The following is a 922,746-nucleotide window of genomic DNA, read 5'->3' as shown; positions in this document are numbered from 1 at the left end:
TATTGCAGGCCGTAAAAGAAGCACAGGTTGTAGAAGAAGATCCCGAAGAATCCCAATAGCATCAGTTGCAGCCACTGCCTTGGGGTCGGCCGCGCCAAGGGGATCCGCGCCAGCCACAAAAAGCCCAGCAACGCCGCACTGGCCAGCAAGAAGCGCAGGCTGGCGGCGAACATTGGGCTCAGGCTGCCAGCCAGGAACCGCCCGGCGACAAAGGTCCCGCCCCAGATCATGGTGACCACCGCCAGTGTCAGGTAAACGGGAATATCCGACGATGTTGTGTGCAGCTGTTCGACATTGCGCATAACGCTCCAGACCCGGGAACTTGAGGAATGCCGTATCATTCACCTCATTCCCCATCATCGTAAAATGAGCAAATACTCATGACCCTCACCCAACTGGAGATCTTCTCGCTGGTCGCCGAACTGCGCGGTTTCACCCTCGCGGCGCATCGGCTGGGGATTTCACAGTCGGCGGTATCCCATGCGATGAAAGCGCTGGAGCAAGAACTCGGCGTCGAGCTGCTGCGTCGGCACCAGTCGACAGTGGAACTCAGCGATATCGGCGAGCAACTGTTGCTGCGCGCCCGCGCGATGCTCGGTTTGGCCAACACCTTGCGTCAGGAAGCCGCCGATGCGCGCGGTATGAAAAGCGGCACCTTGCGCATCGGCTCGTTCGGACCAACATCGTCGATCAAACTGTTGCCCAATATTTTGCGGCGTTATCGAGAGGCGCATCCGGGCATCGAGGTGCACATCGATGAAGGACCCGATCAACAAGTGACCCAGTGGCTCGAAGAGCGGCGGATCGACATCGGTTTTGTGGTGCTGCCCCAAGATCGCTTCGACACGTTTGCGCTGATCGAAGACCAGATGGTTGCCCTGCTCCCTGTAGGTCATCCGCTGGCAGCGCGATCGGCATTGACTCTCAAGGACTTGTGCGACGACCCGTTCGTGCTCACCGAGGCGGGTTCTTCAGAACTGGTATCGCAGCTGTTCATGGCCGCGCGCTTGCAACCGAATATTCGCTATCGCTGCTCGCAACTGCTCAGCACCCTCGACACCGTCAGCCGTGGCGATGGCATCACGATTGTTGCCGAAGGCTCATTGCCGGAGGAAGCAACGTCTCACTACGTGAAAAAGCCGTTGTTGCCCGCCGTGCAGCGCCAGGTCGGACTTGCCGTTCTCGATCAGCGCCAGGCCTCTCCCGCCACCCTGGCCTTTATCGAAGTGGCGTCGCGGATGAATCTTTGATGAGCAGCGCAAGCGCCTTCTGCCATCTATCCTCCCTTCTGGCTGATGTGATTTTCAGCGGCGCGCCGTTATCCGGCCTGCATTCGAGAGCCCCACTCCACCGCGACAGGATGCGCCCATGCCGTTGACCGCCAGACCCCGCCGCAAACGCAGCGCCCGCATCGTCGTCACACTGCTCAGTGGCTTGCTTCCGGTGCTGCTGGGCAGCGTAATTCTCTACGTGCAGGCCGAACGCACGCTGGAACAAGGTTCACAACAGACTGCGGAAGAGGCGTTGCGCCAATTCGAATTGATGCTCGACAACACGGCCCAGGCAGCCCGTGAATTGCTGCCTCTGGCCGGCCAGACTTGTGAGAACGTCAAACTCGCCCTGCGCGAGCAAGTGACCCGTCGCCCGTTCGTGCGCTCGACCAATCTGGTGTGGGACGACAACCTCTATTGCAGTTCGTTGTTTGGCGACTTCAAGGAAGCCGTCAACGCGGGCGACTACAACCAGGGCAAGTTGTGGCTGATGAATGGCAACCCGGTAACACCCAACACCGCTCTGTTGGTCTATCGGCTCAGCGAGGGTCGCGGCGGCGCACTGACGACACTCGACGGCTACCATCTAAGCAACATGTTGCGTCTGATCGGCCGGCACATGTTGCTGGTGCTGCAAGTGGGCGACAACTGGCTGTCGGCCGACGGCAAAGTACACACTGGCGCCCTGCCCGCGTTGCCGATAGCACAACACACACTCGATTCTTCGCGTTATGCGTTCAGCGTTTCTGCGGGATTTCCCGAGGGCGAAACCTGGCGCTACATGGCCGATGAATACCCGCCGCTGTTCAGTCTGCTGATCTTTTTTGGCGTGGTCTCGGGTGCCATCGGCCATGTCTTGCAGAAGCGCTCGACGTCTCCGAGCCACGAGATGCTTCGGGCGCTCGAGGCAGGCGAATTCATTCCTTACTTTCAGCCCGTGGTGCATGGCGACAGCAAGATGTGGTCGGGGGCCGAAGTGCTGATGCGCTGGACTCACCCCAAAGAAGGACTGGTGCGCCCGGACCTGTTTATTCCATTCGCCGAGCATTCGGGGTTGATCGTGCCGATGACCCGCGCCTTGATGCAACAAACCGCTGCGCTGCTGGGACCGCTGTCATCAACGTTCACCCCGCCCTTTCATATCGGCATCAATATCACCGCGAGCCATTGCAAGGATCTGGAACTGGTAGAGGACTGCCGGGCGTTTCTCGCCGCGTTCGTGCCCGACAGCATCAGCCTGGTGCTGGAGTTGACCGAGCGCGAATTGATCGAGCCGACCGACATCACCCGGCAACTGTTCGAGCAACTGCATGCACTGGGCGTGAAGATCGCGATTGACGACTTCGGTACCGGTCATTCAAGCCTCGGCTACTTGCGCAAATTCAATGTGGATTTCCTCAAGATCGATCAGAGTTTCGTCGCCATGATCGGCGTCGATGCGCTGTCCCGACACATTCTCGATACCATTATCGAACTGTCGGCCAAGCTTGATCTGGGTATTGTTGCCGAAGGTGTCGAAACTCAGGCGCAAGCCGATTATCTGACTGCACATCACGTCAACTTTCTGCAAGGCTACCTGTTCGGCAAACCGATGCCGGCCGTGGAGTTCATCAGCGCATTAACTCACCATTAACTAAGCCGGATTAAGACGAGCGTCCCGATCAGGCGCACCAAATTGATACAAAAGACCGCTGTTGTTACATGAAGACAACATCAGGATTTACTCTTGGCGCATTAACTACTACAATTTTTTCAACCTGAGCAAGATTGGCAGGTGAGCCATTTATCACCGAGTCGCTTCAAGGCTCTTGGCTTATTAGCTTTGTTTGCGGTTGGTATCAGCCAAACACACTATTGGAGTAAAGATATTGTCCAGACTCGCTGAATTTCGTGCAGCTGAAAAGGCCCTTCAGGAACAGCTCAAGCAGCTGGAATCGCTGAAGAACGATGCCGGGCTCAAGAAAGAAATCGAATTCGAAGAAAAGCTCCAGGGGCTGATGAAAACCTACGGCAAAGGCCTGAAAGACATCATCGCCATCCTCGATCCGAACCCGGCAAAATCCGGTCTGCAGACCTCTGCAGCGCCTAAAACCCGCCGCGCTCGCGTGGTCAAGGTTTATCACAACCCGCACACCGGTGAACTGATTGAAACCAAGGGCGGCAACCACCGCGGCCTGAAAGCCTGGAAGGAACAATACGGTGCCGCCACCGTTGACTCCTGGTTGCGCGGTTAATCCCTTGCCAACAAAAAAGCCCTGCATCATGCAGGGCTTTTTTATTGACAATATCTAACAAATGAAATGAATTTCATCGAAGAAGTTTCGAGTTTTCTGTAACGTTGCTGAGCCAGACGCCAAACATTTTGCTGCGCGATGTTACGATCATGACCCACGTTAAACTTTGTACTTAATCCCTTCGGGTATCTAACCTTCGCGGTGAAGAGTACAGCGGCTTAAAGTTTCAAGCTGTTTCTCGCCGCCACTATCTCGTCTGCGCTCGCCTTATAAACCTCAGCTTGCCCGGCGTAGGAAAGAACATAAGCCTTGTCCGCCTCTACCGCCGCTACCAGGGTTTGCGACAACACATGCCGACCGTTTTCGGTGATCGTGCAAGTGGTTTCCAGCGCCGACAAAGAACCCAGCGTCGCCGCATGCACTTTGTTGCAGACGCTTTGGTAGCCGCCCTGGAAGAAGTCCTTCTGTATCGACTTGCGCATTTCCAGCAGCACGCCCTGCAAATTGACCTGGTGGCCCTTCTCAACCTGAGTCATGGTCAATTCCATCACCATCACCTGATTGCCATTGGCATCATTCTTCACCGCTCGCTGACGGGAAACCTGTGCCGTCACCGGAGGCAGCGCCTCGACTTCCCAGCCGGCCGGCCAGGTGATGCTCGGTTCGTCCGCCGACGCGCACACCGCCACCAGCGACAAAAAAGAAAAAACAAACAGGGATTTGAACAGTCGGATCATTGCCGGGCGCACTCACAGATTGAGCGGTAAAGTCTGAGGCTCGCCCGCACGCAGGGCAAGCCTGCCCTTTCATTTGGCGATGCCGACAGGCATGCGTATCATTGCGCCCATTCACTCGCCCATAGTTATTGGAGGGCCCATGAGCCTGCACGAACTCAACACTTTCCCCGGCGTCACTGCCACCCCAGACAGCGCAACCCGCAACTTCGTCTTCAACCACACCATGTTGCGCGTCAAAGACATCACCCAATCCCTGGACTTCTACACTCGCGTGCTGGGTTTCTCGCTGGTCGAAAAACGCGACTTCCCGGAAGCCGAGTTCAGCCTGTACTTCCTCGCGCTGGTCGACAAGGCACAGATCCCGGCTGACGCAGCGGCTCGCACCGAGTGGATGAAGTCGATTCCAGGCATTCTGGAACTGACTCACAACCACGGCACTGAGAACGACGCCGATTTCGCTTATCACAACGGCAATACCGACCCACGTGGTTTTGGCCATATCTGCATTTCGGTGCCGGATATTGTCTCGGCCTGTGCGCGTTTTGAAGAACTGGGCTGCGACTTCCAGAAGCGTCTGAGCGATGGCCGCATGAAAAGCCTGGCGTTCATCAAGGATCCGGATGGTTACTGGGTCGAGATTATTCAGCCTGCGCCGCTGTAAAAGCAAAAGCCCCTCACCCTAGCCCTCTCCCTGGGGGAGAGGGAACTGATTGGGGGATATTGCAGAGTTACACCGACTTGAACGATTGGCGTTGAATCCATAATCGATTAGGTCTTACAAGTCGACGCACCACTTCTCGGCCGGCTCCCTCTCCCACAGGGAGAGGGGCTGATTGGGGGATATTGCGCAGGTTCACCGACTTTAACGGCTGGCGCTGTATCCATAATCGACTGGCGCTTTCAGGTCGATGGAAAACGCCAGACACCTCGGTCGGCCCCCTCTCCTTCGGGAGAGGGCTGGGGTGAGGGGCAGCTTTTCACGCGCAATAAAAAACCCATGATCGCTCATGGGTTTTTTCATTTCTGGCCCGGCAGTTACGCAGGAGCCGAAGTACGGATCAAGTGATCAAAAGCGCTCAGCGAAGCCTTGGCGCCCTCGCCCACCGCAATCACGATCTGCTTGTACGGCACAGTGGTCACGTCACCCGCTGCAAAGATGCCTGGAATCGACGTTTCACCGCGGTTATCGACAATGATCTCGCCACGCGGCGACAGCTCGATGGTGCCCTTCAGCCAGTCGGTGTTCGGCAACAAACCAATCTGCACGAAGATCCCTTCCAGCTCGACAGTGCGCTGCTCGTCAGTGTTGCGATCCTTGTAGCGCAGACCGTTGACCTTCTCGCCATTGCCGGTGACTTCAGTGGTTTGCGCACTGGTGATCACGGTGACGTTCGGCAGGCTGTGCAGCTTGCGTTGCAATACGGCGTCAGCACGCAGTTGTACGTCGAACTCCAGCAGCGTTACGTGCGACACGATCCCGGCCAGGTCGATGGCCGCTTCGACGCCGGAGTTACCGCCACCGATCACTGCCACGCGCTTGCCCTTGAACAATGGGCCGTCGCAGTGCGGGCAGTACGCCACGCCTTTGTTGCGGTATTCCTGCTCGCCCGGCACGTTCATTTCACGCCAGCGCGCACCGGTCGCCAGAATCACACTCTTGGCTTTGAGGGTTGCGCCGCTGGCGAAGCGGACTTCATGCAGCTCGCCGTTTTTGCCCGGGATCAGCTTGTCGGCGCGTTGCAGGTTCATGATGTCGACGTCGTACTGCTTGACGTGTTCTTCCAGCGCCGTGGCCAGTTTCGGCCCTTCGGTTTCCTGCACGGAGATGAAGTTCTCGATAGCCATGGTGTCGAGCACCTGACCGCCGAAACGCTCAGCCGCGACGCCGGTGCGGATGCCTTTACGTGCAGCGTAAATCGCTGCCGAAGCACCGGCCGGGCCACCGCCGACAACCAACACGTCGAAGGCCTCTTTAGCGCTGATCTTCTCGGCCTGACGCTCGATGGCGCCGGTGTCCAGTTTGGCGAGAATCTCTTCCAGGCCCATGCGGCCCTGGCCGAAGTTTTCACCATTGAGGTAGATGCTCGGCACGGCCATGATCTTGCGATCGTTGACTTCGTCCTGAAACAACGCGCCGTCGATGGCGACGTGGCGAATGTTCGGATTGAGCACGGCCATCAGGTTCAGCGCTTGAACGACGTCCGGGCAGTTCTGGCAGGACAGCGAGAAGTACGTCTCGAAGCTGAACTGGCCTTTGAGCGAGCGGATCTGCTCGATCACTTCAACACTGGCTTTCGATGGGTGGCCGCCGACTTGCAGCAAGGCCAGCACCAGCGAAGTGAACTCGTGGCCCATCGGGATGCCGGCGAAACGCAGACTGATGTCAGCGCCCGGGCGATTGATCGAGAACGATGGCTTGCGTGCATCGTCACCGCTGTCGATCAAGGTAATTTGGCTCGAAAGACTGGCAACGTCTTTCAGCAGTTCCAGCATTTCACGGGATTTCGCACCGTCGTCGAGGGAGGCAACGATCTCGATCGGCTGGGTGACCCGTTCCAGGTACGATTTCAACTGGGCTTTAAGATTGGCGTCCAACATACGGGCGATTTCCTTTATTTGAGGCGAAAAAAAGCCCGAGCGAATCTCGCCCGGGCATTTTTATGGGGCGGTGCAGCTAACTTAAGTAGGTGCGGAGATCCGCCCCGAGTTGCGTGTCACAGACTTAGATCTTGCCGACCAGGTCCAGGGACGGTGCCAGAGTGGCCTCGCCTTCTTTCCACTTGGCTGGGCAAACTTCGCCTGGGTGAGCAGCAACGTACTGAGCGGCCTTGATCTTGCGCAGCAGCTCGGAAGCGTCACGGCCAACGCCGCCATCGTTCAGTTCAACGATTTTGATCTGGCCTTCAGGGTTGATCACGAAGGTGCCACGGTCAGCCAGACCAACTTCTTCGATCAGCACGTCGAAGTTGCGGGAGATGGCGTGGGTCGGGTCGCCGATCATGGTGTATTCGATTTTGCCGATGGCTGGCGAAGTGTTGTGCCAGGCAGCGTGAGCAAAGTGGGTGTCGGTGGAAACGCTGTAGATCTCTACGCCGAGTTTCTGGAAGGCAGCGTAGTTGTCAGCCAGGTCTTCCAGCTCGGTTGGGCAAACGAAGGTGAAGTCGGCTGGGTAGAAGAACACGACCGACCACTTGCCTTTCAGGTCAGCGTCCGAGACTTGAACGAAGTCGCCGTTTTTGAACGCGGTAGCTTTGAACGGTTTTACTTGGCTGTTGATGATAGGCATTGATGACTCTCCGTCAGGGGTTATGAAGTTGATGGGTGAATCCTACCCACTCACTCGACGGATGGCTCATTGGCAAACCTGATGCTGCTGATTTGTTTTCGCTATTAGCTGACTGTATTAATAGAAGAAAACGATCTCTACGACGAAGCCGGTTTATCCGTAATCCGAGCCATTCCCTGGAATGGGCTGGCTTCAACATAGCGCATCGCGGACTTCATATCCTTCCAGCCGACGTAGCTCATCAACGACTTCAGATCCCAGCCACTTTGGTGTGCCCATGTGGCAAAGCCTCGGCGCAGCGAGTGGCTGGTGTAGTTTTCGGCGGCAATGCCCGCACGCTGCAACGCCTGGCGCAACAGAGGGATGATGCTGTTGGCGTGCAAGCCCTCCTCGTTCAGATTGCCCCAGCGGTCGATGCTACGAAAAACCGGGCCACGCACCAGCGCCGCCTCAGTGATCCAATCGATGTAGGCCTGCACCGGACACAACTTGAGCAGCGCCGGCGCTTGATAGGTCTGGCCGAGGTTTTCCCGATCACCCTTGCTGCGTGGCAAATACAAGGTAATGCCTTTGCCGGCGTGCGCCTGTACATGCTCGATCTGCAAACGACACAACTCATCGCTGCGGAAGCCGCGCCAGAATCCCAGCAGGATCAAGGCGCGATCGCGGTAAGCCTTGAGCAGTAACGGGCGATCCTGTTGCTCTTTCGCGGTTTGCACCTCCTGCTCAAGCCAATCGATGACGCGCTGCAGATCCTGCAACTGCAACGGCTCGGCCTGTTTCTCCTGCGCCGGGTGCAGAGCACGAATGCCTTTGAAGACCTTGCGCACCACTGGCGCCTTGGTCGGATCGGCAAACCCTTGACTGTTGTGCCACTGCGCCAGCGCCGACAGACGCAGTTTCAGCGTATTGGTCGACAGCTCTTGAGCGTGCGCTACCAGATACCGCGCGACGCTGTCGGCCGTGGCCGGCAAGAACCCGCCCCACTTCACTTCGAAATGCTCGATGGCCGCGCGATAGCTACGGCGGGTGTTGTCGCGGGTGGCCGCTTGCAGATAGCGATCCAGATCGCTCATGGGCTGTTTTCTCGCTGGCGTACTGATATGGGGATGCAGATGCGCATTTTGCCGCCTGACACTGGGTAATACCAGTATATCCCGCGCCTTGATTATCAAAGTTTTATGTTTATTTTTGAGATGGTACACTGTGTACTTTAGTGGCATGTACCACAGTACGTAACCGTAGGAGTTCACATGGCCCGTGGCGGCATTACCAAAGCACTGGTGCAGATCGCGCGCACAGCGATCCTCGCCCGTGGCGAACACCCGAGCATCGATGCAGTACGCATCGAAATGGGCAACACCGGCTCGAAAACCACGATCCATCGTTATTTGAAAGAGCTGGATGACGGCGCGCAGCCCGTTGAAGCCTCGGCGGAGCCCATCGATGACGAGTTGACCGCCCTCGTCTCTCGTCTCGCCCAGCGCCTCAAAGAACAGGCGCAAGAGCCCATCGAGCAGGCCCGTGCGCAGTTCGAGGAACAGCGCGAAGCACTGGAGTCGGAGCTGAAACAAACGCGCCAGGCGCTGGAAAAGCTCGAACACGACCATGACATTCAAGGCGCTGCACTGGCGCGCGAGTCCGAAGCGCTGAACAACACGCGGTCAATGCTGCAAACCGAGCAAACCCGCAATGCCGGGCTGAATCAGGCACTGGCGGATTTTGAATTGCGCTTGCAGGACAAGGACGAGCAGATCCGCTCGCTGGAAGAAAAACACCTGCATGCCCGTGACGCGCTGGAGCACTACCGCAACGCCAGCAAAGAGCAGCGCGAGCAGGAACAGAGCCGCCACGAAGCGCAGGTGCAGCAGATTCAGGCCGAATTGCGTCAGGCGCAGCAAAGTGCATTGGTCCGCCAGGACGAGATCACCCAACTGCACCGCGACAACGAACGCCTGCTCACGGAAAACCGTGGCACCCAGCGCGAACTGAGCCTGTTGCAAGATCAGCTCAAGCAGAGCAATCAGCGTCAGGATCAACTGCTCGAACAAGCGACCCGCGTCGACAGTGAGCGCACCCTCCTCCAGGAACGCTTGCGCGTAGCCACCCTGGAAAGCCAGACACTCAAACAGAGCGTCGAGGAGCAGACGCTGCTCAACCAGTCACTGGAAAAGGAATTGAACAAGGCCCAGGCAAGCCTGGAAGAAAGCCAGCGTCTGGCGCCCACCGTTGCGGCAGCGCCAGACTCAGCCAAACCGAAAGACGCTTAAGCGCCGACCGGCGTACGCATGGTGACGAATTCTTCGGCGGCCGTCGGGTGTACCCCGATCGTGTCGTCGAAGTCACGCTTGGTTGCGCCAGCCTTCAACGCTATCGCCAAACCCTGAACGATCTCGCCAGCGTCCGGGCCGACCATGTGGCAGCCGAGGACTTTGTCGGTCTTGCCGTCGACCACCAGCTTCATCAGCGTCTTCTCCTGGCACTCGGTCAGGGTCAGCTTCATCGGTCGGAAACGGCTCTCGAAGATCACCACATCATGACCCGCGTCGCGCGCTTCTTCCTCGGTCAAACCGACCGTGCCGATGTTCGGCAGGCTGAACACCGCCGTCGGGATCATCTTGTAATCCACCGGACGGTATTGCTCAGGTTTGAACAGACGACGCGCCACGGCCATACCTTCAGCCAATGCCACTGGCGTCAGTTGCACACGACCAATGACATCGCCCAGCGCCAGAATCGATGGCTCGCTGGTCTGGTATTGCTCGTCGACTTTGATGAAGCCTTTGTCGGTGAGCTGCACATCGGTGTTTTCCAGCCCCAGATTGTCCAGCATCGGACGTCGACCCGTGGCGTAGAACACGCAATCCGCTTCCAGCACACGACCATCCTTGAGGGTCGCTTTCAAGCTGCCATCGGCCTGCTTGTCGATACGCGCGATGTCAGCATTGAACTGCAGATCCAGACCACGTTTGGTCAACTCTTCCTGCAAATGCTTGCGCACCGAACCATCGAAGCCGCGCAGGAACAGATCACCGCGATACAGCAGCGTGGTATTTGCACCGAGGCCGTGGAAAATCCCGGCGAATTCGACCGCGATATAACCGCCGCCCACCACCAGCACACGCTTTGGCAGCTCTTTGAGGAAGAACGCTTCATTGGAACCAATTGCGTGTTCGCGCCCCGGAATTTCCGGAATCTGCGGCCAGCCACCGGTGGCAATCAGGATGTTTTTCGCGGTGTAGCGCTCACCATTCACTTCAACCTCATGCGGGCCAACGATCTTCGCGTGCGCTTCATGCAGGGTCACGCCGCTGTTGACCAGCAGGTTGCGATAGATGCCGTTGAGGCGATTGATCTCGCGATCCTTGTTGGCGATCAGCGTCGCCCAATCGAAATTCGCCTCACCCAGGCTCCAGCCGAAACCGGACGCCTGCTCAAAGTCTTCGGCGAAATGCGCGCCGTACACCAGCAGCTTTTTCGGCACACAGCCGACATTGACGCAGGTCCCGCCCAGATAACGGCTCTCCGCCACCGCCACTTTCGCACCGAAACCGGCCGCAAAACGCGCAGCGCGCACACCGCCGGAACCGGCACCAATCACATAAAGGTCAAAATCGTAGGCCATTTCTATCTCCTCGGCAGGGGATCAGCATACCTGCAGACGCCCATTGGGCAAGCACTGCCAGTCATATGGGGGCGCAAAATGAAAAAACCCGCCGAAGCGGGTTTTTCTTACAGACCAATCAAGCGCTCTTAGTAAGCCTTGCCAGTCTTGTAGAAGTTCTCGAAGCAGAAGTTGGTCGCTTCGATGTAGCCTTCAGCGCCACCGCAGTCGAATCGCTTGCCTTTGAACTTGTAGGCCATGACGCAGCCGTTCTGGGCTTGTTTCATCAGGGCGTCGGTGATCTGGATTTCGCCGCCCTTGCCTGGCTCGGTCTGTTCGATCAGGTCGAAGATGTCCGGGGTCAGGATGTAACGACCGATGATCGCCAGGTTCGACGGCGCGTCTTCCGGCTTTGGCTTCTCGACCATGCTGTGCACGCGGTAGATGTCGTCGCGAATCATCTCGCCAGCGATAACGCCGTATTTGCTGGTTTCCTGCGGATCGACTTCCTGGATGGCGATGATCGAGCAGCGGAACTGCTTGTACAGCTTGACCATCTGGGTCAGTACGCCGTCGCCTTCGAGGTTGACGCACAGGTCATCCGCCAGGACCACGGCGAACGGTTCGTCGCCGATCAGCGGGCGGCCGGTCAGGATCGCGTGACCCAGGCCTTTCATTTCAGTCTGACGGGTGTAGGAGAACGAGCACTCGTCGAGCAGTTTGCGGATACCGACCAGGTATTTCTCTTTGTCGGTGCCTTTGATCTGGTTTTCCAGCTCGTAGCTGATGTCGAAGTGGTCTTCCAGAGCACGCTTGCCACGACCGGTGACGATGGATATTTCCGTCAGGCCGGCATCCAGAGCTTCTTCAACGCCGTACTGGATCAGTGGCTTGTTTACCACCGGCAGCATTTCTTTAGGCATGGCTTTAGTCGCTGGCAGGAAGCGAGTACCGTAACCGGCTGCTGGGAACAAGCATTTCTTGATCATATAAGTCCTTGAAAGGGCTGTGTGTACGAGTTTCGGCGCAGTCTAATCAGGCGGCGTGCACCTTACAATGCCCCGCACTGGCTAACCGATGCCAACATAGAGAAATATTCTCGCCGATAGTTCCATCGGCATCCTGACGCAGCCAGATCAGCGTAGCTCATAGCTGTCGACAATCCGGATTACCATACGCTCATCGCCCCCCAATGCCAGCATTTGGCGGTATCATGGCGCCTTTGAACCAGCGAACGAGACAGATAGATGGCCGCGGTAAAAATCATCAACGGGTATGTGATCGACAAGAAAGACGGCAAGTGGACGCTGACCACCACCAATGGCGAACACATCGCCGGGCCTTTCGACAGCGAACAAATGGCCACCGATGTGGCTTCCGTATTCACGGACACTCCGGCATCGGCCAAGCGCCGCGGCAAAGATCAGGACTGATCAGTCCCGACACGCCCCAGCCCTGCCCTTGTGCAGGGCTTTTTTGTGCCCGCTGACAAACAAGTGGCCAAACGCTATAACCTTTTCACACCGGCGCTGTCAGAGCGTCTAGTCCCCCTTGCTGAAGACCCCGAACATGACTTTGAAAAAATGGCTGCCCCTGATAGCGGTATTGGCACTGGCCGGCTGCGCGACCTCCCAACCTACGTACCTGAACAACGGTGAACAGGGCCTGTCGATCGATTGCTCCGGCGAAGCCAACTCCTGGGCGACCTGCTATGAAAAAGCCGATGCGTCCTGTGCAGGCACCGGTTATCGCATCGTCGGCACTGACGGTACGCCTCAGCCCAAGGAAAGCGACAAAACGCTGGGAGTCGATGTCGGCAACTACAAGAACCGCAGCGTTGTCGTGGTCTGCAAATAGACCTTACATATGAATTTCGGCGAATTTGATCCCGAGTCCGCGTACGACTTCGATCAGATCGTCGAGACGGTTGAACGACTCGACTTCGTCGTTTTCGTCGACCAGAAAATAACTGCGTCCGGCGCTCTTCTTGAAAAACACGATCCACTCCCCCGGATTCGCCGGGTTCTGGATGACATGGGTGGCAGAGATCAGGCCCTCTACGTGGCGCTCCCGTACTTGCTCTCGCTTCATCGCGACTCCAGAAATGAAAATGCCGTCACAGCATGACTGCGACGGCATCGTTGCTGATGACAATCAGTCTATCAGCCGGAAATACACGCATTGGCGGCGTTTCGCACATCACGCGGACGTACTGGCACATTCGACATGCGCTCATGCAACTTGATGCTGCTGCCGCCGGAGCGATCTTCGATATCAAATACCGCTGCCGCGCCGGTGGAAAATTTACCCGGGACGATCACCCGAACCCCGTCCTTGTGCGGCTGCATTTGCAGCGCACCGCGGCTGTCCGCCAGCTTCTCGGCCAGGCATTGGGCATATTCATGGGGTTTCTTGCCGGAGATTACGCTCACGGTCGGCAGCGTTTCATTGATTTCGGAAACACTCGCACAACCACCCACAGCCAGAATCAACGGTAGACACACCACACCCCACTTCATACAAAACCTCCGTTAAAGACCGTCCGACAGCACAAATGCCGTTTTTCTCCGGGGCCTTCTGCATTTAACCCGCATCCGATTGCGAATATCTGTTCAAAATTGTCAAACCAACGCCCGACGGCCAGATAATAACCCGTGCGGGCTGATAAACTGCGCGCAATTACAAGCTATCGTTTTGATTTTGTAGAAAAAGCCCTTCTGGAGGCGCCCATGAAATTCATTCACCAGCGCGAACACCTCAACGAAGACGACATCGTCGTCATCCAATGCTCGCAAATGTGCAACATCCGTCTGATGAACGACGCCAACTTCCGCAGCTTCAAAAACGGCGGCCGTCACACCTATCACGGCGGCGCCTTCGACACCTTTCCGGCCCGTATCACCGCGCCGAGCACCGGTTTCTGGAACATCACCATCGACACCGTCAACCGCCGTGCGATCAGCGTGACCCGCAAGCCGACGCTGACTCACTCGATCAAGATCATCCGCCGCTCCAGCACCAAACTCAGCTGAGACAAGCCGTCCAACCAGAAAGGAATGCATGACCGTGGCCCAAACGACCAAATACGTCATCAAATACAAACTCAACGGTGAACGCCGCTTTGAGTTCGCGCAGCTGGAAAACGGCACTGCCGAAGAAGCCAAGGCTGCTTTGGATGCCCTTCACGGCCAGAGCGACGACGTGATCAGCGAGATCGCCGTCAGCAAAGCGCTGTAAGCATCGACAGGAATTCGACCGCAAGCGGCGGAGTGTTCTGCCGCGAGGCCCTGCCTAGACTGATTTTCTTCGACCAAGCGTCAAGGAGTCAGCATGTCGATGTCACCCTCTCGTCTGGATTCACTCGACTGGGCAAGCCTTGAGCGGCAACTGGATCAGGACGGCTACGCGATCGTCCGTTCGCTGCTGCTGGCTAAAACCTGCGATCAATTGAGTGCGCTGTATCAGCAGACCGAACCGTTTCGTTCGCAGGTCATCATGGCCCGCCACGGTTTCGGTCGTGGCGAGTACAAATATTTTCGTTATCCCCTGCCGACACCCGTAGAACGCCTTCGCGGCGCGCTGTACCCGCGCCTGGTTGCCTTGGCCAATCGCTGGTACGAACGCATGAACCTGCCCGAGCGTTTTCCGCCGAGCCATGCCGAATTTCTTCAGCGCTGCCATGCCGCCGGTCAACTACGCCCTACCCCGCTTCTTTTGCAGTACGGCGCGCAGGACTACAACTGCCTGCATCAGGACCTGTACGGCGAATCGGTGTTTCCGCTGCAAGTGGCGATACTTCTGTCAGAACCCGGGCAAGACTTCAGTGGGGGCGAATTCGTTCTCACCGAGCAGCGCCCGCGCATGCAGTCTCGCCCGCACGTACTCGATCTGACGAAAGGTGATGCGGTGATCTTTGCCTTGAACCAGCGCCCGGTCAAAGGCGTGCACGGTGATTATCGGGTAACGATGCGCCACGGCGTCAGTCGCCTGCACAGTGGAAAAAGGCATACCCTAGGCATCATCTTTCACGACGCCACCTGACCTACATGCAACCGAACACTTTCGATCTGTTCGCCGATCATGAACCCGAGCAACGCCCCCGCGCCGAGCAGATTGGCGAGCAATCGTGGCTGCTGCATGGTTTTGCCCTGCCGCTGATCGAGCAGATCCTGCCGGCGCTGGATACGATTCTTGCCGCAGCGCCGTTGCGCCACATGGTCACGCCGGGTGGATTCAGCATGTCGGTGGGCACCAGCAGTTGCGGCGCTTTGGGCTGGATCACTGATCGCTATGGCTATCGTTATTCAGGCGTCGATCCGCTCAGTCATTTGCCATGGCCGCCAATGCCTGAAGTATTCGCGGCACTGGCGCACTCGGCAGCCGCGCAAGCCGGATTCGCTGACTTCAACGCCGATTCCTGCCTGATCAACCGCTATGTCCCCGGCGCCAAGATGTCATTGCACCAGGATAAAGACGAAAAGGCCTACAGTTCACCGATCGTTTCGCTGTCACTGGGGTTGCCGGCAATGTTCCTCTTCGGCGGTTTCAATCGCAGCGACAAGAGTCAGCGCATTGCCTTGCTGCATGGCGACATGGTGGTCTGGGGTGGCGTTGATCGCTTGCGTTTTCACGGTGTACTGCCGATCAAGCAAGGACGGCATCCGCGCCTGGGGGAACAGCGGATCAATCTGACCTTTCGCGTGGCCGGATAGTCTGCAAAAAATTTGACCGCAAGGCCCGGAGTGTTGCGCCTTGCGACGCTGGTTAACCTGAATCAAACAGGTCAACGGACAAACCCTCATGAAAACGCTTTCGACTCCTTTCACGATTGAAACAGACCCACGCTGGGCCGCTGTGGTTGCGCGAGATTCACGGGCGGACGGGCAATTTGTCTACGCGGTGAAAACTACCGGCATCTACTGCCGCCCGAGCAGCCTTGCGCGCTTGCCGAAACCGCAGAACGTCGAGTTTTTCGATACCGCTGAACAGGCCGAGGCTGCCGGCTATCGGCCGAGCAAAAGAACCAGCAAGGATCAAAGTGATGTCGCCGCGCAGCATGCCGCGACCGTCGCCATTGCCTGCCGCCAAATCGAATCCGCCGAGACGTTGCCGGCGCTCAACGAACTGGCGCAAACCGCTGGCCTGAGTCCGTTTCACTTCCATCGTGTCTTCAAGGCCGCGACGGGGTTGACGCCCAAGGGCTACGCAACGGCGCATCTCTCGCGCAAAGTCCGTGAGCGCCTGGCAGACGGCGGCTCGGTAACCGATGCGTTGTATGACGCCGGTTTCAATTCCAATAGCCGTTTCTATGAATCAGCAGATCATTTGTTGGGGATGAAACCCGGCGACTATCGCGCGGCCGGGAGGAACAACGACATTCGCTTCGCCGTCGGCCAATGCTCGCTAGGAGCGATTCTGGTGGCGCAAAGCGAGCGCGGTGTGTGTGCGATTCTGCTGGGTGACGATCCGCATCAATTGGTGTGCGATCTGCAGGACCAGTTTCGCAAGGCCAACCTGATTGGCGCCGATAGCGGTTTCGAGCAATTGATCGCCAGAGTCGTGGGATTTATCGAAGCGCCGGCGATTGGCCTGGACCTGCCACTGGACGTGCGAGGCACGGCGTTTCAGGAACGCGTGTGGCAGGCGCTGCGGGAAATTCCGTTGGGCCAGACGGCCAGCTACGCCGAGATTGCCCAGCGCATTGGCGCACCGACATCCATGCGCGCGGTAGCCCAGGCCTGCGGGGCCAACCGTTTGGCGGTGGCGATCCCTTGCCACCGCGTGGTGCGCAGCGATGGCAATCTTTCGGGCTATCGCTGGGGCGTCGAGCGCAAACGTCAATTGCTTGAGCGCGAGACACAGGCTTGACGGATGCCGAGGTCGATCGCGACTGACATTGTCAGCGATTAACGTCCACTACAACCCGCCCGCGAAGCTGTCCGGCAAGTAACTTCGGCGCCGCATCAATCGCCTCGTTCAGGCCGATTTCATGGCTGATCAATGCCAGCAAGGAGAAATCCAGATCCCTGGCCAGACGCTCCCACGCTTCGAGGCGGCGCGCCTTGGGCTGGGTCACGCTGTTGATGCCGGCTAGTGTCACACCACGCAAAATGAACGGAGCAACCGACGCCGGGAAATCCATGCCCTGCGCCAGACCACAGGCGGCGACGGTGCCTTCGGAGCGAGTGCTGGCGCAGGCATTCGCCAGCGTATGACTGCCTACCGAATCGATCACCGCTGCCCAGCGCTCTTTGGCCAGTGGCTTGCCGGGCGCTGACAAGGTCGCGCGGTCGATGATTTCAGCGGCGCCCAACTGCTTCAGATATTCATGCTCGGAAACACGGCCGGTGGATGCGACGACGCGGTAGCCGAGCTTGCTCAGCAAAGCGATGGCGAAACTGCCAACGCCACCGTTGGCCCCCGTGACCAACACCTCACCCTGATCGGGCGTCACGCCATTACGTTCGAGTGCCAGAATGCACAGCATCGCCGTATACCCGGCCGTACCGATGGCCATGGCTTGCGCTGCGGTGAAGGCTTTGGGCAAAGGAATCAGCCAGTCGCCATTGAGTCGCGCCTTCTGCGCCAGACCACCCCAGTGATTTTCGCCGACACCCCAGCCATTGAGCACCACCTGATCACCCACCTTATAGTCGGGATGGGAACTGGCTTCTACGCTGCCCGCCAGGTCGATCCCCGGCACCATCGGAAACTTGCGTACCACCGGACTGCTGCCGGTAATCGCCAGCCCATCCTTGAAGTTCAGCGTGCTGTACGCAACAGCGACGGTGACATCGCCTTCGGGCAACTGATCTTCGTTGACTTGCTGCAGGCTGGCGCGATAACCGCTGTCGTCTTTGTCGATCACAATGGCGTTGAACATGACTGCCTCGTATGACTGTTTTCAGAATGTCGTGCCTTGAAATACCACATTGCAACACGCTGCCACATACGACTTTGTGCCAATCGGCGAATCCGCCGGGTATTTCCAACACGGGCGACTATGCTTTTTCGACGGTCGTGGTTTCACCGTTATTCCTTCAGAAATCGGCCTGTCGATGGAGCTGACAATGCCTTACCCGCGCTCGTTTCTCATGATGTTGATGCTGTGCCTGCTGACGTTCGGCAGTGCCTGGGCGGCACCGGCCGCTGAGACCCCGAGCGAGCCGACCTGGCCGCAAGTGATCAGCAGCGGCAAAGCGAAGCTGACGGTCTATCAGCCGCAACTCGACAGTTGGGACGGCTACACCCTCAATGCTCGTGCGGCGGTTGAAGCCACCAACGCCGATGGCAAATCAACCTACGGCATTGTGCAGTTCAGCGCGCATACGCTGGTCGACAAGGCCACGCGCTGGGTCGCGCTGGATCAGTACAAAATCATCAAAGCCGATTTCCCGGCCGATGCCAGTCAAGCCGACACTTGGATCGCAGCCCTGCAGAAGGACGCCGACAACCGCAAGAAAACCATTTCGCTGGATCAACTGGAAGCGGCTGTCGGCGTTCTGTCAGCCGAGCAGAAAACTGACAACGCGCCGCTGGAAAACACGCCGCCGACCATCATCAGTTCTGACGTTCCCGCCCTGCTCGTCTATATCGATGGCGATGCGGCCTACCGATCGGTGGACGGCACGGCGCTGCAGCGGGTGATCAATACTCGCCCGCTGTTGTTGAAAGACGCGCAGGGCAAACATTATCTGCACGTCTTTGATGGCTGGATGGTCGCGGACCAGATCAATGGCGCGTATACCCGCCTGGCCACACCGTTTGCCGAACTGGAAAAAGCCAAACAGGCCGCCATTCAGAGCCGGCAAGTCGATCTGCTGACCGGGCAAAGCGACCCGAAAGACAAAATCCCCAGCCTGGCCAGGTCACCACAACCAAAGATTTTTGTCGCGACCACGCCCACTGAATTACTGGTCACTGACGGCGCAGCGCAATGGACGCCCATTCAGGGCACCGGTTTGCTGTATGTCAGCAATACCACCGGGCACATCTTCAAGGAGATCGGTGACCAGAACAGCTATGTGCTGATCTCCGGGCGCTGGTTTCGCGCCACCGATATGAATGGCCCGTGGACGTTTACCCCGGCAGACAAGCTGCCGGCAGATTTCGCCAACATTCCCGATGACAGCCCGAAGGAAAACGTCAAAGCTTCGGTCGCCGGCACGCCGCAAGCCAAAGAGGCCGCCATTGCTGCGACTATTCCACAGACGTCGGCGATCAAAAAAAGCGCGGTGAAAATGACCGCGCCACAGTTCGATGGCGAGCCGCAACTCAAAGCCATCAACACCACGACGCTGCAATATGTGGTCAACAGCGCTACGCCCATTATCCGAGTCGACAACGACAGCTGGTACGCCGTGGAAAACGGTATCTGGTTCACCGCTACCGGTGTGAACGGCCCGTGGGTTGTCGCCAGTTCCGTGCCAGCGGTGATCTATTCGATCCCGCCGAGCTCGCCCATGCATTACCTCACGTACGTCAAGGTCTACGAGTCCAGCGGCGATACCGTGGTGGTCGGCTACACGCCGGGTTATCAGGGTTCAAATCTTGATCCGAACACGGGCGTCGTGGTGTATGGCACCGGTTATCCCTACACGCCCTGGGTGGGCAGCGTCTGGTATGGCCCGCCGGTGACTTACGGTTTCGGCGTCGCCATCCGCTATACACCGTGGACGGGCTGGACTTTCGGTTTCGGTTTTGGCTGGAGTTGGGGCGGCAGCACCGTGGCGATGGGTTGGGGCTGGGGCGCGTACCCGTGGTGGGGCAATTACGGTTGGGGTTATGCCTGGGGGCCGCACCTGTACCCGGCGCCACTGGCCTGGGGTGGCGCCGCTTACGGCTATCGCGGTGGCGCGGTGGCCTGGGGACCTGGCGGCTGGGCCGGCACAACCGGCAACCTCTATCATCAGTGGGGTGACCGGGCCACGGTCAGCCGCTATGGCGCGGGCTACAACGCCTGGACCGGCAATCGCTGGGCCGGCCAGGTCGGTGCTTCCTACAACTCACGCACGGGCGTCGCGGCTGCCGGTCAACGCGGTGCCGTGCACAACGTCTACACCGGCAATTACGCAGCCGGACGCAGCGGCGCGGCAGTCGGGCCGAACGGTGGTGCCATTGCCGGCGAAAGGGTCACCGCCGGCAATGCGCGTAACGGCACGCAGGTCACCGCCAATCGTGGCGCCGTGTACAACCCCAACACCGGCAACACCACTCAATATGGCGGGATTCGCGGGCGCAATGGCGGCGCTGCACGCGTGGGCGACAACGTTTACGCAGGACGCGACGGCAACGTCTACAAGAAGACCGACAACGGCTGGCAATCGATGGTCGGGGGCGCGACTCGCACTGCCCCGGTCAATAACAATGCGCAATTGCAGAACCTCAACCGTGACTCCGCTGCGCGCAACTTCGGCAACCAGCGCACCAACAACTTTCACAACTCTTCGCAATTCATGAATCACTCGTTTGGCGGCGGTGGAGGCGGCGGATTTCATCGACGCTGAAAAACTGCACGGGTTGTTCTGAATTTCGAACTGGCTGCGGATCCGGTTTTGCTGTTAAAAAACCGGCTCTGCCTTTCATAGTTTGGAGTACAGCCTTCATGAGCCAATGGCCAGACACGCGCCTTCTTGACCTGCTCGGCATTGAACTGCCGATCATCCAGGGCCCGATGGCCGGCGCGACGAATTCGTCCATGGTCATCGCCGTGTGCAATGCCGGTGGCCTGGGTTCGATGCCGGCGGCGATGCTGAGCATCGAGCAATTGCGCGAAGAGCTGAAGACCATTCGCCAACACACCGACAGGCCCTTCAACGTCAACTTCTTCTGCCATCAGCCACCGCCGGCCGATGAGCAGCGCGCGCGTGAATGGAAGCATTTGCTGGAACCGTACTACCGCGAACTGGGCGCCGATTTCGACGCACCGACGCCGGTGTCGAACCGAGCACCGTTCGATGCGGCAGCCTGCGCAGTGCTGGAAGAATTTCGACCTGAGGTTGTGAGTTTCCACTTCGGTCTGCCAGAGAAATCCCTGCTGGATCGGGTCAAGGCGACCGGGGCGAAAATTCTGTCCTCGGCCACCACTGTCGATGAAGCGATCTGGCTGGAGCAGAACGGTTGCGACGCGATCATCGCCATGGGCTACGAGGCCGGCGGCCATCGCGGCATGTTTCTTAGCGATGATCTGAGCAGTCAGGTCGGCACGTTTGCCCTGGTGCCTCAGGTGGTCGATGCGGTGAAAGTGCCGGTGATTGCTGCCGGGGCCATCGCCGATGCTCGCGGTGTGGCAGCGGCATTCTTGTTGGGCGCTTCAGCAGTGCAGGTCGGCACAGCCTATCTGTTCACGCCGGAAGCGAAAGTCAGCGCCGCTCACCACAAAGCACTGCGCACCGCCAAAGAGAGCGAAACAGCGATCACCAATATTTTCACCGGGCGACCAGCGCGGGGTATTCTCAACCGCGTCATGCGCGAGCTGAGTCCGATGTCGTCGAAGGCACCGGCATTTCCCTTGGCCGGTGGTGCACTGATGCCACTGCGAGCGATCAACGAAACAGAGTTTGCCAACCTCTGGGCCGGTCAGGCATTCACTCTCGGTAAAGACATCGGCAGCGCTGAGCTGACCCGGCAATTGGCCGAAGGTGCATTGGCAAAACTCACTCGCCAGTGACGCTAAACAGAGTGAGGATTCAAGCATCCTCACTCTGCCTTTAAGCAACGCTTCCCGTTTGGCGGCATTTCGCTATATATTTCGCTATATAGCGAATTCACCCCCTCGCATCGGCGCAGTCCACGTCCAACAAAAGCGCCCTCTGCACTCGCCAACACGGAGCTGTTACATGACCATTCGTGCCCCACGTTTTGCCCCTACCTGCCTGGCCTCTTTACTCGCCGTCTTCGCCATTGGCGCTGCTCAGGCTGATGAGGTGCAGGTGGCGGTTGCAGCCAACTTCACCGCGCCGATCCAGGCCATCGCCGCCGATTTTGAGAAAGACACCGGGCACAAATTGGTAGCTGCCTATGGCGCCACTGGCCAGTTCTACACCCAGATCAAGAACGGCGCGCCGTTCGAAGTGTTCCTCTCCGCTGACGACACCACCCCGGAAAAACTCGAAAAAGAAGGCGACACCGTCAAAGGTTCGCGCTTCACTTACGCCATCGGCACTCTGGCGCTGTGGTCGGCGAAAGAAGGTTATGTCGATGCAAAGGGCGAGGTGCTGAAAAACAACGAGTACCAGCACCTGTCCATCGCCAACCCGAAAGCTGCTCCCTACGGCCTCGCAGCCACACAAGTGCTGGAAAAACTCAAACTGACCGAAACCACCAAAGCCAAGATCGTTGAAGGCCAGAACATTACTCAGGCCTACCAATTCGTTTCGACCGGCAACGCCGAGTTGGGTTTTGTCGCCCTGTCGCAAATTTTCAAGGACGGCAAAGTCAGCAGCGGTTCGGCATGGATCGTCCCTGCGAGCATGCACGACCCGATCAAGCAAGACGCCGTGATCCTCAATAAAGGCAAAGACAACGCCGCTGCCAAAGCCTTGGTTGAATACCTCAAAGGCCCGAAAGCCGCTGCGGTAATCAAGTCTTACGGATACCAGCTGTAAATGTCGCTGACGAGTGCCGATTTCGCGGCGATCTGGCTGACCCTGAAACTGGCGTCCCTGACCACCGCGATCCTGCTGGTTGTCGGCACTCCGATTGCCCTGTGGCTGTCGCGCACCCGTTCGTGGTTGCGCGGCCCGATCGGCGCGATCGTCGCCCTGCCCCTTGTGTTGCCACCGACCGTCATCGGTTTCTATCTGTTGCTGATGATGGGCCCGCACGGGTTTCTCGGCCAATTCACCCAATGGCTGGGTCTGGGCACCCTGACTTTCAGCTTCACAGGCCTGGTGATCGGTTCGGTGATCTATTCCATGCCGTTCGTGGTGCAACCGTTGCAAAACGCATTCTCGGCGATCGGCACCCGTCCACTGGAAGTCGCCGCTACCCTGCGAGCCAACCCGTGGGACACTTTTTTCAGCGTGATTGTGCCGCTCGCGCGCCCCGGTTTTATCACCGCAGCTATTCTTGGCTTCGCCCATACCGTCGGCGAATTCGGCGTGGTGCTGATGATTGGCGGCAACATTCCCGACAAGACCCGCGTGGTTTCCGTACAAATCTACGACCACGTCGAAGCGATGGAATACGCACAGGCGCACTGGCTGGCCGGGGCGATGCTGGTGTTCTCGTTTCTGGTGTTGCTGGCGCTGTACTCCAGTCGCAAAACCCGCGCAGGCTGGAGCTGAGTGATGATTGATGTACGTCTTAACATTGCCTACTCGGGCTTCAGCCTCGACGTCGACCTGAACTTGCCGGGGCGTGGCGTGACCGCGCTTTATGGGCATTCCGGCTCGGGTAAAACCACCTGCCTGCGCTGTATCGCCGGGCTTGAGCGCGCCGAACAAAGTTTTATCCGGATCAACGACGAAATCTGGCAGGACAGCGCCAACGGCATTTTCGTCCCGCCGCACAAACGTGCGCTCGGCTATGTGTTTCAAGAAGCCAGCCTGTTCCCCCACCTGTCGGTGCTGGCCAATCTGCAGTTCGGCCTCAAGCGTATCGCCAGATCCCAGCGTCGCGTCGACATGGCGCAAGCCACCGAGCTCTTGGGCATCGGTCATCTGCTCGAACGCCATCCGCAGCACTTGTCGGGGGGCGAACGCCAGCGAGTCGGTATCGCCCGCGCGTTGCTGACCAGCCCGAAGCTGCTATTGATGGACGAGCCATTGGCGGCGCTCGACAGTCAGCGCAAAAGTGAAATCCTGCCTTACCTGCAACGCCTGCATGACGAGCTGGATATTCCGCTGCTGTACGTCAGTCATGCCCAAGATGAAGTCGCACGGCTGGCCGATCATCTGGTCTTGCTCAGCGAAGGCAAGGCGCTGGCCAGCGGCCCGATCGGCGAAACCCTTGCGCGTCTGGACCTGCCGATGGCGATGGGCGATGACGCGGGTGTAATCATTGAAGGCCAGGTCAGTGCTTACGATGCGGAGTATCAATTGCTGAGTCTGCAATTGCCGGCCACCGACATGAGCATCCGTGTCACGCACGCGCCGATGGCAGTGGGTCAGGCCCTGCGCTGCAAGGTACACGCACGCGATATCAGCCTGACCCTGCACAACAGCGAGGTCAGCAGCATTCTCAATCGACTGCCGGTGACGGTGGTCAGCGAACAATCCGCAGACAACGCCGCTCACGTGCTGATTCGTCTCGATGCCGGCGGCACCCCGCTGCTCGCGCGCATCACGCGCTACTCCAGAGATCAGTTGGGCGTACATCCGGGCCAGTCATTGTGGGCGCAGATCAAAGCGGTCGCGGTTCTCGCCTGAATCATTCGGCACGACGGCAACGGCGCGCGGTCAATCGTTTTACAGACCGCCGCGCCATTGAAGGAAACCGCCATGCCCGACACCGAGCTGATTGCCGAACTGCCCTCCGATCTGCATTACGTCGATGACACCCAGCCCGGTATCACCCGCAAGAAGCTGCGCGGCAAGTTCAGCTACTTCGAACCGTCAGGTCAGCGCATAACCGACACCGACGAAATCAAACGCATCAATGCCCTCGCCGTGCCGCCCGCCTACACCGACGTGTGGATCTGCGCGGACCCGCGTGGCCACCTGCAAGCCACCGGCCGTGATGCCCGTGGCCGCAAGCAATATCGTTATCACGCTCGCTGGCGCGAAGTGCGCGATGCCGACAAGTATTCACGCCTGCGCGAGTTTGGTCTGGCGTTGCCAAAATTGCGCAAACAACTGGAGGCACTGTTGGACGCACCCGGTTTCAGTCGTGACAAGGTCATGGCCACGGTGATCACGCTGCTCGACGCCACACTGATTCGCGTCGGCAACACGCAATACGCCCGCGACAATCGTTCCTACGGCCTGACCACCCTGCGCAGCCGACATGTCGAGGTCAACGGCAGCGCGATCCTGTTCCAGTTTCGCGGCAAAAGCGGCATCGAACACCAGATCACCGTCAAGGATCGACGCCTGGCCCGCATCATCAAACGTTGCCTGGAGATTCCCGGGCAGAACCTGTTTCAGTACCTGGATGAAAACGGCGAACGACATACCGTCAGCTCTTCCGACGTCAACGCCTACCTGCAAACCCTGACCGGCGCCGATTTCACCGCCAAGGATTACCGCACTTGGGCGGGCAGTGCCTTGGCGCTGGCGGTGTTGCGCGAGTTGCAATGGGAATCCGAGACGGAGGCCAAGCGGCATGTGGTGGAGATGGTCAAAGGCGTCGCCAAGCAATTGGGCAACACGCCGGCGGTGTGCCGCAAGTGCTACATCCACCCCGCTGTGGTGGAGAAATTCATGCTCGGCGCTCTTGCGGAGCTGCCACGTCCGCGTGTGCGCAAGGGCCTGCGTGCCGAGGAAGTGGCATTGGCGATGTTTCTCGAACAAATGAGCGAGATGACCGAAGCCCCTTGATCCACGGCAAAACGTCATCTAGGCTAGCGACCTTCTCCTCCTCCCCGGACGACCGCAGAAGTGAACAATCCAGCCTTCTAAAAATGTAATCGCGACAGGCCGCTCTCGGCGCTTGTCAGTGTTCACGACATTTTTTGGAGGTGCCGATGACTCACGTCTCGCGTACAGCCGCACTCGTTTCCCTGAATCAACTGGGCTTTCAGTTCGCCAATGGCGCAACGCTTTTCGAAGCCCTGAACCTGAACTTCGATGGTCAACCGACCGCTATCGTCGGGCGCAATGGTGTCGGCAAGAGTGTGCTCGCACGTTTGATTGCCGGGCATTTGCAGCCTGATTTCGGCAGCGTGGCACGTTCAGCGTCCGCGCACTATGTCGCGCAAACCTTGGTCACCACACATGGACAAACCGTAGCTGACGCCACAGGAACAGCCACGGTGCTCCGCGCACTGGAGCGACTGCAACTCGGTTGCGCCACAAGCGAAGATTTCGATCTCATCGGCGAACGCTGGGACCTGAGCGAACGCTTGCGTGAAATGCTTGATGAGACCGGGATGAGCGATATCACCGCGACGGACCTGACCGAAAACCTCAGCGGTGGCCAGCAAGCCAGAATTGCCTTGATCGGCGCGTTGCTGAGTCAGGCGCAATTGCTCGTCCTCGACGAACCCACCAATCACCTCGACACTGCCGGTCGACAGTGGCTGATGAGCGCACTTGATCGCTGGCAGGGCGGACTGATTGTCGTCAGCCATGACCGGCAACTACTGGAGCACATGCAGCGAATCGTCGAACTTACACCGCTGGGGGCAACTGTTTTCAGCGGAAGATTTTCGGCCTTCACCGAGCAGCGCCGGATACATCAACAAGCCGCGCAGGCACAACTCGATCAGGCCCGTACCGAGCGTCAGCGCGAACGCACGCGACTGCAACGCGAGCACGATACGATTCAGCGCCACGCGGCTGGCAGCCGGCGCAATGCGCAAACTGCCAACGTTTCTGCCTTCGAACGGGCGGCGATGAAAGCGACCGCGCGGGACATCACGGGGCAAACAAAGGTTGGCCATCAGGCACGCAAATCCGAACTGGATGAACGCGTTCGTGAGGCTTACGCCAAGGTCCCGCTGGACGACGGTGTGCTGATCAATTTGCCGGGCAGCGTGGTTCCAGATAATCGCCGGGTGTGCACACTCGTCGACGCCTGTTTGCCATGGTTGTCGGCAGACGCGCCCAGCTCTCGGCTTGACCTCGCCATTCAAGGGCCGATGCGCATTGCTGTCAGCGGTCCTAACGGTTGCGGCAAATCAACGCTGTTGAGATTGCTGGCTGGCGAGTGGGCACCCGTGAGTGGCGAGTGCATCACCCATGTGCCTTTTGCCTTTCTCGATCAACAGCTGAAACTGCTGGATCCCGATGCATCTATTGTCGATCAATTGCTGACACAGCAGACGCCTTTGAGCGAAGGGACGCTGCGCAGTTACCTCGCTCAACTGCAACTGGATGCGCAGCGTGTCACCCGACCTTGCGCCTCACTCAGTGGTGGTGAACGCTTGAAAGCCGCGCTCGCGCTGGCGCTGTGGCGCCAGACACCAGCACAACTACTGCTGCTGGATGAGCCCACCAATCATTTGGACCTGGCGTCGGTGCAGGCCTTCGAACAAGCCTTGCGGACATTTCCCGGAGCGATTATCACGGTGTCCCACGATCAGGCGTTTCTAGAGGCGTTAAACCCAAGCCATCATTTGACTTGGCACCGCGAAGGCTGGCGCTGGCAACCGACGAGCTGAGCTGTCTATTTTTTGCACGATTGCCAAGGGCTTCTATAGTTGATCTGACACGAATCAGCTGCGGTGACGCCATGGAAGACATTTTCGTCGTGAAGCGTTGCAACAAGATCATCATTCACGGTCGACGCGCCGGAGACAGTCAACATGATCCCGCCGAAGCCACTGGCTGGTTTCGCATCTGCGACACTCGCACCGGCGGTTTTATCGGCGACGGCTTCGACGCAGAGCAGGACGCGCAGCGCGAATGCAGGCGTCTCAACGCAGCCAGTTCCCCACTACCGGCCCGCGCGCCGTCCGGCTGATGCCGATCAGAAGCGGGTCTATACTGAAACCAGCTGAAGGAGCAGCACCCCACGGCAGAAGGCTCGCAACACGCGGGCTTTTTGCTGCAGCTCAGGTTTCATAGAACGGAGGTGTTCCATGTCCGAAAAAGAGTCCATCACCACCCTCCTCACCCTGCTCGACGCTCGGCAAGCGCGCCTCGCGGCCGCCTGCAAAGAGATCGCCGACTGGGTCGACCACCAAGGCGGACATCCAACCGCCCTGCGCATCCGTGACCGGCTGAACGACATCGAGAAAGATGCTCCGCTGATTCGCAATACGCTGTCGGCGCTCAAACCCCTTGATCGGCCACTGCCTCGGTTCAGATGACCTCGACCCGGCCAGGGTTTCAGGAATTTGCTCATTAGCGGTGACACATGGGTCACCGCGCATGTGTCTGGCCGCTATGTTTCTTTTTCCAGTTTTTCACATAACCAATACATCCGCGCGACTACAGTGAAATCACTCCTTTGCAAAGTAACGCCCTCACCCGCCCGCATGCGGGTGTTTTTTTGCCAATGCCCAAACGGCGAACGGTTGCAGTTCGTAAGTTGTCATAACTTATACATGTCGCAAAGGAGACAGTCATGGTTACCCATTTCAGCGTCGACGGGCATCTGGCCTGCGGCCACAAAGGCAAACAACTGTCGGCAAGTCGCGAACTCAATCGCGTGAAGTGCCGCAGTTGCCGCAATACCGATGCCTACAAGCAGGCACGAAAGGATCAGCGCAACGCCACCCGCCGCATGGCCCGTCAGGCCAAAACCTCGCACGGCGCAACAAATTGGCGCGCAGAATGGATCGAGCGCCTGACCGCCATGGCCGGCCTTCAGCGCTTGCCTCGCGGCTTTAGCGGGCAAGCATTCGTCTAGCAGCGCGTATAAGCAAGGCACAAAAAAGGCCTGCATGAGAAAACTCATGCAGGCCTTTAATATTCAAGGTGCCGCGCGGCGTTGTCCGAACATCCACATGGACTCAATCCCGCCAATCTGGAGAGCCTCGCTTTAGCACAAATGAGGCACCGAAGGATGAACATACGTTCATCGAAAACATGGCTCGATGCGTCTAGGCTGCGGGTTCCGACATAGTGACTACAGGAGTAACCCACCATGTTCTCGCACGAAAGCATCCCGCTTGTTGCCATCTTCATCATCATGCTCATAGGCGTGCTTACCGCCTTCCTACACCCGGTGCACGCGATCTTCAGCTGGCTTCGGAGACGGATTGAAAGATCTTCCTCTCGCTCTTCGAAAGAAGTGGATTCGCGCTGAATTTTTCCCCGACGAGCCCGGATACGTCCGGGCTTCTTATTCGTAACGCCTGCAAACTGCCGATAGCAGCCAACGGCCTCCACACACCTTTGCCTGCAAGCCCAAGAGATGGGATTGGACCAACTTCAGCGCGCTTACGACTTGGATTGAGACCCGGAAACAAACAAGGGTTTGCATCAGCTTTCGCCCGCAAACCCTTGATTCAAGATGGTGCCCGAAGCCGGAATCGAACCGGCACGCCCTTACGAGCGGGGGATTTTAAGTCCCATGCGTCTACCAGTTTCGCCATTCGGGCGGTAGCGCGGTGTTGCTATCTTCTGCTGCGCGGTAGCGATCCTGACAGGATCCAGCCTTGAACAGTAGTGCGGGAAATATATACATCACTTCCCGGTGAAGCAAGTTCGCAATGGCCGTTTTTCAAGACTAAATCTTGCAGCGCAGTGCAAATAAAAAAGCTCCGTAAATCATGGATCTACGGAGCTTGTTTATAGTGGAGGCCGAGGTCGGAATCGAACCGGCGTAGGTGGATTTGCAATCCACTGCATAACCATTTTGCTACTCGGCCTCAAAGTATTTGCTGTCAGTAGCACAACAACAAACACTGTACAAATTGGAGCGGGAAACGAGACTCGAACTCGCGACCCCGACCTTGGCAAGGTCGTGCTCTACCAACTGAGCTATTCCCGCTTGGTGATGCGCATTCTATAGAATTAAGAAGCTCCGTCAACCCCTTGATTCAAAAAAGTTTTATTTCTTTTCAACATCGGTCTTCAGGTGCGGCCAGGCGGCACGAAGGTATTGAACCATCGACCACAATGTCAGGCCAGCAGAGACCATCAGCAAGGCGTAACCCAGGATAACCCAGAAACTGAAGTCCTTTGGATTGGCCAGCAGGATTACCAGTGCGAGCATCTGCGCTGCGGTTTTCCATTTGCCGAGATTGGAAACGGCGACGTGGGCACGGGCGCCGAGTTCGGCCATCCATTCACGCAAGGCCGATACCACAATCTCGCGACCGATGATGACAGCCGCCGGCAGAGTGAGCCAGAGGTTGCCGTGTTCCTGGACCAGCAGTACCAGTGCCACCGCAACCATGAGTTTGTCGGCGACCGGATCGAGAAACGCACCGAAAGGCGTGCTTTGCTCCAGACGACGGGCCAGATAACCGTCCAGCCAGTCCGTCGCTGCCGCAAAGGCAAACACCGAGGCGGAGGCCATGTAACTCCACTGGTAAGGCAGATAGAACAGCAAAATGAAGATCGGGATGAGCAGGACGCGTAGAACGGTAATCAGATTAGGGATATTCATCGGCACAACTGGCTACGAGGTGAAGGGGCATTCTACTCGCTATGCAGGTTTGCATAAATCGACTCTGCGAGCTTTTTACTGATCCCCGGGGCTTTGGCGATCTCTTCGATGCTTGCACGAGACAGCTCCTGCAATCCACCAAAATGTTTCAACAAGTCGCGACGTCGGGTCGGCCCAACGCCGGCAACGCCTTCCAGCGTTGACGTACGGCGGGTTTTGCCGCGGCGTGCGCGGTGTCCTGTAATCGCGAAGCGGTGGGCCTCATCGCGGATCTGTTGAATCAGGTGCAGCGCCGGCGAATCGCCACGCAAGGTGAACTCATGCGCTGCATCATTCAGATACAACGTTTCGAAGCCCGCCTTGCGCGTAGCACCTTTGGCAACACCGAGGAGGATCAGGTCCGGCACGGCCAATTCGTTGAGAACATCTCGTGCCATCGACAGCTGGCCCTTGCCACCGTCCACTAGCAAGATGTCCGGCAACTTGCCCTCGCCTTCCTTGAGTTTGCTGAAGCGACGCGTCAGGGCCTGATGCATGGCGGCATAGTCGTCTCCCGCCGTGACCCCTTCGATGTTGTAGCGCCGGTAGTCCGACTTGATCGCGCCTTCCGGACCAAACACCACACAAGACGCGACCGTCGCCTCACCACTGGAATGACTGATGTCGTAGCATTCCAGGCGCTGCGGCGGCTCATCCAGGTTCAATACTTCGGCCAAGGCCTCAAACCGCGCGGCAGTGTGTTGACGGTTGGCCAGGCGCGCGCCCAACGCCTGCTCGGCATTGGTGACGGCCAGTTGCTGCCAGCGCGCACGCGTACCGCGCACCCGGTGACTGATGGCCAGCTCGCGACCACGCAACTCATGGATCGCTTCAATCAGAGTTGGAAAATCTTCATGCACCACGTTGACGATCAGCTCGCTCGGTAGATCGCGCTCAGGGCTGCTGATGAAGTATTGGCCGAGAAACGCGGCCATGACTTCCGACACATCCTCTTCGATACCGACTTGCGGAAAGAAATTCTTGCTGCCCAACACGCGCCCACCACGGACGCTGATCAAGTGCACGCAGGCGCCGCCCGGATTGACGAATGCCGCGATGACATCGATATCTCCCGTGCCGCCCTCCATGCTTTGTTGATCCTGGACCCTGCGCAACAGCGCGATCTGATCGCGCAACTCGGCAGCTCGCTCGAACTCCAGGTTGATTGCCGCCTCTTCCATTGCAGTCGACAATTCGTTGGTCAGCGCGTGACTACGCCCCTCAAGGAACATGACCGAGTGACGCACGTCTTCGGCATAAACCTCAGGCTCAACCAACCCCACGCAAGGCGCTTTGCAGCGTTTGATCTGATACTGCAGACAGGGACGGGTGCGGTTCTTGTAATAGCTGTCTTCACACTGGCGAACGAAGAAGGTCTTTTGCAGCAGACTCAGGCTTTCACGTATGGCGCCGGCACTCGGATAGGGGCCGAAGTACTTGCCTTTGGCTTTTTTCGCCCCGCGATGAATGCTCAGACGCGGGAATTGGCCGTCGGACAGAAATACGTAGGGATAGGATTTATCGTCGCGCAACAGGATGTTGTACGGCGGCCGCCACTCCTTGATCAGCGTCTGTTCAAGCAGCAGCGCCTCGGTTTCGTTGGCGGTGATGGTCGTTTCGACCTGCGCAATGCGCCCCACCAACGCGGCAGTCTTGGGCGCCAGACCGGTTTTGCGAAAATAGCTGGCCAAGCGTTTTTTCAGGTTCTTGGCCTTGCCCACGTACAACAGGCGTGCATCGCTGTCGAACATACGATAGACGCCCGGGCGCCCGCTGACTGTCGACAGAAACGCGCCGGAATCGAATGTGTCAGTCATGGTCAGAGGCTGGCATCAACCATGCCGTGACGAACCGCCAACAGTGTCAACTCGACGTCGCTGCTGATCGAAAGCTTCTCGAAAATACGGTAGCGATAGGTGTTCACGGTTTTCGGCGACAGACACAACTTGTCGGAAATGATCTGTACCTTCTGACAGCCAACGATCATCAGGGCGATCTGAATTTCCCGCTCGGACAAGGCGTCGAAGGGCGAATCATTGGACGGCTGAAAGGACTTGATCGCCAATTGCTGGGCAATCTGCGGACTGATATAGCGCTGGCCGGCGAACACCAGGCGAATGGCCTGGACCATTTCCGGCAAACCCGCGCCTTTGGTCAAATAACCCGCGGCACCCGCCTGCAGCAAGCGTGTCGGGAAAGGATCCTCTTCACACACCGTAACCGCGACCACCTTGATGTCCGGATGACTGCGCAACAGTTTGCGCGTGGCTTCGAGGCCGCCGATGCCAGGCATCTTGACGTCCATCAGCACCACATCGGGCTTCAACTCTCGGGCCTTGATCAGGGACTCTTCCCCGGATTCGGCCTGGCCAACCACCTGCAAGCCATCGATATCGGCCAGCATACGTGTAATGCCTGTACGAACGAGATCATGGTCATCGACCACTAGCACCCTAATCAAGCAGACACCTCGCGATATGGTCATATTGGGATGCCGGACACCTTAGCAAAAAGAGCCACACAGACCTAGCGGAAAGCATCATTTAAAAAGTTTCAATTCATCATTGAAGGCTTGCCGGCCGTGGGTTTCAGAGCACATGTGTACTGATATCAAGCTGCATTCGCAGAAAACACTCGTCCGCGCCCTGAACCTGTAGGCCTTTTCTTTCATACAAGTTTCTCGCCGGATTATTTTCGAATACGGTCAGCCGCAAAGCCGGACGCTTTTCTTTGCGAGCCATCTCGATAACCTGATCAATCGCCCAGGAACCCAGGCCCCGCCCCTGAAACGCTTCAGCAATCTGCAGTTCACGAATGTACAACGCGCGCATATCCCGGCTGAGGCTGAGATAACCTGCCGGCACATCACCCTGCACTATCAGCCAGTTCTGCCGCCCCGACCACGCCACGTCAAACGCCTCGTCCTGCCATAACAGGTCATGGTGAATGTAGTAGCGCAGCATGTTCTGACAGGTGAGATCGCGGGCAAAGGCCAGATCCTCTGGACTTGCGAGACGTAAGCGCAATGTCATCAGGCTTGCAAAACAGGAACTACTCGCCCCTGCCATACACTCTCGTGGCGCTCTGCGATTACCAGAAGATCGCCCGCCCCTGGCGCCGCAACGACCAACGAACCATCTTCAGACCAGATGCCACTGCGCCCTGCGGATTGCCATCCACCGGTTAGCCCGCCGTGATTGGCCATCAACACAGCCATCGAATGTTGCCGGGCATAACCCTGAAGTATTGCTGTGTCGGCTGCATACCCTTTTTCGCTGATCAATACACCGGCCGCGTACAAGCCAGCGCCCTGATCAGCGGCCGCTGCAGCATGGCTGGCATGTGAGAAATCGGCGCACACCGCCAATGCGATCACTTCGCCGCCAATGTTCAGCGTCGACCCGCCGACACCTGGGGCAAAAACAAGCTCCTCGCCCGAGTGCAAATGCTGCTTGCTGTACACGCCGAGCGAGCCATCAGCGCCCAGGACGACGGCACCGATCAAAACCGAAGCACCGTCTTCAAGCCGAATCGGCATGCCGACGACGGCCGTTATACCAAGCGCTCGGGCCAAATCCCTCAGAGGTTGCAGCACGGCATCTTGCGGGTCTATCGCCAAAGCTGCCGCCACCTCTCCCTCGTAGCCAGTCAGCGACAACTCGGGGAAAACCAGCAATTCGACGCCTTGCTGCGCAGCGATCTCAATGAAGCGACCATGCCGGGTAATGTTTGCAGAAAGATCACCGGCGATGGAAATGGTCTGGGCAGCAGCAATAGTCAATGTCGACACGTTTCATCCTTGGCAATCAAGCAAAGCACAGAGTGTCACCACTCTTGCGTGACTCTAGCAATAGGCGTTTTGTTGATCATGCCATAGCAATTTCTGATTGCTGAGGCGTATCAGCCTCTAGTAAGCTCGGCCCATTCATCGGAGACAGACCATGCTCAACGCCCTCTCACAGCTTCGTATCGCCAGCGCCCTGCGCTCGGTTGCGGCTGCCCGGGTGAATGACGTTTGCGCTCCGATCAGCTTTTATTTTGGGTATTGGTTTAGCCACTGGCGCGCCTGATACCCAAACGGCGCCCATAAAAACGGGTCGCCTACCAGAGAATTCTCAACCCCCGGTCGGCCTCCCGACCGGGGGTTTTGTTTTTTCAGCCCCCCACTTTTTCAGCAACACACCAGACACTTTGAGGATTCACGAAATGAACTACGCCACTTATTACCGTTACGACAGCTTTAGCGCCTGGCGATTTACCAGCTTCCGCTCGGGACAGCCTGCCGCCTCCGATCGGTCACCTACAGGTGGCAAGCACACACATATAGCCAATACGGCCAACTGTCGAACACCCCAGTAGGGCCGAGTGCGCGGGAAGAACCCGCCGCCAGCCCAGGAAGACCGAATATGAACTCGTCCGTTTCTGCTCTGCCACTGTCCACCCTGAACCCTGCCAACGAAGCATTGACCCTGCGTCTGCCCAGCTCGTTGCAACTCAAACAGCAATTGCCTCTGAGCAATGCCTTAAGCCTGCAAGTCACCAACCACCGCCAGGCGGTTCGTGCCATTCTCAATGGCCAAGATCCGCGACTGCTGGTTATCGTTGGCCCCTGCTCCATCCACGACCCGCAATCGGCACTCGAATACGCGGGCAAACTCGCTCGACTGGCTGAAGAAGTCAGCGGCGAAATGCTCTTGGTGATGCGCGCCTACGTCGAAAAACCACGCACCACGGTCGGCTGGAAAGGTCTGGCCTACGACCCACACCTGGATGGCAGCGATGACATGGCTGGCGGCCTGACTCTGTCACGCGAGCTGATGCTGGAAATGATCCGTCTCGGCTTGCCGGTGGCCACAGAATTGCTGCAACCGATGGCCGCCGGCTACTTCGATGACCTGTTGAGCTGGGTGGCCATTGGCGCCCGCACCACTGAATCGCAGATTCACCGGGAGATGGCCAGTGGTTTGAGCATGCCGGTCGGCTTCAAGAACGGCACCGACGGCGGCGCAGCCATTGCGGTTGACGCCATGCGTTCGGCAGCCCATCCGCACCGGCATTTCGGCGTCGACAGCCAAGGTCATCCGGCCATCATTCAAACGCCAGGCAACCCCGACACTCATCTGGTATTGCGCGGGGGCCATAAAGGGCCGAACCATGATCGCGAGAGCGTGGCAAAAATCCACGCTGACCTGAACCGACTGAAGATTCCAGGCCGAATCATGGTCGACTGCAGCCACGCCAACAGCGGCAAAGATCCATTGCGCCAGCCAGGCGTATTCAACGAAGTGCTCGAGCAACGCCTGCAAGGTGATCGCGCACTGATCGGCATGATGATTGAATCGCACCTGTTCGAAGGCTGCCAGCCACTGAGCGAGTCCCTGCGTTACGGGGTGTCGATTACCGATGGCTGCCTCGGTTTCAGCGCAACGGAACACCTGCTCCTTGACGCCGCACAACGCCTGGCGGCACAGGTAAAAGCCTGACAACCAGGCTTGCCCTCCAGATTCAATGCAATCCGGAGGGCTGGCCACGTTCCCGCTATGCCTCCACTTGCACCTGCGCCACCGCCGATGCCTGACTGACATCGTCCAGACGCTCAACCGTGTAGGCCACACGCACGGTCGTGCCATGGTGCTCACGCCAGAACCGGTGTGGCACGATAAAGATCAGCGGCTTTCCCGCCGTCTCCCGAGTGATCTCACGGTCATCCCGGTGGTTGAAAAGATCGCCGTCGCACTTGAGATAAACCAGCTCACCTTCCTGCGTCTGGGCATTACCGATCACGACGGTGACACCATCGACTGAATCCTCTTTCAGCAACACGCCATTTTCAGCTTCCAGCACGTCGGGAGCATCCAGTTCACCACGAAGGAGCGGAGCGACGAGGATTTTTGTCACCTCGGATTTTCGCACTGCTCCACCGGCCTGCTCGACTCGATAGCTCACCATCACTTCGCCACCGAGATGCGCTGCGATGTGCGCCCCGTCAACCCAGAACGACAGCACGTCAGCGACAGCACAGGCTTCAACCTTCAAGCTGTCGCTGAACGCTGCGGGCAGTGCGTCAGCGCCCCACAGCAACCTGACCCGATCCCCCACCGCCATTCGGGCGTAAGGCTGGATCACGATTAGCGTGCCTTCCGTCACTCGCTCCGGATCCAGTGTTCCCCTTATCGCCCCCTCGACAACTGGTGCAAGCAACTGCGGCGGAGTATCTCCCACAGACAATTGCACCCGTGCAGATAGCGCAGGGACGGACGCGCCCGCACTGAGCAGCTTCCAGTAGACCTCCAGCGAGCCGCCATCCAGCGCCGCGATGTGCATGCCTTTGATAACGAAAACGACATCCTTGCCGACCTGGACTTCGCTGACATAACGAACCATTTCATGCTGATAAGCAAAGCCCTCTATATCCAGACCGTCCCAACTCAACAGCAACTGATCGCCACAGGTCATGTTTGCATAAGGGGCAATACGGGCAACGACCTTGCCAAGAGAAGGGTCCAGCACCGCCCCCTCCAGACAATCCAGGGTTGCCGCTGGCAGCAGTTCGTTCGCCACACAGGGACTGACGGGGTGACGCATCCGGTAGCAAAACTCGACTTCATGCGTGTGCATTGGTGGCTCCATTCCTTGGAAAAAACGCCGTATCGGTGGACGGCGTCGACAGCCAACATTTAACCCGCCCTCTCACATTTTCGATGTCAGCCCGATCCGCCGCAGGTTCCCGGCAAAGGCCTCCAACTGGGTAGGCAAACTGCACAAAACCGCTATCAACCGGGCGAAAGATGGCCGCAACTTCCGATTCGGATTTCATAAGTATCTGAAAATTCGTACAGCACCTAGTCCAGATTCAACGGCCAAGAGAAGCCTCTTCTTACTTCGTCAACGGGACGAGTGTTTTAGAGTGGCCTCGGTACTCCCCGATGAACTTCTGCGAAAAAGGTAAGAACATGCAACGGAATGCTTCAACTCGTTATCCCGTCCTGTTGGTACATGGCCTGTTCGGATTTGAGCGCATTGGTCATTTCGAGCTGTTCCATGACGTAAAGAACGCGCTGAAAGCCGGCGGCAGCCGAGTGTTTGTTCCGCACCTCTCTGCCACCCACAAAAACGAAATACGAGGTGAACAACTGCTTGCACAGATTGATCGTGTATTGCGGGGCACAGGTGCCGAAAAAGTCAATCTCATCGGACACAGCCAGGGCGCACTGGCTGCCCGATACGCTGCGGCGCTTGCGCCACACGCGGTAGCCTCGGTGACTTCTGTCAGCGGTCCGAACCATGGTTCGGAGCTGGCCGACTTTCTGCGCAAGGCACTGGTGCCAGGGCGACTGCCCGAGGCGGTCGCACAGAATGTTGCGACCCTGTTCGGCAACTTTCTTTCGCTGCTCAGTGGCAGTGCAAGATTGCCGCAAAACGCGCTGGCGGCACTCAATGCCTTGACTACCGAAGGCGTGGGCGATTTCAACGACAAGTTTCCTCAAGGGTTGCCCGGGAGCTGGGGCGGCCACGGCGCGGAGCAAGTCAATGGTGTGCGTTATTACTCATGGAGCGGCGTCCTGCCGGCTGACAGTCCATCGACACTCGATCCGACCCGGAACATTTGCCATGCGCTATCGCAATACTTCATGACCGAGACCCAGCAGAATGACGGTTTCGTCGGTCGCTTCAGTTCTCATCTGGGGCAGGTTATCCGCTCCGACTATCCGCTGGACCATCTGGGCAGCCTGCGCCGCACGGCCAGCCCCATCACGACCCTGCCCGACCCGATTGAACTGTACGTTGAACACGCCGAACGTCTGCGCGCCGCCAATCTCTGAGCAAAGCTGCGGACAATCGAACGGAACTTTGCCGAGAATTCGCCCACTGAATCCGGTAGGCTCCACACTTTACTGAAATAGATTGGAGAGTTTCCCCATGGCTAAAGCCACTGCCCGCCACATCCTGGTTTCCAGCGAAGACAAGTGCAACGAACTCAAGGCCCAGATCGAAGGTGGCGCTGATTTCGCCGAAGTTGCCAAAGCCAACTCCACCTGCCCGTCCAGCCGCCAGGGCGGTGATCTGGGTTCGTTCGGTCCTGGCCAGATGGTCAAGGAATTCGACACCGTGGTCTTCAGCGCGCCAATCAACGTCGTGCAAGGTCCAGTGAAAACCCAGTTCGGTTATCACCTGCTGGAAGTCACCAGCCGTCAGGACTGATCCGTCGCCTGATTGCTTATCAACGGCCCGCCTTCTGGTGGGCCGTTGTGTTTCAGTTACACATACGGCTGGCGACTGGCGCGCCTCTCGCGTACAACTTGCGCTTATCGATTTCCCGGTTCCAAGGCTGACAATGCGACTGGTTTTCCCCACATTGATGCTCACCGCCCTCGCCCTGCTGACGGGCGCTACCGGCGCGAACGCTGCACCGCAACACGCGCTGACTGTTTATGGCGAACCCGCCAAGTACCCTGCCAGCTTCAGTCACTTCGACTACACCAACCTGCAAGCGCCCAAGGGCGGGACGATGCGCCGCTCGGCCATCGAAATCGGCCACTTCGATCATGTTCTTCCTTATATAGACAAAGGCATCGGCGTCACCCAGATCGATGGTTTGCTCTATTCGCCGCTGGCCCAGCGTTCGCTGGATGAGCCTTACACGGTTTACGGACTGGTCGCGCAAAAGATGGAGCGCTCGGATGACGGTCTGTCGCTGCGATTTTTCATCAATCCCAAGGCACGTTTTGCTGATGGCAAGCCGATTACCGCCGAAGACGTACGCTACACCTACGATTTATTGATGACCCAGGGCAGCCTGCGTTATCGCACCCAGTTTGCTGACGTCAAAGGCGTCGAAGTGGAAGGCCCGTTGACCGTGCGTTTCGACTTCAAGAGCAATGAAAACCGCACCCTGCCACTGGACGTCGCGACCCTGCCGGTATTTCCCGAGCACTGGTGGAAGAGCCGCGGTTTCGCCGGGGGTGGCGGGTATGAACCACCCCTGGGCAGCGGCCCTTATCGAGTCGGCAAAGTCGATTCAGGGCGCAGCATCACCTTTGAGCGCAACGCCGACTGGTGGGGCAAGGATTTGCCGGTCAGTCGCGGCCTCTACAATTTCGATCATTTCAGCATCGAGTACTTCGGTGATACCGACGTCGCCCGGCAAGTGCTGCGCGGTGGTGCTTATGACTACAACCGCGAGTTCTCGGCCACCGGCTACTCGATCGGCTACGACAGCCCCGCACTGAGCGACGGACGCCTGCAAAAAGCGCATCTGGCCACCGAGGCGCCCCAGTCGGCCCAGGGGTTTGTGTTCAATCTGCAAAAACCTGTATTCGCCGATCGCCGCGTGCGCCAGGCCCTGGCCATGCTCTGGGACTTCGAATGGAGCAACCGGCAGATGATGCGCGGCATGTATATCCGTCAGCAGAGCTACTTTTCCAACACGCAATTGGCCGCAAGCGAATTGCCCGATGCGCAGGAACTGAAAATTCTCGAACCGCTGCGCGGTCAGGTTCCCGATGAAGTCTTCAGCAAAGTCTTTGAAGCACCGAAAACCGACGGCAGCGGCCTGATCCGCGACAAACAATTACAGGCCCTCGAATTGCTCGAACAGGCTGGCTGGAAACCGGATGGCGATCAACTGGTGAATGCCCAGGGCGAGCCGCTGACCTTCACCTTCCTGGTCAGCCAGAACGGCATGGACCGCTTGCTGCTGCCGTACAAGCGCACGCTGAAACAGATCGGCATCGACCTGAATATTCGCCGCATCGACTCTTCGCAATACGTCAATCGCCTGATGAGTCGTGACTACGACATGATCGTCACCGGCTATCCGGTCAGCACTTCGCCGGGAGGCGAGTTGCTCAATTACTTCGGTTCCGCATCGGCCAACGACCCGGGCGCGAACAACTACATGGTGTTGAAAAACCCTGCCGTGGATACGCTCATCAACGGTCTGATCCGCGCCTCCACGCAGTCCGACATGCTGCGCTACGCCCATGCTCTGGACCGCGTTCTGCAATGGAATTACTACTGGATTCCCAACTACTATCCACCGGGCACCTCGACCGTGTGGTGGAACCGCTTCGGCATACCGTCGGTGCAAGCCAGCAATGACGAAGCCATCGAGAGCTGGTGGGAAATCAGCAGCACGCCGCTGACCAATCAACAGATGACGGCCGAGAAGATCGCCCGTGGCAGACCCGGAGGACCGCACTGATGTGGGGTTACATACTGCGGCGCCTGCTGCTGATCATTCCTACGCTGGTGATCATCCTGCTGGTCAATTTCGTGATCATCCAGGCCGCGCCCGGCGGTCCGGTGGAACAGGCCATCGCCCACCTGCAAGGGATCGGTGGCGCCAGTGTCGGCGGTGGTGCCAGCGAAACCATGAGCGGTACTTCCCGCGCCAGTCGCGGTCTCGATCCGCAACTGATCAAGGACATCGAAAAACAGTACGGCTTCGACAAACCGGCTCACGAACGCTTGTGGCTGATGTTGAAGAACTACGCGCAACTGGATTTCGGCAAGAGCTTCTTTCGTGGCGCGACGGTCACCGACCTGATTCTGGAAAAGATGCCGGTGACGATCTCACTCGGCTTGTGGGCGACGCTAATCACCTATCTGGTGTCGATCCCGCTGGGGATCCGCAAGGCTGTGCACCATGGCAGTCATTTCGATATCTGGAGCAGCACGGCGATCATCATCGGCTATGCAATGCCAGCGTTTCTGTTTGCGATGTTCCTGATCGTGGTGTTCGCCGGCGGGACGTCATTGAACTGGTTTCCGGTGCGTGGCCTGGTGTCGGACAACTTCGAATCACTGTCGACTCTCGGCAAGATTGCCGACTATTTCTGGCACTTGGTGTTGCCGGTCACGGCGCTGGTGATTGGTGGTTTCGCCACACTGACCATCCTGACGAAAAACTCGTTTCTCAATGAGATCACTCGCCAGTACGTGGTCACCGCGCGCGCCAAAGGTCTGAGCGAACGTCGCGTGCTCTACGGACATGTGTTCCGCAACGCGATGCTGCTGGTGGTGTCAGGCATCCCGCAGGCGTTCATCAGCGTGTTCTTCGCCGGTTCCTTGCTGATCGAAGTGATCTTCTCCCTCGACGGTCTCGGGCGCATGAGCTACGAAGCCGCGGTTTCGAGGGATTACCCGGTGGTGTTCGGTTCGCTGTTCATCTTCACCCTTTTCGGCCTGCTGATAAAACTCGTCGGTGACTTGTGTTACACGATGGTTGATCCGCGTATCGATTTCGCCGCGAGGAACGCCTGATGTTCAAGCTTTCGCCGCTGGGCCGTCGGCGCTTCGAACGCTTCAAGAAAAACCGCCGTGGCTGGTGGTCGCTGTGGCTGTTTATCGGCCTGTTTGTGCTGACACTGGGCGGTGAGTTGATCGCCAATGACAAGCCTTTGGTCGTCAGCTATCAGGGCCAATGGTACTTCCCGGTGTTCAAGCGGCATACCGAGCAGGAGTTCGGCGGGCAACTGCCGTTCCAGGCCGATTACCGCAGCGACTATGTGCAGAAGCTGATTCGCAAGGACGGCGGCTGGTTGCTGTTCCCACCGATTCCATTCAGTGACGACACACCAAACTACGATCTCAACAAACCGGCGCCGAGCCCGCCGACGTCGGTCAACTGGCTGGGCACCGACGATCAATCGCGAGATGTACTGGCGCGAGTGATTTTCGGCGCACGGGTGTCGATTCTGTTTGCCTTGATGCTGACGTTTGTCAGCGCCCTCATAGGCATCGCCGCCGGGGCTTTGCAGGGCTACTACGGCGGCTGGGTCGATCTGCTCGGGCAACGCGTGCTGGAAGTCTGGTCGGGGTTGCCGGTGTTGTATCTGTTGATCATCCTCTCCGGTTTCGTCGAACCGAATTTCTGGTGGTTGCTGGGGATCATGGCGCTGTTTTCGTGGCTGGCACTGGTGGATGTGGTGCGCGCCGAGTTCCTGCGCGGACGCAACCTGGAATACGTCAAAGCCGCCCGCGCGCTGGGCCTGAGCGACCGCAAGGTGATCTTCCGGCACATTCTGCCCAACGCCATGAATGCGACACTGAGCTACCTGCCGTTCATTCTGACCGGGGCGATTTCCACCCTTACTGCGCTGGATTTTCTCGGTTTCGGCATGCCTGCCGGCAGTGCCTCGCTGGGTGAGTTGATCGGTCAGGGCAAACAGAACCTGCAAGCACCGTGGCTTGGGTTGACAGCGTTTTTCACCTTGGCGCTGATCCTTTCTTTATTGGTGTTCATCGGCGAAGCGTTACGCGACGCGTTCGACCCTCGATCCTGAAGCGTGGCCATGACTGACAACCTGATTGAAATCCGTAACCTCAACGTCGCCTTCCATGGCCAGAACGTGGTGCGCGACCTGTGTCTGGACATCCGCCCCGGCGAATGTCTGGCGCTGGTGGGCGAATCGGGCTCGGGCAAATCGGTGACCGCCCATTCGATTCTGCAATTGCTGCCCGAAAGCGAAGCGCAAACCACTGGCAGCATTCGCTATCGCGGACAGCAACTGATCGGCGCCGATTCCAAGGTCTTGCGCGAGTTGCGCGGCAACCGCATCGCCATGATCTTTCAGGAGCCGATGACCTCGCTCAATCCGCTGCACACCATTGAAAAGCAGATCGGCGAAACCTTACTGCTGCACCGTGGCCTCGGCGGCAAAGCGGCGCAGGCGCGGATCCTCGAACTGCTGGGACTGGTGGGCATCCAGAAACCCAAGGAACGCCTCAAGGCTTACCCGCATCAACTCTCCGGCGGCCAACGGCAACGGGTGATGATCGCCATGGCGCTGGCCTGCGAACCGGAGCTATTGATCGCCGATGAACCGACTACGGCGCTCGACGTGACGGTGCAGCGCAAGATCCTGCTGCTGCTCAAATCCCTGCAGCAACGCCTGGGCATGTCGCTGCTGCTGATCAGCCATGACCTCAATCTGGTGCGCAGTATTGCCCAGCGCGTGTGCGTGATGAAGGCCGGGGAAATCGTCGAACAGGCGCCCTGCGAAACCTTGTTTACCGAGCCGAAACATCCATACAGCTGCGTGCTGCTCAACGCCGAACCCGAAGGCGAAGCCCTGCCCCGGGATGAACGCGAAAACGTGCTGGAGGTCGATGATCTGAAGGTTGAGTTCGTCGTCGGTGGCGGTCTGTTTCAGCGCAAGCAATACCTGCGGGCGGTGGATGGCATCAGCCTGAGTATCCAGCGTGGCAAGACCCTCGGCATCGTCGGCGAGTCCGGCTCAGGCAAGTCGACGCTGGGTCAGGCGATCCTGCGTTTGCTCGACTCCGAGGGCGGTATCCGCTTTCAAGGCCAGGCGCTCGACGGCCTCAATCAGAAGCAGATGCGGCCGTGGCGCCGGCAAATGCAGGTGGTGTTTCAGGATCCGTTCGGCAGTCTCAGCCCGCGCATGTCAGTGGCGCAGATCATCAGCGAAGGCCTGGAAGTGCACTGCGAGTCGAGCGCTGAAGAATGCGACGAACAAGTGATTCGTGTGCTTAAAGAAGTCGGCCTCGACCCCGAGAGTCGCCATCGCTACCCACACGAGTTCTCCGGTGGCCAGCGCCAACGCATTGCCATCGCTCGGGCGCTGGTGCTGAAACCGGCACTGATCCTGCTCGACGAACCAACGTCGGCGCTGGATCGCACGGTGCAGAAACAAGTGGTCGCGCTGCTCCGCCAGCTTCAGGAAAAACACGGTCTGACCTATCTGTTCATCAGCCATGACCTGGCGGTGGTGCGCGCCCTGGCCCACGACATGATCGTGATCAAGGACGGCAAAGTGGTCGAGCGTGGCGCCAGCCATGATGTGTTCGATGCGCCGCAGCATCCGTACACCAAAGAGCTGTTGGCGGCGGCGCATCCGGGGTAGGCATAATCGGGGATCGACGTGAAACCGAGTCGCGGCCATCGCTGGCAAGCCAGCTCCCACAAGGGGCTGCGGTGTACACAACAGGTGTGAACGACCGAGAACCCTGTGGGAGCTGGCTTGCCAGCGAAGAGGCCCGCATCAACAACTCAAATTCCGGACCAGCCGCCAGATGAACACCACCGAAAGCCTGAAGGACTACCAACGGGTTCGCACCCTGGCGATCCGTTCGCTGTTCGAGATCATCGAGCAGTCCAGCGAAGGCACGGTGATTGTCGACCGCGATGCCAACATCGTCTGGATGAACGAGCGTTACGCCCGGCGTTTCGGTCTTGAATCGGCAGCAGGCGCGATCGGCAAGCCGTGTGAGAGCGTGATCCCCGGCAGTCTTTTGCGCGAGGTGGTGCGTACCGGTCGCCCTATTCTGCTGGACATGCAAGACACGCCAAAAGAGCCTTTGGTGGTGATGCGCCTGCCGATCCATGACGACGCCGGCACGGTGATCGGCGCGATCGGATTTGCCCTGTTCGACGAGTTGCGCACGCTGTCGCCGATGCTCAAACGCTACTTGAGCATGCAGGAAGAACTGGCCTCGACCCGTTCTCTGCTGCGCGCCCGACAGACCAAGTACAATTTCGCCCATTTCATCGGCACCAGCGCCGCCAGCCTCGAAGTCAAACGCCGTGCCCGACGCAGTGCCAGCGCCGAGTCGCCGGTGTTGCTGCTCGGCGAGACCGGCACTGGCAAAGAGTTGCTGGCCCAGGCGATTCACAGTGCCTCGCCACGGGCACACAAAGCCTTTGTGAGCATCAACAGCGCGGCGATTCCCGAGGCACTGCTGGAGGCAGAATTTTTCGGCACGGCACCCGGTGCGTTTACCGGCGCCGACCGCAAGGGCCGCACCGGCAAGCTGCAGATCGCCCAGGGCGGCACGTTGTTTCTCGACGAAATTGGCGACATGCCGCTGCCCTTGCAGAGCAAGCTGCTGCGCGTGTTGCAGGAAAAGGAGTTCGAACCGGTCGGCTCCAACGAGGTGATTCAGAGCGATGTGCGTGTGATTGCCGCCACCTCGACCGATCTGCAAGCGGCGATCAAACGCGGTGAGTTCCGCGCCGATTTGTACTATCGCCTCAATGTGTTGCCGATTCAGGTGCCGCCATTGCGTGAGCGTCTCGATGATCTGCCGGCGCTCAGCGAAGCAATCCTTGAAGAGCTGCGCAGTCAGCATGAGCTGCACCGTGATGCTCTCGAACTGCTCGGGCAACACGCCTGGCCGGGGAACATTCGCGAGCTGCGCAATGTGCTGGAACGGGCGGCGTTGCTCAGTGATGACTTGATGCTGACCGAGCAGGATATCCGTGCGGCGATTGGCACGTTAACGCCGGTTGAACGTGCGACCGTACCGACGATAGAGGCGCTGGCTGAAGAGACATTCGCTCAGGCGCGGGAGCGTTTTGATCGACAACTGATCCAGGCAGCTCTTGCGCAATGTGCGGGGAACGTGCCCGAGGCAGCGGCTCGACTGGGGCTGGGGCGGTCGACGTTATACAAAAAAATGGTGGCACTGGGGATTGCTTGAGTCTCTATAAAGAGACATCAATCTCTTTTTTTAGATCAGTTATTTGAAGAGCAAAAGATCGCAGCCTTCGGCAGCTCCTACAGGGGCAATTCGCGTTCGCACTGTAGGAGCTGCCGAAGGCTGCGATCTTTTCGGTTTAACTCAGTCTCTAAAAGGAGACGAAACCGGTGAAAACCTTTAGTCACAACCAATAAAATCCATATATTTCAATACCTTAAATATCTGGCACAGATCTCGCTAATACCTTTCCCACACCCGTTCCACCCACAAAAATAACAATTCTGGAGAGACACACCATGAGTGTGATCATTGCCTTGGCAGCCCTGGCGCTGCTGATGCTGGCTGCCTACCGTGGCTATAGCGTTATCCTCTTCGCCCCGATTGCTGCCCTCGGCGCCGTGCTGCTCACCGACCCCTCCGCCGTCGCTCCCGCGTTCACCGGGGTGTTCATGGAAAAAATGGTCGGGTTCATCAAGCTGTATTTCCCTGTGTTCCTGCTCGGCGCCGTGTTCGGCAAGTTGATCGAACTGTCGGGGTTCTCCCGCTCGATTGTCGCTGCGGCCATTCGCTTGCTGGGCACCAAACAGGCGATGCTGGTGATCGTGCTGGTCTGCGCCTTGCTCACTTACGGCGGCGTGTCGCTGTTCGTAGTGGTCTTCGCGGTTTACCCGTTTGCTGCCGAGATGTTCCGCCAGAGTAATATTCCCAAGCGGCTGATCCCGGCAACGATCGCCCTCGGCGCGTTCTCGTTCACCATGGACGCCCTGCCCGGCACCCCGCAGATCCAGAACATCATCCCCAGCACGTTCTTCAATACCACCGCGTGGGCGGCGCCGTGGCTGGGCGTGATCGGTACAATTTTCGTGTTCTGCGCCGGCATGCTGTTTCTGCAACGTCAACGCAACAAGGCCCAACGCGCTGGCGAAGGCTACGGCACTGAATTGCGCAACGAGCCGGAAACCGCTGAAGACCTGAAACTGCCAAACCCATGGCTTGCGCTGTCGCCGTTGTTGGCGGTGGGCATCATGAACCTGCTCTTCACCCAGTGGATTCCGCAGTGGTACGGCAAGACCCACAGCCTCGCGCTGCCGGGCATGGCGGCTCCGGTCACCACCGAGATCGCCAAACTGACGGCGATCTGGGCCGTGCAGGCGGCTTTGCTGGTCGGCATTCTGATGGTGCTGGCATTCGGCTTTCAGGCGATTCGCAGCAAGCTCGCCGAAGGTAGCAAAAGTGCGGTCAGCGGTGCATTGCTGGCGGCGATGAACACCGCGTCGGAATACGGCTTCGGCGCGGTGATCGCGTCGCTGCCGGGCTTTCTGGTGCTGGCGGACTGGCTCAAGCAAATCCCCAATCCGCTGGTCAACGAAGCCATCACCGTGACCCTTTTGGCCGGTATCACCGGCTCCGCCTCGGGCGGTATGAGCATTGCGCTGGCGGCGATGTCCGAGCAGTTCATCAGTGCGGCCCACGCCGCGAATATTCCGCTGGAAGTGCTGCACCGCGTCGCCGCGATGGCCAGTGGCGGCATGGACACCCTGCCGCACAACGGCGCGGTCATCACCTTGCTTGCGGTGACAGGCCTGACCCACCGCGAAGCCTATAAAGACATTTTCTGTATTACGCTGATCAAGACCCTGGCGGTTTTCGTAGTGATCGGCACTTTCTACGCCACTGGCATTGTGTGAGGTATTCATGACGACTCTTTCCGGCAAGACCGCCCTGGTGACCGGTTCCACCAGCGGCATCGGTCTGGGCATCGCACTGAGCCTGGCCAAGGCTGGCGCCAATCTGATTCTCAACGGTTTTGGCGATGCATCGAAAGTCATCGCCGAAGTCGCCCGGTTCGGCGGCAAGGTCGGCCATCATCCGGCCGATGTCAGTGATCCGGCGCAAATTGCCGACATGATCAATTACGCCGAGCGCGAGTTCGGCGGCGTCGACATTCTGGTCAACAACGCCGGCATCCAGCATGTCGCCGCCGTGGAGGATTTCCCCGTCGAGCGCTGGGACTCGATCATTGCCATCAACCTGTCTTCGGTGTTTCACAGCACGCGCTTGAGCCTGCCGGGAATGCGCGCCAAAGGCTGGGGGCGGATCATCAATATCGCCTCCGTGCATGGTCAGGTCGGCTCCACCGGCAAAGCGGCTTATGTGGCCGCCAAGCACGGCGTGATCGGTTTGACCAAAGTGGTCGGCCTGGAAACCGCGACCAGTAACGTCACCTGCAACGCGATCTGTCCGGGCTGGGTGCTGACGCCGCTGGTGCAGAAACAGATCGATGACCGCGCAGCCAAGGGTGTCGATCCGCAGCAGGCGCAGCATGATTTGCTGGCAGAGAAACAGCCGTCGCTGGAGTTCGTGACACCGCAGCATCTGGGCGAACTGGTGTTGTTTTTGTGCAGCGAAGCTGGCAGTCAGGTGCGTGGGGCGGCGTGGAATATTGATGGTGGGTGGTTGGCGCAGTAATGCTGCGTTCCTGTAGGAGTGAGCCTGCTCGCGATAGCGGTGTGTCAGCCCCGTAACAGTTAACTGACAAACCGCCATCGCGAGCAGGCTCACTCCTACAGGGGAATTTTTGTAATCCGATAACAAGAGGCAAACAATGTCCGACATCCTCTGGCAACCCAATGCCAACCGTATCGCCCAATCGCGCATGGACACCTTCCGTCGTGCCGTGAACCAACGGCACTCGCTGAAACTCGACGACTACCCTGCCCTGCACCAATGGAGCGTCGAGCAGCGCCCGGAGTTCTGGCAGGCGATTGTCGATTTCTTCGATATCCGCTTCCACACTCAGCCCGATGCGGTGCTGCGCGAAGGCCCAAACATGCCCGACGCCGAGTGGTTTCCCGGCGCCACGCTGAACTTCGCCGAACACCTGCTGCGCCGGCGTGACGATGCAGTGGCGGTGATCAGCGTGGCGGAGAACGGTCAGCGCGAGCAATTGACCTGGGCCGAACTCGCCGAGCATGTCGCTGGATTTCAGGCCAGTTTGCAGGCCGCCGGCGTCGGTATCGGTGATCGTGTCGCCGCGTGCATGCCGAATACCTGGCAGACGCTAGTGGCGATGCTGGCCACCACCAGCCTCGGCGCGATCTGGTCGTGCTCCTCGCCGGATTTCGGCACCCACGGCGTGATTGATCGTTTCGGCCAGATCGAACCCAAGGTGCTGCTCACCTGCGCCGGTTATCGCTATGCCGGCAAAACCATCGACCAGACTGACAAGATCAACGGAATACTCGAGCAACTGCCAACGTTAAGGCAGTTGATCATCGTGCCTTATGCCCAGCCGCACGCCCACGTCGAGACTTACCGGACTCACGCCGAAGTGACCTTGTGGGATGACTTCTATCAAGCCGGCGGCGAAGCGGATTTTGTCCCGGTGCCGTTCAGTCATCCGCTGTACGTGTTGTATTCCAGCGGCACCACTGGCGTGCCGAAATGCATCGTCCACAGCACCGGCGGCGTACTGCTGCAACACGTCAAGGAACACGGCCTGCATTGCGATCTCGGCCCGGGCGATCGACTTTTCTACTACACCACCTGCGGCTGGATGATGTGGAACTGGCTGGTTTCGGCGCTCGCGGTCGGCAGCGCCGTGGTGCTCTACGACGGCTCGCCGTTTCACCCGGACAACCAGCGTTTGCTCGACTTGATCGACGACGAACGCATCAGCGTGTTCGGCACCAGCCCCAAGTTCCTCGCCACCCTGGAAAGCAGCGGTGCGAAACCCCGTGAAAGTCATGACCTCGGTAGCCTGAAGACGCTGCTGTGCACCGGTTCGGCGTTATCGCCGCAAAGCTACGATTTCGTCTATCGCGACTTCAAACCGGATGTGTGCCTGGCGTCGATGTCAGGCGGCACCGATATCGTTTCGTGCTTCGTCAACGCCAATCCACTGTCCTCGGTGCGGCGCGGCGAGATCATGGGCAAGAGCCTGGGCATGGCGGTGGAAGTCTGGAATGACGCCGGCCAACCGGTGATTGGCGAAAAAGGCGAACTGGTCTGCATCCGGCACTTTCCGGCCATGCCGATCGGTCTGTGGAATGACCCCGACGGAACGAAACTGCGGCAATCGTATTTCAGGCTCTTTCCGGGCGTCTGGGCACAAGGCGATTACGCCGAGCAACGGCCGCACGGCGGGATGCTGATCCATGGCCGCTCCGACGCCGTGCTCAATCCGGGAGGCGTGCGCATTGGCACGGCAGAGATTTATCGCCAGGTCGAGAAAGTCGCCGAAGTGCTGGACAGCGTCGCCATCGGTCAGCAGTGGCAGGATGATGTGCGGGTTGTGCTGTTTGTCAGGTTGCGTGAAGGGTTAGCGCTGGATGAGGCGCTGGAACAACGCATCCGCCAGGTGATCCGCGCCAATACCACCCCAAGGCACGTGCCGGCGAAGATCGTTGTGGTGACGGACATTCCGCGCACCATCAGCGGCAAGATTGTCGAACTGGCCGTACGTGAAGTGGTGCATGGACGGCCAGTGAAGAACACCGATGCGCTGGCCAATCCCGAAGCGCTGGAGCAGTTTCGGGATCGGCCGGAGCTGGAGATCTAGTACAACAGATTTGCGCCAGATGACTACACCGGTCTGACCCAGCCATCTGCCAGGGGCGGATCAGTCAGATCGTGTGTAGATGTGGAGTTCAGTTTGATCAATACAGGTCCGATAATCGTGCCCTCGACATTGCTGTCAACGGCTGCGCGAAGTACTCGCAGATTGCTTTCAAACGTCACTTTATCGGTGCTCATCTGGCTGAGGAGCGAGGTGAGCACTGCCAGAGAATCGGCGTTTTCAAAGGCTTTGGTACTTGGGTGAAAGACGTTGCTGGCATCTGCAACCGCCAGTCGCCCCAAGGCAAGATTAAGCAGTGCAGCCACGTCCAGTTGTTGCCCACCCTTGGTAACGCCATCGACATCCAGGGCATAACCGACATCATTGTTCTGTACGACCCCATGAAATAACTCGTGAATCACATCATCCGCTACTACGTCGTGGTTCATGCCCTTATCGATGAACTGTCGATTGATATTGGGTGTATTGATCTGGATGAACGGAATCGGACTCTGCCCACCGGCGCGCTTCCATTGCTGGTAGGCCTGCACATCAAACTCAGCGATGTCGTTCGTCTCCTTGAGCGGATCGAGAAAGAAGTTGCTCATGGAAACGCCGGCAAAATCCGCCCTGACCAACCGCAGATAATCCAACACACGATTCGCCGCATCGCTGGAGGTCTGGCCCATCAATATTTTTATCAGCGCATCGCGCTCAGCCCGGTAGTCATGGCTGGTCAACACACCGATTGCACTTTCTATTTTTGCCCGTGCCCGGGGCAAGCTTTGCTCGATGAACAGTCGTGTATAACTGACGGGCAAGGTGTGATTGGCACGCGGCAACCGAAGTGACGCAGTAAAGTTGAAATGACCCAGAGCCGGCCCCCAGGGCTTGCCCAAACTATCCAGTGCATACCACTTGTAGTTATTGCGCGCCGCCAGCACCGTGAGCGTGTCCGAAGCTGAAGCATTCGGCCGCCAGGTACCATGCGCTATTGAAGCATTATCCGCTGAGCGGATCAGGTGCTTGCCTTTATTACCGCCGTGCAACGTGGTCAATTGAGATTTGGCCAGTCCCAACAGTTCCAGCGTAGGCTTGCTGAATCGCAGTAATCCCTTGTGAACGAGTTTGCCGACGCCGTACACCGCCGTGGGTACTCCATCCACCGGATTGAAAGCCGATACGGAGGTTGCCACCACTAGTTTGGTCACGCGCGCGGCTTTGCCGGCCGCAGAGATTGCCTTGGCGGAAATGCTCAAGGCTTTGACACCGGCGCCATAGAATGCGCCACCCAAAGCAATGGCATCCATGAGGCAACCGTAGATACCGTCTACGACTCGATTGTGCTCACCCGTTGATATGTCCTCGATGCATTTTTTGAAAGGCACGGCCAGATCAACGAAGTAAGTGGCGATTTTCTCGCCTTTGGCCCGCTCTGCTTCGAGTTCCGTTGGCTCAGTGGCCGCCGCTACCAGTTCTTCAAACTTGATGACAGGATGATGATTGATGATGAAGTCGGCCAGGCGCACAAGTTGTGGATTGCTGAAGTTCTTGTAAACACTCTTGTCCAGCTGGATCGGATTGGCAGCAGCGCTCAGCACGCCCAGTTTTTCAGCGATGGCCTGACCAGATCCTGAACTGAAGTCTGGAGAATCGCCATGTAAGTACTTGGAGAAATCAATATTGAAAGACGTTTTAGCGATGGGCTCGTCTTGTTTCTTCAGATCACCCTTAAAATCCAGTCTGGCGGGTTTCTGGAACAAGCCTCTGCTGACCAGTTCATTACCAAGCTGATTATTCTTTACCAGTTCGCCCCGCAACGTAAACAGCTCATAGGCAGTCAGCTCCGCACCATTTGACACGCACATCAAAAGTCCGAAACGCCCGGTGGCAGCATCCTTGCCTTGGCGTGTTTCATAGTCCACCTCAAAGGTAAAAGGTCCGGCGGCGCGAAACGACGAAGTTTCAATCGCACGGTCGCGGAAGGTAAAGAAGGTGACAGTGCCTGTCAGAAAGGCCTGCAGATCCCTATGAGGCATGTTGGAAAGCGCCAATTTCACCGTGGCAACCAACGAGCGATTGAGGTTTTCCAGATAGACCCGCAACTGGCGATGAAACTCTTGGTCATTCGGGCGCAGGCGACGTAGCCGTGGAAACTCTTCGTGGATACTTGCAACCGAAGGGTCATGACGTTTGGGCCGTTCGTAGTTGGTTACACCAGCATGCAAGGAAGGAATATTGGAGTAGACGTTATCCGGGAAGATTTCCGGCCGATCCCAAGCCCCTCCAGACAGATCGCCGGACATATGCAAATCGATCATGCAGGCGGCCGTCGGAGACGCGCCGAGGCCCGGATGCTGGTGAAGTACTTTTTCTTCCAGAAAGTCACACAACGGCGCGGCATCTTCCAGCGCTTCTTTTGCGATCAGACGTCTGTCCGGCAGCCGCCCGAAGCGCGGAACGAAGTTGTCTGCATACTCCTGAAATGCAGACAGCGCACGCTCTGTGGTGGCCTTTTCCTTATTCGCCAATTCAGACGACGTCACCACATCATTGATCAATGCCCAGTCGATCATCGGGCCGATCATTGCCATATCACGCAGGTGTATCTGCGCCTCACCCAGTGGCTCCAGTTCGCCATAGGCGACTATTTGCGCATAGCTCATCACCCGCGCAGCGCCCTTTCTCACAGACTCGGCCAAGACGACGGCGCGGCAATAACTCATCCATTCCACCGACCCCATCAGTAGCGAAGACGGAATACCCTTGACCATAAATTCCGGAGCAATGCCCGTCAGCAACAAGTGCGCAGCAACGGCTGCCAAACCGGCCGATGCCATTTGTTTGGCTACCAAAAAGGCCCGTAGCTCCTGGCAAATAACGGAGGCCTGGCGGCCGACATTGCTCGGGGCATAAAGCTGCAGGCCTGCGATGGACTTGCGAACGGAGTTACCGCCGATCGATGGGTCGATATCCAGCAACAGGGCAGTTACCAACAACTTGGCGAGACCACGATTTGATGGTATCTCTCCCGGCTGCGAACCCAGCCACTGCAGTTTTTGCAGATAAGCCGTGGCCAGATCACGCGCATAGTCATGGCTAAGTACACGCACAATCCATCCGTCAGCATTCTCTGCGGTGACGGATGTTTGTCCGGTATTACGGTGCAGAACGTCCAATAGCTTTTGGCCTGCTCCTACCAGTTGCGTTGTTACCGAACGTATGGCGCGGCATTGTTCGGCAGACAGCACGATCAGCGAATGATCTTCTGCATCCAGCAATTCCCAGAAATTGCCGAGCGAATCCACCTGCGGATTGAATTCGAAGTAACCGATCAGATTCTGGGTTTGCACCAAGGTTTGCGGGACGGGCAAATTGTGAAACTTTAGCCATTGATCAATGTTGATGTCATCGGCGTCGTAGATATATCCACAAGCCTGCCTGGCGATATCACCGACCAGCAGAACATTTTGATAAAGGCGGGTACGATGGGGAATATTGTCGATATCCACTTCATGCCATTTCCCGGTTTCCTTTCGAAAGACTTCGACCCCACCGTTTTCATTTACTCTGACCAAGACCGTATTAAGCGCACGATGGCGACGTAGCTCACTCATAATCCAGTCGTTGTCGAGCAATTTGCTCCAGAGCACGCGCCCAGGATTAAAAACCTCATGAAAAGACGATCCCGCCTGCACATCAACGGCGTAGCCCTGCCAGCTATAAACCGGATCAACGCCTTGCTCTTTGACTGCATCGCGCAACTGAGCAAGTACGGCCTCTCGCTCTTCAGCGTCAATCGCTTGTCGGCGCTGCTGCTCTTGATGGGCAACGCTGTAAGACTTGAATAACTTCCCTGAACTTTCAGACAACATCACGACTATCCTTATAAATATAGATGCGCTCTAGCTGAGCAAGCAAAGTTAACCCCACTCATCGCCAAAGACGCCATCAAACATTTATAAGTTCGTATGTAAGCAATTCAAAAAACAACAACTACTCCAATAAGCCCCAACCATCACTCCCGTCGCCTGCGCCACTCCCACCCTCAACTTTCAGCTTGATCTTCAGCTTCAGATTGGTTCCAGAGTCGGCATATTTCATCACCTCCTCTTCGTTAACAACATGACTCTCAAACAAATCGAACAATGATTGATCAAACGTCTGCATACCCTGCGCCACGGATTTTTCCATGATCGTTTTAAGCTCGCCTAATTCATTACGATGTATCAGATCTCTGACAGTCGGCGTTCCCAGCATGACTTCCACCGCTGCCCGCCTCTGCCCGTCAACCGTGCGCACCAGTCGTTGGGAAACACAGGCTTTCAGATTATTGCCCAACGTCTGCAACAACTGCGGTCGTCGCTCTTGCGGGAACATATTGATAATCCGGTCGAGCGCCTGATTGGCGTTAATAGCGTGCAACGTCGAGAGCACTAAATGCCCGGTATCGGCGAATGCCAGCGCATGTTCCATGGTTTCGCGGTCACGGATTTCGCCGATCAGCACCACATCCGGTGCCTGACGCAGGGTGTTTTTCAGGGCGGCGTGGAAACTGCGCGTATCGACCCCGACTTCCCGTTGATTGATGATCGAACGCTGGTGGCGATGGATGTACTCGATCGGATCCTCGATGGTGATGATGTGCCCGCTGCTGTGGCGATTGCGGTGGTCGATCAGCGCAGCCAGCGACGTCGATTTGCCGGAATCGGTGGCACCGACAAACAGAATCAGCCCCTGCTTGAGCATGACGGTTTCGAGCAGTACCGCTGGCAGTTTCAGATCAGCGAAACGCGGAATGTCGAGTTTGACGTTGCGAATGACGATCGATACATCGTTGCGCTGTTTGAAGATATTGACGCGAAAGCGGCCAATGCCCGTTCGCGAAATCGCCAGGTTCATTTCCAGATCCCGGTCGAACTCCCGTCGTTGCTCGGCGTCCATCAGGGAGGCAGCGATGGCGGCCGTTTCACCGTTTTTGAAAGGTCGTTCGCTCAACGCCGTGAGCACGCCGTCGACGCGCGCACTGGGCGGTGCTCCCGTTGACAGGAACAGATCCGAACCGTTTTTATTGGACAAAACTGACAACAGTGCATCGATTTCCATGGCAAAAAACACCCGCGAAGCATTCAATGAACAGACAATGAACTACGCCTGGCGCAGATCAACTGCAACAATGATAGACGTCGCCTCACCGAACCACGCTCAGGACTGATGTAATGAATGCTGTACCGAACAACGACGACGCCCAGGCACTGATCGCCCGCACCGACTGGAGCCGCAGCCCTTTGGGCGCTGCCGGCAACTGGCCGCAGAGCCTGCGCACCGCGGTGGACATCGTGATTCACTCGCCGATGCCGATGCTGTTGTTGTGGGGCCCGCAACTCACGCAGATCTACAACAATGGTTTCGCCCTGCTCGCCGGTCACAAGCATCCGCACGCTTTCGGACAGCCTGCACACCAGATCTGGCCAGAACTTCGCGACTTTACCGACCCGATTTACAGCGCCGTCCTACAAGGCCAGGTTCGCACCTACAGCGAAAGACGCTTCACCCTGCAGCGCGAAGGCCAAGAGTCCGACTTCTGGCTGGATTTGACCTACAGTCCGATCCGCGATGAAACCGCGCAAGTCGCCGGGATTCTGGTCACCGCCATCGAAACCAACGAACGCCGACGCATCGCTCTGGAACTGCAGCGACGCTCCGAGGAAAGCCTCAAGGCTCAACGGGAAACCGAAGAGCGCCTGCAACTGGCGTTGGCCGCAACTGATGCCGTTGGCACCTGGGATTGGGACATCGGTGAAGACCGCTTTATCGCCGACGCGCATTTCGCCCAATTGCATGGCGTCGATCCCAGCCTCGCCGGACAGTTGCCGATCAGCGATTACTTGCAAGGCGTGCACCCTGAAGACCGCGCCATGATTGCGCGCAGCATCAAACACTGCATCACCCACGGCACCGAATACGCCGAGGAATATCGCTTGCAGCAAGGCGATGGCGAGGTGCGCTGGGTGTTCGCCCGCGGGCGTTGCTACAAGGATCACCACGGCAGGCCCATGCGCTTCCTCGGTGCGGCGCTGGACCTGACCGAGCGCAAACACACCGAACAGGCGCTGCGCCAGAGCCAGACTGAACTGCAGTTGATCATCAACGCCATGCCGATCCTGATCAGTTATGTCGACTGTGAAGAGCGCTTTCGCCTGAACAACGCGGCCTATCTGGACTGGTACGGCCTCACGCCACAGGAACTCTACGGCCGCACCATTCGCGAAGTCATCGGTGAAGAAGCCTATTTCCTGCGCCTGCCCTACATTGCCGAAGCGCTGGCCGGCAGACCGTGTTCGTTCAGCCTGTACACCCCGCACCGTGATGGCAGCAATCGCCACGCGCTGATGAATTACCTGCCGCGTTACGCCGCCGACGGCGCGATCAGTGGTTTCTATATCTTTGTGATCGATGAGACCGAGCGCAAGAAAACCGAAGAAGCCTTGCGCAATCTCAACGAAACCCTGGAAGAACGGGTCAGCGCCCGTACCGAACAATTGGCTCAGGCCAACCAGCGTTTGCAGAACGAGATGTTCGAACGCGAGCGCGCCGAAGATGCCTTGCGTCACGCGCAGAAGATGGAGGCGGTCGGTCAGCTCACCGGCGGTATCGCCCACGACTTCAATAACATGCTCACCGGCATTATCGGCAGCCTCGATTTGATGCAGCGCTACATCGCCAACGGCCGGGCCGACGAGATTGGTCGTTTTACCGAAGCGGCGGTGTCATCGGCCAACCGTGCGGCAGCATTGACCCATCGCCTGTTGGCATTTTCGCGGCGCCAGTCGCTGGATCGCAAAACCCTGAACGTCAATGAACTGGTGCATTCGCTGGAAGACCTGATCCGTCGGACCAAGGGCGACCCGATCGAACTCACCCTGCGTCTGGCCGAGAACGTGTGGCCGGTCAGCACCGACGTCAGCCAATTGGAAAACGCCCTGCTCAACCTGGTCATCAATGCCCGCGATGCCATGCCCGATGGCGGCGAGTTGTTGATTGAGACGGCCAACGTCTATCTCGACGGCAGCGATATCACCACGCTCGAACCGGTCAAGGCTGGCGATTACCTGATGCTGGCGGTCAGCGACAACGGCACCGGCATGACGCCGTCCGTACGTTCCAAGGCCTTCGATCCGTTTTTCACCACCAAGCCTATTGGTCAAGGCACCGGGCTGGGCCTGTCGATGATTTATGGTTTTGCCCAGCAATCAGGTGGGCATGTCAGCCTCGACAGCCTGCCAGGCCAGGGCACGTGTGTGCGCTTGTACTTGCCGCGGTTGTACGGCATCGAACCGGAACAGCCGGCTATCGTGCCAGTAAAACAAGCGCCGACGACGGCGACCGGTGAAACCGTGGTGGTCGTCGAAGATGACCCGGCGGTGCGCATGCTGGTGCTCGATCTGCTCCGGGAGCTGGGTTATCAGGCCCACGAAGCCGAAGACGCCAAGACCGCCCTGCCCCTGCTCGAATCCGATCTGCGCGTGGACCTGCTGGTCACCGACGTCGGCCTGCCAGGCATGAACGGCCGACAGTTGGCGGAGATTGCCCGTCAGCATCGGCCGGGCCTCAAGGTGCTGTTCATGACCGGCTACGCACAGAAAGCCGCCGAGCGGCAGGGGTTTCTCGAGGACGGCATGGACATGGTCGCCAAACCGTTTGCCATTGAGCTGCTGGCCAGCAAGATCCGCACGATGATCAGCCAAACCCCGTGACTTGAGGCATAATCCGCGCCCCGCCGTCACCCCGTTATCAGGTACCGCACGATGAAAGCCCAAGCCCGCCACATTCTGGTGAAAACCGCCGAAGAGGCCGAACAGCTCAAACAACGCATCGCCAAGGGTGAAGCGTTTGATGTGCTGGCGAAGAAATTTTCGACCTGCCCGTCCGGCAAGCGCGGCGGCGATCTGGGTGAAGTGCGGCCGGGGCAGATGGTCGGGGCGATTGATGCGGTGATTTTCAAGAAACCGCTGCGCACTGTGCATGGGCCGATCAAGAGCAAGTTCGGCTATCACCTGGTGCAGGTGTTTTACCGGGATTAATACTTTCCTCACAGGAGCTGTGTAGGAGCTGTGTAGGAGCTGTCGAGTGAAACGAGGCTGCGATCTTTTGATCTTGATCTTGAAAAACAAGATCAAAAGATCGTCCGATCGCGGCCCGAGCCTTCGCCAGCTCCTACAGGGATTGCATTTCAAGTTCTGGGGATCAGTGCTCCTGGCACCTGAATCACCCGACTTGCCAGCAGATGCCCCGCCTCGGCAGCCTCCGCCGGACTCCCCCCCAGCAGTCGCCTGGCCAGATACGCCGCACTGAACGAATCCCCCGCCGCCGTAGTGTCCACCACTTTCCCGACCTTCTGCGCCGGCACTTCAAATGCCTCACCATCACAGCGAATCAGACACGCCTCGGCGCCGCGCTTTAGCACCACTTCCGGCGTGCCGAACTGCGTGTAAGCGGCAAACACCGCGTCGCCATCGGCGAAACCGAACAGCGCCTGTTCGTCATCCACGGTCAGCAACGCCAGATCAACGTAAGGCAACACGCTGCGATACGCCGTCCGCGCGTCTTCTACAGAAGCCCACAACCGTGGCCGGTAGTTGTTATCGAAGACGATGCGCGCATCACGCTGCCGTGCTTCGATCAAGGTCTGGATCAGTTTTTCCCGGCCGAGCGCACCGAGCACGGCCAGGGTGATGCCGCTGAAATACAGCACATCGTAATCCGGCAACGCCGCAAGAATCGGCGCGGCGGCTGGCGTGGTGAAACAGTCGCGCACGGCGGCCTCGTTGCGCCAGTAGAGAAAGCGCCGTTCGCCGTTGGCGTCAGTCTGAATGCAATACAGGCCCGGCAAGCGACCCGGCAGACGCTGCACCAGACCGAGGCCGATACCTTCGCTGCTCCAGATCTGGCACATGGCGTCGCTGAAGCTGTCATCTCCCAGCGCGGTGACGTAGTCGACCTGGGCCTTGTCGCCCATGGCGCGGGACAGATACACCGCCGTGTTCAGGGTGTCGCCGCCGAAACTTTGCTGCAGGCTGCCGTCGGCACGCTGCTGCAGTTCGATCATGCACTCGCCGATCAGGGCAATGCGCGGGGTGTTCGGGCCCAAGGGGCTTAGGGTGGTCATGTTGTGGTGTCTCTGGTTGATCGCTGGTGTCTGGACGGGCGCTTTCGCGAGCAGGCTCGCTCCCACAATTTGAAATGCATTCCCCTGTGCAAGCGAGCCTGCTCGCGAATGGCCGCGACTCGGTCTCAAGCTTTAGAAGCAAGTCTCCATGCTCTCGATCACTGACAACTGCTCATCCACCAGCAACCCCACACGCCACTTGTCGAACGTCAGGCACGGGTGCGACGTACCAAAGGAAATGATGTCACCCACACGCAATTCAACGCCCGGCGCCACCCTCATGAACGCGTGCTGATCCATCACCGCCGTGACTTTGCACGCACCGACATCCTCGCCCAGCGCCGGCACCACACCGGCCCTGTAACGCAACAACGGCACCGGCAAACCGGCATCGAACGCAACATCACGCTTGCCCAGTGCGATCACCGCGAAGCCCGGCTCGGGCAGCGACTGCACGTGCGCCCAGACTTCCAGCGCCGGGCGCAAGCCCTCGTGCAGATCACTGCGACGATCAAGCACGCAGCACTGCGCTTCCTTGTAAATGCCATGGTCATGGGCCACGTAACTGCCGGGACGCAACACACTGAGGAAACGTCCGGATGCGTTTTGTGCCTCGAACGATTCGGCAATCAGGTCGTACCACGCCGAACCCGAGGCAGTGATGATCGGCTTACCGATAGCGAACGCGCCGCTGTCTTGCAATTGCACCGCCAGGCGCACCAGTGACGCGGCAAATTCACGAATGCCACTGACCGCGTGATCACCGTGAATCACCCCTTCGTAACCTTCAATGCCGGTCAGGGCCAGCGCCGGTTGCGCGGTGATCGCCTTGGCCAGTTCGATGACTTCCTGTTCGCTGCGGCAACCGCAACGCCCGCCGACTACGCCGTATTCGATCATCACGTTCAGCTTCACCCCGCGCGTGGCGAAGTAGGCGCCGAGATCCGCGACGTTGTCCGGGTGATCGACCATGCAGTAAAAATCGAACGACGGATCGGCGAGCAGATCGGCAATCAGCGCCATGTTCGGCGTGCCAACCAGTTGGTTAGCCATCAGCACCCGGCGCACACCATGGGCGTAAGCGGCGCGAGTCTGGGTCGCGCTGGCGAGGGTGATGCCCCAGGCACCGGCGTCGAGCTGACGCTTGAACAGTGCCGGGGTCATGCTGGTTTTGCCGTGAGGCGCAAGCTGCGCGCCGCTGTCGCTGACAAACTTCTGCATCCAGCGGATGTTGTGCTCCAGCGCTTCGCGGTGCAGCACCAGCGCCGGCAGGCTGACGTCGCGTACCAGTTGCGCGCCGATGGCGGCGTCGCCCTTTTCCACAGCAGTATTGATGGCAGTCGTCATGGTCGAACTCCTCACTTTCGCGGCCGCAGGCAGCCGTGGTTATTCGTTGATGCGCCGGGCGAGGCTGTTGGCGCTCTCGATCAGCACTCGGCGATAGTCGTTGTAATTGTTCTTCGCATCGGCCCGCGGGGCGACGATGCACAAAGTGCAAATCGCTACGCCTTGAGGGTCTTTGACCGGTGCGGCGAAGCAGTGGGTAAAGGTGTCGGCGACGCTGTCGAAGGAAAAGAATCCATCGATACCCGCCTGACGGATTTCCGCGAGAAAACGCTCCAGCGGCAGACGTTCGCCATCGGGCAGGATGAAGTCGTCTTCGTCGATCAGGTCGATGATCTGTTGATCGCTCAAGTGCGCGAGCAACAGACGCCCGGAAGCCGTCCACGGGATGGGGGCGTTTTCACCGATATCGGAGGAAATGCGGAAATGCCGCTCGCCCTCCTTCATCAACGCCACTGTGTATTTACGGCCGTTGAGCAGGCACATCTGCGCGGTTTCATGGGTCTGGCTGACGATCTCCTGCAAGGCGTGATCGGCCTCGCGGCTGAGGTCGAAATGACGCAAATGCGCCTGACCGAGAAAATACAACTGCCGGCCCAGATAGACATGACCGTCCTTGCCCACCGGCTCCAGAATTCGTCGCTCGAGCAGCGACGCGACCAGTTCGTAGACCGTGGATTTCGGGCTGCCGATGCCGTTGGCGATGTCGTTGGGGCGCAGCGGCTGGCCGATCTCCTTGAGGAAATCGAGGATATCGAACGCCCGGTCCAGACCGCGTGCCCGGCGTTTGATGGTGTCTTCGGTCATTTCAGTGGTTCCCATTCAAAGTCGCCGGATGGTAACTGGCCCTTGGTGTTGTGTCAGTTGGATTGCTGCCCTCACCCCCCGCCCTCTCCCTGAGGGAGAGGGAGCCTGACTGGATCGATGCACATGTCGTGGTCAGCCGCCAAAATCTGCATCGATGGAGATCAGTCCCCTCTCCCAGAGAGAAAGAGCCTGGCCGTATCGATGTAAATGTAAGCGTCATACGCAAAATCCACATCGATACAGATCAGTCCCCTCTCCCAGAGAGAAAGAGCCTGACCGTATCGATGTAAATGTAAGCGTCATACGCAAAATCCACATCGATACAGATCAGTCCCCTCTCCCTTGGGAGAGGGTTAGGGTGAGGGGCTGCGGCCTAAGCAACACAGCAATTTTCAAGCCTTCTTCTTGTACGCGATGCAGTCGATCTCGACCTTGCAATCGACCATCATGCTCGCCTGCACACAGGCCCGCGCCGGTGCGTGTTCAGGTTTGAAGTACTCGCCGAAAACCTTGTTGAAACTGCTGAAATCACGCGGATCATCCAGCCACACCCCGGCACGCACGACATCTTCCAGGCCATAACCGGCCTCTTCGAGAATCGCGATCAGGTTCTTCATGGTCTGATGGGTCTGCTCGACGATGCCGCCGACAATAATCTCGCCATCCACCGCTGGCACCTGGCCGGACACATGCAGCCAGCCATCCGCTTCAACGGCGCGAGCGAAGGGACGTGGCTGGCCGCCAGCGGCGGTGCTGCCGGTGCCGTAACGCGTAATGCTCATGGGTGCTTCTCCTGATTACAAAACGAAAGTTAAAACCGCGTGCTCTTGAGAAACTCAGCCAGACGCGGCGATTGCGGGCGCTCGAACAGTTCCTTGGGAGGCCCCTGCTCTTCGATCCGCCCCTGATTCATGAAAACGATTTTGTCCGAGACCTCGAAGGCGAAACGCATCTCGTGGGTCACCAGCAGCATGGTCATGCCGTCTTCGGCCAGGCCCTTGATCACGTTGAGCACTTCGCCGACCAACTCAGGGTCGAGGGCCGAAGTGACTTCGTCGAACAGCATCAAACTCGGGTTCATCGCAATCGCCCGGGCAATCGCCACGCGCTGTTGCTGACCGCCGGACAACTGACCGGGAAAGTGATTGCGCCGCTCCAGCAAGCCGACGCGCTCCAGCCACTTTTCCGCGAGGACGACGGCTTCGTCCTTGTGCATTTTCTTCACCTTGAGCAAGCCCAGGGTGACGTTCTGCAACGCGGTCAAATGCGGGAACAGGTTGAACTGCTGGAACGCCATGCCGGTCATCGCACGATGGCGGGCGATGACTTTTTCCGCATGCCGCACTCGCTTGCCGTTGACCTCGTCATAGCCGATGGATTCGCCGTCGAGCAGGATCTGTCCGCCCTGGAATTCTTCGAGCATGTTCACGCAACGCAGCAGCGTGGTTTTACCCGAACCGCTGGAACCGATCAGCGTCACCACGTTGCCGCGCTGCATGCTCAGATCGACACCTTTGAGCACTTCTACTGCGCCGTACTGTTTGTGCAGGCCACGGATGTCCAGCAACGCCTGATTCTGTGGAGAAACTTGAGCTTGAGTCATGGCAGGGCCACCCGCTTTTCAATGTGCCGGCCGAGTAATTCGATGCCGTAGTTGATGACGAAGAACAGAAAACCGGCGAACAGATAAAACTCCAGGGTCATGAAGTTCCGGGCGATGATCTGTTGCGTGCTGAGCAGCAATTCGGCCACGCCGATCACCGAGAGCAAGGTCGAAGCCTTGACGATTTCGGTGGACGAGTTGACCCAGGTCGGCAGGATCTGCCGCAGTGCCTGGGGTAACAGCACATAACCGAGGGATTGATAAAACGTCAGGCCGATGGCTTTGCTCGCCTCCATCTGCCCGCGCGGCAAGGCTTGCAGCGCACCCCGCACGATTTCAGCGACGTGGGAGCCGCAGAACAGCGTCAGCCCCAAGGCCCCGGCCTGAAATGCGCTGATCTGCCAGCCGAGTGCCGGCGCCATATAGAAGCAGGCCAGTACCAGCACAAACACCGGCGTGCCGCGAATCAGATCGACGTAAAACCGAAACGGTGCGCGCATCCAGAACTTGCCGTACGTCAGCACCAACCCGGTAATAACGCCGAGCATCGTGCCGAGCAGAATCGCCAGCGCCGACACTTGCACGCTGGTCAAAAAACCCTGCCACAGTGGCTCGCGTGCGACCCACAACTCATGTAACCAACTGGGAGATTCGTACATCGCAGCCTCCTATCGGCGGATCGCCAGACGCTGCTCGAGGTAGCGCAGCAGCATGGCAATGAGGTAACAGGCTGCGACATACAACGCCGTGGTCACCAGCCAGGTTTCAATCACCCGGTAGCTCTCGACGTTGATCTTGCGCGCGTAATAGGTCAGCTCCGGCACCGCGATCGCGGCAGCCAGCGAGGTGTCCTTGAACAGCGAAATGAAGTTGTTCGACAGCGCCGGCAAGACGTTGCGCAACATCACCGGCACGGTGACGTAGGCCTTGACCTGCCACTCGCCGAGACCGATCGCCAGCCCGGCTTCACGCTGGCCCTTGGGAATACTCAGCAAGCCGCCACGGAACACTTCGGTCAGGTACGCCCCGGCATACAACGACAGCGTGATGATGAACGAGGGAATCTTGTCCAGACGAATGCCCAGACTCGGCAGCGCGAAGTAGATCAACAGAATCAACACCAGAATCGGCGTGTTACGCACCACCGTGACATACACCGAGGCCAGCACCCGCAAGGCGCGATGCTTCGAGAGCAAGGCAAACGCCATCAGCAGGCCGATCACGCAGCCGATGGCGATCGACACCAGCGCCAGTTCGAGGCCCAGACCGAGCCCCGCCAGCAAGGTGTCGAAATCGCGCCAGACGGCGGCAAAGTTCAACTGATAGTTCATGGTCAGCAGTACCTTGAGCGGGGCGACTTTAATCGCCCCACTCTCACGGGATCATTTGAATTCGACTGGGAAACCAATTGCTGGCGAAGGCAGATCTACACCGAACCATTGCTTGAACGACGCCGCATAAGTCGGGAATTCAACGCCGGTCATGGCTTCATGCAGCGCAGTGTTGACGAAGTTCAGCCAGTCCTGATCGCCGCGTTTCACCGCGCACGCATAGGTTTGCGGGCTCCACGCATAGCTTGGGCTGCGGTAGCGGCCAGGGTTCTGCACCATCAGGTATTTGACCGAGGACTGGTCGGTGGCGGCGGCATCGGCGCGGCCGGAGTTCACCGCCTGATACATCAGGTCGACGCTGTCGTACTGATCGACCTTGGCTTTCGGCAATGCCTGATGCACCAGTTCTTCGGCATAGACGTTTTGCAGCACCGCCACGGTGACGCTGTCGCCGGCGGCCTGCAGGTCTTCAATTTCCTTGTACTTGCTGTTATTCGGCAGCAACAGGCCGACGCCTTCGCGGTAGTACGGCAGGGTGAACGCCACTTGTTGCGCGCGGCTGGCGGTAACGGTGATGAACTGGCAGCTCATGTCGACCTTGTCGGTCAGCAGATTGGGAATCCGCGCATCGGACGACTGCACCACGAACTCGACTTTGCTCGGATCATTGAACAGACCTTTGGCGACGATCCGCGCGATGTCGATATCAAAGCCCTGCAACTTGCCGTCCGCGCCCTGAAAGTGCCACGGCGCATTGGTGCTACCGGTGCCCACGATCAATTTGCCACGGGCCAGAACACTGTCGAGTTTGCTGTCGGCTGCCTGGGCCATACCCATGACAGCGGACGAAGCCGCAAGAACAAAAACACACGCTTTGAACAACGAAGGACGGCGATGCATGGCAAGCACTCCAGAATGGTGTTTATTCCGCTATACCGGAACACGGTTTGTTACTACGGAATAGACAGCAGAAAGTGTGCCACAGGATTGTTGGGGAATCTGTAGTGGAATTAAAAGTTTTCGAAATCAAAGAGATGCAGAAAAAGACAATGGCGCTGTTACCAAAGACACCATGAAGACTCGCTACCGTTGGCTACACACGCCGGGTATTCGCGCCACATTGCGGGGCGCATGACACAAAACAATGCGCGTGACACCTGTCAACTCTGACAGTAGGCGTGCGGAGCGCGCTGGATTACCGTTTAGTGAAACAGCGACAACTGAAAAGGAGATTCTCATGAGCGCGAATATCCCTCTCGCCACGTTGCCCCCCACCTATCGCAAAGCCCTGAAAACCTGGCGCCCAGTAATCCTTTATTTCGCTAACGAACATTGCCCCGCCTGCGAGTGGGCCGGGCCGACTTTTCGCCAGACGGCCGAGCCATACCGGCATCGCGCCAATATCTACATGCTCAATACCAGCGAAACTGCCCGTCATCCGCTGGTAACCGGTACGCCCACCGTACTGTTCTACAAGAACGGCAGGCTGGTGAAAAAACTCAAAGGCATCGGCACGGAAGAAACCCTCGCACGGGATTTCGCCGAGCACATCGGCAAGACCAAGGCGCCCGTTGCCGTCCGTAAAAAAACGCATGATCTGCCCTGGCTGCGTCAGACACTTCGTACTCTGTGCACCGTTGCACGTGCGCACCTGCGGAGTCAGTGCTGAACAGGCTGAAGGTTCCGAAGCCGGGTTAACCAAAAAGTCGCAGGGAGGGATAAGGACATGACGAATTTGATCAGGAATGGCGAGTTCTACGAAGGCGAGAAAGACTGGTCAGTGAGCCATCCAGATCAGGTGAAATTCAACGAGGATGACTGCAGGATCACTTCACCCGGATACATCAGTCAGGACGTCATTTTCCAATCTGAAGCCGAAGAATATGCGCTGTCCGCCAGAATCAAGACTGCATCCGGCTCCACGGCTCGCGTGATATTGACGCTACATCCTGCTGGCGACGAACTTGAGTTGGCGCTGACAGACGATCCAAACTGGCAAGTGCGAACCGACTGGATCCTCGCGCCAGCCGGCACGACCGGCGCCACAGTCAGACTCCAGACAGACGGAGCAAACAGCGTCGCCGCCGCGCAATTTGGCAGTCTGGTGCTACTGAGTCTGGAGACTAGAGAACCGAAAAACACCCTTGAGCGAATCGTGGTGTAGTGGAGATCCCTGTTCGGTGTCAGGGGATAAATCCAGCTTCCTGTTCTCTTGTTTGAAGCGCACTCATTCGAGCAGTGACGTCGAAAGCCGGAAGTAAAAACGCCCAAGGAACAGCAAGGCAGTGGTACGTCAGGATGAACAATGGATCAACCCAAGCATTCGCGAGCAGGCTCACTCCCACATTTGAAACGCATTCCAATGTGGGAGCGAGTTTGCTCGCGAAGTGGCCGGCACGTTTCGTAGAGAACTCAAGGATTACGCTGGCGCGCGCTCCAAAAGCACCCGCGTCACCCGCCGCTCTTCCACCGCTTTGACCGTCATGTGCCAGCCTTCAAGTTCCAGACGATCACCAATGACCGGGAGACGATCAAGAAGGCTCATCACCAACCCGGCCATGGTCTGATAGTCCTCGGTCGGCTTGGCGCCAAACCCGGTGCGTTGGCGCACCCGCGCCAGATTCAACGCACCGCTGACCATAAACCCGCCCTGCTCCTCGACCACGTCCGGGCCTTCGATTTCGCTGGCATCGGGCAACTCACCGGCAATCGATTCGAGAATGTCGGTCATGGTCAATACGCCGACAAAGTCGCCGAACTCGTTGACCACGAAGGCAATGTGCGTCGACGCAGCGCGCATCTGCTCCAGTGCGTTGAGGATCGAGTAACTGTCGAGCAAATTGATGGTCTTGCGCGCCAGGTGTTCCAGGTTCGGCTCGGTGCCGGCCAGGTATTCCTTGAGCAGTTCCTTCTTGTGCACGAAGCCCAACGGCTCATCCACCGCACCGTTGCGAATCAACGGCAGACGCGAATAGGACGAGTGCATCAAGCGCGTACGAATCGCCTCGCGGTCATCGGCCAGATCAATCGTGTCGACATCGGCGCGCACGGTCATCAGCCCGCGAATCGGCCGCTCGGCCAGTTGCAGCACACCGCTGATCATCACCCGTTCACGACGATCGAACAGTTCGGTATTTGGCGCGTCACCGTCGTCGAGCAGGTCGGAGAGTTCCTCGCCGACCTCTTCCACCGCCAGTTTGCGCCCGCCCAGCAAACGCATGACCGCGTGAGCCGTGCGCTCGCGTATCGGCCGTAAACCCTGCATCGAGCGCTTGCGGCGTGCCCGGGCGATCTGGTTGAACACCTCGATCAGAATCGAGAAACCGATGGCGGCGTACAGATAACCTTTCGGAATGTGGAAGCCCAGACCTTCGGCGGTCAGGGCGAAACCGATCATCATCAGGAAGCCCAGACACAGCATGATCACCGTCGGGTGCGCGTTGACGAAGCGCGTCAGCGGCTTGCTCGCGACAATCATCAAGCCAATCGAGATGATCACCGCGATCATCATCACCGCCAATTCATCGACCATGCCCACCGCCGTGATCACCGCATCGAGGGAGAACACTGCATCAAGCACCACAATCTGCGCGACGATCGGCCAGAACAAGGCATAAGCGGCGTTGGTCGTGCGCTCACCGATGTGGCCTTCAAGGCGCTCGTGCAATTCCATGGTGGCCTTGAACAGCAGGAACACACCACCGAACAGCATGATCAGGTCGCGGCCGGAGAAGCTCTTGTCGAACACCTCGAACAACGGCTGCGTGAGGGTGACCAGCCAGGAAATACTCGCCAACAGGCCAAGACGCATGATCAGCGCCAGCGACAGGCCGATAATCCGTGCACGATCACGTTGATGCGGCGGCAATTTATCCGCGAGGATTGCGATGAACACCAGGTTGTCGATACCCAGCACCAGTTCCAGCACGATCAAAGTCAACAAGCCTAACCAGGCCGTGGGATCCGCTAACCATTCCATAAAACGTCTCTATCTCTCTCGATTGATTCAGGCTGCCGGACACGGCAAAGCGCAACGCAAAGGCTCTGGGGCCGCGTTAGCAACGATAGTCGGGTGTCGGAAAACTGGATGCTGCGAGTGCGTCAAGACCGCGCCATGACGCGAAGGGAAGCTGAAACTGGGAGGCTCCGAGAGGGTGTTCATGTAGATCCTGAATGAAAAGTGGCCTTGGAGCGTACAGGCTTTGGGAACATTTCCTACAGCGGCAAATCATTTCAAAATCTGTAATCCGCCCCGAATACCTCTGTAGGAGCTGCCGCAGGCTGCGATCTTTTGATTTTGATTCTTAAAAACAAGATCAAAAGATCGCAGCCTGCGACAGCTCCTACAGTACGGTTTCAGCGTCCGGCAAAACGCAGCCGGGACAACTGCCGCAAATCCCCCTCGACGTAGTAATCATTGGTCCAGCGATCATCCACGGCCAATGGACTCACCTGCTTCAACGCCAGTTTCTTCGCGAAATAGCGAAACCGGTAATGCTCGTAAAATCGCAGCAGTTCCAGCCCGTAACGATCCGCCAGATCGGTGTCGCCGCGAATGATCAGGTAGTTTTCATCGTTGCCATTGCTGGCCGAAGCGCTGAGGTTATGGCTGCCACTGATGATGGTCGGCGTATCGGTGGTGAAGTCGGTGACCACCGCTTTGGTGTGCACCAGCAGATTGCCTTTCTGACCTTTCATGTTCTCGCGCAGCCAGCCTTCCAGACCGGTATTGAGCAAAGCGGTGGCGGCGAATTCGGCGCTGCGGTCGGCGTGAAACCCGGTGATGCGGCTGGCGGTGTTTTGCAGGCCATAACGCAAAATGTCGTCGTGGGGCTGGCCAAGCAAGGCATTAAGGATCGCGTCCGGCAGCGAGAACGCGGTGACGAACAGCACGTCCTTTTTTGCCGCGCTGATGATGTTCTCGAACGCCTGCAGGTCAGCCCCGCCGGTACGCGGTGAAAACCCGGTAAATAACGGCTGCTGCGGATTCATCGGATTGTGTTCGGTGATCCAGTCACGGGTTGCACCGACGTCGTCCGGCTGCACCCAGATCTGCTCGAACGTCTGCTGATAACTCGCGGCGATCGATTCATCGTCCAGCACATGCACCACGTTGGCCTGCCGGTAGACCCCGTTGGCGGTGAAATTAGTGCTGCCACACAGAACCGCTTCAGGGTGATGCTCACCACTGACACCGACGCGACTGAGGACCATGAATTTGTTGTGAAAGATGTTATGGGTCACTCGCCCGCGTTTGCTCGCCGCAGGCAGTGCCGCCAGACTCGCTTCGTTGATTGTGGTGTCTTCATCGTCCGGCCGGGCGTGGTAGAGCACCCGCACCTTCACGCCCCGCGCGAACGCCGCGTTCACCGCTACGACGATCGCCTGCAATTGATATTCGTAGATGGCAATGTCCAGCGCCCATTGGTCATCGACGGCACGCTCGATAAAACCCAGCAAGCGCCCGAGCAAACCGTTTTCCAGCCACTGACGGGCCGCATCGGGCCAGGCTTCGATGGGCATGTTTTTATTGGCGCTGATCTGCGCGTCGAGATCGGGAAACTTGCGCTGGAAGGCCTGACTGGCAGCAACGGCTCGATTGAAATTCACGCTTTGGTTGCTCGGCTGGCCGTCATCGGAAGTGATCGTCAGCTCCAGCGACTCGCCCAACTGCACGGCATCGGCTGTGCCGTAGGCCAGATGCACGCGATAGTGGAGGGTCATGCCCGGATTGACCGCGTAATCCGCCCAGCGAAATTTCTGCAGCGGCGCGGTATCGCTTGGTGTCGCGTGGAATTGGGGAAAGGTGTGAGCCTTATTCGGGAAGGTCAGGCTGTTGAACAGGAACAACCAGGGTTTGGCGCCCTGCTGCTTTTCGATGGCAAATCCCAGCAGGCCTTTGCGCCGGGGTTCGGCCAGATCCATGGCCAGCAGCACGCCGTTGGTGCCGGCGTAGGCTTTGACGCGGAAGTCGTCTTGAGGGTTTTTGACCAGAACGCGCATCGCTCACTCCTTGTGATTGGGCTGGGTGCAGCATAGAGCAGGGATGCGGGTTTTGAGTGTTCGGTTCTAGACCGGGTCGATGCAATCGCGAGCAGGCTCACTCCTACAGGGGAACGCATTCCAAATGTAGGAGTGAGCCTGCTCGCGAAGACGGTAGAACAATCGCCGAAAAGGTTAGAGAGAAATCAGCTCATCAATGTGTCGATACTCGGATCCCAACGCTGAAGCCAGATCCCGTGCCCGCCCCAACCGGATCGGCCCACGCTCGATATCGATCAACAACCCCGGACACGCTAGCGCCGGTAATCCCGACCACTGTTTCAAACGCCCATCGGTCACCACCAACAGCCGCTGCTGCTCGGCGGGAAAGCGCTTGCGGCGCACCGCCAGCCATTGCTCTGCCTGCCCCAGCGCCGCCAGCAACGGTGTGCCGCCGCCAGCGCCCAACGCCTCCAGCCAGCTATGCAAACCGCTGGAGGCCTTCAACCCTTGCACCTGCCATTTCGGCGCCGAGCCGCTGGCCGTCAACAAGGCCAGGCGCGCCCGTTGGCGATAGGCGTCATCGAACAGTTGCGCGAGCAGGCCTTTGGCATCGCTCAAGGCCTGATGACGCCGCGTCGAGGCGGAGGCATCGACGATCACCAGCCACAGCTCATGCGGCGAGCGTGTGCGCAGTTGAAACAGCAGATCTTCACGAACCCGAGGACGCCCCTGGAGCAACGTGCCCGGCCAGTTCACCGTACCGCTGCGGGCCGTATGGCGCTTGCCCTGACGTCCGTTGTCCAGCCGTCCGGCGCGGGGTCTGGCATTCGCCCCCGCATCGGATCGGGGACGAATGCCTAAGGCTTTTTTGGCCAGCTCGGCACTTCGCGGCGGGCGCCGGTGGCGAGCGCCGGCGCCGGCATGTCACCCCACTGGCCCTGCCCTTCGCTCGGTGATGCCTGAGTCTCGGCCGGCGCCTGAGCCGGTTGTTGCGGACTCGATGGCGCTTGCTCACGGCGCCGATGGCGCAGGGCAAACTCGGCCACGGCGTCGATGTCTTCCTCGCCAATCACCTCAGCCCCGCGCCATGCCGCGTGAGCACGAGCGGCGCGTAACCAGACCAGGTCGGCACGCAGTCCATCGACGCCGGCAGCAAAGCAACGCTCGGTGATCTGCGCCAGTGCGGCATCGTCCAGCGCAATATTGGCCAAGGCAGCGCGAGCATTTTCGCAACGCACACGCAGGGCTTGTTGCTCAGCTTCCCACTGCGTGCAGAACGCTTGCGGATCGCTGTCGAAATCCAGACGCCGACGGATGATCTGCCCGCGCTCGGTCGGCGCCGTGTGGCCACTGAGGGCAACGTTCAGGCCGAAGCGGTCAAGCAGTTGCGGACGCAGCTCGCCCTCTTCCGGGTTCATCGTGCCGATCAGCACGAACTTCGCCGAATGCCGATGGGAGATGCCGTCGCGCTCGATCAGGTTGGTGCCGCTGGCTGCAACGTCGAGCAGCAGATCCACCAGATGATCCGGCAGCAGATTGACTTCATCGACGTAGAGCACGCCGCCGTCAGCCTTGGCCAGTACGCCCGGCGAAAACTGCGCTCGCCCCTCGCTGAGGGCGGCGTCGAGGTCGAGGGTGCCGACCAGGCGTTCTTCGGTAGCGCCCAGAGGCAAAGTGACGAATTGACCGCTGGCGAGCAGATCCGCCAGGCCACGGGCCAAGGTGGATTTGGCCATGCCGCGCGGGCCTTCGATCAGCACGCCACCGATTTTCGGGTCGATGGCGGTGAGGCACAGGGCGAGTTTCAGGTCATCGGCGCCGACCACGGCGGAGAGGGGGAAATGCGGGGTGTCGGTCATTTGGGTTTTCTCTGTCGTGGTCTTTGGTGTGTTTGAGTGTTGTGGGGCGTCAGTTGGGGTAGCCCTCACCCTAGCCCTTTCCCGGAGGGAGGGGGAACTGACCGAGGTGTTCTTTCGAGGTACGCCGACCTGATTTATCGCGTTGAACTCAGGCACCAAAGCCAACACAAATCGGCTCGGAGAGGGCTGGGGTGAGGGTAGCTTTTAACCGGCTACACATCTTCTTCTATGTCCAACAACAGATTCTCCAGCGCCTCTTTATAAACCCCCGGCTCCTGCCACATCCCCCGCTGTTGAGCCTCCAACATGCGCTCGGTCATGTCCCTCAGCGCATGCGGATTATGCTCGCGAACAAACTCCCGAGTTGCCGGATCGAGCAAATAGGCATCGGCCAGCAAAGCGTACTGATGGTCATCGATCAACTGCGTGGTGGCATCGAACGCGAACAGGTTATCAACCGTCGCCGCCAGTTCAAACGCGCCTTTATAGCCGTGGCGCTTGACCCCGTCGATCCATTTCGGATTGGCCGCCCGTGAGCGAATCACCCGGTTGAGCTCTTCCTTTAACGTGCGAATCTTCGGCAGATCCGGTTGACTGTGATCGCCGTGATAACTGGCCGCCGCCTCGCCACGCAAGGTTTCCACGGCAGCCAGCATGCCGCCCTGGAACTGGTAATAGTCGTTGGAATCAAGCAAGTCGTGCTCGCGATTGTCCTGATTCTGCAGCACCGCTTGCACCTGACTCAGGCGCTGGACGAATTGCTCGCGGGCGGCCGTACCTTCATCGGCACCGCCATAGGCGTAAGCGCCCCAGTTCAGATAAACCTCGGCCAGATCGTCGCGGCTCTGCCACAAACGGCCATCGATCGCGCCCTGCACGCCCGCGCCGTAGGCACCGGGTTTGGCGCCGAAGATCCGCCAACCGGCCTGACGCCGTGCGGTGTCCTCATCAACGCCCGACTGCAACAGTGCCTCGCGCTCGGCTCGTACTTTGGCGGCCAATGGGTTGAGATCGTCCGGTTCATCCAGTGCCGCTACTGCCTGCACCGCCGCGTCGAACAGGCGAATCAGATTGGCGAACGCATCGCGGAAAAATCCGGAAACCCGCAACGTGACATCGACGCGCGGGCGGTCGAGCAGGCTCAGCGGCAGAATCTCGAAATCATCCACGCGCTGACTGCCGGTGGCCCACACCGGACGCACGCCCATCAGCGCCATTGCCTGAGCGATGTCGTCGCCGCCGGTGCGCATGGTTGCCGTGCCCCAGACCGATAAACCGAGCTGGCGCAGGTGATCGCCGTGGTCCTGGAGATGGCGTTCGAGAATCAACGTCGCCGACTGGAAACCGATGCGCCACGCGGTGGTGGTCGGCAGGTTACGCACATCGACCGAGTAGAAATTACGCCCGGTGGGCAGCACGTCGAGGCGGCCGCGACTCGGCGCGCCGCTCGGGCCGGCAGGGACGAAACGACCGCTGAGGGCGTCGAGCAGGCCGCGCATTTCGGCGGGGCCGCAGGCATCGAGGCGTGGGGCGACGACTTCGCGCAGATGGTCGATGATTGCGCTGACTTCAGCCCACGCCGGCCCCTGTGGGAGCGAGCCTGCTCGCGAAAGCGGTGGATCAGGTAAATCTTTAGCGACTGATACGACGCCTTCGCGAGCAGGCTCGCTCCCACAAGGGATTTGCAGGGACTCGGAGATCAACGCGGTGGCAAACAGTTCGAGGCGTTCGCGGGTGTCGCCGGCGCTGCGCCAGACTTCCTCGCTTTGCGATTGCAGCTCTGCCGGGCGCGGGCCGGTCCATGGATCGGCTAGCGCGCAATCGAGCGGATCGAAACCGAGTTCAAAGGCTTTGGCCAACGCGCGCAGCAGGCTCGATTGCGCGCCCTTGCCGTCTCCGCGTGGAATGCGCAGCAGCGCCAGCAACGTATCAATGCGCAATCGCCCGCTCGGTGACTCGCCGAAAATGTGCAAGCCATCGCGAATCTGCGATTCCTTCAGATCACACAAATACGTATCCAGACGCGGCAGCCAGATCGCCGCATCGGCGTCACTGTCCAGCCCGGCATCAAGTTGCAGTTCTCGATCGATCTGCGTCTCGCGCACCAATTGCAGAATGTCGCGCTGCAACTCGCGAGCGCGGCGCGGATCGAGCAGTTGTGCTTCGTAATATTCGTCAGCCAACAGTTCCAGATTGCGCAATGGGCCGTAGGTTTCGGCGCGGGTCAGCGGCGGCATCAGGTGATCGATGATGACCGCTTGCGTGCGTCGTTTCGCTTGGGCGCCCTCGCCCGGGTCGTTGACGATAAACGGATAAATGTTCGGCAGCGGCCCGAGCAATGCGTCCGGCCAGCAATTCTCCGAAAGCCCGACGCCTTTGCCCGGCAGCCACTCAAGGTTGCCGTGCTTGCCGACGTGAATCACGCCGTGGGCACCGTAGGTGTTGCGCAGCCAGAAATAGAACGCCAGATAGCCGTGCGGCGGCACCAGATCCGGGTCGTGATAGACCGCACTCGGATCGACCTGATAACCGCGCGCCGGTTGAATGCCGACGAAGGTCAGGCCGAAACGAATGCCGGCGATCATCATGCGACCGTCGCGGCACATCGGATCGTTTTGCGGCGCACCCCAGCGCTCGATAACGGCGGTGCGATTGGCCTCGGGCAGCGCGTTGAACATCGCTAAATAAGCGTCCATCGCCAGGCTTTGCTGGCACGGACGCAGGTCAATCGTGTCGAGATCGTTGCTGACGCCACCGAGCAATTGCTGGATCAACTCGGTGCCGCTGCTCGGCAATTCTGCGGTGATCGGATAACCTTCAGCCTGCAACGCGCGAAGGATATTCAGCGCCGCTGCCGGCGTGTCGAGGCCAACACCGTTGCCGATGCGCCCATCACGGGTCGGGTAGTTGGCGAGGATCAACGCGATGCGTTTTTCGCCATTCGGCACCCGCGCCAGATCGATCCAGCGCCGCGCCAATTCGGCGACAAAATCCATGCGCTCAGGCTGCGCGCGATAGCAGACCACGTCGGACTGGCTGCGCTCACTGCGCCAGGCCAGATCCTTGAAACTGATCGGCCGGCTGATGATGCGTCCGTCGAGTTCCGGCAAGGCAATGTGCATGGCCAGATCGCGCGGGCCGAGGCCCTGCTCGCTGGCGCGCCAACCGGGCTCGTTGTCCTGCGCGCAGATCGCCTGAATCACCGGGATGTTGCGGCGAAACGGCCGCAGATGCGGCGCTTCGGGGCTGGACTGAGCGAATCCGGTGGTGTTGAGAATCACCCCCGCCTCGACGTCATCCAGCCAATCCTCGACCACCGCCAGGCAGCCGGGCTCTTTCAGACTGGCCACCGCGATCGGCAGCGGATTCAGCCCCGCTGCCTGCAAGCGCTGGCAGAAAACATCGATAAAAGCAGTGTTCGCCGCCTGCAGATGCGAACGATAAAACAGCACCGCCGCCACCGGGTTTTCCGGCAGCCATTCGGCTTGCCAGTCACTCAGTGCGGCGGAGGTTTTATTGGGGTGGTAAATCGCCGTGCGCGGCAGGGTCTGCGGCTCTTCCCAAGGGTAATCGCGGCCGAGCCAACGGCTGGCCAGACAGCGGAAGAAGTCCAGCGCATTGCCCAGGCCGCCCTGACGCAAGAACTGCCAGAGCCGGTCGCGATCCTCGGCGCTGACGGTGCTCAAGTCGCTGAGCTCCGGGTCGGGCCGGTCATCGCCCGGCACCAGAATCACCTGCACACCGCGCTCGGACAGCTCGATCAAACGCTCAACGCCATACCGCCAATAGGCGATGCCGCCGTGCAGCGAAATCAAAATCACCTTGGCGTGGCGCAGCACTTCGTCGACGTACAGATCGACCGAAGCGTGATTCTGCACCTGCATCGGATTGGCCAGACGCAGGCTCGGATAATCCTCGGGCAACTGCTGCGCGGCCTCGGCGAGCAGCGCCAGGCTGGAGTCGCCGCTGCACAGGATCACCAGCTCGGCGGGGGTTTGTCCAAGGTCGGCAATGTTGTCATCCGAGACGAAACCGCCGGGCTGGGTCCTGAGCAGGTGCATGGTTTAAACGCTGAGCGCGGCGCGCAGTTGCGCTTCGAGTTGCGCCGCGTCGAGTTCCTGACCGATCAACACCAGACGGGTAACGCGTGCTTCATCGGCGCCCCACTGACGGTCGAAATGCTTGTCGAAACGCGTGCCCACGCCCTGGATCAGCAGGCGCATTGGCTTGTTCGGAATGGCGGCGAAACCTTTGACCCGGAGGATGCCGTGCTTGACCACCAATTGCGTCAGGGCGTCGAGCAGCAGGCTTTCATCGGCTTGCGGCAGTTCGATGGAGATCGAATCGAAGGCGTCGTGATCGTGGTCATCGTGGTCGTCATCGCCTTCACCGTGGTGGTGATCATGATGGCTGTGACGGCTGTCGATGTGTTCTTCGGAACCGGCGCCGAGGCCGATCAGCACGTCCAGTGGCAGACGACCGTTGCTGGCTTCGATGATCTTCACCGCTGGCGGCAGCTCTTCGGCGACTTCAGCGCGAACGCGAGCGAGATCTTCCGCGCTGGTCTGGTCGGCCTTGTTGAGGATGACGAGGTCGGCGCTGGCCAGTTGGTCGGCGAACAGTTCGTGCAGCGGCGATTCGTGATCGAGGTTCGGATCGAGTTTGCGCTGGGCATCGACCTGATCCGGGAACGCGGCGAAAGTGCCGGCAGCGACGGCCGGGCTGTCGACCACAGTGATCACCGCGTCAACGGTGCAGGCGCTGCGGATTTCCGGCCACTGGAAGGCTTGCACCAGCGGTTTTGGCAGGGCCAGGCCCGAGGTTTCGATAAGGATGTGGTCGAGATCGCCGCGACGGGCAACCAGTTCGCGCATCACCGGGAAGAATTCTTCCTGAACGGTGCAGCACAGGCAGCCGTTGGCCAGCTCGTAAACGCGGCCGGTGGCTTCTTCTTCGGTGCAACCGATGGTGCATTGCTTGAGGATTTCACCGTCAATGCCCAACTCGCCAAACTCGTTGACGATCACCGCGATACGACGGCCCTGAGCGTTGTCGAGCATGTGCCGCAGCAGCGTGGTTTTGCCCGAACCGAGGAAGCCGGTGACGATGGTGACGGGGAGTTTGGCCAGTGTTTTCATCGGTATGCCCTTTGGCAAGCGGCGGGCATACGGGACGAGAACCGGCAACGCGCGTGCGTGCCCGGAGAGTTCGCCACCGGATCACCCCGCCCGGTTGAATTGAGAATCTGTGACGAGGCAGGTCTCCTGGCTGACGGCGTTCAGGCGCTGGGCCTGGCGTTTGCTGCGCCTTCCCGCGGGCTCATCAGTTGAGCTGGCAGTGGCGTGGCAGCGAACATCACCGTTCACAGTTGCGGGGGCAGCCGCGGCATTGACCGCGTTCCCTTCTTAGCTTCGGCAACGGCCGAAGAACCTCGAAGGCGCAAGGCTACGCATCGTCTAAGGGTGGGTCAATGGGCGTTGAGATTTGGTTTTGGGGGCATATCCGTTGCTGCGGGTGCTGCCGCTGGCGGTTTCGCTCTTACAGCGAGTCCCTTTTTCAAACGCCAAAAAGGAACCAAAAGGCTTTGCCCCGGCGTACGGCACTTCGCTGAGGCTCAGTGTTCCCTCGCTACGGTGTCCATCCGGGGGCATCGCCTACGGTTTGCTTCGCTGCACCTCCTCTCGATGTGTTCGACTTCGTCGAACGGCGCTGCGCGCCTAACCCCCGGATGAACACCTTCGCTCGGCCTGCCGAAGGGGCAAAAGATCAAAAGCCAAAGCCAAAGCCAAAGCCAAAGCCAAAGCCAAAGCCAGATCAAGAGCCCCTCACCCTAGCCCTCTCCCGGAGGGAGAGGGGACTGACCGAGTGGTTTGGTAGGGTTACGCCGACGTGAGATATCGCGTTGAACTCAAGCTTTGAAAAGCACATAAATCGGCTTCCTCTACCTCGGGAGATTGGACTGATCGAGGCGTTTGGGGGAGGTACGCCGACGTGCGATACCGCGTTGAACTCAGATTTTGAAAGGCCCAAAAATCGGCTCCCTCTCCCTCGGGAGAGGGCTGGGGTGAGGGGCGAATCCACCACAAATCCAAAGCCGAACACGCTGTGCTCCTCACCACTCAATAGGCCGAGTGTCAGCTCGCCTGCTCTTGATCTTGATCCACGGGCGACGTCGGAAGGCTGAGTGGAGGGATTGATCCGGGCGTGGGAGCGCAGCGACCGTTTGGCGCAGCCAAACACAGCGGGAGTAGGTGCAGCGAAGCAAACCGGAGACGCTGCGCCCGGATCGATCCCGGAGCGAAGGAACCCCGAGCCCCAGCGAGCGGGCCGCACGTAGGAGCAAGCCTTTTTGGTTACTTTTTTCTGGGCCGGCACTCCGGGCGTCTGGAAAAAGTGACCCGCCGTAAGGGCGGAACCCTAATCAGCAACACCCGCAGCAACGGATATACACCCAAAAATTGACCAAAACCCCACCCCCATGCTCTCCTACACAACTTGTTACGGGTGCCCTTCACAGGGTGAAACGGGAAACCGGTGAATCATGTGCTTTACTCAAGCCCATGTCAGTCCGGTGCTGCCCCCGCAACGGTAAGCGAGCGAAGCGTCAAAACCACTGTGTCAGCAAGGCATGGGAAGGTGACGCTTGCAGGTCGGCCTGACGCCAACCCCTCGTGAGCCCGGAGACCGGCCCGCAACACACAGCCCGCATTTTGTGCGTCGCTGAACATAACAAACCCGCGGTGGGCGGGCGCTGTTCGAACCTCTGCGAGCCCGACCCGCAGGGGTTTTCATGCGCTCGATTCACCCACTGACACTCCAGAGGGAAGCGCCATGTCGATCATCAGCAGCACCGGCAGCAACACGGACAAAATCGTCAGCACCACCACCCTGAGCCAACGCCTGAGCGCTGCGATCTTCGCGTCGATCCTCGGCGCCAGCCTGGTCTACTTCGCCGGTTTCTCGCACATCGAGGCGGTGCACAACGCCGCTCACGATACCCGTCACAGCGCCGCGTTCCCGTGCCACTGAGACCTGCCGACATGATCAAGCGTATTGCGCAAACCGCAGGTTTCACCGGCCTGCTGGCCGCCCTGCTCCTCACTCTGCTGCAAAGCTTCTGGGTTTCACCGCTGATTATTCAGGCTGAAACCTACGAGAAAGCCGAGCCGGTGGCTGTTCATGAACACGCCGAAGGCGCCACGGCCGGCCACACCCACGATGCCGAAGCCTGGGAGCCGGAAGACGGCTGGCAGCGCGTGGTATCGACCACAGGCGGCAATCTGGTGGTGGCTGTCGGTTTCGCCCTGATGCTCGCGGGCCTCTACACCCTGCGCGCGCCGACCAAAACCTCGCAAGGCCTGCTCTGGGGTCTGGCCGGTTACGCGACCTTCGTCCTCGCGCCAACCCTGGGCCTGCCGCCCGAGTTGCCGGGCACCGCTGCCGCTGATCTGGCCTCACGACAAATGTGGTGGATCGGCACGGCCGCTTCGACCGCTGTCGGCCTGTCGCTGATCGTGTTCAGCCGTCACTGGCTGATGAAGATCCTTGGTGTGGCCATCCTCGCCGTGCCGCACGTGATCGGCGCGCCGCAGCCGCAAGTGCATTCGATGCTCGCGCCGGAAGCACTGGAAGCCCAGTTCAAAATCGCTTCGCAGCTAACCAACGTAGTGTTCTGGCTGGCCTTGGGCCTGATCAGCGCCTGGTTGTTCCGCCGCAAAAGCGATGGTCAATACCACGCATGACCGATGACAGCGCAGTGCCGACCTTCGTGATCGGCCTGGGCTGCCAGCGCGGCTGCCCGGCCAGCACGCTGCGCGCATTGCTTGACCAAGCCTTACAGGCACACCGAATCGAGCTGCAAGCGGTCAAAGCGTTGGCCAGCATCGACTTGAAGCGCGACGAGCCAGGGCTGCAAGAACTTGCCGCGCAACTGGCCCTGCCCTTGCTGTACTTCAGCAGCGAGGAATTGGCCACTTATCAGCAACGACTCAGTCACCATTCGCAAATCGCCTTCGAACGCACCGGTTGCTACGGCGTCGCCGAAAGTGCGGCACTGGCCCTCGCCGAACAGTTGATTCAGGCACCGGCAAAACTGCTGATTTCCCGGCAGAAATACGCCCAGGCCACGTTGGCATTGGCCGGCGCGGCGTAAAATCCCGATAATCCCCGCCATTGATCATGAGCAATCTTCATCTGAAGCGTTGTTGCACCTCTTTTCCAAGGATTTAACGATGACTGTCTACTTCATCGGCGCCGGCCCCGGCGACCCGGAATTGATCACCGTCAAAGGCCAGCGGCTGATCCGCAGTTGCCCGGTGATTATCTATGCAGGTTCGTTGGTGCCGGCAGCGGTGCTCGACGGCCATCAAGCCGAGACGGTGGTCAACAGCGCTGAGCTGCACCTCGAACAGATCATCGGACTGATCAAAACCGCGCATGCCAACGGCCAGGATGTGGCGCGGGTGCATTCCGGCGATCCGAGTCTGTATGGCGCGATTGGTGAGCAGATTCGTTATCTGCGTGAGCTGGATATTCCGTTTGAGATCATTCCCGGGGTGACCGCGACCGCTGCGTGTGCGGCGTTGCTTGGCGCGGAACTGACACTGCCGGACGTGTCGCAGAGCGTGATTCTGACCCGCTACGCCGATAAAACCGCCATGCCGGCCGGTGAGGAATTGGGCAGCCTGGCGCAGCACGGCGCAACCATGGCGATTCATCTGGGGGTCAACCATCTGGAGAAGATTCTGGCGGAGCTGTTGCCTCATTACGGCGCAGACTGCCCGATTGCGGTGATCCACCGGGCGACGTGGCCGGATCAGGATTGGGTGGTGGGGACGCTGGCGGATATTGCCGGGAAGGTTGAGGCCAAAGGGTTTCGGCGTACGGCGTTGATTCTGGTGGGACGCGTGTTGGGCAGTGAGGTTTTTAGCGAGTCATCGTTGTATCGCGCCGGGCATGCTCACCTCTATCGCCCATGAAGCCTGCTCGCGAATGCATTCCTGAATGTCGCCCATAAAAAAACGGCGCTCACGGGGCGCCGTTTTTCATGTCCGCAGCGAACACCTTAGTAGTAGGCGTTTTCTTTCTGCGTGTGGTCGGTCACGTCGCGAACGCCCTTGAGCTCCGGGATGCGTTCGAGCAAGGTGCGCTCGATGCCTTCCTTCAAGGTCACGTCCGCCTGGCCGCAGCCCTGGCAACCGCCACCGAACTGCAGAACGGCGATGCCGTCTTCAACCACATCGATCAGGCTGACCTGACCGCCGTGGCTGGCCAGACCCGGGTTGATTTCGGTTTGCAGGTAATAGTTGATGCGCTCGTTGACCGGGCTGTCAGCGTTGACCATCGGTACTTTGGCGTTTGGCGCCTTGATGGTCAGTTGACCGCCCATGCGGTCGGTGGCGTAGTCGACCACGGCGTCATCGAGAAACGCTTCGCTGAAGTGATCGATATACGCGGTGAAGCTTTTCAGCCCCAGCGCGGTGTCTTCAGGTTTTTCTTCGCCCGGCTTGCAGTAGGCAATGCAGGTTTCGGCGTACTGGGTGCCAGGCTGGGTGATGAAGACGCGGATGCCGATGCCCGGGGTGTTCTGCTTGGAGAGCAGATCAGCCAGGTAATCGTGGGCGGCGTCGGTAATGGTAATAGCGGTCATGGAAACTCCTCGCAGGCTTGGGCGCAGTTTACGCCAATCGTTGCGCCGGACAAAGTCCTAGTATTTTTGTCGGGAAAGATTCTCGTCAGGCTCTTCGTCGATTTGCGCCTTGAGCCAGCGATAGCTGCGCTTTTCCACCCACTCGTAGCTCAACCAGGAGCCGACACCGATGGCCAGCGCGCAGACGACAAACATCAAATACGGGTTGATGCCGTAGCGCCGGGCCAGAAAACCGCCTGCCGACAGCACCAGAACGTGCATCAGGTACACCGAATACGAGCAATCACCGAGCAGTTTGAGTACCCGACTGCGCTCGACATAACGCTCAAGTGAGATACACGCCATCACCAGCACGGCGCTCGGCACACCCCAGTTCAGCAGCCTCGGCGCCGGCGGCAACTGATAGATCGTCAGCAATACCGCCACGATTGCCGCCAGCGGCAGCCACAGTCCCGCACCGATCCAGCCCCGGCGATAAAGCATGCCGATGCCAATCCCCAGCAGGAATTCATAGACGATGTCCGAACGATAGAACTCGCTGATCCAGCCAAACCCGGTCCAGGTCTGACACACGGCGAACAACAGCGCCGCGACCACCAACAGACGCACCTGCAAGCGAAACAACAGCGCCCAGGCAAACAGCACGTAGAAAAGGATTTCGTAATTCAACGTCCAGCCGACATTGAGCGTCGGGTAGATGCCGTAACCGCCGGGGTTCTCGGTAGGAATGAACAGCAACGACAACAGCAGATGGCCCCAGTCCACCGTTTGATCCGGCAATATGGGCTGGGCAAACACCACCAGCAGCGCCATCAATAGCGTGTAGAGCCAATACGCCGGGACGATGCGAAACAGCCGATACAAGAGAAAACGCGCCGGCGGCAGCGGTTTGTTTTCGGTCGAGAGGAAAATCACCAGGCCGCTGATGACAAAGAAAATATCGACGCCCACCGCTCCTTTATCGATGAACAGTTGCCCGATCGGTCCGCGTGCCTTGAAGTCGAAGAAAATCTGCATGAAGTGATGGCAGACCACCGTCCACGCGGCCAGCGCACGCAGGGCTTGCACTGAAATCAACATCACCTGCTCCCGATCACACCCTCAAATTCACCTCAATCCCTGTAGGAGCTACGGCACGCTGCGATCTTTCGATCTTGATTTTGAAAGATCAAAAGATCGCAGCCTCGTTTCACTCGACAGCTCCTACAGGGTTTTGCGGTGTTGCTTGAAGTTGGGACAGCAGGACGCTCTCAAACGATCAAAGATTCTCGTAGCGGTTCATGTCCAGCACACCCTCTTCCACCGGATCGGTTTCGTGGATGTACTGACTCAAATCGTGGAAATAGAACCAGAATTGCGGATGACTGCGCCGAATTCCCCAACGTTCGACGATTTTCTCGAAGCGGTTGGCATCTTTGGCGTTTTCCATGGCATCGACAAATTCCGCCACTTGGTCGGCAGGAATGTTGAACATGAAGTTCGGATAACTGCTGAGCACGCCCGGATAAATCGTGATCGTGTCCAGCCCAGGCTGATAGCGCAGCGACTCACCAAGCAGGAACGCCACGTTGCTGTGCGCACGGTTGCGCAGCAGGCTGTAGACCTCGCGCTTGCCGTTGGCCGTTTCTATGCGCAGCATGGTCGCTTCCGGCAACTGGTCGATCACCTTCAAGCCGGCCGCCGGGCGCGACGTCAGGCGACTCAGCGCCTGCTCGGCATTTTGCAGCGCCGGGTCAATATTCGGCCGTGAGCAGTAAGCGCCGTCGCAACGGTTGATCGGATCGGGCCGCGCGTTGAGGTCGCCGTAACGCGCCAGCAATTGCATGGCGAAGTCGTATTTCGGATCCTTTTCATCGAGCTTCAGCGCCGTCGGCTTGTCGTCATCGATCGCCTCATAATCGAGCCACATCTTGAACTGGCCGCTGCTCTGGTACCAATCGTCGAGGTAATCCTCGCGGGAATCGGCGGGCATCAGGCGCAGGAAGTTCTGCTCGGCGCCATTACGGATCAGGTCGAAATACAGACGGGTTTGCGCCTGATGCGAAACGTTGCCGAACACGTCGAAGTTGACTGCCAACTGGTAATAGGTGCGCTCGAGCAAGGGATAGTCGAACAGCCACATTGTCTGCGGCACCTCGCCAATCAGGCCTTTGGTCACCGAAGCGCTGTCGAAGTGGCGGAAAATGCTCAGCAGCGCGTTGTCGTTACCGGCCCACAGGGTCGACCAGCTCGGCGCGGGCAGATCGGCGTAGCTGTCGCGGCGCAGCGCTTCGTACTCATTACGTTTGTTGCGGTAGTTGTGCCACAAGCTCAAAACGCTGCCGACATCGTCGTTCTGCCCGGGCATGGCCAACAACGGCGTGGCCTGGCCGCGATAGTTCGGGTCGGTGATATAGAGGTCGTGTTCCGGCGCCTGGAACAGCGCCCAGAAGTTGTCGCGGATTACGTCGGTGGCGATCTGGCCCCGGCACACCGGCCCGCGAATAAAGGTGCGGACGAAGTATTCGGCGTTATCGAGCATAAATTGATATCGCGCCTGGGCCGGAATCGCTTCGAACGTCGCGAATGGATTGGCACGGCTCTGCGGGCCGTAACCGGGCAAGGCATTGACCTGCCAGTTGCCGCTGTAGAACAGGCTTTTCACCCGCGCCATCTTCGCCGCGCTCAGCGGATAGGTGATGTGGGTTTTATGCACAATCACGCCCTGCACCGGCCACAAGCGGTAATACACCTGAGTACCCGGATCGTCGTTGGGACGACGGGTGGCGATCAGGTCGATCGGCTGACCGCTCGGCGTGCGCGAACGCACCCACTGGAAGTAATGCCCCGGCTCGCCGTCCTTGAAATAAATGTGCGCGAGGTACCAGTGCTCGTACAACCAGCGGCCGACCAGACTTTGCCGTGCCCCCGGCATGTTGAGCAGGTTTTCCCACTGGACGATTTGCAGCGCCTCTTTCGCGCTCGGCGCCAGGCCTTGTTCGTCAATCGGCGCTCCGGATGCCAGCCAACGCTGCAACGTCTGATATTGCTGATCGGTCAACCCGGTCACCGCCAGCGGCATGCCTTCTTTCGGGTGAGCGCCGGCGTAACCTTCAAACTCGGCGGGCAGCGCGCACATATTCTGGCGGTTCAGGCCCAGCACGATCTCTTGCGGGAGTTTGGCGTTCGGTGTCAGCGGCGTCTTGTGCCCGAGTTCGAGCATGCGCGCCATCAGTGCAGCCTGGCTGCCTTGGGCGTCGAGCACCGAATAGAAATCTTTCTGCTGCCAGGCGCGTTTGCCGAAGGCGTCGTAATACAGTCGGGTGGTCGGCGCCGCGACAGTGCGCTCGCCGTCATAGACCGGCATTTTGCTCGCACCACGGGCCGCGCCTTCGCCACTGCCCAGATTCAACTGGCAAGCGGAGTCGTAGCACGCATGGCAGGCTACGCACTTCTCGGTGAAGATTGGCTGGATGTCGCGGACGTAAGAAATCGAAGGAGAAATGGCCGGTGCAGTCGCTGGCTCTTGCGCCACGGCGCCCCAGCTGAGAAACAGCAACACAAAACCAATGACGCGGTAAGACATGCTGCTGATCCCGATTGTTAAAAAAAACGCCGCGATTCTACATTATGACGCTCGTACCAACATGAGCGATATTCATGCAAAAGCCCCGCATGCTCTAAAACCGCACAGGTTTGCTATGATCCCGCTCCTTCGTAATGGTCTTTCCGAGTAGTCCAAATGTCCGATCGCAGCGTCCGCCTTCAAGCTCTCAAGCAAGCTCTCAAAGAGCGCATCCTGATACTCGACGGCGGCATGGGCACGATGATCCAGAGCTACAAGCTCGAAGAGCAGGATTATCGCGGCAAACGCTTCGCGGATTGGCCGAGTGACGTCAAGGGCAACAACGACCTGCTGGTGATCACCCGTCCGGACGTGATCGGCGGCATCGAGAAAGCCTACCTGGATGCCGGTGCCGACATCCTCGAAACCAACACTTTCAACGCCACGCGCATTTCCATGGCCGACTACGGCATGGAAGAACTGGCCTACGAATTAAACGTAGAAGGCGCACGTCTGGCGCGCAAGATTGCCGACGCCAAGACCGCCGAGAACCCGGCCAAGCCACGTTTCGTCGCTGGCGTGCTCGGTCCTACGAGTCGCACCTGTTCGCTGTCGCCGGACGTCAACAACCCCGGCTATCGCAACGTCACCTTCGATGAGCTGGTGGAAAACTACACCGAAGCCACCAAAGGTCTGATCGAGGGCGGCGCCGACCTGATCCTGATCGAAACCATTTTCGACACCCTCAACGCCAAAGCGGCGATCTTCGCCGTGCAAGGTGTGTTCGAAGAGCTGCACATCGAACTGCCGATCATGATTTCCGGGACCATCACCGACGCCTCCGGCCGTACCCTCTCGGGCCAGACCACCGAAGCGTTCTGGAACTCGGTGGCGCACGCCAAGCCGATTTCTGTAGGTCTGAACTGCGCGCTCGGCGCCAGTGAACTGCGTCCGTACCTGGAAGAGCTGTCGAACAAGGCCAGCACTCATGTGTCCGCGCACCCGAACGCCGGCCTGCCGAACGAATTCGGCGAGTACGACGAACTGCCGTCGGAAACCGCCAAAGTCATCGAAGAATTCGCCCAGAGCGGCTTCCTCAACATCGTCGGCGGCTGCTGCGGCACCACGCCGGGGCACATTGAAGCCATTGCCAAAGCCGTCGCCGGTTATGCGCCGCGGCAGATTCCGGACATTCCCAAGGCTTGCCGCCTGTCGGGTCTGGAACCGTTCACCATCGATCGCAGCTCGCTGTTCGTCAACGTTGGCGAGCGCACCAACATCACCGGTTCTGCCAAATTCGCCCGCCTGATCCGTGAAGACAATTACACCGAAGCGCTGGAAGTCGCCCTGCAGCAGGTCGAGGCCGGCGCGCAGGTGATCGACATCAACATGGACGAAGGCATGCTCGATTCGAAGAAGGCCATGGTGACCTTCCTCAATCTGATCGCCGGTGAACCGGACATCTCGCGCGTGCCGATCATGATCGACTCGTCGAAATGGGAAGTCATCGAAGCCGGCCTCAAGTGCATTCAGGGCAAGGGCATCGTCAACTCGATCAGCATGAAAGAAGGCGTCGAGCAGTTCATCCACCACGCCAAACTGTGCAAGCGCTACGGCGCGGCAGTGGTGGTGATGGCGTTCGACGAAGCCGGCCAGGCCGACACCGAAGCGCGCAAAAAAGAAATCTGCAAACGCTCCTACGACATTCTGGTCAACGAAGTCGGCTTCCCGCCGGAAGACATCATCTTCGACCCGAACATCTTCGCCGTCGCCACTGGCATCGAAGAACACAACAACTACGCGGTGGACTTCATCAACGCCTGCGCCTACATCCGCGACGAACTGCCGTACGCGCTGACGTCGGGCGGCGTGTCCAACGTGTCGTTCTCGTTCCGGGGCAACAACCCGGTGCGTGAGGCGATCCACTCGGTGTTCCTGCTGTATGCGATCCGCGCAGGCCTGACCATGGGCATCGTCAACGCCGGGCAGCTGGAGATCTACGATCAGATCCCGCAGGAACTGCGCGACGCCGTTGAAGACGTGATCCTCAACCGCACCCCGGAAGGCACCGACGCCCTCCTCGCCATCGCCGACAAGTACAAGGGCGACGGCAGCGTCAAGGAAGCCGAGACCGAAGAGTGGCGCAGCTGGGAGGTCAACAAGCGTCTGGAACATGCGCTGGTCAAAGGCATCACCACGCATATCGTTGAAGACACCGAAGAGTCGCGCCAGTCGTTCGCGCGTCCGATCGAAGTGATCGAAGGCCCGCTGATGTCGGGCATGAACATCGTCGGTGACCTGTTCGGCGCAGGCAAAATGTTCCTCCCGCAGGTGGTGAAATCCGCCCGGGTGATGAAGCAGGCTGTGGCGCACTTGATCCCGTTCATCGAACTGGAAAAAGGCGACAAGCCGGAAGCCAAGGGCAAGATCCTCATGGCGACGGTGAAGGGCGACGTGCACGACATCGGCAAGAACATTGTCGGCGTGGTACTCGGTTGCAACGGCTATGACATCGTCGACCTCGGCGTAATGGTGCCGGCGGAGAAGATTCTGCAGGTCGCCAAAGAACAGAAGTGCGACATCATCGGCCTCTCCGGCCTGATCACGCCGTCGCTGGACGAAATGGTTCACGTTGCCCGTGAGATGCAGCGTCAGGATTTCCATCTGCCGCTGATGATCGGTGGCGCGACCACTTCCAAAGCGCACACTGCGGTGAAGATCGAACCGAAGTACAGCAACGATGCCGTGGTTTACGTGACCGACGCTTCCCGCGCGGTCGGCGTGGCCACGCAGTTGCTGTCGAAAGAATTGAAGGCCGGTTTCGTCGAGAAAACCCGTCTGGAATACGTCGATGTACGCGAACGCACCTCGAACCGCAGTGCCCGTACCGAGCGCTTGAGCTACGCCGCGGCCATCGCCAAGAAGCCGCAGTTCGACTGGGCAACTTATGAGCCGGTCAAACCGACCTTCACCGGCAGCAAGGTGCTGGACAACATCGACCTTAAAGTCCTCGCTGAATACATCGACTGGACGCCGTTCTTTATCTCTTGGGATCTGGCCGGCAAATTCCCGCGCATCCTTGAAGACGAAGTGGTCGGTGAGGCCGCCACCGCGCTGTACAAGGACGCGCAGGAAATGCTCGCCAAGCTGATCGACGAGAAGCTGATCAGCGCCCGTGCGGTGTTCGGTTTCTGGCCGGCCAATCAGGTGCATGACGACGACATCGAACTGTACGGCGATGACGGCAAGCCATTGGCCAAGTTGCATCACCTGCGCCAGCAGATCATCAAGACCGACGGCAAGCCGAACTTCTCGCTGGCCGACTTCGTTGCGCCGAAAGACAGCGAAGTGACCGACTACGTCGGCGGTTTCATCACCACCGCCGGCATCGGCGCCGAGGAAGTGGCCAAGGCTTATCAGGACGCTGGCGACGATTACAACTCGATCATGGTCAAAGCGCTGGCCGACCGTTTGGCCGAAGCCTGCGCCGAATGGCTGCACCAGCAAGTGCGTAAAGAGCACTGGGGTTACGCCAAGGACGAAGTGCTCGATAACGACGCGCTGATCAAAGAGCAATACAGCGGCATCCGCCCTGCTCCGGGTTACCCGGCCTGCCCGGATCACACCGAGAAAGCCGCGCTGTTCGCCTTGCTCGATCCGCAAGCCGAAGAAATGCGCGCCGGCCGCAGCGGCGTGTTCCTCACCGAACACTACGCGATGTTCCCGGCGGCTGCGGTCAGCGGCTGGTACTTCGCCCACCCGCAAGCGCAGTACTTTGCCGTGGGCAAGGTCGACAAGGATCAGGTGCAGAGCTACACCTCGCGTAAAGGTCAGGAGTTGAGCGTGACCGAGCGCTGGCTGGCGCCGAATCTGGGTTACGACAACTGAGACCGGTCAAGGGCCCGGGATTTCTCTAATCCCGAGCCCGGTCAATCACTCAGTCAAGAACGCCACGAGGGCCCGGGCTTGGCTGAAAGCGTGCCTGGGCGCTCCGACTCATCGGCCAGACTCCGAAGATCGTTGATCTCTCGACGGGTCAGCTCGACTACTTTCTGTACGCGCAGGGCATCAATTGTCCTGCTCAGCTCAGCCAATTCCAGGTTGTAGTGTTCTTTGTCGATTTCACCGTTTGACTGGCGATCCTCAAGCTCGCTGAGCGATTGGTGACGCTGCTCGGCCACCGCGCGGTCGATCGCATTCGTTTCCTGCGGATAACGCTCGTGCAGATATTCGTTCCAGTAGTCGCGCGATGCCATGCTCACCAACAGTGCGTCGGTGCGCTCCGCCTCCAGAATCGATGCCCGCGATTGCGCCAGCATTTGGTCGCTGATCGGCGTGCCGTATAGCATGTACGCCGGTTGCCCGGGCAAATCCACGCCGTCCCCCCAACCGCTGGTCAGGCTGATCCGATAACGCAGACGTATTTCGGCGCGATCATGCCCCTGCCCTGCGGCCTCGGCCAGGGTCTCGACCCTTTCCAGACGAAACAACTGCCGTGACAACCTCAACAAGGCCCGCCCTCGGAGCATCAGTCGATTCGGTGGAATTTCGCGCAAGGCGCGATACACCGCCACCCGCACTTCCATTTCGCTGAAGGTCAGAGTTCGTCCATCAGGACAGGTGCCATGGGACTCAGCGCTTTGGAACAGCAACTCCCGAAGCTCGGTGTTTTCGCTTGCGGCGTCCATGACATCCCACACCCTGCGCGTCAGATCGGCCTGCACAAGCCTGTAGTCGCGGGTATCGCGCAACAGTCGGATCAACTGAAAAAAGCGCTCGTGGCCTGGCTCTTGCGCCAATCGCGCCCAGACACCCCTTCTCACTTCAGCCAATTGCGGTGAAACCCCCTCGAGCCAGGGATTCAATGCCCTTGGCGCAATGTCGTTGGCCGGGTCAAAGATGTTTTCGGCTGGCAACACGGCCGCATGGGGGTCATGCCCCGCGACGGCGCCCTCTTCGCCTTCCACCACGCCACCGTTTCCGGCAATGGGATGCTCGGCGAGTGGGCTGACGTCGGCGCCAAACAGCTGAGCGTGAATCATCCCGTCAATCTGCCCGCGTGAAATGCCCAGGACATGAGAAGAAGCATTCACGCGACTGAAGTATCTGAGCTGCTGTAACGCAGAAAGTGACAGGTCATCGTTGCCGGACAAATCGGTGCCTGCTACCAGGCGCGAGTGATTGCCATCGAAAAGCGTCTCGGGAAGGTGCGCGATGTTGTTGCTGCGCAGATCCAGCCGGCGCAGGTATCGAGCCTGCAAGACGCCAGCGGGCCAATCGTTCAACGCGTTGTAGCGCAGATCCAGCGTTTCGAGGACGCCGAAGCCGGGCGGGTTGAAGGTTTGCAGAATGTTGTAGCCCAGATCCAGTCTGCGCAGACGGTTATGGCTCAGCAACGGGTAAACACTGGCGCCGCTCGAGAGGTTGCAGTGTTGCATTTCCAGTTGTTCCAGTTCGCGCATGCGGCGCACCGCGCCTGGAAGATTCGCGAGGTCATTGCCACTGATGATCAATGTGCTCAGATCAGCAAAGGCATTCAGAAAGCCATCGGACCCGTGCTCGCTGATTCCCACACCGCGCAGGTTCAGCGTCGTCACCCCTGCAAGTGGCGCATCCAGAGAAGGTAGATCGCCGGTCTGCAGTCCTTGCAACCTAAGCTCCATGGCTTCGCCAGCGGCGCCCGGCGTCAGCCCCTCGAGCCAGGCTTCACAGATGCGCAAAGCCGCGAACGAGCGATTTTGCGCAGTGATGTGGCGCCTGCCAGTGCGCACCTCGCGGGTATACAGCCAGTCATTCAACTGGCGAATCAAGCCTTCACTGGCTTGCTGCCATTGGCTGATTTGCGCGTCTATCTGCACATCGCTGCGTCCCGCTTCACGCAGCTTGCGCAATAGCAGCCGGGCGCGTTCGGGCGTCATGCTCGGGGTCAGGCGCCGCAAGTGCGCCAGCCTCCCCGCCTTGTCCGCAATCACGGCGCCGCGCTCGGGCACGGGTAACAACAGGTCAGTCAGAGACCAGCCCGTTTCCGTCGGTGGAAACTGTGCAGGCACCGGCTCCTCGGCGAAGCGTGTCAATGCGCCCTGCCCAAGCCCTTTGGCCTGTTCGATGCGGCGTAAAGCCGTATTCAGGGCGGTCTCGCCTTCAGCACTGAAGACATTGCCCGTCAGATTGGCTTTTATCAATGCATCGGGATGCGCCAGTGCTTGAGGCGACAGCGACGCTATGTCGTTGTCACGCAAGTCGAGCCAGGACAGCTGCGGCAGACTTTCGGCGCCGGTGGGCCAGGATTGCAGCTTCGTCGAGCGAAGGTTCAACGCCTGCAACCCGGTCATCGCCCTGACATCCAGAGTGTTTAACGGGTTATGCCCCAGATTCAGTACCTCGATGCGCGGCAAATCATTGAATTGCGCTTGCACTGGCGGTGTGACGAGCAGGTTGTTATTGGACAAGTCGAGTTCGGTCAAGGCCGGTAGCTCACTGGCGGTAAACGGCAGTTCGGTGAACGCATTGCCACTGACATCCAGTATTTCAGCACCGCTGAAACCTCTGATAAACCCGCGAGCCTGTTCGACGGGAACGTCGAGCAACCCCAGGCGCAACGTAGAAACGTGGGGAAAACTGCCCGCCGGCAATGACGGCAGCGTGAGGATCTTCTCGGCCGATGTCAGTCCTCCAAGGCTCGGCCCTGACTCAGGCAGGGCAAATGTGGAAAGGTCTGCCCTCACGCCGTAACGCTGACGAAGCGCGCCATTCCAGCTGCTCTTGAGCGCCCTTAAAACGCCAGCGCTGCGTCCGGTCGCCCATTGCCAGCGAAGTGCCGGGTTGCGCAGCCCGCCCTGCTGGGACGGGGCGTAGAACTGCGCAAAGATTTCATCGTGTTCGACCCTGAGCTGGTCAATCGCCAGCAGTCTCGCTTCGGGCGTTGTCCAGACCTCATTGAATCTCTGCGGCAGAGGATCGCTGAAGTTCGGCATCACGGCCATGAAGTCCAGCTCTGCGCGGCAATACTCGCTCACCATTTGTTCCAGATCGACCAGATGGCCGAAAGGGCCTGAATAGTTTTTGACGTATTCAAAAGCGCGCCTGAACGCCGCCCGACTCAGTTTCGACCAGTCCAGCGAGAGTCCGGCCCAAAGCCTTTCGTGCCCGCTGTAGAGAGCATCGGGCAGTGTGTCGATCGAGGTACGTGTCAAATCCAGACGCTCAAGCTGTTCCAGCCGCTCGACGTAAGCCGGCCACTGTCGCAATGCGTAGGGGGCGTTGACTTGCAAAGCACGCAAACCACTCAGCGGTGAAAGATCCAGCGCGTGCAGGGTTGTCGAGTCGAATCCTGAATAGTCGATGCGCAACGTCTGCAAAGACGTCAACGCACTGAGCCTGTGCGTAAAACTCTCGGCCAATTCCGGCGCATAGGTCGAAAACCGCAGGTGGGTCAGCCCGGACAACCGACTGACCGCCTCGGGCAATGAGGTGAGTGGTTGAGGCCTGGCGGGCAGTTGACCATAGCTGGGGCCCAGATCCCCCAGGGTCAGCCGGGTGACATTGGGGAACAACGCGATGAAGGCGTCGGCATTGGCATCCGTGATGCCGCTGCCTGTCACCGAAAGTTCGCGCACATGGGGAAAACGCGTGGTGATCACCGGCAGCGGCGTCTCACACACCAGCGACAGACGCGCCGCTTCGGCTGAGTGCTCCGCGAGCGGGCCATTGCGCCAAGCCTCCCTGAGCGCTTGAGAGAATGACCACTGGTGTTGTCCAGCCTGACTGCCAGTCGGGCCGGCCTGCCATTGATCCAGTGTGGCGTTGAGCGCCTCCCACTCACGCCGACGCGTGCCCAGTTCAGTGAAGATTTGCCTGTCGGTCCGGCCGCGCTGCTGGCGCAGAAACGCGTCGGCCTGTTGCGGACTCGGATAAAGCTCCGTCACGCTCGCTGCGACGGAGGAATGCAGGCTGGCGCCACGCCCGCTTGCGTAGTAGCCCTTGAGTGTTGCGCTCACCCGTGTCGGAGGCTTGAACCCTTTGAGTGGCGGCGCCAGCAATTTTGCGGCTTCACGGCGGTGGATATGCGCGTATTCGATGATTTTGCGTTGCAGTTCATGGCTGTCACTGACCTGCGGCAGACCGATCGCCGCACGTGCGTCATCCGGCAGCGCATACATGAGCGAGTTGTAGAAGTTGTCGCCCGCCCCGGAAACGTGGTTAAGCAATTCACCGCGCTCATTGAAGGCGAGAAAAAATGCTCCGTTCTTGACCAGGTATCTTTTATCCGGCGCGGTTGTTTCACCGAGACTGTCGAGCAGTGCTCCGGTGGTGCTGCCTTCACGGAGTTCCAGACGCAGGGTCGACGGCCAGCCTGGCAATTGCCGCAAGGCGTGCAAGGCCAATCGTCGGCTGTCCGCCGTTGCAAGGTTGGCACTGCGCAAACCGATAAAGGCGCGGGTCTGGCGTCCTTGACGGGCATGCCAGCGAGCCTCTTCGAGCATTTTCAAAGGCGAGCGCCCCGTCGTATCCATACGCGCCAGCTGTGCTGCAGTGGCATGATCCAGCACATCCTGCGCGGCTGCTTCGCTCAAACCTGGACACTCGCGCTGCAGCAGGCTGACACGCGCATCGAGCGGTTCAGTGCCGTCGTAGAGGCTGGCAAAAATCGCAGGCTGGCGTGTATTGGCAAAACCGGCGAGTTGCTTGCGCAATGCGTCTGCTCTGGCGGAATGGAGTCGCGCCGCATCCCTGCCAAGCAGATAGGTAATCTCGTTTTCGTCCAGCGCCGCCAGAATCCGCGCCGGCATTTCGCCGTTCAACACCTGCGCACGACTGAGCTGGATAACCGGTCGGGGGACTACCCATGGCGGTTGTTTTGCCGCGCCATAGCGGATGGACGGCCCGGACAATCCCGCCGCTTCAAAAACTTCCAGCGCCCGACCGAGTGGCCAGCGCGGCATTTCGGTGACCAGGGTAAGTGCATACAGATAGCGATCATCGATCCGCGCTGCCCCGCTCAACTGTTCGATGACCTGCCCTGCCGACGCATCCGCTTTGAACAAACGCATGGCGTCGAGCCATTCCGGCGGCGGTGGCAAATGATCCAGGTGCATCTTGCGCAAGGTGTTGTCGCTGACACCGCTGATCTGCGCCAGCATCAACAACGCCTCATCCGAAAGGCCCTCGGTCACATGCCCCATGCGCCGCAGCAGTGTCAGCGTGTCCCAGGACATCGGGCGTTCCAGCGTGTGGCGCCAGGCACCCCGGCCGTTGTGCCCAAGGACGGGCTGGTAAGCGTTGGGTTCAGTGGGGTGCCTGAGGCGCCATTGCGACGTCGAGGGATCGAAAAACTGTTCGTAGACCTTGTCACCCTGACGGATGTAGGTTTTACCGTCGATAGCGTGTTGCCCCAGGTCATTCGGCCCGGTCGAATCACTCAGCGTGACAGGATGTTCATAGCCGCTCAGATCGGATTTCCACAAACGTGTTTCACCGTTGGGCAATGTCACCGGGTGCAGATCTTCGATCACCGGCTCAGGCTTGACGGCAGCCAGTCGATTGAACCCCGCGCCCGCACCAGCCATCACAGCGATCAGCGCAAGGTTTTCTGCCACATCCACCAGGTGCGCCTTGGCGGCGTGCTTGTCGCCCTCGCTCCACTCTTTTACGCCTTCGAAGGTTTCGTATAACAGTTGTCCGGCCATGATCACCATCATGACCTCGCCCAACACCGGGACGAACATCGACACCATGTTCAGCCCCAGCAACCCGACCTGCAGCAAGGCCGCCAGTTTGGCGTCGCGCGCCTTGATGTTGACGTCAGCGGTCGGAACCGCATGACTGCGCGCGTCGGCCAATACCCTGTCGCGATGCTGTTCATAGAGATATGTCCACAAATCCGCGTTCTCGGCCCAATGACCATCGCCTTCGTGACGCAAAAGTGAGGCGCCCAGGTAAGGATCAGGATCGGGCTGCATTTCCGTATGCCTGGGTGGCAGCTCCTGGATCGCGATAAACGGGTAAGCCGGGGTAATGACCTCGATGATCCTGCGCCACGGCGACCAAAGCAGATCAGTTGATGCATCGTCAGCCTCCTGTACGAACTGGCTGAAGTAATAGGGGCGCTTGGCATAAGGCAAAAACTGGCTGAAAAACCGCTGATAGGGTGTCGGCTCGGCACTCTGTGCCTGTTGTGCATCGCGAGTGGTAAACAGGCGCTTGAACGTTTCGTTGGCTTGCTTGCCGGAGTAGCGTTTCAGCGGATGCTCGGGATCATTGGGCACATAGAGAATCGTTGCATCGTACGACCGACGCTTTTCAGCGATCGTGAAGGCGACGCAGCCCACCAGCCTTTCCCCCATCAGGCCCAAGTCATGAAACCAGACTGGTTTGCCTCGCACCCTTGGATATTTTTCACCATCGACGACGGAAAGAATCATGGCGTGATCTTCTGGCTGAATATCCCCGGCCAACAACGCGCGTTCGGCCGCCGCCCTCAGGGCGGCCTTTTGACTGGCAATGAAATGCTCGCGCAACAGCGTTTCTGCCGCAGTGTCCACCGGGTGGAAAAAAGCCTTGAGATAGACCTGGTATTTCGCCCCGATGTCCAGGTCGCGGCACAGGCTCAGAAATCCTCTGACCGAGACGTTAACGGGCACTGGCGTGTAAATGCCGGGAGTAGTGGTCTCTACGATGAAACCGGAACTGCGGTGAAAGGCACCGTACTTGCACTCCTGACTTTCGAAGTTGTGCAGAGCCGCCTGCAGCAGCGGCAACTTCAAGACCTCGAAAGAACCGATTTCCGCTTGAAAGATCCCCATGACCAAAGGACGCTTGAGGCATAACAAGGTCTTATCGACGTCGACATCCACCTGATGGCGACTTTTCAACGCTTCAAGCAGTAAAGGCCGGGCAAACGCGTCGATGTCTTTGAAGCTGGACAGGGTGCTGTCCAATTGCACCTGCGCCGTGACACTGCTCTTGAAACTGGCATCCAGAATCTGGCGTTGTGCAGATGACGCGCGCGCGTACCAGTCTGGCATCACCGTCCCCGCGCGCTTGATCGCCGTCCTTCTCGGCTCGCTGGCATCGATCAGCCATTGCGGTACTGCGGCTTCCAGGAACTGCGCGTGGAAACTGTCCGTGGCTTGAGGTCTGGCTGGCCCGTTGTCCTGGGCAGTAAGGGAATTGGGGGACATACATCGCTCCTGTAAATGGAGCGACAGCACACCATCTCTGCCCCGCTGTACTGCGATACATAGTTATTGGCGATCGGTATCAGTTGTAACAAGTCATCTGAATCAAAAGACCGAGGCACCGCTGGCGCCTTTGACTATGCTTCAAATGCACGATTTCGAAGGGGGATTTATGGACGATCCAATCGACAACAAACCACCGACCTTCTGGCAGATGCTGCACAGTGTGATGGCGGCGGCGTTCGGGGTGCAGAGCGGCAAGAACCGGGCAAGGGACTTCACCCATGGCAAGCCCAGCCATTTCGTGGTGCTGGGCATTCTGTTCACGGCGGTGTTTGCGTTGACACTATTTGCCATCGTCAAACTGGTGCTGCATTTCGCCGGGGTCTGACGTGATCAGCGCATCAGGGTCTGCAAGGTGAACGGGTAGCGATACGACACCGGTTGCCCCTTGGCCGAGAGCTTGCGGAAATTCACGCCGTAGTTCGGCGACTTGCCCATGGCCAGCATTTGCCGGGCATGCGATTTGTCGATCAATTGCAACAAGGGAATCTGCCGGTCACGGCCGCCGTAGTGATTCAAATCGACGCCCTGCTCAACGTCATGCAACTCGACCAACGCCCAGCCACCCAAGGTGAAATGTCCACCGACCAGTGCGCTCAGGCGCCCGTCAACCAGCGCCTGCAAGGCCGCCGGTGAGGTGTTGACCGCACTGAACAAGGCATTTTTGCCGGCGACTTTGCCGGTCTCGGCGTACGCGCGCATCGCGCCGAAAGCCATTTCATCATTGGCCGACCACACCAGCGACACCTTCGGGTAACGGGCGAACAGCTGTTTGGCCTGCTCATAGGCGCGTTCCTGGTTCCAGCCGCTGTAGACCAATTGCCGCAGACGCATCTGAGGGTGTTCGGCCAGCGCCCGTTGCATGCCACGCTCGCGCAATTGCGCCGAGGGGGTGACTTTCAGCCCGGAGAACGCCAACACTTCAATCGGTTCGGCAGCGGGCGTCGGCGGGTGCAGGCGGATCAGTTCCTTCATCATCAGGTAACCGCCCTCCTCGTCGTTCGGCACCAGACTGCCGATGCGGTCATTCCGTTCGCCGACCAGCGCTTGCTGGTCAGGTGTCAGTGCCGCGTTGACCATAAACAGCTTCACGCCGCTGTTCTCGGCCAGACGCAAAATTTGCGGGGCGACGTATTGTTCGTTGACGAACACCAGGTACTCGGGACGATTCGGCCCCTGCAACGCGACACGCGCCTGAGCCAGGGTCAGTTCGGGCTGGCGTTGGGAGTAGAGAATCTGCAGATCGATGCCCAGATCATGGGCGGCCGCCTGCATGAATTGCGAATAGCTGACCCAGAAGGCTTCCTGCGTCGAACCCGGATTCAAAAACAGCACAGACTCTGCTCGCGCGCCGGTCTGGAACAGCGCGACGAACAACAGAATACTGATTTGCAAAAACTTGAACATGAAGCATCCGGGCCCAAGGAAAAATGGCCGCGCATTATAGCCCTCGTTCCACCGGCTATTGATGCCTGATCCCGCTTTTGTCCGACAATTTGTCGGAAGCGGGCCCGGATGGGTCGTTTACTGATGGCTGACCCAGAATACCGCTGTTCCTACCACGAGAATGATCAGGAACAAAATGGCCCACGCATCGACACTGCTGTCGCTTTTTCTTGCCTTGGTCGGATTGCTCATTGCATCGCCTCTTGTCGGTTTTATCGGTGATTGCAGAAAGACTCGACCACAGTTAAGACGATGATTGTCCGCACGACAAATGTGGGATAGTTGACAGCGATTCTCGTTAGGCGATTTGGTTCTTTACATATACTCAAACATCACTTTTGCGCATAACTGCAAACGGGTATATTGCCCCGGCTCCGTTAGGGAGTGCGCGGCCGTGCGCGCAGAATTGCAGAGGCACAATCGGACTCCGGCAAGCGAAAACGCAGTGCTACTCCGAATGGCCCAAGCCTGAGAACAGGACTTATATGTACGTATACGACGAGTACGATCAGCGGATCATCGAGGACCGCGTCAAGCAGTTCCGTGATCAGACCCGACGCTATCTGGCAGGTGAGCTGAGCGAAGAAGAATTCCGCCCCCTGCGCCTGCAAAATGGCCTGTACATCCAGCGCTTCGCGCCGATGTTGCGTGTGGCGGTGCCTTACGGCCAGCTGACTTCGCGTCAGACGCGCATGATGGCCAAGATTGCCCGCGACTACGACAAGGGCTACGCCCACATCAGTACGCGGCAGAACGTGCAGTTCAACTGGCCGGCGGTGGAAGACATCCCGGACATTCTGGCTGAACTGGCCACCGTGCAGATGCACGCGATCCAGACCAGCGGCAACTGCCTGCGCAACGTCACCACCGACCAGTTCGCCGGCGTCGCCGCCGACGAAGTGATCGACCCGCGCCCATGGTGCGAAATCGTCCGTCAGTGGACTACATTCCACCCGGAATTCGCCTACCTGCCGCGCAAATTCAAGATCGCCGTGAACGGTTCGACCGCTGACCGTGCGGCCATTGAAGTCCACGACATCGGTCTTGAGCCGGTGCACAACGCCGCCGGCGAACTGGGTTTCCGCGTGCTGGTCGGCGGTGGCCTTGGTCGTACGCCAGTCGTTGGCGCGTTCATCAACGAGTTCCTGCCATGGCAGGACCTGTTGAGCTACCTCGACGCCATCCTGCGTGTCTACAACCGCTACGGCCGTCGCGACAACAAATACAAGGCGCGGATCAAGATCCTCGTCAAGGCACTCACGCCTGAAGTGTTCGCACAGAAAGTCGATGCGGAAATGGAACACCTGCGCGGTGGCCAGACCACACTGACCGACGCTGAACTGCAGCGCGTGGCCAAGCACTTCGTCGACCCGGACTACAAGGCGCTGGACAACCAGACTGCGCAACTGGCCGAGCTGGACAAAGAGCATCCGGGTTTCGCCCGCTGGCGTACCCGCAACACCCTGGCGCACAAAAAGCCGGGTTATGTCGCCGTGACCCTGTCGCTGAAGCCGACCGGCGTTGCCCCGGGCGACATCACTGACAAGCAGCTCGATGCCGTCGCCGATCTGGCCGACCGCTACAGCTTCGGTCAGCTGCGCACCTCGCACGAGCAGAACATCATTCTTGCCGACGTCGAGCAAAGCCAACTGTTCACCCTCTGGGGCGAACTGCGTGAAGGCGGTTTCGCTACGCCGAACATCGGCCTGCTGACCGACATCATCTGCTGCCCGGGCGGTGATTTCTGCTCGCTGGCCAACGCCAAGTCGATCCCGATTGCCGAATCGATCCAGCGCCGCTTCGATGACCTCGACTACCTGTTCGACATCGGCGAGCTGGACCTGAACATCTCCGGTTGCATGAACGCCTGCGGTCACCACCACGTCGGCCACATCGGCATTCTCGGCGTCGACAAGAAAGGCGAAGAGTTCTACCAGGTCTCCCTCGGCGGCAGCGCCAGCCGTGATGCGAGCCTGGGCAAGATCCTCGGCCCGTCCTTCGCTCAGGAAGCCATGCCGGACGTGATCTCGAAGCTGATCGACGTGTACGTTGAACAACGTACCGAAGACGAGCGCTTCATCGACACCTACCAGCGTATTGGCATCGACCTCTTCAAGGAACGCGTCTATGCAGCGAATCATTAAGAACAACGAGGTCGTCGACGAAACCTGGCACTTGCTGCCCAAGGATTTCAACATCGACGAGATCAGCAACTGCGACGATCTGATCGTTCCGCTGCAACTGTGGCGCGAACACAGCCGCATGCTCAAGGCTCGCGACGGCGGTCTGGGTGTATGGCTGGACGCCGACGAAGAAGCCGAAGAAATCGGTGAAGACGTTGCCGAGTTCCAGGTGATTGCCCTGAACTTCCCGGCGTTCACTGACGGCCGCAACTACTCCAACGCCCGCCTGCTGCGTGACCGTTACGGTTTCAAAGGTGAACTGCGGGCGATTGGCGACGTGCTGCGCGATCAGCTGTTCTACATGCACCGCTGTGGTTTCGACGCCTTTGCCGTGCGTGCGGACAAAGATCCGTACGAAGCCCTGGAAGGTCTCAAGGACTTTTCGGTGACCTACCAGGCTGCCACCGACGAGCCGCTGCCGCTGTTCCGTCGCCGCTAAGTCTTCTGGTTTAGCGCGGACAAAAAAACGCCGGTCATGTGACCGGCGTTTTTTTATGCCTGCTCGATTTACCAGAAACGCTGCTGGGTCAGGCGACTCCACCAGCTCAACAGTACGCGATCAACCGAACCGCTGGCGGCCATGCCAATGCGCTCTTGCAGGCTTTTGCGCTCGGCATAGTGCAGGTGATAGACCTCGGCCTTTTTCGCTCGGTCTGCGAGGTATTCATCGCTGGTTTTGAGTTCATCGACCAGTTGCTTATCCAGCGCCGCGACACCGAGCCAGACTTCACCAGTGGCGACATCGTCGATCGCCAGTTGTGGACGGTAGCGGGCGACGAAGTTCTTGAATAACTGATGAGTGATGTCGAGGTCTTCCTGGAACTTCTCCCGGCCCTTCTCGGTGTTTTCGCCAAACACGGTCAGGGTGCGCTTGTACTCACCGGCGGTGAGGACTTCAAAGTCAATGTCGTGTTTCTTCAGCAAACGGTTGACGTTGGGCAACTGCGCGACCACACCAATCGAGCCGAGAATCGCGAACGGCGCGCTGATGATCTTCTCGCCGATGCACGCCATCATGTAACCGCCGCTGGCCGCGACCTTGTCGATGCACACGGTCAACGGCACGCCGGCTTCACGGATACGCGCCAGTTGCGAGGACGCCAGACCGTAGCTGTGAACCATGCCGCCACCGCTTTCCAGACGCAGAACCACTTCATCTTTGGGTGTGGCGAGGGTCAGCAGTGCAGTGATTTCATGGCGCAGGCTTTCGGTGGCCGAGGCCTTGATGTCGCCGTCAAAATCCAGCACGAACACCCGTGACTTGGTCTCGGGCTTGCTCTTCTTCTTTTTCTCGCTTTTCTCCGATTTGGCCTCGCCCTTGCGCAGGGCCTTGAGCTGATCCTTGTCGAGCAAGGTCTGCTCCAGGCGTTCGCGCAGGCCCTTGTAGAAATCATTGAGTTTGCTGACCTGCAACTGACCGGCCGATTTGCGCCGGCCCTTGCTGCGCAATGCAGCAAAACTGGCCAGCACCACCAGAATGGCGATCACCAGGGTGACGGTCTTGGCCAGGAAGCTGGCGTATTCGGTGAAAAACTCCACAGAGACTCCTTAAACGATGCGCGGATTTCAGACACACGCGGGATGGCTCCAGCATACCCATGCGCCGGCTTGTCGGCCAGCCGTGAAACCTCTGGCAACACCCCTGTAACGAGCATTTCAAACAAGCGTATGTTTTTTCATTGACAGCTACCCGTCATCCTCATAACCTCGCCACAACCTTCAACGTACCGGGATGACGCGGACGTGGGCAGCATCTACTTGATTCGACATGGCCAGGCCTCCTTTGGTGCAGACGACTATGACGTCCTCTCGCCGACCGGTGTGCGCCAGGCAGAAATCCTCGGTCAGCACCTCGCTGAACTGGGTATCAGCTTCGATCGCTGCCTTGCCGGCGACCTGCGTCGTCAGCAGCACACGGCCACCAGCGCGCTGGCGCAATTCGCCGCCAAAGGTTTGCCGGTGCCGACGCTGGAAACCGATTCCGCTTTCAACGAATTCGATGCCGACGCGGTCATCCGCGCGCTGCTCCCGGACATGCTGGCGGACGAGCCGGAAGCGCTCGACATCTTGCGCAACGCCGCGCAAAACCGTGGCGAATTCCAACGCATTTTCGCCCTGATCATCGAGCGCTGGCTGGCCGGCACTTATGACACACCGGGGCTGGAAAGCTGGCTGGGGTTCGTCGAACGCGTTCAGGCCGGACTGCAGCGGATTCTTGATCTGGCCGATAAAAACCAGAAAATCGCCGTGTTCACCTCCGGCGGCACCATCACCGCCCTGCTCCACCTCATTACGCAAATGCCGGCTAAACAGGCTTTTGAATTGAACTGGCAAATCGTCAACACCTCGCTCAACCTGCTGAAGTTCCGCGGTCGCGAGGTGGCTTTGGCCGCCTTCAACAGTCATGCACATCTGCAGCTGTTGAAGGCTCCGGAACTCATCACTTTTCGCTGAGTCCGGTTAACTGTGAACCTTGCTGTAATCAACCTCATAAGGATCGAACCATGACCTCCGTAGCCGATGCCGTAAAAGCAATGCAAGCCAAGTTCAACCCAGCCGCTGCTGTCGGTCTGGATCTGGTCTTCGGTTTCAACATCACTGACGAAGACAAGCAGTACTCGCTGATCGTCAAAGACGGCACCTGCGATATCCAGGAAGGCGAAAACCCGGATGCCAACTGCACGCTGGTGCTGGACAGCGAAACCCTGAAAGGTATCGTCAGCGGCGAAACCGACGGCATGCAGGCTTTCATGGGCGGCAAGCTGCGCGTTGAAGGCGACATGATGCTGTCGATGAAACTGTCCGAACTGTTCCCGTCGTAATAACGCGTTCAGTGGCACAAGAATCCCGCCCCCTGTGGCGGGATTCTCGCGTTTCGGCCCTGTAGGAGCTGCGGCACGCTGCGATTTTTTGACCCTGTTTTTTAGAAAGCAAAGTCAAAAGATCGCAGCCTCGTTTCACTCGACAGCTCCTACAGGGTTACCCGGTGAACGAAGCGGCCAGTAGCTCCCGGGTATACGGATGCCGCGCCGCATGAAACAGCGCATTCGTCTCGCCACGCTCCACCACTTCACCGTCCTTCATCACAATCAAGTCATGGGCCAACGCGCGCACCACCGCCAGATCGTGGCTGATGAACAGATAGGTCAAGCCGTGCTCCGCCTGCAAACGCCGCAACAACGCGACGATCTGCTTTTGCACCGTGCGATCCAGTGCCGACGTCGGTTCATCCAGCAGGATCAAGTCGGGCTTGAGCACCAGCGCCCGGGCAATGGCGATGCGTTGCCGCTGACCACCGGAAAACTCGTGGGGATAGCGATGGCGGGTAGCCGGATCGAGACCGACTTCATGCAACACTTCAATCACTGCCCTCTCACGCTCGCCGGCGTTCAAATCGCTGTGCACCTGTAAACCTTCAGCGATGATCTGCTCCACACACAGGCGTGGGCTGAGGCTGCCGAACGGATCCTGAAACACCACTTGCAGACGTTTGCGCAGCGGTCTGAGTTGCTTGCCGCTCAAGTGCTCCAGCGCCTCGCCCTGAAAGCGGATGCTGCCCTGGGCATCGAGCAAACGCAGAATGGCCTGGCCCAGTGTCGACTTGCCGGAACCGGATTCGCCGACAATCCCCAAGGTCTTACCGCGCTGAAGATGCAAATCAATGCCGTTGACCGCGTGCAGCCAAGACTTCGCGCGCAGCCAACCACCGCCCAAACGGAAGCGCACATTGAGATCACGCACCTCCAGCAAATCCTCGGCAGGTTCCCGACACAACGCTTCGCCACCCGGTTCGGCGTTGAGCAACTCAATGCTGTAAGGATGCTGCGGCGCGCTGAACAACTGTTCACAGGGCGCCTGTTCGACAATCACCCCGCCACGCATGACCGCCACCCGCTGAGCGATATTGCGCACCAGATTCAGATCATGACTGATGATCAACAACGCCATGCCCAACCGTTCTTGCAGCTCCTTGAGCAGCAGCAGAATCTTGCGTTGCACGGTCACGTCCAGCGCCGTGGTCGGCTCGTCGGCAATCAACAACTGCGGCTCGCAGGCCAGCGCCATGGCAATCATCACCCGTTGGCGCTGACCGCCCGAGAGTTGATGCGGATAGGCCTTGAGCCGCTCGCGCGGGCGCTGAATACCCACGAGTTCGAGCAACTGCACAATTCGCTGACGTGCAGCCGCTCCGGCCAACCCCTTGTGCAGCGCAAGGCTTTCACCCAGTTGCCGCTCAATCGTGTGCAAAGGGTTCAGCGAGCTCATCGGCTCCTGAAAAATCATTGCGATGCGGTTGCCACGCAATTGCCGCAAGTAGCGCTCATGCACGCCCAGCAGTTCCGTGCCGTCATAGCGGATGCTGCCGTCGATCCGGGTGATGGCCGGGTCAAGCAATTGCAGAATGCTGTGCGCCGTGACGGATTTGCCCGAACCGGATTCGCCGACCAGTGCCAGGCACTCGCCGGGGCGGATATCGAGGTCGATGCCGTGCACCACAGTCTGGCCATTGAACGCGACGCGCAGGTCGCGTATTTCGATCAGATGTTCAGGCATATCAAGTCCTCGGATCAAACGCATCGCGGCAGGCTTCGCCGATGAATACCAGCAGCGAGAGGATCAGCGCCAACGCAAAGAACGCGGTGAAACCCAGCCACGGTGCTTGCAGATTGCTCTTGCCCTGGCCGATCAACTCGCCCAGCGAAGCGCTGCCCGCCGGCATGCCGAAACCGAGAAAATCCAGTGCTGACAAGGTTGCGATTGCCCCAGTGAGGATGAACGGCAGATAAGTCAGCGTTGCGCTCATGGCATTGGGCAGGATGTGCCGAACGATCACTTGCGCATCACCTACACCCAGCGCCCGCGCCGCTTTCACGTACTCCAGACCGCGACTGCGCAGGAATTCGGCCCGCACCACATCGACCAGGCTCAACCAGGAAAACAGCGCCATGATCCCCAGCAGCCACCAGAAATTCGGCTCGACAAACCCGGACAGAATGATCAGCAGGTACAACACCGGCAGCCCCGACCAGACCTCCAGCAAGCGCTGACCGATCAGGTCGACCCAGCCGCCGTAGTAACCCTGCAAGGCCCCCGCGGCGATGCCGATCAGCGCACTCGCCGCGGTCAGCGCCAAGGCAAACAGCAGCGACACGCGGGTGCCAAATATCACCCGTGCCAGCACGTCGCGCGCCTGATCATCGGTGCCCAGCCAATTGTCGCCGCTGGGTGGACTCGGCGCCGGCTCCGTCAGGTCGTAATTGACCGTGTCGAACGCGAACGGAATCGGCGCAAACCACATTCGCCCGCCCTGCCCCTCGATCAATTGCCGCACCTGAGCACTGCGATAGTCCGGTTGAAACGGCAACTCACCGGCGAAGTCCTGCTCGGTGTAGCGCTTGAACGCCGGGAAATACCAGTCGCCCTGATACGTCACCAGCAGCGGTTTGTCATTGGCCACCAGTTCACCGCCAAGGCTCAGGCCGAACAACGCGAGAAACAGCCACAACGACCACCAACCACGGCGATGCGTCTTGAAGCGCGCCCAGCGGCGCTGGCCGATCGGAGATAACGTCAACATCAGGCAACCCTCGCGGTGAAGTCGATGCGCGGGTCGACCAGCGTGTAGCAAAGGTCGCCGAGCAGTTTTATCAGCAGGCCGAACAGGGTGAAGATGAACAGCGAACCGAACACCACCGGATAGTCGCGCGCCACCGCCGCTTCGTAACTGAGACGGCCGAGACCATCGAGGGAAAAGATCACTTCGATCAACAGCGAGCCGCCGAAGAACACCGCCACCAAGGCTTGCGGCAAACCGGCGACGACCAGCAGCATCGCATTGCGAAACACGTGCCCGTACAAAACCTGTTTTTCACTCAGTCCCTTGGCACGCGCAGTCACCACGTACAGTCGTGAGATCTCATTGAGAAAGCTGTTCTTGGTCAGAATGGTCAACGTGGCGAACCCACCAATGACCAAGGCAATCACCGGCAACACCAAGTGCCAGAAATAGTCGGCCACCTTGGCCCATGGCGACAGTTCGGCGAAGTTGTCCGAGACCAGCCCGCGTACCGGAAACCAGTCCAGCGCCGTGCCGCCGGCAAACACCACGATCAGCAGCAGCGCGAAGAGAAATCCGGGCAGCGCATAACCGATGATGATTGCCACACTGCTCCAGACATCGAACGCCGAGCCGTTGTGCACGGCTTTGCGAATGCCCAACGGAATCGACACCAGATAGGTGATCAGCGTCGCCCACACGCCCAACGACAAGGTCACCGGCAGTTTCTGCCAGATCAGTTGCGTGACGCTGGCACCGCGAAAGAAACTCTGGCCGAAATCCAGTCGCGCATAGCTTTTGAGCATCAGCCACAAACGCTCGCTGGCCGGTTTATCGAAGCCGTACTGACGCTCGATATCGGCCAGCAGTTTCGGGTCCAGCCCTCGGGTGGCGCGAGACTCGCCACCGACGGTTTCGACATGGCTGGAACCCACCGCCGCGCCGACGCCAATTCCCTGCAAGCGCGCGATGGCCTGTTCCACCGGGCCACCGGGCGCGGCTTGGACGATAACGAAGTTGACCAGCAGGATCGCGAACAAGGTCGGCACGATCAGCAGCAGACGCCGCAGGCTATAACCCCACATGGCTGTACTCCTTGTGCATCTCGTTTGTGGTCAGTGCAGTCGGGCTGATTTCCCACCAGGTGTCGAGGCCGGCGTCGTACAGCGGCGCAATCGCCGGTCGGCCGAAGCGGTTCCACCACACCGTGGAAATCCCCGGCGGGTAATAGTTGGGCACCCAGTAATAGCCCCACTGCAACACCCGATCCAACGCATGAGCATGGCGCAGCAGACTCTCGCGATTGTCGGCCCGCACCAGCCCTTCGAGCAGGGCATCGATGGCTGGATCGCGCAGCACCATGTAATTGTTCGAGCCAGGATCAGCGGCGCCATCTGAGCCGAAGTAATTGAACATCTCGCGCCCCGGCGCCTGACTCACCGGGTAACCGGCGACGATCATGTCGTAGTCGCGATTGCGCACGCGGTTGGTGTATTGCGCGGTGTCGACCTGACGGATATCGAAGCCGATGCCGATCTGCGCGAGGTTGCGTTTGAACGGTAACAACAGTCGTTCGAAACCTTTCTGGCCATTGAGAAACGTGAAGTGCAGCGGCTCGCCATTGGCGTTCACCAATTGATCGCCACGGGGTTTCCAGCCAGCGGCTTCGAGCAATTTCAAAGCCTGCAACTGTTCGGCGCGGACGTTGCCGCTGCCATCGGTTTTCGGTGCTTCAAACACCGTGGTGAACACTTCATCGGGAATCTGTCCGCGCAACGGCTCAAGAATCTTCAACTCTTCGGCATCCGGCAATGCCGTGGCCGCCAGTGCGCTGTGGGAGAAGAAGCTGCGCTGACGCAGGTACATGCCGCGCATCATCTGTCGGTTGGTCCACTCGAAATCCCAGAGCATGGCGATCGCCTGACGTACGCGACGATCCTGAAACGGCGGTTTCTGCAGGTTGAACACAAAGCCCTGCGCGCCTTGCGCAGCACCGGGTGCAAGATGTTCGCGGAGTAATTTGCCTTGCTCCAGTGCGCCCCCCGCGTAACCGATGGTGAAACTGGTGGCGGAGAATTCGCGGTTGTAATCAAAGCCACCGGCCTTGAGCACCTGCCGTGACACGTCGGTGTCGGCGAAGAACTCCACGCTCAATTGATCGAAGTTGTACAAACCGCGCGTGATCGGCAGATCCTTCGCCCACCAGTCCTGCACCCGCTGGAATTTCACGCTGCGCCCGGCATCCACCGCGCTGAGGCGATACGGACCGCTGCCGGGCGGGATCTCGAAACCACCACCCTCGGCGAAATCGCGGGTCCGCCACCAATGTTCGGGCAGCACCGGCAGTGTCGCCAGATCCAGCGGCAAGGTGCGGCTGTCGTTGTTCTTGAAGAGGAAGCGCACTTGCGTCGGCGACTCCACGACGACTTCAGCGACATCGCGAAACTGCTGGCGGTATTTGAGGCTGCCCTGGGTGGTGAACAGGTTGAAGGTGTAGCGCACGTCTTCGGCGGTGATCGGCGTGCCGTCGTCGAAACGCGCCTTCGGGTTCAGGTAGAAGCGTATCCAGCGGCGATCCGGATCCAGCTCCATCTGCTGCGCCACCAGACCGTAGACGCTGTAGGGCTCGTCCTTGCTGCGATAGGCCAGCGGTGCGTAGAGCCAGCCATCGATGTCGGCCACGCCAGTGCCTTTGTCGGTATAGGGAATCAGGTGATCGAACGGGCCGCTTTCCAGCGAAGAACGGCGCAGGCTGCCGCCCTTCGGTGCATCGGGGTTGGCGTAGGCCAGGTGCTGAAAGTCGGGGGCGTATTTGGCGGGTTCGCCGTAGACCGTTAACGCGGGTTGCGGTGCGGCCCAACTGAACGGCGTTAAAAGCGCACATGCGCTGAATAAAATGAGCCTGGAGAACATGGGCAGATCCTTTTACACGGTGCTGCTACTGGCCTCATCGCTGGCAAGCCAGCTCCCACATGGAATTTGTGAACACCACAGACCCTGTGGGAGCTGGCTTGCCAGCGATGAGGCCAGAACAGCCAATACACCTTCTGCCTACCTGTGATGTGCAACAGGCCGGCGATTTTTATAGGGCGGGCTTTAGATCAATAGGTGACTAAAATTCGCACCAACTGCTAAAGCCCGTTCTGTAGGAGCTGCCGAAGGCTGCGATCTTTCGCCGTTGGAAGATCAACAGATCGCAGTCTTCGGCAGCTCCTACAGGGCTGGTTTCAGAACTTGTAACTGACCCGCGTGTACAGCGTCCGCCCAAACGGATCGCCGTATTTCGGGTCGTAGCCGCTCTGGAACGTGTACGTCTGGTTGCTGAACGGTGGCTCGCGGTCGAACAGGTTTTTCGCGCCGAGGGTCACGCTCAGGGTCTTGCGCCAGGTGTAGGTGCCGGCCAGATCCCAGACGTTGTACGAGCCGACGTAATCGTGAGTGTCGCGATCGGAGTCGTGGTAACCGCTGGTGTAGCGGTTGGTCAGCGCGGCGCCGAACGGGCCGGAACTCCAGCTGCCGGTCAGGCTGTGCCGCCAGCGCGCCACGGCGCCCGCCGAAGCAAAGTCGCCGCCACGGAAATCGCCCAGTTTGTCGATGTAGTCGCCCTTGAGCTGTTGCTGATAGTCATAGCGAGTGACGTAAGTGCCTTGCAGGCCGATGCCGAAATTGCCGTACGGGGTGCTCGGCAGACGGTAATCGAAGCTGACGTCGACGCCGTTGGTCTTGATCTTGCCGAGGTTGGCCAGGCCGGTAACGATGTGGTCAATGGAGCCATCCGGCTTGCGGATCAGGCGATCCGGGTACAGCTCAGGATTGTCGAACACCGCCGACTCGGGGAATTCGGCAATCTGGTTGGCGATGTCGATCCACCAGAAATCCAGCCCGGCGCTCAGGCGCTCGAACGGTTGATAGACAAACCCGAGGGTAACGTTGCGCGCGGTTTCCGGGTTCAGGTCGGTATTGCCGCCACTGGTGCGATTGAACTGCTGCGCGCAATCACGGTTGGCGATACCGCCATTGCTCGGATTGCCGCCAGCGCACAAGCGCGGATCGTTGTAGTTGGCGTTGGTAAAACTGGTGAAAGTCGGGTTGTACAACTCATACAACGAGGGCGCGCGGAACCCTTCGCTGTAGGCACCGCGCACCACCAGTTCCTTGAACGGCTGGAAGCGGAACGAGTATTTCGGGTTGGTGGTGCTGCCGAAGTCGCTGTACTTGTCGTGACGCACGGCGGCGGACAGTTCCAGGCTGTCGAGCACCGGTACGTTGACCTCGGCGTACTCGGCCGAGACGCTGCGATCCCCGGCCACGCTGCCATTGGGATCGACACCGAGGCTTTGCACGTCGCCGGCAAACTGCGCGAAATCCTGATGGAAATCTTCCTTGCGGTATTCGCCGCCCAACGCCAGTGCCGAAGGGCCGGCACCGAACCAGTCGCCGATTTCACGGCTGATGCGCCCGTCGATAGCCTTCACCCGCCCGACGGCCGTGGCGTAATCGCCGTCCACCGCGTTGGCCGCCAACAGCGCCGAGCCGGCAGCCGTCTGCGGGCCGAACGGATTGATCACACCGTTGGCAATGCCGGCACTGACGGCGCGGTCGTTGACGTAACCGTCCTGAATACTGTTGACCACTTTGTTCTGGTTGTACGAGGCACCGAGGTTGTAATCCCAACCGACCAGCGTGCCGTCGAAACTCAGCAGCAAGCGCTGACTGGTGTTGTCGTCTTCGTGCTGGCGCGCGCCGACGGCGGTTTCGCGCCAGTTCACGTCGACCGGTTGCGTCGGGTCGAGGGCAAAGCCGTTCGGCCCCGGCGTGATGCCGTTACCCGGATAGAACGTCGTACCGGGGTTGACCTGATTACCCATCAAGGTGCCGGGGCCGATTTGCGTGCGGTTTTCGTTTTGCGCCCAGAAGTATTCGAGGCTGACGTTGTGATCGTCGGACAGCTTGCCGGTGGCTTTGGCGAAGGCCGAGGTCTTCTCCGTTTCCGGCACCAGATCGAGGTAGTTCCACAGGCTCTGCCGGCAGATGCCGTTGCGCGCCAGCAACCCCGGTGCGTTGCAGCCGGAGCCGGCCAAGGGGTTGGTGGCGTTACTGCCCTGACTCCAGTTGGCCGGCGATGCGGTGCCGGAGGTGTAGTCGAGTCCACGGTTCGGCTGATAGTTGTAGGTGTAGCCGCGATCCTCAGCAGCCAGACGTTGCTGCTTGTCGTAGCTGACCACGCCGAACACGTTGAAGCGATCATCCTGCAAATCACCGAAGCCCCAGCTGCCGCTGAAGTTGCGGCTTTCACCGCCACCGGAGTGCGTCGGTGTGTCGTAGTTAGTGCTGATCTGCCCTTCGGTGAGGCTGGTCTTGGTGATGAAGTTGATCACTCCGCCAATCGCATCAGTGCCGTACAACGCCGAAGCACCATCGCGCAGCACTTCCACGCGGTCAATGGCGGCAAACGGAATGGTGTTGAGGTCGACACCCGAGCCATTGATCGCGTTGGTCGCGTTGTTGCTCAGGCGGCGACCGTTGAGCAGCACCAGCGTCTTGTTCGGGCCGATGCCACGCAAGTCTGCATAGGACGCGCCGCCACTGCTCGAGCCCACCGAACGTCCGGAGCCAACCGAAGACTGGTTGGCGGAAATGCGGCTGACCAGTTCCTCGGTGGTGGTGACGCCCTGCTCGCGCAGCTCTTCGACGCGCAGGATGGTGACCGGTACCGCTGTTTCTGCATCGACCCGGCGAATTGCCGTCCCCGTGACTTCGACACGCTGCAGTTGAGTGGTCGGTTCGGTTGCCGTGCTATCAGCGGCGATGGCCGGCAGCGTGTTGATTGCCAGCAGCAAGGCCAGGCTCAAAGGTGATTTGACGGGTGAAAACTGAATCATGAACAGCCATCCCTGCGTTTTGGTTTATGCAGGGATGTGCGATGACGAATCAGGATTTATAGAGGACGGTTTAGACCGTTGGGTGATGAGGTTATGCAAAAAATGCCATGCCTCAGTATCAAGCCAATGCCACTTCCTTCAACAAGCGGGTATCCAGCCCGAAACGCTCCTGAGAGATCATCTTGAACTGCCCCTCTGCCAGATCGCAACTCACCAGCAAATTCCACGAATGCCGGGTTGCCGCTGATGGGATCAGTACAAATGGATGCTCAGCCAGCAAAGCGTCGGCAAACCGCTGTTGATTGGGTGAAGGCGGTGCTGGACTCAGCCAGTAAGGATTCGGCACCTCTTCCGGCTGTACGATTCTGACCATTGCGTCGCTGATAACTTCAAAGCAGGTCAGTACATAAGGCTCCTTGTCCAGCACATCAAAACTGCGATTAGCGGCCACCTCCAGAATGGCAGAGGACGGATCGACTGAGGCGTAAACGACACGCCGGCCGGGTGCATTCCACCGGCCTCCGTTCACCTCTGAACCAATCCCGCTGTCCCACGTACATCGGTATACCTCGGGATCCAGTCGCCACGCATACCAACGTTCATCCCAGGGCAAGGGATTCATGGAGTAACCCCGTAAATGAGCCGACCCAAATGTTGCTCCACCCTCTGGAAACCCAGTGGGTGTCGGGTCAACTCCAACGGCACGTGGCCGTTCAGGTAAGGGGTGGGCTTCTGCATCCACTCCTCCGCCCGTGGCTGTCCCCCGAATGCCCGAATGGCCATTTCCAGCACCAATGCGTATTGGTAGGCGACGACACTCTGCTGCGGGTCAAGCCGTACCGGATTGCCCTCCTTCAGGAGACGGCGCACGGTTCTGACAGATTTGCCGGTGATACGCTTGACCATGTCGCCTTGCAGATATAGCTCGGAGGTTGAAAGCATGTTGACGACGTCGCTCAATTCAAAGCCCTGGTCAGTCAGGTGGACGATCAGCAAGGCATCGTCGTCTATGTTCTGGCCGTTCACGAGCAACTCGACAGGTTTTCCGTCGGCCTTTTTCAGCCCCGTGAGCCGAGGTGTTTGTACTGTGGGCATCGCGACATCCTCCATAGGGCACCTGGCGCGATCATCGCGCCAAAAATACCGATGAGAATAAGCAGGCGTTTCATGCTCGATGTGAGGGGTACGCATAATCGATCCTTTATCTGGGAGCCTGAGCGTTCAAGCCGCTCAGCGACTTCAATGTCAGGTCCGATGCTATAGGTCGCGCTTCCGACGACCAACCTGAAAAAGTCGTCGGAAATATCCCCTGCTTGCCGCAAAAATCGCCAATTTCCGTAGGACGTAAACGCGAAATTCCAGCCATCAGCCGCCGAAGTGATAACTCACATCGAGCCACCATTGCCGTCCGTACGGGTCATAGTTGCCAGTCGGGTAGTACGGCCACCCCGCCGAGTCGTCGTGTTTAACCTGATCAAGCACGTTGTTCACGGTCAGGCCGACACTCGCCCGATCATTGAGTTTGTAACGCGCACTGGCGTTGAACACTGTCCACGGCGACAGGCGCCCGTCCCCCGCGCCATTGGTGACCGAGCCGTAACGAATGCCCATCAGCGTCGCCGTGGCTTTCTGATAATCCCAGGTCAGGCTGGCGTTGACCTTACTGCGCCAGTCGTAGTTGGTGCGTGAGGTGCGCCAGTCTTGTGTCGGCGCCTCTTCCGATTCCTTGTAGTAATGCGACAGCACCAGGGTGTAGCCCAGCGCCGAACTGAACGCACCGTACTGCCCGGCGCCCCAGCGGATGTTGCTTTTGAAGTCCAGACCACTGACCCGCTCGCTCGCGGCGTTGATCGCGTTGACCCGCACGCGATTCAGCTGGTTCGGATCGACCGCCGCATTGCCGGCGTTGCGATCGATGCGCGCCAGCGTCGATTGGCAATTGGCCGAGTTGATGTCCTGAGTGCCATTGCGGCACTCGTTCTCTTGTTGCAGCAAGCGGTTTTCATCGACGGTGGTCAGCAGATCGTCGATCTCCACGCGCCAGAAATCCGTGGAGAAATCGAAATTGCGCGACGGCGACCAGACAAATCCGTAGGTCCAGGATTTGCCGCGCTCCGACTCAAGATTCGCGGTACCGCTCTGGGTGTAATCGACCCGGCCACGATCACAGGCACCCTCCACGCCCTGGCTGCAACCGTAGTAATCGATTTGCGCCGGGTAGTAGCCGTTGCTGTCGGACTGATAGATGTAGTTCAGGTCCGGCGCACGGAAACTGGTGCCGTAACTGCCGCGCAGCAACAGGCTGGTCACCGGGCGCCATTCCAGCCCGAGGTTGTAGGTTTTCTGCTGCTCGGTGCGGCCACTGAACTTGTATTGATCCCAGCGCCCGGCGGCAGTCGCCAGAATCGTGTCGGTGACCGGAATGCTGAACTCGCCGCCCGCCGCATAACGCTTGCGCGAGCCCCCGGAGCTTTGCTGTGGGCTTACGCCGTAGAACGTGCCGTCGTTGAGGCCGTCATCCGGATCGACACGGTATTCCTGCTTGCCCGCCTCCAGCACCCCGGCGAAGCCCACCGGACCGGCCGGCAGATCGAACAGATCACCGTTGACCGAAGCGTTGTAGCTGGTCGATACCGACTTGCTGCTCTGGGTCAGGTTGCCGCGAAACTGCTGCCACTCCTGCGGCGTCAGTGGCCGATCGAGCCGCGAGGCGTCCGGGGCGAACACCGGATAACCACCGCTCACACCCAACTGCGGGCCAAGGTAGAAATCCTGAATCGATGACAGTGGCGTGTAGCGCGTGGTTCTGACGCTGCGGTATTCCGAGCGATTGACCGCCAGATCGTAACTCCAGCCGGTGTCGGCGATCTTGTCCGAGAGGCCGAGGGTGCCGGTCCACGAGGTATCGCGCCACTTACTGTTATTGCTGGTGCGTCCGCCGATCTCTTCCTCACCGAAACGGCGATACCAGCGTTCCAGATTGCCGCTGTTCTGGTTGATGAAGTCCGGCGAGGTGAAGGTCGGCCCGCGTGTGTTGTTCTGGATATGGTCGAGGCCGTACATCAGGTCGGCGAAGACCTGCCCGCTGTCACTGAAATGCCAGGTGCCACGGGTGTAGCCGTCGTAGTTTTCTTTCTGGGTCTGCACGGTCCAGTAATCGTTGTACATCTGGTCGGTACGGCAGCGCCCGCCACTGTTAACCAGTTTGTTGTCGAAGGTGCCCTGATAGGCGCCGCAACCCGGTCCCAGATAGCGACTGTTACTCAGGTCGCGGCGGTAACCGACGTCCGCCAGCGGGCCGTTTTGCATAAAGCCACGGTCATCGGCCCAGATTGGATCGCGGTTAGTCAGCTCCAGACCAAACAAACCGTCGAAGTCGCCCCAACTGCCGCCGCCACTGATCTGCAAACGCTGGTTGTCACCGCCGCCGCGCTCACTGGTGCCGCCCTTGAGATTGACGTCGACGCCGTTGATCTTGTCCTTGAGGATGATGTTGACCACCCCGGCGATCGCGTCCGAGCCGTAAATCGCCGAGGCGCCGCTGCTGAGGATTTCGATGCGTTCGATGACCGCCGACGGAATGTTCGCCAGGTTGGTGAAGTTGACCTTGCCGTCGTATGGCGTCGGGTAATCGGCCACGCGACGGCCATTGATCAACACCAGCGTATGGTTCGGGCCGAGGCCGCGCAGGTTGAGTGCACTGGCCGCCGGTTGCCAGGTATTGCCGTAATCTTCGCCTTGGGTCATGCCGGTGTTTTGCGTTTGCGTGGCCAGGGCGTCGTAGACGTTTTTGTAGCCGCGCGCTTCCATTTCTTCGTGGGTGATGACGTTGACCGGCGTCGCGCCATCGCTTTGCGCGCGGGCAATGCGCGAGCCGGTGACGGTGACTTTTTCCATGCGGTAATCGGCGCTGGTGACCGGTGCCACGGCAGTGACTTTCACCGGCGCATCGGCTGCGCGAACGGTCAGGCCCTGAGCGCTTTGCTCGACTTGCAGCCCACTGCCGAGCAAAGCTTTTTCTACTGCCTGACGACCGCCCAACGCCCCCCGCACCGCAGCGCTGCGTTTGCCCTGCACCAGCTCCTGACTGAAGGAAATCGGCACACCGCTCTGCCGCGAGATGCCCAGCAGCACTTCGTCGAGCGGTCCGCTAGCGATGTCGAAGGTGAACACCGCCGCAGCAGATTCCTGAGCGACTGCCGCCAGTGGACTGAGGCCCAGCGCCAAGGCAGCGGCGAGGGTCAATCGAGGTAATTGTTGTTTGAATGAGAACATCGAAGGGTTTCCCTGTTGGAGGCATCTGCAGGGAATGAGCAGCGGGCCGGCGCATTTTATAGGGCGGCGATTAGGCCAAGAAGTTATGGATTTATAACCGCGCGTCGACGCTGACCCAGTACGGGTTGTGCCAGGTCACGCGGATCGGCAGCGAGTGCTCCAGCAGTTGCAGGGTGCGATCACTGTCGTCGAGCGGATACAGCCCGCTGAGGCGCAGATCGGCGACTTCCGGACTCAGATGCAAAATGCCGCGACGGTAACGGCGCAGGCTGTCGATGACCTCGCGCAGAGGCCGGTCGCGCACTTCCAGGCGCCCCTGCACCCAGGCACTTTCCTGGCCGTTGCTGCGCTCCAGCGACAGCAACCCGGCGCCGTTGAACAACAAACTCTCGCCGGCCTGCACCACTTGCCGCGCGCCACCGGTGGTGGCCACTTCGACCTGCGAATGGAGCATCACCAAACGCGTCGAGTCCTCGCTGTACTGCACGAGAAATTTCGTCCCCAGCGCACGCATCCGCCCATGCTCGGTCTCGACCACAAAGGGTCGCGCCGAATCTTTCGCTACGTCGACCAACAACTCACCGCTGCGCAAGGCGAGCAGGCGCTGTTGGCTATCGAACAAAGGCACCACACGACTGCGCGCATTGAGCGCCAACGCACTGCCGTCGGCCAAGGTGAAGTCACGTCGCTCGCCGGTTCCGGTCGACAACTCCCCCGCCTCCGGCAGCCAGCCGTAACGCCGTCCGAGCAACCCGGCCAACAGCGCAATGCCGAGCACACTCAAACTGCCGCTGATAAAGCGTCGCCGACTCGACGGCGCATTGAGACTGTGCAGCAGGCTGTTGCGCGGCACGTTGCGCAGGCTCGGGTTACGCAGCAGATTGAGGCCGCCGCCCATTTGCTCGATGACCTGCTGATGCCGAGGATCAGCAACACGCCAAGCCTCGAATGCGGCCCGCTCGGCCATGCCCGCCTCGCCCGATTGCAGCAACGCCAACCATTGCGCCGCCTCGTCGATCACCGCTTCGTCCGGCCTCATGCCTGCATCGCCTGATAGCAGCGCTTGAACGCCTCGACCATGTATTGCTGCACGCGGCTGGTGGACACGCCGAGGCGCTCGCCGATCTCGCTGTAAGTCAAACCGTCGAGTTGATGGTAGAGAAACGCCGCTTTTGCCTTGGCCGACAGCCCATTGAGCAGGCGATCGACCGCCAGCAGTGCTTCGATCACCAGCGCGCGTTCTTCCGGGGACGGATGCACCGGCTCGGGCGCCAGCGCCAGACTGTCCAGATAAGCGCGTTCAAGGTCCTGACGGCGCCAACCTTCGTACACCAGCCGCCGGGCGATGGTGGTCAGCAGCGCGCGTGGCTCACGAATGGCCGTGGGGTCCGGCAGTGCCAATACCCGCAAAAAGGTTTCCGAGGCAATGTCTTGCGCACTGTGCGGGCAACCCAGCGTCCGGCCAACGGCAGCGCACAGCCAGCGATAGTCCTTTTGGAACATCTGCCCGATGATCTGGTAATGCGGGTTGTACCCACCCATGCCTTGCTCCCTGAAACGGGTCCCACCCGCTGCGAAAAACCATCGTTCTGCCGGGATCGTCCGGCTCTGATCAGGCGCGACTGTGCAATAGCCTCGAAGACATTTGAAGTAATAAAAAATCAGCACAAGCAAACCATTGAGCATAAGGCGTTTGGTCGCCGCAGAAACATTGGCTGACACAACGTTGACCTCGGTCACTGGCGCGTGGCCGGCCACTGATTAATCTCGCGGCTCCATCGAAAGCCAAGGACGGCTCAGCGAGAGCCCGTGGCTGAATCCACTCAAGGAAGAGCAAGCATGCGACCACTCAACATCATTCTGCTGTCGTCAGCGTTCAACGGTCTGACCCAACGCGCCTGGCTGGAACTGCGCGAGGCCGGGCATTCACCCAGCGTCGTACTGTTTACCAATGAACAGGCTGTGTGCGAACAGATCGAGAACAGTGGCGCGGATCTGGTGATCTGCCCGTTCCTCAAGGACCGCGTTCCGCAGGCACTGTGGAGCAACGCCGAGCGTCCGGTGGTGATCATCCATCCCGGCATCGTCGGCGATCGCGGCGCCAGTGCCCTCGACTGGGCAATTACCAACGAGCTGCCGAGCTGGGGCGTCACCGCGCTGCAGGCCGTCGAGGAAATGGACGCCGGCCCGGTGTGGGCCACTTGCGAATTCAATCTGCCAGCGGGCCTGCGCAAATCCGAGCTGTACAACGGTCGGGTCAGTGACGCGGCGATTCGCTGCATACGCGAAGTGGTGGAGAAATTCGTCGAAGGCTTTGAGCCGGTGGCGCTGGATTACGCCGATACGAAGGTGCGCGGGCGCTTGCAACCGAACATGAAACAGGTCGACCGCAGTTTCAGCTGGCACGATTGCGCGCGCTTCATCAAACGTTGCATCGATGCCGCCGACGGCCAGCCCGGTGTGTTGGCGAGCCTCGCTGGCGGTCAGTATTACGTGTACGACGCACACCTCGATTCGCGCAGCGGCATGCCCGGCGAGATTCTCGCGGTGCATGACGATGCGGTGCTGGTTGCAGCGGGTGATCAAAGTTTGTGGATTGGCGCACTGCGGCGTAAACCGCAACCTGGCGAAGAAACCTTCAAGCAACCGGCGCGGCACCTGTTGGCCGGGCAACTGACCGACGTGCCGGTGCTGGACTGGTCGATCGCTACACAGCCGTTCAGTGACGAAGCCTATCAACCGCTTCGTTATCGCGAATCCGGCAACGTCGGCGAATTGACCTTCGAGTTCTACAACGGCGCCATGAGCACCGAGCAATGCCAGCGCATGGTCGCCGCGCTGCGCTGGGCCAAGTCCCGTGATACCCAAGTGTTGCTGATCAAGGGTGGGCGCGGCAGTTTTTCCAACGGCGTGCATTTGAATGTGATTCAGGCTGCGCAGGATCCTGGCGCCGAAGCCTGGGCCAATATTCAGGCGATCGACGACGTCTGCGCAGAACTGCTGACGGCCCGGCAACTGGTGGTCAGCGGCGTCACCGGCAACGCGGGCGCCGGTGGCGTGATGCTCGCACTGGCGGCCGACATCGTGTTTGCCCGCGCCGATATCGTGCTCAATCCGCATTACAAGAGCATGGGTTTGTACGGCTCCGAATACTGGACCTACAGCCTGCCCCGCGCCGTCGGCCCGGCGATGGCCGAGCAATTGACCCAGGCTTGCCTGCCGGTAAGCGCGGTGCAGGCGTGGCAACTGGGCATGGTTCAGGAAATCGGCCCGCGTTGCCCGGACGAGTTTTCGTTGTGGTTGCTGCAGCGGGCCAATGCTGTGCTGAGCGATCCGACCTATGCCGCGGTGCGCGAGCGCAAGGCGCGGGTTGATCAGCCGTTGATCCAGCAGTGCCGCGAAACCGAGTTGCAGGAGATGCAGGAAGACATGCTCTACAACCGCCATCAGTTTGCCGAGAAGTGCCGAAATTTTGTCTTCAAGCGTAAGGTGTGTGGCACGCCGGCGCGGTTGATTGAAGAGTGGGCGCGGGTGCGTTTGACCGAGTTGGCCAGTTGATTTTGGCGGTGACTGCATTTTCCCTCACCCTAGCCCTCTCCCAGAGGGAGAGGGGACCGACCGAGGTGTCTGGCGCCCTGCATCGACCTGAAAAATCGAGTCGATTATGGATTCAACGCTGATCGTTCAAGTCAGTGCATTGCTTCAATATCCCCCAATCGGTTCCCTCTCCCTCCGGGAGAGGGTTAGGCGGGCGGCGATCCGATGAGGGGCTTTTGCCTTTACAATGCCCGCCACCTCAATCACCGGCCCGCCCATGGACATCGATCTCGCTCGCACCTTCCTGGAAATCGTCCGTCACGGCAGCCTCGCCGCCGCCGCACAGAAGCTGTTCGTCACGCAAACGGCAATCACCGCCCGGGTGCAGAAACTCGAAAGCCAGCTAGGCAGTACGCTGTTCGTGCGCAACCGCGCCGGGGCGAAACTGACGCCCAATGGCGAGGCCTTTGTGGTCTACGCCAATCAGTTGGTGCAGACCTGGGAAGCGGCGCGCCGCGACCTGCCACTGCCCGAGGGTTATCACAACGTGCTGCACATCGGCGGCGAAGTCAGCCTGTGCAACCCGTTGATGCTCAGTTGGGCGGCGGAACTGCGCGAGAAGATTCCCGGGCATGCCCTGCGCATGGAAATCCGCGACGGCGAAAACCTGCTGCGCCAGTTGGAACTCGGCGTGCTCGACGCGGCACTGGTCTATCAGCCGGAATACTGGCCGGGCTTGCAGGTCGAGCAAGTGCTGGAAGAAAAACTGATTCTGGTGCGCGCTCCCGATCGCCCCGATCCCTACGTCTACATCGACTGGGGCCCGGACTTCCGCCGCCAGCATGACGCTGCCCTGCCGGAAAAAGCCAAAGCGGCGCTGAGTTTCAACCTCGGCCCGCTGGCTCTGCAATACATTCTCGAGCACGGCGGCAGCGGCTACTTCCGCACTCGTGTGGTGCGCACCTATCTGGAAAGCGGCGCCCTCGAAGCGGTGACCAAAGCTCCGGAATTCGGCTACCCGACTTACCTTGTCTACTCACGCGATCGCGATTCGGCGACGCTGCAGCAAGCCTTCCACCTGCTGCGCGAAGTGATCCGCACCGATGACGACTGGTCGCAACGCTGGAACCCTTTGAGCTGAAGCGGCAGCATTACACCGGAGCATGGCGCATGTGCCATCGAGGTCCGGCCTGCACAAACGGCCGGATCGGCTAATCTGCCGGGTATAACAACAATACCCGCAGGTGAAGCAGTGAGGCAGACCACCGAGATATTCCGCAGCCGTTACCGTGCGGCCATTCATCCGCTGTACAACCCTTGGCTGCACGGCGCCTTCGTGCTGTTGTTCGGGGTGCTGGCCATCGGTGGGTTCTGGAGCAGCGTGCAGCAGGTCAGCTTGCTGGAATGGCTGACAGTGCCGCTGACCCTGCTGTTGTTCAATTTCGGCGTGTACATGGTCCATCGCCATCTCGGCCACCACAAAAAAGCCTTCGCGAAAATGTTCTACGCCCGGCATGCCGGCGATCATCACAGCTTCTTCACCCCCGGCCACATGACCTACGACAGTGCCCGCGACTGGCGGGTGATTCTGTTTCCCGCCTGGCTGATCGTACTGCACACGCTGGTGATCACCCTGCCGCTGTGGTGGCTGATCGCACAAGCCAACGCCAACGTCGCCGGACTGTTCGGCGGCTGCATGGTGCTGGGTTATCTGACTTACGAAATATTCCACGCCTGCGAACACCTGCCGCCGCACAACCCGCTGACCCGCCTGCCGTGGATCCGCCAGATGCGCCGTCTGCACGAATTGCATCACCGCCGCGAGCGCATGCAGGAGCGCAACTTCAACATCGTTCTGCCGCTGATGGACTACCTGTTCGGCACCCTGTACTGGGAGCCGGAAACCGCCCCTTTGAGCTATTCGAGAATGCCCATGACCCGTATGCAGCACACCATCGATATCGCTGGCGACCCGATTGCCGTGCTCGCCTACGCCGCCAGCGTCGGTCGCTGGCCGGAGTGGCACCCCTCTTCGCTGAAAATCGACGGCGCCCACGGCCCGCTGCATGCCGGCTCGCGCTTCGAAGAGGACATTCACGCGGGTGGACGTGAAGGCCATTTGAGCTGGGAGGTCACCGAGTATTTGCCCGGTCGGCGCTGGTGCGCGCGGGCGCAAGGCGATCATGGATTGTCGTTGCTGCTGACCTATGAATGCAGCGCGGCAAGCAGCGGCACGCGGTTCGTGCGCACGCTGGATTATCGCTTCGAAGGACTGGGCATGCGCATTGCCAATCACCTGCTGCTGAAACGGCGCATCGAGCGTGAATCCGCCGCATCAATGCTGGCGCTGCGCGACATGGCCGCGCAATACCTGGCATCGACGAGGGCCAGCGCGTGAAGGTACGGCATCTGTTGTTGCTGCTGATCCTCATCGTCATCGCGTTCTTATTATTGATGCCGACCAAAGTCGAACCCGTGGCCTGGACGCCGCCTCCAGCACCTTCGCTGAAAGAAGGTCTCTACGCCGAGAATCAGAAACTCAAAGGCGCAGTGCAGGTCGGGCCGAGCGACATCGAGGGACCGGAAGCCTTGCTGCTGGAGAGTGACTTCCTGATCACCGGACTGCACGACGGCCGACTGATCCGCACCAGCCTCGACGGCCAGCAACGCAAAGTACTCGCCGACACCGGTGGCCGACCGCTGGGATTGGCCCGGCATCCGAACGGCTTGCTGGTCATTGCCGATGGGGTCAAGGGCTTGCTGTCCCTCGATGCGCAAGGTCAGCTGGTTCCTTTGACCACGGAGGCCAATGGACTGGCATTTGGTTTTACCGATGACGTGGCCATCGACAAGTCCGGGCATTACGCCTATTTCAGCGATGCTTCCAGTCGCTGGGGTTATGGCCATGACGGCGAGGCGGTCATTGAGCACGGCGGCGATGGACGTCTGCTGCGCTATGACTTTCAGAGCGGCAAAACCAGTGTGCTGCTGGACAAGCTGGAGTTCGCCAACGGCGTGACCCTCGGCCCGGACGACGCCTATGTGCTGGTCAATGAAACCGGCGCTTACCGCATCAGCCGTTACTGGCTGACCGGGCCGAAAACCGGCACTCACGACCTGTTCATCGACAACCTGCCGGGGCTGCCGGACAACCTGGCGTTCAATGGCAGCAATCGGTTCTGGGTGGCGTTGTATGCGCCGCGCAATGCTCTGCTTGATGGCACGGCGGGGCATCCATTCGTGCGCAAGATGATCGTGCGGGCGTTGACGGTTTTACCGAAACCGGTGGAAAAGCGCGGGTTTGTTCTGGGGCTGGATCTGGACGGCAAGGTGATCGCCAATCTGCAGGATGCGAGCAGTGGCAATTATTCGCCGATTACCACGGTGCGTGAGTATGGGCCGTGGTTGTATTTCGGCTCGTTGAAGGCGACGCATATGGCGCGGATGCCGTTGGATGCGGCGCTGAAGTGAACCTGCTGGATCTGTATCGAGCCTACTGACGCCATCGCTGGCAAGCCAGCTCCCACAGGGTTCTTTGCTGACCACGGCATTTGCGGACAACACCATTCACTGTGGGAGCTGGCTTGCCAGCGATGGCGATCTGTCAGTTGCTGGACTTGTCGAACTTGTCCGGATCTTCGTCTTCGGGAAGATCCTCATCCGGTTCTTCAGGATTGGCCGTGGTATGCGCCGGGCTGTTGGGTTCGGGATGCGTGGGAACCGGGTCGAATGCGCCCTGCTCTTCACTGGGGAATTTGGGATCGTTCATAAGGCACCTCGTAAAGAGTCGGTAAAAGAAGACTCTGTACATTCGAGGTGCCGGTCGGGGCTGTCGTTCCCGTCAATCCGCAACCGCAGGTCGGCGGATCAACAAGGCCTCAGGTTCGCGCCTGCAATTGCTCGACAATCTTGTCTTTGACCTGCAAGCGCTTTTCTTTGAGTTTTTTCAGCGTGTCGTCGCTGGGAGCATCCGAGGTGGCAGTCTCGGCCTTGACTACCTCGGCGTCCGCCTGGGAGTACTTGTTGATCAGTGCATCCAGATGTGGATCCGCGGTGCGTTTTTGCTGGATCTCTTCCTTTGTAAGCTTCAAGTCCTGTAACAGATCATGGGTCACCGGCATGGAACACCTCCGTCAGTTGATCGGCTGGCCAACACGACCGATTGCGCTGGCCAGTTATCAGAATGGCCTCGGTTGGGCGCTTCTGTCGACCACCTGTCAGACCAGCGGTGTCCGTTCGTCGCCCTGTCGCAAATGCGATCAAACCTTTATTCGCCACATTGCCTCCATTGGTTAACACCAACAAAAACTGCGTGGAGATACACCAATGGACGGATTCAACCTGCGTCATCTGGTTTTGGCTGTCGCTTTGAGCAGCGGCATGGGCAGCGCCTTCGCTGCGACTGACAATGACTTTGTCGATAACGCCGCAGCCGGTGGCATCGCGGAAATCGAAACCAGTCGACTGGCGCTGGAAAAAAGCCAATCAGCTGACATCAAGGCCTTCGCCAATATGATGATCACCGACCATGGCAAGGCCAACGATGAGCTGGCGACCATTGCCAAGGCTAACGACATCGAAGTCCCGGACACCACAACTCTGGTCAAACAGGCCAAGGAAAAAATCCTCGAAGTGCGTGATGAGTCGTTCGACGCGGCGTACGCCAACAATCAGGTGAAGGCGCACGAAGAAACCATCGAGTTGTTCAAGAAACAAGCCAATACCGTGACCGATGACAAGGTCAAAGGCGCTCCTGAATTGAAGGCGTTTGCGCAGAAAATGCTGCCAGCCCTGGAAAAACATTTGGCCGCCGCCAAGGAACTGCAGGCCAAGCATCCGAGCAAGTAAACAGCCTTACCCTCACCCCAGCCCTCCCGAAACGTCGGACCGCCCGGAGGGAGAGGGAGCCGACCGAGGTGGATGCTCGAGTTACGCCGACCTGAACGTTTTGAGTCGAACGCAGGTTCTGCACAGCCCCCGATCTGAAATCTCGAGCTGAACTGAGCTTTTGAAAAGCACCGAGATCGGCTCCCTTCCCCCTCGCCCCCTTGGGGGAGAGGGCTGGGGTGAGGGGGATCGATGTCCGCAACGCCACAAATCCAAAGCAAAAAAAAGGCCGCATCCAGTAGATGCGGCCTTGTCATATCCGCCGAAATCAACCGCCATCCGTATCAATATCAGCATCGGTCTCCTCGCCCGGCTTTGCCCGGTCCGGTTTTGGCTCGAAGCCCGGGCTGAACTCATTGTCGTTGTCCGTGTGCTTGTTCTTCTGATCCACCGCCGGATCGCCACTCTGCGCCTGCCCGCCATCGCCCTGCTGCTGCGTCGGCACCGGCTGCCCCGGCACCTGCGGGTCGATAGCCGGATCATTGCGATTGATCGGTTCGCCAGATTGGCTCTGCTTCGTTTGCTCGTTCATGGCCACCTCGTTGGTCAAACACCCCCGGCGCACATCCGCCGGGTGTCAAAGATTCGAAGCCTGCCCCACGCCAACGTTCAAAACTTCGCCGCGCCCGGCCACGCCGACTAGAGTTACCGGGACGTTCCTTGCGCCAGATCAAAAAATATACGTGCGTGAACGAACAACTATTTCGAACGGCAAATGTCGATCACTTCGCGGCGATCATTTTCACGACCGCCCCCTAATTCGCGACGGAGCAACAGGCACATGGCAGCACTGCAGAACAGCACACTCGATGCGATGAAAAACAAACAAGCACAACTGCTGGGCGAATGGATCAACGGCCTGCAAGCCAGCGGCGCCACGCGTAACCTGAAAGAGCACGATCTGCAGCAACAGACCACGGAATTCCTGCAACTGGTGGTCAGTGGCATCGAGAACGACAACGGCACCAACATCGCCGCACCCGGTTGGGAGACCACCCGCCAGTTTCTCGAAAAGCTCTCCCACAGCCGCGCACTGCTCGGCCAGGATTCGCAGCAGACCGCCAGTTTCATCTTCGCCCTCAAAGGCCCGCTGTTTAACCTCCTGCAGAACCATTACAAAGACCAGCCTGCGCTGCTCGCCGAACAGCTCTGGGAAGTCTCGGAACTGCTCGACGCCTTCGGCATGCACACCATCCGCACCTTTCAAAAATCCCGCGAAGCGGTGATCAAGCGTCAGCAGGAAGAACTGCTGGAGCTGTCGACCCCCGTCGTCAAGCTGTGGGACGGCGTGCTGGCGCTGCCAATGATCGGCACCCTCGACTCGCAGCGCACGCAAGTGGTGATGGAGTCGCTGCTGCAACGCATCGTCGACACCGGTTCGGAAATCGCCATCATCGACATCACCGGCGTGCCGACCGTCGATACCCTGGTCGCCCAGCACCTGTTGAAAACCGTGACCGCAATCCGCCTGATGGGCGCCGATTGCATCATCAGCGGCGTACGTCCGCAGATCGCGCAAACCATCGTTCACCTCGGCCTCGACCTGCAAGGCGTGGTGACCAAGGCCAATCTGGCCGACGCGTTGAAACTGGCCCTGACCCGTCTGGGTGTCAGCCTCGTCAAGACGGTATAAACATGGAACGTATCCCGATTCTCCAGATGGGCAAGTTCCTGCTGGTGACCATCCAGGTCGACATGCATGACCAGCTCGCCCTCACCTTGCAGGACGACTTGTCCGAGCGCATCAGCAAGACCTCGGCGCGCGGGGTGTTGATCGACATCTCGGCGCTGGACATGGTCGACTCGTTCATTGGCCGGATGATCAGCACGATCTCCGGCCTGTCGAAAATCATGGACGCCGAAACCATGCTGGTCGGCATGCAGCCGGCCGTGGCGATCACCCTGGTCGAACTCGGCCTGACCCTGCCCGGTGTCAGCACGGCATTGAACGTCGAGCGCGGAATGAAGCTGCTGCAGGAACGAGTAGACCGGCAATGACCGTACGCAGCAGCGGTACTCAACCCATCCACATCGAGCAGGATGTCGTGCTCGCGCGCCAGACCGCACGCAAACTGGCCACCGAATGCGGGATGCGCCTGATCGACCTGACGAAAATGGTCACGGCGGTCAGCGAACTGGCGCGTAACACCATGGTTTACGGTGGCGGCGGCGACATGGACTGGCAGATCCTCGATGAAGATCACAAGGTCGGTCTGCGCCTGACCTTCCGCGACGAAGGCCCGGGCATTGCCGACATCAAACTGGCGATGACCGACGGCTGGACCTCCGGCAGCGGCATGGGCCTGGGTCTGACCGGGGCGAAACGCCTGGTTGAAGAGTTCGAACTGGAAACAGAGCCCGGCAAGGGCACACGAATAACGATTACCCGATGGACATGAATATCAGCGGGTCGATGACCCAGGTTTTACTGATCGAGGACAGCAGCCAGATCGGCTACGCACGGCGTACGGCGCAACAACTGGCCGAACAGCATGGCTTCGACGAGCGCGATGCCGGGCGTGTGGCATTGGTGGCGACGGAGCTGGCGAGTAACGTGCTCAAGCACGCCAACCACGGTGAGATGCACCTGCGGGTACTGCCGCGCATTGATGGTTTCGGCATTGAGTTGCTCGCTATCGACCGTGCTCAGGGGTTTGATTTGCAGGCCTGTATGCCCGATGGCTTCTCCACCGGAGGCACCCAAGGCATTGGCCTCGGCTCGATATCACGCCAGGCTGAAGTGTTTGATGTGTACGCGGATGCCCGTGGCGCGGTGTTACTGGCCCGGTTTTATCCTCGCTCGGATCGCGAACCGGACATGCATTTTGGAGTCAGCCAGCACTCTCTGCACAACGATCCCGCCTGCGGCGATGTCTGGCACCTGGCGTATGACAACGGCAGCGTCAGCGCGCTGATCATCGATGGTCTCGGTCACGGAGAAGAAGCCGAACGCGCCGGCCGCGCTGGCGCAGAAACCTTCGCCCTGACACCGTTTGCCGAGCCGGCGATGCTGATGGAAGACATGCACCGCGACATGATCGGTACTCGCGGCGGCGCTGTCGCGTTTGCCCAATTCGATGCACGGCGCGACAGCCTGACCTTCGCCGGCGTCGGCAACATCGGCGCCAGCCTGATCAACGCCGACAAGTCCCGCGGCCTCGCTTCGCACCCGGGCATTGTCGGCGTGCAATACCGGAAAGCCCGGCCCTTTGACTATGCTCACGTGAACGGACATCTATTGATCATGTACAGCGACGGCTTGCAGTCCCGTTGGAATCTTCAAGACTACCCCGGTCTGGTGCACCGCCACCCCGCCGTGATAGCCGCCGTCCTGCACCGCGACTTCTGTCGCGGGCGCGACGATGTAACGGTACTGGTCGTTGCCCTGGAGGCCGCCCATGGCTGAGTCGCCGATTCTGAGCAGTGCGGAGCAGACCGCGCTGATTGCGCAGTTGCAGAGCGAGACTGCAGCCCTGCGCGAAGAACTCGATGAAACCAACCAAGGCGTGCTGGCCCTGTACGCCGAACTCGATATACAGGCTGAGGAATTGCGCCAGGCCTCGGACTTGAAAAGCCGTTTCCTGTCGTACATGAGTCATGAGTTCCGCACGCCACTGGGTTCGATCCTGAGTATCAACAGCCTGCTCGCCGACGAACTCGACGGCCCGCTCAGTCCCGAGCAACACAAGCAGGTAGCGTTCGTCAGCACGGCTGCGCGCGAACTCAGCGACATGGTCGATGACCTGCTCGATCTGGCAAAGATCGAGGCCGGGCGCATCAGCATTTCTCCGGCGTGGTTCGACATGTTCGACCTGTTCTCCGCCCTGCGCGGGATGTTCCGGCCGATTGTCGATGCCAGCGCCGTGGACCTGATCTTCGAGGAACCGGTCGGTTTGCCGCGCCTGTACACCGACGACAAGAAGCTCGCGCAGATTCTGCGCAATTTCATTTCCAACTCGCTGAAGTTCACCACCCGTGGCGAAGTGCGGGTTTCCGCACGGCTCGAAGGTGCGGACAAGGTGCGCTTTGCCGTCAGCGACACCGGCATCGGTATCGCACCAGAGCTGCATGGTGCATTGTTCGAGGACTTTTCCCAGGTCGACTCGCCGTTGCAGAAACGTCTGCGCGGCACCGGGCTGGGCCTGTCGCTGTGTAAACGCTTCGCCGCCCTGCTCGGCGGTGAAGTCGGGCTGGAAAGCACGCCGGGGGTCGGCTCGACCTTTTTCGTGATCATTCCGCTGGCGATCGCTCTGGAGAACGTCGATGAAACGTGACATCCGCCTGTTGATCGTCGACGACAACGTCGCCACCCGCTACGCCCTGCGCCGACGGCTGGAGCGTCATGGCTACGAGGTGCTGGAGGCCGGCACCGGCGGCGAGGGGCTGGCGCTGATCGACAGCGAAGCACTCGACGCGTTGATTCTCGACGTCAATCTGCCGGACATGAGCGGCTTCGACATCGTGCGCAAACTGCGCGCAGATACCCGCACGGCGCTGCTACCCGTTATTCATGTGTCAGCTGCGTCGATCCAGACCGGCGACATCATCACCGGCCTCGACGCCGGTGCCGATGCCTACCTGATTCACCCGGTTGACCCGGATGTGCTGCTGGCCACCCTGCGCACGTTGCTGCGAGTACGCGACACGGAAAATGCCCTGCGCGAAAGTGAAGCGCGGTTTCGCGAGATTTTCGTCAACGTCTCCGCACCGATCGCGGTGCTCGATGCCAGCCTCAAGGTGCACGAATGCAACCATGCCTTCACACAACTGATTCTCGACAATCGGGATCCGCAGGCCCTGCGTGAATGCTTCGCCGAAGATCAGAGCGCCATCCTCAATGAGCTGCGCCTGCGTCTGGTCGATGGCGAGCGCTGGAAAGGCACGCTGAACATGCGCGTGCAGGGCGAGATCCGCGAGACCGAGTGGCAGATTTCCCCGTACCGCACGCCCGAACTGAGCCTGGTCTTCGTTGAGGACGTTACCGAACACCGCCATCGCGAGCGCTCGCATCTGGCGCGTCTGGATGACACCACCACGCAACTGGCCAAGGAAGTCGCCGAACGCGTGCGTGCCGAAGCGCAGTTGCTGCAGGTGCAGAAGATGGACGCACTGGGCAAACTCACCGGCGGTATCGCCCATGACTTCAACAACCTGCTGACCGGAATCATCACCAGCCTCGAGCTGATCCAGAAACGCGTGGTCGATGGGCGTCTGGACAAGGTGCAGTTTTACTCCGAAGCGGCGCTGAATTCAGCGATGAGCGCTGCGTCCCTCACCCACCGCTTGCTGGCCTTTGCCCGTCAGCAACCACTGGATACACGGCCGGTCGACATCAACGAGCAAGTCCGTTCGCTGGAAGAATTGCTGTTGCGCACCATCGGTGAGCGGATCACCCTCAAGCTAGAGCTGACCAGCAAACCGGCCATCGCGCTGGTTGACCCAGTGCAGCTGGAAAGCGCGGTGTTGAATCTGGTGATCAACGCCCGGGATGCCCTGCCGGTGGGCGGCAATATATGGGTCAACACTTACGCCGCGTACTCCCATGGCGATCCGAATCTGGCCGATGGCGCTTACGTGGCGCTGTCGGTACGTGATGACGGTACGGGCATCGAGCACAATGTCATCGACAAGGTCTTCGATCCGTTTTTCACCACCAAACCGTTGGGCCAGGGTACGGGGCTGGGGTTGTCGACGATCTATGGTTTTGCCCGCCAGTCGGGTGGCGATGCACACATCCGCAGCGTCGCGCGGCGCGGTACCGAAGTGACGATCATGTTGCCGGCCACCACCGATCCGACGGGGGCCGATATCCCTGCTCCCGTGGTCGATCCGCAAGGCAGCGGTGAGCATGTGCTGATTGTCGAGGATATGCCGTCGGTGCGCATGTTTGTCACTGAAGTGCTGGAGGACGCCGGTTATCGCTGCACCCAGGCGGCGGATATCGAAACGGCGCTGGAGCGGTTGCAGAATGATCCGTCGATCAACCTGTTATTGACCGACGTCGGCCTGCCGCGCATGAGCGGTCGTGAATTAGCGGATGTTGCGCGCGGTTGGCGTGAGGGATTGCCGATTCTGTTCATGACCGGGTATGCGGAGACAGCGATCAATCGTCAGGTGTTTCTGGGCAGTGGCATGGACATGCTGGTCAAGCCGTTTCAGATCAGTGAACTGCTCGACAAGGTCCGCCGCACCCTTGATGGTGCCTGACTGCAGCACCCACAGGAACTGATGTCGAACACGGATCCACTGTAGGAGTCTTGTGGTGGACCCATACTTCGAATTCACCGCAAAAAACTGTGGGAGCTGGCTTGCCAGCGATGAGGCCAGTGGCAGCACCGCATCTATTAATTCAGGGCCCGAGCCAGAAACGGCGCCGTCCGGCTCTTCTTGCTCGCCGCAACCTTCTGCGGCGTGCCCGCCACGACAATCCTGCCGCCCTGATCCCCCGCCCCCGGCCCGATGTCGATCACCCAGTCACTCTGCGCCACCACGCGCATTTCGTGCTCGACCACGATCACCGTGTGCCCCGCCGTCACCAACGTATCCAGTTGCTCCAGCAGCCGATCGACATCACGCGGATGCAACCCGGTGGTCGGTTCATCCAGCACATACAAGGTCGCGCCGCGCTGATTACGCTGCAACTCGGTAGCCAGTTTGATCCGCTGCGCTTCACCGCCAGACAGCTCCGTGGCCGGTTGCCCGAGGCGCAGATAACCCAGGCCAATATCGCGCAGCACTTCCAGTGAACGACGAATCCCCGCTTGCTCGGAAAACACTGACACCGCTTCCTCGACGGTCAATTGCAGCACCTGGGCGATGCTCAAACCCTCCCAGAGAATCGCCAGGGTCTGCGGGTTGTACCGCGCGCCATGGCAGGTTGGGCACGGCGCATAAACGCTGGGCATGAACAACAACTCGACACTGACAAAGCCTTCGCCTTCGCACGTGGCGCAACGACCCTTGGCGACGTTGAAGGAAAACTGCCCGGCGTCATAACCCGCCGCCCGTGCAGCGTCGGTCGCGGCGTAGAGTTTGCGCACGTTGTCGAACAGCCCGGTGTAGGTCGCCAGATTGGAACGTGGCGTACGGCCGATGGGTTTCTGGTCGACCTGCACCAGTCGCTTGATCGACTCCAGCCCGGACGTGACCTGACCGCTGCTGACCTGCGGGGCGTCGTCTTCGAGGCTGAGTTCTTCCGGCTCGCTGTCCACCGTCGGCCGCCCCAACTGCGCGCCGACCAGTTCCAGCAAGGCCTGACTGACCAGGCTCGACTTGCCGGAGCCGGAGACGCCCGTCACCGAGGTAAAGCAGCCCAAGGGAAATTCGGCACTGAGGTTGTTCAGATTATTGCGGGTGATGCCCTCAAGTTTCAGCCACGCCGTCGGTTTACGTGCCGTTCTTGTCTGACGTTGCGATTCGGCAAACAGATAAGCACGAGTCTGCGATTGCTCGATCTCGGCCAGACCGGCGGGCGGGCCGCTGTACAGCACCTGCCCACCCTGCTCGCCCGCTGCCGGGCCGACATCGATCAGCCAGTCGGCGCGGCGCATGGTTTCCAGGTCATGCTCGACCACAAACAGCGTGTTGCCGTCCGCCTTCAAGCGCTGCAAGGCTTCGAACAACGCTTCGCCATCGGCTGGATGCAAACCGGCGGAAGGTTCGTCGAGCACATAAATCACACCAAACAACTGCGAGCCCAATTGTGTCGCCAGGCGCAAGCGCTGCAACTCACCCGACGACAGCGTTGGCGTACTGCGCTCCAGCGCCAGATAACCGAGGCCCAGATCGGTCAGCGTGCTGACGCGCTCCAGCAGATCCTCGGCAATACGCTGCGCCGCCAGACGTTTCTCCAGCGACAGATTTGGCGTGTGGCGCACATCGGGCGCGCTGCCGTGCCCGCTGGCGCCATGGGCCACGCGTTGCTGACGGGCCTCGCGGGTTTGCGCGTGACTCAAGGTCTCGCCGGTTTCTTCGGCATGTTCCAGATAACTGGCCGCCGCCACCGGCCGTAATACCTCGGCCACTTGCAATAACGGCATCTGCGACAATTCGCCAATGTCGTACCCGGCAAACGTCACCGACAACGCTTCACGTTTCAGGCGTTTGCCTTCGCATAACGGACAAGGGCTGCCGAGCATGAACTGTGAAACGCGCTTTTTCATCAACGCACTTTGCGAATGAGTAAAGGTGTGCAGGATGTAGCGCCGGGCGCCGGTGAAGGTGCCTTGATAACTCGGCTCCATCTTGCGTTTGAGGGCGACGCGGGTTTCTTCCGGGGTCAGCCCGGCGTACACCGGCACGGTCGGGGGTTCTTCGGTGAAGAGAATCCAGTCGCGCTGTTTTTTCGGTAGCTTTTTCCACGGGATGTCGACGTCGATGCCCATGGTCACGAGGATGTCGCGCAGATTCTGCCCCTGCCACGCCAGCGGCCAGGACGCCACCGCGCGCTGGCGGATGGTCAGGTTCGGATCGGGCACCATCAGCGCCTCAGTGACTTCATAGACGCGGCCGAGGCCATGGCACTGCGGGCAGGCGCCTTGCGGGGTGTTCGGCGAAAAATCCTCGGCGTACAACATCGGCTGCCCCGGCGGATAACTGCCGGCGCGCGAATAGAGCATGCGGATCAGGCTCGACAACGTGGTCACGCTGCCCACCGACGAGCGCGTACTCGGTGTGCCGCGTTGCTGTTGCAGGGCCACGGCCGGCGGCAGGCCTTCAATCGAGTCGACATCCGGTACGCCAACCTGATCGATCAGCCGTCGCGCGTACGGCGCCACCGATTCGAAGTAACGGCGCTGGGCTTCGGCATACAAAGTCGAGAACGCCAGCGACGACTTGCCCGAACCGGACACCCCGGTAAACACCACCAGTGCATCGCGGGGGATGTCGACGTCGATGTTTTTCAGGTTGTGTTCACGGGCGCCGCGTACCCGGACCATGCCGGTGGGCGCTTTGGAGGTGCGTTTGGAAGTCATCGACCTGCCTTGGTAAAGGAATGTTCAGCGCTCAGTTGCCGAGAACCACCCGGATCATCTGCAACAAGGCTTCGGGGCTGTACGGTTTGCCGAGCAAATGGGTGTCGGGGCTCAACTGGTGATTGCGCGAGATGATGTCGCGGGTGTGCCCGGAGGTGAACAGCACCGCCACCGGCGGCGTCTGCACCTTGGCCCAGGCGAACAGGTCGGAGCTTTTGATCAGCCCCGGCATGACCACGTCGGTGAAGATCAGGTCGACTTCGGTACCTTCCAGCAGCATTTGCATGGCCGCATCGCCGTGGCCGGCGGTCAACACGCGGTAACCCTCCTCGCGCAACAACTCGACCGCCGAAGCGCGCACCGCGTCGTTGTCTTCAACCACCAGAATCGTCTCGTGGCCGCCACTCTGCTGCCGTTGCAGATTGGGCGATTCATCAAGGATCGGGCGCAGGCTGCGCGGGAAGTACAACTGCACCCGCGTGCCCTCGCCGACGGTACTGACGATCTCGACGTGGCCGCCGCTCTGTTTGACGAAACCGAACACCATGCTCAGGCCCAGCCCGGTGCCCTGGCCGTCGGCCTTGGTGGTGAAAAACGGTTCAAACACCTGCTCGAGAATGTCTGGCGCAATGCCGGCGCCGCTGTCACTGACGGCGACCCGGACAAACTCGCCGGGAACGATGCCTTTACCGGCGCAGAACTCGCGATCGAGGCGCACGTTGGCAGCGCTGAGCGCAATGGTGCCCTCGCCCTTCATCGCATCGCGAGCGTTGATCGCCAGATTGAGAATGGCGTTTTCCAGCTGGTTGCGGTCGACGTTGATATGCCACGGTTGCTGCGGCAGCTGCACATCGATCTGAATGGTTTCGCCCAGCGCTCGCTGCAGCAATTCGCCGACACCTTCGAAGATCTGTCGCGGGTTACATACTGCCGGCGACAACGGCTGGCGCCGGGCAAACGCGAGCAATTGCGAGGACAGCTTGGCACCGCGCTCGACCGCCGCCAGCGAGGCACTGACCCGGCGTTGCACGTTGGCATTGTTCGGTTCGTGGCGCGCGAGCAGATGCAGATTACCGGCGATCACTTGCAGCAGATTATTGAAGTCATGAGCCACGCCGCCGGTGAGACCGCCAATGGCTTCGAGCTTCTGTGACTGGCGCAACTGCTCTTCAGCCGCCAAGCGCGCCTCGACTTCCTCGCCCACGCGCTGTTCGAGGTTGCGGGTAAATTTGAGCAGGGATTCTTCGGCAATCTTGCGCTCATGAATGTCGATCAGCACGCCGGGAAAGCGCAACGGCTTGCCGTGCTCGTCGAACTCGCAGGCGCCACTGGCCAGCACCCAGGAATAACTGCCGTCACTGCGTCGCACGCGATACTCGGCGTTATACGGTTCACCGGTCTGCACGGAATGGGCGACGCGCTCTTGTACCCAGGCGTGGTCATCGGGGTGAATGCGCGACTCGGCAACGTCCTGGGCCAGATTGCTCAGGTCCTGATCCGGTGGATAGGAGAACGTGCGGGCGAATCGTTCGTCTGCCGACAGCGTGTTGTTTTTCACGTCCCAGACAAACGAGCCAAGCAAGGCCCCGGCATTCAACGCCAGACGGACCCGCTCATTGTCGGCGCGGTAGGCTTGTTCCGCCGCCTGCCGCCGGCGTTCGGAGTGCACGAACTCGGTGGTTTCCACCACCATCGCCATGACCCCGGCCGGCTTGCCGTCATCATTGGCCACCGGGCTGTAATACAGATCCATCCAGACGTCTTCGGGGACGCCATCGCGCAACAACACCAGCTCTTTATTGCGAAACGACAAGGTGCCACCGGCCAGGCAGGTATCGACCACGTGCCGGTTGAAATCGGCGACTTCCGGCCAGCCCAGTTCTACCGGCGAACCGAGCAGATAGGGGTGGCGACCACCGGCAAACTTCGAATAGGCATCGTTGTAGATCATGTATCCGGCATAGCCCCAGAGCATGACCATCGGCAGTGGCGACGCCAGCATCAGTTGCACCGCACTGCACAGGCTGGCCGGCCAGCTGTTCAACGGGCCGAGTTCGGTGTGGCTCCAGTCGAACGCACTGATGCGCCCGGCCATTTCGCCTTTCCAGCCCTCACAACCATGGCTATCGGATAAAAACTGCATCGACTGACTCAGTGTCCTGTGGTGATTGCCCGATAAATCGCGACGCCATAACGACGCAACGCCCGTCTGTTTCGAGCGTCATCAGTCGTATTGGTTTCATATGAGGTATAGCCGATTTCATCCTCGCCCGAAGCCTAAACCCCGATCAGGTGTTTGAGCGGATGGTAGCCAGTTTTCATTTTGGCGGCGACGTCGAGAATGGCCTTCTCGATGCCGTTGAGATGCGTGCAGGTCAATTCGATGGCAGCGCTCTGATTACCGGCCTCGATGTATTCGATCAGACGCAGGTGCTCGTCGTCGCGGCAGACTTCATGGCTGTCGTCGTCCAGCGCCGCAGCATACAACGAGGCACGGGAAATCAACTTCTGGAACCAGTCGAGCAGCACCGGATTATTCAGGCTGCGCGCCAGTTTGATGTGGAACTCGCCGAGCAGATGAATCAGCCGCTCGTGGTCACCAGCGGCGTGCGCTTCGTCTTCCAGCAGCAGGTGTTCACGCAGGTCCTGCATCGCGGCGGTGTCCTTGCGCCGGCACAGTTCAGTGACGATGCCGATTTCGATAAGGCGGCGGGTTTCGAACAGCGAACGGATCTCTTCGTTGCTCGGCAGCGACACCGATGCCCCTTTATTGGGCTCAGTGGTGACCAGTCCGTCGGCCTCCAATTGCTTCAATGCGGCGCGCACCGACGTGCGGCTGACATTGAATAACTCGGCCAGCGAGGCCTCGCCCAGCTTCATCCCAGGGCGCAACGAACGCTTGCTGATCGCCTCGTAAACCCCTTGGTAGACGCGGTCGACCGTGGTTTCCGGTTTCTTTTCGGTCATTTGGGCACTCCTTTAACGTCGAGCAACTGAGTGTCACGCAGGATATAGCCTTCGGCGTCGAGATGCAGGGTCTTGATTGCACGTTGATTGCGGATCCCCCATGGGGGCGGCGTCGCTCTATCTATCTGCTCGTTGCAGGCAGGACACATGTGTTGGGAGGGGGGCGGTGAGCAGGCTCACTCCTGCGTTTGATCGTTCCCACGCAGAGCGTGGGAACGATCAGTACCGGCTTCAGTCAGTGCCGTACTTCGGCGAACGCGGGCCGTACAGCAGGCCTGCCCGGTGTCCGGCCGAGAGCAGACGATTGCTCGCCACACCGGCAATCGGGTAGCCGGCATCGGTGGAGCTGTTGATGATTTGCTTCACTGCCGCCGAGATCAGCATGCCGACGATACCGCCGGCATTGCTATTGCCGCCCTCTTCGCTCGACGCCCGGGCCGAACCGGTCCACAGCGTCGTGCCGCTTTTCAGGTCGACCAGTTTCGCCGTCGCGGTCACTGCCGTTTCGCTGCTGATCACCATGTAACGCGTACCGTATTCGGTCACGGTGATGTACAGCGCAGCGTCCGCACCGAAGATCTCCTTCAGTTTGCTCGGCGGGGCCTGATGGATGTCGTCCGGGGTGGTCAGACCGTTCTGGCGGAACGTCTCGTCAACCAGCGCGATCGGCAGCACGTAATAACCGGCTTCGGCCAGCGGGAAGGTCACCTGCGACAACAGGCTGTACGACGCCTTCACATCCGGCGAAGTGTTCAGCGGAGGCAGCACCAGAATGGTTTTCGGCCGCGCCTGTTTGTAGGCCGAGTAATCCACGGTCTTGGGCGCAACGCAGCCACCCAGCACGGTCAGGGCCAGACCGGCGGCCAGCAGTTTCAAGGTGCGCGCGATCATTTCGCGTCTCCGCTCTTGGCGTTTTTGAGCAGGAAATCCATGTACGTCCCGGATTCGGGGAACAGGGTTTTCTCGGTTTTGAACTGCTGCACCATCTGGTCGTCCTTGCCCATGCTCAGATAGAGCAGGCCAAGGTGCGCGTGGTAACCCGGCGGTACGGCCTTGCCGGTGGAGCGGATTTTCTGCAGGTCACGTTCCAGCGCTTCGGCCTGGGCTTCTTTCGGCTCTTCGCCTTTGAAGTATTCGTAGACCTGGGGCTCGTAACCTTCCCACTGGTACAGGGTTTGCGGGCCGGAGGCACAGCCGGCCAGCAAGGCACTGGCGGCCAGGGTCAGCGCCATTAACGAGCGCGACAAATTCAGAGTCATGGGGTGTTGCTCCTTGCAATGGGCGTCGATCAGTTGCCCGGTTTCCAGGCACCGGCGTTCATGCCATCGACCAGACGATTGATCGCCTCGCGCATGGCCAGATCCAGTACTTTGCCGTTGAGGGTGGAGTCGTAGGCAGCGGTGCCGCCGAAGCCGATGATTTCGCGGTTGGACAAGGCGTACTCGCCAGCGCCCTGAGTCGAATAGACCACTTCGGAAGTGCTGATGTTGACGATGTTCAGGTTGACCTTGGCGTAGGCCACTTGAGTCTTGCCACGACCAAGAATGCCGAACAACTGGTGATCGCCAGTCTCTTTGCGGCCGAACTCGGTGACGTCACCGGTGACCACGTAATCAGCGCCTTTCAAGCGTTGGGCCTGACCCTTGATCGCGGCTTCCTGCTGGATTTCACCCATGTTGTCGCGATCCAGCACGCTGAAGCGGTTGGTCTGCTGCAAGTGGGTGATGAGGATGGTCTTGGCCTGACCGCCGAGACGGTCAACGCCGTCGGAGAAGATCCCGCGCATGTAGCTGGAACGGTTGTCGAACTTGCCCACGGCCATTGGCACACGAACGCCGGTCCAGACTTGAGTGGCGCTTTCAACCTTGGCCACCGGCAGCGCGCGGGAGCTTTCGGTGGCGCAACCGGCGAGTGTGCCGGCAATCGTGCCGAGCACAGCAATCGCGACGCCTGAAACCAGCATCCGGGAGATCATTCTCACTGAATATTCCTTTTGAAAAACGGGGATGTCCCACCACGGCAATGCGCGGCGGGAGTTGAAAAGGGGCGGCATTATGACAAAGTGCCATCATTCGCGACAGGTTTTTTTGACGCCAATGAATTGGCCGCCTTGAACATTGATCGTTCCCACGCTCTGCGTGGGAATGCAGCCACGGACGCTCCGCGCCCGCTGTGACGCGGAGCGTCACGGGAAGCGTTACCACGCAGAGCGTAGGAACGATCAGATCAGGGCGCGCTAATGGAAATCGCGGCTCTGCACGCGGATGCCATTAAGCAGCGGGCTGAGGTCGCTCAAACGCCCGGCGATCAGGTGGCGCACTTCACCTTCGCGCTCCCAGCGGCCATCGACTTTCAGTAGTTGCGAGCCCACCAGCACTTGCCGCTGACGCTCGGCCAGATCACGCCAGACCACCACGTTGACGTTGCCGAATTCGTCTTCCAGGGTCACGAAGGTCACGCCACTGGCGGTGCCCGGTCGTTGCCGCCCGGTGACCAGCCCGGCGACGCTCACCGGCCGGCCGTGCTCGACGTCGAGCAATTCCTGCGAACTGCGACAGCGCCGGGCTTTGAGTTCGCCACGCAACAGCGCCAACGGATGCGGCCCCAACGTCGTGCCGACGGTGCTGTAATCGGCGTGCAGATCCTCGCCGACACTCGGTTTGGGCAGCTCCACCTCCGCCTCCTCCTGACTCGGCAGCCCGGCAAACAGACCCAACTGCTTCTGCACCCCGGCCACTTCCCAGCGCGCCCGATGCCGATGCCCAGCCAAACCGCGCAACGCCCCGGAATCGGCCAGTAACGCCTGCGCCCGACTGTCGAGTGCGGCCCGTTCGCCCAGATCGGCAACATCGGCAAACGCCCCGCGCGCCCGCGCCGCCTCGATGCGCCGGGCATCGTCTTCGCGAAAGCCCTTGATCATGCGCAGGCCCATACGGATCACCGGTTGCGCCGCTGTGGTGGTTTCCAGGCTGCAATCCCAGTCACTGGCGCGCACGTCGACCGGGCGGATTTGCAACTGGTGTCGGCGCGCGTCCTGGAGAATCTGATCCGGGCTGTAGAAACCCATCGGCCAGCTGTTGATCAGCGCACAGGCGAACGCCGCCGGTTCGTGGCACTTGAGCCAGCAACTGGCGTAGGTCAGCAAGGCGAAACTGGCGGCGTGGGATTCGGGGAAGCCGTAGCTGCCGAAGCCTTTGATCTGCTCGAAAATCTGCGCGGCGAACTCCGGCGTGTAACCGTTTTTCTTCATGCCGGCGGCGAGGCGTTCCTTGTGCGGTTCCAGTCCACCGTGGCGTTTCCATGCGGCCATCGAGCGGCGCAACTGATCGGCCTCGCCGGGGCTGTAGTCGGCGGCGACGATAGCGATCTGCATCACCTGTTCCTGAAACAGCGGCACGCCGAGGGTGCGTTTGAGCACCACTTCCAGCTCCGGTGACGGATAGGTTTCTTTCTCTTCTTTATTGCGCCGGCGCAGGTACGGATGGACCATCCCGCCCTGAATCGGCCCCGGGCGGACGATGGCCACTTCGATCACCAGATCGTAGAACTTCGCCGGTTTCAGACGTGGCAGCATCGACATCTGCGCCCGCGACTCGATCTGGAACACGCCAATGGTGTCGGCGCGGCTGATCATCTCGTAAGTCGGTTTGTCTTCGGCCGGGATCGTCGCCAGACTCAAGTCGATATTGCGATGGCGGCGCAGCAAGTCGAAGCAACGACGGATCGCACTGAGCATGCCGAGGGCGAGGATGTCCACCTTGAGCAGCCCGACCGCGTCGAGGTCATCCTTGTCCCACTGGATGATCGTGCGCTCGGCCATGGCGGCGTTCTCCACCGGCACCAGCGTGTCCAGCGGCTGCTCGGAAATCACGAAACCGCCGGGGTGCTGTGACAGGTGCCGGGGGAAACCGATCAACTGCCCGGTCAGGCTCAACACCCGGCGCAGCACCGGGCTGTCCGGGTCGAAGCCGCCTTCGAGCAAACGCTCGACCGGCGGCGTTTCATCGCTCCAGTGGCCGCAGCAATCGGCCAGTGCATTGACCTGATCCGGCGGCAGGCCCAAGGCCTTGGCCACATCGCGCACCGCGCCGGCGGCGTGGTAAGTGCTGACCACCGCCGTCAGCGCCGCACGACCACGGCCGTAACGGCGGAACACGTATTGCAGGACTTCTTCACGGCGCTCGTGTTCGAAGTCGACGTCGATGTCCGGCGGCTCGTTGCGCTCCTTGGACATGAAGCGTTCGAACAGCAGTGTGGTGCGATCCGGGTCGATTTCGGTGATACCCAAGGCAAAACACACCGCCGAGTTGGCTGCCGAGCCCCGACCCTGACACAGAATCTTCTGCTCGCGGGCGAAGCGCACCACGTCATGCACGGTGAGGAAGTAGCTTTCGTAGCCGAGTTCGGCGATCAGCTTCAGCTCTTTGTTGATCTGCCTCAGCACCTTGAAGGGCGCGCCCTTCTCCCAACGCCAGGCGATGCCTTCCTTGGTCAGTTGCCGTAGCCAGGCACTGGCGCTGTGTCCCTCGGGCACCAGCTCCTTGGGATATTGATAACGCAATTCGCCGAGATCGAAGGTGCAACGCCGGGCCAACTTCACCGACTCATCCAGCAAGGCCTGCGGATACAACTCGCGCAACACCTCGACGCTGCGCAAATGTCGCTCGCCATTGGGGTGCAAACGCAACCCTGCCTCGGCCACCGGCACGTGATGGCGGATCGCGGTCATGGTGTCCTGCAAGGCGCGGCGGCCACGGGCGTGCATATGCACATCGCCGCTGGCCACGGCTGGAATCTGCAACTCGGCGGCCAGCCCCAACAACGCCGCCAGCCGCTGCTGATCGTCCTGGCCACGATGCAATTGCACCGCCAGCCACAGGCGTTCGGCGAAGGTCTGCTGCAGCCAACGGCCCTCTTCCACATCATCGAGTGAATCCGGCACCCACAACACCAGTAATCCCGGCAGCGCTTGCTCAAAGTCCTCGCGCAGCACTTGATACTGACCTTTCTGCGTACGCCGCCGCGCGCGCGTGATCAAACCGCACAGCGCTTGATAGCCTGCAAGGTTCTCCACCAGCAACAGCAGTTTCGGGCCGTTGTCGATGCGCACTTCACTGCCGATGATCAGCGGCAACTCAACGGACTTCGCCGCTTGCCAGGCGCGAACGATGCCGGCCAACGTACACTCATCGGTGATCGCCAATGCCTGATAGCCGTGTTTTTTTGCCCGCTGAAACAGTTCCAGCGCACTGGACGCACCGCGCTGAAAACTGAAGTTCGACAGGCAGTGCAGCTCTGCATAACCGTCATTCATGCAAACCAGCCCTGCAGCCACAAGGGACCGCCCTCACCCACCGCGCGATAAGCCCAACCCTGTTGGCCGGTGCGGTTCTGGATCAGGTAATAATCGCGGCGCACATCGTCACCGTCCCACCAGCCGGATTCGATGCGTTCCGGGCCCATGAGAATCCGCGCCGAACCCTCTGCCACACTCTGCGGTTCACCCAATAACCAGCCCGGACGATGCACATTCGGCAAGCCTGCGCAGCGCTGTTTGTCGACGCCGTGCTGCCACGCACACTCCGGACGATGATCAGCCTGAAAGCGCAGCCCCTGCACGGCGTCATCACCCAAGCGTGCACGCAAGCGTTCGCGCAATTGCTCCCAGGGCAAGGTCTGCTGCGGACGGTCGTCGAACAGTTCCTGAAACTGCGGCACGAAGCTCGGCAGGTCCTCGGCACGCAGACGAAAACCACGCACGGGCGCCTCGACCTGCACTTGCTCGAGCCGACCACGGGCCAGTTCGAAGAGCATCGCCGGATCACGTTCGGCGCTGAGCAAACCGACTTTGATCACGCTGTCCGGCAGCCCGGCGTGTTCCAGATGCAGGTCGAAACGCTGCACGCCGCTGTCGCGCCCGCAAAGGAACGCCGACAGATCGCCAGTCAAACGCCGTAGCGGAAACAGCAGCGCCTGATGGGATTGCACGTCAAAGTTGAGTTCGATGCGCACATCGAAACGATCGGGCGGCAAGTAAAACTCCAGCGCCAAGGGTCGCGCGCCAAACAAGGTGTCGAGGTGCTTGAGCATCTGCGCTTCGAAGCGTCGGGCCAGCGCCTGACGCGGCAAGCTCTGCACCTGACTGAGGTTGCGCAGGCCCATGCGCGACAACGCCGTGGCCACGCTCGGCTCCAGGCCGACACGGTCGACGGGCAACTGGCCGAGGTGATGCTGCAAGGCTTCGCCGTCCGGCACCACCAAGCCATCGTAAGCATTGGCCAGTACCCGCGCCGCCACCGGATTCGGTGCGGCAACGATGCGATGGCGAAAGCCCAGATCGCTCAGTTCCTTGCGCAACCGTGCTTCAAACTGCGCCCAGGAACCGAACAGCCCCAGGCTCGATTCGATTTCGAACACCACGGCGCGCGGGTAATGCACGCTGACCTGCGCGCTGAAACCGTAGGCCCACGCGGCAAGAAACTGCTGCCAGTGCTCGACCTCGGCCACCTCGTAATCGGCGGTGGCAAACCCTTTGCTCATTGCTTGGGCGGCGGTCATCGACTGGCCAGCGCGCAACCCGAGTTTGCGCGCCGCCGGGTTGACCGCTTGCAGCACTCGACGCTGGGCCGGGCCGCTGAGCAGCACCAACGGCTCATCAGGATCGGGGCGCTGACGCAGCACGGCATCAAGGGCCAATTGCGGGAACAGAATACACACCCAGCGCATGGCGACCTCAGTGACCCACGGCAAAGGCAATCGGCGCCGCACGCGCCAAACCGCCACGGCACTTGAGCACGCGCAACTGCGCGGGTTTGGCATCGATGGCAATCCGTAATGCCGCCGGTGACGGATTGACCGCTTCGCTCAACGGACGCCAGGCAAACGCCAGGGTCTGGCCGGTTTCCGCCGCCACCTGCAAACGCCGCAACGCGCGGTCATCAGCCTTGTGCGGCCAGCACAGCACCGCGCCGCAACTGCCTGAGCGCAGGCATTGTTCCGCCGCCCACAAGGCATCGCGTTCATTGGCCTGAATCACCGACAACTGACGCAGATCGACCCCGGCGTTCTCCCACGCCTGCGGGTACGGCACGAATGGCGGCGCCACCAGCACAATGCGCTCGCCCGCCGCCGACAACCGCGCCAGCGTCGGCCAGACCAGTTGCAGTTCGCCGACACCGGGGCCGGCCAACAGGATTTCGCTCAGCGCCGCTTCCGGCCAGCCACCGCTGGGCAATGCTGCGTCGAGCGCGGCGTGCCCGGTGGGTTGCGGACTGGCGGCCGGCGGCGCAGGCCGGCCCCTCCAGACCTGGCCGCCATTGAACAGCGTATCCAACGCAACGACGGCGCCCATCAGCCTTGCCTCACCAGACCACAGAACACCCCTTCGATGGCCAGATCCTGATCGTCGCGCACTACAATCGGCTGGTACGCCGGGTTGCGCGGCAACAGCCGCACTTCATCGCCGAGCCGTTCGAAGCGTTTGATAGTGACTTCACCGTCGAGCCGCGCCACGACGATCTGGCCGTTGAGCGCTTCGGGATTGCGCCGTACGCCGACCAGATCACCGTCGAGAATGCCGTCCTCGATCATCGAATCGCCCTGCACCCGCAGCATGTAGTCGGGTGTGCGCGAGAACAGCGCCGGGTCGAGCAGCAAGCGGCTATGGATGTCGGCATCGGCGCCAATTGGTGCACCGGCAGCGACGCGGCCGAGCACGGGGATGTCGAGCAGCTCCGGGCGTGGCGGTTGCCCGAGCAGGCGAATGCCGCGGGCCTGATGCGGATTGACCTCGATAAAACCGGCTTCGGTCAGCGCGAGCACGTGCTTGCGCGCCACGCTACGCGAGGCGAAACCAAAAGCCTCGCTGATTTCAGCGAGGCTTGGGGGCTGACCGTGTTCGGCGATTCGATCGCGGATAAACGTCAGGATGGCGGTACGGCGGGGAGTCAGGTTCGTCATGGAGTACATTTGTACTCCTGTAGGATTTTCCTGACAAGCGCCACAGGTCGGCCCACCCCACGTTGATCGTTCCCACGCTCCGCGTGGGAATGCAGCCCGTGACGCTCCGAGTCACTGGACGCAGAGCGTCCCTAGAGGCATTCCCACGCAGAGCGTGGGAACGATCAGTACGATCAGTGCGGGGGGGTTAGCTCAGGCCGCGTTCGGCGAGAAATGCTGAGATGTAATCGATGAAGGCAACGACCTTCGCCGTGGCCCGGCGGTGGCTCGGGTACACCGCCAGAATGTGCGGGCCAAAGGTGTCCGGGTCGATCTCGTAATCGGCCATGACCCGCACCAGTCGCCCGTCGGCAATGTATGGCGCGGCGCTCCACAACGGCGTGTGCAGCAAACCGCGCCCGGCCAAGGCACTGGCCAGCAACAAATCGTAATTGTCACTGCGCAACAACGGCGCTGCGGGTTGCGCCAGACTCAAGCGCTGCCCGTCACGCTCGGCCCACCAGAATTCGCGGCTGAGTAACGGGTGCTGATAGAGCAGCCATTCATGCTGCTCAAGGGTTTGCGGGTTGACCGGCAAATCCTTGCGCGCCAGATATTCCGGGCTGGCGCACAACGCCAGACGATTGCTGCCGACCACCCGCGCAATCAGCCCCGGCAAGTCATCGTGGCCCTCGCGCAGCGCCAGGTCGTAGCCACTTTCCAGCAGATTGACGAACGCATCGCACAGATCCACTTGCAAACTGATCTGCGGGTATTGCTGCAAAAATCCGTCACACACTTGATCGAGAAACGCCCGGCCATAGGCCAGCGGGGCGGTGATTTTCAGGCTGCCGCGCAAGCCGTGCTGCAACTGCTCGATTTCCTCGCTGGCCTCATCGAGTCGCTGCAACACCAGCCGTGCGGTTTCCAGGTACACGCGACCGATTTCGGTGAGCAGAATCCGCCGCGTGCTGCGCTCGAACAGCCGTGCGCCCAGCTCCGATTCCAGGTGATTGACCGCTTTGGTCAGCGCCGACGGGGTCTTGCCCAACTGCTCGGCGGCGCGGCTGAAACTGCCGAGCTGCGCGGTGACCACGAACATTTTCAATGCACCCAACTTGTCCATGCTTTTTCCATTCAGGCAAAAACGTTTTTCGTGAGGGAGGCGTTCTGTCGGCCGTCGCCAGCCACTAATCTCGCCATCAGACGCAATAACAAGGAAATCTTCAATGAAAAGATTCATCCCGAAGCTGTTGGCTCTCGCTGTAAGTTTTGCCTCGATGGAAGCCATGGCCGCCGCCGATCTGGTGCTGCTCAACGGCAAGATCTTCACCGCCGACCGCACTCAACCCAAGGTGCAAGCCTTGGCCGTGGAGAACGGCAAAGTGCTGAAAGTCGGCACCGATGCGCAGATCAAAGCCTTGATCGAACCGGGTACCGAAGTCATCGACCTCAAGGGCAAAGCGTTGATGCCCGGCCTGATCGACAGCCATTCCCACGCGATTTTCGGTGGACTGGAAATGGTCTCGGCGAACATGGAAGACGAAGTCGTCGACCTCGACGAACTGCAAAAACGCCTGCGCGACTGGCGTGCAAACGGCAAGGCCAAACACGGCGATGTGCTGAGCATTGCCGGGATGAGTTCGGTTTACTGGGCGCAGGCCGAGGCCTTGGGCAACACCTTCAACAGCGGCGAATGGGCCAATGTGCCGGTGGTATTTATCGGCAGCGACCACCACACCGCGTGGGCCAACAATGTGATGCTCAAGCGCGCCGGCATCGACGCCGCACTGCTGAAAACCCTGCCCGACGCGGAAAAAGACACCATCGGCAAGCTGGCCAGCGGCGAGCCCAATGGATTTGTGGTCGACGCCGGTTGGGATCGGGTCGCCTCGAAGATGCCGGTGCCAAGCCCTGCCGACATGTTGAACGCCGCCAAATCAGCAGTGCGCTACAACAACAGCCTCGGCATCACCGCGTGGATGGACCCGGCCGCCAACGCCGCGCCGGGCGAAGCAGTGTTCGCGCTCAAACCCACCGAGAAAACCGTCGGCGTGCTGCCGGCCTATAAAGCCTTGTCAGAAAGCGGCGATATGAGCGTGCACGTCGCGGCGCTGCTGGTGGCCAACCCGAAAAGCGTACCCGCCGACCTCGACACGCTGGACAAGGTGCGCCAGCAATTCCAAGGCATCCCCAACCTGACCCTGCCCGGCATCAAGATCTTCGCCGACGGCGTGATCGAGTTCCCGGCGCAGAGCGCGGCGATGATCGACCCGTACAGCAACTCGCACAAACAGGGCGAACTGCTGATCGATCCGCAGCATTTCGGCGAACTGGTCAGCGCCATCGACCAGCGCGGCTGGCTGGTGCACATCCACGCGATCGGCGACCGCGCCGTGCGCGAAGCGCTGAACGGCATCGCTCAGGCACGCAAGGATCGGCAGAGCGGCGTGACCCACTCGATCACTCACCTGCAAATGGTCAACCCGCAAGAGTTCGCCCGCTTCAAGCCGCTCAACGTCATCGCCTCGATGCAACTGCTCTGGGCCAGCGCCGACGACTACACCACCGACATGATCAAGCCGTACGTCAGCGCCCTAGCCTTCCGTTATCAGTACCCGGCGCATTCGCTGCTGAAACAGGGCGCGACGATTGCCGGTGCGAGTGACTGGCCGGTGTCTTCGCCAAACCCGTTCAATGCCATGGCTCAAGCAATTACTCGCGTCGGCCCGTTGGGCGTGCTCAACGCCGATGAGCGTCTGGATCGCGACACCATGTTCTACGCCTACACCGTTAATGCGGCGCGGACGATTGGTCTGGAGAAGCAGATCGGCTCGCTGACGCCGGGCAAACAGGCCGACTTCATCGTGCTCGATCGTGATGTGTTCAGCGTCGATAACAAAGCCCTGCATGACACCAAAGTCCTGCAAACCTGGTTCGGCGGTCGTCAGGTCTACACCGCCACCCAATAACAACAAAATCTCCCCCATGTAGGAACTGCCGCAGGCTGCGATCTTTTGACTTTGATTTTAAAAACCAAGATCAAAAGATCGCAGCCTGCGGCAGCTCCTACAGGTTTACCTCCTGCCCCCATAACAATCACAACATCGGGACTTCACATGAAAGCCTTGCCCCTGTTCGCCCTGAGTTTCTTGAGCGTGCTGCCCTTGAGCAGCTTTGCGATCCCCTTGAACGATGATTTTGCGCTGTTGGTGGATCTCACTTTAGCCAGCGACTACCGGACCCGTGGCATCTCGCAAACCCAGAATGACCCCGCCGCACAGGCCGGCCTGACCCTCGCGCACAGCAGCGGTCTGTACCTTGGCGCGTGGAGTTCCAACGTCGATTTCGGCGGTGGCCTGAAAACCCGCCAGGAAGTCGATTACTACGGCGGCTGGCTGTGGCAGGCGACCGAGGATGTCAGCCTCGATCTGGGCTACATCAAATACGCCTACCCCAAGGAAAGCCAGTTCAACCAGAGCGAGGTCTACGGGATTCTCGGGGTGTACGGGGTGAAGCTGGCGGCGTATTACTCCAGCGATGCGCCGGGGATCGATAGCAAGCAGAGTTCGCTGTACACCTACATCGGTTATGAAACCGAGTTGCCGTTCGACTCGGGCTTGAAGCTGCGCTACGGCAATATGGATTTCAAGGATCCGCATTTGTATTCGGCGTCCGGGCAGGACGAAGACAGCTATCGCGAATGGGAAGTCAAACTCACCCACAATCTGGCCGGGGTGGTGTTGGGCCTGAGCTACATCGACACCGATCTCTCACAGAGCCAATGCCTGAGCAACTGGGGCTTCAAAGACGTCTGCACCGCCACCGTCGTCGCCAGCGTCAGCAAATCCTTCTGACCCACCGAAATCCCTCTGTAGGAGCTGCCGAAGGCTGCGATCTTTTGATCTTGATGTTAAGAACAACATCAAAAGATCGCAGCCTTCGGCAGCTCCTACAGGAAATGGGGGTCGAACTTGTTACAGGATGTTTACGAATTTTTTACTAATGCTCTTCTACAGTTACCCGCGCAACCGCGTGGTTTTCATTCATGTAGAGGGATGTTAGACATGGCTTTAGGCAACGGACTGCGTTTACCGTCCATCACGCCTACCCGACTGGTGCTGCTGTTTTCCCTGGCGCTGGTGGCGTTGTATAACCTGGCGACCTGGAAGGCGCTGGGCACGCTGATCACCCTGCAGGGCGCGCACAAAGTGGCGTTTTTCGCTTCGTTCGGGCTGTTTTTGTGGGCCGTGATCACCCTGCTGCTGACCCTGGTGTCGTTTCGCTGGACACTGAAACCGCTGCTCAGCGTGGTCGCCCTGCTCTCGGCCTGCGCCGCGTATTTCATGAACGAATACGGCATCACCATCGACACGGTGATGATTCAGAATGTCTTCGAAACCAACCCCGCCGAAGCCTGCGCACTGTTCAACGGCAAGCTGCTGGCTTACGTGCTGCTGCTCGGCGTGTTGCCAGCGGCATTGATCTGGCGTTGGCCGGTGAGTTATCGGCCGTTCTTTCGCGGCTTGCTCAACAAGGTGTTGGTGATCATCGCCTGCGTGCTGGTGATCGCCGCGTCGGTGGGCGCGTTCTATTCGACCTACGCGCCGATCTTCCGCGAAGAAGACAAGCTCACCCACTTCATCAACCCGACCAACTACATCTACGCGATCAGCAAATACACCAAGCAACGCCTGGGCATCAAAAAGCACTTTGTGGTGCAGGCCATTGGCGAAGACGCGGTGATGAGCGCCAAGGCGGCCAGCCGCGAGAAGAAATCGCTGATGGTCTTTGTGGTCGGTGAAACCGCCCGCGCCGATCACTTTTCGCTGAACGGTTATACGCGCGAGACCAATCCCGAACTGAGCAAACTGGACATCCTCAACTTCACTCAGGTGCACTCCTGCGGCACGTCGACGGCGGTCTCGGTGCCGTGCATGTTCTCGATGTTCCCGCGTGAGGATTACAGCGACAAGAAAGGCAAAACCTACGAAGGCCTGCTCGACATTCTCCAGCGCGCCGGCGTGCAAGTGCTATGGCTGGACAACAACAGCGACTGCAAAGGCACCTGCCTGCGCGTGCCGCATCGCGATATTGCGAAGAACCAGCCGGGGCTGTTCTGCGATGGCAACAACTGCCTCGACGAAGCACTGCTGGCCAATCTGCAAAGCTACATCGACAGCCTCAAGGGCCACGCGATCATCGTCCTGCATGCCGACGGCAGCCACGGCCCCGAGTACTACGAGCGCTATCCGAAAGACATGGAGCGCTTCAAACCGATCTGCCACACCAATCAACTGGGCAGTTGCAGCGGCGATGAACTGGTGAACGTGTACGACAACACGATTCTCTACACCGACCATTTCCTCGCCAAGGTGATTGAGCTGCTCAAGCGTAATCAGGACTCGCTGGACACGTCGATGGTGTACGTCTCCGATCACGGTGAATCGCTGGGCGAAAACGGTTTGTATCTGCACGCCGCGCCGTATGCGCTGGCACCTGAAGCGCAGACCCATGTGCCGATGGTGATGTGGTTTGGCGACGGCACGCTGGCGAGTGAAGGGATTGATCGCGGGTGTCTGCAAGGCAAGACCGGGCAGGCGGATTTGAGCCACGACAACCTGTTTCACTCGGTGCTGGGGTTGTTTGAGGTGAAGACCTCGGTGTATGAGCCGGGGCTGGATATTTTTCATGGCTGCCGGCCGGCGATGACGGCCACGAATTAACCAAACACTGAAGATCCCTGTGGGAGCTGGCTTGCCAGCGATAAGGCCGGCACATCCGGCATCTGTGTTGACTGACAAGCCGCCATCACTGGCAAGCCAGCTCCCACAGGGTAAATGGTGCTCTCAGGAGGTGAGGTTTGCCAGATAGGCCCACGGGTAGATGCCGCGTTGGTGGCCGTCGCTGAAGATCAGTTGCACGCCGTAGCCCTGGGGGTTGAGTTCGATCAGGCGCACGCGATCATCGACCATGGGCGTCAGGCCTTTCAGGCGAAACGCGCGGCATTGCGAGCATGGGCACTGGCGGCGCAGTTCGGCGTGGTTGAGCTGTTGTTCGCGGCCGTCCGGCCAGCTTAAACGCAAGGTGCCTTCGCTCTGCGAGTTACCGACTGACAGCGGGTTCATTGCAACTGACTCAAGGCAATGCGCACGGCTTTGCGCACTTCCGGATCGCCGTCATCCTGCGCGGCCTGCAAGGCGGCCACGGCGCCGCGATCATTGAGTTCGCCCAAGGCCAGCGCGGCCTCTTTGCGCAGGTTGCTGATGCGATGAGCAAGGGTGTCGATCAGCGCATCCAGCGCCGGTGCGAAACGCAGACGACCGAGGCTGCGAGTAGCGCGCAGGCGCACTTGCCAGTAGTCATCGCTCAAGGCTTCGACCAGTGCAGAGCCAGCGTCAATGTGGCCGACCTTGCCCAAGGTCGTCGCGGCTTCTTCGCGCACTTGCCAGGCGTCGTCCTGCAAAGCCTGGCGCAGGGCTGGCAACACTTCGGCGCTGGAGGCCAGTCCCAAAGCGCCAGTCGCAGCACGGCGCACTTCGGTGTCCGGGTCAGCGCTGGCCAATCGTGCCAGGGCGGGCAAAGCGTCGAGTTGCTTGAGCCAGCCGAGCACGCCCACGGCTTCACGACGAACGCTGGCGTCGGCATCGTTCAGCGCCGAAACCGCAGCCGGCGCGGCGTCGGCGAAACGCAACTCACGCAAGGCACGGAACGCAGCGATACGCACACTGACGTCGGCATGATCAGTCCACGGCAAAATCACCTGCCCCGCCGCTTCAGTCTTGAGCAGACTCAGGCTTTGTGCGGCGGCGGATTGCACGGCGGGCGACGGGTCGGTCAGCGCCTCGCACAAGGCCTGTACGACCTCAGCATCTTCCCAGGCCTCCAGTAAACGCGCGGCTTCAGCGCGGACTTCTTCAGCAGGATCCTGCCTCAGGCGATCAACCAGCCAAAGCAAGCCATCCGGCTCTTCCAGATCCGCCAGATCAATCAGCGCAATACGCCGCACACCAGCATCTTCAGCAGTCAGGCGCGGTCGCAGATCGAGAATGTCTTGGTTATCGGTCACAGCAAAAATAGAGGTCATAGGGCAAATCGCGGCAAAGGGTTTTCAGGAGGCAGGCCGAGCGGATTGAGGCGCGGCAGCGGTCGGTCGTTGTCGTGGCGCAGCAGGTCGAGGCAGTGGCGTTTGAGCCGGGAGAACTCGGGGCTGGTGACCAGTTCGCTGGTACGTGGTCGGGCGAAGTCCAGACGCAAGTCTTCAATGATTCGCCCCGGCCGCGCACTCATCACCAGCAAGCGGTCAGCGAGGAACAGCGCCTCGTCGATATCGTGGGTAACGAAGACCACGGTGGTGCGAATCCGCGTCCAGATGTCCAGCAGCAGTTCCTGCATGTTCAGGCGGGTCAAGGCATCCAGCGCGCCGAACGGCTCATCCATCAGCAACAGGCGCGGGCGATTGACCAGCACCCGGGCGATCTCGACGCGTTGCTGCATGCCACCGGAGAGCTGATCGGGCCAGCGTTCGGCGAAACCTTCGAGGCCGACCAGTTTGAGGATTTCGTCAGCGGCGCGATGGCGCTCAGCCTTGCCGATGCCACGCATTTTCAGGCCGAAAGCCACGTTGTCGCGCACAGTGCGCCACGGAAACAGCGTGTGATGCTGGAACACCATGCCGCGCTGCGGTGACGGGCCGGACACCGCCGCGCCATCGACTTTCAGGCTCCCGGCGTGAGCGCTCAAATGCCCGGCCAGAGCGCCGAGCAAGGTCGATTTGCCACAACCGGACGGGCCGAGAATACAGACGAACTGGCCGGGTTCGATCTGGCAATCGAGTTCGCGCACCGCTTCGAACGCCTCACGCCCTGCGCCGAGAACGATGGACAACTGGCGGATGTCGATCCGCCCTTCCGGGGTTTGCATCACGCTCATCAGGCTTTTCCTCGCGGTCGATGCCAAGGCGTGAACAGCCCGCCCAAGCGTTTGATCAGCAGACTGCTGCCCATGCCCAATACGCCGATCAGCAGCATGCCGACAACGATGTCGGCGTAGTTCTGAATGGTGTAGGACTCCCAGGTGTAGTAACCGATGCCGAACTGGCCGGAGATCATTTCCGCCGTCACCAGACAGAACCACGAGGTGCCCATGCCGATCGCCAGCCCCGTGATGATGCTGGGTGCCGCGCCTGGGAGAATCACCTCCAGCAGGATCGCCCGGCGCCCTGCCCCGAGGCTTTTCGCCGAGGCGATCAGGCGTGGGTCGACGCCCTCGACGCCGTGCACGGTGTTGAGCAGGATCGGGAACAGTGCGCCGGTGAAGGTGATGAAGACCATCGAAAGTTCCGAGGATGGGAACATCAGGATCGCCAGCGGGATCCATGCGACTGCAGGGATTGGGCGCAGGACTTCCAGTGGTGGCAGCAGCAGGTCTTCAGCCCATTTCGAGCGGCCGATGGCCAGACCGAGGGCGATGCCGATCAGCAGTGCGGCGAGGTAACCGGCGAACACGCGGCTGAGGCTGGCGATCAGGTGTTGCAGGAGCTTGCCGGAATCGCCGAGACCCAGTGCAGCTTCGATGACGGCCAAGGGTGTTGGCACGTTGGCGAAAGTGACGAGGCCGAGGTTCCAGTGGTGGCTGGCGGCGAGTTGCCAGAACAGCAGACAGAGCAGCAAGGATGCGGCTCTTGATGTCCAGCGGATGGGTGTTTTCATGGAGCGGGTTTCCAGTTCTGGATCTGTGTTGTGGCTGAGATTTACCCCCCTCACCCCAGCCCTCTCCCCCCAAGGGGGGCGAGGGGGAAAGGGAGCCGATCTTCATGCCTTTCAAGCCTGAGTTCGGCTCGGTATTTCCGGTCGGTGTACCTTGCCAAAACACCTCGGTCAGTCCCCTCTCCCTCCGGGAGAGGGCTAGGGTGAGGGGCTCTTGATCTTGAGTCAGCGGGCAGCAACCGCCTGGGCAGTGGCATCGCTGAAATCGAGGACCTTGCCACCCTGCGCCGAGGCATATTGCTGAGCCTGGCCCTTAAGCAGGAACGCGCTCAGGCGCCCCTTGGCATCACTGGCAAACCACGCCTGGTCCGCGAGCAGCTTGATCCCGCTGTCACTGGCCTGCGCATACACCGCCCGAATGTTTTTGCCTTCCTGCTTCAAAGCCGCCAGTGCAGTGAAGGCAGACTCGGCCGAGGCATAGCGGCGCACTTTGTCCTCACCGCGCACCCAGATTTCCGCAACATGGCTGAAGTCGGTGATTGCGTTACCGGTTGCGGCATCCGTAGCCTTCAGCGGCGTCTGCGCGTAGTTGGCCAACTGCGCCGTGTAATCCAGACCCGACGCCTTGAACGCCGCACGAATGTATTGATCGTCAATGAAGGTATTCAGATCGAGCCCGCGATCAGCCTTCTTCAGCAGCTTCAACGTGTCGATAGCCGTGCCGACTGCCTGGCGATATTCCGGCTTCCAGCTCAGGTCGCGGGTCTGCACGCCGAGCGGACCGTGGAACAGGTAATTCACTTCGGCATCGACCCCGGTGACTTTGGCGATCAACTCGCTGTACTTCTCAGGCTCGGCGGCGAGCAATTGATTGGCCTCGATGCTCGCACGCAAGTAAGCGACGACAACTTCCGGATATTTTTTGGCGAAAGCCTGATCCACCAGCGCACCATGGAATGTCGGCGCATTGGCCTGCGCGCCATCGTAGATCTTGCGGGCGAAACCACGGCTCGGGAACAGCTCGGCGAACGGCACGAAATCGGCGTGAGCGTCGATCTTGCCGGCCTGCAACGCCGAGCCGGCAACTTCCGGCGGCTGGGCGATGATGTTCACGTCCTTGAGCGGATCCCAGCCCTGCGCCGCCACCGCACGCAGCAACATGCCGTGGGCGGTGGAGGCGAACGGCACGGAAATCGTCTTGCCCTTGAGTTCGCTCAGCGCCTGCACGCCCGACGCGCTCGGCACGACGATGCCGTTGCCGCTGCCCTTGATACTGCCCGAGAGCACGCTGATGAACAGGCTGTGTTTGCCGGCGGTTTCGAACGCAACACCGTTGAACGCACCGGGGAAATCGGCCATGGCGCCGAAGTCGAGTTTGCCGGCAACCATTTCGTTGGTCAGCGGTGCGCCGCTGGTGAAGTTTTTCCACTGAACGTCGTACTTCGCGTCTTTGTAGACGCCGTCGTGGGGCAGGTATTTGTCGAGCAGGCCAAGTTCACGAATCAACAGACCGCCAGCGGCGCAGTTGATGGTGGTGTCCTGGGTGCCGATGGCGATGCGGATGGTTTCGGCCGAGGCCGACACGGTGAACGAAGCCAGTACCAGACCGGCGATTACTGCACGCAACATGAGTGTTTCCCCTCGAATCATTTATTTGAGTTCGTCTCCGCCACGATCAGGGCGCGGTGGGAAACGAGGGGTTTTCGGTGAATCCAGCGTCCGGGTGTTTCCGGGTAGCTCTTATGTTGTCCAGGCGGGCCTCATCGCTGGCAAGCCAGCTCCCACAGGGATTTTCAGTGGGACACAGATGTCGCTAACAACAGAGGAACCTGTGGGAGCTGGCTTGCCAGCGATGAGGCCCTTTCAATCAACGCAATAAATAGGGGATGTCGACTTTGACGGCACCCGTCGGGCAATCCTTCTCGCACGGCATGCAGTACCAGCATTCATCGAACGCCATATAGGCCTTTTGCGTCGCCGGATTGATCGCCAGCAAGTCCATCGGGCAGACATCCACGCACACGGTGCAGCCCTTTTCGGCAATGCATTTGTCCTCGTCCACGGTGACGGGGGCGTTGGAGCGGAAGAAGATTTCCTGAGCTTGATAGGCCATGGTTCGGGCTCTCTGGTTATTGATGTATCAAGCGGCGAAAGCGCCGACCCGCAAACGGTCGTAAGCCTGCATTTCCTCGGCATCGAGCGGGATGATGTAAGGCTCGACGGCTTTCTTGAAACTGGTCATCTGGCCGTCCTCGCCCTTCTTCAGGTGGCAATGACAGAACCATTCGCTGTCGTTGCGTTGCGGGTGATCGACGCGATAGTGGTACAGGCCCCAGCGGCTTTCGGCGCGGAACAACGAGGCGCGCGCGGCCATTTCCGCGCAGTCGCGGATCACGCTGGTTTCCATCGCGCGCATCAGTTCGTGGGCGTTGTTGGCCTTCATCTGCTCGAGATCGCGTTCAATGTCGCTGAAGCGCTGCAGGCCGATCTGCATCTTTTTGGTCACTTTCGGCGGTTGCAGGTAATCGTTAACGAAGCGCCGCAGCTTGTACTCGACCTGCGCTGGCGGCAGACCGTTTTCACGATCCAGCGGTGCGTAGACCCGGGCCTTTTCCTTTTCGATTTGCGCGGCATCCAGCGCGGAAAACTCGCGCCCGGCGACAAAGTCGGCGGCGTTGTGCCCAGCGAACCAGCCATACGTGAACGCGCCGAGCATATAGTTGTGCGGCACAGCGGCCATGTCACCCGCCGAGTACAACCCTTTCACCGAGGTCTCGGCACGTTCGTTGACCCACACGCCGGACGCCGAGTGGCCGCTGCAAAAGCCGATTTCGGAGATGTGCATTTCAACCATTTGCGTGCGGTAATCGGTGCCGCGATTGGCGTGGAACTGGCCACGGCTCGGGCGCTCGTTGCTGTGCAGAATTTCCTCGATGTTCTGGATGGTTTCTTCCGCCAGGTGATCGAGTTTGAGAAACACCGGACCGTTGCCGCTCTCCAGTTCCTGGTGGAACTCCCACATCATCTGCCCGCTCCAGTAGTCGCACTCGATGAAGCGTTCGCCCTTGTTGTTGGCGGTGTAGCCACCCAGCGGACCGGTGACGTAGGCGCAGGCCGGGCCGTTGTAATCCTTGATCAACGGGTTGATCTGGAAGCATTCGAGGTTGGCCAGTTCGGCACCCGCGTGATAGGCCATTGCGTAGCCGTCGCCAGCATTGGTCGGGTTTTCGTAGGTGCCCATCAGGTAGCCTGACGACGGCAGGCCGAGGCGCCCGGCCGCGCCACAGGCGAGGATCACCGCTTTGGCCTTGATTACGTGGAAATCGGCAGTGCGGCAGTCGAAGCCCATCACACCGTTGACGGTGCCCTCCGCGTCGGTCAGCAACCGCGTGCAGACGAGACGATTGGTGATGCTCACCCGCGCACGTTTCAATTGGCGATAGAGGACTTTTTTGATGTCGTGCCCTTCCGGCATCGGCAGCACGTAGGCGCCCATGTGGTGGACTTTTTTCACCGCGTAATCGCCGGTTTCGTCCTTCTCGAACTTCACGCCCCAGCGGTCGAGTTGTTCAATGGTTTCGAAGCTGTGCGTTGCATAGGCGTACACCGCCGCCTGATTGACGATGCCGTCGTTGGCGATGGTGATTTCCTTGGTGTACTGCTCCGGTGTCGAGTGGCCGGGGATGATCGCGTTGTTCAGGCCGTCCATGCCCATGCTGATCGCGCCGCTGCGTTTGACGTTGGCCTTGTCGACCAGCAACACGCGCAGATCGCGGTTTTTTTCTTTGGCCTTGATTGCCGCCATCGGCCCGGCGGTGCCGCCGCCAATGACGACGATGTCGTATTCCTGTTCGAGCACGTTGCGGGTCATGCCTGCTCCCCTTTTTGCCGGTCAATCCGCAGGCGGTACTGAAACGCATCGCCACGGTAATAAAGGTGTTCGAAGTCCAGCGGCTGGCCTTGCGCGTCGTGGGTCAAACGTTCGATGCGCATGATCGGCGAGCCGGCCTCGACGTTCAGCGCCTGGGTCAGGTCGCTGTCGGCCAGCACCGCGTCGATGGCCAGATCGGCGTGGCCGAGGGCAATGCCGCAGTCGTTTTCGAGAATCAGGAAGATGTCGCGGGTGACCAGATCGGCCTTCTCCAGGCGCTCGCCGACGGCTTTGGGCAGGTAGGTGATTTCCAGCGAAATCGGCTCACGGTTGATCAGGCGCACGCGTTTGATTTGCGTGACGATCTCGCCTTCGGCAACTTGTAAACGTTCGGCGACGCGCTTGTCAGCCGGGATGAATTTGAAGCTGCGCAGGCGGTTGATCACCTCGTAACCACGCCCGGTCATCGACTCGGCGAGGCCTTGCAGGCTGCTGACGTTCTGAAAGGTTTTCGGCTTGGCGACGAAGGTGCCTTTGCCGTGGATCTTGAAGATCAGCCCTTCCTTTTGCAGATCGCCGAGCGCCTGGCGCACGGTGATGCGGCTGACTTTGAACAGCGCGCCGAGTTCGCTTTCGGAGGGCATCTGGCTGTCTTGCGGGTATTCGCCGTCGAGAATGCGCGCACGGAGAACGTCGCGCAGTTGGGTGTGCAGCGGGACACTTGATAAGGAGAGCGGGCTAAGAGAGAGAACGTTATCGGTCATCGCGGGATCACTTGTCATAACGAGTTATGACGTGATCTTAGAGTTGTTATGACAAGGTTAGAAATATTGTTTGGGCATAACCTTAGATTCGGTGTTGAAAATCAAAAGATCGCAGCTTTCGGCAGCTCCTACAGGGGATCGCGGTTTCATGTAGGAGCTGCCGAAAGCTGCGATCTATTGATCTTAACGTTTGAGGATCTGGTCCATGACCCAGTCGGTCTTGAGCGCTTGTTCGGCGACTGCAGGGTGTTGTGAATCACCACGAATATGCGCATTCATGCCCAATACGTGATGCCACTGGATGTTTTCGTGATGAGGGATGTCCAGGCTGACGACTTCATCCGCATGCAGCTGCACAGAATTTTCATCAAACACCGAAAAACCGATCCGCCCGAGACTGCCAATGATCTCGACCCGATCCTCACGCCGATCCGCAACAAAGCTCCAGCAACCCATGCCCAGCGCCCCGGAGGCGAACCGCCAACTGGCGCTGACCGCATCCTCTGCCGCGTACAACCCGGCCTGACGCGCGGTGAATCCGGCGACCTCGACGATGTCGCCAAGCAGATACTGGAACAGGTCAAAGCCATGACTGGCCAGATCGGCAAAGTAACCGCCACCGGCCACCGCCGGATCCGTGCGCCAATTGTCGCGACCGTCCAGATCCACCGGCGAAGGTGCCTTGGTCAGCGTCCAGCTCAAGTGCCGAACCTCACCGATGCGCCCCTCCGCCAACCATTGCCGCACCTGCGCAAAACGCGGCAACGAACGGCGATAGTAGGACACAAACAAGTGCAATCCGGCCTCGGCAAACACCTGCTGCATCTCGCGACTTTGTCCGGCATTCAGCGCCATCGGTTTTTCCACGCAGCAATGTTTGCCGGCGGCGGCGACTTTCAGGCTGTAGGCGTGGTGGCTGTCGGGTGGCGTGGCGATGTACACCGCGTCCACCTCGGGATCGTTGATCAGCGCATCGACGTCGGTGTAGACCCGCGCGATGCCGTGGCGCGCGGCGTAGTCGGTCACCGCTTCGAGGCGTCGGCCCATCACCGCCACCAGCGCCGAACCGGGCGCTTTGTAGAAGGCCGGCCCGCTCTTGCGTTCAGCGACGCTGCCACAACCGATCATGCCCCAGCGCACCACGTCCATGTTCATTCCTTTTAGCCGATGCGCAAGGCGCGCAGATCGAGGTGACCGTCCTTCAGCGGCGGGCACCAGTAGTAGCCGCCAGTGATCGGCCGGCTGATGCGATACAAACCGTCGGTGATGCCGTCTTCCAGACCACTCATACGGCGCAGTTGCGCTTCGAAGGCATCCAGCGAGAAGCCAAAAGCAAGGAACATCAGGCCGGCGCGATCACCTTCGATCCACGGCATCGAACGACGCACGACGAACGCTTCCGGGGCGAAGCTTTCCTGCGCAGTGCGTTTGACGTGGGCGGAGACCGGGGCGTCGTCGATCTCTTCGTTGTCGCTGAGGCGACGGCCCATGATGTTGTCTTTGTCGTCGGCGGACAGCTTGTGGAAACCCTTGAGGTCGTGCTGCCATTGCTGGATCGCGGCGAAGCTGCCACCGACCATGCCGTCAGCGCCTGCGCTTTGCAGGGCGGCGGCGATGGCGGCTTCGTCGTGCGGGTTTTCGGTGCCGTCTTCGTAACCGGTGAGGTCGTGGCCGTCCTTGTGGCGGAAGGCTTCCTGCATCTCGACCAGACGCAGGGCCGGGGCCAGTGCGGCTTCGAGAGCGTTGCAACGGTTAAGCAGTTCACCACGGTCGACGCCGTGCAGCCAGACCCACAGTGCGTGCTGGGTCGACGGGTTTTCGACGCCAACGCCAGTCATGGCCGGGAAGCTGCGCAGGCCATCGATCTGCACGTTGAGGGCCTTGGCCAGGGATTCGCCGAAACCGACCACCGCCGACTGGCCGTCTACCTGATTGATCAGGTTGTCGATCGCCTGCGGCAGCGCTTCCACCGACTCAAGGGCGAAAAACAGATGACGTGCTTGCGCAGGAACTGGGGTGGCGAGAATGCCCGGCTGGTAGTAACTCATGTGAACTCCTTGGGAAAGTGCGCGGGAGTTTACCTGTGACCGGAAGGTTTGTGGGGGTTTGGACGCAAGTCAAAAGCCCCTCACCCTAGCCCTCTCCCAGAGGGAGAGGGAACTGATTCGGGGATATTAAAGATCTACACCGACTTGAACGTACATCGGTGAATCCATAATCGACACAAGATCTTTCAGGTCGATGCATGACTCAAGACACTACGGTCGGCCCCCTCTCCCTCTGGGAGAGGGCTGGGGTGAGGGAATGATCGAGGTGAGACACCGAAATGAGCGTGCATCGGTGAATCCATAATCGACGCGATCCTTCAGGTCGATGTAACTCGCAAGACACCTCGGTCGGCCCCCTCTCCCTCCGGGAGAGGGCTGGAGTGAGGGAATGATCGAGGTGAGACACCGAAATGAGCGTGCATCTTTGAATCCATAATCGACGCGATCCTTCAGGTCGATGTAACTCGCAAGACACCTCGGTCGGCCCCCTCTCCCTCTGGGAGAGGGCTGGGGTGAGGGAATGATCGAGGTGAGACACCGAAATGAGCGTGCATCTTTGAATCCATAATCGACGCGATCCTTCAAGTCGATGTAACTCGCAAGACACCTCGGTCGGCCCCCTCTCCCTCCGGGAGAGGACTGGGGTGAGGGTTGGCGTCATTACGCCAGGCGCTAGGGCTCAGCCCCGTCCAACGCTTGAACGCTCGGCGAAAACTGCGCACATCGCTGTAGCCCACCTCTTCGGTAATCCTCTCGATCGGCATATCAGGATTGGCCAGCAAACTCAGGGTCCGCGCCTGCCGCACCTGCTCCAGCAAAGCCTCGAACGTCAGCGCATGCTCAGTCAACCGCCGGCGTAAGGTGCGGCTGCTCATATTCAAATCACCAGCAATCTTTTCAATGTGACTGCCACTACTCAGATCCCGCGCAATCGCCCGTTCCACAGCCTGAATCAGATCAAGCTTCTGATGCACCTGCGCCGCTTCCAGCTCCAGCAATGCCACCGCCTGACGCAACGCCAGCGAATGATGATTGGGCAGATTCACATCCAGCCATTGCCCATCGATCAGCATGCGATTGTGCAGGCAACCGAAGCGCACATCCGGCCCCAGCAGGCGGTGGTATTCGCTCAGATAATCCGGCGCGGCGTGCACGAACTCCACGGCAATCGCCTTGAACTCAGCCCCTGCCAGCGCGCGGCCGTACACCAGCAGACTGGCGAAAAACTCCTCGACTGCGAACACCTGCACATCAGCGAACGGCAAGCGGCATTCAGCATCGAGATGCACCTGGCCACCGACCACATCGACGCTCGACACCACGATGCCGCCCGAGGTGTGCTGATGCCGAATGCCCAACGCAAAAGCATCACGCAAGGTCTTGCACAGCGACAGCACATGCCCGAGCAGGCCCAAAGTGCCGAGCACGTTCTGCGCCCCGACCCACAGGCCCAAGCCCTGATTAGGCAGCACTTTAAGTGCGCGCTGAATCATCGCTACGGCTTGGCGATAGGAAATCCGCTGCGCCGGATCCTGCAGGTCTTCAAGGGTAAAACCCAGCCCACGGCACAGGCTCTGGGAATCGATGCCCCTGTTCTGCACGACTTCGGCGAGGGTGTGCAGGAGGTACGGCGAGACCAGCGCCAGTTCGAAGGTCGGGTCTTGGACTTTTACGTTCATGGGGGCTGACATTCCGGATCACGCTTGATTGTTATTTTTGTAACCGGTTGTGTCGATGGAAGTTAGCACAAGGTTTACGGACTGTCCGCAGATGCCCCCCTCGGTGTCCGCCAAAACCCTGCCCCAACGTACGCCAAACGCTTATTTCTAGCGTACCGGCGCTGCGAGCGACCGGTACCAGGTCCCAATCACAATAATAATGAGGACAGTCATGAGCCAGAACCGTGCAACATCCATCTTGCCGCTCGCCCTTTTCATCGCGGGTTGCACCCTGACGTTGCCCGCCCTTGCCACCGAAGCCGGGGTCGACAACATCGGCACCGGCACCGACGGCTTTTTCATGCTGCCGCTGGAAGTCGACAGCCTTCCGGAGAACATGGTCGCGTTCAACCTCTACTACAACCATTACAAATCGCGAAAGCTCAACATCAGCTCGTTCGGCGGCAAGGTGCCGAATGTCGAAATCGAATCCACCGCGGTGATTCCGCGCCTCGATTATCTAAGCCCGGTGCGGATATTCGGCGGGCGCCTGGCCGGTTACATCGCCCAGCCGTGGTTGAAGCAGGAAGTCTCGGTGTTCGGCTTGAGCGACACCCGCGAAGGCATGGGCGATACCACTATCGCGCCGATCATTCTGTGGGACATGGGCAAGAACCTGACCCTCGGCGCCGCCGTGGAGATCACCGTGCCCACCGGCGAATACAGCGTCGATCGACTGGCCAACACCAGCAACAATTTCTACACCTACAAACCGCTGTTCTCGTTCACCTGGCTGCCGACTGAACGCACCGAAGTCTCGATGAAGACCACCTACAGCTTCAACGAGAAGAACAAAGACACTGACTACAAGTCCGGGCAGATCTTCCACTTCGATTACTCGGCCAGCTACAAGATCACCGACGACTTGATGCTCGGCGTCAACGGCTACTTCCTCAAGCAAACCACCGACGACAAACAGTTCGGCCACACCGTGCAGTTTGCCGGGCAGGACGTTGATGACGGCGTACGCGGCAAGGTCTTTGCGATTGGCCCGGCGCTGCACTTCACCTTTCTCAAGTACGCCAGCGCGGAGATTCGATGGGCCAAGGAATTTGATGTGGAGAACCGGCCCGAAGGTGAAATGCTTTGGGCGAAAGTCAGCATCCCCTATGCGTTCTGAGTGCATTTGTAGGAAAACGCACCTGGATTTGTAGCCTGAAAACCTGAAAAACGCATGGGTGGAATACGCCTACAGCGGCGGTCGAGATTACCGGACAACAGGGGGAAACGTCTGGCAGATTTAAAGGGTGCGCTTGCAGATACTGGGCTCCGTTATCCCATGGTTGCTCAAGGGCTCATGGGGTGCATCGTCAGCCAGTGACGACAATGGGCCATGTCCCCCCTTAAACTGCCGAGATTGATCACGGAGATCACTATGAGCATATTACTTTCCCCGTTTTACTCTGACTTCGAATCCGAAGAAGAGGCAGAGAGCTACGATCGCTGGTTTCGTGCAGAGGTACAGCATGCACTCGATGATCCTAGTCCTGGTATTCCCCATGATGAGGCTATGGCGATGCTCGACCAGATGCTGGAAGAGATGCGCAGGAAGCGCCGCTCTGCTGCTTGAATGGAGCAGCAAGTCCTCGCGTCAACTGGCTGACATCTTCAAATACATCGAGCAACACAACACCAACGCTTCAATTTCGCTAAGACACAAGGTTGGTGCGGCAGCACAACGGCTTTCATCAATACCTTACGGTTACCGACCTGGCCGAGTGCCTGGTACTCGTGAGATGGTGATTCATCCGAATTATCTGCTGGTCTATCGAGTGAATGGGCGCATCAGAATACTGGGGGGGGCTTCACGCCCGGCAAAAATACCCTTCAACTTCATCGACATAAAAAAAGGGCGGCCAACCGGCCGCCCAAACGTACTACACGAGAGTCGTTTACAGCGTCAGTTGCCCACGCTCCTCTTCGGTCAACTGCTGTTTCGCCTGTTCATCCAGCGCCCCGGCACCCAACACCTGCACCGGGCTGTTCGGGTTGTAACCCGGGGCCGGTGCACGGCTTGCGCCATCGCGAGACGGCGCGAGCTGTTCGCTGCCGAAGCTCAACACCTGCACGGTAAACACCGACGCCTGATTCTGCCGCGCCGCCGCTTGCTGCTGACGAGCGACGTCCTCCGCCGCTTGCGTCGCCGACGATGCCGCCGAACTGGCCGAAGTAATCGCCCCGGTATTCACCGCCGACACCACCGGCACACCCGTCGCCTTGCCCTGCACCGAAATGTTCGCGGCGTTGACCACCGTCAGCGCGGCGATGTTGACGTTGCCCGAAACGCGAATCCCCGCCTCGCCCGCATCGATGGTGCCCAGCGGCGCGATCAGGTCGATGTCGCCCGGCGCCACTTCGGCGATCGGGTTGAGCGTGGCGATACCCGCGCCGGTGCTCGGCACCGACGGCGACAGTGTGACGTTGCCCCAAGTGTCGTAAACGCGTTTCGGCGGGGTGTAGACCACGGTGGTTTTCGAGCCACGACCGGCGTTGATATCGCCCTCGGCCGACCAGCCGAGAATCGATCCGCCGAACGTGGTCATGATCCGGCTCTGGCCGAGCAAAATGCTGCCCTGCGAATAGAGCTGAATGTTGCCCGAACCCTGAGTGATGATCCCTGCGGTGGACGGTGGCGCCGCGCCTTCGATACCGAACACCTGACCGCCGCCCGGGGTGAGCATCTGGATGTCGCCGCCGAACAGGGTCTTGACCCCTGCTCCACCGTACAGCGTGATGTCGCCGTCGTAACGGATCGGATTGCCCGCCACATCAGTGGTCGGGAACAGCGCGGCAATGGCGTTGCGACCGCGTAGATAACTGCCTTTACGCGGGCCATCGACATCGTTGTATTCCAGGCCACCGGCGCGCAGCTCGGCGAAGTACACCTGCCGCGCGAAGATCGCCTGCTCGGTGGCCGGCAACGCCGCGTAGAAGGCCTGTGCCTGTTCGTCACTGCCGTTAAATCCATAGCCGAGGGTCAGCCAACTCTGCAGTTCGTCGAGGTAGGTCCTGGCCACTTTGCCCGGTTGCGCACTCAGCGACTGGTCAGGGTTGGCGAGGTTCTGGCGATTCAGATAATGCGCGATAAAGCGTGAGTAATCAGGCCCTTGCGCGCCCACACCCGCCTGCATGACCACGCTGGCACCAGGGCGGTTGTCACCCGCCACTACCGGCCCGATGCTGGTAATACTGGCGCGGTCCTCCATCAGGATATTGCGCCCGGCATTGATGTCGAGAACGCCGGGACCGGCGATGTCGAAGCTGCTGTAGAGAATGTCGCGGCCCGCGGATACCCGCGAAATATCTCGCGGATCGTTATGCACGAACAGGTTGCCGGTCGACGCAATGCTTTCGCTACTCGGCGAGCCCATTTCGGCGTTGGGCACGATCGTTGGCTGGCCGAGGAATGTACCGGACGCAACGATGTCGCGCCCGGCCAGCATCGACACCGGGGCCGCCGCTTCGTACCAGGTGCGTCTGGACAGGTTGAACGTCAGCGTTTCACCGCTGCGCACGCCCACCAGATCACCGGTCAGGGCATAGAAACGTGCCGGTGCCTGCACATCACTCAACCCCGAGTAACTGTTGGGCCCAAAGGCAAACAGCGGATAGCGCACATTCTTGTCCGCTGAAACACCGTCACTGTTCAGATTCGTCATGATTGGCGTCGCCGACGTACTGCTGCCGTAGCCATTGAATGCGGGAGCGAACGGCGTGGCGATGGCCAGTGGACTGGCGCCCGACTGGTTGATCGCATAGCCGCCGGCATAGATCGAATCCTGCGCCAGCAACTCCAGTTGCCCTGCATTCGACGGCGCCAGCAGCAATGAATAACTCGTTGCCGGCACTACGCCGCTGCCTTGGCTGTACACCGCTGACGGCCCGGCATAGATCGAGCCTTGCGCAGCCACTGCGCGCAAGATCGACGGATAGACAAAGCGCCCGTCGGTCGGCGAGGTATTACGCGCAGTCACGGGACCTTGCCCGGTGGTTTCGCCCAGTTGGGTGCTCGGCGTCAGATTGCCGCCCGCTGAAAACAGGTCGATCGCGGTGTGATCGGTCCACAACGAGAAGCCGCTCAAGCCGCCGCCGTCGTGTACGACGCCGTCATCGGTGGTAAACGGCGTAGAGTTCTGCAAGCGTACCCGGCCCGGGTCCGCCACCCCACCCAGTACCAGATCGCCACGGGTATTCAGGCTCATGGCCGAGTCGCCCGGGATCAACACCAGGCCGCCGGAAGCGCTGCCCAGCGTGGCCGTAAACGGATCGTACGGGCGGACTTCACGAACGTCCTGAACGGGAGCGGCAGCGCCATACTGAAGATTGATACCACCCAGCGCACCCCCGGTCAGTTGTGCGGCACCGCGCAGGTTGATCAACGCACCTTGCAGATCATGTTGCGCAACACCGACGCCATTTTGTCCCGCCCGGGCCTGCAGCGATGGGTTGACCGAGCCACCGACACGGATGTCCATGTCACCGCCGCCGGTCAATTGCAGAGTACCGTCGCTGCCCACACGTCCGGTGCTGCCGACTGCCACGATCAAGCCCTGCCCACGAGGATAAAGGTTGCTGTTGCCGCTGCCGCCCATGGCCTTGAGCATGCCGGCGTCAGCACCGGCGCGCAGGCTGATGTTGCCGCCACCCAACGTCCCGAAACCGGTGAACCCCACCAGGAAGGGGCCAGTGTCGACGCTTTGATCCGGCAACGGCTGAGTCGCGTAGCTGCCGAAGTTGATCCACCACGCCGTCGGCACATCGCTGCTGCCGGTGCCCTGACGCCAGAGCCAATTGCCCACGGCCACACTCGGCACCTGTTCCGGGGTATCCATGTTTTGCGAGTACCCGCGGCGACCCAGCACATCGCCGGAAATCGAACCGCCGGCATTGATCGTCAGGTTGCCACCCATTTGCGGGTACCAGGCCTGATACAGGCTGTCATTGCCACTGACCCATTTTTCGTAATCGCTGCCGCCACTGCCCAGCACCGAGCCGTTATCCGACAGGCGTCCGCGCGGCTGGTTGTACAGCGGATCGACGTCCTGCGACTGCGTGCCGGCGGTGTACACGCCGAACGGTGAATCCATGCTCAGATCGCCCGCGGCGAGCACGTCCAGATCGCCGGTGCCGGTGCGCAACACGCTGAACATTTGCGTGCGGGTTTTGACTGTGATGCCCGGTTTGTTTTCCACGCACAGTTCCGGGAACGCACCGCACCAGGCCGCCACGTCATCGTCGCTCATCGGGGAGCCGGCAGGCATGCCCAGCCAGTTGTCCGGCGCCCACGCCCAACGCGGCGCCGGCACGCAAGAGTTCGGCGCCCAGTCACACCAGTCTTTCAGGTCGTCAGGCACTGGCTCACCGGGAGTAAAACCACCCAGGTTGCCGTCGCCCCAGACCAGCGTCGGCGGTTTTTCCGTCACCTTCAAGCCGTAGTGGGTGTCGGCCAGACGCAAGTGCCCATCGCTGGAAAGCGGCTTGATCGCGCGGCTGTCCGCCGCACTCAGATCCGCACCCGCCACCACGCGCATCGACCACGACGCACTGCCGGCCGGCAACATGCTTGCGACTGCCCAGTTGCGCCCCTGTTGCGTGCCGCTCAACGGTCGCAACTCAATGAACGCGGTGCCGTCGGCCAACACGACATCAGTCATCGACGGGATCAGCGAGCCACGCAACAGAGCAAGCGAACCGCTCAGGCGCACGCCCTTGATCGCGTTGGTGCCCGCCTCGACGTTGCCTGGCAACGGCACGCCTTTGGGCCAGCGCACGGCGCCGATCGCCGTCACGTTGTTCAAGCGGATGCCCGCGCCAAGGCGACTGCCCGCCGGCAAGGTCACGCTGTCGGCAAGCAACGTACCGGCGGCGTACAACAACTGGCCCGTCGCATCGTGTACCGCAGCGGCCAGCACTGTGCCTGCGCCCAAGGTATACGGTCCGGCCAGGGTCGCCTCGGTGGGCAACAGGGTCCCGGCGGGCAGCGTCGCGGCTTGCAGCGGCACGTCGTAGTTCAACGTGACACCGGCCGGGAACAGCGTGCCTTCGGCCAGGGTCACGCCCGCCGTCGGCACGATCAGGTCGCCACCAAACGGCTGGATGCCCGGCAAGAGTTTCCAGCCGGCATCGTCGACGGTTTCCGGCGGCGGCGCGAAGCCGTCGTTGAGGCTGCCATGAATATCGAGGTTGCCGCCGGCTCGCATCACCAGACTGCCCGCCTCGCCCGAACCGTACACAGCGGTTTTCTGCGTATGCGGATTGAGGCTGGCATAGCGGTAGCCGGACAAGTCCACATCGCCCTGCACCACCAGATCGCCGTCGGCGGTTTTGCTGGCGATTTCCACGCCCGGCCGTAAATGGAACGCATCGGCGTAGGTGGCATTGTTCAGCCCCGCCAGCTTGTTCTGCAGCAGGTTGCGGTTGTCCAGCGCCGCGTCGATGAACGCACTGCTGTCAGCATGGATGCGGTCGAAGTAGGCCTGATCGATCACCTGATACGGCCGTCCGCTGGCCGCCGGGTCGACACCGTCGGTGGCATCGGTATAACGCCGCGTGGCGTTAAGGCCAATCGACCGTGCACCCTGAATGCTCAGCGCACCGCTGGCATCAATGGCGATGTCATCGGCACCGAGGCGCGGCGCGTTCAACTCCAGCGTGCCGCGCAACAGCCCGTCGGACTGCCCGGGCAAGGTGCCGCGCACGGCGTCGGTGCCATGACGCAGATCGATCCGCGCACCGGCGCCAAGGGTCAACAGACCCGCAGCGGAATTGAGCTCAACCGTCGCCCGGTTCGGCGCGTCGATGATCTTGCCGTAGCTATCGACCCGCAGCACACGACCATGGGCGTCGAGCACGGCGTTGCCGGCCAGGGTCAGGCCGTTTTGCGCCGACAGGCGAATGTTGCCGACCCGCTCGCCGCTGGCATCGATCAAACCCGCGACGGTCAGGCTGCCGTTGTCCACTGATACGTTCACTTCGCCAGCCTTGAGTCCGTCGCCAATCAGCAGATCACCCTGCTTGAGTTGCAAGCTGCGACTGCCGAAGACCTGACTGGCATTCAAGCGCTGGTTGAGGGCGGCAAACTGCTGACTGGCATCACCGTTCAGGTGCTGGGCGCGGATGTCCACGCCGGCGGATTTGTACGGCACCCACGTGCCGCCGGCATCGTAATGGCCGCTGCTGGTTCCGAGTATCTGGCCTTGCAGATCAACCATGCCCGCATCGCTGGCCAGCGCGACGGCACTGAGGGTGCCGGCCTGATTGTTCTGCGCCGAGAGGTCGATGCGCGAACCGGCGGCCTGACGAATATTGCCGTGGCTGCTGTACAGCGCCACATCGCCGCCCCAGCTGTACTTGCTGACATCATTGAACGGCAAAGTGCGGCCGGCCATGTCCACAGACGCGCCATTGGCGAGGGTCAGATCGCCCTCGGATTTCACCAGCAGTTTGCCGCTGGCCAGGGTGATGCGGCTGTCCAGCGCGATGCTGCGGGCATCGAGCGTCAGTTCCGCGCCCAAGGCATTGGCGGCCGCTGGCGTGCCGGCGCCGGTGAGCGTCAGGTTGTTGCCGGCCTTGAGCAGGTTTATCGACGCGGCCTCGCCCGTCAGCAGCGGCGTGCGCAGGTTGAGATTGCCGCCGCTGTAGACATAGCCCTTGACCGGATCGTAAGCGCCCTGTTCCTGGTACACCGCCAGGCTGCCCTTGTGATTGGCGGTGATGCGCTCACTGGCGCTGAGGTTGACGTTGGCAAAACCCAGCGCCAGCCGATTGTTCTGCTCCAGACCGCTGGCCTGCGGATTGGGGCCGTAACCGAACTCGATGCGCTGCGCCTGAATATCAAGGGTGCCGCGGCCCGTGCCGGCGCCGCCAGTGATGACGGCGCCGGGATCCTGGCTGGCGCCGTTCCAGATCAGATTGGCGGTGCGAATGGACGCCACGTCAGCGCTTTCACCCAAGCCGTAAATGGCTGGCGTGGTGAATATCAGGTTCTGCAATTTACTCACGCCCGTCTGCGCGTCCAGCGTATCGAGGCTGACGTTGCCGTAAAAGTTGAACGCATCGCGGCTGGTCAGGCTCAAGGTTTCCAGCGCGGGCGCACCCAACTGCGTATCGCCGCGCAACAGGCGATCGAGCACACTCTGGTTCAGCGTCAGACCGGTCGGCACGCGGTTGCCGGCAGCGCTCAAGGCTTCGGCGCTGCCAGCGTTGACGGCGCCGACAGCCAGGGCCAGATGGCGGGTGCCGAAGCGTACCGACTCATCGAGTTCAAACTGCTTGTCGGTGGCGGCGGTAATGCTGCCGTTGGAATAGAGCAGCGTCGGGTTGGTGCAGACGGTCGTCGGGCACTTGCCAATGCGAATGTCGCCCGCACCGGAAGTACCGTCCGCTACCGCTGGCGCCAGGACGTTGGTCCAACCGTTCGACACCATCAGCAGCGCGGCCGCCCCCGGCTGGTAGATGAAACCACTGCTGGAGTCGTACGGCGCGTTGCCACGGCCCAGGGTGTTGATCCCCGAACCGGCTTCGAGGGTAATGCCACCATCGCTGCGGGCGGTGCGCAACAGCACCTCGGGCGCCGACAACATCGCCCCTTCGCGCAGGGTGATCGACGTCGTATAGCCGGTGAACGAGATGATATTGCCCGCGCCGCTGTAATCGATCAGCGGTTGCGCGCCGAGGGTCAGGCGCCCGGCATTCAGACCGTTGAGGCTGTCGGCATACAGCGACACGCCAGTGAAACCGTCGGTGCGCGAATGCCCGGCGCCGAGAACTTCGAAGTCCATTGCCCCGCGTACCGTGGCCGTTCCGACCACCCCGCCGGCGGCCGGGGCGAATAACGCGCGGCCGTTGAAATCCAGGGCAACGTCCTGCTCGGCGCCTGGCATCAAATACAGATTCAGCGATTTGCCATCCATCGGGGCCAAGGCCCGGGGCACGCCACGCCGTGTCGCGTCACTCTGGATGAATTGGCTGAAACCGGTCTCGTTGTACTGCGAATAACGGCGCAGGACATCCGCAGACGTCAGAATGACCTGGCTGGGCAGGCTGTTACGCAGCCCGGTGTTGGCAATCGACATCTGCCCCGAACGGGTCCACGAACCATTGCGCATCTGCAACGCGTCGTTGCTGACGCCTGCTGTGGCCTGACCATTGACTTCGACCCGGAACGCCCCGGGCAGCAAGGCAAAGGTCGAGGGCAGTAATGTGTAGGTGCCCGCCGCCAGACCCGGCACGCCGGCACCGAGGGTAATCTGCTGGCCGATGCGCGGATCGACCGCCCCGGCCTCGGCGAGCATCGGCGCGTAGGCACTCTGATTGCCCGGCACGATGGCGTACACCGGATTGCTGGCAAGGCCCGGCAGGCTGAAGGTGCCGTCATTGGCGTTGCGCACCAGCGGGTTGTAGCGGGCATCGGTGGAACCGCCGCGCCCGGAGACAAACCCGGCGCCGCGCAGATCACCGCCACCGGACAGATCGATCAGCGCGCCGCCCTGCACATCGACGTAGCGCGAGGTCAGCGTCACGCCGGCGGTATCCGCACTGATGCCCTTGAGCTGAACGGATTTGCCAGCGTAGCGATAGTCGATGCCGTCGGTAGTTCCGCCATACGGCATGAGCAACCCCGCGGCGCTGACCGAAGTCACGCTGCCTGGCAGCAAATGCAGCTCGCGGGTATTGACCACCGTCTCACCGCCAAGGCTGATCATGCCCAGCGGTGCGCGGATCACCCCGCCTTGTTCAATGCGCCCGGCCGCCAGTGTCAGGTTGCCAAACACCGAATACGGCAACGCGGCCGGTGCGGCCCCGCTGCTGCTGATGCGCAAGGTGCGAGCCGGATCGGCACCGGGAATCACGCTTTGGTAGCCCACCCGCACCTCGGCGGTGACATCGCTGGCAGGATAGATCTGCGCGGCACGCAGGTTGAGGTCGCCCGGTGTCCACAGTTCGGTTTTCTCGACATAACCGGTCGGCGCCAGAAAGCGCAGGTCACCACGGCTGTGCAGGGAGACCTGATCAAAGCCACGACGCGTCACCTGCAAATCCGCACCCGTGAGCTGGACAATATTGCCCGCGGTACCGAACGACAGGCTGTTGCTCAGGTCCAGTTGATCCGCACTGGCATTGAATTGCCCCATCGATACACGCGTTGTCGGCGTGTTCATCACCCGTGGCCGAAGGTTGCCCGGCGCCTCGAAATACTTGCCCGTCCCCGACAGGCGCAGGTAGGGCGCAGACAGGTCGATACGCGCATTGTCTTGCGCGCCTTCGGCCAGCGAAATCGCGCCGGCATACAGGCTCAGGCTTTGCTGCATGTGCAGATTGACGTCACCGTCGAACGACAGCAGGCCGTTGCTCAGCACACTCAGATTATCGAACCCGCCAGCCATCAACTGGTCGGCACTCAGGCGGGCACGCCCGTATTGCAACGCGGGAGCCGCTTCACCCGGTTGCACATCGGCCGGCAACAGGGCGTCAGCGGTTTGCTGGCTGATGATGATTTCGCGCGGCACGCGCACCTCATTGCTGGCATCACTGCGCAGATAACTCGGCGTCTCCAGAGCGATTTCCAGGCGCCCACCCGCCGCGCCGACGCCACCGGCCGCCGCGCGCAGGTCGCCGTCGATGAACAGGCCGTTATAGGAACTCAAGGAAATTCGCCCGCCGTCCGTAGCGACCGCCGTCGGCCCCTGCCCGGCGATATCCAGCAGCGCCTGCGCACCGGAAGCGTCAAGCCGCGCGCCATTGCGCACGACGACATAGGCATCGGCCGCCGTGGCGGTGGCCTTCTTCGCATCGGTTTCACCGCCAATGATGATGCTGCCGCCCTTGCCCACCAGCCCATATACCCGGCCCAGCGCATCCACTCCCGTGGCAGCGCGCCCGGCGACATCGAGCACGGCGTGGTCGCCGATCCAGATCGAGCGGTTGTGGGCATTTTTGTCAGCGACTTGCGAGGCCTCGGCGACATTCATCGAACCGAACTGCTGCTGGCGAATGTCGATGATGCCGCCCCAGGCATTCAACTCACCGTCGACAGTAATCTGTCCGGCGCCGCGCACGTTGATGCTTTGCCCCGGGTCGACACTGATGCGCGAGCCCTGGCCAAGGGTCAACGCATTACGCGCAGGATCGCTCAACGCCACCTCGCTGGAACCGGCCTGCAAGCTCAGGCTGGCACCCGCGCGTTGCGTCAGTTGCGCCTTGGCCGGATTGTCCTGATAGAGCGACGGCGTCCACAGCTCCAGCGCCTGTTGCGGGGCGACACCGCTGGCCTGACTGGCTGCCGCGTCAGCAAACCGGTAAACCGGCATCAGCACGTCAATCAGCGTGTTGTCCGCAACGTCCAGGCGGTTGAGCCCGATCAGGTTGTAGGCTGAAAAGCCCTTGTCGAACAGATCCGCTTGCAGCTGCAAGGTATTGTCGGCGAGGTCTTTGTCGGTCTGGCCGATCAGCACGTTGCCGGCCTGAATCAACAGGCTGCCGCCGCCCGTCACACCATAGCCACGCAACTGGCCAGCGAGGCGCAGATGACTGTCACCCGGCGCTGACAACGCACTGGACTCCAGCGTCATGTCGCCGCCCTTGCCCCCCCGAGTCTTGCCGTTGGCCAGGAGCGCGCCGCCGGAGGACACGTCGAGCAGGCTGCCGGTGCCGATTTCGATGTCGCCGCTGCTGCGGATCGAAATGACGCCACCGTCCAGATACGCAAGACTGCTCGCGTCATCCGGGTCAGTGCGCAAGTTGCTCCACAGCCCCCGGGTGTCCAGTTGCACCTTTTCCGCCACGCGAACACCCGTGGTCGTGCCCGCAGGAGCAACGATGCGGGTATCGGTGACACGGTCGGTATTGAGCTGATTGAGCACGTTGCCCACATGCAGGCTGCCGCCCCGCGCAATCAGGTCGGCGTTGACCTGCACCTGCGGCGCGTAGAGGGTGATATCGCCACCGTTGCCGACCGTCACGGCGCCGTCCACATCGATGCGCTCTTTGGCGGCGACTTTCAGTGCGCCCAGTTGCCAGTCACTCAGTTGTGCAGCATCGAGAAACAGCTTGCCATTGCGCGCCTCGGACACCGCGCCGGTCAGGCCCGCGTCATTGTCGCCGTGCGGACGCTCAATGCCGATCTGCACCTGATCGAGCAACGGATTGAGGCCATAGAGCACGCCACCCGCCGCCGCGACGTAGGCGGCATCGTAACCACCGACGATCAACTGCCCGCGCCGCGCGAGTGCGGTCTGACGCTGCGCGTAGCCGTCGAGCACGGCACGCGGCGCCTGAGTCTGGCGCTCGCCCTGATAAACCTCCCCCAGCAGTTGCCCGTCGAGCCGCGCGTTTCGGGTCCCGATCACCAATTGCCCGGCATCGCGACCCACGGTGTAGCCAGCCTCCAGGCGCTTGGTCGGTGCGATCAGCGGGTTGTAGTAATAGCTCGTCTGCCCCCAGCGTTCGCTGCTGTCTTCATAACCGTTGTATAGACCGCTGTAGAGCAGATCGCCCGGCGCCTTGGACAATTCGTAGAGATGCCCGTCAGCCCCGCGCAACCAACTCTGGCGAATCTCGCCACTTTGCACATCGAGCGTGCCGCCAGACAGGTTGATCAACGAGCCCTTCTCGGTCACCACGTCATTGCCGGCGAAATTTACCGTCCCGCCCTGGGCCATCCATTCACCGATGCTGTGCCCTTGGGTGCCAAGGTAACCACCGACTTCGAGCAGACCACCTGCTGTGTACCAGCGATCCGTGGCGTAACCGTTGGTGCCGGCGGGCACGTAGACCAGCTCACGCACGTCAACCCAGACGTCGTTGCTGTTCAGCGCGCCTTTGTCGCGGTTGCCCGAAGCGTCGCGCTGTTCGTTGCCCTGCACATTGATCTTGATGCTGTTGGATTCCATCGCGACTTTCACGCCGATGGCGCCGGAAACGTCGATCAGCGCACCGTCGCGCACCAGGCTGCGACGCTGCGCGGCCACCGCGATTTGTCCGCCCGTGGCCAGGGTAATCGAACCGTTCTGGAACTCGACGCTGCCACCACTCTGGATGTCGATGCGCGATTGGTCACTGCGAATCGAATTGGTCGGGGTAACGGCGGTCAGTGCGGACTGATGCTGGCTGTCGAGGGCCGTGAGGTCACTGCTGTCGAGCATGATCGCCGTGGCACTGCCCTGCCCCAGCGTCACGCTGCCTTGGGTGTCCGTCGCCGGGTTGAGCAGATGAATCGTGCCGCGCGTGGCGACCGATGTGCTGGCGAGTAATACGCCGTTTTGCACGACCTCATGGCCGGTCAGGGTGATGTCGCCGGTCGCGGCCTGAATCAGACCATTGTTGCTGACCTTGCCGGCAACGCTGGCGGCTTTGAAGCCCGGCGTGACTTCGTTGCCGAACGTCGTGGAGAAGCCGTTGCCTTCGGTGCCCGCACCCTTGCGAATGTAAAAGCGATCCCCCGCCCCCAGCACGGTCTGGCCCTTGGCGGTGTTGATGCTGCCGTCGTTCTGCACTTCGCTGCCCAACAGCAAGGCATAACCGCCGGCGTCGGTGGACTTCGCCGGTCGTGCAGTTTCGATGGACGCCCCGCGCTCCACCAGCACTTTGCCCGCCGCGTCGGTGAACGTCGGCTGGCTGGCGCTGCTGTCGAAATACAGACCGCGATCACGGAACTGGATATCGGTGATGTTGGCGGCGGCCGCCACCAGGTTGCGCACGTTGACCTGACTGGTGCCGCTGAAGACGATGCCGTTGCGGTTGATCAGCATCACCGTGCCGTCGCCCTTGATCTGCCCCTGAATCTGACTGGCCCGTGCACTCGGATCATTGACCCGGTTGAGCACCGCCCAATTCGCTTGCTGGGCAAATTCAACGCTGGTGTTACGCCCGACGTTGAAGGTTTCCCAGTTGAGAATGGCTTTGTCGGCGGTCTGCTCGATCTTCACCGTGGTCTTGCCGTCGGCCTGAGTCTGTTGCGGGCCTTTGGCGTTCTGCCAGCCTTGGGTAAGGCTGTTGTCGACCTTCAGCCCCCCCTCGGCCAAACCGTCCGGAACAAACTGCACCGAGCCCAATGCCGTCGCGCGTCCGGCCGCTTGCGCCGCTTGCTGTGCAGCAATCGCGGCGACGGTGTTGTTCAAGGTCTGAATCGACCGCTGCAGCTGTTGGTTGGCCTTCTGCTGTTGCGCCAGCGGCGGCGTCATCCCCGGCAAACCGCCGGTGCCGGGCCGTGCAGCGCTCGCCTGCTGCGCCGCGCCCTTGGCGGCAAACCATCCCGAACTGAAAGCAGTGGCCGCCTCGGCGCTGCCCGCCACCAGACACAAGGCAATCGCCTGCGCCAACGGCTTGAGCAGCCACAGCGCCGGATCGACGACAAGACGCTGTTGAGGCTGGACACGGGTACTGCGACGGGATGGGCGAGCGAGCATCACTACGAGATCCTTTTGAGTTGCCACACGAGGCCGCAGGTCGGGTGGACCCTGCTGTTATGACATAGGCGGTTGGCGAAGGCCGCGACCGAACGGATGTCACACAAACTTCATGATTGAGGAGTAGATCGGCCAAAAAAAAGCAGCAGCCCGAAGGCTGCTGCGATTGCATTGCGACTGAAGCGAAGCTTACAAAGGACGACCGATAGCGTTGCAGACGCTGGCGTTGTTGATGTCCAGGTTGTTGCCCGAAGAGTTGGTGACGAAGTTGGCGGTCACAGCGGCTTTCCAGTTGGTTGGAACCGGAGTGAAGCTGTGCGCGATAGTGGCAGCGTTGTTGCCCGGGTTGCTGTAGTGAGTGGTCAGGAAGCTGCGTACATCGTTGGCCACGGTTGCATCCTTGTAGCACTGACCGAAGATGAAGTTGGTGTAAGCGACGATCGGGTAGCCGCTCGCCGGGTTAGGCACAACCGGTACCCACTGCGCCGGGTTGGCAGGCGCGGCTGGCAGAGCGGCCGAACCCAATGCCAGGGAAACGTTGGCAGTGGTTGGCTGCACGCCGTTGACGCGGGCAACAACAGCGTTGCTCGCAGCGTTCACACCGTCCGGACCGACGTAACCGATCGAACCGTCAACGGCGTTGACCTGGGTGGCGACGTCAGATGTACCGGCAACACCCACCCAGTTCGCTGGCAGTGCGGAGCCGGCTGGCAGGCGAGCGTTGGTGAAGGTGGAGTTGGTGGCGAACTTGGTCGGGCAGATCGAGTTCAGGTGGCGAGTGAGGATTTCCGAAGTGCCGCTGGAAACGTTGCGATAAACAACGCGAATCGGCGTGGTGTCGGCAGTACCCAACAGCGCACCCCAAGTGGTTTTGGCGCCCGAGAAGGCATCACACAGCTGAGTGCTGGTCAGGTTCAGCGCGGTCTGGCCAGACTTTTTGTACGGAATGGCAACCGAAGTGGCCACCGAAGGCAGTTGGATCAGCGGGCCGTACGAAGCGCCGTAGGTGCTGTTGTAGGTGCTGATTTCCGTAGCGCTGAGGATCGAGTCGCTACCGGCGAAGTGCACCGAACCGGTGGTGCTGAACAGCGCGGAGTTGTTGGTCAGGAAAGCCGTTTTGCCAGTACCGCTACCGGTGCCCAGGTAGCTGAAGTTGGCTGGCAGGATGCTGTTGGCAGAACCTTTGTACAGAGCTGCAGGCAGAGTCGCGCCACCACCGGTAACGTTGGCGGCCATGGCCTGGGCGGAAGCCAGAGCGGCGACGGTCAGTGAGGCGGCGATCAGAGTGCGCTTGAACATGAAGAATCTCCTTTTCAACTGGGTTGTGAACACAGGTTTCGGGGTTGCTTGCATGACACTGGGAGGACTCACCGGGGCCCTCGCTAGCGCTGGCCTTGGTTAAGTCGCACTGAGAAATTCGCAGTTTCCGGTGACAGATAAAGGAAAAAACCTCGGGAGCTGTGAGGTGTTTCCGAAGGGATTTTCTCGGGTGTTTGTCGGGTGCTGCGCAGCGTCTGGGGCGGGGGTTTGGCTGAATCGGGCTGGAGGCGTTGGCGGGTGGTTGCAGATGACAGAAAGGAGAACCCGAGGATGGACCTTTTGAGGGTCGGGTGATGCTGAAGTCCTGGAAAAAAGATTGGATTATTTGTTGCCCTGACTGGCCCCATCGCTGGCAAGCCAGCTCCCACAAGGAGCCATGTTGTCAATGCGATCTGCGACACAACACAAGAACCTGTGGGAGCTGGCTTGCCAGCGATAAGGCCAGGTCAGACACCCTAAAAACATCTGACACACCACTACTGGATCAACTCAGTGCTCTCAATGATCGAATGCAATTGACTTCACAACACAGAACACTGTGGGAGCGAGCCTGCTCGCGAAGGGGCCCGATCAGACACCATAAAAACCGGCTACTGGACCAGTTGATTGATCTCAATGATCGGCAACAACACCGCCATCACAATCACCAGCACCACCCCGCCCATCACCACAATCATCAGCGGCTCCAGCAACGCGGTCATGCCCATCGCCCTCCGCTCGATATCACGCGACAGGGTTTGCGCCGCACGCTCAAGCATCGGTGGCAGTGAACCGGTTTTCTCGCCGCTGGCAATCAAATGAATCAGCACCGGTGGAAACACATTCTCCACGCGCAACGCTGCCGCCAGGTTCACACCCTCACGTACCTTGGCCGTGGCCTCAGTGACGCTCAAACTCAAGCGATCATTGGACAAGGTCTGCCGCGCCGCCTCCAATGCACGCAACAACGGCACCCCGGCGCCGCCGAGAATCGCTAGGGTCGAGGCGAATCGCGCGGTGTTCAGGCCCAGAATAAAACGCCCGAACAGCGGCAACTTCAGCACCCGGTGATGCCAACTCAAACGCGCCGCCGGATTGCGCAGGTACAGGCGCCAGCTCCAGAACGCCCCTGCGATGATCGCCGCACACAACCAGCCCCACGCCCTTATGAAATCACTGGCGTTTAGCATCGCCAACGTCAACCCAGGCAAATCCTGCCGCGCCTGGGAAAACGCACTGACCACCTGCGGCACCACATAGCTGAGCAGGAAAATCACAATGCCGATCGACACCAGACCCACCACACCCGGATAGATAAACGCGGTGAGAATCTTGCCGCGCAGGTTGTTGCGCTCCTCGATGTAATCGGCCAGCCGCTCCATGACCTGCGCCAGATCGCCGGACTCCTCGCCAGCCGCAATCAACGCGCGATAGATCTCAGGAAAATCCCGTGGCCGCGCCGCCAGCGACTCAGCCAGACGCATGCCACTGCGCACATCCGCACGCACAGCGCTGAGGGTGTGGGCGATGTGCTTTTTTTCGGCCTGTTCGACCGTGGCACTCAGCGCTGCTTCCAACGGCAGACTCGCGCCCAACAAGCTCGCCAATTGCCGCGTGGCCCACGCGAGGTCGTTGTCGGAAAGTTTGGCGCTGAACAATCCACCGCCACCATGCTGGGCAACGTTGCTTTCCTTGTGCACCGACAACGCGGTCAACCCGCGCCCGCGTAATGTTGTGAAAGCGGCGCTTTGACTGTCCGCCTCAAGGTGCCCGGATTCGATCTTGCCAGTGGCATCAGCAGCTTCAAAACGATAGCGATTCATCAGGCGTCCCGTGTCACACGCAAGATTTCTTCAGGGGCGGTGGCGCCGCTACGGATCCAGCGCTCACCGTCCTCGCGCAGGCTGAACATCCCGGCCTTGGCGGCTGATGCGCGCAAGGCCTGCTCCCCTGCCCCTTGATGAATCAGGGTGCGGATGTCGTCGTCGATGCAGAACAATTCGTGAATGCCGGTGCGGCCGCTGTAGCCGGTTTGATTGCACGCCGGGCAACCGACCGGGCGCCAGGTGCCGGGGGTCGCCGGGTCTTCCTGTTTGCAGTGATTGCACAGGCGCCGCACCAAGCGTTGCGCAAGCACGCCGAGCATCGACGACGCCAGCAGAAACGGCTCGACGCCCATGTCGATCAAACGGTTGACCGCCGACACCGCGTCGTTGGTGTGCAAGGTTGCCAGCACCAAGTGACCGGTCAGCGACGCTTGCACGGCGATTTGCGCGGTTTCGAGATCGCGGATTTCGCCGATCATGATGATGTCCGGGTCTTGCCGCAAAATCGCACGCAGCGCCAAGGCAAAGGTCATGTCGATCTTGGCGTTGACCTGAATCTGACTGATGCCAGGCAAGTCGTATTCCACCGGGTCTTCCACGGTGAGAATGTTGCTGGTACTCGCATCCAGCCGCGCCAGTGCCGCGTAGAGGCTGGTGGTTTTGCCACTGCCGGTCGGCCCGGTGACCAGCACGATGCCGTGGGGCTGGCGAATCAAGTGGTCGAGTTTGGCCAACACCTGCGCGTCCATGCCCAGCGTTTCCAGATGCAGACGCCCGGCCTGTTTGTCGAGCAAACGCATCACCACCCGTTCGCCGTGACCGGTCGGCACGGTTGAAACACGAATATCAATCGGCCGCCCGGCCACGCGCAACGCGATGCGACCGTCCTGCGGCAGGCGTTTTTCGGCGATGTCGAGTTGGGCCATGATTTTGATCCGCGACACCAGCGCGCCGTGCAGAGCCTTGCGCGGTGAGACCACGTCACGCAGCGTGCCGTCGACGCGGTAGCGCACCACGGAATGGGTTTCGAACGGCTCGATGTGAATGTCGCTGGCTTCATCGCGGGCGGCTTGGGTGAGCAAGGCGTTGATCATGCGGATCACCGGCGCGCCGTCCTGAGTGTCGAGCAGGTCGGTGATTTCCGGCATGTCCTGCATCAGGCGGTCGAGGTCGACTTCGTTTTCTGCCGCGCCGACCACTGCCGCCGCGCTGCCAGTGTCGGCATAGGCAGCGGCGAGCAAACCGTCGAGTTCGTCATCGCGCACGCGCTGAATCGTGGTCGCACCGAACTGCCGCCGCGCCTCGCTGATCGACCAGCCCGGCGTTGACGGGCAAACGGTCAGCACGCCATCACACAACAAAATCCGCTGCGCCTTGGCCCAGGCGTAAGGCAGCACACTCATCTCATGCCCTCCCCAATCCCTGTAGGAGCTGCCGAAGGCTGCGATCTTTTGATCTTTGGTCGCTTGGGTCCGTCGAAGAACAGGATCAAAAGATCGCAGCCTTCGGCAGCTCCTACAGGTCGGTTTTCCAGATCAAGAGGCGATGGCGGAATCATTGGATGGGCACCGCTTTGATCGTCGCGCGGGGACCCGATGCCGGTAACACCGCCGGTACACCCTGCGCCGCCGTCGGCAACTGTGGCGCCTGCATGTCCGGCATTGCCCAGCTGCGCTCCGGTTGCAAACCACCCTGGGCGCGGCGCATAAAGTCGTAACGGTTGAGGGTGATGCTGCGCCCCGCTTCGCTGTCGCGGATGATGTACGGACGCAGAAACACCATCAGGTTGGTCTTGGTGATCGCTCGACGCTCGTTGCGAAACAACGCGCCGATCCCCGGCAGGCTGCCCAGCCACGGCACCGCGTCATTGCTCTGGCTGTAACCGTCCTGCAGCAAGCCGCCGAGCACCATGATCTGGCCGTCATCAAGGAGGATGCTAGTGTCGATCGCGCGTTTGTTGGTGACAATCCCCGCAGAATTGGCACTGGCCGAAGCCCGCTCATCAATGCTGCTGACTTCCTGATAGATATCGAGCTTGACCGTGCCGCCCTCGGAAATCTGCGGGCGCACATTGAGCTTCAAACCGACCTCTTCACGGGTCACAGTCTGGAACGGGTTATTGCTGGTGCCCCCGCCGCCAGTCACGTAACTGCCGCTGATAAACGGGATGGTCTGGCCGACAAAAATACTCGCCGCTTCGTTGTCGAGGGTCAGCAGGTTCGGCGTTGACAGTACGTTGGTGCCGCCCTTGCTTTTCAAGGCCCGGGCCAGCACCTTCAGGTCAAGAATCTTGCCGATGCCGGGAATATCCACGGTGCCGTTGACGTAGCCCAGGTTCAAACCCTGCGGCAGCACGTCGATGCTGGTCTTGCCGTTGGTGTTGATCCCCGAACCACCCAGATTCGCCCCGCCGATCACGCCTTTGCCGCCGAGGTTGCCGGTCTGCCATTGCACGCCGAACTCACTGGCATCGTCCTCGCCGACTTCGACGATCAGGCTTTCGATCACCACTTGCGCGCGGCGCTGGTCGAGCAGATCGATCACCTCGCGCAGGTTGCGATACAACGGCTCCGGCGCGGAAATCAGCAAAGTGTTGGTGGTGGCGTCGGCCTGAATCGTTACGCCGCCGGCACTGAAGGCGACGTTCTGTTCGCTCGCCTGATTACCGCTGCTACTGGTGCCGCCACTGCCTTGTGCGTAACTGCCACCGGCACTGCCGCTGCTATTGCTGGTCGATGTCGTGCCGCTGGTTTGCGTGCCGCTCTGGCCGTTCTGCCCAGCGCTGCCGCCAGTATTTGCACCCATGGCGCTGAGCACCGAACGCGCGCTGTCACTGGTGCCGCTATCACTCTCACCGGTGAGTAACCCGCGCAAGGCCTGCGCCAGTTTCGCCGCTTGGGCGTTACGCAGATAAACCACGTGCAGATTGCTCGGATTGCTCTGCGCGTTATCCAGTTTGTAAATCAGATTACGCGCCAGCTCCGTACGCTCCGGACTGCCGGCGCGAATGATGATGGTGTTGGAGCGCGGATCTCCGATCACCGCTATTTTCTGCGTCGGATCATTGCCCGGCGCATCAAGCAAATCCGCGACCATCGGCGCGATGTCAGCAGCGATGCCGTTCTGAATCTGCACCACATCGGTGTCAATCGCACTCGGCGAATCAATGCTCGCGATCAACTGCGCAACGCGGGTCAGGTTCTCGGCGTAATCGGTGATGACGATGGTGTTATTGCCGGGATAGGCGTTGATCGGGTTGTTCGGCGAAACAATCGGCCGCAGCACCGGAATCAGATTCACCGCGTTTTCGTATTGCAGGCGAAACGTGCGCGTGAGCATGCCGTTACCCGCCGGTTTGTCAGCGCTGTAAATCGGCCCGCCAAGCAACTTGGCATCAGCCTCCGGCACCACCTGCGCCACACCGCCGACATCCACCACACTGAAACCCTGCATACGCAACGCCGCCAGCAACATGTCATAAGCCTGCCGCGCCGGCACCTGACCTTCCGAGACCAGCGTCAACGTGCCCTTGACCCGAGGGTCGACCAGAAACTGCTGCCCGGTCGATCGCGACAACGCGCGCACCACCGCTTGAATATCGGCGTCGACAAAATTCAGCGTCACCGGTTGATCGCCCAACGGATTGCTCGGCAACGCGATGCCCGACGACGACGCACCACTGCGCGCACTCTTGCTGATGTTGTGCAATTGCTTGGGCGCCGGTCGCGCTTGGGCCTGTGCGCGTTCGCGGTCGAGCACCGCGTCGCCGCTGCGCTGAGTATTGGCCAGCGGCCGCCCGAGTTCACTGTCGACCAGCAATGGCGGCTGGTTTTGCGGTGTGCTGGTGTTGCTGCACGCGCTCAACGCCATCAGCAACATCGGCAACGCCAGACGTGCCGGTTTGGATCCTGACCCCTTCATGAAGCTTCCTTAGCGCCCAGCGCCTGATCCATGCGAACGGTGCCTGACAAAGTGCCGGCGGTGACTTCGGTCGAGGGGTTGTCTGCGCGTTGCAAACGGGCCTCGACCACTTGCAGAGAAAGTTGTGCCGGGTTGCTCAACAGCCAGTCGAGCACGGCGTCGGCCGGTGCCGCGTCGAAGGTCAACTGCCAAGAACCCGCCTCCCCGGATTGCAATTGATAGTGCCCGCCGAGGCCGCTGGCCTGCAGGGTCTGCTCCAGCGACTGCGCCACGCTTTGCCCGTCCGGGCGCACGCTGACTTCGCGCAGCAGCACTTCCAGCGCTTCGGTCTGCGCACGCAGTTTTGGCGTCTCGGTTTGCCAATAGGTGATTTTCTTCAGCGGCGGCTGGATCAGCACGACCCACAGCAGCAGGCCGATCAGCGCTATGGCCATGCCGGCGACCATGCGCTTTTCGCGCAACGCCAACGGCTGCCATCGCGCCTGCACCTGAGCGTTGAAGCGTTGCCACTTGGCGCGGTACAGCGCGAGCGAGGCCTTATTCATCTTCTTCTGCTCCGCCGCTGTCATCGCTTTCACTTGGGCTGGCTTCAGTGGCCGGACGCAAGGTCCAACCCTCGTCATCGGCAGTGACGCTGATGCCAGCCTGGGCCAAGTTGCTTTGCCAGTCCTGATCATTGCCGCCACGACGGGCTTCACTCAGCAGACTCAGTTGCAAGGCACCGTCGACAAACACCAGCCGCTCGACACTGCCGGCCATCGACGGCATGCCGGTGCCGGCCTGCAACACCAGACGATTAAAAGTCTGCGCCGGATCATCCGCCGCGCCCTTTTGCCGCGCCGCCAATTGCTGACGGGCCTGTTGCAACGGGTTGAGAATCACCGGCAACTCGGGAAAGGCCTGCTTTACCCGCAGGTTCATCTGGGCTTTCAGCTGCTGGCCCTGCCCGGCCTCGCGAGCGGCATACAGGTTCAAACCAATGACCCAAACCGCCACGGCCAACGCTGACAGGGCGATTGCCCTGCCCCAGCCGCGATGCTCGGTTTTTTGTTGCTGGACTGCGCCGTGCAGGCCCCAACCCGGTAGCGGCCCAGTCCAGCGCTGCGCCTCCGCCATCGGCAATTCGGCGCCCGGCGGCGGTTGATCACCGATCCAGTGCAAAGTGATGCCCGGTTCCCACACAACACCGTCGAGTCCGTCATCGAACAACGGCTGCACCCGCGCCACTTGCACGCTATCGCGCAACAACAGATGCCCGTCCTGCACGCAAGCGACGGTGCCGCGCAGCACCGGCAAACGGTACGGCGCCGGGTAGAGACCGCGCAGGTTCAACCCAGCGCTTTTCAGCAATTGCCCAAAACTCAATAACTGCTGCCGAGGCGCCCAGGCGATCTGCACCTGCCCGGCCTCGTCCCGCGAACTGTGCGCGATGTGCATCTCACTGCTGTCGCCCAGCATCAAGGCCTGCGCCGCACACTGCACCGCCGCGACAATCTTGTTCGCCGGCAGCGGCGGCAAATCGAGACTCGCCAAAAGGCTGTCAGCCGGGTGCAGAAAACACACCAGCGGCGGCAGTTTCGACAGCTGACTCAACTGGCTCAGGCTGAGGCGTTCTTCCCGCGTGACCTGGCCCTGACGATCCAGCCAGGCGCAATGCAATTGACTGTGCAGATCCAGCTCCGCCAAGGGCGGCAACGCCACTTTCAACTGGCTCATACGCCCACCCGCGACCAAATCACCTGCGGCAAGCGGTCCTGGCTGCGATGCAGCAACGCCTCAAGACTGACCCGCCGCTGATCGCGCCGCGCCTCGCCCCGCAGGCGAAACCAGTCACTGGTGATGCCGACCTTGACGCTGGTCAGCTCCAGTTGCGGCAGGCGCAAGCGGTTAACGAAATCGCCACGGTTGATAAACCAGCGCCCGGCATCGCGCTCGGCGATCAGCGCATTGGCACGCTCCAACGACAGCCCCGGCACGTAAGCAGCCAAAACTGGCGCGGTGGCGGTGTTGCCGTTGAGCCAAGTAGTTGCGGGGATCACCGTCAGGTACGGCGCCAGTTTGCCCATCACCGCCTCATTCACGCCGTCGACACTACGCAGATCATCGATGCCGCGCAGCATCGGCAGCGTTGGCTTCTGCGGTTTGTGTGAGGCGTTTGGCGAAGTGGCGCGACCACTGTCGAAACCACTTTTCGGCGCCTCGGCCATCTGCGCATTCAGCAGTCGCGGGTACGAGGCAATCACCCGCTGACTGATGCGCTGACTCAACCCGGCGCTGACCCCGATCAACTCACACAAGCGCTGAAACGCCGCCACCTGCGCCTCATCCACCCGCTCATTGGCCACCAAATTGCGCAGGTTGAACTTGCCCTGCTCATCCTCCAGCCGCCCTTCAAAACCTTGCGCGGAGAGCCGCTGCGCCCACGGCTGATCGAGCCGGGTCAACGGATCGCGCTGACGTGCGTCCCACAACAATTGACGGCTGATCTCCAACCCGCCCTGCACCAGCCAACGCCCCTGCACGCGCTGCTGATCCGCCTCCAGCGCCCGGGTCGACACGCTCTGGCGCGTCAACATGCCCGCCGCAATCACCGCCACCACGGCCGCAATCAACAACGCGCTGATAATCGCCATGCCCTGTTGCTTCGCCCCCTCAGGCGAGCGGCTGTTCATGGCCGGCCTTACAACTGCCAGGAACCGATGTCGGCATTCACGCCGTCGCCGTCCGGCTGACCGTCGGCACCGAGGGAAAAGATGTCGATCTCGCCATTCGCGCCGGGGTTGAGGTACTGATAAGGACGCCCCCACGGATCGTTCGGCAAACGCTCCAGGTACGAACGCCAATTGCTGTTCTTCGCATCCGCCGGCCGCTCCACCAACACCTTCAGCCCTTGGTTCATGCTCGGGTAAGTGCCGTGATCGAGGCGATACAACTTCATCGCCTGCATCAACCCACCAATATCCTGCTTCGCCGCCGTCGCCCGCGCCTGATCCGGCCGATCGAGCACCTTGGGCACCACCATCGCCGCCAGAATCCCCAGAATCACCACGACCACCATGATCTCGATCAGGGTAAAACCCTGCTGCCCACGCGGCGTGCGCATCGGTTGCTGAAGCGATTTGAAAGGTGCGATATCCATCTCGACATACCCTGGCTTGATTCGATTCGACGCGCAGTGTTGCAAGAAGATATGTCAGTGATGTTGAAAATCCTCGGGTGTTTTCGTCGTCAAGCCGTCAAGGACGGGGGTTAGCGTCGAGGGCTGGGTTTTGGCTTTGGGCGGTTTATGTGTGCGCGTTCGCGGGAAGCGGGTTTCACGTTGATTGAGGTGCTGGTGGCGCTGGCGATTATTGCCGTGGCGATGTCGGCGGCTGTGCGGGTGGCGGGGTTGATGACGCAGAGCAGTGGGATTTTAAGGGATCGGTCGGTGGCGATGATTGCAGCGCAGAGTCGGATGGCGGAGTTGCGGTTGGAAGGGAAGTTGCCGATGGGGATGAAGGCGCAGGAATGTGATCAGGGGCGGTTGTTGTTGCGGTGTGAGCAGGTGATTAGCGCAGCCGAGAATGGACGGTTGCTCAAGATTGGCATCCAGGTATTTGACCGCAGCCAGGATGCGCCGCCGTTGGCTAGGCTTGAGACCTTGTTGTCCCGAACGGAAAGCCCCTCACCCTAGCCCTCTCCCAGAGGTAGAGGGGACAAATTCGGGGATATTCGAGAGCTACACCGACTTGAACGTCTTTCATTGAATCCAAAATGGCCAAGCTCACAAAGCCAAATCGAAAGCCCTTCACCAAATCATAATCGCCAAGGCCTTTCATCAAAGCCATAATCGCCAAGGTCTTCCAGGTCGACGTACCCCGCAAGACACCTCGGTCGGCCCCCTCTCCCTCCGGGAGAGGGCTGGGGTGAGGGCCGCTTCTACTCGCAAAATCCCAGAATCACCAAAGCCATAATCACCACGGTCTTCCAGGTCGATGCACCCCGCAACACACCTCGGTCGGCCCCCTCTCCCTCCGGGAGAGGGCTGGGGTGAGGGCCGCTTCTACTCGCAAAATCCCAGAATCACCAAAGCCATAATCACCAAGATCTTCCAGGTCGATGCACCCCGCAAGACACCTCGGTCGGCCCCCTCTCACTCCGGGAGAGGGCTGGGGTGAGGGCCGCTTCTACTCGCAAAATCCCAGAATCACCAAAGCCATAATCACCTCGGTCTTCCAGGTCGATGCACCCCGCAACACACCTCGGTCGGCCCCCTCTCCCTCCGGGAGAGGGCTGGGGTGAGGGCCAGGGTTGCCAGCTAGCGGTCACTTGGCAGCAACGCTCTCAAGCGCCGGGTCCTCAGCGCCGCCCCATTTGTTGAAACCATAGCCAAGTACCGTTGCGATCAAGATGAACACGGACAGGCTCGCCAGCGGAGGAAAAGGGGCGACGGCGAGCAGCACGCTGACGACGCCAGCCGTCACGAACATGAGGGTGCCGCCCGCCGCCGACGAGGCCCCCGCTTTCTCGCTGAACATCTCCATGGCCCTGGAGGCGGCCGCGGGCCTGACCAGTGTCGTTCCTAGCGTACAGATGATCATTGGGATGGCCACTGTAGCGATAGAGAGCTGGAACTGAATCAACCCCACCATGATCAGGCCGGACAGCCCGGAGATAGCCAATCCCACCTTGATTTGAGTGTCGATCGTCAGTGTTCTGGATAACCGGGTGGCCAATAACCCGCCCACCACATAGGCGCCTCCGTAGGCCAGTAGCACAAATGAGTAACTCAACGAGGACACCCGGAGCGTTTCGAGAAAGATGATGGGAGAAATAGCAATGAATCCAAAATGACAGGAAAAGGCCATAGCCGATGTCATCCACGAATACACGAAAGGTTTATAGCTGAAGATATCCGCATAACGCTTGAGAATTTCCAGCTTTTGCGATCGCGACGTTAGCGACTGATCCGGTAATTTGGGAAAAAACCACAGTGTTTGCCCCAGCAAGATCACAGCCAGCACAGCAAACACGTAGAAACTCCCCTGCCAATTCAGGGCGTACTGCAGATACGTCCCAAACAACGGAGAAAAGGAAATACAAATCCCGCTTAACGACAGCATGTAAATGCGAATCCGCTGCCGGTCTTCAGCCGTGAAGACATCCTGAACAATCGCTTGAGCCAACACAAAACATCCGCACCCTGCGCCCTGCACGACTCGCGCCAAGGCAAACTGCAGTTGCGTGCTGGACAGCAGGCAGCCCGCAATACCCAGCAGTGACACTACCAACCCAAGTTTGAGCATGACAGGCCGGCCATACTTGTCGGACAGCGGCCCTACAACGATCTGAGAGATGGAGAACCCCACCGCAAATGTCGCCACAAAGTAGGTGACTTCATTGACCTTCATTCCAAACGCATCCGCCAGAGCCGGATAAGACGGCAGTAATACATCGAGCGGGAATACGCCAAGTGCGACCATGACCGACAGCAGGAAAAGTGCAGAGGCCTTTGAAGGCGATTTGAGTTTAACGTTCACCGTAGTCTCCCTTTGTCTGTCATTCGATAAGCCCTGCCTCGGCAAAGCGCTTCACGTTCATCGGTTCTTTGAAAAAACCACTGCGTTTCATCGCCGTTATCGTTGCGGTACATCCAGCTCTGGCCCTGGCACGATGAGGCGCGCTGCCTTGCTGCCTTTCATGGATAACCTGCGCGCTGGCGGCATCAACGCCCACCAGCTTCAAGTTCTCGTACAACCATGTTTCATGCAGCCTGAAAAATTCGAAGATGGCTTTAACGATAAAATCCGCCATGAATGTTTTCTGAGCGTCCGAAGCACCCTGCCAAACAATGGTAAAAAGATGCGAAAAATAAAGTGAGTGCTTGAGTTCATCCTCAAGATGGTCACGCAGCATCCGGTAGACGGGCGTATAAACCGTTGACCTAGAGATCTTCAGGAATTCTTTGGTAATCACAGTTTCAGAAACAAATCCAACAACAAACCAAGCCAATTCGGTATGGGCAGGCTCTACCGAGTTAACAAGCGCCCGGATGTTCTGCACGCGTTCCGAGGTAATTTCCCGATTGGCAATTCCATAAATAGCGCTGACTTGATTGGCGACATCTGCCGACATCACCGCATGATAGGCCTCATCGGCATATAACTTGAGCCCTGTGAGTTTCAACTCTGGAGACAAACCCAAACCGATTCGATCATGAGCAATGGTTGTGATCGAGCGATTGACAATGCGGGTCTCTAACTCAGTTGTGTAGTCGAGGAACATCACCAGATATCTTGCCAATATCGCCTGCCTGACGGCGTCGCCATGGCAATGAACAGCCTCATCAGCCAACCAGGGAGTTGCCGTCGGCACAAACCAGTCTTTGTGCTGTTCGCCGCCCTGCGCCCAACCCGACAGGTCATAGGCGTTAGGCCGCGAACGCACGGTGGCGGCCTCGTTCCAGTCCAAGAAGACCATCAACGCATCGCTGTCGATTGAGCACTCTTGCTTAATCATTTTCTCGTGCGCCTCCGCTGGCATGCAGCGCTTCCAAAGCCACCGGCATGTCCCTGCCGGTGCTAACCCCGGCACCGACAAACAACAAAGGAGCTGACTGATGGGAATCGCCCAGAATCGGCTCCAGACATGCCTCATCAATAGCGGCAGAGACCCAAGTCCCAAGGCCCAAGGCAGTTGAAACAAGCTGCACGGTCTGGGAAATATGACCGGCGTCCAGCAGCGCGACGCGGTAGGCCCTTGAGTGCGGATACTTCCACCATAGCCGGTCAAACTGGCACGTCAGAAAAATACCGAACGGAATATCTTCCGCGAAAAATTGGCCGTTGAGTGCATGACCCAAGCTGAAATCGTCATCGGTTTTTATGGATTCCAACTGGTGTTCGACAGGATTGTAGTAATAGAACCCAGGCGGGATCTGCGCGACATTGTTGATGTAAACATATCCCTCAATGGCATTGAGTCCGCCACCTGATGGGCTACTCCTGCGATGGCGAAGTTCATCAGGGCACAGCTGGCTAGTCGCAAGACCGCGGGAAGGAAGATACGCCAGCGAATAATAAAGAATCAATTCTATCTGCTGCTTCGTGAGCGCCACAGGAAGGAACTCCCTGACGCTGCGGCGCTTTGACAAGGTACTTTGCAAGTCATAATTCTGAGTAGTGACCGGTCGTGTTAGAGCAATACAGTGCCCTGTATCTTTACCCTTACTCTCATGCCTTAACCTCGGCACTGGAACAGTAAAGGCTTCGTCACATGCCGATTGGTAGGCTATCGCCCATTCATCGACACTTTCCGGTCGCGCCGCATAGTCGATCTTGCTGGTGCCAACGTGAAAGATGCGGGAAAGATCATCCCAGCCCCATTCCATTGCGGGAAATCCGCTCTCTGACACTACCCCGGCGGCCAGCAATTCCTGGTCGATCGAATCTTGTGTATCCGGCTCTACGTCTGGGTTTTGGCTGAGATGCAGTAAACGACAAAGATACTGAGGAGAGATGGAATATTGCTTGTGTGCCTGGTAGTCCCATAGCACCAATTGCTTATTCTTGATCAGAAAAAAAATATTATCACTAATATAGGATGGCACTTCTCTCGTCCTTGAGACTGGTAAAAACAAAAAGCCCGGAAGAACTTCTTCCGGGCCCTGACATCACTTGACGGTGGTTTTAACCGGACCTGCTGCTTGAGTCCAGTTAGCCAGGGTTTTCGATTCGAGATTAATAACAGTCATGACACTCTCCTTATATTCAATGAAGCCGAACCATTCGGCGAAGTGAGATTTAAACAAATAAAAACAGCTGTCAAGAATGAAAATCAAAAAAACTTTTTGCGCTTAACTTGGTGCGTAACTGTTATACAACCGCACCGGGATAGTGCTACGAAAGTCTCCGAATCCGGCCAGTTCGATCATTGTCCGACAATTTAAGTGCGCCATTGCAGCGCACACTTTCTAAGCATATGAATCGCCCTGAATTTCATAAACGCCGCTTTGCCTGAACTGACATCGACCAAATGACAGAATGGCGTGCGGCTGGATTGCGTCTTTATCAATCGGTCGCCGAGGTAACTGTCATGACAACGCCCGACGCACGGACAGGGGCCACAGACTACTGCCTGCCGAATGCTCGACCATTTCCAGAGACACGTATCCGCCACAAGCGGTCAGCGCATGACAATGGTATCGTCCACTCCTTTTCAATGTTTCTGACAGATTATGAATAGAGCCAAATCCTCAAACCGGACCATTGCTCCCGCACCAGGCATCCCTGAATCCGAAGTGAGGCCAGGACACCATCGCTATGCTTTTGTGAGTTTTCGACCTTGCTCTCGCTGAAGGATGTCTACATGCCCAACGCATCGCAGAACGCGCGACTCACTGAGTTGCTGACGGTGAGCGAAGCCAGTATTGACAGGGCTGAATCCAATGCCGACCTCCTGAACGTGATCCATGAGTTCGCCTTGTACAACGGCCCGCTCGAATTCGATCGCACACGCGCATGGTGGTGTTTCGGCACCGGCCTGTTATTGCTTGCGAGCGCTGTGGCCCTTTATTGGATTGGGAACATCCATAGCGTCGCTCTGTTCTTTTACCGGTTGGAAATTGATCCCGACTCGTTCGGCATGGGTACTGGTTTTCTCGGCATCGTGATTGCCGTTTGGAGTCTGGCATGGATGAAATCCAAATCTGATCGGTTGCCGTCGCTCAGTAAAAGAATTGCTCGACTGTCATCCTACTTCCACAACGGACTGACTTTCCTGAGAGAAGACTCAGCCGCAACCCTCAAAGAGCTGGACACGGAATTTGGTGATTACCGTCGCGGCGACTACAGCCGCAAGTTGGTCGAGTCGATACAGGGTGAATTTACCGGCACGTTGCGCAACCTCCCTTTCACGTACCGCCAGCTGCACTATGTCAACCGACGCGAGGTGCATACCACGGTTACCGACGAAAAGGGCAATACCAAAACCGAGACTCGAGTGGTTTATGACCACTACGATCGCTACAGTTTGGTCATCGACTTTCCATGGGTCACCGGAATATCGGTCAGATCTGATTACCAGTCCCAGAACGACTATTCGCATCCCATGGACACGGCTTCTACGGATTTCAATAAAGCGTTCCGTTTGACCGGTCGCAGCGAGATGCTTTGTGCGAAATTCATCAAGCCTTCGACGGTGCTCCACTTGCTGAAGCTGTTCGACATCCTCCATCGTCCGAACCTGGAGTTCTCCGACAGTGGAGAGCTCTGCCTAAGTTTTGAGAGCAACGACCTGTTCGCGTTCGGTGCCCAGTATTCGCTGGCTTCGCCCAACAATTTCTACGAAGAAATTTCTGCCGGTATCGAACTGCCGCGTCTGTTGTCTGCGCTCCAATGGAGCCATGCACTCAGTGAGCTGCACGATGACAACTTTACCTTTACCGCCACTCCCCCAAAACAACGCCAAGAGAAGTAAGCCATGGACATTGCACTCATCCTCTCCGCTGTTATCGCTGTCGTCATAATCGTAGCGGGCTTCAGCATTTATAACGGCATCATCGGGGGACACAACCGAGTACAACGTGCATGGTCGGACGTCCTCGTTTACGAACGCCAGAAGACCAAAGTTCTCGACCAGCTTCAAAAAGTGCTCGCAGATTTCATGGTCTATGAGGCCAGCCTCCTGGAAAAGATCACTGGCCTTCGCAGCGCGGTCAACGCCCTGCCTGCGGGCGCCAATGGCAATGCCCTCACGACCGTTGAAACCGCCACCCGGGAGCTGATAGGTGGCCTACGCATCGCTTTCGAGGCCTACCCTGACCTGAAAGCATCAGAAGCGGCGAACAACATGATGCGTGAAATTGCCGAACAGCAAGAGAACGTCGGCGCAGCCATCACCATCTACAACCGCAACGTCGAACTGTTCAACAACGCCATCGAGATGTTCCCCGGCTCGGTCGTCAATGGCTTGTTCAACAAGAAAACTCGCGTCACGCCATTCACCGATACCGAAGCTTCACAGAGTTTCTCTTACACCCCGAATATCTAACCTGCGTTAAGCAATCGACCATCACCCGTGAGGGTGGTGGTCGATCACCTGCCTTCTTGAATAGATTCGCCGCTGATTTCTCGGGCGCGAACCATTCAATGACACGAGCGTTCAATCGGCCCCTTCTGAATCAACCAGCCCCACCACCGGAACCTGCCAAGCAGGTTTTTTCCCACTCTGACCATCAAACACCCGACGCGCCTCGCGAAAATCATCGACGTGCTCCACAACCCACGTCCAAATCGGCGACATGCGAACCAACAGCTCCATACCCAACGCCGTCAACTCGTACTCGACATGGGGCGGCACTTGATCCAACTCCCGCCGTATCAGCAAACCATCGCGTTCCAGCGCACGCAGCGTCTTGGTCAACATGCGCTGAGTCACGCCCGTCATTTGCCGTTTGATCTCGGCATGACGCATCGTGCCGTACACACCCAGGGCATGCAGGATACCCAGTGACCAGCGGCTGCCGGCGTGCGCCAGGACTTCGCGCCGCACGCCATCATCGTCTCGTCTTAGCGTCTGGCAGATCGCTTCTGCCTGGCTAAGGGTTTCCTCATCGGTCATATGTCCCCCTGGTATCACGCGTGTGCCTTCTTCTGAGCCCTGCGCAATCGTGCCAGCATCGCCAAATCATACAGACGACGTACCTCAGGAGACATCATGACCGAAGCGACCCACCCTTCCCCACAATCCATTCTCGTACTCGGCGCCGGCGAACTCGGCCTGCCGGTGCTGCGTAACCTTGCGCGGATAGCCAAGCGCTCGCCCGGCAGCACCATCAGCGTCCTGCTCAGGGATTCGACCATCAACACGCAAGCCCCCGAGAAAAAACTGGAAGTCGATGAACTGCGCAGTCTGGGCATCCAGCTAGTCGCTGCAGACCTGGTTAACGATTCCATCGATCAACTGGCCGAAGTGTTCGCAGCATTCGACACCGTCATAGGCTGCGCCGGCATGGTCGCGGGCCGCGAAACACCGATGAAACTGGCAACAGCGGCGCTCAGATCCGGCGTGAAGCGCTATTTCCCTTGGCAGTTTGGCGTCGATTTCGAAGTGATTGGCCGGGGCAGCCCGCAGGACTTGTTCGATGCGCAACTCGACGTGCGCGAGTTGCTCCGCGCTCAGGATAAAACCGAATGGGTGATCATCTCGACCGGCATGTTCACCAGTTTTCTGTTCGAGCCGGTCTTTGAGGTCGTCGATTTTGAGAACCACACCGTCAACGCCTTGGGCAGCCTGGAAACCAGCGTGACACTCACGACACCGGAGGACATCGGCAAGCTGACAGCGGACATCGTTTTCTTCGAACCGCGCTTTCGCAACGAGATCGTGTACCTGTCTGGCGACACGGTGACGTATGGACAGGTGGCGAGCCTGCTTGAACGTGTGCTGGGGCGTCCGTTCAAGCGTAACGTCTGGACGGTTCCGCACCTGATGCAGGAACTGGAAAAAGACCCCACTCACCACATCAAAAAATACCGCGCCGTATTTGCCCAAGGCAGAGGCGTGTCGTGGCCTAAAGCGGGGACTTTCAACGCACAGCGGTCGATTCAGGTGACTACGGCTGAACAGTGGGCTCGGGATAACCTGGCAGTCGATTGACACTAAGCAAGCACCCGCCACTCGCGGTTACAGAAACGCGTACATCGTGTCGAAACTTATCGCAGCTGAAGAGCCAGCACACTCCCACCTTGGAACACACTCAAAAGTGGGAGCGAGCCTGCTCGCGAAAGCGCCGGAATGAACACCCGATCAATCACCAGGTGATCCCGACACCCGCATCACTCCGGCAATTGCAAATTATCCAACGCCCGATTCACCGCCAACTCCCCGAGCATGATCAACTGCGCAATCCCCGCCAGCGCATGGCGCTGCGATGCCGGCAACAGGCTGGAGACGTTCTGGGCGATGGTTTTGGCCGAAGCGAGTGTTGCACTGGCATCGACCAGCAGTTCTTCGGTCTTGTTGTCCGCCGTCACGGCGTACATCCCACGCTTTTTACGAGGCGGCGGCGTGGAACCGGGTGGACAGAGGTAATGGTCGAGCGCGCGGTCGGCGGCTTCGTGGAGTTTTCTGGAATCGATGGATTCGTAGGGGGACGTGCAGTTGGATTCGGGCGGGTTGGGTGTTGGTTTGATCATGGTAAAGCTCCTTGATGACTGGAGCCGCCACCGTTCGCGGTCAAACAAACTGGGTGGCAGCTGTACGCGGGTTGACCGACCGGACATCAAGGAATCCGGCACACCCGAAGGTGTCCCACGCACAGCCACCGCGACATGATTTCAGACAATGCCTGAACACGTGCAGAACGCTGGCGCGCCTTGATATTGGGCGGACGGTCAAATCCGATCGCTGATTCGTCAGCGACCGCACCACAATAGAACCCGCCCCCAAGGCGCACAAGCCGGCGGATTCTGGCGTAGCTGTAGGCAAAGGCGCAAGGATATGTAGCCTGAGAGAGTGTTTGGAGATGTCTTTTTAAACGTTGGTGTTTATCGGCAACGAATCCCGTAACACCTCTCGGAATAGATCCGTCCACATCCCTAGCGAAATGCTCAACCTCGCAGCCCATCGAAACCCCGCTCGCCGCAAAACCGTGCTTCTCTGCCGTCTGGCCCTCTACCCTTCTGACGTCCAGCGACTGAGTTACCGGAAGTGGTCATGATGACTATGCTGTTGACTTACCTAGCTGAAAAAATAGTCAGGCAATGCCAATACCGAGGTCGATGCATAGAACGCAAAACACCGATTTGACATCAAATCGACCTGGCAAATAAAGCAACGGAGTGCGAGATGAAAGTAATCGCTTTTTTAGCCATTTACCTCGCAGGTGGGGTCGCCCTGTTTCCTTTCCTCGACCTCATGCGTCCCGTAGGTGTTTTTCTCGACCATTTCTACTCACAAATTTTCCTCGGTTCCGGCGCTGACGTAGCAGAACGCCTAAGCCTGAGCTTTATCTACGCAAGTCTGTTTCATCTGGTGTGGTCGGCTTTATTTTCCGAATCTGCAAAAAGCTGGGTACCCACGATTAACTTCAGAGACCTTTGCTATCTCGCCTTACGATGTCTGAGTTTTTTTTGCGTCAGCCTGATAAGTCTCGGGCTGGTTGGAATAACCAGCCAAAAAGTGCCCCGTACGGACTTTCATCAATATTTCACTTTTTTGGTGATCTGCATGCTTCTAGGCCTTTGGGCGTGGTCACTCAAGGATTTTCTGGTGGCAACCTTTCATTGCACCGGAAGAAGAATCACAGGAACGACTAAATAAAAGCAGGCAATAACCCAGGTCACTTTCACAAGGCTCGGCGCTAGGCCGAAAGCAGCAACAAGGGAGGCAGCACGTCCCGAAGGGCTGGCACCAAGAATCACCATCCTCCGCAACCTCATACCGAGGATCCGGAGTTTTTGTCGAGCTAAAATCGGCTATAGGAACTGTAATTGAAGGCCTCGACCCTCGTATTTTTCGCACTTTATTACACGGGTATCAGCGCAGCGTTTGCCGATGACTTACAGGCGCCAAACGACAATCGCGGGCCAGCAGGCATCGTCGTAGGTGAGCGTTTGGTTGCGGTCAAGTCCAAGCTACTCAAACAAGGCTGGAAGCCGACGCGGATGCATACCAACGACGGCTATGAATACAGTGGCGTGGAGAAGGAGCTGGCTACACGCAAGTTCTTCGAACTGGATACCTGCTCGTTTGATAGCTCGCGCTGCATCTTGTACTACGCGAAGAAAGGAACTTGCCTACGCGTCGATACCATCGGAGAGCAGTTCAATGACATGACGGTGACGCGATGGACCCGCGAATGTCCTGAAGCGTCTCAATAACCACACGAAAATGGCACGGTAATAATCAACTGCTCCCACAGGTGTCAGCGTCGTACACAACATCTGCAATCAGCATAAAACCCTGTGGGAGCGAGCTTGCTCGCGAAAGCGCCAGAGTGAACACCCGATCAATCACAAGGTGATCCCGACACCCGCATCACTCCGGCAATTGCAAATTATCCAGCGCCCGATTCACCGCCAGCTCCCCGAGCATGATCAACTGCGCAATCCCCGCCAGCGCATGGCGCTGCGATGCCGGTAACAGGCTGGAGACGTTCTGGGCGATGGTTTTGGCCGAAGCGAGTGTTGCACTGGCATCGACCAGCAGTTCTTCGGTTTTGTTGTCCGCAGTCACGGCATACATCCCGCGGTTTTTACGTGGCGGCGGCGTGGAACCGGGCGGACAGAGGTAATGGTCGAGCGCGCGGTCGGCGGCTTCGTGGAGTTTTTTGGAGTCGATGGATTCGTAGGGCGAAACCGAGACGGTTTCGGGCGGGTTGGGTGTTGGTTTGATCATGGTGAAGCTCCTTGATTGTTGGAGCCGCCACATTTCGCTGCGAAACGAAGAGAGGTGGCAGCTGTACGCAGGTTCGCAGACCGGGAATCAAGGCACCCGGCATACCCGAAGGTATCCCGCGCACAGCCGCCATAAAGCACCGTTGCCAAATGTGGCAACGTTTCGGAGCGCTGTGCGCCTTGATTGATCCGGGCTGCGAAACCCGATCGCTGATTCGTCAGCGACGGCACCACAATAGAACTGGCCCCCAAGGCACACAAGCCGGCGGATTCTGGCGTAGCTGTAGGCAAAGGCGCAAGGATATGTAGCCTGAGAGAGTGTCTGGAGATGTCTTTTTAAACGTTGGTGTTTATCGGAATCCTCATCGCGTCTCGGACCCCAGCACAGATCCGTCCCCTTGCCCCAACAGACGTAAGCATCCGGCGAACACATCTCCCTGAAGCTGATAGGGAGCCATCGCCTCCAATGAACCGAGGCCGCAGTGGTTATGCGGATTCTGTTCTCTATAATTACTGACCGGCCATGTTTAGGGTGCTTGTTATGCCAGCCTCCGCTGATCAAAACTCCGCTGTCGTTTTATGCGCAGCTTCCGATAACGACCTGGAAGATCTGGTAGCCATCAGGATTGAGGCCATGCGCGAGAGCCTTGAACGGCTTGGACGATTTGACCCAGATCGTGCGCGCGAACGATTTCTTGGTGGGTTCGACGCTAACAGCACACGCCGCATAGAAGTATTAGGTGATCTGGTCGGTTTTGTCGTAATCAAAGACCAGCAGAGCGAGCTGCTGCTTGACCACTTGTATGTGATACCCAGAGCTCAAGGAGCAGGAATCGGCTCTGAAGTTCTTACTCGGATTTTCAGAGAGGCTGATGAGATCGGGCGTCCCATCAAGGTGGGTGCTCTCAAGGAAAGCGCTTCAAATCGCTTTTACACTCGCCATGGCTTCGTGTTCATCGAAAGCGGTGAATTCGATAATTATTATGTCCGGGCTAGCGGTAATGCCCTTGATTTTGGCGACTAGGTAGATCTTGATACGGTTCCCCGTCAGAGGTTGCACCGTTAGATGGGCATCTGCATTCAAGGGGACGGATCTATTTTTCAAATATAAATCCGTCCCCTTTTCCTCCTGTAGGAGCTGCCGAAGGTTCGGGCAACGGATACAACGCATGTGTCATCGCCATCGCTGCCAGCCCTGCTCCCAAAGGTTTCAGCGCCGGACACAACATTCCTGACCAACACAAAACCCTGTGGGAGCGAGCCTGCTCGCGAAAGCGCCAGAATGGACACCCGATCAATCAGCAGGCGTCCCCGACAACCGCATCACTCCGGCAATTGCAAATTATCCAACGCCCGATTCACCGCCAACTCCCCGAGCATGATCAACTGCGCAATCCCCCCCAGCGCATGGCGCTGCGATGCCGGTAACAGGCTGGAGACGTTCTGGGCGATGGTTTTGGCCGAAGCGAGTGTTGCACTGGCATCGACCAGCAGTTCTTCGGTTTTGTTGTCCGCCGTCACGGCATACATCCCACGTTTTTTACGTGGCGGCGGCGTGGAACCGGGCGGACAGAGGTAATGGTCGAGCGCGCGGTCGGCGGCTTCGTGGAGTTTTTTGGAATCGATGGATTCGTAGGGGGAAACCGAGGCGGTTTCGGGCGGGTTGGGTGTTGGTTTGATCATGGTGAAGCTCCTATTAGGATGGAGCCGCCATAACTGTCGCTAAACAGAAAGGTGGCGGCTGTACGCAGGTTAGCGAACCGGTTATAGGCACCCGGCAGACCCGAGGGTCTCCCGCATACAGCCACCATAGCGGAGTCGCAGACATCGAGTCTGCGACAAAGCATGGAACGCTGATGCACCTATTACAAAAAAGTCGAGTCGCTAAACCCGGTCGCTGATTCGTCAGCGACCGCACCACAATAGAACTCGCCCCCAAGGCGCACAAGCCGGCGGATTCTGGCGTAGCTGTAGGCAAAGGCGCAAGGATATGTAGCCTGAGAGAGTGTCTGGAGATGTCTTTTTAAACGTTGGTGTTTATCTAGACCTCATTCCGTCTCGGCCCCCACGACAGATCCGTCCCCTGCCCCAACAGACGAAAGAAAATGGCCGAGATTGCCAGTCATAACTGACAACCTCGACCGTATAAATAGTGCTATTTCTTCCAGCACATATCGACGTCACCCTGAGTACTCAGGTCTGTATCGATGCCTAACCGGTACCTGCAGTAATCAATAATCCACCCCCGCTCCTGTGCCGTCAGGCGCTCTACCTTCCTGATCTCTCCATCATTGGCGTGGATGTTGTAGAACTTCATCTGAAACGTGGGGTGCTTCTTGATGAAGACAATCGTCTCGATGTCGCCGTCTTCAACGGCGTTGTAGTAGCCAACGTAGTACATGGTCACGACGACGAGGGTTGCTGCGACTAAAAGCTTTTTCATCGTGGTACCAGAGGTGAAAGAAAACGGAATTTGGCGTTGATGTATCTGAGCAGCCTGGGTCTTAGCATGGCCGGTGCTAGTTATGCCTGTGTGATGAGCGAAGTGAATGGCCATGTGCTACTTTTTCAATGCTTATCATCACCGTTCATTACAGGAGTGCGTATGTTTACTGACATCAAGCCGGGTCCAAAGCCCAAGCGTGACGACGGCAAGGAAGATCGCAGACGGCATGTGAATCCACCCAACGATAAGAAGCACCCGACTTTGCCTATCCACAAGCATAAGCCTGGTGACTAGCTGCAGGTTGCAGCCTCAGTGATTGAAATTGGTCTTGGGACGGATTCCTTCTAAAAATCGAATCCGTCCGCTTAGAGCCTAGCTAAATTCGGTTGGACAGTCGAAGGCATCGAGTCTAAAGCCTCTAGGGCTGTACTCAACACGCAAAGCGATGATTGAGTAAAAAGGAAGATCGCATGGACGAAGCGGCAAGATTTGCATTTTACGAAAAGATTTACTTTTACGAACTGGAACGTAAAGAAAAGCTCATTTCGAGGCTCAACCTCCCCTTGGCCATCCTAGGCGTATTGCTCTCATTTCTATCCTATGTGCTGAGTAAAGCGCCCGGCTCAGAGGACGGCTTTGCCGGTGTCTCATTCTGAATTCTGTATTTGTCTGCCATTTTCTGCTTACTTTGCGGAGCTTATTACTTCCGCTCATCTTGGCAACTGCGTGATTTCGACAGGGGCCTCCCAACCCTGACTGAGCTAGAGAAGTATCGTGCCGAAACAACCACTCATTTCGCAGTACATGGCGAAAATGAAGACGACGCAGAAACCTATTTCAAGACAATAATCTTGAGCTACTACATCGAAGGTGCAACCGTTAACACGGTGAATAACGATAACCGTGGTTCAAAACTCGTGCCCTTAGCAAATTCCGTAACACTCACTATGATTTTTTCGGTGTTGTCCTTCATTCCGTTTTATAGCCATCAGCAGGAGCTGAACCAGCATGAGCAATCAAAAGCCTCCACCACCTCCGCCGCCTAAGAAAGAATGACTACTTTGGCCCTTACCCGAGCTCGTTTCGAGTAGGCGCCTATTCAACAGAAGCTTCATTCAAAAAGAACAAAGGAGACTGATTTATTTTCGGGAAGTAAATCGAAAATAAAACAGTCCCTTCTTTTAAAAAGGGGAAAAGAATAGCCAGTCAACATGCATATACATCTGTGGAGATTCAATTTTTCGTTAGCTGGACCACGTCAGACTTTTCGTTTTTTATAGTATTTCTCTATCAGGCTGCATGTCTTTAAGGGATTGCTTGGCTGGGGCCAGCCTGTCAATGCAAGCTTTAGTCAGCGTCTCGTGCTCCATGATCATCGACTCCAACGCCTTTCCTATGATTTGGAATTTTTCAGACGCGTTCTCATCCTCAGCCCTTTCGGCAATGTGAGAAGCGGCAGCGCAAAAAAACAGAATAGAGTGGGTAGCAAGGTAATACGCGAAAGAAATTTTCTCTGCCACCTGCCCTTCAAAGTAATCGTTTCTTTCCTCCTCGCTTACGGGAAGTTTCTCTCCTAAGAAACGATTGAAAATATCGTTGCTAAATCCATGTATGGAATCCGAGGCAGGCGCAAATAATATATGGTAGAAATGCTCGTACCCAGCGTCTTTGAAGCGACTGTATGCATCCGGCCAACCTTTCACAGATTTTGAATCTAGATCCCCAAACAGATTCTCCATAAGATGCAGGGAATGCTCAAAGTCACTAGATCGTTCAATGGACTCAGCATTATTACTCTCTAATGCGTAGCGATGCCATTTTCGAGCCCTAATCTTCGATGTCTTTAAATGGTTGAGTAGTATCGATTTAGGTCGGCTTGATGTGGGGTCCTTGCTAAAGAGAATCAAATTTATCGAATTTTCAAGTGAAGACCTAGAAAGCGCTTCCGCCGCGGAGTAACTGCCAATTTTTAAACTTTGGAGGATCGCAATATTTAGATCAGAAATAATGTCCGCAGTAGTATAGCAACATACCTTTGACACAAATTTAAATGCACCTGCACCGTCCAAACTAACGCTATGTAGCACCTTATCAACTTCTTCTTGCAGTTGTTCAAGAGCTGGTAGATGGCGCTTATGCTCAAGGTGCGGATTGGTGAAATGCTCTTTTCGATTATAAATATCCACAATCATCCCTATATAATCTAAAGAAAAAATGGGACTGATCTATTTATTTAAAATAAAATCAGTCCCTTTTTCGTTTCTGAATTTCCTGCACGTACTACGTACACGGAGCGCAACTGTTACAGCCCCCCGCGCGGTGCAATGGAATCATGGCGTAACTCAATCCAGCCTTGATAGCCACAAAGGTGCAGAACTGCATCGGTCAGAATTCCACAAGCAAAGGGTGGATCCAGCAACCTGGGCTGAGACAATCGAAAAAGTCCACCTCCAACTTGCCCAAGTCATCCTGAATTGTTTGATAAGCGTAGTTGCAGTAGGCCTGATCGTTGCCAAACACAGAGACCGCAACCCGCTGTATTCCAGTGTTTCGCATGCGCTGCAGCAGATGCCGGTCATGCTCTCCAATGCCCCAACCAAATAACGTAAGAGCTTGTCGCTCCGATGTCAGAACCTCCCGATAAACCGTAGAAAGATAATAACTGCTCTGAATCGATGTTACCTTTTGGGCCTTAACTCCTTCGCTGACGAACAGCGGTACAACTCGTTCAGTTCGCCACTCGTCAAGTATCGCCTCCAGCAATCCCACACCAGCTGCATGGATCTTGGTCTCTTGTTCAACGGCATTTCGGCAGAGGGCTAGGCTCCCGTGCGGATAAAACACTAATGTGTTGGTACGCTCTCGGAAATGGGCGCGAAACTTTCGCCAATCATCATCAAATTTGGTATTGACAAAGCAGTCCTTGAAAAGATGCCCATCTTTAATGTTGAAGCCGTAGGTCATTGTCCAGTAAACCAACAGATCATAATTGAGCGAAAGAACCGTATCGAACGACTTGAGAAACTCATACATCTGAGGAAGATGATGCTGTACTTCTGAGTGCTCTGGATGCACCGCACGAACAGCTTCAATCAAGCAATCCCTGACTCTCAAGTAGGCTTGACGCGTACGGTCATCTGGTATGTTCAAAGATTGGTTTACGTTGGATGCCTGCCAGACAAGGCGCAGAATGAGTTCAAAATCGGCTGTATTGAAGAACTCAAACAAGCGAACCACGTCTGGTGTGAGAAGACCATTCTGTTGAGCATGATCTAACAATGAGCCGTAGCCAAAGCTAGGCGCAACGGCCATGCTTGCTCCGTTACCCAATAGCACTGTACCGCGATGGTACTGAGGGGAGATATCGGTCCATTGCGAAATAGTAAAAGGCACGTCGGATCCTTCCTGTTGTTTTGATGGGTGGATGATATCTCGGTGCGTCAATGCGAAACCATAATGTTCCGCGTTAAAAACTCTGCAAACAAGGAAGAGCTAATGAACGACTACTTTAGTGATCGTGAGCGAGGCCCCCGGTCAAGAACAGAACAGGAAATAGGACAGGTCGCATGGGTCGGTATTGTCACAATTGTGGAAGCGCTCGCCAGACAAGGGGCATTTGGGCGTAGCTTTCCGGAGCGATGCCCTGACGGAGCCGCCATATGTGGTAACAGTGAGCAATCCCTGAGAGGAGCAATTGAGGCTGAACTAGATGGCTTGACCTGGCCACTGCCGACTGAAAATAAGGTCGAGGATGATGTTTTTTTCAGCAAAACTGAAGCATGGCATCCAGACACCTTAATGGCCTTCGATCTCGTAGAGTTTGTTTGGCGCACTGTAGCCAAGCCTGTCATCAGTGGTTCGTACCATGACTATCATCGGCATCACCACTTGACCTTTGACGAAGACGCTGGACGTGATGCATTCCGCCAGGATGTGAACCGGGTTCTCGCACGTAATGGCCTGGCCTACGAGCTAAAGTCCGATGGAAAAGTTCGGCGAATATTGCCCGCAGTGATCGGCGATGCCTTGTTGCGGTCTTACCTCCGCACCGGAGATTCAACCTTGGACGTCATGTTAGACGAGAGCCGTGTCAAATTCTCTGATCCAAGTCCTTTAATCCGCCGCGAGGCCTTGGAACGACTCTTCGATTCATGGGAGCGGGTCAAGTCTCTCGCCCATGCGGATAAGGCAAAATCGATTGGCATCATCTTGGATAACTGCGCAACTGAAAATGGATTTCGCGCGCTGCTCGAAAAAGAGGCTCGCGAGCTTACTGCAATCGCCAACAGTTATCTTTTGCGCCATCACGAGGTAAGCCAAGAACCTGTGATTGATGTTCAGCAAGTGGACTATCTGTTCCATCGCCTGTTTGCGATGCTTGAACTGGTCATACGTAAAAACGATCCTAGCTGAATGGCACGACTCGACAAAACAAAGAAGGGGAATTAACAAAGAAGGGGGATCGATTGAAATAAATCAGTCCCCTTCACCCTTGACAACAAAGCCATGATCCGGGCAGAGCGCTCCAGCAACAAATGCCGGAAGGCATCGGCTTAAGATGATGCTGATCAAAATGGCGGCTCGTAATCAGGATCGAGCAGGTAAATGATCTCAGGCACATGAGGCGTCAAGATCTCGATCAGGCTAGCCCGCAGACGACGATCGACGTCCTTGTGCAGACGGATCTTCCCGATCGCCAACGCCATCGCAAACTCCATGGCAGCCTCCCCGCGCTCCTGCCCATACCCTGCGGCAACACGCTGAATAATGTCCGCCATCGACAAGCTATGGGTTTCCTGCGCCCGGTAATCGAGTTCTGTAGGCAGCGCGGCGCGCAAGAATGCCGCCTGGATTACGCCATCGTCGAAGCGCGAGAACACCTCTGGCGAGAGGAGAACCTGTTGAAGTTCCCCAGACTCCAGCCGCTTGGCGTTCTGCACCTTATCGCTGTATCGAGCATTCTGCAGAATCCACAGAATGGTGAGGTATATGTCCGTCGACGACGCCGCTCTCACATCTTTCTTACCATCGACAAACGCAAATCCTCGGCTTAGGGTCATCGGCTGACTGGTGCGGCTGCTCGGCCAGAATGGGTGCAGACCAAGACCTCCCGTGGCAGCGTTATCAAACACCTGCATGCGCTGAGTAACTGCCGACGAGAAGGTGCTTGCAAACGAGTTCAAGGAGCTGAGCACCCGCTGCTCTTCACCCCAGTGAGTCGTACACGCAAGCTCCGCAGCCGGGATCTCGATGAATGCCTTGAAGACGTACCGACTGTGCCCCTTGGGTGGCTGTGTCAGGTTGCTCTGAAGCTCCTTCATAATCTGATAGCTACGCCCAAAGAGGGCCCCAGTTATGTAAAGGCGGGTGCCCGCTTGCTGGGCGGTACGCAGCCGACGGCTTACGCTCTGCAGACGCGAACCACGCTCGGCAACAGCGGCAATGACGATGACAGATCCGTCAAAATTTACGCTGGCATCGAAATTATCGAAGGACACCTTGTTCTCGACCGTGACACCACAAGACGCCAAGTATTTGATCGCACGGTCCGCCAAGGCTTCACTGGCCGCGTCGTCATCGTGGATGACCCACTTGGTCGACGCGACAGACTCCTCCCGCAAAACTCGCTCGTACCACACACCGAAATCATGGGCAGCCACCAGCTTATCTTTATCGACATGTACTGTCCGAGGCCTTAGCCCTGGCCGATCATGGGTATAGCAGCTGAACAAATCGGCACCCATGAATGAGTAGAACTTGGCTTGAAGCGCGTCTGGAGCATGATCAGTGCCAATGTTCAGCACCTTGGTTTCGCTGTGCTCGGCGACGAACCGTTCGCCATGGATGCGAATCAGACGAATCCCACCCGCTTCGCCTTCTCCCAGCACTTCGAAGTCGTCAGGTTGCTTGAGCGCGTGCAAGACCGAGCAAGAATTCGATGCCTCATCAAAAGAAAGAAGGGTCGCAACGCGCGTTGGCGAAGCGCTATTGACCTTCACCCACTGCTTTGCAAGACCACATTGGCTCGACGCAGAAATGAGGCACAGGGCAGAAACGGCCTTGGGCAAAGGCCCGTCTTTGATGAGGCCTTCGTGCGAATGGAATGACCGGATGTTCGCAAAGCCTGGCACCCCGAATCGTACAAGGTACATCTGCATCGCCATCGCCAGAGGTAACAAGGCGATCGTGTCCAAATACAAAGTATCTGGCGCCGCCATGCCATCGTCCGTGGCTTTCTTGATGAAGGGCAGGCATGCAAACGCCAGGTAATGGGCGTGCAAAGTCTCGGACAGCAGATCTTCAGCACGGATGAAATAGTTCGAAGCCCGAGACGACGGCTTTGAATAGAAAAAGCCTGGAGGCGCCTTCTTCAATACGTCTGAGCAATCGACGAGGCGGTTCAGACCAGTTTTTGCTATTTCATTGGAATTGCCCTTGATGAGCGCCTCGAACCTCAGTTTCGGGCCAGAAACATGGACGTACTCGGTAATCGCACCGTTAACATCGTAGAAGGCACAGGCATAGGTGCGAGGCGAGCCTGGGCCTTTCCGGCTCAACTCCGCCTTCAGGGGTGATGTAGGGGCTGCCATCTGGGCGCGAAATTCGCTCAGGGTATAACCCGGCATCAGAAACACCATGAGATCAGGCATAACGTAGCCAGAAAGCTGATGCTGGAGGGCGTGCGCTGCTTGCGTGTCGGTGATCAGATCAGGTCCGGTGAAGAAAAACACTGCATTAATCGGCTTTCCGGCCTGTAGCAGTTCGACTTCAAAATCCATGAGATCGAACATGTCAGTTCACCGGAATGCAGATAGTGAAGACGGTGCCTTCCACAGTGGCGAGCACCCGGCCACCGTATCGAATTGACGGATCGAACTCCATAATCTCATCACTTCCTTGAAATGCCTGATGCAGTGAAAGCCGACCTGTTCGGACACGCACGAACGCCTTGAGCTTGTTGAGCGCCTGAACGGCGTTATGCAGCCCCATACCGGAGTTCGGAGACTGCGGCTTGGAGGTAACGTGTTTTTTGAAGCAATCAAGCGTGGCCTGAAGTTCAGTCTCATGGCTCAGCTCCTCAAGGCTTTCTACTGGCCGCCCCTCTTTCGCTGTCAGCCACCGACGGGCCAAACCCGGGCCACTGTCAATGACCGAAATCTCCAAGAAATCCAACACTTCGGCTGTCAGAAAGCGCTTCAGAATGAACCTCGCCAATTCAGGCTCGTTGGCTGAATACTCAAGAGCATCCTGGCGACTCATGCGATTAAGCTTGATGGATGTCCCGCGCAGCGCCTTCTTGTACTTGTTTCCGTCCACATCTGTGACAGCGTGTTGGTCGGCATTGGAAATCAATTCCCATAGAACGCTGCCCAGTGCTGGTAGGCCTGACTTCAGGAGAGTTCCACGATCCCCCCGCGCGTTCATCAGCATCGAAGATTTCTCGACCAGCGTTGAGAACCAGGTCTTTGGCTGCACCTTGGGCTCGGCATGATCGAAGTAAAACGGCTTGATGAACTCACGTTTGGCGTAGTTGACGCTGAACAAATTGATCACTGTTGGGCGGGCACCACGGGCTCCTGCTGTGTAACGCAGCTCGCCTTCAAACATCGCATCAACCAGAGGCCTGATGGCAATCAGTGCTGTGCGCTTGTCAATGACTTGGTGATCTTGGGCATGGACTTCAGCGCACATGATCAACGCCGAGAACCCTGCGGCGCTCTGGGCCAACTGCGTGATTTGCCTCATCGCGTTGTCACCAGCGGCTGCGTGCAGGTGAAGGACAGCTTTTTCGCAAGCACGTGCCCAGGTCACGATGAACTGTGCTAGGGCCGCATCAACTCCCAATCCACCGCCGTGACTCATACTGATGGGAAGCCGGAGGTTAGGATCCGTACCAAGCGATTGATAAAGATCCTCGATCTCGTAAAGGTTGAGCTTTCGGCTGATTTGCATTTACGCCCCTCACATTCCATCGTTGACTTAGCGATACCCGGAGTCCGAACTGCCAACGTCTTGACCTACCATAGCCGCCCCAAGCCCCATACCATAATGGTCGATGGAGGCGAAGCACGCGGCAGACTCTACGCGATGCAACAGATTTACGCGACGCCCTGAATAACTGAAAAAAAAGAGTGATCTATTTTTAGAAAATAGATCAGTCTCCTTTTTAATATGCCTCTTGAGTAACGCGAATTGCATTCTCAACGCGGTTCGCCCATTTTCTTGTTACATCAAGATCCTCAAATGCTTTAACTCCGTTTGACATTACGACTTAAGCGACTAGGCTTCCAATGATGGCCATTTGACCACCCATAAATAATCTTAGCTATATTATAAGGATGCAGCATGCCCTCATTATCGCTTACAGATTTGGTTGATGTTTTTTCAAAAGCCGGCACTCCACGGGTTACCAAGGTTCGCGAAATCAAGAACCGAGAAGCTTATTCTCCCGCGACGGATTACTATCGTCGTTTTCGCGAAGGAATTGTTGAAATTCACACTTCGGGCAAATCTAAAGACTCGCTTGGAGAAATTCTTCAAAACTTACCTGCCCATAAGGTAGAAAATTATTCTGAGATGGTTGAAGGGTATAGGAAGTGGTGGGGAAGGAAGAATATTTCCTGGTTCAATCCGCCGAGAGGAAGTTACTCTTATCACAATTTCGCCATCTCTGTTAATCCTGAGTTAGGCGTTGAAATTGATGGGCATCGACACGTGATAAAGCTTTATACAAAATCTGACACACTGGCTAAAAACAGAGTCGACCTCGTACATTCCGTCATGGAGTTATCATTGTCGAATCTCATTCTTGAGGGAGATAGATTATGCGTGCTAGATATCCGCAACTCAAAACTTTTTGTATCTAACGGGGCAATGGCTAATGCTCAGGCAATTATCGATGCTGAATTATCTTATATTGAAACGCTTTGGCCAAATCTTTGAACCTGTCACTCACAAGTTAAAAATACCCAATAGCCATATAAGCCATTATTTGAAATTTCTATTTCTTTAGCCTGACCGCATCCATTCCTGCGAGGTAATCATCTAGTATTCCATGGCTGTGGAATATTCTAAATGCGTTTCGAGATGACGCACCCACTTCATGATCCCTAGTGATTGAGCACCAAGAACATTTTTCCTCTGATACTGTTGGTTCTTTGCAATCCTCACAGAAATTTTGAGTTTTGCTTATTTCCGAGCCATCGAAAATGAGTGTTTCGCCTTTCTCACTCTTGAAATATGGGTTGGGCGAGCTTTGCCCTATGACTATCTCTAAAAAGCGGCATTCGATTTTTGATGTAATAGTCCGGATTTTCTCTTTCAACTCTGGCCTCGCTTTCTGTCCAACTATTACGCTTTTTATACAATCTTTAGGTGCAAACAGGATTAAGTTGCCAGCTATGCTTTTTAAATGCTCCTCACCAATGATCATTCTTCGTTCTCGCTCGTAACTCCAGTCACTAGTTTTAGTATAGTACGCTGCACTTCTAATAGCTGTATATAGAAAATACATATCACGTGGCTTACAACGTCTCGCAGCCATAGCTAAGAGGTTTGTCATATTGCTATGGGGTTCATTTTGGTAATCGATGTCGCCGAACCCGTATTCCTCCTCTGCAAAAGTGTCTAAGTGCTCGCACAATTTAACTTCATCTATCTCTAATGCGAATCCGTTGGAGTTACCTGCATAATGTGCCCACATTGGCAAGATCGCAGGAGACTTCGCGAAGCATGTTGCAGGCGCCTTAACTACCATGCCAATCGCTTCTTTATATGTCGCGAGCATATCGGCAGGCACGCTGTAGTCAATCGTTAAGAAAAACTCATAAGGGTCATTATAATCTGAAAGATGTGAGAATTTGATTCCAAAATCATCCTTGCTATTTAGCAGTACATCTGCAACGTTTTCACCAAGAAATTTGTATAGATTCGGCACTCTCTTAAGCTCCACTTTAGGTTCGATTGCATTACCATCAATTTAATTGAAGCTGTTTGTTGCATGGCAAACAATCACAGGGTACAGATTTATTTTCGGAAATCAATCCACCCCGAGCTCTCGATCTACTTTACTTGAAATAGAGCCGCCGCCATTCCTCCCCCTAGATTACTCTATGAGACATACGACTCCCACTGCACTCCCCGCATTACTAAGCGCCCTGTAACTTTAGACAACAGTGCGAGCAGGCGTGCAAGGCCAACGGCAGGATCATTGAACGCAAGGTAAGTATTAGAGCCACTCACACCAAATAACACACCATCATTCTTCACAAGAATCCCCTTTGTTAAATCAAAGTAGACATCTGGCTGACGCGCTTGTTGCTGCGCTACCAGGGTTTGCTCAATGTTCTCTAAAGGAGACCCGCCATATGTGAGAACAACGTTCAATATTCGGTTATAAGGCCAATCCAAGTCACCCAACTGCACACCTTCAAGCGTACTTGGAGAAAGTAATTTAACACTCTCAATATTAAGAGAGATAGCCTCAAGGACAGATGGAGTTATATCTGTTTTAATTTCGAAAGTCGCAACAGCTCCCTCTTGAAATATGAGATCATGGCCGCTAGCAAACGGAAGCCTAGGCATAGACTTCAACATCAGAACAATATCTTGTTGTTTAGAGCGCCGCCCCTCCGAGTCAATGATCACTCCGCTTACAACGCTGGTCATTTCCGGAAGATGTGCAAGCAGAAAGTCTTGAATAAGCCGCTCTCGCGCTGAACCTGCAGTGACAGAGTGCCCCAGCACCTTAGTCATTTCGTATTGAGCATTTAAGGCTTTTACAGCCCCATGACAGTATTCAACTAATGGTTTCACTGATTTTCTCCCTGCAAGGAAATAGTTTTCGGGATTGTCTACTAATCGGTGGACAGCGGCAAAGAAACTAAATCCAATACAACTCAATGGCTCCGCTAACCGGAAGTTATCATTCACCCAATTAAATCAGGGCCTCGTGAGTCTCGGCAACACCACACCCTCCGCCAACCTCTCCACCCCCAACCGCACCCTCTCCCCACCCTGCTCAATCACCACCCCATCCCCCTCCACCGCCACCAACTTCACCCCAGGCCCCACCTTCTCCCCCTGCAAAAAACTCCTCGGCGGCCCGTCATTCAAACTCAGTATCGCCACCGCCCCCCGACTCCCCGCCATCACCCCGCTCACCTTGATATCCATCGGCGCCGTTTGATTGGAAAACCACTGCAACGCCGGGCTATCACTGCGCGCCGCCAGCAACTGCGGGGCCGCTGCCGGGGTGTGTGATTCGGCGGAGGTCAGCAGCAGCGACGACCACGTCGCCACGCCGACCAGCGCGGCGAGCAGCCCGAGGGCCTGGACCATTTGGGGTGGGGAAAAGCGTGCGGTGAAGGTCATGGGTTGAATCTCCTTTTTATCCCTGCTGTCAGCCTACGCGGCAATTCTCTCCGTTTTATTTCACACGCCTTACAGGTTGGCCGTGCACGATGGCGCAGGACGCAAAGGAGCGCGCGCGCGATGAACAGGCAAGAGGGTTTTACGCTGATCAAGTTGATGGTGGTGCTGGTGATCATCGCCGGGGCCGGTTTAGGGCACGGAGTAATGAGCGTTGAATGGCCCTGATTGCGGAGTCCGGATGGCCGAGTTATGCGGTTGTTGCGCTTTGAACAGGTCATTGGCGCGGCGGGGAATGGGCGGTTGCTCAAGGTTGGCGTGGAGGTGTTTGACCGTAGTCAGGGGCGCTACCGTTGGCCACACTCGATACCCTGCTGAGCAGCCCATAAAGCTCCTGAGCCTGGCCCTCATATTTAGAAAAGGACTGGGCCAGGAGCCATTTTTTAGCCTACTTGTTTAGAACCACAGTGAAGGTCCGCGGCAGGGACGCGTCTCCAGCACCGTATAACGCCTTGGCTGTAATGCTGTGCAAACCTACGCTCAATCCAGTCAAGGAAAGGGCCCATTTCCCCGTTGGATCAACAGCGGCTGCACCTTTGGCAAACGCCCCATCAAACACTTCAACTTTCTGCGCTGGTTCCGCTGTACCGGCAAGTGTCACGCTGGTCTCGATGGTTGTGCCGCCATTTGCGATTTCTACGCCGCTGGCTCCTTTGACCGAAACGATAGTGGGTACGATTGCATTGGATTGGGATGTCGACATGGTGAAAACTCCGATAGTGAGATAAATGGAACGGAGTAATTCAACGCTGAAAAACGTAAGTGCACACCTGTCAGATCTGACAGGTAGCGATCCTTTTTCGACGAGCGGTCGTCATCACTCAGGGTCGGTCAGCGCCGCGAGCAGTGCGAGAGTCTGGACCATTTGGGTGGGGAAACGCGTGCGGTGAAAGTCATGGGTTGAATCTCCTTTTTATCCCTGCTGTCAGCCTACGCGGCAATTCTCTCCGTTTTATTTCACACGCCTTACATGTTGGCCGTGCACGATGGCGCAGGACGCAAAGGAGCGCGCGCGCGATGAACAGGCAAGAGGGTTTTACGCTGATCGAGTTGATGGTGGTGCTGGTGATCATCGGCATCGCCAGTGCGGCGATCAGCCTGAGTATCAAGCCCGATCCGTTGCAGTTGCTGCGCAAGGATGCCGAGCGTGTGGCGCAGTTGCTGCAGGTGGCGCAGACCGAGGCCCGCGCCGATGGCCGGCCGATTGTGTGGGTGAGTGATGCCAAGGGGTTTCGCTTTAGTCGGCGCAGTGACAGTGGCAAGGGGTTTGATCATTTCGCGCAGGATCCGCAGTTGCGGCCGCGTGCCTGGCATAGTCCGAAGATCGAGGTGCGGGTGGAGCCGAAACAGAAGGTTGTGCTGAACGCTGAGTGGATTAATCCGCCGCTGCAATTGACGTTGTCGGATGGGTTGAATCGCTTGAGTGTGCTGCGTGATGGCAGTGGAAGGATCAGCCTGCAATGAAGCGCCAGCAGGGTTTTACGCTGATTGAGGTGATGGTCGCGATTTTGTTGATGGCGGTGGTGAGTTTGATTGCCTGGCGGGGGTTGGACAGTGTGACGCGGGCGGACAGTCATTTGCAGGCGAGCAGTGAGCAGAGTGACGGTTTGTTGCGGGCGCTGAATCAGTTGCAGCGGGATGTGGAGATGCGGGCGGGGATTGAGTTGACCGAGCCGAAGAAGGTTGGCGTGGATGATGAGCCGCCGAGCGCCCCGCCCGCTCTGACTGTGCGCAGTAGCGACAGTAAGGGTTTTCGTCTGGACATCATTCGCACGGCGGCGGATCAGCCGGGGGCTTTGCAGCGGGTGCGCTGGTGGGTCAAGGGTGACACGCTGTATCGGGCGGTGGCTGAGGCGCGGAGTCGGTATCCGTTGCCGGCGCCTGGGAATGGGGTGGCTGTTTTGAGTGATGTCAGTGATGTGCAAGTACGCGTTTGGGAAATCGATAAAGGCTGGCGGCAACTGAGTGGCAATCGTCGTGAAGATCCGGCCGGACTGGAGATCCGCTTGACCCGTCAGACGCCACAAGGCCCGGAAAAATACCGACAAGTGATCGGGCCACTGAACTGAATGGACAGGCTAATGCTCTCGTGCTGCCTCTCTGAGTTTGTGCAGATCGAGAAGGGTAACGGCGCCGTATCGAACAGCTAACAGGCCTTCGGCTTCCCAGATTTTCAGCTGGCGGTTGACGCTCTGACGAGAAACCCCCAGTTGTTGGGCGATATTTTCCTGGTTGACCTTCAGGCATGGCGCTTCTTCGAGACCTGGAGGTTTGATCAAGGAAACGAGTCGGTTGGCCAACCTGACCGGCAGAGGATTGCGGATCGTGTTCCCCGCCCAATCGAGCGCCATTCGATATCTGCCACAGACCAGACGCGTAATGGCGAGCAGAACATCGGGGCGGCGTTCAATGATTTGCCAGAATGCGCTGGCAGGCAGCACTGCAATACGCGCTTGCGAGACGGCTGCAACGTCGTACTTCCTCGGTAAGCCATCGAGAAGTGGTACTTCGCCGAACCAGTCTCCAGCGACCAATTGCGTAAGAAAGAGTTGGTGTCCACTCGCGCCCAGGCTATCGACGCGCAAGGTGCCTTGAATCACACGAAACATGCCCAGTGGTTTAGAGCCTTGAGGGAACAGTTCCTCTGCTTTTACCAATGTCCTTATCCGCGAGGTCTCAAGCAAAATCGCGTCTACTTCTGGGGGCAGGGAAAAGGATGGGGCTATAACTTCAGCAGACAATTCGGACATTGCCAAAACCCGACAATCTTGGTTTGAGGGCTCGGATAGTATCAGACGCCTCTGGCCTGTAGAGGACAGGCCTGTCTGGATCAGGAACGCAGAATGTACGTAGGTCACTTCGCCATCGGCCTGGCAATCAAGGCCCGCTATCCCAAGATCCCCGCGATACCGATCATGATGGGCGTCGGCTTTCTGGATCTGCTCGATGGGATTTTCATCATGCTTGGCTTCAATACCGTCACCGCAAATTTGAACAGCGGGCCGTACTTGTTCTTTGATCTGACCTTTATTGATTGGGATCACTCATTGCTGGCTGCGGTGTTCTGGTCAGCGATTTGGGGACTTTTTTTCATCAAGCATCGACCCGTAGCCATCGTGGCAGCGTTGGCGGCCTTCTCTCACTTCATCGCTGATTGGCCGATGCACAACAGCGATTTGGCCCTGTATCCCCATTCGATCGAGCATTACGGTTATGGCCTTTGGGGCAAGCTGGGGACTGTCTCCTGGATGCTCGAAGGTGTTTTCTCAGCGGTGCTGGCGGCTTATGCATGGCGGCTCAGCGCGCGACGCGGTGTGAATTTGATTTGGCCTTGTGTGGTGCTGGTGGTCTTGTTTTTACAGCTATCGCCAATCGCTTCACCCATGAAGTTTGTTGCCACCCTTGAGGAGCCGATGGCACATATGCTCCACGGAGTGTTGGTCTCGTTAGGCTTTCTGATTCCAGGGCTGCTGATGTCGTGGCTTTTGAATAGAAGTGAGCGAATGAGCATCAAACAATCACTGTAGAGGTACGCGTACGGCGTCTTGCCTTGCATGAATTGAACGGCTTCGCCGAACTCCGGTTAACAACTAGACGAGCCTTGACCACAGGAATGGATATGTACTCGGTCATCCGCCAAAAAGAGCCAAGATCAAAAGATCGCAGCCTTCGGCAGCTCCTACAGTGGGATTGGGTGAGGTCAGTTGGGGATTGGTCGGCTGGCCGGCCGCCTTCGCGAGCAGGCTCGCTCCCACAGTTTTAATGTGCGTACAACCCAAGCGGCAAAGCCGCCCCACTCAACAGGATGAGCGTTAGCTCGGCTGCAGTTCTTGATCTTGATCCACGGGCGACGTCGGAAGGCTGAGTGGAGGGATTCATCCGGGGGTGGGAGCGCAGCGACCGTTTGGCGCAGCCAAATGCATCGAGAGGAGGTGCAGCGAAGCAAACCGTAGGCGATGCGCCCGGATGGATCCCGCAGCGAAGGAACCCCGAGCTTTAGCGAGCGGGCCGCACGCAGGAGCAAGCCTTTTGGGTTACCTTTTCGGCGTTTGGAAAAGGTGACCCGCCGTAAGGGCGGAACCCTAAGCCGCCGTTACCGCAGCAACGGATATGTACCCAATCAAACCCACTAGCTCAAAACAACGACGCCACCCGGCAGCTCAGTGCATTTGACGCCATAGGCATCCCGAATCAGCAATGCAACGCCAGCAAGTTGGTCAAGGCTAAAGCGCGCCTGCACCCGCCGCTGCCCAAGCTCACGGTTGAGCAACAACAACATCCCCGGCCGATAGCGATTGATCTCATCAATCATCTGGCTCAGCGTAGCGCCGTTAAACACCAACACTTGCTGACGCCAATTCATCACCGCCGCCGTGTCGACACTCTGCACACTGCCAACCTGCCGCGCGTCATAGGTCACCTGCTGCCCCGGTTCAAGACGCAAACTACGACCTTCAACATCCACGTCAACCGCACCATCAAGGCAAGTCACGCAAACTTGCTGATCAGTGTTACGCAAGTTGAAACGCCCCTGACTCGCGCGCAACCACCCTCCCCCAGCCTGCATCGCCAACGGCAACCGCACGGTCTGCACTTCAACCTCACCACTGACCAGCTCAAACCCCTGCACACCCTCAGACACTGCACGCTGATTGATCCGCGTCTGAGTATTCAGCTCCAGGCTCACACCCTGCACAGGTTCAAAACGCCGCTGCTGGCCAACTTCAGTAATGTAGTCAGCGCCCAGCCCTTCAAAACCACCGGGAATCGTCCCGCGCACCAGCAAAAACGCCGCCGACGCAGCAATCGCCCCACCGAGAAAAGCACGTCGACCAAACCCGCGTGGCGCCTGCATCTGCTCCACGGCCGGTTGCAGTTGCTGCCACAACCGCTTGGCCTCTTCAAACGCGCGGGCATGCTCGGCACTCTGCGCGCACCATTCGCGCAAGGCCCGGGCGTCGCCCACGGTGGCGCGGCCGGAAGTCAACAGGACCAGCCAGTCGCGAGCTTCGCTGTGCAGATTGTCGGCCGCCGATGGCTCGGCAGATGTCAGTCGAAAGATGTTCAAACGCGCAGATTCTCAACGAATTGATCGGGCACTATTCAGAAGACGGTTTTCCGGCCCCGCGACCGAACCGCTGAAACACTTTTCTTTCCAGTTTCGCCGCGCAGAAGCCCAACGCGGCTTTGATTTCCTTCTCGACCATGCGCGTGGAAATGCCGAAACGCTGCGAGATTTCCAGATGCGGCGCCTCTTCCAGGCGCGCCGCGATGAAGATCTTCCGGCGCCGTGCGGGCAGCTCGTACAACGCACTGAGCAGCGACTGGATTTCCTTTTGCCCACCGACCACCCGCGCCGGGTCCAGCGCTTCGTCGCCGATTTGCAGCAGCTCTTCGACTTCCTCGCCGGTGAGCAGGCGCGCGTCGGCCTGGCGGCGGTCGGCGGCAATGTTCAGGGCCATGCGATAGAGGTAGGCATTGGGCCGCAGGACGTTCGGCGGCGTCTCCATTCGATCGACCCGCAGGTAAGTTTCGTGCAGCACGTCGTTGGCCAGATCTTCCGAACCGAGACGCCTGCGCAGGCGCACCCGAAAGTCCTCGTAGGACGTCAGGAACAGTTGGACCATCGAACCTTGTCCGGTGTCTTTCATCCCCCGGAAACTCCTTCCCATTTGGTGCATTCCATGCGTTTCCCTGACGACTCCGGTAACAACAGCAACGTGACCGGCTGACGCAAGGCGCTGGGCGTCGGCCGGTCGATTTTGAGGTTGCGAAAGCTTTCCACCAGCGCGTTGTCGCGCCGTACATCTCCGGTCGAAGTGACCAACCGGTTGTGCTGCACCACGCCGTCGCGGCCAACCCAGACCTGCAACACCGCGCGATAACTGCCCGGACGGGTCAGTGGCGAGCGGCACAGATTGCGCTCGATCGCCGCTTGCACCGCCGTGGCGTAACTGCGATTGATGGCGACGCTTTCCGGCGTCAGTTTTTGTGCCGGCGCCGGCACGTCTTCGACCTGCGCCACTTGCAAAGTAAATGCGTCGTCCCGCGCATAACGCGCCATCAAACCACTGCCGCCGAGCAATCGACGCAGGGCATCGGCGGCGGTGTATTCACCGTCCACCGCCAGCGAGCGACGGCCGCGACTCAACTGGCTGTCGACCAGCACCGCAACGCCCGTGGCGAGGCTGTACTGATCCAGCGCGTGTGCCAGATCCTGTGCCGGAATGTGCAGCGTCATGCGCAAGTCCGCCGGCACCGCGTCGGCCATGGCGTGGCCCGCCGCACAGCCAAGCAGCCACCCCAGACACATCCGGCGCACAAGCCTCGTTGAACGCTGAAAACCGTCCGTGGAATTGCCTCGCTGCACGGCTGACGAATCCTTGGAAATCGTCATCCTGAGGGCTGTTTATGAATCTGGTGTGACGGGCGGTGCAAAAAAACCATCACGGGAATTGCGCACGGCTTGCACTAGACTCAAGCCAAAGCGCGGCCCCGTCGGGCCGGCCAGGAGGCGAGCATGAATAGACTGTGGCGATTGAGCCTTGGCGGGCTGTTGCTGATGGCGCTGTCGAGCGCTTATGCCGAGCAGCCGTTGGGCTGTGTCGAGGTGACGGTCGGCGGTTACAAGGCGCCGAATTACGACTGTTTGAGCCAGCAGATGGGCAACAACCCGGAAGGCGCTGCGGCGGCGGAGAAGAATCAGGAGGCGCTGAATGTGCCGGTGAACAAACGGCCACCGAATCAGGTTGGCCTCGCGACACCGGCGGCGACCAGTACGCGGATGGGCAATACCTTTGGCACATCAGTAAAACCACAACGCCCACCGCAATGACATCGACGAACCAATGACACCCATGTAGGAGCTGCCGAAGGCTGCGATCTTTTGACTTTGCCTTTAAAAAACAAGATCAAAAGATCGCAGCCTTCGGCAGCTCCTACACTGATTGTGCCCATGCCCCGGATGGGAACGATCATGCGGTGCTAGTCGCTTGGGGTTTGGCGGAAGCTTACTGCGAGGCGATTCCAGCTGTTGATGGTGGTGACGGCCATGGTCAGGTCGACCAACTCCCCTTCGCTGAATTGCTCACGGGCCTGCTCATAAACCTCATCAGGCACACGGCTCTCCGCCAACAACGTCACCGCCTCCGCCCAGGCCAGCGCCGCACGCTCACGCGGGTTGAAGAAGTTGCTGTCGCGCCACACCGCAATCGCATACAAACGCCGATCACTCTCCCCGGCCCGTCGTGCATCCACCGAGTGCATGTCGGTGCAGAAGGCGCAGCCGTTGAGCTGCGAGGCACGGATCCGGATCAGTTGCAGCAACGGCTGTTCGATACTGAGGTTGGCAGTCAGCGCCTCCATGGCAATCATCGCTTTCATCGCCTTGGGCGAAGCGTTGTAGTAATCCAGGCGCGGGGACATGGCGGTTCTCGGTGGACGGAATAATGACTTCACCGTAACCGCCGACAGCCATGCATTACAGCCCCAATTGCACGGAAAACCGCTACACCACTGCCCCCTGCCTTTACGCGCTGATCGTTCCCACGCTCCGCGTGGGAATGCAGCCATGGACGCTCCGCGTCCACTGTGACGCAGAGCGTCACGGGATGCGTTACCACGCAGAGCGTGGGAACGATCAAAGATCGCAGCCTTCGGCAGCTCCTACAGGGATTGGGGCCAATTTCGGGTTTTTCGGGTAGGCAACTATTGCCGGTCCCGCAACAGCGGTAATCTGGCGGGCACGCCAAATAGTCTCGGGAGCCTCGTCGGTATGGAACTTCACGTCGTGATCAACGGCCGCAAGGATCTTGCCGGTCAGTTGTATCAGCAACTGCGCGGCGCCATTGAATCCGGGCGCTTGGCCGCTGGCACGCAGTTGCCGCCCAGCCGTCTGCTCGCCGAGCAACTGGGCATCTCACGCAAGACCATTTCCGACACCTACGCACAACTGACCTACGAAAACTTCCTCACCGGGGTGATCGGCAAAGGCACCTACGTCAACGCACGCCCGGCGCAGATCCAGCGCAAGCAAAGCCACAGCGAACTGGCCAGTGCCGAGGTGATCGAGAGCTGGCGCAATCTGCCGGTGTTTCTCCGTCACCCGACGCTGGAAGGCTCGCTGCGTTATGACTTCATCGGTGGCGCGACCAGCAAGGGCCAGTTCCCGCAGGATGACTGGCGCCGCTGCGTCGCCCATGCGATGCGCCAGATGAGTCAGTCCAAGGGTTTCTACAGTGTCGCCGAAGGCCTGCCGGCGCTGCGCAATGCGATTGCCCGGCACATCGCGTTTTCCCGCGGGATCAACTGTCAGGACGAAGACATCGTCGTATGCAACGGCGCGCAACAGGCGCTGGACCTGATCACCCGTGTGCTGATCAGCCCCGGCAGTCTGGTGGCGATGGAAGATCCCGGTTATCCGCCAGCGCGCCTGCTGTTCGGTACCCATGGCGCCGAGGTGGTCGGCGTGCCGGTGGACGCCGAGGGCATTCAGGTCGAGCACATTCCCGATGGCACGCGCCTCATCTATGTCACGCCGTCGCACCAGTTTCCGTTGGGCATGCCGATGAGTCAGGCGCGCCGTGAAGCCTTGCTGGCTCGCGCCCATGAGCTGGGCGCGATCATCATCGAGGACGACTATGACAGTGAGTTCCGCTACGAGGGGCGGCCCACCGATTCGCTGTTCAATCTCGACCAGCGCGGCATCGTCGCCTACGTCGGCACCTTCTCGAAAACCCTGTTACCCGAGCTGCGTCTGGGTTACGGGATCCTGCCCCCAGCGATCATCGAAGCAGTGATCCGCGCCAAGCAGCTCACCGATCTGCACGCCTCGACCCTGCCGCAATGGGCGCTGGCCAAGTTCATCGCCGAGGGTTGCCTGCTCAAGCATATCCGCCGTTGTCATGCGATTTATGCGCAGCGCCGCGAGCGGATTCTCGCGCGCATGGCCACCGATCTGGCGCCATGGCTGGAGGCGGTGCCGGCCAGCGCCGGGTTCCATATGGCAGTGTTCTGCAAGGTGCCGATCGACCTGCCGCTGGTGATCGAATTGGCGAAAAAAGTTGAAGTCGGGCTGTACTCGATCAATGGTTTTTATCATCAACAACCGGCGAAGAACGGCCTGTACTTCGGCTTCGGTGCCATCGAAACCCTCGACATCGACATTGCGCTGGATCGCCTGCGCGACATCCTCCAGCAGGTCGCCTGAGCGATTGGCCTAAAGATTTAACCGTCGATTGGTTATTGGTGTTCCGGGGGTGCAGGCCTATCCTGCACAGGCGTTATCCCTCAATGAGCAGGATTCGTCCGGCCTGATTCAGGAGTGTGAGCAATGTCCAACGAAGTGATCAATACGGTCCAGGTGCAAGCTGCCGCCGGCCGCTCGGATGAACTGGGCAGGCAACTGCAGAGGATCGTCGAAACCCTGCGCGAAACGCCAGGCTGCGATTCCTACCTGGTCGACCGCTGCCCCGAGGACAGCCACCGCTGGACGGTTAGTGCGCGCTGGCAGTCGGAAGCGGCGATGCAAGCGCATTTCAACCGGCCCGAAGCGCAGGGGTTTATTGACTTGATCGATAGTCGACTGGCCAATAGTGTGGATTTCAACAGCTTCCCTATCGTCTGATCTGACGACATCGCTGGCAAGCCAACTCCCACAAGTTTTGTGTCGTTCATTAAATTATCGAACGACGCTGAACCCTGTGGGAGCTGGCTTGCCAGCGATGGCGTACTCAAACACGCTGAATAACCTCCAATTGGTCACCTGATCTTCCCGAATATTGGCCGTTTGAATGCCCCACCCTGCGGACTACTGTGATTGCACCCCCAGCCATCACAGGTAACCCGCCATGAAAGCCCTACCCTTCTTCGCCGCCGCCCTCGCCCTGAGCCTCTGCGCCTCTGCCGCCTTCGCCCACGACCCATCTGAAAAAGTCACCGTCCTGCAAGACCATATGCTGAAAAACGCCCCCGGCAAAAAAGCCATGATGATCGAAGTCGACTACAAACCCGGCCAATCCTCCATCGCCCATAAACACGACGGCACCGCCATGGCCTACGTGCTCGAAGGCGAGGTGATTTCCCAGGTAAAAGGCGAACAGGCAATCACCTACAAGAAGGGTCAGTTCTGGTACGAACCGGCCGGTTCCGAACATCTGGTGTCGAAAAATGCCAGCAAATCCAAACCCGCCAAGTTGCTGGTGTTCATGGTGCTGGCCCCGGATGAGCAAGTGCTGATCCCGCTGAAAAACTGATGGCTGTTTAACCAGCCATAACTAAACGGGCGCAAATCATCGTTTCGCGCCTTTTTATTTCCCGGCGCAATTAACCGCGCCGGGTTACAGCAAATGAAACTATCTAACACGTTTTAACTCAGCAAATTGTCAGGTTGACGGGTTTAGTCTGAATTAACGGTCGTCACCAACGCCCCTTAAAACTTTCCGACTGATGTTGTTTCACGGGAGAAACACCATGAAACTTGCGTTCACCAGTGTACTGGCGATATCGGTTTTAACGCTGTCAGCCTGTTCGGTACCCACCGCGCCTCAAGCCGTTTCCTCACTGGACACCCTGCTCCCCCATCCCACCGGCCGCAGCAGCGCCACTCAGGTGAAAAGCGGTCCCGGCGTCGCGCTCGGCGTCATCTACAGCCCAAGCACCCAGACCAATCGCGAATACCTGCGCGACTATCAGGCCAACGCCGGCACCGGTTTCGGCCAGAGCCTGCTGGTGCAGCCGATCCATGACGCCTACGTCGCCAGCTCGAAACCGGACATGGCGGTGGACTGGGTCAATGCATCCCTGCAACGTCAGTTTGGCTCAGTGACGGTGTATCCGGACATGCAGAGCCTGCGCGCAGCCAGACCGGATGTGGTGGCAATCGTCGACACCCACAGCCAGTTGATTACCTCGCGCAGTTCCGACATCAAAGCTGATGTCAGTGCCGACTTTTATGATGCGCAGTTGAACTACATCGGTACGGCGAAAGGTTCAGAGGCGCGAGAACTGACGCCGGTGTGGGCGGACTTCAAGCGGTCGGAAGAGATAGTTGCCGATATTAATCAGCAGCAGGATGTGCAAGTTCGGGCGTTGCAGAAGTTTGACCAGTCGCTCAACAATTTGGTCGCGCGGCCGGCGGATAAAGTGTCGATGCTCGATAGTGAACAAGATAAAAAGTTGTATTGAATGTAAGAGTTCTTTCGCGAACAGGCTCGCTCCCACATTTGAAATGCATTCCCCCTGTGGGCGAGCCTGCTCGCGAAGGGGCCAGTATTGTCCCCAAAACCCTCAACATCTCACGACACCAGGGATTTCTGGTTCAACCAAGTAAAATCAGGAATTTTCAGCAAATGCGAGGTACCGCGCCCCCCGAACTTCACAGATACCTTCATCTGTCTACTGTTAACCCTGACAGTAGACCGCCTCGCCAAATCAGCTTCCAATAACTTGACAGTATTGATCTCTCGATCCCAGGTCGGTTATCGAGGTATGCAGAAGCTACAGATTTGAGGAGCAGACAATGTCTAACATTATCAACAGCGCTAACGTGGAAGCGCTCGACCCAACTTTTGGATCTGATGAATCAGGCGTGAGTTGGTTAAAATATCCGGATGGCACCAATGGATTTGTGTGGGGCATCACCGTCGCGCCGGACGACAAACTGTTGATCGCCGGCAGAGCTGGAAAACGTTTCTCAATCGTGCGCCTGAAGACTAATGGTCGACAAGATCCCGATTTCGGTGATCAAGGAAGTGTCATTGGTGAGTTCGCCGTCGGCGAACGATCAACGGGCATGGGTGTTCGTGTACTCAAAGACAAGACAATACTGCTTGAAGGGTGGTTCGAGTACGATCCTTCGACCCCACCGCTGCGTGGTCTGGCTCTTTTCGACGATAAGGGATTGCCCGTCAAGGCATTTGGAAACGATGGGGTACTGATAGTTGATCCCATCTCGACACCCGCCTACCGATTGTCCAGAGAGGAGATCGCCAATAAAGACGCATCGGCGTCCCTCGAAGGTGGAAACTCCATTGAATTGCCCGACGGCAAGCTGATGATTATCAGCAATCATCTATATAGCTTTAGCGACAAGATCGGTTTATTGATGAGGCTGGAAAAGAACGGTTCGCTGGACATGGATTTCCATGAAAAAGGCTATGTCGCTGTCCAGTATCGCGCTAATTACACAACGGCTGCTTCACTGATAGGGCTCCAGGACGGATCGTTTGCCGTTGGTGGAAGCACGGCCGTGAATGGCAAAATGAAGCCGATGATTGCTCGCTTCAATGCACAGGGTAAGATCATTAAAGAGTTCGGAAACGAAGGCTTCGCGGTAATTGAAACTGATCAGCATCGTGGCGGTACAAGTCAACTTATAGAATTACCAGACGGCAATATCCTGGGTATTGGTAGCACGTCGTCGAACGGTACTCATAGTGGCCTATTGTTTTGTATCGACAACGAAGGCGCATTGGCCTCTTCTTTTAATCAAGGCAAGCCATTGATTACCTCATATCCACGGGCGCCGATGGGAATTCAATGGCATAAAGGCACCCTGCGACAGGGTAAGCACATATTGGTTATCGCCGACACCTTAGGAGAGGAAGACTCAAAAACGATCATTGCCAAGTTCGACCTGAAGGGCGTTCAAGACACCCATTTTGCAGATAAAGGTTTTTTGTCCATTAATCTGACTGATGTTCTCGATTTCGGCATATCCATAGCCACCCAAAATGATCAGATTGTCGGGGCTGGCACTTCCTTGCCTCATGCCGATGGGGTACGCGCTTTCGCCTTTCGTTGTTCGGAACTGGTTTAAATCAGAACAATGAAAAAGCCCCGCCTCTTCCGAGAGCGGGGCTTTTTATTCAACCACTACTTACGCCAGTTCAAGCTCGGCATTCGCAGCAACCGCAGGCACGACCGCTTGCCCGCTCAACGCCAGATCCAGCAACTCACGGTTGGCCACTGCATACATGGCGTAGTCCGTGCCGCTTGCCGCGCGGATTTCCACCAGCATGGCGCGCCAGCGCGAGATCATGCTTTCGTGCTGTTCCATCCACAGCGCCAGACGTGCTTCCACGTCCAGTGTGCCGTCGCCTTGTTGCAGGACGGAGATGGTGATCGCACGTTGCTGCCAGTCGACGTCATCACGGAACGCTTCACGAGCCAGGGCTTGCCAGTTGTTTTCAACCGGCAGCGCGCTGATCTGTTGCAGGTACCAGGTGATGTCCAGCGCACTGCCCACAGCGAAGTAAGCCTTGGCCACTTCAGCAGGGTTCTGGCCAGTCACGTCGGACGCTTCGATGATCGGCAGCAAGGTGTACAGGTGCGAGGTGCCCGCAACCATACGCGCCAGCAATTCCGGTACACCGGCTTCGACGTACGCCTGATAACGCGCCTGCCAGTTTTCACGGATTTCGCCGCTCAGCAGTTCGTCGAGCTTCAGGCCCAGCTCTTTCAGGTGCGGACCGAAGTGTGCAACGTCACGGGCAGCGTTCTGCTCGTTGCGACGGGCACGCAGGAACCAGCGCGTAGCGCGACGGCCCAGACGCATCAGCTCGTCCATCAGCTCCAGCTGCACATCAGCGCTGACTTGGTAGTCCAGCGCTTCGATCTGACGGAACCAGTGCGGGAGGTGGAAGATGTCGCGCACGATCACATAAGCGCCAGCGACGTTCGCCGGGCTCATGCCGGTCGACTCTTTGAGTCGTTGAACGAAGGTGATGCCCATGTGGTTGACCAGGTCGTTGGCGATCTGGGTGCTGACGATCTCGCGCTTCAGACGGTGACGACGCATGGCTTCGGAGAACTTGCTGACCAGGGTCGGCGGGAACGCCGTTTCCATGTCGCGGGTCAGGTAGTCGTCGTCTGGCACCAAGGAGCCCAACAGCTGCTCTTTGAGGTCGATCTTGCTGTACGAGATCAGCACCGAAAGCTCAGGACGGGTCAGACCGTGGCCTTCAGCAATACGCTCGGCCAGTTGCTCTTCGGTCGGCAGGAACTCGATGGCACGGTCCAGCTTGCCACGGCCTTCCAGATCGCTCATCAGACGCTTGTACTCAGCGATGCGCGCATAAGCGCGACGCGCCGCCAGGGACAGGGCCTGAGTCTGCTTGTAGTTGTTGCCCAGCACCAGATTGCCGACTTCGTCGGTCATGCTCGCCAGCAACTGGTTGCGTTGCTTGTCGGTCATGTCACCGGCCTGAACCACTTCGTTCAGCAGGATCTTGATGTTCACTTCGTGGTCGGAGCAGTCGACGCCACCGGCGTTGTCGATGAAGTCGGTGTTGGAACCGCCGCCATTCAGACCAAATTCCACACGACCCAGTTGGGTCATGCCGAGGTTACCGCCCTCGCCCACGACTTTGCAGCGCAGTTCGTTGCCGTTCACGCGCAATGCATCGTTGGCCTTGTCGCCGACATCGGCGTGGCTTTCAGTGCTGGCTTTGACATAAGTACCGATACCGCCGTTCCACAGCAGATCCACCGGTGCCTTGAGCAAGGCGTTCAGCAGTTCGGTCGGGGTCAGTTTGTCAGCCTTGATGTCGAAGCGTTCCTGCATCTGCGGGGAGATCGCGATGCTCTTCGCGCTGCGCGAGAAGATACCGCCACCTTCGGACATGATGCTGGTGTCGTAGTCGGTCCAGGCCGAACGCGGCAGGTCGAACATGCGCTGACGCTCGACGAAGCTGGTCGCCGGGTTCGGGTTCGGGTCGATGAAGATGTGCATGTGGTTGAAGGCAGCGACCAGTTGCAGCTTGTCGGACATCAACAGGCCGTTACCGAACACGTCACCGGCCATATCGCCAACGCCGACCACAGTGATGCTGTCTTCCTGAACATTGATGCCGCGCTCGCGGAAGTGACGTTGTACGCCAACCCACGCGCCTTTGGCGGTAATGCCCATTTTCTTGTGGTCGTAACCGGCCGAACCACCGGACGCAAACGCGTCACCCAGCCAGAAGCCGTAGTCGATGGCGATGCCGTTGGCGATGTCGGAGAAGGTCGCAGTGCCCTTGTCCGCCGCGACTACCAGGTACGGGTCGTCATCGTCGTGGCGAACCACGTTCAATGGCGGCACCAGTGCGCCGTCTTTCAGGTTGTCGGTGATGTCCAACAGGCCCGAGATGAAGATGCGGTAGCAGGCGATGCCTTCGGCCGCGATCTCGTCACGGCTGCCGCCCAGTGGCAGGCGACGCGGCAGGAAGCCGCCCTTCGCACCCACCGGCACGATGACCGAGTTCTTCACTTGCTGGGCTTTTACCAGGCCGAGGACTTCGGTACGGAAGTCTTCTTCACGGTCGGACCAGCGCAGACCACCACGAGCGACGTTACCGAAGCGCAGGTGCACGCCTTCAACGCGTGGCGAGTAAACGAAGATTTCGAACTTCGGCACTGGCTTCGGCAGTTCAGGGATCGCGTGCGGGTTGAACTTGAAGCTGAAGTACGACTTGTTCTGGCCGTTGGCATCAGTCTGATAGAAGTTGGTCCGCAGGGTGGCTTTGATCAGGTCGAGGTAACGACGCAGGATGCGGTCTTCGTTGAGCACCTGGACGTCGTCCAGTGCGGTCAGAATCGCTTGTTCCAGACGCAGTTGCTTGTCTTCCAGATCGTCGCTGCCGAGTTTGCGCGCCAGATAGAAGCGGGTCTTGAACAACCGGGTCAGCTCGCGAGCGATGTCGGTGTGGTTGTTCAGGGTGCTGGCGATGTAACCCAGATCGAAGCCCAGACGAATCTGCTTCAGGTAACGCGCGTAGGCACGCAGCAGCGCGACGTCGCGCCATGGCAGGCCGGCGGTCAGTACCAGACGGTTGAACGCATCGTTTTCGGCATCGCCACGGACGATGTGGACGAAGGCGTCCTGCAGGGTGTCGTTGAGTTGCTGGATGTCGAGGTCCAGGCCTTCAGCGGCAGTGAACGCGAAGTCATGAATCCAGAACTCGCGGCCATTGGTGTGACGCAGACGGTACGGGAATTCACCCAGTACGCGCAGGCCGAGGTTTTCCAGAATCGGCAAGACGTCGGACAGCGCCAGCGGCGTGTCGGCGTGGTACAGCTTGCAATGCAGCTCGCGCTGGCCGGAGACCTGACCGAGCGGCTGATAGAAGCTCATCACCAACGGATTTTTTTCGTTGAGGCTCAGCAGGTGCTGCATGTCGACCACGGCCGAATGCGCGGCAAAACGCTCGCGGTAGCCGGCCGGGAAGCCTTTCGGGAAGTCGGCCAGCACGTTGGTGCCGTGGGCTTCGCCGAAGCTCTCGACGGTCAGTGCGGCGTAATCGTCCTGCCAGCTGCGGCAGGCTTGCACGACTTCTTTTTCCAGCAGCACCGGGTCGATGTCGAGACGGTTTTTCGGGTCGACACGCAGGATCAACTGCACGCGCGCCAGTACCGACTCGGAGAAGAATGTCCAGAATTCGCAATCGGAAGCCTTCAGGCGCTCCATCAGCACTTGCTGGATCTTCTGGCGAACTTCGGTGGAATAGATGTCGCGCGGCACGTAGGCCAGGCAGTAGCAGAAACGACCGTACGGGTCTTTGCGCAGGAACACGCGGATCTTGTTGCGTTCCTGGATCTGCACGATCGACATGACGGTGGTGAACAGTTCGTCGACCGGAGTCTGGAACAGGTCATCACGCGGCAATACTTCGAGCACCTGCGCCAGTTCCTTGCCCAGGTGAGCCTTGGACTGGAAGCCGGAGCGCGTTTCGATTTCTTCGACCTTGCGGCGGATGAACGGGATGACCCGCACACTCTCGCCATACACCGAGGAGGTGTACAGGCCCATGAAGCGGTGTTCCTTGATGACTTTGCCGTCAGCGTCGATTTCACGGATCGACACGTAGTCCGGGTAGGCCGGACGGTGTACACGGCTTGGATGCGCAGCCTTGGCGAACGACAGCAGGGTCGGTTCGCGCAGGTAGGCAACGGCGTAGTCTTCGATGCGCAGGTCTTCGTAGGTCAGGCCGGTGCGCAGCAGTTTGGTCAGGCCGAGGAAGGAGTTCTGGTCGTACTCGATGTGGCCGCCATCGGCCTGATCGGTGACCACGAACTCTTCGTAGCCGAGGAAGGTGAAGTGGTTGCCCACCAGCCATTCCAGGAAGCTTTTGATTTCGTTCTTTTCGTCGGTATCGACGGCGAACGCGCTGTTGTCGAGTTTGGTGAGGATTTCCTGCACCTTGGCTTTCATCGGCTCGAAATCGGCGACCGCGACGCGGACTTCACCGAGAACCTGTTCCAGCTCTTTGCTCAGCACATTCAGTTCGGCCGCGTTGGCGCAGCGGTCGATTTCCAGGTACATCAGCGATTCATGCAGAACGCCTTCGCCGATGCTGCCCTTCGGCAGGATTTCCAGCAACTCACCCTTGCTGCCACGACGCACGCTGAGCACGGTGGTTTGCAGGGTGTGGATGCTGTAGCCGCGGCGGTTCAGCTCGGTGCGGACCGAGTCGACCAGAAATGGCAGGTCGTGGTGCAGGACTTCGACCGCTGTATGGGTCGACTGCCAGCCATGACGCTCGTAATCAGGGTTGTAGACGCGCACTTGCGGTTGCGCGTGATCGAAGCGCTCAAGCAGGCGCCACGCGGAAAGAGTACAGCCAGCGAGGTCGGAGAGACGACGTTGAGTCAGCTCGTCCAGGGAAATGATGCCGAAGAATTGTTCAGCGAACAGCGCCACTTGTGGCAGTGCCTGTTCACTGATGTGCTGCGCCAGTGCCGCTTGCAGTTGGTGCTGGAAGTCGGCTTTGCTGGCTGCGGTGAAGAACGCCATCTGTGGTACTCCGCTTAAGCTTGTTATTGATGGAAAGCGTCGCGTGCAACACCCCTTTCGGGGCTTGTGTCGCCCTGTTCCTGATTCTCGGGCAGAGGAAACAGGGGGACAGGTGGGTGAAGCTGGACGGGACACTCAGGTCACATTCACCTTCCATAGAATGAGCATCTGCAAAAGCGACTGCCAGCGGTGCCGACAATGCCTTTACGGGTGCTCATCCGTTGCGCAGCTTAAAGGGTGCGACAATGTGTCTGCTTGCGGTGCTGCGACATATTCGGTCATTGGCACGTAAACCGAGGGTTTGGCACCGGTAAACACTAGCACTCGTGGCGCAAAACGCTGGTCTGAATGCCCGTCTTTACGGTACATGCGTGCCAGAAATGACCATTGACCCACGTCGCGTTCACGACACATCCTCTGACACTCTCACATGCAGAAATTCCCGAGGACTGGCAGAATCGCGCCCATTAGCGACCGACACGCCCTTTGAGGCAGGAATTGACCATGCAAATGACCACCGCCCTACTGATCGTCAACCCTTGCGATGACGAAGAAGACAACATGGCCATGCTCTGCTGCCACAGCGACAAGGGCGACATGTTCCTGATGAGCCGCTACCCGGATGAAGATGAGCTGGAAATCACCCTGGATGGCGAGCCTTCGACCCTCGACGGTGTGAAAGTCACCCTGACTTCGACCCTGCTGAAGATCGAGATTGCGGCGGCGGATGCCGATGCGTTGAACGGGGATGATGTGCTGGAGATCAGCTTCAACCCGGATATGGTTGATCTGGATGAGGTTGTCGAGACCCTGACGAATATCCTCGACGGGACTGGCACCTTCATTAACGAAGTTTGATGGCGTCCAGACTGGCCTCATCGCTGGCAAGCCAGCTCCCACAGTGATCGATGTGTTGCACAATTCGTATGCACAACGCTGAACCTGTGGGAGCTGGCTTGCCAGCGATGAGGCCAGAACAGCCACCTCAACACTCCCCCACTACAAAAACCCAACAATTCCCCCAGTCATTTCCCGCACTTTGCGCAAAATGCCGTTAGTCGCCAACCCCTGCGATGGATTAAAGTAACGCCCCCAGCCCCGGCGTTATCCGAACGCCTGTGGCCACCCCTTTCCAGGAACAGTCACCGATGGAACATCGTGAAGCGCTGCTGGCGCTGCGAACCTTTCTTTCAACGCAGATTCTCGGCCAGGAAAAACTCATCGAGCGTTTGCTCATCGCCCTGCTCGCCGATGGCCACATGCTGGTCGAGGGCGCTCCGGGTCTGGCCAAGACCAAAGCGATCAAAGAACTCGCCGAGGGCATCGAAGCTCAGTTCCATCGCATTCAGTTCACCCCGGATCTGCTGCCGGCCGACATCACCGGCACCGAGATCTATCGCCCGGAAACCGGTAGTTTCGTGTTCCAGCAAGGGCCGATCTTCCACAACCTGGTGTTGGCGGACGAAATCAACCGCGCCCCGGCCAAGGTGCAATCGGCGCTGCTCGAAGCCATGGCCGAGCGTCAAGTCAGTGTCGGCCGCAGCACTTATGAGCTGTCGCCGCTGTTTCTGGTGATGGCCACACAGAACCCGATCGAGCAGGAAGGCACTTACCCGCTGCCGGAAGCGCAACTCGACCGTTTCCTGATGCACGTGAAAATCGGATTCCCGGACGCTGCCGTCGAACGTCGCATCCTCCAGCAGGCCCGTGGCGAAGCGCTGAACGGCGAAACCAAGCCCGAACGCCGCGTCAGCCAGCAGGCGATCTTTGCTGCACGCAAGGAAATCCTCGGTCTGTACATGGCCGACGCCGTGGAGGAATACCTCGTGCAACTGGTCATGGCCACGCGCAACCCGGCCAAATTCGATCCGGAAATGGCCGAGTGGATCGCCTATGGCGCCAGCCCGCGTGGCTCGATTGCCCTTGACCGCTGCGCCCGCGCCCACGCCTGGCTGGCCGGTCGCGACTTCGTCAGCCCGGAAGACATTCAAGCGGTGCTGTTCGATGTGTTGCGTCACCGCATCATCCTGTCGTTTGAAGCCGAAGCCGCCGGCATCGATCAGGATCGGGTGGTGCAGCGGATTCTCGACGTCGTAGCTGTCGCTTGACCCCCATGAACGCCTCCCTGCCGTCCGAACCGGGCATCCGCGTCAGCCTCGCCGAGCTGATCGAGATGCGTCACCGTGTGCGTGAGGTGCAGCTGTTTTCCACGCCGAGTCAGCGCAGCCCGCTGATCGGCCTGCATCACTCGAAATTCCGTGGCCGTGGCGTCGACTTCGATCAGGTGCGGGTCTATCAGGCCGGCGACGACGTGCGCACCATCGACTGGCGCGTCACCGCACGCACGCAAGAGCCGCACACCAAGCTGTTCCATGAAGAACGCGAACGGCCGATTTTCATCATGGTCGAGCAAAGCACACGGCTGTTTTTCGGCTCGGGGCTGATGTTCAAATCGGTCCTCGCGGCGCAAGTCGCGGCACTGATCGGCTGGGCCGCACTTGGGCACAATGACCGGGTTGGCGGGCTGGTGTTCGGCGACAACGAGCACTACGAAATCAAGCCACGGCGCAGCAAACAGAGCCTGCTGCAATTGCTCAACCGTCTGGTCAAGGTCAACCAGTCGCTGCACAGCGAGCGTGAGCCGGATCGCGATGCGTTTGGCGTGGCTTTGCGCCGTGCCCGCGAAGTGTTGCGTCCAGGCAGCCTGGCCATCGTGATCTGTGACGAACGCGCACTGTCCGACAGCGCCGAGCAACAGCTCAGCCTGTTATCGCGTCATTGCGACCTGTTGATGTTGCCGATTTCCGATCCGCTGGATCACGCCCTGCCCGCCGCCGGGCTGTTGCGCTTCGCACAACGCGGTGCGCAACTGGAACTCGACACGTTGAACTTCGAGCTGCGCCAGACCTATCGTGCCCAGGCCGAAGCACGCATCGCTCGCTGGGAACTGCTCGCGCAAAAGCTGCGGGTGTTGCTGATGCCGCTGAGCACGCAAAGTGAAATGGTCGAGCAGATGCGCGAATTCCTCAATCCGCAGCGTCCGGGGAAAGGTCGATGAACGGCCTCGAACAACTGCAACCGCTGATCTCGCCGCCACCGATTGCCTTCTGGCCGCCGGCGCCAGGCTGGTGGCTGCTCCTGTTGTTATTGCCGCTGCTCGGTTTCGCCGTGTGGAAGCTGCGCCGCTTCATTCCCATGAGGAAACGCCCGATCGTCCGTGCCGAGCAGCCGCTCGACCCGGTGCGCGTCGCCGCCCTCGCTGAACTCGGACAAATGCCCAAACCCTACGACGGCGCCCCGGCCGGTGCCTGGCTGCAGCAACTCAACGGCCTGCTCAAACGCCTGTGCCGCAACCACTACCCCTACAGCCAGAGCCACACCCTCAACGGGCGTAAATGGCTGGCCTTTCTCGACAACCGTTGTCCGGCGGCCGGTCTGACGCGCTGGATGGTGCTGGTCGAAGGCGCGTACAAACCGGAATGCAAACTCGACGACAAAGCCATCGCCGGCCTGACCCAGGCTGTCGACACGTGGATTCGCAAACATGTTTGAGTTCGCCTGGCCGTGGATCTTCGTGCTGGTGCCGCTGCCGTGGCTGATGCGTCTGGTGCTGCCAGTGGCGGACAGTGGCGAGCCAGCCTTGAAAGTGAGTTTTCTTGCCGATCTGGAAGGCCTCGCCCGCCGCCGCGCCCGCGCCAACCTGCCGGCGTGGCGCCAGCAAGCACCGTTCATGCTGTTGTGGCTGTTGCTATTGACCGCCGCCGCCCGCCCGCAATGGCTCGGCGAACCACTGCCGATTGCTGCCAGCGGGCGTGATCTGCTGGTAGCGGTGGACGTGTCCGGCTCGATGGATTTCCCCGATATGCAGTGGCAGGACGAAGAGGTCAGTCGCCTGACGCTGGTGCAGCATCTGCTCGGTGATTTCCTTGAAAGCCGCGACGGCGACCGTGTCGGCCTGATCCTGTTCGGCAGTCAGGCTTATCTGCAAGCGCCGCTGACGTTTGATCGCCACACCGTGCGCGTCTGGCTCGATGAAGCGCGGATCGGCATTGCCGGCAAGAACACCGCGATTGGCGATGCTATCGGTCTGGCACTAAAACGCCTGCGCATGCGTCCGGCGCAAAGTCGCGTACTGATTCTGGTCACTGATGGCGCTAACAATGGCGGCGAAATCGACCCGCTGACGGCGGCAAAACTGGCCGCCAGCGAAGGCGTAAAAATCTACCCGATCGGTATCGGTGCCAATCCAGAGGACAGCGGCTCGACCGGTCTGCTGGGCGTCAATCCGAGCCTGGACCTCGACGAGCCGGCGCTCAAAGCCATCGCCGAAGTCACCGGCGGCCAGTATTTCCGCGCCCACGATGGCAAAGAACTGCAAGCCATCAAAGACACCCTCGATCAACTCGAACCAGTGACTCAACAACCGACCCAGGCCCGCCCGGCACAAGCCCTGTACCACTGGCCTTTGGCGCTGGCGTTATGGTTGAGCCTGTTGCTGGTCGCCCGTGAATTGTGGCCGGACAACCCGCTGCAACGCCTGTTCACCAAGGAACTGTATCTGCAAAGTCCACTGCCTGACTGGCGCGAGCGCCTCAAGCGCCTGCGTCTGCGGAGGCGCCGATGATTGCGCTCTGGCCGCACTGGTTCCGTCCGTGGTGGTTGCTGTTGCTGCCGCTGCTCGGCTGGCTGATCTGGCAACTCTGGCACCGGCAGAAACGCGCCGGGCGCTGGCAGATGATTCTGCCGCCGGCCTTTCATGCCACCCTGCTCAGTGGCGGCAGTGGTCGCGACAGCAAACTGCCGTGGATCGCCCTTGGCGTGGCGTGGTTGCTGACGATTCTGGCGCTGCTCGGGCCGAGTTGGGAGCGCGTCGAACAGACCAGCCAGAAGCCCGCCGATCCCTTGGTGGTGGTGCTGGAGCTGACCCCGGAAATGCTCGCCACCGACTCGCCGCCAACGCGACTGGAACAAGCGCGGCGCAAGCTCTTCGACCTGTTGCAGGCGCGCAGCGATGCGCAGACCGCCATCGTCGTCTACGCCGGCAGCGCGCACACGCTGGTGCCGCTGTCGGATGACCTGGCGACCAGTCGCAATCTGCTCGATGCGCTCAAGCCTTCGCTGATGCCGGAAAGCGGCCATCGCGCCGATCTGGCCGTGAGTAAAGCGCTGGCCCTGCTGAAACAGGGCGCGCTCGGTCAGGGGCGAATTCTGCTGATCGGCTCGTCATTGAACGAAGAGGAGCGTCAGGGCATTCGGCGTGCCCTCAACGGTGAGTCGGCACAACTGTTGATGCTCGGCATCGGCACCGCTGAAGGCGCGCCGATTGCTCAGGAGGACGGCAGTTTCCTCAAGGACGAGCAAGGCGCGATTCGCGTACCGCAACTCGACAGTCCGGGCCTGAGCGCATTCCTCAACAGCGTCGGCGGCGAATACCACCCTGCCCGACTCGACGAAGCGGATCTAGGCGCGCTCGGCCTGCTTAACGGTCCACGCAGTCTGCGCGACGATGGCCAGACCGTGCGTCTCGATACCTGGGCCGATCAGGGTTACTGGCTGCTGTTGCCGCTGTTGTTGCTCGCCGCCTGCGCCGGGCGTCGTGGCTGGTTGTTCTGCCTGCCGTTACTGCTGTGTCTGCCGCAGCCGAGCTACGCTTTTGACTTTGAGGATTTGTGGCTGCGCCCCGATCAACAGGGCCTGCACCTGCTCAAACAGAAGCGCCCGGCCGAAGCCGCGCAGCATTTTGACGATCACCAATGGCAAGGGGTGGCGTTGTACGAAGCCGGCGACTACAGTGGCGCCGCCCAGCGCTTTGCCGAAGGCAGCGATGCCCGCGCCCACTACAATCGTGGCAATGCTTTGGCAAAAAGCGGTGAGCTGGAAGCAGCGATCGACGCCTATGAGCAGGCCCTGGAGCTGCAACCGGATTTGCGCCCGGCGCAAACCAACAAGGCGCTGGTGGAAAACCTGCTCAAGCAGAAAAACACGCCGCCGCCGGCCGAGCCGGACACCCAGCCGAGCGAACAGCAAAGTCTGCCGGGCGACGAACCAGCGCCCGCGACCACGCCGCCGCCCGCCGTGAACAGTGAAACCCAGAGCCCGTCGCAGCCTGTCGAGTCGGCCAGCGAACCGCCAACGACCACGCCGCCGCAGCCAGGCCCCAACGAAGTGCCGGGCAGCGACGAGGAAGAACAAACGGACACCGTGCCGACGCTGCGCCCGAGTGAAGACAACCTCCAAGGCGAACAGCGTCAGGCACTGGAGCAATGGCTGGGCAAGATCCCGGATGATCCGGGCGAATTGCTGCGACGCAAATTCTGGTACGAACAGCAACAACATCAGGATCAGGAAAACACTCGATGACCCGCTTCACCGCTCTCTTGCTGCCCCTGCTGCTCTGCACGGCCACCGCCCAGGCGGCCGAGCTGACCGCCAGTGTGGATCGCAGTCGCCTGAACTCCGGCGAGACGGTCGAACTCACCCTCGAAACCAGCGACGTCACCCAGTTCGGCAAACCCGATCTGGCCGCGCTGGAGGCATTGTTCGAAGTGCGTGGCACGCGGCAGGTCAACCAGCTCAATACCCTCAATGGCGACAACCGCGCGACCACGCGCTGGATCATCACCCTGCTGCCCAAAGAGAACGGCAGCGTGGTGATCCCGCCGCTGCAACTGGGCGACGCGCAGAGCCAGCCGATCACCGTGCAAGTGGTCGAAAGCGACACCCGCGAGAACCAGAACAGCCTTGATCCGGTGTTCATCGAAGCCAGCCTCGATCAGTCCAGCGTCTATGTGCAGGCGCAGGCGATCCTGACTTTGCGCATCTACCATTCGGTGTCGCTGTACGACGACAGCAGCCTGACGCCGCTGCAAATCGCCGATGCGCGCATCGAACAACTGGGCGACACGCGCACCTACGAAAAAGACCTCAACGGTGTGCGCCATGGCGTGATCGAAATGCGCTATGCAATCTACCCGCAACACAGCGGTTTGCTGACCATTGCGCCGCAGACCTTCAGCGCGACACTGGTCGATACGCAGCCGTCACAGGACGCGAATGCGCAGGGGCCGAAGCCGGGCAAACTGATGCGCGTCAGTTCCGCCGAAATCCCCCTGACCGTCAAACCCAAGCCCCTGACCTACCCGGTCGACGCGCCGTGGCTGCCCGCACGCAGCCTGAGCCTCAGCGAAAGCTGGAACCCGGAACCGGAACACACTCAGGTCGGCGATTCCCTGACCCGCAGCCTGACGTTGAAAGTCGAAGGCCTGGCCGCCTCGCAATTGCCGGCGCTGCCCGCCACCGACGTCAACGGCCTGCGCCGCTACCCCGACCAACCGGTGCTGAGCAACCAGAGCACTGACCGGGGCATTGTCGGCAGCCGCGAAGAACGCGAAGCGCTGGTGCCGAGCCGCAGCGGCGCCATCGATTTGCCGACGGTGGACGTGGTCTGGTGGAACACCTTTGAAGATCACCTGGAACACAGCAGCCTGCCGGCGCGCACCCTGCAAGTGGCCAATAACCCAAGCCTGCAAGTCGACACCCCGACCGGCAATTTGCAACCGAGCGTCGTCGATAACGATGTGTTGTGGTGGTGGAAACTCAGCACCCTTATCCTCGCCTGCACCACCCTCCTCGGCTTCGGCCTGTGGTGGCGCGCCCGCTGGCAACCGGCCGTGCACCGCGCCGCACAAACCGGCCCGAGCCCACGCACGCTGATGGATGACATCAAACGCGCGAGCCAAGCGAATGATCCGCAAGCGACGCGGCAGGCACTGGATGCGTGGGCGCGTCAGCAGCCGGAGACATTGGCGGATATGGCAGCGCGGTTTGTGCCGTTGTCGGATGCGCTGGATGGGTTGAATGGTGCGCTGTACAGCGAGACGGGCCAGCATTGGCAGGGTGAGGATTTGTGGCGGGCGATTCGCACGATTCCCGCGGCGGAACGGGTGCAGGACCCGGTGGGTGACAGCGGGTTGCCGCCGCTTTATCCGAAGTAAAAGATCAAAAGATCGCAGGCTTTGGCAGGTCCTACAGAGGGTATGTGTAGGAGTTGCCGAAGGCTGCGATCTTTTGATTTTGCTTTAGGGATAAAAGGCTGAAGACAATCGGAATCAATAGTCGAATTTCGTTTTCACTTGTTCGCCTTCGCGATAGGAGAGAACAAATGCCTTCCAGGGCTCACCGCGAGCGACTGCATGCTCGTGTAATTTTTCTACAAGCGCATAGATTTTCGAATGGTTGAAATCAGTTTCAGCGTCCCAGATTTCTGAGCCATTTTTTTCAACGGCGAGGTCTGCCTCCATATAGTTCCCCCCCCATTCAACGCGGTATCGAAAAGCGTCATAACCGTGAACAATTCCGGCCTCAACCAGCTGAAAAATGGCTGTCACAAGTTCAAAATCTTCTGCAATCACTCTTTGACCTCCGGAAATTGATTGTACCAATCATCCCCTCTTTTAAGTGTGCGCGGAAAAGCTCGACACAGTTGGCCTCGACATCCCGTCTACTTCAATCGCCCAATCCCGTGCAACTAATTCACTTCCTTTATATAGGAAGAAAACTGTCCACCACCTTGGTCCACGTGCAGCCGCCCGCACTGCTGGCATCGATAAACCGTAACAGCCCCTTGGTCTATCGCTTCGTAGAATTCGTCTTCAGACAGCCAGCGATTTGACAGCTCATAGCCAATTTCATCTATCTTCTGTTCAGCGACCAGAGACATTTCACACTCGGACGTCCCTTGAGACAGGTTAATGACGTGACCGCATACACAAGCAAATTTTGGCATGGCTACTGAAGTGTCCTTTTTCTGTTCAAGTTTTGCCTTATGGCGATTTTGGAGTCACACCCACGAAAGATCCCTCAGGGACAGTCCACGTTTATTTAAACGTGGTCTGCCCCATTATCCTCCGCCTATTCAACCTATGCCCGTGGTCTGGACATGCTGGTCGGCGCCTACAACTACCTCGACCTCACGCCCAAGGGCAGAAATGAGGACGAGATCATGGAGTGGGTGCGGTATCATGATCGGTATGATAATGAGACAAAATCCTGCGGATGCCATGAACGATAAAAGATTCCACCACTTCATGGAGATAGCGCTGAACCTGGGAGATTTACGTTGAGTAAATCTCCCAGGGCTTTACAGGAAAAAAACACTCAACCTTCTTCTGGCGCAATGTAGTTGAAATCAATTTTCAACTTCCCCAGCACGGTATCCAACGTGACAACACAGCTGTTCCAAACCGGTAGCCCGGATGTCATGTTTTGCGCTTTATAGAGATTCCTCAGCGCCATCAGGTTTTCATGAATACCAACATCGACCTCTGAGCTGCCTGGGCTGAACCAATCTTTCTCTCCATTGCCATCAATATAGTCAAACAACAACTTACAATGATCATCCTCGGGTGAAAGTTCAGCCTCAACGATAACCGCACTCGCTGCATCAGGAGCAGTGTCAATCAGAATTTGGCCGATCTGGCGATAAATTTCGTCTTCACTCATCCTATTCCCCCGTTTACACCCCAGCCAGCAGCCTCTTAATCCGAAATTTTTTCGTAAACAAAACCCTTGGGGATTTCCGGCCAAAAAGGTTTTTTTACCAGCGCATCGAGATCGTCATAAATATCGCGGAAAAAATTAGCCAGATCCATGAAGTCCACACGTGAATTCATCAGCGCAACTTTCAACATGACATCTTCTGCATTTTCCTTGGCGGATGCCGCTCTGGACATATTGTAGAGAGCGTTTCCCAACCTTTCGGAAAGTTCAACCTCCCAGTCCAGCTTGTAATCGGCCTCCAAACTATTGCCATCAAAGCTACCCGCCTTTTCTTTCATCAGCTCGATGATCAGCTGTTTCACCGACTCAAAATCATTCATCTCAATTTTCTCTCATAGTAAAACGGGGACAGACTACGTTTTCGGAGTACTTTCTAAACGTGGTCTGTCCCCATCATTTACTCGTATGCCTCAAGAAACCCCTTGTCACTCGATTCAACGGTAAGCACTGCTTCCTCATACCCCTCAAGGTCATCGCTCAGCCAGGTTTCCCCTGGGCGCAGCAGATGAAACTTCATCGTCGCATCGAATTCGTCACCCGAAATGACTCCCTGCAGAACTCCCGGCATACATGACTTGTTCCACGCCTCAAACACTAAAGACAGGTAGGAGCACGCGCATGCCAAAAAATCAGCGTTTACATAATCATCGGCATGGATCGAATTTACGAAACATTCATAACCCGTTCTATCTAGGAAATTCTTTAGGCTTACATGCTTCTGGACGCTTTCCAGACTCGCCAGAAAAACACAGCCATCCCGTTCCACGAAACCGGACCTTGCGATATCCGCCAACTCGCCGTCCAGAGAAGTACGTCCCGCACGAACGAGCATTTGCTCCATTTCACTGTTAAGTTTCACACACCTCCCTCAAGCATCACGCCACTCCGCCAAGCACCAGGTGCTGCACGGGTGTATAGCGCACGGATAGATGCCACTCATCCAAAGACGAGAGTTTTCTCGAAGTCCCATAAAAATCCGCCTCTTGCTCCAAGTCCTGACGTCTCATTTTCCGGATCCCAAACTCAGTGGCCCAACCTGGTAGAAAGTAATATCCGGGCCATAGTTCTGCTCTGAGTTCGACACCTCTACACAGAAGATCTTCTCTGGAAACTTCTCTTTCAGCACCATGCGCCACGAAAAACCAATCACATTGCACAATTGAAGAAAAACATCATCCGAAACATCACGGGCACCCTGACCAAAAACGTCATAGATCCTCACAACATTCAATAACTGCTCAGTCTTTGAAAGATCACCGGAGGCAAGGGCAAAACACCTGTCAAACACTTCGTCTGAAAAATTTCGTCCTAAAAATACACCACCCTCGGCTACCACAAAGTCAGGGAAGAGCATATTGGAAAACATCAAAACATGGTCGGGCCTGCATTGATCAAAGATGTACGAATGAACATCCAGATCTTCTTGGCTAGACCATTGTTTTTTCCAGGAACAATACGCTTGGGTGTCAGTAACAGAAGGTATCGAATTGACCCGTTTCATTGCACTTGCTCCAAACTCTATATCGCTGTGTGAGCTATCGTGGCGCGGAGGTAGAAGCCCGACGGATTGTTCGATCTCAAAATGATATCAATATAGTGGCTCAATGGTAGGTAACCGGCGTTGGGTCGTCAATGAAGGGATTCGTCGAAATGCCCGGCTACGTCCCGTCCGGACAAGCCCTCCCGCCGCAATAATCTGTAAACTCTCCCCTCTTTCGCCGCCCATCATTTCCTCGCGGCCATCACCTATTTAATTGTTGCGGAGTCCACCTTGCGTCTGTTCCACACCTCCGACTGGCACCTTGGGCAAAACCTGCACGGCCAGGAGCGCGATTTCGAGCATGCGTGCTTCCTCGAATGGCTGCTGCGCCAACTGCAACTGGCGCAGCCGGATGTGCTGCTGATCGCCGGGGACATCTTCGACACCGTCAATCCTCCGGTCAAAGCTCAGGAACGCCTCTACGACTTCATCGTCAGCGCCCACGAGCAGCAGCCGTTGCTGACCATCGTGATGATTGCCGGCAACCACGATTCCGGCTCGCGGATCGAACTGCCCGCGCCGCTGATGCGCCGTTTGCGTACCCATGCGCTGGGGCGGGTGTTGTGGCTGGATGATGGGCAACTGGATGCCGAACGCCTGCTGCTGCCGTTGCCGGATAAAACCGGCGAAGTCGCTGCATGGTGCCTGGCGCTGCCGTTCCTGCGCCCGGCGGAGGTGACTGGCGCACATCTGGGCGATAACTATTTGCGCGGCATCGGTCAGGTGCACGAATGGCTGATCGAAGCAGCCAACGCCAAGCGCAAACCCGGTCAGGCGCTGATTGCCATCAGCCACGCGCACATGGCCGGCGGTTCAGTGTCGGAAGACTCTGAGCGCAGCCTGATCATCGGTAACGCGGAGGCCCTGCCCGCCAGCCTGTTCGGCCCGAGCATCAGCTATGTTGCCCTCGGCCATTTGCACAAGCCGCAGAAGGTCAACGCAGAAGAGCGCATTCGTTATAGCGGTTCGCCGATTCCGTTGTCGTTTTCGGAGATCGGCTATCAGCACCAGATTCTCGACGTCACCCTTGATGGCGAAACCCTGGTCAGCGTCGAGCCGAAACTGATCCCGCGCTCGGTCAATCTGCAGCGCATCGGCCCGGCACCGCTGGCCGAGATTCTGCTGCAACTGGCCGATCTGCCGAACATCGATCTGCTCGCCGAAACCCAACGCCAGCCATGGCTGGAAGTGCGTGTAACCCTCGATGAACCGCAGCCGGATCTGCGCCATCAAGTTGAAAGCGCCCTGCAAGGCAAAGCCGTGCGGTTGGTGCGCATCGCCGCCGAATACGCCGGCAACCGTGGCGCTGACGGTTCGGAGGACGGCAGCGCGCTGATCGAACTCGACCAGCTCACCCCGCAAGAACTGTTCAGCCGCGCCTGGCTCGATAACTACGGCAGTGAAGTCGATGAGCAGACGCTGAAGGACTTCGCCGAACTGCTACAAGACGTACAACTGGAGGGCGAGCAGCCATGAAGATTCTCGCCATTCGTTTGAAGAACCTAGCCTCGCTGGCCGGGCCGTTCGAGATTGATTTCACCGCTGAGCCGCTGGCCAGTGCCGGTTTGTTCGCCATCACCGGCCCGACCGGCGCCGGTAAAAGTACTTTGCTCGACGCCTTATGCCTGGCGCTGTTCGGCGCCGTGCCGCGTCTGAACAACACTGGCCGCGACGCCAAAGTCCCGGATGCCGACGGCGAAATCGCCACCGGCGACCCGCGCACCTTGCTGCGTCGCGGTACTGGCGAAGGTTATGCCGAAGTGGATTTCGTCGGTGTCGATGGCCGTCGTTATCGGGCGCGCTGGGAGGCCAACCGCGCCCGCGAGAAGGCCGGCGGCAAGTTGCAGGCCAGCCGGCAGAGCCTGCGCGATATCGATCAGGATCAACTGCTCGCCAGCCAGAAAGGCGAATACAAAACTCAACTGGAAGCTGCGCTCGGCCTGAACTTCGAACAGTTCACCCGCGCCGTGCTGCTGGCGCAGAGCGAGTTCAGCGCATTCCTCAAGGCGGACGACAACGACCGCAGCGAGCTGCTGGAAAAACTCACTGATACCGCGCTGTACACCCGCCTCGGCCGCCGCGCCTTCGACAAGACCAAAGAGGCCCGCGAAGCGCACAAGCTGTTGCAGGATCAGGCTACCGGCGTGACCCCGTTGGCGCCCGAAGCCCGGGCCGAGCTGGATGAGCGTTTCAATGCTGCGCAACAGCAAATGAAGTTGCAGCAGGCGCAGCTCAAACAACTTGAGCAGCAGCACGCCTGGCTCAAGGATTTGCGTGTGTTGCAGGACGCGCAACAGGCCGCCACCGAGCAATTGCACAGCGCACAGCAGCAATCGGAAGGTCTGGCTGGCGAGCGGGTCAAGCTGACGCGCCTGGAGCAACTCGGACCACAACGGCACCAGTTCGCCCGCAAAAGCGAACTCGATGCCCTGTTGACGCCACTGGCCGCGCAGATAGCCGCGCACACCCGGCAACACGCCGAACTGACTGAGCGCCAGACGCAACTGGAGCAGGATCTCGAAGCAGCAAAAGTCGCCCTGAGCGAAGCACAGCAACGGCAAAGTGAAAACGCGCCGCTGTTGCGTCAGGCCTTTGAAGAACAAAGCACCCTCGCCCGTCTGGCCAAGGATGTCGCGCAAAGTGGCGAAGCCAGGCTCAATGCGCAGCAGGCTTGCACCGAAGGCCAGAACGCCATTCAAGCCTTGCTGGAAAAACAGACGCAGGTCGCCGAGCGCCTGCAGCGCATTGCCGCCGAGCTTGAGCAAAGCGCTCATCTGGCGCCGTTGAGCGATGCATGGAATGCCTACCGCGATCGCCTGCAACAGCTAATGCTGATCGGCAACCGCTTGAACAAAGGCCAGGCCGAACTGGCGAGCCTTGAAGAAAACGCCACCCGCAGCGCTGAAGAACTGACCACGCAAAAGCAGCAACTGGAAGTGCTGTTCAAAGAAGCCGGCGCCGAACCCGATGCCGTCGCCGAACAGATCGGTCTCCTCGGCACGCTGCTGCAGGACAACCGCAAGCAACTGCGCGCCTTCGAAGACTTGTCGCGTCTATGGGCCACGCAACAGGATCTGGACAAGCGCAGCAGTGAGTTGCAACAGCGTCAGCTCAGCGCCCAGCAGGAACGCGAACGCCTGACGCAGGACGGCGTGAAAAGCAAAGCCGAGCTGACCGTCGCCGAACAAACCCTCAATGTCACCCGCGAGCTGCTCGAACGCCAGCGCCTGGCGCGCAGTGCCAGCGTCGAAGAGTTGCGCGCGCAGTTGCAGGACGATCAGCCGTGCCCGGTCTGTGGCAGCAGCGAGCACCCGTATCATCAGCCCGAAGCGCTGCTGCAAAGCCTCGGTCGCCACGACGAAAGCGAGCAGGCCAACGCCCAGCAGGTGGTCGATCAGCTCAAGGAAAAACTCATCGAACTGCGCGCCGAAGTCGGTGGCGTCATTGCTCAGCAGAAAGAATTGCTGCAACAGCAGGAACAACTGGCCACCCAGCAGCAAGCGTTGGCGCCTAGCCTCGATGCGCATCCGCTGTCCGCGCAGTTGTTCAATCAGGATGCTGACAAGCGCGATGCCTGGCTCGCCCGGCAAAACGAGCAACTGAACCAGAGCATCACTCAGGACGAACAACGCCAGAGCGCCCTGCTCACCCTGCAACAGGACGCCGCGCGTCTGACCCAGCAATTGCGTCAGGCCGAAACCGCGCATCAGCAAGCGGCGCAGCACCTGAGCAATCAGCAGCGCGAGCTGAGCAGCGACCGTCAGCGCCTCGACGAAGAACTCACCGCGTTCGGCAATCTACTACCGGCCGACACCCTCGAAGCTTTGCGCCAGGAGCCGGCAGCAACCTTCATGCAACTTGACCGGCAGATCGCCGAGCGCCTGGCGCAAGTCGATCAGCAGAAGGAAGAACAGGCCGAGCAGCAACAGCGTCAACAAACGCTGGAGAAGGAACAGGATCGCCAACAGACCCGCGCGCAGCAGTTGCTCAGCGTCGAACAGCAATTCACGGCGCTGACCGAGCAGCAGCACACCTGCCAGCAGAAACTCGCGCAACTGCTCGGCGAACACAGCAGCGCCGAACACTGGCAGCAGCAACTTGAGCAAGCGGTCGAGCAGGCGCGCAATACCGAAACCGCTACCGCGCAGGAACTGCAAAACGTGCGCACGCAACTTGTGCAGATCGCTGCCGAGCTCAAGGCGCAGCAGGAGCGTTTGCAGGCCCTGGAAAACGAAGAGCAGGATCTGGCCGGCAAGATTGCCGACTGGCGCGCCCGCCATCCTGAACTGGACGACGGTGGCCTCGAAGACCTGTTGCGAGTTGACGACGCGCAAGTCGCCGAGCTGCGTCAGCGTCTGCAACACAATGAAAAAGCCATCGAACAAGCCAAGGTGTTGTTGCAGGAGCGTGACCAGCGTCTGCTCGATCATCAGGCGCAGCACAACGGCAACCTCGATACCGAACAACTCGCCAGTGCCCTCGCCGAGCTGCAAAACCAGTTCAACCTCAGCGAGCAACAGTGCGCCGAATTGCGTGCCGAACAGGCCGAAGACCAGCGCCGGCAAAACGCCAATCAGGCGCTGGCCCAGCAGATCGCCTCGGCCTATGCCGAGTATCAACGCTGGGCGCGCCTGAGTGCCTTGATCGGCTCGGCCACCGGTGACACCTTCCGCAAGATCGCCCAGGCCTACAACCTCGACCTGCTGGTGCATCACGCCAACGTGCAACTGCGCCAACTGGTCAAACGCTACCGCCTGAAACGCGGCGGCAGCATGCTCGGTTTGCTGGTGATGGACACGGAGATGGGCGATGAACTGCGCTCGGTGCATTCGTTGTCTGGCGGCGAGACGTTCCTGGTGTCGCTGGCCCTCGCTCTGGGCTTGGCGTCAATGGCGTCGAGTACGCTTAAGATCGAGTCGCTGTTTATCGATGAAGGTTTCGGCAGCCTCGATCCGGAGTCGCTGCAACTGGCGATGGATGCGCTGGACGGTTTGCAGGCACAGGGCCGCAAAGTGGCGGTGATTTCCCACGTGCAGGAAATGCACGAGCGGATCCCGGTGCAGATTCAGGTGCAGCGTCAGGGCAATGGTTTGAGCACGCTGGAGGTGAAATGAACACGCTGTATTCCTTCCGCCGCTGCCCGTACGCGATGCGCGCGCGGATGGCGCTGCGTTATTCGAACGTGCCGGTGGAGATCGTTGAGGTCAGTCTCAAGGCCAAGCCGGCTGAGATGCTGGCGATCTCGCCCAAGGGCACGGTGCCGGTGCTGGATGCCGGTGGGCGGGTGATTGATGAGAGTCTGGAGATCATGCGCTGGGCGTTGGCGCAGAATGATCCGCAGGATTGGTTGCTTGATGGCGACTCGCGGATTGCTGAATTGATCGAAGCGAATGATCAAGGGTTCAAAGTGCATTTGAATCGCTACAAGTACGCCGAGCGTTACCCGGAGCAACCGATGGAGATTTATCGGGCTGAGGGGGCGCTGTACTTGCAGAGGCTGGAGGAGCTGCTTGAAGGTCGCGAATATTTGCTGGGCGATCATCCGAGCCTGGCGGATATCGCCCTGCTGCCCTTCGTTCGGCAGTTTGCCCATGTTGACCGCGAGTGGTTTGCGCAGACGCCTTATGTTCGCTTACAGGCCTGGTTGCAGCGTTTCCTCGAATCCGAACTGTTCACCTCGATCATGAAGAAATAACCTTACCTTCCTGCGTTGATCGTTCCCACGCTCTGCGTGGGAATGCCTCAAGGGACGCTCTGCGTTCCAATCGGACGCGGAGCGTCCGGGGCTGCGTTCCCACGCGGAGCGTGGGAACGCTCACTCCTACAGGGTCAAGCCAGTGCGTTGCACATGCCGAGTGCCATGCAATCTATCTCGAACGGGCCGAGAAAATCGGCCGAGACCTTCACCGGTGGATTGCCGGCCATCAGCCCCAGAGTATTCGCCCGTTCGATGTTGTGCGCGATGGTGTGATTGGCCTCTATGGCCCGTGCCAGAGCTCCAACCGAGCCTTGACCTATTCCCAGCAATGAAGCGCCGTTGGTCATGATTGCCAGACTGGCAATGACCCAAAGTCTGTAGCCTTTCATGCGCCGCCGACTCCCGCGAGTTCGGCCCGATCGACCATCACGCTTTGCGAGCGGACTTCGAACTGGACACCGGGATGGGCGACTTGAATCGGCGCGTCGAAGCTGTGTTCCATCTGCGAGGCGATGCTGACGACCAGCACCACGGCCAGGTACAGACCGATGACCAGATAGGCGCCGCGTTTGGCTGAATGAAGGATTGCGCTGGCCATGGTGTTCTCCCGTGGGCATGTTTCGATGTCCACAGAATCAATCAAAAAAGCCGCGCTAACCACTCAGGGTTTGCCATAGTAAACATCAGCTTCGTTGATTATTTAGCCAGTCTATTTGCGTGTTTGAAGAAACCTATCGTGCTGCGAAAAACACACGCAAACGCGTAGGCGCTGCCGAAGGCTGCGATCTTTTGATTTTGCTTTTGCCGATCGTTCCCACGCTCTGCGTGGGCGATCAAACAAGATCAAAAGATCGCAGCCTTCGGCAGCTCCTACAGGGAGTTGTGCAGAACGGTCATTTCAGTGTTGGGCTTTGTGATCCAGGGCGGCGTAGAAGTTGGCGCTCTGTTGCAGGTATTTCTGGGTGTAGCTCTGGGTGTGGGATTTTTTGCTGTTGATTTCAACGTTGGCACTGGCTGGCAGCACCACGGTGGCCGAGATGGCGGAAGCGGCAATCACGGAGAAAAGATTGAAGTTCATGGCGGTAACCCTCGTGTTCGGTTGGCTTGCTTGCCCGGTTGGGCCGTGAAGCAAACTTAACGCTCGAGGGTTGATCGCTTGAAATGCTTTGTAGCATTACCGGATATCAGCGCGATTAATACAAAGAGACAGGCCCCGTAAACCGGGGCCTGTGGCTTATTGTCGCACTAGAAACTTGACGTCGCTCGGCGCGTCCATCGGCAGTTTCTGCACGGTTTTGCCGAGCAGACCGGTCTTGCCATCACGCTCGACAACGACAATTTCGTTGCTTTTCTGGTTGGCGATCAGCAGGAATTTGCCACTAGGGTCGAGGCTGAACTCGCGCGGATGATCACCTTCCACCGAACGTTTTTGCAGCTCTTTGAGCTGGCCGGTTGCCGGATCAATCGCGAACACCACCAGTTGATTGGCGGTGCCACGGTTGCTGACGTAGAGGAACTTGCCATCCGCCGAGGCGTGCAGCGCTGCAGCGGCTTTGTCCGAGGTCGGCTGGCCGGCGGCCAGATCGACCAGTTGCGTCTGGGTCAGCACGCCGTCGTTGTAGTCGAACACCGCAACCTGTGCGCTCATTTCCATGCTCAGCCAGGCGTGTTTGCCATCGGCGCTGAACAGCAAATGACGTGGGCCGCTGCCGGCGGGCAAGGCGACCGAGGCGGTTTTCGCCGGGGTCAACGGCAGTTCGGGGTTGGCTTTCGGGTCGAATTGGTAGATGAAGACTTTGTCCGCACCCAGGTCGTTGGAGAACACGTAGCGACCGTCCGGCGAGGAAACCGTCGAGTGCACGTGGTTGGAGGCCTGGCGCTCAGGATTGACCCGGCTGGCCGGGTGCGCGCTCATCTGCACCACCGGTTTGAGTTTGCCGTCAGCACCGACCGGCAATACCGCCAGCGTGCCGCCCGGGTCTTCCACCACCGAATAGTTGCTGACGAACAGGTGGCTGGCGTCACCGCTGAGGCTCGAATGGGTCGGCTCATTGCCCAGGCTCTGCACTTGACTGATCAAGTTCAGGGCGTGGGTTTTCGGATCAATCGAATAGCTGCTGACACGGCCAACCGGGTCTTTCTGACCCGGGCCGTTTTCGTTGACCACGAACAGACGTTTCTGGTCTTTGGACAGGGTCAGCCATGACGGGTTTTCGCTCTTGACCACTTGCAGCGGCTTGGCGGCGATCTGGCCGGTGGCACTGTCGAAGTTCATGCGATAGATGCCCTGGCTGGTGCCGGCGGTGTAGGAGCCGACCAGCAACTGGAAGTTCTCGGCAGAGGCCGTGGACAGCCCCATGGCGCCGACGCTGCCGGCCATCAGCAGCGGCCAGAATTTACGCATTTTCATCAGATTCTTCCTCATCATCGCTGCTGCTGACTACGTCGCCATGGCAGACCAGGCGGTGTTCGCCGATCGCTTTGGTCTCATTGAAATAACCGACGATCAGCCAGCTTTGCAGTGAGTCATCAAATGTTGCCGCTGCAACCTGAGCCGGAGTGAATTCCCAATGCTTGGCCGCTCGGCCATCGATGCATTCGATGTGCAGGTTGTCATCTTCGTCGAGGGCGAATTCGAAGGCGTGCAGGCCGTCGATTTCGACCATACCGCAGTGTTCGAGGGCGTTGAGAAGGGTTTGGGCAGTCATGGCAGTAAAGTCTTTCAGGGGGAAACCGGCAATGATAGCTCAAGAAGCACACTCCCCCTGTAGGAGCTGCCGAAGGCTGCGATCTTTTGATGTCTGATCGCTCCCACGCTCAGCGTGGGAACGATCAAAAAAAAGATCAAAGGATCGCAGCCTTCGGCAGCTCCTACAGGGGTGTTTTTCAGAGGGCTTCGCGGCTAGGTTTGCCATCAACCAGGCGCTGGATGCGCAGCGGGTTGGCGTTTTTCAGTGGCTCTGGCAACAAGCTGTCCGGGTAGTTCTGGAAGCACACCGGGCGCAGGAAACGGTCGATGGCCAGCGTGCCCACCGACGTGCCACGGGGATCGGACGTCGCCGGATACGGCCCGCCGTGCACCATCGAATCACAGACCTCGACACCGGTCGGATAACCGTTGAGCAGGATCCGCCCGACCTTCTGCTCCAGCAACGGCGTCAGCTCAGGGAAACGTTCGAAATCCGCCTGCTCGCCAATGATCGTCGCGGTCAGTTGCCCGTGCAGGCCATGCAGTGCGGCGCTGAGTTGCGCCTTGTCCGCCACTTCGACAATCACCGTGGTCGGGCCGAACACTTCTTCCTGTAGCACTTCATCGCCATCGATCAACAGGCTCGCATCGGCCTTGAACAATTGCGGTTGCGCCTGATTACCCTGCTGTGGATTGCCGGCCAGATGCTCAATGCCGGGATGCGCCAGCAGTTTCTGCAAGCCTTTGCCGTAGCTGCCGAGGGTGCCGGCGTTGAGCATGGTTTGCGCCGGTTGATCACCGATCAAACCAGCGACTTGCTGCACGAACGCGCTGAACTGCGGCGAACGAATACCGATCACCAGACCGGGATTGGTACAGAACTGACCGCAGCCCTGCACCACAGATGCAGTGAGGTCACGAGCAACGGTTTCCGAACGCTCGGCAAGGGCTTGCGGCAGAACGATCACCGGGTTGATGCTCGACATCTCGGCGAACACCGGGATCGGTTGCGGGCGCGCAGCGGCCATGTCACAGAGAGCGCGACCGCCCTTGAGCGAACCGGTAAAACCCACTGCCTGAATTGCCGGATGCTTGACCAGCCATTCGCCTACGCCACCGCCGTAGATCATGTTGAATACGCCGGCCGGCATCGCGGTTTTTTCGGCAGCGCGGATCAGCGCATCAGCAACCAGTTCCGCTGTCGCCATGTGGCCGCTGTGGGCCTTGAACACCACCGGGCAACCGGCGGCGAGTGCCGAAGCGGTATCGCCGCCAGCCGTAGAAAATGCCAGCGGGAAATTGCTCGCGCCGAACACTGCGACAGGGCCTAGGCCGATGCGGTATTGACGCAAATCCGGGCGCGGCAACGGCTGGCGATCCGGTAACGGCAGATCAATGCGCGCACCGTAGAAATCACCTCGGCGCAGGACTTTGGCGAACAGACGCATCTGCCCGCTGGTGCGTCCGCGCTCGCCTTGAATGCGTCCGGCCGGCAACGCGGTTTCGCGGCAGACCACGGCGACAAAATCATCACCGAGCGCATCCAGCTCATCAGCAATCGCATCGAGAAACTGCGCGCGGCGTTCGGCGCTGAGGCTGCGATAAGCCGGATACGCGGCAGCGGCGGCTTTGGCTGCCGCGTCGACTTCTTCAACCGTGGCCTGAATGAAATCGTGCGGCAATTGTTCGCCCGTGGTTGCGTCGACCGATTGCAGTTTGACGTCGCCAGCGGCGCTGCGCTGACCACCGATGTAGTTGTGACCGAGAATCTGAGTCATGGGATCTCCTTAAAGGGTGCCGATGCTGTCCGGTTCATAAACCGCTGGGACCGGGACGATGCCGTTGAGCAGTGGCGCGCCGAATTCGGCCTGGCTGATTTCAAAAACGTCGCCCGGCTGGGTGCGGATGCCATCGGCGAACGACAGGGTCGCGGTGCCGAAAAAGTGAATGTGCACGTCACCGGGACGCAGGAACTGACTGTATTTGAAGTGGTGGTATTCGAGGTTGGCGAGGCTGTGGCACATGTTCGCCTCGCCACTGAGAAACTCGTTCTGCCAGAGCACTTCGCCGTCACGCAGGATGCGACTGGTGCCGGCCAGATGTTGAGGCAGTTCACCGGTGCGAAGTTCCGGGCCATAACTGCAGCTGCGCAATTTCGAGTGGGCGAGGTACAGGTAATTCTTGCGTTCCATGACATGGTCGGAGAACTCGTTGCCCACCGCAAAACCGAGACGGTAAGGCTTGCCGTCGTGGCCAATGATGTACAAACCGGCCATTTCTGGTTCTTCGCCGGCGTCTTCGGCAAACGGCGGCACCGGGAAGGGTTGACCGGGGCGAACGACGATGCTGCCGTCGCCCTTGTAGAACCATTCCGGTTGCACACCGGCCTGCCCCGCCGCCGGTTTGCCGCCCTCCACGCCCCATTTGAAGATGCGCATGGTGTCGGTCATCGCCGCTTCGTCGCCGGCCTGCTGGTGCATCTTGTCCCGCGCCGAGGCACTGCCAAGATGCGTCAGGCCGGTGCCGCTGATCAGCATGTGCGCCGGGTCCGGGTGATCGAGGGGCGGCAGCACGCGCAGTTGTGCGAGCAGCTCGGCGTAATCGTGGCTGATGCCGAGGCCGAGGGTTTGCACTTGCTGCTCCAGGGTGTTGCCGGCCTCGATGGCGGCCAGGGCCAGATCGCGCACGGAACGCGCGTCTTGCACTTCGCGCACCAGACCGTTGTCGACCACGCCGACGCGGCGTTCGCGGTTGCTTAATTCGAATTGAACCAGATGCATATGTCCTCTCCTGTATACAAAACTTCAAAACACTGCAAAACCCTGTGGGAGCTGGCTTGCCAGCGATGGCAATCTGTCTGACACATCAATGTTGAATGTGCCGCCGTCATCGCTGGCAAGCCAGCTCCCACAGGTTCCTTGGTGATTGATAGCGGGGGTCAGGTACGGGTGGCACCGCGTGCACTTGCTGCGAATTGGTCAACCGGGAGCACGTGTTTGCGCTCCAGCACGCGGTAGACGATGCCGGTCAGAATCAAGCCAAACACCATCACCCCCGAGAGAAAATACAGGCCGGACGCGAGGTTGCCGGTGTATTCCTTCAACGCCCCAATCACGAACGGCCCGATGTACCCGCCCAGATTCCCCACCGAATTGATCAGAGCAATCCCCGCCGCAGCACTCGCGCCGGCAAAGAACCGTCCCGGCAAGGTCCAGAACACCGCCGTGCAGGAAAACAGCGCAAACGCCACCAGACACAGCGCCGCCAGTTGTGCCACCGGCAACGACAACCAGGCACTGAGGAACAGGCCAATCGCGCCCAGCACATAAAGCACGGCCAGATGCCCGTAGCGATCATTCAAGCGGTCAGAACTGCGCGGCACGATCAGCAAGCCGATGATGCCGAAGATGTACGGCACCGACGAGACGAAGCCGGTGACCAGATCGCTGCCGCCAAACTGTTTGATCAGCGTCGGTAACCATAGACCGAGACCATAAATGCTCAACGTCACCGGCAGATAAAACAGCGCCAGCAGCAGCACGCGTTTGTCTTTCAGCGCATGCAGCGGATTGCCGTGACGGGTCTGGCCGTATTCCTGCAGATCCTTTTTCAGCTCACCGGTCAGCCAGTCTTTCTCGGCCTGATCCATCCATTTCACCTGCTGCGGGCCATCCGGCAACCAGCGCAACACCGGCCAGGTCAGCAGGATCGCCGGAGTACCGATGACGATGAACAGCCACTGCCAGCCGTGCAGCCCGAGGACGCCATCCATGCCGAGCAAACCGCCGGACACCGGACCGGTGATCATCATCGCGATCGGTTGGGAGAGGATGAACAGCCCGAGGATCTTGCCGCGATGGCGCACCGGGAACCATTGGGTGATGTAGTAGAGAACGCCAGGGAAGAACCCCGCCTCGGCCGCGCCGAGCAGAAAACGCATGACGTAGAAACTGTGCGGGCCCTGGACGAAGGCCATGCCGATGGTGATCGCGCCCCAGGTGATCATGATCCGCGCAAACCAGCGCCGCGCACCGAAGCGTTCGAGCATCAGGTTGCTGGGGATTTCGAAAAGGAAGTAGCCAATGAAGAACAGCCCGGCGCCGAGGCCGTAAGCCGCATCGCCGATGCCGATGTCGGCGCCCATGTGCAGCTTGGCGAAGCCGACGGCGGAGCGATCCACATAGGCGATCAGGTACAGCAGGATCAGGAAGGGAATCAGTTTCAGCGTGATGCGCCGTATCAGCCGCAGTTCCTGGCTCATGAGATCGGTCTCCGATTGTTGTTTTTATAGAACCTCGGGGGACGCCTCTCACGGAAAACCGTCAGGGCCATCCCTCCGTCGAAAACGACTATATAGTAATACTAATTAACCAACAACACTTCCAAACCTAGGATTTTGCGCTTAGATTAAGCCGTAGCTGGAACACTATAGTCATACAATAAGAGAATCGATCATGTCTGATAAGAAACCCACCCTGCGCTCCGCCCAATGGTTTGGCACGGCCGACAAGAACGGCTTCATGTACCGCAGCTGGATGAAGAATCAGGGCATCGCCGACCACCAGTTTCACGGCAAGCCGATCATCGGAATCTGTAACACCTGGTCGGAACTGACCCCGTGCAACGCGCACTTCCGCCAGATCGCGGAGCACGTTAAACGCGGGGTGATCGAGGCCGGTGGCTTCCCGGTGGAATTCCCGGTGTTCTCCAACGGCGAATCGAACCTGCGCCCGACCGCCATGCTCACCCGCAACCTGGCGAGCATGGACGTTGAAGAAGCGATTCGCGGCAATCCGATCGACGGCGTAGTGCTGCTGACCGGTTGCGACAAAACCACTCCAGCGCTGCTGATGGGCGCGGCGAGTTGCGATGTGCCAGCGATTGTTGTGACCGGCGGGCCGATGCTCAACGGCAAGCACAAGGGCAAGGACATCGGCTCGGGCACGGTGGTCTGGCAGCTCAGCGAACAGGTCAAGGCCGGCACCATCACGATTGACGATTTCCTTGCAGCCGAGGGCGGCATGTCGCGTTCGGCGGGCACCTGCAACACCATGGGCACCGCATCGACCATGGCTTGCATGGCTGAAGCACTCGGCACTTCGCTGCCGCACAACGCGGCGATCCCGGCAGTGGATGCGCGGCGTTATGTGTTGGCGCACATGTCCGGCATGCGTGCGGTGGAGATGGTTCGCGAAGATCTGAAACTGTCGAAGATCCTCACTAAAGAAGCCTTCGAGAATGCTATCCGGGTCAACGCTGCCATCGGTGGTTCGACCAACGCGGTGATTCACTTGAAAGCCATCGCCGGGCGCATCGGTGTTGAACTGGATCTGGACGACTGGACCCGCATCGGGCGCGGCATGCCGACCATTGTCGACCTGCAACCGTCGGGGCGTTTTCTGATGGAAGAGTTCTATTACGCCGGTGGTTTGCCAGCGGTGCTGCGTCGTCTCGGTGAGGCCAATCTGATCCCTAACCCGAATGCACTGACGGTGAACGGCAAGTCGATCGGCGAGAACACCAAGGACGCGCCGATCTATGGCGAAGACGAGGTGATCCGCACGCTCGACAATCCGATTCGCGCCGACGGTGGTATCTGCGTATTGCGCGGCAATCTGGCGCCGCTCGGCGCGGTACTCAAGCCGTCCGCTGCAACCCCGGAACTGATGCAGCATCGCGGCCGCGCGGTGGTGTTTGAAAACTTCGACATGTACAAGGCGCGGATCAATGATCCGGAGCTGGATGTCGATAAGGATTCGATTCTGGTGATGAAGAACTGCGGGCCGAAGGGTTATCCGGGCATGGCCGAAGTCGGCAACATGGGTTTGCCGGCCAAGTTGCTGGCGCAGGGTGTGACAGACATGGTGCGCATTTCCGATGCGCGGATGAGCGGTACGGCGTACGGCACCGTAGTTTTGCACGTAGCACCGGAAGCGGCGGCCGGCGGGCCTTTGGCGACAGTGAAGGAAGGCGACTGGATCGAGCTGGATTGCGCCACCGGGCGTTTGCACCTGGATATTCCGGATGCCGAACTGGCGGCGCGCATGGCGGATCTGCAGCCACCGCAGCAGTTGTTGGTGGGCGGCTATCGTCAGCTGTACATCGACCATGTGCTGCAGGCGGATCAGGGCTGTGACTTCGATTTCCTTGTCGGTTGCCGAGGGGCTGAAGTGCCGCGCCATTCCCATTAAAATCAAAAGATCGCAGCCTTCGGCAGCTCCTACATTGGAATGCATTTGATCGTTCCCACGCTCCGCGTGGGAACGATCATTACCCGCCTCAAGATTGTCTGGTGCCTGCTATGATGCGCGGCATCTCCATCGCTCAGGATCGCGCCACTCCCCATGGATTACCGCAAACCCTCCGACCGTAAAAGCATGCACTCGCGCATCGTCCAGGAACTGGGCATGCAGATCGTCTCCGGACGCTTTTTGCCCGACGACAAACTGCCCGCCGAAGCCTTGCTCTGCGAGGAGTACGCGGTCAGCCGGCCGGTATTGCGTGAAGCGACGCGGGTGCTGGTAGCCAAAGGTCTGGTGTATTCCAAGCCACGCGTGGGCACGGTGGTCAAAGCACGCCGCGAGTGGCACATGCTCGATCCCGATGTACTGCATTGGCTGATGCAAAGCAGCCCGCAGAATGAATTCTTCAATGTGCTGACCAGTGTGCGCAGCATTATCGAACCGGCGGCTGCCGCCCTCGCCGCTCAACATGCGACCGAGGCGGATATTGCCGCGATCGGCGAGGCTTACCAGCGCATGGAAGCTGCGCCGACGCCGGAAGCGTTGTTGCAGCCGGATCTGGATTTTCATAGCCGGATTGCCGATGCGACGCACAATGATTTGCTGGCGAACCTGTGCAATATGTTGTCGGTGGCGATTGCAGAGGCGTTGAAGCATTCGAATCAGCGGCCGAATCTGCATGAGCTGGCGTTGCCTCGGCATAAGGCGATTTTGACCGCCATCGAGAATCGGGATGCGCTGGGGGCTCGGCATGCGACGTTGGTGCAGCTGGATGATGCGCGTAGTGCGTTGAGTGTTGTGCTTGGCGCTGAACTCACTTAAGGCTTGAGACTGCTTGCCCTCACCCTAGCCCTCCCGAAACGTCGGACCGCCCAGAGGTAGAGGGGACTGACCGGGGGATATTTGGGATTTACGCCGACTTGAAAGATTTGCTGTGAATCCATAATCAACTCGGCATTTCAAGTCGACCGATCTGCTGTGAATCCATAATCAACTCGGTGCTTCAGGTCGATGTATCAAGCCGCACCACTCGGTCAGTCCCCTCTCCCTCGGGGAGAGGGTTAGGGTGAGGGTCTCTTGATCTTCAGCCACAAAAAAAGCCGCAACCCAAAGGTTGCGGCTTTGTCGTTTCAGCCCTTCAGATCAATGCGCAAACAGCGAATTACCCTTCTGCCCCGCCAGTTTCTCCGGCTTGATCAGGAACTTCGCCAGTGCCGGCAACAGCCACAGAGCACCGAACATGTTCCACAGCAGCATGAAGGTCAGCATCAGACCCATGTCGGCTTGGAACTTGATCGCCGAGAAGATCCAGGTGCACACGCCGATCGCCAGGCACAGGCCGGTGAACAGCACCGCTTTACCGGTGGATTTCAGCGTCTGGTAATAGGCTTCCTGCAGCGGCAGGCCGGCGCGCAGGAAACTTTCCAGACGGCTGTAGATGTAGATGCCGTAGTCGACACCAATCCCCACACCCAGCGCCACCACTGGCAACGTTGCGACTTTCACGCCGATGCCCATGAACGCCATCAGCGCGTTGCCGAGAACCGAGGTCAGCACCAACGGCAGGACGATGCACAGGGTCGCCGCCCACGAACGGAAGGTGATCATGCACATCACCGCCACGCAGATGTACACCAGAACCAGGATAGTCAGCTCAGCCTGTTTGATGACTTCGTTGGTGGCCGCTTCGATCCCGGCGTTACCGGCAGCAAGGATGAACTCCAGGCCGTCCTTGTTATTTTCCTGGGCAAATTCCTGCACCGCGTGCACCGCACGATCGAGGGTTTCGGCCTTGTGATCGTTGAGGAACACCAGCACCGGCGCCAGCGAGCAACTGTTGTTGTACAAGCCATCGGCACGGGCAATCGAGTTGTTCAGCACGTCCGGGTTGCGCGACAGGGTTTCCCATTTCAGGTTGCCCTCGTTCATGCCCTTGATCATCTGTTTGGACACGGTCACCAGCGAGATCGCCGACTGCACGCCCTCGGTGTTCTGCATCTTCCACATCAACTGATCGATCGGCGCCATGGCTTCATAACGCGAACAGCCTTCGGCTTTGGTCTTGACCATCACCACCAGTACGTCAGAGCTGGTGGAGTAATTGCTGATGATGAAGTTGTTGTCCTTGTTGTAGCGCGAGTCCGGACGTAGCTCCGGTGCGCCCTGATCGAGGTCGCCGATTTTCAGGTTCTGGCTGTACCAGAGGCCGCCACCGAAGGCGATCAGCGCCAGCACCACCGAAATGCGTGCGACTTTCGGGTTGGCGAAATTCGACAGCAGGCGCCAGAACGGATGTTCGCGGTTCGCGTCTTTCTTGCTCTTGGCAATCGCGCGCTTGCTGATGCCGACATAGGAAATCGCCACCGGCAGCAGAATCAGGTTGGTGAAGACGATCACCGCCACGCCGATGGAGGCGCCGATGGCCAGTTCACGGATCACGCCGATATCGATGATCAACAGCGTGATGAAACCCACCGCATCCGCCAGAATCGCGATCATCCCCGGCAGGAACAGTTGCCGGAAGGTGCGGCGCGCTGCGGTCAGCGCGTTGTCGGCCTCACTGGATTGCAGGGCGATACCGTTGATCTTCTGCACGCCGTGGGAAATACCGATGGCGAAGATCAGGAATGGCACCAGCATCGAATACGGATCAAGCCCGAAGCCAAAGAAGTGCATCAGACCGAGCTGCCAGACCACCGCCACCAGCGTCGTGCTCAACACCGCAATGGTGCTGCGTACGCAGTTGGTGAACCACAGCAGCAGAATCAGGGTAATGACGAAGGCGATGCCGAAGAACAGCACGACCATCACCAGACCATCGATCAGGTCGCCGACCTTCTTGGCGAAACCGACGATGTGGATTTTGACGTTGGGGTTCTGCGCTTCGAACTTGTTGCGGATCTTGTCTTCGAGTTCATGGGAGAACTTGCGGTAGTCCAGCGCGAGCAACTTGCCCTGGTCTTCCGGGTCCGGGTAGGACTCCAGCAGCGGGATGTCGACGATGCTCGACTTGAAGTCGTTGGCCACCAGACGCCCGACCTGGCCGGACTTGAGCACGTTGTTGCGCAGCAAATCGAGGCTGTCCTGCGAGCCGTTGTAGCTCTGCGGGATCACTTCACCGCCGGCAAAACCCTCTTCGGTCACTTCGGTCCAGCGTACGCTCGGACTCCACAGCGACTTCAGCCCGGAGCGGTCGACGCCGGAGATGTAGAACACCTCGTCGTTGATCTGGCGCAGGGTCTCCATGTACTCCTTGGAGAAGATGTCGCCGTCCTTGGCTTCCACCGAAATGCGCACGGTGTTGCCCAGGTTCGCCAGATCGTTGCGGTGCTCCATCATCTTTTCGATGAAGGGATGCTTGAGCGGGATCATTTTTTCGAAACTGGTCGATGGCCGGATCAGCATGGCCTGCCAGAACAGGAAAACGCTCACCACCAGACAGATCAGGATCACGGCCGGGCGGTTGTTGAAAATCAGGCGCTCAAGAAACGTCGCCTTGTCCTGCTGAGGAGTGATCAAGGAAGTCATAGCCCCGCCTTCTTGTTATTGATCTCGGCACCGTTTGGCTGCGTGGTGTGAAGCCCACCCTGCCCGCTCAGAATCAAGTTGCCGTCGCCGGCAGCGGTGACCGATGACAGCGAGATGCGGTCCGGACGGTTGAACACGCTGAAGGTTTCGCCGTTGTCGCTGCTGCTGATCACCGAACCGCCGTTGCCGACGATGACGATCGAGCCATCCGGGAGCAAGGTTGCGCCGGACAAGCCGAATTCCAGCGCACCGCGTGCGGCTTTCAGTTCGACCTGTTGCCAGTTGCTGCCGAAATCGGTGGAGCGATAAAGATTGCCGCGCAAGCCGTAGGCCAGCAGGGTCTGCGGTTGGGCCGTGCCGATCACGCCGAAGAGCGAACCTTCGTACGGGCCTTCGAGTTTTTCCCAGGTCTGACCGTCGTCGGCGGAGCGAAACATGCTGCCCGACTCGCCAACGATGAACAGCCCGGCGTCTTTCACCGCGGCGATGGCGTTAAGGTGGAATTGATCTTCGTTGTCGAGGCGGTCGCTGACGTCTTCCCAGTTCTTGCCGCCGTCGGTGGTTTCCAGCAGCGCGCCGTACGCGCCCACAGCGAGGCCACTGTTGACGTCCTTGAACCAGACGTCGAGCAGCGGCGACTCACGTTTGAGGTCTTCGAATTGCTTGGTCCAGGTCAGACCGCCGTCTGCGCTGGCGAGGATTTGCGCGTCGTGGCCGACCGCCCAGCCGTGCTTGTCGTCGACAAAGTACACCGCCGTCAGCAGTTGCCGGGTCGGCACTTTGGCCTGGGTCCAGGTTTTGCCCTGGTCATCGGAATAGAGAATGTGCCCGCGATCGCCAACCGCGACCAGGCGCGCGCCAGCGTGGACGACATCGAGAATCAGACTTTTCGCGGCTTTCGCAGATTCGGTGGCATAGACCACGTCAGCCGGGGCCTCGGCGGCAATCACAGGTGCCGATAACGTGGCAAAGCCCAGCAGAGAGAGTGCTGTGGCCAGCAACGCGGTGTTGCGTAACGCCGGCGGGCGGCAACGACTCATAGACCTTCCCCTATTTATTATTGTTAGGCCATCTGGCCTTCAAGGGCGCCGCAAGTGTGCTCCGCTGATGGCTGGTCAGAAGCATAGACCTGAAACCCGCAATCCAGAGCCACTTCGGAAGCTGGCTCATCCTATCGGGCTTTCGAAACGTCTGACAATCGGCGCCACGTTATCTTTTGTTAACCGCACGGAATGAACGCATCCCCCTGTAGGAGCTGACGAGTGAAACGAGGCTGCGATCTTTTGATCCTGGCCTTTAAAGATCAAAAGATCGCAGCGTGCCGCAGCTCCTACAGGAATTTTGCGTTGTGATGACGGAGGATTCGTAGGATGGATGAGGGCAATCTTGCGAGGGGGACTTGCACGATCGGTATTATGGTATACCATCAGACGCACAGACACTCTCAATCCCCCAACGGAGCAGCTCATGAGTTTCGAAATTCGCAAGATCGTCAGCTATGTCGAAGAAACCTTCATCGAAGGCGGCAAGGCCACTGACAAGCCAGTGACCATGGTCGGTCTCGCCGTGGTGATGAAAAACCCTTGGGTGGGCAACGGTTTCGTGGAAGACCTCAAGCCGCAGATTCGCGCCAACTGCTCTGACCTCGGCGCACTGATGGTTGAGCGTCTGGTCGGCATCATCGGCGGTGCCGAGAAGATCGAGGCCTACGGCAAAGCCGCCGTGGTCGGTGCTGATGGCGAGATCGAACACGCCTCCGCCGTGATCCACACCCTGCGCTTCGGCAACCACTACCGCGAAGCCGTCAACGCCAAGAGCTACCTGAGCTTCACCAACAAGCGCGGCGGCCCGGGCACCTCGATTCAGATCCCGATGATGCACAAGGACGACGAAGGTCAGCGTTCGCACTACATCACTCTGGAAATGCAGATCGAAGACGCGCCGCGTGCCGACGAAATCGTCGTCGTGCTGGGTTGCGCCGACGGTGGTCGCCTGCACCCGCGCATCGGTAACCGCTACATCGATCTGGAAGAACTGGCCGCCGAAAAAGCCCAGTAATCACAATAAAAAGGCACTGCAGGAGCGCTCCATGATTCGGCTCACCGCTGAACTCACCCCGGCTGGCACCAGTTACCTGGCGACCGGCCAAGGCCAGCCCGTGGTTTTGATCCACGGCGTGGGCCTGAACAAAGAAATGTGGGGCGGGCAGATTGTCGGCCTGTCCAGCCAGTACCGGGTGATCGCCTACGACATGCTCGGCCATGGCGCGAGCCCGCGACCGGCCAGCGGCACCGCCCTGCTCGGTTACGCCGATCAGTTGCTGGAGCTGCTCGATCACCTGAATCTGCCGCAGGCAGCGGTGATCGGTTTCTCCATGGGCGGTCTGGTCGCGCGGGCCTTTGCCCTGCATTACCCGGAGCGCCTGCAAAGCCTGGTGGTGTTGAACAGCGTGTTCAACCGCAGTGAAGAACAGCGTGCCGGCGTCATCGCTCGCACCGCGCAAGCCGCCGAACATGGCCCGGACGCCAATGCCGAAGCGGCGCTGTCACGCTGGTTCAGCCGCGAATATCAGGCAGCCAACCCGGCGCAGATCGCTGCGATCCGCCAGACCCTGGCCGGCAATGATCCGCAAGGCTATCTGACCACCTACGAATTGTTCGCCACCCAAGACATGTACCGCGCCGACGACCTGGGCAGCATTCAGGCGCCGACGCTGATCGCCACCGGTGAACTCGATCCGGGTTCGACCCCGGAAATGGCCGAGCAACTGGCCCGACGCATCCCCGGTGCGAAGGTTGCCGTGCTGTCTGAGCAACGGCATATGATGCCCGTAGAGTCGCCGCGTCTGGTCAATCAGACGCTGCTGGAATTTCTCGAATTCGCACACTCCCGACAAAACCATATAAAGGGGATCGTTGCATGACACTCGCACGCTTCCAGATGTGCATCGGCGGAGAATGGGTCGACGCCCTCTCCGGCAAGACCTTCGAAAGCCTCAACCCGGCCACCGCGCTAGCCTGGGCCGAATTGCCTGACGCTGATGAAGCGGATGTCGAACGCGCCGTGCAATCGGCACAGACTGCTTTCGACAGCCCGGCGTGGCGCGGCCTGACCGCCACCGCGCGCGGCAAACTGCTGCGCCGTCTCGGCGACTTGATCGCCGAAAACAAAGAACAACTGGCGCAGCTGGAAAGCCGCGACAACGGCAAGCTGATCCGCGAAACCCGTGGTCAGGTCAGTTATCTGCCGGAGTTCTTCCACTACACCGCCGGCCTTGCCGACAAGCTCGAAGGCGGCACCCTGCCGCTGGATAAGCCCGATCTGTTTGCCTACACCGTGCATGAAGCAATGGGTGTGGTCGCCGCGATCATTCCGTGGAACAGCCCGCTGTACCTGACAGCGATCAAGCTCGCCCCGGCCCTCGCCGCCGGTAACACGATCGTGATCAAGCCGTCCGAGCACGCTTCGGCAACCATTCTTGAGCTGGCGCGTCTGGCCCTCGAAGCGGGGATTCCGCCGGGTGTGGTCAACGTCGTCACCGGTTACGGCCCGAGCACCGGCGCCGCCCTCACCCGCCATCCGCTGATCCGCAAAATCGCCTTCACCGGCGGCGCAGCCACAGCGCGGCATGTGGTGCGCAGCAGCGCCGAGAACTTCGCCAAGCTGTCGCTGGAACTGGGTGGCAAGTCGCCGAACATCATCTTCGCCGACGCCGATCTGGACAGCGCGATCAACGGTGCGATTGCCGGGATCTACGCGGCGTCCGGACAGAGTTGCGTGTCCGGTTCACGGCTGTTGGTGCAGGACGAAATCTACGACGAGTTCGTCAACCGACTGGTCGAACGCGCCCAGCGCATTCGCATCGGCAACCCGCAAGAAGACAACAGCGAGATGGGCCCGATGGCCACCGCGCAGCAACTGGCGGTGGTTGAAGGCCTGGTCGCTGATGCCATCACTGAAGGCGCGCGTTTGCGTACCGGCGGCAAGCGCCCGACCGATCTCGGCGAAGGCTGGTTCTATGAGCCGACGCTGTTCGAATGCGACCGCAATTCGATGAAGATCATGCAGGAAGAAGTCTTCGGCCCGGTGGCGTCGGTGATTCGCTTCAAAGATGAAGCCGAGGCACTGGCGATCGCCAACGACTCACAGTTCGGCCTCGCCGCTGGCATCTGGACGCGTGATTTAGGCCGGGCTCATCGCCTCGCTCGCGATGTTCGCTCGGGAATTATCTGGGTCAACACTTACCGTGCGGTGTCAGCGATGGCACCGATCGGCGGCTTCAAGAACAGTGGCTATGGACGCGAAAGCGGCATCGATTCGGTGCTGGCCTACACCGAACTGAAAACGGTGTGGATCAACCTTTCTCAGGCGCCAATGCCTGATCCGTTTGTGATGCGCTAGGAGTCCTGCGAAATGATCGAACCCGGCATTTACAAAGACGTCATGAGCTCGTTCCCGTCCGGCGTTACGGTGGTCACCACCGTTGACCCCGAAGGCGGCATCGTCGGCATCACCGCCAGCGCCTTCAGCGCGCTGTCGATTGACCCGGCGCTGGTGTTGTTCTGCCCCAACTACGCTTCCGACACTTATCCGATTCTGCGTGACAGCAAGAAGTTTGCGATTCACTTGCTGTCCGCTGACCAGACGGCTGAGGCCTATGCGTTTGCCGGTAAAGGCAAGGACAAGGCGGCCGGTATCGAGTGGCATTTGAGCGAACTCGGTAACCCGATTCTCGCCAAAGCCACGGCGATCATCGAGTGTGAGTTGTGGCGTGAATACGACGGCGGTGATCACGCGATTATCGTTGGCGCGGTGAAGAACCTGATCCTGCCCGAGCAACCGGTGACGCCAATGATCTACCACAAAGGCAAGCTCGGGCCGTTGCCAACCCTGGCCTGAAGCGACAATGCAGAACCCTGTGGGAGCTGGCTTGCCAGCGATGAGGGCTTAACATTCAACATTGATGTTGGCTGATAGTCCGCTATCGCTAGCAAGCCAGCTCCCACAGGGATTGAGGTGAGGCAAAGAATATGAGTAACGAAAAGTACGAAAAAGGCCTGAAAATCCGCACTCAGGTATTGGGCGAAGCCTACGTGCAGCGTTCTATAGAGAACGCCGACGACTTCACCCGCCCGCTGCAGGAAATGGTCACCGAATACTGCTGGGGCCATGTCTGGGGGCGTGAAGGCTTGTCGCTCAAGGAGCGCAGCATGATCAACCTGGCGATGATCTCGGCGCTCAACCGTCCGCATGAACTCAAGCTGCATGTGCGTGGCGCCTTGCGTAACGGCCTGAGTCGTGAGCAAATACGCGAAATTCTGCTTCAGGTCGGCATTTATTGCGGCGTTCCGGCGGCCGTGGACAGTTTCCGGCTGGCCCGTGAAGCCTTTGCCGAAGCCGACGCCGAAGCCCCAGTTAACCCCTCGGCTGTTTAGATGCCCGTCTGGCATGGACAGCCAACCGAAAGAGCGGACCCCATGAAACGCCAGCCACTCGACGACAGCTTCAAGGTCAATCGCAACCCCGTTACCCTGCGCGAAATCGTGCTGGATAAACTGCGTAGCGCGATCATGAATTTCCAGCTCATGCCAGGGGATCGTCTGGTCGAGCGCGATCTGTGCGATCGCCTCGGCGTCAGCCGTACTTCCGTTCGCGAAGCCTTGCGTCACCTGGAATCCGAAGGTCTGGTCGAGTTCGCCGATGCCAAAGGCCCGCGCGTGGCGATCATCACCCTCGCCGATGCCGTCGACATCTACGAATTGCGCTGCGTGCTCGAAGGCTTGATCGTGCAGCTGTTCACCTTGCGCGCCAAAGCCAAGGACATCAAGGCCCTGGAAAAAGCCCTCGACGAGAACCGCAAGGCGCTCAAGGACGGCGAATTGCAGCAGGTGATCGACTCAGTACAGGGCTTCTACGACGTGCTGCTCGAAGGCTCGGGCAACCATGTGGCGGCGACTCAGTTGCGTCAGTTGCAGGCGCGCATCAGCTACCTGCGCGCGACCTCGGTTTCCCAAGAGAACCGTCGCGGCGCGAGTAATCAGGAAATGGAAAAAATGGTCGAGGCGATCAAGAGCGGCGATCCGCTGGCGGCGCATCAGGCCTGTGTCGATCACGTTCGCGCTGCCGCCGCGGTAGCGCTCGACTATCTCAAGCGCAAGCAGGAAGAGACCGGCGCAACCCCGGCCATGACCCTGCCCATCGCGTTGAAAGAACCTCGTATAGGTCACTGATATGTTCAGCCCGAGCTATTGCCCGAAATGCGGTGGCCCTGACCTTGGTCAGCAGGTGCCGGCGGGCGATACGCACGAGCGCCTGATGTGCCGTGGCTGCGGCTACATCCACTACGTCAATCCGAAGATCATCGCCGGCTGCATCATCGAGCAGGATGGCAAATACCTGCTGTGCCAACGGGCGATCCCCCCGCGCCCGGGCACCTGGACGCTGCCGGCCGGTTTCATGGAAAGCGGCGAGACCACCGAGCAAGCAGCCCTGCGCGAAGTCTGGGAAGAAAGCGGCGTGCGCGCGGAAATCGTCTCGCCATATTCGATTTTCAGCGTGCCGAAGATCAGCGAGGTGTACATCATCTTCCGTGCGATCGCGCTGGAGATCACCGGGCAGTACGGGCCGGAGACCATGGATTACAAGTTCTTCGCGCCTGAAGACATTCCGTGGAAGCAGATTTATTACCCGGCGATCCGGCAGATTCTCGAGCGCTATATCGAAGAGCGTCAGGCTGGGGTGTATGGGATTTACATGGGCAATGATGACAGCGGCAAGATCCACTTTATCCGCTGATCACATCCCTCTGACACCCCAAAATCCCTGTAGGAGCTGCCGAAGGCTGCGATCTTTTGATCTTGTTTTAGAATCAAAATCAAAAGATCGCAGCCTTCGGCAGCTCCTACAGGAGTTTTGTGATGCGGCTTAAACTGGCGGCATGCCTTCGACGATGATGATTTCCGCCCTCGCCCATTCTTCGCGATAACTCTTCGCTTCCTGGTACGCCGCCGAGTGGTAGCACGCCACAGCCTTCTCATAGCTTTCGAACTCGATCACCACGCTACGCTGCGGCGTCTCGCGCCCTTCCATCGCCTCGCTGCGCCCGCCTCTGGCCAGAAACTTCGCGCCAAACTCAGCGAAGGCTGCCGGCGCGCGCTGGGTGTATTGGCTGTAGTGATCGACATCGGCTATATCCACATGAGCAATCCAGTACGCCTTCATAGTGACCTCTTTGTTGATTTTGTATTATGGTATACCAATATATTTCCAACGAACCCTGAGAGTCCAGCATGGCCTTCAACAGCATCGAAGAAATCATCGAAGATTATCGTCTCGGCAAAATGGTCTTGCTGGTCGATGACGAAGACCGCGAAAACGAAGGCGACCTGCTGCTGGCCGCCGACCGTTGCACGCCTGAGGCGATCAGCTTCATGGCCCGTGAAGCACGCGGGCTGATTTGCCTGACGCTGACTGACGAACATTGCCAGCGTTTGGGCCTGGAGCAAATGGTGCCGGCCAATGGCAGCGTGTTCAGCACCGCGTTTACCGTGTCGATTGAGGCGGCGGTTGGCGTGACCACTGGCATTTCGGCGGCGGATCGCGCCTGCACCGTGGCCGCCGCCGTCGCGCCGAATGCCCGCGCTGAAGACCTGGTGCAGCCCGGCCACATCTTCCCGCTGCGCGCCAAGGAAGGAGGCGTACTGACGCGCGCCGGCCACACCGAAGCAGGCTGCGATCTGGCGCGCCTTGCTGGTTTTACCCCGGCCTCGGTGATCGTCGAGGTGATGAACGATGACGGCACCATGGCCCGTCGCCCGGATCTGGAAGTGTTCGCGCGCAAACACGGGATCAAGATCGGCACCATCGCCGACCTGATCCACTATCGCCTGAGCACCGAACACACCATTGAACGCATTGGCGAACGTGAGCTGCCGACAGTGCATGGCACGTTCCGTTTGATCACCTTTGAGGATCGCATCGAGGGCGGCGTGCACATGGCGATGGTCATGGGTGATTTGCGCCGTGAGGAACCGACGCTGGTGCGTGTGCATGTGATCGATCCGCTGCGTGATCTGGTCGGCGCCGAATACAGCGGGCCGACGAACTGGACGCTGTGGGCGGCGCTGCAACGGGTGGCGGCTGAGGGGCATGGGGTTGTTGTGGTGCTGGCCAATCATGAATCTTCGCAGGCGTTGCTGGAGCGGGTGCCGCAATTGACCCAGCCGCCAAGGCAGTTCAGTCGCTCGCAGTCGCGGATTTATTCGGAGGTCGGGACTGGGGCGCAGATTCTGCAGAATCTGGGGGTTGGCAAACTGCGTCACTTGGGCCCTCCCCTCAAATATGCAGGGCTGACGGGGTATGACCTGGAAGTGGTCGAAAGCATTCCGTTCACTGAATAAAGCTGCCCTCACCCCAGCCCTCTCCCGGAGGGAGAGGGAGCCGACCGAGTTGTTTAGTCGCTATACGCCGACCTGAGATTCCGAGTCGAACTCAGGCCTTGAACAGCATGAAGATCTGCTCCCTTTCTAATACCCAATCGAGCTCGGTTTTGAACAGCACAAAAATCGGCTCCCTTTCCAATACCGGGTCGGACTCGGTTTTGAACAGCATGAAAATCTGCTCCCTTTCCCCCTCTCCCATTGGGAGAGGGCTGGGGTGAGGGGCTGAATCTGAAATTTCTACACATCTCTCAAGTGAAAACCATCAACCGCCAGATAACCGGTAAGGCAAAGTGCTTGCACAAAGCTTGGAATACCATAATATGATATTCCATAGACCGGACACTCCAACGAACGTCCATCTACTGCTCCCGACAGGCGGGCAACAACGCAAGCCCGCTCAAAAACACAACAATGAGGGCGTAAAAATGGTGTTGAACAAAGCTGCAACCGCGATCTTTTTTGCGGGACTGCTCAGCGTCACCGGCCAGGCTGCAATGGCTGCCGAAAGCGTGAACTTCGTCAGCTGGGGCGGAAGCACCCAGGATGCGCAGAAACAGGCCTGGGCTGATCCTTTCAGCAAGGCCAGCGGCATCACCGTCGTCCAGGACGGTCCGACCGACTACGGCAAACTCAAAGCCATGGTCGAGAGCGGCAACGTGCAATGGGACGTGGTCGATGTCGAAGCCGATTTCGCCCTGCGCGCCGCCGCTGAAGGCCTGCTCGAACCCCTCGATTTCAAAGTGATTCAGCGCGACAAGATCGACCCGCGTTTCGTCAGCGATCACGGTGTCGGCTCGTTCTTCTTCTCCTTCGTCCTCGGCTACAACGAGGGCAAACTCGGCGCCAACAAGCCGCAGGACTGGAGCGCCCTGTTCGACACCAAGACTTACCCCGGCAAACGCGCCCTGTACAAATGGCCGAGCCCCGGCGTGCTCGAACTGGCGCTGCTGGCCGACGGCGTAGCGGCTGACAAGCTCTACCCGCTGGATCTGGATCGTGCTTTCAAAAAACTCGACACCATCAAGAAAGACATCGTCTGGTGGGGCGGCGGCGCGCAGTCGCAGCAACTGCTGGCGTCCGGTGAAGCGAGCATGGGCCAGTTCTGGAACGGTCGCATTCATGCCCTGCAAGAAGACGGTGCACCGGTCGGTGTGAGCTGGAAACAGAACCTGGTCATGGCCGACATTCTGGTCATCCCTAAAGGCTCGAAAAACAAGGACGCGGCGATGAAGTTTCTGGCCGCCGCCAGCAGCGCCAAAGGCCAGGCCGACTTCTCCAACCTGACCGCCTACGCCCCGGTCAACCTCGACAGTGTGGAGCGTCTGGATTCGACGCTGGCCCCCAACCTGCCGACTGCCTACGCTAAGGATCAGATCACTCTTGATTTCGCGTACTGGGCCAAAAACGGCCAGGCCATCGCGACACGGTGGAACGAATGGCTGGTCAAATGAAAATGGCGGCCACCGCGTCCCGTCCCTCCACTGCCACCGGGAGCGCCAACGGCGCTGCCGGTTCGGCCCACGGAACACAGGCGGTTGCGATGCAGCAAACCCCGTCCCTCAGACAACGCTGGCGCGGCGCCGGCAACCTCGCCCCGGCGTTGCTGTTCATCGGCCTGTTCTTTCTCGCGCCGTTGATTGGCCTGCTGTTGCGCGGCGTGCTCGAACCGACGCCAGGCCTTGGCAACTATGAGCAACTGTTCGCCAACTCGGCGTATGCCCGGGTGCTGCTCAACACCTTTTCGGTGGCCGGGCTGGTGACCCTGTTCAGCCTGCTGCTGGGCTTTCCGCTGGCCTGGGCGATCACCCTGGTGCCGCGTGGCTGGGGGCGCTGGATCCTCAACATCGTGCTGCTGTCGATGTGGACCAGCCTGCTCGCCCGCACCTATTCGTGGCTGGTGTTGCTGCAAGCGTCCGGCGTGATCAACAAGGCCTTGATGGCGCTGGGCATCATCGATCAGCCGCTGGAGATGGTGCACAACCTCACCGGCGTAGTGATCGGCATGAGCTACATCATGATCCCGTTCATCGTCCTGCCGTTGCAGGCGACCATGCAGGCCATCGATCCGATGATCCTGCAGGCCGGTTCGATCTGCGGCGCCAGTCCATGGACCAACTTCTTCCGGGTGTTCCTGCCGCTGTGCCGGCCGGGTCTGGCCTCCGGTGGCTTGATGGTGTTCGTCATGTCGCTCGGTTACTACGTGACCCCGGCGCTGCTCGGCGGGGCGCAGAACATGATGCTGCCGGAGTTCATCATTCAACAGGTGCAATCGTTCCTCAACTGGGGCCTGGCCAGTGCCGGCGCCGCGTTGCTGATCGCGATCACTTTGGTGCTGTTCTACTTCTACCTGAAGCTTCAGCCGGAATCCCCGGTTGGCGCCAGTAACGCGAGGTAAGCCGACATGCTCCTGACCCCCAATGCGATGAGCCGGCGCATGCGCTTCGGTCTCTACGCCACCACCGGGCTGATCGGTCTGTTCCTGCTGTTGCCGATTGTGTTCATCGTGCTGCTGTCTTTCGGCTCCTCGCAGTGGCTGGTGTTTCCGCCACCGGGCTGGACGCTGAAATGGTACGGCCAGTTCTTCTCCAACCCCGACTGGATGAACGCCGCTGCGGCCAGCCTCAAGGTTGCCGTGCTAACGACGATTTGCGCAGTGGCCCTCGGTTTGCCGACTGCGTTCGCACTGGTGCGCGGGCGCTTTCCCGGCCGGGAAATGCTCTACGGCCTGTTCACCCTGCCGATGATCGTGCCGCTGGTGATCATTGCCGTGGCGGTGTACGCGCTGTTCCTCAAGCTCGGCTACACGGGGACGATGTTCGCCTTCGTCGTCAGCCATGTGATCGTCGCGTTGCCGTTCACCATCATCTCGATCATCAACTCGCTGAAGCTGTTCGATCAGTCGATTGAAGACGCCGCGGTGATTTGCGGTGCTTCACGCCTGCAAGCGGTGTTCAAGGTGACGTTCCCGGCGATTCGTCCGGGCATGGTCGCCGGCGCCCTCTTCGCCTTCCTCGTTTCGTGGGACGAAGTGGTGCTCAGCGTGATGATGGCCAGCCCGACCCTGCAAACCCTTCCCGTGAAAATGTGGACCACCCTGCGCCAGGACCTGACGCCAGTGATCGCCGTCGCTTCGACGCTGCTGATCGGCTTGTCTGTTTTGGTCATGGTCATCGCCGCCGCGCTGCGCCGGCGCAACGAAATCAGCGCCTGAGCGCCAGGAGTACGACATGAGTGCCGTGATCAAAGACGCTTCCCAGCAGAATGACAAACCCCTGGTCAGCCTGCGCAACCTGAACAAGCACTACGGCGACTTTGCCGCCGTCGACAACATCTCGCTGGACATCAAGGACGGCGAGTTCCTGACCTTCCTCGGCTCCAGCGGCTCAGGCAAAAGCACCACGCTGTCGATGCTTGCCGGGTTTGAAACACCGAGCAGTGGCGAGATCCTCGTCAACGGTCAGTCGCTGGTGAATGTGCCGCCGCACAAGCGTGATATCGGCATGGTGTTCCAGCGTTATTCGCTGTTCCCGCATTTGTCGGTGCGCGACAACATCGCCTTTCCGTTGGCGATTCGCAAACTGGCGGCGGCTGAACGTGAGAAGCGCGTCGATGCGATGTTGAAACTGGTGCAGCTTGAGCAGTTCGCTCATCGCCGCCCTTCGCAATTGTCTGGCGGCCAACAACAACGTGTCGCCATTGCCCGGGCGCTGGTTTACGAGCCACGCATTCTGTTGATGGACGAACCGCTCGGTGCTTTGGATAAAAAGCTGCGTGAAGATCTGCAGGATGAATTGCGCCAACTGCATCGGCGCTTGGGCATCACCATTGTTTACGTGACCCACGATCAGGAAGAAGCCATGCGCTTGTCGCAACGCATCGCGATTTTCAGTCACGGCAAGATTGTTGGTCTGGGTAGCGGTTATGACCTTTATCAGAATCCGCCGAATGCGTTTGTCGCCTCGTTCCTCGGCAACTCGAACTTCCTCAAACTCAAGGCGCAGGGCAATGCGGCGGCGAGTTTTGAGGGGCAGTCGTTGTCGATTCGACTGACCGCTGGGTTGCACACCGATCAGGACGTTTTGCTGATGGTGCGGCCGGAAAAGGCACTGGCGTTGAGCGTCGCGCAGGCGATCAGCGAACCGTTGCCGTCGGGTTGGAACGAGGTCTCAGCGAAGGTTGTGGAGGTTTTGTTCCTCGGTGAAAGCCAGACCTGTAGCGTAGTCACCTCGGGCGGCACGTCGATGACGGTGAAAGCATTGTCAGCCGCCGGCATGCCGCTCAAGGCTGGCGACCCAGTGCAAGTACGCTGGGCCACCGCTGATGCCTGCGTCTACACCGAATGGACCGACAGCGACCTCAACAAAGCCGCCGGTTCTCACTGAAATCCCCTGTAGGAGCTGCCGCAGGCTGCGATCTTTTGATCTTGTTTTTAACAGCAAGATCAAAAGATCGCAGCCTGCGGCAGCTCCTACAGGAATACATTCCAAATGTGGGAGCGAGCTTGCTCGCGAAGGGGCCGTGTCAGTCACAAACAATGTTGAATGACACACCGCATTCGCGAGCAAGCTCGCTCCCACAGGGTCTGCCGTCATTTCAAGAATGTCCCCCTCAGGGCCACCCCAGCGTCGGGCTGCGGTGGCTCTTTTTTTTGTCTCAAGGCGCCACCGTCACATCGCCCTGTCCACTCTCGGCCAGCGCTGCAGCGACAAACCCTTCAGCCTTCTTGCGCTCGACGAACGCCCGCACATACGCTGCGCCTGCCTCCCGCCCACGGGGCACCGCCATGGCCTGGCGAATCGCCGTGAATGCGCCGTCCAGCACGCGGTAACGCGCGTCGGCATCCGCGACTTTCTGCAATGGCTGACGGACACCGGCGGCGGCATCCAGGTGTTGCTCGATAAACAGGTCAACGGCACCCGCCGAGGTTTCGGCACGCTCCAATTGTGCGTGCTGCAGCGTGCGACTGAGGAACAGGTCGTAGGCTGCGCCTTTGCCAACGGCCAGTCGCAATCCTGGCTGATCCAGATCCTCGACCTGGCGATACGCCGACTGCACCTCGACCAGATAAGTCCCCTCGATGATCACGTACGGCTCGCTGAACGCAATCTGCGCCTCACGCACCGGCTCGATGGCGAGGAATGCCAGGTTCCACACGCCCTCCTCCAGCGCCGCGAAAACCTTGCCCGCCGCATCAAACGTACGCATCTCCAACTCGACACCCAACTCGGCAGCCAGCGCTATCGCCAAAGCCACCGAGACACCTTGCGGCGCACCATCCGCCCTGCGCTGCGCCAGCACCGGGTTACCGAAGTTGATCGCGGCATGCAGCACGCCGTCGGGCGCGAGATCGGCCATCACGGCCGGGGTGATTGGACTCATGGTGTTGCTCCCTGATTGGATAAAAAGTCAGTGTGCGTCGTGGCTGACACTGTCGAGGACACAACACACAGCGCGTAAGCCTTATGTCGTTGCCTGACAGGCACTCAAGTGTTCCAGCGCCCGACGCGTCACCGCATCGATGTAAGCCGCGTCACCATAGACCCGAGCCAGCAGAATCGCCCCCTCGTAATCCGCCACCCATTGTCGAGCGGTCAGCAAGGCTTGGACTTCATCGACCTGGCCTTCCAGCAAATGCGCAAACGCCTTGGCCCATGCATCGAAAAAGCTGCGAATCGGCTCCAGCAGTTCACTTTTGCCGTACGCCGCATCGACCGCCACCACACCCATCAGGCAACCGATCGAGTCATCCTGAAACAGCCTCGCCGCCTTACGCCCCATTTTTGTCAGGCGTTCTTCGGGGCTGAGTTTTTCATCAAAAGCTACGGCAAACAGGGTCTGGTTAATTACCTGATGCGTCCAGTCCAGCACGTCACGCAGCAAGGCTTCCTTATTCGGGTAGTGGTGATAGAAAGACGCCTTGGTGAAGCCGCAGGCGGCAGCAAGCACGTCCATGGTGGTGCCATGATAGCCAAGGCGCTTGAAGGTATTGGCGCACCGCAGAAGCAATTCTTCACGGGGGATTTTCAACGGTCGCACGGGTATTTCCTGATCCGGATAACTGGCGGTGATTCTATGACATAAGCCTGCCCTTCTCAATTTGACGGTTACCAACTGTTCGTTTAGTTTCTGTTTACCAAACAAATGGTCAGTAACTGGCGACCAATAGAATTCAAGGAGAGCAGAGATGAACGAAGCCAACAGTGGCCCCGGCAGAGTCACCCGCGAACAACACGGCCAGCTGTTTTTGATCGGTCTGGATCGCGCCGGCAAACGCAATGCATTCGACAGTGCAATGCTGACGGACCTGGCATTGGCCATCGGCGAGTATGAGCGCAATGACGAACTGCGCTGCGCCGTGCTGTTCGCGCATGGCGAGCACTTCACTGCGGGTCTGGACTTGATGGAACTGACGCCAAAACTGGCGTCTGGCGCCTTCAAGTATCCTGAAGAAGGCATCGACCCATGGGGCGTATCCAAACCGCGCAGGCGTAAACCGGTGGTGGTTGCCATTGAAGGCATTTGCTGGACGGCGGGCATCGAATTGATGCTCAACGCCGACATCAGCATTGCCGCCACCAATGCCCGTTTCGCTCATCTGGAAGTGTTGCGCGGGATCTCACCCGCCGGCGGTTCCACCGTGCGCTTCACCCGCGCAGCGGGCTGGACCGCCGCCATGCGCTACATGCTCACGGGGGAAGAGTTCGATGCCACTGCCGCCCTGCACATGCGCCTGCTGACCGAAGTAGTCGAGCCCGGTCAGACTCTGGCACGCGCCATCGAATACGCCAAACGCATTGCCAAGGCTGCGCCTCTGGCGATTCAGGCGACGCTGCAATCGGCGTTTCTGGCGCAGGATCAGGGAGACGATGCGGCATTGTCGAAGCTTGATGAACAACTGCTGGCCCTGATCAAAACCGAGGATGTCCGCGAGGGCGTCATGGCGATGATGCAGAAGCGCGAACCGCAGTTCAAAGGTCGCTGAAGGCTTTGCTCAACTCACTCGGAACAATTTCATGAACACCATGGCCGCAGCCTTTGCCGAATCGATCCAGAGACAGGACATCGCCCTCATTGCCCGCGATGGTTATCCATTGTCAGCCAAGCGCTACAGCGCGGCGGGCGCGGTCAAAGGCAACCTGATCATGGCCGGCGCCACCGGGGTGCAACAGCGCTTTTATCGGCGTTTTGCCGAGCACGCGGCGCGCCAGGGCTTTCACGTGCTGACCCTCGATTACCGGGGCATCGGTGAGTCGAAACCGGCTTCCCTCAAAGGCTTTGAGATGTCTTATCTGGATTGGGCTTATCAGGATCTGGCGGCGGCAGTGGATCTGCTAAGCCAGGAAGCGTTGCCGTTGTATTGGGTCGGCCATTCGTTTGGTGGTCACGCGATTGGTCTGTTGCCCAATCACCACGCCCTGACGGCTTGCTACACCTTGGGCAGTGGTGCGGGATGGAGCGGCTGGATGTCCAGAGCCGAGGCCTGGAAAATCCGTCTGATGTGGACGTTTGTGCTGCCGGTGATTGTCGCCCGCAAAGGCTACATGGCCTGGAGCATGCTGGGCATGGGCGATGATTTGCCGCTGGGCGTTTATAACGACTGGAAACGCTGGTGCAAATTCCCCCACTACTACTTCGACGACCCCGAGATGAGCCATCTGCATGCACTCTACGCCGAGGTCACAACGCCATGCGTTTTCGCCACGTCGGTCGATGATCCGTGGGCGCCGCCGCGTTCGCGCGATGCGTTTGTCAAAGCCATGGTGAATGCACCGCTGACATTGCTGGATCTGCAGCCGCCACTGGGCAGCAAACCGTACGGGCACATGGGTTACTTCCGCGAAAGCGCACAGCCGTTGTGGGATGAGGTGCTTGATTGGCTGCAAAGCGCCCCTGCACACACCACATAACCTGAGCTGCTGCAGGCTGCGATCTTTTGATCTTGCTTCAAAACAAGATCAAAAGATCGCAGCCTCGCTTCACTCGACAGCTCCTACAGGAATGCATTCCAACTGTGGGAGCGAGCCTGCTCGCGAATGCGCTGTGTCATTCAATGTTGATGTTGACTGACACGGCCTCTTCGCGAGCAAGCTCGCTCCCACAGGTGATTTATGGTGTTTAGGTGATCGGGGAATAGCCTTCGATTTCGTCCGGCCAGGCCGTGAGGATTTCGAACCCCGTCTCCGTCACCGCAACCATGTGCTCCCATTGCGCCGACAACGAGCCATCCTTGGTCAGCACCGTCCAGCCATCCGGCATGTTCTTCACATGGCGCTTGCCGGCATTGAGCATCGGCTCGACAGTGAAAATCATCCCGGCCTTGAGCTTCATGCCTTGATTGGGAAAGCCGTAATGCAAAATCTGCGGCTCGTCATGGTAAATCTTGCCGATGCCGTGCCCACAATATTCGCGCACTACGCTGAAACCTTCCTTCTCCGCCAGCGTCTGGATCGCGTGGCCGATGTCGCCCAACGTGGCGCCAGGTTTCACCACACGAATACCCGCGCACATCGCCTCGTAAGTGGTCTTGATCAGGTGCTGCGCCTCAGGCGTCGCCTCACCGACCACGTACATGCGGCTGGTATCACCGAACCAGCCGTCCTTGATCACCGCGATGTCGAGGTTGACGATGTCGCCATCCTTCAGAGGTGTGCCCGACGGGATGCCGTGGCAGACCACATCGTTGACCGAGGCGCAGACGGTTTTCGGGAAGCCGTGATAACCGACGTTGGCTGGCACGGCTTTCTGCACGTTGACGATGTAGTCGTTGCACAGTTGATCGAGCTGATCTGTGGTGACGCCGGCCTTGACGTGCGGCACCAGCATTGCCAGTACCTCGGCGGCGAGTTTGCCGGCAGCACGCGATTGCGCGATGTCGGCCGGGGTGTTGATCTTGATCTGGTTTCTCATGCGCTGACGGCTTCCTGAGTCAGTTGTTGCAGATCCAGCCCGCCGTTCTGTTCGGCGCGGATCAGCAAGCGGCAAATGGCGCTGTGGTCGAGGTTGGGGTGCAGTTCGGCGAGCATGCCGATGCGCATCCAGTGCTCGGCCTGCGCGTTGATCGAGCGGCTGAGCGCATTGCTGGAGATGCGCAGGTTCTCGTGCATGTCCTCTGAAATCTTTACGATGCCCATATATGAATCCGATACGATGTGTATATGGATCGTATATTAGCCAAGCATCCACCAAAATTGCAAACACACACGCTGATCGTTCCCACGCTCCTGCGTGGGAATGCAGCCCGTGACGCTCCGCGTCACTGGACGCGGAGCGTCCCTAGAGGCATTACCACGCGGAGCGTGGGAACGATCAGTTCGCGGCATTGCCAAATCGCGGGCAAAAAAAAGCTGCCAAATTCGGCAGCAAAAACTTTAAGAACACGCGATGTATTGGCCGCAGCATAGACGCCGGATAATGACAGTGTCATGACAGCCGCAAATTCATTCAACCGCCCCTGCCCCGTCATCAGGATGTCATCAAGATCACGGCAGAATCCTCGCAAACCGTCTTGAGCCTCGCGACGGATGCTCTGCAAGGATTCCCATGAAAGACGACGCCTCGCTGTTTGCCGCCATCGACCTGGGTTCGAATGCCTTTCGCCTGATGATCGGCCAGTCGGTGCGCAGTCGAAAGGGCCTGCAGATTCAGGAAGTGAAAACCCTGCGTGAACCGGTGCGGCTTGCCGAAGGCTTTGATGGCGGTGCGCTGGACGCACTGGCACTGGATCGCGGCTGGCAGGCATTGGCGCGATTCGGCAAGAAACTGCGCGGTTTCGAGGCCGGCCGGGTGCGTGCGGTGGCGACCAGTGCGGTGCGTGAAGCGGATAACGCGCAGCTGTTTCTGGCCAGTGCCGAGCGGCATCTGGGCTTTCCCATCGACGTCATTTGCGGCCATGAAGAGGCGCGGCTGGTCTACGCCGGCGTAACTCACGCCTTGCCCAGCGCCGACGACCTGCGCCTGGTGGTCGACATCGGCGGAGGCTCCACCGAGCTGATCCTCGGCCAGGGCTCACAACCCTTGTTAACCGAAAGCATCGCCATCGGCAGCGGCACCTTGAGCACGCGATTCTTTCGCGGCGGCGATGTGTCCGCCGGCGCGCTACAGGAGGCCGAACGCTTCGCCATCCTGCAGTTTGAACACGTCGCCAAGCGCTATCGCGCGCAAGGCTGGCAGCAGACCATCGGCTCTTCCGGCACTGCGCGCATGCTGGCCAAAGTGCTCAAGGCCAATCGCCTCAACGACTTCGGCCAGGACGGCATCACCTACGGCGGACTGCTGCGCCTGTCGTTACTTCTGCTGAAAGTGAACAACGTGCAACAGCTCAAGCTCGCCGGCCTGCAACCCCATCGCCAGAGCATTCTGCCCGGCGGTCTGGTGTTGATGCTGGCGGCGTTCAAAGTGTTCGGCATCGCGCAAATGCTGCCCTCCGAACCGGGCCTGCGTTTAGGCGTCTTGCACGGTTTGATGAGCCAGCACTAATCCTCGCCACGACAGATTCGTCTCCCCTTCAGCGGCTTGATCGACTACCATGCCGCCGCTGGTTCCCGAACGGGACTAATAGGGAATCCGGGGTGCTTGCACAGCATTGACCGGAACTGCCCCCGCAACTGTAGGTGCCGAGCCTGCTCCACGACTGCCACTGGGTGAATCCCGGGAAGGCCGGAGCCAGGCGATGACGCATCAGTCAGGAGACCTGCCGGCACAGTGATTACTAACCGGCGGGGTGTCCGGGAAGGACATCGTGCCGTGTACTTCTTCTTTTGATGACCGGCCTTGCGCAGTTTCCCTGACCGCGTTCGATGGTGTGTTTCCGATCCGTACTCTCCCGCTCCCCGTACGGTTCCCCTGGAGACTGCCCCATGCTGCTGCCCCGCATCGCCACCCTCATCACCGGCCTGAGCCTTGGCGCCATGGCGCAAGCGGCACCGACGGTCTATCCGCTGACGATCGAAAACTGCGGCAGCACCCTCAATTTCCAACACGCACCGACGCGCACCGTGACCATCGGCCAGGCCGGCACGGAAATGCTCTACGCCATGGGCCTGGGCGACAAAGTCGTCGGCACCTCGTTGTGGTTCAACAACGTGCTGAATAAATACAAGACACAGAATGACAAGATCGAGCGTCTGGCCGATAACGAACCGAGTTTCGAATCGGTGATCGGCAAGCGCCCGGAACTGGTCGCCGTGGAGCTGGAATGGATGGTCGGCCCGCAAGGCGCGGTCGGCACCCGTGAGCAATTTCATGAATTGAAGATTCCGACCTACCTGCTGCCTTCCGATTGCGAAGCCAAGGACAACCTCGTCGGCGCCGATGGCACGCGACTGGCGCCGTTTCGCATCGAGACGATTTACAAAAGCGTGAGCCAACTGGCGCAAATCTTTGATGTGCAGGAGCGTGGCCAGCGGCTCAACGACGAACTCAAGGCCAGCCTCGCCAAGTCGATTGCCACCGCCCAAGGTAAACAACTGAAGGATGCCAGCGCGCTGGTGTGGTTCTCCAGTGCACAAATGGACATCGAGCCATTTGTGGCCGGACACAAAGGCATTCCCGATTTCATGCTCAGCACCCTCGGCGTGCGCAACGTGGTGGCGTCCGATGAAGAGTGGCCAACGGTCGGCTGGGAAACCATCGCCAAAGCCAATCCGACCTTCCTCGTGATCGCGCGCATGGATCGTCGACGCTTCCCCGCTGACGACTATGAAAAGAAACTCGCCTTCCTGCGCAGCGATCCGGTGACACGCAACATGGACGCGGTGAAACACAACCGCATCATCATTCTCGACGCCATGGCCATGCAGGCGAGCTTGCGCATGTTCGACGGCATCGAGCAACTGGCCACGGCCATCAACGGCTATGACCTGTCGCAATGAGTGCCAGCCTGATCCGTACGTTGCTGGCCCTGGCGACGCTGTTGATTGCAGTGGTTGCGGGCGTGGCCATCGGTGAAACCTCGATTGAACCGGGTGTGGTCGTGCAAGTGCTGGCGAACAAATTGTGGGGCGCCGGATACGCGCTGGATCCTATCGATGAAGGCATCGTCTGGAACTACCGCCTGACCCGCGCACTGGTCGCAGCCGCGTGCGGTGCCGGTCTGGCGACGTGCGGGGTGATTTTGCAGTCGCTGCTGCGTAATCCGCTGGCCGATCCCTACTTGCTGGGGATTTCTGCCGGCGCCTCGACCGGGGCGGTGATGGTCGCGCTGCTTGGCGTTGGCGCGGGGATGATCTCATTGTCAGTCGGTGCCTTCGCCGGCGCGGTCACGGCGTTCGTGCTGGTGATTCTGCTGGCGCGAGTCAGCGGTTCGGCCAGCGGCACCGGGCAGATCATTCTTGCCGGGATCGCCGGTTCGCAGTTATTCAATGCCCTGACGGCGTTTCTGATTACTCGTTCGGCCAGCTCCGAACAGGCGCGCGGCATCATGTTCTGGCTGCTGGGCAATCTCGGTGGCGTGCGCTGGCCATCGGTATGGCTGGCAGTGCCGGTTGCCGTGCTGGGACTGGTCGTGTGCCTGTGGCATCGGCGGGCGCTGGATGCGTTTACCTTTGGCGCGGATTCGGCGGCATCCCTCGGTATTCCGGTGCGACGGGTGCAGATTTTGCTGATTGGTTGTGCGGCGCTGGTGACGGCGGTGATGGTGTCGATTGTCGGTTCAATCGGCTTTGTCGGGCTGGTGATTCCCCACGCCGCGCGGCTGTTGCTCGGTACGGGTCATGCGCGATTGCTGCCGGCCAGTGCCTTGGGCGGTGCGGTGTTTTTGATTGCTGCTGATGTGCTGTCGCGCACGCTGATCAAGGGTCAGGTGATTCCGGTCGGGGTGATTACCGCGCTGGTCGGTGCGCCGGTGTTCGCCTTGATTCTGGTTGGCCGCAGGTCCGCGCGATGAACAGTGTTCTGAGTTGTTCTGGTCTGAGCTTCAAGGTACGCGGCGCCGAGTTGCTCAACGGTGTCAGCCTTGACGTCCGGCGCGGCGAAACCTTGGGTATCGTCGGGCCAAATGGCTCGGGCAAATCCACCCTGTTGAAGTTGCTGGCCGGGCTGCGTGAACCGAGCGCCGGCGAGGTGCTGCTCGAAGGTCAGCGCTTGGGCAAAATGGCCCGGCGCAGCATTGCGCAGAAGCTGGCGGTGGTCGAACAACAGGCCGACACCGACGACGGCATTCGCGTGTTCGATGCCGTAGCGTTGGGGCGCACGCCGTGGTTGTCGGCACTGCAACCGTGGTCGGCGGCGGACGATGCCATCGTCGAGCAGGCGCTCACCGACGTTGACGCGACGCACCTGCGCACGCGTCTCTGGCGCAGCCTGTCGGGTGGTGAGCGGCAGCGAGTGCATATCGCTCGCGCCCTGGCGCAGCGACCGCAGATTCTGTTGCTGGACGAGCCGGCCAACCACCTCGACATTCAGCATCAACTGACCATTCTCAACGTGGTGCAGGCGTTGCCGGTGACCACGTTGATCGCGCTGCATGATCTTAATCAGGCGTTGAAGTGTGATCGTCTGGCGGTGCTGGAGCGCGGGCGGCTGGTGGCGTTGGGCGCGCCGCTGGAAGTGCTGACACCGCAGCGGTTACAGGACACTTTCGGGGTCAGGGCGCATTACCTGACGGACCCGTTCGATGGGGCGCAGATTCTCCGGTTTCACTCATGAGATTGTGCATGTGGGTTGTTTGCCAGACCGGGTCAGCGTCGACATCGATAATCTCGAAGCCTTGGCGCTGCCAGAACGCGATGGCGCCCGGCAGAAATGGATGAGTATGCAGGTAGATCACTTCAACTCCGTCGGCGAGTGCCAGGTCTTTGAGTGATCGATACAGCGCACCGGCCAGGCCTGAGCGGCGCTGTGATGGCAGGACAAACAGACGGACGATTTCCACCACTTTAAGGTCCGGATAGAGCAAGTGCGGGAAGCGTCGGTCGTAAGGGAGATAGCCGATTGAGGCGACAATCTGCCCTTCGTGACGAGCGATCAGAAAGCGCCCTGCCCCACGCAGATAAACCTCGGCAAACCGCGCCAGATCGTCGGGCATGCCGGTCGCGCTGAGCTTGGGGAAAAGCTCGGCGCGGGCGCTTAGAACAAAATCCAGCACCTCGGGAATGTCTGCGTCGGACACGGTTTGGATAACGGGTTGATCACTCATGTAGCGGCAAATACCTAGGATGCGGCTGGGCACAGTAGCAACAGCTTTTCGGCGATGCCATGAGAATTCCCGTTTCTGAAAATACATACACAACCCCTGTAGGAGTGAGCCTGCTCGCGATAGCGGTGTGTCAATCACCGATGATTTGACTGACACACCGCTATCGCAAGCAGGCTCACTCCTACAAGGGGTTGTGTTTATTCAGGTGGTTAAGGTGTCAGGCCAGCTCTTTACGCAATTGCCGGGCGGCGGTGACCATATGCACCAGCGCCGCTTCCGTCTCCGGCCAGCCACGGGTTTTCAGGCCGCAGTCCGGGTTGACCCATAGCCGCTCGGCCGGAATACGCTTGGCAGCCTTGCGCAGCAGATTAGCCATTTCCGAAGCATCCGGAATGCGTGGCGAGTGGATGTCGTAGACGCCCGGGCCGATGTCGTTCGGGTAAGCGAACGCTTCGAAGGCCTCCAGTAACTCCATGTCGGAACGTGAGGTTTCGATGGTGATCACGTCGGCATCCATCGCCGCGATGGACTCGATCACATCGTTGAACTCGCTGTAGCACATGTGCGTGTGGATCTGCGTTTCGTCGCGCACACCGGAAGCACACAAACGAAACACCTCAGTCGCCCAGTCCAGATAATGCTGCCACTGCGCCTGACGCAACGGCAGACCTTCACGGAACGCCGCCTCATCGATCTGCACGATCTTGATGCCGGCGGCTTCCAGATCCACCACTTCATCACGAATCGCCAGCGCCAGTTGCCGCGCCTGCACTTCACGGCTGACGTCTTCACGCGGGAACGACCACATCAGCATGGTCACCGGCCCGGTCAGCATGCCTTTCATGACCTTGTCGGTCAGGCCTTGAGCGTAGCGGATCCACTCCACGGTCATGGCTTTCGGGCGGCTGAGGTCGCCGAAGATCACTGCCGGTTTCACACAGCGCGAACCGTAACTCTGCACCCAGCCAAACCGGGTGAATACGTAGCCGTCGAGTTGCTCGGCGAAGTACTCGACCATGTCGTTGCGCTCGGCTTCACCGTGTACCAGCACATCGAGGCCCAGACGTTCCTGGATTTCCACCGCGTGGCGAATTTCGCTGTGCATGGCTTCGGTGTATTCGGCTTCGGTCAGCTTGCCTTGTTTGAACGACTGGCGAGCGAGGCGGATTGACGCGGTTTGCGGGAAAGAACCGATCGTCGTGGTCGGGAACAGCGGCAGATCCAGACCGGCACGCTGCTTGGCGATGCGCTGGGGAAACAGCGACTGACGCTGGCTGTCCTTGGCCGTAATCGCGGTGACACGGGCCTGAACAGCCGGTTTGTGAATGCGCGGCGAAGCGGCACGCGCAACCTGCACCGAACGGCTTTCGGTCAGTACGCGCAGCACTTTCGGCGCTTCCGGCGCGTTGACCGCTTGAGCCAGAACCGCGACTTCTTCGCACTTCTGCACAGCGAAAGCCAGCCAGCTTTTCAACTCGGCATCGATTTTTTCTTCGCGGCCCAGATCCACCGGGCTGTGCAGCAGCGAGCAGGACGGCGCCACCCACAAGCGATCACCCAAACGCTCATGGGCATGGCGCAACGTCGCCAAGGCGTTTTCCAGATCGCAACGCCAGACGTTACGCCCGTTGACCACGCCCAGGGACAACACTTTGTAGGCCGGCAGACGATCGAGAATGGTCGGATACTGCTCCGGGGCGCGCACCAGATCGATGTGCAGACCGTCGACCGGCAGGTTCGCCGCCAGACCGAGGTTTTCTTCCAGACCACCGAAGTACGTGGCGAGCAGTTTTTTCAGCGGATCACGCTGAATCTGGTTGTAGGCACGCTCGAACGCGTTCTTCCATTCCTGCGGTAGGTCGAGTACCAGAATCGGTTCGTCGATTTGTACCCACTCGACACCTTGAGCAGCGAGGCGCGCGAAGATCTGCCCATACAACGGCAGCAAGCGATCAAGCAATTCCAGCTTGTCGAATTCGGCGCCCTTGGCCTTGCCCAGCCACAGATACGTCAACGGGCCGATGATCACCGGTTTGACGTTGTGGCCCAGCGCACGGGCTTCTTCGACTTCTTCAAACAACTGATCCCAACCCAACTGGAACTGTTGATCCGCGCTGAATTCCGGGACGAGGTAGTGGTAGTTGGTGTCGAACCACTTGGTCATTTCCTGGGCGTGCGCCCCGCCGCAGCAACTGTCGCTGACGCCACGGGCCATGGCGAACAGGGTGTGCAGATTGGCTTTGCCATCGTGCGGGCGGAAGCGCTCAGGGATCACACCGAACATCAGCGAGTGCGTCAGCACCTGGTCGTACCAAGCGAAATCGCCGACCGGCAGCAATTCGATGCCAGCGTTTTTCTGCAAGTCCCAGTGGGCCTTGCGCAGCTCGCGACCGACTTCACGCAGGCCTGCCTCGTTCAGTTCTCCTTTCCAGAACGCCTCTTGCGCTTTCTTCAGTTCGCGGTCGCGACCGATGCGCGGAAATCCAAGGGAATGGGCCAGTGCCATAACAAACAACTCCAGTGTTCTGTTGATGGCGGCCATTGTCGGCAGTGGTCGCTAGTGAGACAAACTCAATTTAATCTTGATCAACACAAGTTTCCCTCATGATCAAATGATCGCAGTCTGTCTCCTGAAAACACTCCGAGGTGAGAGCGTTTGGCACGGCTGAGCGTTTTTTGCGGCGGGAAACTTGTCGGCAATTCAAGCTGTTCGTCGCCATGAAGACGCCCTTTGAAAACTCGATGACGCCTCTGTGTAAACGCTCTCGAACCCGCCCCGGCAGGTCTTTGATTTCGATCTATCGTTAGATCGAAATGGCTGAATTGGCGACCGACTAAAGGTTGCGACAGCTGATGTCTGAGCCTATGTTGCACGCGAGTCTTTTCCCCGCGATTGGAACGCGATCAACACCACCAAGAGGTGAAGAAATGTCAAAGGAATCACGCCCTGCCGTACTTGGGCTGATAGGCAACACTCCGCTTGTGCAGGTCACCCGCTTTGATACCGGGCCGTGCACACTGTTTCTCAAACTTGAATCGCAGAACCCTGGGGGTTCGATCAAGGATCGCATCGGTCTGGCGATGATCGACGCCGCCGAGCGTGATGGTCGTCTGCAACCCGGCGGCACCATCGTCGAAGCCACCGCCGGCAACACCGGCCTGGGTCTGGCCCTGGTAGGCCGCGCCAAAGGCTATCGCGTGGTGCTGGTGGTACCGGACAAAATGTCCACCGAGAAAGTCCTGCACTTGAAGGCCATGGGTGCCGAAGTGCACATCACCCGCTCCGATGTCGGCAAGGGTCATCCCGAGTATTACCAGGACGTCGCCGCCCGTTTGGCAAAAGACATTCCCGGCGCGTTTTTCGCCGACCAGTTCAACAACCCGGCCAACCCGTTGGCCCACGAATGCAGCACCGCGCCGGAGATCTGGGCGCAGACTGAACATGATCTGGATGCCATCGTCGTCGGTGTCGGCTCGGCCGGCACGCTGACCGGCCTGAGCCGCTTCTTCAAACGCGTGCAGCCGGATCTGGAAATGGTCCTCGCCGACCCGGTCGGTTCGGTGATGGCGCAATACAGCCGTGACGGTTCGCTGCCGACGCCCGGCTCTTGGGCGGTGGAAGGCATCGGCGAAGACTTTATTCCGTCGATCACCGACCTCTCCAGCGTGCGCCACGCCTACTCGATCAGCGATGAAGAAAGCTTCGACCACGCCCGTCAGTTGCTCAAGGCCGAAGGCATTCTCGGCGGCTCCTCGACCGGCACCCTGCTCGCCGCCGCATTGCGTTATTGCCGCGAACAGACCGAGCCGAAACGCGTGGTGAGTTTCGTCTGCGACACCGGCACGCGTTATCTGTCGAAGGTCTACAACGACCAGTGGATGACCGACCAAGGCCTGTTGCAGCGCAAAGGCTACGGCGACCTGCGCGACCTGATTGCCCGCCGCTTCGAGGACGGCCGCGTGATCAGCGTCGGCCCTGACGACACCCTGCTGACCGCGTTCCAGCGCATGCGCCTGGCCGATGTTTCGCAATTGCCGGTGCTGGTGGAAGGCAAGCAACTGGTCGGTGTGATCGACGAATCCGACATCCTGCTGGCGGTGCACGAAGACGCCGCGCGCTTCAGCCAATCCGTCTCCAGCGTGATGACCGACAAACTGCAAACCCTTGCCCCTGGCGCCAGCCTTGCCGAGCTGGAAACGGTGCTCAGCCGTGGCCTCGTCGCGATCATTGCCGATGCATCGGGCTTCCATGGCCTGATCACTCGCACCGACATGCTCAACCAATTACGGAGATCCCTCGCATGAGTCAGCACGACGATAAATCCCAAGGCTTCGCGACCCGGGTGATCCACGCCGGGCAGACGCCGGACCCGACCACCGGCGCGCTGATGCCGCCGATCTACGCCAACTCCACGTACCTGCAAGACAGCCCCGGCGTGCACAAGGGTTTCGATTACGGCCGCTCGCACAACCCGACGCGTTTTGCCCTGGAACGCTGCGTGGCAGACCTGGAAGGCGGCACCCAGGCGTTTGCCTTTGCTTCCGGGCTGGCAACGATTTCCACGGTGCTCGAACTGATCGATGCCGGTTCGCACGTCATCTCCGGCAATGACTTGTACGGCGGCACGTTCCGCCTGTTCGACAAGGTCCGTCAGCGCAGTGCCGGACACCGTTTCAGCTACGTCGATCTGACTGACCTGGCGGCGTTCGAAGCGGCGCTGCAGGACGACACACGCCTGGTGATTGTCGAGTCACCGACCAACCCGCTGCTGAGCCTGTCGGACCTCGCCGCTATCGCCCGTATCTGCCGTGCACGCGGGATCATCAGCGTGGCCGATAACACCTTTGCCAGCCCATATATTCAGCGGCCGCTGGAGTTGGGTTTCGACATCGTGCTGCACTCGACCACCAAGTATTTGAACGGCCACTCCGATGTGATCGGTGGGATCGCCGTGGTCGGCCAGAACCAGGAACTGGCCGAGAAGCTGGGCTTCTTGCAGAACGCGGTCGGTGCGATTGCCGGGCCGTTCGATGCGTTTCTGACCCTGCGCGGGGTGAAGACGCTGGCGCTGCGCATGGAGCGTCATTGCAGCAATGCGCTGGACCTGGCGCAGTGGCTGGAGCAGCAGCCGCAGGTTAAACGCGTCTACTATCCGGGTCTTGAGTCACATCCGCAGCATGAGTTGGCCAAGCGCCAGATGCGCGGTTTCGGCGGGATGATTTCCGTCGACCTGAACAGTGATCTGGACGGTGCACGCCGTTTCCTTGAGAACGTGAAGATCTTCGCCCTCGCGGAAAGTCTCGGCGGCGTGGAAAGCCTGATCGAGCACCCGGCGATCATGACCCACGCAACCATTCCGGCTGATACCCGCGCAAAACTGGGGATTGGCGATGGCCTGGTGCGTCTGTCGGTGGGCGTTGAAGACGTTGAAGACCTGCGCGCCGACCTGGCGCAAGCGCTGCAATCGATCTGACCTGGCAAGAACGACAAAGCCCGCACGAAGCGGGCTTTGGTGTTCGAGTAGGCGGCCAGTGCTGGTCTCTGGCTTACAAGGTTTATCGGGCTTCCCACAGTACCGGGTCAAATTGAAAGTTAGTGCCTCGGCTGCTTCACACGGCATAAGGGCTGGATCTCAGCGCGGAGATCTTTCTAACCGTGTACCTTTCGGAGCGCGCCCCACGCCCCCTTGCTATCCGATTGCGCATCAGTCTGCGTCTTCGCCTACACCTTTGAGCCTAGCAAAGCCTCGTAGACTTGAATCAGAGTTTTTAGACTGATTTGAGCTTTGCTCAAAACGGGCAGGAAGATAAGCGCCTAAAGGCCGCCGATCCCCCCGCCGTACCGCCTCGCTATCGCGATCTATACTCAATCAGTTCGATCATGATTCTGTCGACACCCGCACGCCTGACGGTGTGCCCGTGCCTTTCGCCCACCAGACTGACCCAGGCCAATGAGTCATAACGCCAGCGAACAAGCGGCGGACGATGCCTTATCGCTTTGTGGCTGCCGGGTCATGGAGAAAACTATGAAACACAAGCTGTTGTCAGGCGTGCTTCTGGCGGTCGTGGCGACCGTGGTGGTGCCCAATGTCTGGGCTGCACAACCGCAGGCGTTGGCTTCCGATGGATCGGATCATGTCGGGGCCGGAGCGGTGGCTTCTGATGGTGCCGATCATGTCGGTGCAGGTGCGGTGGCTTCCGACGGCGCCGATCATGTCGGCGCTGGCGCGGTAGCTTCCGACGGCGCCGATCATGTCGGCGCTGGCGCGGTAGCTTCCGACGGTGCTGATCATGTCGGTGCAGGCGCCGTGGCTTCTGATGGTGCTGATCATGTCGGCGCGGGTGCGGTCGCTTCTGATGGCGCCGATCATGTCGGTGCAGGCGCAGTCGCTTCTGATGGTGCCGATCATGTCGGGGCGGGCGCAGTCGCTTCTGATGGTGCCGATCATGTCGGGGCGGGCGCAGTCGCTTCTGATGGCGCCGATCATGTCGGTGCAGGCGCGGTCGCTTCTGATGGCGCCGATCATGTTGGCGCGGGTGCGGTCGCTTCTGATGGTGCCGATCATGTTGGCGCGGGCGCAGTCGCTTCTGATGGTGCCGATCATGTCGGTGCGGGCGCATTGGCGGCAGATGGCGCCGATCGCACCGGCGTCAATCGGGTTGCCTATTCGCGTGTCGGCGTTGGTTCTGATCGCGTCGCCTCCGCACTGATGACCGGCAGTTATTCCGACCAGTTCAACAGTCCCCAGTAATCCTCCTTCGGCGCAACAGGCGGTTTTAGCGAGCTGCCTGTTGAGCGCCGCACTAGCACATTTGTGCTAATCGACCGGCCTGTCAGCTGGCGTTATATTCCCCCGCAACCCCCGATGTTCCTCAACGTTGCCAGTTCGCAGCGTGCGGGATCGTTGTGCCTGGAAATCAGAACAACACCAAGGAAGAAACACCATGAAACTCCATGCAAACCTTACCAAAATCGCCGTATTCGGTGCCGTGCTGCTCAGCGTGGCCGGCTGCCAGACCGTGAAACCGACTGAAGCGAGCATGAAAGAACGCGCTCAGACGGTGATCGGTAAACCGGTGTCGAAAATCGACAACATCCGCAACGACAGCACCCTCACCTACTACACCGCGTACACCCCGGCCGGGGAATACAACTGTGAATTGCCCAGCGGCGTAATCATCGCCGTGGCCAGCATGGGCATGATGTCGCCGCCGCTGTCGTGCCTGCCGAAAGGCGCCTCGCCAATCCCGCTGCAATAACTTCTCCGCCCGGTAAAGGACTCCGTTTGCTCATGAAAATCTTGATCGCGACACTCACCCTCAGCGCCCTTTTCCTCACTGGTTGCGCCACGCCAAAACAATGGGAAGCCACTGGCGGCAGCAAAAACGATGGCATCGTCCAGGTCTCCTATGAACTGGGCCAATTCGAAAGCGGCCAGACCAGCGCCGAACAAGGCCTGACCGTCGCCGCACAACGCTGCAAGACCTGGGGCTACAAGAACGCCGAAGTGACCGGCTCGGAGAAAAACATCTGCCGCACCATGGGCCAATACAACTGCCTGCAAACCACCATCACCCAGGATTACCTGTGCAAACGCTAGACGCTTGACCCTGTAGGAGCTGTCGAGTGCAACGAGGCTGCGATCTTTTGATCTTGCCCTTCTCATCAGCATCAAAAGATCGCAGCGTGCCGCAGCTCCTACAGCCCCATGGACTCCTACAAGGCATTTTCGGTGGGTTCGGGCTGGCGATCGCGCAGGGCTCTCAAGGTCGCGCGCAGTTCGGCCGGGCGTACCGGTTTGGACAGGATGGCGATGTCGCGGTCGTGCAAGGCTGCCTGGATTTTCTCGACGTCATGCCCGGTTATGATCATCGCCGGTACCGCCCAACCGCGCTGCCTGCGCATATCATCGATACATTCGATGCCGGTGGCATGGGTGCCGAGGTCATAGTCGGCGACGATGATGTCGCAGTCGGTGACCAAGTCCTGAGCCGTCAACTCGGCCTGAACCACACAGCCCCAACGCTCCAGCAACGCTGAAGTCGCCAGCAGCACATTGCGGTCATCTTCCACCAGGCACACCTTCAGCCCGGTCAGCAAACCGACTTGGCGCGCCTCATTCCGATTGACCGTTAACAGCGCTGGCGCGGCGATCGGCAACCCGTACAAAGTCACCGCCGTTCCGCGCCCAAGCCGCGAACGCAGAGTAACGCCGACACCGATCAACTCCCCCAGACGCTTGACGATCGACAGCCCCAGCCCAACGCCTTCGACATCCTTGTCGCGCACTTGCCGCACCCGATAAAACTCCTCGAACACCTTGCCCAGATGCTCCTCGGCGATACCGTTGCCACGGTCATAAACCACGATGGCCAGCCCTGCCCCGCGCCGGCGCACGCCGATCAATACCGGCCGTTGCGCACCGTATTTGAAGCAGTTGGACAGCACGTTCTGCACCATGGTCGCGAGCAACGCCGGATCCGTGCACACCCAATACTCACAGGGGCGCAAACGCAGTTCGACCCCGGCCCAACGCGCCGCTTCGGCGTTCTGGCGAATCAGATCCGCGAGCCATTCCCCTAAATTGAGGGTTTGCAGTTTGGGCAGAACCCGGCCGTTATCAAGGGTGTAGAGATCGAGAATCGAGCGGAACAGTTGCGAAACGTTGAGCAGCGATCGGTCGATGTTATCGACCAAGCGCCGTTCCTCGTCCCCCAACCGCGACTCCCTCAGGCACGCGGTAAACAGTCCAATTGAATGAATCGGCTGACGCAAATCATGGCTGGCCTGAGCGAGAAACCGCGACTTTTCCAGATTCGCCGCCACCGCCTCTTCGGAGGCCTTGCGCGTGCGTTCCAGCAACAAGTGCGCATAGAACGGAATCACCGTGCTGGTGAGCATCAGCATCAACACCATGAACGGTTGCGCCTGCCACACCGGCGTCAGGCGATAAACACACAGCAATGCCAGCAGCGCCAGCGCCGTGGCAATCGCCAGATAGCGCGAGCCATAGCGCATGCCATTGCCGAGGTTGACCCAGATGATCACCGCGTACAGCGGCAACGCCATCTCGCCGCCCACCACCAGACCAAAGCAGGTGCCGGTGTAATCATGGATCATGGCGAAAATCCGTCGCGCCGGGTAATGCCCCGGCCAGCGCGCAATCGCCTGACGCAGGGCGATCGAGGCCAACAAAAACACAATGATGTAGGTAATGATCGGCAGGTACGTATCGAAGCGCTGACCCGGCAAAAAGCCCAGTATCAGCATATAAACCACGGCGATACTGGCAATGATAATGCGCAGATTGGCCTGATCGAGTTCGGTGTTTTTCTCGAACTTCATGGTTAAACGTCCTTGTGCGGCAATCGTCAGTTTCAGAATCAGCCTACAGGCAACACACGCGCCCGGTGCTAAGGTGCAAGCCTTGAGTAACGCCTGACCCAGGGAGGGTCATGCCATGACCTGCCGAATTATCATAGCCGACGATCACCCGCTGTTTCGCGAGGCGATGCTGCGCACGGTGCAGCGGTTGCTGCCCGAAGCCGTTATCGAAGAAGCGGGCGATCTCGACGCCGTACTGGCGCTGCTGCCTTTGGGCGAGCCGGACACATTGATTCTCGACTTGCGCTTCCCCGGGCTCACGTGTGTGAGCCAGCTCGCCGAACTGCGTCGACGCTTGCCGCGTACCACGCTGATTGTGGTGTCGATGGTCGATGATGAGTCGCTGATCAGCGAAGTCATGACCGCTGGCATTGACGGTTTTATCGGCAAAAACATTGCCCCCGATGAAATCGGTCAGGCGATTCTGGCGATTCGTGAAGGTGAGGTGCTGGTGAAGTTTGCGCCGTCCGGCTTGCTGCCGCTGGAAACCGGCGCCGCCCTTACGCCTCGTCAGCAAGACGTCCTGCGCTTGATCGCCCAAGGCAAGACCAACAAGGAAATCGCCCGTGAACTGGATATTTCCCCGTTCACGGTGCGGATTCATGTGTCGTCGTTGTTGCGCACATTGAACGTGCCCTCGCGGGCAGCCGCGGTGAAGTATTCGGGCGGATTTAATTACTGAGCCGAGTTTTATACCGCCGGATCTGAGAAATGATCTCTGGTTCCCCGAACTCCGCAATCCGGGCTTCATCAATGGTAGTAGTCGTGCATGACAGGGCCCAATCCAATACTTCCGGATCGGAGGTAACCCACTGCACTATTTCCCTCGCAACAACAGGATCGCGTTTATTCAGCACGCCCGCTACGAGAAATAAAAGAGAACTACGCACGCGGTTAATTGCCAAATCCTTTGCTATCCGCTGTACTGATACAACAGAACCTCGATCCCCCAGAAGCACTGCTAGAAGACCCGCCCCCAGTGCATGGCACGTAGCGATCTGGTCGGCGCTAAACTCTTCGATCAGTCGCTGATCGATAGATTCGCGTGAATCCAGGAGAGCAACAATAGCAGCAGATTGCGAACGGCCTGTATCCGGTGTCATTGCCCAATCAAAAAGCATTCGTTGTAGATTTGCACCAGAGTTCGCCAGCACGCGGAAAATACCGGCGAGCACTTCATCGTCTGAGGAAAGTATGGCCTTGCTCCACAGCTCGAGACCGTCACGATACTCGACCCCGCCAAGTTCGATGAGTCCAGCAATTGCAACCCGCGCTATTGGATACTCCGAATTGGGGTACAGGTCACTCTGACACCATTGATCCTTGGCAAGCTTGATCAGCGTTTGCTGATAGGAAGGATGAACATTTGCACAGAGCGCTTCTGCCAAAGTCAATCGAACCGGGCTCCCTCGATGGTTTGCAAGATCCAGCAGGTACGCCGGCAAAGGCCCCTCCAGCGATGAGGCAATGGCACCGAGCGCCATCGCTACGGCATGCGCGAACTGGTTTTTCAAAGCAGCGTTCACATATGATGCCATCCCATGCCGGATAGCTGCCGATACCGCGTTCACAACCGTGTCGAAGTCATAGCTTGTCTCTAATGCCCAGCACACATCCGGCTCGATGAATAGCGGACAGTGTGCATCCAGTTGCAACCGGAGGGAGCGTATCAAAGCGTCTGCATTCTCAATACCTTGCAACGTTTGCAGCGCTGTTTGCGAAAGAACGACCCGTTTTTCTTTCTTCAGCTCGATTTCCGCAGCGCAGATTTCGTTGAACGGCGCAGGTAATTGCATCCGAGCCGCCTCAGCCAGCGCGTTCTGGCCTTTTTGGGTTTCATCGCAATGAAGATGCGCGAGCCCTCGCCCGATATTTACAAATCGCTCAACATTCCGCTCTTGTCTCAGATAAGCCAAAAGCTCCCGCCAGCCCTGTTGATCATTCCTTAAAACGCAAGCCAATGCTGAAGAGTCGACGGCAAACGTCGACGCCCCTTCACGCAGCCGCGTGTGAAGGGCAACACTGTATTGCTCTTTCCAGTCTGACAATAACGCCAACCAGAGGTATTCCTCCTCCTCTGTCCCGTATCCAACAGCGAAGGCTGCAGCAAGTTCGTCATCGTCCAGTGAATGCAAGCGAACATCTCTAGAGAAACTCCACAGCCAATGATGCCTAAGCCATTTTATATGCCGGTGACGCGCCAAACATTCCCAGTTTCGTTTGGCACGAGCGACATTGACATATGCTTCGAGAAACTGACGGGCCGCCTGCCCTTGGTCATTGTCGTGAAGAACGAACTCATGCTCCTCGTCATAAACGCAGTTGACCACATCAAGGTAATCCATCGCACGTTTGCGAAGGTCGTCCTCCGTTGGCGTCAGAAAGCTCACTGCCAAATCAACTATTTCTTCGAACCCGTCGAAGTCCTGAAGCGCGCCATAAGCAATAGCGTCATGCGAAAACAAGTCGCCGGCCTGAACTACTGCGCGTGCAGCATCCATAAAAGCAGACTCCAGACCGTGTACAAATTTTGAAAGTTCTTGGGCGAAGTTTGCCGGATAACTAGCAAAATCAATCGGCAACAGTGTTCGTATGAACGTTTCCAACAGAGGCTTTGTAGACATTGAAACCGCGCGCGCGCGATACCACTCAGCCGGTCGCATCAACGCTTCCCACTCATCCCTTCCGGCATACGCGGTTGGGGCTCGAGTCAATAAAAAGCGAGCAACCTCTGCAGCGTTGCTCGCGCTGGACCCCACATTGGCAGCGCATTTTAGATACTGTTCGAACTCCTTCCCGCCTTCCATAAGCCTTGCTTCCAGCCATGCATCAATCCTGGCTTGCACGGCTTCACCAGGTTCAATTGCAAAGGAAGTGCCGACCCGTTCAAGTATGAGAGCCGCTGTTGCAACGCCCCATTCGATTGTTGGACGCTTGCACAAAACCAGAAAATCAATCAGTCGACGCAACGCCTGCCGTACTTGCCGACGATTTTTCTCAAGCGCTCGGGTGATTCCGGCTTCGACTCTCGGATGGTAATAGGTAAGGTCACCTGCTTCGTTTTGGCGGAAGTTACGAGCGGCGACAAAGCAATCAACCAGCGAAGAGACATTCGCGGAATTTTTTTCATCCATGTCACATAGACCATCCTCGACCACAAGAAGGATCGAGCGAGTCACTTGGTCGCCGGTTCCAAGGAGGGCCCAAAGTATCGCGGCAGCGTCTATATCTCCGCGTGCCTCAATCTGCTCAATGACCGTTTGCTCTATCGAGTTTTGGTGTGCACGACGAATGGCCTCATTCACGATAAAAAAATCGCTGTGAAAATCCTCAGGATCCAACGCTCGTATGGCATCGAAGAATTTCTGAATTTCTAGCGGCGTAGCAAGTTCGCCCAGCACTTGGGTTTCAGACAGACGAGTGAGCTTTTGCTGTGCTTGCGGCAAACTGTCTACTCGAGTCGTGTAGAGCCTGTGCCGTTGATCCGAACCGTAGTGCTCAGCCTCCAGTTTGATCTCCCAGTTTTTTATCGTATCCAAAGAGCCTGATGCTAATGCAACGTCCCGTCTCGACGTTGCAATTATCATTCTGTCGGTTCTGGCACTGGCGAAAAAACGGCCGAGTTGATCGTTCCACGCGCGACTATTTTGATCAAAGTCGAACCGCCCCCACGGATCCTCGATGTCGTAGAGTACGGGCGCTGGAGTCGTATCGTCGCGCAGTTGTGAAGGGCCCTGCCTGATCAATACTCGCGTCAGCCCGGGATGTACTTTGCGCAATTCGTCATAGAGCATTTGAGTCGCAAGGGTTTTCCCTGTACCGGATTGGCCGACCAGAATCGCCGCCGATTTCTGTGCCATCTGCGCTCGCAGATCTGACCAGTTAGTCGGGTAAACATAATGCTCGAGCTCTGGCGAGCTCGCGAGATAGCCGTCATGCCGGCGAATGATGTCTTCGAGTTCCTGACGCTCCAAACGCCCCCCCCCTGCTCGCACTATTCGGGCACGAGCGGCTTCTCGCAACTGGATGAGGCACGCCTCAAGTCGAGCATTGGGTACGCGACAGCTTTCTCGAAGAAGTCGATCAATATCAACGCGAAGACGCTCGTCGTCCTGATTGGCAATGACAGCAAATCGCCCGGTGATGTCGTGATTGAGGCCCTTAGCGATCAACTGCGGTAATGTGTCCGGGCCGGGCCACATTCCCGGTCTGCGCCGACCGAGCTTTTGCGCATCACCGTTCAGGCCCGCACTGGTAACCAGCAAGTAACGGCAGCGGGGATCGGCCAGCCGAGTGGATGCACTGGGCCTGATTGTACTGCCGTATTCAAGCAGGCTTTTGAGCGTCTTCGGTGTCCAGGCATTACCTTCACGCCTCTTAGCCTGGACAACCAATGTATAGTCGGCCATCGGCACCAGACTCACGAGCCGTCCCGGCTCTTGACCTGAAAGTTCTGCTTCAAGATCTTCCTGACTTGCCGGCTCGAGCACCACCTCTCTGGTCTGTCGGGATACCAGAATCAAATCGAGAGCAAGCCAGACTGAGACATCTATCTGGTACTCGAATCCGGCGAGGGGAGTCGCTCTGGAGGCATGTTCATCTTCCGCAACAGTTCCGGTTGCGCCTTGATGTCCTTGAGATGTCATAGAAGATCGATCCAGACAGGCGACGATGACTTCTTCCTGTCGGGATCAGGAAGGGAAAAAACCGCCTGGAGTCATAGGGGTAACTGGCCGGTCAGCCGATTCAAGCGTCGAAGCGATTCAAGCTTTGATTCATCATATCTGTGCAACAACCAACGTGCCAATCCGATAGGCGCAACAGCCCCATTCATTAAGTCATCTTGAACGCTGCTACAACAAAATACTCCTGAACTCATGAGATCAATTCAGATCTGGGCCATAGCTGCTCGCCCTGCACACAACACTGTGCTTGCCCTAACACCTTGATCAAAGTCAGATGCAGCAACTTCCCGCAATAGGACGAACGGGTTGAACTGATGGGTCGCCGGGCGTCGGAGGTTGGAGGAACCAGGCGGTCAGCATCATGGATCGACTTGCGCCATCAGCTCCGGCACCGATTCCGGCCGTTTCGCATAACGCTGAGCGAGCACCGCACAGACCATCAATTGAATCTGATGGAACAGCATCAACGGCAGAATCAACACACCAATCGTGCTACCGGCAAACAACACCTGCGCCATCGGCACACCGGTGGCCAGGCTCTTTTTCGAGCCGCAGAACAAAATGGTGATGCGATCTTCCTGGCTAAAACCGAACGCCTTGCCGAGCAGCGTCGACGCCAGCAAGACCAGCGCCAGCAGGATGCAGCAAACCACCACCAGCCCGAGCAGTTCGACTAGCGGGATCTGATGCCAGATGCCTTCGTTGACCGCTTCACTGAATGCGCCGTAGACCACCAACAGAATCGAACCCTGATCAACGAACTTCAGCCAGTTCTTGTTGCGCCCCACCCATGCGCCGATCCAGCGACGGGCGATCTGCCCGGCAATGAATGGCAGCAACAACTGCACGCTGATTTTCAGAATCGCATCCAGCGTCGATCCGCCATCACCGTGGACGTCGAGCAGCAGCGTCACCAGCAATGGCGTGAGGAAAATCCCGAACAGGCTAGAAGCTGCCGCGCTGCAGATCGCCGCCGGAATATTACCGCGCGCCAGCGAGGTGAAAGCGATCGCTGACTGCACCGTGGCCGGCAAGGCGCACAGGTAAAGCATGCCCATGTACAGCTTGTCGCCGATCAACGGAGACAGCAGCGGTTTCAGCGCCAGCCCGAGAATCGGGAACAGCACAAAGGTCAGGCCAAATACCAGCAAGTGCAGGCGCCAGTGCCCGGCACCGGCGATGATCGATTCGCGGGACAGTTTGGCGCCGTGCAGGAAAAACAGCAGTGCGATGGCGATGTTGGTCAGCCAGCCGAAGCCAACGGCGACCTGGCCGCTGGCCGGCAGGAAACTGGCCAGCAGTACGACGCCGATCAGCGTCAGGGTGAAGTTGTCGGGCAAAAAGCGTGGGCGAGTCATGGTCGGTTCATCCGGGGGTTGCCAGGGCGTGCCGACGACTCTAACGTGGCTGCGAATTACCGACTAACGCCGAAGGGCCACAAGATGCCGCCTAAAGGACATGACAAAAGCGTTCGGCGCAGCATTCCCGGGCTGCCCAGCCTGCCGCGTCCACTGTACGGGCGCACCGAATCGCTGCCCAATCGCGCCCTGACCCGGCGCCACAGTCACCCGTGGGTGCAGTTGTCCTATGCGATTCAGGGCGTGCTGGAAATCCAGACCAGTGCCGGCCGCTTCGTCGCCCCGCCCGAACGCGCGGTGTGGATCCCGGCGGGCGTACCGCATCGGGTGTTCAGCTCGCCGCACACGGAAATGCGCAGCCTGTACATAGATTGCAGCGTTGCCGGATGGGCGCTCGAGCGCTGTCATGTACTCGGCGTCAGCGATCTGCTCAGGGAGCTGATCCGCGCGTTCAGTCAGGTTCCGGTGGAGTACGACCAGAGCGGCCCGCATGGACGTCTGGCGCAAGTGATCCTCGATCAACTGGCCGAAGCGCCGCAGATCGACCTAATGCTGCCGCTGCCGCAAGACGCGCGCTTGAAGCAGATCTACCAGAGCCTTGAACAACACCCGGAACAACAGACCACGCTGAGCCACTGGAGCGAGAAGTTCGGCGTCACCGAGAAGACCCTGACCCGCCTGTTTCTGCGCGACACCGGCCTGACCTTCCGCGCCTGGCGCCAGCGCTTGCGCCTGCTCGGCGCGCTGACACCGCTGGAGAAAGGTGAACGCGTCACCGACGTCGCGCTGGCCTGCGGTTACGACTCGACATCGGCGTTTATCGCGGCGTTTCGTCAGCAGTTCGGTGAAACGCCGGGGGAGTTCTTTCGTTGATCAGCGATCCGCCAGCTCTTCCAGCAAATCCGCCGACGGCACGAAATACAGGCTGCCGGTGACCGCCGTGCTGAAATCCAGCAACTTGTCGTAATTACCCGGTGGCTTGCCGACAAACATGTTTTCCAGCATCTGCTCCATCGGTTCCGGCGAGCGCGCGTAACCGATGAAGAACGTGCCGAACTCCCCTGCTCCAGGACGGCCGAACGGCATGTTGTCCCGGAGTATTTTTACTTCCTCGCCGGCTGCATTGGTGATGGTGGTCAGCGCACTGTGCGAGTTGCTCGGTTTGACCGCGTCGTCCAGTTCGATATCGGACAGTTTCGTGCGACCGATGACGCGCTCCTGCGCTTCAACGCTCAGGCCGTTCCACGCGGTCATGTTGTGCAGGTACTTTTGCACCAGCACATAACTGCCACCGCTAAAGCCCGGATCTTCGTCACCGACGATGGTGAAATTGACCGCTTTGCGTCCGACCGGGTTTTCCGTGCCGTCGACGAAACCGATGATGCTGCGCATGTCGAAATAGCGGAAACCCTGCACTTCGTCGACCACCGTCACCGCATCGCCGAGAACCGCCATGATTTGCGTGGCCAGTTCAAAACACAGGTCCATTTGATCGGCGCGAATGTGCAGCAGCAGATCGCCCGGGGTTGCCGGCGCGTGCCGCCCTTCCCCGCCAAATTCGCGAAAACCGTGCAGCGATGCCGGGCGTGGATTACCGAAAAGTCGATCCCAGGCGTTCGAGGAAAAGCCGCAGATACAGGTCAGATTGCCTGTCGGTACGCGCTTGCCAACCGAACGCACCAGCCCGGCGACATCGCCGCACCAGTCTTTGACGGTTTGCGCGGCTTCAGCCCCGTCGTTGAGCGTCGCAACGATGAAAATCGCGCTGCTGGTGATCGGACTGCACACCGCTTGAGGTTCGAGAATGTCGGTATTCATCGCTGAAAACATTGCTCCGTAAAAAGTGCCCGAGCAGTTAACGAGGGCGGATAGTTCGTTTTTAACGAACTGTTGCGCAGAAATAAACGATTTTTCTTTGCCGCAAACTGGTCGCTAGCATGGCCTCGTCTGACCCCAATCCAAGAATAGACAGGGAGCGTGACATGCCAGCCACCAACATCAATATCGGCGAACCATGGATGTGGGGCGCCTTCATCGTCTTCGTACTTGCCATGCTGGCATTGGACCTGTTTGTCTTCGGTGGGCGCAAGGCGCATCGGGTCTCAGTGCGCGAAGCCTTGTCCTGGGTCATCGCCTGGTGCCTGCTGGCACTGAGTTTCGCCGCCCTGCTCTGGTGGTATCTGCACGGCGCGTTCGGCGCCGAGATTGCCCGGGAAAAAACCCTCGAATTCCTCACCGGTTATCTGATCGAGCAATCGCTGTCGATCGACAACATGTTCGTCTTCGTGATGATCTTCAGCTACTTCGCCGTGCCGCCGGAGTTGCAGCGGCGGGTGCTGTTGTACGGCGTGCTCGGGGCGATCGTGATGCGCGCGGTGATGATTTTTGCCGGTGTCTGGCTGGTGTCGCAGTTCGAGTGGCTGCTGTATGCGTTCGGCGTGTTCCTGATCTTCACCGGGATCAAGATGCTGGTGTTCGCCGACCACCAGCCGGATCTGGACAAGAATCCTCTGTTGCGTTGGGTGCGCGGGCATATGCGCATCACCAGCAGCTTTCATGGCGAGCGGTTTTTCGTCCTGCAGAACGGCGTGCGCTGGGCCACGCCGATGTTTCTGGTGCTGGTACTGATCGAGGCCAGTGACTTGATGTTTGCGGTCGACAGCATCCCGGCGATCTTCGCCGTGACGACTGACCCGTTCATTGTGTTCACTTCGAACATCTTCGCGATCATGGGCCTGCGCGCGTTGTATTTCCTGCTGGCGGACATGGCGGACCGCTTTCATCTGCTCAAGTATGGGCTGGCGATTGTGCTGGTGTTCATCGGCGGCAAGATGGTGTTGATGCCGTGGTTGCACATGCCGGTGGAATGGTCGTTGGCGGTGGTCGGCGGGGTGATCCTGAGTTCGGTTCTGCTGAGTCTGGTGATGACTAGAGAAACCGAACGCAGCACGGAATGACACACCACAAAACCTTGTAGGAGTGAGCCTGCTCGCGATAGCGGTCTGTCAAACGACGCGATGTTGACTGATCTGGCGCTATCGCGAGCAGGCTCACTCCTACAGGGGGAGCAGTGTTACTTATCGGACTTGATGTTGGTCCACACGCGGGTGCGTACACGCTCAAGTTTTTGCGGCAACGGCTGCACGACGTAGAGGTTTTTCAGCGCTTCCGGGGTCGGTGTCAGGTTCGGGTTGTCAGTGATTTCCTTGTTGATCAGCGGCATCGAATCCTTGTTCGCATTCGGGTAGCCGAGGAAGTCGCTGATCGGCGCAATCACTTTCGGGTCGAGCAAGGTGTTGAGGAATTCATGCGCCTCGGCGACGTTCTTCGCGCTCTTCGGAATGGCGAAGGTATCGAACCAGATCGGCGCGCCTTCCTTCGGCAGACGCCAGTCAACCACTACGCCGTTTTTCGCCTCTTTGGCGCGATTGCCGAACTGGTAGAAGCTGCCGGAATAACCGATGGCCACGCAAATATCGCCGTTGGCGATGTCAGTCATGTATTTGGCCGAGTTGAAGTAAGTCACGTACGGGCGAACCTTGAGCATCAGCTCCTTGGCTTTTTCATAGTCGGCGGGGTTCTGGCTGTTCGGGTCGAGGCCCAGATAATGCAGGGCCAGCGGTAGGATTTCCGTCGGCGAATCAAGCATCGCCACGCCGCAGGATTTGAGCTTTTCCATGTTCTCCGGCTTGAACACCAGATCCCAACTGTCCACCGGCGCGTTGTCGCCCAGTGCCGCTTTGACTTTGGCCGGGTTGAAGCCGATCAGCACGGTGCCGACCATGTAAGGCACGCCGTACTGGTTGCCCGGATCGTTCTTGCCCAGCAGTTTCAACAGTTCCGGGTCCTGGTGGCTCCAGTTCGGCAGTTTCGATTTATCCAGTTTCTGAAACACGCCTGCCTTGATCTGCGTTTCAAGGAACTGGTTCGACGGCACCACCAGGTCGTAGCCGGAGTTGCCGGTCAGCAGTTTGGCTTCGAGGGATTCGTTGGTGTCGAAGGTGTCCCAAGTCACTTTGATGCCGCTTTTTGCGGCGAAATCCTTGGGCACGGACGGCAGGATGTAATCCGCCCAGTTGTACACGCGCAGTTCGCGTTGCTCAGCCTGGACCGCGCCGGCCAACAGCGACAGCCCACACACAGTGGCACCCAGAATGCGTTTCATCGTGACCATGGTTGTTCCCCAAAAGGCAGCGTGAGTTCGATGGTTTTTATGTTCTGTACACGGCAGCGGCTGTAAAGGTAGCCAAGGGTAAAAAGGGTCGAGCGTCTCGTTGTGGTTTTGATTCTTGCTGACAGCGTAGCTGGAGCACAGTGGGGGATGGGCCAAAAGGGGATCGATGTGGCCAATTTGATTGACCGCCGGGATGCGGAAACAACAATGCCCGGCGAAGGGCCGGGCATTGTGCTGAAGCAGATCAGGTCAGTCGGTGTAACCCAACCTGGCCGCCCTGCTCTGCTCAGTCTGGCCGCGTGTCGCCAGGCAGTAATACAACGGAACGGTCACCACCAGGCCGACCAGCCAGGACAAGTCCGCGCCCTCAACCAGATTGGCGTACGGTCCGACGTACAGCGAGGTGTTGGCGAACGGCAACTGCACGAGGATGCCGATAAAGTACGCAATGATCGCGTGCAGATTGAAGCGCCCGTAAATCCCGCCATCGGCGCGGAAGATCGAGGTAATGTCGTAGCAGCCGCGCTTGATCAGATAGAAGTCGATGAGGTTGATCGACGCCCACGGCACCAGCACCAGCAGCAGCGCCAGAATCAAACCGATGAACTCGGAAATGAAATCCGCCGACGCGCCCAGCGCAACCACGCAGCAACCCGCGAGCACCACGCTCGACAACACCACGCGCACCTTGATGCTCGGCGTCCATTGGCTGGCGAAAGTCTGGATCGAGGTGATGATCGACAGCACCGCGCCATACAGATTCAGCGCGTTGTGGCTGATGATGTTGAGCAGAAACAGCACCATCAGAATCGGCCCGAGCCAACCCGTCGACTGCTTGACCGCGACCATCGCTTCAGTGCCTTCCGGGGTCGCCAGCACGGCCACCGCGCCGAAGCTGAACGACAGAATCGTGCCCAGCGTCGCGCCCAGATAAGTCGCCCAGAACGGTTTGGCAATGCCGATATCCGCCGGCAAGTAACGCGAATAGTCGGACACATAAGGCGAGAAACTGATCTGCCAGATGATCCCCAGCGACACCGTCGCCAGCCACCCCGACAGGTTAAAACTGCCGCGAGTGAGAAAGTCCGCCGGTAAGTCATGGACGAAGATATAGATGAAACCGGCGAGCAACGCGCTGCCCATCACCCAGGTGCCAATGCGGTTCAGCGTGTGAATGAAGTTGTAGCCGATCACCCCGATCGCCGTGGCCGCGAGTGCGCCGATCAGAATGCTCAGCGGCGCCGGCACCGAGGGCGCGATGCCGACGATGGATTTGCCGGCGAGCACGATGTTGGAAATAAAGAAACCGATGTAGATCAGCGCGGCGAAGAACACGATCAACAGCGCGCCATAACGGCCGAACTGGCCGCGACTCTGGACCATCTGCGGAATGCCCATGCGCGGGCCTTGCGCCGACGCCAGCGCAATCACCACGCCGCCAATCATGTGTCCCAGCACAATCGCCAGCAGCCCCCAAAGCAAATCGAGGTGGAACACCTGAACCACCATGGCGCCGGTGACGATGGGCAGTGGCGCAATGTTGGTGCTGAACCAAAGGGTGAATAGGTCGCGGGCCTTCCCGTGGCGTTCCGCGAGTGGGACGTAGTCGACCGTATGGTTCTCGATCAACGGATCTTGCCGGGACATCTGGGACATATGCATGAACTCGAGTTTGTCTGTTCTTATCGTTGTATGAAGCCAAACCGGGAGGACTCTATGGTCGCCCCTCAGATGCAGACCATATTATGGTATTCCAAACAATTCACAAGACTGATCCGCAGTTTGCGGCGCCATCTGATATGCCATGCTCGCTGAATCCGTGGTCTGCAGACCAGCCGAAAGCCCCGTAAATGCTGAGTTTCCGACGAACGCGGCACGTTTATCGGTTCAGCTTAAAAGCCCTTGCAAAGATTGAATACTGGTATACCATCAGACCAACAAACACATAAAAACAGCAGCACCACATCCGAGGACCGACCAATGATCGATGCCGCCATCTACAAACAAGTCATGGGCTCGTTCCCGTCCGGCGTAACCGTTATTACCACCCTGGACGATGACGGTCAGATTGTCGGCCTGACTGCCAGTGCGTTCAGCTCGCTGTCGATGGACCCGGCGCTGGTGCTGTTCTGCCCCAACTACAGCTCTGATTCCTACCCGGTACTGATCAAGAACAAGCGTTTTGCCATCCACGTTCTGTCCGGCGGCCAGCAAAGCGAAGCCTACGCCTTTGCCCGCAAAGGCAAGGACAAGGCCCAAGGCATCGAATGGACCTTGAGCGAACTGGGCAACCCGATCCTCGCCAACGCGACGGCTATCATCGAATGTGAACTGTGGCGCGAATACGAAGGCGGCGACCACGCCATCATGGTCGGCGCGGTGAAGAATCTGATCGTCCCCGAGCAAATTAGCGGGCCGCTGGTGTACTGCCACGGCAAGATGGGCGCCCTGCCCGTCCTGGCCTGATCGTCAGCCCCGCACAATTCAACTGTAGGAGTGAGCCTGCTCGCGATAGCGATTTATCCGATGTCGATATGTTTTCTGACACACCGCCATCGCGAGCAGGCTCACTCCTACAAGTTTTGTAGCCTCAACAACAAAAAATCCGAGGAAGCGTCATGAAATTTTCCCTGTTCATCCACATGGAACGCTGGGACGAAAGCGTCAGCCACCGCCAACTGTTCGAAGACCTCACCGAACTGACCCTGATGGCCGAGGCCGGCGGTTTCAGCACCGTGTGGATCGGCGAACACCACGCGATGGAATACACCATCTCGCCAAGCCCGATGCCACTGCTCGCCTACCTCGCCGCCAAGACCACCACCATCCACCTCGGCGCCGGCACCATCATCGCGCCGTTCTGGCACCCGTTGCGGGTAGCCGGTGAATGCGCGTTGCTCGACGTGATCAGCAACGGTCGCATGGAAGTCGGCCTGGCCCGTGGCGCCTATCAGGTTGAATTCGATCGTATGGCCGGCGGCATACCTGCCTCCAGCGGCGGCCAGGCATTGCGCGAAATGGTCCCGGTGGTCCGCGCCTTGTGGCAAGGCGACTACGCCCACGACGGTGACATCTGGAAATTCCCCACCTCGACCAGCGTACCGAAGCCGATCCAGAAGCCGAATCCGCCGATGTGGATCGCCGCCCGCGACCCGGATTCGCACAACTTCGCCGTGGCCAACGGCTGCAACGTAATGGTCACGCCGCTGATGAAGGGCGACGAAGAGGTCCTCGACCTGAAGAACAAGTTCCAGACCGCACTGGATAACAACCCAGACGTGCCGCGTCCGCAATTGATGGTGCTGCGCCACACCCACGTGCACACCGCTGATAATCCGGACGGCTGGAAAGTTGGCGCAAAAGCGATCTCGCGTTTCTACCGCACCTTCGATGCGTGGTTCGGCAACAAGCAAACCCCGGTCAATGGCTTCCTCGCGCCAAGCCCGGAAGAGAAGTTTGCCGGGCGTCCGGAATTTGAGCTGGAGAGCCTGCACAAGACGGCGATGATTGGTACGCCCGAAGAGATCATTCCGCGGATCAAGTACTACCAGGAACTGGGGGTAGATGAGTTCAGTTTCTGGTGTGACAACAGCTTGCCGCATGAAGAGAAGAAGAAATCGCTGGAGCTGTTTATCAAGCATGTGGTGCCGGCGTTTCGCTAAGTAACCTGGCATCGGAAAGACTTGAAACACGTCATCTGTGGCGAGGGGGCAAGCTCCCTCGCCACACTGAATCAGTGTTCTACGCCAAGCCGCGTCGCCACATCTGCGGGGCCAAGCGTTCGGCCATCGGCAGACTGCAATTCCAGCTTGCGAATCGGCTGGCGGTCCCTTGCATCGACCATCACCGAACCTGGCTCACCCGGCCCATACATGAACTCTCCCCCCCACTGCGATAGCGCGACAATCACCGTCTGCAAGGCTTTGCCGCGATCTGTCAGCACGTATTCCTTATAGGCACCGCCATCAGCAGCCGGCGCGGTTTGCAGGATGCCCTGCTCCACCAGCCCCTTTAAGCGCGCGCTGAGCATGTTTTTCGCGATATCCAGACTCTTCTGAAAATCATTGAAACGGCGAATTCCGTCCAGCGCATCGCGGATGATCAGTAGTGACCACCAGTCGCCGATCAGGTCCAGCGTGCGGGCAACGGGGCAGGCGTTGCCCTGCAAACTTTTGCGTTTCACTTAGACGTACTCCCTCGTATCAGTGGCCGACCGTGCGGCTTTGGGTTGCATCATACAACTCTGCAGCAGATCCACGACTGTACCGACGCAAAACCAGCACCTGCATACAAGTAGCCGGCGCGCTTTGCGCTGATAGTGAATGCTGCCATTTCGGCACTGAACCCCGAAGCAGGAGTTTCCATGAGCACCTTCACCACGCAAGACGGTACCGAGATTTACTACAAGGATTGGGGCAGCGGCAAACCCGTACTGTTCAGCCACGGCTGGCCGCTGGATGCCGACATGTGGGAATACCAGATGGAATACCTGAGCAGCCGTGGCTTTCGCACCATTGCGTTCGATCGCCGTGGTTTCGGCCGTTCCGATCAGCCGTGGACCGGTTATGACTACGACACCTTCGCCGATGACATCGCGCAATTGATCAATCATCTGGACCTGCGCGACGTGACCTTGGTCGGCTTCTCCATGGGCGGCGGCGACGTCAGCCGCTACATCGCCCGGCATGGCAGTGAGCGGGTTGCCGGTCTGGTGTTGTTGGGCGCGGTGACGCCACTGTTTGGCAAGAAAGCCGACTTCCCGCAGGGCGTCGACACCTCGGTGTTCGACGGCATCAAGGCCGGCCTGCTGCAGGATCGCGCGCAGTTCATCGCCGATTTCGCTGCGCCGTTCTATGGCACCAACCAAGGCCAGAAAGTCTCTGCCGGCGTGCTCACGCAAACCCTGAATGTCGCCCTGCTGGCGTCGCTCAAAGGCACGGTGGATTGCGTTACCGCATTCTCGGAAACCGACTTCCGCCCGGACATGGCGAAAATCGATGTGCCGACGCTGGTGATCCATGGCGACGGCGATCAGATCGTGCCGTTCGAAACCACCGGCAAACAGGCTGCCGCACAAATCAAAGGCGCCGAGTTGAAGGTCTACGCAGGAGCGCCACATGGCTTTGCGGTGACCCATGCGCAGGCGTTGAATGAGGATTTGCTAGCGTTTCTCAAACGCTGAATATTCGCCATTAAAAAAGTCCGTCGGCATCGGCTTGACGGACTTTTTTGTTACCCTCGTCAAATGACCCCTTCCGACCTCAACGCAATGGACGAAGACATCTCTGTGCAAGCCGCCGATTGGTGCATGCGTCTGCACGATGACGACTGTCCGCCGGCTGTCCGCCAGGATTTCCAGCGCTGGATAGAGGTCGACCCGCGCCACGCTTTCGAATACGCCAAAATGCTCGAGATCTGGGATCTCAGCGGCCAATTGCCGGATGAACCCGAGACGGCGAAAAAACTCCTCACCGCTCATGGGGTAGCGCCTGAGCGCAAGCGTGAAATCTAGCCGCCAGGTTTTGCCCTTCCCTTCCCGCGGCCAGAGCTGCAGCCCGCATTGTTAAAGGCTTTCGCCGCTCTGCATCAGAATTTTATCTTCACATCCCAGCTTAATAATATTTTACCGATATCCCCCCTCTCCCTAGTCTGACCTCAAGCCAAACGGACAAGCCAACAGCGGCCCGAATCCCACTGCCTTGCTAGGAAGGATGTAGAGATGACCCCTGAAATAATAAAAACAGACACGCTGATCGTGGGTGCCGGCCAAGCGGGCGTGGCCATGAGCGAGCACCTGAGCAAACTCGGTGTGCCGCACCTGGTGCTGGAGCGCAATCGCATTGCCGAACGCTGGCGCACCGGGCGCTGGGACTCGCTGGTTGCCAACGGCCCGGCGTGGCACGACCGCTTCCCTGGCCTGGAATTCGATGACGTCGATCCCGACGGATTTGCCCCGAAAGAACGTGTGGCGGATTACTTCGAAGCCTATGCGAAGAAATTCAATGCGCCGATCCGCACCGGCGTTGAGGTGAAAAGCGTGGTGCGCAATGTCGGTCGCCCGGGTTTCACCGTCGAGACATCCGAAGGTGTGATCGAAGCCAACCGCGTGGTCGCCGCGACTGGCCCGTTCCAGAAACCGGTGATCCCGGCGATTGCTCCGCAAGACCAACGTCTGTTGCAGATCCATTCCGCTGATTATCGCAACCCGCAGCAACTGCCGGCAGGCGCAGTGCTGGTGGTCGGCGCTGGTTCTTCCGGGGTGCAGATCGCCGATGAACTGCAACGTTCCGGCAAGCAGGTTTACCTCTCCGTTGGCGCCCATGACCGCCCACCTCGCGCCTATCGCAACCGGGATTTCTGCTGGTGGCTGGGCGTGCTCGGCGAATGGGATCAGGCGGCGATGAAACCGGGGCGCGAGCACGTGACCATCGCCGTCAGCGGCGCCCATGGCGGTCGCACCATCGATTTCCGTGGTCTGGCCCATCGCGGCATGACCCTGGTCGGCGTCACCGAATCATTCAATAACGGCGTGGTGACCTTCAAGCAGGATCTGCTCGGCAACCTCACTCGCGGCGACGAAAATTATCTGGCGTTGCTGGATGCCGCCGATGCCTACATCGAGCGCAACGGCCTCGACCTGCCGGAAGAACCGGAGGCGCGCGAAACCTATCCGGACCCTGAGTGCGTGAAGAATCCGCTGGCCGATCTGGATCTGGCCAAGGCTGGCGTCACCTCGATTATCTGGGCCACAGGGTTTGTCGTGGATTACTCCTGGCTGCAAGTGAAAGCATTCGATGACAAGGGCAAACCGGTGCATCAGCGCGGCGTGTCGAGCGAACCGGGGGTGTATTTCCTCGGGCTGCCGTGGCAGTCACGCCGGGGGTCGTCGTTCATCTGGGGTGTGTGGCACGACGCCAAGCATGTTGCCGATCACATCGCCACCCAGCGCAAGTATCTGGACTACCGCGATGCCGAGCAGCGTGAAGCCGCACTGCATTCGAGCAGCCACAACAAAGCCGCCGATACCGTCGACGCTTGATTGCCTTTTTTCGCTCCGGCGCCGGTTGCGCCGGGCCAACCTTCTTCAGGAGCCTTTCATGAGCCAGCCCACCCACACTCGCATCCGCATGTTCAACACCAAAGACACCTACCCCAACCAGACGCTGGACAACGATCTGTGCCAAGCCGTGCGCGCCGGCAACACCGTGTATGTGCGCGGTCAGGTCGGCACGGATTTCGACGGCAATCTGGTCGGTCTCGGCGACCCGCGCGCGCAAGCTGAACAAGCGATGCGCAACGTCAAGCAACTGCTGGAAGAAGCCGGCAGCGACATGAGCCACATCGTCAAAACCACCACCTATCTGATCGACCCGCGTTACCGCGAGGCGGTGTATGGCGAAGTCGGCAAGTGGCTCAAAGGCGTGTTCCCGATTTCCACCGGGCTGGTGGTGTCGGCACTGGGGCAGCCGCAGTGGCTGATGGAGATTGATGTGATTGCGGTGATTCCTGAGTAAGGCATCACACCGCGTTATGGCCATCGCTGGCAAGCCAGCTCCCACAGGTATCGGGTTGATCACAACATCTGGGCTTAACTCAAAACCCTGTGGGAGCTGGCTTGCCAGCGATGAGGCTCTCAAGGACAACATCTTCCTAGAAAGGAATAAGCAGATGACCTTTTCAATCACAGCCCGCTGCGCCGAAACCGGCCAGTTCGGTGTCGCCATCAGCTCCTCCAGCATCGCCGTCGGCGCCCGCTGTCCGTGGCTGCTGCCGGGGGTCGGCGCGGTGTCGAGCCAGAACATCACCCTGCCGTCCCTCGGCCCGGAAGTCCTTGCGCTGATGGAGCAAGGTTTGACGCCGGACGATGCGCTGGACAAAGTCCTCACCCGCAACGGCTACAGCCAGTACCGCCAGATCACCGCGATCAACCACCTTGGCCAGACCGCGCATTTCAGCGGTGCGCAAACCCTCGGCGTGCACAACGCCGTGACCGGCGAACAGTGCGTCGCCGCCGGCAACATGCTCGCTGGGCGTTCGGTCATCGAAGCGATGGTCAGCGCCTTCGAGGATGGCGAAGGTCAACTGGCTGATCGCCTGCTCAAAGCCCTGCACGCCGCACAAGCGCTCGGCGGTGAAGCCGGCCCGGTGCATTCGGCCGCCGTTGTGGTGGTCGGCGAGCAGACCTGGCCGATCGTCAACCTGCGCGTGGATTGGGCCGATGAAGACCCGATCGGCCAGCTGCAAAAACTCTGGAACGCTTACGAGCCGCAGCTTCAGGACTACATCGACCGCGCCCTCGATCCGGCCAAGGCACCGGGTTATGGCGTGGCCGGGGATGATCGATGAACAGTGTCGAGTTGCTCAAGGCGCTGGTGGCGTTCGACACCACCAGCCGAGAATCCAACTTGCAGCTGATCGAATTCGTCCGCGATTACCTCGAAGGTTTCGACGTCCCGTGTGCGCTGATTTACAACGACGAGCGCAGCAAAGCCAACCTGTTCGCCACGATCGGCCCGGTGGATCAACCGGGCATTGTGCTGTCCGGGCACACCGACGTGGTGCCGGTCGACGGCCAGCCGTGGACGCTGCCACCGTTCGAACTGACCGAACGCGACGGCAAGGTGTTTGGGCGTGGTACCGCAGACATGAAGGGTTATATCGCCTGCGTGCTGGCCTTGGTGCCGTTGCTGGTTAAAACGCCGCTGCGCCTGCCGGTGCACATTGCCCTGTCTTACGACGAAGAGGTTGGCTGCCTCGGCGTGCGCTCGTTGCTCAAGGTCTTGCAGCAACGCCCGATCAAGCCATTGCTGTGCATCATCGGCGAACCGACCGAACTGAAACCGGTGCTTGGCCACAAAGGCAAACTGGCAATGCGCTGCGACGTGCACGGCCATCCGTGCCATTCGGCGTACGCGCCGCTCGGCGTCAATGCGATTGAATACGCCGCCGAACTGATCGCTGAGCTGGGTCGTCTCGGTCAGCAACTGAAAGCGTCGGAGCATCACGATGCGCGCTTCGACCCGCCCTACAGCACGGTGCAAACCGGGGTGATCAGCGGCGGCAAGGCCTTGAACATCGTGCCTGCCGATTGCCGTTTCGATTTCGAAATCCGCGCCCTGCCCTCGCAGGATCCAGCGCTCGTTGCCGAAGCGCTGCAAACCTATGCTGAACGCGAAGTGCTGCCGCGCATGCGCGCGGTCAGTGCGCAGAGTGATATCCGCTTCAGCGCCTTGTCGGCGTATCCGGGATTGGCCACCGATGCACAAAGTCAGGCCGCCGAGCTGATTTCAGTGTTCTGCGGTTCAAAGGATTTCGGCACTGTAGCGTTTGGTACCGAAGGCGGACTGTTTGATGCCGTAGGGATTCCCACGGTGGTCTGCGGCCCCGGCAGCATGGATCAGGGCCACAAACCCGACGAGTTTGTCGCCCTCGAACAGTTGCAGGCGTGCGATGCCATGCTGCAACGGATGCTGGCGTTTATCAGCCTCTGACCAGCGGCTCGACGGCACTCACGAGTGCAGTCGGGCCATTTCTACGCGGCAATGGTCAACAAACAACTGCACCGGTTTGGTCAGTTGCACCCGCCGCAACCAGGCCGCCGACAAGCCCGACCCGGTGACGTTTTCCGCCAGCGGCACACAGACGACTTGCTGGCCGTCGTAGGTGTAGTCGCTGAACGGTTTGGTCACCAGAATCGAGAAGCCGAAACCGTTGCCGACCATGCCGCGCACCATCTCGATCGATGGCGAGCTGAAGACGATGTTCGGCGTCAGCCCGCGCTCTTCGAAGATGCTCACGAAATAGGTGCGGCTCGGCACCACGTCGAGCAGAATCATCGGTTCCAGCACCAGATCATGCAGCGAGACTTTCGCCTGTTGCGCAAAGCGATGGCTGGCCGGCAGCAACGCATAAGGCTGCTGCGGCGGCATCAGCGGCGTGGTTTCAATGGTGCTGTCCAGATCGTGCTCGAACATCATCGCGACGTCGATGCTGCCAGCGGTCAGAGCCTGCACCAGCTCTTGTTGCTCGCCATCACGAATGCGGATTTCCACCCCCGGCCAGCGCGCCTTGAACCCGGCGATCAGGCGCGGCAGGTACAGCGGCGCGACGGTTTCGAAACAGCCGATATCGATCTGCCCCGCGACCACATCATTGTCGGCCAGGGCGTTCTGCTCAAACTCATGGGCCACCCGCAGCAACTCCAGCGCCTTGCGATAGAACCGCGAACCGCTGGGCGTCAGAGAGACGCCTTGGGCGTGATGGCGAATGAACAACTGCACGCCGAAACTTTCTTCCAGATGCTTGATGGCCGTGGAGACCGAGGGTTGCGCGATGTAGAGCTTGCGCGAGGCTTCGGCGACGCTGCCGCAATCAGCCGTGGTGACGAAATATTTGAGCTGGCGCAGGTTGTAGGCGGCCATGTGAGTCTCCCAAAGAGCGCAGGTGTTCGCCCTGTTTCCCTGGCGCACGATCAAGCTTGAACATACCGGACGCCGGCGCCAGCCGAAGCATATTTTTTTTAAGGTCTGAAGCAACAAACTTACTAATTTATCTATGCCGATGCTTTGCACATGATCACTTCAACAAGAAATGCGCCGCCCGTGCCGGCGCTTGCCGAAGTACGTCCACGTACTCATCCTTGCCTTGGAGTTCGTCATGGCTACCCCTGCAGCATCCTCCGCTCCGCTGATTGAAAAACACACGATAGGCTATGTGCCCCCCGAAGATCGCCACGGAAAGGTCAGGGATCTGTTCACGCTCTGGTTCGGCGGCAACATCGCACCGTTGCCCATCGTTACCGGTGCACTGGGCGTGCAGTTGTTTCACTTGAATCTGCTCTGGGGCATCGTCGCGATTCTCGTCGGCCATCTGGTCGGCGGCGTGCTGATGGCGCTGCACTCGGCGCAAGGCCCGCAGATGGGCATCCCGCAGATGATCCAGAGCCGCGCGCAGTTCGGCTCCCTCGGCGCATTGCTGGTGGTGTTGATTGCCGGCGTCATGTACATCGGCTTTTTCGCCTCCAACATCGTGCTGGCCGGCAAATCGCTGCACGGTGTGGTCGACAGCGTTCCAGTGCCCGTCGGCATCGTCATTGGCGCAGTCGGTTCGGGGATCATCGGCATCATCGGCTACCGTTTTATCCACGTGCTCAATCGCATCGGCACCTGGGTGCTGGGGATCGGCATCGTCGTCGGTTTCGGCTACATCTTCACCCACATTCAAACTGACGACTTCCTCACCCGGGGCAGCTTCAACCTCTCCGGTTGGCTCGCCACTGTGTCGCTGGCCGCGTTGTGGCAGATCGCGTTTGCCCCTTACGTGTCCGACTATTCGCGTTACTTGCCGGCCGACGTGAAAGTCTCGTCGACTTTCTGGACCACGTATCTGGGTTCAGCGCTGGGGTCGAGTCTGGCGTTCATCTTCGGTGCCGTCGCCGTGCTGGCGACGCCGGTAGGCATGGACACCATGGACGCGGTCAAACTCGCCACTGGCTCCATTGGCCCGCTGATGCTGGTGCTGTTCCTGCTCAGCGTGATCAGCCACAACGCCCTCAACCTGTACGGCGCGGTGCTGTCACTGATCACTCTGGTGCAGACCTTCGCCTACCGCTGGATCCCCACCGCCAAGAGCCGCGCAGTGATCTCGATTATCGTGCTGCTGGCCTGCTGCTTTGCCGCCGTGGGCGCCTCGAAAGATTTCATCGGCCACTTCGTCGACATGGTGCTGGTGTTGCTGGTAGTGCTGGTGCCGTGGACGGCGATCAACCTGATCGACTTCTACGCCATCCACAAAGGCCAGTACGACATCCAGTCGATCTTCCAGGTCGACGGCGGCATCTACGGCCGCTACAACCCGCAGGCGTTGCTGGCTTACGCGATCGGCATCGCCGTGCAAATTCCGTTCATGAACACGCCGCTGTACGTCGGCCCGGTGTCGGCGCACATCAACGGTGCGGATCTGTCCTGGCTGGTGGGACTGCTGGTGACCTCGCCGCTGTATTTCTGGCTGGCCAACCGCGACACCTCTTATCGTCGGCGGATGATGGGCGGGAAACTGGCGAGCAGTCTGTGAGATTGATGCGCTGAAAAAGAAGGCCCGCACTGTGCGGGCCTTCTCCGTTGCGCTGTGGTATTTCTGTAGGTCTGACGACAATTGGGTAAGGGACATCCAATGCTGCGAATACTCGGTAAAGCCTCATCGATCAACGTGCGCAAAGTGCTGTGGACTTGCGCTGAATTGCACATTCCTTTCGAGCGCGAAGACTGGGGGTCGGGCTTCAAATCGACCAACGATTCGGCGTTTCTCGCGCTCAATCCCTGCGCCATGGTGCCGGTGATTCAGGACGGTGATTTCACGCTGTGGGAATCGAACACGATCATTCGTTATCTGGCCGCACGGTATGACGGTTCGCACCTCTATCCGACTGACGCGCAAACCCGGGCGCGGATCGATCAGTGGATCGACTGGCAGGCGTCGGAGCTGAATCGCTCGTGGTCGTACGCCTTCATGTCGCTGGTGCGCCAGTCGCCCGACTATCAGGACAACGCCGCGCTGGCGAACGGCATTGAGCAATGGTCGAAGACCATGGCCATCCTCGACCGGCAACTGGAAAAGACCGGCGCCTACGTCAGCGGCGAACAGTTTTCTCTGGCGGACATTCCCATCGGACTGTCGGTGAACCGCTGGTTCGAAACCCCACTGGCTCACCCGGATTTTGCCGCGGTGAAAGCCTATTACGAGCGCTTGAGCCTGCGTCCCGGCTACTTGCTGCACGGTCGCAACGGCACGCCGTGATCGAGGTTATTTGCTTTTGAACGCCTCACGCCGCGCCTGCCGTTCGGCGGCGTAGGCGGCTTGTGGCTGGCTGATCAGATCCTCCCGACGCAACGGTTCGCCGCAGTGCTCGCACAGCGGCCCGAGGCCGGCGTCGTGGTTGCAGTTTTTGTGGGTCATGTTCACCGCCAGCCCCTCTTCCGGTGTTTTGCACCAGGTTTCTCCCCACGCCCGCAACGCAATGATCACCGGATAGAACGCCTCGCCCTTCGCGGTGAGGTGGTACTCGTAGCGTTTCGGTCGCTCGTTGTACAAGCGGCGCTCGACCAGCCCATCCGCTTCCAGACATTTCAGACGCGCGGCGACCATTTGCGGCGTACCGCCGGTCTGCGCCTGAATCTCGTCATAGCGATGATTGGCCATGAACAACTCGCGCAAAACCAGCACGGTCCAGCGGTCGCCGACGATCGTTTCGGCCCGGGAAATCGGGCACAGCGTGTCGGGAAGACTATCGTTTACTGCCATCAGGGCTTGCCTCTTTTACAGTTACTATGATTATCATATCTACACGATGCCGGGACAAGCCCTGTGCACCGATAATCCCATTGCCGGAGCAAGCCGCCATGTCGAATACCGCCTACCCGCTGGACAGAACCGCCTATCTGCTGGTCGATCCATACAACGATTTTCTGTCGGACGGCGGCAAGATTTTCCCTTTGATCAAACCGATGGCTGAACAGAACGGCCTGCTCGACAACCTGCGCAAACTCGACCGCACGGTGCGCGAGCTGAACATTCCGGTGGTCATCGTACCCCATCACCGCTGGGAAAAAGGCGACTACGAAAACTGGGATCACCCGACTCCCACGCAATGCAAAATCATGCACATGCATCATTTTGCCCGGGGCGAATGGGGCGGTGAATGGCACCCGGATTTTGCGCCGAAGGACGGCGATATCGTGGTTCAGGAGCACTGGGGTTCCAGCGGTTTTGCCAACACCGACCTGGATTTTCGCCTGAAGCAGCAAGGTGTCACCCACGTGGTCATCGTCGGCCTGCTGGCCAACACCTGCATCGAAGCCACCGCGCGCTATGCCTCGGAACTGGGCTACCACGTCACCCTGGTCCGCGATGCAACGGCGGCCTTCAAAGCGGAAATGATGCATGCCGCCCACGAACTCAACGGCCCGACATTCGCGCACGTGATTGCCAGCACGGACGAACTGATTGCTCGACTCAAAGCCCAGGGTGAAGCGCAATGAATCTGACCGGCCACTTGCTGATCGGCGCGGCGGATGTCGCCGCCACCGAAGGCACGATGAAAGCCCTGAATCCGGCCACTGAACATTTGATCGAACCGGACTTCGCTTTCGGCGGTGCGGCACAGGTTGATCAGGCAGCGACACTTGCCGACGTGGCATTCGACCGCTACAGCCACACCTCGCTGGCCGAGCGCGCGGCGTTCCTCGAGAGCATCGCTGACAACCTCGACGCAGTACGCAGTGAACTGGCGGCACGCGCGGCACTGGAAACCGGACTGCCCGAAGCTCAGCTTGAGGGCGAAGCGTTGCGAGCCGCGACCCAGTTCCGCCAGTTCGCCGATGTGGTGCGCCGGGGCCGCTTTCTGCAATTGGCCATCGACCCGGCGCAACCCGAACGTCAGCCGCGCCCACGGCTGGATCATCGCCTGCAAAAAATCGCCATCGGCCCGGTGGCGATTTTCGGCGCGAGCAACTTCCCGATTGCCTATTCGGTGGCGGGCGGCGATACCGCGTCGGCACTGGCGGCCGGGGCAACGGTGATTCTCAAGGCACACAACGCGCATCCCGGTGCCTCGGAAATCCAGGCCCGCGCCATTCGTAAAGCCGTGCAGACGCATGGCTTGCCCGAAGGTGTTTTCTCGATGGTGCGCGGTGGCGGCAATGCCATTGGCCAAGCGCTGGTCGATCATCCGCTGATCAAAGCCGTGACCTTCACTGGCTCCGAACCGGGTGGCATGGCGCTCTATCGCCGCGCGCAATTGCGTCCCGAGCCGATCCCGGTGTTCACCGAAATGACCAGCGTCAACCCGACCTTCATCCTGCCCAAGGCGCTGGCGGCTCGCGGCGCCGAAATCGGCGACGGCTTTATCGAACGTATGCTGGTCAATGTCGGGCAGGCCTGTTTGTGTCCGTCGATCCTGATCGCCATCCGCGGTGCGGGGTTTGATCAGCTGCGCAACGCCATGCGCAAACGGGTCAGTGAGGCGCCGGCGCGGACGATGCTGACGCCGGGCATTCATGGCGCCTACGTCGAGGGGCTGATGGCCATGGAACGTGCCGGCGCGCAGCTGATCGCGGCAGGCACGCCGGCCGATACCACGCTTGCCGGACGTGCTGCGTTGCTGGAAGTCGAGGGACACCAATTGCTCGGCGAACCAGAGTTGGCCCTCGAAGTGTTTGGTCCGTCGGCGCTATTGGTTGCTGTCAACGATGAGGCCGAGCTGCTGGCCGTCGCCCGTTCGTTCAAGGGTCAGCTCAGCGCGGCGATTCACCTTGAAAGTATCGATCTGGAAGTGGCGCGGCGCCTGTTGCCGATTCTCGAACGGCGCACCGGACGCATCGTAGTCAACGCCTTCGCCCACCCACAGGAGGTGACCTTCGCCACCGTACACGGCGGGCCGTTTCCGGCTACATCGGACAGCCGCTTCACGTCAGTCGGCATGACCTCGATCGAGCGCTTCTTGCGGCCCGTGGCGTATCAGGGGTTTCCCGATGAGTTGTTGCCAGAGGTGTTGCGCGAAGGGAATCCGCTGAATCTGCCGCGCAGCGTCGACGGGCAATAACGGCGATCCGGTGCGCGGCAGATGCGATCAAGCATCTGCACGCACCACCCCGCGCTCTTCCAGCAAGCGCACAAACATGCTCAAACTGCGCGACACCGTGCCCCGCCGCCACACCAGCCAGGTGGTCAGATAACGAAAGTCCGCCGCCAATGGCCAGACGCTGACGGTCGCACTGCCGGGCATGCTCTGGAGCATTTTGCGCGGCATCAAGGCCAGCCCGGCACCCGCACTGACACAGGCGAGCATGCCGTGGTACGACTCCATTTCGAAGATCTTGCCCGGGACCGCCGCGTCGGTGCTGAACCATTTTTCAAAGTGGTGACGGTAGGAGCAGTTGGAGCGGAAGGCATAAATGTTCTCGCCGTTTACGTCCGCTGCGCGCTCGACGGGGGCGTGATTGATCGGGGCGATGATGACCATTTCTTCCTCGAACGCCGGCACGCCTTCCAGCGTCGGATGCAGCACCGGGCCGTCGACAAACGCTGCGGCCAGGCGCCCGGAGAGCACGCCGTCGATCATTGTGCCGGACGGCCCAGTGGACAGGTCGAGGTCGACTTTCGGGTGCAACTGATTGTACGCCGCCAGCAATTCGGGAATGCGCACCGCCGCCGTACTTTCCAGCGAACCCAAGGGAAAAGCGCCCTGCGGTTCCTCCCCCGCCACCGTCGCCCGCGCCTCTTGCACCAGATCGAGAATGCGCCGTGCATATTCGAGAAAACTCCACCCCGCCGGCGACAGACGCAAACGGCTTTTCTCGCGAATAAACAGATCAACACCCAGATCCTGCTCAAGCTGTTTGATCCGCGTGGTCAGGTTCGACGGCACGCGATGGATCTGCGCCGCGGCGGCGCTGATGCTGCCGTGCTCGGCAACCGCTTTGAAGATTTCCAGCTGCACCAGATCCATAGTCATTCTCCATTCGTGAAAGAAACGATCTTTATTATTCAGTTTCCAGAAAAAAAACACCACCCTACTCTAGACTCATCCGACGAACCTGCAGGACGAAGCCATGAGCCAGATTTCCAGCCAGACCCACGCCATCTCGATCAACCCCGCCACCGGCGAGCAGATCGGCCACTACGCGTTTGAATCCGCCGCCGCCCTCGACGCCGCGCTGACCCGCGCAGCTTTCGGCTTCGGCAAATGGAAGCGCAAGCCGTTGCAGGATCGCTCGCGCTTGTTGACCGCGCTGGCCGCTGCGCTGCGTGAAACCAGCGATGCCATGGCGACGATGATCACCCAGGAAATGGGCAAGCCCATTGCTCAGGCCCGTGGCGAAATCGAAAAATGCGCCAAGCTCTGCGAGTGGTACGCCGAGAATGGCCCGGCGATGCTCGACGCTGAGCCGACCCAGGTTGAAGGCGGCAAGGCGCGCATCGAGTACCGTCCGCTCGGCCCGATCCTCGCGGTCATGCCGTGGAACTTCCCGATCTGGCAAGTGCTGCGCGGTGCCGTTCCGGCGTTGATCGCTGGCAACACTTACGTGCTCAAACATGCGCCGAACGTGATGGGCAGCGCCTATCTGTTGCGCGATGCCTTCACCCGCGCCGGTTTCGCCGAAGGTGTTTTTGAGGTGATCAACGTCACTCCGGAAGGCGTTTCCACGGCCATCGCTGACCCGCGCATTGCCGCCGTGACCCTGACCGGCAGCGTACGTGCCGGCATGGCCATCGGCGCTCAGGCCGGTGCCGCATTGAAAAAATGCGTGCTGGAACTCGGCGGCTCCGATCCGTTTATCGTGCTCAACGACGCCGATCTGGATGAAGCAGTGCAAGCCGCTGTGATCGGTCGCTACCAGAACTCCGGCCAGGTTTGCGCCGCCGCAAAACGCCTGATCATCGAAGAAGGTGTGGTCGAGGAATTTACCCGCAAGTTCGTCGAGGCTACGCGTAAGTTGAAGGTCGGCGATCCATTGTCCGCCGAGACCTACATTGGCCCGATGGCGCGTTTCGACCTGCGTGATGAACTCGACCAGCAAGTGCGCGACACCCTGGAAGAAGGCGCCACCTTGCTGCTCGGCGGCGGCAAGCCAGAAGGCCCGGGCAACTACTACGAGCCGACCGTACTGGCCGATGTCACCGACCGCATGACCTCGTTCAAACAGGAACTGTTCGGCCCGGTCGCTTCGATCATCACCGCCCGCGATTGCGCGCATGCTGTGGCCCTGGCCAATGACAGCGAGTTCGGCCTGACCGCAACCATTTACACCGCCAACGTGGCACTGGCGCAGCAACTGACCAGCGAACTGGACACCGGCGGCGTTTTCATCAACGGCTACTCCGCCAGCGATCCACGGGTGACCTTTGGCGGCGTGAAGAAGAGTGGCTTCGGTCGTGAGCTGTCGCACTTCGGCGTGCGCGAATTCTGCAACGCGCAGACCGTGTGGCTGGATCGCAAATAACCCAGACACCGGAAAAACCTGTGGGAGCGAGCCTGCTCGCGATAGCGGTGCATCAAGCGATGAAGATGCTGAATGCACCGGCCCCATCGCTGGCAAGCCAGCTCCCACAATGACTGCGGTGTAACCACTGATGCTGCAGACACCCTGGAACCCTGTGGGAGCTGGCTTGCCAGCGATCGCGGTGCATCTGTCGAGGTTTATGCCAACTGATAGTCCGCTTTCGCGAGCAGGCTCGCTCCCACATTGGGTTTATGCGGCAGCCTGTTGTGGCTCTGTGACGCTGCGATCCTTGCTCAACAACCCCAGCACCACCGCCGCCGACACCAGCGTGATGACCGTCAGGATGTGCAGCAGATACTGGAATGCTGACGCATACCCTTCCACCAGACGCCCGTTGGCCAGCCCCGGAACAGTATTGATCGCATGCGCCATATCACCCGTAGTCACCCGGTGCGCGGTCTCGGCAATCAGCGACGCCTCGGCACTGCCTGTCACCGCGTGTACGGCACCCGACAGATCAGCGTGAAGCAATGACGCCAGCATCGCCGCGACAATCGCCAATGCAATCCCCTCACCCGCCACTCGCACGGTGCTGAAGATGCCCGCCGCCATGCCTGCGCGCTCTTTTGGCACGACACTGACCGACAAACCATCCATCAGCCCCCACGGCAAACCGGCGCCAATGCCGATCAGCAGCATCGGCACCACCAGCGCAAATTTCGCGTCACCGACGTTGTACAGACTCAGCCAATGCAGGCCCACGGCAGCAATCAGGAACCCCGCGCCAGACAAGATGCCAGCGGAAACAAAACGCGCCAACGAGGCTGCCAGCATCGGCACCACCAGCATCGGTGCGGACAACGCCAGTAGCAGCAGACCGGCATCGATTTCGCTCAAGCCCTCAACGCCGATGAAGCGCAGCGGCAACATCACCACCAGCACGATGTAGCAGAAACACGTGCCGATCGGCAGCATCTGCACGCCAATGAATCGCGGATAACGGAACAGGGTCAGATCGAGCATCGGCCGTTCGACACGCGTTTCGACGATCACAAAAGCTGCCAGCAACAACGCCGAAGCGCCTAATAAAGTGATCACCAAAGGACTGTCCCAACCACTGTCCGGCGCCTGGATCAGGCCAAACGTGAACAACGCCAGCATTGCGCTGAACAGCAGCGTGCCCGGCCAGTCCAGCCCCTTGGCATCGGGGTCGCGGGTTTCGCGCATGCGCGGCAGACCGAAGACCATCGCAATCATGCCGATCAACGCGGTAAAGACAAAAATCGCCCGCCAGTTGAAAGCCTCGATCAGCGCACCCGCCACCAACGGCCCGAAGGCCAGACCAATGCCGAACGTCGTGCCAAGCACGCTGTAAGCGCGAGTCCGGGCATGCCCTTCGAACTCTTGCGCCAACGCCGCCGAACCGCTGGCCAGCGCCGCCGCCCCAGCCACACCTTGTACGGCGCGCAACACATCCAGCCAGAACACCGACGGCGCCAGACTCTGCGCAAACGAGGCAGCGGTGAACAGCAACATGCCGAAGGTGAACAGGCGTTTGCGTCCGTAAACATCAGCCAATGCGCCGGCGGCCATCAGCAAACTGCCGAACGTCAACATGAACGCGTTGGTGATCCAGGTCAGCGCCACCGGGCTGCCGCCCAGATCGCGACCAATGGCCGGTGTCGCCACCGCACCGCCGGTAAAACTGAGGGGCAGGACCAGAGCCGAGAGGCACACGGCCGCGAGTATGAGCAACTTGTCGCGCGTTCCGTGCGGCTGGGTCATAGCGTTCATCATTCCATCCCTTGAGCAATCAAAAAGCTGCGTCGCGCAGCGAATAAGGCGCGAAATACACAGAAAAATCCACCGAAGTTTGCGCACGAAAGAGATGAGAGCGAGCAACCTCGCTCTCACAGCTCAGGCGTTCAGTTGGCGAAGTCGGTGGACAGCGCCAGCTCATTCCACTCGGCCAACTCCTGCGCCACCAACCGATTCTTCGCCTCGATCCGCGCCACCGTATCGCTGCCCAGCGCCAGGCGCAGCGGCGGGGTCGGTGCATTGACCAGCGCCAGCATCGCCTCGGCAAACTTCTGCGGATCACCCGGTTGCGCATGGTTGGCCGCCTCGGCGAACGCACGCATCTTGCCAACGGTTTCGTCATAGTCCGCCAGCTCAAGCCGGGTTTTGATCAGCGACTGTTCATCAAGGAAATCCGTGCGGAAGAAGCCCGGCTCGACCACCGTGGCTTGAATGCCCAGCGGCGCCAGTTCCTGATGCAATGCTTCGGTGATGCCTTCGACGGCAAATTTGGTCGAGCCGTAAACGCCCCAGCCCATGTACGCCTGATAACCACCGATCGACGAGATGTTGATCACCCGACCACTGCGTTGCGCCCGCATATGCGGCAACACCGCGCGGGTGACGTTGAGCAGGCCGAACACATTGGTCGCGAACAAGCGCTCGGTCTCGCTGGCGCTGGTTTCTTCGACGGCGCCGAGCACACCAAAACCGGCGTTGTTGATCAGCACATCGATACGGCCAAAACGCTTGATTCCTTCAGCAACCGCTTGGTGCGCTTCTTCCTCGCGGGTGACGTCGAGGCGCACCGCCAGCAGGTTCGGTTGCTCGCCGAGGCGGTCAGTGATGTCTTGCGGGTTGCGCGCGGTAGCGATGACCGCGTCACCGGAACGCAAGGCCTGCTCGGCGATGAGAATGCCAAAACCACGGGAAGCGCCAGTAATGAACCAGGTACGCATAACAACTTCTCCTGTTAGAAACCCTGACATGGGTGCCGGGCCTGTTTGATAAGTTGAAGCGACTTTAAAGCCATGCTACTGATGCGATAATCCCAACAATTTTTCATGACTTTGTGAAAGGCATTCACAGATGAAATCACCTTCGGCGGCGGATCTCAGCGTTTTCCTGTGCACCGCGCAGCACCTGAACTTCAGCAAAGCGGCCATCGAACTCGGCCTGAGCCCCTCCGCTCTTAGCCATTCAGTGAAGGCGCTGGAAAATCGCCTGGGCGTGCGTCTGTTCAATCGCACCACCCGCAGCGTGGCGTTGACCGAGGCTGGCGAGCGCCTGTACGCGCGATTGAAACCGGCCTTTCGCGACATCGACGATGCGCTGGAAGACCTCAACCATTTCCGCGACAAACCCTCGGGTAATTTGCGCATCACCTGCGGGCGGCAAGCCGGCGAATTGGTGTTGCTGCCGATTGCCAGTGAGTTTTTGCAGGTGTATCCGGACATTCGTCTGGAAGTGGTCGAGAGCGATGCGCTGCTGGATATCGTCGCCAATGGATTCGATGCCGGCGTGCGCTTCGGCGATCGCCTGGAGGCCGACATGGTGTCGCTGCCGATTGGCCCGACAATGCGTTCAGTGGTGGTCGGCTCACCGGCGTTTTTCCAACGCCACGCGGCGCCACAAAAGCCTGAGGACCTGCACGGACTGCCGTGCATCCGCCACCGCTACCCCAGCGGTTCGATGTACCGCTGGGAGCTTGAGCGCGGTGGCATTGCCCAGGAAATCGAAGTCAACGGCCCGCTGACCCTCGGCGATGTCAGCCTGATGGTCGGGCCCGCGCTGCAAGGGCTTGGTCTGGCTTATGTGTTCGAAGACATGGTCAGCGAACACCTGGCCAGCGGGCGGCTGCTGCAAGTGCTGGGAGACTGGTGCCCGCACTATCCGGGTCTGCACCTGTACTACCCGAGCCGCCGTCATGTGCCGGCAGCGCTGAAGGCGTTTATCGACTTCGTGCGCAACCGGCACTAGCGCTTACAGGTACTTCAGCCAGGCGATGTCGCGGCGACGGGCCTTCAACGCCGAGAACCAGCGCACCGCCGGGAACAGCGCAATCGCCAGAAAAACGGCCGCCAGCCAGATCGCCGCCACTGACGAAAAACCGAAATAGCTGCCCTGATTCAGCCCGAACAGGGCCACGCCGATCAGGTACAACACCTTCAACGCGTACAGATGCAGCAGGTAGAAAAACATCGGTGCCGAACCGAAAACGGTTAGCCAGCGAATCCAGCGACGATCCTGTAACCGCTCGAACGCCAGTAGCAGCAACAGCCCGACGCTCACCGTCAGTGCGATAAACAGCAACGACGGTGGGTACTTGGTGATGTTGAAAAAACTCATCAGGGTTTGCAGCAGCGTGTCACCCACGGCCCATGGTTTCTCGCCATAACCGTTGATCAACCGCAACCCGACAAAACCCAGCAGTCCGGCGCTACCCGCAATCAGCAGATGCTGTTGACGAAACCCCGCTTCAACGCCGCGAGCAAACCACGGCCCCAGTGCATAACCGAGACCGATCACACCAATCCACGGCAACAACGGATAGGAGGTACGCAAACGCAGGTTGTCGCTGACGTCGATCCAGCCGCGATCATGCAAAATCGCCCACGGCACATGCAGCGCCGACTCCACTGGAAAATGCACGGCGTCGAGCAGGTTGTGCCCGGCAATGATCATCAGGCTCAACGTCAGCAACAGCCAGCGCGGCAGCCAGACCAACAGCGACAAGGCGATCATGCTCAAGCCGATCGCCCAGATCACTTGCAGATAAATCACGCTCGGCGGCAACTGGAACGTCCATGCGAAGTTCACTAGCGTGAATTCCAGCACCACCAGAAACAGACCGCGCTTGAACAGAAACGCACTGACATCGGCCTTGCCCGCGTACTTTTCACCGAACAACCACGCCGACAACCCGGTCAGCAAGACAAACACCGGCGCGCACAGATGCGCCAGAGTGCGGCTGAAAAACAGTGCCGGCTCGGTGCTGGCAATGTCCATCGGGTCACTGACCTGGCGGTGCAGCAAAAAGGTTTCGCGCACGTGATCCAGCAGCATGAACAGAATCACCAAGCCTCTGAGGGCGTCAATGGACAGCCGCCGGCCAGTGGTCAATGGGGCAGAACGAGGGAGCACAATCGTCATAAGCGTTTCGCAATCGAAAGGAAAACAACAGGGGCCACAAGGGCTACCCCTTAAAATTTGCGTTACCTTATAACATCAAAAAACAAAATCCAAACCCGGATCGACCGCGATATTCGGAAAAAACCCAGCTGATCGCGCCGCGCCATTTGCCCAATAGCCTCAGGCTTCTATAGTGATCAGGTCTCCCTTGCCCTTGCGGCCTGCTGTCGAGCGTTGTCCATGGTCAACACCGAACACCTGATCATTTGCGAGCACTGCGACTGCGTGTACGAAAAAGCCGTGCTGGCCAAACACCAGAAAACCTTGTGCGTGCGCTGCGGCGGCGTCCTCCAGCGTTTCAACGGTCTGAGCGTCGAACAGCGTTTGGCCCTGACATTCACGGCGGCGATGCTGTGGCTGTTCGCCAACTTCTATCCGGTGATGAGCATCAGCCTCAAAGGCCTGAAAAACAGTGCGACGCTGTGGGATTCGGTGCTGGCGCTGAGTCAGGGACCGATCACCTTCATGGCGATGGTCGCGGCGATTTCGATCATCATTGCCCCGGCGTTTCAACTGGTGCTGCTGGTCTGGGTGCTGAGCTTCGCGTTGTCCTCCCGACGCGCGCCGGGCTTCAAGCTGTGCATGCGCTGGCTGGAAACTCTGCGGCCGTGGAGCATGCTCGAAGTGTGCCTGCTGGGGGCGATGGTGGCGGTGTTCAAACTGGCCGGATTGCTCGACGTGTTGCCCGGCATCGGCCTGTTCGCGCTGGCCGTGCTGAGCTTGATGATGATCAGGATTGCCGGCCGCGACATCCGCGACCTCTGGGACATTTTATGAAACGGCCACCGACCGCCAGCGAACTCAATCTGTGCCTGTGCCACAGCTGCGGACTGGCCTGCGACATGACTGACGAGCCGCACGAGTGCCCGCGTTGCGATGCGCCGCTGCACCGACGCAAGACCAACTCACTGACCCGTACCTGGGCCTACATGCTCGCGGCGCTGGCGTTTTACGTGCCGGCCAATCTGCTGCCAGTGATGAACACCACCATGCTCGGCAGCGGCGCCGACAGCACGATCATGAGTGGTGTACTGGAGTTCTGGGAGCACGGCGCGTGGGACATCGCCCTGATCATTTTCATCGCCAGTATCGCCGTGCCGGGAGTCAAGTTCGTCGCCCTCACGCTGCTGCTGATGACCGTACAACGCGACAGCGCCTGGGCGCGCAAAGAACGTTCGAAGCTGTACCGCTTCGTCGAGCTGATCGGCTATTGGTCGATGCTCGACGTGCTGGTGGTGGCGCTGGTCGCAGCATTGGTGAAGTTTCAGGCGCTGGGCGATATCGAACCACGACCGGGCATTCTGTTTTTCGGCCTGGTCGTGGTGTTTACCATGCTCGCGGCGATGAGTTTCGATCCGCGCCTGATCTGGGACAAGGACACGGGCGACACCCTCAGCGACGCTGAACCTCAAGCAACACCTGCAACGGATGACGCAGTGCCTGATCCGACTGGCGCTTGACCTGACTGCGGCACGAATAACCGGTCGCCAGTGCTTCGCCCTGCTCCGCCGGCGCGTCGACCTGACGGGCCCACGACTGCTCGTAGATCACCGCCGAGGTCTGGCGATTGCGCGCCTCGTGGCCGTAAGTGCCGGACATGCCGCAGCAACCGGTGGATTGTGTGGCCAGCTTCAAACCAGCACGTTCGAACACCTGCTCCCACTGTCGGGTCGCGGCCGGGGCGTTGGTTTTCTCGGTGCAATGGGCGAGCAGTCGGAACGTTACGGTTTTATCCTGCGCCACCTGCTCCGGCATCACCTTGAGCAACCACTCCTGCACCAGCGCCACTTCCGGGCATTGCTGCATACCGGGGACTTTCAGGTATTCCTGGCGATACACCAGCGTCATCGCCGGATCGAGGCCCAACAACGGCACGCCCACATCGGCCAATTCGCGCAACTGTCGGGCATTGCGCAGTGCCGCGCGGTTGAACGCCGAGAGGAAGCCCTGCACATGCAATGGCTTGCCGTTGGCGCTGAACGGTGCGAGATACACCTGATAGCCAAGGCGCGAAATCAGCTCGACCAGATCGGCCAACAGTGGCGCTTCGAAGTAGCGCGTAAAGGCGTCCTGCACGATGACCACGCTGCGCTCGCGTTGCGCCTCGGTCAGCGCCGACAGAGTCGACACCGTCGCCGGTTGCACCTGCCAACGGCGCATCGCCGCATGGAAATCAAAACGACTGAGTAACGGCACGTCGATCATGCCACCGACCCGTTCCAAGCTGCTGCGAACAAATGAAGCGCCCATCAAGCCGTTGTACAGCGCCGGAATCCGCGCCATGTACGGAATGCTGTATTCCAGCGAAGCAATCAGATAATCGCGCGCCGGACGCAGATAACGGCTGTGATACAGCTCGAGAAAGCGCGAACGAAACTCCGGCACATTGACCTTCACGGGGCACTGCCCTGCGCAGGATTTGCACGCCAGGCAGCCGGCCATGGCGTCGTAGACTTCATGGGAGAAGTCTTCGGCCTGCGTACGGCTGTTGCGCCAGCGCTGCCACAAGGTGCTGAAAAAGGCAGGCTTGCGAATGGCATCGGACAACACGTCGACACCCGCCTCGCCCTGCAAACGCAGCCACTCGCGAATCAACGAGGCGCGGCCCTTGGGCGATTGCGCACGCTCGCGGGTGGCTTTCCACGACGGGCACATCGCATCGTCAGGGTCGAAGTTGTAGCAGGCGCCGTTGCCGTTGCAATGCATGGCGGCGCCGTAGTCCTGCCAGACTTTTTCGTCGATCTGCCGATCCAGTTCACCGCGCAAAGTCACTTCGTCGATTTTCAGCAGCGCCGCGCCGGTGTTCGCCGGGGTGGCAATTTTGCCCGGGTTGAACTGGTTGAACGGGTCGAACGCGGCTTTCAAGGCTTGCAGGGCCGGATACAGCTCACCGAAAAATGCCGGCGCGTATTCCGAGCGCAAGCCTTTGCCATGCTCGCCCCACAGCAGGCCGCCGTAACGTTGGGTCAGTGCCGCAACGCCGTCGGATACCGGACGCACCAGCGCCGCTTGCTGCGGGTCTTTCATGTCGAGGATCGGCCGCACGTGCAGCACGCCTGCATCGACATGACCGAACATGCCGTACTGCAAACCGTGGCTGTCGAGCAGGTCGCGCAACTCGGCGATGTACTCGGCCAGGTGCTGCGGTGGCACCGCAGTGTCTTCGACAAACGGTTGCGGGCGCGCTTCACCGGCGACGTTGCCGAGCAGGCCTACCGCACGTTTGCGCATGCCGTAGACTTTGTTCACCGCTGCGTGGCCGACCGCCAGCGTGTGGCCCAAACGCTCAACCGTGCGGTCGCTGCTCAAGTGTTCGACGAATGCTTCGACCCGGCGCTGCAAATCCTCCGGATCGTCGCCGCAGAACTCCACCAGATTGATGCCCAAGGTCGGGCGCTCGGCGCTTTCCGGGAAATACTCGGCGACTCCGTGCCAGACAATGTCCTGCATCGCCAGCAGCAAGACTTTCGAGTCGACGGTTTCGATCGACAACGGTTTGAGCGCCATCAAGGCGCGGGCGTCGCGCAACGCGTCCATGAACCCGGCGTAGCGGATGTTCACCAACATCGTGTGTTTGGGGATCGGCAACACGTTCAGACGCGCCTCGACGACAAACCCCAGCGAGCCTTCAGCACCGCACAGCACGCTGTTGAGGTTGAAACGGTTATCCGCCTCACGCAGATGCGCCAGGTCATAACCGGTCAAGCAGCGGTTGAGATCGGGGAAACGCTCTTTGATCAGCTCGCCCTGTTCATCAATGATCTGCCGCGCGCAACGGTAGACTTCACCGACGCGATCGTCGCGGGCGCACAGTGCTTCAAGTTCACTCTCTTCCAGTGGCTGGCCGTGCAGGCGCTCGCCACCGCGCAAAATCATGTCGAGTTCGAGCACATGGTCGCGGGTCTTGCCGTAGGTGCAACTGCCCTGGCCACTGGCATCAGTGTTGATCATGCCGCCGATGGTGGCGCGGTTGGAGGTCGACAGTTCCGGGGCGAAAAACAGCCCGGCGGATTTCAGCGCAGCGTTGAGCTGATCCTTGACCACCCCGGCCTGCACGCGCACCCAGCGCTCCTCAACATTGATTTCGAGGATGCGGTTCATGTGCCGCGACAGGTCGACGACGATGCCATCGGTCAGCGATTGGCCGTTGGTGCCGGTGCCACCGCCGCGAGGGGTGATCACTACTTGCTGGTACGCCGGTTCGGCGATCAGTCGTGCGACCCGTGCCACGTCATCGGCATCCATCGGAAACACCGCGGCTTGCGGCAGGCGCTGATAGATCGAGTTGTCGGTCGCCAGCACCACGCGGCTGGCGTAATCGGCGCTGATTTCACCGCGAAAACCGCTGTTCTTCAGGGCGTTGAGGAACTGTTGGTAATCGCTGGTCAGGACTTTCGCGGGGGACAGCTGGGCAATCATCGGTCAGGTTATCTCGGTCAAATCGGGCCGTGTGGCGGTGAACAGTTGTACGCAACGAATGATTGCGTCAGGCTCCGCCATCTCATGGTGCCCATGTTCATTGCTGGCGAACGCCGGGACAACCGTAAATTCGACCCGCTATTGATGACTTTTACGAATGAATCCGCGCACGCTCACCCCTTCCATGTCGTTATTGCTGGCTTTCGAGGCCGCCGCGCGCCACGAAAGCTACACCCGCGCCGCCCATGAACTGTCGCTGACGCAGAGTGCGGTCAGCCGTCAGGTGCAGATTCTCGAGAAAATGCTCGGCATGCGTTTGTTCAGCCGCGAAGGCCGGCAAGTGGTACTGACCGATGTCGGACGGATGTATCAACGCGAACTCGCCGAAGCGCTCGGGCAGATTCGCAGCGCGACGTTGCAGGCCATGGCATTTGGTTCGGGCATTCACAGTTTGCGCCTGGCGACGCTGCCGACCTTCGGCTCGAAATGGTTGCTGCCGAGACTCAAGGACTTCTATACCGCGCACCCGGGCATGACCGTGCATCTGCATTCGCGGATCGAAGCAATCGACTTCGATACCAGCGAAATCGATGCAGCGATCTGTGTTGGCGGCGGTGACTGGCCGGGATTGACCGCCCTGCCCCTGCATACCGAAGAATTGCTAGTGATCGCCAGTGCGCAGTTGTCCGACGCCGAACGCGATGACGCCCAACAGCACATCGCCGGGCAACTGCTGCTCAATGTCAGCAGCAATGCTCAGGCCTGGGCGGAGTGGTTCAGTCATCACGGCTTGCCGCACCGCAGCATGCGCATCGGCCCGAGTTTTGAAATGACCTCGCACTTGATTCAAGCGGTGCGGGCCAATATTGGCGTGGGGCTGGTGCCGCGAATTCTGGTCGAAGATGAGTTGTTGAATGGTGAACTGCTGCAACTGGGTGAACCAATTACCAGTCGCCGCAGCTATTACCTGGTGTATCCGCCGCGAAATGAGAATTTGCCATCGCTGAAAGCGTTTCGGGATTGGCTGCTAGAAACGTTGTAACCATGAGGACGCCAATCGCGAGCAGGCTCACTCCTACAGTTGGAATGCGTTTCCCTGTAGGAGTGAGCCTGCTCGCGATGGCGTCAATTCAGACACCTCAAAATCTCGGCTTGATCGCCCTCCAATCCGGCTTGTAACGCTGCATCTGCCGCACATCATCACGCTGGCGAATCCCGCACGTCAGGTACTGATCATGCAGCTTGCCCAACTGATCATGGTCCAACTCCAGCCCAAGCCCCGGCGCCCGAGTGATCTTCACGCAGCCATCGACAATCGGCAGTTTGCCGCCCTTGATCACTTCTTCGTCCGGTTCCTGCCACGGGTAATGGGTGTCACAGGCGTAATCCAGATTCGGCACCGCCGCCGCGACATGCGCCATCGCCATCAGGCTGATGCCCAGGTGCGAATTGGAGTGCATCGACACACCAACGCCGAATACATCGCACATCTTCGCCAGCGTTTGCGTGTCGCGCAGGCCGCCCCAGTAATGGTGGTCAGCAAGGACGATCTGCACGCTGTTCTGCGCAACGCTGCGACGGAACTCGGCGAAATCGGTGACCACCATGTTGGTCGCCAGCGGCAGACCAGTGCGCTTGTGCAGTTCGGCCATGCCGTCGAGGCCCGGGGTCGGGTCTTCGTAATATTGCAGATCATCGCCGAGCAATTCGGCCATGCGAATCGAGGTTTCCAGTGACCAGTTGCCATTCGGATCGATGCGCAGCGGGTAGCCGGGAAAGGCTTTTTTCAGCGCCTTGATGCACGCCACTTCATGCTCCGGCGGCAACGTACCGGCCTTGAGCTTGATGCTCTTGAAGCCGTACGCCTCGATCATCCGCGCAGCTTGCGCAACAATCTGTTGTTCGCTGAGTGCTTCGCCCCAGTTGTCCGGTTTATAGGGCGAATCGACATGCTGCGCGTACTTGAAGAACAGATAGGCGCTGAACGGTACCTCATCGCGAATCGCGCCGCCGAGCAGGTCCACCAGCGGCACATTCAGGTAATGCGCCTGCAAATCGAGGAAAGCCACTTCGAACGCCGAATAGGCATTGCTCACCGCTTTACTGGCGTGGGAACCGGGGGCCAGTTCGGCACCGGCGAGACTGGCAGGTTTGTTCGCGGCAACGGTCGCCTGGACGATGGCGCGCAACTGGTTGAGATTGAACGGGTCGAGGCCGATCAGTTGCGCCTGCAATTGCTGCTGGATCGCCAGCGCCGGGGCATCGCCATAACTTTCGCCGAGGCCGATGTAGCCGTTGTCGCTTTCGATCTCGATGATCGAGCGCAAGGCGAAGGGTTCATGAATGCCGCTGGCGTTGAGCAGCGGCGGATCACGGAAGGCAATCGGGGTCACGGTGACTCGGGTGATTTTCAAGATAACGCTCCTGACAGATCAACAATCAATTCAATGGCTCGCGGCCGGGCTGGCCGTCACAACAACGGCGGTCTCGTCATGGGGCTTTGCCAGGGATTTACCCTTGGCACCCGGCGCGGTGCGGGCGAAAAAGATCACCACCGCAGCGATCAGCGATGTCGCCGCCAGGCCATATAGTCCGCCCTCGATGGAGCCAGTGGTTTCTTCGAGGAAGCCGAACGCCGTCGGCGCAACGAAGCCGCCGAGGTTGCCGATGGAGTTGATCAGCGCTATCACCGCAGCGGCGATACGCGCATCCAGATAGCTTTGCGGAATCGGCCAGAACAACGCCGACGCAGCCTTGAAGCCGATGGCGGCGAAACAGATGGCAACGAAGGCGAAGATCGGCCCGCCAATGGTCGACATGAACATGCCGATCGCCGCGATCACCAGCGTCAGCGCCACCCACGCCTGCTGGAATTTCCACTTGCCGGCCATCGCCGCAAAACCGTACATGGCGACAATCGAAATGATCCATGGGATCGAATTAAGCAGGCCAACCTGAAAGTCGCCGAGATTGCCCATTTTCTTGATCATGCTCGGCAGCCAGAACGTCGCGCCGTAAATGGTCAGGGCAATGGAAAAGTAGATGAAGCAGAACAGCGCAATCTGCCGGTCCGCCAACAACTTGAACATCGACGGCTTGGCTACCTGTACCGCCTCACGAGCGCGCTGCTCCTCGGCAATCGCCGCCACCAGCGCTTCGCGTTCCTCTTCGCTCAACCACTTGGCCTGACGCGGATGCGATTGCAGCCAGAACCATACGAATGCGCATAGCACCACCGACGCCGCGCCTTCGATCAGGAACATCCACTGCCAGCCATGCAGGCCCAGACCGCTGATATGCAGCAGCGCACCGGACACCGGGCCGGAGATCACCGAAGCAATCGCCGAACCGCTGAGAAACACTGCCATGGTCTTGCCGCGCTCGGAAGCCGGCAGCCACTGGGTGAAGTAATAAATGATCCCCGGAAAGAATCCCGCCTCGGCCGCGCCGAGAATAAAGCGCAGCACATAGAAACTGGTTTCACCTCTGACGAACGCCATGGCCATGGCAGCGGCACCCCAGGTGAACATGATCCGCGTCAGCCAGACTCGCGCGCCGTAACGTTGCAGAAGCATGTTGGACGGCACTTCGAACAGCGCATAGCCAACGAAGAACAATCCGGCGCCGAGGCCGTAAGCCGCCGCGCCGATGCCCAGATCGGTTTCCATGTGACTGCGCACGAAACCGATGTTGACCCGATCGATGTAGTTGACGATGAACATCACCACGAACAGTGGCAGCACGTGGCGCTTGACCTTGGCGGCGGCACGGGCGAGAACCGTGACGTCCAGCGGACTCTGGAGGGTTTTCAAGGGGCGACTCCCGATCTTGTTTTTTTAGGGATGGCGTAAAGCGATGGGCCGATCATGGACGGCGATCATTGATCCCGTCTAATCTAACTTGGCATTCGATTGATACCTGGATTAGATCAATGTTCGAATTGACCCAACTGCGCTGCTTCACCACCGTCGCCACCGAACTCAACTTTCGCCGCGCCGCCGAACGGCTGAACATGACGCAGCCGCCGCTGAGCCGGCAGATCCAGTTGCTCGAACATCACCTCGGCGTCGAGCTGTTCACCCGCAGCACCCGCAGCGTCGCGCTGACCGCCGCCGGCCGTGCTTTTTTCATCGAAGCCCAGAACCTGCTGGAACGCGCGCAGCAAGCGGCAGTCACCGCCCGGCGGTTTGCCGAAGGCGACATTGGTTCGGTGAACATCAGTTTTGTCGGCAGCGCGGTGTATGAGTTTTTGCCCAAGGTGATCGCCGAGGCGCGACTGAAACAGCCGCAGGTGAAAATCGATCTGACGGAGATGAACACTTACCAGCAGCACGAAGCCCTGCGCGCGCGTCGCATCGATCTGGGCATCGCCCGTGCGCCATTATTGGAGCCGGGCTACGCGACTGAATGCCTGGTGCGCGAGCCGTTTGTGCTGGCAGTGCCGAGCGGTCATCCCTTGGCGACGGCGGCTGAAGTGGCGGTCAGTGACCTGGATAAACAACCGTTCCTGATGTATTCACACGCAGCTTATCCGCCGTTCAACGAATTGCTGACCGGCATGCTGCGCTCAGCGCGGGTTGCGCCGGATTACGTGCAGTGGCTGGGCTCGTCGCTGACGATTCTGGCACTGGTCAATGCGGGCATGGGCTTGGCGCTGGTGCCGCGTTGCGCCACCAGTGTGGTGTTCAAAAATGTAGTGTTTCGCGATATCGATTTGGGCGAAGGGGTGCAGAGCGAGCTGCATCTGATCTGGCGGGAAAACAATGACAACCCGGCGTTCGCGATGTTGCTGGAAGCGATTCGCCGGGCGGTGGCTGAGGGTTGGGGCTGATGAAAACTAGCTCTTCAAGGGTGGTGGAGCGCTCGGTGCTCTGGGCTGAGCATTTGCCACTGGCTTGCCATCTTTCGTGTAACGACGCGCCACCCATTCTGGCATTGGTTGCGGTGCTCTGGCTGTCATAACGAAACCTCCGATTTCGGGCCGAATTCGACCCACTTGACCTTCCCGGAATCTATCAGCAAAAACTCAGCGCCAAAAGGCACTTCTGCCCCTTCCGCATCCAGCCAACAGGGATTCTGCATCACGAACTGGCCACTGCTGGATTCGGGCGGCCACTCCACGGGCCAGCCAAAAACGCGCCTTTCATCGTCCAAATGCAGTGTGACGAGACGATGGTGCTGGGCAAAAATGCTGAACCATTCGCTGGGATAGGAAGTTTGTTTCGTGACATTTCGACTACGTAACCAGCCATGCAATTTGTCATTCGTGGCCAGATAGCAGGAAAGCAACCCGAGCGTCACCGACACAACGAATGCCCATATTGTTTCGGCCTTTGCATCCCAACGTCCTACAGAAAAGCCTTTCGACCCCACCCACAGACAAATAGCCCCAATCCCCAGCACCGCTCCCTGAATCACAAACGTAAAAATCAGCGCCTGCACAATCTGCCCGAACGTATCCGGTCGCTTGAACGCCGTCAGCGAGTAAAAAATCCACGCAGACAAGAATCCGGGAATCAAGTACTGCAACAGCGGTATAACTTCTTTGACCAGATCATCCATGATCCGCGACTCCTTGAAAGACCGGCCGATCTGACTATCGACCGCCCCTTAAAAGCCTAGTGCACACGGAAAAAACCCTTCGTTCGCAACTGTCACCGTTCATTTCGCGAATCAAATCCACACCTTTCAGCCTCCAGGCAGCCAAAAAAAAGCAGAAACCGACGATACGGCTTCTGCTTTTTTTGCCCCTGCAGGCGTCGTTACAGGCAATCACGCACCGATTGGCGCAACGACCCGGACTTGGCCCAAGGCGGGCCCTGATACAATGAAACCCGACTGCCGTCCTTGTATTTGACGATGTCGAGAATCTCGTCCGCCGTGATGATGCTCGGCGCGGTGATGCGGTAGCCGTTGGAAATCGATGTCTGATAAGTCTTGGCTACATCCTTCTGCCACAACGGTAATAAACACGCAGCATAGTCTTTGGGCGACTTGGCGCTGGTTTTGCTGATATTCGGCTCACCCGGCACCAGCGACGCCGGCAACGAGCAGCCTGCCAACAGGGTCAACGCCAGACTCCCGATCCATATCCGCATGGTGTATTCCTGATCTGAAAAAAAGTGAATGTAGCGTGTAAGCGGCGCTACATCCATCGTGGCACCGCGCCCTCGGCGCAATCTGCACAACTTTTCACAACCGTTCAGCGTGCTGACGAACAGGCTTTGCCCATCGACGAAAAATGCGACTACTCTTTTCTACCGAGAATGTTCTGGAGGTGATCATGCGGCTCAATGAATACGAACACGAACTTCAACGCGACCTGCAAAGTGTTGCATCGGACTTGAGATGGTCGGCGGTCGACCTGAAACGTATCGCAGAACAACTGCGCAAATCCGGCAACGAGGCAGATGCGCAAAGCGTGCTGAGATCCTGTGAGGTGCTGCAAAGCGATGAAGAACGGCTGCAACTCTATGCCAGGGAAGTGAAAGCCCGCGCCATCAGCCGGACCAAGGTCCACTAAGCCACCCTCCCCCCAAAAAACAGAAGCCCCGACAATTGCCGGGGCTCTTTCATTACAGCCAGCCTGTCAGTGGGTTTTGTGACTTTGCGCGCGCGCCGAGCGTTTTTTGTAGCCAGGCAGGGCGGCGGCGTAGGCCAGCGCTTCCTCCCGGCTGCCAAACGACGCCAGCCGATCGCCCTGAGTACAAACCCGCCATGGGCCATTGTTCACGCTAAGCACGTCATAGCCGTTCATGTGCATCTTGTTCAACATCGGCATGCTCATGGACACCTCCATTTTTTGCTAACGGTCAGATCCAGCTTCACGCTTTTACCTTACACCTTGATTCGCACGAAATACCGACCGAGTGTCGCAAGCCGCGACAGTCACGGTGTCGGCACTTTTCGCCGCTGCGAACGCTCCAAACTTCAATGAAACCTTTGCCGCAGGCTTCGGCTCAAATATTGCAGTTTTATTTCTATTTTGTGTCAAGCGGTAAACAGGTAACAGATGAAAGTACGCGCAACCGTTATATGCGAGCAGGATCGCCACATTCTCCTGGTACGCAAACCCCACTGCCGCTGGACATTGCCCGGTGGCAAGGTCGAGCCCGGAGAAACGCGAGCGCAGGCCGCCGTACGTGAATTACAGGAAGAAACCGGCCTGGATGCTGACGCTGTGCTGTACCTGATGGAACTGCACAGCGGCAGCACGCAGCACCATGTCTACGAGGCGTCCGTGCCGGACTTTGAGCAAGTGCGCCCGCAAAACGAGATCATCGATTGCATCTGGCATCCGCTGGATTCAGTGCGCAATCTGCACACCAGCGAGGCGACGCTGCGCATCGTTCAAGCGTTCCAACGGCGTTTATGAGGCATTAGCCGGCGAAGGCTCGACGACCAGCGCTCATTTCGGTGCGTAATTCACCGATGAAATTGGAAATGTCACGGATCGTGACGAGGTGCTCCGGGGAAACGCCATTCAATAGTAATTCGACGCGTCCGCTGTCCGGCTCGTACACCTTGATTTGCAAAAGGCCTTGCGAACTCGGAATGCAATCGCACTTGAACGCAGGAAAGCCGGATTCGACAATCCGGCAGATATCGTCAATGGCAAGCATGAGTGAACGCCTCGCAGGCGGGTCGATCGACTGGTTGAGCATAGATGAGCAATGTGTGACCCGCCCGGTACAAAAATGCCAACCCGATCACAACTTTCCACCCTGCCCTCAGTGCGCATCGTGATCCCAAACCCAGTTCCACATTCCCGGCAAATTCACTGGCTCCGAGCTTTTACCCACGGTACGCGCCAGCGCAGCTTTCTCCAGTTCGGCGTGATCATCGTAGAAAGGCTTGTCCGCCAGCTTCACGCCTGTCGCGGCGGCGCTATCGAGCAGAATCTGCAGGTATTCGCGCGTGTGCCGCGCGGTATAGCGGTTGAGATCATGAAACGTCACCACCACCGGAATCACCCCGTCCACAGTCGGCAACTCGCCGAGGGCAATACGTTCACGGACTTCCGATAACTGCCGCAGCATGTTTGCCCGACGCCGGGGGCTGGCATTGAAGCCCCAGATCTTGCCGTCGTTGGCACTTAAATCCGTCAGCAACACGTGCAAACCGTGCTGTTGATAGGCGGCGAAGGTGCGTTTGTCGTAATTCCAGAACGGCGGGCGCAGCAACGTCGGCGGCGCCCCGGTGATGGCTGCGATATCAGCCGTGCCGTTGGTCAGTGACTCTTCGAGTTCTTGCGGGTCGAGCAAGCGATGATTGGTGTGCCAGTGGGTGGCCGTGTGAAACGCCAGTATGTGCCCCTCGTCATGCTCACGCCGCATGATGGCGCGACCGATGTCACTGTTGCCCGCTCGTGGCGCGCGCGTCTGCACGAAGAACACCGCTTTGATATTCGGCAACAGCGGATTGTCCTTGAGGCTGTCGAGCACCGTCGCCGACGGGTTCCAGAAACTGGATGCACTGGGGCCATCGTCAAACGTCAACAGAAAGCGCACCGGTGCCTGGGTTTTCAGGCGTGATTCGGTTTGCGCAGTCATTTCTATCGGGGCGGCGATACAACCGGCCAACCCGAGGGCGATGAGCGCTGCACAGAGAAACTTGAATCCGGATGTCATGTTTTGCCTTGAGCACGGCGACGGCCGTCATGTTGTCGATTGGCAAAACTCCCTCGCCCTTATCCATCCTTGCGCTCCGATACACGAGCGGAGGTTGGATAAGGTACACAGGGTTTGGTTCCGGCGCTCGCTCAGTGCGCCAATGCCTGTTGAAAAGACGTGTCGATAATCCCGGCGGTGGCCAACGGTGCCGGCAGCGCTTTGACTTTGAACAGGAAGTCGGCGGTGCTTTGCAGGTCCGTCGCCGCTTGCGTATCGACCGGTCCCACCGTCATGTGCGCCTGACGTAACCAGTGGCGCGACACCTGCTGATCGAGATTGGCTTTCTTCGCCCACAGATCGGCGTACTCATCCGTATGACTATCAACCCACGCCCGTGCCTGTTTCAAACGACCGAGAAAATCCGCAATGGCCGCACGTTTGCTGTCGATCGACGGCGTCGACGCAGCGATTGCACTGAGCCCCGGCATCAGATTTTTTGCGGTCAGGATCGGCCGCGCGCCGGAGAACACGATCTGCTGGGAAATGTACGGCTCCCACACCGGGAAGGCGTCGATGCTGCCCTGTGGCAGGGCTGCGGCGGCATCAATCGGCATCAACTTGACGAAATCGACGTAGTTTTCCGGCAGACCGCCCTGCTCCAGGGCGCGCAAGGTCAACTGCTGACTCCAGGCGCCGGGCCAGTAGGCAACTTTCTTGCCCTTCAGGTCGGCGATGGTTTTTACCGGCGAATCCTTCGGCACCAGCAGCGCGATGGTGTCGGGATTTTGCCGCGAGACGCCGATCAGCTTTACCGGCGCCTGCTTGGCGGCCAGAAACAGAAAACCGGAATCGCCCAAAAAGCCCAGATCCAGCGAACCGGTTTGCAAGGCTTCCGCCAAGGGTGCAGCGGCCTGGAAGTGTTTCCAGTCGACGGTATAAGGCGCGTCTTTCAACACGCCGGAGGCCTCCACCGATGCACGGATGTTGTAGTAGTTCTGATCGCCAACATGCAGGACCAATGGCTCATCTGCATGGGAAAGCGGCGAGGCAAACAGTGCGGTGATTAGCGCACTGCGCAGGAAACGAGAAAGCTTCATGGGCTGACCTGCAAAGGGAAATTGCATAGACCATAACGCTGTTATTTACTGGTTTTGAAATTCGATTAACGCATAAGCTCATCACCGTTGATCACGGCTGTTTGCTTGGCAACAGTGACGAATCACAGTGTTGCTCAAGCAACAGCTGGAATCCTGCAACATCCCCTCAAGCCCTTTTAAAACGGCGCTTTCAAGTACATGGCACAGAGCCTGCAATATTCCATTCATGCAGGAAGCATTCGATAAAAATATCTTTTTGGACATAAGAAATCTGTGCCTTTGCCGGAGCGCCCCATGACATCGTTCTTTCCTCGACTCAAAACCCTGCTGGCTGCCAGCGCCATGGTACTGAGCCTGCAACCGCTCGCCCACGCGGCTGAAACCGCGCCGGCAGAAGTGCATCTCGACTACGCCTATTACTCGCCAGTCAGCCTGGTGCTCAAGCAACTCGGCTTCCTCGAAAAAGCCTTGCCGCAGACCAAGGTCAGCTGGGTACTGAGCCAGGGCAGCAACCGCTCGCTGGAATACCTCAACAGTGGCGGCGTGGATTTCGCTTCCAGCGCCAGCCTCGCCGCGGTGCTGAGCCGCGCCAACGGCAGCCCGATCAAATCGGTCTACGTTTACAGCCGTGCCGAATGGACAGCATTGGTGGTGCGCAAGGACTCGCCATATCAGGCCATCGCCGACCTCAAGGGCAAAAAGATCGCCGCCACCAAAGGTACCGACCCGTATCTGTTCACCCTGCGCAGCCTGCAACAGGCCGGACTGAAAAAAGACGACGTGGAACTGGTCCACCTGCAACACCCGGATGGTCGCACTGCGCTGGAGAAGGGCGATGTCGACGCCTGGGCCGGACTCGATCCGCACATGGCCGCCAGTCAGGTCCAGGCCGGTTCGCGCCTGCTTTATCGCAACCCGGCGTTTAACAGCTACGGCGTGGTCAGCGTCACCGAGCAATACGCCAAAGAACATCCGCAAACCATCGACACCGTGATCAAAGCCTACGAACAGGCCCGCGACTGGGCGCTGAAAAATCCCGATGAGTTCGCCGCCCTTCTCGCCAAAGAGTCCGGCTTGCCACTGGACGTAGCCAAGCTGCAACTGTCGCGTACCGATCTGAGCAGCCCGCAACTGACCCAACAGGACATCAGTGCCTCCAAGGCAGCGGCGCCGATTCTGGTCTCCGAGGAACTGGTGCGCCGTGGGGTGAATGTCGATCAAGTCATCGATCAATTGCTCGACAGCGGCGTGCAGCAAGCCGTCGCCCACCAGTAATCGATCAGTCTCACGACACATCCGCTGCTGTCGCGGATGTGTCGTGAGCGGAGCTCAACCATGACCACTCACAGCAAAGACTTGCCCGCGCCACTTGCCGTGTCGCGCCAGCGCCCGGCGGGTTTCAGTCCGGCGTGGCAGCGCCGTTTCAAAGGCTTGGCCGTGCCGCTGCTGATCATCATCGCCCTGGAAATTATCGTACGCATCGGTTGGTTGCCGTCCTACCAGATGCCGGCGCCGAGCGAGATCGCCCTGACCCTCACCGACCTCGCTGAAGGCGCACTGTGGAAACACATCGGCGCCAGCCTGATTCGCGTGTTGCTGGGTTTTGCCATTGGCGCCAGTCTCGCGCTGGTATTTGCTGCCTGGGTCGGTTTGAGCCGCGAAGCCGAGGCCTATCTGGAACCGACTTTTGCAGCGCTGCGTTCCATTCCGAGCCTGGCCTGGGTGCCGCTGCTGCTGTTGTGGCTGGGCATCGACGAGACCTCGAAAATTGTCTTGATCGCTATCGGCGCGTTCTTTCCGGTGTACGTCAACGTGGTCGCGGCCATTCGCAACATTGATCGCAAACTGGTGGAAGTCGGCCGCATCTATGGCTTCAGCCGCTTGCAACTGGTGCGACGAATATTGCTGCCCGCTGCCCTGCCCGGCCTGTTCACCGGGTTGCGCAGCGGCATGAGTCTGGCGTGGATGTTTCTCGTGGCAGCAGAGTTGATCGCGGCCACCAAGGGCCTGGGCTATCTGCTCAGTGACGGCCGGGAAACCTCGCGGCCGGACATCGTGCTGGCTGCGATCATCGTGCTCGCCTTGCTCGGTAAACTCAGCGACGGCTTGCTGGCCATGCTCGAACGCCGCTGGCTGAGCTGGCGCGACACGTTCACCGGCCAAGGTGCCAGCGACTAAGCTGAAATCTCCAACCGGAGATTCAGCCCATGTGCGGAAGACTCTCGCAGTACCGAGGCATTCATGACTTCGTCGCGGTGCTGAGCATTCCCGACGCGTTGATCAATCATGTTGGCGATGCGCCGCTTGATCGCTATAACGCGGCGCCGACCACCGCGCTGGCCGTCCTGCATCAACAAGGACGGCACCTGCAGGCCGACAATCTGCGCTGGGGCTGGCGCCCGCATTGGGCCAAGGATCGCCCGCCCCCCATCAATGCCCGGGTCGAGAAAGTCGCCCATGGTCCGTTCTTCCGGGCGATCTGGCGACATCGCTTGATTGTGCCCGTGGACAACTGGTTTGAATGGGTCGACAGCGGCGACAAAACCCGGCAACCCTGGCTGATTCGTCGCGCGGATCATGCAGCGGTTTTCTGCGCCGCCATCGGACAATTTCCGACAACCGAAACGGCGGCCCGGGATGACGACGGTTTCGTGATTATCACCGCCGACGCCGCCGGCGGCCTGCTCGACGTCCACGATCGCCGACCGGTGGTATTCCGCGCAGAGTTGGTGCGCGAATGGCTCGACCCGGCGACACCCGTTGAACGCGCTGAGCAAATGTTGCTGTTCGAAGGTGAAGGCAGTGAAGTGTTCGAGTGGTACAAAGTCGGCAAAGCCGTCGGTAACGTGCGCAATCAGGGGGCCAGTTTGATTATTGAGCAGACTTAAACATTTGCCGACTTCACGCGTCTATCAATGTAGGAGCTGTCGAAGGCTGCGATCTTTTGACGCAGCGCTATATGAGATAAACCCATTGCAAATTTTAGCAACTCTAAAGCGAATCACTGCCGTTACAAACCCTGTTTCATTTTTGAGACGGCGCACATAAAACACACGTTCGAATGAACTAACCGCCTGTCTGACATTTCAACCGTCATACATACATTTAGATGCACTACGGATAGCATGCGCGCCGCATTTCCATTTGGTATACCAGTTGACCAAAGAGTCAACAAACCAGGAATCCCCTAACGTCTACAAGCCTTGCAGAGAAATAAGTTGCGCGACGATTTTGCAATCAAACAGGTCAGCGACCTGGAGTGTATTTATCTGTCGATGACAGAACGCTTTGAACTCGACTGTTTTATCGGCCACTACATCAAGACCCGAAACCTGCGTGCCGTACCCGATATCGAACGCGTCCTGCGCACCACACTTGAAGGGTATCCCGGCCACGCGCCGGTGATGGTCAACGAGCTGAATGCGTGGATTGATCGAACCTTGGGATATCGGGCCACACACCCCGATTTCACGCAGTTGGACGATCTCTGAAACCATAAAAAAGCCCCGCATTCGCGGGGCTTTTTCGTAGAAATCACTCAAAACTTGCGATCGGGGTCTGAAAGCTCTCTGCCGTCATCGTGCTTCCAGGTTTGTTCCTTATGCTTCTCCCGCTCTATTTCCGCTTCAGTCGGCTCATCCGTCTCTTGCTCATCCGTCTCCGGAAGCTTCTGCTCAGTCGCCATGTGCACCTCCCCTTATCAGTAAACCTGCATGCCTGAAGCGTAGAACAGACAACTTACAACCACCAGCGCAGCAAAAAGAAGAACGCCATGCTCAACAGCATGCTGAGCAAAGTATTGCGCGTGTATATCACCAGTGCGATCGCCACCAGCGAACTAAGCAAATACGGATTATCCCACTGCAGATTCAGCTGTTTGTCCGGCATGAAGACAATCGGCCCACAGATAGCGGTCAACATCCCCGGTACCGCAAACCCGAGAAACTGCCGCGCATTGCTGCTCAAACGCACGGGCAATCGCGGCTCGAGAAATACATAGCGATTGAGAAAAACCAGAATCCCCATGCCAAAAATCACCGCCCAAACCATCATGTGCGCTCCCGATACAGCTTGTTGCAGATAAACCCGGCAGTCATTCCGGCCAATCCGGACAAAACCAGCGCCGAACCCCATTGCCAGTAACTGAACAGCACCGAACAAAACAGCGACACCGCCACGCAAACCACCGTCGGCACGTTGCGTACCACCGGTGTAATCAGGGCGATGAAGGTGGCAGCAATCGAGAAGTCCAGCCCCAAGTGTTCAAGCCCCGGAATGCTGCTGCCGAGGACAATGCCGGCCAGGGTGAACAGATTCCAGGCGATGTAGAACGTCAGGCCGACGCCCAGCGCATACCAGCGATTGAACTGCTGGCGATCATGCTGACTGGTCAACGCGAACAACTCATCAGTGAGCAAAAAACCCAGCCCTATGCGCCAGCGCCCCGGCAGCGGCGAAATCACCGAACGCATGCTCATGCCATACAGCAAGTGCTGCGACGTCAGCAGCAGCGTGGTCAACAAAATCGAGAAAATCCCCGCGCCGCCCTTGAGCATGCCGATCGCGACCAATTGCGCCGCACCGGCAAACACGATGCTCGACAAGCCTTGGCCTTGCAACGGCGTGAGGTTAGCTTCAATCGCCATGGAACCGGCCAGCAGTCCCCACGGCGCGGTGGCCAGAGACAATGGCATGATCGCCGCCGCGCCGCGAAGAAACGCACTGCGCGGCATAAGTGAGTCAGACATAAACGTTCTTCAACCAGGAAAACGGTCGCAGACTGTGCCAGCCATTTCGTCTTTTTGGCTTGAACAATCTTGCGCACTTGTGGGAAATCGGCCGGATGCGCGCGCAATTCGCTGATTTTCGCACTGACCTCTAATGCCCTGAGCGGCGTAACATAGCGCCATTCACAATCGCGTCAGGGAGACGACATGCTGTACCGAATCGCAGCCGACGGGCTGGTGCTGTTCCATTTGTGCTTCATTCTGTTCGTGCTGTTTGGCGGGCTGCTGGTGCTCAAATGGCCACGTTTGATGTGGCTGCATTTGCCGGCTGCCGCCTGGGGCGTGGCGGTCGAGGTGTTGCACCTGACCTGCCCGCTGACCTACTGGGAAAATCTCATGCGCCACGCTGCCGGGCAGACTGAATACGCCGGCGGCTTCATCGAGCATTACATCTGGCCGATCATCTACCCGGCCGGGCTCACCCCGCAGATTCAACTGGCGCTCGGCAGCGTGGTGCTGGCGATCAACCTGTTGGTGTATGGCCGCTTGATCCGTTCGTGGAAGTTGCGCCGAGCGCTGTAATCAGCGCGAAGTCGGCTTCAACGCCTCCAGCCAGGCCGGATCCAGGCGCGTCTGCTCGGTGTCGAGTCCCAGCGCCTGCATCCGCGCCTTGTGCGCCTCGACTTCGCGCCACAGCTGCCCATGATCGCTGGAGTTACCGTCCAGTTCATGCATCTGCGTCAACCCAAGATGATAGAAACGCAGCACTTTCATGGCCGTCGCATCGTTCTGCTCCACCGCCGCCGTGACCTGATGCATCACATTGGTGATGCTCATCAGATTGCGCTTTAGTCGCCAGCTGTACACGGCTGGCGCCATCCAGCTCTGATTCCAGAAACGCCCGCGCAATAACGCAGCCGTCAGCAGAAATGCCACAAACACCCCACCGACATTGAAGCGCAGGTTATCGCCGCCGGGCTCGCCGAACAGCGCCACTGCCACGCTGGAAAACAGCATCGCCAGTACCAGGAACAGCACGGCGATGATGATCGTGCTGCGTCGCGTCTGCTGGCGAAAAGTGGCGGCATCCATCGGCTGAATCTCGAACATCACAAATGACTTCCTTGAGCGACAAAAGGGCTAACTGAAAAAACCGGCCGGCGCATTATCGCCTCTACCGCGGATTTAGCTATGCTGGGGCTCCTTTTCATCTTTTCAGCGTCCAACGGGGACATGGCGGTATAGCGCAGATCGTGCCATCTTCATTCATGGATACACACTATTCGGATGCCATTGCTCAGCTTCGTGATGACATCGTTTTAAGGATCATTGCATGACCCAACGACACGTAATCAATGCCTCGGTCAGCCCGAAAGGCAGCCTGGAAACCCTTTCTCAACGTGAAGTTCAGCAACTGAGCGAAGCCGGATCCGGCAGCACCTACACCCTCTTCCGCCAGTGCGCCCTGGCCATCCTCAACACCGGCGCCCATGTCGATAACGCCAAGACCATCCTCGAAGCCTACAAGGACTTCGAAATCCGCATTCACCAACAGGATCGCGGCGTGCGCCTGGAGCTGCTGAACGCTCCGGCCGACGCGTTCGTCGACGGCGAAATGATCGCCAGCACCCGCGAAATGCTCTTCAGCGCCCTGCGCGACATCGTCTACACCGAAAACGAACTCGACAGCCAACGCATCGACCTGAGCACCTCGCAAGGCATCAGCGACTACGTTTTCCACCTGCTGCGCAACGCGCGCACCCTGCGCCCGGGCGTCGAGCCGAAAATCGTCGTGTGCTGGGGCGGCCACTCGATCAACACCGAAGAATACAAATACACCAAGAAAGTCGGCCACGAACTGGGCCTGCGCAGCCTCGACATTTGCACCGGTTGCGGCCCGGGCGTGATGAAAGGCCCGATGAAGGGTGCGACCATCGCCCACGCCAAGCAACGCATTCACGGTGGTCGCTACCTCGGTTTGACCGAGCCGGGCATCATCGCCGCCGAAGCGCCGAACCCGATCGTCAACGAACTGGTGATCCTGCCGGACATCGAAAAACGTCTGGAAGCCTTCGTGCGCGTTGGCCACGGCATCATCATTTTCCCGGGCGGCGCCGGTACAGCAGAAGAATTCCTCTACCTGCTGGGCATCCTGATGCACCCGGACAATAAAGGGCTACCGTTCCCGGTGATCCTCACCGGGCCGAAGCACGCCGCGCCGTATCTGGAACAGCTCGACGCCTTCGTCATCGCCACTCTCGGCGAAGCGGCCAAGCAGCACTACGAGATCATCATCGACGACCCGGCCGAAGTGGCGCGGCAGATGACCCAAGGTCTGAAAGCGGTGAAGCAGTTCCGCCGCGAGCGCAACGATGCGTTCCACTTCAACTGGCTGCTGAAAATCGACGAAGGCTTCCAGCGTCCGTTCGATCCGACCCACGAAAACATGGCCAACCTCAAACTGCACCGCGACCAGCCACCGCACGAACTGGCGGCCAACCTGCGCCGGGCGTTCTCCGGCATTGTCGCCGGTAACGTCAAGGACAAAGGCATTCGCCTGATCGAAGAACACGGGCCGTACCAGATCCGTGGTGACGCCGCGATCATGCAACCGCTCGATGCCCTACTCAAAGCCTTCGTCGCCCAGCACCGGATGAAACTGCCGGGCGGCGCGGCGTATGTGCCGTGTTATCGAGTGGTGGCGTAACTCTTTCGGTTACCACGCTACAAATGTAGGAGCGAGCCTGCTCGCGATAGCGGTATATCAGTCACTGTTGATGTTGACTGACCCTCCGTTTTCGCGAGCAGGCTCGCTCCCACAGGGTCTGGATGTGTACACAAAGCCTGCATTCACCCACTCAACTGTGGGAGCGAGCCTGCTCGCGAAGAGGCCGCCAAGCACACCTCAAATTTCTGACCTACCCGCCAACCGCATCGCCAGCGCCTTGGCCTGCAACGCCACATCCGTCACCGCCGTACTCTCCCACCACATCCCGCGCAACGGCGGCCCCATGGCAAACAACCGGCTAGCCGCACGCCCCTCGGCATCCAGCACCGCGCCATCCCCGGCCGCCGCAATCCCCAACGCCAACGGTCCCGGCTGCACCAGACCGCGCGCCAGCACCTGCTGCGGCAACGGTCGCGCCACTCGGCGCCAGTCGTATTCGATACCGCTGGAATTGATCAATGCGGCGCCTTGCACCACGCAGGTTTGCGACTCACCGCGCCGCCGAATGCGAATACGAACGCCACCGTCCGGACTTGCCTCAAGCCCTTTGAACGAAGCTGCCTGAATACGCAATCGCCCTTCTTTATAAAGACGCTCAACCAGCGCCGCACTCAACGGTGGCGAACGGTGGTGATGACTTTCCCACCACGGCCGTACATGCCGTACGAATTGTCGACGCTGCGTGTCAGTCGCCTGACTCCACAAACGAGCGATATGCACCCGAACCGTGTCCAGTGGCGCCTGCCAATCGATGCCTTGTGCAATGGCTGCCTGGCATTGCCGACGCAATTCGCGCAGCAGCTGTCGTGGCGTTCGAATGCTGTGATCGCTGCCAAGAAAATCCATCCAGGCCGGCGGTTGTCGGCGCACATGGGGCAACAAGCCGTGCCGGGAAAACACTTCGATCGGCCCGCGATGCCCGGCCTGCTCCAGCGACACCACGGCATCGACCATGGTCAGGCCGGAGCCGATGATCAGCACCGTCGCTTGCGGGTCGAGTTGATGCATCGCCGCGACATCCCACGGATCAAGCGCGGCGGCGTTGAGGCCGCTGGAGGTTTTCTGCGGGGTTCGCGCGGCAGGGAACATTCCGGTCGCCAAAACCCCGTAGCCACCGCGCAGTGCCTGACCATTGCTCAGCGTGAGCTGCACCGAACCGGCATCGACTTGCAGGTCGACGACTTCCGCACGAATGTGCTCAACGCTTGAGCCATTCTGCGCCCCGACTTTACGGGCTTCGGCGAGACGCTGCTGCACATAGACGCCGAACAATCCACGCGGCGCAAACAGCTCGCTGACCGGCACGTCCTGCTCGGCCGATTCAGGCCAGCCACCGCCGGCAATGTGCTCGGTCAGCCATTGCGTCAGATCATCAGGATTATCCGGATCGACGCTCATACGTGCGGCGTTGCCGTTGAGCGTGTGTCCCAACTCGACCGCGCTGTACGCCTCGCCCCGTCCCAGTTCCGCACGCGGCTCAATGATCAGGACCTTGCGCCGGCCAGGCAGACGTAGCAATTGCACCGCCAGCATCGTGCCGCTGAGGCCACCACCGATAATCAGGATGTCTGCGCTCTGACTCATTCAAATCACCACATTGCGAACAAACCGCGCCGCAACCTCGCCATCGTTGCGATAGGAATGCGGCTGGTTGCTGGCAAACATAAAAAACTCACCGGTGCCGATGTGCTGCGGCTGATCCCCGAGCATCAGGGTAAGGCAGCCTGCAAAGACGAAAATCTGCTCGCTCCAGCCCTCGGCATCTGCTTGCGACGGGTAGACCTCACCCGGTTGCAGACACCATTCCCATTGCTCGACTTCGCGAGTCGCGGTGGCTTTGGAGAGCAACACCGCTTTGCTGCCCGGGTGGGTTCCTGCCCAGGCCACCTCGTTGATGCGGCTCGGGTCGCGGGCATCCGGCGCTTGAATCAGATCGCTGAACGCCACATCCAGCGCTTCGGCAACGCGATCGAGGGTGGTCAGGCTGACATTCTTCTCGCCCGCCTCGATCGCCACCAGCATGCGCCGGCTGACCCCGGACTTTTCTGCCAGCGCGGTCTGGCTCATATCGGCGGCATGCCGTAGACGCCGCACATTCAGGCTGACGTGTTGCAGAACGGACGCCCGCTGCGTTGAATCTTTGTGCACTATATTGCTCACTCGGTGAGGTTGGGCAGTATACTGCGCAACGTTGGGCGCATTGTGCGGCCTCCTTTTTAAAGTGCGCAAGGTCATGACGTCGCAGAACAGCTCCTCCACTCCTCTCCGTTTCTCTCGTTTCAGCAAAGCCGAGTGCGTGCTGGTACTGATCACCATGATCTGGGGCGGTACCTTCCTGCTGGTTCAGCACGCGATGACCGTCAGCGGACCGATGTTTTTTGTCGGTCTGCGTTTTGCCGCTGCGGCGGCTATCGTCGCGCTGTTCTCATGGCGTCATCTGCGCGAACTGACCCTGTTTGAACTCAAGGCCGGCGCCTTCATCGGCGTGGCGATCATGCTCGGTTATGGCTTGCAGACGGTCGGTCTGCAAACGATCCCGAGCAGTCAGTCGGCGTTCATCACCGCGTTGTATGTGCCGTTTGTGCCTTTGCTGCAATGGCTGGTGCTGGGGCGACGCCCGGGGCTGATGCCCAGCATCGGCATCATGTTGGCGTTTACCGGTTTGATGCTGCTGTCAGGCCCGTCCGGTGCAGCGCTGAATTTCAGCCCTGGCGAAATCGCCACGCTGATCAGCGCTATCGCCATCGCCGCCGAAATCATTTTGATTAGCACCTATGCCGGTCAGGTCGATGTGCGCCGAGTGACTGTCGTGCAATTGGCAACCACATCGGTGCTGTCGTTCCTGCTGGTGGTGCCTACCGGGGAAATGATTCCGGATTTCTCCTGGACGCTGCTGGTGACCGCCCTGGGGTTGGGCGCGGCGAGTGCGGCGATTCAGGTGGCGATGAACTGGGCGCAGAAAAGTGTTTCGCCAACCCGGGCGACGTTGATCTATGCGGGCGAGCCGGTATGGGCCGGGATCGTCGGGCGGATTGCCGGGGAGCGGTTGCCAGCGATTGCGCTGGTGGGCGCGGGGTTGATTGTGGCGGCGGTGATTGTCAGTGAATTGAAGACCAAGGGCAAAGTTGCAGAAGCCGAAGCTGAGCTGGAGCGGGAAGCACAGGGGTAAAGCTCCGAAGCCTTCATAGTCTGAATTATTGCTATCGCGAGCAGGCTCACGCCTACAGGGGAACGCATTCCAAATGCAGGCCTTCGCCTGCTCGCGATGAGGCCAATCGAAGCAACATCGATCTACCTGAAACAATGCCAAACAGAAAATTCCAGACTACTTTGTAGGATTCTGAGACATCCTGGCGTTTGGTGATCAGGGAGCTGGCACGTATGATGCTTCACAAACTTCCGCAGATTAGAAGCCTATGTCCCTGATAGTTCTACTGCTTCTGCCATTCATTGGCAGCTGTCTGGCAGCGGTGCTGCCACACAACGCGCGTAATACCGAATCCCTGTTGGCAGGTCTGGTCGCTTTGATCGGCACCGTCCAGGTCGCGATGTTGTACCCGCAAATTGCCCACGGCGGCGTGATCCGCGAAGAGTTCATGTGGCTGCCCAGCCTGGGGCTGAACTTCGTTCTGCGCATGGATGGCTTCGCCTGGCTGTTCTCGATGCTGGTACTGGGCATCGGCACGCTCGTTTCTCTTTATGCGCGTTATTACATGTCGCCGGACGATCCGGTGCCGCGTTTCTTCGCGTTTTTTCTGGCGTTCATGGGCGCCATGCTTGGCCTGGTGATCTCCGGCAACCTGATTCAGATCGTGTTCTTCTGGGAGCTGACCAGCCTCTTCTCGTTCCTGTTGATCGGCTATTGGCACCACCGCGCCGACGCCCGTCGCGGCGCTTATATGGCGTTGATGGTCACCGGTGCCGGCGGACTATGCCTGTTGGCGGGGGTCATGATTCTCGGCCATGTCGTCGGCAGCTATGACCTCGACAAGGTCTTGGCCGCCGGCGACATGATTCGTGCACACGCCCTCTACCCGATTCTCCTTCCTCTGATTCTTATCGGCGCACTCAGCAAAAGCGCCCAGTTCCCTTTCCATTTCTGGCTACCGCACGCGATGGCGGCGCCGACACCGGTTTCGGCTTATCTGCACTCGGCCACCATGGTCAAGGCCGGGGTTTTTCTGCTCGCACGCTTGTGGCCGTCGCTGTCCGGCAGCGAAGAATGGTTCTACATCGTCAGCGGGGCTGGCGCCTGTACGCTGTTGCTCGGTGCGTATTGCGCGATGTTCCAGAACGATCTCAAAGGTCTGCTCGCTTACTCGACCATCAGCCACCTCGGCCTGATCACATTGTTGCTGGGCCTGAACAGTCCACTGGCTGCCGTGGCGGCGGTATTCCACATCCTCAACCATGCGACATTCAAAGCTTCGCTGTTCATGGCTGCGGGCATCATCGACCACGAAAGCGGCACCCGTGACATCCGCAAACTCAGCGGCCTGATCAAACTGATTCCGTTCACGGCGACGCTGGCCATGGTTGCCAGCGCCTCGATGGCGGGTGTGCCATTGCTTAACGGCTTCCTGTCGAAAGAAATGTTCTTCGCTGAAACCGTGTTCATCAACGCCACGGCGTGGGTCGAAGCGGCACTGCCGATTGTCGCGACCATTGCCGGTACGTTCAGCGTTGCCTACTCGCTGCGCTTTACCGTCGATGTGTTCTTCGGTCCACCGGCTACCGACCTGCCGCACACTCCGCACGAGCCGCCGCGCTGGATGCGTGCGCCGGTGGAATTGCTGGTATTCACCTGCTTGCTGGTGGGGATTTTCCCGGCGCAGATCGTCGGTCCATTGCTAGCGGCAGCGGCATTGCCCGTCGTCGGCGGCGAACTGCCGGAATACAGCCTGGCGATCTGGCACGGCCTGAACGCACCGATGATCATGAGCCTGATCGCCATGTCCGGCGGCATCATTGTCTATCTGTTGCTGCGCAATCAGCTCAAGCGCGGACGCTTCAAATACCCGCCGTTGGTTGGCCGCTTCAACGGCAAGCGCCTGTTCGAACGCAGCCTCGTGGTGATGATGCGCCTGGCCCGACGTCTGGAGCGGCGACTCGGCACCAAGCGTCTGCAGATGCAATTGTTCCTGATGGTACTGGCGGCAGTGCTTGCCGGCCTGATCCCGATGTTGCACAGCAGCCTGAGTTGGGGCGACCGGCCAAAGATTCCCGGCTCCATCGTCTTTGTCACCCTGTGGCTGCTGGCGATTGCCTGTGCCCTCGGCGCCGCGTGGCAGGCCAAGTATCACCGTCTCGCTGCATTGACCATGGTCAGCGTCTGCGGCTTGATGACCTGCGTCACCTTCGTCTGGTTCTCCGCGCCCGACCTGGCGCTGACGCAACTGGCAGTCGAAGTGGTCACCACCGTGCTGATCCTGCTCGGTCTGCGCTGGTTGCCACGCCGTATCGAAGAAGTTTCGCCACTGCCAAGCAGCCTGCGCAAGGCACGCATTCGTCGTCTGCGCGACTTGCTGCTGTCGATTGCCGTCGGTGGCGGCATGGCGCTGCTGTCCTACGCCATGCTCACGCGGCAGACGCCGAACGATATCTCTTCGTTCTACCTCAGCCGCGCCATGCCTGAGGGCGGCGGCAGCAACGTGGTCAACGTGATGCTCGTGGACTTCCGCGGCTTCGACACCCTCGGCGAAATCACCGTGCTGGTCGCCGTGGCGCTGACCGTATTCGCCCTGCTACGGCGTTTCCGCCCACCGAAAGAAAGCCTGCAACTGCCTGCCCAGCAACGCTTGCTGGCGCCGGACGTGGTCACCGATCTGGTCAACCCGCGCTCGGCGAGCGACACCGCGCTCGGCTTCATGATGGTGCCGGCCGTGCTGGTGCGCCTGTTGCTGCCGATTGCGCTGGTGGTGTCGTTCTACCTGTTCATGCGCGGGCACAACCAACCGGGTGGCGGCTTTGTCGCCGGTCTGGTGATGTCGGTGGCGTTCATCCTGCAATACATGGTCGCCGGTACACAGTGGGTCGAGGCGCAAATGAGCCTGCGGCCACTGCGCTGGATGGGCACCGGGTTGCTGTTTGCCACCGCTACCGGCCTCGGGGCGATGGTCGTCGGTTATCCGTTCCTGACCACCCACACCTGGCATTTCAGCTTGCCAGTGCTGGGGGACATCCATATCGCCAGCGCATTGTTCTTCGATATCGGCGTGTACGGCGTGGTGGTTGGTTCGACGCTGTTGATCCTCACCGCCCTCGCCCACCAATCGGTGCGGGGCCACAAGACCGCATCGCTGCCCAAGTCCGTCGCCAGCAAAGGAGCCGTCTGATGGAAGAAGTCATCGCAATCGCCATCGGCGTGCTCGCCGCGTCCGGCGTCTGGCTGATCCTGCGGCCACGGACGTTCCAGGTGGTCATGGGCCTGTGCCTGCTGTCGTATGGCGTCAATCTGTTCATCTTCAGTATGGGCAGCCTGTTTATCGGCAAAGAGCCGGTGATCAAGGACGGCGTCACCCAGGATTTGCTGCACTACACCGACCCGCTGCCACAGGCCCTGGTACTCACCGCGATCGTCATCAGCTTTGCCATGACCGCGCTGTTCCTCGTCGTGCTGCTCGCCTCGCGCGGCCTGACCGGCACCGACCACGTTGACGGCCGGGAGCCTAAAGAATGATGGCGATGACTCACCTGATCGCCGCACCGATTCTGCTGCCGCTGCTGACTGCCGCGATCATGCTGATGCTCGGCGAACGGCACCGACCGCTGAAGGCGAAAATCAACCTGTTCTCCAGCGTCGTCGGTCTGTTCATTTCGGTGCTGTTGCTGCAGTGGACGCAAACCACTGGCGTACCCGGTTCCATCGGCGTGTACCTGCCGGGCAACTGGCAGGCGCCATTCGGCATCGTGCTGGTGGTCGATCGGCTGTCGGCGCTGATGCTGGTGCTGACCGGGATCATCGGCGTCAGCGCCCTGCTCTTCGCCATGGCACGTTGGGATGGCGCCGGTTCGAGCTTCCACGCGTTGTTCCAGATTCAATTGATGGGCCTGTACGGCGCATTCCTGACGGCGGATCTGTTCAACCTGTTCGTGTTCTTCGAAGTGCTGCTGGCCGCGTCTTATGGCTTGCTGTTGCATGGATCGGGTCGGGCGCGGGTCTCGTCGGGGCTGCATTACATCTCGATCAATCTGCTGGCCTCTTCGCTGTTTTTGATTGGCGCGGCACTTATCTACGGCGTCACGGGCACGTTGAACATGGCCGATCTGGCGCTGAAGATTCCGCTGGTGCCGGAAGCTGACCGTGGCTTGCTGCATGCCGGCGCCGGGATTCTCGCCGTCGCGTTCCTGGCCAAGGCCGGTATGTGGCCGCTGAACTTCTGGCTGGTGCCGGCCTACTCCTCGGCCAGTGCGCCGGTCGCGGCGATGTTCGCGATCATGACCAAGGTTGGCGTCTACACCCTGCTGCGCCTGTGGACCCTTCTGTTTTCCGGGCAGGCCGGAGCGTCGGCATTCTTCGGTGGCGACTGGCTGATCTACGGCGGCATGGCGACCATGGCCTGCGCGGCGCTGGCGATTCTCGCCGCGCAACGCCTGGAGCGCATGGCCAGCCTGAGCATTCTGGTGTCGGCCGGTATCCTGTTGTCCGCCGTAGGCTTCGCCCAACCGAACCTGATCGGCGCAGCGCTGTTCTATCTGGTCAGCTCAACGCTGGCATTGAGCGCGCTGTTCCTGCTGGCCGAGCTGATCGAACGTTCTCGTTCCGCCAACGAGATCCCGCTAGAGGATGAAAGCGAACTGCTGCCGCGCCCGCAGGAATCCCTGCAACCACCCAAAGGCATCAACCTCGATGACGAGCAAAAAGCCGTGGTCGGTCAGGTCATTCCGTGGACCATGGCGTTTCTCGGCCTGAGCTTTATTGCTTGTGCGCTGCTGATCATCGGTATGCCGCCGCTGTCTGGCTTCATCGGCAAACTCAGCCTGATCGGCGCATTGCTCAATCCGCTGGGCCTGGGCACCGCTGCGCCGATTTCCATCGCTGCATGGGCGTTGCTGGCGCTGCTGATCCTCACCGGACTCGCGTCGCTGATGGCGTTCTCACGCCTCGGTATCCAGCGTTTCTGGACGCCGGAGGAGCGCCCTTCGCCGCTGCTGCGCAAACTCGAATGTGCGCCGATCTTCCTGTTGCTGGGGCTGAGTATCGTCCTGACCTTTAAGGCTGAACCGCTGCTGCGCTACACCCAAGCTACCGCCGAGGCGCTGAACAACCCGCAGCAATACGTCATGGCGGTGCTCGGCACCCGTGCCGTACCGAGTCCGGAAGCCAAATCGGCGATGCTGGAGGTGCAGCCATGAAGCGCGTGTTTCCTGCACCGTTGTTGTCGTTGGCATTGTGCGTTCTGTGGCTGACCCTGAACCTGTCGATCAGCCCGGGCAATCTGCTGCTCGGCGCGATGCTGGGTTTTGCTGCACCGTTGATGATGCGCAAACTGCGTCCGAAACAGGTACGCATTCGCCGCCCCGGGACAATCCTGCGCCTGTTCTTCCTCGTCGGTCGCGACGTGGTGGTGTCCAACCTGATTGTCGCGTGGGGCGTGCTCAACGCCGGTCGTCGCCCGCTGCGCTCTGGCTTCGTCAAAGTCCCGCTGGACCTGCGCGATGCTCACGGTCTGGCGACACTGGCGATGATCTGCACGGTGGTGCCCGGCACGGTGTGGTCGGAGCTGGCGCTGGACCGCAGCATTCTGTTGCTGCACGTCTGGGATCTGGATGATGAAGCGCAATTCATCGAGCACTTCAAGACCACCTACGAGCGGCCGTTGATGGAGATTTTCGAATGAGCCCATTACTGTCGAACGCCATCCTGCTGACGCTGTTCCTGTTCTCGCTGGCCATGGTGCTGACGCTGGTGCGTTTGTTCAAAGGCCCGTCGGCACAGGATCGAGTCTTGGCGCTGGATTACCTGTACATCGTCGCGATGTTGATGATGCTGACCCTGGGTATTCGTTATTCCAGTGACACTTACTTCGAAGCGGCGCTGCTGATTGCGCTGTTCGGCTTCGTCGGCTCGTTTGCCCTGGCGAAATTCCTGCTGCGTGGCGAGGTGATCGAATGAATGCTGAATTGTCTCTGTGGGTCGAGATTCCGGTGGCGATCCTGCTGGTACTCAGCGGTCTGTTCGCGCTGATTGGTGCAATCGGGTTATTGCGCATGAAGGATTACTTCCAGCGCATGCACTCGCCGGCACTGGCCTCAACGCTGGGGGCGTGGTGTGTGGCGTTGGCGTCGATCATCTGCTTCTCGGCGCTGAAATCCGGGCCGGTGATACATGCCTGGCTGATTCCGATTTTGCTGGCGATCACTGTGCCGGTGACGACCTTGCTGCTGGCGCGGGCGGCGTTGTTCCGCAAGCGCATGGCCGGGGATGATGTGCCGGCTGAGGTGAGCAGCCGCCGCACCGAGAGCGGTAGCTGAACCGTTACAAGATCGCAGCCTTCGGCAGCTCCTACATTGGAATGCGCTCCCCCCTGTAGGAGTTGCCGAAGGCTGCGATCTTTTGATCTTGCTTTTCTAGACCCAAGCCACCGCCAACAACCCCGCCCCCAACACCGCACACAACGGCGAATACACCCAGGTGTCGAGCCGCGCAAACCGCGAATCCTTCACCTCCTTGAAGAACCCGACCAGATTCGAATCACCAATCGCCCGGGCAAACATCAACAGCGCAATCGCGCTGATCACCCATTGCAACGCCTTGTGCGTCACCGCCGGCATGCCCCAGCCCACCCGCATACACACCAACACCGCAATCACCAACAATGCCGCCGCCACAATCAACGTGAGCCAGCCAGACGGCTTGAACGCCGGCCGCACCGTTGCGACAAATCCGCGCACCGGCACCTGCGGCACCACCACCGCAGCCGCCCACTGCCCGCCCAGCGCCCAATACACGTGCATCAAGGCGATCACCGCAAACGTTGTCACCAGCCATTGAGCCAACACAAAGGTCATGGTTGAAATCCTTGGAAAGGGATTTGAACAAATCATCCTAGTCGGATTTTTTTCAAGTGCACGACCGATCGGCGGTACGGTAAAGTGCCGCCCCATGAAATTCTCCCGTTCCGATCGCTCACTGCTGGCCTGGATGCTCTATTGCTGCGTCCTGTTCAACGTGTTCGCCTGCAGCATCGGTCACGGACAAATGGTCGGCATGCAGCTGAACGGTATCGGCGGCCAGTTCTGTACAGTCGACCCGGCCACTCAAGCGCCGCTCGCCAGCAACCCCACCGAAGAACAACTGCCCACCCTGTCCAAGGCATTTGGCTGTCCGCTGTGCTCGGTCGGCGGTGGCATGGGCCCAGCATTCAACTCCAGCCTCACGCTGGCGATCCTGCCCGAACACCACAGTCCGCCGCTGGCGCCCATCGTCAGCGCCGACCTCCCTGCCCGCTTCACCTGGCCTTCAGCCAACCCTCGCGCCCCACCGCTCGCCTGAGTGTCTCTGCCTTTTTGATTTGTCAGCCCACTGCGCCAACGCGCGGCGTTCGCCTGTGCGCTGACTCCTAGACAAGCATTCAGGATTCAAATGATGAAACAACTCACTTTGCTGGCGAGCCTGTGCGGCTGCCTGTCCGTTAACGTCTGGGCGCAATCCACCGTGGATCTGGCGCCAATCACCATCGATGGCGAGTCCGGCGCGGAACCGGGCCTGAGCCTCGACCAATCCAGCGGCATGGCCTCGCGCCTCGGCTTGAGCGTGCGCGAAACGCCGGCTTCGGTGGCCATCGCCAAGCGCAGCGACATCGAGCGTCATGGTTCACAGAACTTTCAGGACGCCGCCAACACCCTCCCCGGGGTTAACGCCAGCGCACCGCCGGGGTTCGGCGGGTTCGTCTCCTATCGCGGCTTCACCAGCAGCCAGATTACCCAGATGTTCAACGGCATCAACGTTTCCGGCGGCCTGGCGCGGCCAGTTGATTCATGGATCTACGACCGCGTGGAACTGGTCGGCGGCCCGTCATCGCTGATCAACGGCGCAGGCTCGGTCGGCGGTTCGTTGAACTACGTGACCAAACTGGCGACCCGCGATGAACAGGCCGTTGAAGGCCGGGTCAGCTACGGAACCTACGACACCACCGAAACCGCTTTCGGCCTCAATCATGCACTGACCGAGCCGAGCGCCGACGTGCAGCACTACGCGCGACTCGACGTCAGCCACAACACCAGCAACGGCTACATCGACCGCCAGGAGCGCGATGCCTGGAGCGTGGCGTTCTCACTGCTCAGCGATCTCACGCCCGACCTGTCGCACACGTTGGCGCTGGAATATCAGGACGAACACGAAGACAGTCCGTACTGGGGCACGCCCGTACTCAATCCCAAGGCCGGCGAATTGAAGATCGACAAACACAATCGCTTCAACAACTACAACGTCGAGGACGGTCGCTACGAGCAGCGGACAATTTGGGTGCGCTCGATCATCGACTACCGGATCAACGACAGCACCACCCTGCGCAACACGCTGTATCACCTCGACAGCCAGCGCGATTACCGCAACCTCGAAACCTACCAGTACAACGCTGACAACACGGCGGTGAACCGTTCGACTGCCTATCAGGTACGCCATCAGGGCGAGCAGAACGGCAACCAGTTCGAACTGCGCCACGACAACATGCTGTTCGGTCTCGACACGACGTGGTCGGGGGGCTTCGAATACAAGGTCAACCAGACCACCAACTCGCCACTGAACGTCAAAGGCGCGAGCACGGTCGATCCGAACAACTATCGTCCGGGGCACTTCTACGACATTCCCGGCACCAACCCAAAACTGATCAGCGACAAAACCAACGAGGTCACCACCAAAGCATTGTTCGTGGAAAACCGTTTGGCGCTGACCGACAAACTGTCGCTGCTCACCGGCCTGCGTTATGACGACATTGACCTCGACGTGACCAACCATCGCACCGTGACCGCTGCCAATCCCAAGCACCTCAAACGCAGTTGGGAGCCAGTCACCGGCCGCGCCGGCCTGACCTACCAATTCATTCCATCGGCCAACGTCTACGTGCAATACAGCACCGCTGCCGAGCAGCCGAACGGTACGCAGGACTTCGACGTTTCGACCGGCAAACAGTGGGAGATTGGCAGCAAATTCGATTATCTGAATGGGCGTGGCTCGGCGACGATTGCCGCCTACACCATTGAGCGAAAGGACTTCGCGGTGACCGATCCGCTGGACCCGACCACCAGCATTCCGGTCGGCCAGCAAACGTCAAAAGGCATCGAAATCGCCAGTTCGCTGCGGATCACCGACAAGTTATTGGCCGAAGGTAACTTCGCATGGGTCGATGCGCAGTACGATGATTTCACCGAAAAGAATGCCGCCGGGGTGGTGGTGTCGCGCAAGGGCAACACGCCGACCAACGTGCCGGATCGAGTCGGTAATCTGTGGCTGACGTATGACTTTTCGCCGCAATGGCAAGGTGGGGTTGATGCACGATATGTGGCGTCGGTGTATGCGGACACGGCCAACACCATAACCGTGCCGTCGTACACCCTGTTTGGCAGCTTCCTCAGCTACAAGGTGGATTCGCACACCACCGTGACCGGTCGCGTGCGTAACCTGACCAATGAGGTCTATGCCGAATTTGCGCATGTTTCGCCGGCGTATTACCTGGGCACACCGCGCACCTTCGAACTGGCCGTGCAGACGAAGTTTTAAAAGCATCGCGGGCAAGCCCGCTCCCACAGTGTTTGGTGTCATACATAAAATTTGCATTCGACGACAATACCTGTGGGAGCGGGCTTGCCCGCGATGAGGCCGGGCGCTACAGCCTCTATTTCAAATCAGCCGAAACCTTCTCCGCCACATCCTTCGGCAACCAGGCCTGCCACACGTCCGGGTGCGCCTTCATGAATGCCACGGCCGCATCCCGCGGCGCGGTGTGCTTCTCGCTCATGTCCGCCAACGCCTTGTTCAACGGCTCAATCGGAAAGTCCACTTTGCTGAAGAACTCGGCAATCTGCGGATACTGCTTCTGAAACGGCGTAGACACACCGATCGATAGCTTCGACGCCAGCGAACGGGTCGGTTTTGGATTGGGATTATCAGCATCAGTCAGCGTCTTCCACGCCTCGGCATCAAACGGCGGCTCTTCCAACTGCACCAGTTTGAATTTGCCTAGCAGCGGCGTCGGTGACCAGTAGTAAAACAGCACCGGTTTGCCGCGACGAATCGAAGAGCTGATCTCGGCATCCAGCGCCGCGCCCGAACCACTGCGGAAATTGGTGTAATCGTCCTGCAACCCATAAGCCGTCAACTTCTGCTTGTTGACCACTTCCGAGGTCCAGCCGATCGGGCTGTTGAGGAAGCGCCCCTTGCCCGGGGTTTCCGGATCCTTGAACACGTCCTTGTACTTTTTCAGATCACTGACGCTGCGCAGCTCCGGTGCCAGCGGCTTGATGCCTTTGGCCGGATCGCCTTTGATCACGTACTCCGGCACCCACCAGCCCTCGGTAGCACCCTTGACGGTATCGCCCAGGCTGACGACTTTGCCTTCGGCCTCGGCCTTGACCCACACTGGACTGCGCCCGGCCCACTCCTCGCCAATGACCTGGATGTCATTGTTGGCCAGTGCGGTTTCCAGCGTGATGGTGGTGCCAGGCAAGGTGTCGGTCGGCAAACCATAGCCCTTCTCGACGATGATCCGCAGGACATCGGTAATCAGGCTGCCACTTTCCCAGTTCAGGTCGGCAAAATGGATCGGCGCCTGGGCGGCCATCACCGATGGCGCTGATGTCAGCAAACCGAACGTGGCCACGCTGGCGGCCAATAACCGTCGAAATCCGTTCATGCATTGCACCTCGTGCTGTTCACAGCAATGGCAGGATGGCCTGACAGAAGACCGCAAGCCTCTGAATACTCAGTCAACTGACTGTAGCCGAGGTTCCTGCTTTTTCCGGGTCATGCTGCGGACGAGGTTATCAATCAGACTTTTCCTGCAAGCGTTGCAGCTCGCGTCTGACCATGCTGGCGTATTCCGCAGGGCGCAACTGGTAGATCTGCGCAGCCAGCCAATTCAGCCAGGCGCCTTGCAGCTCAGCCTTGGCGGCGAACAAACGCTGGGCTTCCTCGCGTGCAGTGTCGAGGTTCTGCGAATGGAAATCCGCGCGGCTCACTCGCTGGCCTTGAACGTCACCAGCTCGCCCTTGCGCCACTTGGCGGCTTTGGCGGTCACGGCTTTCAGCGTTTTGGTCAGGCCTTCCTGCAATTGCTGATGAGCGGCGAACACGGTCACCACGCTGTGGCCTTCCTTGAACAGGATCGCGTGCCCGTCAGCGGTCTCGACGAAAGCGTAATCGCCCAGTCCATAGACCGTGAGTTTGATTTCGCGAAAACGGATATCCATCTTGCCGCCTTCACGGCTGGGCAAGACCGATGCACTGAAATGATCGCCGACCTTGAGCTTGAGCCCCGGCTTGTCATCAACCACCAAGGCGCTTTCGGTGTCGATCTCGGCCACGTAAATGCCTTCGGCGTTCTGCTCGGTGATGTAAACAAAACGCGACTGGAACAGCTTGACCAGCTTTGCACGCAAATCACCCAACACGAACAAAGCATGCATATCGAGATTACTGACTGCCAAAGAAACATCCCCACATCTGAAAAAACCGCACACGGAAAACGCGCACGGCAAAAAAACGGCCAGGCCGATGTCACTGCCAAATAAATCAATAAAGCCCGAATCGAGCAGAGTGCTCATTCAACACGAGGCTGGTAAGACTACCGGATTGTCACTCGCGAAACTCATCCCGAAGTCGCCAAAGCTTGAAGGAAAAATCCTCACCGTTGGCAAGAGCAGTCTGACTACGAACTTTAGGGAAAATTCTCACGAAAAAAAGCACTTTTCCGACATATCGCTGGCGAAAAATTGCTTTAGATAAGCCCTGTCGCCAACGGGTACTGGCGATTCTAGAGCAGCGATGCTCATTCCGACTACCCGCAACGGCCTGTAAATATCGGCCAACTGATGAAAAGGACTTCATATGTGCACTCGGACTCACTTTGCCATGACCACAGACGCCCGGATCGAATCACCGCTGATCCTGCGTGCCACTGATATGAGCGACCATTGCCCACGTTTTCAAGTCGTACCGGCCGGCAACGCCTTCTTCCACATAAAGGAAACATCGACCGGCCGTGTAAGAGGTTTCCGTGAAGATCACAATGAAGCCTGCGCCCTCGCCCGCTCACTGGAATCAAAGATCGAACTCCTGGCGAGTGGCTGCCTCAGATAAAGAGAGCGTCGATTGTGCCGCCCCGGCGCAAATCAAAAAGGAGAACACGATGGATCTTGAAGGTTATAACTTGAAAACTCTGTTCGATCAGTTGGGTCTTCCTTCAGAAGGACCGGAGATCGACGATTTCATCGAAGCGCATTCTCTCGATGCTGACACCAAACTAGTCGATGCCCCTTTTTGGTCGGACTCTCAAAAGCAAACGCTGCAAGAGTGGATCGGCAAAGACGATGACAGGGCAATCGTCTTCGACGAACTGAACGTACGCCTTCACGACGGCAAGTAAACGCACTCAGTGCAGGCTGTCACCACACTCGGCTTGCAACTGCGCGAGCCATGCAGCCTTGCACTCCTCGGCCTCGTCGCGACTGGCAAACGCGGTGCCGCGACGCTCGCCATTGAGCAATACCACCCAGCAAATGCTGCGCCCCATTGCGCGCAGTCCGGCCGGTACGCCACTGCCGATCATCACCGCGACATCAACTCTGCACTGCATGCAGCCCTCCCGAAATCATTAGCAACCTAACTAAGTGGTCAGATTAATGGTTTCCTTCGAGCGGAAACAGCAAGCTCCGTGCACAGATTCATTGCATCAGAAGTAACAATCGCTCAACGCGGTTTTTCCGGCTTATAGCCCAGACGCAATCCACCCCAGTGCCGGCCCTTGATCATGATCGGCACCGACAAATCATGCATCAGCTCACCGGTGTCGCGGGTGTAAGTCTGCAACAACACCGGTTGTTGATGGCTGCCGCAGCGAATACCGGTGCGGTCAGCAAACTTGCGTTTGGTGCGATTGTTCACTGCGTCGACCTGCGCATCGCCGGTTAACGGCTGACTGAACAGCTGATTGTGCGTCGGCACATAACCCTGTTGCGTACAGGCAATGGCGAATACCAACCCCTCGTGACGCGGCAACAATGGCTCCTGAATCGCCGGCAGCACCTGATCGGTGTAGCGGTCGAAACGGGTTTGAAATTTCGCCGGTTGTGTATTCGGGATCGGCTGATACTGACGATCAAACAGGTCCTCAAGGCTGATCCGGCCCTGCTCGACATCCGCCTCGAAACGCGCAGCAATCTGGCTCGCGCCCTCGCGGGCCAGATCGTAAATGCGCTGGTGATAGTCATCCAGCCCGACTTCGGCCAGACGCTCGCTGATGGTTTCCGCCTGCCCTTCCATTTGCACTGCGGCTTCAGCGAGGCGGCGAGTCTGTTGATCGCTGATCGCCAAATCGCTGCGCATCTGTTCGATGGCCTTGAACAGGCTGTCGAGTTGCTCACGATTGGTTTCCGCGCCCTGAGCAATTTCACCGACCTGACTTTCCACCCCGGCTGCCAGTCGCGCGATGTTCTCCAGATGCTGACCGGTGTGCTCGACCTGCTCGACACCGGTCTGCAGATCACTCGACAGCTGGCGAATCTGCTCCACCACCTGCGCCGTGCGTTGTTGAATGTCAGCGACCATCTCACCCACTTCACCGGTGGCCGACGCCGTGCGCGCCGCCAGTCCACGAACCTCATCCGCCACCACGGCAAACCCGCGACCATGCTCACCGGCTCGCGCCGCTTCGATCGCCGCGTTCAATGCGAGCAGATTGGTCTGGCTGGCGATCGACTGAATCACCAGCGTCACGCGCTGAATATCATCGCTGCGCAGACTCAAGGCTTCGATCAGTTCACGGCTGGCATTGGCGCGCTGACTGAGTTGATGCATGCGCGCGATCGAATCCACCAGCTCGGTGCGCCCCGCTGCGCTGCTGTGATGCGCCTGACTGGCCGCCTCAAGCGCGGCACGGCTGAGTTGTGAAGTGGCGTATTCGGTGGCGATCATCACCTCGGCATTGCTGACGATCTGCGCCGCCGCATCGAGTTGCGATTCGAGTTTGCTCGCCAGTTCCTTGACCGAGAATGCCACGCCAGCCGCCGACAAAGCGTTATGACTGGTGGTGTAGGAAAGGTCGCGGGTCAGTTCGGACATTGCGCTACCAGTGTCGGCAGGCGGGACATCGGGGATGGCGCGAGAACGCAGGCGCGGCAGCCAGACGATCAGCACCGCCAACGGCATGCCAATGTACAGCGACCATCCACCCAGCGTCATGCCGGCCAGCAACAGCATCAGGGCGATGCTTTGCAGGGTCGGTGCGATCCAGCGGTTTTTCGGCAAAAGCACTGGTGCAGGCAAAGCCCCAACCAGAGATCCGTCTCTCGTCATATCAACACCCCACGCTTGTTCTCGTTATTGTGACTGCATTAAACGCCACTACAACGCCATTATCCATGGTCCGTTAGTCGTGGGGTCTGTGGCAGGTCAATGGAACGGCGCGGGCTTATTGCAGACGAGCAAAAACAAAGATCGCAGCCTTCAGCAACGCCCATGTAGGAGCTGCCGAAGGCTGCGATCTTTTCAAGGTGCCCTGTTGAAAGGGTCACCCCACAGAATCAGGCCTGACGCTGGTGCTTGTCGATCTGCTCATGACGCTCTTGAGCTTCGATGCAGTACTTGGTGGTCGGGCTGATCAGCAGGCGCTTCAGGCCAATGGCCTCGCCGCTGTCATCGCACCAGCCAAAACTGTCTTCCTTGATGCGCTCAAGGGCTTGTTCCAGTTGCGGCAGCATGCGCTGGTCGCGATCGATCGCGTTTACCAGCCAAGTGCGCTCTTCTTCAACCGAAGCCGCGTCTGCCGGGTCAGCCGGGGTGTCCAGGCTTTCGATGGCGATACGGTTTTGCTCAATGCGCTCGTGGGTTTCGACTTTCATGTTCTGCAGCAGCTCAGTGAAGAAAGCGTGCTGCTCTGCATTCATGTAGTCATCTGCCGGCATGGCCAGCAACTTGTCCTTTGTCATTGATATCTCTATAAAAAAACGTGCATTAAGGCGAATTAGGGAGCGTTTCGGCGAACCGCGAGCGGTCGGCGAAAAGGCATCGTTTATTGCAAATGCCACCCGGCACTCAATTTACGAGGGGCGGCAGTCTAAGGCCCGAATGAGGCCTCAGCAACTGTAAATACAGGGAATTTGTCCGACAACGTCCGGAAAGTGCTCTGACACAGCGTTTACACGGCCATCGGAGTGCGTTTATAGCAAGAAATTCAGTCGAGCGGCTGTATATAGAAGACAAACGGCTAACCAAGCAGCGCCCAGACGCAATTTTTTACCACGCACTGCATCGTTTCAGCAAAGCAGAACCGCAAAAGCCCCCCTAATATCAGGCCCACCGCGTGATCATTCAGCCTGAAGGAAGACCTATGCCCCGCCCCGATCTGCCGGCCACCGACGAGGTTTCACTCGCCAGCCCCCCGATCAATGCCGAGCGCCTGCTGCAACAGATCACCGACGAATACGACGCCCTGCCGCGCCAGCTCAAACGCATCGCCAGCTACATCAGCCAGCAGAGCGACCGGATCATGGTCGACCGCATCAGCGACATCGCCCGCGAGTGCGAAGTGCACCCGTCCGCCATCGTGCGCTTCTCGCAACGCTTCGGTTTTAGCGGCTTCAGCGAAATGCAGGCGCTGTTCCGCAGCGCCTACACCCACAAAGCCTCGCCGGTGCAAAACTACCAGCAACGCATCCGCAGCATGATCGCCAACCAGTCGCAGCAAGCCAGCGCCGGCGACCTCGCCCGCGAATGCATCGACGCCACCCGCTCCGGCATCGAACGCCTGGGCCGCGAACTCGACGACGCCGCGTTCGAAAAAGCCGTCGACCTGATCGTCAACGCCGACAACATTTACGTCGTCGGCGTGCGCCGCTCCTTCGCCGTCGCCGACTACCTCGTTTACAACTTGCAACACACTCAGAAGCGCATTCACCTGGTTTCGGGGCTAGGCGGTAGCTATCGCGAGCAAATGCGCAGCGTGCGTGCGAACGATCTGGTCATCGCCATCAGCTTCGTGCCCTACGCCAAGGAAACCCAGCACTGCCTGCGCTTCGCCCGCCAGCAACAGGCCAACACCCTGATCCTCACCGACAGCCACCTCTCACCACTGGCGAAACTCGCCGACAGCGTATTGCTGATAAACGAAGGCAGCGCCCTGGCCTTTCGTTCGCTGAGTGCGACGTTGTGTTTGTGTCAGGCCTTGTTTGTCGCGGTGGCGTATCGGCTGGAACTGAATGTTGATGAGATCCACGAACAGGCGGGGTTTGATGACTGACAACCCAATACAGCGACGACCTGCCCGAGCAGATCGACGCTGTGATTTGCTGCCACCTACTCGAGATTGACCTTGATGATCTGTTTCAACGGAAAGGTATCAATATTCGACGCTTCGACGACTTTGCGATCCTTGATCAACGTGTCGATATCAATGTTGATGCCCGAATAACCGATAGCCACCGGTGTATCGAAAACTTGACGCAACGTCAGACTCGTCGCGGAGGACTTCACCACTGAACCGGTCACACCCGGCATCGCAGGCGTTACGGACTCCACGCGTTTACGGATATCAGCGTTGACCTGTGCCAGTTCCGCCTCTTTCTGTTTAACAAGCGCCTGATTGGTCGCCGGCACGACGGCCGCTGGCTTGTCGGCAGCCGCCTTGGTATCGCCTGCCTTGGCCACTGCGGACTTCCCGTCTGCCGCGCCATCTCCCTTGGCAGTTGGCTTTAGCGCGCGAAGCTGGTTCTCAATAGCCGTTTTGCGCTCATCCAGATCTGTCAGTGCCCGTGTAACCGCAGCCAACTGCGCACCGTTGCTTTCGGTCGAGGAAACCACCACATCCAACGAGCGCGCCAGATAGACCTGGGTTACCAGTACAAGCACAGACGTCGTGTCATTCTTGTCGTTGACCTTCGCATCGTTTTTCAGCGAAACCACCGCATTTGTCAGCTTGTTGCGTTGAGCGTCGGTGTATTTGCTTAAATATTTGTCGGCCGCAAGATGGGCATCGCTATACAGCACCCCATATGTTTCCGCCAATGGCACCGAGTACGCCACCGAATATCCCGACTTGCGCGCGCCCCCAAAAAATGCGCCGATCGCGCTATTGCTGACCCCTAGCCCGATATCACTCTCAGCCAGTGAGGCGAAGGTGAAACCGGGAAAGGCCACCAGTGCATTCATTTTCACGTTGGTGTTCGGTACAAAAAGGTCCGGAACACTGGTCGCCGTCACAAGTCCGGATTTGTCCACCGGAGTTTTCTGCGCGGTGATGTAAGGCGCGGCCTTCTTCAGTTCCTCATCCAGCCTCATCCGATCAAACCAGACCGAACTCATGTAGTAATCAGCGGTTTTCATCTTGTTACCGGCCTTCGCGGCTCTTACCACATAAAAATCGCCTACTTCAAAGTTGCCACGCGGCGGAAATATCGGTTTGAAGTTCAACTGCTCCGTATTCGCCGACCACTGCTGCACGACCGCCCCGCGCTCCGGGCGGCTACTGCAAGCGACCAACCCAATACACAACGCACAAATCGTCAAACGATGAAAATTGTTCATGACATGCCCCTCGGACCCTTTTATGTGACCGACGGCGCGCACTCTTACTGCGCGCACGGCAGTGCCTCATCGCTCTAGGGTTGATGGACTGCAAGGGAGTAATACAAACGAGTACTGAATCAGAGGGCCTGAGCTCGCTTAACTTTTCCATCCCTGGACGGTGCTGGCACTTTGACTATAGATCCGCCAAAACACCTCGCAAGGTCAATGAAAGCCTTTATTTTCGGATGTTTCATCGATGTAACAGTTTCTGTTTCACGGCTATTACAGAAGGCCAAAACTTTTTTCCCGGTAGTCAACCAACAGCTTTTCCCGCTACATTCGATCCCCATCGTCAGGTCGTGATTTGCCAAAGGAGTTGCACATGAAACTGATCGGAATGCTCGACTCACCCTACGTGCGCCGCGTAGCCATCTCCGCCAAACGCCTTGGCATCGACCTCGAACACGAGTCAGTCTCGGTGTTCCGCCACTTCGAGCAATTCCAGCAGATCAACCCGGTGGTCAAAGCCCCCACGCTGCTCCTCGACGACGGCGTAGTCCTGATGGACTCGACCCTCATCCTCGACTACCTCGAAGCCAGTTCCGACAAAAGTCTGCTGCCGAGCGACCTGAAACAACGCGCCCACGCCCTGCGCCTGATCGGCCTCAGCCTCGCCGCCTGCGAAAAAGCCGTGCAGCTCTATTACGAACGCAACCTGCGCCCAGCCGACATTCAATACCAACCGTGGGTCGAACGCGTCGAAGGCCAACTCGCCGCCGCCTTCACCGCCCTCGAGCAAGAACTGGAAAAAACCGGCCTGCCCACCGACGGCACCCTCACCCAGGCCGGCATCAGCCTCGCCGTCGCCTGGAGCTTCACCGAGCTCGTCGTCCCCGACCAGATCGACACCCGCCGCTACCCCCACATCGCCCAATACACCGCCTACGCCGAAACCCTCGAAGCGTTCGTCAGCACCCCGATGACCTGACCATGAGCACCACCGACACCGCCGCCCCGGCGTTAAAGGAAATCTTCAACGCCGAGCGCTTGCAGCACATCGCCCGCGAAATGAGCGCCGTGTACCCGGCGTTCAAGGCCAAGGCGTTTATCAAACACGCCCAGGCCGGACTCGCTGAATTATCAGTGATGCAACGCATGGCGCGTGTCGGTGAAAGCCTGCACGCCGTATTGCCGCCGGATTACCAAGATTCCCTGGAAGTGCTTTTCGAACTCGCACCACGGCTGAACAGCGGATTCGTCAGCATGTGCCTGCCGCACTACGTCGCCAGCTACGGCGGGCACGCGTTCGACACCTCCATGGAAGCCCTGAAGTACTTCACCACCTTCGGCTCCTCCGAATTCGCCATCCGCCACTTTTTGCGCAGCGATCTGGAACGCTCGCTGGAACGGATGCACGACTGGACCCGCGACGAAAACCATCACGTTCGACGCCTCGCCAGCGAAGGCAGCCGCCCTCGCCTGCCTTGGTCGTTTCGGTTGGAAGCGGTTCAGGCCGATCCGCAGTTGGCCGCCGGGATACTCGATCGGTTGAAGGCGGATGAGAGTTTGTACGTGCGCAAGTCCGTGGCGAATCATTTGAATGATGTGACGAAGGTGCATCCGGAGTGGGTGTTGGACACGATTGAAGGTTGGTCGCTGGAGAACAAGCACACGGCTTGGATTGCGAAGCATGCGTTGCGGAGTTTGATTAAGCAGGGGGATTTGCGGGCGTTAACGGTAATTGGCGCCGGGGCGAAGGCTGAGGTTGAGTTGTTGGATGTGCGGGTTGAACCGGCGGTGGTGAGGTTGGGGGAAGCGATTACGTTGTCGTTTGTGGTGAAGTCAACCGTGGCGCATGAGCAGCGGTTGGTGATTGATTATGCGATTGACTATGTGAAGGCGAATGGCGGGGTTTCGGGGAAGGTTTTTAAGTTGAAGACGGTGGTTTTGGCGGGGTTTGGGAGTGTGGTTCTGGGGAGGCGGCAGGTGATTAAGGATTTTACGACGCGGAAGCATTTTGAGGGGCGGCATGGGGTGCGGGTAATGGTTAATGGGGAGGTGTTGGGTAGTGCTGCGTTTGACATTGTTGCTGGATGAGGCCGTGTTTGGATTCGTTGATCTGGCAATACTCGGGAGTTACGGATCGGGCTGCTTTCGGCCAGAAGCAGACGTCTATGAGGGGCCGCATCCGCCCCGAAACTGTCCTTTACGAAAGGCCGCTACCGGCCCGGAAACAATCCGATATTGAAGGCTGGCGAGGGATTGATACATGGCTTAGCCAGCGTTAATCTCAAATGGTCAAAGCTTACACTGTTCGCTTTGTGCACTCGACTCGCACAAGCTGTACCTTTACTCGCCAGCAAGCTGGATGTTTAACCGTAAATTGAGGAAGCTCATGGATAAGTTGCGAGTAGAAAGTAAAAGAATCACTTCGTATGGTTTGTTCCTTAAGGAACCCCAACGGCCTCCAAGCCGAGGCGGTAACACAGGCGCATTGCATTCCCACGTTTTGGAAATCGAGGGTGAAAAGTTTAGTTTCTTGGCGCTCGGCTCTCAACAGTGGGTATTTAAGTCGGATTCCGTCTCTTTTGAATTTAAAATAGAAAATGGATACAAAAACATAATCAAAGAAACCATTTTTACAATTGATCGTTATGGAAAAGTCGCGACTAGAGGAAATCGAGGCTTTAAGACGCAACTCCGCTCCGCACCTGCAAGGCTCCCTAGCAGCAAAAGGAAGCAAAGAGATTGATCCCTCACGCAATGCGCATTTTGGTTCTATTCGCAGGAGCGCTGTTTCACTTCCACCCTTAAACTAAACGCCACACAACGAATAAGGAAATTTATGAGCCGTCAACTATCGTTCGAGCGCAATATAAACAAAGTTTTAGCCTCCGCCGATTCTCTTGGAGTATGGATCGTTGCAGGCTGGACAGTTGGAATTCCAAAAGATACAGCAATACAGTACGTAAAAAACTATGACAGCAGCCCCGCTGAAGGTTTTTATAAACACGAGGGTGAGATAATACTTAGTCACGGGGCAGGTAAGATTTATCTTTCAGAACCCGAAGCAGATGCAATTATAGCGCTTATCAAAGCTGTTTATATGTAAAGTATCAAACACGGTTCCAATCGGCCCGACTTCCTCACTCGGACGTCCGTAAACTGCGTTCGCGGTCGTCCCTTCACTTCCCTGTTAAAGCAGCCTTTATCGGCTAAAAGAGGTAGTTAGGATTTTAATCCAAAACACTAGACAAGACCTCTATTCTTATTATTTTTTAGTCACGAGACATCCTCTTCCAATGTAAATTCAAGAGAGCTGCCGTGATGTGGAATTTTACCCGTGTTTTTTCGTAAGCCCATTCCCATGATCGAAGTGATAGTGTTCACTTTGTATTTTTCATCTGAGCTTGTCTAGAGAGTAATGAACTATTCGATGGGCGATCCGAAGCGAAAGCATTGAAGGCCACTTGTAACCTTATGGGACATCAAGCGATTTCGCTTTTTGCCAAATCTAAAGCCGACTTTAAATCAATAATTAATTATTCGGCCTCGTCTGATTCAAATCACGCTGAAAGATACCCGTCGCTACCTTTGTTTCTACATATTTCACCCCATGGAAATTCAGGATGTTTAGCATTCGAAAATGATGTTGTAGAATGGGACGAACTTATAGAACACTTACTGCCCCTGCTCGGAAAATCTAGTTATGAAGGAAAGCTTGCTCTTTCCATATCCGTTTGTGGGTCAGGTGATAACTCTCTTTCGATTCATGCAAGGCATGCATTAGGGCGATCAGCCAAAGTTAAGATGCCTTCCTATATATTTTCAATTCTAGGAGATACTGTGCACTGGGATGATGCCCTTATTGGCTGGAGCCTTCTCTATCATAAAATTTCACAAGCTGGTATAAATAATCGCGACGGTATCATTGATGCCATAGAAAAATTCAAGCCTGCACTAACGTAAAATTTTCCTACCGGCGTTAGTGTGAGAATAAAGAGAAATTCTTCCGTGGACTTCCAAAAAATGGTGGCTGACATGGTCAGCTGACGACCCCAAGCGTACTATGTAAAGAAAAGGTGGCAGATTAATTTTCTTCTGGGAAAATAAATCTGTTCCCTTTCCTTATAGACCAACTCCTCGGCCATGCCGCTTGGCGGGACGGGAAAACCGCAATATTGATCTTCAATCGCGGCACCGATACCACGACAGTTATGAATGGCATAGACATCCAGGTAAGGGGTCACCCCAATTTTAAGCGTGCCGAGAACTGGCCTCATGAGAGCGGCTTTCGCTATATGCTACGCGCGAACGATGATGCAGGCCGCGAGTTGATCCTGACAGTACTGGTTTTCCACGTTCCAGATTAATCCAAAATAGATATAGTGGTCCCGCTCCACAGCGGGAAGAAGGGACCGATTTATCTTTGATCTTTCTGACCGGCCGATGCTTTTCTACACCTGCAGTTAAGGGTCGGTAGCCGCCCTTGGGGTGCGGCCGCTTATTGCTGGATACAGCCTCTCGCCACTGGCAGCTTTGGCTCGGTAGCTGCAGTTCGCGAGTAACCGCTATCGTCCCTCGCTGACTATGGTAAAGGGCTAGTAGTCACTAGAAACCGGTCGGCATCAGCATAGATAGTGTCGGACTTTGAGTTTGATCCCCGCGCTCTGTACCTAATAAAATTACACTGGCACCGGCGGCTCGCATTTCTGCCGGGTGACTCTAGCGGCACCGCGGATGACGACGAGCTTCACTTTCGATAGACACGCTTCGTTTGAATCGGTAGTCTTTAATTTAAGACCGTCCACAAAGTGGCAAAGAATTGAAGCCACACACGCGACCTATGCTTCTTTTATAAGCTCTTCAGAGCGCTGAAACCTTTATACAAAATAAGCGCAGCGAGAAAAATTTGAGCCTACACTATAAACTTGGAAAGCGTGCGCCTCAGGCGCATTTTTAATAGTTAGCACTTAGAGACTTTATTGAAATGGATAGACTAATCCCTCATCAGGCAACTCATCGGACCAGCGATCTCACTTCTGAAAACTCATCACATGATGCCAAAACGCAAACCGCCAGATGGTTTGCCGAAATGATGATTAAGGAATTTTTCTCGGAAGAATTGGAACTTTCTGAAGGAGACTATAAAAAGTTCTCCATTGGGGATTTAACATCCAGCCTGAATGGCAAGGTTGACCAAAAACTCATTAGCACCTTGAACACGATCAAAGATCTTGGCGACAAGGCGTCTCATTATAATCCTGACGTTAAACTATCAGAGTCCGACTCAGAAAAAGCAGTACAGGCAGCATTCGATCTATTTCCGTTTATAATAATTAACCACCTCAAAAATAACCCGCTAAATTCACACCCAGACAGAGCAACTCTGCTAAGCACCACCTTTCCAAAAATACGGATAAAAATCATCGAAGAATTTATTGACTTTAATAAAATCGATAGCGAATATCAAGCAGGATTGCTTCACAAATGGTGCTTGGCATGTGTGAAAAGTGGAGGCAGGGAAAAAGTGAGACGAAAACTCCATAACCTTTTGAAGAAAGGAAAAATATCGGAATCAACTTTTGACTTCGAAACAAAATCAACTAACGAAATTGCACGTAGAATGTCAAATGGGGAGCTTCCTATTCCAAGGTCGCACGAAGATTTTGCAAGAAACCTTAATGACGTGCTCTCCAAGCTTTCCCCAGAAAGCAAAAATAGCAATGAAAAACTAATTAGCATTCTTGAAAGAATGGTCGAAAAAATTCAACCTAGTGAATTTGGAACACTTAAAGGAATGCAGATATTTGTGGTGTAATTTACACCTTATTCTTGACGAGTTCCGGATCTGTGCAAAAAACTGCGCAGATCAGTGATATCGAGCATCTCTGAAAACACCCTTCGCATCTACCAATCCAATAGCCTTCAAGGGGCAGCTAATAGCTCATCCATTTGGAATTACAGCGTTGGAGAAAACTTTAGCTGCCGCTCTCTCGGTATCCAGAAATCGCTGTGCGATTTCGTGATTGTTAAACCTGTTTATAATTTAGTTCAAATGATACTTTTAGTTATTTAAATGGTAGCGATTGTTCGCCCGCATAACACCACCGGTAGTTTGACACCACTCATCGACTCAGTTCACTGACTGTTCCCGGAAAATTCGTTGAAACCAGAATTGACGTGGTAGTTGTCAAAGATGATTACTAAAAACAACGCCACTAAAAGACAGGCGAGTGAAGTGTCTCATGCCTGCGTCTACCAACTCCCGTACGGTATGCCAAATTTGTCGATATACCGCTTGGACTTTTCGCTGACGGGATACGCATAGCGCCCTTGGTTCTTACCTTGACTAGGACCTAGTGGCTCAATCTCGGCCTGTGCTCTGGCGATCTTGACCGGACGATGGCATGAGTCCCGAACAAAAACCTGTAAAACGCCCCCTGGAGCCAAACCCAAATAAATAGATGCGCTATAGCTGGCCTGTTCCTCCGGTGTTTCCGGGCAGCGCTGACAGACTGATTGCATCATCAGTTGCCTCGCCTCTTCAGGCACATCCAACCAAATCTGATAGGTCTGCGGCTCAACAATGGATTGCCAGCGCACGTAAATGCGTTTGGGCAAGCCAGCGCCAATCACTGGTGTCGCAGCCGCACCTACAGCATGCCAACCGCGCGCGGACTCTTTGCCGTTTTCTGGCTCCCCGCCAGCGGCCTTCCCTCCTCCTGTGCGCATGAATAGCTTGCCGTTTATGTCTTCAACGGCACTGTCCTCAACCCAAACCTTCATGTAATAGGGTTCGGTGAACGCAAGCTCCCACGACTCGGATTTCGGGTCGTTTTTTAGGGATAGATGATAGGAAGACTGGCAGCCGCTCAGGAACAACACGCACACCGCAACAATGCGTTGCTTCATTGGTTACCGTCTACCAACTCCCGTAAGGGATACCGAATTTTTCGATATATCGCTTGGACTTTTCACTGATGGGATATGCATATCGTCCCTGGGTTTTCCCCTGACTTGGTCCTAGCGGTTCGATTTCAGCTTGAGCATTAGCCACTTTGATTGGATGGTGGCAGGAGTCTCTAACCCAAACTTGTACGACACCTCCGGGAGCCAATCCCAGATAGACCGAAGATATGTAGGTAGCTTTTTGGTCTGGGGTTTTCGCACAGCGCTGGTTGACCGAGGTCAGCATCAATTGTCTGGCTTCTTCGGGTATGTCCACCCATGCACGATAGGTCTGAGGCTCTACGATGGACTGCCAGCGAACGAAAATTCGTTTTGGGAGATCGGCGCCAACCACCGCTTTTGCGGACGCGCCCACTCCGTCCCATCCTCGGGCCGACTCAGTACCATCCTCTGGGTACCCGCCCGATGCTGAACCGCCACCCGTGCGCAGAAACGTCTTGCCCTTTATGTCTTCCACTGCAGTGTCTTCAACCCAGACCTTCATGTAGTTGGGTTCAGTAAAACCGAGTTCCCACCATGGGGATTTAGGGTCGTTTTTTGCTGAAAGCGGATCGGCTTCACAACCGACCACAAACAGCATGCACAGCAGTGCTGTAAATAACTTCATTACCAAAGCGTCCAGTCAGGTACGTGTGGGTGCTTTACTCGGATTGCATCTTCCGTGGGGGCGTTGATGTAAACAGCTCTGATGCCACTTCCATCTCTCCTGCCAAGCGGATGGTTCCAATTGGCGGACGTGTGAATGTACTTGAGTTTGAGCATTTGCTCCTCCTCTGGCGTGGTGCTGTAGTCGCCGGAGACAAAACGATCACACATGGGCTGAAGTTCTTCAGGAACGGCGAAGTCTGGCGTCTCGGGAATGTCTTCGAAGCGAACGCCTTTGGCTTTGGCGAGTTGATGCATCACGCGCAGGCTCACTCTCGACAGTAACCCACTCACCGGACGCTTGAGTTGAACGGCGGTGTAGACTCGTTTGACTCGAGGACTCAGTCGATCCTGAGGACTGACCGGCATCAGTAATGGAGGGGGAGTAACGACTTCCAGCATTTCGGAAGGCCAGCCGTTGGCTAACCACTGATTTCTCACATTGACCGCATCCTGGTAGATCGATGTGGTGGTGACATCCACATAGTTGCCGACTTCTAGCGTTTGCATTGGGCTAATGAGCACGCATTCTTCAGCGTCCTCAAGGTAACCTCCACCCACATCGGAATGCACACCCGGCAAGACAATTTCCGGATGATCCATCGCTACGCGATTGAGAGCAAAGTTAGCCCTGCACTCATCCCGCGCCGCCAACTGCACAACGTCGGTGAAGTAACGTCGGTCGAGGTAGAGTTTGATCCCTGTTGCGACTGCACTTTTGATATTGCCCAAATTGGACCATCCAGCAATCGACGGCACAGTGTCGAACAAACCAATGAAGCCCACATTGATGTCGCCGTTGTATTGATCGACAAAGGTCGGACTGAGGACATCTGATTTGCTACGAAGAATCTCGCCTAAAGGGCCTTGTTTGCCACGCACGATCTCATTGGCGAAATGTCTGGCGGCTGCTGCACCGCGACTGAAGCCAAACGTGTCGAAGGTCAACGAAGCAATTTCACTATCGGGATTTTTATCCAATACCTCAGTGATACGCTGTTCGATCAAAGTGAAAGAAGATTGGACGCGCCCGGCAACACCGGTTTCGCCACGTCCTGTACCGGCGCCGAATTTACTGTCTTCTTCACCTGAACGGGTACCTATGCCTTGGACGTAGACCATACCGAAAGCTTTCTTTCGTGGTCCCTCTCCCTCAGCGAGTCGCGGTGCCTCATACAGTTCGCTCAGCTTTTTCACGTTGCTGATGTCGTTAGCGTAACTGCTGTCCGGATCCCTCATGTAGGGCTGACAACTAGCAGGAATATCTTCCGGCGCAATCGGATGCTGCGCCCCACACAGCAATCCAGCCGCCGTGTTATTCGCATTGTTCCCAGTGCCATCAAAGAAAACCCCAATCCTCAACGCGATCCCGATTTTCTCAGGTTCGCGCGCAGGTTCTTTCCCGTGCTTCTCATATTCCGCCCAACGCTGGGCGTGAATATCGACGGGTTTGGCTTCTTCGTAGCGATAGTTTTTCGGGGGGTTGGGTACGTAGCCACTCATCCATGTTTCCTGGTTCTGATCCTTGAGAACGGCCCGAAGGTTGACAGCCGAGGCTGGGGGGCGCAAGCCGTGGCCGTTTGCCAGCCGGGGTGTTACCGCAGGGTTCGACGAGGGTTTCCCCTCGTCGGGGTGGGGGTTAGCTGGCGATTTCGACGTTATCCAGCGCTTGGTTGACGGCGATTTCGCCGAGCATCACAACTTGGGCGATGCCCAGTGCGGTTTTGCGATGGGAGGTGTCGAGCATGGCGGCGAAGTTGAGGAGCATTTCGCTGGCGGAGCCGAGGGTTTCGCTGGCGTTGGCGAGCAGGGATTCGCTGTTGTACTTCGGGTTGGCGAGGTACATGCGTTCGGGTTGTTGGGTGCTGGCCATGATTTGGCTGGCAGGTTTGAGGTAGTGGTCGAGGGCGCGTTCGGCGGCTTCGTGGAATCGCTTGGAGTCGGGGGATTCGTAGGGGGATGTGGGGTCGGTTTCGGGTGGGTTGGGTGTTGGTTTGATCATGGTGAAACTCCTAGTTAGTAAAAAGGAGCCTTCACATTCGCTACCAAACGAAGGTGGCGGCCATACGCGGGTTGGTAGACCGGTAACTAGGACCCGGCACACCCGAAGGTGTCCTGCGCATGGCCACCATTGAGCAGAGACCTGATGAGGTCTGCGAACGGTTCGCGATGCGACTAGTTATGGCGGGCTACCAAACCCGATCACTGTTTTTCAGCGACCGACAGACGATAGAACCCGCGACCTAGACGCACAAGCCGGCGGATTCTGGCTTAGTCGTAGGTAACGGCGCAAGGCGTTGTAGGGTTTCGGTGGTTACTTGAGGCTTGGTTTAAACAGTGGTGGTTTTACTGTTTATTTCGGTCAGTGGTTGATGGGGTGGCTGGGTGGGCGTCTTCGCGAGCAGGCTCGCTCCCACAGGGGATTTGTGGTGGGTTTGGGGTTTGCGGTGACTGGGCTGGCGTCATCGCGAGCAGGCTCACTCCTACAGGGGGATTGTGTTCACTTGAGGTCGAGTTGGCTGTCGGGGATTGTGCCGGAGAAAGTGGGTTCTACCGGGCCGCTCAGGGTTACGGAGCCTGAGCCATTCCAGTGGACGGTGACGGGGCCGCCGTCGCATTCGACGGTGACGGTGTGGTCGAGCAGGCCTCGGCGGATGCCGTTGACGGCCGCGCCACATGAGCATGAGCCGGAGCCGAGCGGGATGGCGCCGTTGCGTTCCCAGATGCGCAGGCGGATGTGTTGGCGGTCGATGATCTGCACGAAGTGGACGTTGGTTTTGTGTGGAAACAATGGGTGGGTTTCTAGGCTTGGGCCGAGGGCGGCGATATCGACGGAACTGAGGTCGTCGACGAAATAGGTGCAGTGCGGATTGCCCATATTGCACGCGGTTGGAGCGCCGGCGAGCGGTAGAAATAGCGTGTCGTATTCTTGCGCCAGAGGGATGTCTTGCCAGTCGAACAACGGTTCGCCCATGTCGACGGCGATCAATCCGCTGGGCATGCGTTCGCAGGTGAGCAAGCCACGGTTTGTGCGCAGGGTGATCGATGTTCGGCTGGCTTCGCGCATCAACCTGTCCGCCACGCCACGGGTGGCGCTGCCGCACACGTCAAGCGCTGAGCCGTCGGCGTTCGAGAACTCCACGCGCGCATCGGCGTCCTCGCAATCGAGGACCACGGCGAGTTGGTTGAAACCGATGCCGCGATGACGATCACCCAGGCTCCGGGCGAGTTGGCCGGTGACGGGGTTGGCAATGTTACGTGAGTCGATCACGACGAAGTCATCGCCGTTGGCGTGCATCTTATGGAAGGTGAGTGGCATGCGCTGCGCCTCTGGTGCGCGTCATGTTGATCAGCGCTGAGCGCCCACCATTTGGCGCCGGGCGTTCTTCGATGGAGAACGGCACGAAGCCAAGTTTCGGGTAGAGCAGCAGGCCGGCGGTGTTTTCGTTAAAGCAGGACAGTTGCACTTCCTTGGCCTGGTATTTTTCGAAACCCAGCGCGGTCATGGTTTCGACGATGTACCGCGCCACACCTTGGCCTCGGGCGTATGGCGCGACGATGACGTTGCCGATGCAGCAGATGCCGTCGTGCTCAGCGCGGTAGAAGTTGGCGAAGCCGACGAACTCGCCGTTGGCCAGAAAAGCCGTGGAGTCGAAGCGTTGGCTGATTGCGCTGCGCATCTGCTCTTCCGTCAGCGGGAAGTTGGCTTTCGGGAACATGAAGAACAGCTCTTGTTCGCCTTGGGGAAAGCCGCAGAGGGTGTTGACGTCGTCGGCCGTCACTGGTCGGTGGGAGAAATTCATCGCTGCCCTGCCCTCACTTTTTACCCGCCAGATGATGCGCAACCAAGGCGTTGGCATGACCGTGGCCCATGCCGTGTTCTTCCTTGAGCCATGCCACCAGTTCCATGTGTTTCTTGTCGCTGATGCCGGCGAGCAGGTTTAGCCAGTGATCGATGGGCTGGCCGTATTTTTTCTCGATGGAGGGGAAGTACGACACCGGGCCTTTTACCTTGTTGTCTTCGCTCATGCTGCAAGCTCCCTGTGGTCACGACGGAGGGTCGGCGGACGCTCCTTGTCGGCAGGTCATAGAGTGGACGCGAGAGACTGTTCCGGCAAGTGGCCCGGCCCGGCCCGGCCAGTTCACTTCACTCCGACCTTGACCGGAAACTCTGATGACCAGGACTCCTGCCCAGCCTTCAAAATCGGCTGCGCCGGGTAACGGTATTCGCTGAGGGCCTTGACCACCGCTTGGTCCACGTCGTTGTTGCCGGAGCTTTCGACCAAGGTGATGTGCGGCACCAGCGAACCGGGTTTGCCTTTCGCCTCCAGCGTGACGGGTTTACTCGCGGTGCCGGGTTTGATCTGTCTGTTCAACAGCAACTCGGTATCGTGTATCGCTGCTGCGAGGCTGTTGCCGACGCCGTCGTACCATTTTTCGTTGTAGCGCTGTGTCTGCTCTGTGGTCAGCGTCAACACCTGGGCGCGGACCCGCTGCACGCCGGCCCATGCCTCGTCATCGATGCGCTGAGTGGCATTGAGGTAATGCGTCAGCGCCCCGGACAGATCCTGTGGGCCGCCTCGCCCTGCTTCCATCAACCGTGCCAGCGCGAACTCGCTGTAGACGCTCTGACGATGCGCGAGCGCCAATTGATAAAGTCGTCGCGCTTCGACAGCATCGGGCGCCTGACCGCTGCCCTCATCGGCCATGCGCGCCAGTTGCTCATACCCGGCGCCATCCACGACAGCGACAGACTCATACAGGGCCCGGGCCTTGCGCACATCTGGTGATAAGCCGCCACGACCGAACTCATACAACACGCCAAGCGCAATCTTGCACTTAACGTTGCCGTTGCTGCTGGCTTCGCGAACATAGTCGAGGTGTTCGGTGGAAAGGTCTTTCACACTCGAGAACACCATGCAGCGGGTGCCGGTGAGGTTTTCTTCCTGAGGATTGGGTGGAGTGCTCTTGCAGCCTGCAACGAGGGCACTAAGCGCCAGTACAGCAACTACCTTGTTCATGAATGGCATCCGTTGAAATCGTGCAGATTTCATCGGCAGGCAGGCGCAAAACCTGAAGTGTCGGTTACTCGAAAACACCAGAAAAACATGTGGGAGCGAGCCTGCTCGCTCCCACAGGGGTTGTAGTCGATCAGGGTTATTCGGTGCGGCCCGGCAGCATCCGCACCAGCGTGTTATCCCGCACCCAATAATGGTGAAACAACCCCGCCGCTGCGTGCAGCCCAATCAGCCAGTAGCCGGTGCTGCCGATCAGTTCATGCCAGTACTTCAGTTGTTTGCCGAAGTCCGGGTCGATGGCCACGGGTGCCGGGACGTGGAAGCCGAAGTACGGGAACGGTTTGTCGGCGGCGGCGAGCATCAGCCAGGCGAGGATCGGTGTGGCGATCATCAGGCCGTACAGCGCCAGGTGTGTCAGGTGCGCGATGCCGGTCTGCCACGCCGGTGGTTTGGGCGTGATCGGCGGGCGTGGGCTGAGGCGGCCGAGCAGGCGGAGCCAGACCAGAGCGAAGATGCTCGCGCCGAACAGGCCGTGGAAGCCCATCAGCAAGCCGCGTGCCTCGCTGCCCTTGGGCAGGTAGCCCTTGATTTCGACGCATGCGTAAACGCCGACAAACAGCGCCAGCATCAGCCAGTGCAGGGTGATTGAGAGTTTTCCATAACGGGTTACGGCGGTGTCGCGGGTCATAAGCTGCGCCTCGTGATTGTCGTGAGTGACGGCCGATTCGTTCGACCGCCTCGCTCCGGTTGTTGGGCGAACCGACGGCGTTACCCTGCCCGCCCAGTCTTAAGAGAGTCTGAAGACAGACCCTCACGTTAACCTTTTTTCACCTTCAGACTTCGTTAAGAAATGCCTCCGATACTCGCCTCAAACCTATTGAGGGAGGCGTTCTGCCCATGCCCGATTTTGACTGGAACATCGCCCTGCCCCTGCGCTTCGGTCAAGCCGAAACACCGCAGATGACACTGACCGGCGCGCTGCCCGACGACACTCTGCGAGCGACGTTTGAAAGCTTTATCCAGCAACGCTTTCGCAAAGCCCATGGCGCCGATATCCGCCACTTCATGCCCGAGCTGTTCGGCATGCACAACGGCGATGGCGAGTTGTGCGCCGTGGCCGGGGTGCGTCGCGCGCATCTGGAATCACTGTTCCTTGAGCGCTATCTGGATGAGCCGATCGAGCCGCTAATCAGCGCGGCGGCGGATCGTGCGGTCGAGCGCAGCGCCATCGTCGAAGTCGGCAACCTCGCCGCCAGCGACACCGGCAGCGCGCGCCTGAGCATCATCGCCATCACCTACCTGCTGGCCATGGGCGGCCTGGAATGGGTGACGTTCACCGGCAACATCGGCCTGGTCAACAGCTTCCATCGCCTGGGCCTGAAGCCAGTGACATTGTGCGCCGCTGACCCGGAACGATTGGGTGACGAGCGTCAACACTGGGGCAGTTATTACGAAAGTAAACCTTGGGTGCATGTCGGCAACATCCGCGCCGGGTTCGTCCATTTGCGCGATATCGGCCTGTTTACTCGCCTGGGTTTGCCGACTTCGATTGAAGGAGCCTGTCATGTCGCTTGAACTGCAACGCTTCCAGGAAACCCTGCGCGACCATGCCCGGCGCAATGACCACGCGACGGCCCTGTGGGGCGACACGCTGAAACTCGATTACGCCACGCTGTACGCCGAGGTGTTGTATCGCCAGGAGCGTTTGCGCGATGAGCAAGCGCAGGTGATTGCGCTGGCGTTGGACAACGGCGTCGACGCGATGCTCTGGGATCTGGCCGTGCTGTTCGAAGGCCTGACCTGCGTGACGTTGCCGCCGTTTTTCAGTGCGGCGCAGCGCGCCCATTGTCTGCAACAGAGCCAGGCCGAACGGGTGATTGCCGAGCCGGAACTGGGTGCCGAACTGCTCGCGGCCGGCTATGAACAACGTGGCGAGTTCTGGTGCCGCTCCTTCAGTGGCCCCAGTCGCATGCCGGCCGGTACCGCAAAACTCACCTTCACCTCCGGCACCACCGGCACGCCGAAAGGTGTGTGCCTGAGCGCCGACAGCCTGCTGCGGGTGGCACGGGAGCTGGATCAGGCCAGCGAAGCCACCGGACCGCAGCATCATCTGGCGCTGTTGCCGTTGGCGATTCTGCTGGAGAACCTCGGTTGCTATGCCGCGCTGTATGCCGGCGCGACGCTGAGTTTGCCGAGCCAGAAAACCCTCGGCATTCAGGGCGCCAGTGGCGTCGAGATTCCGCGCTTGCTCGGTTATCTGGCCAGCCGTGCGCCGGAGAGTCTGATCCTGGTGCCGCAGTTGCTGCTGTTGCTGGTCAGCGCCGCCGAACAAAAAGCCTTCGACCCGCAAACCCTACGCTTTGCCGCTGTCGGCGGTGCGCGCGTCTCGGAGGATCTGCTGCACCGTGCGCAACGGGTCGGGCTGCCGGTTTACGAAGGTTACGGCTTGTCCGAATGCGCCTCGGTGGTGTGCCTCAATCGCCCCGGCGCGCGCCGCCCCGGCAGCGTCGGCCGGCCGTTGCCGCATGTCGAAGTGCGCCTGGCCGAGGACGGCGAAGTGCTGATCAAGGGCTCGACGTTGCTCGGCTATCTGGGCGACGCGCCGTACGCCGATGAGTGGTGGCCGAGTGGCGACCTGGGAGAATTCGACCCGGAAGGTTTTCTCTATCTCAAGGGCCGCAAGAAGCACCAGTTCGTCACCAGTTTCGGGCGCAACGTCAACCCGGAATGGGTCGAGTCCGAGCTGACCCAGCGCCGCCATATCGCCCAGGCGTTCGTTTACGGCGAGGCTTTGCCGCGCAATCACGCCCTGCTCTGGCCGCATCGCCCGGACTGCACCGACGCCGAACTGGCCGCTGCCGTCGCCGAAGCCAACGAGGCTTTGCCCGATTACGCCCAGGTGCATCAGTGGACGCGCTTGCCGCAACCCTTCAGCGCCGCCAATGGCTTGCTCACCGCCAATGGCCGCCCGCGCCGCGACGCCATCGTCGCGCAGTACCACAACCAATTGACCGAATCCGCTGTTTCCGAGGAGTCCGCATCATGAGTTTTTTTGACACCCTGCAAGAAGCCACGCAACAGGAACGCCACGAACTGTTCAACCTGCCGATCATCGTCGATGCCCTGCAAGGCAAGGTCAGCCTCGACAGTTATCGGGCGTTTCTGGCGCAGGCGTATTACCACGTGCGCCACACCGTGCCGCTGATGATGGCTTGCGGTGCACGCCTGCCGACGCGTCTGGAATGGCTGCGCAAAGCGGTGGCCGAGTACATCGAAGATGAATACGGCCACGAGCACTGGGTGCTCAACGATATCGCTGCATGTGGCGGCGATCGCGATGCGGTGCGCGATGGTCAGCCGTCGTTGTCGATCGAGCTGATGGTCAGCTTCCTTTACGACCTGATCGCCCGTGGCAATCCGGTCGGTCTGTTCGGCATGGTCAATGTGCTCGAAGGCACCAGCATCGCCCTGGCCACCCACGCGGCGGGCAGCATTCGCGAGCGCCTGGCGTTGCCGGAAACCGCGTTCAGTTACCTGAGTTCCCACGGTTCGCTCGACATCGAGCACATGCAAACCTATCGGCGGCTGATGAATCAGCTCGAAGATCCGGAGGATCAAGCCGCCGTGATCCATGCCTCGAAAGTCGTTTATCGCCTGTACACCGACATGTTCCGTGGCTTGCCGCGTGACGCGGAGGCTCAACATGCAGCTGCGTGATGCGCGGGTGGTGCTGACCGGTGCCAGTGGCGGCATCGGCCTGGCCATCGCCGAAACCTTGTGCGCCGCCGGTGCCCATGTGCTCGCGGTGGCGCGGCATCAGGAGGCACTGCTGCCGTTGCTCAAGCGCTACCCCGACTCGTTGTGCTGGGTCGGCGCCGACCTGACCTTCCTCAGCGACCGCCGTAAAGTGCTGGTCGCCGCCGAAGCCATCGGTGGTATCAACCTGCTGATCAACGCCGCCGGGGTCAATCACTTCGCCATGCTCGAACAGCTGGATGACAGCGACATCAACGCGATGCTGGCGGTAAACATCAGTGCACCGATGTGCCTGACCAAACTGCTGTTGCCGCTGCTCAAGCAGGCCGACAGCGCCATGGTGGTCAACGTCGGCTCGACCTACGGCTCGATCGGCTACCCGGGTTACGCCAGTTATTGCGCGACCAAGTTTGCTTTGCGCGGATTTTCCGAGGCACTGCGCCGGGAGCTCGCCGACACCCGGGTCAGCGTGCTGTACGTCGCGCCGCGCGCCACGCGCACCTCGATGAACAGCGCCGCCGCGCAAGCACTGAACGACGCACTCAAGGCCAACGTCGACGATCCGCAAACCGTAGCCTCAGCGGTGATCCATGCGATTGCCGGTGATCGCCGCGACCTTTACCTGGGCTGGCCGGAACGCTTCTTCGTCCGCCTGAACAATCTGCTCCCGCATCTGGTGGATCGAGGCCTGCGCAAGCAGTTGCCGTTGATCCGCCGTCTCAGTGAAAAACCTGACCACGAGTCGCCAAAGCCATGAAAAAACTATCCGCATGCCTGTTGCTCGCCGCCCTCAGTCAAAGCGTCTGGGCGCTGGAACCAGCCGACCAGCAACGCCTCGAGGGCATCCAGCAGAGCTGGGCGCACATTCAATATGAAGTGGCGGAAAAACAGCGCGCCGCCGCGTTCGAACAATTGGCCAACGAGGCCAACGCGTTCACCACGCAGCGCCCGGCGGTTGCCGAAGCGTGGATCTGGAAAGGCATCGTCACCAGCAGTTGGGCCGGTGCCGAGGGCGGCCTCGGTGCCTTGGGCAAAGCCAAGGACGCCAAGGCTGACCTGGAGAAATCCCTGACCCTCGACCCCAAAGCCCTGCAAGGCTCGGCCTACACCAGCCTCGCCGCGCTGTATGACCGCGTGCCCGGCTGGCCCATCGGTTTCGGCGACAGCGACAAGGCCGAGCAACTGCTCAAGCAAGCCTTGCAACTCAACCCCAACGGCATCGACAGCCTGTACTTCTGGGGCGATCACCTCTACCGTCAGAAGCGCTACGCTGAAGCCAAAGCTGCGCTACTCAAAGCCCAGCAAGCCGCGCCGCGCCCGGGCCGCGAAAGTGCCGATGCCGGGCGCCGCAAAGAGATCGCCGCCCTGCTGGTGGACGTGAACAAGAAACTCGACTGACAGGAGTCCGCGTGCGTTTATTACTGGTTGAGGATGACGTGGCGCTGGGTGAAGGCATTCATCAGGCGCTGGGCCGCGAGGGTTACACCGTCGACTGGCTCAAGGACGGCAGCAGCGCGTTGCATGCGCTGCTCAGCGAAACCTTCGATGTCGCCGTGCTCGATCTCGGTCTGCCGCGCATGGACGGCCTGCAAGTGCTGCGCCGATTGCGCGACAGCGGTTCGAATCTGCCGGTGTTGATTCTGACCGCCCGCGACGCTACTGAAGATCGCATCGCCGGGCTCGACGCCGGGGCCGACGACTACCTGATCAAACCGTTCGACCTGGATGAGCTCAAGGCACGCTTGCGCGCCTTGTTGCGGCGCAGTGCCGGGCGCGCCCAGGCGTTGATCGAGCATGCCGGCATCAGCCTTAACCCCGGCACCCAGCAAGTCAGCTATCAGGGCCAGCCTGTGGCCCTGACGCCCAAGGAATATCAGTTGCTGCACGAACTGCTATCGCCGCCGGGCCGAGTGATGACCCGCGATCAACTGATGCAGCTGCTTTACGGCTGGAACGAAGAAGCCGAAAGCAACACCCTCGAAGTGCACATCCATCACCTGCGCAAGAAGTTTTCCACCGACCTGATCCGCACCATCCGTGGTGTCGGTTATCTGGTGGAGGAGCGTCGATGACCTCGATCCGGCGCCGCACGCTGACCTTGATCATCGGCCTGTTGCTGGCCGGCCTCGCGGTGCTCAGCACCTTCAACCTGCACGACAGCAACCACGAAATCGCCGAAGTCTACGACGCGCAATTGGCGCAGAACGCGCGCCTGCTGCAAGGCGTGATGCGCATGCCCTTGGCCAGCAAACAGCACGCCGAACTCTACCAGGCGTTCAACTCGGCGCTGGGCGAAGCGGTGCCGCGCGGCGAAGGTCATCCTTACGAACGCAAAATCGCTTTTCAGGTGTGGAATCCTGCCGGTGATGTGTTGGTGCACACCGCCAGCGCCCCGTCCTTCAGGGCGCCGCCGACTCAGCCCGGCTTCAGCGATGTGGTGGATCTGAACAATCGGCACTGGCGCGCTTTTCTCCTTGAAGACAAACAGAACGGCCTGCGCATCTGGGTCGGTGAGCGTGACGATGTGCGCGCCGATCTGGTCGACCGCATCGTCCGCCACACCCTGTGGCCGAATGTGGTCGGCAGCTTGCTGCTCGCGGCGATGGTCTGGCTGGCCATCGGCTGGGGCCTCAAGCCCTTGGCGAACATGGCCGAGACCTTGCGCGCCCGCCACAGCGGTTCGCTGGAACCGTTGCAACTGGCGCCGCTGCCCAGTGAGCTGGAGCCGATGCAGGCGGCGCTCAACCGCATGCTCGCGCAGATCCAGGAAGTGCTTGGCCGCGAACGGCGCTTTATCGCCGATGCCGCCCACGAGATGCGTACGCCGCTGGCGGTGCTGCGGGTGCATGCGCAGAATCTGCAGGAGGCTGGCACCGAACAGGAGCGCCGCGAATCGCTGGCGTTTCTGATCGCCGGGGTCGACCGCACCAGTCGCTTGGTCAACCAGTTGCTGACCATGGCGCGCCTGGAGCCGAAACCCAATCCGCCGCCGCTGCAACCCATCGACCTCAGCGAAACCGTGCGCAACAGCCTGGTGCAACTGACGCCATGGTTGCTGAGCAAACACCTGGAACTGGCTTTTGAAGACAGCGCTGAACCGTTCAACATCATGGCCAGCCCCGGCACGATCGACATTGCCCTGAACAACCTGATCACCAACGCTGCGAACTTCTCCCCCGAACACGGCGTGATCACCGTGCTGCTCAGTCAGGCCGAGGGTTTCTATCACTTGAGCGTTGAAGATCAGGGGCCGGGCATCGATGAAGCGGACCGCGCGCGCTTGTTCGAACGCTTCTACAGTCGCGGCAATGCCTACGGCGCGGGGCTGGGGCTGACTATCGTCAACACCATCGCCACGCAGTTGGGCGGACGAATCACGTTGGCCAACCGCGCCGAAGGTGGTTTACGCGCGACCTTGTCGATTCCCGACGGGCATCCGCGCCCCGCATCGCAACGCAGCACCCGCGAACCGCCGCAGAGTTGAGCCTGTTGCGGAAACAGAAGCACCATCGCCCGCTGAAAAACAGTGGCCGCGTGTCGGAATCTGATCCAGATCAGTTCCCGGGGCTGACATCGGTGTAGAACAGACTCAGCGCATTCTCCTGCGCGTTGCTCGTTCAGCCCCGATGGAGGCTCATCTCATGCTCACTGTCAAAGACCACAATGACCGCGCGGCGCCGGCCTATGCCGCGCACCAAGGTGAATACTGGATCGAGTCGCTCAAGGATGGCCGCCACGTCTTGGTCCGTGCCCTGGCCGCCAAGGATCGCCAACGCGAATATGCGTTCATCAAGCGCTTGTCGCCCGAGTCCCGACACCTGCGCTTTCTCGCACAGATCAGTGAGCCGGGCACCGCGTTGCTCGATCAATTGATGGACGTCGATTACAAACAACGCGCGGCCTTCATCGCACTGGTTCACGAAAATGGCGAATTGATCGAGATCGGCATCAGCCGCTACGCCGCCACGGGCGAACAGGACTGTGAATGCGCCGTCACGGTCGCCGATGAGTGGATGCACCTCGGCCTGGCCACGTTGCTGATGGAACATTTGATCAAGGCTGCCCGGCACAACGGTTTCCGGTACCTGTACTCGGTGGATTCCGCCAGCAACACGGCCATGCGCGACCTCGCCAAGTCCATGGGTTTTGCAACCCACAGCGATCCTGATGATCCGCACCAGGTCATTCATCGCCTGAGTCTGTAGCGACATTCCTGCGCCCCGCACCTTTAAACGTTGCGGGGTGCGTTGCCGATCACGGCGTGATTGCCACCTTCATCACTCCATCGCGCTGATGCGCGAACAGTTCATACGCGGCTTCGATATCGTCGAGCTTGAAGTGGTGGGTCACCAGCGGCGACAGATCGACACCACCGCTTTGCACCACCGCCATCAGCCGGCGCATGCGCTCCTTGCCGCCGGGGCACAGGGTGCTGACGATGCTGTAATCGCCCAGCCCTGCCGCGAAGGCATCGTAGGGAATACGCAGGTCCGACGCGTAAACCCCTAGGCTCGACAAGCGTCCGCCCGGACGTAACACCCGTAAGGCAGATTCGAACGTGCCTTGGGTGCCCAAGGCTTCGATGGACACATCCACGCCGCGCCCGTCGGTCAACGCCATGATTTGCTCGACCACGTCGCCGTCCTTGAAATTGACCACATGGGTCGCGCCCAACTGCCGCGCGACACTCATGCGCTCGGCCACCGCGTCGACACCAATGATCACGCTCGCGCCCTTGAGCCGCGCCCCGGCCACCGCACACAGACCGATTGGCCCCAGCGCGAATACCGCAACGCTGTCGCCGATACTGACTTCGCCACGTTCGGCGCCGGAGAACCCGGTGGACATGATGTCCGGGCACATCAGCACTTGTTCGTCGCTCAGCCCGTCGGGAATCGGGCACAGGTTGGCCAAGGCATCGGGCACCAAGACGTACTCCGCCTGGCAGCCATCGATGATGTTGCCAAACTTCCAGCCGCCGGTGGCGCGAAAACCGTGGCGAGTGTCCGGCCCGTCCTGGGAGCCGCAGCCGCACAGACAGGCGTAGCTTTGACCGCTGGGGGTGATGGCGCCGGCAATCACCCGTTGGCCTTCGAAAAATCCGCGGACTTGTGAGCCGAGCTTCTCGATCACGCCCACCGGTTCGTGACCGACGGTCAAGCCTTTGGCCACTGGATACTCGCCGCGCAGGATATGCACGTCGGTGCCGCAGATCGTCGTGGTGGTGATCCGCACCAGCGCGTCCAGCGGGCCAACCTCGGGGATCGGTTTGTCATCCAGCACGATGCGATTCTTTTCGACGAATATCGCCGCTTTCATCATGGCCATGATCAAGACTCCTGTGCAGGTGTTTGCAGTGAGTTCAGCACCTTTCCAAGGCTGCGCCGAACTGACCGACACAAGGTTGATAACGATCAATCAATGCAGGATTGCGCATCGCCGATGCCGCACGTCGGACGCAGGCATTATTGGGCCGCGTCATTGACAAAGATCAAGCCACGCCCGGCGGCACGGAGCAACATGAACTGACGCCGTTGCGTCTGGCCGGCCAATGCCGCTACCCACAGGAGATTCGTCATGTCCGAGCAAGCACGTTTCATGCTGGTAGCTTCACCGCTGATGAAACACAGCCCTGCGTTCGATCGGGCCGCGGCCCTGGCCAAGGCATCCGGGGCGGCGCTGCACATCGTGGCATTCGATTACCTCGAAGGGCTGGCGACCGCCGGATTGGTCAACGAGCAGGCCCTGGAACAGATGCGCCTGGGTTATGTCGAGCGCCACCGCCAATGGCTAGAGGACCAGGCGCGGCCCATGCGCCACCTCGGCGTGACCGTGACCACGGAAGTGGTGTGGGTCGACAATCCGTTGCATGAAATCCAGATTCACCTCAAGGAGCAGCCGATGGCCCTGCTGATCAAGGATCTGCAGCACGCCTCGTTCATGTCGCGGTTGATGTTCACCCCGCTCGATGTTCATTTGCTGCGCGAATGCCGGGTACCGCTGCACTTCGTCAGCCATGTCCAGCACGCCCGGCCCCGGCGGATCGTCGCGGCGATTGATCCGTTTCATCGCGACGAGCAATACGCCGACTTCAACGACCGTATCCTGCGCGAGGCCGCGAAACTGGCCAGCCTCTGCGATGCCGAACTGGATGTAGTCTATGCCTACGACCTGTCATCAATCAGCGCCGACGAGTTCGGCTTTGGCAACGCCTCGACGTTTTTCACCGAGGGCAAGGCGAAAACGCTGTTCGATGCGCAAGGCGATGCATTCCGCGAACTGGCCGAGCGCAACGGCATTGCGCCGGAACGCCAGCACATGATCATGGGCAATCCGGCCAACGTGCTGTGCAGCTACGCCGATGCCTATGACATCGATGTGATCGTCATGGGCCGTATCGGCCATCGCGGCCTGGGTCGGTTGATCGGTAGCACGGTGGAACAGCTGTTGTACAAAATGCCCTGCAGCGCCTGGGTGGTGTCGCCGCAAGTACTGGTCGACTGAACGCAGCCGTCCCTCTCGAGGGACGGCCTCAGATCGAACGCTGGTTGACCCGCGCCATCAGTTGCTCGGCGCTTTCCTTGCGCTCGGAGTAGCGGTCGACCAGATGCGCCTGTTGATCGCGCAGCAGCACGGTGAACTTCACCAGCTCTTCCATCACATCGACCACACGATCGTAGAACGGCGACGCTTTCATTCGCCCGGTGTCGTCAAATTCCATGTAGGCCTTCGGCACCGAGGATTGGTTGGGGATGGTGAACATGCGCATCCAGCGGCCCAACACGCGCAACTGGTTGACCACGTTGAACGACTGCGAACCGCCGCAGACCTGCATCACGGCGAGGGTCTTGCCTTGGGTCGGGCGTACCGCGCCGAGTTCCAGCGGGACCCAGTCGATCTGTGCCTTGAACACGGCAGACATTGCGCCGTGCCGTTCTGGTGAGCACCAGACCTGGCCTTCCGACCACAGCACCAGCTCGCGCAGTTCCTGCACCTTGGGATGGTCGACCGGAGCGTCGTCGGGCAGTGGCAGGCCGGACGGGTTGAAGATGCGCGTTTCGGCGCCGAAGTGTTCGAGCAGGCGCGCGGCCTCCTCTACCAGCAAACGGCTGAACGAGCGTTCGCGGGTCGAACCGTAGAGCAGCAGGATCCGCGGTTTGTGCGCGCCCGGTTGCGACGGTTTGGCGTTATCGAACAGATTGAGATCGAGGTTGGGCAGTTCGGACATAAATCCTCCTTAAAGCGCGCCGATGCGGTCGAGCTCAGCCTTGAGTTGATCGCGGCTGAGCGAGTGGAAAGGCAGATCGAGGAAGGCCTGACAGCGTTGGCCGATGCGCATAAGGGTGGCGTGAAAAGCCGCGTCGACAGTGACTTCGTCGCCCTTCACTTCGGACGGATCTTCCAGCCCCCAGTGGGATTTCAGCGCCGGGCCGAAATACACCGGGCAAGTCTCGCCAGCGGCTTTGTCGCACACGGTGATGACGATGTCCGGCGGGTTGCTTTCAAAAGCGTCGTTGCCTTTGCTGTGCAAACCATCAATGGCGATGCCGGCCTGTTGCAGCGTCGACAGGCTGCGCGGCAAGACCTGACCTTTGGGAAAACTGCCGGCACTCACCGCTTCGAATCCCGCTGGTGCCAGATGATTGAACATGGCTTCAGAGAGGATGCTGCGGCAGCTGTTGGCCGTGCACATGAACAGAACTCGCATGGATTGCTCCTACCGCTTTTGGCGGACATCAAAGGCTCAGGCGCAGTGCCAGGGCCGAAAGAGTGATCAACAGAACCGGAAGGGTCAGCAGAATGCCGACCTTGAAGTAGTAGCCCCAGGTGATGCGCAGACCTTTGCGTTCCAGCACATGCAGCCAGAGCAACGTGGCGAGGCTACCGATGGGGGTGATTTTCGGGCCGAGGTCGCAGCCAATGATGTTGGCGTAGATCATCGCTTCGCGAACGAGCCCTTGGGCGTCGCTGGCCTGGATCGACAGCGCACCGATCAGCACGCTGGGCATGTTGTTCATCACCGATGACAACAGCGCGGACAGCAGGCCAGTGCCGAGGGTGGCACTCCACAAACCTTGCTCGGCCAAGCGGTCGAGGACGACGGCCAGCAGGTCAGTCAACCCGGCATTCTTCAGGCCGTACACCACCAGGTACATGCCCAGCGAGAACACCACGATCTGCCACGGCGCATCGCGCAAAACCCGTCGGGTAGCGATCTTGTGGCCCTTGGCAGCGACCGCAAAAAGGATCGCCGCACACACTGCCGCGACGGCACTGACAGGAATCCCCAGCGGTTCCAGTGCGAACAGTCCGACCAGCAATATCAGCAGTGTCCAGCCGCCGACCACGAAGGTGGCGTGGTCGCGAATCGCTGCTTTGGGCTCCTGAAGCGCCTCAACCGGGTAGCGCTGTGGCACATCGCGCCGGAAGTACACAAACAGCACCAGCAGCGTCGCCGCGACACTGACCAGACTCACCGGCACCATCACCGATGCGTATTCGGCAAAGCCCAAGCCGAAGTAGTCGGCGGAGACGATGTTGACCAGATTTGATACCACCAGCGGCAGGCTGGCCGTGTCGGCAATAAACCCGGCGGCCATGACGAATGCCAACGTCGCCGCCGGTGAAAAGCGCAGCGCCAGCAACATCGACATGACAATGGGCGTAAGGATCAGCGCCGCACCGTCGTTGGCGAACACTGCCGCCACCGCCGCGCCGAGCAACACGCAGAACGCGAACAATCGATAACCACTGCCCTTTGCCCATCGTGCAACGTGGAGTGCCGCCCACTCAAAGAAGCCGGCTTCATCCAGCAGCAGGCTGATGATGATCACCGCGATAAACGTGGCGGTGGCGTTCCAGACGATGGCCCACACCGTGGGAATGTCTTGCAGCGAAACGGCACCGACGGCCAGGGCGATCACGGCGCCGAACGTGGCGCTCCAACCGACGCCTAATCCTTTGGGCTGCCAGATGACGAGTACGAGGGTGGAGACGAAAACAGCGAAAGCCAGCAACATTTCAGAACTCTCTAAATCCGGATTCAGCAGCAGGCGGCTTCGCGCACCGGACGCCCGTCCATGTTCTGCAGGCGGGCGACGTTGTCCTTTAGCCAATCAGCATTGGCCAGGGACGTCACTTGCAGGATTTCGCGCACCCACGCTGGCAGATCCGGGTTGAGACGGTAATAGACCCACTGGCCCTGACGGCGATCAAGCAACAAGCCATTGCTGCGCAGTTGCGCGAGGTGACGGCTGATTTTCGGTTGGCTGTCGTCGAGCGCACACATCAGCTCGCAAACGCAGAGTTCACCTTGATCGGAAATGAGCAGCATGGCGCGCACGCGGGTTTCGTCAGCGAGGCTCTTGAAGACTTCGGTGGGAGTGATCATGGGACGGGCTCATCACATACGGAAATCCGAATATACGGATATCCATATATAAATCAACCCGGCAAATGCCATCGACCAAAGAACCCTGTGGGAGCACCTGTCGTCACCAGCGTTTTCAACAGCGAATGACGACTCCACGGGCCGCAGTACTCAGGCACATGCGCGATCAATCTATATCCGCAGCGGATGTACCACCGGGCGACGTTGTCATCCAGCGTTTCGATCAAGGCATCCACGCACGCCCTTTCAACGGCCAGCGCCTCAAGCTTGTGCAACGCCTCAGTACCCAGCCCGGTTCCGCGCCATTGCGCGTCGATCCACAGGTAATTGACAAACAGACGCCGGAATTCGGTTCTACCGGTAGCGCCGCCGATCAGTGTTCCCTCCTCCATCAGCGCACAGGCGATGGCTTCAGCTTGCCCGCCGCGCGCCTCAGACAAGGCTCGGCCATGCTGTAAGACGCCGTCACTGATGGCCTTCAAGGTGTCCGCATTGATGTCGCGAACGCTAAGCCATTCCCTCATTGCTGCTCTCCATTGCCAAAGGCCTTGGCGCTACTCAAGCAAAAGCGGCGCCAACAGCAGCACAGCAAAAAGGATTAACGGATGCCGGCCTGCGATCTGCCCAGCAGCAAGCCCTGCTCCGCTTCACATAACCCCACCACATAATCCCAGACCACCCGCAGCCGCACCGACTTGTGCAACTCGCGCCGCGTACTGATCCAGTAACTACGCTCGATGCTCTCATCCGGCAGCAACGGCACCAGATCGGGATCCGATTCGGCCATGTAGCAAGGCAACACCGCAATGCCCAATCCCGACCGCGCCGCTTCCTGCTGCGCAATGACACTGGTGCTGTGAAACACAACCCGAGGGCTGCGGCAGAAACTGTTGAGAAACATCAATTCCTGGCTGAACAGCAAATCATCGACATAACCGATCCACGCATGCCGCCCAAGGTCTTCGCGACTTTGCAATGGCGGCGCCTTATCGAGATAGCGTTGGCTGGCGTAGAGCGCGAGTCGATAGTCGGTGAGTTTGCGCGTAACCAGCATGTCCGCCGCCGGGCGCTCCAGATGAATGCTGATTTCCGCTTCACGGTTGAGAATGCTGACGAAGCGCGGCACGGCGACCAGTTCCACTTCCAATCCCGGATAGCGTTCGAACAAGCCGATCATGCGGCTGGCGAGAAACTTGATGCCCAGCCCTTCCGTCACCCCCACACGAATCTTGCCCAACGGCGCGGTGGATTGGGTGATCTCTTCCTGCGCCAGCAGCGCGACGTTTTCCATCGCTTCAGCGTGTTTAAGCAACGCCTCCCCCGCCGGGGTCATTTCGTAGCCTTGGGCGTGCTGGACGAACAGCGCGGTGCCGAGGCTTTTCTCGATGGCTTCGATGTGGCGGGCGACAGTGGCGTGGGTAGTGTTGAGGCGGCGGGCGGCGGTGAGCAGGCGGCCGCTGCGTTGCAGCTCGAGAAAAAACCGCAGGTCGTTCCAGTCGAACATGGCGTGTCCTTGTCGGCTAAGGTCTATGCAGGCTGTTTGAAAACGCACAGCGGCTGCGCAAAAACTAACATTCTTTTAACGAAAGCTAACAACTAGAGTGTCCGACAATAAAAACAAAAAGCGAGGTCAGGGAATGCAGACTTCCCTCGATGAATACGACTACATCGTGGTCGGCGCCGGCCCTGCCGGGTGCTTGCTGGCCAATCGGCTGTCGGCAGATGCGCAGCAGCGCGTGCTGTTGCTCGAAGCCGGCGGGCGCGACAACTATGCGTGGATTCACATTCCTGTCGGTTACCTGTTCTGCATCGGTAACCCGCGCACCGATTGGTGCTTCAAGACCGAAGAACAACCGGGCCTCAATGGCCGCGCGCTGAGCTATCCGCGCGGCAAAGTGCTCGGTGGTTGTTCGTCCATCAACGGCATGATCTACATGCGTGGCCAGGCCAACGATTACGATGGCTGGGCGGCCGAAGGCAATCCGGGCTGGGCCTGGAACGACGTGCTGCCGCTGTTCAAACAAAGCGAAAACCATTTTGCCGGCGCGGCTGAATTCCACGGCGCCAAGGGTGAATGGCGGGTCGAACAACAGCGGCTGTCATGGCCGATTCTGGATGCCTTTCGCAGTGCCGCCGAGCAAAGCGGCATCGCCAGCATCGATGACTTCAATCAGGGCGACAACGAGGGTTGCGGCTACTTTCAGGTCAATCAGAAATCCGGCGTGCGCTGGAACGCAGCGAAGGCTTTTCTCAAGCCTGTACGTGATCGGACGAACCTGACAGTGCTGACTGGGGTTGAGGTGGATCGCGTGTTGCTGGAGGACGGTCGCGCCTCGAAAGTCAGTGCGCGCCACGAAGGCCAGATCAAACAGTTCAAGGCGCGCAGAGAGATTGTCCTGTGCGCCGGCGCCGTTGGCTCGCCGAGCATTCTGCAACGCTCCGGGATTGGCCCGCGACCGTTGCTCGAACGCTTGGGCATCGGCGTGATTCATGAGCTGCCGGGCGTCGGCGGTAACTTGCAGGATCACCTGCAATTGCGCCTGATCTACCAACTGGAAAATGCGCGCACGCTGAACCAGATCGCTGGCAGCGTGTGGGGCAAGATGGGCATGGGCCTGCGTTATCTGTATGACCGCAGCGGGCCGCTGTCGATGGCGCCGAGTCAGTTGGGCGCGTTTGCGCGTTCGGGGCCGGAGCAGACCTCGGCGAATCTTGAGTACCACGTGCAGCCTTTGTCGCTGGAGCGCTTTGGCGAACCGTTGCACAGCTTTCCCGCCTTTACCGCTTCGGTTTGCGATTTGCGTCCGCAGAGTCGGGGACGCATCGACATTCGTTCGGCGGATCCACAGGAAGCGCCGCTGATCCAGCCCAACTATCTCAGCCATCCTGAAGATTTGCGCGTGGCAGCGGATGCGATTCGCCTGACCCGGCGCATCGTCAGTGCCCCTGCCCTGCAAGCGTTCAAACCGGTCGAGTATCTGCCCGGCGCCAACCTGCAAAGTGAAGAGGAACTGCAGGAAGCGGCGGCGAAGATCGGTACGACGATTTTCCATCCGGTCGGCACCTGTCGCATGGGCAATGACGGTGATGCAGTGGTCGATGCGCAACTGCGCGTCCACGGCGTGCCCGGGTTGCGCATTGCCGATGCGTCGATCATGCCGCGCATTACCTCGGGCAACACCTGTTCGCCTACGCTGATGATTGCCGAGAAAGCCGCACAACTGATCCTCAACCCCAACACCAGGAGCAGCACCCCGAAATTGGAGCTGGCCCAAACCCTGTAGGAGCTGCCGAAGGTTGCGATCTTTTGACTTTGGATTTTCCAGATCAAAAGCAAGATCAAAAGATCGCAGCCTGCGGCAGCTCCTACAAAGAACCGCGTTTAATTCAAGGCATCACCCGGACACGCAACACCAGTGGAACAACAAAAACAATCACTGTGAGGGATACCGATATGTCAGAACACGTTCAGCCGCTGGACGCCGTGCGCAGCGCGGAGACCAGCCCGGATACACGCAAAGTCATCTTCGCTTCATCACTGGGGACGGTGTTCGAGTGGTATGACTTCTTCCTCTACGGCGCCCTCGCGGCAGTGATCAGCAAGCAGTTTTTCGCCGGGGTCAACGACACCACGGCGTTTATCTTTGCGCTGATGGCTTTCGCTGCAGGGTTTATCGTGCGGCCTTTCGGGGCGCTGGTGTTCGGTCGGTTGGGGGACATGATCGGGCGCAAATACACCTTTCTCGCGACAATCATTCTGATGGGCGTCGCAACGTTCTGCGTCGGCCTGCTGCCGACCTACGCCAGCATCGGCATCGCCGCGCCGATCATTCTGGTGGTGCTGCGCATGCTGCAGGGCCTGGCGCTTGGCGGTGAATACGGCGGCGCTGCGACCTATGTGGCCGAGCATGCGCCAATCGGCAAACGCGGTTTCCACACCAGCTGGATTCAGTCCACCGCGACCCTCGGCCTGTTGCTGTCGCTGCTGGTGGTACTCGGTTGCCGCTATTTCACCGGCGATCAGTTTGAAGTGTGGGGCTGGCGTATTCCGTTCCTGTTGTCGATCGTGCTGCTGGGCATTTCCACCTGGATCCGCCTGAGCCTGCACGAGTCGCCGGCGTACCTGAAAATGAAAGAGGAAGGCAAAACCTCGAAGGCGCCGATCCGCGAATCTTTCGGCAAATGGGAAAATCTTAAAGTCGTGCTGATCGCCCTGTTCAGCATCAACGCCGGCCAAGCGGTGACCTTCTACGCGGCGCAGTTTTACGTGCTGTTCTTCCTGACCCAGTTCCTGAAAATGGACCCGGCAGTGGCCAACACCTTGCTGATCATCAGCGTGGTCATCGGCGCGCCGTTCTTTATCTTTTTCGGCTGGCTGTCGGACAAGGTCGGGCGTAAACCGGTACTGATGCTCGGCCTGCTGCTGGCCACAGCGCTGTACTTCCCGATCTTCAAATCCCTCGCCCACTACGCCAACCCGGCGATCGATCAGGCCAGCCGTCAGGCGCCAATTACCGTACTGGCGGATCCGGCAACTTGCACCTTCCAGTTCGATCCGGTGGGCAAAGCCAAATTCGACAGCCCGTGCGACAAGGTCAAAACCTTCCTGGTCAAGCAAGGCCTGCCCTACTCCAGCGCCGCTGCGCCTGCTGGCAGCGCCGTGCAGGTAAGCGTCGGCGATGTCAAACTCGATGGCTTCGACGAGGCTGCCCTGCGCGGCGCGATCACCTTGGCCGGCTACCCGCAACAAGCCGATCTGCAGCAGATCAACAAGCCAATGATCGTCGCCCTGATCGTGGCACTGATCATCATCTCGGCCATGTGCTACGGGCCGCTGGCGGCGCTGATGGTCGAACTGTTCCCGACGCGCATTCGCTACACCTCGATGTCGCTGCCGTACCACATCGGCAACGGCTGGTTTGGCGGGTTCTTGCCGACGGTGTCGTTCGCGCTGGTGGTGTACACCGGGGACATTTTCTATGGCTTGTGGTACCCGGTGTTGATTACCGGGGTGAGCCTGGTGGTGGGGATGATCTGTCTGCGTGAGACGAAGAATATCGATCTCGACAAGAACTGAAACTCAACCAGAAAAATCAATCGGCGAGGGCTTTTACCCTCGCCGTTTTTTTTGCTCAGGCATCTGCCTTGATCACTTCGAACTTCACCTGATCCGGATAAAACGCCACGTAGTCGCGGATCGGTGCCACTGACACTTTCGGATTCTCGTAGGTCCACACCGCGTTCGCCCCTTCATGCCCCGGCACTTGCAGGCTGAAGTAATTGGCATCGCCCTTGTAAGGGCAGTAACTGGTGTGGTCGGTGCGGGCGAAATACTTTTCGTCGATGTCTTCGCGCGGGACGTAATAGACCGGCGGATAGTTGGCTTCGTTGAGAATCATGACGTGGGAAGAAGCGGCAACCTGGATGCCGTGGAATTTCACTATCAGGCAGCCGGAAAGTTGTTCGAGGGTTATGACGGGACTGGGACCGGGGCTTTTCATGGGTTTCTCCTGAATACGGCGAAGAGACCGGTTCAGGTATAGCCCATCGGTTCTGGTTAGGGTGGGTTTACAGCCGAACGGCCCATCAACCTCAAAAGCCCCTCACCCTAGCCCTCTCCCTGAGGGAGAGGGAACCGATTGGGGGATATTGGCGAACTTCACCGACTTGAACGATTGGCTTTGAATCCATAATCGACCCGATTTTTCAGGTCGATGTATGTCGCCAGAGAACTCGGTTGGTCTCCTCTCCCACCGGGAGAGAGAACCGATTGGGGATACTGGCGAGATTCACCGACTTGAACGACTGGCTTTGAATCCATAATCGACCCGATTTTTCAGGTCGATGTATGTCGCCAGAGAACTCGGTTAGTCTCCTCTCCCACTGGCAGAGGGAACCGATTGGGGATACTGGCGAGATTCACCGACTTGAACGATTGGCTTTAAATCCATAATCGACCCGATTTTTCAGGTCGATGTATGTCGCCAGAGAACTCGGTTAGTCTCCTCCCACTGGCAGATAGAACCGATTGGGGATACTGGCGAGATTCACCGACTTGAACGACTGGCTTTGAATCCATAATCGACCCGATTCTTCAGGTCGATGTATGTCGCCAGACAACTCGGTTAGTCTCCTCTCCCACTGGGAGAGAGAACCGATTGGGGATACTGGCGAGATTCACCGACTTGAACGATTCGCTTTGAATCCATAATCGACCCGATTTTTCAGGTCGATGGATTTCGCCAGACAACTCGGTCAGTCCCCTCTCCCACTGGGAGAGGGTTAGGGTGAGGGCCGCTGCTCAGGCATCACGCAACGATATCAGTCGCCACCGCTTGCCCCACCACACCCACGGCAAAGTCCACCGAACCCTGCCCCGTCAGGTCAACCATCAGGCTGGTCTGATTGGTCTGCGCGAAGTAAGTCAGAATCGCGTCGCCCGCATGCCCCGTGAAACCGCTGACAAAGTTCAGCGACGCCGCACCGGTGGCGAAACCGGCGATTCCCGACAAGTCGATCTTGTCCAGGCCGCTGGTGAAATCCATGATCCAGTCCGGCGCAGTCATGGTCGAATCGCTGGCAGCACCGAACACAAAGGTGTCCGCACCTGCACCACCCCACAAGGTATCGCCACCGCCACCACCGTAAATGATGTCATTACCGGCACCACCGACCAGTTCGTTGGCAACGGCGTTGCCGATCAGCAGGTCATTGCCTGAACCACCGATGGCATTTTCCACAGTCACGCCGTGAGCGATGGAGACGTTACCCACCAGGCCACCGACATCGGAGAAGGAACCTTCATTGAGGTTGATCTTCTGGTTCTGGTTGAAGCCGGAGAAGTCCAGCGTGTCATTACCGCCGCCATCCCACACCGAGAAAACCACTTTGGAAGACGCCGAAGTGGCGCTGTAGAAGTCGCGCTCGGCATTGGAGTTGAAACCGTAGGTGGTGTCATCGGCGCGGGTCGCGTAGTTGGCGCCATACAGTTTTTGCACCGCGACGATATCGTCCAGCAATGGCGCCGAAGCATACGCACCGCTGCCGTCCTTGCTGAAGTTCTGCTCGGTGTTGGCTTCGCTCCAGTAGCTCATCAGGCTGTAGCCGCGACTGTCTTCGGCGTACTTGGCGTCGTTGTAGGTCGGGTTGCCGTTGCCGGCGTTGTAGGCCCCGGGGTGCGACAGGCCGAGGGTGTGGCCGATCTCGTGGGTCAGGGTCTGGCGCCCGTAGTTGTTGGTGTCCGGGGTTTTGTTGACCTGATACTGATCGTTGATCAGGTACCACGACTGGCCGTCATAGCTGCCGCCGCTCGGCAGGTAAGCGAAGGCCGCACCACCGGTGCTGACATCGTAGTTGCCGAAAGTCATGTGGCCATCGCCGCCCTTGCCTTCAGTGAACGTGACATTGGCGACGTCAGCCCAGGATTGCATGGCCAGCACGGCCTGAGCTTTTTGCTGGGCGCTGAATTCGCTGAAGTTGCCCAGTTTGACGTTGTAGTTCGCCGGTTTCTCGGTCAGGAAGGTATAGCTGAGGTCGATCTTGCCGTCAGCGTTCTTGTCGCCCCACGACAGGCCTTTACGCAGGATTTCATCCGCAGCCTGATCGGCAGTGAATGAAGGTTTGCCATTGACCACCCCGACGCCACGGTCATACAGGTGGCTGAACGTATTGATTTCGTCGAAGGCGCTGCTGGTTTTCGATTTGGCTTGAGCCATGATGGACTTCCTTGTTTCTGAGTAGTCAGTGTCGACAGACCACGGCGATCTTCTGGCGAGATCGTCCTGTCACTCGCGTGTTTGAATCGGCGAAAAACCTGACACAGGCGCCAGCCGGGCGCTAATCAATTTCTCGATAGCCCGGCCTGCGTCCCGGTATTGCCCGTCACGTGCTGCAATGTTTTTTATCTGTATATCCATACAGATAAAAGTTGCCCCTGAGGCCAAGTCCGGCCATTCTGTGCACCTGTTCGGACCTTGATCGACGATGGTGGTTATGCGGCTGTACCTCTGTGAAAAACCCTCCCAGGCCAAAGACATTGCGGCCGTGCTCGGCGCCAAACGTCGGGGCGACGGCTGCTGGCTGGGAACGGACGTCACGGTGACCTGGTGCATCGGCCACTTGCTCGAAACGGCCCCGCCGGATGCCTATGACGCTCGCTACAAGCGCTGGGTGCTGGCTGATCTGCCGATCATTCCGGACAAGTGGAAAATGACCGTCAAGCCGCGCACGGCCAGCCAGTACAAAGCGGTCAAGCGCCTGCTGGGTGAAGCCAGCGAACTGATCATCGCCACTGACGCCGACCGTGAGGGCGAGATGATCGCCCGGGAACTGGTCGAGCACTGTCGTTATCGCGGGCCGATCCGCCGTTTGTGGCTGTCGGCGCTGGATGAAGCATCGATCCGCAAGGCCTTGGCCGCTTTGAAACCGGGAGCCGAGACGTTCAGCCTGTATCACTCGGCGCTGGGCCGCTCGCGGGCGGATTGGCTGATCGGCATGAACATGAGTCGGCTGTTCACACTGCTGGGGCGTCAATCGGGTTATCAAGGGGTGTTGCCGGTGGGTCGCGTGCAGACGCCGACCTTGCGGCTGGTGGTGGATCGCGACCGCAGCATCGCCGATTTCGTGCCGGTGCCGTTCTGGGCGATCGATGTCGATCTGCTGCACAACGGCACACCGTTTACCGCGCAGTGGCGGGCGCCGGCGGATGCCTGTGACGATCAGGATCGCTGCCTCAATCAGGCGTTGGCCCAGCAAGCCGCGGCTGCGATCAGCAGCGCTGCCAGTGCCCGAGTGGTCAAACTGAAAACCGAGCGCATGCGTGAGGTGGCGCCCCTGCCCTTCGATCTCGGCACCTTGCAGGAAGTCTGCTCGAAGAAACTTGGCCTAGGCGCGCAGGAAACCCTCGACATCGCCCAGGCGCTCTACGAAACCTACAAGGTCATCACTTACCCGCGCAGCGATTGCGGCTACTTGCCGCTGAGCCAGCACAGCGAGGCACCGGGGATTCTCGCCGCGTTGCGTCAGGCCGATCCGGGTCTTGAGGCGCTCAAGGGGTTTCTGGAGCCACAACGCAAATCCCGCGCGTGGAACGACGCCAAGGTCAGCGCTCACCACGGCATTATTCCCACCGCAGCGGCGAAAAATCTTGAACGCCTGACCGGCAAACACCGCGCGGTCTACACCCTGATTCGCGCACGCTATCTGGCGCAGTTCCTGCCCAATCATGAATACGATCGCACCCAGGCCGATTTCGATTGCGCCGGTGAGGCGTTGCGCGCAGTCGGTAAACAAATCATCGAACCGGGCTGGAAACGCGCATTGCCCGAAGCACTGGCAGCGGCCAAGGGCCGCGAGGCGCCCGCGCCGCAAACCTTGCCGGCACTTACGCAAGGCGTGGAGTGCGCGGTGGCTGACGTTAAGTTCAAGGACCTGTGGACGCAACCACCGAAACCCTACACCGAGGGCGATCTGATCAAGGCGATGAAAAACGTCGCCAAACTGGTCGAGGATCCGCTGCTCAAACAGAAACTCAAGGACACCACCGGCATCGGCACCGAGGCCACCCGCGCGTCGATCATTCAAGGGTTGCTGGATCGTGGCTATCTGGTGAAAAACGGCAAGGCCCTCGCCGCCACCCCGGCCGCGTTCAGCCTGATCGATGCGGTGCCCCGCGCAATTGCCGACCCCGGCACCACGGCGATCTGGGAACAGGCGCTGGACATGGTGCAAAGCGGCGAAATGAGTCTGGAAGAATTCGTCACCAAACAAGCGGCGTGGATGAGCAAACAGGTGACACGCTGCTCGAGCCTCAGCCTGACCATCAGCGGCCCGCCACCGGCCGGTAAAGCGGCGGCACCGTGGAAGAAGAAACGCAAATCGACCCGCAGCAAAACCACGGGTACGACAAAACGCACAGCGAAACCGTCAGGCAAATAAAACCCGCTAGTGTTTCTGCAAGGCTCAGCACTTTCAGGAACCCGGCGCATGGCCAATATCGAACTGCACCCTGCTCAGCGCGATGAGTTGGATATCATCGAAAACCTCATGCAGTTCTACATGTACGACTTCAGCGAATGGCTGCCGCTGAAGCTCGCCGAACACGGCTTCTTTTCCATCCAGCCGAAAATCGACTACTGGCGCCACCCGGCCACTCGACCATTCCTGATCCAGGTCGACGGCGAACTCGCCGGTTTCGTGACCGTCGATAACGAAATCCATATCCCCGGCGCCGAACACAACATCGGCTACTTCTTCATCGCGCGACGCTTTCGTGGCCAAGGCGTCGCGCAGTTTGTCGTCTCTGCCCTCTTGAGCCAGATCCCCGGTCAATGGCAGATTTTCCATATCGACGCCAACCTGCCGGCACAGCGCTTCTGGGCTGGGCTCATCCCGCAATTGAGCGGCGGCGAGTTCACCCGCCAGCAGCGCAAAGTGGAAGGCTATCCGTGCACGTTCTACCGCCTGCACACGCCTTTTTCCGTTGCCTGAACGGATTCTTTCTCATTCCAAAACAGCTTTGTCCGACAATATGTAGTGAGCAAAAATAATCACTACAAAACCGTTGACGGCGTCGTTTTGCTTTTGCATGATGAAGACGTTCCCCGATCGGGAACATCGGTAACACGCTTGAGCAAACTCGTCTGACCGCCGAGTTGTTTTTTCCGGATACACGCTGCCCACAAGGCAGATTGAAGAAGCTGACCTGGCCTGAACGTCCAGTACAAGGACGAGAAGCGCTGGCGAAAATTCTCAAGACGCTTGTGGTCGACACGGTAAATGTCGTCAAGGAGCCTCCCGGTTTTCGCTGCTTCTCCTCGTTGTGACGCTATTGCGTAGCAGTTATTCAACACGACTACATGCAACAGATGCACGACCCCGTACTTCACACGGGGGAGCGCTGACGTCCTGGTTTCGGTGCCAGGGATCAACTAACCGATGGGCTACCTGTATTAGCGAATCAACTTTGAAAGATCACCAGACTGGTCAAGGGGCAAAATCATGAATCTGAACAATCAACCTACTATCGAAGAACTGGCTCGTATGTTCGCTGCGCAGAAAGACAGCCACGACAGCCATATTCTCTGGATCAGCAAGTCGGGGCAGGTGCATATCGACTGCCTGGCGACCCATGCTGACGAAGACGAGTTCGACCGCAATCATCAGAACCTGCTGGCCCGCCTGAAGATGTACCGCCGTGGCCACGGTTATGTTGGCAAGAAGGCTGCGGCCGACAAGGACTTCATCGGTAATGTTCTGCAAACGCTGAAACAGGCGTGGGATTCGATGCAGAACAACAATGAAGTTCGGGTGATTGATCGGTTCTGCTGAGTTAGTCATTAAATAATTGAAAGGCCTGCTTCTTTAAAGGAAGCAGGCCTTTTTTTGTTCGCTTGCATTGATTTGGCGTGACTGGAATTGTAGCCCCTCACCCCAGCCCTCTCCCGAGGGAGAGGGAGCCGATCGAGTTGTATAAAGTCATCCTTTAACCCGGAACACCGAGTTGATTATGGATTCAGCAAAACACTCTCAGGTCGGCGTATTACTCCAACATCCCTCGGTCAGTCCCCTCTCCCTCTGGGAGAGGGTTAGGGTGAGGGGCTTCCCATGCCCAACACCAACTCCACAAACGCCACTGCCGCCGCACTGTGATAATTATTGCGCCGCCGCAACAACGCAGCCCCACGCTGCGGCGCATCACCTTCAACCCGCAACCGGCGCAATGCCCGATCCTCCGTCGCAATCGCCTGCGGCAACATTGTCGCCAGCGGCGAAAAACGCACCACTTCCAGCAACGTACTCACCGAATTCACCTCGATCCGCACCTGCGGCGTAATCCCGTGTTGGCGGAAATACTCGTCCACCGATAACCGCGTAATGAAGTCCGGCGCCAGCAAGGCGAAATCCAGCGCAGCAATATCCCCCGGCGTCAGTACTGCGCGGCTGTCATACAGCGGATGCTCACGCCCGACCATGATCCCCAAGGTTTCAGTAAACGCCGGAATGCACTCGATCTCCGGACTGCGCACCGGCGTAAACGCAATCGCAATATCCAGCGAGTCATCCGCCAGCCCCGCCTCGATGTCGTCCATCGACAGCTCAAAAATCTGCAGATGAATCCCCGGATATCGCGCCGCAAAATCGCGCACCAACGGCCCGACCAGATAGGCCATGAACGTCGGCGTCATCGCCAGACGCAACGTCCCGCGAGACAAATCCTTCACGTCATGCAACGCGCGCTTGCCCGCCTCCAGCTCCACCAGCACCCGCCGCGCGCATTCGATATAGGCCTCCCCAGCATCGGTGGGTTTGACCGTACGCGAAGTGCGATCAAACAAGCTCACCCCAAGGGTTTCCTCCAGTTGGCGAATCTGCTGCGACAGGGTCGGCTGCGACACATGCAATGCCTCGGCAGCACGGGTGAAGCCGCCGTGATCGGCAACGGCCAGCAGATAACGCAGATGTCGCAGCAGCATGGGAAACACCATCTATAGGCAGGGCTTATGCCAAGCATTGTATATCGGTCTTGGACGCTATGAATGAATCGGAAGAAGATCAATCCCACACAGCAAGCCAACCCCTGAAAGGAGTGACACCATGCAACAGTCCCACGCCTACAACGACACCAGCCTGGCCCTGACTACCCGCATTCTCGATGCCAAGGCACGCAAAGATCTGTCGTGGCAGGCTCTCGCTGACGACACCGGTCTGAGCCTGGCGTACGTCACCGCCGCCCTGCTCGGCCAGCACCCACTGCCGGAAAACGCCGCCCAGGTGGTCGGTGACAAGCTCGAACTGAGCGCTGAAGACGTCGCGGCGATGCAGATCATCCCGCTGCGTGGCAGCCTCAGCGGTGTACCGACCGACCCGACCATCTACCGCTTCCACGAGATGATCCAGATCTACGGCACCACCCTCAAAGCGCTGGTTCACGAACAGTTCGGCGACGGCATCATCAGCGCGATCAACTTCAAACTCGACATCAAGAAAGTCGAAGACCCGGAAGGCGGTTCCCGCGCCGTGGTCACCCTCGACGGCAAGTTCCTGCCCCTGCGTCCGTTCTGATCCGTACCGGCCCGCACCCTGCGTGCGGGCCAACACACCTCAAATGGCTACCCGTCACCAAACACATCTGGAGGCTGCCCCATGCAAAAAATTCTGTTGATTCTGGCCCTGCTCGGCGGCATTTGCGCCCAGGCATCTGCCGCTGACGAGGCCGTTGCCTACCGCTACGGCATGCAACTGGACATCGCCCACGTGCTGAGCATTACCCCGGTTGCCGATGTGTGTGGCGTGGTGCCGGTGGAGATGACGTATCTGGACAGCAGCGGCGGCAAACACATTCTTCAATACAGCGAATTCGGCAGCGGTTGCTCGAACTGAGAGGACAACACCATGAAAAACCTGATTGATGGCTTCCTGAAATTCCAGAACGAAGCGTTTCCACAACGCACCGAACTGTTCAAACACCTGGCGACCACGCAACAGCCCGGCACCTTGTTCATCACCTGTTCTGACAGCCGTGTCGTGCCGGAACTGCTGACCCAGCAAGAACCTGGCGAGCTGTTCGTGATCCGCAATGCCGGTAATATCGTGCCGTCCTACAGCCCGCATCCGGGCGGGGTTTCGGCGACGGTGGAGTACGCGGTGGCGGTGCTTGGGGTGACCGACATTGTGATCTGCGGGCACTCTGACTGCGGCGCGATGACCGCGATCGCCAAGTGTAAATGCATGGATCACCTGCCCGCCGTCAGCGGCTGGTTGCAGCATGCCGAGTCGGCGAAAGTGGTTAACGAGTCGCGGCCGCATGCCAATGACGCGGCGAAGTTGAGTTCGATGGTGCGCGAGAACGTGATCGCGCAACTGGCGAACATTCAGACCCACCCGAGCGTGCGTCTGGCCCAGGAGAAAGGCCTGCTGAACCTGCACGGCTGGGTGTATGACATCGAGACGGGCTCGATCGATGCTCTGTCCTCGGACCGCCGCACGTTTGTGCCGCTGGCCGAGCAACCGGCGACTTGCGCGATCCATGCACAAACCACCCATGCTGCCTGAGCAACTGCTCGTTCCCACGCTCTGCGTGGGAATGCCTCTGGGGACGCTATGCGTCCAGTGACGCGGAGCATTACGGGCTGCGTTCCCACGCTGGAGCGTGGGAACGATCACTGACTACGAGATCAGCGTTTTACGGTGAGGTCGATCTGGCTCATCCGGCTACGAACAGTGAATACGCCATCCCCTGAAAGAATCGCACTGCGCGCAAACAAGCGCCCGCTCTCCCAGTTCGAAAGCCCCAACTCCGGCTTGTTCAACGCATATTGCCCATCGACCCAACGGGTAATGCCATTGCCCACGAACGGAGCGTTGACCGCGTTGTAAAAGCGCTCCTGCACCTGCGCATCCTCACTGATCAACGACACAGTGAACTGCGGGCTGTAGCGGTTGAACAAGGCGATCGCCTGATCCAGATCGTCAACGATCATCAGGCTGACTTCCGGGGTTTCTTCCCATTCCCACTCACAGCCCAATGCGGATTCCGCCAAGGGTTCTGCCAATGCTTCGGTCTGATAACCCTCGGCGCGATAAACCTCGACCGTCGCGTTCTGCCACTCACTCGGCAAGCAGCCTTCGCTACCTTCGACGATATGCAATTTGCAGCCCTGGCCACGCGCAGTACCGGCCTGTTGCAGCGCGTCGAGAAACAACGGCACCAGTTCCGCCGCGCGATCACGCTGGATCAGGCAGACATTGAGCGTGTTGCAGACTTTGCGGTCCAGCGAGTTGCGCACCACCGCGGCAAAGCGAGTGGCGTCCGCTGCACGATCGGCGATCAGCCACGCGCCACCCGTGCCATGCAGGCTGACGGCGGTGCCGGCTTGCTGGGCAATGCTGCCCAACTGACTGACCGCACGACCCGAACCGCGCGCCACGGCCAACGACAAACGCCGATCAGCGAACATCGCCCAACCGGCGGCATGATTGACACTTTCCACCAACGACACCGCACCGGCCGGCAGACCGGCGTCGGCCAGCGCCGGGTTCAAGGCATGAGTGACGATGGCTTGCGCGGTGCCCAAGGCATCACTGCCGATGCGCAGCACGGCGGTGTTGCCGGTGCGCAAGACACCGGCGGCGTCGGCGAACACGTTAGGGCGTCCTTCGAAGACAAACGCGACGATGCCCAATGGCGAGACAACCTGTTCAACCTTCCAGCCGTCGTGCTCGACGCTGCTGATGACTTTGCCGCGCGTAGCGGCGGCATCACGCCAGGCGCGCAGGCCGGCGATCATGTCGCGACGCATGCGCTCATCGGCGAGCAGTCGCGTGGTGGAACGGCCGCGCGCTTTGGCCCTTTCGATGTCGGCGAGGTTGGCGGTTTCGATGTGCGCCCAGCACGCCGGGGTTTCCAGTCGTTGCGCAAACAGGTCGAAAAACTGGCTGATGGCCTCATCGGACACCGCCGACAGCGCGGTGAACGCCGCTGCCGCACGCTCGATCGCCACGGACGCTGCTTGTTGATCGGCCACGGGGATCAACAACAGCTCGCCACTGACCTGCTCCACCAGCAAGTGGTCACCGGGTTGAAAGCGCGCGGCCAGTTCGGGGCTGACCACGGTGACGCGGTTACCAGCGAAAGGGATCGGCGTGCCAGCGACTAGACGTTCGAGCGCAAGAGACATGAAGCGGATTCACCATGCAGGGAGCGGCCGGAAAATGTAGCGGATTACTCGATGAAATACACCTCTTCAAACACTTAAGAAACCTGTGGGAGCTGGCTTGCCAGCGATAGCGGTGGTTCAGTCAATTTATAGTGACTGACAGGCCCTCATCGCTGGCAAGCCAGCTCCCACAGGGTTTTGTGGTGTCTGTGTGATCGGATCAGAACACCGACCAGCCAATCCGCGCACTGAGCATCTCCAGCGCCGCCATCCCCGCCAGCGAATTCCCCGCAGCATTCAACTCCGGCGACCACACGCACACCGTGAACTGCCCCGGCACCACGGCAACAATCCCGCCACCGACGCCGCTCTTGCCCGGCAAGCCGACGCGGTAAGCGAAGTTACCCGCTTCGTCATACAGCCCGCTGGTGGCCATGATCGAGTTGACCTGCTGGGTCTGCCGACGCGTCAGGATCTGTTCGCCGCTGTGTTTGCAGAAACCGTCGTTGGCCAGAAAGCAGAACGCCCGCGCCAGATCGATGCAGTTCATGCGCAACGCGCAGTGACTGAAATAGCTGCGCAGCACCGCTTCGACATCGTTGTGAAAGTTGCCGAACGACTGCATCAGGTACGCCATCGCCGCATTGCGCGCGCGGTGCTGGTATTCCGAGTCGGCGACTTTGCCGTCGATCATGATTTGCGGATTGCCCGACAGTCGGCGGACGAAATCGCGCATCGACAGGGTTGGTGCGGCAAAGCGCGACTGGTTGATATCGCAGATCACCAGCGCGCCGGCATTGATGAACGGGTTGCGCGGCCGACCGCGCTCGAATTCCAGCTGCACCAGCGAGTTGAACGGTTGCCCGGACGGCTCGTGACCGAGGCGTTCCCAGATCGCTTCGCCGGAATGATCGATCGCCTGCACCAGGCTGAACACCTTGGAAATACTCTGCACCGAGAACGGCGTCTCGGCGTCACCGGCGCAATACATCTCGCCGTCGTTGCCGTACACGGCGATGCCCAGCTGATTGGCCGGCACGGTGCCGAGGGCGGGAATGTAGTCAGCCACCTTGCCCTGCCCGATCAGCGGGCGGACAGCGTCAAGAATCTCGTTCAACAGCGCTTGCATGCCGGGTTCCGAAGTCTCGCCCCATGGGATTGCGGGGACACTGGGGCTAGACGCTGCGCCCGCCCGTCGAATCACACCGGCCACCATCGCACTGAATGTTCTAGGCTCAACCGCACATTCAAAAACGGGAGAGCACCCATGCATCTCGAAGGCTCCTGCCATTGCGGCGAGGTCACATTCAGCCTCACCAGCGCCCACCCCTACCCTTATCAACGCTGCTATTGCTCGATCTGTCGCAAGACTCAGGGCGGCGGCGGTTATGCGATCAACCTCGGCGGCGACGCGACCAGCCTCAAGGTGCGCGGGCGCAAACACATCAGCGTCTATCACGCGAAGATGAAGGACGCTGACGACCAGCGCGCCCATCGCAGCACCGCTGAACGGCATTTCTGTTCACTGTGCGGCAGCGGCTTGTGGCTGTTCAGTCCGGAGTGGCCAGAGCTGATTCACCCGTTCGCCTCGGCCATCGACACACCGCTGCCGGTGCCGCCGGAGCACACACATCTGATGCTCGGTTCGAAAGCGCCTTGGGTAGAAGTAGACGCTAAATCGAAAGACAAACAGTTCGACGTCTACCCCGAAGAATCCATCGCCCAGTGGCATGAACGCCTCGGACTGACCCGATAGATCGCCACCTGCGCTGCCCTATAGAAACTGCGGTGTTTTGACGTTGAAGATCAGGATCAAAAGATCGCAGCCTCGTTTCACTCGACAGCTCCTACAGGTTTTGTGTGTGACAAAAATCCAATCGGCGCCATAAATCAATGTGGGAGCGAGCCTGCTCGCGAAGGGGCCGGCACAAGCCACAGAACTAATCCAGATGCGCCCAGGTCATTCGGAACGACGCTCCACCCCAGGGAGAATCCCCCACTTCAACCTGCCCGCCATGCGACTGCGAGACCCGGCGCACCAACGCCAGGCCCAAACCAAACCCACCGGTGCGGCGATCCCGGCTGGCATCCAGCCGCGAAAACGGCTCAAAGATCTTCTCTCGCCCGTGCACCGGCACTCCCGGTCCATCGTCGTTGACCCGCACTTCGTAATAATCGCCGGTGCGCACCAGCGACACTTCAACGCGTTGCTCGGCATAGCGAATCGCGTTGCGCAGCAGATTGATCACCGCCCGCGCCATGAATCGCGGCTCAATGCGCACGGTGTCGAGCCGGCAATCACCGATCAGCAACTGCACCCCCGCCGCTTCGGCCTCCAGCGCCACGCTGCCAACCACGCTATCAAGCCAATTGGCAGCCTGGATGTTTTCGCGTTTGATCACCGTCGCGCCACGTTCAAGGCTGGCGTAGGTGAGCAATTCGGAAACCATCTCCTCCAGTTCACCAAGGTCTGCGTACATGTCGGCAATCAGCTCGCGGTTCTGGCTGGCGTCCGGCTGCTGTTTGAGCTGGTCGAGTTCAAACGATAGCCGCGCAATCGGCGTGCGCAGTTCGTGGGACACGGCGTTGGTCAGCTCACGCTGGTTGGCGATCAGGCCTTCGATGCGTGCGGCCATCAAGTTGAAGTGCTCGGCCAGATCGCGGATGTTCGAGCGTTTCGACAGTTGAATGCGCACCGACAGGTCGTTGTCGCCGAAACGCTCGGCAGCCAGGCGCAGTTTCTCCAGATCGCGCCAGTGCGGACGCACCCAGAAAAACAGCACGATGCCGATCAGCACGGCGATCATCAGGTAGGCAGCGGCGATGTAGAACGGCATCAGGCTCGGCTCGGCCGGCAAGCGGATGCTGAGCAACTGCGGCCCCTCATCAATCGCGGAAATGTACTGGTTGTACTGGTCGCGGATCACCAGCAGCCCTTTGGCCAGTTCGGCTTTTTCCTCGTCGCTCAGGGCCAGTTCAGTGGTATCGACCAGCGTCAGCCCCAAACCGTAATGCGGGCGGATCGTTTCCAGTTGCTTTTCCCGGGCGGTGCCGTCGAGGTCACGCAACTGCTGGCCCAATGTCCATGCCTGGCCGCGCACGGCCTCACGGTTGTAGTCCTGCATCTGATAATCGAGCAAGGCATCAAAGGTGCGCTCGACCGTCTGCAAGGCCAGCACCAGACCCAACGTCATGACCAGAAACAGCCCAAGAAATAACCGCAGCATCTACAACTCCCACGCGAACGGATTGAACAGATAACCCTTGCCCCACACGGTTTTGATGCACATCGGCTCGCGCGGATTGTCTTTGAGTTTGTTGCGTAATTTGCTGATGTACACGTCGACGCTGCGGTTGAGGCCGTCGAAGGCAATCCCGCGCATGCGATTGAGGATGTCGTCGCGTGACAGCACTTTGCCGGCGGCGCTGGCCAGCAACCACAGCAGCTCGAATTCCATGGTGGTCATTTCGATGACCTCGCCCGCCAGCCGTACTTCACGGCAACTGCGGTCAACGCTCAACTGGCCAAACTCCATAAAACTCACCACGTTGCTGGCCGGCACCTGCCGCCGTTGCAACGCGCGCAGCCGGGCCAGCAACACCGGTGGCTTGATTGGTTTGATTACGTAATCATCGGCGCCGGACTCCAGACCGAGGATATGGTCGAGATCGTCTTCCTTGGCGGTCAGGATCACGATCGGTGTGTCCGACACGCTGCGAATTTCCCGGCATACGTGCAGACCGCTCTGCCCCGGCAGCATCAGGTCGAGCACCACGACTTTCGGCTTGAATTCCAGAAAGGCAGCCACGGCCAGGTCTCCACGATGCACCGTACGCACCTCGTAGCCGTGTTGTTCGAGAAAGTGGGCGATCAACGCCGCCAGACGCTCATCGTCTTCCACCAACAGGACTTTGCCAAAACCCAGGTTATCCATAACGCCCGTCTGCCGCCCTTGTGTGAAGTGGTCGGCATTATGGCGGTTTTCATGGCGCAGGCGTTTGTTTCAGGCAGCAAAAACCGGCCGCTTGGGCCGGTTTTCGGTGATGTTTCATACTCTTAAGAGTTTTTAACATTCATGCACTGATCGCTACATCTGTAGGAGCTGCCGAAGGCTGCGATCTTTTGATCCGGCTTCGTCAAAAGCAAAAGATCGCAGCCTTCGGCAACTCCTACACGGAGTCATGCGGTGGCAGGCACGCCGCTGTGGAAGCGAAACTCGTCGTCCGGCGACTCGATCAGTTCCTGCTCGGTGGCGCGAACCTTGTCGATGACCTGAGCAATATCCTTCGCATCGCCGTACTGATACGCCAGTTTCAGATAACCCTGAAAATGCCGCGCCTCGCTTTTCAGCAGGCCAAAGTAGAACTTGCCGAGTTCTTCGTCCAGATGCGGCACCAAGGCTTCGAACCGCTCGCAACTGCGCGCTTCGATAAACGCGCCGACCACCAGCGTATCCACCAGTTTCACCGGCTCATGGCTGCGCACGACCTTGCGCAAGCCCGAGGCGTAACGACCGGCATGCAGCTGGCGCAGTTCGATCTTGCGCCGTTTCATGATGCGCATGACCTGCTCGTGGTGCACCAGTTCTTCCCGGGCCAGACGCGACATCATGTTGATCAGGTCGACGTGGGAATGGTACTTGGCAATCAGGCTCAGGGCGGTGCTGGCAGCCTTGAACTCGCAGTTTTTGTGGTCGATCAGCAGGGTTTCCTGATCGGCCAGGGCGGCCTGAACCCAGGCGTCGGGGGTGCGGCAGCCAAGGAATTCGTGGATTTCGGGAAGGATCATGGGGCTCACGGTAAAAGGTGTTCGAGCGAAGGGCGCCGATTATACCGGCCTGTCCGCAGACCACCAGCGGCTGGCGTTGATATGCATCAAGTCGCGCACGATCGAGCAGCAACTATAGTTGTGCAACGCCGTGCCTTTTCTTTGCTGGAGACTCCGCTCATGCAAGCCATTCGCAGCATTCTGGTGGTCATCGAACCCGAACATTCGGAAAGCCTGGCGCTCAAGCGCGCCAAGTTGATCGCCGGCGTAACCCAGGCCCACCTGCACCTGTTGGTGTGCGACAGGAAACACGACCACGCCGGCATGCTTGGCGTACTCAAGGCTGCGCTGGTGGCCGACGGCTACAGCGTGACCACCGAACAGGCATGGAATGAAAGCCTGCACGAAACCATCATTGATGTGCAGCAGGCCGAGGGTTGCGGGCTGGTGATCAAGCAGCATTTCCCTGACAGCTCACTGAAAAAAGCCCTGCTGACCCCGGCGGACTGGAAGCTCTTGCGCCACTGCCCTACCCCGGTGTTGCTGGTGAAAACCGCAGGTTCCTGGAAGGACAAAGTGATTCTGGCGGCGGTGGACGTGGGCAATGCCGATGGCGAACACCGGCATTTGCACACGACGATCATTGATCATGGCTACGACATTGCCAGTCTGGCCAAGGCGCATTTGCATGTGATCGCGGCACATCCATCGCCGATGCTGTCGGCGGCGGACCCGACGCTGCAACTGAGTGAAACGATCGAGGCGCGTTATCGCGAGCAATGCCGGGCGTTTCAGGCGGAATTCGATGTCGATGATGAACATCTGCACATCGAGGAAGGCCCGGCGGATGTGTTGATCCCGTTTATGGCGCACAAGCTGCAGGCGGCGGTGACCGTGATCGGCACGGTGGCGCGTACCGGGTTGTCCGGGGCATTGATCGGCAATACGGCGGAAGTTGTGCTGGATGCACTGGAGAGCGATGTGCTGGTGCTCAAACCGCAGGAGGTTGAAGATCATCTGGTGGAGTTGGCGGTGAAGCATTAAAGATCAAAAGATCGCAGCCTTCGGCAGCTCCTACGGGTAGAACGCATTCCCATGTAGGAGCTGCAGCACGCTGCGATCTTTTGACCTTCAGGCGCCAAAGGCGTCTTTGAGGAATCCGGGGGCGATGTAGCGCTGATAGTGCGCTTCCGACAGCAAGAAGAATTCCCGATCAATGGCATCACGCAATTCCGGCAGGTTCCAGTCGCGAAACTCCGGCAGCAACACCATCCCGTAGGCTTCCAGATTAATGATCACCCGCGCGCCACGGGCGATCAGCTGATACGCCCAGCAATACTCCGACTGATGCGGCACGAAGCGGATCTTGCGCTGTTCCAGCTGCTCGCGCAGGCGCACCGAATCGAAAATCTCGACCTTGCCCGCCATCACTTGTGACAGCAATTGCTCCAGACGCAGCCACACTGCACGCTTTTCCTCCTCGTTGTACCCATTCCAGTGGATCACTTCGTGGTGGAAACGCTTGCAGCCACGGCACACCAGATCACCGTAAACAGTGGAGCAGAGGCCGACGCAGGGGGTCTTGATGGTCTGATTGGGCATAAGATAGGCAAAACACTGAAACGCGGAACAGGTCGGCATGTTAGCCCTTTGTCGGGCATTGATCACCCCTCAAACATCAGGGTCACAGCCGCGCGCGGCATTTGCCCCGGCCACGCGCATTGCCACGAAAGTCCAATAGAGCGCGACTTACCTTTAAATTTTTTTTGCCGTAGAATCAGCCAGCCTTTTAAGGCGCCAATGTCCGTTAGAAGCTGTTTTCAAAGCGTCACGAGCACAGTCGTTCCTTCAGAGCGGTGTTGGCGAGGGATTTTTCCAGCGGGGAAAAATCCACCGCCAACCCTCATCAGCTCCCCGTTCTGCAGGCGTAAAACTTTGAAAGCAGCTTCTGTAAGGAATTGCCGGTAATTCTGGCCGAACGACCCACAACGTCGTGAGGAGCATGAGTACGGCAATTTCGGGATGAGCGTCCCGGACACCCATTTGGGACCACTGATGAGGGTAATAACTGTGCTTGAAGCCTACCGCAAACATATCGAAGAGCGTGCAGCCCTGGGTATCGTTCCCCAGCCGCTTAACGCCGAACAAACAGCAGGCCTGGTCGAGCTGCTGAAAAACCCTCCGGCTGGCGAAGAAGAATTTCTCGTTGACCTGATCACCAATCGCATTCCACCAGGTGTGGACGAAGCGGCCTATGTCAAAGCCGGCTTCCTGTCTGCACTGGCCAAGGGCGAAGTTTCCTCCCCTCTGCTGGACAAAAAGCGCGCTGTAGAACTGCTCGGCACCATGCAGGGCGGCTACAACATCGTGACCCTGGTTGACCTGCTGGACGACGCCGAACTGGCGCCAGTCGCTGCCGCGCAACTCAAGCACACCCTGCTGATGTTCGATGCGTTCCACGACGTGGCGGAAAAAGCCAAGAACGGCAACGCTCACGCTAAAGCCGTGCTGCAATCCTGGGCTGACGGCGAGTGGTTCAAGAACCGTCCGACCCTGGCCGACAAGATCAGCCTGCGCGTCTTCAAGGTTACCGGCGAAACCAACACCGACGACCTGTCCCCTGCTCCAGATGCCTGGTCGCGTCCAGACATCCCGCTGCACGCCCTGGCCATGCTGAAAATGGCCCGTGACGGCATCGTTCCTGATCAGCAGGGCGCCATCGGCCCGATGAAGCAGATCGAAGAAATGCGCGGTCAAGGCTTCCCGATCGCCTACGTCGGTGACGTGGTCGGTACCGGTTCCTCGCGTAAATCGGCGACCAACTCGGTACTGTGGTTCTTCGGCGACGACGTTCCTTACGTGCCGAACAAGCGCGCTGGCGGTTTCTGCTTCGGCAGCAAAATCGCTCCGATCTTCTACAACACCATGGAAGATGCCGGCGCACTGCCAATCGAGTTCGACGTTTCCAACATGAACATGGGCGACGTGATCGACCTGTACCCGCATGCTGGCAAAGTCTGCAAACACGGCACCGACGAAGTCCTGACCACCTTCGAAATGAAAACCCCGGTGCTGTTGGACGAAGTCCGTGCCGGCGGCCGTATCCCGTTGATCATCGGCCGTGGCCTGACCGAGAAGGCTCGCGCCGAACTGGGTCTGCCTCCGTTCGATCTGTTCAAGAAGCCGGAAGCTCCAGCTGAAAGCACCAAGGGTTTCACCCTGGCGCAGAAAATGGTTGGTAAAGCTTGCGGTCTGGCAGAAGGCCAAGGCGTTCGTCCTGGCACCTACTGCGAACCGAAGATGACCACCGTAGGTTCTCAGGACACCACCGGTCCAATGACCCGTGACGAACTGAAAGACCTGGCGTGCCTGGGCTTCTCCGCTGATCTGGTGATGCAGTCCTTCTGCCACACCGCGGCGTATCCAAAGCCGATCGACGTGACCACCCACCACACCCTGCCTGACTTCATCATGACCCGCGGCGGCGTTTCCCTGCGTCCGGGCGACGGCATCATCCACTCGTGGCTGAACCGCATGCTGCTGCCAGACACCGTCGGTACCGGTGGTGACTCGCACACCCGTTTCCCGATGGGCATTTCGTTCCCGGCCGGTTCCGGTCTGGTTGCGTTTGCTGCGGCCACCGGCGTTATGCCGCTGGACATGCCGGAATCGATCCTGGTGCGCTTCAAAGGCAAAATGAAACCTGGCATCACCCTGCGTGACCTGGTTCATGCGATTCCTTACTTCGCTATCCAGAACGGCCTGCTGACCGTCGAGAAGAAAGGCAAGAAAAACGCCTTCTCCGGCCGCATCCTGGAAATCGAAGGTCTGGAAGGTCTGACTCTGGAGCAGGCGTTCGAACTGTCCGACGCCTCGGCCGAACGTTCGGCTGCCGGTTGCACCATCAAGCTGTCGAAAGAATCGATCACCGAGTACCTGAACTCCAACATCACCCTGCTGCGCTGGATGATCGGCGAAGGCTACGGCGATGCTCGTACTCTGGAACGTCGTGCTCAAGCGATGGAAGCCTGGGTGGCCAACCCGGAATTGATGGAAGCCGATGCCGACGCCGAATACGCCGAAGTCATCGAAATCGATCTGGCCGACATCAGCGAGCCGGTACTGTGCGCGCCGAACGACCCGGACGATGCCCGTCTGCTGTCCAGCGTTGCTGGCGAGAAAATCGACGAAGTGTTCATCGGTTCGTGCATGACCAACATCGGTCACTTCCGCGCTGCCGGTAAGTTGCTGGATCAGGTCAAGGGTCAGCTGCCAACCCGTCTGTGGCTGTCGCCGCCGACCAAGATGGACGCTCACCAACTGACCGAAGAAGGCTACTACGGCATCTACGGCAAGGCTGGCGCACGCATGGAAATGCCAGGCTGCTCGCTGTGCATGGGTAACCAGGCACGCGTTGAGCCGAACAGCACCGTGGTGTCGACGTCGACCCGTAACTTCCCGAACCGTCTGGGCGACGGCGCGAACGTCTACCTGGCTTCGGCTGAGCTGGCGTCCGTTGCTTCGATCCTGGGTCGCCTGCCGACTGTCGAGGAGTACATGGAATACGCTGGCAAGATCGACAGCATGGCGGCCGATATCTACCGCTACCTGTCCTTCGACCAGATCGCCGAGTTCCGTGAAGCTGCTGCGAACGCCAACATCCCGGTCGTTCAAGCCTAACGTAACAACGCAATGAAAAACGCCGCCCATCGTGAGATGAGCGGCGTTTTTTTATGCCTGATGGAGGGTGGTTGTCTGTTCGGGCCTCATCGCTGGCAAGCCAGCTCCCACAGGGGTTTATGGCGTTTTCAAGAGACTGAGTTTTACACATGACCCTGTGGGAGCTGGCTTGCCAGCGATGGCGGAGTGTCAGTCGACATCGTTGCCAATGACTCACCCCTTTCGCGAGCAAGCTCAGCTCCCGAGCCAAAAAAAACCGCTGTGCCCGGGCAGGCACAGCGGTTTTTATCGATTGAAGCCGTGTTACATCGTCAGCTTGTAAACCAGTGCCGAAATCGCTACCAGACCTACCGCCGTCACAAACACGTTAGACGCCTGACCACGATAGCGTGCCATCGCCGGAACCTTGCGAATCGCATACATCGGCATCAGGAACAGAATCGCCGCGATTACCGGGCCGCCTACAGTTTCGATCATGCCCAGAATGCTCGGGTTCAGCGTCGCGATGATCCAGCAGATCACTAGCATGAACGCCGCCACGATACGATCCAGTGCCTTGGCGCTCGGACGCTTGCCGCTCTTCACGATCAAGCCTTTCAGGCCCTCACTGGCACCGATGTAGTGACCGAGGAACGATTTGGAGATCGCCACGAACGCAATCAGCGGCGCCGCAAAGGCGATGGTCGGGTTGCTGAAATGGTTGGCCAGATAAGACAGGATCGACAGATTCTGCTCTTTGGCTTCCGCCAATTGCTCTGGCGACAACGTCAGTACGCAACTGAACACGAAGAACAGCACCATCAGCACCATCAACGCGTGTGCGCGGGACAGAATCTGCGAGCTGCGCTCTTCAGCGTGGACGCCGTAACGACGCTTCTGATCGACTGCAAACGCCGAGATGATCGGCGAATGGTTGAACGAGAACACCATCACCGGAATTGCCAGCCACAGCGTGTGCAGCAACGCAGACGGTGCCGGCACGTGCGAAGCGGTGGCGAGGATGCCGCCGTTCCAGTGCGGAATCAAATAAACGGCGAGAAACAACAGCGCGACAATAAACGGATAGACCATCAGGCTCATGGCCTTGACGATCGCCTGCTCGCCACAACGTACCACCGCCAGCAAACCGAGGATCAGCACGAACGACAGCAGCGCGCGCGGTGGCGGTGTGATGTGCAGTTGATGCTCGAGGAAACTGGCGACCGTGTTGGTCAGGCCGACGCTGTAAATCAGCAGGATCGGGAAAATGGCGAAGAAGTACAGCAGCGTGATCAGCGCACCGGCCTTGATGCCGAAATGCTGCTCGACCACTTCAGTGATGTCGGCGCCTTCGCGACCGGAAAGCACAAAGCGGGTCAGGCCACGGTGGGCGTAGAACGTCATCGGGAACGCCAGCAGCGCGAGGATCACCAGCGGCCAGAAACCACCCAGCCCTGCGTTGATCGGCAAAAACAGTGTGCCGGCGCCGATGGCCGTCCCAAACAGTCCCAACATCCAGGTGGTGTCCTGGCGATTCCAGCTCGAAAGTTCAGCGGGTGCTGCTGCATCAAAGCGCTCTTCGACGCTATTGGCCTGATCATTCATCCGGTCGGATCTCCGCATTCCGGTCACTTGCCACTCGGTCAGGACGCGTCGGAAAAAACCGACAGACATGCTCCGGCCGAAACAGGGGCGCGATTCTCCGTGATAAATGAGCAGAAGCAAAGACTTAGCTGAGGAATGGTTGTGCGGAGCAGATCAGCGGGATGTCGTTTTCGGATTAATAGCTGTCGCCCCCAGCTAAGTTGAATGTCGCTTTTAGCGCGCATCCAAGCTAAGCGGTCTCTGGAAAACATTTCAGATCGAACGAAGCACTATCGTCCCGATGGTGATGACGACCAGCGCAAATATTGCCCCCATACTGAACCTGAATAATTCTGAGCGAATCTCAGCCGGGGACAGACCTCTGGCCTCTTCAGCGAACTCGGCGTCCTCTCGTCGAAGTCGTTCAGCTCTGGCTTTAGGGTCCTCTATGTACATGTTTATTGTCCTTTGCGAGGTCACGAGACCAATCTGTTATGTAAACCGTTGTTAAGCATCCGGAACGCTTGAACACAAGCAATGATGTGTGAAGCGCTTCATTTGGAGCTTGGTCAATATCCCGAATACAGCTGTAATCGCAGTCAGCAGCCCCGTGCCTACCGCTACCGGGTACCAGAACCTTTCTCGCTTTAATTTGTTTTCCTCAGCCATAAGCTTGCGCCTCTCGACAATGAGCTTGCGTGATTCGTTTTGTAGTCTTTCGAGTTCCAGATTTTCCCGATCATTCTGAAGCATGCGCCTTCCTTGGCTATTGGCAGCCGTTACCTTGGCTGCTTTGTACCCTCATGATTTCGCATTGATCACCTGCCGGGTAGCGGACGAGTCTGGCGGTTTCGTAGGCAAAATCCGTGAGTAAAGTAGGCAGCCTCATACAGTGACTTTTAAGGAACTGCGTCGATTTCAAGCCCCCAATCCTTTCAATTTGCCCCACATGATCTAGCGTGAGATGTGTCCCCTGCCCTGCGGAGCCTTCCCCATGCCACTGGTTCGTGTCGACATCAGACATAACCCCGACCCCACTTTCGCCAAACGCATCGGCGAGCAGATCTACGCGGCCCTGCGCAGTTGTATCGATGTGCCCGAGCACGACAACTTCCAGATCCTCACCGAGCATGATGACCAACACCTCGTCTACGACCCGCAGTATCTGGGGATCCAGCGCAGCGATGGCGTGGTGTTCATTCAAATCACCATCAGCGAAGGGCGCACGGTGGAGAAAAAGCAGTTGCTGTTCAAAACCATCGCCGAAAGCCTGCACACACAATTGGCGGTGCGCCTGGAAGACGTGTTCATCAATCTGGTCGAGGTAAAAAAAGAGAACTGGTCATTCGGCAATGGCGTCGCGCAGTACGTCACTTGACCCGCTCATTGACAGCCCGTTATCAGCGCCAGCATGATCGGCCCATGAACATTCGCGCGCTGCAACTCACCCGTACCACCACGACCGCCACCGGCGGGTCGTGGTGTTTCTGTCTGAGGTAACCCCAGCGCAGCAAACCCAAGGCCCCGCCAGCAATGGACGGGGCCTTGTTGTTTCTCCCGTCCGTGCGGCATCTGCAGCACCCAAGGAGAAACACCATGCCCGCAGCACTGTTGATCATCGATATGCAGGTCGGTCTGTTCCACGGACCGGAAAAGCCCTATCAGGGCGAACGGATTCTGGCCAACATCCGGCGCCTGGTCGCTCAGGCCCGCGCGACTCAAGTGCCGATCTTCGCCGTGCGCCACACCGGCCCGGATGGCTCACCGATTGCCGCTGGCAGTCCATTCTGGCAATTGTTGCCAGCGCTTGAACTGGACGCTGACATCGACACCCTCTTCGACAAATCCCGCCCCGATGCTTTCCATGGCACTGACCTCGCACAGCAACTCAAAGCCGCACAGGTAGAAGACCTCTATGTGGTTGGCATGAAAAGCCAGTTCTGCATCGACAGCACCTGTCGCAGCGCTGCCGATCTGGGCTTCAGACCACTGCTGGTCAGCGACGCCCACACCTGCATGGACACTGCTGCGCTATCGGCTGAAGCGATCATCAACCATCACAACGCCACCCTCGGTGCCGCTTTCGCACGGTTAATCGACAGTGCGGAAGTGAAGTTCTAAGGAAGCCTCCCGAAATAGACGCAACTTCACTTGCTGCGGTTGCGTCAACCAGACATTTGTTACGGCATCCCTTGTCCTACGGCTTCGTGTAATCAGTTAATGACGCCAGCGACGTTAACCACAGAAAACGCCAACAAATAAACCAATCAACCAACAAACTTTCAGAATAATCCTACAAGTTAAACAGCCACAAATACTCATAACAAAATATTACTTAAAATCGAATACCAGCCATTTGTTACAAACAACTACCCAGCCATTGAACAATATTCCATGGCAGGTCTATATTTTTATCGCTCCGAATTCGAAGACTAATAATTCAAGTGTGATCAAGAGGACACAGCATGCACAAGAACATGATGACCGGCCTGTTGTTGGCCGCACTGCTTGCGCCGCTCGCCAGCGCCAACGCCGATGTCCGCGAGCTGGCTTCTTCGCCACGATGGCTGACCACCAAGGTCTATATCGACGGCGCCCCTGAAACCGACGTCAAAGAGAAGTACCCCGGCGTCGTTGGTATATCGACGTGGGATCCCGAGCGCAATCGATACGAATTCTTTTACACCGATACAGGCGAATCAAAGTACAACAATGGCGGTGGCGGGTATTTCTTTGTCACCGGCGATCAGCAACAGCACATTCTTGTGCCGGATATCGGTCCGACCAAAACATGGGTCAGACGTCTGGAAACACTGAACAAACGTGAGTTCACTTATTCTCGGGAAGTCCCCCGCGACATGGTCGACAACAATCCTCTTGTGCGCATTCATGTCGTTCACGCGCCCTATACCGGAACGATAGAAACCAAGTCCGCCATCAAACAATAAAACCAGGAGTTCGCTATGCAAAAGTCAATTAAAACCCTGCTGATGTCGACGTTACTGATTTCTTCTGTCTATTGCGCCGGGGTCAGCGCACAAGCTGCCACCCAGCCCGCAAAAAACGCCGTCGCCACCGCCGACAACGCGATGATGCTGACCGTGTTTCTGAAACATGATCAAACCCGACCGTTAAGTGAACTAAAGGCTCAGCTTGCGCAACAGGGTTTCCATAAAACGTTCCCCCCGGCCGGAGTCGAGGTGGTGAGCTGGAACATCATGATGGGGATCGGCCAGGTCGTGACCGTGCGCTTTCCTGTCTCGCGTCTGGCGGAAGTTAACCTGGCGCTGGAAAACACCGCATGGGGCAGTTACCGCACCGAGTTCTATCCGACCTACGATATCAAGCCGCTCGCGATGGCTGAGCAAACCAAAGCCCAAGCGGCCCAATGATGTCGACAGCACAGCGGATCACCGGTGTGCTGCCTAACCTTGCTTCTTGCCCGAAGCCGTCCAGAATCAAAGCACCACTGCGCCAATGACAACGATTGCCAAGTCGCTGCGGATTCAGCACTCTGAAACGACTTTCGCGACCAACCCGCCGACGTTCACAGGAGCCGCGCAATGCCCGCCACCGTTCTGGTACTGGTTGAAACCATCAATGACTACTTGCCGATTCTCGAACATCAGGGCTTCCACCTGATCCTTGCCCCCACGCCCGCTGAACGTGCGCAAGCCATTGCCACCCAAGGCAGCCGCATCGACGCGGTGCTGACCCGTGGCCCGCTGGGTCTGACAGCCGATGAGATCGCCGCCCTGCCCGCGTTAAAGATCATTACGGTCATCGGCGCCGGTTACGAACAGGTCGACCTGCAAGCCGCCAGCAACCGTGGCATTACCGTGACCAACGGCGCCGGAGTCAACGCCTCATCGGTGGCCGACCATGCGCTGGCAATGTTGTTGGCACTGGTGCGCGATATACCACGTTGCGACGCCGCAGTGCGCCGGGGTGAATGGCCGAAGATCATGCGCCCGTCGCTGGCCGGCAAACGCCTGGGGGTTCTCGGGCTGGGCGCAGTGGGCATGGCGATCGCCAAACGCGCGAACCTCGGTTTCGACATGCAGATCAGCTATCACAGCCGTCAGGTGCGCAACGATGTGCCGTACGCGTTCTGCTCGACGCCGACCGAACTGGCGCGAGCGTCGGACTTCCTGATCGTCGCCACGCCCGGCGGTATCGGCACACAGCATCTGATTACCCGCGCGGTGCTCGATGCGCTCGGTCCGAAAGGGTTTATCGTCAATATTGCCCGCGCCAGTGTGATCGCCACGGCGGATCTGATCACCGCCCTTGAACAACGCAAAATTGCCGGCGCCGCGCTGGATGTGTTCGACCACGAGCCACAAGTGCCGGATGCGCTGAAAACCCTGAGCAACGTGTTGCTGACACCCCACGTCGCGGGGCTGTCACCGGAAGCGACGCAAGGCACGGTGGAGCTGGTGGGCAAAAACCTCGTGGCGTTCTTCTCGGGCGAGCCTGTGCTGACGCCTATCGCGCTGCCGCCAAAACTCAACAATCAACGCGTGCACTAAAGCACCCCGAGCAACGTCCACAAACGCCGCGATTCCGCATCGGCACTGATCAACTCACCGAGCAACTCGCTCAGCGGTTTGTTGCCCCACTCGACGCCGCGCCGAATCAGATACGGCACGGGGCTGTGAGGTTCGGTGCGGGCAAGGTATTCGGCGATCAGCAGCAATTGTCGGTAAGCCTCTTCGCGACTGGCCGGTTCGCGAAATACCTGGGCAGCCGGTGCAGGTTCTTCTGGTTGCGGCAAGGCGACGGGGGCTTCGACCACCGGTGCCGGCGAAGCCGGTTGTTGTGGGTGCATGGCGATAAACTCCTGAACCAACGTCAGCAGCGCTTGAATAATGTCCTGCAAAGGCCGCAATCCCGGGCCCTGGTCACCTAGATAAGCATTGCTCCAGCTGTCGAGCCGCTGCAGATGTTGCAGGCTCAGCAGCAGATTGCCCTGGGTGCGCAACCAGAACGCCAGCGGCGTGGCGCGGATCTGATCGCTGAGTTTTTTCTGTTCGTTGCGCGCGGTTTCTGCCGAGCTCTTGGCATTCTTGCTGTCGTTGGCCTGCACCTGCTGAATCTTTAAACGCCGCCAGACTTCAAGCGTATAAACCTCGAAATCACTGTTGCGAGTGCCGAACAGCGGCACGCGAGTGAGCAAGACTTCACTGTAGCGACGCACCAGCCATTCCAGCGGAATCACGCGCCACGACTGATCGCCCTCCTCGGCTTGTGGGTGCAAGTGCTCGGGGAAACGCTCACATAAACCGGCGATCAGCGCCAGGCTGCCGGGCAAACCGTCCAACGCTTGCAGGTGCAGCCAGGCTTCGCCAAGCCACGCGCTGAGCATCAAGTCCTTGCTGCGCTCGAGCAATAACGCAGTGGAGAGCTTCTCGACTTCCGACCAGTTCGCCCGCTTCAGTGTCGACTGCCAGACGCCGGTCGGCAGGCTGGCATCGTCCTCGCGGCGCAAGTCGCGCAACTGATCGAACTCACGCTCATAGCGCAAATCGACGCCACAGGGCGCATCCGCGCTGATCGGCGCGAGCAATTGATCAATCAGATCTGGCACAGCGGCCGATGGCAGGTTCACAAATCTTCCTTCTGCGATTCAAGGGCGACGGTGCTGCCGGTCACCTGAAACGGTGAGCGCGGCGCACGGGTGGGCAACGGCGCGATCGACAGCGGCAGTTTCGAGCCCTGGCTCATCAGCGACAGACGCACGAACATCCGCGTGAATTCGCTGGTGACGCTGTCCGGCGCCCCGGTTACAGGTAAACGCAACGTCAGCGGGAAATCGGTGTAATCCACGTTTGGCTGACGCTGCACCGAGAAATGCGCGCGCATCAGGCGCAGCAGCGACCATGGCCCGCCGTACTCCCAACCGGCCTCCAGATCACGCACCACCAGATTCGGTTGCAGCGGGTCGTTGACCGGACGCTCCTTGCCGTTTCGCGCCCAGCGCAGGGTCAGGCGGACAGGCTGGCCGACCATCCAGCGCAGATTCGGTTGCTCGGCTGCCGGATAGTTGATTTGCTGATTGCCGGCGAGCAAGCCCCAGGCAATCACCTGATCGGCGCCCAGCTCATCATCGCGATCGGTGCGCCAGCGCACGTCCAGCTCGACGCCAAGGATGCCGCTCTTGTCGCGCACGAACAGCGGCGTCAGCCAACTGCTGGCTTGCTTTAAGCGGTTGAGAAAATCCGCCGCGGCCAGGCGTTCCGGGGTCTGGTTGGTGGCAAGGCCGGCCTGCGCGACCGGCAGTTTTTTGTCGATCAGTTGCAGAAAATATTCAACCCGCGCCGGATCGGCGTCCTGCATCTGCACGCCGTTGGCGAACGGAAAGCGATCCGCCAGATATTGATTGAAGTAGTTGGCCAGCTCATTCCATGCCGCAGCGGCCTGTTGCACTTGCAGCATCTGGCAACGCTGCATGGCTTCCTGTTGCAGCTCCACCGCGCGCATCGCCAACGTGCCGCGTCCGCCGGCGATGTTGGCGGTCTGCAGCATTTGCAGGCAGGAATTGACGTCCATCTCGACGAAATCGCGGCTGACCAGTTGCTCGATCTGTGCCGGCGAACTGGCCGGGTTGGCCTCTTTGTATTTGCGCAGTTCGTCGTTGAGCGCACTGAACTGCGTCACGCGTTCGTAATCCAGGGCCGACAGATTGGCCTGCTGTGTTGTCAGCCACTGCAACGAAGACGTGCGCCGCTCAGTGATGCCGAGCATGGTGTTGAACTGCTGCTTGAGGCTCAGCTTCAGATCCTGCACGTCGCTGGCGCCGAACAGTTCCAGACCAAGGTTTTTCGAACCGTCCCACTGGCTGATTTCGGCCCGTCCGCCAAACAGCGGTTGCGCGGTGATTTCATCCAGACCACCAATAAGCTGCGCCATGGCGCGGCGGTTGAGCGCCGCTTGCAGACGCGTGGCGAGATCCGCGCGGTGCACCTCGACGAAAGCCTTTTGCAGGGCCATGGCTTGCTCGGCCTGCACATTGAACACAGCGTAAGGATGCGCCTGATCGTTGTGATCCTTGAGGCTCAACCACATCGCCTGGGCGGCGGCACGCTCGGCGGCTTTGAGCACCGCAACGCGATAGTCCGGTGGAATGCGTGGCAGTTCTTCGGCGATGTAGCTGTTGTAGTCGGCGAAATATTTCAGCGATTCATTGAGGTCATCACCGTCCACGGTCTGGCCTTGCATATTGACGTTGTCTTCGCTGGCACGCAGGGCGACCGAAACGAAGTCGCGCTTGAACAGCGCCTGTATCGCGTTATCGAGTTTCACCACTTGCTCTTGCAACGCCAATTGCCCGCTGACTTGCTGTACCAGCAAATTGTCCCGCGAGCCAACCTGTGCGATCCATTGATCGCGGAAACTCTGCTGCAAGCGTGACGCTTGCGTGTCGAGGTCTTGTTGGACTTGCGCGCCCAACAATGTGCTCCTGCCCACTTTGGCGAGGAAGTCACCATAACCCGGCACCAATTCCTGGCCTTTGCCGCGGCTCCACGTTGCATTGGTCAGGGCAATTGCCGCTTGCAGATCGTCGACCAGCGCGGTCAGCTCTTCGAGCTCGCGCAGGCTGTTGCCACTGCCGGCCTCCAATTGATCGAGGTGCAACTTGAGATAACCGGCCTTGCTGACAAAGTTGTCGGCGAGAAAATACTGATCCAGCCAGCGCTGCATCAATCCGGAAAAGTTGCTGACGATCAGTGGCCGGTCGACGCTCAGATCCAGCGCCTGCAAGCTGCCGTCTTCCGCGACCACGAGCAGCCGATTGTAGAACGCCGCGTAGGGCAAGGTGCCCGTGTTGAGGTTCAGCGACAGCGCGTTGTTGCTCAGTTGCACCAAGTCATCCAGCGGCGCACGCGGGTTGTTCTGCACTTGATTGAACAACTGGTTCTGCTGTTCCAGACGCAAGGCCCGATCCACCAGATCGTTCGCCTTCAGATAGTTCTGCCACTGCGCCGGGTCGTCGCTTTCGACACTGCTGCGTCGGTCGGTGCTGCGGATCGCCTTGATCTGCGCCAGTTGCGCACTCAACAGGTCATGCAGCGGCACCATGATGTGGCGCTGGGTGGACTGCAAGACTTGCTGCTCAAGCTGATTGTCGAGCGAGGAAAACCACGACGTCGGGAACACCAGAGAAACGTAGTTCCAGTGCGGCGCACGCTCCAGCACGCGCCAGAAGGTCTGCACATTGCGTCGGGTCGAGTCGACCCGTTGCGCCTCGTCGCTGATCGCCACGTAGCCCTTTTGCGCACCTTGCATCTGCCGCGCCAGTTCGTGGGCGTCCTTGACCGACACCTGCCAGACCCAGAGCATCGCCACGGCCCAGATCACCCCGACCACCAGCGCCACGCCGGCCGTCAGCCGCTGCCAACGCTGACGCAAACGCAGCAGGCGCGGCACGCCTTGCGCCAACCCGCGCTCGCCGACCAAGCGCTGACGCCACAACTGGCGCACAAACACACTCTGCTGCAAGCCGCTGTCGTCAGCGGAAAATCCATCTTTGGCATCCTCCGAGGCCTGACTGGCGCTGAAATAGACACCGCGAAAACACGGCGCTTCCCCCTGGGCGTTGCCTTGAAACACCGGTTCCAGAACACTCTGCAAACCGCGGCGCAAGGTTTCCAGACGCTCTGGCAAGGCGTACAGATCTGCGCTCAACTGGCCGGACAAGGTGCCGATTTCGATGATGGCTTCCGCTATGGCGCGATGGATGCGATCGAGTGCCTGATCGCTCCACTGCCCTTGCCAAACCGCATCGCGTGAATAAGGTGACGACCAGCCCAGGGTACGCTCGCGGGCCTCGTCGGGCAGCGCGCTGATCAGTTCCTGGAATCCCGGCAGTTCTTCGAGTCCGGTGATGATCACGTACACCGGCACACTCAATCCAAAACGTTGCAGCAGATCGATGAAGCGCCGGCGCGCCGCCAGACCGAGGCCGGCGGCCTGTTCAAGATTGCTCAAACGACTGACCGGCACCAGCCAGACCACCCCGTCCAGCGGCCGCTTGCTGCGCATTCGCAGGATCAAACCAAGTAATCGCCACCAACCGCCACGCTGCAAGTGCATACCGTCGTCGGGCAGAAACAGCGCTTGCGGCACCACCAGCACGGCGCCTTCGGGATCTGACCACCAGCGACCGAACCAGGCGGGTTTGTCGGTCGGTTGCAGACGCCATTCACTGACCAGTTGCGTGCCCTGGGTTTCGTCACCGAGCATCAGCAGCCATGGCATCTGATAGCGGTCATGACTGCCCTGCTCTTGCTCCATTTGCCGCACGGCTGCGTAAAAACTGCGGATCGCTGCGCCACTCTGGGTGCGCAACCACCACACGGCCACGGCGATGATCACCACGACCAGCAGCAGCGCGACAACCCACGCAACCATCGTCAGGGTGCTCATGAGTCTTGCTCCGCAGGCACCACCGAGTCGATGATCTGCAGCACCGGGTCCAGTTCCGAACGAATGTCCCGCCAGAGCAACTGGCCAAGCCCGGTCAGCAACAGCAGCATCGCCAGAATCCCCAACGCCAGGCGAAAGCCATCCGGCAGCGCCGTGCGCACCGGCAGTTGCAATGGCGTGGTCAGCGACGGCTGCGTCAGACGCTGACTGACATCGACATAACTGGCCTCGCCCTGCCAGGCAAAGGTGTACAGCGCCAGCCGCCACTTCTCCAATTGCGCCTGACTGTGTTCTCCGCGCAAACGCCCATGGAAACCGAGGATCAGGCATTGCAGATACACGTTGGCCAGATCGCGCGTGGTCGGTTGCTGTTCATCGAGCAAAGCTTGAATCGCCGCCGGCACTTGTTCGCCGGCCTGACGACTGGCATACAGACGCGACTCCAAAGGTTTGTCCTGCCACGCTGCTTGTCCAGGCCAAGGGGTGAACAGCAGGGTCTCATCGACCAGTGCGACGAACGCGTAAACCAACGCCTTGACCTGCTCGGTCGCCGAATCACCGACCCGCGCATAAGCGGTGCGCCACAATCGCTGCGAGGCCTGTGTCGAGAGTTCGACCACGGTCTCCACCAGCGCCGCTTCGTCCTCGCTGTCCTTGGGCAATTGCACCCAGTCCTGTTGCCATTGCTGCCACGTCTGGCGGAACGCGCTGCTCAACGGTGCGTCCTGCAACCCAAGGCTTGCGGCACTTCCTTGCGACATACGGCGTTCCTTGTGTGATCAGGCACTTTCACTGTTCTGGGCGACAAACAGCACCACTTGCCACGGGCTGCTGGTCAGTTTCGTCGCCGGCGCGGCGATAATCAGCGGCAGTTGCGCGTCGAACCACGTACCTTCGGCGGTGATCACAAACAGCCGCGTGTCCTCGCCAACGCTGTAGGCCACCTGTTCGCTGCGGCTCATGACCTGGTGCGACAAACCGCTCATGCGCTGGCGACTGAGCAGCGCAATGTGCGGTGCCGAGGCGATGATCGCGCCACGCAACCAGTCAATTGCCGCTTGTTCGCTGGCGCCGTTGGGCATGCGCAGACCAATCACCAGACGCTGACTCGGCTGCTCGTCCGGCAATTGAATGGAAAAGCTGTGCTCACCGCGCTCGAACGGCAGGCTGCGATAGCCGGCGCGGATCAGTTCGAGGGTGATCTCCAGCCATTGCAGCACGGCGTCATAACCGCGCTGCAATTCGACAAAATCCAGCGCTGCAAACGCCGGCACGCCGGCCAGCGGATCGAGCGCCGACCACGCGCCGGCCAGACCGAGCAATTGCACATAGAGGGTTTGTGGATGAGCAATACGGCTGTTCAGCGCGCCTTCGACTTCCGGCAGACGCGCCCACAACGCCGTCAACTGGCGGCGGATTTCCAGCGCATCGTCCTGATTGCCGGCCTGCTGCGCCTGACGCAAACGGCCACCGAGAAACAGACACTTCTCCCGCGACCGCGCGCAGAGACCGGCGATGCGTCGACCGAGCGCCGACTCCGGCAACAGGATCGGCGTCGGCGCCGTGTAAGACAGCGGCAGAAAACCGCCACCCTCCTTGCGGATTTTCAGCAGCGGCAGGCAGATCGAATCGGCCTTGTTCAATTGCGTGCACAGGCGTGGATTAGGGCGCCACACGGTGATCGATTCAGGAAATTCACCGCTGGTGAGATCCGGCAGCGCGTCGCCCACCACCGACTGCAAGCGCCCTTTGAGCGGCAGCAACTGCCCGGCCCGCCACATCGGGCTGATCGCCAGGTAAACGGTAACGGTGGCGTCGTCGGTGGCATCGATCGCCGCGCCAACATCCAGTTCCAGCGCCGGCCCGATCCCGGCCTGCAAATCTACCGGCAGGCCGTCGGGCATCGTCCCCTGCAGCGACAAGACGCGCACCACGCCAGCGCTCAGCGCCGAAGGATCGAATTCCATGTGGCTGACGCCCCAGAACCACGGGTTGCACGCTTGCGCCAGATGCGCGCCGAGCGCTTCGGCCCGCAATCCTTGCAACTGAAAATGCTGCGGCAGCAATTGCATGCCTTCGTGCCAACAAACCGCGTCAGGTAGCAGACTCATACGACTCCCTTCGACAAGGCCGCGATCCGGCGGCAGCGGTGGTGTTTCAGTGTTCGGTGGCGTTGACCAGGCTCATCTCGCGGCTGTCGAATTTCAGCCACGCCTCGCTCTGATCGTCGAGCCGCAAGCGGTGTGCTCCGGGTGTGTTATAGCTGGCGAAGACTAAAAGTCCAGCAGCCTTCTTGCCCCCCAACGGGAAGGGTTGGCGGTCGATGAATTGCCCCGGCACCAGCTCCAGTCCCCACACGCTCATCAACTGACGATAGTCGCGTTGGTACTGTTCGCGCCCGGCGAACCACTGGCTGGCACTGATGCCTGACAACTGCTTGAGCAGATCCGGGTCGGCGACTGCAATGAAGTCCACGGCAATCGGCGTGTCGTCGTTGGCTTTCGGAGCGACGTCGAGGGTCAGGCTGTCGAGGTCCACCTTCGGCCCGAAGAGGGAGCAACCGGCCAGGGACGCAAACAGCAGTGTTAGAAAAAGTCGTCTACGCAAAATGAATTTTCCTTTTCGCGAACCTGTCCAAAAATGTTTTTGCTTGCTTTTTTATAGACCTGTTCTAGCGTCTTGGGTAGTTCGGTTCCTACAGCCGAATCAAGAAGGTTTGTCAAAGGAACGACAGGTCATCTGCCTCCCTTTCTAACCTACGGTCCAGCAAGGGAAAGCGATGAACGGGCCTCCCCGATGCATTGCGCCCGCTCATCGCATCGGAGTCCGCCGTCATGGCAGAAAGTACTCAGCACAAGCTCGACCGGGTGCGCCCGCCCCGAGTGCAAATCACCTACGACGTCGAAATCGGCAACGCCATCGAGAAAAAGGAACTGCCACTGGTGGTCGGGATTCTTGCCGATCTGTCGGGCAAGCCGCTCGAACCATTGGCAAAACTGACTGACCGGCGTTTTACCGAAATCGACCGCGACAACTTCAACGAAGTGCTCGCCTCGATCGGCCCGCGCGCCACGCTGCAGGTCAACAACACCCTCAGCGGCGACGACAGCAAGCTCAACATCGAACTCAATTTCAAACACATCGACGACTTCGACCCAGTCAAGGTGGTGGAACAAGTCACACCGCTGCGCCGCCTGTTCGAGGCCCGCCAGCGTCTGCGCGATCTGCTGACCAAACTCGACGGCAACGATGACCTGGACAAGCTGTTGCGCGACGTCATCGCCAACACCGAAGGCCTGCAGGAAATCAAATCGGCCCGCCCGGACAACGCTACCCCGGCAGCTGATGCCGAGGCGCCGGCCGAACCGCAAGCCTGATCGTTCACTTACATCGAGGGGAGAATTCGCCATGCCCGCTTCAGCTCAGAAACAAGCCAGCGACAGTACGACCGAGACACTTTCCCTGCTTGACCAGATCATTCTCGACGGCCGCATGGCCCACGATGACAGTCAGCAGGATTACGCCCGCGACATGCTCGCGGAGTTCGCCACCCAGGTCCTCGACGAAGGCATGGCCATCGACAAGGACACCGTGGCGATGATCAACGACCGTATCAGCCAGATCGACGAGCTGATCAGCGCCCAACTCAACGAGGTCCTGCACCACCCCGACCTGCAAAAACTCGAAGCCTCGTGGCGTGGCCTGCACCTGCTGGTGCAGAACACCGAAACCAGCACCCGGCTGAAACTGCGCCTGCTCAACGTGACGCAGAAAGAGTTGCAGAACGACCTGGAGAAAGCCGTCGAATTCGACCAGAGCGCACTGTTCAAGAAAATTTATGAAGAGGAATACGGCACCTTCGGTGGCCACCCGTTCAGCCTGTTGGTCGGTGACTACACCTTCGGCCGTCACCCACAGGACATCGGCCTGCTGGAGAAACTGTCGAACGTCGCCGCCGCGGCTCACGCGCCGTTCATTGCTGCCGCCAGTCCTCGTCTGTTCGACATGAACAGCTTCACCGAACTGGCGGTGCCGCGTGATTTGTCCAAGGTCTTCGAGAGCCAGGAGCTGATCAAGTGGCGCTCATTCCGCGAGAGTGAGGATTCGCGCTACGTATCGCTGGTGCTGCCGCACTTCCTCCTGCGTCTGCCCTACGGCCCCGACACCTCGCCGGTGGAAGGCATCAACTACGTCGAAGACGTCAATGGCACCGACCACAGCAAATACCTGTGGGGCAACGCCGCGTGGGCGCTGTCGCAACGCATCACCGAAGCCTTTGCCAAATACGGCTGGTGCGCGGCAATTCGTGGCGCTGAAGGCGGCGGCGCGGTCGAAGGTTTGCCGGCGCACACCTTCCGCACCAGCTCCGGCGACCTGTCGCTGAAATGCCCGACCGAAGTGGCGATCACCGACCGCCGCGAGAAGGAACTCAACGACCTCGGCTTCATCGCCCTGTGCCACAAGAAAAACAGCGACGTCGCGGTGTTCTTCGGCGGTCAGACCACCAACAAGTCCAAGGTCTACAACACCAATGAGGCCAACGCCAACGCGCGGATCTCGGCGATGCTGCCGTACGTGCTCGCGGCCTCGCGTTTCGCCCATTACCTGAAGGTGATCATGCGCGACAAGGTCGGCAGTTTCATGACCCGCGACAACGTGCAGACCTACCTCAATAACTGGATCGCCGATTACGTGCTGATCAACGACAACGCGCCGCAGGAAATCAAGGCGCAGTACCCGTTGCGTGAAGCCCGCGTGGACGTCACCGAAGTCGCCGGCAAACCCGGTGCCTACCGGGCGACGGTGTTTCTGCGGCCGCACTTCCAGCTTGAGGAACTGACTGCATCGATCCGCCTGGTGGCAACCTTGCCGCCACCGGTTGCCGCTTAAAGCTCCAGAGAAAACCCTGATGGCGAGAGGATTTATCCCCTCGCCACGGGCTCCGTGTTCAGCCCATTTGCCTAATGTGAATTTCTTCAGGAGTTTCAAGCGATGGATGCAATCATTCTCGACCTCGGCGGCGACATCAAAGGCGACAGCCTGCTCGAAGGTTTTGCGGACAAGATCGAAGTCATGTCCTACAGCCACAACGTGGCGATGCAAGTCACCAACGACGTCAGCAACTCGGAGCGCACCTCCGGCAAACCCCATGTCGGCGAGTTCACGGTGACCAAGTTTATCGACAGCTCGACACCGTCACTCAACGAATACTGCTGCGCCGGCAAACCGATCCCCGAAGCCATCATCACCATCGGCCGCAACGCCGCCGAGGGCAGCGGGCAGTTGATGCCCTTTATTGTCTACACCCTCACCAACGTGGTGCTGTCCAACGTCAGCGTCAGCGGCGGTACCGGTGGCAAACCGGTGGAAACCGTGTCGCTGAACTTCACCAAGATCAAATGGGAACTCACCGCGCAGAAAGACGACGGCACCAAGGAAGGCACGGCCGCGTCGACCTGGGACATGGCCGCCAACAAGCTTGTCAGCTAACCCGGCGCCTTGGCCATGGCAGGCACCGGCATGCGCGCGCCGCTGTTCGAACGCCTCGCGTCCAGCGAGGCCGAGAGCACGCGCGAGTTCGATCGGCAGGACTTGCTCGACTCGGTGCACGCCGAGCTCGGGCGCCTGTTCAACACCCGCCGTGGTCCACTCACGCGGACCACGCCAGCGAGTGTGATCGACTACGGCATCGCCGACTGGAGCGCCTTGCAACAGCAACGCAGCGATGATCGGCGGCGGCTGGCGCGGGACATCCGCGAAGCGATCATGCATTTTGAACCGCGCCTGCTGCTGGGCGAAGTTCAGGTCAATCCCTTGCCCGAACACCCGCAGCGCATGAGCATTCGCTTGCTCGGCGAATTACGCAGCGGCCAGCAGCACTGGCCGGTAGCCTTTGTCATCGAGCCTGGCGGCGAAGGGCTGGAGGTGCGCCATGAGCGACTCGATTGACCCGCAACTGCTCGATTACTACCAACGCGAACTGACCTGGCTGCGGCATGCCGGCAGCCAATTTGCCGAACGATACCCGAAAGTCGCGCGGCGTCTGGAACTGTCCCCGGGCGAATGCCCCGATCCGCACGTCGAGCGTTTGCTGGAAGGTTTCGCCCTGCTCGCCGCCCGCCTGCAACGACGTCTGGATGACGACTACGCCGAGTTCAGCGATGCGCTGCTCGAGCAACTTTATCCCTTGGCGATGCGGCCGTTGCCGTCCTGCGCCATCGTGCAGTTCGAGCCAGACCCAGGCAAAGGCAAACTCGACGAGGGCTATCCCCTGCCCCGCGATACGCCATTATTCGTCACCACCAGCAAGGGCGAGAGCATTCACTTTCGCACCTCGGCCGCCGTTCGGTTATGGCCGATCGAAGTCACCGAAGCGCTGTTGCTGGGCAGCGATGAAGCCCAGGCGTTGACCGGCGTGGCGCAATCGCGCTCGGCATTGCGTTTGAGTCTGCGCTGCCTGGGCGAGAGCCAGTGGGCTGATCTGGGCATTGAGCAATTGCGCATCCACCTGGCCGCTTCCCCGGTGGTCAATGCTTGCCTGTATGACCTGCTTGGCGCGCATGCGATGCAGGTATTGGCGGGATCGCCGGGCAGCGTTCCGACGGCGCTGAAAGGTTTGCCGAACATCGTCGGTTTCAGCGATGACGAAGCACTGTTGCCGGATGAAGACGGTGTCCATCCGGGCATGCGCTTGCTGGCCGAGTATTTTGCTTTCCCGGATAAATTCCACTTTTTCGATCTGCCCTTGAGCGGTGTTTCCAGCGACAGTCAGGCCCTCTATCTGTATATCGTTTTCGACCGTGTCCCTGCTAGCCGCCTGCACTTGCAGGCCAGTGATATCGCCTTGGGCTGCGCACCGGTAATCAACCTGTTCCCGCGGACTTCCGAGCCGCTGCGTCCCGATGGCACGCGCAGCGAGTATCGACTGATCGCCGACAGCCACCGCGAGAACAGTGTCGAAATCCACAGCATTCGCGGCATGCGCGCCAGTACTCGCACCGGTGTGCAGCGCCTGCCGGCGTATTACGGCAGCCAGCACAGCGGCGGCGACCAGCAGCGCTACTGGCATGCGCGACGGGTCAACGGCATGACGCCAAACCGGCTCGGCAGCGATTTATTGGTGAGCGTGGTCGACACCCGTTTTGAACCGCAAACCGATCTGCCTGATTACAGCCTTACCGCCGAGTTGCTCTGCACCAACCGTCATCTGGCGCAAACCCTGCCGGCCGGTACGCCGCTGGGTTTCGAGCGCCCCGGCCCGGTTGCCTGGGCCCGCCTGCGCAATCCGCCGAGTGCACAAAGTCAGCCGCGGCTGGACGGTGATTCGCGCTGGCGCCTGGTGTCGCAACTGACCCTCAATCATCTGTCGCTGGTTGAAGGCCCGCAGGCGCTGGATGCACTGAAAGAGATTCTGCATCTGCACAACCTGCGCGATGAGGCCAGCGCCTTGAGGCAGATCGAAGGCCTGCTGCACCTCAGCTGCGAACGGGTAATCGGCCATGTTGGCGCTGATGCCTGGCGCGGCTGGCGCAATGGTCTGGAAGTGCAGTTGCAGCTTGATCCGCAGCATTTTGTCGGCAGCAGCGCGGTGTTGTTTTCGGCGGTGCTGGCGCAGTTCTTTTCCCTGTACGCCACGGCCAACCGCTTTGTGCGCACCGTCCTGATGCAGTCCGACAAGGAGGTCAAGGCATGGCAACCCCAAGCCGGCATGCCCCTGTCGCTCTGACCCTGAGCCAGCGCCTGCGCTGTGAGCCGCAGGCCTTCGAATGGTTGCAGGCGTTGCTGTTGCTCGAACGCGAGCAGCCGCAGGCCGACCCACTCGGCAGCGGCACCTCGCCGCAGACCGAAGCGCTGAAACTGCGCGGACCACTGACGCCGGCGTTTGCCGCCAGCCAGATTGAAGCCCTGCACGAAGCGCCTGGCGAACCGCTGACACTCGACACACCGATATTCGGACTCGGCGGCCCGGATGGCCCTCTCCCCTACGCCTATCAGGATTGGCTGCAACAACGGGCGCGGGCCAAAGATCATGCACCGGCCGCGTTTCTCGATCTGTTCCAGCATCGCTTGCTCAGCCTGCTGTACAAAGTGATGCGCAAACACCGGGTGGCGCTAGGCTTTGTCACGCCGGGGGCGTCGCCGGTACAGGCGCAATTGCGCGCGCTGACCGGTTTGCTGCCCAAGGCGTTGCAGGAGCGCCAGGCTGCTCCCGACTGCGCCGTTCTTGCCTGTACGGCGTTGTTTGCCGATGGCCGTCGCTCACTGGCGGGATTTGCCGCGATCGTGCGCGAGCAGTTTGCCGTGCCGGTTGAGTTGAGCGCCTACGAAGGTGCCTGGCGGCAGATCCCGTCCGCCAGCCGCAGCGTAATCAAGCCCGGCGGACGCAATCTGCAACTGGGCCGCAGCGCCGTGGCCGGCACGCGGGTCTGGGATGAGCACGCCGGCATTCGCCTGACCCTCGGACCATTGCCGTCGACGCAAGCGGCGCGCTTTCTGCCGGATGGCGAAGCACACCCGGCACTGGCCAGTCTCGCGGCACTGTATTTCGGCCCGGATCTGGACATCAAACTGGTGCTGCGGGTACGCGGTGCCGGGCCGCTGAAACTCGCTCGCCAGACTCCGGCCCTGTTGAGCTGGAACGGTGGGTTGCAGCGTCAGGCCAGCCTCGGCGTGCAAACCATCGAAACCCGACTGCGTCAGCTGGAGATTACCTGAACATGGAACTGGCCAGCCTGATCGGACGCCTCAACCCGGACAACCGTCGCGCCCTCGAACGCGCCGCGCAGCGCTGCTTGCAGCGCGGGCATCACTTTGTCGAGATCGAACACCTGTTGCTGGAACTGCTCGATATCGAGGGTGGCGACTTGGCTTTTCTGCTACCGCGTTTCGGCCTCGAACGTGATGCGCTGACGGCCGAGATCAACAAGGCGCTGGACCTGTTCAAGGCAGGCAGTACGCGCACACCGGCACTGTCGTCGCACACCCTCGGCTTGCTCGAAGATGCGGTGGTGCAGGCCAGTGTGTTGGGACTCGACAGCATTCGTTCCGGCTTGCTGTTGTTGGCGTTGGTTGATCGCGATGAGCGCCGCAGTCTGCTGCTCAACAGTGCCTCGTCGTTGCTGCGAATTCCCAAAGAAGCGCTGCGCGCGAACCTGCTGGAGTGGACGGAAAACTCTCGTGAACATGTCGGTCCGCGCACAGGTTCACCCGCCCATTCAGCACCGCGCCAAGACTCGCTACTCGATCAATACACTCAGGATCTGACGGCCGACGCCCATGCCGGGCGCATTGATCCGATCGTGGGTCGCGACGGTGAGATTCGCCAGTGCATCGATATCCTGCTGCGGCGCCGACAAAACAACCCGATTCTGGTGGGTGCACCGGGCGTGGGTAAAACCGCCGTGGTCGAAGGCCTGGCCCTGCGCATCGCCGCCGGTGATGTACCGCCATCGTTGCAAGAGGTCAGTCTGCGCGTGCTTGACCTCGGTCTGCTGCAGGCCGGTGCCGGGGTCAAAGGTGAATTCGAACAGCGTTTGAAAGGCGTGATCGACGCGGTGCGCAATGCTGACAAGCCAATCATTCTGTTTATCGACGAAGCCCACACCCTGATCGGTGCTGGCGGCGCCGAGGGCGGCAGCGATGCGGCCAACCTGCTGAAACCGGCGCTGGCGCGGGGCGAGCTGCGTACCCTCGCCGCCACGACATGGATGGAATACAAAAAATACTTCGAGAAAGACCCGGCCCTCGCCCGTCGCTTTCAACTGGTGCAGGTCGAAGAGCCGGATGAAATCACAGCAGTGGAAATGCTCCGAGGCGTGGCCGCCAAACTCGAACAGCATCATGGCGTGCAGGTACTCGACGCGGCGATTCATGAAGCGGTGAAACTTTCGCATCGTTACATTTCCGGCCGCCAGTTACCGGACAAAGCCATCAGTGTGCTCGACACGGCATGCGCCCGGGTCGCGCTCGGCCAGCACGACGTGCCGCCGCCGCTGGAGAGCCTGCGTCATCGGCAAAACAACCTCAAGGACGAAGTCGAGCGCCTGCGTCGCGAACAGGCCACAGGGCTGGATCACCGTGAGCGCATCACCCTGCTGGAAACTGAATCCAGCGTAAATGTGCAGGCCATCCGCGAACTGGAAACCCGCTGGGGCGAGGAACGCGTCGCGGTGCGCGAGCTGCTCGATACCCGTCGTGAGTTGCTGGCCTTGAGCGAGCGCGCCGACAGCGACAAACCCGATGAAGCCACCGACAGTCGCATTGATCATCTCGCGGCTGAATTACTGCGCCTTGAGGCCGGACTGGACGCCATCCGCCAAGACGATCCGCTGGTGCCCGAACAGGTCGACACTAAAACCGTCGCTGCGGTAATCGCCGGCTGGACCGGCATCCCCGTCGGCAAAATGCTCGCCGACGAAGCCCACGCCGTGCGCACCCTCGGCACGCGCATGGGGCAACGCGTGATGGGCCAAAGCACCGCGCTCAATACCATCGCCCAACGTTTGCAGGCCTACCGCGCCGGACTCACCGACCCACAAAAACCGGTGGGTGTGTTCCTCCTCGTCGGCCCTACCGGTGTCGGCAAAACCGAAACCGCTTATGCATTGGCCGATGCGTTGTATGGCGGCGAACGCAACCTGATCAGCATCAATCTTTCGGAATATCAGGAAGCCCACACCGTCAGCCAGCTCAAGGGCGCCCCACCCGGCTACGTCGGTTATGGCAGCGGCGGCGTGCTGACCGAGGCGGTGCGGCGCAAACCGTATTCGGTGGTGTTGCTGGATGAGATCGAAAAGGCGCACCCGGATGTGCTCGAGGCGTTTTACAACGTGTTCGATAAAGGCTTGATGGAGGACGGCACCGGGTTGGTGGTCGATTTCAAGAACACCGTGATGTTGGCCACCAGCAATGTCGGCGCTGAGCTTCTACTTGATACGCCGGTTGCACAACTTGGTTCCGAGGCTTTCAACGAGGCGTTGCATAAGGTCTTGCTGCAAGCCTTCCGCCCGGCGTTTCTGGCGCGCATGACCGTGGTCGCGTATCGGCCGCTGGATGAGGCGACGCTGGAAGGGATTGTGCTCGCCAAGCTTGAGAAGTTGCGTGGACGTTACAAGGCTGCGACCGGCAAGCAATTCGAGTTTGATTCAGGGATTGTCAAAGCGGTGCTCGCCAAGTGCAGCGCGGCGGGTGCGCGGGATGTCGAGAATGTGTTGATGACGCAGGTGACGGGGAAGTTGGCGGAGTGGGTGTTGGAGTGAAATTGATCAAGGATGAAGACCGTCAGATGTCCAGTTGAATGTCAAAGCAACTGCTCAAACAACCAAGGATAGGAAAAAATGTTCAGCCGACTGAGAACTAAAGTTATCTATGAAATTGGCGTTCGTGGTTTTGCCACCATCCCTGAACACCTGCGCATTGTTCAAGGAAAAGGCGACTACAACTGCATGGTTGCCAGTGCAGCTACGGCCTTTAACGTGAAATCCAAGGCCAAAATATATGACCTTCCGAAAATGAAAACACACTTCGACAGCACTTTACTGGTTGGCGACAGCAATGGCAGCGGGTATGACAATCGGAACTTCAAATGCGTATCTGAGAAGCTGGGATACCCTGTGAATTATTGGGGCTACAACAGCAAAAACCTCCAGGAAGAAAAACTCAAGGAAGCATTACCACTCGGCAATTTCATGATTACTTTAAGGTTCAACACACAGGCACATAGTTGCCTGCTTTGTGAAATTGACAAATTTGGGCAATATCTTGTTTACGATCCCGCCCATGGAATGGTTCTCACCTATCAACGCAGCGAATTCTGGAAACTCTGCGAAGGTATTGACTACCTCATTTAGAGCATATTTTTCAACCGTTTTACAACGGGAGTAACTGCAGCTATGGAACAGTTCAATTCGGTTCACGAAGGCATGGCGGAGTTGCACAAACGAAATGTGGGAAACAAGAAAATCCACGCGCTCCTGACCTTTCAACACAACAACAATAAGCTATGTAAAACGTGCTTTCTGTTCGATTCAAAGGAAGACGCGGGCTCGCAACTGGTCAAGTACGACCGATTGAAAATCAGCAATGTGCCAGTGCTTGAAATGCCGGCGGCCCTTGCTGCTCGTCAGGTTGCCATTGACGCGGAACTGGCGGAGGGAAATCTCGATGAGCTAGGCGTAGTGCAAGAGGGACACGCGGAAGAGTTTCTCATTGATTTTTTTGAGACAGCCGTCGCTTTGGCACAGGACGTCAAGTATGTGACTATTTACATCACCCACAGTCCCTGCATTCCCAGTGACAGAAAACCAAGTCACTCATTGCCGGGCTGGCCCGCGAGCTGCACTGCCAAGTTTGCCAAACTGGCCGCTGACCATCCCAAATACTCTTTTACTATCGCTTTTCTTAAAAAATACGGAAATTTGCAAGGGAATGACGCACCGCAAAAATTTCTCAAGAACCTATCAGGCGACAGGGCCAATCTGTCCTTTATAGAAATGAAAGATGGTCCTCCCTATGAACGTCCTTGAATCGACAATCAGTGAAGAAATCCGGAATTGCACTTTGGTTAAACCTTGAGGAGCAGTAGCAATGAAAGACACACTTCTGACGTATGTCGACGATGATGGAAGGAAGGCAGCCAAAAAACTCTGGGCCAAATACTCCGGTATTTGTGATCTCGTTGCCCCCACGACCCTAGGCTGGCGAGATTCATTTGGTGGCATGCTCATTATTATTGGACACGGCAGCACGATGGTAAAAAGAGACAGACACACCGGGCTGCACAATATGATCGGCAACTGTGGCAGTTGCTTCATCGTGCTCGCTGCTTGCGAAGTCGGCGAGACCCACACCGAAATCGGCGAACTTCAGCCAATCGCTCAAGGCCTGGCAAATCTGAGGCCCCACGCCGTTGTATGGGGTACTTCCCGCGATCTCCCGCAGCAAGCCGTCAGCGACGGAACCTGCTTTTATAAAAGTCCGCTGTTTAACTGGTTGCAGCCTGCCAATGACCACTTTCCCGGCCTGTGGAAGCAATTCAAGAAGCAAGAGGATTTTGAAGCGGTTATGTCAATGTTGCCTAATCTGAACTTCAATTCTTTATAAATCCCATGCCTCGTCATGGTTGAGCGAGTGCATCGGCAAATTCTGCTCCTCGGCCCACTGCCGAATTTCTAAAAAGGCTGCCTAATGCCGCGCGCCATCGACAGCAACACCAGCCTTTCCCTTACCGCCACTTCGCTGTCGGCGCTTTACCCTGAGTCACTGTCCGGCGACGAAGCCCTGAACATGTTAGGCGTGCAAACGCTCAATGGCCTCAACGACGGCACGTCCCTCACCCTGACTTCAGCCGTCGCTACACACGTCACCACCACTCTGCACAATGACGCACAACTGCGCCCGTTCGACGCGCTGGTCGCGGAGATCCGCCAGTTGCCTGCCGATGCGACCGCAGAGCGCTATCAGCTTCTGCTCAGACCATGGCTATGGTGGCTGACGCTAGCCAGCAACAACCGCGTCTTCCAGAACCTCGCCACTTCAGACATCGTCACGACGATTTTCAAGGCTCACAGCTTCACCGATTTCAAACTCTCGCTGACTGGCAGTTACACCCCGCGCGAATATTGCGTGCAGTACGGAGAAACCGATTTCGCCTTCGTCTCGCGGCTACTGGAAGAGGAAGGCATCTTCTGGTTCTTCACCCACGATGCAGGCAAGCACACATTGGTGCTCGGCGACAGCAACGATGCCTTCGTACAGATACCCAACGGGCCGACGGTCAAGTACCTGGGCCAGGGATTGGGCGAGCGTGAACTGCATGGGATCCGCTCCGGGCAGGTGTGTCTGCAAGCGGTGGCCGGGGTCTATCGGGCGACGGATTACGAATTTACCACGCCAACCACTTCGCTCTACGGCCAGGCCGAAGCCGTGGCCGGGCCGCTTTCGATCTACGAGCACCCGGGCGGCTACAACGCCAAGGCGCGCGGTGATGCGCTGACCAAGCAACGGGTTGACGGCTTGCGCAGCGAGGAGAAACGTTTTGTCGGCGAAAGCGACTGCCGTTGGCTGATTCCGGGGCACTGGTTCACCCTCGAAGGGCACGACGATGCCAGTCTGAACATCGATTGGGTGGTGACGCGGGTCACCCATGACGCCAGCCACGACAGTTATCGCAACCGCTTCGAAGCCATCCCCAAAGCCACCCCGTTTCGTCCGCAACGTGTGACGCCAAAGCCGCGCATGCATCCGCAGACTGCAATCGTCGTCGGTAAATCCGGTGAGGAAATCTGGACCGACGAATACGGCCGGATCAAGTTGCAGTTCCCCTGGGATCGCGATGGCAAGAACGATGAAACCAGCTCCTGCTGGGTGCGCGTGGTGTTGCCGTGGAGTGGCAAGGGTTTCGGCATGCAGTTCATCCCGCGCATCGGCCAGGAAGTCATCGTCACGTTTATCGACGGTGATCCGGATCGGCCACTGGTCACCGGTTGCGTTTATAACGGCGACAACGCCCTGCCCTATGCCCTCCCGGCCAATCAGACGCAATCGGGAATCAAAACCCAGTCATCCAAGGGTGGCGGCGGTTTCAACGAGCTGCGCTTCGAAGACAAAAAGGACGCTGAAGAAGTGTTCTTGCAGGCGCAGAAGGATTTCAACATCAACGTCCTCAATGACACCACTGCCACCGTCGGCCACGACGAAACCCTCACCGTGCAGAACGCGCGCACCCGCACAGTGAAGGACGGCGACGAGACGGTGACGCTGGAAAAAGGCAAACGCAGCGTCACGATTCAGACCGGCAGCGACAGCCTCGATGTAAAGGACAGCCGCACGGTGAAGGTCGGCGCTGATCAGAACCACAGCACCGGCGGCAACTACACCGACAAGGTCAGCGGTGATTACAGCCTGACCGTGGATGGCAACCTGACGATTAAAGTCAGCGGCACCCTGACCCTGCAAAGTGGCGGCAGCTTCACGATCAAGAGCGGCGCCGATCTGGCGACCTCGGCCAGCACCTCGATCACGCACAAGGCTGGCACTGCCTTGACCAATCAGGCCGGTACTTCACTGGACAACAAGGCCGGGACGACGTTGACCAACGACGCCGGGATCAGTCTGACCAACAAGGGCGCAGCCTCACAGACCGTGGACGGCGGTGGCATGCTGACCATCAAGGGCGGTCTGGTGCAGGTCAACTGACAAGGAGAAACCATGGCGATCACACCGCTGGATCTGCAGCAGGATGACAAGCAGCTCAAGGGGCGTTTGCAGGACGGTCAGCTTGATGGCCCGCTGAACATCAAGGATGACGGGCGCAAACAGGCAGATCTGAATTACAACCAGGGTGAATTGCACGGCACCTCACTGCTGTATCACACCAACGGTAAGGTCTCTGCACAGATGCCGTTTGTACGCGGCAAGTTGCAGGGCGTTGCCAGTTTTTATGCGCCCGAGGGTTTTCTGCAACGTAAAGCGACGTATCGGCGCGGTTTGTTGCATGGCGAGGCGTTCAACTACTTTGCCGACGGACAAGTGGCAGAAGCTGAGTTTTATCGCGATGGCGTGCGTGAGGGGCGCTATCAGCGCTTTCATCCCAATGGCAAACCGGCGGTGGAGGCGCGCTATGTGAATGGTCAGCTGCTGGAGCCGGAACAAGGATTTGCCGAGGACGGGCGGCCTCTGGGTGCGGATGGCAAGCCGATTTCGCGGGTGCGCTGGTGGTATCGGCAGTGGGCGGATCCGCAGCAGGTTTGAGAACCTTGAAGAGCCCCTCACCCTAGCCCTCTCCCAGAGGGAGAGGGGACCGACCGAGCTGTCTTGCTTCATACATCGACCTGTAAGACCGAGTCGATTATGGATTCACAGCTAGACTTTCACGTCGGCGGAGCTAATCAATCCCCCCCAATCGGCTCCCTCTCCCCCTGGGAGAGGGCTGGGGTGAGGGGTTTGGATTTCACGCCAAGTAAAAAACTCAGGGAATGAGCATCTGCATCTGCCCTGGCACCACAATCTTGATCACCCCCGCCCAGTTACACATCAACGTTGAGTTGGCATCGATCGCCGGCATCCCGCCCAGCAACAACGTCGGCGCCCCGCCGGGAATCCACGGTGTGGCCGTCGCCGGAATACACGGCATCGGCGTCAACACCCCCAGGGCGGCGGCAGTTGCAGCGGCGACCATCGGATTGGCCATGCTCATGCACACCCCGAACGGCAGGATATTCACCAGCGGGATGTGATCCATGATGTTCGCCGCCGGCATCCCGCCGGTCAGCGTGCGATTCACCGGCAACACGTTGAGCATCGACGGCGCGGCGCCGAAGCTGCATTGCAAAGTGGCCGTGGCACAGACTTGCGGACAGCCCATTTCAAAGCTCCTTTTTGCCCATGGCATACCCGCTAAACCTTAGTCTGCTGCGGCCCGTCGCGCACATTCTCAAAGGTGATTATCCGGCAACACGCTAACCTATAAGACCGACCTGCGCTTGTGACTGCCCGAGCGCACCATTAGATTAGCCAATGATGTCTGGCCTCCAAAATAAGCAGAAGGGATAAGCATGGCGCTTACTGACCAGTCCACCCGTATCCGCTCTGGCGAAGAACTCGATGCCAGCCTGATTGATCCGTACCTTAAGGCGCACATTCCGGGCCTGAGCGGCTTGCCTGCGATCAGCCAGTTCCCCGGCGGTGCGTCGAACCTGACCTACCTGCTGGAATACCCGGAACAGGAATTCGTCCTGCGCCGCCCGCCGTTTGGCCACAAAGCCAAGTCTGCCCACGACATGGGCCGCGAATTCCGCATCCTCAATCAATTGCGCGACGGTTTTCCGTATTGCCCGAAAGCCTACGTGCACTGCACCGACGAATCGGTGATCGGCGCCGAGTTCTATGTGATGGAACGGGTCAACGGCATCATCCTGCGCTCGGAGCTGCCGCCGGAACTGGGCCTCGACTCAGCGAAAACCGAAGCCTTGTGCAAAAGCTTCATCGACCGCTTCGTCGAACTGCACCGCGTCGACTACAACGCCTGTGGCCTCGGTGATCTGGGCAAGCCGGAGGGCTACGTAGCACGCCAAATCAAAGGCTGGAGCGAACGCTACGAAAAGGCCCTGACGCCCGACGCGCCACACTGGGAAAAGGTCAAAGCCTGGCTCAACGACAAGATGCCGGCTGACCACCCAACCTCAAGCATCGTCCACAACGACTATCGCTTCGACAACGTCATTCTCGACCCGCAAAATCCGATGCAGATCATCGGTGTGCTGGATTGGGAACTGACTACCCTCGGCGACCCGCTGATGGACCTGGGTAACACCCTCGCTTATTGGATTCAGGCGGACGATCCGGCGCCGGTGCAACTGATGCGCCGCCAGCCGAGCCACGCACCGGGCATGCTCACCCGCCGTGAATTCGTCGATTACTACGCCGAACGTTCGGGCATCCAGATCGACAATTTCGACTTCTACTACACCTACGGCCTGTTTCGCCTGGCCGGCATCGTGCAGCAGATCTACTACCGCTTCTACCACGGCCAGACCCAGGACAAACGCTTCGCGCAGTTCATTCACATGAACAAACTGCTGGAGCAGATGAGCTTGCAGGTCATTGCGAAATCGAGCCTCTGACGGCCCACACCCAGGAACCCTTATGTCCAAGACTCAGTTGTTCGACCTCGACGGCAAGATCGCTTTCGTCTCCGGCGCCAGCCGCGGCATCGGTGAAGCCATCGCCAAACTGCTCGCCCAGCAAGGCGCCCACGTGATTGTCTCGAGCCGCAAACTCGACGGCTGCCAACACGTGGCCGATGCGATCATCGCTGCTGGCGGCAAAGCCACCGCAGTGGCCTGTCACATCGGTGAAATGGAGCAGATTGCCCAAGTGTTTGCCGGGATCAAGGAACAGTTCGGCCGCCTCGATATTCTGGTCAACAATGCCGCGACCAACCCGCAGTTCTGCAACGTGCTGGACACTGACTTGGGCGCGTTCCAGAAGACTGTCGATGTGAACATTCGTGGCTACTTCTTCATGTCCGTGGAAGCCGGCAAACTGATGCGCGAAAACGGTGGCGGCAGCATCATCAACGTCGCGTCGATCAACGGCATTTCACCGGGGATCTTCCAGGGCATCTACTCGGTGACCAAGGCGGCGGTGATCAACATGACCAAAGTCTTTGCCAAGGAATGCGCGCAGTTCGGCATCCGCTGCAACGCCCTGCTGCCGGGCCTGACCGACACCAAGTTCGCCTCGGCACTGGTGAAAAACGATGCGATCCTCAAGCAGGCACTGACGCAGATCCCGCTCAAGCGCGTGGCGGATCCGAGTGAAATGGCCGGTGCGGTGTTGTACCTGGCCAGCGATGCGTCGAGCTACACCACCGGAGTAGTGCTGAATGTGGACGGTGGTTTTCTGTCCTGATCCCGGGTAAATGATTAACCCCCTGTAGGAGTGAGCCTGCTCGCGATAGCGGTGTGTCAGATACATAAATGTTGACTGGCACACCGCTATCGCGAGCAGGCTCACTCCTGCAAGGGTTGTGCATCAGGCAATGACTTTCGGCAATTGCCAGCCGTAATGCACTGACAGCAAACGCAGAGCCAGACACATCGCCCCCGCCAGCAACGCCGCCGCTACCGGTGCAACGCCCAGCCTGCGCGCAACGGCAAACAGCGCCACCCCCGCCGCCGAGGCCGACGAAAAACGCAATCACCATCACCCCAAACAAGTCGGGCTGACTGTGCATCGCCGCAATGGCGCCTTCCACGACAACCACCGCCGTACCGTCCAGGACGGCGACCAGCACAACCCGCTCAACCCGAGACTTGCGCCCCGCCGGCGCTACTGCGTGACACAACGGGTAGTGGTGATGTGTCGAGTAACCTGCCCGTCGGCGTACACGTCACCGGCGACTTCAGTATTTTCGAGCACCTGGCAAGTACGTTCCGGTGGCGGAGGTGGCGCAACCGGTGGAGGGGGTGGAGGACTGGCACAACCCGCCAGCAAAACGGCAAAAAAAGCCAACGGCAACACGCGTTTCCCAAGATTGTTCATAGGACGACCCGCGATGAATGGAAGAGCAACTTCCGCGACCCAACCGACCACGGAAGACCTGACCACTCATTCTTTATAGCCGAGCGCCCTGCAAGCGCCAGTGAATTGGCCCGATTGGGTGGTAATGGCTGTCGATTTTGCGTCGGGGTATGAGCGAATTAGCAGAGTGAAACGCACATTGCCAGACAAGGCCCCTTCGCAAGCAGGCTCGCTCCCACAGAAAAGCAGAAGCAGAAGCAGAAGCAAACAGCGCAACCCACACACCGCTTCTGCTCCTAACCACTCAACAGGATGAGCGTTAGCTCGGCTGCGGCTTTTGATCTTGACCTGGGAGCCCGTCGGCAGGCTGAGTGGAGGGATTGATCCGGGGGTGGGAGCGCAGCGACCGTTCGACGAAGTCGAACACATCGAGAGGAGGTGCAGCGAAGCAAACCGTAGACGATGCCCCCGGATCGATCCCGGAGCGAAGGAACCCCGAGCCCCAGCGAGCGGGCCGAACGTCAGGGCGCAGACCTTTGGTTCCTTTGGGGCGTTTGCCAAAGGGACTCGCCGTAAGGGCGAAACCGCCAGCGGCAACACCCGCAGCAACGGATCTACCCCACCCCCCAACAGCATGGTCGGCCCAAAGGCCGCCAAGAACCAAAGGGCGGCGCTAAGCCAAATCCGGATCCCGAAACGAACGCAAAGAATTGCTCTCAAGCTCATACCGCAATTCTTCAATCAAGGCATCAACCGACTCAGGCGTCCGCAGCGCATTAAGTTTCAGCCCACTGATCACCAGATCCACCTGCCCCGACACCGGGTGATAAAGCTTCACCGTCAGCGAATGATCGCCGTCCACCAGACACTCACACGCCAGCGGCGAAAAACTGCGTTCAAGCTGCGTGCGCAACTGCGCAAGATTCATCATCAGACTGTTCCTATAACGACTGCGAAGGGCCGCGATCCCGAGCCAAAAAACCTCGTATCGCACCCCACCAGACTAAGAACAGACCTCACCCGCCAACACCTCAATTTGCACCAGGCCAACTAGTGCATTTGCACCCTATCGTTGACCCTTGGCGCTCGATTCGCCGGCAAACAGCCCACGCTCCCGCGCCCAGACAATCGCCTCACTGCGGCTGTGCACATCAAGCTTGGAATACACCGTCGCCACATGATTTCGCACCGTATTCGGAGCGAGTTTCAGCCGCGCCGCGATCTCCTTGTCCGCCAGCCCTTCACAGATCAACCCCAGCACATCACGCTCACGCGCCGTCAGATCAGTGAACGAAACGCTGGGCAGTTGCGGCGAGTTGACCTTCTTCACATTGGCCAGTTTCTCGATCAACGTGCGGCTGAACCAGGAAGCGTCCTTCATCACCTCCTCAATCGCCGCCACCAACTCAAGCTCGGTGCGCTTGCGCTCGGTGATGTCCATCAGCACCAGCAAATAACACGGCGTGTCCTGAATATTCACGGTATCGGCGGATAGCGCACATTCGAGCAGGTCCGCATCCTTCCTGCGCACCCGCACATCGACCCGATCCACCCGACCGTTTTTCGCCAGCGCCGCCAGCAACTGCGTGCGTGCACCACTGTCATCGATGAAATCCAACTGCGTCACGGTTTTACCGAGCACGTCCTCGCTGTCGAAGGCCAAGGCCTCAAGGAACGCCTGATTGACGTCGATCACCTGCTGCTCGTCGGCACTGCAAATCAGGATCGGCACCGGTGTCAGGCGAAACGCCTTGGCAAAACGTTCCTCACTCTGACGCAACGCCACCTCGGCCTTGTGCCGCATCTCCATGTCGACGAAGGAAAACAACATGCAATCCTCATCGTTGAGCGTCAGCGGCTGCCCGGCGACGATCACTTGCTTGCTGCCGCCGTCAGGCAGGCGCAGTTCAGCCTGCATCTGCGGGATGGTCGCAACGTCGCGCAGGCGCTGAATCGCCAGATCCCGGTGTTCGGCCTGCTCGAAAATGTCGATTTCATAAGAGGAAGTGCCAATCACCTGTTCACGGGTGTACCCGGTCATTTCCAGAAACCCCGGATTGACCTTGATGTAACGCAAATCACTGAGCCGACAGATCACCGCCGGCGCCGGGTTGGCGTTGAACGTCCTTTCGAAGCGCTGCTCGGCGTTGGCCCAATCGGTGACGTCGCTCATGATCAGCACCAGCGACTCGGGCTGCCCTTCGCGGTCCGTGAGAATCATGCTGCGCACGCTGTGCACCCAGATACGTTCCGGGTCGTCGGTCGGCGACACCTCAATCAGCACGTCATTGAAACTCTCACAGCGCGCCACCCGGCTGATCGGGTAGTTTTCGGCGGTGATCGAATGATTATTGCGATAGCGCAGGTTGAACTTCTTGGCGTATTCGTCGGCATTGTGACCCAGATCGGTGATCCGTTTGACACCGTGCATGGCCAGCGCTGCTTCGTTGGCCCAGAGAATGCTCTGATCCAGCTCCAGCAAAATCACCCCGTCGGACAGCCCGGCGATGATCTGCTGCAACTGGCGGCGGTTGGTTTCGGTGGTCAGGACTTCCTGGCTCATTGGATCTCCACAAGTGATACGCCCATGTGAAGAGTACGACCGCGGCGGCCCGTGATCGTGCCGAGCATAAATGTTCGCAACGGCACAAATTCCTTTGTTGGAGTGAGCCTGCACACGATAGCGGTGTGTCATTTGACTTTTATATTGACTGTCACACCGCTATCGCGAGCAGGCTCACTCCTACTGGGGATGACGGTGCATTCGCGACTTCCTGCTTTGTCGACTAACGTTAATACCTCATCGGATTGAGCCCCTGCCCGCAACACCGGGCTCTTGATCAAGGAGAGACTGATGACGTCGCGTCGCACCATCGAACAGACCTACCGCACCTGGTCCAACCCGATTCTGCTGGAGTTGAAAAAACGTGAGCACCAAATGGCGCCAGTCGAGCGTCAGGCCCTGGAGAATGTCTTGGTGGAAAGAAGGCTGCTGGACATCGGCGGCCCGGAGGGTATTGAACGTCGACGAAACAGCGGTGCCTGACACTGCTCGCGAAGGGGCCAGCAAAGATGCCTTGATCATTGAGGCCGACGCACCGCTCTCACCCGTCCACTGTCGCCGCCACCGCAATAAAAGCGATCCGCGCTGCCAGCGCCACCTCGGCCTCGGCCTCGGCGACCACACAACGCGCCCGTGACAGCGGCTCATTGCTGCCGAACGCCTTTATCGCCCTTTGCAACAACGCCTTGGCGCGGGACAGATCACCGAGCTGAGCCATGGCAATTGCGCGCAGCGCGCAGCGCCAGCGCCGGCGGGTCCTCACGCAGAGCGACGTAGTTCAACGCGCCTAGCGGGTCACCAGCAGACAGCGCGCGGCCGGCGGCGTTGATCAGCGAATCCATGGCTCGTCCGTCCCTCGATGGCTGAATCGTGAGCTGAGTCTGATCGCTGATTATGGCGCGTTTGGACGCTTGATCGGCTGTTTCAGTTGTTGCAACATCGGCACAGCTTTTCCAATGGATGGAGTCGAGCATGCTGGATGCAAACGCTAGCCACATTACCTTCACTGTCGAAGGCGCCAACGCCGACCTGCAAGTCCTCAGCTTCACCGGTCGCGAAGCCCTCAACCAACCGTTCCGTTTTGACCTCGAACTCGTCAGCGCCCGCCCCGACCTCAAACTCGAGGAGCTGCTGCACAAGCCCGGCGTCCTGACTTTCGGCGCCACCGGCGAAGGCAAGATCCACGGTCTGGTCTATCGCATCGAGCAAGGCGACTCCGGCAAGACCCTGACCCGTTACAGCCTCAGCCTGGTGCCACAACTGGCCTACCTGCGGCACAACCACGATCAGCAGATCTTCCAGCAACTGGCCGTGCCGAAGATCATCGCTCAGGTGCTGGAAGATCGCGGCATCCTCGCCGACGCCTACAGTTTCCAGCTCGGCGCCGAATACCCGCAGCGCGAATACTGCGTGCAGTACGACGAATCCGACCTGCACTTCATCCAGCGCCTGTGCGAAGAAGAAGGCATTCACTTCCACTTCCAGCACAGCAGCAGCGGCCACAAACTGGTGTTCGGCGACGACCAGACCGTGTTCCGCAAACTGAAACCGGTGAGCTACCAGCAAGACTCCGGCATGGCCGCCGACAAACCGGTGATCAAGCGTTTCAACCTGCGTCTGGAAACCCGCACCACCCGCGTCAGCCGCCGCGACTACGACTTCGAAAAACCAAAGATCCTCCCCGAAGGCGCGGTCAAAACCGAGTTCGCCCCGGACCTCGAGGACTACGACTACCCCGGCCGCTTCACCACCCGCGAGCGCGGCAAGTTCCTCTCCACCCGCGCCCTCGAACGCCATCGCAGCGACTACAAACTCGCCGAAGGCAAAGGTGACGAGCCGACCCTCACCAGCGGCCATTTCCTCACCCTCGCCGAACACCCGCGCGCCGAGTGGAACGATCTGTGGCTGCTGCTGGAGGTTTTCCACGAAGGCAAACAACCGCAAGTACTCGGCGAAAACGTCACCAGCGACGTCACCGACCACAAAAGCGATTTCCACCAGGGCTACCGCAACAGCTTCCTCGCCACCCCGTGGGACGCGCACTACCGCCCTGCCCTTGAACACCCGAAACCGCAAGTCCTCGGCAGCCAGACCGCGGTCGTCACCGGCCCCGCAGGCGAAGAAATCCACTGCGACCAGTACGGCCGCATCAAAGTGCAATTCCACTGGGACCGCGACGGTCAGTCCAACGACAAAACCACCTGCTGGATGCGCGTCGCCAGCGGCTGGGCCGGCGCGGCGTATGGCGGCATCGCCATCCCGCGCATCGGCATGGAAGTCCTCGTCACCTTCCTCGAAGGCGATCCCGACCAGCCGCTGGTCACCGGTTGCCTGTACCACAAGGAAAACGTCGTCCCCTACGACCTGCCGGCCAACAAAACCCGCAGCACCTTCAAAACCCTGAGCTCACCGGGCGGCAAGGGCTACAACGAATTCCGCATCGAAGACAAGAAAGGCGCCGAGCAGATCTACATCCATGCCCAGCGCGATTGGGATGAGAACATTGAGCACGACCAGAAGATCCGCGTCGGCAACGAACGACATGACACCGTTGAAGCCAATACGCTGAGCGAGTTCAAGGTTGAAGAGCATCGGATTACGCATCTGGATCGGATTAGCGAAATGCGTGCGGATGATCACCTGAAGGTGGGTGTGACGCAGCATCTGAAGGTAGGGACTGCGCAGTTTGTCGAGGCCGGGTCAGAAATCCATTACTACGCCGGCCAGAAAGTGGTGGTCGAAGGCGCAATGGAACTCACGGCCAAGGCTGGCGGGAGTTTTGTGAAGGTGGATGCCGGTGGTGTGACCATTAGCGGGGCTGAGGTGAAGATCAATACCGGCGGCTCGCCCGGCGTGGGCACCGGGATCGGGATTCTGGTGCCGTTGATTCCCGGCGCAGTTGACACCGATAAATTCGGCCAATTGCCTGACAGCGCGCCGCGCAGTCACAAGGCGCGCTACCTGTTGCTGGATGAGAAAACCGGTGAACCTCTGGTGGGTACCCCCTATACGTTGAAGCTCGCTGATGGCACCCGAATTGCTGGTTATACCAACGAAGAAGGAAAAACCTTTCAGGCACACAGCAGCAGCCCGGCAGAGGTTGAACTGCTGACACCTGTTCGCAAACCCGAGCCTGAAGAGCCGTTGATCAGGGCAGGGGAAAGCGCACCCAAGGAAATGACCCTGGACTTCAAAAACGCCAACTCGGAGGGCTGAATCATGCCGGTCATGCAACCACCTCAAACGCCACAAGGCTGCACGAACACCAGTATCGAAGGTACGGTCAAACAAGCACCGCTGCCCAATCCTGATAACAAACCGTATCTGATGGAAAAAGCCAATTACGCATCGCGGTTTCCCAGATTAACGATAAAAAAAGCCAAAGATGGCGACTTCACCGGCATGGAGCTTAAACAGCTGGTAATGAGTGGATTGATTCGGGCAGATGAATACCGCTGGGAATTCAAATGGGATTACAAAGCTGAAGTCTGCTTCGACATGTCGTCCCTCCCCCCCAAACCATTCCTGAGTTCCTCATGGCTGGGCGACGACGTGAAGCCAGACCCCACGCGGCGCCATTCACTCTTTCCATTCCCTAAAGGTTCAGTCAAAGGATTATTACGGCGTCCCGACGTTATCATCGTCAAGACACGCAGCTTGCGTTGGCCGGGACAAGCTGGAACAGATCATCAAGGTGTTGCGCACCCGGATAATCTGGAAAGGCTAGTGGAAGTGAAGTTTCCCGGGGACGTCCTCGGTATGGCACAGCGAGAGGCTTATCTAGATATAGCAGGTGGCCCAAACCGTTTTTCTGTACTCGAAATCAATGATTGTCGAGATGACGGCGAGCGTGAACGCGACCGCGAATACAACAGACAACATAAGCCTACTGGTGAGTTCAACCCACAGCAATGGCCTGTTTTGCTGCCCCCGACCGGAGGCCCGGGGCAAGCCCCAAGACCCGCTCCGGTCCCTGTTCCCGCGTACGGCCCAACAGCGACACCCAGACCGGCGCGGGTCGAAAGCTGGACGCAACTTCAAGAGGCCGTTGAAGGGCTCTTGGAGCAAGGTGCTCAGGGCATTCGAAGGCTATCGCAAGAAATGCAACAACACCTCGAAGACGCCGCTACGTGGCTCGGAATCAAGGGTCAATGGATTAGACGTGAGTCTCAAAAAGCCTGGGAATGGGTCAGTGAAACAGGTGCGAAGATCGTTCGCTGGACGGATGAGCAACTCAGGGCTGCGTGGAAGGAAATTCAGCATTTCACCGACCTGACCTTGGAAAAGCTCAAGGAAATTGACTGGATGCAAGTATTGATTGACGTAGGAACAGTCGTTGCCACCGTTGTGGTGGCTTTTGCTATTGGAGCGGCACTGGTTGCTGCCGGTGTGCCTGCTGCTATCGTCGCAGCAATTTTGGTTATCGTTCGACTGGCTCAGCTTTCATGGGCCGTGCTAGCCACCATTTTGGGCGGCGCTGCTATCACTGCTGCGGCGACAGCCTGATAAAAGAGAGCTTTATGAATACATTGGAAAAACTGAGCGAACAAGCTCCAGACCTGACGTTTGAGCTACCCGATAACACCCCCGTTGTACGACTCGGGCTGATCGCAACCCTCTACTTCAAGGAAGGCTACTCGCTGCAAAGCAAGCGCAATGTCATGCAATGTTTCACCCGATTCAAGGAAGAGTTCGGCCAGCATCTGAAGGGACAGTTCGACGACCGCTACAAGAAGCTGACAGATTCCGGATTCAGCAAAACCCAGGAAAAAATCCGCGAGTCAGGGCCAAACGAACAATACGAATGGCACATCAGCAGCGCCGCAACGGCGAACGAAGCTGCTGCGTACAGCCTGTCCGCACTGAACTCGTTCGAGGTGCATGGCGATCAAAAACGCTCATACCTGAAGATGACATTGCCCTGGAGTTTCCTGAAAGAGCCCGATGGCGTCGCGCGCTTTGAAGAATGGCTGGTTTACTTGTGCGATCAGGTTGAAGCCGAACATGGCTACGGCGGACTCTCGAGCATACTGCCCTACGACTTCGATCGTTACATGCCCATGGAATTTCAACTGGCGCAGCAATATGTCGGTCTGGAAGTTGACTCAATGGTGCACAACTTCAAACGAGAACTGCTTGATCACATCAAAGGTGTCAACTGGTACACCATTGTAGGCACTCGATTTACCGTGCAACTGGGAGGTAAAGACGGATTACGCCACGCCTTAAGCGGACGTGGCGACGTCGAGATGCTGGATTATCAGGGCGGACTGATCATTCGCGCCGGCGCTTTACCCGAACTGGGCGCTATCCATGAACCTCTGCCCGTAACCTATGTAGCGGTGAACCGCGTATTGAAACAGCTTCGTAATCCAAAACCCGATCAACTGCACACTTATTCACCCTACGGTAACTGCTTCGAACAAGACAGTACCGAGCGCTGGTACGCGCGATTCGACCAAGACGATGCGCATTCGAAAACTCCAGCACGAATAGAGGCCGGTCAGCCTTGTAGCGCCGCGGGTTATTGGTTCAGCCCCGCACAGGCAAACTCCCGACGTTACTTCGACTTGGGGGAAATAATGCCTCGGTTCAGTGGCTCGAATTGGGGCGATACGCTTTGGTATTGGTCAGGTGAAGCGTGAGTGCAGGAATAAGAGCGAGCGAACGCCAATCCTTTTTCAGCAGACGCCACTACGCACACTTTCTCGGGGAACATGATGCTGTCGTGGAGTTCTTCAAGACCAATCGCTTCCAATCAGATTCTGACGACGAAGAAGCCAGCCTGCGCGCGGCATTCTTTCAGAGACTGGCGCTTGATAAGTTGCTTGCAACTTATACCGTTGGCGAGCCTATCGAAGCTCTCCTCCCGTTACTTGAAGACTTGCTCGATCAGTATGAACTGCGCCAGCAGAGGCTGGCCGCCTACGAAGATGTACCGCAAATCTCACCACTCGCCATTGATGATTGGCCAGATGAATACGAAGAAGCCGTTCAAGTGATCAGCCTGTGCATTCTGCTCGACCGCAAGGACCTGCTCATACGATTCGTTAAACTTCTGGACGACGCTGGTTACGCCGGTGACGACACGCTCTATGAAGATCTGCTGAAAAAAGTCCTGCCTGATCGGCAAGACGTTGATCAGTGGTATCACGACGTCTACACCCCTCTCGTACAGGCAATCTATGCCGACACCCGCGAAGAGGCGTCCCTGCTGCTCAAGGAGTATTGCCAGACTTGGTATCCAGCTTTCGAACAAGCGCCTTGGCACGATACGCACTTACAGGGCGACGACGGCAACTACGTCGGCTACTGGGCATTCGAAGCTGCGGCGATTGTCTTTCTGTATGGCTTGGATGATCGCCATGTCGATCACTGGGTTTACCCGAAAGATCTCGTCGAGTACGCGCGAAGTCGGTGAATCGATTGCACCGGAATTCGTATCCCCCAGCTGAGCTCAGCCGAGCAATCCGGTGCTCCTCAGCAGCTCCTGCAAGCCTTTTGGCACCAAGGGCGCCTGCTCGCTGAAGCTTGAGCTGTCATGCCAGCGCGCGGTGAAGGGCGCGCCGTCGCTTTCATGGCCATCGATCTGTGCGTGGTCGTATACGCCCTGATCGACAAACGTCGCGTCGTATACCTGGACAATTTCGTGTCCCGGTTTGCCGTTGTAAACGAAAAGACTTTCGAGTGTGCCGAGCAGACGCAGGTCCGTCATGGACAGCCCCAACTCCTCCTGCACTTCGCGCACAATGGTCTCGGCGCTCGTCTCGCCGAACTCGATACCGCCGCCGACGGGCCGAAAGCAGGTTTGCTCGCTGACCGGGTCACGAAATTCGTTAACCAGAATTTTGCCGTTGTGATGAAAAACGCAAAGTGCGAGTGCGCGAATACGGTGTTCGGCCATGACTGAAGTCCATTTACAGGTGTGGGAGCGCGGCATTTAAACATGCTTTGCGCGACACATCCGTGGACGTCACTGGAACAGGGTCGCCTCAGACCGGAGAAATCGTTGCGAGCAGGCCGATCAGAATGGTCAGTGTCAGAAAGCCACCCAGAAAAATCGCCATCTTGTTCATGTTGCTCTCCTCAATGCTGAGCTTGCGGTGCACTGGGCGCTTCGAAATGAAGGACTGCCGCGAGTGCCGAACCGTGGGGCTATTTTGAGCCGCTGACTGAGCCGGTAACAGAGGCAGATCCAGCGAAAAAATACGGATCAGATACGCATGGGCCATGGGCCGACATTCAGATCGCGGCACAAGGGTTCAATTTTGGCGTGGTTGATCTAGAGTCATTGCCGTCGCGACAACAACAAGAAAAACCTGGAGTGAACATGACCGACCTGAATCTGCAACCCAACGTCGCCGCATCGCTAGGCAAATGGCACGAAATGATCCGCACCGGCAACCTCAGCGCCCTGCCCGGCCTGCTCGACCCGCAAGCCGTGTTCCGCTCGCCGATGGCCCACACGCCTTACCCGGGTGCGCCGGTGGTGTCGATGATCCTCAATACCGTGTTTGAAGTGTTTGAAGACTTCACCTACCACCGCGAACTGGCGACTGCCGATGGCTTGAATGTGATTCTGGAGTTCAGCGCCAAGGTGGGTTCGAAGGAGCTGAAAGGTATCGACATGATTCGCTTTGACGAGAACGGCAAGATTGTCGAGTTTGAGGTGATGGTGCGGCCGCTCAGCGGTCTACAAGCCTTGGGCGAAGAGATGGGCCGGCGGCTCGGTGCTTATCTGGCGTCCGCCAAAGCCCTGTAGGAGCTGCCGCAGGCTGCGATCTTTTGATCTTGATCTTTCAAAAGCAAGATCAAGATCAAGATCAAAAGATCGCAGCTTCGTTTCACTCGACAGCTCCTACAAAACTATTTGCCATGAAAAAGCCCACTGACCGTCGCCGGTTCAGTGGGCTTTGTGTGTCAGGCGTTTAGTTACAGCGCCATGTCACGTGCAGCGTTTTCCTTCGGTGCTTCCGCTTTTCCAGCGGCAGGTGCAGCAGGAGCAGCAACCTGACCAATCACCGGAGGCGTCGGCAGTTCGAGGATTTTGGCGGTGTAAGCCCACTCCGCAGCCACTTTGGCTGGATCGCTGTTCAGCTGAGTGCCGTAGCTTGGCACGATCTGGTGCAGCTTGGCTTGCCACTCAGGGGTAGCCACTTTGTCTTTGAAGACTTTCTGCAGCACGCTCAGCATGATCGGTGCAGCGGTCGACGCGCCTGGCGATGCGCCCAGCAGGCCGGCGATGGAGCCGTCTTGTGCAGCAACGATTTCGGTGCCCAGTTTCAGCACGCCGCCAGCGGCTTCATCACGCTTGATGATTTGCACACGTTGGCCGGCTTGCCACAGGCGCCAGTCTTCGGCTTTGGCGTTCGGGAAGTATTCCTTCAGCGCGTTCAGACGGTCTTCATCCGACAGCATCAGCTGGCCAGCAAGGTACTCGACCAGCGGGTATTCCTTGATGCCGACCTTGGTCATAGGCCAGATGTTGTGGGTGGTGGTGCTGGTCAGCAGGTCCAGGTACGAGCCTTCTTTCAGGAACTTGGTGCTGAAGGTCGCGAATGGGCCAAACAGAATGACGCGCTTGCCGTCCAGGACACGGGTGTCCAGGTGCGGAACGGACATCGGTGGGGCGCCAACCGACGCTTTACCGTAGGCCTTGGCCAGGTGCTGTTCAGCGATGGCCGGGTTATCGGTCACCAGGAACGAGCCGCCTACCGGGAAGCCAGCGTATTCCTTGGCTTCAGGAATGCCCGACTTCTGCAGCAGGTGCAGTGCACCGCCGCCCGCGCCGATGAAGACGAACTTGGCGTCGGTTTCGGTTTTAGTGCCGTCTTTCAGGTTTTTGTAGCTGACGCGCCAAGTGCCATCGGCATTCTTGGTGATGTCCTGGACTTCGCTCGACAGTTTCAGATCGAAGTTAGGCTTGGTCTGCAGGTACGTGGCGAACTGGCGGGTGATTTCGCCGAAGTTCATGTCGGTACCCAGCGGGCTCCAGGTGGCCGCGATTTTCTGGTTCGGGTCACGCCCTTCCATCATCAGCGGGACCCACTTCTTGATCACAGCCGGGTCTTCGGAGTACTGCATGCCGGCGAACAGCGGGCTCGCTTGCAGGGCTTCGTAGCGCTTCTTCAGGAACTTGATGTTGTCATCGCCCCACACGAAGCTCATGTGCGGAGTGGTGTTGATGAACGAGCGAGGGTTCTTCAGAACGCCTTGCTGAACCTGCCAGGCCCAGAACTGACGGGAGACCTGGAACGCTTCGTTGATCTCGACGGCTTTCGGGATCGTCACGTTGCCTTTGTCGTCTTCCGGGGTGTAGTTCAGTTCGGCGAGCGCCGAGTGACCGGTACCGGCGTTGTTCCAGCCGTTGGAGCTTTCGAGGGCGACGCCGTCGAGGCGCTCGACCATTTCCATCGACCAGCTTGGCTCCAGCTCATTGATCCACACACCGAGGGTGGTGCTCATGATGCCGCCGCCGATCAGCAGGACGTCGACTTTCTTTGCTTCGTCAGCATTGGCGGATGTCATCCCCATCGCCAAAGCCAGACCCAGCAGGGCTGTGTTCACTTTTTTAAACATCTGTTGCACCTATGATAAAACGCCTTCCGCCCGCCGCTGTTATCAGTATGCGATCCGCTTTGATGACGCTCAGGCTAGCGTCGCAGATTCCGGCACACTTCAATTTTGACGGGTGGGCACACAAGGCCGACATGCTGCATCGACCTCAGTTAATGTCCCTTCTGAACTGACTTCTTATCATTATTGGCTCAGCTACTTGAGCGACAGGGATTCCGTCGGCCCGCCCAAAGGCAAGCAAACTGAATAAGGTCAAACCAAGTTGGCGCGAAGAATATCACGTCAGGGCAAACCCGCGCGTCTGTTCCCGACTTGAGAGTCTTTTTCCGCTCAGGACACTATCGGCCGACGAAGGCTGAACATGACCCCGACGATCATCGCGTTGAAGCAGTGCCTTATCTGAAAATAATCTGCTATGTTGTACGATGACTGACGAATCAGTCATCCCTCTATAACAACAAGGAAATACGTTCATGACCAAGACCCGACTGCTGATCGGTTTTCTCTGTGCCTTCAACGGTTACGCCATGGCCGCCCCTGCCCCGGCAGAAAAAGACGTCGCCCAAGCGGTAGACCTTCTGACCCAGGCGATGCTGCACAAGGACATCGCCGAACTGAACGCCCTCACCGCGCCCAACCTGACCTACGGTCATTCCAGCGGCAAGATTCAGGACAAGAAAGAGTTCATCGCCGACATCGAAACCGGCAAGAGCGCGTTCAAGACCCTGGAAATGCAGAATCAGACCATTACCCTGTCCGGCGAAACCGCGCTGGTGCGCCACCACTTTTCTGCTCAGGCGTTGAAGGGGACCGAGGTGGTGCCGACGGAGATCGAGAATTTTCAGATCTGGCAGAAGCAGCATGGCAAGTGGTTGCTGGTGGGGCGGCAGGCGTTCAAGTTTTGAGGGGAGCTATCTAGCCTGAATGAATATTGACCGGGCTGGCCTAATCGCGGGCAAGCCCGCTCCCACAGGGTTCGATGTTGTAAATGCAATTGTGTTTACACCACCGCCCATTGTGGGAGCTGGCTTGCCAGCGATGAGGCCAATTCAGACACCACAAGTGCAATTGTTCCAATCGCTATCACAACCGAAACCGATCCACCGACTGCGCCAACTGCCCCGCCAGGCTCGACAACTCATCGGTGGTATTGGCCGTTTGCCCGATCACCCGGCTATTGCCTTCGGACATTCCGGCAATCATTTCCACCTGATGGGCGATCTCGTTGCTGGCTTGGCTCTGCTCGCCAATCGTGCGGGTGATGTCGTTGACCAGTTGCGTTGTGCTCAGCGTAGCATCGAGAATTTCACGTATCGCCCGCTCGACATCCGCCGTCACCGCCATGCCCTTGTCGACCTGCGCGACCCCCGCCTCCATGCTGCTGACCGCCTCGCGGGTGCTGTGTTGAATGCGTGCAACCATCGCGGCGATTTCCTGGGTCGAGGCGCTGGTGCGCGCTGCCAGACTGCGCACTTCGTCAGCCACCACGGCGAAACCCCGGCCCTGCTCGCCGGCGCGGGCCGCTTCAATGGCGGCATTGAGCGCCAGCAGGTTGGTCTGATCGGCGATGCTCTTGATCACCTGAATGATGTTGAAAATGGCTTCGGATTCCTGATCCAGCGTACGAATCACCTGGGCCGACTGTTGTGCTGATCGCGCAATATCATCCATGTCGCTGACCACCTGATGAATGACACCGCCGCCCTCTTTCGCCAGGGTTTCGGCTTGACTGGCCATGCTCAGGGCGCGTTCGGCGTGGCGGGTGATTTCTTCGATGCTCGCGGTCATCTGGCTGGCGGCTGCGGCCATGGTGCCGGCGGCGACGCTTTGTTGCTGGCTGCTGTCGGCGACCTGATGGCAGCCCTGGCTGAGTTGTTCGCTCATGCCACTGACGCCATGAGCATTGCGCCGCACCACATCGATCATGTTGCGCAAATCGCGCTGCATGGTTGCCAGCGTCCGAATCAGAACACTGGCTTCGTCCTTGCCGGACGGCTCGGCGATCGGCTCGCTGAGGTTGCCATGGGCGATGCTCTCGGCGATGCGACTGGCGGTCTTCAACGGCCCCATGATGCTCAGAATCACCCAGCGCCCCTGAATCAACAGCAGCACAAGACTGGCGAGCAACACCACGCCGAGCGCGACATTGGCGCTGCGAATGGCTGATTCGGTAGCTGCGCTAGTCTGCCGCGTATTGGATTCGATCAACTCGCTCAACGCGGCCATTTGCTCTTCCAACTGGCCAAACGCCGTGTTGAAGGTGCCCAGTTCCTGTTGAGCGGCATCAGGATTGTCCAGCGCCAACCCGACAATCCGTTCGCCCGCGTTGATGTAGGTATCGAGGCTCGGTTTGATCTGCTCCAGCGCCGTGCGCAATGTCGGGTTGATCGGCAGCTTGAGATTCTCCTCGAGCACCTCACGAAAATGCCCGGCATGCTCGTTGATCGAATCGCGCACCTCGCTTGCCGTGCTGGTGCTCTTGCCCAACCCCACCAGCATCGCCGAGTAGACATCGGCGCGCAGGGTGTCGTGCATCATGTCGGCTTCCATGTGGTTGCGCAGCGCGCTCATGCTGACCGCGTTATCGCTCACCGCCGAGGCCATCCGCTGGTTGCCGACGTAACTGACCAGACTCACGATCAACGCCGTCAGCAGACTTGTCACAATCAGCAACACTAAACGCAGTTTGATCGACACCGGCTTTTCCTCTCTCGTTACGCCCGTAAGCGCTTGTCAGCCTTCAGTTAAGCCTATTTGCGCAGGTCTGCCGCGCCAGAGCGTGTCGGCAGGTGTCGGCATGCTGGCCAAAGGCAGCAAAACTTTCGGATTGCGCGGCAAGTCTCACTTTTCAACGCGCACGGCCAACGCCTTCATCACCGGTTAATGCCTGCAGGCTATTGAGTCCGTCGTTCTGAATTCTCATGCAGCAAAAGGAAACGCTATGAAACGCGCATTGTGGTTGGGTTTGCTCGGCTCCTTCGCCATCAGTACCGCACAAGCGGCGACGGAAAAAGTCACCATCAATCTGGTCAGCGCCGACGGCGCGCCGCAAGCGATCGGCTCGGTCACTATCAGTGAGACGGCGTATGGCCTGTTGTTCACGCCCGATCTGAAATCCTTGCCGGCCGGCGTTCACGGTTTCCACGTGCATGAAAACGGTAGCTGTGAAGCCGGCATGAAGGACGGCGTGAAAGGCGCCGCACTGGCCGCGGGCGGACACTTCGATCCGCAAAAAACCGGCAAGCATCTCGGCCCTTACGCTGACGGTCATTTGGGTGATCTGCCAGCGGTTTACGTGAGCGCTGACGGCATCGCCAACTACCCGGTATTGGCGCCGCGCCTGAAAAACATCTCCGAGATCAAGGGCCACGCGCTGATGATCCACGCCGGGGGCGACAACCACGCCGACATGCCGAAACCGCTGGGCGGTGGCGGCGATCGCATGGCCTGCGGGGTGATCTGACTCACCGCAGCTTGAAAGTCGGGCAACCCGCCATGGCGTTGCCCGCGTCTATTTTGCAATAACGCAGACTTTGCTGCGCCACGGAACTCCCGCCGCGTGCGCCCCTCTCACATTATGTAATCCTTCCCTTTTTGCTTCACGCTTGTGGAGGAACACCGTCATGCGCAAGTTAGTGCTCATTTCTTCCTTACTCTTATGCCTGCCTGTCGGTTCGGCGTTGGCCCGTGTTGATGCGGGCGATGTCGCCACCTCGGCCGGTGTCTCCGCGTCGCTGTACTCGACCTTCAAGGATCACAAAATGGTGATTCCGGCCCGTGACGACTTGTCTGCATTTGTCGCCAGTGGCGGGGCCATTCGTGGGGTTTATCTTGAATCGGTACTGCAGCAGGCTCGCCAGGACAATCCTGGCCTCAACGCCAGCGATGAAGATCTGGCCAACGCGATTCTGGTGCATTACGAAGGCCTGAATCAGTAGCCGTCACGGAAAAAGCAGCCGATGGATGGCCGCTGAAGGCGCATAGGCAAAACTGTCCGACGGCCTCTATGATGGAGGCCATGACGACTTCTGTGCCCTTGCGCTCCCCCTGCCCGCCCGGCGCCTGCATTTGCGGGCGCGATCCGTTGCTGGAGACGCCCGGCGCGGATTTGCGCATCCTGCGCCTGACCCGAGAGGAAGAAAAACGCCTGCTCGCGCGCCTCGAAATGCTCAAAGACCTGAATGACCTCAAACATCTGCAACAGCGGATGTTCGAGCAACTGGGCATTCGTGTCGATGTCGCCCCCGGTTTCAACGAAGTGCGCACCATGCGTGGCATCGCCATTCAGATCGGCGAGTTACCGGGCCTGTGCCGCAAAACTCGCGCAGCAATTCCCGCGGCCATCCGTCGCGGCCTGGAAAACCACCCGGAAATCGCCTTCGAATTGCTCAACGCCCACGACTTGCTGCGCGACACCTGATCACTTTTTCAGCCCAAGGCGTTTGCGCATCTCGGCGGTGATGCTCTGGCGGGTTTTCTTCATGTCAGCCCACGGCGCGTCACCGACTTCGGCCAGCCGCTCATGAACGTTATGCACGTTCCACTGATTGCCGCCCTTGATCTCGGCGACCTCTTCGCGAAACAGCGGCACCGACACCGGCAAACCTTCGCGGGTACGCGCGGCGTAAGCGCAAATGGTGGTGGCGCCCAGACCGTTGCGCAGGTAATCGATAAAGATCCGCCCGACGCGATTTTTCGGCCCCGACACCGCAGAAAAGCGGTCCGGCAACAGTTTGGCAATATGACTGACGATGGCGTGGCTGAAATCCTTGACCTCGTCCCAGCCAAGTTTGCGGGTCAGCGGCACCACCAGATGAATACCCTTGCCGCCGCTGGTTTTGAGAAACGCCTTGAGGCCCAGTTCATCGAGCACGGTCAATGTCAGCGCCGTCGCTTCGACCATGCTTTTCCACGGCAGCGCCGGATCCGGGTCGAGGTCGAGGACGAAGCGATCGGGCTTGTCCAGATCGACCGTGGTTGCGTTCCAGGTGTGCAGTTCGACGGTGCTCATCTGCACCGCGCCGATCAGCGCTTCGGCGTTGTTGATCAGCATCACCGGTTGTCCGGTGACGTCCTTGTCCAGCGTGGTGATGCCGGGGATCGCCAGGCGTTCGGCATTTTTCTGGAAGAACAATTCGCCGGCAATGCCGTCCGGCGCGCGCACCAGGGCCACCGGGCGATCCTTGAGTTGCGGCAGAACCCATTCGGCGACGCTGGCGTAATACTCGGCCAGTTGCATCTTGGTCGTGCCGCTGACCGCATCGATCACCCGGTCCGGGTGCGTGATGCGCACCTTGCCGTTGGCTAGCCCGAGCTGTGACGGCGCGGTGTCGGCATTGCTCGCCGGGGCTTTTTTCGGCGTTTTCTTGCTGGCGGTTTTCTTCTCTGCAGTCTTCACCGGTTTCGCTCGCTCCTCAGTGATGGCTTTGGCCGGTTTGTCATTGCGCAAGCCATGGAACACGGCGTGGCGCACCGAACCGTCCTTGGTCATTTCAGCAAACGCGACTTCCGCCAGCAGTTTCGGCTTGAGCCAGTGCACGCCTTTGGCCTCGAAGCCGCTGGGTGGGTTGACCACCGCTGCCTTCTTCGCCTGCAACGGTTTGAGCTGCTCCAGAATGCTTTTCAACGTCGACTCGTTGAAGCCCGTGCCGACCTTGCCGGCGTAGCGCAACTCGCCACTGTCGCGATCATGCAGCCCCAGCAGCAAGGCGCCGAAAGCACTGCGCGCGCCTTTCGGATCGGTGTACCCAACGATCACGAACTCCTGACGGTGCTTGCACTTGAGCTTGATCCAGTCGCCACTGCGCCGCGACACATACGGCGAGCCAAGGCGTTTGCCAATCAGGCCTTCCATCTGCATCTGGCAGGCACTGTTCAGCAGTGCATCGGGGGTTTCGTCGAAGGCTTCGGAGAAGCGCAACAAGGGGTGTTCATGATTGCCGAGCACCGTGGCCAACGCGGCGCGGCGCTCTTCGACCGGCACTTCACGCAGGTCAACACCGTTGAGATACGGCAGGTCGAACAGGTAGTAGAGAATATTGCCGCTGCTTCCAGCTTCAAAAGCATTTTGCAGGGCCTGAAAGTCCGGCACGCCGTGCTCATTGGCGACCACCATTTCACCGTCGAGCCATGCTGACTCCAATCCCAGCGCGGCCAGGGCGGCGGCCTGTTGCGGCAACTTGTGCGTCCAGTCATGACCGTTGCGAGTGAACAGTTGCACCTGATCATGATCGATGCGCGCCATGATCCGGTAACCGTCGAATTTGATCTCGTAACTCCACTGCCCTTCGGGCGCACTGTCGACCAGTGTCGCCAGTTCCGGCTTGAGTTGCGTCGGCAGTTTGGCCTTGTGCGCCCCCGTCAGCTTGCCGGTGGCGGTTTTGCGCGTCTTCGCCGCGGGCTTTTTCAGCGGTTTGCTGTGCTCGGCGGCCAGCTTGGGCTTGCTCACGAGCGTGCGTTCGCTCAACACACTGTCCGGCTCGGCCACCAGCACGTCGTAGTCATCCTGCGGCCGCGCAGCAGCGTCCTGATGCTTGATCAAAAACCATTGTTCCTTCTTGCCCGGCATGTGCGTGCGCACCAGATTCCAGATACCGGCAAGCTTCTCGCCTTGCAGTTCGAACTTGAGCTTGCCCTTTTCGTAGGCCTTGTGCGCATCCTCCAACGGAATCCACACGCCACGATCCCAGACGATCACATCACCGGCGCCGTAATGCCCTTCCGGAATGTTGCCCTCGAATGTTGCGTAATCCAGCGGATGATCCTCGACATGCACCGCCAGACGCTTGACCTTGGGATCGAGTGACGGCCCTTTCGGCACCGCCCAACTCTTCAGTGCGCCATCGAGCTCCAGGCGAAAGTCGTAATGCAGGTGCGAGGCATCGTGCTTCTGGATGCAGAACTGCAACGCGTGATCGGCGCCGGTTTTACGCCCTGAGCGCTTGACGGCGGCCGGTTCCGACGTCGCCGAAAAATCGCGCATGCGGTTGTAGTCGTCGAGGTTCCTGTTCATCGTGCACCTGCCTTGTTTCAGCCCAGTCGGGTCACGGTCAGCGCCACCACTGCGATGCGATCGACCCGTTGATAACCGGGGTTGAGCAATTCTTCGCCAAAGACATCCGGATCGAGTTCACGGTACGTCCAGCCAAAGCGCTGCTCGTCCAGTCGTGGCAGCACGGTGTCGAGAAACGGGTCGCGACCATCGACCATCGCCACACCGGTGTAGAGCAGCAGCGAGCCGCCGGGAGCCAGTCGATTCAGTGCCTGTTCGACGATGCGCAACGACAGCCCTGCCCCCAGCGTTCCGCCACCATGGCGATAAGCGCGTTCCGCCGGGTCGGCCATGTATGGCGGGTTGGCGACAATCAGGTCGAACTCGCCGTCGACGCCCTGCAACAGATCACTGGCGCGCACTTCGACGTTGGCCACTTCCGCCAGTGCCGCATTGATCGCGGTCAGACGCAGCGCCGCAGGGTTGATATCCAGCGCCAGCACCTGCGCCTCGCGGCGGGCGCGGCCGATCAAAATCGCACCGACGCCAGCGCCACAACCGATGTCCACCGCGCGATGGATTGGCGCAAAGTTCTGCTGCAGGTGGGCGTGGATCAGTTGCGCAAAACGGTAGGTGTCGGGGCCGAAAAACACCGCATCCGCCGCTTCGGTGGGGAATGCCGAATGCACGAACAGCAAATCATCCAGGCTCGACCAGCGCACCCGACTCTTCAGCTGGCCTTCGTAACTATCAATGACCTGCGCGTCTTGCAGTTGCCGCTGTTCATCGGCCGACAACAACCCCGGCGCGAACGGACGCGACCAACCGAACACGTCGCGCAAAGAGTCGGCCATCTGGCCCTCGTCACGCTGGTTGACCCGTTGATGGGTCAACGGCGTCGGAGTGGTGAACCGATATCCGTCTGCCAACAAGCGCCGGCCAAGGTGCAGCAGCACGAGGTCGTTGGGGCAGAGTTGTTCTTCCTGATTCATCGGCAAGGTCCTTAAGGCAAGCGGGATTTGAGTTCGATAAAACGGCGGGTGGCGAGCAGCCCGGCGGGATGTCCATGCCGGGCTGGGGCGAGCCAGGGGATCAGAACTGCCATCTGCGACAAGGCATCCTGACCTTGCAGCGCCGCGTTGAGCGCCTGGATGTCGGGATCCTGTTCAAGCCCTTCGATGGGCGCTGCGGTTTGACTGTGCCGTCGAACAGGTTTCGCTTGGTCTGACGACGTCCAGTCGCCGGCGATCCAGTCGTGCACCAGTTGTTTCTCGTAGGCATTGAACACGCCAAACATCGCCGCACCATCACCCGCGATCAGTTGCCAAAAGCGACTGGCCTGCGGGTCTTCATGGCGTTTGATCCAGCCTTTGTTCTGCAATGCCTGGAGGAACCCGGGCAATTGCTCCGGTGCGGCCAGCCACTGATTGACGGTCTGCCCTTCGAAGCGGCAGTAATCGGAGTGCATGTGCTGGGCGAAGGGACACTTGCGCTCGAGCATCGCCAGTAACTCGCGCTCAAGGTCGAAGCCTTCAATGATCGCGCGACTGCCCTGCCCGAGGTCGTTGAGCCGATAACCCAACGAGACCCGGCGCAAGAACTCCGTGCGATCAGCCTCGAGGGGCATTAAATCAAGCGCCGCCTGTACAGCTTTTTGCGCATGGCCGGTGCTGGCGTTGTCGATCGTCACATGCAGGGTGAAGTAGTAGGGATCGATGCCTAACTCACTGAGTTCGTAACTGCTGATCAACAGGTGCAACGGCAGTTGTTCATAGCCGAGGTTGTAGCCGATCACTTCGGGCAAATAATCAGTACCGCAGATGCCGAGTGCCAGTTGTATCGCGCCTTGCAGGTAGCGTTCATCGTCGATGGCACTGCCATCCTGCAAATCGTGTTCGGCGAGCAGTTTGCGGTAAATCACCACATGATTTTGCGCCGGATTGCCTTCGCCCAGCTCTTCCAGAAAGGTGCGCAGCAGGCCCTGGAAACGCGGGTCCTGCCAGCGCGGTAACAGGCCAGAAAGCCAGGCGCCGTCGACCAGTTTGGTCGGTGCCACCGCTTGCAGAAAATACAGTGCCTGCGCCTTGCCGCGGAAGAATTGCCGAGGCCCGCCGGCCTTGCGTTGTTGCAGGTAGTCGGCGTATCGCCGGGCCACATCGGCGCAATGCTCGGCGACCCAAACGTGCCACGTCGTCGGATCTTCGGGCAGGGAATCGGTGAGTTGCGCGGCGAGTTGCAGTTGCTCCTGCAAAAACGCCCGCGCAAGGTCCTGGCAATCGTCATCGCGCAACAGCGTTTCATAGACTTGCCGGATGTTCCCGGCGGCGTTCATCGCATGCGGTTGGCCAGGCGCAGCTTGCAGGTGTGTCAGGACAGTCATGGCAAAGTTCTCGGTCGGTTGGCAGGACGCTGTTCCACACGCCTCTACAGCAGCAGAGAGGCGGCGCCTGCGAAAAATTCAATCGACGTGAAAATTGCCCGGACGGACGGCGAAGCAGCTCCGTGACGGAGCTGCTGATGGCGATGATTATTTGACGTTACTTCAGGCCTGACCTTTGGCCTGCTGTTCCAGATGCACCTGCAAATCCGGGTCGATCTGCAAGGCTGCTGCCAGCTCGTCCAGATAACTGCGCTCCGCGTCCCGCTGGTCATCCACGAGGATCACGCTGACCAGATACATCTCAGCGGCCATGGCCGGATCGCCTTTGGCCGCCTGCGCGACTTCGTTGGCGTCCAGCGGTTTCGAGACTTCGTCCTCAAACCATTGCTGCAATAGTGGGTCGTCGGTGTGTTTGCTGATTTCCCCACTGATCATCTGTTGTTCCCGGGCGTCGATCTCACCGTCAGCCTTGGCCGCCGCAATCAACGCGCGCAACACAGCATGGCTGTGCTCCTCGACTTCCGGACCGGCAAGGAGATTCGCCGTCTGCGGGATCTGTTGCGGTGCCGAACTGGCCTGGCTGCGTTGCCAGGCCTGATACGCCTGGAACGCCATCATGCCCAACGACGCCAGCGCCGCATAATTGCTCCCGCCGGAGCGGCTTTGCGTGCTGCCACCGCCACCCAGTGCCCCACCCAATGCGCCGCCCAGACCGCCACCGGCACCGCCGCCGAGCAAACCACCGAGCAAACCACCTAATCCGCCCAGCCCCCCGGCTGCAGAGCCACCACGTGTGCCGGTGGAATCCGCGCCGCCGAGCAGTCCACCCAGCAACCCGCCTAAACCACCCAAACCATCGCCGGCAGACGCTGAAGATTGTTGTCCCGCCGAGGCCTGGCCTCGCAGCAGTTGTTCAAGCAAATCGCTGGTGTTCATGACGTCATCCTCAAGCGTTGACAGTGACTGCGTCTGGCAACGATAGCCCCCTCAAGCCATAGCGCCAGCACCGTTTGGCTGACACTCAAGCGCCTGGCGGATTTCGCCCGCGTATTTTTTCGCCGGCCAGCTAAGATTGATCAATGGTGAACCTTATCCCGGCCAGACCGGTCGATAGCTGCAACCCCGACCCGGTTTGCCGGCGCCCTGCTACTCAAGGGTGATACCCGGCTTGCTTCACTTTCTGGAGAACGCCCCCGTGATATCGACCGTACACATCGCCAGGCTCAAAGCATGGGGCGCCCATGGTTTTACTGCGACTGGCGTGGTCACTGCCTTTCTGGCCACCCTCGCCTTATTGGAAAACCAGCCGACCCATTGTCTGATGTGGCTGGGCGTGGCGCTGATTGTCGACGGCCTCGACGGCGCACTGGCGCGCAAGGTCAACGTGCAATCAGTGCTACCGAGCTTCGATGGTTCGATCCTTGATCTGGTGATCGATTACCTGACATATGTATTCATTCCGGCATTGTTCATCTATCGCTACATTCCGCTGCCGGACTACACCCTGCTGCTGACCGTGTCGCTGATTCTGGTGTCGTCGCTGTTCTGCTTCTGCAACGTCAACATGAAGAGCAAGGACAACTACTTTGTCGGGTTTCCGGCAGCGTGGAATGTCGTCGCGCTGTGCCTGTACATCATCGGGCCGGGGCCGTGGATCACTTTTCTGACGGTGATTGGTCTGGCGCTGTTGACCGTGACGCGGATGAAGTTTTTGCACCCGTTCCGCGTGCGCAGGTTCATGCCGATCAACATTGCGGTGACAGCAATCTGGCTGCTGTGCAGCCTGTCGCTGGTGCTCAACCACCCGGTGATCAACCCGTTGGTGATGGGCTTGTGGTTATTGATGTCGGCGTACTTTCTGGGGATCTGCATCTGGCGTACGGCGCTGGAATGGTTTGATCGGCCGCAGGTGAAATAGACCCCAGAGCCAAACACACATCCATTGTAGGAGTGAGCCTGCTCGCGATAGCGGTGTATCAGTCGAAAAATATTCAGCTGACAGACCGCTATCGCGAGCAGGCTCACTCCTACAGGGATCTTCATTCAGCGTTTAGTGATCACCACCTCCAGATACTCACTCGGCACCACCAGCGAACCTTCCCCCGCCCGATTCAACCGATTGAGCAAATCCGCCAGATCACTCTCCAGCGCCTGCCCACTCTCCGGCGGTAATGCCGCAAAGGCCTTGTGCACCGGCCCGTACCAATGGCGGAAAATATCGATGAAATGCGCGGCCGAGCGATAGCGAAAGTTGAACTCGCGCCGCGTCACGCGCAACAGAAAATCACGGTCATCGAAATGCTTGTGCAGCCAGGCATCGGAGCCCCAATTGGAGGGCGGCTGGGCGCCGGCAGGCGGTGGCAGATGCCGGCCGAGGGTCTTGAACATCAGGCCAACAAAACCTTCCGGCGTCCAGTTGGCCAGACCAATGCGACCGCCACGGCGACAAACCCGGCCGAGCTCAGCAGCGGCCTTGTCCTGATCCGGGGCGAACATCACGCCAAAGGTCGACAGCACCGCGTCGTAACTCTCATCAGCGAACGGCAGTGCCTCGGCATCGGCAACTTGAAACGTCACGTCCAAATGCTCCGCCCGGGCCCGATCCTGCCCGCGCTCCAGCAATGCCGCGACGTAATCGGTCGAGGTGACCAGACAACCGCGCCGTGCCGCCGCCAGCGTCGCATTACCGTTGCCGGCAGCGACATCCAGTACCTCTTCGTCGCAACGCAGGTCGCAGGCTTCGGCGAGGTTTTCACCGACGATTTGCAACGTCGTGCCGATCACGGCGTAGTCGCCACTGGCCCACGCGACTTTCTGGCGTTCCTTCAAGGCAGTCAGATCAATCGGGGTACTCATGACAGTGCGCTCCGCTACACATTGGATCAGTGATTATTCGGCCGTCGTCGGGTCAATGACCGTCATCACCCGCGCCACACTGTTGGCAGGGAATCCACCGAGCCTGGCGTGTTCGCGCACCTGCTCTTCGTCAGGCGCGATGTACACGCAATAGATCTTGTCAGCGGTGACGTAGCTTTGCAGCCACTGCACTTGCGGACCGAGTTCACGCAATACGTCACAGGACTTGTGCGACACGGCTTTGAGTTCTGCTTCCGACAGCTTCCCGGCCCCTGGAATCTCGCGTTCAATCACGAATTTAGGCATGGCTACCTCGCGCTCTTGTTATGGGGCAAGGCCGGCAGTGACCCTGCTCACGCACTATCGCGCCGAGACCACGCGGCGTCCCTGCCAATCGTCTGGCAACCCTGTAAAACCAGGGGTTTGCCGATGAGCGGTGGAAATCTGTAAAGCGTCTGGAACACCTTGAGGATTGCCAAGGTTGGGGGATTGGTTTCTGATGCTCGCTCGCTTCTGGAACGGATTCGTCAGATGTCACTGAAAATTGATTGGCTCGCGCATCACATGCACCACAGCGACCACTATGCCCAATGGATTCACCAACAATTTCCCTACGAATACGTCGACCAACCACTGGCCGAATGGCAGCGTGAATTTGCCGAGGGCCAAAGCAATGGCGACTGGTCCTGCCTGATCGCCATGGACGGTGAACATCTGCTCGGCGGCGCCGCACTGGCACGCGATGACCTCGACCTGCGTCCCGACCTCGGCCCATGGCTGGCCTGCGTGTTCGTCAGCCCTGAAGCACGCGGGCAAGGGCTGGCGGAACGTTTGATTGAAGGGATTTGTCAGGAGGCGAAAGGCTGCGGCTTTGCACGCCTGTATCTGCACACACAGAACAAGCAGGACTACTACGCCAAGCGCGGCTGGCAAGTCCTGGAGCGTTTTCGCGCCTGGGACAACGAACAATGGCTCATGGTCCGCGACCTCTGAGCCATTGGTGTTGCTGATCAGGCCGCCGGCGCCTTCGCCTCCTCCAGCAACTGCTGGATCATCTGCTCCTGCGCTTCGTAGCGACCTTCGCCGAAGTGGCTGTAACGCACCTGCCCGTTGGCGTCGATCAGGTAATGCGCGGGCCAGTATTGATTATCGAAGTTGCGCCAGATCGCGTAGTTGTTGTCGATGGCCACCGGGTAGGTGATGCCGAGTTTTTTCACCTGTTCCTTGACGTTGTCGATGATCCGTTCGTAACCGTATTCCGGGGTGTGGACGCCGATCACCACGAGACCGTCCTTCTCGTATTTCTTCGCCCAGTCTTTGACGTACGGCAGGGTGTGCTGGCAGTTGATGCAGTCGTAGGTCCAGAAGTCCACCAGCACCACTCTGCCGCGCAGGGATTCAGCGCTCAGCTCGGGCGAGTTCAGCCATTGCACCGCACCAGCCAGTGACGGCATCGCGCCTTTGCCCTCCTCCATCGGCGAGTCCGCGCGGACTTTGCTGACGAAGTAATCGACCACTTTCGGCACGTTCTCCAACACGCTTTTTTCGACGCTGGCGACGCTTTCAGAGGAGGTATTCGCCAACAAGGTTTTATCGAAGCCGGTAGCAATAACCGCTGCCGTTGCCAGTACCGCAACCCCGGCACCTCGGCGCAACCAGCCAGTAAACGGAATCGACGGTTTCAGGCGATTGACCAAACCGCGCCCGGTGAAAATCAACGTGCCCAGCGACAATGCACTGCCAGCGCCGTAGGCCAGCAGCAACAGGCTGGTCTGCGCATTGGCGCCTTGCAGCATGGCACCGGTGAGAATCACCCCGAGAATCGGCCCGGCACAGGGTGCCCACAACAACCCCGTGGCCACGCCGAGCATGATCGACCCCATCGGCCCGGCCTTTTTCCGGGTGTCCGGGTCGAGACGGTTGCCGAGCATCACGAACGGTCGTGTCAGCCAGTCGCCGATGCGCGCCGAGATCAGCGACAGGGCGAACACGCTCATCACGATCAGCGCGGCGTAACGTCCGCTGTTGCTGGCCTGGATCACCCACTCGCTGCTGACCACGGCAAGGCTTGAGATCAGCGCGAAGGTCAGGGCCATGCCACCTAAGGTCAGCAGTATCGAAGCGCGACTGCGTTGGGCGCCGGCAAACAGAAACGGTACCACCGGCAGGATGCAGGGGCTGAGCACGGTCAGCAGACCGCCGAGGAATGCGATGAGGTACATAGTGAGTCACCCTTGATCAATGAATGTGACGAGCCATTCAGACGTTCTGGCTGTCCAGCCAATGGCTCTGCGGCGTGCGGCTGGCGCCGTTCTCGGCAAACATCTGGCCCTGCGGCGTGCGGCTGGAGCCGTCCGCAGCAATCAAGCCATCGCTGCCCTGCTTGGCCACCGGCGTCAGTTGGAAGCAGGTGCTGCTGTGGCAGCTATGCTGTTCAACCGCGGCGTTGGCATGGGCGGCAACGCCGGCCAGGGAGAAGGCGATGGCGGTCAAAAAGCGCGATACGTTGTTCATGGCTGTTTCCTTCTATAAAGAGTGATGACTTAGTTGTCGTTGTTGCAGCCGTCGGCAAATTTGCTGTAATCGAGCACGCGGGTCTGACCGGCCGAATCGAGGTAGGTCATGCGTGCCTCGACGATGCCGCAGGACACCGAGTTGTCCTGTTTCAGCGAGAGCACTTTCTGGATATCCAGGTGGGTGCCGTAGGTGTAGGTTTGCGGGGTGGCAGCGGCTTCGGCGCGGGCCGACAGCGTGCAGATGTTCAGGGCGGCAAACAGGCAGGCGGCAATGACGGATTTGTTGTTCATGGCGTTTTCCTCAAGGCTTCAGTGGGGTTTGAGCCGAGGCGATCTGTGTGGGCCTCGATGGAGCCTATTTGAGGCTCGCGAGGTATCGCGTCTGTGTCAGGAACAGGCGCGTTTCAATCGCTGTGTATCCCTGCCATCGGGGGATACACAGCGATACAAAACCCTGGAAAATTCGCGTTTTTGCGTTCCCGTGTATCCGCCGACACGGCAGATACACTGCAATACAAAGGCAGGCAGGCGAGTCATTGAAGGCTCTATAGACTGCACGGCATTCCCCTTCTGACTGAGGCTTGAACCGATGGATCATGTCGATCACATTCTCATCGTCGATGACGACCGCGAGATCCGTGAACTGGTGGGCAACTACCTGAAGAAAAACGGTCTGCGCACCACCGTGGTCGCCGATGGCCGGCAGATGCGCAGCTTTCTCGAAGCCAACACCGTCGACCTGATCGTGCTCGATATCATGATGCCCGGTGACGATGGTCTGCAGCTGTGCCGCGAACTGCGTGTCGGCAAACACAAGGCCACGCCGGTGTTGATGCTGACCGCGCGCAACGATGAAACCGACCGCATCATCGGCCTGGAAATGGGCGCCGATGATTACCTGACCAAACCGTTCGCCGCCCGCGAATTGCTCGCGCGGATCAACGCCGTACTGCGCCGCACGCGGATGCTGCCGCCGAATCTGGTGGTCACCGAGGCCGGGCGCTTGCTGGCTTTCGGCCGTTGGCAACTGGACACCTCGGCCCGTCATCTGCTCGACAAGGACGGCACCATGGTCGCCCTCAGCGGCGCCGAATACCGCTTGCTGCGAGTGTTCCTCGATCACCCGCAACGGGTGCTCAGCCGCGATCAACTGCTCAACCTGACCCAGGGCCGTGACGCGGATCTGTTCGACCGCTCGATCGATTTGCTGGTCAGCCGTTTGCGTCAGCGTCTGCTCGATGATGCGCGCGAGCCGGCCTACATCAAGACCGTGCGCAGCGAGGGCTACGTGTTCTCGCTGCCGGTCGAGATTCTCGGGGCGCCGGCATGAGCGTCAATCTGCACTGGCCGCGCACCCTCGCCTCACGCCTGTCGCTGATTTTCCTGATCGGCTTGCTGCTTGCGCAGGCGCTGTCATTCGGCGCGCAATACTACGAGCGTTATCAAAGCGCCAAGAACACCATGCTCGGCAATCTGCAAACCGACGTCTCGACCTCGATTGCAATCCTCGATCGCCTGCCTGGCGAAGAACGCCCTGCCTGGCTCGAGCGGCTGGCGCGAAAAAATTATGGCTACCTGTTGAGCGAGGGCGATCCGGGCACGCCGATCGAGCCCGGTGATGTGCCGGTGGCCGTCACCTCGATCACTGACGCAATCGGTGATCGCTATCCGCTGACCTTCACCGACATTCCCGGGCCGAAGAAACACTTTCAGGGCCATCTGCGCCTGAGCGACGGCAGCCCGGTGACCATCGACGTGCGCCCCGCGATGGTCCCGTTGTCACCCTGGTTGCCGGCGGTATTACTCGGCCAACTGGCGCTGATGATCGCCTGCACCTGGCTGGCCGTACGCATTGCGGTCCGCCCCTTGACCCGGCTGGCCAACGCCGTGGAAACCCTCGACCCCAACGCCCACCCGATCAACCTCGATGAAAGCGGCCCCACCGAAGTGGTCTACGCCGCGCGTGCATTCAACACGATGCAGGCGCGCATCGCTGCCTACCTCAAGGAGCGCATGCAATTGCTGGCAGCGATTTCCCATGACCTGCAAACGCCGATCACGCGGATGAAACTGCGCGCCGAGTTGATGGACGATTGCGTCGAGAAAGACAAACTGTGGAATGACCTCAGCGAGATGGAACATCTGGTGCGCGAAGGCGTGGCCTATGCGCGCAGCATCCATGGCTCGACCGAGGAAAGCCGCCGCACCAACATGGACTCCTTCCTCGAAAGCCTGGTGTTCGACTATCAGGACATGGGCAAGCAAGTGAACCTGGTGGGCAAGAGCGCGGCGGTCATCGATACTCGGCCCCATGCCTTGCGCCGTGTTCTGGTCAACCTGACCGACAACGCGCTGAAATTCGCCGGCGCCGCCGAAGTCTGGGTTGAAGCCAACAAGGGCAGCCTGGTGATCACCGTCATGGATCGCGGCCCGGGCATCGCCGACGCCGAACTGGCGCAGGTGCTGCAACCGTTCTACCGCGTGGAAAACTCGCGTAATCGCGATACCGGCGGCACCGGCCTGGGGTTGGCGATCGCCCAGCAACTGGCCATGGCGTTAGGCGGCTCGCTGACCTTGAGCAACCGCGAAGGCGGCGGGTTGTGTGCTGAGCTGAAGTTGCCGCTGCACCCCTGAACCTTTCAACGGCGTTGTTTAAATGCTACCAACCGGCGCCGGTCGGTAGCCTGCGCATCGCAGCGCCAATGCCTACAACCTCATCAGAATCCACCGACTGTGCGCCTTGGTCGTTGCGCTTATCGTTGTGCTGCCCGTTTCGCACTGATCACCACTGGTCGCGACTGTCAGATCTGACAGTGGCGAGTCAGCGCCGGGCTGCGGTTCCATGACGATTGGCCCAACCTGTCGAGGCGCAATATGAATCTGCTCGAATCCGTCACACAAGTGTGCAGGCGACTGGCGCCCGGCGGCTGGCATTCGCTGATGCTCGCGCATGGCCTGGACCTGCTCGCCGAACCGCTGGCGGCGGAATTGGGCAAACCGTTGAACGTCGACCGTTCACTACCCGGATTCGCCGACTTCGCTCGGGCCGGCAGCCGCGCAATCGAAGCCGGCGTACCGTCACGCAGCCTGCTGTATCACGCATTGGCTTCGCCACGGGTCATCAGCGATGAAAACGGCCAGACACTACAGCTGTTTCCCACACCTGCTGAAATCGAAACAGTGCTCGACTATGTCTACAGCGTCAGCCCGCCCACGCTCGACAGTTTGCGCAGCAAAGCGTTGGGCGCACCCTTGGCAATGGTCGCGTTCGCCAGTGAATATCGTTGCGCGGCCGACACCGTGCATGGCCGGCATGCCGATCTGTGTTTCTCGCGCACCGGTATCGCCCGCGTCGGCACCGCCCCCGCGCGCTATGACGCAAAACTGCGCAGCTTTTTGCCCTTCGTCGACGATGACCCTTACCGCATCCGAGTCATGCCGGTGCGCTACAGCGCCTACATCGCCGTCAAACTCAAAGGCGATGCCACGCGCTTCGGACCGATGGATTTTCAGGTGGAGCTCGATCCCGAACTGGATTTCTGGGTGCCGCTGCACAAGCTGTTCAACGGCGCACAGTGCCTGGAGGGCATGAACCTGACGGTGACGCTGGACAACCACCAGATCAACGAAAAACTGCGGCATATCCATTTACGCCACAGCGGCACCGGCTGGCAGGAGCCGCAGATCAGCCAGCCGCCCTTCGTCGTTACCGCCGACCTGGCGCATTGGGCAACAGTGACGGATGGCGGCCCGGGGCTGCTGTTACCCGTGGCCAAACCGCGGCTGGTCGAGCCGGCCGCGTACCAGGGTCAACCGTTGTCCTTTGTGATGCCGGCCAACAGTGGCGGCATGATTCACGGGCGTCACCGGGTCGAGGCGGATGGCAGTATCGAAGACCTGAACGAGTATGAAAATGTCGAAGAATTGCTGCGCCAGGGGGGTTACCGCGCCTTGCACTATCAGGACAGCACCGCCGATGGCTGGGTGCGGCCACGGTGCCCGGCGCTGGAAAAAAGTTTGCCGACAGTCGCGGCCTACTCGGTGATCGGCCCACCGGACTTCTATCCGCTGTGCAGCCAGCGCAACCTGTTGCGCTGGGTCAACGACGAGCCGACGTTGCCGAGTACCGGTCTCTGGCACGCCCGACTGGAAGCGCTTTCCAATGTCCGCTACTGCGCCAACCTGCACTTGCAGGATCACCTGTTCTCCCCCGCCGATCGCGGGGTGAGTGCCATCGTCGCCCTCGCCGATCAATCCGACATTGTGCAATCCGAAGCCCCGCTACCGCCGCCATCGCGGCCTACCTCACTGCCCGACGGCGCTGCCGGGGTGTTCGGGCCAGGCTGGGAGGTCGGCTGGGTTCGTCAGCGCACCGTGGACGAAGAATGGATCAACGTTCTCGCCGGCTATCAGATGGCCAGCCCGTTTCCCGAGGATGCAAAAATCTGTGCGGCGCTGGGGTCTTTCTGGCCCGGCGTGGCGCCGGACTCAGCGCGGGTCTTCGAGCCGCGCTCGACCCTGCACAGCATCATTCCCCTGACCGATGAGGACATCGGCATGGGCGGCGGTGTGGCCTGGGATAATCAGCGCGGCCCGCAACTGATCACGCATGACAATCGATTGATCGCCCGATACCACGCGTACGCCCATGCCGACTACACCCAAGTGGCTCTCGACAACCTGTTTTCCCTGGGCATGACCGGTCACACCTCGCAAACGGCGTATCAGCAACGCGTGCTATCGATGTATCGCGTGTACCGCGTGCTTGGCGCCGCCAACGACAAACAATTGCGCAATACATGGCCGCTGTTGTCGTTCATTGAAGTGCAGCGGCCGAATGCCGAACTGGACATCGCACAGGCGGAATCCGGGCAGATCCTCGACGGCTGGGTGCAGCGCTTTTTGCTGTACAGACGCGGTGCCGTGCGGATCGCTGAAAGCGATTTCAGGTTGCGCGACGTCGATGTCGAAGCGCTGGTGATTCTGTTGCTCGACGCCGATGCGATCCTGATCAAAACTGACGCGCTGCCGTGGCAGGTCGCCCATGAAGCATTTTGATGTCGTGATCGTCGGCGCCGGCCCTGCGGGGTGCGCAACGGCAATCAGTTGCGCCCGGCGTGGCTTGCACGTGGCTTTGATCGAACGGCAGGCGTTCCCACGATTTCGCCCCGGCGAAAGCCTGCATCCGGGCATCGAACCGTTGTTACGCCTGCTGGGGGTTGCCGAGCCCTTGTGTGGCCGCGCGGCCCGGCGCTTTGACGGTCACTGGGTAACGTGGAACGGCGCGCCGCATTTCAACGGTTTTGGCACCGATGACAGCGGCATTTGGCAGGGCTTTCATCTCGAGCGAGCCCAATTGGACGCAACGTTGCTGGCGCAAGCCGCTTCTTTGGGCGTAGAGGTCATCCAGCCCAGCCGGGCACGGCGGGTGCTGACGCAGGCTAACCGGGTGATCGGCGTCGACACCGACAGCGGCTGCCTTTACGCAAAATGCCTGATCGATGCGAGTGGCGCTCGCGACTGGCTCAGCCGCCAACTCGGCCTGACGACCCACAGTTGCTCCGCGCCACTGGTGGCTCGTTACGGCTACTTGCAAGGCTCTAACGCAGCCTATGCCACGACGGCACACTTGCTGGCCGACCCTGAGGGGTGGACGTGGATCGCCCAGGTTGAGGATCGTTTGCTGCAATGGACGCGCCTGACCTTCGAACGCAACACTCGGTCGGTGATGCTCCCTTCCACCCTGCAATCATTACCAGCGGTGGGTGCCGTGCGCGGCGCCGATGTGACCTGGCGCCTCACCCCGGCCGCCGCCGGGGCCGGTTATTTCCTGGTAGGCGATGCCGCCAACCGGCTTGATCCGGCGGCGTCCCACGGCGTACTCAAAGCGCTGATGAGCGGCATTCAAGCCGCGCAAGCCGTGGCGGATTTTCTGCGCCAACCGGCCTTGCAAGTGCCTGCCCAAATGCAATATCGGCAAAGGCTCATCGATGGGTTCACACGCGATGTGGCGCAACTGCGCAACTTCTATCGTCAGCATCCTTGCCCGCCGTCGTGGTTGCCTGCCCATTGATTCAAACGATGCTGCAGAGCACGGCGTCTTCATGCATTTGCCGCAACAACATCAATCCGTTTTCCATGAATGCAACGGTTGCAGTCTCCCCCGCCTCCACCGCCAAACCTTGCAACTGCTGACGGCCATCAAGGGCGGGATATTCGTCGATGCGCTGCAGCAACCGCCAGACCAGCGGACTCAGTTCGGAAAACTTCACGTTCCAGTCAGCCGTGCGTCGCACCAGTAACAAGGTCGGTTGAGCCGGTGGCGTGGCGGGCTGATTGTTCGGGTCGAGTTCATGCACCGGCCATATATACGCCAGCGGCCAGGCCAACGCCGAGACTTGCAGCGGGCGTTCCAGCAACAACGCCGGATCCGTCGACGGCAGCGCTTGAGCATCAGATTGCTGCAAGACCATTTCGACCCATTCGTAATGCGCCAGCTCCAGCAGAAACGCCGGCCACTCACCCTCGCGCAACACCTGCGGTTGCGCAGCAAGATAGTCGAGAAACGTTTCGGCGATCTCACCGAACCTGGGTGTCTGCGCCCGCCAGTCGCGCAAGAATCCTCGCACCAGCCAGCCCCAGCGTTTTTCCCCAATGATTCGAATCAACACCGGGAAGGTGCCACTCAACAATTGCGACAGGTTGTTGAATACCAGGTCCCGGTAGACTTTAACCCGTTGCACATTCATGTCGACGGGCGGCGACTGATGTTCGGGATCACGCAAATACCGGGTCAGCGCCTGCTGTTGCTGTAGCAGGTTATCCACGATGGCTGCCCCCCGCTTGTAAATGGCGAATGGTCTGCAACTCGGCAATCAGTTCGGAAAATGCCGGGAAGTTGAAGTCCCGCTCCAATAACGTTGGCTTAGCGCCGAATCGCGCGTAGGCCTCCGCTAGCAATGCCCAGACCGCCGGCTTCACCGAGGCACCATGGGTGTCGATTTTCAGCGTATCGGACTCATCGAAATGCCCCGCCACATGCATGCCGACCACCCGGCCCGGCTCAATGCCGGCGAGAAAGGTTTGCGGTTCGAATCCGTGGTTGATCGCGTTGACGTAGACATTGTTGACGTCCAGCAGCAGATCGCAATCGGCCTCGCGCAGCACGGCATTGGTGAAGGTCACTTCATCCATGTCCTGACGTGGCGCGGCGTAGTAGGAAACGTTTTCCACGGCCAGACGCCGGCCGAGAATGTCCTGGGCTTGACGGATTCGCGCGGCGACGTGGTGCACCGCCTCTTCGGTGAACGGCAATGGCAGCAAGTCATACAGGTGCCCGTCATCGCTGCAATAACTCAGGTGCTCGCTGTACAGCGCCACGTTGTAATGGTCGAGAAACACCCGGACCTCCTGCAAGAACCCGACATCCAGCGGCGCCGGCCCGCCGAGTGACAGCGACAAACCGTGGCAGGACAACGGGTAGCGTTCGGCCAGTTCACGCAATGCTGCACCGTGGGCGCCGCCGACGCCGATCCAGTTCTCAGGGGCGACTTCGAGAAAATCGAAAGCGCCGCTGCGCGCAGCTTGCAGGTCTTTCAGCAGGCCACGGCGCAGGCCGAGGCCAACACTGGGTTGCGTCAATAAGGGAGGCGTTTGCATGGGTATACCTCTGCAGTAGGTTTTTCCCAGTTGAACCGCCGGCTGTATCACGGCTGTGTGCAACGACCGGACTTTTGCAGCCGTGTGTATCCCGCCGCCATCTCGATACACAGGGATACACACCTGCCTAATGTGGGAGCGAGCCTGCTCGCGAAAGCGTCGGCACTGACAAGATCAGAATTACCTGAAATGCCGCCTTCGCGAGCAGGCTCGCTCCCACAGGTTTTCGTTGCTCACAAATCCAGCGACACGCCCGGACCGGGGCTAGACTCCTTTATTACCCAGTCGAGGGGGACGCAGGACGTCAGCCGTGCCCTGCCCAACTCCGTGACCACCGCCCGGTGGCGCACGCCTCGACCTTCGACGCCGCCGGACCGTGATCCTGTTTCAGGAGCACACATGATGGACGAGGCGAAGCTCAACCAATTCATGGGCAAACTGGTCAACGACATGGGCGGCGCGGCGATGCTGGCCAATGTCATCGTCGGCGAAGAACTCGGTTTGTACCGGGCGATGGCCGACAGTGAGCCAATCAGCGCCGATGCCCTCGCCGCCAAAACCACCTGTAATCCGCGTCTGGTGCGCGAATGGCTCAGCGCTCACGCGGCGTCCGGCTATATGGAGCACCACGACGGCCAGTTCCGTCTGCCGGAAGAACAGGCGCTGGCCCTGGCCGTCGAGGACTCGCCGGTCTACGTCGCCGGCGGTCTCGGGGTGGTGGCGTCGTTTTTCCACGACAAAGACAAACTGGTCAAAGCCATGCGCGGCAATGGCGCTCTGCCTTGGGGCGATCATCATCCGTGCATGTTCACCGGCACCGAGCGGTTCTTCCGGCCCGGCTACAAAGGTCACCTGATCGCCGAATGGCTGCCGGCGCTGGACGGCGTGGTGGCGAAACTCGAGGACGGCGCCAAAGTCGCCGATGTCGGCTGCGGCCATGGCGCCTCAACAGTGATCATGGCCCAGGCCTTTCCCAACTCGCGCTTCGTCGGCTACGACTATCACGCGCCCTCGATCACTGTCGCCACCCAGCGCGCCGAGGAAGGTGGCGTCAGCAGCCGGGCGAAGTTCTTCCAGGGCTCGGCAAAGAGTTACCCCGGCGATGACTACGACCTGATCTGCTATTTCGACTGCCTGCATGACATGGGCGACCCGGTCGGCGCCGCCCGTCACGCTTATGACTCGTTGAAAGACGACGGCACGGTGTTGCTGGTCGAGCCGTTCGCCAACGACACGCTGGACGACAACATCAACCCGGTCGGACGGCTGTTCTACGCCGCCTCGACGTTTATCTGCACACCCAACTCGCTGTCGCAGGAAGTCGGCCTCGGCCTGGGCGCGCAAGCCGGGGAAATGCGTTTGCGCAAAGTGTTTTCCGAGGCCGGGTTCAAGCACTTCCGTCGGGCCACGCAGACACCGTTCAACCTGATTCTGGAGGCGCGCAAGTAAGCCATGCGGGTCGCGTGCTAACCTGCTGGCACTGCCCACTTCGGAGCGCTGACCATGCTCGACAGCCCGACCCGCGAACACCTCGACACCCTGCAAGAGGTGATGGCTGATGGCGACTTCATCGTACTGACCGGGGCCGGCATCAGCACGCCGTCGGGCATTCCGGACTACCGCGACAGCGACGGAGTACGCCGTGGCCGACAACCGATGATGTACCAGGAATTCCTCGCCGCCCCCGAGTCGCGCCGCCGCTATTGGGCGCGGGCGATGCTGGGTTGGCCGAGGGTGCGTCAGGCGCAACCGAACGCGGCTCACGAGGCATTGGCCGATTTGCAGCACGGTGGGCTGATCCGCGACTTGATCACCCAGAACGTCGACACCCTGCACGATCAGGCCGGCAGCCACGACGTGATCGAACTGCACGGCAGCCTGCATCGGGTGTTGTGCCTGGACTGCGGTCAGCGCAGCGAGCGCGATGCGATTCAACAACTGATGGAATTGCACAATCCGTATCTGGCCGGGGTCGACGCGGTGCAGGCACCGGATGGCGACACCCTGCTCGACCCGGCGTTCGAGGCGCGTTTTCAGGTGCCGCACTGCCCGCATTGCTTTGGCGAGCGGATGAAACCGGACGTGGTTTTTTTCGGCGAAAACGTTGCGCAGCACACGGCGGCACGGGCGATGGCGGCGGCAGAAAATGCCGCGGGGATGTTGGTGGTGGGGTCTTCGTTGATGGCGTATTCGGCGTTTCGCCTGTGCCGGGTGATCGCCGATCGCGGGAAACCGTTGATTGCGATCAATCTGGGCAAGACCCGGGCGGATGATTTGCTGGATTTGAAGATTGAAGCGTCGTGTGAACAGCTTTTGCCGTTGTTGGTTGAAGTGCTGGATCGGTGAGTTGCTGCACTTTGTGCTCGACTCAGGACCCAAGCCCCTCACCCTAGCCCTCTCCCAAGGGAGAGGGAACTGACCGAGTTGTCTGGGCTGAATACTGCGACCTGAAAATGCTGAGTCGAGCTCACAATCTGAATAACCACGATCTGCTCCCTTTCCCCGAACACTAGGCCTCGCCCTCGCCCAAGGGAAAGGGAATTGACCGAGTTGTTGCTAGCGATACATCGACCTGTAAATTTCGAGTCGAACCCATTTTTTGAAATGCCCCCGATCAGCTCCCTTCCCCCTCGCCCCCTCTGGGGGATAGGGTTGGGGTGAGGGGGTAGATCTCACAGTAGCCCGAGATCTTCAGCCTTGAGAATATCGAACAACGCCTGCGCCGCCGCCGACAGTTCATTGCCCGGTTCGGTCAGCACACCAATCGCCCGCTCCACCGAGTCATCCAGCGTCAGGCAATGGGCGCCCAATTCCTGCATCTGCCCGGCGCACAACGCCGGCACGGCACTGACGCCCAGCCCACTGGCGACCATCCGCCCGACCGTGGCCAATTGATGGCTTTCAAATTCCACCGGCAACTTCATGCCCCGCGCCTGCAAGTGCTCTTCGAGCATCACCCGCACCGTCGAGGGCCGCTGCAAGGTGATGAACGGCTCCTGCAATAACGTCTGCCAATCGATCTCGCTGCGCTGCGCCAATGGCGAATCCTTCGACACCACCGCGACGAAGCGATCTCTGTACAGCGGCGTAAATGTCATCGAGGTGTTTTGCATCGGCTCGAACGCCACCCCCAGTTCCACCTGACGATCACGGACCATTTCCAGCACTTGCTCGTTGATCACGTCATTGACCGTGACGTTGACGTTCGGATAGCGCGCGCGAAACGTTTTGAGGATCGGCGGCAACAGGTTGCCGGCAAACGACGGCATCGCAGCCAGCGTCACCCGCCCGCGTTGCAGGCTAAAGCGTTGACGCATCTCGTCTTCGGCGTTGTCCCAGTCCGCGATCAGCCGTCGAGCCAATGGCAGCAAGGATTCACCTTCGGCAGTCAGTGCGACGTTGCGGGTGTTGCGACTGAACAGGCGCCCGCCCAGTCCCTCCTCCAGCGCTTTGATGGTCAGGCTCAACGCTGATTGCGAGAGATGCAGGCGCTCGCAAGCCACGGCGAAACTCAGGCTCTGGGCCACGGCGAGAAAGGCGCGGATCTGTTTGATGGTCATACTCAAACCTCTGAACATGAAACTCGGTCAGGTAGGAGGTGCCGGAGGCTGCGATCTTTTGATCTTGGTTTTATCAGATCAAAAGATCGCAGCCTTCGGCAGCTCCTACAGGGGGCAGATGCATTTGTTGAGTTTTATCTATCAATCAACCTTAAAAATCAACTTAACAAATATATCTTCCAGCGAGACACTCCAACCATTCGGCTAGCCAGCCGCCCGCAAATAATAAAAGAGGTGCATATGGCAGGTTTCGACAAGCGCGTGAGTTCCTACGAGGAAGCCCTGGCCGGGCTTGAGGACGGCATGACCGTCATCGCCGGCGGCTTCGGTCTGTGCGGCATTCCGGAAAACCTGATCGCCGAGATCAAGCGCAAAGGCACCCGCGACCTCACCGTCGTCTCCAACAACTGCGGCGTCGACGGTTTCGGCCTTGGCGTACTGCTCACCGACCGTCAGATCAGCAAAGTCATCGCCTCCTACGTCGGCGAAAACAAGCTGTTCGAAGAGCAACTGCTCAAGGGCGACATCGAAGTCATCCTGACCCCGCAAGGCACCCTTGCCGAGAAGATGCGCGCAGGCGGCGCCGGCATTCCGGCCTTCTTCACCGCCACCGGCGTCGGCACTCCGGTCGCCGAAGGCAAGGAAGTGCGCGAATTCAAGGGTCGCAAGTACCTGATGGAAGAATCCATCACCGGCGACTTCGCCATCGTCAAAGGCTGGAAAGCCGACCACTTCGGCAACGTCGTCTACCGTCACACCGCGCAGAACTTCAACCCGCTGGCCGCCACCGCCGGCAAGATCACCGTGGTTGAAGTCGAAGAAATCGTCGAACCCGGCGAACTCGACCCCTCGCAGATCCACACCCCGGGCATCTACGTCGATCGGGTCATTTGCGGCACGTTCGAAAAACGCATCGAACAGCGCACCATCCGCAAATAATTCAGGCTGACGGAGAATAAAAAATGGCACTTACCCGCGAACAAATGGCTCAGCGCGTCGCCCGCGAAATGCAGGACGGCTTTTATGTGAACCTCGGCATCGGCATTCCGACCCTGGTCGCCAACTACATTCCTGAAGGCATGGAAGTCATGCTGCAATCGGAAAACGGCCTGCTCGGCATGGGTCCGTTCCCGACTGAAGAGACCATCGATGCCGACATGATCAACGCCGGCAAACAAACGGTGACCGCCCGTATCGGCGCATCGATCTTCAACTCCGCCGAATCGTTCGCGATGATCCGTGGCGGTCATGTCGACCTGACCGTGCTCGGCGCGTTCGAAGTCGACGTCGAAGGCAATATCGCTTCGTGGATGATCCCCGGCAAACTGGTCAAGGGCATGGGCGGCGCGATGGATCTGGTGGCCGGCGCCGACAACATCATCGTGATCATGACCCACGCCTCCAAGGATGGTGAGTCCAAGCTTCTGGCCAAATGCAGCCTGCCGCTGACCGGCGCCGGCTGCATCAAGCGCGTGCTGACCGACCTCGCCTACCTGGAAATCGAAAATGGCGCTTTTGTCCTCAAAGAACGCGCACCTGGCGTCAGCGTCGAGGAAATCGTCGCCAAAACCGCTGGTAAACTGATCGTCCCGGATCACGTACCGGAAATGCAGTTCGCTGCCCAGTGAGGAATTCGAAAATGCAAGACGTCGTAATTGTTGCCGCCACGCGTACCGCGATCGGCAGTTTCCAGGGTTCGCTGGCCAGCGTCTCCGCAGTGGATCTGGGCGCGGCGGTGATCCGCCAGTTGCTCGAGCAGACCGGGCTGGACGGTGCACAGGTTGATGAAGTGATCATGGGCCAGGTGTTGACCGCCGGCGCCGGCCAGAACCCGGCGCGTCAGTCGGCGATCAAGGCTGGCCTGCCTCACGCTGTGCCAGCGCTGACCCTGAACAAGGTCTGTGGTTCGGGCCTCAAAGCTCTGCACTTGGGTGCGCAGGCGATCCGTTGCGGCGACGCTGATGTGATCATCGCTGGCGGTCAGGAAAACATGAGCCTGTCCAACTACGTGATGCCGGGCGCACGCACCGGTCTGCGCATGGGCCACGCGCAAATCGTCGACACCATGATCAGCGATGGCCTGTGGGATGCGTTCAACGATTACCACATGGGCATCACTGCCGAGAACCTCGTCGACAAATATGAGATCAGCCGTGAGCAGCAAGATGCTTTCGCCGCTGCTTCTCAGCAGAAAGCCGCCGCCGCGATTGAGGCTGGGCGCTTTGTCGATGAAATCACCCCGATCCTGATCCCGCAGCGCAAAGGCGATCCTGTTGCTTTCAAGGTCGACGAGCAACCGCGTGGCGACACCACCGCCGAATCCCTGGCGAAACTGCGTCCGGCGTTCAAAAAGGACGGCAGCGTCACCGCCGGTAATGCTTCGTCGCTGAATGACGGCGCCGCCGCCGTGATTCTGATGAGCGCGGAAAAAGCCAAATCCCTCGGCTTGCCTGTACTGGCGACCATCGCCGCTTATGCCAACGCTGGTGTCGACCCGGCGATCATGGGCATCGGCCCGGTATCGGCGACCCGCCGCTGCCTCGACAAGGCTGGCTGGAACATCGACCAGCTCGACCTTATCGAAGCCAACGAAGCGTTTGCCGCGCAATCGCTGGCGGTGGCCAAGGATCTGCAATGGGATCTGGACAAGGTCAACGTCAATGGCGGCGCCATCGCTTTGGGCCACCCGATCGGTGCATCGGGTTGCCGCGTGCTGGTGACCCTGCTGCATGAAATGATCAAGCGTGATGCGAAAAAGGGTCTGGCGACCCTGTGCATCGGCGGCGGTCAGGGTGTGGCGCTGGCGCTGGAACGCGCATAACCAGAGTTCAACAGTGAATGGCGGATCCACGACATCCGCCGCTTGCTGGCAACAAAAACCCGGTGCGACTTGCGTTGCACCGGGTGTTTTTTTGCCTGTTCAAAATGTACGTTGAATGTTCCGGCCCTATCGCGAGCAGGCTCACTCCTACATTGGAATTGTGAACCCATTCAATTGTAGGAGTGAGCCTGCTCGCGATGGGGGCCAGTCCAAGCACCAACAATCTAAGGCTTGCGCAGCAAATACGTATCCATGATCCAGCCATGCTCCGCCCGCGCCTTCTTGCGCACCCGCTCGATCTCGTCCGCGACATCCGCCAGCCTGCCGCTAATCAGAATCTCATCCGGCGTGCCCAGGTAAGCCCCCCAGTAAATCTCGGTCTGCTGATCGGCCACCCGGTGATACGAATCCTCAGCATCGAGCATCACCACCAGGCTGTCCGTATCACTCACCTGCCCTGCCGCCAAACGCCGCCCGGTGGTGATTTCGATGGAACGACCGATGGTGTTCAGCGGCACCTTGTGCTGCGCCGCCAACGCCTGAACGCTGGTGATCCCGGGAATCACCTCAAACTCGAAGGCACAGGTGCCCGAGGCCAGGATGGCCTGGAGGATACGCACGGTGCTGTCGTACAACGCCGGGTCGCCCCACACCAGGAAACCACCGCACTGGCCGTCAGACAATTCGTCATTGATCAGGCGTTCGAAGGTCTGCTGCTTGGCACGGTTCAGGTCATCGACACTGGCCATATAGTCGACATCACCGCGTTCGCGTTCCGGGCTGTGGGCTTCGACAAAGCGATAGTCAGGGTCGTCGATGTAGCGCTCACAGATCTCGCGGCGCAAGTCGATCAGCTTGTCCTTGCTCTGGCCTTTATCCATCAGAAAGAACACATCGACACGGTTCAGCGCTTTCACGGCCTGCATCGTGATGTAGTCGGGATTACCGGCACCGATGCCGATCACCAGCAGTTGTTTCATCAAAGTGCTCCTTGAACGTCGAGGCCCGGCAGACGCAGGCGCCAGCGCCCGGTGAAGCGCAATTCGACCGCTGACAACGGTTCGACATCAATGTCATGAAACGCCGAACCGCGCATCACGTGGATCAGCGCGGCGCGGATGACAAACGGATGCGTCACCGCCACTACATGTTCTGGTGTGGTTTGCAGACTGCTCAGCCATACCGCCACGCGCTCGCATAACTGCGTCACTGATTCACCGCCGTGAGGTGTCGCATGGGGATCTTCGAGCCAGGCGTGCAACGCCGCGCCTTCAGCGTTTTGCAGGGATTTGATCGATACCCCATGCCAGCGCCCCCAGTCACAATCGCGCAGCGCCTCATCAACCTGCGCATCCGCGCCAAACCACGCCGCAGTCTGGCGCGTGCGCAACTCCGGCGCGCAAATCAAACGTCGCGCGGCGTCGAAACGCTCGGACAATTCGCCCGATGCCAGCCCGATATTTTCAACAGGCTCATTCGTAGGAAAACACGCCAATTTCTGTGCGACGGTTCGCGCATGGCAAATCAATGTCAAACGAGTGGTCTGCACAGGTATCGCTCCGGTGGGCCTTCATGAAAATCAGCGGCGCAAAGCCATTCTGTCGTTAATTGTGCCGTAAACCGAGGGCTGCAGGGCTGCCGGATCGCCTCGGTCACAGCAGAAAAAAGCACAAATACGGCGATTTCTGACACTGCCGTGGGCGATGGACTACAAGCCCGATCGAATTACGTGTAGCCCTTGTTACACGGGCATCTCGCTTCATTCCGGAGCCTTTTCAACACACTGAAAAATTCACTAGACATGTAACGTCAGTTACATAAATACTGTTTTAACGGATTATGAAGCGAATTCAACACCCTCATCCAGCAGGAGCCCGGATGCCCCCTCTCAGAGACCTGATCACCGATCCCGGCCTGGATCTTACGCCGTCGGAGCGCAAAGTCGTTCGCGCCTTGCTTGATCAGTACCCACGCAACGGTCTGGGGCCGATGGCGCGTCTGGCCGAACATGCCGGGGTCAGCGATCCGACCATTGTGCGGCTGGTGAAAAAACTCGGCTTCGGCGGTTATGCCGAATTCCAGGAAGCACTGCTCAGCGACATGGACCACCGCTTGCGCTCGCCGCGCACGCTGTTGCAACCGCGCGCCCATCAGCACAAGGACGACGCCTGGAGCCACTATCTGGGCGACAGCCATCGCCTGCTGGTCGAAACCCAATCGCTGACCCAACCCGAAGACGTGCGCATTCTCACCGACTGGCTGCTCGATGCCCGGCATCAGGTGTACTGCTTCGGCGGGCGCTTTAGCAGCCTGATGGCCACTTACCTGCTCAATCACCTGCGCCTGCTGCGCCCCGGTTGCTTCGCTTTGGAAGACAACGCGCAATTGCCCGATCGCCTGTTTGATCTGCAACGCCAGGATGTCGTGCTGCTGTTCGACTACCGCCGCTACCAGACTCAGGCCCTGCGGGTCGCCAGCGCGGCAAAGAACAACAACGCGCGCGTGGTGCTGTTCACCGATATCTATGCCTCGCCGCTGCGCGAGCTGGCCGACCTGATCATCAGCGCGCCGGTGGAGTCGGCGTCGCCGTTCGACACCATGGTGCCGGCGCTGGCGCAAGTCGAAGCGCTGATTGCCTGCCTGACCTTGCGCACCGAAAACCTCGCCGATCGCCTGGAAGGCATCGATGCCCTGCGCAACGACTTCAACACCCACCTGCTGGAGGATAAATAAGGATGTTCAGCCTTCCCCACCGCTCGCCACGGGATCTGCCGTTTGTCACTGACCACACCGCATTGTTGCTGGTGGACATGCAGCGTGCCTGGCTCGAACCGCAGTTCGACGCGCACCTCAATGGGCCTGAGGCCGAGTATTTCCTGACCCGTGCGCACATGCAGGTGGTGCCCAACCAACGTCGTTTGCTCAGTGCCTTTCGCGAGGCGCGGCAGAACGTGCTGCACACGATTATCGAGAGCCTCACCGCTGATGGTCGCGACCGCTCGCTCGACCACAAACTCTCGGACATGCACCTGCCCAAAGGCAGCGTGCAGGCCAGGATCATTGAAGACCTGACCCCGGTGGAAAACGAAATCGTCCTGCCGAAGACGTCTTCGGGCGTCTTCAACTCGACCAACATCGACTACGTGCTGCGCAACCTCGAAACCCGTCACCTGATCATCTCCGGCATCGTCACCGACCAATGCGTCGACATGGCCGTGCGCGACGCCGCCGACCGTGGCTATCTGGTCACGCTGGTCGAGGACGCCTGCGCCACCTACAGCGCCGAACGCCATCACGCCTGCCTGAATGCGATCAAGGGTTATTGCTGGATCACCGACACCGACACCGTGCTTGGCCGCTTGCAGGAGATGCAGCCATGAGCACGCGCCTGACGCCGCTACCGATGACCACGCTGGTCACCACCGACCTGATCGGCATCACCCGCGGCCGCTCGTTTCCCACTGATGAGCTTGAGCATTATCAAGCCGCCGGGTGCGGCTGGGTGCCGGCCAACAGCGCGTTGACGCCGCAGGACATCATTGCTTCGACCAATCCGTGGGGCGCGTATGGCGACCTGCGACTGATTCCCGATCTGAGCAGCCGCGTCACCGTCGGCAATGGCCCGGACGCCGATGCCCCGGCGCTGGATTTCATCCACGGCGATATCCGCGAAACCGATGGCCGCCCGTGGGGCGCCTGCCCGCGCACGTTGTTGCGTGATGAAATCGAACGTTATCGCGATGGGTTGGGCTTGCAGGTCAACGCCGCGTTCGAGCACGAATTCAACCTGCACGCCGGTTTCGCCGAGCACCTGGCGTTCTCTCTCGAAGCCCAGCGTCAGGGCGCCGCGTTCGGCGGCTGGCTGCTCAGCGCCCTGCGCGCCGGCGGAGTCGAGCCGGAAATGTTTCTGCCGGAATACGGCAAGCACCAATACGAAATTACCTGCCGCCCGACGCTCGGCGTGGCGGCAGCCGATCGCGCCGTCAACGTGCGCGAGATCACCCGCGAGATCGCCCGGCAAATGGGCCTGGACTTGAGCTTCGCGCCGAAGACCGCCGCCGACGCGGTGTGCAACGGCGTGCACCTGCATGTCAGCCTGCTTGATCTGGGCGGTCTGCCGATGCTCTACGACGTTGGCACCAGCAATGGACTGTCGAGCCTCGGCCAGCATTGGGCGGCGGGGATCCTGCACTACTTGCCGGCGCTGTGTGCGTTTACCGCACCGACGCCGGTGTCGTACGAACGCTTGCAGCCGCATCACTGGAGCGCCTCCTACGCCTGTCTCGGCCAACAGAACCGCGAAGCAGCGCTGCGCATCTGCCCGACGGTGACCCTTGGCGGCAAGTCCGTGGCCAACCAGTTCAACCTCGAATTCCGCGCCATGGACGCTACCGCCTCGCCACATCTGGCCATGGCCGCGCTGTTGATCGCCGGGCGTCTGGGCATCGAACAGCGTCTGGCGCTGAACGCGATCACCGATGAAATTCCCGACTCACTCAACGACGAGCAACGCCAGGCGCGGGGCATCGTTGCCCTGCCCGCCTCGCTGGCCCAGGCGCTGGATTGCCTGCGCAACAGTGGCGCCTTCACTGCATGGCTGCCCAAGCCGCTGCTCGACACCTATTACGCCCTGAAAACCGAGGAACTGGCGCTGACGGAACAGCTCTCGCCCGCTGACTTGTGTGAGCACTATGCACGCCTGTACTGAATCCGCCGAGCTGGGGTTGTACACCCGACCGGCCTACAACCTGAGCCGCGCCGACTCGACGCACCCGTTGATTCTGGTGTGCGAACACGCCAGCCGCTACATCCCCGAAGCTCTGAACAATCTGGGCCTGGACGCTGCCGCCGCCGCTGAACACATCGCCTGGGACATTGGCGCGCTGCAACTGGCCGAGCAGTTATCGGAGATGCTCGGCGCAACCCTGTTGAGCGCCAATTATTCGCGGCTGCTGATCGATCTGAACCGGCCACGGCACGCCCCGGACAGCATTCCGGCGCAGAGCGAGATTTATCAGGTGCCGGGCAACCGTGAACTCGACGAAGCCACCCGCGAATACCGCCGCCAGACCTTGTTCAAGCCGTTTCACGCGCGCTTGCAAACGCTGATCGACGAACGTGTTGCCAAGGGCCAAGCGGTGCGTGTGGTGGGGATTCACAGTTTCACCCCGGTGTATTACGGCCAGCCGCGACCGCTGGAGGCCGGCGTGTTGTTCGGTCAGGCCAAGGCCTACGCGCAACGCCTGCTCGACGGCCTCGGCGAACACCCGCTGAAAGTCGCCGGCAATCAGCCGTACAAGATCGATCCGCTGGGAGACATGACCGTGCCGGTGCACGGCGATGCCCGTGGCCTCGACTCGGTGCTGATCGAGGTGCGCAATGACTTGCTGCGCAGCCCCGAAGCCGTATCGCGCTGGGCCGGCTACTTCGCGCCATTGCTGTAATGAATGAAAGACTGCTGACGCTGTAAACGATGGACCGATAACAACTAAAACGACCGACTGGCTGACAAGGAGTTGCGCTTCATGGAAATTGAAGAATTCGGCTACAAGCAAGAGTTGAAACGTAGCCTGACGCTGACCGACCTGGTGGTGTACGGGATGATCTTCATGATCCCCATCGCCCCGTTCGGTGTGTATGGCTACGTCAACGCCGAGGCCCCGGGGATGGTGCCGCTGGCGTACATCATCGGCATGGTGGCGATGCTGTTCACCGCGCTGAGCTACGGCAGCATGGCCAAGGCTTTTCCGATCGCCGGTTCGGTGTATTCCTACGCGCAACGCGGCCTTAATCAGCACGTCGGCTTTATCGCCGGCTGGCTGATGCTGCTCGATTACCTGCTGATCCCGCCGCTGCTCTACGTCTACGCGGCGATGGCGCTCAACCATTTGTACCCGGACATCCCGAAAGTCGGCTTCATTCTGGCGTTTCTGGTCAGCGCGACCTTCGTCAACCTGCGCGGCATCACTTTCACCGCACGGATGAACATCATCTTCCTGCTGGCGCAACTGGTGGTGCTGGGGATCTTCCTGTTCTATGCGTGGAATGCCCTGCACAACGGTGGTGGTAATGGCGAGCTGACCCTGGCGCCGCTGTATCACGCGGAAACCTTCAACTTCGCCCTGCTGATGCAAGCGGTGTCGATTGCCGTGCTGTCGTTCCTCGGCTTCGATGCGATCTCCACCCTCGCTGAAGAAATCAAGGGCGATCCGGGCAAGAGCGTCGGCAAAGCGGCGCTGATCACGCTGGTAGTGATGGGCGTGATTTTCGTCGCGCAAACCTGGATCGCCACCGATCTGGCGGCCGGCATGGGCTTCAAATCCGCCGACACTGCGTTCTATGAAATCGCCGAAATCGCCGCCGGCAGCTGGCTGGCGACCCTGACTGCTGTTGCCACGGCATTGGCCTGGGGCGTGGCCGTGGCAATCACCTCGCAAGCCGCGGTTTCGCGCCTGCTGTTCGGTATGGCCCGCGACGGCAAACTGCCGAAAGTGCTGGCCAAGGTGCACCCGAAACACAACACGCCGTACCTGAGCATTTATCTGGTGGCGGTGCTGTCGCTGGTGATCTGCTACCTGTTCATCAACTCGGTCGACACCCTGACCTCGCTGGTCAACTTCGGCGCACTCAGCGGCTTCATGCTGCTGCACCTGACAGTGATCAACTACTACTGGCGTCGGCAAAAGTCCGGTCAGGTCGTGCGTCACCTGATCTGTCCGGTGGTCGGCTTCATCATCGTCGCGGCCATCATGTACAACATGGGCGTCGATGCGCAGAAACTCGGCCTGATCTGGATTGCCCTGGGTCTGGTGTACCTGTTCTTCCTCAACAAGCTCGGCGCCAGTACCGCGCTGCCTGACCCGAGCAACGGCTGACAAGAAAAAGAGCGGCGTCTGACAACAAATCAGGCGACCGCCGATTTATCGCGTGGAAACCGACAGTGATAGTCAGGTTCGGCGACTTTGCCGAACCTTTTGATACAGGAGTATATCCATGCTGGTCTTACGCCCAGTCGAACAGACTGATCTGCCCCAGCTACAACAATTGGCCCGCGACAGTCTGGTGGGCGTGACCTCCCTGCCGGATGACAGCGAACGCCTGCGCGAGAAAATCGCCGGTTCCTGTGCCTCGTTCGCCAGTGCGGCAGAGGCTAACGGCCCGGAGAACTACTTCTTCGTTCTGGAGGATCTGGACAGCCAGCGGCTGGTTGGCTGCTCGGAAATTCTCGCCACTGCGGGCTTCGACGAGCCGTTCTACAGCTTGCGCAACCGCCATTTCACCAGCGCTTCCCGCGAGCTGAACATCGAACACGGCGTGCCCGCGCTGTCGCTGTGTCACGACCTCAACGACCACACGCTGCTGCGCGGCTTTCACATCGACGCCGGGCTGGTGCGTACGCCGTTCTCCGAATTGCTGTCCAGGGCGCGGCTGTTGTTCATCGCCGCCCATGCGCCGCGCTTTGCCGAGGCGGTGATTACCGAAATCGTCGGTTACAGCGACGAGGAAGGCCATTCGCCGTTCTGGGATGCACTGGGCAAACACTTCTTCGACCTGCCCTACGTTGAAGCCGAACGCCTGTGCGGGTTGCAGAGCCGCACCTTTCTCGCCGAACTGATGCCGCAATACCCGATCTACGTGCCAATGCTGCCGCAAGCCGCGCAGGATTGCATCGGTCGGATCCACCCGGACGGTCAGGAAGCATTCGACATCCTTGCGCGTGAAGGCTTCGAAACCAACAGCTACATCGACCTGTTCGACGCCGGCCCGACCCTGTATGCGCGTACCGCCAACATTCGTTCGATAGCGCGCAGCCAGACTGCAACCGTGCAACAGCAGCCACAGATCGATGGCCGTGGCCGGTACCTGCTGAGCAACGACGCACTGCACGGCTTTCGCGCGATCATGACCGAACTCGATTATCAACCCGATCAACCGCTGTCCCTCACCCCTGCAATGTGTGCGGCGCTGAACGTGACCGATGGCAGCCCGATCCGGCTGATTGCCCTGTGAAACCCGCGCGGTTGCGCAGCCAACGACAGTGCCCGAACAGGCGCGCAGAAGGAGTTCCAGCATGATTGTCCGCCCGGTCAAAGTCAGCGACCTGCCAGCCTTGATGGCGCTGGTGCAACAGGCCGGCCCGGGGTTCACCACCCTGCCGGCCAACGAAGATCGCCTGTCGCATCGGGTCCGCTGGGCGCAACGGGCGTTCGCCGAACAAGTCGAACGAGCCGACGCGGACTATCTGTTTGTGCTCGAGGACGACGACATGCGCGTGGTCGGCGTCAGCGCCCTGGCCGGGGCGGTCGGCCTGCGCGAGCCCTGGTACAACTATCGGGTCGGGTTGACCGTGAGTTCGGCGCCGGATCTGGGCATTCAACGGCAGATTCCGACGCTGTTCCTCAACAACGAACTGACCGGCCAATCGGAGCTGTGCTCGCTGTTTCTCGGCCATGATCAGCGCCACGGCAGCAACGGCCGTTTGTTGTCACTGGGACGTTTGCTGTTCGTTGCCGAGTTCCCGCACCTGTTCGGCGAGAAGATGATTGCCGAACTGCGCGGCAGTGCCGATGAACACGGTTGTTCGCCGTTCTGGGACAGCCTGGGCCGGCATTTCTTTCAAATGGACTTCAGCCATGCCGATCACTTGTCAGGACTTGGCAACAAATCGTTCATCGCCGAACTGATGCCGCGCCAGCCGCTGTACACCTGCATGCTCACCGAACAAGCACAGGCGGCGATCGGCCAGGCACACCCGAATACCGAGCCGGCGCTGAAAATCCTCCAGGCCGAAGGCTTCATCCACAAAGGCTACATCGACATCTTCGACGGCGGCCCGGTAATCGAAGCGCCGGTGCGCAGTATTCGCACCGTGCGCGAAAGCGTCGAGTTGACCCTGAGCCTCGGTAGCCCGGATGAACAGGCGCCGCTGTGGCTGATTCACAACCGGCGCCTGGAAAACTGCCGCATCACCGTCGCCCGCGCCCGCCGTGTCGGTAGCAGCCTGGTGATCGACCGCCTCACCGCCAAGCGCCTGCAACTGCAACCGGGCAATTCGGTACGGGCGGCGATGCTGCCCAATCAACAGCAACAGGCGGTGGCGGCCTGACGGTCACCACCGCAAAAAGGTAAATCCTTTCAGCAAAAGCGTCCGCGACATCCTGTCCCTTGCAAATTCGTCATGATCATTGACCCATTCGCGTGATAGCCTTTTCATTCTTCGGCGTTGACACCTTTGTTCAAGCCTTTCCATTCCTTTGTATTGGTGGAACTCGTATGACCAGGCTTTCCCATCAAGATTTGCGCCGTAACTTCCGTCAACTGCTGGCTTCCGACACCTGCTATCACACGGCTTCGGTGTTCGATCCGATGTCCGCGCGGATTGCCGCTGACCTCGGTTTTGAAGTGGGGATCCTCGGCGGTTCCGTGGCCTCGTTGCAGGTGCTGGGTGCCCCGGACTTTGCCCTGATCACCCTCAGCGAGTTCGCCGAACAGGCCACCCGCATCGGCCGCGTCGCCCAATTGCCAGTGATCGCCGACGCCGACCACGGCTACGGAAACGCCCTCAACGTGATGCGCACCATCGTCGAACTGGAACGCGCCGGCGTCGCCGCCCTGACCATCGAAGACACCTTGCTGCCGGCCCAATTCGGGCGCAAATCCACCGACCTGATCACCGTTGCCGAAGGCGTCGGCAAGATCCGCGCGGCGCTGGAAGCCCGGGTTGATACGGAAATGGCGATCATCGCCCGTACCAACGCCGGCATCCTGCCAAATCAGGAAATCATCAGCCGCACTCGCCAATATCAGGCGGCCGGGGCTGACGGCATCTGCATGGTCGGAATTCAGGATTTCGATCAGCTTGAACAAATCGCCGAACACCTGACCGTGCCGCTGATGCTGGTGACCTACGGCAACCCGGCGCTGCGCGACGACAAACGTTTGGCCGAACTCGGTGTGCGCGTGACCATCGATGGCCATGGTGCTTATTTTGCGGCGATCAAAGCGACGTATGACAGCTTGCGCGAACAGCGGCAGATCTTTACCCAGGCGTCCGATTTGAGCGCGACCGAGTTGACGCACACCTATACCCAACCGGAGGAATACATTCTCTGGGCCAAGGAATACATGAGCGTCAAGGAGTGATGGGTTGGCCGGGCTGACGCCATCGCTGGCAAGCCAGGCTCCCACAGGTTATGCGGTTCGACATCAATTGATGGTTCAACACCAAACCCTGTGGGAGCTGGCTTGCCAGCGATGAGGTCTGCCGCTACACCGCTAAACCGGCGTCTTGTAAGCCTCCTCCCGCTGCACCGCCCGCGCCTGAATCACATTCAGAATCGCACAGCCCTCGCGCATCAACAGATGCACCGCGCTGGTCACCCGTGTCAGATCACAATCGGAAATGCCCTTGAGGTTGAGACTGGCAAAGGTGTCGGCCAGATCGCGCACGACCACAAACCGGTGCATCGCACAGGCGGCCATGTCGCTGAGTTCTGAGTGGGTATTGAGGAAGAGCACCGGGGATTCGGCGTCGTAGGTGTCGATGGGGAGGAAGCGGGGCATTACTTGGTCGGTCATAGAGTTCACTCCAAATAGGGGTCAGGTGCTGTATTCGACCGGCCAAGATCGTCGCAGAGTTTTCTGCGAACCGAGACTATAAGAGCCGCGCTCAACTGCCACAACGAGAGCTTCTGTCAGACTTTTCGGTATTTTTTGTACGCCGTCCGCGCCTTCCACTTTTCCCACAAAAGCCCCTCACCCTAGCCCTCCCGAAACGTCGGACCGCCCAGAGGGAGAGGGAACTGATTGGGGGATGCTCTGGATCGACGCCGACGTGAGAGACCGCGTTGAATGCGAATTTGCATTCAACTTGATCTGCCGGTTGCCACATGGACCACAAACAACACGGTCAGTCCCCTCTCCCTCTGGGAGAGGGTTAGGGTGAGGGGCCGATTTATCTGGCACCCCGCCGACCTCATCACACCGCAAACCACCTCACCGCGGCTTAATGATCGTTCCCACGCTCCGCGTGGGAATGCAGCCCGGGACGCTCTGCGTCCCACACAAAGCGAACGCGGAGCGTCCGTTGAGGCATTCCCACGCGGAGCGTGGGAACGATCGCTACCTCACCGCGGCTTGGCCAACTCCATAATCATCCGTGACAACAGATAAATCCGCGGCGCCACGCTCGCCACCTCGGCATACTCCTCCGGCGTGTGAATATTGCCGCCAACAATCCCGAAGCCATCCAGCGTCGGTGTGCCAACCCCGGCCGACAAACTCGCATCCGCCGCACCGCCACTGCCCTCTTCGGTCAACTTGCGGCCAATCTCGCCATAAATCCCCTGGGCCATGGCCATCAGACGGTCCGACTCAGGCGTCTGCGGCATAGGTGGCAGCCCGCGTTGCAACGAAGTCTTCACTTCCGTCTCAGCAATCAGCTTGTCCTGCGACACCCGCGCCAGATCCTTCTCGATCCGGTCGAACTCCTCCGGCACCGCCGCGCGCACGTCAGCCTTGGCCGTGGCTTGATCGGGAATCACGTTGGTGCGGTCACCGGCCTTGAGCACAGTGAAGTTGATGGTGGTTTTCTTCGCCTCATCGCCGAGTTTGCCCAGTTGCAGAATCTGGTGCGCAGCCTCCATCGCGGCATTGCGCCCCAGTTCCGGGGCGACACCGGCGTGCGCGGCTTTGCCCTTGACCTCGACCAGTGCCGTCGCGCTGCCCTTGCGCCACACCACCAGCCCATCGGCCGGGCGGCCCGGCTCAAGGTTGAGGGTCACGTCGTGCTGTTTGGCGGTTTTCTTGATCAGGTCGGTGGCGACTTCCGAGCCGGTTTCTTCGCTGGCGTCGAGCAGGAAGGTGATTTGCGCATAGTCCTTGAAGTCGAGGTTTTTCAGGACTTTCAGTGCATAGATCCCGGCGACGATGCCGCCCTTGTCATCCATCACCCCCGGCCCGTAAGCGCGGCCGTCCTTGATGTGGAATGGCCGCTCGGCCGCCGAACCTTCCTTGAACACCGTATCCATGTGCGCCATCAGCAGGATTTTTGCCTTGCCGGTGCCTTTCAGCGTCGCCAGTACATGGTTGGATTTTTCCGGCGTGTTCGGCACCAGTTCGATGGTCGCGCCGAGTTTTTTCAGTTCATCGATGGCGATGTCGCTGACTTGCTTGAGGCCCGGTTCATAGCCGGAACCGGAGTCGATATTGACCAGTCGCTCCAGCAGTTTCAGCGCTTCTGGCTGGTATTGCTCGGCATCGGCGAGCACTTGTTTATGCGGTTCGGCGAAGGCTTGGGCAGCGGAAAAAGCGAGAGACAGGCCGAGGCTGGCGGCCAGCAGGGAGCGAGAAAATGAGAACGTCATGAAGCGATCCTTGTTTCGCGTCGGGGGGATTTAACCGTACCCGACATCGGCGCGAGGCTCTACACCGAATGCGACATCTCCCTGACCACCACCGAACACGTGTAGGAGCTGCCGAAGGCTGCGATCTTTTGATCTTGCTTTTGATTTAGAAAGGCCAAAGTCAAAAGATCGCAGCCTTCGGCAGCTCCTACAGGGGATGTGGGGTATAGCGGTCAAACCGAATCCAGCAACGTCCGCCGCGGCTTGTCATCGCAATTGCAGATCACCCGATTGCGCCCGCCTGCCTTGGCTTCATACAACGCCTGATCGGCATCATTGAGCCAGCGCGTCGCGTCAGCATGCGCCGGATCGTACGCCGCCAGGCCGATGCTCAAGCTGACCTTCAACGCCGGATTCTGCTCATAGCCCAGAATTGCGAAGCGCTCGCGCAACGCCTCCATGGCCTGCGCGGCATTGAACAGCGGCAGATCCGGCAAAATCACGCAGAACTCATCACCGCCATAACGCCCGGCAACGTCTGTCGCCCGCAGGTTTTGTTTAAGTAACTTGCTCAACTGGCGCAACACGATGTCGCCCGCGACGTGGCCGTAAGTGTCGTTGATCGCCTTGAAGTGGTCGATGTCGATCAGCGCAATCGCCGCGCCCTGCTTCTGCCGCTTGCAGCGCTGAAAAGCAATCTCCAGTTGATCCTTCCAGGCGCCGTGGTTGAGCAGCCCGGTCAGGCTGTCGGTGCGGCTCAGGGCCAGCAGTTCGCGTTTATGTCGACCGAGGGTGTAGGCCTGGCGAAAGCAGATCCAGCCCAGCGCCAACGGGTACAGCAGCAGTAACGGGAAGCAGGCGTACATTTGCGCAGGGGTGGTCTGCGGAATGAATGCCGGAGCAAAGACCACCAGCCCGACGCCGACCCCGAGCAACTGCGCCGCAGTGCCTGCCAATAGAAAACGTGAACCACCGATGGCGACGTTGTTCATCGCCATCATCGAAATGGTCGTGGCAGTGGGCAACGGATTGAAATGCATGGCGGCAAGCCAAAAGCCGCCGAAAAAGGCGTCGATCAACAGATTGCGGTGTTCAGCGTGGTAAGGAACCCGGGCGCGGCGTGCCCATTGAAACGCCAGATGCGGCCAGACCAGGCCGTTGAAGAACATCAGTGCCCAGACCCACAGCGGCGGATCGAGCGAGTACATCGCCACGCTCACGCACACGAGCCCCAGAATCAACCCGAGGATGCGCGATGTATAAAGCCTCCTGGCCAATGAAAGTCCCTTTCCTCCGGTATTTCCCATAAGGACCTCGATCACGCACACCGCAGGACGGATGTGCTGGAAGTCTAACAGGGCGACGTTAAATAGCCATCACCGGCCAGCGGGCTGAATAGAGCGACATCAGGGCCGCGCACAGTGCAAATATTTGGCTATACATGAAAGGAGCAAAATGGAAAAACAACTATAAGAAGGAGGCCCATGCACACCTATCTCGTGTTGATCATCGGCAGCGGTTTTGGCGGTCAATGTGCTGCGGTCAACCTGCTAAAAGCCGGAATCGACGATTTTCGCCTGCTGGAGCGACGGGACTTCTTTGGCGGCACCTGGTGCCAGAACACCTACCCCGGCGCGGCGGTGGACGTGCCATCGCCGCTGTATTCACTGTCGTTTGCGCCGTACCGCTGGTCGCAGATGTTCGCCGGGCAGGCCGAACTGCAGCGCTACACCGAGCACGTTATCGAGCAATTCGGTTTGCGCGAACGCGTAGAGTTGCAAGCCGATGTCGAGCGTGTCGAATGGGACGACACGGAAAAACGCTGGGCCGTGCACACCGCCAGCAAAGGCACCTTTTATGCGCAGTTCCTGATCAATGCCACCGGGCCATTGAGCCAACCGGTCATCCCACACTTTCCCGGCCAGGATCGCTTTCAAGGCAAGACTTTTCATACAAACAACTGGGATCACAGCTACGACTATCGCGATAAACGCGTGGCCATCGTTGGTAGCGGTGCCAGTGCGGTGCAAGTGATTCCAGCCATTGCGGAACAGGTCGAGCAACTGCACGTGTTTCAACGCACGCCGCATTGGGTGCTGCCCCGCGCCGATCGTCAGTTCGGACCGCTGCAACGCTGGCTGCTCGGTCTGAAACCCGCCTACAAATTATTGCGCTGGCTGATTTACTGGCAATTCGAAACCCGGGTCATCGCCTTCAAATATTCCAAAGCGGCGATTCACATGGTCCAGCAGCACGCCCTGCGTTTTCTCAAACGCCAGGTGCCGGACCCGCTGCTGCGAGAAAAACTCACCCCGGACTTCACCATTGGCTGCAAACGGGTGCTGGTTTCCAGCACCTATTACCCGGCGCTGAACCGTCCCAATGTCACCTTGCATACCCGCGAACAAGGCATTGCGTCCATCGACGAAACCGGCATCAACACTCAGGACGGTCAGCACATCGATGTTGATCTGATCGTCTGGTCGACCGGTTACGACGCCACCGACGGGGTGATTTCCTACCCGGTCAGCGGAAAAAACGCCGTGCAACTCAGAGAGGTCTGGGCGCAATACCCGCGCGCGTATCTGGGCACCAGCCTGCCGGACTTCCCCAACCTGTTTATCGTCACCGGGCCCAACACCGGCATCGGTCACACCTCGGCGCTGTTCATCATCGAATCACAGATGAACTACATCCTCGACTGCATCCGCACCGTGCAGGCCAAAGGCCTGCGCAGCATTGAAGTGCGCCGTGAAGCGGAACGTACCTACACTGAGATGATTCATCGGGAGATGGAGCGCACGGTATGGAAGTCCGGTGGTTGCCACAGTTGGTATCAAAGCAAGAGCGGTCATGTGATCGCGATGTTTCCCGGCTTCAGTTTCAGCTATCACCGCTTGACCCGAGCGCTGAAACCGGCCGACCACATTCTGTCCTGAACACGTAAAAGGAAGACGTCGATGCTTTTGCTGTTTGTCGCCCTCGCGGTTTTCGTAGCCTGGAGCTGGTTGAGTTATCCGGCGGTCGGTCATTGGCTGTACGACCTGAACATGGCCATCGAGGCCAAGTTGTACAAATTGCACAAGATCGAAGTGCCGATCGCCGAGATGACCGTCTCGACCTGGCAGGGCGGGCCGTATGAAGCGGCCAGCGCGATTCTGATGCTGCATGGCTACAGCGCCGAGAAGAACCTGTGGCTGCGCTTTTCCCGGCATTTCGTGCGCCAGTATCGGGTGATCATTCCGGACCTCGCCGGCCATGGTGAAACCGGCTTCAAGGCTGGCGGCGGTTATGACATTCCGTTGCAGGCCAAGCGCATGATCCAGTTGCTCGACGTCTGCGGCGTGGAGAAAGTCCACGTGATCGGCAACTCGATGGGCGGCTACATCGCCGCGTGGCTGGCGGCGACGTATCCCGACCGCATCGCTTCGGTGGCATTGATCGACCCGGCGGGCGTCACCGCGCCCGAGGTCAGCGACATGGAGCGGCATCTGGCGCGCGGGCATAACCCGTTTCTGATCAACTCGCGGGAAGAATTTCGCCAGTTTTACGCGATGACCATGGAGTCGCCACCGTGGGTGCCGAACCTGGTGCTGGACGCCATCGCCCAGCGCTACGAACAACAACGCGATGAACTGGAAGAGATCTTCCGCGATTTTCGCGCCAGCCCGCCGATGGAGCCGAAACTACCCGACATCAAATGCCCGGCGCTGTTGCTCTGGGGCCGCAAGGATCGGCTGATCGACGTCAGCAGCGTGCCGGTGTGGAGCAAGGGCATCGCCAATTTGCGCGTGGATGTCTGGGATCATGTCGGGCACATGCCGATGGTTGAACAACCAGGGAATACTGCAGAGCTTTATCGCGAGTTTTTGGGAAGCCAGAGATGACAAAGCACCCAGCTCCTGATCGTTCCCACGCTCTGCGTGGGAATGTCTCAAGGGACACGCAGCGTCCAGTGACGCGGAGCGTCACGGGCTGCATTCCCACGCAGAGCGTGGGAACGATCAAGGGTAAGGGTTTGGGATGAATATTCTTTATGACGAACGCCTCGACGGCCCGTTGCCGCAGGTGAACAAGGCTGAGTTGCTCAAGGCATTGCAGCACGCGCTGCCTGATCTCGACATTTTGTGGCGCGAGGAGGAACTCAAACCCTACGAATGCGACGGCCTCTCCGCCTACCGCACCACGCCGATGCTGGTCGCCCTGCCCCGTCGACTCGAGCAAGTGCAAACCCTGCTCAAACTCTGCCACCAGAAAAACGTCCCAGTGGTTGCCCGTGGTGCCGGCACAGGCTTGTCCGGTGGCGCCTTGCCGCTGGAACAGGGCCTGCTGCTGGTGATGGCGCGCTTCAACAACATCCTGCACATCGACCCTGCCGCCCGCACCGCGCGGGTACAACCGGGAGTGCGTAACCTGGCGATCTCTCAGGCAGCGGCACCGTTCGGCCTGTATTACGCGCCGGATCCATCCTCGCAAATCGCCTGTTCGATCGGCGGCAACGTCGCCGAAAACGCCGGCGGTGTGCATTGCCTCAAGTACGGATTGACCGTGCACAACCTGCTGAAAATCGAAGTGCTGACCATCGAAGGCGAACGCCTGACCCTCGGTTCGGATGCACTCGACTCAGCGGGTTTCGATCTGCTCGCGTTGTTCACCGGTTCCGAAGGCCTGCTGGGGATCATTACCGAAGTCACGGTCAAGCTGCTGCCCAAACCGCAAGTCGCGAAAGTCCTGCTGGCCAGTTTCGACTCCGTGGAAAAGGCCGGCCGCGCGGTCGCCGAAATCATCGCGGCGGGGATCATTCCCGGCGGCCTGGAGATGATGGACAACCTCGCCATTCGCGCCGCTGAAGATTTCATCCACGCCGGTTACCCGGTCGACGCCGAGGCGATCCTGCTGTGCGAACTCGATGGCGTCGAAGCCGATGTTCACGACGATTGCCAGCGGGTGCGCGAGGTCATGACCGAGGCCGGCGCCACCGAAGTGCGTCAGGCCCGCGACGAAGCCGAACGCGTGCGGTTCTGGGCCGGGCGCAAAAACGCTTTCCCGGCCATCGGCCGTTTGTCACCGGACTATTACTGCATGGACGGCACTATCCCGCGCCGCGAATTGCCCGGCGTCCTGCAAGGCATCGCCCGCCTCGGCGAAGAATACGGTTTGCGCGTGGCCAACGTGTTCCATGCCGGCGACGGCAACATGCACCCGCTGATCCTGTTCGACGCCAATCAACCGGGCGAACTGCACCGCGCCGAAGCCTTGGGCGGCAAGATCCTCGAACTGTGCGTGCAAGTTGGCGGCAGCATCACCGGTGAACACGGCGTCGGCCGCGAGAAAATCAACCAGATGTGCGCGCAGTTCAACAGCGACGAACTAAGTCTGTTCCACGCAGTAAAAGCCGCGTTCGACCCACAAGGCCTGCTGAATCCCGGCAAGAACATTCCGACCCTGCACCGCTGCGCCGAATTCGGCGCGATGCACATTCACGCCGGGCAATTGCCGTTCCCCGAACTGGAGCGTTTCTGATGGCCGATGTCGACGCCGCCAGCGCCCTGCTCGATCAGGTCAACGAAGCGCGGGCCAATGCCACGCCGCTGAAAATTCAGGGTGGCAACAGCAAAGCCTTTCTCGGCCGCGAGGTCGCCGGCGAAGTGCTCGACACCCGCGCCCATTGCGGCATCGTCCGTTACGAGCCGACCGAACTGGTGATCACGGCGCGCGCCGGCACGCCTCTGTCCGAGCTGCTGGCGGTGCTGGACGCTGCCGGACAAATGCTGCCGTGCGAGCCGCCGGCATTCGGCGAAGGCGCGACGGTTGGCGGCATGATCGCCACGGGGTTGTCCGGGCCTCGGCGGCCGTGGTCTGGCTCGGTGCGCGACTTTGTCCTCGGCACGCGGGTGATCACCGGCCTCGGTCAGCACCTGCGTTTCGGCGGCGAAGTGATGAAAAACGTCGCCGGTTATGACCTGTCGCGGCTGATGGCCGGCAGTTACGGCTGCCTCGGCGTGCTCACCGAAGTGTCGCTGAAAGTCCTGCCGAAACCACGGCAGTGCCTGAGCATTCGCCTCGACATGGACTGCGCGAGGGCACTGGCCAAGCTTGCCGAATGGGGTCAGCAACCGCTACCGATCAGTGCCGCTTGTCACGATGGCCAGAGCCTGTATCTGCGGCTTGAGGGCGGCGAAGGTTCAGTGACGGCGGCGCATCAACGACTCGGTGGTGAGCCGCTAGATTCAGGGTTCTGGCGGGATCTGAATGAACAACGTCTAGCGTTTTTCAACGAAGGTTTGCCGCTGTGGCGCTTGTCGTTGCCGAACAATCTCGGGCCACTGGATCTGCCCGGCGAGCAACTGATCGACTGGGCCGGCGCGCAACGCTGGCTGAAATCCGACGCGGCGCACATCCACATTCTCGCGCAGGAACTGGGCGGCCACGCTACCTGTTTCAGCCATGGCGCCAGCAATTCGCCGTTTCAGCCATTGCCCGCGACACTGCTGCGTTATCACCGACAACTCAAGGTGCAACTCGACCCGCAAGGGCTGTTCAACCCCGGGCGGATGTACGCGGAGTTCTAGCCATGCAAACCACCCTCAGCGAACAATCGCGACAGCTGCCCCGCGCCGCCGAGGCGGAAAAGATTCTGCGCACCTGCGTGCATTGCGGCTTTTGCAATGCGACCTGCCCGACCTATCAGTTGCTCGGCGATGAACTTGATGGCCCGCGCGGACGCATCTACCTGATCAAGCAAGTGCTCGAAGGCGCACCCGCGACGGCGCAGACACAACTGCATCTGGACCGTTGCCTGTCGTGCCGCAACTGCGAAACCACCTGCCCGTCCGGCGTCGACTATCACAACCTGCTCGACATTGGCCGCGCGGTGGTCGATCACGCGGTGCCGCGTCCGGCGGCGCAACGCCTGTTACGTGAGGGCTTGCGCGCATTGGCGCCAAATCCCGGGTTGTTCAAAGGCTTGTTGCGCGTGGGCACGACGTTTCGCCCGCTGCTGCCGCGCTTGCTTGAAAGCAAACTACCGCAGCATCTACCGCTTTCCGGTTTGCGACCCGCCCCGCGCCACGCCCGGCAGGTGCTGTTGCTTGAGGGCTGCGTACAACCGGGGTTGTCGCCAAATACCAATGACGCCACGGCGCGGGTGCTGGATCGCTTGGGCATCAGTGTCACCCCGGTGGCCGAGGCCGGTTGTTGCGGCGCGTTGGACTATCACCTCGACGCGCAGGCCAAAGGCCTCGACCGCGCGCGGCAGAACATCGATGCCTGGTGGCCGCACCTGCAAAACGGCGCCGAAGCGATTGTGCAGACCGCCAGCGGTTGCGGCGCATTCATCAAGGATTACGGGCATTTGCTGGAAAACGATCCGGTGTATGCGGCCAAGGCCCGGGAAATCAGCGAGCGGACGCTGGATCTGGTGCAGATACTCGCGCAGGAACCGCTCGAACAGATCTGCGCCGCCACTGAACGGCGGATTGCCGTGCATTGCCCGTGCACGTTGCAGCACGCGTTGAAACTGGGCGGCGCGGTGGAAGCTGTGCTGACGCGCCTCGGTTTCAATCTCACCGCCGTGCCCGACGGCCATTTGTGCTGCGGCTCGGCGGGCACCTATTCGCTGACGCAACCGGTGCTGGCCCGGCAACTGCGCGACAACCGCCTCAATGCGCTGGAGAGTGGCCGCCCTGAGCTGATCGTCACTTCCAACGTTGGCTGCCAGAGCCATCTGGCCAGTGCCGGACGCACGCGGGTGATGCACTGGATCGAACTGGTGGATCAGTCGTTGGCAGAATGAAGTTCGTAGGATTCTTCGTTTGCCCGCGTGCGAGAAGGCTGCGATCTTTTCACTCATCCATTCCGTGACCGTGGCAGGAATTTTTTTCATGACCGTGCAGCCGTTCGTCAGCCCCGACCTGATCCGCCAACGCTTCTCCAAAGCGATGTCCGACATGTACCGCGAAGAAGTGCCGCTGTACGGCGCGCTGATGGAGTTGGTGGAGCAGACCAACCGCGAGGTGCTTGCACGTCAGCCGGACATCGCCCGCCAGCTCGACAGCACCGGCGAAATCCAACGGTTGGACATGGAGCGCCATGGCGCCATCCGCGTCGGCACCGCCACCGAACTGGCCACCCTCGCCCGCTTGTTTGCGGTGATGGGCATGCAGCCGGTGGGTTATTACGACCTGACCCCGGCGGGCGTACCGGTGCATTCCACGGCTTTTCGCGCAGTGCATGAGGACGCGCTGCAAGTCAGCCCGTTTCGAGTGTTTACGTCGTTGTTGCGCCTGGAGTTGATTGAAGATCCGCAGCTACGCGCCTTCGCCGAATCCGTGCTGGCCCAGCGTTCGATCTTTACCCCGGAGGCATTACGCTTGATCGCGCAAGCTGAAACCGCAGGCGGACTGAATGAAAGCGAGGCCGAGGCATTCGTCCTGCAGGCACTGGAAACCTTTCGCTGGCATCACAGCGCCACGGTTACTGCCGCGCAATACCAGACTTTAAGCGCCCAACACCGCTTGATCGCCGACGTGGTGGCGTTCAAAGGCCCGCACATCAACCACCTGACGCCGCGCACGCTGGACATCGACAGCGTGCAGGAACAGATGCCGGCCCATGGCATCACCCCAAAAGCCGTCATCGAAGGCCCGCCGCGCCGGCAATGCCCGATCCTCTTGCGCCAGACCAGTTTCAAGGCGCTGGACGAGCCGATCGCCTTCACCGATCAGAACCAGACCCGTGGCAGTCACAGCGCGCGTTTCGGCGAAATCGAACAGCGCGGCGCGGCACTCACGCCAAAAGGCCGGACGCTGTACGACCGCTTGCTCAACGCCGCGCGCGATGAACTCGGTGACTTCCCCAACGAAGCCAATGCCGCACGCTACAACGCGCTGATGGCTCAACACTTTGGCGAATTTCCTGACAGTGTCGAAGGCATGCGTGAACAAGAGTTGGCGTACTTTCGCTATTTCGCCACGGAAAAAGGTCTCGCTGCTGTAGGGCTTGGACAGTCGTCACTGGAGGACTTGTTGCGCGATGGTTATGTGAAAGCGGAACCGTTGGTGTACGAAGATTTCCTGCCGGTGAGTGCGGCGGGGATTTTTCAGTCGAACCTTGGGGACGCGGCGCAGGCGCACTATGGCGAGCACTCCAATCGGCAGGCCTTCGAACAGGCTCTGGGGCGCGCTACCATTGATGAGTTGGGGTTGTATGCCGCGACGCAGCAGCGCTCGATCGATGAGTGTCTGACCTAATTTGCGCGATCTTTTGATCTAAAAGTTTTAAGCAGCCGCCTCGACCAAATGATGGCGTGTGGCCATTGTGCGCAAGAAGTTGCGCACTTGTTTTGTAAAAAAGCCTGATAAAACCGCTGAGAGCCACGTCGCACAAGGCCTGCAGCCAAGTGCGCAAGAAGTTGCGCAGTACTGCGCAACTTCTTGCGCACTTTTGCATTGGGCGAGCGCTTTATTTCGCACAAGCGCCTGAAAAATCAGTCAAACACCCCGGCCCGTATGGCTGCCACAATTGTTGGCACGCTCCTTGATAACAGTCAGGCACCCACCGGGCGATTTCGCCTCCCGGGCACCTTAAATTATTCCGCAAGGAGAGCACCCCATGGCAACACCAGCGTACATGTCGGTTACCGGCGAAAAACAAGGCCTGATCACTGCAGGCGCTTTCACCGCTGACTCCGTAGGCAACACCTACCAAGAAGGCCACGAAGACCAGGTTATGGTTCAGGCTTTCAGCCACGACGTGATCATCCCGCGTGACCCACAATCCGGTCAGCCAACCGGTCAGCGCGTTCACAAGCCAGTTGTGATCACCAAGGTCTACGACAAAGCTTCGCCTCTGCTGCAAGCAGCTCTGACCTCCGGCGAGCGCATGAGCGAAATCGTTATCCAGTGGTTCCGTACTTCTGCTCAAGGCACCCAAGAGCACTACTACACCACCAAACTGGAAGACGCGATCATCGTCGCCATCAACAACAAAATGCACAACTGCCAGGATCCAGGCAACTCGCACTTCACCCACCTGGAAGAAGTGCAGTTCACCTACCGTAAAATCACCTGGACCCACGAAGTATCCGGTACTTCGGGTTCCGATGACTGGCGTGCTCCAGTCGTTTAATTACGGCTGATCGTTACAAGCATCGGCCAGCTCTGCTGGTCGATGTTGTTTACGCCCCTCCAGAATTTCGCGTACGTTGAGCCGCTTTGCGGTCGTCGACGAACGCCGCTGTACAGCACGAGGAACAAGGGATGTTCGCGCCGGCCAATGAAACCCACTTTGCCCTGACCATCGAAGGTCTTTCCGCCGATTTCCAGGTGTTTACCCTCACCGGTCGGGAAGCCATCAGCCAGCCTTTTGTCTTCGAGGTGGAGCTGGTCAGTGAGCAGCCGTCGCTGGACCTCGAAACCCTGCTGCACAAACCGGCCTTCCTGCAACTGTCGCCCGACGGCAGCGGCATCCACGGCCAGATCTACCGCGCCGCGCAAGGTGACTCGGGCAAACGCCTGACCCGTTATTCAGTGACCCTGCGCCCGCAACTGGCGTACCTGGCGCATCGCGTCAATCAACGCATCTTCCAGAACCTCACGGTGCCGAAAATCATCGGCATGGTTCTCGAAGAGCACGGTATCCAAAGCAACGCCTACGAATTCAAGACCGGTTCGATTTATCCCGAGCGCATCTACTGCGTGCAATACGATGAATCGGACCTGCATTTCATCCAGCGCCTGTGCGAGGAAGAAGGTATCCACTACCACTTCGAGCACACGGCGACGGCGCACAAACTGGTATTCGGCGATGACCAGACGGTGTTCCCGAAACTCAAGCCTGTGGCCTATCAGCAAGACTCCGGCATGGTCGCCAGCGACCCGGTGATCAAGCGCTTCGACCTGCGCCTGGAAACCCGCACCAGCCGCACCACCCGCCGCGATTACGACTTCGAAAAACCGCGCCTCACCCTCGAAAGCGAAAACCGCGGCGACGCCCTGCCCGACCTCGAAGACTACGATTACCCAGGTCGTTTCATCGACCGCGAGCGCGGCAAACACCTGGCCAAACGCGCCCTCGAACGTCATCGCAGCGACTTCCAGTTGGCTGAAGGCAAGAGTGATCAACCGCTGCTGGTCAGCGGCCACTTCCTCGCGCTGACCGCGCACCCGAAAGCCAAATGGAACGACCTCTGGTTGCTGACCGAAGTCCTCCACGAAGGCAAGCAGCCGCAAGTCCTCGAAGAATCGGTGACCAGCGACACCACTGCGCTGAAAGACGATTTCCATCAGGGCTACCGCAACCGCTTCCAGGCCACCCCGTGGGACGTGCCGAATCGCCCGCCCCTGCGCCACCCGAAACCGCGCATCCTCGGCAGCCAGAGCGCCGTGGTCACCGGCCCGAAAGGCGAAGAGATCCATTGCGACGAGTACGGCCGCGTCAAAGTGCAATTCCACTGGGACCGCGAAGGCCAGGCCGACGACAAAACCAGCTGCTGGCTGCGCGTCTCCAGCGCCTGGGCCGGCGCCCAGTACGGCGGCATCGCCATCCCGCGTATCGGCATGGAAGTGCTGGTCACCTTCCTTGAAGGCGACCCCGATCAACCGCTGATCAGCGGCTGCCTGTACCACAAGGAAAACACCGTCCCGTATGAGCTGCCGGCGAACAAGACCCGCAGCACCTTCAAGACCCTCAGCTCGATGGGCGGTGGCGGCTACAACGAACTGCGCATCGAAGACAAAAAAGGTCAGGAACAGATCTACCTGCACGCCCAGCGCGACTGGGACGAAAACATCGAGCACGACCAGAAAATCCGCGTCGGCAACGAACGCCACGACACCGTCGAAAAGAACAGCTACAGCGAGTTCAAGGCCGAAGAACACCACACCGTCTACGCCGACCGCAAAGTCGAAACCCGCGCCAATGATCACCTCACCGTCGGCGTGAACCAACACATCAAGATCGGCACCGGCCAGTTCATCGACGCTGGGCAAGAAATCCACCTCAGCAGCGGCATGAAGGTGGTAATGGAAGCAGGCGCAGAGCTGACCCTGATCGGCGGCGGCAGCTTCATCAAGATCGACGCCGGCGGCGTGACCCTGAGCGGCCCGGTGATCAACATGAACTCCGGCGGCAGCCCCGGCAGCGGCACCGGCGCCGCCCCGCTGATGCCCGGCATCCTGAAACAGGCCGACGCCGACAAGGCCGGTCAGGTCCTGACCCCGGCCCAGATCAACACCCTCAAACGTAACGCGCCGTTCTGCGAAGAATGCGAAAAATGCAAGGCAGGTGCCTGTGCCATCTGATCGAATTACGCCCAAGGATTGGCTGGCGCAACAGCCGTTGCAGACTGGCGAGCGTTTGTATCTGGTTATTAGTGCGGCGAGTGATTCCGACGCGCTGAAAAATCTCTACCTGACCGAACCCACCGCCCAGCTCATCCCGATATGGGGCGGCACGCCCTACTCCACCTGGCAACCGGTGATGCCCTACGTCACCGAGCTCAAAGCCAATTCCGCGTTCCTGCCGTGGATCGCTGAAACCGATGCCCTCGATTGGGGCTGGCTGGCGGTGTCGCGTTCCGAACCGAACGAAGTGTTCGAGCATCTGCGCAGCCTGACGCAGGTGAAGATGCCGGATGGGACCGAGGTGTTTTTCCGGTTTTGGGATGGGCGGCATATCTATCCGATTCTGCATGGGTTGGGGGAGAAGGCTGGGGAAGTGCTGCCGATGTTTGAGCGGTATCTGATTAATGGGCAGTCGCTGGAGGTTGGGACGCGGGTTGTGCCGAAGGTAAAGGATTGGCCGTGGTGGGAGGTGCCGAAGCCGTTACTGGATGGCTTGGCCAAGGAAAATCCGACGACGCTGATCAACAACTTGATGCAGTGGCTGGAAGAAGACCGACCAGACATTTATACCGCCTGGCCAGAGAACAACCTGAAGCTGAAGATCAGCCGTTTCGTGCGCCGTCCGGACGCACCAAAAAACCTTAAAGAAGCACTGTTAAATCACCTGATTCTGGAGCAAGGCTGATGGATCGCGTTGCCTTTGTTGACAACCAACTGAACACCTTCAAGGACAGTCTGAAGCTGTATCAGGAACAAACCAAAACCTGGTATGCGCGGGCTGCCGACAAGGCCAGTCGAGCCGCTGACTTGCCCTCCCTGCTAGGTATGGAGCGAGTGATCAAGGTTGGTGGCACCAGCAAAGCGGTGAGCATGACCGACGGTAATTTCACTTCGAACGTGGCTCAGTGCCCGCTCAAGGGACCGTTGCTGATCGAGAGTAAATTCGAGTCGGTTTACGACATTCCGGTAGGCGATATCGAAGTCGAAATCGTGGCCGTGGAAGGTGGTGCAGTCAGCAAGGTCAAACTCGACGCACAAGGCAAAGCCTCCTGGACCGGAGGCATCCCGGGCAAGTTCTACGAGATCCGCGTTCATAACGAAGTAACACCAGCGCAGATCGATGCGCTGTTCAGCTCTTACAGCGGCGTGACAGCTGACCTGGAAGGTTTTCTGCGTAAGGAATGGGCAGGTTTCAAACCGCAATGGTCGAACCTTTCCACCTCGGGCACTGCAATGGCGATTGGTACCGGCATTCTTGAAGGTGGCTGGGAGGCCATCAAGGGTGTGTGGGATGGCATCAATCAGGTGCTCGACATCCTACAGGACCCGGGAAAATTCAAAGATGATCTCGGTGCTGGCGCACAAAAGCTAATCGATATCGCCCAAAGCACACCGGACGTCATGAAAAAGGCCATGTTACTGGCCAGCGATGAAGCAGCATTGTTCCTGCTGGTACGAAGCGCCGTGATCTGGCTCGCAGGGTTGCCGCCAATGAAGATGGCAGGCGACATCGCGAAGATGACCACGGCAATGGTCGTCGGTATCGCCATCGACATCGTCATCGGCGTGGTATTGACCATTGCGGCTGAAGGTACCGGGGTTCTCTACCTCGCTGCCCGACTGAAGAAATACGGTGAACTTGTCATCAACGCCGTCGTCGGTTTTGTGAAGTCGCTGTTCAAGATCATCAATGGCTTTATGGAATACGTCGCGAAATACACCGCTGTTGCGGCGCGGGGTGTGACAGCCAAGGTGAGAAACGGAATTTCCGAGTTGCGTTTTGATGGGAAGAAAAACGCGAAACTCGCGGATGGCAAAATAGCTGACGATGCTTCCAAGCAAGCGAAGACACCTGCCGACAAAAGTGCAGAGGCTGCCGCCGAGACTTGCACTAACGGGTGCCCGGTTTCGATGGTGACCGGTGAAGAGTTGTTGACGCTGACCGACGGTCAACTCGACGGGCTACTGCCGTTTGAGTGGACGCGTCTCTACAGAACCAGTGCCGTGGAAATTGATTGCGGGCTGGGTTATGGCTGGAGCCATGCCTTGGCTCATCGTATTGATATCAATGGCGATGAAGTCATCTGGACCGACCACGAAAACCGCGCAACGCCCTTCCCGCTCCCGAGTGAACAACGTCCCGCGATCACCAACAGCCTTTCAAAAGCCGCCATTTTTCTCGGTGACGACCCATCGGAACTAGTTCTAGCCCAAGCCGGCAAGCGTCCATCGATCTACCACTTCCGCTTTAACAGCAAAGGCGCCACGCTGATCGCCATTAGCGACAACTATGGCAATCGACTGCACGTCACACGCGATATCCATGGTCGTATCAAACGCCTCGACAATGGCGCCGGTCGCGCCCTGCTTCTACGTTACGACCGCAAACACATTGTCGCGGTCGACTATCAGCAGTTCCTGCCCGCGGACAATCTGGAAGACGCCTGGAATACGGTGCAGACGCTGGTCACCTACTGCTATGACACCCAGCATCGTCTGATCGAGGCGAAGAACGCAGCCGGTGAAGCCGAACATTATCGCTACAACGAACAGCACGTCATTCTCGAGCGGCAACTGGCGGGCGGCGCTGCTTTCTACTGGGAGTGGGAGAACGAAGGCAAACTGTCTCGTTGCACACATCACTGGGCCAACTTCTCGCAGATGGAAGCGCACTACGCCTGGGATGACAAAGGCAGCGTGACTGTCACTAACGCCGACGGCAGCGAGGAGGTGTACACCCACGATGATCAGGCGCGACTGATCAGCAAGATCGACCCGGACGGTGCCGAGCATCTCAAGGCCTACAACGACAAAGGCCAATTGATCGCGGAAAAGGACCCGTTGGGCGCCGTCACCGAATACCGGTACGACGACAACGGCTTGATGACTGCCGTCATCCCGCCGGAAGACGAAGCCACAACGTACGAATACATCAACGGCTTCGTCAGTGATGTTCATCGCGGAAAAGCCAGTTGGAAGTACCAACGCAACCGTCAGGGCGATATCACCCGGCAAATCGATCCGGACGGCAATGCCACGCTCTACAGCTACGATCCTCAGGGCCGTCTGCTGGAGATTCGCCACCCGGACGGCAGTCGCCATCAACTCGGCTGGAACAACCTCGGCCAGTTGCTGGAAGAACGCCTGCCCGATGGCGGTCAGCGCAAGTATCGCTACGACGCGCTGGGTCGGCAGATCACCCGCCAGGAAGAGTCCGGCGCCATAACCCAATACCAGTGGGACGCAGCCAATCGCCTCGCCCAAGTCACACTGCCGGGCGGTGCAACCCGTGCGTTTACCTATAACGCCTACGGTAATGTCACCGCTGAACGCGATGAACTCGGCCGCATCACTCGGTACGAATACGCCGACAACCTGCATCTGGTCAGCCGCCGCATCAATCCGGACGGCAGCCAACTGCGCTATCGCTATGACAACTCGCGTCTGCTGCTGACTGAAATCGAAAACGAGCGCGGCGAGCAATACCGCCTCGATTACTTCGCCAACGGCCTGATCCAGCAGGAAACCGGTTTCGACGGTCGTCGTACGGCTTACGAGTATGATCTCAACGGTCAACTGCTGAAGAAAACCGAGTTCGGCGACGATGGCAGTGAACTGGTCACTGAGTATCAGCGCGACGCTGCTGGCCGGCTGCTGGTGAAAACCCTGGCCGATGGCGAAGAAATCCATTACAGCTACGACGCCCTCGGTCGCCTCGTTAACGTCGACGACGGCCACTGGCCGCTCGCCTACAAATACGACCTGCAAGACCGCCTCATCGAAGAACACCAAGGCTGGGGCACCCTGCGCTATGAATACGACAGCGTCGGCCAGCTCAAACACTGCCGCCTCCCTGACGGCAGCAAACTCGATTACCGTCACCAACCCGGCGGGCAACTGAGCAGCATCGACCTCAACGGCTCACGCCTGACCTCTCACCAGTTCAGTGCTGGGCGCGAACAAAAACGTCAGCAAGGTTTGTTGCTCAGCCAATACCAGTATGACGAGCAAGGCCGCCTGCAAGCACACACCGTCGGCCAGCGAGACAAGAGCCTCTTCCAGCGTCGTTATAACTACGACGCCAATGGCAATCTCGCGGGTATCGATGACAGCCGCAAAGGCAACCGCAGCTACCACTACGACCCGCTCGATCGACTCGTCAGCGTGCGCGGTGCTACTCCGGAAAGCTTCGCCCATGACCCGGCGGGCAACCTGCTGGGCCAAAGCAATGAAGGCACAGCAAACCTCGCCAACGTCAAAGGCAACCGCCTGCTGATGCAGGGTGACCGCCATTACGACTATGACACCTACGGCAATCTGATTCGCGAGCGTCGCGGCGCCGGCCAGAAACTCGTCACCGAATACCGCTACGACTGTCAGCACCGCCTCGTCGGTGTCAGCCTGCCGGGTGGAAGCATCGCGAGCTACAAATACGACGCCTTTGGCCGCCGTATCGAAAAAACCGTCGACGGGCACACCACCGAATTCCTCTGGCAAGGTGAACGCCTGATCGCAGAAAGCGCTGAAAACCGCTATCGCAGCTACATCTACGAACCGGGCAGCTTCCGTCCACTGGCGATGCTCGATGGCGAAGGCCCGCGCAAGGCTACGCCGTTTTACTATCAACTCGACCACCTCGGCACACCGCAGGAGCTCACCGACTACAGCGGTGAAATCATGTGGTCGGCGAAGTACCGAGCCTACGGTAATCTCGCTGCGCTGGACGTCAGCGAGATCGATAACCCGTTGCGGTTCCAGGGTCAGTATTTCGATGCCGAGACGGGGTTACATTACAACCGCCACCGCTACTACAATCCGGGGACTGGACGGTTTTTGACGCCGGATCCGATCAAACTTGCGGGTGGGTTGAATAGCTACCAGTACGTGCCGAACCCTACGGGGTGGGTGGATCCGTTGGGGTTGAATTCTTGCCCGCCTGGAGATGAAACTAAAGGTAAGAAGGCGGATGATTCGGAAAAGGCTGAACACGACGAAGGTCGAGCACCACCTGATCTATATAATCGCCCATACGCTGGAGCACTGCCCGCCCAGATGCAAGACAAGATTCTGTTCGGCACACGTAGTCCGAACAGTAATAAACCAATTGGCGGACACTCCTCTGAAGTACTGAAGTCCCCTAAGCACCAGATGACCGTATTGCAGAAAAACCCGGACGGCACGATAAAAGTCGAAGATTTCAAAATGATTCTTGAACGAAAAGACGGTACCGTCGGCATGTCGGCCAAAAAAGGAGGGAAACACACACTAGCGCCGGAAACTTGGAGTAACGATAAGATACTTTGGGTTACGGATGAAGTAGCCGCAACACCGGGTGTACTCATGCGCGATGTTGACGGAGTTACGACCACTCTACACACCAAAACGGTTGATGGTGTTCAGTGGCAGGTGTTGAAAGACAATGGCGTCGTGACATCTTCATTCCCGGCGGGCGACGCACCTATGTCACCACCGATCTAAGTAGAGATAAAAAATGACTAGCAAGACTTACGATGAATACAATTACTGGCTTGGCCAGAATGAAGACTCGAATTGGAATGAGTACATTACCGAGCAGGTAGCCCAGGGGGTTTTGCGAAAATTTGACTCCGAAGACTGGAAACTTCTTCGAGAAACTATTCTTTCAAAAGAGGAGTATTGGCAAGAACGAAGTACTGCTGCGCTCGGAGAACTACGATCTCATGATGCAATAGAGATTTTAAAAGCACTCCTTGACTCGAATTTTCCCGAGGTAACTATCGCTGCGGCATCGGAATTAGACTGGACAGAAGCAGCGATTGAACAAGAATACGCGGGGAAAATACAAAAAATCATAGATCTACTTCCACCGGAAGAGGTGGATTCTTATCCAGAGCTTGCAAGCCTACTAAAAAAAACCAAGAACCATGATTAAATACCAATTGTATCGGGGACAGACCACGTTTTCTTTTTCTGAAGGTAATCTGGAAAATATGGCGATGGCGGAGCACAACAACTCCATCTAGATAGGCAAAAAGTAAACTTCTACAAACTCGACGTACTTCCGGAAAAAAAATGAGAACTTTTCATGTGATTGCTAGCAAGGATATGGAGCCAAACCTCCCGCATAGCTCAAACTGGCCAAAGGTTATAGGCTACTCCTTCGCAGATAACTATCTTTATTTATCCGAAGGCAAAGGCCACGGCTTTGCCGCGAACGACATGCCTGATTCGAAAGCTAAAAGACCAGAATGGCTTGAAATATTCACAGCTTTAGACGCGACTTGGTTCCTTAACATGATTGACAACACTAACTTCACCAGCGAAACGGATTTCCGTGAAAAATTAACAGCACACATTGGCAACGTAGATACAATAATGTTTTGACCAACTCGAGTTCGGTATTACACCAGCAGGCAGGGCTCAACTGGCATCGAAGTGATGGTGTAATCCAAGCAGGAAAACAATCGTGTCTATGTGAAATCTGCCAACGCCTACCAATGCGTAAACGGCGGACAGACCACGGTTTCTTTTTTTTGCATCTATAATCTGCCCTTTGGAAACTCTCCTCTTTCTCGCTATTTAACGTGATCTGTCCCTGTACCATTACTGGTGATCTTCCCCCAAATTACGTTACAAAAGCTCAGGCAACACAAAGCGGATGGAAAAAAGGTAAAGCAGTCAACAATAGCGTTCCTGGCGGGCAGCTAGGCGGTGATGTTTTTTACAACGATACAAACGTACTTCCTTCAGCCCCCGGCCGAACCTGGTATGAAGCTGACGTCGGTCTCAATAACACGATGTCGCGGAGCAATCAGCCGGGGACCAGGCAACTCTACTCAGATGACGGACTCCTTTACATAACTAGTGATCATTACGAAACTGTTACCCCTATTGGAAAGTGGAAGTAAATCAAAATGATAGTTGAGCTTGATGGATTGTCCATCTCATCTGAGCAAGAGTTCCATAAGCGGATAGCGTCTGCTTTTTCTGTTACTCAATACTATGGAAATAATCTTAATGCGCTTTGGGATCTACTCAGCACCGATGTAGAGCGCCCAATTGAATTAATTTGGACAAAATCAAAACATTCAGAAGAACGAATGGGCGACTCATATAGAAAAATATTAATTATTCTTGATCGAGTCAAAACTCAAGATGAAAACTTTGGACTGGATGAGAAACTTAGTTACCAACTGAAATAGTAAAGCTGTAAACGGGGAGCAGACCACGTTTTATTTTGTCTGAAAGTGGTCTGTCCCTGAATAACATAGAGAGCCTCTAATTCTTTCGACGGAACCCACTGTAAAAAGGGGACCACAAGAGACAAAGTGACAATACAAAAAAGGGGACAGATTTATTTTGTCTGACGGTGGTCTACCCCGAACGGCCATCAATCTTTCCGCATTCTAAACCTGGTTTTCTCCTGATTAATTACTTATGCAAATCCATCTTAACATCGAAGGCCTACCAGCCTACCCATACCCTACAAACTTCCTGCATTTTGCATCCATTGAACCAGAAACAGACATCGAGCCTTGGTGGCTGCTGGTATACAACGAAGGTACAATCAACAACTGGTACAAAACACTCAAACAGCTTTATCCAGAACGCACATTGATCCCATTTGCCAAATTCAACGCGAATGATGACATCGCATGTTTTGATGGGGATGATTTTTCTGGGCAGCCCCATGTGTTGATAATTCATGCTTATGCGTCAGAGGGTTGGGAACTTCACGCCACTTACGCTAGCTTCGATAAGTGGCTAGAAGAAGCCATGGTGCAAAATGCCGAGTGGCTCAACGAGGACTAAAAACTTTAATCCCGACAAGCCTGGTATTTGCTTTAGAAAAAACGAGAGAACCGCAGGCAGCCCCTGAGAAATCTCGTTGTTTAACCTCTACTCCCCCGGACTGAACAATCAAAGGACTGTAGCCTTGAAACGCCTGAATCGCCCATTTTCCATCCTCCTCGCCCTCACCTTCTCCCTCAATGCGAATGCACTGTCCCTTCGCTCCGAACAACGCCCCGACGGCACCACTGCCCTGTTACTTTCAAACGAACCCGCCGCAGAACGCGCGCCAAAGCTCAATCAGGATCCCGCGGTGCGCTCTGCACTGGTTGATTTTTTTGGCTATCAGACCGGTAGCTATACCAACGACAACACAATGATTGTGCAGCAAGTTCTGGAAGCGCTTGATTCGGAAATGTCGACGTTTGCGGACGGTGTGCCTGCCGGCAGCAAAATGATTACTGCCATGGATGATGGCAACAATGGGTTTGAGCGCGGCGCATTGTTGCTTAACGACAAGGGCCAGTTGGTCGCTGTCGGGCTGGTCAATGGCCACTGCACGGTCAAGTCGCGTGAGGAAGCTTTGACCTGTAATGATGCCCCGCAAACCGTGCTGACCATTTTCCAACCGCAAGGCGCTAAACAAGCTGATGCCGAATCTTTGATCGGCTGGAGTAAACAACTGCCTCCGATGATGGCGATATGGGCGGAAAGTGATGATCCGGAACGCCGAGCCAACGCGCAGAAAATTGCCAGCGTTGAATACGCTGCAACCAAACCGGAACAGGGAGCGTGGACAGCGGCACAGTTACCTTCCGACTTTCCCAAAGCCATGCTGGCGATGCTTCCGCAGCGGGCTCACCTGATAGGTGCTGGCGCCCACGGTGTTTTCACGACGCCGGGGATGGAGGGCACGCCGATTGAAGGTGATTGGGACAAAATAGCCGGCCGTCCACGACATGAGTTCGAAGTCATTCTCCGGACTTTTACAGAGTACGCAGACGTCATCGACTTCTATCAGCAGCATGCGAAGGATGCCGAAATCAGCGGCAACCAGAGAAAGGCACTCGTTGAAGGCTATATTGGTGGCGGAACCTACAAGATTGAAATCAGTAATAGAAAAGACGAAGGCACAGTGATCACACTCTCTGCTTGGCGACAAGAAGTCTGATTTATCCAAATAAAAAAAGGGCGACCCCATGATCGCCCTCTTTTAAATCAATATATTCTCCCCGTTTAAATCAAAGCTTTTGCAGCTCTTCTTTAGCTCCCGGAGCACCACGATCAATTGCTTTGAGCATCCAGTACTCGGCCTTGGATTTGCTTTTTGGCAAACCGCCACGTCCTTGCGCGTACATTTTCCCAAGCGCCAACTGCGCGTTGCCAAAATCGGCATCCGCAGACTTGCGGTAAAGCTTGGCTGCTTCACGTTGGTTTTTTACGGTGCCTCGCCCCTGTTCAAGCATTTGCGCCATTTCATACTGCGCGTACTTATTGCCGAGCGCAGCCGACTTGCCGAACCAGGTAAAAGCCAGCGCTTCATCCTTGTCCACACCACGTCCATCGGCGATCATTTCCGCGAGGTGAAGCTGTCCGTAGTCGTCACCGGTTTCAGCCAGTTTGCGATACCACTGAGCGGCAACAACATCGTCCTGTGTAACTCCGTCCCCTTTCTCATAAAGGCTAGCCAGCAGCATGTAGGCTGAGGGATATCCGCCTTCGGCGGATTGGTGGTAGTACGCTAATGCTTTGTCCATGTCCTTGAGATTTTTGATCGATCGGCCACCGCGATGGTAAATCTGCGCCAAACTGAACTGGGCCTTGGCGTTCCCCTGCTCCGCAGCTTTCAAATCCCAGTAAACACTTGCGTCTTCACCCTCAACGCTTCGATCCCAACGAAGTTCCTCAGCCAATCCGACTTGCGCTTCAGCATTACCTTGCTCTGCAGCTTTGCGAAACCACACTTCCGGCATGCCCGGTGACCACTGCTCAACCACCCCGCAGAGGTTCTCTTCAATGGCTTTGCCAAACTGCGTCTGCGCGTCAAGATCGCCTGCAACTGCCAGCTCATGCAGACGCTCCGAATTCGGTGAGCATTTGCCTGCCTTCATCCCTTCATAAAAGTCACGCGGCGCTTGTGCCCAGGTATTAAAGGCGATGAACATTGAAAAAAGCGCAGTGCCCGCCGTACCGACAGTTTTGACACGGTTGATCATTTGTTACTTCCTTGTGGCTTAAAAAATCCAACGAAAACCTTGCGGAAAATACTAGCTCGCTTCGAACATCCGCTCGTCCACCTCATACTTAACCACCACCCGATTCCGATACAACCTCACCCTCTCGACCAACTCCCCAACCTGCCCCTTCTCCCGCACCTCCCGCCAAATCTCATTCTCCCGATACACCCTTGCCCCCTCCCGCACAAACCGATGCGCCTCTTGAAACACGTGATAGCGATATTCCCTCACCCGATCACACAACAACTCCCCTTCGAGTTGTGTCTCGCCGACGTTCAACTTCAGCTGAAAGTGCCGATCCGTCGGGTTGTGCAGCACCAGATCAACGTAGTTATAGAAAATCGCCGCCCCAGACCCGAACGGCAGCACCCGCCCCTCATCCGGAAACGGGTCGAAGCTGTGGTTGGAGCGCTCGACCACCACGAGCGGTGAATGAATCGCCATCCAGTGGATCAGGTTGCTCAGTTGGCAAATGCCACCGCCTACCCCGCGTCGTGCCTCACCGAAGGACAGTTCCATGCCTTCAACGTAGCCGCGCTTCAACGTCGGGCGGCCGACGAGGCGGCAGAAGGAGAAGTGTTCGCCGGGGGCGATGATGACGCCGTCGATGGCGGCGACGGCGAGTTTGAGGTTGATGACTTTGTTATGTTGCAGGGCGAGGTCGGAGTCGCCGAGTTTGCGCATGAGTTTCGAGGTGTGTTTGAGGTAGCGATATGGCATGCGCTCGGCCGTGGCGACGGGGCGTGCGTAGCGTTTGCTGGAACAGCGCCAGGCAATCTGGCGGAACAGTCTTTTTTGCCACACGCGCAGCCAGTACAAGGCCGGGTGGTAGAGGGAAAGTGGTTTCATCCGTGACACAACGGCGTGCGCCGTTTCTTCCTTGAACCGCGAGAGGGGCGCGCATTTTATCCGGTAATGACAGGCAGCACCCCATGCATTTCATAAGACCAGCGGTCTCCCTTCGGCATACATCTACCGTCACATCCGCAAATTAAGGTTCGACTAAGGTTGCCTCGCTACGATCGCGGCCAAGAAACCCTGTTGCCTTTGAATCGCAGATGAGCCCTTCCGACATGAAAGCGTTTGATTTACCAACCCAGCCAGCGTCGAATTTCAGCCTTGTCTTGGTAAATTACAAAACCCCGGACATCACCCGAATGTGCCTTGAGCTTTTGCGTGAGCACGTTCAGGAGCAACGCATTCCGGTGTGGGTGGTGGATAACGATTCGGCGGATGCCAGCCTGGATTACTTGCGCTCGCTCGACTGGATCAACTTGATCGAGCGGCCTTCGCCGGGCAAGGAAGCCGGGCATATTGCGCATGGCAAGGCACTGGATCTGGCACTGGAAAAAGTCGACACCGATTATCTGTTTCTGTTGCACACCGACACCTTTGTCTACGACAAAGAGGTGTTTGCCATGATGATGCGCGAATGCACGAAAACGCCGGACATGGCTGCAGTCGGTTGTGTCGAACAACTCAATCGCGGGATTGTTCGTGACACTTGGCGTCTAACTTCGCGCTTCTGCAAGCACTATGTTCGTAAAGCAAAAGTGCGTCTGGGTATGCGTTCGAAAATGCCAAGGCCGTACAAAGAAACGCATCTGAAAAGTTTCTGCACATTGTGGAATGCGCGCTTGATGAAGTCCCAAGGCCTGCACTTCTGCATGGATGACCTCGTACCCGGCTACACGTTGCAAGATCGAATGAGCAGCCTGGGTTATGGCATCAAGTTTCTATCACCGCGCAAGATTTTCAGCTATCTGGATCACATTCAGGCAGGTACCGTCGCGGCGGCGGGCACCTACGGGAAAAATCACCGCAGGACGAAAATGTATCAGGCGACGCTGAAGCGCTTTCAAGGGGCAGCGAGACAAAGCTGAAGCGCACACCTCGGTCTAATTCACTGCAAACAAAAAGGGCGACTATAAAGTCGCCCTTTTTGTTTGCAGAAATTGTATACATCCACTCCGAAGAGGTGTTCGCCCAGTGTAATGGCCTGGCAATCCATGCACCGGTAAAGAGCCCTGACACTGGGCGAACGGGAAGGATTTTAATAGAAGTTGGCGCTTATGTCCTCATTCTTGAATATGAAATTTATGTACGAAAGCGTTAATAGATATTTATCGACGATTCCTTTCATGAAACTTTCAATGAGGTCAATCCAAACTAATAGTATGACTACTCTAATACAAAAACTGTACAAGAGCAGTCATCTTGTAGAGTTAAAGCTCAACTTTCGTGTTGACTGGTCACTTTCAAGATATCGGTGTAAGTGACAATAACGCTCTGCCCTTCTTTCAGATCTTTCAGTTTGGCTTGGATTTCAGGCTTTTTCACGTCGAGAACTTTCGACACGCCCGCCGGGTTTTGCAGGGTCACCTGATTTGTCTTCAAATCAATTTTGGTGATTTTCAATTGCACCTGAACCTGACGGTACGCTTCGCCGCCGGGGTTATCGCTGCCCGGAGCCTTACGCAGCTCACCGGTACGTTCGGTGGTGCCAGGCAGACCTTTATCCACATCGGTATCGAGGTAGGCGGCGACGGAACGCTGTACCTGGATGTTGACCTGATCGCCGGCCTTGAGATTGGCGAGGTTTTTCGCCTTGTCGCTGAGCTGAACATGAACCGGCTTGCCTTCGGCACCTTCGAGCACAACCTGATGGTTGGCGGCATCGACGGAGATCACTTTGGTGGTGACCTGATCGGCTTCAACAGTGGCGGACAGCGGAATATCGGCAGCCAGGGCGCCGAAGCTGGTGGCGGACAGTACGGTTGCGAGGGTGATGGCCTTGGCCAGTGCGTCGAGCTTCATATGCATTACTTTCCCTGTGATGAATGGCAGCGCCCGGCGCCGAATTGGCTTCGGCGACGAACGTGCCACTGAGCATAGACGCTGTTCAGGGCTTGGCTTTGGTTTGTGTCGAGGAGGTCTGTTGTTTGGCGGTGTCCTGCGCGGTGGACTCGCCGCTGGGCGTGCCTTTGCCAGTGTTTTCACGCTGTTTCGGGTCGGTGGGGCGCAGGGCGTCGTTGTCGCGTTCGGTTTCGCCCGGTGGCCGGGGTTCGTCGGGGTGTTCGCCTTGGGTGATCGGTTTCATTGGGGTGTCCTCAGGCTTCGGGGTCGTCGAGTTCACGGACGACGTTGATCGCGGGTGAATCCTTGTGCAGGTCGTCGGCCTTGGCACGCAGGATCTGCCATTGCTCAAGATCGATGGCGCCCTGGCCGAGCAGGTCATCGGCGATGCGTTGCAGATCGAAATAATGCGCGTCGGGGGATTGCTGCCAGTAGGTCCGGTCATCAAACAGACGCTGCCAGGTGGTCATGTCTGGGGGTTGCAGGTCGTCGCTCATGGCAAATCCTCGACAGGTTTTTCTGTAGAGGACAACACAGTAAGCCGAGTTCAAACCGATCCATTGTAGGAGCTGCCGAAGGCTGCGATCTTTTGATGTTGGTCTTAAAAGCAACCTCAACAGATCGCAGCCTTCGGCAGCTCCTACAGGGATTTGCGGATACCTTTCAGTACCCGGTCATTTCCAGATAGCCCCGGCCGGGATGACTGCCGCTGATGCGCACCGGACCTTCCCAGTACGGGATACGCAGGTTCATCCAGGCGTTGGGGTTGAGCGCGTCGAGGGTAATGTCGAGGTGTTTGTCGGGGATGCTGATCGTCCATTTCACCGGCATAACCCGGCCAGCGACTTTCGCGGTGTCTTGCGGGTTGAGCTGGATCTGCGAGCTATTCAGGGTTTGCGTGTGGCCATCGGCAGCAATCCAGGTACCGGTGAGATACGGCGCGCCGTCCTTCTGGCGCATGCGGTAAAGCATCACGTGTTCGCCGCTGTCCAGGTGCAGGGAGAACCAGTCCCAACCGGTTTGATTGGCGGTCAGTGGCTGGCTGCTCCATTCCCGATCGAGCCACGCGGGGCCACTGACGGTGTAGCTCTGGCCGTCGATCTGCAACGTTCCGCTGGCCTGGAAAAACGGCTGGCTGTAGTAATACGACGCCTGCCCCTCTTCGGATTTCTGACTGAACCCCTTGTCGCCCTGCAACACCAGCGGGCGGCTGGAAGTCAGGTGCAGTTGATAGGCGAAATCCTTATCGCGAGCGCTGAGTTGCAGGTCGCTCAGGGGATCCTGCGCCTGACTGGCGAACCGCCAATCATCGATCCACGCCTCGAACGGCGCCAGTTGCACACCCGCCTGCCCCACCCCGCCTCGGGCGTAACGTTCGGCGGCGTGATGCACCGTGCTCGAAGTCACCGCCGCATGCCCCAGCCAGATCGTCTGATCAGCCCACCCAGCCTGCTCCGCCACTGGTTTCAATGCACTGCGAAACAGCGTCCACTGCACGCCGAATTCGTTACCCTGCTGATCCTTGAGATTGGCGGTGACGTACCACCACTCGATGCGAAACCCCTCATGCGCAGCGTGATCCGCCGGAAAACTGAACACTCGCCCCGGCACCACCGGCGTAAACGCCAACGCCTGATCGCCCATCCCGGCGAAGCCTTTCTGCTCCGGCACCGATTGATCGCAACCACCGAGCAGCAACAAAACCATCAGCACAACGAGGTTAATCCTCATGGGCAAACGTCCTCAGCAGATCAGCCGGTTGCGTGCGGTACAGCGAGTACAGCGGCCATGCCGACGCCAGTAACGTCGCCAGCAACGCCCACCCCATCAACTGCAGCAATTGCCACGGAAACACCCGTAACGGCAGCCGCCAGCCAAACGCTTGTACGTTGATCACCGCGTCCAGACACCACGCCAGCGCGATCCCCAGCGGAAACGCCAGCACCAATGTCAGCACCGCCAGCAGCCACGTCTGGCCGAGATTGAGCAGCATCAATTGCCGCCGCGTTACGCCCAGCGCCCATAGCGGTGCGAGTTGGCCGAGGCGGCTTTGACTCTGCGTCAGCAGGCTGATGAACAGCGCCACGCCCGCCACCGCCAGGGTCAGGCTGTTCAACGCCGCAGTGGCCGCAAAGGTGCGTTCGAAAACCTGCACCGACCAGCCCTTGAGCCGCGCCTGATCGACGATGCGGCTGTCCTCCAGTTGAAAGCGCACCTGCAAGCTATTCAACAACGCCGGGATGCTCTGCGGCTCGATGCGCAGATTGAAACGGTTCGGCGTCAGTTGCGGCCAGCCGCGCAGCAGGTGGTGGATACTGACCAGCAAATGCCCCTTGGGATTGCCGTAGTCGGCGTAGATGCCAACGATGCGCGGCGACCAAGTGCCGTTGGGTGTCGGAATCGCCACATTTTCACCCACGTGCAATTTCAGGCGCCGGGCGATTTGCTCGCTGAGCATCACCGCATCATCCGTGGCCAGATGTGCCCACGGATCGTCGCCCATCGCATCAAGCAGCGGCCAGTGCTGGCGATAATGCGCGTGATCGATGATGCCGAACACTTCCGCCGGCCAGCCTTGCAACGTCACCGCGACCTGCCAGTTGGGCAGAATCGCCGCAACATTCGGCTGCTGCTTGAGCCAGCTGTACATTTCCCGCGACTGCGCCGGATTACTCGGGTTGATATACAGCTCGGCACTCAGGCGTTGTTCGAGCCAGTCGTTGAAGGTCTGGCGAAAACCGGCGGTCATGCTGCCCGCACCAATATTGGCGGCGAGCGCCAAAAGCAATGCCATCAACGCCAGACTCAGTGCCGGCAGTTGCTGGCGGCAATCGGCAAGAAACCACTGACCGAGCACCGAGCGACTGCGTCCGAGCAACTGATTCAACAGCGCGCTGAGCAACACCGGTAGCGCCAATGCTGCGCCGATCAGCAATCCGGCCATCAGGACAAAACCGCTGGCCAGACTGTCGCCCCAGATCAATGCAACCAACGCAATCATCGCCAACAGCGCCGCCAGCCAACCTTGTCGGCGCAGCCAGCGCGCGTATTGCTGATGCCAGGCTTGCGGATCCGCCACGGCCAATAACGGCAAACGGGCGGCGCGCAACAGACTGTCGGCCCCGGCAAGCAACGCGCCGAGCAGGCTCAAACCGATGCCGCTGAACCACCACCACGGACTGAGGCGCAGCTGCCCCGCCACTTCGGCGCCGTACAATCCGCGCAGGCTGGCGGCGACATCCGGCAGCAACACGCTGGCCAACCAATAGCCGCTGATCACGCCGAACAATCCGCCGATCAGCGCCAGCACACCCAGCTCAACGATCAAGCAAAAAATCAGCATTCGCGCGCTGACCCCACAGGCGCGCAGCGTACGCAACAAGCCGCGCCGTTGCTCCAAAGCAAGGCCGATGGCGGCGTGGACAATGAACAAGCCGACCACGAACGAGAGAAATCCCAGCGCATCGAGATTCAGGTGAAAGCTTTCGGTCAGTCGCGCCAGATTGTTTTCCTCGCCGCTGCTTTTGAGCTGCAACTGCCCCTTGAACACGGCGGGTAACTCGGCGTGAAAATCCTTGGGCAACAACAGCCGCGACAATTGCCCGGGTTGTTCCAATAGGGTCTGCGCGACGCCGATGTCCACCAGCAACAGGCCGGGCGCCATGTCCTTTTGCGCGAGCAATGGCGGCAATCGCAGACCATTAGCCGTTTGCGGCGTGTCGCCTTCGCGCAGACCCAGCGCTTGCAAGGTTTCCGGCGAAATCCACGTACTGCCCGGCGGCGTGAAAAACTCGACAACACGCTCAATCGGCAACGCCTGCCCGGCCACCGCCGAGTCGGCCGGCAGCGACACCGGTTCGATGCCCATCAATTGCAACCGCTGATTGTCAAAACCCTTGAGCAGCAACCGCCCCTGCAGCAGCGGCGATACCGGCCAGCCCGCTCGGCGCAGATCAACAAACCATTGCTGCGCAAAAGTCGCCCCGTTCGGTGTGCTGAGACTGGCCTGCGGTTCACCGCCGATCAATTGGCTGGCCCGCGCGTAGCTGTCGCGCGCCTGACTGTTCAGCGCTTCGACGCCAGTCAACAGACTGGTCGCCAGCCACAACCCGGTCAGCACACTGAAAAACTGCACCGGATGACGCCGCCAATGGCTGAGCAACGCGCGTAGCGTTTGCGCAAAGACGATCACGTCAGCCGTCCACTGGACAACACCACTCGCTGTGCCAATCGGGCCGCGACTCGCGGGCTGTGGGTGACCATCAACAAAGTGGTTGGCGTGTCATTGAGCAATTCCAGCAACAACCGCAGGACTTCGTCGCTGGTGGCTTCGTCGAGGCTACCGGTGGGCTCATCGGCCAACAGCAATTTCGGCTGCGAGGCCAGCGCCCGGCCCAACGCGACCCGCTGCTGCTGACCACCGGAAAGTTGCTCGGGATAACGCTTGAGCAAATCGCCGAGGCCCAAACGCTGCACCAGATGCGCCTGCCAACGCGGCTCATGACGCCCGGCAAGGCGCGCCTGAAAAGCGAGATTGTCTTCGACGCGCAGGCTGCCGATCAGGTTGAACTGCTGGAACACCAGGCCGATTTCGCTGCGCCGCCAATTCGCCAGTTGCGCCTCGTTCATCGTTTCCAATCGATGCTCGCCGCTGCGAATGCTGCCGCTGTCGACTTTGTCGAGGCCGGCCACCAGGTGCAGCAAGGTGCTTTTGCCACTGCCGGATTCGCCCATCAATGCCAGGCTGCTGCCGGATTCCAGCGTCAGGTCGACGCCTTGCAGCACCGGCAATGGGCCTTGCGGGGTGAGATAACTTTTGAAGACGTTTTCAACACGAAGCATGCCGCCACCTGATCGGTCAGTGTGGGGCAAGGATAGCGGATGCCGGTGACAGAGCTGCATCTTGCGGTGAACTCTATGGCCTCATCGCTGGCAAGCCAGCTCCCACAGGGAATGAGGTAGTTCACAAATATTGAATTCACCCTAAAACACTGTGGGAGCTGGCTTGCCAGCGATGGGGCCAGTCCTGCCAACCCAAAATCTACTGACCGGCCGCGACACTCGCCGGCGCCTGCGATGGCGTGACAATGCTGCCCAGATCAATGTGCTTCCACTCAGGCTTGGCCCCCAGCCGCGCATTGAAGCGGTAGTTGAAGGTAAATTCATCCGCCGTCGCGACACTCAGTGGCTTGCCATAAACAGCCTCGATCCCCGTCAGGTCATAGCCCATCAACTGCAACAGCGTCGGGAAAATGTTGTAGTGACTGGAACGATCCTTGTTCGCCGCCAGTTGTGCCGACCAGTCCAGCGTTTTCAGATCGCTGCCCTGAATCACCACCAGCGGCACCAATCCTTCCTCCTCCACTGGATCGCCACCGCAGTGAGTGTTCAAGCCCGGATTACCGCGCTCATGCAAATCCTGGCCATGATCAGACGTATAGATCAGCAACGCATTGTTCAGATTGCCCTGAGCGAAGACCCGCGCAAAGAACTCGCCGACATTCCACAACACGGTGTTCTTGTAGGCGTTGCGGTACAACACCCAATCATCAGGCTGACCATTGAAACCGTTGCGCTCGCCGGTATCGGCCACCTCGGTGAACTGCCCGCGCGGCAAGGTCGGGCGGTAGGCCATGAACGCATCCGGGTATTTGTCATGCACCGGGAAGTGCGCGCCGACCTTGTTGATCACCACCAGCTCCGGCTGGTCATCGTTGAGCAATTCGATCAGCTTCGCTGCCGCCGCCATGTCGCGATCGCGCACGCTGGTCTGGTCGAATTGCACGAACTGGTCGATGTCCTTCTTCTCGGTGTCGGTCATCAGGTTCTGCAGGTTGCCGGCGGTGCGCTGGGCGTCGATGTACACGGTGCGCAGACCGGCCTTCTTGGCGTACTGCCAAATCGACGGCAGCGTGCTGTTGATGCGCATGTAGTCGGCGCGGGTGCCGCCATAGCGCAGGGTCACGTTGGTGTCGGCGCTGCAATTGGCGATGGACGCCGCGTAGCCGTAATTGAAGACATCGACGCCGGGACGCGCCTGTTTGAGGTTGCTGTGCACACCGAACGGCGCGTTGATGTCGAGGTAATTGCCGGAGATGCTTTCGTCGATGATCAGCACGATGTCATGCCCGACGGCTTGTGAGGTGCGCGCCAGCGTCACTGGTTCGCGCGGGCCGACGGTGTTGTGCAGCGCTTCATAGGCAAACAGATTGAGGTAGGCCAGCGGCGTGTACATGATCGGCAAGCCGCGCGCGCCCTCACCCGCTCGCAAGAACAGCACCGCACTGAGCAGCAGCACACCACACAGTGGCGCCGCCACACGCAAAGCGTTGGGAACCGCCAACCCATGGCGGGGCTTCAGACCGATGCCGAACAGCAACAGCAAACCACTGAGCACGCCACGCAGGAGCGCGTCCCGGTACTGGTACGCCGCTTCCTGGATGAAACCGCCGGAGTAAACCAATGACACGAAACCGCTGTAGGTCAGGTAATCCGCCGTGACCCGGGTATAGACATCGAAAAACACTGCCGAGACAAACATTGCCAATGCGAACACGTGGCGAATGAGAGTCTGCCTTATATACGCCATTAGATATAACGCCAAAGTAAGCGCCAAAAACATCGCGCCAAAAAGAAGTACAGAAAAACTGAAGCCGATAGCATTTAACCGATCAATGTAATATTCGGAATAAATCAACAAATAAACAATTAAGAACAATTCTTTGGCATATCTGAACATGGCGATACCGATCGGGCAAACGGCAGGGAGTCAAAGGTTTGTCAGTCAGAACCTGACACTAGCACCCGGCCATCAAAGCGCAAGAATTGACTGTTTTTTATAGAAAGCGTCAAAAAAACGGTGACTCAAATCTGACACAACCAAGACGCTACAAGCCTTTAAATTAGCGGCCTACGACCGTTTATCGCTTATTTAAAATCTGAACAAATCTGCACAAAAGCAACAAATTCAATCGCAGCAATGACTTGATGGCCAATCGCCAAAAAATGCTCAAGTGTTATACAGATGCAACATGTCATTTTGCTGACACGCTTTTCAAACGCTGCGCTATACCCCTTTAACAATCTCATTCCGTAGTTAACTTTTGGTGTTATTGAGGTGCGCAGATGGACGTGAGCGTATTTGGCACTGGCTATGTCGGACTTATACAAGCCGCCGCACTTGCAGATGTCGGTCATCGCGTTTTATGCGTGGACATTGACCCAAACAAGATTAAACAACTGCAACAAGCGGTGCCGCCTATTAGCGAGCCAGGTTTGTCCAGCACGCTTGAGGAAAACATCAAGGCCGGCCGTCTGCTGTTCAGCACCCAGGCCAGCGACGCGGTCGAGCATGCCGAGCTGATTTTCATCGCCGTCGGCACCCCGGCCGATGAGGATGGCTCCGCCGACCTCAGCCACGTGCTCAACGTCGCCAGGCAAATCGCTTCGTATATGGAAGCTGACCGCACCCTCATCATCAAATCCACGGTACCGGTGGGCACGGCTGATCAGGTGTTGGCTACCGCCAACAGCGAACTGCTGCGCCGCGGCAAGACTGATCTGCAAGTGCGGGTAGTGTCCAACCCGGAATTCCTCAAAGAAGGCAGCGCCCTCGCCGACTGCATGCGTCCGGACCGGATCATCGTCGGCACCCGCGACGACGCGGCCCGCGAGCAGATGAGCGAGCTATACGCACCGTTCTGCCGCAACCACGAAAAACTGATGTTCATGGACAACCGCAGCGCCGAACTGACCAAGTACGCCGCCAACGCCATGCTCGCCACGCGCATCAGTTTCATGAACGAGTTGGCCAATCTCACCGAACTGCTCGGTGCCGACATCGAAGCGGTGCGCAAAGGCATCGGTTCGGATCCGCGCATCGGCTACCACTTCATCTATCCGGGCTGCGGCTTCGGTGGCTCGTGCTTTCCCAAGGACCTGCGCGCCCTGCTGCACACCGCCGAACACAACGGCATGCCGCTGAAACTGCTGCGCAGCGTTACCGACGTCAACGACCTGCAGCGGCACATCCTGTTCAGCAAACTCAAAGCACAGTTCCCGCAAGGCCTGGCGGGTAAATCGATTGCTGTATGGGGTCTAGCGTTCAAACCAAACACCGATGACATGCGCGAAGCCCCGAGCCGTTATCTGATGGATGCGCTGTGGGCCGAGGGTGCCAGTGTGCAGGCCTACGACCCGGAAGCCATGTCCGAATGCCGGCGCCTCTACGGCTACCGCAACGATCTGCACCTGTGCGCCACCCGCGACGACACCCTGGAAGACGCCGATGCCCTGGTGATCTGCACCGAGTGGAAAAACTTCCGCGTGGTCGATTTCGAGTTGCTCGCCGAAAAGCTGCGTTCGAAGGTGATCATCGATGGCCGCAACCTCTACAACCCGGAACAAGTGGCGGCCGCCGGCCTGCATTACAGCGGCATCGGTCTACGTCACATTGCGCCTGAAGGACTACGGCCATGAAGGTCTTGGTCACCGGTGCGGCCGGCTTCATTGGTGCCCATTGCGTGCTGCGGCTGATGCGCGACGGACACTCGGTGGTCGGTCTGGATAATTTCAACGCCTACTACGACCCGCAACTCAAGCACGATCGCGTGCAATGGGTGCGTGAGCAGGTCGGCGATTTCCAGCTCGCCACGGTTGACCTGGCCGATGCCTCGGCCATCGAAGCGCTGTTTGTCCGCGAACGTCCGCAAGTGGTGATTCACCTGGCGGCGCAGGCCGGGGTGCGCTACTCGCTGGAAAATCCACGGGCATATCTGGACAGCAACCTGAACGGTTTCCTCAACATTCTGGAGAGTTGCCGGCATCACCCGGTCGAGCACCTGATCTACGCCTCGTCGAGTTCGGTGTACGGCGCCAACCAGCACACGCCGTACTCGGTGCAGGACGGCGTCAATCATCCGCTGTCGCTGTACGCCGCGACCAAGAAAGCCAATGAACTGATGGCGCACAGTTACAGCCACCTGTTCGGCATTCCTTGCACCGGCCTGCGCTTTTTCACCGTGTATGGGCCTTGGGGCCGGCCGGACATGTCGCCGATCCAGTTCGCCCGGGCGATCAGCGAAGGGATGCCGCTGAAGCTGTTCAACTACGGCGAACACCAGCGCGATTTCACCTACATCGACGACATCATCGAAAGCATCGCTCGCCTCACCCACCGCCCGCCGCACGCCGATCCGCAATGGGATCGCAAGCAACCCGACCCGGCCAGCAGCATGGCACCGTGGCGGTTGTTCAACATCGGCGGGCAGCATCCGGTTGAACTCAAGACCTATCTGGCGCTGATGGAAAAGCACCTCGGCCAGAAAGCCATTGTCGAGCTGCTGCCGCTGCAACCGGGCGACGTACTCAACACCTGCGCCGAGGCCAGCGACCTGGCTCAGGCCACCGGATTTCAGCCCCGGATAGAGCTGGATGAGGGACTCGGATGCTTTATCGCCTGGTTCCGCGACTACTACCCCACTGCCTATCGCCCACGCGCCGTTCGCGGCTGAATGAATGTGGAGGACTCCATGACTGGACATGAGAAAAGTGTAGCGATCCAAGAAATGCGCCGCGACAAGCGCGTGGATCCCGAGCACCGAATGCGTCTCGACGCGGCGATTCATCGCCAGGGTCGCGGCTGGTTTACGGGCCGCGACGGCGGTCGGCCATGGCAACTGTCACGCACCAATCGGGTGGTCGCCTGCCTTGGGGCGCTGCTGATCCTGGTGCTGATCTCGCCGCTGTTGCTGGGTCTGGCGCTGGTCATCAAATTCTCCAGCCCCGGGCCGGTGATGTTCGTGCAGAAACGCACCGGATATCGCGGCCGCAAATTCGGCATGTTCAAATTTCGCACCATGGTGGCCAACGCCGAAGAACTGAAAGAGTCGCTGCGTCACCTCAACAAACACGGTGCCGACGCGATCGATTTCAAGATCGACCACGACCCGCGCATCACCCGCATCGGCGGTTTCCTGCGGCGCACCAGCCTCGATGAATTGCCCAACCTGATCAATGTAGTGACCGGCGACATGCGCCTGGTCGGGCCGCGTCCGACCTCGTTCAACGCTTACCGCTACAAGGACAACCACCTCGCGCGTCTGGCGATCTACCCCGGCATGACCGGCCTGTGGCAGATCTCCGGACGCAGCAATATCGACTTCGACCAGCGCGTTGAGTTGGACCTCAGCTACATCGCCGAGCAGAGCCTTCTGCTTGATCTGAAGATTCTGTTGAAAACCCCCTTCAAAGTATTCAGCGGCCACGGAGCAAGCTAATGGACGGTTCAACCAATAAAAGCCTGAGCATCGCCACCCCCAGCGAATCGAACCTGACCTCGACCGTGCTGGATCTCGATCTGCGGATCCTGTTCCTGACCGCCGCCAACCCCGGCGCCGGCACCACCACCAGTGCCCTGGCGCTGGCCAGCCAACTGGCGCAAATGAGCAGCGGCCAAGTGCTGCTGGTCGACGCCAGCCAGTCGGCCGACAACCTCACCCAGCAGTTGAACCTGAGCAAGGAGCGCGGCCTGCGCGACTTGCTGTTCAACCCCGACAAACCGCCGCTGTTGCAGGACTGTGTGGTGCAGGTCTCAAGCCTGCCGTTCCACGTGCTGCCCAACGGCCGGCCAATCCGCACCCTGGAGCACCTGACCGCCGAGCGTCTGAGCCCGTTGCTTGATCAATTGGGCAGCCAGTACCGCTTCGTGGTGATCGACGGCGACGCGGTGTACTCCGCCGCCGACACGCTGGTGATCAGCACTCAGGTCGACGGCGTGGTGTTTGTGGTACGCGCCGAAGACACCCGTTGGGAAGTCGCCCAGGCCGCCGTGCAACGCCTGACCCAGGCCGGGGCAAAAGTGGTCGGTAGCGTGTTCAACCGGCGCAAGTACTACATGCCCAAATGGCTTTACAAAAACCTGTAAGCGAACGCAAAGGATGACGCCATGAACGCCAAAATGCTTGTCCTGCTGTTGCTGCCGCTTGCAGGCTGCACCAGCAATTCCGAAACCCGCAACATGCCGGTGAATATCCTCACCGCCACACCGGCCAATGCGCAGGCCACCGACATGCCGAGGGTCGAGCAGACCCTGCGCCCGAAAGACGTGCTGGATGTGATTTTCCACATCAGTACCAGTGGCTCGGACGCTTACCGCGTGCAGTCGGGTGACCAGATCGGCCTGAACTTCACCGCCGCCAGTCAGCTCAACGGCACGCAACTGGTGCTGCCTGACGGCACCATCGAACTGCCGGGCGCCAACACCTCGGTGAAAATCGCTGGGCTGACCAGCGACGAGGCGCGGCAGGAAATCCAGCGCGCCTATCAACGCAAGCAGCTGTTCCAGCCCAACCGCAATCAGCTCTCGGTGCAGATTCTCAGCCCGCTGAGCAACGAGCAGAACCTCAAAAGCGCGCTGAACCACCCGGCCACCGGCATGAGCCGCGAAATCACCGTCGGCACCGATGGCTATGCGAGTTTTCCGGAAATCGGCGCTGTGCCGCTGCAAGGCATGACGGTCAATCAACTGGAAACCTTCCTCAATAGCAAGTACGCGCAATTGCCGGGACGGATGACTGTGGATGTGCTGCTGAAATCCACCGCCGGCAACGAGATCTACGTACTCGGCGAAGTCGCTCAACCGGGCTCGTACCCGATCCGCCGTCCGGTGTCGGTGCTTGAGGCGCTGACCCTGGCGCGCGGTACCAATGTCAAGGCGCGTCTCGATTCGGTGGTGATCATGCGGCGCAACGGCAATCAGGTGCAGGCCATGAACTACGACGTGGAGAAAGCACTGTCGGGCGATGCGCCACAGATCGCCTACCTGCAACCGGACGACATGCTTTACGTACCGAAAACCAAACTGGCCAGCGCCGGCGAACTCGCCCGCCAATTGGCCGATGTGGTGCTGTTCCAGGGCGTGGGTTTCAGCTTCGGCTACCGCGTCGACAACAAAGGCAGTGACAACTGACTCTCAGGTGAACGACATGAACCCAAAAGAAAATTACCTGCACGAGTTCTTCAGGATTTTCTTCGCCAACAAGCAACTGGTGAAGCGCATCTTCCTGATCTTTGCAGTGATCGCGCTGTTGCTGCCGCTGTTGCTCAAACAGAGCTTCGATATCACCGCACAGGTGATCGTGCAGTCGAAAAAACTGTCTCAGGGCGATGCGACCACCTCGCTGACCCAGGACAACGCCACCTTCATTCCGCCATCGCTGGCGGATATGGAAACCGAAAGCAATATCCTCCGTTCGCCGGCGCTGATCCGTCAGACCATCAGCGAACTGCGCGATCAGGGTCAGTACAACCCGCCACCGGGGATGCTCAGCAAGCTGCTCGGCGAACCGTTCAAGAATTACGTCAGCACGCCGCTGCGCGAATACGTGATCAATCCGCTGCGTGATGCACTGGGCATGGAAACCGATCCGGTGCGCGACACGGCACTGGATGGCTTGACCCAGGAAGCCATCGACAATCTGAAGATCGAAACCCTGCCGGGTTCCAATGTGATCTCGATCGTCTACAGCTTCCCTGATCCTGCCCAGGGCACAACGTTCGTTGCCACGTTGCTGCGCAACTATCTGGTCGATCGTCAGGCGCTGCAATCGATCGAGCTGCCGCACTCGTTCTACGAGACCAAGAAGCATCAATATCAGGTGCGGCTCGACGGTCTGGAAGGCGCACGGCTGAGCCTGCTGGAAAGTGTCGGTTCGTCCGATCCGAAAGAGGAAATCACCTTTCGCCTCAACGCGATCAACACTGAAGAGCAGGCACTCAACCTGTATCGCGATCGCTTGCTGCAAAGCCAGCGCTGGCTCGATTACCTGAAAACCAGCCTGGCCGCCGCCAACACCAACAAGCTCAACGACTACACCTTCCCGTTCACCTTCACCACCACGGTGGACAACATCGCGTTCGAAGACCGTGAGATCCGGCAGATGGGCGAGGCACTGACCACTCAGGTCAGCCGCTATATGAATGACCTCGCGGTATTTCAACCCAGTAGCGAACCGATGTTGCTGACCCGCGAGCAAATTGCCCGCACCCGCCAGCAGTTCCTCAAAGTGGTCAACAACCGCATCCAGGAACGCACGATCGACCTGTCGGTGGTCAGCCAGGTCATCGAGCAGAAAACTGCGCGCATTGCCGAATTCAAGAATCGCATCCATCAATTGCAGCAAACCCAAAGCAAGCTGCGCCAGATGGACACCGAGATCGGCGCATTGCACGCAGCGTTTTCAACCTATGCGCAACGCTTTGCCGAAAGCAGCACGACCCGCGCGCTGGACAACGACTTGTCCAACGCCCGGGTACTGAGTCCACCGTACGAACCGACCGAGGCGGCGTTTCCCAAGCCGATGCTGATCATTCCGTTTGGTTTGCTCACCGGTCTGCTGCTGGCCATTGCCTTCGTCTATGTGCGTGAGTTCTTCGATCACCGCTTCAAACATCCGGCGCAAATCAGTCATGAACTGGGCCTGCCGGTGCTGTTGGTAATCAATGAAGAAACGTCGCAGCCTGGCAATCCGCACAAGAACTGGACCATGCCCAGCCTGGTTCACTGGGTGCGCAATTGAACGCGGCGTCCACCCCGTGCGTCGCCCTGCCGATCATTCATTTGCTCAGCAGCGGCGGCTTCTACGGAGCCGAGCGGATGTTGCTGGATCATTGCCTGGCGACGCCGGGGCAGCATCAGGTGCTGTTCCTCGACGCGCCAGCCGAGCTGATCGAGCGCTTTCGTCAGGCCGGGGTGGACGCCCGCGGCTGTGCCGGGCTCGGCGGACTACTGCGGCACTTGCATCAGCGCCGTAGTGACAAGCCGTTGCTCAACACGCACAACTTCAAAGGACAACTGTTTGGCTGGGTCGGCGCAACGCTATTGCGCCTGCCGCTGGTCATCACCCAGCACGGTTTCACCCCGCGCAGTCGCAAGCAGAAGTTCTACACCTGGCTGAGCCTGCAATTGTGCCGCACGGCCTCGGTGAAGCGAGTGGTCTGCGTAGCGCAAAGCATCGCTGCGCTGCACCGTCAGGCTGGCGTTCGTGCGGAGAAGTTGCAGGTGATTGCCAACGGTTTGCCAGCGGCGCCAGCGCTGCCGCCGCTGGAACGACAACGCTGGCTGGTCGGTTACGTCGGTCGGTTGAGCAGCGAGAAAGGTCCGGATCTGTTTCTCGATGCGCTGATTGCGCTGTGTCACCAGCATCCGCAACTGGACGCGGTGATGCTCGGTGACGGTCCGGAACGTGAAGCCTTGCAGGCGCGTATCGACGCTGCCGGTTTACCACAGCGGATTCGCTTGCCGGGCTATCAGGCGGCGATGCAAGGCTGGTGGCAGCAACTCGATGCGCTGGTGATCAGCTCGCGCACCGAGGGTACACCGATGATTCTGCTTGAAGCGATGCAGGCCGGTGTGCCCGTGGTGGCGTTCGCGGTCGGTGGCATTCCCGATGTCTTGCAGGACCGCCACAACGGCCTGCTCGCCGCACCGACCGATACCGCCGCCCTCGCCCGTCAACTCGACACGTTGCTGGCCGAACCGAAACTGGCCGCGCAACTGCGCGACAACGCCAGACGCACACAACAGGAACGCTACGACCTCAAGGCTTTGGCTGAACACTGGTCGCAGCTGTACATCCACACGGCACGGGAGGCACGCGCATGATTTTCCCGCTCTCGATCGTCAGCCTGCTGGCACTGGTCTGCATGGCTTTGCTGGTCAGTCCTTATCCGTATCTGGCGCCGGGGGCAGTGCTGGGGCTGCTGGGTTTCACGGTGCTGTACCGCAAACCGTCGTGGGGCCTGCTGGGTATTGCCGCGCTGGTGCCGTTTGAAGGGTTCTTCAAGGACAGCGCGTTATCGGGGAGCAAATTCATCGGTGCTTCGCTGGCACTGATCCTGGCGTTGCAACTGGCATTGCATCAGATTCCATCGCAGCGCCTGCGCAGCAATCTGTGGCGCTACCTGATCGGTTTCATGGCGCTGTACCTGCTGAGCCTGCTCGCCACCGACAACATGGGCATGTCACAGAGTCATCTGCGTGAACTGAGCGTGGGCCTGATTCTGTTCGTGATCACTTTGTTGATCGGCCGCGAGCTGAACCTCGATCTGTTCGCCCGGCTGGTCACGCTCAGCGTTAGCGCGACCTGCGCGATGGCGATGTTTTCCAGCAGATTCCAGGACAAGGGCCGCGCCGCCGGCCTGCTCGAAGACCCGAATGCCTTTGCTCTGCTGATCGCCTTCGCCGTGCCGCTGGGCCTGCTGCTGGTGATTCGCAGCCCGAATCTGCTGCAGCGTTTGTTCTGGGCCGGCTGCTGCCTGTTGCTGCTGGGCGGCATGACCAAAACCGAGTCGCGCTCAGGCCTGGTGGTACTGGCCTTGAGTCTGGCGATCGGGGTCTGGCATTACCGCCAGCACCTCAACCGTATCCGTCCGCGGCACTTCGGATTCGCCATGCTCGGCGCCGCCATCGTGCTGCCATTGGCGATTTATGCGATGCCTGCCGGTTATCTGGCGCGCATCCAGTCGCTGAGCATCTTGAGCGCCGGCGCCAAGGCTCAGGATGAATCCCTCGGCCGTCGCGCCTCGTACATTGTCGTCGGCAGCCAGATCATCCGCGAGCATCCGCTGCTCGGCTCGGGCCCGGGGACATTCCCGTTGCACTATGCGACTACCGGTTATGCCAAGGCATTCTCGGCCAACCGCAAGATCGGCGACCTGTATCGCCGGGCGCATAACACTTATCTGGAGATCTTCAGCGAATTGGGGATTCCCGCCGGCCTGCTGTTTGTCGGCATGCTCGTGCAGGGTTTCTACAACCTGATCCGCGCACGACGCGAATGGCTGCAACGGCACGAGTGGCAGCACGCCGACCTGATCACCCATCTGGGAATGAGTTTCCTGTCGTTGACGTTGTTTCTGATGTTTCTCAGCGCGCCGAACCTGAAGTACCTGTGGATCATGCTTGCACTGACCTGGGTGCTGCGCCTGAAAGCCGAGCAAGCACCGCTGACGGAGGCCAGAGCATGAGCCGGATCAGCATCGTCATTCCGATGTACAACGAGGCACGGCACATCGGCCGCACCCTCCTGGCCGCCCGCAAAGCCGCGAACGCCGCCGACATCGACTGTGAACTGATCGTCGTCGACAACGGTTCCACTGATGACGGGCCACAGATCGCTCGCGCCTTCGGCGCACAGGTGCTGGTGCTGCCCGGCCTGCTGATCGGCGCCTTGCGCAATCGTGGCGCAACGGCTGCCAGCGGTGAATGGCTGGCGTTCATTGATGCCGATATCGAAATGCCCGAAGACTGGCTGAGCGAACTGTTCGCTCTCGAAGCGCAGAATCAGGGCGACATTTTTGGCCTGGATCTGCACACCCCCGCCGCCGCGCCGTGGTACGCGACCGCCTGGCAACGGCGCATGTTGCGTCCATCAGCGCACGCCAGTCGCACCGTGGACTGGCTGCCCAGCGCCAACCTGTTGATGCGCAAACGCTGGTTTGACGTCGTCGGCGGATTCAACGAAACCCTGCGCACCGGCGAAGACAAGGAATACACCTTGCGTCTGAGCACACAGGGCGCTCGGCTGCTGTCGACCAGTAACAGCATCGCCCTGCATTGGGGCTACGAAATGAACTGGCGCGAGTGGATGGGCAAGGAACTGTGGCGTCAGGGCAGCCACCTGCAGTTGTTGCGCACCCATGGCATGAGCCTGCGCCTGCTGCGTTTTCCGCTGCTGTCGTTGCTGGTCTGGATGACGGATTTTTTACTGATCGTTGCCTTGCTCGCCGGCCTCGCGCAGCTCGCGGTGATCCTGCTGGTGCTGACCCTGCTGCCGAGTCTGATGCTCAGCGTGCGGCAGAGCATCAAGCACCACAATGCTCGCCTCACCTTGCAACTGTGGGGTCTGCACTGGTTACGCCTGCATCTGCCCAGCGCGGCACTTATTCTCAGTCTGTGTCATTGGAACGCCAGGAGGCCCGCCCGTGGCTGAATTCATTTTTTGCCTGTGCCTTGTGCTGCCGGCGTACGCCTACATCGGCTATCCGCTGCTGCTGACCTTGCTGGCGCCGCTGTTCCCGGCCTGGCGGCACGCGCCGGCACCGCCGCTGAACGTCAGCATCGTCATCGCCGCGCACAACGAGGCGCGGCACATCGAGCACAAGTTGCGCACGCTGCTGGCCCAGGATTATCAGCCCGCCACGCTGCAGATCATTCTCGCCAGCGACGGCTCAAGCGATGACACCGTGGCCTGCGCGCACAAAGTGATCGATCCGCGCATCACCGTCCTCGACCTGCCGCGCCAGGGCAAAGCCGCCACACTGAATGCCGGCGTCGCCGTGAGCAGCGGCGACATTCTGGTGTTCACCGACGCCGACAACCAATGGTCGCGCGACACCCTCGGCCATTTGCTCGCACCGTTGAGCGATCCGCAGGTCGGTGCCTGCGCCGGGCACATGGTGATCCCGGTCACCGGTGGTGGCCTGAGTATTGGTGACAGCCTCTATCGGCATTACGAAGGCTGGTTGCGCCGGGTCGAGAATCGCACCGGCTGCATGGTCTCCGCCGACGGCGCCCTGCTCGCCTTGCGCCGCGAGCTGTTCCAGAACGTACCGGCCGAGGTCAACGACGACTTCTTCATCAGTACCTGCGCGCCGGTCGCGCACAAACGCATCGTTTACGTACCCCAGGCGCAAGTGATCGACCAGGGCGTTGATGAAGCGGGCAAGCAATGGCGCCGCCGCCAGCGGGTCACGGTTGGTGGCCTGCAAAGCCTGGCGCAACGCAGCGCACTGCTGAACCCGTTCAAGTACGGCCTTTATTCCATTGCCTTGATCAGCCACAAACTGATCCGCCGTCTCGCGCCGATTCTCTTGCTGCCGCTGCTGCTGAGCAATTTCTGGCTGTGGAACGAACACGGTTTCTATCGCCTGAGCCTGATTGCGCAATTGCTCGGTTACGCGGTGGCCATCGCCGGCCTGCTGGATTCGCAACACCGTTTACCCAAACCGTTCCGCCTCGCAGCATTCCTGCTGGTGACGCTGGCCGGCATGAGCGTCGGTCTGTGGCAGTTCCTGCGCGGGCAACGCTACGCACAGTGGAATCCTGACCAGAATCGTTGAGAGGACTCATGCCATGGCGATCAAACAACTGCTAAAACGCACCAGCGGCTGGCTCTATCTCAACTCGTCAGTGGGGCGCAACCAGTTGCACGGTGCCGGGGTCATTCTGATGCTGCATCGGGTACTGGCCAACGACCGTGCCGCCAACCTCCCGCACCGCAATGAACTGTGCGTCGGGCCCAAGGCCTTCGAGCATTTACTGCTGTGGCTGCGTCGGCATTTCGATTGCGTGCCGCTGATGGAAATCCTCCAGCCCAATTCGCTGCGCAGCGAGCGCCCACGGGTGGCGCTGACCTTTGATGACGGCTGGCGCGACAACGCCGTCAACGCCTTCCCGCTGCTGCAGAAACATCAGGTACCGGCGAGCATTTTCCTCTCCACCGATTTCATCGGCAGCCGTCAGCGTTTCTGGTGGGAAAGCCTTGGCGAAACCCTGTGGGGCAGCCACGGTGAAAAAGCGCGGATGCACTTGATCGAGTGCCTGCAGTTCATGCATCACCCATTGCCGGTACTGCTCGATGACATCGATGTCGACCGCCGCAGCCTGGCGCTGCTGCATTTCCTCCAAGGGTTGAAGACGCTTGACCCGCAGGAACTGGAAAAACTCACCGATGAGTGCCCAGCCGAATCACAGCCGCAAGCGCTGGACTGGCATCAAGTGCGCGCGCTGGAGGCTTCCGGTCTGGTGCGCTTTGGCCCGCACGGTGCCAGCCACGCCATCCTCACCGGCCTTGATGATCAGCGCCTGAACGAAGAAATCAGCCGCAGCCGCGATGCCTTGTACAACAGCTGCAACCGCCCACTGCCGGTGTATTGCTACCCCAACGGCGACAACGATGAACGCGTGCGCGAGCAGATCGCCAATCACGACTACCCGTTCGCCCTCGGCACCGGCACCGGCATTTATCGCGGCGAAGGCGACCCGCTGAACCTGCCGCGCTTCGGCGTCAGTCAGCGCATCGCCTGCAATCCGGCGTTGTTGTCGTGGCGCATTTATCGCGGGGCAAGGTCATGAGTCGCGGTAGCTACCTCAAGCATCTGGCCCTGAGCATGGGCACCAAACTGGCAATGATTGCCTTGCGCCTGCTGCGCAATGTGTTGCTGGCGCGGATTCTCGGCCCGAGTGAACGCGGTTTGTTCGCCCTGCTCAGCACCCTGCCGGATCTGATCAGCGCGGCGACCAGCGGCGGCTTGAATTCGGCAGTCGGTTATCAAGCGGCCAATCAGCGGCCGATGGGCTTGTTGCTCGCTCAGGTGTTGGTGTTCGGCTGTGTTCTGGCCGGGCTGCTGACCTTGCTGGTGGTCGCGCTGGCCCGTGAGTTCGGCAGCGAACTCGATGTGACGATGCAGCTCGGTCTGCTGGCGTGGCTGTTGCTGCTGGCGGTGCCGCTGACCGTCCTTAAAAGCGGCTTGCTGACCTTGCACAACGCGTCGGGCGGCGTGGTCGCCTTCAATGTTCTGCGTCTGATCGAATCCCTCGCGCCGCTGCTGTTGTTTGTTGCGCTGTTCTGGATGTGGAAAGAGGCCGCACTCGAAGCCGCGCTGATCAGTTGGCTGGCCGGCATCAGTCTGGTGGTGCTGGTCGGCTGGATGTGGCTCAAACGCGCACAACCGCTGCAACTGCAATGGGACCGTGCGAGCCAGAACGAGCTGCTGCGATTCAGTGCGCGCAGCCATCCGGATCTGCTGTTCCAACAGATCATTCTGCGCTCCGACTACTTGTTTATCGGCGCCCTGCTGGGCAGTACCGCGCTCGGCCACTACGCCATGGCCAGCGCCGCCGCCGAATTGTTGCTGATCGTTCCGGAGGCGGTCACCACACCGCTGATGAAGCGACTGCTGCAACAGGACAAAGGCATGGACAAGGTCACGCCGCTGGCCCTGCGCCTGACCGCCACGGTGATGCTCGGCGCCTGCCTGACGATGGCAGTGATCGGCGAATGGTTGATCGTCACGCTGTTCGGTGCGGCGTATCAACCGGCGTATCCAGCGCTGCTCGCGTTGCTGCCCGGCCTGCTGGGCCTGTGCTATGCGAGCATTCTGCGGCTGGATCTGATTGGCAAGGATCGCCCCGGCACGGTGTCGTTGCTGATGGGCATCGGCGCTCTGCTCAACCTGGCGCTGAATCTGCTGTTGATTCCTGCCTTCGGCATTGTCGGTGCAGCGGCGGCTTCATCAATCGCCTATCTGGCGGTGACGGTGGCGATGCTGGTGCTTTATTGCCGCTTGAGCAACGTGCCGTTCTGGCAAACCTTGATCATCCTGCCCAGCGACATCACCCCGATGTGGTTGATGCTGCAACGTCGGAAGACAGCATGAAACGCCTGGCCCTGCTGTTAGGACTCGGCCTGACGCTGGACGCCTACGCGGCGTCGATGCGCTGGGGCGATATCCGCGACGGCAGTTTGTATCTGCAGGCCGATCGCGCGGACACCGTGACCGTCAGCTGGGTGCCCGCGTGGCAGGCAGAGGCTAACGAAGAGCATCTTTACCTGCTCGACGGTCAGGGCAAGCTGCAGGGCGAACGGCTGATCAAAGCCAGCGAAACTCGCGGTTCGCAGAGCTGGCCGTTGCTGCCCGGCGCTGCCAGTTATCGCCTGGAGATTCCCGGCTACAGCTTCCGCAGTTATCGCGTCGAGCATGACGATAAAACAGTGGCGCTGTTCAGCCCGGCCAAAGTGCATTTCAGTGTCGAAACCGGCAATGGCGATGAGCTGTTTTTCCAAGTGGCACCGGGAGAACACGCGGTGCTGAACGGCAAATACCATGGCGGAGTCAACGCGCTGCAAGCCCAGCGCATAGACGATGGACAACAACTGTCGTTGGCCCTCAAGCCATACCGCGCCTATTGGCAATTCGATCAAGTGGCCTTGCCGGTCAGCGACCGGCCCCAGGTCTGGCGCTTGCGCCTGCAGGGCAGCGGCAAAGCGGCATTCTGGCTCGACGGCACGGCCAATCTGTTTGCGCAAAATCCGCAGCAACTCCAGCCCTTGCGTGAAGAGCCGGGCCAGGTACGCCTGACCCTGCACGATAAGGTGCTCGGTCGCACCCCCGATCTGGGCATTGCCCTGCCCAATCTCATGCCGCCGGCGGCCAGTCATGCCGCACTGGATGCCTTGAAACCGAGTGCGGCGAGTTATTACAGCTACGTTGACGTCACTTCGAAAAATACCCGTTTCGCAGACCCGGTTCGTCAGCTCTATCAGACTCGCTTCGGCATCCGCCAGGACATCACCCTGCTCGCCGGCACCGGCCGTCGGGCCGATCTGCGTGCCGACGTGCAAAGCAACAACGGCCTTGAGGCATGGCTCGCCGGCACTCGTGCCCTGGAGGGTCAGGGCACGCATTACATCGGCTTCGCCGACGAACCGAATCTGAACTATTCGAGCTACGAAGATTATCGGGCGATTTTTGTCAGCATGGCCCGCCAGGTGCGCAGCGACCCAGCCAACGCCAAGGCCGGCGTGCGCATCGCCATGCCCGCCAGCTCACGTTTTATCAACGGGCCGTTCACCCGCAACGCAGCAGACAAGCGCGGCATCGATTGGGCGCGGCGTCTACTCAGTGAATCCGCCGATCAGGTCGATGCATTGGCCTGGCATGAATGGATGATTCGCGACTTGCTGGCGACCCGGGTCTACCGCGACAGCGTACGCCGCGCAGCAGACCTGGTGGGGCTGGACGCTAACGGTCAGCCACGCAAAGCGTTGCTGCTGGATCAGACCAATCTGTCCAGTGGCTCAGCCCTGAGCCCCTACGATCAGGAAACCCATTACACCGCGCTGTGGTGGGCCTCGGTGGTCATCAACGCCTCTCAGGATGGCCTGCTGAGCATGCTCAACTGGTTTCAGGCCGCCGACGAACCGCCCTACGGCAAAGGCATGGTGCGCATACATGACGATGGTCGCTTCGAGCTGAAACCGGTGGGCCTTGCCCAACAATTCATCGCCCGGCATTGGCTGCCGCAAGTGCTGCAACTGGATAACGACGCTTTTGAGGTGGATGTCCTGGCGATGGCCGGCGACAAGCAGCGCGCCCTGCTCGGGGTGAACAAAGGCACGCGCCTGCAACGGGTTGATCTGAGCGGTGCCCGGTGCCCGCTGAACCAAAGCGCCCTGCGTTTCTTCGGCGCTGACAATCGTAGCAGCGACGCATCGTTTTCCTGTGAAAACGGGCGGGTGCGTTTCGAATTGCCGGGGCAAACCCTGTTTGCCCTGAACTGGAGCGCTTCATGAACTGCCCTTCGATGTTCTGCCCCGCGAGCCTCTTGCTGTGCGTGGGATCCTCAACAGGAGAAGAGACCATGGATGTTTTGCGAAGACTCAGCGGACATATCCGTCGTAAAGGCCTGCGAGCGACCTTGGCGAAGATCCGCAGAATGTACATTTTTGCCCATCAGGAACTGCTGTGGATGGAGCGCGATCTGGTCAGCCCCGTGCCGCCGCACAGCCTCAAACCCTACCCGCCACTGCGCATGCTGAAGATCACCGTAAACAACGTCAGCGCCTTTGCCCGCTACTTCGGCAACCGCGTCGGTGTCATGGCCGATTTGGCCAGTGACGGTCACACGGGGCATATGCATGTCGACGACAAAGGCGATGCCGTGGCGTTTATCTGGGGCACGCCGCGCGACTATTTCGATCGGCATTACTACCGCTGCCGGTTTCCGGTTAAACCCGGCGAGTTTTTCGAGTTCGGCGGCGAACTGACCCGTGCCTACTGGGGCACCGAATTGTCGGTAGATCTGCAACTGCGTCTGTGGAAAGCCATGGCCGCCCAAGGCTGCCGCAAAGTGGTCGATGTCTGCGACTCGAGCAACGTCCCGGCGCTCAAGCTGCACCTGCGCATGGGCTATACCGAACAACAGCGGATCATGAATATCTACACGCTGTTCGGCCGCTGGCGCTTCTATCGCGAAACCCGCTACAGCGGCTCGCGTCTGGCGGCGCTGGGTAAAACTTCCCGTCCACCTGTCAAAGCAACGGCGGCCTGAACCCATGGTGATGCGATTCGAATGGCGCACCTCTCTATGCGCTGCCGACTTCCCGGCAACAGCCTTCGAGGCACTGCGCCTGCGCGTGGCCGATCACACGCCGTTCAACAACCTTGGCTGGTTGTGCGCAGCAGAGCAGGCCCTGGACGAGGATCAGCGCCTGCACATTCTGCTCGGCTGGGAAGCCGAGCAATTGCTGCTGTGCCTGCCACTGGTGGCCAGCCGCGAACGCTTCACTGGCGTACCGTTTCGCGTTTTGCATCACTTGGGTTATCCAATGGCCGATCGCCTGGCCCTGCTGTCGTTGCTCGGCAGCGAAGACATGCACAAGGCGCTGGTGCTGATCCGTAAGCATCTGCCCCACGCGCTGCTGCAACTCAATGAACTGTCGGAACCTGCCGGTGAAGAAAGTGCGCTCACCGAATGGATGGCGCGCAGTTCCACGGCTGAACGACGCCTGAGTTGCCGAGTGCCAGTGCATCTGATCAGCGACGCCGATCATCAGGAGATCTCCGGCGACCCGCGCTACAAGCTGCGTCGGGCGCGCAAACGGATTGCCGCATGCGGTGCGCAAGTGCGACGAATCACCCCCGATGCGCTGTCGATGCCTACGATTTTAGAAGCGCTGCAGGAAGTCGAGTCGGTCAGTTGGAAAGGCGATGAAGGCGTGGGGATTTTCGCCACCGAACGCAGTCGTCAGTGGATGCAAAGCGCTTTCACCGCCCTCGCCGCTCAAGGCCTGGTGCGGGTCGTGACGCTGGAGCTGAACGGCCGCTGCATCAGCTATCGCCTCGGCCTGCTCGAACAGGGCCGCCTCTACGATTACAACCTGGCGTTTTTGCCGCAGTACGCCGACCTCGGTAGCGGGCGGGTGTTGCTGGAGGAATGGATTCGTTGGGGGCTGGAAGAGCACTGGCGCTGGATCGATGCGTCGCGGGTCAGCCTGGAAAACTCCAGCCATCAACTGCACGAACGCATGACCGGGCAACTGGAACACTGGCGCTGGAGTTTCTACTCGTGGCGCCCGAGCGGTCTGCTACTGGGCCTGGGGCTACGCCTTTGGCACCACGTCAAACCGGCCCTGCAAAAATGGCGCGCACAGCGTGCCGGCAACTCGACGGCGGCGAACACATCCGAAATTCAACCGGCAACACCATCCAACACACCTGGGCTAGCGCCTCGGAGGGCATCATGAGCGTCATCGAAAATCTGCTTCTGCGCATCAAACAAAAAGGCCTGCGCCGCACCCTTGGCGCGCTGTGGAAACGTTACGTGTTCGCTCATCGTGAACTGCTGTGGATGGAGCGCGACCTGGTCACGCCGATTGCCCCGAACAAACTGCGCCCCTGCGAAGGTTTGCGCAGAGTCGACATCACCGAGGACAACGCCAAGGCATTCGGCAAGTACTTTGGTGACCGCGTGGAGACCATGGCCGAATTGGCCGCTGAAGGACATACCGGGCATATGTACCTGGACCAGGACGGTCACACCGTCGGGTTTGTCTGGGCCAGCACTCAAGACTATTACGACCGCCACTTCTACCGCTGCACGTTCCCGGTCAAGCCCGGTGAATACTTTCAGTTCGGTGCCGAAATTACCCGGCACTATTTCGGCAGTAGCTTGACCGTCGATGCACAGACCGCACTTTGGCAAGTCATGTCTGCCCGAGGCTTCAAAAAAGTCGTGGATATCTGCGACAACGCCAATGTACAGGCGCTGAAGATGCATATTCGCCTGGGCTATCAGGAACAAGGGCATATCACCCATGTTTACGACCTGTTCGGGCACTGGCGTTTCTTCCGCGAATCGAACTACAGCAACTCGAGACTGGAGGCGCTGCGCAAGCCGGAAAGACCGGTAGTGACGGCGGCGGCGCAGGCTTGATTCAGTCTGGATATTTGTGGCGGCTTTGATGCCGCCATCGCGAGCAGGCTCACTCCTACAGGGGTATGCATTTCAAATGTAGGAGTGAGCCTGCTCGCGATGAGGCCGGTTGCCGCACCGATCAATCACGCCTTGGTGGCGACGAGGGTAAAGCACATCGGCATCTGCGCCTCTTGATTCAAATACCGGTCATAAACCTCTTCCCGGTTCGAATGCGCATACTCCTTGAAGTGCGCAATATTCAGCCCCGCCGCAATGGCAGCGCTGAAGATGGCGCCAAGGTTATGCACAAACCAATACGACTTCGCCGACTGCTGCTCAACCTTGCCGCCATAGACAATTGGCTCTTCCTGGACAAACGGCTCGGCGCGAAAGTACGAACTGGCGAGGCGATACGGATCTTCCGCCTCCGGATCGACCATTTCCAGAAACGGATGGGTTTCATAGATCACCAGTTGGCCACCCGGTTTCAGCGTTGAAGCGACATGGCGGAAGAACTCGCCGATGTCCGGCATCCAGTTCAAAACACCAATGGTGATCAGCGCCATATCGAAGCGGTTCTGCAACGACGCTGGCAAATGATGGATATCGCTTTCGATGAACTCGGCGTTGTGCGGTGAACGCTTGTTCAGCTCGCGGGCCTGTTCAAGAAACGCCGCCGATTGATCGACACCGACCACGCTTCTGGCACCCAGCGCAAACAGCGAGAGACTCTCACGGCCATTGTTGCAGCCCAGTTGAATCACATCTTTGCCATCGACCTCCAGCAACCCGCTCAACGTCTCATCAAGGCAAGAGAAATCCGCCTGCGCAACCTCGCCGAGCAAAGCCTGCCAGCCAGGCGAATCCTGGTGATGGCGAGCGGAATCGTTCCACGCCTGTCGATTGCTCTCGATGGCGGTTTTATTGTTGGGCACTTCCATAGCGCACTCCGGACGATGCTGGTGATTGAGCGGATCCGAGTCTAGATCAGCCCGGCAATTGCGGTTGTTGCAAACTTGTAAGCCAATTCCTGCGGCAGCTCCTACATATCAGGGTGTTCTGGCCTACAAATGTCGGCGAATTATCAAAACAGATAAAGGACACGGCTGACTATTCAACTCTGCTCACGTGGATACCCTCACAAAGCGCAGTCATCCGACGCGCACAAAAATGGCTAAGGAGGCTTAACCATGAGCCAGACTTTGACGAATTTCGACGTGATAGCACTGCTGGACAGTGACGAAGCCATCAGCGAATACCTGTCCCAGGTTCTTGCAGATGGGGATAACGAAGAGTTTCTTCGCGCAATCGGCTATGTGCTCAAGGCCTGCGCACAACCGGAGCACGTGATCAATCACCCGGTTGTTTGAATGTCGGGCAGCTATAGTTAATAGCCTTGGGGAAAACCGCACTCGCAGGTGCCGCCATGCTAATGCTCGATCGGCTGTTGTTGACCGGCTGTCTGCTCGCTGCCACTCAGGCGCAAGCGCTGGACAGCAATTTCAATTATTACGGGCCCAACCAGCCCTTCGCCCACCCTGCTCCGTATTCGCTGGGTTCCACGCCGCCCAAGCCTTACGACGACACGGCGCCGCAGGATTTTGTGGTGATTCCGGGTGACCATGAATTCTACGATTCGCAGTTGCCGACCGTGGCGGATGCGACGGTGCGGGTGTTTATCCGCACCTACGATGCCGAGCGCGGGATTTATGTGAATGACGAGGTGCTGGATCCGGGTTGTGTGCTGGAGTGTTTGAGTCGGCAGCAGCATTGATCCGGGTTGCCCACAACATCTGCTGCACCCTCGATCCCCTGTAGGAGTGAGCCTGCTCGCGATTACGGTGTGTCAGTCGACCTGTTTATTGGCTGACACACCGCTATCGCGAGCAGGCTCACTCCTACAGGGGATTTGCGGTGGGGTTACCACTGCCGTTTATCCGGCCGGGCGAGGCCGAGTTTTTCGATGCGGTAGCGCAGCATGTCGCGGCTCAGGCCCAGCAGGCGCGCGGACTTGGTGACGTTCCAGTCGGTCTTGTCGAGCATCTTGCGCACCATGTCGCGTTCGACTTCCGGCAGGTTCATCGACTCCATATTGCTCGCCGGACGCGGTTCATAGTGCGGCGCAGCCTCGTAATGTTGATGCTGATGCTGCGGCGGCAGCTCGTCGCACAGACTCATGCACACATTCAGTTGATGCGCGGCGATCGTGTCGCTTGGCGCCAGCAGCACGGTCTGTTCGAGCATATTGCGCAACTCGCGCACATTGCCCGGCCAGGTGTAACTGAGCAGCAACTCCTCAGCCTGCTGGCTGAAATGCAGATTCGGTTTGCCGTATCGTTTGCCATGACTGGCAAGGAAGTGCCGGGCCAGTAGCAGAATATCGTCGCCCCGCGCGTACAGGCGCGGCACCTTGATCGAAATGATCCGCAAGCGGAAAAACAGATCGCGGCGGAATTTGCCCTGCTGCACCATCTGCTCCAGGTTGCAATTGGTCGCGCTGATCACCCGCAGATTGACCTTGCGCTCCTTCACCGAACCGACCCGGCGAATGGTGCGGTCCTCCAGCAACTTCAGAATCTTTGCCTGCAACAGCAGATCCATCTCGCCAATCTCATCGAGAAACAGCGTGCCGCCATCCGCTGCTTCCACCAGTCCGACCCGGCGATCCTTGGCATCGGTGAACGCGCCTTTCTCATGCCCGAACAGCTCCGACTCGACCAGATTCGACGGGATCGACGCACAGTTGAATTCAATGAACGGACCTTTGCTGCGCGGGCCGTCGAAGTGCAACGCGCGGGCCACCAACTCTTTGCCGGTGCCGGTCTCGCCTTCCACCAAAACCGGGGGCAGATCGGTGTTGGCCATGCGTCGCTCGGCATCGAGCAACTGGCCGATAGTGTTCTTCAAATACTGCATCGGCGCCGAGTCGCCGATCAGCGCCTGCACCCCGGATTTCTGCGCCTCGCGCTCCTGATAGAACGACAGCGTGCGCTCCATCCTTTCGGTGGCCAGGGCCTTGTCGAGCAGCAGTTTGAGCTCCGTCAGCGCGACCGGTTTGGTGACGTAATGAAAGGCGCCCTCCTTCATCGCCACCACCGCATCTTCAACGTTGCCGTAACCGGTCATCATGATCACTTTCAGATCCGGCGCGCTGATGCGCAGCTTCTGGATCAGGTCGTGACCACTCATGCCCGGCAGCGAGTTGTCGGTCAGCACAATGTCGGGCATGAAGGTTTCCAGTTGCCCTAACGCGTCTTCGGCCGAATGGCAGACCGTCACCTCGAAGTCTTTGCGCTCCAGGTAGGTCTGAATATTTTCGGCCAAGAGTTCGTCATCCTCGACCAGCAGAATGCTGTGTTCCATATTCCCCTCCCGATGCCACTTTGAAGTTGAGACTGACGCGGGTTCCCTCCTGCTCTTTGCTGGTCAAAACGACCGAGCCCTGAAAACGCTCCATGATTCTTTTGACCAACGCCAGGCCAACCCCGAGGCCGCCCTGCTTGGTGGTAAAAAACGGTTTGAACACCAACAGTTGCTGCTGCGCGCTCATGCCCTTGCCGGTGTCGCTCACGGTCAGACGCACGCTGTCGGACTGCGGCGATTCAAACTCGACGGTGAGCACACCGCCCTTGGGCATGGCTTCGAGGGCGTTGGCAAACAGGCTATTGAGTATTTGCGTCAGCAGCACCTTTTGACTGACGACCGGCGCGCAATTCTGCGGTGTGAAGCGCACTTCGACGTTGCAGCGTTTGATCAATGCTTCGAAGGCGCCAACGGTGTCTTCGACCGCCATGACCAGATCCACCGCCTCGCCGTCGTCATTCATCGGCCGCAGCGACACCAGCAACTCGCGCACCCAGCGTGACATGCGATCGACCTGGCTGATGATGTCGCCAATATTGCGTTGCGCACCGGGGCTGGCGACTTCCTGGGCCAGTTCGGCGCTGGAGCGAATGGTCGCCAATGGATTGCGCAGGCTGTGCGCCACCGCCGAGGACATCTCGCCGAGGGCAACAAAGGTTTCGTTGCTGATCAACTGTTGCTGCTGGCTCTGCAGCAGTTTCGCCGCGCGGCGGACGATCCAGAACAACGCCAGAAATATCGCCGCGCCTCCAAAACAGGTCGCCGCCCAGATCGAGGCGAAACCACGGTCGATGCGGTCGACCAGATCCGCCGGTTCCTTGTAGACCTCAACCATGGCGACGACTTTGCTTTTGTCGGCGTTGAACATCGGGATGTAGTTCTCGATGAACAGGTATTTCGGCTCGCGCAACATTTGCTGCTCGGGTTTCTCATCGTCGATCTTGTGGTAACTGGAAGACACCGGCACTTTCATCTCGAATGATTCGTCGAGCTCATCGTCATCCTTGATGTGCACACCGATAAGCTCAGCGTTGGTCGACCAGATCACCGTGCGATCCAGCGCATAAACGGTCGCGAGCAAAATATCCGGCAAGTGTTCGACGTGATCGAGAAACTCGGTGCGTGCCGAAGCCTGTAACGCCGGGTCAACATCGGGGTACTGGTTGTCTTGGCGCGGGTCGAGCATTTCGCCCATCGTCCGGTTCGGATTGATTTTGGCGTGACGCATTTCCGCCGCGCCAATGGCCTCAACGAATTGCGCGGTCAGCAGCGCATCGCGCTCGACACTTTCGGTGACCACGAAGCGTGTGGAGATATAACCCAGCCCCAACGCCACGGCGGCGATGATGAAAAAACTCGCGAGCGAGAACCAGCGCAGCAAATTGAACTGCTCGCGCCAGCCCTTGCATGCGACCGATGCGTTCGGTGCAGAGGTTTTTTGTGCTTCCAGTCGCTGCATGGGAGTGGCCCTGGAGTTTTATATCGCGCTGCTTACAGCCATCAGTGTAGGTGGCTCTGACCGCGACACACGGTTCAATGATGCTATTTCGCCGCTACCGCATCTGACTCACCGTCGCGGCTGGATCGCCCGGTTTTACTGGCGTCAAAGCACCGTCGGTCATGGCCGCAGTGGACGGTTGCTGACGCTCTGTTTCATCGCTGAGAAAGTCGATGATCGACTGCGCGGATTGCTCATCGAGGCGCAGATTGGGCATCGGGATTCGCTCGAATTGTTCGTAGAGTTGCAGGGCAATCGGGTCTTTTTCCGCGAGCAAGCGATCCGGTTCGCGGATCCAGCGATTCAACCACTCGGGATCGCGGTGGCGGGTTACGCCGATCAGGTCAGGGCCGATGCTGCGCATGCCAAGGCCCTGGCCATCCTGCGGGCCGAGGCTGTGACACGAGGCGCAACGGGTGCGGAACAATTCTTCGCCATTGCTCGGCGGGCGAATGTCCGGAGCGTTGGCGTAACTTTCCTCGATGCTCGGCTGTTTCCAGTTCTGTAAGGTATTGGCCAGTTGATCGGCGAGGATCCACGGGTTTTCGAACGGTGAGGCTTTCATCCAGCGCCCGGTACTCTGGTTGCCGACGATCAGGCTGAGGTTGTGGTCCTTGCTGCGACCGTTGTCGACGCCTTCGATGAACAACCCGAGTTTTTTGCGCAGGTCGGTGACCTCTTCGAACTCGCCGGTGAGAAACTTCCAGCCGGGGCCGACCTTGAAGCGTTGCGAATAAGCCTTGAGCACTTCGGGCGTGTCGCTGATCGGGTCGATGCTGATCGAGTAAAAGAAAATGTCTTGCCCGACCCGATCCCCCAGCAGTTTCTGCACCTGGCGCAAGCGCGCGGTTTCCAGTGGGCAGGAATCGCTGCACGAAGTGAAGATGAAGTTGATCACCACCACTTTGTCTTTGATCAGGTCATCGAAGAAATGCACCTGCTGACCGTCCTGATCGGTCAGCAAGGTGTTGGGGAAATAGTCGCCACCCCACGGGGTGGCGGATTCACTGGCCGCTGACGGCTCGCTGACACTGGCCTGATGTGCCGGCAGCACGCGGCTGCCGAGCACACAGGCGACCAGTAGCAACACCAGATGCATGCCCAGCGCCCGGGAGCGCGGGGTATGCACGGGTTGGCTGTCACCGTGGCGGCGGTTCATGGCTTGACCACCACTTGTGGGCCCATACCGTCGCCGCTGCGGAAAGTTGGCAGCGCGGCGGAGTTGACGTAGCGCACACCGTCCCAGCTTGGCAGTGGGGTTGGCATCAACTGCAGTTGCCCGGGTTTCTCCAGGTCCCAACGCAGCAGCATCGAGTTGTCCTCATGCTGAGTGTTGTGACAGTGCTCCATGTAGGTCCCGGCAAACTCGCGGAAGTTGATCGCCATTTCCACACTGTCCAGACCATCGGCTTCGGAGCCGATGCGATAGACGTCTTTGCGTGCCCATTTTTCCCACTCTGGCGGTGCCTTGCCGCCGCGACTGAGGATGATCCCCTCCTCGAAGTGCACATGCACCGGATGGCTCCAGCCCTTGCCGCCGGCCTTGATGTTCCACACTTCGAGGGTGCCGAACCCGGTAACACCGGCATCGGTCGGGCCGCTCGACAATTGCGTCGAAGCATTCAGGCGACGCGGGTCCATGTGGAAGCCGAAACCGCCATCGGTCTTGACCGTCCACGGCGCCTCATCGGTGCCGTCGGAGCGGCCGAAGGTGAAAGTGCGGTGGCGGGCCTTGGCCAGCACGACTTTATCGGCGGCGTTGTCGCGATGGAGTTTCAGCGGGATCATCACCAGCCCTTCAGCCTTGCCCGGTTTGGCCGGCTCGTACGCCGCTGGGTTCATCGCCAGATCCTGACCGGTGTAGGCCTTGACGTTGAGCTGCAAGACCTTGCCCACCGCCGGATCTCCCCGGTCCCACTGCGGGCCATTGCTGGTCTGCTTGATCACTGGCAGGTATTTCTCCGAAAGTACGTCAGCCAGCGGAATCATTTCTTTCGGGCCTTTGCCGTCGTCCTGCGCCTGCAGGTTGAGGAAGAACAGCTTGTCACCGGGCTTGATACCGTTTTTCGAGAAATTGACGATGATGTCGAAGCGCTCGGCGATGCCTTGCGTCGGCAGGATCGCGTTGTGGTTCTGTTTATCGCCATCGGCGTCGAGGTCCATCGAACCGTCGAACGGCACGCTGTGTTCCATGATGTTGCCGTCGTTGGCGATCATGTGGAACGGCACGCGGCTGTACGTCACACCCGAGTTTTTCGGCCCCTGAAACTCGCCGCCACTGCCTTTGATTTCCCGCACCAAGGCCAGTTTGAAGTAGCGCGACACCGAGCCGTTGAGAATGCGGAAGCGATAACTGCGCGCACGCACGTCAAGGGTCGGTTTCCACTGCCAGTTGACCAGCACCTGATCGCCGATGAAGCCATCGGTGTTGAAGGGGTTGAACCACAATTGGCCTTGTTGATCCCAGGCCTTGTCGGCGAGCACCAGATTGACGTCATAGTCGCGGTTGCCCCACGGCAAAGCGCTGCCGCTGGGCAGACGCAGGTTGACGCCGTCGTTCACCGACTCGTTGCCGCGATCCAGCGCGCTGTAGTAGTTCATCATCGCCGCGTTGCCCTTGTAGACGTTCTGCGCGGTGAAATCGAGCATGTGATCGTGGAACCAGTGGGTGCTCATGGTTTCGCGCCAGTCGCCACGGATCTTGATGGTGCCGTTGTCACAGGTTTTCTTCGCCGGTGCGAGATCGTTGACCCACAGGGTTTCGCCGGGGGCGCAGGGGAACGCTGCGCGCGGGTCTTCAGCCTTGGTGTTGATGCTGTCGTAACCGGCGAGCTGGATCGGCCAGCGATAGTCGTAGAACTGCCCCGGAAAGAAGAACGCGTTGGCATAGCCGTCGCTTTCTGCCGGCGCGTGACCGTTGTGCTCGTGGGTGCTGATGGTGTGCAGGCCAAAACCACGGTTGGCCGACGGATCGATCGGCAAGCCGTTGTAGTGGCGCATCATCACCGGTTGGCCGTAGCGCACCATCAACAGTTTCGGCGGCAACGTGCCGTCGAAGGTCCACACCGAGTTGTGGTTTTGCGCCGGCATCGCCGGGTGGAAACGCGGGTCGACGCCCTTCGAGGTGCCGTCGGTCAGCGGTACACCGGCGACGTTGTGGTACAGACCGCCGGGGCCGAATTCGCCCACCGCGTAATGGTGCATTTGCACGCTGTCACGCAGGCCACCGTTGAGGCGCGCGCCGGTCTGTACGGTTTTGTAAGCGACTTGCGGGTAGAACTCGTTCCAGCGCTGGTGCGCCCAGCCTTTTCCGGGTGGCCGACCTTCGGCGGACGAGCCGATGTGGCGGTTGAGGAACACTTCGATCTGCGCCTGCCACGGGTTACGGTCGACGACATTGGCGAACTGGCTGGGGAATGGCGTCAGCCCCGGTTGACGCAGGAACGCGTCGAGGGCGCTGCCGGGTGGCGCGCTGCGGGCGACGTTGTTCGGATCCTGAGCCGGTGCCGGGCCGATCGCGGCCGGCGGAAATGGCAACGGCGCGGCCGGGGTGGTCGGGTCGAGCTTTTCCGGGCCAAACTCTTCGAACAGGGTCAACTGCTGGGTGAACGGTTGCGCGCCATAGAGCGGGCTCGGCTTGCCGTTGGTGGGGTAGTTGAAACTGGTTTGCACCGTCGGCGGCAGGATGTTTTCCGTGCGGGTCGAGTCGCGGCTGCCTTTGACGCCGTCGGGCAAGTCGAAGGAATCTTCGTTGGCCTCGGGCAGGGTCAGGATGTTATTGAGCGCGCCGGCGCGGTCGGCAGGTTCGTCGTAGTACGCCGAGGGATCGGAGACTTCTGGCTGTCGCTCGTCATCAATGGGACTGGCGCGAACGCCGGCCATGCTGCCGAGGGTCAACATCAGAAAGACGCTCAGAGGCGTCAGCAGGAAAGTGTTGCTTGGGTCACGCGTTGCTCTGTCCATCACCAGCCGCCTCATCAAGGAAGGGGTGATGGTGTTTTGCAACTACTGCGCCAAGAAATTATTTCTAGTTGTAACAGGGACTTGGAAAGTCTGTGGGTTCCCCCACTCCCCGGTGACCGGGGCTTGACACCCACTGATGGGGGAAGTTCATAAATCTTTTGAGGTAATGCAAACCTCATGTAGGAGCTGCCGAAGGCTGCGATCTTTGAGATTGATCGTTCCCACGCTCTGCGTGGGAACGATCAGTCAATAGATCGCAGGCTTCGGCAGGAATGGACGAATCAGGGGACCAGTTGAAAGGCCAGACGAACGGTGGTGCCCTCACCTTCGCGGCTGTCGAGGGTCACGCCACCGCCGAAGCGCTCCATGATGCGTTTGACCAGCACCAGACCGACTCCGAGGCCGCCAGACTTGGTGGTGAAAAACGGCCGGAACGCCATGGTCCGTTGCTCTTCGTTCATGCCTTTACCCGTGTCGCTGAGCACCACGCACACGCCACGGTCTTCGCTCGGTTCCAGGCTGACGGTCAGCGTGCCGCCCTTGTCCATCGCCTCCAGCGCATTGGCCAGCAGGCTGTTGAGGATCTGTGTCAGTTGCACCGGTTGGCTGAGCACCATGGGCGTGTGCTGCGGATGAAACACCACCTGCACGCCGGCTCTGGTGATCTGCTGCTCAAACGCGACAAGACTTTCGTGCAGCGCTGCCACCAGATTCACCGGTTCCGGATCATCGTTGAGCGGACGCAGTGACTGCAGCAGCTCGCGCACCCACTTCGACATGCGATCGACCTGGCCGATGATGTCGTTGATGTTCTTCTGCGCCGGGCCGGCGTCGAACTCCAGCGCCAGTTCAGCGCTGGAACGAATCGTCGCCAACGGATTGCGCAAACTGTGCGCCACGGCGGACGACATCTCGCCCAAGGCGACAAAGGTTTCATTGGCGATAAGTTGTTTCTGCTGGGCGGCGAGCAGAATCGCCGCGCGCCGTACGATCCAGTACAGGCCCAGATAAATCAGCCCGCCACCCAGTGCAGTCGCCAGCCAGATCAGAACCAATCCGCGCTCCATGCGTGCGATCAGATCCTTGGGCTCCTTGTAGATTTCGACCATTGCTGTGACGTTCTTGCCCTCGGCGTCAAACAGCGGAATGTAGTTTTCGATGAAGATGTAGTCCGGTGGCGTGATGAATTTCTGTTCTTCACGGGCCTTGTCGACATCGTGGTAACTGGCAGAAACGGGGATTTTTTCGTTAAAGGCGCGATCGAGGTCTTCATCGGCATGAATGTTGGTACCGATCAGCGCGGGATTGGTTGACCAGATCACCTGGCGGTCGGGCGCGTAGATGTTGGCGAGAATCACGTCTGGCAGGTGTTCGATGTGATCGAGAAACTCGCCCCGAGCATCGGCCCGGGCTTGCGGACTGACGTCGGGAAAGTTCGCGTCCTGACGCGGGTCGAGCAATTCACCCATCGTGCGGATATTGGGAATGGAAACGTGACGCACCTCGGCCGAAGCGATGGCCTGTATGAACTGGGCGGTGAGCAAGGCATCGCGCTGCACGCTTTCATCAATGACAAAACGCGTCGACACCGCGCCAAGCGCGATGGCCACGGTACCGATCACCGCCATGCTGATCAGCGAAAACCAGCGCAGCAGGTTGAACGACTGCTTGCGCGAGCCCAAGCGCAGATTGCCCTCCTCGACCGGAAGCGATTTCGACTGCATGTTCATGGCGGCGAATTCCCGATACATCCCTATAGGGTTATAGCCCACGGGTGGGGGTTTGCCCGGTTGCGGGGATATCAACCCGATCTACACCTCCCAAACCCACCTCAGATCTGTGTAGGAGCTGTCGAGTGCAACGAGGCTGCGATCTTTTGATCCTGCTTTTGTGAATCAAGATCAAAAGATCGCAGCCTGCGGCAGCTCCTACAGGGGTTCTGCGTACGACGGGCCACTAAGAGCATCCCCACCGTCCCCGATTCTGGGGAATGACGCCCTTTTCCCGCTGGCCAAAAACCTGACCCTTCTGCGCGTCAAGCCCTCTACCCCGGCCCTCTCCCGCCCATCCACTACACCTTGGCATGGAAGGTGTACAGGCCCTGTGCAACTGACCCATCCCCAAGGGGCAGGTACTTTGATAGAGGGATTAACTCATGCACCCTTTACTGTCCAAAACCGCGACTGTCCTGGTCGTGAGCGCATTGGCCCAGGGCATCGCCCAGGCCGCTTTGTTTGCTGTTGATCCGGGTCCGTACACGCCGGCCAACGGCGGTTTCGCCAGTTGGTACCAGGACTCACACGGTCGCACCCTGGATCTGTGCCTGTCCAAAGCGCTCAGCTCCCGAGTACCCAGCGCCCCCGGCGCGCCGTCTTACATGTGCTCGCTGCTGCCGACCCCCGGCGTGTTCGATGACGCGCAACCGATTGTCTTCCCGACAAACTTTCCCGACGAAGCGTTCTGGTTCACCGGCGAAACGGCCCTCGTCGACGCCGCACGGGGAATTGATCTGGGCTACGTCAGCGCCATCGAAGCCGCGTTCGCTGCCGAGGAACCGGTTGAAGGCGATCAAGTCAGCTTCGCCCGTATCCGTATTCGCGTCGATGTACCGACCGCCGGCACCTATGTCATCACCCACCCGTATGGGGTCGACGTGTTCAACATCGACACCCCCGGGCGGCGCGCGATCAACATGACTCGCGACATTGGTATCGGCACGCCGAAAACCTATGACGGCGCGCTCAAGGGTGACATCGGACCGTTCCTGCGCAGCGTCAACGGTCCCTACACCGAGACCAACCCGCTGACCGGTGCCGCCGAACAATTCGTCGGCGACCCGAACCTCAACGAGGCAGTCACCGGCAGCCCGTTCAACACTAACTACGTACGCATCGAAGGCCCTAACGGCCTCGATCTGCGGACGAACGTGTTCGCCGTTTCGGGCAAGTTGTCGACGGTGGTCCGGCCTACACCATTGATCACCCAGCGCAGCACTTACTCGCGTACTGCGGGAACCAGTGCGCCGGTCGCCCAGCAGGATGTGTTCGTCCTCGCGCCGCCAGCGCCAGGCACCGTCGCCGTTACCAGCAGCACCCCGGTGCTGAACATGACCGAAGCCAACAGCACCGGCAGCTGGTACGCGCAGTCCTCGGTCAACCCGACCTTGCCAACCACCTTGCAAGTGACCGCCGACAACCACCTGGCCATCGCCAGCAGCACGCCGACCACTCTGCCCATGACCCTGACCGACCTGGTGGTGATCCAGAGCGCGCAATACAGCCTGAGCTCCGGACAACTGACCGTGGTCGCCTCGACCAGTGACGAAACCTCGCCGCCGGTACTCACCGCCACCTCCGGCAGCGGCGCCGCCATCGGCGCGCTCGGTGGCGACGGCGCGGTGAAAACCCTGGCCACCGGGATCTCGCCGATACCGCCGGCCAAGGTTCGGGTGACGTCGTCCAACGGCGGCAGCGATACCGAAGAAGTGGTCATCGTGCAATGAACGCTCACATGCCCAGATCCGCATCAGGAGGCATCATGAACAAGTGGCCACGCTTTGCGCTCAACGCGCTCGGGCTCGCTCTCTCGCTGACCGGCAGTGCCTATGCGCAACTCGCCGCCGTCGACCCCGGCCCTTACACCTTCGCCACCGGGAAATTCCCGATGTGGTATCAGGACAACAATCTGCTGTCGATGGAACTGTGCCAGTCGCGCGCCGCCAGTTCGCGCGTTGCCGCGACCACACCGCCGGCCTACATGTGCATTCTCTTGGCCGAGCCAGGCATCTACGACGATGCCCAGCCGATGATTTTCCCAGACAACTGGCCGCCGGAAGCCTTCTGGTTCCTGGCCGAAACCACGATTGCCGACAACGCTGCCGGTTATGGTGTGGACGCTTATGTCGCCGGGATCGAAGCGGCATTCGCCTCGGAAAATCCGGCGGACGGTGATCAGCAAAGCTTTGCGCGGATTCGCATCCGGGTAAACGTACCCGTTGCCGGCACCTACACCATCACGCACCCGTATGGCGTCGAGACGGTCAATGTCACCGCACCCGGGCGCCGCGCGATCAACATCACCCGCGACATCGGCATCGGCGCACCGGGCAATTTCACCGGTGCCGTCAATGGCGCCATCGGACCGTTTTTGCGCAGCGTCAACGGCCCGTACACCGAAGTAAACCCGGACACCGGCGCCACGGAAACTTTCATCGGCGACCCGAACCTCAACGAAGCGGTGACCGGCAGCCCGTTCAACACCAACTTCCTGCGCATCACCGGGCCTGCCGGGACGATCCAGTCAAGCGTGTTCAGCCTGTCCGGCAAAGTGCTCGACAACCGTCAGCAGACCCAGGTGGAAATCGACCGCGCCACCTATCGCCGCACCGCCGCTGGCGTGCGTGCCGAAGTGTTTGCCAAGGCCAGTAACAGCTCGACCCTGTGCTTCCGCGAAACCGTGGCGCTGCTGCCCGGCCCACCGCCAACGCCGTGCCAGACCAGTCTGTTGGGTGACAACAATGGTCTGTTCTTCGGCCACCGCTTGGGCACTGGCGCGGTACCTCCGGTAGTCGTCGTGACCGCCACCAACCCCGCCGGCACCACGCGTCCGACGGCCGTGTCGGCGAAGCTCACCGACGTGGTGAAAGTGCAGACCGCGCGCTACAACTGGGCCAACCATAGCTTGCTGATCGAGGCCACTTCGAGCGATGAAGTGGCGATCCCCGACATGGTTGCCCAGGGCTACGGGCGTCTGTCGAAAACCGGCACCCTGCAACGCATCACCGTCGCCGACCTGACCCAGCCACCGGCCACCGTGACAGTGAAATCTGCCGCTGGCGGTGGAGACACCGAAGCAGTCGTCGTGGTCGGCAACGCGCCAGACACCGGTGAAAACCAGGCGCCAATCACCAACGCCGACAGCGGCAGCACCAGCTTCGGCGTGCCGATCACCCTCAGTCTATTGACCAACGACAGCGATCCTGATGGTGACAATCCGCTGGGCATCACCGCGTTGACTCAACCGGCCGCCGGCCAAGGCACCGTCGCGCTCAACGGCACCACATCGGTGGTCTACACGCCGCCAGCGGTAGTCAACGCGCCACTGACCACCACCTTCACCTACAAAGCGCAGGACGCCAAAGGCCTGGCCTCGGCCAATCCAGCCACCGTAACCATCACCGTCGCACCGAACCAGGCACCGACCGCCGTCGCGGACGCTGTCGCCACGCTCGGTGTGGCAATCCCGATCAACGTGCTGGCCAACGACACCGATCCGGAAGGTAACGTGCCACTGGCCGTCAACAGCCTGACCCAACCGGCCGCCGGCCGAGGCACGGTTAGCAGCAACGGCACGGTGATCACCTACACCCCACCGGCCACCGTGACCACGGCGTTCACCACGACCTTCACCTACATCGCCCGGGACGCCTTCGGTGCCCTGTCGACGCCGGCCACAGTCACGGTGCAAGTGTCGCCACGGCCAGCAGCGGAAACGTTCGCCGTCACCGCTTCAACGGTGCAGGCACGCTCTGGCGGGCGCTTCAACTGGGACTTCACCGGCACTTCGTCAGTGACCACCGGCAACACCATCACCGTGCAGGTCACCACCCCTTCCGGGCTGGTCACCCTTGGCACCACCACGGTGCCGTTGACCGGACGCTGGCGGCTGACGCTGAACAACACGCTCGTGGTGCCATCGGCCAACCCGACCGCGACGATCCGCTCGTCCCAAGGCACCGTGCGCACGGTCTCGGTGACCACGCTCTAGGCCTGCGCCCCAGCCACTTGCGGGTGGCTGGGGCGTGCTTCGCAACCGGATAACGCCACACAGGATTTTCACCATGAACACGTCGACCGCCGCCCTGCTTTGCCTGCTCCTGCTGTGCAGCAGTGCAGGCGTGCGCGCCGACGACCTGATGGAAAACGACGACCTGGCCCCGACCAGCAGCGACCTCGGCGAACTGCCTCCACCGGTGGGTCAGCAAGCCCTGATCGACCAGCTCGGCCAGGCCAACGTCGCCCTGCTGCAACAGAACGGTCAGTCGCTGCTCGGGCAGATCGTGCAGTCGGGCAGCAATCAGGAGGCGTACATCCTGCAACAGGGCAGCGACCTGATGGCGCTGATCAACCAGAACGGTTCCGGCAACGCCGCCTCGATCACTCAGAACGGCAGCCACAACCGCGCGCAGATTTCGCAAAACGGCAACAACAACGACGCCAGCATCGAGCAGGCCGGCGCGGGGCTGCAAAGCGCCGTGACCCAGTCGGGCAACGGCATGAGCGTTTCGGTCAAGCAATATCGCTAAGCACTGCAATCATCGGAGAGTTCATCATGTTCAAACTGACGCCCCTCACCGCCGCCATCCTGGTCATGATCAGTGCCCAGGCCATGGCCGACGACAGCCTGTCCAACCAGAGCCAGGTCGGTACCGCCAACATCGCGGATGTGAAACAGACCCAAGCTCCATTCAGCACCGCCACCCAGACCCAACTGGGCCAGGGCAACGACGCCGCCGCCGTGCAAGACCACGCCAGCAGCGTGATCACCCAGGACGCGGTCGGCGACTACAACGCCGGTTACGCCGAACAGCTTTACGAAGACAACGCCACCATCACCCAGCAACAAATCGGCGCCTTCAACACCGCCCACGCCAGCCAGTCGCTGGGCTTCGGCTCACCGAACAACGCGCTGCAACAGCAGCAAGGCACTGGCAACTTCTCGTTCATCTATCAGGATTCGCAAAACGGCAGCGAAGGCAAAACCTTCCAGTTCGGCGACAGCAACGAAGCCAACATCGAGCAACTCTATGAAGGCACCGGCAACAGTTCAGTGATCACCCAGTACGGCACCGCCAACTACGGCACCGCCGAACAAGTGCTGCACAACGGCGGCCAGATCGGCATCAACCAGGCCGGCGAAGGCAACTACGCCTACGGCGACCAGCGCAATGGCACTGGCGGCAACATCACCATCAACCAGTTCGGCAACCTCAACGGCACGGAAATCTGGCAGGACGCGCAACTGGCCAGCCAGGCCACCGTCAACCAGTACGGTGACAGCAACGAAACCGTGGTCGATCAAAGCTTCGGCGAAAACAACACCGCCGCCGTCACCCAGGTCGGCAACAGCAACGCGATCTACGCCGACCAGTTCGAATCGGTCAACTCGACACTGGCGCTGTATCAGGTCGGTAACGGCAACGTGCACTTCACCTACCAGAACGGCGACAGCCACGTGCTCAACGCCACCTCCGTGGGCAACGACAACAAGGTCTACGCCAGCAACTGGAAAGGCCCACAATCCGGTGGCCAGTTCGGCAGCGGCCAGCGTGCGACTGTGACTCAGGCGGGGAATGGCAACATCGCCAGCTTCACTCAGGATGGCGTCGGGCAAGTCATGACCACGCATCAGACCGGGACTGGCAACAAGACCACGGTCAGTCAGGCTGATTCCTACAACGAGCTGTACTTTGATCAGAATGGTAGCGACAACATTCTGATCTCGGATCAGCGCGGGACAGGGAACCTGGTGCAGGGTTCTTCGAATGGCACGGGGAACAGCGCTGAGTTCGATCAATCCGGGACTGGCAACCAGGCGTATACCGCGCAGCTGTATGGCAGTGACAACATGATCACCGTGAAACAAGCGGATACGATGAACATGGCGTATGTGACCCAGGGCGGCACGGGGAACATTGCCAATGTCGATCAGAGCGGGGTCACGCAGACGGCGAATATTCAGCAGTTCGGGTCGGCTAACCAGGCGACGGTTTTGCAGCAGTAGGGGTTGGGTGTTGATGGGCCGCGATTCTCTGGTGAGGGGGGTCGCGGTTTTTTTTGCGCTGACGTTTGAGTTGCGTCCTACGGAAAACGGAACGTTTTTAGAAATTCGGGGAGTTTTCTGACAAGTTCTGGCGGTTGGCCGTCGGAAGTGCAGGCTCTAGGATTTGCCGGGACAACTTGATCCTCATGGAGCTTGGCCTACATGCAATTCATCCAGACAGCGACGACAGCGATACCGTTAACGAATAGACTTCGAGGCACCAAACCCGGAGGTTCTATGATCGACCCGTCCTTGATCGACCCACTGTGCCCGGTTGTTTCGGATCTTGATCCCGAGGAACAGGCTGCAAGTTATGACCGTTGGTTTCGGGCCGAAGTACAGGCCTCTCTCGATGATCCGCGCCCGAGTATTCCCCATGAGCAAGTGATGGAGGAAATCAACGCCTTGATGGAATCAATGCGCAAAAGCGCTGATGCAGATTAAGTGGCGACCCAAGGCTCGGGTCGAACTCTCGAAAATCCTGAAGTACATTGGCGAGCGAAATTTTGTAGCGGCGACTGCACTTCACAAGTCCGTCGTAAAAACTACATCTGCGCTTTGTTGGCATCCACACCTGTATCGCAAAGGCCGCTCTCCCGGCACTCGAGAGATTGTGGTAAGCCCGAACTATCTCGTCGTTTATCAAGTGGCGGACCAAATTGAGATTGTGAGCATCTTGCATACGCGTCAGGAGTACCCTCGACGCGACCCCGGTTAAGATCGCTTCCTCGTCTCAACACAAGAAACCGTGCTTCCCGTGGAGGTACGGTTTTTTGATCGTTCCCACGCTCTGCGTGGGAATGGCTCTCGGGACGCTCCAGTTCCAAATTGCGAATTTGATGCAGAGCGTCAGGGGCTGCATTCCTTTGCTGCGCGTGGGAACGATCTAATTAGCCATCCTTCAACTCGACGTGATCCAGCGCTTGATTCACCGCCAATTCGCCCAGCATGACGACTTGTGCGATGCCCAGTGCTGTCTTGCGCTGTGAGGTTTCCAGGGAGGCGGCGAAGTTGATGAGCATTTCGCTGGCCGAGCCGAGGGTTTCGCTGGCATTGGCTAGCAGGGATTCGGTGTTGTATCTCGGGTTGGCGAGATACATGGGTTCCGGCTCGTTGGCGCTGGACATGATGTGAGCGGTGGGGTTGAGGTAGAAATCCAGGGCGCGGTCGGCGGCTTCGTGGAGTTTTTTGCTGTCGACTGAGGCGTAGGGGGATGTGGTGTTGGTGTCTGATTCTGGGGGGTTGGGTGTTGGTTTTTTCATGGTTATTTACCCTGTATGACGGTTATAGCTGGCCCCCCATTCGGTTTCCAAGCGAATAGGTGGCAGCTGTACGCAGGTTGGAAACCCGGGACAGAGGCAACCCGGCAGACACAAGGTCTCCCACGCACAGCCGCCATAACAAAGTGCACACAGTGAGGTGCGCAAGGATACGTTATGAATGGCGCTTGTGCGCTCTGTAGTTACTCGGGTTTCCACGCCCGGTCGCTGAATTGGCAGCGACGAACACAGGCTAGAGACCGGACGTCCGACGGACAACCTGAAAACCTTGTGGGAAGGTTCCGCTGATTCAGACACTTCTTTAAACACACTTCAAATCGCAGCCCTCACCCTAGCCCTCTCCCGGAGGGAGAGGGGACTGACCGTGGTGTTTGGGAAATGTACGCCGACGTGCGATACCCCGTTGAACTCAGATTTTGAAAGGCCCAAAAATCAGCTCCCTCTCCCTCGGGAGAGGGCTGGGCGGGCGGCGTTCCGATGAGGGGCGAATCCACCACAAATCCAAAGCCGACCACGCTGTGCTCCTCACCACTCAATAGGCCGAGTGTCAGCTCGCCTGCTCTTGATCTTGATCCACGGGCGACGTCGGAAGGCTGAGTGGAGGGATTGATCCGGGCGTGGGAGCGCAGCGACCGTTTGGCGCAGCCAAACACAGCGAGAGGAGGTGCAGCGAAGCAAACCGTAGGCGCTGCGCCCGGATCGATCCCGGAGCGAAGGAACCCCGAGCTTTAGCGAGCGGGCCGGACGTAGGAGCAAGCCTTTTTGGTTACTTTTTCGGCGTCTGGAAAAAGTGACCCGCCGTAAGGGCGGAACCCTAATCAGCCGTTACCGCAGAAACGGATATGTACTCAGTCAAAAAGAACCCCGCCGCCTGACAAAAAGCCTTCGCGAGCAGGCTCGCTCCCACAGTGGGAACTGGGTACATCGGCAAGAACCTGGTCGGCCCGAAGGCCGCCACGTTCACTCCGCTTCCGGATCCACCTTGTTCTGGCTCAAATACCGATTCAACACATCATCCTGCGAAGGCACAGAAGCGTCCCCCGCCACCTGCCACAACCGCCGCTCAATCCCCTGCGCCACCATATGCCCCACCGCCGCCTCAATCGCCGACAACACACAAAGCTGCGCCGGCTCATTCGTCGTATACCCAACCTCAGCCTCAAGCAACTTCTTGAACTCGATAAACTTGAAAATCCCCGCACTGCGCGCCACCGAATAAATCGTCTTGCTGGTCATCACATTCGCCAACACCTGCCCACTGCGCACATCCACCGCACGCAAGTTCACAGTCACCTGATCCACCCGATACTCACGCTGCAAATCAATCCCCAGATACCGCGCCCCTTCCCCACCGCTACGCACATTGGTGTCATAGGCGATGATCCCGCCTTCGAGCATCATGTTCGCCGCCTGCAACGGTGGCAGCTCACCCTGAATATTCACCGGCGTATTCGGCTTCTTCTGCGACGCACGAATAATCTTGCGCTCGGTCAACAGGTTCTGCAGCCCTTCCCGCTCCAGCACCACAAACCAGCCACTGGCCTGCATCGCGTCCATCAACATCGACGCCGCGCCCTGGGTCACGCTGGTGGAAAACGAACTCGCCGGCGTCGGTTTGTACTGCCCGGTCTGATCCCGGAACCCGTACACCACCGCCATCAACCGGCCCTTGGGGCGCGGCATCTTCAGCAAGTCGTAATAAGTCGAGGCCCTTGGAGTCAGGGTCGGAGTTTCGGTGTCCTGCTCGGCCGACATCGGCTCACGCAGACTGCACCCTTGTAATGTCGCCAACAGCAGCCCTAACGCGATGATCTTTTTCATGTCCGTCACTCCCCGGAACCGTCAGCCCGTCATGGGTTGAGGCCGTTCACCTGAATTTCCGAAACCTCACCGGTCGCTCGATCGGTCACTTCAATGCTCAGTGCCCCGGAGTCGTCGATGACGTTGACGATAAAAGAGTCGGTGGACAGGCTCCCCGTGTTGCCGGTGGAGATGTTGTCCAGCAACTGCCCTAGCAGCCGCGATTGCAATTGACTGGTGAAGCGCTCCAGCGCCGACGTCCCGGCCACTGCCGAGCGGCTCTGGATGTCCGGATCGTCGTGATCGTTTTGCGCCTGAGCGTTGTTGAGCAACCAGGTACCGTTCAGCGGATTGCCGCCGAACGACGGATTGACCGGCGTGTAGACCAGTTCAGTGGCCTGGACAGCGGCAGCGCTGGCGAGCCCGATCAACAACCCCGAGATCCACAATCCGCTGCGCCGTGAGAACGTTGTGCTGTTCATAGTTCGTCCTTCTCAAGGTCGGTGGTGTCCTGCAACAGAGCCTCCAGCTTGCGCTGGACAACCTGGCGTCGAACCCAGTCGGCGGCCGCGTAGGCCTCGTCCTTCAGTTCCACGGTGTTCGGCGGCAGGAAGCGCCGATAAACCAGGCGTTGCTGATATTCCACGGTCACCAGGCTGCCCCAGCGCGCGTCGGGCCGCTCGCGCACCACCAGGTTGAAATCCATCGGGCTGGTGTCGCGCAGGCGTTCACTGAACGAGTAGTAAAAGTCGTGGCCGATGTGCGAGATCGTGTCGTCGACGATAAAGCCCATCATTTCGTCTTCCTCACCGGCCTGCGCGCAGCACGCCGCCACGGTGAGCATCAGCGCGCACCACCAGTGGCGAGTCATGGCTGCAACGCCTGTGGCAGATTCGACTGGCCTTTGGCCGGGCCATTGGTGCCGTCGAGGAAGGCCTTTTCGGCGACGAACTGCCAGTCCGAATAACGCTGCATGCCGTCGAAATCCGACCACTGCGTCGGGAAGCCCGATTGCTTCAAAGGCAGCTCGGTCGAAGGACTGTTGAGGCCGGTGATGCGTCCATCAAAACCACGTTGCAATGCCCATTCACCCTGACCGATCGGGTCTGGATAAAGCTGACGCAAATGATGTTTCGCTTCTGGAAAACGCTGATCGTCGAGCAGATCTACGAGTTCTTTCGGGTACTGCGCCAACCCTGGCGAACTGCGGTAATAACTGCGCAACGCCTGTGCGTACTGAGTGCCGACCCAGAGCAACTGGCGTTCACGATCACGGCGCGAAGCGGTCGACCACAACTCGCCGGCACTGGCCAGCCCCATGCCCATCACCACAATCAGGAACAGCACGCCCAGGTAGGTGAAGCCACCCTGCTGCGCGCGGTTACCACTCGGAATACTGGCTGCCATCACGCGCCCTCCCGGTAGCACCGCTTTTGATATCAGCCACGCCACCCGCCACACCGTCCGGTGGCGCGATCAGCACCCACTGGTCTTTGCGTTCGGTGATCGGATCGAGTGGCGCGTTGCGCAGGTAACGTTGTTCGATCAGTTGCTCGATGGAATCCGGATACCGCCCGGTGTCGCCGTAAAAGTGATCCAGCGCCTCGCGCATCGCCGACAGGCTCTGGCGCAGGGTGGTTTCCTTCGACGCTTCGAGGCTGTTGAAGTAGCGCGGCAGCGCGATGGTCATCAGCGTGGCGATGATCGCCATCACCACCATCAGCTCCAGCAAGGTAAAACCTTTTTCCCGGCGCATGAGGTTCACCACTCGCGGTAGGCGATGCCGTTGAGGCCCTTGCCCCGGGCGTGGGAGTAGACGTCGAACACGTCCTCGCCATCGCGCGGGTTCTGAGCCGAACTGTTGTAGGTGCGCACGCCCCAACCCCCTTCGTCATCACGTTTGGCCGGCACCAGCGGATCGCGCGGGATGCGGCGTAAAAAGTAGAACTTGGCGCCTTTGGCACTGCGCACATCGCGCACGCCTTCGACCAGTACTTGCAGATTCGGCGGGTAGCCGCTGCTGTTCAGCGACTTCTCGATGTAGCCGGCATCGAAGGCGCGTTTGTAGGCGTCGATGCCATCGCGAATCTGGTACAGCGCGTTGCGTAATTCCTGCTCCTTGCCACGCCGCACCAAAGTCTCGGTCAGCGGCGCGGCCATGCTCGCCAACAGGCCGATCAGGGCCAGCGTCACCACGACTTCGATCAGGCTGAAACCGCGTTGGCAGGCGTTCATGATCAAGGCTTCTCGACGGTGACATGGGTGGTGGCCACGGCCGACTCACCGACTGCACGCGGCTGCGCGGCAGGCGATGGCATCACGTAACTCTGCGAACGATCCGGTGCCTGGATGTGCATGCTGGTTTCGGTACCAGTGGAGAACTCCATGTCCGACGGGCTCTGGTACGGCAGGTTGCGCACGATCCGTGGGGTGATCGACAGCACCAGTTCGGATTTGCCGACGGTGTCCTTGTTGCTGCCGAACAGCCGGCCAATCCCTGGGATATCGCCGAGGCCCGGAATCTTGTTGCCGGTGGCGCCGTGGTCGTTGCGCATCAGGCCAGCGAGGATCTGCGTTTCGCCGTCATGCAAACGCAGCGAGGTTTGCGCGTTACGGGTGTCGACCTGCACCGGGATCGTGCCCTGCCGGGTCGGCTCCAGCGGCGTGGCGTTACTCACTTCGAGAGCAATCTTGATCGCCACTTCGTTGTTCAGGTGCACGGTCGGCTGCACTTCGAGCTTCAGACCGACGTCGAGGTAGGTGACGCTCTCAGTGATCACTGGGCCTTGCGTCGACGGCACCGAAGTCGCGCTGATGATCGGCACGCGCTGACCGATGTGGATCCGCGCCTGCTCACGGTTGCTCACACGAATCACCGGGCTGGCGAGGGTGTTGATGTCATTGTCCTGGGCGTTGATCTTGGCTTGCGGCGACGGCGAGATCGAAATCCGGCTGGAATTGATGCCTTTCAGTTGATCAAGCAGAGTCACCGCCGAACCGTCGCTGTTGACCACGCCGAAGGTGTTCGGCCATTGCAGCCCTAGGTCGAGAATGCGCTGGGTGGCGACTTCCATCACTTCCACCTCCAGCACCACTTCCGGGTTGGACTGATCTTGCGACTGCAGCAGTTTCTCGGCCATGCGCACGGCGTCTTCGGTGTCGCGCATGGTCAGGGTGTTGAGGCGTTCGTCGACGAACACGTCGCGGGTCTTGAGCATGGTTTTGACCATGTTCAGCGCGGTGTTGGCGTCGATGCTGGTCAGGTAGAACGTGCGCATCACCAGTTCCTGGTAATCCTTCACTTTCTGTGGCGAGTCCGGGTAGATGAGCAAGGTGTTTTCGTTCACCACTTTCTGGTGCAACTGGTTCTGTTGCAGCAGCAGGGTCACGGCGTCTTCGATGCGCACGTCACGCACGAAGATCGTCGCTTTCATGTCCGGGCGCAGGTCTTTGTCGAAGATGAAGTTCAGTCCGGCGACCTGCGACAGCACTTCGAAAATGGTCTTCAGGTTGGCGTCGCGAAACTCCAGAGTCACCGGCCGATCAAGCTTGGTGCGCAGTTGCGGATAAGCAATCACGTTGCGGCTCTGCACCAGACGAATGTTGCCTTGCAGCGCCAGCGCGCCTTCGTTATTCGGGTCGAGTTCGAGGATCTGTTTGACCTGCCGATCAGCACCGTAGATGTCACCGCGACGCAGGTCGCCACGGGCCAGTTCGAGTTTCTCGTCCATGCTGCGCAGGTAGTCCATCTGCTTCAGGGCATCCTGAGCGCGGCGGTTGTTCGGCTCGATGGTCAGCGCGCGGTTGTAGGCCACCCGCGCCGAGGCGAAATCGCGGCGCGAACGGTCGGTGTCGCCGGTCGTCAGCAACGCGGTGATGGCCTTGGCCCGACCGCTGTTGAGCAGCAAGTGCAGCTCGGTGTCCCGTGGGTTTTCGCGCAGACCTTCCTCGACACGGGCCAGCCCCGCTTCGTACTGACCCTGTTCAATCAGGTCGGCGGCTTCCTTGTTGGCCACTTGTGCAGAACTGCACGCGGCCAGCCCGGCACACAGGCCCAGGCTCATCAGCAAACGGGAACGGTTCATTGCGTACTCCCCACAGACAGGGTCTGCGACAAATGCAAGGGCAGGTAGACCAGACTCAGTTCCAGATCGGAAATGCCGGTGATCTTCCAGGTGTCGTCGATCACATCCCCATTGCGCACGACGTAGATCTTTTCGCCGTTCTGCAAAAACACTTGCAGGTCGCTGCGGTCATGCAGCCTGCCGACGAACTGAAACGGCACCGGTGGCAGGCTCGGGGCTTGCACCACTGTTGCTGGATTGATGGCCATTTCGGTGACCGTGGCCAGAGTCGGCGCGGCCTTCCAGGATTTGGCGGCAAACAGGTCGCCGGCCGGGCTCAAATCCTTGATCGGGGCGTCTTTGGCCTTGGCGGTGCTGGCCGGCAGCGCGCCACGGGTTTTCCCCGGCGTAGCGACGGCCACTTCGTTGGAATCGGCGTCTTCGCTTGGCGAGAAATATTCCGGCAACCACGCCAGCGCGGCCGCTACGCCGAAGAATGCCAACCAACCTGTCACGCGCTTGGTATTCATCACGACCTCGACAGGTAAAGGGTCATACGGATCCGGCCGTTGAGGTCGGTGTCGCCAATCTTTTTGCGTTGCAACTCGAGGTCTTCCACCACCACCGCCGGCAACTGCCCGAGCAAGGCGTGCAGGAAGCGGCGCAGTTGCGGGTAGCTGCCGCGCACTGGCAGGAGAATCTGATAGCGCGCCAGATGGGTTTTCGGGTCGACGCCGAGGGCATATTCACCGCGCGCCAGGGTGATGTGCTCCTGGGCTGCAAGGGCGTAGATGCGGTCGATGGCGACGGTGGCTTGCGGCTGCGCCGGCAGTTTGTTGCGGAAGTCGTCGAGCTGACGCTGTGGCACCACCGGTGGCGCGATGCTGCCGTCCTCAACCTTGGCCAAGTACGCGGTGGCTTCCTGAGTCTGCAGGCTCAGGTGCTGCAATGATTGCCAACCCGGCAGCAAACCACCGAGTGCCCAAGCCACGGCGATCAGCAGCAGCGCCAGCCCGGCCAGGCCCGGAACACCGAGACCTTGCAGGTATTCGTGGACGATCAGTCTAGGGATTCGCATCGCCAATCTCCCAAGTCGCCGACAGGTTGAATTGCACCGGTTGTTCCGGCGATTTGACGACAATTTCGTGGCTGAGCAGCGACACGTCCGACAGCTCGTCGCTGGCTTCCAGACGTTTGTGGAAGTCGAGCATCGCTTGCAGATCTCGCGCTTCGGCGCTGATGCGTACCTGACCTTTACGGGCATCCGGGGTCAGGGTCAGCAGCGCGACGTCATCGCGCGGCATCGCTTCGAGCATGGCGAACAGGCGTTCCCATGGCCGGCGCAGTTGCTGCGAGACCTTGCGCATCTCGGCGAGGTTTGCCGCTTGCTCGCGGGTTTCCGCCGGGCTCAGGGTGGACTTGGCGCCGCTGTCGCCGGTGAGCTGACGCTGGGTGGTTTGCAGGTGGCCTTGTTGCTGTTCGGTGTGCGCGCCGAGGTGCTGTTGCACGCCGAAGCACAGCAGCGCCAGCAGCACACCGCCACCGAGCAAACTCCAACCCAATGGGCCGGAACGTGGCCGTGGCTGAAAATCGAGGTTAAGGGCGCGCATGTCAGGCCACCGCCCGGGACATGACGTACAAGCCGTCACGCACGTTCATCGAGTCGTCTTCAAGGGTGCGCAGTTGCACGCCCGCCACGTCCGGATGCGCATCGAGGCGCGCCGGGGCATGCAGATAAACGTTGAAGGCACGTTCGCTGGTCGAGGCTTGCAGCTGCCGTTCGCGACCGATCAAGGCATTCAGCGCCGCGTCGCTGTCGCTGCCGCCCACCGAACGCACGCCAGCCCAGCGCCCTTCCCTCGCCAGCAACAACACACTGCGTTGCGGCTCGGCGACGACAAAGAGGAAGTCGCCGGCATCGAGGCTTTTGTCGAAGCGATTGAACGCCGCCATCAGGTACGGCTGCACCGAGCGCAGGCGCAAACCGCGACCGCTGACCAGCACCCGCAGACGTTCGAGCAAGTCTTGCGGCAAAGCGCTGGCGATGCGGTCGTAACCGGCCGGTTCGGCGGACAGCACCAGACTCCACGGCTGGGTTGGTGCACCGAACAGGTCTTCGAAACACAGCTGAGCAAAGCCGCGCAGTTCTTCAGGGCTGCTGATTTGCGCGCTCCACGGCACCAGGCAGAAGCGGCTGAAGTGCCCGGAGATGACCACGCTCAATTCGGCACCGGCACGGGCGTGTTCACCGAGCAGGCGATCGAGGGTATCCAGCGCCACCGCGTAGCTCTGGAAGCCTTCGTCGATGTAACCGACGCTGCCCAGCCACAGGGTGTCGCTGCCGCGCCGCTGACCGAGGCCAACACCGCTGGCGCCGAGCACGGCGACAAAACGCTCACGCGATAAAAGTGACACGATTGATCTCCTCCAGCGTGGTGCGACCTTGTTCCACCAGCTCCAGCGCCGATTCGCGCAGCAGGCGCAAACCACGGGCACAGGCCAGGGCTTTGATTTGTTTGATCGGTTGGCGCTCGACGATCATCTGGCGCAGCTCGTCGTCGAGGTGCAGCAACTCGGCAATCGCCGTGCGCCCGCGATAACCGCTGCCCCGGCAGTGGCCGCAGCCTTTGCCGTGGACGAAGTGGTAGTGATCGACTTTCTGCGGATTGAGGCCCGAGGCGCGCAGCTCTTCATCGCTTGGATTGACCGGCGCGCTGCAACTGGCGCACACCAGCCGAATCAGGCGCTGGGCGAGAATCGCATTGAGCGCCGAGACCAGGCTGTAGGGGTCGATTTCCATTTGGGTGAAGCGGCCGATCACGTCGAAAACGTTGTTGGCGTGGATGGTGGTGAACACTAGGTGGCCAGTGAGCGCCGATTGCACGGCGATCTGCGCGGTGTCCGGGTCACGGATTTCGCCGACCATGATCTTGTCCGGGTCGTGGCGCAGGATCGAGCGCAAACCCCGGGCGAAGGTCAGGCCTTTTTTCTCGTTGACCGGGATCTGCAGCACCCCCGGCAGTTGATATTCGACCGGGTCTTCGATGGTGATGATCTTGTCCACGCCGTGGTTGATCTCGGTGATCATCGCGTACAGCGTGGTGGTCTTGCCGCTGCCGGTCGGGCCGGTCACAAGGACCATCCCGTAGGGTTCGGCGGCGAGCCGGCGCAACTGACGCAGGGTTTCGTCTTCAAAGCCCAGCGCCTGCAATTGCACGCCGCAGACCTTGTCAGCCAGATCCTGTTTGTCGAGGACACGCAGCACCGCGTCTTCGCCAAAAATGCTCGGCATGATCGACACACGGAAGTCAATCTGACGGCCACTGATGCCGATCTTGAAACGACCGTCCTGCGGCACGCGTTTTTCGCCGATGTCCAGTTCAGCCATGACCTTGACCCGCGAGATCACCTGCTCGGCGAACTCCGTACCTTGGACTTTGCTGATGTTGTTGAGCACGCCGTCGATGCGGTACTTGATCACCAGACCGTGGCCGGTGGTGCCGAGGTGGATGTCGCTGGCATGCATTTTCAGCGCGTCGTAGAGGGTCGAGTTGACCAGTTTCACCACGCTGCTGGCGTCTTCGCTGATGCTGGTCAGCGACAGGCTTTGCAGGGTGTCGATTTCGTGGTGGGTATCGCCTTGGGCGTTCAGCGATTCGACGGCGTGGAAGCTTTCTTCGTGACGGGCCAGATAGGCCTTGAGGTCATCGGCGTGCACCAGATGCAGCGGCGCTCCGTGCAGGCAGTCATCGATCCAGGCCAGCCGCGCCGGGTCGAAGGGGTCGGCAAACACGCCGATGACTTCGTCGTTGTGGCGCAGCAGGATGAATTCACGTTTCAGGCATTGTGCGAGGGTGACGCGGTCGAAAACCGGCGTCGCCGCAAACAGGCTGTCGGTGTCGAGCACCGGGTAATGCAGGGTGGCGCCGAGGGTGTGAATGAACGGCATCGGCGCCAGTTCACAGAGTACGCCAAGGGCTTCAAGCACGCGTTCGCCGGAGGTGGCGGCCCGCGCCCGGGCCTGGGACAACTGCTCGCTGGAAAAGTGTTCACTGGAAAAATGCGCAGGCGCGCTTTCGGCCAGCAGAGGTTCGACGACAACGGACAGACGTTCCATGGCTTGCTCTCCAACCGGGGCTCAGTGCCCTGTCGGCGCGGCAAACCTTGGCGGCAAGTGCCGGAACGTCTGATCGCGCCATTACTCCCCGGTGAGCATTTGATCGTCGTCCGGCGCCATGGATTGCGACTGCCGTCGCCGATCCGCCAACACCCAACTGCCATCGTACAACTGCAACGGGAAGCTCTCGGTCCTGCTCTGGCGTCGTTCGACGAAGCCCTCGGAAGGGCTCGCACCGGGTTTCGCTTCGCGCTTGATGCCCAGAAGGTCGCAGACAGCTCGGGCCAGTTCCGCCAATGGAAACGGTTTGAACAGGATGTGGCTGACTTGCAGTTGCCGCGCCCGCTCACAGACTTCAGCGGTGGGGTGACCTGTTATCAGCACAAAATTACACGTCCTGTTCTGGCGGACCGCGTCGAGCACCTCAAAGCCTTCCATATCGGGCAAGCGGTAATCGAACACCAGCACGTCGGGGGCAAACGTTTCGGCCAAACCGATACCCGTCGCTCCGTCATGTGCAATCCGGACGTCCAGCCCCTGCGCCGACAGATAATCCTGAAGGTTTTGTGCAAGCAGCTGTTCGTCTTCGACAACCAGTACTTTGTTAACCAAGGTCGACTCCTTGAAACAGCAGGTCCGATGACCCTGCCCTGAGAGTGCGCCTTACCAGGGGTAACGCACACTTCATGCCAGGCTGAGCGCCGGTAATTTTATCTCTTCATGTCCTTGAATTTAATGACAATGCCCGCTCGTCCCGGTACCCCGTTCCCCAGAAACGGGGAAGCACCTGAATGGACATCGAAGCCATTCCCCACTATTGGGGGGGAACCTTCAGTCGTCGTCAATTCGTTCGATCCTGTTCTGCACCCGTAATTGCGCGAGCACCTGACGACGAGCCTGGGTCTGTTGCTGTCGGGCGAGCTCTGCCCTGACTGTATCCAGCCCCTGCAAATCTGGGACATCGGCGGCCTCCAGGTGGTTCGGCAAATAAATCACATGCCAGCCGAACGGTGAGCGCACCGGTTGGCTGGCAAACGTCGCGGCCTCGGCAATCGGCGCGCGCATCTGCATCAAGCGTAGACGCGCTGCGGCCACTGTGGCTGCATCCGCTTGCGCGGGCACGCGGATCAGCAGGTGGCGGGGTTGCAAGGTATTGGCGCGGATCAGCTCGGCAAACATCTGCTGAGCCGCCAGTTCGCGGCGGGTGTACTCGGTGAAGGACGCTTCGTCGAAACCGGCGTCCTGCAAGCGCCGGACGAATTTATCCGTGCCGCCGATGGCACTGCGGGTCTGCTCGACTTGCTGAAGCACCACTTGATCGTCGATCTGCACCCCGCGCTTTTGCGCTTCCTGCCACAGCAGCTCTTTGTCGATCAGCGCTTGCAGTGCTGCCTGGCGCAGCTGTTTATAGGCGTTGGGATTACGAATGCTCGCCACGGCGCGACCCTGATCTTCCAGGTATTCGGCGAAGAAGCGCTCAAAGCGAAACCCGGAAATCTCCTCGCCGTTGACTCGCGCCACGGCCGGCTCGTTATTGGCCCACGCCAGTGGCAGCCAGCAGGTCAGCAGCATTATCAGCGTTGTGAGCTTCATGATCGGGCCCTCCATTCAGGGGCTGGCAACAATCGGTTTATAGGGTGCGACCAGATAAAAGCGCTGATCCGGCAAGTCCACGGTGACCACATGGGCGCCGCTCAGACCCAGGCGTCGTCCGGGGCCGAAACTCAGGCGCGGGGTCAGGCCGGTGTCGAAGTCGTGCAGGCCTTCCAGCGCCGTCACCAGTTTTTCGCGGCTGGCGTCGCGGCCGGCCTGTTTCATGCCTTCGCTGAGCAGCAACATCGAGGCGTAGGCGCCGACTTGCAGCACCGCATGCTGGGCGCCGAGGCCCTGGCCTTCGCGCAGCAGCGTCAGGGCCATGCGCCCGGTCTGGGTCCAGTCGCTGGGCACGAACGGATAGGCGAGAAACACCCGCCGAGTAAAGCCGTCGGGGACTTGCAGCAGATCGCCGGCCACCTGGCTGGAGGCGGCGAACAGATACGGCACCTGCCCGGCGCTTTGCAGCCGCGTCGCCAAACGACTGAAACCGCCGCCAGTACCCAGATAAAACACCGAGCGCGAACCCAGCGGTAGCGCATCCGCCGTCGGGTCGTAGGCTTGCAGTTGGACTTTTTGCCAGCCGTGATCCTGTAAATACTGGCCGAGGTTTTGCGCAGCCAGCGTTTGTGCAGGATCATCGGGATAGGCAATCAGCGTCGGCCCTTGCAGCACGCGCAAACTCGCCGTGGCGTAGTCGGCCAGCGCGATCAGTTGCTCGCGCAGGCCGGGCAACGGTTCGAAAATCTGCGGACTGGCCTGCATCGATCCGAGCAACGACAAGGCGCCAATCAGCGGTACGCCAGACTGCTCCAGTCGACTTGCCAGTTCGCTGTCGAGGGCCGGCGCCAGCGGCGCGATCAGGGCGAACACCTGCTCCTGCTCGATCAAACGCTGCAACGCCTGCTCGGCACTGGCGCGGTCCGGGCCGGGATCGATCACCGTCAAGCGCAACTGCCGGCCGTGTATGCCACCGGCCTGATTGATCCGCGCGACACTGCCGTTGAGCACCGCTGCCACTGTCGCGCCCTCCTCGGCCAAAGGGCCTTGGCTGGGCAGCAAGGTGCCCAGGTGCAAAGTCTCGGCATCGAGGCCGGGGTCGCGTTCATCGGCGAGGCGTTTGAGATAGGCGGTGAGGTTGCGCTGATCCTTCATCGACAACAGAAAGCGCGGCATGCTCGGGTCGAGGCGATTGTGGCCGGGGTCGCGGCCCTGCTCGATGACGGTCGCCAGACTGCTCTCGGTGTAGGCCGGATAGCTGCGCCCATTGACCTGTTGCTGGCCATACGTGCTGGTCAGTCGCGCCCAGTTCAGCGGCGGCGGACGCACCCCGCCTTCCGGTCGACCGAGGCCATCGGCGCCATGGCAATTGGCGCACGGCAGGCTGGTTGCCGGCAGCAACACATCTGCCGCACCGACCCGCGCCATGATCGCCTCGCCACTGGCCGACAGACTCAGGCGGTACAGGCGCTTGCCCGCCGCCTCTTCCGGGCTCAGCGGCGCAGCGCCCGCGCCAAGGCTGACGCCAGCGAACAGGATCAGGGCGAGGACGCGGCTCAGGTTCATGGCGCGGACTCAACGGCCAGCCACGGGCATTGTCAGCAACTGCAAGCGCTGGGCAATGGCGGCGGCCGGGGCGTCGGGACGGATCTTGCTCCAGCGTTTATTGGCGACATCGCCGACGATCAACTGCGTGGAATGCTGCTCGGGCGTCGGCACGATCTGGCCGATGCGGCTCAATACCAGGTCCATCTGCGCTTTGTCGCCAGTAAGAAAAAGCCAATGAGGGTCATCGGAACCCTGCTTCAAGGTGTAAGCCTTGAGCACCGCTGGCGTGTCGCGCAGCGGGTCACTGGTAAGGGAAATAAAGGTGATGCCCTGCGCCTTGTCGCCCAACAGCTCGCGGACTTCCTTGAGCTTTTGCGTGATCAGCGGGCAGGCATCGTTGCAACTGGTGAAGATCACGTTGAGCAGGACTATGCGGTTTTGCAGCGCATCGCTGTAGAAGCGCAACGTCTCGCCGTTCTGATCCTGCAACGGCGTGTCGGTGAACCAGGTTTTCGCGTCGTGGGTGCCTTTGGCCGGCGCGGCAGCCACAGCGGCTGGCGGCTCAGAGACATGGCCTTCGTGAGCGAACGCGACGTTACCGAGAATCCAGAAGCACACGGTCAGGGAGATCCAGTCGAGCAGTCTCATGGCTGTTGCTCCATGGCGATGGCGGTGTGTTTGGCGTGGGTGCGCAGGCCGCTGAGTTTTTCCACTTCCTTGGCCAGCAGCGCCGGATCAGTGAAGCCGTAGTAGCGCATCCAGTGGCGGCTGTCGCCGTCGCCGACGAGGATCAGCGGTTGATGACTCTTCAGATCGCCACTGAAACTGCCGAGGCCCTTGAGGGTTTCATTGATCGACTGTGGCGAGCCGGTCAGCCAGCTCCAGCCCGGCCCGCGCTGGAAGGTACGGGCATAATCCTGCAGGCGTTTCGGGTCGTCGCGCTGCGGGTCGATGCTGATTGAGACCAACTGCACTTCTTCGCCGACCCGCGCGCCAAGCTGCTTCTGCACCTTGCCCATGATCGACGAAACCACCGGGCACACCGTGGTGCAACTGGTGTAGATAAAGCTCATAACGACGATTTTGCCCTGCACCAGGTCTTGTTCGAGGCGCACGGTTTTACCGTTCTGATCGAGCAGCGGCACATTGGCGAATTTCACTTGGGCATGCTCTTGGGTGTTGCTGGTCGGGGCTTTGTGCCCGGCGTGTTCGTCGGCCGAATGAGCGTGGACTTGTTGAATGCCAAAGCTCAACAGGCACAGGGTCAGCAGGCCACTGGATGCAAATCGGTTCATGTCGAAACTCCTCTTCAACGGGCCTGGCCGGGGGTGACCCGAACACTGGCAAAGGTCTTGTCATCGAAACCGGCGCCCAGCGATGCCGCACGCACATGCAGGTACCAGGCGCCGCTGCGGTCGAGGGTGATTGGCGCCTCGTACACGCCGTCGGCGACTTCCAGCGCCGCCACTTCACGCGGGTGCGAAGTGGGCGCGAGGTAGTAGCGCAGTTGCACGTCTTTCACGCCGCTGCGCTGGCTTTTGTCTTTGCCTTGCACGATGCGGAAACGCACGACGTACGGGTCGTTGAGTGCCACGGCAGTCTTGTCGAGGAGGAACTCGACTTTCGGCTGGCCGAGGTGTTTTTGCGGTTTGCCGTCAGGCTCAATCTGCGCAGTGAAGCAGTGAATGATGTTCGGTTGGTTGAGCAGGAACGCCACGTCGAAACGCCCCGCTGCCGGCAGCTTCACCCGCGCGCTGTAGAGGCCCGGCGAGACTTCGCGCAGGCTGCGGTCGATGACCATGGCGGCGCGGGCGATCTGGCCACGGTTGGGGTAACCGGACATCGGCGCGTTCATGCCTTCGGCGTAGAAATAGGTGGTGTTGTCGACCGGATTGACCACGAACACCGCGTTGTCGTCACGCGACACCGCCAGGCTTGAGGCCAGCGGCAAATCCCCGGCCAGGCGCGGCGCTTGCGGGCCGGCCTCGAAACCCTGGCTGATCGGCTGGCGACCTTCGCCGAGGGAAGACAGGTTGATCATGGTGACTTTCGGCGAAGCGAGTCCGCGGATGTAGGCGTAGGCCTGGGTGAACACCACTTGGTAGGGTTCGGCGCTGACGTCGAGGTCGTGGATCGCGCTGTTGGTGGAGGCGTCGATAACCGTGGCGCGGTTTTCCAAGGTGTTGAGCACAATACCGAAGCGGCCGTCGGCGCTGAAGCCCATCGGGCCGAGGCCTTGTTGCAGTTTGATCACCCGGCGGATGGCGTGGGTGCTGGCGTCGATCACGGTGACGGTGCCGTCTTTACCATCGGCCACGTAGACTGCGCCGGACAGCGCCGAATAGGCGACTGACAGCGGATGCGAGCCGGTTTTGATCTGCTGGACGACGTTCAGGCTGGCGATGTCGATCACGCTGACGGTGCCGTCGTCGCGGTTGCTGACGAAGGCAAAACGGCTGTCCTTGCTGAAGCTGATTTCGTGGTGGCCGCGCCCGGTCTGCAAGTGTTTGAGAGGTTTGAGGCTTTGGCTGTCGATCACCGTCACGCCGGAGTCTTCGGCTTTGCTGGCGTTGTTGCCGACCCAGAGCAGGCGTTCATCCGGTTGCAGTGCCACGCGCACCGGTTGGCTGCCGGCTTTGATCGAAGCGAGAACCTTGAATTGTTCGCTGTCGATGACGGCCACTTCGCCTGCCGTTGGCATCGAAACGAATACGCGTTTGTTGTCTTTTGGGGTGACCCAATCCATCGGTGGTTGCTTGAGTTCGATGCGCGCGAGGGTGCTGGTGATGCCGCCCACTGACACCGACGGATCGACCACGGCGATGCTGGCGTCGCGGTTCATCACCAGCAGGAAATAGCTGTTGAGGTCGAGCAACGGCCGCGCGCCGATGTTGGATTTAAGGAACACCCCGACCCGGGCTTTGCAGCTCTGGTCGCGGCCCTGGGCTTGATCGGCGGCGAGGGTCTGCGGATCGACCCAGGCGCCCGGCGCCACCCCGGACAACGGCTGGCCGGAAGCGCTGTCGGTGACGCGGAACTGCACATCGGCGAATTCGCCTTCGCGCAGCTTGCCGTCGGCGGCCAGCGGCTTGAGGTCGAAATCCACCGCCACGCCGTCACGGTTCAGCGTCTGCTCGCCAGCGGTTTGCGCCAGCGCAATCTCACTCAGCGTCAACAACGCCCCGGCCATGGCCAGGGTGCAAATACCGACGATGTTGATGATCCTGTTCATACCACCCTCCCCTCATTTGCAAACCCATCCCTCTAGGAGTGAGCCTGCTCGCGATGGCGTCATCCGCCTCACCATCCGAAACCGAGTTGTCCCGATCGCGAGCAGGCGAAGGCCTACATGGGATTTGCATTCATCCCGCCAACCTCACTGCCCACCGCAGACCCTGTGGGAGCTGGCTTGCCAGCGATGGCGTCCTTCCTGTCACATCAATTGCGCCTGCGCCGCCGTCATCGCTGGCAAGCCAGCTCCCACAGGTTTTTTATCCAGCCCGTCAAACTCACTGGCACCCCAGCTCCCACAAGGATTTGCATCCACAGGCATGTTGTCGTTGCACCTGCTTCTACTGCCCCTGCGGCGCCGGTTCCGGTTCGTTGGTCACCCGCAGCAATCCCCATAACCCGGAGGTGTTGCCGTAGGCGCCGTAGTCGCGGAACAGGTAGTCCCCCGGGATCGCATTGCTACCGCCGGCGCTGGGGATCATGAAGCTGAAGTGCGCGGCCGGCAGGATGCTTTCGTGGGCGCCGATGTACATCGACATCGGGTTGTAGCCGAAGCGCACCGAGCCCACGCCCGGCGAGCCCATCGGATAACCACCGACATCGCTCTTCTCGGCCTGGAACGGATTCACCGACCAGACATGCCCGTCGAGCTGGAACGTGGTGCCGCGACTGCCACCGCTCGGCATCAAAATATGCGTGCGCAACGGCTGCCCCGGTTTGGCATACAGCACCGGCGTCTGTGGATCGCCACCGACCAGCGCATTGCTGTAAGCCATGTGCGCATTGGTCATGTCGCCGTAACCCGCGCCGTCGGCATGCCCGAACGGTGCATCCGGAGCGAGGCCGAAGCGATACCACAGCGGTTCGGTCTTGTAGTTGATCGCCATGCTCGAGTTGTCCTGCGGATCGGTCGGCACGCCGAAGCCTTCGGCGGCAATCCCTTCCACCGGCCGGCCATTGGCCCAACGGGTGTTCAGCGCCTTGTGCCAGACCATCGCGAAGTCGCGGTAGCTGGTTTGCCCTGGCGCCGTCACCGTGGCGTTGACCTTGCGTGCATCGTCAACCCAGGTCGCGCCGATCGGCAGAATGCTCATCGCACCACCGAGGCCTTTTTGCGGCTGCTTGATCACGTCCGCCGGGGTGATGTTCAAACCGCCGAACTCCACCGCCGTGGCGTTAATGTTGTCGACGCTGCGGCCCAGTTGCGTCACCGGTTTACCTTCACGCTCCAGATGCCCGGCGTAGTACTGATAGGTACGGGTCGGGTACGCGCCGCTGCTGCCGACACGCGGTGGCACGGTCTGGATCGGGTTGGCGCCGACGTTGGCACCGTCGGATTTAGTGATGTCATACGCCAGCAATTGCGCGTGCAGGCCGACGTGGCTGGACGGCCGCATCAGGTTGTTGCTGAAGGTGGTCGAGCCCAGACCGCTGTTGCGATCACGCTTGACAATGCCTTGCATCACAGCGGTTTGCGTCAGGTCGGGCATCACGCTCGGCAGACGGTTTTCCAGGGTGATGTTGATGCAGTCCCCCGCCGCTGCACGCAGCACCAGCGGCTCAACCGGAATGCCGGGTTTCAGCTTGCCACTGACCGGATCGAGATCGGATTTACGCACATAGAGGATCGCGGTCGGGTCATGCAGCGGCCCGCTCTGCCCGCCGATGGTGATGGTTTCGCCATCCTCCGGATCGGTCACGGTGACTTGTGGAATGCTCACCGTGCGCGAGTTCAGCACCAGGGTGCCGCCCGCCGGATTCAGCGGCCCGCCGACATGTTGACCAAGCCCTTCGGGATCACCGATGGTCAGGCCCAGCGTATTGCCGAGGATGTCATTGGCCAGCGCCGCGACCACCTCATAGTTGCGCTGCACAGTGGGCCGGGTGCCAATGCCGTTAGGGTTGGCGCCATAGCGCGGGCAACTGCCCTCGAACGCCACGGTGTTGCGCATGCCCGCCGGGCTCGGGTTGTTCGGGATGGCGAACAGGTCGGCGCGTTTGGCGGTGTAGTTGCGCATCACGCCCCAGATACCGCTCCAGTAGCCTTCGATCGAAGCGTCCATCGAGTACAGATAATCGCCCGTGGTCGCCGCCGAACTGGAGAGCATCGACACCGGCGCAATAAAGCCCATCTGCTCGGAGATGCCGATCATCTGCGACGCGCGCCAGCCGGAGTTGGAGCTGTTGCCGAAACCGGAACCGCTCTGCAGCCATTTCACACCGTGCAGGGTGACGTTGTGCTCTTCTTCATGGCCGCCGGCATGCACCCGCAGCCGCACGTTGTCGCCAGTGTAAGTGCGCAGCATCGGCGTGAACGGATCGCCCGGTTCGGCGCCGCCCTTGTTGATGTGCGGCGGGAACAGCGTGGTGCCGCCGGTAGGGCCGGTCGCCGAGGTGAGCAGATTCGGCGCCAGGTTCATCGCCGGGATCGCCCGGTCGGTACGGCTTTGCATGGCGAACGACAGATCGCCACCGAGGCCGTCGGCCTGCATACCGCGCTTGCCGTCGGGGCCGACCTTGTTCGGGTCGTACACGCGCAGAGCCAGCGGTTCGTTGCGATAGTTGACGACGAACATGCCCGGATCATCCACCGAAATCGCCTGCGGACATGGCCGGCTCGGACAGCCCGGGACCTGACCGCCCTGCACTTCCAGTACACCTTCAAGCAAGTTGCTGGCGTTGTTGCGCACTGGCGGATTGATTGCGTAGCGGAAGCTGTCGGCAGTGGCCGGGAACGCTTGCGCATTCGGCACGCCGTTAGGACCAGCCCCCACATAGATGCCAGCTTCATAGGCGTGCTGGAAGTCGCTGTATTCGAGGAAAAACTCGCGGAAGCTGTCGTTCTTGCCATCGCCGTCGAGGTCGCCGGTGTTGATCACCGCTTGCCACGACGTCGGGCCGCCGTCCTGGCGCGCACCGCTGTACAGAGGCTCGCCGGTTTCGGCGTGGAACCAGGTGGAACCGGCCGGTTCCGCCAGCACAGTCGCGTACAGACCAATCTGCTGGTGCGTCGATGGACCTAAGTGGTCGTGGGTGAAGATGGTGCCGAGGCCGCGATCGACGCCTTTGGCGTTGACCACCGGATCGACGAACCAGCGCTGCATCGCCGTGCGCGCACCCAGCCAGTCGGCGCGGCCGTACTGGCCGAAGAACGGATGGTTCTTGGCTTTCGGGCAGGCTTGAGTGCCGTCACGCGGATCAGTACCGGCGCACTGGTTGAACTCGCGGATCGCGTGAATGCGCTCCTGCACGGCGCCGGGCGAGAGCACGCCGTCCTCGTAGTTCCAGCCGTTGGAGGAGCCGTCCGCCGAGGTCAGATCCCACTTCGGCAGGTGAATGTGCTGGCCGATCACGTCGGTCGGCGTGCGCACCTGATAGTCGTCCATCTCATAGGTGGCCGGCACCAGGTTGGTTTGCTGGTATTGCACGCAGTCGAAGGTGTTCATGCGCATCACCAGCGGCTCAGGCGGACGCTGCTTGGTGATCACCGGCCAGGCGTCTTCCCACAGCGCCAGAATGCGCGCCTGCGGAAAGTGATAACCGACCTTGTTGTACACCGCGTCGAACTGGATGTTGGCGGCTTTGTAGATCCGTGGGCGGTCGGCGGTGAAGCTCGAGGCGCCGACGAAGGACATGCCGTCGATGCGTTCACCGCTGGCGAATTCACCACTACCGGCGCTGGCGGTCAGGCGTTTTTGCCGGTCATCCATGCACGGTTCGTAGTACGGCGCGCCGGCCATCGGCAAGGCACCGTTGGTGCGGAACGCCTTGGCCACCACTTGATTGCCGGGCAGCAAGGCGTAGCTTGGGTGATCTTTTTTCGCGTGGAAGGCCATCGCGGCCTGTTCGACTTCGGTGCCTTCTTCCGGCAGGTAAATCGGTTTGGCGCGAGTGACTTCCTTGGAGAAATCCAGCGAAGTGGTCACGGTGTGCGCTTCGCCACCCGCCGCAACGCCATCCAGTGCGTGCCGTTGCAAGCCGCCATCCCAGCCGCCGGACTGCGCCGGGTCGAGGTTGGCCCACAGCGCTTTGCCGCTGGCCTTGAGCGATTGCGCGGTGGCTGCGTCGAGCATGTCCAGTGGCGGAGTTGGTGGCCGTTGGCCGACCGAACTTTCCATGCCGCCGATCCAGAACGGATAGCCGGGGTTTTTCAGGCTGCCGTCGGCATTGCGGTTGGCTTCGCTGCGATCGACCAGCGCCAGCGAGCCGATGGCTTGACCGCCGGCGTTGCCGCCATGGTGCTCGCCGTCGTCATCGCCCTCTTCTTCGTCATCGTCGTCATCATTGCCGGCGACCAGGGTTTCGCCGATTTTCGGCACCACCACGACTTTGCCCGGCATCGGTGCCATGGCTTTGCCGGGCAGCGGCACGATGGCCGGAATCGGCGTACCGGCGACGATTTCACCATCGGGCAAGGCCCGTGCACCCGCCGCCGGTTTGCCGCTGCGCAAGGCAAACGGTTCGCTGTGATAGCCGTCGGCGCCCTGTTGCGAAACATCAAGTCGAGTGCCCTCTTCGAAGACATCGTGCACCCGCCACATGGCCCACATGCCTTGGGCAAAGTGCGGATAGAAATGGCAGTGATAGATCGCATCGCCGGCCACGCGGTTGCGGTTTCCCGACCCGCCATTGGCGATTTCATAGGTGTAACCGGCGCCCGGACCGATGCCCTGGGCGTCGACGTAATCGGAGTTGTCATCGTTAGGGTTGAACAGCCACTGATGGCCGTGCAAGTGGAAGATGTGCTGCTCGTGGCCATTGTGGGTATTGCGGAATTTGACGAAGTCACCGATGTAGCTGTGGTTGACGTTCGACGGCTCCGACGGATACAGGGCCATGGTCGCTTTCACGCCGATCTGATCGGCGCGCGGTGTCTGGCCCGGGGCGATGTTCTCAAGCCCGGTGTTGGCCGGCACATCCACCAGCATCGCCACATCGCCGACGGTGTGCGAGCTGAGGAAGAATTCTTCATAGGCACACGACAGGCAGTCGTGCATCGGCCCCACGCCCAAACGGTTGGCGACCACTTCGGCGCCCATGCCGCCGGAGCCGTAGTTGATCATGAACGAGTCGCGGGTCGGCTCCAGCACATGGGCCATCACCGGGTCGGCCCAATACGCTGGGAACGCTTGGGTGGCGGCGGTTTCATCCTGGAATTGCGAAGCGAAATCGCGGAACGCTTCGAGGCGGTTGGGAATTGCCGGGTTGCGTTTTCCCACCGACTCCAACGGGTAGGTGCTGGACGGGAAGCTGCCGTCGGCGTTACTGCCCATGACAATCGCGTCGCTTTCGCTGGAAATGATTTCATTGCCATCGACCATGCCGATGATCGGCGTACCGGCCTTGCCTTCGCGCAACCACGGTTCACGCTGTGGATAGCGCGCCTGGTAGTCGACGATGGGTTGACCGGTGGGTGCGCGACCCGTGGTGGCCAGGCGCATTTCTTCTTCGGTGAGGGTGTTGCGATAGGTGCGACCGCCCTTGGGCAGGACGACGACCTGGCCGAACAGTCCGTTGGCAACGTTGCCGGCCGCGCCCTCGCCGCCAAACGTTGCGCCACGGCTGCTCACGGCAAACGCGCCTTCACGTTCGGCGAACAAGGTGTAGGAACGGCTCGCGCCGGGTGGCACCAGAGTGTTGGCGTTGCGCCCGGTGAAAGAAGAAATGTCATCGATGCTGTTTACCGCTTGCAGGCCGTTGACTTGAAAGCCGACGTGACGGTCGGCGACCTGCTCGTCGACTTTGAAGTCTTCGGCGCCGTTGGCGTTTTCCACGCCCTCTTCTTCGCCCTCGTTTTCAAAGTGCTTGTTCGGGTTGGCCTGATAGTCGAGCAGGTTCTGCAAATTGATCGTCAGGCAATCGCCGGCGGCCACGCGCAACACCAATGGCCGTGGACGCTTGTCCGGGCGCAACGAGACTTTGCCCGGCACTGCGGCACCGCCGTAAGCCAGCGACTGCTCATGTTCATCAACGACATCGCGGCGCAGGGCGAACATCATACCGTTGATGTTCTGCGCGCCGAGGCGGTTGAACATCAGCGGTTGATCGAAGGCGACGACGTTGGCCACCAGGTTGCGCTCGCAACGTACGGCCGCGCCGGCCAGCTCGACGCTGAGCATCGAGGCCAGAATCAGCAGCCAGTTAATCAGGGACGGAGCGTGAGGAAAGCCAGCCATGATCAGGAACCTCGTAGTGGGTGTTCGTGGGAACACTTCTCGACAAATGCCTCGGAGCAATCCGCGTGCCACAAAAAATTGCATTAGTGTTCAATCAGTTACCGCAACCACTTGAGAATCCGGGGAATATTCCCCACCCCTTTCCCCACTTTTCGGGTGTATCCGGTTTGCCCCGAAAGTGGGGAAACCGGGTTGGGGTCACAACGGCGCATCCATCGCCAGGCCTTGCAGACGCCGGTACTGACGCAACACGTTCGGCACGTAGCGCTGGGTTTCGGCGAACGGCGGAATCACCCGGCCACGGCTGAGCACCGCGTCGGGCCCGGCGTTGTAAGCCGCCACGGCAAGGGCGATGTCGTTGTCGAAAAGGGTCATCAGGCGCTTGAGGTATTTGGCCCCGCCCTGGATGTTGGCCTTGGGGTCGTAGACGTCGGTCACACCCAGCTCGCGCGCGGTGTCGGGCATCAACTGCATCAGCCCGCCGGCGCCTTTGGGGGACGTGGCGCCGGGGTTGTAATGCGACTCGGCGTTGATTACTGCATGCAACAGCGCTTCGGGTAATTGATTGACCTTGGCTGCCGCCGAGACCAGTTCCGCGTAGGGCTGGTTGGCGATCATTTGCGGCTGTTGATCGAGACTTGCCACAGGCATTTCAGCCTCGTGGATAACCCGCTCGTAGGTACGTCCGGGCCGGTGAACGTTGGACAGTACATAGCTGCCCTTGGCGTCCACCGAGATGAACACATCGGCCTGCGCGGCGCCGCTGAGCAGCACACAACCGAGCAATCCGCTGGCAAGGAATTTCATGTCGGGCCTCCCCGGATCGACCCCGATAAATTGGGGGAAATGCCCCAATGGCCGATCACGTTTGAGCCATACGCAAGCACTGTGCCGACTCTTGAGAAGCCCGTATTTCAAGGGTTTCAGCGTACAAGCGGGTTTTCAGTGGGGCCTGAGCATGGCAATTGCATAAGCCCTTCAGGCGACACGGCTGCCACTCACGGGAGGTCATCATGAAGCTGCAATTTCGTCCGCGTGGCCAACGCGGTTTTACCCTGCTCGAATTGCTCGTGGTGCTGGTGGTGCTCGGCCTGTTGGCCGGGATCGTCGCGCCGAAATACTTCGCCCAACTCGGTCGCTCCGAAGTGAAGGTGGCCAAGGCACAGATCGAAGGACTGAGCAAAGCGCTGGATATCTATCGACTGGAAGTCGGTCACTACCCGTCCACCGAACAGGGCTTGCAAGCCTTGGTCACCGCACCGAGTGACGAGGCGAAATGGACCGGGCCGTACTTGCAGAAAAAGCTGCCGCAGGATCCGTGGGGGCGTAATTACGCCTACCGCTATCCCGGCGAAAACAGCGAGTACGACCTGCTGTCGATGGGCAAGGACGGCCAGCCCGGTGGCGAAGGTGAAAACGCTGAAGTGACCAACTGGCAGTAAGCGGAGCGCGGCCCATGCGATTTCATTTGAAAGCGGTCGGCAAGGCTGGGGTGGTGTCCTTGAGCGTCGAAGCACCCGGCGACAGCGAAGCACGGCGGATCGCCGAGGATCAAGGTTTGCGGGTGCTCAGCTCGCATGCCGACAAGCATTGGCGCTCGCTGAAACTGCGCCAGCGCGAGACCTTCAACCTGGTGTTATTCAGCCAGGAACTGACCACGCTGCTCAATGCCGGCCTACCGCTGATCGATGCGCTGGAAAGCCTCGCCGAAAAAGAAACCGCCCCCGCGGCCCGGAAAACCTTGAGTGAGCTGGTGCGCCTGCTCTACGAGGGTAAATCCTTCTCGCAGGCGTTGGGCCAGTTGTCGGCGGTGTTCCCGCCGCTGTACGTGGCGTTGGTACAGTCCAGCGAGAAGACCGGCGCGGTCGGCGATGCGCTGGGGCGCTACGTCAGTTATCGCCAGCGCATGGACGAGGTGCGGCAGAAGATCATCAGCGCCTCGATTTACCCGATGCTGTTGCTGATCGTCGGTGGTGGCGTGGTGTTGTTCTTGATGGGTTATGTGGTGCCGCGTTTCAGTCTGGTGTTTGAAGGGCTGGGCAATAACCTGCCGTGGCTGTCGCAGGTGTTGATGAGCAGCGGGATGTTTCTGCATGCGCATCAGGCTGAATTTTTCGGTGCATTGGCAGCGCTGGTCATCGCCCTTGCCGTGCTGCAAAAGCAACCGGCGTTTCGCCGTGGGCTGGATCGACTGGTGGAAAAACTGCCGGCCGTGCATCAACGGATTTTCATGTATGAGCTGGCGCGGTTTTACCGCTCATTGGGGATTCTGCTGCAAGGCGGGATTCCGCTGGTGACCGCCATGGCCATGGTGCGCGGTTTGCTCACCGTCGCTTCGCGAACGCGGCTGGATCAGGCCTGCGAGCGGGTGCGCGAGGGACAGTCGCTGTCTACCGCGCTGGAGCTCAATCACCTGGTGACGCCGGTCTCGCTACGACTGCTGCGGGCCGGTGAACAGTCCGGCAACCTCGGGCAGATGATGGAGCGCAGCGCCGATTTCTACGACGAGGAAATCAGTCGCTGGCTGGAGTGGTTCGTGAAGTTGTTCGAACCACTGCTGATGACCTTTATCGGCCTGCTCATCGGGGTCATCGTGATCCTGATGTACATCCCGATTTTCGAACTGGCTTCGAGTATTCACTGACTCCGGGAACGGGTCCGACCCCTGCAACGACGCACTTTTACGTTCCCAAACAAAACCACAAAGACGGAGAACGATATGCACATTAAAAAGCTCGTGCTCGCAATGGCCATCGGCGCAGTTCTGTCGGCGTCCACGGTCCTCATTCCGGACAGTGTGTCCGGGGTGTCCAATGCTTATGCCAAGGATGGTGGGAGTGGTGGTGGAGGCAGTGGGGGCGGTAGCGGAGGGGGCGGCGGCGGAAGTGGAGGCGGAGGCGGAGGAAGTGGCGGGGGCGGCGGCGGTCACGGTGGCAGTGGTGGAAATGGTGGTGGCAGTGGTGGAAATGGTGGGGGCGGAGGCAGTCACGGCGGGGGCGGCAACAGTGGTAGTGGCGGTGGCAACAGTGGCCACAGCGGCAGCGATCACGGCTCGGGGCACTCGGGCGACAGCGGCTCATCCGGTCGCAGCGGCGCCCATGCTGAAGCAGGAGATGACCATGGCGTCCACCGCGCTGGTGAAGTCGGTGATGACCACGGGGTCCACCGCGCGGGCGAAGTCGGTGATGATCGTGGCGTGCATGCTGCAGGCGAAGTCGGCGATGATCGTGGCGTACATGTCGGCGGCGAGCCGGGCGATGACAAGCGCGCCAACTGATCCATCCTGAAAACACCACACCCCCTGTGGGAGCTGGCTTGCCAGCGATGAGGCCGGGTCAGGCAAAATTGTATTGCCTGACACACCGCCATCGCTGGCAAGCCAGCTCCCACAGGGTTTTGTGGCGTTTACATATTCCGCAGACAACCATAATCCCAATGTAGGAGTGAGCCTGCTCGCGATAGCGGTCATTCTGACACTGAAGCTGTGACAGACAGAATGCTATCGCGAGCAGGCTCACTCCTACAGTTTGATTCGCGTACGGCTCAGAGGGCGACGTGGCTCTCGTTCAGGCGTTCGCGCAAAAACTCGACCAACGCCTGCACCGGTCTCGAGGCCTGGCGATGCTGTGGGTAAACGGCTGAAAGTGTCAGCGGTTCCGGCCGCAAATCATCCAGCACCGGCACCAGCCGGCCATCCTTCAACGCCGCGCCGACAATGAACGTCGGCAGATAAGTAATGCCCATCCCCTGCACCGCCGCATCCCTGAGCAACTCGCCGTTGTTCACGCGCATACGCCCGGTGACGTTGACCAACACAGGCTTGCCCTGCCCCGCATTGAACCGCCACTGCACCGAACGCCCATGCCCATACGGCAGGCAGTCATGGCTGTGCAGGTCTTCGGGTTGCTGCGGCGTGCCGCGCTCGGCGAGGTACGCCGGGCTGGCGCAGTACACCCGCTCGATCGACGCGATACGCCGGGCAATTAGCGTCGAGTCTTCCAGTACGCCAATGCGCAGCGCCAGATCGTAGCCCTCACCGAGCAAATCCACCGGGCGGTCACTCAAATCCACCTCGACCGTGACCTCGCGATAGCGCTGCAAAAACATCGGCAGCAGACACCCCAGATGCGCCACGGCAAACGACAGCGGCGCACTCAGGCGAATCGTCCCGCGTGGCTCGGCGGTCTGCCCGGCGATGCCCTGCTCCACTTGCTCGACTTCGCCCAACAGGCGCAACGCCGATTCGTAATAACTCTGCCCCAGCGGTGTGACGTCGAGGCGCCGCGTCGAGCGGTTCAACAAGCGCACGCCGAGGCGCTCTTCCAGTTGCATCAAGCGCCGACTGACGAACTGCTTGGACAGGCCCAATTGATCGGCCGCTGAGGTGAAGCTGCCGGAGTCCATGACCTGGCAAAAAATACGCATGTCTTCGAACGGGTTCATTGTCACTCTCTGGTGGACAGTTAAACGCTTTATAGCCGCTTTTTCACTTTCGAGCAGCTCATTAATCTGTGCTCACGGTGTTGCTGAGGCCTGAAGCCCAGCGCCACAGCAGCCCGCAACCCAGGCATAAAAATTCAAAAACATTCAAAAGGATTTCCACCATGAACATCGTCAAGAAAACCCTCACCGCGTCCCTCCTCGCCCTGTCCATCGGTAACGCCTTCGCCGCCGAAAACAGCGGTGTCGAACACAACACCCAAGCCTTCCTCAATGCCCTCGCCGCCGGTGGTGGCAAACCGCTGGAGCAACTGAGCCCGAAAGACGCCCGTGCGGTGCTGACCGGTGCGCAGGCTTCGGTAAAAGTGGATCTGTCCGGTGTTGAAGTCAGCGACAAAGCGATCAAGGTCGATGGCCAGACGATCAACCTGAAAGTGGTGCGTCCGGCCCAGATCAAGGGCGAGTTGCCGGTGTTCATGTTCTTCCACGGTGGCGGCTGGGTGCTCGGTGATTTCCCGACCCACCAACGGCTGATTCGCGACTTGGTGGTGGGCTCTGGCGCCGTCGCGGTGTACGTCGATTACACGCCGTCGCCGGAAGCGCAGTACCCGACCGCGATCAACCAGGCTTACGCCGCAACCAAATGGGTGGCCGAGCACGGCAAAGATATCGGTGTCGACGGCAAGCGCCTGGCAGTAGCGGGCAACAGCGTCGGCGGCAACATGGCAGCGGTCGTGGCGTTGATGGCCAAGGAACAGAAAGCCCCGGCGCTGCGCTTCCAGTTGCTGATGTGGCCGGTGACCAACGCACAGTTCGACGACGGTTCGTACCAGCAATTCGCCGAGGGCCATTTCCTCACCAAAGGCATGATGCAGTGGTTCTGGGACAACTACACCACCAACCCGGCCGAACGTGCGCAGATCCATGCCTCGCCGCTGAATGCCAGCGCCGAACAGCTCAAAGGCTTGCCCGCCGCCCTGGTGCAGACCGCCGAATTCGACGTGCTGCGTGACGAAGGCGAAGGTTATGCGCGACACCTTGATGCGGCAGGTGTAGCGGTGACCTCGGTGCGCTACAACGGGATGATTCATGACTTCGGTTTGCTCAATCCGCTGAGTCAGATTCCTGAGGTGAAAGCGGCGGTGCGTCAGGCGGCGGCTGAGCTGAAAACTCATCTGAATCCATAACGGCAAAAGATCGCAGCCTGCGGCAGCTCCTACATTGGAATACGTTCTCCTGTAGGAGCTGCCGCAGGCTGCGATCTTTTCACTTGCAGACACCACGGAGCCAAGGTCATGACATTTTTCTACACCCATCTGCTGTCCTGGAGCGCCGCCCTGCTGTTGCTCGACGCCGTGCTCTGGCACTTCTCGCCCTTCACCCATCGTGCTCCGAGAGTCGCTGTGCGGCTGGTGCTGTTTCTGGCGTTCACGGCGCTGGTGATCAACGCCGGTGTCAGCCCGCTGCAAGCACCGCTGTTCGCCGATGACCGTGTCGCGCAACTGGGGGCGACGGCGTTGGGGATTCTCTGGTGGCTGTACGCGGCGCGGGTGCTGACCGAAGTCATCGGGCTGGCGCTGATGCGCCGTATCGGCCATAGCGGTCGGTTGCTGCAGGACGTCATTGGTGCACTGGTGTTTCTGGTGGCCATCGTTGCGGCCGCCGGTTACGTGCTGGAACTGCCCGTGAAAGGCTTGCTGGCGACTTCGGGGGTGGTGGCCATCGTTGTCGGTCTGGCGCTGCAAAGCACCCTGGCTGACGTGTTTTCCGGGATCGTGCTCAACACCACCAAGCCGTATCAGGTGGATGATTTTGTGGTGATCGACGGCGTTGAAGGCAAAGTCTTCGACATCGACTGGCGCGCCACCCACCTGCTGACCAGCGCCGGGACCATGGCCGTGGTGCCGAACTCGGTCGCGGCCAAGGCGAAGATCGTCAACCTCAGTCGCCCGAACAACATGCATGGCGTTTCGATCAGCATTCAGGTACCGAATCACATCCGCCCGCGTCGTGTTCTGGATGCGCTTGATCGCACCTTGCAAGGCAGCAGCAGTTTGCTCCTCAGCCCGGCGCCGAAAGCCGTGTTGAAAGAGGCCGGTGAAACCATGTCGGAATACGTCGCCAGCGGCTTCATCGCCGAGCTCGGCAAGAAAAGCGAAGTGCGCAACCAACTGTTCGACCTCGCCCACCGGCATCTCGAAGCAGCCGGGATTTCGCGGCATCCGGACGGCGTGATCGAACCGTCGACCCGCGCCCGCGCGTTGCTCGATGAAGTGAAAATCTTCCGCTCGCTGAGCAGTGAGGAGCGTGATCGTCTGGCGGAATCGATGGTTGCGCAGCAATACACCGCAGGCCAGGTGGTGCTGGATCTGGATGAAGTGCCGGACAGTCTGTTCGTGATTGCCACCGGCGTCGTCAGTGCGACTGTGGCGGATGGCGACAGCAAGGTCGAGGCCGGGCGAATGGGGCCGAGTGAGGTCATGGGTGAACAGAGCATTCTGGCGGATACGCCGTCGCAGGCGACGTTCACGGCGTTGACGTCGAGCATCATTTATCGGCTCGACAAGAATCTCACTCGTGAGTGCATGGAACAGCGCACGGAGGTGGGCCGGGCGTTGAACAAGTTGCAGGCGGTGCGTCAGCAGAACAGTCGCCTCGCGTTGATGGCCAAGCCGGTGGCGGTGAGGAAAGGTGGATTTTTGGGATGGTTGCAGAAGCGTTGAAAGCAAAAGATCGCAGCCTGCGGCAGCTCCTACATGAGAACGCATGTAGGAGCTGCCGCAGGCTGCGATCTTTTGATCTTACTTGGCAGTGAACTTGGTATAGCTGTTGATCAGGTTGCGATAGTTAGGCAGACGCTCCGACAGCAGATGCGCCAGACCTTCCATATCGTTGCGCCAGTCGCCCTGCAGCTCGCACGCCACCGAGAACCAGTTCAGCAGGTGTGCACCCGCCGCCGACATCCGCGCCCACGCCGCTTGCTGCACGGTGGTGTTAAAGGTGCCCGACGAGTCCGTCACCACAAACACTTCGTACCCTTCAGCAATCGCCGACAAGGTCGGGAACGCTACGCAAACATCCGTCACCACACCGGCAATGATCAGTTGCTTGCGCCCGGTTGCCTTGATCGCTTTGACGAAATCTTCATTGTCCCAGGCATTGATCTGGCCCGGACGCTGAATGAACGGTGCATCCGGGAACTGCTCACGCAGTTCAGGGACGATCGGGCCGTTGGGACCTGCGTCGAAACTGGTGGTCAGAATGGTCGGCAGCTTGAAGAACTTGGCGATGTCGCCCAGCGCCAGCACGTTGTTCTTGAATTCGTTCGGGGTGAAATCCTGGACCAGCGAGATCAGACCGGTCTGGTGATCGACCAGCAGTACGACCGCATCATCTTTGTTCAGACGTGTGTAAGGAACGCTCATGGGAAAACTCCTGATGGACGGATGGATGAAGCGTTGAGCGCCGACCGGATGGGCGGCGCTTCAGGGGAAATCAGAAAGCGAAGCAGGAGCAGCCGAACGCGCCCCAGAAACCGGCGAAGTCGCTGACCGGTGCGTTCGACATCCGCGCCTTTTCATGGCTGTGGGTGTGCACCGCGCACGGGCCGCTGCACTGGTGAACCTGCGCCTGCAACGGCGAATTCGGCCGCCAGTGGCCCGGGACTTTCACCACCGGCGACCAGTCCGGCAACACCGGAATCGAGCGCGGGCCGAGGTCTTCGAAGTCGCCGGCGGCGTAAACAATTTTGCCGCCGACCACGGTCATGACCGATTCGATCCACTTGATCGCTTCTTCCTCGACATGGAAGAAGTCCGCGCTCAGCGCCGCCAGATCCGCCAGTTGCCCGACCTTGATCTGGCCTTTCTTGCCCTGCTCCGAGGAGAACCAGGCGCTGCCGTGGGTGAACAGTTCCAGTGCGGTGGTGCGCGGCAGACCTTCTTCGTACAAGGCCAGACCGCCGACCGTGCGACCGCTGACCATCCAGTACAGCGAAGTCCACGGGTTGTAACTGGAAACGCGCGTGGCATCGGTGCCCGCACCGACCGGCACACCTTCGGCGAGCATGCGTTTGATCGGCGGGGTCGCCTCGGCGGCTTGTTTGCCGTAGCGATCAACGAAGTACTCACCCTGGAACGCCATGCGATCCTGGATCGCGATGCCGCCGCCCAGCGCTCTCACCCGCTCGATGTTTTGCGGGGTGATGGTTTCGGCGTGGTCGAAGAACCACGGCAAGCCGTTGAACGGAATGTCACGGTTAACCTTCTCGAACACGTCGAGCATACGGCTGATCGATTCGTTGTAGGTCGCGTGCAAGCGGAACGGCCAGCGCTGCTCGACCAGGTGGCGCACCACCGGCTCCAGCTCTTCTTCCATGGTCTGCGGCAGGTCCGGGCGTGGTTCGAGGAAGTCCTCGAAGTCCGCCGCCGAGAACACCAGCATCTCGCCGGCGCCGTTGTGACGCAGGAAGTCGTCGCCCTGATGCAACTTGACGCTGCCGGTCCAGTTCTGGAAATCGCTCAGCTCTTCTTTCGGTTTCTGGGTGAACAGGTTGTAGGCGATGCGCACGGTCAACTGGTCGTCTTTGGCCAGTTGCTCAATCACCTGATAATCGTCCGGGTAGTTCTGGAAACCGCCGCCGGCATCGATCGCACTGGTCAGGCCGAGGCGATTGAGCTCGCGCATGAACTGGCGGGTCGAGTTGACCTGATATTCCAGCGGCAGCTTCGGCCCCTTGGCCAGCGTCGAGTAGAGAATCATCGCGTTAGGCCGCGCAACGAGCATGCCGGTCGGGTTGCCGTTGCTGTCGCGGACAATCTCGCCACCCGGCGGGTTCGGCGTGTCGCGGGTGTAACCGGCGACGCGCAGTGCGGCGCGATTGAGCAGCGCACGGTCATACAGGTGCAGGATGAACACCGGGGTGTCCGGCGCGGCCTGATTGATTTCTTCCAGAGTCGGCATGCGCTTTTCAGCGAACTGGAATTCGTTCCAGCCACCGACCACGCGCACCCATTGCGGGGTCGGCGTACGGTCAGCCTGATCCTTGAGCATGCGCAGCGCGTCGGCCAGCGACGGCACGCCTTCCCAGCGCAATTCGAGGTTGTAGTTCAAACCGCCACGGATCAGGTGCAAGTGCGAGTCGTTGAGACCCGGGATGACACAGCGGCCATGCATATCGACCACTTGCGTGTTCGGCCCGCGCAGGGCCATGGCCTGGTTGTCGTTGCCGACGACGACAAAGCGGCCGTCGGTGATGGCCACGGCACTGGCCAGCGGTTTGGTGCGGTCTACGGTATGAAACTGGCCATTGAATAAAATCAGATCGGCGCTCATCGCAGTTCCTCAAGCAAAGTGAAAAGGAGCGAACCTCGCGCGCTCAACGCGGCGAGGTGTCTTGGGAATCGAGGTGTTCATGGGCCTGGCTGGCTTCGAGCCATGGCGAAAACAAACGGGTGACCGGCGGCATCACCACGTACACCACCGACAGGACGATGGTCAGGGTGATCAGGAAAGTAGCGACCACATAGTTGGAAAGAAGCGGATGCAGCGCCAGCAGCGGCCCCCAGATCAGTGGCACGAGCAAGGTGTGCGGCAGAATCACCAGCAGCGTGACCACCGCTTGTTTCCAGCGCGGCGGCGGCGAAGCGGCATCGGCCAGTGGCGTAAACCAGAATTCATTGATTGGCGCGACTTCGGTCTGATCGCCATCAGCCAGCATTGGCGCCGCTTCGGCGACCAGCGCCTGACGCTGCGACGACTCAAGCCACCCCTGCATCGCTTCGGTGCTGCTGAAACGCAGCACACAGGTGTAGAAGTCGAGACGGCCGCGCTTGCCGCGCACCACGTCCACACCCAAATGCCCCTCACGCTGCCCCGCCACGCGGACGATATTGCGCAGCCAGGCCTCATACGCTGACTCGAAACCGGCCTTGACCCGGTGTTTGATGATCAACGTGACCGTCTCATCGGCCCCCGGTGACTGTGGATTGAGGACTTCAGGCATAACGCAACACTCCGGGCAAACGAACAGAAATCGCCAGCCGTCCCGGCCCGGCGATCAACACAGTGCTAAACAGGATCAGCAGCAACCAGCCGAACTGCCCCTCGGCCACACTCCATTGCGGATGCACGACCAGCAACGCCACCAGCAGCACAAAGAGAATAGGCACGCAGGCCAATCGTGCCAGTAACCCGGCGACGATCAGTAGTGGGCAGAGGACTTCGGCGAAGATCGCCAGGATCAAAGTGAGGTGAGATCCGAGGTGGAACGGGTCTTCGATCAGTTGCAGTTGCGCGGTGAAGTCGAGCAGCTTGGGCAAGCCGTGGACCCACAGCAGAAACAACCCGCCACTGACCCGCAGGAACAGCAAACCGATGTCGCGTGCCTGTTCATCTGTTGAGGCATTCATGACCCGACCCTTGAAATGTCATTGGCTGGAATCATGCCAATGATGGTCGGGAGGAAATTGGATGGGTGTGCTCAGTTCTTGCGATCAACCAGGTTGCCGGGAACGCCGAAGAACTCTGTGGGAGCTGGCTTGCCAGCGATAGCGGAGTGTCAGGCGACGTCGCTGTTGGCTGAGCTGACGCCATCGCTGGCAAGCCAGCTCCCACAGGGTTTCTGAGCGCCCCAAGTTCCGCGTGGGAACGATCAGTGGTCCGGGTTAGCCCGGTAACTCCAGGTTATCCAGCACCCGGTTCACCGCCAGCTCGCCGAGCATGATCAACTGCGCAATCCCCAACAACGCCCGACGCTGCGGCGCGGGCAACAGGTGGGCGACATCCTGGGCGATGGTTTTGGCCGAGGCGAGTGTTTCGCTGGCATCGGTCAGCAGGTCTTCGTTTTTGGTGTCAGCGGTCACGGCATACATGCCACGGGTTCTGCGTGGGGGCGGCGTGGAGCCGGGTGGAAGGAGGTAATGGTCGAGGGCGCGGTCGGCGGCTTCGTGGAGTTTTCTCGAATCGATGGATTCGTAGGGGGATGTGGGGTCGATGTCTGGCGGGTTGGGTGTGACTTTAAACATGGTGAATCTCCTTTTTAGAGCCGGGATCACCACGTCCTGTCGCTAAACAGGATGGGTGGCGACCGTATGCAGGTTAGCGAACCGGTAAAAAGGCAACCCGGTAGACCCGAAGGTCTCCCGCATACAGCCGCCATAGCGAAGTGCAGACGATAGCCTGCAACGAAGCATGGAGCGCTGATGCACTTTTTTTGGTCCGAGTCGCTAAACCCGATCGCTGAGTTTTCAGCGACCACCAAACGATAGAGACCGGGCCACAAGCGCACAAGCCGGCGGATTCTGGCGTAGCTGTAGGCAAAGGCGCAAGGATGCGTAGCCTGAAAGAGTGTCTGTGGGTGTTGCTTAAACGGCGATGTTTAATCCACCGACAACTCAAGAATCCCACAGGGGATCAGTGCTGTATTTGAGATTTGCGCAGGGATTCAGCTAGCCGGGATATCCAGCGGCGCTGCCATGACTGGTTTAAGGTTGCCGAGTGCAAAGGAGCTGTGTTCATTGAACGTTACCACTGCTCGATTTCGGTGAATCCGCCCCCAACCATTGATCCGCTGGATCGTAATCGAACACATATGCACTTCTCGATTCGTTAGAGGCTACCCGTACAATCGGCAGAAAGTGCCCGGTCTGGTTGAAATAGTCCCATTGAAAAAATTGAGCGTTCAGACGCCCCGAGGCCGCGACGTAAAAGAACGCTTCCAGAGGTAGCTGCGCAGGGATGTCCTGCGGCCAGTTAGCGATGATGACCTCGTTGTGTACGCGCTGATCAGCGACGTTGAGTCGAGCACGCGCTTCGACGCTTACCGCAAACGGCGCTTGGTCACCTTTGAGACTGCAACCGTGATATCGGCTGGTCTGTGCGTAAAAATGAGTGATCACCTCCTCCACATCACTTATGCCTTGCTCATCACACGGCCGGCTTTCTTGGGGGGCATCGGAATGCCCATTGCAGCTGTCGCTTCGATAAAAAGTCGCACCGTCGAACGGGAAAGAGCAACGCAAGGTCAATGGATAACCTGTCGGAGCCGCGAGCTCCTTCATGATCAAGCCCTCGTTCTTGGCCCAAGCCAGAACAGGCAAATGCACATCCGCCCGCAGATAGGAAAAAGACACACCATTGCGCTGAATCGAACCGGGGCTGGGGTTCCACGCATGAAAGTTCGGCGAGGCGTCGGTGGTGCGTATCAACACGCCGTTGCAGTTATAAGCGGCGGTATTGCCCCGGCATGCCATGGCGGTATCGGCGTAACGCGCATTCAGTCGCGCCGCCACTTCATAGCCGCTGTAAACCTGCTCCTTGAGATCGAAACCGAACACGGCATCGGGCCCCTGCATCAGGTCCATGCGCATGATGGGCAACCAGTCGCCGGTCGCGATGAAGTAAGCCCGCTGATCTCTCTGCGCGCCGAGTAACGCGGCGGGTTGCGTCACGTCGTAGTACAGGCCTTGTAGCGGTAGTTGTTTCGGTGCGCTGACATCCCAGTTGCGCAACTGCACCTGCATCGACCGAACCGACCATTCGTTATCAATGCGCTGATGTGCCAGCAGGCTGGCCCTGAACTGTGCCGGGTCAAGGCTGCTCAATGAACACTGCTTTGCTATTTGTAAATCCTGCTGATGAAAATGCGTCAACCAGCTCTCGGCATCGGTCACGCCTTGGGCAGCGCAAGAACTGCTGTCACGTCCTGACGTCACTGCGCCGCAACCAAAGTCTGGTCTATCGTCATCCAGTGCCAGTTCGAATGGATAGGCACATAACACGTTCAGCGTTTTACCCAGACCTATGGCAGTGAATGAATCACTGAAGACAACACCGTTGGCTGATGACAAGGTGCGAGTCCCCAGGTCGCTGCGCAGATAGACAAAAGCCTCGGCCCCCAACTGCGTGGCGACCTCACCGTGTTTCCAGAACTCAAGAGCCGGATCACTGCCGCGCACCAGCACACCGCTGCAAAAATACGCTGGGTTGGCGCCCGGGCATTCGGCCGTGGTGTTCTGATAACGTCTGTTGAGCAACTGCGCGGTTTCCGGGCCGGTGGCGGCGAGGACCGGACCGCTGAGCAACAGCAATGCCAGCAGGTATCGGGTTATCTGCATCCGTGCGCCTTGCATGGCTTCTACCCCCTGCCCTTTTGACGCTTCGCTTGAGTCGCACTAACCCCGAGGACCTGCCAATACGTGTCCTTGTTGTGCGCACTGGCATTGTCATTGACAGAATCGCCGTTAAGGTCATAAGTCCACGCGGTACCGCCACCCAGATCTTCGCCGGTCCATACGGGATAATTCAGCCACTCAAGGTAATCGGCCACCGGGCCGGCGTCGGGGAAGTACAGCGTCCACATGCGTTTGATCTGGGTCAGCGTGACCGGCTGCAATTTTGCTGTTTCGCACAGTGTGAGCATCCCTTGAAAATCCGCGCTGTGGGTAAGGAAGTGCACTTCAACAATGCCCTTCACAGTCAACGGGTAGGTTCGGGTCTGGCTCTGGCTGTCGGTGGCGCTGATCGTACAGTCGCCATTGCGAAGCGCAGTGACTTCGCCCGACAGCGTATCGACACTGGCAATGGCCGGATCGCTGCTGGTGTATTGATAGGGGCCACTCCCCCACTGCGCAAGACGCGTCATTCTGGCCGCTTCGGGTAACTTCATCGGCGGTTTATCAACCGACACCACATGGTTGTGCGCGCTCAGATCGAGGGCCGCCTGCGCGTCAAAACCTGACTGCAATAGAAGCTCCAGTCTTTGCGACGGCACACGATCGCCGCCATAGAACTGCACTTCGAAGTGAATGGGGACGATGTCGTTTGCGTCGGCAATCAATTCACTGCCAAGCACGGTGAAGGTGACGTCTTTGCCAACAGCGGTGGGGCCAATCGGGATGTCATCGGTGTACTCGCCGACACTAAGAAAAACGTGATCACGATAGGCCATGCCGTCATAGGGTTTGATTCTGACCGTCACGCCTTTGGCCGGAATATTCGCAGGATCGAGTACATCGCCGGGCGCTTCGTCTACTGACGGTTTGAGCGGGGTGTTTGTTGTTTTGTGCATGGTGAGACCTCACACGGCGCTCGGTCGAGCGCCGTGTTCCGGGTTTGAAGCAAGGCTCAAGGGCAAGCGTTCAACGCCCGGTATTCAGCTCGGCCCAGCGACTGGCCAGAAGTGCCCGGCCTCTGGAGATCGGAGTGGCGTGATAAGACACCTTGCCCCTCAGCCGCTCCTGTACGGCGCTGCTGTCCCCGCCGCCATCGGCATGTCCCCAGGTCACGACGCGGCCGTCAGCGGTTAGCGCAGTAAACCCATGAGTGTTGTCGTATAGCGCTTGTACCTGAGTCAGCTCAGTGACGACCGTCGAGGTGTCGCCACCTACAGTCGCATTCCCCCAGGCGACCACTGTGCCGTTCTTGCGCAACGCGGCAAAAGCCATGGAGGAACCACACACCTGAACAATGTCATCGAGCGCCGCGATTTCGGCAGGTACCAGACCACCCTCCGCAGGAGTGCCCCACGCCACTACATGACCGTTGCCTCGGCGCGCTGCGAATGCGCGCCAGGTGGAACTGACCTCGACAATGTCCGTGAGCCCGCCGATCAGCGCGTCAATCGTCCCGCCGTACGCGGCCGTTCCCCACGCCACCACCTGCCCGGTGGCACGCCTTGCAGTGAAGGCCTGCGCGTTGGCGCAGCTCAATTCGATGATGTCGGTCAGCGACGCAATTTCAGCCGGCACTGCGCCGCCATAGGTGGCGTGGCCCCAGCCGACAATCCGCCCATTGCCACGATGCGCGGCAAAGGCACCAAAGCTGCCGATCAGATTGTCGATATCGGTCAAGCCTGCAATATCACCGGGAACCACCCCACCGTTTGCCGCCAGGCCCCAGGCCACAACATTCCCGGCGGATCGTTTTGCTGCAAAAGCCTGACCCGCCGCCACCACTCGAACAATATCCGTCAGTGCGCTGATGTCTGCAGGAACACTACCTCCATCGGCAGATGTGCCCCAGGCAACCACCTGCCCGGTCGTCTTCAACCCGGTGAACGCGGTCGCATTACCGATGACTTCGACAAAACCCAGCGGATCCATACCGCTCATGCTTCCGCCCTCGGCGGCGGTTCCCCAGGCGACAACTGCACTATTGGCGCGGCGAGCCGCATAAGCGCTGCGCGTGCAGCTCACCTCAACGATGTCATCCATGGTGATGATGGTCGGAGGAATATTGGCACCGTACGCAGCGTTGCCCCAACCGGCGACATCCCCGACATCTCGGTGAGCGACGAAAGCCGCGAGTCCTGTGACCGTAGTGTCGATCCCGTTGCCAATGATATTCGCCGAGTTGAGCGTGACCAGATCATCGGCAGTGCGCACTTGCAGCGGCTGCTGCGGTGAGGTATCGCGCCAGGTGGCGGCGGTCATCCACTCTGTGTCCGAAGCGTACTTCCACTGCGCTTGCAGCGCCTGCCCGGTGGTAGCATTGAATGCGCTCAGTACACGAGTGGCACTGGACGCGCGATAAGTACTGCGGTTATAGCGCGCCCCCATGATCTTCAGGGTGCCGCTGCCAATGACCCGGCGAACATCGTAAACCGTCGGCACCGACGGGCCATCGGTCCCTCCCGCCTTGCGCTTGACCTCATAACGCAACGAGATGCTGTCATCGAGGTTGGCGCTGATCACCGTGTGGGCCACCTTGATCGCGCTGAGTTCTTTGTCGGCCTCTGCTGCCAGAACCGTGTGGGGGTAAGGAGTGGTGGTTTTGCCAACCACGGTCACGGTGATTTCATCGTCGGTCTTCAACCGAGCAGTTGCCGGGATCACTACCGTTGCGCCGTTGGGGTAGACATCGTCCGGGTTCAACTGATCCTTTTGCGAGCCCGTGGCTTCCCGGAAGGTGGCAACCGGCAGCCGGAACTCCTGCGCTTGCACGTCAAACTCATAAGGTTTGCCGTCCGCCTCGCCGCCGTTAAACAACTCGACCCGATAATCGACAGTCACTTTTTTGTTCAGGCTGGCCTGCACAACGGACAGGTCAACAGTGAACTCGATCGGTTTGCCCTTGTTATTGCCACTGACCGCTTTGTCATCGGTGTAATTGACCACTCCGTCCGATGATGCCCAGGTCATATAGAAGTGATCGCCGGCATTCTCGGGATCATTGGCCGGTATCTCAACGGTTGCTCCGTCCGGAACATTGGCCGGGTCGAGAATGTCATCCAGCGCCTGCACCACGCGGGCCGGGTCCAGCAATTGCCGAGATTCGCCGACGGAGAACACGAGGGGGTTGGAATAACTGAATGTGTCCGTCTCCTTGCGCCATATTTTGTACTTGGCCGTGATCATGGACCCGCGATTTGGCTCAATATGCTCGGCTACGAACGTTTGGCTGAGTCGGAATGACACGTCCATATTCTCGTTGAGCACAGTAATGTCGATGATGTCGCCGGTCTTGCCTGTTTTTGCCCCGTCCCAATCGAAAGCCACCTTATCACCGCGTTTCGTCGGCGTGACGATGGGTTTGGGAACAGTCAGCCGACCAACGCCGTTGGGTAAATCAGCAGGCTCCAGTGAGCCATTGTTTTCGCCCAGCACGATCGGTTTGACCAACTCGAATTTTGGCTCGCCCACGCTCAGCGATGCCGCGGGACGCGACACACGCCTGACAATTTCATCGCTCCCATCCACACTCAAATGGACATACGACAGCACCAGTGTTCCGCCCTCAATGGTCTTCAAGTGCAAGCCTTCGACAGTGAGGAAGAAACCGATCGGGTCGTCGATTTCCTCCCGGCTCGGTGTATACCTTTCGAATTCCGGGATATAGGCACTGCCATCCGGACGTTTACCGAACCACACCAGTTCAAACGCATCGCCATAGTTGAACAGCGAATCAGAGCGAATCAGAATCCGGGTACGTGCCAGGTCAGGGTCAATGGCGCCCTGGTTTTCATCTTCAGCAACAGGGGCATCCAGGCGCGTGGCCTCGCCGTTGACTTGCACGAACTGACCTTTGGATTGCAGCGGATCGGCAATTCCCTCGCGCTCGACCTCATAAGAAAAAATCACCTGGGTTGCGACAAGCCTGCGCAGATCCGCATTCTCGAACTCGAACTCATAGGTGTGGGGAAGATTGTCGACCTCCTGCCTTGGCGCAGTGAACGTGACGGCTTCACCGTCGGCGCTGGTACCGCTGACTTTTACTACAATCCAGTCCTGATGTTTGAATTCGCTCGAGGTTGCCCAGACCTGAACAACGACGTTTTTTTCACCCAACCGGTCAAGGTCGAGAACATTGTTGAGCGCATCCTTGACAATAGGGGCAACCAGCCGATTGGTGTTGAGCGAAACCCTGATCCGGGTTTCTTTACACCAGTCCTCCGAATAGTTGTGGACGATATCGCGCACGCGAAAGCTCACGGCCAGGCCCACCGCATCGGTATCACCTGCTTTTTCTATAATCGCCCGCTTGACGTAAATCGTGATGGGATTCTTCACCGGATCACTGATTTGCTCCGCCGTCACCGGGTCGCCCCAGATAAAAATGCCGCCCCAACTGATCTGAGGCTGGTCGCCCACGGCAATCTCAGGATAGGGTTCGCCGCTACCGGATGCGTTTCGAATGACGATAGGCACACCCGCTTTCGGCGCATCCGGATTACCCTCATCATCCGGATCCACCGGAATGTTGTCGCTGTCCACTCCACCAGAGACAAATTCCGGCGGGATGAACATGTACAGATTGGAATGCCCCGGCCCCTCCTCCGTATCCTGTCCGCCGGGAATTTCCAGCTTGACGAATATTTTCAATGGCGGCGTGTACGTCTCGGCGGGATCCAGGCCTAATCGCTTTACCCAATAGTCGATTTCATGGGAGCCCGAAGCAAGATGCCGCGGAGCAACGAACAGGGTCGCACGCTGATCAGATTCTGATTGATCACGAATGGTGTACCGATCCACCTCGACAGAGCCTTTCCTGAGCACCACCAGGTCGCCTTTACTCTTGGTCGTCCATGGGCTGAGGTAGACCTGCAACCCTTCGTCCGGATAGACCCCTTGCGCCGCAGCCCGATTGATCCCCCACTCTCCCGAGGGAAGGATGGGAAGCGTACGACCGGTGATATCCGGCTCAGGAAGTGCCAGCGTTGCGATCTTTTTTTTGAGTTTTAAAAGCATGACAAAACACTCCTGCCGGGGGATTAGGCGACGGAGTGATTAACAGCCAGAAACAGAAAATCGTCACCTGTCAGATCTGACAGGTACAGAGCAATTTCCGACGAGCGGAGGGGTCAACGTGGCGGTATATCCAACGGCGCCGCCATGAACTGGCTGATCCGCGAGCGCAGCCATTTCTCCGCCGGATCGTTGTCATGCACCCCGCTCCAGGCCATCGACAATTGCGCCGCATCAATCGGAAACGGTGGATCTTCGGCGCGCAGCGCACAACCTTCCACCAACGCGCAGGCGGCGTAATCCGGCACAGTGGCGATCATCTCGGTGCCGGCGAGCAAGGCGCGCAACCCGCTGAACTGCGGCACACCCAAGACCACGCGGCGCGTACGGCCGACCTTAGCCAGATCCATATCGATATTGCCGCTCAAGTCGCCCGAGAACGACACCATCGCGTGCGGGCGCTCGCAGTATTCGTCGAGGGTCAGCGGCCCCGGTCGGTCGTCGCCGCGCAGAACCTTGCAGGGAATGTCGCGCAAGGTCTTGCGCTTGGCATTGGCCGGCAGATCGGTGGTGTAACTGACACCAACGGAGATTTCCCCAGAGGCCAACAGTGCCGGCATCAGCAGGTAGTTGGCGCGGCGCACCACCACGACAATCCCCGGCGCCTCTTGCTGAAGCTGACGCAACAACGGCGGAAACAGGCCGAATTCGGCGTCGTCCGACAAGCCGATGCGAAACACATCACAACTGCTCGCCGGCTCGAACTCCTTGGCCCGGCTGACCGCTCCGGAGATAACGTCCATCGCCGGTTGCAGCTCTTTGAGAATCGCCAGTGCCCGCGCGGTCGGCTCCATGCCGCGACCGTTGCGCAACAGCAAAGGGTCGTCAAACAGATCGCGCAAACGCCCCAACGCGGCGCTGACGGCCGGTTGCCCCATAAACAGTTTTTCAGCGACGCGGGTCAGGTTCTTTTCGAACATCAGCGCTTCGAAAATCACCAACAGGTTCATGTCAACGCGACGCAGATCGTTACGGTTCATGGGCACGGATTCCTTTTAGCCAGTCAGACGCCAGTGCTACGCACTTTACGCGATCAACGGGACTGTCAGCGCCGTTTCGCAGCGAAATTAACAACGATTAACTCGTCCCCCCCCCGCCCTCGGCCAACAATGAATGCCACTGCGCAGCGTTGTTTTTTTGACCTGAGGGGATGCGCCGACCGTGCATTCCCCATCGACACGGACTTTGGCCATGGCTCACTTACAGCACAGCGTCGCCCTCGCCCCTGCCAACGAACCACGCAAGACCGGCGTCGGCGGACTCAGTCCGCAACGTGAACGACAGGTCAAACAGCTGATCCTCGAACGCCTCGGCGAAAGCCTTGAGGTCACCGAACTGGCTCGCGCCTGTTCACTGTCGCGCAGCCATTTTTCCCGCGCCTTCAAGTGCAGCACCGGGCTGTCACCGCAGGACTGGATTCGCACCCAGCGCCTGGCGCGGGCCAAGCTGTTGATCCAGCACACCGACCTGAGCCTGACGCAAATCAGCCTGGAATGCGGCTTCTGCGATCAGGCGCATTTCTGCCATATGTTCACCCGCAGCGAAGGCATCAATCCGTTTGCCTGGCGCTGCCAGATCATGCGTGAACCCAAAGCTCACCGTGCACAGCCTGCCGTGTTTTGATCGCGGCCCCCGTTGCACTGACGCTCAAACCTGAGGATTATGCCGGGACACCCCGGATTAGAAGGCCTGCGCACGCGCCCGGCACTATTCCGCTCTGTCCGCCGCAGCACCGCAGGAGTGAGCTGTTGAGTCTTTCACCGAATCAGGCCCTCGGTTTTGGCCCTTATCGGATTCATCCCGGGCAACGTTTGGTACTCGAAGGCGAGCAGCCGTTGCGTCTGGGCCGACGGGCGATGGACATCCTCCTGATTCTGCTGGCGCATGCCGGCGAAGTGGTGAGCAAGCAACAATTGATGGCAGGGGTCTGGCCGGACACTGTCGTTGAAGACATCAACTTGCGTGTGCACATGGCGGCGCTGCGCAAGGCGCTCGGTGACGGTCAGGCCGGCCAGCGTTACATCATCACCGTGGCGCAGCGGGGTTACAGTTTCGTCGCACCGGTTTTGCTGAAATCCATGGAGGAGCGCCCTGTGGGCAATGCTGGCGGTCGACACAATCTGCCCTTGCGGCGCACGCGGATGATCGGCCGCCAGCCGCTGGTCGACAGCTTGATGACGCAACTGCCGCGCCAACGCTGCATCACCCTGGTCGGCCCCGGCGGGATCGGTAAAACCACGGTGGCCCTGCGGGTAGCCGAACAGTTGATCGGGCACTATCGCGACGGCATTCGTCTGGTGGATCTGGCACCTCTGAGCGATCCCCGGCTGATCTGTTCACACTTGGCCGCCCTGCTTGATCTGGCACTTCTCGAAGGCGACCCGCAGACAGCACTGGTCAAAGGCCTGCAACAACGGCAGATGCTGTTGTTGCTCGACAACTGCGAGCATTTGATCGATGCCGTCGCAGCGCTTAGTGAAAGCATTCTGCGTGGGGCGCCGCACGTGCATATCCTCGCCACCAGCCGCGAAAGTCTGCGGGCCGAAGGCGAGTACGTACAGCGTCTGGACTCCCTCGAATACCCGCCGATGACGACGATGCTGGATCGTGAGCTAACGCTGAATTTTTCGGCGCTGCAGTTGTTCGTCGAACGAGCGACGGCCGCGCAGGAAAGCTTCGAACTGAACGATGCCCAGTTGCCACAGGCAATCGAGATCTGCCATCGGCTCGACGGCATTCCACTGGCATTGGAACTGGCGGCAGCGCAGGTCACCGAACTCGGACTGGATGGTCTGCTGAGCCAACTGCAAGGCCGTTTACCGCCGCTGGCAGCGGGCAATCAAAGCAGTCTGGAGCGTCATCTCACTCTGCGCGCAACGCTGGACTGGAGTTTCAATCTGCTCGATCGCTGCGAACAAACCTGCCTGCGTCGTCTGGGCGTGTTTCGTGGTGGTTTTACCCTCGAGTCGGCGGCAGCCGTTATCGTCGGTCAGCAGATCGACCCCGGCATGGTGTTTGTGTCGATCACGCAACTGGTGGCCAAATCCCTGCTCGCCGTCGAGGTCGGTGACGAGGACGTGTTCTACCGCTTGCTCGACACCACCCGACGTTACGCGCTGGAAAAACTCGATCACGCCGCCGAATGCGAGGAAACCCGCGAACGCCATGCCGAACGCTGTCTGGCGTTGATGCAGCAGGCGCAGAACGATTGGGAAAACACGCCGACCTTGTTATGGATCGATCGCTACGCCCGAGGGCTGGAAGATTTGCGCGCAGCGCTGGACTGGAGCCTGAACGGTGTAGGCCCTGGTGGTTTGGGGATTCGGCTGACGGCGGCGTCGGCACCCTTGTGGCAGGAGTTGTCGCTGCTCAAGGAGTACGGCGCCTATGTGCGCCGGGCGCTGAGCCTGTTTGATGAACTGCACGAACCCTGCCCGCGCCTGAAAGTCGCCCTCAAACTGGCCCTTGGCAGTGCCTGCTACCACACGTGGGGTGGCACGGCGGAAACCATCCAGGCCTTCGCCGAAGCCCGCCAGTTGGCCCACGAGCACGACGACGTTGCCGGACAATTGCGCGCAGTCTCCGGGCACATGGCGGTCAACCTCAGTTGCGGGCACTACCGCATGGCGCTGGCACAGAGCGAGCAGTTCGACCGCCTCGGCCTGCACGGCGACCCGCTGTTGTCACTGAGTACCCACCGCTTGCGCGTATTGGCTCTGCATTATGCCGGCGACCAATTGCAGGCGCGCATCCACGCCGAACAGGTCCTCCAGCGCATGGCGCACAGTGGTCATGTCAACCGCTTCACTCATGGCTTTGGCGTGCAGTACGACCAAAGCGTCGCGTCGCTGACGGTGCTGGCACGGGTGTTGTGGATGCAGGGTCTGCCAGAGCAAGCGTGGCGCACGGCGCGGCAGGCACTGGACATTGCCGTGCAAATCGACCATGGCACTTCGATTTGCTACACCCTGGCGCTGGCCAGTTGCCTGATCGCTCATTACAACGGCGATCAGCAAAACGCCCGGGCGCTATTGCAGTTGCTGCTCAAGCAGTCGCAGAAACATTCGGTGCTGCTGTTCAACACTTGGGCGCGGCACTACGCGCAGGTGATCGAACCACAAGTCAGTGCGCCTGTGTCGACAGGCAGCGGCGGGCTGATCGGGGAAATCATGGTGACTCTGGATGACCGTTTTGTCGACGACGCGCTGCTTGAGCGAGCGCTGAGTGGTGATGCGGGGTGGAGCACGGCGGAGATTCTGCGGGCTCGGGCGGATACGTTATTGAAGGGAGGGATGGTTTGTCTGGGCGGGCCTCTTCGCGAGCAGGCTCGCTCCCACACTGGTTCCGAGTACATCCAGAATTCCTGTGGGAGCGAGCTTGCTCGTGAAGGGGCCATTCAGGAAGCCGAAGCACTCCTGCAACAATCCCTGACCATCGCCCGCACTCAAGGCGCGCTCGCCTGGGAACTGCGCAGCGCCACTTCATTGGCGCAACTCTGGCAGCGTCAGTCACGCTGTCGCGAGGCGCTGGATTTGCTCAGTCCGATCTATCAACGTTTCACCGAGGGCTACGCGACCCCGGACCTGCGCAAGGTGCACTTGCTGATCGACGAATTACGCGAGAGCGCGCACGTCTGAAGCCCGGCGAATCCGCTTGATGTAACGTGCATGCCGGCGTTCAAGATCAATCCCCTCACCACTGCGCTCAAGTTCCGTGCGGGCATAGCACCGGGTGGTATTGAGCATCCGGTACCGGCCTGCACTGGCGCCGCGTTCCAGTGACAGCCAAGACTTCTGCGCCAGGCCTTCGATGATCGCGGCCAACTCCGACACAGCCAGTCGCGGGCAACTGATCACCGCCAACGCAGCCTCCAGCGTAAACGCCAGTTTGAACACCGATAGGCGTTGCAGCACGCGTTGTTCCTGCTCACTCAAGCATTGATAGCTCCAGTCGAGTGCCGCCTGCATGGATTGGTGCCGCGCCACTGCAGTGCGCCGGCCATGGCTGAGTACTTGCAGGCCGTTGGCCATTTGCGCTTGCAAACCTACCAGCGCCAGCGCATCGATCTGCGCCGCCGCCAGTTCGATCGCCAGCGGCAAACCATCGAGTTGACGACAGATCTCAAGCACGGCACTGACATCCTGCTCGCGCAAGCGGAAATCATGCTGTCGCGCCCGTGCACGGCTGACGAACAACTGCACCGAGGAATGTCCCATGGCTTCAGTGATGCAATTGGCTGCCGAGCGCTTCGGAATGGCCAGCGCTGGAACACGCTGCAGGGTTTCCAGACTGACCTGTAAGGCTTCACGACTGGTGGCGAGGATCGACAGTCGAGGCGCGGCGTCGAGCAACGTTTCAACCGCTAATCTGCAAGCATCGCGGCGGTGGTCACAGTTATCCAGCAGCAGCAACGCATGGCGAGTCGACAGCCCGGTCAAATCGCTCTTCAGGGTGCGCAGCACATGGTCGAGCAGCGGCGTGTGGTCGTCGATCAAGCTCAGATCTACTTGCCATACACCGTCTCTGTAGTACTGCAAAAGCAGTTCCGCGACCCGCAGCGCCACGGTGGACTTACCTACGCCCGGCGCTCCGGTGATGGTCATCAACCGACACAGCGGCATTTGTCGCACCAACCCGCCAACCAGCGAGTCACGACCGGTGACCGAGGTCAGTCGCGCTGGCAAATTATGCTGGGGTGTCTGCAAGCCCTCGAAAACCACTTGCGCGGCGCTGTCGCAGCGGACCGGAGCGATAAAGCTGTAACCGCATTGTGGTACATGGACGATGTAACGCTGACCGTTCTCGCCGTCACCCAACGCTCGCCTGAGCGCCGCAATGTGCACGCGCAGGTTGATCTCCTCGACCACCGACGTCGGCCATACCAGCGCGATCAACTGCTCCTTTCTGACCACTCGACCGGCACGCTCGACCAGCACTTGCAGAATGTCCAGCGCGCGACCGCCCATGCGCAAGGGCCGATCTCCATCGAGTATCAGCCGTTGCCGCAGATGGAAGGCGTAAGGGCCGAAATGCAGCACCGACGCCGTGTTCAAATCGTTGAGGCTATCCATGCCAACTATCTTGGCAGCCTCAGATGACGCGACAACCGCTACACGAGGCGCAGCACGGACATCCGAGTGCGCCAGACGGACACAAGCGCTCTAGCTGAACTGTTCGCGGTATTGCGCGGGAGTCAGGCCGAGCTTTTCGGCAAACAGTGAACGCATGTGCCGCACACTGCCGAACCCACTTTTGTAAGCCACGGTTTTAAGCGGCAGATCACTGGTTTCCAGCAGATTGCGCGCGCAGTCGATGCGCGCACTTTGCAGAAACTCCATCGGCGTCATGTGGATGTCGCGGGTGAACACCCGCGCAAAATGCCGCGCACTCATGTTGGCAATGGCGGCCATGCGCTCGACCGTAAAGGCTTCGTCGAGATGCTCCAGCACATAGCTTTGTGCGCGGGTGATCGGCGTTTCCTGTGGCGCCACGGCAGCCATCAGCGGACTGAACTGCGCTTGACCGCCCTGCCGCTTCATCACCACCAGCAGGACTTTGGCGACATCCTGGGCGAGTTTTTTGCCGTGATCGCGGGCGATCACGGCCAGCGCCATATCGATGCCGGCAGTGACGCCACCCGAGGTGATCAGATTGCGATCCTCGACATAGATCTGATCGGTCGTGACATGGGCTTTGGGGAATCCCTTGATCAGACGTTCGGTGTAGTTCCAGTGCGTGGTCACACGGTAGCCATCAAGTAATCCGGCATGCCCCAACACAAACGCGCCGGTGCAGATCGAACCGTAATATTCAACGCGCCGGACGGCGTCTTTGAGCCAGGCAAACAACGACGGAAACTGCTGGTTGTAGGCACCGGGGCCTCCCGGCACCAGCAACAAATCATAACGTTCGGTGTCGCCGCCAATGGTCCGGTCCGCCTGCACCATCACACCATTGGAGGCCCGCAGCGGTCCATCTTCGGTGCCAAGCGTGATCAATTGATAATGCGCATCGGGTTTCAGATACCGATTGGCAACCGAAAACACCTCCAATGGCCCGGCCATGTCGAGCAGGAGAAAGTCGGGGAACAGCACCATTGCCACGGTTTTCATGGGAGGACATCACTTCAATCAAAGAAACATGAGACAGGCCAGACATTATGGCCAACTGTAGCCGTTTGAGCGCAAAAGTTTTGTGTGACAGCTATCGCAAAACTGTCAACCTGAAAGGGACAGTCTTTCAATTTTCATCTACTTATTGCGCAATCCAGTAAACAGTAACCTTCTCCTCACTCGGACGAATTCACGTCCCGCAAGGAGATTTCATCATGCTGACTCTTCGCAAAGCCTCCGATCGTGGCCTCGCCAATCATGGCTGGTTGAAGTCCTTTCACACCTTTTCCTTCGCCAGCTATCGCAACCCTCGCGAACAGGGTTTTTCCGACCTGCTGGTGATTAACGATGACCGCGTTGCCGCGGGCAAAGGCTTCGGCCAGCACCCGCATCGCGACATGGAGATCTTTTCCTATGTGCTGGAAGGTGCGCTGGAACACAAGGACACGCTGGGCACCGGTTCGGTCATTCGTCCAGGCGACGTACAATTAATGAGCGCAGGCAGCGGCGTGGCGCACAGCGAGTTCAACCATTCAGCGATCAAACCGGTGCACTTCCTGCAGATCTGGATTGTGCCGGAGGTTGCCGGAGCCAAACCGCGCTATCAACAAGAGCATTTCAGCGCCGAGAAAAAACGCGGTCGCCTGCAGTTGATCATTTCGCCGGACGGCAAGCACGGTTCGCTCAAGGTGCGTCAGGATGCACGGGTCTTCGCCGGGCTGTTCGACGGCAAGGAAAGCGCCACACTGGAACTGGCTGCCAACCGCTATGCCTATGTGCATGTCGCGCGTGGCAGCGTTGAACTCAATGGCCAGCCATTGCACGAAGGTGACGGCGTGCGGGTTCGCGAAGAACAGTTGCTGACCTTGAGCAACGGTGTCGATGCCGAAGTGCTGGTGTTCGACCTGCGGCCGCAGGAATTGCCAGAGATGCCATGACGCGGTGTTTCAATGCTCACGAAAAACGGCCTTCTTTGAAGGCCGTTTTCTATTGTGCTGATTCGGGTGCTTGTTGCGAAGCAGGTCTGGGTGCGCCTATATCTTTACCTACCTGGATCGCCGCGAGTGTCGTCTGCAAGGTGGTTAACACCGCTGCCTGATTGGCGAAGTGCGCCCCCACGACGATGGTGATCATTCCGAGAAAATGGACGGCTGTCGTCGCCCAGTAATGCGCCTTCACTGTCGAGGCTTGTTTGATGGCTTCTTTTGAATCTTCGGCGATTTGTTGTACACCGTCCCACATCAAATCGTATCGTTTGTCCCTCTCCGCCTGAGTCAAAAGATAAGCATCGATTTTTGCCGACACACCCTCGAACCGAGCGTCCATCCTGGTCTCAATGGTTTCGATCCGGGCATTGAATTCTTCACGGCTTATTGCGTTCATGGCTTGAGTATTCCGGCTTTTACTCGATAGATCACTGATTGGATTTTGACTGAATTCCGAGGTTTTCAATTCGACACCTTCCTGGGTCTACATACCGTCCCTGGTATTAAATCGGTGAGTTTCCAACGCCTCTCACCGAGCTGAAGAAACGATAGGCCCCATCCAGAATGCTGACAAGCCGGGCGATTCTGCCTCTGGTGTAGGCCGTTTCGTCAGAGGTTGTAGCCCTGCCAAAACAGCATCTACCTATTCATTCTCCGACGCGAACACATCGACAATCTGCTCAATCACCGCCCTCACCCGCGCGGTGTGGCGCAGGTCCGCGTGGGTTACCAGCCATACCTCATACGGGAGCGGCGTAGTGCGCTCCGGCCATAGCCTGATCAAGCCATCGCGCTCACCCATGTATACCGGGATTTCTCCTACACCCAACCCTGCTGCAATCGAACGACGGACGAGCAAACTGGAACTGAGGCTGGCGACGATCCGACCGCGACTCAACGGCTCCGATACCAACGTCAGGTCCTTTTTGCCTTGCAGATACGGTTGATAAACCACCAGATCATGCCCTTCAAATGCCGTGCCCGGCGGCGGCACTCCATTGGCATCTATATAGGCTTGGGAAGCAAACAGCCCCACCGGCCATCGGGCAATGCGCCGGGCAATCAGGTCAGGGTTGTCCGGCCGGGTGTTGCGCACGGCGATATCCGCCTCACGCTTGGCCAGGCTGAGAATCTGTGTGGACGCATCCAGTTGCACGCGCACGTGCGGGTGCTGCTCGTGCAAGCGGGCAATCGCCGGAATCAGAAAATCGATGGCCAGCGAATCCGTGGTACTGACGCGCACCGTGCCAGTCAGACGATCGTCCAAGCCTTGAATCTGCCGCTCCAGCTCCAGCGCCGAATGCTCCATTTTCTCCACGCTTTTAAGCGCTGCTTCGCCGACCGCCGTCAACGCGTACCCGTCAGAGGTGCGCAGGAACAACGTCGCGCTCAGGGACTTTTCCAGTGCCGTGATGCGCCGCCCGACGGTTGCCTGATCCACCGCCAAAACCCTCGCTGCACCGCGCAGCGTCGATTCGCGGCAAACGGCAAGAAATACCCGTGCGTCATCCCAATTCATGCTGTCTCCAGGCGATGCAAATTCGCATCAGCGTGCCGCTTAATCGCTGCATTAACGCAGCAACGATAGCCGATATGCTGAACGCCATAAACCTTCCGCGAGATCGCTATCATGCGCACTTCAACCTCCACCGGCATCTGGCTGTCGATCTTCGCTGGCCTCTGCGCCAGCCTGGTCAGCATCGGACTGGCGCGTTTCGCTTACACCCCGTTGATCCCTTCGCTGATTGAGGCGCAGTGGTTCAGCGCCAATGATGTGGTCTACCTCGGAGCCGCCAATCTGGTGGGTTATCTGATCGGCGCCCTGCTCGGCCGGCCTGCAGCACGCCAACTCGGCAATAAAAATGCCTTGCGGCTGATGATGCTGGTGGTCACGGCGGCATTTTTTGCCTGCGCGTTTCCGTTGTCGGTGAGCTGGTTCTTCGGCTGGCGGCTGCTGTCCGGGATTGCCGGCGGCGCGATCATGGTTCTAGTGGCCGCGACAGTACTGCCGCATGTCCCGGCGGCGCGTAAAGGGCTGGCCAGTGGCGCGATTTTTCTGGGTATCGGTCTTGGCATTGCCGGTTCCGGGACGCTGGTGCCACCGCTGTTGAGCCTTGGCTTGCAGGCAACGTGGCTGGGCCTGGGGGCTTTGGCCTTGTTGCTGACGGTGCTGAGCTGGTTTGCCTGGCCGTCTGATTTCCTGCACCCGGTCGTTGCGCAAGAAATAGTGCCCGTAGAACCAACACCGCGTGGTGTGTACTTGCTGTTCGCTCAATACGCTTTTATGGCAGCCGGCCTGGTGCCCGCCATGGTGTTTCTGGTGGATTACGTGGCGCGTGGACTCGGTGCCGGGGCGCATATCGGCGCGTTGATCTGGGTGATGTACGGCTTGGGCGCGATTGTCGGCCCGGTGAGTTATGGCTTTCTCGCCGATCAACTGGGCGCACGGTCCGGCATTCGTCTGGTGCTGGTGGTGCAGGCGATTGCCCTAGGACTGCTGGCGATCTCCCACTCGTTTCTGGCGCTGGCTTTGCTGGCGGTGATTCTCGGTTCATTTCCGCCGGGCATTGTGCCGCTGGCGCTGGCGCGGGTGCATGAATTGGTGCCGGAGCACCATCGCCAGCAAATCGCCTGGAGCCGTGCCACGGTGTCATTCGCCACGTTTCAGGCGCTGGCCGGGTTTGCCTATTCGGCGCTGTTCAATGCCAGCAGCGGGCATCACGCGTTGTTGTTCGTTATTGCCGCTGGCGCGATCGTCGTGGCGCTGCTGCTGGAGCAAGCCATGAAATGGCTGCCCGCCCCGGTTGAACGGCGCTGCTGTGCAAATTGAAGGGAATCATTGCTTGTGCAGCACGCTCCCACTTACACAACTCAAGCCAAGAGGAATCGATATGTCCCTGCCCAGCGAAATGACCCGAATCGAAATCACCGAGCCCGGTGGACCCGAGGTCTTGCAACCCCGCCGCGTACCGCTGCCAGTCGCCGCAGAGGGCGAGGTGTTGATCCGCGTACACGCCGCCGGAATCAACCGGCCGGACGCCTTGCAGCGCGCCGGCAAATACCCGATGAAACCCGGCATGAACCCGATTCCCGGGCTGGAGGTCGCCGGTGAAGTCGTGGCGCTCGGGGCGGGTGTCAATCAGTTCGCCGTGGGCGACAAAGTCTGCGCGCTGACCAATGGCGGCGGTTATGCCGAATACTGCGCCGTCCCCGCCGGCCAGACCCTGCCGATTCCCGACGGCCTGGACTGGGTGCACGCCGCCGCGATCCCGGAAACCTTCTTTACCGTATGGGCCAACCTGTTCGGCCTCGGTGGCGCCAGCCGTGGTCAACGCGCATTGATTCATGGTGGCACCAGCGGCATCGGCACTACCGCACTGATGCTGTGCCGCGAATTCGGCATAGAAGCGTTCGCCACCGCCGGCAGCCCGGACAAATGCGCAGCGATCAGCAACCTTGGCGGCTTGCCGATCAACTATCGCGAGGAGGAGTTCGCCAAGGTCATCGCCGATAAAACCGCAGGCCAGGGCGTCAATGTGATCCTCGACATCATGGGCGGCTCGTATCTCAACGATAACGTCAGCGCTTTGGCGATGGATGGCCGTCTGGTCATGCTCGGTTTCCTCGGCGGCGCACGGGCCAACGACTTTGATCTGCTGGCAATGATGGCCAAACGCGCGGTGATCACCGGCTCCCTCTTGCGTGCCCGTACCGCTGCTGAAAAAGCCGCGATTGCCGATCAACTGCGCGAGCACGTTTGGCCGGCGCTGGCTGCCGGGCGCTGTCTGCCGATGATCGACAAGGTTTTTTCACTCAACGACGCGGCTCAGGCTCACGCGCACATGGAGGCTGGCGACCATATCGGCAAGATCGTTCTGCAGGTCGTGTGAGTCTTTGCAGCATTTGGTAATCGTTGCGCCGGGGCGGTGGTCGAAAAACTCACGCGCAGACCGAGGCATCTGGTAAAAAGCCCTCTTTGTCTGCGCCTGGGTGAAACGTTTAATGTTCCTGTCCTTCATGACGCGTCTGCGACGCCGCCGTTTGGCGTTTGCCTGCATGGCCGCGCTGATTATCGGCGTGCCGACCAGTTGTGCCGTACTCGAACACACCGAACGCAAACTGCTGTTTCGCATCGAACCGGGCACCGCCGGTTGGTATCGCGGCTTGCCCGGCAGCGTGCAGGAACTCGACCTGCAACCGAAGAGTTTCAAGGCCGGGGAAAACATTCATGCCTGGTGGTGGCCGGCGGAAAAGGCCAATGCGCCGGCCATTCTCTATCTGCATGGCGTGCGCTGGAACCTCACCGGGCAGTTGTTTCGCATCGAACAATTGCGCGCGGCGGGTTATTCGGTGTTGGCCATCGACTATCGCGGTTTCGGCAAGAGTCACGGTGATCTGCCATCGGAAAGCAGTGTCTACGAAGACGCACGCGTGGCGTGGGAGCGCTTCAAACTGCTGCAACCGGACCCGGCCAAACGCCTGATCTACGGGCACTCCCTCGGTGGTGCTGTGGCGATCGATCTGGCAGCGGAACTTGGGCAGGCCGCCGCCCGCGATCACTCCGCGCTACCCGTGCGCGGACTGGTGATCGAGTCCACGTTTACCACGCTGGCAGATGTCGCCGCCTCTGTGGCCAACACTTCATTGCCGGTGCGCTGGCTGCTGTCGCAGAAATTCGATTCGATCGACAAGATCGCCGACATTCATATGCCGCTGCTGGTGGTTCACGGTCTGGCTGATGCTTTCGTTCCTCCGCGCTTCAGCGAGCAACTGTTCAACGCCGCGCAACAGCCCAAGCGCCTGTTGCTGGTGCCAGGAGCGACGCACAACAACAGCATGGCGCTCGGCGGGCAGAATTATCGCAAGGCGCTCGACAGCCTGATGCAGAGCAAACCAGCGCCGCGGATGGCCGGACCGGCGACAGTGCGCAGCGGGCGGGACACTTAACGGTAACCGCGCGCCTGCAAATCGAACAGTTGCGCGTAATGCCCCGCAGCGGCGACCAGTTGATCGTGGCCACCCTGCTCCAGAATCCGGCCTTGTTGCAGGACGATGATGTGGTCGGCATTGCGCACGCTGGAAAAACGATGGGAAATCAGCAAGGTCATGCGCCCTTCGCTGTGCTGGCTGAAATGCTCGAACACCGCCGCTTCGGCCGCCGGATCGAGGGCGGACGTCGGCTCATCGAGGATCAGAATGTCGGCCTCACGGCGCATGTAAGCGCGGGACAAGGCAATCTTCTGCCACTGCCCGCCAGACAATTCCTGGCCACCGGCAAACCAGCGTCCCAATTGCGTGGCATATCCCTTGTCCAGTCCTTCGATAAAGGGCGCCGCCATCCCTTGGGCAGCCGCCTCCTGCCACCGTTGCGAATCGTTGAACGCCAAGGTATCGCCGACGCCGATGTTTTCTCCGACGCTGAACTGATAGCGGATATAGTCCTGAAAAATCACGCCAATACGTCGACGTAACGCGGTCTCCTGCCAATCCTGCAAATCGCTGCCGTCGAGCAGGATGCGCCCTTGATCGGGGCGGTAGAGCCGGGTCAGTAACTTGATCAGCGTGGTCTTGCCTGAACCGTTCTCTCCGACCAACGCCATGCTCTGGCCTGGCACCAGTTGCAGGTCAATATTTTCCAGTGCCGGTCGACTGGCACCCGGATAACGGAAACCGACGTTTTCGAAACGCAAACCATCGCCCGGGCAGGCACCGACCGTCAGGTGGCCGCTATCGACCTGAACCGGTTCGGCTAGATATTCATAAAGACTGGTCAGGTAGAGGCCGTCTTCGTACAGGCCGCTGATTGCACTCAGGCTGCTGCTCACCGCGCTTTGGCCTTGCTTGAACAACACCAGATACATGGTCATCTGGCCAAGACTGATCTGGCCATGCACAGCATCGATCACCACCCAGGCATAGGCCACGTAAAAAGCCGCCGTACCGAGCAGACCGAGGCCGAAACCCCAGCCATCGCGCCGCAACGTCAGGCGTCGATCTTCGGCATACAACCTGGCGAACGTGTCGCGGTAGCGTTGCAGCAACAGTGGTGCAAAACCGAACAGCTTGACCTCTTTGATATAGGTTTCGTGGGACAGCAAGGTTTCGATGTAATTCTGCTGCCGACTCTCCGGCGCGCGGCGGGTGAACAGGCGAAAGGCGTCACCGGAAAAATGCGCCTCGGCAAAGAACACCGGCAATGCTCCGACCACCAGCAGCACCAGCGCCCAAGGGGAGAAATGCACCAGCAGCACACCAAAGCTGATCAACATGATCAGGTTTTGAATCAAGCCCAACGACTTCATGACCAGCGCCAATGGCCGGGTCGAAGCCTCGCGACGCACACGCACCAGTTTGTCGTAGAACTCGGAGTTCTCGAACTGCACCAGTGACAGGGTCTGTGCTTTCTCCAGGATCAGCGTATTGACCTTCTGCCCTAGCTGCACCCGCAACAGCGACTGCTGCACCGAGAGCGCCCGTTGCGTGCCGGACAACAGCGCCAACACCCCGGCCTCCAACAAAACGTAACGCAACACCGGCCACAACGGCGCACTGCCGTGTTGCGCGTGCAACTGCATCGCTGCGACCACGGCATCGACAATTCGCTGCCCCAACCACGCCGCCAGTGCCGGCAGCAGCCCGGCCACCAACGTTGCCAGCACCAGCCCCAGAAACAAGCCACGCGATGTCCCCCAGACCAGGCGCAAGGCGCGCTGCGCCTGATCGAACAAGGACGTGAAGCGTGATAGATCAGGCATGGGGCGTTGGACTCTGCAGGTGATGGTGGTGCGTCATGGTACTCCAGCGCTTGGACTGAATTTCACACAACGACCGCGTTATCGTCGAAGCGCTTTTCAGAACAAAAACATCTGGAAGACTCACGCCTTTCCGGCGTCCAACGCTCTGCTATGTTTTAACCGCCTAACGCGGAACCCGGCGAACACCCGCCATGCTCCGCGCCTGACTGCCGGGAGCAGAGACATGAGAATCGACCCGTACCTGATCTTCAACGGTGACTGCCGCGAGGCCTTCACCTTTTACCAGCAAGCCTTGCAAGGAAAGCTCGAAGCGATGATGTCATTCGGCGAGACACCCGCCGCCGAGCATGTGCCCAAAGAACACCACAATCTGATCATCCACACCTGCCTGAAAGTGGGTGATCAGATGATCATGGCCTCGGACACCACACCCGACCGCCCGACTCAAGGCATGAGCGGCTGCTCGATTTCGCTGAATGTCGACAGCATCGCTGAAGCTGAGCAGGTGTTTAACGCTCTGGCCAAGGACGGCCGCATCGATATGCCGCTGGAGGCGACTTTCTGGGCGGTGCGCTTCGGCATGCTGGTGGATCGTTTTGGCGTATCGTGGATGGTCAATTGCGAGAGCGAAAAGTGAGACAAACTTTTCGCCAGGCATGAAAAAGCCCAACCGGTTCAGGTTGGGCTTTTTGCTTCAGCGCTGGGCCAGTTCGTGGCGTACGCATTGTTCATAATAGGTCTGCTTGACCGCTGCGGGTTTGAGCTTTGATGGACTGTCGTAGGTCTGCTCGGTGATCCCCATCGCAGTCATGCGCATCCACGGCTGCTGGAACTTGCGCACCTGCAGGCGTTTGCGCGCGCCATACAGCGAAATCCCCGCAAGCTTCGACTGCTGCGCGCCGGCGGCGATGTCCGAACCCCATACACAGGCAAAACGATGACTCTTGCTCAACTCTTTCGCCTGAACCCCACAGGCGATGACAGCCAGGGAAAGCGTTGCAACGGTTATGACAATCGTCCGCATATAGCCAACCTAACCTTTTGAAAAAAGGCGATTTTGCCGGGGAAGCGTAAGTCCGGGGGCCAGCAATTTGCCTTCTCGCCACTCGTCCGGTGGCCCGCACCTTTCGCCTCTTAGCACTTCCAAACTGAACACCCCTCAGTGGAGCGTACAAATAATGAACAAGAATATTGCTGCCCTGTCCCTCGCCAGTCTGCTGCTCATTGGCCCTGCCTGCACATTGGCTGCCGAGGAGACTAACGCTGGGTCTGCTGCCCCGCCGACCGCCCTGCCAGGAGTCAATTCCGGCAGCAAACAATCCAATGAAGAAAAGGCGAACAAGAAAGGCGAGGAATCGTCAGGCGGCAACGCAGGCGCGCAATCGCACGAAACGGAAAAGGACGCTGCGACTTCGAGTGACTCGGATGACATCAAGAAGAAGCCTGCACAATAGCCGTTCTTTTTCCGTCTCGTGGTGTGCTCCAAACATTGCAACTAGCGAGCCTGGCACCATGAATACACGCTAGCCGCACTGGCATCGCATAAAGGGACACGTACTGAAAAGGCCAATACTGAATGCATTGGCCTTTTTAAATGAATTATACGACCGGGAGAGAGTAACTCTGATAGTCGCTCAGTGGCACCTCCTGTTTGTGCTCGCCCCAAGCCCCACCCTTTATTGATTTGTAGTACCAGAAAAACCCACCGACAGCACAGCTGCCAAAATTAAAATCGAAAGAAACATGAGACCATCATAATCCCGCACAAATAGAAACGCCAAGAACCACTCTTAGTTCGTGAACTTGTCCTTTGTATATTGAGTACCAATGGGATCACCAAGAGAATTTGTCGGTGTTAGTGTCCGTCCTCCTGCAGAAACAAACCTAAGTTGGAGGGAACCGTCATTGTCATCAAGACCGTCAAACGTGTCATTGATCATCATCCACACATCCTCACCACCGCTGAACGCCCCTCGCAGACCCAGCGCCTCTGGCGATCCATGCTCACCGACTCTGAATATTGCCTGCCCCACTATTGCCTTCTCGCCGCTATAAGGATATTTCTTGTCCCCCTTATCAATATTCATAATGTAGTAGTTGCCCTTGCCTACACCATATCCTTTAGCATCACAGGTTCTGGCGTCTCGCTCGCGAGTATTGAAGCACCATGTACCATCTGCATAAAGATTGCCTGCCGAAGGGATTTTCCCGATACGTTGCCAGCCTTTATTCGCATGAATTTTACTTTCCATTTAGCAACACCTCATCAACAAAGAATAGAATTCTGCCTGCAGCAAAAAAAACTATAGTTCGATATTTTTTGGCGTCAAATAAACTTACGACCTATACACTTCTATATACCAGAGCTATAAAGCAACATCAGCACTATGGCGCTATTTCGAAAGTGTTAAGTTGTTAAAGCAAGAGACTTGATTACCCCCAAAAGACGCGACACGCTGGAAGTAATGTCGTCTGACATCGGAAATAATGGCTTTCATCGACATCTTGCCTGCCTGAAGCGCAATGAGTCTGCGGATGTCCGCGTTGGTGATGAGGTTACTCGCTGAGCATGCATTGGTGCAGTCGTGGCGAATACGACCGCATGACCCACGCAACCTGACGTCGCAGCTTTTGGCTGAGTCCGCATCGAGGTCAATCAGTTCGCGAGGACCGGCTCTGATCATCTTGAGGAGAAAACGAGATGCCCCCCCGCAAATTCCCCACGCATGAAAAAGCCCAACCTTTTCAGATTGGGCTAAGTCATTGAATTATATGGTCGGGACGGAGTGATTCGAACACTCGACCCTTAGCACCCCATGCTGGGGACTGTAGCGATCCAAGCTATTGTTTTGTAAGGATAAAGACCTGTATTCAGGGTGGCAAAATATCCGTTTTTTTGTGCTTATGCAAACGGTAAACCGCGGCCAGCAGCATGGGTTTTGCGCACGATCCGCCGTCGTGGGAGCTCAATCCGGCGAGACACACGTCGCGATTGCCTGAAGTACGATTGAGAATGCGATCAGGGCACCCGACCATCTCAACAGTGCGCCATTTCGCTTTTCATCATAGGCCGCCTCTAATGCCTGCAGGTTCAGTTCTGCTTCGCCTGGGTAATGCTGCTTGTCATCCCTCACCGCCAAGTAATGGTCTGCCCAAATGGAATCTGGCAGCTCAGATTCAGCCTTGCTGAGCGCGAGTGCCTTCAAATCGATCTTTGTCGCTAGGCAGAGCGCGACTAGTTGGCACGCGTAAGATGCGAGGTTCAAAGCTTTAACGACGGTCATGGCGCAGCCCCCTCAGAATGATGTGCCATGTTGCCATGTGAGGCTGCTGTCGGCGAGTTTGCCCACCACCATGTCAAGGTGACTTCTGAATAAACGTAAGCTGCTGATATAAAAGGGAAAATACCCTAAAATCGCAGGGTGACAAATCAACATTACCCACTATAAGAATCAACAACTTAGTGCTTTATTTTCCTACAGTGCTTTGCCTCCACCTACGGCGTTCTGCCGACACCCACCAATCCAAAATCCTACAGTTCGTCGCCTCACGCTCGCCCACCTAGCGCGCCCCATTACTGTATATAAAACCAGTAACTAGCAAGGCGCCTCCGTGGACCCCCTCTATATAGAAGACACCGACGATTGACTCGGCAACCCAACTTCGCTCGAAACCTGCCCGCACCAGCTCAGGATGTACGAGAACGAATTCGAAGCGCTCAACCTCAAGCTCGATCGGGCACTTGAAAATATTGAGGGATTGGTTCGTGACAATGACGCGCTCACCCAGGAGAGAAATTCTCTCAGGGCAAAGCTTCAGTACGCCGAGGGGGATTTACTAAGCGAAAGGCGCAGATTTGCAGACGTGGCACACCAGAGAGACCATCTCTTCCAAGAAAATCAGCGACTTCTCAGGGATGCGAGGGATCGTGAGAGCTGACCGCCTTCACATAGGCCTGGCAAGCTGCCAAGGCAATCCGCCCCCGGTCGCCGGTGTCGGTGATGGCGATAATTCGTTGAGCATGCGCCGGGGCAAGTCGGGCGAGTACGGCTGCATGATCCACGCCTCGGGCGCCGGCGTTGGCAGGCACGTCGCAGCCTTTGGCAACGTCGGTTGCGTCGAGGAGGACTGACAGCCGCAGATCAGAAGTGGCAAGGCGATCGCGCAGGCGATCTTGGTCACGTTGGGCATCGGTCATTTTCTCGAAGTGGGTTTTCTTGCTGGCCGAAAGCTTCTGCTCTAGCGCCAGGCGCTTGTCCTGCTCGACCTGTTGGGCGGTAGCTGCAGCGATGGTCAAACCTGCAAGCTGAAGTGTTCGATCTGGAAGAGCTGATCAAAGCAGTTGCCTACGGCCAGGCGCCTATCTCGGTGCTGACCGTCAGCTGGGAAAACCTCGACGCACTTGTGGCCGAACAAGGCGCCAAGTTCAGCATGGCCGGCGTGAAGCTGGTCAAGGTGGCAGCATGATCAGCCTCAACCTCAACGCAGTTCGTGCAAAGCAGACTGAGTCCGATGAAATCGCCGCTGCGATGGCCGACTTTTGGACGCGGGCTGGAGGCAACTTCAAGGAGTTGCCGTCGGCTCGGGTGAAGCTCAGGCCTGCGCGGCGGGACTGGGTAGACCCTCAAACGGTTCTCAAGCGGCGCTCGAAGTAGATATCGGCCACTGACCGCGAAGCTCTGCGTAAAATGGCGGACTCGCTATGAAGTCGAAACGCAAACCCAACAACGGTTTCGCGCGGGCTGAACACAGTTGCCGGGCGTTGCTGCGTACCAACCACGTCGCGGTCGTAAATATCGATCCCAGCGGCAGCCAGATCATGGCGAACTGGAAGAGCTGCCGGCTGATCCGCAGTCTGGCGATCGCCAATGCGATCTTCGACTTCTCCTACCACTGTACGATCTACATCGGCGCCATGCGTCGTGACGAGCGCGGTGCTGAGTACATCAAGTCGGTCGAGATCTCGCCCAAGGGCATCTACAAGGTCGAGCGCCTGACCGATGCCATCGAGCATTACTATCTGGAGCTGCGCAACAGCGCGAACCCGAGCCATCTGGTCGCATCAGGCTGGGTTGCCATTCTGGACGAAGTTTCGATGGATGAAGCCCAAGCCGCGAAGCTGTTTTACTCCGCCGGCGCCTGGCATCAGGTGAAGGTAGCTGCGTGAGACGTTCCAGACCCCAACAGCGCAAACGACAGACCTGGCTGGGCTTGCCGGCCAGCGGAATTGAAGAGGTAGGCCATGGCCAAGACTGGACAAGAGCGATCGGCGAAGGCCGCCGAGAAGCGAATCGAGTACGACGAGAAGGAATTGCGGCACCGGCTACGGCTGGGCACCCGACAGAAGTTTGAAGAATTGATGGCCTGGAACGAAATTGAGGAAGTTAGCGAGGCGGTGCAGAACCTGATTCTCAACGCTCATGCGCTCGGGCCGGCCCTGTCGTTTCAAGCGATGGAAAGCCCGCGCCACAAAGTGCAGATAAACGAAAATGTGGCGCGGATGTTTTTGCAAGAAAGCCTAGCGGAACTGAAGCGCGATCCAGGTGACGAAGTAGGCAGTACTTTCAGGTAATAAGCTGCCGCTACATCCCTACCAAATCAACTTTATTTATCTATTTGACTACCAGAAACGTCTACTAACGCACTGCGTTCAAGCTCTCGCCTAAGATTCAAATATAACCGCAGGAATTTTCTATAAGACAAATCATAATTCCCAAGCACCGTCTTCAGTTCACCACGTGCTTCAGCCTGCTTTATCACATCAGCAACATCATTATTCATTTCACTACACGCCACTAATAAATCCGAATCCAAATACGGATAAAGCTTACTAGCTTCCACATGCAGAACTTCCGCGGCAGCAACAAGTGATTCCTTAGTCGCCCCCTTTGCATTCATCGAAGAAATAAACGCTTCATTAGCAGCAAAGAAGCCTGTAGCCTTTTCAGTCAACGCAGCCCTGATAATTAAAGCGCTAGATGCGCGAGTTGTCATCTCAGCTTGCTGAAGCTGCATATTAGCAACTTTTACCGCAACAAACCCTGTGATCAGAGCACCAACAATCACACCCCCCACGCCAAAAATGGCACCTACTGCTGCCGCCCGTGTATCTGACACTTGATAAAACTCCTGATAACAGATTCCGTTTTTTAGCAACCTGTAATACCCCAACCCAAACTAAATTGCCACCACCGGTCACGGAGGGCGGCGCATGACTGGAGAAAGTCCATGGGTCTCCTGTCTCAGCTCTCACCGATGAAGAGCTTATTCATTACGCTGGAATCGACGAAGACGCCCAGGCTGAGATGGCGGGGAGGTCGATATCGTTTCGAGGGACGTATATCAGAGATCGAAACGCTGAAACAGGAAGTCGCCGGACTTGAAGAGCAGGTGGAGGAAGCCGCAGAAGAAGGATCTGCCGCCGACGATATGCAGGAGAGCATGCAGCGAATTCACGACCTCTTAAAGAGCCACGGCGATATGACTGCACGCGAGGCAGCGGAAGCTATCGATTCAGCGCTTGCTGAAATTTCAGATTTTGTTCGCTGACCACCCTATGCCGGGCCGAACACAAATACCGCAACGACGGGCAATGCGCCAGCTCGGACGAAGCTCGGCGGCTGCACTTAAGCGAGTCATGGCAGGTGCGGCATCGAAGAAGAGTAAGATCTACTTCCCCCCTCCCTTCGCGGCGCTGAGCGTATGAACCACGACTAGGTGGAAGATTACATTTGCATTACGTGACGTGCCATCGTGACTTACTGAAAACGACATCCGTTGGATGCCGTCTTCCTGTCTAACGGCCGCTCATCTAAACGACAAGCGGCAGCTGCAGGTATTATCAGAGGTCAGAATGCAACTTCTTAACCTCGTCTTTCGGAATGATTGCGAGAATAGAGCCATCAGCGGCCAAAAGAACATATTGATGCCCTTGGTCCGTGACTTTTGCGGCCTTATCATAGACCTTGATGTCACCTTCGTAATCTTCTACAGCTACAGCCATTTTCATTTCTCCTTGATCCGGCTCCATACCGGAAACCTGTAATACCCCAACTCAAACCAAATTGCCACCACCGGTCACGGAGGGCGGCGTCTGACTGGAGAAATCCATGAGCCACAACTGCGAATACGTCCGGCAGTACTATGAGGTGCCCGCCGAAATCGGCCGCCGCGTCATCGCCTACGGTAAGCCCGGCGTCATCCTGGCTGATCGCGGCCACTACATTGGCGTGGTGCTGGACGAAGACCCGAAGAAGCGCATCGGCAATTACCACTCCACCCACGAAATGCAGTACGGCGAAATTGCCGAGACGTTGCCGCTCAAAGAGTGGTTGGTCCTCCCGTTAAAGCATGGCTGGGAAGATCTCGACTGGAACCGCGAGGCCCGTGAAGACCTGGTCAGGGTATGGGCAACCACTCGCAGCCAGGCCAAATACAAGGCTTACGAGCGGCTTCAGGATTACTGCCACAGCATCAAGGCGATGCTGCACTTCAAGGTCCGGCGCGCCTGATAGTGTTCAGGCGATACCTGTCAGCACAAAACTGAGCAGGCACCGTCTCGACCGAATAGATATCTATTCGTCTCTGTGTCGGGCGCAGGAGTAGCATTCATCGGCGCTAAGTTCATCAACCACAGCCTTGATGAGATCAGTCATTTCCCGGCGACTATCGAAGGCGCCGTCGAGTTCACCGCTGCTTATACGAGAGTTTCCGAGCTTGTAAGCTTCTTCTATGTCGTTAGAGCCCTCGGTAAACGTTCCATCGTGGTACTCGCACTCGTCTAAAACACCGGCCTCAACGGCGATGCGAATGGCTAAGTTTCGTTTATCTTCCATTTCTTCCATGTGCCTTTTTGCTATACCCACGATGCTCACCTTTCCGTAGTTCGTTACGCTGACGCATCACTGTGCATCAGCAGATGACACGCAGAATCCGCATACCAACCAGCTTCGACGCATCTACTAAATACCCCACTTCTACCCAAAGTGCCACCACCCCATCGAGGTGACGATATGCCTGAGATGTATTCAGAGCGGCGTACCCGGCTGCTCAGAGAAATGATTGCCTACGACCCGCTTACCGGAGACTTCACATGGAAGATTGACCACTGCCGGCGGCGCATCGGCGAGCCAGCGGGATCGAAGAAGCCAGATGGGTACGTTTATCTGAAGCTGCTCGAAAAGACCTATGGCGCTCACATGGTGGCCTGGATGCTGGTCACAGGCGGTTGGCCGCAGGGTGCTGTCGATCACCGAGACGGCGTTCGAAGCAACAACGCTTGAGAAAATTTGAGAGTGGCGACCAGTGCGCAAAACAATGCACACGTCACTCCACGGTGCGCGTCCGGCCTAAAAGGCGCGACTTACCACAAAGGGGATCGCTGCTGGAAAGCGCAGATCTACGCCAACGGCAAGAAGACCTACCTCGGATCATTTCCGACACCTGAGCAAGCGCACGCCGCCTATGTTGCAGCGGCAGATAAATATCAAGGCGAGTTCGCGCACCACCGATCGCGCCGAGCCTGAGCCAATCCAGAATTCAACTATCACGCCAGCCGGCGAGGATCCCCTATGCCCGCACAACAGAAGAAACACCCCTTCGATTTCAAAACTCAATACGGACTCGGCTTCAGCACTCAGGACGATGAGATCGTTGTCGATTTCTTCTGCGGTGGCGGTGGCGGCGGTGGCGGTGGCGGCGGTGCCGGTACCGGCTTGGAAATGGGTCTGGGTCGCTCGGTGAACGTCGCGAAGAACCACAGTCCGCACGCGATCAGCATGCACACCGTGAATCACCCGGGCGCCGCGGACTACACCACCGACGTGTTCGACGGCGACCCCGACATCGAGTGCGGCGGCAAGGCCGTTGGCTGGTTCCACATGTCACCTGACTGCACTCACCACAGCCAGGCGGCCGGCGGTCAACCTCGCAAGCGCGAGATCCGGAATCTGTCGTGGATCGCCCTGAAGTGGCCCGGCAAGAAAAAGCCCCGCGTCATCAGCCTTGAGAATGTGAAGCAGATCCTCCAATGGGGGCCGCTGATCGCCAAGCGCTGCAAGTCGACCGGCCGCGTGATGAAGCTGGGCGGTGCCATTGCCGAGCCTGGCGAAGTCGTCCCGGTTCACCAGCAGTTCCTGGTGCCTGACCCGAAACGCCGCAGGCAGACGTGGGCGGTTTTCGTCGCTGAGCTGCAGAAGCTTGGCTACAAGGTCGAATGGCGGGTCATCAAGGCATGCGACTTCGGCACGCCGACCAGCCGCGAGCGACTCTTCATGATCGCCCGTTGCGACGGACAGCCGATTGTATGGCCTGAGCCAACCCACGCGAAGAACCCGGCCAAGGGCCAAAAGAAGTGGCGCACCGCCGCCGAGTGCATCGACTGGACCATTCCGAGCAAAAGCTTTTTCGACCGAGCTAAGCCACTGGCCCCGGCCACCCTGCGCCGGATCGCCAAAGGCATGAAGAAGTTCGTCATCGATGCGGCTGACCCGTTCATTGTGCCGATCGCGAACTAGTCGGGCGAAAGCGTCCAATCCGCGCATGACCCGCTGCGCACCGTGACGTCATGGCCGCGCGGCGGATCGTTCGCCATGGCAAGCCCAATCATCGCGCCAGCAACGCATCAGGGCAGTGATCGCATCAACGATCCCCACGCCCCGCTGCCGACGGTCACGTGCGCCAACCGCGGCGAGCTGACGATGATCAGTCCGGTGATGGTCACCGCTGCGCATGGCGAAGGGAAACCGGGCGGTGTTCAGCGCTGGGGCGACGGCAGCAAGTTTGCCGGTGACCCGCTGGGCACTGTTAGTACAAGCGGCGGGCATTCAGTCGCCGCCGCGCATCTGGTCAAGTCCCGGTTTGCGGACGAAGGAAAAACACTCGACGAGCCGCTTCCAACCATCACCAGCGGCGGTGACTACAAGCGACCCGCCGGCGCCGCCCACGCCATGGGCATATCAACAGTGTTCATGGCCCAGATGAATGGCGGCTTCAACACTACGGCAGCCAAGAGCATCGAGGATCCGATGACCACGGTGACCAACACCGGCAGCCAGAGCAGCTGGTAAAGGCGAACCTGGTGCACCTGCGCGGCAACTGCGATGCACGGGACGCAGCCGATCCGCTGCACACCATCAGCGCCGGCGGCACTCACCATGGACTGGTCACCGCATTCGTGGAACGCCAATTCGGCGCCAGCGTTGGCCAAGGCGTGGACGAACCGGCGCCAACTATCACAGCCGGCGGTGGTGGGAAAAGCTCGCTGGTCGAGCAGCAGCTCTCGCCGGAAGTTGAAGCAGGCGCGCTGCGGGTCGCAGCATTCCTGATCAGCTACTACGGCACCGAGAACATGAGCGCCGCCGACGCGCCAGCGCCAACCATCACCACCAAGGATCGGCTGGGCCTGGTCACCGTCACCATCAAGGGAACGCCTTACGTGATCGTCGACATCTGTCTGCGGATGCTTCAACCGGCCGAGCTGTACAAGGCTCAGGGCTTCCCCGCCGACTACATCATCAGCCACGGCGCCGACGGCAAGCCATTCACCAAAACCCAGCAGGTGCACATGTGCGGCAACAGCGTCAGCCCGCCGCCGATGGCAGCACTGGCACGGGCGAACGATCCGTGGCGCGTTGTCGAGCAGCAGGCAGCCGCGGCGTAGTCACAGCCACGGCAACGCCGACAGCCAGTCAGCCAGACGCATCAACATGTGGCTGAGCAGTTCGATAAGCAATTGGTACATCAAATCGGCAATCAAGCCTTTCATTGGGGAGGTCTCCATACTTTGGGAGAGGCGTTGCCCCTCTACCATTATATGGCCCTTCAAACCTTCGCCACCCCACCCTCCACCGCCCGGGCATGCCCCGGCATAGGACGCCCCATGCCCACAGAAAACAAAACGGCCGAGCCGCTGAAGGTTGATCCCTCGACTGTGGCCAAGCTGGTAATCACCGGCGCACTGCGGCTCGACCCGATTACCGTGTTCCTCGAGGATTTCGGCCGCCGCGACTGTCCTACTGAATCCGACGCGACTTATCAGACCGCCCTGGGCAAGATCACGATTAACTGCTGGGACAATAGCTGGAACGCCTACTGGGCGGCATGGGCCCGCGCAAGGTGGCGGACTGTGATTGGAACTACGTCCTGAACTGCCTTGATCGCGGGATCAGCCCCACAGTGTTCAGCGGTAACGCCCTTCACGTTCTGGCCAAGAAGTGCATCGTTCAGCGCCGCCGGCAACAGACAGGGCGCCATGAGTGGGAGCTGGGTGAGCTGAGTAAAGACGAAGCCCGAGAGCTTTGGCGCGACATCGACGAGCTACGCGGCATAGAGAACGCTAACGAGTGCTGGCATCAAAGCAGGTTACTGACAGAACTGTTCGGCGAGGAATGGCATTACCCCGTCGGCAACGCGCTTGAAGAAAACCACAAATTCACGTACCTGCGGCCCGTAGTCGAGGCAGTGCAGGAAGCACTACGTCAAGAATAGATACCGCGCACGATACTCCAGATATGCAGGCTAAATTTCAGCCTGCTCACCTGTTTCAAGAGGGCCTACTAGAAAGAAACCGACACTCCGGCCTTGTGAACCGTTTTCGTTTTACCGATCTAGGTGACTAACCAAGCTCTTTAACCATCGGGATTCCAAGCCCGGCCTCCAATGCTACTTTGGATAGCTGCGAACCATCCAGATCAAAACCGTAATTTTGAAAAAGAGGAACTAAATCACCGCTCGCGGCAGTGAGTAGAATATTATTACATTCTAACTCATAAGCTTTGCTCTCCAGTGCCACCATCAAACCATCAAGCATTTTTAGACCTTCATGAGTTTGATGATCAAATCGCCTCTTTGATTTAGGAATTGGCTTGTACGGGTCTTGAAAATTTACATCTAGGAGAACCATATCATTTGGATAAATCAAAGCAACGATAAGCTCCATACATGCAGTATCATCTAGCCTCTCATCATCCACATCAACCACTACTGCCCAGATATCACGAAGTAGCTCTTTTCCAACCTTCTTTTCTATTACTCTAAAGGAGAGCGGTTTATCAAAATCGTCCTGCATTTCCATCGGATCAACAGGAAATAAATTTCTAGTAACAATCTGGTGCCAAATCACAAAGCCGAGCTGTGAAATGTCGTCCTCTTTGCGTGAAGCCAAGGACTCAATTTCATTCAGCCCCCATGATGTAACGCTCGTACTTTCGAAGCGATCTCGGACCAGCTGAGTATCAAAAAAATTTTTAAGCCCCACGCACAACTCCTTTTTGGGTACAGCTCATCAATGGAAAAATGTAACCGCTCACTTAACTCTCAAATGTAATTATTACCACAAAACTACCTCTCGTCTCTGTGCCAGAAAGGATTTTCTGAGCATTACACTCATAAAAGTTCCCTTCCCCCCTTCAAAGTCAGCCGCTATAGCGTCAAGGAACCTTTGAAAGAAAATTCAGTTATCCGAATGAAACACCAAGGTGCCATGACGTCAAGATGGGTCTACTGCAATCCGAAATGCTTCGGGATATAAGTTTGTTACACCAATCATATCTGTAAAAAATGTAAGCTCGGTTGCAATCATTATCACCGGCACTAGATACATCGAATAAAGCTGACAGTACGACTTTACCGTCAGAACAAGTCTTCTTACCCCAACTATATTGTAATCCCTAACCATATCCAATCTTGAAATAAGATAGTCGATATCTTCATGATTCTCTGAAGACGCAACAATATTTGCATACTTCTTGGCGTGCTGTTTTATGTCGCGATCACTTGCTGCTATATCTTCATCAAGCTTACGCGAAAGAATCTTCAAGTTATCACCACAAGTATTCAGCTTTTCCGCCCTTACCTCATACCCAGCCTTAGCCATTGTGACAGAATAAACCAAAACAGAGACTGCTAAAAAAAGCTGCATACTGTTGATAACTGAAGTTTGAAAACTCAGCTTAATACCTGCGTTCTGAAACAACGGAATAAGTATCAAACCTAAGGATAGTACTGTTGTTGCTATAAAAGAAGCCTGACTACTCATTCGAAGCCTTATCGCTGCTCGATAGCGACAGTTCGAAGTAACTCTCACACTTATGTGAAGCTTCTGAATTGGGGTTTTTGGCTCGCGCTTAGGTGTTTCGATATTGTTTTTAATCGGAAAAATATTAGAAAACAAATGCGCCCCCAGAGAAAGAGCGATAGCGCTCTAGAAGATAAAAGTTGGTTAGCTCATCTAATTCTACCAGCCCGCCTCAAGGTTAACTAGAGTGAAATCCTTCATGATCATTGACGACGTAATGACCGACAAAATCACCCTGCACGGCCTCGGCTTTGTGCAGGTCCAGTTGCAGGGCAATCAGCGCCTGCACGTCTGGCACCCTGAGCTACCGCGCCGGGCCTGCTTCGAACACTCGGCGATCCACGACCACCGTTTCAGCTTCACCTCTCGCGTGATCGTCGGCATGCTGTTCAACCATGAGTTCGAACTCGTCTGCCATGACGCCGGCGAATTCCTGCTGTACCTGCACGAAGGCTCTCGGACAGCAGGCGGTGGCCGGCCATGGACACCGGACGGTCGTGTAGACCTAGTGCATGTCGGAACGATCGGGATCCCCGTCGGCAACGATTACAACACCCAGGCGTACGCATATCACCGCACTGAACCGGGCGGCGATGGGCGAGTGGCGACAATCATGGCCAAGCGCGGCGAGTATCCGGCCGGCGCCCACTCAACCTGTCGGGTCGGGATTGAGCCTGACACTGACTTCGACCGGTTCCAGTGGTCGCCCGCTCGGCTCTGGGAGGTCGTGAGCGATGTGCTGCTCGGCCAGGCGTATCATAGTTAATTATCTTTTTCTCAAAGCATATCCGGGGGTAAAGAAATATTGGCGACTTCCATTAACAAAAGTAAATTAGGCACATGCTTGGTGTTGACTTTTATCGTATGCCTTTTGCCATATGCATCAATACAGACCAGTTTGTAAGCCAAAGCTTTCTTCCCAAACAACTCATCATCACCTACAAATGGAGCCCAGCCGTGCAAAGGAACTCCATACTGAATTGGTAAGTTTTTCTTGTAAATTACGCTCTTACTGAAGTCATTAAGAACAATATCACCTCCACCTGAAGATCTAAATTTAGGATCAGTCAAGTCTCCATATAACCTTTTTACTCTAACCCACCCAGAGCCCTTGTACTTTATAGAAAGCTCATAATCCAGCACATGAACCGAGCTTTTACTTGAGTTAAGTAAGTACGGATATAGAAAGTACGAAGTCACTCTAGGGTGAGTAGGAGATTCCAGCTGGCCAATCATAACCGCAAGCACTTGTCCGCCGATCTTTGGCTTAGAAGACCAGTGATCGTAGAAAACTTTGAACCAACCAGAAAACGCGAACAAGGCTGTTGCTAGCTTAATCATCCATTCTGGCATGTGAACCCCTCAATCTAATACCGTTAAGATCAGCGATTAATCACGCTTCATTACCAAATAACAAATAAGTTATTCCATTTATCTAAAGGACCGCAAGTGTACTACGGGCGAGGCATTCTCATGTCTGATCAAAAATACCACCTGCGCGGGCTCGCTATCGAAGCGATCTCTGATATAGCCCAATACCTGCCACAAGACTGCCAGATGTTTGTGATCGTCTGCCGGCCGAGCAAGGCCGACTTTGACCTCGTGCTGCCATCGCCGGAAGCGAACTTGAATAACGCGCTCGACGCGCTGCGCCGCCAAGGCCTGAGCATCGACGGCGATAACACCTACAAGCGCGACCTGCTCGACGCAACCGTGGGCGCGCTGGCTCTCGGCGCGCAGAACAGCAACCCGCCGCCATCCGATCACTGGGCGACACGGTTCTGGGAAATCGGCCGAGAAGAACGCGAGTTGCACGAAGATCTTGTCGGCGCACTCAGGCTCACCCACGAGAACTTGCGCGCCTGTCAGGCAACCATCCACTTGGCGGGCGGGTTCGACCCTGCATACGTCAACGATGCACAGGAAGCAATGGCCATTGCCGACGCGCTGCTGGCAAAGGCCGGCGCATAACCCATCACCACCTTCTGCCGCCACGCGCGGCATGGAGCATCACCAATGAAAAAAGAGCTGATCAAGATCAGTGAATTCCAGCGCCGGCGCTGGGGTGAAAACGGCACGCCTCCGTGCCCTCAAGCAATCCGCAACTACATCCAAAATGGCCAGGTGCCCGGCGAGCAGATCGGGAAACCCCTGGTACGTTGATTGGACGGCGTTCAGCAGGTCAGACGGCAATGACCTGGTCGCGATGGTATTGAAAGGAGCTGCATGATGGTCCCACGGCCGCGCAACAAGGCGAACAAGAGCCTCCCGCAGAACCTGTACTTCGATTCGCGGCGCTCGACCTATCGCTAGCGCCGGCCTACCGAGGGTAAGTGGTTCCAGTTCGGCTCGGACCGAATCAAAGCGATGGATGCGGCGAAGCAGTTGAATCTGGAGTTCATGCGCGGCGCCGACCTGATTGGCGCTGTGATGGGCAGCACTTCCGAATCGTTCGCCGGCTTCTTGGACACATACGAGCGTGACGTGCTGCCGCCGCGGGAACTAGCGAAAGGTACCTTGGGCCTGTACGCCGTGCACTTTCGCCGCTTCCGGAAGCAGTTCGAAGGCAAAGTGGTCGACCAGATCACGATCCGCATGATCGCGGAGATGCTGGACGCCCTCACGCCGCGCACTGCCAACCAGTGCCGCGCCCTGCTGATCGACATTTTCAACCATGCAGCAGCAAATGGCCTGTGCCCGGACAATCCAGCGGCCAGCACCATCAACCGAATCGAGAAAAAGCAACGCAAGCGACACACCGTCGAAGGCCTGAAGGCCATCCGGGAGAATTCACCGTTCTGGCTACAGAACGCAATAGACCCCGCGCTCATTACTGCGCAGCGCCGGACGGACATCTTGAATATGCGGTTCGATGGTGTTCGGGAAGGGTTTTTGTATGTCGTGCAGCAGAAGACGGCCAAAGCCAGCGACGCGGCGTGGATCAGCCGGTGCCGTGATGACATCGTCTCGCCGTACCTGATTCACCGCCGGCCAGACCGCAAAAAGCAGAAGCAGGCGCAAACGAAGGATCACTGGACTCAGGTCGAAGAACGATATTTGACGCGAGCCTTCAAGGAGGCCCGGGAACTGGCGGGTTGTTACAAGGGATGGAAAGAAGAGGAAATGCCGGGCTTTAACGAAGTGCGCGCGCTGTCACTGCACCTCTATCAGAAAGCCGGTAAGGACGATCAGAAGATCGCCGGACACGCTAGCGAAACCATGACCAAAAACTACCAGAAAGACCACGCAGAAATCGTCTGGTCGGAGGCAATTCCAGACCTGAATATCAGCGAAACCCCCGGGTAGTTTTAAGCGGGTTTTGCGCGGGTTTTTCGCAGGCACAAAAAAACCGATCCATCTGATCGGCTTAAGTGTCTGATTTTAATCAGGAATTATGGTCGGGACGGAGTGATTCGAACACTCGACCCCTAGCACCCCATGCTAGTGCGCTACCGGACTGCGCTACGCCCCGACTGGTCTTGCAACTCGTTCTTCATCTCGAAGAACGCTCAAGAATATAGCGCAAGCGTTTGAAAACTGGAAGTATTCAAACGCTGCTTTTTATTTCTTGAGAACCACCAGTACATCTTCCAATTCGGCAATCATTTGCCGAATCATCTGCTTGTATTGGGTCGTGTCGTCTTTGGCTTCATCGCCGGACAAACGCAGGCGTGCGCCGCCGATGGTGAAACCCTGATCGTAAAGGAGCGCGCGGATCTGCCGGATCATCAGCACGTCCTGGCGCTGATAATACCGGCGGTTTCCGCGGCGTTTGACGGGGTTGAGTTGAGGAAACTCCTGCTCCCAGTAGCGCAGCACGTGTGGCTTTACGGCACACAGCTCGCTGACTTCACCGATGGTGAAGTAGCGTTTGCCCGGGATGACCGGTAGTTCGTCGTTATGACTTGGTTCCAGCATAAGCCTCAACTCGGGCCTTCAACTTCTGCCCTGGACGAAAGGTGACCACACGGCGAGCCGTGATCGGGATTTCTTCCCCCGTTTTCGGGTTGCGGCCAGGCCGCTGGCGTTTGTCCCGAAGGTCGAAATTGCCGAAACCGGACAATTTGACCTGCTCGTTGTCTTCAAGAGCGTGCCTGATTTCCTCGAAAAACAGTTCTACCAATTCCTTGGCTTCCCGCTTGTTCAGGCCCAGCTCTTCATACAGACGTTCCGCCATCTCAGCTTTCGTCAAAGCCCCCATACGTCACTTCCTTAACGTGGCGTTCAACCTTTGTTCGAGCGAGGTGAGGATATTTTGCGTCGTCGAATTCACCTCATCGTCATTAAGAGTGCGCGATGGATGCTGCCAGGTCAAGCCAACTGCAAGGCTTTTTCTATCAGGATCAATACCTTTACCCTGATACACGTCAAACAGCCTGAGATCTGTGAGCCATTCGCCTGCATTTTCACGGATTACGTCCAGTACGGCTGCAGACGCGACGTCTTTGTGCGCAATCAGTGCAAGGTCACGACGCACTTCAGGAAAGCGCGACAACTCATGGAATTTCGGCATTTTACCGAGTGCCACTTCTGCCAGAACCAGTTCGAAAACGAAGACCGGACGATCCAGACCCAAGGCTTTCGACAATTCCGGGTGGATGGCACCGATGAAGCCGACTTCACGCCCTTCGCGCTCGATGCGCGCGGTTTGACCCGGGTGCAGCGCCGGGTGTTTGCCCGGTGCGAAGGTGAACGAATCCAGTGCACCGGCAAAGCCCAGCACCGCTTCCACGTCAGCTTTGACATCGAAGAAATCGACAGTGTCGCGACCTTGCGCCCAGCCTTCCGGCAGACGGCTACCGCAAACCACGCCGGACAGCATCGGCTCTTGCTTCAGACCTTCCAGCTGACCAACGAAGCGCAGACCGCTTTCGAACAGACGCACGCGATCTTGCTGGCGGTTGAGGTTGTGCTGCAGCGCTTTGACCAGACCCGGCCACAGCGACGAACGCATGGCGGCCATGTCATTGGAGATCGGATTGGCCAGCAACAGCGGCTCGACGCCCGGGTTGAACAGCTCGAACTGACGCGGATCGATGAAGCTGTAAGTGATCGCTTCCTGATAACCACGCGCTACCAACAGACGACGCAGTTCCGGCAGATCGCTACGCGCTTCAGCCTTGGCTTGCGGCGCCAGGCGCGCTTGCGGGTAACGAACCGGCAGACGGTTGTAGCCGTACAGACGGGCCAGCTCTTCGATCAGATCGACTTCCAGGCTGATGTCGAAGCGATGGCTTGGCACTTCTACTCGCCACTGGCCTTCACCGTCGGCAGCAATGCCAAGACCCAGGCCGCCGAGCAAACGCTCAACCTGGGCGGAATCCATTTCCATACCGAGCATCTGAGTGATGCGCTGGGAACGCAGAGTGATCGGCGCGATCGACGGCAGATGCTGCGCACTGACGGTCTCGATGATCGGGCCGGCTTCACCGCCAGTGATTTCCAGCAGCAGGCCAGTGGCGCGCTCCATGGCTTCACGGGCCAGTTGCCAATCGACGCCACGCTCGTAGCGGTGCGAAGCATCGGTGTGCAGGCCATAGGAACGGGCCTTGCCCGCCACTGCGATCTGATCGAAGAACGCACTTTCCAGAAATACGTCGCGAGTGGTCGCGGAAACACCACTGTGCTCACCACCCATCACACCGGCAATCGCCAGCGCGCGAGTGTGGTCAGCGATCACCAGCGTATCGCTACGCAGGCTGACTTCCTGACCGTCGAGCAGCACCAGCTTCTCGCCCTCTTCCGCCATGCGCACACGGATGCCGCCATTGATTTCGGCGAGATCGAAGGCGTGCAGCGGCTGACCCAGTTCGAGCATCACGTAATTGGTGATGTCGACGGCAGCGTCGATGCTGCGCACGTCAGCGCGACGCAGACGCTCAACCATCCACAGCGGCGTCGGCCTGGACAGATCAACGTTGCGGATAACGCGGCCCAGGTAACGTGGGCACGCGGCAGGCGCCAGCACTTCTACCGAACGCACTTCGTCGTGCACGGCAGGAATGGCCATGACCACCGGACGGATGACCGGTGCGTCGTACAGCGCGCCGACTTCACGAGCCAGACCGGCCAGGGACAGGCAGTCGCCGCGGTTCGGGGTCAGGTCGACCTCGATGCTGGCGTCTTCCAGATCCAGATACACACGGAAGTCTTCGCCCACCGGCGCATCAGCCGGCAGCTCCATCAGACCGTCGTTGCCTTCACCGACCTGCAACTCGGCTTGCGAGCACAGCATGCCGTTGGACTCGACGCCGCGCAGTTTGGCTCTCTTGATCTTGAAGTCGCCCGGCAGCTCAGCGCCAATCATGGCGAACGGAATCTTCAGGCCCGGACGCACGTTTGGCGCACCGCACACGACCTGGAAGGTTTCCGCGCCATTGCTGACCTGGCACACGCGCAACTTGTCGGCATCAGGGTGTTGCTCGGTGCTCAGCACCTCGCCCACGACCACGCCGCTGAAAACACCGGCAGCCGGGGTCACGCTATCGACCTCCAGACCAGCCATCGACAGACGAGCAACCAGCTCGTCGCGATTTACCTGCGGGCTAACCCAGCCACGCAGCCATTGTTCACTGAATTTCATCCTGCTCTCCTAAGAATTCGTTACGACTAGCGAAATTGCGCGAGGAACCGCAAGTCGTTGTCGAAGAACAGACGCAAGTCGTTCACGCCGTAACGGAGCATGGCCAGACGCTCGACGCCCATGCCGAAAGCAAAGCCGGAGAACTCTTCCGGGTCGATGCCGGACATGCGCAGCACGTTGGGGTGAACCATGCCGCAGCCCATCACTTCCAGCCAGCCGGTTTGCTTGCAGACACGGCAGCCTTTACCGCTGCACATCACGCATTCCATGTCGACTTCAGCGGATGGTTCGGTGAACGGGAAGTACGAAGGACGGAAACGTACGGCCAGCTCTTTTTCGAAGAACACCCGCAGGAATTCTTCGATGGTGCCTTTGAGATCGGCAAAATTGATGTCGCGATCAACCAGCAGGCCTTCGACCTGGTGGAACATCGGCGAGTGAGTGATATCGGAGTCGCTGCGATACACGCGGCCTGGGCAGACGATGCGGATCGGCGGCTGCTTCGATTCCATGGTGCGGACCTGTACCGGCGAGGTATGGGTGCGCAGCAGCATGTTGGCATTGAAATAGAAGGTGTCATGCATCGACCGGGCCGGGTGATGGCCTGGGATGTTGAGCGCTTCAAAGTTGTGATAGTCGTCTTCGACCTCAGGGCCTTCGGCAATGCCGTAGCCGATGCGGGTAAAGAACTGTTCAACACGTTCCAGAGTCCGGGTCACCGGATGCAGACCACCGGAGGTCTGACCACGGCCCGGCAACGTCACGTCAATGGATTCGGCAGACAGTTTGGCAGCCAGTTCGGCTTCTTCAAACAGAGCCATGCGCGCATTGAGAACGCCTGTAACACGTTCCTTGGCAACGTTGATCAGCGCACCGACTTGCGGACGCTCTTCTGCCGGCAAATTCCCCAGGGTCTTCATCACCTGAGTCAATTCACCCTTTTTGCCAAGGTATTGAACCCGGATTTGCTCCAGGGCATTGATATCTTCAGCGCTTTGCACAGCCTCTAGTGCTTGAGAGACCAGCGCATCCAGGTTTTCCATGTACAGACTCCAGATACAAAATAGGGGAAGAGCTTGAAGGCTCTTCCCCTATTTAAGACGTTTACCACCTGGCCCCACGGAAGTGAGGCCGGGTGATTGTCGGGGGTACTTAAGCCAAGGTGGCTTTAGCTTTCTCGACAATCGCAGCAAACACCGCTTTTTCGTTCACTGCCAGATCAGCCAGAACCTTACGGTCGATCTCGATGGACGCTTTTTTCAGGCCAGCGATGAAACGGCTGTAGGACAGACCGTTAACACGAGCACCAGCGTTGATACGAGCGATCCACAGAGCGCGGAACTGACGTTTTTTCTGACGACGGTCACGGTAGGCGTATTGGCCTGCCTTGATTACCGCTTGCTTGGCAACACGGAATACGCGGGAGCGTGCGCCGTAGTAGCCTTTAGCAAGTTTCAGAATTTTTTTGTGACGCTTACGGGCAATGACGCCACGCTTTACACGAGCCATGAGTTACTTCCTCTATTCTTGACTAAAATTAACGAAGGCGCAGCATGCGCTCGACTTTTGCCACGTCAGACGGATGCAGCAAGCTGCTACCGCGCAGTTGACGCTTACGCTTGGTCGACATTTTAGTCAGGATGTGGCTCTTGAAAGCGTGCTTGTGCTTGATACCGTTAGCAGTTTTCAGAAACCGCTTAGCAGCACCACTTTTGGTTTTCATTTTTGGCATGTTCGGATACTCCGCATTCAGTTGATAAACATAATCAGAAGGCCTGCCGTGCCCTGTTGATTACTTCTTCTTTTTCGGGGCGATGACCATGATCAGCTGGCGTCCTTCCATCTTAGGATGCTGTTCGACCGAACCGTACTCGAGCAGGTCAGCTTCAACCCGCTTGAGGAGTTCCATCCCCAGCTCCTGGTGGGCCATCTCACGGCCGCGGAATCGCAAGGATACCTTGGCCCTGTCCCCATCACTCAGGAAACGTACCAGGTTGCGCAGTTTTACCTGGTAATCCCCTTCCTCCGTCCCTGGACGAAACTTGATTTCTTTTACCTGAATCTGCTTCTGGTTCTTCTTCGCCGCGGCAACCTGCTTCTTCTTTTCGAAGATCGATTTGCCGTAATCCATCACACGGCAAACCGGTGGGATTGCGTCTGCGGAGATTTCCACCAGATCAAGCTTTGCTTCTTCAGCAATACGAAGCGCTTCATCAATCGAGACGATGCCAATCTGCTCGCCATCAGCGCCAATTAACCGAACCTCGCGTGCCGAGATATTCTCGTTGATCGGGGCTTTCGGTGCAGCTCGTTTATCTTGTCTCATTTCACGCTTAATAATAATTACTCCGAATCTGGGCGACCACGCCGGGAAACCGCTTGCGCGAGAAACTCAGCGAACTGGGCGACGGGCATCGAGCCCAGGTCAGCACCTTCACGAGTACGCACAGCGACAGTCTGCATCTCGACTTCCTTATCTCCGATAACCAAAAGATAGGGAACCTTGAGCAAAGTATGCTCGCGGATTTTAAAGCCGATCTTTTCATTTCTCAAGTCGGACTTGGCACGAAATCCGCTTTCGTTGAGAGTTTTTTCAACTTCTGCAACAAAATCTGCCTGTTTATCAGTGATATTCATGATCACCGCCTGCGTTGGCGCGAGCCAGGCAGGGAACGCACCTTCGTAGTGCTCGATCAGAATCCCGACGAAACGCTCGAAGGAACCGAGGATCGCACGGTGCAACATCACTGGGTGTTTGCGGCTGTTGTCTTCAGAGACGTATTCAGCGCCCAAACGGACAGGCAGGTTAAAATCGAGCTGCAGAGTACCACATTGCCAGACGCGGCCGAGGCAGTCTTTCAGCGAGAATTCGATCTTCGGACCGTAGAATGCACCCTCACCCGGCTGCAGATCGTACGGCAGGCCCGCAGAATCAAGGGCTGCAGCCAGTGCGGCTTCAGCGCGATCCCACAGTTCGTCGGAACCGACGCGTTTTTCCGGACGAGTGGACAGTTTCATCTCGACATCGGTAAAGCCGAAGTCACGATAAACGTCCATGGTCAGCTTGATGAACGCTGCGGATTCGGCCTGCATCTGCTCTTCAGTGCAGAAGATGTGGGCGTCGTCCTGAGTGAACGCACGTACGCGCATGATGCCGTGCAGCGCACCCGATGGCTCGTTACGGTGGCAGGCACCGAACTCGGCCAGACGCATCGGCAGTTCGCGGTAGCTCTTCAGGCCTTGGTTGAACACCTGCACGTGGCATGGGCAGTTCATTGGCTTGATGGCGTAGTCGCGGTTTTCCGACTGGGTGGTGAACATGTTGTCGGCGTAGTTGGCCCAGTGCCCGGATTTCTCCCACAGGCTGCGGTCAACGACTTGAGGAGTCTTGATTTCAAGGTAGCCGTTATCGCGCTGGATCTTGCGCATGTATTGCTCGAGCACCTGGTACAGAGTCCAGCCGTTCGGGTGCCAGAACACCATGCCCGGGGATTCTTCCTGGGTGTGGAACAGGCCCAGACGCTTGCCGATCTTGCGGTGATCGCGCTTTTCAGCTTCTTCAATGCGCTGGATGTAAGCCGCCAGCTGCTTTTTGTCTGCCCAAGCGGTGCCGTAAACGCGCTGCAATTGCTCGTTCTTGGCGTCGCCGCGCCAGTAGGCACCGGACAATTTGGTCAGCTTGAAGGATTTCAGGAAGCGGGTGTTCGGCACGTGCGGACCGCGACACATATCGACGTATTCTTCGTGATAGTACAGGCCCATGGCCTGCTCGTTCGGCATGTCCTCGACCAGGCGCAACTTGTAGTCTTCGCCACGGGCCTTGAACACTTCGATCACTTCAGCACGCGGAGTGACTTTCTTGATGACGTCGTAATCTTTCTCGATCAGCTGCTGCATGCGCTGCTCGATAGCAGCCATGTCGTCCGGCGTGAAAGGACGCTCGAAGGCGATATCGTAATAGAAGCCTTCGTCGATGACCGGCCCGATGACCATCTTCGCAGTCGGGTACAACTGCTTGACCGCGTGGCCAACCAGGTGGGCGCAAGAGTGACGAATGATCTCCAGCCCCTCTTCATCCTTTGGCGTGATGATTTGCAGGGTCGCGTCGCTGCTGATGATGTCGCTGGCGTCGACCAGTTGGCCATTGACCTTGCCGGCCAGAGTGGCTTTGGCCAGACCGGCACCAATGGATGCGGCGACCTCGGCTACGGAAACCGGGTGATCGAATGAACGTTGACTGCCGTCGGGAAGAGTAATAGTTGGCATGGCGCCTCCTCTCCTAGTGGTGACCCCTACCAAAGGTCACGTGGGTTGGGATGAGCCAGTACAAGATCCGATCCAGGCCATTCAATGACGAACGCCTGCCTTACAGCGGCAGGAGCCTTGCGGCCAACCGGAAAACCGAACCAGAGTGACTGGGATTCAAATCGAAATATTCGCACGTTGACCGCTGCCGGGACTGAAGGTCTGCCGGAGCCTGAGAACGCTTGAGCCCGGCATGCTAGCACAGATGAGCGGTCACTTATGCCTCTGTTTTGCCAGAAGGCAAATCGTCCGTTTTTATGCCAGAGTGCTGAACTTGATGGCCCCTTCAGCCCTCAGATAACAAGACATTGACCCACAAGGAGCATCCTCGCATGCGTCTGAATACCCTGTTCGCCGTCGTCGCCCCTATCGTTATGCTGCTACCGCTGAGCGCCCACGCCGACTGGCCGAAGGGCGAGCGTGAGAAGTACATGGCGCAGTGCACCCAAGCGGCAACTCCGCAAATTGGCGCTGCTGCAGCCAAATCGCACTGTGCTTGTGGTGCTGATGCCATCAAGTCCTATCCTGCCGCCGACATTCAGGCGCTGATGGACAATAAGGCCTCCCCAGAACTGCAGCAAAAAGCACTGGGTCAAATTGCCAAATGCAAGGCAAATACACCGGCGAAAAAGTGATCAAAACACCTTTCTGACCCGGCTCAGCGCCCCTGAAACGGGCTGATTTTGAGCCTTTTCAGACGATTTATGCAGGTTTTACAGGTTTTTTTATTGTCTTTACGTTCTGCCAAAAGCCTTGTAAACCGGGGCTTTCAGCCGAATCAGGCAGTAAAGAAAACACGACTGATTGGCAAACAGCACGTCCGGGGGGCTACCAAAGCGAACATTTCGACTATGATACCCGGGTGTGCCCAGTTGGCCTGAGCAGCACAGTACTGAAAAATATATGTTTCTTGGAGATACACCATGTCTAATCGCCAAACCGGCACCGTTAAGTGGTTCAACGATGAAAAAGGCTTCGGCTTCATCACTCCTCAAGGTGGCGGTGACGACCTGTTCGTACACTTCAAAGCTATCGAATCCGACGGTTTCAAAAGCCTGAAAGAAGGCCAGACCGTCTCTTTCGTGGCTGAGAAAGGCCAAAAGGGTATGCAAGCTGCACAGGTTCGCCCAGAGTAATTTCTGCGCGCACTAAAAAAACCCCGTCCATGTGACGGGGTTTTTTATGCCTGCAACAAAAGCCTTCGCTGATCAGCCGCAGTTGACGCGTGTGATCACCAGGTTGTTGTCGGTGTTCAGATTCAAGCGATCCGAGCGGTACTCGAGCGTGATCATGTCATTCGGCTTGAGGAAGCGGGCATTCTGCGCCCCGGCTTTGTTGCGCGCCTGCTCCAGCAGCTCTGGCGAAGCTTTCTTGCCAATGGCGAACTCCGCCGCCGTGGCTTCACAGCGGCTGTGACCGGCTTCGGTCGCCGCAGATTCCTTTGCCGACTCGCTGGAGGTCGTGCTGCAACCGGCCAACATGGCGGCGGCCATAAGTGCACCCAGTGTCGCGAACTTCAAAGGCATGAAGCCTCCTTGTTTTCAAAATGGTTAAGCTGAGATCGTGCGACCGCCATTCCGGCGTTTGGTTTCACGGCCAAGGCCATCACCCTGCCCCACGATTGGAAAAACGCCGAGTGTGCCTGAGCGGCATGCGTCTATTCATCAATCAATCGTGACTGAATATTAACGGCGCTCAGTAGACGTCGATGTAGTCATACGGTGGATTCGGCCAGTTGTCCTTCAGCGCGTTGAAAATCTGCATCACCCACACCTCATCACTGGCCGCGACATTGCCCACATACCCTGAACCCTTGGCCCAGGTTTCCAGGCGAAACAGCAAACCGTCGATATCCTGCCCACCGGTAACGTCGGAAGAAATGTAAGCGATACCGCCCTTGGTCACGCGCAGTTGCGTGTGTTCGTCATCGCTGGCCGAAGCGAGCAACTGGCGCACCGCATCGAGCGTGAGGCCGTCAGGGGTATTCAAATCGATCTGCACAGAACGGTCCTTGGAAAGCCTTGAAATACCAAGTGTCGCATAGCGCTCCGTTCATGCCTAAGTCGCAGTGCCAAATGCCCGACAAAATGGTTAACTCGAATCCATGATCTTCCGACTTTTCGAGCGCTCTCATGACAACCATCAGCATCGACGCCGCCATTAATGCCAAATGGACAGACGGACACAGCTCTTACAGCCCGGGAACCACCGAGGAGCTTGCGCTGATTGGTATCGATCTATTGGTCAAGGAGTTGGGCACTGAAGCGGCCAAGCACTTCATCAAGCAGATTTTCGAGCGTTACCCGACCGAACAGGTCGCGCATAAACACGCAGAGAAGGGATAAAACCCGCAGGCTGGCACCTGCGGGCGAATGATTTACTTCAGACGCTTCAGACGCTCGGTCAGCAAGTCAAAGAAACCCTGAGCATCGCCATTTTCAACCCAAAAGGCGTTCTTGGGTGCCTTCAGGCCGTCGTACCAATCAACAATGGTCTGGCCGAAAGTCGGCCCTTCGCGGCTATCAACAACTACATTCACCGAACGGCCGGTGAACAGCTCCGGCTTGAGCAAGTAAGCCACGACCGTCGCGTCATGCACCGGGCCACCTGGAATACCGTAGTGCTCCATGTCGCCTTTGATGTACTCATTGAGAATGTCGCCGACAATCTTGCTGGCGTTGTTGTTCAGCGCAGCGATCTGTTTCAGGCGCGCGTCACTGGTGAGGATCTTGTGCGTCACGTCCAGCGGCAGGTAAGTCAGTTTCACGCCGCTTTTCAGCACGACTTCAGCCGCTTGCGGGTCAGCAAACAGGTTGAATTCGGCCACCGGAGTGATGTTGCCGCCATTGAAGTGCGCACCGCCCATGATCACCACTTCCTTGATGCCCTGAACGATTTCAGGCTCCTGGATCAGCGCCAGCGCCAGGTTGGTCTGCGGTCCGAGCATGGCGATGGTGATGCTGTGCGGCTTGGCTTTTTTCAGGGTATCGATCAGATAGTTGACGGCATTACCTTCAGCCAGACCCTTTTTCGGTTCGTGCACGGTGACACCCGACAGGCCTTCCTTGCCATGGATGTTCTCGGCGTAGATAGGGGTGCGCATCAGCGGCTTCGGCGCACCGGCATAAACCGGTACATCTTCGCGCCCTGCCCACTCGCGAGCCAGTCGTGCGTTACGCGACGTCTTGTCGAGGCGCACATTGCCGGCCACGGTGGTCAGCGCGCGAATGTTCAGCTCGTCCGGCGAAGCCAGGGCGAACAGCAAGGCAACCACATCATCGGCACCCGGGTCGGTGTCGATAATCAGGTCGATTTTCTCCGCCGCCTGGGCGCCGGTGGCAGTGATTACGGACAAAAGCAGAAAGCTCCGGATGAATTGATGCAGTTTCTGAGCATAGCGTTGCATGGCGCATTCCTTGTGCATGTGGAATCGAAAAATCAGAACGTAACTCCGGCGACCAGCACGATATTGCAGTACGGCTGGCATTCGCCTGTACGAACAATCGCCCGAGCCTGTCGGCTGAGAACCTTGAATTGCTCGTGACTGAGCAGATCACGACGACCGAGAGCACCTTCTTCATTCAACGCATCCAGCGTATTCAACGCGGTCGGCTGTTTGTCGAAGATTTCCTTGGCCAGTGCATGGCTTTCCACCTGCATCTCGCTGAGCACGACTTTCAGGGTGCTGACGAAATCCGGTACGCCATGGGTCAGCGCCAGATCAATCAGCTCGACACCAGGCGGCACCGGCAACCCGGCGTCACCAATGACCACCATGTCGCCGTGGCCCAGAGAAGCAATCAGCCGCGACAATGCGACGTTGAGCAGAGGAGTCTTTTTCATGCGGGTTTAAACGCCTGTACGTCGGACTGGGTTGGAATTGACGGTTGCGCACCGGCGCGGGTTACCGACAGCGCGGCGGCAATCTGTCCGTAGCGAATCGCCTCGGCCTCGGACTTGCCATTGGCCAGCGCCGCCGCAAAACCACCGACAAAAGTGTCTCCGGCGGCAGTGGTGTCGACAGCCTTCACTTTCGGTGCCGGGAAATGCTCAAAGCGTTGGCCATCGGCAAACAGCGAACCTTGAGCACCGAGCGTAATGATGACTTTGCCCGCCCCCATGGCGATCAACTGGCTGGCGGCACTTTCTGCGCTTTCCAGCGAGTCCACCGATAATCCGCTCAACACGGTCGCTTCGCTCTCGTTGGGGATCAGGTAGTCGATCGCGGTAAACCAGTCTGCCGGCAGTGGACGACTGGCTGGCGCCGGATTAAGGATGACAACTTTACCCAGCGCGCGCGCACGTTTGAGCGCATGCCCCACTGTCGCATCCGGAATTTCGAGCTGGCAGATGATCACGTCGGCGGCCTGCAGCACCGCATCAAAACGGTCGATCACTGCGGGCGTCATGGCGCCATTGGCGCCGGCGACAATGACAATGGCGTTCTGACTGTTGTCATCGACCACGATCAACGCCACACCACTGGAATCATCGACAGTGCTGACGGCCCGGCAATCGATCTGCTCGACCAGCAGGGCATCACGCAATTGCACGCCATAGTCGTCATTGCCAACGCAACCGACCATCGCGACCTGAGCACCCAAACGCGCCGCCGCCACCGCCTGATTGGCACCCTTGCCGCCGGAAACCGTGGCAAACGAATGACCGATCAGCGTTTCACCGCCGACGGGCAGCCGCGGCGCCCGGGTCACCAGATCCATGTTCAGGCTGCCTATTACCACTACATTTGCTGGCATACATCATTACTCGTCAATTCGGTTTCAGCGATATTCGGTGAACACGCCGGACAACGGTGCGGTCGATTCGCGCAAAACAATACTCGGGGTCACGATCCGCTGATCAGTGCCCAGATTCGGCGTAGCGATCCTTCGCAGCAGTACTTCGGCCGCCATCTCGCCCAACTGCAGGATCGATTGCCCCACAGTGGTGAGTGCCGGATACACGTAACGACTCATCTGGATATCGTCGAAACCGATCACCGACAACTCGCTCGGCACACGAACATTGCGCTCTGCCGCGGCGCGCAGCACGCCGATACCGATCATGTCGTTACCGGCAAAGATTGCGCTGGGCGGGTTACCCTCAAGCAGAATCGCCGCTGCACTGTATCCACCCGTACTGGTGAAATCACTTTCCAGCATGCGCTCCGGGCGGACTTCAACGCCCGCCTCTTTCAGCGCTCGGCAATATCCGGCCAGACGCATCTGCGCCACACTGGTACTCGCCGGACCGCCAATGGTGGCGATGTCGCGATGCCCCAATTCCAGTAAATGCCGGGTCGCGAGGTAAGCGCCGTATTCATGGTCGATACGCACCAGATCGGCATCGACACCGTCCAGACCACGGTCGACGATGACCATCGGCGTTTTCACCCCGGCCAGCCCCTGCGCCAGTCCGCTGTCACCGCCAGCGGAAGCGACGATCAAACCGTCGATGCGCTTCTCCAGCAACACACGCAAATAGCTGCGCTGCTTTTCGGGATTGTCGTCGGAGTTACAGAGGATCACGCAGTAGCCGTTACGCTCGCAGTAATCCTCAATGCCCCGCGCCAGTTCCGCAAAGTACGGGTTGAGACTGTTCGGCACCAGCAGGCCAATGGTTGCAGTGGTCTTGGCCTTCAGCGAGCGCGCTACCGCACTCGGCACATAGTCGAGGCTCTTGATCGCCGCCTCGACTTTCAGCCGCACCTCCTGACTGACCGGCCGGGTGTTGTTCACCACATGCGACACCGTCGTGTAGGAAATTCCCGCGAGGGCTGCCACATCCTTGATCGTTGCCATGTTTTAGCCCCGGCGACTGGCGCGCTGACTGCGATAAGTGTCGAGCACCACCGCGATCACAATCACCGCACCGGTGATGATACGTTTGGTCGGCTCGGTCGCGCCGATCTGCGCCAGACCCGCCGCCAGCACGGAGATGATCAACACACCAAAGAACGTGCTGATCACCGAGCCGCGCCCACCCATCAAACTGGTACCGCCAATGACCACAGCAGCGATCACTTGCAGCTCCAGACCGGAACCGGCGTTCGGGTCAGCGGCTTCCAGACGGGAAATCTGAAACAGCGCGGCGATACCGGCCAGCAGGCCCATCAAGCTGAACACCAGAATCTTGTAGGGTTTCGGATTGATCCCCGCCAGACGCACCGCCTCTTCGTTGGTGCCGATGCCGATCAGGTAGCGACCGAATACGGTGCGGGTCAAAACCGCTTGAGCAATGATGATCACCAGCAAGGCAATGATGAACGACGGCGAGATGCCGAACGCGATCGGGTTCGACAGCCAGGCGAACGAATCACCGATGTACGCGGTGCGCGATCCGGTCATCTGATACGCCAGACCCCGAGCCATTTCCAGCACACCCAGAGAGACGATGAACGATGGAATCCGCCACGCAACAGTAATCGAACCGGTGACGGTACCGGCCAGTGCCGCCACCGCCATGCCGAGCAATGCCGAGGGCAAAACGCCCCAGCCCCAGCCGAGAATCGCGACGCTGACGGTCGAAGCGGCCAATGCGAGCACCGAGCCCACCGACAGGTCGATGCCGCCGATGATCAACACGAAAGTCATGCCGACCGCCAGCACCATCAGGTCAGGAATCTGGTTGGCCAGGGTGCTGAAGGTGTTATAGGACAAAAAGTGGCTGCTCAAGACCGAGAACAGCGCAATCATCGCCAGCAAGGCACCGGCCAGGCCCAGATAAGTGCCCAGACCATAGAAGTTGCCACTACGTTTGCCGGCAGGAGATGCAGTTTTCATGGGAGATCCCTAGGCGCCGCTTCGTTGAGCAACGCATCACGTTTTTGGTAGCCGGCGAACGCGGCGGCAAGCAAGTCATCCTGGGTCCAGCTGTCACGCTCGAAAGTGTCAATCAGCCGCCCGGCGGACAGCACGCCGATCCGGTCGCAGATCAGCATCAGCTCACGCAGGTCACTGGACACCACCACCAGCGCTTTGCCCTGGCGCGTCAGTTCGCCGAGCAGGGCATAAATGTCAAACTTGGCGCCGACGTCGATGCCACGGGTCGGTTCGTCGAACAGCAGCACTGAACAGTCGCGCTCCAGCCAGCGGCCGATCACGACCTTTTGCTGGTTGCCACCGGACAACTCTGAAACTAATTGTGTCGGGCTCGAGCTGCGGACGCGCATGGCGTCGATCTGACGCTGCGCCAGAGCGATCTCGTCGCCGTTGTTGACGACACCGCCACTGGAAATTTCCGGCATGTTGCCGAGTGCGATGTTGGCACTGATCGACTGACTGAGCAGCAGGCCTTCACCCTTGCGGTCTTCGGTAATCAACGCGATACCGTTGCGCACCGCATCGACCGGCGAGCGCACACTGACCACTTTGGCCGGGGAGCCGAGCGCGATGGTGCCGCTGTCGGCAACGTCCGCACCAAAAATCAGGCGCAGCAGTTCTGTGCGCCCTGCCCCGATCAGTCCGGAAATCCCGAAGATCTCGCCGGCACGCACTTCGAACGAGACATCGCGCACTTTGTCAGAGCGAGTCAAACCCGTGACAGTCAGCGCCGGAGCACCGATCTTGCGCGGGCCCATGTCGATGTGCTCGCCCAGTTCGCGACCGACCATCAGCGTGACCAGTTGCTCGCTGTTGTAATTGGCCATCGGCTCGACGCAGACCAGATTGCCGTCACGCAGCACGGCAATCCGTTGCGCGACGCGGGCCAGTTCTTCGAGACGGTGGGAAATGTAGATGATCGAGACGCCGCGTGCCTGCAAGCGGGTGATCTGCTCAAAGAGCATTTCGACTTCACGTGCGGTCAGCATCGCGGTCGGCTCATCGAGAATCAGCACGTGGCAATCGCCGATCAGGTTACGGGCGATTTCGACCATCTGCTGATGCCCGATACCCAACTCGCCAACCAGCGTATCCGGATCGATCGCGTCGAGACCGACCTGCGCCATGGCTTCGATCGCGGCTTTGCGCAACTGCTTGCGGCTGATCCAGCCGCCGTTGCTTGGCAGGTTGTCGAGAAACAGGTTCTCCGCCACCGACAGGGTCGGCAACAGATTGAGTTCTTGCATGACCATACGCACGCCGAGCTCTTCAGCCTGGGTACGGCTGCCCGGACGATAGTCCTTGCCGTGGAATTGCATCTGGCCGGTGGTCGGTGTGACCAGTCCGCCAATGATTTTCGACAGGGTACTTTTGCCGGCGCCATTCTCGCCGGTCAGCGCCAGCACTTCACCGCGCATCAGCGTCAAGTCGATGCCGGTAAGCACCGGTTGCGCATAGGTCTTACCGATACCGCTGACCGAGAGGACAGCGTTCGGGGCGGAAACTGACATAAAAACTCTCCATGCGCTCGCCCGGACGGACGAGCGCCGTTGTGTCGCCAGAAGACTTACTGGGTGACCAGCTCGACCGGTGTTTCGATCACACCATTGGCGCCGCTGTCGACTTTCTCGCCCTTGATGATTTTCAACGCGGTTTCGATACCGAACACAGCTTGCTTGGCAGCGAACTGGTCAGCGGTGGCCAGCACGCGGCCATCTTTCAACATCGGCTTGATGGCATTGATGTTGTCGTAACCGACGACCTTCACCTGCCCAGCCTTGCCGGCGGCACGCACAGCAGAGACAGCGCCTACTGCCATGCTGTCGTTGCCGGCCAGCAGCGCTTTGACGTCCGGGTATTCGCTGAGAATCGAAGCGGCAACCTTGTTGCCTTTGTCGATTTCCCAATCACCGGATTGCAGGGAAACGATCTTGATCTGTGCAGCGTCCATCGCATCCTTGAAGCCAGCGGTGCGCTGCTGGGCGTTGGTGGTGGTGGACACACCTTCAATGATGCCGACTTCGTCACCGGCCTTGAGCTGCTTGGCCAGATATTCACCGACCAGACGCGCACCTTTGCGGTTGTCCGGACCTACGAAGGGCACGCTGATGTTTTTGCTTTTGACGATGGCCGGATCGAGCTGGTTGTCGATGTTGATCACGGTGATGCCGGCATCGACGGCTTTCTTGATCACCGGCACCATGGCTTTGGAGTCAGATGGGGCGATAACCAGCGCGTTGACCTTGGCCAGGATCATCTGCTCGACGATGCGAGTCTGGCCGGCAGTATCCGTTTCGTCCTTGATACCGTTGGAGATCAGGTCGAAATCGGCGGAGTGTTCTTTCTGGTAGGCCTTGGCGCCATCTTCCATGGTCAGGAAGAATTCGTTGGCCAGTGACTTCATGACCAGCGCGACTTTGGGTTTCTCGGCAGATTCGGCGAATGCCGAAGAGACAGGTAGTGCGGCGGCTGTGGCAGCCAGCATAGCGACAGCAAGAAGACGTCCAGCGAATGGCAGCTTCATGGGTTCACTCCGATCTTATGATTATTGTGAGCAACGCTTGCGCTGACGTAAGCTACATGGCTTTCTTGCGGGCCATACAGCGCCGTGAAAGCCGCGCAAACGTTTGCGTAGACCGAACTATGCGAATCCCGCCGACATTTGTCAACAATCAGAAATCGTCATTTGTTGTAGGGCGAATCGTCGGACTCGCCCCTTCACTGCTTATGCCGTGGTGCTGACCAGATTACCGCTGGTGGAACTCTTCGTCATTTCCTTGACCAGTGCACCGGCCACTTCTGCCATCGCAGCGCTGGTTTGCGCGATTTGCCCCTGAATGGACATCACCGCTTGCGATTTGGCCTCAGGCGTCGGATAGGTCTTGGCTTGTGCGGCCGCCAGTTGTTGTTGCTGCTCCTGAAGTTGCTTTTGCAGTTCCTGCATTCGCTTGAGCAGCATCTTGACCGTGACGCTCAGGTTGTCGCCGCTTTCAGCCTTGCTGTCTTCTGGCGCGGCGGCGCCACCGGTCCTGACCTGATTGTTCGATTCCTTCTCAGTGCCCAGCGCCTCGGTGGAAGCCTCCGCTCCCGCCTCGCTCAATGCATTGATAGTCGCTGCGGTTTTGCCGCCGATGGTGACTGCCGCAGGATTAGATAAACCGACCGTCAGTGACATGTGAACTCCGTAGATTCTGTTTCCTTGGACAACCATCGGCCCCCGCGAAAGTTTCTTTAGCAGAAAAGCCGAAACCGGCCACTCGAAATACTCGACAAAAGCAGTAGTCCTTTTCGGAGAGCCGAACGCGAAAGTGTCCATCGTTCGGAAAACCGGATAAACGATTCACCCCGACATTTTCAAACCCATAAAATCTTGATGTAAATCATCAAGTTAAACATTTCTCTGACGCAAAGTACGGCTGGTACAGATCCTGCTCCCCTCACCGCACCCCAAGCATTCAGATCGGCTTGGGGCGCATCTAGATGAACCTGCATCAGCACCGTCTCACTACTAGAGAGAAAAATAATGAAATCTGCTTTCAACACTTTGGTTCCGGGCGCTTTGGCCCTGCTTCTGCTCTTGCCTTCCGCCCTTCAGGCGAAAGAAGTCGAAACCCAGACCAAGCTCGCTAACGTCGTGGTACTTGCAACAGGCGGCACCATCGCCGGTGCCGGCGCGAGCGCCGCCAATAGCGCCACCTATCAGGCGGCAAAGGTTGGCGTCGAACAATTGATCGCCGGCATTCCCGAGCTGAGCAAATTGGCGAACGTGCGTGGCGAACAAGTCATGCAGATTGCTTCGGAAAGCATCACCAACGAAAACCTGCTGCAACTGGGTCGTCGCGTGGCCGAACTGGCTGACAGCAAAGACGTCGACGGCATCGTCATCACCCACGGCACCGACACCCTGGAAGAAACCGCTTACTTCCTCAACCTGGTAGAAAAAACCGACAAGCCGATCATCGTCGTCGGCTCGATGCGTCCGGGCACGGCGATGTCCGCCGATGGCATGCTCAACCTCTACAACGCCGTGGCCGTGGCCAGCAGCAAAGAAGCGCACGGCAAAGGCGTACTGGTGACCATGAACGATGAAATCCAGTCCGGTCGCGACGTCAGCAAAATGATCAACATCAAGACCGAAGCGTTCAAAAGCGCCTGGGGTCCATTGGGCATGGTGGTTGAAGGCAAATCCTACTGGTTCCGCTTGCCAGCCAAGCGTCACACCATGGATTCGGAATTCGACATCAAAAACATCAAGAGCCTTCCTGACGTAGAAATCGCCTATTCCTACGGCAACGTCAGCGATACCGCCTACAAGGCCCTCGCACAGTCCGGTGCCAAGGCGATCATCCACGCCGGCACCGGTAACGGCTCGGTGTCCTCCCGCGTTGTTCCAGCCCTGCAAGCACTGCGCAAGGATGGCGTGCAAATCATTCGCTCGTCCCACGTCAACGCTGGAGGCTTCGTTCTGCGTAACGCCGAGCAGCCTGACGACAAGTACGACTGGGTTGTTGCACACGACCTGAACCCGCAAAAAGCCCGCATCCTGGCAATGGTCGCACTGACCAAAACCAACGACAGCAAAGAGCTGCAACGGATGTTCTGGGAATACTGATTGACCTTCGCCCGATCAATTCTCGATCGGGCATCCTGCGCACTACTCGCCCAATGGGCGGGTGGTGCATCGCTTACAACTCTCTCGCACTTTTCCCACAAAAAAATCGACACGGCCTACACCAAACTCTGAAAACCGCTGTCAGAGGATTTTCTTGAATTTTAAGCAGTTGCGAAAATGCTTACAGTTAAATACTGTATGCACGTACAGCTTAATAAGGATAACCTCGTGGCCACTTCCCCAGATGCTCCTGACGCTTACGAACGCATGGGTATGCGCGTTCAAAAAATCATCAATTCGCCCACCGCTCAAAAAGCCAAAGCCGCACTGATCTTCCGCTTGCCCGACGAGCCGATGGACGACTGGGAGCGCCTGCTCGAGGAAATCGACGAGAACGACAACGTCACCCTCGCCTATCGCGACGACGGTGGCGTGCAGATTTTTTGGGTTGTGCCGAAGGAAGATTGATTCAATGAGTGTCCGCTGTTTTGCTTTGCTGCTGCTGTTCATCACCATGGGTGCCCAGGCTGGTGCACCCCGCACATTTACCGAAGCCAAGAAGGTCGCCTGGAAGCTGTACGCGCCACAGTCCACAGAGTTTTATTGCGGGTGCAAGTACACCGGCAACAAGGTTGATCTGAAAGCCTGCGGTTACGTACCGCGCAAGAACGCCAAGCGTGCGTCACGTATTGAATGGGAGCACATCGTGCCGGCCTGGCAGTTCGGCCATCAGCGTCAGTGCTGGCAGGAAGGTGGACGAAAGAACTGCACCCGTTACGACCCAAGCTATCAGAAAGCCGAAGCCGACTTGCATAACCTGGTACCGAGCATTGGCGAGGTCAACGGAGACCGCAGCAACTTCAGCTACGGTTGGTTGCCGGTGCAATCCGGGCAGTACGGCTCATGCCTGACCCAGGTCGACTTCAAGGCGAAGAAGGTAATGCCCCGCCCTTCGATTCGCGGCATGATCGCCCGTACGTACTTTTACATGAGCAAGCAGTACGGCTTGCGCCTGTCGAAACAGGATCGACAATTGTACGAGGCATGGGACAAGACTTACCCGGTGCAGGACTGGGAGCGTCAGCGCAATCAAAGCGTGGCGTGCGTGATGGGGCGCGGCAACGAATTTGTCGGGCCGGTGAACATGAAAGCCTGCGGTTGATTGCAGCACGAAAAAGGCCTCGAACATAACGTTCGAGGCCTTTTTATTTTGTGCTTGGCTGGCCGTCTTATTGTGCCGCCAGTAGCCCATCAGATTAAGTGTCTCACGAGGTATGAACGCGCTCTTTGATCTGGTATCTGCGCAAGCTCATCACGGCTGCCGACTCTCCGGCAATCCAGCCGTAAAAGCCTTCAGTGGCGGTGTCGGCGATTTCCCAGAGAATGTCCTTTTCTATGTCGACGTCAGCCAATTCAATCGTTTGTCCCGCTGAAGACGCATGAACGGGCAGAAACACGCGCGCACGTTTACGGCGCGAGCGGATGCTCGACCAACACCGATTCAACGTTCTGCTTCTTGGCCTTCACCAAAGCCGCATCCACCTGCACCTTACGCGCCTCAGCTTCAGCCTGAGAGTTGAACGGACCAATCAGAATTCGCGTTTTGCCGCTGCTGTCCTTGATCACCGTAGGCACAAAGGCGTGCTCGATCAGCCAGCCACTCAGGTCGCTGACAGCTTGTGGCGTTTCGCCGCGCACTTCGAGATCCCATTGTGGTGCCACAGCCGCCGACGGCGCCGTTACTGCAGCCGATTGTGGTTTTGGTGCGTCTACACTCTTGCCTTCACCACACCCTGCCAATACCAGTGCCGCGACTACCCAAACCAATTTGCGCACAACGCTTTCCTCGAAATTCTCAAAGCCGCGATCTTATCATTCATAAATACTTCGCGAGGCCCGCAAAATGGGCACAAAACAACGAGATTGATGGTTGCAGCCTCTGTATAGTTACGCCCTGGGAATTAATGCCGCTTCTGCGCGTCAGAAAGAGGCACCCAAACCGTGAGACTTCGCACTAATCTATACGTACCACCGACCTCTGCACTGTCTGAATCAGGTGCCCTACAAAGCAATCAAGGAGAAGACCATGCTGATACTCACCCGCAAAGTCGGTGAAAGCATAAACATTGGTGATGACATTACGATCACCATTCTGGGCGTAAGCGGCCAACAGGTCCGCATTGGTATCAACGCTCCGAAAAACGTTGCCGTGCACCGTGAAGAGATTTACCAGCGCATTCAGGCTGGCCTGACCGCCCCGGACAAGCCACAAACTCCCTGAGCCGCATCGCAGTCAGTAGCCAGTCCGTTTACCTCGTGGAATGACTGGCTAGAGATTCACGCGCCGTTTTGCCATCCGCTTCCCAAGCTCCTTGGGCACGGCGCCTGACACATGATCCTTCCGCGTTATCCTCCCGCCCTTTCTGCTGATCGATACTACCGAGCATTCTCAAGGCTGGCTGTCGGACATTTCCGATAGAGCGAAGGGAATTCGCCTTCCTACCCGAACGTCACACCACGTGCCATGCCTGTGGCTGCAACCATCATCAGCACCATTAGCAGCGCTTCGACGTGACTGATGCGTGCAAACAACTTTGCTCTCCCAGTATCGAGTACCGTCCCCCGCGCCTTGGCGATCCGCCATTTGATCAGCGTGATCATCGGCGCAAGCTCCATCAACAGAATCAGAACGAACAGCGTCATCTTCAGGTGAAACAGCGGCTGATGAAGATAATAGTCAGTGCCTTTTTCGTAACCGCCAAAGGCTCGCATCCCGCCCGTGATCAACAAGATCAGCGCGCAAATCCCCCAGAAATTGTCAGCCAGCAGAACCCGACCGGCCTCCCCCGTCCCGGCCGCCAAGCGACTGAACGCCGTCCCACGCGTCAGTACCGCCCAAAAACCCAAGGCAAATGCCAGCAGATGAACAGCTGCAAGAAACCAATGAACCAGCATCGATACACCCTCATCAGAAAGAGTTGAAAATCGGCCAGTCAGTAGTAGTTGAAAAAACAAGGATTTGCCTGCGGGGTGTCGCCAGGCTTTCAGGAGAGATCGAAAGGAGAGATTTCAGCCAGTTGAGGTAAATCGCAGGCAAAAAAAATCCCAAGCAGCTGATGGAAGCTTGGGATTTAAAAATGCATAAACCGTGGTGGTGAACGCGGGGCGGATGTTACTTAATTCAACGGACAGTAACAACGTTTTTTTGATAACTGGCTGGTTAGTAACACTCGTAAGCTGTTCAATATCCACACTTTTTCAAAGGATGCATGCGACGAGTGGCGATTTTTTCAAGCGCCCGACGGAATCATTTGCACCAAAAGCAAAACCTGCCTCGGCGTAGGAACCGTTGGCGAAGCAGTAAGAACCGAGAAGGTCTACTTATGGAAATTCGAATGCCCTGAGATCGTCTAAACGCGAAGTCGAGCAGGCGCCCTGATGAGGGCTTTGCAAAAGTTTTGCAAATCGCAGACAACAAAAAAGGGCCCACCTTTCGGTGAGCCCTTCTAGACCGCCCAGCAGAGCGGATTTTGTTTGGTAGGCGCGATTGGACTCGAACCAACGACCCCCACCATGTCAAGGTCTGCTTGAGCAAGCTTCAAGCCTTGGTGCTCAAGGGTTTCACAGAACGCCCATTCACATTATGAGGCGTCAACAATGGCCAATTTCCGCTTACTTCCGTCCGGCAACTGGAATGCTCAGGTACGGATAAAGGGTAAACCTCCCCAGTCGAAAACCTTCAACACCAAAGCTGAAGCAGAGTCATGGGCGAACCAGCTAGAAGCCGTGACGATGGAGCGCAAGCACCACACCATTTATACGTTGGGCATGACGTATTGCGAAACGATGCTCAAGGGGAAAGGCAGCTACGACCACGCACTGAAGATCGTGGAGCATCTGGGCAGACACTTCACTCAGCCTATTCACGAAATCACGCCTCAGATGATCAACGACTTCAAGATCATGAGATTGAAGAAGGTGAAGCCAGCCACATGCAGAATTCAACTCGCCTTCATGTCGCGATTCTACCGATTCGCAAAACGCGGCTTGCTGATCGACATTCACAACCCTGTAGCTGATATCGCACTACCGAAGCCAGATCGGTCTTCTGACAAGGTGATCAGTGCAACCGAGCTTGAGCGACTGCTGGCGAAGCTATCTCCCACCATGAAACCCATCATTGAGTTGGCGTATGAGACTGCGATGAGACGGTCTGAAATCCTGAAGCTGACCAAGGACTGCCTGCACCTCAAAGATCGTATTGCTGATGTGATCGACGGGAAGAACGGTACACGATCAGTTCCCCTCACCCACCGAGCCGTTCAGATTCTTGAGCTGGCCCAACTGTGGGCCACTGTAGAACGCTACCCAAATGGACTGCTATTCACTGTCACTCCACACGCCGTAACTCAGGCAGTGCGATTAGCACGAGTCAAGGCTGGCTTAGACAGTAGTGTCCGGCTGCACCAGCTCAGGCACACCAGAATCACCAATGTCGCCAAGAAGGGCTTCAACAACGCACAAATCATGATCGTCTCAGGCCACCGAGATACACGATCCGTTGCCCGGTACTCCCATTTGAATGTCAGGGATGTTCTGCACCTTATTGATTGACCAACCGTATCGGCCGCCAGCCTCGATTAACTGAAAGGTTGGCGACCCCGAAAACTCGTTAGAAACCATCGATAAACCCATGCATAACCTGCACTGAATTCGTCATGTTCTGAGGAACAACTGTCGTCCCGTACAGTGTTTACGGTCTTATATGGCATGCTGGACTAAGCGGGATGCTTTCTCTTCCACCGGAAATCGGTTTTTACAGATTCGCACTGCAATGGGCGAGGTATAGGCTCTGCAAGAGCCACTTTCTAGATCAACAAGTTCACGTCGCGTCAACTAGAGGATTGACGGCAAGTGCATCCTCGTGTACAGTTCGACACCTACCCAGTAGGTAGACAGACAACTTAGAAGCCTCCACCGCGACCACCGAATCGGTGCCTTGCAAGGGGGCTTTTTAACGTCTGTGATTTACCAAACCAAACCGGTAATACCCGAGGTAACGCCTATCGTAACGAACCAATACAGGAGAACAATCCATGTCGCACCCATTCGTTTTAAAATTGATTCCCACCGCCCACGCTGCAAATGATGACACCTCCTCCAAGTCGTCAGCCTTCCTTGACCAGCGTGAAGAAAGAGTTCTCGCTCTACATAGAACTGGCATGTCTCGCCGAAAGATCATTGAAGCAACAGGTGAAACCGAACACTTCGTTCGTCGAGTTATCAGAGGCGTGCCTGTAACCGAGAAACTTCCAACGACACAGTCTGAGCGTGCCGTCGCTCGCTGTTATCCGATGGCGATTTGTCGCACAGGAATCAAAGATTACCAGCTCAGAACAATCATGAACGAGTGCTACGGTGTTGAGTGGGATGCTGAAAACGGCAAGTACAAGAGACGTTATACCGCCGACCAACTCAAGCGAGTGAGGGAAAAGATTCGTGAGCGTGCAACAGCAGACGGACATTCGGCCATCTTCGTTATGGACTGGATCAATGCTGACGCACCAGTTGAGTCGAACACAGTAATCACGCAATGCGCTTCGAATCTACAAGATGCTATTCAAGAGGTCGTAGATGAATTCATGAAGGCATCAGGAATAGAGCACGTCGAAGAAGGTGTTGATCTTGCACTGGCCAGGAGAAAGCAAAAGTTTTCTGCTCGTCGGCACATCCTCAAGTTGGCAGTCAAAGGGCTTTCCAAGGAGCCTGTTGGACGCCTACAGGAGCGCACGTTGGATCAGGTCAACCAACTCGCAGGCACTCCAGATGCTCCCGGTGTGAGCGTTTCAGTGATCAAGCTCCATCACCCAGAGCCAAAAGGGAGTGATGCATTTTTGGATTACTGCGAAGGACAAGGCTGGTTGCACCCTGATCATTATCCAGAAGTTGAGCTCGCCATTTCAGCAGCAGGATACTGACAGGAAGAATCACCCACTCACGCCCACCATATATATACAGTGGGTGGGCGGGTGGATGCCCCCCACGATTACTACCCCAGACGGTAACGTCTGAGTGGGGATAACTTTTCTCATAGACAATAGTCGTATCGTCCCGATTCTGGAACAGCACACCAAATAATCAACATAGAATCAACACACATCAAAGCTCTTCGCTTTTGATCTGCTACACCGAAGGTGAGGTGTATAACTGTCTGCGTCCGCCGACGGGATACTACCGAATACGTCCGTATTCATTTCTGCACCAACAAACAAGATCAAGATCACAAGCAAAAAGCTGGATTTGTGTGATCTTTGTTTGTTACTGGAGTACATCCGAAGGACTGTCGGCGGTCACACCGGAGCTGAGTACAGTTGAAAGCTCAGGCTTTCGGTGCGAGAACACTGGCGGAGCCAAGAGATAGTAATCCTTCAAGCTCCGCTTGGCTGACACCATTACCAGTTAAGCTGGTCGCTGTGTTATGAACGTTCTATTTGGTGTTGTGTAGTTATAGTGCATCATCTATATCGTCCACTGTGACAGTGAATTTGTCGTTTACTTGGTTTATGGTTAGTCCCGACTTCTTGCAGGTGGCAATGCCTCGCCGATAAATGTCATTGATTTTCTCTTTGTCATTGTTCTTAACGGCTGTCGCGAAGTAGTTGACTATTATGCTGGCGGTATTGCTTGAGGTATCTGTCATTGTCTGTAGTGTGGTTGCTGGATACTTGTTCTTCGCAGCAACTGCTTTCATCTTGACTCCAGCGATATCGCTAGAACCATCCATCATTTTTGCGTTTATGTACTTTTGTGAGGCAAGGAAGCCAACGCATTTCGAAATGTCGCTTTCTTCTTCGGATAATCCTCCTGCAAAGCTGGAGGTGCTGAGTGCAAGTAGGGCTGTTGAAAGAATCAGTTTTTTCATAGAGTAATGTTTCTTCTTGAATTTGGTATCTTGGCTCACGATGGTGGTTTACCGCATGTAAAAGTAGAGGAACACGACAACTAGAATTACGAATATCACTCGGCCTTGAAGCACATCGTAGTCCAATTCATCTTTCTTGATCTGCTTGTACGTATCGGTGTCACTCAGCCCTTGCGTTTTGTACAGCATGATTTGATTGATTTGCTTATCGATTCTTTTGTTGTGGGCGTCATTGCTCCGCATGATTATCCCCCACACCAACAGCCATAGCCCTCCTGTCACCACCGTCAGAATCACGTGCAGGATGTGATTTGTTGTCTTCTTCTGGTTGGTGAGTACAAACAGTTTTTCGTTCATGGGCATCCCTGTCAGGTGCTAGCTGGGTGAGCAACGAGGATATCAATGTATCACTTGGTGTGTCATCATCTAGTGTGTTCACGATTGGGGTACATCCGACCATCATTCGGGGATGCAGCCAAATCAGAATTTGAGAAAGGGCTTCGGCCAACGCATTCGAGAGCTACGCAACAGTCAGGGCTTCAGTCAGGAGGCTTTCGCTGATAGGTGCGGGTTCGTTCGAACTTACATGTCCCGAATTGAGACGGGCACAGCTAACCCCAGCCTAGACGCGGCCAAGGTGCTTGCTGATGGACTGGGAGTGACCTTGTCAGAGCTGCTACAAGGGCTCTGACGACCTCTACACACAAACTCAAGGAATGAGTCGTGCCAGACAACACAGAAGCCCATATAGCCACAGCGGACGTTCTAACTCTCCTCCTTCACAACCAGCATGCCTTAGCTGCTGCAATCGAAGAAGTGGCCCTGTGGGTTAGGGCCAATGGTTCAAGTGAGACACATGAGAACGCCGTCACCGCACTGGAAACTCTTGATGCGAACGCATCCGCCATCACTGCTGGTATTCTCAAGCTTCGACAATAGCCGTACCCAAACGAAAGTCGGCTCATGAAGTCTTATTGCGGAATCCTCGATACACCCAGCCAATCAGCCAGCCAGCGATGTACATTCCCATGCTCAACCCTAGCCAAATACCGAGGGCAGTAGTTAATGTCTCTCTTCGCTCTTGGGGTAGTGCAGCGAGTTCTAGCGGAAGGTTTTCATTCTCCTTGCGAATGTCCTCTGTCAGGCTGGCGATGTATTCGCCCCGACCGGCATAGTCATTCTCCTGCGCTGAAGACTCCTTCAGGTAGCGTGTCAGTTGTTCAACTCTTGAATCGTAGTTTCTGGTGATTCTCGATTCAGTTGGGAGTAACAGATAGGTGTACCATCCGATGAATATCGCCAGCATCAGGCTCACTACAATCCATAGCCGTTGCCATCCATTCATGTTGGTCTCCGTTGGAATGTCTACAGCATCTACTTGGTGGCCGTGCTGTAAGCCGCTTTGAGTAGCCCAGCTATAGCAGGTAGCAACATGATCGCCATCGCCTTGAGGTAATCCCGCCCATCTGCCCAATCCCAGCGCCGTACATCCAGCGGATCAAACACGGTCAGGATGAACAGGGCAACTGCTGCCCAAGCAACCGATACAAATATCCACCCCCTCACCGAACGGCTTTGCCTGCTCCACAACCCTTTCTTGTTCGTGCTGGGTGACCGCCCAATGATCTTCGCCAGCTTCTCACCCTCGGCCTTTGCATCACTCGCCCGCTTGGCCTTGATTTGGTCGTCGCTGGCTAACAGCCGGTCGAAGACACGTATGATTTCTACAGGTGGTCTGTCACGCTTCGCTTCGGCAATGTTGAAGCGCCCTCGGACGGAGTCAAACACCGGCTGTAGCTCATGCGATGGTGCAAGCCCGATAGCCAGATACGCACGCCATGCCTTGCTGATTTGGTCGGTATCCATTGCGGATAATTCGTTGTCTTGATTCCCAAGCCATGCCCTGAGAGTTTCCCAATCCTTCCGGGTGCCTTGGGGAGCTTTGGCATCCTGTGCCAGTTCTCTCAACATGCCTACATAGAAAACGCCAGCGTTTGCCATCAGGTTGGGAGGGTTGGCGTGTTCCATTGGGGCGAATTCCATGTGAGAGCTGACTAAGGTAGCAGCGGCTGGAAGCCTCCGCCAACACCTCAGGAAGCCCATTGGATATCGCATTGGAATCGGTTTAGCAGTCAATTGCCCCTTTGAGCGATTGAAGTGCGGGCCGAAGTTCTTCCAGCCAGTTTTTGTCCAAGACATCGAATGCATGTACGAACACGTTTGCTGCCCCACGTTCGAAAATGCCTCGACTTGTAACGTTCTTGTGGAGCAAGACTAGCGTTGGCAGGTCTAGCATCAAAGACATGGTCGTTTCAATCTGGTTCCACTCAGTGGGCAGGTTGAGATGCTTCTCGATAGGCGAGTGTTTGACGGTGCCGCTGTGCATGAAAATCTGGGGAAGGCCGAGCACGATAGTGCATTGGCACTTCTGCATTAGTCGTCGAACATCCTCAAATGGTGAACGTAGCGGTACCTGGCTTTTGCCAATGGTGTTTGCTTTGAATCCAGAGTCCTCGAGCAGTCGGTAGAACGGTTCGAGATTTCTCTCAATCACTGGAGGAGCCCAGTTTGGACGGGAAACGAAGGTCTCTATCACTTTGACTCCTGACGTTTGGTTAAAGCGTGGGTAGGGGAGCGTAGCACGGAGGTTTCGGAGGCAGGCGGTCTTGTACTTAAGTCTGAAAAGATGACGAACCCAGATGAAATTCACTTTCGTGAATACTTGGGCAGCAAGCTTGAAGATGTGTGTTCAATTGGGTATACCCCAGCGAGCACCGTCCGTCGCCTACCCCAACTGTACCGAATAAGACTTATTGACCACCCTAACGAGCACACCTATAATCGGTACATCCAAAACGGTACAGAGAGACTTTGAGATGTACATTCGCGGCTACCTTCGTGCATCCACCAGTGAACAAGACGCTACCCGTGCAAAAGATCAGTTGAAGGCATTCGCCGCTGAGAATGGTCAACGTGTGGCGTCTTGGTATGCCGAAAACGAAAGTGGTAGCACGCTGCAACGTCCTGAATTGTTTCGCCTTTTGGGTGACTGCGAGGCGGGGGACATCCTCCTGATTGAACAGGTAGACCGCCTGTCACGCTTGAATGAGGCTGACTGGCAAAAGCTGCGTGCAGAGCTCAAGTCCAAAGGTGTGTTGGTTGTCGCACTCGACCTGCCAACCTCGCACCAGTCGATGCAGCCAGCCCGTAAGGGTGATGACTTCACCGGGCGTATGCTCACCGCCATCAATGACATGTTGCTGGATATGCTGGCAGCGGTAGCCCGTAAAGACTATGAAGACCGTCGCCGCCGTCAAAAGAATGGTATTGAGAAAGCCAAGGAGAATGGCGTCTACACAGGCCGTCAGGTTGACCAGATGAAGCACAAGCGGATCAAGGATTGTCTGGACGCTGGAATGTCCTTGAGATTGACTGCCAAGACCGTCGGCTGTGCTCTGTCCACTGTTCAGCGTGTCGCAAAGCCAGACTGATTCAGGCGTGGTTAGTCACTCGTTGAACCTGGCCCCCACCCCTGCTTAAGGAACTCTGATTCCACGACAGTAGTAGACATCCTACCGGGATGGATTCGCCTCAAAGCCATGCCAATCAAGGCCCATACAGGCCACATTACAACACCAAGCCTTCGCCCCCAACACAACCTGATCACACGTCACCAACAGCGTCACAGCCGACCACAGAAGGCAGGCCGGGCGTAGGGTGTTCGTCTCTTATTTTAGAAAAGCTCAGCTTTTAAAACAGGGTGGCCGTGTTCGCGTTAAGAAGCTGTGCGGATAACTCCACTTTCCCCAACATCCACTTCCATTACTTTTCCCGCCGCAAAACCAAACGCATAAGGCATCGGGCCGTTTTCCACGGCGGGAATTTGGCATTCTGCTTGGAAATCGTTCAGGACGACTACAATCCCAGCTCCAACCAAGGAGGGACTTTATGACCACGAACAACGAAACGATGGCCGATGCACTGGAACTGCTCCTTCTCAACCAGCATGCGCTGCCAGCCTTGAGGAAGTGGCCTTGCGGATCGAGGCACGTGGCGCCGTTGACACACGCCCAAACGTCGTCACCGCATTGGAGCGACTTGATGTGAAGGCCGAAAGCATTACCGGTGCAATCGAGAAGCTACGTCAGGGGATGCTATAGAGGCTGAATGTCGTCAACTTATTTTCTGCAACGAAATTTCAACTCACGCCCTTAAAGTGATTCCTGTCTAGCGGCGGGCGTGTCTTTTCGCAACATCACGCCCACTCGGACAGCACCCCACCTCGCACTACTTACCTGCACTCGCTTTACTGACGAGACCGTGAATAGCCTTTTTTGCCTGCTCTAACTTTTGCTGCTTGGCCGCTGCCGCTAATTGCTCGTCAAGCACCAATTCGATTCCCATTTTGAGGATAGGGAACGCTGCCAGGCATTCTTTTTCAGTCAGCTCATGCAAGCCTTGGCTGAGAATCTTGTACATCGAACGATTTTCCACAAGGAAGTCAGGGAGGTGCCCTGCAAGCAATTTTATCCGATCAGCCATACGCCCGTTGAGGTACGCATCGTCATCCCAACCATCTTCCTTTTTCGCGTTCTGGTACTCAGCATCGACAAGATTCTCAAAAATTCGTCTTAAGTAAACAAACGAACCGACGCCCACTCCGTGTGCAGCCAAACCAATCGCTTTGGTGAATTCTCTGAAATCCTCTTTGGGTAGCACAGCAGCGTACTGACGTACGTCGAATGTATTGAGATCGGCAAGGGACGGATACTGTCCAATCTTCTGCACAGTCCTGCCCTCCACATCGAACAGAAAGAACAGCTTGTGATCCGCATCCCTAGAGCATTTCAGTATGACGACATAGCGCTTGCTCCCCACCCATCCAGCGATATAACCGGGACTGTCGGCAAGGTTATTCTGATGGAAAATGCTGTGTGCGTTACATTCAGGGCAGTACGTGTCGATTGGCTCTGGTGAAAAGAATACGTTCCACCCTTCTTGGTCATGCTCCTCAGCAAACGTGAATTCTTCATAAAGGGGGTAGTCGATGCAGAACTCTTTCTTAGTCGGTGGTGCGCTGTTTGCGGTCATGCGGGCTGGCTCTGAGTGGCTGAAAGGCCATCATAGTATATCGGCGCCATTAGCCTACGAATGAACCAAAAACGAGCGAACGATTGAAGTTAAGTCCAATCCGCCTGACGGCAGCACGACCTACATCCCACGCCAAACATAGACTTACGCCTGCTGGGCAGCGAGTGGATTAAACTGGGTCGATATAACTTGTTAGGGAACGAATATGAGTGAAGCATGGAACCTGCAAGCCTTACGGGCAGAGGTCAAGATTCGCTTGCCTGACACAAGCGACAGGCTTGTTCAGATCATCAATTCCCTTGGCCGATCACGGGATATCTTCGAGTACCACAAGTGCCTCGCCCGCGATGCCTTCACCGCATTCAACGCCGAAAACGACCCGCACGGAATAAAGTTTGCGGAGCGGATATTCGGGTGCGAGGACGATGATGGTGTCATTCATAAAGCTGGTTTAATCAGTGAAGCCAACCTGATTGCCTGCGTTGCAATCACTCGCAATTCGTACGATAGCTTTGGGCAGTTACTGAATGGCCTTGTGGTGCCAGTACCTCTGAAACGCAATTTCTACATCCAAGATGTAGAAGCAGCCCTGCCTACTGGAGAGCTTAAAGATCGCCTGAGTGGTGCTCTCACGTCAAAGTGGTTTGGGTATACGCACGCATTCATGAACATGGTCAAACATCATCAACTGATCGTCCACAATGCGTCTATCTCATTCATCGATGAGAACAGGGGAGGCAAGGTCGAAGGCTTTAGGCACAAGGAGAAGGACTATCCGGCGTGCTGGGTTCGGGAGGCACTGGAGGGAACTGTGGAGCTTCAGAATTCGCTACGGGCATGCGGTGTACTGCTCAATCGCATGTACGTTGGGGAACATCCGCGAAAACCTGCTGAGCTTAGTAGTACAACTGAGTAGTACAACCCAAAAAAGAAAAACCCCCGTAACTCATTGAATTACAGGGGTTTTCTGAATATGGCGGAGAGATAGGGATTCGAATCCTAGGTATCGGTGAAGGTACAACGGATTTCGAATCCGTCCCACTCGGCCACTCTGGCATCTCTCCAACGACGCGGGCGATGGGAAACACCACATAAACCTTGAGTAAGTTACGGTTATGTAGCTAGGTTTCAAGTAGCTCCAAAGCTTCAGCGGGCTCGAAGCCATGCGTATCTCTGTGCCATTGAAAGTACTTCTTCGTTTTCTGGCTCCAAGCAGGTACGACATTACCCAACACACCATCAATGTAACTCGATATAGCCGCAGGCGCTTCGAGGGATGGATGCCTAACAACCGCCCCGTTCTTTACCGAAATGTATCCGAACTCAAAAAGTGGGTCACATCCCATACGGCACATAGGGGCTGCAATATTTTCGATATCCAGCTTTTCCTTTCTGTCGCAGGAAGCCCGTTTTTTGATGTGCGCAGCAACCAGCATGTTGCGGGGATAGTCGTTTAAGCAGATGCAGCATGTACCAGTGGCCAAGCCTTTAAAGAGGTGTTTCACGATGAAACGGTGCTCGTTTCTAGTCGGCCTCGTAGCAGAACCATCCGTCTCCATCTGGAGACTAATTTCAACGCGAGCCTCTTCGAGACTTATAGGCTCATCAGCAAGCTCGTATAGTAGCTTCTGGTAGCGATCAATAATCGCTGCACTGTCTGCTTCGGAGAAGCGATTGAAAGACATACGAGGCTGGCTTTCGGTGCAGAGCAGGATGTCAGGATATGGAATAGACACATGGCGTACATCCGAAACGAAGTAAACGTTCTCCCAAGTGATCCCCTCACTGACGTCTTTAAAACCCCACAGATGAAGAGCAAGGGCTCGATTACGGGTGCGATGAGTAAACCTCGACGCAACTGTAACCACTCCTTTGACGTTGAAGATGACCAAGTCGTTTGGAGCCATTCTCAGCCAAGCAGCTTCGGTATTGCTGGGCGATAGCCCCCAGATATACAGCTTGCCCGAGGGATTCTCTGCTCGCAGTATCGCACCAAGCGCAGGATCAAGAAGGTGCACGATATCGTCAAGAAAGATGGGGTTGAGTATGGTGTTCTGAAGGTTCTGCCTCGCAACTGGATCAGAGCAAGGCTGGTACACAACTGCGGTAGTCATTTCTCTCTCCTTGAGTACTTCACAGCATTGCCCTTGGACTTATCAACGGGATACTTCTCTGCATTTAGCTTGATTTTGGCTTGGGCCGCCGCTGCAACGTCGATCTGTAGCCTATCTCCCAGTCTGAGCAGGTAAAGCAGAACATCGGCCATCTCTTCTTCAACGGCCTTTACTGCCTCATCGCTAAGGACAGCACGCTCACTCTGTTCAGCAGTGAGCCACTGAAAGAGCTCTGTAAGCTCCCCCACCTCACCAGACAATGCCATCACTAGATTCTTGGGGGTATGGAACTGATCCCAGTCCCTCTCGATAGCAAACGCAGCCAGATCGGACTGCAGTTGTTTCAGTACGTCCATTCCGATTCCATGCACCATGATCAAGATAGCGTGGACGCTAACGACTCCGACAAAGCCTGTCTAGCCGCCAACACATCACACGCTCACCAAGACCACTCGACAACACAACACCCCACCCTCCCCTAATGCGAAATGTAGAGGAATCACAGCTCAGAACAGGTCTTGTAGGCGTTCACATTGCTCGGTGTGAACGAAGCCTATATTTTGTGAACGTTCTGCATGAAATCCAAGACAACAAAAAAGGGCCCACCTTTCGGTGAGCCCTTCTAGACCGCCCAGCAGAGCGGATTTTGTTTGGTAGGCGCGATTGGACTCGAACCAACGACCCCCACCATGTCAAGGTGGTGCTCTAACCAACTGAGCTACGTGCCTGCTGTGAGGCGGCATTCTACGGAATTCCGGAGGGGTGTCAACACCTTTTTTTCACCTAACCCTATGAATATGCAAAATATTTAATTTCGGGGCTCCGACGAAGATTTTCCGGTGGCTGGCGGAGGTTTTTCAACTCGGGTAGGATCGACGCACTCGTAAAATATATTAAACAGAGGCTGCAGGATGGCGAACACCCTTTACCCAGAGTCCTATTACGCTGCGTCGGCCAACGCCGTACCGCCCCGCCCTGCCTTGCAGGATGATGTGGAGACGGACGTCTGTGTGATCGGCGCCGGGTATACCGGATTGTCTTCTGCCCTGTTTCTGCTGGAGAACGGTTTTCGCGTCACCGTACTGGAAGCGGCCAAGGTCGGGTTCGGCGCCTCCGGGCGTAATGGCGGACAGATCGTCAACAGCTATAGCCGTGACATTGACGTCATCGAACGCAGCGTCGGCCCCAAACAGGCGCAACTGCTCGGGCAGATGGCGTTCGAAGGCGGCAGGATCATTCGCGAGCGCGTGGCCAAGTACAACATCCAGTGCGACCTGAAGGACGGCGGCGTATTCGCAGCCCTTACCGCCAAGCAGATGGGCCATCTGGAATCGCAGAAACGCCTCTGGGAGCGTTTCGGCCATACGCAACTCGAGTTGCTCGATCAACGCCGCATCCGCGAAGTGGTTGCCTGCGATCAGTACATTGGCGGCATGCTCGACATGAGTGGCGGCCATATTCATCCGCTGAACCTTGCGCTCGGCGAAGCAGCGGCGGTCGAGTCACTCGGCGGCACGATCTATGAACAGTCACCCGCCGTACGCATCGAGCGCGGCGCCAACCCGGTGGTGCACACGCCGCAGGGCAAGGTCAGGGCCAAGTACATTATCGTCGCCGGCAACGCTTACCTCGGCAATCTGGTGCCGGAGCTTGCGGCCAAATCGATGCCGTGCGGCACACAAGTAATCACCACCGAGCCGCTGGGTGACGAGCTGGCGAAAGCGCTGCTGCCGCAGGACTACTGCGTTGAAGACTGCAATTACCTGCTCGACTACTACCGCCTCACGGGCGACAAGCGCCTGATCTTCGGCGGTGGCGTGGTGTATGGCGCGCGCGATCCCGCCAACATCGAATCGATCATCCGCCCGAAAATGCTCAAGGCCTTTCCGCAACTCAAGGATGTGAAGATCGACTACGCCTGGACCGGAAATTTCCTGCTGACTCTGTCGCGCTTGCCACAGGTTGGGCGCCTGGGCGACAACATCTATTATTCGCAAGGTTGCAGCGGCCATGGCGTGACCTACACGCATTTGGCGGGCAAGGTCCTCGCCGAAGCATTACGCGGTCAGGCCGAGCGCTTCGATGCATTTGCTGACTTGCCGCACTACCCGTTCCCCGGCGGACAACTGTTGCGCACGCCGTTTGCCGCACTGGGCGCATGGTATTACGGGCTACGCGATAAATTCGGGATGTAAAAAAGGGCCGCTGATCGCGGCCCTTCTTATTCAACACTGAACGGTTTCAGAGCTGATCCCGAGCAATCCCGCTGCGGATCCGCAAGATATCTGCCAACACTGCCAAGGCAATTTCCGCCGGTGTCTTGCTGCCGAGGTTCAGACCAATCGGCGCATGAATCCGCGCCAACTCAGCCTCGCCCAAACCGCCAATCCGACGTAACCGCTCGAAGCGCTTCTGCGAGGTCTGCAGCGAACCCATCACGCCAATGTAGAACGCTTCGGTGCGCACCGCCTCCATCATCGCCAGATCGTCGATGCGCGGGTCATGCGTCAGCGCCACCACCGCCGTATCACGATGACAGCCACCATCAGCAATAAACACCGACGGCAATTGCCGACGAATTTCCACGCCATCCAGCACCACGCCTTCGAGCACTTCATCGCGCGGATCACAGAGAATCACCTCAAACCCGAGGCCAACGGCAAACTCGGCACACGCCTGCGCCACACTGGAATACCCAGCGAGCAACAAACGCTGGGCCGCGCCGACACGAATGCGCACCCGATCAATCTCGCGCTCGATCCGCGCACCCTGCTCGCGATCAGCGAACAAAGTGCGCGCACCACTGGCCAGATCAACCTCGCGAATCAAGCGACGCTGACCAAGCAACGCCGACTCCAATTCGCGCAGATGCGCCTGCACCTCGCAGCCAGCGTCAAATTTCTCTACCAGCACATCGAGAATGCCGCCACAGGGCAGGCTGACCCGCGAGCGCGGATCGTCGCCTTCGCCGTAACGCACGACATTGACTGTATCGAGAAACGCACCTTCGGCGACGCGCTCAAGGAAATCTTCCTCGACGCAACCACCCGAAAGCGAGCCGATCCACTGTCCGCCATCGTTCACCGCCAGCAGCGAACCCGGCGCGCGCGGTGCCGAGCCGTAAGTGGTCAGCACGGTGCAGAGCCAGATGCGCCGCCCTGCCACCGACCACTCCAGCGCTCGCCGCACTACTTGTAGATCGAGATGCTGCATGTCAGTGCGCCTTGTGCTCGATGGACGGTGCGTCGGCCTGCAGTTTCTGCACATCGCTCACCGCCAGTTCAGCCGACTGACCGCCCCAACCTTGACGCAAGTAGTTGAGCAGGTCGGTCAGCTGTTCAGGCTTTAGCTTGTCGGCGAAACCCGGCATCGGCTGCATGTGCTCGAAGCCGGAGAACTTCTGCTCGCCGATCCCATCCTCGATCACCCGCAACAGGTTGCGTGGGTCTTCCAGGCGCAGCGTGGTGTTGCCGCGCATGGCCACCGCGATGTGCGGCTTACCTTCGCCACCGACCGCATGACAACCGGCGCAGACATTCAGGTATTCCTGCTGGCCGCGCTGAGCGCTGGCGCTGAGTTTCTCTACCGGCACTTCAACCAGCGCTTTGGCTGCCGGCGGTTTGTCGCCGAGCAGGAACGTCGCCATCGCCGCCAGATCGGTATCGTTCAGGCCCTGCGTGCTGTTGTGGAACACCGGGAACATCTCATTGAACATCGTCCCCTGCGCACTCATGCCGTGCTTGAGGAACGTACTCAGGTCCTGCTCGTTCCAGCCGCGCGCGGCCAGATCAGTGGCCAGCAGGCTCGGCGCCAGGTAGCCATTGAGGATGCCGCCGGTCAGGCGCTTATCCAACTGCATCGCGCCCGGCAGGCCACGTGGCGTGTGGCATTCGCCGCAGTGACCGAGCACTTCGACCATGTACTGGCCGCGCTTCCAGGCTTCACTTTTGCCTTCGGCCGACTCCAGCTTCAGCGCTTTGCCGTACATCATGTTCCAGCCGATCAGGCCCGGACGCACGTTGAACGGAAAGCTCAGGCTGGTGACCGGTGCTGCGCGCTCGATCGGCTCGATGGTTTTCAGGTACGCATGGATCGCGTCCGAATCTTCACGCGGCATCAGGTGATACGAGGTGTACGGCATCGCCGGATAGAGGTTGGCGCCGTCACGACGCTTGCCTTCAGTCAGCGCAGCAAAGAACTCGTCATCGTTGTACAGACCGATGCCGTGCTCTTTGCTCGGTGTGATGTTGGTGCCGTAGATCGTGCCGAACGGTGAAACGATCGGCAGACCACCGGCAAACGGTGCGCCGCCCGCTGCCGTGTGGCAGGCCATGCAGTCGGCCGCGCGGGCAAGATACTCGCCGCGCTTGACCTGATCATCGGCGTGGGCAAACAACACTGGCGCAGCGAGGCCGACCGCCAGGGTCAGGCGGGTCAGAAAGAGCTTCATGCTTAACCCTCCTTGACCAGGCCGAGATCGGTCAGCACGTTGCGGGTGGCGTTGTAATAACGCACGTACCCGGTGCAACGGCAGACGTGATGGCCGAGGCTGTCCTCGATGACTTGTTCGAGCTTGCTTTGCACGGTCGGCTGGCGCTGCAGCTTTTCGACCAGCACGGTCGCGGCGTTGACGAAGCCCGGTGCGCAGTAGCTGCACTGGAAGGCGAACTCGTCGACGAAGCGCTGCTGGATCGGGTTCAGTTCAGTGACCTGGCCCGATTCGTCACGCTTGGCGTGGGATTCGATGGTGCGGACTGTCTTGCCTTCGAAGTAATGCGCGCCGGTGATGCAGGTGCGCACTTCTTCGCTGGTGCCGTCCGGGTTGTCGACGATCACCACGCAAGCGTGGCAGATGCCCTGGCCGCAGCCCAGACGCGAGCCGGTGAGGTTTTTGTATTCGTGCAGGTAGTCGATCATCGGCAGGTCATCAGGGATGTCCACCGGGCCGACGGATTGACCATTGAGGGTCAGTTGAAGCGGACGGTTAGCCATTGAGGGCCTCCTTGATGCGCGTAGCAGTGATGGGCAGATCGCGAACACGTTTACCGATGGCGTGCGCCACGGCGTTACCGATGGCACCGACAATCGGGATCATCACCACTTCGGCGATACCTTTGGACGGGTCGCTTGGCGACAGCGGCGGCAGAATCTCCGAGGTCTGTTTCCACACCGCAACGTGGCGCGCCATCGGCAGACGGTAACGGTTGAAGTTCCAGTCACCCTCCCCCGGCCCACCTTCGTACAGCGGCATCTCCTCCATCAACGCGTGACCGATGCCCATGGCGATACCGCCTTCGAGCTGGCCCTTGACCAGTTCTTCGACCAGCACACGACCGCACTCGACCCACGAATGGTGGTTGAGCACCTCTACATCCAGCGAGCCCTTGTTGACCTTCAGTTCGACCAGCGTGGCGACCGGGCTGTAATAAGTCACGGCAGCGTTGTTCAACTGCACAACCGGGTAATTGATGTTCTGGCGATCCAGCAGGTGGAAACCAGACGTGGCCATCAACGCTTTCTTCGCTTTCGGCGCGCCGTCACCGTATTTCACGGCGAGACCATCGAGCGGCAGACGCTCGCGCACGCCGTCGATGCTGTATTCGGCCTCGGCCCAGCTCCAGCGGTTGAACGCGTGAACGGTGGCGCCAGTCACCAGACCACGCTCGTGAGCGCGCTTGGCCAGCTCTTCGAAGCTCAGCGGCTGCATGCCGTTAGCCGTGAGTTTGCCGTCGACCCAATGCGCATCTTCGCGACGCACAACGTAAGGGTTGGCTTGACCGCCGTAAGGACCCTGACGCCAGATTTCCATGGCCGCCGGCCACAAACCATTGTTGAACAGCACTCGCGCCGCTTCACGGGTGGCGTGACTGAAGTAGTACGCCGAGTTGGTCGCCGACGAGGCCGAAGCCAATTTGCCGACCCAACGCGGGTTGCGCAGCAGATTGTCCTGTTCGGCCTGGCTCATGATGTAAGGGTTGCCGCTGGTGATTAGCTGCATTTCCTTCCATTCGGTTTCGCCAGTCTTTACTTCGTGCGCCGGGCTGCCAAGGAAATCAGCTACGACCAAGGCTTGCGAGGTGGACATGCCGGTACCGATTTCAATGCCGATATGGCGCAGGGTGATGCGACCGTCAGCAGTGAATTCGATGCTGGCCATCGGCGCTTCCGAACCGGTGCCGAAGTCCTTCTGGCAGATGGCGAAACCGACGCCGTACCAGTTATCCGGGTCTGCGGCTTCGCGCTGTTTCTTGATCGCGTCGCGGTTTTTCCAGACTTCGTGCACCGAGGCCTTGTCGAGGATTTCGTGCAGACGCAAGGCACCGGCCGGGATCGCGCCCTGGGTGTTTTTCATACCGGAACGCAGAGCATTCTTGCGACGCAAGTCGATGGCATCGACACCGAGGCGGTTGGCGATTTCGTCGACCATCATCTCGGTCGCCGCCATGCTTTGCAGGGTGCCGTAACCACGCATCGAACCGGCCTCAACACCACGCGAGTGGTAGGCAGTAACTTGCAGGTCGTTCTGCGGCATGTAGTAGATCGACTGCGCCGCCGTGGCGCCAACTGCGGCTACCGATGGGCTGTAGTTGATCCGGCCACCACCGTCGACGCTCATTTCGGCGCGGAAAATCTTGAAGCTGTAGTCGTTCTTGTCCACGGCCAATTGGTAGCGGATGTCGAACGGGTGACGCTTGATACCGCTCTGGAATTGCTCGTAGCGATCGTTGGCCAGACGCACCGGCACACCGGCGCCGTACAGCGCAGCAAGGGCTGCGTAGTAGACGAAGATGTTGTGGTCTTTGGAACCGTAACCGACGGTGTAACCCGGGTGCATGTTCAGGTTATCGAGGCCGAAACGCGACGGCGCGATCATTTTCGCGGTCTCGGTCGCAGCTTCCAGTGGGCACTGGGTGGCTACCACGAAGTGCAGAGTCTTGGTTTTCGGATCGTACCAGCCGTTGCCGTTGTCCGGCTCCATGGCGGCCGGTTCGATCGACGGGGTTTTGTAGCGCTCGTCGAACACCAGCCAGTTGTCCGGCGGCGTATCGATCTCTTGCTTCATGCGGTCGGCGTAAAACAGGCCACGCTCGGTCAGGTTGCCGTGCAGGTTCGGCTGGGAATTCCATACCGGACGACGGTTTTTCAGCATCGGGAACAGGATCGAGTCCTTGAGGCTGGCGAATTCGTCTTCGTCTGCCGAGGTCGCGCCGCCCACACGTACGTAGCGGAAGCTGCCATACGGATCGCCTTCGTAGAACGGCACTTTTGCACCGTAACGAATCGCTTTGTCATTGAATTTGAGTTTGTTCTTGGCCTGACGGAAACGCTCGAAGTCGTTCCAGATCAGGATCGCCACAGGATGACCGATGAACATCGGCACCTTGCCTTCCGGCAGCAGTGGATCCGGGGCGTGCTCTTCCGGGAAGACGATGCCGTCCTTGTCCAGATCCGCGGCGGTGACGATGCGATCAGGCTGCAAATCGGCGCCGAGCCACGACAGGTCGTAACCGGCGTAGATGCGGTCAGCCTTGATGGTTTTCAGCAGCATGGCGTGGCCTTGCTGCTCGGGCCAGCCCGGCATGTCCTTGGAGCGGATGTCGCGGGCAAAGACTTTGCTGCCGCAGACTTTGGACAGTGCGTCGTTACGCTGACGCGCCTTGCCATTGTTGCCGAGCCATTTCTCGGACGGCACGGTGACGCTGTTTTCCATCAAGGCAGCCAGCGCCTGACTGCTGAGCGGCGTGAGCGTGACGCTCACACCCGCCACCAGCCCGCCCTGGAGGAACGAGCGCCGGGATATTTCACGGTTGGACATGGATCATCCTCTGGGCGGTTATGTGTCCGCCCTTCTGGTTATCTACTGGGGAATCTCGAGTCTTGCAGAAGCCCTTTCTGGCGAAACAAAGGGCGTGTTGACAGTGCAAAGCTGACCGAAAGGTTAACTTTAAAGGTTTCTGCGCTCGCAGCAAACAACCAGTTACGAAAATTTGACTAAAGAATCAAAAAATCAATGCGACGTGGCACCGCAGGATGTTTACAGGCATCCCTTGCAGGAGCTGTCGAGTGAAACGAGGCTGCGATCTTTTGATCCTGTTTTTTACCATCAAGATCAAAAGATCGCAGCGTGCCGCAGCTCCTACAGGGAGCCGGGTTGCGTGATGGGAGCGGAAGGCAAATTTCAGACACAAAAAACCCCGGTCTTTCGACCAGGGTCTTTGCTATCGATTCCGAATCAACCAAAGGTTGCTTTCGGTGCTTCAAGGCGTTCAGTGGTCCTTGAAGCAGATATGGCGCAGCGGACGGGACTCGAACCCGCGACCCCCGGCGTGACAGGCCGGTATTCTAACCGACTGAACTACCGCTGCGTATCGCTTTGAGCTTGCGCTCAAGTAACTCGTTTTGACTGCAGGCTTCGGTGCCTTGCAATCGCGAACCAGACAATGCCTGACTCGTAAAATATGGCGCAGCGGACGGGACTCGAACCCGCGACCCCCGGCGTGACAGGCCGGTATTCTAACCGACTGAACTACCGCTGCGCGTCGGTGCAGGCACTTTCAGCCTACGTTCTTGCTTACGCAAGTTTCTCGGGGAGTGGTGGGTGATGACGGGATCGAACCGCCGACATTCTGCTTGTAAGGCAGACGCTCTCCCAGCTGAGCTAATCACCCGTTTGCATCTCCGAGGCCGCGAAATTTACGCAGGTAGCAGACCTAAGTCAATAGCAGGATTGAAGTTTTTCTGAAAAAGACGAAATTGTTTCCATCCTGCAAAACCGCTTTCGCGAGCGAACCCGCTCCCACAGGGGGTCTGCATTCCGAATGCGGGAGCGAGCCTGCTCGCGAAGGCGTCAGTTGATTCAACGCAAATTCAGAGAAAAAGGCGATCTACTCGCTGTAGATCATCTTTTTCGTCATGCCGCCATCGACGACGAACTCCTGCCCGGTGACAAAACCAGCATTCCTCGACAGCAACCAGGCGACCATGGCCGCCACGTCCTCGACCGTCCCTACCCTGCCCGCCGGATGCTGAGCATGATCAGCATCCGCCAAAGGCTCCGCTCGACGTGCAGAAGGATCACGCGCATCGATCCAGCCCGGACTGACGGCGTTGACGCGAATCTCCGGCCCCAGACTGATTGCCAGCGCATGCGTCAGCGCCAACAAACCGCCCTTGCTCGCCGCATACGCCTCGGAGTCCGCTTCCGACTGCCGCGCACGAGTAGAGGCCAGATTGACGATCGAACCGTTGTGCGCACGCAGATACGGCGCACAGTGCTTGGCCAGCAACATCGGCCCGCTGAGGTTTACCGCCAGCACGCGGTTCCAGTAAGCCAGGTCGAGACTTTCGAGCGTGATGTTGTGCGGGTCAGCGACCGCCGCATTGCACACCAGTGCATCGAGGCGACCAAACTGTCCCAACACCTCAGCGACACCCAGCGCAACCTGAGCCTCATCAGCAACGTCCATCGCGATGAACCAGGCATTTTCGCCCAGCACCTTCGCCACTTTCGAACCGCGCGCACGATCCAGATCCGTCAGCACCACTTGCCAGCCTTCGCTGATCAACCACGCCGCAATCCCCAGACCAATGCCACGCGCGGCCCCCGTGACCAGCGCAACGCGGCCATGGGTACCCGCTGACGGAGTGGACAACTCGATCACAACGCCGCCAGACCGCGCGCCAGGTCGGCTTGCAGGTCGACTACGTCTTCCAGACCGACCGCGATGCGAATCAGGCTGTCACGAATGCCCGCAGCTTCACGCTCCTGCGGCGCCAGGCGGCCGTGAGACGTGGTGCTCGGGTGCGTGATGGTGGTTTTGCTGTCACCGAGGTTGGCCGTGATCGAAATCAAGCGGGTTGCATCGATAAAGCGCCACGCGCCCTCTTTGCCGCCCTTGACCTCAAAACTCACCACCGCACCGAAGCCCTTCTGCTGACGCCGGGCCAACTCGTGCTGCGGATGACTCTTGAGACCGGCGTAATGGACCTTCTCGATGCCGTCCTGCTGCTCCAGCCATTCGGCCAGCTCCTGGGCATTGGCACAGTGCGCCTTCATCCGCAGGTTCAGGGTTTCCAGACCTTTGAGGAAGATCCATGCGTTGAACGGGCTCAAGGTCGGCCCGGCAGTGCGCAGGAAGCCGACGACTTCTTTCATCTGCTCGCTGCGACCGGCAACCACGCCGCCCATGCAACGGCCCTGGCCGTCGATGAACTTGGTTGCCGAGTGCACAACGATGTCAGCCCCCATTTTCAGCGGCTGCTGCAAAGCGGGCGTGCAGAAGCAGTTGTCGACCACCAGCATCGCGCTTTTGGCGTGAGCGATTTCAGCCAGTGCGGTGATATCGACCAGTTCCGCCAAAGGATTGGATGGTGATTCGACGAAGAGCAGTTTGGTGTTCGACTTGATCGCCGCATCCCAGGCCGACAGATCGGCCAACGGTACGTAATCGACTTCAACGCCGAAACGCTTGAAGTACTTCTCGAACAGACTAATGGTCGAACCGAACACACTGCGCGAAACCAGCACGTGATCGCCGGCGCTGCACAAGCTCATCACCACCGCCATGATGGCGGCCATGCCGGTGGCGGTCGCAACGGCTTGCTCGGCGCCTTCCAGCGCAGCAATGCGCTCTTCGAACGCACGCACGGTAGGGTTGGTGTAACGCGAGTAAACGTTACCCGGCACTTCGCCGGCAAACCTTGCGGCCGCATCGGCGGCGGTGCGGAACACGTAGCTGGAGGTGAAGAACATCGGATCACCGTGCTCGCCTTCCGGCGTACGGTGCTGACCGGCACGTACGGCCAGGGTATCGAACGCTACGCCTTCGAGATCGCTGTCCAGCCGACCGGCATCCCATTCCTGACTCATGCTGTCACTCCTTGCCCTGTTCGCGAAAATTGAAAGTCAGATACAAAACCGGCCCCTCAGGGCCGGTAGAAACTCAGTTGTTGTACAGATCGATGATCGCACTGACCGCCTGGGTCTTGATCTTCGAGGAGTCGTTACGCGCCTGTTCGATCTTGTTCAGGTACGCCTCGTCGACGTCGCCGGTAACGTACTTGCCGTCGAACACTGCGCAATCGAAGTTCTCGATCTTGATCTTGCCGCCACCGACCGCTTCGATCAAGTCAGGCAGGTCCTGATAGATCAGCCAGTCAGCACCGATCAGATCCGCCACGTCCTGAGTCGAGCGATTGTGCGCGATCAGTTCGTGCGCGCTCGGCATGTCGATGCCGTAGACGTTCGGGAAGCGAACCGCTGGAGCCGCCGAGCAGAAGTAGACGTTTTTCGCGCCGGCTTCGCGGGCCATCTGGATGATCTGCTTGCAAGTGGTGCCGCGCACGATCGAGTCGTCGACCAGCATCACGTTTTTGCCGCGGAACTCCAGCTCAATGGCGTTGAGCTTCTGGCGTACCGACTTCTTGCGCGCAGCCTGGCCCGGCATGATGAAGGTACGGCCGATGTAACGGTTCTTGACGAAACCTTCGCGGAATTTCACGCCCAGGTGGTTGGCCAGTTCCAGTGCCGCGGTACGGCTGGTGTCCGGAATAGGGATAACCACGTCAATGTCGTGCTCTGGACGCTCGCGCAGAATCTTCTCAGCGAGCTTCTCACCCATGCGCAGACGGGCCTTGTAGACCGAAACGCCGTCGATGATCGAATCCGGACGCGCCAGGTAGACGTGTTCGAAAATGCACGGAGTCAGGGACGGGTTGGTCGCGCACTGACGGGTGTGCAGCTTGCCGTCTTCAGTGATGTAGACCGCTTCGCCCGGCGCCAGGTCGCGAATCAGGGTAAAACCAAGCACGTCCAGCGAAACGCTTTCCGAGGCGATCATGTACTCGACGCCTTCGTCGGTGTGACGTTGGCCGAACACTATCGGACGGATGCCGTGCGGGTCGCGGAAACCGACGATGCCGTAACCGGTCACCATGGCCACTACCGCATAACCGCCGACGCAACGGTTGTGCACGTCGGTCACGGCGGCAAACACGTCTTCTTCGGTCGGTTGCAGCTTGCCGCGCTGGGCCAGCTCATGGGCGAACACGTTGAGCAGCACTTCCGAGTCGGAACTGGTGTTGACGTGACGCAGGTCGGATTCGTAGATCTCTTTGGCCAACTGTTCAACGTTGGTCAGGTTACCGTTGTGCGCCAGGGTGATGCCGTAAGGCGAGTTGACGTAAAACGGTTGGGCTTCGGCCGAAGTCGAGCTGCCCGCGGTCGGGTAACGGACGTGACCGATGCCCATGTGGCCGACCAGACGCTGCATGTGACGCTGTTGAAACACGTCACGCACCAAGCCATTGTCCTTGCGCAGGAACAACCGGCCATCATGGCTGGTCACGATACCGGCAGCGTCCTGGCCGCGGTGCTGGAGCACGGTTAGCGCGTCATACAGCGCCTGATTGACGTTCGACTTACCGACGATACCGACGATGCCACACATGCGACGCAACCCCTACTTAATGGATCTGAACTGAACAACACTCACTGAGGCGTTTTCGCCGACGGCAAGAGTTGCTCCTTGAACGGAATATCAGCGGGTACGCTGATTCCGCTGGCAAGCCACTGACTGCTCCACCCGAGAATCAGGTTTTTGGACCAATCAGCGACCAATAGAAATTTTGGTACGAGCTGTGATTCTTTCCACCACCCGTCCTGCTGTACCGGCCCCAGGCTCAACAGCCCGACCGCCACGACCACCAGCAACACGCCACGCGCTGCGCCGAAGGCCATGCCGAGGAATCGATCGGTCCCGGACAACCCGGTGACGCGTACCAACTCGCCGATAAGATAATTGATCATTGCGCCCACGATCAGTGTGGCGACAAACATGATGGCACAGCCCGCGATCACGCGAGCCGATGGGGTTTCGATGTATCCGGCGAGGTACTCGGACAATGAGCCACCGAACATCCAGGCGACGACTCCTGCGATGATCCAGGTCACCAGCGATAATGCTTCCTTGACGAAGCCGCGGCTCAAACTGATCAAAGCGGAGATGGCGATGATTGCAACGATCGCCCAGTCAACCCAGGTAAATGGCACAGTGCAGCCTACAGACGGATAAGGCGGCGCATTTTAGCAGAGCGCATGCCTCTCGGTAAGCTGCGATTGTCAGTGCATTTCAATCGAGGTGATAGTTTTCAACCGCGCTCAGGCTGGAAGCGTACAACAAAACCCTTGAGGTTCTGCTGACGACCCAACAGATCACGCAGACGATCAGCCTCGGCACGCTCGATCAGCGGGCCGACAAACACCCGATTCTTGCCATCGGCCGAGCGGATGTAGGCGTTATAGCCCTGACTGCGCAGGGTTTTCTGCAGGCTTTCGGCGCTGGCGCGGCTCGACAGACTGGCCAGTTGCACCGACCAGCTCACCGACAGGCCGTTGGCATCGACGCGGCTTTGCGTGGTGTCCGGCTTGCTCGAGGATGCAGTGATCGGCTGAGCAGGTGCCGGAATCGGCTTGGCCACCGCGGGCGGCGCAACAGGCTTGGTGATCATGATAGGCGCTGTTGGCGCCGGTGCGACGGGCGCAGCAGGCGCTGTGTCTTCGGCGACTTCTTCATCCGTTGGCACTGGCTCCTGCGGCAAGGCTTGCGGCTCAGGCACGGCCACCGTTTCCATTTGCACTTGCGGCATGGCCGGCGCTTGCGGAGCTGCCGGCGCCTCAACGGTTACCTGACGCTGCTCGTCCTGGCGGGAAAACAGCATCGGCAGGAAGATCACCGCCAGCGCAACCAGCACCAAAGCGCCAACCATGCGCTGCTTGTACGCTTTATCCAGCAAAGCCATTTGCCGCTTCCTCCGTGGAGCGCCGGGCTAACCATTCAAGGGCCTCGGCGACACAATAAAATGATCCGAACAACAGAATCTCGTCGTCGCTGGTGGCTACCGCGCACTGCCCTTCCAGCGCGGCGGCGACACTGTCATAAGACGTGACGGACGCGCCAAGGTTCTGCAGGGCCGCATGCAACTCACTCACCGGCCGAGCGCGCGGTGAATCCAGCGGCGCTACCGCCCAATGCTCGACACTAGCATTCAACTCGCCGACAACACCATCCAGATCCTTGTCCGCCAGCAGACCAAACACCGCCAGGCGCTTGCCGACCGGTGGTCGCGAGGCCAGCCGGCGGGCCAGATACTCGGCCGCATGCGGATTGTGCCCAACATCCAGCAACAGATTCAGACGCTTGCCGTTCCACTCGAACGAGCGACGATCCAGTCGACCGACCACGCGCGTCGCCTGCAATGCCGCCACAATCTGTTGCGAATCCCACGGCAAACCGAGCAGCAGATACGCCTGCAACGCCAGTGCGGCGTTTTCCATCGGCAGATCAAGCAGCGGCAAGTCACGCAGTTCAACCACTTGCCCCTGCGCATCGGTGCCGCGCCATTGCCAGTGCTGATCAGTAATACCGAGGTCGAAGTCACGCCCACGCAGGAAAAACGGACAGGCCAGTTCACGCGCCTTGTCCAGCAATGGTTGCGGAGGATTCAGATCGCCGCACAAGGCAGGTTTGCCCTGACGGAAAATTCCGGCCTTCTCGAAAGCCACGGACTCGCGGGTGTCGCCCAGATAGTCGGCATGATCGACGCCAATGCTGGTGACCAGCGCGATATCGGCGTCGACCACATTGACCGTATCCAGACGCCCGCCCAGACCGACTTCCAGCACCACCGCATCAAGCCTGGCCTGTTGAAACAGCCAGAACGCCGCGAGGGTGCCCATTTCGAAGTAAGTCAGCGAAGTATCGCCGCGCCCGGCCTCGACCGCCGCGAAGGCTTCACACAGCTGCGCGTCAGTAGCTTCGACGCCATTGATCTGCACCCGCTCGTTATAACGCAGCAGGTGCGGGGAATTGTAGACACCAACGCTCAGGCCCTGCGCCCGCAGCAATGAAGCCACGAAAGCGCAGGTCGAACCCTTGCCGTTGGTGCCAGTGACCGTGATCACCCGAGGCGCCGGCTGGCCCAGCCCCATGCGGGACGCTACCTGTTGCGAACGCTCCAGACCCATGTCGATGGCCGACGGATGCAACTGCTCAAGGTAGGCGAGCCATTCGCCAAGGGTGCGCTCGGTCATAGGCCAGCAGGTACCGGAGGAACCACGATTGGCTCGATTGGCGCGGCGACGAATTTCGGCGTCGGCTTGCCAGTCATCTGTGCCAGCAGGTTACCCAGGCGCGGGCGCAGTTCCTGACGGTGGATAATCATGTCGATCGCACCGTGCTCCAGCAGGAATTCGCTGCGCTGGAAGCCTTCCGGCAGTTTTTCACGCACGGTTTGTTCGATAACGCGCGGACCGGCGAAGCCGATCAGGGCTTTCGGCTCACCGACGATCACGTCGCCAAGCATCGCCAGACTCGCCGAAACACCACCGTAGACCGGGTCGGTCAGTACGGAGATGAATGGAATGCCTTCTTCACGCAGACGCGCCAGCACAGCCGAAGTCTTGGCCATCTGCATCAGCGAGATCAGCGCTTCCTGCATGCGCGCACCACCGGAGGCGGCGAAGCAGATCATCGGGCAGCGATTTTCCAGCGCGTAGTTGGCGGCGCGCACGAAGCGCTCACCGACGATGGCACCCATGGAACCGCCCATAAAGGCGAATTCAAAGGCCGAAACCACCACTGGCATGCCCAGCAAGGTACCGCTGACGGAGATCAGCGCGTCTTTTTCGCCAGTCTGCTTTTGGGCAGCGGTCAGGCGATCCTTGTACTTCTTGCCGTCACGGAATTTCAGACGGTCAACCGGCTCCAGATCGGCGCCCAGTTCGTTGCGACCTTCAGCATCGAGGAAAATGTCGATGCGCGCACGTGCGCCGATGCGCATGTGGTGGTTGCATTTAGGGCAAACGTCCAGGGTCTTTTCCAGCTCTGGACGATACAACACCGCCTCGCAAGACGGGCATTTGTGCCACAGACCTTCAGGGACCGAGCTCTTCTTGACCTCGGAACGCATGATCGAAGGGATCAGTTTGTCTACTAACCAGTTGCTCATGCTTTCTTTCTCCAGTACCGGCGGCCCGAACGCTCTGGTTCGCAGCCCCGCGTATGCCCTTCAGCTAAATTCATGTGTGTGGCGATGGTTGCCGGACTGCCACGATCAGCGCGAAACATGACCTGCGTGCGATCCAGAAACCCTCAGCCGCGCCTGCTTTGTGCAAGTGCATTGATGGACGGCGGCAGACTGCCAGCCGTCACATCAATATCGGAACCGGCAGGTTCCTATATTCCTTTTACGGCGTTGATGAACGCGCGGATCTTTGCGTGATCCTTGATGCCTTTGCTCGCTTCCACCCCGCCACTGACATCCACCGCATACGGTTTTACCCGTTCCACGGCATCTGCGACGTTCTCCGGGGTCAAACCACCCGCGAGAATCAACGGCTTGCTCAACGTCTGCGGAATCAATGACCAGTCGAACGCCTCACCGGTTCCGCCGGGCACACCTTCGACATAAGTGTCGAGCAGCACGCCACTGGCGCTCGGATAGGCATCAACCGCCGCCGCAATGTCATCACCGGCCTTGACCCGCAACGCCTTGATGTACGGACGATGCCAGCCTTCGCAGTCTTCAGCGACTTCATCACCATGAAACTGCAACAAATCCAGCGGCACGGCGTCGAGGATTTCACCCAACTCGCAACGGCTGGCATTGACGAACAGCCCTACGGTAGTCACAAACGGCGGCAATGCCTGAATAATCGCCCGCGCCTGCTGTACGGTTACCACACGCGGACTCTTGGCATAGAACACAAACCCGATCGCATCCGCCCCGGCCTCAACGGCGGCCAGCGCATCTTCTATGCGGGTAATCCCGCAGATCTTGCTGCGAACGGCTGACATATCGAGAAAAACTCCGAGGCAAAATCCGGGAAAGTCCCGGATGGTAACAAAAGCGTTCGAGGGCGTCAGCCGTCAAGTTCGGAGAATCCCGTAAGGAAATGTGGCCCGATAAAACGCTCGGGCAACGGGAATTCGTCGTGGTACTCGACCTGTACCAGATACAAGCCGTACGGATGCGCGGTCACCCCACCGGAGCGGCGCTCGCGGCTTTCGAGGACTTCCTTCATCCACTCCACCGGACGCTCGCCAGCACCAATGGTCATCAGCACGCCAGCGATATTGCGCACCATGTGATGCAGGAAGGCATTGGCGCGAATATCGAGCACGATCATCTTGCCGTGACGGGTCACGCGCAGGTGATGCATCTTCTTGATCGGCGACTTGGCCTGGCACTGACCGGCGCGGAACGCGCTGAAATCGTGAGTGCCGATCAGATACTGCGCGGCCTCGGCCATGCGCTCGACATCCAGCGGGCGATGATTCCAGGTGATTTCTTCATTGAGATGCGCCGGGCGAATCTGATCGTTGTAGATCACGTAGCGATAGCGCCGGGCGATGGCTTTGAACCGCGCATGGAAATGCGCCGGCATCACCCGAGCCCAACTGACGCTGATGTCATGGGGCAGATTGATGTTGGCGCCCATGACCCAGGCTTTCAGCGAACGATCGACCGTTGTATCAAAGTGCACCACTTGTCCGCAGGCATGCACGCCGGCGTCGGTGCGTCCGGCGCACTGTAGCGAAACCGGTGAGTTGGCGACTTTCGACAGGGCTTTTTCCAGCTCTTCCTGCACCGTCGCCACACCCGTCAACTGACGCTGCCAGCCGCTGTAACGCGAGCCTTTGTACTCAACGCCCAACGCGACGCGGTAAAAGCCGTCGGGAGCCATTTCGGCGACCGGGTTATCTATGTTTGCCAAGGTGGGACAGCCTGCTGTTTGTGCAAAGGCGGGCATTATAAGGCTGTGGACCGGGGATACCAGTTTCAAGATCAAAAGATCGCAGCCTTCGGCAGCTCCTACATGAGATGGCGTTCCCCTGTAGGAGCTGCCGAAGGCTGCGATCTTTTGATTCAAAAAAGACAAACAAAAACGGCAGCCTCAATGGCTGCCGTTTTCGTTTACCTCTGAACTTACGCTAAGTGCGAAAGCATTTCCTGAGCTTCTTTTTTCTGTGCCTCGCTCCCCTCACTGGCGACCTCGTTGAGGATGTCGCGTGCGCCGTCGCTGTCACCCATGTCGATGTAGGCCTGAGCCAGATCAAGCTTGGTAGCGGCTTCATCAGTGCCAGCGAGGAAGTCGAAATCGTCTTCACCCAGATCAGCACCGATTGCCGCATCGGCTTCGGTGAAGGTCGGCTCGGCAATGGTTTGCGACAGACGATCCAGCTCGGCGTTGACGTCATCCAGTTCGGCAGCGAACGCATCCGGCTCAGCCGCAGGATTGCTGTCCATTTCGTCGGCCAGTGACAGATCGAAATCGGCCGGCAGCTCCAGATCATCTTGTGGCACGTCAGCCACCACCGGCGGTTCGACTGGCGGCAGATCCTTCACGCCTTCGTCCAGATCCAGCAGGAAGTCATCGTCCGCCAGGTCAACCGCAGGCGCCGGTTCGGCACCCAGGTCCAGATCGAGGTCGAAGTCCGACAGATCATCCAGGTTCTCTTTGATATCGGTCTGCTGTTGCAGCACCGATTCGAAGCTCAGGTCGTCGTCCGCCGGGAATTCATCCAGCTCGACCGGCGCTTCAGGCTCAACCACCGGCGCCGGCTCAACCGGCGTGATGTTGTCGAGATCGTCCAGACTCAAATCAAACGCGCTGTCCAGATCGTCTTCCACAGGCGCTGGCGCCGGTGCTTCAGGCTCATCCAGCAGCAAATCCTTGACGTATTGCGCGTCCAGTTCGGCGGCCACGGCAGCAGCGGCCAGACCTGTCGCAGCGACGACGGCCATGGCCGGGAAGCGGCTTTTCAGCTCTTCGACCTTGGCGAAGTTGTCACCATTGGCCACCAGTTGACGCTCTTGACCGACGAACGCATCGCGGTCGCCCTGCTGACCGTAGACTTCCATCAGCTTCAGACGCAGATCACTGCGTTGCGGCTCCAGGCTGACGCCCTCTTCCAGCAGTGCAGCAGCCTGATTCAGGCGACCGGCGTTGATGTGCGACTGCGCCTTGTCGAGCACGTCATCCGAGCGCTCGGCGGCCGGCGCCACCAGCGGCGCCGCAATCGGTTCAGCCATCACGATCGGGGCAACTACCGGAGCCACTACGGGTGCCGGAGCAGGTGCCGGGGTGTTGAGCCTGACGCTCGCCGCCGGGGTTTCCAGACCTTCGAAGCTGCTTTCCGGCAGATCCTGCTCGGCGGAGAACTCTTGCTCTTCCGACAGAGCGCGGGCCATGCGCAGATGTTTCTCGGCTTCCTGCTGGGCCTTGCGGCGACGTGCCAGCAACAACAGCAGGAGCAGCAGAACCACTACACCGCCACCGACCAGACCCAACAGGATCGGATTGGTCAGCAGCTCATTGAAGGTTTTCTCGTCATCGACAGGCGGCTTCGGCGCCACCACTGGCTCGACGACTGGCGTTTCAGCCGGTGGCGCAATGGCGGACTCTGGCGTCGGCGCCGCTTCTGCCGGAGTGGCTGGCGGCGTGGCAGCCAGTTCAGCCGTGATCGCAGGCACCGCCGGTGCAGCAGCGTTGGCGGCCGGCGCAGCGCCCGCCCCTTCGGCCTGCAGTTTTGCCAGCTGATTGTTCTTCAGCTCGATCAGTTTTTGCAGCTTGTCCAACTGACTTTGCAGATCGGACATGCGGCTTTTCAGTTCCTCGTTATCACGACGGGTCGTGTCGAGGCTTTCCTGAGTGACCGCGAGCTTGTTGCTCAAGGCTTTAGCATCACCCGCCGGGCCTTTGCCGCGGGACTTGGCGCTTTCAGCAGAAACCAGACTCAGATTGTCCTGAGCGTTCTGCGCGGCACCGGAATTGCCGCGACCACGATTGGTCGCATCGAGCTGCTGCTGACCGGTGCCCGGTTTGGCCACATAACGACGGCCCTGACGCCAGGCTTCGTTCTGCGCAGCGACTTCGGCAATGGCCTTCGACTGTGGCAACGCAGTGCTTTGCACGGAATCCGGCAGGCGCAGCACCTGACCGGTCTTCAGGCGGTTGATGTTGCCACCGATGAACGCATCCGGGTTCAGCGCTTGAATGGCCAGCATGGTCTGCTGCACCGAACCGCCGGTACGCGCTTTCGCAGCGATTTCCCACAGGGTGTCGCGCGGCGTGGTGGTGTATTGCGTCGAGTGCGTGGCGCCCGTGGTCGGCGCAGTGATGGTCTGCGACGGCGCCGGTTGCGCGGCGGCATCAGCGGTCTGCGGCGAGAACTTCGATGGATCGAGCAGCACGCTGTAGTCGCGCAGCAGACGGCCGTTCGGCCACATCACCTGGACGAGGAATTTCACCATCGGTTCCGACAGCGGTTTGCTCGAGGTCACGCGCAGCACGCTTTTGCCACTGGCGTTGAGCACCGGGGTGAAGGTCAGATCATTGAGGAAGGCCTGGCGATCGACGCCGGCCTTGGCAAAGTCTTCAGCTGAAGCCAGGCTCGGCACCACTTCGGCAGCGGTGAGATCCTTGACGTCGAGCAGCTCGATTTCAGCCACCAGCGGCTGGTTCAGGGTCGACTTCAGGGTCAGCTCCCCGAGCCCGAGGGCATGCGCCATACCGGAGGACAGCGCCGAGGCGGCCGCTATTGCTAACACCAGTTTGCGAACTTGAACCATAGCCTCATCCTTTGTTTGAACGTTCCTCGGCCAGCGAGAAGATGTTGAATACCGCTGCCGTAAGGCATTGCGCGCGACGACGACAGATGCCGCGCGCGATCATTTCTTTGATGCCCCGGAATGTCCCGGAGGGTGACACGTTATCAAGCGATCTGGGCAAGCATAGCGCTCACCTAGAATCAGTCGACAAATTGTTGCCAAGTATCTTTTACAGCAGGTCTTTTATCAACAACTCAGCCACCTGCACAGCGTTAAGGGCCGCGCCCTTGCGTACGTTATCTGACGTCAGCCACAGATTAAGTTCCGCCGGGTCGTCAACACCGCTGCGCACGCGACCGACATAGACAACATCCTGCCCTACCGCGTCACCGACTGCGGTCGGGTAATCACCGGCTTCGACCAGCTCGATACCGGCCGCGTCTTCGAGTGCAGCGTTGACTTTTGCCAGGTCGACAGCCGACGCTGACTGCAAGGTCACGCTAAAGCTATCGCCAAAAAACACCGGGGCTTGAACGCAAGTTGCGGAAATCTTTAATAAAGGCAGCGCCAGCACCTGACGCAACTCGCGCACCAGACGTTTTTCCAGCAGCGTGTGGCCCTGCGCGTCAGGCGTGCCGACCTGCGCCAGCAGGTTGAAAGCCATCTGCCGATCAAAGAAGGTCGGTTCCAGCGGGCGCATGTTCAGCAGCTCGGCGGTCTGTCGCGCCAGCTCGGTCACGGCTTCACGACCTTGGGCGGAAACGGCCAGATTGGCGGTGACATTCACATATTGCAGATCGATCAGGTCGAGCAGCGGCGCCAGTACCACGGCCAGCGAAGTAGCCGACGGGCTTGGGCTGCTGACCTGGAACGGTGCTTTCAAACTGGCGAGTACTGCGGCGTTGGCTTCCGGCACCAATTGCGGCGCCTGATCGGCCGGCAGCGCACCGGACAGGTCAATCAGCGAGCAACCGGCGGCGTGGGCACGCGCGGCGTAGCTCAAGGTGATGGCCGGGCCGGCGGCGAAGAACACCAGTTTGACCTTGCTGAAATCGAATTCATCGACTTCACGAACGCGCACGTTCTTGTTGCGAAACAGCACCGAACTGCCAGCAGATTCGCTGCTCGCCAACAGGTGCAGGTTGCCGACCGGGAAGTCGCGCTCTTCGAGAATCTGTACGAGGGTTTCGCCGACAGTACCGGTGGCGCCGATCACGGCAATATCTAGGGTCTGGGTCATGGTGCGAGCCTCTGGCGAAACGGGGGGAGCGGCACTTTACCGGGTGACCGCCATGCAGGCAATTTCTGCCGAGGATTTGCGGCGCCTGCACCGGCCTCATCGCTGGCAAGCCAGCTCCCACAATGGGCGGTGCGATTCACAGATTTTATGTACTCCACAAATCCCTGTGGGAGCTGGCTTGCCAGCGATGGGGCCAATCCAGACACCCGAGAAACCACAGGCATAAAAAAACCCGCACCTCTCACAAGGCGCGGGCTCTTTCATTGCTGCAAACGATCAACGCTCAAGCAAAATCCGCAGCATGCGACGCAGCGGTTCGGCCGCGCCCCACAGCAGTTGGTCGCCGACGGTGAAGGCACCGACGAATTGCGAACCCATGTTCAGCTTGCGCAGACGACCCACCGGTACATTCAGGGTGCCAGTGACCTTGGTCGGGCTCAGCTCCTGCATGCTGATCTCGCGCTGGTTCGGCACCAGTTTGACCCAAGGGTTGTGCTGGCTGATCAGCCCTTCGATATCAGCGATCGGCACGTCTTTGTTCAGCTTGATGGTCAGCGCCTGGCTGTGGCAACGCATGGCGCCGATGCGCACGCAGATGCCGTCGACCGGGATCGGGCTCTTGAAGCGGCCGAGGATCTTGTTGGTCTCAGCCTGAGCTTTCCATTCTTCGCGGCTCTGGCCGTTCGGCAGTTCCTTGTCGATCCACGGAATCAGGCTGCCGGCCAAAGGTACACCAAAGTTTTCCGTCGGGTACGCTTCGCTGCGCATGGCATCAGCAACGCGACGGTCGATGTCGAGGATCGCGCTGGCCGGATCGGCCAGTTGATCAGCGACAGCGGCGTGGGTCGCGCCCATTTGCTTGATCAGTTCACGCATGTTCTGCGCGCCGGCACCGGAAGCCGCCTGATAGGTCATGGCGCTCATCCACTCGACCAGACCGGCCTCAAACAAGCCGCCCAGGCCCATCAGCATCAGGCTGACGGTGCAGTTGCCGCCGATGTAGTTCTTGGTGCCCGCATCGAGCTGCTGGTCGATGACCTTGCGGTTGACCGGATCGAGAATGATCACCGCGTCATCGTTCATGCGCAGGCTCGAGGCCGCGTCGATCCAGTAACCCTGCCAGCCGGCTTCGCGCAGTTTCGGGAACACTTCGCTGGTGTAGTCGCCGCCCTGGCAGGTCAGAATCACGTCGAGGGTCTTCAGCTCATCAATGCTGTAAGCATCCTTGAGCGGAGCAATGTCCTTGCCCACGGACGGACCTTGGCCACCGACGTTGGACGTGGTGAAAAACACCGGCTCGATTAAATCGAAATCCTGCTCTTCCAGCATCCGCTGCATGAGCACGGAACCGACCATCCCGCGCCAACCGATCAGACCTACACGTTTCATCGCAACTACACCTTCTTGAAAAGTGGGCCGCTGCTTTGTATTGAATTTCGCAGCGGGCCCGAGAGATTACAGATTCCGCAGCGCGGCGACTACTGCGTCGCCCATTTCCTGCGTACCGACTTTGCTACAACCGGCCGAATAGATGTCGCCAGTGCGCAACCCTTGATCGAGCACAACGCTAACGGCTTTCTCGATGGCATCGGCCGCATCGTGCAGATTGAAGCTGTAACGCAGCATCATCGACACCGACAGAATGGTCGCCAACGGGTTGGCGATGCCTTTACCGGCGATGTCCGGAGCGGAACCGTGGCAAGGCTCGTACATGCCCTTGTTATTGGAGTCCAGCGAGGCCGACGGCAGCATGCCGATGGAACCGGTGAGCATCGACGCTTCGTCGGACAGAATGTCGCCGAACATATTGTCGGTGACAATCACGTCGAACTGCTTCGGTGCGCGCACCAGTTGCATGGCGGCGTTGTCGACGTACATGTGGCTCAGTTCGACTTCCGGATAATCCTTGGCCACTTGCTCGACCACTTCACGCCACAGTTGACTGGACGCCAGCACGTTGGCCTTGTCCACCGAGCAGAGCTTCTTGCCACGGACCATGGCCATGTCGAAACCGACGCGGGCGATGCGGCGGATTTCGCTTTCGCTGTACGGCAGCGTGTCGTAGGACTGACGCTCGCCATTTTCCAGGGTACGGGTGCCGCGCGGCGCGCCGAAGTAGATGCCGCCGGTCAGCTCACGAACGATGAGGATGTCCAGACCGGCAACGATTTCCGGCTTCAGGCTCGACGCGTCGGCCAGCTGCGGGTACAGGATCGCCGGACGCAAGTTGCCGAACAGGCCCAGTTGCGCACGGATTTTCAGCAGGCCGCGCTCAGGGCGGATGTCGCGCTCGATGGTGTCCCATTTCGGACCGCCAACGGCCCCCAGCAGAACAGCGTCAGCAGCGCGGGCGCGGTCGAGGGTTTCATCGGCCAGCGGTACGCCGTGCTTGTCGATGGCGGCGCCACCGATCACGTCATGGCTCAGCTCGAAGCCCAGGTTGTACTTGTCGTTGGCCAGCTCCAGCACCTTGACCGCTTCGGCCATGATTTCCGGACCAATACCGTCACCTGGGAGAATCAGAATCTGCTTGCTCATGCTTTCCTCGTGTCTTCAGTCGGTGCGCCACCTTAGGCGCGCCCGGAAAAATTCTTATCGCTCGGCCATCAGCACGATTACATCTGTACTGAACGAGCCATCGGCATCAATCTCAAAATATTCGCGCACTTCATTGCCCATCGACTGCTGCAACTGGCGGATCGCCGCGCGCATTATTTCAGGCGTGCGCATGCGCTCAACCCAACTGGTGTATTCCAGACGCAGGCGCTGACGCGTGGTACTGCGCACATGCAAACCGGCCTCGCTGACCTGCCGCAGCCACTCAGCGGCGGAATAATCGCGCACATGACTGGTGTCGCGCAGCACTTCGACGCTTTGCAGGTAAGTGTCGAACAACGGACTGCCCGGTGACAACACATCCACGAATGCCGCCACACCGCCCGGCTTCAGCACCCGACGCACTTCGCGCAGGGCCACACCGAGATCGCTCCAGTGATGCGCCGAATACCGGCTGAACACGAAGTCGAACTCGCCATCGGCAAACGGCAAACGCTCAGCGGCGCCGTTGACCGTGGCGATGTTGGTGAAACCGCGATCAACAGCAGCGGTGGCGACCACGTCGAGCATTTGCTGTGACAGGTCGTAGGCAACCACTTCCCTGACCAACGGCGCGACGTGGAAACTGACGTGACCGGCGCCGCAGCCCAAGTCCAGCACCCGAGCCTCGCCCTGCCCGGCCAGCTCAGCTTGTAGCAGTGCGAATTCGGTGCCCTGAGCGTGAACGGCGCTGCTCAGGTAGGCTGCGGCCTGTTCACCGAATTGCTTCTGGACAACCTGGCTGTGTTGGGCGGTGCTGGTCATGGGATCTTTCCTTGAATCTTATGGTGCTTGTTCCGGCCTCATCGCTGGCAAGTCGAATCGTCGAACCGCAGCTCCCACAGGTTTTGTGAACAACGCAAATCCCTGTGGGAGCTGGCTTGCCAGCGAAGGGGCCGGCCCTGACTACATCAATCTCGAATCATTATGCGTCGCGGAACAACCAAGGCTGGCTCACACGATGCTTGGCCTCAAACGTCGCAATCGCATCACCGTCCTGCAAGGTCAAACCAATATCGTCCAGACCGTTCAACAGGCAGTGCTTGCGAAACGCATCGATCTCGAAGCTGTACACCTTGCCATCCGGACGGGTCACGGTCTGCGCTTGCAGATCGACCTGCAGTTGATAACCCGGCTCGGCCTCGACCTGCTTGAACAACTCATCGACTTCAGCGTCGCTCAAGATGATCGGCAACAAACCGTTCTTGAAGCTGTTGTTGAAGAAGATGTCGGCGTAGCTCGGCGCGATGATGCTGCGGAAACCGTATTCTTCCAGCGCCCATGGCGCGTGCTCACGGCTGGAGCCGCAACCGAAGTTCTCGCGGGCGAGCAATACGCTGGCGCCCTGATAACGCTCGGCGTTGAGGACGAAATCCTTGTTCAGCGGGCGCTTGGAGTTGTCCTGATACGGTTGCCCGACATCGAGGTAACGCCACTCGTCGAACAGGTTCGGGCCGAAACCGGTGCGTTTGATCGACTTCAAAAACTGCTTCGGAATGATCTGGTCGGTGTCGACGTTGGCACGATCCAAAGGCGCGACAAGACCAGTGTGCTGGGTAAAAGCTTTCATGCTGCGCTCCTTTAGATCAATTCACGAACGTCGATGAAACGACCGTTCACCGCTGCCGCCGCCGCCATGGCCGGGCTGACGAGGTGGGTACGGCCACCGGCGCCCTGACGGCCTTCGAAGTTACGGTTGGAGGTCGAGGCGCAATGTTCGCCGGACTCCAAACGGTCCGGGTTCATCGCCAGACACATCGAGCACCCCGGCTCACGCCATTCGAAACCGGCTTCGAGGAAAATCTTGTCGAGACCTTCGGCTTCTGCCTGAGCCTTCACCAGACCCGAGCCCGGCACCACGATCGCTTGCTTGATGGTCGAGGCGACTTTGCGGCCCTTGGCGATTACCGCCGCAGCGCGCAAGTCTTCGATCCGCGAGTTGGTGCAGGAACCGATGAATACGCGATCCAGCTGAATGTCGGTGATCGCCTGATTGGCAGTCAAACCCATGTATTTCAAGGCACGGACGATCGAGTCGCGTTTGACCAGATCCATTTCCTTGGCCGGGTCCGGCACGTTTTGGTCAACGGCCAAAACCATTTCCGGGGAAGTGCCCCAACTGACTTGCGGCTTGATCTGCGCAGCGTCGAGTTCAACCACGGTGTCGAACTTGGCGTCGGCGTCGGAGACCAGATCTTTCCAGGCTTCGACGGCCATATCCCACTGCTCACCTTTCGGTGCGAATGGACGGCCCTTCACGTAGTCGACGGTTTTCTGATCCGCTGCCACCAGGCCAACACGGGCACCGGCTTCGATGGACATGTTGCAGATGGTCATGCGGCCTTCGACGGACAAGTCGCGGATCGCGCTGCCAGCGAATTCGATCGCGTGACCGTTACCGCCGGCGGTGCCGATCTTGCCGATCACCGCGAGAACGATGTCCTTGGCGGTCACGCCGAACGGCAATTGCCCTTCAACGCGCACCAGCATGTTCTTCATTTTCTTCGCGACCAGGCACTGGGTGGCGAGCACATGCTCGACCTCGGAAGTGCCGATACCGTGGGCCAGAGCGCCGAACGCGCCGTGGGTCGAGGTGTGCGAGTCGCCGCAGACCACGGTCATGCCCGGCAAGGTCGCGCCCTGCTCCGGGCTGATGACGTGGACGATGCCTTGGCGCACGTCGTTCATCTTGAACTCGACGATGCCGTATTCATCACAGTTGTCATCGAGGGTCTGAACCTGCAAACGCGAGACCTGATCGGCAATGGCTGCGATGCCGCCCTTGCGCTCCGGGGTCGTCGGTACGTTGTGGTCCGGGGTCGCGATGTTGGCATCGATGCGCCAAGGCTTGCGCCCGGCCAGACGCAGGCCTTCGAAGGCTTGCGGCGAAGTCACTTCGTGGATGATGTGACGATCGATATAGATCAGCGCCGAGCCATCGTCGCGCTGCTTGACCAAATGCGAATCCCAGAGCTTGTCGTAGAGCGTTTTGCCGGCCATCAGACGGTTCCTCATCAGCTTGTTTCTATGCCCTGGGCTTATCAATAACCCTTTGGCTTGTGAGGCCGATCCTATGGGGTTAGATTAAATAACTCAAATTCATATTTTTTATGCTTTGGATAACCAACTGGAATACGAACATGGATCTGGCCAACCTCAACGCTTTTATCGCGATTGCCGAGACCGGCAGCTTCTCCGGCGCCGGCGAACGCCTGCACCTGACGCAGCCGGCGATCAGCAAACGCATCGCCGGGCTGGAGCAGCAGTTGAAGGTGCGGTTGTTTGATCGGCTGGGCCGTGAAGTCGGCCTGACCGAGGCCGGCCGCGCCCTGCTGCCGCGGGCTTATCAGATTCTCAACGTGCTCGATGACACTCGCCGCGCGCTGACCAATCTGACCGGCGAAGTCAGCGGGCGCCTGACACTGGCGACCAGTCACCACATCGGTTTGCACCGTTTGCCGCCGCTATTGCGGGAATTCACCCGTCGTTACCCACAGGTTGCGCTGGATATTCAGTTCCTTGATTCGGAAGTGGCCTACGAAGAAATTCTCCATGGCCGCGCCGAACTGGCGGTCATCACCCTGGCGCCGGAACCTCACGCACTGGTCAAAGCCACACCCGTCTGGGACGACCCGCTGGATTTCGTGGTTGCCCCGGAGCATTCGCTGATCAGCAATGGCCCGGTCAATCTGGCGGACATTGCCGGTCATCCGGCGGTTTTCCCCGGTGGCAACACCTTCACCCACCACATTGCCCAACGCTTGTTCGAGGCCCAAGGCCTGACGCCGAATATCGCCATGAGCACCAACTATCTGGAAACCATCAAGATGATGGTCTCGATTGGCCTGGCCTGGAGCGTTTTGCCGCGCACCATGCTCGATGAGCAGGTGGCAAGCATCGTATTGCCGGGCATACAGCTCAGTCGCCAGCTAGGCTATATCCTGCACACTGAACGGACGCTCTCGAATGCGGCACGGGCCTTTATGGCCTTACTGGATGCACAAATCGATCTGCCAGGGACTTGAGGCCAACTTGTGCTACTCCTATAGAGCCGCTGCCCCTGTGCCTAACGCCACCATCAGCTCAAGGCCTGTCCACGATGCCGAAATCTGTTGACCGAATTCCGCCGATGCCGCGTATTCAGGCGATTGACCCGCGTCATTCCGAGCAGAGCTGGGAAAGCGCGCCGCAATTGCTGGCGGCGCTCAACGGCGCGCGGCTCGGCGCCTGGTATTGGGACATCGAGCGCGGGCAGATCAGTTGGTCGCGTGGCACCCAGGCCTTGTTCGGCTTCGATCCTCGGCAACCGCTGCCCGAAGATCTGGAATACCTCGACCTGCTGCCGCCGGAAGACCGGGCGAAAACCGTTCGCGCCTTCCACGCGGTGATTGCCGGGGCGCCGCTGGAACAAGCGATGCACCACCGTATCCGCTGGCCTGATGGCAGCCTGCACTGGCTGGAGATCAGCGGCAGCCTGCTGCCGGATAAAAACGGCCGCCCCCGAATGATCGGGGTGATTCGTGAAATCACCCACCAGCGCCAACGCGAACAGGCCCTGAGCAGTTCGGAGAAACGTTTCGCGACACTTTTTCACCTGTGCCCGAACATGGTCCTGCTGACCCGTCAGGAAGACGGCCTGATCAGCGAAGCCAATCAGTATTTCGAAAGCCTGTTCGGCTGGCCGGTGCAGAGCGCCATCGGCCGCACCACTCTGGAGCTGGGTTTGTGGGTGCATCCGGAGCAACGCGGCGAACTGGTCAAGAAGACCAACACCAAGGGCGAATTGATCAGCATGGAGGTGCAGTTTCGCGCCAGTAACGGGCAGATTCACGACGGCATTCTCAGCGCACAGAAGGTCGAACTCGAAGGTCAGCCCTATCTGCTCAGCACCTTCCTCGACACCACCGAACGCAAAGCCGCCGAACACGCCTTGAAGGACAGCCAGGAACGCCTCGATCTGGCGCTGGACTCGGCACAGCTCGGCACCTGGGACTGGCACATTCCCAGCGGCATGCTCTACGGCTCGGCGCGGGCCGCGCAACTGCACGGTCTGGAGCCGAAACCGTTTCATGAGTCGTTCGAAGAGTTTTTCGAAGGCGTGCCCGGTGAGGAACGCGACAGCATGCGCGACGCCTACCGCAGCCTGCGCGAAGGCCCGGCGGGCAATTATCAGCTGACCTATCGCGTGCAACTGCCGGACGGCAGCTCGCGCTATCTGGAAAGCCGCGCCCGCCTCTACCGCGACGACAACGGCGCGCCGCTGCGCATGGCCGGCACGCTGCTCGACATCACCGATCAGGTCGAACGCGAACAGCGGCTGGTGGCCTCGGAAGAGAAATTCGCCACGCTGTTCCAAGTCAGCCCGGACCCGATCTGCGTCACCCGCCAGGACAGTGGCGAGTTCATCGAAATCAATAACAGCTTTACCCAGACGTTCGGCTGGAGCACCGCCGACGTCATCGGCCACACCGCCGAAGAAATCGGCCTGTGGGACGCCTCGGCGAAAAGCCTGCAACGCATCGAACGAGTGATTCGCGAACAGGGCCTGAGCAACGTCGCAATCATCGTTCAGCACAAGGATGGCCAATCACTGACCTGCGTGATTTCCAGCCGGCAGATCAGCGTCGGCGATCAACCGTGCATCGTCACCACCCTGCGTGACATCACCCAACAACAGCGTTCGGAAGCGGCGCTGAAAGCCAGTGAAGAGAAATTCGCCAAGGCCTTTCACTCCAGCCCCGACGCGATCACCATCACCGAGCGCGACACCGGGCGTTATCTGGAAGTCAACGACGGCTTCTGCCGCCTCACTGGCTACCGCGCTGAAGAAGTCGTGGGCAAAACGGTTTATCAGGTCGGGATTTGGGCTGAGGAAAAACAGCGCTCGGCATTACTCGCCGAATTGCAGATCAAGGGCCGCGTGCACCATCAGGAAATGCTCGGGCGCAACAAGCGCGGGGAGATGCTGACGGTGGAAGTCTCGGTCGAGCCGATCACCCTCAATGAAACGGCGTGCCTGCTGCTGACCGCGCGCGACGTCAGCCTGTTGAAAAACGCCGAAGCGCAAATTCGCCATCTGGCCTATCACGACCCGCTGACCAACCTGCCCAACCGCGCCTTGCTGATGGATCGCCTGAGCCAGCAGATCGCCCTGCTCAAGCGCCACAACCTGCGCGGCGCGTTGCTGTTTCTCGATCTCGATCACTTCAAGCACATCAATGACTCCCTCGGCCATCCGGTCGGCGACACGGTGCTGAAGATCATCACCGCGCGGCTCGAAGCCAGTGTGCGCATGGAAGACACGGTCGCACGCCTCGGCGGCGACGAGTTTGTCGTGCTGCTCAGCGGTCTCGAAGGCTCGCGCAACGAAGTCAGCACGCAAGTGCGCAATCTGGCCGACACCCTGCGCGAATTGCTCTCGGAACCGATGTTCCTCGACGGCCAGCGCCTGCAAGTGACGCCGAGCATCGGCGTGGCGCTGATTCCCGATCATGGCTCGACGCCGACCGATCTGCTCAAACGCGCCGACATTGCTCTGTACCGGGCCAAGGATTCCGGGCGTAACACCACGCAGATGTATCACAACACCATGCAGAAAGCCGCCAGCGAGCGGCTGCGCATGGAGACCGACCTGCGCCTGGCGCTGTCGCGCGGTGAATTCAACGTGCACTTTCAGCCGCAGGTCGATGCCCGCGACAACCGCATCATCGGCGCCGAAGCCCTGGTGCGCTGGAATCACCCGGAACTGGGCGCGCAGTCACCCACCGAGTTCATCAAAGTACTGGAAGACAGCGGCCTGATTCTCGAAGTCGGCACCTGGATTCTGGATGAGGCCTGCAATGCCTTCAAACAACTGATCGCGCAGAAACGGGTCGACCCGCTGAATTTCAGCCTGTGCGTGAACATCAGCCCACGGCAGTTCCGTCAGAATGACTTCGTCGAGCGCATCGAACACAGCATGAGCAGCCACGGCCTGCCCTGCTCGCTGCTGAAACTGGAAATCACCGAAGGCATCGTCATCCAGAATCTGGAAGACACCATCAGCAAAATGCGCCGGCTGAAAAAGCTTGGCGTGAGCTTCGCCATGGATGACTTCGGCACCGGTTATTCGTCGCTGACTTACCTCAAGCGGCTACCAGTGGACACACTGAAAATCGATCAGTCGTTTATCCGCGATGCGACGACCGATCCGAACGATGCCGAGATTATCCGCGCGATCGTCGCCATGGCGCGCAGTCTGGAGCTGGAGGTGATTGCCGAGGGCGTGGAAACCCCGGAACAACTGGCGTTCCTGCAAGGCTTGGGCTGCCATTTGTATCAGGGTTATCTGCACAGTCGACCGGTTGCACTGGAGGATCTGAAAAAGCTCCTGCCATAACCTGTGCACGTTGCAACAGACGCGCAATTGCCACGGTTTGCGGCAACCTGTAGGGTCGCGTTTTTTGCGCCGTTTCGAGATCTTTCATGCAGGATGCAACCCTCCTCCGCCCGGCTCTGCTGGGCATCGACCTTGGCACCACCAACAGTCTGATCGCCGTCTGGCAGGACGGTCAGGCCCGCCTGATTCCCAACGCTCTGGGCGATGTGCTGACACCCTCGGTGGTCAGCCTCGATGAAGACGACACCATTCTGGTCGGCAAAGCCGCCCGCGCCCGCCTGACCACGCACCCGGAGCGCAGCGCTGCAGCGTTCAAGCGTTTTATGGGCAGCGATAAACGCGTCCAGCTCGGTGCACGTCAGTTCAGCCCGGAAGAATTGTCGGCGCTGGTCCTCGGTTCGCTCAAGCAGGACGCCGAAGCCTTTCTCGGTCACCCGGTGTCGGAAGCGGTAATTTCCGTGCCGGCGTATTTCAGTGACGAGCAACGCAAACGCACGCTGTTTGCTGCTGAACTTGCCGGGCTCTCGGTGACACGCCTGATCAACGAGCCGACCGCTGCGGCCATGGCTTACGGGCTGCATGAACAGAAATTCGAACGCACGCTGATCTTCGATCTGGGCGGCGGTACTTTCGACGTCACGGTGCTGGAATACGCGTTGCCACTGATCGAAGTGCACGCCTCCACCGGCGACAACTTTCTCGGCGGCGAAGACTTCACTGCCGCGCTGTTGCAGGCCTGCCTGAAACATTGGCAACTGACTCCGGCAATGGTCGATGCGCAAAGCATGGCCAGCCTCGGCGACGCGCTGGAGCAACTGAAATGCAAACTCGCTGAAGGTGTTCAACATCTGAGCTGGCGCCATGGCGACAAGACGCTCGAATGGTCATTGGACGAAGCCGCCGCAGTAAAGATCTGGGAACCGTTGCTGGCCCGTTTACGCGCGCCGATCGAACAAGCCCTGCGCGACGCTCGCCTCAAGCCCCGTGACCTCGACAGCCTGGTGCTGGTCGGCGGCGCCACGCGCATGCCGGCGGTGCAGCAAATGGTTGCCACGCTGTTCGGGCGCCTGCCTTACCGGCATCTTGATCCGGACACGATTGTTGCGCTGGGGGCGGCGACGCAAGCGGCGTGCAAGGCGCGTGACGGGGCGGTTGAAGAGTTGATTCTGACGGATGTCTGCCCGTATACGCTGGGGATTGCGACCATGCGTGGAGAAGACATCAAAGGTGCCTTCTCGCCCATCATCGAACGTAACACCATCATTCCGACGTCAAGGGTGGAGCGTTATTACACCACCCAGCCCAAGCAATCGCTGCTGCGCATCGCCGTCTATCAGGGTGAGCGGCCGTGGGTTTGCGACAACATTCTGATTGATGCTTTCGATGTCACGTTGACGCCCACTGAACACATCCAGGAACTGGACGTGCGCTTCAGTTATGACATCAACGGTCTGCTCGAAGTCGACGTCACCCTGCTCGAAACCGGCGAGCGTCACAGTCACAGCATCGACCGCAGCCCCACGGGTCTGGATCAGCAAGCACGCCGAGACAGCCATAACCGGCTGTCGACCCTGAAAGTCCATCCACGCGACGCGCTGCCCAACCGCACGTTGCTCGCCCGTCTGGAGCGGGCATGGATGCAAAGCCTCGGCACGCAACGCGAGCACATTGCCGAATGGCTGCACAACTTCACTACCGTGCTCGCCGGCCAGCAACCCTCGGAGATTGCCAGCCATCGCTCAGAGCTGAACAAGGCGCTGGATCAACTGCGTCTCTAACCGTTGAGCCGCCGCAAGGCAGCCTGCAGGCCGCCGGACAGCATTTCGGAATCGCCGCTGTCCGGCGGCACACCATAGCGGTTGGGCAACTTGTCACCGGGAAAGCCGAACAGCAGCAAAGGCAGGAATGGCAGAACCGGCGTCAGCGCCATGAAGATCAGCAACGTCGGAATGCCCCGGCCCATGTCGTGCAAGCGGCGCAGAATAGCGCCGAACACCAGCAGCACGCCCAATAGCAGGATAAGAATGCCTGCGCCCGTAGTGCCACTGATCAGCCCTGCCACCGGCGCAATCACCACGCAGGCCAAGACCTGAGCGATAAAAGCCTTACGCCCCAACCGCGATCCCAGACGCCAGATCGCTGTCGCCGGTACCGGCTGAACATCGCTTTTCGCCAGCAGCAATCGTTCCGACCAGGACAATAATGCGCACAAGGCCAGGCGCAGCCCGATGCTGTTCTGCACATCGTCCTTGCCCTGTTGCAGTTGGCGCAGGACGCGCGTTTTCGGCACCCCGGCAGCGCCATAGCGAATCAAGCCCTTGAGCGCATCCAGCGCTTCATACGCCAGCAGTTTGTCGACACCAAAATCGGTCAGCACTTTGCGCGGCGGCCACACCGGTTCGCCTTTGATCAAACCGTCGCGGAAGCCTTCGAACCAATCGTCCTCACAACTGATCGCCGCGATCGATTGCAACAATGCGCGATGCTGCTCGGCACTCAGGCTCGGATCGTGATAGAGCACGCCCCAGAACATCATCAAACCCAGTAAATCGTCGCCGCAGGCAGCACGATCACTTTCGAGACAGGTGTAAAGCAGGCTATTGGCCGGCAACCGCACGCTGTCGAGTGCCTGCTGCACGCTGAACAATTGCTGCACCAACAAACCGTGCACCGGGTCATTGCCTTGCAGCCATCCGAGCAAACCGGCGCAATGGCCTTGCTCACGCTGCAAGCGCCGCAACAACGGTTGCAGGCGACTCAACGGATGGGCCGGATTGAAAGGCAGGCGCTCCACGCACTGCGCGTCAATCATCTGCAGCCAGCGTTCGGGTTGTTCCAGCAATGCCAGCAAAAACAGGGTCTGCGCGTGCCACTCCCAAGTGGCTTCACCCAGCCCGACCGGCGACAACGGGATCCCGCGCCGGCTTAACTGCAGAATCAAATCGAGTTCGGATAAGTCGCAGTCGTCTTTGACCGCAGCCAGCTTGAACGCGTCTGCCAGTCGTTCCAGCGCAATGTCGTTGTAAGGCCGCAAGCGACGCAGCCACAGCCGACAGACCTTGTGCGGCTCGCCCTCCGTCAGTACCTGCGGCAATGCCTGCGAAACCGAATTTGCGTCGCTGAACGCGCTCATGGCCAGCGCAATCGGTGCCCCGCCCAGCCAACGCAGGTGTTGCGCGGCCTGATATTTGAATCCGCTCATCACCAGGCTTTCGAGGGCATCGATCGGCAGCGGTGCATCCACAATCTGCTGCAACAACGCCGAATCACCCCGATGCAACGCCCAGGCGTGGCGGTACAGATGCAGCAATCGGCTGTCGGCATTTTCGCCGAGCAATTGCGCGAGCAATGGCAGTTCATCACCGCTCATGCGCCAATCGACAAAGCTTTGCGCGAGGCTATCAAGCGCTAATCTTCCGACACCCAGCCAACGGTTCAGCGTCTCGGGATGTTGTGACGGGCTGCCATACACCTGGCCGTCATCGCCGAGATCCTCCGACCAGTCAGAGCAGTCCTCGAGGCGATCGAATGCCTGAATCAGCAGAGGCAGAAAAGTCGGCTGGCGCTTGGCACACAGCTCCAGCAGACGACTTTCCGCCATCGGATGGCGATGCTCATTCCACAGCCGGATCCAGCACGGCAATGCCTGATCGTCTCGCCCCAGCAGACTGTTCTGGCACGCCAACAGGTAAAGCCAGTCGACATCATCCGGTGCTGCAAGCTGCTGTTCGATACAGCACTGCAAAAACGTCGGCCCGCCAATACCTGCCTGAGTGAACTGCACCAACAGGCGCTTGAGGAACGCGGCATCATTCGGCAATGGCAGGCAGGTGTGCCGACTGGCGAAGTCGGCGAACTCATGGAGTGGGCGCTGGGTGAAGATAAAATCGAGGCTACGGGCGTACCACAGCGATTCGGTCTGTGCAGCCTCTGACCAAGTTCCCATCAGATCCGTGTCGAACGGGTCAGGCGTTGCGATTCGCTGTAGAAAGGATTCGACCTGATGGGCGTCGTCGAACGCAAGATCCAGCAACTGCTGATCCCAGGCCATACGTTTGGCCAACAGATTCGCGCAACGGTACGACAACGGACCGGCGTCCGCCATCCGGTGGTACAGCGGCCAGCTGAGTTCATCGAGCACGTCCAGCGACAGCTCATCCAGCCCTCGGACAAAGGCCTGCCACGCGGCGAAATTGAACCGGCGCGCAGGATCATCCAGCAGCTCGCAGAACTCCCCGAATACTGGAGGGACCTCAACGACAGTCTGTTCTGAGGCTTGGGACTCGTACTCGTCCTCGGGCTCTTCTTCCTCATCTTCACGCGCCAGACGCAGGGCGTTTTCGTAGGCCATGCGCAGCGCCTGAAACCCTTGCGGATCGGTCTCCGGGTGATGCGCCGGCAAACGTGCGCGGTAGGCGTTGCGAATCAGGTTTTCGTCGTTAGTAGGCTCGATGCCCAGGCGGATCCAGCAACTCATGACCAGTCGAACTCCTTGAGCGATGCCGGGCGCGGCGGCAAATCAATTTCCATGTGCCACGGCAAATCAGCAAGGAACTGAGGGATGTTCTCGGCAAGACCGCGGGCAATCCGCACGTTAAGGGCGTTGGCGCCTTGTCGATCCAGCTCACGCGCAAGCTCATCGTCGCTGGCGCTCAGGCACGACCAAAACGTCCGGCCCACCACAAAGCCATCGAAGTAAGCCATCCAGCTGCCGTAGTGAAATTGCGCTCTGAGGGCCAAACGACTGTGCAGCCAGTTGCTTTCGTCCAGATCGATCCACTGATTGCGCACCGCGCAACGCAAGAGAAAGCCCATGCGGCCATAGTCCCAGGACAAAATCCCGCCCGGCCCACAACTGCCGAACGTGCGACTGGCAAACTCATGCAGGATGCGTTCGCGGGGAGTGAGATCTTCAAGCAAGGCCTGCCATTCACTTGGCAGACAACGCTGCCAAGCCAAATAGGCCGCGCTGAGGTGCTTGGCATGGCCGTCGTCGGTCATCCGTTCGAGCATGTCGAACAATTGCCCACGGTCGTCGATACCCCAGCTGTCTTTCAGGTCGATGTAGCGATCGTTGCAGAAGGCCGGGTCGTCGTAGCTGGCGCCGGTATTGATCGCCGCCATTGGCGCAGACAAAGCGCACAGCCAGCGCTGTTGAATATCGTCCATGAAAAAAGGCTCCAGGCCGACCGGTGAGGAATGGGGGTCGGCAAAACTGCCGCGGATTGTAGAGAAACCGCCGCCAGCGGCAAAGTCGAACAACGGTTTTCTTTCGCCCACAAAAAAGGCCCCGACGTAGCGGGGCCTTCATTCAGCGGCTCATCGTCCGTTCAGACGATTGTGTTGCGGCACATGACTCAGTGCTGCAACGCCGGCTTCTGCGTCCCGTTGATCGGGATGCGTTTGGCTTTCGCCTCTTCCGGGATCACGCGCAGCAGGTCGATGCTCAGCAGACCGTTGCTCAGATCCGCGGCCTTGATCTCGATGTGATCGGCCAGGCGGAAGGACAGCTTGAAAGCACGCTGGGCAATGCCCTGATGCAGGAAGGTCACGCCTTCATTGGCATCACGCTTGCCGCCACTGATGGTCAGCACACCTTTTTCGACTTGCAGTTCCAGGTCTTCTTCCTGGAAACCGGCCGCCGCAACGACGATACGGTACTGGTCATCACCGTGTTTTTCCACGTTGTAAGGTGGATAGCTGCTGCCCGGCTCGTTGCGCAGAGCGGTTTCGAACAGGTCGTTGAAACGGTCGAAACCCACCGAGGAACGGAACAGTGGTGCGAGGGAAAATGCAGTACTCATGGTTCAAATCTCCTGAAAACAATCAGCAAGGTTTTTTGACTCCGCGACCCGAATTCGGCATCGCGTAACCCTTAAATAGGGACCACTGAAATGATTTCAAGAGATTATTTGCAGATTTTTTTCAGGCCGCTTCGGCAACCGGCAGACCGAGTAAACGCGAGACATGATCCGGCTCAGTTTCACGACGCAGCACGGTAAACAGTTCAGTGGCCTCGGGATAATTGCGCGTCAGCATGGCCAGCCATTGCTTCAAACGGCCCGGCGACTGACGTGCAGTCATCTGCGCTTTGGCTTGCAGCCAGAAGTCCTGGATCAGCGGCATCAGCTCGGCCCAGGTCATCTCGACCACTTCTTCGCCAGCGCGGGCGGCAGCGATTTGCCTGGCCAGATCCGGACGCGACACCAGTCCGCGGCCGAGCATGATGTCTTCCACGCCACTGATTTCGCGGCAACGACGCCAATCCTCGACGCTCCAGATATCGCCGTTGGCGAACACCGGGACTTTGACCACGTCTTGTACGCGTGGAATCCACTCCCAATGTGCTGGTGGTTTGTAGCCGTCCATTTTCGTACGGGCGTGAACCACAATGTGCTCGGCGCCGCCCTCAGCCAATGCCGTGGCGCAGACCAGCGAACCGTCGGGGCTGTCGAAGCCCAGGCGCATTTTCGCGGTCACGGGAATGTGCGCGGGTACGGCGCGGCGCACGTGCTCGACGATCTGGTTAAGCAATTCCGGCTCTTTGAGCAGCACGGCGCCGCCCCGGGATTTGTTCACAGTCTTGGCCGGGCAGCCGAAGTTGAGGTCGATCACTTCGGAGCCGAGTTCGCAGGCCAGTGCAGCGTTTTCCGCCAGGCATACAGGATCGGAGCCGAGCAATTGCACGCGCAATGGCACGCCGGATGCGGTACGCGCGCCATTGAGCAGCTCAGGGCCGAACTTGTGAAAGTAGGCTGGAGTGAGCAACTGGTCGTTGACGCGAATGAATTCGGTCACGCACCAGTCGATGCCGCCAACGCGGGTCAGCACGTCGCGGAGAATGTCGTCGACCAACCCCTCCATGGGTGCCAGAGCAATTTGCATGGGAAAACACTACTTGAAGAAAAACGTGCGGCAGTTTACTGGATATCGCAGGAATTCGCAGAAACCTTGTGGGAGCGAGCCTGCTCGCGAAGGCGGTGTGTCAGTGAGGCATATGTTGGCTGACACACCGCTATCGCGAGCAGGCTCACTCCTACATTAGATTTTCGCAGATTCCGGGATCTGGATCGCCGGGCCGTAGCCTTCGATGAACTCGGCCGGCATGCGCTTGGGCTTGCCCGTGGACAGCTCGATACAGACGAAAGTGGTTTGCGCACGCAACAGCGTGGTGTTGTCACTCGGGCGCTTGAGCTGGAAATGCCGGGTCATTTTCAGGCGCTGATCCCAATCGACAATCCAGGTCGCCAATTGCAGTTCGTCGCCTTCATAGGCCGCAGCCAGATAATCGATCTCGTGACGAACCACGGCCATCGCCCGATCCAGGCGCCGATACTCGACCAGATCCAGACCCAGACGCTGCGAGTGGCGCCAGGCGCAACGCTCCAGCCAGGTCACGTACACCGCGTTGTTCGCGTGCCCCAAGCCGTCGATATCCTCGGCGCCTACTTGCAGATCAATGGTAAACGGCGTTGCCCGATCCCAGCCCATGCCCCACTCCCGGTCAATGTATTCAACCGGGGCAGTGTAACGGAGCTCAGGCTGATTGGCGCGCCTGGAGGCTGCGGCCGGCCAGCAGTGATAACACGCCATCAACCACGCGAGGGTCGGCCAGCACGCGCTGATGACCGCCGCCCTCAAGCCGCAGCAAGCGACTGTCGAACCAGGATTCGTGGATCAGTTGCGACTCTTTGACCGAGACGAAGTTGTCGTCCTCGGCATGCACGATCAGGCCGGGCATATCCAGTTGATAGTGGGCAACGTCGAGCGTAGCGGCGCGCATCCCGACATCTTGCTCGACCTGGCGGATGAAGGCGGAACGCGCTCGCGGCGGCATACCGACGTAGCGGGCAAAACCGCGCAGCACACCAAGAATTCGCGCAGGCGCGGCGATGCTGACGAGGGTTTCGGTGCGCAAGCCCAGTTGCACAGCAAGCATGGCGCTGGCGCCACCCATGGAGTGACCGATCACCGCTTGCAGTGGCGGCAGCTCGGCAGCGGCTTCGAGCATTGCCCGAGCGAACAACACGACATTGGCTTCACGCCCCGGCGAACGACCATGGGCCGGACCATCGAGCGCCACAACGGTGTAACCGGCATCGACCAGTGCAGTGATCAGCGCGGCAAACTGGGTTGGCCGCCCTTCCCAACCGTGCATCAGCAGCACCGTCGGGCCTTGACCCCAGCGCAGCGCCGAGAGGCCAAAGCGCAAGGTGATCCGTTCAGAGCTCGCCAACAACGGCAACTCCCAATCCCGCAGCGGCAGCGAACGCGGCGTCATGAACGCCAGGCGCATTTTGCTCGCCACTCGTTGCGGTGCAATCCAGCCCAAGGTGCCATTAACGCCACGAACCCACTTCAACGTGTTCATCGCTCTCTCCTCAGGCGTGCTGCCTTCAGGTCAACGCACCGCCGACTTGGCAGCGCGCAGCAATCGATCGGATAAATCTCCCGGGCCCAGCGCCCTGGCGAGCGCCAGACCACCCACCATCAAGGCCACGTCAGCCAGGGCTTTGTCGGTGTCCTCGGGACTGGACGCCAACTGCGCGATCATCAACTCCAGGTGTTCGTTCAGCGCGATGCGGAACGATTCCGGCAAACGACCCAACTCGCCAATCGAAGCTGGAATCGGGCACGCGGCATCGCTGGAATCACGGTGCTTGCGCGACAGATAGAACGCGGCAACCAAGGCGCGGCGCTCTTCGCCGGTCAATTCGGCATCCATGTCGGCAATCAGGTCGCGGCGGCGACCGAGTAATTGCTTGAACGCTTCGAGCATCATTGCGTCCTTGCTTTCGAAGTGCGCATAGAAGCCACCGACGGTGAGGCCGGCTGCGCCCATCACTTCGCCCACGCTAGGGTCCGCCGGGCCACGCTGAATCAGTGCAGCGCTGGCAGCCTTGAGGATGCGTTCGCGGGTTTGAGCTTTTTTATCGTTCATCGTTGCCTCCGAATATTACGACTAGAATATTATTCGCATAATAATATTCTGCAAGTCAAGGATATGACCGCTGGTCTGATGCACAGTGTAAGGAAAAAGGAGAGTTGGCCAAACGCCAGACAAACAAAAGGGCCATTCAATAATTGAATGACCCTTATAAAATCCCGCAGAGCGGGTAATCGTGGCGTCCCCTAGGGGACTCGAACCCCTGTTACCGCCGTGAAAGGGCGGTGTCCTAGGCCACTAGACGAAGGGGACACAAACCTTCTATACAACTGATCAGCGCTGAGAACTGATCGATTCAAGGCCGGTGTGGCCAGACCTTGAACTGTAAATTGGTGGAGCTAAGCGGGATCGAACCGCTGACCTCCTGCATGCCATGCAGGCGCTCTCCCAGCTGAGCTATAGCCCCGGATTTTTCGCCTCGCGGCGGAGCGACATTTTGCAACATCGCTTCTGTAAAACTGGCGTCCCCTAGGGGACTCGAACCCCTGTTACCGCCGTGAAAGGGCGGTGTCCTAGGCCACTAGACGAAGGGGACGCAAACCCTTCTATACAACTGATCAACGCTGAGTGTTGATCGCTTCAAGGCCGGTGTGGCCAGACCTTGAAGTGTAAATTGGTGGAGCTAAACGGGATCGAACCGTTGACCTCTTGCATGCCATGCAAGCGCTCTCCCAGCTGAGCTATAGCCCCTCATCGTTGATGTCATCGCTGAGGACGGGGCGAATCTTAAGGGCGTATCGAAAGCCTGTCAAACTTATTTTTGAAATTTTTCAAAGTTTTTCGTCGGCATAACAATCACTTACCGCCCTCCCCCGTAAATCCGGGACTTGGGATAAAGCATGCCCCTGTAGGAGCTGCCGCAGGCTGCGATCTTTTGACGTTGCCGTTTAAAGATCAAGATCAAAAGATCGCAGCCTGCGGCAGCTCCTACAGGGGGGTTAAGTTATCAGGCGATAGCGCCCAGCAGTTTTTCCCACTCTTTGTTTTCTTTCTTCGACACGCCGCCCAGCAGGTCGATCGCCTGACGCAGACGATAACGGGTCAGGTCCGGGCCGAGGATTTCCATCGCATCGAGTACCGACACCGAACTCGCCTGCCCGGTGATCGCCGCGAACATCAGCGGCATCGCATCGCGCAGCTTCAACTCCAGCGATTCGACCACTGCCTGAATCGTCGCGGTGATGTTGTCCTTTTCCCACTGACGCAGGCTTTCCAGTTTCCACAGGATCAACTGCATCAGTTGACGAACCTGATCACCCGAAAGCTTCTTCGACTCGAACAGCTTGGCGTCTGGATTGACGCCACCAGCGAAGAAGAACCCGCCCAGCGGTGCAACCTGGCTGAAGGTTTCAACGCGACCCTGAACGTGCGGCGCGATCTTCATCATGTATTCGGAATTGAACGCCCACTTCTGCACGCGCGCGGCGAACTCTTCCACCGGCAGATCGCGCAGCCATTGGCCGTTGAGCCACGACAACTTCTCGATGTCGAAGATCGGCCCGCCGAGGGAGACACGCTTGAGGTCGAAATTGTCGACCATTTCCTGCAGCGAGAACTTCTCGCGCTCGTCCGGCATCGACCAGCCCATGCGACCGAGGTAGTTGAGCATCGCTTCCGGCATGAAACCCATGCGCTCGTAGAACGTCACCGAGGTCGGGTTCTTGCGCTTGGACAGTTTGCTCTTGTCCGGGTTACGCAGCAGCGGCATATAGCACAGCTCTGGTTGCTCCCAGCCGAAGTATTCGTACAGCAGAATCAGTTTCGGTGCCGATGGCAGCCATTCTTCGCCGCGCAGGACGTGGGTGATGCCCATCAGGTGATCGTCGACGACGTTGGCGAGGAAGTACGTTGGCAGGCCGTCGGTCTTCATCAGCACTTGCATGTCCATGCGATCCCACGGGATCTCGACATCACCACGGAGCATGTCCGGCACCACGCAAACGCCTTCGCTCGGCACTTTCATGCGGATTACGTGGGGTTCGCCAGCCGCCAGACGAGCGGCGACTTCTTCTTTCGACAGCAGCAGCGCGCGGCCGTCGTAGCGTGGCGTTTCGCCGCGCGCCATTTGCTCGGCGCGCATCTGATCCAGCTCTTCAGCGGTGCAGAAGCACGGGAACGCATGGCCCATGTCGACCAGTTGCTGGCAGTACTTCTGATAGATGTCGCCACGCTCGCTCTGCCGGTACGGGCCGTGCGGCCCGCCAACGTCCGGGCCTTCGCTCCAGTCGATGCCCAGCCAGCGCAGGGCGTCGAAGATCTGCTGTTCGGACTCGCGGGTCGAACGCAACTGGTCGGTGTCTTCGATGCGCAGGATGAACTCACCGCCATGCTGCTTGGCAAAGCAGTAGTTGAACAATGCGATGTAAGCGGTACCTACGTGGGGATCCCCGGTAGGCGATGGCGCGATGCGAGTGCGGACGGTGGTCATGGCATGTCTCGAAAAGAATGAAAAGCAAAACAATCAAGCGGCGAATGGTAACAGGCGACACCCGCCCCGCTCCAGCAGGCAGGGCATTTAAGCCAAGTTTGCGTCTGTAACGCCGGTAAGCCGTGGTGAATGGGCAAATATCAGCGGATGGCATTTACCGTTTATCGGCTGTATGCCAGATTCGCCTGCTGATAACTTTCCTTACAATTCCTCGACTACAGTTTGCCCATGCCTGCCCAACTCAAGCGTCGCCTGTTGATTTTCCTGCTGCTGGTCCTGTTGATTGCCGGGGGCTTCTTCGCCCACTGGTTTTTCAAGGGACGCTTTTATGAAAGCACCGACAACGCCTATGTCCAGGGCGAAATCACCCGTGTGTCGAGCCAATTGAGCGCGCGCATCGATGAAGTGCTGGTGCAGGACAATCAGCACGTGGAAAAAGGCCAGCTACTGGTGCGCCTGGAACCGAATGATTTCCGCCTGGCCATCGATCGCGCCAATGCCGCCCTCGCCACCCGCGAAGCCGAGCGCCTGCAAGCACAAAGCAAACTGACCCAGCAATCGAGCCTGATCGCCGCCAGCGATGCGCAAGTGGCGACCACCCAAGCGACACTTGGCCGCTCGCAGATGGATTTGTCGCGCGCCGAAACCCTGCGCAAACCCGGTTACGTTTCCGAAGAACGCGTGACCACCCTCTCCGCCGACGCCCACATTGCCCGCTCGCAAGTGGCCAAGGCGCAAGCCGACGCACAAGGCCAGCGTCAGCAAGTCAACGCCCTGAACGCCGAAATCAAACGCCTCGACGCGCAGATCGCCAACGCTCGCGCCGATCTTGCGCAAGCCGAACTCAACCTGACCCGCAGTGAAATCCACGCACCGATCAGCGGTCTCGTCGGCCAGCGCGCCGCGCGAAATGGCCAAGTGGTGCAGGCTGGCGCCTACCTGCTGTCGATCGTCCCGGACGAAGATATCTGGGTGCAGGCCAACTTCAAGGAAACCCAGATCGGCCATATGCAACCCGGCCAGAAAGCCGAGCTGACCTTCGACGCCTACGGCGACACCCCCATCGAAGCGCGGGTCGACAGTCTGTTCGCCGCTTCCGGCGCGCAGTTCAGCCTGCTGCCACCGGACAACGCCACCGGCAACTTCACCAAAGTCGTGCAGCGGATTCCGGTGAAGTTGACGTTCAAGGCCGACAACCCGCTGCACGGCAAGATCCGTCCGGGCATGTCCGCCACCGCCACCGTGAACATCAAAGACGCCCCGGACAATGGCCGGTGATTCGCTGATCCGCCCGGTCGGCGAGCCGACTCGGCGCGACTGGATTGCGGTGATGAGCGTAATGCTCGGCGCTTTTATGGCCGTGCTCGACATCCAGATCACCAACTCTTCTTTGAAGGATATTCAGGGCGCCTTGTCGGCGACGCTGGAAGAAGGCTCGTGGATTTCCACCTCGTATCTGGTCGCGGAAATCATCATGATCCCGCTGACCGCCTGGCTGGTGCAGTTGTTGTCGGCGCGGCGGCTGGCGGTGTGGGTGTCGCTGGGTTTTCTGGCTTCGTCGTTGCTCTGCTCGATGGCGTGGAGCCTGGAGAGCATGATCGTCTTTCGCGCCATGCAGGGTTTCACCGGTGGCGCGCTGATCCCGCTGGCGTTCACCCTGACCCTGATCAAACTCCCCGAACACCACCGCGCCAAAGGCATGGCGATGTTCGCTATGACCGCCACGTTCGCGCCATCAATCGGTCCGACGCTGGGCGGCTGGCTCACGGAAAACTGGGGCTGGGAGTACATTTTCTATATCAACATCCCGCCGGGCCTGATCATGATCGCCGGACTGATGTACGGACTGGAGAAGAAAGAAGCGCACTGGGAACTGCTTAAAAGCACCGACTACACCGGCATCCTCACGCTGGGAGTCGGCCTCGGTTGCCTGCAAGTCTTTCTTGAAGAAGGCCATCGCAAGGACTGGCTCGAATCGAGCCTGATCGTGACCCTGGGCAGCATCGCCCTGCTCAGCCTGATTACCTTTGTGATCGTGCAGATTTCCAAACCGAATCCGCTGATCAACCTTGGCATTCTGCGCAATCGCAACTTTGGCTTGTCGAGTATTTCCAGCCTGGGCATGGGTGTCGGGTTGTACGGTTCGATCTATCTGTTGCCGCTGTATCTGGCGCAGATCCAGAACTACAACGCCCTGCAGATCGGCGAAGTGATCATGTGGATGGGCGTGCCGCAGCTGTTCCTGATTCCGCTGGTGCCGAAGCTGATGAAGTTTGTTTCGCCGAAATGGCTGTGCACGATCGGCTTTGGGCTGTTCGGGCTGGCGAGTTTTTCTTCGGGGGTGCTCAACCCAGACTTTGCCGGGCCGCAGTTCAATCAGATTCAGATCATTCGGGCGCTGGGGCAGCCGTTGATCATGGTGACGATTTCGCTGATTGCCACGGCGTACATCCTGCCGCAGGACGCGGGGTCGGCGTCGAGTCTGTTCAATATTCTGCGTAACCTCGGCGGTGCGATCGGCATTGCCTTGCTGGCGACGCTGCTGGATGCGCGCACCAAGACTTACTTCGATTATTTGCGTGAGGCGGTGGTGCCGACCAATCCGCAGGTGGCTGAGCGGCTGGCATCGATGACGGATCGGTTTGGCAGTGACACGGCGGCGTTGGGCAAGTTGAGTGAGATCGTCCATCAACAGGCGGCGATCATGGCTTACAACGATGCGTTTCACTTTGTCGGGATTGCGCTGGGGATCAGTATGCTGGCGATTTTGTTGACCAAGAAATTGCCGCAAGGGTTGAAGGCCGGGGAGTCACACTAACTGCAACTGATCGTTCCCATGCTCCGCGTGGGAATGACTCCGGTGACGCTCTGCGTCACAGCGGACGCGGAGCGTCCGGGGCTGCATTCCCACGCAGAGCGTGGGAACGATCCTCCTTACACAGCCAAAAGCCGCTCACGCAGTTTGGCAATCTCATCACGCATCTGCGCCGCCGCTTCAAACTCCAGATCCCGCGCCAGCTGATACATCTTCTCTTCCAGCGCACGAATGCGTTTGGTGATCTCGCTCGGCGAGCGCAATTCGGCTTCGTACTTGGCGTTTTCTTCGGCGGCCTTGGCCATGCCTTTGCGCTTCTTGCTGCGCGAGCCCGGCACGGTGGCGCCTTCCATGATGTCGGCGACGTCCTTGATCACACCGCGCGGGGTGATGCCGTTTTCCAGGTTGAAGGCAATCTGCTTGTCGCGACGCCGCTCGGTCTCGCCGATCGCGCGCTCCATCGAACCGGTCATGCGATCGGCATAGAGAATCGCCCGACCATTGAGGTTACGCGCCGCGCGGCCAATGGTCTGGATCAGCGAGCGCTCGGAACGCAGGAAACCTTCCTTGTCCGCATCGAGAATCGCCACCAGCGACACTTCCGGCATGTCCAGACCTTCACGCAGCAAATTGATCCCGACCAGCACATCAAAAGTGCCAAGACGCAGATCGCGGATGATCTCGACCCGCTCAACCGTGTCGATGTCCGAGTGCAGATAACGCACGCGCACACCGTGGTCGGCAAGGTAATCGGTAAGGTCTTCGGCCATGCGCTTGGTCAGCGTGGTGACCAGCACCCGCTCTTCGACCGCCACGCGTTTGCTGATTTCCGAGAGCAGATCGTCGACCTGAGTCAGCGCCGGGCGCACCTCAACCTGCGGGTCGACCAGACCGGTCGGCCGTACCACTTGCTCGACCACGCGCCCGGCGTGCTCGGCTTCGTAATTGCCCGGGGTCGCCGAGACAAAAATGGTCTGTGGGCTGACCCCTTCCCACTCGTCAAAACGCATCGGCCGGTTATCCAGTGCCGACGGCAGACGGAAGCCGTATTCGACGAGGGTTTCCTTGCGCGAACGGTCGCCCTTATACATCGCGCCGACCTGCGGCACGCTGACGTGGGATTCGTCGATCACCAGCAAGGCATCGGCCGGCAGGTAATCGTAGAGCGTCGGCGGCGCAGCGCCGGCCGGACGCCCGGACAGATAGCGCGAGTAGTTTTCGATACCGTTGCAGTAACCCAGTTCGAGGATCATTTCCAGGTCGAAACGGGTGCGCTGCTCCAGCCGCTGGGCTTCGACCAGTTTGTTGTTGCTGCGCAGGTATTCGAGGCGTTCCTGCAGTTCGACCTTGATGTGTTCGATGGCGTCGAGCAGGGTTTCCCGTGGCGTCACATAGTGGCTCTTCGGATAGAAGGTGAAGCGCGGCATCTTGCGGATGACTTCGCCGGTCAGCGGGTCGAACGCGGAAATGCTTTCGACTTCGTCATCGAACAGCTCGATACGGATCGCTTCCAGATCGGATTCCGCCGGATAGATGTCGATCACGTCACCGCGAACACGGAAGGTCGCGCGGGCAAAATCCATGTCATTGCGGGTGTATTGCAGGTCGGCCAGACGCCGTAGCAGCGCACGCTGATCGAGTTTGTCGCCGCGATCGACATGCAGCACCATCTTCAAATAGGTTTCCGGGCTGCCCAGACCGTAGATACACGACACCGTGGTGACGATGATCGCGTCCTTGCGCTCGAGCAGCGCTTTGGTCGCGGACAGACGCATCTGCTCGATGTGGTCGTTGATCGACGCGTCCTTCTCGATGAAGGTGTCGGACGACGGCACATAGGCTTCGGGCTGATAGTAGTCGTAGTAGGAAACGAAGTATTCAACGGCGTTATTCGGGAAAAACGCCTTGAACTCGCCGTACAACTGCGCGGCGAGGGTCTTGTTCGGCGCCAGCACCAGCGTCGGGCGCTGAATCTGCGAGATGACATTGGCGATACTGAAGGTCTTGCCCGAGCCGGTCACACCGAGCAGCGTCTGGTGCGCCAGCCCGGCTTCGATACCCTCGACCAATTGGCGAATGGCTTCCGGTTGATCGCCGGCGGGCTCGAAGCGGGTGACGAGCTGGAATTCGGACATATACACCTCTGGGATCGCGGCATTCCGAACAAAGCGGAGCACCACGGGGACGACCGTAAACGACCGGTGTCGCGCAAGAAAAAACCTGGATTGTGCTCAATGTGGTGGCGATTGCCTCACCTTTCAAGGCAAACGTCCTACATCCGGTAAAGACTCTGACACGCGCAGTCGACTAACGGTCAAGAAATAATCGGAAAAACTTGCCTGAAAAGCCGAATCGCCTGTCGCCATTGTTCCGTAATGGCCTCTATACTAGCTCCCCGTTTGTGCACCGCTCTAGTGCATCCGGCTGGAGCGCGACACGTCCCTCCATTCTCCATTCAGAGCCGCCGCAATAATGAGCCTGTTCTCCGCTGTCGAAATGGCACCCCGCGATCCAATCCTGGGCCTCAACGAAGCATTCAACGCCGATACCCGGACCACCAAGGTCAACCTGGGCGTGGGTGTTTACTGCAACGAAGAGGGGCGAATTCCACTTCTGCGCGCCGTGATCGAAGCCGAGACGATTCGCGTCGCTCAACACGCTTCGCGCGGTTACCTGCCGATCGATGGCATCGCTGCCTACGACCAGGCCGTGCAAAAGCTGCTGTTCGGCAACGACTCGCCGCTGATCAGCGCCGGTCGCGTCATCACCACTCAGGCCGTCGGCGGGACCGGCGCACTGAAAATCGGTGCCGACTTCCTCAAGCAACTGCTGCCGAACGCTGTCGTGGCGATCAGCGACCCGAGCTGGGAAAACCACCGCGCCCTGTTCGAAACCGCCGGTTTCCCGGTGCAAAACTACCGTTACTACGACGCTGCCACCCACGACGTAAACCGTGCCGGCATGCTCGAAGACCTCAACGCCCTGCCGAACGGCTCGATCGTTATCCTCCACGCCTGCTGCCACAACCCGACCGGCGTCGACCTGACCCCGGCGGACTGGAACAACGTGCTGGACGTGGTTAAAGCCAAAGGTCACGTACCGTTCCTCGACATGGCCTACCAGGGCTTTGGCGACGGTATCGACGAAGACGCCGCTGCCGTGCGCCTGTTCGCTGAATCCGGCCTGACCTTCTTCGTTTCGAGCTCGTTCTCCAAGTCGTTCTCGCTGTACGGCGAGCGCGTTGGCGCCCTGTCGATCATCAGCGAATCGAAAGAAGAAAGCGCGCGCGTGCTGTCGCAAGTCAAACGCGTGATCCGCACCAACTACTCCAACCCGCCGACCCACGGTGCCAGCATCGTTGCTGCGGTGTTGAACAGCCCGGAGCTGCGCGCGCAGTGGGAAGCCGAGCTGGCCGAAATGCGTCTGCGCATTCGTGGCATGCGCGAGCAGATGGTTGCCCTGCTGGCCGAGAAAGCCCCGGGCCGCGACTTCAGCTTCGTCGGTCGTCAGCGCGGCATGTTCTCCTACTCCGGCCTGACCACTGAGCAAGTGCATCGCCTGCGCAACGAGTTCGGCATCTACGCCCTGGATACCGGTCGTATCTGTGTGGCAGCGCTGAACCAGAGCAACATCAAGGCAGTAACGGATGCGATTGTTCAGGTCATCTGATTTCGCTGCGTGATGAAAAACGGGAAGCCTTGAGGCTTCCCGTTTTTTTATTGCCACGAAACAATCCCCATACCCTCTAAACTGCACACAAATCCCATTGTAGGAGTGAGCCTGCTCGCGATAGCGTTTTTTCAGCCGAAGCATCACTGTCTGACACACCGCTATCGCGAGCAGGCTCACTCCTACAGGGTTTTGTGTTTATCCGAGTATTTTGTGAGAAGCCAAATGAAAAACGACAACCTGCGCGCCGACCGTGACGATCTGGATGATTTCATCCCCCGCGCCTCAGCCAAACGCGAAAAAAGCCTGGTGCTGCAAGTAGCGGCCGGGGTGTTTCTCGGTGGTCTGGTGCTGTGGCTGGTGCAACTGGCGGCCACCGCGGCTTACGCCAAACTGATGATGGGCACCATCACCTTCGGCAGTTAAGCCAGTTCGCTCGCACGCTGACTCGCGGCATCGTCATAAACGACGTACAGCGATTCGGCGATCTGGCTTTTGATCGCCTTGGTGCTTTCAAGGCCCAGGACGAAGCCTTCGGCCTTGCCACCGGCGCGGTTCAATTCCTCAGCGGTGCTGGCCTGGGTGATTGCATCAAAGAGTTTTTCGGCGTGGGGACCGACGCCTTTGGGCAGGCTGATTTGCGCGATGCTCATGCGAACACCTCGCTGTTACAGGACAAACGGTTCATGACGCGGACCTTTTTCGGCAAATGGCCGGCAGCGCGTGTGACCACTTCCGGGCAGCCATGGTAGACCTCTGCTGCGGTTCTGGTAACCGCCAATCGCTGACAAGTCATCGTCCGTCCCGAGAATTCATTTAATTTTTCAGCCCATGCTTGACTTCTCTTTTTGAATCAGTAACATACGCACCAATTCCGCAATAGCTCAGTTGGTAGAGCAAATGACTGTTAATCATTGGGTCCCTGGTTCGAGTCCAGGTTGTGGAGCCAAATAGCAAAGCCCCTGAATCGAAAGATTCAGGGGCTTTTTTGTGGGCGCTCGAAAAGATCAGAAGATCGCAGCCTTCGGCAGCTCCTACAGATTCAGCGTTCATCCGCAGAATCGGCGGAGTATGAGATCTGTGTAGGAGCTGCCGAAGGCTGCGATCTTTTGATCTTGAAATGAAAAAGGGCCGATCTGCGGTTAACAGATCGACCCTTTTCTATTCAGCTACAGCGGTCAGACATGCTCGCTGCTTTTCACCTGCACCTTCGGCGCACCGTGCCCATGATCGTGGTCATCTGGCTCGATCACCGGCACTTCCTTGCCATCGCAGTCATGCAGCTTACCGTCGCTGAAGTAATCGCCTTCACGCAGCGCCGCCAGATCGCGATAGCGCAGGGTCCGCTCTTCCGCCGCCGCAAACACCGACTGCTGATCCGAGTTACCGGCGGTAAAGTGGTTGAAGGCCAGGTTGAGCAGGATCGCCATGATCGCCGACGAACTGATGCCCGAGTGGAAAATGGTCGCGAACCAGCTCGGGAAGTGATCGTAGAAGTTCGGTGCGGCAATCGGGATCATGCCGAAACCGATCGAGGTGGCGACGATGATCAGGTTGACGTTGTTGCGGTAATCCACCTTGGACAGCGTGCGGATACCACTCGCCGCCACCGTACCGAACAGCACGATACCGGCGCCGCCGAGTACCGACGTCGGCACTGCTGCGATAACCCGGCCCATGAACGGCAGCAGACCAAGGATCACCAAGAAGATACCGCCAGTCGCCACTACATAGCGGCTCTTGATCCCGGTCACCGCCACCAGCCCGACGTTCTGGGCGAAGGCGCTCTGGGTGAACGAACCGAAAATCGGCGCAAACATACTCGACAGCATGTCCGCCCGCAGGCCATTGCCCAGACGTTTGGAATCGACTTTGGTGCCGATGATTTCACCGACCGCCAGAATGTCTGCCGACGTTTCTACCAGCGTCACCATGACCACGATGCACATCGACAGGATCGCGGCGAAGTGGAAGGTCGGCATGCCGAAGTGGAACGGCGTCGGGAAGCCGAACATCGGCCCGGTGGTGACGCTGGAGAAATCCGCCATGCCGAGGAACACCGCCAGCACCGTGCCGATCACCATGGCCAACAGGATCGACAGACGCGAGATGGTCGAGCTGCCGACCTTGCTCAGCAACAGCACCAATACCAGCGTCACCGCCGCCAGACCGATGTTCTGCATGCTGCCGAAATCCGGCGCGTGACTGTTGCCGCCCATCGCCCAGCGTGCGGCCACCGGCATCAGCGTCAGGCCGATGGTGGTGATCACGATACCGGTGACCAAGGGCGGAAAGAACTTGGTGATTCGCGAGAACACCGGCGTGATCAGTAACCCGATCAAGGACGCCGCTATCACCGCGCCGAGCACCGACTGGAAGCCGCCCTCCCCGCCACTGCTGACGATTGCGACCATGGTCGCCACGCCGGAGAACGATACACCCTGCACCAGCGGCAACTGACAGCCAAAAAACGGCAGACCCAGGGTTTGCAGCAGCGTCGCCAGCCCCCCCGCAAACAATGAAGCAGCAATCAGCAAACCGATGTCCGCCGGCGACAGGCCGGCCGCCTGGCCGATGATCAGTGGCACCGCAACGATACCGCCGTACATGGTCAGAACATGTTGCAGGCCGTAAGCCATATTCGCGCCGACCCCGAGATTTTCGTCCTCGGGCCGTTGGTGTGAAACATGGGGCGTTTTCATGGTGGGGGGTTCCCTGGTTTTTGTTATGCGCACACTGTATTCAAAACTCGCGACAAGTGTCCATGGTTTTGTATACAAAATATCCGGGGCGGGTTACTCGTCACTCAAACGGCCTGATGACTTGAGTACCCCCTCATCACGTGGCACGGTCAAAAGCCATGCCGTACGGATCAACGGATGCCCCCCGCCGGGCAAGAAAAGGAAGTCACCATGAGTGGAAAACCCGCTGCACGCGCCACAGACGCCACAACCTGCCCTGCCCATGCGGCGCAGAAAATAGTTGCCGGCTCTCCCGACGTATTCTTCGATGGTTTGCCAGCCGCGCGCCTCGGCGACACAGCCTCTTGCGGCAGTTCCATCAGCGGCAACATTTCCGCAACCGTCTTCATCAACGGTAAAAACGCCGCCACCCAAGGCAGTCTTGGTAGCCATGGCGACGTTATCGTCGGCGGTTCCGGCACCGTCATCATTGGCCAGAGCGGCGGTGGCGCTGCGATCAGCCCCGTTCCGCCGATCAACCTCGGTTTCGACGAACAGTTCACGTTGCTGGACGCCGACGGCGAGCCTGTCCCGGACTTCGCTTACAAAATCACCACCGCGTCCGGCAAGGTAATCCGCGGCATCACCAATGAGCGCGGACTGACCCAGAGAGTCTCGACCCGAGCGAGCGAACTGCTGCATCTGGAGCCTGACGACCTGGCCTGAGCAGGAAAAACCAGTGGCTGAATTCACCTGAAGGGAGTTGTAACCAGCATGGCGCAGGCAATACTCAACAATAACCGGGCTCCCTCGAACCGGCAGAGTGGCAGTACGCATCCCGCAGTCGTTGTCACCAAATACACCAAACGGGCTGACGAAAACGGCTGGCTGAGTGTAAAACTCGAACCTAAAGGCACGCTCGTCGCCCTCTGCGAATACACCAAAGTGACCTTCACCAAGGAGTCCGGTGGTCGAACCTACTTCCGGATCGCCGACGGCAATTCGGAGTTCGTCGGGCAGACGGCCAGCCTGAAAACCGAAAATGCCTTGAAGTACCTGATGGACACCCCGCCAACGGCGCCTGCCACCGTCAAGGTCAAGTACACCGGCGCACCGGCCCATGCGGTCTCGGAGTTCAAAGGCAAACTGCTGCAGCAATGGGCACAGGTCAGCTTCAATGGCAAAACGGCGAAGGTGACGCTGAACAGCCAGTGGGGCGGCGAATTTACCCCGATCCCACCCGGACGCCATCGGATCATGGCGCCTGACCGCTCCCACGGAAATATCTCCACGGATGGCTACAAGGTACAAGGTAATCTGCATTGCACCGACGTCTGGTTTCCAATCGAACTGCAAGGTACAAAAGGCAACAGCAGCCGTTACATCCATGTCGGTCATTTGTCCGACGGCTGTGTCACCTTTTATGAGTTGATAAAATGGAACGACATCTACGACTACCTGATCTGCCGGCGAGTCAAAGGTGAAGGCGGGAAATATGTCGGTGAATTGCTGGTGGAGAAATAATTGAAACGGTTGCTACTTATCCGATGGATACCCGCGCTGCTGCTGGTCATTGCCAGCAGTGCCAGTGCCAGTGCCGACTTTGGCTGTGATGACTTTCTTTCGAAGCTCGCAGACAAGCCATCGTTTGTTGAATTCAAAGGCTGCAAACAGGCGCTTGACCGCATGGGCCAGCCATTTTCAGCCAGCTATGAAGTATCCGGGGCCAATGCTTCGAAAGCCGAACAGTACCTTGAACAGCACTTCGGGATTTTGCCGATCAAGCGCGCCTGTTGTGTCTGGGACTCGACCCAAAATGGTTTCAGAGATCCAGCAACAGGCATCAACTACCTCATCAGCATTGGCTCAGAGGAAACAGAGGTCAGGCAACGGGAGTCGTGGGCCAAGATCAATCGCTTCACGATCCAGGTCGATGCTTACGCTGAGGATCCCTGACCAGGCTGGATAAGGCGTCCGAGCACCGGCCTCAACAACTGTGGGCTCGCGACCCGTATCCCGAACTCAACCTCAATCAGATCGAGTAGATCCTCGACGTCCGCGACCTCACGCCGCTCGCTCTCGGCGCCCATGCGATGAATGGCGAAACTGCCGTTGTTCAGCGTCTTGCGCCAGCCATCGCCGGTACGCGCGACCATCAGACGTTGGGTAAACGGTGACTCGGGGTGTGTCGAGACGTACCAGTTGCCGATGGTGTAATCGATGTCTTCCTGGCGTTGCAGATCGAACAGGTACATCGATCGCCACTCACCCGCCACCTTGGCACGCAGCATGTAGCCGTCGGCCTGTTTTTCAATGCGATAAGGTTCGTGAGGGGTCGCTTGCTCAGTCTCGGTATCGAGAAGCAGCGGCGCGGTCGGCACCATGCCACCGAAACCGACATCGGTGATGTAGCGCACATCGTCGATGGTCACCAGACTCAAACGGTGTGTACGCGATGTCCAACTGCCTTCGGGCTGATTCATTACCACGCGCCCGCTGATGGCCCGAGCGTCGAACCCCAGTTCCAGCAACAGGGCAAAGAACAGGTTATTCAGTTCATAGCAGTAACCACCGCGCCCACCGAGCAAGACTTTTTCTTCAATGGACGGCAGGTCGATCAACACCGGCGCCCCGCTGATCGTCGCCAGGTTCTCGAACGGAAACACGCCGGTATGACGCAATTGCAGCAGACGCAGGGTCGCAAGTGTCGGTTCCGGTGGCTTTTCAAAACCCAGACGTTGCAGGTACAGCTTCCGATTCGTCAGGCGTGGCTCACTCATTGCTCGATCCTTATGCATGGGGCCGCAGGTCACTGCGTTGATGGTCGCCATGTATACGGGATCCGGCACTGTTTTCGACAATTGATTTCGCCAATCGCCTGCTAGCGTTTCTTGCGTGAACCGATACGGATCCACGTCGGCGCATGGTCACTGGCGTGCGGTTCGTTGCGCACCCATGCGTCTACGCCGGCTTCATGCAGATAAGGACTCAGCGCCGGGTTGAGCAGCAGATGATCGATGCGCAGACCGGAGTTGGTTTGCCAGTGTTGGCGGAAGTAGTCCCAGAAGGTGTAGAGCCGATCCTCGGGATACAGATGCCGCAGCGAATCGGTCCAGCCCTGATCGAGCAAGCGCTGATAACACTCGCGACTCTCAGGTTGCAGCAGCGCATCCTTGAGCCAGGAACGGGTGTTGTAGATGTCCATGTCGGTGGGCACGACGTTGTAGTCACCGGCCAGCACCACCGGGTGATCGCTGCTTTGCAAATCCTTCGCATACGCGATGAGCCGTTCGAACCAGGCCAGTTTGTAATCGAATTTCGGTCCCGGTTGCGGGTTGCCATTGGGCAGGTACAGGCAGCCGACCAGCACGCCGTGCACCGCCGCTTCCAGATAACGGCTGTGCTTGTCATCCGGATCGCCGGGCAAACCGCGACGACTTTCCAGCGGTTGCGCGTCGCGGGCGAGAATCGCCACGCCGTTCCACGAAGCCTGGCCCTGCCATATCGCGCCGTAGCCGGCGGCCTCCAGCTCTGCGGCGGGGAATGCCGTGTCGACAGACTTGAGTTCTTGCAGGCAGGCGATGTCCGGTTGCTCGCGCTTGAGCCAATCCAGCAGATTCGGCAAACGTGCGCGCAGGCCGTTGACGTTGTAGGTGGCGATCCGCAGGTTTTTCATCGGCTGAGGCTCCTGCCCATGGGCTGTGAAAATTCTGACCTCGTGAACATCGCGCCGGTTGCATCGGATCCACCCGCTGCGGCGTAATAGGCGCTCGCCATTCGCCCGCTCCGCCGAGACCTGAATCCCATGCAAACCACGCTGCAAGGTCAGCGCATCCTTTTGCGCCCGCTCCAGTATTCAGATGCCGCTGCCCTGCTCCACGCTGCCGCTGACGGCGAATTGTGGAACCTCACCGTCACGGTCGTGCCGTCGGCGAGCACCGTCGACAGCTACCTGAAAAAAGCCCTCGATGGCCGTGACGCCGGCTCGGTGCTGCCGTTTGTCATTGTGCTCAAAGAGAGCGGCGAGGTGATCGGCTCTACACGTTTCTGGAAGATCGACCCGCTCAATCGCAAGCTGGAAATCGGTAGCAGCTGGATTTCCGCGAGCTGGCAAAAATCCTTCGTCAACACCGAAGCCAAATACCTGATGCTGCGCCACGCCTTCGACGTGCTCGATTGCGTGCGCGTGCAGTTCACCACCGACGAGAACAACCAGAAGTCACGTAACGCGATCCTGCGCCTTGGCGCGCAACAGGAAGGTATCGTCCGCCACGAGCGGATCATGCCGGACGGACGCAAGCGCAACTCGGTACGTTTCAGCATCATCGACGACGAGTGGCCGCAGGTACGCTTGCACCTGGAACAGAAACTCGCCGGCGACCGGTAATGCTCAGGCGCGATTGCGCAGCCATTGTAGAAAGCCTTTTTTCGCCACCACCACCGGCGCTTCCTCGGTCAGCGATTGCGCCTTGTGCAGGCGGTAATCGAGCAAGGTTTTCATGGCATCGCTGATATCGTGGCGAGCGTCCAGACACGGCTTCAGGTAAGTCTTCTCGATGCGGTACAGGGCACAGAAGGTTTTCGCGGCAAACTTGGCCGGCACAGAAGAATCGGAAAGTATGCCGGCCTCGCCGATCACTTCGCCGGGGCCCATGCGCCCGGACTCGAACGGCGTGCCATGGCGGGTCAAGGTCACCGTGACCACACCCGACTCGATAATGAACAAGTGATCGCTGACCTCCCCCGCCTCAAGAATCGTCTCGCCGGCACGGAAGGTTTGCAGGGCCATGTTCTGGCTGAAGGTTTCTTTCTCTTCCTGGCGCAACGTCGAGAAAATCGGCGAGCTGTCGAGCAATGCCCGTGGCCGCGAAAGGTTGGCCGGCGCACCGGTTTCATTGCTCGATAGCAAACTCACCCCGGACGCCTGCAAGTGCCGATAGGCCAGATCGAACAGCTGATTACGCACCACACGCTTCTCGCCCATCGAGGCGACGAAACCGCTGATCTCGTATTCCGCACCGCTACTGCCGGAGCTTTTCAGCGCCACACTGGGCGCGGGAGTATCGAGCAACTGACGACAGCCCTGCATCGCCCGCTCCAGCGCATCGATCACTGAATTGGGCCGCGCGTGCGGGCTGACCTGCACGCTGACCGCGACACCGAACATATTGCTCGGCCGACTGAAGTTGATGATCTTGGCTTTGGCCGCCAGCGAGTTGGGAATCACCGCCATGCTGCCCTGGCTGGTTTGCAGGCGTGTGGCGCGCCAGTCGATGTCGGTGACCCGGCCTTCGGTGCCGTCGATGGAAATCCAGTCATCCAGTTGATAGGGCTTGGTGGTGTTGAGGACGATCCCGGAGAACACATCGCTGAGCGTGCTCTGCAAGGCCAGACCGACGATGATCGCCAACGCTCCGGAGGTGGCCAGCACGCCTTTGACCGGCAGATCCAGCACGTACGCCAGCGCGGCAATGATCGCGATGAGGAAAATCACCGCGCCGAGCAAATCCTGCAACAGCCGCCCGGTGTGCCCGACCCGTTGCATCATCACCGCGCCGATCAACACCGTCAGGGTGCGCGCACCGAACAGCCACCAGCCAATCTGCAACCCGGTCGCTGCCAGGTGCAGCGGCACGTTGTCGGCCCACGGTGCGGGCTCCATCGGGTTGAGGCCTTCGTTGAACAGCAACACGCTGAACAAGGCGAAAATCAGCACCCGCACCAGCAGTTTCCACTCGCTGCCATGGGAGCTGATCAAGCGCCACAGACCGAGATCGAGAAGGATCAGGATCAACGCGCAAAATAACGGATGTTCGGTGAGCAGAGACAGCATCAAACAACTCCGACGAAGGCCAATCGCGAGAAGATCGCACAGATTGGGACAGTGTAGGAGCAATTGATTTCACAGCATGAACACGCCCGCAAAAACACCACAAAACCCATGTAGGAGCTGCCGCAGGCTGCGATCTTTTGATCTTGAAAAAACAACATCAAAAGATCGCAGCCTGCGGCAGCTCCTACACAGGTTTACGGGGTGGCGGGTTATTTATCGTTGCTCAGGCTGTTGTAGCTGGTGAACAGGTTGCGGTAGTCCGGGATGTGGTTGGAGAACAGCGTGCCCAGCCCTTCAATATCGTTGCGCCAGTCGCGGTGCAGTTCGCAGGCCAGCCCGAACCAGGTCATCAATTGCGCGCCAGCGCTGGACATACGATTCCATGCCGAATCGCGGGTCAGTTCGTTGAACGTACCCGAAGCATCGGTGACCACGAACACATCAAAGCCTTCTTCCAGTGCCGACAGCGCCGGGAATGCCACGCACACTTCCGTCACCACACCGGCGATGATCAACTGCTTCTTGCCGGTCGCCTTGATCGCCTTGACGAAATCCTCGTTGTCCCAGGCGTTGATCTGGCCTGGACGGGCGATGTACGGCGCGTCCGGGAACAGCGCTTTCAGCTCCGGCACCAGCGGGCCATTGGGGCCGGTTTCGAAACTGGTGGTGAGGATCGTCGGCAGCTTGAAGTACTTGGCCAGATCGGCCAGTGCCAGCACGTTGTTCTTGAACTTGTCCGGATCAATATCGCGTACCAGCGACAGCAGCCCGGCCTGGTGGTCGACCAGCAGCACTGCGGCGTTGTTCTTGTCCAGACGTTTGTATTGAGTGGTCATAGCAGTAATCCTCGCGGGTGGTAGAGGCCGACGGGGGTCGGCCTCAGGGGACTCGATCAGCGCTGGGAATCCAGCACTTCGTGTTCGTTCGCGACTTGCTGAGCCTTGAGGTAGCTCTCGATCAGCAATTGATAATGCGGCATGGCCTGGGCGTAGACCGCCGCCCACTGTTCGGCATCGGGACGGTTCCACGAGCCTTGCAGCTCGGAAAGCGTAGCCATGATGTCGATCGGCACCACCCCGGCCTGGGCCAAACGGGCAACGGTCAGATCAGTGGCGAGTTTTGAGTGATTGCCGGACGCGTCGACCACGGCAAACACCCTGTAGCCTTCGTGCACGGCGGCGATGGACGGGAACGCCAGGCACACGCTGGTCAGGGTTCCGGCGATCACCAACGTCTTCTTGCCGGTGGCTTTGACCGCTGCGTGAAATTCCGGATTGTCCCAGGCATTGATTTCGCCTTTGCGCGCCACGTATTGCGCATGCGGCGCCGCTTCGTGAATCTCCGGGATCAACGGCCCGTTCGGCCCCTGCGGCACAGAGGCCGTGGTGATCACCGGCATCTTCAACAGGGTCGCGGCTTTGGCCAGCGCAACGGCATTGGCGCGCAATTGCGGCACGTCGATGTCCTTGACGATCTGGAACAGACCGCTCTGGTGGTCGATCAACAACATCGCTGCGTCGCTGGCATCGATGGTCGGTTTGTGGCCGTCGAAGTTCGCTGCATTGACAGTGTTCATGTGCGTGTCCTCTTTTCTATAGGCGACAGCCATCCCTGGCCTGCGAACCGGCCTACGCATCCTGTGTAGAGCGGAGTGGTGGTACGTTAAGCGTGCATCTGGCCGAAGCGGCCGGACTGGAAGTCGGCGAACGCCTGATGGATTTCCTGCTCGGTGTTCATCACGAACGGGCCGTGGCCGACGATCGGTTCGTCGATCGGCTCGCCGCTGAGCAGCAACACCACCGCGTCCTGGCTGGCTTCGAGCGTCATCTGATGGCCGTCACGCTCGAACAGCGCCAACTGCCCTTCGCGCACCGATTCCACACCGTTGACCTGCACCGAGCCTTTGAGCACCACCAGAGCGGTGTTGCGGCCTTCGTGCAGATCCAGCGTCAGCAACTTGCCGGCGTTGAGGCGCAAGTCCCACACGTCGATCGGTGTGAAGGTGCGCGACGGGCCTTTGTGGCCCTCGAACTCACCGGCGATCAGTCGCAGGCGGCCGGCATTGTCCTTGAGCGCGATGCTCGGAATGTCGCTGTCGAGAATGGTCTGGTAGCCCGGCGCGGCCATTTTGTCCTTGGCCGGCAGGTTGACCCACAACTGGACCATTTCCAGTTTGCCGCCGGTTTTGGCGAAGTTTTCCGAGTGAAACTCCTCGTGGAGGATCCCGGAAGCGGCGGTCATCCATTGCACATCGCCCGGGCCGATCACACCGCCACTACCGGTCGAGTCGCGGTGCTGCACTTCGCCTTCATAAACGATAGTCACGGTTTCGAAACCACGGTGCGGATGCTGACCAACGCCACGCCGTTCGGAGGTCGGGGTGAAATCGGCAGGGCCAGCGTGATCGAGCAGCAGGAACGGGCTGATGTGTTTGCCCAGGTTGTCGTAGGAAAACAGCGTGCGAACCGGGAAACCATCGCCGACCCAATGGCCGCGCGGGCTGGTGTAGATACCGATGATGTTTTTCATGGTTGTCTCCAATGGGGTGAGTGATGCGATGGATTAAGCTTAAATCCATGACCATTAATGCACTAGACTGCAAAAATCAGCCTTAGCGTTCTATCTGGAGAACGATGGTGGAAGACCTCAATACCCTCTACTACTTCACCCAAGTGGTCGAACACCACGGTTTCGCCGCTGCCGGGCGCGCACTGGACATGCCCAAATCAAAACTCAGCCGGCGTATTTCCGAACTGGAAGAGCGCCTCGGCGTACGCCTGCTGCACCGCACCAGCCGCCATTGCTCGCTGACCGAAATCGGCCAGGCGTATTACCAGCGCTGCCTGGCTATGCGCGTCGAAGCCGAAAGCGCCGCCGAGCTGATTGAGCGCAATCGCTCCGAACCGCAGGGCCTGGTGCGCCTGAGTTGCCCGACGGCGCTGCTTAACTCGTGGGTCGGGCCGATGCTCACGCGTTACATGCTCAAGTACCCGCTGGTGGAGTTGTTCATCGAGAGCACCAATCGCCGCGTCGATCTGCTGCACGAAGGCTTCGACATTGCTTTGCGCGTGCGCTTTCCGCCGCTGGAGAACACCGACATGGTCATGAAGGTGCTGGGCAACAGCACGCAATCGGTGGTCGGTAGCCCACAGTTTGTCGAACGCCTGTCGTCACCGCCCTCGCCCGCTGACCTCAATGGTTTGCCGAGCCTGCATTGGGGCGCGGCGCAGCGTGAATATCAATGGGAGTTGCTGGGGCCGAATGACCACACGGCGCTGATCCGCCACACGCCGCGGATGGTCACCGATGATTTGATCGCGTTGCGTCAGGCGGTGATTGCCGGGGTTGGCGTGGCGCACTTGCCGAGTGTGGTGGTGCGTGAGGATATTGCCGCCGGACGCGTCGTCGAGCTGATTCCGGGTTGGGCGCCGAAGTGCGGGGTGGTGCATGCGATCTTTCCGTCGCGGCGCGGGTTGTTGCCGTCGGTGCGCACGTTGATTGATTTTCTCGGCGAGGAGTTTGCCCACAGTGACATTGCCTGAATCGGTGGTGCGCCCGCTCGCGAAGAGGCCAGTCCGGACAACACAAATCCTGGAAAAGATTCATGACTTCTGATCAACAGTGCTTTGCCCCACCAGCGGTTTTTCTCAACGATTCAGACACGGATACTCCTGCCCATTCCCACTGCAACCCTGGAGTCTTTCATGTCTGTACCCGCTTTCGGTCTTGGTACGTTTCGTCTGCAAGGCCAAGTGGTCATCGATTCGGTGAGCACCGCCCTTGAACTCGGCTACCGGGTCATCGACACCGCGCAAATCTACGAAAACGAAGCCGATGTCGGCGCGGCCATTGCGGCCAGCGGCATCCCACGCGACGAGCTGTTCCTCACCAGCAAGATCTGGGTCGCCAACTTCGCCAAGGATCGTTTGATCGACAGCCTCAAGGAGAGCCTGCAGAAATTGCAGACCGACTACCTCGACCTGACGTTGATTCACTGGCCATCACCGGAAAACCAGGTACCGGTCGAAGAATTCATGGGCGCGCTGCTGGAGGCCAAGCACCTGGGCCTGACCCGGCAGATCGGTGTGTCCAACTTCACCATCGACTTGATGAAATAGGCCATCGCGGCCGTCGGTGCCGACAACATCGCAACCAACCAGATCGAACTGCATCCGTACCTGCAGAACCGCAAGGTAGTCGAGTTTGCCCGCAGCCAAGGCATCCACATCACCTCGTACATGACCCTCGCCTACGGTGAAGTGTTGAAAGATCCGTTGCTCCAGCAGATCGCCGAACGCCTGCAGGCGACGCCGGCACAAGTCACCCTGGCCTGGGCGATGCAGTCGGGCTACGCGGTGATCCCGTCGTCGACCAAACGTGACAACCTGCAAAGCAATCTTGCTGCCACCGCGCTGACGCTAAGCGACGCCGATATGGCGCTGATTGCCACACTCGATCGCGGCCATCGCCTGACCAGCCCGAAAGGCATCGCGCCTGATTGGGACTGACCCGACACGCGTCAGATGTGTAGACGTTGCGCGAGGCTGGCCATGGCCTCGCGCAACGTCTCGACCGCGATGCCAAGCTTTGCCGCTTGCGCCTGTTGACTCGCCAGCTCCAGATCAACACACGCCGCCACTACCCGCGCTGCGCCCACCATCTGCGCCCCGCCCTTGATGTGATGAGTGAGCTCACGCAGCCCTGCGCGATCCTGCTCAGGCTGCAAATCATCAAGGCGTTGCAGATCGAGCTGCAAACTGTTCAACACTTCCTTGCGCAACTGTTCGATCAGGGCATGATCATCCCCGGCCATTTGCTCCAGGGTGCTCAGGTCGATTTCCGCCAACACCGGCGTTTCGCCGGGGGCAGCCGCGATGTCGCAATGACTGGCCGCCGTCAATGCCTGCGCCAGGTCGTGCAAGCGGATCGGCTTGAACAGACATTCGTCCATGCCGGCATTCAGGCAGCGCGTGCGCTCCTCAACCTGAGCGTTGGCGGTAAAGCCGAGGATCAGACAGGGTTCGCGACCAGCCGTTGCTTCTTCATCACGAATGGCCTGCGCCAGTTGATAACCGTTGCGCCGCGGCATGTTGCAATCGGTGATCACCACATCGAACGCCTGTGCACGCCAGCGCTCCAGCCCTTCATCGCCGTTCACGGTGTCGACCGTACGATGGCCGAGTTCACTCAACTGCCAGCACAGCAGCAAGCGGTTCACCGGATGATCGTCCACCACCAGAACACTCAATGAACACGTAGCGGCGATCAGTGTGTAGGACGGCGCCGGGGCCTGAGCGAGGGCTTCCAACAGCGGCAGCTCGAGGCTGACTTCGACCTGCGTTCCTTCGCCCTGTGCACTGTCGAGTCGCAGCGTGCCGCCCATCATTTCGCAGAGGCTGCGACTGATCACCAGACCCAGTCCGGAGCCGCTGCGGGCCGCTTGCGAATCAGCGCCCGCCTGCACGAACGGGCTGAACAGCCGTCGCCGATCGTCGTCGCTGATCCCCACCCCACTGTCTTCAATCAGTACCTTCACCGCCAGGTGTTCGGCGACCATTGCGGTCACCACCAGCCGCAGACTGACCTCGCCCTCCTCGGTGAACTTGATCGCGTTGCTCAACAGATTCGACAGCACCTGTTTGAAGCGCGTCGGGTCGATCAGCACGTCAACATCGCTGCGAGCATCAAGTTCGATGTGCCACAACAAACGCTTCTGGCGCGCCAGCCCTTCAAACACCCGACACACCGACACCACCAGTTCGCGCAGGTTGGCGCGTTCCGGCGCGAGGGACAAATGCCCGGTCTCGATCCGTGCGATGTCGAGAATGTCGCCGATCAGCGCCAGCAATTGTTGCCCGGCATTGGAGGCCACCTGAATGGCCAAACGATCGGTCTGGCCTTCCTCGGCGCGCTTCAAGGCCAGTTCAAGCATGCCGATCAAGGCGTTCATCGGTGTACGGATTTCATGGCTCATGGTCGCCAGAAACGTGGTTTTCGCCCGATTGGCGTCGTCCGCCGCCTCCTTGGCTTCCTGCAATTGCTGCAACCATTGCTGGCGCCGACGAATCTGCTGGCGCTGAAAAACGATCCAGGCCAGCGCCAGCGTCAGCAACACCGCGGCACCGGCAAAGCCCAGCAGAATTTCGCGACGATGCCGTAACCAGTAACTGTCATCCACAACCACATCGTGGCTCCAGCGCTCAACCAATTCGTCCATCTGTTGCGGGGCGATGCTCAGTAAAGCCTTGTTCAGGATCGAATGCAGTGCCGGCATGTGCGGCGCCGTCGCCAGCGCAATGCGCGCCGGTTGATCACCGACCGTGCCGCTGATGCGCAGACGCTCGCGGTAGTGACGGGCGATCAGAAAGCGCGCTACCAGCAACGAGCTGACCGTGGCGTCGACCTGGCCTTTGGCGATCAACGCCATGCCTTCGGCGGGGCTTTTGACTTCGATCAGACGGATGCGCGGCACCCGTTCCAATAAATATCCGCGTAACGGATGGCCGCGATAAATCGCCAGCCGTTTATCGTTCAGATCATCAAGGTTGAGCGGCCCCTGCACGGTGATTGCACTGACCAGCACAAACGGATTGTTCAGATAGGCGCGGGTAAATTGCAGTTCGGTTTCGCGCTCGCTGCTCGGTGTCACCACCGGCAATACATCGAGTTCACCGGCCTTGAGCTGTTCGATCTGGCGATCCAGCGACGTTCCGCGCACAACTTCGAAGTTCAGCCCGCTACGCTGGCTGATCAAGCTCAGCAGTTGCGCCGACAGCCCGCTGAAACGGCCATCGGCATCAAAAAAAGTCAGCGGTGCGAAATCTTCGATGGCACCGACGCGCACCACCGGATGCTGGTCCAGCCACTCCTGCTCGCTGGCACTGAGTTGCACCCGCGACTGTTCAGCCATTTCGGCAAGGCCTGCGCTCCAGCGTTGCTCGATACGTTGCCGGCGCTCCATGGGGATGGCCGTCAACGCTTTATCGACGATGCGTTTGAGGCGCGCGTCGCTGCGCAACAGGGCAAAGCCGAACGAATTGGCGTCCAGTCCCGCCGGGCCGGCCAACTGCAGGTCGTTACGATAATTGGTGTTGATCAGGTAGTTGGCACTGATGAAGTCGCCCAGATACACGTCATCCGCGCCGAATGCCACCGCCCCGAGCGCATCCATCGCCGAAGGGTAGCGCTGCACGCTGGCCTGGGGATAGAACGCTTGTACGCTGGCCAGTGGCAGATAGTCCTCGACCATGGCCAGACGCTTGCCGGCCAGATCGCTCGGCAACCGCTCTTCGAGCCGAGTCACCAGCATCGGCTGATCTTCGGCGTAAGCACGGGACAGAATGAAGTCCGGGTCGGCGGCTTCAAAACTGTTGGAAGTCCCCAGCAGATCAAGATCACCGCGTTTGAGTGCCGCCATCACGGCATCGCGGTTGGCAAAACGCTGCACTTCGATGCGCACACCGAGCAACTGCGCCAGCAGATCAGCGTAATCGGCGGTCAACCCTTCGAGTTCATGCTGATTGCGGGTGATCTCGAACGGTGGGTAATCCGGACCAGAAACGCCCATGCGCAGTATCGGGTGCTGACGCAGCCATTGCCGGTCCTGTTCGTCCAGGCGCAACTGGTTGTTTTCCGGCCCGCTGCGGGTCAGTACTTGCAGCACTTGTGGCGTGTCACTCGCCCAGCAGGTGGCTATCAGACTCAGCCACAGCCAGAAAATCTGCCATCCCTGCTTCATGTCCGCTCGCTCAGATCACATGATTGCGCTTGGCGAAATCGCGCAAGTGCACCGCTGAGCGGACCCCGAGCTTTTTCATCAGACGGGTTTTATAGGTGCTGACGGTTTTGTGGCTCAGGTGCATGTCCTCAGCAATCGCCTTGTTGGACTTGCCCTGCCCCAGTTGCTGGAAAATGCTCAACTCACGATCGGAGAGCTGATCGATCATCTGTTTCTCCGTGGTTTGCACGGCATTCAGCGTGCTGAAAATGTCCGGGAGCGTAGAAAAATAGGTATGCCCCGACATCACCGCCCGAATGGCGTTGCGCAATTGCTCCAGTTGATTGGTTTTGGTCACGTAGGCCATGGCCCCGGCACGCACGCAGCGATCCTGATAGAACATGGGTTCGTGTGTGCTGAACACCAGCATGCGGCAAGCAAAATCATTGGCCTTGATCCGGGCAAGAACCTCCAGCCCACCGAGTACCGGCAAGTTCAGATCGAGTATCACCAATCGAGGCTGGTGTTCCCGAATCAGCGACACCACCTCGTTGCCTTGGGACGCCTCGTAGATCTCTTTGAATCCTGCAGCTTGCAACACGATCCGGATGGCGGCGCGCACCACTGGATGATCGTCGACGATCAGCGCTGACTTCATGGCCACTCCCGGTGCAAAGTCTGACGAACAGGCCACCGATGGGGGCTGATCCAGACTCAGTGGCTGCGCCGGGACTGTTACATGGAACGGCGAGCAAATCACCTGTCAGACCTGACAGTTGCGGCCAGTGTTTTTTTATGCATGAGCAGCGAATTTTAGCGGTGAATATGGCTGGCAGGCTGACAAAAGCTGCCGTCTCGCGGGTGTATCGACCAGCGCCATCAACTGACTGATCGACTGTTTTGAGGGCAGTGCCAAATGGCTGATTTGCACATTTTCCTGGGCGAAACCCGAGGCCTGTTGTAATGGCGCGGTGGATTCGTTGTAGATCAGCGCCTGACAAACTTGCGGGTTATCCAGGAAAAACCCCAGCAGATCCAGCGAACCTGCGGCCAGTTCGGCATTGATGACCACCACATCGAACGGCTCGCAACCGTAGTCCACCAGCGTCAGCAGTTCGGTGAGGCTCTGTGCCGGAGCCACGCGGTAGTAATCGAGGCTGTTGAACAGACGTTCGATTTTCATCCGGTGGAAATGCTGCGAATCGGCAATCAAGATGCGCAGGGTTTTCGTGATCATGGTCAATCTCCCGGGATTTGCGTTTTCTGGGTGTGGCAAGACTACGCAAGCCCTACGGCGGGTTCTGTAGGAATATTCCGAAAAATACGGCTATTCATCGCAGGCTCAACAAGCCGGCCCCTCACTCGACGTTTTAATGACCGACTGAAACCCCTTGAAGAGGAAGACCGCTTTATTCGGTGGTACTCGGACTCCAGAACGCCTGCACCACCAATGCCGACGTCGAGATTCTTGCGACCAGCGCATCCAGTTCATCACCATCGACCGACGTCGTCGCCAGCGTCGCTTCGATTTCGATTTCATCGGCGCCGAACGCATGCACATCGACGTCGCTGGCCGGGTAGTTGCTGCGTTCAAGCTCGGCTTCGAGCAACGCGAACACGGCGGTTTGCTGGGAGCGCCGGGCGATGACGTAGACGATGTTGGTGACTTCAGCCGAAACCACGTCCAAGGGCTGGCGGTTGATGTTGTTGACGATTGGCCGCAGCAAGGTGTTGGCGGCCAGAATGAACAGCGTGCCGAGCACCGCTTCGGCAAGCAGGTCGGCACCGGCACAGGCGCCGACCGCCGCTGAAGTCCACAGCGTCGCGGCGGTGTTGAGGCCGCGCACATTGCCCTCTTCGCGCATGATCACCCCGGCGCCGAGGAAACCGATGCCGGAGACCACGTAGGCGACCACGCGCACCGCGCCTTCAGCACCGGCGAGCCGGTTGGCCATGTCGACGAAAATCGCCGCGCCGACCGCGACCAGCACGTTGGTGCGCAGGCCGGCAGTGCGTTGCCGGTACTGGCGCTCGAAGCCGATCAGACCACCGAGAATGAACGCAGCGCTGAGGCTGACCAGGGTGTCGAGCAGCGAATCGAGGTTGAGGTTGTTGATGGCTTGCATAGTCAAATCTCTTAAAAACACAACAATCCCTTAGGTAGGGTTTGCTTGAAATCCAGGTGAAACGAACACTCCTGTAGGAGCTGCCGAAGGCTGCGATCTTTTGATCTAAAAAAAGCAGAATCAAGAGATCGCAGCCTTCGGCAGCTCCTACAGAGGGGCAGCGGTGTTGCTGTTATTGCCAGCCGAACCGGCGGATGTAGAAGCCTTTCACCGCCTGGGTCAGCGCCATGTACGCCAACAGAATCACCGGCAGGAACACGAAGTACAGCGATGGCAGCGCCTGCAATTTGAAGTAGTGCGCCAGCGGCCCCATCGGCAGGAAGATGCCGATCGCCATGATGATCCCGGTCATCACCAGCAGCGGCATGGCGGCGCGGCTTTGCAGGAACGGAATCTTCGGCGTGCGGATCATGTGTACGATCAGCGTCTGGGTCAGCAACCCGACCACGAACCAGCCGGACTGGAACAGGGTCTGGTGATCCGGGGTGTTGGCATCGAATACGTACCACATCAAGGCGAACGTGGTGATGTCAAAGATCGAACTGATCGGGCCGAAGAACAGCATGAAGCGCCCGACATCGCCCGGCTGCCAGCGTTGCGGTTTTATCAGCATTTCCTCATCGACGTTATCGAATGGAATCGCAATCTGCGAAATGTCGTAGAGCAGGTTTTGCACCAGCAGGTGCATCGGCAGCATTGGCAGGAATGGAATGAACGCACTGGCCACCAGCACCGAGAACACGTTGCCGAAGTTGGAGCTGGCGGTCATCTTGATGTACTTGAGCATGTTGGCGAAGGTGCGCCGCCCTTCGAGCACGCCCTCCTCCAGCACCATCAGGCTCTTTTCCAGGAGGATGATGTCAGCCGCTTCCTTGGCGATGTCCACCGCACTGTCCACGGAAATGCCGATGTCGGCGGTACGCAGCGCGGGCGCGTCGTTGATGCCGTCGCCCATGAAGCCGACCACATGGCCATTGCCTTTGAGGATGCGCACGATGCGCTCCTTGTGCGACGGCGTTAGCTTGGCGAAGACATTGGTGGTTTCCACGGCCACGGCCAGTTCAGCATCGCTCATGCGCTCGACGTCGTTGCCCAGCAGCAGGCCTTGTTGCGCGAGGCCGACTTCACGGCAGATCTTCGCGGTCACCAGTTCGTTGTCGCCGGTCAGCACTTTCACTGCCACGCCATGTTCGGCCAAGGCTTTCAGCGCGGGCGCAGTGCTTTCTTTCGGTGGATCGAGGAACGCCACGTAACCAATCAGCGTCAGTTCTTGCTCATCGGCCAGGCTGTAAATTTCGCGACCTTCGGGCATCGAGCGAGCGGCCACGGCCACCACGCGCAAGCCTTCAGCGTTGAATGCTGCGGTGACCTGACGAATCCTGGTCAGCAATTCATCGCTCAAGGCTTCATCGACCTCGCCATGACGCACGCGGCTGCACACCGCCAGCACTTCTTCCACCGCGCCTTTGCAGATCAGCTGATGCGGCTGGCCGCGCCCTTCGACCACCACCGACATGCGTCGGCGATTGAAGTCGAACGGGATCTCATCGACCTTGCGAAACGCCGTGCCGACTTTCAGTTCACGGTGGACTTCCACGTGTTCCAGCACCGCGACGTCGAGCAGGTTTTTCAGACCGGTCTGGTAGTAGCTGTTGAGGTAAGCCATTTCCAGCACGTCATCGGAATCTGCGCCCCAGACATCGACATTGCGCGCGAGGAAGATCTTGTCCTGGGTCAGGGTGCCGGTCTTGTCGGTGCACAGCACGTCCATGGCGCCGAAGTTTTGAATCGCATCAAGACGTTTGACGATAACTTTTTTACGCGACAGAAACACCGCGCCTTTGGCCAACGTCGAGGTGACGATCATCGGCAGCATTTCCGGGGTCAGGCCAACGGCAATCGACAGCGCGAACAGCAGCGCTTCAGTCCAGTCGCCCTTGGTGAAACCATTAATAAACAGCACCAGCGGCGCCATGACGAACATGAAACGGATCAACAGCCAGCTGACTTTGTTGACGCCTTGCTGGAACGAAGTGACCGCGCGATCAGTGGCGCCGACACGCTGGGCCAAAGCACCGAAATAGGTGCTGTTGCCGGTGGTCAGAATGACCGCCACAGCGGTGCCGGACACTACGTTGGTGCCCATGAACAGGATGTTGTCCAGCTCCAGCGGATTGCGCGTGTCGCGATCAGCCTGACGCGGAAATTTTTCCACCGGCATCGATTCACCGGTCATCGCCGCTTGGCTGACGAACAGATCCTTGGCGCTGAGCACGCGGCAATCAGCAGGAATCATGTCACCGGCCGAGAGCACGATCAGATCGCCCGGCACCAGTTGCTTGATCGGCAATTCGCTGCGCGGCGCATCACGGCGCATCACCGTGGCGGTGTTGCTGACCATGGCTTTCAGCGCGTCGGCGGCCTGGTTGGATTTGCTTTCCTGCCAGAAGCGCAGCAGCGTCGACAGCACCACCATGGAAAAAATCACCACGGCGGCTTTGAGGTCTTCGGTCAGCCACGAGATCACCGCCAACAACGTCAGCAGCAGGTTGAACGGGTTTTTGTAGCAGTGCCACAAGTGCGTCCACCACGGCAGAGGCTGCTCATGTTCGACTTCGTTGAGACCGTATTGCGCACGCAGCGCATCGACTTCGAAATCAGTGAGGCCATCGGAGTGCGTGCCCAATGACGACAGCAATACACCGCTGTCGCACTGCGCGGCATCGACCAACGTGTTGGCTAGCGTGGGCGGGACTTCACGGCTGACCGTGGTGTCGTTGATCGATTCCAGCAGCGCCAGGCGACGGAAGTGCCGGGCGATGTGGCGGGTCCGCAGAAAACCTGCGAAGAATTCTTTGAGCGTAAGTTTCATGGCTGTTGCCCCTATGGTCAGCCGGGAAACCGTCAAGCAGGTACGGCCGCGCCTCGTCCGCCGGAACAACCGGCACGGCAAGGCCTGGCGCGCCGGTCAGAAACGACAGGCGTGTCGATAGGGCTGCGATCACGACGATAAAGTCGCAATCACGCTCTGTTCAGCGTCGATGAGAAGGAACGTCCAGACATGGCCCAGGACGGGTCATGCACGGGATGCCGCTGCTCGCTGTTACGGCGAGACAACGGCAGAGAAAGGCTGCGCGTTATCTTGCCGAGAATCTGCCGGTTACCGAGACCGGCCGACAACTGTCACTCGAACAAGTACCCACTGTGGGTCTCCGCTATTGATGAAAACGCGCGAAGCTTACGCCCCGATGATGTGAGAGTAAACCGGCAAAAGGAGGTGTGTCGGGGAATGTGGGGGATGTTCAGGAAGGGTTCAGGATGATCGTTCCCACGCTCTGCGTGGGAATGCAGCCCGGGACGCTCCGCGTCCCTATCGAAGGCCGAACGCGGAGCGTCTGTTGAGGCATTCCCACGCAGAGCGTGGGAACGATCTGGCCTGGAAATCGGCGTTAGCTAGCAGTCGCCAACAACAGATCCGCCATCGAACGATGCCCACGGTTCTTGCCATGCTCATACAGCGAGCCGGCAATCTCATCCGCGCGAATCGGCAACACCGACAGCAACGTGTCGCTCAGACCATGGCTGGCCTGGCAGAAGCCCTGCATGTAGATGCCGGCCTTGCAGCGTTCGTCGGTGATCAGTTTGTAGTTGCGATCGACCTCGAAGTCACCGAGGTATTCTTCCAGCGGTGCCAGCAGTTTGCGGTGCATCTGCCGCTCGTAACCGGTGGCCAATACCACCGCATCATAGTTGCGCACGGTGACTTCGCCGGTGGCGTTGTTGCGCACAGCCAGTTCGATACCGTTGTCGGTGGCGGTGGCTTTCTCGACGGTAGTCAGGGTGCGGAACGCGTGGCGGGCAATCCCCGAGACTTTCTGCCGATAAAAGATGCCGTAGATGCGTTCGATCAGGTCGATGTCGACCACCGAATAGTTGGTGTTGTGGTACTCGTTGACCAGACGTTCGCGCTCGGCACTGTTCTGCTGGAACACCAGGTCGGTGAACTCCGGCGAGAACACTTCGTTGACGAACGGGCTGTCATCGGCAGGCTTCAAGGCCGAGCCGCGCAGGATCATGTCGACCTGCACCGACGGGAACGAATCGTTCAGGTCGATAAAGGCTTCTGCTGCGCTCTGCCCGCCACCGATGATCGCGATGCTCATCGGCTGATTGTTCACGCACGGCTGCTTGGCCATTTGCGACAGGTATTGCGAATGGTGGAACACACGGGTGTCGCCTTTCAGTGCCTTGAACGCCTCCGGAATGCGCGGCGTGCCACCGGCGCTGACCACCACCGAACGGGTGGTCCGTACCTGCTGCTGGCCGTCGCTGCCACGGGAAATCACGCGCAGCGCTTCAACCTGTTGGTTGTGCAGCACCGGCTCGATGGTCAGCACTTCTTCGCCGTAACGGCTCTGCTCGGTGAACTGCCCGGCGACCCAGCGCAGGTAGTCGTTGTACTCCATGCGGCACGGATAGAACGTGCCGAGGTTGATGAAGTCGACCAGACGACCGTGGTGTTTGAGGTAATTGACGAACGAGTACGGGCTGGTGGGATTGCGCAGGGTCACCAGATCCTTGAGAAAGGAAATCTGCAACTCGCTCTGCGTCGACAGGGTGTTGCCGTGCCAGCTGTAGTTGGCCTGCTTGTCGAGGAACAGCACATCCAGCTCGCCGTGGGTCGGCCCGCGCTCTTGCAGAGCGATGGCCAGCGCCAGGTTCGAAGGGCCGAAACCGACGCCGATCAGGTCGTGAACGATGGGCGATGCAATTGCCTGTGTCATTTCCAGTGTCCTCTGGATGAACCCCTCAACGCGGGGATAAAGCCTGGGTGGCCTGACCGGCCTGAATCAGGTCAGCAGGTCGTCTGTTGAGTAGGAACGAGGACGATGAACGGAAATTTAACCAGCAAGGATCAATGGGCATCCCATTGTTTAATCCGCAAGCGGCAATGTTTCATGGCGTTGACGATGTGTTTTTCTACCAACGCCTTGGAAATCCCGAGGTGCTCGGCAATTTCCGGATGGGACAGACCTTCGATCTTGCGCAGCAGAAAACTTTCACGGCAACGCGGCGGCAACTCGGCCAGCGCGCGCTGGAGCATCTCCAGACGCTGGCCGTGGTCAAGCGTGCCATGGGGCGACGGGGTGAAATAGCGTTCTTCACTGTCCAGCACATCGAGTGATTCGACCTGGCGCAAGGCGTTGCGTCGATGATCATCGATGACCAGGTTCAATGCCGTGCGGTAAAGGAAGGCCCGCGGTTGTTCGATCGGCGTGTCGCTGGAACGCTCCAGCACCCGCACATAAGCGTCATGCACCACATCTTCGGCCACCTGACGGTTGCCCAGCTTGGCGTTAAGGAAACACACCAGCTCACGATAGTAGTTTTCCAACATGACTCCCGACCGCATCGATGCAGTTCCTGTCCTTGAGCACACTGATCCCGCCACGGAATTGGCAGTAGCAAGATAGTGGCAACTTGAGGTGCGTAATTTATAGTAATTCTCATATAGATTTAAAGAGCTGATTCCACATCCCGACCAAATAGTCCTGCCCGGACACCTGTTACATGATGTGTGGGCGCTTAAATTCCCTTGCCCATGCATCGTTTACAGGACAGCTCCCCGTATCTGTCGTGCCATGCGACAGCGTTCAGCGCCCCTGCACGCCTGTGTACTGGCCGAATGACGGGCCGAACCCACTGGCCGGAACCCTGCATGAAACGTCCCCGCCCCGCCCGACGCGCCTTGTTCGCCGCCCTTTGTCTGATTCCCGTGATCGCCGTTGCCGCGTGGCAAGTCCTGCCGCCGGGGCGCGACGCCCTCGCCACGGTGCAAGTGACTCGCAGCAGTATCGAAAACAGCGTGACCGCACTGGGCACGTTGCAGCCACGCCGTTACGTGGATGTCGGTGCGCAGGCCTCCGGGCAGATTCAGAAGATTCATGTCGAGGCTGGCGATACGGTCAAGGAAGGCCAGTTGCTGGTGGAGATCGACCCCTCCACGCAAAAGGCCAAACTGGATGCCGGGCGGTTTTCCATCGAGAACCTCAAGGCGCAGCTGCAGGAGCAACGCGCCCAGCACGATCTCGCGCAACAGAAATACCAGCGCCAGCAAAAGCTCGCCGCCGGTGGTGCCACCCGTGAAGAAGACGTGCAGACGGCTCGCGCCGAAGTCCGCGCGACACAGGCCCGCATCGACATGTTCCAGGCGCAGATCCGTCAGGCTCAGGCCAGCCTGCGCAGTGACGAAGCGGAACTTGGCTACACACGCATTTATGCACCGATGAGCGGCACAGTCGTGGCCGTCGGCGCCCGGGAAGGCCAGACGCTCAATGCGCAACAGCAAACCCCGCTGATCCTGCGCATCGCCCGGCTCTCGCCGATGACCGTATGGGCCGAGGTTTCCGAAGCGGACATCGGTCACGTCAAACCCGGCATGACTGCCTACTTCACCACCCTCAGCGGCGGTAGCCGACGCTGGAGCAGCACGGTGCGGCAGATTCTGCCAGTGCCACCGCGCCCGCTCGAACAGAATCAGGGCGGCAGCCCCACCAGCGGTCGCAGCGGCAGCGAACGCGTGGTGCTCTACACCGTGTTGCTCGACGTCGACAACGCTGACAACAGCCTGATGACCGACATGACCGCGCAGGTGTTCTTCGTTGCGCAACAGGCACAGGACACCCTCACCGTGCCGACCGCCGCCCTGCAACCCGGCTCACGGCCGCAGTGGCAACGCGCGCAGATCGTCGCCGCCAACGGCGAAATCCAGGCACGTGACGTGCGCACCGGCATCAGCGACCGTTTGCGCACACAAGTGCTTGAAGGCCTGGTCGAAGGCGATCACATCCTCAGCGCGCCGGCCACCGGCAGCGGAGGCTGAATGCAAACCCCTCTGATTGACCTGCGGCAGATCCGCAAATCCTACGGCGGTAATGACAGCCCGCTGGTGGAAGTATTACGCGGTATCGACCTGTCGATTCATGCTGGCGAGTTCGTCGCCATCGTCGGCGCATCCGGCTCCGGCAAATCGACTTTGATGAATATTCTCGGCTGTCTCGACCGCCCTACCAGCGGCGAATATCGCTTCGCCGGCGAAGATGTCGCCCAGCTCGATACCGATGAACTGGCCTGGCTACGCCGCGAAGCGTTCGGTTTTGTGTTCCAGGGTTATCACCTGATTCCGTCCGGCTCCGCCCAGGAAAACGTCGAGATGCCGGCCATCTACGCCGGCACCCCGGCCGCCGAACGCCACGCCCGGGCCAGTGCCTTGCTGGAGCGGCTCGGCCTGGGCAGCCGCACCGGCAACCGCCCGCATCAGCTTTCCGGCGGTCAGCAACAGCGGGTGTCGATTGCCCGGGCGTTGATGAACGGCGGCCACATCATTCTCGCCGACGAACCCACCGGTGCCCTCGACAGCCACAGCGGCGCCGAGGTCATGACCCTGCTCGACGAACTCGCCGGTCAGGGCCATGTGGTGATTCTCATCACCCACGACCGCGAAGTCGCGCAGCGGGCCAAACGCATCATCGAGATTCGTGACGGGCTGATCATCAGCGACACCGCCGAACAGCCGTCAGCGCCACCACGCAGCGCCAACCCCGGCGCCTTGCAAGCCGTGGATCTGCGCCAGCGCCTGAGCACCGGCAGCACCGAGACCGGCGCCTGGAAAGGTGAACTGGTCGACGCCGTGCAAGCGGCGTGGCGGGTCATGTGGATCAATCGTTTTCGTACTGCGCTGACACTGCTGGGGATCGTCATCGGCGTGGCCTCGGTGGTGGTGATGCTGGCGGTGGGCGAAGGCAGCAAACGCCAGGTGATGGCACAGATGGGCGCCTTCGGTTCCAACATCATTTACCTCAGCGGCGCCGCGCCCAACCCGCGCACGCCACCGGGCATCATCACCCTCGATGACGTCGCCGAGCTGGCCGCCCTGCCCCAGGTGGAACGGATCATGCCGGTCAACGGCTCGACCGCTGGCGTGCGTTTCGGCAACGCCGACCACAGCAGTTACGTCGGTGGCAACGACACCAATTTTCCAACCATTTTCAACTGGCCGGTGGTTCAGGGCAGTTACTTCACCCAGGCCGATGAAGACAGCGCCGCCGCCGTGGCGGTGATCGGTACCAAAGTGCGCGACAAGCTGCTCAAGGATGTCGCCGACCCGATCGGCCAGTACATCCTGATCGAAAACGTGCCGTTTCAGGTGCTCGGCGTTCTTGCGGAAAAGGGCTCGAGCTCCGGCGATTCCGACAGCGACAACCGCATCGCCGTGCCCTACTCGGCGGCCAGCACGCGCCTGTTCGGCAGCCGCAATCCGGAATACGTGGTGATCGCCGCCAAGGACGCACGCAAGGTCAAAGACGCCGAGCAGGCGATCGAACAGGCGATGCTGCGGCGGCACAACGGCAAGAAGGATTTCGAACTGACCAACAACGCCGCAATGATTCAGGCCGAAGCACGCACGCAAGGCACGCTGTCGCTGATGCTCGGCGCCATTGCTGCAATCTCTTTGCTGGTCGGCGGTATCGGGGTGATGAACATCATGCTCATGACCGTGCGCGAACGCACCCGGGAAATCGGTATCCGCATGGCCACGGGTGCACGACAGCGCGACATCCTGCGCCAGTTCCTCACTGAAGCGGTGATGCTCTCGGTGGTCGGCGGCATTGCCGGCATCAGTCTGGCGATGCTGGTCGGCGGCGTGCTGTGGTTCAGCGGCGTGGCGATCGCGTTTCAATGGCTGGCCGTCATCGGTGCTTTCGCCTGCGCGCTGGTCACCGGCGTCCTCTTCGGCTTCATGCCTGCCCGCAAGGCTGCCCGGCTCGACCCGGTCACGGCCCTTACCAGTGAATGATCGATCTATGAAAGCGCCACTGACACTCCTTGCCGCCAGCCTGTTGCTGGCGGCCTGCAACAGCCCTGCGCCGCGCCCCGACAGCGGCGTGCAGCCACCGCCCGCGTGGCAGTCGCCTGAGCAGCCCGGTGCCGTGCAGAGCAACCGCCAATGGTGGACGCAGTTCGGCAGCCCCGAACTTGATCGACTGGTCGAACAGGCGCGACTGGGCAGCCATGACCTCGGCGCCGCTGTTGCGCGAGTCAGGCAAGCCCAGGCCAGTGCGACGATTGCCGGCGCCCCGCTGCTCCCGGAAATCAAGGCCGGGCTCAATGCCAATCGACAGAAACTGTTGCACGGCAAAGGCTATAGCCAGCTGGACGTCAGCCCGGATAATCGCTCGCTGGATTATTACGACGCCGAGTTGAGCGCCAGTTACGAAATCGACTTCTGGGGCGGCAAACGCGCGGCCCGCGACAGCGCCGTATTCGGCGTCCAGGCCAGCGAATTCGACCGTGCCACCGTCGAGCTGACCCTGCAAAGCGGCGTGGCCAGCAGCTACACCCAAGCCTTGGCGTTGCGCGAACAGGCGCGCATTGCCGAACTCAATCTGGCCAATGCGCAGAACGTCCTGCACCTGGTGCAAACCCGTTTCGACGCCGGCAGCGCCACCGCGCTGGAACTGGCCCAGCAAAAAAGCCTGGTAGCGGAACAGCAGCGCAAATTGCCGCTGGTGCAACAACAGGCCCGCGAAGCCTTGATCACCCTCGCCGCCCTGCTCGGCCAACCAGTGCAGACACTGTCGTCACCGCAACAGTCGTTCGAACAGTTGCAGTGGCCGAATATCGCCAGTGGCGTGCCCAGCGATCTGCTGAGCCGGCGTCCGGACATCGCCAGCGCCGAAGCCAAACTGGCAGCGGCTCAGGCTGACGTCACCGTCGCTCGCGCGGCCATGTTGCCGAAAATCACCTTGACCGCCAGCCTCGGCACCGGCGCCGATCTGGCGGCGGACCTGCTGCGCACCACGTTCTACAACCTGTCTTCCGGCTTGACCGCGCCGATCTTCAACAACGGTCGCCTGAGCGCCGAGCGCGACAAGGCCAAGGCGCGTCAGGACGAACTGCTGGAAACCTATCGAGGGGCGATCATCAATGGCTTCGCCGACGTGGAAAAAGCCCTGAGCAGCATTCGCGGCCTCGACGAACAGCGCCAGTGGCAAAGCGAAGAGCTGAGCCAGGCGCAGACCGCGTTCGACATCGCGCAAAGTCGTTATCAGGCCGGTGCCGAAGACTTGCTGACGGTGCTGCAAACCCAGCGCACTTTGTATGCGGCGCAGGATATGAATGTGCAACTGCGCTTGTCGCGACTGCAGGCGAGCATTGCCTTGTACAAAGCGTTAGGCGGTGGCTGGCAGGTTATCTGACTGCAACATCTCCTGCAGGAGCTGTCGAGTGCAACGAGGCTGCGATCTTTTGATCTTGCTTTTAAGAGTCAAGATCAAAAGATCGCAGCCTTCGGCAGCTCCTACACGGGGATCGTGTCGTGACTGATTGAATTCTCGGGGCAAAAAAAATCGCAGCACCAGGCTGCGATTTTTTTTGCGCTTAGAGTTGCCGGCCTTTCACTTTCAGATGCCGGGCATACCACGGGCGCTGCGGCACTTTGCGGAACAGGTCGGCCATGTTGTCTTCATCGCCAAACGTGATGCGCAACGCCAGCTTCATGGTTTCCGGGTCCATTTCCACCGAACGGCCGATTTGCAACCCCGGCACGGTGCTGCAGCCATGGGTGTCCGGCCCCAGCCAAGGATCGTCGACCTCAACCCAGCGCCCCGGCGCAAACCACGGCACACCGTTGACTTCCAGCCGGCTGACTTCGCCCGGGTGGAAACGCTCATGTGCACGGAACCAGTCTTCGATACGGTCATCGATCCAGCCGTGGAAACGCCAGAACACCGGGTTCACATGGGAGGAAAACGGGTCGCCGAGAAAGTCGTTTTCCGGCGCATACCAGCGCGCCGCGAAGTCCGCCTGATCGCGCGCCATCGGCACCGGAATGTTGTTGGACGGATCCCGCGCCACCGACGCCCAGCGCATGTGCAGCCAGTCGTGCAGGCCCAGTTCGACTTCCGAGCCGAACTGGCCGAGGCTGAGTTTCGCCAGGTAGCGTGGGTCGCGGTACTGCGATTCCCACACCTGGAAATTGCTGTGGTAGGTCTCGGCCGCTTTGATGTCGCTGACCCACTTGGTGTACTCGTCGTCACCTTCGGTCAGCCAGGTGGGCGGCAGCGCGTCACCGTCGTGATTGTCGAAATAGCGGGCGAAGCCCTGGCGGTCACGCTCCAGTTCCGGCTGCGGCATCGGGAAGGCCTGCCATGAGGGCAGATCCTGCATCGAACGGGCCTTGCCGAGCATGTGCCGGTGCATGAAGAAGAAGTCGATGCCCGAACCATTGCGATCCTTGCTCGGCCCACGGGCATCGCGCTCCTTGTCACGGGGGCCGGGTTGCCAGCCGATACCGCGCAGGGCGTCGCGTTTTTTCTCCGAGAGTTTGTGCCACTTGTCGCGGCTGGCGTGCCAGAGCTGGTGGAACAGGCGATGTTCCGGCGCGACCAGCCACGCCAACAGCGTCGGGTTCAACCCGGTGCGTTCGCGGGCCTCGGGAAAACGTCGCTTGATGGCGATGAAGTGATTGTCCAGTTCGGGCAGCGCCAACGGCCGATCCAGGCGCAACACTTGCCCGGTGAACGTGCCACTGCCGGCATTGCCGAATGCCGCCCAGACTTCGTCGAGTTTGACTTTGAATTCGTAGACCGGCGGCGCGTGCGGCGCATCGGTACGCATCAGCCGCCAGTACAATTCGGCGCCGTTGCCCGGTGCCAGATCGCCGATCACTTGATAACGCGCAGGTTCTGCTGAACGCAGATTGGCACCGGTATCGAGAAACCCACGCAGGCCGCGACCCCGGTGGGCAATGTCGAGAAACAGCTCCAGGCCTTCGCGTGGCAAGCCATCGAGCCCCGCCGCAGCGCCGCTGAAACGGATATCCCAGACGCCGCGCAGGTTGTCCGCCAACTGTTGACCAGCCGTATCGGCCAGGTCGACCGTGGCCTCTCCCGGGGTGATCGGAAACTCCTCGCGGGTCAGCTCACGATGTGCATAAAAAGCGGCAGGCAGCGCGGCGCCCGTGAGTGCCATGCCCGCCATGAACCAGCGTCGAGAGATCGTCATTGCCCTACCTGTGTCAGCCATGAAGCAGGCTTTATCCAAGCTAGAACGTTTGCTCGCCGGGGAAATTTACGGCCCCGGCAAAAGATCGCGATGCGCCGTCAGCGCTTTTCCTGCGCGCGACTAAATTACCCGCCCGGCCACTCGTTCCTCCCAGATAGCAAAGGCCCCTGCGCCTGCACCTCGACGGCGAACCTGAATGAGATGGCAATGACAAAACCGCGTTCGAAAAAGGCTCTATTTATCGGCCTGCCGCTGGCCTTGGCGATCAGCGCCGGCGCAGGGTTTCTGGCCTGGGATTACTGGTTTCGGGACAACCCCGGCTACCCGGTAAAAGTGATGAAGCAGGCGACCGAGTTGCAGGATCGCATCCTCTCGTTCGACAGCCACATCACCGTACCGCTGAGTTTCGGCGCCCACGGCAACGAAGCCGACAAGGACGGCTCCGGCCAGTTCGACCTGATCAAGGCCAATCGCGGGCGCTTGTCGGGCGCTGCGCTGACCGTGTTCGGCTGGCCGGAAATGTGGAATGGCCCCAATGCCCCGCATCGCCCCACCGAAGGTTTTGTCGAAGAAGCCCGCAACCAGCAGGAAGTCCGTTACAAGATCATCACCGGCATGGTCCGCGACTTCCCCAATCAGGTCGGCATCGCCTACACCCCGGATGATTTCCGCCGCCTGCATGGCGAAGGCAAGTTTGCGATTTTCATCAGCATGCTCAACGCCTATCCGCTGGGCAACGACCTGAGCAAACTGGACCTGTGGGCCGGGCGCGGCATGCGCATGTTCGGCTTCAGCTACATCGGCAACAACAGCTGGGCCGACTCGTCGCGGCCGCTGCCGTTCTTCAATGACTCGCCGGACGCCCTCGACGGTCTCTCCGATATCGGCAAGCAAGCGGTGCAGCGTTTGAACGATCTGGGCGTGATCATCGACGTTTCGCAGATGTCGACCAAAGGCCTGGAACAGGTTGCGCAGTTGAGCCGCACGCCGTTGGTGGCCTCGCACTCGGCGCCGCGTGCGGCAGTGGATATTCCGCGCAACCTCAGCGACAAGGAACTGCAACTGATCAAGAACAGCGGCGGCGTGGTTCAGGTGGTTGGTTTCTCGCAGTACCTCAAACCGCTGACTCAGGGCACGCAGGACAAACTCAACGCCCTGCGCGCACGCTTCGATCTGCCGCCACTGCCAAACCTGGCCATGGCGCTGATGCCGGGCGATCCGATCATCACCGCATGGTCGGAACAGAAACTCGGCCAGTACGCCAGCGGCCTCTACGGCATCCTTGAAGAAGAACCCAAAGCGACCCTCAAGGATCTCGGTGACGCCATCGATTACACGGTGCGCAAAATCGGTATCGACCATGTCGGCATCTCGTCCGACTTCAACGACGGCGGCGGCATCAAGGGTTGGGAGAACGTTGGCGAAATCCGCAACGTCACCGCCGAACTGATCCAGCGCGGCTACTCCGAAGCGGACATCGCCAAGCTGTGGGGCGGCAACTTCATGCGCGTCTGGGATCAAGTGCAGAAAGCCGCGAAACCGGCGCTGATTTCCCGTCAGGACACCGCCAAGCCATGACTGACCGCCGGACCTTTCTGAAACAGGCCGGTGTGATGGCGGCTGCCCTGCCATTCGGCGCCAGCCTCGCGGCGCCGGCAATGGCCACGACTTCGCCAGTGGCTTCTGCGAACAAATGGACGCAATTGCGCCAGCTGTTCGATCAGGACCCGCAGGCGATCCACTTCGCCAACTTCCTGATCACCTCCCATCCCAAACCCGTGCGCGAAGCCATCGAACGCCATCGCGCCACGCTCGACCGGAATCCGGGACTGGCGATGGATTGGGATCTGGGGAGCAACGAACAATTGCAGCAAAACGTGCGGGTCTGGGCCGGCAAGTATCTGCAAGCCAAGCCCGGCCAGATCGCCCTCACTGGCAGCACCACCGAGGGGCTGGCGATGATTTATGGCAGCGTGCAGGTGCGCGCGGATCAGGAAATTCTTACCACCGAACACGAACACTATTCCACGCGCAACATCCTCGATTTCCGTAGCCGCCGCGATGGCACCCGGGTGCGCAAACTCAAACTGTTCGAAACGCCGCAAAGCATTTCCACGGATCAGGTGCTCGACACGATCAACCGCAACATTCGCCCTGAGACCCGCGTACTCGGCATGACCTGGGTGCATTCGGGCAGCGGCGTGAAATTGCCGATCAGCGATATTTCGCGGCTGGTCGATGAACACAACCGTCAACGTGACGACAAGGACCGCTTGATCTACGTGGTCGACGGCGTGCACGGTTTCGGTGTCGACGACCTGAGTTTCCCGCAGATGAACTGCGACTTCTTTATCGCCGGCACCCACAAATGGATGTTCGGTCCGCGCGGCACCGGCATCGTATGCAGCCGCAGCGAAGAGCTGAAGTACGTCAGCCCGAGCGTGCCGACGTTCTCCGAAGCCACTTCCTTCGCCACCATCATGACCCCGGGCGGCTATCACGCCTTCGAGCATCGTTGGGCGGTGGACGAAGCGTTCAAATTGCACCTGCAACTGGGCAAGGCCGACGTTCAGGCACGCATTCATCAGCTCAACAGCTACCTGAAACAGCGTCTGCGCGAACACGCGGACATCGAACTGGTGACCCCGCTCGAGCCGAAATTTTCTGCCGGTTTCACGTTCTTCCGGGTCAAGGGCCAGGACAGCGACGAAGTGGCTGCCTACCTGATGCAAAACCGGGTGATCTGCGATGCGGTCAGCCGCGACGTCGGCCCGGTGATTCGCACGGCGCCCGGCCTGCTCAACAACGAAGCCGAAGTGGAGCGTTTCATGGCCCTCCTCGAAAAAAAACGGCGCGCCTGATCCCTCGACTCCAGTTTTCCTTTCACAGAGACGACTCATGAAAAAGCCTCACGCCTGTTTCACCTTCAAGGCCCTGCCCGCGCTGGCCCTGACCGCGCTGTGCGCCGGCCTGCTGCCTGGTGCTGCTCAAGCGGCGACGCCGCCGGCGCCGGGCAAAGTGTTCAAGGACTGCAAGGACTGCCCGGAAATGGTCGTGCTGCCGACTGGCACCTTCACCATGGGCACCCCGGATGACGAAGTCGGCCGCGAACCGGACGAAGGCCCGCGCCACGACGTGACCTTCAGCAAACCGTTCGCCATCAGCCGCTTTCAGGTGCTGGTCGGCGAGTGGGACGCGTATGTGCGCGAAACCGGCAACAAGCCTTACGACTTCGATGATCGCCCGGGCCGCCGCTGCACCGCTGGCAAACCGGAATTCAAGCAGACTGCCCGCGACCCGGCCGTGTGCATGAACGTCGCCGAAGCCCAGGCTTACATCGATTGGTTGTCGAAAAAAACCGGTCATGCCTATCGCCTGCAAAGCGAATCGATCCGCGAGTACGCCGCACGCGGCGGCAGCAGCGGGCCCTTCCCTTTCCCGTTCGATGAAGGCAACAACTACCAGATCTCCAAACACGCCAACACCTATGGCGCCGCCGACGGTTACAACTTCACCTCCCCGGCCGGCACATTCCCGGCCAATGCCTTCGGCGTTTACGACGCTCACGGCAACGTCTACGAATGGACCGCCGACTGCTATCACAAGGATTATTCCGGCGTACCGAACGACGGTCGCCCATGGACTCAGGAAAACTGCGAACGCCAGGTCATGCGTGGCAACGACTGGGGCGAGGCGCCGGTGTTCTCGCGTTCCGGCAACCGCAACAGCAGCTGGCCAACCAGCAAGGGCGACTGGCTCGGGTTTCGCGTAGTGCGCGACCTCTGATCCTGCCCGCCACGACCGCAGTGCCGTCTGCGGTCGTTTAAAGAAAGTCCGTGACCATTCGTTTTCCTTTAGTACCGGCACTCCCTCCGCACCGAAGCAGGAATCCTCCATGACCAAGCCTACGCGTGGGGCGATCAACGAATTGTTCGCCTTGCTCAAGCCCTTCCGCCTGATCGTCTCTGTGTCCATCGTGCTCGGCATGATCGGCGGCCTGAGCGTCACCGTGCTGCTGGCAACCATCAACAATGCCCTGCACTCCGACGACGGCCTGACCCGCACGGTGGTGATGATTTTCGCCGGCCTCTGTGCGCTGGCCTTGCTGACGACGATTCTGTCCGACATCGGCACCAACTACGTCGGCCAGCACATCATCGCCAAATTGCGCAAAGAGCTGGGGGAGAAGGTCTTGTCGGCGCCAATCGACCAGATCGAACGCTATCGCAGCCACCGGTTGATCCCGGTGCTGACCCACGACGTCGACACCATCAGCGACTTCGCTTTCGCGTTTGCCCCGCTGGCGATATCCATGACCGTCACCCTCGGCTGCCTCGGCTATCTGGCCATGCTGTCCTGGCCGATGTTCCTGATGATGCTGGTGGCGATTGCCATCGGCACGACCATTCAGGCGATTGCCCGGGCCAAAGGCATGCGCGGTTTCTACGCCGCCCGTGATTCCGAAGACGAACTGCAAAAGCACTACAACGCGATTGCCGAGGGTGCCAAGGAACTGCGCATTCATCGCCCGCGTCGCCAGCGTATGTTTGTCGCCGGGATTCAGAAAACCGCCGAGAAGATCTGCGACACCCAGATCAAATCCATCAACACCTTCGTCATCGCCAAGTCCTTCGGCTCGATGTTGTTCTTCGTGGTGATCGGCATGGCGCTGGCCCTGCAATCCTTCTGGCCCAGCGGCGACAAAGCGGTAATGAGCGGCTTCGTCCTGGTGCTGCTGTACATGAAGGGGCCGCTGGAGCATCTGGTCAGCACGTTGCCGATCATCAGCCGTGCGCAGATTGCCTTCCGCCGCATCGCCGAACTGAGCGAGCAATTTTCCTCACCCGAACCGCACCTGCTGCTGGAAGATCAGGGCAAGAAACCCGGCGCGGTCAACAGCCTCGAACTGCACAACGTGCGTTACGCCTTCCCGCCTGTGGAAGGCAGTGAGCCGTTCCGTCTGGGGCCGGTGAACCTGCGTATTGAACAGGGCGACATCGTGTTTATCGTCGGCGAAAACGGTTGCGGCAAAACCACGCTGATCAAATTGTTGTTGGGTTTGTATGCGCCGACCGAAGGCGAGATCCGCGTCAACGATCAGCCGATCACCGCGCTCAACCGCGATGACTACCGGCAGAATTTCACGACGATTTTTGCCGACTATTACCTGTTCGACGATCTGATTCAGGGCGACCGCGAAGTCCCGCAGGACGCGACCCGCTACCTCGAACGTCTGGAGATCGCGCACAAGGTCAGCGTGCGCGACGGCGCGTTCAGCACCACCGATTTGTCCACCGGCCAGCGCAAGCGTCTGGCACTGGTCAATGCCTGGCTCGAAGAGCGGCCGGTGCTGGTGTTCGATGAATGGGCGGCCGATCAGGACCCGACGTTCCGCCGTATTTTCTACACAGAGTTGTTGCCAGACCTCAAACGTCTGGGCAAGACCATCATCGTGATCTCCCACGATGACCGTTACTTCGACGTCGCCGATCAACTGGTGCGCATGGAGGCCGGCAGGGTCAAGAGCGAACTGCAAACCGCTTGATCGACGCGGCCGCGGCCAGGCCGGAAAAATAATTTTCCGGTTTGCCGCGGCTTCCTCGTCTTAATGAGATGAATAAGAACCATTAACAACTATACCTGCCAAGGTCTTAACCTCATGTCCGCATCCCGTTTCATGCTTCGCCCTCTGACTCGAGCCCTGCTGGTGCACGGCGCGACACGCACTCGACTGGCCGGCACCGGCCTTGGTCTGGCACTGACACTCACGGCAGCGCCGTATGTCCAGGCCCAGGAATGGACCCTGAACATCCCGTCGCAGCCACTGGCGCAGGCGCTGCAAACCCTTGGCCAGCAGACCAGCCTGCAAATCATCTACAGCCCGGAAAGCCTGCAAGGTCTGCGCTCCAGCGCACTCAACGGCCGCTACCAGGACGATGAGTCACTCAAGGCGATGCTCAACGGCACCGGCATCCGCTACCAGCGTGACGGCAACACCGTGACCGTCCTCGGCCCGGCCACCGGCAGCGCGATGGAACTGGCCCCGACCAACGTCAACGCCAGCCGCCTGGGCGCCACCACCGAGGGCAGCAACTCCTACACCACCGGTGGCGTGACCATTGGCAAGGGCGTGCACTCGCTGAAGGAAACCCCGCAGTCGGTCACGGTGATGACCCGCAAGATGCTCGATGACCAGAACCTCAACACCATCGAACAGGTGATGGAAAAGACCCCGGGCATCACCGTGTATGACTCGCCCATGGGCGGCAAATATTTCTACTCTCGCGGCTTCCGTATGACTGGCCAGTACCAGTACGACGGCGTGCCGCTGGATATCGGCAGCAGCTACGTGCAGGCCGACAGCTTCAACAGCGACATGGCCATCTATGACCGCGTGGAAGTCCTGCGTGGCGCGGCCGGCATGATGAAAGGCGCAGGCGGCACCGCCGGTGGCGTCAACTTCGTGCGCAAACGCGGCCAGGACACTGCGCACACGCAACTGTCGCTGTCGGCAGGCACCTGGGACAACTATCGTGGCCAGGTCGACACCGGCGGCCCGCTGAACGACTCCGGGACCATCCGTGGTCGCGCCGTGGTCACCGAACAGACCCGTCAATATTTCTACGACGTGGCCAGCCGCAAGGATCAGATCTACTACGGCGCCCTGGACTTCGACCTCAGCCCCGATACCACCCTGGGTCTGGGCTTCGCCTGGGAAGATGTTGACGCCACCCCGTGCTGGGGCGGCCTGCCGCGTTACGCCGACGGCTCCGACCTGCACCTCAAGCGCTCCACCTGCCTGAACACCGCGTGGAACAACCAGCGCAGCAAACGCGCCACCTACTTCGCCGACCTGAAACACCAGTTCAACGACGACTGGTCGCTGAAAGTCGCCGGGGTGTACTCGCGTAACACCCAGGACATGGAATACGCCTTCCCGAGCGGCGCGGTACCGGTCGGTGCCACCGCATCGAACACCCTGATGCTGGGCAGCATTTACGACTACGACCAGCGCGATTACGGCTTCGATGCCTATGTCGACGGCAAATTCGACGCCTTCGGTCAGCAACACGAACTGACCATCGGCGCCAACGCCAGCCGTTCGCACAAGGATGACTTCTACGCCGTCGCCGCGCTGCCACAACGGCAGAACGTGCTCGACCCCAACCACCACATCCCGCAACCGGACGAAAGCTACTACCTGGCCAACGCCTCCCGTGGCGGCCCGGTGGACATGCACATCAAGCAATACGGCGCCTACTCGATCGCCCGCCTGAAACTGGCTGATCCGCTGACCCTGGTCCTGGGCAGCCGTGTCAGCTGGTACAAGTCCGACACCGATTCAGTGCAGTACTTCCGTGGCGAAGGCACCCAGGTCGATACCAAGTCCACCGAAACCGGCCAGGTCACGCCGTTCGCCGGTGTGCTGTTCGACCTCAATGACAACCTGACTGCCTACGCCAGCTACACCGACATCTTCACCCCGCAAGGCGCCTACAAGACCATTGATGGCAGCACCCTCAAGCCATTGGTCGGGCAGAGCTACGAACTGGGGATCAAAGGCGAGTGGTTCGACGGTCGTCTGAACAGCTCCTTCAACCTGTTCCGCACCATTCAGAAAGATGCCGCCCAGGATGACCCGCGTTGCGAGGACAGTTCTTGCTCGATCAACTCCGGCAAGGTTCGCGCGCAAGGCTTCGAAGCTGAAGTCAGCGGTGAAGTGATTGACCGCCTGCAATTGCTCGCCGGTTACACCTACACCCAGACCAAGGTGCTGGAAGATGCCGACGCCACTCAGGATGGCGTGGTTTACAACTCCTATGTGCCGCGCCACTTGCTGCGTGTGTGGGGTGACTACAGCCTGAGCGGGCCACTGGATCGCGTGACAATCGGTGCGGGTGTCAACGCGCAGACGGGCAACTACCGGACTTCGCCTTTGGGCGGTGACAACATTGATGGCGCCGGTTATGCGGTCTGGAACGGTCGCATTGGCTACCGTATCGATGACACCTGGTCGGTGGCGCTTAACGGGAACAACCTGTTTGACAAGCGTTACTACTCGACCATTGGTACCGAAGGGTTCGGTAACTTCTATGGTGATCCGCGTAACTTCGTGATGTCGGTCAAGGCTGACTTCTGATTGGGTGTGATGTGAGAGAGCCCCGCTTTGGCGGGGCTTTTTTTCGCCTGTTGGTCTTGGCGGCCTAGGGGCCGACCATGCTCCTTGGGTTTTGGGGGCATATCCGTTGCTGCGGGTGGTGCCGCTGGCGGTTTCGCTCTTACAGCGAGTCACCTTTTCCAAACGCCGAAAAGGTAACCCAAAAGGCTTTGCCCCGGCGTACGGCACTTCGCTGAGGCTCAGTGTTCCCTCGCTACGGTGTCCATCCGGGGGCATCGCCTACGGTTTGCTTCGCTGCACCTCCTCTCGATGTATGCGGCTGCGCCGCACGGCGCTGCGCGCCTACCCCCCGGATGAACACCTCCGCTCGGCCTGCCGAAGGGGCAAAAAATCAAAAGCCAAAGCCAGAGCAAGATCAAAAGCCAGATCAAAAGCCCCTCACCCTAACCCTCTCCCGGAGGGAGAGGGGACTGATTGAGGTGTTTGGGAGAGCTACGGCGAAGTGAAATACCGAGTCGAACTCAGATTTTGAAAAGCCCAAAAATCGGCCCCCTCTCCCTCTGGGAGAGGGCTGGGGTGAGGGGTGAATCCAACACCAATCCTAAGCCGAACACGCTGTTGCTCCTCACCACTCAACAGGATGAGCGTTAGCTCGGCTGCGGCTTTTGATCTGCAAGGCGACGTCGGAAGGCTGAGTGGAGGGATTGATCCGGGCGTGGGAGCGCAGCGACCGTTTGGCGCAGCCAAACACAGCGAGAGGAGGTGCAGCGAAGCAAACCGTAGGCGCTGCGCCCGGATCGATCCCGGAGCGAAGGAACCCCGAGCTTTAGCGAGCGGGCCGGACGTAGGAGCAAGCCTTTTGGGTTACCTTTTCGGCGTTTGGAAAAGGTGACCCGCCGTAAGGGCGGAACCCTAATCAGCCGTTACCGCAGCAACGGATATTCACCCAAAAACCAACCAATATCCAATCACCCCAACACCCCCGCCAACGCCCGGCTCAGGCGTTCATGCACCCGCAAAACATCAGGCATCACCGAAGCCATCCGCAGCAAATCATGCGTCAGCCCCGGACAGTGCTCAACCTCGACACTCACCCCCTGCCCCCGCAACTTATCAGCATAAGCCTGCCCCTCATCAAATAATGGATCGAAGCCCGCCAACAACACAATCGCCGGCGCCACACCGCGCAAATCCTCCGCCAACAACGGCGAAAAGCGCCAATCCAGATAGTCTTGCGGACTGCGAGCGTAATGCTGATAAAACCAGTCAAGCGTATCGTTCTCCAACAGATAACCCTCACTGAACAACAACCGCGAATCGTGCACGCGCGATGCATCGGTCACCGGATAGCACAACAACTGTGCCTTGGGTGCGATGGCCACAGTGTGCGGTTGCACCACCGCCTGCAGCGCCAGCACCGTGGCCAACGTGGCACCGGCGCTGTCGCCACCAAACGCCACGCGTGAGGCATCAAGGCCAAGACTTACGGCGTTTTCCGCCAACCATGACAAAGCGTCTTCGCCATCCTCCAGCGCCGTCGGAAAACGATGCTCCGGGGCCAGTCGATAGCCGACCGACAACACCGCACACGGCGTGCGCTGGCAAAACTCGCGGCACACACCGTCGTGCGAATCGAGGCTGCCGACAACAAAACCACCACCATGGAAATACACCAGCACCGGCATCGGCGAGGCCCCAGCATTGGGGCGATACAGACGCAGTGCCAACGGCGCACCATCACGTGCCGAGGTGTCGATTTCGCTGACCATCAGGTCTTGCGGCGCCGGCCAGCGCAATTGCGCAGTGGTCTGCTCGAAAGTCGCGCGGGCTTCGCTCGGGGTCATTTGGTGCATGGCCGGCAGGCCGGCGTCCTGGCTGTCTTGGGCCAGGTCGAGAAAGGCTTCCAGATCAGGGTGTAACGACATCGCTAAAATCCTTGTATCGGCAAAAAAAGGGGCGCACCTCGGCAGCGCCCCCGGAGATGACTGAGCGCGTGGCGATCAGCCCACGCGTGCCATGCAATGCTCGACCAACGCCTCCAGCTCACGCTGGAAATCGTCCATCAAGGCATCCATCGTGCCGGCGCGATAACGCTGGCTGCTGTAGATGCAACGCAAGGCCAACTGACCGTCATAGACCTGGCCGACAATTTCCAGCCAGTTGCCCAGATTGGCTTTCAGGCTGTAGTTGTCGCCGGTTTCTTCCAGCGCTGGCACCAGCAGTGCCTGCTCGTCGAAACTCTGGTCAAACTGCCCCAGGTAGTTGAACGTGACCCGTGCTTGCGGCAGTTCGGCCAGTTGCCGCGCCACCTCAGCCCCAGCCAGATGACGCAATACGCCATAGCCGATGCCCTTCTGCGGTACCGCTGCCAACTGTGCCTGCACATTGACGATCGACTGGCCGATGTCGTCGCTGTCGGGGCGCAAACGCACCGGGAACATGCTGGTGAACCAGCCCAGGCTGCGGCTCAGGTCGATGGACTCGAACAGGTCTTCACGACCATGGCCTTCGAGCAGAATCAGCGCCGACGGTTGTTGACTCCAGCGGCACAGGGCACGACTGAGCGCCGACAACAGCAGGTCGTTGATCTGCGTGCCGTATACCGCCGGAGCCTGTTTGAGCAGTTGTTCAGTGTGCTCGCGAGACAGTTTCAGTCGCGCCTGCGCCTGCTGACGCACGAGGTTTTTGCCCCGCAGGTTGTCGCATGGCAAATCGACGCCCGGCTGATCCAGTTGCTCCCGCCAGTACGCCAGTTCCTGCTCGGCAATCACCGGCGCCTGCGCCTGCAAAGCCTCGGCGAACGATCGGTAACTGCTGGTGCGAATCGGCAGTTTCGGTTCGAGCCCCTGCACACACGCCTCGTATGCCACTTTCAAATCGTCGAGCAGAATTCGCCACGACACGGTGTCGACCACCAAGTGGTGAATCACCACCAGCAGGCGCGCCTGGCCATCCGGCAAGGCGACATGCATCACCCGCCAGACCGGCCCGTCGTCGAGTTTCAGGCTGCGCTGGGCGAGGTTGGCCAAGGCTTCGACCTGTTCGCTGTTGTCCGCCTCGCGGCGCCAGAGCAACGCTTCACCCTGTTCACTAAGGTCACAGTAACGCTGCAACCAGCGCCCGCCTTCGTGGGAGAACCGCAGGCGCAGCGAGTCGTGATGTTGCGCGATCCAGCCCAGTGCCTGCTCCAGTGCATCGAGGTCCAGCGGCTGGCGCGCACTCAACAGCAATGACTGGTTGTAGTGATGCGCCTCGGCCATGCCTTCGGCAAAGAACCACTCCTGAATCGGCAGAAGATTGAACAAACCCTCGGCGGCGACGTGCGTGACGTCCGCCTGCGGTTTTGGCGTGCCCTCCTTCGCCGCTTCCTGCTCGACGATGCCGGCGATGGTTTGATAACGCATCAGGTCGCGCAGCTTGAGATCCATCTGCAACGTCGGATGGTTTCTGACGCGGGAGATCACCTGCAAACTCAGAATCGAGTCGCCGCCCAGTTCAAAGAAATTATCGCTGATGCCCACTTGTTCGACTTGCAGCACCTGCGCCCAGATGTCCGCGAGCAGGCTTTCCTGCTCATTGCGCGGGGCCAGGTATTGCTCGGTTTTGAACTCGGGTTCCGGCAGCGCCTTGCGATCAAGCTTGCCGTTCGGTGTCACCGGGAAAGCACTCAGGCAAACGATCTGCGCCGGCACCATGTATTCCGGCAACGAGGTGCGCAGACCCGCCTTGAGTTCATCGCCAATGTCTTCGCCGGTCGCAGTGACCACATAACCGATCAGTTGCTTGCCGGAAGCATTGTCGCGGGCGATCACCAGTGCGTCGGTGACCGACGGCAACTGGCGCAGACTGGCCTCGACTTCGCCCAGTTCGATGCGGAAGCCGCGGACCTTGACCTGATGGTCGATACGGCCGACGTAATCGACCACACCGTCGGCACGCAAACGCACCAGGTCACCGCTGCGATACAGGCGTTCACCCGCCGCGAACGGGTTGGGCACGAAGCGCTCGCAAGTCAGCTCCGGACGGCCGTGATAACCCCGGGCGACGCCATAGCCGCCGATGTACAACTCGCCGGCAAAGCCTGGCGGCAGCGGGTTCATATCCTCGTCCAGCACGTACAGCGAGCGTGCGCCCACCGCACGGCCGATCGGCGCATACGCGGCTTCGCAATGCTGGCTGACCGGGACTTTCCAGAGCATCGGCGTGACCACGGTTTCGGTCGGCCCGTAGCCGTTGGTGAAGTACTGCGGACGCAGCGCAGCCTTGACCTGTTCGAAGGTCTGATCCGGCACCGCATCACCGCCGAAGCAGTAGATGCGCACTGGTGGCGGCGCGATACCGCTGGCCGCGGCGTACTCGGCCAGCTGCTTGAGATAGGCCGGCGGGAAGCAGGCAATGGTGATGCCGTAATCATGCAGCGCCTGATAGGTCTGCTCCGGTGTCCACAGGCAACCGTCGCGAATCACCAGACGACCGCCGCTGTACAAGGTGCTCAACCAGCGCTCATGAGCACCGTCGAAGGCGAACGACATGAAGTGCAGTTCGCAACTGCTGGCGTCCATTTCATACAACTCGGCGATGGCCTGACAGTGCATGCTCAGCGGGCCTTGCGTCACCGCGACGCCTTTCGGTCGGCCGGTGGAACCCGAGGTGTAAACCAGATACGCCAGGCCCTGTTCCTGCACCCGGCAATCGGGGGCGTGGTCGGCATAACGGCTTTCATCAAGGTGATCGATTTCCAGGCGCAGCAGACCTTGCGGCGTCGGCAAGGTCGCTCGCAGGCTGCTCTGGGTCAACAACAGCGCCATGCCCGAATCTTCGATCATGTACGCCAGACGCTCCGGCGGATACTCGATGTCCAGCGGCACATACGCCGCTCCGCTCTTGAGCACGGCGAGGAAGCTCACGACCATTTCCAGCGAGCGCGGCAAGGCCACGCCGATCACCACTTCCGGACCGGCGCCGTGTTCGATCAGGCAGTGCGCCAGTCGGTTGGCGCGTTGCTCGAGTTCGGCGTAGGTCAGGTTCATCCCGGCGCATTGCAGAGCAATAGCCTGCGGCTGTTGTTGCGCGTGACGGCTGATCAATTCCGGCAACAGCGCCGCTTGATGGGTATGCGCCGGTTCAGCACTCCAGACCTGCGCCGCTTGCCATTGCTCACCGCTCAAGCGCTGCAAATTACCGAGGCGTTCGTACGGCGCCGCCAGCATCGCGGCGAGGGTGTTTTCCATGGTCTGGCGAATACCGACGACGGCCTCAGCGCTGAAGTGGCTGCGCAAATACAGGTATTCGATCGATAACTCGTCACCGAGCATCACCGCGAGGTCCATCGGCACGTTGGTCACACCGTGGCCGATGGATTTGCCGAAGGTCAGGTCAGTGTCGTTTTCTTCCTGCAGACGGTCGTCGATCGGGAAGTTTTCGAACACCACAATGCTATCGAACAACGCCTGACCACCGAGGCTGGACCAGCGCTGTACATCGGCCAGCGGCGCCTGGGAGTAATCGCGAATGTCGAGGTTGTAGGCCTGCACTTCGCCCAGCCAGTCAGCCAGACGCTGATCGGCTTGCGGCGTCTGAATGATCGGCAAGGTATTGATGAACAGACCGAGCATGTTGCCGACATTCGCCAGACTTTCCGGACGCCCCGACACCGTGGCGCCAAAGGTCACCGTCTGCTGCCCGGTGTAGCGTTGCAACAGCAGCAACCATGCGCCCTGAATCAGCGTGTTGGGGGTGATGCGCAGGTCGCGGCAGAACTGCAACAGCCGCGCGGTCTGCGCTGTGTCCCAGTTCGAATAGATCGCATCGTGACCGGCAACATCGGCGCTGTGGCGCGGGTGCATCGCCTGGCTCAGTGCAGTCGGCTCGCTGACCACCGCCAGGCGCGCCTTCCAGAACAACTCCTGGGCGTCCTGATCCTGTGCCTGCAGCCAGGCGATGAAGTCGCGGTAACGACCGTTCTCGCCGATGATTTCGCCCTTGGCGTAATACTGCAGGACCTCACCGAACAGCCGCGAACTGCTCCAGCCGTCCATGAGGATGTGGTGGCTGGTCCAGATCATCTGGTACTGATCGTCGCTCAGGCGCAGCAGGGTCACCCGCAACAAACGCGCATCGGCCAGATTGAAACCGAGCGCGCGGTCATCGCTGGCAAACGCGGCAATCCGCTCCTCACTGGTCTCCTGACCACGCCAATCGAGCACCTGCATTTGCAACGGCGCATGGCGATGCACCACCTGCAACGGTTTGGCCAGGCCGTCCTGCCAATGGAAACTGGTGCGCAGAATCGCCTGACGGGCGATGACAAATTCCCACGCCTGGCGGAAGCGTTCCACATCCAGGCCCTTGATCGGCAGGCTGACCTGCTGCACGTACAGGCTGCTGCCGTTATCCGACAGCGTGTGGAAGAGCATGCCTTCCTGCATCGGCGACAGCGGGTAGACATCCTCGATCATGTCCGCCGGCACTGGCAACGCATCGAGCTGCGCCTGATCCAGTTCGGCCAACGGATAATCCGCAGGCGCCTCGCCAGTCGAGTGCTCGAGTGAGACCACTGCAGCCAGCTTCTGCACGGTCTGCTGCTGGAACAGGTCTTTGGGGGTGAAGCCAATCCCCTGCTGACGCGCGCGGCTGACCAGTTGAATCGAGATGATCGAGTCGCCGCCCAGCGCAAAGTAGTTGTCGGTCACGCCGACCCGCTCGATCTTCAGAATGTCCTGCCAGACCTCGGCCAGTTGCTGCTCCAGCGGCGTCGACGGCGCCACGTATTCGCGCTGCGACTGGCTGACGTCCGGTGTCGGCAAGGCCTTGCGGTCGAGTTTACCGTTGGGGGTCAGCGGCAACTGTTCGAGGAACAGCCACTGCGCCGGCACCATGTATTCCGGCAGATGCGCCTTCAACGCGGCCTGCAGCGTTTCACTCAAATCGTCCAGTTGTTCGAGGCTGAGGCTGCTGTCACTTGGCACCACATACGCGACCAGTTGCTGGCCACTGTGGCCATCCACCGCCAACACCACACCTTCGCGCACATTGTCCTGAGCGAGCAGACGCGCTTCGATTTCACCCAACTCGATACGGAAACCGCGCACCTTGACCTGATGATCGATACGCCCGACGTATTCGATTCGGCCGTCCTCCGTGAAGCGAGTCAGGTCGCCGGTGCGGTACATGCGCTCGCCACTGCTCGAGAATGGATTGGGCACGAAACGTTCGGCGGTCAGGCCCGGGCGGAACAGGTAGCCACGGGTGATGCCATCGCCGGCCAGATACAACTCGGCCGCCACGCCAATCGGTGCTTGCTGCAATTGCTCATCGAGCAGGTACGCCGTGGTGTTGACCAGCGGCCGGCCGATGTTCGCCTGACCACCAAGTTCGCGGCGGGTGCAGGTCGAATAGGTGGTGTCTTCCGACGGCCCGTACAGGTCGTAGACATGCGCCACCGCCGTCTCGCGGTAGAGCGTGTCGACCAGGCTCTGCTTCAGCGGCTCACCGGCGAGGTTGATGATGCGCACGCCCGGCGGAATTTGCCCGGTGCGTTGCAGCGCGGCAATCGCCGACGGCACGGTGTTGATCAGGCGCACCTGATCGCGCTCCGGCAAGTCCGGCAGCTCCAGGGCATTGCGCGCCATGACGATCGAGCCGCCGCGTGCGAGGGTGACGAAAATCTCCCACACCGACAGGTCGAAGCACACCGACGTCGACGCCAGCACACCGTGCAGATCGTCTTCGCTGTAGACCTCGGCAGACCAGTGAATCAGCGCCTGTACGTTGCGGTGGGCGATGGCAACACCTTTCGGTTTGCCGGTGGAACCGGAGGTATAGATCACGTAGGCCAGATTGGCCGAATCAGCGCGCGCCGGAAGATTATCCGCAGGCTGCTCGGCAAACGCCGCACCACCCGCCTCGACCAGCACCACCTGCGCATCGGTCTGCGGCAGTTGCGCCAGCAGCGATTGCTGCGTCAGCAAGACTTTCGCCTGACTGTCGTCGAGCATGTAGGCCACGCGATCTGCCGGGTAATCCGGGTCCAGCGGCACATAGGTGCCACCGGCCTTGAGCACCGCCATCAGGGCGATCACCAGTTCCGCCGAACGCGGCATCGCCACGCCCACGCGGATTTCCGCACCGACACCCAGCGCCAGCAGATGATGGGCCAGTTGGTTGGCGCGTTGATTGAGTTCGGCATAGCTCAGGGCGACGCCCGCATGACTCAGAGCCAGTGCCTGCGGATGCGCCGCGACGCGAAGCTCAAAACTCTGCGGGATCAGTCGTTCCGCCGGATACGCAGCCTGATTGGCGTTCCATTGCGCCAGGGTCTGGCGTTCGGCGAATGGCAGCAGGCCGATCTCACCGAGCAGACGCTGTGGCGCCTCAATGAACTGACGCAGCACTTCTTCCAGATGCCCTGCCAGACTCAGCACGCTGCGTTCGGCAAAGTGCTCGGTGAGGTAGTTGAAGTCCAGGTTCAAGACGTCGCTGGCCCCGGCGATCAGGGTCAGACCGTAGTTGGTTTGCTCGCGGTGCTCCAGGCCGCCAAAACGCAGACCGCCCGGGTTGGCTTCCAGCGCTTCGGACACCGGATAGTTTTCAAACACCAGCAAGGTGTCGAACAGCGCTTCGCCACTCAACTGAGCCAGACGCTGGATGTCCTGCAACGGCGTCTGCTCGTAGTCGCGCAGCAACAGGTTTTTGTCCTGCACGCTGCGCACCCAGTCGCCGACGCTGAGCGTGGCCTGCGGGCTGGCGATTACTGGCAAGGTGTTGATGAACAGGCCCAATTGCTGCTCGATGCCCGGCAGATCCACCGGACGCCCGGACACCGTGGCACCAAAGGCCACAGTGGCCTGGCCGGTGTAGCGCTGCAACACCAATAGCCATGCGGCTTGTACCAGGCTGTTGAGGGTCACTTGCTGCTGACGGGAGAAACCGTTCAGGCGCTGAGTGAAGGCTTGGTCAAAATGCAGGCGATGCATCTGTTTGCCCGGCCCCGGCACGGTACGCCCGTGGCAAGCCGAGGCCAGTCGGGTCGGTTCCTCCAGTGCGGCCAGCTGTCCGCGCCAGAAATCCTGTGAGGCGGCTTTGTCCTGACCTTGCAGCCAGACCAGGAAATCACGGTAACGACCCTGCGCGCCCGGCACCGGTTGACCTGCGTAATCCTGCAACACCTCGCCGAACATCCGCGAGTTGCTCCAGCCATCCATGAGGATGTGGTGGCAGGTGAAAATCAGCCGATGGCGATCATCAGCCGTGCGCAGCAGGCACAGACGCAGCAGCGGCGGATTCTGCAGATCGAAACCGCGCTCGCGATCAGCCTGCGCCCGCGCCTCAAGCACGGCCGGCAAGTCCGCCACACCGCGCACATCGACTTCGGGCATTTCCAGGGTCAACTGGCGATTGATCACTTGCAACGGCGCATCGAGACCGTCGCGGCCCCAGATGAACCCGGCACGCAACACTTCATGACGATCCACCACGCGTTGCCACGCCTGCTGGAAACGCGCCACGTCGAGGCCGTCGATATCCAGCAGCATCTGATAGACGTAGGCGCTGGCATCGGCGTCGTACAGGCTGTGGAACAGAATGCCTTGTTGCATCGGCGCCAGCGGATAGATGTCCTCGATGCGTTGGGCGGCGATCGGCAAGCTGTCCAGGTGCGCCTGGGACAACCCGGCCAACGGCACATCCGACGGCGTCAAACCACCGCTTGGATGGCTCAGGCAATGGTCGATCAACTCGCTCAGCGCCACTTCATAAGCACGGGCCAAAGCGTTGATGGTGGAGTCTTCGAAGACATCGCCACTGTAAGTCCAGGTCAGGCTCAGTTGGCCCTGATAGACCCGGCCATCGATGGTCAGCCAGTTGGCCATCGGCGCGTTTTCGTCCTGGCCGGCGCCCTTGTCTTCGGTAGCCGGCACCCACAGGGCGCCTTCGTCGAAGTTGTTGTCGAACTGGCCGAGGTAGTTGAACGTCACTTTCGGATGTGCGAGATCGTTCAATGCTGCTTGCGAATCGGCGCTGCCCAGATAACGCAGCAAGCCATAGCCGATGCCTTTGTGCGGGATCGCGCGCAGTTGCTCCTTGATGCCTTTGATCGAGGTTTCCAGACTCGCGTCCGGGGTCAGGCGCACCGGGAACATGCTGGTGAACCAACCCACCGTGCGGCTCAGGTCGACGTCATCGAACAGGTCTTCCCGACCGTGCCCTTCAAGCTGCACCAGTGCGCTGTCGGTGTTGGTCCATTGGCACAGCACGCGGGCCAGCGCGGTCAGCAGCAGGTCGTTGACCTGGGTGCGATAAACCGCCGGCGCCTGTTGCAGCAACTGACGGGTGCGTTCGGCGTCGAGACGCGTATCGACGCTGCGTTCGAAACGGTTGCTCAACTGGCCCTGTGGATTGTCCAGCGGCAGTTCGACCGACACATCGCGCAGCTGCCCGCGCCAGTAATCCAGTTCGCTTTCCAGCTCGGCACTGCGGGCATGCTCCTGCAGACGCTCGCCCCAATCCTTGAACGCGCTGGTCTTGGCCGGCAGACGCACAGCCTGACCGCTGCTCAGCTGTTGATAGGTCGTTTGCAAATCCTCCAGCAGGATCCGCCACGACACGCCATCGACCACCAGGTGATGAATCACCAGCAACAGACGCTGGCTGGCGTCCGGCAAGTCGACCAATGCCGCGCGAATCAACGGGCCATCGAGCAAATCCAGACTGCGCTGCAACTCCTGGCAAAGCGCGGGCAATGCGGCGCTGTCGTCCAGTGTGACCGTGCGCAGCAAGGCGTGCGCCTGATCCGCAGGCGCGTGGCGCTGCTGCCAGCCGTCGTTAGTCTGGCAGTAGCGCAGGCGCAGGGCGTCGTGGTGGCGTTGCAGGTGCAACAGCGCCTGCTCCAGTGGCGCCGCTTGCAGCGTGGTAGCCGGGGTCAACAGGATCGACTGGTTCCAGTGATGCCGCGCCGGGATGTCGCTATTGAAAAAGTAATGCTGGATCGGTGTCAGCAGCGCGTCGCCGAGCACTTCGCCCTGCTGCATCTGCACCGCGTCGCTCTGTTGCGCGACAGTCGCCAGACGTTGCACGGTCTGGTGCTGGAAGATGTCTTTGGGGGTGAAGCGAATGCCCGCATGACGGGCGCGGCTAACCACCTGAATCGAAATGATCGAGTCACCGCCCAGCTCGAAGAAGTTGTCGTTGAGCCCGACACGCTCGACCTTCAGCACGTCCTGCCAGATCTCGGCCAGACGCTGTTCCAGTGGGTTGCGCGGCGCGGCATACACTTCCTGTACCTGCGCAACTTCCGGATGCGGCAGTTGCTTGCGATCGAGCTTGCCGTTGGCCGTCAGCGGCAGACGCTCAAGGAACGCCCAACTGACCGGGACCATGTAGTCCGGCAGGGTCTCGCGCAAATGTGCCTTGATCGAATCGCGCAGTGCACCCTGCCCTTCGCCGTCCAGTTGTTCTTTCGCGACGATCCACGTCGCCAGTTGCTGGCCGCTGATACCGTCGACCGCCAGCACCACGGCTTCGCGCACATCGGCATGCTTGAACAGTTGCGCTTCGATTTCACCCAACTCGATACGGAAACCGCGAATCTTCACCTGATGGTCGATCCGCCCGATGTATTCGATCACGCCGTCGCCGCGCAGCCGCGCCAGGTCGCCGGTGCGATACAGACGCTCGCCCGCCTGCGAATTGAACGGATCGGGAACGAATCGCGTGGCGGTCATGCCGGCCTGATTCAGGTAGCCCCGGGCCAGACCGGCACCGGCGATGTACAACTCACCGATGCAGCCTTGCGGCACCAGATTCAGCGAGCTGTCGAGCAAGTACCACGACAAGTCGACAATCGGCTCGCCGATCGGGCTGCTGTGGCTTTGCTCAAGATCAGCCATCGACAACGGTCGGTAAGTCACGTGCACGGTGGTTTCGGTGATGCCGTACATATTGATCAGCGTTGGCGCGCGGTCGCCGAAACGCTCGAACCACGGGCGCAGGCTCTGCACTTCCAGCGCCTCGCCACCAAACACCACGTAGCGCAATGAGTTGCTGCGCGTCGACTCGCTGGCGACCTGCATCAATGGCTTGAACGCCGATGGCGTCTGGTTCAGCACGGTGACGTTTTCATCGCACAGCAGGGTGTAGAAATCTTCCGGAGAACGGCTGATGTCATGCGGCACCACCACCAGTTTGCCGCCATACAGCAGCGCGCCGAAAATCTCCCAGACCGAGAAGTCGAAGGCGTAGGAGTGGAACAGCGTCCAGCTGTCCTGCGGGCCGAAATCGAACCAGTGCTCGGTGGCACTGAACAGCCGCATGACGTTGCCGTGCGGCAGCAATGCGCCTTTCGGTTTGCCGGTGGAGCCGGAGGTGTAGATGACGTACGCCAGGCTGTCCGGCGTGGTCAGGCACAGCGGATTGGTTTCAATGCGGTGTTCTGGCGCCTGATCCAGATCGAGGCACGCCAGCCCCGACGGCACCGGCAGTTGCGCGAGCAGATGGCCTTGGGTCAACAGCAGCTCGATGCCGCTGTCCTCGATCATGTAGCTCAAGCGATCATCCGGATAACCCGGATCCAGCGGCACATAAGCGCCACCGGCCTTGAGCACAGCGAGGATGGCGACAATCATGTCCAGCGAACGCTCGACCGCCACGCCAACACGCACATCCGGGCCGACGCCACGGGCGATCAACGCATGCGCCCACTGGTTGGCGCGACGATTGAGTTCGGCGTAGGTCAGGCGTTGCCCGTCATACGTCACGGCGACCGCGTCGGGATAAAGCTCGGCCTGCGCTTCAATGGCTTGGTGAATGCACTGCTCAAGCGGTTGCTCGACCCGCTGAGGATTCCACTGCGCCAGCAATTGTTGCTGCTGACCGGCATCGAACATCGGCAACTGGCCGATACGTTGCGTCGGCTCGGCGACGATGGCCTGCAACAACGCGTTCCAGTGTTGCGCCAGACGCTCGATGGTCACCGCGTCGAACAGATCCGTGGCGTACTTGAGCACGGCTTCGATGCCATGGGCCTGTTCGGTGGTGTTGAGGGTCAGGTCAAACTGCGCAGTCTGGCTCTGCCATTCCAGCGGCTCGATGTTCAGGCCATTCAAACGGGTTTCGACACTCGCGCGGCGCTCGGCCTGATGGTTGAACATCACCTGGAACAGCGGACTGTGACTGAGGCTGCGGCCCGGTTCCAGCGCTTCGACCAGTTGCTCGAAGGGCAAGTCCTGATGGGCCTGCGCTTCCTGCGCGGTCTTTTTGACCTGACGCAGCAGATCGACAAAGGACATCTGCCCGTCGATGTCGGCCTTGAGCACCTGAGTGTTGACGAAGAAGCCGATCAGCCGCTCGATTTCCACCCGCCCACGGTTGGCATTCGGCACGCCGACGCGGATGTCGGCCTGACCGCTATAACGGTGCAACAGGGCCTGGAACGAGGCCAGCAAGACCACGAACAGGGTGACGTTTTCTTGCCGGGCGAAGGCCTTGAGCGCGTGGCTCAGCGCCGGGTCGAGAATCAGGTTGTGGCTGGCGCCGGCGAAGCTTTGCTCGATGGAGCGCGGGCGATCCATCGGCAGTTCGAGGACCGGTTGTTCGCCGCCGAGTTTCTCTTGCCAGTAAGCCAGTTGCCGCTCCTGCTCACCGGCCTCCATCCACTGCCGTTGCCACAAGGCGTAGTCGGCGTATTGAATCGGCAAGGCCGGCAGACCGGCATCGTGACCGAGGTTGAAACCGGCGTAGAGCTGCACCAGTTCCTCGATCATCACTTGCAGCGACCAGCCATCGGAGACGATGTGGTGCAGGGTCAGCACCAGCACATGGTCATTGGGGGTGACTTGCAGCAGCGCTGCGCGCAAGAGCGGGCCGTGCTGCAGGTCGAACGTTTTCTGGCTCTGGGTCTGCACGAACGCCTGGATCAAAGCATCCGCGTCGTTGGTCAGCTCAGCGCTCAGTTGATGAGTCTCCAGTGCAAAGGGTCCTGCGGGCAGGACCACTTGCAAGGGTTGCGCGGTTTCCTGAGAGAACACCGTGCGCAAGGTTTCGTGTCGTTCGATCAGCGCCTGAACACTGCGCTCCAGCGCGCTGACATCCAGCGGGCCCTGCAAACGCAGGGCCGTCGGAATGTTGTAGGCCGCACTGTGCGGCGCCCACTGCCAGAGAAACCACTGGCGCTGCTGAGCGTAGGACAGCAGCAACGGCTCCTCAGCCGTGCGCTTGAAAACCGGGGCAATGTCAAAGAGGTTGACGCCTTTCTGCTTGAGCAGAACCGCCAGAGCCTTTCTTTGCTTAGCCGAAAGTTGTCCTACCGACTCGATTAACTCTTGCACGCGTTTTTCCCTCTCAAGAAATCAGTTTTTCCAGATCATCGAGGGATAGACGTTTGAGGGCCTCCAGGGATTTAGCCAATTCATCCTGAACGGGCGACATTTCGACGCGCAAGGCCTCGATTCGCGCACAGAACGCCTTGAGGGTGTCGGTTTCGAACAGCTCTTTGAGCGGCACCTTGTCGCCCAGACGCTCCTTGATCCGGGTCACCACCAGCGTCGCCAGCAACGAGTGCCCGCCAAGCTGGAAGAAGTTGTCCGCGAGGCCCACTTGCTCAACCTCCAGCACTTCCTGCCAGATCGTCGCCACTTCCCACTGCAAATCGCTTTGCGGCGGTTGGTAATGCTGCTGCGCCGGGCCGTCGCCCAAGGCCATCAGTGCCTTGCGATCGAGCTTGCCGTTGGGGGTCAGCGGGATGGCGTCGATCAGGTGCACGTGGCCCGGCACCATGTGCGCTGGCAAGCGACTGGCCAATGCACTGCGCAAGCGTTCCACCCACACCGTTTGATCGACCACAGCCTGCGCCACCACGTAGGCGTGCAGGTGTTTACCGGCGGCACCGTCTTGCGCGAGCACCACAGCTTCGCGGATCTCGTCCTGCTCCAGCAGCCGCGCTTCGATTTCGTTGAGCTCGATACGGAATCCGCGAATCTTCACCTGATGGTCGGCCCGGCCGATGTACTCGATGTTGTCATCGCTGCCCTGGCGTACCAGATCGCCAGTGCGGTACAGGCGCTCGCCGTTGCTGGCGTACGGATTCGGCACAAAGCGCTCGGCGGTCAGTGCCGCGCGCAGCAGATAACCCCGGGTGACACCGGCACCGCCCAGGTACAACTCGGCAGGCACGCCACTCGGCAGTACTTGCAACTGGCTGTCGAGCAGATAGGCCACGGTGTTCGGCAACGGTCGGCCGATGTTCGCCTGGCCCTGGGGTGTGCGCAGGGTGAAGGTCGAATAGGTGGTGTCCTCCGACGGCCCGTAGAGGTCGTAGACCAACTGCACCGACGTGCTCGCGTACAGCGTGTCGACCAGGCTTTGCTTGAGCGGTTCGCCGGCCAGATTGATGGTCGCCACCGAATGCGGAATCTGCCCGGCACGTTGCAGCGCGGCAATCGCCGACGGCACCGTGTTGATCAGCGTGACCTGTTCGCGGGCCGGCAAATCGGCCAGCGCCAGCGCATTGTCCGCCAGCACCAGGCAACCACCGCAGGCCAGGGTGACAAAGATTTCCCAGACCGACAGGTCGAAGCAGATCGACGTCGAGGCCAGCACACCGCGCAGTTGGTCTTCGTGATAGACCCCGGCCGACCATTGAATCAACGCCGACAGGTTGCCATGGGTGATGGCCACGCCTTTCGGTTTGCCGGTGGAGCCGGAGGTGTAGATGACATACGCCAGATTCTGCGCAGTGACATTCACCAGCGGTGCCGTTGTCGAGAACGCGCTCAACGCGCCCTCTTCCACCAACAGCACCTGCGCGCTCAACGTCTCAGGCAACAGCGCCAGTGCGGCCGGCTCGGTGATCAGCACGGCGGCGCGGCTGTCGTCGAGCATGTGCAACAAGCGTTCCTGTGGATAGTCCGGATCCAGCGGCACATAGGCGCCACCCGCCTTGAGGATCGCCAACAGCGCCACGAGCATGTCCGGCGTGCGGCGCATGCACACCCCGACCCGCACCTCCGACCCGACGCCCAGTGTTTGTAGCTGGTGCGCCAGGCGATTGGCCCGGGTATCGAGGCTCTGATAATCGATCCGTTGCTCGGCGAACAGCACCGCATGTGCTTGTGGCTGACGCTGCACCTGCGCAGCGAGATGTTCCAGCACTGTGCGCGCGTCCGTTGCCGTAACGTCGGCCTTGCCCCAAGCGATGGCCTGTTGACGCTGTGGTTCGGCGAGCAATTGCAGCGCACCCAACGGCTGAGAGGCATCGGCGAGGAACTGCGTCAGCAGGCTCTGCAGTTGCGCGCTCAAACCGCTGATTGCGGCCGCATCGAAACTGGCCCGGTCGTAACTGATCCCCAGGCTCAGTTCACGCCCGGTCACCGCCACCAGCGTCAACGGGTAGTTGGTCTGTTCCTGACGACGAATCGCCGAGAACGTCAGCCCCGTGGCCGGGCCCTGTTGCAGCGCTTCGGCCATCGGGTAGTTTTCGAACACCAGAATGCTGTCGAACAACGCACCGTTACCCGCACCGGCCCAACGCTGAATGTCGTAGAGCGGCGTGTGTTCGTGCTCGCGCAGGGCCAGATTGACGTCTTGCACCTGTTGCAGCCACTGGCTGACGACGATCTCGGCGGACGGCGCCGCGACCACCGGCAAGGTGTTGATGAAAAGACCGATCTGCTGCTCGACGCCCGGCAAATCCGTCGGACGCCCGGCGACGGTGGCGCCGAATGCCACATGGTCCTGCCCGGTATAACGCTGCAACAGCACCAGCCACGCCGCTTGCACCAAGGTGTTGAGGGTGACTTTCTGCTCGCGGGCGAAGCGGTTCAAGTCCGCCGTCAAGGTTTCGCTGAATACATGCTCGTGTTCGGCGTAACCGCTGGCCGCGTGCTGCCCGCCCGACAAGGCACCGGCCAGACGCGTCGGCTCATCAAGATCAGCGAGGGCCGTCGTCCAGAAATCACGACTGGCCTGCTGATCACGCTGACCCAGCCATTCGATGTAATCGCGATAACGCCCCTGCCCGACCGCCGGGGTCAGGCCGGCATAACGCTGCAGCACTTCGCCGAACAACTGCGACGTACTCCAGCCGTCCATGAGGATGTGGTGGCAGGTATAAATCAGGTGATGCGTGGCCTCGTCCGTGCGCACCAGCGTCACCCGCAACAGCGGCGCGCCGGTCAGGTCGAAACCACTGGCCAAGTCCTCGCTGGCCAGTTGCTCCAGCGCCGCACCGATGTCAGCACGACCGCGCCAGTCCTGCATGCGCCATGGCATCTGAGCACTCTGACGAACCACTTGCACCGCTGCGGCGGCATCCTGTGGCCAGACGAATGCCGTGCGCAGGATCTCGTGGGCATCAACGGTTTGCTGCCAGGCCTGCCGGAAACGCTCGGCGTCGAGGCGTTGCACATCCACGCGCAATTGATTGGTGTACGCCGGGCTGTCCGGATCGTTGACGCTGTGGAACAGAATGCCCTGCTGCATCGGCGACAACGGATAGAGGTCGACGATGTCGCGGGCCGGGATCGGCAGCGCCGACAGCTGTGCCTGGGTCAGTGTTGCCAGACTGAAGTCCGACGGCGTCACAGCCGCCTCGCCACTGTCGCAGCAATGCTCGATCAAACGCTCCAGCTCACGACGATAGGCCTCGGCCAGCGCCTCGACCGTTTCTGTGCGATACATGCCGGTGCCGAAGGTCCAGGTCAATTCCAGCTCACCGCCATAGACCTGACCATCAACGCTCAGCCAGTTACCCAACGGTGCAGCCGCGTCCTGATTGGCGCCGGTGCTTTCACCACTCGGCACGAACAGCGCGCCGGCGTCGGCGTTGAACGCACCGTCGAACTGGCCGAGGTAGTTGAAGGTCACGCGCGGCTGCGGCAATCCCTGCAACTCGGCGGATTGGCTCAGGTAACGCAACACTCCAAATCCGATGCCTTTGCCCGGCACCGCACGCAATTGCTCCTTGATCGCGCAGAGGGACGCACCCGGCGTAGCTTCGGGTGTCAGGCGCACCGGGAACAAGCTGCTGAACCAGCCCACGGTGCGGCTCAGGTCGATGTCGTCGAACAGGTCCTCACGGCCATGACCTTCGAGCTGAATCAGTACCGAAGGCTGTTCGCTCCAGTCACACAACACCCGCGCCAGGGCCGCCAGCAGCAGGTCGTTGATCTGCGTGCGATACGCCGCTGGCGCCACTTTCAGCAGTTTGTGGGTCAGTGTCTGGCTCAGGCGCGAGCTGGCGCGGCCCGCCTGTTCGCGGGTCTGGGTGTCCTGGGGGAAATCGCGTGGCAGTTGCGCGTCGCTCGCCTCCAGGGTTTGCCGCCAGTAACCACTTTCAGCGGCCAGCACCTCACTCTGCCCGTAACGATGCAGATGTTCGGCCCAACTGTGCAGCGAGCTGCTTTTGCCCGGCAAGACCAGCGGCGTGCCCGCCGCCAGCGCAGTGTAAGCGTGCTGCAGATCTTCCAGCAGAATGCGCCACGACACGCCATCCACCACCAAGTGATGAATAACCAGCAACAGGCGTTGCTCAGCGTTCGGCAGGTTCACCAGCACCGCCCGCACCAAACGCCCTTGCTGCAGATCGAGACTGCGCTGGGCGTCGTCGGCGAGTGCCGGCAAAGCGTCCACGCTGGCAAGTTCGCGTACCCATAACAGCTCCGGATCACGCTGGGTCTGCGGCATTGCCTGCCAGACATCACCGCTGGCCTGGAAATTCAGCGTCAATGCTTCGTGCTGTTCGATCAGCGCCGCCAGCGCTGTGCGCAGAGGCGCGGCGTCGAGCGGTGTGGTCGGCTGCAGCATCACCGACTGGTTCCAGTGCTGACGCTGGGCAATCGCGGTTGCGAAGAACCGTGCCTGAATCGGCAGCAATGGCAACGGTCCGCGAGCGGCCGGTACCGCAGCCGTGACGGGTTTGGCTTCGATCAGCTTGGCCACAGCGGCCAGTTGGCCGATGGTCTGTTTTTCGAACAGTTGCTTGGGGCTCAGCTTGATGCCCTGGCGTTTGGCGCGAGCGATGATTTGCAGGCTGAGGATCGAGTCGCCGCCCAGTTCGAAGAAGTTGTCGGTGCTGCCCACGCGCTCCAGTTTGAGCACGTCGGCCCAGATCGCCGCGAGTTTTTCTTCGATTTCACCCACTGGTGCGACGAAGTGTTGAGTGACCACGCCCGGCACCGGCAAGGCACGTTTGTCGAGCTTACCGTTGGCCGTCAGCGGCAATGTTTCCAGTAACACAATCTGTGTGGGAACCATGTAGTCCGGCAGGCACGCCTGCAATTGCTCGCGCAGCGCCTGCGCCTGCAAGGTCAGCCCCGCCGTTGGTACACACCACGCAACCAGTTGCAGACGCGTCGGGTCGTCATCCAGTGCCAGCGCCAGCACCGCCGCTTCGCTGACGCCGTCCAGGCCCAGCAACACCCGCGCGACTTCCGCCGGCTCCACGCGATAACCGCGCACCTTGACCTGATCGTCGGCGCGGCCGATGAACTCCACCGTTTGCTGACGATTGCGGCGTACTCGGTCGCCGCTGCGATACACCCGCGCACCCGGCGCGCCGAACGGATCCGGCAGGAAGCGCTCGGCGGTCAGCCCTGGCTGATTCAGGTAGCCCAGCGCGACGCTGTCACCACCGATGTACAACTCGCCGGCCACCTGATCGGCAACGTTGTTCAGCACATCGTCGAGCACGTAAACGTGAGCGCCGGCCAGTGCGCTACCGACCGGTACGCTGCGCGTCAGGGTCAGATCACCGACTTCATGGGCCAGTACGCCCACCGTGGTTTCGCTCGGCCCGTAGTGGTTGATGATGCGGCAGCCCGGTTTGAGCTCGCGCACGCGCTCGACCAGCGCTGGCGAGCATGCTTCACCGCCGACGATCAGCGCGTGTTCCGGTAGCACGTCGGCAGCCCGCGCGGCCTGCAGCAACGCGGCCAGATGGCCCGGGACGATTTTCAGCATGCCCACTTGATGCCTGGCCATGTACTCGGCAAACCGGTCCGGATCGAAGCCCAATTCTTCCGGCAAGACATGCAGCAGTCGTCCCGAACACAGCGCACTGAACAGCACGGTAAAACCAAGGTCGGCGGCGATGGTCGAGACCAGCGCCATGCTGGCGTCCGCTGTCGGCGCCAGTCGCTCAAGCACACCGCGCACATAACTGCCCAGCGCGCCATGGCTGACCAGTACACCTTTCGGTTGCCCGGTGGAACCGGAGGTGTGAATCACATACGCCGGTGATTGCGCGCACAGCGTCACGGCGGGGCAAGTGTCCGGCATGGACTGCCACTGCTGCGCTGCAAAGGCGATGCCCTGACAACCATCGACCGCCAGCGCGGACACGCGTGCATCGCCGTCGGCGCACAACAGCAGCCGTACTTTCGCAGCGCCGAGCATCTGCTGCAAACGTGCGTCCGGCGCTTTGACGTCCAGCGGCATGTACACCGCACCCGCCTTGAAGATCGCCAGCACCGAAGTCAGCCAGTCCAGCGAACGCTCCATCAGCACCGCCACCGGCTGCCCATCGCGCACGCCTTGGGCGCGCAAATGATGGGCCAGCCGATTGGCCGCCTGATCCAGCACCTGATAACTCAAAGCCTGATTCAGGTCGCGCGCAGCCAGCGCTTCAGGCTGGCGGGCGACCTCACGATCCCAGTGCTGCAACACCGACAACGCCGGTTCGGCGGGTGCCGGGAGCGGCGCTGGCGAGATCTGCGCAACACTGTGCAACGGCGCTTGCGGCGCTTTCAGCAATTCGCTGAACAGACCGAGCAAGGCCGGCACAAAAGCTTCGACGGTTTCCGCCCGATAGAGGTCGCTGGCATAGGTCATCTGGCCGTGAATCAGCGTGCCGTCATCGGTAATGTCCAGCGCCAGATCGAAGTGAGTGCCATCCTTGTCCAGCGGATACTCGGCCACGCTCAGCCCGGGCAGCGCCATCGAACGCTGCTTCTGCATACCGACGTTCTGGTTGAACTTGGCCTGGAACAGCGGGTTGTGGCCCAAGGTGCGTTCTGCCACCAACTCGTCCACCAGTTGCTCGAACGGCAACTCCTGATGCGCCTGCGCACCGAACGAGGCTTCACGCACCCGCGCCAGCAAATCCTCGAAACTGCCGCGCTCATCCACCTCGCATCGCAGCACCTGAGTGTTGACGAAAAAGCCGATCAGCCCTTCGACTTCAGCACGGCCACGGTTGGCATTCGGCACGCCGACGCGAATGTCACGCTGCCCGGCCTGCCGCGACAGGAACAACGAGAACCCAGCCAGCACCAGCATGAACAGACTGATGCCCTGGCTACGGGCAAAGGCGTTGAGTTGCAGGGACAGCGGCGCACCGAAATCAAAACTCAGGGTCTGGCCCTCGAAGCTTTGCGTCAGTGGCCGGGCAAAGTCCGGCGCGACTTCCAGCAGCGGGTGTTCTTCACCCAGTTGCTGACGCCAGTAATCGAGTTGCCGTTCGCCCTCGCCGGCCTCCAGCCAGCGGCGTTGCCAGATCGCGTAGTCGGCGTATTGCAGCGCCAGCGCTGGCAATTGCGGCTCGCGTTCGAGGCTGAACGCCTGATAGCACTGGACGAATTCCTTGACCATCACGTCCATCGACCAGCCGTCAGAGACGATGTGGTGCATGCTCACCACCAGCACGAACTCTTCGTTGGCCAGCGCAAACAGACTGGCGCGCAGCAGCGGCCCGTGGCGCAAATCGAATGGCCGTGCGGTGACGCTCTGCACCTGTTGCGCCAACGCCTGCTCGCGCTCTGACGGCGGCAGCCCGGTCAGGTCAATGCGTTCCACGGCCAGGGGTTGCTGATCAAGGATGACCTGGTGTGGCTGATCACCGTCAGTCTGGAACACCGTGCGCAGGACCTCATGGCGCGCCACCAGGTGATCGAAGGAGCGCTGCAGCGCCGCTTCGTCCAGACGCCCGTTCAGGCGCAGGCCGGCGGCCATGTTGTAGGCGGCGCTTTGCGGTTCGAGTTGCCAGAGAAACAGCAGACGCTGCTGAGCGAACGACAACGGAATCGGCGCGACATCGTGCCGACTGACCGGCAGCGGCAACAGGCTGAAGTCCTTGCCGTCCTCGCGCAGCTTGGCCAGAAACAGCCGACGCTGTTCCAGCGGCAAGCCGACGAACCTCTTCGCGATACGTTCCGCCATGGTGCCGCTCATACTTCTTCTCCTTGCAAAGCATTCATGAACTGATCCATATCGGACCAGTCGTCGTTCGTTGCACTGTCAGCCAGTTGCGCCAGCACCCCCGCCAGTTCACCCAGCAGCGGTTTCTCGAACAGGCTGCGCAGCGGCAACACCACGCCCAATTGAGTTTTGATGCGCGCGATCACCTGCGCGGCCAGCAGCGAATGGCCACCCAATTCAAAGAAGTGATCATCCAGACCGACCCGTGCCACTTGCAGGACCTCTGCCCAGATTTGCGCCAGTTGTTGTTCGGTATCGGTTTGCGGCGGGCGATAGTCGCCTTGCAGTTGACTCGGATCCGGTGCCGGCAAGGCCTTGCGATCGAGTTTGCCGCTCGGTGTCAGCGGCAGGTTTGCCAGCAACAGCAGATGGCCCGGCACCATGTAATCCGGCAGATTGGCTTGCAGCGCCGCGCGGATTTGCTGACGGAACGCCGTTTGCGTCGCTGCACTTTGCAGCACCGCCGGATCGCTGACCACGTAGGCCACCAGTTGCAAACCACCGCTTAGCGGAACTGCCAGCACCACCGCCTCGCGGATGCCGGGGCATTGCTGCAGGCGCGATTCGATTTCGCCCAGTTCGATGCGGAAACCGCGAATCTTCACTTGATGATCGACCCGGCCGATGTACTCCACCGCGCCGTCAGGTCGCAGTCGCGCGCGGTCGCCGGTGCGGTACAGGCGCTGGCCGTCGGCGAACGGGTCGGCGATAAAGCGCTCGGCGCTGAGGGTCGGCTGACGGTGATAACCCCGCGCCAGGCCAGGCCCGCCGATGTACAACTCGCCCACCGCGCCTTGTGGCAGCAGGTTCAAATCATCGTCGAGCACGTACAGGCGGCGTGCGTCGAGACCGTGGCCGATCGGGATGCCGCGCCACGACACGGCGTCGGCCGTCAGCGCGGTGCAGTCGTGAATGGTCGAAACCACCGTGGCTTCGGTCGGCCCGTAGGTGTTGAGCAAGCGCACATGGCCCAAACCGGCCTGTTGCCACAGGCGCAAACCGTCTACCGCCATCGCCTCGCCGCCGACGTGAATCTGCCGCAGCGCAGCGAAACCGGCCGGTGGATTAGCGGCGTATTCCTGCACCAGCCAATACCAATAAGCGGCCGGCAGATCAGCCAGGGTGATGCCATGTTCGACAATGACCTGATGCAACGCCGCGCTGTCCCACAACCGCGCATCACGCAGGACGACTGCGGCACCGTGACACAGCGGCGGGAAAAACTGCTCGACAAAGCCGTCGAAGCTGCTGGTGGCGAACTGCAAAACGCGATCGCCTTCGCGCAAGTCGCTGTAATCGATGGCGCGGGCGATGAACTCGCTCAACGCGCCATGACTGACCGCGACGCCTTTCGGGCGGCCGGTCGAGCCTGAGGTGTAGATCACGTAGGCGAGGTTTTGCGCGGCGACCGTCACAGGCAGATTGTCGGCAGGATCACTGTCGGCCAACTGCTCCAGACACAGGCAATCGACGTCATCCAGATCCGGCAGGCTGACGAGGCTTTCGCGATCGGTCAGCAGCAGTTTCAGGCCACTGTCATCGAGCACGTGGCGCAAACGTTCGGCCGGTGTCTGCGGATCCAGCGGCACGTAAGCGCCGCCGGCCTTGAGCACCGCCAGCAATGCCACTGCCAGTTCCAGCGAGCGCCCCAGCGCCACGCCGACCAGCACGTCAGGGCCGACACCGCGAGTGCGCAACTGATGGGCCAGACGATTGCTGCGGGTGTTCAACTCGGCATAGCTGAGTGACGGCGACGGCTTGGTCGCGAGAATCACCGCCGCTGCCTGCGGCGTGCGCGCCACCTGCGCTTCGAACAGGGTCTGCACACTGGCGAAAACCGGTTCTGCCTTGGTGACTTGAATCAGTTGTGCACGTTCAGTCTCCGCCAGCAGTTCGACTTCGCCGACGATTTGCTGCGGATCACGGCACACGGACGCGAGGATGTTGCGCCAATGCCCGGCCATCGCAGCGATGGTTGCGGCATCAAAAATATCGGTGGCGTAGGTGAAGGCCGCGAACAACTGCTCGCCCTCCTCGCGGGTGTCGAGCATCAGGTCGCTGGTGGCGGCATGTTGGCGACCGCTGCCGGCCAATTGCTCCTCAGTCAAATAGCCCACCTGCAAACCGGACTCGAGTTGCACGTGCTGCAAGTCGGTCACCAGCGGCTGGTGGTTGAACATCACCTGGAACAGCGGGTTGTGGCTTTGGCTGCGCGCCGGTTGCAAGGCTTCGATCAAGGCGTCGAACGGCAGATCCTGATGAACCTGCGCGCCGAGTGCGGCCTGACGCAGGTTCTGCAACAGATCGGCAAAACGTGTTTGCGCGGTGACTTCGCTGCGCAGGATCTGCGTGTTGACGAAGAAGCCGATCAGCCCTTCGGTTTCGCTGCGGGTGCGGTTGGCGATCAGCCCGCCAACGCGAATATCGGTCTGGCCGCTGTAGCGATGCAGCAACGTTTTGAACGCGGCCAGCAACACCACAAACAGTGTCACGCCCTGACGCTGGGCAAGGCTTTTCAGCTCCTGACGCAGCGCTGCGTCGATCACCGTTTCCAGACGCGCGCCCTGATGACTGGATTGCGCCGGATAGGCACGATCGGTCGGCAGCTCCAGCACCGGATGCTCGTCGCCCAATTGCGTGCGCCAGTAATCCAGCTGACGCTCGCGCTCACCGGCCTCCAGCCAACTACGCTGCCACAACGCGTAATCGCGGTAATGCACGGTGAGCGCCGGCAACGACGGCTCGCGCCCCGCCACCCGTGCGTCATAGATGCGCATGAACTCATCGATGAGAATGTTCATCGACCAGCCATCGGCGATGATGTGGTGCAAGGTCAGCAGCAACACATGCTCCTGCTCGGCCAGGCGCAACAGGCGCAGACTGAGCAGCGGGCCATTCTCCAGATCAAAGGCTTGACCGGCCTCAGCCATCATGTGCTGTTGCGCCAGCGGCCAGCGCTGGGCTTCGGGCACCGCACTGAGATCGCTGATCGCCAGTTTCAACGGCTGCGGTTCAGCGACGCGCTGAACCGCGCGCTCACCATCCTGACCGAAGGTGGTGCGCAAGCACTCGTGCCGCGCCGCCAACTGACTGAACGCCTGCTCCAGCGCCTGCGCTTGCAAGTCTCCCGTAAGACGTACCGCCATTGGCAAGTTGTAAGCAGCGCTGTGCGGGTCCAGTTGCCAGAGAAACCACATCCGCTGCTGGGCATACGAAAGTCCGTCTCGCTCGGCGATCCCGTCACAGGCAGTCATGGGCAGCTGCGCAAAATCGATGCCCTCACGGGCCATACCGGCGAGGAACAAACGGCGTTTGTCCTGTGGCAGTTCGATAAAACGACGGGCTAGTTTCTGGGCGTCTGCGGCATTCATGCATGGGGTCCTTGCTGATCGGCGGCGTGACCAGGAGACCCGGTCGTATCAACAAGAACGAATGACAAACGCGATGATTTAGCGCGCTGGCGCAACAGCGGCTCGACGGTAGACACACAAATGCCGAAGCCGGTACGAGACCGGCTTCGGCAGCTTTACCAACAGACGTGGGAATTGCTCAGAGCGGACCCTGTGAATGCCCTTCAGCCATGGCGACAATCACTTTACGCGGACCTTCGAACGGCGAACGCGCGTGCGCCGAGAGCATGTTGTCGAGCATCAGCACATCGCCCTCCTGCCAGGGAAAGCTGATCGCGCACTCATCGAGCACCGCGCGAATCTGCGCCAGCACCTCGTCTTCAATCGCCGAGCCGTCACCGTAGTAAACGTTACGCGGCAAGTCTTCTTCGTCGACAATGTCCAGCAGGCTTTCACGCACTTCCGCTTGCAGGTTGGAAATGTGGAACAGGTGCGCCTGATTGAACCAGACGTTGTCACCGGTCACCGGATGGACCGCCACCGCCTGACAGGTCTGACGGGTGCGCAGTTCACCGTCATCCTTCCATTCGCAGACAATGCCGTGGGCCTTGCAGTAGGCCTCGACGACCTCGCGATCGTCAGTGTCGAAGACATCTTCCCAGGCCACATCCAACCCGTTGCCGAAGTTGCGCACATACATCAGCCCTTTGCTGACGAAGCGCTCGCGAATCGCCGCGGGAATACGCCGATAGACTTCACGGCTGTCGGCAATCGGCGTCTCGCCACCGGACTTTGCCGCGATCATGCTGTAGAACCAGATTTTCATCGGCCAGTCGCGGGAGTAGGCCTGCTCGTTGTGCAGCGGAATGCTCTGGTGCGCCGGGTATTCGGTCGAGGTGTACACGCCCTGCGTCACGTTGGTGCGCGGCGTCGAGCCGAATTCATAGTTCAACAGCGGATGGCCAAAACTCGCCGCGAACTGCCGGAACTGTTCGGCACCGTTCAGACGGAAACCGCGAAACAGTACCCCGCCGTCGCGCAGCAGATGCTCGTCCACCAGTTCTTTCAATTCATCGAACACTGCCAGCAAGTCAGTGTCCGCATCGGTCGCTTCCACCAACAACGGCAAGCGCCCCCGTTGCGGCAGCAGTGGCCGAACGGAAAATCCCACAGCAACAGCCATGACTGGCCTCCTGTAATCACTCGATAGGTGAACCGCGCTAAAAGGCCGGCGCCGCTGCCTGGGCATGACGGCGGTGATGGACTTCCAGATGGGTCTTGATCGTGCGAATGACCCGGGCTTCGTGCTCATGAATGAAGAAGTGCCCACCGGTCATCATGTCCACGGAAAAACTGCCCAGGGTTTCCTTGCTCCAGCCGATCAGTTGCTCAGTGGTCGCGCGGTCTTCCTTGCCGCCCAGCACATGCACCGGACAATTGAGCAAGGGCCGCTGCGCCGGCGTGAAACGCCCGCACATCATGAAGTCGGCGCGCAGCACCGGCAGGGTCAGGCTCATCAGCTCTTTATTGGCCAGCACTTCTTCACTGGTGCCCTGAAAAGTGCGCAGTTGATCGATCAATTCCTCATCGCTGCGCGCTTCGGCAAAGCCGCGATCATAGTCACTGCGCAGGGTCGGCGCGGCCGTGCCGGAAGCGAACAGCGCCACCGGCTCCGGCGCACCGAGCTCGCGAAAAGCATGTGCCAGTTCGCACGCCAGCAGCGCACCGAGGCTATGCCCGAACAGCGCGTAAGGCGTTTGCAAGCCGGACTTGTGCTCGCGGGCCAATTGCCGGGCCAGCGCACGCATGTCGATTTGCAGGGGTTCGTCGAATCGGGCACCGCGCCCGGGCAATTCCACCGGTTGCAGGTGCAACCACGACGGCAGTTGGCGCCGCCAGCGGCTGTAGACCATGGCGCTGGCGCCCGAATAGGGCAGGCACAGCAGTGTCAGCTTTGTCACCGCGTTTACCTCAATAGGGTTATCTGTAAAAGAGAACGGATGAGGTGACGCGGGAATTAGTCGGTTGGCCGATCACTTCAGATGATGGAAACTCTGCACCGCCGACGCGAGGACTACTGCCCCGGCAGCAATCGCCAACCAAAAGCCGCTGCGTGCGCCGAAAGCATCGACCAGCGCGCCCGAACCAGCGGCGCCAATGGCAACGCCGATACTCAAACCAGTCACCAGCCAGGTCAGCCCTTCGGTGAGCTTGGCCGGCGGCACAATGCGTTCGACCAGTGCCATCGCGACAATCAAGGTTGGCGCGAAGAACAGGCCGGCAATGAATACTGCCAGCGCGAGGCCGATAATATTGCTCGCCAGCAACAGTGGCAGCGTCGTCACGGCCGTCGCCACCCCGCCATACAGAAACAATTGCGGCAACGGCAGTTTCGAGCGCATCGCCCCAAACGCAATCCCGGCCAGACACGAACCGATGGCATACACCGACAGCACAATGCTCGCCGCCGCCGGTTGCCCCTGTTGCTGAGCGAACGCGACGCTGACGACATCGACCACACCGACGATCACGCCCATGGCGATCATTAACGCCAGCAACAGCTGAATGTCCGTCGAACCAATGATTGAGCCGTGGTGCTCGAGGGCGTGCGGATGCACCGGCGGCTCGGTGCTGCGCTGAGCGACAAACGCCGTCACGCCGATCGCCAGCGCCAACAGCGCCGCCAGCGGCCCGGCCTCGGGGAACACCGCCACGCACAAGCCCACCGACAGCGGCGGACCGACAATAAAGCAGACTTCATCGAGTACCGACTCCAGCGCGTACGCCGTCTGCAGTTGTGGCTGGCCGCGATAGATTTCCGTCCAGCGCGCCCGCACCATCGCCGACATGCTCGGCATGCACCCGGCCAGCGCGGCGAAGACGAACAGCGTCCAGGTCGGTGCCTGCAAACGCGTGCACAGCAGCAACATCAACAGCGCCCCGCCGCCGATCAATGCCGATACCGGCAGAATCCGCCCCTGACCGAAGCGATCAACCAGCCGCGAAACCTGTGGCGCACAGAACGCCGTTGCCAGGGCGAACGTCGCCGCCACCGCACCGGCCAGCGCATACCCGCCCTTCAACTGCGAGAGCATGGTGATCACGCCGATACCGGTCATGGAGATCGGCATGCGCGCGATCATTCCGGCCAGCACAAAATTGCGTGCACCGGGGGCGTTGAACAATTCGCGGTAGGGGTTTGCCATGGGTTGCAGCCTCGTCAAGGGCCGCCAAGTTGCCATAGGGTCGCGAGGCGTGGAAGCGAGGAATTGTTGGTGGAATGTGAAGGCCTTGCAGATCAAAAGATCGCAGCGTGCCGCAGCTCCTACTGGAGATCGCATTCCATGTAGGAGCTGCGGCACGCTGCGATCTTTTGATCTTCGAGCTGAACTCTCATCGCTCGCCACCAGTCAGCTTTATAAGCCCTCACTCAAGGCGAGACCCCGCATGCACATCTCCCTCACCGGACAAACAGCCCTGATCACCGGCGCCAGTTCCGGCATCGGCCACGCGTGCGCAAAAGCCCTCGCCGCCGCCGGCGCCGCAGTAATCATCAACTACAACCGGCAGGCAGAACCAGCCGAGGCACTGGCCCGACAGATCATTGCCGATGGTGGCCGAGCCATCGCCATCCGCGCCGACGTATCAAAGGAAGACGAGGTTGAACGGCTGTTCACCGAAACCCTCGATGCCTTCGGTTCACTGGACATTCTGGTGGCCAACTCGGGTATGCAAAAAGACGCCGCCGCTGTGGATATGTCGCTGGACGACTGGAACGCAGTGATCGGCGTCAACCTCACTGGGCAGTTCCTCTGCGCCCGCGCTGCCCTGCGCATCTTCAATCGCCAAGGCATTCGTGAAGGCGTGTCCCGTGCGGCCGGCAAGATCATCCACATGAGTTCGGTGCACCAGCGCATTCCCTGGGCCGGTCACGTCAATTACGCCGCGTCCAAGGGCGGCGTCGACCAACTGATGCAGACCCTCGCGCAGGAAGTCAGCCACCAACGCATTCGTATCAACGGCATTGCGCCGGGGGCCATTCGCACGGCGATCAATCAAGACGCCACTGAAGGCGCTGCCGGCGAAAAGCTGCTTGAGCTGATTCCCTACGGACGCATCGGCGATGCTGAAGACGTCGCCAATGCGCTGGTCTTTCTCGCCTCCGACGCCTCCGATTACATCGTTGGCACCACCCTGTTCATCGACGGCGGCATGAGCCTCTATCCGGAGTTTCGCGGCAATGGCTGAGCATCACCTGGAACGACAAAGCCCGATCGACGCCCACGGCATCATCGGCGACATGCGCAGTGCGGCACTGATCAACGACCGTGGCAGCGTGGATTTTTTCTGCTGGCCGGAGTTCGACAGCCCGTCGATTTTCTGTTCGTTGCTGGACACCCCCGACGCGGGAATTTTCCAGTTGGCGCCAGACCTGCCCGATGCCCGCCGCGAGCAGATTTACCTGCCAGACACCAATGTTCTGCAAACTCGCTGGCTGAGTGAGCGCGCGGTAGTCGAGGTCACCGACCTGCTGCCGATCGCCGATAACGCAGACGATTTGCCGTTGCTGATGCGCCGGGTGCGCGTGGTCAGCGGTGAAGCGACCTTCCACGTGCGTTGCGCGGTGCGCCATGACTATGCCCGCGCCGCCACCCGCGCGCGGATGGACCAGCAAGCGGTGATCTTCAGTGCCGATGGCCAGCCATCGATGCGGCTGACCTCGGATCAACCACTGCACATCGAGACCGACGCAGCGGTAACCTCATTTACCTTGAAACAGGATCAGACAGCCGCGTTTCTGCTCGGCGGCGAAGACGATCCGCGCTTCGAGGAAGGCGCTGCGCAATTGTGCATGGAGCGCACGCTGAAGTTCTGGCGCGACTGGCTCGGGCAGTCACTCTATCGTGGACGCTGGCGCGAAATGGTCAACCGTTCAGCCCTTGCGCTCAAGTTGCTGACCTCGCGCAAACACGGCGCGATTCTCGCCGCCGCCACCTTCGGTCTGCCGGAAACGCCGGGCGGCGAGCGCAACTGGGATTACCGCTACACGTGGATCCGCGACGCCTCGTTCACGGTGTACGCGTTCATGCGTCTGGGCTTTGTCGGCGAAGCCAACGACTACATGGGCTGGCTGCGCGGACGGGTCAGCGATTGCCACGGGCAACCGATGAAACTGAATATTTTGTACGCCATTGACGGGCAACAGGAATTGCCGGAAACCGAACTGACCCATCTGTCCGGACACGGCGGCGCGCAACCGGTGCGCATCGGCAATGGCGCGTACGATCAGATCCAGCTCGACATCTTCGGCGAACTGATGGACGCGGTGTATCTGGTCAACAAATATGGCGACGCGATTTCCCACGAGGGCTGGCGACACGTGCGCGAAGTGGTCGATCAAGTCTGTGAAACCTGGCAGACCACGGACGTCGGCATTTGGGAAATGCGCGGTGAGCAACATCATTTTCTGCACTCGCGGCTGATGTGCTGGGTGGCGCTGGACCGGGCCATTCGCCTGGCTTCGAAACGCTCGCTGCCGGCCCCGTTTGCGCAATGGGACAAGACCCGGCAGGCGATTTACGCCGACATCTGGGACAACTTCTGGAACGAGGAGCGCGGGCATTTCGTCCAGTACAAGGGCGGCACGGCGCTGGATGGCTCGATGTTGTTGATGCCGCTGGTGCGTTTCGTCAGCGCCAAGGATCCGCGTTGGCTCGCGACCCTCGCGGCCATCGAAAAGACCCTGGTGCGCGACGGCATGGTTTACCGCTATCGCAATGACGACAGCAATATCGATGGCCTGGCCGGCACCGAAGGCGCCTTCGCTGCGTGCTCGTTCTGGTATGTCGAATGCCTGGCTCGCGCGGGGCAGGTGGAAAAAGCCCATCTGGAGTTTGAGCAATTGCTGCGCTATGCCAATCCGCTGGGCCTTTACGCCGAAGAGTTCGACGCCCATGGCCGGCACTTGGGCAATACCCCACAGGCATTGACGCATCTGGCGTTGATCAGCGCGGCGAGTTTTCTGGATCGGCGTTTGAGCGGGGAAAAGAGTGAGTGGCAGCCTTGAACTCGTCCGATTCTTCGTCAGCGTCTGTCAGATAAATCGCATTTTAAACGCCTCTTGTGGGAAGCCGGCCTACACGCCACACACATCACCCAGCGCCGAGTTTCGGCGCTGGGCCTTGCAGCGGTTACCTGCGGCGACACTTTGTGTAAATCAATGCCCGCAAAAAACTCACAAACACCACGCCAAGCTCCCCTCGTAACTTGCACTTACACCCCGAAATACCTTGTTGCCAGCGGTTACATCCGCCCCTACCATCCACCGCAACGGGCACAGCGGAGCTGTCCAACAAAACCCGAATTCAAGGAACCAGAATGAGCCAGCACGTCCAGCGCAACATCGCCGCCCCTCTTCGCACGGGCCTGACCCGCACCCAGCTCTGGGAAGCTGCCGACCAGGGTCTGATCAAATGCTGGGAAGTCGGCCGACAGCGCGCCGCGCGTTTCCCCCATATCGCCCAACAGTGCCTCGACGGTGAACTGCCGGTGCTCGGCTGGAAAGGTGGCGTGAGTCGCAGCCTGAAAAAGCTCGAAAAATACGGCTCGCTGAAATACCTGGCGCAGTGGCAAGGCTTGCGCGGCGAGGATCTGAATATTGATTTGAGTGAAGAGCGTTCGCTGACGTGCTCGCGGACGAAGATGGTGGTGACGTTTACCCCGGACCGGACGAAGTACTTTAATCAGATGGCGGAAGCCGAGGCTTAGCCGTACGGAAGTCCGCTCGGTAGCAATCCGGGAACAGCGCGCAGACGCCGTACTGGGCATCCAGATCGGCCATGTGCTGGTAAAACTGCTCAATTTCCCAGAACGTCTCATCCGCGACGGTGATCAAGTAGAAGTAACTGAGTTGATGATCATTGGGCAGCACCAGCGCAAACTCTGGCAGCGCGTCCATCCTCGGCGCATTGGCCAGCGCCGTGAGCATAGGTGTCGGCGCCTGGGACAACTGTTCGAAGTACTTCGCTTTATAAGCCGCCAGGCCGATAGCTTCGCCCTTGGCCCTGGCATCGATCAGTTGCGCCAGGTTGGCGCGGCGCTGCTGCCAGTACGCGGCTGGCAGGTCGACATTCATTTGTTGTTTATGCTTGGCCACTGCCTCATCTGCAGAGATTTGGCGTTTTGGTTCGCCCGGCTCGGCGGCGGCGCGTGCGTCGAGTTCCTTGAACGACAGCATGATCGTCGACTTGGCAAACATGCGCTCCATCAGTTCACGGCGTTGCGGGGTGTCCGGCAGTGACGGTGGCGGTGAAGCACAACCAGCCAGCATCGCGACGAATACCAGCAGAGCAAGCAGCGATTTGAGTGACATGCATCGTCCTTGAAGTCGGTCGGCAGAATTAGCTGTGCAGTCTATCTGAACCCGGAGATAGCCCCGCCGGAAATGCTCAAGGCATTACCGGATCTACTGCAGTGCTGAGCGAAAACCGCTCGCGATACGCCTGCGGCGTCACGCCAATCGCCCGTAGAAAGCTACGGCGCAAGGTTTCTTCACTGCCAAATCCGCAATTGGCCGCGATCCGTTTCACCGGCAGGCCGGTGTCGCTGAGCAAGCGCCGCGCCGTCTCGACACGGATCAGTTCAATCGCCCGCGCCGGGGTCTGGCCGGTGTCGGCACGATAATGGCGGACGAAACTGCGTTCGCTCATGCCCGCCTGCTCGGCAAGGGTCGGCACGCCAAGATCGCAGGTCAGGTTTTCGGCGATCCACGCGTGCAGTTCATCAAACCGATTGCCCTGATTCTGCAGTGACAGGGTCACGCTGAACTGCGATTGCCCACCGGGGCGCTTGAGGAACACCACCAGATGGCGGGCGACGTCCAGCGCGATGTCGCTGCCCAGATCTTCTTCGACCATCGCCAGAGCCAAGTCGATGCCGGCGGTGACACCTGCCGAGGTCCAGACCGGGCCGTCGTTGATGAAGATCGGATTGGCCTCGACTTGCAGTTTTGGGTGCTGCTGCGCCAGTTGTTCGCAGCGGGTCCAGTGGGTGACGACTCGGCGACCGTCAAGCCAGCCGCTGGCTGCCAGCAAAAACGCGCCAGTGCAGACCGAGGCCACGCGTCGACATTTGGCGGCGTGTTCGCGCACCCAATCCACCAGCGCCATGTCTTCAGCCGCCGGATAGATGCCCCAGCCACCGGCGATGATCAATGTGTCGCTGGGCGCTTCGGGCAACGGTTCGGCCAACACCGCCAGACCAGCCGACGACATCACCGCCCCGCCGCCGCTGGCAATCACGCTCGGCGCATACGGAATGGGCAAAAGGCGCTGACGGGCGATGTCGTTGGCCGAAGCGAATACCTGCAACGGCCCGGTGACGTCGAGAATCTGCATGTTGGCAAACGCGAGTACGTGGATGGCTTTGGGCATTTGGCGTAATTCGTGGGGTGATTGGCGTATGCGCCAGAACCTACGCGCCTACAGTGAAGCCGTCCACCCCTTTTCATGGAGCAAGAACAATGACGCTGCAGATCGGTTTTCTATTGTTTCCGCAGGTTCAGCAACTCGACCTGACCGGGCCGTACGACGTGCTCGCCTCGTTGCCGGGCGTGCAGGTGCATCTGATCTGGAAGGATCTGATGCCGGTCACCGCCAGCACCGGCCTGCTGCTGAAACCGACCATCACGTTTGAGGATTGTCCCAATCTGGATGTGATCTGTGTGCCCGGCGGTGGTGGCGTTGGGGCGTTGATGGAAGACCTAGTGACGCTGGACTTCATCAAGCGTCAGGCTGCTCAGGCGAAGTACGTGACATCGGTGTGCACCGGTTCGCTGGTGCTCGGCGCCGCGGGCCTGCTGCAAGGCAAACGCGCGACCACGCATTGGGCGTATCACGATCTGCTGCCGACGCTGGGCGCGATCGCGGTGAAGGATCGGGTGGTGCGTGACGGCAATCTGTTTACCGGCGGCGGGATTACGGCGGGGATCGATTTTGCCTTGGTGTTGGCGGCTGAGTTGGTGGATGCCGACACCGCGCAACTGATCCAGTTGCAACTGGAATATGCGCCGGCGCCGCCGTTCAACGCGGGCAGCCCGGAGACTGCGCCGGGGGCGATTGTCGATGAGGCCCGTTTGCGCGCCGCGCCATCGCTGAAGCTGCGCACGGAAATCACCGAGCGTGTGGCCGCGAAACTTAACCTGCACTGATTCCCAGCCATCCACAAAACCCTGTGGGAGCTGGCTTGCCAGCGATAGCGGTGGACCAGTCGATGAAGATGTCGGCTGTGCAGGCCTCATCGCTGGCAAGCCAGCTCCCACAGGGGACCAGTGTTGGTCACAGGTTCGCGCACTGTCCCGGTTTGCCACCACACCTTCACTTGTCCCCACGCCCCCACCCGTGTAGAAAGCCCTTCCACAAAATTTGCACAGGGACTTTCGATGAAGGCTTTGCCATGGCTCTATCTGGCGCTTCTCAGCCTCGGTTACGGATGGGCGCTGAGTTACGGTCACCTTGGCTGGCTGGCGTTGATTTCCGTTGGCCTGCTGGTATTCGCAGGCTTTGCCGTGCGCCAACAACAGGTGCCGGTCGCACGTTTTCTCGGCCATGGCCTGTTTATCGTGCTGGCTTTGGCGCTGGCCCTGCATTGGCTGCCGGGTTTCGCCAACGGTCGCGCCATCGACCCGCAGCGCTTCACCGACAACGCCGTGCCGTTTTCGATGTACCTGAATCTCGACAAACCACTGATTGGCTTCTGGCTGTTGCTGGTCTGCCCGTGGATTGTCGGGCGACGTTCGTTACGTCTGAGCGTGTACGCCACCGCCCTCGCCCTGACGCTGAGCGCAGTTCTGGCCCTTGGCGGTGCGCTGTTGCTGGGTGTGATTGCCTGGGCGCCGAAGTGGCCGGATCAGGCGTGGCTGTGGGTGCTGAACAACCTGCTGCTGGTGACTTTGGTCGAGGAAGCGCTGTTTCGCGGCTATATACAGGGCGGCCTCAGCCAGCGCTTCAAACACCTGCCGTACGGTGAAAACCTCGCCCTGCTGCTGGCCTCGCTGCTGTTTGGTCTGGTGCATGCCGGCGCGGGCTGGACGTGGGTGTTACTGGCGGGTCTGGCGGGTGTCGGCTATGGTCTGGCCTACCGTTTTGGCGGGCTCGGCGCGGCGATCGCCACGCATTTCGGCCTGAACCTGCTGCATTTCGGTTTGTTCACCTATCCGATGCTCGCTGGCTGAAGCAAGCGCCGTTTTGCGACGCTGTGCTGATTATTGAAAAAAAATTTCAATAAAAAGCTGTCACCGCCGACAACCTTTCAAAGCCTTGCGGATTGAAAAACCATGCGTAACAACCAGCCCATTACACAACGCGAACGGACTTTCCCGGCTCAGCAGCGGTTGATCTCCACAACCGACGCCAAGGGCGTGATCACCTACTGCAACGACGCCTTCGTCGAGATCAGCGGGTTTTCGCGTGAAGAACTGATCCGTGCGCCGCACAACCTGGTCCGTCACCCCGACGTCCCGGCGGCGGTGTTTTCGCACATGTGGGGCACACTGAAACAAGGCTTGCCATGGATGGGCATTGTCAAGAATCGCTGCAAGACCGGTGACCATTACTGGGTTAACGCCTATGTAACACCGGTGTTCGACGGCAATCAGGTAGTCGGTTACGAGTCGGTGCGGATCAAACCCACCGCCGAACAGATCCGCCGTGCCGAAGCGCTCTACCAACGCATCAACCAAGGCAAGTCGGCGATCCCTTCCAGCGACAAATGGCTGCCGGTGCTGCAAGACTGGCTGCCGTTCATTCTGGTCAGCCAACTGAGCTTCGTGATCGGCGCGACCCTGAACTCGCAGTGGGGCTTCGCCCTCGCCGCCGGTCTTTCGGTGCCGCTGGGTCTGATGGGCCTGCAATGGCAGCAACGCGGGCTCAAACGCCTGCTGCGCCTGGCCGAGCAAACCACTTCCGACCCGCTGATCGCGCAGATGTACACCGACAGCCGTGGCGCCCAGGCGCGTCTGGAAATGTCGATTCTCAGCCAGGAAGCACGCCTGAAAACCTGCCTGACCCGACTGCAGGACACCGCCGAACACCTGACCGATCAGGCCAAGCAATCCGACCGACTGGCACACAGCAGCTCGACCGGCCTGGAACGTCAACGCGTGGAAACTGAACAAGTCGCCACCGCCGTCAACCAGATGGCCGCGACCACTCAGGAAGTGGCGAGCCACGTGCAGCGCACCGCTGACGCGACTCAAGAAGCCAATCGCCTGACCGGTCGCGGTCGTGACATCGCCGGCGAAACCCGCGAAGCCATTCAGCGCTTGTCCGTGGTCGTCGGCGAAACCGGCCTGACCGTGACCCAACTGGCCAAGGACAGCGACGAAATCGGCGGCGTGGTCGATGTGATCAAAGGCATCGCCGACCAGACCAACCTACTGGCACTGAACGCTGCGATCGAAGCCGCGCGTGCCGGTGAGATGGGCCGTGGCTTTGCCGTGGTGGCTGACGAAGTGCGTCAACTGGCGCAACGCACCAGCGAATCGACCGGGCAGATTCATGCCCTGATCGCCAAGTTGCAGCAGACGGCTTCGAGTGCCGTGCAAACCATGGAAGCCGGGCATCGTCAGGCTGAAGAAGGTGTGGCGCGAGTGCTGGAAGCGGATCAGGCGTTGGTCGGGATCAGTGAAGCGGTGGCCAACATCACCGACATGACCACGCAGATTGCTGCGGCGACGGAAGAGCAAAGTGCGGTGGCTGAAGAGATCAGCCGCAACATCAGCAATATTTCGGAGCTGGCGGATCAGACTTCCGAGCAGGCGCATAACTCGGCGTTGCTGAGTGAAGAACTGACGAAGACGGCTAACACGCAATACTCGTTGGTGGAGCGGTTTAACCGCTGATTGTTCTAGCAGGATAAAAAAACCGGACAGCGAAAGCTTCCGGTTTTTTATTACCTGAAAAAAAGAAAAAGGCGAAAATGCACATTCCGCGAACTTTGTCTAGCTGACAACTCTGACAGTAGACAACATTCTAACAACTGAATATCTATGAAATACCGCTCGATCAATCGACGGGATACCCCCTACGAGACAGAAGGATTTCATCGTGAACTTCAGAGATTTTTATAACGAAGACAACACCCCTCAGACAAATAACTTCGAAACAGAGGACAACGAATTTCAGTGGCAGATCGATTCTTTATTCACCGAAGCGCAAAGAACATTATTCTATAAATCAAGCACGACAACTAACAACTTATGGATATTTTACGGCTCCGTAGGCTCCGTCGACTCAGAGAATCTTTTTGGTTTTATGCTCGCAGTGCCGTATATCAACGAAGACATACTGAAAGACACTTATACACTTGCAACGGGCTTGTACTGTGACCACAGACATTCAATCAATAAGGGCGGACTGAAAGGCTGGCGAGTTATCCCAGCGGGTGATGCGATATTGAGCATTAAGCTTGATCCTGTACAAGGGACTGTTGAAGGTGAATTCGAAGCGACATTTACAAAAACAAAACCCGACGACACGCTCGAACAAATAAGACCCAAAGGTACTTTCAATTTAAAAAGAGATGACTTGAAAGCCAAACAGTATTTTGAGGCATTGCCGGATACTGTTTGATGTACCGCAAAGAAATAGCGGGAAGTTGGCCTGTGATTTTTTGGTGTTGTCTGTGATGCCGCTTTCGCGAGCAGGCTCGCTCCTACATTAGATATGCGGTGGTCACAGATATGTGCCCGACAACAATCCCCTGTAGGAGTGAGCCTGCTCGCGATGCGGCCATAACAGCCAGTTAAATTATTGAGGCAACTTCAGCTTATCCAGCAGCCGATTGACCAACAGCTCGATGAGCATGATCACCTGTTGTAGCGCCAGCAACGGTTTGCGCTCCGGGCCGCCGATTGAGTTGGCGATGTTGCCGGCCATGGCGTGGGCGTATGAAAGCGACTCGCTAGCCTCGACCAGGAGGGTTTCGTCATCCAGCGTGGGGTCGACGAGATAGACGGGGCGAAACTTGGGCGAGCTTGGTGGAGCACCCAGGGCTTCGGGTCGGAGGTAGTAGTCGAGGGCGCGGTCGGTTGCTTCTTTGATCTTTTGCGGGCTGAGCGCTGGGTCGTGGGGGATTGGATCAGTGGCTGGAGGGTTGGGCGTGATTTTGAACATGGATGAAACTCCTATCGCAGTTTAAGGAACCATCACCCTCGCTACCAAACGAGTGGGTGGTGGCCGTACGCGGGTTGGTAGACCGGCTGCAATAGGAACCCGGCGCTCACGAGTGAGCCCCACGCATGACCACCATTGAACTGGGCCTCTACAAAGAGACAGAACAGGGTGTTGCCACACGGCTATTACAGACGGGCTACCAAACCCGATCACTGATTTGCAGTGACAGGCAAACGATATAGCCCGGCCCATAGCCGCGTAAGCCGGCGGATTCTGGCGTACGCGTAGGTAACGGCGCAAGGTGTTGTAGGCCCGATGGCGTAACGGATTGTGTGATTTAAACGTGCTTACAGGATTGCGTTTGCGGGCAGAAAAAGCGCGAAGTCGGGCTGTGATTTTAATGTTTTCTGTGATGCCGCTTTCGCGAGCAAGCTCGCTCCCACATTTGGACCGGGTGCATCAGTGAGAGGTTGGTTAGTCGTCAGGCCGTCATCGCGAGCAGGCTCGCTCCTACATTGGATATGCGGTGGTCACAGATATGTGCCCGACAACAATCCCCTGTAGGAGTGAGCCTGCTCGCGATGCGGCCATAAGAGCCAGCGAAATTACTGAGGCAACTTCAGCTTATCCAGCAGTCGATTGACCAACAGTTCGTTGAGCATGATCACCTGTTGCAGCGCCAGCAACGGTTTGCGCTCCGGGCCGCCTATCGAGTTGGCGATGTTGCCGGCCATGGCGTGGGCGTATGAAAGCGACTCGCTAGCCTTGACCAGGAGGGTTTCGTCATCCAGCGTGGGGTCGACGAGATAGACGGGGCGAAACTTGGGCGAGCTTGCTGGAGCACCCAGGGCTTCGGGTCGGAGGTAGTAGTCGAGGGCGCGATCCGTCGCTTCTTTTGTCTTTTGAGACTCAAGCGCTGGGTCGTGAGGGGTTGGGTCGATGCCCGGAGGGTTTGGCGTGGCTTTGAACATAAATATCTAATTCCTGATCAAGGGCCGCGACCGTTCTCTACTAAAAGAAGGGTGGCGGCTGTGCGCAGGTTAGTAGACCGGAGGAATTAGCAAGACCGGCGCGCTCGAAAGCGCCCTGAGCACAGCCACCATTGAGTACAGGCAGATGCGCCTGACTTTATGGGACCTATGCACTTACTAAAACCATACGAGCTACTAAACCCGACCACTGATGGGCAGTGGCAGGCAAACGATATAGCCCGCGCTATGGTCGTGTAAGCCGGCGGATTCTGGCGTACGCGTAGGTAACGGCGCAAGGTGTTGTAGGCCCGATGGCGTAACGGCTCGTGTACTTTAAACACGTCCACAAAATCATGTTTACGCACAAGAAATGCTGGGTAGTGAGCGCTACCAGTTCTTGATCGTGCCAGCAGAATCGCCCCTCACCCTAGCCCTCTCCCTGTATGTACCGGAGACATGGTGGACAGGTGTTCGGAGACATGGTGGACACATTTTAATAGACACATTGCTTATCGCGAAGGAGATGGCCTGTGTCTTGGGAAGAGGTGTCCACCGTGCAGCTTCGTTCAGAATTCGTGCTGTTGGCTCGGCAAGAAGGGGCCAATGTTCGGCAGCTTTGCCGTCGATTCAATATCAGCCCAAGCACTGCCTACAAATGGCTCAACAGGTTTGAAAACCTCGGTGCTCAAGGGTTGATCGATCAGTCTCGACGACCGAAGACGTCACCCAAACGCTGCGCTGATGAGGTTGAGCAGCAGATTTTGACCGTGAGTCAGGAGTACGCCGCTTGGGGCGCTCGCAAGCTCAAGCGCGTGTTGGAAGACGACGGCAAAGTGATGCCCTCTGTCAGCACCGTGCATGCGGTTTTACAGCGTCATTCGCGCGTTGATCCAAAGGCTGCCGAGGTCAAACCGTTTATCCGGTTCGAGCACGAGGCGCCCAACGATCTTTGGCAGATCGACTTCAAAGGCCATATCAGCCTGAAACACGGACGTTGCCATCCGCTGACGATACTGGACGATCACTCACGGTTCTCACTGTGCATCGCTGCGTGCGCCAATGAGCAGCGCCGAACCGTCCAGGAGCAACTAATGCGGGCCTTTCGGCGCTACGGTCTGCCTCTGCGCATGACGATGGACAACGGTTCGCCATGGGGTGACCAGACCGGCGTTTATACCGCGCTGGAGGTCTGGCTGATGAGCCAGGGCATCAAGGTCGGCCACTCCCGACCTTATCACCCGCAAACCCAGGGAAAGCTGGAGCGCTTCCACCGCAGTCTGAAAAGGGAAGTCCTGCAAGGCCAACTCTTCATCGATCTGGACGATGCACAACGGGCGTTTGATATCTGGCGTGATATCTACAACCAGAAGCGCCCGCATCAAGCGCTGGACATGCAGGTTCCTGCTACTCGCTACAGCAGCAGCCCACGGGAATACCAGGAGCAACCAGCGGCACCTGAGTACGACGATGGGGATGTGGTCAGGAAGGTTCAGGTGAAAGGAGAGATCTACTGGAGGAACCGTGAATACTCAGTTGGAAAGGCTTTTCACGGGAGGTCAGTAGCTATCCGGGAAACGACGGAGGACGGCATCCACGATGTCTACTGGAGTAGACATCGTATCGCCCGAATCGACTTGAACTTGCAGATCGTGACGGCAGGTAAGAAGATCTAAAACCGTCCACTATGTCTCCGAACATGTGTCCACCATGTCTCCGGTACATACACTCCCAGAGGGAGAGGGGACTGATCGAGGTGTTGGGGTAAGGTACGCCGACGTGCGATACCGAGTTGAACTCAGATTCTGAAAAGCTCAAAAATCGGCTCCCTCTCCCTCGGGAGAGGGCTGGGCGGGCGGCGTTCCGATGAGGGGCAAGAGCACCACAAAACCAAAGCCGAACACCGCTTTTCACCACTCAATAGGCCGAGTGTCAGCTCGCCTGCTTTTGATCTTGATCCACGGGCGACGTCGGAAGGCTGAGTGGAGGGATTGATCCGGGGGTGGGAGCGCAGCGACCGTTTGGCGAAGCCAAACACAGCGAGAGGAGGTGCAGCGAAGCAAACCGTAGGCGCTGCGCCCGGATCGATCCCGGAGCGAAGGAACCCCGAGCCTTAGCGAGCGGGCCGGACGTAGGAGCAAGCCTTTTGGGTTACCTTTTCGGCGTTTGGAAAAGGTGACCCGCCGTAAGGGCGGAACCCTGAGCGGCCTTTACCGCAGCAACGGATATGTACCCAAAACGAAAAACTGTGTCGTAGCTGAAATCGATCCCCCTCACCCCAGCCCTCTCCCCCATGGGGGCGAGGGGGAAGGGAGCAGATCTTCATGCAGTTCAAAATCTCAGCCCGGCTCGGTCACTTGCTGAGAAACTCGGCTACTTTCTGCGCGGCGCTGGCCAAATGCTGTTCATGGGTAAAACCTGAAGCCTTGAGCGGTTTCAAATCATGATTCCCGGCCACCAGCCAAAAAACCTTGATACTCGGCGATAACGTATACGCCTCAACCGCCTCCCGATTGCCCAGCGCATCCCGCTCGCCTTGCACAATCAACGTCCGAGTCTGCAAAGAAGCCAAATGCTCAACCCGAGGCTTCTCCGGCTTACCCACCGCATAAAACGGATATCCCAGACACACCAGCGCATCAGCCCCCAACTCATCAGCAAGCAGACTCGCCATCCGCCCACCCATCGACTTCCCGCCAATGGCCAAAACCCCAGCGACATGACGCCGCACCTCGGCATACACCTCACGCCAACATTCCTGCAGTTTCGCAGCAGGATTCGGCGGCCGCTTCACCCCATCCACCCGCCGCTGTGCCATATACGCAAACTCAAACCGCAACACATTCACCCCAAGCCCGGCAAGGCGCCCAGCCATATCATTCATCCAGTCACTGTCCATCGGCGCCCCCGCCCCATGCGCCAGGATCAACGTCGCAGAAACTTCACCATTGGCGGCATCCCAAAGCCACCCATGATCACGCACGCACTGCGCCCATTGATCCCCGTCAATACTGGCCTTGTGCTGTTTGTCCATGCTTGCCTCGCTTTTAGTCTGCCTATAACTCCAGACGAAGGATTCGCGGCGTTTCTCGCGCGCGCTCACTTCGGCTGAACCGTGGATGGGGAACCATGAACACTTCTATCAGTACCGCCTACAACTACAAGGTGGTCCGCCAATTCGCCATTATGACGGTGGTGTGGGGCATCGTCGGCATGGGCCTCGGGGTTTTTCTCGCGGCCCAATTGGTCTGGCCCGAACTCAACTTCAATTTGCCCTGGACCAGTTTCGGCCGTCTGCGCCCGCTGCACACCAACGCGGTGATCTTCGCGTTCGGTGGCTGTGCGCTGTTCGCCAGTTCGTTCTACTCGGTGCAACGCACCTGCCAGACCCAGTTGTTTGCACCAAAAATCGCCGCGTTCTGCTTCTGGGGCTGGCAGTTGGTGATCCTGCTGGCGGCGATCAGCCTGCCACTGGGTTACACCAGTTCCAAGGAATACGCTGAGCTGGAATGGCCGATCGACATCCTGATCACCATCGTCTGGGTCGCCTACGCCATCGTGTTCTTCGGCACGATCATGCAGCGCAAGACCAAGCACATTTATGTGGGCAACTGGTTCTTCGGCGCGTTCATCATCACCGTGGCGATTCTGCACATCGTCAACAACCTTGAGTTGCCGGTGAGTTTCACCAAGTCGTACTCGGTGTACGCCGGTGCAACCGACGCGATGGTGCAATGGTGGTACGGCCACAACGCCGTAGGCTTTTTCCTCACCGCCGGTTTCCTCGGGATGATGTACTACTTCGTGCCGAAACAGGCCGAGCGTCCGGTGTATTCGTATCGCCTGTCGATCGTGCACTTCTGGGCCTTGATCACCCTGTACATCTGGGCCGGCCCGCACCACTTGCACTACACCGCGCTGCCGGACTGGGCACAGTCGCTGGGCATGGTGATGTCGCTGATCCTGCTGGCACCGAGCTGGGGCGGCATGATCAACGGCATGATGACCCTCTCGGGCGCCTGGCATAAGTTGCGCAGCGACCCGATCCTGCGCTTCCTCGTGGTCTCGCTGGCGTTCTACGGCATGTCGACCTTCGAAGGTCCGATGATGGCGATCAAGACCGTCAACGCCCTCTCCCACTACACCGACTGGACCATCGGCCACGTACACGCCGGCGCCCTCGGTTGGGTGGCGATGATTTCGATCGGCGCGCTGTACCACATGATCCCGAAAATCTTCGGCAAGGCGCAGATGCACAGCGTCGGTTTGATCAACGCGCACTTCTGGCTCGCGACCATCGGCACCGTGCTCTACATCGCCTCGATGTGGGTCAACGGCATCGCCCAAGGCCTGATGTGGCGCGCAGTGAACGAGGACGGCACGCTGACCTACTCCTTCGTCGAAACCCTGGTGGCCAGCCATCCAGGCTTCGTCGTGCGGCTGATTGGCGGGGCGATCTTCCTCAGCGGCATGTTCCTGATGGCTTACAACACCTGGCGCACCGTGCGGGCCTCGCAGCCTGCTGACGTCGTTGCTGCCGCGCAGATGGCCTGAGGAGTCCGCCATGAAACACGAAACGATTGAAAAGAACGTCGGCCTGTTGATGTTGCTCATGGTGTTCGCCGTGAGCATCGGCGGCCTGACCCAGATCGTCCCGCTGTTCTTCCAGGACGTTACCAACAAACCGGTGGAAGGCATGAAGCCCTACACCGCGCTGCAACTGGAAGGCCGCGACATCTACATCCGCGAAGGCTGCGTCGGTTGCCACTCGCAGATGATCCGCCCGTTCCGCGCCGAAACCGAGCGCTACGGGCACTACTCGGTTGCGGGCGAAAGCGTTTGGGATCACCCGTTCCTGTGGGGCTCGAAACGTACCGGTCCGGACCTCGCCCGGGTCGGCGCGCGTTACTCGGATGACTGGCACCGCGCGCACTTGTACAACCCGCGCAACGTCGTACCGGAATCGAAAATGCCGGCCTACCCATGGCTGGTCACGCAAGCGGTCGACAGCAGCCACACCGAAACCAAGCTCAAGACCATGCGCACCCTCGGCGTGCCGTACACCGACGACGACATCAGCGGCGCGGTGGCCAGCCTCAAGGGCAAGACCGAAATGGACGCCCTCGTCTCCTACCTGCAAGTGCTCGGCACTGCGATCAAGAGCAAGAGGTGAGCACGATGATCATTGAAATGAGTGCAGGCCTGATTCGCGGCCTCGGCACGGTCGTGGTGTTCGTCGCCTTCGTCGGGTTGACGCTTTGGGTGTTCAACCGCAAGCGCACGCCGGAATTCGCCGAAGCGCGCCTGCTGCCGTTCGCCGACGAGCCGCAAGCCGAAACAACCCAAGCAAATGAGACAAGGAGTACCCGGCCATGACCACCTTCTGGAGTACGTGGATCTGCGTACTGACCATCGGCAGCCTGATCGGCCTGACGTGGCTGCTGATCGGCACCCGCCGGGGCGAGACCAAAGGCAGCGTCGACCAGACCATGGGCCACAGCTTCGACGGCATCGAGGAATACGACAACCCGCTGCCGCAGTGGTGGTTCATGCTATTCGCCGGCACGCTGGTGTTTTCCGTGGGCTATCTGATCCTCTATCCGGGTCTGGGCAACTGGAAAGGCATCCTGCCGGGTTACGAGGATGGCTGGACCGGCGTGCACGAGTGGGAAAAGGAGATGAACAAGGCTGATGCCAAGTTCGGGCCGATCTTCGCCAAGTTTGCCGCCATGCCGGTGGAAGAAGTGGCGAAGGATCCACAGGCGCTGAAAATGGGTGGCCGCTTGTTCGCCTCCAACTGCTCGGTATGCCACGGCTCCGACGCCAAAGGTGCGTTCGGTTTCCCTAACCTCGCCGACAGCAACTGGCGCTGGGGTGGCGAAGCCGAGACCATCAAGACCACCATCATGGGTGGCCGGATGGCGGCGATGCCGGCCTGGGGCGAAGTGCTCGGCGAGGCCGGGGTGAAGAACGTGGCCGCTTATGTGCGTCACGAGCTGGCCGGTCTGCCATTGCCCGCCGACAGCAAGGCCGACCTGCAAGCCGGACAGCAAGCGTTCAGCACCACTTGCGTAGCCTGTCATGGGGCAACCGGCCACGGCACTGAAGCCATGGGTGCGCCGAATCTGACGCACCCGGCCGGGTTTATCTACGGCACCAGCCTGACCCAACTCGAGCAGACCATTCGCCATGGTCGTCAGGGTCATATGCCGGCGCAGAACGAACTGCTGGGTAACGATAAAGTGCAATTGCTGGCCGCTTATGTGTACAGCCTGTCGCACGGATTGAATACAGAAAAACTGATTACTGAAGACAACAAGAAGTAATCATTGCGTACACCTCTGCCGCACCATTCTCGGTGCGGCAGCATCCAGCCCCTTTGCGACGCATTGTCGCACCCCTTCACACCCTCTCCTTTCGGTTCCTCTGATTCGGGTCTACGCTTGCTCGATGCGGACTGGCTTGTGCCGGTTCCAGGTCAACGCTGACTGCTGTGTTCCGCGAACCGGCTGACTGATGTGGCCGCAAACGCCGGTAGATACCGGCTGTCGTGCCATTCACCGTCCGTCACCCGAACCGAGCGTTTGAACACACCCCGTTACAAGCGACCTGAACCCCTCGCTTTTTTCGTCCGCTGCGACATTTTGTCCGAGGCTGATTTTGTCCTTACGCGGCGCATGGAAAGGCCGCAGAATCAGCGTTGGAAAGCATTGACCCAGGTCATGGCGCGTTGCAATGACCCCCTGCTCTCTGCATACTTGCGGCCGATTTTAATCCTAATAAAACACCCAAACCGTGGAACCTTAGAATGAGCACAGCAATCAGTCCGACTGCTTATAACTATAAGGTAGTCCGCCAGTTCGCCATCATGACGGTGGTCTGGGGGATCCTTGGCATGGGGCTCGGTGTCTTCATCGCCTCGCAACTGGTTTGGCCGGAGTTGAACTTCGGTCTGCCGTGGACGAGCTTTGGACGCCTGCGCCCGTTGCACACAAACCTGGTGATTTTCGCCTTCGGTGGTTGTGCACTGTTTGCCACTTCCTACTATGTCGTGCAGCGAACCTGCCAGACGCGACTGATTTCCGACAGCCTCGCCGCCTTCACCTTCTGGGGCTGGCAAGCGGTAATCGTCGGCGCAATCATTACCTTGCCGCTGGGTTACACCACCACCAAGGAATACGCGGAACTGGAATGGCCGATCGCCATTTTGCTGGCCATTGTCTGGGTCACCTACGGTCTGGTGTTCTTCGGCACCATCACCAAGCGCAAAACCAAGCACATCTACGTGGGTAACTGGTTCTACGGTGCGTTCATCGTGGTCACGGCGATGCTGCACATCGTCAACCACATGTCGCTGCCGGTGAACCTGTTCAAGTCCTACTCCGCCTACTCGGGCGCGACCGACGCGATGATCCAGTGGTGGTACGGCCACAACGCCGTAGGCTTCTTCCTCACCACCGGTTTCCTCGGGATGATGTACTACTTCGTACCGAAACAGGCCGAACGTCCGATCTACTCCTATCGCTTGTCGATCGTGCACTTCTGGGCACTGATCACCCTGTACATCTGGGCCGGCCCGCACCACTTGCACTACACCGCCCTGCCGGATTGGGCACAATCGCTGGGCATGGCGATGTCGATCATCCTCCTGGCGCCAAGCTGGGGCGGCATGATCAACGGCATGATGACCCTGTCGGGCGCCTGGCATAAGCTGCGCACCGACCCGATCCTGCGCTTCCTTGTGGTCTCGCTGGCGTTCTACGGCATGTCGACCTTCGAAGGTCCGATGATGGCGATCAAGACCGTCAACTCGCTCTCGCACTACACCGACTGGACCATCGGCCACGTACACGCCGGCGCTCTGGGCTGGGTGGCGATGATCTCGATCGGCGCGATCTACCACATGATCCCGCGTCTGTTCGGCCGTGCGCAGATGCACAGTGTCGGCCTGATCAACGCGCACTTCTGGCTCGCGACCATCGGCACCGTGCTGTACATCGCGTCGATGTGGGTCAACGGCATCACTCAGGGCCTGATGTGGCGTGCAATCAACGACGACGGCACCCTCACCTACTCGTTCGTTGAAGCGCTGCAAGCCAGCCACCCGGGCTACATCGTCCGTGCGCTGGGCGGTGCATTCTTCGCCAGCGGCATGTTCCTGATGGCTTACAACGTCTGGCGCACCGTGCGCGCCTCGAACCCGGCTGAAGCCGAAGCCGCTGCCCAGATCGCTGTCGTTGGAGCTCACTGATGAAGCATGAAGCTGTCGAGAAGAATATTGGCCTGCTGGCCTTCTTCATGGTCATCGCCGTCAGCGTTGGCGGCCTGACCCAAATCGTTCCGCTGTTTTTCCAGGACGTCACCAACAAGCCGGTCGAAGGCATGAAGCCGCGTTCGGCGCTGGAACTGGAAGGCCGCGACGTTTACATCGCCAACGGTTGTGTCGGCTGCCACTCGCAGATGATCCGACCGTTCCGCGCCGAAACCGAACGCTATGGCCACTACTCGGTCGCCGGTGAAAGCGTCTGGGATCACCCGTTCCTGTGGGGTTCCAAACGTACCGGTCCGGATCTGGCTCGCGTCGGTGGTCGTTACTCCGATGACTGGCAACGTGCGCACTTGTACAACCCGCGCAACGTGGTGCCTGAGTCGAAAATGCCGGCTTACCCGTTCCTCGTGGAAAACAAGCTCGACGGCAAGGAAACCGCCAAGAAAATGGAGGTTTTGCGCACCCTCGGCGTCCCTTACACCGACGAAGACATCGCCGGTGCACAGGATGCCGTGAAGGGCAAAACCGAAATGGACGCGCTGGTGGCCTATCTGCAAGGCCTGGGCACCATCATCAAAAGCAAACGGTGAATCAGATGGATATCGGGATGATTCGTGGCCTGGGCACCGTTGTTGTGATGGTGGCCTTCATCGGTCTGGCGCTGTGGGTGTTCAGCCCCAAGCGCAAGTCGGAGTTTGAAGACGCGACCTTGCTGCCTTTCGCGGATGATCCCGAAGCCATCAAGCACGTCGAGCAAGCTTCTAGGAGTAACAAAGAATGACTACATTCTGGAGTCTGTACGTCACAGTCCTCAGTCTCGGTACGATCTTCGCCCTGACCTGGCTGCTGCTGTCGACCCGCAAGGGCCAGCGCAGCGAGCAGACGGACGAGACGGTCGGGCATTCCTTCGACGGAATCGAGGAGTACGACAACCCACTGCCGAAATGGTGGTTCATGCTGTTTGTCGGCACCATCATTTTTGCCCTGGGTTACCTGGTGCTGTACCCGGGTCTGGGCAACTGGAAAGGCCTGCTGCCGGGCTATAACTACCTCGATAACGACAAGCAGACTGCGTTCGCCAACGGCCAGACCGGCTGGACCGGCGTACACGAGTGGGAAAAGGAAATGGCTCGCTCGGACGCCAAGTTCGGTCCGATCTTCGCCAAATTCGCTGCCATGCCAATCGAAGAAGTCGCCAAGGATCCACAAGCACTGAAGATGGGTGGCCGTCTGTTCGCCTCCAACTGCTCGGTGTGCCACGGTTCCGACGCCAAGGGTGCCTACGGTTTTCCTAACCTGACCGACGCCGACTGGCGCTGGGGCGGCGAGCCGGAAACCATCAAGACCACCATCATGGGCGGTCGTCACGCGGTGATGCCGGCCTGGGCGGAAGTCATTGGTGAGCAAGGCGTTGCCGACGTGGCAGCGTTTGTCGTGACCAATCTGGATGGGCGCAAACTGCCGGAAGGCACCAAGGCTGATCCGGCCAACGGCGGCAAACTGTTCGCCGCCAACTGCGTGGCCTGCCACGGTCCGGCCGGCAAAGGCACTCCCGCCATGGGCGCGCCTGACCTGACCCACCCGGGTGCGTTCATCTACGGTTCGAGCTTCGCGCAACTGCAGCAGACCATTCGTTACGGCCGTCAGGGCCAGATGCCTGCGCAGGAACAACTGCAAGGCAACGACAAGGTGCACCTGCTGGCGGCGTATGTTTACAGCCTGTCCCACGGTGAAAAAGCACCGGAAGCGAACGCCGAGTAAGGCCATCGCTTGAAACAGAAAAGGCCCCGCCAATCTTGATTGGCGGGGCCTTTTTTCATGCTGGCATTCATGACTTGAAACGTTTGCTCAATAGACCTGAGGAAAGGTGCCCTGTAGGTTTTTATCACCCCGATGAGCAGCATCGGGTCAACCTTCAAGGATGAAGCCTACATGTCAAAAAATGACGAAAACACATTGCCAAAACGTTTGCAGCCCTGCCCTGATCATCACGCAACACCGGTAAAAACGCCTGCTGCGCCCGCACGCTCAACATCGCCAGACACCATGGACCATCCAGGTAACGGGGGCGGTCTGGACGGTCTCGGCGGCGGGCGATTGCCCTGACGCGGAGCAGCAAAACACAGCGAAAATTTGCCCAATACCCAGCGCCCCTGCCTTCTGGCAGGGGCGCTTTCGCCGGTGCCGTTATGACAGTGATAAACCGATCGTCCGCAACCCGCCTTTTCGATTGCAGCGCAAACTTCAAGGTAGTAACGTTTCTACACCCGAATCACTGGAGGCCTAAAATGATGGCCATCACGACCATTTCCAGCCGCGAATTCAATCAGGACACCAGCGCTGCGAAAAAAGCCGCGCATCAGGGTCCGGTCATCATTACCGATCGTGGCAAGCCTGCCCATGTACTGCTGAGCATTGAGGAGTACCAGAAGCTGACCGGTAGCCAGGCGAGCATCGTCGATCTGCTGGTCATGCCGAATGCGTCTGACATCGAATTCGAAACCGAGCGCGCCGTCATCACTCCTCGTAGCGTGGATCTGTCCTGATGTTCCTACTCGATACCAATGTCGTTTCCGAGCTGCGAAAACCCCAAGCCGACCAGCACGTGGTGACATGGGCAAACAGCGTCGCTCCGGCCAGCCTGTATCTATCGGCAATTACCGTGCTGGAACTGGAAACCGGCATTCTGCGCATCGAACGCCGTGACCCGCCACAAGGAGCAAGGCTGCGTCACTGGCTCGAGCGTCACGTCAAACCCGCATTTTCGGGAAGAATCCTCTCGGTCGATAGCGCCGTCGCTACCCGATGCGCACAGTTGCATGTGCCTGATCGCAGCAATGAATGCGACGCCTTGATCGCCGCCACCGCGCTTGTACATGGGCTGACGTTGGTGACCCGTAATGTTGCCGATTTTCAACTCAGCGGCGTGCATCTGATCAATCCATGGACCTCTGCCAATCCCTGAATCCGAAAGCCCCGCCAGATCACTGGCGGGGCTTTGATCATGGACGGTTGGCAAAGATTGAATGCACCGCCGTGGTATCGATCAGCTTTCGATTGCGCCACTGATTGTTCCTCACCAGATAGACCTGCAACTGCTTGCGGTCCTCGGTAAAACTGGCAATCAGATAGGTTTGCTGAGACGTACTGCCGCTCAGGTACATGGGCACGCTCCCCTCCCAATAGGCATCACCGCCATCCTTATGCAAATGGCCAGCAAAGATCGCCGTCACTTGATATTTGTTGACCATGTCGTGAAAGCGTTTCTGCTGGGCCTGGGTCCCTTTGTGGTCCAGCGGCTTGTGCATATTGATGATGATCGCGTACCCCGAGGCTCGGGCCAGTCTCAGGTCCTTCTCGAGCCAGTCCAGTGCATGGTTGATTTCAAACGTCGTCGGGTTCAGTGGATGAGCGATCCGTGTGGTGTAAGTCGGCTCGTTATTGAGCTGAACCATATGAACTTCGCCGATATTTTTAGAATAGGCAAGACTGCCGGAATACGTCTTGCCGAGAAATCCACTGGTGATATTCAGATCAAAGCTGTCCACCTTGCCTTCATGATGCTCCTTGAATTCGACGATACTTCCCGCCGCACAGCTATTGCTAAAACAATCATCAACATTGTTTTCATAATCGTGATTACCCAAGCCATACAAGTACTCACCCTTAAAGTACTTGTTCAACATATCTTTCATAAAAGACCGCTACCAGCCATGACCGAAAGCGGTTATATCACCATTGATCATCAGTGGCACCTGGGCTTGCGAACCATGCTGATTTCTGAAATCAGCAATACTCGCAAGTTGACTGTCGACCAGCCACTTGGAGCGAACTTCGAATTCCGAGTCGGATTCGGGATCACGGTTATCTGTCTTGTCGGTCCAGGGATATTGAGTATCCGAGGCAAACACCATGTGTTTCGGGGTTCCAGTCACAGCCTGAGCGGAGACGAACGAAGCCCATAAACAAACCCCTAGCACTATGCTTGTAAACTTATTGAAAGCCATACTTATAATTCCATTTAAATTAATCAAATACACGCGAACACGTTTTCGCGACAACAGAACTTATTAGAAAAAACAGAAAACCTCAAAGCACCAAGCCACAACAATCAAGTAGATATGTTTCCGACACAAAAAAACTTACAACAATGCCTGATACAAAAAGCAATGTTCAACGTTGCGCCTTTAACTATTCATTCGGAATCTTGTGCAATTGATAACCTGAAGATGACATCGGCCGTGCTCGCCGCCCTCAAGTCGGTCCGGTTTTTTCACGGCTTGCAGTGGCAATCGCATCGAACCGATCCGCCCTGAACAACAATGGATTAGCCGCTGCGCCAAAACCGTCCATACTCAACAAGTCAATTGACCTGCATCAGGCTTTACTGCATTCGCTACACCATTCAGGTTTTTTACCCAACGCGACCAAAGGTCGCACCCTTGACCCAGAGCGACCGGCGTATCATTGCGCCACTGCAACACCCCTTTTTGACCTTGGTTGGCACGTATCGACCGAGGCATTTTTCCACTGCCGTGGGATGCAATGATGAGCAATCAGATTCCGGTACACGACGTCACACCACCAAGCAAAAACGCGAACAACAGCGTTGACCTTTACGCCTCCAGAGAAAAAATCTACACCCGTGCCTTCACCGGCCTGTTCCGCAACCTGCGGATGATGGGCGGTGCCGCCTTGTTCCTGCTGTATTTCGGCACGGTTTGGCTGAACTGGGGCGGCCATCAGGCCGTGTGGTGGAATCTGCCGGAGCGCAAGTTCTTCATTTTTGGCGCCACCTTCTGGCCGCAGGACTTCATCCTGCTCTCAGGCCTGTTGATCATTGCCGCGTTCGGTCTGTTCTTCATCACCGTGTATGCCGGGCGCGTCTGGTGCGGTTACACCTGTCCACAAAGCGTGTGGACGTGGATTTTCATGTGGTGCGAGAAGGTCACCGAAGGCGACCGCAACCAGCGCATCAAGCTCGACAAGGCGCCGATGAGCGCCAACAAGTTGCTGCGCAAAGCCGCGAAACACTCGATGTGGCTGCTGATCGGTTTTGTCACCGGCATGACCTTCGTCGGCTACTTCTCGCCAATCCGCGAACTGGTCTTCGAGTTCTTCACCGGCCAGGCTGATGGCTGGTCGTATTTCTGGGTCGGTTTCTTCACCCTCGCCACCTACGGCAACGCCGGCTGGTTGCGCGAGCAGGTGTGCATCTACATGTGTCCGTATGCGCGTTTCCAGAGCGTGATGTTCGACAAGGACACGCTGATTGTTTCGTACGACCCGCGTCGCGGCGAAAGCCGTGGCCCGCGCAAGAAAGGCATCGATTACAAGGCCCAAGGTCTCGGTGACTGCATCGACTGCACCATGTGTGTGCAGGTCTGCCCGACCGGTATCGACATCCGCGATGGTCTGCAAATCGAGTGCATCGGCTGCGCCGCGTGTATCGATGCCTGCGACAGCATCATGGACAAAATGGACTACCCGCGCGGGTTGATCAGCTACACCACCGAACACAACCTGTCCGGGCAGAAAACCCATAAACTGCGGCCACGCCTGATCGGCTACGCCGTGGTGCTGCTGGCGATGATCAGCCTGTTGGTCACCGCGTTCTTCATGCGTTCGCTGGTCGGTTTTGACGTCAGCAAGGACCGCGTGCTGTACCGCGAGAACGCCGAAGGCCGGATCGAAAACGTCTACAGCCTGAAGATCATGAACAAGGATCAGCGCGACCACACCTACGTGCTGGAAGCCAGCGGTTTGCCGGATCTGCGCCTGCAAGGCAAGCGCGAGATCAAGGTCGCGGCCGGCGATATCGTCAGCATGCCGGTCGAGTTGTCGAGCGCACCGGAACAACTGCCGTCAAGCACCAACGAGGTGAAATTCCTCCTCAAGGATGCCGATGACGACAGCGTCCACGTTGAAGCCAAGAGCCGATTCATCGGCCCACAAATCCGTTGAGAGAACTGAACATGCCCGCAGCAAACGCCGCAAGTCCCTGGTACAAGCACCTTTGGCCATGGATCATCATCGGGATTCTGGCCTGTTCGGTGACCCTGACCCTGTCCATGGTGACCATCGCGGTGAACAACCCGGACAACCTCGTCAACGACAACTATTACGAGGCTGGCAAAGGCATCAACCGTTCGCTGGACCGTGAACTGTTGGCGCAGACTCTGAAGATGCGTGCGGCGGCGCATCTGGATGGCGTGACCGGTGAAGTCGATTTGCGCTTGAGCGGTGACAGTCAGCCGAAAACACTGGAGTTGAACCTGATTTCGCCGACGCAGCCGGAGAAAGATCGCAAGATCGTGTTGACCCGCAGCGAAACTGAAACCGGGCGTTACATCGGTCAATTGGGTGACAAGGTCGAAGGTCGCCGGTTTGTCGAATTGCTCGGCAGTCAGGATGATCACGTGTGGCGCATGTTCGAGGAAGAGCTGGTGAGCCATGACAAGGATCTGTTGCTCGGTGATGAGCCGCTGCAAGGTGCCGAAGACTTGAAGAAGTAAACAACTTCAAAAGCCCCCTCACCCTAGCCCTCTCCCCCAGGAGAGGGAACTGATCTCGAGCGTTTGCACGTTTTGTGTATGACAGTGAAAATCCAGGCTCACACCGATCGGCTCCTTCTCCCTCCAGGAGAGGGAACTGATCTCGAGCGTTTGCACGTTTTGTGTATGACAGTGAAAATCCAGGCTCACACTGATCGGCTCCCTCTCCCTCCGGGAGAGGGCTGGGGTGAGGGCAAGCGGACAACCCTAATGCAAGGGCTTAGCCCCTCAACGATGCCATGACCACCCCACTCCCCTGCTACCACTGCGCCCTGCCCGTTCCGTCCGGCAGCCGCTTCACCGCTGTTGTACTCGGGCAATCCCGCGAATTCTGCTGCCCGGGTTGTCAGGCCGTGGCTGAAGCGATCGTCGCCGGTGGTCTGGAAAGCTATTACCAACACCGCAGCGAAGCCTCGGCCAACCCCGAAGCGCTGCCGGTGCAACTGACCGACGAACTCGCGCTGTACGACCGCGCCGATGTGCAGCAACCCTTCGTGCGCCACGAAGGCGAGCTGGCCGAAACCACCCTGTTGATGGAAGGCATCAGTTGCGCCGCCTGCGGCTGGCTGATCGAGAAACACCTGCGCACGTTGCCAGCGGTGGCCGAGGCGCGACTGAACCTGTCCAACCATCGCCTGCACGTGCGCTGGGCCGACGCGCAATTGCCGCTGAGCCAGATCCTCGCCGAACTGCGCCACATCGGTTACGCCGCCCACCCGTATCAGGCCGATCGCGCCAGCGAACAACTGGCCAGCGAAAACCGCCTCGCCCTGCGCCAGCTCGGTGTGGCCGGTTTGCTGTGGTTTCAGGCGATGATGGCAACCATGGCCACCTGGCCGGAATTCAACATCGACCTCAGCCCCGAGCTGCATACGATTCTGCGCTGGGTCGCACTGTTCCTGACCACGCCGATCGTGTTCTACAGCTGCGCGCCGTTCTTCAAAGGCGCAATGCGCGACCTGCGCACGCGCCACCTGACCATGGATGTTTCGGTGTCGCTGGCGATCGGTAGCGCCTACATTGCCGGGATCTGGACGTCGATCACCGGCGTCGGCGAGTTGTATTTCGACGCGGTCGGGATGTTTGCGCTGTTCCTGCTTGCCGGGCGCTATCTGGAACGTCGTGCCCGCGAGCGCACTGCCGCCGCGACGGCGCAGCTTGTGAATCTATTGCCGGCTTCGTGCCTGCGTCTGGATGCCGCCGGTCAGAGCGAACGTATCCTGCTCAACGAGCTACGCCTCGGCGACCGGATTCTGGTGCAGGCGGGCTCGATCCTGCCGGCGGACGGCAAGATCATCGACGGCCAGTCGAGCATCGACGAATCACTGCTGACCGGCGAATACCTGCCACAACCGCGCGTGCTCGGCGATGCAGTCACCGCTGGCACGCTCAACGTCGAGGGCGCGCTGACCGTGGAAGTGCAGGCGCTGGGCCAAGACACGCGCCTGTCGGCCATTGTCCGCCTGCTCGACCGCGCCCAGGCAGAAAAACCGCGACTGGCGGAAATCGCCGACCGCGCCGCGCAATGGTTCCTGCTGCTATCACTGATCGCCGCAGCCGCCATTGGTCTGCTCTGGTGGGAGCTGGATTCATCTCGGGCGTTCTGGATTGTCCTTGCCATGCTCGTCGCCACCTGCCCGTGCGCCCTGTCGCTAGCGACGCCGACCGCGCTCACGGCCGCCACCGGCACCTTGCACAAACTTGGGTTGCTGCTGACTCGCGGCCATGTGCTGGAAGGCCTGAATCAGATCGACACAGTAATCTTCGACAAAACCGGCACCCTCACCGAAGGGCGACTGGTGCTGCGTTCGATTCGCCCACTTGCGGCGCTCGACAGTGATCAATGTCTGAGCCTCGCCGCCGCTTTGGAAAACCGTTCGGAGCACCCGATCGCCCGCGCTTTCGGCCGTGCGCCGCTGGCCGCCGAAGACGTCCACAGCACGCCGGGGCTTGGCCTCGAAGGTCTGGTGGGTGGGCAGCGTTTGCGCATCGGCCAGGCGGAGTTTGTCTGCGCCCTCAGCGGCACTGCAACACCGTCGATGCCGAACGAGGCCGGCCAATGGCTGCTGCTTGCCGACACTCAGGGGCCACTGGCCTGGTTCGTCCTCGATGATCGCCTGCGCGACGATGCCCCTGCCCTGCTCGCCGCCTGCAAGGCACCCGGCTGGCGCACATTGCTATTGTCCGGCGACAGCTCGCCGATGGTCGCCAGCGTTGCCGCTGAACTCGGTATCGACGAAGCCCGTGGCGGCTTGCGACCGGACGACAAACTGCAAGTCCTGCAGCAACTGCACAAGGAAGGTCGCAAAGTGCTGATGCTTGGCGACGGCGTCAATGATGTGCCGGTGCTCGCGGCGGCCGACATCAGTGTCGCTATGGGTTCGGCCACCGATCTGGCGAAAACCAGTGCTGATGCGGTGCTGCTGTCCAACCGCCTCGACGCCTTGGTGCAGGCGTTCACCCTCGCGCGCCGCACCCGTCGGGTAATCATCGAGAACCTGCTGTGGGCGGCGCTGTACAATGGCCTCATGTTGCCGTTCGCCGCCCTCGGCTGGATCACGCCGGTGTGGGCCGCCGTCGGCATGTCGATCAGTTCGTTGACCGTGGTGCTCAACGCGCTGCGCCTGACTCGCTTGCCGAGTCCGCCGCCCGCCAGCACCCGATCGCACACCCGCCCGCTGCCGGCCTGAGCCGCGCGGGCGCCTGGAGTACAGATGCCAGCTCTTTACGTGATGATCCCGGCCGCGCTGCTGATCGTGGCCATCGCCGTGTACATCTTTTTCTGGGCGGTGGACAGCGGTCAGTACGACGACCTCGACGGCCCGGCGCATAGCATCCTGTTCGATGATCAGGATCCGAACCACACCGCCGCCGTGGACGAAGCCAATTCCAACAAACCCGACGACAAGGCCCCACCCCATGCTTGAACTGGCGCCCTTGCTGGTCTCGGCATTGATCCTCGGCCTGCTCGGTGGCGGTCATTGTTTGGGCATGTGCGGCGGTTTGATGGGCGCGCTGACCCTGGCGATTCCCAAGGAACAGCGCAGCCGCCGCTTTCGTTTGCTGCTGGCGTACAACCTTGGGCGAATTCTCAGTTATGCCACGGCGGGCCTGCTGATCGGCTTGGCCGGGTGGGCGGTGGCGAACAGTCCGGCGGCGCTGTTCATGCGTGTGCTGGCCGGGTTGTTGTTGATTGCCATGGGTTTGTATCTGGCCGGCTGGTGGAGCGGGCTGACGCGCATTGAAAGTTTGGGGCGCGGTCTGTGGCGCTACATTCAGCCGGTCGCCAATCGCTTGCTGCCAGTGTCGAGTCTGCCTCGCGCGCTATTGCTTGGCGCGTTGTGGGGCTGGCTGCCGTGTGGGCTGGTTTACAGCACATTGCTGTGGTCGGCGAGTCAGGGCAATGCACTGGACAGTGCGTTGCTGATGCTTGCGTTTGGTCTCGGCACCTGGCCGGTATTGCTCGCCACGGGCCTTGCGGCAGAACGCGTCACGGCCATTTTGCGCAAACGCAGCGTGCGCATGGCCGGTGGATTACTGGTGATCCTGTTCGGGATCTGGACCCTGCCTGGCCCTCATCAGCATTGGCTCATGGGCCATTAAGATTCAGAAGATCGCAGCCTTCGGCAGCTCCTACCTTTGGAATGCGTTTCCCTGGAGCTGCCGAAGGCTGCGATCTTTTGATCTTATGCTGTTGATGCAAATCAAGAGCCCCATCGCCGCCCCCCGATAGACTCGCTCACACTGCCAGCCTATCCGGGGGAATGCCCGCATGCTCGACGCCATTCGTTGGGACTCTGATCTGATCCGCCGCTACGACCTGGCGGGGCCGCGCTACACCTCGTATCCGACCGCCGTGCAATTTCACAGTCAGGTCGGCACGTTCGACTTGTTCCATGCCCTGCGCGACAGCCGCAAGGCTCTGCGCCCCTTGTCGCTGTACGTGCATGTGCCGTTTTGCGCGAACATTTGCTACTACTGCGCGTGCAACAAGGTCATCACCAAGGATCGCGGCCGCGCGCTGCCCTACCTGCAGCGGCTGGAGCAGGAAATCCAGTTGATCGCCTGCCACCTCGACCCGGCCCAGAAAGTCGAGCAATTGCACTTTGGCGGCGGCACCCCGACCTTCCTCAGCCATGACGAACTGCGCCAGTTGATGGCGCACCTGCGCAAGCACTTCAATCTGCTGGACGACGACTCCGGCGACTACGGTATCGAGATCGATCCGCGCGAAGCCGACTGGTCGACCATGGGCCTGCTGCGCGAACTCGGCTTCAACCGGGTCAGCATCGGCCTGCAGGATCTTGATCCGGCGGTGCAGCGCGCGGTCAATCGCCTGCAAAGTCTGGAGGAAACCCGCGCAGTGATCGATGCGGCGCGCACCCTGCAATTTCGCTCGATCAATATCGACTTGATTTACGGCTTGCCCAAGCAGACCCCGGAAAACTTCGCCCGCACCGTTGAAGAGGTCATCAGCCTGCAACCGGACCGACTCTCGGTGTTCAACTATGCACACCTGCCGGAGCGCTTCATGCCGCAGCGGCGGATCAATGGCAATGAGTTGCCGGCGCCGGCGCAGAAGCTGGAAATGCTCGAGCGCACCATCGAACAACTGACCGCCGCCGGCTATCGCTACATCGGCATGGATCACTTCGCGCTGCCTGACGATGAACTGGCGATTGCTCAGGAAGAGCAGACCCTGCAACGCAACTTCCAGGGATACACCACCCACGGTCATTGCGATTTGATTGGTCTGGGGGTGTCGGCCATCAGCCAGATCGGCGACCTGTACTGCCAGAACAGCAGCGACCTCAACGAGTACCAGAACACCCTCGCCGCTGCGCAACTGGCAACCAGCAGGGGCTTGGTTTGCAACGCCGATGATCGTCTGCGGCGTGCGGTGATCCAGCAACTGATCTGCAATTTCAGCCTGGAATTTGCCGAGATCGAGCAGCAGTTCAACATCGATTTTCAGGGTTACTTCGGTGCACTGTGGCCGCAGCTGCAAGGCATGGCCAGCGATGGCCTGATTGAGCTGGATCGCGAGCGGATCGCCGTGTTGCCGGCGGGTCGCCTGCTGGTGCGCTCAGTGTGCATGGTGTTCGATGCGTATCTGGAACAGCAAAACCGCCAGCGGTTTTCGCGGGTGATTTAGTTTTTCGTCAGCAACGAACCGACTTTCATATTCTGATCCGCCGTCAGGCCCGACTGCCCCACCACTTTGGACAAGGCCAGGTTGGCGGTGATCAGACCCGTATTCAACGCGGCGATGGCGCCGCGCAGAGCGGCCACCTTGATGATCTTTTCTTCGTTGGAAAGGCGCTTGTCGGCCATGACCGCTTCGATGAGCGCCTTTTTCTCGGCAATCTGCTTTTGCAATTTGCGGATCATTTTCAGCAATTGCTGGATGTTCTCCGGCAAGCCGCTGTCTTCGATGTCGCTGTTTTCGCCACCAGTACTGGCAGCCTTTTCAATCGATGCACCGGACAGCGACACTTTGACGCCCTCGACCAAGGTCGGGGTTGCCTCTTCGGACGAACCCGGGTCGCGTGCATTGCCTGACGCCGCTTTAAACGTTTCCGGCACTGCCGCAACGTCGCTGTTACCGGGGCCCAGCGTGCCAATGACGGCCATCGATTCGTTCCTTGTATGCACTTTGATACCTGTTTATCGGCTGCTGGCCCTGTGGCTTTACGCCTGTAGGGCAAAGTCGCCCCAGACTGGCCTGAATGTCCTCCCGTGAGTTACCCTTACGGCTTATGTGTGTTTTCCCACAAGGATCTAAGAAATGTCCGAGCCAGTTAAACTGCGCGCTCACAACCAGGCCCATTGCAAGGATTGCAGCCTGGCCCCTCTCTGCCTGCCACTTTCTCTGAATCTGGAAGACATGGATGCGCTGGACGAAATCGTTAAACGCGGCCGCCCGCTGAAAAAGGGCGAGTTCCTGTTCCGCCAGGGCGACACGTTCGATTCCGTTTATGCAGTACGCTCCGGCGCCCTGAAGACCTTCAGCCTGAGCGACAGCGGCGAAGAACAGCTCACCGGTTTCCACCTGCCGAGCGAACTGGTCGGCCTGTCCGGCATGGACACCGAGAAGCATCCGGTCTCCGCCCAAGCGCTGGAAACCACCTCGGTCTGCGAAATACCGTTTGAACGCCTCGACGAATTGGCCCTGCAACTGCCGCAGCTGCGCCGCCAGTTGATGCGCGTGATGAGCCGGGAAATCCGCGATGACCAGCAAATGATGTTGCTGCTGTCGAAGAAAACCGCCGACGAGCGCATCGCCACGTTCCTGGTCAACCTGTCGGCTCGCTTCCGCGCTCGCGGTTTTTCCGCCAACCAGTTCCGCCTGAGCATGTCGCGCAATGAAATCGGCAACTACCTCGGTCTGGCGGTAGAAACCGTGTCCCGCGTCTTCACCCGTTTCCAGCAGAACGAACTGATCGCCGCCGAGGGCAAAGAGATTCATATCCTCGACCCGATCCAGCTCTGCGCGCTGGCCGGTGGCTCGATCGAAGGCTGATCTCGATCCGCGGTTGAGCGAAGCGTTTCAGCCGCGGGTATACTGCGCCGTTTGCAGCCCTGCCAGGACACCTCGACGATGGTCTTCGACTCCTTCGACATCAAATCGCTTATCCGCCCTGTGATCGACTTCCCGAAACCGGGCGTGATCTTTCGCGACATCACCCCGCTGTTCCAGTCGCCAACGGCCCTGCGCCTGGTGATGGACAGCTTCGCCCACCGCTACGTCGAAGCCGACTTCACCCACATCGGTGCGATGGATGCCCGCGGTTTTCTGATCGGTTCGGTATTGGCCTATCAGTTGAACAAGCCGCTGGTGCTGTTCCGCAAGCAAGGTAAATTGCCAGCTGATGTGTTGGCGGAAGGTTACGCAACCGAATACGGCGAAGCGTTCCTCGAAGTGCACGCCGACAGCCTGTGTGAAGGCGATTCGGTGGTGATGTTCGATGATTTGATTGCCACTGGCGGCACGCTGATTGCGGCGGCCAACCTGATTCGCCGCATGGGCGCGCGGGTGCACGAAGCGGCGGCGATTATTGATTTGCCGGAGTTGCAAGGTTCGCAGCGCCTGCAGGACATGGGTATCCCTACTTTCTGCCTGACGCAGTTTGCGTTGACCGATAAGTAAGCGGCGCCCTTCAGGCCGACATCGCGAGCAGGCTCACTCCTACAATTTGGAATGCGTTCCACTGTAGGAGTGAGCCTGCTCGCGATGAGGCCGGTCGCCTCACCAACAAATCAAAGCCCCATCTGCTTACTGATGATCTCGTTCATCACCTCCCGCGTCCCGCCGCCAATCGACAGAATGCGGTTATCCCGATACAGCCGCTCCACCAGACTTTCGCGCATGTAACCCAACCCGCCAAGAATCTGCACCGCCTCCGTGGTGATCCGGTCCGAGGTGTCCGTGGCAAAGTTCTTCGCCATGGAAATTTCCTTGATCACGCTCTGCCCCGCCGCCATCTTCGCCGCTTGCCGGTAAGTGAACTCCCGCGACACTTCCAGCGCCGTGGCCATCTCCGCCAAGCGATGTTTGATCACCTGAAACTTGCCGATCGGCTTGCCAAACGCTTCGCGCTCGCGTGCCCATTGCAGGCTCTCTTCCAACGCTAACTGTGAAGTCATGTTGGCCATCAGCGCCAACGCCAGCCGTTCGCTCTGAAAGTTGCCCATGATGCAGGCGAAGCCCATGTTCTCGGCGCCGATCAGATTGCCCACAGGTACATGGCAGTCGTCGAAGAACAATTCGGCAGTGTCCGACGCCCACCAGCCCATTTTTTTCAACTGACGGCCGACGGTGAAGCCCGGCGTGCCCTTTTCGATCAACAACAGACTGATACCGCCAAACCCCGGCGCACCGGTACGCACCGCGACGGTGTAGAAATCAGCGCGTACGCCACTGGTGATAAAGGTTTTGCTGCCGCTGACGCGATAGACATCGCCGTCGCGCACGGCGCGGGTTTGCAGGTTGGCGACGTCGGAGCCGCCGCCGGGTTCGGTGACCGCCAGGGCGCTGATCCTTTCGCCGCTGAGCACTTGCGGCACAACGCGCTCACGCACTTCGGGGCGCGCCCATTTGACGATCGGTGGCAGACCGATATCCAGCGATCCCAGCCCCGCTACCAGGCCGCCAGAGCCACAGCGCATCAATTCCTCACTGGCGGCGACCTTGGCGAACAGATCGCCTTCATGACTGCCTCCGAGAGCTTCGGGATAGCCGATGCCGAGAATACCCGCCGCACCAGCCTTCAGGTACAGCTCGCGGGGGAAACTTTCGGCTTCTTCCCATTGATCGATGTCCGGGAGGATCTCGCGTTCGACGAAACGTCTGACGCTGTCGCGAACCAATTGGTGGCTGGGGTCGAAGTATTCCTGAAAGGCAGGCATGGGCGAGCTCCACGGAAGGGTCCGCCGAACTTAACCGAGCGCTTGCTTGGTTTACAAGGTACAGAAGATCAAAAGATCGCAGCCGTCGGCAGCTCCTACAGGGAAACGCGTTCCAAGGTAGGAGCTGCCGACGGCTGCGATCTTTTGATTTTTATTAGAGGGAAATCGGTTTCCGCCCGGCAAACGAATGCGCCAGCGTGCCGCCATCGACCAGTTCCAGCTCCCCACCCAACGGCACGCCGTGAGCGATCCGCGAAGCGATCAGGCCTTTGTTGTTCAGCAGCTGCGCGATGTAATGCGCCGTCGCCTCACCTTCCACCGTCGGGTTAGTTGCGAGGATGACTTCGGTAAACGTTCCCGCCTCTTCGATTCGCGTCATCAACTGCGGAATGCCGATCGCCTCAGGTCCCAGGCCATCAAGCGGCGACAAATGCCCCTTGAGCACAAAGTAGCGGCCACGGAATCCGGTCTGCTCGACCGCATACACGTCCATCGGCCCTTCCACCACACACAACAGCGTGTCGTCACGGCGGGTATCGGCACATTGCGGGCACAGATCGTCTTCGGTCAGCGTGCGGCACTGGCGGCAGTGGCCGACCCCTTCCATGGCCTGGCTGAGGGCCTGGGCCAGACGCAAGCCGCCGCTGCGGTCACGCTCGAGCATCTGCAACGCCATGCGCTGGGCGGTTTTCTGACCCACGCCCGGCAAAGTGCGCAAGGCGTCGATCAGTTGGCGAATCAAAGGGCTGAAGCTCATGGGTAAAAAGTCCGACAAAACAACGAGACGCGGTTTATACCCGCGCCTCCGGCCAGCGTCAAATACTCAGTCCTGGGCAACCTTCACCACCAGTTTGCCGAAGTTGCGCCCCTCCAGCAGGCCGATAAAGGCCTCGGGTGCCTGCTCCAGACCTTCCACCACGTCTTCGCGGAATTTCACCTTGCCGTCGCGCACCCACGGCACCATATGGCTGATGAATTCCGGCTGACGATCACCGTAGTCGTCGAACACGATGAAGCCCTGAATGCGCACGCGCTTGGTCAGCAGCGTGCGTTGCAGCATCGGCAGACGATCCGGGCCTTGCGGCGCTTCGGAAGCGTTGTAACCGGCGATCAGGCCGCACAGCGGAATGCGCGCCTTGGGGTTGAGCAACGGCACCACGGCATCGAACACATGACCGCCGACGTTCTCGTAATAGATGTCGATGCCATCAGGACAGGCCTTGGCCAGTTGCTCGGCAAAGTCGGTAGCCTTGTGATCGATGCAGGCATCGAAACCCAGTTCCTCGACCACGTATTTGCACTTCTCGGCTCCGCCGGCCACACCGACCGTGCGCAGGCCTTTGATCTTCGCCACTTGTCCGACCACCGAGCCGACCGCGCCGGATGCCGCAGCGACGACTAGCGTTTCGCCCTCTTTGGGTTGACCGATGTCCATCAAGCCCATGTACGCGGTCATCCCCGGCATACCCAGCACACCCAGCGCCATCGACGGGCTCGGCAGCCCGGCCGGGATCGGAATGATGTTGCGGCCGTCGCTGATGCTGTGGCTCTGCCAACCGGTGGCGCCAACGACCAGATCGCCTTTGTGAAACTTCGGATGACGCGAATCCTCGACACGGCTGACCGCGCCGCCGGTCATCACTTCGCCGATTTGTACCGGGGCAGCGTAGGACGGCGCGTCACTCATGCGTCCGCGCATGTAGGGGTCGAGGGACAGATAGAGGGTTTTCAGCAGCACCTCACCGTCCGCAAGATCCGGCAGCGCTTCGCGTTCGAGGCGGAAGTTTTCCGGGGTCGGCGCACCGACCGGGCGTGAGGCGAGGACGAAGCGTTGGTTGAGAGTAAGAGGGTCGGACATGTCAGCGTCTCCTGTGAATGGTGAATTCAGCGGGTATAGGGAGCAGACCGTTGTGGCTTTTGCGCGTTCGATGTTTATTCAGATGGCCGGGATTGATCGTTCCCATGCTCCGCGTGGGAATGCCTCAACGGACGCTCCGCGTTCGGCTCTGTACTTGGGACGCGGAGCGTCCCGGGCTGCGTTCCCACGCAGAGCGTGGGAACGATCAGTCAGAAACAAAAATGCCAGGCGCAATGCCTGGCATTTTGTGTAGCTCATCTGCCGCCGATTGGCGAATCAGAATGGCAGTTTCATACCGGCTGGCAGGTTCATGCCGGCGGTCATGTTGCCCATTTTATCCTGGCTGTTTTTTTCGATCTGACGCACGGCGTCATTGACGGCAGCAGCGACGATGTCTTCCAGCGTCTCTTTGTCAGCGTCGTCCAGGCCCGGAATCAGGCTAGGGTCGATCATTACCTTTTTCACATCATGACGCCCGGTCATGACGACGCTGACCAATTTGCCACCGGCCACACCAGTGACTTCGGCGTTGGCCAGTTCTTCCTGCATCTTGGCCATTTTTTCCTGCATCTGCTGCGCCTGCTTCATCAGGCCGGCCATGCCACCTTTCATCATGGGAATCACCTCAAAGTACTTGGATCAAAACAGCGCCCGGCCAGCGCGGCCGAGCACCCTCAGTTATTAGCCTTGGGCGACCAAGGCGTCGACAGGTTCAATAGTATCGTGTCGCACCACCGCGCCGAACTGCTGAACCATCTGCTGGATGAACGGATCGCCGTGAATCGATTCCTCCGCTTCGCGCTGACGGTTGGCACGGCGACGGGACGCGGCCTGGGCCGGGGTTTCCTGCTCGGGCTTGATCAGCTCGATGGTCAGGCTCAGCGTGCGACCGTGGAACTGGTTCAACGCATCGTTCAGACGCCGCTGCTGCGTGGCGTTGAACAGTGCGCTGTGCGCCGGGTCAAGGTGCATCAGCCAATGGTCGCCATCGACGGCGATCAACGTGCAGTTGGCGGCGATGCTGCCGGTCATGCCGGAAATCGGCAGTTTCGGAAACAGCTCCAGCCATTGCAACGCCAGACCGGTGGCCGGTGCCGCAGCCGGTTCTGGCTCGGGTTCCGGGGCAGGCTCGGCGGCGTGCTCACTGGCCAGTTCGTCGAGATAGCTGTACGCCGAGTCCATGTCCGGCTCGATGTAATCCTCATCCAGCGGCGGTTCATCGTCCATGTCCATGCCCGGGGTAGCGGCATCGACGTCGGCGACTGACGGCTCGGGGATCGGCGCGGCGGCCCACTCAGGGGCCTCCGGGACGACGCTGTCCGGGGTCGGCAGCGGCATCGGCGGCAACTCGGGTTGCTCGGCAGTGGTTTCCAGCACCGGTTCGACGGCGGGTTGCTGCGCTGGTTCGGGCTCTGACTCGGGTTCAACCGGGTCATTCCACGGCAGGTCGACGACAGCTTCGGAGACGACCGGCGCGGGTTCAGGTTCCGGCTCAGCAACGGCAGCAACCGGCGCAGGCTCGGGAGCCGGTGCAGGTGCTGCAGCAGGCGCTGGCACAACCGCCGCAGCGACTACCGGCGCAGGTTTAGGCGCGGCAGCCACTGAGTTTGCGGAATCAACTGTGGCCTGGCTGATCCCCACTGGCTTTAGCGGTTGCCTCGGGGCGTCCGCGGTGTCGGCGGGCCGGAAGGCGAGCATCCGCAGCAAGACCATTTCGAAACCGCCACGAGGATCCGGCGCCAGCGGCAAATCGCGACGACCGATCAACCCCATCTGGTAATAGAACTGCACATCTTCGGCCGGCAAGGCCTGCGCCAATGCCAACACGCGATCGCGATCGCCGTGCCCGTTGTCGACGCCTTCCGGCAACGCCTGAGCAATGGCCACACGGTGCAGCACGTTGAGAATTTCCGAGAGCACGCCGTTCCAGTCCGGGCCTTGCTCAGCCAGGTGACGCACGGCTTCGAGCAACGCCTTGGCGTCGCCTTCGATCAACGAATGCAGGACGTCATAGACCTGACCGTGATCCAGCGTGCCGAGCATCGCCCGCACGTCGGTAGCGAGAACCTTGCCTTCACCGAAGGCGATGGCCTGATCGGTCAGGCTCATGGCGTCCCGCATCGAACCGTCAGCGGCGCGACCGAGCAGCCACAATGCATCGTCCTCGAACGGCACGTTTTCGGCAGTGAGAACGTGGGTCAAATGCTCGACCACACGCTCCGGTGTCATGTTCTTCAGCGAGAACTGCAGGCAGCGCGACAAAATCGTTGCCGGAAGTTTCTGCGGGTCAGTGGTCGCCAGGATGAACTTGACGTACGGCGGCGGCTCTTCGAGGGTTTTCAGCAGCGCATTGAAGGAATGGCTGGAGAGCATGTGCACTTCGTCGATCAGGTAGACCTTGAAGCGCCCACGGCTCGGCGCGTACTGCACGTTGTCGAGAAGCTCGCGGGTGTCTTCGACCTTGGTGCGGCTCGCGGCGTCGATCTCGATCAGGTCGACGAAACGACCCTCGTCGATTTCACGGCATACCGAGCACTCGCCGCAGGGGCTGGAAGTGATACCTGTCTCACAGTTCAGGCATTTGGCAATGATCCGCGCAATCGTGGTTTTACCCACCCCGCGCGTACCGGTAAACAGGTACGCGTGGTGCAGCCGCTGGCTGTCCAAGGCATTGATCAGAGCCTTGAGCACATGGGTCTGGCCGACCATTTCGCGGAACGAGCGCGGACGCCATTTACGTGCAAGAACCTGATAACTCATCGAAAACCGTCGCAACGAAGGAAGCTGAAGCGGCTAATGCTAGCGGAGCAAGGGCAAAATTGCATCCGGTGTCCTCGTCTAATGTGGCTAAGCTGCATCAGCAGAGGCTTTTATCGGCTCGGGATCGGGAATTACCGGAGCGTTTATGCGTTGGGCCTTGGGGGCACTGCTGGGAATCAGCCTGAGCGTAACGGCAGCGGAAACCCCGTTGCGCTTCGCCATGCCCGACAGCTGGGCGATGCCGATGGTGCAATACGAACGCGGCCGCCCGACCCAGGGCATCCTTTACGACCTGATGCTCAGCCTCGCCACGCAGGTCGGCGTACCGGCCGAGTTTCACGTCCTGCCCCGCGCCCGCGTGCAGACCGCCATGGAGCATGGCGAGATCGACGTGCGCTGCTATGCCGCACAGTCATGGCTGCCGAATCAGTCGGGGGATTACATCTGGAGCATCCCGCTGCTGTTTCAGCGTGATCTATTGATCAGCCGCAAGGATCAACCGGCCAGCGCCGATCCCGCCCGCCTGCCCCGCCAGTCCATCGGCACCGTGCTTGGTTATACCTACCCTACCCTGCAACCGCTGTTCGACGCTGACCGACTTCAGCGTGAAGATGCGCGCAACCAAGAGCAGGTGCTGGAGAAGCTGCTGGCCGGGCGCTATCGCTATGCGGTGAGTAACCAGTGGACGCTGGACTGGTTTAATCAGCGGTTGATGCCCGCGCAACAACTGCAAGGTGTCGCCGTGTTGCAGGAGCAGAAGGTGGGTTGCTATGTGAGGAATGACCCGAAGGTGCCGGTGCAACGGATCTTGCGCACGTTGTTGCGGATGAAGATGTCGGGGGAGATTGATGAGATTATCCGGCTCTACACCGGCCACTCCGACAACACCCCATAACCTTGTGGGAGCTGGCTTGCCAGCGATTGCGGATTTTCAGTCAAATAGATGAACCTGACACACCGCTATCGCTGGCAAGCCAGCTCCCACAGGGTCATCTTCAACAGGGGGAATATGTGTCGCTTTGGCAAATCGCAGGCACAAAAAAACCGCAGTGGGCGAAACCCATGCAGTTCTGGTTGAAGCGTTCGATTGTTCGTTAAGGTGGTAACCCCACCAGCCACACCCCGGCACACAATGTTCCCGCTGTGGCTGCTGCCTTCCGGCTCTGACCAGGTTCACGGGTAATCGTTGCGGGGGGACCGATGGGGTCACCATAACGACGCTTGCCTGTCGGCGAGCCGCGCCATTGTACCTATCTGAGACGAAGTTACAACCGTTGGTTGCAGATTAAAAATATGAACGGGTTCAAGGACATAAAGATCGCAGCCAGCGGCAGCGCCTACAGGGCCAGAACTTCATCCGCCCTGCCGCCCGCCTGCTGGATCACCAGATGAATGAAGTGCAGCTTGGCAATCGCTGGCGCCGGTAGCACGAACGGGTAGAAATCCGGTTGGCCCATGCTGCGTGACAGCTCATTGAGCATGCCGGCCAGTTCGATCCACGCGTTGACGAACGACAGAAACGCCTCGCCACCGGGATGCTCCGGGTCGTACAGCGTGCTGGTGGGAAACGGCTGGTAATCAAAATCCATTTCCCGCGCGCTCATGCCAAAACCCAGCGCGGTGTCCACGGCGTCCATCATGTGCAGGTAATGCGCCCAGGTTTCCGCCCAGTCTTCCCACGGATGCATCGTTGCGTAGGCGCTGACGTAGTGCTGCGGCCAGTCGAGTGGCGCGCCTTGCTGATAGTGACGATCGAGCGCCTCGGCGTAACTGGCGCGCTCGTCGCCGAACAGGTTGCGGAATGAGCCGAGCCACGGGCCGTTGGCGATCAGGCGATCCCAGTAGTAATGCCCGACCTCATGACGAAAATGCCCGAGCAGTGTGCGATAGGGTTCGTGCATCGCCGCCCTCACCTGCTCGCGGTGGTCGTCGTCGGCTTCTTTGATGTCGAGGGTGATCAGGCCGTTGGCGTGGCCGGTCATCGGCGCGTTGCCTTCAAGGTCGACGCCGATGAAATCGAAGGCCAGCCCGGTGTCTTCATCGACGGTTTTCGGGATGACCTGCAAGCCGAGGGTAATCAGTTGCGCGACGAGACGCCGTTTGGCGATTTCGACTTTGCGCCAGCGCTCAGGGTTGTCCGGGTCGGACAGGTCGGGGATGGTGCGGTTGAGGCTGCAAGCGATGCACAGGCTGTCGTGGTCGTTGGCTGGCAGCAGCCAGTTGCACGCGGCGGCTGTGTCGAGGTTGGCGCAGCGGCGGAACAATCCCGAGTCGGGATCGGCGTCGAGCGTCCAGGTGCCCTCGTAGGGCCCCGGTTGCAGCGAGGTCAGGCGGCTTTCTTCGGGTTGATAACCGAGCAAGGCATTACACGCCAGGCACTGGCTGTTGCGAAAGAACAGCGACTGGCCGCAGCGGCACGGCCAGACTTTGCTGTTGCGTGAGGATTCGCCCATGAACGGCGCGATGATGCGGGAACTGAGCTGCTCGAAAAAGCGGTGCATGGCGATCTCTCCCTGGGGCTTGCCAAGACTAGATCATTCTTGCGAGCTGATCGTTCCAACGCTCTGCGTGGGAATGCATCCCGTGACGCTCCGCGTCACAGCGGACGCGGAGCGTCCGGGGCGGCATTCCCACGCGGGAGCGTGGGAACGATCAAACGTTCAGGCCATGGGTTTTGAGGAAGGCGATAAACGCTTCTTCGTCCATCACCTTCACGCCCAGCTCATTGGCCTTGGTCAGTTTGGAGCCGGCGCCGGGGCCTGCAACCACACAATGAGTCTTCGCCGACACGGAGCCGGCAACCTTGGCGCCAAGGCTTTCCAGGTGTTCCTTGGCGACATCACGGCTCATCAACTCAACCTTGCCGGTCAGCACCCAGGTCTCGCCGGACAGCGGCAAACCTTCGACGACTTTCTTCTCGCTCTGCCAGTGCATGCCGAAATCGCGCAGTTGCTTTTCGGATGCCTCAGCCAGTTGCCGGTTCTCAGGCAGTGCAAAAAACTCGCGCACCGAATTCGCCTGCTTCTCCGGCAAGGCCTGACGCATGTCCAGCCAGTCAGCATTCATCACCGCTTCCAGCGAGCCGAACTTGTCCGCCAGTTTCTGCGCGCCACCCGGGCCGACCGAAGGAATGTGCAGCTTGTCGAGGAAGCCACCCAGTGTGGTGCTGGCGGCAAACTCGGCGCCCAGCTCACCCTGATCCTGAATCTGCAAACCATGCCCCAGCAACTCGGTGATGACCTGCTGGTTATGCGCATCTTCAAAGAAGCTGTGAATCTCGTGCGCTACTTCCAGACCGACATCCGGCAGGTAGGTCAGCACTTGCGGCAGCGCCTGCTGCACACGCTCCAGCGAACCCAGCGAGCGCGCCAGCACCTTGGCCGTCTCCTCGCCGACATCGGGAATGCCCAGCGCATAGATGAAACGCGCCAGCCCCGGTTTCTTGCTGTCTTCAATGGCCGCGAGCAACTTGTTGCTGGAGACTTCGGCAAAACCTTCCAGATCGACGATGTCATCGAACTTCAGCGCATACAGATCGGCCGGCGAACTGACCAGACCTTCATCGACCAACTGCTCGACGCTCTTGTCGCCCAGGCCTTCGATGTCCATCGCCCGGCGCGAGACGAAGTGAATAATCGCTTGCTTCAGTTGCGCACCACAGGCCAGTCGACCCACGCAGCGATACACAGCGCCTTCACTGACGGTTTCCTTGCCCTTGCTGCGTTTGATCAGTTGCGTGCGCTCGACGTGCGAGCCGCACACCGGGCAGCTCTCTGGAATCTGTACCGCGCGCGCGTTTTCCGGACGGCGATCCATGACCACTTGCACCACTTGCGGAATCACATCACCGGCGCGGCGAATGATCACGGTGTCACCGATCATCAGGCCAAGACGCGCGACTTCATCCATGTTGTGCAGCGTGGCGTTGGCCACGGTGACGCCGGCAACCTTGACCGGTTTCAATCGTGCCACCGGCGTAACAGCGCCGGTGCGGCCAACCTGAAACTCGACGTCGAGCAGTTCCGTGAGTTCTTCCATCGCCGGGAATTTATGCGCAATCGCCCAGCGCGGCTCGCGGGCGCGGAAGCCCAGTTCGCGCTGGTCGGCAATGCTGTTGACCTTGAACACCACGCCGTCGATTTCGTAAGCCAGCGAGTTACGGCGCTCGCCGATGTCGCGGTAGTAGTCCAGGCATTCGCCGATGCCCTTGGCCAGTTTCAGCTCGTGGCTGATCGGCATGCCCCACTTCTGTAACTGCTTGAGGTTGCCGATGTGCGTGTCGGAGATGTCGTGGGAAACCTGGCCGATGCCGTAGCAGCAGAATTCCAGCGGACGGTTGGCGGTGATCTTCGAATCGAGCTGACGCAAGCTGCCGGCGGCGGCGTTGCGCGGGTTGGCGAAGGTCTTACCGCCGACTTCCAGTTGCGAGGCGTTAAGACGCTCGAAACCAGCCTTGGACATGAACACTTCACCGCGCACTTCCAGGGTCGCCGGCCAGCCTTCGCCGTGCAATTTCAGCGGGATGTTGCGCACGGTGCGCACGTTGACGCTGATGTCTTCACCGGTGGTGCCGTCGCCGCGCGTGGCGCCGCGTACCAGCACGCCATCCTGATAAAGCAGACTGACCGCCAGGCCATCGAGTTTCGGTTCGCAGCTGTATTCCACCGCCGCACTGCCGCCGAACAGATCGCCGGCCGGCAGATCCAGACCTTCGGTGACGCGGCGATCAAATTCGCGCATGTCGGTTTCTTCGAAGGCGTTACCGAGGCTGAGCATCGGCACTTCGTGACGCACCTGAGTGAACGCGGTCAGCGCCACGCTGCCGACGCGCTGAGTTGGCGAGTCGCTGGTGATCAGCTCCGGGTTGGCCGCTTCCAGCGCCTTGAGCTCGTGGAACAACCGGTCGTACTCGGCATCCGGAATACTCGGCTCGTCGAGGACGTGGTAACGGTAGTTGTGCTGATCGAGTTCAGCGCGCAGCTCGAGAATGCGGTTTTTGGCGGCGGTCATGGGTGTTCTCTCATAAAGCAAAAGAGCAGCCGAGGCTGCTCTAATTCATCTATCTCTGGCAGCAGAAGCAAAAGATCGCAGCCTTCGGCAGCTCCTGCAGACATCGCAATCCTGCAGGAGCTGTCGAGTGAAACGAGGCTGCGATCTTTTGATCTTGGCCTTAGCGCTTCTGGGTCAGTGCGCGGCGTTCGAACTCGACGATGCGCTGACGGTAGTGCTCGATGGTCTGCGCGGTGAGGACGCTGCGCTGATCATCTTTCAGTTCGCCGTTCAGTTCCTGCGACAGCTTGCGAGCTGCGGCCACCATCACGTCGAAGGCTTGCTTCGGATGACGCGGGCCTGGCAGGCCGAGGAAGAAGCTCACCGCCGGGGTGCTGAAATGGTCGATGTCGTCCAGATCGAAGATGCCCGGCTTGACCGCATTGGCCATGGAGAACAGCACTTCACCGTTGCCGGCCATGCTTTCGTGACGGTGGAAAATATCCATCTCGCCGAAACGCAAACCGCTTTCGAGGATGTTCTGTAACAATGCCGGGCCTTTGAAACCGGCAGCGTCACGGCAGATCACGCTGATCACCAGCACTTCTTCAGCTTGCGGCTGGTCTTTGTCGACCACCGCCGGCGAAGGCTTGCTGTCTTCGGCGAAATCGTCGTCACGGCTGCTGAAGCTCGGGCCGCCGTCCAGATCCAGGTCGAGGTTCAGGTCACCCTGCGCCGGACCGTTGCTGCCACGCTTGCCACGTTTCGAACCGGATTCGCGAGGCTCGCGTGCTTCGCGGGCCGGCATGCTCACCGACGGCAGATCGTGTTCGTCCAGCTGTGGTTCTTTATGGTTGTCCAGAACACGGGCCGGGCCCAACAGCTCAGCGCTGGTGTCCTCGTCCGGCAGGTTGGACAGACTTCGGTCAAGACGGAATTTCAGTTTTCCCTTGCCGCCGCGCATACGGCGCCAGCCATCGAAAAGAATACCGGCTATCACAATGATGCCGATGACGATCAGCCACTCGCGCAGACCGATTTCCATGTAATCCCGTGCCTCTATAAAAAATGCTGAAAAATAAGGGGTTTACATTGTGCAAACCGCTTTAAAACGTGGCGCCAACTCTATGTTCTGACAGGCGTTTTGCCCACGTATACGAAAAATTGACATTAAACTAGCACGACCAAAGACAACTTTACACCGTCTGTCTCATTGGCTTGCGCGAATATGTCGATTGGCCAGCAAGTCGAACCCGGTAAAAAAGTCCTACAACACCAAATTACCTTTCCGACACCACGCTGACTCAGGCGTCCACCATCGCCATCGCCTCCTCGACATCCACGGCCACCAGTCGCGAACAACCCGGTTCATGCATCGTCACGCCCATCAACTGCTCGGCCATTTCCATGGCGATCTTGTTGTGGGTGATATAGATGAACTGCACGGTCTGCGACATCTCCTTAACCAAGCGTGCGTAGCGTCCAACGTTAGCGTCATCCAGTGGCGCGTCAACCTCATCGAGCATGCAGAACGGCGCCGGGTTCAATTTGAAGATGGCAAAAACCAGTGCCAGTGCGGTCAGGGCTTTTTCCCCGCCGGAGAGCAAATGGATGGTGCTGTTCTTCTTCCCTGGCGGCTGCGCCATGATCGTTACCCCTGTATCGAGTAGATCTTCGCCCGTCAGTTCCAAATACGCGCGCCCGCCACCGAAAACTTTTGGGAAAAGCGCCTGTAAACCACCATTGATCTGATCAAAGGTATCTTTGAAGCGGTTACGGGTTTCCTTGTCGATCTTGCGAATGACGTTTTCCAGGGTCTCCAGCGCTTCGACCAGATCGGCGTCCTGCGCATCCAGATAACGCTTACGCTCGGACTGTTGCGTGTATTCGTCGATGGCCGCGAGGTTGATCGCACCCAGGCGCTGAATCCGCGCATTGATCCGTTCGAGTTCTTCTTCGGCTTCGCGTTCACTGGCTTGTGCAGTCAGGGTGGCGAGGACGCCATTGAGATCGTAGCCGTCTTCCAGCAGTTGGTCCTGCAAAGCCTTGCGGCGCACGGTCAGGGCTTGCCATTCCATGCGCTGCTGTTCGAGCTGGCCACGAATCAACTGCGATTGCTGCTCAGCCTGAGTACGGCGTTTTTCCGCGTCGCGCAATTCGCGGTCGGCGTCTTCGAGGGCGATCTGCGCGGTCTTGAGTTCTTCATCGACGGTCATGCGCTTGTCGAGCAGTTCTTCGAGTTTCAGACGCAGCTCTTCCAGCGGCGCCTCGCCCTCCTCTAGGTTCAGACTCAACTGTTCGCGTTTTTCCGTCAGACGCTCGGCCTGCATTTCCAGACGCTCCAGCGCCTGGCGCGTGGAGTCGTGCTGCGCGCGCAATGAGCCAAGACGCACGGCCAATTGATGGGCGTGATCCTTGTGCTGCCGCGCTTCCTGACGCACGCGGTCGAGGCGTTCGCGCAGGCTGTCGCGCTGAGCCAACAGCAATTCGCGTTGCTCGGTGTCCAGCGCCATGGCATCCAGCGCTTCCTGCAATTGCATGCGCGCTTCGCCGATCTGTTCGTGCTCGAGTTCGCGCTGTTCGCCGAGCTCGACCAGCTCTTCATCAAGACGGGTACGACGCAGCGTCAACTGTTCGGCCTTGGCTTTGCCGGCAGATAACTGCGCTTTCAGTTCACCTTGCTGACGCGCTTCGTCTTGCAGCAAACGACGTAAATGTTCGCGGCCGTTTTCCTGCTGACGCTGTTGCGCGCGCAGGGTTTGCAGACGAGTTTCCATGGCCTCGACCGTGGCTTCTTTTTCTTCCCGCTCGAGATGCAGCGCTTCGATTTCCTGGCCCCGGGCGAGCATGCCGCTTTCCGCTTCGCTGGCCCGGCGCACGCGCAAGAAATGCCGGCCGACCCAGTAACCGTCGCGGCTGATCAAACTCTCGCCAGCGCTCAACTGCCCGCGCAAGGCCAAAGCCTGTTCAAGGCTGTCGACCGGTTTGACCTGACCGAGCCACGGCGACAGATCGATCTGCGCGTCGACCTTGTCGAGCAAGCTGCCAGCGACGCGCACGCCATCGCTGGCCGGGCTGAGCAGGCGCAGATCGCCTTGGGTGAAACCGGATAAATCGAAACCGCTGAAATCGTCGACCAGCACCGCTTGCAGGTCAGCGCCGAGCACAGTTTCCACCGCCAATTCCCAACCGGCCTCAACCTTCAGGCCTTCGGCCAGACGCGGACGCTCGGCGAGGTTGTGTTCCTTCAGCCATTCGGCGGTGCCGGTGCCCGGGTCGAGCGCGGCTTGCTGCAAGGCTTCGAGGGACGCGAGGCGACCGTTAAGACGCTGCAAATCGCCCTGCGCCTGTTGTTGCGCGGTCAGCGCTTGCTGCAATTCCTGACGCAGTTGTTCAAGCTTTTCGACCTGCGCTTCTTCGCTGGTCTGCAAATCTTCGAGGGTCGCTTCCGACTCGGCGAGCTGCTCGTTGAGTTCCATGATCGCCGCGTCTTCCGGGTCAGCCGAAAGCAACGCGCGCTCTTCGCCGAGACGTTTTTGCCGATCCGCCAGACGCTCCATGCTGGTTTCCAACTGCTGGATGCGCGACTGCTGCACTTCGGCCTGACGGCGCGGTTCGGCGGCGGTCAGGTTGAAGGCGTCCCACTGCTCTTGCCAGCCGTGCATGACCGATTCGGAATCTTCCAGCGCGGCAGCGGCTTCTTCGGCGGCGGCGCTGGTGACTTCCTGCTCGGGGGTGAGCATGTCCAGCTCTTCGCCGAGGGTCAGCAGCAACGTACGGTCGTGGCCCAAGTGCGATTCGGTTTCCAGGCGTGCGCGCTCGGCTTCTTCCAGATCGTCCTGCAGCTGACGCAGACGTTGCTGGCCGTGCTGGATGCTCTGCTCGACCCGGGCGATGTCGCCGCCGACCGAATAGAAGCGCCCCTGCACCAGATTGAAGCGTTCGGACAGGTCATGGTGACCGTCGCGCAGACGTTCGATGGCCGCATCCGCATTGCGCTGCTCAGCGACCAAGGCTTCGAAACTGATTTCCTGGGTACCGATGATTGACTCGCGCTGGCCGACCTGATCGTTGAGATCCTGCCAGCGCAAGGCCGACAGTTGCGCCTTGAGCTGACGCTCCTCGGCTTTGAATTCCTGATACTTCTTCGCCGCCTCGGCCTGGCGGTGCAGGCGCTCGAGTTGACGCTCGAGCTCTTCGCGCAGGTCAGTCAGACGCGCGAGGTTTTCGTGGGTGCGGCGGATACGGTTTTCGGTCTCGCGGCGACGCTCCTTGTACTTGGAGATGCCGGCCGCTTCTTCGATGAAGTTACGCAGGTCTTCAGGCTTGGACTCGATCAGCTTGGAGATCATCCCCTGCTCGATGATCGAATAGCTGCGCGGGCCGAGACCGGTGCCGAGGAAAATATCGGTGATGTCGCGACGACGGCATTTGGTGCCGTTGAGGTAATAGGTGGTCTGGCTGTCGCGGGTGACTTTGCGGCGAATCGAAATCTCGGCGTAAGCCGCGTACTCGCCCAGCAGCGTGCCGTCGGAGTTGTCGAAGACCAGCTCGATACTGGCCTGACTCACCGGTTTGCGGCTGGTCGAACCGTTGAAGATGACGTCGGTCATCGACTCGCCACGAAGGTTCTTCGCCGAACTCTCGCCCATCACCCAGCGTACGGCGTCGATGATGTTCGACTTGCCGCAACCGTTCGGCCCGACAACCGCCGCCATGTTACTGGGGAAGTTCACCGTGGTCGGGTCGACGAAGGATTTGAATCCCGCCAGTTTGATGCACTTGAGCCGCACGCTTAGGCAACCGTCAGGGCGGAAACCACCAGATCGCAGCTGCGCTGGGCATAAGCCGTCAGCACGATGCGGATCTGCGGTAAATCACGAGCAAGCACGGCGGCCAGCAGGCGTTCGAACAGTTCGAGGAACTCGCTCATTGAAGCCTTGCGCTGTTCGAGGGCGAGGAAGTAGGCGCGGCTCATCGCCGGTTGCAGGTTCTCGACGGTCTCTTGCAGGTACGGGTTGTTGGCGAACGGATAGGCGGCGCGCATCACGGCGAAGCTTTCATCGACGAAGCTGCGGATGTCCTGACGCTCGTAGCTGGCGGTCAGGCGCTGCTGGATCTGCACGAACGGCGCCATGTCCGACTGCACTTGCCAGCCATTGGCCACCGAATTGCCGAGCAGGATGTACAACTCGCTCATCAGCGTGCACAGGCTCTGCACCTTGTGTGGCGTCAGCTCGGTGACGTGCGCGCCACGACGCGGCAGGATCGCGATCAGGTGGCGGCGTTCGAGGATCAGCAAGGCTTCGCGGACCGAACCGCGGCTGACGTTCAGCGCCAGCGTGACCTTCTGTTCCTGGATGCGCTCTCCCGGCTTCATTTCGCCACGAATGATGCGTTCGGCGAGGTGGTGAGCGATTTGCTCGGCGAGGCTGTCCGGCGCCTTGAACGTCATGGTTGTCCTTCAAACTCTATCGATCTGCACAAGCGGCGCAGTGTAGCGCAAATGCACGGTCATGGCGGAGTGCCCACTCAGCGGTTTTTGGCACGATTCCCGCAAAAAAGCAGGGGATCCAATGAGGGTCAATACTGAATAGACACGTAGTTGATCGACGAAACGCATTTTCCTGACCTTTAAGTCAGAAAACCATTGACCGAAAAGTCAGACCTGCTAAATTCGGTTCACGTCGGTTAACAACAATAATGAGTCTGCGAGGCCTTCCGTGATCCAGTTTTTACTTAACCAGGAACTCCGTAGCGAGCACGCCCTGGACCCGAATCTGACTGTGCTCAATTACCTGCGTGAACACGTGGGCAAGTCCGGCACCAAAGAAGGTTGCGCCAGCGGTGACTGCGGCGCCTGCACCGTGGTGGTCGGCGAGTTACAGACGGATGACGCTGGCCGCGAACACATTCGCTATCGCAGCCTCAACTCGTGCCTGACCTTTGTGTCGTCGTTGCACGGCAAACAACTGATCAGCGTCGAAGACCTCAAACACCAAGGCGAACTGCACAGCGTGCAGAAAGCCATGGTCGAGTGCCATGGCTCGCAGTGCGGTTTCTGCACCCCCGGCTTCGTCATGTCGCTGTTCGCCCTGCAAAAGAACAGCGATGCACCGGATCAGGCCAAGGCCCACGAAGCGCTGGCCGGCAACCTCTGCCGCTGCACCGGCTACCGACCGATTCTGGCCGCTGCCGAACAATCCTGCTGCGGCAAGCAAGCGGATCAGTTCGATGCCCGCGAAGCGGAAACCATCGCCCGCCTGAAAGCCATCGCCCCGACCGATATCGGCGAACTCAACAGCGGCGACAAACGCTGCCTGGTGCCGCTGACCGTCGCTGATCTGGCCGACCTTTATGACGCGTACCCACAAGCGCGCCTGCTCGCCGGCGGCACCGATCTGGCACTGGAAGTCACTCAGTTCCACCGCACTTTGCCGGTGATGATCTATGTCGGCAACGTCGCCGAAATGAAGCGCATCGACACCTTCGACGACCGCATCGAAATCGGCGCTGCCACCGCCCTCTCCGACTGCTACGAAGCGTTGAACGCCGAGTACCCGGACTTCGGCGAACTGCTGCACCGCTTCGCCTCGCTGCAAATCCGCAACCAGGGCACCCTCGGCGGCAACATCGGCAACGCCTCGCCGATCGGTGACTCGCCACCGCTGCTGATCGCCCTCGGCGCGCAGGTGGTGCTGTGCAAAGGCGAAACCCGCCGCACCCTGAACCTCGACGATTACTTCATCGATTACAAAGTCACTGCCCGTCAGGAAAGTGAATTCATCGAGAAGATCATCGTGCCGCGCGCCAGCGCCGAGCAACTGTTCCGCGCCTACAAAGTCTCCAAGCGTCTGGACGATGACATCTCCGCCGTCTGCGCCGCGTTCAACCTGCGCGTCGAAAACGGCGTAATTACCGATGCGCGCATGGCGTTCGGTGGTATGGCCGCGATCCCGAAACGCGCCGCCCACTGTGAAGCCGCACTGATCGGTGCGCCGTTCAACAACGCCGTGGTCGAGCGCGCCTGCGCTGCACTGGCGGAAGATTTCACCCCGCTCTCGGACTTCCGCGCCAGCAAGGAATATCGCCTGCTCAGCGCGCAGAACCTACTGCGCAAATACTTCATCGAACTGCAAACACCGCACATCGAGACTCGGGTGACCGCTTATGTCTAACCATCACGGCGTAGAGAAAACTCAAGCTGAACTGGCTGAATTGTTCGCCAAGGACCTGACCTCCGGTGTCGGCCGCAGCGTCAAGCACGACAGCGCCGCCAAGCACGTGTCTGGTGAGGCGCAGTACATCGATGACCGCCTGGAATTTCCCAACCAGTTGCACCTGTACGCACGCCTGTCGGACCGCGCCCACGCGAAAATCATCAGCATCGACACCTCGCCGTGCTACGCCTTCGAAGGCGTGCGCATCGCCATCACCCACGAAGACGTGCCGGGCCTGAAAGACATCGGCCCATTGTTGCCGGGCGACCCGCTGCTGGCCATCAATGACGTGCAATTCGTCGGTCAGCCAGTGCTCGCCGTCGCCGCGAAAGATCTGGAAACCGCGCGCAAAGCCGCGATGGCGGCGATCATCGAATACGAAGATCTCGAGCCGGTGCTGGACGTCGTCGAAGCCCTGCGCAAACGCCATTTCGTGCTCGACAGCCACACCCACCAGCGCGGCGATTCGGTCTCGGCACTGGCGACCGCTGAACATCGCATTCAAGGCACGCTGCACATCGGCGGTCAGGAACACTTTTATCTGGAGACACAAATCTCCTCGGTGATGCCGACCGAAGACGGCGGCATGATCGTCTACTGCTCGACGCAGAACCCGACCGAAGTGCAGAAACTGGTCGCCGAAGTGCTCGACGTATCGATGAATAAAATCGTCGTCGACATGCGCCGCATGGGCGGTGGTTTCGGCGGCAAGGAAACTCAAGCCGCCAGCCCGGCGTGCCTGTGCGCGGTGGTTGCGCACCTCACCGGTCAGCCGACCAAGATGCGCCTGCCGCGCGTCGAAGACATGCTGATGACCGGCAAGCGTCACCCGTTCTACGTCGAATACGACGTCGGCTTCGACAGCACCGGGCGCCTGCACGGGATCAACATGGATCTGGCCGGCAACTGCGGCTGCTCGCCGGACTTGTCCGCGTCGATCGTTGACCGGGCGATGTTCCACTCGGACAACTCGTACTACCTCGGCGATGCGACCATCAATGGCCACCGCTGCAAGACCAACACCGCGTCGAACACCGCTTACCGTGGTTTCGGTGGTCCGCAAGGCATGGTCGCGATCGAGGAAGTGATGGACGCGATTGCTCGTCACCTGCAACTCGACCCACTCGCGGTGCGCAAGGCCAACTACTACGGCAAGACCGAGCGCAACGTCACCCACTACTACCAGACCGTCGAGCACAACATGCTCGAAGAGATGACCGCCGAACTGGAAGAAAGCAGCCAGTACCACGAGCGCCGCGAAGCCATTCGTCGCTACAACGCCAACAGCCCGATCCTGAAAAAAGGCCTGGCGCTGACCCCGGTGAAATTCGGCATTTCCTTCACCGCGAGCTTCTTGAACCAGGCCGGCGCGCTGATCCACATTTACACCGATGGCAGCATCCACCTGAACCATGGCGGCACCGAAATGGGTCAGGGCCTGAACACCAAAGTCGCGCAGGTCGTGGCCGAAGTGTTCCAGGTCGAAATCGATCGGGTGCAGATCACCGCGACCAACACCGACAAGGTGCCGAACACCTCGCCGACGGCAGCGTCGAGCGGTGCCGACTTGAACGGTAAAGCGGCGCAGAACGCGGCGGAAATCATCAAGAAACGCCTGATCGAATTCGCTGCGCGTCACTACAAAGTCACTGAAGAAGACGTTGAATTCCACAACGGCCATGTGCGTGTTCGCGACCATATCCTGACCTTTGAAGCGCTGATCCAGCAGGCGTATTTCAATCAGGTGTCGCTGTCGAGCACTGGCTTCTACAAGACTCCGAAAATCTACTACGACCGCAGCCAGGCGCGTGGGCGTCCGTTCTACTACTTCGCCTTCGGCGCGGCGTGCTGCGAAGTGATCGTCGACACCCTGACCGGCGAGTACAAGATGCTGCGCACCGACATTCTTCACGACGTCGGCGCCTCGCTGAACCCGTCCATCGACATCGGTCAGGTCGAGGGTGGCTTCATCCAGGGCATGGGCTGGCTGACCATGGAAGAGCTGGTCTGGAACAACAAAGGCAAGCTGATGACCAACGGCCCGGCCAGCTACAAGATCCCGGCGGTGGCGGACATGCCTCTGGATCTGCGGGTGAAACTGGTGGAAAACCGCAAGAACCCGGAAGACACCGTGTTCCATTCCAAGGCTGTCGGTGAACCGCCGTTCATGCTCGGGATTGCTTCGTGGTGTGCGATCAAGGATGCGGTGGCGAGCCTCGGTGATTACAAGCATCAGCCGCAGATCGATGCGCCGGCGACGCCGGAGCGGGTGTTGTGGGGGTGTGAGCAGATGCGTCAGCTCAAAGCGGTGAAAGCCGTTGAAGCTGAAACCGAACTGGCTCCGCTCTAAAGACCGAGGCGCGGCCAATCGCTGGCAAGCCAGCTCCCACAGGTTTTTGTGGCGTTTAACCGATAGGCGTTACACCGCAAATCCTGTGGGAGCTGGCTTGCCAGCGATGAGGCCCGAACAGACAACGATGTTGTAGGGGTGAACTATGTACAACTGGATCGACGCCCTCGCCGACCTGCAGAACCAGGGCGAACCCTGTGTGCTGGTGACGATCATCGAAGAACTCGGCTCGACGCCACGTAACGCCGGTTCGAAAATGGTCATCAGCGCTAACCAGAGCTTCGACACCATTGGTGGCGGGCATCTGGAATACAAAGCCATGCAGATCGCCCGCGACATGCTCGCCAGCGGCAAGCAGGACACTCATCTGGAGCGCTTCAGCCTTGGCGCCAGCCTGGGCCAGTGCTGCGGCGGCGCCACCGTGTTGCTGTTCGAACCGATGGGCCAGGTGCAGGCGCAAATCGCCGTGTTCGGTGCCGGTCACGTTGGCCGCGCTTTGGTGCCGCTGCTCGCCAGCCTGCCCTGCCGGGTGCGCTGGATCGATTCGCGCGAGGCCGAATTCCCCGAACAGATCCCCCACGGCGTGCGTAAAATCGTTTCCGAAGAGCCTGTGGATGAAATCGATGAGCTGCCCGCCGGCAGTTATTGCATCGTCATGACCCACAACCATCAGCTCGACCTTGAACTCACTGCCGCGATCCTCAAGCGCAACGACTTCGCCTACTTCGGCCTGATCGGTTCGAAGACCAAACGCGCGAAGTTCGAACACCGTTTGCGTGATCGCGGTTTCGACAGCGGCGTCGTGCAACGCATGCGCTGCCCGATGGGCATCGGCGAAGTCAAAGGCAAACTGCCTGTGGAAATCGCCATCTCCATCGCCGGCGAAATCATCGCCACCTACAACGCCAACTTCGGCCAGCAGACTGCCAGCGCCGAACCGATTGCCAAACTGCTGCCGGTTTCGCGGCGCAGTCAGGCGACCAAACTCAAAGCCTCAAACTGATTAGAGAACCCTCATGCCTCTGACTCGCAAAGCCTACCGCGCCGCCATCCTGCACAGCATCGCCGACCCCGCCGAAGTCGGGATCGAAGCCTCCTACGAATATTTCGAGGACGGCCTGCTGGTGGTCGATGGCGGCAAGATCAGCGCCCTTGGCCACGCCAGTGATTTGCTGCCGACGTTGCCGGCGGACATCGAAATCGAGCACTACCAGGACGCGTTGATCACCCCGGGCTTCATCGACACCCACATTCACCTGCCGCAAACCGGCATGGTCGGTGCCTACGGCGAGCAATTGCTCGACTGGCTGAACACCTACACCTTCCCGTGCGAAAGCCAGTTCGGCGACAAGGCCCACGCCGATGAGGTCGCGGACATCTTCATCAAGGAACTGCTGCGCAACGGCACCACCACCGCGCTGGTGTTCGGCAGCGTGCACCCGCAGTCGGTAAACTCGTTCTTCGAAGCCGCCGAAAAGCTCGACCTGCGCATGATCGCCGGCAAGGTGATGATGGACCGCAACGCGCCGGACTACCTGACCGACACCGCCGAATCGAGCTACGTCGAAAGCAAGTCGCTGATCGAGCGCTGGCACGGCAAGGGTCGCCTGCACTATGCAGTTACTCCACGCTTCGCGCCGACCAGTACTCCGGAACAACTGACCCTCGCCGGGCAACTGCTGAGCGAATACCCGGATCTGTACATGCAGACCCACATCAGCGAAAACCTCAAGGAAATCGAGTGGGTCAAGGAGCTGTTCCCGGAGCGTAAAGGCTATCTCGACGTTTACGATCACTACCAATTGCTCGGCGAGCGCTCGGTATTCGCCCACGGCGTGCACCTGTGCGACGACGAATGCGCGCGTCTGGCAGAAACCGGCTCGGCGATCTCGTTCTGCCCGACCTCGAACTTGTTCCTCGGCAGCGGTCTGTTCAACTTGCCGATGGCCGAGAAGCACAAACTCAATGTCGGTCTGGGCACTGACGTTGGTGGCGGCACCAGTTTCTCGCTGCTGCAAACACTGAACGAAGCGTACAAAGTGATGCAACTGCAAGGTGCGCGACTGAGCCCGTTCAAGTCGCTGTATCTGGCGACGCTGGGCGGCGCACGCGCCCTGCGTCTGGAAGACAAGATCGGCAACCTGCAACCGGGTTCGGATGCTGACTTCCTGGTGCTGGATTACAACGCTACGCCGCTGCTGAGCTATCGCTTGAAGCAAGCCAACAACATTGCCGAAACGTTGTTTGTTCTGATGACGCTGGGCGATGACCGCACGGTGCAGCAGACGTATGCGGCAGGTGCTTTGGTGCATCAGCGCTAAGCTTTTCCAAGGCATAAAAAATCCCCCGGTGGTGTGTACCCCGGGGGATTTTTTGTTGCCTGTCAGATTGCTATCGCTGGCAAGCCAGCGATTGGGGCGACTCGGTGTCATTTAGAGCTTGGCCGCAGGGCGCCCAGGTTTCTTGGTCTGCAACAAATGCGAGAACACCGCATGCAGATCATCCGACGCGCCTTCCTCATCGAGGTTGAGCTTGCTGTCGATGTGATCCATGTGATGCATCATCAGATTCACCGCCAACTCACCGTCACGTTTCTCGATCGCGTCGATCAACTGGGTGTGTTCGTCATACGAGCAGTGCGAACGGTTGCCGCTTTCGTACTGGGCAATGATCAGCGACGTCTGCGAAACCAGGCTGCGCTGGAAACTGATCAGCGGGGCGTTCATCGCAGCTTCCGCCAGTTTCAGGTGGAATTCGCCCGACAGCCGAATACCGGCGCCGCGATCACCGCGCGAGAAGCTGTCGCGCTCGTCGTTGACCATCTGGCGCAACTCGGCAATCTGCTCGGCGGTGGCGTGTTGCACGGCCAACTCTGTGATCGCGCGCTCGACCAGACGGCGAGCGAGAAACACCTGACGCGCCTCTTCAACACTCGGGCTGGCGACGACGGCGCCACGGTTCGGCCGCAACAGCACCACGCCCTCATGGGCCAGACGCGACAGCGCGCGGCGAATGATGGTGCGGCTGACCCCGAAGATTTCCCCCAGCGCTTCTTCGCTCAATTTTGTGCCGGGCGCCAGACGCTGTTCGAGGATGGCCTCGAAGATATGCGCGTAGACAATATCGTCCTGGGTACCGCTGCGGCCGGCTTTGCCTGCTCGCGGTTGTTTCTTGAGGGGTTGCAACTGTTCGTTCATGGGCACTCGAGTCGGGAGAACTGCGGCGAATAGACCGTGACTGTAATACGGCACAGTAGGTCGCTGGCAAGTATCGCGTAAAAAACAGCGCGATTGTACACAATGGATGGTGGCAACACGACTGTATGGCTGTTTGTGACCTCCGCTGTATTGCAACGATCCGTTACGTTTGAGTTTAGGCTTGATCGCAGAATCCGCTGCCAGAACACCACCTACCCTGTAGGAGCTGCCGAAGGCTGCGATCTTTTGACTTTGATTTTGAGAAGCAAGATCAACAGATCGCAGCCTTCGGCAGCTCCTACAAGGGTTTGCGTTATGGCGGACATCTTCATTGGTATAAGGAACACCGTTGTCATGAACGACGCCACGCACACTCAACTGCGCCCGCTGGCCGATACCTCGCCTTCAGCCATCGTCGCCGGGTTCATCGCGATGATGACCGGCTACACCAGCTCGCTGGTGCTGATGTTCCAGGCCGGGCAAGCGGCGGGTCTGACCAGCGGGCAGATTTCTTCGTGGATCTGGGCGATCTCGATCGGCATGGCGGTGTGTTCGATCGGCCTCTCGCTGCGTTATCGCACGCCCATCACCATCGCCTGGTCGACACCCGGCGCAGCGTTGCTGATCACCAGCCTCGGCGGCGTCAGTTATGGCGAGGCCATTGGCGCCTACATCACCTGCGCCGTGCTGGTGACGATCTGCGGCCTGACCGGCAGCTTCGAACGCCTGGTAAAAAAGATCCCGGCCTCCTTGGCGGCAGCATTACTGGCGGGGATTCTGTTCAAGATCGGCAGCGAAATCTTCGTTGCCGCGCAGCATCGCACCGGGCTGGTGCTGGGGATGTTCTTCACTTATTTGCTGGTCAAGCGTCTGTCGCCGCGTTATGCCGTGCTCGCCGCGCTGCTGATCGGCACCGCGCTGTCTGGCTTCATGGGGCTGCTGGATTTCAGCGGCTTTCATCTGGAAGTGGCGACGCCGGTGTGGACGACGCCGCACTTCTCGTTGGCAGCGACCATCAGCATTGGCATTCCGCTGTTCGTGGTCGCGATGACCTCGCAGAACATGCCCGGCATCGCCGTCCTGCGCGCCGACGGTTACAACGTCCCGGCCTCGCCGCTGATCACCACCACCGGCATCGCTTCACTATTACTGGCGCCGTTCGGCTCCCACGGCATCAACCTCGCGGCCATCAGCGCGGCGATTTGCACCGGGCCGCATGCCCATGAGGATCGCAACAAGCGCTACACCGCTGCGGTCTGGTGCGGGATTTTCTACGGGATTGCCGGGGTGTTCGGCGCCACGTTGGCAGCGTTGTTTGCCGCGCTGCCGAAGGAATTGGTGCTGTCGATTGCCGCGCTGGCGCTGTTTGGTTCGATCATCAATGGTTTGAGCATTGCCATGGCCGAGGTGAAGGAACGGGAGGCGGCGTTGATTACCTTTATGGTCACGGCGTCGGGGCTGACGTTGTTTTCCATTGGTTCGGCGTTTTGGGGGATTGTCGCGGGGGTTTTGACGCTGGTGATTTTGAATTGGCGTAAAGCCTGAGGTCAAAAGCCCCTCACCCTAACCCTCTCCCAGGGGGAGAGGGGACTGACCGTGTTGTATGCGGGAGTTATAGCGACACGTGATACCGAGTCGAATCAGGTTTTGAACAGCCCATAAATCGGCCCCCTCTCCTTCGGGAGAGGGCTGGGGTGAGGGGTAGCCTCACCACAAATCCCAAACCAAACACCCAAACACCAGACGAAAAAAAACGGCGACCCTCAGGTCGCCGTTTTTTTCAGTATCACTTAGCCGCGTTGATCGGCTTTTCCGGATACCAAACGTCCAGCAACGGGCTGACTTCATACTTGGTCAGCTCGGAGCGGGTTTTCAGCCAGGCTTCAACGGCAGCGCGCTGCTCTTTGTTGACCGAGCCACGCTTCTGCAGGCATACCAGACCGAAGTCGTCGCCGCCAACATAACCCAGACCGTTGGCTTCCATGGCTTCTTTGATGAATGCTTCGAGGAAAGCGTCAATGGCTTCTTCGGACAAGTCTTCTTTGAAGTCCAGGTTCAGTTCGAAACCCAGCTCTTGAAATTCATCAACGCACAGTTTTTTGCGCAGACGCTGGGAACGGTTAGTCGCCATTGGAACAATCCTCTTAAGTAAATACGGCGGGCACTTTACCAGTTTAAGCAATCGATTGCCCGCCTCTCTGGACACAGCGGCCGACCGTCTGTAAAAAAATCAACGAATCGCCACCCCGAGGACGGCACAATCGGTTACACCTTGGGGCATAATGCCGACACTTTCGTGACCACTGAGGACCTTTTCATCCATGTCCTCGTCTTTTTTCCCCTCGGCTGTAGGGTTTTATTTCATATGATCAAATCGTTGCGTCCACTGTTTCTCGCCGGCCTTCTTCTGCCACTGGCCCTGAATGTTTCTGCTGCCACCATCAACACCTCCCTCACCCCGAATGTCGAAAAAGCCCTCAAGGCGAGCAAATTGCAGCCCAGCGCCCTGTCGCTGGTGATGGTGCCGCTCGACGGCCCGGGCACGCCGACCGTGTTCAACGCCGACGTGTCGGTCAACCCGGCCTCGACCATGAAACTGGTGACTACCTACGCGGCGCTGGAAATGCTCGGCCCGAACCATCAGTGGAAGACCGAGTTCTACACCGACGGTGACCTCAACGGTGGCATTCTCAACGGCAACCTCTACCTCAAGGGTGGCGGCGATCCGAAACTGAACATGGAAAAACTCTGGCTGCTGATGCGCGACCTGCGCGCCAACGGCGTGACGCAGATCACCGGTGATCTGGTGCTCGACCGCAACTTCTTCGTGCAGCCAGTGCTGCCGGAATTCAACGATGACGGCAATGACGAGAACAAGCCGTTCCTGGTCAAACCCGATTCGTTGCTGGTCAACCTCAAAGCCCTGCGATTTGTTGCCCGCAACGATAACGGCCGGGTGCTTATCTCGGTTGAGCCGCCAATCGCCAGCGTACGCATCGAAAACACCGTCAAGGCGTTGCCCTCCAAGCAATGCACCGGCGGCGTGCGCTACAACCCCGTGCCGCAAGCCGATGGCAGCGTGACCGTGACCGTGGCCGGCCAGTTGGGCGAAGGCTGCAGTTCGCAGACTTATCTGTCGCTGCTCGACCACGCGACTTACACCGCCGGCGCAGTGCGCGCGATCTGGAAAGAGCTGGGCGGCAGCATTCAAGGCAAGGATCGTCTGGCCTCGACACCGGGCAACGCCAAACTGCTGGCTCGTGCCTACTCGCCAGATCTGGCGGAGATCATCCGCGACATCAACAAATACAGTAACAACACCATGGCCCAGCAGCTGTTCCTCAGCCTCGGCCAGCGCTTCCGCAACGACGCCGACGGGGATGACGCCAAGGCAGCGCAGCGCGTAGTGCGTCAGTGGATGGCGAAGAAAGGCATCACTGCACCGCATCTGGTGATGGAAAACGGCTCCGGTTTGTCTCGCGCAGAACGGGTCAGCGCCCGCGAGATGGCGAGCATGCTGCAAGCGGCGTGGCACAGCCCGTATGCCGCCGAGTACATCAGCTCGCTGCCGATCGCCGGCACCGACGGCACCATGCGCAAGCGTCTGAAGACCACGGCGATGCGCGGTGAGGCGCACGTCAAGACCGGTACTTTGAACACCGTGCGGGCGATTGCCGGTTTCAGCCGCGACGTGAATGGCAATACCTGGGCGGTGGTAGCGATCCTCAACGACAAGGCGCCGTTTGGTGCATCGTCGGTGCTGGATCAGGTGCTGCTGGATCTGTACAAACAGCCGAAACTGGCGCAGACCGCTTCGGTTTTGTAACGCAGTTCAAGCAACACCACAAAAACCTGTGGGAGCTGGCTTGCCAGCGATTGCAGAATGTCAGTCACTGAATATGCTGACTGAAATGACGCTATCGCTGGCAAGCCAGCTCCCACAGGGGTTGCGCTGTATTGAAGTCAGCTCATCTGTTCGACACGATCACGCCCGCGCTGCTTTGCCATATACACACCCGAATCCGCCCGCAGCAACAGCGCATCCGCGCCCTCCCCCGGTCGCCAACTGGCGATACCGAAACTCGCGGTGACCACGCCGACCACATCCACCGGCGCACTGCGCAAACCCTGCCACAGCTCAACCGCCAACATGTACGCGTGTTCGCCGTCGATGTCCGGGCACAGCACCATGAACTCTTCGCCGCCCAACCGACAGAACACATCGGTACGCCGCAGACGATGGCCGATGCGCTCGCACACCGCTTGCAGCACCCGGTCGCCCACAGCGTGACCGTACTGATCGTTGATACGTTTGAAATGGTCGATGTCGAGCATAATCACCGACAGTTCGCCCCCGCCGCGCTCGACCCGGGCCATTTCCGTGGTCAGGCGTTCCTGGAAATAGCGGCGGTTGTGGATACCAGTCAGCGAATCGGTCACCGACAGCGCGCGCAATTCTTCTTCCACACGTTTCAGGTCGGAAATATCCGAAATATAGCCATGCCACAGCACGCCGCCGCCCGGCAGTTCTTCCGGCGTCGCTTCGCCGCGCACCCAGCGCAAGCCGCGCTCGGGCAATTGCACGCGGTATTCTTCGCGCCACGGGCTGAGGCTGTCGGCCGAAGCGCGAATGGAAGAGCGCACACGGGTGACGTCCTGTGGATGAATGCGCGTGAAGATCGCCTCGGCGTTGAACAGCAGCACGTCCGGCTCCAGTTCGTAGATCTCGCGGATGCCGTCGCTGGCGTAGATCACACTGAAGCGCCCATCGAATTCCATCTTGAACTGATAGATGCCGCCGGGCACATGCGCGCTGAGTTTCTTCAGCAACACGTCCCGCGCCGCCAGCACCTCGTGCACGCGCTTGCGCTCGGTGATGTCGATGCAGATCGCCAGATGTCCGACCCACAAACCCTGCTCATCGAGCACCGGGGTGGCCAGCATGTTCACCGGAATATGGCTGCCATCGCTGCGTACCAGCGTCCATTCGCGAGCCTCGTGGCCACCGACTTCGCCGCCCTCGACCAACATCGCGTGGCAGGTCGGGATGCTTTTACCGTAACGCGCACTTAGCTCGGCGGCGCGGGCTGTCAGTTCTCGGGGCAGATGCAGGTTTTCCAGGGTCATGTGCCCGACGACATCGGCGCTGCTGTAACCGAGCATTTGTTCGGCGCCGGGGTTGAACGTGTTGATCACCCCGCGCAGGTCGGTGGCGATGATTGCCACCTGCGTCGCCGCATTCAACACGCCGCGCAACTGACCGTGGGTGCCGCGCAATTCCTGTTCGCTGGCGTGCAGCTCCTGGGTGCGCAGTTCGACCATGCGCAAGGCGCGCTGACGCTGACTGACCAAGACGTAGAGCAAGGCGCTGAGCAGCAGACTGAGCAAGCCACCGAGGACGATTACGCTGCCGACCGACGAATGATTTGCCTGTGCGAAGGCGTCGCTCGGCAAGATATCGACCTGATAGTCGTGATCGGCCATGCGCAGTAACCGCGTGGCCGACAGGTCGCTCGGTGCCGGATCGTTGGTCGACTCGAACAACACTTCGTGCTGATCATTGGTCGACATGTCGAGAATGCGCACCGACAGATAGTCATGGAAAGCGTCCGGCAAACCGTCGGCCAGCAACTGACGCATGCTGATCACCGCCATGACGTAGCCAAAGGATTGCTGCTCGCCACTGTGACTCACGGGCGCCACCAGCAGCACGCCGCGCGCGTAGGACGGCTCAATGCTGACTAGGTGCATCGGTTGCGACACCGCCAGTCCGCCGAGCTTGTCGGCCCGTTGCAGGGTGTCACGACGCAAGGGTTGCGCGAGCAGGTCATAACCCAACGGTGAGCCGAGCCGGCTTTGCGTCTGGCTGTAGAGCACCGGCACGTATTCATCGCGCACGCCAGCCAGTTGCAGCTCGCCTTGGGCATTCAGTTCACGCAAGGTGAAGTTACTCAGGCCTTCATCACGCACCCGCTGCTCGAATGCGGCGCGCTCGGCTCCATTGACCTTGAGGGCAAACGAATAGGCCTGGGTACGCATCAATAAGGGTTGGGTGTAACCGTCGAATTCGGTGCGGGACACCGATTCAGAGTTGGCGAAGAAGCGGCGCAGGCCGTCGAGGCGTTGCTCCTGGTCCTGAAAGCGTTCTTCGATGCGGGTGTAACGTTCGTTGGTCAGCAGCTGAAAACGCTGGCGGGTTTGTTGCTGAAACTGATTGAGGGTGGCCCAGGCGAGCAGCCCCGTGAGAATCCCGCCGGCGAGCAATACCAGCACCGCGACCAGCCAGGCCGAGACGTCTTCGCTGATAAAACCCAGAATCTTTGGGCGCACGGGGTGCAACGACATAAGGACAACTCACTACGCCAGCATTTACGGGAAAACCCCATTGACCGTGTGTGAGTTATAGCTATTAGCCACTAATTTAGCTAGCGCGGGCAGATCCACGGAGCCTTTAAAAATCAAGGCTCTGTGGATCCAATTGCGCAAAGCGTCAACTAGCCGTGATTTTCCAGGCGCGGTGGATCTTGGTGTTACGGGCGAAATCCGGATCGATGGTCTGCGCGCTGATTTCCTCGACCGCGTAACGCTCGGCGAGGTTTTCTTCCAACTGGAACTTGCGGAAGTTGTTGGAGAAATACAGCACACCGCCCGGCGCCAGACGCGCCATGGCCAGGTCAATCAACTGCACCTGATCACGCTGCACGTCGAAGATGCCTTCCATGCGCTTGGAGTTGGAGAAGGTTGGCGGATCGATGAAGATCAGGTCGTACTCGTCGCGGCTGCTCTCCAGCCACGCCATCACATCGCCCTGCTCCAGACGGTTCTTGTCGGAGAAACCGTTCAACGACAGGTTGCGACGCGCCCAGTCGAGGTAGGTTTTCGACAGGTCAACGCTGGTGGTACTGCGCGCGCCGCCCTTGGCCGCGTGCACGCTGGCGGTCGCGGTGTAGCAGAACAGATTGAGGAAGCGCTTGCCGGCGGCCTCTTTCTGAATACGCATGCGCATTGGCCGGTGGTCGAGGAACAGACCGGTGTCGAGGTAGTCGGTGAGGTTGACCAGCAACTTCACGCCGCCCTCGCTGACTTCATTGAACTTGCCTTGCGCAGCCTGACGCTCGTACTGCTTGGTGCCGCTCTGGCGTTCGCGGCGTTTGACCACCACGCGGCTCTTGTCGACGTTCAGCGCCTGCGGAATGGCGGCCAAGGCATCGAACATGCGCGCCGAGGCTTTTTCCGGATCGATGGACTTCGGCGCAGCGTATTCCTGAACGTGCACCCAATCGTGGTACAGGTCGATCGCCATCGCGTACTCGGGCATGTCGGCATCGTAGACACGGTAGCAATCAATGCCTTCGCGCTTGACCCACTTGCCCATGGCCTTGAGGTTTTTTTGCAGACGGTTGGCAAACATCTGCCCGCCTTCGCTCAAGCGCGGCTGCTCGATCACTGGCGCCTGAGCCGGCGTCGGTTTGATCGGGTTGCCGTTCTTGTTGAACTTGCGTTCTTGCGGCTCGTCCGGGGTCTGATCGTAAGCGGCTTGCTCGCGCTCGGCCTGACGCTGTTCCGGAGTGCGACGCTCGCCAGTGACGAACTGATCCGGCAGCACTTTGATCAACAGCAGTTTGCACGGCAGCGCGCCATTCCAGAACGAATACTGTTTGTGGCTGCGGATACCCATGCGCTTGCCCAGATCCGGCGCGCCGGTGAACACCGCCGCTTCCCAGTTCAGGCAGGCCTGACGCAGACGCTCGCCGAGGTTCTGGTAGAGATACAACAGGCTGGCTTCGTCACCGAGACGCTCGCCGTACGGTGGGTTGCAGATCACCAGACCTTTCTGGTTCTGATCCGGACGCGGCTCGAAAGTCGCCACTTCGCCCTGGTAGATCTTGATCCACTCGCTCAGGCCGGCGCGTTCAACGTTGTTGCGGCCCGGTTGAATCAGACGCGGATCAGCTTCGTAGCCACGAATCCACAACGGTGGCTTGGCCAGACCGGCAGCGGCACGCTCGACGGCCTCTTCATGGAGTTTTTTCCACAGTGCCGGCACGTGACCGAGCCACGCGGTAAAGCCCCACTGCTCACGACGCAGGTTCGGCGCCATGTCGGCGGCAATCATGCCGGCTTCGACGAGGAACGTACCGACACCGCACATCGGGTCAGCCAGCGCGCCGCCTTCGGCAGCAATGCGCGGCCAGCCGGAACGGATCAGAATCGCCGCCGCGAGGTTTTCCTTCAACGGTGCAGCGCCCTGCTGCAGACGGTAACCGCGCTGATGCAGGCTGTGGCCGGACAGATCAAGGGAAAGAATCGCTTCGCCGCGATCCAGACGCAGGTGAATGCGCAGGTCCGGGTTGAGCTTGTCGATCGACGGACGGTCGCCCTGTGGGGTGCGCAGTTTGTCGACGATGGCGTCTTTGACTTTCAAGGCGCCGAAGTGGGTGTTGTCGATACCCGAGCCATGGCCACTGAATTCAACAGCCAGGGTGCCATCGCTGAGCATGTGATCCTGCCAGTCGATGTCGAGCACGCCGTGGTAGAGGTCTTCAGCGTCTTTCATCGGGAAACGCTTGAGCACCAGCAGCACGCGGTTGGCCAGACGCGACCAGAGGCACAGGCGATAAGCGGTTTCCATGGTCGCCATGCCACGCACGGCGGAAGTGTGCTCGCGCGCTTCTTCAAGGCCAAGCCCGACGGCTTCCTCGATGAGCAGGCCTTCAAGGCCTTTAGGGCAAGTGAGGAAGAGTTCGAAACGGTCGGACATGGTATTTCCAGAGCCTTTGGCTAGTGAATCGGCAACGCATTGCCGATCCGGTTTTCAATCAGGCGCTTTTCTAAAAGAGCGCCCGCGTGGCACGAAGGTGTGCCGTTCCATCCCCGCTGCTCGGGTTAAAAGAGCTTAGATGCCGGGACAGATAAAAAAGTTGATGAAACAAAAAGTCTTAAAGCGACCCTTCGTCGCTTTATACCCCAGCGCAAACGTGGGTCATTCTCACTAAAGAATTAACCCCATCATCCAGCGCGGGGCCGATCATACCGGGGTTTGCTGAAAAACCGTGCATGAAACCCGTCGTTACTTATGGCTGTAGCACTAATTTCGTTACGTCCTTATGACAAAACGATCATTCCCTCGGTGTGACTCATTGGTTAGAACTGAACACAGGTTGACGTCGCAACGGCGTCAACACCTTGGCTCGCCACGCCGGCAGCGAGCCGCACCATGGCAGGTTTTTTCTGCCAGACCTCAGTTGAGGTCAACGCGATACAAAACAGTCAACAAGTGAGGGAAACACCCTATGAGAAGACTTAAGCGTGATCCGTTGGAAAGAGCATTTTTGCGCGGATATCAATATGGCGTTGGTGGCAAATCCCGTGAGCTTTGCCCATTTACTCTACCGTCGGTACGTCAAGCCTGGATTAACGGCTGGCGAGAAGGACGCGGCGACAACTGGGACGGTATGACCGGCACTGCGGGAATCCACAGACTCAACGAACTTCACGCCGTCGGCTGACACAGGGCACTTATTCCGACACGACAATCTGAATTTGTAACGACTTACCATGCACGTCCTTCCCGGACGGCGGGCTGCGGCCCAGGGGCTCCTTCGAGGAGCCCTTTTTTATGCCTGTCACATTATCTGTGCCATACACAAAACCTGTAGGAGTGAGCCTGCTCGTGATAGCGGTCTGTCAGTCGCTGATGAAGTGACCGAAAGAAAGCTATCGCGAGCAGGCTCACTCCTACAAGGGAACAGTGGTGTCTATGGATCAGCGCAAGGCGGCGATCGCGTCTACGGATTCACGGATCAGCGCCGGGCCTTTATAGATGAAGCCGGAGTAGATCTGCACCAGGCTCGCACCGGCGAGAATCTTCTCCGCCGCATGCTTGCCTTCGGTAATCCCGCCAGCCGCAATGATCGGCAACCGCCCCGCCAATTCACTGGCCAGCACCTTCACGGTATTGGTGCTCTTCTCACGCACCGGCGCACCGGACAACCCGCCCGCCTCGTCGCCATGCTCCATGCCCTCAACGCCAACACGGCTGAGGGTGGTGTTGGTCGCGATTACCGCGTCCATGCCGGTTTCGATTAACGCCTGGGCGACCTGCGCGGTTTCTTCATCGGTCATGTCCGGCGCGATCTTGATCGCCAGCGGCACATGCTTGCCGTGACGCAGGGCCAGTTCGGCACGGCGCGTGGCCAGATCCGCGAGCAATTGCTTGAGCGAATCGCCGAACTGCAGGCTGCGCAGGCCCGGGGTGTTCGGCGAGCTGACGTTGACCGTGACGTAGCTGGCGTGGGCATAAACCTTGTCCAGGCAGATCAGGTAGTCGTCGACCGCGCGTTCAACCGGGGTATCGAAGTTCTTGCCGATATTGATGCCCAGCACGCCTTTGTATTTCGCTGCGGCCACACGCGCCAGCAGGTTATCGACACCGAGGTTGTTGAAACCCATGCGGTTGATGATCGCCTCGGCTTCCGGCAAGCGGAAAATCCGTGGTTTCGGGTTGCCCGGCTGCGGACGCGGGGTCACGGTGCCGATTTCAACAAAACCGAAACCCAGCTGTGCGAAACCGTCGATGGCCGCGCCATTCTTGTCCAGACCGGCCGCCAGACCTACCGGGTTCGGAAACTCGAGGCCCATGACCGTCACCGGTTTCTTCGCCGGCGCCTTGCACAGCAAGCCGTTGAGGCCCAAACGCCCACCCGCGCCGATCAGATCCAGCGACAGATCGTGGGAGGTTTCCGGGGAAAGTTTGAACAACAGCTGACGGGCCAGGGAATACATGGGCGGCAATGACTCGGGCGGCGAAAAGAGGCGGCGATTATAGCCGGGCATCGACCTGCCGCGCGAGGCGCACGCGCAAATCACTGGCAGTGGCATATGCCTTGCACCCTCCTTGACTATCAGCGCGCAGGCCAATGACGGCAGGCGGGCAAGGACAATGGCGTCGTCCCGGGTTTTGCCTGCGCAAAGTCCGCGGCGGCGTTTTTTTTCGAGGTGGCGGTGTATGAATGAACCTTCGGTAGGGCCACTGGCCTGGGTCAATGGCAGCGATGCTCCGGAAAAGACTGCAATCAACCTCGGTTTCATGGCGTTGAGCGACTGCGCATCGGTTGTCGTTGCTGCCACACAAGGCTTTGCCCAGCCTTACGGGCTGACCCTGAATCTCAAGCGCCAAAGCTCCTGGGCCAACCTGCGCGACAAACTGGTCAGCGGTGAACTGGATGCTGCCCACAGTCTGTACGGTCTGATCTACGCCGTGCATCTGGGCATTGGCGGTGGGGCGTCGAGCGACATGGCGGTGTTGATGGGGCTGAACCAAAACGGTCAAAGTCTCAACCTGTCCCACGGCCTGCAGAACATTGGTGTGACCAGTCCTGAAGCGCTGGACCGCCACGTGCACCAAAGCCGCGCAAAACTCACCTTCGCCCAGACGTTTCCCACTGGCACTCATGCGATGTGGCTGTATTACTGGCTGGCGAGTCAGGGCATTCATCCGTTACAGGATGTCGACAGCGTGGTGGTGCCGCCGCCGCAAATGGTTGCGCATCTGCAAGCCGGACGCATCGATGGTTTTTGCGTCGGCGAGCCTTGGGCCGCCAGCGCGGTGCAGCAGGATCTCGGTTTTACCCTGGCGACCAGCCAGACCATCTGGCCCGATCACCCGGAAAAAGTCCTTGGCTGCACCCGTGAATTTGTCGAGCAGTATCCGAACACGGCACGGGCGCTGGTGATGGCGATCCTTGAAGCCAGTCGCTTTATCGAAGAAAGTCCGGAAAACCGCCGCAGCACCGCGCAGTTGCTCAGCGCGCCGGAATATCTGGACGCTCCGCTTTCGTGCATTGAGCCGCGTTTTCTCGGTGACTATGCCGATGGCCTTGGCAATCGCTGGCAGGATCCGCACGCGCTGCGTTTTCACGGTAACGGCGAGGTGAATCTGCCTTATTTGTCGGACGGTATGTGGTTCATGACCCAGTTCCGCCGCTGGGGCCTGCTGCGCGAAGATCCGGATTACCTCGCCGTCGCCCGCCAGGTTCAGCAACTGGATATCTACCGCGACGCCGCCACCGCTGTCGGCGTCGCCGCGTGGGGCACCGACATGCGCAGCAGTCAGTTGCTCGACGGCAAAATCTGGGATGGTAGTGACCCGGCCGCTTACGCGCGCAGCTTCAAGCTGCACGCGTTGAACGACGACGCTCCCCTTCTCGCCCGCCGCTGACAGGAGACCGCGAACATGTTGCGCATTCTGCTGATCAATGACACGGCGAAAAAAGTCGGTCGCCTGAAAGCCGCGCTGACTGAAGCCGGTTTCGAGGTCATCGACGAGTCCGGCCTGACCATCGACCTGCCCGCGCGCGTCGAAACGGTGCGCCCGGACGTGATTCTGATCGATACCGAGTCACCGAGCCGCGATGTCATGGAGCAAGTCGTGCTGGTCAGCCGCGACCAGCCACGGCCAATTGTGATGTTTACCGATGAGCATGATCCGGGGGTGATGCGCCAGGCAATCAAGTCCGGGGTCAGCGCCTACATCGTTGAAGGCATTCATGCACAGCGTCTGCAGCCGATTCTCGATGTAGCAATGGCGCGCTTCGAGAGTGATCAGGCGTTGCGGGCGCAGTTGCAGGCGCGTGATCAGCAACTGGCTGAGCGTAAGCGCATCGAACTGGCCAAGGGGTTGCTGATGAAGATGAAGGATTGCAATGAGGAAGAGGCTTACACCCTGATGCGGCGCCAGGCGATGAGCCGGCAGCAAAAGCTGATTCAGGTGGCGGAGCAGATTATTGCCATGAGTGAGTTGCTTGGCTGAAAGTACTGAACGCTTGAAAAGCCCCTCACCCTAGCCCTCCCGAAACGTCGGACCGCCCATAGGGAGAGGGGACTGACCTAGGTGTCTGGCGTCAAACATCGACCTGAAAGACCGAGTCGATTATGGATTCACAGCAGAAAATCACAGGTCGGCGTACTTCTCGAGCATCCCCCAATCAGTCCCCTCTCCCTCTGGGCGGTCCGACGTTTCGGGAGGGCTAGGGTGAGGGGCTTTTGATTTTCCGCCTGTTGGCACAAATCTCGCTAAGTAAAACGCACAGGTAACCAACGGCGGTTGCCCCACCCACGACAAAGACGTCGCTCACCCGTTCGCCCCAACCGGCGCATCAGGTAGCGGCGTTTTTGCGTTTTGGCCCCACAGCCCGGGGTCGGTGGTGCGGCCGTGGCGGCGCCCCACCTGCTGTTGCATGACTCCTTTCGAGACTCTTTTCAGCTGAGGTGCGCGATGAATTCAAGCTTCTGGAAATCCGGCCACACCCCGACCCTGTTCGCGGCCTTCCTCTATTTCGACCTGAGTTTCATGGTCTGGTACCTGCTCGGCCCGCTGGCGGTGCAGATTGCCGCCGACCTGCACCTGACCACACAACAACGTGGCCTCGTCGTCGCCACGCCGATCCTCGCTGGCGCGGTGCTGCGCTTTGTGATGGGCATGCTCGCCGATCGGCTGTCGCCGAAAACCGCCGGGCTGATCGGCCAGGTCATCGTGATCTGCGCACTGTTCGGCGCCTGGAAACTCGGCATCCACAGTTATGAACAGGCGCTGATACTCGGCCTGTTCCTCGGCATGGCTGGCGCATCGTTTGCCGTCGCTCTGCCACTGGCGTCGCAGTGGTACCCGCCGCAGCATCAGGGCAAAGCCATGGGCATCGCCGGTGCGGGCAACTCGGGCACCGTGTTTGCCGCACTGCTCGCTCCGGTACTGGCGGCTGCGTTCGGCTGGAGCAATGTCTTCGGCTTCGCGTTGATTCCGTTGATCCTGACGTTGGTATTGTTCGCCTGGCTGGCAAAAAACGCCCCTGAGCGGCCGAAAGCCAAAGCCATGGCTGACTACTTCAAAGCCTTGGGCGACCGCGATAGCTGGTGGTTCATGTTTTTCTACAGCGTGACCTTCGGCGGCTTCATCGGTCTGGCCAGCGCCCTGCCCGGCTATTTCAACGATCAATACGGTCTGAGTCCGGTGACGGCCGGTTACTACACCGCCGCCTGCGTGTTCGGCGGCAGTTTGATGCGACCGCTGGGTGGCGCACTGGCTGATCGCTTTGGCGGTATCCGCACACTGCTGGCGATGTACACCGTCGCCGCCGTCTGCATCGCCGCGGTCGGTTTCAACCTGCCGAGTTCCTACGCGGCGCTGGCACTTTTCGTCTGCACCATGCTCGGTTTAGGGGCAGGCAACGGTGCGGTGTTCCAACTGGTGCCGCAGCGTTTTCGCTTGGAGATCGGCGTCATGACCGGGCTGATCGGCATGGCCGGCGGCATCGGCGGTTTCGCCTTGGCCGCCGGCATGGGTGCGATCAAACAGAGCACCGGCAGCTATCAACTGGCCCTGTGGTTGTTCGCCAGCCTCGGCGTGTTGGCGTGGTTTGGCCTGCACGGCGTCAAGCGTCGCTGGAGAACCACCTGGGGTTCGGCAGCCGTAACGGCGGCGCGGGTCTGAGGCGTCGATGGCCCTGCAACTGAGTTTTGCCGAAGCCAGCGCTACTGGCCCGCGTGCGGAGAATCAGGACGCTTTGCGCTTGGTCACGCCCGCTCCGGCGCTGGCGGCGAGCAAGGGTTATCTGTTCGCTATCGCTGATGGCGTCAGCCAGTGTGCCGATGGCGGACTGGCTGCGCGTTCGACCTTGCAGGCGCTGGCGCTCGACTACTACGCCACACCGGAAACCTGGAGCGTGGCGCAGGCACTGGACCGACTGCTGCTCGCGCAAAATCGCTGGTTGCAGGCCAACGGTGGTGGGCAACCGTTGCTCACCACGGTCAGTGCTTTGGTCATGCGCGGTCGGCGTTTTACCCTCGCCCACGTCGGCGATTGCCGGGTGTATCGCTGGCACGACGATAGTTTGCAGCGGATCTCGGAGGATCATGTCTGGGAGCAGCCAGGCATGCAGCATGTGCTCAAGCGTGCATTGGGGCTGGATCAGCATCTGGTGCTGGATTTCCTCGACGGTGAACTGCGTGACGGTGAAAGCTTTGTGCTGCTCAGTGACGGAGTCTGGTCGACGCTGGGCGATACCGCGATTGCCGCGATTCTGCGTGATCAACCGGATCTGCACAGCGCCGCGCAGACGCTGGTCAATGCCGCGCATCTGGCGGGGAGTCAGGACAATGCCAGTGCATTGCTGGTGCGCGTCGATGCACTGGGTGAAGCGAATATCGGCGATGCATTGATTCATTTGCAGCAATGGCCCCTGCCGCCGCCGCTGAAACCTGGCCAATCCTTCGAAGGCTGGCAGGTTCAGGGGATTGTCGCTCAGAGGCAGCAATCGCTGCTGTATCGGGTTGTCGATGGACAAGGCCAGGCATGGCTGTTGAAAACCCTGCCGTCGCGCTCCAGCGATGATCCTCGCGCCGGGCAAGCGCTGCTGTCCGAGGAATGGTTCCTCAAACGCGTGGCCGGCCGGCACTTTCCTGAAGTCCATGCCTGCCAGCAGCGTCAGCATTTGTACTACGTGATGCGCGAATATTCCGGGACAACGCTGGCTCAGCTGTTTCAGCAGTCCGGCCCATTGCCGCTGGCGCAATGGCAGGATATCGCCGAGCGCCTGCTGCGCGCGGTGGGGCTTTTGCATCGGCGGCAGATTCTGCACCGGGACATCAAACCGGAAAACCTGCATTGGGGTGACGACGGCGAGTTACGCCTGCTGGATTTTGGCTTGGCGTATTGCCCGGGCTTGTCCGAAGACGCGCCGTCAACGCTGCCCGGAACCCCAAGTTACATCGCCCCGGAAGCGTTTCGCGGTGATCCGCCGAGTGCGCAGCAGGATTTGTATGCAGTCGGCGTGACCCTGTATTTCCTGCTTACCGGGCATTTTCCTTATGGCGAGATTGAAGCGTTTCAACGGCCGCGATTTGGTCTGCCGGTGATTGCCAGTCGCTATCGGCCTGATCTGCCGGAATGGTTGGCGCAGAGTCTGCAGCGTGGCGTGGCGGCGGATCCGCAACAACGGTTTGAAACGGCTGAAGAGTGGTTGTTGGTGCTGGAACAGGGCGAGCGGCAGAGTTTGAGTGTGCGGCCTCGACCGTTATTGGAGCGGGAGCCGCTGAAGGTCTGGCGGACGATGGCATTGCTGGCGTTGCTCGGGAATCTGGTGCTTCTGGTTTTGTTGTTTCATCACTGACACCGCGTCGCGGCCATCGCGAGCAGGCTCACTCCTACAATTGGAAACGCGTTCCACTGTAGGAGTGAGCCTGCTCGCGATGACGTCAGCCCAATCACCACAAATCCATCTACCTGAGCGCCCCACGAACGAGCAATCCGCCTCGATTCAGTGCAAAAAATCACCCTCAGAACCTGCCAAACCCCAATAAACCCGCCACTGTTCCCACTTGGCACAACCACTGCATTAGCCCACTCAGCACACACATAAAGCCCAACCTTCAACGACGAAGGCTGCGCTTCCCGAGAGAACGGGACCAGGACAAAGGCGTCCTCGCTAGGCAACTAGCGGGACGCCTTTTTTTGTTTGCGCAAAATTTGTCGAGCAAGGCCTGACTGCCCACAAGAGGCCAGCCGCAGCTCCCGGAGAACCTGATGAAAAAACTCAAACTGGTGATGATCGGCAATGGCATGGCCGGGGTCCGCACCCTCGAAGAATTGCTCAAGCTGAGCAATGAACTGTACGACATCACCGTCTTCGGCGCCGAACCACACACCAACTACAATCGCATCCTGCTCTCGCCGGTGCTGGCCGGTGAGCAGACCTTCGAGGAGATCGTGCTCAACGACCTCGACTGGTACCTGGAAAACAACATCAAGTTGTTGCTCAACCGCAAAGTGGTGGAGATGGACCGGGTCAAACGCCGGGTGATCGCCGAGGACGGCACCGAAGCCGAATACGATCGCCTGCTGATCGCCACTGGCTCGACACCGTTCATCTTGCCGATCCCCGGCAACACCCTGCACGGCGTGATCGGCTATCGCGACATTGCCGACACCCAGGCGATGATCGACACCGCGAAAACCCACAAACACGCGGTGGTCATCGGCGGTGGCCTGCTCGGCCTCGAAGCCGCCAATGGCCTGATGTTGCGCGGCATGCACGTCACCGTGGTGCACATCGGCGAATGGTTGCTGGAACGCCAACTCGATAAAACCAGCGGTCAACTGCTGCAAAGCGCCCTTGAATCCCGTGGCTTGCATTTCCGTCTGTGCGAACAGACTCAGGCCTTGCATGACGCCGGCAATGGCCGGGTCGGCTCGGTGCAATTCAAGAACGGCGACATTATCCCCGCCGACCTGGTGGTGATGGCCGCCGGTATTCGCCCCAACACCGAACTCGCGGAAAAGGCCGGCATCCCGTGCAATCGCGGGATCCTGGTCAACGACACCCTGCAAACTTACGACCCACGCATCTACGCCATCGGCGAGTGCGCGAGCCACCGTGGCATTGCCTACGGTCTGGTCGCGCCACTGTTCGAGCAGGCCAAGGTTTGCGCCAACCACCTCGCACAACTGGGCTTCGCCCGTTATCAGGGTTCGGTGACCTCGACCAAACTCAAAGTCACCGGCATCGACCTGTTTTCCGCTGGCGACTTCATGGGCGGCGAAGGTACGGAAACCATCACCCTCTCCGACCCGATCGGCGGCGTGTACAAAAAACTGGTGATCAAGGATGACGTGCTGGTCGGCGCCTGTCTGTACGGCGATACGGCAGATGGCGGTTGGTATTTCCGCCAGATTCGTGAGAATCACGCCATCGGCGAGATCCGCGATCACCTGATGTTTGGCGAAAACGCTTTGGGTGACGTAGGACATCAGGGCCAGGACAAAGCCATGGTCATGGCCGACACCGCCGAAGTCTGCGGCTGCAACGGTGTGTGCAAAGGCACTATCGTCAAAGCCATTCAGGAACACGGCCTGTTCAGCGTCGATGAGGTGAAGAAACACACCAAAGCGGCCAGCTCCTGCGGCTCCTGCGCCGGACTGGTCGAGCAGATCCTGATCAACACCGTCGGCGGCGCAGCGGATGTCAAACCGAAAAGCGAAAAAGCCATCTGCGGTTGCAGCGACCTCAACCACGGACAGATCCGCCAAGCCATTCGCGAGCAGCATCTGCTGACCATCGCCGGCACCATGAACTACCTCAACTGGCGCACGCCGAACGGTTGCGCAACGTGCCGCCCGGCTCTCAACTATTACCTGATTTCCACCTGGCCCGGCGAAGCCAAGGACGATCCGCAATCGCGCCTGATCAACGAACGTGCACACGCCAACATCCAGAAGGACGGCACTTACTCGGTGGTGCCACGGATGTGGGGCGGCGTGACCAATCCTTCGGAACTGCGGCGGATTGCCGATGTGGCTGACAAGTATCAGGTGCCGATGGTCAAGGTCACCGGCGGCCAGCGTATCGATTTGCTCGGCATCAAGAAGCAGGATCTGCCGGGCGTGTGGAAAGACCTCGACATGCCGTCCGGGCATGCCTACGGCAAATCCATCCGCACGGTGAAAACCTGCGTCGGCAGCGAGTTCTGCCGCTTCGGCACGCAAAACTCGACACAACTGGGCATCGAGCTTGAGCACGACCTGTTCAACATGTGGTCGCCGCATAAAGTGAAACTGGCTGTCTCCGGATGCCCACGCAACTGCTCGGAAGCGGGGATCAAAGACGTAGGAATCATCGGCGTCGACTCCGGTTGGGAGATGTACATCGGCGGTAACGGCGGGATCAAAACCGAAGTCGCCGAATTCTTCGTCAAGCTGAAAACCGCCGAAGAAGTGCGCGAATACAACGGTGCCTTCTTGCAGCTGTATCGCGAAGAAGCCTTCTACCTCGAGCGCACCGTGCACTACCTGCAACGGGTCGGCATGGAACACATCAAGAAAGCCGTGCTGGAAGACCCGGAGCGCCGCAAAGCGCTGAACGAACGCCTGCAATTCTCCCTGTCGTTCGAACAGGATCCGTGGAAAGAACGTCTGGCGCAGCCGCAACTGAAGAAAGAATTCGACGTAATTTCAGTGAAAAACCTGGAGGTGCCGGCATGAACTGGCTGGATATCTGTGCCCTCGACGAGATCAATACCCTCGGTTCGCGAATCATTGCCGGGCCGAAAGGTGACATTGCGATTTTTCGTACGAGCGACGACGAAGTTTTCGCCCTCGACGACCGCTGCCCACACAAGGGTGGGCCGTTGTCACAAGGTTTGATCTACGGAAAACGCGTGGCCTGTCCGCTGCACAATTGGCAGATCGACCTGCAATCCGGCGAGGCGCAGGCGCCGGACATCGGTTGCGCGCACCATCACCCAGCGCGGGTCGAGAATGGTCGGGTGCAGTTGGCTCTGCGGGACGCCATCTGATGAACCGCCAGACGACCGCCTCGACCTGCTGTTATTGCGGGGTCGGCTGCGGCGTGCTGATCGAGCATGACGGCGAGCGCATCCTCGGCGTCAGCGGCGATCCGACGCACCCGGCCAACTTCGGCAAACTGTGCAGCAAAGGCTCGACCCTGCACCTGACCGGCGACCTCGCGGCCCGCGCGCTGTACCCGGAACTGCGTTTGGGCAAAGGCCTGGCGCGCAGCCGCACGGATTGGGACACTGCGCTGGAACATGCCGCCAACGTGTTCGCCGAAACCATCGCCGAACACGGCCCGGACAGCGTCGCGTTCTATATCTCCGGACAGTTGCTGACCGAGGACTACTACGCCTTCAACAAACTGGCGCGGGCGTTGGTTGGCACCAACAACATCGACAGCAATTCACGCCTGTGCATGTCTTCAGCCGTGGTCGGCTACAAGCGCAGCCTCGGCGCCGACGCCCCGCCGTGCAGCTATGAGGACCTGGAGCTCAGCGATTGCGTGATGATCGTCGGCAGTAACATGGCCTACGCCCATCCAGTACTTTTCCGTCGGCTGGAGGAAGCAAAATCCCGCCGCCCGCAGATGAAAGTCATCGTCATTGATCCACGACGCACCGACACCTGCGACCTCGCCGATCTGCACCTGGCGATTCTGCCCGGTACCGATGTCGCTTTATTCCATGGGATTTTGCACCTGCTGTTGTGGGAAGACTGGATTGATCGCGACTTCGTCAAGGCGCACACCGATGGCCTCGCCGAATTGAAGAATCTGGTGCGCGATTACACCCCGCAAATGGTTTCACAGTTATGCGGCATCAGCGTCGAGCAACTGCAGCAATGCGCCGAATGGGTTGGCACTTCGCCGAGTTTTCTGTCGTTGTGGTGCATGGGTTTGAACCAGTCCACGGCCGGTAGCGCAAAAAACAGCGCGTTGATCAATCTGCACTTGGCCACCGGGCAAATCGGTCGTCCGGGTGCAGGACCTTTCTCCCTCACCGGTCAGCCGAATGCCATGGGCGGGCGCGAAACCGGTAGTTTGTCGAATCTGTTGCCGGGCCATCGAGACGCGGCCAACCCTGAACACCGCGCTGAAGTGGCGGCTTATTGGGGCGTTGATCGGTTGCCGGAAAGCACTGGTCTCAGCGCCATCGAACTGTTCGAGCAAGTGCGCAGCGGCAAGATCAAGGCGTTGTGGATTGCCTGCACCAACCCTGCGCAATCGATGCCGGATCAGAGTGCGGTGCGCGCGGCGCTGGAAGCTTGCCCGTTTGTGGTTCTGCAAGAAGCCTTTCGCACGACTGAAACCGCAGCATTCGCCGATCTGCTGCTGCCCGCCGCCAGTTGGGGCGAGAAAGAAGGTTCGGTGACCAATTCCGAGCGACGCATTTCCCACGTGCGCAAAGCCATTCTCCCACCGGGTGAGGCGCGGCCGGATTGGGCGATTACGGTAGATTTCGCGCAGCGTCTGGAGAAACGTCTGCGCCCCTCTGCATCGAGCCTGTTTACTTTCACCCAACCTGCACAACTGTTCGATGAGTTCAAAGGGCTGACGCGTGGGCGGGATCTGGATATGTCCGGGATCAGTCACGCGCTGATCGACGAGATCGGACCGCAGCAATGGCCCTTCCCTGTCGGAGCGCGGCGAGGAACGCCACGACTGTACGAAGACGGGATTTTCCCAACCGCCAACGAGCGCGCGCAATTCATCGCCGACCCGTATCGTGCCGCCAAAGAACAACGCGATGCACGCTTTCCACTGACGTTGATCACTGGCCGCTTGCGTGATCAATGGCACGGTATGAGCCGCACCGGTACGGCGGCGCAACTGTTCGGGCATGTCAACGAAGCGGTGTTGAGCCTGCATCCAGACGAAATGCGCCGGCATCGTTTGCAGCCGGGCGATCTGGTCAATCTGAAAAGTCGTCGCGGCGCGGTAATTGTTGCGGTCGCTAGTGATGACAGCGTACGTCCGGGACAAGCGTTTCTACCGATGCACTGGGGCGATCGCTTCCTCAAGGGCGGCGTGAACAGCCTGACCCTGCCGGCCTTCGATCCTTTGTCGAAACAACCGGAACTCAAACACAGCGGCGTGCGCCTGGAACCGGTCAATCTGCCGTGGCAGCTTTTCGCACTGATCGAAGGTGATGTTCAACGGCACTTCGAGACGCTACGACCGCTCTGTGAGGCATTTTCCTACGTTAGCCTCAGCCTTGTCGGACGTGAACGATCGGCATTGCTGATACGCGCTGCCAGCAGCGAGGCACCGGATGCGCAATTGCTCAGTGAAATCGACCGATGCCTGTCGCTGATCGACGGTCCGGTTTTGGCCTATGACGATCCGCGCCGGGCCATTGGCAAGCGCGTGCGTATTGAAAACGGCCGAATCACCGCGATTCGCCTGGCCGGCGAAACCCTCGCCCGGCATTGGCTGCAAGGGTTGTGGCTGGAAGGCCGTGCCGACGAACAACTGCGGCGTTGGTTGCTGGCACCGATGAGTGCGCCGCCGGGCAGTGCCGGGGCGCAGATCGCTGCGGATAAGACCCTGTGCAACTGCAACAACGTCAGCCTCAACGCGGTCTGCGCCGGTATTCGCCAAGGGCTGGATCTGCAAGGCTTGAAAAGCAATTTGGGTTGCGGCACGCAATGCGGTTCGTGCGTCCCGGAAATAAAGCGTTTGCTGGCTGCCGAGTTGCAGCCGGTCGCCATCGTCTGATGAGGAAAGCAGCATGAATGCAAAAGTCTGGCTGGTAGGCGCCGGCCCCGGCGATCCGGAACTGCTGACCCTCAAAGCGGTGCGCGCTCTGCGCGAGGCCGACGTGGTGCTGATCGATGATCTGGTCAACGAGGCGGTGCTGGAGCACTGCCCTGATGCGCGCATCATTGCCGTGGGTAAACGCGGTGGTTGCCGCTCGACACCGCAAGCGTTCATTCATCGACTGATGCTGCGCTATGCCCGCCACGGCAAGTGTGTGGTGCGGCTCAAGGGTGGCGATCCGTGCATTTTCGGTCGAGGGGGTGAAGAGGCGCATTGGCTGCGTGAGCGTGGCGTCGAGGTGGAGTTGGTCAATGGCATCACCGCCGGGCTGGCCGGGGCGACGCAGTGCGATATTCCGCTGACGTTGCGTGGGGTCGCACGCGGGGTGACGCTGGTGACTGCGCATACTCAGGATGACAGCCAGTTGAACTGGCAGGCACTGGCGCAGGGCGGCACAACGCTGGTGGTTTATATGGGCGTGGCCAAGCTGGGCGAGATTCGCGATCAGTTGCTGGCGGGCGGGATGGCAGCGGATACGCCGGTGGCGATGATCGAGAATGCGTCGTTGCCAGAGCAGCGCGAATGCCGGAGTGATCTGGCGAGCATGAGTGCTGATGCGTTCAGGTTTGGGCTGAAAAGCCCGGCGATTTTGGTAATTGGTGCGGTGGCAGCCATTGTTGAAGAGCAAAAGATCGCAGCCTGCGGCAGCTCCTACAGGACGTATGCAGATTTCATGTAGGAGCTGCCGAAGGCTGCGATCTTTTAAAACTGCAAAGCCAAATCGCAGACAAAGAAAAGCCCGGCCTAAGCCGGGCTTTTCTCAGAGCGGCAGCTAATTACTTAGCTTGAGCTTCAACCTGCGCTTCTACGCGACGGTTTACAGCGCGGCCAGCTTCAGTTTTGTTGTCAGCAACTGGGCGGGATTCGCCGTAGCCAACAGACTGAACGCGGGACGATTCAACACCGTACTGGTTGGTCAGAACTTGCTTAACGGCGTTTGCACGACGCTCGGACAGTTTCTGGTTGTAAGCGTCAGGACCGACGGAGTCAGTGTGACCTTCAACAGTAGTGGTGGTGGATGGGTACTGCTTCATGAAGTCAGCCAGGTTTTTGATGTCGCCGTAGCTGTTTGGCTTCACAACCGACTTGTCGAAGTCGAACTTAACGTCCAGCTCAACACGAACAACTTCAGCAACTGCTGGGCAGCCGTCAGCGTCAACAGTTACGTTGGCTGGGGTGTCCGGGCACTTGTCAACGTTGTCGCAAACGCCATCGTTGTCGCTGTCGGAGCAGACTTCAGCTGGTGCTGGAACTGGAGCAGCAGCAGGCTTGGAGCCGCCACCGAAGTTCACACCGATACCAACGCTAGGAGCCCACTCGGTGTCGCCCTGGTCGATGTTGTACTGAGCTTCAACGCCAGCACGGGCGTAGAAGTTCTCGGTGAAGTACAGCTTGGCACCAGCGCCCAGGTTGGCGAAGGTGGAGCGGTCACGACCGCCGGAACCGTTCTGACCGATGCTCTGATCGGAGAAACCAGCCGATACGTATGGACGCAGCATGTCGCCTGGGTTGTTGAAGTGGTACAGAGCGTCCAGAGCGGTGTTCGCGCCCTTGATGTTACGACCGTCGTCGGAACGTACGTTGTGCACTTCGTCGTAGCCCAGACGCAGTTCAACGTCGTCGGTCAGGAAGTAACCGATCGAACCGCCGAACAGGTTGCCGTTGTTCTTGAAGTTACGAGCGCTGTCGAATTGTTCTTTCTTTGCGAAGCCTTCGATTTCAACTGCGCCTTGGCCTTGTGCCAGAGCGCCGAACGAAGTGGCGGCAATCAGAGAACCAATGGCCAAGCCCAAGGTGTTTTTCAGTTTCATCCGTTAAATCCCCATCTGGTGATTGTGAAGCAGTCCCGCAAACCGGGGGACAACTCGGCGGCAAGTCTATCAGAACTTGCCTACACGTAAGAGATATTTGCGCTGAACTAAGTTTCAGCAATGCCTGCAAATTTCTCACGCAATTTATCTAGAGCACGTTTGTAACGCATTTTTGTCGCACTCAAACCCATGTGCATGATGTCTGCGATCTCCTGAAATTCCAGCTCTGCGACAAATCGAAGCACCAGAATTTCACGGTCAATCGGGTTCACATACACCAGCCAGCGATCAAGCCCGCCCTTCTCCTCGGGTTTCGGCGCCTTTTCTTCGGACGCTTCCTCGAGGGGGTCAAGACTCAATGCGTCCATCAAGCGACGCTTTCGCCGTTCCTTCCGATACTGCGTAATACATTCGTTGTACGTGATGCTGTAGAGCCACGTTTTGAACTTCGATTTCCCCTCAAAGTTCTTCAGGCCATACAGCACCTTCAACATGACTTCCTGACAGACATCGTCTGCGTCGCGATCGTTCCCAAGATATCTCGCACAAACGTTAAATAATGTTCGCTGGTAACGCCGCATCAGTTCTTCATAGGCGCGCGTTACGTGAAACAGCTCGGTATGCGAGCGCGCGACCAACTCCTCATCAGAGAGCTCGCGGGGGTCGTAGCGCGTGGATAGCGTTTGGGCTTTATTCAAAACAAGTCGTGCCGACAGTCAGGTCAATGTCCACCGCGACCAGCATCAGCTGGCATTTCGCGGCGGCATACATTAGCAGGGTTTGCCGGATTAGCGGCTACTCACATGCTGTTCCAGCAGGATCCGATTGGAAAGAGAGACTAGCTCACCCTCATCGGTCAGCAATGTGGTTTTAACCGTGCCGATCTCCTCGATCTGGCCTTCGACCTCGCCAACACGCACTTGTTGCCCAACCTGATACAACTCACGCACATAGATTCCCGCAAGAATCTGACCGGCAATTTCCCGGCTTCCCAAACCCATGGCCAGCGCAACGGCCAGACCAACGGTAATCAAAACGATGACAATCACATGGTTCAGCAGGTCGGTCTTGACCTCAAGCTGACTGATCGCGACCGAGATGCTGATGATGATCACCAGCCCCTGGGCAATTCGCCCAAGCCCCGAAGCGTAGTCCAGGCCTACGCCTTCTGCCGCCCCGCGCACCAGCCCGTTGGCCAGTTGTGCGAGCAAAACACCCACCAGCAACACCAGCGCCGCGCCGAATACTTTCGGCAAATAGAGCGCCAACATATCCAGCGTAGCCGAAACTCGCTCGAGGCCAAGGGATTCTGCTGCAGAAACCAGAAAAATCAGCAGAACGAACCAGTAAACGATTTTACCGATCAGCGTTGAAATCGGAACTTGCAGCCCCGCACGCGACATCAACTTGGTCAGCCCGGTACCACCCATCAGGCGATCAAGACCCAGTTTGGCGAGCAGCTTGGAGAGCAAGGTATCGAGCAGCTTGGCCACAACGAAACCCAACAGCAGCACGACCAGTGCGCCGAACAGGTTCGGGATGAAGTTGGCTACTTTGGTCCACAACGCAGTCATTGCAGTGACGAGGCTCTGAGTCCAGAGGTCGAGTTCCATATTCAATCAGCCTTATCAGCAGTGCGAGCGGTAGGTTTACGACGGGAAACCGGCGAGACATGGGCCGAGCCGTTATTCAGGGCGATCATCAGCGCGGGCAGCCAGCGGCCCAGCAGGCTGAACAAATCACCGGCGCCGACCTGGCGGTTGGCGGTTTTGAGTACGCGGCCCAGGCACGCATCGTCGTCGCGGCTGGACGGCGAAGCGTTGAGCATGTCGCGCAAAGACTGTTCAAACGGATCGTGCATACGCACCTCTCGTGATGTCTGTGAAAGACGCGGGCAGATTTGGTCGGGTCACATCCGCCATCGTCAGACCCAGCGCAAACGACGGAATAACCACCACTGACCGAAGGCCAGGGCGAGCACCGTCAAGCAGGCGATCAGGAAACCATAAGGGCTGCTGGAGAACGGAATTCCGCCGACGTTGATGCCCAGCAGACCGGTGATAAAACTCATCGGCAAAAAGATGCAGGTGATGATGCCGAAACGGTACATGGTGCGATTCATGCGCTCGCTCAAACGCCGGTCTTCAGCCTCCAGCACAAGCCCCACGCGCTCTCGGGTCAATTCGAGTTCTTCGAGATAGCGGGTCAGGCTGTTGTTCAATTCGTTCCAGTAATCGGCATCGTCATCGACAAACCACGGCAGTTTTATCCGCGTCAGTTGTCCGAAAATATCCCGCTGCGGCGCAAGAAATCGCTTTAGTCCGGCCGCCCGGCGGCGGATGTGCAAAATGGCGCCATGCTCGGGGGTATACCGTTCGTCGGCATCCATCTTTTCTTCTTCCTCATCGGCGATTTCCGAGAGGCAAGTGACCAGATCCTGCACCTTGTTGGTGAGGAACTGCGCTAGATAAAGGATAAGTTCAGACGAGGTTTTCGGGCCTTTGCCGTCCGCCAATTGCACCAGCAGCTCATCGGTGGCGCGCAATGGGCGCAAACGCAGGGAAATCACCCTTTGCGCCGAAGCGAAAATCCGCACCGAGACCATGTCTTCCGGCTCTGCACCCGGATTGAGATTGACCCCACGCAGAAACAGCAGCAACTCGGAATCCGGCAACGGCAACAGGCGCGGTCGAGTGTTCTCTTCCAGCAGCAGATCGCAGGTGAATTCATTGAGACCGCTGGATTTGCGCAGCCAGGTCTGCGTTTGCGGATGGCTGCGATCCCAATGCAGCCACAGGCTTTCATGGGCCTGCAGCTGCAAATCGTCGAGCTCAGTCCGGGCTATCGAACGCGCACCGCCTTTTCCGTCCAGCACCAGGGCATGCACCAGCCCCCATTGCGCGTTTTCTTCCTCGAACATCCGCATCCCTTGTCGAAAATCTTATTCAGGCATCTGCAGCGGACTCGGCGAGACGATCACGCCGTTGTTGTCCGCATAAATGTAGTGGCCCGGGTGGAACGTCACACCGGCGAAAGTCACCGGGACGTTGAGGTCACCAATGCCGCGTTTTTCGGTTTTCATCGGGTGGCTGGCCAACGCCTGCACGCCCAGATCGGTCTGCGCAATGACGTCGACGTCACGGATGCAGCCGTAGATGACCAGCCCTTCCCAGCCGTTTTTAGCGGCTTTCTCGGCGATCATGTCACCCAGCAGCGCGCGACGCAGCGAACCGCCGCCATCGACCACCAGCACTTTGCCGTTGCCCTTGAGCTCAGCCTGTTCCTTGACCAGCGAGTTGTCTTCGAAGCATTTGATGGTCACGATTTCGCCACCGAACGAATCACGGCCGCCGAAGTTGCTGAACATCGGTTCCAGCACCTGCACCAGCTCCGGATAGGCGTCGCACAGGTCAGGCGTAAGGTAATGGTTCATCGAAAAACTCCTGTAAAAAGCAAGACGATCAAGGATGCCGCGTTCTGAAGAGACGAGTTCCGGTGGTCGCTGTTTACCTTAGCTCATTGAATGTTCGCTGAATGAACCTGAACAAACGCTGAAACTTAATCGCTAAACTGCCACCGAATATGACCAGAACCGCACAATTCGTCATATCTTAGCCGCAAGCCGACCTTTACGAAATGCCCTTTACCCAGCCCCGTCTCAGACCGCAGCAGCCAGATCAGGCTTCTCGCCCAGTAACGGCGTGTGCTGATCGTTCAACCAGCGCGCGACCAAGGGCCACACTTCATTCTGCGCCGCTTTGCTCACCAACATTTCAACATGACCGAAATTATCGGTGAAACCCTGTTCGCGCCCCAGATTGACGAATTGCTTGTGCTCGGAGCCGATCTGTTCGAACAGTTTGCGACAGGCCCAGGCCGGATCCTGATGATCCCCCGCCGCCGTCACTGCCAGCACCGGCACCTTGACGTCCGCCAGACCCGCCCACCAATCCTTGTCCTTGTCGCCAAAACGGCCGAACAAGCCGTACCAGCGCATGCTTTCCAGTGCCAGACCGATCGGCTCATCTTCCGGGCCACGCTTGAGGCGTGAACCCGACAGTTGCGCGAAGCGCTTGAGAATAAAGCGCCCACTCCACTCCACTGGCGGGATTTTCAGCGGCCAGTAGGTGCGGCTGACCTGAGTACCGAAAAACGCCGCAGAAGCTACGGCAGGCTCGCCAAGGTATTCGCCACCGAGCGCCGCGGCCAAGGTGATGCCGCCCAGCGAATGGCCGATCCAGTGCGGAATCTGCCCGCTCTGCTCTCGCACGAATGCGGCAATCGCCGGCAGATCGTAACGGGCATAGTCGGCGACACGGTTGCGTCGGTATTCCTCATTGCGCTGCGACAGGCCGTGACCGCGCATCTCCGGAATCCAAACGTCGAACCCCAGTCGCGTCAGATATGCGCCCAGGCCCAGGCCTTTGGGTGAAAACCAGAAGCGTCGATTGGAAAAACTGCCGTGCAGCAAAATCACCGGCACACCGCGAGGCGCCGTGTCATCGGCCATGCCCAAGCGGGTCACAGCGATTTCCACGGACCAGTCGGGGCTGTTGCCGGGTTTCAGTCGATACACGTCTTCGCTCAGATCGCCGCGCCGTTCGGCGCTGATCAGGGCGACAGGAAATAAGTTGCTGCTGCTTTGCATAATGCTCTTGCACAAAAAAGGGCGGCATCTACAGGAGCCCGCCCTACTTGAATCTCAAGGCCCGCCCCCTGTGGGAGCGGGCCGTTCACATACTCTTTAAGCCGGTGTCTGACCTTCGGCGAGGAAGAACCAGGTTTCCAGCACGGTATCCGGGTTCAGCGACACGCTTTCGATGCCCTGCTCCATCAGCCACTTGGCCAGATCCGGGTGGTCCGAAGGACCCTGACCGCAGATACCGATGTACTTGCCGGCCTTGTTGCACGCGGCAATCGCGTTGGCCAGAAGCTTCTTGACCGCCGGATTACGCTCGTCAAACAGGTGCGCGATGATACCGGAATCGCGGTCCAGACCCAGGGTCAACTGCGTCAAGTCGTTGGAGCCGATCGAGAAGCCGTCGAAGAATTCGAGGAATTCTTCAGCAAGGATCGCGTTGGATGGCAGTTCGCACATCATGATCACGCGCAGACCGTTTTCGCCGCGCTTCAAGCCGTTTTCGGCGAGCAGATCGACGACCTGACTCGCTTCGCCCAAGGTACGGACGAACGGCACCATGATTTCGACGTTGGTCAGGCCCATCTCGTTGCGCACACGTTTCAGCGCACGGCATTCCAGTTCGAAGCAGTCACGGAACGATTCGCTGATGTAACGCGAAGCGCCACGGAAGCCCAGCATCGGGTTTTCTTCTTCCGGCTCGTACAGCTTGCCGCCGATCAGGTTGGCGTATTCGTTGGACTTGAAGTCCGACAGGCGCACGATGACTTTCTTCGGCGTGAACGCCGCCGCCAGGGTGCTGATGCCTTCCACCAGTTTGTCGACGTAAAAGTCGACCGGGTCGTTGTAACCGGCGATACGCTTGTCGACGCTGTCTTTGATTTCCTGCGGCAGACCGTCGTAGTTCAACAGCGCTTTCGGGTGGACGCCGATCATGCGGTTGATGATGAACTCAAGACGAGCCAGGCCGACACCGGCGTTCGGCAGTTGCGCGAAGTCGAAGGCACGATCCGGGTTGCCGACGTTCATCATGATCTTGAACGGCAGCTCCGGCATGGCGTCGACGGAGTTCTTCTTGATGTCGAAGCCCAGTTCGCCTTCGAAGATGTAACCGGTGTCGCCTTCAGCGCAGGACACGGTCACGCCCTGGCCATCCTTCAGCAGTTGGGTGGCATTGCCGCAACCAACCACAGCAGGAATACCCAGCTCGCGAGCGATGATCGCTGCGTGGCAAGTACGCCCGCCACGATTTGTGACGATGGCGCTGGCGCGCTTCATCACCGGTTCCCAGTCCGGGTCGGTCATGTCGGAAACCAGCACGTCGCCCGGCTGGACTTTGTCCATCTCGGAGACGTCCTTGATGATGCGCACTTTACCGGCGCCGATACGCTGGCCAATCGCACGACCTTCCACCAGCACGGTGCCGGTTTCTTTCAGTAGGTAACGTTCCATGACGTTGGCCTGGGTGCGGCTTTTCACGGTTTCCGGACGCGCCTGCACGATGTACAGCTTGCCGTCGTCACCGTCCTTGGCCCACTCGATGTCCATCGGGCAGCCGTAGTGCTTCTCGATGATCATCGCTTGCTTGGCCAGTTCGCTGACTTCAGCGTCGGACAGGCAGAAACGCGCGCGGTCAGCCTTGTCGACGTCGATGGTCTTGACCGAACGACCGGCCTTGGCCTCGTCGCCGTAGATCATCTTGATGGCTTTGCTGCCCAGGTTGCGACGCAGGATCGCCGGGCGACCGGCCTCCAGCGTGCCCTTGTGCACGTAGAACTCGTCCGGGTTGACCGCGCCTTGTACGACGGTTTCGCCCAGGCCGTAGGCGCCGGTGATGAACACCACGTCACGGAAACCGGATTCGGTATCGAGGGTGAACATCACGCCGGCAGTGCCGGTTTCCGAACGCACCATGCGCTGCACGCCAGCCGACAGGGCGACCAGTTTGTGGTCGAAGCCCTGGTGCACGCGGTAGGAAATCGCACGGTCGTTGAACAGCGAAGCGAACACCTCTTTGGCGGCGCGGATAACGTTTTCCACACCACGGATGTTCAGGAAGGTTTCCTGCTGACCGGCGAACGAGGCGTCCGGCAAGTCTTCGGCGGTGGCGGAAGAACGCACGGCCACGGCCACGTCAGGGTTGCCGGCCGACAGCGCGGCAAACGCGGTGCGGATTTCGGCATTCAGTTTTTCAGGGAATTCGGCTTCCATGATCCATTGACGGATCTGCGCGCCGGTCTTGGCCAGGGCGTTGACGTCATCAACGTCGAGCGCGTCGAGGGCCTGGTGGATCTGGTCGTTGAGGCCGCTCAGTTCGAGGAAATCACGATAAGCCTGAGCCGTCGTGGCGAAGCCGCCGGGGACCGAAACACCGGCGCCTGCCAGGTTACTGATCATCTCGCCCAGGGATGCGTTCTTGCCCCCCACATGCTCAACATCGTGTTTGCCGAGCTTATCGAGGGAAACTACGTACTCTACCAAGGTGATCTCTCCACTAACTGTGTTGGAAAAGCTCAGAAACCGGCGGCCCGGGGGAGCCTTGGCCGGTTGTATGGCCTGGACCTGGAAAATAAGTGAGAATGCGGGCCAATGGCGGCCGACAAATCGCGCCTATCATATCCAAGATTCGTTACTAGCTTAAGGCCCAAGGTGCAAATGAAACGATCTGCTTTCTTCATCTCCGATGGCACCGGCATCACTGCCGAAACCCTGGGTCAAAGCCTTCTGGCGCAGTTCGAAAACATTACCTTCAGCAAATTCACGCGACCGTACATCGACAGCGTGGATAAAGCGCGGGCCATGGTACAACAAATCAACAAAGCCGCCGAAACCGACGGCTTCCGCCCGATCATCTTCGACACCATCGTCAATCAGGACATCCGTGAGATTCTCGCAACGTCCAATGGTTTCATGATCGATATTTTCTCGACCTTTCTTGCCCCGCTTGAGCAGGAACTGACCGAGCATTCTTCCTACACCGTCGGCAAGTCCCACTCGATCGGGCACAACTCCAATTACATGGAGCGCATCGAGGCGGTGAACTTCGCCCTCGACAATGACGACGGTGCGCGCACGCACTATTACGACAAAGCCGATTTGATACTAGTGGGCGTGTCGCGATGCGGTAAAACGCCGACGTGTCTGTACATGGCCATGCAGTTCGGCATCCGCGCGGCCAACTATCCGCTGACCGAAGACGACATGGAGCGCCTGACCCTGCCAACGGCCCTGCGCGCCCACCAGCACAAGCTGTTCGGCCTGACCATCGACCCGGACCGCCTCACCGCTATCCGCAATGAGCGCAAGCCCAACAGCCGTTATTCGAGCTACGCCCAGTGCGAATTCGAAGTGCGTGAGGTGGAGAATCTGTTCCGCCGCGAGAACATCCCGAACATCAACTCCACGCATTTTTCGGTGGAAGAGATTTCGGCGAAGATTCTGGTGGAGAAAGGTGTCGAGCGGCGCTTCAAGTAGATTGCTGGTGTCTGTGCGACCGCTATCGCGAGCAGGCTCACTCCTACAGTTGATCTTCAGCGGGCACAGATCATGTGGACGACAGAGATTCATTGTAGGAGTGAGCCTGCTCGCGATGAACGATTACACGATCTCTGTCAGTGCCCGGCTTAAAGCTTCAAAACCTGCAAGCAACAACCGATCATCCCCCACCGCATTACACACACTCACCCGAATAAATTGCGGCACCGCTGCATGCCCCACCGCAAACGCCTCAGCGGTGGCCACCAGATAGTTGTTCTCCTTCAACTCCGCCGCAATCTGCGACGCCCGCCACAGCTCAGGCACTTGCACCCAGAAATGCGGACTGTAAGGGTGAGTCTTGTAGTCCAAGCCTTGCAGAACAGGTGCCACCAAAGCCTTGCGCCGAGCGATCTCGCTGATCTGTTCGTCCAGCAAACGCTCGGCCATACCGCTTTCAATCCACAGACTGGCCACTTCCATCGATAACGGATTGGCCATCCAGCACGTTGCGCGGATGGCGGCACTCAAACGCCCGATCAACGCTTGCGGCGCGTGCAGGTAACCGACGCGCAAACCCGCGGAAACCGCTTTGCTCAAACTGCCGATCAACACCGAACGCTCCGGCGCGAAATAACTCAGCGGCAACGGGCGCTGACGATCCAGCACGGCATGGGCTTCATCCTCAATGATCAGCAGGTTGTACTGGCGACAGAGGTCGGCAATCGCCTCGCGCCGTGGGATCGACATCACAGCGGCTGTAGGATTCTGGATCGTTGGGGTGCAATACAGTGCAGAAACGCGATGCTGACGGCAGATTTCTTCCAGTGCCGACGGCACAAGTCCTTCGTCATCCATCGCCGCGCCAATGAGTTTTATCCCGAGCTGACGTGCGACGCCGATCAATCCCGGGTAGGACAAATGCTCGGTCACAACGGTGTCGCCGGCCTTGAGCAAACCCATCAACGCGCACAACAGACCATGTTGGCCGCCGTTGACGCACAACACCTGATCGACATGCGGGACAAACGCCCCGTGCTGCAACCAGACCGCCCCCGCCAAGCGGTGCCGTGCCAGCCCACCTTCAGCGGTGTATCCAGTCAACTGCTGTAACACCCGTGGATCACTCGCCAGCTCCTGGAGACTCTGGCTCATGAACGCCGCCTCTTGTCCTGGCATCGGTTGATTGCGGCTCATGTCGAAGCAGGCTGACGGCTCATCGCTGACATTACGAAAGCCTTTGTCCTGCGGCCGCTCCATCCCGCGCTGACACACATAAGTGCCATCTCCTACGCGAGCAACCACCAATCCGACACGCTCCAGATCACCGTAGGCCCGGCTGATAGTGCCGATGGTCACGCCCAGACTGTCGGCCAGCAATCGGTGGGGCGGCAACTTGCATCCCGCATCGATCACACCTTCGTCGATGGCCTGTGCGACCGCATCGGCCAAGCGTTTGTACTTCACGCCGACGCCATTGGCGAGGCCGTCGCGGAGGATTGACACCATGGCAATACTTACTTTGACAGTCATTCTCGCCCCGAATAGCGTGCTTAAAACAGGTTCAATCAGAAATAGACCGTTTCCACGATCAGGTCAATTCCACCGTTCGGAGCACGCCGCATGTCGACCGCCGTCAGCACACCGATGAACATCAGCAAACCCTGGCTCGCCGGATTGCTCACCAGCACGCTGTTTCTGATCGTCTGCCTGAGTTGGGGTACGACGTGGCTGGGGATCAAGATTGCGGTGGAAAGCGTGCCACCGCTGACCGCTGCCGGCCTGCGCTTTCTGATCGCCTTTCCGCTGTTCCTGAGCTTTGCGCTGTTGCGCAAGGAACCACTGTTGTTTCCTCGACCAAGCCGCTGGTTTTTTGTGTTCGTCACGCTGTCGTATTTCAGTCTGCCCTACTACCTGCTCAACTATGGCGAGATGCACGTGTCGTCCGGCCTGACAGCGCTGCTGTTCAGTTGCATGCCGGTGTTTATCCTGTTGTTTTCCGCGCTGTTTCTGCGCGAGAAAATCTACCCGTCGCAAATGCTCGGTATCGCGATCGGTTTCGGCAGTCTGTTCATGATTATTCGCAGCCAGGGTCTGCATCTGGATCAGGCCGAATGGCTTGGCGTGTTGGCGATTCTGTGTGCGGCGGTGATGCATGCGCTGTGTTACGTGGTGACGAAAAAACATGGCAGCGTGATCAGCGTGATTACCTACAACACGCTGCCGATCGGCATTGCCGGAGCGATGTTATTTATTGTCGGATTGAGCGTCGAAACGCCGGTGTTTGCGCAAGTGACAACACGCTCGTGGGCCGCCCTGTTCTATCTCGGGCTGGTGGCCTCGGTCGGCGGATTCATCGTTTACTTTTTGCTGCTTAAACGCCTAAGCCCAATCATCCTGTCGTTCGTGTTTATCATTTTCCCGGTGTTCGCCGTGATCATCGGCGCCTGGTACGAGGGACAAACCCTGTCCCGGGAGCTGATGATCTATTCGGCGATTTTATTGAGCGGCTTTGCGATCACCAAATTGCCCATCGAAAAATGGCGTACGCGGTCCATGTAGGAGCTGCCGAAGGCTGCGATCTTTTGATCTTGTTTTTTACAATCAAAGTCAAAAGATCGCAGCCTGCGGCAGCTCCTACAGGTTTTTCGTCAGATCACAAATAGGTCGACGAAACGGTTTACCGGGGTGGACTCCAGCTGCGTCTGATCCTTGCACAACGCGAAGATTTCGCCGCTGCGCTGGCCGGTGAAACGCGTGGCCAGGTTGGCTTTGAACTTGTCTTCCAGCAACGGAATGACCTCGACACGGCGGCGGCGATGACCGATCGGGTATTCCACCACGACGTTGTCGGTGCTGCTGCCGTCCTTGAAAAACACCTGCACGGCGTTGGCGATCGAGCGTTTGTCGGCCTCCAGATATTCGCGAGTGAAACGCGGATCTTCGACGATAACCATTTTCTCGCGCAGCACATCGATGATCGGGTGCGCCTTGTGGAAATCATCTTCGTAATGCTCGGCGACCAGATTGCCGAACGCCAGCGGCACGGCGGTCATGTACTGGATGCAGTGGTCGCGGTCGGCGGCGTTGGCCAGCGGCCCGACTTTGGAGATGATGCGAATCGCCGATTCGTGAGTGGTGATGACGATGCGGTCGATTTCATGCAGACGATTGCGCACTTGCGGGTGCAACGTCACCGCTGCTTCACAGGCGGTCTGCGCGTGGAATTCGGCGGGGAAACTGATCTTGAACAGCACGTTTTCCATCACGTAACTGCCGAACGGCCGCGAGAAACTGAAGGCGCGTTTGTTCTCGGGTTTCAATGCCAGATCACTGTTGGTGTGGCTGAACAGCACGTCATAAAAACCCCACTGTTTCGCAGTCAGCACTCCGGGAATGCCCATCTCGCCGCGCAGGGCAATATCGGCCAGACGCACGCCACGACTCGACGCATCCCCTGCTGCCCAGGATTTTCGCGAACCGGCGTTTGGGGCGTGCCGGTAAGTGCGCAGCGCCTGACCATCGGCAAACGCGTGAGACAACGCCGACAACAGTTGCTCACGATTGGCGCCCATCAGTTTGGCGGTGACAGCGGTTGAAGCAACTTTCACCAGAATGACGTGATCGAGTCCTACGCGGTTGAAGGAGTTTTCCAGAGCGATCACGCCTTGAATCTCGTGGGCCATGATCATCGCTTCGAGCACATCGCGAATGGTCAGCGGCGCTTCAGCGTTGGCCAGACGCTTCTGTGAGAGGTGATCAGCCACCGCAAGAATCCCGCCGAGATTGTCGGATGGATGACCCCACTCGGCGGCGAGCCAGGTGTCGTTGTAATCGAGCCAACGGACGATGCAGCCGATGTCCCACGCAGCTTTGACCGGGTCGAGGCGATAGGAGGTACCGGGAACGCGTGCGCCGAACGGGACGACGGTGCCTTCGACGATCGGGCCAAGGTGCTTGGTGCATTCGGGGAAACGCAGTGCCAGCAGGCCACAGCCCAGTGTGTCCATCAAGCAATTGCGGGCGGTGTCGAGGGCTTCGGCAGAGGGGGCTTTGAAGGTGAGGACGTAATCGGCGATGTCCTGCAGGACATGGTCGTAGTCGGGACGGTTGTTCAGGTCGACGTTGGCGCTCATTGCGGTTCTCCTGTGCGGGAATGATGAGTGGTGCGGTCTTCCTCAGGGCTTGGCGGGTTTGGTTGATTGCAGGTCTGGGGTGCCTGCTTGTTTGGTGTTTCTTCAGTGGGTGGGGCCCCTCACCCTAGCCCTCTCCCGAGGGAGAGGGAACTGATTGGGGGATGCTTTAGAGGTTCACCGACGTGAGCGATCTCCATTGAATCCATAATCGATCGGGTCAATGCATAATTTCAAAAACCTCGATCAGCCCCCGGATCCATAATCGCCGCAATCTTTCAGGTCGATGTACAACCCCAGACACCTCGGTCGGCTCCCTCTCCCTTTGGGAGAGGGCTGGGCGGGCGGCGTTCCGATGAGGGTGAAAAATCTCAAATCAGAAAGAATCACCCGGGATGCGCACGTAGCCTTCCATGAGAACGCGCGCGCTACGGCTCATGATGGCTTTCTTCACCACCCACTCACCGTTCTCCAGACTGGCTTCAGCGCCAACGCGCAACGTCCCGGATGGATGCCCGAAGCGCACGGCATTACGTTCAACACCACCGGCCGCAAGGTTGACCAAGGTGCCGGAAATCGCTGCCGCCGTCCCGATCGCCACCGCCGCCGTGCCCATCATCGCGTGGTGCAACTTGCCCATCGACAACGCGCGCACCAGCAAATCGACATCCCCAGCGCCAACCGCTTTACCACTCGACGCCACGTAATCCGCAGGCTTGGCAACGAACGCGACTTTCGGTGTGTGTTGCCGTTTCGCCGCTTCATCCAGATTCGATATCAGCCCCATGCGCAACGCGCCATAAGCCCGAATCGTTTCGAACATCTGCAATGCTTGCGGATCGCTGTTGATCGCGCTCTGCAGTTCGGTGCCGGTGTAACCGATGTCTGCGGCGTTGACGAAGATCGTCGGGATACCCGCGTTGATCATGGTCGCCTTGAACGTGCCAACACCCGGCACTTGCAGCTCATCGATGAGATTGCCGGTGGGGAACATCGAACCACCGCCGCCCTCTTCTTCTGCCGCCGGGTCCATGAATTCGACTTGCACTTCGGCGGCCGGAAAGGTCACGCCGTCGAGCTCGAAATCACCGGTTTCCTGCACTTCGCCGTTGGTGATCGGCACGTGGGCAATAATCGTTTTGCCGATGTTGGCCTGCCACACGCGCACCACCGCGACACCGTTGTGCGGAATGCGGCTGGCATCGACCAGGCCATTGCTGATGGCAAACGAACCGACCGCTGCCGAGAGGTTGCCGCAGTTACCGCTCCAATCCACAAAGGGCTTGTCGATGGAGACCTGACCGAACAGGTAATCGACGTCGTGATCAGCCTTGATGCTTTTCGACAGGATCACGGTTTTGCTGGTGCTTGAAGTGGCCCCGCCCATGCCGTCGATTTGTTTGTCGTACGGGTCGGGGCTGCCGATCACGCGCAGCAATAAAGCATCGCGAGCCGGGCCGGGAATCTGCGCCGCTTCGGGCAGATCCTTGAGGCTGAAAAACACGCCTTTGCTGGTGCCACCGCGCATGTAGGTGGCGGGGATCTTTATTTGTGGTGCGTGAGCCATGATGCTCCTTACCGAGGGCACGGGACTTAAAATCCCCTGCCCACATCAGTTGATTTAAACGGCAACCGCCGACTCTTCAAGGAAGTCCTGAGCGAAACGCTGCAACACGCCGCCAGCCTCGTAGATCGACACTTCTTCAGCGGTATCCAGACGGCAGGTCACCGGCACGTCAACGCGCTCGCCGTTCTTGCGATGGATCACCAGCGTCAGATCCGCACGCGGTTTGCGCTCGCCGATTACGTCATAGGTTTCGCTGCCATCGATGGCCAGCGTGTGACGGTCGGTGCCCGGCTTGAACTCCAGAGGCAACACGCCCATGCCCACCAGGTTGGTGCGGTGAATGCGCTCGAAACCTTCTGCGGCAATCGCCTCGACACCGGCCAGTCGCACACCTTTCGCCGCCCAGTCGCGGGACGAACCCTGGCCGTAATCGGCGCCGGCGATGATGATCAGCGGCTGCTTGCGCTCCATGTAGGTTTCGATGGCTTCCCACATGCGCATCACTTTGCCTTCCGGCTCGACACGCGCCAGCGAACCCTGTTTGACCTTGCCGTTTTCCACGACCATTTCGTTGAACAGTTTCGGGTTGGCGAAGGTCGCGCGTTGTGCGGTCAAGTGGTCGCCACGGTGGGTTGCATAAGAGTTGAAGTCCTCTTCCGGCAGGCCCATTTTTGCCAGGTATTCGCCGGCGGCGCTGTCGAGCATGATTGCGTTTGATGGCGACAGGTGATCGGTGGTGATGTTGTCCGGCAGCACCGCCAGCGGGCGCATGCCCTTCAGCGGACGGGCGCCGGCCAGTGCGCCTTCCCAGTACGGTGGACGACGGATGTAGGTGCTCATCTCGCGCCAGTCGTACAGCGGCGTGACTTTCGGGCCTGTGTCTTCGTGGACGGCGAACATCGGAATGTAGACCTGACGGAACTGCTCAGGCTTGACCGAAGACTTCACCACCGAGTCGATTTCTTCATCGCTCGGCCAGATGTCTTTGAGGCGGATTTCCTTGCCGTCCACAACACCGAGCACGTCTTTTTCGATATCGAAACGGATGGTCCCGGCGATGGCGTAAGCGACCACCAGCGGCGGCGAAGCGAGGAATGCTTGCTTGGCGTACGGATGGATGCGGCCGTCGAAATTGCGGTTGCCCGAGAGCACAGCGGTCGCATACAGATCGCGGTCGATAATCTCTTGCTGGATCAGCGGATCGAGCGCGCCGGACATGCCGTTGCAGGTGGTGCAGGCGAAGGCGACGACGCCGAAACCGAGCTGCTCCAGTTCAGTGGTCAGCCCTGCTTCGTCGAGGTACAGGGCGACGGTTTTCGAACCCGGCGCCAGCGAGGATTTCACCCACGGTTTGCGGGTCAGGCCGAGCTTGTTGGCGTTGCGCGCGAGCAGGCCGGCGGCAATGACGTTGCGCGGGTTGCTGGTGTTGGTGCAACTGGTGATGGCGGCGATGATCACCGCGCCGTCGGGCATTTGCCCCGGCACGTTTTCCCACTGCCCGGAGATGCCTTTGGCCGCCAGATCCGCCACCGCGACGCGGGCGTGCGGGTTGCTTGGGCCGGCCATGTTGCGCACCACCGACGACAAGTCGAAAGTCAGGCCGCGCTCGTATTGCGCGCCTTTCAGGCTGTCGGCCCACAGGCCGGTGAGCTTGGCGTATTGCTCGACCAACTGCACTTGCTGGTCTTCGCGGCCAGTGAGTTTCAGGTAATCGATGGTTTGCTGGTCGATGTAGAACATCGCCGCCGTGGCGCCGTATTCCGGAGCCATGTTGGAGATGGTTGCGCGGTCGCCGAGGGTCAGCGCCGCCGCGCCTTCGCCGAAGAATTCCAGCCATGCGCCGACGACTTTCTGCTTGCGCAGGTATTCGGTCAGCGCCAGCACCATGTCGGTGGCGGTGATGCCCGGCTGCAGCTTGCCGGTCAGTTCGACGCCGACGCTCTCCGGCAGACGCATCCACGACGCGCGACCGAGCATCACGCTCTCGGCTTCGAGGCCGCCAACGCCGATGGCGATCACGCCCAGCGCATCGACGTGCGGGGTGTGGCTGTCGGTGCCGACGCAGGTGTCGGGGAACGCCACGCCTTCACGCACCTGGATCACCGGAGACATTTTCTCCAGGTTGATCTGGTGCATGATGCCGTTGCCCGGCGGGATCACATCAACGTTCTTGAAGGCCTTTTTGGTCCAGTTGATGAAGTGGAAACGGTCTTCGTTGCGCCGGTCTTCGATGGCGCGGTTTTTCTCGAACGCTTGCTTGTCGAAACCGCCCGCTTCTACTGCCAACGAGTGGTCGACGATCAATTGCGTCGGCACTACCGGGTTGACCTGCGCCGGGTCACCGCCCTGCAAAGCAATCGCGTCACGCAGGCCGGCGAGGTCGACCAGCGCGGTCTGGCCGAGAATGTCGTGGCAGACCACACGCGCCGGGAACCACGGGAAGTCGAGGTCGCGTTTGCGTTCGATCAGTTGTTTGAGGGAATCGGTGAGCGTGGCCGGGTCGCAGCGACGCACAAGGTTTTCCGCCAGCACGCGGGAGGTGTACGGCAGAGTGTCGTAACTGCCGGGCTGAATCGCCTCGACCGCCGCGCGGGCGTCGAAATAATCCAGAGGGCTGCCGGGCAGGGTTTTGCGGAATTCTGTGTTCATCGGGTCAGGACTCGGGTCACGGTAGTTGCAAAGGGTGGGGCCAGACACCGACCTCAAAATTCACATTGAACCCTGTGGGAGCTGGCTTGCCAGCGATGCGGTGGGTCAGTCAGCATCATTGTTGGATGTGACGCCGTCATCGCTGGCAAGCCAGCTCCCACAGGGATTTAGGTGAGCTTCGAGATCAGTATTCGGCACTCACCATTTCAGCGACGTTCGATTGGCACGAACTTGCGCTGTTCGACGCCGACGTATTCGGCGCTTGGACGGATGATGCGGTTGTTGGCGCGTTGTTCGAACACATGCGCGGCCCAGCCGGTCAGGCGCGAGCAGACGAAGATCGGCGTGAACAGCTTGGTCGGGATGCCCATGAAGTGGTACGCCGAGGCATGGTAGAAATCGGCATTCGGGAACAGTTTCTTCTGCTCCCACATGGTCTTGTCGATGGCTTCGGAAACCGGAAACAACACCTTGTCACCGACTTCATCGGCGAGTTTTTTCGACCAGCCCTTGATCACCTCGTTGCGCGGATCGCTGTCCTTATAGATCGCGTGACCGAAGCCCATGATCTTGTCTTTGCGCTCGAGCATGCCGAGGGTGCCTTTGATCGCCTCTTCCGGCGACGAGAAGCGCTCGATCATTTCCATCGCCGCTTCGTTGGCGCCGCCATGCAGCGGGCCGCGCAACGAACCGATCGCCGCCGTTACGCAGGAGTACAGGTCGGACAGGGTCGAGGCGCAAACGCGGGCGGTGAAGGTCGAGGCGTTGAATTCGTGCTCGGCGTAAAGGATCAGCGAAACGTTCATCACTTTGACGTGCAGTTCGCTTGGCTTCTTGTCGTGCAGCAAATGCAGGAAGTGGCCGCCGATGGTTGGCTCGTCGCTGACGCAATTGATGCGTTTGCCGTCGTGACTGAAGCGATACCAGTAGCACATGATCGCCGGGAACGCGGCGAGCAAGCGGTCAGTCTTGTCACGCTGCTCGGAGAAGTCTTTCTCCGGTTCGATGTTGCCGAGGAACGAGCAACCGGTGCGCATCACATCCATCGGGTGGGCGTCGGCGGGGATGCGTTCGAGCACTTCTTTCAGCGCTTGCGGCAAGTCGCGCAGCTTGCTCAGCTTGCCTTGGTATTCGTCGAGTTGCGCCTGGGTTGGCAGCTCGCCGTACAGCAGCAGGTACGCGACTTCTTCAAATTGTGCATCGGCTGCCAGTTCACGCACGTCGTAGCCGCGATAGGTCAGCCCGGCACCGGCCTGGCCCACGGTGGACAGTGCGGTTTGCCCGGCAACCTGGCCACGGAGCCCGGCGCCACTGAGTACTTTTGCTTCGGCCATTGTTTTCTCCAATCTTGAATTTGTTAGGGAGTGTGGCGAAAAGATTGCAGCCTCGTTGCACTCGTCAGCTCCTACAGGGGAATGCGGTTCATGTAGGAGCTGCCGCAAGCTGCGATCTTTTGATCTTTATTTCTTCGCGGCAAACAACGCGTCGAGCTTCTGCTCGAACGTGTGGTAATCGATGCGATCGTAAAGCTCCATGCGAGTCTGCATGGTGTCGATGACATTCTGCTGCGTGCCGTCGCGACGGATCGCGGTGTAGACGTTTTCCGCCGCCTTGTTCATCGCGCGGAACGCCGACAGTGGATACAGCACCAGCGACACGTCGGCGCCGGCCAGTTGCTCGGTGGTGTACAGCGGTGTCGAACCGAACTCGGTGATGTTGGCCAGGATCGGCGCTTTCACGCGGTTGGCGAACAGCTTGTACATCTCCAGTTCAGTGATGGCTTCCGGGAAGATCATGTCGGCGCCGGCCTCGATGCACGCCGCTGCGCGATCGAGAGCCGACTCCAGACCTTCCACCGCCAGCGCATCGGTACGCGCCATGATTACAAAGCTGTCATCGGTACGGGCATCGACGGCGGCTTTGATGCGATCGACCATTTCCTGCTGACTGACGATTTCTTTGTTCGGACGGTGGCCACAGCGCTTGGCGCCGACCTGATCCTCGATGTGAATCGCCGCCGCGCCAAACTTGATCATCGACTTGACCGTGCGCGCGACGTTGAACGCCGACGAACCAAAACCGGTGTCGACGTCGACCAGCAGCGGCAGATCGCAAACGTCAGTGATCCGCCGAACATCGGTCAGCACGTCATCCAGACCGGTGATGCCCAGATCCGGAACGCCGAGGGAACCTGCGGCCACCCCGCCACCGGACAGGTAGATCGCCTTGAAACCGGCGCGCTTGGCCAGCAGCGCGTGGTTGGCGTTGATCGCGCCGACCACTTGCAATGGGTGCTCGCTGGCGACCGCATCGCGGAAACGCTGGCCTGGAGTGCTGTGCTTGGAACTCATGACTCACCTCGTTCAGTGGCTGTCTTATTGTGGGCGCCGTCCTGGTAATGACGGGCGATGTTGCGTTTCGAGGCGCCGATGTGACGGCGCATCAACAATTCCGCGAGTTCGCCATCACGGTCGGCGATGGCATCGAGAATCCGGTGGTGTTCGGCAAAGGCCTGGCGCGGGCGGTTCGGCGTGGTGGAAAACTGGATGCGGTACATGCGCACCAGTTGATACAGCTCGCCGCAGAGCATCTGCGTCAGCGTGCGGTTGCCGCTGCCCTGGATGATCCGGTAGTGGAAGTCGAAATCGCCTTCCTGCTGGTAATAACCAACGCCGGCCTGAAACGCGGCGTCGCGCTCGTGGGTTTCCAGCACTCGGCGCAGCTCGTCGATTTCTTCGACGCTCATGCGTTCGGCCGCCAGACGGCAGGCCATACCTTCGAGGGATTCGCGGATTTCGTACAGTTCGAGCAGTTCGGCGTGGCTGAGCGACACCACCCGCGCGCCGACGTGCGGTACGCGCACCAGCAGGCGCTGACCTTCCAGCCGATGAATCGCCTCACGCAACGGCCCACGGCTGATGCCGTAGGTGCGCGCCAACTCCGGTTCGGAGATCTTGCTGCCCGGGGCGATTTCGCCTTTGACGATGGCCGCCTGAATGCGTCGGAAGACGTTTTCCGAAAGCGTCTCGGAATCGTCGCCGCTGATGACCGGGGGATCGAGTTGATCCAGCATGATTGTCGACACCTTTAAATCCAATGCGGCAAAAACTAGCCAATTCGCCCGCATCAGTCAAAGGATAAATAGACATTGTCGACAATCGTCTAATAACCTTAAAAGATCGCAGCCTTCGGCAGCTCCTACAGGTCGCACGCAAATCCAATGTAGGAGCTGCCGAAAGCTGCGATCTTTTGATCTTTTATAGACCGGTGCAGGCGCTGGCGCCATAAACCCACCGTGCTAGAATGCCGCCCGCATTTGCTGGCCATTTGTACGGCTTGTCATAAAAAGCTGATAGGCACACGAAGGGCCTTGCGCAAGTTTTGCCAAGGACCTGAACCGAAAACGGAACGCTGCGCACCAGGATTTATGAGACTCAAGCCTTTTCCTACATTCTTTGCCCTGTTTTGCCTGCCCGGCCTCGCCGCCGCGGGGGAAAAAACCGTGTACGGCCTCAACGAATACGCTTCGCTTGACGGCATCAATCTGGAAGTCGCGGCCAAACTCGACACCGGGGCGAAAACCGCCTCGCTGAGTGCCCGCGACATCAAACGCTTTAAACGCAACGGTGAGTCCTGGGTGCGCTTCTACCTGGCCATCGACGCCGCGCATTCGCACCCGATCGAACGGCCGCTGGCGCGGGTCAGCAAGATCAAGCGCCGCGCCGGCGACTACGACCCGGAAGAAGGCAAGAAGTACACCGCCCGTCCGGTGATCGAGCTGGATATCTGCATGGGATCAGCGCTGCGCAGCATCGAAGTGAACCTGACCGACCGAAGTGCGTTCCAATACCCGCTTTTGATTGGCTCCGAGGCGCTGAAACGCTTCGACGCGCTGGTCGACCCCAGTCTTAAATACGCTGCCGGCAAACCCGCCTGCACCATCGCCGCTCATACCGCCGAGTAATTTCCATGCGTTCTCTAACCTTCCACCTGAAAATCCTGATCACCATTCTGGTGCTCCTGGGCGTTTCGGTTACGGCCTATCAGATTTTCGTGCTCGGCATCCCGGTGACCGAAGATGCGACCGACGACTTGTGGAACATCGACGCCAAGGTCGAATTCGTCGCCAGCACCAAGGATCCGGTGAAGATCCAGATGTTCGTGCCGCCGTTGAGCCGCGATTACGTCAGCCTCAACGAGAGCTTTATCTCCAACAACTACGGCGTCGCCGTGAACCGCGTCGACGGCAACCGCAAGGTCACCTGGTCGGCGCGCCGGGCCAAAGGGAATCAGACGCTTTATTACCGTCTGGTGCTGACCAAGCGTTACACCGCGGAAAAATCCAAGATCAAAGGCCCGACCTTCCGCGACAGCATGGTCATCGAAGGCCCGGAGAAAATCGCCGCCGAAGCACTGCTCGCGCCGATCCGCCAGCATTCCGCCGACGTCGAAACGTTTATTGGCGAGGCGATCAAACGCGTCAACAACGTTAACGACGACAACGTGAAACTGCTGCTGGCCGGCGATCCGTCGACGCCGCACAAAGCCAAAATCGTTGAACTGCTGCTGTCCATCGCCCACGTGCCGGTGGAAAAAGTCCACACCATCCGCCTCGTCGCCGACCAGCCGCAAACGCCTGAACTGTGGCTGCGCAGCTTCAACGGCAACGACTGGCTGTACTTCAATCCGGAAACCGGCGAACAAGGCCTGCCGACCGACCGTCTGCTGTGGTGGACCGGCGATGAGAACCTGATCACCGTCGATGGCGGCAAGAAGGCCAACGTGACCTTCAGCCTGAATAACAGCGAGATGAACGCGATTCGTCTGGCCAAGCTGACCGACGAAAACACCGACGCCAACTTCCTCGAATACTCGCTGTACGGCCTGCCGCTGCAGACCCAACAGACGTTCATGATCATGGTGATGATCCCGATCGGCGTGCTGGTGATCCTGATCCTGCGCAACCTGATCGGCCTGCAGACCCTCGGCACGTTTACCCCGGTGCTGATCGCCCTCGCCTTTCGTGAAACGCAGCTGGGCTTCGGCATTCTGCTGTTTACCGTGATCACGGCGTTGGGTCTGTCGCTACGTTCGTACCTGGAACACCTGAAGCTGCAAATGCTGCCGCGACTCTCGGTGGTGCTGACCTTTGTCGTGGTGTTGATCGCGGCGATCAGTCTGTTCAGTCATAAGCTCGGTCTGGAGCGCGGCTTGTCTGTTGCGCTGTTCCCGATGGTGATTCTGACCATGACCATCGAACGCCTGTCGATCACTTGGGAAGAGCGCGGTGCCAGCCATGCGATGAAAGTCGCGATTGGTACGCTGTTTGCCGCCTCGCTGGCGCACCTGATCATGACCGTGCCTGAGCTGGTCTATTTCGTGTTCACCTTCCCGGCGATCCTGCTGATTCTGGTCGGTTTCATGCTGGCGATGGGTCGTTATCGCGGCTACCGCCTGACTGAGCTGGTGCGTTTCAAGGCTTTCCTGAAGAAGGCTGACGCCTGATGTTCGGTTTCTGGAAGACCTGGAAGGCCCTCGAGGCGCGGGGCATCATGGGCATCAATCGGCGTAACGCCGACTACGTGCTCAAGTACAACAAGCGCAGCCTGTACCCGATCGTCGATGACAAGATCATCACCAAGGAGCGCGCCATCGCGGCCGGCATTCACGTGCCAGAGCTGTATGGCGTGATTTCCACCGAAAAGGAAATCGACAAGCTCGGCGAGATCATCGGCGGGCGCAGCGACTTCGTGATCAAACCGGCCCAAGGCGCTGGCGGTGACGGCATCATTGTCATCGCCGACCGTTTCGAAGGTCGCTATCGCACGGTATCGGGCAAAATCCTCGCCCACGAAGAGCTTGAGCATCACATCTCGAGCATCCTCACTGGCCTGTATTCGCTGGGCGGCCATCGTGACCGGGCGCTGATCGAATACCGCGTGACCCCGGATCAGATCTTCAAAAGCATCAGCTACGAAGGTGTGCCGGACATCCGCATCATCGTGCTGATGGGTTATCCGGTGATGGCGATGCTGCGCCTGCCGACCCGGCAGTCGGGCGGCAAGGCCAACCTGCACCAGGGCGCGATTGGCGTGGGTGTCGATCTGGCGACCGGTTTGACCCTGCGCGGCACCTGGCTGAACAACATCATCACCAAACACCCCGACACCACCAACGCGGTGGACGGCGTGCAACTGCCCTACTGGGACGGTTTCATGAAACTCGCCGCGGGCTGTTATGAGCTGTGCGGGTTGGGCTATATCGGCGTGGACATGGTGCTCGATCAGGAGAAAGGTCCGCTGATTCTGGAGCTCAATGCGCGGCCGGGGCTGAATATCCAGATCGCCAATGACTGTGGGCTGACGTTGCGCACGCACGCGGTGGAAGCGCGTCTGGAAGAGCTGAAGGCGCGTGGGGTGACGGAATCGGTTGAAGAGCGGGTGGCGTTTACCCAGGAAATGTTTGGGCATATTCCTGCTGTCGAGGGCTAAAAGCTGAAGAGCCCCTCACCCTAACCCTCTCCCAAAGGGAGAGGGGACTGACCGAGGTGGATGTTGGAGGTACGCCGACCTGAACGTCTTGAGTCGAACTCAGGCTTGAAAGGCATGAAGATCTGCTCCCTTCCCCCAAGATATCGAGCCGAACCCTGGCCTTGAAAAGCATGCAGATCGGCTCCATCCCCCAAGATATCGAGCCGAACCCAAGTTTGGAAAAGCCCCCGATCTGCTCCCTTTCCCCCTCGCCCCCTTTGGGGGAGAGGGCTGGGGTGAGGGGGTAGGCTTTTGATTTTGATCTGACAGCCGAGAGAGGACTACAATCCCCACCCCGCCTCAACGGCCGATCTGCCCCGCCCATGTTGACCTGCTCCGTACACCCGCTGCCCTACCGCGCCAATCCCGCCGACTATTTCGCGGCCATCCGCAACGCGCCTGGCGCCGTGCTGCTCGACAGCGGCCGACCGAGTGCCGACCGTGGCCGTTATGACCTGCTCAGCGCCTGGCCGCTGGAACAACTGGCGGTAATGCCGGACGAAAGCGGCGATCACTTCCTGCAGCGTCTGCGCGACAATCTGAATCGCCTCGGCGAAGCTGATTTGCCAACGGGTTTCGACCTGCCCTTCGCCGGCGGTTTGATCGGCTATCTGAGCTACGACTTCGGCCGCCATCTGGAAAACCTGCCGAGCCAGGCCCGCGATGATCTGCAATTACCGGATGCACGTTTTGGCCTGTACGCCTGGGCACTGATCAGCGATCACCAGACGGCCAGCAGCCAACTGGTGTTTCATCCATCCGTGATCGATAGCGAGAAACAGCGGCTGATCGCGCTGTTCAGTCAGCCGCTTGTCGAGTTGATGGCGCCGTTCAAACTGAACCAGCCAATGACCGCCGATCTCTCGGCTGACAACTACCGCCAGGCCTTCGAACGCATTCAGCATTACATTCAGGCCGGCGACTGCTATCAGGTCAACTTCGCCCAACGCTTCCGCGCTTCGTGCCAGGGCGACCCATGGCTGGCTTACTGCGCATTGCGCAAGGCCTGCCCAACGCCGTTCTCCGGTTTCCAGAGCCTGCCCGATGGCGGCGCCGTGTTGAGCCTGTCGCCGGAGCGCTTCGTCAAAGTCAGCCAGCGTCAGGTGGAAACCCGGCCAATCAAAGGCACTCGCCCGCGTGGCCTGACGCCAGCCGAAGATACCGCGAACGCCGCCGAACTGCTGGCCAGCCCCAAGGATCGTGCGGAAAACCTGATGATCGTCGACCTGCTGCGCAACGACCTCGGCCGCACTTGCCGCATCGGTTCGGTGCGGGTGCCGGAGTTGTTCAGCCTGGAAAGCTATCCGAACGTGCATCACCTGGTCAGTAGCGTCACCGGTGAACTGGCCGATGATCGCGACGCACTGGATTTGATTGCCGGCAGTTTCCCCGGCGGCTCGATCACCGGCGCGCCGAAGATTCGTGCGATGCAGATCATCGATGAACTGGAGCCGACCCGGCGCGGGTTGTATTGCGGCTCGTTGCTGTACCTGGACGTGCGCGGCGAGATGGACAGCTCCATCGCGATTCGCAGTCTGTTGGTCAAGGATGGGCAGGTGTGTTGCTGGGGCGGTGGCGGGATTGTCGCTGACTCGGATTGGCAGGCTGAGTATCAGGAGTCGATCACCAAAGTCAGAATCCTCCTCGAAACCCTGCAAAACCTCTGAGTAATGATCGTTCCCACGCTCCGCGTGGGAATGCAGCCCGGGACGCTCCGCGTCCCATCCAAAGCCGAACGCGGTACGTCCGTTGAGGCATTCCCACGCAGAGCGTGGGAATGATCGTCAGGTGGTTGGGTTTACAGGCTGAGGTCGCGGTTTGAGGCCTTAAGGAATTCCTGCTTCAACTCGGCAAAGGTGTGCACCGCGGGGAACTGCGGGAACTCGCGAATCACATTCTCCGGCGCGTGGAACAGAATCCCCGCATCCGCCTCGCCCAGCATCGTCGTGTCGTTATACGAATCCCCCGCCGCAATCACCCGGTAATACAGGCTTTTGAACGCCAGCACCGACTGGCGCTTGGGATCTTTCTGACGCAACTGATAGCTGGTCACCCGCCCGGTTTCGTCAGTGATCAGACGATGGCAAAGCAAGGTCGGGAAGCCCAACTGGCGCATCAGCGGCTGTGAAAACTCGTAAAACGTATCCGACAGAATCACCACCTGAAAGCGCTCGCGCAGCCAGTTGACGAACTCCACCGCGCCGTCCAGCGGCTTCAGTGTGGCGATCACTTCCTGAATGTCCGACAGCTTCAAACCGTGCTCATCGAGAATGCGCAGACGCTGCTTCATCAGCACGTCGTAATCGGGAATGTCCCGGGTGGTGGCCTTGAGGGATTCGATTCCGGTTTTTTCGGCGAAGGCGATCCAGATTTCCGGCACCAACACCCCTTCAAGATCCAGGCAAGCAATTTCCACAAGACACTCCCGTTTTGTATTGATTATTTGAGTCGAGCGAGGGCGAACTCTAGCGACTCACAGGCAGACGCGCAACGCACGGCAGGCCCCCGAGCCGTGCAGCTTTTTGTTACCATCAGCCCCATATAGAGCGCCCAGCGCCACCGACCTGTAGGAAGCCGCCCTGATGAGTGCAACGTTCGACGTCGTGGAACTCGCCACGACCTATGCCAACAAATCCGCGCAAGACATTCTCAAACTCGCGTATGCCGAGTTCGGCGATGACTTGTGGATATCTTTCAGCGGCGCCGAAGATGTGGTGCTGGTGGACATGGCCTGGAAGCTCAACAAGAACGTCAAGGTGTTCAGCCTCGACACCGGCCGTCTGCACCCGGAGACCTACCGCTTCATCGATCAGGTGCGCGAGCACTACAAGATCGATATCGAGCTGGTGTCGCCGGACTACACGAAACTGGAGCCGTTCGTGAAGGAAAAAGGCCTGTTCAGTTTCTACAAGGACGGCCACGGCGAATGCTGCGGCATCCGCAAGATCGAACCGCTGCGGCGCAAACTGTCCAGCGTCAAAGCCTGGGCCACCGGCCAGCGCCGCGACCAGAGCCCGGGCACTCGTAGCGCCGTGGCGGTGATGGAAATCGATACCGCGTTCTCCACCCCGGAGCGCACCCTGTACAAGTTCAACCCGCTGGCGCAGATGACCAGCGACGAGATCTGGGGTTACATCCGCATGCTCGAGCTGCCGTACAACAGCCTGCATGAGCGCGGCTTTATCAGCATCGGCTGCGAACCGTGCACCCGCCCTGTCCTGCCGAACCAGCACGAGCGCGAAGGCCGCTGGTGGTGGGAAGAGGCGACGCAGAAAGAATGCGGGTTGCATGCCGGGAATATCATCAGCAAGGCGTAACTCCCTGCCGCGCTGATTTCCCCCTGTAGGAGTGAGCCTGCTCGCGATAGCGGTGTACCAGTCGATGAATTTTTTGGCTGATACACCGCTATCGCGAGCAGGCTCACTCCTACATGGATTTGTAGCGACTCCAGAAATGTGTACACACGAATGTCACCATCGGTGCCATTTATGTGTGCACTTTTTACTTTCAGCGCCCTGAAAAGTTACATCCCTGCCAAAAGCACCTCGCCTCCGCCCGCCATCAAAATCCCCCGCCAAAAATAAATACCTGTTCGAACGGTCAATTTTTAACCAGCCAATTTCAAAGACTTAGCACTCATCGATAACTTTTCGAAATGAACACGGCCGCCTATAGATCCGCAACTGGCACAAATCTGGCTTTGGTGCATACATGTTTTGTATACAAAACTGCAAAACATAAAACCACTTTCGATCCGCAAGCCTGAAGCGCCCTATCCCGTACAGGCTGCAGATGCCCCGTAACCAGTGATGCTTTCACTGCTGCGACGAAGATTTGTCGAGCCTGACGGCTTATGCACAGTCATCGCAGCCTTGAACATCAGGAGCCTGCCGGAATGCGTACAAGTCTCTCCAACAACATCGCGCTGAATCTGCCCGCCTCTGTCCCCGCTCAACCGTTACCTCATGACGGTCTGAGCGAGCCGTTACAACTCAGTCCGCGCCTGCACAACAATGATCTCGCGCCGACCAAGGCCGAAGGTCGGCGCTGGGGCAAATACAGCATCTTCGCCCTGTGGACGAATGACGTGCACAACATCGCCAACTACTCGTTCGCCATCGGCCTCTACGCCCTGGGTCTGGGTGGCTGGCAGATTCTGCTGTCGCTGGGGATCGGCGCGGCGCTGGTGTACTTCTTCATGAACCTGTCCGGTTACATGGGGCAGAAAACCGGCGTGCCGTTTCCGGTGATCAGCCGGATCAGTTTCGGCATCCACGGCGCGCAAATTCCTGCACTGATCCGGGCAGTAATCGCCATTGCCTGGTTCGGGATTCAGACGTATCTGGCGTCAGTGGTTTTCCGCGTACTGCTGACTGCCGTGCATCCGGGCTTCGCCGAGTACGACCACGACTCGATTCTTGGCCTGTCGACGCTGGGTTGGGTGTGCTTCGTGGCGATCTGGTTCGTGCAACTGGCGATTCTGGCCTATGGCATGGAGATGGTTCGCCGTTATGAAGCGTTTGCCGGGCCGGTAATTCTGCTGACCGTGGCCGCCCTCGCCGCGTGGATGTACTTCCAGGCGGACGCGACCATCGCCTGGTCGATCCGCGAACCGCTGACCGGTGGCGAGATGTGGCGCAACATTTTTGCTGGCGGCGCGTTGTGGCTGGCGATCTACGGCACGCTGATTCTGAATTTCTGCGACTTCGCCCGCTCTTCGCCGTGCCGCAAGACCATCAAGGTAGGAAACTTCTGGGGTTTGCCGGTGAATATTCTGGTGTTCGCTGCGATTACCGTCCTGCTATGCGGTGCGCAATTTCAGATCAATGGCCGGATCATCGAGAGCCCGACCGAGATCATTGCCTCGATTCCCAACACCTTCTTTCTGGTACTCGGTTGCCTGGCGTTCCTGATCGTCACCGTGGCGGTGAACATCATGGCCAACTTCGTCGCCCCGGCCTTCGTGCTCAGCAACCTGGCGCCGAAGTACCTGACCTTCCGCCGCGCCGGGCTGATCAGCGCCACCATCGCCGTGTTGATCCTGCCGTGGAATCTCTACAACAGCCCGTTGGTGATCGTGTACTTCCTGTCTGGCCTCGGCGCCCTGCTCGGCCCGTTGTACGGCGTGATCATGGTCGACTACTGGTTGATCCGCAAAGGCCGGATCAACGTGCCGCAGCTCTACAGCGAAGATCCCAACGGCGCCTATTACTACAGCCGAGGCGTCAATTTCCGCGCGGTGGCGGCGTTTATTCCTGCGGCGTTGATTGCCATCGTCCTGGCGCTGGTCCCGGGTTTCCACAGTGTCTCGCCGTTCTCCTGGCTGATCGGCGCCGGGATCGCCGGAATGCTCTATCTGATCATCGCCAAACGCCAACCGCACTACGCCGACATCAGCGGCGAATCGATCGCTGTCGACAACGTCTGCCATTAACTCCCTCGCGGCCCGGACTTCGGGCCGCAGAACTGCCCGCTATAAGGATTTCCCCATGCGTATTCTCGTGGTCAACGTCAACACCACCGAATCCATCACCGAAGCCATCGCCCGCTCGGCGCAGGCTGTTGCGTCACCCGGTACCGAAATCGTCGGTTTGACGCCGTACTTCGGTGCCGACTCGATTGAAGGCAACTTCGAAAGCTATCTGGCGGCCATCGCGGTAATGGATCGGGTGATGTCTTACGATCAGCCGTTCGATGCGGTGATTCAGGCCGGTTACGGCGAGCACGGCCGCGAAGGCCTGCAGGAATTGCTCAATGTGCCGGTGGTGGATATCACTGATGCGGCGGCGAGTACGGCGATGTTTCTCGGCCATGCCTATTCGGTGGTGACCACGCTGGATCGCACCGTGCCGTTAATTGAGGATCGGCTGAAATTGTCCGGTCTGTGGAATCGGTGTGCTTCTGTTCGGGCCAGTGGTCTGGCCGTTCTGGAGCTGGAGCACGAACCGCAGCGTGCGCTGGAAGCGATCGTGCATCAGGCTGAACTGGCGGTGACGCAGGACAAAGCCGAGGTGATCTGCCTGGGTTGCGGTGGCATGGCCGGGCTGGATGAACAGATTCGTCGACGCACTGGCGTGCCGGTGGTGGACGGGGTGACAGCAGCGGTGACGATTGCGGAATCGCTGGTGCGCTTGCGCTTGTCGACGTCGAAAGTGCGGACTTATGCAACGCCACGGCCGAAGAACATCATTGGCTGGCCGGGGCGGTTTGCCCGCTGAGGTCATCAGCGAAAACCGAGTCAACCCATTCGCGAGCAGGCTCGCTCCCACAGGGGAAATGCACTCCAAATGTGGGAGCGAGCCTGCTCGCGAAGGCCACACCTCGGTCTGATACCTTGCTCAGATAGCACTGAACCGCCGCGCCAACCCCTGCTCCGCAAACTGCTCAATCACATAATCGACAAACGCCCGAGTCTTGCCCGGCAACAACTTATGCTCGGCGTAGTAAATCGAAATGTTGCCATCATCGACAAACCATTCCGGCAGCACTCGCTGCAACGTCCCCGCCTCCAGATACCCGACCGCAAACGGCATGCTCACCAGCGCGATGCCCAAGCCTTGTGCTGCTGTCCTGCAAGCGGCCTCGGAATCACTCATGGTCATCCGCGCCTTGAGCATCAACGGCTGACAGTTCTGTGGATTGCGTCCGGTCAATTGCCAGGAACGCACGCGTCCGGTCTGCGGCGAGCGGATCAGAATGCCGTCGTGATGATTAAGGTCATCCGGCTCGATGATCGGCGGATGGGCCTGTAAATAGTCGGTAGACGCGACCAATATCCGGTGCGCCGGGCTCAGCTTGCGCGCGATCACGCCTTGCGGCAGTTCGAAACCGCCACCGATGGCCGCATCAAAGCCCTGGGCGATCAGATCGACCTGTCGATTATCGAAATGCCAGTCCGGATTGATCGCGGGGTAGCGCTGCAGAAACTCACCCAGCATCGGCACGATATGCAGACAGCCAAACGCGGCGCCCATGCTGACTTTCAGCGTTCCCGCCGGCAGCCCTTCGACGCTGGAGAGATTGGCCACGGCATTTTGAATGGTGGTCAGGCTACCGCTGACTTGATCCAGAAACAGTTGTCCGGCCTCGGTCAGTGTCAGGCTGCGTGTACTACGCTGGAACAGCCGCACGCCGAGCCGAACCTCGAGTTTGGCCACGCTCTTGCCGACGGCTGCCGGGGTCAGACTCAAGCGTCGTGCGGCCTCGGCAAAGCTGCCGACTTCGGCACTGCGCACGAAGCATTCAATGCTGCTGAAGGTTTCCATGATCGCCACTATAAACTTCTGGTTTACACAGACTATAGCAATCATGGTCTACACAGTTGTCGATACTACGCCGATACTCGCCACCAACACCAAGGCACTCCCGCCTTGAACACTCTGGAGATCGAACATGACCACTCAACACCTCGGCGGCAAAGTCGCTCTGATTCAAGGCGGTTCCCGTGGTATCGGCGCAGCCATCGTCAAACGTCTGGCCGCTGAAGGCGCTGCAGTAGCCTTCACTTACGTCAGCTCCGCGGCGAAAGCCGAAGAGTTGCAGAACAGCATCACCAGCAACGGCGGCAAAGCCCTGGCGATCAAGGCCGACAGCGCCGATGCCGCCGCCATCCGCCACGCCGTCAGCGCCACGGTCGAAGCCTTTGGCCGCCTCGACATTCTGGTCAACAACGCTGGCGTGCTGGCTGTTGCACCGCTGGAAGACTTCAAACTCGAAGATTTCGACCAGACCGTGGCAATCAACATTCGCAGCGTTTTCATCGCTTCCCAGGAAGCCGCCAAACACATGGGCGAAGGCGCACGCATCATCAACATCGGCAGCACCAACGCCGACCGCATGCCCTTCGCCGGCGGCGGTGTGTATGCGATGAGCAAATCGGCGCTGGTCGGTTTGACCAAAGGTCTGGCCCGCGACCTCGGCCCTCGTGGCATCACCGTCAACAACGTGCAACCCGGCCCGGTCGATACCGACATGAACCCGGCGCACGGTGATTTCGCTGAAAGCCTGATCCCGCTGATGGCGGTCGGTCGTTACGGCAAAGCCGAAGAAATCGCCAGTTTCGTTGCCTATCTGGCAGGCCCGGAAGCCGGTTACATCACCGGTGCCAGCCTGACCATCGACGGTGGTTTCGGCGCCTGATTTATCTGAGTCGACTGAACGAAAAACGCCGCCCCTCTGTTTACACAGGGGCGGCGTTTTTTTGTCAGATGTTTACGCCCATTCCAGCGCCGGCAAGCCACAGGCACTTGGCGTGAACGCTTTCAGGCTACGAAGAATCCCGTCAGCGTGTGCGTATTTTTCATCGGCCATGGCGGCATCGGGGATGGCGATCGCGGTCATGCCGGCGGCTTTCGCGGCGGTCACACCGAACGGTGAATCCTCGAACACCAGGCAATCCTCAGGTGCCACGCCCAAGCGTCGGGCAGCGGTCAGAAAGATATCCGGCGCCGGTTTGGCCGCGCCGACTTCCGGATCGTCTGCCGTGACAATGAAATCGAACAGCGCGAACCAGTCGCGGTGCAGCGTGGTTTTCTGGCCGAACGACTGACGCGAGGAACTGGTACCCACGGCAATCGGGATGTTGTGCGCCTTGAGATGGCGAATCAGTTCCTCGGCACCCGGCATCGCTTGCGCGGTGGGGAAACGCTCGCGCATTAGTGGCTCACGGATCACCAGAAACTCTTCGGCGGTGATCGGCAGATCCAGTGCCTGCACCACGTAATTGGCCAGATCGTTGGCCCCGCGACCAATGATGTTCTGCTTGATGCTCCAGTCGAAAGTGCGCCCGTAACGCTGGGCAATCAGCGAGGTGACTTCGGTGTAAATGCCCTCGGTGTCCAGCAGCAAACCGTCCATATCGAAAATCACGGCCTTGATCGGGCCGAACGCCTTCAGCGGTGCATTCATCATCGGATCCGTTAACAAAGACATCCCGGGCGGCACGGTTGGTGCCGCTACGCGGATCTGATTAAAGGGTTCAGCAGCATAACGAGCGCGACGGACATTGAGCAACGGGCAATGTTTGTTGGGCGATGAACTACTCGCAGATATTTAGCGAAACATCCTACAGATAACGCCTACTCGCCCGACTTCTTTCCTGATTGATCCCCCGCAAAGTCCCCGCACCTTTTTGATGTGCGCGAGAGACTGCGAATGCTTCCAACCGATCGGCTTCTGGTCCTGAACAACAGCATCGGCCTGCTCGTTGTTGCTGCTTTGAATCCCGATGAGCCGGATTTCGAACACCTGATCCGCGAGTTTCGCCTGTGTCTGAACCACTACGACGCTTGGGCCGAGCAGTTCTGGAGCGGGACCGCGCTGGATGTCGAGCAGGTGTTTACTGTCGGCAACGACGTGCGCCTCAGCGCGCCGATCAAGTCGCGCCAGCCGCTCAGTTCATCGGTGGTCATGTGCCCGGCCAGCGGGGCGCTGACGCTGGTGCACATGTTCGACGCCGCGCGGTTTGTGCCGATTGGCGATACCCCGGTGACCCTCGAGCCGGTGCTTGCCGATGTCGGCGGCGTACTGACTTTCGGCGAAGCGCTGCATTACACCATCGGCCCCAGCGGCATTCTGCAGGTGACCGACTGCGATCGGGGCCAGCGTTATCGCATCACCTTCTTTCCCGATGTTTCCACCGACCATGTGCGTGCTCTGTATGCCTCTTATCAAGGTGTCATTGCAGGCCTGGAGGGCTGGCTACGCTCTGAGTGGGCAGGGTTTCAACCACAATGGACGGAGTTTTCCAGCGCCGGGTTTCTTGAGCGTTACGGTCAGTTGCAACACGCCGACTGGCGCGGGTTCGAGCAAGCCCTGAACGGCGTTTGGGATGACATCAAACAGCTCTTTGCCCTCCTCGCCGACTTGCAGGCCAACAGCGCAAAACTTCTGGAATACCTCAGCGAGGCCGAGCTTGAGGCGTTGTTGAATGCCTCCAGCGACGCCATTGCCAACGGTCTGCTGGTCCTCAGTGACGAACCGCTGCTGTTCATTCATCTGGCCGCGTTTACCAGTTGGCTGAAGATGCTCCCGCCGCAGTATCTGGCTGAAGTGGTGGCCGAGGTGCGGGCCGAACTGCTGATCGGTTTTCTGCTGACGTCGTTGTCGGGTGGCGTCGGCGTGCCACTGCGTTTGAGCAGCAAAGTGCTGGCGAAGATCAAGTCGCCCCGGGCTCGAGAGTGGTTGGCGGCATCCGCGTTGCGGTTGGCGGAACTGACTTCTGCGCCGGAGCTGAATAGACACGCGGGCGCGTTGAAGCCACTGATGTTTCACGCGCGTGACGTTGAGTTGAAACCGACACCGTCGATACCGCTGAACATTCGTCAGGCCGATTCGCTGGTGTTGACGGTGCCGAATCCGGCGCCTGTGGTGCGGGACAAGCCTGGCGCTTCGAGCCGAATGGAACGGCATGAGCCTCACGACGACTCGCCGGATCAGGCGAAAAACCCCAACGGCGACAGCGCTGATTGCGTGCCGCGCACCTGCACCAACGGCTGCCCGGTGTCGATGGTCACCGGTGAAGAACTGCTGACCCTGAGCGATGCGGTGCTTGATGGCGTGTTGCCGTTTGAGTTTGCGCGGTTGTATCGCTCCAGCGCTGCTGAGATCAATGTCGGGCTGGGGTTTGGCTGGAGCCATTCGCTGGCGCATCGGCTGGAGTTTTTCGCTGATGAGGTGGTTTGGGTCGATCACGAAAACCGTCGTACCCGCTTTCCAGTGCCGAGCGTTGAACGACCGGCGATTCACAACAGCCTGTCGCGGGCGGCGATCTTTCTGGGTGATGAACCGGAAGAGCTGATCCTGGCACTGGCCGGGGAAACGGCGCGGTTCTATCACTTTCGCGCAGGACGGCTGACGGCGATCAGCGATAGCTATGGCAACCGTCTGACGGTGCAGCGCGATCGCTCTGACCGGGTGCAGCGACTGGACAACGGCGCCGGGCGTTCGCTGCTGTTGCGCTATGACCGCGCGCAGTTGGTTGGTGTGGATTACCAGGTGTTTCGCGACGGTGCCTGGAGCACCGAACAGGCGCTGGTCAGTTACCGCTACGACGCCTATCAGCACCTGATCGAAGCGACCAATGCCGTCGGTGATAGCGAGCGTTACGACTACGACGACGCTCACGTAATCCTGCAGCGGCAACTGGCGGGCGGGGCGAGCTTCTTCTGGGAGTGGGAACGGTCGGGCAAGGCTGCGCGGTGCGTGCGCCACTGGGCATCGTTTTCGCAGATGGACACGCGTTACGTCTGGAATGACGACGGCAGCGTCGCAGTGCATTACGTCGATGGCACCGAAGAGACTTACGTCCACGACGAGCGTGCGCGGCTGGTGAGTAAAGTCTCGGCGGATGGTGGCGAACAGCTCAAGGCCTATGACTCCTCGGGGCGGTTGATCGCCGAGCAGGATGCCTTGGGTGCGGTCACCGAATACCGCTACGACGAGGTCGGACGGCTGGTGGCGCTGATTCCGCCGGCTGAGACGCCAACGTCCTACGAGTATCGCAATGGTTTCCTGCATAAACGCTCTCGCGGTGACGCGGTGTGGATCTACCGGCGCAATGCCGAGGGCGATGTCACCGAGGCGGTCGATCCGGACGGCCAAGTTACGCATTACTACTACGACATCCGTGGGCAGTTGCTGTCGATTCGCTACCCGGACAGCAGTCGGCATCGGTTGGTCTGGAATGCCCTCGGCCAACTCATTGAAGAGACCTTGCCCGACGGTGGCGTGCGGCGTTTTTCCTACGACGCGCTGGGGCGGCGGACCACAACCGCCGACGAACACGGTGCGGTCACCCGTCAGCATTGGGATGCGGTTGGCCGACTGATCCAGACGACATTTCCTACCGGCAGCACCCGCGCCTACAGCTACGGCGCCTACGGTCAGGTCACTGCCGAGCGCGATGAACTGGGGCGCATCACCCGCTACGAATACGACGACGATCTGCACCTGGTCTCGCGGCGGATCAACCCCGACGGCACGCGGGTGCAGTACCGCTACGACCATGCGCAACTGCTGCTCACCGAGATTGAAAACGAGTCCGGGGAAAAGTACCGGCTGGATTACACGCCGACCGGGCTGATTCGCCAGGAAAGCGGTTTTGATGGTCGGCGCACGGCGTACGCCTATGACCTCAACGGCCATCTGCTGGAGAAGACCGAGTTCGGTGATGACGGCTCTTGTTTGCTCACTGCTTATGAGCGCGATGCTGCCGGGCGTCTTCTGGCCAGAACCCTGCCCGACGGCATCAAGGTCACCTACCAATACGACCGCCTCGGCCGTTTGATTGGGGTCGACGACGGCCAGCAACACCCGCTGGCCTTCGAGTACGACCGTCAGGACCGGCTGATCACCGAGCATCAAGGCTGGGGCTCCCTGCGTTACCGCTACGATGCCTGCGGCCAGCTCAAGCGCATGCGCCTGCCGGACAACAGCGTGCTCGACTACCGCCACGCCAAGGGTGGCGCGCTGACCGACATCGACCTCAACGGCACGCCGCTGACCCGTCATGTCTATCAGTCCGGACGCGAACGGCAACGCCAGCAGGGTTTGCTGCTCAGCGAATACACCTACGACGATCAAGGACGATTACTCGCGCATGCCGTAGGCCATCAGCGCGATGCGTTGTTCCGCCGCGATTATGCCTACAACGCCAACGGCAATCTCGCGCACATCGCCGACAGCCGCCACGGCCAGCGCACCTACGGCTACGACGCCCTCGACCGCCTCATTCGCGTACGCCACTCGCGCGACGAACTGCCGGAAAGCTTCGCCCACGACCCGGCCGGCAACCTGCTGATGCAGGACCGCCCCGGCCCGAGCCAGATCAAAGGCAACCGCCTGCTCATGCAGGGCGACCGCCACTATGACTACGACGCCTTCGGCAACCTGATCCGCGAACGTCGCGGCCGCGCCCAGACCCTCGTCACCGAATACCGCTACGACAGCCAGCACCGCCTGATCGGCCTGACCCGCCCCGACGGCCAGACCGCCAGCTATCGCTATGACGCCTTCGGCCGACGCATCAGCAAAACCGTCAACGGCGAGACCACCGAGTTTTTCTGGCAAGGCGAGCATCTCGTCGCCGAAAGCAGCGAAAACGAATACCGCAGCTACGTCTACGAACCCGGCACCTTCCGCCCCCTCGCGCTGCTCGACGGCAAAGGCCCGCAAAAAGCCTGCCCGTTCTACTACCAACTCGACCACCTCGGCACCCCGCAGGAACTCACCGACTACAGCGGCGACATCGTCTGGTCCGCGCAATACGACGCCTACGGCAAAATCGCCGCACTGACCCTGGCCGGTGAGGACTACCTGAACCAGCCGCTGCGTTTTCAGGGGCAGTACTTCGATGCGGAAAGCGGGCTGCATTACAACCGGCACCGGTACTACGACCCGAGGCTGGGGCGGTATCTGACGCCGGATCCGATCAAGTTGGCCGGTGGGCTGAATCAGTACCAGTACGTGCCGAACCCGACGGGGTGGGTGGATCCGTTGGGGTTGGCTTGTACTCCGTGCCCTGGAGCGATACAGGCAGATGGGCCTTATAGTCAAATTGTTCCAGGTGGGGGATTAGCAGCGCACGAAGCCCAAGGTGGGCATTTGATTATCAAGCATGTTGGAAGAACTGATACTCAACTGGCTCAAAGACTACAAGCAGAGCCGAACATTCCTGCAGCTTCTACTTTCATGAATCGCGCCGAGGCTGAAGCTGCAGTATCTGAAGCATTAAGCTCGAATTCGCAAAAAGTGACTCATTTCTTGAACAGCAACAAAGGGAAAACGAGTTTTTCGCATGATCTCGGTCGACCAGTGGGTGTGAGTATGCTCAATGGCCTTACGCACTCACAATCAGCATCAAAATTACTATTGGTCTTGAAAAAAGACCCTGCGCTACCTTTGGGATATTTTTTACTAACGGGATTTCCAGAGCTATGAAAAGTGACTTTCCAGAGGCTCAAGATTTTTTTGGCGCCTACTTTCATCAAGACTGGCTGGTGGAGCACGACACAGCTGATCAAGTGATTGACGATTTTTTGAGAAACTCCGACAAGAAAGTATTGCTATTAGTCCGTAACGAGCTGCAAACCTTACTCAGCCGAAGGCTAAATGAAATGGACCTACGGGCGTTTTTGTTAAAGGAACTGCATTGCTACTACTGTTACTGGAACGAATGGGCATCTGGCGAAGTATGGCTACATCACATCGAAAGGAAGTTAAACGAAAGTCTGGCTGACTAGCATGCACACCTATAAGGGCCTGAAATTACAGGCCCAGTAGATTCAGGTTCAGATAACTAGGTTTGGTTTGAAGACAAGCGTTCACTGCTCATCCTCGTCCTCGTCGTACTCCATATCCGCCTCATCCGAATCATTCAGCGGCACCGTCGCATCATCCATCAGTGAGCCCGGATCTTCATTCCCCGGATCATTGATAAACGGCAATCCACTCGAACCTTTCTCTTCCTTGCCCTCAGTTTCGGGAGTCATGGCAAACCTCATCATCTCGTGGCGTGTATGACGTTCGAAAAGCCCCACAGCCAATCGTTCCGAAGTCCGACGAGCAAATGCAAAAAACCCGGCAAAATGCCGGGTTTCCGTTTAACCATCCATCAATGATGGCGGTTTTTATGTTTGTTCTTGTTCTTGTGCTTGTGGCCACCACCCGAATGAGATCCGCCATCGTCACCGAGGTTATTGCCGACCGCACCACCGGCCGCGCCGCCCAACCCAGCGCCAATGGTCGAACCGGTCGAGCCGCCGAGGCTGTTGCCGACGACCGAGCCGCCCGCCGCGCCGAGACCACCGCCAATGGCGGCTTCGGTTCGATTGCGTTTGTTCGCCCCGACGGCACTGCCGGCCGCGCCGCCAACGCCTGCACCTACCGCTGCGCCAGTACTGCCACCGAGTTGTCCACCGACCACATTGCCGAGCGCGCCGCCCAGGCCGCCACCCACAGCGGCGGTGCCATCACCAGCGGCCATCGCCCCTTGTGCTACCAGCAAACCGAAAAACAGTGCAGATAATGACAAGCGCATATGAACCTCACAGTTCCCGAAGCGGGACAGTCCGCCCAGACATGGGCCTATGTGAGATTGGAGACGCAAACCGGGAAAACGTTCAGCCATGAAAAAGCCCGACATTGAGCCGGGCTTTTTCTGACAAACGATCAGTCTCAGTGACGCTTGTGTCCTTTGGACAAGTTGCTGCCCACTGCGCCGCCAGCTGCGCCACCCAGGCCAGCACCAATCGTGGCGCCGGTCTTGCCGCCCAGGCTGTTGCCGATCACCGAACCACCGGCTGCACCGACACCGCCGCCAATCGCCGCTTTGGTCCGGCTACCCTTGCGCGCCGCCACTGCGCTGCCCGCCGCGCCTGCTACGCCAGCACCAATGGCCGCGCCAGTGCTGCCGCCCATTTTCTGGCCGACGACATTACCCAGCGCGCCACCCAAACCACCGCCCAGCGCCGCAGTGCCATCACCGGCAGCCATTGCACCTTGAGCAACCAGAAGCCCCAGAACCAGAGCGGGCAGTGTTAAACGCATGACGTAAACCTCAAAATAGGGATGACAAAAAGGGCCGGGATTTAATGCCGTCGCCGCGCAAAAGTCCAGACGAAATCAGAGGCTTCGCGCACATGGCGCCGATTGGACAGCGATTCTGCAAAAGGTTTTATGACAGGCAAAAAAAAGCCCGCTGGGGAGACGGGCTGGAGACTTGCTTTCTAACGGATGGCTTCACCCTACTGCGGCAGACGTGAAAAGTTTGTGAAAGCAAATTGATTTTTGCCGCCATCGAATGTAAGAAATTTCTTCACACGCACAGTCATAAAAAAACCCCGATCGATGACGGGGTTATTCAGACAAAGATTATTTTCTGGCTCGCGTGGTGACCTTGGGGAGAAATTTCGCCTTCGGTCCCTTGGGTGCCGTGGATTTGATCTTGCCGATCTGCACTGGATCTTCGCCAAATCCAGACTGATACTCAGTCTGGCCGCACCGTACGCAGTTGTTGAAGGAAAATTCAGCGCCATCGTCTTCGATATACGGATCAGTCATATCTTCGCCCCTTCGCAACAGATCGACACCGGCAAAACCCGTTTTGCCTGAAAAATATCGACCTCCAATGCTTTTGAGACTAGTTGGTCACTCTTGGACTTGTGATTCAGATTAGCTGGCGCCCGACGAGTGGCCTCAAAAAAATTAAACTCGACCACGAACCGCTGGTCTTGCTTTGCTAAAGAATTCTGCCGACAGGCCGTTGCCCTTTTTTATACAAATGAATCTCAAGGAGAGAACATGCAAATCAACGGATTCCCGAATCTGCCCGTCGTAAAGCTCACGGACGAACAAATCGCTGCCGGCAAAGCCGGGGGTGAACTGCTCAAGGACAAGATCGCTTCCGGTGAAATCACCATCAAGTATCCGGACAAGCCGATTCTGCAGCCTGGTGTCATTTACCATCCAAGCGAGCCAGCGCAACCGAGCCAACCTTCGGACACGCCTACTCTTGTCGCCATCGACACACCACTGACCTACGACTCGAGAGGCACGGTAATCCTCAAGCCACAGGGCTGATGGCGTAGAAAAAGAGCCCATCCATTATCTGGACGGGCTCACATGACCAGCGATCGACATTCAGCGCAATTTCACCGCTGTCCCCGTCGCAAACACCACAACCATCCCGCCCTTCCCGCCAGGCATGCTGATCTCGAAGTCCACCCCGACCACTGCATCCGCCTGCAAAGCACGCGCCCTCTCCCTGATTTCTTCGGTGGCCTGAACACGCGCCTCCTTCAAAGCCCGCTCTAGCGTCTGCGAACGTCCGCCGAAAAAATCGCGCATACCGGCGAACATGTCACGAATCACATTGACGCCCTGCACCGACTCGGCACTGACAATGTCCAGGTATGCCGTGATTTGCCGACCTTCAATGGTATGAGTGGTGGAAATGATCATGGATGTCGTCCCTATACGGAGGAATAAATTCGCGATTGTAATGGCTCAAAGCGGACTTCACGCCGCTGCCAATAAAATCCAGACGCCAGAAACCACAAAACCCCTGACTTCTTTCGAAATCAGGGGTTTTGTGTACTGAATGTGGCGGTGAAGGAGAGATTCGAACTCTCGATACAGTTTCCTGTATACACACTTTCCAGGCGTGCTCCTTAAGCCACTCGGACACTTCACCGTATCTCTTCAAACATGTTCTGTCTGTCGAGGCGCGCTAATGTAGTCGAAAGCTTTTGCGATGGCAAACTTTTTTTCAGAATTTTCATGCGGTTAAGAGAAAAAGTCGTTTTGCCCGCTGGCAGCCCATGGCAAACCGGCCAATCTTCGGTGGGCGTGGCCCTTCTATATAGAAGCAGAACGCCTCGCCACGCTGGACGGGCCGGGAAACGGTGACTGGCGGGTCAGTCACGGCGCTTTACCTGGCCTGCGGCGGTGGGTAACGTCTGCCCATCTTTCTTACAAGGAATAGCGTCATGAGTGAGTTGATTTCCTACCACCTCGAAGACGGTATCGCGACCCTGACTTTGAGCAACGGCAAGGTCAATGCCATTTCTCCGGACGTGATTGCGGCATTCAACGCGGCGCTGGATCAGGCGGTAACTGATCGTGCCATCGTGATCATTACCGGTCAGCCGGGGATTCTGTCCGGCGGCTATGACCTGAAAGTGATGACTGCCGGCCCTAAAGAGGCGGTGGCACTGGTAACTGCGGGGTCGACGTTGGCGCGTCGCCTGCTCTCCCACCCGTTTCCGGTGATCGTCGCTTGCCCGGGTCATGCCGTGGCAAAGGGCGCTTTCATTCTGTTGTCTGCCGATTACCGTATCGGTGTCGACGGACCGTTCAGCATCGGTCTGAACGAAGTGCAGATCGGTATGACCATGCACCACGCCGGTATCGAACTGGCGCGTGATCGTCTGCGTCGCTCGGCGTTCCACCGCTCGGTGATCAACGGCGAGATGTTCGATCCGCAAAGCGCTGTAGATGCCGGTTTCCTCGACAAGGTGGTTGCCGCCGAGGAGCTGCAAGCTGCCGCCCTCGCCGCTGCGCGTCAGTTGAAGAAGATCAACATGCTCGCGCACAAGAATACCAAGTTGAAAGTACGCAAGGCGCTGCTGGAAACCCTGGATAACGCGATCATCCAGGATCAGGAACACCTGGGTTAACCACCCGTTTATCTCTTCAAGAAAAGCCCGACCGTCGTGTCGGGCTTTTTCTTGTACGCCTGGTTTAAAAGTCTGCGGCCGCTCTAGGACAGGTCTGACCCTCCATTCGGAAACATGCGCTTAAACATCGGCTATCTCCGGACTCTATAGTGGCAATTGCCGAAAACAGTGCACATCCGTACACTGCGCCACCTTTTGTCCCGGTGGGGCCTGAAAATGCTGTTCGTGTTTCGTATGTTATTGATGGGCCTGCACTTTATTCTGGCCGGCGTGCTCGGAGTGATTCTCGGGATCTGCCGCCCGTTCAATCCGGACAACAGCCGACTGTGCGCCCGCCTCTACGCGCTGCCGGCAATGTGTATTTTGCGTTTACGGGTGAAGTCCGATGTCAGTGGATTGATGAACAAACCTGACAGCTGCGTGATCATTGCCAACCATCAGTCCAACTATGACTTGTTCGTGTTCGGCAACGTAGTGCCGCGTCGAACCGTGTGCATTGGCAAGAAGAGCCTCAAGTGGGTTCCGTTGTTCGGGCAATTGTTCTGGTTGGCCGGCAATGTGTTGATCGACCGTGGCAATGCGCACAAGGCGCGCCAGTCGATGCTCACCACTACCAATACCTTGCAGAACGAAGACACCTCGATCTGGGTGTTCCCGGAAGGCACGCGCAATCTCGGCGAAGAATTGCTGCCCTTCAAAAAAGGCGCGTTCCAGATGGCGATTGCCGCCGGTGTGCCGATCGTTCCGGTTTGCGTCAGCAGCTACATCAAGCACATGCGCCTGAATCGCTGGCGCAGCGGGAAAATCCTCATACGCTCGCTGCCGGCGATTCCTACAGCCGGACTGACCATGGACGACATGCCCATGCTCATCCATCAGTGCCGCGAGCAGATGCGCGAGTGCATTGAATCGATGGACCGGCAACTGCAAGCCGCCTAAGAAGACAACCCGCCCTGTGCGGGTTTTCTTTTGCCCGGTGAACTGTACAGATTTCACTGACTCTCAAGCAGCGACACGGCTAAGCTGAAGCCTTGTATTCCCTGCCACCTGCCAAGAAGAAGTGAATCACCACCATGGGTCGAGTTGTTGCTGCTGCGGTATACAGCGCAGGCAAGAAAGTCACCAATATTACCCTCGACGAAGGCGCCGCCTGGGCCGCGAAAACCGGTCACTTTGTCTGGATCGGTCTGGAAGAGCCGGACGCTCAGGAGCTGTCCAATCTGCAACGTCAGTTCAACCTGCACGAACTGGCCATTGAAGACGCCCTGGAAAAACACAGTCGGCCGAAGCTGGAAACCTTTGGCGACGCTTTGTTTATCGTCACCTACTCGCCCATCCGCGAACACGGCGTTCTGCAGTTCATCGAAACGCACATCTTTGCCGGCAAGGGCTACATCATCACCGCGCGTAACGGTCACTCGGCGTCCTACGCCCATGTCCGCCAACGTTGTGAGGCACGCCCGCTCTTGCTGGAACACGGGGAAGATTTCGTACTGTATGCGCTGCTCGATTTCGTCATCGAGAACTACCAACCGGTGGGCGAAGCCATTCATGCCGAAATCGATGAACTGGAACGCAACGTGTTGTGTAGCGCGTTGAACGAGCGTGACATCCAGAAGCTGCATGGCTTGCGCCGCGATGTCGTGCGCCTGCGCCGGTACGCGGCGCCGATGGTCGAAATTGGCGAGGAACTGCAGAAGCTGAGCTTCCCGTTTATCGACAAGAACATGCGCCCGTACTTCCGCGATGTGCAGATCCACGTAACGCGGCAGATGGAAGACCTGAGCACACTGGCCGATATCGCTAGCCAGACCATCGAGATCGGTGTGTTGCTCGAGGCTTCACGGCAAAGCGTGGTGCAGCGCAAGTTTGCTGCCTGGGCGGCGATTCTGGCGTTTCCGACGGCGGTGGCGGGGATTTACGGGATGAACTTCCAGAACATGCCGGAACTGAGTTGGCACTATGGCTACTTCGGTGTGCTGGGGTTTATTACGGTGGGATGCGTGAGTTTGTGGGCGAGCTTCAAGAAGTCCGGGTGGTTGTAGAGCGGACCGAGTTGTCTGGAACATTCGCGAGCAGGCTCGCTCCCGCATTGATCGGTGGCGCACCGAAAATCTGATGTGGGAGCGAGCCTGCTCGCGAAGCTTTTGGCCTTAGACAGTTTCTGGCTTGTGCGCGACAAACCGCATCATCCATTCCGCAACCGTAGCGCCATGGTGTTCCTGCTCCAGACTGGCTACGCCTTTGCTGTAGATCTGCGAACCCAACGCTTCCTGACGCAGATCCAGCAGCGCACGCGAGTAATCGTGGATGAATTCCGGGTGGCCCTGGAAGCACAACACCTGATCGTTGATATGGTAAGCCGCAAACGGGCAAAAATCGCTGGAAGCAATCACCGTGGCGTTTTCCGGCAGCGCTGTGACCTGATCCTGGTGGCTGATCAGCAGTGTCAGTTCCTCACGCACCGGGCTCATCCACGGCGCCTTGGCCGCGAGTTTGTAGTTATGGGTGCCGACACCCCAACCTTGCGTGGCGCGCTCACTCTTGCCGCCGAGCAGCAGCGCCAGCAGTTGATGGCCGAAGCACACGCCGAGCAGTTTGTCGCCGCGCTCGTAACGCGTCAGCAGGTATTGCTTGAGGGTCTGAATCCACGGATCAGTGCCGAACGAATCGGCCTTGCTGCCGGTGACCAGATACGCGTCGAACGTCTGGTCGTCGCTCGGGTATTGGCCCTGCATCACGTTGTAGACGGTGAACTCGGCGGCAATCGGTTGCTGCGAGAACAGGCGCTGAAACATCTGCCCGTAACCCTGATATTGATCGACCAGTTCCGGACGCAGGATGTCGGTTTCCAGAATGCAGATGCGTAGCGACATAAAAAATACCTGACACGTGATGGGAATAATGAACACCCCAGAGCCTGCCCTGAAACACCTTGGCAAGGCAAGCCCTGGAATGCTCGTTGCCGTTAGAACATTTCACCTTTCGCTGCTTTATCCAGCAGCAGCGCGGGCGGCGCAAAACGCTCGCCATATTGCTCAGCCAGATACTGCGCGCGAGCGACGAAATCTTTCACCCCGTATTGGTTGATGAACTGCAACGCACCGCCGGTCCACGGCGCAAACCCGATACCGAAAATCGAGCCGACATTGGCGTCCGCTGTCGAGGTCAGCACGCCCTCTTCCACACAGCGCACGGTTTCAATGGCTTGTACAAATAGCAGCCGATCACGCACATCCTTAGGCGAAATCTGCCCGTCGGTTTTCTCGAATCGCGTCTTCAGTTCGGGCCACAAATGTTTCTGTGCACCGCTTGGGTAATCGTAAAAACCGCCACCCGCCGCTTTGCCCGGACGCTTGTATTCGTTGAGCAGCAAGTCAATCACGGCAAAGGCCGGGTGCTCAATCAGCGGTTTCCCTTCTGCCCGTAGGTCCTTGGCTGTTTGCTGACGGATATGGCTCATCAGGCTGAGGGAAACTTCGTCAGAGATAGCCAGAGGTCCGACCGGCATCCCGGCTTTGCGCGCTTCGGTTTCGATCATCGGCGCACTCACGCCCTCGCCGAGCATGGCAATACCTTCGTTGGTGAAGGTGCCGAACACCCGCGAAGTGAAGAAGCCGCGACTGTCGTTGACGACGATCGGGGTTTTCTTGATTTGCACAACGAAATCGAAACCGCGCGCGAGGGTTTCATCGCTGGTCTGCGCGCCCTTGATGATTTCCACCAGCGGCATTTTTTCCACCGGACTGAAGAAGTGCAGGCCGATGAATTTGCTTTGATCCGGTACGGCAGCCGCCAGACCGGTGATCGGCAACGTCGACGTGTTGGAGGCGATGACCGCTTCGGCGCCAACAACTCGCTGGGCTGCAGCAGAGACCCTGGCCTTGAGGTCGCGGTCTTCGAACACCGCTTCGATGATCAGATCGCAACCCGCGAGGTCGGCATCATTTTCGGACGGCTTGATCCGCGCCAACACCTCATCACGCTTTGAAGCATCCATCTGTCCGCGAGAGACTTTCTTGTCCAGCAACGCGGCAGAGTGTGCTTTACCTTTTTCGGCAGCAGCCAGATTGACGTCCTTGAGCACCACTTCAATACCCGCCGAAGCACTGACAAACGCAATACCCGCGCCCATCATTCCTGCGCCAAGCACGCCGAGCTTCTGCATCTTGTAAGGCGCAAAGCCCTGCGGCCGCGAACCACCGGCGTTGATCTCATTGAGTTGAAACCAGAACGTGCCGATCAGGTTTTTCGAAATCTGCCCGGTGGTCAGTTCGGTGAAATAACGGGTTTCGATCAAGTGCGCGGTATCAAAATCGACTTGAGCGCCCTCCACCGCCGCGCAGAGGATCTTTTCCGGCGCCGGCATCGTCCCTTGAGTCTTGCTGCGCAAAATCGACGGTGCAATTGCCAGCATCTGCGCGACTTTCGGGTTCGACGGCGTGCCGCCCGGAATCTGATAACCCTTCACGTCCCATCGCTGCACCGCTGTCGGGTTGGCCACGATCCAGGCTCGTGCTTTGGCCAGCAACTCATCGCGATCCGCTGCGAGTTCATCGATCAGCCCCGCCTGCAATGCCTGTTGCGGCCGCACCTTCTTGCCTTCAAGCAAATAAGGCAGCGCTTTCTCGATGCCGAGCATGCGCACCATGCGCACCACCCCGCCGCCGCCCGGCAACAGGCCGAGGGTTACTTCCGGCAGACCGAGTTGCACCGATGCATCCTCCAAAGCCACGCGGTGATGACAGGCAAGGCAGATTTCCCAACCACCGCCCAGCGCCGCACCGTTGATCGCCGCAACCACCGGTTTGCCGAGGGTTTCCAGGGTGCGCAACTGCGCTTTGAGGGTCAGCACCATGTCATAGAAGGCTTTGGCTTCAGGCTTGCCGACCTTGATCAGTTCGTTGAGGTCACCGCCGGCAAAGAAGGTTTTCTTCGCCGAGGTGATGATGACCCCGGCAATCTGGTCTTTTTCAGTCACCAAGCGTGCAACGCAGGCGGCCATGGCCTCACGGTACACGGCGTTCATGGTATTGGCGCTCTGGCCCGGCATGTCGATGGTCAGCACGACGATGGCGTCCTGGCCTTTTTCGTAACGGATGGCTTCGCTCATAACAAGGTTCCTTGAATTCGGGGCTCAGAGGCGTTCGATGATGGTGGCAATGCCCATGCCGCCGCCGACGCACAGCGTCGCCAGGCCATAGCGCAGGCGCCGCGCTTCCAGTTCATCGAGCAGCGTTCCGAGGATCGCGCAACCGGTGGCGCCCAGCGGATGCCCCATGGCGATCGAGCCGCCGTTGACGTTGACCTTGTCCGGGTCGACGGCCATGTCCTTGATGAACTTCAGCACCACCGAGGCAAACGCCTCGTTGACCTCGAACAGGTCGATGTCTTCAACGCGCAACCCGGCCTTGGCCAGTGCCTTGCGCGTCGCCGGTGCCGGGCCGGTGAGCATGATGGTCGGATCAGTGCTGGTGACCGCCGTGGCGACAATGCGCGCCCGGGGTTGCAACCCCAGCGCCCGGCCTTTGGCTTCGGAGCCGATCAGCATCAGTGCAGCACCGTCGACGATCCCGGAGCTGTTGCCCGGTGTATGTACATGATTGATTCGTTCCACATGGCTGTAGACCCGCAACGCCGTGGCGTCGAAACCCATCTGGCCGATCATTTCAAAACTCGGCTTGAGCTTGCCCAAGCCTTCAAGGGTCGATTCAGCGCGGATGAACTCATCGTGGTCGAGCAGGATGATGCCGTTCTGATCCTGCACCGACACCAACGACTTGTTGAACGAACCGTCAGCCCGCGCCCGTGCGGCTTTCTGCTGCGAGTGCAGCGCGTAGGCATCGACGTCGTGACGACTGAAACCCTCAAGCGTAGCGATCAGGTCGGCACCGACGCCTTGCGGAGTGAAATGACTGTGCAGATTAGTCTGCGGATCGAGCGCCCAGGCGCCGCCGTCGCTGCCCATCGGCACCCGCGACATCGACTCGACACCGCCGACCACCACCAGATCTTCGAACCCCGAGCGTACTTTCATCGCGCCGAGGTTGACCGCTTCCAGGCCCGAGGCGCAAAAGCGGTTGATCTGCACACCGGCAACGCTGACATCCCAATCGGCCACTTGCACAGCGGTTTTGGCAATGTCCGAGCCTTGATCGCCAATCGGCGTGACGCAGCCGAGCACCACGTCATCGACCTGACTGGTATCGAGCGAGGTGCGTTCTTGCAGCGCGGTCAGCAGACCGGCAACCAGATTCACCGGTTTGACGCTGTGCAAGGCGCCATCGGCCTTGCCTCTGCCACGGGGCGTGCGTAACGCATCGAATATCAAAGCTTGGGTCATGACGTCCTCGAACCTGTGCGGGGAGTGATTGCTTGTGTCCCCACTCTTGGCCCGAGCGGCAATGGATTCAATGACCACAGTGCTCAATGCGCTTGACCCACACGCTCAGACGGACGGTCATTAACTGTCAGGTGAACCGGTTCAGGTCGGCGAGTTGTCTAGCCAGCGGGCGGCAAAGAAGCTGGCAATAAGCCTCATGCCTTTTTTATCGCACATGGCAAGCGCTCCATATGAAATGGATCTAAGCCAAGCGTGACGTGGCCCCTAATGTAGAACATGTACGTCAGGGTCGTCGGGTTTTGCCGAGGCAGACGTTCTTCAACAGGAAGTGCAGCGCTTGCCGTCATGGATATGCAGGCAAGCATCAGGAAATAACAATAAAGGCGGTCAAGCCATGTTCAAGCAACCGAAAGTTCGTCAAGCAGGGCTCATTCTTTTCGCCACGACGCTGTTGTTGATTTTGCCGAATCTGACCAAGGTCATCGGCTGAATCGAGCGGCAGGTGCTGTTTATCGCCACTGAAAATGTGACTGGCCCGCTACCCGGGCCAGCGTGGCTGTGCCAACCTTGGCGCACTCCCACGACATGGACGGCGACCATTTGAAAGCGCTTATTGTGTTCGGGGCCATGCTGCTGAGCATGCCCTTGTCTGCCGCACAGTTGGATCTGCAACTGGGCGCAAGCAGCCGCACCTGGCAGACCGAGGCATTGCTCAAGCATCCTCAGGTACAAACCCTCACCATCAAAAACGATGTGTCCTACAAGAAGGACATGACCTATCGCGCCGTGCCCGTGGCTGCGCTGCTGACCGGGATCAAACCGCAAGATCACCTGCAAGCGGTGGCACTGGACGGGTTCGCCGCCGAGTTAGCTGCAGCGCCGCTGCTCAATACAAATGGCGCACGGGCCTGGCTGGCCATTGAGGATCCGGCTCAGCCCTGGCCAGCGCTGTCTGAGGGCAAGCACAGCGCCGGGCCGTTCTATCTGGTCTGGACCGATCCGCAGGCCGGCAATATCAGCCCGGAGCAATGGCCATTCCAGGTCGCGAGCATCAAGCGCATGGCACCCGTGGCCGAACGCTTCCCGGCCCTGCTACCGGATCCTGCGTTGAAGGCGAATGACCCGGTGAATCTGGGGTTTGCGCTGTTTCAGAAGAACTGTCTGGCGTGTCACCGGTTAAACGGCGCGGGGGACGCGCAATTCGGGCCGGACCTGAACATTCCGTATAACCCGACCGAGTATTTCGGCGTGGATTTCTTGAAGCGTTACATTCGCGATCCGCAGAGTCTGCGGCAGTGGCCACAGGCGAAGATGCCGGGGTTTTCGGTAGAGGTTTTGCCGGAGGGGGATTTGGAAATGCTTGTGGGGTATCTCCAGCACATGGCCGGACGCAAAGTTAAGCCCTGAGCACATTTCCTTGTAGGAGTGAGCCTGCTCGCGATAGCGGAGTGTCAGACACTGATAATTCAACTGTCAGACCGCTATCGCGAGCAGGCTCACTCCTACAAGGGTTTTGTGTGAGCCCGTTACTGTTGCTGGACGGAGATGATCGGCGTTGGCGAGACGAACACCTTCGCATGCATCTGCTCACACCCACCGCCACGGCGCATGCCGCGTACCGGGCAGGCATCCAGATAATCCAGGCCCACCGCCAGCTTCAAATGCCGTTCCGGCCGCGCCAGCTCATTGGTCACGTCAAAGCTGTACCAGGCGTCATCCAGCCATGCTTCCGCCCAGGCATGGCTGGCCAGATGCTCGCAATCCTCGCTGTACAGATACCCCGACACATAACGCGACGGAATCCCGAGACTGCGCGCGCAGGCCAAAAATGCGTGAGCGTGATCCTGACAAACCCCGGCACGCCCGGCGAAAGCTTCCGCCGCGCTGGTGTCTACTTCGGTCGAACCGGGCGTGTAGGTCATGTGCTGATTCAAACCGTGCATCAAATCAATCAGCGCCGTGCGATCGCGCCGTTGCTTGCAGGACTTTTCGGCAAACGCGCGCAAGGCCTCGTCCGCCTCGGTCAACCGGGTAAAACGCAGAAACGGCAACGCCGACTGGCTCTCATGCTCCGCCTCGCGCAGCTCATCGATATCGACCTGCCCGCGCGCGCCGATGATGATCGCTTCGTGCGGCTCGTCCATGGTCAGCACGTGCAGAATATTGCCGAACGGATCGAGCTGCGCGCGCACCGGGCGCGGCAGATCGAGTTGCCAGCTCAACACGTGCTGACGCTCGCTGTCGTGGGGGGTCAGTCGCAGGTACTGGATGCTCGCCCGCACCTGATCTTCGTAGTGATAGGTGGTCTCGTGGCTAATGGAAAGTCTCATGCAGCCTCCAGGTAGGAACTGTGAATGGCGTTACCCAACTGGCGCACCAGCGGGATGAATTCGGTCAGCCAGGCGTGCAGGCCTTCCTCGAGAATTTCGTTGATGCCGGTGTAGCGCAGGCGCGCATCCATCTCTGCCGCCAGACGTTGAGCCGGACGGCCATTGGCGCCGGGCAGTTGCGCGAGGATCTGATCGATCTCTTCGGTGCAGGCACGCAGTGAACGCGGTACGTCGGCACGCAACAGCAGCAACTCGGCGACATGTCTGGCGCCCGGCGCATCGCGGTAGATTTCGGTGTAGGCCTCGAATGACGACAAGGCACGCAGCAAGGCACTCCACTGGTAATAGGCGTGGGCCGTGCCGTCGCTGACCGCTTCGGCCTGATCGCCAGCCATTTCGTAACGGGCATCGAGCAGTCGCAAGGTGTTGTCCGCACGCTCGATAAACGTCCCGAGACGAATAAAACGAAACGCATCGTTGCGCATGATTGTGCCGTACGACGCACCACGGAACAGGTGCGAACGTTCCTTGATCCACTCGCAGAAACGGCTCATGCCATAGCGACTGAGACCCTGTTCGGCGATTCCGCGAATCTCCAGCCACGTCGCATTGATGTTCTCCCACATGTCCGCCGTGATGCGTCCGCGAACCGCGTGTGCACTGGCTCGCGCCGCACCGAGGCAACTGTAGATGCTCGCCGGATTGGCCGCATCGAGGGCGAAGAAGTGCAGCAGCCGTTCGGCATGCAACGCGCCGTGACGCTCCAGGTAATCGTCGAGGGTGCCGGTAATCAGCAGCGGCATGGCCAATTCGTGCAGACCATCACCGCGACCGTCCTGCGGCATCAGCGACAGCGAATAACTGATGTCGAGCATCCGTGCGAGGTTTTCCGCCCGCTCCAGGTAACGCGACATCCAATACAGATCCGAGGCAGTTCTACTTAACATGGCAAGCTTCCTTCAATCCTCGACCACCCAGGTGTCCTTGGTACCGCCGCCCTGGGAGGAATTCACCACCAGGGAGCCTTCACGCAGTGCCACACGGGTCAAACCACCGGGCACCACGCGGGTTTCGCGCCCGGACAAGACAAACGGGCGCAAGTCGATATGGCGCGGCGCAATGCCGTTTTCGACAAAGGTCGGACAGGTCGACAGCGACAGCGTCGGTTGCGCGATATACGCATGGGGCTTGGCCTTGATGCGTTCGCGGAAGGCATCGATTTCCGCTTTCGTCGATGCCGGCCCCACCAACATCCCGTACCCGCCGGACCCCTGAGTTTCCTTGACCACCAGATCTGGAAGATTGGCCAGCACATGGGAAAGTTCAGACGGGTTGCGGCACTGCCAGGTCGGCACGTTCTTCAGGATCGGCTCTTCATCGAGGTAGAAACGGATCATGTCGGTGACAAACGGGTATACCGATTTGTCGTCCGCCACACCGGTGCCGATGGCGTTGGCCAGCACCACGTTGCCAGAGCGATAGGACGACAGCAGCCCCGGCACGCCGAGCATCGAGTCGGGATTGAACGCCAGCGGATCGAGGAACGCGTCGTCGAGGCGGCGATAAATCACGTCCACCGCTTTCGGGCCGTCGGTGGTGCGCATGAAGACCTTGTCGTCACGCACAAACAGGTCCGCACCCTCGACCAGTTCAACGCCCATTTCCCGCGCGAGAAACGCGTGCTCGAAGAATGCACTGTTGAAGCGCCCCGGTGTCAGCACCACCACGCTT

General features: G+C 59.3%; 803 protein-coding genes, 15 tRNA genes, 1 other RNA gene, 13 pseudogenes and 3 riboswitches (2 of these 835 only partly in view). Of the genes and pseudogenes, 400 read left to right on the top strand and 432 right to left on the bottom strand.

What is annotated here, in order from left to right; all coding sequences use genetic code 11:
• Positions 1-302 carry the start of a DMT family transporter gene (locus AC3IUF_RS13440; protein ID WP_489281262.1) on the bottom strand. Its footprint begins 646 nt before the window's first position, so only the first 302 of its 948 coding nucleotides appear in the window; the start codon lies at positions 300-302; its stop codon lies off the left edge, out of view.
• Positions 303-380: 78 nt separating this feature from the next.
• On the opposite strand from AC3IUF_RS13440, the gene AC3IUF_RS13435 reads away from it, so the two are divergent.
• The 3 genes from AC3IUF_RS13435 (at position 381) to AC3IUF_RS13425 (ending at position 3,505) form a co-directional block, all read left to right on the top strand.
• Positions 381-1,250: a LysR family transcriptional regulator gene (locus AC3IUF_RS13435; RefSeq protein ID WP_489281260.1), complete on the top strand. Its 870-nt coding sequence runs from the start codon at positions 381-383 to the stop codon at positions 1,248-1,250.
• Positions 1,251-1,368: 118 nt separating this feature from the next.
• Positions 1,369-2,904, top strand: coding sequence for an EAL domain-containing protein (locus AC3IUF_RS13430; RefSeq protein ID WP_489281258.1), 1,536 nt, complete (start codon positions 1,369-1,371; stop codon positions 2,902-2,904).
• 235 nt (positions 2,905-3,139) lie between these two features.
• A complete protein-coding gene (locus tag AC3IUF_RS13425) occupies positions 3,140-3,505 on the top strand; it encodes a histone-like nucleoid-structuring protein, MvaT/MvaU family (RefSeq protein WP_007912217.1) in 366 nt (121 codons plus the stop codon).
• 218 nt (positions 3,506-3,723) lie between these two features.
• Here the strand turns inward: AC3IUF_RS13425 and AC3IUF_RS13420 are convergent, their stop codons facing one another.
• Entirely contained in the window at positions 3,724-4,242 is a 519-nt protein-coding gene (locus AC3IUF_RS13420; protein ID WP_007912218.1) for a DUF4946 domain-containing protein, read from the bottom strand.
• 139 nt (positions 4,243-4,381) lie between these two features.
• Between AC3IUF_RS13420 and gloA the strand changes: the two genes are divergently transcribed.
• Positions 4,382-4,903, top strand: coding sequence for a lactoylglutathione lyase (gene gloA, locus AC3IUF_RS13415; protein WP_007912219.1), 522 nt, complete (start codon positions 4,382-4,384; stop codon positions 4,901-4,903).
• A gap of 374 nt (positions 4,904-5,277) precedes the next feature.
• Here gloA and ahpF read toward each other — a convergent pair whose 3' ends face one another.
• The 3 genes from ahpF to AC3IUF_RS13400 form a co-directional block, all read right to left on the bottom strand.
• Entirely contained in the window at positions 5,278-6,840 is a 1,563-nt protein-coding gene (gene ahpF, locus AC3IUF_RS13410) for an alkyl hydroperoxide reductase subunit F (RefSeq protein WP_489281255.1), read from the bottom strand.
• Positions 6,841-6,964: 124 nt separating this feature from the next.
• Positions 6,965-7,528, bottom strand: a complete 564-nt coding sequence (gene ahpC, locus AC3IUF_RS13405; RefSeq protein WP_007912224.1) for an alkyl hydroperoxide reductase subunit C — start codon at positions 7,526-7,528, stop codon at positions 6,965-6,967.
• A gap of 137 nt (positions 7,529-7,665) precedes the next feature.
• The gene (locus AC3IUF_RS13400) at positions 7,666-8,604 is read right to left on the bottom strand and encodes a site-specific integrase (protein WP_489281253.1); all 939 of its coding nucleotides are present in this window, start codon (positions 8,602-8,604) and stop codon (positions 7,666-7,668) included.
• Between the two features lie 177 nt (positions 8,605-8,781).
• Between AC3IUF_RS13400 and AC3IUF_RS13395 the strand changes: the two genes are divergently transcribed.
• Positions 8,782-9,798, top strand: coding sequence for a DNA-binding protein (locus AC3IUF_RS13395; protein ID WP_489281251.1), 1,017 nt, complete (start codon positions 8,782-8,784; stop codon positions 9,796-9,798).
• Here the strand turns inward: AC3IUF_RS13395 and gorA are convergent.
• Both gorA and galU read right to left on the bottom strand, forming a co-directional pair.
• Entirely contained in the window at positions 9,795-11,153 is a 1,359-nt protein-coding gene (gorA, locus tag AC3IUF_RS13390; RefSeq protein WP_123375112.1) for a glutathione-disulfide reductase, read from the bottom strand. The genes AC3IUF_RS13395 and gorA overlap by 4 nt on opposite strands.
• Before the next feature lie 128 nt (positions 11,154-11,281).
• Positions 11,282-12,121, bottom strand: a complete 840-nt coding sequence (galU, locus tag AC3IUF_RS13385; RefSeq protein ID WP_007912230.1) for a UTP--glucose-1-phosphate uridylyltransferase GalU — start codon at positions 12,119-12,121, stop codon at positions 11,282-11,284.
• A gap of 258 nt (positions 12,122-12,379) precedes the next feature.
• On the opposite strand from galU, the gene AC3IUF_RS13380 reads away from it, so the two are divergent.
• A complete protein-coding gene (locus tag AC3IUF_RS13380; RefSeq protein ID WP_007912238.1) occupies positions 12,380-12,565 on the top strand; it encodes a hypothetical protein in 186 nt (61 codons plus the stop codon).
• A gap of 136 nt (positions 12,566-12,701) precedes the next feature.
• Complete coding sequence (locus tag AC3IUF_RS13375) at positions 12,702-12,989, top strand: hypothetical protein (RefSeq protein ID WP_123375111.1); 288 nt, start codon at positions 12,702-12,704, stop codon at positions 12,987-12,989.
• Between the two features lie 3 nt (positions 12,990-12,992).
• Here the strand turns inward: AC3IUF_RS13375 and AC3IUF_RS13370 are convergent, their stop codons facing one another.
• Both AC3IUF_RS13370 and AC3IUF_RS13365 read right to left on the bottom strand, forming a co-directional pair.
• Complete coding sequence (locus AC3IUF_RS13370) at positions 12,993-13,223, bottom strand: hypothetical protein (protein WP_007912247.1); 231 nt, start codon at positions 13,221-13,223, stop codon at positions 12,993-12,995.
• Between the two features lie 71 nt (positions 13,224-13,294).
• Positions 13,295-13,651: a hypothetical protein gene (locus AC3IUF_RS13365; protein WP_007912249.1), complete on the bottom strand. Its 357-nt coding sequence runs from the start codon at positions 13,649-13,651 to the stop codon at positions 13,295-13,297.
• Positions 13,652-13,861: 210 nt separating this feature from the next.
• Here AC3IUF_RS13365 and AC3IUF_RS13360 point away from each other — a divergent pair, with 210 nt between their 5' ends.
• The 5 genes from AC3IUF_RS13360 to ada all read left to right on the top strand — a co-directional run bounded on the left by AC3IUF_RS13360 (position 13,862) and on the right by ada (position 17,000).
• A complete protein-coding gene (locus tag AC3IUF_RS13360; RefSeq protein WP_007912251.1) occupies positions 13,862-14,164 on the top strand; it encodes a DUF1883 domain-containing protein in 303 nt (100 codons plus the stop codon).
• Between the two features lie 28 nt (positions 14,165-14,192).
• Positions 14,193-14,369, top strand: a complete 177-nt coding sequence (locus AC3IUF_RS13355; protein ID WP_007912252.1) for a hypothetical protein — start codon at positions 14,193-14,195, stop codon at positions 14,367-14,369.
• 93 nt (positions 14,370-14,462) lie between these two features.
• Positions 14,463-15,173, top strand: coding sequence for a 2OG-Fe(II) oxygenase (locus AC3IUF_RS13350; RefSeq protein WP_489281247.1), 711 nt, complete (start codon positions 14,463-14,465; stop codon positions 15,171-15,173).
• Positions 15,174-15,178: 5 nt separating this feature from the next.
• A complete protein-coding gene (gene alkB / locus AC3IUF_RS13345) occupies positions 15,179-15,844 on the top strand; it encodes a DNA oxidative demethylase AlkB (protein WP_489281245.1) in 666 nt (221 codons plus the stop codon).
• Positions 15,845-15,932: 88 nt separating this feature from the next.
• A complete protein-coding gene (gene ada, locus AC3IUF_RS13340; protein WP_489281243.1) occupies positions 15,933-17,000 on the top strand; it encodes a bifunctional DNA-binding transcriptional regulator/O6-methylguanine-DNA methyltransferase Ada in 1,068 nt (355 codons plus the stop codon).
• Between the two features lie 31 nt (positions 17,001-17,031).
• On the opposite strand, the gene acuI is transcribed toward ada, so the two are convergent.
• On the bottom strand, positions 17,032-18,015 hold the full coding sequence (gene acuI / locus AC3IUF_RS13335) for an acrylyl-CoA reductase (NADPH) (protein WP_489281241.1): 984 nt from the start codon (positions 18,013-18,015) through the stop codon (positions 17,032-17,034).
• A gap of 187 nt (positions 18,016-18,202) precedes the next feature.
• On the opposite strand from acuI, the gene AC3IUF_RS13330 reads away from it, so the two are divergent.
• The 10 genes from AC3IUF_RS13330 (at position 18,203) to AC3IUF_RS13285 (ending at position 28,589) form a co-directional block, all read left to right on the top strand.
• Positions 18,203-20,638 (top strand): autotransporter, encoded by a 2,436-nt coding sequence (locus AC3IUF_RS13330; RefSeq protein ID WP_489281239.1) that lies wholly within the window; start codon positions 18,203-18,205, stop codon positions 20,636-20,638.
• A 98-nt stretch (positions 20,639-20,736) separates the two neighbouring features.
• A complete protein-coding gene (locus tag AC3IUF_RS13325) occupies positions 20,737-21,801 on the top strand; it encodes an NAD(P)H-dependent flavin oxidoreductase (protein WP_489281237.1) in 1,065 nt (354 codons plus the stop codon).
• Between the two features lie 169 nt (positions 21,802-21,970).
• On the top strand, positions 21,971-22,738 hold the full coding sequence (gene modA / locus AC3IUF_RS13320) for a molybdate ABC transporter substrate-binding protein (RefSeq protein WP_007912266.1): 768 nt from the start codon (positions 21,971-21,973) through the stop codon (positions 22,736-22,738).
• Complete coding sequence (gene modB, locus AC3IUF_RS13315; protein ID WP_007912267.1) at positions 22,739-23,419, top strand: molybdate ABC transporter permease subunit; 681 nt, start codon at positions 22,739-22,741, stop codon at positions 23,417-23,419.
• Positions 23,420-23,422: 3 nt separating this feature from the next.
• Entirely contained in the window at positions 23,423-24,502 is a 1,080-nt protein-coding gene (modC, locus tag AC3IUF_RS13310) for a molybdenum ABC transporter ATP-binding protein (RefSeq protein WP_095113352.1), read from the top strand.
• A gap of 72 nt (positions 24,503-24,574) precedes the next feature.
• Positions 24,575-25,612, top strand: a complete 1,038-nt coding sequence (locus tag AC3IUF_RS13305) for a DNA topoisomerase IB (protein ID WP_123375104.1) — start codon at positions 24,575-24,577, stop codon at positions 25,610-25,612.
• 146 nt (positions 25,613-25,758) lie between these two features.
• Positions 25,759-27,396, top strand: coding sequence for an ATP-binding cassette domain-containing protein (locus tag AC3IUF_RS13300; protein WP_489281234.1), 1,638 nt, complete (start codon positions 25,759-25,761; stop codon positions 27,394-27,396).
• A 71-nt stretch (positions 27,397-27,467) separates the two neighbouring features.
• On the top strand, positions 27,468-27,698 hold the full coding sequence (locus tag AC3IUF_RS13295; RefSeq protein ID WP_007912276.1) for a hypothetical protein: 231 nt from the start codon (positions 27,468-27,470) through the stop codon (positions 27,696-27,698).
• A 118-nt stretch (positions 27,699-27,816) separates the two neighbouring features.
• Entirely contained in the window at positions 27,817-28,047 is a 231-nt protein-coding gene (locus AC3IUF_RS13290; RefSeq protein ID WP_007912278.1) for a hypothetical protein, read from the top strand.
• A 257-nt stretch (positions 28,048-28,304) separates the two neighbouring features.
• Complete coding sequence (locus tag AC3IUF_RS13285) at positions 28,305-28,589, top strand: hypothetical protein (RefSeq protein WP_007912280.1); 285 nt, start codon at positions 28,305-28,307, stop codon at positions 28,587-28,589.
• Positions 28,590-29,196: 607 nt separating this feature from the next.
• On the opposite strand, the gene AC3IUF_RS13280 is transcribed toward AC3IUF_RS13285, so the two are convergent.
• The 8 genes from AC3IUF_RS13280 to AC3IUF_RS13245 form a co-directional block, all read right to left on the bottom strand.
• Positions 29,197-29,283 (bottom strand) — tRNA-Leu (locus tag AC3IUF_RS13280).
• A 196-nt stretch (positions 29,284-29,479) separates the two neighbouring features.
• Positions 29,480-29,553: transfer RNA gene (locus AC3IUF_RS13275), tRNA-Cys, on the bottom strand.
• 46 nt (positions 29,554-29,599) lie between these two features.
• Positions 29,600-29,675, bottom strand: a tRNA-Gly gene (locus AC3IUF_RS13270).
• Between the two features lie 60 nt (positions 29,676-29,735).
• Positions 29,736-30,296: a CDP-diacylglycerol--glycerol-3-phosphate 3-phosphatidyltransferase gene (gene pgsA, locus AC3IUF_RS13265; RefSeq protein ID WP_007950102.1), complete on the bottom strand. Its 561-nt coding sequence runs from the start codon at positions 30,294-30,296 to the stop codon at positions 29,736-29,738.
• 32 nt (positions 30,297-30,328) lie between these two features.
• A complete protein-coding gene (gene uvrC, locus AC3IUF_RS13260; protein WP_038368253.1) occupies positions 30,329-32,152 on the bottom strand; it encodes an excinuclease ABC subunit UvrC in 1,824 nt (607 codons plus the stop codon).
• A gap of 2 nt (positions 32,153-32,154) precedes the next feature.
• Positions 32,155-32,796 carry a response regulator transcription factor GacA gene (gene gacA, locus AC3IUF_RS13255; RefSeq protein WP_016984198.1) on the bottom strand — a complete coding sequence of 214 codons (642 nt, stop codon included), beginning with the start codon at positions 32,794-32,796 and terminating at the stop codon, positions 32,155-32,157.
• Between the two features lie 127 nt (positions 32,797-32,923).
• Complete coding sequence (locus AC3IUF_RS13250; protein ID WP_007912292.1) at positions 32,924-33,367, bottom strand: GNAT family N-acetyltransferase; 444 nt, start codon at positions 33,365-33,367, stop codon at positions 32,924-32,926.
• Positions 33,367-34,125 carry a carbon-nitrogen hydrolase family protein gene (locus AC3IUF_RS13245; RefSeq protein WP_489281231.1) on the bottom strand — a complete coding sequence of 253 codons (759 nt, stop codon included), beginning with the start codon at positions 34,123-34,125 and terminating at the stop codon, positions 33,367-33,369. Before AC3IUF_RS13245 ends, AC3IUF_RS13250 begins: the two co-directional genes overlap by 1 nt.
• A 616-nt stretch (positions 34,126-34,741) precedes the next feature.
• Here AC3IUF_RS13245 and AC3IUF_RS13240 point away from each other — a divergent pair.
• Complete coding sequence (locus AC3IUF_RS13240; RefSeq protein ID WP_007912298.1) at positions 34,742-35,818, top strand: 3-deoxy-7-phosphoheptulonate synthase; 1,077 nt, start codon at positions 34,742-34,744, stop codon at positions 35,816-35,818.
• A 55-nt stretch (positions 35,819-35,873) separates the two neighbouring features.
• Here the strand turns inward: AC3IUF_RS13240 and AC3IUF_RS13235 are convergent, their stop codons facing one another.
• Entirely contained in the window at positions 35,874-36,953 is a 1,080-nt protein-coding gene (locus AC3IUF_RS13235) for a hypothetical protein (protein WP_489281228.1), read from the bottom strand.
• A gap of 335 nt (positions 36,954-37,288) precedes the next feature.
• On the opposite strand from AC3IUF_RS13235, the gene AC3IUF_RS13230 reads away from it, so the two are divergent.
• The 10 genes from AC3IUF_RS13230 to AC3IUF_RS13185 all read left to right on the top strand — a co-directional run bounded on the left by AC3IUF_RS13230 (position 37,289) and on the right by AC3IUF_RS13185 (position 50,343).
• The gene (locus AC3IUF_RS13230) at positions 37,289-38,158 is read left to right on the top strand and encodes a lipase family alpha/beta hydrolase (protein ID WP_489281637.1); all 870 of its coding nucleotides are present in this window, start codon (positions 37,289-37,291) and stop codon (positions 38,156-38,158) included.
• 97 nt (positions 38,159-38,255) lie between these two features.
• Positions 38,256-38,537, top strand: a complete 282-nt coding sequence (locus AC3IUF_RS13225; RefSeq protein WP_007912303.1) for a peptidylprolyl isomerase — start codon at positions 38,256-38,258, stop codon at positions 38,535-38,537.
• Positions 38,538-38,670: 133 nt separating this feature from the next.
• A complete protein-coding gene (locus tag AC3IUF_RS13220) occupies positions 38,671-40,539 on the top strand; it encodes an extracellular solute-binding protein (RefSeq protein ID WP_489281226.1) in 1,869 nt (622 codons plus the stop codon).
• Entirely contained in the window at positions 40,539-41,600 is a 1,062-nt protein-coding gene (locus AC3IUF_RS13215; protein WP_007912305.1) for a microcin C ABC transporter permease YejB, read from the top strand. Before AC3IUF_RS13220 ends, AC3IUF_RS13215 begins: the two co-directional genes overlap by 1 nt.
• On the top strand, positions 41,600-42,622 hold the full coding sequence (locus AC3IUF_RS13210; protein WP_007912307.1) for an ABC transporter permease: 1,023 nt from the start codon (positions 41,600-41,602) through the stop codon (positions 42,620-42,622). Before AC3IUF_RS13215 ends, AC3IUF_RS13210 begins: the two co-directional genes overlap by 1 nt.
• A 9-nt stretch (positions 42,623-42,631) precedes the next feature.
• The gene (locus AC3IUF_RS13205; RefSeq protein ID WP_489281224.1) at positions 42,632-44,206 is read left to right on the top strand and encodes an ABC transporter ATP-binding protein; all 1,575 of its coding nucleotides are present in this window, start codon (positions 42,632-42,634) and stop codon (positions 44,204-44,206) included.
• A 169-nt stretch (positions 44,207-44,375) separates the two neighbouring features.
• The gene (locus tag AC3IUF_RS13200) at positions 44,376-45,782 is read left to right on the top strand and encodes a sigma-54 interaction domain-containing protein (protein WP_007912311.1); all 1,407 of its coding nucleotides are present in this window, start codon (positions 44,376-44,378) and stop codon (positions 45,780-45,782) included.
• A 296-nt stretch (positions 45,783-46,078) separates the two neighbouring features.
• Positions 46,079-47,470 carry a GntP family permease gene (locus tag AC3IUF_RS13195; protein ID WP_007912313.1) on the top strand — a complete coding sequence of 464 codons (1,392 nt, stop codon included), beginning with the start codon at positions 46,079-46,081 and terminating at the stop codon, positions 47,468-47,470.
• A 7-nt stretch (positions 47,471-47,477) separates the two neighbouring features.
• Positions 47,478-48,251, top strand: coding sequence for a 3-hydroxybutyrate dehydrogenase (gene hbdH / locus AC3IUF_RS13190; RefSeq protein WP_007912316.1), 774 nt, complete (start codon positions 47,478-47,480; stop codon positions 48,249-48,251).
• Between the two features lie 136 nt (positions 48,252-48,387).
• A complete protein-coding gene (locus AC3IUF_RS13185; protein ID WP_489281222.1) occupies positions 48,388-50,343 on the top strand; it encodes an acetoacetate--CoA ligase in 1,956 nt (651 codons plus the stop codon).
• A 23-nt stretch (positions 50,344-50,366) separates the two neighbouring features.
• Here AC3IUF_RS13185 and AC3IUF_RS13180 read toward each other — a convergent pair whose 3' ends face one another.
• Positions 50,367-54,215, bottom strand: coding sequence for a hypothetical protein (locus AC3IUF_RS13180; RefSeq protein ID WP_489281220.1), 3,849 nt, complete (start codon positions 54,213-54,215; stop codon positions 50,367-50,369).
• 121 nt (positions 54,216-54,336) lie between these two features.
• Positions 54,337-55,446 carry a PilT/PilU family type 4a pilus ATPase gene (locus AC3IUF_RS13175; protein ID WP_489281218.1) on the bottom strand — a complete coding sequence of 370 codons (1,110 nt, stop codon included), beginning with the start codon at positions 55,444-55,446 and terminating at the stop codon, positions 54,337-54,339.
• A 113-nt stretch (positions 55,447-55,559) separates the two neighbouring features.
• Between AC3IUF_RS13175 and AC3IUF_RS13170 the strand changes: the two genes are divergently transcribed.
• Positions 55,560-58,097, top strand: coding sequence for a PAS domain-containing hybrid sensor histidine kinase/response regulator (locus AC3IUF_RS13170; protein ID WP_095113364.1), 2,538 nt, complete (start codon positions 55,560-55,562; stop codon positions 58,095-58,097).
• Between the two features lie 51 nt (positions 58,098-58,148).
• Entirely contained in the window at positions 58,149-58,424 is a 276-nt protein-coding gene (locus AC3IUF_RS13165) for a peptidylprolyl isomerase (RefSeq protein WP_007912322.1), read from the top strand.
• A 149-nt stretch (positions 58,425-58,573) separates the two neighbouring features.
• Here the strand turns inward: AC3IUF_RS13165 and AC3IUF_RS13160 are convergent, their stop codons facing one another.
• From AC3IUF_RS13160 to AC3IUF_RS13125, 8 genes are all read right to left on the bottom strand, one after another.
• Positions 58,574-59,509, bottom strand: a complete 936-nt coding sequence (locus AC3IUF_RS13160; protein WP_489281216.1) for a sugar kinase — start codon at positions 59,507-59,509, stop codon at positions 58,574-58,576.
• Between the two features lie 132 nt (positions 59,510-59,641).
• Entirely contained in the window at positions 59,642-60,856 is a 1,215-nt protein-coding gene (locus AC3IUF_RS13155; protein WP_489281215.1) for an amino acid deaminase, read from the bottom strand.
• Positions 60,857-60,895: 39 nt separating this feature from the next.
• Positions 60,896-61,660 carry an IclR family transcriptional regulator gene (locus AC3IUF_RS13150; RefSeq protein ID WP_007912327.1) on the bottom strand — a complete coding sequence of 255 codons (765 nt, stop codon included), beginning with the start codon at positions 61,658-61,660 and terminating at the stop codon, positions 60,896-60,898.
• Between the two features lie 392 nt (positions 61,661-62,052).
• Positions 62,053-62,442, bottom strand: a complete 390-nt coding sequence (locus AC3IUF_RS13145; protein WP_007912330.1) for a RidA family protein — start codon at positions 62,440-62,442, stop codon at positions 62,053-62,055.
• A 29-nt stretch (positions 62,443-62,471) separates the two neighbouring features.
• Positions 62,472-63,263 carry an amino acid ABC transporter ATP-binding protein gene (locus tag AC3IUF_RS13140; protein ID WP_007912331.1) on the bottom strand — a complete coding sequence of 264 codons (792 nt, stop codon included), beginning with the start codon at positions 63,261-63,263 and terminating at the stop codon, positions 62,472-62,474.
• The gene (locus AC3IUF_RS13135; protein ID WP_007912332.1) at positions 63,260-63,922 is read right to left on the bottom strand and encodes an amino acid ABC transporter permease; all 663 of its coding nucleotides are present in this window, start codon (positions 63,920-63,922) and stop codon (positions 63,260-63,262) included. Before AC3IUF_RS13135 ends, AC3IUF_RS13140 begins: the two co-directional genes overlap by 4 nt.
• A gap of 9 nt (positions 63,923-63,931) precedes the next feature.
• Positions 63,932-64,594: an amino acid ABC transporter permease gene (locus tag AC3IUF_RS13130; RefSeq protein WP_003225455.1), complete on the bottom strand. Its 663-nt coding sequence runs from the start codon at positions 64,592-64,594 to the stop codon at positions 63,932-63,934.
• A 51-nt stretch (positions 64,595-64,645) separates the two neighbouring features.
• The gene (locus AC3IUF_RS13125; protein WP_007912334.1) at positions 64,646-65,494 is read right to left on the bottom strand and encodes a transporter substrate-binding protein; all 849 of its coding nucleotides are present in this window, start codon (positions 65,492-65,494) and stop codon (positions 64,646-64,648) included.
• A 337-nt stretch (positions 65,495-65,831) separates the two neighbouring features.
• On the opposite strand from AC3IUF_RS13125, the gene AC3IUF_RS13120 reads away from it, so the two are divergent.
• Together AC3IUF_RS13120 and AC3IUF_RS13115 are read left to right on the top strand one after the other, a co-directional pair.
• Entirely contained in the window at positions 65,832-66,263 is a 432-nt protein-coding gene (locus AC3IUF_RS13120) for a thioredoxin family protein (RefSeq protein ID WP_489281212.1), read from the top strand.
• Positions 66,264-66,320: 57 nt separating this feature from the next.
• Positions 66,321-66,758 (top strand): hypothetical protein, encoded by a 438-nt coding sequence (locus AC3IUF_RS13115; protein WP_007912336.1) that lies wholly within the window; start codon positions 66,321-66,323, stop codon positions 66,756-66,758.
• Between the two features lie 255 nt (positions 66,759-67,013).
• Here the strand turns inward: AC3IUF_RS13115 and AC3IUF_RS13110 are convergent, their stop codons facing one another.
• From AC3IUF_RS13110 to cobW, 6 genes are all read right to left on the bottom strand, one after another.
• Positions 67,014-68,573, bottom strand: coding sequence for a TerC family protein (locus AC3IUF_RS13110; RefSeq protein WP_489281210.1), 1,560 nt, complete (start codon positions 68,571-68,573; stop codon positions 67,014-67,016).
• Between the two features lie 377 nt (positions 68,574-68,950).
• Entirely contained in the window at positions 68,951-70,597 is a 1,647-nt protein-coding gene (locus AC3IUF_RS13105; protein ID WP_489281208.1) for a phospholipase D-like domain-containing protein, read from the bottom strand.
• 174 nt (positions 70,598-70,771) lie between these two features.
• Positions 70,772-71,455, bottom strand: coding sequence for a vWA domain-containing protein (locus tag AC3IUF_RS13100; RefSeq protein ID WP_489281635.1), 684 nt, complete (start codon positions 71,453-71,455; stop codon positions 70,772-70,774).
• The gene (locus tag AC3IUF_RS13095) at positions 71,437-72,438 is read right to left on the bottom strand and encodes a magnesium chelatase ATPase subunit I (RefSeq protein ID WP_414915203.1); all 1,002 of its coding nucleotides are present in this window, start codon (positions 72,436-72,438) and stop codon (positions 71,437-71,439) included. The genes AC3IUF_RS13100 and AC3IUF_RS13095 overlap by 19 nt, the downstream gene beginning before the upstream one ends.
• A gap of 212 nt (positions 72,439-72,650) precedes the next feature.
• Positions 72,651-76,499 carry a cobaltochelatase subunit CobN gene (gene cobN, locus AC3IUF_RS13090; RefSeq protein WP_489281206.1) on the bottom strand — a complete coding sequence of 1,283 codons (3,849 nt, stop codon included), beginning with the start codon at positions 76,497-76,499 and terminating at the stop codon, positions 72,651-72,653.
• A gap of 3 nt (positions 76,500-76,502) precedes the next feature.
• Complete coding sequence (gene cobW / locus AC3IUF_RS13085; protein WP_093430911.1) at positions 76,503-77,576, bottom strand: cobalamin biosynthesis protein CobW; 1,074 nt, start codon at positions 77,574-77,576, stop codon at positions 76,503-76,505.
• Between the two features lie 99 nt (positions 77,577-77,675).
• A riboswitch (cobalamin riboswitch) is annotated at positions 77,676-77,887 on the bottom strand.
• Positions 77,888-78,923: 1,036 nt separating this feature from the next.
• A riboswitch (cobalamin riboswitch) is annotated at positions 78,924-79,145 on the top strand.
• A 124-nt stretch (positions 79,146-79,269) separates the two neighbouring features.
• Here cobW and AC3IUF_RS13080 point away from each other — a divergent pair.
• The 4 genes from AC3IUF_RS13080 to cobM all read left to right on the top strand — a co-directional run bounded on the left by AC3IUF_RS13080 (position 79,270) and on the right by cobM (position 81,416).
• Positions 79,270-79,467, top strand: a complete 198-nt coding sequence (locus tag AC3IUF_RS13080; RefSeq protein WP_007912603.1) for a CbtB domain-containing protein — start codon at positions 79,270-79,272, stop codon at positions 79,465-79,467.
• Between the two features lie 11 nt (positions 79,468-79,478).
• The gene (locus AC3IUF_RS13075) at positions 79,479-80,180 is read left to right on the top strand and encodes a CbtA family protein (protein ID WP_489281204.1); all 702 of its coding nucleotides are present in this window, start codon (positions 79,479-79,481) and stop codon (positions 80,178-80,180) included.
• Positions 80,177-80,590, top strand: coding sequence for a cobalamin biosynthesis protein (locus tag AC3IUF_RS13070; protein WP_007912596.1), 414 nt, complete (start codon positions 80,177-80,179; stop codon positions 80,588-80,590). The genes AC3IUF_RS13075 and AC3IUF_RS13070 overlap by 4 nt, the downstream gene beginning before the upstream one ends.
• 79 nt (positions 80,591-80,669) lie before the next feature.
• On the top strand, positions 80,670-81,416 hold the full coding sequence (cobM, locus tag AC3IUF_RS13065) for a precorrin-4 C(11)-methyltransferase (protein ID WP_489281202.1): 747 nt from the start codon (positions 80,670-80,672) through the stop codon (positions 81,414-81,416).
• A gap of 86 nt (positions 81,417-81,502) precedes the next feature.
• Here cobM and nfuA read toward each other — a convergent pair whose 3' ends face one another.
• The 3 genes from nfuA to AC3IUF_RS13050 all read right to left on the bottom strand — a co-directional run bounded on the left by nfuA (position 81,503) and on the right by AC3IUF_RS13050 (position 85,652).
• Positions 81,503-82,087 carry a Fe-S biogenesis protein NfuA gene (gene nfuA, locus AC3IUF_RS13060; protein WP_007912592.1) on the bottom strand — a complete coding sequence of 195 codons (585 nt, stop codon included), beginning with the start codon at positions 82,085-82,087 and terminating at the stop codon, positions 81,503-81,505.
• A 57-nt stretch (positions 82,088-82,144) separates the two neighbouring features.
• Complete coding sequence (locus tag AC3IUF_RS13055; RefSeq protein WP_489281200.1) at positions 82,145-83,167, bottom strand: acyltransferase family protein; 1,023 nt, start codon at positions 83,165-83,167, stop codon at positions 82,145-82,147.
• A 178-nt stretch (positions 83,168-83,345) separates the two neighbouring features.
• Entirely contained in the window at positions 83,346-85,652 is a 2,307-nt protein-coding gene (locus AC3IUF_RS13050; RefSeq protein ID WP_123375078.1) for a fatty acid cis/trans isomerase, read from the bottom strand.
• 156 nt (positions 85,653-85,808) lie between these two features.
• Between AC3IUF_RS13050 and metH the strand changes: the two genes are divergently transcribed.
• Positions 85,809-89,519: a methionine synthase gene (gene metH, locus AC3IUF_RS13045; RefSeq protein WP_123375077.1), complete on the top strand. Its 3,711-nt coding sequence runs from the start codon at positions 85,809-85,811 to the stop codon at positions 89,517-89,519.
• 53 nt (positions 89,520-89,572) lie between these two features.
• Here metH and AC3IUF_RS13040 read toward each other — a convergent pair whose 3' ends face one another.
• Positions 89,573-96,811, bottom strand: coding sequence for an NEL-type E3 ubiquitin ligase domain-containing protein (locus tag AC3IUF_RS13040; protein WP_489281197.1), 7,239 nt, complete (start codon positions 96,809-96,811; stop codon positions 89,573-89,575).
• Positions 96,812-96,980: 169 nt separating this feature from the next.
• On the opposite strand from AC3IUF_RS13040, the gene AC3IUF_RS13035 reads away from it, so the two are divergent.
• On the top strand, positions 96,981-97,199 hold the full coding sequence (locus tag AC3IUF_RS13035) for a DUF2970 domain-containing protein (RefSeq protein ID WP_007912583.1): 219 nt from the start codon (positions 96,981-96,983) through the stop codon (positions 97,197-97,199).
• A 5-nt stretch (positions 97,200-97,204) separates the two neighbouring features.
• Here the strand turns inward: AC3IUF_RS13035 and AC3IUF_RS13030 are convergent, their stop codons facing one another.
• Positions 97,205-98,278, bottom strand: a complete 1,074-nt coding sequence (locus AC3IUF_RS13030) for an ABC transporter substrate-binding protein (protein ID WP_489281195.1) — start codon at positions 98,276-98,278, stop codon at positions 97,205-97,207.
• Positions 98,279-98,802: 524 nt separating this feature from the next.
• On the opposite strand from AC3IUF_RS13030, the gene AC3IUF_RS13025 reads away from it, so the two are divergent.
• Together AC3IUF_RS13025 and AC3IUF_RS13020 are read left to right on the top strand one after the other, a co-directional pair.
• The gene (locus AC3IUF_RS13025) at positions 98,803-100,461 is read left to right on the top strand and encodes a nitrite/sulfite reductase (protein WP_007912574.1); all 1,659 of its coding nucleotides are present in this window, start codon (positions 98,803-98,805) and stop codon (positions 100,459-100,461) included.
• A complete protein-coding gene (locus tag AC3IUF_RS13020) occupies positions 100,445-100,939 on the top strand; it encodes a DUF934 domain-containing protein (RefSeq protein WP_007912572.1) in 495 nt (164 codons plus the stop codon). The genes AC3IUF_RS13025 and AC3IUF_RS13020 overlap by 17 nt, the downstream gene beginning before the upstream one ends.
• Before the next feature lie 68 nt (positions 100,940-101,007).
• Here AC3IUF_RS13020 and sohB read toward each other — a convergent pair whose 3' ends face one another.
• Positions 101,008-102,039 carry a protease SohB gene (sohB, locus tag AC3IUF_RS13015; RefSeq protein WP_007912571.1) on the bottom strand — a complete coding sequence of 344 codons (1,032 nt, stop codon included), beginning with the start codon at positions 102,037-102,039 and terminating at the stop codon, positions 101,008-101,010.
• Positions 102,040-102,243: 204 nt separating this feature from the next.
• On the opposite strand from sohB, the gene AC3IUF_RS13010 reads away from it, so the two are divergent.
• Together AC3IUF_RS13010 and AC3IUF_RS13005 are read left to right on the top strand one after the other, a co-directional pair.
• Positions 102,244-102,954 carry a histidine phosphatase family protein gene (locus tag AC3IUF_RS13010; RefSeq protein ID WP_007912569.1) on the top strand — a complete coding sequence of 237 codons (711 nt, stop codon included), beginning with the start codon at positions 102,244-102,246 and terminating at the stop codon, positions 102,952-102,954.
• Between the two features lie 50 nt (positions 102,955-103,004).
• The gene (locus AC3IUF_RS13005) at positions 103,005-103,322 is read left to right on the top strand and encodes an SCP2 sterol-binding domain-containing protein (protein WP_095113380.1); all 318 of its coding nucleotides are present in this window, start codon (positions 103,005-103,007) and stop codon (positions 103,320-103,322) included.
• A 157-nt stretch (positions 103,323-103,479) separates the two neighbouring features.
• Here AC3IUF_RS13005 and AC3IUF_RS13000 read toward each other — a convergent pair whose 3' ends face one another.
• The 10 genes from AC3IUF_RS13000 to AC3IUF_RS12955 form a co-directional block, all read right to left on the bottom strand.
• Positions 103,480-105,054, bottom strand: a complete 1,575-nt coding sequence (locus AC3IUF_RS13000) for an ABC transporter ATP-binding protein (protein ID WP_489281192.1) — start codon at positions 105,052-105,054, stop codon at positions 103,480-103,482.
• 1 nt (position 105,055) lies between these two features.
• On the bottom strand, positions 105,056-106,078 hold the full coding sequence (locus tag AC3IUF_RS12995) for an ABC transporter permease (protein WP_095113382.1): 1,023 nt from the start codon (positions 106,076-106,078) through the stop codon (positions 105,056-105,058).
• Positions 106,078-107,142: a microcin C ABC transporter permease YejB gene (locus tag AC3IUF_RS12990; RefSeq protein ID WP_489281190.1), complete on the bottom strand. Its 1,065-nt coding sequence runs from the start codon at positions 107,140-107,142 to the stop codon at positions 106,078-106,080. The genes AC3IUF_RS12995 and AC3IUF_RS12990 overlap by 1 nt, the downstream gene beginning before the upstream one ends.
• The gene (locus AC3IUF_RS12985; RefSeq protein ID WP_489281188.1) at positions 107,129-108,970 is read right to left on the bottom strand and encodes an extracellular solute-binding protein; all 1,842 of its coding nucleotides are present in this window, start codon (positions 108,968-108,970) and stop codon (positions 107,129-107,131) included. Before AC3IUF_RS12985 ends, AC3IUF_RS12990 begins: the two co-directional genes overlap by 14 nt.
• Before the next feature lie 314 nt (positions 108,971-109,284).
• Positions 109,285-111,939, bottom strand: coding sequence for a TonB-dependent receptor (locus AC3IUF_RS12980; RefSeq protein WP_489281187.1), 2,655 nt, complete (start codon positions 111,937-111,939; stop codon positions 109,285-109,287).
• A gap of 118 nt (positions 111,940-112,057) precedes the next feature.
• Positions 112,058-112,561: an RES family NAD+ phosphorylase gene (locus AC3IUF_RS12975; RefSeq protein ID WP_489281185.1), complete on the bottom strand. Its 504-nt coding sequence runs from the start codon at positions 112,559-112,561 to the stop codon at positions 112,058-112,060.
• Positions 112,558-113,034 carry an antitoxin Xre/MbcA/ParS toxin-binding domain-containing protein gene (locus AC3IUF_RS12970; RefSeq protein ID WP_007912557.1) on the bottom strand — a complete coding sequence of 159 codons (477 nt, stop codon included), beginning with the start codon at positions 113,032-113,034 and terminating at the stop codon, positions 112,558-112,560. Before AC3IUF_RS12970 ends, AC3IUF_RS12975 begins: the two co-directional genes overlap by 4 nt.
• A 270-nt stretch (positions 113,035-113,304) precedes the next feature.
• Positions 113,305-116,214 (bottom strand): TonB-dependent receptor domain-containing protein, encoded by a 2,910-nt coding sequence (locus tag AC3IUF_RS12965; protein WP_489281184.1) that lies wholly within the window; start codon positions 116,212-116,214, stop codon positions 113,305-113,307.
• Positions 116,215-116,305: 91 nt separating this feature from the next.
• On the bottom strand, positions 116,306-117,253 hold the full coding sequence (locus tag AC3IUF_RS12960; RefSeq protein WP_489281182.1) for a FecR domain-containing protein: 948 nt from the start codon (positions 117,251-117,253) through the stop codon (positions 116,306-116,308).
• Positions 117,250-117,756 carry a sigma-70 family RNA polymerase sigma factor gene (locus AC3IUF_RS12955; RefSeq protein WP_007912551.1) on the bottom strand — a complete coding sequence of 169 codons (507 nt, stop codon included), beginning with the start codon at positions 117,754-117,756 and terminating at the stop codon, positions 117,250-117,252. The genes AC3IUF_RS12960 and AC3IUF_RS12955 overlap by 4 nt, the downstream gene beginning before the upstream one ends.
• A gap of 297 nt (positions 117,757-118,053) precedes the next feature.
• Between AC3IUF_RS12955 and AC3IUF_RS12950 the strand changes: the two genes are divergently transcribed.
• From AC3IUF_RS12950 to AC3IUF_RS12935, 4 genes are all read left to right on the top strand, one after another.
• Entirely contained in the window at positions 118,054-119,772 is a 1,719-nt protein-coding gene (locus AC3IUF_RS12950) for a hydrogenase maturation protein (protein ID WP_489281180.1), read from the top strand.
• 256 nt (positions 119,773-120,028) lie between these two features.
• Positions 120,029-120,892: a LysR family transcriptional regulator gene (locus tag AC3IUF_RS12945; protein WP_007912548.1), complete on the top strand. Its 864-nt coding sequence runs from the start codon at positions 120,029-120,031 to the stop codon at positions 120,890-120,892.
• Positions 120,893-121,003: 111 nt separating this feature from the next.
• Positions 121,004-122,149 carry a sterol desaturase/SRPBCC family protein gene (locus tag AC3IUF_RS12940; protein ID WP_007912547.1) on the top strand — a complete coding sequence of 382 codons (1,146 nt, stop codon included), beginning with the start codon at positions 121,004-121,006 and terminating at the stop codon, positions 122,147-122,149.
• A complete protein-coding gene (locus tag AC3IUF_RS12935; RefSeq protein ID WP_489281178.1) occupies positions 122,146-123,222 on the top strand; it encodes an SMP-30/gluconolactonase/LRE family protein in 1,077 nt (358 codons plus the stop codon). Before AC3IUF_RS12940 ends, AC3IUF_RS12935 begins: the two co-directional genes overlap by 4 nt.
• Positions 123,223-123,355: 133 nt before the next feature.
• Here the strand turns inward: AC3IUF_RS12935 and AC3IUF_RS12930 are convergent, their stop codons facing one another.
• Together AC3IUF_RS12930 and AC3IUF_RS12925 are read right to left on the bottom strand one after the other, a co-directional pair.
• A complete protein-coding gene (locus tag AC3IUF_RS12930; RefSeq protein ID WP_007912545.1) occupies positions 123,356-123,520 on the bottom strand; it encodes a hypothetical protein in 165 nt (54 codons plus the stop codon).
• 109 nt (positions 123,521-123,629) lie between these two features.
• Positions 123,630-123,872 carry an HP1242/YdcH family protein gene (locus tag AC3IUF_RS12925; protein ID WP_016983385.1) on the bottom strand — a complete coding sequence of 81 codons (243 nt, stop codon included), beginning with the start codon at positions 123,870-123,872 and terminating at the stop codon, positions 123,630-123,632.
• Between AC3IUF_RS12925 and AC3IUF_RS12920 the strand changes: the two genes are divergently transcribed.
• Both AC3IUF_RS12920 and AC3IUF_RS12915 read left to right on the top strand, forming a co-directional pair.
• Positions 123,871-124,047, top strand: a complete 177-nt coding sequence (locus AC3IUF_RS12920) for a hypothetical protein (protein ID WP_414915222.1) — start codon at positions 123,871-123,873, stop codon at positions 124,045-124,047. The genes AC3IUF_RS12925 and AC3IUF_RS12920 overlap by 2 nt on opposite strands.
• Positions 124,048-124,077: 30 nt before the next feature.
• Positions 124,078-124,599 (top strand): DUF4142 domain-containing protein, encoded by a 522-nt coding sequence (locus AC3IUF_RS12915; protein WP_007912543.1) that lies wholly within the window; start codon positions 124,078-124,080, stop codon positions 124,597-124,599.
• 307 nt (positions 124,600-124,906) lie between these two features.
• Here the strand turns inward: AC3IUF_RS12915 and AC3IUF_RS12910 are convergent, their stop codons facing one another.
• The gene (locus AC3IUF_RS12910; RefSeq protein ID WP_414915223.1) at positions 124,907-125,170 is read right to left on the bottom strand and encodes a hypothetical protein; all 264 of its coding nucleotides are present in this window, start codon (positions 125,168-125,170) and stop codon (positions 124,907-124,909) included.
• A gap of 249 nt (positions 125,171-125,419) precedes the next feature.
• Here AC3IUF_RS12910 and AC3IUF_RS12905 point away from each other — a divergent pair, with 249 nt between their 5' ends.
• From AC3IUF_RS12905 to AC3IUF_RS12880, 6 genes are read left to right on the top strand one after another with little or no spacing between them, the layout of a single operon-like run.
• Complete coding sequence (locus AC3IUF_RS12905; RefSeq protein WP_007912541.1) at positions 125,420-126,271, top strand: STAS domain-containing protein; 852 nt, start codon at positions 125,420-125,422, stop codon at positions 126,269-126,271.
• A 2-nt stretch (positions 126,272-126,273) separates the two neighbouring features.
• Positions 126,274-126,636 (top strand): STAS domain-containing protein, encoded by a 363-nt coding sequence (locus tag AC3IUF_RS12900; RefSeq protein ID WP_007912539.1) that lies wholly within the window; start codon positions 126,274-126,276, stop codon positions 126,634-126,636.
• Positions 126,633-127,037 carry an anti-sigma regulatory factor gene (locus tag AC3IUF_RS12895; RefSeq protein ID WP_007912537.1) on the top strand — a complete coding sequence of 135 codons (405 nt, stop codon included), beginning with the start codon at positions 126,633-126,635 and terminating at the stop codon, positions 127,035-127,037. Before AC3IUF_RS12900 ends, AC3IUF_RS12895 begins: the two co-directional genes overlap by 4 nt.
• A complete protein-coding gene (locus AC3IUF_RS12890; RefSeq protein ID WP_489281634.1) occupies positions 127,034-128,044 on the top strand; it encodes an ATP-binding protein in 1,011 nt (336 codons plus the stop codon). The genes AC3IUF_RS12895 and AC3IUF_RS12890 overlap by 4 nt, the downstream gene beginning before the upstream one ends.
• The gene (locus tag AC3IUF_RS12885) at positions 128,037-128,912 is read left to right on the top strand and encodes a sensor histidine kinase (protein ID WP_123375064.1); all 876 of its coding nucleotides are present in this window, start codon (positions 128,037-128,039) and stop codon (positions 128,910-128,912) included. Before AC3IUF_RS12890 ends, AC3IUF_RS12885 begins: the two co-directional genes overlap by 8 nt.
• Entirely contained in the window at positions 128,902-130,845 is a 1,944-nt protein-coding gene (locus AC3IUF_RS12880; RefSeq protein ID WP_489281177.1) for a response regulator, read from the top strand. The genes AC3IUF_RS12885 and AC3IUF_RS12880 overlap by 11 nt, the downstream gene beginning before the upstream one ends.
• A gap of 137 nt (positions 130,846-130,982) precedes the next feature.
• Here the strand turns inward: AC3IUF_RS12880 and AC3IUF_RS12875 are convergent, their stop codons facing one another.
• The 11 genes from AC3IUF_RS12875 to AC3IUF_RS12825 all read right to left on the bottom strand — a co-directional run bounded on the left by AC3IUF_RS12875 (position 130,983) and on the right by AC3IUF_RS12825 (position 145,644).
• Positions 130,983-133,613, bottom strand: coding sequence for an excinuclease ABC subunit UvrA (locus AC3IUF_RS12875; protein WP_489281176.1), 2,631 nt, complete (start codon positions 133,611-133,613; stop codon positions 130,983-130,985).
• Positions 133,614-133,644: 31 nt separating this feature from the next.
• Positions 133,645-135,756 (bottom strand): hybrid sensor histidine kinase/response regulator, encoded by a 2,112-nt coding sequence (locus AC3IUF_RS12870; RefSeq protein ID WP_489281175.1) that lies wholly within the window; start codon positions 135,754-135,756, stop codon positions 133,645-133,647.
• Positions 135,757-135,890: 134 nt separating this feature from the next.
• Positions 135,891-136,580 carry a GntR family transcriptional regulator gene (locus tag AC3IUF_RS12865; RefSeq protein WP_007912527.1) on the bottom strand — a complete coding sequence of 230 codons (690 nt, stop codon included), beginning with the start codon at positions 136,578-136,580 and terminating at the stop codon, positions 135,891-135,893.
• A gap of 231 nt (positions 136,581-136,811) precedes the next feature.
• Complete coding sequence (locus AC3IUF_RS12860) at positions 136,812-137,471, bottom strand: DUF799 domain-containing protein (RefSeq protein WP_007912525.1); 660 nt, start codon at positions 137,469-137,471, stop codon at positions 136,812-136,814.
• A complete protein-coding gene (locus AC3IUF_RS12855) occupies positions 137,468-137,839 on the bottom strand; it encodes a DUF4810 domain-containing protein (protein ID WP_007912524.1) in 372 nt (123 codons plus the stop codon). The genes AC3IUF_RS12860 and AC3IUF_RS12855 overlap by 4 nt, the downstream gene beginning before the upstream one ends.
• A 29-nt stretch (positions 137,840-137,868) precedes the next feature.
• Positions 137,869-138,555: a CsgG/HfaB family protein gene (locus AC3IUF_RS12850; protein ID WP_161986630.1), complete on the bottom strand. Its 687-nt coding sequence runs from the start codon at positions 138,553-138,555 to the stop codon at positions 137,869-137,871.
• A gap of 261 nt (positions 138,556-138,816) precedes the next feature.
• On the bottom strand, positions 138,817-141,915 hold the full coding sequence (locus tag AC3IUF_RS12845) for an error-prone DNA polymerase (RefSeq protein WP_489281174.1): 3,099 nt from the start codon (positions 141,913-141,915) through the stop codon (positions 138,817-138,819).
• The gene (locus AC3IUF_RS12840) at positions 141,891-143,306 is read right to left on the bottom strand and encodes a Y-family DNA polymerase (protein ID WP_463542933.1); all 1,416 of its coding nucleotides are present in this window, start codon (positions 143,304-143,306) and stop codon (positions 141,891-141,893) included. The genes AC3IUF_RS12845 and AC3IUF_RS12840 overlap by 25 nt, the downstream gene beginning before the upstream one ends.
• A gap of 7 nt (positions 143,307-143,313) precedes the next feature.
• The gene (imuA, locus tag AC3IUF_RS12835; RefSeq protein ID WP_489281173.1) at positions 143,314-143,931 is read right to left on the bottom strand and encodes a translesion DNA synthesis-associated protein ImuA; all 618 of its coding nucleotides are present in this window, start codon (positions 143,929-143,931) and stop codon (positions 143,314-143,316) included.
• Entirely contained in the window at positions 143,931-144,548 is a 618-nt protein-coding gene (lexA, locus tag AC3IUF_RS12830) for a transcriptional repressor LexA (RefSeq protein ID WP_007912515.1), read from the bottom strand. The genes imuA and lexA overlap by 1 nt, the downstream gene beginning before the upstream one ends.
• A 178-nt stretch (positions 144,549-144,726) precedes the next feature.
• Positions 144,727-145,644, bottom strand: coding sequence for a LysR family transcriptional regulator (locus tag AC3IUF_RS12825; protein WP_095113398.1), 918 nt, complete (start codon positions 145,642-145,644; stop codon positions 144,727-144,729).
• Between the two features lie 103 nt (positions 145,645-145,747).
• Between AC3IUF_RS12825 and AC3IUF_RS12820 the strand changes: the two genes are divergently transcribed.
• The 3 genes from AC3IUF_RS12820 to AC3IUF_RS12810 all read left to right on the top strand — a co-directional run bounded on the left by AC3IUF_RS12820 (position 145,748) and on the right by AC3IUF_RS12810 (position 150,244).
• Complete coding sequence (locus AC3IUF_RS12820; RefSeq protein ID WP_489281172.1) at positions 145,748-147,490, top strand: amidohydrolase; 1,743 nt, start codon at positions 145,748-145,750, stop codon at positions 147,488-147,490.
• Positions 147,491-147,637: 147 nt separating this feature from the next.
• Entirely contained in the window at positions 147,638-148,375 is a 738-nt protein-coding gene (locus AC3IUF_RS12815) for a TorF family putative porin (protein ID WP_489281171.1), read from the top strand.
• Positions 148,376-148,585: 210 nt separating this feature from the next.
• Positions 148,586-150,244 (top strand): phosphoethanolamine transferase, encoded by a 1,659-nt coding sequence (locus AC3IUF_RS12810; protein ID WP_489281170.1) that lies wholly within the window; start codon positions 148,586-148,588, stop codon positions 150,242-150,244.
• Between the two features lie 123 nt (positions 150,245-150,367).
• Here AC3IUF_RS12810 and AC3IUF_RS12805 read toward each other — a convergent pair whose 3' ends face one another.
• The 11 genes from AC3IUF_RS12805 to AC3IUF_RS12755 form a co-directional block, all read right to left on the bottom strand.
• Complete coding sequence (locus tag AC3IUF_RS12805) at positions 150,368-150,646, bottom strand: DUF971 domain-containing protein (protein ID WP_007912501.1); 279 nt, start codon at positions 150,644-150,646, stop codon at positions 150,368-150,370.
• Positions 150,643-151,605 (bottom strand): HEAT repeat domain-containing protein, encoded by a 963-nt coding sequence (locus AC3IUF_RS12800; RefSeq protein ID WP_489281169.1) that lies wholly within the window; start codon positions 151,603-151,605, stop codon positions 150,643-150,645. Before AC3IUF_RS12800 ends, AC3IUF_RS12805 begins: the two co-directional genes overlap by 4 nt.
• A complete protein-coding gene (locus AC3IUF_RS12795) occupies positions 151,602-152,450 on the bottom strand; it encodes an ABC transporter ATP-binding protein (RefSeq protein WP_007912497.1) in 849 nt (282 codons plus the stop codon). Before AC3IUF_RS12795 ends, AC3IUF_RS12800 begins: the two co-directional genes overlap by 4 nt.
• Positions 152,450-153,229, bottom strand: coding sequence for an ABC transporter permease (locus AC3IUF_RS12790; protein WP_095113405.1), 780 nt, complete (start codon positions 153,227-153,229; stop codon positions 152,450-152,452). The genes AC3IUF_RS12795 and AC3IUF_RS12790 overlap by 1 nt, the downstream gene beginning before the upstream one ends.
• A 222-nt stretch (positions 153,230-153,451) precedes the next feature.
• On the bottom strand, positions 153,452-154,876 hold the full coding sequence (locus AC3IUF_RS12785) for an ABC transporter substrate-binding protein (protein WP_489281168.1): 1,425 nt from the start codon (positions 154,874-154,876) through the stop codon (positions 153,452-153,454).
• Between the two features lie 217 nt (positions 154,877-155,093).
• Positions 155,094-155,339, bottom strand: coding sequence for a 4Fe-4S dicluster domain-containing protein (locus tag AC3IUF_RS12780; RefSeq protein ID WP_003225615.1), 246 nt, complete (start codon positions 155,337-155,339; stop codon positions 155,094-155,096).
• Between the two features lie 27 nt (positions 155,340-155,366).
• Positions 155,367-157,097, bottom strand: coding sequence for a fumarate reductase/succinate dehydrogenase flavoprotein subunit (locus tag AC3IUF_RS12775; RefSeq protein WP_007918182.1), 1,731 nt, complete (start codon positions 157,095-157,097; stop codon positions 155,367-155,369).
• Positions 157,094-157,861, bottom strand: a complete 768-nt coding sequence (locus tag AC3IUF_RS12770) for a GntR family transcriptional regulator (protein WP_007918183.1) — start codon at positions 157,859-157,861, stop codon at positions 157,094-157,096. Before AC3IUF_RS12770 ends, AC3IUF_RS12775 begins: the two co-directional genes overlap by 4 nt.
• Before the next feature lie 183 nt (positions 157,862-158,044).
• The gene (locus AC3IUF_RS12765) at positions 158,045-159,010 is read right to left on the bottom strand and encodes a Gfo/Idh/MocA family protein (RefSeq protein WP_489281167.1); all 966 of its coding nucleotides are present in this window, start codon (positions 159,008-159,010) and stop codon (positions 158,045-158,047) included.
• Positions 159,011-159,021: 11 nt separating this feature from the next.
• Positions 159,022-159,909, bottom strand: a complete 888-nt coding sequence (locus AC3IUF_RS12760; protein WP_095113410.1) for a Dyp-type peroxidase — start codon at positions 159,907-159,909, stop codon at positions 159,022-159,024.
• A 581-nt stretch (positions 159,910-160,490) separates the two neighbouring features.
• Positions 160,491-161,588 carry an AraC family transcriptional regulator gene (locus AC3IUF_RS12755; protein ID WP_489281166.1) on the bottom strand — a complete coding sequence of 366 codons (1,098 nt, stop codon included), beginning with the start codon at positions 161,586-161,588 and terminating at the stop codon, positions 160,491-160,493.
• Between the two features lie 211 nt (positions 161,589-161,799).
• On the opposite strand from AC3IUF_RS12755, the gene AC3IUF_RS12750 reads away from it, so the two are divergent.
• From AC3IUF_RS12750 to AC3IUF_RS12740, 3 genes and pseudogenes are all read left to right on the top strand, one after another.
• Complete coding sequence (locus AC3IUF_RS12750; protein ID WP_414894948.1) at positions 161,800-162,747, top strand: SphA family protein; 948 nt, start codon at positions 161,800-161,802, stop codon at positions 162,745-162,747.
• 255 nt (positions 162,748-163,002) lie between these two features.
• Positions 163,003-163,197 (top strand): type II toxin-antitoxin system RelB family antitoxin, encoded by a 195-nt coding sequence (gene relB / locus AC3IUF_RS12745; RefSeq protein ID WP_007918192.1) that lies wholly within the window; start codon positions 163,003-163,005, stop codon positions 163,195-163,197.
• Positions 163,103-163,360 (top strand): annotated as a pseudogene (locus tag AC3IUF_RS12740) (type II toxin-antitoxin system RelE/ParE family toxin); the annotation flags it as partial. The gene relB (AC3IUF_RS12745) and the pseudogene AC3IUF_RS12740, both read left to right, overlap by 95 nt.
• A gap of 159 nt (positions 163,361-163,519) precedes the next feature.
• Here the strand turns inward: AC3IUF_RS12740 and AC3IUF_RS12735 are convergent.
• The 9 genes from AC3IUF_RS12735 to gspG (AC3IUF_RS12695) all read right to left on the bottom strand — a co-directional run bounded on the left by AC3IUF_RS12735 (position 163,520) and on the right by gspG (AC3IUF_RS12695) (position 186,217).
• Positions 163,520-176,032, bottom strand: coding sequence for a filamentous hemagglutinin family protein (locus AC3IUF_RS12735; protein WP_489281165.1), 12,513 nt, complete (start codon positions 176,030-176,032; stop codon positions 163,520-163,522).
• A gap of 189 nt (positions 176,033-176,221) precedes the next feature.
• Entirely contained in the window at positions 176,222-177,331 is a 1,110-nt protein-coding gene (locus AC3IUF_RS12730; RefSeq protein ID WP_007918196.1) for a substrate-binding domain-containing protein, read from the bottom strand.
• Between the two features lie 611 nt (positions 177,332-177,942).
• Entirely contained in the window at positions 177,943-179,154 is a 1,212-nt protein-coding gene (gene gspF / locus AC3IUF_RS12725) for a type II secretion system inner membrane protein GspF (RefSeq protein WP_007918198.1), read from the bottom strand.
• Positions 179,154-180,560, bottom strand: a complete 1,407-nt coding sequence (gene gspE, locus AC3IUF_RS12720; RefSeq protein WP_489281164.1) for a type II secretion system ATPase GspE — start codon at positions 180,558-180,560, stop codon at positions 179,154-179,156. The genes gspF and gspE overlap by 1 nt, the downstream gene beginning before the upstream one ends.
• Before the next feature lie 151 nt (positions 180,561-180,711).
• Entirely contained in the window at positions 180,712-183,078 is a 2,367-nt protein-coding gene (gene gspD / locus AC3IUF_RS12715; RefSeq protein WP_489281163.1) for a type II secretion system secretin GspD, read from the bottom strand.
• Positions 183,075-183,623, bottom strand: coding sequence for a type II secretion system protein GspM (gene gspM / locus AC3IUF_RS12710; RefSeq protein ID WP_489281162.1), 549 nt, complete (start codon positions 183,621-183,623; stop codon positions 183,075-183,077). Before gspM ends, gspD begins: the two co-directional genes overlap by 4 nt.
• Entirely contained in the window at positions 183,616-184,794 is a 1,179-nt protein-coding gene (gene gspL / locus AC3IUF_RS12705; protein ID WP_489281161.1) for a type II secretion system protein GspL, read from the bottom strand. The genes gspM and gspL overlap by 8 nt, the downstream gene beginning before the upstream one ends.
• Entirely contained in the window at positions 184,791-185,750 is a 960-nt protein-coding gene (gene gspK, locus AC3IUF_RS12700) for a type II secretion system minor pseudopilin GspK (RefSeq protein ID WP_489281160.1), read from the bottom strand. Before gspK ends, gspL begins: the two co-directional genes overlap by 4 nt.
• Positions 185,751-185,758: 8 nt before the next feature.
• Complete coding sequence (gene gspG / locus AC3IUF_RS12695) at positions 185,759-186,217, bottom strand: type II secretion system major pseudopilin GspG (RefSeq protein WP_489281159.1); 459 nt, start codon at positions 186,215-186,217, stop codon at positions 185,759-185,761.
• Positions 186,218-186,364: 147 nt separating this feature from the next.
• On the opposite strand from gspG (AC3IUF_RS12695), the gene gspI reads away from it, so the two are divergent.
• On the top strand, positions 186,365-186,751 hold the full coding sequence (gspI, locus tag AC3IUF_RS12690) for a type II secretion system minor pseudopilin GspI (protein ID WP_489281158.1): 387 nt from the start codon (positions 186,365-186,367) through the stop codon (positions 186,749-186,751).
• A gap of 631 nt (positions 186,752-187,382) precedes the next feature.
• Here gspI and AC3IUF_RS12685 read toward each other — a convergent pair.
• Genes AC3IUF_RS12685 through AC3IUF_RS12675 form a run of 3 tightly spaced genes read right to left on the bottom strand, consistent with a single transcriptional unit; the run spans position 187,383 to position 190,666 of the window.
• On the bottom strand, positions 187,383-188,597 hold the full coding sequence (locus AC3IUF_RS12685; protein WP_489281157.1) for an MFS transporter: 1,215 nt from the start codon (positions 188,595-188,597) through the stop codon (positions 187,383-187,385).
• Between the two features lie 19 nt (positions 188,598-188,616).
• On the bottom strand, positions 188,617-189,576 hold the full coding sequence (locus AC3IUF_RS12680) for a diiron oxygenase (protein WP_256588316.1): 960 nt from the start codon (positions 189,574-189,576) through the stop codon (positions 188,617-188,619).
• Positions 189,569-190,666 (bottom strand): SagB/ThcOx family dehydrogenase, encoded by a 1,098-nt coding sequence (locus AC3IUF_RS12675; protein WP_095111422.1) that lies wholly within the window; start codon positions 190,664-190,666, stop codon positions 189,569-189,571. Before AC3IUF_RS12675 ends, AC3IUF_RS12680 begins: the two co-directional genes overlap by 8 nt.
• A gap of 758 nt (positions 190,667-191,424) precedes the next feature.
• Here AC3IUF_RS12675 and AC3IUF_RS12670 point away from each other — a divergent pair.
• Together AC3IUF_RS12670 and AC3IUF_RS12665 are read left to right on the top strand one after the other, a co-directional pair.
• The gene (locus AC3IUF_RS12670) at positions 191,425-192,534 is read left to right on the top strand and encodes a hypothetical protein (RefSeq protein ID WP_489281156.1); all 1,110 of its coding nucleotides are present in this window, start codon (positions 191,425-191,427) and stop codon (positions 192,532-192,534) included.
• 3 nt (positions 192,535-192,537) lie between these two features.
• Complete coding sequence (locus tag AC3IUF_RS12665) at positions 192,538-193,107, top strand: LemA family protein (RefSeq protein WP_095111424.1); 570 nt, start codon at positions 192,538-192,540, stop codon at positions 193,105-193,107.
• Positions 193,108-193,218: 111 nt separating this feature from the next.
• On the opposite strand, the gene AC3IUF_RS12660 is transcribed toward AC3IUF_RS12665, so the two are convergent.
• The gene (locus AC3IUF_RS12660; RefSeq protein WP_095122810.1) at positions 193,219-193,677 is read right to left on the bottom strand and encodes a winged helix-turn-helix transcriptional regulator; all 459 of its coding nucleotides are present in this window, start codon (positions 193,675-193,677) and stop codon (positions 193,219-193,221) included.
• Between the two features lie 96 nt (positions 193,678-193,773).
• On the opposite strand from AC3IUF_RS12660, the gene AC3IUF_RS12655 reads away from it, so the two are divergent.
• On the top strand, positions 193,774-194,715 hold the full coding sequence (locus AC3IUF_RS12655) for an aromatic alcohol reductase (RefSeq protein ID WP_489281155.1): 942 nt from the start codon (positions 193,774-193,776) through the stop codon (positions 194,713-194,715).
• Positions 194,716-194,894: 179 nt separating this feature from the next.
• On the opposite strand, the gene AC3IUF_RS12650 is transcribed toward AC3IUF_RS12655, so the two are convergent.
• Positions 194,895-195,254 (bottom strand): DUF6124 family protein, encoded by a 360-nt coding sequence (locus AC3IUF_RS12650; RefSeq protein ID WP_489281154.1) that lies wholly within the window; start codon positions 195,252-195,254, stop codon positions 194,895-194,897.
• Between the two features lie 652 nt (positions 195,255-195,906).
• Between AC3IUF_RS12650 and AC3IUF_RS12645 the strand changes: the two genes are divergently transcribed.
• On the top strand, positions 195,907-196,380 hold the full coding sequence (locus tag AC3IUF_RS12645; RefSeq protein ID WP_489281153.1) for a hypothetical protein: 474 nt from the start codon (positions 195,907-195,909) through the stop codon (positions 196,378-196,380).
• Between the two features lie 170 nt (positions 196,381-196,550).
• Positions 196,551-196,940 carry a hypothetical protein gene (locus AC3IUF_RS12640; RefSeq protein WP_489281152.1) on the top strand — a complete coding sequence of 130 codons (390 nt, stop codon included), beginning with the start codon at positions 196,551-196,553 and terminating at the stop codon, positions 196,938-196,940.
• Between the two features lie 157 nt (positions 196,941-197,097).
• Here AC3IUF_RS12640 and AC3IUF_RS12635 read toward each other — a convergent pair whose 3' ends face one another.
• Positions 197,098-197,457, bottom strand: a complete 360-nt coding sequence (locus tag AC3IUF_RS12635; RefSeq protein ID WP_150652213.1) for a DUF6124 family protein — start codon at positions 197,455-197,457, stop codon at positions 197,098-197,100.
• Between the two features lie 540 nt (positions 197,458-197,997).
• Between AC3IUF_RS12635 and AC3IUF_RS12630 the strand changes: the two genes are divergently transcribed.
• Positions 197,998-198,480 (top strand): GNAT family N-acetyltransferase, encoded by a 483-nt coding sequence (locus tag AC3IUF_RS12630; RefSeq protein WP_489281151.1) that lies wholly within the window; start codon positions 197,998-198,000, stop codon positions 198,478-198,480.
• Between the two features lie 299 nt (positions 198,481-198,779).
• Here AC3IUF_RS12630 and AC3IUF_RS12625 read toward each other — a convergent pair whose 3' ends face one another.
• Both AC3IUF_RS12625 and AC3IUF_RS12620 read right to left on the bottom strand, forming a co-directional pair.
• Positions 198,780-199,139, bottom strand: coding sequence for a DUF6124 family protein (locus tag AC3IUF_RS12625; protein ID WP_489281150.1), 360 nt, complete (start codon positions 199,137-199,139; stop codon positions 198,780-198,782).
• A gap of 472 nt (positions 199,140-199,611) precedes the next feature.
• A complete protein-coding gene (locus AC3IUF_RS12620; RefSeq protein ID WP_123469161.1) occupies positions 199,612-199,899 on the bottom strand; it encodes a hypothetical protein in 288 nt (95 codons plus the stop codon).
• Between the two features lie 473 nt (positions 199,900-200,372).
• Between AC3IUF_RS12620 and AC3IUF_RS12615 the strand changes: the two genes are divergently transcribed.
• Positions 200,373-200,558: a hypothetical protein gene (locus tag AC3IUF_RS12615; RefSeq protein WP_123468072.1), complete on the top strand. Its 186-nt coding sequence runs from the start codon at positions 200,373-200,375 to the stop codon at positions 200,556-200,558.
• A gap of 9 nt (positions 200,559-200,567) precedes the next feature.
• Positions 200,568-200,948 carry a hypothetical protein gene (locus AC3IUF_RS12610; protein ID WP_489281149.1) on the top strand — a complete coding sequence of 127 codons (381 nt, stop codon included), beginning with the start codon at positions 200,568-200,570 and terminating at the stop codon, positions 200,946-200,948.
• 228 nt (positions 200,949-201,176) lie between these two features.
• Here the strand turns inward: AC3IUF_RS12610 and AC3IUF_RS12605 are convergent, their stop codons facing one another.
• Together AC3IUF_RS12605 and AC3IUF_RS12600 are read right to left on the bottom strand one after the other, a co-directional pair.
• Positions 201,177-202,088 (bottom strand): DUF5677 domain-containing protein, encoded by a 912-nt coding sequence (locus tag AC3IUF_RS12605; RefSeq protein ID WP_489281148.1) that lies wholly within the window; start codon positions 202,086-202,088, stop codon positions 201,177-201,179.
• A 199-nt stretch (positions 202,089-202,287) separates the two neighbouring features.
• Positions 202,288-203,238: a DUF4917 family protein gene (locus tag AC3IUF_RS12600; RefSeq protein WP_259741344.1), complete on the bottom strand. Its 951-nt coding sequence runs from the start codon at positions 203,236-203,238 to the stop codon at positions 202,288-202,290.
• A 159-nt stretch (positions 203,239-203,397) separates the two neighbouring features.
• Between AC3IUF_RS12600 and AC3IUF_RS12595 the strand changes: the two genes are divergently transcribed.
• Positions 203,398-204,315 carry an AbiJ-NTD4 domain-containing protein gene (locus AC3IUF_RS12595; protein ID WP_489281147.1) on the top strand — a complete coding sequence of 306 codons (918 nt, stop codon included), beginning with the start codon at positions 203,398-203,400 and terminating at the stop codon, positions 204,313-204,315.
• Between the two features lie 155 nt (positions 204,316-204,470).
• On the opposite strand, the gene AC3IUF_RS12590 is transcribed toward AC3IUF_RS12595, so the two are convergent.
• Both AC3IUF_RS12590 and AC3IUF_RS12585 read right to left on the bottom strand, forming a co-directional pair.
• Entirely contained in the window at positions 204,471-206,693 is a 2,223-nt protein-coding gene (locus AC3IUF_RS12590; protein ID WP_489281146.1) for a hypothetical protein, read from the bottom strand.
• Position 206,694: 1 nt separating this feature from the next.
• Complete coding sequence (locus tag AC3IUF_RS12585) at positions 206,695-207,855, bottom strand: ATP-binding protein (RefSeq protein WP_016984417.1); 1,161 nt, start codon at positions 207,853-207,855, stop codon at positions 206,695-206,697.
• 393 nt (positions 207,856-208,248) lie between these two features.
• On the opposite strand from AC3IUF_RS12585, the gene AC3IUF_RS12580 reads away from it, so the two are divergent.
• Positions 208,249-208,845 (top strand): hypothetical protein, encoded by a 597-nt coding sequence (locus tag AC3IUF_RS12580; protein ID WP_123468062.1) that lies wholly within the window; start codon positions 208,249-208,251, stop codon positions 208,843-208,845.
• A gap of 58 nt (positions 208,846-208,903) precedes the next feature.
• On the opposite strand, the gene AC3IUF_RS12575 is transcribed toward AC3IUF_RS12580, so the two are convergent.
• From AC3IUF_RS12575 to AC3IUF_RS12565, 3 genes are all read right to left on the bottom strand, one after another.
• Positions 208,904-209,839: a DUF2971 domain-containing protein gene (locus AC3IUF_RS12575; RefSeq protein ID WP_148050927.1), complete on the bottom strand. Its 936-nt coding sequence runs from the start codon at positions 209,837-209,839 to the stop codon at positions 208,904-208,906.
• A gap of 173 nt (positions 209,840-210,012) precedes the next feature.
• Positions 210,013-210,717, bottom strand: a complete 705-nt coding sequence (locus tag AC3IUF_RS12570; RefSeq protein WP_489281145.1) for a DUF6602 domain-containing protein — start codon at positions 210,715-210,717, stop codon at positions 210,013-210,015.
• Positions 210,718-210,843: 126 nt separating this feature from the next.
• A complete protein-coding gene (locus AC3IUF_RS12565) occupies positions 210,844-211,275 on the bottom strand; it encodes a type II secretion system protein N (RefSeq protein ID WP_489281144.1) in 432 nt (143 codons plus the stop codon).
• A 120-nt stretch (positions 211,276-211,395) separates the two neighbouring features.
• On the opposite strand from AC3IUF_RS12565, the gene AC3IUF_RS12560 reads away from it, so the two are divergent.
• Complete coding sequence (locus AC3IUF_RS12560; protein ID WP_185057845.1) at positions 211,396-211,500, top strand: prepilin-type N-terminal cleavage/methylation domain-containing protein; 105 nt, start codon at positions 211,396-211,398, stop codon at positions 211,498-211,500.
• A 220-nt stretch (positions 211,501-211,720) separates the two neighbouring features.
• Here the strand turns inward: AC3IUF_RS12560 and AC3IUF_RS12555 are convergent, their stop codons facing one another.
• A complete protein-coding gene (locus AC3IUF_RS12555; RefSeq protein ID WP_007913942.1) occupies positions 211,721-212,035 on the bottom strand; it encodes a hypothetical protein in 315 nt (104 codons plus the stop codon).
• 314 nt (positions 212,036-212,349) lie between these two features.
• On the opposite strand from AC3IUF_RS12555, the gene AC3IUF_RS12550 reads away from it, so the two are divergent.
• Together AC3IUF_RS12550 and AC3IUF_RS12545 are read left to right on the top strand one after the other, a co-directional pair.
• Positions 212,350-212,796, top strand: coding sequence for a GspH/FimT family pseudopilin (locus AC3IUF_RS12550; RefSeq protein WP_489281143.1), 447 nt, complete (start codon positions 212,350-212,352; stop codon positions 212,794-212,796).
• Positions 212,793-213,401, top strand: coding sequence for a type II secretion system protein GspJ (locus tag AC3IUF_RS12545; protein ID WP_489281142.1), 609 nt, complete (start codon positions 212,793-212,795; stop codon positions 213,399-213,401). The genes AC3IUF_RS12550 and AC3IUF_RS12545 overlap by 4 nt, the downstream gene beginning before the upstream one ends.
• A gap of 9 nt (positions 213,402-213,410) precedes the next feature.
• Here AC3IUF_RS12545 and AC3IUF_RS12540 read toward each other — a convergent pair whose 3' ends face one another.
• On the bottom strand, positions 213,411-214,082 hold the full coding sequence (locus tag AC3IUF_RS12540; RefSeq protein WP_489281141.1) for a Crp/Fnr family transcriptional regulator: 672 nt from the start codon (positions 214,080-214,082) through the stop codon (positions 213,411-213,413).
• Between the two features lie 93 nt (positions 214,083-214,175).
• Here AC3IUF_RS12540 and AC3IUF_RS12535 point away from each other — a divergent pair, with 93 nt between their 5' ends.
• Positions 214,176-214,859, top strand: a complete 684-nt coding sequence (locus AC3IUF_RS12535) for a hypothetical protein (protein WP_489281140.1) — start codon at positions 214,176-214,178, stop codon at positions 214,857-214,859.
• Between the two features lie 602 nt (positions 214,860-215,461).
• Here AC3IUF_RS12535 and AC3IUF_RS12530 read toward each other — a convergent pair.
• From AC3IUF_RS12530 to AC3IUF_RS12520, 3 genes are read right to left on the bottom strand one after another with little or no spacing between them, the layout of a single operon-like run.
• Positions 215,462-216,400 (bottom strand): FecR family protein, encoded by a 939-nt coding sequence (locus AC3IUF_RS12530; protein ID WP_414893979.1) that lies wholly within the window; start codon positions 216,398-216,400, stop codon positions 215,462-215,464.
• A 31-nt stretch (positions 216,401-216,431) separates the two neighbouring features.
• The gene (locus AC3IUF_RS12525; protein WP_007913935.1) at positions 216,432-216,983 is read right to left on the bottom strand and encodes an RNA polymerase sigma factor; all 552 of its coding nucleotides are present in this window, start codon (positions 216,981-216,983) and stop codon (positions 216,432-216,434) included.
• The gene (locus AC3IUF_RS12520; RefSeq protein ID WP_489281631.1) at positions 216,980-217,645 is read right to left on the bottom strand and encodes a secretin and TonB N-terminal domain-containing protein; all 666 of its coding nucleotides are present in this window, start codon (positions 217,643-217,645) and stop codon (positions 216,980-216,982) included. The genes AC3IUF_RS12525 and AC3IUF_RS12520 overlap by 4 nt, the downstream gene beginning before the upstream one ends.
• Before the next feature lie 207 nt (positions 217,646-217,852).
• Between AC3IUF_RS12520 and AC3IUF_RS12515 the strand changes: the two genes are divergently transcribed.
• Entirely contained in the window at positions 217,853-218,167 is a 315-nt protein-coding gene (locus AC3IUF_RS12515; RefSeq protein WP_110721245.1) for a hypothetical protein, read from the top strand.
• A gap of 149 nt (positions 218,168-218,316) precedes the next feature.
• Here the strand turns inward: AC3IUF_RS12515 and AC3IUF_RS12510 are convergent, their stop codons facing one another.
• Positions 218,317-218,757, bottom strand: a complete 441-nt coding sequence (locus AC3IUF_RS12510) for a carboxymuconolactone decarboxylase family protein (protein WP_489281139.1) — start codon at positions 218,755-218,757, stop codon at positions 218,317-218,319.
• Between the two features lie 349 nt (positions 218,758-219,106).
• Between AC3IUF_RS12510 and pdxR the strand changes: the two genes are divergently transcribed.
• The 5 genes from pdxR to AC3IUF_RS12485 all read left to right on the top strand — a co-directional run bounded on the left by pdxR (position 219,107) and on the right by AC3IUF_RS12485 (position 224,149).
• Entirely contained in the window at positions 219,107-220,540 is a 1,434-nt protein-coding gene (pdxR, locus tag AC3IUF_RS12505; RefSeq protein ID WP_489281138.1) for a MocR-like pyridoxine biosynthesis transcription factor PdxR, read from the top strand.
• 123 nt (positions 220,541-220,663) lie between these two features.
• The gene (locus tag AC3IUF_RS12500; RefSeq protein ID WP_007913929.1) at positions 220,664-220,957 is read left to right on the top strand and encodes a putative quinol monooxygenase; all 294 of its coding nucleotides are present in this window, start codon (positions 220,664-220,666) and stop codon (positions 220,955-220,957) included.
• A gap of 223 nt (positions 220,958-221,180) precedes the next feature.
• On the top strand, positions 221,181-221,585 hold the full coding sequence (locus tag AC3IUF_RS12495; RefSeq protein WP_489281137.1) for a cupin domain-containing protein: 405 nt from the start codon (positions 221,181-221,183) through the stop codon (positions 221,583-221,585).
• Between the two features lie 217 nt (positions 221,586-221,802).
• The gene (locus AC3IUF_RS12490) at positions 221,803-222,516 is read left to right on the top strand and encodes a hypothetical protein (protein ID WP_007913924.1); all 714 of its coding nucleotides are present in this window, start codon (positions 221,803-221,805) and stop codon (positions 222,514-222,516) included.
• Positions 222,517-222,850: 334 nt separating this feature from the next.
• The gene (locus tag AC3IUF_RS12485) at positions 222,851-224,149 is read left to right on the top strand and encodes an NHL repeat-containing protein (protein ID WP_489281136.1); all 1,299 of its coding nucleotides are present in this window, start codon (positions 222,851-222,853) and stop codon (positions 224,147-224,149) included.
• A 60-nt stretch (positions 224,150-224,209) separates the two neighbouring features.
• Here the strand turns inward: AC3IUF_RS12485 and AC3IUF_RS12480 are convergent, their stop codons facing one another.
• Positions 224,210-229,105: an NAD-glutamate dehydrogenase gene (locus AC3IUF_RS12480; protein WP_489281135.1), complete on the bottom strand. Its 4,896-nt coding sequence runs from the start codon at positions 229,103-229,105 to the stop codon at positions 224,210-224,212.
• A gap of 504 nt (positions 229,106-229,609) precedes the next feature.
• Here AC3IUF_RS12480 and AC3IUF_RS12475 point away from each other — a divergent pair.
• The 7 genes from AC3IUF_RS12475 to AC3IUF_RS12445 all read left to right on the top strand — a co-directional run bounded on the left by AC3IUF_RS12475 (position 229,610) and on the right by AC3IUF_RS12445 (position 237,099).
• Positions 229,610-229,963 (top strand): hypothetical protein, encoded by a 354-nt coding sequence (locus AC3IUF_RS12475; RefSeq protein WP_007913918.1) that lies wholly within the window; start codon positions 229,610-229,612, stop codon positions 229,961-229,963.
• A gap of 290 nt (positions 229,964-230,253) precedes the next feature.
• Positions 230,254-231,213: an AAA family ATPase gene (locus AC3IUF_RS12470; RefSeq protein WP_007913915.1), complete on the top strand. Its 960-nt coding sequence runs from the start codon at positions 230,254-230,256 to the stop codon at positions 231,211-231,213.
• Positions 231,214-231,218: 5 nt separating this feature from the next.
• A complete protein-coding gene (locus tag AC3IUF_RS12465) occupies positions 231,219-232,163 on the top strand; it encodes a DUF58 domain-containing protein (protein WP_007913913.1) in 945 nt (314 codons plus the stop codon).
• Positions 232,160-232,657, top strand: coding sequence for a DUF4381 domain-containing protein (locus tag AC3IUF_RS12460; RefSeq protein WP_489281134.1), 498 nt, complete (start codon positions 232,160-232,162; stop codon positions 232,655-232,657). Before AC3IUF_RS12465 ends, AC3IUF_RS12460 begins: the two co-directional genes overlap by 4 nt.
• The gene (locus AC3IUF_RS12455) at positions 232,650-233,729 is read left to right on the top strand and encodes a vWA domain-containing protein (RefSeq protein ID WP_007950106.1); all 1,080 of its coding nucleotides are present in this window, start codon (positions 232,650-232,652) and stop codon (positions 233,727-233,729) included. Before AC3IUF_RS12460 ends, AC3IUF_RS12455 begins: the two co-directional genes overlap by 8 nt.
• Positions 233,726-235,465 (top strand): tetratricopeptide repeat protein, encoded by a 1,740-nt coding sequence (locus AC3IUF_RS12450; RefSeq protein WP_007916502.1) that lies wholly within the window; start codon positions 233,726-233,728, stop codon positions 235,463-235,465. Before AC3IUF_RS12455 ends, AC3IUF_RS12450 begins: the two co-directional genes overlap by 4 nt.
• Positions 235,462-237,099: a BatD family protein gene (locus AC3IUF_RS12445; RefSeq protein ID WP_489281133.1), complete on the top strand. Its 1,638-nt coding sequence runs from the start codon at positions 235,462-235,464 to the stop codon at positions 237,097-237,099. Before AC3IUF_RS12450 ends, AC3IUF_RS12445 begins: the two co-directional genes overlap by 4 nt.
• A gap of 114 nt (positions 237,100-237,213) precedes the next feature.
• On the opposite strand, the gene AC3IUF_RS12440 is transcribed toward AC3IUF_RS12445, so the two are convergent.
• Entirely contained in the window at positions 237,214-237,516 is a 303-nt protein-coding gene (locus AC3IUF_RS12440; protein WP_007916505.1) for a hypothetical protein, read from the bottom strand.
• Positions 237,517-237,632: 116 nt separating this feature from the next.
• Positions 237,633-237,890 (bottom strand): hypothetical protein, encoded by a 258-nt coding sequence (locus tag AC3IUF_RS12435; protein ID WP_489281132.1) that lies wholly within the window; start codon positions 237,888-237,890, stop codon positions 237,633-237,635.
• Between the two features lie 126 nt (positions 237,891-238,016).
• On the opposite strand from AC3IUF_RS12435, the pseudogene AC3IUF_RS12430 reads away from it, so the two are divergent.
• Positions 238,017-238,175 (top strand): annotated as a pseudogene (locus AC3IUF_RS12430) (DUF899 family protein); the annotation flags it as partial.
• A gap of 86 nt (positions 238,176-238,261) precedes the next feature.
• Here AC3IUF_RS12430 and AC3IUF_RS12425 read toward each other — a convergent pair.
• From AC3IUF_RS12425 to AC3IUF_RS12410, 4 genes are all read right to left on the bottom strand, one after another.
• On the bottom strand, positions 238,262-238,606 hold the full coding sequence (locus tag AC3IUF_RS12425; protein WP_489281131.1) for an immunity protein YezG family protein: 345 nt from the start codon (positions 238,604-238,606) through the stop codon (positions 238,262-238,264).
• Positions 238,607-238,641: 35 nt separating this feature from the next.
• Entirely contained in the window at positions 238,642-238,983 is a 342-nt protein-coding gene (locus AC3IUF_RS12420; RefSeq protein ID WP_007916522.1) for a hypothetical protein, read from the bottom strand.
• Positions 238,984-239,060: 77 nt separating this feature from the next.
• The gene (locus tag AC3IUF_RS12415; RefSeq protein WP_489281130.1) at positions 239,061-239,522 is read right to left on the bottom strand and encodes a hypothetical protein; all 462 of its coding nucleotides are present in this window, start codon (positions 239,520-239,522) and stop codon (positions 239,061-239,063) included.
• A 144-nt stretch (positions 239,523-239,666) separates the two neighbouring features.
• Complete coding sequence (locus AC3IUF_RS12410) at positions 239,667-240,164, bottom strand: hypothetical protein (protein ID WP_007916528.1); 498 nt, start codon at positions 240,162-240,164, stop codon at positions 239,667-239,669.
• Positions 240,165-240,434: 270 nt separating this feature from the next.
• Between AC3IUF_RS12410 and AC3IUF_RS12405 the strand changes: the two genes are divergently transcribed.
• The 3 genes from AC3IUF_RS12405 to AC3IUF_RS12395 are packed head-to-tail and all read left to right on the top strand — an operon-like array spanning position 240,435 to position 245,898.
• Complete coding sequence (locus AC3IUF_RS12405; RefSeq protein ID WP_007916530.1) at positions 240,435-241,679, top strand: exonuclease SbcCD subunit D C-terminal domain-containing protein; 1,245 nt, start codon at positions 240,435-240,437, stop codon at positions 241,677-241,679.
• Positions 241,676-245,317: an SbcC/MukB-like Walker B domain-containing protein gene (locus AC3IUF_RS12400; RefSeq protein ID WP_489281129.1), complete on the top strand. Its 3,642-nt coding sequence runs from the start codon at positions 241,676-241,678 to the stop codon at positions 245,315-245,317. The genes AC3IUF_RS12405 and AC3IUF_RS12400 overlap by 4 nt, the downstream gene beginning before the upstream one ends.
• The gene (locus tag AC3IUF_RS12395) at positions 245,314-245,898 is read left to right on the top strand and encodes a glutathione S-transferase (RefSeq protein ID WP_489281128.1); all 585 of its coding nucleotides are present in this window, start codon (positions 245,314-245,316) and stop codon (positions 245,896-245,898) included. The genes AC3IUF_RS12400 and AC3IUF_RS12395 overlap by 4 nt, the downstream gene beginning before the upstream one ends.
• Before the next feature lie 134 nt (positions 245,899-246,032).
• On the opposite strand, the gene AC3IUF_RS12390 is transcribed toward AC3IUF_RS12395, so the two are convergent.
• From AC3IUF_RS12390 to AC3IUF_RS12355, 8 genes are all read right to left on the bottom strand, one after another.
• Complete coding sequence (locus AC3IUF_RS12390) at positions 246,033-246,290, bottom strand: hypothetical protein (RefSeq protein ID WP_007916537.1); 258 nt, start codon at positions 246,288-246,290, stop codon at positions 246,033-246,035.
• Positions 246,287-246,499 carry a hypothetical protein gene (locus AC3IUF_RS12385; protein ID WP_007916539.1) on the bottom strand — a complete coding sequence of 71 codons (213 nt, stop codon included), beginning with the start codon at positions 246,497-246,499 and terminating at the stop codon, positions 246,287-246,289. Before AC3IUF_RS12385 ends, AC3IUF_RS12390 begins: the two co-directional genes overlap by 4 nt.
• Before the next feature lie 300 nt (positions 246,500-246,799).
• On the bottom strand, positions 246,800-246,979 hold the full coding sequence (locus tag AC3IUF_RS12380) for a hypothetical protein (RefSeq protein WP_007917967.1): 180 nt from the start codon (positions 246,977-246,979) through the stop codon (positions 246,800-246,802).
• Between the two features lie 156 nt (positions 246,980-247,135).
• Complete coding sequence (locus AC3IUF_RS12375; protein ID WP_489281127.1) at positions 247,136-248,311, bottom strand: lactonase family protein; 1,176 nt, start codon at positions 248,309-248,311, stop codon at positions 247,136-247,138.
• Entirely contained in the window at positions 248,298-248,609 is a 312-nt protein-coding gene (locus tag AC3IUF_RS12370; RefSeq protein ID WP_007917971.1) for a DUF5629 family protein, read from the bottom strand. Before AC3IUF_RS12370 ends, AC3IUF_RS12375 begins: the two co-directional genes overlap by 14 nt.
• 178 nt (positions 248,610-248,787) lie before the next feature.
• Positions 248,788-250,368 (bottom strand): aldehyde dehydrogenase (NADP(+)), encoded by a 1,581-nt coding sequence (locus AC3IUF_RS12365; RefSeq protein ID WP_489281126.1) that lies wholly within the window; start codon positions 250,366-250,368, stop codon positions 248,788-248,790.
• Positions 250,369-250,377: 9 nt separating this feature from the next.
• Positions 250,378-251,370, bottom strand: coding sequence for an AraD1 family protein (araD1, locus tag AC3IUF_RS12360; RefSeq protein WP_007917980.1), 993 nt, complete (start codon positions 251,368-251,370; stop codon positions 250,378-250,380).
• Positions 251,371-251,528: 158 nt separating this feature from the next.
• Positions 251,529-252,851 (bottom strand): MFS transporter, encoded by a 1,323-nt coding sequence (locus AC3IUF_RS12355; RefSeq protein ID WP_007917982.1) that lies wholly within the window; start codon positions 252,849-252,851, stop codon positions 251,529-251,531.
• 193 nt (positions 252,852-253,044) lie between these two features.
• Between AC3IUF_RS12355 and AC3IUF_RS12350 the strand changes: the two genes are divergently transcribed.
• A complete protein-coding gene (locus AC3IUF_RS12350; protein ID WP_007917984.1) occupies positions 253,045-254,781 on the top strand; it encodes an IlvD/Edd family dehydratase in 1,737 nt (578 codons plus the stop codon).
• Positions 254,782-254,934: 153 nt separating this feature from the next.
• Entirely contained in the window at positions 254,935-255,654 is a 720-nt protein-coding gene (locus AC3IUF_RS12345) for a FadR/GntR family transcriptional regulator (protein ID WP_064392969.1), read from the top strand.
• A 321-nt stretch (positions 255,655-255,975) separates the two neighbouring features.
• Here the strand turns inward: AC3IUF_RS12345 and AC3IUF_RS12340 are convergent, their stop codons facing one another.
• The gene (locus tag AC3IUF_RS12340; protein ID WP_489281125.1) at positions 255,976-258,360 is read right to left on the bottom strand and encodes an efflux RND transporter permease subunit; all 2,385 of its coding nucleotides are present in this window, start codon (positions 258,358-258,360) and stop codon (positions 255,976-255,978) included.
• Positions 258,357-259,400, bottom strand: a complete 1,044-nt coding sequence (locus AC3IUF_RS12335) for a WD40/YVTN/BNR-like repeat-containing protein (protein WP_095111457.1) — start codon at positions 259,398-259,400, stop codon at positions 258,357-258,359. Before AC3IUF_RS12335 ends, AC3IUF_RS12340 begins: the two co-directional genes overlap by 4 nt.
• Before the next feature lie 427 nt (positions 259,401-259,827).
• Between AC3IUF_RS12335 and AC3IUF_RS12330 the strand changes: the two genes are divergently transcribed.
• The 7 genes from AC3IUF_RS12330 (at position 259,828) to AC3IUF_RS12300 (ending at position 265,155) form a co-directional block, all read left to right on the top strand.
• Positions 259,828-260,418 carry an amino acid synthesis family protein gene (locus AC3IUF_RS12330; protein WP_007917992.1) on the top strand — a complete coding sequence of 197 codons (591 nt, stop codon included), beginning with the start codon at positions 259,828-259,830 and terminating at the stop codon, positions 260,416-260,418.
• Positions 260,419-260,449: 31 nt separating this feature from the next.
• Positions 260,450-261,283 (top strand): alpha/beta fold hydrolase, encoded by an 834-nt coding sequence (locus AC3IUF_RS12325; RefSeq protein WP_123374989.1) that lies wholly within the window; start codon positions 260,450-260,452, stop codon positions 261,281-261,283.
• A complete protein-coding gene (locus AC3IUF_RS12320; protein ID WP_489281124.1) occupies positions 261,280-262,761 on the top strand; it encodes an aldehyde dehydrogenase in 1,482 nt (493 codons plus the stop codon). The genes AC3IUF_RS12325 and AC3IUF_RS12320 overlap by 4 nt, the downstream gene beginning before the upstream one ends.
• Before the next feature lie 12 nt (positions 262,762-262,773).
• Positions 262,774-263,259 (top strand): flavin reductase family protein, encoded by a 486-nt coding sequence (locus AC3IUF_RS12315; RefSeq protein WP_038368096.1) that lies wholly within the window; start codon positions 262,774-262,776, stop codon positions 263,257-263,259.
• A gap of 131 nt (positions 263,260-263,390) precedes the next feature.
• Entirely contained in the window at positions 263,391-263,795 is a 405-nt protein-coding gene (locus AC3IUF_RS12310; RefSeq protein WP_008088075.1) for a carboxymuconolactone decarboxylase family protein, read from the top strand.
• Between the two features lie 42 nt (positions 263,796-263,837).
• Complete coding sequence (locus AC3IUF_RS12305; protein ID WP_489281123.1) at positions 263,838-264,590, top strand: GntR family transcriptional regulator; 753 nt, start codon at positions 263,838-263,840, stop codon at positions 264,588-264,590.
• A 1-nt stretch (position 264,591) separates the two neighbouring features.
• Complete coding sequence (locus AC3IUF_RS12300; protein WP_489281122.1) at positions 264,592-265,155, top strand: NUDIX hydrolase; 564 nt, start codon at positions 264,592-264,594, stop codon at positions 265,153-265,155.
• A gap of 129 nt (positions 265,156-265,284) precedes the next feature.
• On the opposite strand, the gene AC3IUF_RS12295 is transcribed toward AC3IUF_RS12300, so the two are convergent.
• On the bottom strand, positions 265,285-265,581 hold the full coding sequence (locus AC3IUF_RS12295; protein ID WP_489281121.1) for a DUF1330 domain-containing protein: 297 nt from the start codon (positions 265,579-265,581) through the stop codon (positions 265,285-265,287).
• Between the two features lie 68 nt (positions 265,582-265,649).
• On the opposite strand from AC3IUF_RS12295, the gene ribBA reads away from it, so the two are divergent.
• The 5 genes from ribBA to AC3IUF_RS12270 all read left to right on the top strand — a co-directional run bounded on the left by ribBA (position 265,650) and on the right by AC3IUF_RS12270 (position 271,183).
• Complete coding sequence (gene ribBA / locus AC3IUF_RS12290) at positions 265,650-266,759, top strand: bifunctional 3,4-dihydroxy-2-butanone-4-phosphate synthase/GTP cyclohydrolase II (protein WP_095050094.1); 1,110 nt, start codon at positions 265,650-265,652, stop codon at positions 266,757-266,759.
• Between the two features lie 467 nt (positions 266,760-267,226).
• On the top strand, positions 267,227-268,252 hold the full coding sequence (locus AC3IUF_RS12285) for an ABC transporter substrate-binding protein (RefSeq protein ID WP_007918009.1): 1,026 nt from the start codon (positions 267,227-267,229) through the stop codon (positions 268,250-268,252).
• On the top strand, positions 268,249-269,196 hold the full coding sequence (locus AC3IUF_RS12280) for an ABC transporter permease (protein ID WP_414894167.1): 948 nt from the start codon (positions 268,249-268,251) through the stop codon (positions 269,194-269,196). Before AC3IUF_RS12285 ends, AC3IUF_RS12280 begins: the two co-directional genes overlap by 4 nt.
• Before the next feature lie 6 nt (positions 269,197-269,202).
• Complete coding sequence (locus AC3IUF_RS12275) at positions 269,203-270,012, top strand: ABC transporter permease (protein ID WP_007918021.1); 810 nt, start codon at positions 269,203-269,205, stop codon at positions 270,010-270,012.
• 16 nt (positions 270,013-270,028) lie between these two features.
• The gene (locus AC3IUF_RS12270; RefSeq protein ID WP_489281120.1) at positions 270,029-271,183 is read left to right on the top strand and encodes an ABC transporter ATP-binding protein; all 1,155 of its coding nucleotides are present in this window, start codon (positions 270,029-270,031) and stop codon (positions 271,181-271,183) included.
• 271 nt (positions 271,184-271,454) lie between these two features.
• On the opposite strand, the gene AC3IUF_RS12265 is transcribed toward AC3IUF_RS12270, so the two are convergent.
• Positions 271,455-272,180, bottom strand: coding sequence for a transporter substrate-binding domain-containing protein (locus AC3IUF_RS12265; RefSeq protein ID WP_095111466.1), 726 nt, complete (start codon positions 272,178-272,180; stop codon positions 271,455-271,457).
• Positions 272,181-272,261: 81 nt separating this feature from the next.
• Positions 272,262-272,837: a TetR/AcrR family transcriptional regulator gene (locus tag AC3IUF_RS12260; protein WP_123374984.1), complete on the bottom strand. Its 576-nt coding sequence runs from the start codon at positions 272,835-272,837 to the stop codon at positions 272,262-272,264.
• 148 nt (positions 272,838-272,985) lie between these two features.
• On the opposite strand from AC3IUF_RS12260, the gene AC3IUF_RS12255 reads away from it, so the two are divergent.
• Together AC3IUF_RS12255 and AC3IUF_RS12250 are read left to right on the top strand one after the other, a co-directional pair.
• Positions 272,986-273,783, top strand: coding sequence for a crotonase/enoyl-CoA hydratase family protein (locus AC3IUF_RS12255; protein ID WP_489281119.1), 798 nt, complete (start codon positions 272,986-272,988; stop codon positions 273,781-273,783).
• A 31-nt stretch (positions 273,784-273,814) separates the two neighbouring features.
• On the top strand, positions 273,815-274,708 hold the full coding sequence (locus AC3IUF_RS12250) for an alpha/beta hydrolase family protein (protein WP_123374983.1): 894 nt from the start codon (positions 273,815-273,817) through the stop codon (positions 274,706-274,708).
• 208 nt (positions 274,709-274,916) lie between these two features.
• On the opposite strand, the gene map is transcribed toward AC3IUF_RS12250, so the two are convergent.
• The 3 genes from map to AC3IUF_RS12235 all read right to left on the bottom strand — a co-directional run bounded on the left by map (position 274,917) and on the right by AC3IUF_RS12235 (position 276,333).
• A complete protein-coding gene (map, locus tag AC3IUF_RS12245; protein ID WP_123374982.1) occupies positions 274,917-275,708 on the bottom strand; it encodes a type I methionyl aminopeptidase in 792 nt (263 codons plus the stop codon).
• The gene (locus tag AC3IUF_RS12240) at positions 275,705-275,932 is read right to left on the bottom strand and encodes a ParD-like family protein (RefSeq protein WP_007918027.1); all 228 of its coding nucleotides are present in this window, start codon (positions 275,930-275,932) and stop codon (positions 275,705-275,707) included. Before AC3IUF_RS12240 ends, map begins: the two co-directional genes overlap by 4 nt.
• A 122-nt stretch (positions 275,933-276,054) precedes the next feature.
• A complete protein-coding gene (locus AC3IUF_RS12235; RefSeq protein ID WP_489281118.1) occupies positions 276,055-276,333 on the bottom strand; it encodes a hypothetical protein in 279 nt (92 codons plus the stop codon).
• An 8-nt stretch (positions 276,334-276,341) separates the two neighbouring features.
• Between AC3IUF_RS12235 and AC3IUF_RS12230 the strand changes: the two genes are divergently transcribed.
• The 4 genes from AC3IUF_RS12230 to AC3IUF_RS12215 all read left to right on the top strand — a co-directional run bounded on the left by AC3IUF_RS12230 (position 276,342) and on the right by AC3IUF_RS12215 (position 280,445).
• Positions 276,342-277,277: a Ppx/GppA family phosphatase gene (locus AC3IUF_RS12230; RefSeq protein WP_095111471.1), complete on the top strand. Its 936-nt coding sequence runs from the start codon at positions 276,342-276,344 to the stop codon at positions 277,275-277,277.
• Positions 277,278-277,319: 42 nt separating this feature from the next.
• A riboswitch (cobalamin riboswitch) is annotated at positions 277,320-277,513 on the top strand.
• A 144-nt stretch (positions 277,514-277,657) separates the two neighbouring features.
• Complete coding sequence (locus AC3IUF_RS12225) at positions 277,658-278,671, top strand: ABC transporter substrate-binding protein (RefSeq protein ID WP_489281117.1); 1,014 nt, start codon at positions 277,658-277,660, stop codon at positions 278,669-278,671.
• 8 nt (positions 278,672-278,679) lie between these two features.
• Complete coding sequence (locus AC3IUF_RS12220; RefSeq protein WP_176472269.1) at positions 278,680-279,684, top strand: FecCD family ABC transporter permease; 1,005 nt, start codon at positions 278,680-278,682, stop codon at positions 279,682-279,684.
• On the top strand, positions 279,681-280,445 hold the full coding sequence (locus tag AC3IUF_RS12215; RefSeq protein ID WP_414894001.1) for an ABC transporter ATP-binding protein: 765 nt from the start codon (positions 279,681-279,683) through the stop codon (positions 280,443-280,445). Before AC3IUF_RS12220 ends, AC3IUF_RS12215 begins: the two co-directional genes overlap by 4 nt.
• On the opposite strand, the gene AC3IUF_RS12210 is transcribed toward AC3IUF_RS12215, so the two are convergent.
• Together AC3IUF_RS12210 and metE are read right to left on the bottom strand one after the other, a co-directional pair.
• A complete protein-coding gene (locus AC3IUF_RS12210) occupies positions 280,384-280,935 on the bottom strand; it encodes a GNAT family N-acetyltransferase (protein ID WP_489281628.1) in 552 nt (183 codons plus the stop codon). The genes AC3IUF_RS12215 and AC3IUF_RS12210 overlap by 62 nt on opposite strands.
• Before the next feature lie 217 nt (positions 280,936-281,152).
• A complete protein-coding gene (gene metE / locus AC3IUF_RS12205) occupies positions 281,153-283,441 on the bottom strand; it encodes a 5-methyltetrahydropteroyltriglutamate--homocysteine S-methyltransferase (protein WP_489281116.1) in 2,289 nt (762 codons plus the stop codon).
• Between the two features lie 422 nt (positions 283,442-283,863).
• Between metE and AC3IUF_RS12200 the strand changes: the two genes are divergently transcribed.
• Both AC3IUF_RS12200 and AC3IUF_RS12195 read left to right on the top strand, forming a co-directional pair.
• A complete protein-coding gene (locus AC3IUF_RS12200) occupies positions 283,864-285,240 on the top strand; it encodes a pyridoxal-phosphate dependent enzyme (protein ID WP_095111476.1) in 1,377 nt (458 codons plus the stop codon).
• A complete protein-coding gene (locus AC3IUF_RS12195) occupies positions 285,237-286,409 on the top strand; it encodes a cystathionine gamma-synthase (protein WP_141128681.1) in 1,173 nt (390 codons plus the stop codon). The genes AC3IUF_RS12200 and AC3IUF_RS12195 overlap by 4 nt, the downstream gene beginning before the upstream one ends.
• Before the next feature lie 570 nt (positions 286,410-286,979).
• On the opposite strand, the gene AC3IUF_RS12190 is transcribed toward AC3IUF_RS12195, so the two are convergent.
• Positions 286,980-287,228: a hypothetical protein gene (locus tag AC3IUF_RS12190; protein ID WP_489281115.1), complete on the bottom strand. Its 249-nt coding sequence runs from the start codon at positions 287,226-287,228 to the stop codon at positions 286,980-286,982.
• Here AC3IUF_RS12190 and AC3IUF_RS12185 point away from each other — a divergent pair.
• The 3 genes from AC3IUF_RS12185 (at position 287,227) to yecR (ending at position 288,536) form a co-directional block, all read left to right on the top strand.
• Positions 287,227-287,646: a hypothetical protein gene (locus tag AC3IUF_RS12185; RefSeq protein WP_489281114.1), complete on the top strand. Its 420-nt coding sequence runs from the start codon at positions 287,227-287,229 to the stop codon at positions 287,644-287,646. The two genes, AC3IUF_RS12190 and AC3IUF_RS12185, sit on opposite strands and share 2 nt — an antisense overlap.
• Before the next feature lie 234 nt (positions 287,647-287,880).
• Positions 287,881-288,195, top strand: a complete 315-nt coding sequence (locus AC3IUF_RS12180; protein ID WP_095125682.1) for a hypothetical protein — start codon at positions 287,881-287,883, stop codon at positions 288,193-288,195.
• A gap of 32 nt (positions 288,196-288,227) precedes the next feature.
• Entirely contained in the window at positions 288,228-288,536 is a 309-nt protein-coding gene (yecR, locus tag AC3IUF_RS12175) for a YecR family lipoprotein (RefSeq protein WP_123374976.1), read from the top strand.
• Between the two features lie 116 nt (positions 288,537-288,652).
• Here yecR and AC3IUF_RS12170 read toward each other — a convergent pair whose 3' ends face one another.
• On the bottom strand, positions 288,653-290,281 hold the full coding sequence (locus tag AC3IUF_RS12170; protein WP_489281113.1) for an ATP-binding response regulator: 1,629 nt from the start codon (positions 290,279-290,281) through the stop codon (positions 288,653-288,655).
• Between the two features lie 115 nt (positions 290,282-290,396).
• Between AC3IUF_RS12170 and AC3IUF_RS12165 the strand changes: the two genes are divergently transcribed.
• A complete protein-coding gene (locus AC3IUF_RS12165; protein ID WP_095125684.1) occupies positions 290,397-291,002 on the top strand; it encodes a response regulator transcription factor in 606 nt (201 codons plus the stop codon).
• On the opposite strand, the gene AC3IUF_RS12160 is transcribed toward AC3IUF_RS12165, so the two are convergent.
• A complete protein-coding gene (locus AC3IUF_RS12160; protein ID WP_489281112.1) occupies positions 290,992-294,966 on the bottom strand; it encodes an nSTAND3 domain-containing NTPase in 3,975 nt (1,324 codons plus the stop codon). The two genes, AC3IUF_RS12165 and AC3IUF_RS12160, sit on opposite strands and share 11 nt — an antisense overlap.
• 398 nt (positions 294,967-295,364) lie before the next feature.
• Entirely contained in the window at positions 295,365-296,363 is a 999-nt protein-coding gene (locus AC3IUF_RS12155; protein ID WP_007910866.1) for a bile acid:sodium symporter family protein, read from the bottom strand.
• A gap of 84 nt (positions 296,364-296,447) precedes the next feature.
• On the opposite strand from AC3IUF_RS12155, the gene AC3IUF_RS12150 reads away from it, so the two are divergent.
• A complete protein-coding gene (locus tag AC3IUF_RS12150) occupies positions 296,448-297,236 on the top strand; it encodes an AraC family transcriptional regulator (protein WP_095111479.1) in 789 nt (262 codons plus the stop codon).
• Here AC3IUF_RS12150 and AC3IUF_RS12145 read toward each other — a convergent pair whose 3' ends face one another.
• Positions 297,237-298,181, bottom strand: coding sequence for a Dyp-type peroxidase (locus tag AC3IUF_RS12145; RefSeq protein ID WP_007910862.1), 945 nt, complete (start codon positions 298,179-298,181; stop codon positions 297,237-297,239). It lies immediately after the preceding gene.
• A gap of 164 nt (positions 298,182-298,345) precedes the next feature.
• On the opposite strand from AC3IUF_RS12145, the gene AC3IUF_RS12140 reads away from it, so the two are divergent.
• Positions 298,346-299,320 (top strand): TerC family protein, encoded by a 975-nt coding sequence (locus AC3IUF_RS12140; protein WP_489281111.1) that lies wholly within the window; start codon positions 298,346-298,348, stop codon positions 299,318-299,320.
• 116 nt (positions 299,321-299,436) lie between these two features.
• Here AC3IUF_RS12140 and AC3IUF_RS12135 read toward each other — a convergent pair whose 3' ends face one another.
• Together AC3IUF_RS12135 and AC3IUF_RS12130 are read right to left on the bottom strand one after the other, a co-directional pair.
• Positions 299,437-300,537: a polyamine ABC transporter substrate-binding protein gene (locus AC3IUF_RS12135; RefSeq protein ID WP_007910859.1), complete on the bottom strand. Its 1,101-nt coding sequence runs from the start codon at positions 300,535-300,537 to the stop codon at positions 299,437-299,439.
• A gap of 249 nt (positions 300,538-300,786) precedes the next feature.
• Positions 300,787-302,193, bottom strand: a complete 1,407-nt coding sequence (locus tag AC3IUF_RS12130) for a purine-cytosine permease family protein (protein ID WP_489281110.1) — start codon at positions 302,191-302,193, stop codon at positions 300,787-300,789.
• 324 nt (positions 302,194-302,517) lie between these two features.
• On the opposite strand from AC3IUF_RS12130, the gene AC3IUF_RS12125 reads away from it, so the two are divergent.
• Together AC3IUF_RS12125 and AC3IUF_RS12120 are read left to right on the top strand one after the other, a co-directional pair.
• Positions 302,518-303,003: a flavin reductase family protein gene (locus tag AC3IUF_RS12125; RefSeq protein ID WP_007910854.1), complete on the top strand. Its 486-nt coding sequence runs from the start codon at positions 302,518-302,520 to the stop codon at positions 303,001-303,003.
• A 152-nt stretch (positions 303,004-303,155) separates the two neighbouring features.
• Positions 303,156-304,199 (top strand): LLM class flavin-dependent oxidoreductase, encoded by a 1,044-nt coding sequence (locus tag AC3IUF_RS12120; protein ID WP_489281109.1) that lies wholly within the window; start codon positions 303,156-303,158, stop codon positions 304,197-304,199.
• A gap of 71 nt (positions 304,200-304,270) precedes the next feature.
• On the opposite strand, the gene AC3IUF_RS12115 is transcribed toward AC3IUF_RS12120, so the two are convergent.
• The gene (locus AC3IUF_RS12115; protein ID WP_007910850.1) at positions 304,271-304,720 is read right to left on the bottom strand and encodes a winged helix-turn-helix transcriptional regulator; all 450 of its coding nucleotides are present in this window, start codon (positions 304,718-304,720) and stop codon (positions 304,271-304,273) included.
• A 180-nt stretch (positions 304,721-304,900) separates the two neighbouring features.
• Between AC3IUF_RS12115 and AC3IUF_RS12110 the strand changes: the two genes are divergently transcribed.
• From AC3IUF_RS12110 to argE, 6 genes are all read left to right on the top strand, one after another.
• On the top strand, positions 304,901-305,719 hold the full coding sequence (locus AC3IUF_RS12110) for an alpha/beta fold hydrolase (protein WP_095111482.1): 819 nt from the start codon (positions 304,901-304,903) through the stop codon (positions 305,717-305,719).
• A 63-nt stretch (positions 305,720-305,782) separates the two neighbouring features.
• The gene (locus AC3IUF_RS12105) at positions 305,783-306,049 is read left to right on the top strand and encodes a FecR/PupR family sigma factor regulator (protein WP_007910846.1); all 267 of its coding nucleotides are present in this window, start codon (positions 305,783-305,785) and stop codon (positions 306,047-306,049) included.
• Between the two features lie 207 nt (positions 306,050-306,256).
• Complete coding sequence (locus tag AC3IUF_RS12100) at positions 306,257-307,576, top strand: flavin-containing monooxygenase (RefSeq protein WP_489281108.1); 1,320 nt, start codon at positions 306,257-306,259, stop codon at positions 307,574-307,576.
• Positions 307,577-307,634: 58 nt separating this feature from the next.
• The gene (locus AC3IUF_RS12095) at positions 307,635-308,051 is read left to right on the top strand and encodes a RidA family protein (RefSeq protein WP_007910844.1); all 417 of its coding nucleotides are present in this window, start codon (positions 307,635-307,637) and stop codon (positions 308,049-308,051) included.
• Positions 308,052-308,205: 154 nt separating this feature from the next.
• A complete protein-coding gene (locus AC3IUF_RS12090) occupies positions 308,206-308,883 on the top strand; it encodes a DUF1028 domain-containing protein (protein WP_007910843.1) in 678 nt (225 codons plus the stop codon).
• Complete coding sequence (argE, locus tag AC3IUF_RS12085; RefSeq protein ID WP_489281107.1) at positions 308,880-310,028, top strand: acetylornithine deacetylase; 1,149 nt, start codon at positions 308,880-308,882, stop codon at positions 310,026-310,028. The genes AC3IUF_RS12090 and argE overlap by 4 nt, the downstream gene beginning before the upstream one ends.
• Before the next feature lie 18 nt (positions 310,029-310,046).
• On the opposite strand, the gene AC3IUF_RS12080 is transcribed toward argE, so the two are convergent.
• Positions 310,047-310,958: a LysR family transcriptional regulator gene (locus tag AC3IUF_RS12080; protein ID WP_095111486.1), complete on the bottom strand. Its 912-nt coding sequence runs from the start codon at positions 310,956-310,958 to the stop codon at positions 310,047-310,049.
• A 235-nt stretch (positions 310,959-311,193) separates the two neighbouring features.
• Here AC3IUF_RS12080 and AC3IUF_RS12075 point away from each other — a divergent pair, with 235 nt between their 5' ends.
• Positions 311,194-312,609, top strand: coding sequence for a purine-cytosine permease family protein (locus AC3IUF_RS12075; RefSeq protein WP_007910838.1), 1,416 nt, complete (start codon positions 311,194-311,196; stop codon positions 312,607-312,609).
• A 99-nt stretch (positions 312,610-312,708) separates the two neighbouring features.
• Positions 312,709-313,332, top strand: coding sequence for a glutathione S-transferase family protein (locus AC3IUF_RS12070; protein WP_007910836.1), 624 nt, complete (start codon positions 312,709-312,711; stop codon positions 313,330-313,332).
• Positions 313,333-313,338: 6 nt separating this feature from the next.
• On the opposite strand, the gene AC3IUF_RS12065 is transcribed toward AC3IUF_RS12070, so the two are convergent.
• Complete coding sequence (locus tag AC3IUF_RS12065; protein WP_489281106.1) at positions 313,339-313,836, bottom strand: winged helix-turn-helix transcriptional regulator; 498 nt, start codon at positions 313,834-313,836, stop codon at positions 313,339-313,341.
• A gap of 98 nt (positions 313,837-313,934) precedes the next feature.
• Between AC3IUF_RS12065 and AC3IUF_RS12060 the strand changes: the two genes are divergently transcribed.
• Positions 313,935-314,573, top strand: a complete 639-nt coding sequence (locus AC3IUF_RS12060; RefSeq protein ID WP_007910832.1) for a cysteine hydrolase family protein — start codon at positions 313,935-313,937, stop codon at positions 314,571-314,573.
• On the top strand, positions 314,570-316,135 hold the full coding sequence (locus AC3IUF_RS12055) for an aldehyde dehydrogenase (NADP(+)) (RefSeq protein ID WP_489281105.1): 1,566 nt from the start codon (positions 314,570-314,572) through the stop codon (positions 316,133-316,135). The genes AC3IUF_RS12060 and AC3IUF_RS12055 overlap by 4 nt, the downstream gene beginning before the upstream one ends.
• Positions 316,136-316,162: 27 nt before the next feature.
• Here the strand turns inward: AC3IUF_RS12055 and ptrR are convergent, their stop codons facing one another.
• Complete coding sequence (gene ptrR, locus AC3IUF_RS12050; protein WP_007910829.1) at positions 316,163-317,041, bottom strand: putrescine utilization regulator PtrR; 879 nt, start codon at positions 317,039-317,041, stop codon at positions 316,163-316,165.
• 103 nt (positions 317,042-317,144) lie between these two features.
• On the opposite strand from ptrR, the gene AC3IUF_RS12045 reads away from it, so the two are divergent.
• On the top strand, positions 317,145-318,536 hold the full coding sequence (locus AC3IUF_RS12045; protein ID WP_095111491.1) for an aldehyde dehydrogenase family protein: 1,392 nt from the start codon (positions 317,145-317,147) through the stop codon (positions 318,534-318,536).
• Between the two features lie 249 nt (positions 318,537-318,785).
• On the opposite strand, the gene AC3IUF_RS12040 is transcribed toward AC3IUF_RS12045, so the two are convergent.
• Positions 318,786-320,330: an MFS transporter gene (locus AC3IUF_RS12040; RefSeq protein WP_489281104.1), complete on the bottom strand. Its 1,545-nt coding sequence runs from the start codon at positions 320,328-320,330 to the stop codon at positions 318,786-318,788.
• A 131-nt stretch (positions 320,331-320,461) separates the two neighbouring features.
• Positions 320,462-321,292, bottom strand: coding sequence for an oxidoreductase (locus AC3IUF_RS12035; protein ID WP_489281103.1), 831 nt, complete (start codon positions 321,290-321,292; stop codon positions 320,462-320,464).
• Between the two features lie 130 nt (positions 321,293-321,422).
• Here AC3IUF_RS12035 and AC3IUF_RS12030 point away from each other — a divergent pair, with 130 nt between their 5' ends.
• Positions 321,423-322,313, top strand: a complete 891-nt coding sequence (locus AC3IUF_RS12030; protein WP_489281102.1) for a LysR family transcriptional regulator — start codon at positions 321,423-321,425, stop codon at positions 322,311-322,313.
• Positions 322,314-322,316: 3 nt separating this feature from the next.
• On the opposite strand, the gene AC3IUF_RS12025 is transcribed toward AC3IUF_RS12030, so the two are convergent.
• Positions 322,317-323,486 carry an acetyltransferase domain-containing protein gene (locus tag AC3IUF_RS12025; RefSeq protein WP_489281101.1) on the bottom strand — a complete coding sequence of 390 codons (1,170 nt, stop codon included), beginning with the start codon at positions 323,484-323,486 and terminating at the stop codon, positions 322,317-322,319.
• Between the two features lie 219 nt (positions 323,487-323,705).
• Here AC3IUF_RS12025 and AC3IUF_RS12020 point away from each other — a divergent pair, with 219 nt between their 5' ends.
• A complete protein-coding gene (locus AC3IUF_RS12020; protein WP_007910822.1) occupies positions 323,706-324,302 on the top strand; it encodes a paraquat-inducible protein A in 597 nt (198 codons plus the stop codon).
• Positions 324,299-324,985, top strand: a complete 687-nt coding sequence (locus tag AC3IUF_RS12015) for a paraquat-inducible protein A (protein ID WP_007910821.1) — start codon at positions 324,299-324,301, stop codon at positions 324,983-324,985. Before AC3IUF_RS12020 ends, AC3IUF_RS12015 begins: the two co-directional genes overlap by 4 nt.
• Here the strand turns inward: AC3IUF_RS12015 and ydiJ are convergent.
• Positions 324,918-327,944 (bottom strand): D-2-hydroxyglutarate dehydrogenase YdiJ, encoded by a 3,027-nt coding sequence (gene ydiJ, locus AC3IUF_RS12010; RefSeq protein ID WP_489281100.1) that lies wholly within the window; start codon positions 327,942-327,944, stop codon positions 324,918-324,920. The genes AC3IUF_RS12015 and ydiJ overlap by 68 nt on opposite strands.
• A gap of 157 nt (positions 327,945-328,101) precedes the next feature.
• Between ydiJ and AC3IUF_RS12005 the strand changes: the two genes are divergently transcribed.
• Entirely contained in the window at positions 328,102-328,986 is an 885-nt protein-coding gene (locus AC3IUF_RS12005) for a LysR substrate-binding domain-containing protein (RefSeq protein ID WP_489281099.1), read from the top strand.
• A 97-nt stretch (positions 328,987-329,083) separates the two neighbouring features.
• Here the strand turns inward: AC3IUF_RS12005 and AC3IUF_RS12000 are convergent, their stop codons facing one another.
• A complete protein-coding gene (locus AC3IUF_RS12000; protein ID WP_095111498.1) occupies positions 329,084-330,358 on the bottom strand; it encodes a glucarate dehydratase family protein in 1,275 nt (424 codons plus the stop codon).
• Between the two features lie 30 nt (positions 330,359-330,388).
• Positions 330,389-331,756 carry an MFS transporter gene (locus tag AC3IUF_RS11995; RefSeq protein WP_489281098.1) on the bottom strand — a complete coding sequence of 456 codons (1,368 nt, stop codon included), beginning with the start codon at positions 331,754-331,756 and terminating at the stop codon, positions 330,389-330,391.
• Between the two features lie 119 nt (positions 331,757-331,875).
• Between AC3IUF_RS11995 and AC3IUF_RS11990 the strand changes: the two genes are divergently transcribed.
• Positions 331,876-332,775 carry a LysR family transcriptional regulator gene (locus tag AC3IUF_RS11990; protein WP_095111500.1) on the top strand — a complete coding sequence of 300 codons (900 nt, stop codon included), beginning with the start codon at positions 331,876-331,878 and terminating at the stop codon, positions 332,773-332,775.
• Positions 332,776-332,900: 125 nt separating this feature from the next.
• Here the strand turns inward: AC3IUF_RS11990 and AC3IUF_RS11985 are convergent, their stop codons facing one another.
• Complete coding sequence (locus tag AC3IUF_RS11985; protein WP_489281097.1) at positions 332,901-333,506, bottom strand: DUF6338 family protein; 606 nt, start codon at positions 333,504-333,506, stop codon at positions 332,901-332,903.
• Positions 333,507-333,706: 200 nt separating this feature from the next.
• Complete coding sequence (locus tag AC3IUF_RS11980; protein ID WP_007910806.1) at positions 333,707-334,042, bottom strand: hypothetical protein; 336 nt, start codon at positions 334,040-334,042, stop codon at positions 333,707-333,709.
• A 185-nt stretch (positions 334,043-334,227) separates the two neighbouring features.
• On the opposite strand from AC3IUF_RS11980, the gene AC3IUF_RS11975 reads away from it, so the two are divergent.
• The gene (locus tag AC3IUF_RS11975; protein WP_007910805.1) at positions 334,228-334,467 is read left to right on the top strand and encodes a hypothetical protein; all 240 of its coding nucleotides are present in this window, start codon (positions 334,228-334,230) and stop codon (positions 334,465-334,467) included.
• A 66-nt stretch (positions 334,468-334,533) separates the two neighbouring features.
• Here the strand turns inward: AC3IUF_RS11975 and AC3IUF_RS11970 are convergent, their stop codons facing one another.
• Positions 334,534-334,731, bottom strand: a complete 198-nt coding sequence (locus AC3IUF_RS11970) for a hypothetical protein (protein ID WP_007910804.1) — start codon at positions 334,729-334,731, stop codon at positions 334,534-334,536.
• A 225-nt stretch (positions 334,732-334,956) separates the two neighbouring features.
• On the opposite strand from AC3IUF_RS11970, the gene AC3IUF_RS11965 reads away from it, so the two are divergent.
• The gene (locus AC3IUF_RS11965) at positions 334,957-335,319 is read left to right on the top strand and encodes an NUDIX hydrolase (protein ID WP_489281096.1); all 363 of its coding nucleotides are present in this window, start codon (positions 334,957-334,959) and stop codon (positions 335,317-335,319) included.
• Positions 335,320-335,323: 4 nt separating this feature from the next.
• Here the strand turns inward: AC3IUF_RS11965 and AC3IUF_RS11960 are convergent, their stop codons facing one another.
• The 3 genes from AC3IUF_RS11960 to AC3IUF_RS11950 all read right to left on the bottom strand — a co-directional run bounded on the left by AC3IUF_RS11960 (position 335,324) and on the right by AC3IUF_RS11950 (position 337,653).
• Positions 335,324-335,566 (bottom strand): DUF1652 domain-containing protein, encoded by a 243-nt coding sequence (locus AC3IUF_RS11960; protein WP_007910802.1) that lies wholly within the window; start codon positions 335,564-335,566, stop codon positions 335,324-335,326.
• A gap of 108 nt (positions 335,567-335,674) precedes the next feature.
• A complete protein-coding gene (locus AC3IUF_RS11955; RefSeq protein ID WP_489281095.1) occupies positions 335,675-336,574 on the bottom strand; it encodes a polysaccharide deacetylase family protein in 900 nt (299 codons plus the stop codon).
• Positions 336,575-336,705: 131 nt separating this feature from the next.
• Positions 336,706-337,653 (bottom strand): ABC transporter substrate-binding protein, encoded by a 948-nt coding sequence (locus tag AC3IUF_RS11950; RefSeq protein WP_007910798.1) that lies wholly within the window; start codon positions 337,651-337,653, stop codon positions 336,706-336,708.
• A gap of 294 nt (positions 337,654-337,947) precedes the next feature.
• Between AC3IUF_RS11950 and AC3IUF_RS11945 the strand changes: the two genes are divergently transcribed.
• From AC3IUF_RS11945 to AC3IUF_RS11930, 4 genes are all read left to right on the top strand, one after another.
• On the top strand, positions 337,948-338,928 hold the full coding sequence (locus AC3IUF_RS11945) for an aliphatic sulfonate ABC transporter substrate-binding protein (RefSeq protein ID WP_489281094.1): 981 nt from the start codon (positions 337,948-337,950) through the stop codon (positions 338,926-338,928).
• 60 nt (positions 338,929-338,988) lie between these two features.
• On the top strand, positions 338,989-339,831 hold the full coding sequence (locus AC3IUF_RS11940; protein WP_414915308.1) for an ABC transporter permease: 843 nt from the start codon (positions 338,989-338,991) through the stop codon (positions 339,829-339,831).
• Positions 339,832-339,860: 29 nt separating this feature from the next.
• Positions 339,861-340,541 (top strand): SOS response-associated peptidase, encoded by a 681-nt coding sequence (locus tag AC3IUF_RS11935; protein WP_007910787.1) that lies wholly within the window; start codon positions 339,861-339,863, stop codon positions 340,539-340,541.
• Positions 340,542-340,871: 330 nt separating this feature from the next.
• The gene (locus AC3IUF_RS11930; RefSeq protein WP_007910785.1) at positions 340,872-341,144 is read left to right on the top strand and encodes a hypothetical protein; all 273 of its coding nucleotides are present in this window, start codon (positions 340,872-340,874) and stop codon (positions 341,142-341,144) included.
• 47 nt (positions 341,145-341,191) lie between these two features.
• Here the strand turns inward: AC3IUF_RS11930 and AC3IUF_RS11925 are convergent, their stop codons facing one another.
• Genes AC3IUF_RS11925 through AC3IUF_RS11915 form a run of 3 tightly spaced genes read right to left on the bottom strand, consistent with a single transcriptional unit; the run spans position 341,192 to position 342,401 of the window.
• The gene (locus tag AC3IUF_RS11925; RefSeq protein ID WP_489281093.1) at positions 341,192-341,338 is read right to left on the bottom strand and encodes a hypothetical protein; all 147 of its coding nucleotides are present in this window, start codon (positions 341,336-341,338) and stop codon (positions 341,192-341,194) included.
• A gap of 53 nt (positions 341,339-341,391) precedes the next feature.
• Entirely contained in the window at positions 341,392-341,703 is a 312-nt protein-coding gene (locus AC3IUF_RS11920) for an AzlD domain-containing protein (protein WP_176472272.1), read from the bottom strand.
• Positions 341,703-342,401 carry an AzlC family ABC transporter permease gene (locus tag AC3IUF_RS11915; RefSeq protein WP_016983007.1) on the bottom strand — a complete coding sequence of 233 codons (699 nt, stop codon included), beginning with the start codon at positions 342,399-342,401 and terminating at the stop codon, positions 341,703-341,705. The genes AC3IUF_RS11920 and AC3IUF_RS11915 overlap by 1 nt, the downstream gene beginning before the upstream one ends.
• 186 nt (positions 342,402-342,587) lie before the next feature.
• Between AC3IUF_RS11915 and AC3IUF_RS11910 the strand changes: the two genes are divergently transcribed.
• Positions 342,588-342,962, top strand: coding sequence for a DUF2784 domain-containing protein (locus tag AC3IUF_RS11910; RefSeq protein ID WP_123374954.1), 375 nt, complete (start codon positions 342,588-342,590; stop codon positions 342,960-342,962).
• Here the strand turns inward: AC3IUF_RS11910 and AC3IUF_RS11905 are convergent, their stop codons facing one another.
• Positions 342,963-343,490 carry a DUF3087 domain-containing protein gene (locus AC3IUF_RS11905; RefSeq protein WP_489281092.1) on the bottom strand — a complete coding sequence of 176 codons (528 nt, stop codon included), beginning with the start codon at positions 343,488-343,490 and terminating at the stop codon, positions 342,963-342,965.
• 223 nt (positions 343,491-343,713) lie between these two features.
• Between AC3IUF_RS11905 and ppnN the strand changes: the two genes are divergently transcribed.
• The gene (gene ppnN / locus AC3IUF_RS11900) at positions 343,714-345,087 is read left to right on the top strand and encodes a nucleotide 5'-monophosphate nucleosidase PpnN (RefSeq protein ID WP_007910770.1); all 1,374 of its coding nucleotides are present in this window, start codon (positions 343,714-343,716) and stop codon (positions 345,085-345,087) included.
• Between the two features lie 198 nt (positions 345,088-345,285).
• On the opposite strand, the gene AC3IUF_RS11895 is transcribed toward ppnN, so the two are convergent.
• Positions 345,286-346,692 carry an FAD/NAD(P)-binding protein gene (locus tag AC3IUF_RS11895; RefSeq protein WP_489281091.1) on the bottom strand — a complete coding sequence of 469 codons (1,407 nt, stop codon included), beginning with the start codon at positions 346,690-346,692 and terminating at the stop codon, positions 345,286-345,288.
• Complete coding sequence (locus AC3IUF_RS11890; RefSeq protein ID WP_007910768.1) at positions 346,693-347,256, bottom strand: helix-turn-helix domain-containing protein; 564 nt, start codon at positions 347,254-347,256, stop codon at positions 346,693-346,695.
• Between the two features lie 85 nt (positions 347,257-347,341).
• Here AC3IUF_RS11890 and AC3IUF_RS11885 point away from each other — a divergent pair, with 85 nt between their 5' ends.
• The 7 genes from AC3IUF_RS11885 to AC3IUF_RS11855 all read left to right on the top strand — a co-directional run bounded on the left by AC3IUF_RS11885 (position 347,342) and on the right by AC3IUF_RS11855 (position 354,582).
• Positions 347,342-348,277 (top strand): DMT family transporter, encoded by a 936-nt coding sequence (locus tag AC3IUF_RS11885; protein WP_489281090.1) that lies wholly within the window; start codon positions 347,342-347,344, stop codon positions 348,275-348,277.
• A 247-nt stretch (positions 348,278-348,524) separates the two neighbouring features.
• Positions 348,525-351,443: a monovalent cation/H+ antiporter subunit A gene (locus AC3IUF_RS11880; RefSeq protein ID WP_007910764.1), complete on the top strand. Its 2,919-nt coding sequence runs from the start codon at positions 348,525-348,527 to the stop codon at positions 351,441-351,443.
• The gene (locus AC3IUF_RS11875; RefSeq protein WP_007910763.1) at positions 351,443-351,787 is read left to right on the top strand and encodes a Na+/H+ antiporter subunit C; all 345 of its coding nucleotides are present in this window, start codon (positions 351,443-351,445) and stop codon (positions 351,785-351,787) included. Before AC3IUF_RS11880 ends, AC3IUF_RS11875 begins: the two co-directional genes overlap by 1 nt.
• Complete coding sequence (locus AC3IUF_RS11870) at positions 351,784-353,463, top strand: monovalent cation/H+ antiporter subunit D (RefSeq protein ID WP_007910761.1); 1,680 nt, start codon at positions 351,784-351,786, stop codon at positions 353,461-353,463. Before AC3IUF_RS11875 ends, AC3IUF_RS11870 begins: the two co-directional genes overlap by 4 nt.
• Entirely contained in the window at positions 353,460-353,948 is a 489-nt protein-coding gene (locus tag AC3IUF_RS11865) for a Na+/H+ antiporter subunit E (protein WP_007910759.1), read from the top strand. The genes AC3IUF_RS11870 and AC3IUF_RS11865 overlap by 4 nt, the downstream gene beginning before the upstream one ends.
• Positions 353,945-354,223: a K+/H+ antiporter subunit F gene (locus tag AC3IUF_RS11860; RefSeq protein ID WP_007910754.1), complete on the top strand. Its 279-nt coding sequence runs from the start codon at positions 353,945-353,947 to the stop codon at positions 354,221-354,223. The genes AC3IUF_RS11865 and AC3IUF_RS11860 overlap by 4 nt, the downstream gene beginning before the upstream one ends.
• The gene (locus AC3IUF_RS11855; RefSeq protein WP_489281089.1) at positions 354,220-354,582 is read left to right on the top strand and encodes a Na+/H+ antiporter subunit G; all 363 of its coding nucleotides are present in this window, start codon (positions 354,220-354,222) and stop codon (positions 354,580-354,582) included. Before AC3IUF_RS11860 ends, AC3IUF_RS11855 begins: the two co-directional genes overlap by 4 nt.
• A 96-nt stretch (positions 354,583-354,678) precedes the next feature.
• Here AC3IUF_RS11855 and AC3IUF_RS11850 read toward each other — a convergent pair whose 3' ends face one another.
• Positions 354,679-355,119 (bottom strand): DUF3995 domain-containing protein, encoded by a 441-nt coding sequence (locus AC3IUF_RS11850; protein ID WP_077573349.1) that lies wholly within the window; start codon positions 355,117-355,119, stop codon positions 354,679-354,681.
• A 94-nt stretch (positions 355,120-355,213) separates the two neighbouring features.
• Here AC3IUF_RS11850 and AC3IUF_RS11845 point away from each other — a divergent pair, with 94 nt between their 5' ends.
• Positions 355,214-355,603, top strand: coding sequence for a DUF2946 domain-containing protein (locus tag AC3IUF_RS11845; protein WP_095111513.1), 390 nt, complete (start codon positions 355,214-355,216; stop codon positions 355,601-355,603).
• A 93-nt stretch (positions 355,604-355,696) separates the two neighbouring features.
• Entirely contained in the window at positions 355,697-357,829 is a 2,133-nt protein-coding gene (locus AC3IUF_RS11840) for a TonB-dependent receptor (protein WP_489281088.1), read from the top strand.
• 115 nt (positions 357,830-357,944) lie between these two features.
• On the opposite strand, the gene AC3IUF_RS11835 is transcribed toward AC3IUF_RS11840, so the two are convergent.
• From AC3IUF_RS11835 to AC3IUF_RS11825, 3 genes are all read right to left on the bottom strand, one after another.
• Positions 357,945-358,961 carry an ABC transporter substrate-binding protein gene (locus AC3IUF_RS11835; RefSeq protein ID WP_007910744.1) on the bottom strand — a complete coding sequence of 339 codons (1,017 nt, stop codon included), beginning with the start codon at positions 358,959-358,961 and terminating at the stop codon, positions 357,945-357,947.
• Between the two features lie 130 nt (positions 358,962-359,091).
• A complete protein-coding gene (locus tag AC3IUF_RS11830; RefSeq protein WP_007910742.1) occupies positions 359,092-359,286 on the bottom strand; it encodes a hypothetical protein in 195 nt (64 codons plus the stop codon).
• Positions 359,283-359,753 carry a hypothetical protein gene (locus AC3IUF_RS11825; RefSeq protein WP_038366424.1) on the bottom strand — a complete coding sequence of 157 codons (471 nt, stop codon included), beginning with the start codon at positions 359,751-359,753 and terminating at the stop codon, positions 359,283-359,285. The genes AC3IUF_RS11830 and AC3IUF_RS11825 overlap by 4 nt, the downstream gene beginning before the upstream one ends.
• Positions 359,754-360,153: 400 nt before the next feature.
• On the opposite strand from AC3IUF_RS11825, the gene AC3IUF_RS11820 reads away from it, so the two are divergent.
• Complete coding sequence (locus AC3IUF_RS11820) at positions 360,154-360,405, top strand: hypothetical protein (RefSeq protein WP_095111515.1); 252 nt, start codon at positions 360,154-360,156, stop codon at positions 360,403-360,405.
• A 49-nt stretch (positions 360,406-360,454) separates the two neighbouring features.
• Complete coding sequence (locus AC3IUF_RS11815) at positions 360,455-360,691, top strand: DUF2789 family protein (RefSeq protein ID WP_123374945.1); 237 nt, start codon at positions 360,455-360,457, stop codon at positions 360,689-360,691.
• A gap of 6 nt (positions 360,692-360,697) precedes the next feature.
• Here AC3IUF_RS11815 and AC3IUF_RS11810 read toward each other — a convergent pair whose 3' ends face one another.
• From AC3IUF_RS11810 to AC3IUF_RS11800, 3 genes are all read right to left on the bottom strand, one after another.
• Positions 360,698-360,901: a hypothetical protein gene (locus tag AC3IUF_RS11810; protein WP_123374944.1), complete on the bottom strand. Its 204-nt coding sequence runs from the start codon at positions 360,899-360,901 to the stop codon at positions 360,698-360,700.
• 113 nt (positions 360,902-361,014) lie between these two features.
• Entirely contained in the window at positions 361,015-362,238 is a 1,224-nt protein-coding gene (locus AC3IUF_RS11805) for a methyl-accepting chemotaxis protein (RefSeq protein WP_489281626.1), read from the bottom strand.
• 608 nt (positions 362,239-362,846) lie between these two features.
• Entirely contained in the window at positions 362,847-363,251 is a 405-nt protein-coding gene (locus AC3IUF_RS11800; protein ID WP_003225981.1) for a TraR/DksA family transcriptional regulator, read from the bottom strand.
• Between the two features lie 401 nt (positions 363,252-363,652).
• Between AC3IUF_RS11800 and AC3IUF_RS11795 the strand changes: the two genes are divergently transcribed.
• Positions 363,653-364,561 carry a MurR/RpiR family transcriptional regulator gene (locus AC3IUF_RS11795; RefSeq protein WP_489281087.1) on the top strand — a complete coding sequence of 303 codons (909 nt, stop codon included), beginning with the start codon at positions 363,653-363,655 and terminating at the stop codon, positions 364,559-364,561.
• 56 nt (positions 364,562-364,617) lie between these two features.
• Here the strand turns inward: AC3IUF_RS11795 and AC3IUF_RS11790 are convergent, their stop codons facing one another.
• Entirely contained in the window at positions 364,618-365,844 is a 1,227-nt protein-coding gene (locus AC3IUF_RS11790; protein WP_095111518.1) for a hypothetical protein, read from the bottom strand.
• Between the two features lie 364 nt (positions 365,845-366,208).
• Between AC3IUF_RS11790 and AC3IUF_RS11785 the strand changes: the two genes are divergently transcribed.
• The 6 genes from AC3IUF_RS11785 (at position 366,209) to AC3IUF_RS11760 (ending at position 371,647) form a co-directional block, all read left to right on the top strand.
• Entirely contained in the window at positions 366,209-366,814 is a 606-nt protein-coding gene (locus tag AC3IUF_RS11785; protein ID WP_489281086.1) for a glutathione S-transferase, read from the top strand.
• Positions 366,815-366,816: 2 nt separating this feature from the next.
• Positions 366,817-367,923: a DNA alkylation repair protein gene (locus tag AC3IUF_RS11780; protein WP_489281085.1), complete on the top strand. Its 1,107-nt coding sequence runs from the start codon at positions 366,817-366,819 to the stop codon at positions 367,921-367,923.
• A gap of 298 nt (positions 367,924-368,221) precedes the next feature.
• Positions 368,222-368,578, top strand: a complete 357-nt coding sequence (locus AC3IUF_RS11775; protein WP_489281084.1) for a hypothetical protein — start codon at positions 368,222-368,224, stop codon at positions 368,576-368,578.
• Positions 368,579-368,671: 93 nt separating this feature from the next.
• Complete coding sequence (locus AC3IUF_RS11770; protein ID WP_489281083.1) at positions 368,672-368,938, top strand: hypothetical protein; 267 nt, start codon at positions 368,672-368,674, stop codon at positions 368,936-368,938.
• Positions 368,939-369,306: 368 nt separating this feature from the next.
• Positions 369,307-369,795: a hypothetical protein gene (locus AC3IUF_RS11765; RefSeq protein WP_489281082.1), complete on the top strand. Its 489-nt coding sequence runs from the start codon at positions 369,307-369,309 to the stop codon at positions 369,793-369,795.
• Between the two features lie 1,021 nt (positions 369,796-370,816).
• A complete protein-coding gene (locus AC3IUF_RS11760; protein ID WP_489281081.1) occupies positions 370,817-371,647 on the top strand; it encodes a hypothetical protein in 831 nt (276 codons plus the stop codon).
• A gap of 437 nt (positions 371,648-372,084) precedes the next feature.
• Here AC3IUF_RS11760 and AC3IUF_RS11755 read toward each other — a convergent pair whose 3' ends face one another.
• From AC3IUF_RS11755 to AC3IUF_RS11715, 9 genes are all read right to left on the bottom strand, one after another.
• Complete coding sequence (locus tag AC3IUF_RS11755) at positions 372,085-372,741, bottom strand: DUF2931 family protein (RefSeq protein WP_489281080.1); 657 nt, start codon at positions 372,739-372,741, stop codon at positions 372,085-372,087.
• Between the two features lie 10 nt (positions 372,742-372,751).
• Positions 372,752-373,405 (bottom strand): DUF2931 family protein, encoded by a 654-nt coding sequence (locus AC3IUF_RS11750; RefSeq protein ID WP_489281079.1) that lies wholly within the window; start codon positions 373,403-373,405, stop codon positions 372,752-372,754.
• A complete protein-coding gene (locus AC3IUF_RS11745) occupies positions 373,405-374,946 on the bottom strand; it encodes a T6SS phospholipase effector Tle1-like catalytic domain-containing protein (protein WP_489281078.1) in 1,542 nt (513 codons plus the stop codon). The genes AC3IUF_RS11750 and AC3IUF_RS11745 overlap by 1 nt, the downstream gene beginning before the upstream one ends.
• A 136-nt stretch (positions 374,947-375,082) precedes the next feature.
• Positions 375,083-375,445, bottom strand: coding sequence for a DUF6124 family protein (locus AC3IUF_RS11740; RefSeq protein ID WP_095111527.1), 363 nt, complete (start codon positions 375,443-375,445; stop codon positions 375,083-375,085).
• 498 nt (positions 375,446-375,943) lie between these two features.
• Positions 375,944-376,762 carry a diaminopimelate epimerase gene (gene dapF, locus AC3IUF_RS11735; protein ID WP_489281077.1) on the bottom strand — a complete coding sequence of 273 codons (819 nt, stop codon included), beginning with the start codon at positions 376,760-376,762 and terminating at the stop codon, positions 375,944-375,946.
• A complete protein-coding gene (locus AC3IUF_RS11730; RefSeq protein WP_489281076.1) occupies positions 376,743-377,246 on the bottom strand; it encodes a GNAT family N-acetyltransferase in 504 nt (167 codons plus the stop codon). The genes dapF and AC3IUF_RS11730 overlap by 20 nt, the downstream gene beginning before the upstream one ends.
• A gap of 13 nt (positions 377,247-377,259) precedes the next feature.
• The gene (locus AC3IUF_RS11725) at positions 377,260-377,472 is read right to left on the bottom strand and encodes a DUF4287 domain-containing protein (RefSeq protein ID WP_489281075.1); all 213 of its coding nucleotides are present in this window, start codon (positions 377,470-377,472) and stop codon (positions 377,260-377,262) included.
• Positions 377,473-377,585: 113 nt separating this feature from the next.
• On the bottom strand, positions 377,586-378,464 hold the full coding sequence (locus tag AC3IUF_RS11720) for a tetratricopeptide repeat protein (protein ID WP_489281074.1): 879 nt from the start codon (positions 378,462-378,464) through the stop codon (positions 377,586-377,588).
• Positions 378,465-378,600: 136 nt separating this feature from the next.
• Complete coding sequence (locus tag AC3IUF_RS11715) at positions 378,601-379,149, bottom strand: cytochrome b (RefSeq protein WP_489281073.1); 549 nt, start codon at positions 379,147-379,149, stop codon at positions 378,601-378,603.
• A 209-nt stretch (positions 379,150-379,358) separates the two neighbouring features.
• Here AC3IUF_RS11715 and AC3IUF_RS11710 point away from each other — a divergent pair, with 209 nt between their 5' ends.
• The 8 genes from AC3IUF_RS11710 to AC3IUF_RS11675 all read left to right on the top strand — a co-directional run bounded on the left by AC3IUF_RS11710 (position 379,359) and on the right by AC3IUF_RS11675 (position 386,422).
• Complete coding sequence (locus tag AC3IUF_RS11710; RefSeq protein WP_150794668.1) at positions 379,359-380,036, top strand: thermostable hemolysin; 678 nt, start codon at positions 379,359-379,361, stop codon at positions 380,034-380,036.
• Positions 380,026-381,507: an AMP-binding protein gene (locus AC3IUF_RS11705; protein ID WP_489281072.1), complete on the top strand. Its 1,482-nt coding sequence runs from the start codon at positions 380,026-380,028 to the stop codon at positions 381,505-381,507. Before AC3IUF_RS11710 ends, AC3IUF_RS11705 begins: the two co-directional genes overlap by 11 nt.
• Positions 381,504-382,178: an iron-containing redox enzyme family protein gene (locus AC3IUF_RS11700; protein WP_038366369.1), complete on the top strand. Its 675-nt coding sequence runs from the start codon at positions 381,504-381,506 to the stop codon at positions 382,176-382,178. Before AC3IUF_RS11705 ends, AC3IUF_RS11700 begins: the two co-directional genes overlap by 4 nt.
• Positions 382,165-382,974 carry an SDR family oxidoreductase gene (locus AC3IUF_RS11695; protein ID WP_463542848.1) on the top strand — a complete coding sequence of 270 codons (810 nt, stop codon included), beginning with the start codon at positions 382,165-382,167 and terminating at the stop codon, positions 382,972-382,974. The genes AC3IUF_RS11700 and AC3IUF_RS11695 overlap by 14 nt, the downstream gene beginning before the upstream one ends.
• Positions 382,971-383,615, top strand: a complete 645-nt coding sequence (locus AC3IUF_RS11690) for a tetratricopeptide repeat protein (RefSeq protein WP_007910686.1) — start codon at positions 382,971-382,973, stop codon at positions 383,613-383,615. Before AC3IUF_RS11695 ends, AC3IUF_RS11690 begins: the two co-directional genes overlap by 4 nt.
• Before the next feature lie 11 nt (positions 383,616-383,626).
• Positions 383,627-384,289, top strand: coding sequence for a response regulator (locus AC3IUF_RS11685; RefSeq protein ID WP_007910671.1), 663 nt, complete (start codon positions 383,627-383,629; stop codon positions 384,287-384,289).
• The gene (locus AC3IUF_RS11680; RefSeq protein WP_007910669.1) at positions 384,286-385,701 is read left to right on the top strand and encodes an ATP-binding protein; all 1,416 of its coding nucleotides are present in this window, start codon (positions 384,286-384,288) and stop codon (positions 385,699-385,701) included. The genes AC3IUF_RS11685 and AC3IUF_RS11680 overlap by 4 nt, the downstream gene beginning before the upstream one ends.
• A 157-nt stretch (positions 385,702-385,858) precedes the next feature.
• The gene (locus AC3IUF_RS11675; protein ID WP_489281071.1) at positions 385,859-386,422 is read left to right on the top strand and encodes a GNAT family N-acetyltransferase; all 564 of its coding nucleotides are present in this window, start codon (positions 385,859-385,861) and stop codon (positions 386,420-386,422) included.
• 49 nt (positions 386,423-386,471) lie between these two features.
• Here the strand turns inward: AC3IUF_RS11675 and AC3IUF_RS11670 are convergent, their stop codons facing one another.
• A complete protein-coding gene (locus AC3IUF_RS11670; protein WP_134173893.1) occupies positions 386,472-387,545 on the bottom strand; it encodes an NAD(P)-dependent alcohol dehydrogenase in 1,074 nt (357 codons plus the stop codon).
• 249 nt (positions 387,546-387,794) lie between these two features.
• Here AC3IUF_RS11670 and AC3IUF_RS11665 point away from each other — a divergent pair, with 249 nt between their 5' ends.
• The gene (locus tag AC3IUF_RS11665; protein ID WP_102902053.1) at positions 387,795-388,721 is read left to right on the top strand and encodes a universal stress protein; all 927 of its coding nucleotides are present in this window, start codon (positions 387,795-387,797) and stop codon (positions 388,719-388,721) included.
• A 28-nt stretch (positions 388,722-388,749) separates the two neighbouring features.
• On the opposite strand, the gene arsH is transcribed toward AC3IUF_RS11665, so the two are convergent.
• From arsH to AC3IUF_RS11635, 6 genes are all read right to left on the bottom strand, one after another.
• Complete coding sequence (gene arsH / locus AC3IUF_RS11660) at positions 388,750-389,445, bottom strand: arsenical resistance protein ArsH (protein WP_414894045.1); 696 nt, start codon at positions 389,443-389,445, stop codon at positions 388,750-388,752.
• Positions 389,446-389,454: 9 nt separating this feature from the next.
• A complete protein-coding gene (locus AC3IUF_RS11655; protein ID WP_489281070.1) occupies positions 389,455-389,925 on the bottom strand; it encodes an arsenate reductase ArsC in 471 nt (156 codons plus the stop codon).
• A 28-nt stretch (positions 389,926-389,953) separates the two neighbouring features.
• Positions 389,954-391,237: an arsenic transporter gene (locus AC3IUF_RS11650; RefSeq protein WP_489281069.1), complete on the bottom strand. Its 1,284-nt coding sequence runs from the start codon at positions 391,235-391,237 to the stop codon at positions 389,954-389,956.
• Positions 391,238-391,260: 23 nt separating this feature from the next.
• Positions 391,261-391,608 (bottom strand): metalloregulator ArsR/SmtB family transcription factor, encoded by a 348-nt coding sequence (locus AC3IUF_RS11645; RefSeq protein ID WP_007910655.1) that lies wholly within the window; start codon positions 391,606-391,608, stop codon positions 391,261-391,263.
• A 53-nt stretch (positions 391,609-391,661) separates the two neighbouring features.
• Positions 391,662-392,132, bottom strand: a complete 471-nt coding sequence (locus AC3IUF_RS11640) for a GNAT family N-acetyltransferase (protein WP_489281068.1) — start codon at positions 392,130-392,132, stop codon at positions 391,662-391,664.
• A 74-nt stretch (positions 392,133-392,206) separates the two neighbouring features.
• Positions 392,207-393,112, bottom strand: coding sequence for a LysR family transcriptional regulator (locus AC3IUF_RS11635; RefSeq protein ID WP_110720479.1), 906 nt, complete (start codon positions 393,110-393,112; stop codon positions 392,207-392,209).
• 133 nt (positions 393,113-393,245) lie between these two features.
• Between AC3IUF_RS11635 and AC3IUF_RS11630 the strand changes: the two genes are divergently transcribed.
• Complete coding sequence (locus AC3IUF_RS11630) at positions 393,246-394,892, top strand: GMC family oxidoreductase (RefSeq protein WP_123374917.1); 1,647 nt, start codon at positions 393,246-393,248, stop codon at positions 394,890-394,892.
• 170 nt (positions 394,893-395,062) lie between these two features.
• Positions 395,063-396,685, top strand: coding sequence for an MFS transporter (locus AC3IUF_RS11625; RefSeq protein WP_095047447.1), 1,623 nt, complete (start codon positions 395,063-395,065; stop codon positions 396,683-396,685).
• A gap of 55 nt (positions 396,686-396,740) precedes the next feature.
• On the opposite strand, the gene AC3IUF_RS11620 is transcribed toward AC3IUF_RS11625, so the two are convergent.
• Positions 396,741-397,109 carry a DUF427 domain-containing protein gene (locus AC3IUF_RS11620; protein WP_007910645.1) on the bottom strand — a complete coding sequence of 123 codons (369 nt, stop codon included), beginning with the start codon at positions 397,107-397,109 and terminating at the stop codon, positions 396,741-396,743.
• 807 nt (positions 397,110-397,916) lie between these two features.
• Positions 397,917-399,323, bottom strand: a complete 1,407-nt coding sequence (locus tag AC3IUF_RS11615) for a serralysin family metalloprotease (protein ID WP_489281067.1) — start codon at positions 399,321-399,323, stop codon at positions 397,917-397,919.
• A 277-nt stretch (positions 399,324-399,600) separates the two neighbouring features.
• On the opposite strand from AC3IUF_RS11615, the gene AC3IUF_RS11610 reads away from it, so the two are divergent.
• From AC3IUF_RS11610 to AC3IUF_RS11600, 3 genes are all read left to right on the top strand, one after another.
• A complete protein-coding gene (locus AC3IUF_RS11610) occupies positions 399,601-401,544 on the top strand; it encodes a DNA topoisomerase III (protein WP_042705047.1) in 1,944 nt (647 codons plus the stop codon).
• A 48-nt stretch (positions 401,545-401,592) separates the two neighbouring features.
• On the top strand, positions 401,593-402,096 hold the full coding sequence (locus tag AC3IUF_RS11605) for a GNAT family N-acetyltransferase (RefSeq protein ID WP_489281066.1): 504 nt from the start codon (positions 401,593-401,595) through the stop codon (positions 402,094-402,096).
• Between the two features lie 510 nt (positions 402,097-402,606).
• A complete protein-coding gene (locus AC3IUF_RS11600) occupies positions 402,607-402,936 on the top strand; it encodes a hypothetical protein (RefSeq protein WP_007910633.1) in 330 nt (109 codons plus the stop codon).
• Positions 402,937-403,193: 257 nt separating this feature from the next.
• Here the strand turns inward: AC3IUF_RS11600 and cynR are convergent, their stop codons facing one another.
• On the bottom strand, positions 403,194-404,081 hold the full coding sequence (cynR, locus tag AC3IUF_RS11595; protein WP_007910990.1) for a transcriptional regulator CynR: 888 nt from the start codon (positions 404,079-404,081) through the stop codon (positions 403,194-403,196).
• A gap of 121 nt (positions 404,082-404,202) precedes the next feature.
• On the opposite strand from cynR, the gene cynS reads away from it, so the two are divergent.
• The 3 genes from cynS to AC3IUF_RS11580 all read left to right on the top strand — a co-directional run bounded on the left by cynS (position 404,203) and on the right by AC3IUF_RS11580 (position 405,660).
• Positions 404,203-404,670, top strand: coding sequence for a cyanase (gene cynS, locus AC3IUF_RS11590; RefSeq protein WP_095111546.1), 468 nt, complete (start codon positions 404,203-404,205; stop codon positions 404,668-404,670).
• Between the two features lie 81 nt (positions 404,671-404,751).
• Entirely contained in the window at positions 404,752-404,988 is a 237-nt protein-coding gene (locus AC3IUF_RS11585) for a DUF2790 domain-containing protein (RefSeq protein WP_007910995.1), read from the top strand.
• A gap of 12 nt (positions 404,989-405,000) precedes the next feature.
• Positions 405,001-405,660: a carbonic anhydrase gene (locus AC3IUF_RS11580; protein WP_007910997.1), complete on the top strand. Its 660-nt coding sequence runs from the start codon at positions 405,001-405,003 to the stop codon at positions 405,658-405,660.
• Between the two features lie 122 nt (positions 405,661-405,782).
• Here AC3IUF_RS11580 and AC3IUF_RS11575 read toward each other — a convergent pair whose 3' ends face one another.
• Both AC3IUF_RS11575 and glsB read right to left on the bottom strand, forming a co-directional pair.
• A complete protein-coding gene (locus AC3IUF_RS11575) occupies positions 405,783-407,285 on the bottom strand; it encodes an aldehyde dehydrogenase family protein (protein WP_489281065.1) in 1,503 nt (500 codons plus the stop codon).
• 199 nt (positions 407,286-407,484) lie between these two features.
• Positions 407,485-408,393, bottom strand: a complete 909-nt coding sequence (glsB, locus tag AC3IUF_RS11570) for a glutaminase B (RefSeq protein WP_007911001.1) — start codon at positions 408,391-408,393, stop codon at positions 407,485-407,487.
• 138 nt (positions 408,394-408,531) lie between these two features.
• On the opposite strand from glsB, the gene AC3IUF_RS11565 reads away from it, so the two are divergent.
• Complete coding sequence (locus tag AC3IUF_RS11565; protein WP_123374909.1) at positions 408,532-409,020, top strand: GFA family protein; 489 nt, start codon at positions 408,532-408,534, stop codon at positions 409,018-409,020.
• Between the two features lie 184 nt (positions 409,021-409,204).
• Here AC3IUF_RS11565 and AC3IUF_RS11560 read toward each other — a convergent pair whose 3' ends face one another.
• The 3 genes from AC3IUF_RS11560 to AC3IUF_RS11550 form a co-directional block, all read right to left on the bottom strand.
• Positions 409,205-410,491 (bottom strand): ATP-binding protein, encoded by a 1,287-nt coding sequence (locus tag AC3IUF_RS11560; RefSeq protein ID WP_007911005.1) that lies wholly within the window; start codon positions 410,489-410,491, stop codon positions 409,205-409,207.
• Positions 410,492-411,199, bottom strand: coding sequence for a response regulator (locus tag AC3IUF_RS11555; protein ID WP_489281064.1), 708 nt, complete (start codon positions 411,197-411,199; stop codon positions 410,492-410,494).
• Positions 411,200-411,444: 245 nt separating this feature from the next.
• On the bottom strand, positions 411,445-412,053 hold the full coding sequence (locus tag AC3IUF_RS11550) for a MiaE family protein (RefSeq protein WP_489281063.1): 609 nt from the start codon (positions 412,051-412,053) through the stop codon (positions 411,445-411,447).
• Between the two features lie 159 nt (positions 412,054-412,212).
• Here AC3IUF_RS11550 and AC3IUF_RS11545 point away from each other — a divergent pair, with 159 nt between their 5' ends.
• The gene (locus AC3IUF_RS11545) at positions 412,213-413,076 is read left to right on the top strand and encodes a universal stress protein (protein ID WP_007911011.1); all 864 of its coding nucleotides are present in this window, start codon (positions 412,213-412,215) and stop codon (positions 413,074-413,076) included.
• Between the two features lie 87 nt (positions 413,077-413,163).
• Here AC3IUF_RS11545 and AC3IUF_RS11540 read toward each other — a convergent pair whose 3' ends face one another.
• Positions 413,164-413,634 (bottom strand): DUF1289 domain-containing protein, encoded by a 471-nt coding sequence (locus AC3IUF_RS11540; protein ID WP_489281624.1) that lies wholly within the window; start codon positions 413,632-413,634, stop codon positions 413,164-413,166.
• 468 nt (positions 413,635-414,102) lie between these two features.
• On the opposite strand from AC3IUF_RS11540, the gene acnB reads away from it, so the two are divergent.
• Positions 414,103-416,712: a bifunctional aconitate hydratase 2/2-methylisocitrate dehydratase gene (gene acnB / locus AC3IUF_RS11535; RefSeq protein WP_042704862.1), complete on the top strand. Its 2,610-nt coding sequence runs from the start codon at positions 414,103-414,105 to the stop codon at positions 416,710-416,712.
• A gap of 303 nt (positions 416,713-417,015) precedes the next feature.
• On the opposite strand, the gene AC3IUF_RS11530 is transcribed toward acnB, so the two are convergent.
• A complete protein-coding gene (locus tag AC3IUF_RS11530; protein WP_007911014.1) occupies positions 417,016-418,296 on the bottom strand; it encodes an HAAAP family serine/threonine permease in 1,281 nt (426 codons plus the stop codon).
• A 486-nt stretch (positions 418,297-418,782) separates the two neighbouring features.
• On the bottom strand, positions 418,783-419,028 hold the full coding sequence (locus AC3IUF_RS11525) for a hypothetical protein (RefSeq protein WP_489281062.1): 246 nt from the start codon (positions 419,026-419,028) through the stop codon (positions 418,783-418,785).
• A gap of 241 nt (positions 419,029-419,269) precedes the next feature.
• Here AC3IUF_RS11525 and AC3IUF_RS11520 point away from each other — a divergent pair, with 241 nt between their 5' ends.
• The 5 genes from AC3IUF_RS11520 to AC3IUF_RS11500 all read left to right on the top strand — a co-directional run bounded on the left by AC3IUF_RS11520 (position 419,270) and on the right by AC3IUF_RS11500 (position 422,807).
• Entirely contained in the window at positions 419,270-419,653 is a 384-nt protein-coding gene (locus AC3IUF_RS11520; RefSeq protein WP_007911017.1) for a tautomerase family protein, read from the top strand.
• Positions 419,654-419,871: 218 nt separating this feature from the next.
• Positions 419,872-420,396: a cysteine hydrolase family protein gene (locus AC3IUF_RS11515; protein WP_007911018.1), complete on the top strand. Its 525-nt coding sequence runs from the start codon at positions 419,872-419,874 to the stop codon at positions 420,394-420,396.
• Positions 420,397-420,740: 344 nt separating this feature from the next.
• Positions 420,741-421,223, top strand: a complete 483-nt coding sequence (locus AC3IUF_RS11510) for a DUF4822 domain-containing protein (protein ID WP_007911020.1) — start codon at positions 420,741-420,743, stop codon at positions 421,221-421,223.
• A gap of 15 nt (positions 421,224-421,238) precedes the next feature.
• Positions 421,239-421,667 carry a hypothetical protein gene (locus tag AC3IUF_RS11505; RefSeq protein WP_007911022.1) on the top strand — a complete coding sequence of 143 codons (429 nt, stop codon included), beginning with the start codon at positions 421,239-421,241 and terminating at the stop codon, positions 421,665-421,667.
• A 171-nt stretch (positions 421,668-421,838) separates the two neighbouring features.
• The gene (locus tag AC3IUF_RS11500; RefSeq protein WP_007911024.1) at positions 421,839-422,807 is read left to right on the top strand and encodes a 2-hydroxyacid dehydrogenase; all 969 of its coding nucleotides are present in this window, start codon (positions 421,839-421,841) and stop codon (positions 422,805-422,807) included.
• Here the strand turns inward: AC3IUF_RS11500 and tssA are convergent.
• The 5 genes from tssA to AC3IUF_RS11475 are packed head-to-tail and all read right to left on the bottom strand — an operon-like array spanning position 422,804 to position 430,311.
• Positions 422,804-423,886 carry a type VI secretion system protein TssA gene (gene tssA / locus AC3IUF_RS11495; protein WP_123374904.1) on the bottom strand — a complete coding sequence of 361 codons (1,083 nt, stop codon included), beginning with the start codon at positions 423,884-423,886 and terminating at the stop codon, positions 422,804-422,806. The genes AC3IUF_RS11500 and tssA overlap by 4 nt on opposite strands.
• Positions 423,883-427,704 (bottom strand): type VI secretion protein IcmF/TssM N-terminal domain-containing protein, encoded by a 3,822-nt coding sequence (locus AC3IUF_RS11490; protein WP_489281061.1) that lies wholly within the window; start codon positions 427,702-427,704, stop codon positions 423,883-423,885. The genes tssA and AC3IUF_RS11490 overlap by 4 nt, the downstream gene beginning before the upstream one ends.
• Positions 427,701-428,465: a DotU/TssL family secretion system protein gene (locus tag AC3IUF_RS11485; RefSeq protein ID WP_007911029.1), complete on the bottom strand. Its 765-nt coding sequence runs from the start codon at positions 428,463-428,465 to the stop codon at positions 427,701-427,703. Before AC3IUF_RS11485 ends, AC3IUF_RS11490 begins: the two co-directional genes overlap by 4 nt.
• An 18-nt stretch (positions 428,466-428,483) precedes the next feature.
• On the bottom strand, positions 428,484-429,815 hold the full coding sequence (gene tssK, locus AC3IUF_RS11480) for a type VI secretion system baseplate subunit TssK (RefSeq protein ID WP_007911031.1): 1,332 nt from the start codon (positions 429,813-429,815) through the stop codon (positions 428,484-428,486).
• A 46-nt stretch (positions 429,816-429,861) separates the two neighbouring features.
• Entirely contained in the window at positions 429,862-430,311 is a 450-nt protein-coding gene (locus tag AC3IUF_RS11475) for a hypothetical protein (protein WP_007911033.1), read from the bottom strand.
• 227 nt (positions 430,312-430,538) lie between these two features.
• Between AC3IUF_RS11475 and tssB the strand changes: the two genes are divergently transcribed.
• The 12 genes from tssB (at position 430,539) to AC3IUF_RS11415 (ending at position 443,454) form a co-directional block, all read left to right on the top strand.
• Positions 430,539-431,081 carry a type VI secretion system contractile sheath small subunit gene (tssB, locus tag AC3IUF_RS11470; protein WP_007911036.1) on the top strand — a complete coding sequence of 181 codons (543 nt, stop codon included), beginning with the start codon at positions 430,539-430,541 and terminating at the stop codon, positions 431,079-431,081.
• 31 nt (positions 431,082-431,112) lie between these two features.
• Positions 431,113-432,594, top strand: a complete 1,482-nt coding sequence (gene tssC, locus AC3IUF_RS11465) for a type VI secretion system contractile sheath large subunit (protein ID WP_007911038.1) — start codon at positions 431,113-431,115, stop codon at positions 432,592-432,594.
• Between the two features lie 102 nt (positions 432,595-432,696).
• On the top strand, positions 432,697-433,194 hold the full coding sequence (locus AC3IUF_RS11460) for an Hcp family type VI secretion system effector (RefSeq protein ID WP_007911046.1): 498 nt from the start codon (positions 432,697-432,699) through the stop codon (positions 433,192-433,194).
• A 15-nt stretch (positions 433,195-433,209) separates the two neighbouring features.
• Positions 433,210-433,653, top strand: a complete 444-nt coding sequence (tssE, locus tag AC3IUF_RS11455; RefSeq protein ID WP_042704864.1) for a type VI secretion system baseplate subunit TssE — start codon at positions 433,210-433,212, stop codon at positions 433,651-433,653.
• A complete protein-coding gene (gene tssF, locus AC3IUF_RS11450) occupies positions 433,637-435,430 on the top strand; it encodes a type VI secretion system baseplate subunit TssF (protein ID WP_095111560.1) in 1,794 nt (597 codons plus the stop codon). Before tssE ends, tssF begins: the two co-directional genes overlap by 17 nt.
• The gene (tssG, locus tag AC3IUF_RS11445) at positions 435,394-436,419 is read left to right on the top strand and encodes a type VI secretion system baseplate subunit TssG (RefSeq protein ID WP_489281060.1); all 1,026 of its coding nucleotides are present in this window, start codon (positions 435,394-435,396) and stop codon (positions 436,417-436,419) included. Before tssF ends, tssG begins: the two co-directional genes overlap by 37 nt.
• A gap of 2 nt (positions 436,420-436,421) precedes the next feature.
• Positions 436,422-438,962, top strand: coding sequence for a type VI secretion system ATPase TssH (tssH, locus tag AC3IUF_RS11440; protein ID WP_489281059.1), 2,541 nt, complete (start codon positions 436,422-436,424; stop codon positions 438,960-438,962).
• 78 nt (positions 438,963-439,040) lie between these two features.
• Positions 439,041-439,553 carry a hypothetical protein gene (locus AC3IUF_RS11435; RefSeq protein WP_489281058.1) on the top strand — a complete coding sequence of 171 codons (513 nt, stop codon included), beginning with the start codon at positions 439,041-439,043 and terminating at the stop codon, positions 439,551-439,553.
• 42 nt (positions 439,554-439,595) lie between these two features.
• On the top strand, positions 439,596-440,228 hold the full coding sequence (locus tag AC3IUF_RS11430) for a hypothetical protein (protein ID WP_161986533.1): 633 nt from the start codon (positions 439,596-439,598) through the stop codon (positions 440,226-440,228).
• Positions 440,229-440,289: 61 nt separating this feature from the next.
• Positions 440,290-440,805 (top strand): hypothetical protein, encoded by a 516-nt coding sequence (locus tag AC3IUF_RS11425; protein ID WP_489281057.1) that lies wholly within the window; start codon positions 440,290-440,292, stop codon positions 440,803-440,805.
• An 84-nt stretch (positions 440,806-440,889) separates the two neighbouring features.
• Positions 440,890-442,899, top strand: a complete 2,010-nt coding sequence (locus tag AC3IUF_RS11420) for a type VI secretion system Vgr family protein (RefSeq protein WP_489281056.1) — start codon at positions 440,890-440,892, stop codon at positions 442,897-442,899.
• 12 nt (positions 442,900-442,911) lie between these two features.
• On the top strand, positions 442,912-443,454 hold the full coding sequence (locus tag AC3IUF_RS11415) for a toxin-antitoxin system YwqK family antitoxin (RefSeq protein WP_463542818.1): 543 nt from the start codon (positions 442,912-442,914) through the stop codon (positions 443,452-443,454).
• A 217-nt stretch (positions 443,455-443,671) separates the two neighbouring features.
• Here the strand turns inward: AC3IUF_RS11415 and AC3IUF_RS11410 are convergent, their stop codons facing one another.
• Positions 443,672-444,067 (bottom strand): DUF4280 domain-containing protein, encoded by a 396-nt coding sequence (locus AC3IUF_RS11410; protein WP_007911072.1) that lies wholly within the window; start codon positions 444,065-444,067, stop codon positions 443,672-443,674.
• Positions 444,068-444,257: 190 nt separating this feature from the next.
• On the opposite strand from AC3IUF_RS11410, the gene AC3IUF_RS11405 reads away from it, so the two are divergent.
• Entirely contained in the window at positions 444,258-445,325 is a 1,068-nt protein-coding gene (locus AC3IUF_RS11405) for a phosphotransferase family protein (RefSeq protein WP_007911073.1), read from the top strand.
• Positions 445,326-445,347: 22 nt separating this feature from the next.
• Positions 445,348-446,115, top strand: a complete 768-nt coding sequence (locus tag AC3IUF_RS11400) for an SDR family oxidoreductase (protein ID WP_489281055.1) — start codon at positions 445,348-445,350, stop codon at positions 446,113-446,115.
• Between the two features lie 123 nt (positions 446,116-446,238).
• Here the strand turns inward: AC3IUF_RS11400 and AC3IUF_RS11395 are convergent, their stop codons facing one another.
• From AC3IUF_RS11395 to AC3IUF_RS11385, 3 genes are all read right to left on the bottom strand, one after another.
• Positions 446,239-446,403, bottom strand: a complete 165-nt coding sequence (locus AC3IUF_RS11395) for a hypothetical protein (protein ID WP_489281054.1) — start codon at positions 446,401-446,403, stop codon at positions 446,239-446,241.
• 997 nt (positions 446,404-447,400) lie between these two features.
• Positions 447,401-447,658 (bottom strand): DUF1652 domain-containing protein, encoded by a 258-nt coding sequence (locus tag AC3IUF_RS11390; RefSeq protein WP_007919628.1) that lies wholly within the window; start codon positions 447,656-447,658, stop codon positions 447,401-447,403.
• 135 nt (positions 447,659-447,793) lie between these two features.
• Positions 447,794-449,290, bottom strand: coding sequence for a helix-turn-helix transcriptional regulator (locus tag AC3IUF_RS11385; RefSeq protein ID WP_007919626.1), 1,497 nt, complete (start codon positions 449,288-449,290; stop codon positions 447,794-447,796).
• 291 nt (positions 449,291-449,581) lie between these two features.
• On the opposite strand from AC3IUF_RS11385, the gene AC3IUF_RS11380 reads away from it, so the two are divergent.
• Positions 449,582-449,773 (top strand): hypothetical protein, encoded by a 192-nt coding sequence (locus tag AC3IUF_RS11380; RefSeq protein WP_007919624.1) that lies wholly within the window; start codon positions 449,582-449,584, stop codon positions 449,771-449,773.
• 97 nt (positions 449,774-449,870) lie between these two features.
• On the opposite strand, the pseudogene AC3IUF_RS11375 reads toward AC3IUF_RS11380, so the two are convergent.
• Positions 449,871-450,132 (bottom strand): annotated as a pseudogene (locus tag AC3IUF_RS11375) (helix-turn-helix domain-containing protein); the annotation flags it as partial.
• Positions 450,133-450,262: 130 nt separating this feature from the next.
• Here AC3IUF_RS11375 and AC3IUF_RS11370 point away from each other — a divergent pair.
• The 4 genes from AC3IUF_RS11370 to AC3IUF_RS11355 all read left to right on the top strand — a co-directional run bounded on the left by AC3IUF_RS11370 (position 450,263) and on the right by AC3IUF_RS11355 (position 455,711).
• On the top strand, positions 450,263-452,506 hold the full coding sequence (locus AC3IUF_RS11370) for a type VI secretion system Vgr family protein (RefSeq protein ID WP_489281053.1): 2,244 nt from the start codon (positions 450,263-450,265) through the stop codon (positions 452,504-452,506).
• Positions 452,507-452,509: 3 nt separating this feature from the next.
• Positions 452,510-453,796: a VRR-NUC domain-containing protein gene (locus AC3IUF_RS11365; protein WP_007919616.1), complete on the top strand. Its 1,287-nt coding sequence runs from the start codon at positions 452,510-452,512 to the stop codon at positions 453,794-453,796.
• Between the two features lie 14 nt (positions 453,797-453,810).
• A complete protein-coding gene (locus tag AC3IUF_RS11360) occupies positions 453,811-454,935 on the top strand; it encodes a type VI immunity family protein (RefSeq protein ID WP_489281052.1) in 1,125 nt (374 codons plus the stop codon).
• An 83-nt stretch (positions 454,936-455,018) separates the two neighbouring features.
• Complete coding sequence (locus AC3IUF_RS11355; RefSeq protein ID WP_416221711.1) at positions 455,019-455,711, top strand: PoNe immunity protein domain-containing protein; 693 nt, start codon at positions 455,019-455,021, stop codon at positions 455,709-455,711.
• 36 nt (positions 455,712-455,747) lie between these two features.
• Here the strand turns inward: AC3IUF_RS11355 and AC3IUF_RS11350 are convergent, their stop codons facing one another.
• The gene (locus tag AC3IUF_RS11350) at positions 455,748-456,194 is read right to left on the bottom strand and encodes an NUDIX hydrolase (RefSeq protein WP_463542812.1); all 447 of its coding nucleotides are present in this window, start codon (positions 456,192-456,194) and stop codon (positions 455,748-455,750) included.
• A gap of 88 nt (positions 456,195-456,282) precedes the next feature.
• Positions 456,283-456,522, bottom strand: coding sequence for a hypothetical protein (locus AC3IUF_RS11345; protein ID WP_007919609.1), 240 nt, complete (start codon positions 456,520-456,522; stop codon positions 456,283-456,285).
• A gap of 98 nt (positions 456,523-456,620) precedes the next feature.
• On the opposite strand from AC3IUF_RS11345, the gene AC3IUF_RS11340 reads away from it, so the two are divergent.
• Positions 456,621-457,052, top strand: a complete 432-nt coding sequence (locus AC3IUF_RS11340) for a nuclear transport factor 2 family protein (protein WP_007919607.1) — start codon at positions 456,621-456,623, stop codon at positions 457,050-457,052.
• Between the two features lie 170 nt (positions 457,053-457,222).
• On the opposite strand, the gene mqo is transcribed toward AC3IUF_RS11340, so the two are convergent.
• Positions 457,223-458,869: a malate dehydrogenase (quinone) gene (gene mqo, locus AC3IUF_RS11335; protein ID WP_007919606.1), complete on the bottom strand. Its 1,647-nt coding sequence runs from the start codon at positions 458,867-458,869 to the stop codon at positions 457,223-457,225.
• Positions 458,870-459,339: 470 nt separating this feature from the next.
• On the opposite strand from mqo, the gene AC3IUF_RS11330 reads away from it, so the two are divergent.
• Positions 459,340-459,771 carry a nuclear transport factor 2 family protein gene (locus AC3IUF_RS11330; protein ID WP_489281051.1) on the top strand — a complete coding sequence of 144 codons (432 nt, stop codon included), beginning with the start codon at positions 459,340-459,342 and terminating at the stop codon, positions 459,769-459,771.
• Positions 459,772-459,949: 178 nt separating this feature from the next.
• On the opposite strand, the gene AC3IUF_RS11325 is transcribed toward AC3IUF_RS11330, so the two are convergent.
• Together AC3IUF_RS11325 and AC3IUF_RS11320 are read right to left on the bottom strand one after the other, a co-directional pair.
• Positions 459,950-460,675, bottom strand: coding sequence for a methyl-accepting chemotaxis protein (locus tag AC3IUF_RS11325; protein WP_443200748.1), 726 nt, complete (start codon positions 460,673-460,675; stop codon positions 459,950-459,952).
• Between the two features lie 132 nt (positions 460,676-460,807).
• Positions 460,808-461,563, bottom strand: a pseudogene (locus AC3IUF_RS11320) (MCP four helix bundle domain-containing protein); the annotation flags it as partial.
• Between the two features lie 244 nt (positions 461,564-461,807).
• On the opposite strand from AC3IUF_RS11320, the gene sodC reads away from it, so the two are divergent.
• The 3 genes from sodC (at position 461,808) to AC3IUF_RS11305 (ending at position 463,286) form a co-directional block, all read left to right on the top strand.
• Positions 461,808-462,329, top strand: coding sequence for a superoxide dismutase family protein (gene sodC / locus AC3IUF_RS11315; protein WP_123374893.1), 522 nt, complete (start codon positions 461,808-461,810; stop codon positions 462,327-462,329).
• A gap of 160 nt (positions 462,330-462,489) precedes the next feature.
• Positions 462,490-462,804, top strand: coding sequence for a DUF2388 domain-containing protein (locus AC3IUF_RS11310; protein WP_007919602.1), 315 nt, complete (start codon positions 462,490-462,492; stop codon positions 462,802-462,804).
• Between the two features lie 80 nt (positions 462,805-462,884).
• Positions 462,885-463,286, top strand: a complete 402-nt coding sequence (locus AC3IUF_RS11305) for a hypothetical protein (protein ID WP_176472264.1) — start codon at positions 462,885-462,887, stop codon at positions 463,284-463,286.
• Here the strand turns inward: AC3IUF_RS11305 and ligD are convergent, their stop codons facing one another.
• The 4 genes from ligD to AC3IUF_RS11285 all read right to left on the bottom strand — a co-directional run bounded on the left by ligD (position 463,287) and on the right by AC3IUF_RS11285 (position 469,173).
• The gene (gene ligD / locus AC3IUF_RS11300) at positions 463,287-465,878 is read right to left on the bottom strand and encodes a DNA ligase D (RefSeq protein ID WP_489281050.1); all 2,592 of its coding nucleotides are present in this window, start codon (positions 465,876-465,878) and stop codon (positions 463,287-463,289) included.
• Between the two features lie 17 nt (positions 465,879-465,895).
• Entirely contained in the window at positions 465,896-466,849 is a 954-nt protein-coding gene (locus AC3IUF_RS11295) for a methyltransferase (RefSeq protein WP_095111574.1), read from the bottom strand.
• An 11-nt stretch (positions 466,850-466,860) separates the two neighbouring features.
• Positions 466,861-468,237 carry an iron-containing redox enzyme family protein gene (locus tag AC3IUF_RS11290; protein WP_489281049.1) on the bottom strand — a complete coding sequence of 459 codons (1,377 nt, stop codon included), beginning with the start codon at positions 468,235-468,237 and terminating at the stop codon, positions 466,861-466,863.
• A gap of 162 nt (positions 468,238-468,399) precedes the next feature.
• Positions 468,400-469,173 carry a tellurite resistance TerB family protein gene (locus AC3IUF_RS11285; RefSeq protein ID WP_489281048.1) on the bottom strand — a complete coding sequence of 258 codons (774 nt, stop codon included), beginning with the start codon at positions 469,171-469,173 and terminating at the stop codon, positions 468,400-468,402.
• Positions 469,174-469,432: 259 nt separating this feature from the next.
• Between AC3IUF_RS11285 and pcsA the strand changes: the two genes are divergently transcribed.
• Positions 469,433-470,155 carry a phosphatidylcholine synthase gene (gene pcsA, locus AC3IUF_RS11280; protein WP_007919592.1) on the top strand — a complete coding sequence of 241 codons (723 nt, stop codon included), beginning with the start codon at positions 469,433-469,435 and terminating at the stop codon, positions 470,153-470,155.
• A 125-nt stretch (positions 470,156-470,280) separates the two neighbouring features.
• On the opposite strand, the gene AC3IUF_RS11275 is transcribed toward pcsA, so the two are convergent.
• Both AC3IUF_RS11275 and AC3IUF_RS11270 read right to left on the bottom strand, forming a co-directional pair.
• Positions 470,281-471,093: a class I SAM-dependent methyltransferase gene (locus AC3IUF_RS11275; protein WP_007919589.1), complete on the bottom strand. Its 813-nt coding sequence runs from the start codon at positions 471,091-471,093 to the stop codon at positions 470,281-470,283.
• A 33-nt stretch (positions 471,094-471,126) separates the two neighbouring features.
• The gene (locus tag AC3IUF_RS11270) at positions 471,127-471,399 is read right to left on the bottom strand and encodes a DUF4242 domain-containing protein (RefSeq protein WP_095120244.1); all 273 of its coding nucleotides are present in this window, start codon (positions 471,397-471,399) and stop codon (positions 471,127-471,129) included.
• A 225-nt stretch (positions 471,400-471,624) separates the two neighbouring features.
• On the opposite strand from AC3IUF_RS11270, the gene AC3IUF_RS11265 reads away from it, so the two are divergent.
• Positions 471,625-472,086, top strand: coding sequence for a GNAT family N-acetyltransferase (locus tag AC3IUF_RS11265; protein ID WP_489281047.1), 462 nt, complete (start codon positions 471,625-471,627; stop codon positions 472,084-472,086).
• A 17-nt stretch (positions 472,087-472,103) separates the two neighbouring features.
• On the opposite strand, the gene AC3IUF_RS11260 is transcribed toward AC3IUF_RS11265, so the two are convergent.
• The 3 genes from AC3IUF_RS11260 to AC3IUF_RS11250 are packed head-to-tail and all read right to left on the bottom strand — an operon-like array spanning position 472,104 to position 473,900.
• Entirely contained in the window at positions 472,104-473,315 is a 1,212-nt protein-coding gene (locus tag AC3IUF_RS11260) for a cytochrome c biogenesis protein DipZ (protein WP_489281046.1), read from the bottom strand.
• 37 nt (positions 473,316-473,352) lie between these two features.
• Positions 473,353-473,607: a hypothetical protein gene (locus AC3IUF_RS11255; RefSeq protein ID WP_007919581.1), complete on the bottom strand. Its 255-nt coding sequence runs from the start codon at positions 473,605-473,607 to the stop codon at positions 473,353-473,355.
• A gap of 29 nt (positions 473,608-473,636) precedes the next feature.
• Positions 473,637-473,900 (bottom strand): DUF2790 domain-containing protein, encoded by a 264-nt coding sequence (locus tag AC3IUF_RS11250; protein WP_095111580.1) that lies wholly within the window; start codon positions 473,898-473,900, stop codon positions 473,637-473,639.
• Positions 473,901-474,198: 298 nt separating this feature from the next.
• On the opposite strand from AC3IUF_RS11250, the gene AC3IUF_RS11245 reads away from it, so the two are divergent.
• The 4 genes from AC3IUF_RS11245 (at position 474,199) to AC3IUF_RS11230 (ending at position 479,682) form a co-directional block, all read left to right on the top strand.
• Entirely contained in the window at positions 474,199-474,939 is a 741-nt protein-coding gene (locus tag AC3IUF_RS11245) for a response regulator (protein WP_007919579.1), read from the top strand.
• A complete protein-coding gene (locus AC3IUF_RS11240) occupies positions 474,936-476,243 on the top strand; it encodes an ATP-binding protein (protein ID WP_489281045.1) in 1,308 nt (435 codons plus the stop codon). Before AC3IUF_RS11245 ends, AC3IUF_RS11240 begins: the two co-directional genes overlap by 4 nt.
• A gap of 240 nt (positions 476,244-476,483) precedes the next feature.
• Positions 476,484-478,667: a hypothetical protein gene (locus AC3IUF_RS11235; protein ID WP_489281044.1), complete on the top strand. Its 2,184-nt coding sequence runs from the start codon at positions 476,484-476,486 to the stop codon at positions 478,665-478,667.
• Entirely contained in the window at positions 478,654-479,682 is a 1,029-nt protein-coding gene (locus AC3IUF_RS11230; protein WP_489281043.1) for an NAD(P)/FAD-dependent oxidoreductase, read from the top strand. The genes AC3IUF_RS11235 and AC3IUF_RS11230 overlap by 14 nt, the downstream gene beginning before the upstream one ends.
• Before the next feature lies 1 nt (position 479,683).
• Here the strand turns inward: AC3IUF_RS11230 and AC3IUF_RS11225 are convergent, their stop codons facing one another.
• Together AC3IUF_RS11225 and AC3IUF_RS11220 are read right to left on the bottom strand one after the other, a co-directional pair.
• Positions 479,684-480,436, bottom strand: coding sequence for an HvfC family RiPP maturation protein (locus AC3IUF_RS11225; protein ID WP_489281042.1), 753 nt, complete (start codon positions 480,434-480,436; stop codon positions 479,684-479,686).
• Positions 480,429-481,268: an HvfB family MNIO-type RiPP peptide maturase gene (locus tag AC3IUF_RS11220; protein WP_489281041.1), complete on the bottom strand. Its 840-nt coding sequence runs from the start codon at positions 481,266-481,268 to the stop codon at positions 480,429-480,431. The genes AC3IUF_RS11225 and AC3IUF_RS11220 overlap by 8 nt, the downstream gene beginning before the upstream one ends.
• Before the next feature lie 402 nt (positions 481,269-481,670).
• Here AC3IUF_RS11220 and AC3IUF_RS11215 point away from each other — a divergent pair, with 402 nt between their 5' ends.
• Both AC3IUF_RS11215 and AC3IUF_RS11210 read left to right on the top strand, forming a co-directional pair.
• Positions 481,671-482,717 (top strand): class I SAM-dependent methyltransferase, encoded by a 1,047-nt coding sequence (locus AC3IUF_RS11215; protein WP_489281040.1) that lies wholly within the window; start codon positions 481,671-481,673, stop codon positions 482,715-482,717.
• A gap of 54 nt (positions 482,718-482,771) precedes the next feature.
• Positions 482,772-483,614, top strand: a complete 843-nt coding sequence (locus AC3IUF_RS11210; protein ID WP_007919572.1) for an NAD-dependent protein deacetylase — start codon at positions 482,772-482,774, stop codon at positions 483,612-483,614.
• Positions 483,615-483,940: 326 nt separating this feature from the next.
• On the opposite strand, the gene AC3IUF_RS11205 is transcribed toward AC3IUF_RS11210, so the two are convergent.
• The gene (locus tag AC3IUF_RS11205; protein ID WP_007919570.1) at positions 483,941-484,828 is read right to left on the bottom strand and encodes a LysR family transcriptional regulator; all 888 of its coding nucleotides are present in this window, start codon (positions 484,826-484,828) and stop codon (positions 483,941-483,943) included.
• 240 nt (positions 484,829-485,068) lie between these two features.
• Here AC3IUF_RS11205 and AC3IUF_RS11200 point away from each other — a divergent pair, with 240 nt between their 5' ends.
• The 3 genes from AC3IUF_RS11200 to AC3IUF_RS11190 are packed head-to-tail and all read left to right on the top strand — an operon-like array spanning position 485,069 to position 487,649.
• Complete coding sequence (locus AC3IUF_RS11200) at positions 485,069-485,767, top strand: CoA transferase subunit A (protein ID WP_007919568.1); 699 nt, start codon at positions 485,069-485,071, stop codon at positions 485,765-485,767.
• Between the two features lie 23 nt (positions 485,768-485,790).
• Positions 485,791-486,456: a CoA transferase subunit B gene (locus AC3IUF_RS11195; RefSeq protein WP_007919566.1), complete on the top strand. Its 666-nt coding sequence runs from the start codon at positions 485,791-485,793 to the stop codon at positions 486,454-486,456.
• 11 nt (positions 486,457-486,467) lie between these two features.
• The gene (locus tag AC3IUF_RS11190) at positions 486,468-487,649 is read left to right on the top strand and encodes an acetyl-CoA C-acetyltransferase (RefSeq protein WP_007919564.1); all 1,182 of its coding nucleotides are present in this window, start codon (positions 486,468-486,470) and stop codon (positions 487,647-487,649) included.
• A gap of 224 nt (positions 487,650-487,873) precedes the next feature.
• Here the strand turns inward: AC3IUF_RS11190 and cobF are convergent, their stop codons facing one another.
• Complete coding sequence (gene cobF, locus AC3IUF_RS11185; protein WP_007919563.1) at positions 487,874-488,629, bottom strand: precorrin-6A synthase (deacetylating); 756 nt, start codon at positions 488,627-488,629, stop codon at positions 487,874-487,876.
• The gene (locus AC3IUF_RS11180) at positions 488,629-489,198 is read right to left on the bottom strand and encodes a histidine phosphatase family protein (RefSeq protein WP_007919562.1); all 570 of its coding nucleotides are present in this window, start codon (positions 489,196-489,198) and stop codon (positions 488,629-488,631) included. The genes cobF and AC3IUF_RS11180 overlap by 1 nt, the downstream gene beginning before the upstream one ends.
• A gap of 329 nt (positions 489,199-489,527) precedes the next feature.
• Here AC3IUF_RS11180 and AC3IUF_RS11175 point away from each other — a divergent pair, with 329 nt between their 5' ends.
• From AC3IUF_RS11175 to AC3IUF_RS11140, 8 genes are all read left to right on the top strand, one after another.
• Positions 489,528-490,382: a MurR/RpiR family transcriptional regulator gene (locus AC3IUF_RS11175; RefSeq protein WP_007919561.1), complete on the top strand. Its 855-nt coding sequence runs from the start codon at positions 489,528-489,530 to the stop codon at positions 490,380-490,382.
• Between the two features lie 2 nt (positions 490,383-490,384).
• Complete coding sequence (locus tag AC3IUF_RS11170) at positions 490,385-491,029, top strand: cysteine hydrolase family protein (protein ID WP_489281039.1); 645 nt, start codon at positions 490,385-490,387, stop codon at positions 491,027-491,029.
• Positions 491,026-492,357 (top strand): type I glutamate--ammonia ligase, encoded by a 1,332-nt coding sequence (locus AC3IUF_RS11165; protein WP_489281038.1) that lies wholly within the window; start codon positions 491,026-491,028, stop codon positions 492,355-492,357. The genes AC3IUF_RS11170 and AC3IUF_RS11165 overlap by 4 nt, the downstream gene beginning before the upstream one ends.
• A complete protein-coding gene (locus AC3IUF_RS11160) occupies positions 492,341-493,093 on the top strand; it encodes an N-formylglutamate amidohydrolase (protein WP_007919554.1) in 753 nt (250 codons plus the stop codon). The genes AC3IUF_RS11165 and AC3IUF_RS11160 overlap by 17 nt, the downstream gene beginning before the upstream one ends.
• Positions 493,094-493,174: 81 nt before the next feature.
• A complete protein-coding gene (locus AC3IUF_RS11155; RefSeq protein ID WP_123593956.1) occupies positions 493,175-494,524 on the top strand; it encodes an APC family permease in 1,350 nt (449 codons plus the stop codon).
• Positions 494,525-494,642: 118 nt separating this feature from the next.
• Positions 494,643-495,659: an arginine N-succinyltransferase gene (locus AC3IUF_RS11150; RefSeq protein WP_489281037.1), complete on the top strand. Its 1,017-nt coding sequence runs from the start codon at positions 494,643-494,645 to the stop codon at positions 495,657-495,659.
• A 61-nt stretch (positions 495,660-495,720) separates the two neighbouring features.
• Positions 495,721-496,755, top strand: a complete 1,035-nt coding sequence (gene astA, locus AC3IUF_RS11145; RefSeq protein ID WP_007919548.1) for an arginine N-succinyltransferase — start codon at positions 495,721-495,723, stop codon at positions 496,753-496,755.
• 167 nt (positions 496,756-496,922) lie between these two features.
• A complete protein-coding gene (locus AC3IUF_RS11140; protein WP_007919546.1) occupies positions 496,923-497,792 on the top strand; it encodes an isocitrate lyase/PEP mutase family protein in 870 nt (289 codons plus the stop codon).
• A 132-nt stretch (positions 497,793-497,924) separates the two neighbouring features.
• On the opposite strand, the gene AC3IUF_RS11135 is transcribed toward AC3IUF_RS11140, so the two are convergent.
• The 3 genes from AC3IUF_RS11135 to AC3IUF_RS11125 form a co-directional block, all read right to left on the bottom strand.
• Entirely contained in the window at positions 497,925-498,227 is a 303-nt protein-coding gene (locus tag AC3IUF_RS11135) for a hypothetical protein (protein WP_034152534.1), read from the bottom strand.
• A gap of 548 nt (positions 498,228-498,775) precedes the next feature.
• The gene (locus AC3IUF_RS11130; protein WP_489281036.1) at positions 498,776-500,014 is read right to left on the bottom strand and encodes a M20/M25/M40 family metallo-hydrolase; all 1,239 of its coding nucleotides are present in this window, start codon (positions 500,012-500,014) and stop codon (positions 498,776-498,778) included.
• A 212-nt stretch (positions 500,015-500,226) separates the two neighbouring features.
• On the bottom strand, positions 500,227-501,300 hold the full coding sequence (locus tag AC3IUF_RS11125) for a diguanylate cyclase (protein ID WP_007919532.1): 1,074 nt from the start codon (positions 501,298-501,300) through the stop codon (positions 500,227-500,229).
• Positions 501,301-501,477: 177 nt separating this feature from the next.
• Between AC3IUF_RS11125 and AC3IUF_RS11120 the strand changes: the two genes are divergently transcribed.
• From AC3IUF_RS11120 to AC3IUF_RS11045, 16 genes are all read left to right on the top strand, one after another.
• Positions 501,478-502,932, top strand: a complete 1,455-nt coding sequence (locus AC3IUF_RS11120; protein WP_489281035.1) for a flavin-containing monooxygenase — start codon at positions 501,478-501,480, stop codon at positions 502,930-502,932.
• Between the two features lie 21 nt (positions 502,933-502,953).
• A complete protein-coding gene (locus AC3IUF_RS11115) occupies positions 502,954-503,880 on the top strand; it encodes an alpha/beta fold hydrolase (protein ID WP_110720533.1) in 927 nt (308 codons plus the stop codon).
• Between the two features lie 136 nt (positions 503,881-504,016).
• Positions 504,017-505,516: a glycolate oxidase subunit GlcD gene (glcD, locus tag AC3IUF_RS11110; RefSeq protein ID WP_489281034.1), complete on the top strand. Its 1,500-nt coding sequence runs from the start codon at positions 504,017-504,019 to the stop codon at positions 505,514-505,516.
• Positions 505,516-506,565, top strand: a complete 1,050-nt coding sequence (glcE, locus tag AC3IUF_RS11105) for a glycolate oxidase subunit GlcE (protein WP_489281033.1) — start codon at positions 505,516-505,518, stop codon at positions 506,563-506,565. The genes glcD and glcE overlap by 1 nt, the downstream gene beginning before the upstream one ends.
• 2 nt (positions 506,566-506,567) lie before the next feature.
• Complete coding sequence (gene glcF, locus AC3IUF_RS11100; protein ID WP_489281032.1) at positions 506,568-507,788, top strand: glycolate oxidase subunit GlcF; 1,221 nt, start codon at positions 506,568-506,570, stop codon at positions 507,786-507,788.
• Between the two features lie 88 nt (positions 507,789-507,876).
• The gene (gene hglS, locus AC3IUF_RS11095; protein ID WP_489281031.1) at positions 507,877-509,244 is read left to right on the top strand and encodes a 2-oxoadipate dioxygenase/decarboxylase HglS; all 1,368 of its coding nucleotides are present in this window, start codon (positions 507,877-507,879) and stop codon (positions 509,242-509,244) included.
• A gap of 361 nt (positions 509,245-509,605) precedes the next feature.
• A complete protein-coding gene (locus AC3IUF_RS11090) occupies positions 509,606-510,121 on the top strand; it encodes an Hcp family type VI secretion system effector (RefSeq protein ID WP_007919523.1) in 516 nt (171 codons plus the stop codon).
• Between the two features lie 131 nt (positions 510,122-510,252).
• Entirely contained in the window at positions 510,253-512,295 is a 2,043-nt protein-coding gene (locus AC3IUF_RS11085; RefSeq protein WP_489281030.1) for a type VI secretion system Vgr family protein, read from the top strand.
• Positions 512,285-513,022, top strand: a complete 738-nt coding sequence (locus tag AC3IUF_RS11080; RefSeq protein ID WP_489281029.1) for a DUF4123 domain-containing protein — start codon at positions 512,285-512,287, stop codon at positions 513,020-513,022. The genes AC3IUF_RS11085 and AC3IUF_RS11080 overlap by 11 nt, the downstream gene beginning before the upstream one ends.
• Positions 513,022-517,815 (top strand): RHS repeat-associated core domain-containing protein, encoded by a 4,794-nt coding sequence (locus tag AC3IUF_RS11075; RefSeq protein WP_489281028.1) that lies wholly within the window; start codon positions 513,022-513,024, stop codon positions 517,813-517,815. The genes AC3IUF_RS11080 and AC3IUF_RS11075 overlap by 1 nt, the downstream gene beginning before the upstream one ends.
• Before the next feature lie 13 nt (positions 517,816-517,828).
• Complete coding sequence (locus AC3IUF_RS11070; protein ID WP_007919503.1) at positions 517,829-518,248, top strand: HEAT repeat domain-containing protein; 420 nt, start codon at positions 517,829-517,831, stop codon at positions 518,246-518,248.
• A gap of 140 nt (positions 518,249-518,388) precedes the next feature.
• Positions 518,389-518,700, top strand: a complete 312-nt coding sequence (locus AC3IUF_RS11065; RefSeq protein ID WP_414894093.1) for a hypothetical protein — start codon at positions 518,389-518,391, stop codon at positions 518,698-518,700.
• Positions 518,701-518,900: 200 nt separating this feature from the next.
• Positions 518,901-519,224 carry a ribonuclease domain-containing protein gene (locus AC3IUF_RS11060; protein ID WP_489281027.1) on the top strand — a complete coding sequence of 108 codons (324 nt, stop codon included), beginning with the start codon at positions 518,901-518,903 and terminating at the stop codon, positions 519,222-519,224.
• 6 nt (positions 519,225-519,230) lie between these two features.
• Complete coding sequence (locus AC3IUF_RS11055; protein WP_489281026.1) at positions 519,231-519,518, top strand: barstar family protein; 288 nt, start codon at positions 519,231-519,233, stop codon at positions 519,516-519,518.
• Positions 519,519-519,753: 235 nt separating this feature from the next.
• A complete protein-coding gene (locus AC3IUF_RS11050) occupies positions 519,754-520,128 on the top strand; it encodes an SMI1/KNR4 family protein (RefSeq protein WP_414894094.1) in 375 nt (124 codons plus the stop codon).
• A 124-nt stretch (positions 520,129-520,252) separates the two neighbouring features.
• Positions 520,253-521,278: a hypothetical protein gene (locus AC3IUF_RS11045; protein WP_007919497.1), complete on the top strand. Its 1,026-nt coding sequence runs from the start codon at positions 520,253-520,255 to the stop codon at positions 521,276-521,278.
• A 70-nt stretch (positions 521,279-521,348) separates the two neighbouring features.
• On the opposite strand, the gene AC3IUF_RS11040 is transcribed toward AC3IUF_RS11045, so the two are convergent.
• Positions 521,349-522,323: a tetratricopeptide repeat protein gene (locus AC3IUF_RS11040; RefSeq protein ID WP_489281025.1), complete on the bottom strand. Its 975-nt coding sequence runs from the start codon at positions 522,321-522,323 to the stop codon at positions 521,349-521,351.
• A gap of 51 nt (positions 522,324-522,374) precedes the next feature.
• Positions 522,375-523,193, bottom strand: coding sequence for a VanW family protein (locus AC3IUF_RS11035; RefSeq protein WP_489281024.1), 819 nt, complete (start codon positions 523,191-523,193; stop codon positions 522,375-522,377).
• 224 nt (positions 523,194-523,417) lie between these two features.
• On the opposite strand from AC3IUF_RS11035, the gene AC3IUF_RS11030 reads away from it, so the two are divergent.
• On the top strand, positions 523,418-524,227 hold the full coding sequence (locus tag AC3IUF_RS11030; RefSeq protein WP_489281023.1) for a glycosyltransferase family 2 protein: 810 nt from the start codon (positions 523,418-523,420) through the stop codon (positions 524,225-524,227).
• A gap of 349 nt (positions 524,228-524,576) precedes the next feature.
• Here AC3IUF_RS11030 and AC3IUF_RS11025 read toward each other — a convergent pair whose 3' ends face one another.
• From AC3IUF_RS11025 to AC3IUF_RS10995, 7 genes are all read right to left on the bottom strand, one after another.
• The gene (locus AC3IUF_RS11025) at positions 524,577-525,161 is read right to left on the bottom strand and encodes a hypothetical protein (RefSeq protein ID WP_042704991.1); all 585 of its coding nucleotides are present in this window, start codon (positions 525,159-525,161) and stop codon (positions 524,577-524,579) included.
• Positions 525,162-525,246: 85 nt separating this feature from the next.
• On the bottom strand, positions 525,247-525,444 hold the full coding sequence (locus AC3IUF_RS11020; protein WP_007919492.1) for a hypothetical protein: 198 nt from the start codon (positions 525,442-525,444) through the stop codon (positions 525,247-525,249).
• Between the two features lie 10 nt (positions 525,445-525,454).
• Positions 525,455-525,697, bottom strand: coding sequence for a hypothetical protein (locus AC3IUF_RS11015; protein WP_489281022.1), 243 nt, complete (start codon positions 525,695-525,697; stop codon positions 525,455-525,457).
• A gap of 166 nt (positions 525,698-525,863) precedes the next feature.
• Positions 525,864-526,931, bottom strand: coding sequence for a lipocalin-like domain-containing protein (locus AC3IUF_RS11010; protein ID WP_414915469.1), 1,068 nt, complete (start codon positions 526,929-526,931; stop codon positions 525,864-525,866).
• Positions 526,921-529,392 carry an FtsX-like permease family protein gene (locus AC3IUF_RS11005; protein ID WP_489281021.1) on the bottom strand — a complete coding sequence of 824 codons (2,472 nt, stop codon included), beginning with the start codon at positions 529,390-529,392 and terminating at the stop codon, positions 526,921-526,923. The genes AC3IUF_RS11010 and AC3IUF_RS11005 overlap by 11 nt, the downstream gene beginning before the upstream one ends.
• Complete coding sequence (locus tag AC3IUF_RS11000; RefSeq protein ID WP_447784536.1) at positions 529,389-530,042, bottom strand: ABC transporter ATP-binding protein; 654 nt, start codon at positions 530,040-530,042, stop codon at positions 529,389-529,391. Before AC3IUF_RS11000 ends, AC3IUF_RS11005 begins: the two co-directional genes overlap by 4 nt.
• 199 nt (positions 530,043-530,241) lie before the next feature.
• On the bottom strand, positions 530,242-531,939 hold the full coding sequence (locus AC3IUF_RS10995) for a sulfatase-like hydrolase/transferase (protein ID WP_489281020.1): 1,698 nt from the start codon (positions 531,937-531,939) through the stop codon (positions 530,242-530,244).
• 386 nt (positions 531,940-532,325) lie between these two features.
• On the opposite strand from AC3IUF_RS10995, the gene AC3IUF_RS10990 reads away from it, so the two are divergent.
• The 16 genes from AC3IUF_RS10990 to AC3IUF_RS10915 all read left to right on the top strand — a co-directional run bounded on the left by AC3IUF_RS10990 (position 532,326) and on the right by AC3IUF_RS10915 (position 550,197).
• The gene (locus AC3IUF_RS10990; protein WP_095111616.1) at positions 532,326-533,678 is read left to right on the top strand and encodes a UDP-glucose dehydrogenase family protein; all 1,353 of its coding nucleotides are present in this window, start codon (positions 532,326-532,328) and stop codon (positions 533,676-533,678) included.
• Positions 533,675-534,712 carry an NAD-dependent epimerase gene (locus AC3IUF_RS10985; protein ID WP_007919479.1) on the top strand — a complete coding sequence of 346 codons (1,038 nt, stop codon included), beginning with the start codon at positions 533,675-533,677 and terminating at the stop codon, positions 534,710-534,712. Before AC3IUF_RS10990 ends, AC3IUF_RS10985 begins: the two co-directional genes overlap by 4 nt.
• 18 nt (positions 534,713-534,730) lie before the next feature.
• Positions 534,731-535,477 carry a sugar transferase gene (locus AC3IUF_RS10980; RefSeq protein WP_007919478.1) on the top strand — a complete coding sequence of 249 codons (747 nt, stop codon included), beginning with the start codon at positions 534,731-534,733 and terminating at the stop codon, positions 535,475-535,477.
• The gene (locus AC3IUF_RS10975) at positions 535,477-536,124 is read left to right on the top strand and encodes a CpsD/CapB family tyrosine-protein kinase (RefSeq protein ID WP_095111617.1); all 648 of its coding nucleotides are present in this window, start codon (positions 535,477-535,479) and stop codon (positions 536,122-536,124) included. Before AC3IUF_RS10980 ends, AC3IUF_RS10975 begins: the two co-directional genes overlap by 1 nt.
• Before the next feature lie 21 nt (positions 536,125-536,145).
• A complete protein-coding gene (locus tag AC3IUF_RS10970; protein ID WP_007919474.1) occupies positions 536,146-537,168 on the top strand; it encodes a polysaccharide biosynthesis/export family protein in 1,023 nt (340 codons plus the stop codon).
• A 16-nt stretch (positions 537,169-537,184) separates the two neighbouring features.
• Positions 537,185-538,777 carry a GumC family protein gene (locus AC3IUF_RS10965; RefSeq protein WP_007919472.1) on the top strand — a complete coding sequence of 531 codons (1,593 nt, stop codon included), beginning with the start codon at positions 537,185-537,187 and terminating at the stop codon, positions 538,775-538,777.
• A complete protein-coding gene (locus tag AC3IUF_RS10960) occupies positions 538,774-539,862 on the top strand; it encodes a glycosyltransferase family 4 protein (RefSeq protein ID WP_414915464.1) in 1,089 nt (362 codons plus the stop codon). The genes AC3IUF_RS10965 and AC3IUF_RS10960 overlap by 4 nt, the downstream gene beginning before the upstream one ends.
• On the top strand, positions 539,859-541,226 hold the full coding sequence (locus AC3IUF_RS10955) for an O-antigen ligase family protein (RefSeq protein ID WP_414915463.1): 1,368 nt from the start codon (positions 539,859-539,861) through the stop codon (positions 541,224-541,226). Before AC3IUF_RS10960 ends, AC3IUF_RS10955 begins: the two co-directional genes overlap by 4 nt.
• Entirely contained in the window at positions 541,223-542,191 is a 969-nt protein-coding gene (locus AC3IUF_RS10950; protein WP_489281019.1) for a glycosyltransferase, read from the top strand. The genes AC3IUF_RS10955 and AC3IUF_RS10950 overlap by 4 nt, the downstream gene beginning before the upstream one ends.
• Entirely contained in the window at positions 542,184-543,320 is a 1,137-nt protein-coding gene (locus AC3IUF_RS10945; protein WP_102902811.1) for a glycosyltransferase, read from the top strand. Before AC3IUF_RS10950 ends, AC3IUF_RS10945 begins: the two co-directional genes overlap by 8 nt.
• Positions 543,321-543,333: 13 nt before the next feature.
• Positions 543,334-544,335: a polysaccharide deacetylase family protein gene (locus AC3IUF_RS10940; RefSeq protein WP_007919436.1), complete on the top strand. Its 1,002-nt coding sequence runs from the start codon at positions 543,334-543,336 to the stop codon at positions 544,333-544,335.
• Entirely contained in the window at positions 544,332-545,639 is a 1,308-nt protein-coding gene (locus tag AC3IUF_RS10935) for an oligosaccharide flippase family protein (RefSeq protein WP_007919435.1), read from the top strand. The genes AC3IUF_RS10940 and AC3IUF_RS10935 overlap by 4 nt, the downstream gene beginning before the upstream one ends.
• On the top strand, positions 545,636-547,555 hold the full coding sequence (locus tag AC3IUF_RS10930) for a hypothetical protein (RefSeq protein WP_489281018.1): 1,920 nt from the start codon (positions 545,636-545,638) through the stop codon (positions 547,553-547,555). Before AC3IUF_RS10935 ends, AC3IUF_RS10930 begins: the two co-directional genes overlap by 4 nt.
• Positions 547,556-547,623: 68 nt before the next feature.
• Complete coding sequence (locus tag AC3IUF_RS10925) at positions 547,624-548,313, top strand: GNAT family N-acetyltransferase (RefSeq protein ID WP_123374855.1); 690 nt, start codon at positions 547,624-547,626, stop codon at positions 548,311-548,313.
• A gap of 4 nt (positions 548,314-548,317) precedes the next feature.
• Positions 548,318-549,508 (top strand): GNAT family N-acetyltransferase, encoded by a 1,191-nt coding sequence (locus AC3IUF_RS10920; RefSeq protein WP_095111623.1) that lies wholly within the window; start codon positions 548,318-548,320, stop codon positions 549,506-549,508.
• The gene (locus AC3IUF_RS10915; protein WP_007919427.1) at positions 549,505-550,197 is read left to right on the top strand and encodes a GNAT family N-acetyltransferase; all 693 of its coding nucleotides are present in this window, start codon (positions 549,505-549,507) and stop codon (positions 550,195-550,197) included. The genes AC3IUF_RS10920 and AC3IUF_RS10915 overlap by 4 nt, the downstream gene beginning before the upstream one ends.
• A gap of 125 nt (positions 550,198-550,322) precedes the next feature.
• On the opposite strand, the gene AC3IUF_RS10910 is transcribed toward AC3IUF_RS10915, so the two are convergent.
• Positions 550,323-551,120 (bottom strand): class I SAM-dependent methyltransferase, encoded by a 798-nt coding sequence (locus AC3IUF_RS10910; protein WP_489281017.1) that lies wholly within the window; start codon positions 551,118-551,120, stop codon positions 550,323-550,325.
• Between the two features lie 249 nt (positions 551,121-551,369).
• Here AC3IUF_RS10910 and AC3IUF_RS10905 point away from each other — a divergent pair.
• Positions 551,370-551,507 (top strand): annotated as a pseudogene (locus AC3IUF_RS10905) (helix-turn-helix domain-containing transcriptional regulator); the annotation flags it as partial.
• A 98-nt stretch (positions 551,508-551,605) separates the two neighbouring features.
• Positions 551,606-551,953, top strand: a complete 348-nt coding sequence (locus tag AC3IUF_RS10900; protein ID WP_489281016.1) for a hypothetical protein — start codon at positions 551,606-551,608, stop codon at positions 551,951-551,953.
• A gap of 146 nt (positions 551,954-552,099) precedes the next feature.
• Here the strand turns inward: AC3IUF_RS10900 and AC3IUF_RS10895 are convergent, their stop codons facing one another.
• The 5 genes from AC3IUF_RS10895 to AC3IUF_RS10875 all read right to left on the bottom strand — a co-directional run bounded on the left by AC3IUF_RS10895 (position 552,100) and on the right by AC3IUF_RS10875 (position 560,733).
• Positions 552,100-553,542, bottom strand: a complete 1,443-nt coding sequence (locus AC3IUF_RS10895) for a sigma-54-dependent transcriptional regulator (protein WP_123374851.1) — start codon at positions 553,540-553,542, stop codon at positions 552,100-552,102.
• Positions 553,511-555,001 carry a sensor histidine kinase gene (locus tag AC3IUF_RS10890; RefSeq protein ID WP_414915456.1) on the bottom strand — a complete coding sequence of 497 codons (1,491 nt, stop codon included), beginning with the start codon at positions 554,999-555,001 and terminating at the stop codon, positions 553,511-553,513. The genes AC3IUF_RS10895 and AC3IUF_RS10890 overlap by 32 nt, the downstream gene beginning before the upstream one ends.
• Positions 555,002-555,095: 94 nt before the next feature.
• Positions 555,096-556,199, bottom strand: a complete 1,104-nt coding sequence (locus AC3IUF_RS10885; protein WP_489281015.1) for an SCO family protein — start codon at positions 556,197-556,199, stop codon at positions 555,096-555,098.
• Positions 556,196-559,003, bottom strand: coding sequence for a multicopper oxidase domain-containing protein (locus AC3IUF_RS10880; protein ID WP_095111629.1), 2,808 nt, complete (start codon positions 559,001-559,003; stop codon positions 556,196-556,198). The genes AC3IUF_RS10885 and AC3IUF_RS10880 overlap by 4 nt, the downstream gene beginning before the upstream one ends.
• A 281-nt stretch (positions 559,004-559,284) precedes the next feature.
• Positions 559,285-560,733: a sensor histidine kinase gene (locus AC3IUF_RS10875; protein ID WP_489281014.1), complete on the bottom strand. Its 1,449-nt coding sequence runs from the start codon at positions 560,731-560,733 to the stop codon at positions 559,285-559,287.
• 425 nt (positions 560,734-561,158) lie between these two features.
• Between AC3IUF_RS10875 and AC3IUF_RS10870 the strand changes: the two genes are divergently transcribed.
• The 6 genes from AC3IUF_RS10870 (at position 561,159) to AC3IUF_RS10845 (ending at position 567,542) form a co-directional block, all read left to right on the top strand.
• The gene (locus tag AC3IUF_RS10870) at positions 561,159-562,505 is read left to right on the top strand and encodes a hypothetical protein (RefSeq protein ID WP_095111631.1); all 1,347 of its coding nucleotides are present in this window, start codon (positions 561,159-561,161) and stop codon (positions 562,503-562,505) included.
• A 35-nt stretch (positions 562,506-562,540) separates the two neighbouring features.
• Positions 562,541-564,769: an Ig-like domain-containing protein gene (locus AC3IUF_RS10865; protein ID WP_489281013.1), complete on the top strand. Its 2,229-nt coding sequence runs from the start codon at positions 562,541-562,543 to the stop codon at positions 564,767-564,769.
• Positions 564,770-564,842: 73 nt separating this feature from the next.
• On the top strand, positions 564,843-565,307 hold the full coding sequence (locus AC3IUF_RS10860; protein ID WP_414915452.1) for a curlin: 465 nt from the start codon (positions 564,843-564,845) through the stop codon (positions 565,305-565,307).
• Between the two features lie 26 nt (positions 565,308-565,333).
• Complete coding sequence (locus AC3IUF_RS10855) at positions 565,334-566,785, top strand: curlin (RefSeq protein ID WP_489281012.1); 1,452 nt, start codon at positions 565,334-565,336, stop codon at positions 566,783-566,785.
• 276 nt (positions 566,786-567,061) lie between these two features.
• Positions 567,062-567,268 carry a type II toxin-antitoxin system RelB family antitoxin gene (relB, locus tag AC3IUF_RS10850; RefSeq protein ID WP_034152589.1) on the top strand — a complete coding sequence of 69 codons (207 nt, stop codon included), beginning with the start codon at positions 567,062-567,064 and terminating at the stop codon, positions 567,266-567,268.
• Entirely contained in the window at positions 567,258-567,542 is a 285-nt protein-coding gene (locus AC3IUF_RS10845; protein WP_080761993.1) for a type II toxin-antitoxin system RelE/ParE family toxin, read from the top strand. Before relB (AC3IUF_RS10850) ends, AC3IUF_RS10845 begins: the two co-directional genes overlap by 11 nt.
• Positions 567,543-567,714: 172 nt before the next feature.
• On the opposite strand, the gene AC3IUF_RS10840 is transcribed toward AC3IUF_RS10845, so the two are convergent.
• The 21 genes from AC3IUF_RS10840 to AC3IUF_RS10740 all read right to left on the bottom strand — a co-directional run bounded on the left by AC3IUF_RS10840 (position 567,715) and on the right by AC3IUF_RS10740 (position 591,440).
• Positions 567,715-568,086 (bottom strand): DUF6124 family protein, encoded by a 372-nt coding sequence (locus AC3IUF_RS10840; protein ID WP_038364897.1) that lies wholly within the window; start codon positions 568,084-568,086, stop codon positions 567,715-567,717.
• Between the two features lie 978 nt (positions 568,087-569,064).
• Positions 569,065-569,925, bottom strand: coding sequence for a CsgG/HfaB family protein (locus AC3IUF_RS10835; protein WP_095124770.1), 861 nt, complete (start codon positions 569,923-569,925; stop codon positions 569,065-569,067).
• 29 nt (positions 569,926-569,954) lie between these two features.
• Positions 569,955-570,386 (bottom strand): curli assembly protein CsgF, encoded by a 432-nt coding sequence (locus tag AC3IUF_RS10830; protein WP_007919401.1) that lies wholly within the window; start codon positions 570,384-570,386, stop codon positions 569,955-569,957.
• Positions 570,383-570,775, bottom strand: a complete 393-nt coding sequence (gene csgE / locus AC3IUF_RS10825) for a curli production assembly/transport protein CsgE (RefSeq protein WP_095111636.1) — start codon at positions 570,773-570,775, stop codon at positions 570,383-570,385. Before csgE ends, AC3IUF_RS10830 begins: the two co-directional genes overlap by 4 nt.
• Positions 570,772-571,311 carry a type II secretion system protein gene (locus AC3IUF_RS10820; protein ID WP_102902832.1) on the bottom strand — a complete coding sequence of 180 codons (540 nt, stop codon included), beginning with the start codon at positions 571,309-571,311 and terminating at the stop codon, positions 570,772-570,774. Before AC3IUF_RS10820 ends, csgE begins: the two co-directional genes overlap by 4 nt.
• Positions 571,286-571,660, bottom strand: coding sequence for a type II secretion system protein (locus AC3IUF_RS10815; protein ID WP_007919395.1), 375 nt, complete (start codon positions 571,658-571,660; stop codon positions 571,286-571,288). The genes AC3IUF_RS10820 and AC3IUF_RS10815 overlap by 26 nt, the downstream gene beginning before the upstream one ends.
• A gap of 5 nt (positions 571,661-571,665) precedes the next feature.
• Complete coding sequence (locus AC3IUF_RS10810; RefSeq protein ID WP_489281011.1) at positions 571,666-572,139, bottom strand: type II secretion system protein; 474 nt, start codon at positions 572,137-572,139, stop codon at positions 571,666-571,668.
• Positions 572,140-572,141: 2 nt separating this feature from the next.
• Complete coding sequence (locus AC3IUF_RS10805) at positions 572,142-573,989, bottom strand: secretin N-terminal domain-containing protein (protein ID WP_414915450.1); 1,848 nt, start codon at positions 573,987-573,989, stop codon at positions 572,142-572,144.
• Complete coding sequence (locus tag AC3IUF_RS10800) at positions 573,986-574,498, bottom strand: hypothetical protein (protein WP_095047573.1); 513 nt, start codon at positions 574,496-574,498, stop codon at positions 573,986-573,988. The genes AC3IUF_RS10805 and AC3IUF_RS10800 overlap by 4 nt, the downstream gene beginning before the upstream one ends.
• Positions 574,498-575,046 carry a GspMb/PilO family protein gene (locus AC3IUF_RS10795; RefSeq protein WP_095111640.1) on the bottom strand — a complete coding sequence of 183 codons (549 nt, stop codon included), beginning with the start codon at positions 575,044-575,046 and terminating at the stop codon, positions 574,498-574,500. Before AC3IUF_RS10795 ends, AC3IUF_RS10800 begins: the two co-directional genes overlap by 1 nt.
• The gene (locus AC3IUF_RS10790; protein WP_463542771.1) at positions 575,033-575,578 is read right to left on the bottom strand and encodes a PilN domain-containing protein; all 546 of its coding nucleotides are present in this window, start codon (positions 575,576-575,578) and stop codon (positions 575,033-575,035) included. The genes AC3IUF_RS10795 and AC3IUF_RS10790 overlap by 14 nt, the downstream gene beginning before the upstream one ends.
• Before the next feature lies 1 nt (position 575,579).
• Entirely contained in the window at positions 575,580-576,383 is an 804-nt protein-coding gene (locus AC3IUF_RS10785; RefSeq protein WP_489281010.1) for a hypothetical protein, read from the bottom strand.
• Positions 576,364-578,085: a GspE/PulE family protein gene (locus AC3IUF_RS10780; protein WP_489281009.1), complete on the bottom strand. Its 1,722-nt coding sequence runs from the start codon at positions 578,083-578,085 to the stop codon at positions 576,364-576,366. The genes AC3IUF_RS10785 and AC3IUF_RS10780 overlap by 20 nt, the downstream gene beginning before the upstream one ends.
• A gap of 81 nt (positions 578,086-578,166) precedes the next feature.
• Positions 578,167-578,697 carry a response regulator gene (locus AC3IUF_RS10775; RefSeq protein WP_007919379.1) on the bottom strand — a complete coding sequence of 177 codons (531 nt, stop codon included), beginning with the start codon at positions 578,695-578,697 and terminating at the stop codon, positions 578,167-578,169.
• A 219-nt stretch (positions 578,698-578,916) separates the two neighbouring features.
• The gene (locus tag AC3IUF_RS10770) at positions 578,917-579,678 is read right to left on the bottom strand and encodes a peptidylprolyl isomerase (protein ID WP_489281008.1); all 762 of its coding nucleotides are present in this window, start codon (positions 579,676-579,678) and stop codon (positions 578,917-578,919) included.
• Positions 579,679-579,693: 15 nt separating this feature from the next.
• Positions 579,694-581,244 carry a cytochrome c/ABC transporter substrate-binding protein gene (locus AC3IUF_RS10765; RefSeq protein WP_489281007.1) on the bottom strand — a complete coding sequence of 517 codons (1,551 nt, stop codon included), beginning with the start codon at positions 581,242-581,244 and terminating at the stop codon, positions 579,694-579,696.
• A gap of 9 nt (positions 581,245-581,253) precedes the next feature.
• Positions 581,254-581,874 carry an SCO family protein gene (locus AC3IUF_RS10760; RefSeq protein WP_489281006.1) on the bottom strand — a complete coding sequence of 207 codons (621 nt, stop codon included), beginning with the start codon at positions 581,872-581,874 and terminating at the stop codon, positions 581,254-581,256.
• Positions 581,871-582,521, bottom strand: a complete 651-nt coding sequence (locus tag AC3IUF_RS10755; RefSeq protein ID WP_489281005.1) for an SCO family protein — start codon at positions 582,519-582,521, stop codon at positions 581,871-581,873. Before AC3IUF_RS10755 ends, AC3IUF_RS10760 begins: the two co-directional genes overlap by 4 nt.
• A gap of 14 nt (positions 582,522-582,535) precedes the next feature.
• Positions 582,536-584,458, bottom strand: a complete 1,923-nt coding sequence (locus AC3IUF_RS10750; protein ID WP_489281004.1) for a YncE family protein — start codon at positions 584,456-584,458, stop codon at positions 582,536-582,538.
• A gap of 340 nt (positions 584,459-584,798) precedes the next feature.
• Positions 584,799-590,633: a manganese-oxidizing multicopper oxidase MnxG gene (gene mnxG / locus AC3IUF_RS10745; RefSeq protein ID WP_489281003.1), complete on the bottom strand. Its 5,835-nt coding sequence runs from the start codon at positions 590,631-590,633 to the stop codon at positions 584,799-584,801.
• Positions 590,634-590,831: 198 nt separating this feature from the next.
• Entirely contained in the window at positions 590,832-591,440 is a 609-nt protein-coding gene (locus AC3IUF_RS10740; protein WP_053119059.1) for a lytic transglycosylase domain-containing protein, read from the bottom strand.
• A gap of 206 nt (positions 591,441-591,646) precedes the next feature.
• Here AC3IUF_RS10740 and gspG (AC3IUF_RS10735) point away from each other — a divergent pair, with 206 nt between their 5' ends.
• From gspG (AC3IUF_RS10735) to AC3IUF_RS10725, 3 genes are all read left to right on the top strand, one after another.
• Positions 591,647-592,075, top strand: a complete 429-nt coding sequence (gene gspG / locus AC3IUF_RS10735; protein ID WP_007913548.1) for a type II secretion system major pseudopilin GspG — start codon at positions 591,647-591,649, stop codon at positions 592,073-592,075.
• Positions 592,076-592,089: 14 nt separating this feature from the next.
• Complete coding sequence (locus AC3IUF_RS10730; protein ID WP_007913547.1) at positions 592,090-593,277, top strand: type II secretion system F family protein; 1,188 nt, start codon at positions 592,090-592,092, stop codon at positions 593,275-593,277.
• Between the two features lie 75 nt (positions 593,278-593,352).
• A complete protein-coding gene (locus AC3IUF_RS10725; RefSeq protein ID WP_489281002.1) occupies positions 593,353-593,910 on the top strand; it encodes a hypothetical protein in 558 nt (185 codons plus the stop codon).
• 266 nt (positions 593,911-594,176) lie between these two features.
• Here the strand turns inward: AC3IUF_RS10725 and AC3IUF_RS10720 are convergent, their stop codons facing one another.
• A complete protein-coding gene (locus AC3IUF_RS10720) occupies positions 594,177-595,076 on the bottom strand; it encodes a LysR family transcriptional regulator (RefSeq protein WP_007913544.1) in 900 nt (299 codons plus the stop codon).
• Positions 595,077-595,237: 161 nt separating this feature from the next.
• Between AC3IUF_RS10720 and AC3IUF_RS10715 the strand changes: the two genes are divergently transcribed.
• Together AC3IUF_RS10715 and AC3IUF_RS10710 are read left to right on the top strand one after the other, a co-directional pair.
• Entirely contained in the window at positions 595,238-596,260 is a 1,023-nt protein-coding gene (locus AC3IUF_RS10715; RefSeq protein ID WP_489281001.1) for an alpha/beta hydrolase, read from the top strand.
• Between the two features lie 108 nt (positions 596,261-596,368).
• Positions 596,369-597,796, top strand: a complete 1,428-nt coding sequence (locus tag AC3IUF_RS10710) for a mechanosensitive ion channel domain-containing protein (protein WP_489281000.1) — start codon at positions 596,369-596,371, stop codon at positions 597,794-597,796.
• A gap of 78 nt (positions 597,797-597,874) precedes the next feature.
• Here the strand turns inward: AC3IUF_RS10710 and ycaC (AC3IUF_RS10705) are convergent, their stop codons facing one another.
• The 9 genes from ycaC (AC3IUF_RS10705) to AC3IUF_RS10665 form a co-directional block, all read right to left on the bottom strand.
• A complete protein-coding gene (gene ycaC, locus AC3IUF_RS10705) occupies positions 597,875-598,498 on the bottom strand; it encodes an isochorismate family cysteine hydrolase YcaC (protein ID WP_007913541.1) in 624 nt (207 codons plus the stop codon).
• Between the two features lie 70 nt (positions 598,499-598,568).
• On the bottom strand, positions 598,569-600,407 hold the full coding sequence (locus tag AC3IUF_RS10700) for an amidohydrolase (RefSeq protein WP_489280999.1): 1,839 nt from the start codon (positions 600,405-600,407) through the stop codon (positions 598,569-598,571).
• A 43-nt stretch (positions 600,408-600,450) separates the two neighbouring features.
• Positions 600,451-601,077, bottom strand: coding sequence for an antibiotic biosynthesis monooxygenase (locus tag AC3IUF_RS10695; protein ID WP_095111652.1), 627 nt, complete (start codon positions 601,075-601,077; stop codon positions 600,451-600,453).
• Positions 601,070-601,483 (bottom strand): DoxX family protein, encoded by a 414-nt coding sequence (locus tag AC3IUF_RS10690; protein WP_007913538.1) that lies wholly within the window; start codon positions 601,481-601,483, stop codon positions 601,070-601,072. Before AC3IUF_RS10690 ends, AC3IUF_RS10695 begins: the two co-directional genes overlap by 8 nt.
• A gap of 255 nt (positions 601,484-601,738) precedes the next feature.
• Positions 601,739-602,098, bottom strand: coding sequence for a DUF6124 family protein (locus AC3IUF_RS10685; protein ID WP_489280998.1), 360 nt, complete (start codon positions 602,096-602,098; stop codon positions 601,739-601,741).
• 489 nt (positions 602,099-602,587) lie between these two features.
• Entirely contained in the window at positions 602,588-604,108 is a 1,521-nt protein-coding gene (locus tag AC3IUF_RS10680) for a hypothetical protein (protein ID WP_489280997.1), read from the bottom strand.
• 101 nt (positions 604,109-604,209) lie between these two features.
• Positions 604,210-605,142, bottom strand: a complete 933-nt coding sequence (locus AC3IUF_RS10675) for an Ig-like domain-containing protein (protein WP_489280996.1) — start codon at positions 605,140-605,142, stop codon at positions 604,210-604,212.
• 70 nt (positions 605,143-605,212) lie between these two features.
• Entirely contained in the window at positions 605,213-609,259 is a 4,047-nt protein-coding gene (locus AC3IUF_RS10670; RefSeq protein WP_489280995.1) for an RCC1 domain-containing protein, read from the bottom strand.
• Between the two features lie 113 nt (positions 609,260-609,372).
• The gene (locus tag AC3IUF_RS10665; protein ID WP_007913518.1) at positions 609,373-610,296 is read right to left on the bottom strand and encodes a LysR family transcriptional regulator; all 924 of its coding nucleotides are present in this window, start codon (positions 610,294-610,296) and stop codon (positions 609,373-609,375) included.
• A gap of 211 nt (positions 610,297-610,507) precedes the next feature.
• On the opposite strand from AC3IUF_RS10665, the gene AC3IUF_RS10660 reads away from it, so the two are divergent.
• Together AC3IUF_RS10660 and AC3IUF_RS10655 are read left to right on the top strand one after the other, a co-directional pair.
• Complete coding sequence (locus tag AC3IUF_RS10660; RefSeq protein WP_007913516.1) at positions 610,508-610,939, top strand: helix-turn-helix domain-containing protein; 432 nt, start codon at positions 610,508-610,510, stop codon at positions 610,937-610,939.
• 125 nt (positions 610,940-611,064) lie between these two features.
• The gene (locus AC3IUF_RS10655) at positions 611,065-613,953 is read left to right on the top strand and encodes an ATP-binding protein (RefSeq protein WP_489280994.1); all 2,889 of its coding nucleotides are present in this window, start codon (positions 611,065-611,067) and stop codon (positions 613,951-613,953) included.
• Here AC3IUF_RS10655 and AC3IUF_RS10650 read toward each other — a convergent pair.
• On the bottom strand, positions 613,930-615,387 hold the full coding sequence (locus AC3IUF_RS10650; protein ID WP_463542760.1) for an ATP-binding protein: 1,458 nt from the start codon (positions 615,385-615,387) through the stop codon (positions 613,930-613,932). The two genes, AC3IUF_RS10655 and AC3IUF_RS10650, sit on opposite strands and share 24 nt — an antisense overlap.
• A 90-nt stretch (positions 615,388-615,477) precedes the next feature.
• Positions 615,478-616,428, bottom strand: coding sequence for a GlxA family transcriptional regulator (locus AC3IUF_RS10645; RefSeq protein WP_007913509.1), 951 nt, complete (start codon positions 616,426-616,428; stop codon positions 615,478-615,480).
• Between the two features lie 215 nt (positions 616,429-616,643).
• On the opposite strand from AC3IUF_RS10645, the gene AC3IUF_RS10640 reads away from it, so the two are divergent.
• Complete coding sequence (locus AC3IUF_RS10640; RefSeq protein WP_007913508.1) at positions 616,644-617,366, top strand: pirin family protein; 723 nt, start codon at positions 616,644-616,646, stop codon at positions 617,364-617,366.
• A 49-nt stretch (positions 617,367-617,415) separates the two neighbouring features.
• Here AC3IUF_RS10640 and AC3IUF_RS10635 read toward each other — a convergent pair whose 3' ends face one another.
• A complete protein-coding gene (locus tag AC3IUF_RS10635) occupies positions 617,416-617,880 on the bottom strand; it encodes a hypothetical protein (protein WP_238539533.1) in 465 nt (154 codons plus the stop codon).
• Between the two features lie 177 nt (positions 617,881-618,057).
• Positions 618,058-618,933 carry a LysR family transcriptional regulator gene (locus AC3IUF_RS10630; RefSeq protein WP_007913506.1) on the bottom strand — a complete coding sequence of 292 codons (876 nt, stop codon included), beginning with the start codon at positions 618,931-618,933 and terminating at the stop codon, positions 618,058-618,060.
• Between the two features lie 111 nt (positions 618,934-619,044).
• Here AC3IUF_RS10630 and AC3IUF_RS10625 point away from each other — a divergent pair, with 111 nt between their 5' ends.
• The 3 genes from AC3IUF_RS10625 (at position 619,045) to AC3IUF_RS10615 (ending at position 622,361) form a co-directional block, all read left to right on the top strand.
• Positions 619,045-620,244 (top strand): YbfB/YjiJ family MFS transporter, encoded by a 1,200-nt coding sequence (locus tag AC3IUF_RS10625; RefSeq protein ID WP_007913505.1) that lies wholly within the window; start codon positions 619,045-619,047, stop codon positions 620,242-620,244.
• 61 nt (positions 620,245-620,305) lie between these two features.
• Positions 620,306-621,304 carry an NAD(P)H-quinone oxidoreductase gene (locus tag AC3IUF_RS10620; RefSeq protein WP_447784460.1) on the top strand — a complete coding sequence of 333 codons (999 nt, stop codon included), beginning with the start codon at positions 620,306-620,308 and terminating at the stop codon, positions 621,302-621,304.
• Between the two features lie 112 nt (positions 621,305-621,416).
• On the top strand, positions 621,417-622,361 hold the full coding sequence (locus AC3IUF_RS10615; protein ID WP_007913502.1) for an alpha/beta hydrolase: 945 nt from the start codon (positions 621,417-621,419) through the stop codon (positions 622,359-622,361).
• On the opposite strand, the gene AC3IUF_RS10610 is transcribed toward AC3IUF_RS10615, so the two are convergent.
• Positions 622,358-624,169: an ABC transporter ATP-binding protein gene (locus tag AC3IUF_RS10610; protein ID WP_489280993.1), complete on the bottom strand. Its 1,812-nt coding sequence runs from the start codon at positions 624,167-624,169 to the stop codon at positions 622,358-622,360. The two genes, AC3IUF_RS10615 and AC3IUF_RS10610, sit on opposite strands and share 4 nt — an antisense overlap.
• Before the next feature lie 223 nt (positions 624,170-624,392).
• Between AC3IUF_RS10610 and AC3IUF_RS10605 the strand changes: the two genes are divergently transcribed.
• Entirely contained in the window at positions 624,393-624,806 is a 414-nt protein-coding gene (locus tag AC3IUF_RS10605; protein WP_123374823.1) for a VOC family protein, read from the top strand.
• 57 nt (positions 624,807-624,863) lie between these two features.
• Here AC3IUF_RS10605 and AC3IUF_RS10600 read toward each other — a convergent pair whose 3' ends face one another.
• The gene (locus tag AC3IUF_RS10600) at positions 624,864-625,193 is read right to left on the bottom strand and encodes a hypothetical protein (protein WP_007913493.1); all 330 of its coding nucleotides are present in this window, start codon (positions 625,191-625,193) and stop codon (positions 624,864-624,866) included.
• 154 nt (positions 625,194-625,347) lie between these two features.
• On the opposite strand from AC3IUF_RS10600, the gene AC3IUF_RS10595 reads away from it, so the two are divergent.
• Positions 625,348-625,623: a hypothetical protein gene (locus tag AC3IUF_RS10595; protein ID WP_007913492.1), complete on the top strand. Its 276-nt coding sequence runs from the start codon at positions 625,348-625,350 to the stop codon at positions 625,621-625,623.
• Positions 625,624-625,959: 336 nt separating this feature from the next.
• Here the strand turns inward: AC3IUF_RS10595 and AC3IUF_RS10590 are convergent, their stop codons facing one another.
• The 3 genes and pseudogenes from AC3IUF_RS10590 to AC3IUF_RS10580 form a co-directional block, all read right to left on the bottom strand.
• Positions 625,960-626,421 (bottom strand): hypothetical protein, encoded by a 462-nt coding sequence (locus AC3IUF_RS10590; RefSeq protein ID WP_007913491.1) that lies wholly within the window; start codon positions 626,419-626,421, stop codon positions 625,960-625,962.
• Positions 626,422-627,135: 714 nt separating this feature from the next.
• Complete coding sequence (locus AC3IUF_RS10585) at positions 627,136-627,453, bottom strand: hypothetical protein (protein WP_489280992.1); 318 nt, start codon at positions 627,451-627,453, stop codon at positions 627,136-627,138.
• Between the two features lie 626 nt (positions 627,454-628,079).
• Positions 628,080-628,466, bottom strand: a pseudogene (locus AC3IUF_RS10580) (lysis system i-spanin subunit Rz); the annotation flags it as partial.
• A 2-nt stretch (positions 628,467-628,468) separates the two neighbouring features.
• Between AC3IUF_RS10580 and AC3IUF_RS10575 the strand changes: the two are divergent.
• From AC3IUF_RS10575 to AC3IUF_RS10560, 4 genes and pseudogenes are all read left to right on the top strand, one after another.
• A pseudogene (locus tag AC3IUF_RS10575) lies at positions 628,469-628,636 on the top strand (Heme peroxidase); the annotation flags it as partial.
• Complete coding sequence (locus tag AC3IUF_RS10570) at positions 628,633-628,824, top strand: hypothetical protein (RefSeq protein ID WP_489280991.1); 192 nt, start codon at positions 628,633-628,635, stop codon at positions 628,822-628,824. The pseudogene AC3IUF_RS10575 and the gene AC3IUF_RS10570, both read left to right, overlap by 4 nt.
• Before the next feature lie 47 nt (positions 628,825-628,871).
• Positions 628,872-629,336 (top strand): hypothetical protein, encoded by a 465-nt coding sequence (locus AC3IUF_RS10565; protein WP_489280990.1) that lies wholly within the window; start codon positions 628,872-628,874, stop codon positions 629,334-629,336.
• A 75-nt stretch (positions 629,337-629,411) separates the two neighbouring features.
• Complete coding sequence (locus tag AC3IUF_RS10560; protein ID WP_489280989.1) at positions 629,412-629,741, top strand: hypothetical protein; 330 nt, start codon at positions 629,412-629,414, stop codon at positions 629,739-629,741.
• Positions 629,742-629,773: 32 nt separating this feature from the next.
• Here the strand turns inward: AC3IUF_RS10560 and AC3IUF_RS10555 are convergent, their stop codons facing one another.
• Positions 629,774-630,286 (bottom strand): hypothetical protein, encoded by a 513-nt coding sequence (locus AC3IUF_RS10555; protein WP_489280988.1) that lies wholly within the window; start codon positions 630,284-630,286, stop codon positions 629,774-629,776.
• Positions 630,287-630,397: 111 nt separating this feature from the next.
• On the opposite strand from AC3IUF_RS10555, the gene AC3IUF_RS10550 reads away from it, so the two are divergent.
• Positions 630,398-630,718, top strand: a complete 321-nt coding sequence (locus AC3IUF_RS10550) for a hypothetical protein (protein ID WP_489280987.1) — start codon at positions 630,398-630,400, stop codon at positions 630,716-630,718.
• Between the two features lie 292 nt (positions 630,719-631,010).
• On the opposite strand, the gene AC3IUF_RS10545 is transcribed toward AC3IUF_RS10550, so the two are convergent.
• Complete coding sequence (locus tag AC3IUF_RS10545; RefSeq protein ID WP_489280986.1) at positions 631,011-631,199, bottom strand: hypothetical protein; 189 nt, start codon at positions 631,197-631,199, stop codon at positions 631,011-631,013.
• Between the two features lie 79 nt (positions 631,200-631,278).
• On the opposite strand from AC3IUF_RS10545, the gene AC3IUF_RS10540 reads away from it, so the two are divergent.
• Positions 631,279-631,680 carry a hypothetical protein gene (locus AC3IUF_RS10540; RefSeq protein ID WP_489280985.1) on the top strand — a complete coding sequence of 134 codons (402 nt, stop codon included), beginning with the start codon at positions 631,279-631,281 and terminating at the stop codon, positions 631,678-631,680.
• A gap of 63 nt (positions 631,681-631,743) precedes the next feature.
• On the opposite strand, the gene AC3IUF_RS10535 is transcribed toward AC3IUF_RS10540, so the two are convergent.
• The gene (locus AC3IUF_RS10535; RefSeq protein WP_489280984.1) at positions 631,744-632,013 is read right to left on the bottom strand and encodes a hypothetical protein; all 270 of its coding nucleotides are present in this window, start codon (positions 632,011-632,013) and stop codon (positions 631,744-631,746) included.
• Between the two features lie 168 nt (positions 632,014-632,181).
• Here AC3IUF_RS10535 and AC3IUF_RS10530 point away from each other — a divergent pair, with 168 nt between their 5' ends.
• The 4 genes and pseudogenes from AC3IUF_RS10530 (at position 632,182) to AC3IUF_RS10515 (ending at position 635,656) form a co-directional block, all read left to right on the top strand.
• Positions 632,182-632,451 carry an HNH endonuclease gene (locus AC3IUF_RS10530; protein WP_489280983.1) on the top strand — a complete coding sequence of 90 codons (270 nt, stop codon included), beginning with the start codon at positions 632,182-632,184 and terminating at the stop codon, positions 632,449-632,451.
• Positions 632,452-632,739: 288 nt separating this feature from the next.
• A pseudogene (locus AC3IUF_RS10525) lies at positions 632,740-634,829 on the top strand (DNA cytosine methyltransferase).
• Positions 634,830-635,048: 219 nt separating this feature from the next.
• Positions 635,049-635,315 (top strand): phiTE_072 family protein, encoded by a 267-nt coding sequence (locus AC3IUF_RS10520; RefSeq protein WP_489280982.1) that lies wholly within the window; start codon positions 635,049-635,051, stop codon positions 635,313-635,315.
• A 29-nt stretch (positions 635,316-635,344) separates the two neighbouring features.
• Positions 635,345-635,656 (top strand): phiTE_072 family protein, encoded by a 312-nt coding sequence (locus AC3IUF_RS10515; protein WP_489280981.1) that lies wholly within the window; start codon positions 635,345-635,347, stop codon positions 635,654-635,656.
• 127 nt (positions 635,657-635,783) lie between these two features.
• Here the strand turns inward: AC3IUF_RS10515 and AC3IUF_RS10510 are convergent, their stop codons facing one another.
• Positions 635,784-636,425: a hypothetical protein gene (locus AC3IUF_RS10510; RefSeq protein WP_489280980.1), complete on the bottom strand. Its 642-nt coding sequence runs from the start codon at positions 636,423-636,425 to the stop codon at positions 635,784-635,786.
• A 231-nt stretch (positions 636,426-636,656) separates the two neighbouring features.
• On the bottom strand, positions 636,657-637,340 hold the full coding sequence (locus AC3IUF_RS10505) for an SLATT domain-containing protein (RefSeq protein ID WP_489280979.1): 684 nt from the start codon (positions 637,338-637,340) through the stop codon (positions 636,657-636,659).
• Between the two features lie 103 nt (positions 637,341-637,443).
• On the opposite strand from AC3IUF_RS10505, the gene AC3IUF_RS10500 reads away from it, so the two are divergent.
• The gene (locus AC3IUF_RS10500; protein ID WP_489280978.1) at positions 637,444-638,010 is read left to right on the top strand and encodes a hypothetical protein; all 567 of its coding nucleotides are present in this window, start codon (positions 637,444-637,446) and stop codon (positions 638,008-638,010) included.
• A gap of 11 nt (positions 638,011-638,021) precedes the next feature.
• On the opposite strand, the gene AC3IUF_RS10495 is transcribed toward AC3IUF_RS10500, so the two are convergent.
• Positions 638,022-638,597, bottom strand: a complete 576-nt coding sequence (locus AC3IUF_RS10495) for a hypothetical protein (protein WP_489280977.1) — start codon at positions 638,595-638,597, stop codon at positions 638,022-638,024.
• Positions 638,598-638,717: 120 nt separating this feature from the next.
• Between AC3IUF_RS10495 and AC3IUF_RS10490 the strand changes: the two genes are divergently transcribed.
• The 3 genes and pseudogenes from AC3IUF_RS10490 (at position 638,718) to AC3IUF_RS10480 (ending at position 640,550) form a co-directional block, all read left to right on the top strand.
• Positions 638,718-639,215: a hypothetical protein gene (locus AC3IUF_RS10490; protein ID WP_489280976.1), complete on the top strand. Its 498-nt coding sequence runs from the start codon at positions 638,718-638,720 to the stop codon at positions 639,213-639,215.
• 45 nt (positions 639,216-639,260) lie between these two features.
• Positions 639,261-639,474 (top strand): annotated as a pseudogene (locus AC3IUF_RS10485) (hypothetical protein).
• A pseudogene (locus tag AC3IUF_RS10480) lies at positions 639,474-640,550 on the top strand (phage integrase Arm DNA-binding domain-containing protein). Before AC3IUF_RS10485 ends, AC3IUF_RS10480 begins: the two co-directional pseudogenes overlap by 1 nt.
• An 89-nt stretch (positions 640,551-640,639) precedes the next feature.
• On the opposite strand, the gene AC3IUF_RS10475 reads toward AC3IUF_RS10480, so the two are convergent.
• The 9 genes from AC3IUF_RS10475 to thrS form a co-directional block, all read right to left on the bottom strand.
• Positions 640,640-640,716: transfer RNA gene (locus tag AC3IUF_RS10475), tRNA-Pro, on the bottom strand.
• An 89-nt stretch (positions 640,717-640,805) separates the two neighbouring features.
• A complete protein-coding gene (locus AC3IUF_RS10470; protein ID WP_003179985.1) occupies positions 640,806-641,162 on the bottom strand; it encodes a MerR family transcriptional regulator in 357 nt (118 codons plus the stop codon).
• The gene (gene ihfA / locus AC3IUF_RS10465; RefSeq protein ID WP_002553164.1) at positions 641,143-641,445 is read right to left on the bottom strand and encodes an integration host factor subunit alpha; all 303 of its coding nucleotides are present in this window, start codon (positions 641,443-641,445) and stop codon (positions 641,143-641,145) included. The genes AC3IUF_RS10470 and ihfA overlap by 20 nt, the downstream gene beginning before the upstream one ends.
• Before the next feature lie 3 nt (positions 641,446-641,448).
• Positions 641,449-643,827: a phenylalanine--tRNA ligase subunit beta gene (gene pheT / locus AC3IUF_RS10460; protein ID WP_489280975.1), complete on the bottom strand. Its 2,379-nt coding sequence runs from the start codon at positions 643,825-643,827 to the stop codon at positions 641,449-641,451.
• A gap of 26 nt (positions 643,828-643,853) precedes the next feature.
• Positions 643,854-644,870, bottom strand: a complete 1,017-nt coding sequence (gene pheS, locus AC3IUF_RS10455; RefSeq protein WP_003226365.1) for a phenylalanine--tRNA ligase subunit alpha — start codon at positions 644,868-644,870, stop codon at positions 643,854-643,856.
• A 109-nt stretch (positions 644,871-644,979) separates the two neighbouring features.
• Positions 644,980-645,336, bottom strand: coding sequence for a 50S ribosomal protein L20 (rplT, locus tag AC3IUF_RS10450; RefSeq protein ID WP_007913489.1), 357 nt, complete (start codon positions 645,334-645,336; stop codon positions 644,980-644,982).
• 28 nt (positions 645,337-645,364) lie between these two features.
• Positions 645,365-645,559, bottom strand: a complete 195-nt coding sequence (gene rpmI / locus AC3IUF_RS10445) for a 50S ribosomal protein L35 (protein ID WP_002553160.1) — start codon at positions 645,557-645,559, stop codon at positions 645,365-645,367.
• Between the two features lie 60 nt (positions 645,560-645,619).
• The gene (infC, locus tag AC3IUF_RS10440; RefSeq protein WP_171057393.1) at positions 645,620-646,171 is read right to left on the bottom strand and encodes a translation initiation factor IF-3; all 552 of its coding nucleotides are present in this window, start codon (positions 646,169-646,171) and stop codon (positions 645,620-645,622) included.
• Positions 646,171-648,093 carry a threonine--tRNA ligase gene (gene thrS / locus AC3IUF_RS10435; protein WP_007913488.1) on the bottom strand — a complete coding sequence of 641 codons (1,923 nt, stop codon included), beginning with the start codon at positions 648,091-648,093 and terminating at the stop codon, positions 646,171-646,173. The genes infC and thrS overlap by 1 nt, the downstream gene beginning before the upstream one ends.
• Before the next feature lie 371 nt (positions 648,094-648,464).
• Between thrS and AC3IUF_RS10430 the strand changes: the two genes are divergently transcribed.
• Together AC3IUF_RS10430 and AC3IUF_RS10425 are read left to right on the top strand one after the other, a co-directional pair.
• Complete coding sequence (locus AC3IUF_RS10430) at positions 648,465-648,767, top strand: hypothetical protein (protein ID WP_095111728.1); 303 nt, start codon at positions 648,465-648,467, stop codon at positions 648,765-648,767.
• Between the two features lie 288 nt (positions 648,768-649,055).
• Positions 649,056-649,268 carry a cold-shock protein gene (locus AC3IUF_RS10425; protein WP_003179963.1) on the top strand — a complete coding sequence of 71 codons (213 nt, stop codon included), beginning with the start codon at positions 649,056-649,058 and terminating at the stop codon, positions 649,266-649,268.
• 72 nt (positions 649,269-649,340) lie between these two features.
• Here AC3IUF_RS10425 and AC3IUF_RS10420 read toward each other — a convergent pair whose 3' ends face one another.
• Positions 649,341-649,658, bottom strand: coding sequence for an I78 family peptidase inhibitor (locus AC3IUF_RS10420; protein WP_007913486.1), 318 nt, complete (start codon positions 649,656-649,658; stop codon positions 649,341-649,343).
• Between the two features lie 169 nt (positions 649,659-649,827).
• Positions 649,828-650,133 carry a hypothetical protein gene (locus AC3IUF_RS10415; protein WP_489280974.1) on the bottom strand — a complete coding sequence of 102 codons (306 nt, stop codon included), beginning with the start codon at positions 650,131-650,133 and terminating at the stop codon, positions 649,828-649,830.
• Between the two features lie 131 nt (positions 650,134-650,264).
• Here AC3IUF_RS10415 and AC3IUF_RS10410 point away from each other — a divergent pair, with 131 nt between their 5' ends.
• Positions 650,265-650,477, top strand: a complete 213-nt coding sequence (locus tag AC3IUF_RS10410) for a hypothetical protein (RefSeq protein WP_007913484.1) — start codon at positions 650,265-650,267, stop codon at positions 650,475-650,477.
• Between the two features lie 32 nt (positions 650,478-650,509).
• Here AC3IUF_RS10410 and AC3IUF_RS10405 read toward each other — a convergent pair whose 3' ends face one another.
• The 8 genes from AC3IUF_RS10405 to AC3IUF_RS10370 form a co-directional block, all read right to left on the bottom strand.
• Complete coding sequence (locus AC3IUF_RS10405; protein WP_007949847.1) at positions 650,510-651,538, bottom strand: nucleoside hydrolase; 1,029 nt, start codon at positions 651,536-651,538, stop codon at positions 650,510-650,512.
• 32 nt (positions 651,539-651,570) lie between these two features.
• Entirely contained in the window at positions 651,571-651,975 is a 405-nt protein-coding gene (rbsD, locus tag AC3IUF_RS10400) for a D-ribose pyranase (RefSeq protein ID WP_007913481.1), read from the bottom strand.
• On the bottom strand, positions 651,972-652,889 hold the full coding sequence (rbsK, locus tag AC3IUF_RS10395; protein WP_447784451.1) for a ribokinase: 918 nt from the start codon (positions 652,887-652,889) through the stop codon (positions 651,972-651,974). The genes rbsD and rbsK overlap by 4 nt, the downstream gene beginning before the upstream one ends.
• Positions 652,890-652,913: 24 nt before the next feature.
• On the bottom strand, positions 652,914-653,933 hold the full coding sequence (locus AC3IUF_RS10390; protein WP_007913479.1) for a LacI family DNA-binding transcriptional regulator: 1,020 nt from the start codon (positions 653,931-653,933) through the stop codon (positions 652,914-652,916).
• Positions 653,934-653,936: 3 nt separating this feature from the next.
• Positions 653,937-654,914, bottom strand: a complete 978-nt coding sequence (locus AC3IUF_RS10385; RefSeq protein ID WP_007913478.1) for an ABC transporter permease — start codon at positions 654,912-654,914, stop codon at positions 653,937-653,939.
• Positions 654,911-656,464 carry a sugar ABC transporter ATP-binding protein gene (locus AC3IUF_RS10380; RefSeq protein ID WP_489280973.1) on the bottom strand — a complete coding sequence of 518 codons (1,554 nt, stop codon included), beginning with the start codon at positions 656,462-656,464 and terminating at the stop codon, positions 654,911-654,913. Before AC3IUF_RS10380 ends, AC3IUF_RS10385 begins: the two co-directional genes overlap by 4 nt.
• Positions 656,465-656,520: 56 nt before the next feature.
• Positions 656,521-657,477: a sugar ABC transporter substrate-binding protein gene (locus tag AC3IUF_RS10375; protein ID WP_007913476.1), complete on the bottom strand. Its 957-nt coding sequence runs from the start codon at positions 657,475-657,477 to the stop codon at positions 656,521-656,523.
• A 201-nt stretch (positions 657,478-657,678) separates the two neighbouring features.
• Positions 657,679-658,128 carry a hypothetical protein gene (locus AC3IUF_RS10370; RefSeq protein ID WP_007913475.1) on the bottom strand — a complete coding sequence of 150 codons (450 nt, stop codon included), beginning with the start codon at positions 658,126-658,128 and terminating at the stop codon, positions 657,679-657,681.
• 348 nt (positions 658,129-658,476) lie between these two features.
• Here AC3IUF_RS10370 and AC3IUF_RS10365 point away from each other — a divergent pair, with 348 nt between their 5' ends.
• The 3 genes from AC3IUF_RS10365 to AC3IUF_RS10355 all read left to right on the top strand — a co-directional run bounded on the left by AC3IUF_RS10365 (position 658,477) and on the right by AC3IUF_RS10355 (position 660,727).
• Complete coding sequence (locus AC3IUF_RS10365) at positions 658,477-659,565, top strand: asparaginase (RefSeq protein ID WP_095111732.1); 1,089 nt, start codon at positions 658,477-658,479, stop codon at positions 659,563-659,565.
• A gap of 198 nt (positions 659,566-659,763) precedes the next feature.
• On the top strand, positions 659,764-660,033 hold the full coding sequence (locus AC3IUF_RS10360) for a DUF1654 domain-containing protein (RefSeq protein WP_090282667.1): 270 nt from the start codon (positions 659,764-659,766) through the stop codon (positions 660,031-660,033).
• Between the two features lie 4 nt (positions 660,034-660,037).
• Positions 660,038-660,727: an endonuclease gene (locus AC3IUF_RS10355; RefSeq protein WP_095111733.1), complete on the top strand. Its 690-nt coding sequence runs from the start codon at positions 660,038-660,040 to the stop codon at positions 660,725-660,727.
• A gap of 57 nt (positions 660,728-660,784) precedes the next feature.
• Here AC3IUF_RS10355 and AC3IUF_RS10350 read toward each other — a convergent pair.
• Both AC3IUF_RS10350 and AC3IUF_RS10345 read right to left on the bottom strand, forming a co-directional pair.
• Positions 660,785-661,016: pseudogene (locus AC3IUF_RS10350) on the bottom strand (SIP domain-containing protein); the annotation flags it as partial.
• 16 nt (positions 661,017-661,032) lie between these two features.
• Positions 661,033-661,401, bottom strand: a complete 369-nt coding sequence (locus tag AC3IUF_RS10345) for a hypothetical protein (protein WP_007913471.1) — start codon at positions 661,399-661,401, stop codon at positions 661,033-661,035.
• 250 nt (positions 661,402-661,651) lie between these two features.
• Between AC3IUF_RS10345 and csrA the strand changes: the two genes are divergently transcribed.
• Positions 661,652-661,846, top strand: a complete 195-nt coding sequence (csrA, locus tag AC3IUF_RS10340; protein WP_003179932.1) for a carbon storage regulator CsrA — start codon at positions 661,652-661,654, stop codon at positions 661,844-661,846.
• A 218-nt stretch (positions 661,847-662,064) separates the two neighbouring features.
• On the opposite strand, the gene AC3IUF_RS10335 is transcribed toward csrA, so the two are convergent.
• The gene (locus AC3IUF_RS10335; RefSeq protein ID WP_007913470.1) at positions 662,065-662,520 is read right to left on the bottom strand and encodes a DUF2214 family protein; all 456 of its coding nucleotides are present in this window, start codon (positions 662,518-662,520) and stop codon (positions 662,065-662,067) included.
• Positions 662,521-663,222: 702 nt separating this feature from the next.
• Here AC3IUF_RS10335 and AC3IUF_RS10330 point away from each other — a divergent pair.
• Both AC3IUF_RS10330 and AC3IUF_RS10325 read left to right on the top strand, forming a co-directional pair.
• Positions 663,223-664,179: a tyrosine-type recombinase/integrase gene (locus AC3IUF_RS10330; RefSeq protein ID WP_489280972.1), complete on the top strand. Its 957-nt coding sequence runs from the start codon at positions 663,223-663,225 to the stop codon at positions 664,177-664,179.
• 482 nt (positions 664,180-664,661) lie between these two features.
• Positions 664,662-665,543 carry a hypothetical protein gene (locus AC3IUF_RS10325; RefSeq protein WP_489280971.1) on the top strand — a complete coding sequence of 294 codons (882 nt, stop codon included), beginning with the start codon at positions 664,662-664,664 and terminating at the stop codon, positions 665,541-665,543.
• A gap of 527 nt (positions 665,544-666,070) precedes the next feature.
• Here the strand turns inward: AC3IUF_RS10325 and AC3IUF_RS10320 are convergent.
• Entirely contained in the window at positions 666,071-666,487 is a 417-nt protein-coding gene (locus AC3IUF_RS10320; RefSeq protein WP_489280970.1) for a hypothetical protein, read from the bottom strand.
• Between the two features lie 48 nt (positions 666,488-666,535).
• The gene (locus AC3IUF_RS10315; RefSeq protein ID WP_489280969.1) at positions 666,536-666,844 is read right to left on the bottom strand and encodes a hypothetical protein; all 309 of its coding nucleotides are present in this window, start codon (positions 666,842-666,844) and stop codon (positions 666,536-666,538) included.
• Positions 666,845-666,956: 112 nt separating this feature from the next.
• Between AC3IUF_RS10315 and AC3IUF_RS10310 the strand changes: the two genes are divergently transcribed.
• Positions 666,957-667,178 carry a helix-turn-helix domain-containing protein gene (locus AC3IUF_RS10310; RefSeq protein ID WP_489280968.1) on the top strand — a complete coding sequence of 74 codons (222 nt, stop codon included), beginning with the start codon at positions 666,957-666,959 and terminating at the stop codon, positions 667,176-667,178.
• Between the two features lie 32 nt (positions 667,179-667,210).
• Complete coding sequence (locus AC3IUF_RS10305) at positions 667,211-667,426, top strand: hypothetical protein (RefSeq protein WP_489280967.1); 216 nt, start codon at positions 667,211-667,213, stop codon at positions 667,424-667,426.
• Between the two features lie 22 nt (positions 667,427-667,448).
• Here the strand turns inward: AC3IUF_RS10305 and AC3IUF_RS10300 are convergent, their stop codons facing one another.
• The 3 genes from AC3IUF_RS10300 to AC3IUF_RS10290 all read right to left on the bottom strand — a co-directional run bounded on the left by AC3IUF_RS10300 (position 667,449) and on the right by AC3IUF_RS10290 (position 669,083).
• Entirely contained in the window at positions 667,449-667,832 is a 384-nt protein-coding gene (locus AC3IUF_RS10300) for a hypothetical protein (protein ID WP_489280966.1), read from the bottom strand.
• A 29-nt stretch (positions 667,833-667,861) separates the two neighbouring features.
• Positions 667,862-668,515: a hypothetical protein gene (locus tag AC3IUF_RS10295; protein ID WP_489280965.1), complete on the bottom strand. Its 654-nt coding sequence runs from the start codon at positions 668,513-668,515 to the stop codon at positions 667,862-667,864.
• 97 nt (positions 668,516-668,612) lie between these two features.
• Positions 668,613-669,083 carry a hypothetical protein gene (locus AC3IUF_RS10290; protein ID WP_489280964.1) on the bottom strand — a complete coding sequence of 157 codons (471 nt, stop codon included), beginning with the start codon at positions 669,081-669,083 and terminating at the stop codon, positions 668,613-668,615.
• Positions 669,084-669,363: 280 nt separating this feature from the next.
• Between AC3IUF_RS10290 and AC3IUF_RS10285 the strand changes: the two genes are divergently transcribed.
• Complete coding sequence (locus AC3IUF_RS10285) at positions 669,364-669,978, top strand: recombinase family protein (RefSeq protein ID WP_489280963.1); 615 nt, start codon at positions 669,364-669,366, stop codon at positions 669,976-669,978.
• 796 nt (positions 669,979-670,774) lie between these two features.
• Here AC3IUF_RS10285 and AC3IUF_RS10280 read toward each other — a convergent pair.
• Complete coding sequence (locus AC3IUF_RS10280) at positions 670,775-671,578, bottom strand: short-chain dehydrogenase (protein WP_489280962.1); 804 nt, start codon at positions 671,576-671,578, stop codon at positions 670,775-670,777.
• A 205-nt stretch (positions 671,579-671,783) separates the two neighbouring features.
• Here AC3IUF_RS10280 and AC3IUF_RS10275 point away from each other — a divergent pair, with 205 nt between their 5' ends.
• On the top strand, positions 671,784-672,494 hold the full coding sequence (locus AC3IUF_RS10275; RefSeq protein WP_489280961.1) for a hypothetical protein: 711 nt from the start codon (positions 671,784-671,786) through the stop codon (positions 672,492-672,494).
• Between the two features lie 58 nt (positions 672,495-672,552).
• On the opposite strand, the gene AC3IUF_RS10270 is transcribed toward AC3IUF_RS10275, so the two are convergent.
• From AC3IUF_RS10270 to AC3IUF_RS10255, 4 genes are all read right to left on the bottom strand, one after another.
• Positions 672,553-672,642 (bottom strand) — tRNA-Ser (locus tag AC3IUF_RS10270).
• Positions 672,643-672,699: 57 nt separating this feature from the next.
• A complete protein-coding gene (locus tag AC3IUF_RS10265) occupies positions 672,700-673,692 on the bottom strand; it encodes a hypothetical protein (RefSeq protein ID WP_489280960.1) in 993 nt (330 codons plus the stop codon).
• On the bottom strand, positions 673,689-674,048 hold the full coding sequence (locus tag AC3IUF_RS10260; RefSeq protein WP_321836793.1) for a nucleotide pyrophosphohydrolase: 360 nt from the start codon (positions 674,046-674,048) through the stop codon (positions 673,689-673,691). The genes AC3IUF_RS10265 and AC3IUF_RS10260 overlap by 4 nt, the downstream gene beginning before the upstream one ends.
• A gap of 295 nt (positions 674,049-674,343) precedes the next feature.
• Positions 674,344-674,420, bottom strand: a tRNA-Val gene (locus AC3IUF_RS10255).
• A gap of 183 nt (positions 674,421-674,603) precedes the next feature.
• On the opposite strand from AC3IUF_RS10255, the gene AC3IUF_RS10250 reads away from it, so the two are divergent.
• Positions 674,604-675,887 (top strand): NAD(P)/FAD-dependent oxidoreductase, encoded by a 1,284-nt coding sequence (locus AC3IUF_RS10250; RefSeq protein ID WP_414894139.1) that lies wholly within the window; start codon positions 674,604-674,606, stop codon positions 675,885-675,887.
• A 46-nt stretch (positions 675,888-675,933) separates the two neighbouring features.
• Here the strand turns inward: AC3IUF_RS10250 and AC3IUF_RS10245 are convergent, their stop codons facing one another.
• The 23 genes from AC3IUF_RS10245 to leuC form a co-directional block, all read right to left on the bottom strand.
• Positions 675,934-676,905, bottom strand: a complete 972-nt coding sequence (locus AC3IUF_RS10245) for an XdhC family protein (RefSeq protein WP_095111745.1) — start codon at positions 676,903-676,905, stop codon at positions 675,934-675,936.
• 1 nt (position 676,906) lies between these two features.
• Positions 676,907-678,142, bottom strand: coding sequence for a c-type cytochrome (locus tag AC3IUF_RS10240; protein ID WP_489280959.1), 1,236 nt, complete (start codon positions 678,140-678,142; stop codon positions 676,907-676,909).
• A gap of 2 nt (positions 678,143-678,144) precedes the next feature.
• The gene (locus AC3IUF_RS10235; protein ID WP_463542675.1) at positions 678,145-678,684 is read right to left on the bottom strand and encodes a (2Fe-2S)-binding protein; all 540 of its coding nucleotides are present in this window, start codon (positions 678,682-678,684) and stop codon (positions 678,145-678,147) included.
• Positions 678,677-681,508: a xanthine dehydrogenase family protein molybdopterin-binding subunit gene (locus AC3IUF_RS10230; protein WP_489280958.1), complete on the bottom strand. Its 2,832-nt coding sequence runs from the start codon at positions 681,506-681,508 to the stop codon at positions 678,677-678,679. The genes AC3IUF_RS10235 and AC3IUF_RS10230 overlap by 8 nt, the downstream gene beginning before the upstream one ends.
• Positions 681,509-681,981: 473 nt before the next feature.
• Positions 681,982-682,058 (bottom strand) — tRNA-Asp (locus AC3IUF_RS10225).
• A gap of 94 nt (positions 682,059-682,152) precedes the next feature.
• Positions 682,153-682,229 (bottom strand) — tRNA-Asp (locus AC3IUF_RS10220).
• Between the two features lie 56 nt (positions 682,230-682,285).
• Positions 682,286-682,361: transfer RNA gene (locus AC3IUF_RS10215), tRNA-Val, on the bottom strand.
• A gap of 216 nt (positions 682,362-682,577) precedes the next feature.
• The gene (locus tag AC3IUF_RS10210) at positions 682,578-683,354 is read right to left on the bottom strand and encodes an SDR family oxidoreductase (RefSeq protein ID WP_007913464.1); all 777 of its coding nucleotides are present in this window, start codon (positions 683,352-683,354) and stop codon (positions 682,578-682,580) included.
• Entirely contained in the window at positions 683,351-684,562 is a 1,212-nt protein-coding gene (locus AC3IUF_RS10205) for an O-succinylhomoserine sulfhydrylase (RefSeq protein ID WP_414894142.1), read from the bottom strand. The genes AC3IUF_RS10210 and AC3IUF_RS10205 overlap by 4 nt, the downstream gene beginning before the upstream one ends.
• A 73-nt stretch (positions 684,563-684,635) precedes the next feature.
• The gene (gene purF, locus AC3IUF_RS10200; RefSeq protein WP_007913462.1) at positions 684,636-686,141 is read right to left on the bottom strand and encodes an amidophosphoribosyltransferase; all 1,506 of its coding nucleotides are present in this window, start codon (positions 686,139-686,141) and stop codon (positions 684,636-684,638) included.
• Positions 686,142-686,182: 41 nt separating this feature from the next.
• Positions 686,183-686,743 carry a CvpA family protein gene (locus tag AC3IUF_RS10195; protein ID WP_007913461.1) on the bottom strand — a complete coding sequence of 187 codons (561 nt, stop codon included), beginning with the start codon at positions 686,741-686,743 and terminating at the stop codon, positions 686,183-686,185.
• 98 nt (positions 686,744-686,841) lie between these two features.
• A complete protein-coding gene (locus tag AC3IUF_RS10190; protein WP_007913460.1) occupies positions 686,842-687,492 on the bottom strand; it encodes an SPOR domain-containing protein in 651 nt (216 codons plus the stop codon).
• Positions 687,476-688,783: a bifunctional tetrahydrofolate synthase/dihydrofolate synthase gene (gene folC / locus AC3IUF_RS10185; protein WP_489280957.1), complete on the bottom strand. Its 1,308-nt coding sequence runs from the start codon at positions 688,781-688,783 to the stop codon at positions 687,476-687,478. Before folC ends, AC3IUF_RS10190 begins: the two co-directional genes overlap by 17 nt.
• The gene (gene accD / locus AC3IUF_RS10180) at positions 688,780-689,700 is read right to left on the bottom strand and encodes an acetyl-CoA carboxylase, carboxyltransferase subunit beta (protein WP_007913458.1); all 921 of its coding nucleotides are present in this window, start codon (positions 689,698-689,700) and stop codon (positions 688,780-688,782) included. Before accD ends, folC begins: the two co-directional genes overlap by 4 nt.
• Before the next feature lie 227 nt (positions 689,701-689,927).
• On the bottom strand, positions 689,928-690,548 hold the full coding sequence (locus AC3IUF_RS10175; RefSeq protein WP_489280956.1) for a phosphoribosylanthranilate isomerase: 621 nt from the start codon (positions 690,546-690,548) through the stop codon (positions 689,928-689,930).
• Between the two features lie 65 nt (positions 690,549-690,613).
• Entirely contained in the window at positions 690,614-691,438 is an 825-nt protein-coding gene (truA, locus tag AC3IUF_RS10170; RefSeq protein WP_034152768.1) for a tRNA pseudouridine(38-40) synthase TruA, read from the bottom strand.
• Between the two features lie 242 nt (positions 691,439-691,680).
• Complete coding sequence (locus tag AC3IUF_RS10165; protein ID WP_489280955.1) at positions 691,681-694,326, bottom strand: motility hub landmark protein FimV; 2,646 nt, start codon at positions 694,324-694,326, stop codon at positions 691,681-691,683.
• 208 nt (positions 694,327-694,534) lie between these two features.
• Positions 694,535-695,545: an aspartate-semialdehyde dehydrogenase gene (locus AC3IUF_RS10160; RefSeq protein ID WP_463542673.1), complete on the bottom strand. Its 1,011-nt coding sequence runs from the start codon at positions 695,543-695,545 to the stop codon at positions 694,535-694,537.
• A gap of 276 nt (positions 695,546-695,821) precedes the next feature.
• Complete coding sequence (asd, locus tag AC3IUF_RS10155) at positions 695,822-696,934, bottom strand: aspartate-semialdehyde dehydrogenase (protein WP_007913448.1); 1,113 nt, start codon at positions 696,932-696,934, stop codon at positions 695,822-695,824.
• Between the two features lie 66 nt (positions 696,935-697,000).
• Positions 697,001-698,083: a 3-isopropylmalate dehydrogenase gene (gene leuB, locus AC3IUF_RS10150; RefSeq protein WP_123374813.1), complete on the bottom strand. Its 1,083-nt coding sequence runs from the start codon at positions 698,081-698,083 to the stop codon at positions 697,001-697,003.
• Between the two features lie 54 nt (positions 698,084-698,137).
• Positions 698,138-698,905 carry a class I SAM-dependent methyltransferase gene (locus tag AC3IUF_RS10145; RefSeq protein ID WP_489280954.1) on the bottom strand — a complete coding sequence of 256 codons (768 nt, stop codon included), beginning with the start codon at positions 698,903-698,905 and terminating at the stop codon, positions 698,138-698,140.
• Between the two features lie 160 nt (positions 698,906-699,065).
• Positions 699,066-699,710: a 3-isopropylmalate dehydratase small subunit gene (leuD, locus tag AC3IUF_RS10140; RefSeq protein WP_007913445.1), complete on the bottom strand. Its 645-nt coding sequence runs from the start codon at positions 699,708-699,710 to the stop codon at positions 699,066-699,068.
• An 11-nt stretch (positions 699,711-699,721) separates the two neighbouring features.
• On the bottom strand, positions 699,722-701,140 hold the full coding sequence (leuC, locus tag AC3IUF_RS10135; RefSeq protein ID WP_007913443.1) for a 3-isopropylmalate dehydratase large subunit: 1,419 nt from the start codon (positions 701,138-701,140) through the stop codon (positions 699,722-699,724).
• A gap of 140 nt (positions 701,141-701,280) precedes the next feature.
• Here leuC and AC3IUF_RS10130 point away from each other — a divergent pair, with 140 nt between their 5' ends.
• From AC3IUF_RS10130 to AC3IUF_RS10120, 3 genes are all read left to right on the top strand, one after another.
• On the top strand, positions 701,281-702,165 hold the full coding sequence (locus AC3IUF_RS10130; RefSeq protein ID WP_489280953.1) for a LysR family transcriptional regulator: 885 nt from the start codon (positions 701,281-701,283) through the stop codon (positions 702,163-702,165).
• A 74-nt stretch (positions 702,166-702,239) separates the two neighbouring features.
• Positions 702,240-705,518 (top strand): sensor domain-containing protein, encoded by a 3,279-nt coding sequence (locus tag AC3IUF_RS10125; protein ID WP_489280952.1) that lies wholly within the window; start codon positions 702,240-702,242, stop codon positions 705,516-705,518.
• Positions 705,519-705,604: 86 nt separating this feature from the next.
• On the top strand, positions 705,605-707,296 hold the full coding sequence (locus AC3IUF_RS10120; RefSeq protein WP_489280951.1) for an Hsp70 family protein: 1,692 nt from the start codon (positions 705,605-705,607) through the stop codon (positions 707,294-707,296).
• Here AC3IUF_RS10120 and AC3IUF_RS10115 read toward each other — a convergent pair.
• The 12 genes from AC3IUF_RS10115 to gltX all read right to left on the bottom strand — a co-directional run bounded on the left by AC3IUF_RS10115 (position 707,293) and on the right by gltX (position 716,893).
• On the bottom strand, positions 707,293-709,995 hold the full coding sequence (locus AC3IUF_RS10115; RefSeq protein ID WP_489280950.1) for a DUF805 domain-containing protein: 2,703 nt from the start codon (positions 709,993-709,995) through the stop codon (positions 707,293-707,295). The two genes, AC3IUF_RS10120 and AC3IUF_RS10115, sit on opposite strands and share 4 nt — an antisense overlap.
• Positions 709,992-710,687 carry a DUF1266 domain-containing protein gene (locus AC3IUF_RS10110; RefSeq protein ID WP_007913435.1) on the bottom strand — a complete coding sequence of 232 codons (696 nt, stop codon included), beginning with the start codon at positions 710,685-710,687 and terminating at the stop codon, positions 709,992-709,994. The genes AC3IUF_RS10115 and AC3IUF_RS10110 overlap by 4 nt, the downstream gene beginning before the upstream one ends.
• Positions 710,688-710,875: 188 nt before the next feature.
• Positions 710,876-711,322 carry an Hsp20 family protein gene (locus AC3IUF_RS10105; RefSeq protein ID WP_007913433.1) on the bottom strand — a complete coding sequence of 149 codons (447 nt, stop codon included), beginning with the start codon at positions 711,320-711,322 and terminating at the stop codon, positions 710,876-710,878.
• A 121-nt stretch (positions 711,323-711,443) separates the two neighbouring features.
• The gene (locus AC3IUF_RS10100; RefSeq protein WP_007913426.1) at positions 711,444-712,403 is read right to left on the bottom strand and encodes a tRNA dihydrouridine synthase; all 960 of its coding nucleotides are present in this window, start codon (positions 712,401-712,403) and stop codon (positions 711,444-711,446) included.
• 156 nt (positions 712,404-712,559) lie between these two features.
• Positions 712,560-713,009 carry an acyl-CoA thioesterase gene (locus tag AC3IUF_RS10095; protein WP_007913424.1) on the bottom strand — a complete coding sequence of 150 codons (450 nt, stop codon included), beginning with the start codon at positions 713,007-713,009 and terminating at the stop codon, positions 712,560-712,562.
• Positions 713,010-713,055: 46 nt separating this feature from the next.
• Complete coding sequence (locus tag AC3IUF_RS10090) at positions 713,056-713,889, bottom strand: alpha/beta fold hydrolase (protein WP_007913423.1); 834 nt, start codon at positions 713,887-713,889, stop codon at positions 713,056-713,058.
• 30 nt (positions 713,890-713,919) lie between these two features.
• Positions 713,920-714,459, bottom strand: coding sequence for a TetR/AcrR family transcriptional regulator (locus AC3IUF_RS10085; RefSeq protein ID WP_007913421.1), 540 nt, complete (start codon positions 714,457-714,459; stop codon positions 713,920-713,922).
• 182 nt (positions 714,460-714,641) lie between these two features.
• Positions 714,642-714,717 (bottom strand) — tRNA-Glu (locus AC3IUF_RS10080).
• Between the two features lie 78 nt (positions 714,718-714,795).
• Positions 714,796-714,871: transfer RNA gene (locus tag AC3IUF_RS10075), tRNA-Ala, on the bottom strand.
• 53 nt (positions 714,872-714,924) lie between these two features.
• A tRNA-Glu gene (locus AC3IUF_RS10070) sits at positions 714,925-715,000 on the bottom strand.
• Positions 715,001-715,079: 79 nt separating this feature from the next.
• A tRNA-Ala gene (locus AC3IUF_RS10065) sits at positions 715,080-715,155 on the bottom strand.
• A 256-nt stretch (positions 715,156-715,411) separates the two neighbouring features.
• Complete coding sequence (gene gltX, locus AC3IUF_RS10060) at positions 715,412-716,893, bottom strand: glutamate--tRNA ligase (RefSeq protein WP_007913414.1); 1,482 nt, start codon at positions 716,891-716,893, stop codon at positions 715,412-715,414.
• 228 nt (positions 716,894-717,121) lie between these two features.
• On the opposite strand from gltX, the gene AC3IUF_RS10055 reads away from it, so the two are divergent.
• Complete coding sequence (locus AC3IUF_RS10055) at positions 717,122-718,171, top strand: HlyD family secretion protein (protein WP_007913413.1); 1,050 nt, start codon at positions 717,122-717,124, stop codon at positions 718,169-718,171.
• The gene (locus AC3IUF_RS10050; RefSeq protein ID WP_007913412.1) at positions 718,161-719,711 is read left to right on the top strand and encodes an MDR family MFS transporter; all 1,551 of its coding nucleotides are present in this window, start codon (positions 718,161-718,163) and stop codon (positions 719,709-719,711) included. The genes AC3IUF_RS10055 and AC3IUF_RS10050 overlap by 11 nt, the downstream gene beginning before the upstream one ends.
• Before the next feature lie 116 nt (positions 719,712-719,827).
• Here the strand turns inward: AC3IUF_RS10050 and uvrB are convergent, their stop codons facing one another.
• Positions 719,828-721,843, bottom strand: coding sequence for an excinuclease ABC subunit UvrB (gene uvrB / locus AC3IUF_RS10045; protein WP_007913411.1), 2,016 nt, complete (start codon positions 721,841-721,843; stop codon positions 719,828-719,830).
• 337 nt (positions 721,844-722,180) lie between these two features.
• Between uvrB and AC3IUF_RS10040 the strand changes: the two genes are divergently transcribed.
• Together AC3IUF_RS10040 and AC3IUF_RS10035 are read left to right on the top strand one after the other, a co-directional pair.
• Positions 722,181-723,377: an amino acid aminotransferase gene (locus tag AC3IUF_RS10040; protein WP_007913409.1), complete on the top strand. Its 1,197-nt coding sequence runs from the start codon at positions 722,181-722,183 to the stop codon at positions 723,375-723,377.
• Positions 723,378-723,602: 225 nt separating this feature from the next.
• Entirely contained in the window at positions 723,603-723,803 is a 201-nt protein-coding gene (locus AC3IUF_RS10035; RefSeq protein WP_095047664.1) for a hypothetical protein, read from the top strand.
• Here the strand turns inward: AC3IUF_RS10035 and AC3IUF_RS10030 are convergent.
• On the bottom strand, positions 723,800-724,030 hold the full coding sequence (locus AC3IUF_RS10030; protein WP_007913405.1) for a hypothetical protein: 231 nt from the start codon (positions 724,028-724,030) through the stop codon (positions 723,800-723,802). The genes AC3IUF_RS10035 and AC3IUF_RS10030 overlap by 4 nt on opposite strands.
• Positions 724,031-724,250: 220 nt before the next feature.
• Here AC3IUF_RS10030 and AC3IUF_RS10025 point away from each other — a divergent pair.
• A tRNA-Asn gene (locus AC3IUF_RS10025) sits at positions 724,251-724,326 on the top strand.
• Between the two features lie 229 nt (positions 724,327-724,555).
• On the opposite strand, the gene AC3IUF_RS10020 is transcribed toward AC3IUF_RS10025, so the two are convergent.
• A complete protein-coding gene (locus AC3IUF_RS10020; protein ID WP_007913403.1) occupies positions 724,556-726,079 on the bottom strand; it encodes a nucleobase:cation symporter-2 family protein in 1,524 nt (507 codons plus the stop codon).
• A 210-nt stretch (positions 726,080-726,289) separates the two neighbouring features.
• On the opposite strand from AC3IUF_RS10020, the gene AC3IUF_RS10015 reads away from it, so the two are divergent.
• The 3 genes from AC3IUF_RS10015 to AC3IUF_RS10005 are packed head-to-tail and all read left to right on the top strand — an operon-like array spanning position 726,290 to position 728,014.
• Positions 726,290-726,784 carry a PAAR domain-containing protein gene (locus tag AC3IUF_RS10015; RefSeq protein WP_095111762.1) on the top strand — a complete coding sequence of 165 codons (495 nt, stop codon included), beginning with the start codon at positions 726,290-726,292 and terminating at the stop codon, positions 726,782-726,784.
• A gap of 48 nt (positions 726,785-726,832) precedes the next feature.
• Positions 726,833-727,582 carry a hypothetical protein gene (locus tag AC3IUF_RS10010; protein WP_123374806.1) on the top strand — a complete coding sequence of 250 codons (750 nt, stop codon included), beginning with the start codon at positions 726,833-726,835 and terminating at the stop codon, positions 727,580-727,582.
• Positions 727,583-728,014, top strand: coding sequence for a DUF4952 domain-containing protein (locus AC3IUF_RS10005; protein ID WP_489280949.1), 432 nt, complete (start codon positions 727,583-727,585; stop codon positions 728,012-728,014). It begins immediately after the preceding gene.
• Here AC3IUF_RS10005 and AC3IUF_RS10000 read toward each other — a convergent pair.
• Together AC3IUF_RS10000 and xth are read right to left on the bottom strand one after the other, a co-directional pair.
• Complete coding sequence (locus AC3IUF_RS10000) at positions 727,996-728,838, bottom strand: arylamine N-acetyltransferase family protein (RefSeq protein ID WP_489280948.1); 843 nt, start codon at positions 728,836-728,838, stop codon at positions 727,996-727,998. The two genes, AC3IUF_RS10005 and AC3IUF_RS10000, sit on opposite strands and share 19 nt — an antisense overlap.
• 101 nt (positions 728,839-728,939) lie before the next feature.
• Positions 728,940-729,734: an exodeoxyribonuclease III gene (xth, locus tag AC3IUF_RS09995; RefSeq protein ID WP_007913395.1), complete on the bottom strand. Its 795-nt coding sequence runs from the start codon at positions 729,732-729,734 to the stop codon at positions 728,940-728,942.
• 129 nt (positions 729,735-729,863) lie between these two features.
• Here xth and AC3IUF_RS09990 point away from each other — a divergent pair, with 129 nt between their 5' ends.
• A complete protein-coding gene (locus AC3IUF_RS09990) occupies positions 729,864-730,445 on the top strand; it encodes a GNAT family N-acetyltransferase (RefSeq protein WP_489280947.1) in 582 nt (193 codons plus the stop codon).
• Positions 730,446-730,448: 3 nt separating this feature from the next.
• Here AC3IUF_RS09990 and AC3IUF_RS09985 read toward each other — a convergent pair whose 3' ends face one another.
• The 4 genes from AC3IUF_RS09985 to AC3IUF_RS09970 form a co-directional block, all read right to left on the bottom strand.
• Positions 730,449-731,891: a mechanosensitive ion channel domain-containing protein gene (locus AC3IUF_RS09985; RefSeq protein ID WP_489280946.1), complete on the bottom strand. Its 1,443-nt coding sequence runs from the start codon at positions 731,889-731,891 to the stop codon at positions 730,449-730,451.
• A 209-nt stretch (positions 731,892-732,100) separates the two neighbouring features.
• Positions 732,101-732,727, bottom strand: coding sequence for an isochorismate family cysteine hydrolase YcaC (gene ycaC / locus AC3IUF_RS09980; RefSeq protein WP_007913392.1), 627 nt, complete (start codon positions 732,725-732,727; stop codon positions 732,101-732,103).
• 56 nt (positions 732,728-732,783) lie between these two features.
• Entirely contained in the window at positions 732,784-733,467 is a 684-nt protein-coding gene (locus AC3IUF_RS09975; RefSeq protein WP_414915410.1) for an isochorismatase family protein, read from the bottom strand.
• An 86-nt stretch (positions 733,468-733,553) separates the two neighbouring features.
• Positions 733,554-734,420, bottom strand: a complete 867-nt coding sequence (locus AC3IUF_RS09970) for a pirin family protein (protein ID WP_123374800.1) — start codon at positions 734,418-734,420, stop codon at positions 733,554-733,556.
• A 104-nt stretch (positions 734,421-734,524) separates the two neighbouring features.
• On the opposite strand from AC3IUF_RS09970, the gene AC3IUF_RS09965 reads away from it, so the two are divergent.
• Complete coding sequence (locus tag AC3IUF_RS09965) at positions 734,525-735,433, top strand: LysR substrate-binding domain-containing protein (RefSeq protein ID WP_007913389.1); 909 nt, start codon at positions 734,525-734,527, stop codon at positions 735,431-735,433.
• 162 nt (positions 735,434-735,595) lie between these two features.
• Positions 735,596-736,399 (top strand): annotated as a pseudogene (dkgB, locus tag AC3IUF_RS09960) (2,5-didehydrogluconate reductase DkgB).
• Positions 736,400-736,410: 11 nt separating this feature from the next.
• Here dkgB and AC3IUF_RS09955 read toward each other — a convergent pair.
• The 7 genes from AC3IUF_RS09955 to AC3IUF_RS09925 all read right to left on the bottom strand — a co-directional run bounded on the left by AC3IUF_RS09955 (position 736,411) and on the right by AC3IUF_RS09925 (position 747,132).
• Positions 736,411-739,629, bottom strand: coding sequence for a transporter substrate-binding domain-containing protein (locus tag AC3IUF_RS09955; RefSeq protein WP_489280945.1), 3,219 nt, complete (start codon positions 739,627-739,629; stop codon positions 736,411-736,413).
• A gap of 10 nt (positions 739,630-739,639) precedes the next feature.
• Complete coding sequence (locus tag AC3IUF_RS09950; RefSeq protein WP_489280944.1) at positions 739,640-740,266, bottom strand: response regulator; 627 nt, start codon at positions 740,264-740,266, stop codon at positions 739,640-739,642.
• A gap of 135 nt (positions 740,267-740,401) precedes the next feature.
• Positions 740,402-740,845, bottom strand: a complete 444-nt coding sequence (locus AC3IUF_RS09945) for a chemotaxis protein CheY (RefSeq protein ID WP_489280943.1) — start codon at positions 740,843-740,845, stop codon at positions 740,402-740,404.
• 172 nt (positions 740,846-741,017) lie between these two features.
• Entirely contained in the window at positions 741,018-741,734 is a 717-nt protein-coding gene (locus tag AC3IUF_RS09940; RefSeq protein ID WP_007913384.1) for an MgtC/SapB family protein, read from the bottom strand.
• 172 nt (positions 741,735-741,906) lie between these two features.
• Positions 741,907-744,606: a magnesium-translocating P-type ATPase gene (gene mgtA / locus AC3IUF_RS09935; RefSeq protein ID WP_489280942.1), complete on the bottom strand. Its 2,700-nt coding sequence runs from the start codon at positions 744,604-744,606 to the stop codon at positions 741,907-741,909.
• A 577-nt stretch (positions 744,607-745,183) separates the two neighbouring features.
• A complete protein-coding gene (locus AC3IUF_RS09930) occupies positions 745,184-746,518 on the bottom strand; it encodes a lysine N(6)-hydroxylase/L-ornithine N(5)-oxygenase family protein (RefSeq protein WP_007913375.1) in 1,335 nt (444 codons plus the stop codon).
• 131 nt (positions 746,519-746,649) lie between these two features.
• Entirely contained in the window at positions 746,650-747,132 is a 483-nt protein-coding gene (locus tag AC3IUF_RS09925) for a sigma-70 family RNA polymerase sigma factor (protein WP_042704912.1), read from the bottom strand.
• A gap of 321 nt (positions 747,133-747,453) precedes the next feature.
• Here AC3IUF_RS09925 and AC3IUF_RS09920 point away from each other — a divergent pair, with 321 nt between their 5' ends.
• From AC3IUF_RS09920 to AC3IUF_RS09910, 3 genes are read left to right on the top strand one after another with little or no spacing between them, the layout of a single operon-like run.
• Positions 747,454-748,617: an efflux RND transporter periplasmic adaptor subunit gene (locus AC3IUF_RS09920; RefSeq protein ID WP_095111774.1), complete on the top strand. Its 1,164-nt coding sequence runs from the start codon at positions 747,454-747,456 to the stop codon at positions 748,615-748,617.
• Positions 748,618-750,591, top strand: a complete 1,974-nt coding sequence (locus tag AC3IUF_RS09915; RefSeq protein WP_095111775.1) for a MacB family efflux pump subunit — start codon at positions 748,618-748,620, stop codon at positions 750,589-750,591.
• Positions 750,592-750,598: 7 nt separating this feature from the next.
• Entirely contained in the window at positions 750,599-751,993 is a 1,395-nt protein-coding gene (locus AC3IUF_RS09910; protein ID WP_414894161.1) for an efflux transporter outer membrane subunit, read from the top strand.
• A 181-nt stretch (positions 751,994-752,174) separates the two neighbouring features.
• Here AC3IUF_RS09910 and pvdP read toward each other — a convergent pair whose 3' ends face one another.
• Positions 752,175-753,800 (bottom strand): pyoverdine maturation tyrosinase PvdP, encoded by a 1,626-nt coding sequence (pvdP, locus tag AC3IUF_RS09905; RefSeq protein WP_095111777.1) that lies wholly within the window; start codon positions 753,798-753,800, stop codon positions 752,175-752,177.
• Between the two features lie 207 nt (positions 753,801-754,007).
• Between pvdP and pvdM the strand changes: the two genes are divergently transcribed.
• From pvdM to AC3IUF_RS09880, 5 genes are all read left to right on the top strand, one after another.
• Positions 754,008-755,378: a pyoverdine-tailoring dipeptidase-like protein PvdM gene (gene pvdM, locus AC3IUF_RS09900; protein WP_095111778.1), complete on the top strand. Its 1,371-nt coding sequence runs from the start codon at positions 754,008-754,010 to the stop codon at positions 755,376-755,378.
• Positions 755,375-756,661, top strand: a complete 1,287-nt coding sequence (gene pvdN / locus AC3IUF_RS09895) for a pyoverdine-tailoring periplasmic protein PvdN (RefSeq protein WP_123374791.1) — start codon at positions 755,375-755,377, stop codon at positions 756,659-756,661. The genes pvdM and pvdN overlap by 4 nt, the downstream gene beginning before the upstream one ends.
• Before the next feature lie 37 nt (positions 756,662-756,698).
• Positions 756,699-757,586: a dihydropyoverdine dehydrogenase gene (gene pvdO / locus AC3IUF_RS09890; RefSeq protein WP_489280941.1), complete on the top strand. Its 888-nt coding sequence runs from the start codon at positions 756,699-756,701 to the stop codon at positions 757,584-757,586.
• A gap of 109 nt (positions 757,587-757,695) precedes the next feature.
• Positions 757,696-759,345: a cyclic peptide export ABC transporter gene (locus AC3IUF_RS09885; RefSeq protein WP_095111780.1), complete on the top strand. Its 1,650-nt coding sequence runs from the start codon at positions 757,696-757,698 to the stop codon at positions 759,343-759,345.
• Between the two features lie 114 nt (positions 759,346-759,459).
• Positions 759,460-761,940: a TonB-dependent siderophore receptor gene (locus tag AC3IUF_RS09880; protein WP_007913351.1), complete on the top strand. Its 2,481-nt coding sequence runs from the start codon at positions 759,460-759,462 to the stop codon at positions 761,938-761,940.
• A gap of 947 nt (positions 761,941-762,887) precedes the next feature.
• Here the strand turns inward: AC3IUF_RS09880 and AC3IUF_RS09875 are convergent.
• The 7 genes from AC3IUF_RS09875 to AC3IUF_RS09845 form a co-directional block, all read right to left on the bottom strand.
• Entirely contained in the window at positions 762,888-763,844 is a 957-nt protein-coding gene (locus AC3IUF_RS09875; protein ID WP_414894162.1) for an alpha/beta hydrolase, read from the bottom strand.
• Positions 763,845-763,919: 75 nt separating this feature from the next.
• Complete coding sequence (locus AC3IUF_RS09870) at positions 763,920-776,240, bottom strand: non-ribosomal peptide synthase/polyketide synthase (protein ID WP_489280940.1); 12,321 nt, start codon at positions 776,238-776,240, stop codon at positions 763,920-763,922.
• Positions 776,241-776,253: 13 nt separating this feature from the next.
• Positions 776,254-784,077 carry an amino acid adenylation domain-containing protein gene (locus AC3IUF_RS09865; protein WP_489280939.1) on the bottom strand — a complete coding sequence of 2,608 codons (7,824 nt, stop codon included), beginning with the start codon at positions 784,075-784,077 and terminating at the stop codon, positions 776,254-776,256.
• The gene (locus tag AC3IUF_RS09860) at positions 784,074-787,475 is read right to left on the bottom strand and encodes an amino acid adenylation domain-containing protein (protein WP_489280938.1); all 3,402 of its coding nucleotides are present in this window, start codon (positions 787,473-787,475) and stop codon (positions 784,074-784,076) included. Before AC3IUF_RS09860 ends, AC3IUF_RS09865 begins: the two co-directional genes overlap by 4 nt.
• A gap of 178 nt (positions 787,476-787,653) precedes the next feature.
• Positions 787,654-788,637, bottom strand: a complete 984-nt coding sequence (locus tag AC3IUF_RS09855; RefSeq protein ID WP_489280937.1) for a TauD/TfdA family dioxygenase — start codon at positions 788,635-788,637, stop codon at positions 787,654-787,656.
• A 37-nt stretch (positions 788,638-788,674) separates the two neighbouring features.
• Positions 788,675-789,415, bottom strand: coding sequence for a thioesterase II family protein (locus tag AC3IUF_RS09850; protein ID WP_489280936.1), 741 nt, complete (start codon positions 789,413-789,415; stop codon positions 788,675-788,677).
• Positions 789,416-789,487: 72 nt separating this feature from the next.
• Positions 789,488-790,660, bottom strand: coding sequence for an MFS transporter (locus AC3IUF_RS09845; RefSeq protein WP_489280935.1), 1,173 nt, complete (start codon positions 790,658-790,660; stop codon positions 789,488-789,490).
• A gap of 241 nt (positions 790,661-790,901) precedes the next feature.
• Here AC3IUF_RS09845 and AC3IUF_RS09840 point away from each other — a divergent pair, with 241 nt between their 5' ends.
• The 3 genes from AC3IUF_RS09840 to AC3IUF_RS09830 all read left to right on the top strand — a co-directional run bounded on the left by AC3IUF_RS09840 (position 790,902) and on the right by AC3IUF_RS09830 (position 794,222).
• Entirely contained in the window at positions 790,902-791,702 is an 801-nt protein-coding gene (locus tag AC3IUF_RS09840) for a glucose 1-dehydrogenase (RefSeq protein ID WP_489280934.1), read from the top strand.
• Positions 791,695-793,521 carry a glycoside hydrolase family 15 protein gene (locus AC3IUF_RS09835; protein ID WP_489280933.1) on the top strand — a complete coding sequence of 609 codons (1,827 nt, stop codon included), beginning with the start codon at positions 791,695-791,697 and terminating at the stop codon, positions 793,519-793,521. The genes AC3IUF_RS09840 and AC3IUF_RS09835 overlap by 8 nt, the downstream gene beginning before the upstream one ends.
• A gap of 311 nt (positions 793,522-793,832) precedes the next feature.
• Positions 793,833-794,222, top strand: coding sequence for a hypothetical protein (locus AC3IUF_RS09830; protein ID WP_007917131.1), 390 nt, complete (start codon positions 793,833-793,835; stop codon positions 794,220-794,222).
• Here AC3IUF_RS09830 and AC3IUF_RS09825 read toward each other — a convergent pair.
• Both AC3IUF_RS09825 and AC3IUF_RS09820 read right to left on the bottom strand, forming a co-directional pair.
• Entirely contained in the window at positions 794,194-794,826 is a 633-nt protein-coding gene (locus AC3IUF_RS09825; protein WP_007917132.1) for a hypothetical protein, read from the bottom strand. The genes AC3IUF_RS09830 and AC3IUF_RS09825 overlap by 29 nt on opposite strands.
• A gap of 76 nt (positions 794,827-794,902) precedes the next feature.
• Positions 794,903-795,886, bottom strand: coding sequence for a GlxA family transcriptional regulator (locus AC3IUF_RS09820; RefSeq protein ID WP_123374781.1), 984 nt, complete (start codon positions 795,884-795,886; stop codon positions 794,903-794,905).
• An 89-nt stretch (positions 795,887-795,975) separates the two neighbouring features.
• Between AC3IUF_RS09820 and inhA the strand changes: the two genes are divergently transcribed.
• From inhA to AC3IUF_RS09800, 4 genes are all read left to right on the top strand, one after another.
• Positions 795,976-796,662, top strand: coding sequence for an isonitrile hydratase (inhA, locus tag AC3IUF_RS09815; RefSeq protein WP_414893380.1), 687 nt, complete (start codon positions 795,976-795,978; stop codon positions 796,660-796,662).
• A gap of 231 nt (positions 796,663-796,893) precedes the next feature.
• Positions 796,894-797,685: a CPBP family intramembrane glutamic endopeptidase gene (locus AC3IUF_RS09810; protein ID WP_007917138.1), complete on the top strand. Its 792-nt coding sequence runs from the start codon at positions 796,894-796,896 to the stop codon at positions 797,683-797,685.
• Between the two features lie 102 nt (positions 797,686-797,787).
• Positions 797,788-799,353, top strand: a complete 1,566-nt coding sequence (locus AC3IUF_RS09805) for a methyl-accepting chemotaxis protein (protein WP_007917140.1) — start codon at positions 797,788-797,790, stop codon at positions 799,351-799,353.
• Positions 799,354-799,558: 205 nt separating this feature from the next.
• Complete coding sequence (locus AC3IUF_RS09800; protein ID WP_489280932.1) at positions 799,559-800,083, top strand: hypothetical protein; 525 nt, start codon at positions 799,559-799,561, stop codon at positions 800,081-800,083.
• A 177-nt stretch (positions 800,084-800,260) separates the two neighbouring features.
• Here the strand turns inward: AC3IUF_RS09800 and AC3IUF_RS09795 are convergent, their stop codons facing one another.
• Both AC3IUF_RS09795 and AC3IUF_RS09790 read right to left on the bottom strand, forming a co-directional pair.
• Entirely contained in the window at positions 800,261-800,626 is a 366-nt protein-coding gene (locus AC3IUF_RS09795; RefSeq protein WP_463542647.1) for a DUF6124 family protein, read from the bottom strand.
• A 605-nt stretch (positions 800,627-801,231) separates the two neighbouring features.
• Positions 801,232-801,597 carry a DUF6124 family protein gene (locus tag AC3IUF_RS09790; RefSeq protein WP_489280931.1) on the bottom strand — a complete coding sequence of 122 codons (366 nt, stop codon included), beginning with the start codon at positions 801,595-801,597 and terminating at the stop codon, positions 801,232-801,234.
• Between the two features lie 530 nt (positions 801,598-802,127).
• On the opposite strand from AC3IUF_RS09790, the gene AC3IUF_RS09785 reads away from it, so the two are divergent.
• Positions 802,128-803,270: an IS481 family transposase gene (locus AC3IUF_RS09785; RefSeq protein WP_489278862.1), complete on the top strand. Its 1,143-nt coding sequence runs from the start codon at positions 802,128-802,130 to the stop codon at positions 803,268-803,270.
• Between the two features lie 677 nt (positions 803,271-803,947).
• Here AC3IUF_RS09785 and AC3IUF_RS09780 read toward each other — a convergent pair.
• The gene (locus AC3IUF_RS09780; protein WP_489280930.1) at positions 803,948-804,628 is read right to left on the bottom strand and encodes an alpha/beta family hydrolase; all 681 of its coding nucleotides are present in this window, start codon (positions 804,626-804,628) and stop codon (positions 803,948-803,950) included.
• 95 nt (positions 804,629-804,723) lie between these two features.
• Between AC3IUF_RS09780 and ccoN (AC3IUF_RS09775) the strand changes: the two genes are divergently transcribed.
• From ccoN (AC3IUF_RS09775) to AC3IUF_RS09730, 10 genes are all read left to right on the top strand, one after another.
• Positions 804,724-806,148, top strand: a complete 1,425-nt coding sequence (gene ccoN, locus AC3IUF_RS09775) for a cytochrome-c oxidase, cbb3-type subunit I (protein ID WP_008082029.1) — start codon at positions 804,724-804,726, stop codon at positions 806,146-806,148.
• Positions 806,149-806,158: 10 nt separating this feature from the next.
• A complete protein-coding gene (ccoO, locus tag AC3IUF_RS09770) occupies positions 806,159-806,767 on the top strand; it encodes a cytochrome-c oxidase, cbb3-type subunit II (RefSeq protein ID WP_003223389.1) in 609 nt (202 codons plus the stop codon).
• Positions 806,768-806,772: 5 nt separating this feature from the next.
• Complete coding sequence (locus AC3IUF_RS09765; protein WP_077572245.1) at positions 806,773-806,970, top strand: cbb3-type cytochrome oxidase subunit 3; 198 nt, start codon at positions 806,773-806,775, stop codon at positions 806,968-806,970.
• Positions 806,967-807,920, top strand: a complete 954-nt coding sequence (ccoP, locus tag AC3IUF_RS09760) for a cytochrome-c oxidase, cbb3-type subunit III (RefSeq protein WP_007917157.1) — start codon at positions 806,967-806,969, stop codon at positions 807,918-807,920. Before AC3IUF_RS09765 ends, ccoP (AC3IUF_RS09760) begins: the two co-directional genes overlap by 4 nt.
• Before the next feature lie 482 nt (positions 807,921-808,402).
• On the top strand, positions 808,403-809,845 hold the full coding sequence (gene ccoN, locus AC3IUF_RS09755) for a cytochrome-c oxidase, cbb3-type subunit I (protein WP_007917159.1): 1,443 nt from the start codon (positions 808,403-808,405) through the stop codon (positions 809,843-809,845).
• Positions 809,845-810,453 (top strand): cytochrome-c oxidase, cbb3-type subunit II, encoded by a 609-nt coding sequence (gene ccoO / locus AC3IUF_RS09750; RefSeq protein WP_007917161.1) that lies wholly within the window; start codon positions 809,845-809,847, stop codon positions 810,451-810,453. Before ccoN (AC3IUF_RS09755) ends, ccoO (AC3IUF_RS09750) begins: the two co-directional genes overlap by 1 nt.
• A gap of 5 nt (positions 810,454-810,458) precedes the next feature.
• A complete protein-coding gene (locus AC3IUF_RS09745; protein WP_003175465.1) occupies positions 810,459-810,644 on the top strand; it encodes a CcoQ/FixQ family Cbb3-type cytochrome c oxidase assembly chaperone in 186 nt (61 codons plus the stop codon).
• The gene (ccoP, locus tag AC3IUF_RS09740) at positions 810,641-811,624 is read left to right on the top strand and encodes a cytochrome-c oxidase, cbb3-type subunit III (protein ID WP_007917163.1); all 984 of its coding nucleotides are present in this window, start codon (positions 810,641-810,643) and stop codon (positions 811,622-811,624) included. Before AC3IUF_RS09745 ends, ccoP (AC3IUF_RS09740) begins: the two co-directional genes overlap by 4 nt.
• Before the next feature lie 530 nt (positions 811,625-812,154).
• Complete coding sequence (locus AC3IUF_RS09735) at positions 812,155-812,409, top strand: type II toxin-antitoxin system Phd/YefM family antitoxin (RefSeq protein WP_042705038.1); 255 nt, start codon at positions 812,155-812,157, stop codon at positions 812,407-812,409.
• Positions 812,409-812,828: a type II toxin-antitoxin system VapC family toxin gene (locus tag AC3IUF_RS09730; RefSeq protein ID WP_007917175.1), complete on the top strand. Its 420-nt coding sequence runs from the start codon at positions 812,409-812,411 to the stop codon at positions 812,826-812,828. The genes AC3IUF_RS09735 and AC3IUF_RS09730 overlap by 1 nt, the downstream gene beginning before the upstream one ends.
• A gap of 37 nt (positions 812,829-812,865) precedes the next feature.
• Here the strand turns inward: AC3IUF_RS09730 and AC3IUF_RS09725 are convergent.
• Positions 812,866-813,870, bottom strand: a pseudogene (locus AC3IUF_RS09725) (metallophosphoesterase family protein).
• Positions 813,871-814,411: 541 nt separating this feature from the next.
• On the opposite strand from AC3IUF_RS09725, the gene ccoG reads away from it, so the two are divergent.
• From ccoG to hemN, 6 genes are all read left to right on the top strand, one after another.
• Positions 814,412-815,827 (top strand): cytochrome c oxidase accessory protein CcoG, encoded by a 1,416-nt coding sequence (gene ccoG / locus AC3IUF_RS09720; protein ID WP_007917180.1) that lies wholly within the window; start codon positions 814,412-814,414, stop codon positions 815,825-815,827.
• Positions 815,828-815,838: 11 nt separating this feature from the next.
• Positions 815,839-816,378, top strand: a complete 540-nt coding sequence (locus AC3IUF_RS09715) for a FixH family protein (protein ID WP_489280929.1) — start codon at positions 815,839-815,841, stop codon at positions 816,376-816,378.
• A 278-nt stretch (positions 816,379-816,656) separates the two neighbouring features.
• Positions 816,657-819,107 (top strand): heavy metal translocating P-type ATPase, encoded by a 2,451-nt coding sequence (locus AC3IUF_RS09710; RefSeq protein WP_489280928.1) that lies wholly within the window; start codon positions 816,657-816,659, stop codon positions 819,105-819,107.
• Positions 819,108-819,131: 24 nt separating this feature from the next.
• The gene (gene ccoS / locus AC3IUF_RS09705) at positions 819,132-819,344 is read left to right on the top strand and encodes a cbb3-type cytochrome oxidase assembly protein CcoS (protein ID WP_007918328.1); all 213 of its coding nucleotides are present in this window, start codon (positions 819,132-819,134) and stop codon (positions 819,342-819,344) included.
• A complete protein-coding gene (locus AC3IUF_RS09700) occupies positions 819,337-820,020 on the top strand; it encodes a sulfite exporter TauE/SafE family protein (protein WP_016984739.1) in 684 nt (227 codons plus the stop codon). The genes ccoS and AC3IUF_RS09700 overlap by 8 nt, the downstream gene beginning before the upstream one ends.
• Before the next feature lie 169 nt (positions 820,021-820,189).
• Entirely contained in the window at positions 820,190-821,572 is a 1,383-nt protein-coding gene (gene hemN, locus AC3IUF_RS09695; RefSeq protein WP_095111802.1) for an oxygen-independent coproporphyrinogen III oxidase, read from the top strand.
• Here the strand turns inward: hemN and AC3IUF_RS09690 are convergent.
• Positions 821,569-822,051, bottom strand: coding sequence for a hypothetical protein (locus AC3IUF_RS09690; protein WP_447784365.1), 483 nt, complete (start codon positions 822,049-822,051; stop codon positions 821,569-821,571). The two genes, hemN and AC3IUF_RS09690, sit on opposite strands and share 4 nt — an antisense overlap.
• A gap of 154 nt (positions 822,052-822,205) precedes the next feature.
• Between AC3IUF_RS09690 and fnr the strand changes: the two genes are divergently transcribed.
• Both fnr and AC3IUF_RS09680 read left to right on the top strand, forming a co-directional pair.
• Complete coding sequence (gene fnr / locus AC3IUF_RS09685) at positions 822,206-822,940, top strand: fumarate/nitrate reduction transcriptional regulator Fnr (protein WP_007918332.1); 735 nt, start codon at positions 822,206-822,208, stop codon at positions 822,938-822,940.
• Between the two features lie 78 nt (positions 822,941-823,018).
• Entirely contained in the window at positions 823,019-823,567 is a 549-nt protein-coding gene (locus tag AC3IUF_RS09680) for an adenine phosphoribosyltransferase (protein WP_024012326.1), read from the top strand.
• 110 nt (positions 823,568-823,677) lie between these two features.
• Here AC3IUF_RS09680 and AC3IUF_RS09675 read toward each other — a convergent pair whose 3' ends face one another.
• From AC3IUF_RS09675 to dnaX, 5 genes are all read right to left on the bottom strand, one after another.
• The gene (locus AC3IUF_RS09675) at positions 823,678-824,826 is read right to left on the bottom strand and encodes an acyl-CoA dehydrogenase family protein (RefSeq protein WP_007918334.1); all 1,149 of its coding nucleotides are present in this window, start codon (positions 824,824-824,826) and stop codon (positions 823,678-823,680) included.
• A gap of 154 nt (positions 824,827-824,980) precedes the next feature.
• Positions 824,981-825,583, bottom strand: coding sequence for a recombination mediator RecR (gene recR / locus AC3IUF_RS09670; protein WP_122854382.1), 603 nt, complete (start codon positions 825,581-825,583; stop codon positions 824,981-824,983).
• 66 nt (positions 825,584-825,649) lie between these two features.
• Positions 825,650-826,684 (bottom strand): NADP-dependent oxidoreductase, encoded by a 1,035-nt coding sequence (locus AC3IUF_RS09665; protein ID WP_007918336.1) that lies wholly within the window; start codon positions 826,682-826,684, stop codon positions 825,650-825,652.
• A gap of 276 nt (positions 826,685-826,960) precedes the next feature.
• On the bottom strand, positions 826,961-827,299 hold the full coding sequence (locus tag AC3IUF_RS09660; protein ID WP_007918338.1) for a YbaB/EbfC family nucleoid-associated protein: 339 nt from the start codon (positions 827,297-827,299) through the stop codon (positions 826,961-826,963).
• A 66-nt stretch (positions 827,300-827,365) separates the two neighbouring features.
• Positions 827,366-829,444, bottom strand: coding sequence for a DNA polymerase III subunit gamma/tau (dnaX, locus tag AC3IUF_RS09655; protein WP_489280927.1), 2,079 nt, complete (start codon positions 829,442-829,444; stop codon positions 827,366-827,368).
• A 145-nt stretch (positions 829,445-829,589) separates the two neighbouring features.
• On the opposite strand from dnaX, the gene AC3IUF_RS09650 reads away from it, so the two are divergent.
• Entirely contained in the window at positions 829,590-830,339 is a 750-nt protein-coding gene (locus AC3IUF_RS09650; RefSeq protein ID WP_489280926.1) for a substrate-binding periplasmic protein, read from the top strand.
• Between the two features lie 211 nt (positions 830,340-830,550).
• On the opposite strand, the gene ffs is transcribed toward AC3IUF_RS09650, so the two are convergent.
• From ffs to AC3IUF_RS09620, 6 genes are all read right to left on the bottom strand, one after another.
• An RNA gene (ffs, locus tag AC3IUF_RS09645) (signal recognition particle sRNA small type) lies at positions 830,551-830,647 on the bottom strand.
• Between the two features lie 134 nt (positions 830,648-830,781).
• A complete protein-coding gene (locus tag AC3IUF_RS09640) occupies positions 830,782-831,945 on the bottom strand; it encodes a zinc-binding metallopeptidase family protein (RefSeq protein ID WP_489280925.1) in 1,164 nt (387 codons plus the stop codon).
• A 151-nt stretch (positions 831,946-832,096) separates the two neighbouring features.
• On the bottom strand, positions 832,097-834,454 hold the full coding sequence (ligA, locus tag AC3IUF_RS09635; protein ID WP_489280924.1) for an NAD-dependent DNA ligase LigA: 2,358 nt from the start codon (positions 834,452-834,454) through the stop codon (positions 832,097-832,099).
• A gap of 160 nt (positions 834,455-834,614) precedes the next feature.
• Entirely contained in the window at positions 834,615-835,478 is an 864-nt protein-coding gene (gene zipA / locus AC3IUF_RS09630; RefSeq protein ID WP_160057077.1) for a cell division protein ZipA, read from the bottom strand.
• 259 nt (positions 835,479-835,737) lie between these two features.
• Entirely contained in the window at positions 835,738-839,226 is a 3,489-nt protein-coding gene (gene smc / locus AC3IUF_RS09625) for a chromosome segregation protein SMC (RefSeq protein ID WP_489280923.1), read from the bottom strand.
• A gap of 2 nt (positions 839,227-839,228) precedes the next feature.
• Positions 839,229-839,888, bottom strand: a complete 660-nt coding sequence (locus tag AC3IUF_RS09620) for a GntR family transcriptional regulator (RefSeq protein ID WP_007918384.1) — start codon at positions 839,886-839,888, stop codon at positions 839,229-839,231.
• A 268-nt stretch (positions 839,889-840,156) separates the two neighbouring features.
• Between AC3IUF_RS09620 and xdhA the strand changes: the two genes are divergently transcribed.
• The 4 genes from xdhA to guaD all read left to right on the top strand — a co-directional run bounded on the left by xdhA (position 840,157) and on the right by guaD (position 846,324).
• The gene (xdhA, locus tag AC3IUF_RS09615; protein WP_489280922.1) at positions 840,157-841,611 is read left to right on the top strand and encodes a xanthine dehydrogenase small subunit; all 1,455 of its coding nucleotides are present in this window, start codon (positions 840,157-840,159) and stop codon (positions 841,609-841,611) included.
• A complete protein-coding gene (gene xdhB / locus AC3IUF_RS09610; protein ID WP_489280921.1) occupies positions 841,604-844,003 on the top strand; it encodes a xanthine dehydrogenase molybdopterin binding subunit in 2,400 nt (799 codons plus the stop codon). The genes xdhA and xdhB overlap by 8 nt, the downstream gene beginning before the upstream one ends.
• 145 nt (positions 844,004-844,148) lie before the next feature.
• Complete coding sequence (xdhC, locus tag AC3IUF_RS09605; protein WP_095111812.1) at positions 844,149-845,006, top strand: xanthine dehydrogenase accessory protein XdhC; 858 nt, start codon at positions 844,149-844,151, stop codon at positions 845,004-845,006.
• Positions 845,007-845,019: 13 nt separating this feature from the next.
• On the top strand, positions 845,020-846,324 hold the full coding sequence (gene guaD / locus AC3IUF_RS09600) for a guanine deaminase (RefSeq protein WP_007918377.1): 1,305 nt from the start codon (positions 845,020-845,022) through the stop codon (positions 846,322-846,324).
• 111 nt (positions 846,325-846,435) lie between these two features.
• Here guaD and AC3IUF_RS09595 read toward each other — a convergent pair whose 3' ends face one another.
• On the bottom strand, positions 846,436-847,200 hold the full coding sequence (locus AC3IUF_RS09595; RefSeq protein WP_007918375.1) for a GntR family transcriptional regulator: 765 nt from the start codon (positions 847,198-847,200) through the stop codon (positions 846,436-846,438).
• 354 nt (positions 847,201-847,554) lie between these two features.
• On the opposite strand from AC3IUF_RS09595, the gene AC3IUF_RS09590 reads away from it, so the two are divergent.
• Positions 847,555-848,745 (top strand): benzoate/H(+) symporter BenE family transporter, encoded by a 1,191-nt coding sequence (locus AC3IUF_RS09590; protein ID WP_095111814.1) that lies wholly within the window; start codon positions 847,555-847,557, stop codon positions 848,743-848,745.
• A 241-nt stretch (positions 848,746-848,986) separates the two neighbouring features.
• On the opposite strand, the gene AC3IUF_RS09585 is transcribed toward AC3IUF_RS09590, so the two are convergent.
• Complete coding sequence (locus AC3IUF_RS09585) at positions 848,987-849,331, bottom strand: YggL family protein (protein WP_489280920.1); 345 nt, start codon at positions 849,329-849,331, stop codon at positions 848,987-848,989.
• A 234-nt stretch (positions 849,332-849,565) separates the two neighbouring features.
• Between AC3IUF_RS09585 and dacB the strand changes: the two genes are divergently transcribed.
• Positions 849,566-851,026, top strand: coding sequence for a D-alanyl-D-alanine carboxypeptidase/D-alanyl-D-alanine endopeptidase (gene dacB / locus AC3IUF_RS09580; RefSeq protein ID WP_007916366.1), 1,461 nt, complete (start codon positions 849,566-849,568; stop codon positions 851,024-851,026).
• 137 nt (positions 851,027-851,163) lie between these two features.
• Here dacB and AC3IUF_RS09575 read toward each other — a convergent pair whose 3' ends face one another.
• Both AC3IUF_RS09575 and rlmKL read right to left on the bottom strand, forming a co-directional pair.
• Positions 851,164-853,545, bottom strand: a complete 2,382-nt coding sequence (locus AC3IUF_RS09575) for a sensor domain-containing diguanylate cyclase (RefSeq protein WP_489280919.1) — start codon at positions 853,543-853,545, stop codon at positions 851,164-851,166.
• Positions 853,546-853,690: 145 nt separating this feature from the next.
• The gene (rlmKL, locus tag AC3IUF_RS09570) at positions 853,691-855,961 is read right to left on the bottom strand and encodes a bifunctional 23S rRNA (guanine(2069)-N(7))-methyltransferase RlmK/23S rRNA (guanine(2445)-N(2))-methyltransferase RlmL (protein ID WP_489280918.1); all 2,271 of its coding nucleotides are present in this window, start codon (positions 855,959-855,961) and stop codon (positions 853,691-853,693) included.
• A 532-nt stretch (positions 855,962-856,493) separates the two neighbouring features.
• On the opposite strand from rlmKL, the gene rmf reads away from it, so the two are divergent.
• Complete coding sequence (gene rmf, locus AC3IUF_RS09565) at positions 856,494-856,709, top strand: ribosome modulation factor (RefSeq protein WP_003223300.1); 216 nt, start codon at positions 856,494-856,496, stop codon at positions 856,707-856,709.
• Between the two features lie 256 nt (positions 856,710-856,965).
• Here the strand turns inward: rmf and AC3IUF_RS09560 are convergent, their stop codons facing one another.
• On the bottom strand, positions 856,966-857,985 hold the full coding sequence (locus AC3IUF_RS09560; RefSeq protein WP_007916374.1) for a quinone-dependent dihydroorotate dehydrogenase: 1,020 nt from the start codon (positions 857,983-857,985) through the stop codon (positions 856,966-856,968).
• 223 nt (positions 857,986-858,208) lie between these two features.
• Between AC3IUF_RS09560 and AC3IUF_RS09555 the strand changes: the two genes are divergently transcribed.
• The 8 genes from AC3IUF_RS09555 (at position 858,209) to cobA (ending at position 870,042) form a co-directional block, all read left to right on the top strand.
• The gene (locus AC3IUF_RS09555) at positions 858,209-859,420 is read left to right on the top strand and encodes a CmpA/NrtA family ABC transporter substrate-binding protein (RefSeq protein WP_007916383.1); all 1,212 of its coding nucleotides are present in this window, start codon (positions 858,209-858,211) and stop codon (positions 859,418-859,420) included.
• Between the two features lie 15 nt (positions 859,421-859,435).
• Entirely contained in the window at positions 859,436-860,011 is a 576-nt protein-coding gene (locus tag AC3IUF_RS09550) for an ANTAR domain-containing response regulator (RefSeq protein ID WP_007916390.1), read from the top strand.
• A gap of 465 nt (positions 860,012-860,476) precedes the next feature.
• Positions 860,477-861,688 (top strand): nitrate/nitrite transporter, encoded by a 1,212-nt coding sequence (locus AC3IUF_RS09545; RefSeq protein ID WP_007916391.1) that lies wholly within the window; start codon positions 860,477-860,479, stop codon positions 861,686-861,688.
• A 7-nt stretch (positions 861,689-861,695) separates the two neighbouring features.
• Positions 861,696-863,366 (top strand): bifunctional protein-serine/threonine kinase/phosphatase, encoded by a 1,671-nt coding sequence (locus tag AC3IUF_RS09540; RefSeq protein WP_489280917.1) that lies wholly within the window; start codon positions 861,696-861,698, stop codon positions 863,364-863,366.
• A 413-nt stretch (positions 863,367-863,779) separates the two neighbouring features.
• Positions 863,780-866,233 carry a nitrite reductase large subunit NirB gene (gene nirB, locus AC3IUF_RS09535; RefSeq protein ID WP_489280916.1) on the top strand — a complete coding sequence of 818 codons (2,454 nt, stop codon included), beginning with the start codon at positions 863,780-863,782 and terminating at the stop codon, positions 866,231-866,233.
• Complete coding sequence (nirD, locus tag AC3IUF_RS09530) at positions 866,230-866,547, top strand: nitrite reductase small subunit NirD (protein ID WP_095111819.1); 318 nt, start codon at positions 866,230-866,232, stop codon at positions 866,545-866,547. Before nirB ends, nirD begins: the two co-directional genes overlap by 4 nt.
• Entirely contained in the window at positions 866,547-869,261 is a 2,715-nt protein-coding gene (locus tag AC3IUF_RS09525) for a nitrate reductase (protein ID WP_489280915.1), read from the top strand. The genes nirD and AC3IUF_RS09525 overlap by 1 nt, the downstream gene beginning before the upstream one ends.
• A gap of 13 nt (positions 869,262-869,274) precedes the next feature.
• Positions 869,275-870,042: a uroporphyrinogen-III C-methyltransferase gene (gene cobA / locus AC3IUF_RS09520; protein WP_007916397.1), complete on the top strand. Its 768-nt coding sequence runs from the start codon at positions 869,275-869,277 to the stop codon at positions 870,040-870,042.
• 97 nt (positions 870,043-870,139) lie between these two features.
• Here the strand turns inward: cobA and AC3IUF_RS09515 are convergent, their stop codons facing one another.
• The 8 genes from AC3IUF_RS09515 to ppsA form a co-directional block, all read right to left on the bottom strand.
• The gene (locus AC3IUF_RS09515; protein ID WP_016985589.1) at positions 870,140-871,174 is read right to left on the bottom strand and encodes an OmpA family protein; all 1,035 of its coding nucleotides are present in this window, start codon (positions 871,172-871,174) and stop codon (positions 870,140-870,142) included.
• Positions 871,175-871,281: 107 nt separating this feature from the next.
• Positions 871,282-871,872 carry an RNA polymerase sigma factor SigX gene (gene sigX, locus AC3IUF_RS09510; RefSeq protein WP_011333251.1) on the bottom strand — a complete coding sequence of 197 codons (591 nt, stop codon included), beginning with the start codon at positions 871,870-871,872 and terminating at the stop codon, positions 871,282-871,284.
• Between the two features lie 90 nt (positions 871,873-871,962).
• A complete protein-coding gene (locus AC3IUF_RS09505; protein WP_007916401.1) occupies positions 871,963-872,787 on the bottom strand; it encodes a mechanosensitive ion channel family protein in 825 nt (274 codons plus the stop codon).
• Positions 872,788-872,789: 2 nt separating this feature from the next.
• On the bottom strand, positions 872,790-873,035 hold the full coding sequence (locus tag AC3IUF_RS09500) for a hypothetical protein (protein ID WP_007916402.1): 246 nt from the start codon (positions 873,033-873,035) through the stop codon (positions 872,790-872,792).
• A 63-nt stretch (positions 873,036-873,098) separates the two neighbouring features.
• Positions 873,099-874,094, bottom strand: a complete 996-nt coding sequence (locus AC3IUF_RS09495) for a zinc transporter ZntB (protein WP_007916404.1) — start codon at positions 874,092-874,094, stop codon at positions 873,099-873,101.
• A 21-nt stretch (positions 874,095-874,115) separates the two neighbouring features.
• Positions 874,116-874,607 (bottom strand): ribonuclease E activity regulator RraA, encoded by a 492-nt coding sequence (gene rraA / locus AC3IUF_RS09490; RefSeq protein WP_047599043.1) that lies wholly within the window; start codon positions 874,605-874,607, stop codon positions 874,116-874,118.
• 225 nt (positions 874,608-874,832) lie between these two features.
• The gene (locus AC3IUF_RS09485; protein ID WP_095111821.1) at positions 874,833-875,822 is read right to left on the bottom strand and encodes an alpha/beta fold hydrolase; all 990 of its coding nucleotides are present in this window, start codon (positions 875,820-875,822) and stop codon (positions 874,833-874,835) included.
• Between the two features lie 96 nt (positions 875,823-875,918).
• Positions 875,919-878,294, bottom strand: a complete 2,376-nt coding sequence (gene ppsA / locus AC3IUF_RS09480) for a phosphoenolpyruvate synthase (RefSeq protein WP_007916410.1) — start codon at positions 878,292-878,294, stop codon at positions 875,919-875,921.
• Positions 878,295-878,468: 174 nt separating this feature from the next.
• Between ppsA and ppsR the strand changes: the two genes are divergently transcribed.
• The gene (gene ppsR, locus AC3IUF_RS09475; protein ID WP_007916411.1) at positions 878,469-879,287 is read left to right on the top strand and encodes a posphoenolpyruvate synthetase regulatory kinase/phosphorylase PpsR; all 819 of its coding nucleotides are present in this window, start codon (positions 878,469-878,471) and stop codon (positions 879,285-879,287) included.
• 123 nt (positions 879,288-879,410) lie between these two features.
• Here ppsR and AC3IUF_RS09470 read toward each other — a convergent pair whose 3' ends face one another.
• A complete protein-coding gene (locus AC3IUF_RS09470) occupies positions 879,411-880,820 on the bottom strand; it encodes an aminotransferase-like domain-containing protein (RefSeq protein ID WP_489280914.1) in 1,410 nt (469 codons plus the stop codon).
• A gap of 114 nt (positions 880,821-880,934) precedes the next feature.
• On the opposite strand from AC3IUF_RS09470, the gene AC3IUF_RS09465 reads away from it, so the two are divergent.
• Entirely contained in the window at positions 880,935-881,849 is a 915-nt protein-coding gene (locus AC3IUF_RS09465) for a DMT family transporter (protein ID WP_489281620.1), read from the top strand.
• 89 nt (positions 881,850-881,938) lie between these two features.
• On the opposite strand, the gene prpD is transcribed toward AC3IUF_RS09465, so the two are convergent.
• The 6 genes from prpD to AC3IUF_RS09435 all read right to left on the bottom strand — a co-directional run bounded on the left by prpD (position 881,939) and on the right by AC3IUF_RS09435 (position 890,706).
• Positions 881,939-883,423 (bottom strand): 2-methylcitrate dehydratase, encoded by a 1,485-nt coding sequence (prpD, locus tag AC3IUF_RS09460; RefSeq protein WP_489280913.1) that lies wholly within the window; start codon positions 883,421-883,423, stop codon positions 881,939-881,941.
• A gap of 373 nt (positions 883,424-883,796) precedes the next feature.
• Entirely contained in the window at positions 883,797-884,987 is a 1,191-nt protein-coding gene (gene prpF / locus AC3IUF_RS09455; protein WP_463542630.1) for a 2-methylaconitate cis-trans isomerase PrpF, read from the bottom strand.
• Between the two features lie 54 nt (positions 884,988-885,041).
• Positions 885,042-887,636, bottom strand: coding sequence for a Fe/S-dependent 2-methylisocitrate dehydratase AcnD (gene acnD, locus AC3IUF_RS09450; protein ID WP_489280912.1), 2,595 nt, complete (start codon positions 887,634-887,636; stop codon positions 885,042-885,044).
• 206 nt (positions 887,637-887,842) lie between these two features.
• Positions 887,843-888,970, bottom strand: a complete 1,128-nt coding sequence (gene prpC, locus AC3IUF_RS09445; protein ID WP_150652924.1) for a bifunctional 2-methylcitrate synthase/citrate synthase — start codon at positions 888,968-888,970, stop codon at positions 887,843-887,845.
• A 126-nt stretch (positions 888,971-889,096) separates the two neighbouring features.
• Positions 889,097-889,987, bottom strand: coding sequence for a methylisocitrate lyase (gene prpB / locus AC3IUF_RS09440; RefSeq protein WP_007916432.1), 891 nt, complete (start codon positions 889,985-889,987; stop codon positions 889,097-889,099).
• Positions 889,984-890,706, bottom strand: a complete 723-nt coding sequence (locus AC3IUF_RS09435; protein ID WP_172828118.1) for a GntR family transcriptional regulator — start codon at positions 890,704-890,706, stop codon at positions 889,984-889,986. Before AC3IUF_RS09435 ends, prpB begins: the two co-directional genes overlap by 4 nt.
• A gap of 357 nt (positions 890,707-891,063) precedes the next feature.
• On the opposite strand from AC3IUF_RS09435, the gene rloA reads away from it, so the two are divergent.
• The 4 genes from rloA (at position 891,064) to pabB (ending at position 895,833) form a co-directional block, all read left to right on the top strand.
• Positions 891,064-891,600, top strand: coding sequence for a retropepsin-like aspartic peptidase RloA (gene rloA, locus AC3IUF_RS09430; RefSeq protein WP_007916436.1), 537 nt, complete (start codon positions 891,064-891,066; stop codon positions 891,598-891,600).
• Positions 891,601-891,605: 5 nt separating this feature from the next.
• Entirely contained in the window at positions 891,606-893,141 is a 1,536-nt protein-coding gene (rloB, locus tag AC3IUF_RS09425; protein WP_007916437.1) for an osmotic stress tolerance membrane protein RloB, read from the top strand.
• Complete coding sequence (locus AC3IUF_RS09420; RefSeq protein ID WP_095189425.1) at positions 893,141-894,127, top strand: alpha-L-glutamate ligase-like protein; 987 nt, start codon at positions 893,141-893,143, stop codon at positions 894,125-894,127. Before rloB ends, AC3IUF_RS09420 begins: the two co-directional genes overlap by 1 nt.
• Positions 894,128-894,489: 362 nt before the next feature.
• On the top strand, positions 894,490-895,833 hold the full coding sequence (gene pabB, locus AC3IUF_RS09415; RefSeq protein ID WP_007916442.1) for an aminodeoxychorismate synthase component I: 1,344 nt from the start codon (positions 894,490-894,492) through the stop codon (positions 895,831-895,833).
• A gap of 131 nt (positions 895,834-895,964) precedes the next feature.
• Here the strand turns inward: pabB and thrH are convergent, their stop codons facing one another.
• Entirely contained in the window at positions 895,965-896,582 is a 618-nt protein-coding gene (gene thrH / locus AC3IUF_RS09410) for a bifunctional phosphoserine phosphatase/homoserine phosphotransferase ThrH (RefSeq protein ID WP_007916444.1), read from the bottom strand.
• 166 nt (positions 896,583-896,748) lie between these two features.
• Here thrH and AC3IUF_RS09405 point away from each other — a divergent pair, with 166 nt between their 5' ends.
• The 3 genes from AC3IUF_RS09405 to AC3IUF_RS09395 all read left to right on the top strand — a co-directional run bounded on the left by AC3IUF_RS09405 (position 896,749) and on the right by AC3IUF_RS09395 (position 900,384).
• Positions 896,749-897,483: a phosphoadenylyl-sulfate reductase gene (locus tag AC3IUF_RS09405; RefSeq protein ID WP_489280911.1), complete on the top strand. Its 735-nt coding sequence runs from the start codon at positions 896,749-896,751 to the stop codon at positions 897,481-897,483.
• 578 nt (positions 897,484-898,061) lie between these two features.
• Positions 898,062-899,600, top strand: coding sequence for an NCS1 family nucleobase:cation symporter-1 (locus AC3IUF_RS09400; protein WP_123374751.1), 1,539 nt, complete (start codon positions 898,062-898,064; stop codon positions 899,598-899,600).
• 55 nt (positions 899,601-899,655) lie between these two features.
• Positions 899,656-900,384: an aspartate/glutamate racemase family protein gene (locus tag AC3IUF_RS09395; protein ID WP_489280910.1), complete on the top strand. Its 729-nt coding sequence runs from the start codon at positions 899,656-899,658 to the stop codon at positions 900,382-900,384.
• Positions 900,385-900,504: 120 nt separating this feature from the next.
• Here AC3IUF_RS09395 and AC3IUF_RS09390 read toward each other — a convergent pair whose 3' ends face one another.
• On the bottom strand, positions 900,505-901,431 hold the full coding sequence (locus AC3IUF_RS09390) for a LysR family transcriptional regulator (protein WP_042704851.1): 927 nt from the start codon (positions 901,429-901,431) through the stop codon (positions 900,505-900,507).
• Between the two features lie 127 nt (positions 901,432-901,558).
• Here AC3IUF_RS09390 and AC3IUF_RS09385 point away from each other — a divergent pair, with 127 nt between their 5' ends.
• Positions 901,559-902,305, top strand: a complete 747-nt coding sequence (locus AC3IUF_RS09385) for a 3-oxoacyl-ACP reductase family protein (RefSeq protein WP_007916450.1) — start codon at positions 901,559-901,561, stop codon at positions 902,303-902,305.
• Between the two features lie 72 nt (positions 902,306-902,377).
• Here the strand turns inward: AC3IUF_RS09385 and AC3IUF_RS09380 are convergent, their stop codons facing one another.
• Complete coding sequence (locus AC3IUF_RS09380) at positions 902,378-903,073, bottom strand: HAD-IA family hydrolase (RefSeq protein ID WP_007916451.1); 696 nt, start codon at positions 903,071-903,073, stop codon at positions 902,378-902,380.
• Positions 903,074-903,319: 246 nt separating this feature from the next.
• On the opposite strand from AC3IUF_RS09380, the gene AC3IUF_RS09375 reads away from it, so the two are divergent.
• Both AC3IUF_RS09375 and AC3IUF_RS09370 read left to right on the top strand, forming a co-directional pair.
• Positions 903,320-908,104, top strand: a complete 4,785-nt coding sequence (locus AC3IUF_RS09375; RefSeq protein ID WP_489280909.1) for an RHS repeat-associated core domain-containing protein — start codon at positions 903,320-903,322, stop codon at positions 908,102-908,104.
• Positions 908,101-908,406: a contact-dependent growth inhibition system immunity protein gene (locus AC3IUF_RS09370; RefSeq protein ID WP_447784310.1), complete on the top strand. Its 306-nt coding sequence runs from the start codon at positions 908,101-908,103 to the stop codon at positions 908,404-908,406. The genes AC3IUF_RS09375 and AC3IUF_RS09370 overlap by 4 nt, the downstream gene beginning before the upstream one ends.
• 81 nt (positions 908,407-908,487) lie before the next feature.
• Here AC3IUF_RS09370 and AC3IUF_RS09365 read toward each other — a convergent pair whose 3' ends face one another.
• The 4 genes from AC3IUF_RS09365 to AC3IUF_RS09350 form a co-directional block, all read right to left on the bottom strand.
• The gene (locus AC3IUF_RS09365) at positions 908,488-908,655 is read right to left on the bottom strand and encodes a hypothetical protein (RefSeq protein ID WP_185051886.1); all 168 of its coding nucleotides are present in this window, start codon (positions 908,653-908,655) and stop codon (positions 908,488-908,490) included.
• Between the two features lie 122 nt (positions 908,656-908,777).
• Entirely contained in the window at positions 908,778-909,203 is a 426-nt protein-coding gene (locus AC3IUF_RS09360) for a glycine zipper domain-containing protein (RefSeq protein ID WP_095124920.1), read from the bottom strand.
• 137 nt (positions 909,204-909,340) lie between these two features.
• Positions 909,341-909,712: a glycine zipper domain-containing protein gene (locus AC3IUF_RS09355; RefSeq protein ID WP_007914079.1), complete on the bottom strand. Its 372-nt coding sequence runs from the start codon at positions 909,710-909,712 to the stop codon at positions 909,341-909,343.
• A gap of 324 nt (positions 909,713-910,036) precedes the next feature.
• Positions 910,037-910,225, bottom strand: coding sequence for a hypothetical protein (locus AC3IUF_RS09350; RefSeq protein WP_095114355.1), 189 nt, complete (start codon positions 910,223-910,225; stop codon positions 910,037-910,039).
• Positions 910,226-910,465: 240 nt separating this feature from the next.
• Between AC3IUF_RS09350 and AC3IUF_RS09345 the strand changes: the two genes are divergently transcribed.
• Positions 910,466-910,744, top strand: coding sequence for a hypothetical protein (locus AC3IUF_RS09345; protein ID WP_007914077.1), 279 nt, complete (start codon positions 910,466-910,468; stop codon positions 910,742-910,744).
• A 60-nt stretch (positions 910,745-910,804) separates the two neighbouring features.
• Here the strand turns inward: AC3IUF_RS09345 and AC3IUF_RS09340 are convergent, their stop codons facing one another.
• Together AC3IUF_RS09340 and AC3IUF_RS09335 are read right to left on the bottom strand one after the other, a co-directional pair.
• Positions 910,805-911,125 carry a YbjQ family protein gene (locus AC3IUF_RS09340; RefSeq protein ID WP_007914076.1) on the bottom strand — a complete coding sequence of 107 codons (321 nt, stop codon included), beginning with the start codon at positions 911,123-911,125 and terminating at the stop codon, positions 910,805-910,807.
• 142 nt (positions 911,126-911,267) lie between these two features.
• Positions 911,268-911,357: transfer RNA gene (locus tag AC3IUF_RS09335), tRNA-Ser, on the bottom strand.
• A gap of 295 nt (positions 911,358-911,652) precedes the next feature.
• Here AC3IUF_RS09335 and AC3IUF_RS09330 point away from each other — a divergent pair.
• The 3 genes from AC3IUF_RS09330 (at position 911,653) to AC3IUF_RS09320 (ending at position 914,387) form a co-directional block, all read left to right on the top strand.
• A complete protein-coding gene (locus AC3IUF_RS09330; protein WP_007914074.1) occupies positions 911,653-912,342 on the top strand; it encodes a crotonase/enoyl-CoA hydratase family protein in 690 nt (229 codons plus the stop codon).
• A 216-nt stretch (positions 912,343-912,558) separates the two neighbouring features.
• Positions 912,559-913,281 carry a lysophospholipid acyltransferase family protein gene (locus AC3IUF_RS09325; RefSeq protein WP_007914073.1) on the top strand — a complete coding sequence of 241 codons (723 nt, stop codon included), beginning with the start codon at positions 912,559-912,561 and terminating at the stop codon, positions 913,279-913,281.
• Positions 913,282-913,415: 134 nt separating this feature from the next.
• A complete protein-coding gene (locus tag AC3IUF_RS09320; RefSeq protein ID WP_007914072.1) occupies positions 913,416-914,387 on the top strand; it encodes a magnesium and cobalt transport protein CorA in 972 nt (323 codons plus the stop codon).
• A gap of 108 nt (positions 914,388-914,495) precedes the next feature.
• Here the strand turns inward: AC3IUF_RS09320 and AC3IUF_RS09315 are convergent, their stop codons facing one another.
• From AC3IUF_RS09315 to AC3IUF_RS09305, 3 genes are all read right to left on the bottom strand, one after another.
• Positions 914,496-915,218: an amidotransferase gene (locus AC3IUF_RS09315; protein WP_007914071.1), complete on the bottom strand. Its 723-nt coding sequence runs from the start codon at positions 915,216-915,218 to the stop codon at positions 914,496-914,498.
• A 92-nt stretch (positions 915,219-915,310) separates the two neighbouring features.
• Positions 915,311-917,455, bottom strand: a complete 2,145-nt coding sequence (locus tag AC3IUF_RS09310) for a 3-hydroxyacyl-CoA dehydrogenase NAD-binding domain-containing protein (protein ID WP_489280908.1) — start codon at positions 917,453-917,455, stop codon at positions 915,311-915,313.
• Between the two features lie 24 nt (positions 917,456-917,479).
• Positions 917,480-918,685, bottom strand: coding sequence for an acetyl-CoA C-acetyltransferase (locus tag AC3IUF_RS09305; protein ID WP_007914069.1), 1,206 nt, complete (start codon positions 918,683-918,685; stop codon positions 917,480-917,482).
• 585 nt (positions 918,686-919,270) lie between these two features.
• On the opposite strand from AC3IUF_RS09305, the gene AC3IUF_RS09300 reads away from it, so the two are divergent.
• Entirely contained in the window at positions 919,271-920,092 is an 822-nt protein-coding gene (locus tag AC3IUF_RS09300; RefSeq protein WP_489281617.1) for a c-type cytochrome, read from the top strand.
• A 119-nt stretch (positions 920,093-920,211) separates the two neighbouring features.
• Here AC3IUF_RS09300 and AC3IUF_RS09295 read toward each other — a convergent pair whose 3' ends face one another.
• The 3 genes in view from AC3IUF_RS09295 to AC3IUF_RS09285 are tightly spaced (at most 12 nt apart) and all read right to left on the bottom strand, a layout consistent with a single transcriptional unit that may run on beyond the window.
• A complete protein-coding gene (locus tag AC3IUF_RS09295; protein WP_007914065.1) occupies positions 920,212-921,015 on the bottom strand; it encodes a transglutaminase family protein in 804 nt (267 codons plus the stop codon).
• Positions 921,012-921,962, bottom strand: a complete 951-nt coding sequence (locus AC3IUF_RS09290) for an alpha-E domain-containing protein (protein WP_007914063.1) — start codon at positions 921,960-921,962, stop codon at positions 921,012-921,014. Before AC3IUF_RS09290 ends, AC3IUF_RS09295 begins: the two co-directional genes overlap by 4 nt.
• 12 nt (positions 921,963-921,974) lie before the next feature.
• Positions 921,975-922,746: the 3' portion of a circularly permuted type 2 ATP-grasp protein gene (locus AC3IUF_RS09285; protein WP_007914061.1), read on the bottom strand. Its footprint extends 638 nt past the window's final position; the window shows 772 of its 1,410 coding nt (coding positions 639-1,410); its start codon lies off the right edge, out of view — the gene reads right to left on this strand; its stop codon occupies positions 921,975-921,977.

The organism is Pseudomonas sp. KH_040, assembly GCF_057839305.1.
The sequence above is the reverse complement of the archived record's forward strand: the minus strand, read 5'-3'. Positions and strand labels throughout refer to the sequence as shown.

Coding starts and splice junctions, on each gene's coding strand:
- AC3IUF_RS13435 (WP_489281260.1), top strand. CDS start 381: ATGACCCTCACCCAACTGGAGATCTTCTCGCTGGTCGCCGAACTGCGC.
- AC3IUF_RS13430 (WP_489281258.1), top strand. CDS start 1,369: ATGCCGTTGACCGCCAGACCCCGCCGCAAACGCAGCGCCCGCATCGTC.
- AC3IUF_RS13420 (WP_007912218.1), bottom strand. CDS start 4,242: ATGATCCGACTGTTCAAATCCCTGTTTGTTTTTTCTTTTTTGTCGCTG.
- gloA (WP_007912219.1), top strand. CDS start 4,382: ATGAGCCTGCACGAACTCAACACTTTCCCCGGCGTCACTGCCACCCCA.
- ahpF (WP_489281255.1), bottom strand. CDS start 6,840: ATGTTGGACGCCAATCTTAAAGCCCAGTTGAAATCGTACCTGGAACGG.
- ahpC (WP_007912224.1), bottom strand. CDS start 7,528: ATGCCTATCATCAACAGCCAAGTAAAACCGTTCAAAGCTACCGCGTTC.
- AC3IUF_RS13400 (WP_489281253.1), bottom strand. CDS start 8,604: ATGAGCGATCTGGATCGCTATCTGCAAGCGGCCACCCGCGACAACACC.
- AC3IUF_RS13395 (WP_489281251.1), top strand. CDS start 8,782: ATGGCCCGTGGCGGCATTACCAAAGCACTGGTGCAGATCGCGCGCACA.
- gorA (WP_123375112.1), bottom strand. CDS start 11,153: ATGGCCTACGATTTTGACCTTTATGTGATTGGTGCCGGTTCCGGCGGT.
- galU (WP_007912230.1), bottom strand. CDS start 12,121: ATGATCAAGAAATGCTTGTTCCCAGCAGCCGGTTACGGTACTCGCTTC.
- AC3IUF_RS13380 (WP_007912238.1), top strand. CDS start 12,380: ATGGCCGCGGTAAAAATCATCAACGGGTATGTGATCGACAAGAAAGAC.
- AC3IUF_RS13375 (WP_123375111.1), top strand. CDS start 12,702: ATGACTTTGAAAAAATGGCTGCCCCTGATAGCGGTATTGGCACTGGCC.
- AC3IUF_RS13370 (WP_007912247.1), bottom strand. CDS start 13,223: ATGAAGCGAGAGCAAGTACGGGAGCGCCACGTAGAGGGCCTGATCTCT.
- AC3IUF_RS13365 (WP_007912249.1), bottom strand. CDS start 13,651: ATGAAGTGGGGTGTGGTGTGTCTACCGTTGATTCTGGCTGTGGGTGGT.
- AC3IUF_RS13360 (WP_007912251.1), top strand. CDS start 13,862: ATGAAATTCATTCACCAGCGCGAACACCTCAACGAAGACGACATCGTC.
- AC3IUF_RS13355 (WP_007912252.1), top strand. CDS start 14,193: ATGACCGTGGCCCAAACGACCAAATACGTCATCAAATACAAACTCAAC.
- AC3IUF_RS13350 (WP_489281247.1), top strand. CDS start 14,463: ATGTCGATGTCACCCTCTCGTCTGGATTCACTCGACTGGGCAAGCCTT.
- alkB (WP_489281245.1), top strand. CDS start 15,179: ATGCAACCGAACACTTTCGATCTGTTCGCCGATCATGAACCCGAGCAA.
- ada (WP_489281243.1), top strand. CDS start 15,933: ATGAAAACGCTTTCGACTCCTTTCACGATTGAAACAGACCCACGCTGG.
- acuI (WP_489281241.1), bottom strand. CDS start 18,015: ATGTTCAACGCCATTGTGATCGACAAAGACGACAGCGGTTATCGCGCC.
- AC3IUF_RS13330 (WP_489281239.1), top strand. CDS start 18,203: ATGCCTTACCCGCGCTCGTTTCTCATGATGTTGATGCTGTGCCTGCTG.
- AC3IUF_RS13325 (WP_489281237.1), top strand. CDS start 20,737: ATGAGCCAATGGCCAGACACGCGCCTTCTTGACCTGCTCGGCATTGAA.
- modA (WP_007912266.1), top strand. CDS start 21,971: ATGACCATTCGTGCCCCACGTTTTGCCCCTACCTGCCTGGCCTCTTTA.
- modB (WP_007912267.1), top strand. CDS start 22,739: ATGTCGCTGACGAGTGCCGATTTCGCGGCGATCTGGCTGACCCTGAAA.
- modC (WP_095113352.1), top strand. CDS start 23,423: ATGATTGATGTACGTCTTAACATTGCCTACTCGGGCTTCAGCCTCGAC.
- AC3IUF_RS13305 (WP_123375104.1), top strand. CDS start 24,575: ATGCCCGACACCGAGCTGATTGCCGAACTGCCCTCCGATCTGCATTAC.
- AC3IUF_RS13300 (WP_489281234.1), top strand. CDS start 25,759: ATGACTCACGTCTCGCGTACAGCCGCACTCGTTTCCCTGAATCAACTG.
- AC3IUF_RS13295 (WP_007912276.1), top strand. CDS start 27,468: ATGGAAGACATTTTCGTCGTGAAGCGTTGCAACAAGATCATCATTCAC.
- AC3IUF_RS13290 (WP_007912278.1), top strand. CDS start 27,817: ATGTCCGAAAAAGAGTCCATCACCACCCTCCTCACCCTGCTCGACGCT.
- AC3IUF_RS13285 (WP_007912280.1), top strand. CDS start 28,305: ATGGTTACCCATTTCAGCGTCGACGGGCATCTGGCCTGCGGCCACAAA.
- pgsA (WP_007950102.1), bottom strand. CDS start 30,296: ATGAATATCCCTAATCTGATTACCGTTCTACGCGTCCTGCTCATCCCG.
- uvrC (WP_038368253.1), bottom strand. CDS start 32,152: ATGACTGACACATTCGATTCCGGCGCGTTTCTGTCGACAGTCAGCGGG.
- AC3IUF_RS13250 (WP_007912292.1), bottom strand. CDS start 33,367: ATGACATTGCGCTTACGTCTCGCAAGTCCAGAGGATCTGGCCTTTGCC.
- AC3IUF_RS13240 (WP_007912298.1), top strand. CDS start 34,742: ATGAACTCGTCCGTTTCTGCTCTGCCACTGTCCACCCTGAACCCTGCC.
- AC3IUF_RS13235 (WP_489281228.1), bottom strand. CDS start 36,953: ATGCACACGCATGAAGTCGAGTTTTGCTACCGGATGCGTCACCCCGTC.
- AC3IUF_RS13230 (WP_489281637.1), top strand. CDS start 37,289: ATGCAACGGAATGCTTCAACTCGTTATCCCGTCCTGTTGGTACATGGC.
- AC3IUF_RS13225 (WP_007912303.1), top strand. CDS start 38,256: ATGGCTAAAGCCACTGCCCGCCACATCCTGGTTTCCAGCGAAGACAAG.
- AC3IUF_RS13220 (WP_489281226.1), top strand. CDS start 38,671: ATGCGACTGGTTTTCCCCACATTGATGCTCACCGCCCTCGCCCTGCTG.
- AC3IUF_RS13215 (WP_007912305.1), top strand. CDS start 40,539: ATGTGGGGTTACATACTGCGGCGCCTGCTGCTGATCATTCCTACGCTG.
- AC3IUF_RS13210 (WP_007912307.1), top strand. CDS start 41,600: ATGTTCAAGCTTTCGCCGCTGGGCCGTCGGCGCTTCGAACGCTTCAAG.
- AC3IUF_RS13205 (WP_489281224.1), top strand. CDS start 42,632: ATGACTGACAACCTGATTGAAATCCGTAACCTCAACGTCGCCTTCCAT.
- AC3IUF_RS13200 (WP_007912311.1), top strand. CDS start 44,376: ATGAACACCACCGAAAGCCTGAAGGACTACCAACGGGTTCGCACCCTG.
- AC3IUF_RS13195 (WP_007912313.1), top strand. CDS start 46,079: ATGAGTGTGATCATTGCCTTGGCAGCCCTGGCGCTGCTGATGCTGGCT.
- hbdH (WP_007912316.1), top strand. CDS start 47,478: ATGACGACTCTTTCCGGCAAGACCGCCCTGGTGACCGGTTCCACCAGC.
- AC3IUF_RS13185 (WP_489281222.1), top strand. CDS start 48,388: ATGTCCGACATCCTCTGGCAACCCAATGCCAACCGTATCGCCCAATCG.
- AC3IUF_RS13180 (WP_489281220.1), bottom strand. CDS start 54,215: ATGTTGTCTGAAAGTTCAGGGAAGTTATTCAAGTCTTACAGCGTTGCC.
- AC3IUF_RS13175 (WP_489281218.1), bottom strand. CDS start 55,446: ATGGAAATCGATGCACTGTTGTCAGTTTTGTCCAATAAAAACGGTTCG.
- AC3IUF_RS13170 (WP_095113364.1), top strand. CDS start 55,560: ATGAATGCTGTACCGAACAACGACGACGCCCAGGCACTGATCGCCCGC.
- AC3IUF_RS13165 (WP_007912322.1), top strand. CDS start 58,149: ATGAAAGCCCAAGCCCGCCACATTCTGGTGAAAACCGCCGAAGAGGCC.
- AC3IUF_RS13160 (WP_489281216.1), bottom strand. CDS start 59,509: ATGACCACCCTAAGCCCCTTGGGCCCGAACACCCCGCGCATTGCCCTG.
- AC3IUF_RS13155 (WP_489281215.1), bottom strand. CDS start 60,856: ATGACGACTGCCATCAATACTGCTGTGGAAAAGGGCGACGCCGCCATC.
- AC3IUF_RS13150 (WP_007912327.1), bottom strand. CDS start 61,660: ATGACCGAAGACACCATCAAACGCCGGGCACGCGGTCTGGACCGGGCG.
- AC3IUF_RS13145 (WP_007912330.1), bottom strand. CDS start 62,442: ATGAGCATTACGCGTTACGGCACCGGCAGCACCGCCGCTGGCGGCCAG.
- AC3IUF_RS13140 (WP_007912331.1), bottom strand. CDS start 63,263: ATGACTCAAGCTCAAGTTTCTCCACAGAATCAGGCGTTGCTGGACATC.
- AC3IUF_RS13135 (WP_007912332.1), bottom strand. CDS start 63,922: ATGTACGAATCTCCCAGTTGGTTACATGAGTTGTGGGTCGCACGCGAG.
- AC3IUF_RS13130 (WP_003225455.1), bottom strand. CDS start 64,594: ATGAACTATCAGTTGAACTTTGCCGCCGTCTGGCGCGATTTCGACACC.
- AC3IUF_RS13125 (WP_007912334.1), bottom strand. CDS start 65,494: ATGCATCGCCGTCCTTCGTTGTTCAAAGCGTGTGTTTTTGTTCTTGCG.
- AC3IUF_RS13120 (WP_489281212.1), top strand. CDS start 65,832: ATGAGCGCGAATATCCCTCTCGCCACGTTGCCCCCCACCTATCGCAAA.
- AC3IUF_RS13115 (WP_007912336.1), top strand. CDS start 66,321: ATGACGAATTTGATCAGGAATGGCGAGTTCTACGAAGGCGAGAAAGAC.
- AC3IUF_RS13110 (WP_489281210.1), bottom strand. CDS start 68,573: ATGGAATGGTTAGCGGATCCCACGGCCTGGTTAGGCTTGTTGACTTTG.
- AC3IUF_RS13105 (WP_489281208.1), bottom strand. CDS start 70,597: ATGCGCGTTCTGGTCAAAAACCCTCAAGACGACTTCCGCGTCAAAGCC.
- AC3IUF_RS13095 (WP_414915203.1), bottom strand. CDS start 72,438: ATGACCGACACCCCGCATTTCCCCCTCTCCGCCGTGGTCGGCGCCGAT.
- cobN (WP_489281206.1), bottom strand. CDS start 76,499: ATGCACCTGCTCAGGACCCAGCCCGGCGGTTTCGTCTCGGATGACAAC.
- cobW (WP_093430911.1), bottom strand. CDS start 77,576: ATGAAAACACTGGCCAAACTCCCCGTCACCATCGTCACCGGCTTCCTC.
- AC3IUF_RS13080 (WP_007912603.1), top strand. CDS start 79,270: ATGTCGATCATCAGCAGCACCGGCAGCAACACGGACAAAATCGTCAGC.
- AC3IUF_RS13075 (WP_489281204.1), top strand. CDS start 79,479: ATGATCAAGCGTATTGCGCAAACCGCAGGTTTCACCGGCCTGCTGGCC.
- AC3IUF_RS13070 (WP_007912596.1), top strand. CDS start 80,177: ATGACCGATGACAGCGCAGTGCCGACCTTCGTGATCGGCCTGGGCTGC.
- cobM (WP_489281202.1), top strand. CDS start 80,670: ATGACTGTCTACTTCATCGGCGCCGGCCCCGGCGACCCGGAATTGATC.
- nfuA (WP_007912592.1), bottom strand. CDS start 82,087: ATGACCGCTATTACCATTACCGACGCCGCCCACGATTACCTGGCTGAT.
- AC3IUF_RS13055 (WP_489281200.1), bottom strand. CDS start 83,167: ATGTTGATTTCAGTGCAAGCCCTGCGTGCGCTGGCCGCGTGGACGGTG.
- AC3IUF_RS13050 (WP_123375078.1), bottom strand. CDS start 85,652: ATGTCTTACCGCGTCATTGGTTTTGTGTTGCTGTTTCTCAGCTGGGGC.
- metH (WP_123375077.1), top strand. CDS start 85,809: ATGTCCGATCGCAGCGTCCGCCTTCAAGCTCTCAAGCAAGCTCTCAAA.
- AC3IUF_RS13040 (WP_489281197.1), bottom strand. CDS start 96,811: ATGTCCCCCAATTCCCTTACTGCCCAGGACAACGGGCCAGCCAGACCT.
- AC3IUF_RS13035 (WP_007912583.1), top strand. CDS start 96,981: ATGGACGATCCAATCGACAACAAACCACCGACCTTCTGGCAGATGCTG.
- AC3IUF_RS13030 (WP_489281195.1), bottom strand. CDS start 98,278: ATGTTCAAGTTTTTGCAAATCAGTATTCTGTTGTTCGTCGCGCTGTTC.
- AC3IUF_RS13025 (WP_007912574.1), top strand. CDS start 98,803: ATGTACGTATACGACGAGTACGATCAGCGGATCATCGAGGACCGCGTC.
- AC3IUF_RS13020 (WP_007912572.1), top strand. CDS start 100,445: ATGCAGCGAATCATTAAGAACAACGAGGTCGTCGACGAAACCTGGCAC.
- AC3IUF_RS13005 (WP_095113380.1), top strand. CDS start 103,005: ATGACCTCCGTAGCCGATGCCGTAAAAGCAATGCAAGCCAAGTTCAAC.
- AC3IUF_RS13000 (WP_489281192.1), bottom strand. CDS start 105,054: ATGCCTGAACATCTGATCGAAATACGCGACCTGCGCGTCGCGTTCAAT.
- AC3IUF_RS12995 (WP_095113382.1), bottom strand. CDS start 106,078: ATGTTGACGTTATCTCCGATCGGCCAGCGCCGCTGGGCGCGCTTCAAG.
- AC3IUF_RS12990 (WP_489281190.1), bottom strand. CDS start 107,142: ATGTGGGGTTATAGCCTGCGGCGTCTGCTGCTGATCGTGCCGACCTTG.
- AC3IUF_RS12985 (WP_489281188.1), bottom strand. CDS start 108,970: ATGTTCTCCAGGCTCATTTTATTCAGCGCATGTGCGCTTTTAACGCCG.
- AC3IUF_RS12980 (WP_489281187.1), bottom strand. CDS start 111,939: ATGATTCAGTTTTCACCCGTCAAATCACCTTTGAGCCTGGCCTTGCTG.
- AC3IUF_RS12975 (WP_489281185.1), bottom strand. CDS start 112,561: ATGAATCCCTTGCCCTGGGATGAACGTTGGTATGCGTGGCGACTGGAT.
- AC3IUF_RS12970 (WP_007912557.1), bottom strand. CDS start 113,034: ATGCCCACAGTACAAACACCTCGGCTCACGGGGCTGAAAAAGGCCGAC.
- AC3IUF_RS12965 (WP_489281184.1), bottom strand. CDS start 116,214: ATGTTCTCATTCAAACAACAATTACCTCGATTGACCCTCGCCGCTGCC.
- AC3IUF_RS12960 (WP_489281182.1), bottom strand. CDS start 117,253: ATGAGGCCGGACGAAGCGGTGATCGACGAGGCGGCGCAATGGTTGGCG.
- AC3IUF_RS12955 (WP_007912551.1), bottom strand. CDS start 117,756: ATGGGTGGGTACAACCCGCATTACCAGATCATCGGGCAGATGTTCCAA.
- AC3IUF_RS12950 (WP_489281180.1), top strand. CDS start 118,054: ATGCGACCACTCAACATCATTCTGCTGTCGTCAGCGTTCAACGGTCTG.
- AC3IUF_RS12945 (WP_007912548.1), top strand. CDS start 120,029: ATGGACATCGATCTCGCTCGCACCTTCCTGGAAATCGTCCGTCACGGC.
- AC3IUF_RS12930 (WP_007912545.1), bottom strand. CDS start 123,520: ATGAACGATCCCAAATTCCCCAGTGAAGAGCAGGGCGCATTCGACCCG.
- AC3IUF_RS12920 (WP_414915222.1), top strand. CDS start 123,871: ATGGAACACCTCCGTCAGTTGATCGGCTGGCCAACACGACCGATTGCG.
- AC3IUF_RS12925 (WP_016983385.1), bottom strand. CDS start 123,872: ATGCCGGTGACCCATGATCTGTTACAGGACTTGAAGCTTACAAAGGAA.
- AC3IUF_RS12915 (WP_007912543.1), top strand. CDS start 124,078: ATGGACGGATTCAACCTGCGTCATCTGGTTTTGGCTGTCGCTTTGAGC.
- AC3IUF_RS12910 (WP_414915223.1), bottom strand. CDS start 125,170: ATGAACGAGCAAACGAAGCAGAGCCAATCTGGCGAACCGATCAATCGC.
- AC3IUF_RS12905 (WP_007912541.1), top strand. CDS start 125,420: ATGGCAGCACTGCAGAACAGCACACTCGATGCGATGAAAAACAAACAA.
- AC3IUF_RS12900 (WP_007912539.1), top strand. CDS start 126,274: ATGGAACGTATCCCGATTCTCCAGATGGGCAAGTTCCTGCTGGTGACC.
- AC3IUF_RS12895 (WP_007912537.1), top strand. CDS start 126,633: ATGACCGTACGCAGCAGCGGTACTCAACCCATCCACATCGAGCAGGAT.
- AC3IUF_RS12890 (WP_489281634.1), top strand. CDS start 127,034: ATGAATATCAGCGGGTCGATGACCCAGGTTTTACTGATCGAGGACAGC.
- AC3IUF_RS12885 (WP_123375064.1), top strand. CDS start 128,037: ATGGCTGAGTCGCCGATTCTGAGCAGTGCGGAGCAGACCGCGCTGATT.
- AC3IUF_RS12880 (WP_489281177.1), top strand. CDS start 128,902: ATGAAACGTGACATCCGCCTGTTGATCGTCGACGACAACGTCGCCACC.
- AC3IUF_RS12875 (WP_489281176.1), bottom strand. CDS start 133,613: ATGACTTCCAAACGCACCTCCAAAGCGCCCACCGGCATGGTCCGGGTA.
- AC3IUF_RS12870 (WP_489281175.1), bottom strand. CDS start 135,756: ATGCAGTTTTTATCCGATAGCCATGGTTGTGAGGGCTGGAAAGGCGAA.
- AC3IUF_RS12865 (WP_007912527.1), bottom strand. CDS start 136,580: ATGACCGAAAAGAAACCGGAAACCACGGTCGACCGCGTCTACCAAGGG.
- AC3IUF_RS12860 (WP_007912525.1), bottom strand. CDS start 137,471: ATGATCGCGCGCACCTTGAAACTGCTGGCCGCCGGTCTGGCCCTGACC.
- AC3IUF_RS12855 (WP_007912524.1), bottom strand. CDS start 137,839: ATGACTCTGAATTTGTCGCGCTCGTTAATGGCGCTGACCCTGGCCGCC.
- AC3IUF_RS12850 (WP_161986630.1), bottom strand. CDS start 138,555: ATGATCTCCCGGATGCTGGTTTCAGGCGTCGCGATTGCTGTGCTCGGC.
- AC3IUF_RS12840 (WP_463542933.1), bottom strand. CDS start 143,306: ATGCGCTGGGTGTGTATTCTGTTCCCGCAATTGGCCCTTGATGCCGTG.
- imuA (WP_489281173.1), bottom strand. CDS start 143,931: ATGGGCGCCGTCGTTGCGTTGGATACGCTGTTCAATGGCGGCCAGGTC.
- lexA (WP_007912515.1), bottom strand. CDS start 144,548: ATGTACTCCATGACGAACCTGACTCCCCGCCGTACCGCCATCCTGACG.
- AC3IUF_RS12825 (WP_095113398.1), bottom strand. CDS start 145,644: ATGGACAAGTTGGGTGCATTGAAAATGTTCGTGGTCACCGCGCAGCTC.
- AC3IUF_RS12820 (WP_489281172.1), top strand. CDS start 145,748: ATGAAAAGATTCATCCCGAAGCTGTTGGCTCTCGCTGTAAGTTTTGCC.
- AC3IUF_RS12815 (WP_489281171.1), top strand. CDS start 147,638: ATGAAAGCCTTGCCCCTGTTCGCCCTGAGTTTCTTGAGCGTGCTGCCC.
- AC3IUF_RS12810 (WP_489281170.1), top strand. CDS start 148,586: ATGGCTTTAGGCAACGGACTGCGTTTACCGTCCATCACGCCTACCCGA.
- AC3IUF_RS12805 (WP_007912501.1), bottom strand. CDS start 150,646: ATGAACCCGCTGTCAGTCGGTAACTCGCAGAGCGAAGGCACCTTGCGT.
- AC3IUF_RS12800 (WP_489281169.1), bottom strand. CDS start 151,605: ATGACCTCTATTTTTGCTGTGACCGATAACCAAGACATTCTCGATCTG.
- AC3IUF_RS12795 (WP_007912497.1), bottom strand. CDS start 152,450: ATGAGCGTGATGCAAACCCCGGAAGGGCGGATCGACATCCGCCAGTTG.
- AC3IUF_RS12790 (WP_095113405.1), bottom strand. CDS start 153,229: ATGAAAACACCCATCCGCTGGACATCAAGAGCCGCATCCTTGCTGCTC.
- AC3IUF_RS12785 (WP_489281168.1), bottom strand. CDS start 154,876: ATGATTCGAGGGGAAACACTCATGTTGCGTGCAGTAATCGCCGGTCTG.
- AC3IUF_RS12780 (WP_003225615.1), bottom strand. CDS start 155,339: ATGGCCTATCAAGCTCAGGAAATCTTCTTCCGCTCCAACGCCCCCGTC.
- AC3IUF_RS12775 (WP_007918182.1), bottom strand. CDS start 157,097: ATGACCCGCAACGTGCTCGAACAGGAATACGACATCGTCGTCATTGGC.
- AC3IUF_RS12770 (WP_007918183.1), bottom strand. CDS start 157,861: ATGACCGATAACGTTCTCTCTCTTAGCCCGCTCTCCTTATCAAGTGTC.
- AC3IUF_RS12765 (WP_489281167.1), bottom strand. CDS start 159,010: ATGGACGTGGTGCGCTGGGGCATGATCGGTTGTGGCAGCGTCGCTGAA.
- AC3IUF_RS12760 (WP_095113410.1), bottom strand. CDS start 159,909: ATGAGTTACTACCAGCCGGGCATTCTCGCCACCCCAGTTCCTGCGCAA.
- AC3IUF_RS12755 (WP_489281166.1), bottom strand. CDS start 161,588: ATGAACGTAAAAGTCCAAGACCCGACCTTCGAACTGGCGCTGGTCTCG.
- AC3IUF_RS12750 (WP_414894948.1), top strand. CDS start 161,800: ATGAGCCAGAACCGTGCAACATCCATCTTGCCGCTCGCCCTTTTCATC.
- relB (WP_007918192.1), top strand. CDS start 163,003: ATGAGCATATTACTTTCCCCGTTTTACTCTGACTTCGAATCCGAAGAA.
- AC3IUF_RS12735 (WP_489281165.1), bottom strand. CDS start 176,032: ATGCTCGCTCGCCCATCCCGTCGCAGTACCCGTGTCCAGCCTCAACAG.
- AC3IUF_RS12730 (WP_007918196.1), bottom strand. CDS start 177,331: ATGTTCAAGCGCACTCTGATCGCCGCCTCACTGACCGTCGCCGCTCTG.
- gspF (WP_007918198.1), bottom strand. CDS start 179,154: ATGAATCGCTATCGTTTTGAAGCTGCTGATGCCACTGGCAAGATCGAA.
- gspE (WP_489281164.1), bottom strand. CDS start 180,560: ATGAGTGTGCTGCCTTACGCCTGGGCCAAGGCGCAGCGGATTTTGTTG.
- gspD (WP_489281163.1), bottom strand. CDS start 183,078: ATGAAGGGGTCAGGATCCAAACCGGCACGTCTGGCGTTGCCGATGTTG.
- gspM (WP_489281162.1), bottom strand. CDS start 183,623: ATGAATAAGGCCTCGCTCGCGCTGTACCGCGCCAAGTGGCAACGCTTC.
- gspL (WP_489281161.1), bottom strand. CDS start 184,794: ATGAGCCAGTTGAAAGTGGCGTTGCCGCCCTTGGCGGAGCTGGATCTG.
- gspK (WP_489281160.1), bottom strand. CDS start 185,750: ATGAACAGCCGCTCGCCTGAGGGGGCGAAGCAACAGGGCATGGCGATT.
- gspG (WP_489281159.1), bottom strand. CDS start 186,217: ATGGATATCGCACCTTTCAAATCGCTTCAGCAACCGATGCGCACGCCG.
- gspI (WP_489281158.1), top strand. CDS start 186,365: ATGTGTGCGCGTTCGCGGGAAGCGGGTTTCACGTTGATTGAGGTGCTG.
- AC3IUF_RS12680 (WP_256588316.1), bottom strand. CDS start 189,576: ATGATTAAGCAAGAGTGCTCAATCGACAGCGATGCGTTGATGGTCTTC.
- AC3IUF_RS12670 (WP_489281156.1), top strand. CDS start 191,425: ATGCCCAACGCATCGCAGAACGCGCGACTCACTGAGTTGCTGACGGTG.
- AC3IUF_RS12665 (WP_095111424.1), top strand. CDS start 192,538: ATGGACATTGCACTCATCCTCTCCGCTGTTATCGCTGTCGTCATAATC.
- AC3IUF_RS12660 (WP_095122810.1), bottom strand. CDS start 193,677: ATGACCGATGAGGAAACCCTTAGCCAGGCAGAAGCGATCTGCCAGACG.
- AC3IUF_RS12655 (WP_489281155.1), top strand. CDS start 193,774: ATGACCGAAGCGACCCACCCTTCCCCACAATCCATTCTCGTACTCGGC.
- AC3IUF_RS12650 (WP_489281154.1), bottom strand. CDS start 195,254: ATGATCAAACCAACACCCAACCCGCCCGAATCCAACTGCACGTCCCCC.
- AC3IUF_RS12645 (WP_489281153.1), top strand. CDS start 195,907: ATGAAAGTAATCGCTTTTTTAGCCATTTACCTCGCAGGTGGGGTCGCC.
- AC3IUF_RS12635 (WP_150652213.1), bottom strand. CDS start 197,457: ATGATCAAACCAACACCCAACCCGCCCGAAACCGTCTCGGTTTCGCCC.
- AC3IUF_RS12630 (WP_489281151.1), top strand. CDS start 197,998: ATGCCAGCCTCCGCTGATCAAAACTCCGCTGTCGTTTTATGCGCAGCT.
- AC3IUF_RS12625 (WP_489281150.1), bottom strand. CDS start 199,139: ATGATCAAACCAACACCCAACCCGCCCGAAACCGCCTCGGTTTCCCCC.
- AC3IUF_RS12620 (WP_123469161.1), bottom strand. CDS start 199,899: ATGAAAAAGCTTTTAGTCGCAGCAACCCTCGTCGTCGTGACCATGTAC.
- AC3IUF_RS12615 (WP_123468072.1), top strand. CDS start 200,373: ATGGACGAAGCGGCAAGATTTGCATTTTACGAAAAGATTTACTTTTAC.
- AC3IUF_RS12595 (WP_489281147.1), top strand. CDS start 203,398: ATGAACGACTACTTTAGTGATCGTGAGCGAGGCCCCCGGTCAAGAACA.
- AC3IUF_RS12590 (WP_489281146.1), bottom strand. CDS start 206,693: ATGTTCGATCTCATGGATTTTGAAGTCGAACTGCTACAGGCCGGAAAG.
- AC3IUF_RS12585 (WP_016984417.1), bottom strand. CDS start 207,855: ATGCAAATCAGCCGAAAGCTCAACCTTTACGAGATCGAGGATCTTTAT.
- AC3IUF_RS12580 (WP_123468062.1), top strand. CDS start 208,249: ATGCCCTCATTATCGCTTACAGATTTGGTTGATGTTTTTTCAAAAGCC.
- AC3IUF_RS12565 (WP_489281144.1), bottom strand. CDS start 211,275: ATGACCTTCACCGCACGCTTTTCCCCACCCCAAATGGTCCAGGCCCTC.
- AC3IUF_RS12560 (WP_185057845.1), top strand. CDS start 211,396: ATGAACAGGCAAGAGGGTTTTACGCTGATCAAGTTGATGGTGGTGCTG.
- AC3IUF_RS12555 (WP_007913942.1), bottom strand. CDS start 212,035: ATGTCGACATCCCAATCCAATGCAATCGTACCCACTATCGTTTCGGTC.
- AC3IUF_RS12550 (WP_489281143.1), top strand. CDS start 212,350: ATGAACAGGCAAGAGGGTTTTACGCTGATCGAGTTGATGGTGGTGCTG.
- AC3IUF_RS12545 (WP_489281142.1), top strand. CDS start 212,793: ATGAAGCGCCAGCAGGGTTTTACGCTGATTGAGGTGATGGTCGCGATT.
- AC3IUF_RS12540 (WP_489281141.1), bottom strand. CDS start 214,082: ATGTCCGAATTGTCTGCTGAAGTTATAGCCCCATCCTTTTCCCTGCCC.
- AC3IUF_RS12535 (WP_489281140.1), top strand. CDS start 214,176: ATGTACGTAGGTCACTTCGCCATCGGCCTGGCAATCAAGGCCCGCTAT.
- AC3IUF_RS12525 (WP_007913935.1), bottom strand. CDS start 216,983: ATGAAAGACACCGGACAAGGTTCGATGGTCCAACTGTTCCTGACGTCC.
- AC3IUF_RS12520 (WP_489281631.1), bottom strand. CDS start 217,645: ATGTGTCTGGGGTGGCTGCTTGGCTGTGCGGCGGGCCACGCCATGGCC.
- AC3IUF_RS12515 (WP_110721245.1), top strand. CDS start 217,853: ATGAATAGACTGTGGCGATTGAGCCTTGGCGGGCTGTTGCTGATGGCG.
- AC3IUF_RS12510 (WP_489281139.1), bottom strand. CDS start 218,757: ATGTCCCCGCGCCTGGATTACTACAACGCTTCGCCCAAGGCGATGAAA.
- pdxR (WP_489281138.1), top strand. CDS start 219,107: ATGGAACTTCACGTCGTGATCAACGGCCGCAAGGATCTTGCCGGTCAG.
- AC3IUF_RS12500 (WP_007913929.1), top strand. CDS start 220,664: ATGTCCAACGAAGTGATCAATACGGTCCAGGTGCAAGCTGCCGCCGGC.
- AC3IUF_RS12495 (WP_489281137.1), top strand. CDS start 221,181: ATGAAAGCCCTACCCTTCTTCGCCGCCGCCCTCGCCCTGAGCCTCTGC.
- AC3IUF_RS12490 (WP_007913924.1), top strand. CDS start 221,803: ATGAAACTTGCGTTCACCAGTGTACTGGCGATATCGGTTTTAACGCTG.
- AC3IUF_RS12485 (WP_489281136.1), top strand. CDS start 222,851: ATGTCTAACATTATCAACAGCGCTAACGTGGAAGCGCTCGACCCAACT.
- AC3IUF_RS12480 (WP_489281135.1), bottom strand. CDS start 229,105: ATGGCGTTCTTCACCGCAGCCAGCAAAGCCGACTTCCAGCACCAACTG.
- AC3IUF_RS12475 (WP_007913918.1), top strand. CDS start 229,610: ATGCAAATGACCACCGCCCTACTGATCGTCAACCCTTGCGATGACGAA.
- AC3IUF_RS12470 (WP_007913915.1), top strand. CDS start 230,254: ATGGAACATCGTGAAGCGCTGCTGGCGCTGCGAACCTTTCTTTCAACG.
- AC3IUF_RS12465 (WP_007913913.1), top strand. CDS start 231,219: ATGAACGCCTCCCTGCCGTCCGAACCGGGCATCCGCGTCAGCCTCGCC.
- AC3IUF_RS12460 (WP_489281134.1), top strand. CDS start 232,160: ATGAACGGCCTCGAACAACTGCAACCGCTGATCTCGCCGCCACCGATT.
- AC3IUF_RS12455 (WP_007950106.1), top strand. CDS start 232,650: ATGTTTGAGTTCGCCTGGCCGTGGATCTTCGTGCTGGTGCCGCTGCCG.
- AC3IUF_RS12450 (WP_007916502.1), top strand. CDS start 233,726: ATGATTGCGCTCTGGCCGCACTGGTTCCGTCCGTGGTGGTTGCTGTTG.
- AC3IUF_RS12445 (WP_489281133.1), top strand. CDS start 235,462: ATGACCCGCTTCACCGCTCTCTTGCTGCCCCTGCTGCTCTGCACGGCC.
- AC3IUF_RS12435 (WP_489281132.1), bottom strand. CDS start 237,890: ATGCCAAAATTTGCTTGTGTATGCGGTCACGTCATTAACCTGTCTCAA.
- AC3IUF_RS12425 (WP_489281131.1), bottom strand. CDS start 238,606: ATGAGTGAAGACGAAATTTATCGCCAGATCGGCCAAATTCTGATTGAC.
- AC3IUF_RS12420 (WP_007916522.1), bottom strand. CDS start 238,983: ATGAATGATTTTGAGTCGGTGAAACAGCTGATCATCGAGCTGATGAAA.
- AC3IUF_RS12410 (WP_007916528.1), bottom strand. CDS start 240,164: ATGAAACGGGTCAATTCGATACCTTCTGTTACTGACACCCAAGCGTAT.
- AC3IUF_RS12400 (WP_489281129.1), top strand. CDS start 241,676: ATGAAGATTCTCGCCATTCGTTTGAAGAACCTAGCCTCGCTGGCCGGG.
- AC3IUF_RS12395 (WP_489281128.1), top strand. CDS start 245,314: ATGAACACGCTGTATTCCTTCCGCCGCTGCCCGTACGCGATGCGCGCG.
- AC3IUF_RS12390 (WP_007916537.1), bottom strand. CDS start 246,290: ATGAAAGGCTACAGACTTTGGGTCATTGCCAGTCTGGCAATCATGACC.
- AC3IUF_RS12385 (WP_007916539.1), bottom strand. CDS start 246,499: ATGGCCAGCGCAATCCTTCATTCAGCCAAACGCGGCGCCTATCTGGTC.
- AC3IUF_RS12380 (WP_007917967.1), bottom strand. CDS start 246,979: ATGAACTTCAATCTTTTCTCCGTGATTGCCGCTTCCGCCATCTCGGCC.
- AC3IUF_RS12375 (WP_489281127.1), bottom strand. CDS start 248,311: ATGAAAATGCGTAAATTCTGGCCGCTGCTGATGGCCGGCAGCGTCGGC.
- AC3IUF_RS12370 (WP_007917971.1), bottom strand. CDS start 248,609: ATGACTGCCCAAACCCTTCTCAACGCCCTCGAACACTGCGGTATGGTC.
- AC3IUF_RS12365 (WP_489281126.1), bottom strand. CDS start 250,368: ATGACTCAGATTCTCGGTCACAACTACATCGGTGGTCAGCGCAGCGCC.
- araD1 (WP_007917980.1), bottom strand. CDS start 251,370: ATGCATCTGGTTCAATTCGAATTAAGCAACCGCGAACGCCGCGTCGGC.
- AC3IUF_RS12355 (WP_007917982.1), bottom strand. CDS start 252,851: ATGAGCCAGGAACTGCGGCTGATACGGCGCATCACGCTGAAACTGATT.
- AC3IUF_RS12350 (WP_007917984.1), top strand. CDS start 253,045: ATGTCTGATAAGAAACCCACCCTGCGCTCCGCCCAATGGTTTGGCACG.
- AC3IUF_RS12345 (WP_064392969.1), top strand. CDS start 254,935: ATGGATTACCGCAAACCCTCCGACCGTAAAAGCATGCACTCGCGCATC.
- AC3IUF_RS12340 (WP_489281125.1), bottom strand. CDS start 258,360: ATGACTTCCTTGATCACTCCTCAGCAGGACAAGGCGACGTTTCTTGAG.
- AC3IUF_RS12335 (WP_095111457.1), bottom strand. CDS start 259,400: ATGAGTCGTTGCCGCCCGCCGGCGTTACGCAACACCGCGTTGCTGGCC.
- AC3IUF_RS12330 (WP_007917992.1), top strand. CDS start 259,828: ATGAGTTTCGAAATTCGCAAGATCGTCAGCTATGTCGAAGAAACCTTC.
- AC3IUF_RS12325 (WP_123374989.1), top strand. CDS start 260,450: ATGATTCGGCTCACCGCTGAACTCACCCCGGCTGGCACCAGTTACCTG.
- AC3IUF_RS12320 (WP_489281124.1), top strand. CDS start 261,280: ATGACACTCGCACGCTTCCAGATGTGCATCGGCGGAGAATGGGTCGAC.
- AC3IUF_RS12315 (WP_038368096.1), top strand. CDS start 262,774: ATGATCGAACCCGGCATTTACAAAGACGTCATGAGCTCGTTCCCGTCC.
- AC3IUF_RS12310 (WP_008088075.1), top strand. CDS start 263,391: ATGAGTAACGAAAAGTACGAAAAAGGCCTGAAAATCCGCACTCAGGTA.
- AC3IUF_RS12305 (WP_489281123.1), top strand. CDS start 263,838: ATGAAACGCCAGCCACTCGACGACAGCTTCAAGGTCAATCGCAACCCC.
- AC3IUF_RS12300 (WP_489281122.1), top strand. CDS start 264,592: ATGTTCAGCCCGAGCTATTGCCCGAAATGCGGTGGCCCTGACCTTGGT.
- AC3IUF_RS12295 (WP_489281121.1), bottom strand. CDS start 265,581: ATGAAGGCGTACTGGATTGCTCATGTGGATATAGCCGATGTCGATCAC.
- ribBA (WP_095050094.1), top strand. CDS start 265,650: ATGGCCTTCAACAGCATCGAAGAAATCATCGAAGATTATCGTCTCGGC.
- AC3IUF_RS12285 (WP_007918009.1), top strand. CDS start 267,227: ATGGTGTTGAACAAAGCTGCAACCGCGATCTTTTTTGCGGGACTGCTC.
- AC3IUF_RS12280 (WP_414894167.1), top strand. CDS start 268,249: ATGAAAATGGCGGCCACCGCGTCCCGTCCCTCCACTGCCACCGGGAGC.
- AC3IUF_RS12275 (WP_007918021.1), top strand. CDS start 269,203: ATGCTCCTGACCCCCAATGCGATGAGCCGGCGCATGCGCTTCGGTCTC.
- AC3IUF_RS12270 (WP_489281120.1), top strand. CDS start 270,029: ATGAGTGCCGTGATCAAAGACGCTTCCCAGCAGAATGACAAACCCCTG.
- AC3IUF_RS12265 (WP_095111466.1), bottom strand. CDS start 272,180: ATGAGTCCAATCACCCCGGCCGTGATGGCCGATCTCGCGCCCGACGGC.
- AC3IUF_RS12255 (WP_489281119.1), top strand. CDS start 272,986: ATGAACGAAGCCAACAGTGGCCCCGGCAGAGTCACCCGCGAACAACAC.
- AC3IUF_RS12250 (WP_123374983.1), top strand. CDS start 273,815: ATGAACACCATGGCCGCAGCCTTTGCCGAATCGATCCAGAGACAGGAC.
- map (WP_123374982.1), bottom strand. CDS start 275,708: ATGAGAAACCAGATCAAGATCAACACCCCGGCCGACATCGCGCAATCG.
- AC3IUF_RS12240 (WP_007918027.1), bottom strand. CDS start 275,932: ATGGGCATCGTAAAGATTTCAGAGGACATGCACGAGAACCTGCGCATC.
- AC3IUF_RS12230 (WP_095111471.1), top strand. CDS start 276,342: ATGAAAGACGACGCCTCGCTGTTTGCCGCCATCGACCTGGGTTCGAAT.
- AC3IUF_RS12225 (WP_489281117.1), top strand. CDS start 277,658: ATGCTGCTGCCCCGCATCGCCACCCTCATCACCGGCCTGAGCCTTGGC.
- AC3IUF_RS12215 (WP_414894001.1), top strand. CDS start 279,681: ATGAACAGTGTTCTGAGTTGTTCTGGTCTGAGCTTCAAGGTACGCGGC.
- AC3IUF_RS12210 (WP_489281628.1), bottom strand. CDS start 280,935: ATGAGTGATCAACCCGTTATCCAAACCGTGTCCGACGCAGACATTCCC.
- metE (WP_489281116.1), bottom strand. CDS start 283,441: ATGGCACTGGCCCATTCCCTTGGATTTCCGCGCATCGGTCGCGACCGC.
- AC3IUF_RS12200 (WP_095111476.1), top strand. CDS start 283,864: ATGTCAAAGGAATCACGCCCTGCCGTACTTGGGCTGATAGGCAACACT.
- AC3IUF_RS12195 (WP_141128681.1), top strand. CDS start 285,237: ATGAGTCAGCACGACGATAAATCCCAAGGCTTCGCGACCCGGGTGATC.
- AC3IUF_RS12185 (WP_489281114.1), top strand. CDS start 287,227: ATGTCGGTGCAGGCGCCGTGGCTTCTGATGGTGCTGATCATGTCGGCG.
- AC3IUF_RS12190 (WP_489281115.1), bottom strand. CDS start 287,228: ATGATCAGCACCGTCGGAAGCTACCGCGCCAGCGCCGACATGATCGGC.
- AC3IUF_RS12180 (WP_095125682.1), top strand. CDS start 287,881: ATGAAACTCCATGCAAACCTTACCAAAATCGCCGTATTCGGTGCCGTG.
- yecR (WP_123374976.1), top strand. CDS start 288,228: ATGAAAATCTTGATCGCGACACTCACCCTCAGCGCCCTTTTCCTCACT.
- AC3IUF_RS12170 (WP_489281113.1), bottom strand. CDS start 290,281: ATGAAGTTCGAGAAAAACACCGAACTCGATCAGGCCAATCTGCGCATT.
- AC3IUF_RS12165 (WP_095125684.1), top strand. CDS start 290,397: ATGACCTGCCGAATTATCATAGCCGACGATCACCCGCTGTTTCGCGAG.
- AC3IUF_RS12160 (WP_489281112.1), bottom strand. CDS start 294,966: ATGACATCTCAAGGACATCAAGGCGCAACCGGAACTGTTGCGGAAGAT.
- AC3IUF_RS12155 (WP_007910866.1), bottom strand. CDS start 296,363: ATGACTCGCCCACGCTTTTTGCCCGACAACTTCACCCTGACGCTGATC.
- AC3IUF_RS12150 (WP_095111479.1), top strand. CDS start 296,448: ATGCCGCCTAAAGGACATGACAAAAGCGTTCGGCGCAGCATTCCCGGG.
- AC3IUF_RS12145 (WP_007910862.1), bottom strand. CDS start 298,181: ATGAATACCGACATTCTCGAACCTCAAGCGGTGTGCAGTCCGATCACC.
- AC3IUF_RS12140 (WP_489281111.1), top strand. CDS start 298,346: ATGCCAGCCACCAACATCAATATCGGCGAACCATGGATGTGGGGCGCC.
- AC3IUF_RS12135 (WP_007910859.1), bottom strand. CDS start 300,537: ATGGTCACGATGAAACGCATTCTGGGTGCCACTGTGTGTGGGCTGTCG.
- AC3IUF_RS12130 (WP_489281110.1), bottom strand. CDS start 302,193: ATGTCCCAGATGTCCCGGCAAGATCCGTTGATCGAGAACCATACGGTC.
- AC3IUF_RS12125 (WP_007910854.1), top strand. CDS start 302,518: ATGATCGATGCCGCCATCTACAAACAAGTCATGGGCTCGTTCCCGTCC.
- AC3IUF_RS12120 (WP_489281109.1), top strand. CDS start 303,156: ATGAAATTTTCCCTGTTCATCCACATGGAACGCTGGGACGAAAGCGTC.
- AC3IUF_RS12110 (WP_095111482.1), top strand. CDS start 304,901: ATGAGCACCTTCACCACGCAAGACGGTACCGAGATTTACTACAAGGAT.
- AC3IUF_RS12105 (WP_007910846.1), top strand. CDS start 305,783: ATGACCCCTTCCGACCTCAACGCAATGGACGAAGACATCTCTGTGCAA.
- AC3IUF_RS12100 (WP_489281108.1), top strand. CDS start 306,257: ATGACCCCTGAAATAATAAAAACAGACACGCTGATCGTGGGTGCCGGC.
- AC3IUF_RS12095 (WP_007910844.1), top strand. CDS start 307,635: ATGAGCCAGCCCACCCACACTCGCATCCGCATGTTCAACACCAAAGAC.
- AC3IUF_RS12090 (WP_007910843.1), top strand. CDS start 308,206: ATGACCTTTTCAATCACAGCCCGCTGCGCCGAAACCGGCCAGTTCGGT.
- argE (WP_489281107.1), top strand. CDS start 308,880: ATGAACAGTGTCGAGTTGCTCAAGGCGCTGGTGGCGTTCGACACCACC.
- AC3IUF_RS12080 (WP_095111486.1), bottom strand. CDS start 310,958: ATGGCCGCCTACAACCTGCGCCAGCTCAAATATTTCGTCACCACGGCT.
- AC3IUF_RS12075 (WP_007910838.1), top strand. CDS start 311,194: ATGGCTACCCCTGCAGCATCCTCCGCTCCGCTGATTGAAAAACACACG.
- AC3IUF_RS12070 (WP_007910836.1), top strand. CDS start 312,709: ATGCTGCGAATACTCGGTAAAGCCTCATCGATCAACGTGCGCAAAGTG.
- AC3IUF_RS12065 (WP_489281106.1), bottom strand. CDS start 313,836: ATGGCAGTAAACGATAGTCTTCCCGACACGCTGTGCCCGATTTCCCGG.
- AC3IUF_RS12060 (WP_007910832.1), top strand. CDS start 313,935: ATGTCGAATACCGCCTACCCGCTGGACAGAACCGCCTATCTGCTGGTC.
- AC3IUF_RS12055 (WP_489281105.1), top strand. CDS start 314,570: ATGAATCTGACCGGCCACTTGCTGATCGGCGCGGCGGATGTCGCCGCC.
- ptrR (WP_007910829.1), bottom strand. CDS start 317,041: ATGGATCTGGTGCAGCTGGAAATCTTCAAAGCGGTTGCCGAGCACGGC.
- AC3IUF_RS12045 (WP_095111491.1), top strand. CDS start 317,145: ATGAGCCAGATTTCCAGCCAGACCCACGCCATCTCGATCAACCCCGCC.
- AC3IUF_RS12040 (WP_489281104.1), bottom strand. CDS start 320,330: ATGAACGCTATGACCCAGCCGCACGGAACGCGCGACAAGTTGCTCATA.
- AC3IUF_RS12035 (WP_489281103.1), bottom strand. CDS start 321,292: ATGCGTACCTGGTTCATTACTGGCGCTTCCCGTGGTTTTGGCATTCTC.
- AC3IUF_RS12030 (WP_489281102.1), top strand. CDS start 321,423: ATGAAATCACCTTCGGCGGCGGATCTCAGCGTTTTCCTGTGCACCGCG.
- AC3IUF_RS12025 (WP_489281101.1), bottom strand. CDS start 323,486: ATGACGATTGTGCTCCCTCGTTCTGCCCCATTGACCACTGGCCGGCGG.
- AC3IUF_RS12020 (WP_007910822.1), top strand. CDS start 323,706: ATGGTCAACACCGAACACCTGATCATTTGCGAGCACTGCGACTGCGTG.
- AC3IUF_RS12015 (WP_007910821.1), top strand. CDS start 324,299: ATGAAACGGCCACCGACCGCCAGCGAACTCAATCTGTGCCTGTGCCAC.
- ydiJ (WP_489281100.1), bottom strand. CDS start 327,944: ATGATTGCCCAGCTGTCCCCCGCGAAAGTCCTGACCAGCGATTACCAA.
- AC3IUF_RS12005 (WP_489281099.1), top strand. CDS start 328,102: ATGAATCCGCGCACGCTCACCCCTTCCATGTCGTTATTGCTGGCTTTC.
- AC3IUF_RS11990 (WP_095111500.1), top strand. CDS start 331,876: ATGTTCGAATTGACCCAACTGCGCTGCTTCACCACCGTCGCCACCGAA.
- AC3IUF_RS11985 (WP_489281097.1), bottom strand. CDS start 333,506: ATGGATGATCTGGTCAAAGAAGTTATACCGCTGTTGCAGTACTTGATT.
- AC3IUF_RS11980 (WP_007910806.1), bottom strand. CDS start 334,042: ATGCGGATATGGATCGGGAGTCTGGCGTTGACCCTGTTGGCAGGCTGC.
- AC3IUF_RS11975 (WP_007910805.1), top strand. CDS start 334,228: ATGCGGCTCAATGAATACGAACACGAACTTCAACGCGACCTGCAAAGT.
- AC3IUF_RS11970 (WP_007910804.1), bottom strand. CDS start 334,731: ATGAGCATGCCGATGTTGAACAAGATGCACATGAACGGCTATGACGTG.
- AC3IUF_RS11965 (WP_489281096.1), top strand. CDS start 334,957: ATGAAAGTACGCGCAACCGTTATATGCGAGCAGGATCGCCACATTCTC.
- AC3IUF_RS11960 (WP_007910802.1), bottom strand. CDS start 335,566: ATGCTTGCCATTGACGATATCTGCCGGATTGTCGAATCCGGCTTTCCT.
- AC3IUF_RS11955 (WP_489281095.1), bottom strand. CDS start 336,574: ATGACATCCGGATTCAAGTTTCTCTGTGCAGCGCTCATCGCCCTCGGG.
- AC3IUF_RS11950 (WP_007910798.1), bottom strand. CDS start 337,653: ATGAAGCTTTCTCGTTTCCTGCGCAGTGCGCTAATCACCGCACTGTTT.
- AC3IUF_RS11945 (WP_489281094.1), top strand. CDS start 337,948: ATGACATCGTTCTTTCCTCGACTCAAAACCCTGCTGGCTGCCAGCGCC.
- AC3IUF_RS11940 (WP_414915308.1), top strand. CDS start 338,989: ATGACCACTCACAGCAAAGACTTGCCCGCGCCACTTGCCGTGTCGCGC.
- AC3IUF_RS11935 (WP_007910787.1), top strand. CDS start 339,861: ATGTGCGGAAGACTCTCGCAGTACCGAGGCATTCATGACTTCGTCGCG.
- AC3IUF_RS11925 (WP_489281093.1), bottom strand. CDS start 341,338: ATGGCGACTGAGCAGAAGCTTCCGGAGACGGATGAGCAAGAGACGGAT.
- AC3IUF_RS11920 (WP_176472272.1), bottom strand. CDS start 341,703: ATGGTTTGGGCGGTGATTTTTGGCATGGGGATTCTGGTTTTTCTCAAT.
- AC3IUF_RS11915 (WP_016983007.1), bottom strand. CDS start 342,401: ATGTCTGACTCACTTATGCCGCGCAGTGCGTTTCTTCGCGGCGCGGCG.
- AC3IUF_RS11910 (WP_123374954.1), top strand. CDS start 342,588: ATGCTGTACCGAATCGCAGCCGACGGGCTGGTGCTGTTCCATTTGTGC.
- AC3IUF_RS11905 (WP_489281092.1), bottom strand. CDS start 343,490: ATGTTCGAGATTCAGCCGATGGATGCCGCCACTTTTCGCCAGCAGACG.
- ppnN (WP_007910770.1), top strand. CDS start 343,714: ATGACCCAACGACACGTAATCAATGCCTCGGTCAGCCCGAAAGGCAGC.
- AC3IUF_RS11895 (WP_489281091.1), bottom strand. CDS start 346,692: ATGAGTCAGAGCGCAGACATCCTGATTATCGGTGGTGGCCTCAGCGGC.
- AC3IUF_RS11885 (WP_489281090.1), top strand. CDS start 347,342: ATGACGTCGCAGAACAGCTCCTCCACTCCTCTCCGTTTCTCTCGTTTC.
- AC3IUF_RS11880 (WP_007910764.1), top strand. CDS start 348,525: ATGTCCCTGATAGTTCTACTGCTTCTGCCATTCATTGGCAGCTGTCTG.
- AC3IUF_RS11875 (WP_007910763.1), top strand. CDS start 351,443: ATGGAAGAAGTCATCGCAATCGCCATCGGCGTGCTCGCCGCGTCCGGC.
- AC3IUF_RS11870 (WP_007910761.1), top strand. CDS start 351,784: ATGATGGCGATGACTCACCTGATCGCCGCACCGATTCTGCTGCCGCTG.
- AC3IUF_RS11865 (WP_007910759.1), top strand. CDS start 353,460: ATGAAGCGCGTGTTTCCTGCACCGTTGTTGTCGTTGGCATTGTGCGTT.
- AC3IUF_RS11860 (WP_007910754.1), top strand. CDS start 353,945: ATGAGCCCATTACTGTCGAACGCCATCCTGCTGACGCTGTTCCTGTTC.
- AC3IUF_RS11855 (WP_489281089.1), top strand. CDS start 354,220: ATGAATGCTGAATTGTCTCTGTGGGTCGAGATTCCGGTGGCGATCCTG.
- AC3IUF_RS11850 (WP_077573349.1), bottom strand. CDS start 355,119: ATGACCTTTGTGTTGGCTCAATGGCTGGTGACAACGTTTGCGGTGATC.
- AC3IUF_RS11845 (WP_095111513.1), top strand. CDS start 355,214: ATGAAATTCTCCCGTTCCGATCGCTCACTGCTGGCCTGGATGCTCTAT.
- AC3IUF_RS11840 (WP_489281088.1), top strand. CDS start 355,697: ATGAAACAACTCACTTTGCTGGCGAGCCTGTGCGGCTGCCTGTCCGTT.
- AC3IUF_RS11835 (WP_007910744.1), bottom strand. CDS start 358,961: ATGAACGGATTTCGACGGTTATTGGCCGCCAGCGTGGCCACGTTCGGT.
- AC3IUF_RS11820 (WP_095111515.1), top strand. CDS start 360,154: ATGTGCACTCGGACTCACTTTGCCATGACCACAGACGCCCGGATCGAA.
- AC3IUF_RS11815 (WP_123374945.1), top strand. CDS start 360,455: ATGGATCTTGAAGGTTATAACTTGAAAACTCTGTTCGATCAGTTGGGT.
- AC3IUF_RS11810 (WP_123374944.1), bottom strand. CDS start 360,901: ATGCAGTGCAGAGTTGATGTCGCGGTGATGATCGGCAGTGGCGTACCG.
- AC3IUF_RS11805 (WP_489281626.1), bottom strand. CDS start 362,238: ATGATCGCCACCGAATACGCCACTTCACAACTCAGCCGTGCCGCGCTT.
- AC3IUF_RS11800 (WP_003225981.1), bottom strand. CDS start 363,251: ATGACAAAGGACAAGTTGCTGGCCATGCCGGCAGATGACTACATGAAT.
- AC3IUF_RS11795 (WP_489281087.1), top strand. CDS start 363,653: ATGCCCCGCCCCGATCTGCCGGCCACCGACGAGGTTTCACTCGCCAGC.
- AC3IUF_RS11790 (WP_095111518.1), bottom strand. CDS start 365,844: ATGAACAATTTTCATCGTTTGACGATTTGTGCGTTGTGTATTGGGTTG.
- AC3IUF_RS11785 (WP_489281086.1), top strand. CDS start 366,209: ATGAAACTGATCGGAATGCTCGACTCACCCTACGTGCGCCGCGTAGCC.
- AC3IUF_RS11780 (WP_489281085.1), top strand. CDS start 366,817: ATGAGCACCACCGACACCGCCGCCCCGGCGTTAAAGGAAATCTTCAAC.
- AC3IUF_RS11775 (WP_489281084.1), top strand. CDS start 368,222: ATGGATAAGTTGCGAGTAGAAAGTAAAAGAATCACTTCGTATGGTTTG.
- AC3IUF_RS11770 (WP_489281083.1), top strand. CDS start 368,672: ATGAGCCGTCAACTATCGTTCGAGCGCAATATAAACAAAGTTTTAGCC.
- AC3IUF_RS11765 (WP_489281082.1), top strand. CDS start 369,307: ATGGGACATCAAGCGATTTCGCTTTTTGCCAAATCTAAAGCCGACTTT.
- AC3IUF_RS11760 (WP_489281081.1), top strand. CDS start 370,817: ATGGATAGACTAATCCCTCATCAGGCAACTCATCGGACCAGCGATCTC.
- AC3IUF_RS11755 (WP_489281080.1), bottom strand. CDS start 372,741: ATGAAGCAACGCATTGTTGCGGTGTGCGTGTTGTTCCTGAGCGGCTGC.
- AC3IUF_RS11750 (WP_489281079.1), bottom strand. CDS start 373,405: ATGAAGTTATTTACAGCACTGCTGTGCATGCTGTTTGTGGTCGGTTGT.
- AC3IUF_RS11745 (WP_489281078.1), bottom strand. CDS start 374,946: ATGAGTGGCTACGTACCCAACCCCCCGAAAAACTATCGCTACGAAGAA.
- AC3IUF_RS11740 (WP_095111527.1), bottom strand. CDS start 375,445: ATGATCAAACCAACACCCAACCCACCCGAAACCGACCCCACATCCCCC.
- dapF (WP_489281077.1), bottom strand. CDS start 376,762: ATGCCACTCACCTTCCATAAGATGCACGCCAACGGCGATGACTTCGTC.
- AC3IUF_RS11730 (WP_489281076.1), bottom strand. CDS start 377,246: ATGAATTTCTCCCACCGACCAGTGACGGCCGACGACGTCAACACCCTC.
- AC3IUF_RS11725 (WP_489281075.1), bottom strand. CDS start 377,472: ATGAGCGAAGACAACAAGGTAAAAGGCCCGGTGTCGTACTTCCCCTCC.
- AC3IUF_RS11720 (WP_489281074.1), bottom strand. CDS start 378,464: ATGAACAAGGTAGTTGCTGTACTGGCGCTTAGTGCCCTCGTTGCAGGC.
- AC3IUF_RS11715 (WP_489281073.1), bottom strand. CDS start 379,149: ATGACCCGCGACACCGCCGTAACCCGTTATGGAAAACTCTCAATCACC.
- AC3IUF_RS11710 (WP_150794668.1), top strand. CDS start 379,359: ATGCCCGATTTTGACTGGAACATCGCCCTGCCCCTGCGCTTCGGTCAA.
- AC3IUF_RS11705 (WP_489281072.1), top strand. CDS start 380,026: ATGTCGCTTGAACTGCAACGCTTCCAGGAAACCCTGCGCGACCATGCC.
- AC3IUF_RS11700 (WP_038366369.1), top strand. CDS start 381,504: ATGAGTTTTTTTGACACCCTGCAAGAAGCCACGCAACAGGAACGCCAC.
- AC3IUF_RS11695 (WP_463542848.1), top strand. CDS start 382,165: ATGCAGCTGCGTGATGCGCGGGTGGTGCTGACCGGTGCCAGTGGCGGC.
- AC3IUF_RS11690 (WP_007910686.1), top strand. CDS start 382,971: ATGAAAAAACTATCCGCATGCCTGTTGCTCGCCGCCCTCAGTCAAAGC.
- AC3IUF_RS11680 (WP_007910669.1), top strand. CDS start 384,286: ATGACCTCGATCCGGCGCCGCACGCTGACCTTGATCATCGGCCTGTTG.
- AC3IUF_RS11675 (WP_489281071.1), top strand. CDS start 385,859: ATGCTCACTGTCAAAGACCACAATGACCGCGCGGCGCCGGCCTATGCC.
- AC3IUF_RS11670 (WP_134173893.1), bottom strand. CDS start 387,545: ATGGCCATGATGAAAGCGGCGATATTCGTCGAAAAGAATCGCATCGTG.
- AC3IUF_RS11665 (WP_102902053.1), top strand. CDS start 387,795: ATGTCCGAGCAAGCACGTTTCATGCTGGTAGCTTCACCGCTGATGAAA.
- arsH (WP_414894045.1), bottom strand. CDS start 389,445: ATGTCCGAACTGCCCAACCTCGATCTCAATCTGTTCGATAACGCCAAA.
- AC3IUF_RS11655 (WP_489281070.1), bottom strand. CDS start 389,925: ATGCGAGTTCTGTTCATGTGCACGGCCAACAGCTGCCGCAGCATCCTC.
- AC3IUF_RS11650 (WP_489281069.1), bottom strand. CDS start 391,237: ATGTTGCTGGCTTTCGCTGTTTTCGTCTCCACCCTCGTACTCGTCATC.
- AC3IUF_RS11645 (WP_007910655.1), bottom strand. CDS start 391,608: ATGATCACTCCCACCGAAGTCTTCAAGAGCCTCGCTGACGAAACCCGC.
- AC3IUF_RS11640 (WP_489281068.1), bottom strand. CDS start 392,132: ATGAGGGAATGGCTTAGCGTTCGCGACATCAATGCGGACACCTTGAAG.
- AC3IUF_RS11635 (WP_110720479.1), bottom strand. CDS start 393,112: ATGTTCGACTGGAACGACCTGCGGTTTTTTCTCGAGCTGCAACGCAGC.
- AC3IUF_RS11630 (WP_123374917.1), top strand. CDS start 393,246: ATGCAGACTTCCCTCGATGAATACGACTACATCGTGGTCGGCGCCGGC.
- AC3IUF_RS11625 (WP_095047447.1), top strand. CDS start 395,063: ATGTCAGAACACGTTCAGCCGCTGGACGCCGTGCGCAGCGCGGAGACC.
- AC3IUF_RS11620 (WP_007910645.1), bottom strand. CDS start 397,109: ATGAAAAGCCCCGGTCCCAGTCCCGTCATAACCCTCGAACAACTTTCC.
- AC3IUF_RS11615 (WP_489281067.1), bottom strand. CDS start 399,323: ATGGCTCAAGCCAAATCGAAAACCAGCAGCGCCTTCGACGAAATCAAT.
- AC3IUF_RS11610 (WP_042705047.1), top strand. CDS start 399,601: ATGCGGCTGTACCTCTGTGAAAAACCCTCCCAGGCCAAAGACATTGCG.
- AC3IUF_RS11605 (WP_489281066.1), top strand. CDS start 401,593: ATGGCCAATATCGAACTGCACCCTGCTCAGCGCGATGAGTTGGATATC.
- AC3IUF_RS11600 (WP_007910633.1), top strand. CDS start 402,607: ATGAATCTGAACAATCAACCTACTATCGAAGAACTGGCTCGTATGTTC.
- cynR (WP_007910990.1), bottom strand. CDS start 404,081: ATGCTGCTGCGACATCTGCGTTATCTGCTGGCCGTTGCCGATCACGGC.
- cynS (WP_095111546.1), top strand. CDS start 404,203: ATGCAACAGTCCCACGCCTACAACGACACCAGCCTGGCCCTGACTACC.
- AC3IUF_RS11585 (WP_007910995.1), top strand. CDS start 404,752: ATGCAAAAAATTCTGTTGATTCTGGCCCTGCTCGGCGGCATTTGCGCC.
- AC3IUF_RS11580 (WP_007910997.1), top strand. CDS start 405,001: ATGAAAAACCTGATTGATGGCTTCCTGAAATTCCAGAACGAAGCGTTT.
- AC3IUF_RS11575 (WP_489281065.1), bottom strand. CDS start 407,285: ATGTCTCTTGCGCTCGAACGTCTAGTCGCTGGCACGCCGATCCCTTTC.
- glsB (WP_007911001.1), bottom strand. CDS start 408,393: ATGCAAGCGCTGTTGAACGAGATTCTTGACGCTGTCCGCCCGCTGATC.
- AC3IUF_RS11565 (WP_123374909.1), top strand. CDS start 408,532: ATGCATCTCGAAGGCTCCTGCCATTGCGGCGAGGTCACATTCAGCCTC.
- AC3IUF_RS11560 (WP_007911005.1), bottom strand. CDS start 410,491: ATGCTGCGGTTATTTCTTGGGCTGTTTCTGGTCATGACGTTGGGTCTG.
- AC3IUF_RS11555 (WP_489281064.1), bottom strand. CDS start 411,199: ATGGATAACCTGGGTTTTGGCAAAGTCCTGTTGGTGGAAGACGATGAG.
- AC3IUF_RS11550 (WP_489281063.1), bottom strand. CDS start 412,053: ATGATCCTTCCCGAAATCCACGAATTCCTTGGCTGCCGCACCCCCGAC.
- AC3IUF_RS11545 (WP_007911011.1), top strand. CDS start 412,213: ATGCAAGCCATTCGCAGCATTCTGGTGGTCATCGAACCCGAACATTCG.
- AC3IUF_RS11540 (WP_489281624.1), bottom strand. CDS start 413,634: ATGCCCAATCAGACCATCAAGACCCCCTGCGTCGGCCTCTGCTCCACT.
- AC3IUF_RS11530 (WP_007911014.1), bottom strand. CDS start 418,296: ATGAATGATCAGGCCAATAGCGTCGAAGAGCGCTTTGATGCAGCAGCA.
- AC3IUF_RS11525 (WP_489281062.1), bottom strand. CDS start 419,028: ATGCTTCAGAATGATCGGGAAAATCTGGAACTCGAAAGACTACAAAAC.
- AC3IUF_RS11520 (WP_007911017.1), top strand. CDS start 419,270: ATGCCACTGGTTCGTGTCGACATCAGACATAACCCCGACCCCACTTTC.
- AC3IUF_RS11515 (WP_007911018.1), top strand. CDS start 419,872: ATGCCCGCAGCACTGTTGATCATCGATATGCAGGTCGGTCTGTTCCAC.
- AC3IUF_RS11510 (WP_007911020.1), top strand. CDS start 420,741: ATGCACAAGAACATGATGACCGGCCTGTTGTTGGCCGCACTGCTTGCG.
- AC3IUF_RS11505 (WP_007911022.1), top strand. CDS start 421,239: ATGCAAAAGTCAATTAAAACCCTGCTGATGTCGACGTTACTGATTTCT.
- AC3IUF_RS11500 (WP_007911024.1), top strand. CDS start 421,839: ATGCCCGCCACCGTTCTGGTACTGGTTGAAACCATCAATGACTACTTG.
- AC3IUF_RS11490 (WP_489281061.1), bottom strand. CDS start 427,704: ATGAGCACCCTGACGATGGTTGCGTGGGTTGTCGCGCTGCTGCTGGTC.
- AC3IUF_RS11485 (WP_007911029.1), bottom strand. CDS start 428,465: ATGTCGCAAGGAAGTGCCGCAAGCCTTGGGTTGCAGGACGCACCGTTG.
- tssK (WP_007911031.1), bottom strand. CDS start 429,815: ATGAGTCTGCTACCTGACGCGGTTTGTTGGCACGAAGGCATGCAATTG.
- tssB (WP_007911036.1), top strand. CDS start 430,539: ATGGCAGAAAGTACTCAGCACAAGCTCGACCGGGTGCGCCCGCCCCGA.
- tssC (WP_007911038.1), top strand. CDS start 431,113: ATGCCCGCTTCAGCTCAGAAACAAGCCAGCGACAGTACGACCGAGACA.
- AC3IUF_RS11460 (WP_007911046.1), top strand. CDS start 432,697: ATGGATGCAATCATTCTCGACCTCGGCGGCGACATCAAAGGCGACAGC.
- tssE (WP_042704864.1), top strand. CDS start 433,210: ATGGCAGGCACCGGCATGCGCGCGCCGCTGTTCGAACGCCTCGCGTCC.
- tssF (WP_095111560.1), top strand. CDS start 433,637: ATGAGCGACTCGATTGACCCGCAACTGCTCGATTACTACCAACGCGAA.
- tssG (WP_489281060.1), top strand. CDS start 435,394: ATGGCAACCCCAAGCCGGCATGCCCCTGTCGCTCTGACCCTGAGCCAG.
- tssH (WP_489281059.1), top strand. CDS start 436,422: ATGGAACTGGCCAGCCTGATCGGACGCCTCAACCCGGACAACCGTCGC.
- AC3IUF_RS11435 (WP_489281058.1), top strand. CDS start 439,041: ATGTTCAGCCGACTGAGAACTAAAGTTATCTATGAAATTGGCGTTCGT.
- AC3IUF_RS11430 (WP_161986533.1), top strand. CDS start 439,596: ATGGAACAGTTCAATTCGGTTCACGAAGGCATGGCGGAGTTGCACAAA.
- AC3IUF_RS11425 (WP_489281057.1), top strand. CDS start 440,290: ATGAAAGACACACTTCTGACGTATGTCGACGATGATGGAAGGAAGGCA.
- AC3IUF_RS11420 (WP_489281056.1), top strand. CDS start 440,890: ATGCCGCGCGCCATCGACAGCAACACCAGCCTTTCCCTTACCGCCACT.
- AC3IUF_RS11415 (WP_463542818.1), top strand. CDS start 442,912: ATGGCGATCACACCGCTGGATCTGCAGCAGGATGACAAGCAGCTCAAG.
- AC3IUF_RS11410 (WP_007911072.1), bottom strand. CDS start 444,067: ATGGGCTGTCCGCAAGTCTGTGCCACGGCCACTTTGCAATGCAGCTTC.
- AC3IUF_RS11405 (WP_007911073.1), top strand. CDS start 444,258: ATGGCGCTTACTGACCAGTCCACCCGTATCCGCTCTGGCGAAGAACTC.
- AC3IUF_RS11400 (WP_489281055.1), top strand. CDS start 445,348: ATGTCCAAGACTCAGTTGTTCGACCTCGACGGCAAGATCGCTTTCGTC.
- AC3IUF_RS11390 (WP_007919628.1), bottom strand. CDS start 447,658: ATGATGAATCTTGCGCAGTTGCGCACGCAGCTTGAACGCAGTTTTTCG.
- AC3IUF_RS11385 (WP_007919626.1), bottom strand. CDS start 449,290: ATGAGCCAGGAAGTCCTGACCACCGAAACCAACCGCCGCCAGTTGCAG.
- AC3IUF_RS11380 (WP_007919624.1), top strand. CDS start 449,582: ATGACGTCGCGTCGCACCATCGAACAGACCTACCGCACCTGGTCCAAC.
- AC3IUF_RS11370 (WP_489281053.1), top strand. CDS start 450,263: ATGCTGGATGCAAACGCTAGCCACATTACCTTCACTGTCGAAGGCGCC.
- AC3IUF_RS11365 (WP_007919616.1), top strand. CDS start 452,510: ATGCCGGTCATGCAACCACCTCAAACGCCACAAGGCTGCACGAACACC.
- AC3IUF_RS11360 (WP_489281052.1), top strand. CDS start 453,811: ATGAATACATTGGAAAAACTGAGCGAACAAGCTCCAGACCTGACGTTT.
- AC3IUF_RS11350 (WP_463542812.1), bottom strand. CDS start 456,194: ATGGCCGAACACCGTATTCGCGCACTCGCACTTTGCGTTTTTCATCAC.
- AC3IUF_RS11345 (WP_007919609.1), bottom strand. CDS start 456,522: ATGGCCCATGCGTATCTGATCCGTATTTTTTCGCTGGATCTGCCTCTG.
- AC3IUF_RS11340 (WP_007919607.1), top strand. CDS start 456,621: ATGACCGACCTGAATCTGCAACCCAACGTCGCCGCATCGCTAGGCAAA.
- mqo (WP_007919606.1), bottom strand. CDS start 458,869: ATGTTTAAAAAAGTGAACACAGCCCTGCTGGGTCTGGCTTTGGCGATG.
- AC3IUF_RS11330 (WP_489281051.1), top strand. CDS start 459,340: ATGACCAAGACCCGACTGCTGATCGGTTTTCTCTGTGCCTTCAACGGT.
- AC3IUF_RS11325 (WP_443200748.1), bottom strand. CDS start 460,675: ATGGCCGCAGCCGCCAGCCAGATGACCGCGAGCATCGAAGAAATCACC.
- sodC (WP_123374893.1), top strand. CDS start 461,808: ATGAAACGCGCATTGTGGTTGGGTTTGCTCGGCTCCTTCGCCATCAGT.
- AC3IUF_RS11310 (WP_007919602.1), top strand. CDS start 462,490: ATGCGCAAGTTAGTGCTCATTTCTTCCTTACTCTTATGCCTGCCTGTC.
- AC3IUF_RS11305 (WP_176472264.1), top strand. CDS start 462,885: ATGACGACTTCTGTGCCCTTGCGCTCCCCCTGCCCGCCCGGCGCCTGC.
- ligD (WP_489281050.1), bottom strand. CDS start 465,878: ATGAACAGGAACCTCGACGACTACAACCGCATGCGCGATTTTTCGGCG.
- AC3IUF_RS11295 (WP_095111574.1), bottom strand. CDS start 466,849: ATGAATCAGGAAGAACAACTCTGCCCCAACGACCTCGTGCTGCTGCAC.
- AC3IUF_RS11290 (WP_489281049.1), bottom strand. CDS start 468,237: ATGACTGTCCTGACACACCTGCAAGCTGCGCCTGGCCAACCGCATGCG.
- AC3IUF_RS11285 (WP_489281048.1), bottom strand. CDS start 469,173: ATGAACACCAGCGATTTGCTTGAACAACTGCTGCGAGGCCAGGCCTCG.
- AC3IUF_RS11275 (WP_007919589.1), bottom strand. CDS start 471,093: ATGAGTACCCCGATTGATCTGACTGCCTTGAAGGAACGCCAGAAAGTC.
- AC3IUF_RS11270 (WP_095120244.1), bottom strand. CDS start 471,399: ATGCCTAAATTCGTGATTGAACGCGAGATTCCAGGGGCCGGGAAGCTG.
- AC3IUF_RS11265 (WP_489281047.1), top strand. CDS start 471,625: ATGTCACTGAAAATTGATTGGCTCGCGCATCACATGCACCACAGCGAC.
- AC3IUF_RS11260 (WP_489281046.1), bottom strand. CDS start 473,315: ATGTACCTCATCGCATTCCTCGGCGGTCTGCTGACCGTGCTCAGCCCC.
- AC3IUF_RS11255 (WP_007919581.1), bottom strand. CDS start 473,607: ATGAACAACGTATCGCGCTTTTTGACCGCCATCGCCTTCTCCCTGGCC.
- AC3IUF_RS11250 (WP_095111580.1), bottom strand. CDS start 473,900: ATGAACAACAAATCCGTCATTGCCGCCTGCCTGTTTGCCGCCCTGAAC.
- AC3IUF_RS11245 (WP_007919579.1), top strand. CDS start 474,199: ATGGATCATGTCGATCACATTCTCATCGTCGATGACGACCGCGAGATC.
- AC3IUF_RS11240 (WP_489281045.1), top strand. CDS start 474,936: ATGAGCGTCAATCTGCACTGGCCGCGCACCCTCGCCTCACGCCTGTCG.
- AC3IUF_RS11235 (WP_489281044.1), top strand. CDS start 476,484: ATGAATCTGCTCGAATCCGTCACACAAGTGTGCAGGCGACTGGCGCCC.
- AC3IUF_RS11230 (WP_489281043.1), top strand. CDS start 478,654: ATGAAGCATTTTGATGTCGTGATCGTCGGCGCCGGCCCTGCGGGGTGC.
- AC3IUF_RS11220 (WP_489281041.1), bottom strand. CDS start 481,268: ATGCAAACGCCTCCCTTATTGACGCAACCCAGTGTTGGCCTCGGCCTG.
- AC3IUF_RS11215 (WP_489281040.1), top strand. CDS start 481,671: ATGGACGAGGCGAAGCTCAACCAATTCATGGGCAAACTGGTCAACGAC.
- AC3IUF_RS11210 (WP_007919572.1), top strand. CDS start 482,772: ATGCTCGACAGCCCGACCCGCGAACACCTCGACACCCTGCAAGAGGTG.
- AC3IUF_RS11205 (WP_007919570.1), bottom strand. CDS start 484,828: ATGACCATCAAACAGATCCGCGCCTTTCTCGCCGTGGCCCAGAGCCTG.
- AC3IUF_RS11200 (WP_007919568.1), top strand. CDS start 485,069: ATGGCAGGTTTCGACAAGCGCGTGAGTTCCTACGAGGAAGCCCTGGCC.
- AC3IUF_RS11195 (WP_007919566.1), top strand. CDS start 485,791: ATGGCACTTACCCGCGAACAAATGGCTCAGCGCGTCGCCCGCGAAATG.
- AC3IUF_RS11190 (WP_007919564.1), top strand. CDS start 486,468: ATGCAAGACGTCGTAATTGTTGCCGCCACGCGTACCGCGATCGGCAGT.
- cobF (WP_007919563.1), bottom strand. CDS start 488,629: ATGAAACAACTGCTGGTGATCGGCATCGGTGCCGGTAATCCCGACTAC.
- AC3IUF_RS11175 (WP_007919561.1), top strand. CDS start 489,528: ATGCCCCCTCTCAGAGACCTGATCACCGATCCCGGCCTGGATCTTACG.
- AC3IUF_RS11170 (WP_489281039.1), top strand. CDS start 490,385: ATGTTCAGCCTTCCCCACCGCTCGCCACGGGATCTGCCGTTTGTCACT.
- AC3IUF_RS11165 (WP_489281038.1), top strand. CDS start 491,026: ATGAGCACGCGCCTGACGCCGCTACCGATGACCACGCTGGTCACCACC.
- AC3IUF_RS11160 (WP_007919554.1), top strand. CDS start 492,341: ATGCACGCCTGTACTGAATCCGCCGAGCTGGGGTTGTACACCCGACCG.
- AC3IUF_RS11155 (WP_123593956.1), top strand. CDS start 493,175: ATGGAAATTGAAGAATTCGGCTACAAGCAAGAGTTGAAACGTAGCCTG.
- AC3IUF_RS11150 (WP_489281037.1), top strand. CDS start 494,643: ATGCTGGTCTTACGCCCAGTCGAACAGACTGATCTGCCCCAGCTACAA.
- astA (WP_007919548.1), top strand. CDS start 495,721: ATGATTGTCCGCCCGGTCAAAGTCAGCGACCTGCCAGCCTTGATGGCG.
- AC3IUF_RS11140 (WP_007919546.1), top strand. CDS start 496,923: ATGACCAGGCTTTCCCATCAAGATTTGCGCCGTAACTTCCGTCAACTG.
- AC3IUF_RS11135 (WP_034152534.1), bottom strand. CDS start 498,227: ATGACCGACCAAGTAATGCCCCGCTTCCTCCCCATCGACACCTACGAC.
- AC3IUF_RS11130 (WP_489281036.1), bottom strand. CDS start 500,014: ATGACGTTCTCATTTTCTCGCTCCCTGCTGGCCGCCAGCCTCGGCCTG.
- AC3IUF_RS11125 (WP_007919532.1), bottom strand. CDS start 501,300: ATGGGAAATACCGGAGGAAAGGGACTTTCATTGGCCAGGAGGCTTTAT.
- AC3IUF_RS11120 (WP_489281035.1), top strand. CDS start 501,478: ATGCACACCTATCTCGTGTTGATCATCGGCAGCGGTTTTGGCGGTCAA.
- AC3IUF_RS11115 (WP_110720533.1), top strand. CDS start 502,954: ATGCTTTTGCTGTTTGTCGCCCTCGCGGTTTTCGTAGCCTGGAGCTGG.
- glcD (WP_489281034.1), top strand. CDS start 504,017: ATGAATATTCTTTATGACGAACGCCTCGACGGCCCGTTGCCGCAGGTG.
- glcE (WP_489281033.1), top strand. CDS start 505,516: ATGGCCGATGTCGACGCCGCCAGCGCCCTGCTCGATCAGGTCAACGAA.
- glcF (WP_489281032.1), top strand. CDS start 506,568: ATGCAAACCACCCTCAGCGAACAATCGCGACAGCTGCCCCGCGCCGCC.
- hglS (WP_489281031.1), top strand. CDS start 507,877: ATGACCGTGCAGCCGTTCGTCAGCCCCGACCTGATCCGCCAACGCTTC.
- AC3IUF_RS11090 (WP_007919523.1), top strand. CDS start 509,606: ATGGCAACACCAGCGTACATGTCGGTTACCGGCGAAAAACAAGGCCTG.
- AC3IUF_RS11085 (WP_489281030.1), top strand. CDS start 510,253: ATGTTCGCGCCGGCCAATGAAACCCACTTTGCCCTGACCATCGAAGGT.
- AC3IUF_RS11075 (WP_489281028.1), top strand. CDS start 513,022: ATGGATCGCGTTGCCTTTGTTGACAACCAACTGAACACCTTCAAGGAC.
- AC3IUF_RS11070 (WP_007919503.1), top strand. CDS start 517,829: ATGACTAGCAAGACTTACGATGAATACAATTACTGGCTTGGCCAGAAT.
- AC3IUF_RS11065 (WP_414894093.1), top strand. CDS start 518,389: ATGAGAACTTTTCATGTGATTGCTAGCAAGGATATGGAGCCAAACCTC.
- AC3IUF_RS11055 (WP_489281026.1), top strand. CDS start 519,231: ATGATAGTTGAGCTTGATGGATTGTCCATCTCATCTGAGCAAGAGTTC.
- AC3IUF_RS11050 (WP_414894094.1), top strand. CDS start 519,754: ATGCAAATCCATCTTAACATCGAAGGCCTACCAGCCTACCCATACCCT.
- AC3IUF_RS11040 (WP_489281025.1), bottom strand. CDS start 522,323: ATGATCAACCGTGTCAAAACTGTCGGTACGGCGGGCACTGCGCTTTTT.
- AC3IUF_RS11035 (WP_489281024.1), bottom strand. CDS start 523,193: ATGAAACCACTTTCCCTCTACCACCCGGCCTTGTACTGGCTGCGCGTG.
- AC3IUF_RS11030 (WP_489281023.1), top strand. CDS start 523,418: ATGAAAGCGTTTGATTTACCAACCCAGCCAGCGTCGAATTTCAGCCTT.
- AC3IUF_RS11025 (WP_042704991.1), bottom strand. CDS start 525,161: ATGAAGCTCGACGCACTGGCCAAGGCCATCACCCTCGCAACCGTACTG.
- AC3IUF_RS11020 (WP_007919492.1), bottom strand. CDS start 525,444: ATGAAACCGATCACCCAAGGCGAACACCCCGACGAACCCCGGCCACCG.
- AC3IUF_RS11015 (WP_489281022.1), bottom strand. CDS start 525,697: ATGAGCGACGACCTGCAACCCCCAGACATGACCACCTGGCAGCGTCTG.
- AC3IUF_RS11010 (WP_414915469.1), bottom strand. CDS start 526,931: ATGAGGATTAACCTCGTTGTGCTGATGGTTTTGTTGCTGCTCGGTGGT.
- AC3IUF_RS11000 (WP_447784536.1), bottom strand. CDS start 530,042: ATGCTTCGTGTTGAAAACGTCTTCAAAAGTTATCTCACCCCGCAAGGC.
- AC3IUF_RS10995 (WP_489281020.1), bottom strand. CDS start 531,939: ATGTTCAGATATGCCAAAGAATTGTTCTTAATTGTTTATTTGTTGATT.
- AC3IUF_RS10990 (WP_095111616.1), top strand. CDS start 532,326: ATGGACGTGAGCGTATTTGGCACTGGCTATGTCGGACTTATACAAGCC.
- AC3IUF_RS10985 (WP_007919479.1), top strand. CDS start 533,675: ATGAAGGTCTTGGTCACCGGTGCGGCCGGCTTCATTGGTGCCCATTGC.
- AC3IUF_RS10980 (WP_007919478.1), top strand. CDS start 534,731: ATGACTGGACATGAGAAAAGTGTAGCGATCCAAGAAATGCGCCGCGAC.
- AC3IUF_RS10975 (WP_095111617.1), top strand. CDS start 535,477: ATGGACGGTTCAACCAATAAAAGCCTGAGCATCGCCACCCCCAGCGAA.
- AC3IUF_RS10970 (WP_007919474.1), top strand. CDS start 536,146: ATGAACGCCAAAATGCTTGTCCTGCTGTTGCTGCCGCTTGCAGGCTGC.
- AC3IUF_RS10965 (WP_007919472.1), top strand. CDS start 537,185: ATGAACCCAAAAGAAAATTACCTGCACGAGTTCTTCAGGATTTTCTTC.
- AC3IUF_RS10955 (WP_414915463.1), top strand. CDS start 539,859: ATGATTTTCCCGCTCTCGATCGTCAGCCTGCTGGCACTGGTCTGCATG.
- AC3IUF_RS10950 (WP_489281019.1), top strand. CDS start 541,223: ATGAGCCGGATCAGCATCGTCATTCCGATGTACAACGAGGCACGGCAC.
- AC3IUF_RS10940 (WP_007919436.1), top strand. CDS start 543,334: ATGGCGATCAAACAACTGCTAAAACGCACCAGCGGCTGGCTCTATCTC.
- AC3IUF_RS10935 (WP_007919435.1), top strand. CDS start 544,332: ATGAGTCGCGGTAGCTACCTCAAGCATCTGGCCCTGAGCATGGGCACC.
- AC3IUF_RS10930 (WP_489281018.1), top strand. CDS start 545,636: ATGAAACGCCTGGCCCTGCTGTTAGGACTCGGCCTGACGCTGGACGCC.
- AC3IUF_RS10925 (WP_123374855.1), top strand. CDS start 547,624: ATGGATGTTTTGCGAAGACTCAGCGGACATATCCGTCGTAAAGGCCTG.
- AC3IUF_RS10920 (WP_095111623.1), top strand. CDS start 548,318: ATGGTGATGCGATTCGAATGGCGCACCTCTCTATGCGCTGCCGACTTC.
- AC3IUF_RS10915 (WP_007919427.1), top strand. CDS start 549,505: ATGAGCGTCATCGAAAATCTGCTTCTGCGCATCAAACAAAAAGGCCTG.
- AC3IUF_RS10910 (WP_489281017.1), bottom strand. CDS start 551,120: ATGGAAGTGCCCAACAATAAAACCGCCATCGAGAGCAATCGACAGGCG.
- AC3IUF_RS10900 (WP_489281016.1), top strand. CDS start 551,606: ATGCTAATGCTCGATCGGCTGTTGTTGACCGGCTGTCTGCTCGCTGCC.
- AC3IUF_RS10895 (WP_123374851.1), bottom strand. CDS start 553,542: ATGGAACACAGCATTCTGCTGGTCGAGGATGACGAACTCTTGGCCGAA.
- AC3IUF_RS10890 (WP_414915456.1), bottom strand. CDS start 555,001: ATGCAGCGACTGGAAGCACAAAAAACCTCTGCACCGAACGCATCGGTC.
- AC3IUF_RS10885 (WP_489281015.1), bottom strand. CDS start 556,199: ATGAACCGCCGCCACGGTGACAGCCAACCCGTGCATACCCCGCGCTCC.
- AC3IUF_RS10880 (WP_095111629.1), bottom strand. CDS start 559,003: ATGGACAGAGCAACGCGTGACCCAAGCAACACTTTCCTGCTGACGCCT.
- AC3IUF_RS10875 (WP_489281014.1), bottom strand. CDS start 560,733: ATGAACATGCAGTCGAAATCGCTTCCGGTCGAGGAGGGCAATCTGCGC.
- AC3IUF_RS10870 (WP_095111631.1), top strand. CDS start 561,159: ATGCACCCTTTACTGTCCAAAACCGCGACTGTCCTGGTCGTGAGCGCA.
- AC3IUF_RS10865 (WP_489281013.1), top strand. CDS start 562,541: ATGAACAAGTGGCCACGCTTTGCGCTCAACGCGCTCGGGCTCGCTCTC.
- AC3IUF_RS10860 (WP_414915452.1), top strand. CDS start 564,843: ATGAACACGTCGACCGCCGCCCTGCTTTGCCTGCTCCTGCTGTGCAGC.
- AC3IUF_RS10855 (WP_489281012.1), top strand. CDS start 565,334: ATGTTCAAACTGACGCCCCTCACCGCCGCCATCCTGGTCATGATCAGT.
- relB (WP_034152589.1), top strand. CDS start 567,062: ATGATCGACCCGTCCTTGATCGACCCACTGTGCCCGGTTGTTTCGGAT.
- AC3IUF_RS10845 (WP_080761993.1), top strand. CDS start 567,258: ATGCAGATTAAGTGGCGACCCAAGGCTCGGGTCGAACTCTCGAAAATC.
- AC3IUF_RS10840 (WP_038364897.1), bottom strand. CDS start 568,086: ATGAAAAAACCAACACCCAACCCCCCAGAATCAGACACCAACACCACA.
- AC3IUF_RS10835 (WP_095124770.1), bottom strand. CDS start 569,925: ATGAAAAAGATCATCGCGTTAGGGCTGCTGTTGGCGACATTACAAGGG.
- AC3IUF_RS10830 (WP_007919401.1), bottom strand. CDS start 570,386: ATGAACAGCACAACGTTCTCACGGCGCAGCGGATTGTGGATCTCGGGG.
- csgE (WP_095111636.1), bottom strand. CDS start 570,775: ATGACTCGCCACTGGTGGTGCGCGCTGATGCTCACCGTGGCGGCGTGC.
- AC3IUF_RS10820 (WP_102902832.1), bottom strand. CDS start 571,311: ATGGCAGCCAGTATTCCGAGTGGTAACCGCGCGCAGCAGGGTGGCTTC.
- AC3IUF_RS10815 (WP_007919395.1), bottom strand. CDS start 571,660: ATGCGCCGGGAAAAAGGTTTTACCTTGCTGGAGCTGATGGTGGTGATG.
- AC3IUF_RS10810 (WP_489281011.1), bottom strand. CDS start 572,139: ATGAACGCCTGCCAACGCGGTTTCAGCCTGATCGAAGTCGTGGTGACG.
- AC3IUF_RS10805 (WP_414915450.1), bottom strand. CDS start 573,989: ATGAACCGTTCCCGTTTGCTGATGAGCCTGGGCCTGTGTGCCGGGCTG.
- AC3IUF_RS10800 (WP_095047573.1), bottom strand. CDS start 574,498: ATGAATACCAAGCGCGTGACAGGTTGGTTGGCATTCTTCGGCGTAGCG.
- AC3IUF_RS10795 (WP_095111640.1), bottom strand. CDS start 575,046: ATGCGAATCCCTAGACTGATCGTCCACGAATACCTGCAAGGTCTCGGT.
- AC3IUF_RS10790 (WP_463542771.1), bottom strand. CDS start 575,578: ATGCGCGCCCTTAACCTCGATTTTCAGCCACGGCCACGTTCCGGCCCA.
- AC3IUF_RS10780 (WP_489281009.1), bottom strand. CDS start 578,085: ATGGAACGTCTGTCCGTTGTCGTCGAACCTCTGCTGGCCGAAAGCGCG.
- AC3IUF_RS10770 (WP_489281008.1), bottom strand. CDS start 579,678: ATGAAGCTCACAACGCTGATAATGCTGCTGACCTGCTGGCTGCCACTG.
- AC3IUF_RS10765 (WP_489281007.1), bottom strand. CDS start 581,244: ATGAACCTGAGCCGCGTCCTCGCCCTGATCCTGTTCGCTGGCGTCAGC.
- AC3IUF_RS10760 (WP_489281006.1), bottom strand. CDS start 581,874: ATGAGACTGCTCGACTGGATCTCCCTGACCGTGTGCTTCTGGATTCTC.
- AC3IUF_RS10755 (WP_489281005.1), bottom strand. CDS start 582,521: ATGAACCGATTTGCATCCAGTGGCCTGCTGACCCTGTGCCTGTTGAGC.
- AC3IUF_RS10750 (WP_489281004.1), bottom strand. CDS start 584,458: ATGAACAGGATCATCAACATCGTCGGTATTTGCACCCTGGCCATGGCC.
- mnxG (WP_489281003.1), bottom strand. CDS start 590,633: ATGGCTGGCTTTCCTCACGCTCCGTCCCTGATTAACTGGCTGCTGATT.
- AC3IUF_RS10740 (WP_053119059.1), bottom strand. CDS start 591,440: ATGAAATTCCTTGCCAGCGGATTGCTCGGTTGTGTGCTGCTCAGCGGC.
- gspG (WP_007913548.1), top strand. CDS start 591,647: ATGAAGCTGCAATTTCGTCCGCGTGGCCAACGCGGTTTTACCCTGCTC.
- AC3IUF_RS10730 (WP_007913547.1), top strand. CDS start 592,090: ATGCGATTTCATTTGAAAGCGGTCGGCAAGGCTGGGGTGGTGTCCTTG.
- AC3IUF_RS10725 (WP_489281002.1), top strand. CDS start 593,353: ATGCACATTAAAAAGCTCGTGCTCGCAATGGCCATCGGCGCAGTTCTG.
- AC3IUF_RS10720 (WP_007913544.1), bottom strand. CDS start 595,076: ATGAACCCGTTCGAAGACATGCGTATTTTTTGCCAGGTCATGGACTCC.
- AC3IUF_RS10715 (WP_489281001.1), top strand. CDS start 595,238: ATGAACATCGTCAAGAAAACCCTCACCGCGTCCCTCCTCGCCCTGTCC.
- AC3IUF_RS10710 (WP_489281000.1), top strand. CDS start 596,369: ATGACATTTTTCTACACCCATCTGCTGTCCTGGAGCGCCGCCCTGCTG.
- ycaC (WP_007913541.1), bottom strand. CDS start 598,498: ATGAGCGTTCCTTACACACGTCTGAACAAAGATGATGCGGTCGTACTG.
- AC3IUF_RS10700 (WP_489280999.1), bottom strand. CDS start 600,407: ATGAGCGCCGATCTGATTTTATTCAATGGCCAGTTTCATACCGTAGAC.
- AC3IUF_RS10695 (WP_095111652.1), bottom strand. CDS start 601,077: ATGCCTGAAGTCCTCAATCCACAGTCACCGGGGGCCGATGAGACGGTC.
- AC3IUF_RS10690 (WP_007913538.1), bottom strand. CDS start 601,483: ATGAATGCCTCAACAGATGAACAGGCACGCGACATCGGTTTGCTGTTC.
- AC3IUF_RS10685 (WP_489280998.1), bottom strand. CDS start 602,098: ATGTTTAAAGTCACACCCAACCCGCCAGACATCGACCCCACATCCCCC.
- AC3IUF_RS10675 (WP_489280996.1), bottom strand. CDS start 605,142: ATGCACAAAACAACAAACACCCCGCTCAAACCGTCAGTAGACGAAGCG.
- AC3IUF_RS10670 (WP_489280995.1), bottom strand. CDS start 609,259: ATGCTTTTAAAACTCAAAAAAAAGATCGCAACGCTGGCACTTCCTGAG.
- AC3IUF_RS10665 (WP_007913518.1), bottom strand. CDS start 610,296: ATGAACCGTAACGATCTGCGTCGCGTTGACATGAACCTGTTGGTGATT.
- AC3IUF_RS10660 (WP_007913516.1), top strand. CDS start 610,508: ATGGCTCACTTACAGCACAGCGTCGCCCTCGCCCCTGCCAACGAACCA.
- AC3IUF_RS10650 (WP_463542760.1), bottom strand. CDS start 615,387: ATGGATAGCCTCAACGATTTGAACACGGCGTCGGTGCTGCATTTCGGC.
- AC3IUF_RS10645 (WP_007913509.1), bottom strand. CDS start 616,428: ATGAAAACCGTGGCAATGGTGCTGTTCCCCGACTTTCTCCTGCTCGAC.
- AC3IUF_RS10640 (WP_007913508.1), top strand. CDS start 616,644: ATGCTGACTCTTCGCAAAGCCTCCGATCGTGGCCTCGCCAATCATGGC.
- AC3IUF_RS10630 (WP_007913506.1), bottom strand. CDS start 618,933: ATGAATTGGGATGACGCACGGGTATTTCTTGCCGTTTGCCGCGAATCG.
- AC3IUF_RS10625 (WP_007913505.1), top strand. CDS start 619,045: ATGCGCACTTCAACCTCCACCGGCATCTGGCTGTCGATCTTCGCTGGC.
- AC3IUF_RS10620 (WP_447784460.1), top strand. CDS start 620,306: ATGTCCCTGCCCAGCGAAATGACCCGAATCGAAATCACCGAGCCCGGT.
- AC3IUF_RS10615 (WP_007913502.1), top strand. CDS start 621,417: ATGTTCCTGTCCTTCATGACGCGTCTGCGACGCCGCCGTTTGGCGTTT.
- AC3IUF_RS10610 (WP_489280993.1), bottom strand. CDS start 624,169: ATGCCTGATCTATCACGCTTCACGTCCTTGTTCGATCAGGCGCAGCGC.
- AC3IUF_RS10605 (WP_123374823.1), top strand. CDS start 624,393: ATGAGAATCGACCCGTACCTGATCTTCAACGGTGACTGCCGCGAGGCC.
- AC3IUF_RS10600 (WP_007913493.1), bottom strand. CDS start 625,193: ATGCGGACGATTGTCATAACCGTTGCAACGCTTTCCCTGGCTGTCATC.
- AC3IUF_RS10595 (WP_007913492.1), top strand. CDS start 625,348: ATGAACAAGAATATTGCTGCCCTGTCCCTCGCCAGTCTGCTGCTCATT.
- AC3IUF_RS10590 (WP_007913491.1), bottom strand. CDS start 626,421: ATGGAAAGTAAAATTCATGCGAATAAAGGCTGGCAACGTATCGGGAAA.
- AC3IUF_RS10585 (WP_489280992.1), bottom strand. CDS start 627,453: ATGACCGTCGTTAAAGCTTTGAACCTCGCATCTTACGCGTGCCAACTA.
- AC3IUF_RS10570 (WP_489280991.1), top strand. CDS start 628,633: ATGATCAGCCTCAACCTCAACGCAGTTCGTGCAAAGCAGACTGAGTCC.
- AC3IUF_RS10565 (WP_489280990.1), top strand. CDS start 628,872: ATGAAGTCGAAACGCAAACCCAACAACGGTTTCGCGCGGGCTGAACAC.
- AC3IUF_RS10560 (WP_489280989.1), top strand. CDS start 629,412: ATGGCCAAGACTGGACAAGAGCGATCGGCGAAGGCCGCCGAGAAGCGA.
- AC3IUF_RS10550 (WP_489280987.1), top strand. CDS start 630,398: ATGGGTCTCCTGTCTCAGCTCTCACCGATGAAGAGCTTATTCATTACG.
- AC3IUF_RS10545 (WP_489280986.1), bottom strand. CDS start 631,199: ATGGAGCCGGATCAAGGAGAAATGAAAATGGCTGTAGCTGTAGAAGAT.
- AC3IUF_RS10540 (WP_489280985.1), top strand. CDS start 631,279: ATGAGCCACAACTGCGAATACGTCCGGCAGTACTATGAGGTGCCCGCC.
- AC3IUF_RS10535 (WP_489280984.1), bottom strand. CDS start 632,013: ATGGAAGAAATGGAAGATAAACGAAACTTAGCCATTCGCATCGCCGTT.
- AC3IUF_RS10530 (WP_489280983.1), top strand. CDS start 632,182: ATGCCTGAGATGTATTCAGAGCGGCGTACCCGGCTGCTCAGAGAAATG.
- AC3IUF_RS10520 (WP_489280982.1), top strand. CDS start 635,049: ATGCCCACAGAAAACAAAACGGCCGAGCCGCTGAAGGTTGATCCCTCG.
- AC3IUF_RS10500 (WP_489280978.1), top strand. CDS start 637,444: ATGATCATTGACGACGTAATGACCGACAAAATCACCCTGCACGGCCTC.
- AC3IUF_RS10495 (WP_489280977.1), bottom strand. CDS start 638,597: ATGCCAGAATGGATGATTAAGCTAGCAACAGCCTTGTTCGCGTTTTCT.
- AC3IUF_RS10490 (WP_489280976.1), top strand. CDS start 638,718: ATGTCTGATCAAAAATACCACCTGCGCGGGCTCGCTATCGAAGCGATC.
- AC3IUF_RS10470 (WP_003179985.1), bottom strand. CDS start 641,162: ATGCTGGAACCAAGTCATAACGACGAACTACCGGTCATCCCGGGCAAA.
- ihfA (WP_002553164.1), bottom strand. CDS start 641,445: ATGGGGGCTTTGACGAAAGCTGAGATGGCGGAACGTCTGTATGAAGAG.
- pheT (WP_489280975.1), bottom strand. CDS start 643,827: ATGAAATTCAGTGAACAATGGCTGCGTGGCTGGGTTAGCCCGCAGGTA.
- pheS (WP_003226365.1), bottom strand. CDS start 644,870: ATGGAAAACCTGGATGCGCTGGTCTCTCAAGCACTAGAGGCTGTGCAA.
- rplT (WP_007913489.1), bottom strand. CDS start 645,336: ATGGCTCGTGTAAAGCGTGGCGTCATTGCCCGTAAGCGTCACAAAAAA.
- rpmI (WP_002553160.1), bottom strand. CDS start 645,559: ATGCCAAAAATGAAAACCAAAAGTGGTGCTGCTAAGCGGTTTCTGAAA.
- thrS (WP_007913488.1), bottom strand. CDS start 648,093: ATGCCAACTATTACTCTTCCCGACGGCAGTCAACGTTCATTCGATCAC.
- AC3IUF_RS10430 (WP_095111728.1), top strand. CDS start 648,465: ATGCGTCTGAATACCCTGTTCGCCGTCGTCGCCCCTATCGTTATGCTG.
- AC3IUF_RS10425 (WP_003179963.1), top strand. CDS start 649,056: ATGTCTAATCGCCAAACCGGCACCGTTAAGTGGTTCAACGATGAAAAA.
- AC3IUF_RS10420 (WP_007913486.1), bottom strand. CDS start 649,658: ATGCCTTTGAAGTTCGCGACACTGGGTGCACTTATGGCCGCCGCCATG.
- AC3IUF_RS10410 (WP_007913484.1), top strand. CDS start 650,265: ATGACAACCATCAGCATCGACGCCGCCATTAATGCCAAATGGACAGAC.
- AC3IUF_RS10405 (WP_007949847.1), bottom strand. CDS start 651,538: ATGCAACGCTATGCTCAGAAACTGCATCAATTCATCCGGAGCTTTCTG.
- rbsD (WP_007913481.1), bottom strand. CDS start 651,975: ATGAAAAAGACTCCTCTGCTCAACGTCGCATTGTCGCGGCTGATTGCT.
- rbsK (WP_447784451.1), bottom strand. CDS start 652,889: ATGCCAGCAAATGTAGTGGTAATAGGCAGCCTGAACATGGATCTGGTG.
- AC3IUF_RS10390 (WP_007913479.1), bottom strand. CDS start 653,933: ATGGCAACGATCAAGGATGTGGCAGCCCTCGCGGGAATTTCCTACACG.
- AC3IUF_RS10385 (WP_007913478.1), bottom strand. CDS start 654,914: ATGAAAACTGCATCTCCTGCCGGCAAACGTAGTGGCAACTTCTATGGT.
- AC3IUF_RS10380 (WP_489280973.1), bottom strand. CDS start 656,464: ATGTCAGTTTCCGCCCCGAACGCTGTCCTCTCGGTCAGCGGTATCGGT.
- AC3IUF_RS10375 (WP_007913476.1), bottom strand. CDS start 657,477: ATGAAGCTGCCATTCGCTGGACGTCTTCTTGCTGTCGCTATGCTGGCT.
- AC3IUF_RS10370 (WP_007913475.1), bottom strand. CDS start 658,128: ATGTCACTGACGGTCGGTTTATCTAATCCTGCGGCAGTCACCATCGGC.
- AC3IUF_RS10365 (WP_095111732.1), top strand. CDS start 658,477: ATGAAATCTGCTTTCAACACTTTGGTTCCGGGCGCTTTGGCCCTGCTT.
- AC3IUF_RS10360 (WP_090282667.1), top strand. CDS start 659,764: ATGCACGTACAGCTTAATAAGGATAACCTCGTGGCCACTTCCCCAGAT.
- AC3IUF_RS10355 (WP_095111733.1), top strand. CDS start 660,038: ATGAGTGTCCGCTGTTTTGCTTTGCTGCTGCTGTTCATCACCATGGGT.
- csrA (WP_003179932.1), top strand. CDS start 661,652: ATGCTGATACTCACCCGCAAAGTCGGTGAAAGCATAAACATTGGTGAT.
- AC3IUF_RS10335 (WP_007913470.1), bottom strand. CDS start 662,520: ATGCTGGTTCATTGGTTTCTTGCAGCTGTTCATCTGCTGGCATTTGCC.
- AC3IUF_RS10330 (WP_489280972.1), top strand. CDS start 663,223: ATGGCCAATTTCCGCTTACTTCCGTCCGGCAACTGGAATGCTCAGGTA.
- AC3IUF_RS10325 (WP_489280971.1), top strand. CDS start 664,662: ATGTCGCACCCATTCGTTTTAAAATTGATTCCCACCGCCCACGCTGCA.
- AC3IUF_RS10320 (WP_489280970.1), bottom strand. CDS start 666,487: ATGAAAAAACTGATTCTTTCAACAGCCCTACTTGCACTCAGCACCTCC.
- AC3IUF_RS10315 (WP_489280969.1), bottom strand. CDS start 666,844: ATGAACGAAAAACTGTTTGTACTCACCAACCAGAAGAAGACAACAAAT.
- AC3IUF_RS10310 (WP_489280968.1), top strand. CDS start 666,957: ATGCAGCCAAATCAGAATTTGAGAAAGGGCTTCGGCCAACGCATTCGA.
- AC3IUF_RS10300 (WP_489280966.1), bottom strand. CDS start 667,832: ATGAATGGATGGCAACGGCTATGGATTGTAGTGAGCCTGATGCTGGCG.
- AC3IUF_RS10295 (WP_489280965.1), bottom strand. CDS start 668,515: ATGGAACACGCCAACCCTCCCAACCTGATGGCAAACGCTGGCGTTTTC.
- AC3IUF_RS10285 (WP_489280963.1), top strand. CDS start 669,364: ATGTACATTCGCGGCTACCTTCGTGCATCCACCAGTGAACAAGACGCT.
- AC3IUF_RS10280 (WP_489280962.1), bottom strand. CDS start 671,578: ATGACCGCAAACAGCGCACCACCGACTAAGAAAGAGTTCTGCATCGAC.
- AC3IUF_RS10275 (WP_489280961.1), top strand. CDS start 671,784: ATGAGTGAAGCATGGAACCTGCAAGCCTTACGGGCAGAGGTCAAGATT.
- AC3IUF_RS10265 (WP_489280960.1), bottom strand. CDS start 673,692: ATGACTACCGCAGTTGTGTACCAGCCTTGCTCTGATCCAGTTGCGAGG.
- AC3IUF_RS10260 (WP_321836793.1), bottom strand. CDS start 674,048: ATGGACGTACTGAAACAACTGCAGTCCGATCTGGCTGCGTTTGCTATC.
- AC3IUF_RS10250 (WP_414894139.1), top strand. CDS start 674,604: ATGGCGAACACCCTTTACCCAGAGTCCTATTACGCTGCGTCGGCCAAC.
- AC3IUF_RS10245 (WP_095111745.1), bottom strand. CDS start 676,905: ATGCAGCATCTCGATCTACAAGTAGTGCGGCGAGCGCTGGAGTGGTCG.
- AC3IUF_RS10240 (WP_489280959.1), bottom strand. CDS start 678,142: ATGAAGCTCTTTCTGACCCGCCTGACCCTGGCGGTCGGCCTCGCTGCG.
- AC3IUF_RS10235 (WP_463542675.1), bottom strand. CDS start 678,684: ATGGCTAACCGTCCGCTTCAACTGACCCTCAATGGTCAATCCGTCGGC.
- AC3IUF_RS10230 (WP_489280958.1), bottom strand. CDS start 681,508: ATGTCCAACCGTGAAATATCCCGGCGCTCGTTCCTCCAGGGCGGGCTG.
- AC3IUF_RS10205 (WP_414894142.1), bottom strand. CDS start 684,562: ATGAGTCAGGAATGGGATGCCGGTCGGCTGGACAGCGATCTCGAAGGC.
- purF (WP_007913462.1), bottom strand. CDS start 686,141: ATGTGTGGCATCGTCGGTATCGTCGGTAAGTCGAACGTCAATCAGGCG.
- AC3IUF_RS10190 (WP_007913460.1), bottom strand. CDS start 687,492: ATGGCTTTGCTGGATAAAGCGTACAAGCAGCGCATGGTTGGCGCTTTG.
- folC (WP_489280957.1), bottom strand. CDS start 688,783: ATGACCGAGCGCACCCTTGGCGAATGGCTCGCCTACCTTGAGCAGTTG.
- accD (WP_007913458.1), bottom strand. CDS start 689,700: ATGAGCAACTGGTTAGTAGACAAACTGATCCCTTCGATCATGCGTTCC.
- AC3IUF_RS10175 (WP_489280956.1), bottom strand. CDS start 690,548: ATGTCAGCCGTTCGCAGCAAGATCTGCGGGATTACCCGCATAGAAGAT.
- truA (WP_034152768.1), bottom strand. CDS start 691,438: ATGGCTCCCGACGGCTTTTACCGCGTCGCGTTGGGCGTTGAGTACAAA.
- AC3IUF_RS10165 (WP_489280955.1), bottom strand. CDS start 694,326: ATGGTTCAAGTTCGCAAACTGGTGTTAGCAATAGCGGCCGCCTCGGCG.
- AC3IUF_RS10160 (WP_463542673.1), bottom strand. CDS start 695,545: ATGACCCAGACCCTAGATATTGCCGTGATCGGCGCCACCGGTACTGTC.
- asd (WP_007913448.1), bottom strand. CDS start 696,934: ATGAAACGTGTAGGTCTGATCGGTTGGCGCGGGATGGTCGGTTCCGTG.
- leuB (WP_123374813.1), bottom strand. CDS start 698,083: ATGAGCAAGCAGATTCTGATTCTCCCAGGTGACGGTATTGGTCCGGAA.
- AC3IUF_RS10145 (WP_489280954.1), bottom strand. CDS start 698,905: ATGACCAGCACCGCCCAACACAGCCAGGTTGTCCAGAAGCAATTCGGT.
- leuD (WP_007913445.1), bottom strand. CDS start 699,710: ATGAAAGCTTTTACCCAGCACACTGGTCTTGTCGCGCCTTTGGATCGT.
- leuC (WP_007913443.1), bottom strand. CDS start 701,140: ATGGCCGGCAAAACGCTCTACGACAAGCTCTGGGATTCGCATTTGGTC.
- AC3IUF_RS10130 (WP_489280953.1), top strand. CDS start 701,281: ATGGATCTGGCCAACCTCAACGCTTTTATCGCGATTGCCGAGACCGGC.
- AC3IUF_RS10125 (WP_489280952.1), top strand. CDS start 702,240: ATGCCGAAATCTGTTGACCGAATTCCGCCGATGCCGCGTATTCAGGCG.
- AC3IUF_RS10120 (WP_489280951.1), top strand. CDS start 705,605: ATGCAGGATGCAACCCTCCTCCGCCCGGCTCTGCTGGGCATCGACCTT.
- AC3IUF_RS10115 (WP_489280950.1), bottom strand. CDS start 709,995: ATGAGTTGCTGGATCCGCCTGGGCATCGAGCCTACTAACGACGAAAAC.
- AC3IUF_RS10110 (WP_007913435.1), bottom strand. CDS start 710,687: ATGGACGATATTCAACAGCGCTGGCTGTGCGCTTTGTCTGCGCCAATG.
- AC3IUF_RS10105 (WP_007913433.1), bottom strand. CDS start 711,322: ATGAGTACTGCATTTTCCCTCGCACCACTGTTCCGTTCCTCGGTGGGT.
- AC3IUF_RS10100 (WP_007913426.1), bottom strand. CDS start 712,403: ATGCAAATTGCTCTGGCACCCATGGAGGGGTTGGTCGACGACATTCTC.
- AC3IUF_RS10095 (WP_007913424.1), bottom strand. CDS start 713,009: ATGGGCTGGGATCGGGCAACGCCGTTTACCATTGATCTGCAAGTAGGC.
- AC3IUF_RS10090 (WP_007913423.1), bottom strand. CDS start 713,889: ATGAACACGTTGAAGTGGGTTCGTGGCGTTAATGGCACCTTGGGCTGG.
- AC3IUF_RS10085 (WP_007913421.1), bottom strand. CDS start 714,459: ATGAACGATAAAAAAGCTCAAACCCGCGAACGCATCCTCAAGGCTGCC.
- gltX (WP_007913414.1), bottom strand. CDS start 716,893: ATGACCACCGTCCGCACTCGCATCGCGCCATCGCCTACCGGGGATCCC.
- AC3IUF_RS10055 (WP_007913413.1), top strand. CDS start 717,122: ATGCCTGCCCAACTCAAGCGTCGCCTGTTGATTTTCCTGCTGCTGGTC.
- AC3IUF_RS10050 (WP_007913412.1), top strand. CDS start 718,161: ATGGCCGGTGATTCGCTGATCCGCCCGGTCGGCGAGCCGACTCGGCGC.
- uvrB (WP_007913411.1), bottom strand. CDS start 721,843: ATGTCCGAATTCCAGCTCGTCACCCGCTTCGAGCCCGCCGGCGATCAA.
- AC3IUF_RS10040 (WP_007913409.1), top strand. CDS start 722,181: ATGAGCCTGTTCTCCGCTGTCGAAATGGCACCCCGCGATCCAATCCTG.
- AC3IUF_RS10035 (WP_095047664.1), top strand. CDS start 723,603: ATGAAAAACGACAACCTGCGCGCCGACCGTGACGATCTGGATGATTTC.
- AC3IUF_RS10030 (WP_007913405.1), bottom strand. CDS start 724,030: ATGAGCATCGCGCAAATCAGCCTGCCCAAAGGCGTCGGTCCCCACGCC.
- AC3IUF_RS10020 (WP_007913403.1), bottom strand. CDS start 726,079: ATGAAAACGCCCCATGTTTCACACCAACGGCCCGAGGACGAAAATCTC.
- AC3IUF_RS10015 (WP_095111762.1), top strand. CDS start 726,290: ATGAGTGGAAAACCCGCTGCACGCGCCACAGACGCCACAACCTGCCCT.
- AC3IUF_RS10010 (WP_123374806.1), top strand. CDS start 726,833: ATGGCGCAGGCAATACTCAACAATAACCGGGCTCCCTCGAACCGGCAG.
- AC3IUF_RS10000 (WP_489280948.1), bottom strand. CDS start 728,838: ATGAGTGAGCCACGCCTGACGAATCGGAAGCTGTACCTGCAACGTCTG.
- xth (WP_007913395.1), bottom strand. CDS start 729,734: ATGAAAAACCTGCGGATCGCCACCTACAACGTCAACGGCCTGCGCGCA.
- AC3IUF_RS09990 (WP_489280947.1), top strand. CDS start 729,864: ATGCAAACCACGCTGCAAGGTCAGCGCATCCTTTTGCGCCCGCTCCAG.
- AC3IUF_RS09985 (WP_489280946.1), bottom strand. CDS start 731,891: ATGCTGTCTCTGCTCACCGAACATCCGTTATTTTGCGCGTTGATCCTG.
- ycaC (WP_007913392.1), bottom strand. CDS start 732,727: ATGACCACTCAATACAAACGTCTGGACAAGAACAACGCCGCAGTGCTG.
- AC3IUF_RS09975 (WP_414915410.1), bottom strand. CDS start 733,467: ATGAACACTGTCAATGCAGCGAACTTCGACGGCCACAAACCGACCATC.
- AC3IUF_RS09970 (WP_123374800.1), bottom strand. CDS start 734,420: ATGAAAAACATCATCGGTATCTACACCAGCCCGCGCGGCCATTGGGTC.
- AC3IUF_RS09965 (WP_007913389.1), top strand. CDS start 734,525: ATGGTGGAAGACCTCAATACCCTCTACTACTTCACCCAAGTGGTCGAA.
- AC3IUF_RS09955 (WP_489280945.1), bottom strand. CDS start 739,629: ATGAAGCAGGGATGGCAGATTTTCTGGCTGTGGCTGAGTCTGATAGCC.
- AC3IUF_RS09950 (WP_489280944.1), bottom strand. CDS start 740,266: ATGAAGTCAGCGCTGATCGTCGACGATCATCCAGTGGTGCGCGCCGCC.
- AC3IUF_RS09945 (WP_489280943.1), bottom strand. CDS start 740,845: ATGATCACGAAAACCCTGCGCATCTTGATTGCCGATTCGCAGCATTTC.
- AC3IUF_RS09940 (WP_007913384.1), bottom strand. CDS start 741,734: ATGCAAGCCATCAACAACCTCAACCTCGATTCGCTGCTCGACACCCTG.
- mgtA (WP_489280942.1), bottom strand. CDS start 744,606: ATGAAACTTACGCTCAAAGAATTCTTCGCAGGTTTTCTGCGGACCCGC.
- AC3IUF_RS09930 (WP_007913375.1), bottom strand. CDS start 746,518: ATGACACAGGCAATTGCATCGCCCATCGTTCACGACCTGATCGGCGTC.
- AC3IUF_RS09925 (WP_042704912.1), bottom strand. CDS start 747,132: ATGTTGGAAAACTACTATCGTGAGCTGGTGTGTTTCCTTAACGCCAAG.
- AC3IUF_RS09920 (WP_095111774.1), top strand. CDS start 747,454: ATGAAACGTCCCCGCCCCGCCCGACGCGCCTTGTTCGCCGCCCTTTGT.
- AC3IUF_RS09915 (WP_095111775.1), top strand. CDS start 748,618: ATGCAAACCCCTCTGATTGACCTGCGGCAGATCCGCAAATCCTACGGC.
- AC3IUF_RS09910 (WP_414894161.1), top strand. CDS start 750,599: ATGAAAGCGCCACTGACACTCCTTGCCGCCAGCCTGTTGCTGGCGGCC.
- pvdP (WP_095111777.1), bottom strand. CDS start 753,800: ATGACGATCTCTCGACGCTGGTTCATGGCGGGCATGGCACTCACGGGC.
- pvdM (WP_095111778.1), top strand. CDS start 754,008: ATGACAAAACCGCGTTCGAAAAAGGCTCTATTTATCGGCCTGCCGCTG.
- pvdN (WP_123374791.1), top strand. CDS start 755,375: ATGACTGACCGCCGGACCTTTCTGAAACAGGCCGGTGTGATGGCGGCT.
- pvdO (WP_489280941.1), top strand. CDS start 756,699: ATGAAAAAGCCTCACGCCTGTTTCACCTTCAAGGCCCTGCCCGCGCTG.
- AC3IUF_RS09885 (WP_095111780.1), top strand. CDS start 757,696: ATGACCAAGCCTACGCGTGGGGCGATCAACGAATTGTTCGCCTTGCTC.
- AC3IUF_RS09880 (WP_007913351.1), top strand. CDS start 759,460: ATGTCCGCATCCCGTTTCATGCTTCGCCCTCTGACTCGAGCCCTGCTG.
- AC3IUF_RS09875 (WP_414894162.1), bottom strand. CDS start 763,844: ATGTCGTTACACCCTGATCTGGAAGCCTTTCTCGACCTGGCCCAAGAC.
- AC3IUF_RS09865 (WP_489280939.1), bottom strand. CDS start 784,077: ATGAGCGGCACCATGGCGGAACGTATCGCGAAGAGGTTCGTCGGCTTG.
- AC3IUF_RS09860 (WP_489280938.1), bottom strand. CDS start 787,475: ATGAATGCCGCAGACGCCCAGAAACTAGCCCGTCGTTTTATCGAACTG.
- AC3IUF_RS09855 (WP_489280937.1), bottom strand. CDS start 788,637: ATGGCTGTTGCTGTGGGATTTTCCGTTCGGCCACTGCTGCCGCAACGG.
- AC3IUF_RS09845 (WP_489280935.1), bottom strand. CDS start 790,660: ATGGCAAACCCCTACCGCGAATTGTTCAACGCCCCCGGTGCACGCAAT.
- AC3IUF_RS09840 (WP_489280934.1), top strand. CDS start 790,902: ATGCACATCTCCCTCACCGGACAAACAGCCCTGATCACCGGCGCCAGT.
- AC3IUF_RS09835 (WP_489280933.1), top strand. CDS start 791,695: ATGGCTGAGCATCACCTGGAACGACAAAGCCCGATCGACGCCCACGGC.
- AC3IUF_RS09830 (WP_007917131.1), top strand. CDS start 793,833: ATGAGCCAGCACGTCCAGCGCAACATCGCCGCCCCTCTTCGCACGGGC.
- AC3IUF_RS09825 (WP_007917132.1), bottom strand. CDS start 794,826: ATGTCACTCAAATCGCTGCTTGCTCTGCTGGTATTCGTCGCGATGCTG.
- AC3IUF_RS09820 (WP_123374781.1), bottom strand. CDS start 795,886: ATGCCCAAAGCCATCCACGTACTCGCGTTTGCCAACATGCAGATTCTC.
- inhA (WP_414893380.1), top strand. CDS start 795,976: ATGACGCTGCAGATCGGTTTTCTATTGTTTCCGCAGGTTCAGCAACTC.
- AC3IUF_RS09810 (WP_007917138.1), top strand. CDS start 796,894: ATGAAGGCTTTGCCATGGCTCTATCTGGCGCTTCTCAGCCTCGGTTAC.
- AC3IUF_RS09805 (WP_007917140.1), top strand. CDS start 797,788: ATGCGTAACAACCAGCCCATTACACAACGCGAACGGACTTTCCCGGCT.
- AC3IUF_RS09795 (WP_463542647.1), bottom strand. CDS start 800,626: ATGTTCAAAATCACGCCCAACCCTCCAGCCACTGATCCAATCCCCCAC.
- AC3IUF_RS09790 (WP_489280931.1), bottom strand. CDS start 801,597: ATGTTCAAAGCCACGCCAAACCCTCCGGGCATCGACCCAACCCCTCAC.
- AC3IUF_RS09780 (WP_489280930.1), bottom strand. CDS start 804,628: ATGGACAAACAGCACAAGGCCAGTATTGACGGGGATCAATGGGCGCAG.
- ccoN (WP_008082029.1), top strand. CDS start 804,724: ATGAACACTTCTATCAGTACCGCCTACAACTACAAGGTGGTCCGCCAA.
- ccoO (WP_003223389.1), top strand. CDS start 806,159: ATGAAACACGAAACGATTGAAAAGAACGTCGGCCTGTTGATGTTGCTC.
- AC3IUF_RS09765 (WP_077572245.1), top strand. CDS start 806,773: ATGATCATTGAAATGAGTGCAGGCCTGATTCGCGGCCTCGGCACGGTC.
- ccoP (WP_007917157.1), top strand. CDS start 806,967: ATGACCACCTTCTGGAGTACGTGGATCTGCGTACTGACCATCGGCAGC.
- ccoN (WP_007917159.1), top strand. CDS start 808,403: ATGAGCACAGCAATCAGTCCGACTGCTTATAACTATAAGGTAGTCCGC.
- ccoO (WP_007917161.1), top strand. CDS start 809,845: ATGAAGCATGAAGCTGTCGAGAAGAATATTGGCCTGCTGGCCTTCTTC.
- AC3IUF_RS09745 (WP_003175465.1), top strand. CDS start 810,459: ATGGATATCGGGATGATTCGTGGCCTGGGCACCGTTGTTGTGATGGTG.
- ccoP (WP_007917163.1), top strand. CDS start 810,641: ATGACTACATTCTGGAGTCTGTACGTCACAGTCCTCAGTCTCGGTACG.
- AC3IUF_RS09735 (WP_042705038.1), top strand. CDS start 812,155: ATGGCCATCACGACCATTTCCAGCCGCGAATTCAATCAGGACACCAGC.
- AC3IUF_RS09730 (WP_007917175.1), top strand. CDS start 812,409: ATGTTCCTACTCGATACCAATGTCGTTTCCGAGCTGCGAAAACCCCAA.
- ccoG (WP_007917180.1), top strand. CDS start 814,412: ATGAGCAATCAGATTCCGGTACACGACGTCACACCACCAAGCAAAAAC.
- AC3IUF_RS09715 (WP_489280929.1), top strand. CDS start 815,839: ATGCCCGCAGCAAACGCCGCAAGTCCCTGGTACAAGCACCTTTGGCCA.
- AC3IUF_RS09710 (WP_489280928.1), top strand. CDS start 816,657: ATGACCACCCCACTCCCCTGCTACCACTGCGCCCTGCCCGTTCCGTCC.
- ccoS (WP_007918328.1), top strand. CDS start 819,132: ATGCCAGCTCTTTACGTGATGATCCCGGCCGCGCTGCTGATCGTGGCC.
- AC3IUF_RS09700 (WP_016984739.1), top strand. CDS start 819,337: ATGCTTGAACTGGCGCCCTTGCTGGTCTCGGCATTGATCCTCGGCCTG.
- hemN (WP_095111802.1), top strand. CDS start 820,190: ATGCTCGACGCCATTCGTTGGGACTCTGATCTGATCCGCCGCTACGAC.
- AC3IUF_RS09690 (WP_447784365.1), bottom strand. CDS start 822,051: ATGGCCGTCATTGGCACGCTGGGCCCCGGTAACAGCGACGTTGCGGCA.
- fnr (WP_007918332.1), top strand. CDS start 822,206: ATGTCCGAGCCAGTTAAACTGCGCGCTCACAACCAGGCCCATTGCAAG.
- AC3IUF_RS09680 (WP_024012326.1), top strand. CDS start 823,019: ATGGTCTTCGACTCCTTCGACATCAAATCGCTTATCCGCCCTGTGATC.
- AC3IUF_RS09675 (WP_007918334.1), bottom strand. CDS start 824,826: ATGCCTGCCTTTCAGGAATACTTCGACCCCAGCCACCAATTGGTTCGC.
- recR (WP_122854382.1), bottom strand. CDS start 825,583: ATGAGCTTCAGCCCTTTGATTCGCCAACTGATCGACGCCTTGCGCACT.
- AC3IUF_RS09665 (WP_007918336.1), bottom strand. CDS start 826,684: ATGTCCGACCCTCTTACTCTCAACCAACGCTTCGTCCTCGCCTCACGC.
- AC3IUF_RS09660 (WP_007918338.1), bottom strand. CDS start 827,299: ATGATGAAAGGTGGCATGGCCGGCCTGATGAAGCAGGCGCAGCAGATG.
- dnaX (WP_489280927.1), bottom strand. CDS start 829,444: ATGAGTTATCAGGTTCTTGCACGTAAATGGCGTCCGCGCTCGTTCCGC.
- AC3IUF_RS09650 (WP_489280926.1), top strand. CDS start 829,590: ATGCGTTGGGCCTTGGGGGCACTGCTGGGAATCAGCCTGAGCGTAACG.
- AC3IUF_RS09640 (WP_489280925.1), bottom strand. CDS start 831,945: ATGCACCGCTTTTTCGAGCAGCTCAGTTCCCGCATCATCGCGCCGTTC.
- ligA (WP_489280924.1), bottom strand. CDS start 834,454: ATGACCGCCGCCAAAAACCGCATTCTCGAGCTGCGCGCTGAACTCGAT.
- zipA (WP_160057077.1), bottom strand. CDS start 835,478: ATGGAAATCGGTCTGCGCGAGTGGCTGATCGTCATCGGCATCATTGTG.
- AC3IUF_RS09620 (WP_007918384.1), bottom strand. CDS start 839,888: ATGACGTTCAAGGCGCCGGACAGCCTCGCCGAGCAAATCGCTCACCAC.
- xdhB (WP_489280921.1), top strand. CDS start 841,604: ATGTCTAACCATCACGGCGTAGAGAAAACTCAAGCTGAACTGGCTGAA.
- xdhC (WP_095111812.1), top strand. CDS start 844,149: ATGTACAACTGGATCGACGCCCTCGCCGACCTGCAGAACCAGGGCGAA.
- guaD (WP_007918377.1), top strand. CDS start 845,020: ATGCCTCTGACTCGCAAAGCCTACCGCGCCGCCATCCTGCACAGCATC.
- AC3IUF_RS09595 (WP_007918375.1), bottom strand. CDS start 847,200: ATGAACGAACAGTTGCAACCCCTCAAGAAACAACCGCGAGCAGGCAAA.
- AC3IUF_RS09590 (WP_095111814.1), top strand. CDS start 847,555: ATGAACGACGCCACGCACACTCAACTGCGCCCGCTGGCCGATACCTCG.
- AC3IUF_RS09585 (WP_489280920.1), bottom strand. CDS start 849,331: ATGGCGACTAACCGTTCCCAGCGTCTGCGCAAAAAACTGTGCGTTGAT.
- dacB (WP_007916366.1), top strand. CDS start 849,566: ATGATCAAATCGTTGCGTCCACTGTTTCTCGCCGGCCTTCTTCTGCCA.
- AC3IUF_RS09575 (WP_489280919.1), bottom strand. CDS start 853,545: ATGTCGTTGCACCCCGTGCGCCCAAAGATTCTGGGTTTTATCAGCGAA.
- rlmKL (WP_489280918.1), bottom strand. CDS start 855,961: ATGTCCGACCGTTTCGAACTCTTCCTCACTTGCCCTAAAGGCCTTGAA.
- rmf (WP_003223300.1), top strand. CDS start 856,494: ATGAGAAGACTTAAGCGTGATCCGTTGGAAAGAGCATTTTTGCGCGGA.
- AC3IUF_RS09560 (WP_007916374.1), bottom strand. CDS start 857,985: ATGTATTCCCTGGCCCGTCAGCTGTTGTTCAAACTTTCCCCGGAAACC.
- AC3IUF_RS09555 (WP_007916383.1), top strand. CDS start 858,209: ATGAATGAACCTTCGGTAGGGCCACTGGCCTGGGTCAATGGCAGCGAT.
- AC3IUF_RS09550 (WP_007916390.1), top strand. CDS start 859,436: ATGTTGCGCATTCTGCTGATCAATGACACGGCGAAAAAAGTCGGTCGC.
- AC3IUF_RS09545 (WP_007916391.1), top strand. CDS start 860,477: ATGAATTCAAGCTTCTGGAAATCCGGCCACACCCCGACCCTGTTCGCG.
- AC3IUF_RS09540 (WP_489280917.1), top strand. CDS start 861,696: ATGGCCCTGCAACTGAGTTTTGCCGAAGCCAGCGCTACTGGCCCGCGT.
- nirB (WP_489280916.1), top strand. CDS start 863,780: ATGAAAAAACTCAAACTGGTGATGATCGGCAATGGCATGGCCGGGGTC.
- nirD (WP_095111819.1), top strand. CDS start 866,230: ATGAACTGGCTGGATATCTGTGCCCTCGACGAGATCAATACCCTCGGT.
- AC3IUF_RS09525 (WP_489280915.1), top strand. CDS start 866,547: ATGAACCGCCAGACGACCGCCTCGACCTGCTGTTATTGCGGGGTCGGC.
- cobA (WP_007916397.1), top strand. CDS start 869,275: ATGAATGCAAAAGTCTGGCTGGTAGGCGCCGGCCCCGGCGATCCGGAA.
- AC3IUF_RS09515 (WP_016985589.1), bottom strand. CDS start 871,174: ATGAAACTGAAAAACACCTTGGGCTTGGCCATTGGTTCTCTGATTGCC.
- AC3IUF_RS09505 (WP_007916401.1), bottom strand. CDS start 872,787: ATGGAACTCGACCTCTGGACTCAGAGCCTCGTCACTGCAATGACTGCG.
- AC3IUF_RS09500 (WP_007916402.1), bottom strand. CDS start 873,035: ATGCACGATCCGTTTGAACAGTCTTTGCGCGACATGCTCAACGCTTCG.
- AC3IUF_RS09495 (WP_007916404.1), bottom strand. CDS start 874,094: ATGTTCGAGGAAGAAAACGCGCAATGGGGGCTGGTGCATGCCCTGGTG.
- rraA (WP_047599043.1), bottom strand. CDS start 874,607: ATGAACCATTACCTTACGCCTGACCTGTGCGACGCCTATCCGGAGCTG.
- AC3IUF_RS09485 (WP_095111821.1), bottom strand. CDS start 875,822: ATGCAAAGCAGCAGCAACTTATTTCCTGTCGCCCTGATCAGCGCCGAA.
- ppsR (WP_007916411.1), top strand. CDS start 878,469: ATGAAACGATCTGCTTTCTTCATCTCCGATGGCACCGGCATCACTGCC.
- AC3IUF_RS09470 (WP_489280914.1), bottom strand. CDS start 880,820: ATGACTGTCAAAGTAAGTATTGCCATGGTGTCAATCCTCCGCGACGGC.
- AC3IUF_RS09465 (WP_489281620.1), top strand. CDS start 880,935: ATGAACATCAGCAAACCCTGGCTCGCCGGATTGCTCACCAGCACGCTG.
- prpD (WP_489280913.1), bottom strand. CDS start 883,423: ATGAGCGCCAACGTCGACCTGAACAACCGTCCCGACTACGACCATGTC.
- prpF (WP_463542630.1), bottom strand. CDS start 884,987: ATGGCTCACGCACCACAAATAAAGATCCCCGCCACCTACATGCGCGGT.
- acnD (WP_489280912.1), bottom strand. CDS start 887,636: ATGAACACAGAATTCCGCAAAACCCTGCCCGGCAGCCCTCTGGATTAT.
- prpC (WP_150652924.1), bottom strand. CDS start 888,970: ATGGCCGAAGCAAAAGTACTCAGTGGCGCCGGGCTCCGTGGCCAGGTT.
- prpB (WP_007916432.1), bottom strand. CDS start 889,987: ATGAGTTCCAAGCACAGCACTCCAGGCCAGCGTTTCCGCGATGCGGTC.
- rloA (WP_007916436.1), top strand. CDS start 891,064: ATGAGACTCAAGCCTTTTCCTACATTCTTTGCCCTGTTTTGCCTGCCC.
- rloB (WP_007916437.1), top strand. CDS start 891,606: ATGCGTTCTCTAACCTTCCACCTGAAAATCCTGATCACCATTCTGGTG.
- AC3IUF_RS09420 (WP_095189425.1), top strand. CDS start 893,141: ATGTTCGGTTTCTGGAAGACCTGGAAGGCCCTCGAGGCGCGGGGCATC.
- pabB (WP_007916442.1), top strand. CDS start 894,490: ATGTTGACCTGCTCCGTACACCCGCTGCCCTACCGCGCCAATCCCGCC.
- AC3IUF_RS09405 (WP_489280911.1), top strand. CDS start 896,749: ATGAGTGCAACGTTCGACGTCGTGGAACTCGCCACGACCTATGCCAAC.
- AC3IUF_RS09400 (WP_123374751.1), top strand. CDS start 898,062: ATGCGTACAAGTCTCTCCAACAACATCGCGCTGAATCTGCCCGCCTCT.
- AC3IUF_RS09395 (WP_489280910.1), top strand. CDS start 899,656: ATGCGTATTCTCGTGGTCAACGTCAACACCACCGAATCCATCACCGAA.
- AC3IUF_RS09390 (WP_042704851.1), bottom strand. CDS start 901,431: ATGGAAACCTTCAGCAGCATTGAATGCTTCGTGCGCAGTGCCGAAGTC.
- AC3IUF_RS09385 (WP_007916450.1), top strand. CDS start 901,559: ATGACCACTCAACACCTCGGCGGCAAAGTCGCTCTGATTCAAGGCGGT.
- AC3IUF_RS09380 (WP_007916451.1), bottom strand. CDS start 903,073: ATGAATGCACCGCTGAAGGCGTTCGGCCCGATCAAGGCCGTGATTTTC.
- AC3IUF_RS09375 (WP_489280909.1), top strand. CDS start 903,320: ATGCTTCCAACCGATCGGCTTCTGGTCCTGAACAACAGCATCGGCCTG.
- AC3IUF_RS09370 (WP_447784310.1), top strand. CDS start 908,101: ATGAAAAGTGACTTTCCAGAGGCTCAAGATTTTTTTGGCGCCTACTTT.
- AC3IUF_RS09365 (WP_185051886.1), bottom strand. CDS start 908,655: ATGACTCCCGAAACTGAGGGCAAGGAAGAGAAAGGTTCGAGTGGATTG.
- AC3IUF_RS09360 (WP_095124920.1), bottom strand. CDS start 909,203: ATGCGCTTGTCATTATCTGCACTGTTTTTCGGTTTGCTGGTAGCACAA.
- AC3IUF_RS09355 (WP_007914079.1), bottom strand. CDS start 909,712: ATGCGTTTAACACTGCCCGCTCTGGTTCTGGGGCTTCTGGTTGCTCAA.
- AC3IUF_RS09350 (WP_095114355.1), bottom strand. CDS start 910,225: ATGACTGATCCGTATATCGAAGACGATGGCGCTGAATTTTCCTTCAAC.
- AC3IUF_RS09345 (WP_007914077.1), top strand. CDS start 910,466: ATGCAAATCAACGGATTCCCGAATCTGCCCGTCGTAAAGCTCACGGAC.
- AC3IUF_RS09340 (WP_007914076.1), bottom strand. CDS start 911,125: ATGATCATTTCCACCACTCATACCATTGAAGGTCGGCAAATCACGGCA.
- AC3IUF_RS09330 (WP_007914074.1), top strand. CDS start 911,653: ATGAGTGAGTTGATTTCCTACCACCTCGAAGACGGTATCGCGACCCTG.
- AC3IUF_RS09325 (WP_007914073.1), top strand. CDS start 912,559: ATGCTGTTCGTGTTTCGTATGTTATTGATGGGCCTGCACTTTATTCTG.
- AC3IUF_RS09320 (WP_007914072.1), top strand. CDS start 913,416: ATGGGTCGAGTTGTTGCTGCTGCGGTATACAGCGCAGGCAAGAAAGTC.
- AC3IUF_RS09315 (WP_007914071.1), bottom strand. CDS start 915,218: ATGTCGCTACGCATCTGCATTCTGGAAACCGACATCCTGCGTCCGGAA.
- AC3IUF_RS09310 (WP_489280908.1), bottom strand. CDS start 917,455: ATGAGCGAAGCCATCCGTTACGAAAAAGGCCAGGACGCCATCGTCGTG.
- AC3IUF_RS09305 (WP_007914069.1), bottom strand. CDS start 918,685: ATGACCCAAGCTTTGATATTCGATGCGTTACGCACGCCCCGTGGCAGA.
- AC3IUF_RS09300 (WP_489281617.1), top strand. CDS start 919,271: ATGGACGGCGACCATTTGAAAGCGCTTATTGTGTTCGGGGCCATGCTG.
- AC3IUF_RS09295 (WP_007914065.1), bottom strand. CDS start 921,015: ATGAGACTTTCCATTAGCCACGAGACCACCTATCACTACGAAGATCAG.
- AC3IUF_RS09290 (WP_007914063.1), bottom strand. CDS start 921,962: ATGTTAAGTAGAACTGCCTCGGATCTGTATTGGATGTCGCGTTACCTG.